Source organism: Pediococcus pentosaceus ATCC 25745 (assembly GCF_000014505.1).
GTDB classification, from domain to species: Bacteria; Bacillota; Bacilli; order Lactobacillales; family Lactobacillaceae; genus Pediococcus; species Pediococcus pentosaceus.
The window spans coordinates 403,699-1,326,444 of the sequence record NC_008525.1; the positions used below are offsets into that span (position 1 = coordinate 403,699).

The window sequence follows — 922,746 nt, forward strand, 5'->3', positions numbered from 1 at the left end:
TTGTTGAGTTAGCTCGGCGGGAGAAGATGCCCACTGGGCTCCTTCTTCAAGTAAAGGGTCTGCTTTAGATTTAGTGCGAGTAAAAACAGCGACATCGTGACCATTTTTTAATAAATTATGGATAATGCCACTTCCCATTACTCCGGTTCCAATAAAGCCAATTTTCATAATTAAAACCTCCGTATCTGAATTTTTACTTAATTATAGTGATATTGGAGTGCGATACGCAATATATCTATGTAAAAAAGGGCTTTTAGATGTTAAACTCATAGTTAGAAAACAAAAAAACGAGGGACAAAATGAAAGTATTAGCAAGTGAAGTTATCCAAACATTGAAAGATGCCAGTTTTAAATCAGAGGAATTTAAAATTGGGAAAACAACTTTAAAAAAAGCCGACGGTACAGGATTTAAACCTGCTTTAGATTTTTTGAAACAGGCCATTCAAGAAAGCCCAATTGCTGAAGCAGTTATTAATGTTAATAAAAGTGTGGTTATTAAAATTCAATCTAATATTATTAATTTACCATTGCTTTATCCTGGTCCTGTGGAAAAACTAACTGAAGCAGAAAAAGAATATGATGTTAATATTTATGCAGTAATTGAAGCAGAAAAAATTAATTCGTCTCATTTACGAATTGACCAAATTGGGACAGCAGAAGATCTAATTAGTGCTAATTCTGATTTACAAGCTAATTTTAAGGATTGGATGGCGGAACAATTTGATCGATTAGATCATCCGGATAAGGATCAAAAAGATAATGAGGAATAAAATAGGAGGTTCCTATGAAGAGATTTGAGCTAATAGTTGGAACAGCAATCGTAATTGCATTCTCTACATTAATCCTCTCCATCTACACTCATCATCAGCAAGTAATTCAGCAAGAAAAAGTGGAGTTACAAAAATCAGCCAAAAAGAAATCGCTGCCTAAGAGCACTTCTAAAGATAGTGGGTTAGCTGGAGATGAAATTCAAGCTGCAACCACAAAATCAAAAAAGGGCGAAATGAACCCAATTAATTGGAAAAAGTCTTCTGAAAACAAAGCTTATCCAGATTTAGATAAGTATCCGAAAGCTTTCTTGAAGGTATCGATTGCTAAACAACGAGTGTATGTGATGAACGGAAAAAAAGTTTTATATACTATGTACGCGTCGACTGGATCGCATGAAAGTCCAACCCCAACGGGGACTTTTAAGATTCAGGCCGAGCGAGGCGACTTCTTCTATAATCCAACTTCAAAGGAAGGCGCTAAGTACTGGGTATCCTTTAAAGATCATGGAATCTATCTATTCCATACTGTTCCAACCGATAAAAACGGAAAATTCCTTGAGGATGAAGCTGAACAGTTAGGGAAAGAAGCTCAATCACATGGTTGTGTGCGTTTGGCGGTTCCAGATGCAAAATGGATTTACGAAAAAGTACCGGAGGGTATGAAAGTTGAAATACATTAGGATTGTTCAAACATGGTTGTTGAAAAAGCGTCATTTTAAAGACGAAATTTTATGGGGAATTGGCATCTTAGTGGGGTTGTTACTAATATTTAAAATTTTGGGAAGATTAATATTAGGAACCACCTTAATTAGTTTTAGTGCACTACTATGGGCGTTACTGCTCTATTTAGTGGTCCTTTTTGTAATCCGGTTTGTTGAAATAAAACTGCGAAGGTAGCTACGATAGTTAAGATTTAATTTTGAGGTCTAATCGAAACTAAATCTTTTTTTATATGATTAAATAAAAACTCTAGCAAAGTTAGATTTTGGTAGCTAACTTTGCTAGAGTTTTTAAGCTTTTTCCTCTGGGCGGTTTTTTAATTTGCGCCAAATAATTTGGAAAATAGCAGGAATAATAATTAATAGTAAGAATATCAAAGTAAAATACTGCTTGATAAAGGGGGTTTGGCCAAAGAAATAACCCGAAAAACAACAAATTCCAACCCATAATAAGACACCGATGAAATTTAATTTATTAAATTGATGCCAATCCATTTGGGTGGTCCCGGCTACAATTGGAATAAAAAGACCGACAAAGGGAATAAAACGAGAAAATATTAGTGATTTTTTAGCGTTTTCATCGAAAACTTCCTGAGTTTGGTTCATTTTTTCGGAATCACTAATGCGTTTAGCAATTTTGTTTTTAGATTTAATATTCACTCCATAACGGTATTTAACGATGGCACCGCTAGTAGCTGCAATGATAAAAGTAATCGTTAGGATAAAAATGTTAAGCCGTGAATTAGCTGCGGAAGCAATAGTTCCAGTTAGGAAAAGTACCGATTGACCTGGTAAAAATGAAAATACGATAAAAGCTGTTTCCAGAAAAATCCAGATAAATAAAATCAGGTAGACCCAGTTATGAAGGTGTTCGGTTAAAGGTGTTATATATGTTAAAGGATGAATCACAAATCCGAGTATGAGATCAAACATTTATCCGCCTCGCTTTCTTTTTTCTTTATTAATGATAAAGGCTTATTTGCTAGATTGCAATTACAGCGCCTAATCGGTGTTGTATGTTAATAGATTTCATGTTACATTAGATACATGCGATGAGTCGAGATAGGTCAGACAATTCTTTGAATTGTTTCGCTGCGGCGACTAGTGACCATTTCGCCGGCACACGTTATCTACCGTATTGTAGAAGTGTGAGTCATAATAGGTGTGTGAGCCACCTAACGACTGCGTTAACTTAGTTAATGACCGGTAAAAGAGGATGGACAATTAATTTTGTCCATCCTCTTTTTTTGTCTATTTAATTAAGTAAAGTTGGTCGTGAATTAAATCAAATGGTTGATAATGTTGGTTAAGTTGCTGGGTATTTTCAGGTTCAATTAATTTAGCGGTTTTCCAAAAATCAGCACTATTGGTGGCGCCATTAGGTTCGCCAATGCAAATTAAGGTAGGCTGCTTAGTTAGCGAGCGTAGCTTTTCGAGAATTTGAACATCGATTGGAACTCCATCTGGAGACCAGGACATGATTACAAAATCAACTTGATTACCATATTTTTCAATTGCTGATATAGCATCCAGTTTTTCAACTTCGGTGACGAGATGTTTACCTGTTTCATTTTCTTGAACCCAGTCTAATGAATCTGTGGCATAAACGTTTTGCTGTTTTAAGCGTAATCCATGACTGATGTAACCATTACCAGCCATAACTTCTAGAGTAGGTCTATCAGCCAAATAATGAGCTAAATCGCTAATGAACGGGGCTGAAATATACGCCCACATACCGTAGGTTTCTTCAAGGTAGTCGCGATAGGAGCGCAAAAGTTTGTCCAATTTAGGGAGCTCAGCTGTCAATTTTTCCCACAATTGGTCACCTCTAGGATCACCTAGGGGATATTGATCCTTAATTTGATTAAAAATTTGATCTTGAATATCTTCGGGTAATTCTAGTACCGGTAATTGCTGAGGTAAGAGCTTTTGTTGAATCAGACGATTACTTTCAAGGATCTGATTAATTAAAAAGGTAATCGTGCTATTTTGTTTAAAAAGCTCACGATAGCGCTCAAGGCGAGTAATATAGTTGTTAGTTGTTGAAACGGGGCGTTCCTTTTTTAATTGACGTTTTAGTTTTTTTAATTTTTTAGGATTCATTAAGATTCGTCCTTTGTTTTATTCCAATTCAAAGCGAGTTCTTCTTGTTCACCGGAAGGGCTTAGCGTACGACGTTTTTTACCATGGAAATAACCATCCATTAATTGGAAAATTTCATAGCGATCGTCGCTACTAAGGACCTTATGATCAAAGCTCAATTGGCGACCTGATAGGAATAATTTACTTAAATCATATTCATTCAAGGCAGCACGACCACAAAGGTAATCCATACTAACATCGAAATATTCTGCAAGTTTTTTTACTTCCAAGTATGAGGGAGTTCGAATACCACGTTCCCAATTTCCAATCTGGCTGGATGTATTGGGAGTTTCATCTGGAAAAAGTTCGTTCAAGCCCTTGGCAAGAACTTCTAAAGTAATGTGTTTTCCGTGCCTTAAAGCACGTAAGCGTTCTGGAAACATGTGCTATCCTCCTGTGACAATCTGTCTATACTCATTTTAATACAGAATGGGGGAATGCGACAAATTAAAGTAAGTGTCACAAACGAGGATTGATTTGGCGCCCGGAAATTATGATGGGTTGATACAACCTTTTTGTAAGAAATAAAACTAATAAAGACGCGTACTAAAAATAAAAATCAAACCTAACGGCTGATAAATTTATTATGAAATTAAACTATTTTTTAAACGTTAAGGAGAATTTGTTATCCACAAATTTGATAAACCGTATATACTAAATAAGTTAGTTCTAGGAGGAAAGTACGATGAAGAAATTATGGAAATGGTTGTTAATAATAATCGGAGTATTATTGGTTATTGATATTGGAGCAGGAATGTATTTCTTCCACGTAGCTGAAGTACGGGGACCCAAAAGTTTTATTTCAAGTGAAAAAACACTTAAGAATGATCCATTAAGAAAACAAAAAGAATGGTATCAAAACGTAAAAAAAGAGCAATGGACAATGACTTCGGCAACCGGAAATTTGAAGTTAAAAGCTTATTATATCCCGGCTGAACATCAGACTAATAAGACGGTAGTAATGGCACATGGATTTTTACAAAGTAAAGAAGCTGAAGGTGCTCCGGCAGCTATGTTTCATGAACTAGGGTACAATGTATTAGCTCCAGATGACCGTGCTCATGGAGAAAGCGAAGGTAAACTAATCGGTTACGGTTGGACCGACCGACGCGATTACATTAAGTGGATGAACAAACTTTTGAAGACCAAGGGTAAAAATCAGCAAATCGTCATGTACGGGGTTAGCATGGGAGGCGCTACGACTATGATGGTTAGTGGAGAAGCTGATGTACCTAAGCAAGTTAAAGCTTACGTCGAAGATTGTGGTTATACTAGCGTTGATGATGAAATTACATATCAAGCTAAATCAATGTATCATTTACCAAAGTATCCGCTAGTTCCAACAGTTAGTTTGATTTCTAAAATTCGTGCAGGTTACGACTATTCTGAAGCCAGCGCCTTAAAGCAATTGGCTAAGAATAAAAAACCAATGTTGTTTATTCATGGTTCTAACGATACCTTCGTTCCTACTTCAATGCTAGAGCCCCTCTACAATGCAACCAAAGGACCAAAGGAAAAGTATGTGGTCAAAGGTGCTAAACATGCTGAAGCAATGAATACTGACTATAAAAAATATAAACAAACAGTTGAAAAATTTTTAGATAAATATATGGATTAAAAAAACTATGGTAGCAGGTTGTCTCTGACACTAAGCAGTGCAAGGTGACTTGTTATCATAGTTTTTTATGCGTAAATACTATCATTTTGCATATAAACCCACTCGTCATTGGAGACCTGTTCATATAGCAAACTGGCCAGTTCACGAGAAATATTTTTCTTTCCTAATTGTTCTTGAATAAAGTTATATTCATTTTGGAAGGCGTTAATAAAAAGTTCTTCCTGAATTTCGTTAGCACGAGTGTTATTTTGAAAACGACGATGGCGTTCACGATAGTACTCTTCAATCCAGTGGATTTCTGCTCGATTGTCTGCGTTTAGATGTTCTTTGAGATAAGCAAAAATCTGAGGCGATATTTCATTTTCTACTTGAGCTAATTCGTCTCGAGCATTATTGAATTTTTTGGTAACCACCAAAGGATCTACCCGTTTAATGCGTCGTTTGAAACGATGGCTTAATTTAATAAAGTAAAAACGTGCTCGATACATGAAGTGCTGGATAAACGATTGATGGAGTTGGAAACTTTGGAACAATGACATTCTTTCGTAAAAAGTTTGTTGTTTAACGCTAATTTCACCATTATCCACCATCTCTTGAAGTAGTTTCTCTTCTAAATTAAAACATTTCTGTAAAATTTTGTAAGTAGCGTTTCGTTTAGGACGTTGTAAGATAGACTGTTGGCTTCTTAAAGTAGCAATCACCGCCTGCGTTTCGACTGGATCTTCATCGGCATCATGGACGCGTTTAATGGCGTATTCAATCATTTTTTGGCGGTAGGTGCTAATATCTTCTAAACTGTAGGAATAAGATTTGGCTGGTAACATCAACGGTAAGATAATACTTGGCACGAGTAAGCTGAGAATGATGACGGTTGCCGCGATGAAAATAATATCATTGCGAAATGGAAAAATCTTACCATGTAATACAATTGGAATAGAAAAGGCCATCGATAGGGTAATAGTCCCATGAATACCATTAATAGCAATTAAAAAATGATTAAGTACTTTATCGGCTGGCCGGATACGGATGTTGGCTAGTTTTAAAGTAACCCATAGGTAGCGAATGATAATCATGACGATGTACAAAATGATACCAACCAAAATGAGATAACCTAGCGAAGAAACCTGGCGGCCTTCATTGGTAATATCGTAGATGACGGTTGGAAATGAAACTCCTAGAAGAATAAAAACGAAACCGTTCATTAAGTTAGTAAAAATTTCGTAGGTGGTTTTAGACACCATTTGAGTTTTGGTTGAAGTAAGACGCAGGGATTGAGCTTGAGTACTTTGAATCAATCCAGCTGCTACCACAGCCAAAATTCCGGAAGTATCAAACATTTCAGCCAGAAGGTAGATAGCAAAAGGCTTAATGAAGTTGATGGGGACAATAATGTTGGGGTTATCAATATCGGTTTCAATTAAGAGTAATTGTAAGCGAACAAAAAGCCAACCGACAATCCAGCCGACAATTAAGCCACCAAAGAAGACATATAGGTAATTAAAAATACTTAGAACCGGAGAAAAATGTCCCGTATGAAAGGCAGTTAAAGCTAAATCAAACATTACGATTCCACTTGCATCGTTAAACAAAGACTCATTTTTGAGACTCAGCATGGCCTCATTAGGAAGATCTAGATTTTCGGTCACGGATGACACTGCAACCGCATCGGTAGGGGTAATAATAGCGGCTAAAGCAAAGGCAAGGGCAATCGGAATATGAGGTAATAAAGCATATCCTAAGTAACCAACTAGAATAATCGTGACAACGGCTAGTCCAATGGCTAGAGAAAAGGTATTACTCAGAGTACGTTTAAGTTTGACAATGTTAGTGTTCATCCCGTCGTAAAACATAAGCGGCGCAATAATTGCTAGCATGAAAACTTCAGGGTTAAGATTGAAATGATTAAAATTGGGGATGAAAGAAAGTGCTAACCCCATCATAATTTGAATAATAGCCCGTGGTAAAAATTTGATTTTAGTATCTAATGCGTTTGAAAAAACGGTGGCGATGATTAAAATCAAAACGAAAAATACAATGGACATGCACAACGACTCCTTTTTTGGTTTCTCTAAACCAAGCGTACCAAAAAGCCACAAAAAAATCGATTTTTGTGGCTTTGGTATAGAGGATATTAATTTTTAGCAAATAATTTAGTGAGATAATCCATAAAGCGCTTGAGATAAAAGTCTGCATCGACATTCAAAGCTACGGAAACGTTGGGATTTTCTTCGTTTAAACGGCCGGGATCACCAATGGTACGACCCCACATTTCGTCAGTTGTATCAACGAACATGTTTAAATCCATAGTTTTGGAAAATGAAGCATCAAGGGCAATTCCTACCGCCAAAGGATCATGCAAGGCGCAACCGCCAAGATGAGGACTGGTAATTTTGTAAACGTCGATATAGTAATCGACGATATCAGCAAATTTACTACCAGCAGTAGTATCTAGGTCGCGCCAAAGTTGTGTTTCTTTTTTTGTTAGTAACGTTCTTAAAGTGACATCTAGACCAACCATGGTTAAGTTAACGTGGCTAGTAAATACGTCATTAGCAGCGTGAGGGTCTTGGTTGATGTTAGCTTCTGCAACTGGACTAACATTTCCAGGGACAGTAAGAGCACCACCCATAATAGTTACGTTGCCAATTAAATCGGCGACTTCTGGATCTTTCTTTAAGGCAAGTGCAAGATTTGTTAGGGGACCGGTTGGCACTAGAATTAAATCGGAGTTGTATTTGTGAGCAGCTTCGATAATAAAATCAACCCCGGGCTGTGTTTCAATTGCCCGAGATGGAGCGGGTAGTTCAACTTCACCAATACCATTTTTTCCATGAATTTGAGCACTAATAGGCATAACTTCAAAGCTTTCGGTAGTTTGTGAGTGTTCCTCACCAAGAAAGACCGGAATATCCGTTCGGCCTAGTAATTCAAGAATTTTCAAGCTATTAGTACCAGCGTCAGGGGTTAACACATTCCCGTATGTCGAAACAATACCAATCAAATCAACGTCAGGTGCTGCCAAAGCATATGCAATGGCCATAGCATCATCAATACCAGTATCTAGATCTAAGATCATTTTTTTAGTTGCCAAAAGAACCCCTCCGAATAAACAATTTATGTATTAAACTTACTTTAATCATACGTAAACAAAGCTTAAAAGACAATCCCAAGCATTCTTTTTTATTGAAGAAGCTGGTAATATATTTGGTGGATTATAAAAATGAAATTGATTTAATAAGGGAGCACAGGCAATGACGGAAATGTATGATATTACGATTATTGGTGGGGGTCCAGCCGGTTTATTTGCTGGATTTTATGCTGGAATGCGCACTGCCAAAACACAAATTATTGAAAGCCTTCCACAAGCTGGTGGACAAGTTGCTGCACTTTATCCAGAAAAAATGATTTACGATGTCGGTGGTTATGCTGGAATAAAAGCAGCTAATTTGGCTAAAGAACTTGAAAAACAAACGCGCTTGGTCGGAACTGAAATTCGTCTTAACGAAACCGTTGTTGATATTCAAGCTCAAGCTGATTTTTACCATGTTAAAACTAATCGGAATGAATACGATACCCGAGCAATTCTTTTAGCAACTGGTAATGGAGCATTTAATCCGCGAAAGTTAGCTGTGGAAGGGTTGGACCATTTAGAAGATAAAAAAATCTACTATCATATGCCCGATGTTGAACATTTTGAAAATCAGGATATTTTAGTGGCAGGTGGCGGTGACTCGGCCATTGATATTGCGCTCATGCTGGAACCAATTGCTAAAAGTATCAGTTTGGTGCATCGTCGGCAGCAATTTAGGGGGATGGAACGGAATGTACAACACCTCCAAGAATCGACGGTTAAAGTGATGACACCGTATTTAATTAATGGTGTTCGCGAGGCTGTCGAAGGAATCGATGTCGATTTGAAAGAAATTGGTACCGAAGCCTTAAAAGCTACCCATTTTGATAAACTAATTGTTAACTACGGATTTACCTCTAGTAATAAAATTATCAAAGGATGGGAAATCGATTTGACCCAAGAACATCGTATGTTTGCCGTCGATAGCCTGATGCATACAAATATGAAAAATATTTATGCGATTGGTGATGGGGTAGAGTATCCTGGAAAGTTAAGACTAATTGCAACCGCCTTTGGTGAAGGCCCGATTGCGGTAAATCAAATTATGAACGACTTATATCCAGGCAAACGTGGACCTGTTCATAGTACATCCATGTTTGAAAAATAATCTGAATATATAAAAATGCAGTGAACTTAAAAACTAAGTTCACTGCATTTTTGTTAACTGCCGTTGGCATCTGGATTTGTAATTTTAATTCGGTTTTCACTAGTTGATTTGTGGTTTGCTTCAGGAGCATTAGTTTTGTACAAATCTTCAAGTGATTTATCTTGATTCTTGGAGAACATAGAAGTCGATTTTAAGCCTAATTTATCTTCTAGCTTGATGGCTTTCGTTAAACCATCCGAATAATTGTAGTTAGCTGAATTAACCTTTTTAAAGTCCGGATTCTTATAGAAACGGAGGAGATTCTTTTCATTTAACGAATCTGACATCGCTAATTGTTCTTTAGCAGCTTTACGATCTTTTTCAACTTTCTTTTTAAAAGTGGTGTTAGGATCGGTAATCTCATTGCCGGAACTGTCATAAAGTTTACCACCGATAGAACTATAGGTTGGTGTTACATAATCGTTATTTCTAAAAGCAACCACTTGGTCATGTTGCTTAGACAACAGGTCAGTACCAAATTGGATATAGTTTTTGGTTGAGATTCCTAATAAATGCAAGATCGTTGGTAGAACATCAATTTCACCACCATATTGGGATTGAATGCCACCATCTTTCATACCTGGAATGTGAATCATTAATGGGACTCGTTGGAGCTGTGAATTATCCCAATTATTCCAATTTTCAGTTGGATTAGAGCCGAATTCTTTAAAATGATCCGGATCTTGTTCAAAAGTTTTAGCTAGTGCTGTATTAGAGGAATTGGAAATTCCATAATGATCACCGTATAAAACAATCATCGAATCATCATACAAACCGGATTTCTTTAAGAAATTAAAGAATTCTTCAACAGATTGATCTAAGTAATTAGCAGTTTTGAAGTAGTTGTCTACAGTTTTATCGCCAGTACTAGGCGTTTTAAAAGTACTATCCTCATCATCTAAAGTGTATGGGATGTGGTTACTTACAGTGATGTATTTAGCATAAAACGGCTGCTGTAAGTGTTGAAGGTACTTAATTGAATCTTTGAAGAGAAGCTTATCTTTTAGACCATAGGTAGTAGATTTATCCCCAGAAACATCAAAATCACTGGCAGAGAAGAAGTTCTCATAACCCATATTTTTATAAGTGCTATTACGATTCCAAAATGAAGCAGTATTACCGTGGAAAACCGCAGAAGTGTAGTTTCCATGTTGTTTTAAAATTGCTGGAGCAGCTTGGAAGGTTTGATCAGATCCTAACTGGGCGAACAGTGAACCTTGAGCTGTCCCAAACGTGCCAGTTTCAAGCATATTTTCAGCATCACTAGTTTTACCTTGACCAACTTGATGGAAAAAGTTACTAAATGAGTAAGTTGATTTACTGTGGTAAATGCTGTTTAGGAATGGTGTTACTGTTTGGCCTTCCACTTTATCATCGATTAAGAATTGTTGAAAACTTTCTAGGTGAATGATAATAACATTTTTTCCCTTAGCCTTGGCAAAAGTAACATTCGACGGTTTGGCATAATGATGCTTAACATATTTTTCAATTGAAGTTAATTCGCTTTTCTTAGCTTCAGAACGCATTTTATGGTTACGTTCAAGTTGGACACCATCATAAGCAGTAAAGGCATCGAGCCCCATGTATTTAACAATATAAGAACGATCAAAAGTTCTGGTAATTAACTGCGGGCGATCCATTTCCGCGAGCATTAGATTAAATGCAAAAAATAAAAAGCCCAGTGAGGTGATTTGAAACCCAAACTTTTTAGGTAAAGGATGGGGGTCCATTTTTATTTTCTTCAGAACGAGTAATAAGAAAATAACGATGATATCTAACCAGTAGAAAATATCATGAACATTAGTTAAGGACATTGAGCTAGCACTTAAGCCTTGATTAACCTTGGAATAGCCCAACATAGTATTAACGGTCATAAAGTCAGAAAATTCTCTAAAGTAGATGACATTGAGATAGAGCATGACGGTATTGGCGACATCCAACAACATCGCTACCCAATAAAAAATTTTTTTCGGTCGAATATATAATGCAAGTCCAAAGATGAGGACGGTTGTAGCAACTGGATTAATTAAAAGAATTATCCATTGAAAGATACTACCTACACCTAGTGAAATATCAGCTAGATATGCAAACAGAGTCTTCGCCCAAAATAAAATAGTAATAAGGATAAAGAATCCGAATCTAGTATCAATTTTTGATTTTAAAGATTTCATTTTTTAAAGACCTTTCAAATAGAACAAGATTAATGCATAAATGCAATTTTACCATATTTTTTTAAATGATTTGGTTAACTATTGGGTAAGGGGGATGAATAAAATAAAATTTTAATAATTCTTCTGAATTAAGCAGCCATTAATAAGTTATCTGGGTTAATATGATAGATATATTATTAAAAGATAGTTTCGGAGGCGAACTAGTATGGAAGCTAAAATGGTTAGAGGTGCTACTGGACCAGTTTATATGGATGCGTTAGAAATTCGTAAAAAAGTGTTTATTGAAGAACAGGGCATTGATCCGGCTCTTGAATTTGACGAAAATGAAGATTTCTTTACTTACTTTGTGGGCTACGACGAAGCTAAACCGATTGTGACGGCGCGAGCACGACGCGTCGATGATGATACTTGGGTTGTACAAAGAGTGGCAACTAAAACTGGATATCGACGTCATGGGTTAGCGCGTGATTTGTTTGAATTTATTGAAGCCCAAGCAGTTAAAATGAACATTAAAAAAATTAAATTACATGCTCAAGAGAGTGCGGAACCATTTTACTTTGCGATGAATTACGAGCGCGTTAGTGGTCCAGAAATGGAAGCGGGCATTGTACATTATTGGATGGAAAAGGCGATTTAATGTATTGGAATAAAAAAGTAATCTTGGTACTAAGTATTGTGCTAATGGGGCTTGCAGCGGTCTTCTTTGTTAAAAATGATGCTTTTTTATATCAAACACCGGTTGGACGTATTGAAAGTGTTAAAAAAATTAGTAAAACTGTCCAAATTGATAATTTTAAAAATCAAGATTACAGTGTCCGACAACAGCTTAAAGTGAAAATTTTAAATGGTAAAGAGCGTAATCGAATTATCACGGTTAATAATGAATATACTAAGTCGCAGGCGACGGATTTAAAATACCGTAAAGGCCAAACGGTCTTATTACATTTAACCCGACACCACCATCAGATTAAGACAGCTACAATTACAGATTTGAAACGCGACGTGCCTTTGACCATCTTAATTGTGATGGTAATCGGCTTATTAATAATGATGAAGTCGACCGGATTAAGGGCGCTCTTAAGCTTGATTTTAAACACCATTTTATTTTTCATTGCAGTGGAAATCGATGTTCAGCAAGAGGGCTCAGGAGTTTTTTGGATTTTTAGCGGAATCGCGGCCGTTTTTTGTGCGGTAACGTTAGTATTAGTTTTAGGTTGGAACAAAAAAATGTGGGTAAGCTTTACAACGACGATGTTAGGAACTTTCATCGCAGTCGCTATTAGTTTATTAGTCTTTAGACTTACCAATAATGGGGGACTTCATTTTGAAACGATGGAGTACGTAACACAAAATCCCGAACCTTTATTTCTAGCTGAAACAGTACTAGGCTCATTGGGAGCGGTAATGGATGAATCAACTGACATTATTGTTAGTCTTGCCAAGTTACGAAAAGAAAATCCGCTAATTTCAATGAAACAGCTCTGGATTTCTGGCCGAAATATCGGGAAAACAATTATGGGTCCTCTCCTTAACGTTTTATTCATGATATTTATGGCAGATACATTTTCAATGATGGCTCTATATCTTAGAAATGGAAACGGTTGGGGCTACTCGTTTGAAATGAACATGCAACTGGGATTTGTACAAAGCTTAATTAGTGGAATTGGGATTGTATTAACCGTTCCTATTGCTAGCTGGCTGGTTGGCATTTTCTTTAAGAAGGGGGCGGTGCAACATGCATAGCGCAACTTTAATATTGATGCTAATTTTAGCCCTGTTAATGATTATTGTGGGCGGTGCAACGGGAGTCCGGGCCTTTTTAAGTATTATCTTCAATTTTGCCATATTATTCCTAAATATTGCATTAATTGCATGGGGATTTCCGGCGCTAGTAATAACAAGTATTAGTGGCTTGATTATCCTTGCAACCACCATTTTTATGGGCAGTGATGATGATCAAATTACCCAAAATGCTTTCTACAGTTCTGTCCTAGTTTTGATGGTCCTAATCGGGTTAATTTTATTGTTGCAACCCCATTTGTTAGTTCATGGATTTGCCAATGAAAATAATGAAGATTTAGAGGGGATGTCACTTTTAATTGGTATTAAATTCAGTGATGTGATGTTAGCGACAATGATGGTTAGCTCGCTTGGAGCGGTAGCTGAGGCGGCAATTGCTGTGTCGGCTGGGTTACAAGAATTAATTGAGACTACTCCAGACCTAGACTACAGTAAATTGTTTGTACATGGATATGAAATTGGTAAAGAAATCATTGGAACAGCTTTAAATACCTTGTTTTTTGGCTTCTTTGGTAGTTTTCTAGGATTATTCATTTGGTATGTTAAGTTAAAATACAGTTTTAGTGAGTTTATTAATAACAAAATTTTTGCTGCGGAACTTTCAATGATTCTAATTGGATTTATTGGAGTAATTAGCACGGTGCCATTGACAGCGTGGGTAATGCAATTGCGGCAACGCAAACAAAAAGAACTGTAACGACGAATCAGGCTGGTGAAAGCCTGAGACAGTAGTTAACAGTTCTTTTTATTAACGTTATTTTTTGAAAAAATTGCTCCAGTTGGCGATGAGATAGACAATCAAAATTAAAGCAAACGAAATTAGAATGGTCAGTGTCCAGCTCCAAGGCGTATTGGCCATTGGTAGGCTAACATTTTGTCCATAAAATCCGAAGACAATGTTGGGGACAGCTAAAATAATAGATAAGATGGTTAGAAATTTCATCGTGTTATTTAAGTTATTATCCAAGATGTCAGAGTAGGATTTGGAGACTTGTTCGATGATATCAGATGAGAGCTGAGCCATTTCTTGACTTTGTTCAGACTCAATCACAATTTCTTCTAGGCGCGTACGTTGTCCCTTAGTTAATTTTAAGTTTGGCATACGAAGCATACTATTTAATAATGAAGTATTTGATTTCAAAGATGTTAATAAATAAATCAAACTAGTCTCCAACTGTAGCATACTTTGAATTCCATTGTGATTTAAACGAGTTTTAAATTTATTTTGAATTTCTTGACGGTCAAAATTAATTCGTGAAACAGCGTCATTAAAGCGAATCGTTAGTTCATAGATCGTATTGAAAACGGCGTTGACCATAAACGAGTTATTAAATTCAAAATTAGGATCACTATTTTTGCGTATTAGTGTTTTAACATTGCGATCTAAAAGTTTATTCACATAGTGAGTTGAATCATGCGTAAAAACCACCAGCGCCTTTGGTAGAAACATGAACGCCGCGGGCTCGGTTTGAACGCCTTCTTTTAAATTAGCACTGAGTGCATGAAAAATGATCAAAAAAATGTTATTGGGTTCATCAATTTCGGCCCGTGCTCGTTCATTTTTATCAATAGCATAGCTCAAAGCTTCCGATGTAGCATGGTAAGTTTTGACTAAAGTTTGAAGTTCAAGCGTGCTAGGATTGGAAACTTGAATCCAAGAAAAGTCGTCAGATTTTTTAGTAACTTTTAGCATAGTAATAATCCTCACTGTATTTAATATTATTAGTTTAACCCCAATGGGATGAAAAAATATACTAAATCGATTAAAATAAAGTGTTTAGAAGAAAAAAGGAGAAAGAATTTATTGAATATATTAACAAACCTATATGGACCCTTTTTCGATATTAATAATTGGGAAAATGTGTTGTCCTCCAGTTCCGACTGGTTAGTAATTTTTTCATTGGTAATGATTGAATGTATCTTGTCGGTCGACAATGCAGTGGTTTTAGCAACTCAAACACAAGTTTTAGAAGATAAAAAAGAACGTGAAAAATCCCTATTTTATGGTTTATGGGGCGCCTATATTTTCAGATTTATCGTTATCGGAATCGGTACCTTTTTAATTGACTTGTGGGAAATAAAGGTAATTGGAGCTTTATATTTAGCCTACTTGGTATTTAGGTTCTTTGACAAGCAAAAAAGAGGACGTAAGACGCGAAAACTAGTTAAAAAAGAAGGGCGACTTTCCGTGTTCTGGCGGGTGGTAATCCAAATTGAATTTATGGATATTGTTTTCTCCGTCGATTCAGTCTTGGCTTCCTTAGCAATTTCATCTAATCCGGTAATTGTTTTAATTGGTGGTCTGATTGGGATTTTAGCCATGCGGGGCATTGCTGAAGTAATCATGAAAATGATGCAAAAAATTCCGGAATTAGAAACGATGGCATACGTATTAATTGGAATCATTGCGTTAAAACTTTTATTGTCCATTCCAATGATTGATATTGAAATTCCATCTATTGTTTTTGCGGGAATTGTGATCTTAGCCTTTTTAATTACAATTGGAATTCACTACGCCAAAAGACCGGCAAAAAAACAATGATATAATTTATGGTAACAAGTTAGTAAAAAGGAGACAGAAATGGCCGTTACAATTAATCAAGATAACTTAACTGACGTGACACAATCTGGACTAACCATTGTGGACTTTTGGGCTCCTTGGTGTGGTCCTTGTAAAATGATGGAACCAGCCTTAGAGAGTTTGGAAAAAACTTATGGAGATCAAATCCAGTTTGCCAAAATGAATGTGGATAACAATCAAGCAGTAGCAGAATCTTTTAAAATTATGAGCATTCCAGCATTGGTTTTGTTTAAAGATGGAAAAGCCATTGAAAAAGTGACGGGGTATTATCCTGAAGCAAAATTAGCCAAATACTTAGAAAAGAAGATATCAGAAAATGAACCAAAGTAAAACAGCGATTGTGATTGATAGTTCAGCCAATATAGCTCCGGAAATCGTGCGTAAGTATCATTTTACGATCGTTAATCAACCGGTTATGTTTGGTAAACATGTTTATCATGAAAATATGGACATTGATTCAGATGAATTTTACCGAATGCTTAAGCTTGAAAAGTATCATCCTACAGCTTCTCAAATTCCAATGAAAGAAATGCAGGAAGTCTTTAGTAACTTAGCTCAAGCAGGTTATGAAGCAGCCTTGTGCATTGGTTTATCGGGAGGCTTGAGTGGTTTTATCAATAGTGTATCAGCATCGGTTCCAGCGATTAAGGATCTCCAGGTTTACCCTTATGATTCGGGTTCTATTTTAGCTGGTGTAGAAAAAGTTGCCATTCTAGCATCTCATCTTCTAGATAATGGAGTAGATATCCACGAAGTTTTACATCAAATGCGTAAATATCGTCGACAGACTCAAGCTTATATTGCAGTAAATAACATTAAAGAACTTCAGAATATGGGAAATATTTCTAACCGAACCTCGTTAGTAGGCTCATTTTTTGGAATGCGCCCCATTCTAACTATTAATCACCAAGGGCGTTTAGAGATGGTTGGTAAAGAGCGGCAAATGAAGAATGCGATGGAAGCAATCGAAGAAATTTTTGACAAACAATTAGTTGACCATACCAATTTAGTAGTAACTGTAATTGATGCCAATGATGTAGATCGTAGTATGCAGTGGCAAAGCACTTTAAAGGCTAAATACCCTGGAATGCAAGTTGAGTCACAACAGATTGGTCCGTATGTAGGTACTTATACTGGTAGTAAAGCGATTGGACTAATTTGGTCGCCAAAATTGTGATAGTATAGACGTTAGTTATTAAGAAACGGGTGGATAGAATGATTACATTAAAGTCAGAACGAGAAATTGAAGGAATGAGAAAGGCCGGTGCAGTACTTGCTGGTATGCATATCGGACTTCGTGACATTATTAAACCAGGTATCTCAAGCTGGGAAATTGAAAAGTTTGCATTAAAATACTTAGACAAAAACGGTGCTGTTCCTGAAGAAAAGGGATTTGAAGGCTACGAATATGCAACCTGTGTAAGTGTTAATAATGAAGTTTGTCATGGCTTTCCACGTAAGGGTTTAATCCTTAAAGAAGGCGACTTAGTTAAGGTTGATACAGTTGTTAGTGTGGATGGCTACATGTCTGACTCATGCTGGGCTTTTGCTGTTGGCGAAGTTAGCGATGAAGTTAAAAAATTAATGGAAGTTACTAAAAAGGCTTTATATCTTGGGATTGACCAAGCTGTAGAAGGCAACCGAATTGGTGATATTGGTCATGCAATTCAATCATATGTTGAAGATGAAATGGGTTATGGCGATGTTCGTGAATTCGTGGGACATGGTATCCAACCTACAATGCATGAAGATCCAATGGTCCCAGGATACGGTGAAGCTGGACATGGTCCTCGCTTGAAGAATGGTATGACGATTACAATTGAACCCATGGTTAATGTTGGGGGATGGCAATGTGATACTTCCGCTCCAGATGGTTGGACTGTTACTACAATGGATGGTAGTCTCTCTTGTCAATACGAACACACACTAGTAATCACACCAGACGGTCCTAAGATTTTAACATCTCAAGATCCTGTTGAAGATGCTAAGTATTTGTAGAAGCAAAAAAGGAAGCCTTGACTTTTTTAGTCGAGACTTCCTTTTGTTTTTGATGCTAAAATGGTTACATCCTAATCATTATTTTAGTAATTAGCGATTTCAATCAGATTACCATCAGGATCTTTAATTAAGAGTGATTGAACATCGCCATGAGTTCCTTGGCGAGTTTTAGGATCGTCGATAATTTCGATGAAATAACTTTTGAGATGGTTAACAATTTCTTCCATTGGATTTTTAGCAACAACGGAAAGGGCAATGCTACCAGTAGTAGCCTGAGCTGGAGCAAATTGGGGTTGTTGGTCTGGAGTAACGAAGTAAATTCGTTGTTTGCCAGCGCGAACCCCCGCGAATGGAGCATCGATTAGAATCGGCATATCGAAAACTTCATGATAAAAGCGTTCGCTACGAGCGATATCAGATACAGTTAGCGTAATATGATCAATTTCACGAATATTCATTGTATGTAAGTCCTCCTAATAACGAGATTAAGTATAGCATAGGCAAATTGGATTGACGATTTGTATAAATTCATGCTACGGTGGTTATTAGTTATTTTAGAAAAGTTAAGGTGAAAAAATGAGTTTATTATCAGTTGAGCATTTGAGCCATGGTTTTGCGGACAAAGAGCTCTACGAAGATGCAAATTTTGAGTTAAATAAAGAAGACCACATGGGAATTGTGGGACAAAATGGTGCTGGTAAAAGTACGTTAATCAAGATTTTAACGGGGGAAACCTTGCCAGACAAAGGTCGTATTATTTGGCAAAATAAAGTGACGTATGGTTACTTAGACCAGTATGCGGACATTCCTAAGGAAGATACGTTGTATGAATTTTTAACGACCGCATATGCAGAGTTATTTCGTCAACGTGATTTGATGGAGAAGTACTATGCAGATTACGCTGAAAATTTAGACGATAAGTTGCTAGAAAAAGCTGGAAGAATTCAGGAAAATTTAGATGCCAATAATTTCTATGATATTGATACGGAAATTAATCGAGTAATGACCGGTTTGGGTCTCGACGATATCGGCAAAGATCATATCGTAAGCGAAATGAGTGGTGGACAACGTTCCAAGATTATTTTGGCTAAGTTACTTCTTCAAAATCCAGACGTTTTGATCTTGGATGAACCGACAAACTATTTAGATACTGCTCATATTAGTTGGTTGGCAGATTACTTGAATGGCTTTGAAGGAGCCTTCATGGTAATTTCCCATGACTACGATTTCTTGCAGAAGGTTACTAACTGTATTTGTGATGTTTCATTTAATAAAATTACTAAGTATCGTGGTGACTTCCAATCAGCAATGCGTCAAAAAGATGCGCGTAAGGAAGCCCAATTAAAAGCGTTTGAAAAACAACAAGTAGTGATTGAAAAAGCTGAAAACTTCATTCGTAAGAATAAAGCCGGTCAACGTTCGACGATGGCTAAATCACGGGAGAAGATGTTAAATCGGATGGAAAAAATCGATCCACCTAGTGAAAACTTAAAGGGTCATTTTGATTTTCCATATCTCGATACTGGATCCCAAAATGCAGTTGCTGTGAATAAATTAGCGGTAGGTTACGGCAAGAAGCAATTGCTTGAACCAGTGACATTTTCAATGTCGGCGGGCGAAAAAGTAGCTTTCTCTGGGTTTAACGGTGCGGGTAAGTCAACCTTGATTAAGAGTATCTTAGGAGTAATTCCAGCTTTAGGTGGAGAAGCCCATTTTTCACCATCTGCCAAAGTTAATTACTTCACCCAAGAATTAATATGGGATAATCCTAAATTGACACCATTAGAAACCATTCAAAACCAATACCCTAAGATGTTGCCTAAAACCATTCGGACTAAATTAGCTAAGTGTGGAATCAATGCTGCTGATACTATGAAGCCGATGAAACAGCTTAGTGGTGGAGAACAAACTAAGGTTAAATTAGCTTTAATGGAGTTGATTGATTCAAATTTCTTAATCATGGATGAACCAACAAACCATTTGGATGATGAAACGAAGCGGGCCTTAAGTGAAGCGTTACAACGCTTTAAAGGCAATTTGATCGTTGTATCCCATGAGGATAGTTTCTATTCCCAATGGATTGATAAAGAAATCAACGTGGAAAAATTACGTCTAGATCGCGAATAACCAAGCAAAAAAGCAACCCCGTGGGGTTGCTTTTTTAATACTCAATAGCTTAAAAGTCTGTGGCATCTGGATCCTGAGCTAGACCAGCTACACCATGGAAACCATCAATTTTCTTGATGTCGTCATCTGAAAGTTCAAAATCAAAGATTTCGGTGTTTTGTTTAATACGGTCAGCGTGAACTGACTTAGGAAGAGGTAAGAAGCCGTGTTGTAGTGACCAACGAAGTACGACTTGAGCGACACTCTTATTGTATTTAGCAGCGATATCTTTAAGTTCTGGAATGGTAAAAATCTTACCAGTTCCTAGTGGACTATATGCTTCCGAAAGAATACCATGTTCTTTATTGTAGGCCACAACTTCATCTTCAGTATCACTAGGATTTAGGAAGATTTGGTTGACTGCTGGAGTTACTTTGGCAGTTTTCAAAAGTTCATCAAGATGATGAGCACGGAAATTAGATACACCAATCGCACGTACTTTACCAGCATCGAGGGCTTCTTCCATCGCACGCCATGAGTCAGCGTTGCGCTGTTGCCATTCATCACGGAATTGGACTGGATTTGGCCAGTGAATTAGGTATAAGTCGAGGTAATCAGTACCTAATTTAGCTAAACTAGTGTCTAACGCTTTTTTAGCTGATTCGTAGCCATGGTCACGATTCCATAGTTTAGACGTGATGAAAAGTTCTTTACGATCAATTCCACTATCTTTAATGGCTTTGCCAACACTTTCTTCGTTTCCATAAGCTGCAGCTGTATCAATATGACGGTAGCCCGCTTCTAAAGCAGCCTTAACTGCATTATAAGCTTCATCACCATCTTTAGATTGCCAAGTTCCAAAACCAACTACGGGGATTTTAACTCCGTTGTTAAGGGTATAAGTATCTGTTAAATTATTCATCAAAAAGCCTCCTTGATTACCAATAAACTATATTAATAATAGCGCTTTTACAGGCGGTAAGCTAGTAAAAAGGACTAACTAAAAATTAGTTAGTCCTTTTTAAATATGACTTATTTAGATTACTTATTGAAAGTTCCAGCTTCAACTTCACGAAGATAATCTGCAAGATGTTTGAAGTAAACTGGTGCATTATCAATCATGTGATGATGGCCACCATTAGGCGTTGTAACTAACTTAGCGTTAGGAATAACTTCAGCCATACGACGTGCTGAATCTAGCGGCATAGTTTCATGTTCACCAAATGTCAATAAGGTTGGAACATTGATATTTTTAATTTGGTCACGAACATCCCATTCGTTAAGTTTTCCAGTAACAACGAATTCGTTATCGCCTTGGAAAGCATTATAAACCGGAGTAGCCATAGTTGGTACTAAATGACGGATTGCAACTGGTTGTTTACGATCAACGTAACCAGCATTCAAAATGTCAACTAATTTTTGGTAACGTTCGTTGTCCCAGTCACCAGATTTTTCGCAGTCACGCATGAATTGAGCATCTTCAGGAGCAAGAGCTTCATCACGGATTGCATCTTGATGTTCCAAATATTCGTCAATGTTATCGACCATGGATGAAATGATAGCACCCTTAAGATGTTGACCATATTTAAGAGCATACATCATTGTTAATGCGCCACCCCATGATTGACCGATAAGGTAGAAATGATCAATTCCAAGTTTTTGACGAACTTCTTCAACTTCGTCTAAGAAGTAATCATATGATAGATATTTTTCGGCGATTTCAGGATCGGAGTAATCTGGTTGATCAGAATACCATGAGCCCAGTTGGTCATAGTAATGTACTTGGACGTTCAAGCCTTGCTTTAAAAGTTCATCGTGGAAGTTTTCCCAATATTCATGGTTTCCACCAGGGCCACCGTGAAGAGCTAATAGATGGATTGAATCGTCGTCACCATCAGTGTGAGACCATAAATGGTATCCATTATCTAGTGTTAAAATTGTTGTTCCTTGTTTCAAAACACTCACCTAGTTTCTTAAATTTAAGCTTATAATATCAGATTTGAAGGAAACTGACCAGAACCCATATTGATTTACCATTGGTTTAATCAATAATAAATTTAAAAATTAAATTAGTGTGCTAACTTTATTTTTAAATGACTTTGGTTTAACTGTAAAGAGTAAAGCAGTTCTTGGTTACCACGAATGGTAGTCTCAAAATCAGTAGCATAGATAACTAGTCCTAATTGATGACCGGCTAATAAGCGGTAGAACGTAGGTTGAAGTTCTAATTTTACATCATAGAATTGATGGGGTTTAACTTCATCAACACAATAATTATTAGTACGATTTTGTAAGTTGATATGGCCTTTGGAAATCATTTTCCAAGGAGTGACCGCATTTTGAAGCGTGAATTCGCGTAGATCATCAGTCCGCCAATCAAAACTACCACTCAAAGAGCGTGGTTGGAGAATGCTAGGTGAAGGATTGAGACGTTTAGCATCTCCAAAATCAACTAATTGGAAACTAAGCATCCCAAATGGTTGGTTAACTGCTACGTTAACGGAAACTTCAGGCGTACCATCGATTAACCAATCTTCTTTAGTTTGTGCTGTTTTAAAAATCAAGCGATTATTACGCATTTGATTTTTACCATTGGTGGCATGTTCTGTGTTTAGCAAATCAGTATGCCAATGCTTTAAATCATTTTTATACATTTCGAAAAATTCTGGATCAAGGGAATCTCGAAATGAAGCTGCCTCGTTTTTAGTTTCAGAAGCACGATCCACCAGCGTTTTAGCTTGTAGTGTAAATTCTCGAATCTCATCGTCCGCTGCTTGCCAATCTTGATAAGTGTTCCAAGTTTCAGGTTCAACATTATCTTGAATGATTACATTAGGAAGGACTTCGTTAGCCCCATTTTGAACGTCAAAAAGTTTGTAACTAAGCCATAGATTCATCATATCGGTGAAATCAATTGAACGAAAAGCATTGATATAAATGTGTTGACCTTGGTGCAGAATAATTTTCTTATTGATCGGTAAGTCCCGAACAGCGTTCCAAAGCTTACCTACATTTCGTGGTTTAACGTTCCAGTCATTGAGGCCATGAACCATTATAATATCAGCTTTAATATTTTTAACGTTATTTAGATAATTCTTACTGTCCCAATATTTAGAATAATTACCTGAGTCACGGTCTTGATCTTTTTCAATACGTTTCAAAATTTGATCAAAGTGGGCTTTGATGCCTAAATAATCCCCAGCATCATGTTTACGACTTAAAACTTCAGCGGCCAGGACATCCATATCTTCGCCTTGGAAAGTATCTGGAGCAGCGACCAAACCACCGTCTCGGTAATAATCGTACCAGCTAGAAATGGCTGCTTCTGAAATGATGGTCTCTAAGCCTTCCACCCCAGTGGTTGCAGCTGCAGTGGCGAGGGTGCCTAGATAAGAGCGGCCCGTCATGGCAATTTTATGATTAGACCAAGAAGCTTTAATCTCAAGATTATCAGTTTTGTTAGTAAAAGCGCGTCGATTGCCGGCTAGCCATTCGATGATTGCTGTAGTTGAAATGGTTTCTTCGACAGAGCCCGTATCACGAAGTCCATCAGAATCTCGAGTACCAATCCCAGCAGCATAAACCACGGCGAAGCCCCGAGATAAGAAGTAATTATTCAAAGTATAGGGCTGTTCGCGAGCAAAAGTTTCACTTGCTTTTGTAGCCATTCCAGCCACTTTACGTTCAGCAGGAAGTGTTTGGCTGAAGGGTTCGGCAGTGACGTCGGATTTAGAAATTTTTTGAACCGCTTTTTCAGTTAAAGGAACATCAACGTTGTGCGTAATTGCTTCTCCATAACTATCATTTGTCCCTTGATTATAAGGACTCGCTGTATATAGGACTGGAGCTTGGTATCCATGAGCAGTTTGAGCGGGTCGTAAAATTTCGGCTTTAAGTAAATCGCGCTGTCCATCATGATCAGTATCGAGAGGGGCTTCCACATAAACTACTTCACGGATCAACTGATGAGGATCGAAGACTGCTTGGGCTTTTCCATTGAAGAAAAGGGGCTTAGTGGTCGTTGGGTAAAAACTAACGAAATAACCTTGTTGAGTTAGGCGGTCTAAATAGACTTCTCCATTTTTGGTGTGGGTAGTTAGTAAGTTATACCAAGCGTGTGCCACATCCGCACTAGTTTCAAAGTTTTTGAGATCGAGTTCTGGAAGTTGAATTTTGCTAATGGCACTAAGTGGATCTTCAATTTGATAATCAGTATCGGCCTCAAATTGAAGTAATTGGAGTTCTAATAAGATAAAAATTTCTAAAGTTAGTGGTTGATCACTTTCGAAAAAAGCCGCCATAGTTTGATCAGGGGTTGCGAGTAGATTGCTTAACTTTTGTTGGAAAGTTGCTTCGCTATTACTTACGAGGCAAGAACGTTTTAGAAAATCTTTTAACTGGGCTTTCGGATCAGCTAATAAATCAGCATCAATAAAATGAATGTTTTTTAATTCTTCAAGTTCAGTAGTGCGATCCAGTCGTATTCGACCGAATTGATTGTTTTTCATAACATGGAACCTCCACAATATTTATGTTTCATATTATACGCCTAAAGCAATAAAACATAATTAGGCCTTGAAATATTTTAAAAATAAGAAAAAGTTCGTTTTAAATTTCATGAAATAAAAAAATAAGCTTTTATGACGTTTATAAGCATCTATAAACGAACATTAGGTGTTGAAAACAACATTAAAGTATGGAATAATATGGAAGTTGATAAAAAAGATTTTGATGGGGGAACGAAATAATGGATCAAAAATTGGATGATAATGCTTCATATGGATTATTAGACCGAACGTTTCATCTTACAGAACAACATACTACGGTTAAAAGAGAAATTTTAGCCGGTTTAACGACTTTTGTTTCAATGGCATACATTTTGTTTGTTAATCCTACAATCCTAGGGCAAGCCGGGATGGATAAAGGAGCGGTTTTCACAGCAACGGCCATTTCAGCAATTATCGGCTGTGCGTTGATGGCTTTTCTTGCAAATTATCCGATTGCGATTGCGCCTGGATTGGGTGACAATGCCTTTTTCACTTTCTCAGTTGTTTTAGGAATGGGAATTCCATGGGAAAAGGCGATGGCCGGAGTATTTATTGCTTCTGTTTTATTCACAATTTTATCCTTCCTCAAAGTACGTGAAATTGTGATTGATTCAATTTCTAAAGATCTCAAATTAGCTATGGCGGCTGGGATTGGGATCTTCATTGCGTTTATCGGGCTGCAAGGCGGTGGATTAGTTACAGCAAGTAAGACCTCATTAGTTGAGATGGGTTCCTTGTCCGTTCCCACAACGTGGTTAACCATTTTTGGAATTTTTGTAATCGCGATTTTAATGGCGAAAAAAGTGCCAGGTTCAATCTTTATCGGTTTAGTTTCCACTGCGATTTTAGGGTTGGTGACAGGTTTGATTAAAATGCCGGAGCATTTGATTTCCCTTGCTCCTAGTATGAAACCAACATTTGGAGTGGGAATTGCTCATTTGCCTTCAATCGCTGACCCTGAGATGTGGGCCGTAGTTTTAATCTTATTGCTAGTTGCGTTTTTTGATACCGCTGGTACTTTAATTGGGTTAGCTCAACAAGCTGGAATTATGAAAAACAATAAAATGCCACGAATTGGACAGGCTCTAATGGCAGATTCAATTTCAATGTTAGCTGGATCAGTAATGGGAACTACACCCACAGCAACTTATGTGGAATCATCTGCCGGTATTGCAGTTGGTGGACGAACAGGACTGACTTCTCTAACCGTTGGAATCTTGTTTGTATTTAGTATGTTTTTCTCACCACTTTTAACAGTCGTTACAACGCAAGTAACTGCACCAGCTCTAATCGTGGTTGGGGTATTGATGGCTTCTGCGCTTCGTGAAATTAATTGGGATAAATTTGAAATTGCTATGCCAGCCTTCCTCACCATTATTGGAATGCCATTGACTTACAATATTTCCTACGGAATGGCATTTGGATTCTTAACTTATCCAATCTTAATGACCGTTGCTGGTCGCCGTAAGGAAGTTAATTACGTTGTTTGGATTTTAATGGTCGCTTTCGCACTAATGCTATATGTGCTTAATAAACTTCCAAATTAGTATGAAATAAATTAAAAGAGTTGTGATTAAAGACATTTGCCTTTATCACAACTCTTTTTTTATTGGGCCAGTTTACTATGATGAATTCCATAACTAAAGTAGATAATTAATCCAATTCCAAACCAGATGGCAGAACCAATCCAGGTTTCCACCGAAAGTGTGGTAATTAAATAGATACAAGCCAAGGCTGAAATGATGGGGATAAATGGATATCCGGGTACTTTAAAGCCCGTATTAGGAATATCTTGGCGATGACGCAGAGGAATAATTCCCAAGGATACCAAAGCGAATGCTAGTAAAGTCCCCATATTGACTAAGTTAGTTAATTGATCTAAAGGAACGAAGCCTCCTAGAAAGGCGATAAAAATGGTAACTACCACCATGGCATTGCGTGGCGAATGATGTTCACCCACTAGGTTTCCTAAGACCTTAGGCAACAAACCATCGCGTCCTGTAGCATATACCAGACGGGAACTTCCATAAATCATAGAAATCATCATGGTAGTCATTCCGGCTAAAGCGCCCAATGAAAGTAATCCGGCTACCCAATTTTGATGGACTAACTGTAAAGCTAGGGCAACGGGATTGGCAACATTGAGCTTAGTGTAAGGAACCATCCCCGTAAGAACCAAAGAAACGGCCACATAGAAGATGGTGGCAATAATTAAAGTTCCGATAATGCCAATGGGCATCGTTTTCGAAGGATTTTTAACTTCTGCTGCTGATGCAGAAACTGTATCAAAACCTAAATAAGCAAAAAAGACCGTTGAGGCACCGGCTAAAGTACCGTGCACGCCAAATGGAAAATAAGGTTTCCAATTAGTAGGTTTAACATAAAAGATTCCGACTAAAATAAAAATTAGAATGATAGCAATTTTAACAAAGACCATAAAGTTATTGATCCGAATGGACGACTGGAAGCCTCGATTAAGTAAAAATCCGATTAGCAAGACGATAATAATTGCGAATAAATTAATGTAAGTTCCATGACTTGGATTAAATGATCCAGAAATGGCAGTAGGGATGTGTATCCCAAAACCACCCAGGAGAGAACCAAAATAAGCGGACCATCCAGTGGAAACGGCCGCTACTGCTAAGACATATTCCAAAATTAAGGCCCAACCTAGCACCCAACCGGGAAGTTCACCGTAAATGATGGTTCCATACGAATAGGCACTCCCAGCAACTGGAATAGAGGCTGCAAATTCGGCATAGCACATGCCGGCTAGCGCGCATACAATTGCAGCAATCACGAAAGAAATTGTAATCGATGGTCCAGCCTTCAGTGCTGCAACGGTACCAGGAAGGATGAAAATTCCAGTTCCAATTACTGCACCAATTCCGAGCGCCAGTAAGTCTTTTGGACCAATGGTTTTTTCGAATTTTGAGTCAGTCTTTAAGTAATTATCTAATGATTCTTTTCTCAAAATTTTATCTATTATTTTCATAACACACTTCCTTTTCTAATATCTTTCTAATAATACTGAATCAGTTTCACTACGTCAATCGGATTTCTTTTATTAAAAATGTAAATTTGATTAAATTAAAAGAACGGGACTGGTATAATTTATATGGAAGATAATGTGGAGGTTTTAAGATGGCGTTAGAACTTGATGGTGGAGCAGTAGTGTATCAGTTACGTAACAATCAGCCGTATTACTTGCTTTTAGAAAGTGCAACGAGTGGTTTTTGGGGTTTCCCCAAGGGTCATGTCGAAGATAAAGAGTCTGTGATTGAAGCAGCTCAACGTGAAATTCGCGAAGAGACAGGTATTATCACGAAAGTTAACGATAATTTTTTCGAGGTATTAAGTTACCAGGTTGGTAAAAACCTAAAAAAGGTTACATTATTTAGTGCTGAAGTTCCTTTAGATACGACATTACGGTTACAAGAAGCGGAAATTAGTTCAGCTGGATGGTTCGATTACATTACGGCGCGTGAAAAATTATCGTATTTAAACTTGAAACAAGCCTTAGATAAGGCTGATCATTTCATTGCGAGCATAAAACCAAGCGTATAGGTAAAATAAAAATTGTAAATAAGTACAGAAAAAGGGCTGCGACACATTTAAGTGTCACAGCCCTCTTATCCTCATTTGATAAAGCTTATTATAGAGTTTAAATTATGCTAGCTTGCTGAATGAATTATCTTCTAGGCTTTGAAGATTGCGAACAGCCTCTTCAATGGTTACGCCAGTTGCATGAAACTCTGGTTGGGCTTTATCATTAGCGATAAATACCTGCTTTTCTGTATCAAGAGCGATACTATACCATGCTGAGCTATATTTTTTGAATTGCATAATGATAAACCTCCTATCCTTAAAGTGTATTTTAGAAAGCTTTGAAAAGCGCTTTCATTTGTTAGGATACTTTAATTTACAATATTTTTGGAAAAAATGCAACTATTTTGAATTGAGGAGTTAAAAATGGATAAAGTTATTGTGATTGCTGGACCAACTGGATCGGGAAAAACGACGATTGCCGATTACCTTTACCAAAAATATGGAGTGATTAAGGTAATTACCCACACTACGAGACCAAAAAGAAAAAATGAGCAATCAGGAATCGATTATTACTTTGAAACAGACGAGACATTTGATGATAACCATTACTTAGAACAGGTGCAGTATTCTTACTATCGATATGGTTCTTCGTATGAGGGCCTTCGACGTGCTTGGTCAAAAAATTCAATTGCTAGTATTGTATTAGACACAGCTGGAGCAATAACTTACCTTAAAGAGTTAGGGGCACAGGTGGAAATCTTATTTTTACGGGTAAACGAAGAAAAAACTTTGAAGGATCGATTGTTAAAACGTGGTGATAGCTTAGAGGCAATCCAAAAAAGAATTGACAGTCCCGAATATCGACGCGACATGCAGTTGCCAGAAGAGCTTCAAGGGCGGGCGACGGTCATTAATAACGATGATTGGGAGCACACCAAACAAAAAATTGATCAATTTTATCAAAGAGTTAAAGAAGCAACCAAAAAGATACCAAATGAAGGTTAATTATGGTAGGGTAAAACGTAATGATTACTATTTAGAGGTGCAGATTTTTGAACAAAACTAGTAAAGAAATTGCGGTAAAAATTTTAAAAGCTAATAACTATAAATTAACTAAACAACGCCAGAGCTTACTCAATATTCTAGCTATCCATGAGGACCGCTACATGGAATTGACGGAGTTAGATCAGTTAATGCGCCAAGAGTATCCTAAAATGAGCTACAATACAATTTATCGAAACATTAAGGAATTTTCTGAAATTGGGATTGTTGAAGAAAATCAAAATGAAAATGATGGTAAAACCGAAGTAAAGTTAGATTGTAATGAACGGCACACTCATCATCACCATTTTATTTGTAATAACTGTGGCAAAGTACGGGAACTCCAAATGTGCCCTCTAAGCTTCTTTAGTGAGCAATTGCCAGGGGCTGAGATTACGGGACATCATTTTGAGTTATATGGGTTATGCGCAGATTGTAAGCAATTAATGGGTGAAAAGTAGATGATTTTTTTAAGTTATTGCAAACTTAATCAATATTTGAAATAAAAGCTAAATATTTTTGATATGCTTTTTTTAAAGACGGAGGGAAAGAGAAATGGCATATAGGACACCACCTTTTTTAACACCAATTGCGATTGTTACCATGGTCATTGCTTTAAGTGCTACAAACGTAATCGTTAATAAGGCGACCAACACTTCTGAAGGAGCGCCCGTGCGTTCTTCAAAAGTAATGAATAATGAAAGTAGTAGTAATTTAGACGATAAAAATTCATCTGATGATAAATCAAGTAAAAGTTCCATGGATGAAGATAGTAGCTCTAAAGATGATGAAACAAGTAGTTCCAAAGAAGATGAGACAATGGATTCAAATAGCACCGAAGACTCACAAAGTGATGCGGAAAGCTCATCAGATGCTACGGCAAGCAGTGGTAAAACTAGCACAAATACAAATGAAAATAATAATGACGATACTACTAATAATGCATCTAGTGATGCTGACACGGATACAAATCAAGCATCTAGTGCAGCACAAAGTTCGGCAGGTACCACAACTCAGAATGCCCAAGCTGCATCAGGTAGCTCGGCGACTAGCACACAATAGGGGGAATTAACGTGATTTCATTTCTTACATTAGCGAGCCATTATATGGGAATGATCAATGTTAAGAGTAAACTAAAGAATCAAGTTTACACGGTCATGGCATTCGTCGGAAATTGGTATTTACTATATATTGGTATTCGTTTCTTACAAAATGGACGCTATCTTAGAGGATTATTGCTATTAGCAATCTTTTTAGTGTTCTTGTATTTTTCAATTATGAATATTTACTACTTCTTCACGACTAAGAAAGCACCTTTTGATATTTCTCCTATCTTGGAGAAATATGTGGGTGGTGCTCCGGAAGAAATTCGAGAAAAAGAAGAATTTAGACGGCGCTTAGCCCAAGTGGAACGCCAAAGTCGTCAAGCTAGCAGTTCACCAGCAGGGATGTTTGACCAACGGATGCTACTACCTGCACAGGTCGAATCCACGGGCGAACAAAAGCGAAATATTGAACAAATTGCGATGTTGATGAAAAATGCTGGAATCCTTTTTGAGGATTACGGTGGACGAAGTGATGAACAGATTAAGGAACAATTACAACCAGGACAAACGGAAGTTTACGCTATTGGGGACGAAGGCATTCAATTCCCATTTGCTGACATAAAAATGATTAATGGGCAGCCTACCATTTATGCTGGATTAAATCAGATGGAAGAGTTACCAGTTGGCGTAATTACCAAAGTTGGGGCAGCTAGTTTCGAAGCTGCTAAACAAGAAAATCACCTTTACTTGGCGGATGTATTATTAAGTGGCGGTGAGAAGAAAATGATAGGACGCTCAGGGATTATCACTGAAAATGAAAATTTTTTTATAAAAGTGAATATTGCCTATAAACGCCGTAATACCTCGCTTCATGAGGTTTAAAGTATAAAATAATTAAGGACTGTTCAAGCGATATGCTTTGACAGTCCTTTTTTTGTCGCTTATATTTTAAATAGGTATAGAAAAAATGGGAGCTTATAGGTTGTATAAGGATTCGTTTAAATAACCGATGGGCGCAGCTGGAGGGATTTATTATGTCAATGATCGAATTTCATAATGTTGAAAAGTACTATGGGAAGTTCCACGCCCTGACAGATATCAACTTAACGATTGAAAAGGGTGAGACAGTAGTTTTGATTGGACCATCTGGTTCTGGTAAAAGTACTTTAATCCGAACTATTAACGGATTGGAAAGTATTAATAGCGGACAACTGGTAGTTAACGGGTTTGATTTGGCTAGCAAGAAGACCAATATGAATAAGATTCGTCGTGAAGTAGGCATGGTTTTCCAACATTTTAATTTATACAACAATAAAAGTGTGCTTGAAAATATCATGTTAGCTCCTCGTGTAGTTCTAGGACGGAAGGATGATGAAAATAAAAAAGTTGCCATGGAATTGTTAGACTTAGTTGGGCTAGCAGATAAGGCAGAAAGTATGCCATCGATGCTTTCTGGTGGTCAAAAGCAACGAATTGCAATAGCTCGGAGTTTGGCTATGCATCCAAAGTGTATTTTATTTGATGAACCAACATCAGCTTTGGATCCAGAAATGATTGACGATGTTTTAAATGTAATGAAAAAGATTGCTAAAGATTCTTCGATGACCATGGTTGTGGTAACCCATGAGATGGGCTTTGCCCGCGAAGTAGGGGACCGCGTTATTTTCATGGACGAAGGACAAATTCTAGAAGACGATCAAGCTAAGGAATTCTTTGATGGACAACCAAGTAATGAACGAGCACGCCAATTCTTAAGTAAAATTATTAAACATTAGGAGGGGAGAATATGCGAAAAATACTGAAAAGTGTCGCCCTCATTTTCACCCTCATGGCAAGTTTAGTGTTGTTAAGTAGTTGTGGTGCGAAGGGTGAAGTAAAAAATATAGATGCTTGGGATCAAGCCCAAAAGACGGATTCCATCACTTGGGGTGTTAAAGCCGATACTAAACTGTTTGGTTTGATGGATGTTAAAGATTCACAAATTAAGGGATTTGATATCGATATTGCCAAAGCGTTAACCAAGCAAATGCTCGGAAAAAAGGCCAAAGCCAACTTTATCCAAGTTACGAGTCAAACTCGGATACCTTTACTGAAAAACGGTAATTTAGATGCAATTATTGCTACGATGACAATCACGAAAGAACGTGAAAAAGTTGTCGATTTTTCAAATTCATACTTTGATGCTGGTCAATCGCTTTTAGTTAAAAAAGGTAGCTCCATTAAGAGCGTTAAAGATTTGAATAAGCCCGGAACTAAAGTAATCGGGGTGGTTGGATCTAATTCCGTCGAGAATATTAAAAAGTTTGCTCCTAAGGCGCAGGTAATTCAGCTTCAAGATTATGCTCAGGCTTTGACCGCTTTAAAATCTGGTCAAGGAGCAGCGTTAACGACTGATAATGGTATTTTATTTGGGATGGCGGTCGACAATCCTAATTATCAAGTTGTTGGAAAAGCCTTTACTAAAGAACCTTATGGGATTGCAATTAATAAAGGACAAGGTCAGTTGAAAAAGCATCTCAACCAAGCCTTGAAAGAATTGGAAGAAAGTGGCGAGTACAACAAACTAGTCGAAAAATGGTTTGGAAATATCGCTGGATTTGACTACAAGGAGGTTGAAAGATGATTAATATAATTGCTAGTCATGGCTCAGAACTTCTAAGTGGACTGGGACAAACCGTCCTTTGTAGTGTGATTGCACTATTCTTTAGTTTGATCATCGGATCAATGTTTGCGATTTTTGAAGTTTTACCAAGTAAAGTATTACACACCATCGGTAGAATCTATGTAGAAGTGGTAAGAAACATTCCGTTACTAGTAGTAACGATGTTTTTCTACATCGTAATTCCTCAATATGTCGCTTCGATTAATGGATTTGTTGCTGGAACGATTGGATTAACCATTTATACATCAGCCTTTATTGCTGAAACCGTCCGAGCGGGAATTCAATCAGTTAGTGGTGGGCAAATGGAAGCAGCTCGCTCAAACGGAATGACTTATTGGCAAGCAATGCGTTACATCGTGTTACCTCAAGCCTTTAAGATTGTGATTCCACCTCTAGGTAACCAATTTATTAATTTGGTTAAGAATTCATCAGTACTTGCTTTCGTAGCCGGCTTTGACTTGATGTATGTAGGAAATGATATTGCTTCTACTTCCTTTGATACGATTAATTCGTATTTAGTAGTGGGAGTTATGTACTTAATTATAACTATGCCACTCAGTTACTATATGCGTTATCTTGAAAAACGGACGAATCGAGGTGCTGCATGATGAAATCATTTATGGATGCTTACTCAGCAGTAAATTTAATGTTTTTATTAAAGGGGCTTTGGATAACCGTTGAAGTTTCGGTTATCTCAATTATCCTAAGTTATATTCTAGGTGGAATATTAGGATTTATTCGGTATATGAGAATAAAGTATTTTTCAGCGATTGTGGGTTTCATCATTGATTTGATCCGTAATTTACCGTTGATTTTAATTTTCTTCTTTGTTTATTTCGGTTTACCTAACTTAGGTTTGAGAATTGAAATTATTCCTTCATCTATCCTAGCTCTAACCGTTTTTGAATCGGCGATGCTAGCTGAAATTATTCGTGGAGGAATCGAGTCAATTTCTAAAGGGCAAATGGAAGGTGCTCGAGCTAACGGGTTAACGTACTGGCAAGCAATGCGTTACATTATTTTGCCGCAAGCTCAAGTACGAATGATTCCGGCATTAGTTAGTCAATTTATTTCTTTGATTAAGGATACTTCATTAGCAACGATTATTATGCTGCCAGAATTGATGTATCATGCGCAAATCATTTATGGACAAAATACTAATTACATCATCCCAATGTTCGTTGCATTGGCTGTAATGTACTTTATTGTTTGTTATGCGTTATCACTATTTTCGCGTTACTTGGAAAAAAGAATTGCATCATAAAATTATACAAATAGGACGAGTAACCTCATCTAAGGTTACTCGTCCTATTTTTTAACATTGTGTTTACTGATCATTTTGACGGAGCCACTCAGTTCGCTTAAGTTTTGTGAAGTGTTCTTTGCGGATGTCGTCTAAGATCGGGTTATACATTTCATCGATGGTTAGTTCAGGTTTGAAACCTAGTTTCATTTGAACTCGCTTAGATTGGTGATTGCCATCATAGTAACCACACCAAATGTTAGATAATCCTAACGTGGTGAAGCCATCCTTGATGACCGCTGCTGCAGCTTCTGGGATTAGCCCTTGACCCCAGAATGGCTCTCCAATCCAATAACTAATTTCGGCATCATTAGCTCCCATGAAAGATTTCCCACCACCTTTATTAACTATTTCTAGCCCGACGCTACCAATTGCCTCGTCGGGATTGTCCCTTAGAGTTACGGCATAAATAGTAGCTTGCATCAAATATTGTTCAATCAGTTGTCGGCTATTAGCGACGCTGGTATGGACGGGCCAGCCAGCAATGGGTCCAATTTTAGGATTTTTAGCATATTGATAGATGCTGGGAGCATCATCTGGTGTAAAAGGACGTAAATAAAGTCTTTTGGTTGAAATCGGCATTGTTTTTCTTTTCCTCCTATAATTTTTATGTCTTTTGGATGAGAAGATGAATTACTAGATTACTATTGGCTGTTAAAAATCCTCGGCGATCTTCTAAAGCAATAATTCTTTTTTGATTTTTTAAGTATGGTGCAACTTGCTGGTCAAATGATTCTGCACTGGAAGCTTTAATGGGAGTTAGTTGATACTCACCAGGTGCTATTTTTTGAGACGTAGGTTTAGTTGATACTATGCAAATATCGTAGTAGTCAGGAGTAATTACGTAATACAATTTGCGCAATATAAAGTCAGGATTCCAATTCCCATCCATAATTTCGGTTATTCCAAAATCATAATCGATGGGTAAGCGTTTGACCGATTGAAGATAAAATGGTGTTGCAACTTTTAGGGTAGGACTCGCTGAATTTTGATGGATATTTAACTGATCATCTAATATTTTCTCTAGCTGCTCCAACCGATGCCGTTCGGTCTGAATGGCTATTTTTTTAGCTAACAGTAAATCCGTTACGGATGGGTTGGTTTGCAAGATTTGCTTTATAGATGCCACTGAAAAATCCAATTGTCTTAAAAAAAGAATAAAGGATAGTTGGTATGCTTGTGACATACCGTATTTTCGATAGCCATTTGGTGCAATTTCAGCGGGCTTAAATAAGCCCTCATCTTCATAATAACGAATAGTATGATTTGTTGTTTTTAACAAACGTGCTAAGGTTGAGATAGTTACTAATTTTTCTGGCATGCCATCACCTCATTCATAGAGTATAAACCTTAGGGTAACCCGAAGGTCAAGAGGAGTAAAAAAACAGACGTCCATAATTGAGCGTCTGTTTTTACTTTAATTATTGGATTACATAACGAGCAAGGCGTTGATAATCTTTTTCTTTTAATTCTGCGGTAATTTCGGTTCCTTCTTCGGTATAATCGGTCTTTTTTACATCAGCGTTGCCGTTAAGAAAATCGACCACCTGTCCCTCGTTAAAAGGAATTAAGAACTTAGCTTCAACATAATTTTTGAAGACTTGTTTTTTAATTAAAGCGGTAACCATTTCTAGTGATTGAAGTTGTTTAGCTGAATAAGTTAATTCATTGCCATCTAGAGTGGGATAACTAACTCCAGCTAAATCGGCTTTATTAAAGGCGTAAATCATAGGAATATCGGTTACACCGATTTCGTTTAAGGTATCTTCTGTAGTTTGCATCATTTCACGATAGTGGGGGTCAGAAATATCAACAATTTGAACTAGTAAATCAGCTTTAGCAGCTTCCGCCAAAGTCGAACGGAAAGCTTTGACTAATTGATGAGGCAAATGGCTAACGAACCCGACGGTATCACTCAAAACTAATTCTTTTTGATCGGGGAACGTTAACTTACGCACGCTCGTATCCAAAGTAGCGAAGAGCATGTCTTTTTCAAAAACTTGTTTGTCTTCATTGCGACCATACATACGAACTAACCCGTTCATGGTAGTTGATTTACCAGTATTGGTGTAACCGACCAATGCAACACTTGGAATGTCTTTCTTATCGCGTTGCTTACGTTGAATGTCAGAAGAGGTTGTCATTTCCTTTAGTTCTTTATTAATATGATTAATTTTATTACGGATTGTCCGTCGGTTTAACTCCAGTTTAGTTTCACCGGAACCACGGTTGGTGAAGCCGCCTCCTGTATTACCAGCAGTTTGCTGATCCAAGCGTTGGGTGGAACTAGTACGTAATCGAGGTAGTTGGTATTGAAGTTTAGCTAATTCAACTTGAAGTTTAGCTTCACGAGAGTGAGCTCGATTAGCAAAGATTTCTAGAATTAATCCTGTACGGTCAATAAAATGTAGATTAGTTTCTTTTTCAAGATTAGTTAACTGGCTGGGAGAAAGTTCATCGTTTAAAACAATGGTATCCACCTCTAAGGCCGTTGCAATTTGAACCAGATCCTCAACTTTACCTTTACCAAAGTAAGTGGCGGCATTAGGACGCTCTAATTTTTGAGTCACTTGATCAACCACGTCCATATTGTTGGCCATGGCTAGCGACCTTAATTCATCCATGGCATAATCCAGGTTCATATTGGGGAGTTCGAGTCCCGCTATTAGTATTTTCTCATTCATAAAATAAATGGCCTCCAAAGTTTGAAAACGTTTAGATAATTATATCATGGAAGCTGATTAGTTACATGTAATTAACGTTTATGAGATAACATGGTGCTTTGGATTAGAGAATAGTTAAAATAATTAGAGTTTAATATTGATTTTAATATAATTTTAATATATACTCATTTTCATAGTAAAAGATAATTGGTTGAAAATATAGGGAGTGTGTGAGATGAAACTAAAAACAGTTGTAAAGCTCGGCTCAGTTGCATTAGCTTCAACGTTTGTTTTGGCAGCATGTGGTTCGAGCAATTCAAATAGTAAAAAAACAGCAAACATTCAAGAGTCTGCTGAATTAGCAACAATGGATCAATCTAAGGTTACAGATGTGGTTGGTTTTACCCAATTAGGTAGTACAGAAGAAGGACTATATCGAATTGGTAAGAACAATAAAGTTGAAAATGCGATTGCTACAAAAACTAAAGTTTCAGATGATCACAAAACTTACACATTTACTCTACGAAAAGGGGTTAAGTGGAGTAATGGCGATGAGGTAACTGCAAAAGACTTCGTATATGGTTGGCAAAGAACGGTAAATCCGAAAACAGCTTCCCAATACGCATATATCTTCTCGGGTGTTAAAAATGCCGATAAAATTGCTAGTGGTAAAGCGAACTATAAATCATTGGGAATTAAGGCTGATGGCAAGTATAAGTTGACGGTGACCCTTGATCGTCCGATTTCTTACTTTAAACTCCTGATGGGAATGCCAACCTTCTTCCCTCAAAATGAGAAGGCCGTTAAAAAGTACGGTGATAAGTATGGTACTTCGGCTAAAACAACAGTTTATAACGGTCCATATCGAATGGAAGGTTGGACAGGTTCTAACTTAAGCTGGAAGCTCGTTAAGAACAAGACTTACTGGGATAAGAAAAATGTCAAGATGGATACTTTGAACTGGAAAGTGGTTAAAGACACTGGAACGGCTCTGAACATGTATAATAGTAATAAGCTTGATCAAATGACCTTATCTAGTGAACAGGTTAAACAATACAAGAATAATAAAGACTACGTTAAGTACTTAAATGCTTCAACTTTCTACATTGAATATAACCAAAAGAAGGACAAGTACTTTAAGAATGCTAAAATCCGTAAGGCTCTTTCGTTAGCTATTAATCGTCAACAATTTGTTGATAAGATTAAAGGTGATGGATCAACGGTTGCAACGGGAGTAACGCCGGCTAAGTTGGCTAAGGATGAAAAGAATGGCAAGGACTTTGCTTCTGAAGTCGATGTTAAATCAGCTTCGGAATACAATTTGAAAGAAGCTAAAAAGTTGATGGCTGAAGGTCTTAAAGAAGAAGGTATGCGTTCATTGAACTTCCAACTTCTTAGTGATGATACTACCGCTGCTAAGCAGTCAACTGAATTCTTACAATCAGCATTTGAAAAGATACCTAATGTGAAAGTTTCGTTAAGTAACGTGCCATTTAAGAACCGTTTAGCAAACTCGGTCGATGGTAAATTCGATGCAGTTATTACAGCATGGAGCGCTGATTTCTCAGATCCAATCTCATTCCTTCAACTATTTACGTCTGATAACTCACAAAATAACGGTAAATGGGCTAATAAGGAATACGATAAGTTGATTGAGGCTGCGAATACTACTGACGCTGGTAATACTGAAAAACGTTGGGATGATATGTTGAAGGCGGAACAAATCCTATTGAAGGATCAAGCAGTTGCTCCACTTTATCAACAAGGACAATCAATGTTGCGTAAAACCAACCTTAAGGGTATTGTGTATAACTCGGCTGGATTGAACTTTGATTACAAGCAGGCATATATCAAATAATTAAAAATGGGAACAAATTACATTGGGTGAGAGTGATACATTGCTCTTACCCTTTGTGCATATTGGACCAGAGATTGTGAGGGAGATTTATGGCAAGATATCTTGCAAGACGTGTTTTTTACTTGCTACTGACCCTGTTCTTGATTGCCAGCATTACGTTCTTTTTAATGAAGTTAATGCCTGGTACACCATTGAATAATCAAGCAAAGTTAACAAAAGCGCAAATTCAGATTATTTATGAACAATATGGGCTTAATAAGCCGGTGTGGCAACAATACTTGAGCTACATGATTAACGCAGTGCATGGAGATTTCGGAACTTCATTCCAGTTTAGTAATCAAGAGGTTTCTTACTTAATTGGTAGTCGAATTGGACCTTCTGCAACCATCGGGATTCAGGGAATGATTCTAGGTGTGGTTTTTGGAACCATTACTGGATCAATTAGTGCCATTCGCAAAAATACTTGGGTTGATGGAACTGCTAATATTATTTCGATTCTAGGACTTTCTGTACCAAGTTTTGTTTTGGCGATTGTGCTCCAATACTACATCGGACTTAAATTACAATGGCTTCCAGTAGCCGGATGGGGTGGGTTTGCCAGTACAGTCCTTCCATCAATTGCTTTGGCAGCTAATCCCTTTGCAACCACTTCTCGTTTTGTGAGAACCGAAATGGTAGATGTCTTAGGAAGTGACTATATTGAACTTGCTAGAGCGAAAGGGATGAGCAAAATGGGAATAGTTTTCCATCATGCTTTGCGTAATAGTTTGATTCCATTAGTTACCGTAGTGGGTCCATTAGCCGTCGCTATTATGACTGGTTCAATGGTTGTGGAAAATATTTTCTCAATTCCAGGAATTGGGGAACAATTCGTTAAGTCAATCTTAACTAACGACTATCCAACTATTATGGGTGTAACCATGTTGTACTCTGGTCTATTATGTTTAGTTCTATTATTAACAGATATCATCTATGGATTGATTGATCCACGAATTAGAATTACTGGAAAGGGGGAGTAATGTAATGGAAGAAAAAGTGAACTTACCTAAAGATGCCTTTCAACCTGTTAGTAAGGGTGAACGTTTAGATGATGAAAAAATTACTGCCCCGTCGAGAACGTTTTTGCAAGACGCTTGGCGGCGTTTAAAGGAAAATAAAGCAGCCTTTATCAGTATGTGGATTTTAATTATCGTTGCGATTTTTGCATTCACATCACCCATCACTGCTCCACATCCCAATAATTCTAATCCCGATTATGCTAACTTACCGGCTAAGGTTCCAGGAGTTAACATTAACGGCTTTAATGGAACAATTGTGCAAGGTGGGGAACGAATTGATGCTTATAAAGCTAATAAAGTTCCTTCAGATAAGTATTTCTACCTTGGAACAGATTATTTAGGACGTAGCTTAGCACAGCGAATCTTACATGGGACGATGATTTCTCTATTGATTGGGGTTTTCGCAACCATCATTGATTTACTAATTGGGGTAGGGTACGGGATCTTCTCGGCCTGGAAAGGTGGAAAAATCGATATTTTCATGCAGCGAATTATCGAAATTATGTCTTCCGTTCCTAATATTGTAATTATGGTTCTGTTACTATTGGTTTTCAAAAATGGTGGGATTTTACCGATTGTATTAGCGATTGCGATTAACGAATGGACTACAATGGCACGACTAACTCGAGCCCAGACTCTAAGTTTGAAAAATCAAGAGTACATTCTAGCTGCCCAGTCGCTAGGTGAATCGCCATGGAAAATCTCGGTTAAGCATTTGTTGCCTAACCTATCCAGTGTCATCATTATTCAAACTATGTTTACCATTCCAACGGCAATTTTCTTCGAAGCCTTCTTGAGTTATATCGGAATTGGTATTCAAGCTCCTACTGCATCACTAGGAACGTTGATTAATGATGGGCAACGTAATTTCCAGTTCTTACCATTCCAAATGTGGTATCCGGCAATTGTTTTGGCCATTATCATGATTGCATTTAATATTTTAGCTGATGGACTCCGTGACGCTTTTGATCCACGGACAGCCCGTAGATAGGAGGAAATTGATTAATGAGTTCAAATAAAAAAGTACTTGAAGTAAAAAATTTAGCGATTGATTTCCATACCTATGCTGGAACGGTTAAAGCAATCCGAGACGTTAGTTTTGATTTACATCAGGGAGAAACCTTGGCCATCGTGGGAGAATCCGGTTCTGGAAAAACGGTAACTACTAAAACGATTATGGGATTGTTAGCTAATAATGCGGAAGTTATTGGGGGAACCGTTGAGCTACACGGCAAAAATATTTTAAAGATGAATGATCGAGAATTGCAAGACGTTCGTGGTAAAAATATTGCTGAAATCTTCCAAGATCCAATGACGTCATTAGATCCAACGATGAAGATTGGACGACAAGTTGCCGAGCCATTAATGATTCACCAGAAGATTAGTAAAGAAAAGGCGCAAAAAAGAGCACTTGAAATGCTCAAGTTAGTGGGCATTAAAGACGCAGAAAAACGAATTAATGATTACCCACATCAATTCTCAGGGGGGATGCGCCAACGAATCGTAATTGCGATTGCATTAATTTGTAATCCAGAAATTTTGATTGCTGACGAACCAACTACGGCTTTGGATGTGACTATTCAAGCTCAGATCTTAGATTTAATGAAAGAATTGCAAGCCAAGATTTCGACTTCAATTATTTTTATTACCCATGATCTAGGCGTCGTAGCCAGCATGGCTGATCGAGTAGCAGTAATGTATGCCGGAAAGATTGTGGAATATGGATCAGTGGATGAAATCTTTTATAACCCACAGCATCCATATACTTGGGGACTCTTGAACTCCATGCCTACTTTGGATACAGCTAAGGGAGAATTAGAACCTATTCCTGGTACTCCGCCAGATTTATTGGATCCACCAGTTGGGGATGCTTTTGCTGCCCGTAATCCTTATGCGATGAAGATTGACGAGGAACTTGAACCACCATTCTTTAAGGTTAGCCCATCGCATTATGCAGCAACTTGGTTATTACATCCAGATGCACCCGCAGTGGAACCACCAGCAGAAATTCAACGGCGTTGGAAGATTTATCAAGATACGTTTCAAATCGATTCAGCCGACCTTCGCGTTGGGGAATAGGAGGAAACCATAGTGGACACAACAAAAAAGATTTTAGAAGTAAAACATTTAAAACAGTATTTTAATGTCGGTAAAAAAGACGAAGTCCATGCCGTTGATGACGTTTCCTTTGATATCTACGAAGGTGAAACTTTTGGGTTAGTGGGCGAGTCTGGTTCAGGAAAAACGACTACCGGACGAGCTATTATTCGACTTCAAGATCCAACTTCTGGTAACGTGAATTTTGAAGGAAGAGATATTGCTTCAATTAAGAAGCGGTCAGACATTATGGAATTTCGACGCGAAATGCAGATGATCTTCCAAGATCCGTACGCTTCTTTGAATCCACGAATGAAGATCAAAGATATTATTGCTGAAGGGATTGATATCCATCATTTGGCTAAAAATAAACAGGATCGTTCTGAACAAGTGGAAGAATTGTTGGAAACGGTGGGGCTAAATAAAGACCATTCCAGCCGTTATCCAAATGAATTTTCTGGTGGGCAACGTCAGCGGATTGGGATTGCCCGTGCGTTAGCGGTGCAACCTAAATTCATCATTGCGGATGAGCCGATTTCTGCTTTGGATGTTTCCATCCAAGCTCAAGTAGTTAATCTAATGAAAAAGTTGCAAGAAGAAAAGGGACTGACTTACCTATTTATTGCCCATGATTTATCCATGGTAAAGTATATCAGTGATCGAATTGGAGTTATGCATTATGGTAAGATGCTAGAAATTGGTCCAGCAGAGGAAGTTTATAATCATCCTTTGCATGCCTACACAGCTAGTTTAGTTTCAGCTGTTCCAGAACCTGATCCAGAGTTTGAACGCAACCGGCGTCAGGTTCCATATGATGCAGCCCGCGAATTTGATGATAAAGAACGACGCATGGTTGAAATTACACCTAATCATTTTGTTAAAGCAGCCGATGATGAGATTGAAGAATATCGCCAACGAGCAGAAGCTTACAAAATAAAGTGAGTATAAAAAGAAGCTTGACGTTTTTACGTCAAGCCTCTTTTTTATATTTTAGTAGTTTTACCAAAGTATTTAATTTGTCCACTATTTTCAGTTAACTGAAGTTCCGTAACACTTCCGTTACGAGGACTGTGAGAAACATCGATTTGATCGTTAAACATGGATGTTAAAATGCGAATCAAGGTTCCATGGGAGACCACCAGCAGATGATCGCCATCTTGAGCTTTTTTAAAGGTATAATCCAATCCTTGCTTTAGCCGAGTGACAATTTCATCATAGCTTTCAGCATCATGAAAAGGGTCAACGTCCTTCCAGATATCAATAGCGACCTTGATACCATGCATAGCCGTCATAGCATTTAAGGTTGGTTCAACCGTGGAGTGTTGTTGATACAATTTAAACTCTGTTTCGACTGAGTTAGCTCCTTCGAAGTAACCAAAAAATTGTTCGCGAAAAGCTGAAATCATCTCAATTTCTTTTTCATTTTTAGGATGTTGGTTTTGGGCATTGATGTAACGAGCAGTCTTAATCGCTCGGGTAGTATCTGAGCAATAGATATTTGCAAAGTTAACATCAGTAAGCAAATCACCAGCATGCTTAGCATCTGCAACGCCTTTTTCAGTTAGTGGTGAGTCTGACCAACCTTGAAGATGACGATAACGATTAAATAAAGTTTGTCCATGGCGGACGAAATAATAATTGACGGTTTTCATGTAACTCCTATGCTTTCTTAAATGCTTTTTTAAAGATATTAAAGAACAGTGCATAAACAGCAATTGTAATAACGTCTACGATTCCCCAAGCAAAGACGCCTGACCAAATTTGGGCATTGTACCCACCTTGAATGGTGAAGTAAGCACCGATGGCAAAGGTGACAATCGCAAATGGGTAAGAAGAACGAGAAACTTTCTTTAATTCATTCCGTTCTACCCAAGCCATAAATGGTAGTAGCGCTGAGAGTACAATAAAAATAATTGGAATAATGATATTAAGTGCAAGTTCTTTATCGTATAAGTTAGTACCAGGAGTTGCGTCAGTAGGACGAATTCCTAAGAACGAGAAGACGATGGTAATAACGAAACACCAAGCTCCAACTAACCAAGCTACAATATCATTTTTGATGAAAACATATTGTGATGGGAAATCCTTACTATTTTGCCGAATTCGCATAAAGGCAAAGAAAACAAAACTAGTAACGAATGGTGAAACAATCCCATTAATATTAAGTAACCAGTTAAACATATCATTGATACTTGGAAGCCAGTTACTAAGGAAAAGCACTAGTGAAACAATTCCAGTAGTTAACCAGTAACCATTAATTGGTAATCCATCACTGTTTAACTTACCTAGTGATTTAGGAAGATACTTCATAGCTACATCTGAAAGGAAGATTCGGGTACTTGCGTCTAAAATTACGGCCAATTGAGCAAACATATAAACTGCTTGACTGACAGCGAAGATGTACATGAATGTATTTCCAATCCCGAATTCATCACCCAATGCTTGGAAAGCATAATAAGAGCCATTCATCTTCAAATCATATGGTAAATGGTGGGCATTAAAGAACACTGCTAATGAGAATGATCCAAAGACGGTTAAGAAAACGGTCATCAAGAGGAGCATCATCATGGCTTTAGGAAAATCGCGTTTTCCATCTTTCATTTCTTTAACGTATGGTGCGGCTAGTTCAGCACCATTGATAGCAAAGATTAACAAACCAAATGTTGATAAGAAATGACCATCAATCTTAGGAATAAATGCTTTTAAATTAAATGGTTGAGTTGCAATATGACGACCGTGCATTAAAGCCACTACGGTCATAATTACAAATAGGATGGTCATCACGAACATCGCACCGCCACCAATGGTACTTAGAATTTCAAGTGAACGGTTTTTGAAGAAGTGTTGGAACCAAATAAATACTAAGAAGACGACGGCAGTAAAAATAGCAAACATGATGGTTGGCATGTATTTTTGTAAATCACCATTGCCTTTGACTAACCAACTAATTGATACAACTACCGAATTAGCAACATCGACTACGTATGGTAAACCAGCAATCCAGTAGAAGAAAGCCACGATGTATCCGGCTAAATCTCCATTGGTAGAACGAATCCAGGATGCTAAACCACCCCCATCTTCGTTGAAAGTTCCACCTAATTGTCCAACCATCATTTCATAGGGCCAAACAAAAAGTAAAATCATTAAAATCCAAGTTGAAACAATTGCTAAACCTTGATTGTGAAAATTATAAATTAAATCGTCGAACCCAATAACCGTTACAAAGTCCATTAAGGCTACTACAGGCCAACTAATATACCTTTTTTTTGAATCTAAAGGTGAATTATCCATTCTTTTATCTCTCCTAAAATTTGTTTACAAAAGCTCTTCGTCTCCATGATTGTTGTATTCATCGAGATGAAGGCCATCATCGTCTAAAGTAAAACGATTAATACTACCGTTTTGAGGACCCCAAGTAATATCTAGTGTTGGATCAGCTTTTCCTGCCATTGAACGAATTGTAGTTCCATGACTGACCACTAAAATGGTGTCTCCATCGTTATGGGTTTCCATCAATTGGGCAAAGCCACGATTGAGACGATCCCAGAATTCTGCATCATTTTCCGCATCATGGAAAGGGTCGGCTGCTTTCATCGCATCTTTTGAAGCAGCAATCGGGTTTTCTTCCAAAAATTCATGGAAAGTTCGTTTGCCTGAAACTGGCATTAAAGCTTCGAACCAAGCTTGGGCAGAATCACTACCTTCGTAATAGCCGTAGAATTCTTCGCGGAATTCTGGCATAGTTTCGATTGGTAATTGTTCATGCGCATTTTCAGCCATAATGGCGTTGGCGGTATTCATTGCGCGGGTAGTATCGGAGGCATAAGCCGCATCAAATGCAATGTTTTTCAAACGAGCTCCGGCCCGATGTGCATCAGCATAGCCCTTTTCGGTTAACGGGGAGTCTGACCAACCTTGCATTCGGTTATATTTGTTGAAAATAGTTTGTCCATGACGAACAAAATATAGTTTTAATTTTTTCATAAAAATCCTTTCCTCACTTATTTTTTGTAAAACCTAAATCATTCTATCATATATCCCGTGTACCAAATTAGCTAAATCTTTGTGAAAACGCATAAAAAGGAGTAAAATTTATGTCTAACAAAACTGAGAGGTGATTCACATTGGCAGAGGGAATTTTTGAATACGAAAATAGACATTTAGATGAAGTTTTAGATAAGGTGGATACTGCAATTGCCAAAGCAGAAAACGACGCCGATAATGCCGAAAAAGATCGTAGTGCGATTGATAAGAATTTTTACAACGATGTTCGAATTAACACTTCCAGTTATTCAGGTATGATGGATACTGCAATTTCAATCCGTCAACAACAGCAATTATTATCTGAACGCGAAAATAGTTGGCAACACGCTAATAAACGTTTAACCACGTTTAAAGAAATGAAAAAGCGGCCCTATTTTGCACGAATTGATTTTCACGAAAAAGGTGAAAAGAAGGATGAAACCATCTATATTGGTTTAGCTTCATTTTCGGACACGGCCGATCATTTTTTGATTTATGATTGGCGGGCTCCCATTTCTAGTGTTTACTATGACGGAAAAATGGGCGATGTGGAATATGCAACGCCAGATGGCACGCAAACGGTAGACTTGAAGTTAAAACGGCAATTTACTATTGAAGATGGTAAATTGATTTCAGTTTACGATACGGACGAAACTATCGGAGATCAAATGCTACTAAACGCGTTGGGTTCTCAATCCGATGTTAAGATGAAAAGTATTGTTTCAACCATCCAAAGAGAACAGAATAAAATTATTCGAAATACCGCAGCCGATTTACTATTCGTTCAAGGTGCAGCTGGATCGGGAAAGACCGCTGCGATTTTACAGCGGGTCGCTTTCTTGCTTTACCGTTACCGCGGAAATTTAAATGCTGGACAAGTCATCATGTTTTCACCTAATCAATTGTTTAATGATTATGTTGATCAAGTTTTACCCGAACTGGGCGAACAAAACATGATTCAGATGACCTATTATCAATTTACTAGACGACGGATTCCAAACATCGACGTTGAAAACTTGCAACAACGTTTTGATAAGAAGCTCACGGATGCGGAACGTAAAATCGAACAATTCAAAGGAAGCTTGCAATTTTTCAAAGCTACTACTAAATATGCGAAATATCTTGGGACGGCAGGTATGCGATTCCGCAATATCATGTTCCAAGGTCAACCGTTTGCTACTAAGGAAAAAATTAAAGACATCTATTATTCATTTAATACTACCTATAATTTGGGTAACCGAATTGAAGGAACTCGGGAAGCCTTGATCCGCCAATTGAACCAAAAAGTAGGTAGTGAATTGAGAACTAAGTGGGTGGAAGAAGCGGTCCAAAACCTTAGCCAAGAAGAATTACACAACCTATTTAAAAACGAGCCCCGTGAATTTAAGGATAATGATGAAGAATTTAAATTCCTTGCTCGTCAAATCGTAATGAAAGAACTTAAACCGGTTCGAAATGCGATTATGCGTAATCGCTTCTTAAGCATTAATGCCCAATATGTCCAAATGCTACGTTCGTTCCCCAAATGGTACGATTTAAAGAAAGTTGGGGTAACAGAAGCAGAATGGGATAACCATGTGGATAAAGTGGTAAATGGACTTAAGGAGCATCAGTTAACCATGGTAGATACAACCGCTTATTTATACTTGTATGATTTAATTACGGGTAAAAAAGGTGATCGTTCCATGCGTTATGCATTTATTGATGAAATCCAAGATTATAATGCTTTCCAACTAGCTTATATTCGGTTCAATTTTCCTCGAGCAAAATTCACACTTTTAGGAGATTTAAATCAATCAATTTACGCCAATGAAACTAGTGATACTTTATTAGCAGAGTTATCAACAATGTTTGATCCAGAAAAGACGGAAGTAGTTCAACTATCTAAGTCTTATCGTTCAACACAACAAATTACAGACTTTACTAAGGAAATCTTGGTCAAAGGTGAAGCAATTGAATCCTTTAATCGCGCGGGTGAATTACCAACGGTTTCAATTAATAGTAGTCATCAAGGAATGGTTGAGGCGGTGATCGAACAGCTTCATCGCGATCGCCAAGATCATGAGACTAGCGCCATTATTGGGCGTAGCTATGCTGAATGTGAACAAATCGCGGATGAATTAAAAGCAGCTGGCGAGCAAGTAACGCTAATCCGAACTGAAAATCAGCGTTTGGTGGAAGGTACCATCGTTGTTCCATCTTTCTTAGCCAAGGGATTGGAATTTGATTCAGTAATCGTGTGGAATACTTCAGCGAAGATTTATCAAACTAATCGGGATGAACAGTTATTATATACAATTTGTTCACGGGCAATGCATCGACTCTTAATCGTTGCTGAGAATGATCTTAGTCCGTTAATTACTAAGATTCCTGAAAATTTATATATTAAAAAAGCTTAATAACTTAAAATACAACACAAAGAGCTTAAAATAAGATACTTTTTTATTAAGCTCTTTTTATTATATTTTGATATAGTTAACTATGTAATCACTTTCAAAAACCAAAGGAGAAAAAATAATGATTCAAAGTAGTTATACCGGGTCAGATTCAATTCTCGATAGTTTAATCAACCATGATGTACCATATATTTTTGGTATTCCTGGAGCCAAAATTGATTTGTTATTTGAACAACTGGAACATTCTAACCGAGCAAAAAAACCTAAATTAATTATTACAAGACATGAACAAAATGCGGCATTTATGGCGGCTGGTGTTGGACGAATTACTGGTAAACCGGGAGTAGTGCTTACTACTTCAGGACCTGGCGTGGGAAACCTTGCCACGGGATTACTAACGGCTACGGCAGAAGGTGATCCAGTATTAGCCATTGGGGGCCAAGTACCACGAAATGACTTATTGCGTTTAACTCATCAAAGTATGCGGAACGCTGCTTTATTTGAACCCATCACTAAGTTTAGTGTGGAAGTTCAAGAACCAGAAAACATTTCCGAAGTTTTAGCAAATGCTTACCGGGCAGCTGAATCATCTAAGCAGGGAGCTAGTTTTGTTAGTTTTCCACAAGATGTGGTTAATGCACCGGTTAGTTCGCGTCCAATCAAACCTTTAAAAAAACCGATTCTCGGACCGGCGAGCCCGATTGAAATTGAAGAGCTAGCTAAAGCCATTCGAAACGCTCAACTTCCCGTATTGCTACTCGGGATGCGGGCCTCGTCTCCCGAGGTGACAAAAGCCGTCCGCGAATTAGTACGGATTGCTAACTTACCTGTTGTGGAAACCTTCCAAGGTGCTGGTATTATTTCTCATGACTTAGAAGATCATTTTTACGGTCGAGTGGGGTTATTCCGCAATCAGCCTGGGGATAAGTTATTGAAGCATAGTGATTTGGTAATCACAGTGGGTTACGATGCCATCGAATATGAACCTCGTAACTGGAACGCAGAAGGGGATGGCAAGATTATCGTCATTGACGATTCGCCGTCTGAAATTGATCATAACTTTGAACCTGAAAAGGAATTAGTTGGGGACATCGCGCAAACGATTGATTTGCTAACTCCGCATCTTAAAGATTACCAAGTTGGTGTTGATGGTGAACAATACTTGGAAACACTCCGTGAGCTGCAAAACAAGCAAGACTTGCCACCAGTGCCGAAGCAAGATTCCAAACGTATTCATCCATTGTCTATTATTTCTGCACTTCAATATCGGGTTGACGATGAAATGACTGTCTCCGTTGATGTGGGAAGTTTCTACATTTGGATGGCTCGTCACTTCAGAAGTTATCAGCCTCGTCATTTGCTATTTAGTAACGGGATGCAAACCTTAGGAGTAGCATTGCCATGGGCCATTTCGGCCGCTTTGTTACGTCCTAATAGTAAGTCAGTTTCAGTTTCAGGAGATGGTGGATTCCTTTTCTCTGCGCAAGAATTAGAAACGGCTGTCCGTGAAAAGTTAGATATTGTTCATATTATTTGGAACGATGGATACTACGATATGGTTAAGTTTCAAGAAGAAATTAAGTATGGACATTCTGCAGGCGTTGACTTTGGCCCCGTAGATTTTGTTAAATTGGCTGAAGGATATGGCGCTAAAGGATTGCGTGTGGAAAAACCAGAGGACTTGGGTAAAATTCTTGACGAAGCATTTCAAACAGAAGGACCAGTAGTGGTGGATATCCCAGTTGATTATTCCGATAACGTTAAGCTAGGGCAATCACTTCTTCCTGACCAATTATAGGAGGGATTTAAATGGCAAAATTATTTCAACATGGGACGCTCGCAATGCTAGTAGATGGACTTTTTGGTGGGACGCTTGCGGTTTCCGATTTACTGAAGCACGGTGACTTTGGAATCGGAACTGCTGAAGGCCTTAATGGCGAATTAATTATTTTAGATGGAGCCCCTTACCAAGCGCTAGCAGACGGTACAATTAGGGTTATTGGTGATGATGAACTATTACCGTTTGCTAACGTTAATTCAGCGGATTTTGAAGGACGAGCAGTGTTATCTGACATTGAGATGAAAGATGTGGATGCGACACTTGCTAAAGAATTGTCATATCAAAATACATTTGTTGCTATTAAAATTAGTGGAACTTTCCGTACAGTTCAAACTCGGGTGGTAAAGCAACAAGAACGTCCTTATCCAACCCTTAGTGAAACAGCATCTAAACAACAAGTTTTTAATGCTGAAGATGTTAGAGGAACAGTAGTTGGCTACTACACCCCAGATCTTTTCCATGGTGCGGGAGTAGCGGGGATGCATCTTCATTTTATTGACGATCAACACGAATTCGGAGGTCATTTACTAGACTTTAAGGCGGATCAAGTTAAACTTTCTTGGCAACTATTAGACGGTTTAGACCTCAATTTACCAATTCAAGACGCAGAATTTATGGCACATGAGGCTAGCGACGCGGAAAAAATTCAACAATCAATTTCTGAGTCTGAATAAACGAATTATCTATGCTAGAATAGACGTAATTTTTTGAAGATGAGGAATTGGAAATGGAAGCACAAGGTTATTTTGAGTTTAAGCGGGAAGATTGGCAAAATTTAGCCAAACGAGCCGAATTACCACTGACGACGCAACAATTAACAGATATCAAAGCTTTAAATGATCAAATTTCACTCGAAGACGTGCAAGATGTTTACGTGCCGTTAGTACGATTGCTCCAAAAAAAGTATGCGGATTTTGAAAAATGGAATCGTGATAAATTAGACTTTTTACAATTGCCAGTTAAAAAAACGCCTTTTATTATCGGTATTTCAGGGAGTGTGGCGGTTGGTAAAAGTACAACAGCACGTTTACTACAAGAACTCTTGAGTAGCTGGTTTACGAGCTTAAAAACCCAGTTAATAACTACCGATGGATTTTTATACCCTACCGCGGAACTTAAGCGACGGAATATTTTAAATCGCAAAGGATTTCCCGAAAGCTATGATATGAAATCCTTAATTAAGTTTTTAAGCGACGTTAAGAGTGGTAAAAAAGAAATTAAAGTACCGAAGTATTCTCATCAAGTTTACGATATTGTGGAAAATGAGTTTGATACGATTGATCAACCAGATATTCTGATTGTTGAGGGGATCAACGTGCTACAGTTACCGGCTAATGAAACCATTTATGTGAGTGATTTTTTTGATTGGTCCATTTATGTGGATGCGGATGCAAATTTAATTGAGCAATGGTTTTTAGAACGCTTCGGGGTATTGCTTGATACAGCGTTCCATGATCCAACTAATTATTATTACAAATACGCTAAATTACCACGTTCGGAAGCTTTCGAAATGGCACATAAAATTTGGCGAGACATTAATTTAAAAAACCTGGAAGAATTTATCTTACCGACACGGTTTAGAGCGGATATTATTCTGCATAAGACTACGGGACATGTAATGGATAACATTTTAGTACGAGTTTAAAAAGATTGCCTAGTGAGGAATAGCTCACTAGGCAATCTTTTTTATTATAGGTTATTTAGTTACTGGTAGCTAAAAGTAAATTATCCACATCATTAAGCTTGATTTGATGGCGTTCTAGTTTAGTAATTAAATGCTGCTCGTGCCATTGCTTGAAGTAACGACTAATGGTTTCAGGTGTAGTGCCAAGGAGGGTCGCTAAGTCTTTGTTTTTAAGGGGTAAACGAACCGGATTTTGATTTAAAGCAGATGCGGTCTCGACTAAGTAGTCGGCCAGACGACTTGCTACGGATTCCGTATTGGATTTAGTCGTTTGACGCTCTAATTCTAAAAGTCGGCTACCTAATGTGTTCATGACGTTCATTCCAATTTGGGGATAGCGCGTAAGTAAATTTTGAAAATCAGCGCGATTAATAGTACAAACCGTTGTGGGAGTGAGCGTAATAGCCGTAGAGTTATGTTCGGTTTGATTAAAGAGCGCGGCTTCACCGTTGATATCACCAGCTTGGAGGAGATATAAGAGTTGTTCTTTACCATTTTCGGCAGTACGAAAGACCTTAATTTGGCCGTTGGCAATGATTGAGAGTGCGTCAATTCGATTTCCTTCTTGATATAAGACCGAATTGGCAGGAAGTTGTTGATGATGCACGATGGATTCCACTACAGCAGTTTGTTCGATATTTAAGTTTTTAAAAATCGGGACTAGTGGAACACAGTGATGCTGATGAAGTTGTTTAGGCAAGATATGACCTCCTGAGTTAGGTTACTTTTATAATAGCTAAAATTAAATTTAAAAAAATTGACCTACGTCAATTTCAACTAGTTTGAAACCTTATATGCTTAATATAACAAATCAAGGAGGTTAGTTGAAATGACAAAAATTATTATGAAATTGGACACGTTAACTTGTCCTAGTTGTATGACCAAAATTGAAGGAGCCTTGAATAAGATGGACGGTGTTAAAGGGGTAAAAGTCCTTTTCAATGCTAGTAAAATCAAGGCCGAAGTTGAACCTGAAATAAAAGGTGAAGCCTTGAAACAAACGGTCGAAAATTTAGGATATACCGTTAAAGACTTAAAAACAAAGGTGAGTGAAGGCTAATGCGTGAAGAAATTGAAGAGCTATATCAAGCTGAACAAAAACAAAATGAAATTGACCATCATCTCCCCACAGCTGGGGCAATGACTAATCACATCTTGGCGAATCTACGAATGATGTCGACCAAATTAAACCAATTAGAATGGTATATAAAAGGAAACAATTATTTTGCGGATCAACAATTTTTAAGCTCGATGCGCCAAACTGTGGATAACTACTTTAACCAATTAGGACATCAGTTAGTAAATGCAGGAGAAAAGCCTTCATCAATTACTGAAGAATTTTCAGAATATAAAATGTTGACGGAAAATGCGCGCAATAAATATTTAACGGATCAAGAAATGTTAGCAATGTTAGTCGATGATATCCAAACTAGCAAGATGTTTATTAGTCGAGCTATTATCTTAGCCCAAAATGAAAGTAAATTTCCATTACAAAACTTTTTGATTGAGTTAGATGGTAGTTTCAATCAATTTTCAGCGGCAATTCAAGCGCGGTTAGGTAAAGAACCCTTGGAAGGCCTGGAAGAAGATGACGACGAAGAGGATGATGATTAATTTTGGCTAAAATACAGCGATGGTTTACACAACATGGCAATCCCATGCTGGTAGTAGCTGGAACGCTAACCGTGATTGGTTGGTTAATGCAACACTTAGCTGACCAGGGGTTGATTGCCAATGGGGCTTACGGAATAGCAACTTTGGTAGCCGGACTACCTATCATATTCAAAGCCATTTCTGCTTTGCGAGCACGAGTGATGAGCATTGAATTATTAGTTAGTATTGCCGTAGTTGGGGCAGTAGCTATCTTAGAATTTGAAGAAGCAGCAATGGTAACATTTTTGTTTGCCTTTGGAAATTTTTTGGAACAGCGAACGCTACAAAAAACACACCAAGCGATTCAAAATTTAACGGAAATGCAGCCAACAACGGCCACCATGGTGGTTGATGGTCAGTATCAAGAAGTTGAAATTGATGAGGTTGATGAAGGGGCAGTTCTAGTTGTGCGAGTTGGCGACCAAGTCCCAGTAGATGGTGAAATTATTAGCGGTAGTGCTGAAGTTGATGAAGCGTTAATCACCGGTGAATCTAAATTAGTGGATAAAACCACTGGAGACCAAGCTTATATGGGTTCGATTGTGGAAAACGGTCAGATTTTAGTGCAAGCTCAAAAAGTTGGCGAAGATACAACTTTCGGAAAAATTATCGAATTAGTGGAAGAAGCCCAGGATAATCAAGCACCGATGAGTAAGTTTATTGATCGTTTTGCCAAGTATTACACACCTTTCGTTTTGGTAGTGGCAATATTAATTTTACTTTTCACTAAAAACTTACGGTTAGCCATCACGATTTTGGTTCTAGCTTGTCCAGGGGCACTAGTAATTGGAGCACCAGTTTCCAATGTAGCTGGAATCGGGCGTGGAGCTAAGGCTGGAATCTTGATTAAGGGTGGAGACGTAATCGATCAACTAGCCCAAGTGGATACGATTTTGTTTGATAAGACGGGTACAGTTACCGAAGGACGGCCCACCGTTAAAAGCATTAAAGAATATCAAGAAGATCACTGGCTAGCATTAGCAGCCGATTTGGAAAAACAAACGAATCATCCCTTAGCTCGTTCGATTGTGGAATACTACGAAAAGCGTGGGCAAAAAACTACGGCCGATCTTAATTTGCCTATAACAACGATTAAAGGGATTGGAATTAAAAGTGAATATCAAGGGCAAACGATTTGGATTGGTAGTCGTCGTGTTTTAACAGAAAATCAGATTGAGCTAACGACTCAACAAGCCCGCGATTTACAGGTCATTGAAAGTGATGGACAATCCGTAGTTTTGATGACTGTTGACCAAAAGCTGGTGTTGATGATGGGATTAGTCGATCAGGTTCGTAAAGGTGTAAAAGAGACGTTTGAAAAATTAAAACAGAGTGGAATCGACAAGCAGTGGATGCTAACGGGTGATAATTCAGTTATTGCGGAAAAGATTGCTAAGACTATTGGGATTAATCAGGTTGAAGCACAAATGCTACCAGAAGAAAAAGCACTGTTTTTGGAACAGTTACAAAATGATGGTAGGCACGTCCTATTTGTCGGAGATGGCATCAATGATAGCCCTTCAATTGCCAAGGCAAATGTCGGGATTGCGATGGGAAATGGAACTGACGTAGCAATTGAAACTTCCGACGTGGTCTTGATTGATTCTGATTTTAGTAATATCCAAAATGCCCGTCGGGTGGCAAAGGCTACTATGCGAAACACGATGCAAAACGTAGGAATTGCCATTGGAACCGTGGCGTTGTTATTAATCGGTGTGGCTTATGGTTGGGTCAATATGGCCAGTGGGATGCTTTTTCACGAAATAAGTATCTTAGTAGTTATTTTTAATGCAATGCAGTTGTTAAGAATGAAATTTTGAAAACGTTAGGTAGTAAGATAATGACGCGATTGATAGCCTTTTCATCGATTGTGAGGCAAGCTTAGGGGCTATGGTTTTTCCCGTTTTTACTGTATGATAGATGAGTAAGAATAAAAGAATGAGGTGAAGGACTTGGCGAACGCAGATTTATCAAATTTTGATAAAATCATTGTTTTGGATTTCGGTAGTCAATACAACCAATTGATTACACGTAGAATCCGTGAATTCGGTATTTACTCTGAGCTTCTTTCTCATAAGATTACTGCTGAAGAAATCAAAAAGATTAATCCTAAAGGAATTATCTTCTCTGGTGGACCTAACAGTGTTTATGATAAAGATGCCTTTCGAATTGACCCAGAAATTTATAAGTTAGGTATTCCAATTTTAGGTATTTGTTACGGAATGCAATTAATGACTTATAACTTAGGCGGACGAGTTGAACCAGCTGATAACCGTGAATACGGTCATGCTGATATTGATGTGACTGATGATCAAGCGGTTATGTTTAAAGAGCTTCCTGCTAAACAAACAGTTTGGATGAGCCATGGTGATTTGGTTCGTGAAGTCCCTGAAGGATTTAAGACCGTTGCAACTAGCGCAAACTGTCCGATTGCCTCAATGGCTGATGATGCTCGTAAGTTCTACGGGGTTCAATTCCATGCTGAAGTACGTAATACTCAATATGGTAACGAAATTCTCCGGCACTTTGCATTTGACGTTTGTGAAGCTAAAGCTAACTGGTCCATGAACGACTTTATCGACATGCAAGTACAACAAATCCGTGAAACTGTGGGAGACCGTAAAGTATTGCTTGGTCTTTCTGGTGGAGTGGATTCTAGCGTGGTTGGGGTATTACTCAATAAAGCAATCGGTGACCAATTAGTATGTATCTTCGTAGATCACGGTTTACTCCGCAAGGGCGAAGCAAAGCAAGTTATGGATAGTCTAGAAGGTAAGTTTGGTTTGAACATTATCAAAGTGGATGCTCAAGATCGCTTCTTGAGTAAGCTTGCTGGTGTTTCAGAACCTGAACAAAAACGTAAGATTATTGGTAACGAGTTTATTCAAGTATTTAATGATGAAGCACAAAAACTTAAAGGAATTGACTTCCTAGCTCAAGGTACGCTTTACACTGATGTAATCGAAAGTGGAACAGATACTGCTCAAACGATTAAGTCACATCATAATGTGGGTGGACTTCCAGAAGACATGCACTTTGAATTGATTGAACCACTTCGTACTTTATTTAAAGACGAAGCTCGTGACCTTGGTGAAAAATTGGGAATGCCAGAAGATCTCGTTTGGCGTCAACCATTCCCAGGTCCTGGTTTGGGAATTCGTGTAATCGGTGAAATCACCGAAGACAAACTTCAAATTGTGCGTGACAGTGACTTGATTCTTCGCGAAGAAATCAAGAAGGCTGGTCTCGACCGTGATATCTGGCAATACTTTACTGTTTTACCTGGTATCCGTAGTGTTGGTGTTATGGGTGACGGCCGCACTTACGATTACACAGTAGGTATCCGGGCTGTTAACTCAATCGACGGTATGACTGCCGACTTTGCTCGTATCCCATGGGATGTCTTGCAAAAGATTTCGGTACGTATCGTAAATGAAGTGGACCATGTTAACCGCATCGTCTATGACATTACTTCTAAGCCACCGGCAACTGTGGAATGGGAATAAAAGTAATATAAAATTTAAAATAAGAATCGCATAACTACGGGCTTTTAAGAGTGTTTAATGGGACGGAAAACAATAAAAATTGATATGGTTCCCTACAATTTTCCTACAATTTTTATTGGTGCCAATACAAAAAGTTTTTACGTAGATTTAATCTCTAAATTGGATTTTTCTAAAATCTAATTTAGGGATTTTTTTGTTATTAGACTAGAATATAAACATTTATAGCTAATGATTCTATAGCAAAATAACTTTTAATTGTTTGCTAAGTATTGATTATTGTTGGAAGAAAGTAGTTTTTAATTATAGTAAGTAATTTTTAAAAATCATGTTAGATTGCTTATATTGCGGTGTTTAACTAGTAGTTATCTTTTTGCTAAGAGTTAAACTGAGTTCCTATAACCCCGGGTTTCAGTTATTATTTTTTTATAAGTTTAGATTATGTTATGGTACAATTCTATTATTTGATAAGTTTGCATCCTGTTTTAAACATTTAGTGTCAGAAACTAAACAAAATAGATTACCAAAATAAAAAACTTCAGAAAGACTAACTTTCTGAAGTTTTTTATAGTTTTAATTAAATTGTAAAGTATTAGTTCTCTGAAACTAGGAAATATTGGAAAATGTTTATATCATCTTCAAATTTTATTTCATAGAAGGTGTGGCCGTCAATTTGACGTTCATCATTCAGATCAATATAAGTGCGATCGGGATCAGCAATGTTACCCGTTTCAACTTTGTGGCCATTGATTGTCCATTTATCATTGGAATAATCATTAATTACTTCATACTTGATACTACCATCCTTTTTAAATTGAATAGTAGCATGGTCTAAGTTATCGACAGCATTAGCATAAGTAGTAGGATATTCTTTGGTAATATAAAATTTTCGTCCAGCTATCTGTCTAGCTGGATTTTGATAAAGCGATTTCCAACAAAATAAAATAGCTATCAATGTCAAAAGACTGATAAGGATATTACTCATTTGAAACCTCCTAAATTAGTACCTACAAATCCGATGTATTCACACCTCTAATGGTAGATTAGTTAGTTACTTTTAGCAATATTTTTTTATAAAATAGGTAAATTTAGCTATGTTGTTTTACCTTCGATTTCGTTAGTTTTAATTTTGGAAGGTGGTTACTGCATGGTAAAAAGATTCCAATTTATTAGAAAAAACAGAAAAAGAAAAAATTTAACAATCGAACAATTAGCAGAAAAGGCGGATGTTTCGATTGATTTAGTTGCCAGATTAGAGCGTGGAGAACGTGAAGACGTATCTATATCAAAACTAGAAAGTATCTTACACGCTCTTGATCTAGAGCTAGGGGATGTTTTTAAGCACAGTAAATTAGATAAGAAAAGTGATGAATTTGTCAGAAAATTTTTAAAGTTAGATGCCGAAACGCGTGAAAAATATACAGATATATTTCTTAGCATTATTGATTTAAAAAATGAATAAATGTAAATTTATCTATTTTTTGTATCGGCTTACATAAAAATGAAGCATTAGTTACTTCGAATAGATATTTTAGATATTTTTCTTTGAATTATCATCAATTTTTATAATGAAATTCTTATTTATAAATTAAATTATAAGTCATTGATTTACGCGTGCTAGTATATTATACCGCAAATGTTGTGTTTGTTAATACGCTTTCTTCAAATTTTGAACGTATATTCACTAACTCTTATTAAAGATGCTTAAATAAGACTTACTTATTTTTATAAATAAGTTATCGCTAATTTATCATTTTTTTTGGAAAAAATTACTTTTTTAATTTCTACAAATAAATCTAGAAATGTGGTTGACACACTAATTTGTGAGTTTGTATACTAATACGTGCATGTTCGGTTGCTTGAGCAAAATATCCTGGGGTTAATGTTTTATGGGATATAATGCTATACAAAGTTAGAGTGCAGGATGAACAGTAAAGAATTGGGAAGCTTTACTGATTTTCATTAGCATTCTAATTAAGAACATGTAGTTGGAATAGCAGGGAAGTGCTTTTTTATTTAACTATTTAAAAAAGCCAAAGAAAAGGAGTAAGAATATAAGGAGTGTTTATCGTGGGAATACGGATAGATATAACGGGTAAGAAATTTGGTAAATTAGTGGCTAAGTATCCATCAGGGAAAGCAAAAAATGGGAATACTAAATGGCACTGTGTTTGTGAATGTGGACAAGAAAAAGATGTTGAATTACAGCATCTTAAATCTGGTGGCACAAAAAGTTGTGGAAATTGTTCCAGAATGAAATATGACTTACAAGGGAAAAGATTTGCTCGACTAACAGTTTTGGGTAGAGCGGATAAAGTCAGTTCTAATGGAAATATTTATTGGTTATGTCGTTGTGTTTGTGGCAAGATGATTGAGGCCGACAGTTACCGTTTACGAACAGGGAACGTAAAAAGCTGTGGGTGCTTACGTAAAGAAAAGGCTGCTCAAACAATTCGAAAGAATGCAGCAACGGCAGAACAAATTGGAAACAGTAACGCTTTCAAGGATCGGAATGGGAATCCGGTTCAAGCAGTCAACATTGGAGCTAGAAATACTAGTGGTGTAATCGGTGTTTCGTTTGATCATCCCTCACAAAAATGGGTTGCACGAATGATGCATAAAGGAGATTTAGTTTTAAATGCTACATTTCTAGATTTCGAAGAAGCTGTGGAAGCACGTCGAAGAGTTGAACACAAATATCTTAAAAATTTAAGTAGAACAAATTAATTTAATGAAAGACGTAACGCTGATAAAACAACGTTACGTCTTTTTTGATGAACCAATTTGACAAATCTTTCAATTATTTCCATTATAGAAGTTATGTACTTTTAAAAAGTAACCTTGAGAGGAAGAGTTTTAATGCAAGAATCATCAACAAAAAAATCCAATCCGATGGTAGTTGTGGCGATTGTGGCACTGATGTCTTTTATGGGAGTTTTAACGGAAACTTCAATGAACGTTACTTTCCCAGCTTTGATGCGAGAATTTAAGGTGTCATTAAGTACAGTGCAGTGGGTAACGGCAGGCTATTTGTTAATGGCTGCGTTAGTCATGTTAACTTCAGCTTACATGAAAAGAAGATTTACCAATCGACAGTTATTTGTGGCAGCAGCCATCTTGTTTGGATTGGGAGATGTTATCTGTGGCGCAGCGCTGAATTTTTGGGTGCTCTTGGTAGGCCGTTTAATTCAAGCCGGATGTGTGGGGTTATGTACTCCTTTAATGGTTAATATAATTTTAGAGGTTGTACCCCAACACAAGCTAGGAACTTATATTGGGTTAGCCAATTTAATTATTTTAATTGCGCCTGCCATGGGTCCGACCTTTGGAGGGGCCGTGGTCGCTTTTGCAAGTTGGCGAATGATTTTCTGGGGAACATTACCGATTGCATTGATTCTAATGGTTTTAGGGTCTAAAAAAATTAAACAATATACCCCAACTCAAAAACAGTATGCTTTTGATTGGACACGTTTTATTCTTTTAGGGTTGGCACTAGTAGCCCTAATCGTTGGACTCAATAATTTGGGGTCAGGCGCTTATATTTCATTTATCGTTTTACTATTATTTAGTATTGGTTTAACAACGCTGTTTGTAAAAAAATCTAAAAATGCTACTAAAGCTTTATTTTCACTAGACGTATTCAAAAATAAGGCCTTTCTATTTAGTTTTCTACCATATATAATGTTGCAATTCGCTAACGTGGGGATTAACTTTTTACTTCCCAACTACGTTCAAGATGTATTCCAAGCGACATCCTTAATTGGTGGTTTGATTTTGCTTCCAGGGAGTCTATTAAATGGATTTGGACAACCAGTTTATGGTTGGATGTTAGATAACTTTGGCGGAAAATTACCATTATATATGGGTGATATTTTATTTACCTTAGCGCTAGCATCCTTAGCCCTTTGGGGACCACATATGGGAGTATTGGGAATTACCATAGCATACTTAATTTTTGCCATTGGCCGTTCTATGGCGTTTGGTAATTCGGTTGCCTATGGTTTAAAACATATCAACCAAGAACTTCAAAATGACGCTAATGCGCTATATAACACCGGTCAACAGGTGGCTGGTGCGATTGGAACGACGGTTTTAGCGTTAATGATGGGTTCAGTTCATCATCCAGGTTATACCAGAGCCCAAAATATCAGTGCGGGCAGTGGATGGGCGTTTATTCTACTTGTTATTTTAGGATTAATTATCTTGGGCTTCTTTCATCGATTGGTAAATTTAGATAAGCAAATTAAACAGACGAATTAATCGTGAAGTTGTATAATTAAAATTGTATTATAAAATAAGGAGAAAACTATGGCTAAAATTACGCGTCTTTATGATTTATTTCAACCCGAACACTACGATATATTTTTAGATATCAGCCGTGAAACTAAGCATTTTCGTGGTAAAACGGTCATTCAGGGGATAGCCCAGCAGACCGAAATTGCACTTCACCAAAAGGATTTAGAAGTTATGGTGGTTTATGTTAATGATGAGAAAACGCCTTTTGAAATTGATTCAGCAAATGAAGTGATTCGTCTGCAACTAAGTCAAGCTGGTAATGTAACTTTGACTGTTGAATACGAAGCTGAACTAACGGACAGCATGATGGGAATTTATCCATCATACTATGAAGTCGATGGAGTTCAAAAACAGTTGGTTGGTACCCAGTTTGAAACAACTTTTGCTCGACAAGCCTTTCCTGGGATTGATGAACCAGAGGCTAAGGCAACTTTTGATTTAGCAATAAAGTATGACGAACATGATGGAGAAACCATTTTAAGTAATATGCCTGAAATTAAGGTAGTCGATGGAATTCATTATTTTGATACGACGGTTAAAATGTCGACATATTTAATCGCTTTTGCTTTTGGAGATCTTCAAAGTAAAATGACAAAGACGACTAGCGGCGTGCAAGTCGGAGTCTTTGCTACTAAAGCTCATCAAGCTCAAGAACTTGATTTTGCACTTGATATTGCCAAACGTTCAATCGAATTTTATGAAGAATTCTACCATACAGCTTATCCGTTGCCCCATTCATGGCAACTAGCTCTACCTGATTTTTCAGCCGGAGCAATGGAAAACTGGGGGCTAGTAACATATCGTGAAGCCTATCTTTTATTAGATCCTAAGAACACGGCTCTAGAAACTAAACAACTAGTGGCAACCGTCATCGCGCACGAGTTAGCTCATCAGTGGTTTGGTGATTTAGTTACCATGCAATGGTGGGATGATTTATGGTTAAATGAAAGTTTCGCCAATATGATGGAATACGTAGCAATTGATGCGATTGAACCTGATTGGCATATTTGGGAAATGTTCCAAACGTCCGATGTTCCTGCAGCCTTACAGCGAGATGCTACTGATGGTGTACAGTCTGTTCATGTGCAGGTCCAAAACCCAGCTGAGATAGACGCGCTATTTGATGGAGCCATCGTGTATGCTAAAGGAGCACGTATGCTAGTAATGGTGCGGGCCTTGATTGGCGATGACGCTTTACGTACCGGATTGAAGCAGTATTTTAATAATCACCAGTATGGAAATGCAAAAGGGGCGGACTTATGGGCTGCTCTAGGAGACGCTGCGGGGATTGACGTCGGAGCAATCATGCACTCATGGTTGGAACAACCGGGTTATCCCGTAGTGAATGTTGAAGTGGTCGATGGCCAATTAACTATTAGTCAACAACAATTTTTCATTGGTGAAGGACAAAATGCAGGACGGCAATGGCAAATCCCATTAAAAGGTAACTATGAAGTCGTTCCTCAAATTTTAGATCAACCTACTTTATCGTTAGGCGATTATCAACAGCTTCGAAATGAAAATGGGCAACCTTTCCGACTCAATGTTGGCAACGAATCTCATTTCATCGTCCATTATGCTAAGGATTTATTAGCGGATATCTTGGGAGCATTGGACCAACTAGGAGCAATTGATCAGCTGCAAATTCTCCAAGACTTAAGATTATTAGCTGAAGGAAATCAAATTTCGTATGCTGAAATTGTACCGCTACTGGAAAAATTTGCTGATAGTTCATCAGCGGTAGTTAACGATGTTTTATATCGCTTGGCTGGTGATTTGAAGAAATTTGTTCAGCCTGATAGTGAAGAAGAGGCGAACCTTCAAAAACTTTTCAATCAACTTAGTGCAAAACAGGTACAACGTTTAGGTTGGAAACCAAGGGCCGCGGAAAGTAATGATGATCAGTTAACTCGACCTTATGTATTGGGAGCCGAATTATACGCGAAGAATCCTGAAGCAATTTTAGCAGCACATGAACTTTTTGAACAAAATCAAAATCAGTTATCCAACTTGTCAGCCGATATTCGTAGTCATGTTTTGAGTAACGAAGTGAAAAACTTTAATAACGAACGACTATTTAACCAGTTAATGGAACAGTACCGTCAATCGACTGATCCAAGTTATAAAGCTGATTTAAGTAGAGCACTCACTGCTACTACGGATGAAAAGCAAATCAAAGCTATTATTGAAAAATTTGAGGATGCTAGCACGATTAAACCCCAAGATTTGCGAGCTTGGTTCCGAGGTCTATTAGCTAATGCTAAAGGGCAACAATTAACTTGGGATTGGATTCGAAATGATTGGAAATGGTTGGAAGATACTGTGGGTGGTGATATGGAATTTAATACCTTCATCACGGTGATTGCTAATATATTTAGAACACCAGCACGGTTGGAGGAATTCAAAGCCTTCTTCGAACCTAAATTGCAAACGCCAGGCTTAACACGTGAAATTACAATGGACATTAAAGTCATTGAAGGTCGAGTGAAGTTAATACAAGCCGAAAAAGCAGCTGTTAATACAGCCATCGAAAAGATAATTGCATAAAATAAAAAATTCAATCAGCGTTTAACGACGTTGGTTGAATTTTTTTGTTTATTTAATATTTTGAATTTCGCTAGCGTGGTCAGATAAATCACCACCGGCATTTTGAACGACTCCATTAGCGTAGACATAATATGAACCATCATGGTCGGAAGTAACGTGGAAATAAATAGGGGAGGATTTACCAACGGAACTATAAGCTACTTTCCAACCCTTATCGCCATATTTGGCTTTAACTAGATTGATGGCCGCCTCAGAAGTTTGGATAGTTTCATCAGCTAACGGTTGATGATTATTTTGTTGTTCAGCGGCAGTTAAATCTGCACGACTTAGGTTGTTAGAACTCGTTTTATTTGAGCTATTATGGTTATTTTCAGACTTACTAGAGGAACTAATAGCACTATTGGAAGCTTTGGAAGTAGAACTACTTGCGCTAGCAACGCTTGATGAAGTTTGATCATCCTTAGTTGAAGATGAACTATTAGAACTTGCTTTTGAAGATGATGAAGCTTCTTTATCTTTCTTAGAACTAGCTTTTGAGCTAGCCTTTTTGCTAACCTTTTCTGTTTTAGAAGTAGCATTTGAAGACTGAGAATCTGGTTTTTGGTTTCCAGATCCGCAGCTAGCAAGCGTCAGTGGAACCAATGCTAAAAGTGCAATTGAAGCAATTTTTTTCATAATAAAACACTCCCCCATAATTATTTGTAAATCACAATAATCCTGCCTTGATTCTAACATATATGGTCATTACCTTAAAGGAGGTTAAACACTATAAAAATGGTGTTGTAAACGTTTAAAAGTATTGGAAGGAGGTGTAAAATTACAAAAATGAAACTAAACACGTTAAATCAAAATCATCAAATATAGACTTATACCCCCGCAACGGCTTAGCCAGCTGTTACAATTTTCCACAACTAGTTCGACAGTCCAAAATAACAAATTAAAAAGAATCATTTTTAGCCACTAATACTTAGTGAAACTAAAATGATTCTTTTTGTTATTTAATTACTAACGGTAAAATAACGACCGAATTCATTAAAATATGAGCAATCATCGAAGTTTGAATACGTCCGGTCTTTTTGTACAACCAACAGAATAGCAAACCAATGGCCGCATATAGAAAGATGTGACTATCGTTGTGCATAAATGCAAATGCTAGACTAGAAATGATGGCCATGACGGTGAATCCCAGCGTGGAATCAGATCCAAACATTGCACTGAGGTTACCAAATAAAACTTTTCTAAAAACCAACTCTTCCATGATTGGAGCTCCCACGGTGATCGCTAAAATGAAAAATGGATTGGTTTTAGCCAAAGTCACTAAAGTTGCGGTGTTTTGAGAAGTAGGATTACTTCCAAAAATGATCGTAATATAGCTAATCACAAATTGCAGCAAAATTACTAAGGCTGTTCCAATGATTCCCCAAGCAATAGCATATAGAAAAGATTTACGATTAGATTCGATATGGTTGATTTCGTTGGTTTTACTACTAATAAAGATTAGTAGCAGTGCGCCAACCAAGTAGTCGACAGTTTCAACCCAGATAAACCCAGCCCCCAGATTAATAAACACGTTTAAAATGCTAGGTAGAAGGAAAATTATTAAATACGTAATTAAAGTTAAAATTGAACTCTTAGAAATTTTCATCTCAACCCTCCTTTATTCCTGCTAGTATAGCATATTTAAAGTATTGCTAAATTTGATTGGTTAATAAAGGTCAAAAATACTTGCAATCTAAAAAAATCATGATATAGTTATCATTGTAGTTAGCACTTAGAGATGACGAGTGCTAAACAAATCTTATCAGTAAATTATATTTGGAGGGATTCACGTGTTAAAACCTTTAGGAGATCGCGTTATTTTAGAAGCTAAAGATGAAGAAGAACAAACTGTCGGAGGCATCGTACTTGCAAGCAATGCTAAAGAAAAGTCCCAAACTGGAAAGATTATCGCTGTCGGTAACGGTACAGTTTTAGACAATGGTCAAACAGTACCAATGAACGTCAAAGTTGGCGATACAGTAGTATATGACAAATATGCTGGTACTGAAGTTTCATACGAAGATAAAAAATACTTAGTTGTCCATGAAAAGGACTTAGTTGCAGTAGTTGAATAATTAATTTTTAATTTAGGAGTGTTGATAATGGCTAAAGAAATTAAATTTTCAGAAGATGCACGTACAAAAATGCTTAAGGGTGTAGATAAGTTAGCTGACACCGTTAAGTCAACAATTGGACCTAAAGGCCGTAATGTGGTCTTGGAACAATCATACGGTTCACCTACAATTACTAATGATGGTGTGACAATTGCTAAGGCAATCGAACTTGAAGATCATTTTGAAAATATGGGTGCTAAGTTAGTTTCAGAAGTTGCTTCAAAGACCAACGACATTGCTGGTGATGGTACAACTACCGCTACGGTTCTTACTCAAGCAATCGTCAATGAAGGAATGAAGAACGTTACTGCTGGTGCTAACCCTGTTGGTATCCGTCGCGGTATTGAAAAAGCAACAAGTAAAGCAGTTGAAGCTCTCCACAAGATGTCACATGAAGTAAAAACTAAAGATGATATTGCTCAAATCGCTTCAATTTCTTCTGCTAACCCAGAAGTTGGCAAGTTGATTGCTAACGCTATGGAAAAAGTTGGTAACGATGGTGTTATCACCATTGAAGAATCTCGTGGAGTTGACACAACATTGGATGTTGTGGAAGGTATGCAATTTGACCGTGGATACATGTCACAATACATGGTAACTGACAACGACAAGATGGAAGCTAACCTTGATAATCCATACATCTTAATCACTGATAAGAAGATCGGTAATATCCAAGATATTCTTCCAGTTCTTCAATCAGTAGTTGAACAAAGCCGTTCATTATTGATTATTGCGGATGACATTACAGGTGAAGCTCTACCAACACTTGTTTTGAATAAGATGCGTGGAACCTTCAACGTAGTTGCAGTTAAGGCTCCTGGCTTTGGTGATCGTCGTAAGGAACAATTGGAAGACATTGCTATCCTAACTGGTGGTACTGTAATTACAGATGACCTTGGTTTGAACTTGAAGGACGTTACTATCGAACAACTTGGTCAATCTAACAAGGTTACAGTTACTAAAGATGATACAACCATCGTTGAAGGTGCTGGAAGCCAAGAACAAATCGCTGAACGTGTTGGAATTATCAAACAACAAATCAGTGAAACAACTTCTGACTTCGACAAGGAAAAACTTCAAGAACGTCTTGCTAAGTTATCTGGTGGTGTTGCAGTAATCCGTGTTGGTGCTGCTACTGAAACAGAACTTAAAGAAAAGAAATACCGTATCGAAGATGCTTTAAACGCTACTAGAGCTGCCGTTGAAGAAGGTTTTGTTCCTGGTGGTGGTACAGCACTTGCTAACGTTATTTCAGACCTTGAAGACGTCGAAGCTGAAGGCGATGAAGCTACAGGTGTTAACATTGTACGTCGTGCGCTTGAAGAACCAGTTCGTCAAATTGCTGAAAATGCCGGCGAAGAAGGTTCAGTAATCGTTACAAAACTTAAGGGCCAAAAGCCAGGTGTTGGATACAACGCCGCTAACGACGAATGGGTCGACATGGTTGAAGCCGGAATCGTTGATCCTACAAAGGTTACACGTTCAGCACTTCAAAATGCTGCTAGTGTATCAGCATTATTGTTAACTACTGAAGCAGTAGTTGCTGACTTACCAGAAGACAACCCAGCTCCTGCAGCACCAGCTCCAGGTATGGGCGGTATGATGTAATTTAATTCTTAGAACTAACGATTTAAATTAGGAAGATGCGAAGGTTTGCCGAAAATTCAGCTCTCCAACGCTAAACTAGACTAATTTAAATTAAAAGAATCCATGATGCGATCAGCATTGTGGATTCTTTTTTATTTCCAACTAGGAGAATATGAATTAGAATAACTTAGAAGTTGAAAAACTTCTTTACTGGACTGAGGAATATTACGTTTAAATTACACCTTATTCAGATGAATTCTGTTATTATCAGTATATGAATTATAATCTTAAAAATTGTGCTAGTCATTTTGCGAGATTTGGAGTAGAATTTCACTTGCATATTTTTGAAAATGGAGAGTAAAAGATGTTTTCGTATTTGAAGCGTATTTTAATTGGTAAACCACTGAAAACGCTCGACGAGAGTGGACAAGCTTTAACGAAGTTCAAAGCCCTCGCCTTGCTATCTTCAGATGCTTTATCATCTATTGCATATGGTACCGAAGAAATTTTGTCGGTTTTGATTGTTTTATCTGCCGCTGCAACTTGGTATTCAATTCCAATTGCTGGGATTGTATTAGTGCTATTATTCGCGATTACCGTGTCATACCGCCAAATTATTAAGGCTTATCCATCTGGTGGTGGGGCGTATGTAGTAGCTAGTAAAAATTGGGGGACGTCGGCCGGTCTGGTGGCCGGTGGCTCACTTTTAGTGGATTACATGCTGACCGTAGCGGTTAGTGTGACCTCTGGTACAGAAGCGATTACGTCGGCGATTCCAGCATTGCAAAAGTACCATATTGCCATTGCGGTTTTGATTGTACTGGGGATTATGGCGCTGAATTTGCGGGGACTACGAGAATCAGCTAGTTTCTTAACGATTCCGGTTTACCTATTTATCGTGGTTATTTCCTTGATGATTGTGGTTGGTTTATACAACATTGCAACTGGTCAAGTGGCTTATCATGCGGCTTCCGCAGTGGGATCGGCAGTGCCCGGGATGACTTTTGTGATTTTCCTTAGAGCACTATCGTCTGGTTCTTCTTCTCTGACTGGGGTTGAAGCGATTAGTAATGCTGTTCCTAACTTTAAGAAACCACGTCGTAAGAATGCTGCAGGAACCTTAGCCATTATGTCATTGATTTTAGCTTCATTCTTTGCTGGAATTACGTTCTTGGCATACTACAGTGGAATTACACCAAGTTCTTCTCAAACCGTTTTATCTCAAATCGGTGTGACAATTTTTGGACATGGTATTTTCTACTACATCCTTCAATTATCAACGGCATTGATTTTGGCCGTGGCTGCTAATACTGGTTTCTCAGCCTTTCCAATGTTGGCATATAACTTAGCTAAAGATAAGTTTATGCCACATGCTTATATGGATCGTGGTGACCGTTTAGGCTATTCCAACGGTATTATTTCCTTGGCTGCCGGAGCAATCGTTTTGATTTTAATCTTTGGTGGACAAACAGGACTATTGATTCCATTGTATGCCATCGGGGTTTTCGTACCTTTCACATTGTCACAATCAGGAATGATTGTTCATTGGAAGCGTGAAGGCGGTAAAAAGTGGATGATAAATGCTTCTGCTAACTTGCTGGGAGCTTTACTATCAGCCGTTTTAGTAATTTGTTTGCTATTCTTACACTTTAGCAATGTTTGGCCATACTTTATTGTTATGCCACTCTTGTTAAGAATGTTCTACAAGATTCGTAAACATTACGATGAAGTTGCTGATCAATTACGAGTAATTGAAAAAGGTAAAGTTAACTTGCATGACTATGATGGTTCAACTGTGATTGTCTTAGTTAGCAACGTTACTCAAGTTACTTCTGGAGCAATTAACTACGCTCGTTCAATCGGGGACTACGTAATTGCAATGCATGTCTCTTTTGATGCTAATCCTGAAAAAGAACATAAGACCGCGATGGAATTTAAAGCTGAATATCCAGATGTACGCTTCATTGATATCCATTCATCTTATCGCTCAATTACGAACCCAACCTTACGTTTCTGTGATGTGATTGCCCGGCGTGCGGCTGAACGAAACTACACAACTACTGTGTTAGTTCCACAGTTTGTTCCAAGAAAACCATGGCAAAATATTTTGCATAACCAAACTGGTTTGCGTTTACGTGCTTCTTTGAACTCGCGTGAGAATATTATTGTCTCAACCTATAATTACCATCTGAAATAAATAAAAAGTAAAACCTAGCTGAGGCTAGGTTTTTTTGTGTCAAAATATGAAAAAATAATTTAAATTCTTTGCATTTTTAGTGAAGAAGATTGTATAAGGCTCATGAGTTTAGGTATAATGTGCTTATTACGAACAAAAAGAGGACAAATTATGCGATTTGAAATAATTGTTAGTTTATTTGCGACAATGATCATTTCGGCGATCTTAACACCATTTGTCCGGAGGATTTCATTCAAAGTTGGTGCCATTGACAAACCGACAGCCAGGCGAGTCAATAAAGTACCAATGCCAACCATGGGGGGATTGGCAATCTTCATTGCCTTCAATTTCTCATTATTTTTCTTATTGAGAAATCAAATACCTAATCCGCAGTTTTACGGAATTTTCTTCGGGGAATGCATTATTTTAGTAACAGGAATTATCGATGATATTTTTGAATTAAGACCTATACAAAAAATGATTGGAATCTTGTTAGCGGCGTTAGCGGTGTATCTATTTGCTAACGTTCGGATGACGACGTTAACTTTCCCATTTATTGGAATTGTTAACTTCGGGTGGTTTTCGTTACCAATTACGTTGCTATGGATAGCAGCTATTACAAATGCGATTAATTTATTAGATGGGTTAGATGGTCTAGCGACTGGGGTAACAATCATTGCGTTGTTTACCACAGGATTTACCGGACTATTCTTTCTACCATCTACTAATATCTACATTGTAATCATGATTTTTACCTTGGTAGCAGCTGAAATTGGTTTTTTACCTTACAATTTCTTTCCAGCACGGATTTATCTCGGTGATACGGGAGCTTTATTTATTGGATTTATGATTTCAATTTTCTCACTATCTGGTTTGAAAAATGCAACCTTTATCACAATTTTAATTCCAGTTATGATTTTGGGTGTGCCACTGACTGATACGGTTTATGCAATTTTGAGAAGATTATTAAATAAGGAATCTATTTCACACGCTGATAAACGCCATCTACATCATCGTTTGATGCAAATGGGCTTAACCCATCGACAAACAGTGTTAGTGATTTATGGAATTTCACTAATCTTTTCCTTTATTGCGCTGCTATATCCCGTTTCTACGTTGTGGGGCTCAGTGTTATTAACCATCGGAATTTTGATTGGAATCGAGATTTTTGTGGAAGCAATTGGATTAGTGGGCGAAAACCGTACGCCAATGCTAAATTGGATTCGAAAGCTCGTACGCTCTAATACTTCTAAAGTAGATAGTAATGAATTTAAAGAAGAGAACACTTTAAAAGATAAGGTTCGCACACGTAGTGAACGCCATAAAAAATGAGGATAATAACGATATTAGTCGTTGTCATCCTCATTTTTTTGATATGGAATTTGAACTCGTTTGGTACCTAAATCCTTAAAGGCCACGTTCCCACTAAAAAGACCGATTAGTTCTTGCTTTAAGGGTTCTAATTGTTCTTTGGAAATTGAAATAGTAGTAGTTACTTGGGTAGTGTATTCCGTTTCTAACTGGTTTAAATGATGTTGTTCAAGATAATAAACTAATTGATCATTGTTTTGATAATCAAGTTTAATCGATAAAAGCTCTTGATCAACAAGTTGAATCAAAGCAGCATTATTAACAGCTAGGGAAGTACTTGATCCATAGGCGCGAATTAAACCGCCTGCTCCTAACTTAATGCCACCGAAGTAACGCGTCACGACGATCAATACATTAGTTAAGTTCTCGCGTTTTAAAACCTCTAGGATAGGAGCGCCGGCTGTTCCGGAAGGTTCACCATCATCAGAGGCCCGTTGGATATCTTGCTGGTCACCCAAAATGTAGGCAAAACAGTTGTGATTAGCTTTAGCTTCGGTTGTGCGGATTTCCGTTAAAAGTTGATTGGCTTCCTCTTCACTTTGAATGGGAATAATCCGACTAATAAATCTTGATTTTTTGATATCTTGTTCAATTTTAAAATTTTCTTTGACGGATAAGATTGGTTTCAAGAAAAAGACTCCTTTTTGGGTATTTAATAAATATGGAAGAAATAGAAAAGCAAAAATACTATGGACGGCTAGTTTTACAGCCAATTAATGCAGTACCAACGGATTCGCTTGATTGTCGACCAGCAATTGTAATGAAAGGAAATCAAATTCACTGCCAACGATGTGGCGCAATTACCTCTAGTAGGGATGGGGCATTACCAGATCATCAATTCTATTGCCGTAAATGTATCAACTTAGGTAGAGTTTCTACCCTGGTTCAGTTAGCGACCATTCCTGAGCCTAATAATTTTGTGGCGAATCAGAGTTATTTAGAATGGCCGGGGAAGTTAACTGCTCCGCAAGCTCGCTGTTCAAAAGCGATTATTAATTCCATTGATCAGCAACAAAATCGTTTACTCTGGGCGGTTACTGGGGCAGGGAAAACTGAAATGCTCTTCCCGGGAATTAATCATGCTTTACAAAAGCAAAAAAGGATATGTGTGGCTTCGCCCCGAATTGACGTAGTCTTAGAGCTGTTTCCTCGATTTCAAGAAGCTTTTCCACAGGCTAAAATTGCCTTGCTTCACGGTCGATCCCCAGCTCCCTATGAATATACGCAGTTTGTGCTCTGTACAACGCATCAATTACTACGATTTTACCACGCCTTTGATGTTTTAATCATTGATGAAGTGGATTCTTTTCCCTATGCGATGAATCCTGAGCTGCATTATGCAACCAAGCAGGCCCGTAAATTACAAGGATCGACCATTTATCTTACAGCTACCCCGGACGGAAAACTTTTACAGCAAAGTCGGCAAGCTAAATTAGCTACCAGTTATCTAACTCGGCGTTTTCATGGACATCCACTACCAGAAATTAAAGTAGTGAGTGGGCAAAATTGGATAAAAAAGTTAAGAAAGGGTCGATTGCCAAGCCCATTAAGCCGATTTATTAAGGAACAAATTCAAGCACAGCGCCAATTTTTAATCTTTGTTCCCAAAATTGAGGTGCTACCGAAAGTATTGGAGGCTTTGCAACAGGTCTTTCCCACGGTCAAAGTTTTAACAGTTCACGCAGCAGATCCAGAGCGGGTGGCTAAAGTGCAAATGATGCGTAAACAGGAAATTGACGCTTTAATTACGACCACTATTCTTGAACGTGGAGTGACTTTTCCAGGTATTGATGTCGCTGTTTTAGGAGCAGATGATGCCGTCTTTTCCATGGCAGCATTGGTTCAAATTGCTGGTCGAGTTGGTCGAAGTCCCCAACGACCCAAGGGGACTGTATTATTTATTTGTCCAATGTTAAATCGAAATATAAAAAGAGCTCAAGCCCAAACCAAATTTATGAATCGAAAGGCGAGTGAATGTTGAAAAGTTGCTTACTTTGTAACCGAGGATTAAATAATAATTTAGATTTATCTTTTATTTTAAGTTTCAGAAAAATTACTCCGAAGTTAGTTTGCGAGGGGTGTATAACGAGTTTTTCCACATTAGTAGATCACAAAACGTGTATTAGATGTGGAAAACTTTCAGCAATTCTCGAGTGTGCGGACTGTCAACAATGGAATGATCAGTTCGTAAATCGAGCCATGTTTCAATATGATGAGGCGATGCGTAATTTTTTTCAGCACTATAAGTTTCAGGGAGATTATTTACTGAGAAAAGTTTTTCAAGATCAATTTGTTAATTTTATTCAAAAGATCCTTAAAGAAAACGAGTTGATTGTTCCGATCCCAGTTGATGAGAGTACAATGACCTCACGTGGATTTAACCAAGTAACTGGATTGATGGAAGGTCTGGATTGGAAAGATGTTTTGATTAATCAGCGCTCAAACGATAGTTTACATCAATTTCAACGTTCAAGAAGAGAGCGACTACAGCAAGATAGTTCTTTTATTTTGAAAAGCGGATGTGATATTAGTGGTGAACATATTTTGTTGGTGGACGATATTTATACGACCGGAGCCACCCTTCGACAAGCTCGGACCACTTTACTAAGAAATGGCGCGACCCAAGTCCGTTCAGTCACGCTTTGTCGGTAGTTATTTGGGTATATTCATTGTTTATTGTAGCGTTTTCATTTATAATGAAGTTGTACAGAAATACATGAAGTAGAATATATATTTCTGTTAGTGGATGCAGTTTATCCACAGTTGAAAGGAGAGAAGTCTTATGCTTGATTTTAATGTACGTGGTGAAAATATTGAGGTAACAGAAGCAATTCGGGATTATGTTGAGAAACGAATTGGTAAGATTGAAAAATACTTTGAACAAGGTGCCAATCCAAAGGCTCACGTTAACTTGAAAGTATACCAAGACAAAACGGCTAAGGTTGAAGTAACGATTCCATTGCCATACTTGGTATTACGAGCAGAAGAAACTTCGCCTGATTTATATGCGAGTGTTGACTTAGTAACTGATAAATTGGAACGTCAACTACGTAAATACAAAACAAAAATTAACCGCAAATCGCGTGAAACAGGATACAAAGGGGTTGAAATCCCTAGTGGTGATATTGTAGAGAACGAAGAGGAAGCCAGTCAATTTGATATCGTTCGTACTAAACAAGTATCCTTGAAACCAATGGGAAGTGAAGAAGCAATCTTGCAAATGGACATGCTAGGACATAACTTCTTTATCTATGAAGATGCAGAAAGTGGATCAGTTGATATTGTTTATCGCCGTCGCGATGGACGCTATGGTTTGATCGAATCTGCTAACGATTAGATCCGCTAAATAAATACAAAACAAAATTGCTTAACAAACTTCCAACGGTTTGTTAAGCTTTTTAAATATATTTAAGATTAGTTTGATTGTAATAATAAAAATGATAAACTTAAACAGGTTATCGTTTTTACGATTAAGTTAGTACGGAAGGAAATAGTACATGGCAAACATTTTAAAAAAATGGGTGGAAAGTGATGCGCGTGAGTTAAAAAGACTCGGTAAAAAAGCAGATAAGATTGAAGCCCTAAAAGAAGAAATGGAACAACTAAATGATGAAAAACTTAAGGCTAAAACTACAGAGTTTAAAGAGCGTCTACAAAATGGCGAAACTTTAGATGATATTTTAGTTGAAGCTTTTGCAGTCGCACGTGAAGCAGCTAAGCGAGTATTAGGCTTATTCCCATTCCGCGTCCAATTAATTGGTGGAATGGTACTTCATGGTGGTAACATTGCTGAAATGAAAACTGGTGAAGGTAAGACTTTAACGGCCACATTACCCGTGTATCTGAATGCCTTAGGTGGTAAAGGGGTTCACGTTGTTACTGTTAATGAATATTTGGCTGAACGTGACTCAAGTGAAATGGGTGAGCTTTATAAATGGCTTGGCCTAACAGTAGGGGTTAATTCTTCAGAAATGACTCCCGACCAAAAACGTGAAGCTTACAATTGTGATATCACTTATTCAACGAACAGTGAAATCGGTTTTGATTACTTAAGAGATAACATGGTTGTGTATAAAGAGGATATGGTACAACGTCCTCTAAACTTCGCCTTGATTGATGAGGTTGATTCAATTTTAATTGATGAAGCCAGGACACCTCTGATTATTTCTGGTCAGACTGAACCAACTGTTACGCTATATGAACGTGCTGACCGTTACGTGAAGACTTTGGCTGATGGTGATTACACGATTGATTGGGAATCAAAATCCATCTCATTAACAGAAAATGGGATTCGTCGTGCGGAAAACTTCTTTAAAACCGACAACCTCTACGATGTTGAAAATAGTGCGTTGAACCATCATATTGATCAAGCTCTTCGAGCAAATTATATTATGACTAAAGACAAGGACTACGTGGTTTCAGATGGTGAAGTCTTAATCGTTGATTCTTTTACAGGTCGTGTAATGGAAGGCCGTCGTTTTTCTGATGGACTGCACCAAGCGATTGAAGCTAAGGAACACGTTGAAATTCAAGATGGGGCTAAAACTATGGCCAACATCACTTATCAAAACTTGTTTAGAATGTATCGTAAACTTTCAGGGATGACCGGTACAGCTCGGACTGAAGCAGAAGAATTCCGTGAAATTTACAATATGGAAGTTACAACCATTCCAACCAACCGTCCGGTGGCTCGTGATGACCGTCCAGATTTACTTTATCCAACTTTGGAAAGTAAATTTAAGGCAGTGGTGAAGGAAATCCGTGATTTGCATATTAAAGGTCAACCAGTTCTAGTTGGTACGGTTGCGGTTGAAACTTCAGAATACCTCTCACGCTTGCTTGATCGAGAAGGTATTCCACATGTTGTTTTGAATGCTAAGAATCATGCCCGTGAAGCTGAAATTGTTACCAACGCCGGTCAAAAGGGTGCGGTAACAATTGCTACTAATATGGCTGGTCGTGGTACTGATATTAAATTAGGACCTGGCGTAGTTGAACTAGGTGGTTTAGCTGTAATTGGTACTGAACGACATGAATCACGACGGATCGATAATCAGCTTCGTGGTCGTTCGGGACGTCAAGGTGATGTCGGAATGTCCCAATTCTATCTTTCACTAGAAGATGACTTGATGATTCGTTTTGGTTCAGAACGAATCAAAGATTTGCTTTCTAGGATGAAAATTGCGGATGAAGATGCAGTTATTCGAAGTGGTTTAATTAGCCGTCAAGTTGAATCTGCTCAAAAACGAGTTGAAGGTAATAACTACGATGCTCGTAAGAACGTTCTTCAATACGATGATGTTATGCGTGCGCAACGTGAAGTGATTTACGCTGAACGTCAACAAGTGATCATGGAAGAAACTAGTCTAAAAGATGTGCTAATGCCGATGGTTGATCGAACGATTGACCGCGTGGTTGATGCCCATACCCAAAAAACTCAAAAGAACTTTGATTTAGAAACCATTGTAGAATTTGCACGGACTGCCTTGGTTTCAGATAAAGACATTCATCAAGCTGATGTGGAAGGGATGTCTGCTAAAGAAATTAAGGACTACTTGAAACAACTAGCTGATCAAATGTACATTGAAAAAGAAAAAGCTTTGTACGACCCAGCTCAAATTCTAGAATTTGAAAAAGTTGTGATTCTCCGAGTGGTTGACCAACACTGGACCGATCATATTGATGCCATGGACCAGTTACGTCAATCGGTTGGACTTCGAGGCTATGGACAGTTAAATCCATTAGTTGAATATCAACAAGAAGGTTACCGAATGTTCAACGAAATGATTACAGATATCGAATATGAAACTACTCGATTATTTATGAAATCTGAAATTCGTCAAAATCTTCAACGGTAGTTGATTTATAATATAAAACTGGGAAGGTAATTTGACCGTTCCCAGTTTTTTAATGTGAAATGAAAAAAGGAGCTAACTTATATGGAGCTAGTTGAAGCAAAACATCAAATTGAAGATATGAAAAAAGAAGTCGCTGACTTCGGGAGGTCTCTTTGACTTAGATGCTTTGAATGAAAGTATCAGTGTCAATGAGGCCAAAATGGCAGAGCCTAACTTTTGGGATAATCAAGAACAGGCTCAAATTGTCATCAATGAAAATAATGAGTTAAAACAAAAATACGATAATTTTAAAAATTTAACCGACCATGTTGAAAACTTAGAGGTAACTGCTGAATTATTGGAAATGGAAGATGATCCTGACGTTCAAAGTGAGTTTGAGAGTGAATTAGCCGCCACGGCTAAATTATTGCAGGATTACCGTTTAGGATTATTGCTTAATGGTAAATATGATGCCAATAACGCAATTATAGAAATTCACCCCGGAGCGGGAGGAACAGAATCTCAAGATTGGGGTTCCATGTTGCTAAGAATGTACACGCGTTGGGCTGAGCAGCATCAGTTTAAGGTTCAAATTGAAGATTACCAAGCAGGTGAAGTGGCAGGAATTAGTAGTGTAACCATGCGAATTGTCGGTCACAACGCATATGGTTATTTACGCTCTGAAAAGGGAGTTCATCGGCTAGTAAGACTATCACCATTTGATTCTGCTGGACGACGGCATACTTCTTTTGCATCAGTCGACGTTATGCCGGAATTGGATGATTCGGTTGAAGTTAACATTAACCAAGATGATTTACGGGTGGATGTATATCGTTCTAGTGGTGCTGGTGGACAGCATATTAACAAGACTTCTTCAGCGGTGCGAATTACGCATTTGCCAACTGGAATTGTAGTTGCGAGTCAAGCAGAACGTTCTCAATTACAAAACCGGGCTACCGCTATGAGTATGTTGAAGGCTAAGCTATTTGAGCTTGAAGAACAAAAGAAAGCAGAAGAAAAGGCTAAAATAGAAGGCATTCAACTTGAAATAGGATGGGGATCGCAGATTCGTTCTTACGTTTTCCATCCCTATTCTATGGTTAAAGATCATCGAAGCAACTTTGAGACGGCTAACGTTCAAGGTGTGATGGACGGGGATTTCGATGATTTTATCAATGCTTATTTGCAATGGAAATTGAAAGAAGATAATCCAAAATAGGGGGATTCGGATGTCAAAGACGATATTAGTTGTAGATGATGAGCCAGCAATTGTGACTTTAATTACTTATAATTTGGAACAAGCTAATTATCAAGTTGTGAGTGTGGATAACGGTTTAGATGCGGTGGAAATCGTCCAAAAGGGCTTAGTTGATTTTGTGATTATGGATTTAATGCTCCCTCAATTGGATGGAATTGAAGCTACCAAACAAATTCGCAAGTTTGATGAACAAATTCCAATTATTATGTTGACGGCTAAGACTAGTCAAGTTGATAAAATATTGGGATTGGAATTAGGGGCAGATGATTATATTACCAAACCATTTAGTCCTCAGGAGCTTCTTTCACGGATTAAAGTAATCTTGCGACGGACTGATCGGGCAATTAATTTGGCTGAAATTGATCCAACTCTACAAGCAGAAAATATCGCCATTGATTTCAAAAGAATGGTGGTTAAGAAGAATAATGAAAAAATTCAATTAACACCCAATGAATTTAAACTATTAAGGTATTTATACAAAAATGCCAACCAAGTTTTATCACGCGATCAAATTTTGGAGAAAGTTTGGGGATATGAATATGGGGGACAGACCCGTATTGTAGATATCCACATCAGTCATTTGAGGGATAAACTGGAAAATGATCCCAAACATCCACAGTTGATCAAAACCATTAGGGGGTTTGGATATGAGTTCGTCTCGAAAAAAGGCGATTAAGCGTACCGTGCAATTTGGTTTTGCTAGTCTAATCGGAAATGCCTTTATGGCTTTTCTGGTGTATAAATTAATTGTAAAAGAAAATCCACGAGTAACTAAGGTAGATATGTCACTGTTAATCGCCGTGATTTTATTAATTACGGTTATTGAAATAATTGTATTTTGGAGTAATCAAAAGAAAATTATTGAGCGTCAAAAGTTATTCAGAAAGAACTTAGAAGAAGTTATTAAAGGTAACCATGTTCCCAAGATTCAATTGGATCCAGAAGATCCATTTTATAAATTATCTAAAGTTGTTAATGAAATTGGTACCCATGAGCGTCATCAAATTCACGTTTTGAGAAATCAACAAAGTGAATTAACCGCCATTATGGATAATTTGCCAGTAGGAGTGCTAGTTATTAATCGGCACCGTGAACTACAAGTGGCTAACACGTACGCTATTAACCACTTAGGGATTACTGGACTCGACGTTCCTCACCCATATACCATGGATATTCGGGATCATGAATTAAGTGAATTGGTGGATAACGTGTTTAGAACACGTCAGAGTACTACCAAAACAATTAAACTAGATGGGGACCAGCCATATATTTATGAAACAACGGTTGTTTACAGTCCCAAAGTGCACCATAAATTTGAAATTATTGTGCTACTTTACGATGCAACGGAAACGGTGCGCTCTAAACAAATTGAACGTGACTTTGTTAACAATGCTTCGCACGAACTTCGTACACCAATTACATCGATTGCGGGCTTCGCAGATACGTTACTAAACGGAGCCAAGGACGATCCAGAAACCTTGGATAATTTCTTACGTATTATTAAGGCTGAAAGTGATAAGTTAGTGCAATTAACGGACGATATTTTAACCATGTCGCGCGTTAAGAGTGGTGAACGAGAACGTAAAGAAATTAATTTACATAAGTATGTGGATCAACAACTTAAGTTAGTAGAAAGTAACATCAGTAGCATGAATCTACATGTGGAAAACAATATTCCAGCAGATGTTAATGAAGAAGTGATTGAAAATGATTTATTCCAAATCGTCAAGAATTTGATTACTAATGCGATTAGTTACAATCGAAAAGGTGGAAAAATCAAGATTGATTACGGATCACATCATGACCGTTGGAAGCTCGTAGTGAGTGATACTGGTATTGGAATTCCTTTAGGTCAGACGGACCGCGTTTTTGAACGTTTTTATCGGGTGAATAACGCTACTAAAGGTGGTACTGGATTAGGTTTAGCCATTGTTAAAGAAGCGGTTGACGATATGAATGGTAGCGTTCGAATCGAATCAGATGAAGATAGCGGAACCACGGTGATCGTAAAATTCAAGCGTGATATTAATTAAATATTGTGGAATAAAGTTGAATTTTAATTCGGCTTTATTTTTTTTACACTTTTTACTATTTTAAAATTCTTTACATAATCTTTACATACCTCATATTTAACCTTTACGTTGCCCTTGTATGCTAATAATCGAAGCTAGAGATTAGGGAAAAGAGGCCAGGACATGAAAAAAGTTAATAAGGGGATTATCTTAGCGTCGATGATGGCAATACTCTTGATTTTGACTGGATGTCAGTCTAAGTCATCTCAAAAAAATTCAGTAACGATTGTGGGATCGACGGCGTTACAACCATTAGTAGAAAAAGCTGCTGCTGATTATCAAGTAAAAAATAGCGGTGTGGATATCACTGTTCAGGGGGGCGGATCTGGGACCGGTCTAAGCCAAGTTCAACAAGGCGCCGTAAGTATCGGAAATTCAGATGTTTTTGCAGAACAACAAGATGGAATTGATGCCAAAAAAGTGGTGGATCATAAGGTAGCGGTGGTTGGAATGGCTCCCGTGGTCAACCAAGATGTTCCAATTAAAAATATTTCTATGGCTAATCTACGTAAAGTATTTACAGGTAAAATTACAAACTGGAAACAACTGGGGGGGCCTGATCAAAAGATTGTGGTCATCAATCGAGCCCAAGGGAGTGGTATCCGGAAATCATTCGAACGAGTGGTATTAAAAGGACAACCAGCTTTGAATGCTCAAGAACAAGATTCAAATGGGACGGTACAAAAAATTGTACAAGCAACTCCAGGATCGATTAGTTATCTTTCATTCTCATATTTTAATAACCAAATTAAACATTTAGCGATTGATGGAGTTCAACCTAACGCTAAAAATGTGGAAAATAATCGTTGGAAAATTTGGTCATATGAGCACATGTATACGAAACCTAATGCCAGTGCAGCAACCAATAACTTTATTAAATACATGAAATCTGAAAAAGTACAAAAGAATTTAGTTTCAGACTTAGGTTATATTTCAATCCATGATATGAAGGTAGAACTAACAAGTGATGACCAAGTAATCCCAATTAAAGGAGCTGAGGAATAATGGATGCAGTAAAAAAAGAATTAACGCGTAAATCAAAGGCTTCCAGGCAGGACCAGCGTGGAAAGTTAATTTCCTTAGCTTGTGTAACTTTGATTATGTTGGTAGTCCTTTCAATTTTATACATGATTACTTCTAAAGGTTTAGCAACTTTCTTCGAAAATAAAATGAGTATTGTTGATTTCTTTACTAAGCAAGTTTGGAATCCGAGTGCTAAACCTCAAGCGTTAGTGGGCGCACTACCGATGATTGTAGGATCATTCAGTGTTACCGTTCTTTCAGCCCTTTTGGCAGCGCCATTTGCGATTGCCACCGCCATCTTCATGGTTGATATTGCAGGAAAACGTGGACGTAAAATTTTACAACCGGTCATCGAATTGTTGGTGGGAATTCCATCAGTAGTTTACGGATTTATCGGGTTGACGGTCGTCGTGCCCTTTACTCGAACAGTATTTGGTGGAACTGGTTTTGGAATTTTGTCGGGAACCTTCGTACTGTTTGTCATGGTCTTACCGACCGTAACTTCCATGTACGTTGATAGTTTAAAAGCTGTTCCACAGTTTTATCGCGAGGCTTCATTGGCTTTGGGAGCCACACGGTGGCAAACAATCTACAAAGTTATCATTCGAGCTTCCATTCCAGGCTTACTAACTGCTATTATTTTTGGAATGGCTAGAGCCTTTGGTGAAGCCTTAGCTGTTCAAATGGTAATTGGTAATGCATCGATTTTACCAAGTGACTTAGTATCACCAGCCTCAACGTTAACTAGTGTGTTAACAACGGGAATTGGAAATACAGTTTTAGGGACCTTACCTAATAATGCCTTATGGTCATTAGCATTGGTGCTCTTACTAATGTCCTTGGTATTTAACCTCCTAACAAGGTTTATTGGAAAGAAGGGAGCATTTTAAATGAACGCTAAGAGAGTTGATAAGATTGCTACAGCCGTTATTTATCTATTAGTTGGAATCGTTATTTTAATTTTAGTGGCTCTACTAGGTTTTATCTTGATTACGGGGTTACCACACGTCACTTGGTCATTTTTAACCTCACCAGCATCGGCATTTAATGCTGGAGGCGGGATTGGTGATCAGCTCTTTAACTCCTTTTATCTACTATTTCTAACCTTGTTGATTTCTTTTCCAATTTCACTTGGAGCTGGAATTTACTTAGCGGAATATGCGAAGAAAAATCGAGTAACTGAAGCTATTCGAATTACCATTGAAGTTTTAAGTTCCTTACCATCAGTAGTAGTGGGGTTATTTGGATTTTTACTCTTCGTAGTGCAATTTAAATTAGGATTCTCCATTATCTCAGGAGCGATTGCTTTAACCTTCTTCAACCTACCGCTGTTAACTCGAAATATTGAAAATTCTTTAAATGGTGTTTCTAATTTACAACGAGAGGCGGGGCTTTCATTAGGACTTTCTCGTTGGAAAACCGTTACTAAAGTGGTCGTGCCTGCTGCTCTACCAGGAATCATAACTGGAATTATTTTAAGTGCTGGACGCGTTTTTGGAGAAGCCGCCGCTTTGATTTTTACCGCTGGACAGAGTGCTCCAGTATTAAACTACGCAAATTGGAATCCTTTTAGTGGCGACAGTCCCTTGAATATTTTCCGTCCTGCCGAAACCTTGGCAGTGCATATTTGGAAGATTAATACCGAAGGAATCATGCCCGATGCCAGTCAAGTTTCCGCCGGGGCTTCTGCAGTTTTAATCATTGCAGTATTAGTCTTTAATCTTGGGGCCCGTTGGGCAGGAAATTATGTTTATCGTAGAATCACTGCCAGCAAATAGAATTTGGAGGAAAGCATATGTTGGAAACGAAACGTAAAGAAAAATCAATTTTGACCTTCCCCGCCGATCGCGAAATTGCTTTAGAAACGAATAACCTTCAGGTCTATTATGGCGATAACCATGCCATGCAGGATGCATCTTTGCAATTCCCTCGTTATTCCATTACGGCTTTGATCGGCGCTTCTGGATCGGGGAAATCCACTTACTTGAGAAGCTTGAATCGGATGAATGACGGCATTGCTCGCGTAGATGGCGAGATTATGTATCGAGGATTGGATGTTAATGCGGATGAAGTCGATATTTATCAAATGCGGCGTCGGATTGGAATGGTATTTCAACGTCCAAATCCCTTTGCCAAATCAATTTACAACAATATCAGTTTTCCATTACGCGAAATGGGTATTAAAGACAAATCAAAAATTGATGGCATTGTAGAATCGAGTTTAAAACAGGCGGCCTTATGGGATGAAGTCAAGGATGATTTGAAACGTAGTGCGTTAGCATTGTCAGGGGGGCAACAACAGCGACTATGTATTGCACGTTCACTGGCAATGAGTCCAGATATTCTATTGATGGATGAGCCTGCTAGTGCCTTAGATCCCATTTCAACCCACAAATTAGAAATGACTTTAAATGACTTAAAAGAACAATACACTATTATTATCGTTACACACAGTATGGAACAAGCTTCTCGACTAAGTGATTACACTGCTTTTATGCACATGGGGAAAATTGTTGAATTTGATACGACAGAAAACATTTTTACTAATCCAGCAGTTAAATTAACTGAGGACTATGTCTCTGGAAACTTTGGGTAGTTAGGAGAAAAATATGGCAAAAGATATTATTACGGCTGAAAATGTTCATTTATATTACGGACAAAAGGAAGCTCTGCATGGAATTAGTCTCGGCTTCCCTGAAAAAGAAATTACCGCTCTGATCGGACCCTCTGGGAGCGGAAAATCGACGTTCATCAGAACTTTAAATCGAATGAGCGATTTAAACCCCGAAGTTACGGTTACCGGAGCCATCCGACTTGATGGCGAAGACATCTATTCGCCTAAAACAGATACGGTAGAACTGCGCAAACGAGTCGGAATGGTATTTCAACAGCCTAATCCTTTTCCTTTTTCGGTTTATGATAACGTAACTTACGGGCTACGACTCAGTGGGATAAAAGATAAGGCACTGTTAGATCAACGTGTGGAAGAAAGTTTAAAGCAGGCGGCCGTTTGGGATGAAACTAAAGATCATTTAAAAGAAAATGCTCTTTCATTTTCTGGAGGACAGCAGCAAAGAATCTGTATTGCAAGGGTTTTGGCAGTTCAACCCGAAATTATTTTACTAGATGAACCAACCAGTGCGTTAGACCCGGTATCTTCAGCAAAGGTAGAAGATAGTTTATTAGCAATTAAGGATCAATTCACCATCGCGGTCGTAACTCACAATATGCAACAAGCATCTCGAATTTCTGATCAAACAGCTTTTTTCTTGGATGGCAACTTGGTGGAATTTAGTAAAACAGTCGATATGTTTACACATCCTGAAAAACAGGAGACGAGCGATTACTTAAACGGTAAATTTGGATAGGAGGAACTAGCATGAGAGGGATTTTTGATAATGAGTTGAGGCGCCTATTAGGCAAGTTTACGGAGATGGGAATTAACGTTAGTGAACAGATTTACCGTGCGACTAAATCATTTATTGACCATGATCGAGAAATGGCGCAGAGCGTGATTGATTATGATAATAACGTCAATGAAGAAGAAATTGCTTTAGAAGATCAAGCTTTAAAATTGATGGCCTTACAACAACCCGTGGCTGCCGATTTTCGGCAGGTGATTGTCGTCTTAAAAGCTAGTTCGGAACTGGAACGGATTGGCGATCATGCAGTCGGAATTGCTAAAGAAACTATTCGAATTAAAGGACATCATCGGGATGCTAAAATCGAAGCCGAAATTGCTGAAATGACGAACGTTGTTCGAACGATGCTAGATGTTACGATGGATGCCTACGTAAAAAGAGATAGTAAATTAGCGGACGAAGTAATTAAAGCCAACGAGCAGATTGATAATAGCTATAAAAAAATTCGTAATGAAGTTTTGAGTAATATGAAAACTAACCCCAAACTAGTCACTGGGGGAGCAGGGTATTTAATGGTGGCTAACTACATTGAACGAATTGGCGATCATGTTACCAACGTTGTAGAGTGGATATTATATAATCAGTCAGGAAAGATTACCGAAATTAATGCAGATGTCGCGGATGTGGGTGGAATTGATTAGACCACGAAACGAGTAGTTATTGCTAAATTAAAAATTTAGTAATAACTACTCGTTTTTTTGTATAAAGTTTGCTAAACGAAAGACAAAAGCTGTAAAATTACTATTAACAATAATGTTTAGAGGTGAAGTATTTGAATATGAATTCCAAAACAAAATTTGCTAAATCAAATGACCGTTTGATAACCGGGGTTAGCGGCGGAATTGCCGAATATTTTGGCTGGAGTAAAGCCCTAACTCGGGTGATTATGTTGATGTTAATGTTAGTATCACATGGACTTTTGTTAATCCCATATATTATTTTAGCTTGGTTAATGCCTAGTAAACCAATTGAATCAAATCAAGGTTTTGCCAGCATGTTCAGTAATTATATGGGTGGTATGAACGGTCAGTCTCAAAATAATAAGAAGAGAAAAGAAATTAAAAACGTTGAAGAACACGACGTCAACGAATAAAGATGGGAGAATTTAAATGCGCTTTTGGCAACGAGTATTAGTTAATTGCATTCTTTTTGTGGCTTTGACTGGATTTTTCCAAAGTAATGGAAATTTCTATGTTTCAAGCATCTGGATTGCTTTGGTGGCTAGTTTGATTTTGGCAATATTGAATGCCAGTATCAGGCCCATCCTACAAATTATTTCATTACCAATTACATTGTTAACTTTAGGCTTGTTTAGTATTGTGATTAACGCTCTCATGTTGGAATTAACTTCCGTATTTGTAGGAGCATCTAATTTTTATTTTTCATCCTTTGGAATGACGATGTTGATTTCGGTAATCTTATCCATTTGTAATACTATTATTTCGAACCACTTTACAAATCGTTAGCGAAGGAGGCCCATTCAATGGCCGATGGTGTTTCAGTATCTGAGTTAGTAGAAAAAATAAGATTAGATGTATTTTATGGCGATGAACTATTAGAACAAAAAAAAGTTACAGTTAGTGATATTTCACGTCCAGGTTTAGAGTTAACCAATTACTTTAAATTTTATCCTCATGAACGAATTCAACTGTTTGGAGAAACAGAAATTTCGTACGCTAAGGATAGTATGACTAAAGATGAACGAACTAAGATTTATGATCGAATGGCGGACGTTGATACCCCAGCATTTGTGGTTTCGCGTGGTTTACCAATTCCTGAAGAATTGATCCAGGCCGCCAAAAATAATCAGGTTCCCATCTTAACGTCAACTTTACCAACCTCACGTCTGCTAAGTAACATGACCAACTTTTTAGAAGATCGGTTGGCAGAACGTGATTCAATTCATGGTGAACTACTGGAAATTTATGGATTAGGGGTTTTAATTACGGGAGACTCTGGGATTGGTAAAAGTGAAACGGCGTTGGACCTAATCAAACGCGGACATCGTCTGATTGCGGATGATCGGGTTGATATTTATCAACAAGATGAACAAACCTTAATCGGGGAAGCTCCCCGCATTCTTCGTCATCTTTTGGAGATTCGAGGTGTTGGAATCATTGATGTAATGAATTTATTTGGGGCGAGCGCGGTTAAAAATCACACGGAAATTAGTGTGATTGTTCATCTACAAAATTGGGATAAAGATGCACATTTCGATCGTTTAGGTAACGGCGAACAAACACGACATTTCTTTGAATTAGATATTCCAAAGATTACCATCCCAGTTCGTGTTGGACGAAACCTCGGTGATATTATCGAAGCCGCTACCATGAACTTTAGAGCTAAAAATATGGGATATGATGCAACCAAAGTTTTTGATCGTAACTTAAATGAGTTGATCAAAGATAATTCCCAGAAATAGGAGTGGATTTTGTGAATTTAACGTTAGGAGCACTAAATCCAATTGCCTTTAATCTTGGTGGAATTCAAGTTCATTGGTATGGAATTATCATTGCGTCAGCAGTGGTGTTAGCGACGATTTTGGCAGTTCAAGAAGCTAAAAGGCGAAGAATCGATCCAGATTCTATCTACGATTTGATTTTATGGGCCTTACCAGTGGCGATTATTACCGCTCGAATGTATTACGTTATTTTTGAGTGGGGATATTACCAAAACCATGTCGATGAAATTGTACGCGTTTGGGACGGTGGTATTGCCATTTATGGGGCCTTGATTGGGGCTGGAATCGTGGTCTACCTCTTCTGTCGTGCAAATTGGATTCCAGTTTGGTTAATGTTGGATATCATCGCTCCAGTATTGATTATGGCCCAAGGTATTGGTCGATGGGGTAATTTTATGAATCAAGAGGCTTTCGGCAGAATTACTAGCTTAACATTTCTCCAAAGTCTTCATTTGCCCCATTTTATTATTCAACAAATGCTGATTGATGGAGCCTACCGTCAACCAACTTTTTTATATGAATCGCTTTGGGACATCTTGGGCTTTATTGTATTGATGAGTTTGAGACATAAAAAACATTTATTCAAACAAGGGGAAGTGTTCTTGTCCTATGTAATTTGGTACGCGTTTGGTCGCTTTTTTGTCGAAGGGATGCGCACTGATAGTTTGATGCTATTAGGCATCCGCGTGTCACAATGGCTTTCGGTAATACTTTTTATCGGAGCAATTGGTATATTGGTGTTCCGCCGTAAATCGATGCGAGAACGCCTACCAGATTATTTGGAAGGTAATCAGCTTTCACCAAAATGAACTTGAGTAAAGTACCTTTGTATACGATAATAGAAAGGTACATAAATTATTTTTAAATTTAAGATTGTAAGGGGATTAACTATGGTAAAAAAAGTTGCAGTGTTAGGAGCCGGATCATGGGGCAGTATTTTAGCTAACATGCTTGTCCAAAATGGCAATGATGTAGTTGCATGGACGAACATGGAGGAACAAGCTAAAGAACTTAACGAGCAGCACTCCAATGAACATTACGTTCCCGGTTTTAAGTATGACGAACGTTTAGTAGCAACAACCGACTTAGAAGTAGCGTTGAAGGATGTTGATGCGGTATTGTTTGTTGTACCAACCAAGGTAATGCGATTAGTTGCCCAACAAATGGTTGAAGTTTTAAAGAAAACTGGTCAAAAGCCAATTATTGTTCATGCAAGTAAAGGTTTGGAACTTGGAACGCATAAGCGTTTGTCAGAAGTATTAGCGGAAGAAATTCCTAGTGAATTACGTCAAGCAATTGTAGTTCTTTCAGGTCCAAGTCATGCTGAAGAAGTTGCTAAGCAAGATTTAACGCTTGTTACAGCAGCTAGCTCAGATTTAGCAAGTGCTGAAGCAGTTCAAAAATTATTTATGAATAATTACTTCCGCGTATATACTAATGACGATATTGTCGGAGTTGAAATGGGTGCCGCACTTAAAAATGTAATTGCAATTGGAGCCGGAGCATTACATGGCTTGGGTTACGGCGATGACGCTAAGGCAGCTTTAATCACACGTGGTTTAGCTGAAATTTCTCGTTTAGGAGTAGCCTTTGGGGCAAACCCACTCACTTTCATCGGTTTATCTGGTGTAGGTGATTTGATTGTTACGGCAACTAGTGTGCATTCACGAAACTGGCGTGCGGGTAACGAACTTGGCCAAGGTATGAAACTAGACGAAGTTATTGATACAATGGGAATGGTGATTGAAGGAGTTCCTTCAACTAAAGCCGCCTATGAATTAGCTCAACAAAAAAATATCGAAATGCCAATTACTGAAGCTATCTATGATGTATTGTATAATGAAAAGGGTGTCAAGGAAGCAATCGACGAATTGATGCATCGTGACGGTAGGTCAGAATTAGAGTAAAAATTTTTGGAGGTTAGGTATTCATGAAAAAAGTACGTAAAGCAATTATTCCTGCAGCAGGATTAGGAACTAGATTTTTACCAGTAACCAAAGCTTCACCTAAGGAAATGTTACCAATTGTTGATAAGCCAACAATTCAATACATTGTGGAAGAAGCTCGCAAGTCTGGAATCGAAGATATCCTAATTATTACAGGTAAAGGTAAACGTGCTATCGAAGATCACTTTGATGCGGTTCCTGAACTAGAAGAAAACTTGAAAGCTAAGGGCAAGAAGGAAATGTTGAAGATGGTGGAAGAAACCACTGGCTTAAATATGTACTTCAAACGTCAAAGTCATCCACGTGGATTAGGGGATGCTGTATTAACTGCTAAATCATTCGTTGGCAACGAACCATTCGTGGTTATGCTTGGTGATGATTTAATGGAAGACAAAGTTCCGTTGACTAAGCAATTGGTAGATTCTTTTGAAGAAACTGGTGCTTCAACTTTAGCTGTTTTGCCAGTTCCTCATGAAGAAGTATCTAAGTATGGGGTTATCGATCCTTCTGAAGAAGTTGAAAAGGATTTATACAACGTTTCTAAATTCGTTGAAAAACCAGCCGTAGATGAAGCACCAAGTAACTTAGCAATTATCGGACGTTATGTACTTACGCCAGAAATTTTCAATATTTTGGAAAAACAAGGCCTTGGTGAAGGTAATGAAGTTCAATTAACCGATGCCATTGATACATTAAATAAAAAACAACGCGTATTTGCCAAAGTATTTAATGGCGACCGTTACGATGTAGGTAATAAGTTTGGCTTCTTGAAGACTAATATTGAATATGGTTTAAAACATCCTGAAACAAAAGATGAATTAAAGACCTACATCAAAGAATTAGCCAAAGAACTTGAAGAAAAATAATTATTGTATTTAAAATCAAGCGATTCTGGGTTGACCGGATCGTTTGATTTTTTATATAAAACAAAATGATAGACAGTTATTAAAAGTAAGTGTATAGTGAATGCATTATTAAAAGTGTGGAGGAAAGAGAATGACAAAACAATATGATGTTGTTATTATTGGGGCCGGCCCAGCCGGAATGACAGCGGCCTTATATGCTTCCCGTGCAAACCTATCGGTAGTGATGCTAGATCGTGGAATCTATGGTGGTCAAATGAATAATACTGCTGATATTGAAAACTTTCCTGGCTTTAAATCTGTTTTAGGACCGGATTTATCAAAAGATATGTACGAAAGTTCAACTCAGTTCGGCGCTGAATATGCTTACGGCAGTGTCGAATCCATTCGAGATGACGGAGCTACTAAACTCGTCAAAACTGATATGGGTGACGAGTTCGAAGCTAAAGTAGTTATTATTGGTACTGGTTCTGAATATAAGAAATTAGGTGTACCAGGCGAAGAAGATTTTAGCGGACGGGGCGTTTCGTACTGTGCGGTCTGTGATGGAGCCTTTTTTAAAGGGACAGATGTTGTAGTGGTCGGTGGCGGAGACTCTGCTATTGAAGAAGGTTTATACCTAACACAATTAGCTTCTAAGGTTACCGTGATTCATCGTCGTGACCAACTACGGGCTCAAAAAATTATCCAAGATCGTGCTTTTGCCAATCCTAAGATGGAATTTGTCTGGAACAGTAATGTTACAGAAGTAGTTGGTGAAGGTAAGGTCACGGGCGTTAAAGTTAATAATAACCAAACTGGCGAAGATTCATTTATTGAAGCAGCCGGAATATTCATTTACGTAGGGGTAAAACCCATGACGGCCGCCTTTGCGGACTTAGGTATTTTGGATGAACAAGGTTGGATTCCAACTGATGACCATATGCATACTAAGGTTCCTGGAATTCTAGCTGTTGGTGATGTACGTAAGAAAGATTTACGTCAAATCACAACGGCCGTAGGTGACGGTGGCGTCGCTGGACAACAAGCGTATGAATATATTCAAGCTTTAAATGATTAAAGTCAAAATAAGCCGCGGTGAAAACCGGGGCTTTTCTTTTTGCCAAAATTCAAAAAGTGATTGGTCTATACCTAAAATTAAAAAAACGCTTTCTGGTATTCCATGGGTATTGTATAATGAAAGTAACTATAAGTTACATCATAGGAGGATTTTTGAATGAGTTGGGAAGATTCTGTCAAAGAATGGCAAGATTATGCAGATTTAGATTTTAATTTAAAAAAAGAATTAGCAACTTTAGCTGAAGATAAAGATGCTTTAAAAGAAGCCTTTTATGCTCCAATGGAATTTGGTACAGCAGGAATGCGTGGCGTAATGGGCCCTGGTATCAACCGGATGAATATCTATACGGTTCGTCAAGCAACAGAAGGTTTAGCTAATTTTATGGATACCTTGGATTTTACTGATAAGAAACGGGGAGTGGCGATCAGTTTTGATTCCCGCTATCACTCACAAGAGTTTGCTTTAGCAGCAGCTGGTGTTTTAGGTAAGCATGGTATTCCAAGTTTTGTTTTTGATAGTATGCGTCCCACTCCAGAATTATCATATACAGTACGTGAGTTAAACACTTATGCTGGAATCATGATTACTGCTAGTCATAATCCTAAACAATATAATGGATATAAGATTTATGGTCCTGATGGCGGACAAATGCCACCAATGGAATCTGATAAGATTACAGAATATATTCGCCAAGTAACTGACATCTTTGGTGTTGAAACTCTTACTCAAAGTGAATTAAGAGCTAAGGGCTTAATGACCATTATTGGTGAAGACATTGACCTCAAGTATCTTGAGGAAGTTAAGACGGTATCAATTAATCATGAACTAATCCAACGCTTTGGTGCAGACATGAAGTTGATCTACTCACCATTACATGGTACTGGAAAAGTAGTTGGTGGACGTGCGTTAGAAAATGCTGGTTTTAAGGATTACACTATGGTCCCTGAACAAGCAATTGCTGACCCAGAATTTATTACAACGCCATTCCCTAACCCAGAATTCCCACAAACTTTTGATTTGGCTATTGAATTAGGTAAAAAGCAAGATGCTGACCTTTTGATTGCCACTGATCCGGATGCCGATCGTTTGGGAGCTGCCGTTCGTTTACCAAATGGTGACTACAAATTATTGACAGGAAATCAAATTGCAGCCCTGATGTTAGAATACATCTTAACTGCGCATGATGCAGCGGGTGACTTGCCAAGTAATGCAGCTGCCGTTAAATCAATTGTTTCTAGTGAACTAGCAACCAGAATTGCCGAAGCCCATCATGTAGAAATGATTAACGTTCTAACTGGGTTTAAGTACATTGCTGACCAAATTAAACATTACGAAGAAAATGGCGACCATACCTTTATGTTTGGTTTCGAAGAAAGTTATGGCTATCTTGTTCGGCCATTTGTTCGCGATAAAGATGCCATCCAAGGAATTGTCCTATTGGCTGAAATTGCTGCTTATTATCGTAGTAAGGGGCAAACCTTATATGACGGTCTTCAAAACTTATTTACTACTTACGGATATCATGAAGAAAAGACCATTTCAAAAGATTTCCCTGGAGTTGACGGTAAAGAAAAAATGGCTGCCATTATGGAAAAGGTTCGTGAAGAACGCCCAAGTCAATTTGATCAGTACAAGGTATTAGAAACTGAAGACTTCTTAGCTCAAACTAAGTATGAAGCAGACGGATCTACCCAAGCTATCAAATTACCAAAAGCGGATGTTTTGAAATTTACATTAGATGATGGTACTTGGATTGCAATTCGCCCTTCTGGAACAGAACCAAAAATTAAATTCTATATTGGTACAGTTGGCGAAGATGAAAAAGATGCTTTGAATAAGATTGATGTTTTTGAAACAGCTATTAATGAACTTATAAAATAATATTTAAAGAACTATGACGGAGCTCAAATTGAATGGTTATGCGCGATTCAGTTGGGCTTTTGGAGCATAGTTCTTTTTTATTCTAATTAAGTGAATCGGAAATGGTTTTGTGATAGTATTAGTAACAATTTAAGTAAGTTTAAGGAGAGATTGCCATGGGAATGCATCAATATTTGAAGAGTTTAAGTAATTTAGAAACAATTTATCGGGCACCAGGATTTTTTAAATATCAAAAACACTCGGTTGCAGAGCATTCGTTTAAAGTTGCTGAAATTGCCCAATTTTTAGGTGATATTGAAGAAAATGCTGGTAATGAAGTTAATTGGCGCTCACTTTATGAAAAATCATTAAATCATGATTATAACGAACGTTTTATTGGAGATATTAAAACCCCCGTTAAGTATGCAACACCGGATTTACGAACGATGTTAGCTAACGTGGAAGATTCCATGAAAGACAATTTCATTAAAAATGAAATACCAGTAGAATTTCAAGGAGCTTACACGCGTCGGCTCTCAGAAGGTAAGGATGACACATTAGAGGGAAAAATACTTTCTGTGGCCGATAAAATTGATTTATTATATGAATCATTTGGTGAAATTCAAAAGGGAAATCCGGAAGATGTTTATACGGAAATTTATAAGGAAAGTTTACGGACGATTGTTGAATTCAAAACGATGGCCAGCGTGGAGTATTTCTTAGATAATGTCTTACCAGACCTTTTGAATGAAGAGTTTACTGATCAACTTAAATTGGAACGCATTAGTCGTGCAATTATCGCGTAGTTAAAAATGGCGAAAGTATGTTCGGTGTGATAAAATAGCTATGGTTAATTTCGAGTAAATATAATTTTAGGAAATGGCTGAGAACTGATCCTGATCGGTTCAATCTCAGTCATTTTGTGTGAACGGAGGAAAACGAATGATTAAACGTGAGAATGATCGTGAATTTGAATTGGTTTCTAAGTACCAACCAACGGGGGATCAGCCAACGGCGATCAACGAATTAGTTGACGGTATTAAAAGTGGCGAGAAAGAACAAATCCTGTTGGGTGCAACGGGTACCGGGAAAACTTTTACGATTTCTAACGTAATTCAAAAAGTGAATAAACCAACTTTAATTTTGTCACACAATAAAACTTTGGCGGGCCAATTATATGGCGAGTTTAAACAGTTTTTCCCGAATAACGCGGTAGAATATTTTGTTAGTTATTATGATTATTATCAGCCTGAAGCATACGTTCCATCTAGTGACACTTATATTGAAAAAGACTCATCAATCAATGATGAAATCGATGAGCTCCGCCATTCCGCTACTAGTTCACTACTTGAACGCAATGATGTGATTGTGGTGGCTTCTGTTTCAAGTATCTTTGGTTTGGGTGATCCTCGAGAATACCAAGATCAAGCCTTAACACTTCGAGTAGGGCAGGAGATTGATCGAAATAAGTTACTACGAGAATTAGTTGATATTCAGTACGACCGTAATGATATTGATTTCCAGCGTGGCCGTTTTCGGGTGCATGGCGATGTAGTTGAAATTTTTCCGGCTGCTAATGATGCGCATTCCATTCGAGTAGAATTCTTTGGGGATGAAATTGATCGAATGCGTGAAATGGATGCCTTAACGGGAGAAATTATTGGTGATCGAGATCATATTACAATTTTCCCAGCAACCCATTTTATGACTAACGAAGATCGAATGGAACATGCGATTAAGAACATTGAAGCGGAATTGAAGGACCGTTTGGAAGAATTAGATGGTGAGGGAAAACTCCTAGAAGCGCAACGTTTACGACAAAGAACGACCTATGATATCGAGATGTTAAAAGAAATGGGATACACCAACGGGATTGAAAATTATTCCAGACATATGGATGGTCGTAAACCAGGTGAAGCACCTTATACTTTACTAGATTTCTTCCCCGATGATTTTCTATTGGTCGTAGATGAATCCCACGTAACTATGCCACAAGTACGCGGTATGTACAATGGGGATCGAGCTCGTAAGCAACAATTAGTAGATTACGGGTTTAGATTGCCAAGTGCGTTGGATAACCGACCCCTTAAATTAGAAGAATTTGAAAAACATATTAACCAAGTGGTTTATATGTCAGCTACCCCAGGTGATTATGAAAATGAACGAACTAATAACGTTGTTCAACAGATTATTCGACCAACTGGGTTATTGGATCCAATCATCGAAGTACGCCCAATCATGGGCCAAATGGATGATTTGCTAGGTGAAATTAATCAACGGATTGAAAAAGACGAGCGTGTATTTGTAACAACTTTGACGAAGAAGATGGCCGAAGATTTAACCGATTATCTGAAAGATATGGGAATTAAGGTTGCTTACTTGCATAGTGATATTAAGACGCTGGAAAGAACCCGTATTATCCGTGATTTACGGGTAGGCAAGTATGATGTTTTAGTAGGAATCAATTTGCTTCGTGAAGGAATTGATGTTCCGGAAGTATCTTTAGTAGCGATTTTAGATGCCGACAAGGAAGGTTTCCTTCGAAATACTCGTTCGATGATTCAGGTGGCTGGGCGTGCGGCACGTAATGAAAATGGACACGTTATTATGTATGCTGATCATATGACTAAGTCCATGCAAGAAACCATTGATGAAACTGCACGACGTCGTACGATTCAAGAAGCATATAACCGTGAACATGGAATTACTCCTCATACAATTAAAAAGGATATTCGTTCGTTGATTTCATCAACCAGTGATACTGAGGATAAAGGTAAAAAAGACGACTTCTTGGACGTTGATTTTGCCGACATGGATAGTAAGGATCAAAAAGAAATGATTGCAAACTTGGAAGATCAAATGCGAGCGGCTGCTAAGAAGCTAGACTTCGAAAAAGCAGCTAACTTGCGAGATACCGTTTTAGAATTAAAAGCACAGATTGGTTAGGAGGCCTCTTTTTTGGCAAATGATAAAATTGTTATCCACGGTGCACGAGCACATAATTTAAAGAATATTGATGTTACCATTCCACGCGATAAACTAGTGGTGGTGACAGGGTTATCTGGATCAGGAAAGAGTTCATTGGCTTTTGATACCCTCTATGCTGAAGGTCAACGACGCTACGTAGAAAGTTTGTCAGCGTATGCTCGTCAATTTTTAGGGCAAATGGATAAGCCAGATGTTGATTCAATTGATGGACTTAGTCCGGCTATTTCGATTGATCAAAAGACAACTTCTAAAAATCCTCGTTCAACAGTCGGGACCGTAACCGAAATTAATGATTATTTAAGACTATTATGGGCGCGAGTTGGTCAACCAATCTGTCCCAATGATGGTACACCGATTACCAGTCAGACGGTCGAACAGATGGTGAATCGAGTTTTGGATTTGCCGGAACGTTCCAAGGTGCAAATCATCTCACCGATCGTCCGTGCTAAAAAAGGCCAACATAAAAAGGTTTTTGAAAAAATCAAACGTGAAGGCTTTGTGCGGGTACGAGTAGATGACGAAACCATGGATGTTGAAGAAGTACCAGAATTGGATAAGAACAAAGTTCACACCATTGATATTGTGGTCGACCGTGTGGTGGTTAAAGACGGAATTCGGTCTCGTTTATTTGATTCATTTGAAGCAGCTTTACGCCTCAGTAAGGGTTATGCTACAGCAGATGTGATTGGTGGCGAACCAATCTTGTTCTCAGAACATTATTCCTGTCCGGTTTGTGGGTTCACAGTGGGAGAACTTGAACCCCGACTATTTTCATTTAATGCCCCTTTTGGAGCATGTCCTGAATGTGATGGATTAGGAATTAAATTGGAAGTGGATGAAGATTTAGTCATTCCGGATCCATCTAAGACGTTACGTGAAGGAGCAATTGCACCTTGGAATCCGATTAGTTCGCAATATTATCCAACCTTACTAGAACAAGCTGCTAAAAGTTTTGGAATTGATATGGATACTCCTTTTGAGGATTTACCTAAAGCAGATCGCCAGCTCGTTTTATATGGTTCTAAAGGTAAGAAATTCCATTTCCACTATGAAAATGATTTTGGTGGAGTTCGGGATGTGGATTCCGTATTTGAAGGTGTAATGGTTAACATTGATCGTCGCTATCATGAAACTAATAGTGATTTCACGCGAGATCAAATGCGGTTATATATGCGCGAATTAACGTGCCAAACTTGTCATGGTTACCGTTTGAATCGAAAAGCTTTATCAGTAAAAATTGATGGAAAGCATATTGCCGAAATTTCAGCTTTACCCATCGATAGTGCCATGGAATTTTTCGGTAATTTAAACTTTTCGGAGCAGGATACAGCTGTTGCCACTCCAATCTTAAAAGAAATCAAGGACCGTTTGAATTTCTTACGTAACGTGGGATTGGAGTATCTAACTTTGAGTCGCTCGGCTCGAACACTTTCAGGTGGGGAAGCCCAACGGATTCGTTTGGCGACTCAAATTGGCTCGAATTTATCTGGTGTACTATATATTTTGGATGAACCTTCAATTGGTTTACATCAAAGGGATAACAATCGATTAATTAGTTCCCTTAAAAAGATGCGGGATTTAGGTAACACGCTAGTAGTTGTTGAACATGATGAAGATACGATGTGGGCTGCTGATTATCTTATTGATATTGGACCAGGAGCTGGTGAAAATGGCGGTGAAGTCATGGCAGCTGGTACTCCTAAGCAAGTGGCTAAAAGTCGTAAATCACTGACGGGTAAGTATCTATCCGGAAAGAAATTTATTCCAGTTCCAGAAACTAGGCGTACGGGTAATGGTCAATCTATTAAATTAAAAGGGGTACAAGAAAATAACCTTAAAAATATTGATGTTGACTTCCCATTAGGTGAATTTGTCGCTGTAACGGGAGTTTCTGGCTCAGGTAAATCTACGTTAGTCAATATGGTTTTAAAACGAGTTTTGGCTCAAAAATTAAACCATAATTCTGAAAAACCAGGTAAATATAAATCGGTTAGTGGTATTAAAAATATTGAAAAAGTTATCAATATTGACCAATCTCCAATTGGCCGGACCCCACGAAGTAATCCGGCAACTTATACGAGCGTTTTCGATGATATAAGAGGCTTATTTGCTCAGACTAATGAAGCTAAACTCCGAGGATATACGAAGGGTCGTTTTAGTTTTAACGTCAAGGGTGGACGCTGTGAAGCATGTAAGGGTGACGGAATTCTAAAAATTGAGATGAATTTCTTGCCAGATGTTTACGTTCCTTGTGAGGTCTGTCATGGAACACGTTATAACTCAGAAACACTTGAAGTTAAGTACAAAGGCAAGACAATTGCTGATATCTTGGATATGACGGTGGAAGAAGCAACAGATTTCTTTGCTCCCATCCCTAAGATTGCTCGTAAACTTCAAACCATTATTGATGTAGGATTGGGCTACGTACATTTAGGACAATCAGCTACTACCCTATCTGGTGGTGAAGCGCAACGTATGAAGTTAGCTTCCGAACTACACAAAAAAGCGAATGGTAAGAACTTCTATATCCTAGATGAACCAACTACTGGTTTGCATACAGACGACATCAAACGTTTGTTAGATGTATTACAACGTTTGGTAGATAATGGTAATACTGTTTTAGTAATCGAACATAATTTAGATGTAATTAAAACTGCCGATCACTTGATTGATCTGGGTCCTGAAGGGGGCGCTGGTGGTGGACAAGTGGTGGCTGTTGGTACACCGGAAGCCATTGCTGCGGTACCTGAAAGCTATACTGGTAAATATTTGAAAGAAGTTCTGGAGCGTGCTCAAGAACTTAGTCAGAAATAATACAAAAGGGGCAATTTGTGCTCCTTTTTATATAACTTAAAAAAGACACGCCCGGATGTGTTATACTGGAGTAGCTACCTTTATAGGAGGAATTAATAATGAATGAACGACTACAATTTGTTGTGGTAACAGGAATGAGCGGGGCTGGTAAAACAGTCGCAATGCAAAGCTTTGAAGATTTAGGATTTTTCTGTGTGGATAATATGCCACCTGCTTTATTACCAAAGTTTTGGGAATTAATTAAAGAAAATGGAAAAATTAGCAAAGTAGCGTTAGTCGTAGATTTAAGATCACGAGGTTTTTATGATCAAATCTTAGGGTTACTTACTGGTGAAGAAGAACAACATAATATTAAAACGGATGTTGTATTCTTAGATGCGACGGATGAAGAATTGGTTGCTCGCTATAAGGAAACTCGTCGCGCTCATCCGTTAGCAATGGATGGACGGGTAGCTGATGGCGTTCGTAAAGAACGCGAACTTTTATCACCGATTAAATCAGAAGCACAAATTGTTATTGATACAACTAATATGACACCTCGTGAGTTACGAAGTGATATTTTTGGACATTTCTCAACGAATAAGACGATTCCTAAGTTCCACATTGAAGTTGTTTCATTTGGCTATAAATATGGTAGTCCAATTGATGCCGATATCATTATGGATGTCCGCTTTTTACCTAATCCATACTATGTTACTGAATTAAAAAATAAAATTGGAACGGATCCAGCAGTTTATGACTATGTCATGAATCAACCGGCTACCGAAGAATTTTATACGGATTACTTAAAATTATTGATGGATATTATGCCAGGGTATCAAAAGGAAGGTAAATCTAACTTAACGATTGCCATCGGCTGTACTGGTGGTCAACATCGTTCAGTTGCTATTGCAGAACGTTTGGCAAAAGATTTATCTAAAAAATATGTTACAAATATATCGCATCGAGATGCGCATAAACGAAAGGAAACGGTAAATCGATCATGACCAGAAAAAAAGGTCCTAAAATTGTCGTAATTGGTGGCGGCACGGGACTACCAGTTATCCTTAAAGAATTACACCAACGCAATGCTGAAATTACTGCGATTGTAACGGTCGCAGATGACGGTGGTTCATCGGGTATCATCCGAGATTATGTTAACGTAGTTCCGCCAGGGGATATTCGAAATGTAATGGTCGCTTTATCTGACATTGCCCCTGAATTTAAAGATATTTTTCAATATCGCTTTAGAAGTCAAGATAAGTTTCTTGCCGGACATGCTATTGGTAATTTGATTATTGCGGCGCTTTCCGAAATGCGTGGTGGGATTGATCCAGCCATTCGAGAATTATCAGAAATGCTTCAAGTTGAAGGCCATGTTTATCCTGCCAGTGCACAACCTTTAGTGTTACATGCTAAATTTACGGATGGCACGCTGTTAGCAGGGGAAGCTGAAATCACAGCGGCTCATAAAGACATTAAAGAAGTGTGGGTGGGTAACAATCCATGGAGCGAAAATAAGAAACCCCATGCTGTACCGGAAGCACTGCAGGCGATTGAAGAAGCCGATGAAATTATTTTAGGGCCCGGTAGTCTATTTACCAGTATCTTGCCCAACTTAATGATTGAAGATATTGGACGTGCTGTACTTAAAGCGAAAGCTGAAATTGTTTATATTTGTAATATTATGACTCAAAAGGGTGAAACTATTAATTTTACAGATGCGGAACATGTACGAACATTGAATCGGCACTTAGGACAAAACTTTGTCGATACCGTACTCGTTAATACCGAAATCGTGCCAGAATCCTACATGGATTTCAATCGCTATGATGAAGTTTCCAAACAAGTAGTTCATGATTTTAAGGGATTACGGGAACAGGGTGCACGAGTAATATCGGACAATTTCTTATTGTTGAGAGATGGTGGAGCGTTCCATGATGGGCAGAAAGTTGTAGACGAATTGATGAATGTTTGTAGCAACCCCATCAAGAAGCGTGATTAGGAGGTTCAGAATTTGTCATACGCAAGTGAAGTAAAAAAAGAACTGACAAGTTTGGAAGTTCACGAAAAAAATGCTAAGGCGGAATTGATGGCGTTAATCCGAATGAACGGTGCAATTGGTATCAATAATCGTCAGCTTACATTAAATACACAAACTGAAAATCCAGCCATTGCTAGAAGAATTTATTCTTTACTTAAAGAATTTTATCATTTGGAAGCAGAACTTAGTGTTCGACGGAAGATGAAATTGAAGAAGAATAACTTGTATATCGTTCGTTTACGAACGGGCGTTAAGGAGTTATTGAATGATTTATCGATTTTAAAAGATGATTTTCAGATTAACGAAAAAGTTCCGGAAGGTTTGTTGACCGAAGAATCAGAATTACGGTCCTATCTACGAGGAGCCTTTCTAGCTAGTGGATCGGTAAATAATCCAGAAACTAGCCGTTATCATTTGGAAATTTATTCCCTTTATGAATCACACAACCAAATGATTGCTGATTGGATTAATAAGTATAATTTGAATGCTAGAACGACTGAGCGGCGTAGTGGTTATATTGTTTATTTGAAGGAAGCAGAACATATTGCTGATTTTCTACAATTAATCGGAGCAACTAATTCGATGCTCAAATTTGAAGATGTTCGAATTATGCGTGATATGCGGAATTCGGTTAACCGTTTGGTCAACTGTGAGACGGCTAATTTAAATAAAGTTGCTAATGCATCGATGAAACAGATTAACAACATCCAATTTATTGATGAAACAGTCGGATTAGGTGAATTACCACCTAAATTGCGTGAAGTTGCTGAGGCTCGTTTGATTCATCGAGAAGTTAGTCTTAAAGAACTGGGTGAATTAGTACCTGGTGGTCCAATATCTAAATCGGGTATTAACCATCGCCTGAGAAAAATTAATCAATACGCTGAGAAGCTAAGAGCTTAATTAAAGCAAGAGGATATCTTCAGAAATACTTGAAGGTGTCCTCTTTTTTACACAGTGTATATTGTAAGGGCTTAATGTAATTGTAATGTAAAAGATTGGAACAAATTATTATGCTAATATTGACTACGATAGATGAATGTCAACTAGGTAAACAAACTAAAGGGGAATACGAGTTTATGAATTCTAAATTACATTACAAAATGTTTAAAGCGGGTAAAAAGTGGGCCTTTGCAAGTATCGCAGCTGCCAGTTTAGGGATCATTGCTTTAGATGCTAATGCAACTAATGTTCGTGCCGATAGCACCGACAATGATGCTACTGATACGGTTGATGATAGTACGACTACTTCACCCGTAAGCGAAGCGAGTGTTACATTAACGAAGACTTCTTTACCAGCTAGTTCAGCAACTAGTGCTAGTGTGACTAGCTCAGCAACTTCAGCAGTTACAAGTACTGCTACTTCCAGCGCTGTAAGTAAATCTGCAACTAATTCGGTGGTGACTTCGAGTTCTGCTAAGAGCGCGATAAGTTCATCTGCTACGTCAACTGCAAGCTCTAGTGCAAAGAAATCAGTTGCTAGTTCAGCGGCTTCATCTGCTAGTGAAAAAACCGTTTCAAGCACTGCTAAGAGCGTTGCTAATAGCTCAAGTGTAGTTAAAAATACAAGTTCTAGTTCTACTAAAAACTCAAGTGCAGCTGTTTCAGTAGTTGCGCATTCAAATTCGAGCGCCGCTTCTTCGACAGCTAGCTCCAAAGCTGCTATTAAAACGAGCTCAGCTACTAGTGTAAGTTCAAGTGCGGTCTCTAAAACAAGTAGTGCTGCTACTACTTCTAAAAATAAAGCGGTAGATAAGAAATCAACTTCAAAGGACTATACGATTGATTATACGCATCAATTAAGTGATGACGAGGGTAGTGATCAGCAAACTAAAAATAACGTAATCATTGCACACGCCACTGGAGTTTATGCACCAGCTGAAAATGTAGCTATTTTTGAAAAACGTGAATGGGACAGTAGCGAAAGCTATGTTCAATATATCGTTGGTGATGGTGGAAAAGTTTATGCAGTTGGACAAGAAGGATACGTCGCTTGGGGCGCAGGCGAATGGGCTAATGAAAATGCTCCTGTTCAAGTTGAGTTAGCACAAACATATTCTGATAGCCAATTTAAAAAAGATTATCAAACTTACGTTAACCTACTAAGGGATTCTGCTAAGAAATGGAATATTCCAACCAGTCTAGATAGTAATGAATATCGTGGTATTAAATCTCATGTATGGATTACTAATCATGTTTGGGGAAACCATGTAGACCCTTATGGATATCTTTCGACCCATGGTATTTCACAAACTCAATTTGCCCATGATCTTCAATATGGATTTGGTAGCAGTAGTGATTCAAGTAATAATACATCTAATGATAGCAACAAAAATAATGCTAACAACAGTAATAAAAATGATTCAAATAGTAATAAAAATAATTCAAGCAAGATAAATGTTGGCGATAAAGTAACCATCAAGACAAGTGCTAAGCATTGGGCAACTGGACAAACAATCTATAGTGCCGTTAAGGGCAAGACTTACAAGGTTATCCAAGTTAACGGTAGTCGCTTACTGCTTGAAAAAGTTTTAAGTTGGATTAATACTTCAGATGTTACTACTGCTAGTTCTTCAAATCATTCAAATTCAAACAAAAATAATGGTAACAAGAATGATAGCAACAAAAATAACAGCGACAAAAATAATAGTACTGCCAACATTAAAGTAGGTTCCAAAGTAACTATCAAGTCGAGTGCTAAACATTGGGCAACTGGGCAAACAATCTACAATGCCGTTAAGGGTAAGACTTATAAAGTTATCCAAGTTAATGGAAACCGTTTATTGTTAGATAAGGTTATCAGTTGGATTAACAAGGGTGACGTTACGGTGCCAGGGTCTTCATCATCAAATCAATCCAGTTCTAACAAAGGTAACAGTAGTAATAGTAATAAAAATAACAGCAGCAATAAGATTGGTGTAGGTTCCAAAGTAACCATCAATAAGAATGCTAAGCATTGGGCAACGGGTCAATCTATTTACAATCCAGTTAAGGGCAAGACTTACAAAGTTATCCAGGTTAACGGTAGTAAATTGCTTTTAGACAAAGTTATTAGTTGGATTAATAAGGCGGATGTAACATTAGCTGGCTCAAAATCCAATTCAGGTTCATCAAACAAGAATAACGCGGCTTCCATGCATAATGTGAATGTTCATTTAACTAACAAACATTGGACAACTGCACAAACTAATTTTGTAAATGGTATTGCAGCAGATATTGTTAACGTATGTAATAGTAATAAGCTCTATGCTTCCGTAGCTATGGCTCAAGCAGTTTTGGAAAGCGGGTATGGAACTTCATCACTTGCTCAAGAAGCGCACAATTTATTTGGGATTAAGGCTGATAGCACTTGGAAAGGTGCTACCTATACTAAGAGTACTAAAGAGGTTATCAATGGTCGCACAGTTACCATCAATGCCTCATTTAGAAAATATGCTTCTATCAAGGATTCGATTGCAGATTACGCTAAGAAACTTGAATCACGTGCACAATACGCTAATGCATTTGCACCAAAATCAGCTAACTATGTGGCTTCTATTAAAGCTATCAAGGCTGGTGGTTACGCAACTTCAACCACTTATGTTGGTAGTATAATTAACTGCATCAATAGTAATGGTTTCTTTAAATTAGACGGATTAAGCAAAGCCCTTCATCTTTAAGATTTAATTAGGTTAAAATAGGAGACTGGAACATACAATCTGTGTTACAGTCTTTTTATTATATGGGGAAAGGATGAATGGAAGATGAAATATTCAGAGTTTCAATTTGTACAACTTTGGGATGGAAGATTGGGGACTATTACTAAAGTTTTGCCAAGTGGTTATCTTATTGAAGATAATTATTGGGATTGGTTAGCAAGTAAAAATGAGGAAGATCCTGAAAAATACATCTATCCGCATGCTGACATTGAAAAGAATTTCTCAGCCCTCGAAGAGGAAATTGAAGGCGAAGCACAAATTGCCGAAGAAATTTTCGAATTTCGTTACAAAATGATGAAAAGTGCACTAGGAAAATAAAAAAAGACATCGGAATTTTTCCGATGTCTTTTTTATGCCACTAATTATTTTAAGTTAGCATTTTTTTCCATGATACCATCAATCAAACCGTATTCAACGGCGTCTTGAGCTGATAGATAGTTATCACGTTCAGTATCAATATTAATCTTTTCAAGAGGTTGTCCAGAATTTTCAGCTAAAATCGTATTCAATTCTTTACGAGTCTTCAAGATTTGTTCTGCAGCAATCTCAATTTCAGTTTGTTGACCTTGAGCTCCACCAGAAGGTTGATGAATCATAACTTCTGAATGAGGTAGAGCAAAACGTTTACCCTTTGTACCAGATGAAGCAAGCACACTGGCCATTGAAGCAGCCATTCCCATTACGATTGTTTGAACATCAGATTTAATGAAGTTCATGGTATCGTAAATAGCTAAACCGGCGGTAACAACTCCACCAGGAGAGTTGATGTATAGGTAAATATCCTTTTCTGAGTCTTGTGCATCAAGGAAGAGTAGTTGAGAGATGATTGAGTTTGCTAAATCATCGTCAATAGGACCTGATAGCATGATGATTCGATCTTTTAATAGTCGTGAGTAAATATCATAAGCACGTTCACCACGTGATGATTGTTCAATAACTGTTGGGACCAAGTTCATAACTTAGTAACCTCCTTTATTATCGTAAAAAATTTCCTGTTAAATAACTAACATGGCTATAGTTTATATCATTGGTCAAAAAAGGTCAAATATTTTTACTCTTTAAAATAAAAAACAACCTAGCCGGAGAAAATTTTCGACCAGATTGCATATAGCGTCTAATGTACCAGGAGACAATGGTTGTAGCTATTGAATAAATAGTAGTATATAATGCAGTTGTAAGCGAATTTATGCATAAATTCGCTAAGTAATGCGCCATGAGGGAGTCGAACCCTCAGCTTGAGAACCGGAATCTCACGTGCTATCCATTACACTAACGGCGCCTAACAATTTGATTTTACAGTAGGACAGAAGAAAAAACAAGATAATTGCGGAGAATTACTATGGCAATAAAACAAGGATTTAGTCAAAATCAAACTCAACAACAAAAGCAAATCCAACGTTTAGCAATGACGCAGACCCTACAACAGTCGATTCAGATGTTGCAATATAACGTTGAAGAGCTTCAAGATTTTCTCAAACAAAAAGAAATGGATAATCCACTTATTACGGTTGAAATGGCTGCTGAAAAGCCAACCAGTAAGATTTCAGGTGATTCCGATCGACACGAGGCATTTATGAACCAAATTGCTAGCGATACGGAACAATCATTGTTCGACTACTTATTAGATCAGGTTCATTTAACCATGCGAGATACGCCATTAAGACGCCTAGTATTGTTGCTTTTAGACTATGTTGACGATAATGGGTATTTAGGAATATCCAATGAAGCAGTGATTGAAAAGACCGGTGCAGATGAAATTGCCGTGATCGATGCGGTAACTTTACTCCAACAGTTGGACCCGCCTGGCGTGGGGGCTCGCTCGCTCCAAGAGTGTCTAATGCTTCAAACTGAAAATGATACATTTTCTCCAGAACAAGCTTATTTGATTTTGGAAGAATCTTTTGAAGATTTAGTCAATCGTCAATGGGATAAAATCGCTAAAAAATATGATATTCAATTGAGTGATGTCCAAGCGGTTTTTGATTATGTCAGAACATTAACCCCTAACCCCGGAGCAGGATTTGGAAAACAAGAGCATAGTTATATTATTCCAGATTTAATCTTTAGCATTGAAAATGGTGAACCTCAATTACTACAGTCTAAGGCTTCACGTCCTAAAGTCAGCTTCTCACAACATTATTTTGAACAACTTCAAAACGTTGATGAAGAGGTCAAAGCTTATGTCACGGAGAAGAAGAAAGAATACGACTGGATTTCGAAGAGTTTAAGTCAACGGGAAGATACCATTCTCAGAGTTGGAAAGATTATCTTTGAAAAGCAAAGTGAATTCTTTATGAATCAAAGTAAAGAGCTAAAACCGTTGCTTCTAAGAGATGTCGCGAATAAATTACATTTACATGAATCAACAATATCTCGTGCTGTTAACGGTAAATATATTGCAACCCCATTTGGTACGTTTGAACTGAAATCGTTCTTTAGTAATGCTGTTAATCGTGAAAGTGATGTTTCAGCAGATGCAGCAAAAGAAAAGATTAAAAAAATTATCGATGAAGAGGATAAAAGAAAACCTATTTCTGATTCGAAAATTGAGAAAAATTTAAAAGAAAGTGGGATTGCGATTTCGCGGAGAACCGTCGCCAAATACCGCGAAGCCATTGGGATTCCATCTTCTTCAAAACGCAAGCGATTTGATTAATTTAAAAAGCCCCAAATAAGTTGAGTTTAAATTTGCAAAAAAGATGGGGGCTTGTTATAATTTAATTCGTAAGTGAGGTATACAACAAAAGTTAATTCTTGAGTTTGTGTGCCATTTATTTTTAATTTGTTGGGTCGTTTTGTGGCACTGCTGGACAAAACAAGTCCCACAACAGGAGATAACATGGATGATAATGAGATGGATTTATTAGAATCTGTTGTTCCAGGTTTGATTGGTGAATTTCTACAGAGATTTGATATCTTAAAATCAATCGATCTGCTTGCTCCGGTTGGGAGAAGAGTTTTATCGGAACATCTACATCTCAGCGAACGCGTGCTAAGATCACAAACTGATGTGTTAAAAACACAAGGATTGTTGACGAGTTCGCAGGCTGGAATGATGCTTTCTGATGAGGGCCGGCGCGTTATGAATGGTCTCGAACCTGTAGCTAACCGATTCTTAGGCTTAACTAGCCAAGAAAAGCTATTGGCGGAACGTTTGGACATCGAAAGATGTTTTATCGTTCGGGGAGATCGTGCTGACGGAGATGCGGTCACAAAACAACTCGGAACAATTTTAAATGATGCACTTGCAAAATTGTTGCCAGAGGGTAATAATACTATAGTGGTAATGGGCGGTTCAACCATGGCATCGGTTGCCATGCAGTTGTCGCCAGAGCTTTCGAACAATCGAAAGCTAACCTTTGTACCGGGTCGTGGTGGAATTGGTGAATCAGTTGATAAACAAGCTAATTCAGTTGCGGCTTTGATGGCTAAGCGTACTAGAGGTGAAGCCAAGTCATTATACATCCCGGAACAATTGAGTGAGAGCACTTACCACCCCCTTTTAAATGAACCGACTGTAAAACCTGTGTTGGATTTAATTAGTCACGCAGGAGTTGCTATCCATGGTATTGGTAAAGCTGGCGATATGGCCAGACGTCGAGGAGTTAACGAAGAAATCCTAAGTTACCTTCGAAAAGCCAAGGCTGTGGGGGAAGCGTTTGGATCTTTCTATAATCGAGAAGGACGCATCCTATATCAAGTTCATCGAATTGGGTTACAGCTGAATGATGTTCAGCATTTCAATCATGTATTCGCCGTGGCTAGTGGTCATGACAAGGCTCAGGCTATTGAGTCGTACATGAAAATCGCACCGCATCAGACAATTTTAATTACTGATGAAGGTGCAGCAAACGCGATTTTAAAAAAGTAAAGCCATTGTGACTTAACTTTTTAAAATAAATTATTTTTTTAGATTCCTAAAGGAGGAAATCTTACTTATGACTGTAAAGATTGGTATTAATGGTTTTGGCCGTATTGGTCGTTTAGCATTCCGTCGTATCCACGAATTGGGTGCAAAATCAAATGACATCGAAGTTGTTGCTATCAACGATTTGACAAGTCCTGCTTTATTAGCACACTTGCTTAAATATGATTCAACACATGGAACTTTTGCTGGTGAAGTTAGTGCAACTGATAACTCAATTATCGTTGACGGCAAAGAATACCGTGTATACGCTGAACCAAAGGCTCAAGATATTCCTTGGGTTAAGGAAGACGGTGTTGACTTCGTACTTGAATGTACAGGTTTCTACACATCAAAAGAAAAATCACAAGCTCATTTAGATGCTGGTGCAAAACGTGTATTGGTTTCAGCACCTGCTGGCTCAGATCTTAAGACTGTTGTTTACAACGTAAACGATGATGTTTTAACTGCTGACGACCGTATCGTTTCAGCTGGTTCATGTACAACTAACTGTCTTGCACCAATGGCTTACTTCTTAAACGAAGAATTCGGCGTACAAATTGGTACAATGACAACAGTTCATGCTTACACAAGTACACAAATGCTTCTTGACGGACCTGTTCGTGGTGGAAACTTCCGTGCTGCACGCGCTGCTGCTGCAAACACAATTCCTCACTCAACTGGTGCTGCTAAGGCTATCGGTCTTGTTATCCCAGAATTGAACGGTAAGTTACAAGGACATGCACAACGTGTTAGCGTTGTTGACGGTTCATTGACAGAACTTGTTTCAATCCTTGACAAGGACGTTACAGTTGAAGAAGTTAATGCTGCTATTAAGAAGCATACAGAAGGTAACGAATCATTCGGTTGGAACGAAGACGAAGTTGTATCAAGTGACATCATTGGCACAACATACGGCTCAATCTTTGACCCAACACAAACAGAAGTTACTAAAGCTGGCGACAAGCAATTAGTTAAGACTGTTGCTTGGTACGACAACGAATACGGCTTCACTTGCCAAATGGTACGTACTTTATTGAAATTTGCTACTCTTTAAGATTAATTCTTAAAAATTGTAGATTTCAAACCGTCTAATCGGTCTAGGGACGGAGGGAGGTCACTTCCTCCGTCCCTTTTTTTAGAAAAAATAATTTATTAATGATTTAGGAGGAAATTCTCTTGGCTAAATTAACTGTTTCAGATTTAGATGTTAAGAACAAGAAAGTTTTGATGCGCGTTGACTTTAACGTGCCAGTTAAAAATGGTGTGATTGGTGATGACAACCGTGTCGTTGCTGCTCTTCCAACAATTAAATACATTATCGAAAACGGTGGAAAGGCAATTCTTTTCTCTCACTTAGGTCGTATCAAGACTGAAGAAGACAAAAAAGAATTGACTCTTCGTCCAGTTGCTCAACGCCTTTCAGATCTTCTTGGCAAACCAGTTACATTTGTTCCTGTAACACGCGGTGCACAACTTGAAGATGCTGTTAATGGCATGAACGACGGCGATGTATTATTGTTCGAAAACACACGTTTTGAAGACTTAGATGGCAAGAAGGAAAGTAAAAACGATCCTGAACTTGGCAAATACTGGGCATCACTTGGCGACATGTTCGTAAACGATGCTTTCGGTACAGCTCACCGTGCCCACGCTTCAAACGTTGGTGTTGCTGAAGCAATGAAGGCTGACGGCAAGCAAGTTGCTGCTGGTTTCCTTATGGAAAAAGAAATCAAGTTCTTGGGTGAAGCTGTTGACGAACCTAAGCATCCATTTGTTGCTATTTTAGGTGGCGCAAAGGTTTCTGACAAGATTGGTGTAATTGATCACTTACTTAATAAAGCTGACAAAGTTATTATTGGTGGTGGTATGACATACACATTCTACGCTGCTAAAGGCATGAGCATTGGTAACTCACTTGTTGAAGCTGACAAGATTGATGTTGCTAAAGAAATCCTTGCTAAGGGTGGCGACAAGATTGTTCTTCCTTCAGACAGTATCGTTGCTGAAAAATTTGATAACGATGTTCCTAACAAAGTTGTCGAAGGCGATATTCCTGATGGTTACATGGCTCTTGATATTGGACCTAAGTCAGTTGCAGAATTTAAGGATGTCCTTAAAGATGCTAAGACTGTTGTATGGAACGGACCAATGGGTGTATTCGAAATGAGCAACTATGCTAACGGTACACTTGAAGTTGGTAAGTTCTTAGGTACATTATCAGACGCTACAACAATTGTTGGTGGTGGTGACTCAACTGCTGCTGTTAAGCAATTAGGCGTTGGCGACCAATTGACACATATCTCAACTGGTGGTGGAGCTTCACTTGAATACCTTGAAGGTAAAGAACTTCCTGGTATCGCTGCTATTTCAAACAAATAATTAAAGTTGTAGAAATCGAAGAATCAGTTGATTCTTCTTTTCTGCTACATAACCTGTAATTCGGAAAGGATGTTTTATTTTGCGTACTCCAATTATTGCTGGAAACTGGAAAATGAACAAAAACCCCCAAGAAACTCAAGAATTCTTGGATGCTATCAAAGGTAAGTTACCTGATGCTTCTGTAGTAGAATCAGTTATTGCTGCTCCTGCTATCGATTTAAGCACTTTAGTAGCTTTCTCAAAAGATGAACAACTAAAGACTGCTGCTGAAAACAGCTACTTCGAAGACGAAGGTGCTTTCACTGGCGAAACAAGTCCTAAGGCTTTAAACGAAATGGGCGTTAACTATGTTGTTATCGGTCATTCAGAACGTCGACAATACTTCGGTGAAACTGACGAAGATATTAACAAGAAGGCTAAGGCAATCTTCAACAACAACATGACACCAATCATTTGCTGTGGAGAAACTCTTGAACAACGTGAAGCTGGCGAAACTAATGAATGGGTTGCTGGTCAAATCACAAACGCTCTTAAAGATTTAACTGCAGAACAAGTTGCTGCATCAGTGATCGCTTACGAACCAATCTGGGCTATCGGTACTGGTAAGACAGCTTCAAGTGATCAAGCTCAAGAAGTTTGTCACGTAATTCGTGAAACAGTTGCTAAGCTTTACGATCAAACTGTTGCTGACAAAGTACGTATTCAATACGGTGGTAGTGTAAAACCTGCTAACATTGCTGAATTAATGGGCAAAGAAGATATTGATGGTGGACTTGTTGGTGGAGCATCACTTGATCCAGAATCATTCCTAGAATTAGTTAACTACAAGGGTTAATATAATTAAGGAAATATAATATAATAATAGTTGAACTGCGTTAAGCAGATTTAAAAATGTGAGGAGATATTTAAAATGTCACTTATTACTGATATTTACGCACGCGAAGTCCTAGACTCACGTGGTAACCCAACTGTTGAAGTTGAGGTTTATACTGAAGATGGTGGTTTCGGTCGCGGAATCGTTCCTTCTGGTGCTTCAACTGGTGAACACGAAGCTGTTGAACTTCGTGATGGCGACAAGAACCGTTTCTCAGGAAAAGGTGTAGAAAAGGCTGTTGCTAACGTTAATGGTCCTATTTCTAAAGAAATCGTTGGTTTTGAAGTTACAGACCAAATCGCTATCGATAAGGCAATGATTAAATTAGACGGTACCCCTAACAAGGGTAAGCTTGGTGCTAACGCTATCTTAGGTGTATCACTTGCTGTTGCTCGTGCAGCTGCAGATGAACTACAAGTTCCTCTATACAACTACATTGGCGGTTCAAACGCTCATGTTCTTCCAACACCAATGATGAATGTTATCAATGGTGGAGCTCACTCAGAAAACAAAGTGGACTTCCAAGAATTCATGATCATGCCTGTTGGTGCTCCTTCTGTTAAAGAAGCTATCCGTATGGGTTCAGAAACTTTCCATGCTTTGAAGAGTCTTTTGTCAGCTGATGGCAAAGCTACTTCAGTTGGTGATGAAGGTGGATTTGCTCCTGACTTTGCTAACAATGAAGAACCTCTTCAATACCTAATCAAGGCTATTGAAAAGGCTGGTTACAAACCAGGTAAGGACGTTGCTATTGCAGTTGACGTTGCTGCTTCAGAACTTTGGAACGACGAAGACAAGAAGTACAAGCTTCGCTGGTCAACTGGTGAAGAATTCACTACTGAAGAATTCGTTAAGTACCTTGAAGGCTTAGTAAACAAATACCCAATCATTTCTATCGAAGATCCTATCGATGAAAACAACTGGGACGACTGGGCAAGCATCACTAAAGAACTTGGCAAGAAAGTTCAACTTGTTGGTGACGACTTCTTCGTTACAAACACAGAATACCTTGCTAAAGGTATCAAGATGGGTGCTGCTAACGCAATCCTTATCAAGGTTAACCAAATCGGTACTCTTACAGAAACAATGGAATCTATCGAAATGGCTAAAGAAGCTGGTTACACAGCTATCGTTTCTCACCGTTCAGGTGAAACAGAAGACACAACAATCGCTGACTTAGTTGTTGCTACAAATGCAGGTCAAATTAAGACTGGTTCAATGAGTCGTACAGACCGTATTGCTAAGTACAACCAATTAATGCGTATTGAAGACCAACTTGAAGGCGTTGCAGAATACAAGGGTATTAACTCATTCTACAACCTAAGTGCTGACGCTCGTGAAGAAATCAGCAACAAGTAATTAAATTAGGTCAATCAAAGAGGCGGACATTTTGTCCGCCTCTTTTTTTGTTATTAAATTGGAATTCAGGCTCAAATATGTTAAATTAGTACTGGAACTTATTAAGAACATGAAGGAGGTCATCTTGTGTATTCACTTCTGATGACAATTCTATTGATTCTGTCAGTGTTTATAATCATTGCGGTTATGATGCAACCGGCTAAGACTGACAGCGCGATGTCTTCATTAACGGGTGGTGCTGGTGACCTATTTGCAAAGCAAAAACCACGTGGATTTGAAGCATTTATGCAAAAAGTAACTGCAGTCTTGCTTTTCTTGTTTTTTGCTGTCACCATTGCAATGGTTTACGTATCTGCATACTAGAGAGATCGTATTGAACAAAAAAATTGCATTTAGCAAATTCTGAAATTTAGATTTCGGAATCATTAGGAACGGCTAAAGACGAAATTAGTTTTGTCTTTAGCTTTTTTATTTAATAAATACAAAAATATGAGGTAAGAAATGGAAATAAACAAATTACAAGCTTTAATTATTAATTATCTGCAACAACGACCAACCCAAAAGTTAACTGCTGAGGAACTTTTTAAGGGTTTAAATTTAGAAGGGGCCAGTGTGTTTAACACCTTAGTTAAGGAATTGGCATTAATGGAACGTTCTAAAAAAGTTGAAATAACGGAAGATGGCAAATTTAAAATTGCTCGTCCTAAAAATCAATTATTAGTTCATGGTGTGTTCCATGCTAATGATCGTGGTTTCGGATTTGTTTCAGTAGAAGAGGATGAAATTCCTGACATTTATATTAGTGAAGATCATACAGCGTATGCTTTAAATATGGATGAAGTTGATGTAAAAATTACTCGTCCATCTAAGAAGGGTGACGATCGCGGACCAGAAGGAATTGTTAAGAAGATTACAAGTCGCCACTTTACCCAAGCGGTGGGGGTTTTTGAATTTGCTCCTGAACCACAGAAGAATGTTTTAGGTCATATCAATTTGAAAGACAAGAAAATGTCTTCATATCAATTCGATGTTCTAGAAGGCGGAATTCAACCAACTGACGGTTCAGTGATCACGGCCCAAGTTACGCAATATCCTAAGCCTAATTCTCCTAAGTTAATTGCCGGGGTTGCTGAAAAGACGGTTGGTCATAAGGATGATCCAGGAGTGGACATCTTAGAAGTGGTTTATCAACATGAGTTACCAACTGAATTTCCAGATGATGTCAAAGCAGAGATTGCTTCGATTCCAGACTATGTAACAGATGCAGAGAAAAAAGGACGCGTTGATTTAACTAATGAAGTAGTGGTCACAATCGATGGGGATGATTCCAAAGATTTTGATGATGCTGTAGGTCTTAAAAAACTAGATAATGGAAATTACCGTTTATTAGTTAACATTGCGGATGTTTCTCACTATGTTAAAGAAGGTTCTCCTTTAGATAAAGAAGCATATCGTCGAAGTACAAGTGTTTACTTGACTGACCGAGTAATTCCAATGTTGCCACGTAAGCTTTCTAACGGAATTTGTTCATTAAACCCTAATGTTGAACGGCTTTCGATGACTTGTGAAATGGAAATTACGCCTGAAGGAGACGTAGTTAACCATAAGATTTACCCAAGTGTAATTGAATCAGATGCTCGAATGACATATAACGATGTTAATAAGATTTTGGAATCTAAAGACGAAAAAACTATGGCACGTTATGAAAAATTAGTGCCTATGTTTGAAATGATGGGCGAACTTCACAAAATCTTGCTTAAGAAGCGTAAGCAACGTGGAGCAATTGAATTTAGCGATAAAGAAGCCCAAATCATCGTTGATGAAACCGGACATCCAATTGACATTAAATTACGGACGCGTGGGACTTCAGAACGTATGATTGAATCATTCATGTTGGCAGCTAATGAAACGGTTGCTGAGCACTACTATAAGGCTCATGTGCCATTCTTATATCGTATTCATGAAACTCCCGATAGCGAAAGAATGTTAACCTTCTTTGAATTCCTATCTGTATTTGGACACGTAGTTAAAGGAAGCACCAAGGATCTGAAGCCTAAGATGCTGCAAAGCGTGCTTAAGAAGATTGCTGGGACTCCAGAAGAAGCAATGATTTCAGTAATGATGCTTCGTAGTATGCGCCAAGCTAAGTATGATGCTCAATCATTAGGTCATTTTGGATTGGCTGCTGAGTATTATACGCATTTCACTTCACCAATTCGCCGTTATCCGGACTTATTTGTGCACCGCTTAATTCGTCATTATGCCGAAAATGGTACTGGTGAAGCAGCACAAGCGAAATATGTTGAAAGCATTCCAGAAATTGCCGATCATACTTCCAAGTTAGAACGTCGAGCAATCGACACAGAACGTGATGTTGATGGAATGAAGAAGGCTGAATTTATGGCTGACCATGTGGGAGAAGAATTCCATGCGGTAGTTAGTTCAGTAATGAAGTTTGGTTTATTCGTTGAATTGGAAAATACGGTTGAAGGACTAATTCATATTAGTACCATGAAGGATGACTACTATGAATATGTTGAAAAACAGATGGCCTTGGTCGGACGGAATACCCACCGTACATTCCAAATTGGTCAAGAAGTTGAGATTAAATTAATGCGAGTGGATAAGGATCAATCTGAAGTTGATTTTGAATTATTGCATCCAGAAAAAACACCTAAGAGTGATATTCAACTTCCACCGCGTCAACAATTTAACCGTGGTCCGCGTCGTAACGGTCAAAAGCCTAGCGGAAAGAACAACAATAAATCAGGAAATCGAAACGGAAAACCATTTTACAAAGATAAAACGGTCAAGAAGTTTTCTAAAAATACTTCTCATAAGAAATAAGAGGAGGTTATGTTATGGCTAAGAAACCAAAGTCCAATGATAAAGCACTTGCCCAAAATAAAAAGGCGCGTCATGATTATTCCATATTAAGTACGATGGAAGCGGGAATGGTTTTAACGGGGACGGAAATTAAATCCATCAGAGATCGGCGAGTAACGTTGAGAGATGGATATGTACAGATCCGGCACGGAGAGGCCATCCTCATGAACGTTCAAATTAATGAATATTTACAAGGAAATCAATTTAACCATGATCCCTTCCGTAACCGAAAACTTTTATTGCATAAAAAAGAAATTTTGAAGTTACAAGAAGAAACCAAAAATAAGGGAATCACCATCGTACCGTTGAAGATGTATCTAAAAAATGGTTTTGCCAAAGTCCTAATCGGAGTTGCCAAAGGTAAACACGAATACGATAAACGTGAATCATTAAAGAAGCGTGATCAACAACGGGAAATCGATCGAGCCTTAAAGAATAGATAAAAAGAGATTATCCAGCGGATAATCTCTTTTTTTGTTAGATTGATTTTTTTAAATGTTGGTAATTATGGTGAGATACAACTTGTTCATGATCATTTTTGAAGCCTAAACGACGATATAAACGTTCAGCGTTAGGATTTAAATCATCAACTAGTAAACCTAATTTTTTAAGACCACGTTTTTGAGCATATTCGGGTAGAGCATTAAGCAGTTGAGTTCCAATTCCCATGTTCTGGAACTTGGGATTGACTACCAATGAATCTAGGTACCATTCGTCAGCATCCGCTTCTGGATCTTCGTAAATTGGTTGAGCTGGTAGCTTTACTTGATCAAAGTGTTTTTGAAACTCCTCATCTAAAATATCTTCATGGGCCCCTGGATAGCCATAAGCCACGCCGGCTACTTCATCATGTTCATTTTTAGCAACAATGATGTCTGCATGTTCTGCATAAGTCGGGCTTTTAAAAGTTTCAACAAAGAGTTTGGTAACCTCGTCTGCATCATTATTTAAGTAAAATGGTAGTTCCATTTCATCTAAGATAATCTTGAGTAATTCAATCACCGCTGGAATGTCGGCAGTGGAAGCTTTGGTTATTTTCATGTAAATTCTCCTTTAAAAAATTGTCATAACTGGTTGCGTCGGAATTGATTTTCCAAGTCCGAACTAATTTAGGTTCGCGTAGCGGAGGACGCTTTTGAATCCAGCGATCTAAAATAGCCGCTAAGCAAATAAAGAGAGGGAGGTGTTCTTGGTCAAAAACATTCAATTCAATATAGGCACTACCATTGATTTGAACCCGGTTAATTTCTAGAATAGTTGAAATTCCGTGGAAAACTTTAAAATGACAGGTTACAGTATCTCCGGCAATCCACCAATGCAAGTTATGGACTAAAAGAAATCCACGGATAAAACCGATGGGAGTGGTAACGGTTCCTACCTTGGTACCTTGCAAAAAGAGTTCAAATTTAGGCAGTTTACCAACCGATACCTGCTTTAGTTCTGAAACCAATTTTCCGTTTAAATCATAAACCGAGAGAGCGTCGTTTTTAATGCCCCATTTACCGACCAAAAGATATTTGGAGTTGTGCTTTTCATCGCTGACAATGGTAGCTCCCTTATTTTCGAGTCCTTGGCTTTTTAGATAAAATCTACGCATAGCATAGCCTCGTTTTACTGATGGTTTTCATCAAGTTGCTCAAGAATGGCTTTAGCAACCCCATTTTCATTATTAGTAACGGTCAGATGATTAGCAAGTTTTTTAATTTCCGGAATCGCATTACCCATGGCGTAACTAACACCAGCGATTTTTAACATAGAAGCATCATTCATATTATCACCGATGGTCATTACTTGTGACATGGGAACGTTCAATTCATCAGCAAAGTGTTGAACCGCAATTCCTTTTTGGGCACGGGGATTATTGATTTCGATGTTATTTTCAAAAGAAGATGAAATGGCAACATCAACTTTAGCATGTAAAGCTTCACGAACGGGTTGCAACCCCTTTTGTCCATTTTCACCAAAAGCCACAAGTTTAAGCACTTGAATCTTCGGATCGTCAATTAAAACTTGGTAATCATCCACGTAGCGAATGTTCATTAGTTCCACCCGTGCTGATGACATAGCGACTGCTAATTTGAAAGGTGTGTCTGGGTTAACCGTTTCAAGCAAATGAGCTACGGTTTGAATTCGACGAGTGCGACTATTAGAAACGACGCCTTGGTTAGTTGTAATTTCATAGTAAAGACCGGCTTTTTCTAGTTGATGCATGATCAAGACGGCTGATGGCTTAGTAATAGGAACCATATCTAAAGCTTTACCATCGACGTCGAAAACAGCGGCTCCGTTTAAAGTAATTAGTGGGACCGATAGTCCGTATGCTTCAAGCAAAGGTTTGGCTTCACGATATTCACGACCAGTGGCCACTGCAAAATGAACCCCAGCAGCTTGGGCCTTTTTAATAGCATCTGCGTTGGCACTTGAAATCTGCATTTCTTCGTTAAGAAGTGTTCCATCCATATCTGAAGCGATAATTGAAATCATTTATAAGCACATCCAATCCATGTATTTATGTTAATTCTAACATGACATAGCTTTTTTTTTACTAAATCAGTTAGAATAGAAGTAATAAAATTGTATTAAGGAGTTACGAAATGAAAAAAATAATCCATAACGATTGGCAAGATGTTTTACAAGGTGAATTTGAACAAGCATATTATGCTAAATTGCATGAGTTTTTGAAACATGAATATGCTACTCAAAATATTCATCCTGACATGTACCATATTTTTCAAGCCTTTGAATGGACTCCTTTTTCAAAAGTAAAGGTGGTAATCTTGGGGCAAGATCCATATCATGGACAAAATCAAGCGCACGGACTAAGTTTTTCAGTGCAACCTGGGGTGCAAGTTCCACCATCGTTACAAAATATCTACAAAGAACTCCAAAGTGATTTGGGAATTGCTCCAGTCCAACACGGTTATCTAAAAAAGTGGGCAGACCAAGGAGTGCTACTTTTGAATTCTGTGTTGACCGTTCGTGACGGACAAGCTTATTCCCATCAAGGGCATGGTTGGGAACGGTTGACTGACACGGCGATTCAGGCCTTATCGGAAAGAGAGCAGCCCGTTGTGTTTATTTTATGGGGAAAAGCGGCCCGCGACAAGATTAAGTTAATTGATCAATCCCGCAATATTATTATTCAATCAGCCCATCCCAGTCCCTTATCGGCATACCGGGGCTTCTTTGGCTCAAAGCCATTTTCAAAAACCAACGAAGCGCTTGAAGCGATGGGAGAGACACCAATTGACTGGCAGTTGCCAACGGAAGTTTTGGAGGAAAAATAATCATGGAAACCTATCAACTAAATGACGAAGCCGAAACGATTAAATTTGGCAAAATTATCGGGGAATTACTGGAAGCTAACGACGTGGTCTTATTAGATGGTGATTTAGGAGCCGGAAAAACGACACTGACAAAAGGCATTGCTCAAGCACTTGGAATTCGGCGCTACGTGAAGAGTCCCACCTATACCATTGTGCATGAGTACCATGATGGTAATATGCCATTATTTCATATCGATGCATATCGTCTTGAAGAAGACGGTGCGGGAGATATTGGAATTGACGAATACTTTGAAAGTGATGGAGTGACCGTGGTGGAATGGTCACAGTATATTAAATCGTATTTGCCAGATCAATTTTTAAGGGTTATTTTAGATCGCAATCATGACAATACCAAACGTTTTCTAACTTTGGAGCCTAACGGTGAACATTATCAAAAAATCGAAGAAGCAATTGAGGAAAATATCAATGGCCGATGAAGTTAGTTTTGTTGAGGGGCAAGCTGAGGATGCACAAGGGATTGTTCAACTAATTCAAAAATTGGAATCTGAAACAACTTCCATTGAATTTGATGATGCAATTTCTAAGTTAAGTCTAGAACAAATTGGTGAAAATCTAAATTTGATCCAGCAAAGCCCATTGAATTTTCTCTTAATTGCTAAGTTGGGGGAGACGCCGATTGGCATTGTGACCTTAATCGAAACTGATGAAGTGAAGCATCGGGCTGAATTAGGCGTTGGTGTCTTAAAAGACTACTGGCATAACGGGATTGGGACAATGTTAGTCGATGAAGCTTTATACTGGGCGAAGCAATTTAGCTGGTTAGAGCAAGTTTGGCTAGCAGTTTTGGATAATAATCAGTATGCTATTCAAATTTACCAAAACCTAGGTTTTCAAACTAAAACGCCCCCAACCATGGATGGTCAGGGGCGTCAAATTATAAAAATGGAATTATCCCTTACTTAATCGGACGAATAAAACTAGCTAAGGCATCGGCTCCAAATTGATGTTCTTGATGTAATAAGATATTCGCACAGGCACGGCTATCATCCAGTGCATTATGATGGTGCTGCAAATCAATTCCAAGATTATCACAAATCGTATTAAGTTTATGATTGGTGTAATCTGGATAGAAGCTTTTGGAAGTTCGTAAAGTATCTAGTGTTTGATATGGTAGTCGATTAATTTGATAACGTTCTAAAGTTTTTTTAAGGACACTATTATCAAAAGTTGCATTGTGGGCCACAACCAGTTTGTCGGGTGTAAAGAACTGTTTAACGACGGGCCAGAGTTCTGGAAATGTGGGTGCATCACTCACATCGGCTTGATGAATGCCATGAACTTGGACATTGCGCCAATTAAATTCAGTTTCAGGGTTAATTAATGAGTAAAGTTCGTCTGTAATGACATCATTTTGAACAACAGTCAGTGCAATTGAACAGGCGCTTGCACGAGTAGGAGCTGCTGTTTCAAAGTCCATTGCGATAAAGTTCAATTGAATCACTTTCCTTTATTGATTTAACCTATAGTTTAACGAATAAAAGTGAGCGAGTAAAGGAGCTAATTAAGATGATTAAAGTTGGAGTGATCGGATTAGGAAATATTGCTCAAAAAGCCTATTTACCGGTGTATAGTGAGTTACAAGATCGTTTTGAATGGCATTTAAGTAGTCGTAATGCGGAGAAATTGGCTCATATTCAAAAACAATTTGGATTTCAATATGGATCAACTAATTCAGACGAATTAATAACAGAGGGAGTAGAAGCAGTCTTTGTGCACACACCAACTGCTACCCACTATGCCATTATTAAGAAATTTTTGGAAAATAAAATCAACGTCTTTGTGGATAAACCAGTATCAGAAGATATAGATGAAGTTCGAGAATTGTATCGTCTCGCTGAAAAACAAGGAGTTTTATTAACCTGTGGATTTAATCGCCGGTTTGTGCCTTTTCATCAACAATTAGCTCAATTACCAGCGAAGCATTTAGTTACGGTAACTAAAACTCGTGAATTAGAGCAGCAAAATCCGTTATTTGCAGTTTATGATTTAATGATTCACGTAATCGATACCACGCAATTCTTAATGGGTTCAGGAACGGTAGAATTTGTCGACGGTCAACTGATCCAACAGGACGGTAATTTGATTTTAGCGCGAATTAATCTTCGCAAGGGAGATATGTTAGGAACAGCAATGATTGATATGCAAACTCAAACTAATAGCGAGATGGCCCAAGTGATTAGTCAAAGAGGGATTTCCACTGTGGATAACTTAAGTTCCTTAACGCTTCAAAAAGAGGGGATTAAACATTATCAACAGGCTCCTGATTGGCAGACTAACTTGAAAACTAGGGGATTTGACCCGTTAGTGCGAAGCTTTTTAACAGCACTTGAAAAGCACGCCGAAAACCCAGTTTCACCAGCATCAGCAATCCTTTCACACGAGTTGTGCGCGCGTTTAATAAGCCAAGGTAAAGTGATAGAATAGACTAAGAGATTTTAAGATGAAAAGAAAAAGTAAGAGGGGAAAGTATGATGGATCAATCAATAGCTGATGCATTTCCAGAGGTTCAAGTGTTAGAGCATGAGCCTTTGTCAAAATACACCAATACCCAAACTGGTGGTCCAGCTGATTTGTTGGTATTTCCAGAGTCAGTAACAGAAACCAAACGACTAGTACTTTGGGCAAAAGAAACGGATACGCCATTGACCATTATTGGTAATGCAAGTAATTTAATTGTGCGAGATGGTGGTATTCGAGGGTTAACGTTAATTTTAACTAAAATGGATGACATCCAGGTCAATGGAAATGAAGTTGTTGCGGAAGCAGGGGCGGCACTGATTCAGACCACGGAAGTAGCCTACCAAGCAGGATTAACGGGCCTTGAATTTGCAGCTGGTATTCCTGGATCAATCGGGGGCGCAGTCTTTATGAATGCGGGTGCCTATGATGGTGAGATTAGTGAAGTAGTTACTAGCGCAGAAATTTTGACGAGAGATGGCGAGATTAAAAATTTAAATAACCATGAACTCGATTTCGGTTACCGCCATAGTAGTGTGCAAGATTATCAAGATGTTGTGCTTTCGGCAACCTTTAAGTTACGTTCAGGGGATGCTAACAAAATTCGAGCTCGGATGGACGAACTGAATCGTTTGCGAGCTTCGAAACAACCTCTTGAATATCCATCATGTGGGAGTGTTTTTAAACGACCAACAGGCTACTTTACTGGAAAATTAATTCATGAGGCAGGTCTTCAAGGCTTTACAGTGGGGGGCGCACAGGTTTCAATGAAACATGCGGGCTTCATCATTAACGTTGGAGGAGCCACCGCAACAGATTACATGGATGTGATTCATCATGTTCAAGCAACCGTCTTGAAACAATTTGGAGTAACGCTAGAAACCGAAGTTCGAATTATCGGTGAAGAGAAATAATTAATTGGTATATATTAGAAGAGTTTAGAAAAATAATTTGATTTTCTAAACTCTTCTTTGTTCGAAAAGACCATAAAGAACGGCAGGTCCATGGTATAATGGGCGTTGAATAAAATTTGGAGGGACGGTTATGGATATAAATTGGTCCCAACTATTAACATGGAGTAACCTCATCAATTTAATCGATATAATTGTGGTTTGGTTTGTAATTTACGAGCTAATTATGTTACTTCGAGGAACCAAGGCGGTACAGCTATTCCGTGGAATAATTGTAATCGTAGTTATTATGGTTGGTAGTTGGTATATTGGATTAAGTACCGTGTATTGGATCATGAACCAAGTCATCAACTGGGGCGTAATTGCCATGGTGATTATCTTCCAGCCGGAGATTCGACGGGGATTAGAACATCTCGGTCGGGGTTCGATTTTTGCTAAGAATCATTCACAAAATGAAGCAGAAGAAAGCTTGATCAAAGCTTTGGATAAAGCGATTCAATACATGGCTAAGCGGCGAATTGGGGCTTTAATATCAATTCAAATGGATACAGGGCTAGATGACTATATTGAAACGGGGATTCCATTAGACGCGGATGTTTCGGGAGAACTACTAATTAATATTTTTATTCCGAATACCCCTTTGCATGATGGGGCAGTTATTATCAAAAATGATAAAATTGCGGTAGCAGCAGCCTACTTACCATTGTCACAAAGTAACTTAATTCCAAAAGAATTAGGAACGCGTCATCGAGCGGCTGTGGGGATGAGTGAAGTTACCGATGCTCTTACCATTGTTGTTTCAGAAGAAACTGGTGAAGTTTCTATTATGAAAGATGGTGAATTAATTCGCGGAATGACACAAGAGTCGTATCTAAAATATTTCCGTACGCAATTAATTACGGCCGATGAAGGACCGACACCATTCTTTGCTTCTGTTACAGAAAATATTTCGTCGTTCTTTAAAGGAAAAAGGGGGCGACACTAAGTGAAAAAACTTTTTACACAAAACTTAGGATATCGCTTAATTGCGCTAGTGTTAGCCGTCCTACTTTTTGCATACGTAAAGACAGATCATTTAACCGCAACCCGCACCTCGGGAGGCGATTCTAATCAAAATAATTCGGCTTTGATGTCGACTAAGACGACTACTATCACCATGCCGGTCGACTTGGATGTTAATACTTCTAAGTACGTAGTGAGCGGTTATCGAGAGAACGTAAAGGTGACTTTGTCTGGAACCAGTGCGCTGGTAACGACCTTAACTAACACGCGTAATTTCAAGGTGTACTTGGACTTGCAAGATTACAAGGCTGGAAAATATACAGTTAAGTATAAAGTTACGGGTCTGGGAAAGGATATTAAATATAAGATTGATCCCGAATTAGCTAAGATTTCGATTGCTAGACGACGAACTAAAAACTTTGAAATTCGATATCGTTACGATACCAATATGATCAAAGAAGGCTACACCATGGGAAATGTTAAATCCTCAACTACGGAGGTTCAGGCCACAGGTTCAGCTACAGATATTGAACGCATTTCTCAAGTAGTCGCAGATGTTAATGTTCCTAGCAACACAACGGAAGATATTTCTGCTCGAGCAGTATTGCAAGCTTTAGACGTAAACGGTAACATTGTAAACGTGGTGTTAACGCCTCAATCAGTAAATGTTACCATTCCAGTTACGAAAGTAGCTTCTAAAGCAAAAAGTTCAGCTTCAACTAGCAGTTCAAGCAGCTCTAAATCAAGCTCAGGAGAATCTAGTTCAGATGCTTCCAGTGCCACGGATGAATCTGCCCAGTCCGATTCAAATGCATCCACTAATTCTTCAGCTCAAACGACCTCAGATAGTGCAACTTCCGACAGTACAAGCACATCTGATGCTAGCGGAAACACAGATACACAGGTGAATTAACAAAGGAGATTATTAACAATGAAATTAAAGTATTTTGGTACTGACGGAGTTCGAGGAATTGCAAATGAAACATTGACTCCAGAATTAGCGTTTCAATTAGGCCGTGCTGGTGGTTATGTTTTAACTAAGCATGCTAAAGATGATGAACAACCACGGGTTTTAGTTTCAAGAGATACCCGAATTTCAGGACAATTGTTAAAACATGCATTGATCTCAGGCTTACTTTCAGTCGGCATTGAAGTTATGGACATGGGAATTGTTACAACTCCTGGTGTGGCTTATCTTGTTCGTAAACAAGAAGCTGACGCTGGTGTAATGATTACTGCTTCACATAATCCGGTTCAAGATAACGGAATCAAGTTCTTTGGTTCAGATGGTTACAAGCTATCAGATGAACTTGAAGCTGAAATCGAAGTACTTTTAGATGCTGATAAAGACAACTTACCTCGTCCTTCATCTACTGGACTAGGTTCAGTGACTGATTATCCAGAAGGTGGATTAAACTATACGGCCTTTCTTGAACAAACTATTCCCGATGACTTGGAAGGTTTGCATATCGCAATTGATGCTGCTAATGGAGCAACCAGTAGCTACGTTTCACAAATATTTGCGGACTTAAATACTGAGTTTGATACGATGGCAACAAATCCAGATGGTTTGAACATCAACGCTGGAGTTGGTTCTACTCATCCTGAAGGATTGGCTAAGTTTGTGGTCGAAAAAGGCGCTGATATGGGAGTTGCTTTTGATGGCGATGGAGACCGTTGTATTGCCGTTGATGAATTAGGTAATATCGTTGACGGTGACAAGATTATGTATATCTGTGGTAAATTCTTGAGCGAACGCGGACGTTTGAAAGACGATACTGTGGTTACAACCGTGATGAGTAATCTAGGACTATATAAGGCTCTAGAAGCTAATGATATGCACTCGGTTAAGACCCAAGTTGGTGACCGCTATGTGGTTGAAGAAATGCTTAAAGACGGATATAACCTTGGTGGTGAACAGTCCGGACACATTGTCTTCTTAGACCACAATACTACTGGAGATGGTATGTTAACCGCCATTCAATTGATGTACGTGGTTAAACAAACTGGTAAAAAGTTGTCTGAGTTAGCTGCTGATGTGACAACTTACCCTCAAAAATTAGTTAACGTTCGAGTACAAGATAAGAAGCTAGCACTTGAAAATCAAGCAATTAAAGATATCATTGAAAAAGTTGAAAATGAAATGAACGGTGAAGGTCGAGTTCTAGTGCGCCCTTCAGGGACTGAAGACCTACTTCGTATTATGGCCGAAGCTCCTACAAAAGAAGCAGTTGGTCAATATGTTGATCGAATTGTTGCTGTAGTTCAAAGTGAAGTTGGCGTGGATTAATTAGTTGAATTCAACTTCTACAACTGAATAAATTTAAAAAACTATGCTATTTTGCAAAAAATGGCATAGTTTTTTTATACGCGAAAAGCATTGCTACTATACCTATTTCGGCATTTGATATATACCGATTTTAAATATTAGCGTTTGACAATTCTATAAAGCCGTTATATATTAATAATCGTTCTATATACCAATTTTAAAAATTTAAATATATTAATTTAGAGGTGCAAGTAGTATGTGTGGAATTGTAGGAGTTACTGGAAGAGCTGATACAACCAATCTATTAGTAAATGGACTTAAAAAACTTGAATATCGTGGATATGATTCTGCGGGAATTTATGTCAGCAATGCTAATGGTGAAGATCATCTGGTTAAAGCTCAAGGTAAGATTAAAAATCTTGAGGAAAAAATTACGGATGATGTCATGGGAACCACAGGAATTGGCCACACACGCTGGGCAACACATGGAGTACCAAGTATTGAAAATGCTCACCCTCATTTTTCAGAAGACCACCGTTTTTACTTAGTTCACAACGGGGTAATTCAAAATTTCAAAGAACTTAAAAAAGACTATTTATCTGAAGTTACTTTCCAAAGCGATACGGATACGGAGGTTGTGGTTCAACTTATCGATCGTTTTGCTAAAGCAGGGATGGATACGGAACAAGCTTTTAAAAAAGCAATTAGTTTATTAAAAGATTCATCATATGCCTTTGTTTTGATGGACCGTCAATTACCAGAAACCTTATTCGTAGCTAAGAACAAGAGTCCTTTGTTAATCGGAGTGGGCGAAGATTTCAATGTAGTTTGCAGTGATGCATTGGCAATGATTAACGTGACTAACCAATTTGTTGAATTACACGACGGGGAGGTAGTTAAGATTACGCCTCAAAGCATTTCAATTAGTAATCTAGCCGGCGAAAGGATCGACCGTGCTCCTTTCACTGTTGATATTGATCAAGCTGACGCGGATAAAGGAACTTACCCATACTACATGCTTAAAGAAGTTGATGAACAACCTGCTGTAATCCGTCGTATCGAAGCTAAATATTTAGATCACGCCGGCAATATTCACTTTGATCAAGCTTTGTTAGATCAAATTAATCAAGCTTCTAAACTTTACATCGTTGGGGCTGGAACCAGTTATCATGCTGGATTAGTGGGTAAGAAGTTATTTGAGAAGTTTACCAAAACTCCTACGGAAGTGGTATTAGCTTCTGAATTTGCTTACGACGATCCTATCATTGAAGATCAAGCCTTCTTTATCTTCTTGAGTCAAAGTGGAGAGACTGCTGATAGTCGTCAAGTTTTAGTTCGAGTAAACGATGAATGGCAAAAACCCAGCCTAACAATTACTAACGTTGCTAACTCAACATTGGCTCGTGAAGCGGACTTCTCAGCTACGCTGGAAGCGGGTCCTGAAATTGCCGTTGCTTCAACTAAAGCATATACAGCGCAAATCGCAGTAGAAGCTTTATTGGCAGTAGCAATGGGACGTGAAAAGACTAATGCTACAGCTGTCAATTTTGATATTACGGGACAATTGAGTAAGGTTGCTAATGCCATTCAAACCGTGGTCGATGAGAAGGGTAAGATTGAAGAGTTAGCTCTAGCAACTTTACGAAAAACGCGCAATGCGTTTTATATTGGACGAGGCTTGGATTATAATGTTGCCTTGGAATCTTCTTTGAAACTAAAAGAAATTTCTTATATCCAAGCTGAAGGTTTTGCTTCTGGTGAATTAAAGCATGGTACGATTGCTTTGATTGAAGATGGAACGCCGGTAATTGGAATTATTACGCAATCTAAGACGGCGGATCATACGCGTAGTAATCTTCAAGAAGTTCTTTCTCGTGGTGCTAACGTCATCACCATGGTTAGTGAAGATTTGGCTAATTCTACAGATGATATCTTACTTCCAGTAGTGGACGAAATGTTGATGCCATTGGTTAGTGTGATAGCTGCTCAATTGTTAGCTTATTATGCTAGTTTGCAGCGTGGATATAACGTAGACCAACCACGTAATTTAGCTAAGAGTGTCACGGTCGAATAAAAGTTAATATCTAAAATAAGCGGTACAGGTGCTAAACTGTATCGCTATTTTTTTGGATAAATTGCTAAACAGTATTGACACTCATAGTTGTAAGCGTTATCATCGTTCGTGTAAGGTAGTGGCGCATCTCCTACCTGTACAATCAATTCTCTTTCTCTCTTATGCTGGATCCGACTATCAAAAGGTCAGGATCCTTTTTTGTTGTCTAAAGTGTCACTAGACACAACCTCCTACGGCAAACTATACTAGTAGAAGTGGAGGCAGAGCAATGAAGAGTAATGAAACATTTACGCTAATCCAAGAGATTACGCGCTTAGACGGAACTAAATATATTGAAATTGGAAATATGATGATGAATGGTCGGGCTGAATTAGCCGCTGAACGTGGTTATATTAAATCTGTCCGAATTTTGCAATTAAATATCTCACATTCCCAACATGTTATTAATTACGAAAAGTATATTGGGGAGCGCTACGAGATGCCGGATGAGTCCATGACGGCTTGGGAAGAATGGCAAAAAGACGATCGGATTATGAAAGAATTTAATGCGATCCTTCATGAAAATCATATTAGTGGCTAAATCATAAAAAGGTCGGTGAGCTAAAACTGCAACTCAGCAGGAGCGCGAAGCCGACCTTTTATTTTAGTAATAGTAAATAAAAATTAACGGTGCAAAATATTCGCATTATGGCGGATAAAGTGCTATTATATTCATGAATTTAAATATAAGAATACTGTACAAGGTTTGAGCACAGGAGGGTACATATTATGGAAAAAGCATATATGATCGGTACTGGAATTGCCAATTTAGCAGCAGGTATTTATTTGATTCGCGATGGTGGGTGGTCTGGTAACCAGATTACGATGTTTGGTTTAGAAAAACATGGTGCCAATGATGGGGCTGCCGTCGCCGACTATGAGCAAGAATATGGAAATCAAAGTCTGTCTAACAACCGAGGCTATTTAGCCAAGGGTGGACGGATGTTAAACGAAGAAACTTACGAAAATCTCTGGGACATTTTGCGGAGTGTCCCATCTTTGGGACAATCCGGGCCAATCGGTTACGGATGATATATTGAATTTCGATCATGCACATCCCACTCATGATGTTGCCAGATTGATGGATAAGAAGAATGGAATTCGTAACAATGGTGGAGCAGACGACTATAATCGGATGCAGTTTAATAATAAAGATCGCTACTTACTATCTAAATTAATGATGATGCCAGAGAGTAAGGAAGATAAATTAAACGATATTAGCATTGCAGAATGGTTCGCTGAAAGTCCTCATATTTTTTCAACTAACTTCTGGTATATGTGGGAAACTACTTTTGCCTTCAAGAAGGAAAGCTCGGCCATGGAGCTTCGGCGCTATATGAATCGGATGATTCTAGAATTCAGTCGAATCAATACTTTGGAAGGGGTAACTCGTACACCATACAATCAGTTTGAAAGTATTATCTTACCTATGAGAAAATACCTTGCGGATCAAGGCGTTGAATTTATTAATAACCGAAAAATTACGGCATTTAACTTCAAAGACACTCCGCTCCGTGATGATATTATCGTTACGGGACTTGAATACGAAGATGTTGAGAGCGGTGAAACTGGAAAAATCGAAGTTGATGAAAATGATTTAGTATTTGATATTAATGGAGCAATTACGGATAGTTCATCAATGGGTGATTTCAACACGCCAATTAAAGAAAATATGGAATACGCTCCAAGTGCAGCCCTTTGGAAACAAGCTACAGAACATTTTTATAACCTTGGAAATCCTGATAAATTCTTTAATGATCGAGCCCAAAGTGAATGGATGAGTTTCACGGTTACTACTAATAACCACTACTTGGTAAATGAAATTAGTCGAATTACCCAACAAGAACCGGGGAATGCGCTAAATACTTGGGTAGATAGTAACAACCTCCTATCCATTGTGGTGCATCACCAACCTCATTTCCATGCCCAAAAGGAAAATGAAACGGTCTTCTGGGGTTACTTCATGTTCCCACGTAAAAATGGGGATTATGTTGATAAACCAGTGATTGAAATGACGGGTAAAGAAATGCTTCAAGAACTTCTAGGACATCTATCAGAAGTTGACCGAGCAGCTGATAACATCATCAATCATGAAGAAGAAATCATGGATAGTATCGTGAATGTTATTCCAGTTTACATGCCATATGCTAGTGCTTTGTTCAACCAACGGGCAGTGGGAGATCGTCCAGACGTTGTACCAAAGAACTCTAAGAACTTGGCTTTTGTTAGTCAATTTGCTGAAATGCCATTTGATATGGTCTTTACGGAACAGTATTCAATCAGAGCCGCTCAAAAGGCGGTTTACCACTTCATGGGTATTCCAGAATCACAAATGACGCCGGTTCATCACTATGAAAAAGATCCAAAAGTCTTGCTAAAAGCAACTAAGACTATGTTTAGATAAAAATAAGTATATAAATAAAAGTACCGCAGAAAAATTTAAATTTTCTACGGTACTTTTTATTTGAGGATTTTAGGCACGATATATTGTTGATAATAGTTTTGGTAAGTTTTAGCGGTAATCTCCGACGCCGTTCCACTAGTACCAAATTCTTTAATTTTCTTAGCACTGAAATTAGCTTTTTTGATGGCGCTGACGGAGAAGATTTGTGCATCATCGCCCACTAAAAACTTAACATTTTTAGCAGAGGTCGGTAACTTGGTATTTTTGATACTTTTTAGAACTGCTAACGTATTGGGGACGTAATTTCTGGTAAAGCTAAAGATATCGATTTTAGGTACTTTAATAATAATGTTATTGTCCGTAAAATTGATCTGAAAAGGAATTCTCGAATTAATATTATTGGCAATTTGATTTTCAATTACCGTTGCACTATCAGACGTATCATCTGTGGTATAATCACTGGAATCTGATTTAGCCATTTGGTTGTTGGTTAAGTTAGGATAAGTCTGAATTCCAAGGGCCGCTAAAATTACAATTACGATGTTTGACTTAGAAAAAATTCTAAGGGGTTTAAATTTTTTAGATTTTGGCATCTTCCTGTTCCGTTTCATTTTCTATATAATAAAGCATTAATAATAGACAATATATTACTTATACAATTATATTAAACAATGTATTAATACACAAACATTTGTTTGCTATTTGGGGCTTAAATCGTATTTTAGAATGGAGTAAATGATGATTAAATATGCAATTTTTGATTTGGACGACACTTTGCTGGATTTTAAGCGGGGAGAACGAGAAGGTTTAACCAAAATAATGACTAAATATGGGGTTTCTGACTTGAAGCAGGGGTTTGATACATACACCAAAATTAACCATCAAGTTTGGGAAGCAATTGAACAAGGTCAGGCTAGAGATGCTCTATTGAATACGCGCTTTTCCAAAGCTTTTAATTTATTAGGAATTAAAGTTGACGGAGCAACGGTGGAGGCAGAATATCGTAGTAGCTTAGACACTAATTTTTACAAACTACAAGGCGTAGATGAGCTTCTAAGCGATTTAAAAGCGGCGGGGGTCCATTTACTAGTAGGAACTAATGGCGTCAAAGAAACGCAGCTTCGTCGCTTAAAAGGTTCAGGACTAGAGCATTATTTTGAAGACTATTTCATCTCAGAAGACATTGGGTTTGCTAAGCCGGATAAACGTTTCTTTGAACCGATGTTTAAAAAATATGGAAATTTAACGACGAACGCCCTGATGGTGGGCGATCGGCTTCAAGCCGACGTTTTGGGTGCCAAACGCGCACAATTAAACAGTATTTGGTACAATCCTCAAGCATTACCGGTAGTTCAAGCCTACCAACCTACTTATGTGGCCAATTCGTTTAAACAAATTAAAAAAATTATCTTAAACGCGTAATTTAAAATGCATGGATAAACTAATTTTTGGTGCATTTTTTAGCGCCGTGAAGGTCAACTAACTAAAATGTTTTTCAAGATTTTTAAATCTTTGAAGAACATTTTTTTAGATTTCATGTCACTCTTTTTTGATTAATTTTAAGAAAAATAGGGTATCCAGCAAAACGCGCAGACAAGGCGTTTTAATGGATGCCCTATACTATATATTGTATTATACATATGGATAAGCACATAGATGTTGTGTTTTCAAGAATTGAATTTAAAAAATTTCGGAGTAATCTTTAGATATGGTTATTTGAATTATCGACAGAAAGAAGGACCGATAATGAATGCGCAGAGTTAGAACATTCGACATCAATCATATCTTAAATCGAGGTTATCAATCAACCTCATATTTCAAAGTGAAACATTTTTTTAATGTTTGGGGTCCCGGCTTAATTGTGATGTTAGCTGATACCGATGCAGGGTGTTTGATCACTGCAGCTCAGTCGGGAGCTCAATGGGGATATACAATGATTCTTCCCCAAATCTTATTGATTCCAGTCTTATATTTTGCGCAAGAGATGACGGTCCGCCTCGGAATTGTGACTAAAAAGGGACATGGTGAGTTAATCCGAGAGTATTTTGGTAAGAAGTGGGCTTGGATTTCGGCTGGAACCCTAGCTATTTCAGCTATTGGCGCATTATTGACGGAATTTGTAGGGATTGCCGGAGTGGGCGAAATGTTTGGTATTTCCAAATGGATTACAATTCCCATTGCGACCGTTTTACTGATTGCCATTGCGTTTAGCGGCAGCTATCGACGGGTTGAAAAAGTAGGTGTCATGATTGGTTTAGCAGAGTTGGCTTTTTTAGTCGTGGTAGTAATGGTTAAACCGCAACTGGGCGATATGGTGCGTGGTATTGGTACCATTCCATGGCATAATTCATCCTATATTTATTTAGTGGCTGCTAATGTTGGAGCAGTAATTATGCCGTGGATGATTTTTTATCAACAAGGAGCCGTAGTCGACAAAAATTTGGGCGTGGAAAGTATTAACAAAGAAAAACATGATACTTTTGTGGGAACCTTGGTAACACAAGGAATTATGTTAACGTTTGTGATTGCTTTTGCGGCGACGATGGGACTTCAGCACCAGCAAGTGGCCTTAGAAACGGTCAGTGACTTAGCCAGTGGTTTAAGTGCATTTATCGGAAGTTATCCGGCTAAATTATTTACGGGAATGAGCTTATTAGGTGGATCATTGGTGGCTGCGTTAGTCGTAGCCCTAGCCGGCACTTGGGGCGTTACTGAGGTTTTAAATTGGAAACATAGTTTAAACGAACCGCTTCAAAAGGGAAGTATAGGGTTTTACATAATTTACTGCTTGGCACATATTATTGGGGCCATTTTGGTATTAGCTAACATCAATTTAGTTAATTTAGCAGTTTCAGTGGAAGTAATGAACGCTTTGCTTTTGCCAATTGTTTTAGGTTTTTTGTTAATTCTGGAAGCGAAAGTTTTACCAGAAAAATATCGCATGCACGGAGTTTATCGTTGGTTAGTGACGGTTTTGTGCATGGTAGTGATGGGGTTCGGTTTATACATGGTTGGACCTATTATGGGGATTTGGTAGAAAGGGGATTGAATTTTAGATGGATAGTATTAAAACAGTACTAAGTGACAAAATTGAAAATTTGAAAAAAATGAAGGTGACAAAAGTTGATGGGGAAGTCGTTAACTTTTACCCTTATAAAATTGCTTTAGTAGTAGAAACATTAACCTCTGATGCGGCGCTCCAGACCAGCTTAAAAGAACAAATTTTTAATCGTATTGTTGATGATTGGGACAATAACATCAGCACAGCCGATATTAGACAAGTTTTTCAAGAAATTTTGCGGTTAAATAAGCAAGCTAAACTATTAGAACGGTACGAAGCTTATCGTGAAAAAGATATTAAAAAATGGAAGACCGCCATTGATCCACAATACAAACTTAATCAGCTTTTTAACGGAAATGACATGGTGGTTCATGAAAACGCCAACAAAGATAGTAATGTTTTTAGTACCAGAAGAGATTTGACTGCCGGAATGGTGGGTAAATCAGTGGGATTAACCATGATGCCTGAAATTGTAGCTAAGGCTCATTTAAGAGGAGATATCCATTTCCATGATTTAGATTATTCTCCACTAACTTCGATGACCAACTGTTGTCTAATTGATTTTAAGGGGATGCTGGAAAAGGGCTTTAAGATTGGAAATGCAGATGTGGAACCTCCTAAGTCAATCCAAACGGCGACTGCTCAAATGTCACAGATTATTGCTAATGTGGCTTCTAGTCAATATGGTGGTTGTTCGGCCGATCGAGCAGATGAATTGCTTGCTCCATACGCTAAATTAAACTATGAAAAACATTTAAAAGAAGCTGAAGAATGGGTTGAAGAAGGTCGCCGGGACGAATTTGCTAAAACAAAAACGGCTAAGGATATTTATGATGCAATGCAAGCTCTAGAATACGAGGTTAATACTTTGTTTTCATCTAATGGGCAAACACCTTTTACTACGGTTGGATTCGGATTGGGAACTTCCTGGTTTGAACGAGAAATCCAAAAAGCAATCCTCAAGGTTCGGATTAAAGGTTTGGGTAAGCAGCATCGTACCGCGATTTTTCCTAAACTGGTCTTTTCAATTAAACGTGGGTTAAATCTCAATGCTGGTGATCCTAACTATGACATTAAGCAACTTGCGGTTGAATGTGCCACTAAGAGAATGTATCCTGATGTCTTGATGTACGACAAGATTGTCGAATTGACGGGGAACTTTAAAGCTCCAATGGGCTGCCGTAGTTTCTTACAAGCATGGAAAGATGCAAACGGAAATGAAGTTAATAATGGTCGGATGAATTTAGGCGTAGTAACCATTAATTTGCCGCGCATTGCGCTAGAAGCTAAAGGCGATCGCCAAGTATTTTGGGAAATCATGGAAGACCGCGTTGAAACCGCTCGACGCGCACTATTATTCCGAATTAAACGTTGTCGTCAGGCACAGCCGCAGAATGCACCCATTCTTTATAAAAATGGTGCATTTGGCAAACGTCTCCAAGACGAAGACGAGGTCGATGAATTATTTAACAAGAATCGAGCAACGATATCGTTGGGCTACATTGGGTTATACGAAGTCGGCACGGCTTTCTTTGGCGCCGATTGGGAACAAAATCCGGAAGCTCATGATTTTACCGTAAAAATTGTTAAGTACTTGCATGATTACTGCCTCCAATGGGAAAACGAATATGGATATCATTTTAGCGTTTATTCCACACCAGCTGAATCACTAACGGATCGTTTTTGTGAAGACGATATTGAAAAGTTTGGTAAGGTAAAAGACATTACTGACAAAGAATATTACACCAACAGTTTCCACTATGATGTGCGTAAAAATCCTACACCATTTGAAAAATTAAGTTTTGAGGAAGCCTATCCTAAGTACGCTTCGGGTGGATTTATTCATTACTGTGAGTATCCCAATTTAAAACAAAATCCGGCTGCGCTAGAAGCGGTCTGGACTTGGGCTTATGACCATGTCGGTTATTTAGGGACTAATGCTTCAATCGATCATTGCTACAAATGTGGTTATGATGGCGATTTTAAACCCACTGCCCGGGGCTTCGAATGTGCACAGTGTGGTAACCGCGATCCTAAGACTTGTGATGTAGTCAAAAGAACCTGTGGATATTTGGGTAATCCAATGATTCGTCCGATGGTCCATGGTCGTCATCAAGAAATTGCATCACGGGTTAAACATATGGGTCAAGGTGAAGCCAATGAATAAATCACGACCAGTACGCTTACCTAAAAATCCGGAACCACAAGCCTGGTTGGCAGCTGATCGTAGTCTCCAATACATTGCCGACTATAAACCTTTTAACATGGTAGATGGTGAAGGGATTCGATGTAGCTTGTATGTTTCCGGATGCCTGTTTAATTGTCCGGGTTGTTATAACAAAGCTGCGCAAAATTTTCATTATGGGACGCCTTATTCAGATGAATTAGAAGATCAAATTATGAAGGACCTCGCTAATAGTTACGTACAAGGTTTAACGTTGCTAGGAGGAGAGCCGTTTTTGAACACGCAAGTTTGTTTGCGGTTGGTGCGACGAATCCGAGCTGAATTTGGTAACGAAAAAGATATTTGGTCATGGACTGGCTATACTTGGGATGAACTGATGCAAGAATCATATGATAAATTACAATTATTAAGTTATTTAGATATTTTGGTGGATGGACGCTTTTTAGAAGCTGAAAAGGATTTGAGCTTACAGTTTCGGGGAAGTGCCAACCAAAGAATCATTGACGTCCCTAAATCGTTAAAAGAAAATCGGGTAATTATTTGGGATAAGCTAATTCGATAAATGGGGATGATATAGGATGAGTACGCTATTAATTAAAGATTTAAAGGTGGTTGCCGGAGAGGAACCTATTCTTAACGGAGTAAATTTAGAAATTAAAGCTGGTGAAGTACATGCGTTGATGGGTCCAAATGGGACAGGAAAATCAACCCTATCAGAAACCATCATGGGTAACCCGCTCTATCAGATTGTGGAAGGACAAATCTTTTTAGATGGTCAAGATATTACAACTATGAGTGTGGATGAACGTGCTCGAGCAGGAATGTTTTTAGCAATGCAATATCCGACGGAAGTTGTCGGAATTTCGAACGCTGATTTTATTCACGCGGCCTTAAATGCGCGGAATGGAAATCAGCCAGTGGCCATTTTACCGTTTTTAAATGAACTAAAACAACAAATGGATTTTTTAGAAATCGATGAAGACTACGCTGATCGGGGCTTAAATGCTGATTTTTCTGGTGGTGAAAAGAAACGCAATGAAATTTTACAAATGATGATGCTGAAACCGAGCTTTGCCATTTTAGATGAAATTGATTCTGGTTTGGATATTGATGCTTTGCAAATTGTGGCTAAGGGAATCAATGCAATGCGAAGTGATGAATTTAGTTGCTTAATGGTGACTCATTATCAGCGTTTATTAAATTATGTGGTTCCTGATGTGGTCCACATTATGATGGGCGGTAAAATTGTGAAAACGGGTGGTCCAGAACTCGCCCAAGAGCTAGAAAAAACGGGTTATGCCGATTTAAGTGGTGCCGTGGAGGGGAGCGATAACGATTGAAACAAAATTAGAATCGCCAACTAAATATCCGAAAATTATGGGGATTAAATATGATCCTCAAAATTTTAGCTATGCATCGATGACAACGACGAAGTGGTCGTGGAAAGCTAATCCATTAGCCTTACAAGAGCTACAGGCCGCAGGTGGTAGGATTCAAGTTTTCGGCTCCACGCAGCAGCTTAGTGTCGCCGGAAAACGATTGTTAGAAAGTGAATTGCAAGCTAATGTGGATAATCAATTTATGTTGGAACATGCCCAGCAATCTTGGCAAGGACTTGAGCTGATTCTACCAGCACGGGTGACCTTAAAAAATAAGTTGCACCTCGAAATTACCTTCGAAGCAGCACAACCTTCCGCTTTTACCATGCTATTGAACGTTGGTGCCGGAAGTCAGATGCAATTAGAACGCGAAATCCATTATCCGCCAGTTAGTACCCGGCTTAACTTATTAACATGTGGAAAAGTGGAAGCCGATAGTCGATTAAATTTAGTTGATCGGTTGCAGGGCGGACAGTCGCCACAGCAAAGTTTATGGATGGCAAACTTGCATTGTCAAAAAGACGCTCAGTTAGATTGGTCATTTTACCCTGAGGTGAAGGGTAAAGTACTTGGAAAATGTATCACGGTGCTTGAAGAACAGGGAAGCTCTGCTGTATTCAAAGTGGGCCAATTTGGTCGTCGGGATGATTGGATTGGAATCCAAGGATTAATCGACCATCGTGCTCCTAAGACATTTAGCCGAATCAAAATGCGGGGAGTTCTTTATGAAAAGGCCCAGGTGTATTTTACTAGTATCGGTAAGATTAATAAGGGAGCCCATGGAGCTAATGCAGCCCAAGAAAGCCGGTTAATGACCATTGAACCGCATGCTAAGGGAAGTGTTAATCCCCTGTTAATTATTGACGAAAATGATGTGCAAGCTGGTCATGCTGCTAGTGTAGGACAGTATGATGAAGAAGCGTTGTACTATCTTTTAAGTCGGGGATTAGTGGAGGCGGATGCTAAACAAATTTTAATCAATAATTTCATGGAACCTGTTTTACCAAAAGAAACTGTGGAAAAGTAATGGTGGTAAACAATGATAGATGATCAAAAAATAGCCTATTTAGATAATGCAGCGACCATGCCGATGCCAGACGAAGTATTGGAAGTAATTGATATGTACTACCATGCCCATAAAGTTAATGTGCATCGGGGAATGTATCGATTAGCTCACCAAGTTACGGAACAATATGAAGCAGTTCGTCAAGCCACGGCTGATTTTATCAATGCTCAGGACTCCTCGGAGATTATTTTTACCAGTGGTACGACCGATGCCCTAAATTTAGTTGCTTTTGGTTATGCGGAAAAACAACTTCAACCAGACGATGAAATTATTATCAGTGTTTTAGAACACCATTCGAACTTCATTCCGTGGCAACGCGTGGCTCATAAAACGGGCGCAAAATTGAAAATTGTCGGTTTAGATGACCAACAGAATTTAGATATGCAGCAATTTTCCGAATTGCTTACGGAGAAAACCAAGCTAGTCGCCATTACGTTAGTTTCTAATGTGCTAGGAAGCATTGTGGATGCCAAGCAAATTATTGAACAAACGCATCATATGGGGGGAGTGGTTGTATTAGATGCTGCTCAAGCAGTTGGTCATCTACCCCTAGATGTTCAAAAATTAGATGCTGATTTCTTAGCCTTTTCTGGACATAAAATGTATGGGCCTACCGGAGTTGGAGTTTTATATGGAAAACGGAACTTGTTAGAACAGGTTGCGCCTTTGCGATTTGGCGGGGAAATGGCTGATGAAGTTGATGCTCAAACGGCGACGTTTCAACCGCTCCCCCTACGGCTAGAAGCCGGTACGCCTAACATTGCCGGAGTTTTAGGGTTGGGGGCTGCTATTCAATATCTACAAAAGATTGGTTTTACAACCATTCATCAACATGAACAGCAATTATTAAATCAGTTATACCAAGGATTACGGCAGATACCAGCAATTAAAGTTTATGGTCCAAGGTCTGCGGCCGAGCGCCAAGGGGTGCTTAGTTTTAACTATGGAACTATTCATGCCCATGATGTAGCGACCATTATTGATACCGAAAATGTAGCGGTTAGAGCCGGACATATGTGTGCGGAACCTTTAATGCAAGCTCTAGGAGTAAGTAGCGTCGTCCGGGCCAGTGTTTCGTATATGAACACGACGAGGGATGTCGAACAGCTTTTAGCAGCAATGAATCAGGTGGGTCAAATTTTATTATGAGTAATATTCAAGAACTTTATCAAAAAATAATTGTAAATCATGCTAAGTATCCGATCGGAGTCGGAGTTTTACCGCAATATAATTACCACGCTAAATTGAAAAATCCTGATTGTGGGGATGATATTGAGGTTTATCTCAAGGTGGTGGATCAGCATTTGGAACAGATTAGTTTTACGGGACAAGGGTGTATCATCAGTCAAGCTTCTGCCAGCATGATGGTGGATGCTTTGTCAGGCAAGCGCATTTTAGAAGCGCAACAATTGATGCAAAATTTTCAGAACTTGATTCTGGGAAAAGATTATGATGAAAGCCAATTAGGTGATTTAATCGCGTTTGCGACCCTCAACCAATTTCCAACGCGTGTTCGTTGTGGAATGCTAGCATGGCATGCAATGGCAGATGGATTGAATCAAGGAGGAATCAGCTTTGGAAAGTGAAAATCCACAGTTTGAAAAAGACCAATTAAGGGATGAACGTGGAGCGATGGATCCAGTCGCCCCCGTTTTTTCAACAGGAGTGGGGATTGATGCTGAAACAATCAAGCAGATTTCTCAGGCTAAAAATGAACCGGCGTGGATGCTTGAAATTAGGTTGGCAGCTTATCAAACCTATTTAGACTTACCGATGCCCAAATTTGGTCCCGATTTGAATGGAATTGATTTGGATCAAATTAAGTATTTCCAACGTGCTACGGATCACATCGCTCGGGACTGGGAAGACGTTCCCAATGATATTAAGGCTACTTTTGAGCGGATTGGTGTGCCGGAAGCTGAGCGTAAATATTTGGCGGGTTCCGCTGCACAATATGAATCAGAAGCCATTTATAGTAATCTCAAAAAAGATTTGGAAAGCCAAGGGATTATTTTTATGGATACCGATTCGGCGCTTCAGAAACATCCAGATTTAGTTCGCCAATATTTTGGAACACTGGTTCCTGCTGATGATAATAAGTTTGCAGCACTTAACACGGCGGTTTGGTCGGGTGGTACCTTTTTGTATGTACCAAAGAATGTCCATGCTGATATTCCAATTCAAAGTTATTTTCGGATTAATGCTGGAAGAACTGGTCAATTTGAACGAACGCTCATCATCGTTGAAAAAGGTGGGAGTGTTAATTATGTTGAAGGTTGCACGGCGCCCAACTATTCCGAAGATAGTTTGCATGCGGCGGTCGTAGAAGTTTTTGTTAAAAAAGATGGTTATTGTCGTTATACAACCATCCAAAACTGGTCGACCAATGTCTATAGCTTAGAAACTAAGCGTGCTCAAGCTGGGACGAACGCTACCATGGAATGGATCGATGGTAACTTGGGTTCTAAAGTGACGATGAAATATCCCAGCATTTACTTAGTTGGCCAAGGAGCTACGGGTTCCATGCTTTCAATTGCGGCTGCCGGAGCCAATATGCATCAAGATACTGGCGCCAAAATGATTCATATGGCCCCGCATACGCACAGTACCATTGTTTCTAAAGCAATTTGCCACAATGGTGGTCGAGCAGATTATCGAGGTTTGATTAAGTACACTAAAGCCGCAACCAAGGCTAAATCGCATGTGGAATGTGACACGATTTTAATGGACCCCGATAGTGCTAGCGACACTTTCCCAGTAAATGATATTGAAACTAGTGATGGAACGATTGAACACGAAGCCCATGTCTCTAAAATCGCAGAAGATCAATTGTATTACATGCAAAGTCGCGGTTTGGATGAAGCAACGGCGTCCCAGTTAATTGTGATGGGCTTTCTGGAGCCCTTTACCAAGCAATTACCGATGGAATATGCGGTGGAATTAGATCGGCTAATTAAGTTTCAAATGGAAGATAGTATTGGATAAATTGAAAAGAGTAATACGTAAAAAGCCCTATAATGGCGGCTTTTAGACGTATTACTCTTTTTTTATAAACAAAATTGTTGACTTTATGTCGTTATCGTCATATAGTTATTTATGTTGATAACAACATAAATGTAAAAACAAAGGGGTAAAAAATCATGGAAAAAACTTTTAAAACTTTAGATGACTTTTTAGGAACACATTTTATTTACACATACGATAATGGTTGGGAATACGAATGGTATGCTAAAAATGATCATACTGTTGATTATCGAATTCATGGTGGAATGGTTGCTGGTCGTTGGGTAAAAGACCAAGAAGCTCATATCGCTATGTTAACGGAAGGTATTTACAAAGTAGCTTGGACTGAACCAACTGGTACTGATGTAGCCTTGGACTTTGTTCCTAATGAAAAGAAATTAAATGGAACAATTTTCTTCCCTAAGTGGGTTGAAGAACATCCAGAAATCACGGTTACTTTCCAAAATGAACACATCGATTTGATGGAAGAATCTCGTGAAAAGTATGAAACTTACCCTAAGCTAGTTGTCCCAGAATTTGCTACAATTACTTATATGGGTGATGCAGGCCAAGACAACGATGAAGTTATTGCCGAAGCTCCATACGAAGGTATGACTGACGACATCCGCGCTGGTAAGTACTTTGATGAAAACTACAAACGCATTAACAAATAAAGTTTAGATTTGGAGAGAAACCAATAATGCCAAGACCAAGAGTTTTACCGTACATTATTTTAGGATTATTAAATAAAAATGGAACGATGTCTGGTAAAGATATGATTAGTGAGTTTAAAACTGATATAAGTGAGTTTTGGACGGTATCACATAGTCAGCTCTATCCCGAATTACAACGGATGGTGGATGAAAAGCAGATTAAGGTGGCTGAAGATGTGGAAGTTAAGGATCGGAAAGTCATCAATTACGTGATTGAAGCTAAAGGGCAAGAGACGCTAAAAAGATGGCTTGCCGAACCGATTACTTTAAAGAATGATGAATTAACATCATTGAAACTTTATTGTATTTCAGATCAACGAGCCCCAATCTTGCAACAAATTTTAAAACAGTGTTTGGCGTTGCATCAACAAAAGGTAGTTCATTTAAAAGCTCGAAAAGAATTATTATTTGGAGACGAATCAGCGATTAAAGGTAATTACGGACACTATTTGATTTTATCCAGAGCCATCGAACGTGAATCGGACTATGTTAATTGGCTCCAATCTAAAATAAACTAATAAAAAGCGTTGAATCTAAGCTGAGTTAGGCTGATAATTCAACGCTTTTTTTGATGGTTTGTTGTTGTGAAATAGCCCAAAGAATTAGTAACAAAATAGTGAGGTAATTGATAGGTCCTAAAAAATATTTACCAATATGATAACCAATTAAATTTCAGATTAAACCTATGCTATTCTTAAAGTGGATAAATGTTTAATTAAATTGAGGAATGAAGGGGTTTTGGAGGATGAAGAAACAAGTATATATTATTATCAGCATTGTGTTAGTTATTTTAATTGCGTTATTGGCATTAGCTAATACGGCAGCGACAGACATCAACTTTTTATTCACGACGATTAAGATGCCACTAATTTTATTGATTTTGATTTGTTTATTAATTGGTGCCTTTTTCATGTTTGTATTGTCGATGAGTTCTGCTATGAAGAAAAATGGCGAAATTAAAAATTTGAAAAATGAAGTTGAACAAACTAAGCGCGAATTAGGACAAAAGACGGAAGAATTAGAACGTCGTAAGAAAAATGCAGATACGCAACTAGGGCGTTAAATATAAATAGGGTTAATCGGTGCCAGTTCGTCAAACGCCTCGATTGTGGGTTATGATACTTTGAAAAATAACCCTAAATCATATATCTTCACCAAGAAATATAATCAGACAATTAATCTTAAGGTTAAACCACACACTAAATATGTAACATTGTATTTCAATCAGGTTGATTACGATGGTAAGCATAAAAAATTAACCTTGTATGCGACAACGTATTTCTTAGCTATGACTGGACAGACTGCTACAATTCAGACGCCAGCTGGGTTTACCTTTAAAGATGGTAGTACAGTTTGAAAGCTGGATATTAAAGAAAATACAGGAGAAGTTCTGTATGAGGTTAAGAAGGCACCGTTTAAACAACAGATGAAAGCCTATTAGGGATATTATTTGTTAGGAATTACGATGATATTGCTGATTGCAGTTGATGTGTTGTTGGCTTGGATTGGTAGGTTGATTGATGGTAGGAAGTCTAAAGAATAAAATACAAAAAACAGCAAGTTGATTTGCTGTTTTAGAGGAGGGCCAACTTTTGAAGTTGGTCTTTTTTATATTAGATGGTTAAGGATACTTTAATAAAAACTATTATATGTCTGCAAATTCGGTTAATAAGTTTTCGGCCATTAATCCGATTGGAGTTGGTTCATCATTTGTATCAAAGCCTTGAGTCATTAATTTATGATCAATGAGGTCGTAAAGTTTTGTGAACTCTTCTTTACTGAGAGTTTTATTAACATCAAAGTCAGGTACCAAGACATGTAAATTCTGGATGGCTTCTTTAGTAAGCATTTTATTAAGATGGATTGGTAGATTTTTAGAATGAAAAAATATAATTTCAGCAATTTCGGTAATCGGAGTGGCCCATGATGTTGAAGAATCTCCAATATCAAAATCAAAGTGCATATCCCAGGAATAGGGATGAGGTGGAGCAAATACGATTGTAGCAAATTTACCATCTTTTAATTTAACTACATCCAGTTCCTCCAGTTGATCGATTTCTTCTAGAGTGGGAGGAACTACGGAGGATAAACGTACATCGACATATTTTTCGGGAATAATATCAAGCATTTGTTGTATTCGAATGCCGATATTATGTGATTGTTTATTAGATATTTGACTATATTTGAGTAACAAACCTTCTAATTTATTTTCTAAATCAAACCACTCACTATCAGTACAAAGGGTCTCCACATTAATATCGGGAAATTCCTCAATTAGAAAATTCACGTCATGTTTGAAAAAAACATCTTTGATTGATAACGATATTTTAGTTGGTGATAAAAATGAATCTAAATGTTGGTAGACGTGTGCAATATCAATTTGTTTAATGGTAATGAGTTCCCAGCTTTCGGAGCCTTTTTCAACTCTCACTTCGTATTCTGTATTAGCATCGTTGATACTAAATACTATCGCAAGGCGACCATCGATGAGTTTGACTAAATCATATTTATGAATTTGAAATCTGGGAGTGGGTTTAGGTTCGGATATTGATTTTAAAAAGTTATCTTTTTTGGATGGAAGAGCTTGTTCAGCTCGAACCATATCAAAAACGTAGTCGAAATCTCTGTAATATTTAGAAATTAGTTTTTCAGCATACTTGGTGTTACCAGTCGTTGAAATGTTGCTAATAACACGTTTTTTAACCCGTTCTCGAGATAAATCTAAATCCAGAATATCTTGCTTTTTTAGTAAGGTTAAATAAATTTTAGTATCGTCTTCATAATATTTTGTTTCGACACGTTCTTTACTAAAAACTGAACCGTGGTCTCCCTTTACATAAAACTTCCAAATGACCGAAAGATTCAACAAAATGAATCCGAATAAGGCACCAAAACTAACCAGATTAGAAACCGTATCTTGTGAAAGCGTTAGTGATAGAATTAGTGAAGCCAAGCCCACTAGAACAATGGCAAAGATTGGTGTTCGATACTTCTTATGCAATTTAGCAAAAGCAGGAGGTAAAATGCCATCTCTGCCCATAGCGTAAAGAATCCGTGAAACTGCGGTTTGACCTTCTTGACCACTGGCGAAGCCGAATGAAAGAATAATTGTAATGTCTGCTAATTTAACTAACCATGTGCCACCAACTCGTTGAAGAATACCGAGAAAGGCAGTATTCTGATTGAGATTTTGATAATCTGGAGCTACAAATCCAGCCAAAACAGTAATAACAACAAACAGAATACCAATTGATAAAATTGAAAGAATAATAGCTCTCCCTACTGAGCGATGTGGATCTTCCGCTTCTTCAGAGAGCGTACTGATGGCATCAAAGCCTAAATAACTAACAATGACAATACCCGTTGCTTGGAGAACACCCTGTATGTTGAAGTGTTGAGGATTATAAAATGAAATCGTTTGTGGTTGAATAGCACCCGAAAGAAGTAGTCGAATGGTGCCAATAATAAAAGCAACTAAAACAATTCCTTGGAGTGCAAACAAAACCCAACTAATTTTAGTAACAACGTTTGCACCTAAAATATTGACGATAGTATTAAATATCACTAAGATAATGATCCATGCCCACCCAGGAACTGTCGGAAATAACGATTCACCGAATGATTTACTGATTAAATAGGTGATGGTGGGAATCAAAAAGTAATCAAGTGTAATCCCCCAACCACCAATAAATCCTAAACCGGCATTAGTTCCTTGTTGAACGTACGTATAAACTGATCCTGAAAATGGGTATCTCCTCGACATCGTAGCATAACTAAATCCTGTAAAGAGCATTGCCACCATTCCTACAAAGTAAGCTAAAGCAACCATACCATTTGCAGGGGTTAGGAATGATCCATAAAATGCGAGTGGTGCAACCGGGATCATGAATGTAATACCATAAACTAATAAATCTTTTGTGGAAAGACTAACTTTGAGTCCTTCATCATAGCTTGTGTTTTCTTCCATATAATATGCTCTCAAATTTTAATAAGTTTTATTTATAAAACAGTATAAAAAATCATTTAACGGGTTCTATTTATTTTTAAAATGATAGTATCTGCTTATAATTTTTTATCTTCCCTGACCAATAATATTTTCGTTGTGAACTCAGAAAATATTAATTGTTAAGAACTAGTCTTTCCAAACACTCTTAGCTGTATCAATCACTAAATTTAATTTATTCCACTGATCATCCTCAGTTAGACGGTTACCTTCCTCTGTTGAGGCAAATCCACATTGCGGTGAAATACAAAGATTTTCCAATGCAATATATTGACTAGCATCCTCAATCCGTCCTCTTAAGAAATCTATGTTTTCTAAATCGGGACGCTTACTGGTAACAATACCAATAACCACACGTTGTTGACGGCCATTTTCAGAAATTAGTTTCAATGGTTCAAACCCTCCAGCACGATTATCATCATATTCCAAAAAGTAACCATCAATATGCAGTTGGGCCAAATATGGGCTAACTGAATCATAAGCACCAACACCGCCAGCATAATGAGAATCATAATTTCCCTTGCAGACATGCATTGTTAGCGTTAAGTCATCTGGCTTGCTGTCAGCAATGCTATTAATTGCCTTCACTGTTGCTTCAGCAAAGGGTCTGAGTTCAGGCGATAAAGTTCCTTTAGAGAAGCTTGCCCACATTCCCCATGACGTGTCATCAAGCTGAAGATAACGACAACCCAAGTCATAAAAATGCTGAACCGTTCTTTTATAAGCTTCGATCGTATCATTTAGAAATTCATTAAAGTCACCATTGTAGTATTCGTCAAAAACTTCAGCTTGTTCAATGGGAAATAGAACTGAGGGACTGGGAATTGTCTGTTTAGCTGTAATTCCATCTGGTACAATGCTATTGAGGTATTTAAAGTCTCTAAAGAATGGATGGTCAGGATTGTAGGTTACCTTGTCAATAATCTTGATGCCACCACTTCTTGTTTCTTCACCCTGAAATTTATAACCTTTTTGGGGGATAAAATATTGTGTTCCATTTAATCCGGCAAGAAAATCAAGATGCCACCAACTGCGGCGAAATTCGCCATCAGTCACCGCTTTCAAGCCAATTTCTACTTGCTTTTCTACGATACGATCAATTTCTTTGTTTTCAACTCTTCGAAGGGCATATTCATCAATTTTATTATTGCGAAAATTATCACGGGCCTGTTTTAATTTTTCTGGACGTAATAAACTACCTACTTCATCATATCTGTAGGGGAAACTTTCTCTAATTGCTATTGTCATCTTAATCACTCCTATTAGTATTTTTAGATAAAAAAAAGCCCTTATACAGAATTGATCTGTATAAGGACGATATTGCCGTGTTACCACCTTAATTTTCACATAACTTGCGCTAAGTGACTTATCAAGTCCAAAAAAACTGACAATCCCATTGTTTTATAAACAATGAGGATTCATTGAACTATTACGCTATAAGGTGCGTTCACCAGGTTATTTTGCTAACGGCTCAATAACCCCCAGCTCAAAGACCATATTCATCAATTCCCGGCAATTCACTCTCATCAAATGTGAACTCTCTCAATACCGTTCTGAGACTACTCATCTTCTCATTGCTTTCATTCTATCAATTTAATTAAGAATTATAGTCAAAAGAATTAAAATGTCAACACAAAATTCACATCTATTTATAATGTACTTCTTTAGATAACCAACCTATCACTATCATTTGGAAAACTAAAATTTTATTTTTAATAAGCTCACAAGCCTTAAATGGCAGTCTGTAGCTAATATTTTTAATAGATTGTTGGTCAAGTAGTTAAAGGGTAGATTGCAAAATTAATCCGAACGTCGTTCAGATTAATTTTACAATCTACATCTACCAATATAATGTTTAAAAGTGTTTAAATAGAGCCAAAAAAGGTCACAACTTAACAGTTGTGGCCTGTTTTTTGATGCTGTATAATTAAAGGGTTAGAACCGTGCCATTACTTAATGACATAAGTTAGGAGATAAAAGAATGAAATATGGCTATGCGCGGGTCAGTACCACTGATCAAAAATTAGCAACTCAAATTGAGCTATTACAAGTAGCCGGTGCCCAAAAAATTTTCCAAGAAAAGTATACCGGCACAACTACTGAACGACCAGAGTTCCAAAAACTATTGCGGGTTCTAAAAATAGGTGATACTTTAATTGTGACTAAGTTAGATCGGTTTGCACGGAACACGCGCGAGGCATTAGCCATTATCCAAGAGTTGTTTAAAGAAAATGTCAAAGTTAATATTTTGAATATGGGGTTAATTGATAATACGCCGACTGGCCAACTCATTTTTACAATATTTAGTGCCTTTGCACAGTTTGAACGCGATATGATTGTCACACGCACACAAGAAGGTAAATTGTATGCCAAGCAACACGATCCGTTGTTTCGGGAAGGGCGACCGAAAACGTATTCTGATGAACAGATCAGATTTGCCTACGAATTACGAAAACAGGGCATGACCTATAAAATGATTGAACGAAAGACGGGGATTAGTAAACGCACGCAGCAGCGACGGTTTAAGTTAATTGAAAAATAGGTATGCTAAGAATTGCAAAAGATTGATCCTAAAATTACTCAAGATGGCTTAAATAGTTTAAAAATGAAGACTCAAATAACCCCTCATATAGAAGAATTATCACTTGGTTTAACTAGTTTTTAAGCAAAATTTATTTTTAAATTGGAGGAACTATCTATATTAGCTGTTTATTAATATGGTAGATTGCAAATTTAATCCGAATTTTTTGACAAATTAGTCAGCATCACTTGGTAAGGTGTTTGCCAGTTAAGTACTTTAAGGGGGCGTTGGTTAATTTCGAGTAACGTCGTTGTTAAATCTTGAGCACTAATGTGCTCAAAACAAGTCCCCTTAGGGTAAAAATAACGTAAGTTCCGATTGAATCGTTCATTACTGCCGCGTTCAGCGGGCGTGTAAGCATGGCAGTAATAGGTCTGAATACCGTATTGTGGTTCAAATGACACTAGATTGCTAAACTCAGTTCCACGATCGACAGTAAAGGTGTGTACCGGTCTCTTAAAAGTTGTTAGAAACATAGTTAGGGCTTCATTAACAGTCGCCGCTGTCCGATCTTTTAATCGGTAAGCCCAAAGAAAACGTGATTTGCGATCAATTAGCGTTAATAAAGCAGCCTTGCTATGTCCACGAGGGCCAACCACTGTATCTATTTCAAAATCACCGATGCGGTTACGTTGGTTAATCACAATTGGTCGTTGTTCAATTGAACGCCCTAATGATTGATTATATTTAGAACGTTGGTCAAGGTTACGCCGTTGGCGTAGCCCATGTTCAGGTAGTTCACTCAAGGAGAATTCAATTTTCCCCTGATATAGCCAATTATAAATAGATTTAGTGGCTAGTTTAAGCTCATGCGCAATCACTTCCGGTGACCAGCTTAGACGTAAATGGTTTAGAATGGTTTGCTTTAATTTGGCATTCAGTTTAGTTTTTCGGCCACAATGCGCCCGTTTATATTCAGCGTTGGCCTGTGCTAATTCAGCTTGATAAGGTTGACAACGAGATAATTCATAAGAAATCGTAGACGGAGATTGTTTTAACCGCTCAGCCATTTGGATATTGGTCAGTCCTAGCTCACAAAAGGTTTCAATTTTAATTCGTTCAGAATAGGTTATACTAGACAAAAGATCAGCTCCTAAAAAATGGGTTTGTGGTAAACACCATTTTAAAGGAAGCTGATCTTTTTTGTCCGAACAGCGTTCGGATTAATTTTACAATCTACCAAATAACGTTAATCTTCCATTATACGAGTCCCGGCTTCAAGGGTATTATCAAGCTTATAAATAGATTGAATATCGATGATTACAATAGCCCCATGATTAAATCTCTCGACAACTTGTTTTGGCAATAATTGTTCTGTAACTTCATCGTTTTCATGAAGATGCGCAACACCTTCGAAGCGAAAGCCCTTTTGTTCTTTTCGATTAGCGACCGCCACAGCTACTCTACCATTAGCAATAACATTATTGTAAGCATGTCGAAATGTATGCTCATAGTATACTAAATGTTGATCATCCAATACATGTAATGATCCTTTAGGTCCCACCTTAGGGTAGCCGTCTTTATCAACTGTAGCTAAAAAAGGAAATTGTTCTCCAATCATAGTTTTCATTTCTTCTGTCAAGCTTTGCATAGTATTTTCCTCCAATATAAAGTGTCTTTCCGACACAATATTCCTTAAACTAATTTAAACCGTTCTTTTACATTATCACTCCCTAAAATTTTTCTCTAATGAAATGTCTGTACCAACCTAGCTTGACTTAATAAGGTTCTGATGCAAAAATTCTCAGACCAAATTGATTTTGCATTTAGCTAACCTAAAAAACGAGGTAGCTACGGTGAAAAATCATTTTAAAGAGAATGGCATTTCTAGAAAAAATTATTTTTGTAGCTGTTGGTTACTATCTTTGATTTTCTTTGAGCTACCTTAATTGTGGTTGATATTTTACGTGACCTCGGAATTATAATTCATCATATAACCGTCATGCGCTGGGGTTACTATTATGCAAGTTATCATGGTGGAAACAGCGATATTAACCTAGTCAAAGCTGACGAGTTTATAAAATCTACATAAAAAGCCAAAGTGAACCGATTCTCTTGGGCTTTTTCAACATCCTAATCATTAACCGAATTATTCGCGAACTAGTACGGTAAATGATTGCTATATTTTTTAAACTACATTTTTATTGTTTTTTGAACCGGATCCCCTTTGAACAATAATCATTGTTCATCAGTTGGCAATAATTTCTTGAGCGTATCTAAAAAAGCCCTGGCAGCTGCGGATAGTGGGTTTGATTTTGACCAAATCAAACTTGCATGTGCTTCAAGAGATGGGGCCAATGGTAAAAATGCTAAATCAGTATTGGCAGTATTGATAATTCCAGACAAACAAATCACAATTCCTAAACCAACTGGATTGTAGTCAATACGTGAGACAGATTTTAAGAGAGATCAAGAACCGCGTTTAGCTTCCACAGCTCAAATAAATCATTAATTTCGATTAATAACTTATTTGAACCATGGAAAGCATTAAAGCATGCGGCCATTTGGTTCGCAATCGTTGTGATTTCAACCTGCAAGGGGAGCTGAGTGCACTATGAATTCTTTTCCTATTATAAAAGGAATGCCAGTCAAAGAGTCCAGAAGGGCCTTGTAGCAAATTTTTAACAATTAGTGCTGGTGGGCGTGTTGTTGACTTGACTGGGGCCGATAAGCGGCAACTAACCCTGTCACAGTGTCCAAAGTCATAATCAGACCCATTAACCACATTGCTGCCATATTGTGCATAGTACCAATTAGAATCAGCAGCACCACATTTAACGCCAGCATGAGCCAGCCCATTGTTTTCGATATTTGTTGCATGAAAATCCTCCTCAAGTGTATTGGATAAGACCTATACCATTTTTCGCTACTACTTTAGATTAATTCTAAATTATGTTTATGGCAACCCTAAAAAATGTTAAAATTCTTGTCAGAGGGGGAAATCACGATGAAAAACTATACGGACTATTTCTTTGATGAGCCAGCGTTTGATCTACACGATGGTGGGTACGTGCCGCTTGAGGTCAGTGATGCGCCTGAGAAGCCCTTAAATGTGCCGCCGTTGTTGAAACCGGATAAAGAGACAGCGACCGACGTTTATTACACGGTGACAACAGAGGCTGGGGAAACACAACTGTTGCCAGGGGCGAAGACCAAGACGTGGGGCTATAATGCCAGTCTGTTAGGTCAGACGATTGTGTATCGCCGTGGTCAACATACGCATGTGACATTGAAAAACACCCTGCCTGAGTTGACCACTTTTCATTGGCATGGGGCTAATGTCAGTGGCCCTTATGTTGATGGCGGATGCCATGCGCCGCTTTATCCGGGTGAAAGTAAGCATATCGACTTCACATTGGACCAACCGGCGACGACTTTGTGGCTGCACGCGCATCCATGCCCATCCACGGCCGAGCAGGTTTGGCATGGTTTGGCTGCCATGGTGATTGTCAAAGACGACCATGAAGCCAGCCTGCCATTGCCAAGGAACTATGGCGTTAACGATATTCCAGTCATTTTGCAAGATCGACGTTTTCACGAAAACAATCAGTGGGACTACCGGGCTGATTATGATCCTGACGGTGTTGCTGGGCCAACCGCAATGATTAACGGTACAATCAATCCCTATTTTGATGTCACCACGCAAAAGGTCCGGTTGCGTTTTCTAGATGGTGCTAATCGCCGTGAATGGCGGTTGCATTTTTCTAATGACTTACCATTTACGCAAATTGGTGGAGATGGCTCATTGTTACCGGATCCGGTCAAATTCACCCATCTAATGCTAACTTGTGCTGAGCGTGCCGAAGTGATTGTTGATTTTGGCCAATACCATGAAGGCGATGTGGTTACCTTATATACGGATGATGTGCCATTGTTAAAGTTCCGCATTCATGCGTTCAAACCGGATCAGACAACTTTGCCTGATAAGTTGTTCGACGTGAAGGCACCAGTGGTTGATCCGGATTTGCCAGTTCGCCATGTTGTGATGCAGGGAATGGACGAAAGTGTCGCGATCGATGGTAAAAAATTTGCTATGCAGCGGATTGATGCCACGCAGGCGATTGGCAAAGCCCAGTACTGGGATGTTACCAATAGCAATGATGCGCCTGGAATGGTTCATCCATTCCATGTGCATGGAACCCAATTCTTAGTCTTGTCGCGGAATGGGCATGCGCCGTATCCAAATGAACATGGTTTCAAAGATACCGTTGGCGTGAATCCTGGGGAAACGGTTCGGCTGCTGGTTCGCTTTGATCTGCCAGGGGTTTATATGTATCACTGTCATATCATTGAGCACGAAGATGGCGGCATGATGGCACAGATTGAAGCATTCGATCCAGCCAAGCCAAAGCAAGAATATAAATTGATGGATATGGATACGTTAATGATGGCCTTGGCTAAAGAACGTGGCGTCAAACCATCTGAGATTTGGATGGGCGGTATGCAGTCTTATGAAAAAATGGGAATGAAAATGTAAACGTCCCACAATACTAATATAGAAAAGATGATTTTAATATGCACTCTCCAACGATCAAACATCGCGGGGCTTTTGTCGCCACGTTACTGACAGGTACCTTTTCGATGTCAATTTCGCAGTCTTCTTTAAGCACCGCTTATCCTGCTTTTATGAAAGCTTTTGGTTTAGGAGCGGATACAGTTGCTTGGCTGACAACCGGCTTTATGTTGGTGATGACCTTGATGATTCCGGTTAGTCCATGGCTATTGCATAATGTTCCTTTCCAACGGCTTTTCCAAGCGATTGAACTCATTTTTGCCATTGGGACAGGCTTATGTATCTGGGCACCGAGTTTTATCGTGCTCATGATTGGCCGGTTGCTTGAAGCGATTGCGGTCGGGATTATTTTCCCGAGTTTCCAGACCGTGTTGCTGACGATTACGCCGCATAGTGAGCGTGGTCGGGTGATGGGCACGGCGGGATTGGTCATGGGCTCAGCCTTGGCAGTCGGTCCGATTATTTCCGGTGTTTTGCTGACATGGTTCCCTTGGCAGGCCTTATTCTTGTTCTTCTTGGTCGTTTCGCTGCTTGTGCTGGCCGTTTCAACGGTGACCATTGCGTCTGTCATGCCATTGCAACCGACGCAACTGGACTGGGTGTCCTTCCTTTTATCCGCAAGTTTTCCAATTCTACTTTACGCCTTGGGTGCTTTGTCGAAAAAAGGTTTAACTGTTGGCGTGGTTGGTTTGTTGATTTTAGGCATTCTGGCAGCTAGTATTTTCGTTGCTCGGCAATTGAACCGCCAACCACCAATGTTGCAAATGCGAGTTTTTGCCACTGGTATGTTTACTAAAGCGGTGTTTATGACTGGAATTTCATACGTCGGTTTGATTGTCACCACCATTCTGATGCCGCTTTACTTTCAAACGCTACTTGGTTTGTCACCGTTGATTTCTGGCTTGTCCTTAGTGCCAGCTGCGGTGTTGCTGAGTATTTTGAATCCAATTAGCGGGCGTCTACTGGATCGCATTGGGCCGCGTGTCGTGGCCATGATTGGCATGTTGTTGATTACTGGCGGCTTTGGTCTGTTAGCAGTCTTTGCCCATCATTTACCACTGATTGGGGCAATTATGTTGGCGATGGCGACTGAAGCCGGCAATGCCTTTGTGATGATGCCTTCAGTGACGGCTGGCGCGAATGCTTTGCCGAATGAGCTTGTGGCAGACGGCACTGCGGTTACAACGACGGCTCGTCAGTTATTCGGTTCTGCCGGTGTCATGTTCGCCACAGTGTTGTTGGATGGCATGCAAACCACGCTGCGAAGTCATGCTGGCGGTTTTGCTGTTACCTTCGCTGTGTTTGCTGGCGTGGGCCTGATTGGCTTGCTGTTGGCGTTGACGTTACCAAAGGAAGTCGCGAAGAAAGCGGTATAGCTGCGAATTCGTGCTTTGCATCTACAAAAATGACCGCCTACCAAAAAGTAGACGGTCATTTTTGTTGCAACTAAGCATGCTTGACTGGGTGCTTAGCCGCAAATGATCAGGAGAGAAGCATCGCGACTAGGAAAGGAGGGCAACAGGATTGCTTTAATCAACAAAGACCAGTTCGATAGTTTCATCTTCCGGTTTGATGTTGACAGATAAATGACGATTAAGGTCGGCCACCAGTTTGCGTGCGAAGGCCATCTTCTCGTCGAATTCGGTCATGTGCAAAGTAAACGGGACGCTTTGGTAATTAAAGTTTTCGCCGATATAGCCCGGATCAGTCACGTAGCGCAAGTTGTTTTCGTCGTGGCGACTGCCCGGTTTCAGGACGGTATCCAAATACTGATAGAGAATCGTTGGATCGTAGTTCAGCGGCTTATCAAGGGTCGTGGAAAGCTTGTAGCCGGTTGCTTGACCAGCAAATTGTTCGTTGATTTAGACTTGGGTAAGGCTTTGATACAATTTCAAAACGATCACTCCTCTTCTTTTCACTTTTAGTATAGCAGTTATGGTAGATTGTAAAATTAATCCGAACGCTGATCTTTTTTGTCCGAACAGCGTTCGGATTAATTTTACAATCTACCTTTTACCAAGCAATTGATGAAATGCTAGCTAACGCTAGTCCTAGTGATAAATTGTCTAAACGCTTGCAAGCAATCTTTGCCCAAGCATCTATTTCTCGGCGTGATATGTTGGGTGCAATGATTGGCGCGGTATGAATATTGCTACAGCAAAAAGTGAATCATTTGCAGTTAATGAACTCAAACAGCAGTATATCGATGGCTATAATAATTCAAGCCCTAATAAACTATCAACAGTTCCAGATAAAGTAGCCAATCAAGCTGAGTATTCTCAACGAATTTGGGTGCATGGCGACGTTATGACGACACGAATGAAAGAAACCCTGAACAAGGGTTTGAGTCGCCGCATGAAAAAATCAGACATCAATAAAGTGACCCGCAGTATTCCTCAAAGCGGTGATCGAATTGATGACAATTTAGCAACGCCTATGAACCAAATGCTATCCAGAATTCATACGTTAACAACTAATGAAGCTATACGCAATAGCAACGGTGGTAAGAATAGAGCGTATGATGAACAGAATGTTCAGTATGTGATGTGGTTAACCGAGGAAGATGATCGTGTTTGTGATATTTGTGAACCACTTGATAGACAAACATTTGCCTATGGACAAGCACCGATTCCAGTCACGGATACTCATCCAAGGTGTCGTTGCCAGCTGGTAGCCTGTGATGAAGATGGGAATCTGCTGTCTGGTGAACTTGATAGGGTATTTAAGGAACAAAAAAAGCCCACTTAGTTTAAAACTAAGTGGGTCAGGAATATTATTAATTGGCTTCGCTCACAACAAAGTCGAGGGGTGCTAACTAAGTTAGCATCTATAATTTAGTATAAGAACCTTAAATGAAGCTTAAAAACTAATTCTTTGATTTACCGACAAAGAAAGAAACTACAGCAACAACAATTACTGCTCCAATAATTGAAGGAATAATTGCCATTCCGGCTAATTGAGGGCCCCAAGATCCGAGTATAGCTTCTCCAATAGAGGAACCAACTAATCCGGCAACAATATTAGCAATCCACCCCATTGATTTTCCTTTGCTAGTAATTGCTCCAGCAATAGCACCAATGATGGCACCAATAATTAAAACCCATAACCAATGCATAAAACATCATCCTCTCTTATTTTTCGAAGGATGTTTTTTAGATTTGTTATAGTTTTGAATTTCTTTAAAAATGGCTAATAAAAGTTGAGATATAGAAATGATAATTGATAATTTTGACCAAAGTCCAAATCTTTTCATATGAAATCCTCCATTATCTAAATTGCATTCTTCTAAATCTAATTATAGGCAATTGAATATTTGCATACAAGTTATTCGATTGTGCCATTCTTTTTAAAATAGGAATTTTTGATTTGCCTTTTTCTCAATTACAGGCGTTAAAGAATAATTGATTTAGTTATTGCACTTACAAACAATTTAGTCTACGGACTTAAAAAGGAGTTTTGATGATGAAAACAAATTTGCAATTTTTTGCTGATCCTAACCCAGAACCTAAGCCAAACGATTCTAACCCAAATCCTGATGTGACCTTTTGGGCGTGGTGTGATAGACTGTTCTTGCATCAAGACGAAAACTTCTTTCATTGTTTGTTGTAGGAATTTCAATGATACCTGAATTTTTCGTCTTGGTGTCTTTTTTTTACCATTTTGGCTGCGTGGCTAACTTAATTATAAAACGCGCGAGAATAAATTTTTGCGAGAAAAAGGAATTAAAAACCATAATAAATTTATTCTATTGAATTTAAATGACTATCGTGTTGCTAAGTTAAGATATCCAGTAACTCAAGCTAGTTTGAATGAAATGTTAATCAAACTTGGTAATGAAGCCGATATTACTGCGCCTAAAGAGATGCAGTGGTCGATGTATTCATTGCGGCATACAGTTGCAACAAGACTTGGGAATACAGCCGGGATGAGTTATCCGTGGGCGGCAGCGCGTATGGGACATACGTTAGAAGAGTTCATGCAGACTTATGTTCATGTTGATCAGAATCGTTCGTTAGAAATGCTTGCTAAGTGGGTATGATTGACTAAATTTCTCAAACACACACACGAAACACACAGAACTCAAAGATAATTAAATAAACGCGATTGCTGCGGGATTTCGAAGCTCAACTTTGTATCTTGCAGACGCATAAACAAAATAATTCTTATTTGCAAAAGCCGACAATAGCGCGTTGATTGTCGGTTTTTGTTTGTTTAAAAAAGGCTGTATCAGTTAATATCAACACACAGCAAAATTGAAAAAAGTCGCGCGTTATTACGGTGGTACCATAATTTTTACAGGTCAACTATTCCTTATGTAATTCGATAGCATTAGCAGAAAGACAAATCACACGGGCAACATAGTGGTCATTATGATTTAGATTCCAATGCTTTTACGATAATAGCTGGGGCTAGCACCACTGTAGCGTTTAAATGCCTTGGAGAAAGTGAAGCTATCCTTGTAGCCTACCATATTGGCAATGCTTTGCACTGAATTATTACTAGTGCTTAGACGCTGTTTAGCATCTTCTAAGCGCAATTTAGTTAGTAATTTTTGTGGCGAGGTATTAGCGTGCGTTTTAAACAAGGTGTAGAGATAGCTTCGTGATAAATTAAGATAATGACAGAGGTCCATAATGGTACAACCAGTACTATAATTTTCTTGCAAGTAAGAAACAGCTAAGTTAAATTGTTCAGTTGACTTTACTTTTATGTTGGTGGCGTCAGCGGGATACCAGCGCAATAAGTCATAGAACATTCGATAGATCAAAGACCCTAATAGAACATCATTTATCAATGAATTAGGGATGTGTAAAACTTTATAAAGTTCAGAGAGATCGGCGTAAAATTGGCCATTTTGTACTTGGCGTAAGTAGCATTTCTGAGCTAATAAAGAACCAGAAAGCATTGCTTCGATACGGATACCGGAAAAACCGATCCAAAAGTATTTCCACGGTTGGTCATTGTCAGCTTGATAGAAACAAGGTGTTCCCTTAGGTAGTATAAAAATATCGCCGGCTTTTAATACGGTTGCTGGATGGTTAGCTGCAGCAAAGGTACCTTTACCCTCCTGGATGTAATGGATAACATAGCTGTCTCTGACATTATTACCTTTGTAAGTGTAATTCGGTAGGCAAGCCTCTTGCCCGAAAAAGAGTACATTACTTTCGAAGCTTTTATTCGCTAAAGTTTTATATTCACCATTCATATGAGTTCTCCATTTACTTAAAATATCTTGCTAAATATGTGAAAATGTTTTTCAACTAATTAATAAATAGCTACACTATACTGCTATTTAGAAAAACATGTCAAATTGTTTACTAATAAAAATAACAAAAAATTGATAAAGATTACTATGGGCAACCCAATAGACAGGAATTATAATGAGCTTTGTTAATGAAAACGGATACAAAAAATGATTTGAAGGGCAGGTAATTCATTTATGCAGGAAGAACATAATTATAAAATGGGGTTAGGAGGTCGCCTAATCTATGGTTTTGGTGCTTTTGGTAATGATGCTTTCTATAGTATCCTCTCCGGATATTTAATTATCTTCATTACTTCACACCTTTTTGATACCGGTAACAAAGCACTAGATAATCGAATGGTCAGTTTGGTGACCTTGATTATTATGGTGTTACGAATCGTTGAGCTATTCATTGATCCCTTTATCGGTAACGCAATTGACCGAACTAAAACACGCTGGGGTCATTTCCGGCCATGGGTTGTAGTCGGTGGGACCGTCTCTTCAATTATTCTCTTGCTATTATTTACTAATTTAGGCGGCCTCTATGCTAAAAACGCAATGATTTATTTGGTCGTTTTTGCAATTTTGTATATTACGATGGATATTTTCTATTCGTTTAAAGACGTTGGTTTTTGGTCAATGTTACCTTCCTTGACCACTGATTCACGAGAACGCGAAAAAACTGCTACTTTTGCCCGCTTAGGGTCAACTATTGGTGGTGGCTTGGTTGGTGTGTTGGTCATGCCGGCAGTTATCTTCTTTTCTGCCAAGGCGACTAGTACTGGCGATAATCGTGGTTGGTTCATTTTTGCCTTGATCATCTGCTTGATAGCTTTAATTTCAGCCTGGGGTGTTGGCTTAGGTACACGTGAAGTTGATAGTGATATTCGTAAAAATAAACAAGATACAGTTGGTGTGATGGAGATTTTTAAGGCACTGGCTAAAAATGATCAGTTGCTATGGGCAGCTTTAGCCTATTTATTCTATGGTGTGGGCATTAATATTTTAGGTTCACTGGAAGTCTATTATTTCACGTATATTATGGGTAAGCCGAAATCATTTTCTATTCTATCGATCATTAATATTTTCTTAGGTTTGATTGCTACATCGCTATTTCCAGTATTATCGAAAAAATTCAGTCGTAAAGGTGTTTTTGCTGGCTGTTTAGTGTTCATGCTAGGTGGTATTGCGATTTTTACCATTGCTGGCAGTAATTTATGGCTGGTTCTATTAGCGGCAACTATGTTTGGGTTCCCGCAACAGATGGTCTTTTTAGTAGTTTTGATGGTAATCACGGATTCTGTTGAATACGGTCAATTGAAGCTGGGGCATCGTGATGAGTCGCTGGCTTTATCAGTGCGGCCGTTGATCGATAAATTTGGTGGCGCTATCTCTAACGGGGTTGTTGGCCAAATTGCCATTATTTCTGGTATGACGACTGGTGCGACTGCTTCTTCTATCACTGCTGCAGGACAATTACATTTTAAATTAACGATGTTTGCCTTTCCCGCGTTAATGCTACTTATCGCTATTGGCATTTTTTCAAAGCAAATATTCTTAACCGAAGAAAAACACGCCGAAATTGTGGCTGAACTTGAAAGAACCTGGAGAACAAAGTTCGATAATACCACTGATCAGGTAGCAGAAAAAGTAGTTACATCACTTGATTTAGCTACACCAATCGCTGGGCAAGTGATTCCACTTGCCCAAGTCAATGATCCAACTTTTGCGGCTGGAACGTTAGGTGACGGATTTGCTATTAAACCTAGTGATGGCCGAATATTAGCTCCATTTGATGCAACGGTACGTCAAGTATTTACCACACGACATGCAGTTGGCTTAGTCGGTGATAATGGGATCGTCTTATTGATCCATATTGGTTTGGGAACTGTTAAACTTAGAGGAACGGGATTTATTTCTTATGTTGAGGAGGGGCAGCATGTACAACAAGGGGATGAATTACTTGAGTTTTGGGATCCAACGATCAAACAAGCTGGTTTAGATGATACGGTTATTATGACAGTGACTAATTCAACCGAATTCACTATGATGGATTGGTTAGTCAAGCCAGGTCAAGCCGTTAAAGCAACTGATAATATTTTACAGTTGCATACTAAAGCATAATGTGCCACTGGTTATCATTTAATTTTAAAATTAGTAATTCCCCGAGGAGGAAATAAAATGTCATTAATTACGGTTGATCAAGCGAATCGCGTTTTTCATTTGCATAATCAAAATCTTTCTTATATCTTTGCAGTTGAGCAGGGCGGTACTTTAAGTCATTTATATTTTGGTGGGCATGTGGACCATTACCACGGTGAATTGCGCTATCCACGAGTCGATCGTGGTTTTTCCGGTAATTTACCGGGATCGACTGATCGCACTTTTTCACGTGATACTTTGCCGAAAGAATACAGTACGGCTGGTGAAATGGATTATCACTTACCAGCAGCAATCGTTCGTCATACTGATGGGGCTAATGCATTATTCTTAGTTTATCAGGGATATCGGATCGAAGCGGGTAAACCAAAGTTAAGCGGGCTACCGGCAGCTTTTGTGGAGGATGAAACAGAGGCAGAAACTTTGACCATCGTATTAGTTGATCAAGTAAGCCAAGTCGAGTTTGATCTACAATATACGATCTACCGTGATCGACCAGTGGTCACGCGCTCGGTGCAAGTCTGTAATCAAGGTGATCATGCAGTTAATTTAGAAAAAGTTGCTTCAATGCAAATCGATTTTACGGATCGTCAGTTCGAAACAATTACATTACCTGGAGCGCATGCCAATGAACGCCATCCAGAGCGGGGTTCGATCAATTATGGAATACAGACTTTTGGTAGTTTGCGGGGTACTTCCAGTCATCAAATGAATCCATTTTTGGCCTTGGTTGATCACACTACGACAGAGTTTAGCGGTGATGCATATGGTTTTAACTTGGTCTATTCTGGCAATCACGCATTTGAACTGGAAAAGGATCAACTTGACCAACTTCATCTAATGGTCGGTATTAATAGTTATAATTTCAATTGGCAACTTAAAGCTGGCGCGACTTTCCAAACACCAGAAGTATTAATGGTCTATACAAATAAAGGTTTGAACGCGATGAGCCAAGCCTACCACCATTTGATCCGTGAACGAGTAGTACGTAGTGAGTTTAAAAATCAAGAGCGTCCGATTGTAGTTAACAACTGGGAAGCAACATTCTTTGATTTTAACGAAGCAAAATTGAAGCCGATCGTGGATGAAGCCAAGCAGTTAGGCATTGAAATGTTTGTTTTAGATGATGGTTGGTTTGGACATCGTGATGATGATAATTCTTCATTAGGTGACTGGCAAGTTGATCATAGAAAATTTCCGCAGGGCTTAAATCATTTTGTGAAATATGTGCATGAACAAGGCCTTAAATTTGGTATTTGGTTAGAACCAGAAATGATTTCATATGATTCAAAGCTATATCAGCAACATCCAGATTATTTAATGCAAGTTCCTGGCCGATCACCAAGTCCATCACGTAATCAGTATATTTTAGATCTTGGTCGGCAAGCCGTACGAAATAATATTTTTGACCAGCTTGATCAACTTCTAAAATCGAAGCAAATTGATTATATTAAATGGGATATGAATCGCCACCTTTCAGATATTTATTCCGTTGCTTTACCACCAGAACGCCAGGGTGAGGTCTATCATCGGTATGTTTTAGGTCTGTATGAATTATTGGAACGGTTGACGACAGCTTATCCGCATATCTTATTTGAAGGTTGCTCAGGTGGTGGCGGTCGATTTGATGCTGGGATGGCTTACTATATGCCACAGATTTGGGCTAGTGATAACACTGATGCAGTTGCGCGATTGACGATTCAATATGGGACTAGTTTAGCCTATCCAATTTCGTTAGCTACCGCCCATGTCTCAGTGAGCCCTAATCAGCAAACAGGTCGTGAAACGTCAATGTCGACTAGAAGTGCAGTAGCGGCAAGCGGTGTCTTAGGTTATGAATTGGATCTAACACAACTCAGTTCAGCGGATAAACAAATAGTCCAAAAGCAAGTTGTACAGTATAAACAGATTAGACCACTGATTCAATTTGGTGAATTTTATCGCTTAAAATCACCAATTACTAGCAATCAAGCAGCATGGATGTTTGTTTCACCTCAACAAGATGAAGCGATTGTCATGGTATTTAATCTGACATCCTATGCCCAACCCAGTTTGACAAAAACCAAATTAGTCGGTTTGAATCCCAAGCTGAATTACCAAAATATTGCTACTAAGGCGATATTTGGTGGTGATGAATTGATGCAACTTGGCTTCTATGATCCAGTAGTCTACCAAGATTACACAACAAAGGTCTATCATTTTAAAGCAGTCACTGAGAACTAACTTTTACGTAAATTGCAATAGTAAGTTAACCAGTGCCGGTAAAGTACACAGACGAAAGGGCTCATGGGAGTTCCAGGTGGATCAGGCGGCGCGGCCTTTACGCGCACGCGCTAATTCCTTTCGAAATACTTCAGCTGGTGTACAGAACCTAAGTAAACGGCGCGGGAGATGGTTGAGCCGAGATTCAGCTTGACGGACCAGACTGGGTGTAGCTAGATCGAGTGATTACCCCTTAGGAAAGTAACGTCTGAGTGATTGTGGACCTCATTAGTGGCGCGTTCGGCCGAGCTATAAGGGTGGGTATAATAAGTCTCGGTAATACCCTCAAGCGCAGCCGTTAGCGTGGTGAACTCTGTTCCGTTATCCGCCGTAACTGTCCGCATAACGTTACCGAATTCAGCCGTAGTATTTTGCATGCATAAGCCACAGATAGCGCGTTTTACGTTCGGTAAACGTTAATAGGACACTCTCGCTACCAGCACGTTTGCCAATGACAGTATCGATCTCAAAATGACCAAACTCGTGACGCATTTCTACTCGCTTTGGCCGTTCTTCAATACTACGACCGAATAGGCGCTGATGTTGGTGCGAGTGGTGCTGGGTCATCCGACGTTTTGTTTTTTCCAGCAGATCAAGGTTACGGATCTCCAACAGTTGCGCATCGATATAGTTGTACAAAGTCTTCGTACAGACCATTTTGGCCGGCTTAAATAACCGGTGCTTACGGGCATAACCAACGGCAGCGTCCGGCGACCAGCCCTCATGGCAGAACTTATCATCAAAGTAGGCTAAGAAGGCCGTCACTTGGCTAAATTTTAATGGGCGTCCGCAGTTTTGCCGCTTTATTTCATAGCGATTCTGAGCGGCTTCAGGACTGTAAATTTCAAAGTAGTGTTTCTGATTATTAACGCGTTTAACTTGCGTGACTCGACCACGCTTGAGCTCATTATTGACGGTCTGGTGGCAGACGCCTAATCGAATCGCTATTTGCCGTACTGAGCATCCTTCAATGTGCCAAGCGGCGATTTAACCGCGTTCGATTTCCGATAAATGGTGACCTTTTAGGCGTGGTGTGATAGACTGTTCTTGCATCAAGACGAAAACTTCTTTCATTGTTTGTTGTAGGAACTTCAATGATACCTGAATTTTTCGTCTTGGTGTCTTTTTTTACCATTTTGGCTGCGTGGCTAACTTAATTATAAAACGCGCGGATAATTTTGATAATTGGTAGATTGCAAATTTAATCCGAATTTTTGGACAAATTTGTCAGCATAACCTGATACGGTGTTTGCTAGTCGAGTATTTTAAGCGGTCGCTGGTTAATTTGGAGTAACGTCGTCGTTAAATCTTGAGTACTAATGTGCTCAAAACGAGTCCCTTTAGGATAAAAACAACGTAAATTCCGATTAAAGCGTTCATTACTACCACGTTCAGCTGGAGTATAAGCATGGCAGTAATAGGTCTTAATACCATATTGTGATTCAAGTGATACTAGACCGCTAAACTCAGTGCCACGGTCCACCGTGAAGCTGTGCACCGGACCATTAAAAGTGGTTAGGAACTTAGTTAGGGCTTCATTAACAGTCGCTGTCGTCCGATCTTTTAACCGGTAGGCCCAAAGGAACCGTGATTTGCGATCGATTAAAGTTAATAAAACTGCCTTACTATGCCCACGAGGACCAACGACTGTATCTAGTTCAAAATCGCCGATGCGATTACGTTGATTAATCATCATGGGACGCTGTTCAATTGATCGCCCCAAAGATTGATTATATTTGGATCGTTGGTCAACGTTACGCCGTTGGCGTACGCCATGTTCAGGTAGATCATTCAAGGAGAAACCAATTCTCCCCTGATTTAGCCAATTATAAATAGATTTAGTAGCTAGTTTAAATTCGTGAGCAATCATTCCTGGTGACCAGCTTAGACGTAAATGGTTGAGAATTTTTTGCTTTAACTCATCGCTCAGCTTAGTTTTCCGACCACATTGTGATCGCTTGTATTCGGCATCTGTTTGTGCTAATTCAGCCTGATAAGGTTGACATCGAGATAATTCATAAGAAATTGTTGACGGTGATCGGTTCAGCCGAACGCCCATTTGGATATTGGACAGCCCTAGTTCACAAAAGGTTTCGATTTTAATTCGTTCGGAATAGGTTATACTAGACAAAAGATCAGCTCCTAAAAGATGGGTTTGTGGTAAACACCATTTTAAAGGAAGCTGATCTTTTTGTCCGAACAGCGTCGGATTAATTTTACAATCTACCATGTACGTGTCGTATATTCCGCAAATCATTTCGAATTTCTCAGGTGACCCAGTATCGCCGCTACAACCACTCGTGGCAATGATTAATGGGATATTATGGACTGGTTACGGCTGGTTCAAGACTTATAAGGATTGGCCCGTTATTATTTCAAATGTTCCCGGGGTGATTTTTGGATTTATCACTGTTTTAACCGTATATATGCATTAAACGAATGACAAATTGACTGTAAACTAAAAGTCCGCTAATACGTTTAAACACGTATCGGCGGACTTTTTTGCAAGGTGTTAAGCGTTCTTTAAAGCAGCCTGAGCTAACAATAGGCCACCGGCAATGCCAGAATTGTTACCCAGTCCAGCGGGAACGATATAGTCATCCAGTGGTGGGACTTCTTCGTAGCCATTTAGATAGGCGGCAAACTTTTCACGAATCATGGGAAAGAGCTGCCGTTGATTTATAACACCACCGTTAAGAATAATTTTATCAGGTGCGAAGGCGACGGTGAGGTTGACACATGCCTGTGCGATGTAGTCAGTGATGATTGGCCAGACCGGATCGTCAACGGGAATATCTTTCCCAGCTTTCCCCGTTCGTTTTCCAACTGCTGGCCCAGCAGCTAAACCTTCTAAACAGATGTCATGGTAAGGACAGTTGGACTTGAAATCGTCCCCAGGTAACCGGTTGAGTCGCATGTGACCAAGCTCAGTATGAGTGCGACCATTAAAAATGTGGTTCTGACTAATGACGCCAGCGCCAACACCGGTACCAATCGTCATGTAGATGCTGTTAGGGACGTCCTTAGCGATTCCAATCATTGATTCGCCATAAGCGGCTTCGTTAACATCAGTGGTCCAGTAGAGTGGGATGTTGAATTGACTTTTAAGATGGCCTAAAAAGTCGAAGTCACCCCAGCCGGGTTTGGGAGTCGTGGTAATGTAACCATATTTCGGATCATCGGGATTAACGCCGATGGGGCCAAATGAACCGATACCAATCGCGTCAACGGGATGAGTCGTAAAATAGTCGTCTACCGCAGTCATGGTTTCAACGGGGGTTGTCGTGGGGATCGAAATTCGGTCGCTAACTTGCCCGTTTTCAGCGCCCGTGGCACAAACAAATTTTGTACCACCAGCTTCAATTGCACCTAAAAGCATAGTGTGCCTCCTGTAGTTAAAAATGTAGTCTTATTTAATAATAATATATTCTTAATTCGAAATTTTGTTAACGATTACATTAATTTTGACATAAATAAATTAGCTGACTAGTGAAATCAGCGTTGGTGGGTTTAAGTGGAATCCCCATCGTGTTTAACTGATGCCCCGTATAGCGATTACCCGATGAATCGCTATACGCTAATTCAGCATCGAGATAGTGTAATGGTAATGGGTGCTGAGTTTTGACAGCAGAATTAAGCCCATTTAAGTAACAGCAAATTGCCTGCTTTTTATCTGCCGTTACTATCAACCACGCAACAACGTGTCTTGTTGTTGGTAGACGATAAAAGTGGGCCTTGATAAAAGTAGATTTCAGTTGCTGATATTTAATTAAGGCTCCTCGAAGAAGTTGCTGTTCACTAGGAGCAAGTTGTTTAGGATTAAGTTCCAATCCTAGTTGCCCGATGCAGGCTAATTGTAATCGAGTTTCAAATGGTGTTATTCGGCCATTTTGCGCATTGGGTGATGCGGTTATATGGTTGCTGAATATCCGTGGTGGAAATAGATAACTAAATCCGTTCTCGATGGTTGCTCGGTCGACTGGATCAGTCAAATCGCTTATCCACGTCTGATTGGTGTATGGTAGCATACCAAAATCAAACCGGCCACCACCAGCTGAACAATTTTCGATAATCAGCTTGGGGCAGGCGCGCTTCAAGCGTGTAAGAATATCATAAAGTCCACAGACATAGCGATAATACAGTTCCCCCTGTTGTGCAGCCGGTAAGTGTGTGCTGCCAACCTGTGTAAGATGGCGATTCATATCCCATTTAAGATAATCGAGTTGGTTATTTTGAACCAAGTTCGTCAGAGTAGTGATTAAGTGGTCACGGACAGCGGCCTGCGAAAGGTCTAAGACTAGCTGGTGGCGAGCTGTGATGGGTGTCCGATCAACATATTGTAATACCCAGTCAGGATGTTGTTGGTAGAGCTGACTGTTAGTGGTGATCATCTCTGGTTCCACCCAGAGACCGAATTTCATTCGATGATGATGGGCTTGTTGGGCAAGGGGGTTCAGACCATTAGGAAACTTAATGGGGTCAACAAACCAGTCACCTAATTGCCCATTTTCGCCGTTACGGTTGACAAACCAGCCGTCGTCTAAGACAAGCATTTGTAAGCCTAACTGGTGGGCGTGTTCGATTAAGTGTTGAACTTTAGACTCCGAAACGGCAAATGTCAGTGTTTCCCAAGTGTTAAGCACACTTGGAATGTTAGTCTGGGAGGGCATCAGCTGATAGCTAAAGTCGTGAAATACTTGCGACATGCCGTTAAAACCAGTATTTGTCCAAGTTAGCACGGCTTCAGGAGTCTGAAAACTGCTATTTGGTTTGAGCTGCCATTCGAATGTGTCGGGCTCAAGACCGATTGTTAGGCGGCTATGTTGATATTGGTCAACTTCGACAGTACTGTCGAAGTTACCACTCCATGCTAGTGCACAACCAATAACAGTCCCAGCTAATTCTGTCGTGTTAGGTTCTGCTAGAGCCATGAACGGTTGGTGTTGTGGTCCACTAGTGCCGCGCAGACTGCGAACCGTTTGTAACCCTGGGTGTAAACGGTTAAACGATGGATTAGCTTCATGTGCATGGGTACCGCTTAATGTCAGCGCAGTATATTGGTCAGTTGGTAGATCTAGTTGAGCGCTGGATAGGGCTGTTACTTGCAAATTAGTAGTACCGTGATGGCGCAGAGTTGTGCTTCGCAAGATAAGCGGCTGATTTTCAAAAATAGTGTAGTTAAGATCCATCTGTAACTTGGTCACTGCATCGGTCAAATGAATGACTAGGGTTGTTACAGGCGTGTGTTTGCTAACGGTGGGTGGCAATTGGCGCGAGTTGATTGGCTGATCATTCACAGAAAAACCAGTATATTCTAAAATTGGCAGTAATTGATTGTTAGCATCCTTAATAACGTAAGCTGGCTGGCGATAGTCACCACTGCCAATAGTGGAATATTCGAGTGGCAGTGAAGTCACGGAATATGGAAAGCGTTCTGTTGGGTCATTAGCAAAAGCATGGCTACCGGATGGCATCGGCTCAAAGTACGGTTGTTTTGAAAAGTAACGTCCAAAATATCGATGCACTGGGTAACGATGAGCTAAAATTTGAATAACATAGCTAATTTGGTCATTATGAAGATTGATTAAGCCGGTTTTGGGGTCATATTCAACAGGCATGACGTCCTCCTAATAAAGTTTAGACAGTTGTAGCAGCAACTGAGCTAGCTGCCGGTGCAGTCAACGCAACGAGCTGTTCACCAGCTTGGACATTCGTGACTTTGAGTCGTTCAACATTAGCGTAATTGGCCGTATTTGTGACGATTAGCATGACGGTTGGATCATAGTTAGCGGCTTTTAAGGCAGCGATGTCAAACGTTCCGAGTAGATCACCTTGATGAACGGTATCGCCCTTCTGAACGTTAGTAGTGAAGTGTTCACCATTTAAATTGACCGTATCTAATCCTAAGTGAATCAGAATTTCGGCACCAGCAGTTGTTTTGATGCCATAAGCATGATGGCTATCATAAGTGACAGTGATGACCCCGTCAGCTGGTGCGACGACCTGATCAGCGCTTGGCACGATTGCGGCGCCTTTCCCCATGATTTCGGCTGAGAAAACTTGGTCGTTAACTTGTTTGAGACTTTTGCTAGCCCCCGTTACCGGTGCACTGATAATCTCATCATTAACATTGATGACGGTACTCGTTGGTGCTGGTGATTTTACTTGATCACGATCGTCACCGAGTGTTCGTTTGGCATAGATAAAAGTTGGAATAAATGCGACGACGAACGAGATGACAGCACTGAGCATGAATGCTGGAATCGACTTTGAAGCAATCGAAATGAATCCGATGACTGATGCGGGACCCATCGCCACGGACAGAACGTGGAATAGTCCTAAGAAAGCTGAAGCAATTCCTGAGGCAATCGCTGCAAAGACAAATGGAAATTTCATCTTGAGGTTGACCCCGAAAATAGCAGGTTCCGTAATTCCGAGTAACGCTGAGACCCCGGCTGAAGAAGTCAGGGCTTTTTGCTTTTGGCTCTTAGTGGCAAAGAAAATAGCTAAAGTGGCGGCACCTTGCCCAATGTTGGCCATCGAGGCGACTGGGAAGATAAAGGAACCACCAGTTTTGGCAACATTGGCCAACAACTGGGTTTCGATTGCTGGGAAAGTTTGATGGAGACCAGTAATAACAATTGCAGAATATAATAAACCAAAGATTCCCATACCAATCCAGCCGGTGCTGTTATATAAGCCTACTAAACCGTTAGTTAATGCATCGCTCACCGTTCGTAAGACGGGACCAACGATTGTAAAAGTTAGGAAACCAGTAATCACAATGGCAAACATCGGGGTAAACGTGAAGTCAAATGCCCCTTTAATGTGTTTATGGAAGAATTTTTCAAGGGTAGCTAGAATGAAGGCGACGCCTAAGACTGGGAGCACTTGGCCTTGATAGCCGGCTTGTGCAACGTGTAACCCAAAGACGTTCCAGTAAACCATCTTGCCGGCTGCCATGGTCGTTGCAACGCTATAGCCGTTAACTAGTGATGGTAAGACCATGATCATGCCCATCGTAGCACCCAGATAGGGGTTGCCACCGAAGCGCTTCGTTGCTGAAAATCCTAAGAGGATTGGCAAGAAAGTAAACGGCGCACTAGCCATCGCGTTAATCATTTCGGCGATACCTTTGAGGCCAGGGTAAACTTCAACAACTGACTTCGCCATAAAAAGATGCTCGGCAGTCAAAACGTTGTTTAGTGCCATTAATAGACCCCCAGCAACTAGTGCAGGGACGATTGGAATAAAAATATCAGATAAGACTTTGAGGAAGTCCATTAATGGATTTTTCTTTTGACCCGCAGCGGCAACTGCCTTGATGTCATCGGGTGTCACTTCTTTAAGACCTGTTTTGGCGATTAAGGCGTCATAGACTTTATCGACATCGCCAGGGCCAATAATGATTTGGTACTGGCCGTTAGTTTCGAAGGTCCCCTTAACGTCCGCGTCGTCATCTAAGGCTTGTTGATCAATCTTGGATTCATCCTTGATGACCAAACGGAGGCGTGTCGCACAGTGGGCGGCGGCTTGAATGTTGTTTTTACCAATTGCATTAAGTACGCGGTCGGCAACTTCTTGATGATTCATAATAATTCACTCCCTGAGTCTAAAATTATTTTTAATTTAATAATGCAAGCGCTTTACAGACCCAATAATAGCAATTTTGGAAAATATGTCAAGCGTTTGATACAAAATTGGATTGCTTGATAATCTTGTTAAAAAGCCGAATTTGAAACGCTGACATGAAAATATAATATAAAAATGTCAAACGATTGACATATCGGTGTAAGCGGTTTTATAATAGTGACAATTAAGTCGAACGTTAAAAAGGAGCTCATCGTCATGATATGGAATCGTAAAACCCGTTATACCCCTTATGAACAGTGGCCAGCAACTAAGCTACCACAGCTCGTTGCCCAGGCACGCCAGTCTAAGTGGCGGATGCAACATCATATTCAGCCTACATCAGGTTTGTTAAATGACCCCAATGGCTTTTCATACTTTGATGGTCAGTGGCACCTGTTCTACCAAGTCTTTCCGTTCGGTCCGGTACACGGACTGAAGTCATGGCAACACGTGACCTCTAAGAACTTGGTGGATTGGCATGATGAGGGCTTAGCGATTCGACCAGATACGCCGTACGACTCACACGGCGCGTACACGGGTACAGCACTACCAATTGATGATCAGTTATTTATTATGTATACGGGTAATGTCCGTACTGCCGACTGGCAACGTGAATCGTATCAATTAGGTGCCTGGATGGACACGGATAATCACATTAAAAAGCTGTCCCGGCCACTAATTGCGCATGCTCCGGCTGGGTACACGAGTTCGTTTCGTGATCCGGACTTGATCCGGAATGACCACGGCTACTACGCGCTGATCGGTGCGCAGACGACTACTGAGATCGGTGCTATCTTGGTTTATTTCTCAAAGGATCTGACCACCTGGACGTGTCAAGGCGAGTTGAACGTTCCCGCAAATGCGCGGGGTTATATGATTGAGTGTCCAAATCTGGTCTGGATCGATCAACAGCCCGTCTTATTGTTCTGTCCCCAAGGGTTATCGCAAGCAACGATCCCGTATCAGAATATTTATCCGAACATGTACTTAGTTGCCGATCAATTGAACCTAGCTCAGGCACAATTCACTGAACCCCACGCCCTGACGCAATTGGATGACGGCTTTGACGTGTATGCCACGCAGGCAATCAATGCGCCGGATGGCCGCGCGTTAGCCGTCAGCTGGATTGGGTTACCTGAAATTTCCTATCCAACTGATCGTGAAAATTGGGCCCATTGTTTGAGCTTAGTTAAGGAACTAACGCTTAAAGATGGGCACCTCTATCAAAATCCAGTGGCAGCGGTGGATGATTTGCGGACGACGGCGCATGACCTAGTCTTTGAGCAACAACGGGCGACGGTGGCCGCTTTGAATGGCAGCTTTGAACTCTTACTGACGGTTCCCGCTGATAAAACGGTCACGGTTAACATTGCTGATCAGCAGGAAAGTGGCCAGCTGCAGGTGACTGTTGATGCCAACCATGGTCAGGTTATGATTGATCGGCGGCATACGGGGAATTCGTTTGCTGAAGATTATGGTCAGACTCGTCAAGTTGAGTTAACGGCCCATAAGACGATAAAAATCCGGCTAATCATAGATGTGTCAGTCTTTGAATGCTATATTGATAACGGCTATTCCGTGATGACCGGCCGTTTCTTCTTAAACGCTACCCCGAGTCGTCTTAACGTTCAAGGTGACACTACGGCAGTTACCGGTAAAGTCTGGGAATGGCGCCAATCAGAGCATACTGGAGTCGATAACAATGAAACCAAAATTAAATGATGTTGCGAAGCTAGCGGGGGTCTCAGCGACAACCGTTTCTCGGGTTATTAATAACCATGGCTACCTGAGTAGTCAGACTAAAGAAAAAGTTTTCGCGGCGATGCGAGAACTGCATTATCAGCCGAATAATATGGCACGCTCACTGCAAGGAAAGAATACGCGCTTAATTGGCGTCATCTTTTCAGATATTAGTAATCCGTTCTTTGGTGAACTGGTGTCCCGGATTGAAAAAATCTTATTTGCTAAAAATTATAAGGTGATTTTATGTAATAGTGCGGATGATCCGCAAAAAGAACGCGACTACTTACAAATGTTGATGGCTAATCAGGTCGACGGGATTATTGCTGGTGCCCACAATTTAGGTATTGAAGAATATCAACAATATGGTCTTCCGATTATTTCATTTGACCGGTACTTATCCGACAATATTCCCATCGTTAGTTCGGATAATTACCAGGGGGGCTGGCTAGCAACCCAGACATTGCATCAGGCGGGGGCGACTAACGTGGCTATTTTTACTGGTAAGTCACACGCTGGTTCGCCAACGAATGGTCGCCGTGAAGGATATGAAGCCTACTTGACTGCCCAACAGCTAACACCCCATGTCCATGAGTTACCGTTTGAATTGACCCCTGCGCTGAAGATGATGGAAATTAAGACGATTATGACACAACATCAGTATGATGGTATTTTTTGTAGTGATGATTTGGCCGCTTTACTAGTGCTCAACGTCGCGCAACAACTGTCATTAACGGTTCCTGAGCAATTACGCGTTGTTGGTTATGATGGCACGGCGCTCATACGTGATTATCATTCTGAATTAACAACAGTAGAACAACCGTTAGCGGATATTAGCACGTTACTGGTTTCTCTACTATTGCAGCGGATTGAGGATGCGAATTGTACACTGGAATCAAAATATACGTTACCAGTTAAGCTCATCAAGGGCCTTACCGCGTAACTAAGGAGTTAATCGTAATTATGGCAGCAACAATCAAGTGGTGGCAACAAGCCGTTGTCTATCAGGTCTATCCACGGAGTTTTCAAGATACCAATCATGATGGTATTGGTGACTTAAAGGGGATCACGGCCCACCTAGACTACTTAAAGCAATTAGGAATCGACGTCATTTGGCTCAATCCCATTTATCGTTCACCCAACGATGATAATGGTTATGATATTAGTGATTATCAACAAATTGCGGCCGACTTTGGCACTATGGCTGATTTTGATGAACTATTGCAAGCCGCCCATGACCGGGGCTTAAAGATCATCATGGACTTGGTTGTTAACCATACCTCTGATGAGCATCCATGGTTCAAACGCAGTCGCCAGGACCGCACCAATCAATATCGTGATTTCTACTTTTGGCGCTCAGGTAACGGCAAAAAGGCGCCCAATAATTGGGATGCGGCTTTTGGTGGTTCAGCATGGCAATATGATGAGCAGACCCAGCAGTATTATTTACACACGTTTTCAACAAAACAACCTGATTTAAACTGGGAGAATCCGACCTTACGAGAGTCAGTTTATACGATGATGACCTGGTGGCTGAACAAGGGTGTTGACGGTTTTCGAATGGACGTCATTAACCAAATCTCTAAGTTACCCGGATTACCAGATGGTCCACTGAAACCGCACAGTCAGTTTGGCGATGCTCGAGTAACGAACGGACCGCGAGTTCATGAATTCTTGCAAGAAATGAACCAAGAAGTATTGTCACAGTTTGATATCATGACGGTTGGTGAGACCCACGGGGTGACACCAGCGGATGCGCTGAAGTATGCGGGCGCTGATCAGCACGAATTAGATATGGTCTTTGAATTTCAACATCTGCGACTTGATAATAGTCAGCATGGTCTTGGTAAGTGGAGTACGCGTAAGACACCGTTAGTGGCGCTAAAGAAAGTCATTAGTGACTGGCAAGTCGGACTTGAAGGGCGGGCTTGGAACAGCCTGTTTTGGAACAATCATGATACGCCACGAGCGGTCTCACGTTTTGGTGATGACCGACCAGCATATCGGGTACGTTCGGCTAAAATGCTCGCAACGTGTTTACACCTCTTACAGGGAACCCCATATATTTATCAAGGTGAGGAACTGGGGATGACTGACGCTCATTTTACTGAACTAGCCAGTTACCGAGATATTGAATCGCTCAGTGCCTATCGTGATTTAGTGACTGAGCGCCAGCTGCTATCACCGGCAGATATGATGGCCCGATTAGCGGCGCGTTCTCGGGACAACTCGCGAACGCCGATGCAATGGGACACGGAGGTTAACGCGGGTTTTAGTGACGCGGCGCCATGGCTCACGGTCAATCCCAACTATCGTCAAATCAATGCTGCCGCAGCTTTGGCTGATCCGGATTCAGTGTGGTACTATTATCAGCACTTGATTCAATTACGACATCAATACCCCTCAGTGACGTTAGGTTCGTTTGAGCTCTTGTGGGCCGATGATCCGCAGGTATTCTTATATGCACGGCAATGGGAAGGGCGGACCTGGCTAGTTTGTTGCAATTTCACAGCCGAGACACTGTCCCGACCACTGGATCAATATCTGACGCCCACGGCCAAATGCTTGATTAGTAATTATGGCGAGCAGCAGCCAAATAAATTACGGCCTTATGAGGCTTGGGTCTACCAACTCGCATAGGTATTCAGGACTTGGCTAATTGAGGCGGTCTTTGAAATATACCCAATCGTTACGATTAGTGTGAATTGGGTTGTTCAAAATTCTGCGATGGTCTTAATAAGCGACCACCTGACTAAAAAAACTGCTTTCAAAAGGATAACTTTTGAAAGCAGTTTTTTTAGCGCGCGGCGACCACTTGGCCCACGTGAGGCTCATCTAGTCGTTGGTGACCTTGAATGAAGCCCGTGAGGTTAAACGGTAGTTGTTCATCGATCGTCGTGACCAATTGACCAGTATCTAGCAACTTGAATAGTAATTGTAAGGCGGCTTGATCAGAAATCACTTCGGTCGGTTGGATTGCTTGGAAACGAATTGATTTACTGTTGGCTGGCAAGTGACGGGCGAATGAAGCGATGGTCGCATCAAATTTGGCCATTGCTAAGTCATCTTTGCTACCAACGCCATCGATAGCGACATTGATTACGACGTCACCGCGGTCTGGGTCTGGATGTAAGCTGATTCCTGAGACAACTTTTAAGAGAGGGTATAATGAATAAATCGTCTCTCAAAAGAAAGGAATTTTTACATGCCAACTCGTTACGACAAAGAATTCAAACAAAACATTATCAACCTATATAAGCAAGGCGAATCAGCTGCCCAACTGGCCAGAGAATATGGTATTGGCTATTCAACAGTTCATAAGTGGATCCAGGGCCAGGCCAAAACTCAATCCGGTAAATCGCCAGACGAAATCAAAGCGATGGAAAAGCGACTGGCTTCGCTGTCTGAGGAGAACGAAATCCTAAAAAAAGCCCTGGGCTTCCTTGCGCAGAAGTAACCAATATCTTTGATTACATTCACCAAGAAAGCCATCACCACCAGGTAACCAAGATGTGCCGAATCCTCGGTGTTTCCAGAGCTCAGTATTATCGTTATCGATCCCCCAAACCTTCAAAACGCCGGGTCGAAGATGCGGACTTGAAACAACGGATTCTGCGGATCTTTGCGGAATTTAAGCAGCGATACGGTGTTATGAAGATCCACCATGAATTGAATCTGGAACTTCAACCACTGCAGCTTCGGTGCAGTCCACGACGGATTTCCCGGCTCATGAAGGAACTGGATATCCACTCCGTTATCGTCAATAAGTGGAAAGCGGCTTCGGCTTCCAAAACCAAGGTTGAACAGCGTCCCAACTTGCTTAAGCAGGATTTCTCGATCACTGGTTTAAATCAAAAATGGACCGCTGATATGACCTATATTCAAACGAAGCGTAATGGCTGGTGTTACTTATCAACCATCATGGACCTGCACTCACGACGGATTATCGGCTATTCGTTCTCAAAACAGATGGATGCTGATTTAGTCTTAAAGACCCTTGAAAGCGCGGTTAAAAATCGAACCATTACTGGGGACCTGATTATCCATACGGATTTAGGATCACAGTATACCAGCGATGATTACAATCAACGTTTAACTGAACTACATATCCGCCACTCATATAGCCGTAAGGGTTGTCCGTATGATAATGCGCCAATGGAATCCTTTCACGCTTCCCTCAAAAAAGAATGTGTTTATCCAGTGCCGGTCTTTGAAGATTATGAAACTGCCGCTGCCGTCCTTTTTGAATATGTGCATGCTTTCTACAATAGGAAGAGAATTCATAGTTCACTGGGCTACCAGACCCCCCTTACAAGTTGAAATTGCAACACTTACGAGCCAAATGGCTGCCTGATTTAATGCTTTCCAGGGTTCAAATAAGTTATTAATCGCGATTAATGATTTATTTGAGCTGTGGAAGGTAAACGCGGTTCTGAATGTCTCTTAAAATCTGTCTCAAATATTGACTTCAATCCAATTCTTGACGCTACCTTAATAATGTAACGGAATATAATTATTTATGGTTCCTTTAAAGGATATAAAAACTTGCCTTAAGTGGAGGTTAATAGTGCTAACGTGTGAACTATTACACTTTAATTTGTTTAATCCGGATTAGAGTTCAAATCAAATTTATAAGCTATATTATAATATTAAACCAACAGTATAGATGTAACAATAGAGTGTGCTTTAGTGAGTCAGATAGAACGTGTTGAAATATACAAAGGGGGGTTAATAATGGATAATATGAGAAAAGTGCAGAGTGTATCAGAAGAGAATATGAATGAAGTTCGAATTTTTGAGATGTGTAGAATCCAAGTAAAAGCAGTTCAATCCGAAAAAATAAAAGTATCTGTTTCAGAAAGCTCTGCTTCTTTTCTTAAGTATCTATTGGCAATTCAACTCAAGAAGTATTGCAAGGTTTATTCATGGACGTTAAGAATGAGGTCGTATATAAACAAGATCTTTTTGTTGGGAGAGTGAGGGGAATTAATGCTTCACCGTATCAAATTGTGCAGTCAGCCATTTTGATGAACGCAACCCATATTATATTGGCACACAACCATCCTAGCCAAGAAGATATAAAATTTTCGGAAAATCTAAAAGAAGTTTTAAGCCATTTTAATATTATCTTGTTAAACCATCTCATAGTATTATCCAGTAGCTATTATTGGACTGAATTTGAAAAATTTTTGGATAGTTTGCCAACGAAGGATGCTGTAAAATTAGTTACCATTATTCGTAAGATTGAAACGTATGGGCTACTCGTAGCGGAGAGGCAAAATTGAACAATAATTTATATGAGATACGTTCTAAACGAGCTTCTAACATCCAAAGAACCATTTACTTTCAATTCGAAGATAATAAATACATCATCACAAATAGATTTACCAAAAAGTCGCAAAAAACACCAGCCAGTGAGAAAAAAATTGCTAGAGATAGAAGGTAAATTTATTTTAATAAGGAGGAATCATAGATGAGCAAAATTGATAAATATATTGAAAAAAGAAGTGTTCAAGACGCTGATTTTGCTAAGCAAGTTGAGCAAGAAGATATCAACTTAGAGGTAGCGATAAAAGTGCGTTCTTTAAGGGAAGATATGGGGTTAACACAACGGGAATTTGCCCAAGTGATTGGTAAACCACAATCTACTGTTGCAAGAATTGAGAATGATAATGTTAATGCTTCAACCAAGATGCTTTCCGACATTGCTAAGGCAACCAATCAAAGACTGACTATTCAGTTTGAACCTGTTCATTAATCGCAGATTTATAATTATTCGAAAAAATGATGGAATATTCAAGTTTCGAGCCTTAGGTTCGAAACTTTTTTATTTCAGATAAATTCTAGTTAAATAAATTCAACATATTCTGATATTCATAGATGGTATGCCTGATCTGTTTTAACTTTTTAATAGTATTTGTAATTAATTGATTTTTTACGATTTAAATTATTATTTAATAACTAATTAATTTTTAATTAGTACCACAACCAAGTTCAATATCTAAAATTTCGCAATCAGTGGAAAATTATGACAGTTATATTAGTATTTTTTTACTGGTAATTAGTTATTAGTAGATTTTAGATATTTGGCATCGAGTTTGTGTTAATCGAAGGATGTTTATTTTATTTAATTCAGCCGAACTTATTATTTTAGGCTTAATATATTCAGCTTGAAAAATTTGCTACAGGTTTAACTTATTTTAAATAAGCAAATTATTTGATATTGTTTAGTCGTAAACCTATACTCTGTTTATCATGGTTTTATAGTGGGGGATAAAATGATTAAAGCTAAGAATGTATATATTGGTTTTGGAAAAGCGGCTAAGACACTTGCTTTTCGTCAAGCACAACGCGGTGAATCAGTCGTAGTAATCGAGGAATCTGATCAGATGTACGGTGGAACATGTATCAATATTGCATGTATTCCATCTAAGCTGTTGTATGAATTATCTGACAAGCCACAGGTTGGTGGTTTAAAAGATAACTACAAAATGGCAATTACTAAAAAAAGAAGTGTCATTGGCAAATTAAGGTATAGTAATTTTCATAAATTAGCTGATCAAAAGACGGTTAAAGTTTTGAATGGATCGGCTTCGTTTATTGACCAACATACGTTAAACGTTAAATATTTGAATGGAGCGACAGAAGAAGTAGTAGGCGAAAGAATTTTTATTAATACCGGTGCTACATCTACAATCCCAGATATCCCGGGATTAAAAGAAAGTTCAAGAACCGTTACTAGCACGGATTTATTAGATCAAGATCACTTTCCCCAATCTTTAGCCATTATTGGTGGTGGGTATATTGGAATGGAATTTGCAACAACGTATAGTCAATTTGGTTCCAAAGTGACGATGATTAATCGCAATGCAGAATTTATGCGTGGAATGGACCAAGATGTTTCCCAAGCGGTAAAACAAAACTTTGATAAAGCCGGAATTGAAGTGCTTCAGTCAGCCGAAGTGATTCGAGTGCAAGATCAAGGTTCACACGCCGTATTGACTGTTGCTTCTGATGGAAGTGAATCACAAATAATGGTTGATATGATTCTCGTTGCCACTGGACGAAAGCCTAATATCCAAGGTTTAAATTTAGAACAAGCAGGAATTCGTTATACCGAAGCCGGAGTTGCAGTCGATGATCATCTTAGAACCAATGTTCAAAACATTTGGGCAATGGGTGACGTTCGAGGCGGAGCACAGTTTACCTTCCTCTCCTTGGATGATTATCGAATTGTTTATAATCAGTTATACGCTAGTGGAACGAAGACAACTGAGGAGCAAGTAATTGTTCCAAAAACAATCTTTTTAATGCCGCCATTATCTCAAATTGGCATGTCTGAAAGGGAAGCACTTGATAAAAAAATAGAATATCGTACGGGAAAGGTTGCCGTTGCTGGAATGCCCAAAGCACATATTTTAGGCCATCCGAACGGATTTTATAAAGTACTTATAGATAAAGAAGATCATATCCTAGGAGCCACGATCTATGCTCCAGAAGCACATGAAATTATCAACATCATCAGTTTGGCGATGCATGCCAATTTGCCTTACCAAATGTTAAGAGATCAGATTTATTCTCACCCCACGATGGCGGAAGGATTAAATGATCTGTTCGAAACGATTGGTATGAACTAAAGGTGATTGGATTTGTCGGAATTATTATTTTTCATGTTTTGAACAAAAGTTATTTAATTGATTGCTAAAACGCAGATGCTACTAGATTCTGTTTTGGCTGTGATTTTAATAATGTGATGGAGTATTTAAGTTTCGAGCCCTGTGTTCGAAACTTTTTTATTTTATCGTACTTACCTTTATACATAGGACGTTTAAAAGGTTCATTAGAATACCTGTAGTTAATAAGGTAACGGGATATAATTATTTATGGTTCGTTTAAAAGATATAAAAACTTGCCTCAAGTAGAGGTTAACAGTGCTAACATGTGAACTATTATACTTTAATTTGTTTAATCCGGATCAAAGTTCAAATCAAATTTATAAGTTATATAATATTGAACCAATAGTATAGATGTAACAATAGAGTGTACCTTATTGCGTTAGTTTTGAATTATTGAAATGACATAAAATTAAGTGTCACATTAGACTTGTAACATTTTAAGTAAGAGTAGATTTTTAAGGGGAGTGGACAAACAAAAAAAGATACCGATATTAATATCGGTATCTTTTTCCAATTCTCCCCTGAAAATTCGTTGCCATATTCGTTGCCATATTCGTTGCCATTTAATGTTATCTAGTAGAACTAGACAAGAAACTCTTTTTTGAAAGTCTTAATATATCAACGTTTTAACAGCTTATAACAAAGGATGAAACTTAAAAAATGGAGTCGGCGGGTTTTGTACCCAACAGCTTACAAACGCTGATATATCAATGTTTTACATAGCTGCTTTAAAAATTGGCTAAGCTTTTGGCTAAGTTTCATAAAAAATAGCTTGCGGGGCTTAGGTTTTCATAAATGCGGAGAGGATATAACAAACATGAAAAATAGAGACGATATTTTATATAAATTGGAAATGCTTAGAAGCTTGAATATTTCTATGGGGGATTATTCGACATGGACGGATGAATATAATTTCAAGAATTATCAAGATAGAATTGATGGCCTATGTTTGGTATCAAACGATATCATTGATGAGATTAGAAAAATGGTCGAATAGAGTTCAACATTGTTTTAGAACACCAAAAAAGACCAGCAAACATTGCCACAATGTTCGCCAGTCCAACAGTTACGTACTAAGGAAATAAGCTAAAAGCGTACAAATATGTACGTTTTTTATTATATCGGCAGATTGCAAGAAATAACTTGAACAAATTTAGTAACGCAGATTACGCAAAAAGATCTCAATTGGTGTTCGCCAATTTAAACATTTGAGTGGTCGGGAATTCAAATACCAGTTAATTTAAATCAATTCATCATCGGTAATCTCATCAATCGGTTGACCTTTGGGAATGAAGCGGCGTAGTACTCGGTTGCAATTTTCATTACTGCCTCGTTCATGTGGCGAATAAGCGTGCGCAAAGTACAGCGGAACACCGGTCTGTTCTTCAATCAAATTGTAGTTGGCGAATTCTTTCCCATGGTCAACAGTAAAGGTCTTGAGATTATCTCCTAACTGGTTAGCCAATTCTAAAATAGCCTTGGTCATTGAAGTACTATCTCGTCCATTAAGCCGTTTAACGATGGTAAGCCGACTCTTACGCTCGACAAACGTAGCTACTGCTTGACCTTTACGTTTTCCAGATAAAACTGTATCAGCTTCGAAGTGACCTGAAGTATTACGATCAGAAATTTCAGCTGGACGATCTTCGATGGAACGTCCATGACTAAAAGTACCACGGGTTTCTTTAGCTCGTTTGCGACGAATACCATGGTCAGGTAAATCAGTCACATTAATATCCAGTAGTTCCTGATTAATCCAGTTATAGATGGTTTTGTAGGCAATTCTAACTACATGATCCACTTGTTCAATTGACCATTTTTGAAGCTTGATTTTTTATTCAATCAATCGCTTTAGGTTAGTCGTTAAGATGGTTTTACGACCACGATGACTAAGTTTAACTTCATGGTCAGTTTGAGCCTTAACTGCGTGATACTCACCAGCTAAGCGATGAACCTCATTAAAGATAGTGGTTTACTAAAGCCTAAATAATCGGCAATATATTGAAGTGAGTGCTTTTCATGATGAAGTGTTTCGATGACAACGCGGTCTTCAAATGATAAAATAGTGGTGCCCATAAAGGTCCTTCTTTCTAATGGAATGTTGTGGTGACACCATTAAAGACCTTTATGGGTTTTTCTGTCCACTAATATGTTCAACTTAAATTTTACAATCTACCTAAATTAAAAGATTTTAAATTAGCTATTTATTTAAAATCTATTTTAGTTTAAATAAATTTTGTATCATTTAACATATTTAGGAAGGTGCTACCCTTAATCCAAATATATTGTGAATACATGCGAATCCCATTGATAGTTAAAGGCTTATGGCATGAGTCAGAACTACTTCCACGTACAAAAACGCTGCCTTCACTTGATTTAGGAAAATTTGGTGCTGATACAATTGTGTTAGTTTTCTTATTTTTTCTTGGATGCCCATTTTTATCGTAGCTAATAACATCAACTAATTTATTATGGATAACTAAGTAGCGGATTTTTTGCCAGGTTTTCTTAACATCTTGGTTGATAAATTCGTCTGGAAAGGATAGACGTTTGAACCCCAGAAATCTATTTTCTAGGAGTTTCGAACTGGTATTGGGTTCTTCAAAAAGAATACATAGAAATTGTTGTTCGTTAAAATAATTATAAATTAGTGACTCTTCGAACAAATCGTTTTCAGGCTTAAATTCCTCAAAATCAATACGGGAAATTTTCACATCTTCAGTTCTAGTACCCTTTGCGGTTTGAGTAATTGTTTTGGCGATTAACCCTAATTTCTTAAAATCTTCGATGCTATTTATTTTTTTTGATTTGGCACCAAACATATGAGTAACGATTTGTTCTGTTACAGATTTAGGTGCATCATCTTGTTTATTAAGCTTAATAGAGATACTTAATTCTTTAATCAATTCTCTAATAGTCATACCATGGTATTGTTTAGTAAATTTATGTAACTCTTGATCTAAAGCATCAAAAGATGAATAACTTTGACTAAGATTTTCTAATTTTTTACCAAAGTACTCTTGGACCATGGTAGTGACAGTTGCTCTTTTTAATCTAAATCGTGGGCGATGCGGCCATTTGGGTGCAGTATCAATCATCATTAATTGGCTTCTTATTTCGGATGAAATTCTGGGATACTGACTAGAGGCTTCTTCACCATAACCATTCTGCAAGTTTTGTATAAATTGTTGGACAATCTTCCAGTCATTTTTTAGTGTTTCTTGATCTTCTTTTGAAAATTCATGAAAGTCATATCCTTTAATTAAAAAATTGGCATATTCTGCTGCTGTTACAGTAACGTCTGAATCATAAAAATAGTAAACTAACAGCATTCGTTCTAATTTATGCCAAAAATTAGAACTTTCAAATTCTTCAGTAGTGATTTTTTCAGGTGAAACTGCTGTGATGGACATTGGCTCTTTGGCTTCAAAAAGGTGGGATTTTGATTTTTTCTTTGCCACCTTTATACCAGTTGTTTTTAATTCGATATCGACACCATCTACACATAAATCAGGCGACTGATAACTATCTGAAGGATAACCTAAAACAGAATTTTCAATTACATCCCCGGCAATTCCGGTTATTTTTTTATTATTTTTAGTTTTATCGAATACATGAGCCGTATCAACTTCACCTAAAGTTTTGTTGACAGCCCTCTCTAATAATCCTATTAATTGGGTTTTTGTATATTCGTGACTTGGCATGATTATCTATTATCTCCAGCTAGTGCTTTTTAATTTATTATATCACTTGATAATGTTGATCAATTGCGTATTTTAATGTATAATAACTAATACGAAAGGATGTTCGCTATATTATGACAAAAGAATTGAAAGTTTTAGAATTGTTCGCAGGAGTTGGAGGATTTCGTGTAGGGTTAGAGCATGCAAATGCTAGCTTATACAAGACGTTATGGTCAAATCAATGGGAACCTGGAAAAAAATCACAGGATGCTTTTGAAGTTTATAATTATCATTTTCCGAATTCGGAAAATATAAACGAAAATATCTCTGAAATATCTAACGAAAAATTTAAAACGATGAATGCAGACTTGATTGTTGGTGGCTTTCCTTGTCAAGATTATTCGGTTGCACGTAGTAAGAAGCATGAAATGGGTATTGAAGGAAAAAAAGGAGTTTTATTCTGGGATATTATTAGAGCGGTAGAGAATATACATCCTAAATACTTAATTTTAGAAAATGTGGACCGCCTTTTAAAGTCACCTTCTACCCAACGTGGTCGTGATTTTGCCATTATGCTGGCTTCGTTTAATAAGTTAGGTTATTCGGTAGAATGGAGAGTTATTAATGCTGCTGAGTATGGATTTGGGCAAAGACGCAGGCGAGTGTATTTTTTTGTTTACCGAAATGATACGCCATTTGCTAAGAAAATGGATGAATTATTTGAAACGGATATAGAAAGTGTATTGGTTGACGAAACTAAATATGATGAATATATCTTCTCGAAAGGTTTATTTGCGCGTCAATTTCCAATAAAACAAGAGGTTTATAAAAAGAGACATGATTATTACGAATTATCAGATGATATTGTAAATATTTCAGATAATTTTAGTGGTAAAGTATGGAATACAGGTATAATGCGTCATGGTCGGTATTTTACAATTGATACGAAACCTTTGGGTAATGAAGAACCAATTCCACTAAAAGATACCTTACAAAGGGATACTGAAATTGATGAGAAATTCTTTATTACTGATAAAAATAAAATAGAGAAATTTGCATATCTCAGAGGTCCTAAAAAAATTCAAAGAGTTAGCGCTAGCGGTCATGAATACACTTACTCTGAAGGTGGAATGTCACCTTATGAGAATATTGATTTACCTAGTCGAACTATGCTAACTTCAGAAGGAACAGTTAATCGATCAACCCACTTCATTAAAACAAAAGACAATCGTTATCGTTTGATAACTCCAATTGAGGCTGAAAGGCTGCAGAATTTTGATGATGATTGGACTAAAATTAAGAAATTAGCAGATGGTTCCACAACACAGGTTTCGGATAGAATGCGAATGTTTTTTATGGGGAATGCATTGGTAACTGGTGTTATTAAAAGAATTGGAATTGAATTAGAAAAAATAATCTAGAGTTTGATAAATTTCTGTATAAAAAAGTAAGAAGTTAATTAAAAAATAACTTTTTACTTTTTTTGCTATTTCTAGTTAAATAGGTATATTAAATGGATAACTTAGTATGAAACCAGTAAAAAATACATGTTATAATTACAAAAATTTGAAAAAGAGATGAAAACATGATTTCATTATTTATTTTAAAAAAATTTGGTTTAACCACTACTATTGCAAAAAAAACATCCGATAAAGGACTGAATATTTTAGATTTTATTATTGATCGATTTGATAAATCTTTTTCAAAAACTACAACTTATTTAAAGGTTAAGAGAGCTGTAGACAGTATGATTGCTGATAATAAATTTCTTTTTTCTCCCTTCGAGTACGTTGAGGTATTAATTCCTTTTGGATTAAAAAGTGTAAATTTTTTAACGAAAAATAATTTATTTAGAATCGAAGAAGCTAAAAATATCATTCTAAATCGTACTAAAAATGATAATGATTTTTTATTTACGAAAAATAATTCAAATAAATTCGTAGAGGCACACAAATATTTTGAAAAATATGCAGCTTCAGATAAGGATAATGAAATAGCTTATATTTCAATATTTTGGAAGTTGGCAAAAAAAGGTAAATTAAATAAAAATGATTTGTTGAATATGGGAATAGATGATTCTTTTATTGAAGAAATGTTAAGTAAAGGTTATCTGTTTGAAATGGGCGATTTTATACTGGTAGCAACAAAAGAAAATAGGGATATTTTTAATGAATTTAAAAAAATTAAAGAACTAGAAAAGCAAAAGAAATTGTTTAAGGATATGAAAAAAAATCCTTCTGAGGCAGTAAAGGAATATCGCAAAACATCAAATCTTTTAGATTTGGAAGAATGTTTATTAAATCTGGATGATAATATAGGGACTTTAAGGAAAAGACTATCAGGCAAAACGTTAGAGGAAATTGCAAAACCATTGAATTTGTCTCGAGAAAGGGTGCGCCAAAAACAAGCTAAATTAATATTACTATTTCCAAAATTGCAAGAAGATGTCATATTTAAAGAATTATTCCAAACCTACGAAATTTCTTTAGAAAGTTTTCTAAATATCTTTAAGGAAAATGAGAAGGTATTCAACTATTTAAAATTAAGATATTCTAAGGGAGACAAGGAGTTATTTGATTGGATAATTTCGTCCGAAATACCTAAAAATCAAAAAGAAGATTTAATTAAAATCGAGAATAAATATTTGTCGTATGATGGAAGTATAAAAGATATTAATCGGGTCAATTTTATAGGTGAAATACTTTTTGAAAATAGAAAAAAAATAAATTACTTTACTCAAGATTTTCTTAAAGAAAAATATAATCAATATGTATTAAATAGAGGATACAAAAAGCTATATGCTGAAAATGCAAGATCCTTATTTCAAAGTGCTGAAAAAAGTGATTTTTCTATTTCAACTCGAAACGGAAAAATTAGATTTCATGATAACTACATATCTAAAGATGTCCAAAAAGAGCTGGTAGATGTTATTGAATCTTATGATGATGGAATCTATAGCATGAGAAAGGTTGTTGAAGAGAACAAAGATTTAATGGAGGAAATTGATATAAGAGATGGTTATGAGTTGCATAACTTATTTAGAAGATTTATATCTTGTGAAGTAATAAAAAAATATGGAAGATCACCAGAATTTCAGATTGGACATAATAGTAAAAAAACTTTTATTCTAAATAAAATAAAAGAGAGCGCAGGAATTTCGTCAGAAACTTTTGCTAATCAGTTACAAAAGGATTATGGTCTGCTAAATACTTCAACCATGGCTTATATATCATCTAATTTTAGGAAATACATCGGTAGAGACAAAATCATTGAATCGTCTGAGATAATTCCAGAGGATAAGTCTTTCTATAAAATTATGAAAAACAAATTAGGCAAAAATGTTTACTTGTATAAAGATATAACAAATTTAATTGCGAAGTTAGGATATGACTATCCGGCGTCACAACTAATACTTAATGAATGCGGTTACAGATTCAGCGGCAAGATGATTTGGAAGAATAATTTTCCCAATATATCAGCGGCATTTACAAATGAAATACTCAGTAATCATTTTTATGAAATCAAGGATGAAGAGATTTATAAAACTATTGATTTTTTTAGTGTAATGAGCCGTCTCGAACGTGAGTTTAAGGTAATACGAATCTCTTCGAATAAGATAGTTAAAACTGAATTTCTCGAACAACAAGGTCTAAATCTCAGTTTGATTCCTGAATTTATTAAAAATGTGAAAAAATACATAAATTATGGAGAATATTTTAGTTTATATTCCTTAATTGAATCGGGATTTAATAACAATTTATTAGATTATGGATTTGAACCCATTGCATATGAAAGAATTTTAATGACTGATAGAGAAATTAGACCTGTGAATAGAACAGGGATGATTGTTTTTCAAAAGACAAGGGATAGACCTACACTAGAAAAATTTTACAGTGATATTCTATCTAGTGTAGGAATAATGGATGAGTTTGATTTTAAGGAGGATATTAATACCAAGTTTGGTACAAATTTCGAGCTGGACGAGATTAGAAACAGACTTACTAGTTACGGTGCATATTATTCCCGACCATTAAACAAGTTTTATTTTGACAAAGAAGATTATTTAAATGAGGTGTATGGAAGATGAATTTAACGGAACAAGCGTTTGAAAAAGTAACAGAAAAAATATTAAGTTTGGCAGGAAAAAGTGAGAATTTCCCCGTTTATCGTATCCCAATAGATTTATTAAAATACAACATAAAAAATGGGCGAATTGCAACATATGTTTCTGAATATCAAGCAGAAGGAAAAAGATTTCCTGATAGTAATGACGAACTTAATTTTGTAATTGAACAGTACATTGAGCAAAGTAACCCTAATGAATTAGCTAAAACCAAAAGGAACATTAAATTACTAGGGCAAATAGAACCTGCTGTAGTTTTATCAAATGGTGTTGTTATAGATGGAAATAGAAGGTTTACCTCACTTCGTCAATTAGTTCGTGAAGGTCAAGGTGCTCGTTTTGAATACTTAAACGCGGTTATACTGAAATCAGGTTCTTACAATGAAAAGGATATAAAGAGGTTAGAGTTGAATCTCCAGCATGGAGTTGCAGCAAAAATTGATTATAATCCTATCGATCGATTAGTAGATATTTATTGGGATTTAATTAGTGAGAAAAGAATTTTTACACCTGAAGAATATGCTAGGGAAACAGATATGAAATTAGCAGAGCTAAAAAAAGAAATTGCAATAGCAAATCTTATGTTAGATTACTTAAAGTTTATTAATCAGGAAAAGAAATTTTACATTGCTCGACAACAAAAAATTGATGGACCGTTGAGAGAAATTTTTAATATTTTAAATAGTCCTAAGCTGGATAAGGATAATGAAGAAGATATAAAAGAAATATTATTTACTAGTATTTTTACGCTAAGCGGTGATATTACTCGTGAAATTCGAGATTTAAAAAAAGTATTGCTAGATAAAGAAGCTTCACAAGAATTAATTGAAAATCTTGATAATTCTGAGATTTTAGATGATATTAATGATGAATTGAATCAGGAGGAAAATATTAAAAAAGTTGAAAAAGAAAAAAGAGTAGAGATGGAGCCAGAGTTAACAACTGTTTTTCGTAAAATGGTAGATGAGTCGGTTGATAATAAGAAAATTTCAATGGCCCAGAATGAGCCAATTGAAATTTTAGCTAAAGCAGTTAATTACTTGAATAAAATTGATGCAGAATCAGTAAATAGGCTTTCAATGGCACAAAAGGCAGAGTTTGGTGACTATTTAACTAAAATTGAGCAAAAGGATAAAATTTTGAGGAGTATAATAAATGCTTAGCGAACTTAATATTTATAGAAATTACTCTAGTGATAAGAATGACATCGGAGCAGAATTTTACACGCCATTGTTGTCAGAAACAACTAGGTTTAATCGAATAAGTGGGTATTTTAGTTCGAGAGCTCTTATATATTATTCAAAAGGAATCGAGCAGTTAATTAAAAATAATGGATATTATAGACTAATTATTTCTTCTGATATTTCAAAAGAGGATTATGACTTAATTAAAGCGGGATATCAGTTAAAAAATAAACTTAGTTCTAAGATTAAATTAAATTATGAAGCACTTTTAACTTCTGAAAAAAAAGATATTTCAAATTTAGCGTATTTAATAGAACAGGGAGTTGTTGATATTAGGATTGGTTTTACACACACGGGAATATTTCATTCTAAGTTTGGCATTTTTTCCGATTCTGCTGATAACCAGGTGTTTTTCTCCGGTTCTTTGAATGAAACAGAGGCAGCTTTTAAATATAATTTTGAGGATATCTTAGTAACTAGAAGCTGGGACGATTTAGAAGATAAAAAAATGATTAGAAAAAAAACGATTGAATTTGATAATTATTGGAATGGAACAAATACTGATGGAATGGTATTTGTAAAGGAAATAAATGAAATTCTGCGTTTGAATTTAATTAAATATAGTAAAGGCAAAATAATTATGGACGATAAATTACTTAACGAAAATGCTTTGATACTGTATTACAAGGATGGTAGTCTTTACGTTCAAAATAATTATGGGCGTTTAAGTTATAATCAAGAAAATAATAGAAGCTTAAAAAAAATAAAAAATAAGTATCTAGTAAATAATACATTGTGGGAATTTAAGAAAAATCTTGATTATAAAGAAATTGAGGATGTAATTGAAAAATTCAAAAAATTTGGAAAACGTACAGAAATTGAAATTTTTATTGCAGATTCTGTAACGGATTCTATAAAAAATTCAAAGTTTGAAATAGAAGAAATATATAAACGAGGAATGTTATTCAAAAATCATGACGCAAGCCTAAGAGACTTATATAAGGATTTTGATTTTATAACATCAAATGAAATATCTAGAAAACTTAGGGATACTCAGTCATGGGTAAGTTTTTATATGGCACAAATGAAACGTGTTGCTAATTTTTCAGTTCCAGGAGCGGGAAAAACAGCCATGGTTTACGGTACATTTGCGTATTTAAGTTCTTCTAAAGTTAATAAAATAGATCAATTGTTAGTAATCGGTCCCAAAAATTCATTTTTATCTTGGAAAGATGAATTTAATGCTGTATTCAGAGATAAAAGAAAAATGAAGGTGTTAGATGTACATTCAGATAATTTTGATGAAGCAGACTTTTATAAATTATCTTTTGCTGCGTATAACTTAATTTTAATAAATTATGAATCATTGAGTAAATATGAAAAGGCCCTAAAAAAAATTATTACTTCTAGAACAATGGTTGTTTTTGATGAAGTTCATAAAGTCAAGGGTATAGATACTATGAGGGCTCCTATAGCTATTGAAATTGCACAAGGTGCAATGTATAGATATGTCCTTACTGGGACACCAATTCCGAATTCTTATAAGGATATTTGGAATTTCTTACATATTCTGTATAAGAGTGAATATAAATCATTCTTTGGTTTCTCAATAAATAATCTATCCAATCCGAATACACATGAAATTAAATTGATTAATAATAAATTAAATCCATTCTTTTGGAGAGTTACCAAATCTGATTTAGATATCCCTAAACCAAACGGAGATAACAATTTAACATATATAGCTAATTCTAAGGAACAAACAGTGATTGATTTATTATGGAGAAAGTATGGAAAGCAACCTTTTAAACTGTATATTCGTTTAATACAAGCTGCTTCAAATCCTGAATTATTAAAGAAAAATATCGATAAATCTTTATTTTATGGAAATGAAGTTCAACAAAGTGAAGATGAAGAATTAGATACTGATTATAATAGTGAAATGGAAGACATACCAACCTTTAATAGGCAAGAACTTGATATTATAGCTTCTCTAAAAGATTCAACAAAGTTTAAGGCATGCATAGAAAAGGCGGATGAATTAATCCAAGATAATAAAACTATTATTATATGGTGTATATTTGTTGCAACTATTGAAAAATTAAAAAGTAGGCTAGAATCTCTCGGCCATAAGGTTGCTGTCATATATGGAGGGACACCAGTTGGTGAGAGAGAGAAGATAATAAAAGATTTCCAATGCGGTTTGTATGATGTGTTAGTAACTAACCCACATACTCTAGCGGAGTCCGTTTCGTTACATATGATAGCTCACGACGCATTATATCTTGAATACTCATTTAATTTAACACACATGCTGCAATCTAGAAATCGAATTCATCGTTTAGGGCTTAAAAAAGGAGATTATACATCTTATTACTATTTTATGCTTGAAGGACAACAGAATAGAAGAAATACGATAGATTGGAAGATATATAATAGACTCAATGAGAAACGCGATATAATGGTTGATACAATTGAGAATCATGAATTACATCCAGAATTTAGTGTAGATGAAAAAGATGAAATTATTGATTTTATGAAAGAAGAAGAGTAATTATTGTATGATGGATGTATATAGGTATATAGGTATATAGGTATATAGGTGTATGGTTGTATATAGGTGTATGTAGGTGCGTCTTGTGTCACGTGCTTGTGGTCTATGTCCCAGTCCTTGAGTGACTCGGCTGGTCCGTCCTATGCTGTCGCTGGTGGCTCTGTCCTTGCTGCTGGTTTGCCTATGTGTCTATGCCTAGTTACTTATGTGCTTGCCTTATGGTATCAGGGTATTATGTTGATGTATGTGCATGGTATGACTATGCTTATGCTAGTGTCTTGCTTGTGGTGGAGGGTTAAGATTTTTGGAATCTCAAAATTAAAATGAAAAATTAAATAAAAAATATATGTGGCTCTAGCTAATCGGCTGGAGCTTTTTTGTTATACATATAATGAATGTTTATACAAAACAATGAATATAATTATAGTGGGATAGGTGCGTAAAGATTGAGGCAAACTAAAACATAAAAATATAATTTTTAAAAAAATAATACCGCTGGAAATGCCTATATTAAGGGGCGGGGGGTGATTTAGAAAAAAGAATAAATATTCTGTTAATGCCACGCAACCTTTTGTATACGTACAAGGTACCACATCAACTTTTTAGGTTGATTTATGTATAATGCATCCCCATTTGTGTGTTAAAAGGGGATGAGTATTTGTTAATTAATTGCTTCAATCTTAGTAATTGCATCCTTAACAGAGTATTTGTTATAACCACGATGATTTTGAAAATCGTTTGGTGACACTTTGCTAAGGGCTTCTTCCTTGAGGGCGTTGAACTCTTCCAGGTTATTGTGAAATAGGTCTGCCACATATTGTTGTACTTTGCCACGGCCTTTTTTATTTTTTCCACCCTTAGAGTTACCCTTATTGAGTTGTTCCTTATTCCAATTGTCGTAGTGTTGTCCATATCCCTGTGGTAGTGTTTTAAAATTTTTACATCTCGGATTAAATTGGTTCATTATATAACGAGGCTTTTCTGGGGTTAGGTCCAATAAGTCATCATACTTACCCTGTACTTTCTCTTTCTCAAACTCCTCCAAAAAGAGGTTATAAATGTCATCAACGGATAGAATGTTACTACTATTTTTAATTTTCGTCATAGTATTTTTTTTAGCGTTTTGATTAACAATATTATTGGCTGTTATATCAATTTCTATGGGCATAGTTTGACGCATTTTTTCAAAAGTTTCTCTTTTTCCTAATAACACAACCTTATTAGGGCTTTTCGCCCGAGAGACGGCCGTATATAACATGTTGTTGTTCAGAAAGTGTGTATTATTGTTTGAGCTAGTAATTTCTCTTTTTCCCAAATAGAAGGTGACTCCATCATTTTCGATTCCTTCAATATAGTGCGCGGTTACGGCACTGGTAGGTGTGTAATTCTCCATTGTATTGTTGGGCATCGCTCCAATACTATAAAATCTATTGAGTAATTGTGCATAATGAGGGTGTTCTGGATTAACATACGTCTTTCCTCCTGGACCTCTGGAGCCAACGCGAACAAATGGTGCTACTTGATTATAGTTATTGCCATAATGTGACTGTAGCAGGTCATCTATGCTGTTAATTAGACTATGAGAGGGCGCAATAATTAATCTGCTTTCTTTAAGACTGTTAACTAATTCCTGTGTATAGTCATCTTTCTCAATGATTGACTTAAAGACATAATCATAGAAATTATCATCATAATGGGTTAATCCACTTTCAAAATTAAGACGGTAGTTTTTTTGTAATATATTAAGGTTGATTGAATATATGTCATCTTTCCACTGTCTAGGAATGTTCAGCTCTATGTTGGTACTATGTTCGTAAAGTGACGAGATGCCTTTCCAAAAGTTATGAGGGTCGATATTAAGAACCCTAGAATTGTAGCGCAATAGATACTCAAGCGTTCCAACGCCTCGTGGTGGTGGTAATTGTCCTATATCACCGAACATAAGCATTTTTTTCGCATGACGTCTCGCCTTGAATAGAATAGAGTACAAATTATCAAGTGATAGCATACTGATTTCATCTAGTAATATATTGGCTTCACCTACATAGTTATTACCCAATACATGGAGGCTGGAAAATAGCTCTTTATAGGTGTTATCGCCAGTTGTTTCAACGGCTTTGTTGATAGCTTTATTCAACTGTGACTTTGATTTGTGGGTGGGACTTAGAATATATAAACTTTCGCCTTTTGCTAATATTTCCATTGCTTCTTCAATCAATTTCGTAGTTTTGCCACTTCCTGGCTCTCCACAATTGATCGATATAGAAATTTTATTATTTTCCATTATTTCAATCCTTAGTTAATTTATTTTTTATATTTTGTTTTAGTCCCTATGCTTATATATTAGGAGGGGGACTATTTTAAAACGGGTTATTTATTATTGATTAATATAGTCACTTTTCATATTTTCGTAGAAAATTGAAAACCTTTTTACTTTTTGAAAAAAAGTGAAAAGACAGCAACTACTAGTACTAACTCATAACAATTAATAATATTGAACCAGTACTAGTTAGGTTATCAACTTGCAAAAACCACAAGTTAATAACTGTTCGAGTTATCGCTACGCGAAACTCGCCCATACGATATCTAATATTAATTAAAATCTAAATGGTAACTTATTTCGCTCCTGTGCCAATTCCTTATCTCGTTTAGCTTTATCTTTTTCAGCAATAAACTTATCAATCATAGTCATAACCTTAGCTTTGGATACTGGTTTGATACGATTATCCAGCTTGGGAAGGAATACCTTAGTAGGATTTTTTAATTCAATCTTGCTAGGCATAGCATTGGAGAAATGTGGTTTATTTGGAATGCGAGCCTCGAACTTAATCCAATCCCATTTTTGCAATAGTCCTAATTTTTCACGTATTTCTTTTGTGTAAGTAATCCATCCAAAATTAAAATTGTGGTTATCGCTTCCAATATTTCTCAGATAGACGATAGGGCGCCTTTCTCCTGTAATTGATTCAAATATGTCAAATCCCACTACTGTAGCGCTAAAGTATTCTCTTGTCCGATTCATCAATAATGTCATCCCTTTTCTGTATTTTTTAAAATATAACCCTTACAAATGTTGATATAACAGCACTTATAGGCTTGTATTTGGAATAAAATATTCATTTTATTAATTAAGTAATTCTGTGTATAAATGAGCCTCGCAAGCGTATTTTTTATTAATTAAATGATTTTATTCTTTAAGTATTCATCGATGGCTAAACGGTCAAAGCGTAGAACACCTCCAATCTGCACGGCGGGCAAACCTTCGGCAATAGCCTTCTGGAAAGTTCTGTAGCATATTCCCATATATTTGCACGCCTCTTTTTTATTCATATAGCGAGGTGCTAGGCTAAACATAAGAGAGAGTTGTTCCATTAATTCCTTATTGTCAGTTATTTGTTTTAATTCCATCTGCAAACCTCCAGTTAATTTTTAAGCCACTATTACGTGACTATGTATGATGCGCTTTATATAGGGTGCGAAAAGAGTTTCAAGTAAAAAATATTAAAAAATACCTTTACACTACTAATATGGATAAAAAAACATCAATTAGATACAATTCCATTTAATTCCGTACACTTATACCATGGGGTAAAAATGTAGTGTTTTACTAAAAAAATCTAATAAAATTTACCTTACATAGATAACATAGTGAAAAAATTTTGTTTCAAGTAAAAAATATCCCCATGTCTATATATGTATAAAAAAACGAGAAAATGCCAAGAAAATACAAAAAATATCAATCAGATACATTTCTATACCTCTACAGATAATATGTATAAATTTAAGAAATCTCACAAACAAATTGTGAAATCTCTTAAATTTATTTTTTGAGTTGCCTAAACAAAGATTTAAATGTAACATGTAGCTGTTGCGGGTCTGACTCTGCAACACGGGAGGTCATCCCAATATTTTCAAAAAATGTGAGCCTCGCAAGCAACACAGGAGCGAAAATAAAAATGGCAAAAATTAAAAAATATACAACAAAAACAGGAAAAATTAGATATGAATTTCAGGTGTACGCGGGAGTTGACTCTCTAACCGGACGCCAAAAGACCACGAGAAGACGTGGCTTTAAGACGAGGAAAGAGGCCTCCATCGTATTGAGTAGATTAGAATTGGAAATCGAAAAAAGAGGACTACAGGAGGATGAGAGACGCTTTTTCAGGGATGTTTGCGCGGAGTGGATGGAACAGTACCGTTTAACAGTGCGAGAGTCTACCTTAGAGAAGACCCAACGGATTATCAATATCCATGTACTACCTGCCTTCGGAGATATGGTAATTAATAATATAACTCCGAACGTCTGCCAAAAAGTTGTTAATAAGTGGTTTTTGGAGGCTAAGTCCTACAAAAAATGGCTGAATTACGCTTCGATGATTTTTGATTATGCTCTCAGAGCCGAGTACGTGGGGCGGAACCCTTGCACGCTGGTAACAATGCCACGAGTACAGGAACAGGCAGGCGAAAAGTTAGAAAACTTCTGGACCAGAGACGAACTGAATACCTTTTTCGATTACGTGACTCCCGAAAGAGACGTAGAACAATTCACGATGTTCAGGGTGTTGGCTTATTCTGGTATCAGAAAAGGGGAATTACTAGCGCTAACGTGGAAGGATATCAACTTTGAGGACAATACGTTGCGGGTCAATAAGACCCTAACGCAGGGATTAGGTGGGAAGCTAATCGTACAACCTCCGAAGAGTAGGGCTGGACGCCGTACAATCGACTTGGATGACAGTACCATGCGATACCTCAGGCAATGGAAGGGTGTTCAACGCGAGACTTTTCTGGGGATGGGCTTCAATACTAACAATGTTGATCAGTTAGTATTTGCTAGCAATAGAAATCATTTTCGCTCCATGAACACCCCCACCAAATGGCTTAATAAAGCTATTAAAGCCACGGGACTCAAACACATCTCAATTCATGGGTTTAGGCACACACACGCCTCACTACTGTATCAGTCTGGAGTAGGTCTTAAGGAGACTCAACAGAGATTGGGACACTCAAGAGCAGACAGTAGCGTTACGCTCGACGTGTACACTCATACGACAGAACAACAGAATGTAGCAGCTTTGCAGAGGTTTGAAAATTACGTTGAGGCCAAATAACTAAAATTGGCTAAGCTTTATAGAATTTTTTGTAAAAAATAAGTGCTTTAAACCTTGCCATAATAGGAATAAGTACCAAAAAAATTGGCTAAGCTTTTGGCTAAGTTTTAGGTCAATTCTGTGCAATTTTAAGCAAAACATGAATATTTAGAAGTACAAAAAAATCCCGTCATATCAACGTTTTAACGCTGTATACAACGGGAAGGAATAGCAAAAATGGAGTCGGCGGGAGTCGAACCCGCGTCCAAGCATGTCGCCACCATGACATCTACATTCATATTCATACTACTTAAATTTCGCGAAATAAGACGCCGTATGTCGGGGCTTCATTAAAACGCTAGTCTGTAAATCCTCTTCTTAAGCACCCAGGCCAGTACTTAAGCGCAAGTCCACTTCATTTAGGACCCGTATCTAGCCCATGGACGAGACTAGGCGGATCTACGTCAAGCTACTATTAGGCAGCTAAAGCGTAAGAATTGTTATTATTTTTTGCAGTTATAATAAACTGAACGTTTTTACGTAGCCGTAACCTACGAAATGCAGTCATGGCTCGACCCATACCTGTCGAATCCATAACGACCCCAAAATAGAACCTATGATTTATTATATCATAGGATGCCAGGTTTTAACGGCGATTTTTATCGTTTTCAATCGGAATTGGTCGATAAGCTAACTGTTGTTGACCTTGGAGATTGTTTAAAAGACGGTCAAGCAATTCTGAATTTTGGAGGTTCTTTAAAAGGTAATCCAGCAAAGCATTTTTAGTTTTTTTCATGAGAAATTCCTCCTTCTATATGCACCCATCATAATACATGATTCAAGAAAGTCAAACAGTTTTGCCTATTGCTTAACTATTCCTTAAATGTCACAATTTAAGTAACTAGGAAAAGAGGAGGAGAGCCATGAGCCAGATTGATGAAATTCATCGAGTCGAGATTGAGATGTTAAAAGTTATTATCGAAATTTGCGATAAACATGATATTAAATACATGCTAATCGGTGGAACATTGCTGGGGGCGATCCGGCACGGCGGATTTATTCCATGGGATGATGATGTCGATCTAGGGATGACGCGTGAAAATTACGACGAGTTCGCTAGGGTCGCGCCAGTTGAGTTCCAAAATACACATTACTTTATGCAAACGGCGGATACGGATCCCAATTTTGCATTTAGTTATATGAAGGTTTTAGATACTAATACTTATATAGAAGAAAAAAATAATGTTAATGATGCCCACAAGGGAATTTTTATTGATATTTTTCCTTTTGATAAGGTTCCTCGTCAACCTGAAATTCGCCAGGCAGTCTACAATCGCTTTAAGATTAATGACGCCGCAATTCTCGTACGGCTAGGGTACAACATTATCAAAACACCATTCCGTAAAGCGCCTAATGAGAAGCCTTTAGAGTTGTTCATGAGTGTAGCCAAGTTAAAAGAGCGACGTGAAAATATCATGCGTCTGTATGATAATGAACCATTTCATCATTATAAAAACTATGCTTCTCAGTACGCCTATGATAAAGAAGTTTTAAGTCAGTCCGAATTAATAGAACTAACCACGCATAAGTTTGAATCCATTGAAGTTTCGATTCCCAAACACTACGACCGTATTTTGAAACGGATGTATGGTGATTACATGCAGCTGCCACCAGAAAAAGAACGCGTTTCTAAGCACATTGATACGGTGATTATTAATGGAAAACGAATCGAATAGAACCGAGGAATTTTAATGGAAAAACTAAAAGAGCGCATGGATGCGTTTAGTGACGCGGTCATTGCGATTATCATTACAATTATGGTATTGGAATTGCCAATCCCCAAGCATGATTTATTTAGCGAATATATGCAATTTGGTAAAGCAGTTGGAATCTTTTTTATTAGTTTTTGTTTTGTAGCAAATATTTGGTACCAACATTCCATGTTATTTAATGATGCAAAAACAATGAATGATCATATTTTTATTCGGGAATTCATTTTTTTAGCTTTCTTAAGTTTGATGCCAATTTTTACAAAAATTATTACTTACGATACCAATCGGACAACGGTTTTAGCCTATGGAATTTTAAATATTATTGTTAATGGATTGTTTGTAAGGCTTAGCTATGCGGTCATCAAACAAAAATATACCGATCAACAAGATATTAAACGTATTTTTCATAAGGTCTACGGTAATCATAATAACTTTTTGGGTTATGCCAGTATTACCATCTTGGTTTTAGCGTACTTTTTCCCTAAAGCGATGGTGGTCGTTTACTTAGCGATGCCCGTTATTTCTTTTGTGACGACACGCCATGATTATACGGACTTACAAGATGTCGCACAGTTACCTAAAAATGAAAAGGAACAGTTCTTAGAGACGTCAGGTAGTAGTCTTCGTGAATTGCGTCTAATGCAACGTGAAATTATGCGTAAATATCGTGGAAAAGGCCGCAATAATCCTGAAATGCAGGCCGAACTAACGGCACTATTCCAGAGTCACCCAGAATTGAAAAATAAAAGAGGCCGTCGCTTTTAATGCGATGACCTCTTTTATTTAACTATCTTGACGAGTGGCTGCGATTGCTAATTCACGGATGTTAACCGCTTGTGGCATATCATAAATGAACTTAACACTTTCAGCAACATGTTTGGGATCCATCGTGATACCACCCATACTCTTTTTCCATTCGCCATAATCGACCAAGGCATTTTGGTCAGTAACGTGGGTGAGGAGTTCAGTTTCAGCAGCGCCTGGGGCAACCATTGAGATTCGGACATTTTTACCAGAAACTTCTTCTCGGATAGTTTCGCTAAGTCTATGAACACCGAATTTAGAAGCAACATAAGCCGCATGGTTAACGAAGGTCTTCTTACCAGCTAGGGATGACATATTAATGATGGTTCCATGTTCGCGCTCTAACATGCTGGGTAAAATAATTTGGGTTCCATTTAAAACGCCCATAACATTAGTATCCAACATGGTTTGCCACTCGGTTGGGCTTTGGGTAGTCACGTTGCCTAATAGCATCACCCCAGCGTTGTTAACGAGTAAGTCAACTGGTCCAAATTTAGCTTCAGCATGTTCAATAGCTGTTTTAAATTGAGCTTGATCTGTTACATCGACGCTTTCAATCATGACGTTTTCAAAGTTAAGCGGTAAAGCTTGAATCTTTTCAACTCGGCGACCTAGTAATAATTCAGGGTAACCTGCCTGATTAAAAATTTTGGCTATTTCTGCTCCAAAACCAGAGCTAGCACCAGTAATAACAATTAATGGTTTATTCATATTATGTACCTACCTTTGTTTTATGATATATTTGATGTTACTACTTGGAGTTAACTCCAAGTCAAGGAGAAATTTTAAAAATGAAAACATATTTAATTGGCGATATTGCTAAAAAAATGAATGTAACAACCGATACTTTACGTTATTACGATAAAGAAGGGCTATTACCTTTTGCTAAAAGAAATGAAGCGGGTAGGCGAATTTTCACGGAAGATGATTTAGGATACGTGGAAGTGATTAACTGCCTGAAAAAATCGGCGGTGCCTGTCAAAGAAATTGGTCAATTTATCGAGTGCTGTATGCAAGGGGATCAAACCTTAGAACAACGCTATGACTTTATGGTTAAACGAGAAGCAGCCTTGGAGCGGCAAATTAAAGAATTAGAAACGCAGCTCGCGTTCTTAAGATGGAAGAAGTGGTATTACGCCCGGGCTAAAGCCGCTAAAACGGAATCAGTTAATTTTAAACCAGGTACTCAGAGATCAGATCCAGCCTTATATGATCATTATCAAAAACTCCATCCTGCTTCAAATAAATTTATCGAGTAAAAGTGCGATTTGAAATTTACAAAACTGAATTTATATGCTAATCTAACGAGAAGTAGATATAATTATCAACCGTAAGAAGAACGAGTATTTAAAGCCCATAACTTAAAGCGAATTGAGGATAGTGCGAGCTCAAAAAGTTATTCTTTTAAGAAAAACATCTTCTTTGTTTCTAAGCTGAAATCACAGTAGGCTTAGACGGGGCCGGCCCGTTACAGCTTGGAAAGCATTTCGATGCTTATTTTAAGATGTTTAATTTAATTAAACGAATTTTGGGTGGTACCGCGAAAGTCCTTCGTCCCTTCTGGGAGGAGGACTTTTTTATTTGTACCGGACTTTTTACGAGGATAAGAATGGAGGATTTATTCATGGAAAACACATTAGTTAAAACACTCTACTCTCAAGCAGAACATGATGCTGACGTAGAAGTGGAAGTAACTGGCTGGTTAAAAACCATCCGTTCTTCAAAGAAAATTAGCTTTTTAGAAATTAACGATGGTTCTTACATCAAGAATGTTCAAGTTATCATGGACAACAATGCCCTTGAAAACTCTGAAGAAATTCGTAAGGCAGCAATCTATTCTACAATCAAAGTTGTAGGTAAAGTGGCTGATACACCTAAGGCTAAGCAACCATTTGAAATTCAAGCTAGTTCAATCACAATTTTAGGTAGCTCAAACAGTGACTACCCATTGCAAAAGAAGGAACATACTCCTGAATTCTTGCGGGAACAAGCTCATTTACGTCCTCGGACAAACACTTTCTATGCTGTTTTCCGGATTCGTTCATTGGTTTCTTTTGCTGTTCATCAATTCTTACAAAGCAACAACTTTGTTTACGTTAACACACCGATCATCACCAGCAGTGATACTGAAGGTGCCGGTGAAATGTTCAAGGTAACAACGCTAGATTTGAACAACTTACCTAAGAACGAAGCTGGGGAAGTAGATTCAAGCAAGGACTTCTTCAAACAACCTACCAACTTAACCGTTAGTGGACAATTGAATGCAGAAGCTTTTGCTTTGGCTTTTAGAAATGTTTATACATTCGGCCCAGCCTTTAGAGCTGAAAACTCACATACTACGCGTCATGCTTCAGAATTCTGGATGATTGAACCAGAAATGGCCTTTGCTAACCTTCAAGATATTATGAATACTTCTGAAGATTTGTTGAAGTACGTGGTTAACTATCTTTTGGAAAATGCTAAAGAAGAATTGGAATTCTTGAACGGTGCCGTTGATCCAGAATTAAAAGCTCGTTTGGAAGCTACTAAGGATGCTGACTTTGCCCGAGTTTCATACACAGAAGCCATCGACATCTTAATGAATGCCGATCAAGAGTTTGAAAACCCAGTCGAATGGGGCATTGATTTACAAACTGAACACGAAAGATACTTAAGTGAAAAGGTATATCAAAAACCTGTCTTCATCACGGATTATCCTAAGGACATCAAGGCCTTCTACATGCGTGAAAATGAAGACCACAAGACTGTAGCTGCAGTTGACCTTTTGGTTCCTGGTATCGGTGAATTAATCGGTGGTAGTCAACGTGAAGAACGTCTCGACAAGATCAACGAAAAGATTGCCGAATTCCATCTCGATCCTAAGGAATACGAATGGTACGCTGAACTAAGAAAATACGGAGAAACTGAACATTCTGGTTTCGGAATTGGATTCGAAAGATTACTTATGTACGTAACCGGAATCGAAAACATCCGCGATGTAATTCCATTCCCTCGTACACCAGGAAATGCTAGTTTCTAATTTAATCGTTAAAATAAAAAGCACCCAATCACAGATTGGATGCTTTTTTATTTAACCATCTTATAATTTAAAAAATAAGTGTTGCGTAGCAGTGCACAATTAGTGTGAATAATATGATAGCCCATTTTCTCGAAAAAAGGGACTGCTGTAATAGAGGCATAAGTAGAATATTCAGAGGATGTAATGGTTTGCTCTAATTTGTTTACTAGGCTAGTAGCGATTCGTTGACGTTGATATTTAGGATGAACAAAAAGATGGTCTAAGTACCCAGATGTACTCATATCTGCAAATCCAATAACGCCAGAAGAATTAATGGCTACTAGAGCGATATTATTTAAAGTAGATTTTTTCCACTTTTGTTTATCAATGTTACTCCATACTTCAATTTGTTTTTGATTATAATCTTTTTGATTAGTTTCACGAATAGACTTAGAAATCATCATTAAAGTTGAATCTTCGTCAGTGATTTGATATTTCCTAATATGCATTTTATTATCCTATCTTTTGGTATGTTAAATAATATGATTTTTTCGATATGTACGTGGTGAGCATCCTAAATGGGTGGTGAAAACCTTACTTAGATAAAATGGGTCTGTAAAACCGGTTTGTTCGGAAATTTCTGCTAACGTTAGATTTGTAGTGATTAGTAGTTTTTGAACTTTTTTCAATTTTATTTTTGTGTAAAAACAGACGGGAGTTTCACCTATTGTTTTTTTGAAAATCCTTGAAAAATAAGCGGTACTTGTATTGGTAAATTGGGCTATTTCACTAATTGAAAGAGAAGAATTGTGTTCCATAAGTTCAATTGCAGAATTAATAATGTTATTTCTAGATAATGCTTGTTTCGGTTCTATAGGTTTAAATTTTTTTATTTTTAAAAGCATGAAGAAATCTTCTACGATATGATTTTGGATATAATGTGAATCTGTGTTTAAACTGAAATTTGTTTTACGTAGAAATTCACAGTTTTCATAAAAGCGATGTGATCCTAAGTGGTGTTTACCTATAAAAGTCGGTGTGACTGGATCGGGGATTACTCTAATGAAATGGAAACACATCGGTTCAAGCATATTACGTTTGAATTTGACATAAGGCGGAATTAATAAAATATCATTGGCAGAAGCGATTCCGGAATATTGAGAAAATTCAAATTCACAGGAACCGCTTTCGATAATATACATCACATAATTGGAGCCGATATCAGATTCTAGTTGAAAACTAGGTTTGTTTTCCCAGTATGTATATCCTTGTGTTAGAGTGGCCAAAAGTATCACCTCTTTTTGGTCAAAATAATACATGTTTTGGGCTTAAAAGTAAATGGAGTGGAGAATTCCTTTGTAGTACTGTTAAGACAAAAGGAGGGATAACAAAATGGTGACAATGTTAAAGAGGAAGGTTAATTCTGATATAACTGTTATTGGGGGAGGACTGGCTGGAATTTGTGGAGCTATTGCAGCAGCTCGTCTTGGACAAAAAGTTAGTTTAGTCCAGAATCGTGGAGTACTGGGAGGTAATTCTAGTAGTGAGGTACGTGTTTGGGTAGCTGGTGCTACTAAACATGGTGTGAATCGTTATGCTCGAGAGACGGGGATAATGGGAGAGTTATTTGTTGAAAACCAGTATCGTAATCCTGAAGGAAATCCTTATTTATGGGATGTACTTTTGATGGAAAAGGTTAAAGCAGAACCAAATATTCAACTATTTTTAAACACTGAAGTGACCTCGATAGTAATGAATCAAGATAAAACAATTAAAAGCGTTACTGGTTTTATGTCAGCATCAGAAACTTTACTAGAATTTGAAAGCGGTTACTTCATTGACTGTACGGGCGATGGTTTAATCGGGTTCTTAGCGGGAGCTGAATTTAATATAGGACGCGAGAGCAGTAATGTTTACAACGAGAGTTTAGCTCCATTCGAGGCAGATGAGGATACGCTTGGGAGTTCCTTATTTTTCTACACGCGCAACGTGGGACACCCAGTGAAATATATCAAGCCCAGTTTTGCTAAAGACATCACAGAAACATCAATTGTAAATAACCGAATTATTCGAAAAGAGGATAACGGATGTGCCTATTGGTGGATTGAATGGGGCGGAGAATTAGATATTGTACATGATAACGAAAAAATACGAGACGAGCTACAATCAGTAGTTTATGGTATTTGGGATTACATTAAAAATTCTGGAAAATATGATGCAGACAATCTAACCCTGGATTGGATTGGTTCAGTTCCTGGTAAACGTGAATATCGTCGTTTTAAGGGCGGATATGTATTAAAGCAACAGGATATTGAAGAACAAACATTATTTGATGATCGAATTGGATTTGGGGGATGGTCAATCGATTTACATCCAGCAAGTGGGATGTACAACGATTCTGTTGGTGCAAAGCATTCTGTTGCAGATGGTGTATATCATATTCCTTATCGTATTTTATATTCGCGGGATATTAATAATTTGTTCTTTGCTGGACGGGATGTTTCAGTATCACACGTGGCTTTTGGAACAGTACGGGTAATGGCTACTTGCGCAGTAATGGGACAAGCTGCGGGTACGGCAGCTGCTTTGGCAAATGAAAAGCAAATTAAGCCAGCCGCAATTTATTCTAATTATTTGCAGGAATATCAGCAAACCTTATTGAGAGAGGATGGTTCTGTTTTAGGAGTTAAAAATGAAGATTTAAATGATTTGGCAAGAAAGGCTGAAGTGACTGCATCTAGCGCGTTAAAAGAAATTAATACATATGCGGTAGATATGGATCCGTATCCACTTGATAAAGCGGTTGCCTTCACATTGCCTGTAGATCCTAATATTAAAGAACTTAAACTCCTTATTTCAACGGCCAAAGCAACAGAATTAAAAGTTACTTGGTATAGCACAGGAAAACCACAGAATTATATCCCAGATTCTAAAATTGATGAACAGACAATTGAAGTTGAAGCAAACTTTATGGGATGGAAAACAGTTAATATTGATTGGCAACCAGAACAACCACAAAATATTTTTGTGATAGTAGAAAAAAATGAAAATTGTTCTGTATATCTAGGGCATCAAGAATTTGCCGGTGTTTTGAGCTATGTAAATGATCCAATTCAAGAATTGAGTCAGCCAGAATTACATGACTATTCACGTAAAAGTCCTTTGTTGTATTGGACTAATCAATCGATTAGTCGTCGGAACTTTGTTTTTAAAGTGGAACAAACAGAAGCATATTCAGCAGAAAAAATTATTAATGGGTATGTGAGACCATATGGTGGTCCTAATATGTGGGTGACTAATTTCAGAAATAAACCAGAAGAAATTCAACTTACTTGGACGAAGCCGCAACATATAAAGCAAATTAATTTAACTTTTAATGATGACGTTAATGAAGACATTATTAACCTCCATCATCACAAAACTTACTTTGAACAGGTTCCTGAGTTAATTAAATCTTATCGAGTGTACTATCAAAGTGAGGATGAGTGGCATTTATTATGGCAAACAGATTCTAATCGAGAAAGACATATTGTCCAAAAATTAGATCAAACGATTGAGACTAAAAAATTAAAATTTGAATTATTACAAACCAATGGTAGTCAACAAATTTCATTAAATGAGATTCGAGTTTATTAAGGAGGTTTACTATGGAAAGTAGTCATAAAAAACTATCTACCAATATGCGCTATGTTATTTTAGCGTTAGTATTCATTAATATCGTAATTAATTACATGGACAGAACCAATGTTTCAATTGCAATGCCGGAACTTTCTAAAGAAATTCATTTATCAACGGTTCAACAGGGGCTAATCTTTTCAGCGTTTGGTTGGATTTATGCTGCAATGTAAATTCCAGGTGGTATTCTATTAGATAAATTTGGTTCTAGAATTATGTATTTCATCAGTCTATTTGGTTGGTCCTTAGTTACTGTTTTTCAAGCCTTTATTGGTGGCTTTGGACAATTAATGGGACTGAGATTAGGAGTAGGCTTCTTTGAAGCTCCTGTTATGCCTGCTAATAATCGAGCAATTTCTTATTGGTTTCCAGAAGATGAACGAGGTTCTGCGATCGGTATTTATTCATCGGCCCAATTCCTAGGACTGGCTTTTTCTACACCAATTTTATATTCAATTCATAATACAATCGGTTGGCGAGGGCTGTTTATTGTCACAGGAATCATTGGAATAATTTGGTCAGTTGTTTGGTATATTTTATATGCTGATCCCAATAAGAGTCGGTTTGTTGGTGATGACGAATTAGCATACATTAAAGCGGGCGGCGCGATTTCCGAAGGTGATGATGCACAGTCAAACTCTAATACAAAGCAAGAAAAAACAAAAATAACATGGGAAAATATTAAGCAATTATTTACACGGCGTTTATTAGGAATTTATATTGGTCAATTTGCCATCTCTGGAACATTCTGGTTTTTCCTAACTTGGTTCCCAACATATTTAACTAAGGCTAAACACGTTAACTTCTTGCAATCAGGTATGTTATCGTCCATTCCTTATTTGGCAGCGTTCTGTGGAGTTATCTTAGCTGGTTTTATGTCTGATAAATTATTGAAGAGTGGTAAGTCAGCAAGTTTCGCACGGAAAGCACCTGTAATTACTGGATTACTATTAACCTTATTAATTTTAGGTGCTAACTATGTAAGTAGTCCCGCACTAATAATTATGTTTATGTCTATAGCATTTTTTGGAAACGGTTTAGCGACGATCACTTGGGTGTTTGTTACAGCATTAGCTCCTAAACATTTAATTGGTTTAGCCGGAGGAATTTTTAACGGTTGTGGAGCATTATCTTCGATAGTGATACCAATTGTGATTGGTTTCCTTGTATCAAAAGGTAATTTCTCATCTGCGTTAATTTTTATTGCTGCTATCGCATTAGTAGGAGCTTTATCATATATTTTAGTAGTAGGAAAAATTGAAATTAATGAAGATTAGGTTAACAGATTATGAATTGAATTTTTAAATAAATTTGCTAGATATTATTATAATCAGCAACTAAAAACACATTCTGCATATTTTCAGAATGTGTTTTTAGTTTATTTAATCCTTCTACCAATGAAACGCCACCTGCACCCCCATAATTAACATCCGCACCCCAATTGTTGCCAGAATCAATCCCATCAACTTCGTAATCACGTTCATAATGTTATTACCCAATTTAGCCATAATTTGTTCCCCGTAGATAAAAATGAAATAAGTTATGACCGATAGAACGACAAAAGCACTAATCACGATGAAGGGATTGGTACTACTCGACAAGTTCATAGTAGTGGCGATGGTTCCAGGACCAGCCAGCACCGGCATAGCCAGTGGAGAAATCGCTACGTCAGTATTATTACTGTTAATGGAATCCTTAACCGATTGCTTGGGATCATGCTGAATAGGGGACACGTTCCCTTGGATCATGTGATAACCAATCAAACCTAGAATGATTCCACCCATAATCCGTAAAGCTGAAAGATTAATACCAAAGATACTAAAAATGTAATTACCTAGTAGTGCAAAAAGTGCCACAATCACGGTCGCAACGATGAAGGCTAAGCGTGCAATGGCATCGACTTCTTTTCTATTATTATCAGCAGTCAAACTCACAAACATGGGTAAGTTAGCAAAAGGGTTCATAATTGCGAAAAAGGCGGTAAATGATAGCAAGAAAGCTTGAACTAAATTCATAGTGCACCTCCGTTAATTAAGTTGAATTAGCTTAACTTAATTATATGGGGGAACGATTTAAAACCCAATTAATATGGCTGGTTAAGAAGGGAAAAGCGGTCTTTAAAGACGAATTTCCAAAAATACTCGATTTTTATAAAAAGAGCTTGTATTTAACTAAACGTGTATAATATAATGCTTGTGAAGATAGATAGCATTAGCCATCACTTATCTATCTTTATGCGTTTTTATACATACTGAATGCTGGGATTCAGTATGTCAATATCCCTAAAGGCGCCCTTAATTACGAATTATAGTATTAATCCAAAATAGAGGAGGCTAAAAAGTTTACATAAAAATAAGACTTTTATATATTATGAAAATATTCACAATATATAAATGAAAATCATTAGTAACATTTGAATTATTGATGATTAGATTAGTTGTAGTATCGGGGAAGCAGATTAAAAAAGGGGTATTAAGATGAAGAAAATTATTTTAAGTGCAATGTTATGTGGTGGTATGTTATTAGGTGTTGCCAATAGTGGTGTAGCTCATGCAGCTGATAAGCTAACCGGGAATACAACCGCAACTGCTACAGTTACTAAAGGTGATGTCACGTTAGACATTGATTCTGCAATCAATTTTGATCCACAACCTTTAAGTGGGGATGTAAACTTTGGTTCTCAAGATGTTAACTATAAAGTTACAGATTATTCTGGAGATACTAAAGGATACCAACTATCTGCTAAATTAGGTGACACAGATGCAACTCGTACGGTAAAAATTGGTGACGCAACACTTTCTGATGCTGCAGCAGTAGTAGCATCTAAAGATTCTAATATCGTCGGGGAAAACGCTGATAAATTATCTGTAAGCCTTGAATATAATGGAATAAAAGAAGTAAAGGATTATAGCACTGCTATTCAATGGAATTTAACTAAGACTCAAACAGAACAAATTACAGAATAGCACCATTATTCCGAGGAGAGACTTAGTTCTCTCTTCTTTTTTTGAAAAGAGATCGATATGAAAAAAATATTCACGTTGGTATTTATATTTGTAATCAGCATTCTAACTGCGACGAATGTACATGCTGATCATAAACTTGCTAGTTATTCAGTGACACCCATTTTTTCGGAACATCAGACGGATGGAGCCGATAGCTATTTTGACATCAAATGGCCACCAGCTAGTAAGGAATCATTTGGTATTAAAATCACAAATAATACTAAAAAGACCAAGCGATTTGAAATTGAAGTGAACAAAGCTCGGACTAATCGTAACGGCATTGTTGACTATTCTGATCGTACTCCGGAAAAAGCTAATACGGTTTACAAATTGACTCAAATGATTAGGTTGCCTAAAGAAGTCGAAGTTACTCCCAACAGTAGCCAAATTATTCACGGCAGCATTAGTTTTCCAGCTAAAGATTTCAATGGAATTTTGATGGCTGGATTACATTTTACGGAGAAAACGACAACAGCAAAGAAAAATACAGTTTCTAACACGGTTGCTTATAACATTCCGTTCGTAATCCGCGGAAATCATGACCAACGTCCCAAACCACGGTTATCCCTAGATCAATTGAAGATGACTAAACCTAACTTGAGTACTTACGAATTAGATGCAAAGCTTACCAACCATCATCAAAATTTACTTAAGAGTGTCAAAACGGTTTCGTCCATCAAAAATATGGATAATAAAACCCTCAAAAAGGAAACTAAGCGGATTGACATTACGCCTGAAACAACTTTTGAGAATCCTATCCAAGTACCTAAAAATATAAAAGCAGGTCAATACAAGCTTGTTTTGACCATGCAACATGGAAAAGATCATTGGAAATTTGAAAAGAACTTCAAGATTAAGCCAGCTGATTTGAAGGTCGCTAAGCGCCATCAGATTCAAAATCATTCGGCCTTATTCATCGGACTGGCGGTAATTGCGCTCATCGTAATTGGCGTTGGCTGGATTATATTCAAGAAGCTAAAACGAAAATAGTTTTTTAACCCAAAAGAAGGCTCGCCGTTAAGCGAACCTTCTTTTTATTTGTCGTCTTTATGCATTTTATCTTTGAGTTCTTCCATGGCGCCTTCAGCTGATTCCTTGACGTCTTTAAGCTTATCTTTGACTTTACCAGTCATATTTTGAGCTTTACCTTTAGTTTCTTCTTTTTTGTCGCCAGTTACTTTGCCGGCACCTTCACGAACTTTACCTGTAACTCTATCTTTAGTATTTTCCAATCTTTCGTTATCAGACATAAAACAATACCTCCTAAAAGTTAAGTTTTTTGGTTCATCTCCATTGTAGCAAGTCCACCATCTAAAGTAGTAATGATATGCTCAACTTGAGTCGATGGACAAAAAGTTGTATCATGAAACCGAATTCAAAATTTAATAAATATCTGCACTAGGGGTGTTCTTAGAAGAACTGAGATACGCTTGTTCAGCGTGATCCCTTTGAACCTGTAAGTTAGTACTTGCGAAGGAAAGTGTTTAATTGTTGAAACCAAAACCATCCTTCTGTCTACAAAAGGGTGGTTTTTTCGACATTAAGGGCAGTGATAGATATTGGTAAGGAGCTTATTATGAACCTTCAAGATATTGCCAAAATCCGGGAAGTTAATCCGGTAGTAGTTAATTATGCTAATTTTGTTACCCCATTTTTGGTGGCGAATGGCTTAAATGCGGTGGGAGCTTCTCCCATCATGAGTGATGAAGTTAGTGAAGCGGAGGAACTCGTCCAACTCGCATCGGCCGTGGTGATTAATGCTGGCGCTTCTCGTAAAGAGAGCTGGCCACTGATGAATAAGCTGTGTGAAGCAGCTAATCAATATCAAAAACCACTCGTCTTAGATCCCGTCGCAGTCGGTGCCACCCAGTACCGCAAAGCCCTCAATTTGATGTTACTAGAAAAATATCATTTCGATGTGATTCGTGGAAATATCGGAGAAATCGCCGTTTTAGCCGGTATCGATTGGCAAACGCGCGGTATCGACGCTGGAAATGGGACCGGCGACATGAGCGCAGTTGTCCAAGCTTGTGCCCAGAAATTTAAGAACGTGGTGATTGCTAGTGGTGAAGTCGATTATATCAGCGACGGTCAACAAGTGATCACGGTGCACAATAACACTAAGTTGTTACCAGCCATCGTGGGCTCCGGCGATTTATTATCCAGTATCGTAGGAGCGTTCAGCGCCGTAGCTGAAAATACTTTAGATGCTGCTGTTACCGCTAGTTTGGTACTCTCGTGTGCGGGAGAACGTGCAGCGGCGCAACTCGATCAACAAAATCGACCAGGCAGTTTTTTGTCCTATCTTTTAGACGAATTAGCTAATATCACCCCTGAACAAGTTCAAGACCTTATGAAAATTGGAGAAGCATAAATCATGAAAAGTAAATTAGTACCTCAAGTTTTAACCATCGCCGGCACCGATAGTGGTGGGGGCGCCGGCATTCAAGCCGATATGAAGACGATGCAGGAGCGTCACGTTTTTTCGACCTGTGTGGTGGTGGCCGTTACCGCTCAAAACACGTTAGGCGTGCTCGATGTAGAAGTTATGCCCAAACGAATGATTGACCAACAATTTAAAGCCTTGGCGGAAGATCTAGATATCAAGGTAGCCAAGACTGGCATGCTCGCTAACACCGCGGTGGTAAACGCCGTGGTGGAAAACTATCGAAAATACGACTTTGGACCACTCGTCGTCGATCCCGTCATGATTGCTAAAGGGGGCGCAAAGCTCCTGAGTGATGATGCGGTTGATGCCGTGCGTACCCAACTCGCACCGCTGGCCTACTTAATCATCCCCAACTTACCGGAAGTAGAAAAATTAGCTGGGATGGAAATCAAAAATAATGCCGATGTGAAAGAGGCCGCTCGTCGCCTGCAACAACTCGGGGTTAAAAACGTCTTAATTAAGGGCGGTCATTTTAGTGATCAACCTGAAAGTCGAGATTACGTCCTATTTGAAAATGGCGAAGAAATGGAATTGACGGGACCCCGTTTTGAAACGAATAACACCCATGGCACAGGCGACACGATTTCTTCCGTGATTGTTGCCGAACTAGCTAAGGGAGCATCTTTGAAAGCAGCCTTGTGCACTGGTAAAGCATTTATCAATGCGGCGATTAGTGATGGGATTCAAGTTGGCCATGGACATGGTCCCTTGAACCATTGGGCTTATGGTGAGGAAGAACAATGAAATTCAATTCAGATATGTTAAAAATTTATTTTGTGGCCGGCACCCAAGATGTTGCTAATAAGGCGGATTTCTTACCTAAAGTGGAAGAAATCTTACAAGCCGGGGCAACGGCCTTTCAACTACGGGAAAAGGGTTATAACAGTATCGATAATCCAGCTGAATTAACCGAACTGGCTGAAAAATGCCATCAGTTAACCCAAAAGTATCACGTACCGTTGTTCATTGATGATGACGTGGACTTAGCTTTAGCCATTCATGCTGAAGGCATTCACGTGGGTCAAAAAGATGAAAAAATTGAGTCAGTTTTAAAACGGGTTCAGGGTTCGATGATTGTCGGGTTATCTTGTAACACCGAAGCGCAAGTCAAACAGGCTAACCAACTCGATGGAATTGATTATCTGGGAACCGGGACGGTCTTTGAAACGACCTCTAAAGCCGACGCGGGAGCCGCACTCGGTGTAGCCAAACTCCAAGAACTCGTCGAACTGAGTCACTATCCAATCGTCGCCATCGGGGGTATCACGCTTGATAATCTCCCCCAGACGATGGCTACGGGAGTCAAAGGCTTTGCGGCCATTAGTATGTTTACGCAGATGACGGCAGTGCCCACTCAAATGCAAAAAATTAAAGCGATCGTTAAGGGATGAGGAGGAAAGCTATGTTTTCAGCACGTTTAAAAGCAATTGCTCAACCCGTCCTCGCCGATATTGAAAATCATCCATTCGTGCGAGGAATTCAAGCGGGCGCCGTTCCGGCAGCGGCCTTAATGGTCTACGTTGAACAGGATACCTGTTTTTTAGATGCCTTCGCCAAAGTCTATGCGGGCGCTCTTTCCAAATGTACTACTAAAGACCAGATGCGCTTTTTTGAGGAACAGATTCGCTACACTTTAAATGACGAAGCTGGTGCACATCAAATCCTATGTGACATCGCTGGTCAAAAGCTCAGCGACCATCAACATGCCAAACAGCGACCAATTACCTACCTATATAATGAGCATCTTTTTAACGCTTTACGAACGGGAGATTTAATCGACTTAATTGCGGCAATGTTACCTTGTCCTTGGACGTATACTGAAATTAGTCAGCAAATTGTGGACGGAGCAGCACCAGATAATCCCTTCTTACCCTGGATTGAATTTTATCAACCTCAACCAGGTCAAATTGATGGCAGCATGGTAAAAACTTTATTTGGTATGGTTGACGAATTAGCAATAGGTCTCAGTGAGGAACGCCAACATGAAATCGAACAACGTTTCTTGCGAAGTTGCGAATTAGAGTATGAATTTTGGGAACAAGCATACTATCAAAAAGATTGGAAATATAAAAATTAGGCCAAGCGTGTTAGTATAAAAGTAAATAGGTGACGAATTTAAGAGGAGGTGACTTAATTGTCAGACTCCTTTTATTATTTACCCGTCATTAACATCCCAAAGAGAAGAAGAGGAATTACATGAATCCACAGGCAGTTTTGAAATCAAATTTTGGATATGATGCGTTTCGACCAGGGCAGGAGCGAGCCATCAACGCAGTTTTGGACCACCAAAACGTTTTGGCCGTCATGCCAACGGGCGGAGGGAAATCACTGTGTTATCAAATTCCAGCCTTGATGCAGGCGGGACTAACCTTAGTTATTTCGCCTTTGATTTCTTTGATGAAAGATCAAGTTGATGCTCTAGCAGCCAACGGAATTGACGCCACCTTCATCAATAGCTCCTTAGATTATGCGGAAATCAACGAGCGGTTTAGCCAAGCGCGCCAGGGTGCGGTGAAGCTGCTTTATATTTCACCAGAACGCCTCGATTCCGAATACTTTGATCGCTTAGCAGAACTACCGATTGATTTGATTGCCATCGATGAAGCCCACTGTATTTCACAGTGGGGGCATGATTTTCGACCGAGCTACCTAAAATTAACGGATATCATCCATCATCTTCCAACTCGACCAACGATTATCGCTCTCACCGCTACGGCGACGCCTCGGGTAGCTGAGGATATTAAGCAACGCTTAGCCATCCAACAGGAAGTTCAAACTGGATTTGCTCGACCTAACCTTTCATTTAAAGTCGTCAAGGATCAAGACAGCGACCGTTTTTTGATCGACTACTTGAAATTGAATCCAGATCAATCGGGCATTATCTACGCCAGTACCGTGAAAGAGGTCGAACGGCTCCATCGCCTTTTAACTAAAAAGCATTTCCAAGTGGCCATGTATCATGGACAACTTTCGAAAGAAGAACGTCGGCAAAATCAAGACGACTTTCTGTATGATCGAGTGCTAGTTATGATTGCAACCAACGCGTTTGGGATGGGGATTGATAAGAGTAACGTGCGCTTTGTCATCCACGACCAGATTCCGGGCAGTATCGAATCCTACTATCAAGAAGCGGGGCGTGCAGGGCGAGACGGTCTACCGAGTGAAGCCATCTTGTTATACAAATTGCGCGACGTTCAGATTCAGCACTACTATATCGAACAATCCGAACGAGACGAAGCCAGCATGACGATGGAATACCAAAAGCTACAGGCGATGAGTCAGTATGGTAATACGCAAAAGTGTTTACAGCGCTACATTCTAAATTACTTCAATGAAGATGCTCCAGACTGTGGGCAATGTAGTAACTGTTTGGATACGCGAGCTCTACAAGACGTGACGATTGAGGCTCAGCAAGTGTTGTCTTGTATCCGGCGGATGGGGGAACGTTTTGGAAAAGAAATGGTCGCCCTCGTACTGACGGGTTCGAAAAATCAGCGGGTAAAACAGTTGCACTATGAAAAATTATCGACATACGGTTTAATGCAGCAGCGGACCAAGAAGAGCGTGACCGAATTAATCGATTTTCTCACAGCGGCTGGATACATCGCCCCAGACGGCGGCCAGTTTCCCGTCTTGAAAATCACCGAGGAGGGCTTACGCGTTCTTTTAGGTCAGCAAAAAGTGGCTCGAAAAGTGGCACTTAAGGCAAATAAGTCTTTACCAGAAAACGACGCGTTGTTTGAAGAATTGCGGGCGCTTCGTCGGGAACTAGCTGAAAAACAAAACGTTCCTCCGTTTGTCATCTTTTCCGATCAAACTTTGCACGATATGTGCACAGTCATGCCAGACACGCTCGATGAAATGTTAGACGTGAAAGGAATCGGGGAAAGCAAACTCCAAAAATATGGTGAACAGTTCTTCCAAATTTTACGAAATTATCAAGAAGCTTAGTATTTGTTAAAGTGCTGAGCTTTTTTTGTTAGAATTTATAAGGATAGGTATAAAATGTTGCTACTGCCAATGAGTGAGGAGAATGCTACTTGCGAATCAGAACACTGCTAACCTGGTTGTTGCTTTTCTTGGGAGCAACGTGGGTCATTAAAAATAACATAGTCCAGATACCAGATAATGTGCAACAGACATTTCGAAACGGAGTTAGTCGGGTAACGACTAACTTAAATTCGATTTTGGATTCAAACTGGAATTTTAATCAAAATAAGACGTCGACCAAAAAGGATGTCAGTGACGACGCAACCCCGGTGGAATCGATTGTTAAAAACAAAAATTTATCGAATAAATACTACTACAGTTATCAAGCGGGAACTCCTGATGCTGTCCAGAATGTTTTTAAGCGCGCCATTGCGACTTACAATGCCACGGGGATTGTTAAAATTGTTCCGGGAGCGGAACAAGGCTGGCTAAATCATTTAGAGCTGGGAACCTATCGTAAAAATGTACCGCTAAATCAATCCCGCACGATTGAGCTAGGGATTGGTGGGCCAAAAATTATGGAACAAACGGGCGTAGTTAGTCGAATCGCCAACCATGCGTCCGCCAAACTCAACATTTACTACAACAAAGCCGTTTCACAAGCCGTCGCCACCCATGAAGTCGGGCATGCCTTGGGCTTAGACCACAGCCAAGCTGAGGATTCGGTCATGTACCCGTTGGATCGCGAGCAAACGGCTTTATCGCCAGCCGACCTTGCAGGGTTAAAATCAATTTATGGAGAAACTAAGTAAGAGCTACTAATGCAAATTAGGAGCTCTTTTATTTTGTTACAAAACATTACGGCAATATTACAATATGGAGTAAATGCCCGATAACAAAGCCCGTTTTCGGGTTAAGACGTTGAAAATTTATAGATTAAATGATAGATTTAATTGTGACTTATTAAAAATGGAGAGATACTGTATGAAAAAAACACTAACGTGGTTAGGAGTGGCGGTTGGTTCGTTAGCCGTTTTTGCTGGTGCAGGGTTCGGTGTAACCTTGGTCAATAAGGACTCACTTGCTACACATATGATTGCAAAGTACACGGGAAAAAGTAATGATTCCTCAAGTAGTTCTAGTACCACATCTTCTTCAGTAGAAGACTCAGCAACTTTAAAAGTTGCTAAGAGTTCCAATTTAGATTCGATTTTAAATAATGGTGAATATAACGGTTCAGCAGCCTTAGCGACGGGTAAGAAGATTCTTACGAGTTCACGGGGCTATGCTAACCATGCTGCTAAAAATGAAATGACGGCGAATAGCCAATTTTTAGTGGGGAAAATCCAAGATACGATTAATGCTGGGATTATCATGCATTTAATCGATACAGGCAAAGTTAAGCTCACTGATAAGCTTTCAAAATATGACAGCGAAGTTGCTGGAGCAGAATCCGTGAAAGTGGCCGATGTGATGAATCAGGCTTCAGGGATTACGGCGGATACCATCGCTAGTAGTGGTAAGACTAAGAGCTTAGTCAAAGAAGTTAATGCAAATGCTATCTATGATTCGACAATGCAAGGAACGTTTGCAGATTCTAGAGCCAATACTATCTTACAAGCGGCGATCATCGAAAAAGCTACTGGCGAATCATATCATTCGGTTGTCAGTGATTTGATTGATCAGTTAGAGCTCTCCAATACCGCTTGGGGAATGAAAAATAAGACTGTCGATTACTATCGGGTGGATGATGTAGGTTCAGCATCGAAGGTAAGCAACTCCACTTTAGATACAGCGGAACTCAACCGCTTGGGTAGCGACCAGTTGGTGAGCTCGCCAGCCGATATTGCTCAGCTGTATAACTACCTATTTAATAGTGATTATGTTTCTAGTTCGACTTTAGATAAAGTCTTCGGTCAGGCTAGTGGTCATGTAGCTGGCTTTGCGGTCAAGGGGGATGCCTTGAGCCTCACTCAAGGCGTGAGTGGCGGAAGAAACCGTATCGAATGGAATCTTAAGAAACAGGCCGGAACATTCCTATTTAGTAACTACATCAATGGGGAAAATAACCTGTCATCAATTTCGAAAAATATGTTTGATTACCTAAAATAAACCTTGGAGGAACTCATGGAATCAGTAGAATCACAACAAATTAGTATCGGTCAGATTTTGTCGATACTACGTAAACACATTGGATTAATTTTTGCTAGTACGTTTATCGTAACTTTGTTAGCCGCTTTTATGACTTTTTTTGTTATGACACCAAAGTACAGTGCTACGACTCAAATTTTGGTTAACCGTAAATTGTCAGATGATATGGCGGGCGCCCAATTACAACAAACTCAAGCCGATGTTCAAATGATTAGTACATATAAAGATATCATTACCAGTCCCACGGTTTTGAAGACAGTTAACACTAAATTACAAGGTCAGCCTGGCTATGAAAAGGGTGATGTTGATAGTTTAAAGGGTTCACTTTCAGTTAATAGTCAACAAAACTCTCAAGTTTTCTCCATCACCGCTAAAAGTACCAATCCTAATACAGCAGCTAAGATGGCGAACGAAACAGCTACAACTTTTAAGAATAAAGTAGTTAAGATTATGAGTATCAATAATGTTTCGATCGTTTCGAAAGCGACTGCGGATGACCAACCAGTTAGTCCAAGGACCAAGTTAAACATTGCGGCTGGTTTGGCAGTTGGTTTACTTTTAGGAATGGGATTAGCATTCTTACGCGAATTTAGTGATCGAACCGTTACCTCTGAAGAATTCCTAACCGATGAATTAGGCCTTAAAGGTTTGGGAATTATTAGTGAAATCAACGAAAGTGATATTCGTCGTAAAATCACACCAAAACTTAGAGCACCAATGAGTGATGATGATGATCAATCTAGAATGCGGAGAAGGGTATAGGTAATCGAAATGTTTAAGAAGAAACAAAAGCTAGATAACGAAAGTCTTAAAAATGGTGTGGGATTAGTTACCTTTACTGATCCGACTTCCACGATTGCAGAACAATTTAGAACGGTGCGGACTAACATTCAATTTTCATCAGTCGATAAGGCATTGAAATCAATTGTCTTTACTTCATCCGCACCATCGGAAGGGAAGTCGACGGTAAGTAACAATGTGGCAGTCACTTGGGCGGATCAAGGCAAGCGCGTTTTGATTGTCGATGCGGATATGCGTCGTCCTACTGTACATCGTACCTTTAGTGTCAGCAATGCGGTCGGATTGAGCAACCTCCTGGCGGAGACTGGTAGCTTGGAAAATGCTATCCATGAAACAATCATTAATAATCTTTCGGTAATGCCAAGTGGACCGATTCCACCTAATCCATCGGAATTATTAGGTTCAGGAAAGATGGCGGCCCTATTAGACCAATTAACCGATCACTATGATCTCGTGATTATTGATGCACCACCGGTCAATACAGTAACCGACGCTCAAGTTTTAGCAGCGCGTGCGGATGGAACGATTTTAGTAGTTCCGCAAGGAATTGCCGATAAAGCGGGTGTCCGTCATGCTAAGCAATTACTTGAAGCAGTCCAAGCTAACATTCTAGGGGCAATCTTAAACCGAGCAACCGCTGAAAAATCAACAGGTTATTACGGTGGTTACTATGGTGGTTATTATGGGACGGATAATAAATAATGATGAATTTAATTGATTTACATTGTCATATACTGCCAGGTGTCGACGACGGTGCCAAAGATTTACCAATGGCACTCGACATGGCTCGTGAAGCAGTTAAACAAAACATTACACATATTTTATTAACTCCGCATCACATGGACGGCATGTATACGAACCATAAAGCAGACGTAATTCGTAAGACAGCGGCTTTCCAACAAGAACTAGATGCTGCTGGAATTCCTTTGACGGTTTTTCCAGGTCAAGAAGTTCATTTGACGGGAGAACTGTTAGATGCAATCGATAATGACGATATCTTGTTTATGGATGAGGGGGGGAAGTATTTGTTATTAGAACTTCCTCACAGTGGAATTCCAGAATATACGGAAACGGTAATTTTCGAATTGCTAGCTCGGGGAATCACTCCGGTAATTGCCCATCCAGAGCGCAATCATGGCTTTCAAAAAAATCCCGATCGGCTATACGACTTTGTGGAGATGGGGTGCTTAACCCAACTTACCAGTAGTAGCTATCTGGGAGTGTTTGGAGAAAAGGTAGAGCAATTAACGCAAAAAATTATTGATGCGCGTTTAGGCTTTGTCTTTTCATCTGATGCACACAATTTTGAAGGACGGCGTTTTTTAATGCAAGACGCTTTTAATAAATTAACTAAAGAAACGACAGATCGGAAGGCCGAACTTTTCAACTACAATGCTAAGTCAATTGTGAATGGGGATTCAATTAAGACGGAAAGCATTCTGCACATGTCTTCTACAAAAAAGAAAAAAAAGAAAAGATTCTGGTTATTTTAATGGAGATTAAGATGGTTGAAAACAAGAAAGTTTTAATAGATGAACAAGCTCAAAATCAGCGATACGTTTATCGCTTTTTCAAGAGGATGCTAGATATCGTAGCTAGTGTAATCGGTTTAATTGTGTTATCCCCAGTCTTTTTAATTGTTAGCTTAGCCATCAAGGCCGAGGATCGGGGACCAATCTTTTATTCACAGGTAAGATTGGGAAAAGGTCAACGGCCTTTTAAAATGTGGAAATTTAGATCCATGATCGTTGATGCTGATAAAAAACTTGAAAAATTACTTGAACAAAATGAAGTTGAAGGTGCAATGTTCAAGATGAAAGAAGATCCACGAATTACCAAAGTAGGACGTTTCACACGTAAACATAGCTTAGATGAATTACCACAGTTGTGGAATGTTTTAAAAGGTGAGATGTCACTAGTTGGTCCACGTCCTCCATTGGAGCGAGAGGTGGCAGATTATTCTGAATATGATAAGCAGCGTTTAATCGTTAAGCCAGGATGCACAGGTTTTTGGCAAGTCACTGCCAGAAATGATGTCGATTTTGAAGGAATGGTAAATCTTGATTTAGAGTACATTGAACGTAGTGGTGTTCTATTCGATATTGGTATTTTGTTTAGAACAGTGGCAATTGTATTCAAACCAAATGGCGCATATTAAATTATTTTTACAATAAAGGTGGATTTCTGTGGATATACAAGTATTAGTTGCTGCACATAAAAAGTTCCCTATGCCAGCAGATAAAGATTTATATCTACCAGTACTGGTAGGAGCGACAAAAAATTATAAGAATGGAATTGAATATCAACGCGATGATCAAGGAGATAATATTTCTTATAAAAATCCTAATTATAACGAATTAACGGCTATTTACTGGGCATGGAAAAATTTAGATGCTGATGTTATTGGTTTGGTACATTATCGACGATTATTTAGTATGAGTAGAAAACGAGAATTAGATAATATTCTTAACAGAAATGATATTAAATCACTGTTGGATAAAGCTCCCATTATTCTTCCCAAAAAAAGAAATTATTATATCGAAACTAACTATTCACATTATGTACATGCTCATCATAAAGAGCCTTTGGATGAAACCAGAAAAGTCATTCAAAAGAACTATCCCAAATATCTAAATACTTTTGATTCGGTAATGAAGCGAAGATCGGCGCACATGTTTAATATGTTTATTATGAAAAATAAAGAATTTAAACAATATGCAAGTTGGTTATTTGATATTTTGTTTGAAGTTGAAAAAAATATAGATATTTCTGACTATTCTGTTCAGGAAGCAAGAGTGTTTGGTTATATCTCTGAACTTTTGTTGGACGTATGGATAGAAACCAATAATAAGAAGTATATCGAAACCAATTGGATTCAAATTGGAGATAGAAAAATTATAGAAAAGGCGGTCAACTTTCTTAGCAGGAAATTTTTGCCTGATACGAATAGAAAGAAGACGCATTTTTAATCATGTAATTAATTTATAAATATAAGGTAAACTATGAGTGAGGATAGTAATGAAAAAAATATTAGTAGTAGGTGACTTCATAAAGGGTAGCGGACTTACTAACTATTTATTGAATATATATAGTTCGCTTCCTAAAGATGAATTTTTAATTAGTTGTGTATCATATTCGGGACAACATAATATTGACACTGTTTTGGAAGAAAAAAAGTGGGAAAAATTCGAAGTGACACCTATTACACAGGATATAATTAAACACTTTAAAGATTGGAACAATTTCTTCAAACTTCATGGGAATGATTTCGATGAAATACATTTCAATTACTCCGCTCCATGGAATTTCATCGCTATACTGTTAGCAAAATTAAAATCTAAAGCAAAAATTATAGTGCAAAGTCATAATAATTATTATAGTAAGCAACCAAAAGGACTACAAAAAAAAGTACTTGCTGTATTAAACGTTACTGGAAGAACTGTAATAGGTAGATGCTCGGACATTAGATTGGCTGTGTCAGAAGATTCAGCACAATGGATGTTTGGAAAAAGGAATGTTCAAATTTTAAAAAATGGGATAAATTTAAAAGACTTTGAATATCAACCAGGACCAAGAGAAGAATTACGCAAAAGTATAGGAATAAATAAGGGAAAAAAAATAATTGGATTTGTAGGAACTTTAGAGAAAAGAAAAAATCCATATTTTGCGATTGAATGTTTAAAGAAACTTAACAAAGAATACATATTGTTAATGTTTGGGCAAGGTGTTCTAAAGAAGGATTTAGAAAAAAAAATTATGGATGAAGGATTAGAACATCGTATAAAATTAATGGGCGTCGTCGATAATTTAAATGAATGGTATTCTGTCTTTGATCTTTTTCTTTTTCCTTCGTTAACGGAAGGATTTGGTTTTGCTTTGTTAGAAGCGCAAGCCAATGGACTAAAATGTTTCTCATCAACATCTATTCCTAAGGAAGCAAAAATTACAAATGATGTTACTAGTTTAAATTTGAGTGAAATAAACAAGTGGATTGATGAAATTGAAAAAACTAGTATAAACGATCGAGAGAGAAGGTCAAAGCAAAACTGTAGAATAATTGAAAAAAAAGGTTTTTCGATAGAGAATACAAGCAAGCAATTTAAAAGAATTTTGTTAGGAGATTTATCTTAAGGATGGATAATAATATAGATTTTATTGTTACTTGGGTAAATGGGGGAGACCCTGACTGGCTAAAAAAGAAAAATAAATACTTGCCAGTAAACGAATCGAATGAAAATATGAATAGCGAAAGTAGATACCGAGATTTTGATATTTTTAAGTTTTGGTTTAGAGCCGTTGAAAAATTTGCACCTTGGGTACATAAAATATATTTAATTACCGATAATCAAGTACCTGATTGGTTAGATACTAGAAATAGTAAACTTACGGTAATTGATCATAGGGATATCATGGATGCGGATTGGTTACCAACGTTCAATTCAAATGCTATTGAATTAAATGCATATAAAATAAAGAACTTAAGTGAAAAATTTGTTCTTTTTAATGATGATACGATACTTAATAGCTATGTAGATAAAGTAGATTTTTTTGATGAAAATTACCCTAAGGATATATATGTAGAAAGTCCCATTATGGCTACAAAGGGGAGTGTGGATCACATTATGGTTAATAATGTGGAAATAATTAATGAATTTTTTGAGAAGAAGAACTTTTATAAGAAAAATTTAACTAAGGTTTTTAATCCTAAAATTGGAATTAAATTATTGAGAACACTAGCATTATTGCCTTCTAGTAAATTTGCTGGTTTTTGGAATAGCCATTTACCTATATCATATAATAAAACAACTTTTGAAACTGTATGGAGTAATTGTGAAGGAAAACTTGTTGCGACTAGTAAAAATAAATTCAGAACAGCATATGATGTTAGTCACTGGTTAATGAGATATTGGCAATTAGCATCCGGAAATTATCATTTACAGAATAATATAGGAAAAGTATACGATTTAAGTAGCCAAAATATTGACGAAGTCGTTACACAATTGCAACGTAGTCATAGCAAAATTATTTGTTTGAATGATAATGATGAACTTGATGATTATGAGGGAGTTAAGGGGAAATTAGTGACAACTTTAAATGAAAAGTTTAGTGAGAAAAGTAAATTTGAATTATAGTAATTATTTATCAAATAGACAAAAGAAAGAGTGTGATTATGGCTAATTACGTGTTAAGAATAACAAATGGACAAAAAAATACGGCTGGTGATAAAGCCAAAAAAGATATTACGAGTATTCTAAATAAACAAGGTTTTAAAAGTGTAGAAATCAGATTGCGAGAGTCTAAATTAATTAAATTGTTTACTACGAATTTTATGATAAATAAGCAATTAAACAATTTTAAAAAGAATGACATTTTTGTGATTCAATATCCGATGTACAGTAGGTTTGCAACAAAAATAATTCTAAATAAATGCGAAAAAAAAGGAATTCGCACAATTTGTGTAATACATGATTTAGAAGCACTTAGATTATATAAAAATGACGAAAATAAAATTGCAGAAGAGAAGGCAATTCTTAGTCGTTTTAACTGTTTGATAGTACACAATGAAAAGATGCGCGAATGGCTAGTTGAGCAGGATGTAAAAGTACCTATGGTATCTTTGCAAATATTTGATTATCTAAATGATAAAGAACTAGTAAAAGTAGAAAACAAACTTAATTTAATTTTTGCAGGAAACTTAGAAAAATCAGCTTTTCTAGAGAAGTGGAATCTAGAAAAGAAAATTACAGTTTTTGGAGTTCATCCGAGCGATTTGTATCCACACAATGTTATTTATAAAGGTGTTAAGACTCCAGATGAATTACCAAAGTATTTATCTGGTAGTTTTGGTTTGATTTGGGATGGCAACTCAATTGAAACGAATACTGGAATTTATGGAGATTATACAAAATATAATAATCCACATAAAGTTTCACTTTACCTCAGTAGTGGGTTGCCAGTAATAGTTTGGAAAAAGGCAGCTATTTCTGAATTTATTGTTAAAAATAAATTGGGAATATCAATTGATTCGCTAGGTGATTTAGAAGATAGTCTATCTAAAATTAATGCGGAAAAATATACTAACATGGTTTCTAATGTTGAAAAGATGGCAAGGAAACTTAGAAAAGGTACTTTTACAACTAAAGCAGTTGAAAAAGCCATTAATTTAATTAAAAGTATTGAAAAATAGTATTCTCAATAGATTGCTTTAAATAAGATTAATAAAACAAAATTAGATATGGAAATGTTTTTTATAAGACGAGAAACCTCCATAATCACAGTGTTTTCGGACAATTTAATGAAAAATAGAATAAGTCTGTAGGTGTCAGTTATGAAAGAAAAAATTAAAGATGTTCCTGAACATGGATCTTATGCTAAAACTTATTTATACACTGTGGGATATTTAGTATGGCTGTTCCCATACCTTATATTACGTCTACAGCAGTATGAAGGAAGTACAAGTCCTCTAATTAAGGTTCTAAAATATATTGGAATAGCAATTGCTTGTTTAATAATATTTACTGATTTCAGAGAGAAATTTCCAATAAAAAGGCTTGTTTTAGGTGTAGCTATATTATTATTTATATTTGTAAATAATGGTTTCCTAGGTGGAGTAGGTATCTGGTGGGAACTCTGTGTTTTTATATTTGCAGCTAAAAAAATTAATTTTAGACATTTTTTAAAATATGTTATTATTTTTCAAACTGTATATTATGGTGGAAGTATAATACTTTCAAAACTAGGTATTATTGCGAATTCTGTTAGTTACAGATACACACATGTTAGAGATGCTTTAGGATTTGGATGGTCTACGTGGCCTGTACATGGCTTTTTATATATAGTTTCTTTTTACACGATATTGAGAAATAAAAAAATTACATTGTTTGAGGTAGTCGGTTTAGAGTTAATAAATATCTTGTTATATTTTTATACTAATACTAGAAGTCCTTTTATATTGATTACTGTATACTTGGTATTTTTGGTACTAATTAAATTAATATCGATTAATATAGTAAAAAATGTATTTTTTAAATTTTTCTATTTATTAAGTGCTCCTATAGTCACTTTTAGTATGTACTGGTTAAGTGCCAATTATCCCAAATATTATAATCTAGATGATTTATTATCGGGAAGAATCTCACTTGGGTACAGCGCTATAAGTCAATTTGGTATACATTTATTTGGTAAGAAAATTCTATTTAATTCTAGTCGTGACGTAATTGGGTTTAATTATTTGTTTGTTGATAGCTCTTTTTTGCAGTATCTACTTAGATTTGGGATGATTTCATTAATCGTGTTCTTAGTTATAACGGTTTTATTTCAAAAAAGATTACTTAAAACAGGAAATACTATCTTAATAATGTCTTTTCTTCTAGTCCTATTGAATGGAGTACTGGACCCAGAATATATTGAGCCATTCTATAATACTTTTCTTATAATGTTCGCAACTCTGTTTAATTCGGATGGATTGAACGGACTGGAAGATATTGAATAATAAAAAAATATAATTATAGCCGATTTGTTGGCCATATTAAAAGAAAGTTGGAAGTATAATGCAAGAATATCTAGTAGTTGGATCAGGACTCTTTGGTTCCGTATTTGCTCACGAAGCAGCAAAACGAGGACACAAGGTTAAAGTGATCGAAAAACGCGACCACGTCGCAGGAAATATTTACACTAAAGAAGTTGAAGGAATTCAAGTACATCAATATGGGGCACACATCTTCCATACCAGCATGAAAAATGTTTGGGATTATGTGAATCAATTTGCTGAATTTAATAACTACATTAATACAGTAGTCGCCAATTATAATGGTGAAATCTACAGTATGCCATTTAACATGTACACATTTAATAAGCTTTGGGGTGTGATTACACCAGATGAAGCTAAGGCTAAAATTGAGGAACAAAAGAAGAGTGTTAAGCTTAATGGCAAACCAGCTAACTTAGAAGAACAAGCAATTTCTTTAGTTGGTCCTGATGTTTATCAAAAATTAGTTAAGGGTTATACAGAAAAGCAATGGGGGCAAGCTGCAACTGATTTACCTTCATTCATTATCCGTCGTTTACCAGTACGTTTTACATACGACAACAACTACTTCAATGATCCATATCAAGGTATTCCAGTAGGTGGATATACTCAAATTATTGAGAAGATGTTAGACCACGAACTAATTGAAGTTGAGACTGGTGTTGATTTCTTTGATCATAAAGAAGAATATATTAATTCTGGAGCAAAGATTATCTTTACAGGTATGATTGATCAATTTTTTGACTATGAATTAGGCGAACTTGAATATCGTAGTCTCCGCTTTGAAACTGAAGTAAAAGATGTAGATGATTATCAAGGCAACGCTGTAATTAACTATACAGACGCTGAAACACCATATACACGTGTTATTGAACATAAACACTTTGAATTTGGTAAAGGTAACAAGAATAAGACCGTAGTTACTCATGAATATCCAAAAACTTGGAAACGTGGCGATGAACCATACTACCCAATTAACAACAAACGTAATAAAGAACTCTATACAAAGTATGTTGAATTAGCTCGAGCTAAAGCACCTAGCGTGCTATTTGGTGGACGTTTAGGTCAATATCGTTACTACAATATGGATCAAACGATTATGGCAGCTTTACAAACTGTTGAACATGAATTTGATAAATAAGCACTTGGAAAAGGAACTGTGAAATACAATGAAAATAGTAAAAAACTTTCTTTTTAATATGACTTATCAAGTGTTTATTCTATTAGTTCCTTTGATAACAACGCCTTATATCTCTAGAGTGTTAGGCAGTGAGGGTGTAGGAATTAATGCTTATACTAATTCAATTATTCAATATTTTATATTATTTGGAAGTATTGGAATTAGTACTTATGGTAATAGGCAAATAGCGTATTGTAGAGATGATGAAAGGGAATTAAGTAAAACTTTTTGGGAGATATCTATTTTAAGGTTTGTTACAATTTTCATTGCATATATGGCGTTTATAATATATTTAAACTTAACAACCCAATACCATTCATATTTCATTGCTCAATCTTATCAAATTATAGCAGCAGCTTTTGATATATCTTGGTTTTTTATGGGTCTTGAAAATTTCAAAATAACTGTTATTAGAAACTTTGTAGTAAAGATAATATCTCTAATCTGCATTTTTACGATGGTTAAAGACACAAATGATATCGGCATCTATATATTAATACTTAGTCTCTCTCTATTATTCGGAAATCTATCTTTATGGGGCTATTTAAAGAAATATATCAAAAAACCTGATTTTAAACAGCTTAAATTACTCAAGCATATTAAACCATCAGTGGCACTTTTTATCCCACAGATAGCGATCCAAATTTATTTGATTTTGAATAAAACTATGCTGGGTAGCATCAGTGGAGTACGAAGCGCAGGTTATTTTGAATATTCAGATCGTATTGTGAAGATTGTCCTTGCTATAGTAACTTCAATCGGTACAGTTATGTTACCAAGGATGGCAAGTATTTTTGCAAATAAAGATTATAAAAAATTACATGAATACATGTATACATCTGGTGATTTTATTAACTTTATTTCAATCCCATTGTCATTTGGATTAGCGGCAGTTGCTCCTAAATTCTCTGTATGGTTTATGGGGAGTGAATTCTCGATAACTGGTAAATTAATGACAGTTGAAGCTATTGTTATTTTTTTGATTGGTTGGGGCGTTATGATTGGAAATCAATACTTAATTCCTACTAATCAAATTAGAAAATATACATATGCTGTAAGTGCGAGTGCAGTAGTTAATTTGGTGTTAAATGTCCCACTCATTTATAGTATGGGTGTTATGGGGGCAACAATTGCTACTGTTGCTTCGGAAATCACTTCTACAAGTTTGCAATTGTATTTTATTAGAAGACAAATAAATATACGCAAATTATTTCAAGGATTTTGGAAATACTTACTGGCAGGTTTAGTTATGTTTTTAGTAGTAAGGTTTTTGAATGATCTATTAAGAATGACATTTTTATTATTGTTAGTAGAAGTTTTAGCCGGAGTAATAGTGTACGCTGGACTATGTTGGATTTTAAAAGTACCCTTTATTAAGGTTATAACTAATTTTATAAGTAAAAATAAACATTAAATTGTTTAAAAAGGGTGGGTTAATGGCTAAAAAAGTTTCTATTGTTATCCCCATCTACAATGTGGATGGTTTTTTAGAAAGATGTCTAACTTCTGTAAAGGAACAGAGCTATACATTTTTTGAAGTCCTATTAATTGATGATGGGTCCACAGATAATTCAAATAAAATTTGCAATGAATTTGTAAAAAATGATGATAGGTTTATATATATATATCAGAAAAATGCAGGAGTCTCTGCCGCCAGAAATAATGGAATTCGAAATGCTTATGGTGATTATATAACATTCGTAGATGGTGATGATTTTCTCGAAGAAAATCACATAGAGAAAATGGTTAATGGTTTTTTTAAAGCAGAATTAGTTATTTCTGGAAGAAAAAATGTTACTGAAAAAGGTGTTCAAGAAATATTTCAATCTAATGAAGAGCTATTTTTTAATAGAGGAAATTTAGTTAAACAAATTCTTAAACTGGGTATTGTGTATAGCTTTCCATGGAATAAAATGTATAAAAAGAAAATTCTAGATGAGAATTCTCTTCACTTTGATGAAAGTTTGGATTATGGAGAAGATTTGGTTTTTAACATTCAGTATGCTTTATTAATACATGAAAGTGTTTTGATTACCAGTAGTACGTATAATTACGTTTATAGAGAAAGTAGTGCAAGTAATCATATGAACGAAGACTCTCTAAGGAAGAGAGTTACAGATCTTTTATCTATTAAGAAAACTATACAAATACTTCCAAGTAATTTTATGAAAGAAAAAACTTTCTTGAATAAAAGGATAGTTGTGGAAGGTGCAAGATATATTAGATTAATGTATGTGTATAACTTTTCAGCTACTGACATTAATTTTTACAAAAAAGTGGTAGAAAACTCATATAAATTGATTAAAAATTCATTGAGCAATAAAGAAAAAATAATATATTATGGTAATTTAAAAATGCCTAAAACAATGAATTTTATATCAAAATTAAAAAACATTAAAAATTAAATCAGTAATCATCTATTTAGTGGGGAATATGGATGTTTGCTCTTTGAGATTAAACTATTAAAATATAGTTTGATTCAAAGATACAGAAACTTTAGGAGAAGTAGGATGTCTAAAAGAATCAAATGGATAGATTTTGGTAAGGGAATTACCATTTTGCTAGTTGTTATTGGGCATGTATCTTTAGGGTTATTTTTATCAAACCGTTTCAATACTAATGCTAGTTTGCTGCTGTTACTAATCGAAATACTGTATGTGTTTCATATGCCAGTATTTTTTGCTTTATCAGGATACTTTTTTAAAACAATAAATTCGGCAAATGAATATATAAATCTTTTGAAAAAAAAGTTTATTTCACTAGGAATTCCATATGTAGCTTTTAGTGTGATAATGACCATTATGAAAAAAATTGGTGGGGGTAGCGTTAGGACTCCAGTAGGTATTACAAAGTTTATTAATATATATAGACTTCCAATTGATCATCTTTGGTTCCTCTATGTATTATTTGGAATTTTTGTGTATTTAGGTTTTTTATCACTTTACATAAAAAACGATAAAATTTTATTTAACATATCTTTAATCGGTTACTTAATTATAACGATTTTTCCAACGGATATTTATCTCATACAAAGAGTGTTAATATGGAGCCCCATGTTTATGCTAGGAAAAATACTGAGAGATGTAAAGCTAAAAAGTTATATAACATATATCACAATTTCAGGATATGTAATATATTTAATCTTGTGGATGGTATTTAATTTTAAAACTCAAATTAGTTACTCGACGCCTGGTATCCAAGGAATCATTTTTCCTATAAGTATCTTTTTTGCATTCTCTGTTTATTCATCAATCAATGAAAATAGTAATTTTTTTGAATACTTTGTAAAATGTGGGAGGATATCCTTACCCATTTACTTAATGCATGCACCAATCGCAAGTATTATTAGGATAATTTTATTAAAAGTAGGTGTAACGCAAGTATTTGTCCAATTATTTATAGGGGTGATTGGAGCTTGGTTTATATCTATACTTATTTTTGAAATTATACATCAGATAAAATTTCTTGATTTTTTCTTATATCCGATGAAATATTTAAAGCAAAAATCTAATTAGCAGGATCATATAATTTTATAGAATTTAAAAAGCGAAATTATTGTGGTATTTTTCATAGTAATTTCGCTTTTTATTTTAGAAAATAATTCAAATTATTCACTCGAATTGGTTTCATCCAAATAGTATAACTTACCACCATTAGGAGCCCCCGATCTCTTTTACTTATTGCTAAATCACTTTTTAGTAAATTGAGGAATATTGTTATTCACTACAATTTCCTGTTTTCCACTATAAGTTAAGTTAGCTAAATTACTTGTATTTGCTGATGTAAGGCGGAAATATGGAGTTGTTTTTTATTATACTTACAAAGCTAGTTAATTTTGTATATTTCCTAAGTTTTTTTGCAAGATTATCAGTAACTGTATAATTTTTGCGATTTAATATGAACAATCAACTTCACCCTACGAGGAAGAAAATTAATTTATTTATATATGTAAGGGCTTTATTCTTAAGATGTAATAAAGAAGAAAAAATAGGGGGAATATATTATGAGTTTAAATGTGCTATTAGTTTGTGGATCCGGTGCTTCATCAGGGTTTATGGCTGCTAATATGCGAAAAGCAGCTAAAAAGGTTGGTTTAGATTACAAAATTCAGGCTAGAAGTGAAGCGGAGCTTAATGATTATGCTAATGATATTGATGTATTAATGGTGGGCCCTCATCTAAAATCAGAATTTAATGCACTAAAGAATGCTGTACCAGAAAATGTTACTCCAATTTTAATGGAACCAGATTACTATGCAATTTTAGATGGGGCAGCTGCTATTAAACATATCCAGTCAGAAGTCCAATAGTTATGGAGGCAAGCTATGAATAAATTTATGGACGCTCTTAATAATGGTTTTGCACCTAAAGCCCAGAAAGTAGCTAATAATGAATGGATTTTAACTATTAAAAATTCAATTTTACAGGTATTACCATTCATCTTTGTTGGTTCTTTAATTACCTTGCTAGGTATTCCCACAAATTTCTGGGATTGGTGGCCAGATTTATCGCCAATTAGTAGCTTTACTTTTGGTTTAACTTCAATTTTTGTGGCATTTCTTTTTCCGTATAATTTAATGGAAAGAAAAAAGTTAAATAAACAAAAAATAATTGCTGGTTTATCTTCGGTAGCATTATTTTTGATGTTGGCAAATCCTACTTGGGATAAAACAAATTCAATTATTTCTTATCAATTTTCCGAATTAGGTGCTGGAGGAATGTTTGTTGCGCTAGTTGTTGGTGCGTTTGTTGCTATAATCATGGGCGCTTTTGGGAAATTTAGTTTTTTCGGAGAAGACACTTCTTTACCAGATTTTGTGATAGCTTGGTTTGATTCGATGCTGCCAATCATGACAGTAATTGGGGTAGGATGGATACTTACGTATTTGATTCATTTTGATATTTATCAACTAGTAGTTTCAGCATTTTCTCCATTGTCTAATTCATTAGATACATGGTGGGGATTTACGTTATTCCTATTTTTTGACTGTTTCATTTATTCTATGGGGATTTCTGGTTGGGTTTTAGCAGCCATTGATCAACCTATAATGTTTGCGGGAATAGCTAACAATGCGCAACAATTTGCTCATGGACAAGCTGTGACGCATGTATTTACTAGTGAAGTAATTTATAGTTTTCCATGGATTGGTGGTGTTGGATGTACAATGCCTTTAATTCTAATGATGTTACTTTGGGGGAAGTCGAAGAGACTTAAAGCGTTAGGAAAGGCATGTATAGTACCTTCAATATTCAATATCAATGAACCACTCGTTTTCGGTACAATTGTTTGGAATCCATATCTTATGCTACCTCTATGGATAAATGGGATTGTGTTACCTTTAATTACTGTAAGTTGGTTCAAGTTAGGATTATCTCCAATACCACACTCATTAATGCAAATGTGGTATATTCCATTCCCATTCGTTACTTGGATTGTTAGTCCAGCATTTAGTGCCATTCTTCTTCTTTTGATTTTATTCGTTGTAGGTGGTTTGATATACTATCCATTTTTCAAGGTTTATGATAAAAATCTTGTAAAAGAAGAAGGCTAAACAACAAAAAAGAAAGGTCGCATTAAAAGTTATGATAGATAAAGAGAGTAGCTCTACAGTAGCCGTAAAAGAAACCATGGAAATTATTATTAATGCAGGTGATGCACGTGATTTTATATTTAAAGCTTTAGATGAAGTTGCAAATAGTAACTATCAAAAAGCAAGAGAATTGATAAAAAAGGCTAATGAAAAGTTGGTAGTAGCACATAGGATCCAAACAAAAAAACTACAAGAAGAGGCTGAGGGAGATGATGTGACGTATTCAGTATTATTTACCCATGCCCAAGACACAGTAATGACGATTATGAGTGAATATAATCTTGCTAAACGATTAATCAATATTTTTGAAAAAAAAGAAGAGAAATTTAGGGGGAGTAAATAATGAAAAATCAATATGCGTATTTTCCAAAGGACTTTTTATGGGGAGGAGCACAAGCTGCGAGCCAAGCGGACGGAGCATATCTAGAAAATGGAAAAGGATTAAACTCTTCAGACGTACAACCTTTTTTGAAAGGGCTATCAAATGAAGAAATTCAAGAAATGGAGTCAGAAGGAATGACTCTAGAAAAAGTTAGGGAGAATATCAATGACAAAAGTCATTATTATCCCAAACGTTATGGTATTGATTTTTATCACACTTATGAATCTGATATTGATTTACTTAGTGAGATGGGATTCAAAACGTTCCGTACCTCATTAGACTGGTCACGTATTTTCCCAAATGGTGATGATGAAGAACCTAATGTAGAGGCTCTTGAACATTATTCAAAGATGATTGACTACATGGTTAAAAAAGGTATTGAGCCAATTATTACTATGAATCATTATGAGACACCTATTAATATTACGCTGAAGTATGGCGGATGGCCCAATAAAAAAGTTATTCCAATGTTTGAAAAATTTGGAAAAATCTTGCTAGACTGGTTCGGTGAAAAGGTGAAGTATTGGATTGTGGTTAACCAAATTAACATGGTTCAGGTTGAACCTTGGCTTTCAGTCGGAGTAGCAATTGACCAATATGAAAACCTTGATGAAGCTTTATATCAATCAACACATAACCAAATGGTAGCGGCAGCCTGGATCAAAAAGTATGCTAAATCTTTGAATATTCCAAATCTCAATATTGGAACCATGGTTGCGGATGGGACAGTATTTCCCGCAACTGGCAAACCCAGTGACGTTGTATTAGCTATGCAACAAAATCGAATGCAGTATATGTTCACAGACGTCCAATTTAGAGGAGCATATCCAAAATTTGCTCGAAATTATTTTGAAGAACATGAAGTTCATCTAGATATCACGCTTCAAGAGATGGAATTAATCAAAAACAATCCAATGGATTTCTTGGGGATTTCATATTACTATTCAAAAATGGTTGATGCAACTAAGAATAGATATGAAGCGAATGATACACTTCCTAATCCCTATTTAAAGACTTCTCCATGGGGCTGGGCTATTGATCCAGAAGGATTTTACAATACTCTTTCACAATATGCGGATCGATATGGTAAACCAATTATTATCGCCGAAAATGGAATTGGAATGTACGATGAACTTACAGAAGATAAAAAGGTACACGATGAGTATCGTACAGAATATTTATCACAACATATTGAACAATTAGGACGAGCTATCCATGATGGAGCGAATGTTATTGCTTATTGTGCTTGGGGTCCTATTGATATCGTGTCTTGTTCCTCACAACAAATGTCTAAACGTTATGGTTTTGTATATGTAGATTTAGATGATGAAGGAAATGGATCCGGAGTAAGATATAAAAAGGACAGTTTTTACTGGTATCAGAAAGTTATTTCTACTAATGGAGATGAAATTTAATAAAATGATAAGTTGTTCTTTAAGAACAGCTTATTTTATAACTTGAGGATATAAAAATGTCTGAAAAAAAAGAGCGAAAGATGCTGAATCTTCTAAAAAGTGATACTGATTGGCATAGCGTCCAAGAGTTATCTATATTTTTAGATGTATCTGATAGAACGGTTAAGAAGTACTACAAAACTTTAGCTGAAAACCAACCAGTTATATCATCTAAATATGGATATAAATATAATGGACCAAGTTATAGAGAAATAATTAATGAATCAAATGATGATGAAAAAATTCCAAATACCAAACAAGAACGAATTTTCTATGTACTTAATAAGTTAATAAGCGTTAATAGTCCGATTAACATCTATGATTTGTCAGCTGAGATTTTTACCAGTGAATCTAATCTAAAGTTAGTTTTCGGAGATGCTGAAAATTATGTAAAAAAATTTGACTTAGAAATAAAAAAACAAGGGGATTATTTTTCGATATTAGGCAGTGAAAGTGATAAAAGACATATGCTTTCCGACATGTTATATAAGGAAAGTGATGGAAACTTTATTAATAAAGTAGCTATTCAAGAAAATTTTCCAGAAGTAAACTTAGATAGTTTATATGCAATCACTCAAAAATTTGCTAAAAAAAATGAAATATATTTGAATACGTTTGATTTGAATAATATTATTCTGCATATAACTATAGCTATTCAACGGATAAGAAATGGTTATCAATTTCAAACTAGGGACAACCGTTTTAACTGGAAGAGTAGTAAATTTGCTCAAGAGCTATTAAATGAAGTTGAAAAAAGTCAGAAGAATTTTAAATTTCCTGATGAGGATTTGGTAAGCTTAGGACTAGTTATTGACGGTTCAGTTTCTAGATGGACAATTGATATGAAAGACAACATATCAAAAGAAACTTTAAATTTAATTAAATCAATATTATCGTATGTGAGAAGTATTTATAGAATAGATTTAACTGGACCAGAATTTCTTAATCAATTTGCGATTCATGTCAGTAGATTAATTCAAAGACTTAAAAGTGGTAAGAGTATTCAAAATCCCATGGCAACTCAAATGAAGGCTCAAAGTCCAACTGTTTATGAATGCGCAGTTTTAATTTCACATAAGATTGCTAGCCAAGTTGGAGTTGAAGTGCCAGATAATGAAATTGCCTATATTGCGATGCATATCGGAAATGCCATTGCTAAACAGATTGAAGATAATGAACGTTTGAAAGTGATAATTGTAGTACCAGATTATCAGGATAAATTTTTATCAATAGTTGACCAAATTGATAAAAATTTTAATAATGAATTATCAATTCTAAAGGTTGTTACAGAAGAAACAGATTTAAGTGAAAAGGTTGATTTTTTAATAACGTTAAAAAATAAGATAAATATTGATTTACCATTTGTTCAAATATCTCCATTTTTAACTCGTACTGACAATGGCAATATTAGAAATAAAATAGAAAAAATTGTTAATACCAAAAAGCAATTAACTTTTGATCATCAAATAGGGTCGTTTTTTGATGAACGTTTCTTTAAAATAAATCGTAACCTAAAAGATAAAGAAAATGTCATAAATTATATTTCAGATGTTTTCTATGAAGAAAACATCACAAAAAAGGACTATAGGGAAGATTTATTTGAAAGGGAAAGAATGTCCTCTACGGCTTTTGGTAAGATTGCTATTCCACATTCTTTGGAAATGAAAGCACTCAATACAAAGGGATTTATATATATAAATCCGCATGGCATTACTTGGGGGGCAAACAAGGTCTATTTAGTTTTTGCCTTGGCGGTAAAAAAACAAGATTCAAAAATGTTTAGAAATATTTTCGATCGTCTTTCTGATGTAATGACAGAGGGGAAGAATATTGCTACCCTCGTACAGAGTACTAGTTACGACGATTTTTTAAATAAATTAAAATCAATGATGTAATAATTTATATAAAAAAATAGCGAAAAGGGATTTTCCTTTTCGCTATTTTTTTAATTTTTATTTTGCATTAACGGTTTAACAAACGCTGAAAAGAGAATGTAACCAGCAATCACTCCGCAAGCATTAGTGATGACATCAGTGATATCAACGGTTCTTTGAATGTTGATCAACACGTCGAGTACTAACTGCATCCCTTCATTGAACAAACCGGTCATTCCAGCCGCTATCACTACAAGGAACCAATTCAGATGTTTATGGAAAAGGATTCCTAGATAAACTCCCGCTGGAATCGTCATCACGATGTTCATGAATGAACCCATCGAACGTAAGGCTGACGGAATATAAATGATTTTGGCATGATGCCAATAGAAGTAACGCACATCATAGTAGTAGGGGTCGATGAAATATTGTCCTGGTGTAAACAATAGCCATGCCACACATACTAGATAAATTGCTAGACTTCCATATACAATCGCTCTTTTAACACTTGGACGTCGCTCAAATGCCACTAAACAACCAATCACGATCAACAGGGAGAGACCGAGAAACGGTAGATATTTAATTACGAACATAAGTAGTCTCCTCCTTAAAGATTTACCATCTATCTTATGATGATTTGCGCTTGGTTACAAGGTAAAGTGGAATTCCTAATAAAGTTATAACTATTCCGGTGGTGGCTAATATTGGTTGGTCGATAATCGTCGTGACTAAGACGAAAATTCCTCCCAGAATGGCAACCACTGGTAAAAATGGATAGAGGGGGACTTTATATGGTCGTACTAAATCTGGTTGCGTGTGACGTAGTTTAATGACTGCATAGAAAATCAAAACGTTAAAGATCCACATGACAAAGATTAACATGTCGGTCAACAGGTCAAAGGAACCAACAATCATCATTAGTCCAGCGATTACTAATTGGACGATTCCAGCCACGTAAGGGACCGCTGTGCGTGATAATTTACTTAGATGATTACTCATTGGCAGAGAATCTTCTTTAGCCATGGCGTAGGGGATGCGCATTCCGGTCATCGTATAACCATTCAAAGCTCCATAAACGGAGATTAAGATTCCAATGGTCACTAGTTTTCCACCGATGTTACCAAAGAGCTGTCCCGCAGCGGTAGAAGCTGCATTTAGATTGCCCGCTAAATCGCTGATTGGGAGGGTCTTCAAAAAGACTAGGTTAATGCCAAGGTAGACGATCATGATTCCAGTTAGTCCCAAACCAATCGCAAGGGGCAAGTCTCGTTTAGGATTCTTCATTTCTCCAGCAATCGCGCCAATTCCTAACCAACCATCATAGGCAAAAAGGGTTGATAATAATCCGCCACTAAAACCAGTCAAAGTTTGAGAAGTCGTAAAATGCTCCGGAATCAAGCTAAGATGGACATTGCTTGGAGCAAAAAGCCCGAAGGCAATAATCACCGCGATCGGGATTAACTTGGCAATCAAGGCCACTGATTGGAGACGTGCACCGTGCTTGGTACCTAGTAAATTAATTCCTGTAATTGAGGCCCCACAGATGACCGCAATTGATAAGATTAGTCCAGCTTTCAAATGAAAGAGGTTGGTAAATTGCGTTCCAAAAATAATGGAAAGAGCAGCGATGTTAGCGGGGAAGTAAATTAAGGTCTGTGCCCAGCCTAATAGAAAACCAGTTAGTTTCCCATAAGTGACTTCGAGATATTTAATGGCGCCACCGGTGACCGGAATCGCCGAAGCTAATTCGGCACTGGTCAGTCCGGCACAAATCGTTAGTAGACCACCAGCTAGCCAAGCTAACAGGCTTAATCCTGCTGATTGCGTACTAGCTGTTACACTAGAAACTTTGAAAAAGACTCCCGCTCCAATTACCGTCCCCATCACGGTCGAAAAGGCTGCAAAGAGCCCGATGTTCTTTTGCAGGTGAGTATGTTCGTTTTTATTCATAAATTCTTTCCTCTGTATGCTTTAAGACTTATTTTACTATTATAAATAATTTTGCTCAGGAGTGGTAATTATCTAACAAATAAATCACCTTTCTAGCTGGAAGGTGAATTTAATATTTAGCTATCATGGCTTGTAGTTGCTTTAAGTAGCTGGTCTTAAGCTGTTCGGGTGCTTCAATCGTCAGGTGTTTACCAAAGGAAACTAGGTAGTGAGTCATATAGGCCAATTCGGCTTGATTGTAGCCACCTACGATGTAAGGCACATCATCAATCATTTCTAAGTGCATGTTGGGGTAACTGTGTTTTAAGAAAAGCTCTTTACCAAAGGGCGTTAACCGGCATTTGAATGGAATGTTATGGTAGGTACTTTCATACTGATCCTGTAAAGCTTTGAGTTCCGCCAACGTTAAGGTAGGAGTCTTAGTCGGATTTATCTTTAAATCATGCATATAATCACATCGGTAAGTGCCCCAGCGCAGGGTGTCCGGATTATAGGCACTCGTAAACCAAATTCCATTACGATAGAAGAGTTCGTAGATTTGGAGCTGAATGTGGACGTCCTCATATTGCGTGTAATGAATTTGGATGACTTGTTCTTCTAAGATGGCATTCAGAATGATTTCAAGATTGGCGACATCACCAACGGGAGCCACGTTATGATAGTGGACGACTGCGAGCAGGTTGGAAATATCCTGCTGATTTTCCGGCGACATTGTCGCAAATAGTTTTTGTTGAATCCGAGCATAAGATTCGTCAAAAGGGGTGACAGAAAGTACTCGCAAAGCCTTCAAGGCAAAGAAGATAGCTTGGACTTCCTTTTTATTAAAATAAATTGGGATGAGGTTGGATTGATTCAATAAGCGGTAACCTCCGTTGCGTCCTGGTTCGGTATAGTAGGCTAGGCCCATCGCTTCTAGTTCCTGAATATCGCGTAAGGCCGTGCGTTTAGATATGTCAAATTCAGTGATGAGATCCTTTAGCTGAAAGGAATACTTGTCTCTGAGAAAGATTAATTCTTGGTTTAAACGTTCTGATTTTTTCAATTGCTAATCTCCTATTTAAAAGGTGCCATGTTTTGGCGCCTTTTTATTATATACTCGGTTTAACGAAGTGAAAAGGGAGATTTTAAAGATGAAAACATTAATTATTAACACCCATCCAGATTTTACTAACGAGGAACATTACTCCATTAAGCTCCAAAAGTTATTTATGGAGAAATTCCAGGAGAGTTTCCCCGCTGACCAACTAACACTTTTAAACCTTTATGATATCGAGGTCCCTCGCATTGAAAAAGGCCAACTCATGGATGTTTGGCAAAAACAAATCGCGGGAGAACCACTATCAGCTACTGAACAAGCAGTTGCCGATCAATCAGCGCACTTACTGGCTCAATTTAAGGAACACCATCGGATTGTGATTGTGGCACCGCTCCATAACTTTAACGTCACGTCCCGTATGAAAGACTATATGGATAATATTATGATTGCTCGGGAAACCTTTAAATACACCGAAGACGGATCCGTGGGATTGATGACCGATGATTATCGGGTGCTCTTACTCCAAGCTAGTGGCTCTATTTATACGAACCACGATCGTTATACACCTTTGGAATTTTCTCATTTCTATCTCCAAAAAATGTTTGAAGAAATCATGGGCTTTGATCAATTTTCAATTGTGCGGGCCCAAGGAACGTCCGTCATTACTCCTCAAGCCGTTTGGGCGAATGTTCCAGCTGATATGCAAAAAGCTTTTGATCAATTCTACGCTGACTAACTAGTAGTAGGCTACCGAGTTAAACCGATTCGAATATTGGATTAGATTAGAGTACAATATTCAAAAAGGAGGTAGCCCATGGAGCGTAAAAGACATGCTAAGTATCGGCCTAAATTTAATATGCGATTTGTTCATCACCGTCGACGAATAATTTTAGGAGCTTTTCTGCTCGTGGTGCTACTAGCCATGGCTGGCGTCTGGGTAGTTAAAAATCAACAACGCGGAGCACGGTTGGCGCTAGCGCCGTATCCCGTTCATGGCTGTGTGATTGACCAGGAAAATGGCATTATCGATTTCAATTCCTTACAAAAGCAGCACATTTCATTTGTGTATCTCAATGCGACGACCGGGGCGACTTACTTTGATGATAGTTTTAATACAAATTATAGTCGAATTCAATCGACTGATCTTAAAGTTGGTATTGTGCATAACTTTAGTTTCCAAAAGCGTCCCAAAGCCCAACTGCGTTTTATTAGTCAAAAGGTCAAGAGTAATACGGGACAGCTGCCCGTGGTGATTCGAGTGAGTTACTATGGGGATTATAATGCTAAGCGGGTTGATTGGAAAAAGGCGGGTCCAAATTTAGCTGACTTGGTTAAATTGCTAGCTAATTACTATGGACAGGCGGTTGTGATTAAGACGACGCCGGCCATCAAACGACAGCTAGATCCTACTTACATTAAACAAAGTAAGTTTTGGCTAGAAGAACCCCAGATTAAAAAACACAATTGGCGGGTTCAATTTGTCGAATACGATGCGGAACAAAAATTTAAAAATGATCATAGTGATTTAGAACTTCCCGTCTCCTATTTTAATGGTTCACAAAAGACTTGGAATGAACAAACCAACTAAAAAGAGTTGTAGGCAACCGAACGGGGTTACTCACAACTCTTTATTTTTTTTAGATTCAATAATGGCATAGGTTTCGTTATTTGCTTCGTCATAAATGCTGATGGGACGATAATCATTCGCTTTAATTATTAAATGATAGCCAAAACGGTCGATAAAGGTAATTCCATAATCATCTAGAGCTTCCACGACGGTCTTGAGCAATTTGCCATCCAAATAGACATCATAGTTAGGACGGATGTCTAATTCATGCTCCCGATTAGTAGTTTGATCGTGATACAACCATGTCCCAGCAAAGAAAAATGGACTCACGCCTTTAGGATCCTTAGCCGGTTTTTTTGAATCAAGTCCAATGAATGAAAATAGTTCACCGAACGCATTTTTTTGCCAGTTCATCGCTTCAACTCCCTCTCTCAATCTTCCGTTTAAATATACCATTAATTAAACCGGGGAAGTAGTGAAAAGACTCTGTTTTTAGGAGTTGTTAATAAAATGAATTAAAGTGAAATAATTCCGTAATACTGTAGTTTTAAGGTAAAATAGAAGTATGAAATTAAAAGGAGGAACTACCATGATTAAATTTGGAATTATTGGTACTAATTGGATTACACAACAATACGTTGACGCTGCTCACGCTACCAACGAATGGAAGCTAGTTGGGGTATATTCACGGACCATTGAAAAAGCAAAATCATTTGGTGAAAAGAATGGTGCTACTAAGTTCTATGATCAGATTGAAGACTTAGCTAACGACCCCGAAATTGATGCCGTTTACATTGCTTCGCCAAACAGTTTGCATTTTCAACAAGCCCAACAAGTCTTGGCAGCGGATAAAGCTGCGGTAGTAGAAAAGCCAATCGTCGCTAATCCGACGGAATGGGAAGAACTCTATCAAACTCTAGAAGCCCATCCAAAAGCTCGTTTATTTGAAGCGGCTCGGCACCTACATGAACCTAATTTCCAAGCCATTCAAAAACAAGTCGGCGAGTTGGAATTAGTCCAAGGGGCTACGTTAACCTATGCTAAATATTCCAGCCGTTATGATAGCTACCTCGCTGGCAACGAACCAAACATTTTCTCATTGAAATTTGCTGGTGGAGCTCTCCAGGACTTAGGTGTTTACCTTGCATACGATGCAGTAGCTTGGTTTGGGATGCCGGAAGAAGTGGCTTACTTCGCCCAAAAGTTGCGGACAGGAGCTGATGGTAAGGGCGTTGCCATCCTACGCTATCCCGAATTTGATGTAACTTTAAATATTGGGAAGAACGTTAATTCAGAACTTGCGTCTGAAATCTATGGCGTTAAGGACAGTATCGTCATGGATAATGCGGCTGAGCTTAATCAAGTTGAATATATTGACGCTCAAGGTCAACGAACGGTGATTAGTGAAACACCAGATGACAATCCAATGATTGCAGAAGCACGTGACTTTGCGCGCGTTATTAATGATCCGGAAAATGAAAAAAACGCCACCGATTATCAAAATTGGCTAGAAATAAGTCGAAATGTAAATAAACTACTATATAATCTCCGTCAAAATGGTAAGATATATTTTACCAATGAAAAAGAAGAGGACTAAACATTAATGAATGATTTATTTAAAAAGCATTTTAACGAAAAGGGTTTTGCAGAACCGACTTTGATTCAACAAAAAGTCGCTGAACCCCTTCGAAATGGGGAATCGGTGCTCGGGCTATCACCCACTGGTTCGGGAAAGACCCTCGCATTTGCCTTGCCGTTGATGGAAAAAATCACGCCTGGCGATGGAACTCAATTATTAGTACTATCTCCATCACAAGAACTTGCCATTCAGACGACGGATGTTTTCCGCGAATGGGCAGCTTTGATTGGACTTCGGGTCACTTCGATTACAGGGGGTGCCAACGTCCAACGTCAAATCGAACGCTTGAAGAAGAAACCGGAAATCGTGGTCGGTACTCCTGGTCGAGTTTTAACGTTAATTAACGAACGTCGCTTAAAAGTGAGTGAAATTCAAAGCTTGGTCATTGATGAAGCCGATGAACTCCTAACTGGTGAAAACCTTGAAGGGACTCGTCAAATTGAAGATCAACTCCTAGCCGATGTGCAATTAAGTTTCTTCTCCGCTACTAACGATTTAGCGCTAGATGATTTGGAAGCTTGGTTTGATGTGCATCCACAAGTGGTGGACGTCCGTGCTGAAGACAACACTCGCGGTCACGTTCAACATGGTTGGATTGAAGTGCCTGAAAAGATGAAAGCACGTATTTTAAAACAACTTAGTCGAGTTAAAAACTTCCAAGGTCTGGTCTTTTTTAACCACGTTTCGACGATGGAAAAGACAGCGGCTTTATTGAAGCATGAAGGCGTAGATGTCGGCAAAATTGCGGGACATCAAGTCCAAATTGATCGTGCAGCAGCCATGCGACGTTTTAAGAAAAAAGAATTGTCTCTATTAATGGTAACTGATGTAGCGGCTCGAGGCTTAGACATCGATCGTTTACCAGCGGTGATTAATTACGATATTCCTCACAATGCCACTATCTATACACATCGTGTCGGACGGACTGGTCGGATGGGCCAAGATGGGTATGTCATCAGTCTGGGAAATGATCATGACATTCGTGACTTACGAAAGATGATAAAGGAATTGGGGATTGAGGCTGAAAAATTAGCCATCCAAAACCGGAAAATCATTTTGGCTAGTGAATACGTTGAAGCACCTAAAGCACCATCGATCAAGGCTACTTTAACCAAAAAATCAGCTCCTGAACAAAAATCACAAGCTGGAGCTAAGGCTCCTAAAAACTCTAAAGCAAAGAGTCAAAAGCAATTTGATAACCCTCCCGCGACCCCCAAGAAGAAGGGTAAAAAGAAACATTCTAAGCGTAAAGGAATGCGACGCGTTAAGAAAGAGTTATAAATTTATTGAATTTTGGTTAATTATATTTTTTATAGTTAAAAAAAGGCCTAAATAGTGTAATATAGTCACTGTTGAAAGGTGGGTATATTTTTATGCGTAGAGAACATACAAAAAAATCGCATACTGTGCGAAACACGATTTTAATCGTTCTGGCAGTTATTTTACTTGGAGGAGGGGTCTACGGTTTTCGGAAGTATCAAAATGTGAAAAATGCCGTGGATAATACCTATAGTAGTGCAGGAATTAAAAAACAACGTAATACAAATAGTTTGTTAAATGGTAAGAAGCCCATTTCGATTTTATTAATGGGAACTGACACGGGGGCTTTAGGTCGTTCATATAAGGGACGGACGGATAGTATGATGGTGGTAACCATTAATCCGAAGACTAAAAAGACCACGATTACTAGTATTCCACGTGATTTAGGTGTTACTATTCCAGGTTATGAATCGAAGTCACCTTCTAAGATCAATGCTGCTTACGCCTTTGGTCAAGCTGGAACGGCGATTAAAACTGTTCAACAAGTGTTCAACGTTCCGATTGATTTCTATGTTTTAGTTAACATGGGCGGTATGGAAAAAGTTGTTGACGAAGCTGGTGGAGTAGATATCACGCCAACTTTGAGCTTTACGTATGATGGATATACCTTTACTAAAGGGGTTAAAACCCATATGAACGGGAAGAAAGCCTTGGCTTATTCAAGAATGCGCTACGATGATCCTCAAAATGACTATGGACGTCAGACTAGACAACGAGCAGTGTTAACTGCTATCATCAGCAAGAGCAGTTCTGTATCAAGCTTATTAAACAAAGATTTTATAGATTCAATTTCTAATGAAACTAAGACCGACTTTACCTTTAACGATCTAGTCGACTTGGCTAAAAACTATCGTTCATCAACCGGTAGCATTGAAGAAACCCATGCTCAAGGGGATGGACAGATGGTTAATGGTCAATCCATGGAAATTGTTTCAAACACTGAATTACAACGGGTAACCAACTTTATTCGCAATGGATTAAGCTTAGAACACGAAAAGACGGGCACCGCAGCCCTGTCTGCAAGCAGTGCTAACACTAGTGATAGTAGTGTGGAAGCAGCTAATATCAATGCAGGAAATTAAGGAAAACTAAGGAGATAGAATCATGGCAGCAGAGTCAGAAGCAGTAAAAGAAGAAAAAAAACCATTTGATGTTGGTGACGAAGTTACCGTAGCAAAGACCGATTTGCTACCAACTGGTTTCGAAGGAACCGTTGGTAAAGTTTATGAAAACTCAATTTTAATTGAAATTGATCCGAACAGCGTTTCTAATCCACGCTCGGAGGAGTTGCATGACCTTCACGGGCGGGTAGTCGTTCGAATGAGTGAAGCTAAGAAAAAATAGGGTTAGGAAAACTCTAAAATTTGGCGTAACTTAACCGCCAATTTTAGAGTTTTTTGTTAAGATGTATTATTTTTGTAAGCAAAAAAGGGTTGTTTATGATAAAATACATGAAGTTAGATTGTGTACAATAAAAATACTACATTAAAGACGTATAAGGAATTATCTGTACATTATTAAGTTTATCTAAACTTAACGATGTATGAGGCTTTTGATAAGTATTTTATAGTTGCTTTTGCTATTATAAATATTGTAAGCATATCCAACGGTATATTGTAATATTATTGATAGAGAAAAGGGGAATGACAATGTCAAAAAAGATTGATCTTAACTCTGATGAACTGATTGGCAGTCGCGAAGCTAGCTTGATGTGGGGCAAGCAAAAGGATTATGTTCGCACAATTTATAACAAATATCCAAAGCGCTTTCCGGAAGGCACCATCCGTAAGTTCGGTAAGCAGTTAGTTGTAACTCGTGATGGTATGGAAAAAGTCACAGGAGTTAAATACGAAGAACTAAAAGAAGAAGACATCAACAAAGCTAAAGAAAACAAATAATTTTTTGACTTAGAGTACAGGTAGCTGGATTAGACTTCTAATTTAGAGGACGACGCCGACTACATCGATAGAAATTAGGAAATTCTTTTTTACAGTCCTAACCGAAAAGCCATTTGATCCAATGTTGTTGGGCTAGATGGCTTTTTGGTTTAATTTGATATAAAAAATCACTCAATCTAATTAAGATTGGGTGATTTTTTGTTTTGGTTCGCATATGATTAACGAATCCCAGTATTATCAACACTTCTGTCTGTATTCAAATGTCCCCGGCGAGAATCGAACTCGCAACCTATCGCTTAGGAGGCGATTGCTCTATCCAGTTGAGCCACGGAGACTTAACTAGTTTATTTTCGCACGATTTTTTAACGATGTAAAGCAGTGGATGAGCCTTTTTATAACGTTTTATGGGTTATCTTTCGTTAAAATTGAATTGATACGGTCTTTTTGGGACTTTGGTTGTGCTGATACAAAGAAGAAAACGAACTTTAAATGCTTGTTTTATATTTAAAGTTAGTGTATATTATTTCGTGGTGACAAAAGTACACCAAATTTATGCACTTCGAGGGGACAAAAATGAAAGTATTTGACTATGAAGACATCCAATTAATTCCAGCAAAATGTATCGTCCGTAGTAGAACCGAATGTGATCCTACAGTGGTCTTGGGAGAACATCGTTTTAAACTACCCGTGGTTCCAGCTAATATGCAAACTATCATCAATGAAGAGATTGCTGAAAAGTTAGCTGAGGATGGATACTTCTACATTATGCATCGTTTTGAACCTGAAAGAAGAATGGACTTTGTTAAAAAGATGAAAGACAAAGGCTTGATCAGTTCAATTAGTGTTGGGGTTAAAGACGATGAATATGCACTAATTGATCAACTTGCTGAAGAAAATCTTACTCCTGATTACATTACCATCGACGTGGCTCATGGCCATGCTCAAAGTGTAATCGACATGATCCACTACATTAAAGAAAAATTACCAGCTGCTTTCGTGATTGCAGGAAACGTTGGAACGCAAGAAGGAGTCCGTGAACTGGAAAATGCTGGTGCCGATGCAACTAAAGTCGGAATCGGACCTGGTAAAGTATGTATTACTAAGATTAAGACCGGCTTTGGAACTGGTGGTTGGCAATTATCAGCTCTCCGTTGGTGTGCTAAAGTGGCTCGTAAGCCATTAATCGCTGATGGAGGAATTCGGACTCATGGTGATATTGCTAAATCAATTCGATTTGGTGCAACTATGGTGATGATTGGTTCATTATTTGCCGGACATATCGAATCACCAGGTGAAACTAAGGTGGAAGATGGCGTGAAGTATAAAGAATACTTCGGTAGTGCTTCGCAATACCAAAAGGGTGAAGCTAAAAACGTTGAAGGTAAGAAGATTTGGATCCATCAACGTGGACATTTACGTGATACACTCCAAGCAATGCGTGAAGATCTCCAATCATCGATTTCCTATGCGGGCGGTAGAGATTTAGAAGCCATCCGTAAGGTCGATTATGTGATTGTGAAGAATTCGATTTTTAATGGTGATGTATTGTAAAAAAGAGTGTGAGCGAAACTTGGCTGGTTTCGCTCATACATCTCCAACACCAAAATCTAAAAAAATAACTCAACTTAAGCGCAAATCTGAACTAAAGGTTTGCGCTTATACTGGGTTAACCAGAAAAAAGGCATCAATCGCAATTTGCGACCGATGCTTTTTTTAATTAATTATTATTATTTAGCCCAGTTACCATTTCGGAAAACCGGAACGATGCTACCGTCGGGTTTAATTCCATCAATGTGCATTTGATCGGAGCCAACCATGAAATCAACGTGGGTCTGACTGATATTCATGCCATGACGTTGTAATTCATCTGGAGTCATCGAACTTCCGTTTTCGATGGTAAATGGATAAGCTTCTCCCAACGCCATGTGGTCAGAAGCATTTTCATCAAAAAGGGTGTTGAAGAAAATTGTATTTGATTGTGAGATTGGTGAATCATCGGGAACCAAAGAGATTTCACCGAGTGATTTCGCACCATCGTCGGTTTGGAGGAGGTGTAAGAGTACTTCTTCACCACGATCAGCGGCAGCTTTAATTACCTTACCCCGTTCAAAAGTGAGGTGAATTCCCTCAATAATCGTGCCTCCATAGCTTAGCGGTTTCGTCGAAGTGACGGTACCGTCGATGTGGAGATTATCTGGGGCAGTGAAAACTTCCTCTGTAGGAATATTAGCGACGAAGGTGTTCCCAGCTGCATCCTTTGCATCAGCGGCGACCCAGATATGACCTTTAGGTAAACCTACAGTAAGATCGGTTCCAGGGGCCTGGTAATGCAAGGCAGCGAAAGCTTGTTGATTAAGCCAGTCCGCATGGTGAGCAAGGTCCGCAATTTTATTTTGCCAAGCTGCAACCGGGTCTGCTTGATCGACCAGCGTGGTTTTGAAGATGGCTTGCCATAAAGCTTGGACGGCCTCATCGCCCTTTAATTCTGGAAAGACCAATTCAGCCCACTTAAGATCAGCGGCGGCCACCACCAGCCAGCTAATATCGTTGTTAGTAGTGACTTGCATGATTGGGCGCTTAGCTAAACCTTGGGCAGCTTGGTAAGCAGCGATGCGTTTGCTAGGAACCTCGGCGAGGGCATTAGGGTCATCACTAATCAAACTGATGCGCGACACGCGTTGGTCGGCTAAGAATTGCCATTTATCTTTTTCGTAATCAAAAACTTGACCAATCCGTGCTTCAGACGCATGCATTAAGAATTGGCGAGTAGTTTCAATATCGCTCCATTCTAAAATTACGTCTGCGGCTCCTAAAGCATAGGCTTCGGCGGTAATCAGGTTGGCTAGATGTTTTTGCGTTACGGAAGCATATAGGATAATCGTTTGTCCTTCTTGAACATTCACACCAACACGGGTAATTAATTGGGCATACTTCTTTAAATTTTTTTCAAGTTCGCTGTCATTCATACTGGGAAAACCTCCTTATTTTTTTACTATCCTAGCATATTTTATGCAGGAATGCTGATATAATATTCTTAGAAGTTGAAGGGTGGCTATAAAATGAAGCAGATTAAAGTAATGAGTATCTTTGGGACACGACCAGAAGCCATTAAGATGGCACCAGTGGTCAAAGCCATGAAAAATGACGACCGGTTTGAACCCATCACGGTGGTGACTGGCCAGCACCGTGAAATGCTCGACCAAGTTTTACAAATTTTCCAGATTAAACCAGATTATGATTTGAACATCATGGAAAAGAGTCAAACTTTGAGTAGCATTACAAGTAAGGTCTTATCCGGCATGGACGAAATTTTAAATCACGATCGCCCGGATTTAATTTTGGTACATGGGGATACAACGACGACTTTCTCGGCGGGCTTGAGTGCTTTTTACCACCAAATCCCTGTTGGACACGTGGAGGCTGGTTTACGGACTTGGAATAAGTATTCCCCATTTCCAGAAGAAATGAATCGCCAAATGACCGATGTGCTAACAGATCTTTATTTTGCTCCAACCACAACCAGTGAAGCAAACTTGCTTCAGGAAAATCATCCACAAAAACAAATTTTTGTGACTGGTAATACGGCGATTGATGCCTTACATGATACGGTCCAAAAAGATTACCAAAATGAGGTTCTTGATGAAATCAAGGCCGAACATCGGATTATCTTAGTTACCATGCATCGCCGTGAAAACCAAGGCGTTCCGATGCAACGAGTGTTTAAAGCCATCCGCCAAGTGGTCGACGAAACTCCTGACGTGGAAGTGATTTTCCCTGTCCATCTCAACCCTAAGGTTCAACAGATGGCAGAAGAGGAATTGGGCAATGACGCTCGAATTAAATTAATTGCTCCTTTAGATGTACTGGACTTCCATAACATTGCTGCTCGGAGTTATTTGATTATGACTGATTCCGGTGGAGTCCAAGAAGAAGCCCCATCCCTCGGCAAACCAGTCCTCGTGCTCCGCGATACGACAGAACGTCCCGAAGGGGTTGCTGCCGGAACTTTGAAGTTAGTCGGTACCGATCCAATAGAGGTTAAAAAACAAATGACCTTGTTGTTGAATGATGCGGAGGCTTACAACCAAATGGCTCAAGCTAAGAATCCGTATGGAGACGGGACAGCGTCGAAACAAATTCTAGACGCCATTGCTAAATGGCAAAATCAGTAATCATTGTATTAGTTTTCGATATAATAAAGGAGCTGTGACTAAGCTACGATAACTTGTCGGTTATCTAGCAGCTGTCACAGCTCCCTTTATATTATTAATAGCTATTGGGCGTTAAATTTATCCACTAGGCTACTTGCAAAATTATCCAAACGGTCTAAATCTTCTTGGGATTCAGGGGCAAGGTTAATTTTAAGATTTTCCGCACCTTGAATGGCGTGGGCTTTAGTCATGGCTTCACTGAACTTATCGACCGCTAAGCAATAATATTCAGCGTAAAAGGTATCTCCAGAACCAGCTACTCCAAAGACTTTATCAGAAAGGTCAAGTTCAGCGAGGTCATCAAAGAAATCCATTCCTTCTTCTGGTAGAGCTCCTTCATCGTAGGTGTAAGGAACAATGACGTTAATGTCATAATCTTTTAGTTCGGCAGCATCCGTTTGTGAAATTTCAGTTTCATCGACTTCAACGCCGAGGTCTTCTAGGGCTTCGGTGATGATGTCGGCGCAATCTTCATTGTTACCAGTGATAGTGGCAAAAACTACTTTAGCAGTGGGCATATTTAAGTAACCTTCTTTCCAATTAATTCTTATCAAAGTATAGCAAAAAAGGAGCTGATTAACATTAATTCAGCAGAAACTAAAAAAATTACCATGATTACCGCCCAGAAAAAGGCTGGTCGCTACAATGTTTTTCTTAATGGTGAATATGCGTTTCCCATTAGTGAAGAAACCTTTATCCATTTTCGTTTAAGTAAAGGGATGGAAATTACGGGCGCGCTCTTAGAAGAGATTGGTGAATATGAGACGAGTGCGGAAGCCTACAATAAGGCTTTAAATTTCTTAACGGGTCAATTGCGGACACAAGATGAGGTGGCTAAGAAACTCTTCAAGCTGGATTTCCCAGAAGAGGTTGTTGGTCCTGTGTTAGCTAAGCTGACTGATTTGAACTTGCTGGATGATGCCGAATATGCCAAGAGTTACGTTCGGACGATGATGAAGACGGGGGACAAGGGACCGCGTTATCTAATCAACCATTTGCGTCAAAAAGGGGTTTACGAGAATGACATCCAAACGGGCCTTGCTCTTTTCACTGCCGAAGACCAAGTGGAGCTGGCGGTCCAAGTCGGCAGCAAAATTCAAAAACGCCAAAGTAATTCCGCCCTTAAACAACAGAAACTCAAAGTTCGACAGACTTTGATGAATAAGGGCTTTAATTCGGCTACGATTGATTTAGCACTCCAGAAAATCGAATTTAAGGTTGACGAGGAGGCCGAATATGTAAAGTTAGTTAAGTTGGGTGAACGTTTAGTTCGAAAACATGCGGGTCTCCCTGCCTATAGTAAAAAAGCCAAAATCAAGCAGGCTTTGTACAACAAAGGCTTTGAAATTGACTTGATTGAACGGTTCATGCGTGAAAACGAGTTATAGAATTCTGTAGGAAAGCTTAAAGCATGGTGCAAATCTAAGGCTGGTTTTGTTATAATTGAAGAGAAATTCAAAGCTTTCAGCTGTAGAAAGTGGGCTTAGGCTATGTCTCAGTACTCAGAAAGACCAAAAGAGGGCGAGTATATTGCGATAAAAAGCTATAAGCATGATGGGAGTTTGCATCGGACTTGGCGTGAGACCATGGTCCTGAAAAACAACGAAGATGAGTTTATTGGATGTAATGACCATACGGTGGTCATTGAAGATGATGGTCGTCGTTGGGTGACCAGGGAGCCTGCGCTAGTGTATTTTAATAAACATACGTGGTTCAATGTGGTGGCGATGATTCGAGACAGTGGGGTTTCGTATTATTGTAATATTGCGTCGCCGTTTGTGTTGGATCGCGAAGCCTTAAAATATGTCGATTATGATTTGGACGTAAAGGTTTTTCCAAATGGCGAACGGCGCCTACTTGATATGGACGAATTTGAACAATTCAGTAAAAAATGGCGCTATCCTCAGGATACAATCAAAATTTTATTGGATAGCGTTCGCGAATTAACGGGTTGGATTGATGAAAAACGTGGGCCATTTTCGGTCGAGTTTATTAATATTTGGTACAAACGTTATCTAAATATAGCGGAGCGAAATACTCGATAAAAAAAGGAGGTGTGCATAACACTTCCTTTTTGTGTAAAAAATACTAAAATTAGAATGACGATATCATGCGAGGAGTACGTTATGTTTGAAAAATTTAGAAAAACGCCATTGATGTATTGGTCTTTGGAGCTACTAATCGTGGCGACTTTAATCTGGGTGTGCACGAAGATTGATTTCCTGTTTACCCCGATTGGGACGTTCATTAGTACTGTATTTATGCCAATCATTTTAGCCACCTTTTTGTATTATATGCTTAATCCCTTGGTAAAGTTGTTAACTAAGGTCCGTTACAAGAAATTTAAGATTCCCCGCACCTTAGCAATCGTGATTGTGTTTGTCCTATTTATCACGTTGATTGTATGGGGAATTAGTTCTTTCTTACCGAACTTAATTGATCAGGTTTCCCAAATGCTGGGGAACTTGCCTTACATTGTCAAAAGGTTGCAAAAGACCGTCCCACAGTTGTTAGAACATTCGTGGTTGAAGAAGATTGACTTTGCGCCCTTTATCAAAAATATCAATAGTGAGATTGGTAAGTATGCGGAAGGCTTTTTAGCAGGGACGGCCCTGCATATCGGTAATCTGATTTCCACCTTAACTAATGCCACAGTGGTGGTGATTACCGTGCCAATCATCTTGTTCTATATGCTAAAAGATGGTTACAAATTGATCCCCACAGTTGCCCAAGTGGTTCCACACCGGAATCGTAAGAATGTGGTGGATTTATTTAATACTATGAGTGATACTTTATCTTCGTACATTTCAGGACAAGTCATTGAATGTTTGTTTGTTGGGACGTTCACGGTTATCGGCTATATGATTATCCAACAACCTTACGGCTTACTCCTCGGAGTGATTGCGGGAATCTGCAATATCATCCCTTATGTGGGTCCATATTTCGGAATTTTCCCATCTTTACTAGTGGCAATTGCTCAATCACCGGGCCAAGTTGTTTCAGTGATTATTGTGGTATTGATTGTTCAACAGGTGGACGGAAACTTTATCTATCCTAATGTGATTGGTAAGTCACTTCAAATTCACCCGTTGACCATTATTATTTTATTGTTGGTGGCTGGAAAGATTTCTGGCATTCTCGGAATGATTTTAGCGGTGCCAGCATATGCGATAGTTAAAGTTTTGATTAACTTCATTCATCACATCTGGAAGTTAGATCAAGAAACCATTGAAGAAAAAATTAAGCCTCAAAAATAATAATAAATTGGTAGATATAATGATAGTATGGTAATATCTACAGAGTTGAATAATATAATTCAAGGAGAATAAATCTTGACAAAAGTAATTACTTACGGAACCTTTGATTTACTACACAAAGGTCATATCCGTCTTCTCAAGCGTGCTAAGGCACTAGGAGATCATTTAACCGTTTGTGTTTCAACTGATGAATTCAACGCCATTAAGGGCAAAAAAGCTTATACGTCTTTCGAAGATCGTAAGTACATTTTGGAAGCGATCAAGTATGTTGATGAAGTTATTCCAGAACGTGATTGGGATCAAAAGATTAGCGATGTTAAGGACCATGACATTGATATCTTTGTGATGGGTGACGACTGGGAAGGTCAATTTGATTTCCTAAAAGATTATTGCAAGGTCGTCTACTTGCCACGTACGGCTGGTATCTCAACTACTAAGATCAAAAAAGATCTTGGACTAGGCGATTACAAAAAAGATTAGGACTACAAACTAAGATTGGAATGTCTAGACGATTCCAATCTTATTTTTTAGAGAGAAAGGAACTACTATGAATCAACAAGATTTAAAAAATGCGGTGGAAAAACGCCGGACGTTTGCCATTATTTCCCATCCGGATGCTGGTAAGACGACGATTACAGAACAACTATTGCTCTTCGGGGGCGTTGTGCGCGAAGCCGGAACGGTTAAAGCCCGTAAATCAGGCAACTATGCTAAGTCGGACTGGATGGAAATTGAAAAGAAACGTGGAATTTCGGTTACTAGTTCGGTTATGCAATTTGATTACGCTGGTAAACGAATTAACATCTTGGATACTCCTGGACATGAGGATTTCTCAGAAGATACTTATCGAACCTTGATGGCCGTGGATTCAGCTGTCATGGTAATTGACTCCGCCAAAGGGATTGAGCCCCAAACTAAAAAGCTTTTCCAAATTTGTAAAATGCGCGGTATTCCAATTTTCACTTTCATGAACAAGTTGGATCGGGATGGACGCGAACCCCTAGACTTGGTTAATGAATTGGAAGAAGTCTTAGGCGTAGAAGCTTATCCGATGAACTGGCCAATTGGAATGGGTAAGGGACTAGCCGGATTGTACGATATTTACAACAACCGCATTGAACTACATACTGATGAACCAGAATTTTTGGAACTTAATGCTGACGGCGAACTCAAAGAAAGCAATCCGATCGAAGAGGAAAGTGTTTTCCAAGACGCCATGATGGAAGTTTCTTTAATGAAAGAAGCTGGCAATCAATTTGATGAAGCCAAGATTGCTACTGGGGAATTGACTCCCGTCTTCTTTGGTTCGGCTTTGACTAACTTTGGGGTTAAGACTTTCTTGGATGCTTACCTCCAATATGCTCCTGCACCAACTTCACATAAAGATGAAGCCGGTGAAGAAATCGAACCAACTGAAGAAGAATTTTCAGGATTTGTTTTCAAGATTCAAGCTAATATGAATCCTAATCACCGTGACCGGATTGCCTTTTTGCGCATTTGCTCTGGAGAATTTGATCGTGGGATGGACGTCACTTTGAACCGGACGGGTAAAACTTTACGCCTTTCTAATTCCACTCAATTCATGGCAGACACACGTGAAAACGTGGAAACAGCGGTTGCGGGAGATATCATCGGACTTTATGATACGGGTAACTTCCAAATTGGGGATACTATTTACGCTGGCAAACATGCCATTCAATTTGAAAAATTACCACAATTTACACCGGAACTATTTATGCAAGTTTCCGCTAAAAACGTGATGAAGCAAAAGTCCTTCCATAAGGGAATCAAGCAATTGGTTCAAGAAGGAGCTGTCCAGCTTTATACTAACTACACTACTGGAGATTATATTCTCGGTGCCGTAGGTCAACTTCAATTTGAAGTTTTCCAATTCCGGATGCAAAATGAATACAATTCCGAAGTAGTTATGCAACCTATGGGTAAAAAGACTGCGCGCTGGATTGACCCAGAACAACTCGATGAAAAAATGTCGTCTTCACGTAACTTATTGGTTAAAGACCGTTATGGACAACCATTGTTCTTATTTGAAAACCAATTTGCAGAACGTTGGTTTGCTGGTAAATACCCAGATGTTAAACTAACGGCCAAACTCTAAAAACTAAATCTTTCTAAATTAACACCTCAAATGGGGTTAATTTTTTAGTTTTTAATATATAATGGTTAAGTTGTATCAAGAAATATCACGTGGAGGAACGATAGCATGAATCGTTTATGGGGTAAATTTCGACAGGGGCTAAATACTAAATTTGGCTTCTTCATGCTAATTACAGGTTTATTTTGGATTAAATCGTACATAGCATATCAAACAAAATTCACGTTGGGTGTTCAGGGTGGCATGCAAGAATTGATTCTCGCCATCAGCCCGCTGGGTTTTGCCATACTTTTGTTCGGGATTGGATTGTATATCCGTGGTAAGTGGGCCTACTGGTACATGATTATTATGGATACCATCTTATCGACTTGGCTATTTGCCAACATCCTTTATTATCGCGAGTTTTCAGATTTCATTACCTTTAATTTAATTAAGGGTTCTGGGTCAGCCTCCGATAATTTAGGAAAGAGTCTGATGGGAATTCTACGAACTACTGATTTCCTAGTTTTTATTGATGTAATTTTCGTTATTGCTATTTTAGCGTTTGGATTCGTTAAGATAGACCAAAGCAAGTTCAAGTTAATGAACTCCTTTGCGGTGACGGTCCTATCGATTGGGGTTTTAGCAGCTAACTTGGCTTTAGCTTATTCCAACCGTTCAGGATTATTGACGCGGACCTTTGATAATAACTACATTGTTAAGTACCTAGGACTACAAAGTTTCACTTTGTATGATGGGGTTAAGTCATTTGAAAACAGCAATAAGAAAAAGGAAGCTAAGGGTTCACAATTAGATCCGATTAAGAAGTTCATCAAAGAAAATAATGTTCCTGCTAATGTTGAATACAAAGGGGTGGCTAAGGGCAAAAATGTCATTATCATCCATTTGGAAAGTCTTCAACAATTTGTAATTAACAAAAAATGGAAAGGCGAAGAAATTACGCCGAACATTAATAAGTTCTACAAGGATAAAAATACTTTAGCCTACGACAACTTCTTCAATCAAGTTGGTCAAGGTAAGACGGCGGATGCCGAAATGATGCTGGAAAATTCCTTATTTGGTTTGGCAGAAGGTTCGGCGATGGTAACTGACGGGACCACCAATACTTTCCAATCGATGCCCGCTTTAATGCAACAAAATGGGTATTCGACGGCCGCTTTCCATGGGGATGTAGCTAGTTTCTGGAACCGAGACAACGCTTATAAGTCATTTGGTTACCAGTACTTCTTCAGTAAGCAATATTACACATTGAAGAAGGGCTACGTTAGTGGATACGGGATGAAGGATAAGCTCTTCTTACAACAATCGGCTAAGTACTTGGAACAATTACCACAACCGTTCTATGCTAAATTGATTACGGTCTCGAACCACTATCCATACGGAATCGAAAAGAAGAACGTTTCTATCGACAAATGGGATACCGGTGATTCAACCGTTGATCCGTATGTGCAAACTGCGCATTACTTAGATCAATCAATTGGGGAATTACTAAATTACTTGAAGAAAACTGGTTTGTACAATAAGAGCACCATCATGATGTATGGTGACCATTATGGGATTTCTAACAACCATAAGCCGGCCATTGCCAAGATCTTAGGTTTGAAGGGTGTAACCAACTATGATCTTGCCATGTTCCAAAAGGTTCCTTTCATGATTCATTCACCTGGTCTAAAGGGTGGTGTTAACCACAACTACAGTGGTGAAATTGATGTGATGCCAACCTTATTGAATTTACTCGGCATCAAGACGCCAGGCGCTTACCAATTTGGACATGATATTAATTCAAAACAATACAACCAGATTGTGGCGTTCCGAAATGGGGACTTTGTTTCGAAGAAGTATACCAAGTACGGGGGCGACCTCTACTTGACGGCCACTGGTGAACAAGTCACAGACGAAACACCTGCTCAAAAACAAGAAGTGAAAAAGATCCAAGATTACGTTAATAAAGAACTCGAATATTCAGATAAGATTATTAATGGTGATCTCTTGCGCTTTGCCAAGTTGGATTGGTTTAAGAAGGTTAATAAGTCAGACTACAGTTACAATATGAAGTCGGCGCTCGAACAACTAAATAAAGCTCAAAGTTCTAAGACGAGTTTGATTGAACAAAACCACGGCAAATCAACGTTGGATGATTATGAAACGGATGCTCCTGAACTAGAAAGCAATGCTGATAAATCATCTAGTTCAAGCAGTAGTTCTTCAGATAGCTCAGCTTCGAAGTCTTCAAGCAGTGATTCAAGTAGTAGCTCTAGTTCATCATCTGAAAGTAGTAAGTAACTTAAAGACTGAGAAGAGACCTTTAGGGGTGCTTCTCAGTTTTTTTATTAAGAGAGGAAGCGATTTTATGGCAAGTCATTTGATAATTCTACTATTAGTGGGACTAATGGCCGGAATTTTTGGAGCCATCCTGGGAATTGGGGGAGGAATGATTATTACTCCAGTTTTAACGGTGGCAATGGGATTAGATATTAAGTATGCGATTGGGGCTAGTATCATCGCGGTGATTGCAACGAGTTCGGGGGCAACCATTGCGTATTTAAAAGATGAGATGCTTAATTTACGAGTAGCGATGTTTTTAGAAATTGCGACGACCGTCGGGGCGATTGTTGGGGCAATTATGACCGGAATATTTAACTCGACCGTCCTTTTTGTGCTTTTTGGTTCATTCTTGGTATTTTCTTCTTGGAATATGTACCGCAAGTTGCGTCGCGGCGGTGGTGAAGAAGGTAGTACTAAAAATGATCGTTTAGCAAATCAACTCAACTTAAATGGTAGCTACTATGATAAAGCTCTTAAGAAAAATGTTGATTACCAAGTAGAAAATGTTCCCGGTGGTTCAGCCGTAATGTTTGGGGCCGGATTAGCCAGTGGATTATTAGGAATTGGTAGTGGAGCTTTCAAAGTTATGGCAATGGATAACATTATGAAGATGCCACTTAAGCCTTCTAGTGCTACCAGTAATTTGATGATGGGAGTCACCGCTGCTGCCAGTGCCATGGTCTATTTCTTTAACGGTTCCATTCATGCTGATATCGCAGGACCATTAGCGATTGGAATTTTATTTGGAGCTCAATTGGGAAGTCGAATTATGCAACATCTACAACCCCGTTGGATTCGAATGATTTTTATTCCCGTTCTTTTATATATGGGATTGCAAATGATTCTTAAAGGATTTGGGGTGAACATCTAATGAATGCTAAAAAACAAGAGATGCAACACGTGGAATTAGTCATTGGGCGTGTCCTTCAAGTGGGAGTATATATTTCAGCGCTAGTGATTCTATTAGGAATTGGTCTATGGTTATTTAAGAATGGTTCTGGATATTCGGGGGCTTTACCGACTCGGATTACGCCTATCTTTCATGGGGTGTTAGCTTTTAAACCTTATGCGGTTTTGATGTTTGGAATTTTCTTATTAATTTTGACACCCGTTCTACGAGTAATTGTTTCAATTTATGCCTTTGCTAAAGAAGGCGACCGTTTGTACGTGGTCATTACTACAATCGTACTAGTAATTCTAATTATTGGTATGGCAATTGGTTATCGCGGATAAAAAAAGAAGAGGTTAGGTAAACCATAATTGGTTTACCTAACCTCTTTTTATTATTTAATCTTTTTTAGGAGCACCAGTAATTTCAATTTGATCATCTTTAATCTTAGCGTTTAGTTGCTTTTCTGCTGGATGGTCAAGATAAAAGTCCGCGATGCGATCTTCAATTTGTTCTTGAATTACCCGACGCAATGGGCGAGCACCCATCTTAGGATTGTAGCCTAAATCAACTAAGCGTTCTTCAACTGGTTTGGTTACATCAACGTGTAGTCCTTGGGTTGCCAACATGCTATTAACGTCTGCAATCATTAAGTCGACAATTTGCATTAAGTTTTCCTTAGTTAAGGCTTGGAACTCAACAATGTCGTCAAAACGGTTCAAGAATTCAGGCTTGAAGTAATTTCCCAGTTTGTCAAGGACGGAGTGGGTCTTACCTTGAGCAGCTGCTCCAAAACCAACATCAGCTTGTACGTCACCAGTTCCGGCATTAGAAGTCATAATAATGATGGTATCTTTGAAGCTTACTGTCCGACCTTGTGAATCAGTTAGACGACCATCATCCAAGATTTGCAAGAACATATGCATGACATCTGGGTGAGCTTTTTCCACTTCATCTAGGAGAACTAAGCTGTATGGATGACGACGAACTTGTTCAGTTAATTGACCCGCTTCTTCGTAACCAACGTACCCTGGAGGCGAACCGATTAATTTTGATATTGAATGAGGCTCCATGTACTCACTCATATCAAAGCGAATCATAGAATCCTTAGAACCAAACAATTGTTGCGCAAGTTGCTTAGCTAACTCAGTCTTACCAACTCCGGTAGGACCGACGAAGAGGAAGGAACCAATCGGACGACCAGTTCCGTTTAAACCAATCCGGTTACGACGAATGGCCCGAGAAATCTTATCGACAGCTTCATTTTGTCCAATGACGTGATCTTTCAAGTTTTCTGAAAGATTTTGAAGTTGTTCTTGTTCCTGCTTTTGCAAGTCACCAACTGGAATGTCAGTCTTAGTTTCGATAATCTTTTCCATATCTTCTTCAGTGACCGTTGGTTGTTCTTCGCTACTTGTTGCACCATCTTTGTTCTTTTCAAGCTTAGAAACTTGATCACGGTAGTAAGCTGCTTTTTCGTAATCTTCTGATTGAAGGGCAGCTTTCTTTTGAGCTTCCGCTTCATCAATCTTCTTTTGAATGGTTTCTGGATCAGCGATGTTAATCGTTAGATTCTTCTTAGAACCAGCTTCATCAAGGAGGTCGATGGCCTTATCAGGAAGGAAGCGATCTTGAATGTAGCGTTTTGATAATTTTACGGCTGCTTCGATTGCATCATCCGTGTAGTGAACATGATGATAATCTTCGTATTTCTTTTGAATTCCTTTTAGAATCTTAATAGCTTCTTCTTCACTAGGTTCATCGACTTGTACTGGTTGTAAACGACGGGCAAGGGCCGCATCCTTTTCAATGTCCCGGAATTCTTTAAGCGTTGTAGCACCGACTAATTGGAAGTCGCCTCGGGCAAGGGCTGGTTTAAGAACGTTACCAGCATCCATGCCGCCTTCAGCATTACCAGCGCCAACAATTTCATGGATTTCATCGATGAAGACGACCATGTCTTTGTTAGCTTGAACTTCTTTCATTAGTTGTTGCATACGTTGTTCGAATTGACCACGAATTCCAGTACCTTGAACTAGAGAAACTACGTCCAAACGCACGATTTGTTTATTAACTAGCTTTTGAGGAACAGAACCTTCCACAATCCGCTGAGCCAATCCTTCTACGACAGCAGTTTTACCAACCCCAGCTTCACCAATTAAAACTGGGTTATTTTTAGTACGACGGTTTAGAATTTCAATGACCCGTTCAATTTCGCTGTCACGACCAATCACGGGATCAATCTTACCTTGTTTAGCTAAATCAGTTAGGTTCAAGCCATACTGACTTAAAAGTGATCCGCCGTTGCCACGGTTGTTAGGATTACCACCTGAACCATTTCCACCACCTGGTTGAGTAGGGGGAACTTGTTGTCCATAGAGGTTTTCGGGTTGTCCCATATTGCCGCCTTGCATCGCACGGAAGATGTCATCTAAGTTTCCAAATCCAAATGGATCTTGTGCCATACGAGCACCTCCGTTTCTATTAATGTTATTATTTCGTTGATTTTTTAAAAGTTGATAGCAATTCTGACACAGATTAACTTCTGTACGTTGACCATTCACGTTCGTATAGAGGTGAATGCTTGCTTCGTTCTTTTGACAGTTTTGACAAAGCATCTGCTGTCTCCCTTCTTTCAAAAATGTGAAACGATAATTAGTCAAATGATGTTTGACCAATATTGACCATACCTAAATTATACACACTCTATTTCAGAGTGCAAGTAGTTTGATTTGAAAAAAAGATGGATAATTAGGTAATATTATTGTTGATAACAAAGTACTTAATGGTATAGAATAAATAGACCGAAGTGAGGTGACAACATGCGAGATTATTTACAGCTTTTGAATGATTTGAAGGATGGTTCAATCAAAGAGCTAAAGATTACTGCAGAGGAGTTCCAAGATTTCCAGCCACGTTTTATGGAATTTCCTGAAAGAAAGCAAGTAATTGGAAAAGCAGACCGTGGCGGGATTGTTGTTTATCACTTTGAACGTATCAAAGATAAATAACGGATTTATTTAAGTTTTATGTAAGGGCTTGCTTTGCAACTAATAAATTGATATTATTCTTATCAAAGGCTTATAAATAATTAGTGTACGTTCACTACTTATTTGGGTCAAAAATATATGTGTAATCAAAAGGAGATATTTTATTATGGAAAAACGCGACTTTCATGTAATTGCAGAAACAGGTATTCATGCACGTCCAGCAACATTGTTGGTACAATCAGCTAGCAAATTCAACTCAGACATTCAATTAACTTACAAAGACAAATCAGTTAACTTGAAGTCAATCATGGGTGTTATGTCACTTGGTGTTGGCCAAGGCGCAGACGTTACTATCTCAGCTGATGGTGATGACGAAGCAGACGCAATCGCAGCACTTGAAGATACAATGAAAAAGGAAGGACTATCTGACTAATGGCTGGCACATTAAAAGGTATTGCGGCCAGTGATGGGATTGCCATTGCTAAAGCATATTTGATGGTGGATCCAGATCTTTCTTTTGAAAAGAAAAACATTACTGACGTTGATGCAGAAATCAAACGCCTTCATGATGCTTTGGAAAAGTCTAAAGAAGAACTTTCACTCATCAAAGCTAAGGCTGCAGAAAACCTTGGTGCTGAAGAGGCAGAAGTTTTTGAAGCTCATTTAACCATTCTTTCTGATCCAGAATTGATTGGTAATATTGAAGACAAAATTAAAAACGACACAATTAATGCAGAAGAAGCTACTAAAGAAGTTACGGATAACTTTATTTCAATGTTTGAAGCAATGACTGATAATGCTTATATGCAAGAACGTGCCGCAGATATTCGTGACGTTACTAAACGTTTGATGAGTCACTTGTTGGGTGTGGAACTTCCTAACCCCGCTTTGATTGATTCAGAAGTCGTTATTGTTGCGCACGACTTGACTCCAAGTGATACAGCTCAATTGGATCGTCGTTACGTTAAAGGCTTTATTACAGATATTGGTGGTCGTACATCACATTCTGCAATCATGTCTCGTACCCTTGAAATTCCAGCAGTTGTTGGTTCTGAAAAGGCTACTACTAGCATAAAACAAGGCGAAATGATGATTGTTGATGGACTTACTGGGGATGCAATTATTGCACCTACTGATGACGAAATCAAAGCTTATCAACAAAAGGGTGAAGAATTTAAGGCTCAAAAAGCTGAATGGGAAAAACTTAAGAATGAAAAGACCGTTTCAAAAGACGGCGTTCATTTTGACTTAGCTGCTAACATCGGTACACCGGATGATTTACAAGGTGTTCTTGACAATGGTGGTGAAGCCGTTGGTTTGTTCCGTTCTGAATTCTTATACATGAATGCTTCCGAATTACCATCAGAAGATGAACAATTCGAAGCTTATAAGAAGGTTGTTGAAGGCATGAACGGCAAGCAAGTTGTTGTTCGTACAATGGATATCGGTGGAGACAAGGAACTTCCTTACTTACCACTTCCAGAAGAAATGAACCCATTCTTGGGTTATCGTGCAATCCGAATTAGTTTGGATCGTACAGATTTATTCCGTACACAACTTCGTGCTTTGCTCCGTGCTTCGGCATTCGGTAAGCTAGCAATTATGTTCCCAATGATTGCTACAGTAGCCGAATTTAAGAAGGCCCGTGCTATCTATGATGACGAACGTCAAAAGATGGTCGATGCTGGACAAGAAGTTGGTGAAATCCAAGTCGGTATGATGATGGAAATCCCAGCTGCTGCTATGATTGCTGATAAGTTGGCTAGGTATGTAGACTTCTTTAGTATTGGAACAAACGATTTGATTCAATACTCATTCGCTGCTGATCGTGGTAACGAAAAGGTTTCATACTTGTATCAACCATATAACCCATCATTGCTTCGCTTAATCAAGCAAACTATTGATGCTTCACATGCTGAAGGCAAGTGGACTGGTATGTGTGGTGAAATGGCCGGCGATCAAATCGCTGTTCCAATTTTAATGGGACTTGGTTTAGACGAATTCTCAATGAGTGCAACTTCAATCTTGAAGACCCGTTCATTGATGAAGAAGTTAACAACTGACGATATGAAGAAGTTAGCTGAAAAGGCTGTTACAGAAGCTGAAACTAACGAAGATGTAATCAAGTTAGTTCAAGAAACTGTTGACAACATTTAATCTAAAGCAAACTATTTTAGAACCGCTGACCTTAGTGTCGCGGTTCTTTTTTATTCTCTAGGAGGAAAATCAATGAAATTAAAATTAAAGTCGGGAGCCCAAATCTTTTTTGAAGATGAAGGACAAGGTACACCTATTCTGTTTTTAACGGGCTTTGGAGGCAATACTGAAATTTGGTCGGGACAAGTGAACTTCTTTTTGCAAAGAGGCTATCGAGTGATTCGATTAGATTATCTAAATCATGGTCAATCTGATCGAGTAGATGGTGAACTTCAAATCGGAGATTTAGCGGATGAAGTTCTACAATTAGTAGATTATTTACAATTAAAAGAACCCATCGGAATTGGTAACTCGATGGGAGCAGCAGTATTGTGGAATATTATTAACCTTCGAGGCTGGGATTTCTTGAGTAAGGCCATCTTTGTGGATCAGTCACCTAAGATGTTAAATGACCAACAGTGGCACCTCGGATTTAAAAATTTAGCGGAGGATAATTTTGATGAAGTAATGAACGAACCGATTGTCCGTCCAGCCTATAAACACATTGATGATTTTGTCTTCAAAAATTCTAAGGCCATTGATTCGGCCTATCCATTTTCTCAACCTCGGAACCGAGCTTTGGTTAAGGGGCATGCGAAAAAGGATTGGCGCTTTGTCTTAGAACAGGCGACGAAACCAGTGTTGTTTATAATGGGGGAAAAAAGCCCCTTCTTTGATAGCACCAAGACCGCTGAACTATCTGCCTTAAATGCTAATATCACGGTTAATGTAATGAAAAATGTGGGGCACATTCCGATGGCAGAGGATCCCACTGAATTCAATCGATTAGTATTACAATTTGTCTAAGGTTGACGGGCGAGGTTTGCATATCACATTTTAAACCAATATAATTAACACCAACACATAGTTATTTAGTATGGAAAGGGAGATTTGCTGTGAATATTGGATTATTTACCGACACCTACTTTCCGCAGGTAAGCGGAGTAGCTACATCGATAAAAACACTACGAGACCAGCTTGAAAAGCAAGGTCATCAAGTGTATATCTTCACTACTACAGATCCTAAGGTCGATACCAATGTATACGAACGGAACATCTTTAGGTTTACGAGTGTTCCGTTCGTATCTTTTACAGATCGGAGGATTGCAGTTAGTGGATTTATTCGGGCTGCTCAGCTGGCCAAAGAGTTAAACTTGGACATTGTTCACACGCAAACTGAGTTTTCACTAGGCTGGATGGGAAAGTTTGTGGCTAAGTCTTTGAAAATACCACTTATTCATACATATCACACCATGTACGAAGACTACTTGCACTACGTTGCTAATGGTAAATTGCTCAAGCCATATCATGTTAAACAGATGACGCGGGCCTTTTGTTATCATATCGACGGAATTGTTGCTCCTAGTGAACGAGTTTTAGATACGATTGAAGGATATGGCATTAACGTTCCGATTCGAGTAATCCCAACGGGGGTCAACCTAGAACAGTATCAAAAACCAAACAAGCGTAAGCAGTGGCGAGAAAAATTGGGTTACGACGAAAGTAGTCCTATTCTTCTTTCACTAAGTCGTTTAGCCTACGAGAAGAATATTCAAGAAGTGATTGATAGTTTTCCAGCCATCTTAAAAGAGGTACCCAATGCACAACTGCTAATTGTAGGGGATGGGCCAGCGCGCACCAGTCTGGAAAACCAAGTGCATGACTTACATTTAGAAGATAGTGTCCAATTTACCGGAGAAATCAACAATGATCACGTCTATGGTTTTTATCAACTAGCTGATTTATTTGTTTCAGCTTCAGATACTGAATCACAAGGTCTTACATATATTGAGGCTTTAGCATCGAACTTAAAGGTGGTTGCTAAGTCAGGTCCTTATACAGATGAACTACTAGATGATATTTCTTTAGGAAAAGTGTTTAATACTGAAGATCAATTAGTAGCTGCAATCAAGGACTACATTGAACATCCAGATGCTTATAATGATCCAGCACCACGTGAAAAGAAACTCTATGAGATTTCAGCGGATTATTTTGGTAAGCAAGTTGTTGATTACTATAGTAGTGCAATTAGTACACATACAGATTTAGAGTTAGACGAAGATTCTGAATAGAATCGGGGTTAAAATCAGAATAATTTTGTTTAATGTTAGGGGTTAAGGTATGCCAATTAAGGTCAACATGTTTTCATCAGCTAGTAAGGTAAAGGGGCAAGGTGTCGGCAGTGCGTATGAAGAACTCATTCGTTTGTTGAAGACCCATTTTCCAAAGCAAATCGATGTTTCAATCAATAAATTTACTAAGGCTGATATTAGTCACTATCACACCATCGACCCTAATTTCTATTTATCAACCTTTTCTAAAAAAAGGGGAATTAAGGTCGGTTATGTGCACTTTTTACCGGAAACGATTGAGGGAAGTTTAAATATTCCACAACCTTTCCGTTCTATTTTTTATAAATACATTATCTCGTTTTATAAGCGAATGGATCATATTGTAGTGGTGAACCCCACATTTATTGATAAATTAGTTGCTTATGGGATTAGTCGGGATATTATTACTTATATTCCCAATTTTGTCCGTAAGAATGAATTTTACCGTTTTACAGAGGCAAATCGGGATGCGGTACGGGAACGTTTGGAGGTTAATAACCGTTTTACCGTGCTAGGCATCGGACAAGTCCAAGAACGTAAAGGGGTTAAAGATTTTATCAAACTTGCGGAGAATAACCCTGATAAGTATTTTATCTGGGCAGGAGGTTTTTCATTTGGTCGATTAACCGATGGATATGCCGATTTGAAGCAGGTGGTTGATAATCCACCTCGTAATTTAAAATTTACGGGGATTGTAGATCGTAATGCGTTGGTAGAATACTATAATGCGGCCGACCTATTTCTATTACCTTCATACAACGAGTTATTTCCAATGTCGGTTTTAGAAGCCTTTAGCTGTGGTGTTCCAGTCATGTTGAGGGACTTAGAGTTGTATCATTCCATTATTAAGGGGTACTATATACCTACTCAAGATTATGAGGATATGAATACTCAACTCAAATTAGTATCAGAAGATAAAGAAAGGCTGAATAAGTTTAAGCAGCTATCAGACGAAGCTTCGGAAGAATACTCTGAAGACCATCTAGCTGATATATGGTTAGACTTTTATTCATCTTTGACCAAATAGGGGGAGTTTATCTATGTCAAGGAGGAATAAAGTAGTCCTTGCGGTGATGATTCTAGCTGGTATTATAATTTTTGGCTTTTCATTACGAAACGTTAATTTGAATCAGATGGCACGGGATGTTGTCCACTTGAATATGTGGTGGCTACTTGTAGCTTTAGGATGCATTGTGTTATACCTCGGGTTAGAAGCAGTAGCTACCAAAATGTTGATTCAAAGTAACGGGGATCGTTTATCATGGAGGGATGCTATCCGAATTCCACTAATTGAACAGCTGTTTAACGGGATCACACCCTTTTCATCAGGGGGACAACCCGCTCAATTGGTGGCTTTAATGCAAAATGGGATTGAAGGAGGTCGAGCGAGCTCGGTACTACTAATGAAGTTTGTGGTATTCCAGTCTATGGTCGTCATCAACTTCATTTTTAGTTTATTGATCGGCTTTCAGTACCTTGAAGAGAAAATCCGTTTCTTATCTTGGTTTGTCTTATTTGGCTTTTTAATCCATTTAGCGGTGATTATTGGCTTGTTGATGATTATGTATTGGCATAACTTCACTAAGCGGCTGATATCGGCTATTTTTATACCAATTAAGCATTTTGTCAGTAAGGAACGTTACACAACTTGGAAGGTTACGTTAAATGAGAAGGTCGACTCCTTTTATCAAGAGAGTGTCAGGATGAAATCACAGTGGAGATTACTAGCTAAAGTAGCCCTGGTGACTTTCTTACAACTGCTTTTCTACTATCTAATCCCGTATTTTATCCTATTAGCTTTAGGAAAAAGCGATGTTAATATCGTAATGGTTACTTGTTTACATGTGCTAATCTTCATGGTTATCTCTTTATTTCCAATTCCAGGGGGAGCGGGGGGAGCCGAATACGGCTTTAGTGTCATCTTCGCTCAGTTTGTTGGTAATAATAGTAAGTTAGTCTTAGCTATGATGATCTGGAGAATCCTAACCTATTACTTCGGAATGTTCGCTGGGATGGTAGCAACTGTAGTTAAACCACATAAAGTAAACCGCGTAAAAGTAGTTAAAAACGAGTGATTTCACTCGTTTTTATTTTTTTTTCAAAAAAGGGTTGACCAATCCCCGTTATCTTGATAATATATTTAAGTGCTCTTCTGAAGGGCACGTACGACTGGTTAAACTTCAAATCTTGATAAAAAAGAAATGAAAAAAGTTCTTGACAAGATATAACGAAGTTTGGTAAACTGGTCAAGCGAGGTTAACGCCTCGGTCGTTGAGAACAAGAAATTGTTTAAAAAAACTTTTAAAAAGTTGTTGACAATAATTGCTCTCGATGATATAGTTAAATAGTTGTCAAAAGCGCTAACAACGTTGATATGACAACGATAGTAGACCTTTGAAAACTGAACAAAATTTTGACAATCAATAGTGTAGGGTCTTACAAATCGCAAGATTATGTAAGAAAACATTATGCGAAGTCAATTCGCAAAACAAACAATTAATGAGCTTGAAAAAGACTCATCATTTAATATGAGAGTTTGATCTTGGCTCAGGATGAACGCTGGCGGCGTGCCTAATACATGCAAGTCGAACGAACTTCCGTTAATTGATTATGACGTACTTGTACTGATTGAGATTTTAACACGAAGTGAGTGGCGAACGGGTGAGTAACACGTGGGTAACCTGCCCAGAAGTAGGGGATAACACCTGGAAACAGATGCTAATACCGTATAACAGAGAAAACCGCATGGTTTTCTTTTAAAAGATGGCTCTGCTATCACTTCTGGATGGACCCGCGGCGTATTAGCTAGTTGGTGAGGTAAAGGCTCACCAAGGCAGTGATACGTAGCCGACCTGAGAGGGTAATCGGCCACATTGGGACTGAGACACGGCCCAGACTCCTACGGGAGGCAGCAGTAGGGAATCTTCCACAATGGACGCAAGTCTGATGGAGCAACGCCGCGTGAGTGAAGAAGGGTTTCGGCTCGTAAAGCTCTGTTGTTAAAGAAGAACGTGGGTAAGAGTAACTGTTTACCCAGTGACGGTATTTAACCAGAAAGCCACGGCTAACTACGTGCCAGCAGCCGCGGTAATACGTAGGTGGCAAGCGTTATCCGGATTTATTGGGCGTAAAGCGAGCGCAGGCGGTCTTTTAAGTCTAATGTGAAAGCCTTCGGCTCAACCGAAGAAGTGCATTGGAAACTGGGAGACTTGAGTGCAGAAGAGGACAGTGGAACTCCATGTGTAGCGGTGAAATGCGTAGATATATGGAAGAACACCAGTGGCGAAGGCGGCTGTCTGGTCTGCAACTGACGCTGAGGCTCGAAAGCATGGGTAGCGAACAGGATTAGATACCCTGGTAGTCCATGCCGTAAACGATGATTACTAAGTGTTGGAGGGTTTCCGCCCTTCAGTGCTGCAGCTAACGCATTAAGTAATCCGCCTGGGGAGTACGACCGCAAGGTTGAAACTCAAAAGAATTGACGGGGGCCCGCACAAGCGGTGGAGCATGTGGTTTAATTCGAAGCTACGCGAAGAACCTTACCAGGTCTTGACATCTTCTGACAGTCTAAGAGATTAGAGGTTCCCTTCGGGGACAGAATGACAGGTGGTGCATGGTTGTCGTCAGCTCGTGTCGTGAGATGTTGGGTTAAGTCCCGCAACGAGCGCAACCCTTATTACTAGTTGCCAGCATTAAGTTGGGCACTCTAGTGAGACTGCCGGTGACAAACCGGAGGAAGGTGGGGACGACGTCAAATCATCATGCCCCTTATGACCTGGGCTACACACGTGCTACAATGGATGGTACAACGAGTCGCGAGACCGCGAGGTTAAGCTAATCTCTTAAAACCATTCTCAGTTCGGACTGTAGGCTGCAACTCGCCTACACGAAGTCGGAATCGCTAGTAATCGCGGATCAGCATGCCGCGGTGAATACGTTCCCGGGCCTTGTACACACCGCCCGTCACACCATGAGAGTTTGTAACACCCAAAGCCGGTGGGGTAACCTTTTAGGAGCTAGCCGTCTAAGGTGGGACAGATGATTAGGGTGAAGTCGTAACAAGGTAGCCGTAGGAGAACCTGCGGCTGGATCACCTCCTTTCTAAGGAATAAACGGAAACCCACACTATGTCAAAGTTTTGTTTAGTTTTGAGAGGTCTACTCTCAGAGCACGCGTATCGGGCCTATAGCTCAGCTGGTTTAGAGCGCACGCCTGATAAGCGTGAGGTCGATGGTTCGAGTCCATTTAGGCCCATACATGGGGAATTAGCTCAGCTGGGAGAGCGCCTGCCTTGCACGCAGGAGGTCAGCGGTTCGATCCCGCTATTCTCCATTAAACAACTAAGGTTGTTTATTCTTTTGTTCTTTGAAAACTGAATAATATCTATAATTTTCTAATTTTAATTGTTAATCATAATTAAACCGAGAGAAAACCGCGTAATTTAAAGAGTTATAAAACAAGATTAGTTCAAAGATTAATCGCTAAACTCAATTAATCACTTTACCGTAGGTAAAGATAGGTTAAGTTAGGAAGGGCGCATGGTGAATGCCTTGGTACTAGGAGCCGATGAAGGACGGGACTAACACCGATATGCCTCGGGGAGCTGTAAGTAAGCTTTGATCCGGGGATTTCCGAATGGGGCAACCCAATAGTTTTAATCGACTATTATCCGCATCTGAATACATAGGATGTGTGAAGGTAAACGTGGGGAACTGAAACATCTCAGTACCCGCAGGAACAGAAAGAAAATTCGATTCCCTGAGTAGCGGCGAGCGAAACGGGAAGAGCCCAAACCAGGAAGCTTGCTTCCTGGGGTTGTAGGACTGAACATTTGAGTTACCAAAGAACTTGATAGCTGAAGAATCTGGGAAGATTCGCCAGAGAGGGTGATAGCCCCGTAAGTTAAATCAAATTCTCTCAGTTCAGGATCCTGAGTACGGCGGAGCACGTGAAATTCCGTCGGAATCCGGGAGGACCATCTCCCAAGGCTAAATACTACCTAGTGACCGATAGTGAACCAGTACCGTGAGGGAAAGGTGAAAAGCACCCCGGAAGGGGAGTGAAATAGTTCCTGAAACCATGTGCCTACAAGAAGTCAGAGCCCGTTAATGGGTGATGGCGTGCCTTTTGTAGAATGAACCGGCGAGTTACGTTCGTATGCCAGGTTAAGTTGAAGAGACGGAGCCGAAGCGAAAGCGAGTCTGAATAGGGCGATATAAGTATGCGGATGTAGACCCGAAACCAAGTGACCTACCCATGTCCAGGTTGAAGGTGCAGTAAAATGCACTGGAGGACCGAACTCGTGTACGTTGAAAAGTGCTGAGATGAGGTGTGGGTAGCGGTGAAATTCCAAACGAACTTGGAGATAGCTGGTTCTCTCCGAAATAGCTTTAGGGCTAGCCTCGGAATTAGGATCGTGGAGGTAGAGCCACTGTTTGGACTAGGGGCCCATCAAGGGTTACCGAATTCAGATAAACTCCGAATGCCATCGATTTATGTCCGGGAGTCAGACGGTGAGTGATAAGATCCATCGTCGAAAGGGGAACAGCCCAGACCACCAGTTAAGGTCCCTAAATATATGTTAAGTGGAAAAGGATGTGGAGTTGCATAGACAACTAGGATGTTGGCTCAGAAGCAGCCACCATTTAAAGAGTGCGTAATAGCTCACTAGTCGAGTGATTCTGCGCCGAAAATGTACCGGGGCTTAAACATATTACCGAGACTGTGGATGCCACCATTAGGTGGCGTGATAGGAGAGCGTTCTAAGGGCAATGAAGGCAGACCGTGAGGACTGTTGGAGCGCTTAGAAGTGAGAATGCCGGTATGAGTAGCGAAAGATAGGTGAGAATCCTATCCACCGTATGACTAAGGTTTCCTGGGGAAGGCTCGTCCTCCCAGGGTTAGTCGGGACCTAAGCCGAGGCCGAGAGGCGTAGGCGATGGATAACAGGTTGATATTCCTGTACTAGTTAAACTTGTTTGAACAATGGAGGGACGCAGTAGGCTAAGGAAAGCACCCAGCTGGAAAAGGGTGTCCAAGCAGTAAGTCTGAAGTAGAGTCAAATGCTTTACTTCTTAAGGACAAGCTGTGATGGGGAGCGAAATTTAAGTAGCGAAGTTCCTGACGTCACACTGCCGAGAAAAGCTTCTAGTTAGAGTTTAGCTACCCGTACCGCAAACCGACACAGGTAGTCGAGGAGAGTATCCTAAGGTGAGCGAGAGAACTCTCGTTAAGGAACTCGGCAAAATGACCCCGTAACTTCGGGAGAAGGGGTGCTGATCGCAAGATCAGCCGCAGTGAAAAGGCCCAGGCGACTGTTTATCAAAAACACAGGTTTCTGCAAAATCGTAAGATGACGTATAGGGGCTGACGCCTGCCCGGTGCTGGAAGGTTAAGGGAATGAGTTAGCGTAAGCGAAGCTCTGAACTGAAGCCCCAGTAAACGGCGGCCGTAACTATAACGGTCCTAAGGTAGCGAAATTCCTTGTCGGGTAAGTTCCGACCCGCACGAAAGGCGTAACGATCTGGGCACTGTCTCAACGAGAGACTCGGTGAAATTATAATACCCGTGAAGATGCGGGTTACCCGCGACAGGACGGAAAGACCCCATGGAGCTTTACTGTAACTTGATATTGAGTGTTTGTACAGCTTGTACAGGATAGGTAGGAGCCGTAGAATCCGGAACGCTAGTTTCGGAGGAGGCAATGGTGGGATACTACCCTCGTTGTATGAACCCTCTAACCCGCGCCACTAATCGTGGCGGGAGACAGTGTCTGGTGGGCAGTTTGACTGGGGCGGTCGCCTCCTAAAGAGTAACGGAGGCGCCCAAAGGTTCCCTCAGAATGGTTGGAAATCATTCGTAGAGTGTAAAGGCAGAAGGGAGCTTGACTGCGAGACAGACAGGTCGAGCAGGGACGAAAGTCGGGCTTAGTGATCCGGTGGTACCGTATGGAAGGGCCATCGCTCAACGGATAAAAGCTACCCTGGGGATAACAGGCTTATCTCCCCCAAGAGTTCACATCGACGGGGAGGTTTGGCACCTCGATGTCGGCTCATCGCATCCTGGGGCTGTAGTCGGTCCCAAGGGTTGGGCTGTTCGCCCATTAAAGCGGTACGCGAGCTGGGTTCAGAACGTCGTGAGACAGTTCGGTCCCTATCCGTCGCGGGCGTAGGAAATTTGAGAGGCGCTGTCCTTAGTACGAGAGGACCGGGATGGACACACCGCTGGTGTACCAGTTGTTCCGCCAGGAGCATCGCTGGGTAGCTATGTGTGGATGAGATAAACGCTGAAAGCATCTAAGTGTGAAACTCACCTCGAGATTAGATTTCCCATTGCCTTCGGGCAAGTAAGACCCCTGAAAGATGATCAGGTAGATAGGCTAGAAGTGGAAGTGTAGTGATACATGGAGCGGACTAGTACTAATCGGTCGAGGACTTAACCAAGTAGAAGTGGTTGAATCTCGAAGGAAAAATATAGATATTGTTCAGTTTTGAGAGAACAAAAGTTTTCTCAAGTGATAACGTAAGTTAGCACAGAGTGTGGTGACGATAGTGAGAAGGATATACCTGTTCCCATGTCGAACACAGAAGTCAAGCTTCTTAACGCCGAGAGTAGTTGGGGGATCGCCCCCTGCGAGGGTAGGACGTTGCCATGCTAAATGGGGGATTAGCTCAGTTGGGAGAGCATCTGCCTTACAAGCAGGAGGTCACAGGTTCGAGCCCTGTATCCCCCATTATATTTTGAGCCGTTAGCTCAGTTGGTAGAGCATCTGACTTTTAATCAGAGGGTCGACAGTTCGAGCCTGTCACGGCTCATAGCACAAATTAGTGCTATGTTTCATAAAAGTAAATATATGGCATTAATAAGTGATAATGCCGACTTAGCTCAGTTGGCAGAGCATCTGTCTTGTAAACAGGGGGTCGGAGGTTCGAATCCTCTAGTCGGCATATCAATTTTGCGGAAGTAGTTCAGTGGTAGAACATCACCTTGCCATGGTGGGGGTCGCGGGTTCGAATCCCGTCTTCCGCTTAGTAGTAATCCCTTACTACTATAGCAAAGATGCCGGGGTGGCGGAATTGGCAGACGCACAGGACTTAAAATCCTGCGGTTAGTGATAACCGTACCGGTTCGATCCCGGTCCTCGGCACTTATTATGCACCCATAGCGCAACTGGATAGAGTGTCTGACTACGAATCAGAAGGTTGTAGGTTCGACTCCTACTGGGTGCATTGTTTTAACGGGAAGTAGCTCAGCTTGGTAGAGCACCTGGTTTGGGACCAGGGGGTCGCAGGTTCGAATCCTGTCTTCCCGATTAAATGTTTAAATACATTTATTGTTTCAATATATAGATCGCGGTGTAGCTCAGCTGGCTAGAGCGTCCGGTTCATACCCGGGAGGTCGGGGGTTCGATCCCCTCCGCCGCGATAGGGTTAATATACGAACTTGGACCTTTAGCTCAGTTGGTTAGAGCAAACGGCTCATAACCGTTCGGTCGTAGGTTCGAGTCCTACAAGGTCCATCTAGCTTTTGTTAGTATAGGGCAGTAAAACGTATATTTTTATTATGGAGGATTACCCAAGTCTGGCTGAAGGGAACGGTCTTGAAAACCGTCAGGTGGGTCAAACCACGCGAGAGTTCGAATCTCTCATCCTCCTTTCAATTATCGCGGGATGGAGCAGTCTGGTAGCTCGTCGGGCTCATAACCCGAAGGTCGTAGGTTCAAATCCTGCTCCCGCAATTATGGTCCTATGGTCTAGCTGGTTAGGACGCCTGCCTGTCACGCAGGAGATCACGAGTTCGAGTCTCGTTAGGACCGTAAATGGCTCGGTAGCTCAGTCGGTAGAGCAATGGATTGAAGCTCCATGTGTCGGCAGTTCGATTCTGTCCCGCGCCATTCACAATTTAATACCTTTATTATGCGGGTGTAGTTTAGTGGTAAAACCACAGCCTTCCAAGCTGTTGTCGCGAGTTCGATTCTCGTCACCCGCTTTTGTTATATTTTTATATGGGCCTATAGCTCAGCTGGTTTAGAGCGCACGCCTGATAAGCGTGAGGTCGATGGTTCGAGTCCATTTAGGCCCATTTGGAGAAGTACTCAAGTGGCTGAAGAGGCGCCCCTGCTAAGGGTGTAGGTCGCGCAAGCGGCGCGAGGGTTCGAATCCCTCCTTCTCCGTAGCTTGTATATTTTATATTTATGACCCGTTGGTCAAGTGGTTAAGACACTGCCCTTTCACGGCAGTAACATGGGTTCGAATCCCGTACGGGTCATCAACATTTGATTATTAATTAACTTTATATTATCGCGGGATGGAGCAGTCTGGTAGCTCGTCGGGCTCATAACCCGAAGGTCGTAGGTTCAAATCCTGCTCCCGCAATTATGGTCCTATGGTCTAGCTGGTTAGGACGCCTGCCTGTCACGCAGGAGATCACGAGTTCGAGTCTCGTTAGGACCGTTCGCACAAGTAGAAAAAAACAATTAAAACATCTTATTTTAGAATAAGGTGTTTTTTTGTATATAAAAATAATTAAGCTCCTAAAGTAAGTTTGAGCTTCACTTAGAGAACTTTTAATTAATTTCAGTTTAATATCCCGATAAATTAAGTAAAGTTAAATAAGTACCATTTATTTAACAAATAATAACGTTTTAGTTTACAAATGTATTGAATAGAACTACAATGAACCTTGTAAAAAACTTACTAAAAAGAAGTGGAATGAGGGGATTATATGACTGAAAAAATTAATGCATCTGATGCAATGATTAAAGTTTTGGAATCATGGGGAGTTCATAACGTTTATGGTCTACCAGGGGGATCTTTTGATTCGACAATGAATGCTTTGTACAATCGGAAAAGCACCATTAATTATGTTCAAGTTCGACATGAAGAAGTTGGGGCTCTGGCAGCGGTCGGAGAAGCTAAGGTAACTGGTAAACTTGGAGTTACATTTGGATCAGCTGGACCTGGTGCAGTTCATTTACTTAATGGTTTATATGATGCTAAGCATGATCATATGCCTGTATTAGCCTTGGTCGGACAAGTTCCTACAACATTAATGAACACGGACTATTTCCAAGAATTAAATGAAAATCCAATTTTCACCGATGTTGCAGTTTATAATCGAACCGTAATGACTGCTGAACAAATGCCACACGTCGTCGACGAAGCTATTCGCCAAGCTTACAAATATAGTGGGGTAGCGGTAGTTACAATTCCTAAGGATTTAGGTTGGCAACCCATTGAAGATAACTATGTCTCATCAGCTAATCTTTATCAAGCACCAATCTTACCTGAACCAGATGTAAAGCAGGTTGACGAAGCGCTTGAAATTTTGAGTAATGCCAAGCATCCAGTGATGTACATCGGGCAAGGTACAAGAGGAGCTGGATCAGATATTATTGCATTGTCTGAAAAACTGCATATTCCGATTGTTACATCAGCCTTGGCTAAGGGAATTGTCCCCGACAGTTATAAGGCTAACATGGGATCGGCTGGTCGAGTAGCAACTAAACCAGGGGTAGAAGTTTTACAAGCGGCAGATGCTGTAATGTTCGTGGGCTCTGATTTTCCATTCCAGCCTTACTTTGTTGCCCCAGATGCTAAATATATCCAAGTAGATATTGATGCAAGTAAATTTGGTAGAAGACATGTTGTAGATTTGGCTATTTTAGCTGACTCCCATAAATTCCTCAAGGTGATGCTAGAAAAAGCTGAAACTACTGCTGAAAGCAAATGGTATAAGGCAGCATTAGAAAACAAAAAGAATTGGGAAGAATGGAAGAATTCGTTTGTGGGCCAGCAAGATACACCTTTAAATGTTGAAAATGTTTTTGCGAAGATTAATGCTTTAGCAACCGATGATGCTATTTTCCAAGTTGATGTTGGTAATGTAACGATCGATGGCATGCGTTTCCTTAAAGCTGATCAAGCTCAACGATTTACGACCTCAGGTTGGTATGCCACAATGGGTTATGCCTTACCAGCAGCCATTGGAGCACAAGCTGAATATCCAGATCGCCAAGTTTGGTCAATTTCAGGCGATGGTGGATATGCCATGGTAATGCAAGATGTCCTAACTCAAGTTAAGTATCATATGCCTATCATCAATGTTATATTAACAAATGAAAGCTTAGGCTTTATCGAAGCTGAACAAGATGATAGCAAGCAACCACATTCTGGTGTAGATTTGATTGATGCAGATTACGGTACTTCAGCCCAAGCACTGGGGGCAGAAGGATTTGAAGTTCGGACCTACGACGAACTGGAACAAGCCTTTGAAAAAGCGAAAGATCGTAAAGGCCCCGTGGTAATTGATATTAAGATTACAAACTTAAGACCACTTCCTGTTGAACAGCTACTTTTGGATAAAGAAACTCAAGATCCTGAAGCAGTCGAACAATTTGTTAAGAAGTATCATGCTGAATCATTGATTCCTTTCAGAAAATTATTAGAAGAAGCATAATTTAAATGCTAAAAAACGGGCGAAAAAGTCAAAGATTGATTTTTCGTCCGTTTTTATTTGTTTAAGAAATTAATTGATGGTTATAAAAAATGAAGCCAAACCAATTAGAGCAATTAGGACTAGCAAAGTGAAGTTCCGAGGTAGGTGTAATTTAGGAACAAACCAACTAAAAACTGCTAAAATGGGATAAATTAAAGCTGTCCAACTCTTTAAAAGAATAAAAGCAAAAATCGTAATGATTAAAGTTAATGCTAAGGCAAATATTGCAAACTTAAAACTAGTTTTAATAAAAATAGCAAAGAGAATTACGATGATCATCAAGGATAACAATAAGCCCATTTTCAAGAGAATCGAAGTTACAAACCCATTTCGAATGTAGAAAAAGGCAAGTGGGGCTAACGTTCCGACACTAAGCGAAAAAGTAAGTAATCCTACACCATTTTTTTGTTCAAATGGTAGGAAAGTAGTCAGAAATGGCACAAAACTAAGTAACCCTAAAAGTGCAACGTAAGTGTTTTCGCTGAACAGTAGAATTATAAAGGTCAAAATTGGAATAATCGCCAAGGGCGCCATTAAACGTAAATTAGTTTTGTTAGTTAGACGATCGATAGTAAGAAAATTTACCATGAAAGTTGCTAGGAAAAATAATATTTGAATAGAAAGATGCTTACTGAAGATTTCTGAGCTAAAATGGCTACTAAGATACCAAGGTACCACCGAGAGTAACAAAGCATTAATGGCGGGAAGATAACTCTTTTTTTCAATAGGATAATTAAATTTTGGTAGATTGATTTTATTCATATAAAACTCCTTATGTTTCCTGACATTAATCGTATACAAAAGCCGCAGGAACGTCAACCTAACTTTAAAAGAAAGAGTGGGTGTGATAGACTTAGTAAGTTACTAGTGTTCCCGATAGGATTAGTTATCCAAAAGATCCTTGTAACCGAAATTAAATTTAGGGGGAATTTACATGTCAGAAAGACATTTATTTACTTCAGAATCAGTATCTGAAGGACATCCAGACAAGATAGCCGATCAAATCAGTGACTCTATCTTAGATGAACTATTAAAGAACGATCCAGATGCACGAGTTGCTTGTGAAACAACCGTTACGACTGGATTAGTAGTCGTTGTGGGAGAAATCTCAACAACAGCTTACATCGATATCCAAAAGGTGGTTAGAAAGACCATTAAGGATATTGGCTATGTAGGTGGAGAATATGGATTTGATGGCGAAAATTGTGCTGTAATTGTTGCTATTGATGAACAATCTCCAGATATTGCCCAAGGAGTTGATGATTCCTTGGAAACGCGTGAAGGCCATGAAGATCGACTAAACCAAATCGGTGCCGGAGATCAAGGTTTAATGTTCGGATACGCAACTAATGAAACAGAAGAATTAATGCCATTACCAATTATGTTAAGTCATCATTTGATGCAAAGAATTGCTAAACTACGTAAGGAACAAGTTATCAGCTATCTTCGTCCAGATGCTAAGGCTGAAGTGACGGTTGAATATGATGATAATGATCATCCAGTTCGCGTAGATACGGTTGTTTTAAGTACTCAACATGATCCTGACGTAACTTTAGAACAAATTCGCCAAGATGTTATTGAACAAGTTATCAAAGCTGTAATCCCAGCTACTCTTTTAGATGAAAACACTAATTTCTACATCAACCCTACAGGTCGCTTTGTTATTGGTGGACCACAAGGGGATGCCGGTTTGACAGGGCGTAAGATCATCGTAGATACCTACGGTGGGGCCGCTCGTCATGGTGGTGGAGCTTTCTCTGGAAAAGATGCGACTAAGGTGGACCGTTCAGCAAGTTATGCCGCTCGTTACATTGCCAAAAACATTGTAGCAGCTAAGTTAGCTGAAAGGGTTGAAGTTCAGATTGCTTATGCAATTGGGGTCGCAGAACCTGTTTCGGTCATGGTGGATACTTTTGGTACCGGTACGGTTTCGGAAGAAAAATTAACACAAGCCGTTCGTAAGATTTTTGATTTACGACCTGCTGGAATTATTGAAATGTTAGATTTGAAACGTCCAATTTACAAGCAGACGGCTGCTTATGGTCATTTCGGACGGACTGACGTTGAACTACCATGGGAAAAGACGGATAAGGTTGAAGCTTTAAACGACTTTTTTAAAAACTAAAAAATTTGATTAATGGCTGTGTTGATGTCTAAACGGATATTAACACGGCTATTATATTGGTTGAGAGGTAATAAATGGAGAAAAAACAAACAAATGTGGTCGTTGTAACAGTCGCTATTTTTGTTGCAACTTTTATGTCGGCGATTGAAGGAACAATTGTTTCAACAGCGATGCCGACCATTGTAGGAGATTTACATGGCGTTAGTTTGATGAATTGGGTTATTTCAATTTTCCTACTAACTAATGCAATATTTACCCCAATTTACGGGAAGTTGTCTGATATTTTCGGTCGTAAACGAGTGTTTATTTTTGGAATTATTATATTTTTGATTGGCTCGATGTTAAGTGGGATGGCCCACTCAATGGGTTTCTTGATTTTATGGCGCGCATTGCAAGGAATCGGGGCTGGATCGATTATGCCGGTTTCTAATACCATTATTGCTGATATTTATCCGATTGAAAAACGGGCCAAGGTAATGGGACTAAATGGTTCAGCATGGGGAATTGCTTCTATTATTGCTCCGCTATTAGGAGGCTTTATTGTTGATAATCTAAGTTGGCATTGGATTTTCTTTATCAATTTACCGATTGGAATTATCACCATCTTTTTAATTCAGTTCTTCCTTAAAGAAGAGGTTAGTGTCCATAGCAAGAAAATTGACTACCTAGGTAGTTTTTGGTTAATGGTAGCTTTACTGGGACTAATGTACGGTTTCCAATTGATGGGTGAAAGTTCATTCTCATGGATTACATTGGTGATTTCGTTTGTGATTTTCATCGTGGGAGCTGGCTTATTTATTCGTCAAGAAAAACGGGCGGAAGATCCCATTATTTTCCTAGATTTGTTTAACAACCGCACATTTGTAATTCAAAATGTGGCGACGATGTTGGTCTCTGGTTTGTTGATTGGTTTCGAAGTTTACTTACCAAGCTGGACACAAGGAATTTTAGGAGTGCCAGCTTCATTAGCTGGATTTGCAGTAACTCCAAGTTCAATTTTATGGATTTTCGGTTCATTCTTAGCAGGACGGATGATTGTTAAATTAAAGGCCAATCAGATCTTGACCATTAGTTTATCAATCCTAGCTGTTGGTAGCTTATTATTAGCTTTAGTACCGGCTTCAACACCGTTCTTGGCTTTCTTCTTTATTGCAGCTATTTTAGGAGTTGGTTTTGGAATTACAATTACTTCCACATTAGTAATTTCACAGCAATTAGTAACTAAAGATCGGATTGGGGTAGCAACTTCCTTTAATACTTTGGCTAAGACACTGGGCCAAACCATTATGATGTCCGTTTTCGGAATCATTATGAATGGGACGATGAATGCCGGAGTTAAGGCGAACCCTAAAATTAATATGGATATGATGAACAAAGTTATCAATCCTCAAACGGCTAAAACTTTACCAGAAACTTTATTGCCAACGTTGAGAAATGTTTTATATCAAGCTTTGCATAATATCTACATTGGTTGCTTTATTTTGATTGTGGTTGCTTTAATCATTAATGCGTTTGACCGTCGCTCAAAAGATAATATTTAAAAAAATGGATTTAGAACCTAGCTGAGAGGCTAGCCTTCTAAATCCATTATTTTTTACGCTCAATACACAATAAAATGGGCGGATTATTAATCTGGTTGATGAATTCATAGCGTAAACACGAATAGTGATGTTGGTCGAGTTCAGCTACAAATGAAAGTAATTGTTGTAATTCTTCTTGACCTCCAGGATGACCGTAGTAACAAACTAGGATAATACGACCACCAATTTTTAACTGATTTAAACTTTGTTGGACTGCCGAGATAGTGGAAGTGGGATGAGTAATAATTGATTTATCTCCGCCCGGTAAATATCCTAGATTAAAGATGGCCCCAGTAATGGGTTCGGTGACATAATGGTCAATTTGATCATGACTAGCATGGATTAGTTCAACATTAATTAAGGTTTGATGCTGGTGCTCAAACAGAGCTCGAGTTTGCTCTAAAGCTGCTTTTTGAACATCAAAACTAAAAACTCGGCCAGTGCTTTGAACCAATTCACTTAAAAATAAAGTGTCATGACCATTTCCCATAGTGGCATCGATTACCACATCGCCGGGTTGAACAATTTCAGTTAGTAATTGATGACTGTATTGCATGGCATTATCAAGCATTTTTAATTTTCCTTCCATAAAAGAGATAGGTTGTAAATTGAAGAACGATTAAACCAAGTAAGAATCCCGCCGTAACATCCGTTGGAAAATGAACGTTTAAATAAATTCGGGATAGGCCAATGCCTAGCATTAGAATTAAGTAGATTAATGCTAGTAAGTTTCGTTTTAATTGATGATGGACAACTTGGAAAGTGATAAAAATTAGGCTTCCAAATAAAACCATAGCCGCCACTGAATGACCACTAGGAAAACTATAACCACCAATACTGATTAAACGGAATTCGGGGCGTTGGCGTTGAATGATTTGTTTAATTAAATGATTAAGTCCATTTCCGAGGACAATATTACAAGCCAAGAATAAAGCGGCTTTCTTTAGGTGCTTTAGAATTAAAATTAAGCAGACTATCAAGCTGATAATTATGTAAGGAATAGAATTACCTAGCTGGGTATAGATGCTGACCACTTGATTGAATCCAGGCGTTCGGACAGATTGCACCAGACTACTGATGCTGTTGTCATAGGCGTGTACCCAGCTGGGCTTAAAAATAACTAAACTTACGATTAAGATAAATAAAAGCGTAGGTAGAATATTGATTAATAAATGAGTATATTTTCTGCTGTGCATACGTTTCTCCTTTAACTTCATAATTAATTTTAGCATATTGAGTTGTAATGAAGCGTGGAGATTGGTATGATAAACCTAACTAAATATTGTCGATAAAAGAAGTAGTAGTTGGGATGGATATTTTAAGAGACCGAATGGCTAGTGGAAATTCGGAATGACTTTCAACGAACTCGTCTTTAAAATTAACAATCTTGAACCTAAGTAGAGATTGTCGTTTTCCGCGTTAAGGTATTCAAGTGTGCATTTTGCAAAACATAGGTGGTACCGCGGAACTTTTCGTCCTAAGGATTCTTTTTTAGAATCCTTAGGTTTTTTTTTATCGACAAATATAATAATGGAGGAAACTATGGCTTATAATCATAAAGATATCGAACAGAAGTGGCAGCAATTCTGGAGCGACAATGAGACTTTTAAGACGGTCGAAGATGCAGACAAACCCAAATATTATGCATTAGACATGTTCCCTTATCCATCAGGTCAAGGACTCCATGTGGGCCATCCTGAAGGATATACAGCAACAGATATTATGTCACGAATGAAACGTATGCAAGGTTACAAAGTACTTCATCCAATGGGATGGGATGCTTTTGGTCTTCCAGCAGAACAATATGCGATGAAGACGGGTAACAATCCGCGTGATTTTACAGCTAAGAATATTCAAAACTTTAAGCGTCAAATCCAATCACTTGGTTTTTCTTATGACTGGTCGCGAGAAGTTAATACAACTGATCCAGCTTACTACAAGTGGACTCAATGGATTTTTGAGCAACTCTACAAGAAGGGCTTAGCTTATGAAAAAGAAACGCTGGTAAACTGGGCTCCTGATTTAATGGGTGGAACGGTAGTTGCTAACGAAGAAGTTGTGGATGGTAAGACAGAACGTGGTGGGTTCCCCGTTTATCGTAAACCAATGAAACAATGGATTCTTAAAATTACAGCTTACGCCGACCGTTTGATTGACGATTTGGACCTGGTAGATTGGCCCGATAGTATTAAAGAAATGCAAAAAAACTGGATTGGTCGTTCAGTGGGGGCTAGCGTCTTCTTTAATGTTGAAGATAGCGAAAAACAAATTGAAGTATTTACAACGCGTCCAGATACATTATTTGGCGCAACATACTTGGTAATTTCACCAGAACATGACCTCGTTGACCAAATTACAACTCCAGAAAGTAAAGCTGCCGTTGAAGAATACAAGAAAGCTGTTGCAACTAAATCAGATCTTGAACGGACGGATTTGAATAAAGACAAGACGGGAGTCTTCACGGGAGCATACGCGGTTAACCCTGTTAATGGTAAGAAAATTCCAGTTTGGATTAGTGATTACGTATTGGCTTCATACGGAACTGGAGCAGTGATGGCTGTTCCTGCTCATGATGGCCGTGACTACGAATTTGCTAAGAAATTCAAGATAGATATGGTGCCAGTTTATGAAGGTGGCAATCTTGAAGATGGAGTATTGGACAGCGAAGGCGGGCTAATTAACTCTGGATTCCTAGATGGGATGGATAAGCAGACGGCTATTGATACCATGATTAGCTGGTTGGAAGAACATGGAGTTGGTCATAAGAAGGTTAACTATCGTCTTCGTGACTGGGTCTTCTCTCGCCAACGCTACTGGGGTGAACCAATCCCTGTAATTCATTGGGAAGATGGAGAAACAACTTTGATTCCTGAAGATGAATTGCCATTGAGACTCCCAGCTGCAACTGACATTCGTCCTTCCGGTACCGGAGAAAGCCCATTAGCTAATTTAGATGATTGGGTAAACGTAGTTGATGAAAATGGACGTAAGGGTCGCCGGGAAACTAATACAATGCCACAATGGGCGGGTAGTTCATGGTACTTCCTCCGTTACGTTGATCCTAAGAATGATCAAAAGATTGCTGACGAAGATTTACTTAAAGAATGGTTACCAGTCGACTTATATGTTGGTGGAGCTGAACATGCGGTACTTCATTTACTTTATGCACGTTTCTGGCACAAAGTTTTATATGATCTAGGAGTTGTACCAACTAAGGAACCATTCCAAAAATTGGTTAACCAAGGGATGATTCTCGGTAGCAATCATGAGAAGATGTCTAAGTCAAAAGGGAACGTGGTTAATCCAGATGATATTGTTGAGCGCTTTGGAGCGGATACTTTACGATTATACGAAATGTTCATGGGACCTCTGACAGAATCAGTCGCCTGGAGTGAAGATGGGCTTAACGGAAGTCGTAAGTGGATTGACCGCGTCTGGCGCTTGATGATTGACGACGAAAACCAATTGCGTGATCATATTGTTACTGAAAATGATGGCAGTTTGGATATGATTTATAACCAAACTGTTAAGAAGGTAACTGATGATTATGAAAACATGCGCTTTAACACGGCTATTTCACAAATGATGGTCTTTGTTAATGAAGCATACAAGGCTGATAAACTTCCAGCAGTATATATGGAAGGATTAGTTAAGATGTTAGCTCCAATTATTCCGCACGTTGCTGAAGAACTTTGGAGTTTGCTAGGTCACGAAGGTGGTATTTCATACGCTGAATGGCCAACATATGATGAAAGTAAGTTAGTAGAAGCTACAGTTCAAGTCATTCTACAAGTTAATGGTAAAGTTCGGAGTAAGATTACCGTTGACAAGGATATCGCCAAAGAAGAACTTGAAAAATTAGCGTTAGCTGATGCTAAGATTCAACAATGGACGGCAGATAAGACTGTTCGTAAGGTAATTGTTATTCCTAACAAGATTGTTAATATCGTAGTAGGCTAACTAAATCAAAAGTAGGGTCCAGATGTTTTAACAGCATCGTGGACCCTTTTTTTGTAGAAAAATAGTTTGGAAAATGAACTAATTTTGGGAGTTTGGTGGATTTTTTAAGTGTTAGCTGAGCTATCAGCGTAAATTTAATTGTATCGGAGGTATGAATTGTATTAAAATAGTGTAGATTGACTAGAGAAAGTAGGTTTTTATAAATGGATAAGCAATCTGAAATGGATAATTCAGAGTCTCTCTATATGGGTTCACAACCCTTAAGAGATAATTCAGGAAAATCTTCATCCAAAGCAAAGATGCTCGAAGGTTCGGCGTGGATGACCGCCGGAAGTATCTTTTCTAGAATATTAGGCGCCATTTATATTATCCCATGGGTAATTTGGTTTGGTGTTTATAGTGACCAAGCGAACGCTCTTTTTACTAAAGGATATAATATTTATAGTTTCTTTCTAATTGCTGCGATTGCAGGAATTCCATCTGCGATTTCCAAGCAGGTATCCCATTACAACGCAATTAATGAGTTTGCGTTGGGGCAACGTTTGTATAAGCGGGGACTTTTGTTATCCGTCGGAACGGGAATTATCTGTGCCGCAATTCTGTATTTTGGCGCTCCATTTTTAAAAGATGGTGACCCGAACGTAATTACGGTTCTCCATGCGTTGGCTTGGGCAGTGTTAGTAATTCCTACGATGAGTTTGACTCGGGGCTTTTTCCAAGGTTACCAAGAAATGGGACCATCAGCCGTTTCTCAATTTATTGAGCAATTAGCCCGAGTGATTTATATGCTAACAACCGCCTACTTTATTATGGGAAAAAGCGGTCAAGGCGATTGGGTTTATGGCGTTTCACAATCAACCTTTGCGGCTTTTATTGGTGCATTAGGTGGATTATTAGTGCTTGGGATTTATTTCATTAAATACCGTAAGCGACTTTCCTATTTGTCACAGCATAGTGCCAATGAACTGGTAGTTTCAACGTCAACGCTATATAAAGAAATTATTGCTCAAGCTGTACCTTTTATTATTATTGGATCAGCTATTACAATTTTCCAATTAATCGACCAATACACCTTTTTCCGGATTATGAATGCGGTGAGTGACTATTCGACTGCCGTCTTAAATAATATGTACGCAATCTTTGCTTTTAATGCTAACAAACTGGTAATGATTGTTATTTCATTAGCGTCAGCGATGGCCGTCACTTCCGTACCGATTTTATCGGAAGCCAAAACTAGGGGCGATCGAGCAGAAATTAGTCGACAAGTAACGGATTCAATTTTGCTCTTTGCATTTTTGATGATTCCAGCTGCTTTAGGGATGGCTGCGGTAGCTCAACCAGCATACACGCTGTTCTATCATCTAAGTGATGTAGGAACTGCCATTTTACAATTTAATTCTTATGTAGCAATTGTTTTAGGATTATTTACAGTGATTTCGGCTATTATGCAAGGAATTGGTGAAAATGTCTTAGCCGTGAAGTATTTCTGTGTCGGAATGATTGTTAAATTTATTTTCCAATTTCCCATGGTGGCATTATTTTCAGCAGTGGGTTCATTAATTTCAACGGCTATTGGATTTATGGTAGTGAATTGGATGATTTTACGGCATATCAACTTGGAATATGGCTTAGATTATCGTCGAATTAATACATTTATTGGAAAAATCATCACTTATGCTTTTGGAACATTCTTGATTGCAATGGTCGTAACTAATGGATTATACATAGTGATGGATCCAGCCAGTAAAGTACAATCGTTACTAGTTATAGCTGCGGCCGTAGTTTTAGGTGGAGCATTTTATCTCTACTTTGTATTAAAGAGCCGCCTAGCGGATGAAATTGTGGGGGCACGGGCAGCTGGCTTACGTCGAATGCTAAAGATTAGTTAGGAGTAGACATGCGAGTAGATAAATTTTTACATGACATGAATATGGGAACGCGAACCCAAATTCGAAAAATGATTAAAGACAAGCTAATCTTTGTTAACGATACGGTCGTTAAAACTGGGCGAGTTAAAGTGGATCCAGTGGTTGATGAGGTTAGATTAAAAGACCAAGTGATTGAGTATCAACAATATTTCTATTTCATGATGAACAAACCATTGGGAGTCTTAACTGCTACGGAAGATCGTAAACAAAAAACCGTTATGGATTTATTCAACAAGGTCGATCTCCGAAATGATTTATTTCCAGTCGGAAGATTGGATAAAGATACCCAAGGCTTACTGCTAATCACTAATAACGGGCAGTTAGCGCATGATTTATTAGCACCAGAGCGGCACGTTGATAAAACTTACGAGGCGGTGGTGACTGGAAAAATCACCGATCAAGCTGTCGAAGAATTTCAAAAAGGAATCACCTTAAGGGATGGTACTACGTTAAAACCAGCGCAACTGATCATTGAACACTATTCAGAATTAGATGATCAAACAGTGGTTAAGGTAGTCCTAAAAGAAGGAAAGTATCATCAGGTTCGCCGAATGTTTGGTAGCCTAGGTGAGAAAGTGGTCACTCTTCGAAGGACTTCCTTTGGTCCTTTAGAATTAGATGTGGGATTACTTCCCGGAACTTATCGAGAATTAACGGATGATGAAATTAATCGGTTAGTTGAAGGTTAAAAATAAGCTACTATGACAAAAATCATAGTAGCTTATTTTTTTGAAGTTGTTTTAGTGTGAAGGGGAGACGACGAATTAAGCGATGGGGCAAAACAACCGCTTCTTTTTGATAAATTTGATCGGCGGTATAACTGTGTAAGAAGGTTCCTAAGGTAACACCTAAGGCCAAAGAGTCGACTTGGTTTACTAACGCAATAATTACTCCAGTTAAGGCGTCTCCTGAACCACCTGTTGCCATCCCAGGGTTACCAGCCATAATTTGGCGAAAGTCGGTGTGAGGAGCGTAAATTTCAGTTTCATAATGCTTTAGAACTACCATTGCTTTTAAACGGTCAACTGCACGTTGATTTAGCGAGGGGTTTTGATCTACTATCTTTATTCCGGAAAGTCGTTGCCATTCCATTTGGTGAGGAGTAAAAATAGTTTGGGGATGATCTACCTGAATTTGATGGGTAGCAATCAAATCAATCGCTGAACCATCAATAACTAAAGGTGTTTGGGGTTGAACGTGGTCTAAGACAAATTTTAAAATTTTTAAGCTAGTAGCATTAGTTCCCAATCCCGGACCGATTACCACTCCCGTTGATTTTTTTAGGGCTGCTTTTAAAGCATCAAAATCTAAGAAATCGAGCAACATAACTTCGGCTAGAGTGGAGCGGACAGCCGTAAAGTTAGTTTTATCCGTTGCTAAGGTTACTAATCCACCTCCAGCATAAACTGCCGCTGAACTTGATAAAATTCCAGCGCCTCCGTATTGATCATTACCAGCTACGATTAAAATCCGACCATAACTTCCTTTGTGACTATCATTGGAACGGACGGGCCATAAGTTGTTCAATCCGTCCTGATTAATCTTTAACATTGTAATCACCTCGTAAAGGTAGTATATCGCAAACCAGCATAAAACATGCAAAATAAAAATCGAAGAAAATGCATAAAACTCTATTATGTAAGCGCTAAATTGTTATAATAGAAGATGAAAGGTTGGTGTGTAATATGGATTATAAAAAAATTTTATTTGGCTATGATGGTTCACCAGAATCAATGGCAGCTTTTGATCGAGTAATTGAGGTTGCAAAGAGGAACGATGCAAAACTTATTATTGCTCATGTAGTAAAAAGGCAACACGCTAACACTGAGAGTGTTTCCCTTGGCTTTGGTGTTGTTTCAACAGATGATGACATTGAGGACATTCTTCGTTCTAGGGAAGAAAAACTTGAAGTTTTGAAACAAAAAGCTAACGAAAAAGGCGTTGAAGATGTGGAAATTGCCCTTAAAATTGGTAGTCCTAAATCAATGTTAAGCCGTGAATTGCCTAAAGAATACGATATCGATCTAATCGTTTTAGGTGCGACTGGATTAGGCAAGGTCGCTCAAGTATTTATCGGTTCAACGGCTAGTTATGTAGTCGAAAATTCACCTACAGACGTTATGATTGTTAAAAATTAAATGATAAACAAAATGACCTCAATTGTCGGCACTTTAGTTTTAAACTAGAGTGGAACGACAATTGAGGTCATTTTAAATTAGATTGCTTTATGCATAGGTTCTTCAACCCGAACTTCTTTAAGTTTAGCATTGATTTGTTTAAGGATGATTTTAACGTTTTCTTCGTTACTTAAATCGTACTTTTGTAAATCAATTTTCATTTTAGGACCAACATCATATTCTTCGTACCATGTCTTGTAAGCTGACCACATCTTATAGTAGTAAGATTCCAATTCAGGATTGTTATCGAATTGTTCATAGTCACGCCCACGTTTACGAATACGATAGAGGATGGTATCAAAATCTGTTTCAGCATAGACCATCAAATCTGGTGCTTTCTTAGGTAGATTTTGAAGCTCACTCATCATGTTATCAAGAAGGTTCATGTAAACTTCAAATTCAGTATCCGTAATGTTACCTTCTTTGTTGTTTTCACGTGTGAATAGAGCATCTTCGTAGATTGAACGGTCTAATACATTATTATCATCAGTCAAAGCCTTTTTGATCATTTGGAATCGTTTATTCAAAAAATAAATTTGAAGTAAGAATCCATAACTTTTTTGGTCAGAATAATAGAGTGGTAAAACGGGATTGTCTCCAACTGGTTCGTAGAACGCCTTTGTTCCATAGTAGTCAGCAATTTTCCCTGTTAATGTAGTTTTACCGACGCCGATCATTCCTGCTGTAATTATCACCATAAAATGCTCCCTTTTCCATTTTTTTTTGCCGAAATCTAGTATTAATAAATCCTAAATCTTTAAACAGCCACAACATATTGTATAAAGAATTGGAGCGCAAAACAAGCTTGAATTTTATTTAAAAAACTGCTTAGTATTTGAATACCCAAAAATGAAATGGTTTACTTAAAAAGTTAATTATTATTTGAAAAGCGCTACCAAATTCGATAGGCTAGAGATATGTTAGATTGTGAGGAAGAATTTTATGATAAAACTAATCGTTAGTGATTTAGATGAAACTTTAGTAGGACCAGATGGAAATGTTTCGGAAGAAAACATTGAAGCTATTAAAAAAGCAACTCAAAAAGGAGTTAAGTTTGTCCCTAATACCGGACGTGGATTTGAATCGGTACAACCTTTATTAGAAACTTTGGGGTTGAAAGGGAAAGCAAATGAATTTGTGATTTCATATAATGGTGGAGTAATCGTCGAAAATCAAAATTTTGATGTAATCCAAGCTAATGCATTTTCATTTGAGCAAGCCACTCAGATTTTTGATATAACCAAGCAGCATTTGGAGAATTCGACGCATATTTATACGTTAAATGATGTTTATGTATTTAATGAAGTTGAAGAAGATAATGAATATATTCGTAGTCGTGGGGTCCGTACCATTAGATTTGAGCATGATAATCTGGATACATTAAAAGATGAACCAATTTTTAAAATAATTACGATGAATCCTGATTTTAATAAGAGAAAACAGATTAAAGCAGAAGTACTAGATAAAGTTAATTTCGATGTGAATGCTACTTTTTCTTCAGACCGATATACTGAATTTAATTTAAAAGGTGTCGATAAGGGTCAAGCTAGTCTAGAACTTGGACGGCATTTAGGTATAAAAGCGGATGAAATAATGGCATTGGGCGATAATAACAATGATGTAGCAATGCTCAAGAGTGTGGGACTTCCTGTGGTAGTTTCCAATGCTAGTGCATCTGCTAAAGCAAATGCTAAATATATTGCTAAAGGAAATTATGAAACGGGTGTGGCTGAGGCAATTAATAAATTTGTATTAGGGGAATAGTAGCATGCAAAAAAAGACTTATTACCGAAGTTCGCTAATTTTACTGATCCTATCAACGATTATTATGATAATGACTTGGGTGTCATCGTTGAGTAAAACGAATAAATTTATTATTATAATAATTGTTGGGATAATTCTGACTTGGTATATTCAATATTTCTCAACTCGACTGACAGATGTTAAGAAAAATGGGAGAAAGCAATGAAGACATTGAAAATTGGGATTCCCTTGATTGTGGCGGTAATTTTGGTACTCGTGACGGAATTTACGCACATGAGCGGGGCACCATTGGTAATTATGTGGGTCATTGGATTTTTATTTTCAATGATTGTAACTGCGGTGATTGAAATTCGAACACGAATGCAAGAATTTGCTAAGCAACAAAAAGAGGAAGAAAAGCAGCAGGGGGAAAAATAAATGTTTATCACAACCGAAGGTATCAATGCCGGTTATACAATTAAGGACGTGGTTGAAGCAACCAGTAGCTTGATGTTAGCTTCCGAAGACATCGATAAGTACAATATGTTTGATCAACTATTTGATGAAGCAAAACAAAAGTTGAAAAAGAAAGCTGATTTGCTTGAAGGCGACGGAATTATCGGCTTAAAGTACAATACAGAAGTAGTAGAAGTCAATGGAGCACCCAAGTTTTTGGTAGTCCATGGTTATGGTACAGTAATCTTAATTGATAAATAGAAACGACTAAGAAACAGGATTGTAAATCCTGTTTCTTTTTTCGATACTTAATTGATTTTTCTGTAACATATTAAAGGACTTATTAGCCACAATAATCGCTTATTGGGTATGGCGTTTAACTTCGAGGGGAACGATATCACAAATTTTAACCCGCACGGTATAATTAACTTTATAAGCGGCATAACGGTCGCTAGGATCATAGTCTAGAATGTCTACAATTGCATCATTATCAATCACATCGCTAATTTTTCCAACGAAAGGTTTCGAGAGGTCGTTGGATTTATAACATTTAACGATCCGATTAGCTTGGAATGTGTTTACCACGTCATCTCAACTCCTTGTGTCTATTATATCTTATTTATTGATATTATATCTTATTTGTGGTCATTTCCAGTGCTAATAATACTGATAAAGAGTAAAAATATGCTCATTTTGCGACAAAGAAAAAATATTTGTTCACTTTTAATAAGGGGAGGTGTAAAATGTGTTTGTTAAGCCACAGTGGCGGAATTGGCAGACGCGCAGCGTTCAGGTCGCTGTATAGGCAACTATGTGCAAGTTCGAATCTTGTCTGTGGCATATAATTTTAACGTATATAAATTAAAGGAAACTAGAAATTAATTGAGAAATTTAACTTCTAGTTTTTTTGTGTTGGTGAAATGATTCACATCGTTGAAGATTTACCCTGAGCAAAAAACTGGCGTAAAATTAGATAAAAAGTATACTGATGCTGTAATTGATTTTTTTGAAAGGAATAGATGATGCGAAAACTAAAGTATACTCAACAAGATCAGTGGGAATCAGAGGCTCGAGAAACCCAATCACCAATTCTAATTGAAACGGCAAAGTTAAAAGCTAAGAAAAATCAGATTGTGGATGGGTTGAAAAATTATACTGCAACAGAATTACATAAAAATTATAATAGTTTATCGTTAACTGCTAATGGGAAAATGGAAGCAGATCAACGAAGCTTCCAGCTGGAGGAGGTTCATTTCCATCATCCAGCAGAACATTGCTTTAAGGGTGAGGCTACACCGCGAGTACTAGAGGCCCACTTCGTCCATTATGGTTGCCTCAGACAGCCTTTAGTGGTCAGTGTGACCTTTAAGTTGGGGGCTAAAAATGCTACTTTTGAAAAAATATTAACGGCTATGGATGATAATAAAGTGGAACAATTCATACTTTTAGATGATTTGATTCCAAAAAGGGGTTATTTTTATCGCTACATAGGTTCATTGACTACTCCTCCATTAACGGAGGGCGTAGAGTGGGTGGTATTTGAGCAAGCCCAAATGATTGATATTGATCAACTTAATCTCTATATGGCGACATTTAAGGAACAAAATAATCGAGAACTGCAAAAATTAAACCACCGAAAAATTGAAAAATATGAAATTTAAGCTAAAAAGCTGGTGTCAACGAAAGTAACAGAGACAATGACTAAACAATCATTGAGAATACTTTCGATGACACCAGCTTTTATATTGCATGGATAATTAAAGAAATTCCAAAAATCAAAAATAATAGAGCAATCATCATAGAAATGGAGATTGCAGTAATAAGGGGTGAGAATAGTAAAACAATTCCTAGGATAATACCTAAGATTGAGATAAATACATCTAAAACAAAATATTTGTGGCTAAAATTTCTAATATAATTAGCCAGCCAAAGGGTGGTGAAGGAATCACCTAAAAACATTAAAGCAATCAAGACTGAAACATAGACCATACCAAACGAATCATTGAATAACATTAGAAATCCGACGATGATGTCAAGTACGGCATTTAGGGTCAACCAAGTAGTTTTACCAAGAAAAGGTCGGATCCAAAATAATTTATAAAATCCCGTAGATAAGGACGCAATGGCGGCGATGATAATCACCATCCTAAAAGTTGATAAAGGGTTTTTGATTGAAAAAATAGCAATCACAATAAACAAAACACCTAAAATTAGAGCAAACGGATCAAACTTATTAATACGATTTTCCATCTAAATCACTACTTTCTTGAAGTTTTTATTCAGCCAAAAAAGGTTGGAAAGAGCTAAATTGTACATCGAATTTTAAAAGTAGTATCTTAAAGGCTAAAGTACTACTATCCGACACTAATCTAGTTAGCTTCATTTTAGAGAGATTGGTTGAATTGTTCAAACAATAAGAATTCGAAATCACGATTAATTGTTGATGCAACGTTTTATTTTCCAGTTAACATATTTAAGAATAATTAACGGTAGTAGTATTGGTTTCTAATTTTTGCTAAAATGTTATCTGTTACTGGAATTATAGAACGATATGTATATATTTGAAAAATAAAAGGGGATTACAAAATGTGCGGATTTGCTGGTTACATTAATCAAGCTAATGTAAATAAAGACACAATCAAGTCAATGGCCGATCGAATTAAACACCGAGGACCAGACGATGAAGCATTTTTCCAAGATGAAAATGCGTCAATGGGATTCCGTCGCCTATCAATTATTGATTTGGCACACGGACGTCAACCCATGATGAATAGTGCTGAAACTAAAGTATTAACTTTCAATGGTGAAATTTATAACTACAAACAAGTTCGTGAAGAACTAAAAGAATTAGGATATGAATTTAGAACGGATGTTGATTCAGAAGTCCTAATCCATGGTTATGACGCATGGGGACCAGAATTACTTAAAAAACTTCGTGGGATGTTTGCCTTTGTAATTTATGATAAAGAAAAACAAGAAGTATTTGGTGCTCGTGATCATTTTGGAATCAAGCCTCTTTACTACTACGATGATGATAAAACGTTCCTTTGGGGTTCAGAAATCAAATCATTCCTAGAACATCCAAACTTTGTGAAGGAATTCAATGAAGAACTATTACCAATCCACTTAAGTTTTGAATTTATTCCTTCTAAAGAAACGATGTTTAAGAATGTTTACAAGCTTCTTCCAGGAACTTACTTCATTCATAAAAATGGTAAAACAGAAACCCATACTTACTTTAAATTTAACTACGACCATATCGACGAATCACAAACTATCGAAGAAGATTCAAAGAAAATTCGAAAGATTGTTAGTGACTCTGTAGATGCACATATGATTGCAGACGTTGAAGTTGGTAGTTTCTTATCTAGTGGAATTGATTCAAGTTATGTTTTAGCAGAAGCTGCTAAACTTAAACCTATCCAATCTTTCTCACTTGGATTTAGAAATTCTAAGTATAGTGAATTAAGTTACTCAACTGAATTTGCTAAGGAAATCAATCAAAAGAATACACCACTCTACATGGATGGTGATGATTACTTTGATATTTTGCCAACCATCATGTACTACATGGATGAACCACTATCAAATCCATCAGCAATGCAATTATTCTATCTTTCCAAAGGTACTCGTAAGAATGTCAAAGTGGCTCTTTCAGGAGAAGGTGCCGATGAATTCTTTGGTGGATACAATACTTATCTAGAAGCTTTCACATTTGAACGTTACCAAAAGATGGTTCCTAGCTTTATTCGAAAAGGGTTGGCTAAGGCAGTTTCAGGTCTTCCTCGTTTCCATGGACGTCGTTTCTTGATGCGTGGGGCTCAGCCACTTAGTGAACGCTATTACCGCGTAAATTACGTATTTAATCAACAAGAACGTGATCAAATTTTACGTAATCCAGCTTTGAATGTTGATTCAGGAGCTTATACACAACATATCTTTGACGAAGTGAAGGGCAAAGATGAGATGACTCAAATGCAATACTTTGACATCAATACTTGGCTTCCATTTGATATCTTGCACAAAGCTGATCGAATGAGTATGGCTAACTCACTAGAAGTTCGGACACCGTTGGTTGACCGGGAAGTAGCCAAATTTGCTGCAACCATGCCAATTAAGACTCGAATTCATAAAGAAGAAACTAAGGTATCTCTTCGTCGTGCTGCAGAAGCTGAATTACCAGAACGAGTAGCTAAGAAGGAAAAACTTGGTTTCCCATCTCCAATCGCCAACTGGATTAAAGAAGATAAGTATCGTAAACGAATTGAAGCAGCTTTCAATTCAGACATTGCTAAGAAATTCTTTAAGCCAGAAGCTTTAATGCATATTCTTGATGAACATGTTAACGGAAAATCAAGTATGCAAAAGATTTTCACAATTTACACATTTATTTTATGGTATGGAGTTTTCTTCCCAGAAGATACCAATACTAATACAATAGATTTAGTTAAGAGAACTCAAGTATAGGTGGAGATGAAATAGATGGACCTTGAAATTGCCACTGTTAAGGCAATCCTTACAGAACATGATTTATTAAAAGAAATCAAATCAACTAAAACAGTTGCAAATACTGGAATATCTTATGATTCTAGAACCGTAAAGCCAGGTTATATGTTCTTTTGCAAAGGAAATTTCAAACCAGAGTATTTATCAGTAGCCCGCCAAAATGGTGCTACCACTTATGTGTCTGAGAATGAATATCCAGAAGGAACCGGCATGACTGCGATTATTGTAACGAATGTTACAAGAGCCATGGCGGTTCTTTCGGCTACTTATTACAATTTTCCGCAAAATGACTTGTTTATTATCGGGATTACGGGAACGAAGGGTAAGACCAGTTCAGCTTACTTTGCACACTCAATTTTGAATCAAAAGTATCCAAACCAAGTGGCTCTATTTTCAACAATTGATCGAATTGTGGGACCCAAGCCTGAGGACCAATTTAAATCAGATTTAACCACACCAGAATCAATGAATTTATTCCATGATATGCGAGTCGCTGTGGATAATGGGATGAAATATCTGGTAATGGAAGTGTCTTCGCAAGCTTATTTAAGAGACCGGGTTTATGGATTAAAATTTGATTGTGGAATCTTTTTAAACATTACGCCGGATCACATTGGGCGCAATGAGCACAAAGATTTTGAAGATTACTTGCATTGCAAATTACAATTAATGGTTAACTCTAAACGTTGTATTATTGATGCAGATACAGATCGTTTTGATGATGTTTTTGGCGCTGCAAAAGCAACAACTGATCCGGAACAAATTTATTTGTTTAGTGCAGATGTTGAAAATGGTGGAGTAGATTTCTTAATTCAAGATGAAGAAGATGATCTTACTTCCAATCGATTCACTTTGGTTGAAAGCAGTTCAAAAGCAGAAGCATTCCACGTGGCAGGTGATTACGATTTAAATGTGGCGGGCGATTACAATCAAAGTAATGCAACGGCTGCCATTATTGCTGCTGCCCTTGCAGACGTTACTTATCAGGATGCAGTGTTACCACTAAAATCAATCGTGATTCCAGGTCGTATGGAACATCTAAATGTTCCAGGACATGGAGTGGTTTTTGTAGATTATGCACACAATTATGCTAGTTTGCACGCACTATTAAAATTCTTAAAGCATCAATATCACGATGGTAAGGTTATCGTGGTGGTTGGAAGTCCTGGTGATAAAGGGATTTCGAGAAGAGCTGGGTTCGGTCAAGCGTTGAGTGAACAAGCAGATATTGCTTATTTGACAACGGATGATCCAGCTTTTGAAGATCCAGAACAAATTATCCAGCAAATTATGGATAATATTAAACCTGGTACAGTTGAAGTTCGTCAGGTACTTGACCGACACGATGCAATCGAGCAAGCGATTATGAATAGTAGTGAGAAAGATGTGGTCGTGCTTGCCGGAAAAGGTGAAGATCCATACCAAAAAGTTGGAGGGGTAGATACTCCTTGGCCAACTGATATGGGAGTAGCAGAAGAAGTGAAGAGGGGATTAAGTTAATGGAAAGACCAACTAACAATTTTACGCCAATTCTATTAGGTAGTGATTTTAATGCTTATGGGATGGCTCGTTCATTTTACGAAATTACAGGAAGACGTGTTCAAGCGTATGCCGGGACCGTGCTAGCACCCACACGTTTTACTAAAATCGTGAATGTTGATATTATTCCTGGTTTTTCAGAAGACCCTGTTTTTATTGAATCAATGCGTAAAATTGCTAAAAAATACGAAAATTCTGACGAGAAGGTTGTTTTACTAGGGATGGGCGATGGCTATGCTGAATTGATTTCAAAGCATAAAGAAGAGTTGTCAAAAACTTTCATCTGTCCCTACATCGATTATGATTTATTGAAACAATTGAATAATAAAGAACGTTTTTATTCAATTTGTGATGAATATAATTTACCATATCCAGCAACCCATTTTATTACGAAGGCACAATATGAAAGTGGTGAGAAATTCATCTCACCTTTTGAATTTCCAGTTGCTTTGAAGCCAGCTGACAGTGTAGAATGGCTCGATATTCATTTTGAAGGTCGTAAAAAAGCTTTCAGAATTAAAACTCAAGCAGAACTTGATGAAGTCATTGGTAAAATCTATGACAATGGCTATACTTCTGATTTGATTTTACAAGATTTTATTCCAGGTGATGATAGCAACATGCGAGTTTTGAATGCTTATGTTGATCAAAATCATCAAGTAAAAATGATGTGTTTAGGTCATCCATTATTGGAGGATCCAGCTCCATCAGCAATTGGAAACTACGTAGCAATTATTCCTGAATTTAACCAAGAAATTTATGACACGGTTAAAAACTTTCTTGAAAGTATCAATTACGTTGGATATGCCAACTTTGATATGAAATATGACAGTCGGGATGGTAAGTTTAAATTATTTGAAATCAATATTCGTCAAGGCCGTAGTAGCTTCTTTGTTACATTAAATGGATACAACCTAGCTCGTTGGGTGGTTGAAGACCGAGTTAACAATGCGTTGGCTGATCGTGAAACTGTATACGCTAATGATGTTCCAGGCAACTGGAAGTTATGGTTGGGCGTTCCAGTTAAGGTCTTCAAAAAGTATGCTAAAAATAATGATGATAAGCAAAAGGCGCTTGAACTAATTAACAATGATCAATATGGATTTACCGCTATCTACGATGAGGATATGAACTTTAAGCGTAGCTTATTAATGTGGTGGATGAACCATAATTATGTTAAGAACTTTAGGAAGTATTTTAAGGAAAATAAGGGGTAAGACCTGTGAAAAAATTCTTTACGATTATTGGTGGAATGGGGACTCCAGCAACTGAAAGTTACATTAGGTTATTAAATGCTAGAACTCCTACCCATCGCGATCAAGATTATTTAAATTACATTTTAGTAAACCATGCTACAGTTCCGGATCGTTCAACCTATTTAATGGACCATTCGCAACCAAACCCTTACCCAGATTTATTAGAGGACATTCAAGAACAAAGCAAGCTGAATCCAGCCTTTTTTGTAATTGCCTGTAATACTGCACACTTTTTCTATGATGATTTGCAAAAAGCAACGGATGTGCCCATTGTGCATATGCCCCGCGAAACTGTAAAACATATCAAAGAGCAGTATCCAAATGCTAAAAAAATCGGGATTATTGGGACACCTGGAACGACTAGTGATGGAATTTATGACCGTGAATTGTTAGCTGAAGGTTTTGAAGTTGTTAAACCAACTAAAGCAATTCAGGATTTAACTAGCAAGTTAATTTTTGATGATATCAAAGAACAAAATCTAGTCGATGCTGAGCTTTTCTATCATATTCTAAAAATGATGGTAGAAGAACAAGGAGCCGATGTGGTAATTTTAGGTTGTACTGAATTATCGTATGCTCAGGAAATGGCTCATGATCACAGTTTTCCGGTTGCAGATTCACAATCGGTATTAGTAGATAAATCGATCGAAATGGCTTTGAAACTAAGAAAGTAAAAATAAAAGTTGGGATTAAACTAAACCAGTTTGTCCCAACTTTTTACTATGATTAACTTGGAGGAAGAGATGAGTAAACGAAGAAGAAAAAATAAGCAGTCTACTAGTATTTGGCTTGTTTTAGTAATTGCCATTTTAGGAACTTTTTTCAAAGGAAATGATATTCATCAGTTTGTTTCTAATCTGACTAGTCAGGGGATCCCACAAACGACTAAATCGGTTAAAAGTGTCGAGGATACTCAATTATCTCAACAAACTTTTAAATCCGGTGGAACAGCTTATATTTACGTTAACAATAATAAAAGTACCCTTAATCCCGCAGATTGGAAGAAAAACCAAATTATTTACGGTAATTTAGATCGTTTGAATCGGACGACACAAGCAACGGGATATCTAAGTCGTGTAAACTTAGTTAAGTCGAATACCAGAACCAGTCAGACTTGGAATCCAACTGGTTGGCATCAAAAACGTTTAACCATTAACGGTAAAACAACTGAAATTCAGAACCGAGGCCATTTACTAGCATATTCAATTACTGGTAAATTTGATCAAAATGGGAATTTCAATGCTCATGAATTAGGATCATTAGATAATCCCAAAAATCTAGCTACTCAAACAGCATACAGTAATCAGCAGACTATGCAAATTTTTGAGGAACGGGTACGGGATGCATTAGCTAAGAATAAAAAGGTTATTTACCGCGTTTCGACTGTTTTTAAAGGAAATGGATTAATGCCAACTGGCTACCATGCGGAAGCTATTGCAACAGATGGATCGTTAAATTTTAACGTTTTTGTTTGGAATGTACAACCAGGGGTTCAATTTGATTATGCAACCGGACGATCACGAGTGGATCGTAGTATGACAGTAAGAGCAAATTAAAGATTAAACGATTAATCGATATGATTAATCGTTTTTTTATTACGTTAAACTTTTTAAATTGGAGTGGAAGATATATACTAAAAACATAAATCTATATGATATCGCTTACTTTACGTTAGGGGGAGACGTTAATGGAAAATTCGAAAGATAATCGAAGCTTTAGATGGTTTAATATCGCACTGATTTCATTTACAGCAGTTTGGGGTCTTAACAACGTTGTAAATAATTTTGCTAATCAAGGTTTAGTTGTTATTGTTTCATGGATATTAATAATGCTATTATATTTTATTCCGTATACCTTGATGGTAGGTCAACTAGGTTCTACCTTTAGAGAAGCTGAGGGTGGTGTATCGTCATGGATGAAGGAACTTTCCAATAGCCGTCTGGCTTATTTTGCGGCTTGGACATACTGGGTGGTCCATGTACCATACTTAGCCCAAAAGCCACAAACTATTTTGATTGGTTTTAGCTGGATGTTCAAAAACAACGGTAGTTTCGTTAATCAAACTCCATCTTATGTTGTTCAAGGATTAAGTTTGATAATCTTTTTAGCATTTGTTTGGATGGCTTCCAAAGGAGTGACAACTCTGAACCGAATTGGGAGTATTGCTGGAATTGCGATGTTTATCATGTCAATTTTATTCATTATTTTAGGAATTTCAGCGCCATTTATCACGCATTCAGCTATTGCCACAGCTCACATGGATCAATTTAGTACATATATGCCAAAATTTAATTTTAATTACTTTACAACGATTTCAATGCTAGTTTTTGCGGTTGGTGGTGCAGAAAAAATTTCACCATACGTTAACAAAACCAGAAATCCAGCTAAAGAATTTCCGTTGGGAATGATTTTGTTGGCAATCATGGTGGCTATATCAGCAATTTTAGGTTCTTTTGCGATGGGAATGATTTTTGATGCACAACATATTCCTAATGACTTGATGGCCAATGGTTCTTATACGGCTTTCCAAATTTTGGGTAATCAATTCCACGTTGGTAATACATTAACTTGGATTTACGCCTTTGCTAATATCTTGGCTAATTCGGCAGCTTTAGCGATTTCGATCGATGCACCACTACGAATTTTGTTAAATGATGCGGATAGTAATTATGTGCCAGCATTTCTTACTAGAAAAAATGCTAAAGGAATTGCTTATAATGGTTACAAATTAACTGCAATTTTAGTTTCAATTATTATTATTGTGCCAGCCTTAGGAATTGGCGGAATGAATGATTTGTATAATTGGTTAATGAATTTAAACTCAATTGTTATGCCAATGCGGTACCTTTGGGTATTTGTGGCCTACATGTTATTGATGAAACAAATTAATAATTATAAATCTGATTACGTATTTGTTAAAAATACTAAGATTGGTTTTGGCTTTGGACTATGGTGCTTTATTTTCACAGCTTTTGCATGTATTTTAGGAGTTATTCCAAAGGCTGATTTTGCAGCTAATCCAACTAGCTGGTGGTTCCAATTAGCGCTTAATATTATCACACCATTTGCATTAATTATTTTAGGATTGATTTTACCGGTTATTGCACGGCGAAATCAGAATAAGTTAGATTAGGACTGAAATTTTTAATTTTATATTAGAGAATGAGAAAGGGAAATCCAACTCGTGGCGGAGTTGGGTTTCTCTTTTTTTATGATTCAACTTTACAATTCAATTTTTTTGAACTAAAATTAACTCATATGCGAATGTAGTTTAGTGGTAAAATTCAAGCTTCCCAAGCTTGTGTCGCGGGTTCGATTCCCGTCATTCGCTTCACTGAAAAACAAAATAGATTTATTTAAACAAGAAACCCTACTATCAACTAAAGATAGCAGGGTTTTTATTATAAGTTATTTTTTAAGGTTGAAAGTAACTGTATCCTCATCTTCTAAAATAGCAGAATATCGGTAATACAGTTTCTTTTGAACGTAAGCTGCTTTCCATTTTTGAGATAGAAAGGACATCAAGAAAAGGGATGCAGTACTGATGATGCCCGCTAATCCAGCAAACCCAACGTCAACCCAAGGCGCATTCGCGTCGTTAGATTTATTTTTGGAGAGTAGGGCTTTTGAGACAATAATTTTAGGAGTCTTTGCGTTAATCCTTTTTTTTAAATCACCAGTACTTGTAATCATAGCGATCAATCCTTTCTAGTTAAATATAATTGCTCGCCTGCATTATAACACTATCGAAAAAATAAACCGTGTTAATTTTATTTAAAAATTAATTTTTCGAGGGCGTTTTTAATGCCATCAGCGTCATTAGAACTGGTAATCATATCAGCATGAGATTTGGCTAAATCGGAACCATTCTCCATGGCAACGGCCGTACCAACAAAATCAAACATCGGGATATCGTTTTGCTCATCACCAAATGCAATGATTTCTTCAGGGTGAATACCTAATTTTTCGGAGAGAGTTTTGAGAGCCGCCCCTTTATTTACATTTTTATGCATAACTTCAAGAAAATTATCGGCTGCTCGAACCACATAACATTGATCATCAAAGGCAGCATGAACAGCTTCTTCTACTTGATTTAACTCTGCTGTTTCACCAACAAAAATGCCCTTAGTAATGGTAAAATCAGCAGGAAGTTGATCAGGAGTTTTAATTAATAAGCCAGCTTTATTTTCCCAAGCCTGGACAACCGTAAAACGATTGACTTCAAGGTTACTGGTGTAGATATTGCTGTCACGATCCAGTACGTTATAAGCAACGTGATATTTTCGAGAAAATTCATCCATTGCTCGATAAACTGAGTTGGAAAGTTCATGACTTGCAATTACTTCACCAGTCACAGATTCGATTACAGAACCGTTATAAGTGATGACGTATTGGTCGTCTGCGGTAATACCCAATTCATTTAAGAAAGGCTTTACACCAGCGAGGGGACGCCCTGAACAGAGCACGACTTTAAGGTGGTTTTGAAGACACTTAGCAATGATATCTTTGGTGGATGGTAATAGTACGATATTTGAATTTAACAGGGTATCATCTACATCAATAGCAATTAATTTGGGAGTCATAAGTAGTCCTACTTTCTAAGTTTTATCTATGTATAAGTATAGAGATATAAAGTTGATAGTGGCGTTTTTTATGTTAGGAACATTTTCCAAAAATAAGATTCGGATTTGACGAAAAGAAAATAAATTTTTTATATACAAATGAAATTTTCAAAATTTTTTTCAAAAAACCAGTTATAATAGAGGATAGTAAACATTTCGGAGGGCTAAAATGACTAAGCAAACATTTGAATTTGATAGCGAACTAGAAGTAAATCGTTTAGGTTTTGGAGCGATGCAATTACCTGGTACAGGAGTTTGGGGACCAAGTACGGATGAAGAAAATGCAGTCGCGGTGGCAAAAGCAGTTTTAAATAGCGATGTCAATTTTATTGATACAGCAGACTCATACGGGCCTTTTTACGCTAATTTATATATAAAAGCGGCTCTAAAGGATTATCAAGGACCGCATAAGCTAATTGCTAGTAAAGTTGGTTTCACGCGTCCAGGCCCTAATCAATGGTCTGTAGTGGGTGATCCAGATTATTTAAGACAACAAGTAGAGTTAAATTTACGTACACTTGGGCTTGATAGTATCGACTTAATGCAGTTGCATCGAGTTGATCCTCGTTTTCCAATTGAAGAACAAGTTGGTGTTTTAGCAGATATGCAAAAAGAAGGTAAAATTCGTCATATCGGCTTAAGTCAAGTAACCGTAGAACAAATCAAACGGGCTCAAGCTGTTGCTAAAATTGCATCCGTCCAAAATCGCTACAATTTAATTGAGCGTGATAATGAAGATGTTCTTCAATATGCAGAAGAAAACCACATGGCATTTATTCCTTGGTTCCCACTGGCGACTGGTAGATTAGCTCAAGAAGAACATGGGATTTTATCTCAAATTGCCAATAATCATCTTGCTACGCCAAGCCAAATTGCATTAGCGTGGCTGTTGCAAAAATCAGATGTGATTTTGCCAATTCCAGGAACATCTAACATTCAACATTTTGAAAGTAATATCCAAGCAGCTTACATTACACTTTCAGATGCTGAATTTAATGCACTAGAACAATTATAATTAAGTAGTGGAACTTCATAGAAGAGTCTGATATAATGAATCGGTAATTAGTAGGGTAGTAGTAGGCTTTAATCTTATCTAAGCGAGTCTGAGTTGGTGTGAGTCAGATATAAGGTAAAGTTGAAGGCGTGACCTTATGGATGCTAATTTAATAAATAAGTGGATTATTTAATCAATTAGAGTGGTACCGCGGGAAATCTCGTCTCTTACATTTTTACAAATGTAAGGGGCGTTTTTTATTTCGCAGAATGGAGGAAAAAATGGATTATAAGAAGAAAGTTGCTGCTGCTTTAGCACCTGCACTAAACGAGTATCTTACTGATACAGAAATTTACGAAAAAATTGAAATTCCTAAGGAAAGTAAGATGGGTGATTACGCCTTTCCAACCTTTACCTTAGCTAAGGTATTGCGCAAAGCACCACAAATGATTGCGAGTGAATTGGTTGAAAAGATTGACCAAGATCAATTTGAAAAGGTTGAAGTTGCTGGACCATATATTAATTTCTTCCTTGACAAGACTGCTTTTGGAGCAGAAGTTTTAGGTACAGTTTTAAGTCAAAAAGCTGAATATGGTCAAAATGACGATGGTAATCAAGGAAATGTTCCAATTGATATGTCATCTCCTAACATTGCTAAACCAATCTCAATGGGACATTTACGGTCAACAGTAATTGGTAACTCATTGTCATTAATTATGAGTAAAAATGGGTACAATCCAATTAAGATTAACCATCTTGGAGACTGGGGAACTCAATTTGGTAAGTTGATCACAGCTTACAAGCTTTGGGGTAGCGAAGAGGAAGTTAAAGCAGATCCAATTAACAAGTTACTTGAATACTATGTTCGTTTCCATAAAGAAGACCAAGAAAAACCAGAACTAGACGACATTGCTCGAGACTGGTTTAAGAAGCTTGAAGATGGTGATGAAGAAGCCATGAACCTTTGGCAATGGTTCCGTGAAGAATCGCTAAAATCGTTTAAGCAAATTTATGACAAACTAGGAATTACATTTGATTCATATAAGGGTGAAGCTTTCTACAACGATAAGATGGATGAAATTGTCCAAATTCTTGAAGACAAGGGTCTGCTTAAAGAAAGCCAAGGAGCTCAAGTAGTTGACTTAGAGAAGTACAATTTAAATCCAGCATTAATTAAGAAGACGGATGGAGCAACCCTTTACATTACTCGTGATTTAGCTGCTGCTTTGTATCGTTACCGGACTTATGATTTTAACCAATCATTGTATGTTGTTGGTGCTGAACAAACTAACCATTTCAAGCAACTAAAGGCTGTTTTAAAGGAAATGGGCTTCGATTGGTCGGATGATGTACATCATATTCCATTTGGTTTAATTACCTTGAATGGTAAAAAACTTTCAACTCGTTCAGGTCGAGTTGTATTGCTGGATGAAGTTTTAAATGATGCGGTTAGTTTGGCTAAAAAACAAATTAACGATAAGAACCCGGATTTAGCCAATGCAGATACTGTAGCTAAAGAAGTCGGGGTCGGTGCGGTAATCTTCCATGATCTTAAGAATGAAAGAACTAATTCATTTGATTTCAATCTAGAAGATGTTGTTCGTTTTGAAGGGGAAACAGGACCTTACGTTCAATATAGTCGAGCTCGTGCTGAAAGTATTTTGAGAAAAGCTGGCGATGTCGAAGAATTCGCTCAATTAAATATTACGGATCCTAAAGCTTGGGATACTTTGAAAGCTCTTCAAGATTTCCCTAATATTGTGAAGCGAGCAGCTGCTCAATATGAACCTTCGGTAATCGCTAAGTATGCCCTAGGTTTAGCAAAGGCCTTCAACAAATATTATGCTAACTCTAAAATTTTGGCTGACGATGAAGAAAAAACAGCTCGTTTAGCATTGGTTAAGAGTGTAAGTATTGTACTAGAAGAATCCTTACGCCTATTAGGAGTAAAAGCTCCTGACGAAATGTAATAACTGAACTAATTTTAAAATAAAAAAGTGAATATTTCGTAATTTATAAATGAGGACCGCGTTCAAAATGATGTTTTTTGGACCGGTTTTTTATTTTCTCATAAAATACTCATAATTTTAATCAAGATAGCGCTTTACAAATGAACTACACCTTTTTGGACCTAAACTACACGATTTGGACTAAAAATTACATATTAAATTCTGTTTTTGATTCCGTTAGACTGTTTACATCATCAAAATCAAACTTATTTGGAGGAATTTAAACATGGTAAATAATCAGTTGGAGTTAGAGGTTAAGAGTTTCTTAGAAGGACAATCAGATTTTGCTAACTTACCTAGTTCGGAAATTACACGATTGAGTCAGGTGATCAGAAAGAAAAAAATTCGCCAAGGACAGTGGATTTTTGATCAGGAGGATGAATTTGAATATGTATTTTTGATGAAGGAGGGACACGTTAAATTGTTTTCGATGAATCTAGAAGGGGACATGACTTCTGTCTCATATATCGTTCCGCAGATGGTTTTTCCACTGCGAGGGATCTTGCAAGGCCGAAAATATTGCTATAATGCAGTTGCAATGTGTACCTCAGAAGTTTACATTTTACCCATCAAAGAGATGCGTAAAATTATTGTTCATCATTACGCTTTTACGATGGCATTTATGAGACGGATGGAGCACCGCCTTCACCGTTCAGAAAAACTATTAGAAAAAACAACGTGTTCTAGCGCAGCTCAACGGGTGCGTCAGGTATTAGATTATTTAAATGAAGACTATGCGCAGACGCATGGTACTGTTAAGAAGGTACCTTTTAAAATATTTTTGAAAGATTTGGCGGTTTTGAGTGCCACTACGAGTGAAACTGCCGGATCGGTAATTAAAGCAATGAAAGAAGAAAAGAAAGTGCTGTATAATAATAAAATAATTTCGTTTATATAAATATTGAGCGGAGCGTGAAGATATGAAAAAAGAATTACGTCAGAAAAAAATATTAAATTTAATTTCTAAAAAAAATATTGCAACTCAACTAGAATTAATTGATGCACTAGCAGAAATTGGTATTAAAACCACGCAAGCAACGTTATCTAGAGATATTAAAGAGTTACATCTAGTTAAAAAAACAGATATTACAGGTGAGGTCGCTTATCGAGTTTTAAATGCAGAAGAACAAGTTGAATATAATAGTGGACCCGTTCGCGATATTTTTAAGGAAAGTGTAAATGGTATTACACAAGTACAATTTATTAATATTATCCAAACTGATCCAAATGACGGTAGTCGGGTAGCAGCGGTAATCGATGACGCAGAAATTGATGGAGTTAAGGGAACATTAGCCGGGTATGATACACTGGTGGTATTTAGCGCAGATGCTGAAGCGGCCGAAGCTTTGCATCAGAAGTTAAAATCATTTTTAGAATAAAATAGGTTATTAAGACGAAGTTAAAAAGGGCAATCAACCTCGGTAGAATAACATTGATATGATAAACTATTAAAGTATCGTAATCAGCAACGAGGTAAATGTATGAATATGAAAAAAATAGGGAGTGCGATTAAAGCATTCTTACAAAAGATTGGTGCATTTTTAAAACCCGTGTGGGATAAAATTCACCCGTTCATCCATAAGTACTGGCACAGATATCAGCTTACGCGATGGATTATTGTAGTAGTTTTAGCAGTTGTATTTTTCTCAAGTGCGATTTTAACTTATCAAGCGAAGACTGCTAATGTAAAAAATTTAAAAGCAGCTTTATCCCAGCCTACTTTAGTTTATGATAAAAATAATGCTAAAGCTGGAAGTTTATATTCTCAAAAAGGAACCTGGACAAATCTAGATAATATCTCACCTAACGTTCAAAATGCCGTAATTGCGACGGAAGACCGAAACTTTTATAAGGAATATGGTTTTTCAATTAAGGGAATCGGTAGAGCGTTTGTGATGTACGGGGTCAATAAATTACTTGGTCGAGATTATATATCTGGTGGGGGAAGTACTTTAACCCAACAATTAGTAAAAAATGCCTTTCTATCACAGCAACAGACCTTTACTAGAAAGGCTAAAGAGTTATTTTTATCAATTGAAGTTGAAAATGTTTATTCAAAAAAAGATATCTTAGCAATGTACTTGAATAACGCCTATTTTGGAAATGGGGTTTGGGGAGTACAGGATGCTGCTGAGAGGTATTTCGGGGTCAGTGCTTCGGAACTATCGGTTCCCCAAGCGGCAACCTTGGCAGGGATGCTGACTAATCCGAGTGGCTATAATCCGATCGATCATCCAAAAAATGCCTTTTCACGCCGTAATGTAGTTTTAAGTTTGATGGCGGAAACCGGTAAGATATCCAAGGCCGACGCCAAATCCTATGCTCAAACAGCTATCTCAACCAGTGATAATTACAATAGTGAGGACGGTTATAAGTATCCATACTACTTTGATGCAGTAATCGATGAAGCCATTAGCGAGTATGGATTGACGGAGTCGGATATTATGAATCGCGGGTATAAAATTTATACGTATCTGGATCAGGATAGTCAGCAAGGTATGCAAGATACTTTTGACAACTCCGCTAATTTTCCGGTTGATGCTACAGATGGTACTAAAGTACAGGCTGCATCTGTTGCAGTAAATGCCAAAAATGGTGGTGTAGAAGCGGTAGTTGGTGGTCGTGGTAATCATGTCTTTAGAGGCTATAACCGAGCTACCCAGATTAAACGCCAACCTGGCTCAACCTTAAAACCTATTGCAGTTTACGCCCCAGCTTTAGCGAGTGGATATAGTTATAGTTCTATGTTAGAAGATAAACTTCAAACATATGGAACTAATAAATATAAACCTGAAAATTACAATAACGAATATGCAGGAAAGATTGCGATGTACCAAGCACTTGAACAAAGTAAAAATGCGCCTGCGGTATGGTTATTAAATAAAATTGGTGTAGATAAGGGTTACGATTACACCAAGAAATTCGGCTTAAACCCAAGCAAAGATGATAAGAACCTAGCGATGGCTCTTGGTGGATTGACGAATGGTGTATCGCCAATTCAACTAGCTTCTGCTTATACTGCATTTGCTAATAATGGAACGTTGTCGAAGACTGGATTTATTCGCAAAATTGTAGATGCTTCTGGAAATACGATCGTAAATAACACCACGGAATCCAAACGAGTTATTTCAAAAAAGGTCGCTAAAGAAATGACCAGTATGATGTTAGGTGTTTATGGTGACAGTTCTGGCACAGGTTATGGGGCAGAACCTTTTGGTTATACAATTGCTGGTAAAACAGGTAGTACTGAAGCAGATACAGGAACTAGTCCATCAGATGCAACCCGTGACAAATGGATGGTAGGATATACAAAGGATGTTGTAGTTGCTACTTGGGAAGGGTTTGATGACACAAACAAGACCCATCATCTGGAAAATATTACGGGAGTCGGCATGAATAGTATGTTCAAGAGTGAAATGAGTGCCATTTTACCAAATACGAAAGGTACTTCATTTGACGTTAAATCAGCTTCTACTCTAGCTAATAGTGGAAACAATGTTACATCAAACGTTTGGGACAATATTGAAGACGGAACTTCTTCCATCACAGATAGTATTTCTCGAGGAGCTAGTGGGGTCAAAGAGAAAGCGGGAGAATTCTTCAACGAAGCTAAAAAGTTCATTACCGGGAATTGATTTTTATATTAAAAACAAGGCCTAAATGATATAATTAAGATGTTAATTTCAGAGGAGGCGTACTATGGCTGTAAACATTTATGATACTGCAAACCAAATGGAACAAGAAATTCGCCAAACAAGTGAGTATAAGAGCTTGCAAGAAGCTTTTGCTGAAGTACGAAAAGATGAACATGCTAGTGCGTTGTATAGCAAATTTCAGGATGTTCAGAGTAATCTTCAACAAAAACAAATGAACGGTGAAGAACTAACCGAAGAAGAAATCAAAAATGTTCATGAAATTGCAGATCAAATTGAAAAAGTAGATTTGATTAAGGATTTAATGGATAAAGAACGTAATATGAACCAATTATTTAGCGATGTTAGTCAAATCATCGTTAAACCAATCCAAGAATTATACAAAAACTAATTAATTGCACGTGACAATCTTTTTGTTATGACGCTGTGCTATAAAAAATTGGGACTGTAAGACAAAAAATGTCGCAGTCCCATTTTTTAGTTTCTGGGAAAGTAGAGGAAAAATATGAAATTTATTCATGCGGCTGATATCCATTTAGGGAGTCCGTTTCAAGGATTAAAAAATATTCCGGCTAACATCCGTAAACGCGTGGTTAGTTCGACCGGAGTGGCCATGAAAAACTTGGTTCAGGCAGCCATTGAAAATACAGTGGACTTTGTCTGCATTGCGGGGGATTTATTTGATAATCCGGAACCGGATTTGGAAACTTTAAACCTTGCCATCGATCAACTAGAAATTTTAAATGCTGCAAATATCCCAGTATTTCTAAGTTATGGAAATCATGATTATCTTAATGCTAAAATACCTGGAGTAATTTTTCCGGATAACGTAAGTATTTTTGGAGAAAAAGTTGAAACCAAACAAATAACGTTGGTAGATGGATCAACGGTGGATATAACAGGCTTTAGTTATAATAAACGCGCAGAAATTAATGCTCGGATTGAGGAATATCCTAGTAAAAGTAATCAAGCTGATTTCCAAATTGGAATGTTGCATGGAAGTATGGACGGTCTAAAATCGAGCGAAGCCCACTACGCACCTTTTACAATTTCACAATTGTTAGCTAAAAACTATGACTATTGGGCATTAGGGCATATTCATAAGCGACAAACTTTAAATGATATGCCGGTCATTGCCTATGCGGGAAATACTCAGGGACGTCATATTAATGAACCTGGACCCCGTGGGATAAGTCTAGTTACCATTAACCAACAAAAGCAAACTGACGTCCAATTCTTAAGAACCGATGTTGTAGAATGGACTAATGTAGCAGTTCAAGCGCAAAAAGGGATGGATTTACAACAAATTATTTCAGCGATCATTCAAGCGGTCGAACCTTTAGCAGCGCAACAACTTAAATTAGTTAATATTAACCTACAGAATAGTAATGTTTTAACACCAGAAATTTTAGATGAACTTACCAGCGGAATTGTTTTAACTCAAATTCAAAAACAGTTAGACCAAGAGGTATTTTGGGTTTATCGAATTTCTTTGAAGGTTAATAATAATATTCGGATTTTTTCAGAATTAGACCAAGCATACTGGGAAAAAGCGACCGCCAATGTTTTTAACGAAAAAAAAGTTCAAGAAAAGCTCGGCAGGTTAATGGAACTTGATTTTATAGCAGAAACCTATGGAAATGATTTAGAACTTAACCCGTTGAAAGACCAAGTTGAACTAATGTTGAAACAACGGAATGCTCTTGGAGACGAACGCGATGAAAATTAATAAGATTGAGATTTATGGATTTGGAAAATGGAATAACGTTATTTTCGATTTGAAACAAGATTTGCAAGTTTTTTATGGTTTGAATGAAGCTGGTAAATCAACGCTAAGACAATTTATTTATAGTATTCTATTTGGTTTTGCTGGTGGACGTGGTAATCATAAGTATTTACAATATGTACCTAAAAAAGCACAAGGTGCAGCAGGGTACGGTGGCAATTTGGTAGTAGAATATCAAGGAAAAACTTACCAAATCGAGCGAATTAAAGGTAAAAATGGTGGGAAAGTAAATGTTAAAAATATGGATGATGGACTCGAAATGAATCCAGAATTTTTAACAGAGATGCTTGGCCCCATTGACCAAAATGCTTACGAACGGTTGCTGGGATTTAACCAGAGTGATTTGGACGACTTCAATGATTTAGGCAACCGGGATGATTTACGAAGACATATTCTGCGAATGGGCGCAGTCGGAAGTGATGAGTGGATTAAGCTCGAAAACGACTTAAAAAAGGAAGCGGATAAGCTTCATACTGCCAGTTCTCGAAAACGAGACCTAGATCTTAAAATCAAGCAATATAAAGAAGCTGTTGATCAGCTTCAAGCTGATAAGGCCAAACTACCAGATTATCAGGTAACGAAAGACTTAGAAGAAGCCAGTCAACAAAAGTTGCAGCAAGTTCGATCGGAGATTGCAAAATTAAATACTAAAATTACTGAAACCAATAATCTGATTAATACGTGGCCTACATATTCAGAAACATTAGATTTAAAGCAAAAGCTGCAAGATATCCCCGAAGCATACTTGAATTTAGATTTGAATCAGTTGGAAGTTTTAGCCAACCAGATACGTGAAAATCAGAATGAACTTCGTAATTTACAAAGTCAGCTAGAGGATTTACCAAATGAGAAAAACAATGTAATTGATATAACTAAATTAGACGAACTACAAAGTAAGCTACCAGAAGTAAAATTGAATTATGGTCAGTTAGAGGACTTGAAACATAGATTCAATCGATTGAACCAACAACTTGAAGAAATTCAAGCGCAGTATCAAGTTGACCTTGGTAATCTTAAACCCATGCCAGAAGGTCAATTTGTTGAATTAAAGGACTTATTGTTAAAGCAGAAACGTAAGAATGCGGATATTAATCAACTTAAAACACAAATGTTAGAAACTACGGGAAGTCGTTCAACACATACGAATTCTAATTCCAATGTAGTAATTGGCGCAGCCGCGGTACTGGTCGTAATTGATTTTTTAATCCCATTAAACTGGTTATTTAAGTTGATCTTGCTAGCAATAATTATTGGTGGTGGATATGGTTTAACCCATGCTAAATCAGCAGACAACGTTACACCTAATGAAGAGAATTTAGAAGATGTTTTGAAGCGGGATGAAACCGAAGCTGAGCAAATTAAAACTGCAATCAAGCAAATTGGTGATAAAACAAGCTTTAACGCATTTCCAGTGGAAGATTGGGTAGCATTACAATCTAACTTGTTGAACTACCAGCATTTGGTTAATGAAATGAGCGAATTAAAGGGACACTTAACCCAAATCGAAGAACAGCTTGGCACTTTTTGGGAATTCAGCGATGGAATTCTCCCAGTGGATGAACATCGAAAAGAAGCTCTACAAACTTTGATCGATCAGGTAAATGGAATGGTTGAGCAAGATCGAAAGCAACAAAGTATCAGCCAACAGCGTCAATTACTTAATAAAAATGTGGCGGAACGGCGTACCGAGTTAGATAAATTGCGAATTCAATTTAAACAGCTTAATGGACCTGAAATTAATGCTGATTTTGATGATTGGCTTAAGCAAGTTAGAACAGCCCAACATTTAAACTTAAGATTAAATACTTTATTGGAATCTAACCAAGTTAAGTTTTTTGACCAACTACAACAATATGCAGATTTAACAAAATTGCAGCAACTTCAAAACGAACAGGAACAAAAGCTGGCCGAGTTTAAACAAGCTGAGCAAGATATTTTAGACCAACGTGCTAATCAACTAGGTGAACTTACGGGTCTTAAGAGTAGTGTAGACATCCTAGCTGAACAACAGTTACTATCAGAACAAGAAACCGAAATTAAAGATCTGGTTTCAGAATGGTTAACTTTGCAGCTAGGTGCTGAATGGGTCGATCAAACACTAGGGGTGGCAACTAAGGGACGTTTACCGGTAATCCTTGATAAGGCAAATGAGTACTTTAGACAGATAACTAATCAGCGTTACCAAAAAATTGAATTTGATAAAGATGATATGATTAATGTAACGGATGAAACTGGAAATGTATTTGAAATTGGTGAGCTGTCAAAAGGTACGATGGAACAGCTTTATATTTCAATTCGATTTGCCTTTATGCAAGCTTTTGCGGATACGGTAAGATTACCAATTATCATTGACGATGCTTTTGTAGCGTTCGATGATGTTCGTTTACGACAAGCCTTTAGTTTATTAAACAAAATTGCAGAACAAACTCAAGTTATTTATTTTTCTGCCAAGAAAGAAGTTTACGACTTAATTGATGACCAAAAAATTATTAATTTAAATGAAAAATAAAAGGGGGAGATATTTTGACGAAAAAAATAACCGAATTTCAAAATGATGAAGAAATGGAATTATTTGTCTTAATCAAATCTGCGGAAAAGCGGGTGACCAAAGCTGGAAAAGATTTTATTTCGATGAAGTTTCAAGATCGATCTGGAGACATTCACGGAAACTGCTGGGATGCTAAGGAAGAAGATTTTAAAAATTTCCAACCTGGGCGAGTAGTTCTTCTAAGAGGAAAAAGAGAAACTTATAAGAATGCTCCACAAGTAAAGATTATGGCGATGCGTTTAGCTACCGATGAGGAACCAAATGATCCTACTGCTTATACTGAAAAAGGACCGGTTTCAGCTGAAAAATTGCGAGAAGAATTTACGCAATTGATGTTTGAAATCAACAATCCAGATTGGAATCGAGTGGTTAGATATTTATTGAAGAAGTATGACCGCGAATTTTTCAGTTTTCCAGCAGCTAAAACTAACCATCATGCTTTTGAGGGTGGTTTGGCTTTCCACACGCTTTCAATTGTTAATTTAGCTAAGTCGGTTGCTGCTCAATATGAACAAGTAGATCAATCTTTATTAATTGCGGGAGCCATCCTACATGATCTAGGTAAAACGATTGAATTATCAGGGCCCATTGCAACTCAGTATACGGTTGAAGGCAATTTGTTGGGGCACATTGTCATTGTCGACGAGGAGATTGTGGAAGCAGCTAAGGATTTAAAAATTGATCCGAGCTCTGAATCAATGGTGGTATTAAGACATATGATTGTTGCTCATCATGGTTTGAAAGAATATGGTTCACCAGTTGAACCGCACATGCTGGAAGCAGTTATTTTACACGCATTGGACGAACTTGATGCTGAAATTCAAATGGTATCTGGAGCTTTGAAAAATACACAACCTGGAGCTTTCAGTGAACGAATTTTTGGTATGGATGGACGTAATTTTTATAAACCAGAAAGCAAATAAAAAAGATGAACGAGAAATCGTTCATCTTTTTTATTTAGCATTATTTAGTACTTGAGCTAGCAGAGCTACCAAGGTAATCGTCAAGAACGTTCTTAAGGTCTTTGTCCTTAATAGTTACGTTACCCTTCTTAAGAACTTTAGTGATTACACTACGTAAGGTTGTGCTATCGCTCATATCTGCATTCCAGATACGTTCTTTAAGTTCTTTAGTATGGTCAGACATCTTACCCTTAGATGGTTTGTTAATCATCTTAATCACTTGGTAACCATATTCAGTTTTAACTGGTGTAGTTGTATATTTACCTTCATCAAGCTTGAATGCAGCTTTCTTGAAAGAAGAGTCCAGTGTTGAGTTTGTGTCATCAAAGGCAGCAATTTTACCACCCTTATTCTTAGTTGAAGAATCAGTTGAATATTGCTTAGCAAGTTTAGTGAAATCTCCACCATCGTTAAGCTTCTTGATAATATCTTCAGCAGTTGATTTCTTAGAAACTAAAATCTGAGCCACTGTAACCTTTGGTTCATAAGATTTCCATTCTTTCTTAAGGTCTGCATTTGAAATCTTATCGTTAGCTTTAACGGCTTCTTTCAATAGCAGATTAGAACGAATCTGAGTCTTCAAAGAAGAAGTTGTCATACCATTAGATGAAAGGATGCTCTTAAATGATGATCCATATTGATCCTTGTATGAGTTGTATTGCTTAGTAACCGTCTTTTTAGAAACTTTATCACCATATTGTTTTTCTAAAACTTTGTTGACGATCATTTCTTGAAGAACTTGCTTACCACTAGTGGTGTTCTTCAAGCTGCTGTAGTATTCGTCTTGAGTGATTTTACCACCCGATGTTGTAGCAACCGTCTTATTTCCACATGCTGCTAAGGTAAATGCCATTGCAATACTGGCAAAACCAATTAAAACTTTTTTCATTACAATCTACACATCCTAACAATTTAATTTGTTAAATACAAAACCTATCATACCATACCTAAATGGATGATAATAAAACAACTTTAATCTTTAGAAAAAGTTTTAATCATTTTCTTTTTTTATCCAAGATTTGGTCTTGTAAATGATCAATTTCGCTATTTATGTGTTTTTTTAGTTCATTAATTTTTTCAATGCGAGGGTCGAGTTTATATTCAAAGCGATCCACCGATTTAGTAATTTGGTTGACCGTTCGCTCAGCTTTTTTTAATTCAACTTGGAGTTGAGCCGAGTTAGCCTTTAAACTTTGAAGTGAGTCAACAAATTCACTTAAATTGGTAAAGTATTCCTTCATCGATATTTTAAAATCACGGATGAAATGGGGATGGTTAAGAAGATATTCGACACCTTTAAAACCAGCCCAAGTTCCGATGGACCACTTTAACCATGAATGCTTCTTAGTTTTTTTTGCCATAATTAATCACCTAAACGATCAGTAATCTTTTTTTGGATTTTTTGAAGTTCCTCAGAACTGTATTTATCGGTGTTATCAGTAAAGGTCATGCTGAAACCATCATCCTTGGTATAACGTGGAATCAAATGGAAGTGAGAGTGGAAGACACTCTGATAGGCTAATTCGCCGTTATTATTAATCACATTCATGGCTTTAATGTCAGGATTGCTAGCCTTGATGGCCGTCGCAATCTTAGGAATTCTGGAGAAGACGTCTGCTGCCAGCTGGGAATCATAGGCAAAAAGATCGGGAACATGTTTTTTAGGTACCACCAAAGTATGTCCAGGTGTTACTTGAGAAATATCAAGAAATGCTTTAACCACGTCATCTTCATATACAGTATAACTAGGAATATCGCCAGTAATTATTTTACAAAATACACAATTTTCATCCATTATTTCTACCTCCAATTTATAATTAATTATACATGAAAAAGGAGGGAATGTATCATCATAGCAATATGGTTAAAGACCGATATGTTATAATTTATGGAGATTTTCAAAATCTTTTTTAGACGATTGGGGATTTAAATTTGACACTATCAATTGAGCACTTAACGGGCGGTTACACACAAACGCCAGTCATAAAAGATATTAATTTTGAAGTTAAAAATGGTGAATTACTAGGATTGATTGGTCTAAATGGAGCAGGAAAATCAACTACAATCAATCATGTCATTGGATTAATGCGTCCTATGAAGGGTAAAATTATTTTAGATGAAATTGATTTGGAACAGAATCCTACTCAATATAAAACCAAGCTTGCGTATATTCCGGAATTACCTATTTTATATGATGAATTGACGTTGAAGGAACATATTGAACTAACGATTAAGGCTTACGAAATGAATTCAGAAAAGGCATGGCAGCAAGCTCATAAACTTTTAAAAACCTTTCGATTAGAGAATAAGCTAGACTGGTTCCCAGCTAATTTTTCAAAGGGGATGCGTCAAAAGGTGATGATTGTTTGTGCCTTTATTACTGACGCAGAATTATTTGTAGTCGATGAACCTTTTCTAGGATTGGATCCGCTAGCAATTGATGACCTTTTAAAGGTGATTAATGAAAAAAAGCAACAAGGAGCTTCCATTCTAATGTCTACGCATGTCTTAGACACCGCTGAAAAGTATTGTGATCGCTTTGCTCTCTTAAATGAAGGTGAATTAAAAGCGGTTGGAACGTTAGCTGACTTTCAGAAACAATTTAATTTACCGAACTCTAGTTTAAATGATATTTATTTAACAATTGCTAAGGGTGAGCGCGATGAATGAGTTATGGAACAGTCGAACTAAGCAATATCAAAAAATGGTCATGCGATATTTAAAATATGTATTGAATGATCATCTGATTTTAGCGTTGCTATTTTTCGGTGGTGGAATTGGTTTAGCATATTCGAATTGGTTAAAAGAAATCCATCCAGGAACCTGGTATATCAAACCTTTAGTTTTAATTGGAGGCGTTTTGCTAACTTTACTAGGTAACCCTGTCCTCCTACTAAAGCTGCCGGATAAAGTTTTCTTGGTTCCTAAAGAAAAAGATATTCATCAATATTTAGGGAAATCGGTCAAAAGATCATTAATCTCAGTGGTATTGCCAACTTTGATTGGTAATATTATTTTATTTCCATTGTTAGCATTGGAATATCACCATGTTGAAGCGGCGGTAGCCATTACGGTTACTATTTTCTTGGGAAGTATGGCAAATGTCTTGAGAAAATATCAAACTCTATACTTTGATACCAGCCTTTCACAAATGTGGTTTCATTTGGTAGTGATGTTGATTGCTGTAGGACTAGGTGTTTGGTTTAGTCCGATGGGTGGATTAATATTAATGGCGATTAATTTGATTTTTAGAGTTGTACTTTTGAATCAGGTTTTCAAAACTAAGCGGTTTAACTGGAATTATGCAATTGACTTAGAGAATAGTCGAATGCAGCGCTTGTATCATTTCTTCAGCTTGTTTACCAACGTCAAGCAGGTTGGTGCAGAAGTTAAACGTCGAAAATATGCGGATGGCTTGGTTCATATTTTATCTGGGAAACCAACCTTGTTTACTTATTTATATCCTAGAATAATGATTCGGAGCGGTAATCAAGGGAGTTTGATGTTACGTCTATTACTATTAGGGATGGTTATTGAAGGTTATAGTCAGCAGATTCCGTTAAAGGTAATTGTTGGTGGACTAACAATCTATTTAATGGTTATCCAAATGGTAGACATTTATCGTCCCGTTCACGAAAATGTATTTATTAAGATCTATCCTGTTAGCCCAGATGCAGCAGAAAAAGACTTGTTATCTGTTATGAAAAGAATCATACTTATAAGCGCGATATTTTTAACATTAATTGGACTGATAAGTAACTTATCATGGAACTTTTTAGTTGCATCGGTGGTAACACAGGGGATTGTTGCAGTGATTTTACTCAAGTGGTTCATACCACGTTATATAAAAAAATTAAATTAAATTTAAGAGGTAATTATGCGAGTTAGAAATAAACCATGGGCACCGGAGTTAATCGAGGCTCATCCAGAAAAGATTGTTGAAAAGGGCCAAGCGTTCAAGGGTCAATGGAACCAGCGGTTTGAAAAAGAACAACCAATTTTTATTGAAGTAGGAACGGGTAAGGGTCAATTCATTATTAATATGGCCAAAAAATATCCTCAATACAATTTTATTGGAATTGAAATTCAAAAGACTGTAATTGCCATTGCTTTAAAAAATGCTTTGGAGGAAGAAATTCCCAATTTGCAATTCTTATATGCTGATGGCGCTGAACTTACGGATTATTTTGAAGATGGTGAGGTTTCCAAAGTTTTCCTTAACTTTTCAGACCCATGGCCTAAAACACGTCATGAAAAACGCCGGTTAACCTTTAAGACTTTCTTGAAAGTTTATGAACAAATTTTAGTTAAAAATGGGGAAGTTGAATTTAAAACGGATAATCAAGGATTATTCGAATATTCACTTTACAGCCTTAATAACTATGGAATGACTTTTGAAGGCGTTTGGTTAGACTTACACAATAGTGAAGAAAATGAAGATAACGTTGAAACTGAATATGAACATAAATTCAGTGCTAAAGGCCAGCCAATTTACAAATTAAAAGCACATTTCTAAAGTGAAAAATAAAAAGAGTCTGAGGATTTTTCCTCAGACTCTCTATTAGTTTGCTATTATCGACGATAAATATCGATAATGGTACCAGTATAGGCATCTGCGATAAATTCGTACTGAATAAGTTCATTGTTTTCGTACTTGGTGATTCCACCATAATAAACTGAAGCTTTAAGGCCATAGCGATTAAGAGGAGACGGCTTTGATTCAATCCAAGCGCCCTCAATGGGGCCATCGTCTTCAAAAGAACGTCGTACCCGAGCTAAGGCAGATTGTGGTCTTACTTTGCGGTGTTCCTTGATTTGATATGTAACTAATGAACCCAGCGCAAAAGTTCCGATTGCGGTAAGCGTTAAACCGAGTAATGCAGATGATTTAGATGACATGAAACCACTTCCTTTTCTACTAATTCTAACATTAGTAAGAAGGTTTTGAGAATTAAAAAGTATATATTTTAAGGAGAAAATAATGTTAATTGCTAGTTATAATAAAGAAACCATGGGAGATATCCTAATTACGATGATTCGTCCAGATGCTGAGGAAGCAAAAATTGAACAAAAAGGCTCCGTAGTTCGAATTGCCGATGCTAAAACAAATGAAACCACCGGTTTTAATTTCTTAAATGTTAGCGAAATTTTTGAAATCAATGGTAAGGGTCCCATTACTTTGACTCAAGAACAAGTAAAGCAACTTAATGCCACATTATCTGCTAATGGTTTTGAAGCTGAATTAGTAGCAGATGAACGTCCAAAATTTGTCGTGGGTTACGTGAAATCAACTAAACCACATCCAGATTCAGATCATTTGTTAATTACTGAAACTGAGGTGGATAATGGTGAAACTTTGCAAATTGTTAGTGGTTCACCTAATATGACCGACAATATCAAGGTAGTAGTAGCTAAGGTGGGAGCAATCATGCCAGATGGAATGATTATTTGGCCAGGCGAACTTCGTGGCGTTGAAAGTAATGGAATGATTTCCTCTGGAAGAGAATTGCATTTAAATAATGCACCTCAGAAGAAGGGAGCATTAATTTTACCTGATGATTTCGTTGTAGGTGAAGCATTTGATTTTGAAAAAGGTAATCATATCTTTGATTAAAGAAGGGATTTAGATGGTTAAATATGATGGGCCTGCTTTTTTTCGAAAAAAAGGCGTAGATTTTAATAATCCAAGTTTAAATATTCAAGAAGACCAAACTTCGAAGTTAAAAAATGAGGATTTTACCCCTGCTATTAAACGGCGTAAACAGGTTCCAGAGACCATTTCCCAAGCAAAATTATCGCAGGCGGTAGATCCCATCCAACCAACGTTGGCTAAAGATACACCTGAACCAACTAAACAAGTGGTAGAGAAAACTGAGCATCGACAGCCTCGTTTTAGAATGCCCCGTACAAAATATGAGGCACCGAAACGTCCAGCAAAGGTTATGCATGAAATTAAGCATCGACACCAGCTTGAGAAAAGTCATCATGAACTTGATGAAAATATTACACCGGTGATAGAAAAAAACGTACCGAAAACGATGGTTGAAAAAGCTGTCCCAATTGAAAATAATAATCACTTTGAAGAGCAACCGCTGGAAGAAAATCCAAGGCAGTCATTTGAACGAAGTGAAACTAATGAATTCGGGTATCAATTTCCAAGTTTGAATTTATTACCTAATCCAGTAATTGACACTGATAATACGGACGAGTGGGTTAATGATCAAATTCAAAGATTGAATGATGCCTTATTAGCGTTTGATGTTGATGCTGAGGTTGTAAATTGGACTGTGGGTCCAACGGTAACTCAATTTGAAATTGAACTCGGTCGAGGAGTTAAAGTCAATAAAATCACGAATTTAACGGATGATTTAAAGCTGCAGTTAGCAGCTAAGGATATTCGAATTGAGGCTCCAATTCCTGGTAAAAATACCGTGGGGATTGAAGTACCTAACTTGCATCCTCGACCAGTGCCTTTAAGTGAAATTATTAGTTCAGATAAGTTTAAAGCAAGTGAGTCACCATTAACCGTGGCTTTGGGAGTTGATTTGTTTGGTCAACCTCAAACTTATGATCTTCGCAAGATGCCGCATGGTCTGATTGCTGGTGCCACTGGTTCTGGTAAAAGTGTTTTTATTAACAGTGTTTTGGTGTCGTTGTTATACAAAGCGACTCCTCAAGAGTTGAAACTACTATTAATTGATCCCAAGACGGTTGAGTTAGCGCCATACAATGGACTGCCACATTTGCTTGCTCCAGTTATTTCAGATCCTAAGGCCGCATCGGCTTCTTTAAAATGGGTTACCAAAGAGATGGATGAGCGTTATGAAAGACTGGCGGCTGCAGGTGCTCGCAACATTGAGCAATATAATAAAAAGGCCGAAAAAGCCCAAGATTACGCCAATAAAATGCCGTACATTGTAGTTATTATCGATGAATTAGCTGATTTAATGATGGTTTCTTCTTCAGAAGTACAGGATTACATTGTACGAATTACGCAAAAAGCACGGGCAGCTGGGATTCATCTATTGATTGCAACCCAGCGACCTAGCGTGGACGTAGTAACCGGATTGATTAAAAATAATATTCCAACAAGGGTAGCGTTTATGGTATCCAGTCAAGTCGATTCAAGAACAATCTTGGATCATTCAGGGGCAGAGCGACTCTTAGGAAGAGGAGATATGCTGTTCCTTGGAAATGGAAAGAGTAATCCGGTTCGTCTACAAGGGGCCTTTATTGATGAAGAAATCGATGACATTACTGATTTTGTCCGAGCACAGGCTGCGCCACAATATACTTTCAATCCTAATGAGTTGAAAGTCCAAAGTGAAGAGTTGGATAGCGAAGACGAATTAATGGATAATGTACTTGAATTCTTAGCGGATGAGGAAACTATCTCAACATCTAAATTACAGAGAATGTTTTCAATTGGATACAACCGAGCAGCAACCATTATGGATCAACTTGAGGCTTCAGGATATATTTCGGAAGCTCGTGGTTCAAAACCACGGGAAGTTTTTTATGATGGAAACAATAACGAAGTGTAGTGTGGTAAACTAAAAACAATTTAATTATAGGAGTGGTAAAGGTGGATAAAGATTCAACTTATTATTTTATCGGTATTAAGGGGTCAGGGATGAGTTCCCTAGCACTTATTTTGCATGACGAGGGATACAAAGTAGAAGGATCAGATATTGAGCAATATACCTTTACACAAAAGGGCTTAGAAGCTGCTGGGATTAAGATATTACCTTTTGATCCAGCCAACCTACGTGAAGGCTTGACGGTGATTGCTGGAAATGCATTTACTGATGAACATCCTGAAATTAAAAAAGCTAGAGCAATGGGTCTAAAAGTAATTCGTTACCATGAACTTCTGGGACAAATGCTAGACAAATATACTAGTATTGGTGTTGCAGGAACGCATGGTAAGACTAGTACAACAGGATTGCTTGCTCACGTTTTAAGTGGTTTAGACAAGACTAGTTATTTAATTGGTGATGGAACCGGTAAGGGTATTCCAGATGCACGATTCTTTGTTTTTGAAGCTGACGAATATCGTCGTCATTTTATTGCATACCATCCAGACTATATGATTATGACTAACGTCGATTTTGATCATCCAGATTATTATAAGGATCTCGCCGATGTTGAAAGTGCCTTCCAGCAGGTTGCCGATCAAGTTCATAAGGGAATCTTTGCTTGGGGTGAAGATGAAAGCCTTCGTAAAATCAATACATCTGTTCCAGTTTACTATTATGGAACTAAGGAAAATGATGACTTCCAAGCTACCAATATTAGTCGAACAACCACGGGTTCTGAATTTGATGTAATCCATAAGGGTGAAAAGTTAGGTCGATTTACAATTAACCTTTTTGGTGAACACAATGTGCTAAATTCCTTGGCTGTAATCGCAGTAGCATACTTTGAAAAAGTTGATTTGGACCTAGTTCAAAAAGAACTTTTAACTTATCAAGGTGTTAAACGTCGTTTCTCTAAGGAAGCAGTTGCTGATAATATTTTAATTGATGATTATGCACATCATCCATCTGAAATTAAGGCGACATTAGATGCAGCTCGCCAAGAATTTCCTGATAAAAAAATTGTTGCTGTTTTCCAACCACATACTTACTCAAGAACTGCCGCTTTGATGGATGGCTTTGCCAAGAGTTTAAGTTTAGCTGATCAAGTTGTTTTAACTGAAATTTTTGGTTCTGCACGTGAAGATGCCGGGGCTGTTTCATCACAAGACTTAGCAGATAAGATTGGTAATAATACCAAATTGATTCATCAAGATGATTTATCGGCTATTAGTGATTTACACGATGCGGTATTGGTCTTTATGGGGGCCGGAGATATTACTAAGTACGAAAATGCTTATAAGGCATTATTTAAATAATTATTAAGTTTTGATTTGTTTGACTAATTTTGACCTATAACATTAGCCATTTGGGTAGCTTCTTGTTACAATGTGGTAAATAATCGAATGGGGGAATTAGATTGGATCAAAGACCAAATGTTATTAATACAGAAATAGGATTAAATCGATTTCTAACAAAGATGTACGGATGGATGGCAGCTGCTGTAGCCTTCTCTGGAGTGATTGCTTACCTAGGAACCACAATCTGGCGACCAGCCGTAATGACTTTCCTTTCTCAAGGAAGAATGAGTATCTGGGTAATTTTTGTTGCTTTGTTCTTGTTTATGATTTTTGGACAAAAGGCGGCCTTGCAGAATCCAACGGTTAGTTTCTTAATGCTATTTGCCTTTTCGGCATTCTTTGGAATTACGTTGTCGAGTGTCTTTATGCTTTATAGTACCGCTACTATTGCGGGGGCATTTTTCTCAGCAGCATCGGTTTTCATTGTAATGAGTGTGATGGGAGTAACCACAAAGCGTGATCTATCAAGGATGGGTAACCATTTAATTGCGGCATTGATTGCGATGGTGGTAGTTTCAGTGATTAATTTATTCTTCCTTCACAGTTCAGCCGTAACTTTCTTCTTCTCAATTATTGGAATTGTGATTTTTGCGGGTTTGTCAATGTATGATACTGCAACTATGAAACGTCTTTACCTGAACTATGGTGACCAAGTTTCTGAGACTGGACTTGCAATCCAAGGGGCATTTAGCCTATATCTAGACTTTATTAACCTCTTCCAATACTTCTTAACTATTTTTGGATGGAATCGAGACTAAATAAAAATTTTATAAATACAAATAAACCGAAGGTCAATCTTTTTCACGTTGACCTTCGGTTTTTGGTATCATTAAAGAGGATAGAAAACGGAGGAAATTATGGCAAAAGATAAACTTTTATTGATTGATGGAAATAGTATTGCTTTTCGGTCTTTTTTTGCGTTACATAATTCTTTAAGTAAATTTGTAAATAAAAATGGATTACATACTAATGCAATCTTTGGTTTCAACAAAATGTTAGATAGTATTTTAGAACAATACCAGCCGACAGCGGCCTTGGTGGCCTTCGATGCTGGTAAAACCACTTTTAGAAATGGAAAATTTGATAATTATAAAGGTGGTCGGTCTAAAACACCACCTGAACTATCAGAGCAAATGCCTTATTTACGTGAATTACTTACAGGATATGGAATAAAATCTTACGAGCTTCCTAATTATGAAGCTGATGACATTATTGGAACACTTGCTAAAGAAGCTGAAGCCCAAGATTATGCGGTAGTTGTGGTTACGGGAGATCGTGACTTAACCCAATTGAGTAGCGAAAAAACAATCGTCGCCGTTACGAAAAAAGGGGTAAGCGAAGTAGAAGAGTACACACCAGCGTATGTCGAAGAAAAATTAGGCGTAACACCTAAACAAATTATTGACATTAAAGGCTTAGCTGGAGACACATCGGATAATTATCCTGGAGTAACTAAAGTTGGTGAAAAGACGGCCATTAAGTTGTTAAAACAATTTGATTCATTGGAGAATTTGTATGAGCATCTTGATGAATTAAAACCTAGCAAGATGAAGGAGCATTTGATTGAAGATCGAGACAATGCTTTCATATCAAAAGATCTAGCAACTATTAGACGGGATGCACCGATAGAAATTAGTCTCGATGATGTGCAGTATGCCGGTATTAACGAAGAATATTTGAGAGAATTTTACCACCAAATGAACTTTAAGTCCTTTTTAAGTAAATTAGATCAAACGGCAACTCAAGATGGAGTTGAGGCCGTGAAAAAAGAGGTTGTTTTTAACGTTTTAAATAAGGACAACGTGGAACAACTCCAATCATTAAAAGGTGAAATTGATTTTTATTTGGAAATGTTGGACAAAAACTATCATTTGTCTGATTTTACGGGATTTGTGATCGGAAATGCCGATAACATTTGGGTTAGTGATGATGTAGAACTGTTGAACAATTCAAAAATCAAAGCTATTTTGGAAGATCCCAAAATTAAGATAAATGTATTTGATAGTAAGCGGACGTATGTTGGCTTACATCGACTAGGGATTAAGCTAACGGCGGTTAACTTTGATATATTGCTTCAATCGTATTTGTTAGATACTAATGATAATTCTAATGACCTAGGTCAACTTGCTCATGAGCATGATTACGATGCGATTGATACAGACGATGATGTTTATGGCAAAGGCGCTAAGCGTGCGGTTCCAGAGCAAACAGAATTGTTTAACCACCTTGCACGTAAATTAGCAGCTATTAACTTTTTAGGTAAACAATTGGACCAAGAATTAGTAAAAAATGAACAAAATAATTTATATTGGGATATTGAATTACCACTCGCAATTGTATTAGCCAAGATGGAAATTAGCGGTATTAAAGTTGACCGCAACCGCTTAAATCAAATGCAAAGCGAGTTTACTGAACGCTTAAGTGAAATTGAAACCAATATCTACAACGAAGCGGGAGAGGAATTTAATCTTAATTCGCCCAAGCAACTCGGAGTAGTGCTGTTTGAAAAGTTAAAATTACCAATCATTAAGAAAACTAAAACAGGGTATTCAACTGCGGTAGACGTCTTAGAGAAATTACAAGGCGAGTCACCAATTATTGATAATATTTTGAACTACCGTACGCTTTCAAAAATTAAATCAACTTATGTTGATGGGCTTTTAAAAGTAATTCATACGACTGATGAAAAAGTGCATACAACCTATGTACAAACTTTGACCCAAACGGGCCGACTATCTTCCATTGACCCTAATTTACAAAATATTCCGGTGCGCATTGAAGAGGGTAGGAAGATTCGCCAAGCCTTTGTTCCAGCTCGTGAAGGGTGGCATATTTTATCATCGGATTACTCACAAATTGAATTACGCGTATTAGCACATATTACAGGTGATCAGAATTTACAGGAAGCATTTAAAAATGGCGAAGATATTCATGCTACAACTGCAGTTAAAATATTTGGATTAAAGGATGCTAGCGAGGTAACTCCTAATATCCGACGTCAAGCTAAAGCAGTTAATTTTGGAATTGTGTATGGTATCAGTGACTATGGTTTGTCCCAAAACATTGGAATTTCTAGGAAAGATGCCAAGAAATTTATCGAAACATACTTTAAGGAATTTCCTGGTGTAAAAAAATATATTGATGAATCAGTTCAGTTAGCTAAAGAACAAGGCTACGTAGAAACAATTGCGCACCGTCGACGTTACTTACCAGACATTAATTCGTCTAGCTTTAATTTACGTTCATTTGCGGAAAGAACCGCTATGAATACGCCTATTCAAGGTAGTGCTGCTGATATTATTAAGATTGCGATGATCGATATGGAAAATGAATTAGAAAAGCGTAACTTGAAGAGTAGAATGTTACTCCAAGTGCACGATGAATTGATTTTTGAAGTTCCGGATGAAGAAATGACGTTAATGAAAGAATTAGTACCGAAGGTTATGGACTCAGCAGTTAAATTGGATGTTCCACTTAAAGTTGGAGCAGCTTGGGGAAATACGTGGTACGACGCTAAATAACGGGGGAGAAGTATGCCTGAATTACCAGAAGTTGAAACAGTTCGTAGAGGCCTAGCAGCCTTAGTTGAAGGAAAAATAGTTACTAATGTTGTAGTACGTTATTCAAAAATGGTCTCACCAAAAGCGGAAATTTTTGCAGAAGAACTAGAGGGTAAAAAAATTCTTAATGTTCGACGACGCGGTAAATATCTATTAATTGATTTTAGTGGAGATTACACGATGGTTTCTCATCTTCGCATGGAGGGTAAATACTCTGTAGTTGATCGTCGTGAAGAGTATGGCAAGCATGATCACGTTATTTTCGAGCTTGATGATGGAAAAGATCTTCGGTACAACGACACTAGAAAATTCGGTAGGATGAATTTGGTACCCACGGGTGAGGAATTACAAGTGGGCGGTTTAAAAACGATTGGACCAGAACCAACGCCTGAGACCCTTACCTTAGAATATTTAACCCATCAGCTACGGAATCGAAAACGTGGAATGAAAAGTTTTCTATTGGATCAGTCCATGATTGCTGGTTTAGGCAATATCTACGCTGATGAAGTATTGTGGCTAAGCAAAATTCATCCTCAGCAGATTTCTAATACTTTAACTGATGAAGAAATTGCAATTTTGCGTGAATCAATTTTTGAAGAGTTGCAATTGGCGATTGAAGCTAAAGGAACGACGGTTTTTTCTTATTTGAATGCGGATGGTCATGCGGGAAGTTTTCAAAACCAGTTGCATGTATACCATCGCCAAGGTTTGCCGTGTCAGCGATGCGGGACACCCATTGAACGGATTAAAGTGGCACAACGTGGGACCCATTTTTGCCCCCATTGCCAAGTTTTGAGGTAGTGATATGACAGTGATAGTTGGTCTAACTGGCGGGATTGCAATGGGTAAAACGACGATTAGCCAATTTTTGAAATCTAAAGCAATTCCGGTAGTTGATGCTGATCAAATTGCACACGAAATCTTAACAGTTGATGAAGTTAAAGTGAAATTGATGGATACTTTTGGTGAAAGTATTCTAGATAAAAATCAAAATATTGATCGTCGAAAACTAGGACCAATTGTATTCAATGATCAAAGACAATTGGAAAAGCTAAATATAATTGTGCAACCTTATATTCGAACCGAAATAGTAAGACAATTGGACACTTTTAGCGCAAGTAAGGTAGTAGTTTTAGATGCTCCGGTGCTCTTTGAGCAAGGATATGAAAAAATGGTTGATTATTTAATGGTCATTAAAACTAGTGCTCAAATTCAAGTAGAACGTTTAATGCAACGTGATAGTTTAAATGAAATTGACGCTCAAAAAAGAATTCAAGCTCAGATGCCTATCGAAGAAAAGGTAAAAAAAGCTGATATTGTGATTGATACCAGTGGAACAATTGAAGAGACACGAAGTCAAGTGGTAAAATGGCTTGTTGACAAGAATTTATTCTAAGCTTCCGAAGCATTCGGCGAGGTGAAACGAAATGAAATGTCCACACTGTGGAAATAATGGATCAAGAGTTGTTGATAGTCGACCAACCGATGAAGGTCGGGTTATTCGACGAAGAAGAGAATGTGAAAAATGTGGCTTTAGATTTACCACGTTTGAACGTGTTGAAGCAACACCATTACTAGTTATTAAGAAAAATGGATCAAGAGAAGAGTTTGATCGAGATAAAATTTTAAAAGGGATTGTACGAGCAGCTGAAAAACGGCCCTTAAACATGGAACAGATGACGGATATGGTCGATAAGGTTGAAAATAAGGTTCGTTCTTTAGGTGAGAGCGAAATTTCAAGTCAAATTATTGGCGAATATGTGATGAATATTTTAGTAGATTTAGATGAGATTGCTTATATTCGTTTTGCTAGTGTTTACCGTCAATTTAAAGATATGCATGTCTTTTTAGATGAGCTGCAAGATATGATGAAAAAAGACGAAGAAAAGGAAAAAGAGTAGATGGCAACTGAGATGAGTGAATTAGCACCCCATGATTCATTTATAATTGATAGCCAACGTCAAATTACTGATTTTGAGCAACGTTCATTGACGACACTATATCGTCCATTGTTGACCTCAGATGCATATAGTTTGATGATGGTTTTGTGGGAAATGAGTCAGGAAACCAAATCGATCTCAGAACAGTACACACATACAATCCTTTTAAACTGGCTTGGAATCGATCTACCAGCGATAGTTGAGGCACGAGGACGTTTAGAAGCACTAGGTCTACTAAAAACGTATCAGAGAAAAATTGATCGTCGAAGTTTATTTTTGTATGCACTCCAAGCTCCAGCCGATCCCGTTAAATTCTTTAAAGATGACACTTTGAGTGCTTTATTGCTGGGCGTGATTGGCGAAAGTGAATTCGATCGGCTGAGTCATCGACTGATTAAGCAGCACGTGCGTCAGGACGAATTTTATGATGTTTCCAAAAAGCTGGGCGACTATTTTCAATTGGGAAGTAGCGTAATAAATAAACCAGATGCAATTAATCAGGTTCAGAAAAGTTTATCGGAAACCGAGCATGAAGTTGATACAGAAGTTATTAACCAAGATTTTGATTTTAAATTACTTGCGCAAATGCTAAGTTCTAGTTTTGTAGATCATCAGAGCTTGCTAGAAAATGAACATTTAATTATGGTTGAACAGACTATTTATGGGATTAATGAAAGCGAAATGGCTCAGTTAATCAAAGCCTCTACGAGTTATGAAGATAACAAAATTGATCCTAAAGAATTAAAGTCACGAGTTTTGAACGCTTATAATGGGCAGACGCCGGTTAAAGATGATGGGAATTCTCAGCCTAAAAACGAGTCAATTCCGAATAATGCGCTAGCTAAACTTACTACAGAAGAACGCGCCATTATTAGTGCAACCTATGCTATGTCACCCAACGCATTTATTGAAAGTTTGAAAGCACAAGCAGGGGGCTTTACAACTGCTGCAGAAAAAAGAATTATCACAGATTTAGTTGGTAAAGGGTTAATGCCAATTAGTGTGATAAACTTTTTAGTTTACTATTTTATTGTTGATCAGGGTCGACCTACGTTAAATAAAAATTTAGTGGAAGCAATTGCCAATGACTGGATTAAAAATAAAATTAAAACTCCAGTGGAAGCTTTAGAATTTATTCGTAAACGCCAAGAACAAAAGAAAAATACGAACAATAATTATTCGAAAAATCGGCGTACGATTCAAAGAGAAACCTTACCTGAATGGGCTACGGAGACCGCTAAGACTAAAGAACCCAAGCAAGTTAATCCAGAAACAACTAAAAAAATTAATGAACAACTTAAAAAACTTCGTTCTAGAGGCAAGGAGGGATAGTCATGGAAAATGTCCGAGAAATTTTGCAAGAATTAATGAGCAAAAGAAAGCTCGACCAGCGTTTTAATAACGTGATGAAATCAGTGTATTCTGATCCAGAAGTGATTAGTTTTTGCGAGGAGCATCAAGACGAACTATCCAAGGAAGCTATCGAACGTGGAGCGGCTAAGCTGTATGAATTTGTTTCAGAACGAAATAAGATTAAAAATAACCAAGCAACCTTTTTACCGGGATATCAGCCAGAATTAGTCTTAAGCAATCATTTGATTGATATTGAGTATGTGCCCACGAAACAGACTCATTTATTAGAACAAGAACGTCATCGAAAAGCGTTAGTTAAATCGATTAGTATGCCTAAATTAATCCGTCATGCTTCATTGGAGGGATACTATCAGGAACCAGAACGAACAGACGCTTTGGCTAAAACTTTAGCGTTTGTAAACGAATATTTAGAACGCCCTCAAGATTGGCATAAGGGTTTGTATTTGACGGGAAGTTTTGGTGTGGGAAAAACGTATCTAATGGGCGCAATGGGGAACGCTTTGGCTGATGAAGGATATTCGACAACTATTGTTCATTTTCCTAGTTTAGCTGTTGAATTAAAAAATGCGATTGGAAGTTCTAATACGATTCAAACTAAAATCGATGCGATTAAAAAAGCTCCGATTTTGGTAATTGACGATATTGGAGCGGATAGTATTTCTTCTTGGATTAGGGATGACGTATTGGGAGTAATTCTTGAATACCGAATGCAAGAAGAATTACCAACATTTTTTACATCTAATTTTTCAATGGACCAATTAGAGCGAGAACATCTAACAGTCAATCAGAGAGGCGAAGCAGAACCTTTAAAAGCGAAAAGATTGATGGAACGAATTAAATTTTTGAGTGAGGAAGTCTCGATGACGGGAAAAAATCATCGACAGGATTGACAAACAATCAAAAATAGGTAGAATAAATGTATAAATCACAGTCAAACATGTAGTTTTTAATTCAGGGAGCGGAGCCGCGACTGCAAGCGATGCACTTAAAACTTCCCACTTGACTAGAGGCTGGGCGCAATCCCAGTTCGGTTGCCACCGTTATGGCTTTTAATCGAGTGGTAGATAGTTTTTTAACTGTCTACAATTAGGGTGGAACCGCGTGAATAATAAATGACAATCACGTCCCTGGTATTTTTATACCAGGGACTTTTTTTGTACATAAATTTAAGGAGAGAGTGTTATGACAGAAATTAATATTGAATTTCCAGATGGCAGTGTAAAACCTTTTGAACAAGGCGTTTCAATTTTAGATATTGCTAAGTCAATCAGTACTAGCCTTGCTAAAAAAGCTGTTGCTGGGAAAATTAACGGTGCCTTGGTTCGTTTGGACCAAGCTATTAACGAAAACGTAAAAATCGAAATTGTCACAAAAGATTCAGAAGATGGTAACATCGTTAACTGGAATTCGGCAGCCTTAGTTTTGACTAGTGCTATCGAAAGCATCTATCCTGGAGTTCATTTTGGTGAGATTGGCAACGGAGAACATGGTTTTTACGTTGATACAGATAAGGTTGATCAACAAATTTCAGTTGACCAATTACCAGCAATCGAAGATAAGATGAAGGACATTATTAAATCTAAGATTAGCTTAAAGCATAGTGAAATTAGTGTAGAAGAAGCCCTAGCAAGCGTTGATGGTGACCCATACCAAGCTAAAATCGTTAAGCGTAACGAAAAAAATGGCAAAGTTAGTGTTTATGACGTTGATGGAAAAATAATTGTTAGTGATAACGTTGCTTTACTTAGCACTTCAGATATGAAAGCCGTTAAGTTGTTGTCAGTTGCAGGTGCTTATTGGGAAGGTAAGTCAAGTAATCCGATGCTCCAACGGATTTACGGAACATCTTTCTACAAACAAAAAGATCTTGAAGCAGAACTTGAACGCCAAAAGGAAGCTCACGAACGTGACCACCGTGTCATTGGAAACAATTTAGACTTGTTCTTCGTTGACCCTAAGGTTGGTGCAGGACTTCCTTACTGGATGCCAAATGGTGCTACAATTCGTCGTTCCATTGAACGTTACATTATTGATAAGGAAGTTAAGCATGGTTACCAACATGTTTACACTCCAGTATTGATGAACCTTGATGCATATAAGACTTCTGGTCACTGGCAACACTATCGTGAAGACATGTTCCCACCAATGGACATGGGTGATGGCGAAATGCTTGAACTCCGTCCAATGAACTGTCCTTCACATATCCAAGTTTATAAGCACCATATTCGTTCATATCGTGAATTACCAATCCGGATTGCTGAATTAGGGATGATGCATCGTTACGAAAAATCCGGTGCTCTTTCTGGATTACAGCGAGTTCGTGAAATGACGTTGAATGATGGTCATACATTTGTGGCTCCAGACCAAATTCAAGCTGAATTTAAAAAAGTTCTTCAATTAATGGTTGAAGTTTATCGTGATTTCAATATCACTGACTACACATTCCGCCTAAGTTATCGTGATCCTGCTAATACTGAAAAGTATTTTGACGATGATGAAATGTGGAACAAGTCACAATCTATGTTGAAAGCTGCTATGGATGATCTTGGCTTAGATTATGTTGAAGCTGAAGGCGAAGCCGCATTCTACGGTCCAAAGCTTGACGTTCAAACTAAGACAGCCCTTGGAAATGAAGAAACACTTTCAACAATTCAATTAGACTTTATGCTTCCAAAGCAATTTGACCTACATTATGTTGGGGCTGACGGGGAAGAACATCGTCCAGTAATGATTCACCGTGGATTAGTTTCAACTATGGAACGTTTCACGGCTTACTTGATTGAAATGTATAAGGGTGCTTTCCCAACTTGGTTAGCTCCTAAGCAAGTTACAATCATTCCTGTTAAAGATGATTTACATGGTGCTTATGCCGATAAACTTCGTGAAGAAATGGTCGATAAAGACATTCGAGTTGAAGTTGACCACCGTAATGAAAAGATGGGTTATAAGATTCGTGAAGCTCAAACTCAAAAGATTCCATATATCTTAGTTGTTGGTGATAATGAATTAGAAAATAACTCCGTTAGTGTACGTCACTACGGTGAAGATGATTCTAAGAATGAAGCTAGTGCTGACTTTATCAACAATATCGTTCGTGAAATTGAAAGTTACAGTCGCGAAAATGACTAAAATAGTTTAATTAAAATAGGATTTTTAATGGTGTGAATATCATTAAAATCCTATTTTTTTGTAGGCTTTAATAAGGGATGACCGTTGAAAGGCTTATAATTATATTGTGATTAAGAATGGTAGTTTTAGAATGATTAATGTAAGGAGTAGGCATGTTAAATTTAACCGTACTTTTGTTTGAAAGAGCTGGATTAATTATTATTTTGGCTTTTTTTCTAGTAAATATTCCTCAATTTAGGAAATTACTTTTTCGAAAAGATTGGTCAACAACTTTCCAATTATTTGCGATTTTTTCTATTTTTACGATTGTAGCAAATTTAATTGGTGTTGAACTTCGACCTGATAATAGCATTCAATTCAAATCCCTTCTGCAGAATGTTACCCCTGGAGATTCTGTAGCTAATATTCGAATTTTAACGGTTACAGTTTCAGGAATTATTGGCGGGCCGCTGGTTGGGGGTGGAGTAGGCTTAGTCGCTGGACTTCACCGAATGTTGCAAGAGTCGCTAACAACCGACGCCCTTTTTTATATTCCCAGTTCGATGATAATTGGAATTTTAGCCGGTTTTTTTGCTAAGAAAAAACAACATCGCTTTGCAACAATGAAAGTGTTTGATGGTTTTTTAGTAGGACTTTTAATGGAAGCAATCCAAATGCTGTTTATTTTACTATTTAGTCCGACAGGTTGGACTTTGGTAAAATATATTGCAATACCAATGATGCTAGTAGGTGCTTTAGGGACTTCGGTTTTCTTATCAATTATCACGCTTTACTTTCGGCAGGAAGTTGATACTCAAGCTACCCAAACTAAATCAATTTTTCAGTTAGCTTTAAAAACTTTGCCAGTTTTTCGTCAAGGGTTAAATCAAGAAGCCGCTAAAAAGGCTGCTAGTTTAATATTGGAATATACAAATTTTGATGCGGTTGGTATTACAGATGAATCTAAGATTCTGGCTTTTGCGGGGATGGGAAGTGATCACCATATCACAGGTGCTTCTATCTTGACGGAATTATCTGAAGAGGCGGTTAAATTGGGTGAAGTTCAAATTGGAAATAATGCTCATGAGATTAATTGCCCTGTAAAAAGTTGTCCATTACACTCGGCCGTCGTAGTACCTTTAATCATTAAAGGTAAAGCAGTAGGTAGTTTGAAACTCTACTATGTAGAAGAATGGCGATTAAGTCCAGTGGAAATTCAATTAGGAACAGGGCTGGGAGAAATATTAGCAATGCAGATAATGTTAGGAGAAATCGAGCATCAATCAGAATTAGTGCGGGATGCCGAAATAAAATCTCTCCAATCGCAAGTCAATCCGCACTTTTTCTTTAATGCGATAAATACAATTGTGGCAGTTATGCGGTACGACAGTGACCAAGCACGTGAATTACTGATCCAACTCAGTACTTATTTTAGGGCAAATTTAACGGGGATTAGAGAAACAACCATTCCGTTGTATCAAGAATTCAAACATGTTAAAGCCTATTTAATGCTTGAACAAACACGTTTTCCAAATCGATTTGAAATTTTGTTTCACCAGAAGGTTTCGGAAAATGTAATGATACCTCCATTTAGCATCCAAATTATTGTTGAAAATGCCCTTAAGCATGCCTTTAATAGTCGAAAAAAGGGCAATATAGTTTCAATTAATGTTGAACAGATTAAACAAAGACTTAAAATTGAAATTACTGACAATGGGCAAGGGATTGATAAAAGTATTATTGATAAATTAGGAAAACAGACGGTAAGTTCTGTAAGTGGGAGTGGAACGGCATTACAAAATCTTAATGTGCGCTTGATGGGTCTTTATGGTAAAGATGCCGAACTAAAAATAAGCAGTGATCAAAATGGAACCCAGGTGGTAATCCAAATTCCATATAAGGAACAGGTGTAAAGATAGTGAAGATATTAATTGTTGATGATGAGCCCCTAGCTCGAAGTGAACTTGATTTTTTATTGAGGAATAATCCGTTAGTAGATAGCGTTAGTGAAGCAGAAGGAGTCACTGAAGCTAAACAAAAATTAATGACGGATCAACCGGATCTAATGTTTTTAGATATTAGACTTGATGATGGAAATGGGATGTCATTTGCAAAATTCTTGAAAAAGGAAGAAAAACTACGTCCATATATTGTTTTTGCCACGGCTTACGATCAATATGCTTTAGATGCATTTGACGTTAATGCTACAGATTACATATTAAAACCCTTTGAAAAAGATCGTATTGATGAAACGCTTAAACGAGTTGATAGAATTTTAAAAAAGCCAGAGGCATTAGTTAATAGTGACATGTGTAAAAATCCGCGACTTTCAGTTACAGTTGATGAAAGAACGATAATTATTAAAAAGAGCGATATTCTTTATTTAGAAGCCCAAAATGGGAATGTATTAATTTATACTAAAAATTTACCATTAATCTCAAGCAAACAAACGTTGATTAACCTTGAAAAGCAGTTAGATCCAGAACAATTTCTACGAGTACATAGAAGTTTTCTAGTAAATTTAGATATGATTTTGGAGTTTCAACCCAGCTTTAATCATACTTATGAATTAACATTAATAAATGGAACCAAGATTACGGTTAGTAGATCATATGTTGCTAAAACTAAAAAAGTGTTAGGAATTGGATGATCTAATATTTATAAATTGTAGAATAAGTTCATACCTATTCTTAGAAATTCTCAACTCAATCGTTGAGGATTTTTTAATTAAAAACCAAGGTAACTAACACGAACTGTATGGCATTTTGAAGCAAAAAATGGTCACTTTATGTGAAAGCGCTAACATAAATGAGCTAATAGCTTAAAATAAGGTTGTGATAAACAGTATTAGATCCATAAAGGTAGGGAGGAAGCTAAAATGAAAAAAGATGGGAAGAAAGAAACACCAATCCTTATTCAAATGGGAATATTTATGGCAATTTTATTTGTAGCACAATTACTATCGCAGTTATTTCCGCCTAGTTTTGCAGTTCCGACACCCTTAATTGGAATGATTATTTTATATATACTATTAGCGACGCACATTATTAAGCTTGAACAGGTAGAAAAACTGGGGGATTCATTGATTGGTTTGATTGCTTTTTTGTTCGTACCATCTGGAATTCAGTTAGCAGGAAGCTTAGATTTAATTAAGCGTGAAGGCTTACAGGATGTCATTGTGACAATCATTTCAACCATTATTTTATTAGTTGTAATCACGTATGTAGGATCGTTTTTCATAAAATTACATCAAAAAATAAATAATAGAAAAGGGGATGATTAATATGACAGCAGCCTTGGCAACACCTTTTACAGGTATCTTCATATCGCTTTTGGTATATTTACTGGGGATGTGGCTTTTTAAGATTAGTAAAGGCTTTTTCCTATTTACACCGTTACTGGTGGGAGTTGTTTTAGGAATCTTTATTTTGGCATTATGGGCGAAAGGGATTGGCTCTACAACTGTGGAAGTCTATAAAAAATTCTTTTTACCGGGTGGTAATATAGTATTTTGGTTTTTAAATCCAGCGACCATTGCTTTTGCTATTCCACTTTATCGTCGAAATGATATATTTAAAAAATATTGGATAGATGTAGTATTAACTTTATTTGTGGGTGGATTTATTTCACTTTTCGGTATTCATATGGTTTCAAAACTATTTGGACTATCAAAAGTCTCCATTGCAGCAATGTTACCTCAAGCCGCTACAACGGCGGTGGCAATGCCAATAGCTAAGAGCATTGGAGGTGACCCTGCCGTAACAGCCATGGTTTGTATCATAAATGCTGTGATTATTTACGCTCTTGCAGAATTTCTTATTAAATTTTTCAAGCTTAAAGAAATTTCAAAAGTGGGGTTAGGTTTAGGTTTAGGTACATCTGGGCATACAGTTGGTTCTGCTAAGGCAGTGCAGTTGGGTTCAATTCAAGGAGCCATGGCATCTGTTTCAGTAGTAATCGTTGCATTAGCGATGGATATTTTAGTACCGATTTACGCTCGTTTATTCCTTTGAAATAAAAGATAAAACAAATAGTTTCTTTAGTTGACATGAGACATAGAATTTGGTATTCTAATAAACGTTGAGAAAAAGCAGAAGCCACCGCTTCTCGCCTTGTAACTTAAGTTGCTGGGCTAAAGAACGTTGAATGGATACTAATTAATTATCCAAACAAAGCGGGTGGCGTATGCCATCCGCTTTTCTGCATTCTCGCTAATTTTCCTGGAGGTGAAGAACCATAGCAAACGATATAATGGTAAATGAAACCATTCGGGCTAGAGAAGTCCGCTTAATTGGTGTCAACGGTGATCAATTGGGAGTTAAAACTAAGGCTGAAGCAATTAGTATGGCTGAGGAAGCTAACTTAGACGTCGTAGTCGTATCCCCAAAGGCTAAGCCACCCGTTGCCAAGATTATGGATTATGGAAAATATCGATTCGAGCAACAAAAGAAACAACGTGAAGCTCGTAAAAAGCAAAAGACTGTCAGCATTAAAGAAATTCGTTTGAGTCCTACAATTGATACAAATGATTTTAATACTAAGCTTAAAAACGCTACTAAGTTCTTGAGTAAAGGTGATAAAGTTCGTGTTTCAATTCGTTTTAAGGGACGTGCCATCACTCATAAAGAGATTGGTCGTAAGGTACTTGAACGAATGGCTAAAGAAACTTCAGATGTCGCACGTGTTGAGGTTCATCCAAAGATGGACGGCAGAAGTATGTTTCTTGTGCTATCACCAATTGCTGATAAATAATTTAAAATTCTGGAGGAACAGATTATGCCTAAAATGAAGACAAACCGCGCTGCTGCTAAGCGTTTTAAGAAAACTGCTAATGGCGGTCTTAAGAGTGCAAATGCTTATACAAGTCACCGTTTCCATGGAAAGACTAAGAAGCAACGTCGTCAATTACGTGGTACAGACATGATGGACAGTACTAACGTAAAGCGTTACAAGAAGTTACTTTCAAACATCTAGTTAAGAATTTAAATTTAGAACAAATGACCTTCGGGTGATTTAAGGAGGAATTTATTATGCCACGAGTAAAAGGTGGAACAGTTACACGTCGCCGTCGTAAACGCGTTTTAAAACTTGCTAAGGGTTATCGCGGTGCAAAACATATTCAATTTAAGGTTGCTAAAGACCAAGTTATGAAGTCTGGTCTATATGCATTCCGTGACCGTCGTAATCGTAAGGGCGAATTCCGTCGTCTTTGGATTGCACGTATCAATGCTGCTGCTAGAATGAATGGTTTAAGCTACAGCAAATTAATGCATGGTCTAAAAGAAGCTGGAATCGATATGAACCGTAAGATGCTTGCTGATCTTGCAGTTAACGATGCTGATGCATTCAAGGCTTTAGCCGAAGAAGCAAAGAAAGCTCTTTAATCTATTAGATTAAATGAATTAATAAATAAAAAGGATTGGAACAAAACAATGAGTTTTGGAACCAATCCTTTTTATTTATTTTCTGAACGTTAATTAAACTTCAACGATATATTTCCCTCTCGGATGATGCGTTTGAAGAGCATGAAAAGCTTTTTGAATTTCAGCTACATCAAAATTTAAGATTTCGGCAATCGGGACGGTTATTTCTTGACTTACAACTTTTTTAACAAGATATTCTAAAGCGGCTTGGTTCATTTTGTAATCTGTGTTGTAAAAATCAACTAATCTTGATGGGTCAGTTTTGAAGGTGTCAATCCCAGTTGTAGAAATCAATAAACCAGATGGAGCAAGGTGGGCTAAGTAAAGGTCGGCCAGCTCATTTTGTGGCGCAACGTTAATAATTACGTCATAAAGACCTAGTTGCTCAATTGTTTTTGGAGCATCGTAAAAAACAACTTGATTAAAATCTGCAGTATCAAATTGTTCAGTATACTTGGAGTTAATTACAACGGAAACTTGCTTATTTAAACTATTTAAAATTTGATACAAGTTAGTTCCTACCGCTCCAGAGGCACCAATAATGAGCACTTTTGAAAACGAAACGTCTTTTAATGCTCCAAAAACGATATCATACGCAGTGATACCTGCGTTGGGAAGACCTGCAGCCGTCCGATAACTGATTTCGGCAGGAAGTTTAGTTGCTCGACGATAAGGAACTGAAACATATTCGCTATAACCTTTGAGGTTAGCCAATCCCACAATTGAATCACAAAGGTTGAATTCGGTAATGGAGGGGTCTTTGTCCACGATGATACCTGCAACATCACTACCTGGAATGGCTGGCAGTGAAATTGGGCGAAACTTGGCTTGAGTACCATCAATAATTCCTAAATCATATGGGTTTAGTGCAAAAGCTTTGGTTTGAACAATAAGGCGTCCACTGGAAGGCTCTGGCTTTGGAACGTCTAGTTCAATTAAATCTGAAATATTACCAAATTGATTAACACCGATTGCTTTCATAATATAATCACCTCTTGTACTAAACATAATATAAAGTTAAGTGAAATAAAAGATTTAAGCTTGCAAGTATAGGTTGCTCTCTTTCCAAAAGAGTCTACTATCGTTTATAATTAGACAGATAGCATTTATGGGAGAAGATTAATGAATATTTTTAAACCAACGTGGATGATTGAAAAAATATATAATTTATCTGCAAAAGATTTAAACCAAAAAGGAATTACGACTGTCTTAACCGATTTAGATAATACGTTAATTGCCTGGAATAATCCGGATGGAACTCCCGAATTAAGACAATGGATCGAAGATCTAAAACAAGAAAATATTAGAGTAATCGTAGTTTCTAACAATAACCATGCTCGCGTTAAGAAAGCAGTTGAAGGCTTTGGACTTGAATTTGATTCAAGAGCTTTAAAACCATTGACTGTTGGTATTAATCGAGTGGTACGCAAAAATAAATTGGATAAGAACTCCACCATTATGGTTGGAGACCAATTAATTACGGATATGGCCGCTGCAAATTTAGCTGGAGTGCGGGGAGTTTTAGTGAAACCGTTAATTGAAACGGACGCTTGGAATACTAAATTCAACCGTTTTTTGGAATTCTTTGTAAAGCGTTCTTTAAAAAAGAAGTATCCGGAATTAGTTTGGCATAAGGAGTTACAATAAATGGACGAACAAAATGAATTACGTTGTATTGGTTGTGGAGCAATTCTACAAGTGACTGATAAAAAAGCGCCTGGATATACACCAGAATCAGCCTTAAAAAAGGGATTAGAATCTGGCCAATTATATTGTCAAAGATGTTTTAGATTACGTCACTACAATGAAATTGCTCCAGTAGACATTAGTGATGATGACTTCCGAAAGTTATTAAGTCAGATTAGTGATTCCAACTCACTAGTTGTGTATGTAGTTGACATGTTTGATTTTAATGGAAGTTTGATTCCAGGACTTCACCGATTTATTGGAGACAATCCAGTATTGTTGGTAGGAAATAAAGAAGATGTCTTTCCAAAATCAATCAAACGTCATCGTATGAAAGAATGGCTTAGACAACAAGCAAAGGCAAATGGTATTTTGCCTGAAGATGTGGTTATTACCAGTGCTAAAAATGCTAGTTCAGTGGAAGCCTTATTTAATGCGGTAGAAAAATTACGTAAAGGTCGGGACGTTTATGTAGTCGGAGTTACAAATGTTGGGAAGTCAACTTTAATTAATAGTTTGATTGCTATTCGCAATGGAATTAAAGATGTAATTACTACTTCCCGTTTTCCGGGTACTACTTTAGATCGCATTGAAATTCCGTTCGATGATCATAGTAATTTGATTGATACACCCGGAATTATTCATGCCGATCAAATGGCACATGTATTGGCTGCGGAAGATTTGAAATATGTCTCGCCACAAAAGACGATTAAACCTCGTGTATTCCAACTAAACAGTCAACAAACTCTTTTTGTGGGAGCTTTAGCTCGATTTGATTACGAACACTCTGAGGGCTCTGTAACAGCTTATTTTGATAATAATCTTATGGTTCATCGGACTAAGTTGGAAAACGCAGATAATTTTTACGAAAAACATGCAGGTGAATTATTGACACCTCCAACTGCAGATAATTTGGCTAAAATGCCTAAATTAGTTGCACATCAGTTTAGTGCAGATCAAGATAGTGATATTGTTTTTGAAGGATTAGGTTGGATATCCGTTCCTGAAGGAAGCACGATTACTGCATGGGCACCAGAGGGTATTTCAGTAGTAATAAGACGATCATTAATTTAAGTTGCAAATAAAAGGAGAAACAATGGAATTAAGAGGAAAACAAAAAAGATATCTTAGAGCTCGAGCACATTCATACCGCCCAGTTTTTTCCGTGGGTAAAAATGGTCTAACTGAAGCATGGCTCAATCAATTGGCAGGAGCTTTAGACAACCATGAATTATTAAAAATTAATATCCAACAAAATTCAGATGCAACAACGGCTGAAGCTAAAGAATTTATTGAATCTAATACAGATATTCAAGTAGTTCAAACCATTGGACGGGTACTAGTGTTGTTTAAAGTTTCTTCGGAAGCGGATAAACGTGAAATTTCAGATACAGTTAAGAAGATATAGATAAAGGTGATTAATCTTGATAGCAACAAAATCTAAAACAGTTTCTGGAGTACAAGTAGAAGTGGTTGAAGAGCCATTAATACAAAAGAAAGGCAAGAAAATTGGCATTCTGGGAGGGACGTTTAATCCGCCTCACATTGCTCATTTATTAATTGCTGAACAAGTAGGAAGCCAGTTGGGACTGGATAAGGTGCTATTTATTCCAGATTTTATTCCACCACATGTTGATGAGAAAAAAACCATTCCTGCTGAGCACCGAGTTGAAATGGTCTGCTTAGCTATTCAGGATAACCCACTGTTTGATTTAGATTTAATCGAAATTAATCGTGGTGGCTCAAGTTATTCGTACGATACGGTTAAAGAATTAAAACAACTACATCCGGAAAATGACTATTATTTTATTATTGGTGGTGACATGGCGGACTATTTACCGACTTGGCATCGAATTGACGAATTAGTTAAAATGGTTCAATTTGTGGGTGTTGATCGGCCGAAATATCAACGCCAAGAACAATATCCGATTATTTGGGTAGATGTTCCTAAGATGGACATTAGTTCCACCAAAATTAGAAAAAACGTTAAGAATGGGTGTTCAATTAGGTATCAAGTGCCCGAAAGTGTCGAAAAGTATATAAAGGAGCACCGTTTATATGAGCAATAATGAAGAATTAATTTATCAAAAAAACTACGTGCCTTTTACGCGAGCAGAATTAATCGACGCTGTTTCTAAAAGTATTACCGGAAGTCGATTCGAACATGTTCTACGAGTTGAAAAGAAGGCGATTGAATTAGCACAAAAATATGATGCTGACGTGGAGAAAGCCAGTATTACCGGTTTACTACACGATTATGCCAAGCAACGTAGTGATAGTGAATTTATTAAATATATTAATGAACTAGAGCTTGATCCCCAATTATTAGATTATGGTAATGCTATTTGGCATGGTGTTGTTGGCGCAGAAATCGTTAAAAATGAATTGAAGATTTATGATGAAGAAATTTTAAATGCAATTCGACGTCATACCGTCGGGGCACCATACATGACATTGATTGATCAAATAGTGTTCATGGCCGATTATATTGAAGATGGTCGTGATTTTGAAGGCGTAGAACAAGCCCGTTTAATTACAGAACAAAGTTTACAAAAGGGCGTTACTTTCCAAATGAAGAGTACCCTTGCATACTTAATCGCTGGAAATAAGCCAGTTTTTCCAGCTACGATTGAAAGTTATAACGCATGGATCTCAAAATTTAATTAAAACTAGGAGAAATAGATTGAACAATTTAGAAGAATTAGAATTACTAGTAAAAGCAGCAGATAGCAAACGAGCTGAAAATACAATCGTTTTAAATGTACGTGAGGTTAGCACCTTAGCAGACTACTTTATGATTACAAGTGCTGATTCTAACCGCCAAGTAGCTGCCATTGCAGATGCTATTATTGAAAAGGCTAAGGAAAACCAGATCGAAATCCGTCGTATTGAAGGAAATCGTGCTGCAGAATGGATTTTGATTGACTTAGGAAATATTGTTATTAATGTTTTCCAAACGGATCAAAGAAAGTACTATAATCTGGAAAAGCTTTGGTCCCAAGCTGAAGCAGTTGAAACAACTGATTGGATTGCAGAATAATGATATATCAAAGCTTTGCGGAGTTATATGACCAACTTTTTGATGAAGATGAATACCAAAATTGGTTTGAATATACGCAAAAAGAAGTTGATTTAAGTCATAAAAATAATTGGCTTGAATTAGCTTGTGGTGCGGGAAGATTGGTTGTTCAACTCGCACAGCATGGACAAATCGTCACAGGATTTGATTTGTCAGAAGAAATGTTAGCTCTAGCAGAACAGCACACTAGAGATGCTGAGGTGGCAGCAGAACTGATTCAAGGAAATATGTTGGATTTAAGTGAATTAGAGCAGTTTGATGTTGTATCATGCTACGCTGATTCTTTTTGCTACCTTCCGGATGAAGAACAAGTGTTACAGTCGTTTAGCGAAGTGTATGAGCACTTAAAATCTGGCGGCCAGTTTATCTTTGACGTGATCACTCCATATCAAACAGGGGTGGTTTACCCAGGTTATATGTTTAACTATCAAGATGACCGCCAAGCATTCATTTGGTCAAGCTTCGAAGGCGAAGATAAATATCATGTCGAACATGACTTAACTTTTTTTACCAAAGCAAATGATGATGAGCTATTTAGACGGACCGAAGAAACTCATTTTGAACGAACGTATGAACTGGAAACGTACGTTAAACTTTTAGAAAAAGCTGGTTTTTCTAAAATCAAATACTATGCTGATTATGGAAAAGCTGAAGTAGATGAAAAAACAACTCGGTGGTTCTTTAGTTGTAGGAGGTAGCTGTATTGCAAGCATGCGCAGTGATTGCAGAGTTTAATCCATTTCATAATGGACATCAATATTTGTTAGAGCAGGCACGCAAGGTTACTAAGGCGGACTTAGTGATCGTAATTATGAGTGGCAATTTTGTACAGCGGGGGGAACCCGCCTTGATTAATAAATGGGAGAGAGCACGGGTTGCCATTAATTGTGGTGCTGATTTAGTTGTAGAAATACCTACTGAATATGCCATTGATTCTGCTAAAGAATTTGCCCATGCGGGAGTAGAGATTGCTCAAAAATTAGGAGCTAGCTTTTTAGCTTTTGGGAGTGAAAATCCAGATTTGGATTTTGAAAATGAGAGTAAGATTCTGGACCGACAATTTGACCAGAGAGCCAAAAAATATAATCAAAATTTTGCAGCTCAATTATTTGATGATACAGCCATTATGAACTCGAACGATATTCTAGGAATCAATTATGCGTACTGGAATTCTAAATCAAAAAGAGGCTTGCAGTTAATACCATTGCAAAGGGAACAAGCAGATCACCGAGATACGGAGATAAAGGGCTCGATTGCTAGTGCATCGGCAATTCGGAGGGCAGCTTTAGAACAATCAGAGTACTTTAACGCGGTACCTAAGGCGTCTTTAAAGGCTATTAGAAATGCTAAATTAACAAGCTGGGAAGATTTCTGGATAATGTTAAATTATCGGTTATTAACTTCAACGCCCCAAGAATTACGTCATATAAAGGGTGTTACAGAGGGTTTCGAAAATCGTATTTTAAATTTGGTTGATAAAAGTAACTCGTTTACAGAGTTGATGCAGAAGTTGAAGACTAAAAGATACACTTATACTAGAATTCAACGAAGTTTAACGAATATTTTACTTAATATCCAAGCTACTCCGTTTAATCTAACTAAGACGAGATTATTGGCGACAAATCAGCTCGGCCGGATTTTTATCCGAGAAGCAGCCCTTGGATCAGTAGTAATGACCAAAGTCACCAAAGAAGATTTTGAAAATAATTATGCAATTACAAAACGAGCAGACGATTTATACCAATTAGTTTCTCCATATCAATGGGGAAAGGGCCCTATTATAAAAAAGAATGTCAAGGAATAAACGTTGACAATGTGGTTCCACATGGTATAATTGTTTCTGTTGCATTGGAGGTTCATTATGGAATGGTATTTTACAGAACTGCGTAAGCACAAAGAGCCGTTTCAGTTCGATGAAACGATGGATTTGGAACAATCTTTAGTCGAACGCTTTCCAGATGTAGTTATTAAATGCTCACCAATTAATTTTAAAGGAACGGTGACAATCGAACGTGATTCAGTTATCATTGATGCTGAGATCAGTTGTGATTTGACAGTTCCTTCATCACGATCATTGAAGCCTGTCCACATGAATTTAGACTTTTTCATAAGTGAAATTTATGTAGATAATCCTAGTATTATTGATTCTTTTGCGAAAGAAGAAGTGGTAATGCTAGTTGAAGATGATGTGATTAGTGTTGATAAACTAATTGAAGATAATATCGTCCTTCAAGTTCCAATGCAGGTTTTAACGCCTGAAGAGGAAAAAGAGGGAGTCATGCCTTCTGGTGCAGAATGGCAAGTGATTTCTGAGATGGACGTGGAATCGGAGCATGAAAAACAAGTTGATCCACGCCTTGCTAAGTTAAAGGGTTTATTGAAAGATAATCCTGAATCGTAAGGCTTTAAAAAAGCGGGAAACCGAATTCTCTTAAAGGAGGTGCTCATAGATGGCTGTTCCAGCAAGAAGAACATCAAAGACACGTAAGCGTAATCGTCGTGGACACATTAAGTTAACTACTCCAGGTTTGGCACCATGTCCAAACTGTGGTGAATTACGAGTTTCACATCGTGTTTGCCCAAGTTGTGGTTACTATAACGGAAAACAAGTTATTGACGTGAAAGCTAACTAATTTGTTAAAAGAAGTAAAAGGAGCCTAGGTCCTTTTACTTCTTTTTTTGTGTTTAAAACGATTGAATATAAATTGCTTAGTGTTATATATTAATTAAATCTCCTTAGAGGTTCTCAGCTTTTTATACATTTTTTTTACTTATCTGTTAAAATATAATATATTGCTACACAAAGTTTCGAGTATTTTAAAATCAATGTCTTGGAACAATTGTTAGATATAGAGGAGGAATCACGATGGATCAACCACAAATTGGTGTAGTGGGAATGGCCGTAATGGGTAAAAATCTCGCTTTAAACATCGAAAGCAGGGGATATACAGTTGCGATCTACAACCGTACTGCCTCAAAAACTGAAAAAGTAATGCAAGATCATTCTGAAAAGAAATTAGTTCCTGCATATTCTATTGAAGAATTCGTAAATTCACTAGAAAAGCCTCGTCGAATTATGATGATGGTTAAGGCTGGTAAACCAACTGATGCTGTTATTGCTGAATTACTTCCTTTACTTGACAAAGGAGATGTCTTAATCGACGGTGGTAACACTAACTTTGAAGACACTATGCGTCGTAATAAAGAATTGGATGAATCTGGAATTAACTTCATTGGTACAGGTGTTTCAGGTGGTGAATTAGGTGCGTTACAAGGTCCTTCAATGATGCCAGGTGGACAAAAAGAAGCTTATGACTTAGTTGCACCAATCTTCGAACAAATCTCTGCTAAGGCTAAAGACGGCGATCCATGTGTGACCTATATTGGACCTAACGGAGCTGGTCATTACGTTAAAATGGTTCATAACGGAATTGAATATGGTGATGAACAATTAATCGATGAAAGTTACGACCTAATGCGTAAGTTATTGGGTCTCCCAGTTAAAGAAATTGCTGATATTTTTGCTGACTGGAATCAAGGTGAACTTGACAGTTATCTAATCGATATTACTGCTGATATTCTAACAAGAACGGACGATCTTGGTTCAGATAAACCAATCGTTGATCTTATTATGGATAAAGGTGGCAATAAAGGAACAGGTAAGTGGAGTTCACAAAATGCACTTGAATTAGGGGTTCCACAATCGCTCATCACTGAATCTGTATATGCTCGTTATATTTCCGTGCTTAAGGACGAACGTGTCGCAGCAAGTAAAGTGCTTGCAGGTCCAGAAAAGAAAATTGACGTTGACAAGGATGAAGTCATCGAAAAAATTCGTCGCGCACTATACTTCAGTAAGATTATGAGTTACGCTCAAGGATTTGAACAAATGCGTGTAGCTTCTGAAAATTATGACTGGAACTTGAATTTTGGTGAAATTGCCAAGATCTGGCGTGCTGGATGTATCATCCGTGCTCAATTCCTTCAAAATATTACAGATGCTTTCGATAAGAATCCTGAACTAAATAACCTTTTGATGGATTCATACTTCCAAGAAATTGCTGCTAAGTATCAAGAAGCCGTTCGTGACGTAGTTGCACTTGCTGTTAAAGCTGGAATTCCAGTTCCCGCACTATCAGCAGCGGTAGCATACTATGATTCATATCGTTCAGCTGTTTTACCAGCAAATCTTCTTCAAGCACAACGTGATTACTTTGGTGCTCACACCTACGAACGTGTTGATCGCGAAGGTATTTACCATTTTCCATGGTATGAAGAACAATAAAAATTAGTTTAAATAGAAAAGCGATAACCGTTACGGCTACCGCTTTTTTTATATGGATTATTAAGGATATCACTTTGAGACTAGGTCAAATTAAGTGAGCCACTTAAGTAGAGGCTAGGCTTTTCACCAATATAGTGCAACCCAAAACGCAAGCACTAGATGGAAAAATAGTTGCTTAGAATCGAAAAACTTTTAAAATAACAAAATTGATGTGAAATAAGTTAAGATACTATAATTAAATTATTACGTTTCAAAGTCAAATCAAATAATCTAACAATCTTATTTATATTGGATTAGAAAGGAATGGAAGCCTAGGGAAGCTATTTGACTCCCTTTTGTTTGCAACATAATATTGGAAGCGCTAGGCAAAGCAACCGGATAATGTTAGAATTTACTACAGTAGGGTTAAAATAATTTAATTTTGGGGTAAAAAAATGAGTCGTATTTTGATAATCGAAGATGAAAAAAGTCTTGCACGTTTTGTTCAACTTGAATTACAGCATGAAGGATATGAAGTTGAAGTTCAATCTAACGGACGCACAGGTTTAGAAGCAGCATTATCAGAAGATTTTGATGCTATCTTACTTGATTTAATGTTGCCAGAAATTAATGGAATTGAAGTATGTCGGCGTATTAGAAGAGAAAAAATAACTCCTATTATTATGATGACAGCTCGCGATTCAATCATTGATCGTGTTTCAGGTCTTGATCACGGAGCAGATGATTATATTGTAAAACCTTTTGCTATTGAGGAGTTACTTGCTCGTTTACGCGCAGTTCTTCGCCGAGTGGATTTAGAAACACAAGATTCCACTTTCCACCAAACAACGGTTGAATTTCAAGATATTGTTATTGAAAAGGAAAATCGAGTTGTACGTCGTAATAACGAAGTAATCAATTTAACTAAACGTGAATATGAGTTGCTATTGTTATTAATGGAAAATATTAACGTGGTTCAGTCTCGAGAAACTTTATTGAATAAGGTATGGGGTGTAGACGATGGTGTAGAAACTAACGTTGTCGATGTGTACATTAGATACCTCCGAAATAAAATTGATGTTAAGGGACGTCCTAGCTACATTCAAACCGTACGTGGTACTGGATATGTAATGAGGACCTAGTATGGAAAATAAAGTAATTAAAAAAAAAAGAATGTCGCTAAAATGGAAATGGGCTATCGGTACTGGTGTTGGAGTCCTATTAATTTTTGCACTTTTCTCTTTTTTTGTTTTTAAAATTGTAACAGATTCATTATATGCTGAAGAACATCGAGATGTGGAATCAACAGTAACCCAAGTAAGAAGTCGTCTTCAAAATGCGAATGAGATTAATTATAAAACTACGGATATATTCAGACCTGATTTAAACCAAAAATCGGCGGTTAATAATAACCAAGGTGGTTTTAATGATTCATTGTTAGCGAGTTTAACCAGGCGAGATTTAGTAGTTTCAGTTTATAACTTAGAAAAAGAATCAGTTTTTTCGAATCAAAGAATTAGTATGAAGACTACTCTCTCCGAGCGAAAGTCAATTAAACGGAGTAAATTTCATCATAAAGATATTATTGTGGGACAAGCACCGATTATTAATAAAGATAATCAAGTAATCGGGTATGTACGAGTTGTTGATTTACTGGTGAAATATAATAACAGATATCAGCGCTTGATCTGGCTATTTACCTTAACGTCGCTTTTAATTTTTATGGTAATCTCCATTTTCGGTTATGGATTAACGGCATACTTATTAAAACCAATGAATTTAATTAATCAGTCGATGCGTAATTTAGAGGAAGATCCTCAAACCGATTTAAGAGTTCCTGAAATTGATACAAATGACGAGTTATCGGACTTGGCTCATGAATTTAATGATATGATTGATCGAATGCAACGCTATATTGATCAACAGAGACAGTTCGTTGAAGATGTATCACATGAATTGCGAACGCCAGTGGCAGTTGTGGAAGGTCACCTAAAGATGCTTGACCGTTGGGGAAAGGATGATCCACAAGTTTTGGATGAATCAATTAAAGCGTCCTTAGAAGAAACGCAACGAATGAAAAGTTTAGTTAGTGAAATGCTAGATCTAACACGAGCTGATCAAATTGAGATTAATTATGCCGATGAAAAAACGAACGTCGTTCAATTAGTAAATCAAGTATTCAATGATTTTAAGATGATTCATCCAGAATTTAATTTCGTAATGGATGACGATATTACTGGTGAACCCATTGTTCCTATATATCGGAATCATTTAGAACAAATTCTCGTAATCCTGCTTGATAATGCCATCAAGTACTCAAAAGATCGCAAAGAAATTCATATTTCAACTGCTAATACCAAAAAGACCGTTGAAATTGCTGTACAAGATTTTGGTGAGGGGATTGCTGAAGAAAATCTGAAACAGGTATTTAATCGTTTCTATCGAATCGACAAAGCTCGCAGTCGAGATCAAGGTGGGAACGGTTTAGGTTTATCCATTGCTAAGAAATTAACTGAAGAATATCATGGAAATATTTCGCTAGAAAGTTCAGTTGGTTCAGGTTCAATATTTAGAATTAAATTACCGATTATTGAAGATCAACAGATAGAAATTAGTGAAAAATAAAAAATCCTTGGAAAATGAGTTTTACTCAAAATTTTCCAAGGATTTTTTTGGTATTTAATTTTAGTCACGATGATGATTTTGTTTACCTGCATTACGACGAGGTTTGTTATTTTGTGGTTTAGAAACTGGTTTAGTTTCAGGTTCACTAGTAAATTCTGTAGCTGCTTCTGTAACATTTTTAAGATCTACTGGACCAGTTGGTTCAACAATCTTAGGAGGATTCTTTTTCATTTCCTCTTGGATCCGTGCTTTAATTTTTGGACGATAGAGATTAATTGCGAGTGTTTGGATACATGCAAAAACTCCACCAACAGCAAAGTAAAGTCCTAATCCACCAGGGGAAGAAAAAGTGAAAAATAGAATCATCAAAGGACTGACAATCATCATGGAACGCATCATTTTTCTTTGTTCTGGTGCAACGCCTAAAGTACCTAACCAACCTTGTAATAAGTAAACAAGGAAGGAAATTGCTGCCAATAAGATACTTGGCTTAGCCAAATTAATACCTAGGAATAATCCTTGATGTAATTCAGGTGAATACTGAATAGCTGCGTATAACGCGGCAAAAACAGGGAATTGGATGATAATTGGAAGGCAACCAATTCCACCAGTCATACTAACGTTGTTATCCTTATACAAGGCCATCATTTCCTGACTAATAGCGGCACGTTCTTCGGGCGTTTTGGCTGCTTGATTACGTGCTTGAAGTACCTTAAGCTGGGGCTGAATAAATGCCATTTTTTCTTGTTGAATTGTGGCTTTGCGAGATTGATTTAACATCAATGGAAGCAAAATTAAACGAACAACAAAAGTAACAAGAATAATCGCTAGCCCATAACTTCCACAAAGTAAGTGTGAAAGGTAATTCATAAAGTGCTGAGTGGGGATGGCTAGATAATCATAGATCGGTCCATACGGATTACCGTGTTTATCACGTTGGACACATCCACTAAGAACTAATGCGAGTCCCGAGATTAAAGTAATCGTCGAGATACTTTTAAGCTTTTTCATAATATACGTACAATTCCCTTCTGAATGCTAGAAATACAAGGGTAACTATACTTGATTTTCCGTCTTTTTTCAATGAAATTTAGTATTTAACAATAAAGTCTTGCCCTTCAAATAAGGGAATTGATTTAACAGTTAATTTATTGACTCGTCCAGATGGCGAAGGTGAGGCTTTTACTCCATCAATAAACTGGTCTAAAACAGCGTCTGGAGCCTGCGCCTCAATTTCTACGGTACCATCGGGGTTGTTTTTGACCCATCCAGTTACTTTAAGTCGATCAGCTAGTAATTTGGTTGTATAACGGAATCCCACGGCTTGTACCTGTCCAGAAGCGTTCATGTGAACAGCTTTCATTATAATCATTCCTTTCAAAAAGATTTATATTAATAATTTTAACATCGTTACCTTAATTTGTTAGTATGAAAGGTGTTAAGATTAAAAGTTCGGCAAGTCTGTATATCATTTAGATTGTGATAATGATACGATTAAATAGGATAGAAACAGAATACTTACAAATGGTAAGGAGATAAGGTATAATTATGGAAAAGATTTCTTCAACAAAGAATTCAAAAGTGAAAGAATGGGTGAAACTAAAAACCAATAATGGTAGAAAAAAATTTAAGAAATTTCTTTTAGAAGGACGTCATCCAGTGGAGACGGCTTTGGAACAGGCAACTGAATATGAGTTTTTAATTGTCCAAGAAGACTTTGATTTAGGTGAGCTTGCTGAACAAGTCGATAATGACAAATTAATTTTAGTGACCAAAGAAGTTGCTAATCATATTTCAGATACTGTTCACGATCAAGGCATCTTTTTAATTGGTTACATTAACGAGGAAGATTGGCAATTTCCAGATGATTTGTCTGGAAAATGGTTAGTTTTGGATAATGTACAAGATCCTGGAAATATTGGTACAATGGTAAGAACGGCTGATGCGGCTGGGTTTACAGGAGTTGTATTTGGCGATGGGACAGCTGATTTCTATAACCCTAAGATTCTAAGGGCTATGCAGGGTAGTCAGTATCACTTGCAGTTGAAACGATTGAATCTTGAGAAATGGATTCGTAATTGTAAGGATCAAGGTAGTGTAATTTTTGGCTCAATTTTAGATGAAAATGCCCGTGACTATCGTAAAATTGATGTTCCAGACCAGTTCTCTTTGATTATGGGGAATGAAGGCAACGGCATGAGTGAAAGACTTATTGAAATGACGGATATGAATTTATATATTCCAATCAAGGGTTCCGCAGAATCTTTGAATGTGGCGGTTGCTGCTGGAGTATTAATGTTTGGTTTAGCCGGTTAAGGTTTTGTTACGTTTTAAATTTGGCAGTTAGATTTACTTGATTTAAAAAAGTATGACGCTAAGATGGTAGTAACTTAAGCTAAAAAGGAGCTTTTTAATGAAGTCACTAGATTGGAAAAATGATTCTGAATATATGGCAATTGTTGGAGATTTATTAGAGAAAAAAGAGGTTCAAAAGTTAGATAACTACACTCAACATCACAATGGAACTCGTTTGGATCACTGTATTAGCGTTTCCTATGAAAGCTATTTGTTAGCCAAAAAACACAATCTAGATGCTGTTTCGACAGCACGAGCTGGGTTACTCCATGATTTATTCTATTACGATTGGAGAACAACTAAGTTTACTTTGGGTTCTCACGCCTTTATCCATCCTCGGGTTGCTTTACGTAATGCGGAAAAGCTCACGGTCTTGAATGATAAAGAAAAAGATATTATATTAAAACATATGTGGGGAGCCACTATCGCGCGACCTAAATATTTTGAAAGCAGTATTGTGTCATTTGTAGATGACGAACAAGCTATTACTGAATATTTTGATCATGTTCGCAAGGAATTTAAGATGAAACTCATGAAATATAAAGAGAAGGTTATTAAGTTTATCTAGTAAAAGAGGTTTTTATAATGCAGAGTACACAACTAAAAGAACAAACTGATTTTGAACTTTGTCCAAAGTTTGAAAAGATGTTTGATATACTAGGAAAAAAATGGAATGGACTTATTTTAGAAGTGCTTATGAATGCTGGTCCACAGCGTTTTAAAGACATTGCGCATAGTGTCACGAAATGTAGTGACCGTGTACTTGTAGAGCGTTTGAAAAGCTTAGAGGAAGCTGGGCTAGTGGAACGATGTACTTATGAGGATTCTTCCTTAATTGAGTATCGATTAACAGAACAAGGTGAAAATCTACGTCCGGTGCTTGACGCCGCTCATAAATTTGCTGATTGCTGGTTTTAATTAGGTATTGACCTAATGCGTTTTTTTGGTTAAAGTAGCTAAGAGAATAAAAGCTCGAAGAGTAGTAGCTGATTTAAATTATCAGACAGAGAAGGAATCGTTAGGTTGAGAGATTCCGATGATGGTTTCAGTGAATTCGCTTCGATTTAAAAATGGGCAGGCCACCCGTATCTGGCTGACCAAGTGTGCATTGAGTTGCAAACAAGGGTGGTACCGCGTTAAAAAACGTCCCTTTCTAGGAGGGGCGTTTTTTTATTTGGAGAAAGGTGGAAAGATCATGAGTTTACAAGAGAAGTTAAAAGAACTTGAAGAAAAAGGTCTTCAAGAAATTAGCGTTGCTAATGAATTATCAAAATTAAATGAAGTACGGGTCAATTTTTTAGGTAAAAAAGGTCCGATTACTGAGGTCCTCCGAGGGATGCGTGATTTAAGTAAAGAGGAACGTCCTAAGGTCGGTGAATTTGCTAATAAAGTACGTGATAACCTAACATCTAAATTGGAAGAACGTAAAGAAGAATTAGCACAGGCAGCCTTGAATAAAAAATTAGCTGAAGAGGCTGTAGATGTTACTTTGCCAGGGACACCGATGAAGCAAGGCCAACCGCATGTTATTCAGCAAATTATTGATAACTTGGAAGATTTATTCCTTGGGATGGGTTACCAAGTTGTTGAAGGACCAGAAGTTGAACTCGACCGCTATAACTTTGAGATGCTAAATCTGCCTAAAGATCATCCGGCTCGCGATATGCAAGATACATTTTACATCACGGACGAAGTTTTGATGCGCTCTCAAACTTCTCCAGTTCAAGCTCGAACAATGGAAAAACATGACTTTTCAAAGGGACCATTAAAAATGATCTCACCAGGGGTAGTTTACCGTCGCGATACTGATGATGCTACTCATTCACACCAATTCCATCAAATTGAAGGATTAGTGATTGATAAGAACATTACGATGGGTGATTTGAAAGGTACTTTAGTAACTTTGGCTAAGGAACTTTTTGGTGATCGTTTCGAAGTACGCTTGCGTCCAAGTTATTTTCCATTTACAGAACCTTCTGTTGAAGCAGACGTTACTTGCTTTAATTGTATGGGAAAAGGCTGTTCAGTATGTAAGTCAACCGGTTGGATAGAAGTATTAGGGGCTGGAATGGTTCATCCTAATGTTTTGAAAATGGCTGGTGTGGACACGGACGTTTACGGTGGTTTTGCCTTTGGATTAGGACCTGATCGTTTTGCAATGTTACGTTATGGTGTTGATGATATTCGTAATTTCTACCTAAATGATGTTAGATTCCTATCCCAATTCAATAAGCGAGGTTAATAAAAAATGAAACTTTCATACAAGTGGTTATCTAAATATTTAGAACTAGACTTAGAACCTAAAGACTTGGCTGAAAAGATTGAACGTACAGCTGTTGAAGTTGATTCAGTTACAAGATTAGATTATAAATTAAAGAAAATTGTTGTGGGTCATACCCTAGAAGTGACTGAACATCCTGATTCAGATCATTTGCACATTTGCCAAGTCGATGTTGGTGAAGAAGAACCAATTCAAATTGTTTGTGGTGCACCTAATATTGCTGCAGACCAAGATGTTATTGTTGCTCTCCACGGTTCAAGAATCAAAGACAACGTCAAAATTAAGCGTAGCAAAATGCGTGGAGTTCCATCTAATGGGATGATTTGTGCTCTGCAAGAAATTGGTTACCCAGACAATGTGGTACCTAAAGACTATGCAGATGGAATTTACGTATTCCCAGCTGACAGCCATGTTAAACCAGGTGATTCTGTAATGGAAGCTTTAGGAATGGATGACGATGTGATTGATACATCCGTAACACCTAATCGTGGTGATATGTTCAGTATGAACGGTAATGCACACGAAATTGCCGCTATTCTAGATCAAAAGGCTAATTTTGAAGTTTTGAAGGTCCAAGACGAACAAAAATCAGCTGATACTTTAGCCGATCAAATAAAAGTTGAAATCGATGAGCAAGATGTTGCCCCAGTTTACAAGTTGATGGCCATTGAAAACGTGAAAATTGCGCCTAGTCCATTCTGGCTACAAACGACATTGATGAAGGCGGGAATTCGTCCTATTAATAATGTAGTGGATGTTACTAATTACATTATGTTGAAATATGGACAACCTCTTCATGCCTATGATTTGGACCAACTTAAAGGTCAAACAATTTCAGTTGCTCCAGCGGGTGAAAATGTTAAATTTACTACTCTAGATGATGAAAAACGTGATTTGCGTCCAGAAGACCTTGTAATCACAGCTGATGGGACCCCGATTGCAATGGCTGGTGTAATGGGTGGAATGGCTACAGAAGTTAGTGATCAAACTCAAAATATTGTTATTGAAGCAGCAATTTTTGACCCAATTAAAATCCGTAAAACTGCTCGTTACCATAATCTACATAGCGAAGCTGCAATGCGTTTTGAACGTGGTATTGACTATAGTTCACTTGATGATGCATTAAACGAAGCAGCCAGCTTAGTAGCTGATTTTAGTCAAGGGAAAGTGATGAGCGGGGTAGTTGTTGGCAATGATACTAAACTTAATCCTGAATCAATTACAATCGCTTTAGCTCGTATTAACAAAATTTTAGGTACGTCACTTACTAGTGAAGAAGTCGTAGCTATTTTTGATCGACTTGGATTTAGTACAGAATTAGATGCTACAAAGCAGACCTTCAAGGTAACTGTTCCCGTTCGTCGTTGGGACATTCATATTGAAGCTGACTTGCTAGAGGAAGTTGCTCGAATCTTTGGTTACGACAACTTACCAGTGACATTACCAACTGGTGATCCAACTATTGGACAACTTACTACTGAACAGAAATTGATGCGGGCCTCAAGAACAGTTATGGAAGGCTTAGGGCTTACTCAAGCCATGAGTTATGGACTTACAACCATTGCCAAGAGTCAACAATTTGTGAAGGGTGATCACGAACTAGTGAAGGTCGATTGGCCAATGACAAAGGACCGAGAAGCCTTAAGAATGAATCTAATTAGTGGATTACTTGATGATATTGCTTACAATAAGGCACGTTCAGTGGAAAATGTTGCTCTTTATGAACAAGGGCGAGTTTTCTATGGAAATGGACAAGCACAACCAGAAGAAATTGAACATATTGCAGGAGCAATTACAGGTTCAATGCAGGCTAAGTCTTGGAATGAAAAAGAAAAGCCAGTAACTTTCTTTGATGTTAAGGGAATTGTAGAACAATACCTTAAGAATGTTGCCGTTGCTGGAGAAGTAAGTTATGTTGCAGACCATGATCGTCAGGGGATGCATCCGGGACGCACTGCTGATGTTTTGCTTGATGGAGATGTAATTGGTTTTATTGGTCAAATTCATCCAACCACTGCAGAAGAGTTTAAGATTAAGGAAACTTATGTTTTTGAATTGAATTTAACAAAAATTATTCATGCCGAAAAGAAGTTACAACATTATGACGTAATTTCTAAATATCCTGCAATTACACGAGACATTGCTATTTTAGTTAATAAGGAAGTTTCTAATACAGAAGTTCTAAACGTTATTAATGAAACTAAGCAAAAGAACTTGATAAAAGTTGAATTGTTTGATGTTTATGAAGGTAAGAACCTTGAAAAAGGGATGAAGTCCTTGGCATATCAATTTACTTATCAAGATACAAATGATACTTTGCAAGAAGATGCTATCAATGATGAATTTTCTAAGGTAATTAAAAACCTGGAAGAGAAATTAAATGTAACCGTTAGATAACCGTATTAAATCTATGTTACTTTAATGCGAAGTTAAAGATAGTTATTGTATAATTACCATTATTGTAAATGATAGGAGAAATGATCTTGGATAATAACAATGATTCGAATCAAAGACATAGTCGTGTACAGAGTAACTATAAACGACAAAAAAACGGTCACAACATTATTAAATGGGTGATTGGTATCTTAGTTGCTGTTGTTTTAATCACTACGTTTATGGGATACCGCTATTACAGCACTTCCCTACAACCTTTAGACGCGAAGAGCAATAAACAAATTGAAATTAATATTCCGGTTGGAACAACTTCACGAGGAGTGGGCTCGATCCTAGAGGATAAACATGTCGTTAAGAGTGGTGCAGTATTCAATTACTACACTAAGTCTAAGAAAATCAATAACTTCCAAGCAGGTTATTATGTTTTAAAACCATCGATGACTTTAAAACAAATCGCTAAAAAACTTGAAAAGGGTGGAGCAGCAGAGCCAATTGCCTTGAACGGTCCACGCGTATTAATCAAGGAAGGCGAAAATATTGATCAGATTGCTAATTCGATGAAATCTTCGAAGTACTTTAAGAAGTCCGATTTCTTGAAATTAATGAAAGATGAGGACTTTATAAAGAGTCTAGCTAAGCAATATCCTAAATTACTGGGATCGGCGATGAAGGCTCAAAACGTGCGCTATCGATTAGAAGGGTACTTATTCCCAGCTAGTTATGCAATTGATAAAAATACCAAACTAAAAGATGTCATTACGCAAATGGTTGCTAAAGAGGATGCTGTTTTACAACCTTATTATTCTAAGATTAAATCAGATGGTTTAACCGTTCAGGAAACTTTGAGTGTAGCGTCACTAGTTGAAATGGAAGGTAGTAAATCTAGCGATCGCTCTAAGATTGCAGGGGTCTTCTTAAATCGTATCAAGCAAGGTGAAACATTAGGATCTGATGTTTCAACACGTTATGCAGTTAAAAAATCCGCAACAGAAGACTTAACTCAATCCGATTTAGCAAGTACTAACCCATATAACACTCGGGTGAATACTGGATTTATGCCAGGACCAGTTGATAATCCTGGTGAAGATTCTATTCTATCCGTGGTTAATGCTGATACTAAAGACGGATATCTATTCTTCTTTGCAGTTACAAAAAATGTATCTGGTTCAAAACATAAAGTTGGAGACGTCTTGTTCTACAAAGACATTACTTCATTTAACGAAGCAGTTGCGAAGTACAATCCAGAAGGTAAATAGTGAGGAATTAAGCTTATGAGTACAAAGAACAGCCCAATAATTATTGGGGTAACCGGGGGATCCGGTAGTGGAAAAACAACTGTTAGTCAAAAAATTCTTGAAGAATTACATGGTCATTCGATTTCTATCATTCAACAAGATTCGTATTACAAAGATCAAGCTGAAAAAACGATGGAAGAACGCCGGGCGGTTAATTACGACCATCCACTGGCCTTTGATGCCGACCTTTTATATGAACATTTAAAAATGTTGAAAAACAACCAAAAAATCGAAGTTCCTATTTATGATTATAAAATTTCGACGCGAAGTTCAGAAGTTATTGAACAAGACCCAACCGACGTGATTATCCTTGAGGGGATTTTAATCCTAGCAGATGAGCGAATTCGTGATATGTTAGACATTAAGGTTTACGTTGATACTGATGATGATATTAGAATTATTCGTCGTATTCGTCGCGATATGGAACAACGTGCACGAACATTAGATTCAATCATTAATCAATATTTAACGGGTGTTAAACCCATGTACCACCAATTTATTGAGCCAACCAAGCGCTATGCTGATGTGATTGTTCCTGAAGGTGGAAAAAACAGTGTGGCGATTGATTTATTGGTTACAAAAGTTCGCGATATTCTATCAGAAGATGGGCGCGATGAGAGTTTTAATAAATAATTTTGAGGTGTAAAAATGGCAGATGAAAAAACTTATCCAATGACTTTGGATGGAAAAGCTAAGTTAGAAGAAGAACTAGAAACTTTAAAAACAAAGACTCGTCCACAAGTTATCGAACGTATTAAAATCGCTAGAAGCTTTGGCGATCTATCTGAAAATTCAGAATATGAATCAGCTAAAGATGAGCAAAGCATGGTAGAAAGCCGAATCAATACGGTTGAACATATGCTCCACTACGCACAAATCATTGATAATGATGATATTGCTGGTGATGAAGTTTCTTTAGGCCGAGTGGTTGAATTTAAAGAGCTTCCTGATGAAGAACCAGAAGAATATACGATCGTTGGGGCTGCAGAAGCCGACCCTATGACTGGTAAAATTTCAAACGATTCACCAATTGCTAAAGCTCTTTTAGGTAAAAAAGTTGGCGATGAAGTTTCAATCGCTACTCCCGGTGGAGATATGAAAGTTAAAATCCTAACCGTTAAAAATGCTTAAAAACTAATCATATTAAAAAAAGCTTTTCACTTCTTATGAGTGAAAAGCTTTTTTTGTTGGAGCAAGACGAGCATTAGAAAACCAATTATGGTAATAGACATACCTAGCATAAAGAATGGTGGTATATAAGTAAACTTGATTTGATGTTTGCCAGAAGTTAATTTTACGTTGCTTCCTAAGAAGTAATTACCGACTTTAGAAGTAGGAATCGTTTTACCATCAATTTTAATGTGCCATCCCGAACTGTAAGGGATGGAAGTGAATAAGTAGGGTTTATCAGAATTAACGTTTAAATTGCCTGTGACTACGTTCCCAGCGTTTTTCACCTGCGTTAGACTATTTGTCTTAGCAGCTTGGTAATCTTGCTTAAATGTGCCGTAATGAAGCTCAGCGACACTAAAATCAGATAAAAGTAAACTTTGCTTCTTTAAAACAATTTGAATACGAACTTTTTTGCCTTTCATCTGATCTGCAATCGATAAAACAATTGGTTGGTCATAATCAAGGTCTTCAGTAATTCGTTGGTTGTTAACGAAGATATCCGCATTATCATGTGAAAGTTGTGATCCGGCGGTAATATAAATTGGATTATTATTTTTTGGCTCATATTCAAAAGTTACCGTGGCAGCCTTATTAAGTTTCTGTTTAGTTAACAGACCATTTTTAATATTAGGCGTGGAAGTAACATTTGAAAAGTAAATTTGGGCCTGGTTAGTAATGTCTGTAAATAAATTTTGAGAATGATTACTGATTTTTTTGAGTAAATTAGATTGATATTGCAAAGGATTTCCAATTTTTTTGGTATTACTTACCGGATGAGTAGTAGTAAGACCTAATGGAAGGGCATATTGATTTAAGTAGTTATCAGCATATTTAGTGTTACCAATCTGATGATACCTTTTTAAAACATCGTGCCGAACACTTTTAGTTGAAAAAGGATTATGGTCAGTTTCGTTATTTACAAATGACCAATACTTGAAGTTCAGAAGGGCATCAGAGATCAAGGTTCCGTTCATATAGGTCACATTTCCGGAAGTTGTAGGTTGGCCCAGAGCACTCATCATATCAAGCATATTAGTTTCTAGGTTAGAGTTAAAACTTGATCCACTATTGAAACCTAATTGAATTGGATCATTTTTAGTCCTAGAGTAATTTGTACCAATCCTCGAAAAATGATGACCTTGGTCTTTAATCTGGTCGATTGCATTGCGAGCTGCTGAGCTATATTGAGCAAATTCGGTTTGGCTAACATAACTTATACGATTCAACGACCAGATAGCATTGACAGATAAATCTAGGGCCATAAAACAAACTAAAATTGGCGTGAGCCCCGGATTAAAGTCTTTAGCTTGGAAGCCAACCCAAAAGACAAGCGCTGCAATAAAGATAATAACTCCAAATTGAATTTGATTCTCGGTCATAAAGTCGCTAATTTTTGGTAAATTTTTAGTTGATATATAAGCAACAAGACTAATGAGTGCTAAACCAGCGATGATGGGTTTTAAAAGTGCTTCTTGGATGGGATGTAATAGTCCTTCAAAAGCTAAAATAAGAACCCAGAAACTAAAAATGAAACTAAAACGATATGCATACCACCATGGAAATTGCATGGCATGCCAGAATAAGTTTAATGGGGTGAAACAGAAAGAAAGTAAGAAAAAAGCAGTTATTAATAGAGCTCCAAGTCGTCTTTTTAAACCAATATTTTTATTGAAAAAGTAGGCGACAAAAGCCATTAACACAAACATTCCCACGTAAATATTTGGTAGACCATCAGACATTTGCTTAAAGCTGAATGTCCCTGGCATTAATTTAGTTAACATTTTAAGTGGTGTGTAAGCAAAAGACCATTTAATTGAGTTTTCTGTATACTGTGCTTTACCATGGAGGAGAGCCCATAATGTCGGCATCCAAGCAATGGCGGAAAAAACTAGAACGTAAATCCAAGATTGAACATAGTGAAAAATCTTTTTCCATGATAACGGCGAAGCTCGCCATAAAAAGTAAATTAAGGTGAAAATACCAATCATATAAGCAAAGTAATAATTTATAATGACCATTAAGCTCATCGTCGTTACAAAAATTTTAATTTGATTTTGATCAATTAGAGCATCCAAACCAAGAATAATTAAGGGTAATAAGATGGGAGCATCTAGCCAAAAAAGGTTAAGTTGATTGGCGATGGAAAAAGCCATCAAACTATAGGCAGTAGCAAAACCAACAACACTAGCTCGCGGAGTGGTGATTTTATTTTTTTGAGCAAGATGCTGCAAGTAAATAGCAGATGTTAGTCCAGCTAAAGCGTATTTTAGTACAGTTATTACTAGGATTCCGGAAGTGATACTCTCTTTTTTAAAAAACAAAAGCAGCAAATTGGTTGGACTGAAAAGATAATAAGCCCAAGTACCAAACATATCTCCACCTAAACCATTGGAAAAAGAATAGAAAAACTGACCAGGATGACTGATAAGTGTACTGCGGAAATATTCATAGAACGCGACATATTGCTGTCCCATATCGACAGTTAATAGACTAGATGTTCCAAATGGAGCAAATCCGCGATAAACGAAGTATGCTAGCATAATGCAAGCAGGGATACATCCACTTAAAATTAAATTCTGATGTTTCTTAATAAAATCCATTAAAATCCCAACCTTTAAATTGATAATAATAGGATAGCACAAAACATGCTTAAGACTTTGTTAATACTATTAGTACACCGATATATTTTCTGGTAGAATGAACGAAGTGATCTAAAAGGAGCAACATAAATAATGAAAAATCCTAAAAAAATTAGGCGACCAAAAAGTGAATTACCATTTCGATTGAATTTGATCTTTTTTGTTGTCTTTGCGTTATTACTACTGTTAGTTGGACAATTAGGGTATTTACAAATTTTGTATGGCTCGAAGTTGCAAGCAGTCGTAAATCGAACTGATAACACCGTTGAAACCAATAATGTTCAGCGGGGGGTGATTTACGATTCTACTGGAAAGGTTTTAGTAGGAAATACTGCGCATCAGGCTATTTCGTATACCAAGGGTGCCAACGTAATGGCTCAAGACATGTTCAATATTGCTAATACACTTGGAAAATATCTTGAAGCCAATGATACAGAGTTGAGTCGAACAGATATTGCGAATTACTTGCTGGCAGATTCTAAAAATAGTAAATACTACGAAAAGAAAATTACTAATCGTGAAAATTTGAGTAGTAAGGCAGTTCAGGAAAAAGAAATTGACTATATCAAAAATTCGGATATTAAGTTAAGTTCAAAGGAAGAAAATGCTGCTCGAATTTTTAAAATTATGAATGGAGCTTACCAACTTTCTACGGTTTATATTAAGGAAACGGATGTTTCTAGTAAGGAGCTATCTGAGATTGGTGAGCACCTTTCTGAGATGCCTGGGGTCAAAATTTCAACAAGTTGGACTCGTAGCTATCCAGAGGGGAATGACATTAAGTCCCTAGCAGGAACGGTAAGTAGTTCCAAAACTGGTCTACCTAGTGATGAAGTTAACACTTTATTAGCTGAAGGTTATGCTCGTAATGATAGCGTGGGACAAAGTTATCTCGAAAAACAGTATGAATCAGTTTTAAAGGGAACCAAATCGCAGACTGCCATTCAAGTTAGTTCGGGAGGACAGATTGTTAAGAAAGTTCAACAATATGCTGGTAAAAAAGGTGATAATCTTGTTTTAACGATTAACTCCAAGTTCCAAGAAGAAGTCCAAAAAATTATGAAAGAGGCCTCAAAAAACGCTGGTGGACAATCAACTGGTGGCTATGCAGTGGTAATGAATCCTAAAACAGGAGCAGTGATTGCGCTTGCTGGTGCTGACCGAAATCCTTCAACAGGTAAGATGACAGATAATGTCTTAGGAACAATTAATGAACCAATTGTAATGGGTTCCGTGGTTAAGGGGGCAACAATTTCTGGAGCTTTGATGGACGGGGTTATTACTCCTAGCAATAATACCTTGATTGATGAACCAATTAAGGTGGCTGGAACAGGATCAAAGAGTTCTTGGTTTAATAGTACTGGTAGTGCAAATATGTCAGTTGACGCTTCGAGAGCGTTAGAAGTTTCTTCTAACTCATATATGATGCAATTAGCCATGAAAGAAGGAGGGTTTAAGTACTCCTCAGGGGCATCCTTGTCAGGGATGAATCCTAATGTCTTTAACAAATTGCGTGGATATTTTGAGCAATTCGGTCTAGGTACTAAAACAGGCATTGACCTTCCTGGTGAATCTTCCGGGTTTAAAGGACCTACTGGCTCTGCTAATATTGGTAAAGCGCTCGATTTATCTTTTGGTAATTATGATGCTTATACAACCATTCAAGTTGCGCAATACATGTCGACCATTGCAAATGGTGGTTATCGTGTTGCTCCACATGTGGTTGAACAAATTAGAAGTAGTAAACAAAATGGAAAAATGGGAGCAGTCCAAAAGACCGTTTCACCAACTGTTTTAAATCAAGTTGATATGACTTCTGCACAGAGAAAATTAGTTACAGATGGGTTATATGACGTGGTTCATGGAAGTAATAAATATAAGACCGGTGGGCCACTAGCTGGTATTTCTCCCGGAATTTCTGCTAAAACTGGTACAGCTCAGACGACAACCAATGGGAAAACAACCGTAACGTTGTCATTAGCTTCTTATGCTCCATCTAATGATCCTCAAGTAGTTGTAGCACTAGCTCTGCCAGGATTAAGTACAAATGCTGAATCGGATAATATGACGGCTGCTAAGAAGATCTATGCGGCATACTGGAAATATGTCCAATCCAAATCAACCCTTACTAATCCAACTAAAGCGACCTCTGAAACCGCTGCTCAGAACTTGAATTCCAATTAATCGCAATTGGTTCTGGAAAAATTTTCAGAATAGTGGTAACATGTACAATGCTAGTGGATTTTCGAATTCAAATATATATATTAATGGAGGTCATTCCAATGCGTGTACACATTACTTTAGAATGTACTGAATGCCATAACCGTCAATACTTATCAAACAAGAACAAACGTAACAATCCGGATCGTTTGGAACTAAACAAGTATTGCCCTCGTGAACGCAAAGTTACATTACACAAGGAAACAAAATAATCGTAATTAAGGCTGGAAGACTGCAATTTGCTGTCGCTTCTAGCTTTTTTTATATATTTAAATGTAACTATGGGGGATAAAATGAATAAAAATATCTTTAGGCAAACTCAAATTAAACGCTTAAATCAAATTGATATAACGTCTAAAAGAGCTAAAGAGGCGTTAATTTTAGAAAGTTTTTTCGATCAACATGAAGTAAAAAATGCTCGAAAATTAGCGATAACCATGAGTCACGGCTTTGAGCTAGACACAGCACCCATCATTCAACGGCTAATTGAAAATGGTAAATGTGTCTATGTCCCACGGACCTTGCCAGAACGACAGATGGAGTTCGTCGAATATAATTTAAATACACCCATGCAACCAAAGTTCCAAGGAATTTTAGAACCAGTAGGGGGGAATGTGGTTCGTCCCGAAGCATTGGATCTAATAATTGTCCCTGGTCTAGCTTATGAAGTTTCGAATGGTTATCGGTTGGGATTTGGGGGAGGATATTACGATCGTTACTTGAAAAAAACGCCAGCCTCGAAAATAGTTTTAGCTTTTTCAGAACAAATTTATTCAGATCCTCAGTGGGATGTAGAACCTTTTGATGTACCATTAGAAAAAATTATTACAGAAGAAGGGGTTCAATTTGAACGTTAGATGATTCGGTTTGAAAAGGAAGGTTCTTAATGAGTGATCAAAAACAACTTTTAAAGCGTCTATACGAAGGCCCATTCGTTACACAAACAATCGTGGGAATTAATATTTTAGTTTTTCTTTGGTTGACGCTAATCGGCGGAAGCACGAATATTTCAGTCCTAGTTACCCACGGTGCTTTGGTACCGGTGCTGGTACAAAACGGTCAGGGACTGTGGACAATATTTACATCGATGTTTATTCATATTGGATTTGAACATATCTTGTTTAATATGATTGCGTTATACTTTATTGGTAGGCTTTTGGAACGAATGATTGGTCATTGGAAATTTGTATTAATATATATTTTTTCAGGTCTTTTTGCTAATTTAGCAAGTTTGGCTCTCTCAAACCCTAATAGTATTTCTGCCGGTGCAAGTGGGGCTATTTTTGGGATTATCGGTGTATGGCTGATGATGGCAGAACAGTATCGAGAGTACCCCGCATTAATCGATATGGGTAAACAAATGCTATTATTTAGCGTTTTGGGCTTGATAAGTGGACTGTTGGGTACTAACATGAATATTATTGCGCATTTAGGTGGTTTAGTTTCTGGATTTTTAATAGCGTATGTAATCGGATTCCCTAAATTTGGTAAGGTTCCAACTTGGAAACGTATTGGTAGTGCAATTTTAATCGTTCTTATGATGATAGCGTTTTGTAAATTAGCGTTTACATCATAACAATAATCTGGTAAATTAGTTGAGATGGTATTATGAAAACACTTTATGATGTGCAACAACTTTTAAAGCAATTCGGAATATTTGTTTACGTTGGAAAACGTAAATGGGATATTGAATTGATGAGTATTGAATTGAAAAATTTGTACAAAGCAGGAGTCGTCGATAAACCGACCTATGTTAAAGCTCAGTTGGTTTTACGACATGAGCATCATATTGAAGAGGTTAGAGATAACCAACAAAAATAATGGAGGGTTTCGAAGTAATGGAACGTAAATTAATCGGTGTCGATCTTGGTGGAACAACAATTAAGTTTGCTATTTTAACTGAAAATGGCGATGTTCAACAAAAATGGAGTGTGGAAACAAATGTTTTAGATGAAGGTTCACACATTGTTCCAGACATTATTGACTCAATCAATCATCATCTTGATTTATATAAGATGACTAAGGATCAATTTATTGGAATCGGGATGGGAACACCGGGAACTGTAAACCGCGAAAATGGTACAGTAATTGGTGCTTTCAACCTGAACTGGAAAGAAACTCAATACGTTAAGGATGCAATTGAAGATGGTACAGGAATCAAGTTTGCCATTGATAACGATGCTAATGTTGCTGGTCTAGGTGAACGTTGGAAGGGTGCTGGAGAAAACGGCGAAGATGTTTCTTTCGTTACTCTTGGTACCGGTATCGGTGGCGGTTTGATTGCTGGTGGACAATTGCTTCATGGTTTAGCTGGAGCTGCTGGTGAAATCGGACATGTTACGGTTGATCCTGAAGGTTACCTATGTACATGTGGTAAGCGTGGATGTCTTGAACAATATGCCAGTGCTACAGGTGTTGTTCATGTAGCCCGCGACATGGCAGAAGAATTTTCTGGCGATTCAGAACTTAAACGTGAAACTGATGACGGACAAGATATTACTTCTAAATTAGTTTTCGACCTTGCAAAGAAGGGTGACGTTTTAGCTCTTCGTGTTGTTGATCGGGTCTGCAGTCTCTTAGGACTTGCTTTAGGTAACTTGGCTAATACTTTAAACCCTGAAAGCATTGTTATCGGTGGCGGAGTTTCAGCAGCTGGTGATTTCTTATTAGAACGTGTCCGTAATTATTACGAACAATATGCATTCTCAACTGTTCGTTCTTCAACCCAATTAAAATTAGCTCGCTTAGGAAATGACGCTGGTGTAATCGGTGCCGCTTCATTAGCTCGTGTATTTGCATAAATAAAACAAAAATTTTGGAGATGAGAGAAACATGGCTGTTGCTGCTGCAAAATATACAACCGGATTTTGGATAAATACAATCGTGATCATCCTTATCATTGCATATCTAGTTTATCAACTTTACTTATACTGGAAACGTGGTAAGATTTCGACTCAATTAGATGATGATGAATTTCGAGCTGGAATGCGTAAAGCACAAGTGATTGATGTTAGAGAAAAGAAGGAATTTGATGCAGGTCATATTCTTGGTGCTAGAAATATTCCGTATTCGCAAATGAAAAACAGAACCCAAGAATTGCGTTCTGATTTACCGGTTTATTTATACGATCAAGGACGTACTTTTAGTGGACGTGCAGCAATGCTTCTATCCAAAAAAGGTTTCACCCAACTCTACATTTTAAAAAATGGATATCAACGTTGGACTGGAAAAACTAAAAAGACTAAATATTAAAAAGAGATTGGGTTAAAATAGAATTAACCCAACCTCTTTTTTATTTGTGTAGATTAGCCATTATGTGCAGAGTGCTGTTTACGGTGCGCACGACGACGATTTTCTTCGGTACGTTCGACTTGTTCTTCAACAGGTTCAACTACGACTTTATGAAAAGCGAAGAGTGCCCCAGCAATTGCACCAAGTGTTGAGATTGTTCCAAATAGAAAACCTTTTACAAATTTACCCATCTTATTCAGCTCCTTACTTATGATTACCTTAATTATGCGCTGAATTGATTTAAAATGCCAGAAATAGATATAGGAGAACGATATGATTACTCAAATTATTGCCCACCGTGGAAGTAAAGGCGTGCGACCAGAAAACACAATAGTGGCTTTTAATAAAGCTATTGACGAAGGCGCTGATGGAATTGAGACTGATGTTCACTTGTCTAAAGATGGGAAGTTAGTCATTATTCATGATGAGACTGTTAATCGGACCACAGATGGAGAAGGCCGCATTTTTGATAAAACCTTAGCTGAAATTAAGAAATTAGATGCGGGAGCATATTTCAGTGAAAAGTATGTTAATGAACGCATTCCAACGCTCCAGGAAGTAGTTGATTTATTAATTCAAAGAAAATATCATGGTATTTTTAACCTAGAATTGAAAACAGATAAAATTAAATATCCAGGAATTGAACAAAAGGTTTATGAAGTTCTTAAGGGTGAAGATTTCCCATTCCATTTGGTATATTCCAGTTTTAATCCGAAATCGATTAGCGTGTTACATCAATTACAACCAGAAGTTGAAGCTGCTAGCTTATTTAAAATTAATACGAAAGCAGCTCGCCGATTCAGTAGAAGAAGAATTATTCAAGAGTGGCACCCAAGTATCGCATGGGTGCGTAGTCATCGATTTTTCTTACCTCACGTCCAATTACGGCCATGGACAGTCAATTCTGAAGATGATATCAAGTACTGCTTTAAAAAGAATTTTAAGGGGATTATCACGGACTATCCAACAAGAGCTTTAAAAATTAGAAAAAAGATGCAGGGAGAATAATATGGAAAAAGTTTTAGCGATTGTTGGTCCAACTGCAGTCGGAAAAACCAACCTGTCGATTGATATTGCAAAAAAATTTAACGGAGAGATCATTTCTGGGGATTCGATGCAAGTCTATCAAAAATTAGATATTGGCACGGCAAAAGTTACCATAGAGGAAATGCAAGGAATCCCACACCATTTGATTGATACCAAGACTATCCATGATCGCTTTTCAGCTGCTGATTTTAAAGAAACGGCTCAAAAATTGATTAGTGAAATTAGTCAGCGAGGTAAGCTACCAATTGTGGTTGGTGGAACCGGTTTTTACCTACAGGCTCTATTAAGAGATTTGGAGTTAGGAGGTAGCAATGAAGATCGAAATCAAATTGAAGCGATCCGTACAGAGTTAAATCAAAAAGAAAATGATGAACTATTATCGATACTAAAAACAATCGATTTAGCAACTTACGAAAATATTGATCGAAAGAACCGGCGACGAATTATTCGAGCAATTGAAGTTTTTAAAGTGTCAGGCCAAAAGATGTCAGAACAGCAAATGCAACCGACGGCGGTTTATGATGACCTACTAATTGGCTTAAATACGGAACGCTCTATCTTATACCAACGTATCAACCATCGGGTAAACATGATGTTAGACGCTGGACTTGAAAATGAAGCACGCTGGTTGTTTGACGAAACTAAGGTACCACAAGCCAACAAGGGGATTGGATATCGAGAGTGGCAGGATTACTTTAAAAATGAGAAAACTTTATCAGAAACCATTGAGCTAATACAAAAGGATTCTAGACACTATGCTAAACGTCAACTTACATGGTTTAGAAATAAGATGGATGTAAATTGGTATGACATTATCCAAAATCCACAAGAGCAAGCAAAGATATATCAAAAAATTGAAAACTGGTTAGGTGTTAAAAATGAATTGGAAAGATGATTTTAAACCGGAAGTAAAAAGAATCATTGAAGAGGTTGAAAAACAAATTCAACCACGACTAAGTGAGATTGATGATCAAGTAACTTTTAATCAACGGAAAGTATTAGAAGCCTTTCAAAAGGAAAGAATTTCCGAAGAAAATTTAAATGGAGCGACTGGATACGGTTATAACGATATGGGAAGAGACGCTCTAGACCGGGTTTATGCTGATGTTTTTAAGACAGAAGATGCGTTGGTCCGGCCACAATTTGTTTCTGGGACTCACACAATTAGTTCGGCCTATTTTGGAATGTTGCGTCCTGGAGATAAGTTATTATACTTAACGGGGATGCCTTATGATACGATTCAAGAAGTGATTGGCGTCACTGGTAAAGCAGGAATGGGTTCATTGAAAGACTTTAAAATTGATTTCGATTACGTTCCTTTGTTAGAAAATGGAAAAGTTGATTTTAAAGCTGCCAAGACTAAGTTGACGGATCAAGTTAAAGTAGTAGCAATTCAACGTTCAAGAGGTTACTCTAGTCGTTCTAGTTTTACTGTTGATGAAATTAAAGTGATGGTAGATCATGTTCGGGAGATTTTACCCAATGCTATTATTTTTGTTGATAATTGCTATGGTGAATTTTCAGAAATAGTGGAACCAACTGAAGTAGGCGTTGATGTCATGGTAGGTTCATTAATTAAAAATGCTGGGGGTGGAATCGCCCATACTGGTGGATACGTTGTTGGAAAGCAAAAATTAATCGAGATGATTGCTAATCGTTTAACTAATGTTGGTGCAGGTAAGGAAGAGGGAGCTACCCTAGAAAATCTTCGCAGAATGTATCAGGGATTTTTTATGGCCCCTGAGGTTACGGGAGCAGCAATTAAAGGCGCTATTTTTGAGAGCGCAATTTTAGAAAAGTGTAATTTACAAGTTGATCCTAAATGGAATGATCCACGGACGGATTTGATTCAAACAATTAACTTTGGTGAACCAGATTCAATGATTCGCTTTGCTAAGCAAGTACAAAAAAATTCACCAATTGATTCATATGTTGATCCAGAGCCATCTCAAATGGCTGGATATGAAGATAAAGTTATTATGGCAGCGGGTACCTTTGTTCAAGGAGCCAGCGTTGAATTTTCTGCTGACGGACCAATTCGCCCACCATATACACTGTATTTACAAGGTGGTCTAACTTATTCACACGTAAAAATTGCAATCACTAAAGCCGTTGAAGAAACGTTCTTTAACTGATGTTAGAAAATGTAACATCAGCTATTGACGTAGCTATCATTGACTGTTAAACTTAGTTCAATATTAAAGGAGTTATTGGTATGAGTGAAAAAGAGCTTCGTCGCTCGATGGCTGTTTTACCGATTGGTACAGTTATGAAGTTAACATCTCTTACTGCTCGACAGATTCGATACTATGAAGAAAACGAGTTAGTTTTTCCAGATCGAAGTGAAGGAAATCGACGTTTGTTTTCGTTGAACGATATTGATCGATTGCTTGAGATTAAAGATTTTATTGCAGAAGGTTTGAATATTGCTGATATCAAGCAACGCTTTGAGCAACGAAAAGAAGAACTGAAACGCTCCATTTCGGATACTCAAATGCGGAAAATCTTAAGAGAAGAATTACTTCAAACTGGAAGGCTATCGGATGATTCTGGCCCAGCCTTTCCAATTAAACGAGTTTAGTATAAAAAAATAAAGTGGGGCGTTACATACAGTTATGGCAAAGAAAAATTATTCGCAAGCAGATATTCGTCAGATGGCAAAGGATGAAAATGTACGTTTTCTCCGATTAATGTTTACAGATCTTTTTGGAATAATTAAGAACGTTGAAGTACCAATTAGTCAATTGGACAAACTATTAGATAATAAATTGATGTTTGATGGTTCCTCAATTGACGGGTTTGTTCGGATTGAAGAAAGTGACATGTATTTATACCCAGATCTTTCTACTTGGATGGTTTTCCCATGGGGAAGCGAACATGGCAAGGTGGCTCGCATTATTTGTGAAGTATACTCAAATGATCGTAAACCATTCGTGGGTGATCCACGTAACAATTTAATTCGAGTACTCCAAGAGATGAAGGATGCAGGATTTACTGATTTTAATATCGGACCTGAACCTGAGTTTTTCTTGTTGAAATTAGATGAAAATGGTAAACCAACCACTAATTTAAATGATAAAGGTAGTTACTTTGATTTAGCTCCTGTTGATTTAGGTGAAAACTGCCGTCGTGATATTGTTTTGGAACTTGAAAATATGGGCTTTGATGTTGAAGCTTCTCATCATGAAGTTGCTCCAGGACAACACGAAATTGACTTTAAATACGCCGATGCTTTGACCGCTGCCGATAACATTCAAACCTTTAAGTTGGTTGTTAAGACAGTTGCCCGTAAATATAACCTGCATGCTACATTTATGCCTAAACCTATGGATGGAATCAATGGTTCAGGGATGCATTTAAACATGTCACTTTTCAATAAGGAAGGCAATGCTTTCTATGACGAAAAGGGTGACTTACAACTTTCTCAAAATGCTTACTGGTTCCTTGGTGGACTATTGAAGCATGCTCGTAGTTATACGGCCGTATGTAACCCAATTGTTAACTCGTACAAACGTTTAGTTCCTGGATATGAAGCTCCAGTATACGTTGCTTGGTCAGGTTCAAACCGTTCACCACTTATTCGCGTTCCTTCAAGTAAGGGACTCTCAACTCGTTTTGAAGTTCGAAGCGTCGATCCAGCTGCTAACCCATACTTAGCAATTGCATCAGTATTGGAAGCAGGCTTAGATGGCATTAGAAACAAGATTGAACCAGAAGATTCCGTTGATCGTAATATCTATCGAATGAACATTCAAGAACGTAATGAAGAGCATATTACAGATCTACCTTCAACATTACACAATGCTTTGAAGGAATTCCAAAATGATGATGTAATGCGTAAGGCATTAGGGGATCACATTTTCCAAAGCTTCCTCGAAGCTAAGAAGTTAGAATGGGCTTCTTACCGTCAAGAAGTGACACAATGGGAACGTGATCAATATCTCGAAATGTTCTAGACAAATATCTATAATAAGAGTTATAACACGGTTAATCGTGTTGTAACTCTTTTTTTGTGAAGAATGTTTAAATTTATTGTCGAATTCCTTTATTTATTTGAAATTTTTTTGTAACATTAGAGACAGAACGATAGAATGGAGCGATATCATGGCAGATGAACGTATGAATCACGAAGAATCCAGTCGGGATATTTTAATCTCGCAACTGAAAAACAAGGATCAATACATAAACGAATTGGCGGAAGCAATTGATCAGCACAACGATTTGCGCATTTATCAATTGCTAGGACCTTTGCGCTATCGGGATGAAATTAACGATGCTTTCGACTTGGAATTTGGAGAATATCCATTTGAGTTGGTAAAGGATCAAAGACAAGAATTAGCACATTTCTTGAGTGATAATTTGATTGATTATTTAATCGAAAAATTTCCATTTTTCTATTACCGCGAAGTTGAAAAGGGACAATTTAAAGTCTTCTTTGGTAATTGGTGGGATCGCCGTGAAATCGGGACACTTGATGCATTGAATGTTGAATATACACTAGACGAAGAAAAACTTGAAAAGCTTGAAAAAGCATTGAATATTGATGAAGCGGGTAAAACTTTAAACTCAGACCAAATCAACCAATTATCAGCTAAAAATGTTGAGTTACAAAAAGTGGTTACCGCTCAAACTGAACTTGAAGATAAGCAAAAAGAATTGATGGAACGTCAAAACAACTTGTCAGATAAGGGCGGTTTATTTGAATCAAATAAGATTAAAGAAGAACGCCAACAAATTAAGGAAGAACTTGCTAAGATCGCTGAAGAAGAAGAACAAGCGGCTAAGGCTCCTGAACAAATTCGTAATAATCAAAAGCAAATTTTAGTTCTTTCCAAGGAAGATACCACGCTCAGTTTTGAAATTGAGGCTTTAAAGAAGAGTTTCACGAGTTATAGTGAGTTCCGTGAAACTGCCGACCAACTGTATAAAAATTATCTCAGTAGCCTATTAGACGAAGGGCAGGTAAAGTCTAATGGATAACACAATCAATGAAGATAAAAAAAGAGCAACATTATCCGACAAGTTGCTGAAAGTACAATCTGATTTGGATGCTGGATTAAGCAAAGGTCGTAGTTTCGCAGAATTATTTCGTACTTTAACAACTACAGATGATAATGTCGAGTTATTGGATGCTGCAAAAAAACTTTATGCGTTCGTAGTTGATAGCGATGCAGTTATTTTTCCTCAGAAATTTGAAGCTAGTGACTATTATTTAATTTTTATGACTCGCTTAATTGAATTAAGCGGTTTAAAAACTAAACTGGGTCTGGAAGTTGAACAAGAAAATAATTACCAAAAACTTTTCCATACTTGGACGGGGACTAGCCAAAAGTTCCGTTTTAAAATGGCAAATAATCAGGCTGAATATGTTGATCAGGCAACGCAACAAACTATTTTTCATTTGAGTTTAGATGAACGGAAAATGAGCTTTAATACTGATACAATTAATAATTTTTATTTTCTAAATCAGCAAGATGACGAAGATAGCTTGGTTGACGAGATTAAGTTATTTACTAAATTTGGCCAAATTTTAGAAGAAGTATACAATTTTGAAGTTGACTTTAATATGTTTGATGCTCGTAATAATAAAGTTTATGAGTTTGATCAAACTAGCTTAAATACAGATATTATTGATGAACTTTTTGTGGATGCTGCTAAAAATGGTTTTACTTTGCTAAATGCTGAGAAACTATTGGGAGCATACCTAAAATTAGATAATCATGTAGTTTTCTCGATTTTTCAAGAGATACCAGCAACCGACCAATGGGCTATTCAAGTTAATGATAAAAGTGAAGAAAAATCATTGTTTGATATCTTGAAGCAGTACGATTTCTTGAACGATTGGTATGTTAGAAATATTGCAGATTTAAAATTAAAAATGTTATTTTAGGTGATTAAGATGGATTGGGCAAAAATGTTGCAAACATCGGTTGCGTTAGACCGTGATATTAGATTTAAACATAACTTGGCCAATAGTATGCAAGACCGGATTCAAGAAGCTTATATATCTTTGGATGTTGAACTTGCAGAAATAGCTAATGCTGCAGAATGGTTCAAGGTATGGAAAACTCATCGTGGCAAACGCGACGGAGAGTTATCGGTCCATCAGACGGTTTTGAATGAGTTTGTGGATGCTACTGATTTTTTTCTATTGATGGCTAATTTAAACCAATGGAATCATTTGATAGTAATTGAAGATGAAGAAATTGATAAGTATAAGGCGGATTCTCGTACGCCCGACTTATCTCTAATGTATTTAAATATTAAGAAAATGTTGTTTTCGGCGTATGCGTATAATCGAAGCACAGATTATGTACATGCTTGGCATCTGTTTATGAAGTTTGGTATTAAAGGCTTAGGATTTACTCCTGAAGAAATTGAGGAAAGCTTTTTTGCTAAAAATAAGGTTAATTACGAGCGTCAAGAAAATAATTACTAATAGGAAATAACAGAAAACCCAAAACCTGCTCTGGTTTTGGGTTTTCTATTAATTAATAAAACCGTAAAATACGGTCAATAATTGAAGATTTGTAGTTAATGCCTCTATTTCTAAAATGGGATTCTTTCAATGAATGAAAAAGGTATAGACAATTAAAGAAAATGGTCTTATGGGCTAGTAAATTGCAAAGCAAAGTTTAAGTTAAGATCATAATGTTTTACTATGGCTGCGAGGTGTGAAATAATTGATACAGAAGCTTACTGTTCACTTCTAAAATTTAAGTTAGCTAAGGAAGTGATAATGAATGACGTATACCGATATTTATGGATTTAAACACGAAAATGCAACAGTTATTAGTAAACAAGACGAATTTCATCGCGTTTTTATTATCGAAGATGAAAAACATCGCCGTTTTGAATGCTTAAAAGAGCATCCTGAGGCTACCCATAAAGGGCCGTCGCATTGGAAACTAGCCAAGCAAGATACACCGCCAGATAATTACTGGGATGTGTTCGACTCGGATGGAAAATAATTAATATAGATAAAAGAAGCTAAATCGTTAAAAATCGGTTTAGCTTCTTTTAGTTTAATGGAGAAATTCTAGCGCTCTAAAGATAATCCCATAAGATGATTTTTTGTTTGAACGTATATACATATTTTATATTTCGAAACTAATTAAATTGGCCATTAAGATAAGCTTTGATGGTTATGATGATAAGGCCTAATATAATTAAAATAACACTTAACCAATGCATTGAACGGTTACGATATTCATAGTGAGTAAAGATGAACCCATATCGAATTTTGGTGTTAAATACAGTAATCAAGAATCCTAGCATGAAAATAAAAACACCAATTAAAATAATGATATCCATTTCTAGCAATGCTCCTAAACTTTTGACTTAATCTAGTAATTATATGTTAGATTTTATTCGATTTTTTAGTCGAAGTCACATTAATTGCTTAGTATAAAGATTTAAAAATAAAAATCACCCAATCTAATTAAAGATTGAGTGATTTTTATGTTGCTTAGTGAGCGTTTGGTGAGCGCTCTTGTTTTAAAAGCCTATACCATAGGGCTTCTAAGCTATATTAATATGATTCGGGAGAGAGAAATAGAGTTCGATACGGTTAATCTAAATATTGTAAGAATGCTGTTATATCAACACTTATGGATATTTTCATTAATCTACAATTGTTTATAGTTAGTTGCTATATGTCGGACTTGGCAGGCACTTTGGTAGGCGCTTTTTCAGCTGAAAGCTTATCTAACCCAGCAATGATGATTGCATCATTTTTATCTTTATATTCTTCAATTAAATAAGCGTATGTTCTGGTTGTGGTAGTAATATCTGAATGTCCTAATCTTTGAGCAATAGGATAAATATCTATTCCTTGTGATAGTAAAAAGGCTACGTGAGAGTGCCTTAGAGAATGGAAATGAAAGTTACGTCTATTTATGTTCAATTCTTCTAATCGAGCTCTTAGAGCCTTATTTACAGCGTTAGAGGTGGGGATAAGTCCACGCTTGTTTTTAAAAACTAAGTCAGTATTGTTGGTTCTCAATTCTTTTAAAACATCGCATAAAGTATTATTGATTTTAATTATTCGGTTAGAACTTTTATTTTTAGTAGGCTTGAATGATTTTGCGAAATAATCATAGGATTTGTTGATATTAATAGTATTGAAATTAAAATTAATATCATTCCACGTTAATCCAGCAATTTCAGATAAACGAGCACCAGTTAAAATAGCCGTAACAATCATATAGTTAGAAGTATATCTAGGGTTGAGCTTAGATATAGTACTATTCAATAGCGCTTTAATTTCAGCAACATTCAAATATTCAACCTGTACTACATTATCTCTATTTGAAATCAATTCAATATTATAAGTAAAATCTTTCTTGATTTCTTCATCATAAACAGCATTTTTAACACACGCCTTAATACAATTATTAATCATTTTCATGGTGTTAGGAGAGTGGTTTTGACCATATTTAACGATGAATTTTTGATAATTAGCTCTAGTGATATCCTTTAGTAATTTATTACCAAAGTATTCGTTAATCACATTATAAGTATATTGGTAACGATTGAGGGTTACTTTGCTAACCTTTGGCTTTTTGTAGAAAATGTACCAGTTTTTAAAATATTCAGCGAAGGTATCTTGCTGATCAACTTTTTCACGAACACTAACTTCTTCATATTCAAGCCTTAATTTAGCTTCACCTAATACGGCTTCTGGTTTAGTTTTAAACCCTCGTTTTGATTTAGTACGGCGTTTACCAAGTGAATCGTACCAGCTAATAGATACTTCATATGTTCCATTTTTTCGTTGAGTTATTGACATTATCGAACCTCCGTTCTCTTGATACGCAGTCTTTTAATGGTAAAATTGGGTATATTAAAAGAGCTACTCAAGAGTAGTTTTGTTTTGTTAAGTCACATCTTTCTTCTTGGCGGGAGTAGGGATGTGGCTTTTTTGTTTATGCTTTTTTAGTGATTAAAAAATATTGCAGCGTGCGTAATTTTCCCATCTGAATCAGTGCTTTCACTTATACGGTAATACTTATCTTTTGATTTAGAATGGTAAAGATCATCTTTTACCCACTTTAAGTCATCGGCAGTTTTTCCCTTATAATCAGCGAACGCAGCTTTATTTGATACAGGCTTGTAGCTTTGTTTATAGTTAAATTCAATTGCTACAATTTTCCCCTTGTTATTTGCAGAATATTGTACAGCGGAGTTGTCTTTATCTTCCCATACTCCATAGCTATTTTTTTCAACGTATTTCTTTTCAAGCTTTGTTCCCATCTTATTAGCATCCATAGAATCGTCATGACAGGCTGATAAAGTAAACAGTGCAAGCAGTGTTGCAAAAATTACTAAAGTTCTTTTCATACATTTCTCCTCCAAAATATGTACAGCTTTTAACGACTTCGGGTGTGGTCGAAGAAATTACATTTCACAGTATGATTCACTATATTGAACTCCAAATCGTTCCTTAAACACTTCATCAACCACATATCCAACCTTCAATGGAATTCCAAAAGCCAGCATAAAGTCAACAGAATCAGAGTAGGCTAGATTATTTAGTTCGCAATATTCTAATAGGATTCCAACGGCACGTTTATTAGCTGCGCATTCTTCTCTAATGTAAAAAACATTTGAACAAAAACTGTTAGACCCCTTATCTCCATTTAAAGCATGACTTATTTCATGTGCGAATTGAAAGGGAACTTCTTCTTCATTTATGTAATTTGTGTTGATGTACACAGTATTATTTAACTCCATGTAAAAAGATACTTCATCTGGCTTGTATGAAGTTCTGTCTAATTGATAACCAATGCCATGGTCATAAGCATAATTGCAAAGATAAGTCATCAAGTTATTCATACGCTATTCATTTTTATCTTGAGCATCTAGATAAGCTCTGATAATTCCTTTCATTGTTTCTCTTTGTGCATCACTAATTGGTTTCCCTTGATACATACGTACTGAATTAAGTGCTTCTTCAACTTCCATGTCACGAGTATCACTCACAGGTTCTTCTTTTTCAGTTTCACCTAATAAATAATCTACAGATACACCAAGGACTTTGGCTACAGAAGCTAATTTATCAGTCTGAGGCGTTTGAGTTCTCCAGCGATAAATGCTATTAATACCAAGTCCTGCCTTTTCAGCGGTTGTTTTTAAATTCCAGCCCTTTTTATTTTTTGCAACTTCTTTTATTCGCTCTACTAGCGTCATATCAACACTCCTAAAAGATAAATAAATAAAAAGTACTGCTTTCGGTAATTTTTACTTTACAAAAGTACCTAGTTCAGTTATTATTAATTCATCAAGTAATTAAGCAATAAAAAACAGACCTATCTAAACAATAACTTTGGCGAGAGATTGTGGTGGCTGTAGGTTTTATATTGCTTTTATTTATGAACTAAGTGTACTGAACTCAGTACTATTTGTCAATAACTTGATGAATAAAAAACAAAAAGGAGGGTAAAAATTGACAGAAGAAATGGCTTTAGAAAATCAAGCTTTAGAGCTCCAACTAAAAATCGAAATTGCTCGTAAGCGCAAAGGAATGACACAAGAACAATTGACTGCCGCTATTGGCGAGAAGTGGCCTTCAGTGGTAAGTAGAGCAATACGAGGTGATCAATCACCAAAATCTAAACGTGTACGAGAAAAAATTTATAAAGTGCTAGGGATTTAAGGAGGAATCAGAAATGGAAGAAAAAAATAAAAATTTAGAATCTTTAAATGAAAAAACTCTTCAACACCAGCTGCAACTGATATCGAAGAGTTCTGAAAAAGCCAATCCGTTAGAATTATTAGTTTTGACGGATGCCATGATACGCGTTCTCGATGCGTTAAATATAAGTGAACAACGAAAATCTATTCTTTAGAAGCTTTGATTACGGTGTCTAAAAAACCGACATATACATTTTGGACAGAACTTGCAGGCACAGTATCTAATTTAGAATTTGATTCCAGCCAAGCCTTAGTTAATTCAAGAGCAATTTCTTTGTCTGACATTATCATATCACCACCTTTAATTGAACTAATTAAATTATACACACGAAAGAAGGAAAACAAATGAACGAATTAGTAATCATGAAAGACCAACAAGCAGTAACGACTAGCTTACAAGTAGCAGAAGTATTTGGAAAAGAACATAAAAATGTGCTGAGAGATATCAGCAACTTAAATTCAGATCGGCTCAATTTTGAGCAGATATTTATGGAAAGCACAGAACCAGATTTATACGGACGTGACCGTCGAATTTATTATATGAACCGAGACGGCTTTACTTTACTAGCAATGGGATTTACAGGAAAGAAAGCATTGGACTTCAAACTGAAATACATCGAAGCCTTTAACAATATGGAAGAAGTAATTAAGGAAGAACGCATCCAATTACCTAGTGATCCAATGAAAGTACTGGAATTAATATTTGAAGCCAACAAAAACACGGATAAGAAAGTAGAACGGATTGATAAAGACGTTGATTACCTAAAAAACAACCAACGCTTAGACCAAACAGAATACAGCTACATTTCACGAAAAGTATCAAATAAGGTTAATGAATACTCTCAAGTCCACGGGTCAACATTAACAGCTCCTCAACGAAGTAAATTATTCAAAGATATCAACCGAGGAATCAACGAAGTAACAGGTGTTAAGACGCGTTCACAACTACGTCAGAAAGATTTTGATATAGCAGATGAATTTATTGACAACTGGCAACCATCAACGGCTACCGTTCAAATTATTAAACAAATGAGTAATGTAGCAGACGGACAAACAACGTTAGGAGCATAAAAATGGCATTAGACACAATGTTTGAAGCCATGTCTAAAGAATTGGTTAATGAAGTTTTAGACAGGCTTAGAGATGAAGCAATTATTAAGTTGGACCAAGATGTTTTATCACCAGTTATCAGTAAGCATCAGTTGGCTAAGGAGCTTTGCAAAAGCGATAAATGGGTAAAAGATAATATTTTTGAGAACCCAAGATATTCTACTGACATCCAGTCAATGCGTGATAAAGGCTTAATTCAAATGACAGCTTATGGTGAAAAAACTAGGGTGATTGTTAATCGAAAGGCTATTAAGAAGTTTTTGGATGAACACTCAGCAGAATTACCGTGGTTGGAAGGAGTTAAGTAATGGTTGTATCAGTAAGTTTAGGGCAATTAGCGTTTTATCTAATTTCAGTAGTAGTGGCTGGTATTTATGGCTATTCAATTAAGGGAGGCGAGAAGTAGTTGAACTACTTGAAACAAAATAAAAAGCCCGCTACGGCAATAGTGGACTCAAATAAATATTCAACAAAGGAAGTATAACACAAATGAATCAACAACAGTTTGAACAATATGAACGTGAATACGAACAAGAACGAGAGCGTAAGGAAGTTGAAGCCTTATTCGGAAAGGAGAACGCAAGTGAAGAATATTGATGAACTTGAAGCAGAACGCACTAAGCTAGATCGGAAGTTACGTGGACTAAAAAACAAGAAAGCAGAAATTGTTCTATCTATCGAAGAAGTTCAAGACGAGATTAATAAAATCAGTCAGAAAGAGCTTCAAATGTTCGATGGGAGAGAGTTCCAAACAGAATCATTCAAGTATGTACGAACGGCTAGTAATCCTAGCAAGCCTAGTTGGTGGCAAGTAGTTAAGACTGACAATGCCAAGCCAAAAGAAGTGGTTAAAGTATTAGCTGATATCGATGTGAACTTGATTAAGCGTGAACCAGATGTTTCGGCGATTAAGCGTTACGTTGCAGAAGGTCGTTTCATTGTTCGTGAAGGTGGTCAGTTAATCGACACTGAAACAGGAATGGTACTACCTTACAGAGCTAAACGTAAGGCAGACAAGTTAACAGTTAAGGCGGTGGAAGCATGAGTGAAAAAACGTTATATCAAAAGCTTCAAAACATCCACAAAAAAGTACCATACATTCAAAAATCCCAACAAGCTTCAAAGTATTCGTACGCTGGGTCTTCAGATGTCTTAGGTACAATTCATGGTTTGATGGATGAAGAAAAATTAATTTTAATACCGCAAATTACTAATAAAAACACTGAAACAAGCCAAAATCGAAAAGGATCTACCGTAATATTTACTGAATTAATGATGACTATGACGTGGGTTAATTCAGATAATCCAGATGAAAAATTAGAGTGTCAGTGGTACGCACAAGGAATTGACACAGCTGGAGAAAAAGGTGTTGGGAAAGCACTCACTTATGGCGAGAAATATTTTTTATTAAAATTCTTCAATGTAGCCACAGACGATTTAGATCCAGACGCATTTCAAGAAAATGTTAAAGCTCAAAAAGCACCCGAATTGATAAACGATGAACAAAAGAAGACTTTAAAAGAATTATTTAACAGTATGGCAAGTGTTACCAAAACACCGATTGAAAAAGTTTCTAAAGCTTATCTTAAAAAAGTTAAGTCAGATTCCATTGAAAAATTGCAGGAAGATACTGCAATCGGATTAATTGAATTGGTAACTAACCAACTTAATAAACAGACAGAGAAAGCGGGTAAGTAATTATGCGACAAATAACTATATCTGGAAATATTGGCAATGATGTACAAGTTAACTCAACTCAAAGTGGAAACAAAGTGGCTAACTTTAATGTGGCAGTACGACAGAATCGACCTGATAATAACGGGGAATACGGTACTGACTGGTTTAGATGCTCAGTATGGGGAACGAGAGCTAGTACGGTAGAAAAATTCTACAAAAAGGGTAGCCATGTAGTAGTAACTGGGAGTTTATCAATTAATGAATATAACGGTAAAACACAGCTTCAAATTGACGTTTCAGACTTCGACTTACCAGATAACCGCAATGCAAACAATACTAATTCAACAAAGAGGAATGTCAATAATTCATTTAACAATGGTGGACAATCAATCGATATTTCAGATGATGATTTACCATTCTAAATTTAAAGGGATATCTATAGAAAAAGGGTGATTGTTAGTGAAAGGAGCATTTCAAACAAGTAGAGAAATATTTGAGAATCCAATTTGGACCGATGTTATCAAATTCAGAATATTCTTTTACATTTATGGCAATGCTGTTTTTGCTAAAGAAGGCACGCGAGTTGGAGATATCCATTTGAAGCGAGGGCAGTATTTAAGGTCATACAGAAATCTACAAAATGATCTGGCTTACATTGAAAAAAGACATCAAAAAGTTTATTCATTGCACACTATAAAAAGCAAAATTGAAAATTTGGTGAAAGAAAAACGAATAGAAATTGAGAATACCGATTACGGAACACTGTTTACAGTGCTGAATTATGAGGAATACCAAGGGTTTGAACGTTATACAAATCAGTCGACTGCAACAGATACTGCAACAGATACTGCAACAGCAAGTGAACAGCAACGGAACAATAATAAGAATGTTAATAAAGATAAGAATAAAGATTCTTTGTCGCCCAAGAACGACCAGAAAGAAAAAGTTGATTATGGGAAGTTTATTGAATGGTTCAATCAGAAGTCTGGTAAGAGATTTAAAAACGTTGAATCCAATCGAAAAATCATAAGAGCAAGAATCAATGAAGGATATTCCAAATCTGAATTGGCTAAAGTTGTTGAGTTCAAAAGCAAACAATGGAAAGACGATCCAAAGATGAATCCATACCTAAGAATTACAACGATATTTGCACCAAGTCATTTTGGTAATTATCTTAACGAAGCGAATGAATATTCGAAGAGTAGCAACATTCCAACTACAACTACTAGCGATGGTCAACGTCAAGGTAAGACAACAGAAGAAATTGAAGCGGAACGTAAAAGGCATGAAGAGGAAGTAACAAGAAGAGCAGAGGAGAGACTGAATAATGAACACAGAGATTGAAAAAGAAGTGATCGGGATTTTGCTGAACCACCCAGAGAAACTATCTGGAATCCAGCTGGAATCAGATTGGTTCGGCTATCCCGAATATCAAACCCTATTCGAAGCCATGCACCAATCCGTCAGCCACGATCTGTTCGATGTGTACGGAAAATATAATCAACTATCTAAGCAGCCCATGGCTTTCAACATTGTCAAAGACATCAGAAATGAATCGCCGATGGTTAGTTTACTCAATAACGATATCCAATTAATCCGTAAAGCAGCGTACACACGTCAATTGAATATTGCGATTGACAAATATCAGACGAATCCATTTAGCGAAAATGAGCAGGCTTTGCGGGAAGTACTAGCCAAAAATGCATCGGTTGAAACGATTGATGATGGGTTACTGGATGAAGCAGTGGAAGAGTTGAAAGATTCGTTGACACATGCTCGACCACGAGGCGTGAAGACGTTTAACAAATTAGATACGGCGCTCGGTGGTGGAATGTACGGATCCATGTTGTTCACGATTGGAGCACGTCCATCAACTGGTAAGACGGCATTCTCGGTAAATCTGGCGTACGAAGCATTAATGAATGACAAAGAAGTTGAAATAGATTTCTTTACGCTCGAAATGAACAAGCAAGAAATGCTCAATCGTTTTATCTCCAGAATGACTGGTGTTTCAAGCAGTACTCTACGTTCAAAAGCTAACGAACTGAACGATATTCTGAAAACTCTAATCGATCAAGCTACAAGCCAGTTATTGGCGTCTAAATTGCGTGTGTACGACGGTTTAGAGACTCTCGGTGAAATTGTCCAGACGATACGCAAAAACGCTGCTAAGGCGAAGCAGGGTAAGTATATTGCGATCATTGATTACATTGGACTGGTTAAGGTACCAAACGTGAAAGATCGGTATATCGAAGTCGGAGAAGTCACTAGAGAGCTTAAACGACTAACGAACGAGTTTAATATCCCAATAGTGGCGTTGTCTCAATTGTCACGAGGTATTGAAAATCGGCAAGATAAGACACCGTTACTATCTGATCTAAGAGAATCAGGAAGCATTGAACAAGATTCAAACGTAGTGGCATTTCTACACCGTCCACAAGGGATAAAAAGTGAACGGGTAGTACAACTATCGATTCGAAAGAATCGTGAAGGTGAGTTGGCGGATATTGACTTTACATTTATCGGTGAAGAAATGTTGTTTCTGGAATATGAGCCCAAAGAGGTGAAAAACTAACTATGGCATACATGGATTACTACGAGTATCAAGCCATTATGAAAGAAAACGGATATGTTGAATCAGAAGCTGTGAAGATATTTTTAAAACGAGCAGCAGCGTTTAATAATCGTAAAAAAATATTTATGAAACAAGAATTATCTGACCGCAATAATGGCGTGCTACTGGAGTATATCCATAAAACTGAACTGCAGAGACAGAAAGCAGTCTGGGACGCCATAGATTGTGCAGAAATTGAAAAACGCCAAGGATTTTATTTCATTGAACGAAGCGGCGGAGACAAATTTATGGCTGTCATGATAACTCAATATGAGGGCGATTTAAGCCGCATGACGGCAATTGAAAAAGCTACGTATAAATACTTTGAATTGATTGATGAAATGCGAAAACGAGCAGAGAAAGGACAATTAGCGAATTGATAAGAATAGAAGTGGCAGGCGAGCCAGTTCCACAAGGTAGACCACGATTTAGTGGTCGTGGTGGATTTGTTAGAAGTTATGACCCACCAAAATCAAAAGAATATAAAAAGCACGTAAAAGAAGAAGTTCAGCAACAGTATCATGGCAAGCCTTTAGAGGGTCAGTTGTTAGTTGAATTAAGTGTGTATCGACCGATTCAAAAGAGTATCTCAAAAAAAGAACGTGATATGCGCCTCTTAGGGTTCCATAGACCGATTGTAAAAGGCGATATAGATAATTACTTTAAAGCAGTGACGGACGCTTGTACGGGGCTGTTATGGGTTGATGATGCACAGATAGTAAGCACGAAAACGAATAAATATTATTCAGAAAATCCACACGTAGAAATGTTGGTGATTCCGTATGAATTTGAATAGTCATGATGAAAGAGTTCTGGCTAATTACTTACTGGAAAAGCTTGACGAAAATAACGATATTTTTTCAGTGATTTCAGTAATGAGTAGAAAGATGTACGAATTAAGACGAGATAGATTAGACGTCTATAACGCTTATCGGAAATTAAGTAGGGAAGAACACAATCACGTGGTAGCAGAAATATTATTACCATTTTAGGAGGAATTAAGAATGAAAAATAACAGTTTTGTATTTAACGCAAACATGAAAAAGGTAACTTTGGATAAGAATGGAGCGCAAGTTTTATTGACTGTAGAAGATACAGATTTCCTTGAGGTGGCTACTCAATTATCTAATACAGCTGGATATGATGTGATTGTCAAAGTTACACCAGCTCAGACTGAACTAGATACAGAACCACAAGAAGCCGAAGGACAAACGGAGATGTTTAAGCAAGAGTGAGGTTAATAATCCTATGAAAAAACGTACAGAAATGACAGCAGAGGATATCATCCGTGAATTGTATGGCAATGATTACACTTTGCAAGAATTAGATCGGATTAAAGAAGCACTTGAAGAACAGTATCAAGAATGGCGTAAACGTAATTTTAACTAGGAGGAACGAAAAGAATGTACGTAATCGAGAACACAGCCAACGGAAGATATTACCGAAAGCTAGGAGTGGAAGCACATCAGTACACCGATATTAGATACGCTACTCCTTTTAGTAAGTGGAAAAAGGCAAAACAAAAAGCAGATATTTTACACGCTGCGATTAGTCCAATTGGCGAACAAATTAATTTTGAGGTCAAGCAGCACAAGTTTTACGTATTAAAGAATCAAAATGATAAAGGCTACATGAATCAAGTTTCGTGGACTGCACCGAAAGAGGAAGCTAAACTGTTTGCTACTGAAGAAGACGCTAAGCGGGAAGCAAAAGATTTAGCTACCGCTATGGCAAGAGTTGGTGTTGAACTTAGTTTTAAAGTAGAGGAAATCTAAAACAACAGTTGAATAAAATATTAAGAGCGGAGAAAAACAAACGATGTTTAGATTAATTGGAAATGTATCAAAGAAAGTATATTACGAATCAGAAAATGATTCCGATTTGAATAAGTGGCGATTAGATAACTTTCTCAATGATTCTCAAGCAGATGGACATCTAGTCAGCCAATATGACGCACCTGAAGCCATGGTTATTGTAAAAGTTAAGGCTAACAAATCACGTAGGGAATACCTAAATGATTTACTGGATCAAGGCAAGTTTGAAGAATACCGAAGAATAACTATGGAAAATTATAGCCGTGATATTGAAGTTTATGGTCGTGGTAAAGATAAACCAAAACTTATTAAGCGCCGTAAAATGGTTGAAAAGCTGTTCAGACAAGGAATTACCAATACCGCTGAAATTGCAAGCAGAGTACATATTGCCAGAAGTACGGTGAATTTTGACCTTAGGGCATTGCGCAAAACTTATCCCGAACTAAAACAAAAAAGAGCTAGATCATAGGAGGAAGACAAATGATTGTAATTATCAACGAGGATTATCAAGTAAAGGTAGATAACTATGCTAACTACACCTTGCTCAAGGCTGTAAGAGACGAATCTGGAGCGATTAAGATTGGCAAGGATAAATTAATAGAGCAAAAGACAATCGGCTACTATTCCAACATGAGGCAAGCTCTGACGGCTTGTATTCATCTAATGTTGGAAGATAAGTACGATGTGATGGAATTGACACAGTATCTTGATGAGTTGGAACGACTAGAAGCTAAGTTTCGTCCAGTATTAAAACGGTTCAGAGAGGAAGATTAATATGTTCTATTTATGGTATTTTTCGATTGTAGTATGGATGATTCCATCGCTATTAATCGGTTATGGAACACACAGCTTTATGATCGGAATGTGTTTTTTTATGACAGTAGCCATTTGGCAAACGTGGATGAGTGTAATTGTTTATTTAATTAAGGAGGGCGACTAGATGACTAAAGATGAATATGTAAAAAAACTAAAAAAATATTACGACGACAATAAATTAAAACAAACTGATAGTTATGGGAAAGGTTATACCTATGGCCTTGCTGAAGCACTTGTTTATGCAATTGGTTTAGCAGGAAAGTTAGATGAATCACAGAAAGCAGTTATTCCACAGTTTGTGGCTGATTGGATTGAAGAAGCGAAAGAATATTATGAAGATGAAGTAGACCCATTGAGAATTATTTTTTGGATAGGCGACTATATTAGTAGTGCAGAACCCCATTATGAATGGCTGAAAAATATAGACAATCAAAAACTATTATTCAATGCAATCGCTAATGGATATGAGGTTGAGAAAGAGCCTGAACTCCACGTTAAGTTAAAAGGACTTATTATTGGCTCGGCCTATTTAAATTATAATATTCCGTTTAAAACATTTTCTACAAATAGCTTATCCTCACCAAAACATATGAACACCGAATTTACCAAGTCATGGTTAGCTAAAAATTGGCCCGAATACGAAGCGTACAACAATGCTGGACTACTTGAGTTTGAGGAGGTAGAAAACTGATGAACAAAAATAAATGTAAACATTGTTATGAACCTTTTAATGATATTACGAAAAATATATACGGCGGATATGGAGACAAATGCAAAGTGGTAGCTAAAGGAGTTATTGTTTCGGGCTACGATATCGAACACAGAAATATTAATTATTGTCCGGCATGTGGACGTAAATTGGAAGTAGAAGATGAGTAAACCTCAACTGAAAAAGGAACAACAAGATAATAACGAATTTATTTTTAAACATAAAGGCAGAGTTGTTCCGCCACCAAATACAAAAATAGAAGATGTTGGTGAAGTGATTTTTTGCCGTGATATTATGACAGCGTTTGTGATTATTCATAAACATAAATAAAGTAGCAGAGAATCAGCAGAAAAATGTGATGAAGGATTTAAGTTAGAAAAAAGAATATCGTTGATATAGAGGCTTTTATAGCAGGTATGGTATTTGCTTGGAAAATAAAATCGGCAGAAAATCTGCAGAAAGCCAGCAGAAAAAATGGAGGACGAACAATGTTAAAAGAATATCGTAAAACAGCAACAATTAAGGCTGAACAATTTAATCCAGATGAGTATGTTCCAGAATATGTATTCAATAATCTTGAAAGAGTTCCGTGGACAACATCTGAAAAACTTGAAAATATGCTGAGTATATTAAAAACTGGTGAACCTAAACCAGATTGGAGAATTAAAACAATCGAAGGTGATATGAAGATTAATCCGGGTGATTGGATTGCTACAGGTGTCAATGGTGAACATTGGGCCATTGCTGATGAAATCTTCAAGAAGACTTATGAAGAGGTGGAATAATGAAAAAAATTAAATTTATTAATTTAGAAACAAAAGAAGAGGAAACAGAATTTGGAACGTGCGAACTATGTTTTAGTACAGGAACAGTTGATAACCCCGTTCTAACCTTCAAGGTTGTTAAAGAAGATGGATCAGAAGAGAATCTTTCAATCAATGGCTATGAGTGGGATTGGGGTGATTACAATGAAATTGACATTACAAACCTCGTTGACTTCGCAGCTTTCTTAGCTCCGTTAGAATTTGATGATTCAGTTGAATTTAATAAAGACTGGTTGTGGAATATCTCTAGATGCTACAACACTTTGTATGATATCCAACACCCTTATGCGGAGGAGGACTAAACATGAAAGATAAAGCAATTGAAGCATTAATCAATACTCTAAATGACGGAGCTAAGAACATTCCAAAAATTACGGAAACGATGATTCGCCAATACCAACAAGCACAATTGTTTTATGGAATTGCTAGTTTTGCCATAGCTATCTTCTTAGTTATTTTAATTAGATGGGTGTGGATGAAAGTGTTTGAAAAGTATAAGCAATATAAACAGGTTAAAGAAAAAAAGCCGAATCCGTTTTCAACAAGAACAAATTTTTCAAGTTTTGTCCATGCTAATGATTTAGAAATTCAAATTTTAATCCTAAGTATAGGTACATTGATAGTAGGTGTAATAGCAATATCATTATTAGTCGGTGGATGTGATAACATCGGGAACTATATTAGTCCAATTAACGGATTGATTAACGATCTAACTAATAAATAAGAAGGTATCGATAGAATGACAGTATATGTACTTTGGTGGCAAAAATACGATGTTAGTTAAGGGGTGGAAGCATGATATTTCAAATAATAGTGGTAATTTTATTAGCACTTATTTTGATTAGTATTAGGAATGCTGTTCGAAGCATCAACATGGTAGTTGAACATTTACGAATTCACGATGTAATAACCCTAGATGAAAATGAACAAAAGCGAATGGGTAATTTGTATAAGGATTTGTACAAATAAAAAAGCCACAGCCTCCGCTATGACAGTATTATATACAAATATTATTATACTACGGGAGCTGAGGGCGTGTCATTATTACCAGAATTAGATGAAGTTAAGACCATAGAAAAAGTTAAATGTTTTTTTGAAAAAGAATTCCCAACATTGCAGAACATGGCACATACTGCATTTGTCGATATTAAATCGCCAGTAATTAGTGGCATGCCAGTATCCCATAGTGCTGATAATGGGGCGGAAACTAAAGTCACTTTACATGCTTATGCCAAAGATATTTTAGGTAAAGTGATTAAGGCATGTGGTGGTTTAGATAGCAAACATCGACAAATACTAGAAATGAAATACTTTAAAAAATTAACCTGGTATGAAATTGGAGAATTAACTGGCTATGGACGTAGTCGAGGCAGTGAGATACTTAATGAAGCTTTTCTACAATTTGCATGGGCATTTGCTGATATAGATGACTTTAGAGTCTTTAAATTCGGACAAAGAGACGACACACGTCGGACACAAGTAAGGTTATATTAGTATTATCGAAAGATTAGTAAATAGTTGCCGGCCAAGCTAAGCGGTTTTTTAATCTTTCAAGTAAGGCAAATGGTTAACAAGCACGATTCTTTTCGACAAATAAATTATTAGGAGACGTGTAGCTTGTTGCAAGGTTCGATTCCTTGCTGTCTTATTTACCTAAAAATAAGGGGTGTTAATATGAATTTTGGAAAAGCTATCGAAAAGTTAAAGCAAGGATATAAAGTTAAACGTGCAGGTTGGAATGGTAAAGGCATTTTTATTGCTTTGAAGAAAGCCAGTAAAGATGAAGCGATGACTCACGATTACATTTACATCGATACTACAGGGCTACAAACAACAAATTCAGATGCACCTTTGGATCGCGTTCCTTGGCTTGCTAGTCAAACAGACATGCTATCCGAAGATTGGGAACTCGTTTAATAATAAATAAATGCAAAAGAGATGTGGCGGAATAAGGTAGACGCTATGGTTGATAAGACAAAAGGTTTGGTAGAAGATTGCGGGAATGGCGGAACGGAAACAACTGAGAAGCAATCAGCCTACAAAAACAGTGATGAAGATTCAGCTAAGAGGTTACTCATTTTGATTGGGCATACTCGTTCCTAAATCACTGACAACAAGTCATGTAAGGTGCAAATCCTTACCATCTTATTTTTTAAATTAAATTTCAAAATGTTTTGTTTTTTACGGATTTTTAAAAAATAACCTTTATAATTAAATTATAAAATATAGGAGGTAGATAAAATGAGTGAAGTTAAACTTACAAGATTTGAAAGAACATCATTAATTAATCAATTTAGAATTATGAAAGCATTGAATATTAGTGACGATTATGGTGATAAAGAAATTTTCGATAAGAATATAAAGATTTTACATAACGGATTCGAATACTACTATGATGAGGTTATTTTAGATGCTGGTGGTAGTGTAAGTGTAGAGGTTACGAAAGAAGTCATTGACATTCTAGATGCTTATGATTTTTGTGCAGCTGTTTACACAGAAGGTTCTATTAAGTTAGACCAGGACCTAGTAAATGAGTTAACAGAGTTTGGATTTGATTTAAATGATAGCGATCACATTAGCTACTACAGTATTGCCAACTGGTTACTTAATGATAATAGGTTTACTAATCTTGGTGAATTAATGCGTAAGGATATGAACGGAATTGATATTAACGACCATGGGTTTAGTAGAAATATTAATGAAAAACTGAATGTTGCAAATCGTTATAAAGATTTTATTCGTGGATCAGATTCTAGTTTTAAAGACGCTACTGTGGATGATATCAGATACATTCTAACTGGAGTTAACAAGATAACTGAATAATTAATTTAACTATTTAAGCCACTCAATTAATACGTTGTGTGGCTTTTTATTGTCCATTAAAGGAGGTGTGGTGATATGCAATGGTAGACAAAACTAGACAAAGCAAAGTGTTTGAATCATTAGACGAAAGGCATAGAAAAGCCGTTATATTGCTATTTGAAGATGAACTAACTGACGAACAAATCGCAAATTCTGTCAACCGATCCAGAGCAACACTAAGTAAGTGGAAGAAAGATCCGCTATTCCAGCAAGCACAACAAGAATATCGCAGAATTGCGCTTGATTCTTATGTGCCGGATGCAATCAAACATCTCAATGAATTAGCGTTGAATTCTAAATCGGATATGGTCCAGTTACAAGCCACACAGACAATCCTTAATATGGCAGGGTATGGGACTGCTAATAGCAATGTTGAATTGGATAAAGCTAAAGTTCGCAAAGCTAATGCAGAAGCTGATATAGCAGAAGCACGAGCTAAGGAATTTGAACCAGAATCTAGTGTAGATGATAACGATGGATTTATTAGCGCTTTGAAGAACAGTGCTAAAAATGTATGGAGTGATGATAATGAAGCTTAAGACCAACGTGTTCCATTTCACGCCCTTCTCCAAAAAACAATTGCAAGTGTTGACCTGGTGGGTTAATCCAAGCACCAAGGATAGCGAAGCCATAATTTGTGATGGTTCGGTTCGTGCGGGCAAAACGGTTATTATGTCATTGTCGTACGTCATGTGGGCAATGCACACGTTTAACGGGCAACAGTTAGGCATGGCGGGTAAAACCATCGGATCGTTTAGACGTAACGTATTACGTCCGTTGAAACAGATGTTAGCAGGTAGAGGGTATAAAGTAATCGACCACCGTACTGATAACATGTTTGAGGTTGTAAAGAACGGCAAAGCCAACTATTTCTTTATTTTTGGTGGTAAAGATGAAGCTAGTCAAGATTTAGTTCAAGGGTTAACTGCAGCAGGATTCTTTTTTGATGAAGTTGCATTAATGCCACAATCATTCGTTAATCAAGCGACGGCTCGTGTGTCTGTTTCTGGTGGTAAGTATTGGTTCAATATGAACCCCGAGGGACCGTATCATTGGTTTAAATTGAATTGGATTGATGACCTTAAGGGCAAACGGGCGTTACGTATTCATTTTCGGATGGAAGACAACCCCTCACTTAGCGAAGATGTTATCGGCCGTTACAAGCGTAACTATTCAGGTGTGTTCTATCAGCGCTATATTTTGGGCTTGTGGGTCATGTCAGAAGGAGTTATATACGATAACTTCAATAGAGAAACAATGGTCGTTAGCGAGCCACCAGGGCGCTGTACGAAGTATTACGTGTCAGTCGATTATGGAACTCAAAACCCTACAGTATTTCTATTGTGGGGTTTTTATAATGGCGTATGGTATTGCTTAAAAGAGTATTACTATGATGGACGACACAGCGCACGTCAGAAAACAGATGATCAGTATGCGAATGATTTAGATGAGTTTGTTGGCAATATTAACGCCAGAATAATTATCGATCCGTCCGCTGCTTCTTTTATTGCAGTGTTGCGTAACAGGCACTACCGCATTATCAGAGCTGACAACGACGTGCTTAATGGGATTCGTGAGACACAATCAGCAATGAACAACGGATTAATTAAGTTCACTGATAACCTACCTAATTTATTTAAAGAGTTAGCGTCGTACATTTGGGACGATAAAGCATCTAGCAACGGTGAGGACAAGGTTATTAAGGAACATGACCATGCTATGGATTCAATGCGTTACTTTGTCTACATGGTACTAAGACACAATAACAAAGCTAAAGTTATCAAAAATAAATACTTTTAAAGGGGTGATGATAATCGATATTACAGTTATGGGAAAAGGCTCAATTATTAATGGAACAACGTTTGTATTCCCAAAGGATGCAGATTTAACAGCTGATGAGATTAGGAGCTTTATTTCTGCAAACGATGAATTTGCCAAGGAATACGATAAAAAGTGGCAAATGTATATTGGAAACCATGCGATCCTCCATAAGAATGCAAAGGACCACGGGCCAGATAATAAATTAGTTAACAATTTGGCGCATTACATTGTGGAGACGTTTAACGGTTACTTCATGGGTATTCCACCTAAAATCACGTTAGATGATGACACCGACAATGAGAAGCTTCAACAATGGAATGATACTAATTCATTCCAAGATAAATTGAATGAGATTAGCAAGCAAGCGGATGTCTACGGACGTTCGATTGCTTTTTTATTTCAAAATGAAAATAGTGAGACAGGCGTAGCTTATAGTTCACCGATGAATTCATTCATTATTTATGATGATAGTGTCCTTCATGAACCGTTAGCATTTGTTAGATATACACGAGACAAGAACAACATTTTATCTGGTCAGGTATATACAGATAACGAGTGGTATTCATTTGATGATAGTGCTAATAGAGCTGGCGAAGTTAATGCTAATCAATTCGGACAAGTACCAGCAGTAGAGTTCTTTGATAATGAAGAGCGACAAGGTGTGTTTGAGAATGCTATGACCTTGATTGATGCGCTTAACAACGTAGTAAGTCAAAAAGCTAATCAAGTCGAGTATTTCGATAATGGATATCTATCCATGCTAGGGCTTAATTTAGATGAAGATAACGATGGCAAGCCTGAATTGAATCTTGATGGAAACCAGATCATCTATTCACCCGATGCAGATGCCACTAATGCAAAGGTAGAATTTTTAGCTAAGCCAGATGGCGATAACATGCAAGAACATTTGACTGACCGATTGATCAATACAATCTATCAAGTTTGTATGGTTGCTAATCTAAATGATGAATCATTCAGTGGAAACAGTTCTGGCGTGGCTCTTCAATACAAGTTATTGCCTATGAAGAACATGGCAGCTAACAAGGAACGCAAGTTTACTCAAGCGTTGCGAAAGCTTTACAAGATTGCTTTTGGTGTTGAGACTATTCTGGACACGACTAAAACGGAAGCATGGCAAGACTTGAAGTTTCAGTTCACTCGCAACCTCCCAGTTAACTTAGCAGACGAAGCCTCAACAGCTAAGGATCTTGTTGGTTTAGTTAGCCAAGAAACACTGTTGTCTACATTGTCATTTGTGGACGATGCTAAGAACGAGATTAAACGCATGAAAGAGGAGCAAAAGGAACAAATTAAAAGTTCACTTGAAGCCACTGACAACCTAACTGACCAACAGAAAGCTGGTGTAGGCAATGGTAAAGCGGAAGAATAGTGATGATTATTGGAAACAACGTGAAGCCGATGAACGGAAGTGGATTGAATCTAATATCAAGAGCGGCAAAGACTTTGATAGATTAATTCAAGAGCATTATGACACTTTGCTACAGAGTATTAATAAAGATATTAGTGATCAATACACTCACTATGCTAAACGTGAAGGTTACACTCTTGCAGAAGCTCGCAAGAAAGTATCGGAAGAAGATGTTAAGGCATTCTCAAATGAAGCTAAGAGGCTTGTAGCTAAAGCTAGGACGATTTACAAAAAGAAAGGCAAAGTAGAGTATGCAGACTTTTCAGACGAAGTTAACACCCGATTAAGACTGTATAACGCTACTATGCGTATCAATCGTCTTGAGATGTTAAAGGCTCAAATCGGACTAGAAATGATAGATAACAATATGGATATCTATAGCGCTGTAGCCGATCATTTAAACGATAAATACATTAACGAGTTGGAACGGCAAGCTGGTATATTAGCAGATTCAGCAAGCAACGTTAAAGCAGCAGTTACCGCTAGTATCGTTATGGCAACAACTGGTAATGCTAATTTTAGTGAAAGATTGTGGGCTAATAGCGATGTGTTCAAAGCGAGACTTGACCAATTACTAACTAAACAAATGGTACAAGGCTTGAATCCGACAGTAATTGCACGTGATTTAAAGCCTTATCTCAAAGACGAGGTAAAGAATGCTAGGTATGTTACTGAACGATTAGCACGAACAGAAACGTCAAGAGTGCAAGCACAAGCACAACTGAACAGCTTTAGAAAGTATGGATATAAATATGCTAAATGGATTGCTGAACCATCAGCTTGTAAGGTGTGTGCTTCTATAGCAACAACAAACGATGGAATTTATACAGTAAATGATGTTCCAACGCAACCGGTACATCCAAACTGTATGTGTAGTATTTCAGCATGGTATGACGAGGAGGAATAAGTATGGAGCTACCCATTGATAACGAAACATTAATTGGTGCCTTAGAAGAAATTGTAAATAATTTAAAGAAACGCAATAAAGATGTTGAACATATTAAGATTGCTAGTGAACGTGGTGACGGAAAGACACATGTATTAATCGACTTAACGTTTCAAGCCAAAAATGATTTTAAAAATTTCACTCTTGAAACAGGTCAAACAATAGAAATTGAAATCTAGTATGCAGTAATGCATGCTATTTTTTATGCTCTTTTTCCTGATTGCAGAGCTAAAAGAACAACTGAGCAGCCTCCCAAGGCTTTAAATGCGAGCAAAGGAGTATTTAATTATGGAACTAAAAAATGTTTTACCAATGAATCTACAGTTTTTCGCAGAAGAACCAGCCAATCCAGATACAGAACCAACTGATCCAATTGACACTCCAGCCGGCGGAGATGGAGAAGAAGGCAAGGACGGCGCTGGTAAAGAAAGCAAAGTTGATGAAACTGTTGAAAAATTGCAGAAACGTTTGCATTCAGAAACGGCTAACAAACACTCGTTAGAAGAACAGGTTGCTGATTTGCAGAAACAACTTGATGAACAAAAGAAAAAGCCTGACAAGTCCGTTAAGTCGTTATCTGATGATGAAAAGAAACAGAAAGAATTTGAAGCACTCAACAAGAAGAACGAAGAACTTGAAGCCAAATTAAAACGTAATGAGGTTCTTTCTCAAACTCGTTCAGTTCTCCAAGAAGATAACATCAACGTTGATGACAGTATTCTTAATTTAATCGTTACAGATGATGATGATAAAACTTACGAGAATATCGTAGCTATCAAATCATTGATTGCTAAAACGACTAAATCAGCACGCAAGGGGTACTTAAAAGGCTCAACACCTAAAGATACAGGTACACAAGTTGCGGATGCTTTTACAGCTAAATTAAATAAATATAAATAAAGGAGGGCATATCTATGCCAGCAACAAATAACAACCAAGCAGTACGCACATTCCAACCTCAATTTAAGGAATTACTACAAGCCGTATATCAAAAACAAGCTTACTTCCGTGATTTCTTCGGTGGTTCAATTCAAGCAGAAGATGGCGTTTCTAATAACGCCAAAGCGTTCTCACTTAAAACTAGTGACATTCCAATGGTTATCACTAAAGGAACGGTAGATAGTGATGAAAACCGTGCATATAAAACAGATGCAAATACAGCATTTGGGACTGGTACAGGAAATTCAACACGTTTTGGACCTCGTAAGGAAATTATTTACACAGATACAGATGTTAATTATTCGTGGGATTGGGTATTTCACGAAGGTATCGACCGCGCAACTGTTAATAATGGTTTTGAGGATGCAGCAGCTGATCGTTTAGAATTACAAGCGCAAGCTAAGACCCAAATGTTCGATGACCAAGGCGGTACTTTTATTAGTAAAATCGCTGGTAAAACTGAAAACATTACTGAAATTACTAACGATAGTGTATTGGCTTTGTTCAATAAACTTTCATCAATTTACGTCAACCTTCAAACTATCGGAGAAAAGAAAGCGTGGGTTAATGCAGAACTCTACAACGCAATCATTGACCATCCTTTGACTACATCATCAAAGAGTTCATCAGCTAATATTGATGAAAACAACATTCTTCATTTCAAAGGATTTGAAATTCAAGAAACGCCGGATGCCAAGTTCCAAGAAGGCGAAATTGCCTACACATCAATCAAGAACATTGCTCGTCAATTTACTGGTATCAACACAGCTCGTACGATTGAATCAGAAGATTTTGATGGTGTAGCACTTCAAGGAGCTGGTAAAGCTGGTGAATTCATTCTTGAAGACAACAAAGCAGCAGTTGTTAAGGTGACATTAAAAAAAGCGTAAACCCACCAGCTAGCGGGATAACTGCTAGTCAAAAAACGTTGTCCGAGAAGGTGGGGGACGCTAAGGATATCACTATTGCAGCTGATCCAGTTGATGCAAGTGATGCTACAGATGTTGTTAAGGCGACGACTGCTACATCAAGCGATGAAACGGTAGCAACGGTTACTAAGAAGAGTGATGGAACGTTCACAGTTACTGGCGTTAAAGCTGGTACAGCAACTATTACATTCACAAGCGGAGACTTAGCAGTAACTTTAGCAGTAACGATTACAGAAACCTCTTAGGAGGTGACTAGATGGCTGAAACAGAAGATTTGAAGAACCTTAAAGTGTTGTTGGCAATGGAAGATGATAACAGTAGGGACACTCTACTGAATTTAATCATCAAAAACACCGAAGCATCACTTAAGATTAAACTTCATCGAAAAGCTAAGGACGATGTGCCAGCAGAGCTTAATTACATTTTGCTAGAAGTGGCTGTACGACGTTTCAATCGATTTAAGAATGAAGGTATGACCAATTATTCGCAAGAAGGCGAAACATTCACTTTCAAAGATAGTGATTTCGATGACTTTCTGGATGATATTGCCGATTGGCTAGCTGATGAAGAGGATAAGCCTACATCACTGGGCAAAGTTAGCTTCATTTCTGGATATTCTGGGAGGTAATCTTATGAGATTTACAGACAAAGTTCAGTTCTACGAATCAAACGACCACTACGACTCAGATAATCCAGATGGCGATCCAACTCCAGTAGGTGAACCGGTAATTGCGAATGTAACTCACTTAGGTGTTAATCGTTCAATGCAGTTGTTCGGTAATCTGAACACGGATAGGCTCGTTGTGCGTCTGATACAGCCGTTTGATGAGGATTGGGGAATGCTTAGGGTAAACAATAATGAAACTTATTATTCGCTCGAAACTGGAGTATATCCGCTTAAAATTGATGGTTATATTGTGGGGGAAACACAAAATGAGTAATTATAATTTTTCGATTAAAGGACAAGATGTTCTGCTTAGAAAGCTTAAACGGAATATGCAAAAAGAAGCAGTCAAGAAAATCGTTAAAGAACATACGGCTAATATGCAAATTGAAGCTCAAAAACTAGCACCGGTTGATACAGGAAACCTTAAGCGTTCTATCCGTTTAGAATTGCTAAAAGGTGGAATGGCCGGAGCAGTTATTTCGCCAGCTGATTATTCTGGATATCAGGAATTTGGCACTCGTTTTATGGCAGCACAGCCATATATGGGCCCGGCATGGAGAAAGGAACGTCCAATTTTCATCAGTGAACTTTGGGCGTTAGTAAAGTAGGTGGTACTAATCAGAAAATCACCGATGCAGGATGTGTATGATTACTATTTTCGATTGTCAAAAAAATCAGGATATAACACATACGATTATTTACCACCGCAAAGCGAGAAGGTTAAATATCCTTTTGTTTATATTGGAAATTTGGAAGAAATTCCCAGCCAAACCAAAACAAATTTAACTGGCTCAGTTGTTTTAAATATTGATTGTTGGGGTACGCCTAAACAGCGTTTAATCATTTCAGAAATGGTTGAGCGTTTTTTTTATGCCTCAATCGGACGAGTAAACACTGAAAACTATCATTTTTACGGCAATGCACAACAGCAGTCAAAGCGAATGCAACTAGATACTAGCGTACCTAACTCAACACTAATGCGAGGAATGGTAACAATCGAATTACAAATATTATAAGGAGTGAAAATATGGCAACAGAAGTTATCCAAGGTAACAACTTAAAAGTATTTTATAGATTAAAGAAGTGGGCCAAAGAACGTCCAGCAGAATTGGTGCCTTATCAAACTTCGGCAAAATTAACGTTTAAGCGGGATTCGGATTCCACGAAAACTAAGGATGGTAATGTAGCGACTAGTGCCAGTCTTGAACCTGAATTAGAAGTAGAATTTATCAATAATAGTTCGATAGCAGCCGATGAATTCTACCAGAGTGTACTGAACAATGAGGAGGGGGAAGCATGGTTAGTTGATATTGATCGTCTCAATAAAGCTGGTAAAAATTTTGCTTGGTACATGCAAGTTACCGTTTCTGAAGATGAAACCGAAGCTAAAACTGGTGATGCCTCTGAACGCTCTATTACATTTGCTGTCAGTGGACAACCCAAACGGGGCTGGTTAGCTCTTACTCAAGATCAGCAAGACCAGGTAGATTATATTTTCCGTGGTACAGATAAAGTTGTCATGGCTGATGATGGCACCGAAGAAAACGGTGGAACTGCTTGGGAAGATGGAGATGAGGGTACATATGTACCTAAAGACGACTCGTCAAAATAGACAGCCCCGTAGGTATCAATGTAAAACCTACGAATAATGGGGCACTTATAAATTCTAATTAAAAGGAGAATGCATTATGGCAGATCGTACGAAACAACATTTAGTAATTTACAAAGGTGCAACCAAAGCCTTTGAAGGCGAAGTTGGTGAAAAAACAGTAGCTATTACAGGACTTGATGCCGGAACGATTGTTGCAGAAGGTGATTATCAAATTGCTTGGAGTGACGGTACTAACGAATCGGAGAAAGTAGATGTTCCAGCATTCACAGTTAATGCTTCTGCAGTTGATCCAGAAGTTGCAACCAATGTTACAACTACACCGACAGCTGATGGGGCAAACGTTACAGCTGAATAAACAAATTTAGTCGCCTTTGAAATGCACAATACCATAAGGGGCGGCATTTGTAGGAGCGTTAATAATGTTTTTTCAAATTAGTATATCAATATTATTAATTAATGCTTTTTTTAAACAAAAATTAAGGAGTAAACATAATATGAAAATTACAATTGCCGGAAAAGAACAAGAATTGAATTTTGGAGTTAGATTTGTACGAGAATTAGATAAGGTAGCTGGTATGGAAGCTGGCGGTATGTCATTAGGTATGGGACTAACAAAGTCTTTACCAGCCCTAAATGCGTATGATCCTGCAGTTCTTTCAGATGTAATCTATAGTGCAACCTTTAGAAACTCACCACGAGTTGGTCGTAATGATGTTGATGATTATTTAGATGGTCTAACCAGCGTTAAGGAATTTGAAAAACTATTCGATGATGTTTCCAAAGAAGTGAAGAAAGCAAATGTTCTTAAAGTGGCATTAAAAAACATGCAAGCCTAGATGATGAAAAAGAAATTAAGCAGACAAGTGAACAAGCTTATCAGGAAATATTGCTTAATTGTCTAGCATATCTAGGCTTTCATTCAATCGAAGAAATCGAAACAATGCCGTTCTCAGAATATTATTTACGGCTAGAAGCTTATTACATGCAAAAGTCTGAACAACGCCAAAATTTAGCTCTTCAAGCCTTTTTTAATCAGATGGTACAAGCAACTACGGGTAGCGATAAGAACCCCAAACCTAAGTACAAAAATCTTGATGATATGTATAATCTCGATGATGAAAAAGCTAATATCAGACATGTTTTCGAAGGATTACCAGTTAAGGAAAAGAAAGCAGATATTAACGAATTAACAGCTAGTCGTTGGGATGAATGGAAAAAAATACAAAAGGGAAGGAGGAAGAGAAATGGGCGAAACGTATAGTGTTACAGCAATGTTAAGCGCAGTTGATAAAAATTTTAGTTCGGTTATGCAAAAAGCAGCAAGCCAGACTGCTTCGTTTTCCGAAAAAGTCAAAGCAACAACTAGCGGTGTGGGTAAAAGCATGCTAGCTATAGGTGGTGCTACCACAGCTCTAGGAGTTAAATCTATTAAATCTTTTGGTAATTTCCAAGCTTCACTAAACAAAGCAGCAGTTACCGCTGGTGGAACTTCTAAGGATATTTCTGGATTGGCAGATGTTGCTAACAAAATGGGTGCCGATTTGCCTTTGAGCGCTCAAGATTCAGCTGATGCCATGATTGAAATGGCGCAAGCTGGTGCAGACGTAGGCCAAATCAAACAACAATTTCCAGCTATTGCACAAGCTTCAACAGCAGCAGGATCCGATTTAATCCAAACTGCCGGTGTTGTTCAAAACGCTATGAACATTTGGGGTGATAGTCTTAAGTCTCCTAATCAAGCTGCAGCAGCATTAGTTACTACGGCAAATGCAAGTAATGCTTCAGTGGAAGATATGCAACAAGCTTTAGCAACTATTGGTGGTACTGCGAAGGCGTCGGGAATGTCACTACAAGAAACTTCGACAGCAATAGGGTTACTAACCAACCGTGGGTTTAGTGCTGCGCAATCTTCGCAGGATTTAAATCACGCTATTTTACAAATGCAAGCCCCTAGCAAAGTAGCACAAAAGGCAATGCATAGTTTGGGTATTAGTTATACAGATGCTCAAGGTAATATGAAATCATTCCCATCAATACTTCAAGAAATTAGTCAATCAATGGATGGTATGACTTCAGCTGAAAAGCAAAAGAATTTGAAAGCTTTATTTGGTACTGCTGGTATGCAAGCGATAGGTCCATTGCTTGATTCTATTAACGATAAATCTGGAAGTACTCAAAAATCGTGGGATGGAATGTTTAATTCTATTCAAAAGAGTTCCTCAATTTCATCAGCTGCTGCTAAAACTTTAAGTACTCAAGCTTCAGAAATGCAAAAAAATGTTGGATCGAAAGTGGAACAAGTTGGTGGTAATTGGGAAGCTCTTCGCAACAAAGCAATGGATAGTAAAAATTCTATTACTGGTGGAATGCTAGATATGATTAATAAGACTATAACTTGGGCTGAAAATTCCAATAATGGGATAGCAAAGGTTATACGTGGTTTTATTGGATTATCTCCAGTTTTAGGACCAGCCATTGCAATTTTTGGTGGATTATTAATTGTTACAGCTAAAGTAGGTTCAGCAGTTGGCACCCTTGCCAAAGGATTCTTAGCGGTTGGTAAAGGTGTTGTGGGATTAGTTAGCAAACTAATTGGTGTTGCTACTGGTAATACTGCCGTAGGAGCAACCTCAGCTGGAGCAGCGACTGGTGAGAAAGCTGTTGGTAAAAGTGCCGAAAAAAGTGCCGGACAATTAATTGCCATGGGATTAGCCGTACTTGAAATAGGAGCTGGAATTGCCTTGGTACTTGGTGGCTTAGCATTATTAGTATTAAGTATCACCCAACTTGCTAAACAGGGGATGAACGGTGTAATTGCTATGGCGACATTTGGAGCTACAGTTGCTATATTAGCCGGTGTATTTGCATTGTTAGGGCCAGTTTTAACAGCTAGTGCAGTCGGGATGCTTGCTTTTGGTGTCGCTATTATTGCCGCCGGGGCAGGGGTTGCTTTATTTGGTACCGGTGTCCTAGCTATGGGAGCCGGATTAGCCTTAGCTGGTCAAGGAGTAACGGTTTTAGTTAACGCTTTTATTTTGCTAGGCAATAACATCGGGTTAATTATCCCGATTATGTCTTCAATTGGAGCTGGATTCAGCGCTCTTTTATCAGGAATATTGAATGCAGTGATTACAAATATACCTATAATTGGACAAATGTTTATTGCATTAGGTCAAACAATTTTAAATGTGATTAATACGTTATCACCTCAGATTATTCAAACAGTGATGAATTTATTACTGTTATTAGTAAATACGATTGTGACGTATACACCAATTTTTACCGCTAAAATAGCGCAATTAATCATTTCAATTTTAAATACTATTACTACTTATTTACCACAGATAATTTTAGCCGGAACTAACTTAATAGTGGCTCTGCTGAATGGAATTGCTCAAGCAATGCCAAGAATTATTACAGCTGCAGTAAATGTGATTGTTGCGTTTATTAATGGTATTGCTAATAATCTTGGAAGAATTATAAATGCCGGCATTAACTTACTCGCTAAATTCATCATGGGAATTGTTAATGCAATTCCTCGCCTTGCTAGCATTGCTGTACAAGCAGTGATGAAATTTGTATATGGTGTTGGTAATGCATTAGGCCAAGTGTTAGGGTCTGGGCAAAAACTCATCAATATGTTTGTCAAAGGTATTATGGATGGATTTGGTAAATCACAAAGTTCAGGTAAAGAAAATGCTAACAAGGTTGATAGCGGGATCAGAAGTGTGTCGTTATTAGATGTTGGTAAATTTTTAATTCAAGGATTTATCAATGGAATGGGCTCTATGGGTGGCGCTCTATGGGATGCAGCAGTTGGAATTGCTAATAAAGCAAAAAATGCTATTAAAAATGCATTAGGTATACACTCCCCATCAAGAGTTATGAAAAATGAAGTTGGTAAATGGATTCCAGCAGGTATTGCTGTTGGTATGAATAAAAATATCAGTTGGATTACATCAGCTGCTAAGAACATGGTTAGTGCTGCAACTATTTCAATTCCTTCTCCAGAATTTGAAGATTTTAGGAAAGGATTCAATCGTATTCAATCACTTTCGTCATCCGCTTTTAGTGGAAGTGTAAATGGATCAATGACATTGAACGCTTCAACCATGGATCAGCAAAATAACGCCTTACTACGCCGTATTGCTGATAAAAATACTAATCTTTACATGGATAGCGATACATTGGTTGGCACTACATCTGATAAATTCAACGGACAATTAGGAGCAACTTCCAATAACAACGAAAGGTGGAGCTGGTAATGCAGTACGGTTTTAGGGATTTACAGCCAACTAATAAAATTGAATATGAAGATATTCCCACCGAGGGCTTTGTTTTTGGGGGATTTGACAGTCGTAAAGTTGGGTGGTGGGTAACTTCAAGAGAAGCACCTACACCAGCTGAAAATGAAATAGTAGAATCGGTTGCTTACGCGCAAGGCGTCTATGATTTCTCAATGCTGAACGGTGAGCGTTTCTTTGGCAATCGAGAGATTACCTACAAAATCGTTATGCCATTAAGCGTCTATCATGAACGAAAAATATTTGAAGAAGAAATTAAGCGACAACTAATGCCGGTTGGTATTAGTAATCTAGTTGATACGCATGAAGATGGTTACTACTGGAGTGGCAAGTGTAAAAGTGTAGAAGTAGATGACGATGAAGAAAAAGGAATGTTGACGGCTACGGTGGTATTTGATTGTTACCCATTCGCTTTTACTAATAACTTAGAAGGCGCTGATGTTTGGGACGATGTGATATTCGATCATTGGATTTGGCAACCGGTTAAATTTAATATAACGGAATCAATGAATGTAACGCTTGAAAACATCGGTTCACGACCGGTTATTTGCCATTTTGCAGTAACTGGAAAAGTAACTGTGAAAGGCCCCGGCTTTAATGGTTATGAATTGACCAAAGATAATGCCGATAAAGCAACGATTACTATGCCGTTAGGTAAAAATAAATTTACGTTAAGTGGTTCTGGAACGATTGAGTTTAAGTTTAGACGTGAGGAGATGATCTAATGTATCGAGTGATTGCTTATGACGAACCAACCGACAAAGCTGGTTACGTTATCCATGACCCTGTTGTTGGTTTGGCAGCGTCAGAAGGTAAATTAACCATATCATCAAGTCAAACTAATACTTTGTCATTGACCTTAAATCAAGCTAACAAGTTATTCGGAAAAGTTAGACCAATGCACACGCACGTCGAGGTTTATGATTCTGATAACAGTGAATTGTTATTCAGAGGTAGAGCTTTGAAACCAGAACGTGAGATGAAGAACAACGGTCAATTCATTCAAACCTACGATTTTGAGAATATCGACAGTTATTTAATTGATAGCGTTCAACGCTACATTGAAATTGCTAACGCTACACCAGAGGAATTCTTAAAAAAGCTGATTGAGGAACATAATTCTCAAGTTCCAGAATACAAGCAGTTTACAGTTAGAAATGTTACAGTCACCAACAAAAAAGATAACACTTTACGCAAAGTGGATTACCAGACCACTAAGGATGCCATTAAAAAGCTACTGACTGATTCGATTGGTGGCAGTATCATTGTGGAATATAAAGACGGTAAGAATTACATCGACTACCTTAAAAGTCCGGGGCAAGACCACTCAATGGAAGCTCCGTTGAAGATTGCTGAAAACATGCAATCAGCTAAGGTTGCAATTGATCCATCTAAAGTAATCACTCGGTTAATTCCGTTAGGCGCTCAAATTGAAACACAAAAGCCCGATGAAAAACATGATGATAGTTCAGACGATGGCACGAAGTTGAGTGGGACGATGACAGCCGTCAATGGAGATTGGGGCCCAGCAATTAAGTTCGCAGCTAAATGTATGAAAACATCTGTTAGTGATGCCGAAGTAAGTACAATTAAAGACGTGATTAAACACGAATCAAACGGTAGTGAAACGATTGTAAATAATTGGGATAGTAACGCACAAGCGGGAACTCCTAGTAAAGGGTTACTACAATTTATCGAACCTACTTTTAAGGCGTACGCTGTCGAAGGCTATACCAACATTCTCAAGGGATTCCATCAGTTGTTAGCGATGTTCAATGATTCTAATTGGAAGAGTGACGTTCATACTGGCGGTTGGGGTCCAACAGGATCTAAGCGTTATGATAAATTAACAGTTGACATTACTCAGTCTGGAACTAGCGGGGGATGGGGTTCTCCATTTCCATCAGTTGGTCATGTAGCATTTGACGGCGGTCAATTGTTTGGTGTTCATGCTGGCGGTGAATTTCGTCAAAATGGATTCCATGATGGATTAGACTTTGGAACTGTTAAGTATCCGGGTAGTGATGTACATGCAATTCATGGTATGAAGATTACCCGAATTGGAAACATGGCTGGATTAGGATATTTTGTGCTCGGGCATTCTGACGACGGCTACAACATTGACTTTCAAGAAGCGTTCGCCAGTCGTAGCGACATTCATGTAAAGGTTGGTCAGTACGTTAAAACTGGTCAAGTAGTCGGCATAAGAACTACCGACCACTTGCACATCGGTATCACCAAAAAAGATTTCGATTACGCCTTAAGATATGCTTTTACTAACAACGGAACATGGATTGACCCAGAGCCGTTGATTTTTGGTAAAAGTAAACAGACACGTTCACTTAACGAAACAAAATTTCTTTCAACTAAAACAGATGATTCTAACTCTCCATTGGCAAAACAAGAATTAGATATTCAAGCTGGAATTGATATGTTCAATAAGGCTAAAGCTGCACATCTTGAATATGCTATGGACTATAGAAGAGCTGACATTTTGACAAATCAGAAACACGCTGATTGTTCGTCATTTGTCAGCTATTTTATTGAGTTGGCAATTCACGAGACAGATCGCACGCTCTACAATACTGAAACACTACATGGATTTCTTAAAAATCACGGCTATTTATTGCATTACGAAGGTACTAATAATACGTTACCAGCAATGCAAACTGGTGATGTAATCATTATGGGTAAAAAAGGACAATCGGCAGGTGCAGCAGGACATACCGCTGTCATGAAAGATGCTGATACCGTGCTGGAATGTTCCAGTGGTTGGCCTGGCGGTTATCCGGACGGTGCAGATGTTTTCGAACATGGTAAGGGTTCCAATCCAACACTTGCTAACTGGTTTAGCTATGACGCTAATAACTGGTCTGGTGAGTGGTACTGGTATCTTTATCGTTTTAGTGGAAACATTCCAGAACAAGATTCTGGTGACCAAAAAGGTGGAACGATTAAGTCTGGCGTTAGATATACGATTGCACCAGTTAATGATGGTAAAGACTACCTAGATATTCCGGAGTTTCAGAAGGAGTTTGGGATTATCAATGGAGTGGTTACGTGGGACAACATCAAAGACCCAGCCCAATTACTAACTAAGGGTAAAGCATGGATTAAAGCACAGAAAGCTTCAACTAACACCTTTACCGTCAGTGCTATTGAGTTGAATGAATACGAACGATTTAAAGTTTATGATCGTTACTTATTCATTAATCCATATGTAGCTGAACAACAACTACTAACAATTATTGAAAAAGAAATCGATTTGAACAAGCCACATAAATCAACGATGACCTTTGGTGACAAAACTACAAAGTTAACTGATTACCAGAATGATTTCAAAAAAGTTAGCAAAGATGTGGAATCTTTAAAAAGTACGATGTCAACTGTATCTGGCGATGTTTCAAGCATGCGCACAGGAACGTCAGATGCAACGCTCGCTTCGATTAATGAACAGTTAGGTACTGTTGATGTACCACAACTTAAAAAGGACTACGAAGGTACTCAGAAAGATATTGAGGATAGTAAAACAAGGCTTGAAACAGCTGAAACAGATTTAAAAGTAGTCAAAGAAGATGACGAAGCTACCAAGCAAACTTTGGAAGAACAAAAGAAGACAATTGCTGACTTAGATGAACGATTGAAGAAATTAGAAGGGGGTAATGCTAATGGTACAGGTGTATAAGGATATTACCAAAGTACAAAAAGATGCAAAAAAAGTTGCAGAAATTGCTGATATAATCCGGCACGCTACGGTAGGTTCAGATGTAAGAGAAGCAATGGCACAGGGATTTGAAACCATTGATGATTCAGAGGTGATTAATCACCTTATTGATGATGTGAATAATTTAACGAATGAGATTATAGGTTATCGTACTGATGTTAAGGAACTGACCAAGAAGGTTCAGAAATCCATTGATGATAACCATACTGATATTGAAAATATTGGCAAAAAAAATCAAGAAACACTTGATAAATTTGATAGTGATTGGCAAGAAAAAATTAATCGTATTATTTTGGGGACGGATTTACCAACGCTCGAGCGAATTATCGACGAAAAACTAAATGAGAGAGGGGTGTAGTCAATGAGTATGTATCTTAAGTTTCGCATAGGTAAAGATAAGCGAAAACTAGTTCCGATTAATGGCTTTGAATTGAAAGATGCTGATTCTAACAATCCACAATGGCTACAAGGTCGGCAAAACGAAGACGGTGGACGACAAGTATTTGTCGATTTAGAAGATGAGAATGGCTCTCCGGTTAATTTAACGGGAGCAAGTGCCGTGTTTAAAGGTGTGCTACCAGGTGGACAGTACAAAATCTGGGATCATAAAAGTAGCACAATCATTGATGCACAAGCCGGACGATTCCGTTATACATTTCCAAAACGGGCAATGGCGATTGCTGGTTCGTATAAACAAGCGTTCTTTGAAATCTTTCGTGAAGGTACCAGGTTAGCAACACTCGAATTCAATTTTGAAGTGTTAGCGGACCTTGTAGAAGAGAACATCATTCCGAGTGACTATATCACTCCATTTGAAGACTTGTACGGCAAGCTTAAAGAATATCTTGTTAAATTCAACGGTGACTTTGATGCTGCAATGGCTCAATGGAAGAAAGATGTTGCTGAATTAATTACTGAACTTAATGCTGATATTAGCGGTATCAACTTGACCATTACCGAAATTAAGGCACAACTTTCAGCACTAGAAGACAAGATTAAAGCTGATGGATTGCTTACGCAGGCTGATTTTGATGTGCAAATGAAAACGTTGATGGACACCATTGAAAGTGAATTGGCTATTTTAAAACAGCCAATCTACGTGGAACAAACTATCTATGGTGATCCAGTCGAAGAACAAGCACCAGAAATTAAGCAGAAGTTAGACAGCTTAACCGTTGGAATTAATCCAGATAAGTTTAATTTTGTGTTCATCACTGATCCACATTATGCATCCTCGGAAGAGACTGCTAATCTATCAGTTAGCTACGGAGTTAATCACGTTAACAGAGCGCTCTACTTAGACCAATACGTAGATATGATGATTCTTGGTGGAGATAATATTGATGGAAACCAAGCCAGCATTGAAGGTATTCTAACCGACCAAGCTCAGATTGCTACTGAATTTTTGTTTGGAAGTGATAATAATTCGGATAAGTTCCCATTAAAAGGTAATCATGATGATGGTACGCAACGACAGGCTTACTTTGAGGCGGGAAGACGCCCTGACCGTATTCCTAGTTTGCCGGCTGTCATTACGGACGCTCAATTTAAAAGAGATTATCATACCGGCGATTTGTTATTTGGCGAAACACGAAAAGGGAATAGCAACTATTTCTACAAAGATTATCCGGATAAAAAAATTCGTATAATTGGATTAGATTCGAATGATCGCCCAGAAATAAAAAATGACGACGGAACCGAAAAATATTTAGGAATTTGGCATCTAGGCTATCGACAAGAACAAATTAATTGGTTAGCTAATGTGGCTTTAAAAAACGTTCCGGAAGACTATACCACTCTAATTGTGGCTCACATGCAATCATACGTTAAAAATGGAACCAACATTCACAATGCCGATTTAGTAAACAAGGTTATTGGAGACTTTATTACTGGCGGTTCTACTACATTGACTAGTGATGATGAAGATTGGGAAGTTAATGTTAAGACAGATTTCACACAACAAGGAGCACGAGTTCTAGCTGGATGGATTCATGGACACGAGCATTCAGAAAACATTCGGACGGACGGTGGATACAATAATATTGGCATCTTAGCTTCTATCGGACTTGGAGAAGCTCAGAATTGGCTCGGTGACACTGATGGTTGGAACTTAATTGAATTGGACACTGAGAAACGAACGCTAACTTTAAAAGGTTTTGGGATTGCGACCGATCGCAAATTTGATTATTAGGAGGGATTAGATTGGTAAAAAAAGTAGATCCAATTCAAGCAGTTAACAAACTAAAACATAAAATCGATTTGAATGAAAAAAGAGCAGTCGTTCCCGTCGATAAAGAACATGCTGGGCGAGTTACGCCAGCGCAATATAATAAGTTTAGAGGTGCTGCTGGTTACCGCGAATATATTGAACACGTCGACATCGAAAAAATTGACCCCGGACGCTATACTGGAATTTATTTGGGAAACACAATCTTAGGTGCAAATGATAGCGGTGTTTCACTGGTAGATAAAACTCAAGGAGATGCGAAGCATGTCCAGTACCTAGTAACGACTTCAAATAATGGACGAATCTATTATAAAAACACGCATATTAATGGCAGTAATCCTAGTACTTCACCTAGCGGATGGGGTGAAATCCTCAAGCATTATGTGCTTTGGGAAGGCAACGCTGATGCCGTAGGAACTACTCTAACGCTTAGTGATAATCTGGATAAATACCGCTATATTGAAATCACATATCAGTTTGGTGATCATATCGAAGTCGCTACAGTATTAGCGAGTGCCAATAACTATGCGGTTGCTAGAAATAATCCGCATAATGATGAACTATTCAACGAAATATTTGAAACAACTTTACTTAAAGATACAAAAGATCATACAAAACTGACTATTAGTAGTAACTTTGCTTACCTCGACACCGGCGGAGCGATTAATAAAATTGATGATAAGGCGCAAATTTGGAAAATTAGGGGGCTGGTATAATGAAGCTCGTAATCAATGATAAGAGTGAGATTTTGGCGTTCACCGTTTTTGGCGATGTTGATAACTCGGTAGAATACGAAGGAGAAGTTCCAGAAGATTTCAGAGATAAATTCAAGCCTAAGTTTTACATGCTAGTAGATGGAGTAATAGTTGAGAATCCGAATTATGTGGAACCTGAACCACCGGAAATTGGGCCGTCAGCAATCGAACAACAAGTAGCAGCTCTTGGATATCAACAAATGCAAGATAGCCAAGATAAACAAAAATTAGTTAAACAGAATGCTCAAATAGCATATCAAGTTATGCAAATTCAACAACAATTAGGAGGACAAAACGCATGATGAATTTCCCAGATTTTAACTCAATTAAAAGTTGGTACGATGCACAATTATGGACAAAAGATATGGTTAGTGACGGTGTTGTATGTAACAAGATTACAGCGGAACAATATAAAGAAATCGTTGGAGAAGATTACGTAGCGCCTGAAACATAGGCGTTTTTTATTTCTCTTAGTAGTAAAATAATTATTAAATAAATTACTAGGAGAATATTGAAATGGATGCAACAACTTTAGACGTAATTATTACAGGCGGAATATCAGTGTTTGGTGCAGGTTTATCATTTTTAGGAGCTCGAAAGGGTGCTAAGACACAAATGGAAACAACTGAAAAATCCGTCGAGAATAATATGGAGATTGCTAGGATGAACATTGAAGAAAAATTAATTGCTGAGAATAAGATTAACTGGAATAACAGGACACGCGAATTAATTTCTAAATTTATACGCCAATGTTTTGATATTAATCATGGCATTGATCAGGTTCAAATTATTAATAAAAAGCGAGAATTGTCTGTCGATCCTTCGCTACCAAGTAAAGAACGAAATAAATATTCTAAGCTTTCTAAAGAAGATTTAGAAATGGCGAAAGAAACAATGGTAACAATTTCCAACGCTGTAGAAACCGTCACGGAAATCAGATTACACATTTTTGATAGATCAGATTCGTTGGGAAATGAATTACTAGAAAGAATAATAGATGTCGAAAAGTACTTTCAAAGGATGGAGAAAATTCCTTCTACGGAGCTGTCTCAATTAACAGAATTAGCAAGAAACTACTTTGAAATTCAATGGAAAGAATTGACTAAAGATATCAAATAGGTATCTTTTTTTATTTTGGGTAAGAAAGGAGGATGTAATACAGTGCCATTTCATGTAAGTTTATTGCAATCTTATATGGCAATCGTTGATGATAAATTGATGATTGCTTTTTTGTTTGCAGTAATTTTAGATATTGGGACTGGAATGGCTAAAGGGATTATTAATCAAAGAACGAGTAAATTGAATAGTACTAAGGGATTATTTGGGTTAATTAAACATTCTACGGTAATATTTTTAGTTTTATTGGTTTATCCGTTCATGAATGCAATCGGGTTTGAACCAACAGCTAATGCGTTATTAATTTTTTATATCGTAACATATGCAATATCTGTTGTTGAAAATTTGGGTCAAATGGGAGTGCCATTTCCAGACTTTATCAAAAAATATTTTGTGAAGCTTCAAGATGATTATAGTAAAGGGGGACATAATGACAAAATTAAATAAGCTAAAATGGGTTGTTGCGATTGCAATGGCTTTTTTTATTGGAGTAAATACCGCTCCGCTGGTTAGTGCCAATGCTGGTAGTTCTACCAATAATCAATATACTAATACACAACATGAAGCAACTCAGAAACATTCAACTACTGACAAAGCTAAAACGGGTAATAAAGACGCTAGAAAATCGGTTACTTCAGTGCGTAGCCAAGGCGTCGATTGGGCTAAGTATCAAGGTTATAACGGTGTTAAAGGCTATAAGAACGACCAATTTGCCATTGCTCAAATTGGTGGATCTTATGGTGGAACTTTCATTAATCAAGCAACTTATAATAGTCAAGTTGCTAGTGCGCTTAATCAAGGTATGCGAGCTCATACTTACATTTGGTATGGTGTTGGTGGTAGTACACAACTGGGCAAGCAATGCTTAGACTACTACTTGCCACGAGTTAAGACACCTAAAGGTTCGATCGTAGCATTGGACTATGAAGATGGTGCAAGTGGAAGTGTTAAAGAAAACACAGACGCTATCATTGCTGGTATGCAACAAATTAAGAATGCTGGATATACTCCAATGTACTACAGTTATAAACCATATACTCTAGCACATGTTGATTATCAACGAATTGTAAAACGCTTTGGGACTAGTTTGTGGATTGCAGCTTATCCAGATTATAATGTGCGGAGCACACCATATTGGGGAACTTTCCCAACAATGGATGGAGTGGCTATCTGGCAGTTCACTTCCACTTATATTAATGGCGGACTAGATGGCAACGTTGATTTAACCGGAATTACAAAGAACGGTTATGATGGTAATACACCAACTCCAAGTAAACCAACTAACAAGAAGGCTGTTCACGTAACCTATGCCTTACATCAAAAAGGCAAACAATGGTTAAGCCCAGTCAAAGATTTTGGCTCTGGATCAAATGGTTTTGCTGGAGTTCCTAATAGCGTGCATGACATGCTTTATATCAAAGTTAACCATGGAACTATTAAGTATCGTGTCCACACCAAAGAAGACGGCTGGTTACCATGGGTACACAAAGCTAATAAGAATGATACGGTTAACGGAGTTGCCGGAATTAAAGGTCACACGATCGACGGAGTTCAGATGTACTACACAACTCCATCTGGTGAAACTTACCAACAAGCGTACTATCGTTCACAAACAACTCAACGAGCTAACTACTTAGGAACGTGTGCCGACAATGGTTCAGTTGCTGGTTATGATAGCTGGGCTGGAATGCTAGGCGAACCTTTGGATAGATTACAGATTCATATTAACGACAATAGTAAGTATTAATATAGAGTGTGTTTTATTTGAATATTTAAATTTAAAATGTTAGAGTTACTTTATCCCCAGGATTTTGAACGTTATATCGAAACCCTTTTAAAAAGCCTATTCAGTTTAATTACTGGATAGGCTTTTTTATTTTACATAAAAATAAAAAACACTCAACCTAATTAAAGATTGGATGTTTTTTATGGTTTGGCAGGCGTTTGGCAGGCACTATATAACCAAAACCTACTGTTATCAGCATTTCGGACTATATTAATATGATTCGGGAGAGATTCGAACTCTCGACCGTCCGCTTAGAAGGCGGATGCTCTATCCAGCTGAGCTACCGAACCGTACTTAAACAGTATATTTAAAAACGATCGTTCTGTCAATGGAATTATTACAAATAGAGGGATGAAAAAAGTGGATATAAATCGCAATTAACAAAGCAATTTCAACATTATAAATTAAAGAAATTAAACGGGGTTAAACGCTTTAATTAATTTGAATTATTAGGTATTATTAAATTAGAAGTTAACGAATAGAGGGTGGCTTAAATGAAAAAAATTATCTCGGTTTTACTTTCGCTGATGGTAGTAACATTATTTATGAGTGCATGCACCCATAATAAAGTTTATGGCACGGTAGTGGTGTCTCCTGAAAAATACAAGCAAATTTCAGCAGATAAGAAGTTGATTGAGAAGACTATCAGTGGTCTAGAAAAGTTTAATTCTGAAAACCCAGAAACAGAAAAATCAGTGATGAGATCTCTAGATGCTTTGATTAAAAAGGGCCAAAGGAAAATGAACGATAGTGATCGAGTAAAATTTGAGGCACTTTTAGGCGATCATAAAAATGGAGTTAAAGGGATCGTTAAGAAAGCTTACACTCATCAACGGGGTTTTGATGATGACTTGAGTGGTAGGATTAGATCAAATATGTTGAAATCAATTAAATTAATGACGCATGGAATTACTAAAAACGAAAATGATCGAAAAAAAATATATAAACAAGTTTTAGAAGATACTAAAGCAGATAAAAACCTATATAAAATTGGCGGAAATGAATAAAAAATGGGGACAACGAAGTAACATTATTTATATGATGCTTCGTTGTTTTTTGTTGCTTATATTTATGTTAATATACAGTTCTTAATTATTAGAATATTACTAAATGCGGATACATGGGTATTTTTGCACATATTTCAATAAAAGCATAAATTTTAATATATTTTAAGAAATAAAATGCGCGAAAATCGTTCATTTGTAGAGGTTTATACGGTATCATGGACATTAAGGGTATAATCCGCATGTTATTTAAAAAGTTAGTTTATTGTAAAAAAGTTTCCATTGGATTAAACTCTAAAACGTGAATCAAGCGTTTATAAATGTGAGGTGCTGAATATGAAGGAAGATCCTAGAATTATTAAGACATTAAGTAAATTGCAAAAGGCTTTTGTGATGTTATTGAAGACATATGACGCTGGAGATATTAATGTTAGGCAAATTAGTGATGAAGCTGGGGTAACCCGTGGAGCTTTTTATTCACATTTTTCTGACAAAAAAGAATTTGTTAATTTTACGATTAACGAACTAGTGGGCTCTTTATTTAATTCATCATTAAAGGATTCAGTTGGATTTGTCGATGAGGTTAATCACAAAAATGCTCATGGAACTAATGTACTATCAGTCTCCAACTTTTTTGATAAAGTTGCAGCAGATTATCAAACGTATACGATTGTATTAGATACGGAAAAATTGCCTCAGTTTACCGAGGTGCTTAAAGAACGTTTGAATTCAGAAATTAAAACTTTTGCTGAATATTACGGCAAAAAGGTAAAGCATGATGGTTTTCCCATTGAAGTTTTAAGCTCATACTATGTAAATGGTCTAATTGGAATGATTAGAATGTGGCTTGATGAAGGAATGGTATACACTTCACATTATATGGCAAATGCGGCCAAGAAAATTTTAGGAACAAAAATTCAAATTGATAGTCAAAATATTGACCTTTCCGATTTTTTCGTAGATTAACATTGACTATTATTTAAATCTACAGTATAGTATTAACGTTGGTGTGGTCTCCACGCTACAACCGCACAAAGTGAGTTTTAAAGCATAGCACTTACTTTGGCGAGTCTTAGAATTAAGGAGGTGCACGTTGTGTACGCAATTATTAAAACTGGTGGTAAACAACTTAAAGTTGAAGAAGGTCAATCAGTATTCGTTGAAAAGTTAAACGTCGCTGAAGGCGAAAAAGTTACTTTTGATCAAGTTCTTTTTGTAGGTGGCGAATCTACAAAGGTTGGTTCTCCTGTTGTTGAAGGTGCTTCAGTTGCTGGAACTGTTGAAAAACAAGGTAAGCAAAAGAAGATTACTACTTTCAAGTACAAGGCTAAGAAGAACCAACATACAAAGACTGGTCATCGTCAACCATATACAAAAGTTATGATTGATTCAATCAACGCTTAATTTGATTGAAGGTGATGTGGCATGATACAGACTTGTTTTTATAGAGATAAAGATCGAATCAGTGGTTTTAAGATAACTGGTCATGCTGACTCTGGTGAGTATGGACGTGATATCGTATGTGCGGCTGTGTCAGTCTTATCGATAAATACAGTTAACAGTATCGAGCAAATCACTAAGATAATGCCACTAGTTGATTCAGACGATGAAAATGGTGGATTTTTATCTGTTAATGTTCCTGAAAGCAGTGATGTTGATTCGAATCGAATGGCTCAAGTTTTACTTGAGGCACTTGAGATTGGATTAAGGGATATTAGTAAGTCATACAAAGAATATCTAGTAATGAATTAATTTATTCGGAGGTGTAATTAACCATGGAAATGAATCTACAATTCTTCTCTCATCATAAGGGGGGCGGTTCCACTTCTAACGGCCGTGACTCAGCTGGTCGTCGTCTTGGAACAAAGCGTGCTGACGGACAAGCTGCTAAGGCAGGTATGATTATCTACCGTCAACGTGGAACACATATTTACCCTGGTGTAAATGTTGGTCGTGGAAACGATGATACTTTGTTTGCACTTGCAGATGGTGTCGTTCGTTTTGAACGTAAAGGTCGCGACAAGCGTCAAGTTTCTGTATATCCAGTAGCAGATGCTGAATAAGCTTTAAAAAAGCAAATTTCAGGTCGGGACAATAACTTTGTTCCGGCCTTTTTTAATGATTTTCTTGTTAAAAAGAGAATCGATTGATATCATTAGTTCTAGAATTAATTGGAGGAATCTTTTTATGAGTACAATTTCAACATCTGATTTTAAAAATGGTTTGACCATTGAATTTGATGATAATATTTGGCGCATTGTTGAATTTCAACATGTTAAGCCGGGTAAAGGTAGTGCCTTTGTGCGTACTAAGTTGAAGAACTTAAGAAATGGCGCTGTTCAAGAAAAAACTTTCCGTGCCGGCGAAAAAATGGAACAAGCTAATATTGAGACAAAACGTATGCAATATCTATATAATGATGGTGCTAACTACGTTTTCATGGATAACAATACGTATGAACAAGTTGAAATTCCTAATGAACGTCTTGAAGAAGAGAAAAATTATTTAGTTGAGAACATGGAAGTAAGTATCGCATTCTTTGGTACTGAAACACTTGGTGTTGAAGTGCCTAAGAATATTACTTTAAAAGTTACTGCTACAGAACCTGGTATTAAAGGTAATACTGCTAGTGGTGGCTCAAAACCAGCTACAATGGAAACTGGTCTGGTGGTTCAAGTTCCTTTCTTCGTTAATGAGGGAGATGCTCTTAACATCAATACTCAAGATGGTACTTATATTTCACGCGCTTAATTTTTGGAGGCAATATAATGGCAGATACGAAATACTTGGAGTTAAGTAATTCTAGTTCAAAGAGTGGCGGGATTGCGATAGCACCTGATGTTATTGAATCAATTGCAGGAATTACGGTTGATCAAATCGATGGTGTTCACTTAATTGGTAATAATATTTCGAAGGGCTTCAATACAATTTTAGGACGTGATTCCTTGGGATTAGGTACAAAATTAATTGAAGATGATCGTGGCTTAGTCATTAATGTTAGTGTAATGCTTGATTTTGGAGTATCTGTTCCACAAGTTGCTACTAAGATTCAAGATCGAGTTAAGCAACAGATGTTGTTTATGACCGAAATTGTGATTAATGAAGTTAACGTGCAAGTCAACGGAATGATGCCAGATACGACGACATCTGATATTGATCCCGATGATATTTTTTCAGAAAATAATGGTGATAAATAGTGAGTTTAAATCGACATCAAATTCGAGAGAGCGCCTTTAAGATTATCTTTGCTAAAAGTGCTAATCCAGACGCTGATCTAAGCGAATTGCAAGATCAAGTTTTAGAAGAATTTCATGAGACAGAAGCTCCCGATCAATTCTTAAAAGATTTGGTTATGGGAGTTAGCTTAAATCTTGAAGCTATTAATGAAACGATTAGTGGAGAGTTGAAAAAGGGATGGACAGTAAAACGTTTAGAAAGTCCTGACCGCGTTATATTACAGATGGGTACTTATGAAATTAAGTACACTGAAACACCAGATAAAGTTGCGATTAATGAAGCTTTGGAGTTAGCTAAGAAGTATACTGATGAAGATGCTCGTAAATTTATCAATGGAGTTTTATCTAATATCGCAAAATAATTAAAAAATGGTTGTGAATATCACTTGATATTTACAACCATTTTTAATTTGTTTAAGATTTAAAAAGAAAATGCATCTTATGATATGATTTAAGATGGATAAATATTTGAAACGGAGGAGTAATAATGGGCCAAATTATTGATGGAAAAACTTTAGCTGCTGAGATTGATAAACAAACAATGACTGAAGTACAAAAATTGAAAAATCAAGGTGTCGAACCACATCTTGTTGTGGTTCTAGTTGGTGAAAATCCAGCAAGTCAAATTTACGTAAGAAATAAAGAAAAGCGCGCTAATAAGTTAGGCATTAAATCAACGCTAGTTACGATGAATGCCGATATTAGCGAAAATGAATTGCTCCTAAAAATCCAAGAATTAAATCAAACCGAAGATGTGAATGCCATTCTGGTCCAAATGCCACTCCCTAAGCATATCGATGCTTTTAAAGTAACGATGGCCATTGATCCGCGTAAGGATGTTGATGGCTTTCATCCAGTTAACGTGGGGAAACTTTTCGAAGGAAAGACGCAACACACGCCCATTGCATGTACACCGCAAGGAATTATGGAGATGTTCCAAAAATATCATATAGATATTCAAGGTAAGCGTGCAGTAGTGGTGGGACGTAGTTCGATTGTTGGAAAACCAATGGCAGCATTACTATTGAATGCCAACGCAACAGTTACATTGGCTCATAGTTATACTAAAAATTTAGCCGCTCTGACTAAAGAAGCAGATATCTTGGTGGTCGCAACAGGTATTGCCCATTTTATTAAAGAAGATCAGGTTAAAGAAGGTGCAGTTGTTATCGACGTTGGTATGGACCGCGATGAAAATGGTAAACTAACGGGAGACGTTGATTTCGAGAATGTCGAAAAACATGTTTCATACATCACCCCCGTTCCTAAGGGCGTTGGTCCGATGACAATATCAATGTTAATGAAACAAACGGTGAATTTAACTAAATGGAGTATTTAAATGCAAGAAGATAAGTATTTAACGGTCAGTGCACTAACCAATTATATTAAACGAAAATTTGATGCTGATCCGTATTTACATCGCGTTTATTTAGTGGGGGAAATTTCAAACTTTCGCTTAAGAACTAACAGTCACCAATATTTTAGTTTGAAGGACGAAAACGCGAAGATTAGTGCGATCATGTTTAAATCTGCATTTGCGAAGGTTAAGTTTCAACCTGAAGAAGGCATGCGAGTGATTGTGAGTGGGCGAATTAGTTTATACCCAGGAAATGGTAGTTACCAAATTTATGTCGATAGTATGCAACCGGATGGTGTAGGAGCTTTATATCAAGCATATGAACAGTTAAAGATAAAATTATCCCAAGAAGGTTTATTTGAAGCCCCTAAGCTACCAATTCCTAAGTATCCCCGTAAGATTGCGATTGTGACTAGCCCTTCTGGGGCCGTGATTAGAGATATTATCACGACGGTGAGCCGTCGTTATCCGATTGTTCAACTGGTTTTATTTCCAGCTTTAGTTCAAGGTAATGAGGCAGCCAATAGTATAGCTGCACAAATAAAGATGATTAATACGTTGGATGATTTTGATACCATCATTATTGGCCGAGGTGGGGGCTCAATTGAAGATTTATGGCCATTCAATGAAGAAGTAGTTGCTCGAGCAATCTTTGCAAGTAAGTTACCGGTTATTTCCTCTGTCGGACATGAAACAGATACGACAATCGCCGATTTAGTTGCAGATATGCGGGCAGCAACTCCAACGGCCGCCGCTGAACTAGCTACGCCTGTACTGACCGATATCTTAGAAGAGCTTCAAAAACTCCAGCTACAAACTATTGTGGCGTTTAGAAATATTTTAAAAATGCGTAGCCAGCAGGTTCAACATTTACAACAATCGTATATTTTTCAAGAACCTCAACGTTTATATGAAGGTTATGTGCAAAATGTTGATATTTTAACGGAAAAGTTGATTTCGTTGGAGAAACAACAAATTACTACAGCTGAGGGATCATTTAAAACTCTAAATTCAAGATTGTTAGCCAATACTCCAGCTAGTAGAATTAAAATGGCAAAACAAAATGTTGAGCATCTACGACAGATGACCAATAATAATATAACTAATCGTTTTTCAAAGTATGCGAATGATTTGAATTCGCTGATTGGATCTTTAGATACTCTGAGCCCCCTCAAGATAATGAGTAGAGGTTATACTTATGTAACTAGAGATACGAAGGTCGTTAAATCGATTGAGGATTTATCAATTGACGATAAAATTCAACTGAATTTTAGTGATGGTAGTGCAAATGCAGTAATTAAAACAATTAACAGCGAGGATAAATAATGGCTGAAGAAAAAACATTTGAAGAAAATTTACAAGAATTACAACAAGTTGTTTCCAATTTAGAACAAGGTGATATTCCATTGGAAAAAGCTTTGACAGAATTTCAAAAAGGAATTCAGTTAAGTTCGGAATTACAAGAAACCCTAAAAAATGCTGAAAAAACTCTTACAAAAGTTATGCAAGACAATGGTGAAGAGACTAACTTAGATTTGGGGACAGACGGAGAAAATGAATAGTAATTTTGATGACTTTGTCAAACAAAACGTAGAATTACTTGATCAGCACATCGATGAATTGTTTGATAGTGATTCAACATTGAATACCGATTTAAAAATGATGATGAAGTATTCAATTGACGCTGGTGGCAAGCGAGTTCGTCCGTTAGTTTTATTGGCAATTTTGAAAGCATTCGGAAAGACCCCTAATTACGATATCCTAACAGTCGCAGCAGCTCTCGAAGCTGTACATACATACTCGTTGATTCATGATGATTTACCCGCAATGGATAACGATGATTTACGGCGTGGACGACCAACCAGCCATAAGAAGTTTGGTGAGGCAGAGGCTATCTTGGCTGGTGATGCACTTTTAACGGTGGCCTTTCAATGGATTAGCTCAACCAATTTAAAGGATCGGATTAAAAGTGAATTGGTGTTATCCTTGGCAAGTGATGCTGGGGCTTCAGGGATGATTGCTGGCCAATTATTGGATATTCAAGGAAATCAGCGACATTATTCCTTAGCTGAACTCAAACATTTACATCATCTTAAAACCGGCAAAATGCTATTATTCCCAGCGGAAGCGGCGTTGATAATGAAGCCAAGCAAACTTCAAGTTGCCGAATTGGTTAAAGATTTTATGGCAAACTTTGGTTTAGCCTTTCAAATCCATGACGATATAATTGATGTAACAGAAAGTACAGCGATCCTTGGTAAAACGGCTGGAAAAGATGTAGATTTAAATAAAAATACGTACGTTAACTTACTCGGGTTAAGTGGAGCAAAAGAAGAATTAAATCAGGTTCTTCAAAAATGTGAACAAGACTTAACCTCCTTAGGTGAATTACAGCCAGAAATGGATTTGATGATTTTAGAAGGTTTTTTAACGTATTTAAAATAATGGAGAATTAACGATGGCAAAAGAACGCGTAGATGTATTGCTGGTAGAACAGGGACTTTTTGATACCCGTGAAAAAGCAAAAAGAGCCGTAATGGCCGGAGAAATTTTAGGAGACAACGAGGAGCGTTTGGATAAACCTGGTGTCAAGATTGACCCTTCAGTTAAGTTACATTTAAAGGGTAAACCAATGCCCTATGTTAGCCGTGGAGGCTTAAAATTAGAAAAAGCATTGAAAGTCTTTGGCCTTGATGTTAAGGGGCTTACAGTATTAGATATAGGTTCTTCGACAGGTGGATTTACTGACGTTATGCTCCAAAATGGTGCGAAGCTTAGTTATGCTTTAGATGTAGGAACTAATCAATTAGTATGGAAATTACGTGAGGACCCACGAGTGGTGGTAATGGAAAATACTAATTTTAGATACAGTAAATTAGAAGACTTTACTGAGGGACAACCAGAGTTTGCATCAATTGATGTTTCATTTATCTCATTAAAACTAATTTTACCAGCGCTTAAAAATATTATTAAAACGCATGGATCAGTTGTCAGCTTGATTAAACCCCAGTTTGAAGCCGGTAGAGAAAATGTTGGAAAGCATGGCATCGTTCGTGACCGTAAAGTTCATGAAGAGGTCCTTAAAAATGTACTAGCAATGGCCAATGCGGAAGGTTTCAACGTAAAGGGACTTGATTTTTCACCAATTAAGGGTGGAGAAGGCAATATCGAATTTTTAGCCTGGCTTGAACGATCCGATACGGATCAAGGAGTGATTGAAGAGAATGTTGATACCCAAAAAGTGATTGATAGTGCATATTCCAACTTAAATTCATAGGTGAAACAATGCGAAAAAACGACCGACATGAACTAATTAAACAAATTATCAACGAAAATGAAATTGATCGTCAAGAAGATATCGTACTTCACTTGCAGGAGCAGGGCGTTGAAGTGACGCAGGCGACCGTTTCAAGGGATATTCGTGAATTAAAATTAATTAAATCACCCACTAAAAAAGGTGGAGTACGATATTCTCTCCCTAAAGGGGATACTTCCCAAATTGAACAACGACTTTTTACGTTATTAAGTTCGGCTTTGATTTCAATTAAAGTTCAGGAAAAGTTTGTGTTTATTGATTTAAAGCCAGGAAACGGAGCTAGTATTTCAGCAACGCTAAAACAGGTCCACTATGGGTTTGTTTTTGCAGCAGTTAGTGATGACAATGGAGTGCTAGTTATTTGTACTGATGATGAACATGCAGTCCGATTAAAGGATCGGATTACACAATCAATTGCTTACATCTAGGAGAATTAGATATGTTATTGGAATTATCTATAAAGGATTTCGCAATTATCGAGAAGCTTGATGTTAGTTTCAACCAAGGAATGACTGTTCTGACGGGAGAAACTGGTGCAGGTAAGTCAATTATTATTGATGCCGTAGGACTTTTAGCTGGTGGAAGAGGCTCAGCAGATTTTGTAAGAACCGGCGCAGACAAGGCGGTTCTACAAGGTGTTTTTGATATCGCTGAGATTGATAATACTAAAAATGCGTTAATTAAGTTAGGAATCGACGCAACCAATGATTTAGTGATTACTCGGGAACTCCATAAGGGTGGTCGAAGTGTTTGTCGAATCAATGGCACGATCGTTAATCTAAATAGTCTAAAATCAGTCGGAGAAACTTTAATTGATATTCACGGACAAAATGAACATCAAGAACTAATGAATAGTGAAAAACATCTAGCATTGTTAGATCATTTTGACGAAAAAATGGTTGGTAAAGTCCGTGCTAAATATGAAGAAGCTTACGCTGATTATTCTAAATTAAACCAACAATTAAATAAAAGTCGTAAGAACGAACATGAATGGAATCAACGCGTTGACATGTTGCAATTTCAAGTGGAAGAAATTAAGTCTGCCAATTTAATGGCTGGTGAAGATGAGGAACTTGAAAAAAGACGGGATCAATTAAACAACTTTCAAAGTATTTCCGACGCTCTTTCAACAAGTTTTCAACTTTTGGAAGGTGAAGATGGGGCCTCTGCGATTGATCAAATTGGTAGCGTAATGCAAGAATTACAAAGTATTTCTGATTATGATGATGAGTACCAACAAGTTTCTGATGAGGTACAAAGTGCCTATTATGCTTTAGAAGATGTAACTAATCGAGTCCGTTCTGCGCTTGATGCGATGGAATGGAATTCAAATGAATTAGACGAAGTTGAACAAAGGTTAGAAGTAGTTCGTCAGCTAAAGAAAAAATATGGTAATTCAATTGAAGAAATTCTTAACTATTTGAATAAAATTGAGAATGAACTCAATGAAATGACTGGTTCAGGAAACAATTTGGATGATCTTGCACAGGAAGTTGAAGCGAGGTATCAAAGAGTTAAAAAATTAGGAACTCAACTCACGGAAATGCGTCAAAGAATGGCCTTAGCATTAGAAGCAGCTATACGTGAACAATTGTCAGGTCTTTACATGGAAAAAACACAATTTAAAGTGCAATTTACTCCTAAAGCTGAACCAGATCGAACCGGATTTGATGGGGTAGAATTTTTGATTCAACCTAATCCTGGTGAAGATTTGAAACCTTTAGCAAAAATAGCGTCTGGCGGAGAGCTCTCACGAATAATGTTAGCGTTGAAAACTATTTTTGCGCGTAACGAAGGGGTTACTAGTATTATTTTTGATGAAGTTGATACCGGAGTAAGCGGCCGTGTAGCACAAGCAATTGCAGATAAGATTCATGAAATTTCGGCCCATTCACAAGTATTGTGTATTTCCCACTTACCACAAGTTGCAGCTAGAGCAGATCATCAGTTGCATGTGGCCAAGAAAGTGGTCGATGGACGTACAATGACGAATTTAACAGTGCTGAATGACGAAGGACGGGTTAATGAAATCGCCAAAATGTTAGCCGGGGTTAATATCACGGAATTAAGCTTAGAACATGCTCGTGAATTATTAAAAACGGAACAAGCCCACTAAAAAACTCTCACTAGCAAATTGAAAGATAACCTTGATTCTTAGGGATATTTTCGGTTTAATAGTGAGAGTTTTTAAATTAAGGCGATGCTTCGAATTTGTTGATCTTCTAAGAGTTGTGTTAGCCCAGTTTTAGGATCAGTCAGGCATAGTCGTCCAGATCTGGTAATCTGGATATAGCCATCGATTTCAACGATTGATTTTTTTAAATCCAGTTGCATGCGGACTACTAGGTGGTTTTGAATTGAATATGCCAGGGTATCATTAATTTGATCAATGGGCATTGTACGATCCATAATTGGTAAACCTTGGTCTTCAGGGACCAGGAATAAGTTATTATACATTTTACGGATGTTATTGAGTGAGTGATTAATTCGATTGAAAGAGTTATTAAATTTTTTGTTTTCCATGTTAGCCTCCAACGAACATTTGTTTGTATTTACATTATACGAACATGCGTTCTTAAAAGCAACTGTTTTTATGAATTGGGTATAAATGTTGGTGTAGCGCTAACGATTCTGTAGTGGGGAAATTCAAGAAAAATAAAACTCGAAAATTTAGCGCTGATGTGATAAAAAAGCGAACAATTTAAAAAAGTTAAAAGTTTATTAACATGGTACTTTAATTTTCAAGTCAATTGTGGTTGAAAAATATAATAAAAAAGTGCAAAATAGAAGTTACATATATATTTTGAGGAGTTTGTTCATGGCTAGAAGAGGAATGTTGATTGTTCTATCTGGCCCTTCCGGTGTTGGTAAGGGAACGGTTAGAAAGGCAATCTTTGATCAAGGCGGTAATGATTTTCAGTATTCAATTTCAATGACAACTAGAAAGCCTAGAAAAGGTGAAGTTGATGGTGAAGATTACTACTTTGTCTCTAAAGAAGAATTTGAGAAAAATATCAAAGAAGGCCAAATGCTGGAGTATGCCCAGTATGTAGATAATTACTATGGCACACCATTAAAGTATGTTAATCAAACTCTAGATTCAGGACGAGATGTTTTCCTAGAAATCGAAGTGAACGGTGCTCGTCAAGTTCGTGAAAAAATGCCAGACGGGGTATTTTTATTCTTGACTCCACCAGATTTGATGGAATTAAAACAACGTATTATCAATCGCGGGACTGAAGACATGGATACGATTAATAAACGAATGGAAAAAGCAGTTGACGAAATCAAGACGATGCGTGATTATGATTATGCAGTCGTTAACGATAAGATTGAAAATGCGGTTGAAGAAATTAAAAATATTATCAAGGGTGAACATCTTCGAGTAACCAGAGTTTATCCTGAATATCAAGAAATGTTAGGAGAATTATAAGATGATTTTATATCCTTCAGTAGATGATTTACTAGAACGTGTTGATTCCAGATATTCATTGATTATGCTTGCTAGCAAGCGTGCACACCAATTGGATGAGGGTCAACCAGAATTACTAGATAAATACACTTCACAAAAAAATGTTGGCAAAGCTTTGGAAGAAGTTGTTGCTGGCGATGTTATCATTGATCCAAACGAAAAAGATTTATAGAAATTATGAAAGATGGTGGAGGTTGTCCTCTAGCATCTTTTTTGTTGGATTAATCAATTAGTGGGATTGGTATTCAAGGACTGGTAAAATAGCAGAAGGAGGTTGTTCGATATGAAAATTTTATTTGTTATTACTGGCGGAATTGCCGAATATAAAGTGGTTGAAGCGGTACGGTTTCAAATCAAAAGTGGTAATCAAGTCAAGGTAGTGATGACGCAAATGGCCAAAAAATTCGTCACACCATTAACGTTTGCAACACTTACCAATGACCTTGTCTATGATGATTTTGAAATTAATACGGAAAACCCAGTTGCTCATGTAGCTCTGGCAGACTGGGCAGATAAAATTGTAATCGCCCCAGCCACGGCTAATTTTATTGGAAAAATGGCGAATGGAATTGCGGATGATTTTGCTTCAACTGTAGTGATTGCTTCAACAGCAACTAAGCTGTTGCTACCAGCAATGAATGTTAATATGTGGAATAATCCAGCGGTTCAACGGAATATCGAACAATTAAAAGTAGATGGAGTAGTCGTTTTAGAACCAGCTGTTGGAGAGCTGGCTGAAGGTTATTCTGGAAAAGGACGTTTTCCGGATGCTGAAATCGTAAATGCCTTTATCAGCACGCCCCTTGAAAAGCGGGAAAATCTCTTTAAAGGAACACACATTGTGGTTACTGCTGGGGGGACGCGTGAAGCGATTGATCCCGTACGTTATATTGGTAATGAATCATCTGGTAAGATGGGGTTTGCGCTTGCTCAAGTAGCAGAACGGTTAGGAGCGCAGGTTACTTTAATTTCTGGACCTACAAACTTAGTTTTACCAGCGAAATCAAGTATTCAACGGATAAATATTAAGAGTGTAGCAGACTTACAGGCCGCTCTTGATACAGCAGTACAAGATGCAGATATATTGATAATGGCCGCAGCAGTTTCAGATTACCGCGTGGCGAAAATAGCAGATCATAAAATGAAAAAAGATGATTTTAATGGTGAACTGGAAATTAAATTGATTGAAAATCCTGATATTTTAGCGACACTAAAACGTCCAGACTCACTTCGATACGTTGTGGGGTTTGCTGCGGAGACGAATGATTTAATTGAAAATGCTCAACGTAAAATTCTTAAGAAAAACCTAAATATGATTGTGGCTAATGATGTAGGTAATCCCCAAATCGGTTTTGAATCTAATCAGAATGCTGTCACCATTCTACGTCCGCACCAAGCTAATATAGAATTGAAAAAGAATGATAAATCGATAATTGCTGAACAGATTTTAAAGCTAATCGACCAAGAAATTAATTGAAAGGAACGTAACTCATGGCAAAAAAATTTAATGTCATCGTAAATGTCCCAGCTTTACAAACTAATACACCATTTACATATATCGCAAATGATGCCATTAAAAATGACATTAAAATTGGTTCCAGAGTAATTGTTCCTTTTGGTAAGTCTGAGCGACCTATCCAAGGTTTTGTGGTCGGAGAAGAAACCACTAATGAATTTGAAGGATTGAAGGACATCATTTCAGTTTTAGAACCGGAACCATTGCTAAATAAAGAATTGATTGAGCTTTCAGAGTGGTTAGCCGACCAAACGTATGCTTTTCGAGTAAGTTGTTTAAATGCAATGCTTCCAAGTTTGGTGAAAGTTAATACCAAGCGTTTTATTAAAATCAATGAAACAAAAATTACAATGGAAACCGTGCTTGCCTTATTAGGGGAAGAACAGGTTACAGATCTTAAAGTAAATGAACTCAGTTTTAGCCAACAAAAACAACTTAATCAGTGGATTAAAGATGAATTCGTTACATTAAAATATGTCACGGAAGATTCTGCTAAAAAGAAAATGATTAATTGGCTTTGGCCTACGATGGATTTAAGTGAGTATGAACAAGAACAAAAAAAGTTAAGAAAAAATGCTACGAAACAAGTTGAGTTACTAAATATAATTAAAACGTTAGATGTAAAAAAGGGAATTTCGCAAGCTTCAATTTTAAATGATTATGGTGTAGGACGCTCAACATTAAATACAGCGGTTAAAAATGGATGGCTAGTTCGTAAGGCGGTTGAGCAATATCGCGATCCTTTTGAAGGACGTCAGATGCAGCTTGATCAAAATTTGGCTTTAAATGAAGAACAGCAATCCGCTTACAACTTAATTACACAAGCAATTGAAGACAAAAATGCTAAACCAATTTTAGTTGAAGGCGTTACTGGATCGGGAAAAACAGAAGTTTATTTGCAGAGTATCCAACAGGTAATAAAAAAAGGGAAAACTGCTCTTTTACTGGTTCCAGAAATTTCCTTAACACCTTTAATGGTGAAAAGGGTTCGGGCGCGTTTTGGTACACAAGTGGCTGTTCTCCATAGTGGGCTTTCTGACGGTGAAAAGTTTGATGAATGGCGAAGAATTGTACGAAATGAAGTTAAAGTAGTAGTTGGAGCACGGTCGGCGGTCTTTGCACCACTACGTAATATTGGTATTATAATTATTGATGAGGAACATTCAGAAACGTATAAGCAATCTGATGCACCGCGTTATCATGCTCGGGATGTAGCGATTCATCGTGCAAAGAAATTTGAATGTCCCGTAGTCTTAGGAAGCGCTACTCCTTCTCTTGAGAGTCGTTCTCGCGTGGAACGTGGGCGATACGATTTTGTAAAAATTCAAAAACGAGCCAATCAAAAGGCTTTACCGAATATTCAAGTGATCGATATGCGTCAGCATTTAGGTGATGGATATAATGAAAACTTTTCGGCACCCATGGTTGAAGAAATTCGACATCGGATTTTAAGGAAAGAACAAGTAGTTTTAATGTTGAATCGGCGAGGTTTTTCATCCTTCGTGATGTGTCGAACGTGTGGTTTTGTCCTAACTTGTCCTAACTGTGATGTATCTTTAACGATGCATATGGATTCTCGAACCATGCGGTGTCATTATTGTGGTCATGAAGAAGCAATCCCACGTTTATGTAAAAATTGTGGTAGTGATAAAATTCGGTTTTTCGGTACTGGAACTGAAAAAGTTCAACAGCAATTGGCAGAGATCATTCCTGAAGCTCGCGTACTTCGGATGGATGTTGATACCACCCGTCGCAAGGGAGCCCATGAGCGTCTATTAGAACGTTTTGGCAACCACGAGGCAGATATTCTTTTGGGTACGCAAATGATTGCTAAGGGGTTGGATTTTCCTGATGTAACCTTGGTAGGAGTTTTAAATGCGGATACAGCACTAGAATTACCGGATTTACGGGCAAGTGAGCGAACTTTCCAGCTTTTAACTCAGGTTGCTGGACGTGCTGGACGTGCTGATAAGACCGGTGAAGTACTAATTCAAACCTTTAACCCCGATCACTATGCAATTCGTTTAGCTCAAAAACAAGATTATGAAGACTTTTTCTATAAAGAAATGTATTTGAGGCATTTAGGCAAATATCCGCCTTATTACTACACGGTATTAGTTAGTGTTTCAGATCGGGATGAAAGACAAGCGTTAAAAAATGCTTACGAAATGTTGAATATTATTCAACCGCAGTTATCAGCTAATGCAATTGTGTTAGGGCCGACGGCTAAATCTATCTCAAAAATTAAACAAAAATATTACTACCAAATTTTAATTAAATATCAAAGAGAGCCTAAATTACATCGTGCGCTGTTAGAAGTATTGAACAAATCGCAGGAGAAATTTAGACAGGGGACACGGATTAGTATTGATTCCGAACCACAAAACTTTTTGTAATATTTAGGAAGTAGGTCTAATTATGAAATCAATTATTTTTATGGGAACACCAGAATTTTCGGCGCCAATTTTGCAAAGCCTAATTGACGAGCCAAACTATGATGTGATTGGGGTAGTTACCCAACCGGATCGCAAAGTCGGGCGAAAACATGTTTTAACACCCAGTCCAGTAAAAAAAGTTGCTGTTAAAAACGATATTAAGGTTTATCAACCAGAGAAGTTAAGTGGAAGTGCTGAATTGACAGAACTAATCGCGTTAAATGCGGATTTAATTGTCACGGCCGCTTTTGGTCAATTTCTTCCAATGAGTTTGATTAACTCCGTTAAGATTGGGGCAGTCAATGTGCATGCTTCATTATTACCAAAATATCGTGGAGGAGCACCCGTGCACTATGCCATAATGAATGGCGACAAAGAAACTGGTGTTACTATTATCTATATGGTTAAAAAAATGGATGCCGGTGAAATGCTTGCTACTGCAAAAATTCCTATTACCGACCAAGATGATGTGGGAACCATGTTTGAAAAGTTAAGTCTTTTAGGGCGTGATTTATTGTTAGACACGCTACCTCAATTAATTGAAGGAAATGTTCAACCAGTTAAACAAGATGAAGAACAAGTTAGCTTTTCGCCTAATATTAGCCCCGAAGAAGAAGAAATTGATATTAATTTACCGGCCCGTCTAGTAGATGCAAAGGTCCGCGGATTACGACCTTTCCCAGTAGCCTACTTTATGATGGAAGGCAAACGAACTAAGATATGGAAAACAAAAGTAATAGATCAAACTACAGATTTAAAACCGGGTCAAGTTGTTTCAAAAACGAAGCATGAGCTCTTGGTAGCAACTGGAGAACACGGCGTAATTAGTATTGAAGAATTACAGCCAGCTGGCAAACAAAAGATGACAATTACAGACTATCTCAATGGAGTAGGTGAAAACTTACACCCAGGAAAGCAAATAATAGATAATGACAAATCAAAATAATAGTGCACGAAATTTAGCAGTTGATATTTTAGAAAAGATTGATGAAGGTTCTTTTTCCAATATTCAACTTAATCAAGATATAAAAAGTTCATCATTGATTGATATTGATAAAAATTTGTTAACAGAAATTGTATACGGAGTTTTGCAACATCGACTCACTCTTGATTTTTATTTAGCTGATTATATTAGGAAACCAGAGATGACTCCGCGCTGGGTCATTAATCTACTAAGAACAGCTGTTTTCCAAATGGAGTTTCTAGATCGCGTACCGGACTTTGCTATTTTTAATGAATCAATTGAAATTGCTAAGCTTCGGGGCAATGACGGTATCAGAAAAATGGTGACGGGTGTGCTACGCTCGTATCAGAGAAATGGTAAACCAAGTTTTGATTCGATCAAAAATCCAGTGGAAAAATTATCGACTCAATATAGCGTTGCTCCTTGGATTGTTGATCAAATGTTATACGAATTGGGTGAGGAAAAATGCATTTCAATTTTGAAGAGTATTAACCAACCGTCCCATCTTGCGGTTCGTATTAATCGTTGGAATAAAACACATGCGGATATTATTAAAGATTTAGAATATGAGTATACGGTAACGACAAGTGCAATTGCTAAAGATGGATTACGTCTTAGCAAAGGGGCTAGTATTTCTGATACAAGAAGTTATATTGATGGTGATTTGACCGTTCAAGATGAATCAGCGATGTTAGTTGCAGAAACGATGCACTTAGAGAAGGGGCAAAAAGTGCTAGATGCTTGTGCCGCTCCCGGGGGGAAGACGACCCAAATAGCCGCGATGATTGGCGAAACAGGAGAAGTAACTGGATGGGATATCTATCAAAAACGAGTGCAATTAATTCAAGATAATGCGCAAAGAATGCATCTGGAGAACGTTAAGACTGAGGTTCAGGATGCCATTGCTCCTCGTGAAGATTTAGATGAAAGTTTTGATCGAATTTTAGTAGATGCACCATGTTCGGGAATTGGTTTGATGAGAAGAAAACCAGAAATCCGTTATCTTAAGAGTAAGAAGGATAGTAGCGACCTTCATCAACTCCAATTAAAAATCTTGGATAATATTGCTAAAATGCTCAAAGTAGGTGGCGTACTAACTTATAGTACATGTACAATTTTGCGTAAAGAAAATCAAGAAACCATAGAAAAATTCCTAGCTATCCATCCTGAATTTGAACAACTCAAAGTTGAAACAGCTAAAAAAATCAAGCAAAATCGAGATGAATTGAGCCTTAATATTTATCCTGATGATTTTGAATCAGACGGCTTTTTCATCGCTAATTTAAAAAAGGTGAAGTGATTGGTGTTATGAAATATGCGTACCTATCTGATAAAGGACAAGTTCGAGAGACTAACCAAGACTATGTAGGAATTTTCAAAAATGATTCTGAAGCTATTTTAACCATTGTAGCTGACGGTGTGGGTGGCAATCGGGGCGGCGATGTAGCTTCCGAGATGGCCGTTTCACACATTGGGTATCTATTTGAAACTTCTGACGTTAATAATGTTACTGATGCTAAAAATTGGTTAATACGCCAACTTGCTCTTGAAAATCGTAAAATTTTGCAAGCATCTAAGCACTATAAAAAATTAAATGGCATGGGAACAACCATCGTTTTGGCACTCTTTTTAGGTAAGCAAGTGATTGTAGCTAATCTTGGCGACAGTCGTTGCTATTTATATAGTTCGAAAAATGGTTTGAAACAACTATCGACCGATCACTCCTTAGTGAATGAACTACTTCGTTTAGGAAAAATTACTCCTGAAGAAGCTCGTAACCATCCAGAAAAAAATGTAATTACTAAAACTTTAGGAATTTCAGAACAAGCCGAAGCTGAGATTAAAGTATTTGATATTACCAAAGAAGATGAATTGCTACTTTGCACGGACGGATTAACTAAATTTGTTTCTGATGATATGATCAAAAATGTGTTGATGAGTACGCTTAGCCTTGAAAAAAAAGCTAATCAGTTAGTAGATATGGCTAACACTGCAGGTGGAACAGATAATATTACAACTTTAATTGTTCAAGTAGAAGAGGGGGATATATTATGACCCCTAACCAAACTTTGAATGGTCGATATAAAATTATTCGACCACTTGGAGAAGGCGGAATGGCTAATGTTTATCTGGCACATGATTTAATTTTAGATCGAGATGTTGCGGTAAAACTGGTCCGTTTTGACATGCAAGATGATGTTTCAGCAATCAAACGATTCCAACGCGAAGCTTTATCGACTACAGAACTGGTTCATCCTAATATTGTCGGTGTTTATGATATTGGCGAAGAACATGGAATGAACTATTTGATTATGGAATATGTTGAAGGGCAAAATCTTAAGCAATATATCAGAGATCAGTTTCCTATACCACTTGGTCAAGTAGTTAGCCTAATGAGTCAAATTTTAAATGGTGTTCAGACGGCGCACTATCATGGGATTATTCATCGCGATTTAAAACCCCAAAATATCTTAATTGATAAACATGGAAAAGCTAAAATTACTGATTTTGGAATTGCGATTGCTAATCAACAAAGTAGTTTTACGCGAACTAATACGGTGATTGGGTCGGTACAATACCTATCGCCAGAGCAAGTACGAGGACACATTGCTACGCAACAATCGGATATTTATTCATTAGGAATTATTTTATTTGAAATGTTGACTGGAAAAGTTCCTTTTGAAGGTGAAAGTGCCGTATCAATTGCGGTAAAACATTATCAAGACCAGTTACCTTTGGTGAAGGATTTTAATACAAAAATTCCCCAGTCATTAGAAAATGTGGTTTTGAAAGCAACAGCAAAAAATCCAATTGATCGATATAAAAATGTTGCCGAGATGGCTGCTGATTTGAAGACGGTTTTACAGCCTGAACGGGCTAATGAAAGCAAATTTGTGGAAGATTCTTTGGTAGAACATACGATTGTTTTAAATCAAGATGAATTAAAGCAGGGATTAGCAAAAGATGAGGTTGAAAAAACTCGACCAATTAAGTTAAAAATGAACAATAAAATCAATTTTGCTAAGAAAGAAAAAGCACCAGATGCTGAAGAAAGTCATATGCATCGCTTTAAACGTCGTCATCCATTACGGAGAAGAGCTTTATTTATGGCAATGGCCGCGGTAGCTTTTATTTTAGGAATTTTGATTGCTTTCAAGTTGAGTAGTCCGCAAATGGTACAGGTTCCCAATTTAGAAGATTTAACTCAAAAACAAGCTATGACTAAACTATCAAAAGTGAATTTAGGAGTCGGAAAAATAACTAAAGAAGCTGATGATAAAACGAGTTATAATAAAGTGGTTGAAACGCTTCCACAAAGTGGAAAATATGTTCAAGAAGGAATCAAAGTTAACATTGTTATCAGTAAGGGACCGAACAGTTTTGATGTCGATAATTATGTTGGAAGTGATTATAGTAGCACCAAAAAGCAATTGGAAGCTAAAGGATTTACCATTAAAAAAAGAAAAATAGTTACCAATCGTTTCGATAATAATCGCATCATCTCCCAAGATGTTGTATCTGGTCAAGTGGTTGTGCCACGAGTGACAACAATTACGTTTACGGTTGCTAATTAACGGAGGACGCATGCATACTGGACAAATTATACAATTATTAGCAGGATTTTATGATGTGTTAACAGAAGACCATAAAATCGTTAGGACTCGGGCACGAGGTAATTTTCGCAATCAAAAAACTAGCCCGTTAGTGGGTGATATGGTCGATTTTAAGGAAAGTGAAAATGATACTGGATACATTACCAAAATTCATACGCGTGAAAATGAGTTGGTGCGTCCGCCATTAGCTAATATCGATCAAGCTGTAATTGTCACTGCAGCAACTGAGCCCAGCTTTTCGGCAAATTTGCTTGATCGTCAATTAGTGGCATTGGCTGAAAAACATATTGAGGCTATTTTGTATTTTTCAAAAACGGATCTTTTAAGCCCAACGGAGTTTCAAGATTTACAAAAAATTGCCGGCTACTACCAAAAAATTGGCTATCAAGTGATTTTTCCAATTAGTAGTCAACCTGATGCTGATTTAATCGAATTGAAAGAGTCATTTAAAAATCAACTAACTATTTTTATGGGACAGACTGGTGCGGGAAAATCAACGCTCTTAAATCGAATTGATTCAAAGTTGAATATTGCCACTGGAGAAGTTTCACAGGCATTAAATCGTGGTAAACACACGACGCGTAAGGTTTCTTTGATTCCCATTGAAGATGGTTTAGTGGCTGATACACCAGGTTTTTCAACTTATGCAGTTTTTGAAATGGCTGATACACAATTAAAAGAATATTTTATTGATTTTAAGAAGCTCAGCCAAAATTGTCGTTTTCGAGAATGCTTACATCTAAACGAACCGGGATGTGCAGTCAAAGCGGCAGTTGAAGACGGTAGTGTGCTAAGCAGCCGTTATGCTAATTATGAACAGTTTATCGAACTGATTCGGAATCAAAAACCTGAATATAAGCGTAAAGGTTATCAAAAAAAGGACCGGAGGAAGAAGAAATGATTAAAGTAGCCCCATCAATTTTAAGTGCAGACCCAGCTAACTTAATGGGTGATATTAATAAAGTAGAAGGAGCGGACTATCTTCACGTTGATGTGATGGATGGTAGCTTCGTACCTAACTTAAGTTTTGGACTAAATACAGTTCAAGGATTGTCAAAAGATACAGATATCAAATTAGACGTACATTTGATGATTCAAAATCCAGAAAACTATGTTGAACAATTTGTTAAAGCCGGTGCAAGTATTGTTGGTGTTCATGTTGAAAGTACTCAGCATATTGCACGAGCAATCCAAATTATCAAAAATGCTGGAGCTCGCGCTGAAGTAGTAGTTAACCCTGGAACTCCATTAACAGAATTAGAAGAACTATTACCCGAAATTGACCAAGTTTTGATTATGTCGGTTAACCCAGGTTTTGGTGGACAAAAGTTTCTTGAAAGCTCAATCAGCAAGGTTAAGCGACTATCTGCATTACGCCAAGCACGTGGATTAGAATTTGATATTGAAATTGATGGTGGGATTTCAGACAAAAATATCAAAGCGGTCTATGATGCTGGCGTAGATGTAGCCGTTGCTGGTTCATACGTTTTCGGCGCTGAAGATTACACCAAACAAGTGCAACTATTAAAGGAACTTACAAAATAATGAAAATTTTTAACTTATTAGTTGGTGGAGCTCCAGAAAATTTACCTGATAATTTAAATGATTTTGAAGGAGATTGGATTGGAGTAGATCGTGGAGCTTTAAAACTGATTGAAATGGGTTTAATACCAGAAGTAGCAGTAGGAGATTTTGATTCGGTTAACGACCAAGAGTTTAAAGAAATTGAAGCTAATGCAAAGCAAGTAATTAAACTAGATCCAGTTAAAGATGATACAGATACTGAATCAGGATTAAAATATGCTTTAGATCATGATCCTCGCGCTCATATTCGCGTTTTAGGGATTAGTGGAGGAAGATTAGACCATTTACTTGCCAATGTATTAATGGTCCTCCAAGACCGTTTTAGAATGTTTGCAGAGCAAATTGAATTAATTGATCGACAAAATAATATTAGATTTTTTAATTCTGGCAAACATACGGTCGACAAGTTGGAAGGTTTTAAATACTTATCTTTTATCCCATTAACGCAAATCGATGTTTTAACGTTAGATGATGAAAAATATGAATTACATAATGCAATGGTTTCAAATGCTCGTGCTTATGTTAGCAATGAATTTATCGATTCTAAGGCGACTGTTTACTTGAGTAACGGATTGGTAGCAGTAATTCAAAGTAAAGATTAAGACAAAATAAAAAAGATTGGTTATCAACTAACCAATCTTTTTTTTATACGCGTGTAACTTTACCTGATTTTAAAGCTCGAGCAGATACCCAAACACGTTTGGGCTTGCCGTCAACTAAGATACGAACTTTTTGTAAATTTGGCTTCCAGCTTCGGCGACTGTGGTTCAAAGCGTGTGAACGAGTATTTCCGAAGCGAGTGTGCTTACCTGTGACAAAATCTTTTGCCATGTCGAAACCCTCCTTTGTCACTTCTATATTTTTATAGAAATCTTTTTCAATCACCATAACAATTTATCATATTGCCCGCTATATTGCAATAGGAAACTTTCAAGTAATTATCCTTGACACTCAAATAATCCGTTACGTTTTTAAAAAGGTTGTCACTTAAAAAAATTTATTAGAATAAATGAGTATCCTCGGTATAATAATAATCAGTATCCAATTCAGATGTTTGCTCTTGTATTTAATGCATGTATGGGATATGGTAAAATATCGTTGGTATATATGAATACTAAGGAGGCAGGGGTATGGCTGTCAAGATAAAAACAAAAAATGGAACAATTGACGTTTCAAACGATGTAATTGCTACTGTTGTTGGCGGAGCCGCAACTGATAATTATGGGGTTGTCGGAATGGCTAGTAAAAACCAGATTCGTGACAACATAAATGAAATTCTAAAAAGAGAAAATTACGCTCGTGGAGTAGTAATTAAACAAGAAGCAAATGGGATCGCCATCGATGTTTACATTATCGTTGGATATGGTACTAAAATTTCTGAAATATCAAAAAATGTACAATCAAAAGTTAAGTACAGCCTAGAATCAATGCTTGGCATTTCTGCTAATTCGGTCAATGTTTTTGTTCAAGGTGTGAAGTTGCTCAACGATTAGGTTCGTTGAACTAGGAGGATAATGAATTTGGAAGCAATAGGAACATTGATTACTAATGAAGTTTTTGATCAGATGGTGCAAGCCAGTTCTGATCGTTTAAAAATGAATGCGGATTTTATTAATTCTTTGAACGTTTTTCCGGTACCAGATGGAGATACTGGAACAAATATGAGCCTTTCACTTGAAAGTGGTGCAAAGTATGAAAATGACGATGCTAGTTTGGAAGTAGGGCATTTAGCGGCTTCTTTAGCTAAAGGGCTCTTAATGGGAGCACGTGGTAACTCTGGGGTAATTTTATCTCAAATTTTCCGCGGATTTGCTAAGAGCGTTGAAGGTAAAGCAACGCTTAATGCTGAAGATTTAGCCGAAGCTGTCGCAGAAGGCGCAAAAACGGCTTATAAGGCGGTAATGAAGCCTACAGAAGGAACTATTCTAACAGTGGTTCGTGAAGCTGCTAAGGCAGGTAATGAGGCAATTAAAACGACTGATAGTTTAGCCGAAGTTATGGAAGCTATTGATAGTGCTGCACAAACAGCCCTTAAAAAGACGACTGATCTTCTTCCAGTTTTAAAAGAAGTAGGCGTAGTAGATTCCGGTGGTCAAGGTTTAGTATTTGTTTTTGATGCGTTTAATGACGTTTTGAATGGTAATGATATTACTGAATACAAGCATGAACCGGATGCTACTGAAGTAAATGAAATGGTAGATGCTAAACACCATCAAAGTGTACAGGGGAAAATTAATCCAGAAGATATTGAATTTGGATATTGTACTCAAATGATGGTACGAATCGGAAAAGGACTGCAAGTTACTAAGGAGTTCGATTACGATACTTTCTACAATTATCTAGCCAAGATGGGTGATTCATTACTAGTTATCAATGATGATGAAGTGGTTAAGGTACATGTTCATACCGAACATCCCGGCGAAGTTTTAGCTTGGGGCCAACAATTTGGTGATATTACCAAAATTAAAGTTGATAATATGCGTTGGCAACAAGAAGAAATCATGGAACAAGATGAAACACCAACAGCATCATCAGCCTCAAAAGAAGCGGCTCCTGAAACAGCTGTAATTGCAATTTCATCAGGTGCAGGTATCTCTAAATTATTTACTAGTTTAGGGGTAACGCATATCATTAGTGGCGGACAAACGATGAATCCAAGTACCGCTGATATCGTAGCCATGATTAATGATTCAGGCGCTAAAAAAGCGATTGTGTTGCCTAATAATAAAAATATTTTTCTAGCTGCTGAGCAGGCCGTTGAGGTAGCTGATATTCCAACTAAGATTATCCATAGCCGGACAATTTCTCAAGGAATGGCAGCAATGCTTGAGTTTAATCCAGACGTTGATTTGGAAGAAAATGCAGAAGCAATGGAATCTAACTTGAACACTGTCAAAAGTGGACAAGTAACAATTGCAGTTCGTGATACTAAGTTGGACGGACGCGAAATTCATCAAGATGATTATATGGGATTGATTGATGGTAAAATCGTTAATACCAATCCTAAATTGATGGATGCAACGGTCGAAATGGTTAAATTAATGTTAGAAGAAGATAGCGAAATCGTCACGATTATTTATGGCCAAGATGCTACTTCAGAGATGGCAGAACAATTGCAAAACGCAATTTTAGATATTGATGATGACCTTGAAGTTGAAATTCATGAAGGTGACCAGCCAGTTTACCCATTTTTAGTTTCAGTTGAATAATACTTATAGGTCGGTTATTAGCCGACCTATTTTTGATTTACGGAGGGAAAATGAAAAGCTTAACAGACTCAGTTCAAGTGCTTCCTGGAGTGGGACCTAAAAGAGTACAAGCGTTAGCCGAACTTGGTATTTCGACCATAGAAGACTTGATTACTTATTATCCATTTCGATATGAAGATTTAGCCGCTAAGGAACCTCAAAATGTCGTTGATCAACAAAAAGTGACATTTCAGGGAGTGGTTGCAACCCAGCCTACAGTAGCTCGTTTTGGGCGTCAAAAAGTCCGAGTTAACTTTCGTCTTCTAATCGGTAATGAGTCCGTTATGGTAACTTTTTTTAACCAGCCGTGGATTAAAAATCAAATTAATGCTGATGAAGAAATTGCGGTATATGGGAAATGGGATGCTAACCGACGGAGTTTAACAGGAATTAAAATTATTGATGAAGAAGCAAATCTTCAACCCGTTTATCCTGCTAACAAGCATATTCGACAAGCCACTATCCAACAATTAGCTACAGATGCAATTAACCAATATCAGGAACAAATTCAGGATGTTATTCCAGAAGAACTGATTACTAAATATCGCTTACTACATCGATTGGCAATGGTCCAAGCGCTTCATTTCCCAGCAGATGATCAAAAAACACGGGACGCCCGTCGAACTGCGATGTTTGAAGAGTTTTTAACGTTTCAAATGGGATTACAGTTGGTTAAATCACGTGAACGAATTGAAAATGGAACGGCGATTAAATATCAAATTCAATTAGTGCGCGAATTTATTCAACAGTTACCTTTCGAATTAACCGATGCACAAAAAAGAGTAACAAATGAAATTTTGGCTAATCTTAAGTCGCCCACCCATATGAACCGCCTTTTACAAGGTGATGTGGGTAGTGGTAAAACCGTAGTGGCTGCCATTGCAATGTATGCAACCTTGACGGCTGGGATGCAAGCCACATTGATGGCTCCCACTGAAATTTTAGCTGAACAGCATGCTAATAATTTAAGTCGATTCTTTGAGAAATTAGATGTTAAGATTGCATTATTAGTCGGTGGTATTCGTAAAAAAATCAGAGATGAAATGCTAGCAGAAATCAAAAATGGTGAAATTGATATTGTAGTTGGTACCCATGCCATCATCCAAGAAGATGTCCAATTTAAAAATTTAGGGCTTGGTATTATAGATGAGCAACATCGTTTTGGGGTACACCAGAGACAGCTACTACGTGAGAAGGGGGCAGCTCCTGATATATTAGCCATGACAGCTACTCCAATCCCACGAACTTTAGCTATTACTACGTATGGAGATATGGACGTGTCAATTATTGACCAAGCTCCCGCGGGTAGGAAGCCCATTATTACTAAATGGGTTAAGCGAGGGGAATGGGAAAAAGTTTTAGCCTTTATGACTAAGGAATTTGCTAATGGTCGCCAAGCCTTTATTGTGACCCCACTAATTGAAGAATCTGAAGCCATGGATTTACAAAATGCGATGGAACTTTATCAAGAATTATGTGAATTTTTTGGAGAAAAATATCCGATTGCAATTTTGCATGGTAAAATGGATGGTGCCCAAAAAGATCAGATTATGGCAGATTTCAAAGAAGGCAAATATATGGGATTAGTTTCTACCACCGTGATTGAAGTTGGGGTAGATGTTCCTAATGCTACTTTGATGGTAATTCAAGATGCAGATCGATTTGGATTAGCTCAATTACATCAGCTACGAGGGCGCGTTGGTCGTGGTCAATATCAGGCTTATTGTATTTTAGTTGCGGATCCCAAAAATGAAGTTGGAAAGCAACGTATGCAAATTATGGTAGACACCAATGATGGTTTTGAAATTTCAGAAGCGGATTTGAAAATGCGTGGTCAAGGTGATTTGTTTGGAAAACAGCAATCGGGGGTCCCTGAATTTAAAGTGGGTGATCCGGTTGTTGATTTAGGCGCTTTGCAAACTGCCCAAATTGATGCGGCTAAAATTGTAAGCCAGCCAGCGTGGGACCAAGATCCCCGTTACCAAAATTTACGACTTTACTTAGAAAATAAAATACAAATAAATAAAAGTTTAGATTAATTAAAGGAGAAGAGTTATGAAGATTGCAGTGGATGCGATGGGTGGAGATAATGCTCCAGAGGAAATTGTTAAAGGGGTAAGCGAAGCCAGAAAAGCTCTACCAGACGTTGAGTTTATCTTATATGGAAAAAAGGATGAAATTGCTAAATACATGGACGACTTTAGAAATGTTAAAGTGGTCCATACAGATGAAGTAATTACAATGGAAGATGAACCCGTTAAAGCTGTGCGTCGTAAGAAAAATTCATCAATGATTTTAGCTGCCCAAGCTGTAAAAAATGGCGATGCAGATGCAATTTTTTCGGCTGGTAACACAGGCGCCCTTTTAGCCGCTGGTTTGTTTATTATCGGACGTATTAAAGGTCTTGATCGCCCAGGAATGACAACTACTTTGCCAAGTCTTAAAGGTGAAAATGATAATTTCACTATGCTAGATGTTGGAGCTAACGCTGAAAGTAAAGCTAAAAACTTGCATGATTTTGCCATTTTAGGTAACTTTTATGGTACTAACGTCATGCATGTTACTAATCCACGAATTGCACTTTTAAATAATGGAACTGAGTACGATAAGGGAGATAAGATTCATAAAGAGGCCTACCAACTACTTAAGAATGATAGTTCACTCAATTTTGTTGGTAATATTGAATCTCGCGAATTATTAAATGGAACTGCAGATGTAGTTGTTACTGATGGTTTTACGGGAAATGCTGTTTTGAAAAACATTGAAGGGACAGCCTTATCGATGTTGAAACTAGTCAAAGAAACAATTATGAACAACGGTGTTAAAGGTAAGATGGGTGGTCTACTCCTTAAATCTGCTTTTAGCCAAATTAAAGACCAGATGGATTATTCTAAACAAGGTGGAGCCGTATTATTAGGTGTCAAAGCTCCCGTAGTTAAGGCTCACGGTTCAAGTAATGCTAACCAAGTTAAAAATGCTTTGGTACAAGTACATGAAATTGTAGATTCAAAGCTCGTTAAGAATTTAGCGGATTATTTTGAGATGCATCTTGAAAGCATCAAACAAGATGATGTAGACAAAGAAAACGAAAACAATTAAAATACTAAAGAGATTCAATAAGTAGAGGAGTCTGAAAATTGTCAAAAGAAGAAATTTTTAATAAAATTGCTGAAATTTTAGCAGATCGGTTTGAATTAAAAACCGAACAAATTACCAATACACTAAACTTTAAAGAAGATTTAAATGCTGACTCAATTGATATTGTTGAGTTCGTGTTAGAGTTAGAAGATACTTTTGGAGCTGAAATTACTGATGAAGCTGCTGAGAACCTAGTTACTGTTGGGGATGCAGTTGATTATATTAGTGAACATCAGGCTTAATTTCATATACTAAGAGAACTCGGTGATTAATCTAATTGGTCACCGAGTTATTCTTATGTGCTAAATAAATTAATAGATTTGGAAAGGAAGATATTCATGATAAAAGCCTTAGAAGATGACTTAAGTCAGACGTTTGATATTCATTTTAATAACCATGCGTTGTTAGATGAAGCTTTTACGCAAGCTTCTTATGTTAATGAACATCCACATCAAGAATTAAAATTTTACGAAAGAATCGAATTTTTAGGAGACGCTGTTTTACAACTAATTGTCTCTGAATATTTGTTTAAGCGTTATCCTGAAATGCCACAAGGAAAACTAACCCGTTTACGAGCTGCAATGGTTTGTGAAGCTAGTTTTAGTGATTTTGCCAAAGAATGTCATTTTGACCAATATATTCGTTTAGGTAAAGGAGAAGAAAAATCCGGCGCTCGCCAGCGCTCATCACTTCTTTGTGATATTTTTGAATCGTTTATTGGTGCTCTTTACCTCGATCAAGGTCGGGCAGCTGTCGAGCGTTTTGTACGAATCGTCATTTTCCCTAAATTAGACGAAGGCAAATTTGATCACATTATCGACCATAAATCAGAACTTCAAGAATTACTTCAAAAAAATGGAGACGTTGAAATTGATTATGAATTAGTTTCTGAAGAAGGACCTGAAAATGATTTAATCTTTACGGTTAGTGTTACGGCTGATCATAAAAAACTAGCAACTGGAACCGGACATTCCAAAAAGGTTGCTGAACAAAATGCGGCTAATCAGGCGCTACAACTTTTACGTAGGCCTAAATAGGTATTTTAAATGAAACTACGCACGATTGAAATCAGTGGGTTTAAATCATTTGCTGATAATACCAAGATTGAATTTAAAGATGGTATTACTGGAATTGTTGGTCCAAACGGTTCGGGGAAAAGTAATATTATCGAAGCTATTCGATGGGTGATGGGGGAAACCTCTGCTAAAAGTTTACGTGGTGGCAAGATGCCTGACGTCATTTTTTCAGGTACCGAAAAACGCAAACCCCTTTCAAGAGCATCCGTAACAATTATATTTGACAATTCGGATCACTTTCTAGATTCTAAATTTGATGAAGTAATGATTAGCCGTCGACTTTTTCGAAATGGAGAAAGTCAATATGAATTGAATCGCCAAGAATGCCGGTTAAAAGATATTTTGAATTTATTTATTGATACAGGGTTAGGTCGTGAATCTTTCTCCGTTATTTCTCAAGGGCGTGTTGAATCAATCTTCAATAGTAAGCCCGAAGATCGTCGAGCAATTATTGAAGAGGCGGCGGGAGTTTTAGAGTATAAACAGGATAAAAAACGTGCTGAAAATGAACTAGAAAAAACTAGTGGTTATCTAGAACGGGTTAATGATTTAATTATCGAGCTGGAAAAACAAGTTCAACCTTTAGAGGAACAGGCAACCGTCGCTAAAGATTATGTACAACAAAAGCGTCGCTTTGACATTTTAGATCAGACGAAATTGGTTCGAACCATTAACAGTAATTCTGAAGCTCAAAAGCAATTAGCTGTCCAGCGTCAAGAACAAAAAGAACAGCTCGCCCAATTACGGATAAAATCGGAAGCTTTAGCTGACCAACGAGAAAAAATTAAAAAAGTAATAAGTGAACAAAATCATCAAAAAGATCAGTTGCAAATTAAATTGGTCAAATTAAATCGACTAGAGCAACAATTAGAAGGCGAACATGATTTACGGGTGGAACGGCAAAAATATGTAGATCAAGAAAAAGAACGTTTAGTAAGCGAGCAACAAGTATTAAAAAAACAACTTGTCGAAAAAAAAGCGTCTTTAGAAGCTGCCCAAGGCCAACTAGCAGCTGTGCAACAGAAGTTAACTAACACTAAGCAATCTTTGAAAGTGTTAGAAAGTGACCACCTTGAACAACAAAAAGAAGCTTTAAAGCGTGAAATTGAAGATTTGCGGGCAGAATATGTTGATCAATTACAGGCATTGACTTCATTAAAAAACCAATATAATTTTAATCAACAAGATCGTGAACGCGATCAACAACAAAGACAAAAAATCCAACTTACGATGGATACGTTGAATGAACAAATTAAGCAACGAAAAACCGAATGTGAAAATTTGGAGCATCAACTACTTACTTTAAAAGATGCAAATAATGTTCAACAAGAGCGAATTACTAAACTGACTAAGCAACGGGATCGACTTCAAGCCCAATATGAAAAGGAACGGCAGCAGTGGTTAGATGGTTCCAACGTTGCTCATCGGGCGGAAAGCAAATTAGAAGCTCTTTTAAATTTGAAAAACGAATATACTGGGTTTTATCAAGGTGTTCGAGCAGTTCTTCAGCAAAAAGCACAATTTAGAGGAATCGTAGGCCCTGTTTCAGAAGTAATGAACGTTCCAGCTGAATATACGGTAGCTATCGAAACGGCGCTTGGTAACCAAGTTCAAAATGTGGTAGTAGACACGGATCAAACAGCTAAGTCGATTATTGAATATTTGAAAAAAAATCGTTTAGGCCGAGTAACCTTCTTACCTAAGAATGCTCTTAGTCAGCGTTCCATTAGAGAAGACACTTTACAAAAGGTAAAAAAAATGCCAGGTTTTGTTGGTGTTGCAGCTGATTTAGTCAAAGTAAAAGATGATAATCAAGTTATTAGCCAATATTTATTAGGAACAACTCTAATTGTGGATACGTTGCAAAACGCTTTAATAATTTCTAAGCAGATTAGCCGCCATAATCGAATTATTACGCTGGCTGGTGATGTAATTGGAATTGGAGGAACGATGACTGGTGGAGCTACTAAAGGCAACCGAACGGGGGTGCTCCAGCAAGACCAAGAACTTAAAAAGTTACAAGTACAAGTAACTGCGATGAAAACCAAGCTAGCTTCTAAAGAAACAGAAGTTCAAAAAATTCTAGAACAAGGACAAGCAATTCAATCTGAGTTAAAGCAAGCACTTGAAGAACAACATCAAGCTGAACAAAAGAGCTCAGAATTAAGTAATCAAGTTAGCTTAGAAAATGATCGACTAACGGAATTACAACGGCGACTTAAGGCAACACGTTTTGAGCTATCACAGATTGACGATAATGAAAATCAACAAAATGATTTGCCTGCTCAAATTGCGAACTTACAACAAGAAGTACAACAAATTAAAGAAAATACAACGGCTAAACAAGATGAACTTGCCCTTTTAGATGACGATGTTGATGAACGTCAAAATCGGATTTCAGAACTTCGAATTGAATTGGCTAGACTTAAGGAACAAACTTCACAACATCAACACGAAGTGAATACATTACAGACTACAATTAACGATGTGTTAGAACGAAATGATGAAATTAAAATTAAAATTCAGCAATTGGATGAGGAACTAATTCCAGAAAATGATCTAAAACACTTAGATATTGATGATATTAGGAATCAATTAGCTGAACAGAACCAATTATCAGCGCAACTGCAAAATAATTTTGAACAAAATCAAGTTCAGCAAGATCGCATTATTGCCGATTATGAGATTACTCAGCGACAATTACATCAAGCTGAATCGCAATTAAAGGAAATCGAAGGTTCACTCACATTAGTTCAAAGTAGAATTGAAATGGCCATTGATAAGTTAACTCAAGAATATGAACAGACTTTTGAAAGTGTGCAAAATGTGATTATTCAAAATATTGAGGATGAATCTTTAGAACGAGAGTTGAAGCTGCTTCGTAGAGGTTTAAACGAATTGGGTACGGTCAATCTCGGAGCAATTGAGGAATATGATCGGGTTTCAACCCGTTATAATTTCTTAAGAGATCAAAAGAATGATCTGGCAGATTCTAAAGCTCAACTTGAACAGTCTATTGCTGAAATTGATCAAGAGGCTGGACAAAGATTTAAACAAACTTTTGATCAAGTTGCAGAAGAATTTAGCTCAGTTTTTGTTAAAATGTTTGGAGGAGGTAAAGCCGAATTAGAGTTAACCGATCCGGATAACCTCTTGACAACTGGTATTGAAATTAAGGCTCAGCCACCGGGGAAGAAATTACAACGACTTAGTTTACTTTCAGGTGGGGAGAAATCGTTGACAGCAATTACGTTGTTGTTTGCAATTTTACAAGTTAAACCTGTTCCGTTTTGTATTTTAGATGAAGTTGAAGCAGCGTTTGATGATGCGAATGTAGAACGTTTTGCTAAGTATCTTAAGAATTTTCAAGGTACAACCCAATTTATTGTAATTACACATCGTAAAGGTACGATGATGGAAGCCGACGTTTTGTATGGTGTTACAATGCAGGAATCAGGAGTTTCAAAAATGGTATCTGTTTCAATGGATGAGGCGGAATAAAGAAAGCAGGTGTAATAATGGCATGGTTTTTTGGTAGAAAAAAGAAAAAAGAACAAAAGGTTGAACAAGAACCAGCTTCACAGGTTCAATCTGAATCGATTAGTACAACAGTGAATAAGGATTCTTCAAGTGAGACTCATTCAGAGAGTCAAAGTACAATTGCGTCACAGGCTGCTGTTGAAAAGCCAGTCCAAGCAGTAGAAACAAATCAAATTGAGGAGCCCACTTCTTCAACAGAAGGAGCTTCGACGTCTGAAGTTAAAACTGAAACACAGACTAGTTCAGCTCCAGATAATGGGTTGGATGAAGCAGAACGCTATGACCGCGGTTTGGAACGTTCAAGGAAATCATTTGGACAAAAATTATCAGCCTTATTTACGAATTTTTCTGGAGTAGATGAAGATTTTTATGATGATTTGGAAGAAACATTAATCGAAGCTGATGTCGGATTTGATACAGCACTTGAAATCAGTGAGGAAGTTCGGGATGAAATCGAATTTGAACATGTTTCAGATCCTGACCAAATTTCTCAATTAATAGTTCGTCGCTTAGTGGCTCTGTATACTAGAAATGGTAGTGCAGAAGATAATCATTTGGTCTTTAGTAAGGAGGGTCCAACCGTATTCCTCTTTGTAGGTGTCAATGGCGTTGGGAAGACAACTAGTATTGGAAAAATGGCCGCCCGCTTTAAAGGACGTGGACGTAAAGTCTTGCTTGCAGCCTGTGATACATTCCGGGCAGGAGCAATCCAACAGTTGCAAGAATGGGGCAAACGCGATGGAGTCGATGTGGTGGCTGGTAAAGAGCAATCAGATCCTGCTTCAGTAGCTTTCGAAGCTGTTAAAAAAGCTAAAGAAGAAAATTACGATTTATTACTAGTTGATACAGCTGGTCGTCTTCAAAACAAGGTTAATTTGATGAATGAGTTGGATAAAATCAAGCGCGTAATTAGTCGTGAAATTCCAGACGCTCCGCAAGAAACGTTGTTAGTTTTGGATTCAACTACGGGACAAAATGCCTTAACACAGGCTAAGGCATTTTTAGAAACTACGAATGTTACAGGGATTATTTTAACTAAGTTAGATGGAACGGCTAAAGGTGGAATTGTGTTAGCAATTAGAAATCAATTACATTTAGCAGTTAAATACGTTGGTTTAGGAGAGACGGTGGACGATCTTAGTCCATTTAATCCAGAACAATACGTAAGTGGACTCTTTAAGGGTCTAATGGAAGATTAACGCCAATGGAAATCGAAAAAAATAATCGCATTAATAGCTTGTTGGAATTTTATGAACAGTTATTGACTCCAAAACAAAAGGAGTATATAACACTGTATTATGCGGACGATTATTCATTAGGGGAAATCTCCGAAGAATTTCAGGTCAGTCGGCAAGCCGTGTATGATAATATTAAAAGGACGGTAAATATTTTAGAAAAGTACGAACAGCAACTTCATTTGTTAAGTAATTTTGAAGTGCGCAATGCAAAATTTGATCAAATTCGTGCTTATATTAATCAAAAATATCCGGAAGATACTGAATTAAAACACTTTTTAGATGATCTCGAAAAAAGTGAAGAAGAATAAAGACGGAGGGGCTTTAAATGGCTTTTGAGGGTCTAACTGAACGATTACAAAAAACTTTCACTAATTTAAGAAAAAAGGGTAAAGTTACTGAGGCTGATTTACGCGATACAATGCGTGAAATTCGCTTAGCGTTGCTAGAAGCCGATGTTAACTTTAAAGTAGTTAAACAATTTGTTAAAACCGTCCGAGACCAAGCAATTGGCTCAGATATTTTAGATGGATTAAATCCTGCTCAGCAAATTGTGAAGTTGGTTAATGATGAATTAATCAAGATGATGGGGACAGAAGATGCACCATTAAATAAATCTCCCAAAATTCCAACAATTATTATGATGTCTGGTTTACAAGGGGCTGGTAAAACAACTACCACTGGTAAATTAGCATTAAAACTTAAAAATGAACAAAAAGCTCGTCCACTTTTGATTGCGGCCGATGTTTATCGTCCAGCGGCAATTGATCAGTTGGTTCAAGTCGGGCAACAAATAGACGTTCCGGTTTACCAAGAAGGCACAGATGTTAACCCCGTTGATATTGTGCGTCATGGTTTGGAACAAGCTGCTGAAAATAAAAACGATTATGTCTTTATTGATACAGCTGGTCGTCTACAAATTGACGAAAAATTAATGCAGGAATTGGCTGATATTAAAGCGTTAGCTCATCCGGATGAAATTCTCCTGGTTGTTGATGCAATGACTGGTCAAAACGCCGTTAATACTGCGGAAGGATTTAATGAAAAATTAGATATTACTGGGGTAATTCTAACTAAGTTAGATGGCGATACCCGTGGTGGTGCTGCGTTGTCAATTCGCTCAGTCACTGGTAAACCAATTAAATTTGTTGGTCAAGGCGAAAAGATGGAAGATTTGGATGTTTTCCATCCTGATCGAATGGCTTCCCGTATTTTAGGTATGGGTGACATGTTAACTTTGATCGAAAAAACTCAAAAAGATTTCGACCAAAAGCAAGCAGCTGAAATGACTCAAAAGATTCGCGAAAACACATTCGACTTTAACGATTTCGTGGATCAATTGAATCAAGTTCAAAATATGGGACCAATTGAGGATATCATGAAAATGATTCCAGGTATGGCTAATAACCCAGCTATGCAAAATGTGAATGTGGACCCTAAGGATCTTGAGCACACCAAGGCGATTGTATATTCCATGACCAAAGCTGAGCGTGAAAATCCAGATCTTCTAAATCCTAGTCGCCGTCGTCGGATTGCGGCTGGATCCGGGCGTCCTGTGGTTGAAGTCAATCGGATGATTAAACAATTTAATCAAATGAAGAAAATGATGAACCAAATGTCAAAAGGAAACTTTAACGGCATGGAAGGTATGTTAGGAAATGGAATTAAGGGTAAGTTGTCGAAGATGGCAATGAATTCCATGATTAAGAAAAATAAGAAAAACAAAAAGAAGCGGATGAAGAAAAATAAACGACGCTAAAAATTAAGAGGTTTGGTTATACAACTAAACCTCTTTTTGTTTTCTAATAAAAGGTACTAGGATTTCTACTAAAAATATGGAAATAGTACCCCAGAAAAATTAATGCCCAAAATAAATGAATCAAAAACAGAAATGATTGGTATAGGACATTATTTACGTGAGTATCCAGAACGGTCTTTATGTGCCGGCGAGGATGCTTTAGCGATACAAGAAGATAACGAGCGGTCATTTAAGTCTAATAAAAAACGTTAAATTTAATTAAATGGGAGTTTTTTCGATCTGTTAAGGAAAAACACTTTACATCTATTCGATTTACTGGTATATTATTACTCGTGATTAAATAGTTGGAGGTGTCATTATGTCTGTAAAGATCCGTTTGAAACGTATGGGTTCAAAGAAGCGTCCTTTCTACCGTGTCGTAGTCGCTGACTCACGTTCACCACGTGATGGTCGTTTTATTGCCCAAGTAGGAACATACAATCCATTAACAGAACCAGCTTCAGTTAAACTTGAAGAAGAAGAAATCTTAAACTGGTTAAACAATGGTGCACAACCTTCTGATACAGTTAAAAATATTTTCTCTAAAGCAGGAATTATGAAGAAGTATCACGAAGCTAAGTATACAAAATAGGTCATACCTGAACGAAGGGCGTCGATAAAACATTAGTTTTATTACGGCCTTCTTTTTGTATCGGAGGATAAAAGATGAATTACTTTAATGTAGCAAAAATTGTCAATACCCGCGGTTTACGCGGTGAACTAAAAGTTATCTCATATACCGATTTCCCAGAAGAGCGCTTTAAATCTGGTGCTGAACTACAAATTTTTAAGACTGAAAAAGACGAAGTTCCTGTTCAAACTGTAACGGTTAAAAACGCTAAAGAATATAAGGGCTCATTTATCGTTACTCTTGAAGGAATGAATTCCATTAACGATGTTGAAAAGTTTAAAGGGATGATTTTGAAAGTTGAAGAAGATCAACTCCAAGATCTTGAAGAAGGAGAATTTTATCTTCATCAAATTATCGGATTAGATGTTATTGAGAATGACCAAAAAATTGGAACCATCAAAGAAGTTCTATCGTATGGTCCTAATGATGTTTGGGTAGTTAAACGGCCCAATCAAAACGATTTGTTGCTTCCATATTTAAAAGATGTGATTTTAAATGTTGATTTGGAGCAAGGAGCAGTTCAAGTTAGTGTTCCAGAGGGGTTAGATTAATGAAAATTGATGTTTTAACCTTATTTCCTAAAATGGTAGAAGTTCCATTGCATGAATCCATTGTTGGTAAAGCGATTGAAGCCGGTAAGTTAAATGTTGACGTCACTGATTTTCGACAATATTCCACTAATAAACATGGAAATGTCGATGATTATCCATATGGAGGCGGAGCAGGGATGCTGCTAACACCTCAACCTATTTTTGATGCAATGGAGCATGTTAAGAGCCAAAATAACCAATCCACCGGGCGGGTTATTTTAGTTGATCCTGGCGGCAAGCAATTTAACCAAACGATGGCTGAAGATTTTGCTAAAGAAGAACATCTAACATTTATTTGTGGACATTACGAAGGCTATGATGAGCGGATTAAAACACTTGTCGATGATGAAGTATCCTTGGGAGACTTTGTAATTACTGGTGGTGAGTTAGCTGCGTTAACCATGATTGATGCTACAGTACGTTTATTACCTGACATATTGGGAAATAAAGACTCTGCAGTCGATGATTCATTTTCAACGGGTCTACTTGAATTTCCACAATATACGCGACCTGAAGATTTTCGAGGGCTGAAGGTTCCATCAATTTTGTTGAGCGGAAATCATGGAAAAATCGATGAATGGCGACGGACAGAGTCTTTAAAAAAGACACTTGCAAGGCGCCCCGATCTGTTAGAAACAGCTCAGTTAACACCGGAAGATAAACAAATCTTACGAGAACTTCAAACGCCCGATTTATAAAATCGTTATAGGCTAAGTCCAAAATAATTTTGCACTTAATAATAGAATATGTTAGGATATTAATTGGTTTGAAAACCAACAATAACAATGTTCCGCTGGCTCCGGGTGAGTTAATGAAGATTGGCGAAGGGAAGATTTTTAAATGAATCTATTAATTGATAAGATTACAAAGGACCAACTACGTAGTGATATCCCTGAATTCCGTGCAGGAGATACTGTTAGAGTACATGCTAAGGTTGTTGAAGGTGACCACGAACGTATCCAATTGTTCGAAGGTGTAGTTATCAAACGCCATGGTAGCGGTATTAGTGCTACATACACTGTTCGTAAGATCAGTAACGGTGTTGGTGTGGAACGTACATTCCCACTACATTCACCACGTGTTGCTAAAATCGAAGTTATCCGTCATGGTCGTGTACGTCGTGCTAAACTTTACTACCTACGTGCATTACATGGTAAGGCAGCTCGTATTAAGGAAGATCGTCGTAAGGCTTTCAAATAAAGAGCAAATAATTAAAGAAGATGAGTTGAAATCCAAGAGGGTTTTGATTCATCTTTTTTTGTTTGCCACACTAAGAAAAATTAATATAACTATTTTTAATAACTCGTAAAAAGAGTAATGATTATTTTGTTTTTCGCAGAAGAGTACGTTATGAAAAATGTTCTTCTGGTGGTGGCATTCTTAGTGTTATCTTTGAGTTGAGTATTGGTAAACAAAATGAGTCGAAAAATATGGTAAGTGAAATTTTAGAGGTAGAATTAACTTCTAAAGACATTCGCGGGCAAGTTCAATTAGATATTTAGGTATAGATTATCCTGATAAACTAACGGATCATGATAGCTTGTTTGAAAATCAAAAAGTATCACTGGAATAAAAAAGGAAGTTTCTGCGTAATTTACGGAGAAACTTCCTTTTTTTAATTTATTTAAACTTAACTGCCGTACCATAGGCAGCCACTGACTGCATATCTGTGCCAATTGATCCAGAATCAAAGCGCATCATCACGACTGCATCTGCGCCCATTTTCATCGCATTTTCTCGAAGGCGATCGACTGCAATATTGCGGGATTCATCCAACATTTTAGTGTAGTCTTTAATCTCGCCACCAATAATATTTTTTAAACCAGCGCCAATATTACGGAAAATGTCTTTAGATTGGGGTAGTTAACCCAAAGACTTCTCCTAAAACAATATATTCCTGTCCAGGAATTTTTTCTGTAGTTGTAACTAAAATTTCGTTTTTCATTATGATTTCTCCTTAGGATAAAAATTCATTTAGGTAATTACTAGGGCCTCAGGTAATGATATCCCAAGGCTTGCTTCTCAACTAATTCTACGACCCCAGAAGCCACAATGGTGGAATTGTTAAGCAAATCCTCCGTGGTAATTTTCCGCTGGGTTAACGAATTTTGACAAACTGCAATCACTATCTGAGACGTAAGAGCGTGACGGATCTTTTCTGCTTCTTTGCTATTGGCTTTAACGCCCATCACAGCATCACCATTGACTAAGAGCTCAATCTGATTATTGGGAGCAGGATAAGCTTGTGCTAGATGGTTTAGATTATTTAAAACCATTGGCCACTTTGCCATTTCATCAATATGGACGATGATTTTCATAAAATTATTCTCCTTAGTAGATTAAGATTAAAAATTAGAATAATGGATAATCATAGTATACCGCTAATAATCCTGGTTAAGCTACTGATAACGCGCGTTACACAAACGTTGTTTTTGTATTCAATTGCTTTAGTAGAGGGGGAAAATGATTAATAGGCTGCACAAACCGCATGAGATAGGGATTTCTAGTACACGGGGTTAACTAATGTGGTTATGATTCGTGAAAACGTTTTCGATATTGTAAAAAAGCTGTAAAGTGTTGATATGTAGGTCTTTTTAGGCTTAGTGATAAAAATAAATTTTTTACTATTATTATTTTTTTTGATTGCGAAAAGACTAAATACCGATTATTCTTTTTATTATTCCAATAACGTTGGAGTACAGATCATTAATTACTAGGAGGAAATAATAATTTGAGTATTTTAAATACAACAGAGATTATGGAACTAATTCCTAATCGTTACCCCATTCTATTCATGGACTATGTTGATGAATTAGAACCTGGAAAATCAATCGTGGCGACTAAAAACGTCACAATCAACGAAGAATTTTTCCAAGGACATTTTCCTGGTAACCCGGTTATGCCTGGAGTTTTAATCATTGAATCTCTAGCACAAGCTGCATCAATTCTAATTCTAAAATCAGAAGAATTTGCAGGTAAGACAGCATATCTAGGTGCCATTAATGGTGCTAAATTTAGACAGATCGTCCGTCCTGGTGATGTTTTAAAACTTCATGTTGAAATGATCAAGAAAAAGAGAAACATGGGTGTTGTTGAAACATTTGCAATGGTCGGTGATAAAAAAGTTTGCCAAGCAGAACTAACATTCATTGTTGGAGCAACTGATAAGAAAGATAAATAGTCGGTGAATTGCAATGGGATTGAGAATAATTGATTCAGCACTATCTACTCCTAAAAAAGTCGTTACTAACGATGATTTAACTAAAATACTGGATACGTCAGATGAATGGATTTCAAAAAGAACGGGAATCAAGCAACGCTATCAAGCCGTTGAAGAAACTACTTCTTCAATGGCGATAGAAGTCGCTAAACAGCTCTTAGAGAAATCTAAAACGGATCCAAGTGGAATTGATTTAATTGTCGTGGCAACGATGTCACCGGACTATATGTCGCCATCTGTTGCAGCTATAGTACAAGGAAGCATTGGTGCAACCAATGCAATGGCTTTTGACATTAGTGCCGCATGTAGCGGTTTTGTGTACGGCATGAGCATTGTTAATAACATGCTTCATGGAGGGAAGTTTAAGAAAGCGATCTTAATTGGTGCGGAAAAACTAACCCGGTTGCTAGATTGGACGGACCGTAGTACAGCCGTTTTGTTCGGTGACGCAGCAGCTGGTATTTTGGCTGAAAATGATTCTTCGAACTCTTCATATTTAATCAACGAAAAATTGAATACATATGGGAATATGGGCCAATATTTAACCGCTGGAAACGTAGCAGCCTTAGATGACCCAGCACAATCGTATTTCTTCCAAATGAACGGACGTAAAGTTTATGAATTTGCCACTAAACGAGTTCCGGAATCAATTTTGACGGTTCTTCGTGAAGCGAACATTGATCCTAGTGAGGTAAAGTATTTCTTACTTCATCAAGCAAATGAACGTATTATTAAAAGCGTTGCGAAAAAACTAGATTTATCAATGGATAAATTTCCAGTCAACATTGATCGCTTTGGTAATACTGCAGCAGCCAGTGAACCCGTCTTGTTAGCAGAAATGTTAGCAGATGGAAAAATTAATCGCGGTGACATTATCGTCTTTAGCGGCTTTGGCGGGGGCTTAACCGTCGGAACAAATGTTATCAAATATTAAAAAAATAAATTAAATTATATTCTCGGAGGAATAATATTATGACTAAAGAAGAAGTATTCACAAAGGTACAAGCAGTAATCGCAGAACAATTGGAAAAAGACGCAGACAAGATCACTATGGAAACAAGTTTTTCAGAAGACTTGGACGCTGATAGCTTAGACATTTTTGAAGTTGTTGACAAGTTAGAAGATGAATTTGATATCGATATTGATACAGACGAAAATATGGATACTGTTGGCAAGTTAGTTGATTACGTTAGCGAAAACATCGATAAGTAATTAAAAAGGGGTAAATGATGGTTAAAGCGGCTTATTTATTTAGCGGACAAGGACAACAATTTGAAGGGATGGGAATGGATCTGTATCAAACAGAACCGGCCTACCGAGCATTAGTTGATGAAGCTAGTCAAATTTTAGGTCAAAATTTTGCTAAACAAGATGTTATTGATAATGAAGAAAATTTACAATTATCAATTGTTATTTTGAGTTTAGGAATTGCACGAATTCTTAGCAGTGAAAAGATTGCACCGCAGAAGTTCTTGGGGCTTAGCTTAGGTGAATATTCCGCTTTGATTGCCGCAAATGGTTTTTCAATTGATGAAGGTTTAAAAGTTCTTGAAGATCGTTCAAAATACATGGCTGAAGCAGGGAAACTAAATCCAGGCCAAATGGTAGCAGTTTTAAATGCCAGTGATGATGTGATGAACGAGGCAATGCATGCTGCCCGAGAGTTTGGTAAGGTTTATCCAGCAAATTACAACACACCTAAGCAAACGGTTTTCGGTGGCGATGCCGCTGGAATCAACAAGTTTAGTGCACTATTAAAAGCTGCTGGAGTTAAGCGGGTTGTTCCAATTAAGATGAGTGTGGCATCACACACACCATTTATGCAAATGGCTAGTGATAACTTGAAGACCCGTTTGGAAAATGTCACAGTAGCTCAACCGAATGTGCCAGTAATTAGCAATACGATCAAGACTGAATTTACTAAAGCTAATATTAAACAAACCCTTGCAGACCAGTTGGTAAACCCAACTTATTTCACGGATTGTTTAGCTGTAATTGAGGCAGATCCAATCGATTGTTTGGTAGAAATTGGTCCTGGCAAAGCGCTCAGTGGATTTGCTAAAAAAACTCTCAAGAACAAAGACTTACCAATTTTCAATGTTTATGATGTTGAAACACTACAAAAATTACGGAACTATCTTTCAAAGCAGGAGGCTAATTAAGTGATTATTAAAGATACAGTGGCAGTTGTTACTGGTGGAACTCAAGGAATCGGATTAGCAATCGCAATGGATTTAGCTAAGAAAGGTTCAAAGGTTTTTATCACTGCTCGCCATGATATTTCGGATGATGCAGTAAAAGAACAAATTCAAGGACTTGATATCAACTTTAAAGAACTTGACATTCGTGATGATGCAAAGATTGGCGAATTGTTAAACGACATTAAAGAAGAATTTGGTCACTTAGATATTATTGTAAATAATGCTGGAATTACAAAAGATAAGTTACTAAGTCGAATGTCAGTTGAAGATTTTAATGACGTAATTGCAACTAACTTAGTTGGTACATTTTCAATGACAAAATATGCCATGAAAATTATGCAAAAACAACGTTCAGGTAACATTGTCAATATTTCAAGTATTTCGGGAACTCATGGAAATGTTGGACAAGCTAACTATTCAGCAAGTAAAGCTGGGATTGTTGGTTTAACAAAAACTACAGCTCGTGAAGGTCTTTTGAGAAATATTAGATGTAATGCTGTGGCTCCAGGGATGATTGAAACAGCCATGACTGGAAAATTAAGTGAAAAGGTTCGTGAAAAAACAGAAGAAATGATTCCAATGCACCGTTTCGGTCAACCAGAAGAAATTTCTTCAACAGTAGCCTTTTTACTTGAAAATGATTATATAACTGGTCAAGTACTTACCGTTGACGGTGGAATGACCCTTTAGGTTTTTGAGGAGGAAAAAATGGGTAGACGAGTAGTAGTAACAGGCATGGGAGCTTTGACTCCTCTTGGAAATGATCGAGAATCCTTCATTCAAGGACTAAATAGTTCAAAAGTTGGAATCGATAAAATTACACATTTTGATGCCGAACTAACAGGTATCACGGTTGCCGGTGAGGTTAAGGACTTTGATCCAACTGTTAGAATTGAAAGAAAAATTGCGAAACGGATGGATGCATTTTCTCAATATGCTCTGTATTCTGCCGTTGAAGCAATGGAACAAGCTGATTTTAAAGAAGGCGAGTTAGATCCTTACCAAGTCGGTGTAATTTATGGTTCAGGAATTGGTGGATTAACTACCATCCAAGAACAAGTCATTAAAATGGATCATAAAGGGCCAAGACGGGTTTCACCATTATTTGTAACTAACTCAATTACTAACATGGCAGCTGGGAACATTTCAATGTATTTCAATGCAAAAAATACCAGTCAAGCAATCGTTACTGCTTGTGCTAGCGCAAATAATGCAATTGGAAATGCATTCCACCATATCAAAAATGGTTACGCAGATGTTATGATTACAGGTGGTTCAGAATCATCAATTAATGAAATTGGAATCGCTGGTTTCGCTTCATTAACTGCATTAACTGCATCAGAAGATCGTTTACGTGCCTCAATTCCATTTGATAAGGATCGCAATGGTTTTGTAATGGGTGAAGGAGCAGCTACTTTAATCCTTGAAGACTACGACCATGCTAAAGCACGTGGTGCTAATATTTTAGCTGAAATCGTTGGTTACGGTATGACAAGTGATGCTTTCCATATGACCCAACCAGATCCTGAAGGTCGCGGTGCCATTCGTGCAATGCAAATGGCAATGGACGAAGGTGGCATTAAAGCCAATGATATTGATTATATCAATGCTCATGGTACCAGTACGCATGCTAACGATAGTGCAGAATCAAAAGCTATCGAAAGCATCTTTACTGAAAACGACCATTATAAGGTAAGTAGTACTAAGTCAATGACTGGTCATTTGCTTGGTGCGGCTGGAGCAATTGAAGCTGTTGCAACTATTGCAGCACTTCAAAATGGTATTATGCCGGTTAACGTAGGTTTAGAAACTAAAGACCCTGAAGTTAACATTCCATTAGTTACAGAAGATAACCGTAAGGCTTCTGTTAACTATGCCTTGAGTAATTCATTTGGTTTTGGTGGACATAACGCTGTATTAGCATTCAAGAGGTGAAAATGTTGACTGAAATAGATTTAGAAAAGTTATTAACCAAATTAGATAAATCATCATTCACGTCATTCGAAATGACGGAAGGTGATTTTAGCATTAAAGTAAAAAAAGAAACTACTCAAATAGTTCAACCAGTAGCAACGGTTAATGCCGTTGCTACTGACGTTGAAGCAACTTCTGAAATAGCGGATGCTAACCTAGAAGAGATTAAGGCTCCGTTCGTGGGGGTGGTCTATTTTGCACCTTCAGAAGGAGAAGATCCTTATATTAAGGTTGGCAGTCACATTTCAAAAGGCGATACTGTGGGCTTAATCGAAGCCATGAAGATGTTTAACGAAGTTCATTCACCAGTTGATGGTGAAGTCGTAGAACTCTTAGTTGAAAATGGATCGATGGTTGAATACGATCAACCAATTGCTCGTGTTCGTAAAGTTGGAGATAATTAATGGAAATTAATGTTCAAGATATTATTCCTCAACGTCCTCCTTTTCAAATGATTGATCAATTAGTTGATCTTGAAGCAGGAAAAAAGGCGGTCGCTGAAAAGAAAGTTACCATCAATGAATGGTTTTTTAATAATGGCAACGAGCTCTGCATGCCTGAGCCACTCTTAGTCGAGGCTTTAGCACAAACGGGAGCTTGTGCACTTTTATCAAACGAAGCATTTGTGGGAAAAAATGCTTTCTTTGGCGGAATTAAACAAGCTGAATTTTCAAATAGAGTTGTTCCTGGCAATCGACTTACTTTAACGGTTGAATTAACCAAAATGAAAAGACAAATCGGTACTGGTCATGGGGTTATTGTTAATGAAAATAACGAACTGATCTGTGAAGCTGATTTAACTTTCATTGTGGGCTAGGAACAGGGAGGCTATCTATGTTTCAAAAGGTTTTAGTTGCTAATCGTGGTGAAATCGCGGTCCAAATTATCCGCGCCTTACACGAAATGGATATCGCTGCAGTTAGTGTCTATTCTACAGCTGATGAGAATAGTTTATTCGTTAAATTAGCGGATGAAGCCGTCTGCATTGGAGGGCCTCAACCTGCTGATTCATATTTAAACATGTTTAATATTATCAGTGCTGCCGTCTTAACTGGCTGTGATGCGATCCATCCAGGTTACGGATTTTTATCCGAAAATGCGGAATTCGCTCGATTATGTAAAGAAAGTAATCTGGTATTTATTGGACCGCACTATAAAACCATTGACTTGATGGGAAATAAGTCTCGGGCGCGTGAAACGATGATTAGTGCGAATGTTCCGGTTATTCCGGGAAGCAACGGCATGGTTCGCGATTTAGAGAATGCCATGGTGGTGGCTAAGCAAATTGGTTATCCAATTATGCTTAAAGCTGCTGATGGTGGTGGCGGAAAAGGGATTCGTCGAATTAATTCACCAGAAGACCTTAAAAAGGCTTATCAAGAAGCGAAGCGGGAAGCTGAAACTTCTTTTGGTAATTCTGATTTATACATTGAAAAAATCATTGAAAATGCTAAACATATTGAAATGCAAGTTATTGCAGATCAGTTTGGTCATTATGTATTTTTACCTGAACGTGATTGTTCGCTGCAACGAAATAACCAGAAAGTAATTGAAGAAACACCATGCGCCACTATTTCACATTCTGAACGCGAAAGTTTAGGTGATATTGTAGTTCGGGCTGCAAAGGCCATCAATTATTATAATACTGGTACAATTGAGTTTTTGATGGATGAAAATCATAATTTTTATTTCATGGAAATGAATACTCGACTTCAAGTTGAGCATACAGTTACTGAAGAGGTAACGGGAATTGAATTAATCAAAGAACAAATTAAGATTGCTGAAGGATTGAAACTTGATTTCAGCCAAGCAGACGTTGAAATTTTAGGCCATGCAATTGAATGTCGAATTAATGCCGAAGACCCAAGCAATGGTTTTATGCCATCGGCGGGGACCATTAAGCATCTATTTTTCCCAGATGGAACAATGGGTGTACGCATTGATTCGGGAATTACATATGGTAGCATGATCCCACCATTTTACGATTCAATGATTTCAAAAATAATTGTTAAAATGCCAAATCGGGTTCAAGCGACTAGAAAAATGCGTCGTGTTTTAGATGAATTTGAAATCGAAGGTGTAACTTCAAATAAGGCATTCTTAGAGGCTTTACTAGTTGATAAGGGATTTGAACAAGGATTGTTTACGACTAAATATATTGAAAATGTCTTTTTGAAAGAGTGGTTAAGTAATGCAAAATAAATTCTCACTTCCTACTCAAGATGAAATTGTTAAGCGATTGAAGAAAATTCCAGAAGGTTTGTGGCGCGAATGTTCTAATTGTCACGAAAAGTTTTATTACCGTCGCGCAGGGGTTTATGAAGTGTGTCCTAATTGTGGGTATGGTGCACGGCTAGGTTCTCGTAAACGAATCAAATTACTTTGTGATGAGTTTGAAGAATGGGACAAAGCAATGGCTACTGATCCTACTAATATAGACGATGAAAAGTACAAAAAGAAACTGGCTACAGGGATTAAAACGACTCACGTTAATGAAAGTGTCCTCACAGGAAAAGCTAAAATTGGTAACAATGAATTTGCTATTGGAGTGATGGATTCACGCTTTATCATGGGTAGTTTAGGTCAAGTGACGGGGAGTAAAATTGCACGAATGTTCCAGGAAGCGACTCGGCAACATCTACCAGTTATTATGTTTACTGCTTCAGGTGGTGCGCGAATGCAAGATGGAATTCATTCATTAATGCAAATGGCCAGAGTTTCTGATGAAGTTGCTCGTCATAGTGCGGAAGGCTTATTATACATTGCAGTTATAACCGATCCTACTACAGGTGGAGTTACAGCTAGTTATGCCATGCAAGCTGATATTATTATTTCAGAACCAAAAACATTAATTGGTTTTGCCGGTCGCCGAGTGATTGAACAAACGATTAATCAGAAGCCACCTAAGGATTTTCAACAAGCCGAAACGTTACTTAAAAATGGATTCTTAGATGATATTGTTGAACGACCAAATTTAAAAGAATATTTGAATAATCTTTTAAATTTACATTCAGATAAGTAAGTAGGGATAAAAATGGCAAAAACAGCATATGAAACAGTGACTGCTGCTCGCAGTAAGGATAAAGTTGCAACTGCTGATTTGATAAATAATATTTTCTCGAATTTTACGGAATTCCATGGAGACCGTCAATTAAGTGACGATCCTGCTGTGATTGGTGGAATCGCTCTATTGAACGGTACACCAGTAACCGTAATTGGTACCCAAAAAGGTAAAAATACCGCTGAAAATATTGAACGTCATTTTGGAACTGTTGAACCTGAAGGGTATCGAAAAGCAGTACGTCTGATGCAACAAGCTGAAAAATTTAAACGACCAGTAATTACATTTGTTAACACACCAGGGGCTTATCCAGGAATGGATGCTGAGTATCATGGTCAAGGTTCAGCAATTGCTAACAGTTTAATAGTGGGGATGGAACTTCGTGTCCCTTATATCAGTATTATTGTTGGTGAAGGTGGTAGCGGAGGTGCATTGGCTCTGGCTACCGGTGATACAGTTTGGATGATGGAAAATAGTATCTATTCAGTTTTATCACCTGAAGGTTATGCTTCAATCGTTTGGAAGGATTCTAAACGTGTTATTGAAGCTTCTGAGGCTTTAAAATTAACTCCAGAACATTTACTTGAAGATGGAATTATCGATAAAATTGTTCCAGAAGTTGTTGATCAAACTAGTACACAAAATTTAAAACAAATGTTAGTTACAGAAGTAAATCGTTTAAGTCAATTTTCAGCTGATGAACTCGTGCAGCGACGACATGAACGATTTAGTAAATTCTAGAAGAGGGGTTATGCAGTTGGAAGGAATTCTTAGTGGAAAAACCATTGTCATTATGGGTGTAGCGAATAAGAACAGTATTGCTTGGGGTTGTACAAAAGCAATCATGGATCAAGGCGCAAAAGTTGTATTAACTTACCAAAATGACCGGATTAAAAAAAGTTTAAATAAAATTGTGGACGATTCAATCGCATTGGTTGAATGTGATGTTTCAGAAGATGCCAATATTGAAAAGGCCTTTAAACAAATTGAAGATAAATTTGGTAAGGTTGATGGTATTATTCATGCGATTGCCTTTGCTGACAAGGAAACTCTTGAAGGTGGAGTTTTAAATACCAAAAAAGAAGGTTACAATCTAGCTCAAGATGTTAGTGCTTACTCATTGATTGCTGTTTCACGCTATGGTGCGGAAATCATGAACGAAAAGGGTAGTATTGTGACGCTTACATACTTCGGCTCAACTCGTGCAATTCCTAACTACAACATGATGGGAATTGCTAAAGCTTCACTTGAATCCAGCGTACGCTACTTGGCAAGTGATTTAGGTGACCGTCATATTCGAGTTAATGCTATTTCAGCTGGTGCAATTAAGACACTTGCTGTTACAGGTATCAAGCATCATCGTGACTTGCTTAAAGAATCTCAAAGCCGTACAGTCGATGGTGAAAATGTAAGTACTAGTGAAGTTGGAAATGTCGCTGCATTCCTTGTTAGTGATATGGCAACTGGTGTAACCGGTGATGTTATTTACGTTGATAAAGGCGTACATTTAATTTAAGCTAAATAAAAAGATTAAGGTGGTTACCTTAATCTTTTTTTGTATCCTCAAATTGTCAGATATAGATAGATTTTTTGAGAAATTGACTAGATGTAATTGCGTTTATTAAAATTAAATGATATTATTCTAATAATAAGTGAAAGGGAGGTTGTTATATGAATCATCAAGTTAAATATTTTGCTAATGTTAATGTAACAACCACTACCTCAACCACCATCCTGTCTGGTTGAGTGTTTTGAGGTGCTTTCCAATTAAAATTTGGTTAACAAACAAAACCACCCAATCAGAATTCAGTGCCTACTAGCATTGATACTGATTCGGTGGTTTTTTATATTTTGAGGAGGAAGAACAATGAAGGAAGATTTACCGCAGTTAAAACGATCACTTACATCAAACCAAATGCAAATGATTGCATTAGGAGGAACCATTGGTGTGGGATTGTTCATGGGATCCTCATCGACAATTAAGTGGACGGGACCATCAGTGTTGCTAGCATATGGCTTTGCGGGGTTAATATTGTACCTAGTTATGCGTGCTTTAGGGGAGATTTTATATGTAAACCCAAGCACCGGTTCCTTTGCTGATTATGCAACCAACTATATTCACCCCTTAGCAGGATATTTAACCATGTGGAGCAATATCTTCCAATTTATTGTAGTTGGGATTAGCGAAGTGGTTGCAGTTAGTCAATATTTGAATTACTGGTGGCCAAATTTACCAGGGTGGGTTTCTAGTGTGGTGGTAATTGCTACTTTAACGCTTGCTAACTTGGTTTCTACTAAAGCATACGGAGCGATTGAATTCTATTTTGCTTTAATTAAAGTGCTAACGATTATTTTAATGATTATTATTGGTGTTTTAGTGATTTTCATGGGCTTAGGTAATCATTGGCGCCCTGTAGGATTGAGCAATCTTTGGGCTCACGGGGGCTTTTTTACAGGTGGAGTTAAAGGATTCTTGTTTGCATTATCAATCGTTGTAGGCTCTTACCAAGGAATTGAGTTACTTGGTATCACTGCTGGTGAAGCAGCTAATCCTAAAAAGGCCATTGTGGCTTCGGTAAAATCAATTGTTTGGCGAATTTTAATTTTTTATTTAGGAGCAATCTTTGTTATCGTAGCTATTTTTCCTTGGAATCAATTGGCTACGGTAGGTTCTCCGTTTGTGGAAACTTTTTCAAAAGTAGGAATTACCGGAGCGGCTGGAATTATCAATTTTGTTGTTTTAACTGCGGCAATGTCAGGAACCAATTCTGGAATTTATAGTGCTAGTCGAATGTTGTATAAACTATCTCAAGAAGGAAAGGTACCTAAGATTTTTGGTAAATTATCCAGTCATCGAGTTCCATCTGTAGCAATCTTGACCATATCTTTTGGAATTTTGTTAGGGATTATCTTAAATATCTTCTTATCTTCATTTAAAGGAGGAGCTGTTAACCTATTTGTGCTGATATATAGTTCGAGTGTGTTGCCGGGGATGGTTCCATGGTTTGTTATCCTACTTTCTGAATTACGCTTTCGCCGTGCTAACCCAGAAATAATTCAAAATCATCCTTTTGTAATGCCGCTTTATCCCATGAGTAATTACTTAGCGATTATCTCGTTACTTTTGATTGTAGTTTTTATGTTCATCAATCCAGACACGAGGGCATCAGTTACAGTAGGATTTGTTTTTCTAATGGTTTTAACGATTAATTTTATAATTAAATTCCGCCGTAAACGGGGTTAGAAAAAATTCAGAAAGCTAAAGTTCTGAAGCTTTTAATATTTTAAAGGAAAAGATATTGCTAAGGTTTACCTAAGAAATAAGCTGAACTTTGATAAACAGATAGGGGTCTGCTAAAATTTAATAGATAAAAAATTTAGGATTAAGCTTTGGAGGATTGGTTTTGAAAATTGGAATTGATAAGATGAGCTTTTTTACGAGTGATTTATATTTACCGATGGAGGATCTTGCAAAGGCTCGTAACGAAGATCCGAATAAATACTTGATTGGTATTGGACAATCAAAACAAGCTGTAATCCGAAATTCACAAGATTCAGTAACACTAGCAGCTAATGCAGCATTAAAAATAGTAGATGATAACGAAAAAGAAAAAATTGATTTGATTTTGTTCGGTACTGAATCTGGTGTAGATAATTCTAAATCAGGAGCAATCTACTTACAGTCATTATTAGGAATTAACTCATCAGCGAGTGGTGTTGAGCTAAAGCAAGCTTGTTTTGGTTTAACTGCCGGAATTCAAATGGCAATGGGACATATTGCTTTACACCCGGAAAGTCGAGTTTTACTAGTAGGATCGGATATTGCTCGCTATGGAATTGGTACATTAGGAGAAAAAACTCAAGGTGGAGGAGCAGTCGCGATAATTATGAGCGCTAATCCTCATCTCCTTGAAATTGGAACGCAAAGTGCCCATTTAACTAAGGATATTATGGATTTTTGGCGTCCATTAAATCGTAGTGAAGCGTTAGTTGATGGTAAGTATTCATCAGCCGAATTTATTAATTTCTTCAAAGAAACTTTCGAAAATTACCTCGAAAAAACGGGCGAAGAGATTGATAAATTTACCGCTCTTATTTTTCATTTACCTTACACTAAGATGGGGCTTAAAGCTTTAAGAAGCGTAATTGAAGACCTAGATAATGATGATTTAAAAGAAAGTTTATTAGAACATTTTGAGGAGAGTCGTTATTTGAATCGTGAGGTAGGAAATTTATATACAGGTTCATTGTATCTGAGTCTGTTGTCATTATTACATGCCCGCAATTTAAAAGCAGGCGACCAAATTGGCTTGTTTAGTTATGGTTCTGGTGCAGAAGGTGAGTTTTATTCTGCTAAAGTCGTTGAAGGATATGAAAAGTATGTTACAGATGAAGAAATTGCATTTTTGGATCAAAGAACTTCGGTCTCAGTGGCTGAATATGAACAAATCTATCGTAGTTTTATGAGACCTCAAACAGCGGACTACAGAACTGAATTTGAAAACGATCCTGCACCATTTGTTTTGAAGGGACAACAACAACAACAACGGATTTATGAAAAAGTAAATTAAAAAAATGGCAACTTGGGTTTAAACCTAAGTTGCCATTTTTTATGAGAAGATGCTGTAAACAATTTTACCGTCTTTCGCGATAATCATCGCTTTATTTTTGTCAGGTTGATTTAATTGAACGGCATATCCCTTACCAAGTTCTTTTTTGAGGGATTTTGAAACCTCAACAAATTTATCTTGGATATCTTTAAAATTACTATTACTCATTTGGTCAGGATTTTCGATCAACTGATTGAAAACTTTTTTAGTGTCTTTATCGGTTGCTGAAACACTAAATGTTTTGGCAGATGGATCATATGTAACAGTACCAAACGATTTAAAAGATTTAGTAAGACTAGCCTGGACTTGTTGCACCTGTTGGGCCTTAGATGAAGAGGCAACACTTTCGCTTTTAATCATTTCCAACTTATCGTCCTTCAAGCTCGATTTTTTACTAGCAATTAAAGTTGAGTTGGTCTTAGAGCCAGAACTTTTATGTGAAGTTTCCATCACATTTCTTGCTGAGAAAATAACAACAGCAAGGGGGATAATCACTAAAAGTGAGCTTAAAAAAATGGAGCCTCGGTTCCTAATTGATGAATAAAATTGAAAAAATCCAAGTAATAATGTAATTGATGCTAAAACTAAAACGTAAAGCATAGTAACCCTCCAAAATGATTTATCGCATTAACAATAGTATGCTTTGAAAAACATAATAAATCAATAGGAAAGTCACATCTAGTAGATGTTATCTCTAAATAAACCAACAACTTTACCGAGGATAGTCACGTTGTCCAAAATAATTGGGGCCATCGTATCATTTTCTGGTTGAAGTCGAATGTGATCGGATTCTCGATAGAATCGTTTGCAAGTTGCTTCATTTTCATCAGTCATAGCAATTACAATGGTGCCATTGTCGGCTGTAGATTGTTTTCTAACAATAACTTGATCACCAGATAAAATACCGGCATTAATCATACTTTCTCCTCGGATGGTAAGCATGAACAAATTACTACTATCATTTTCGTACTCTGGAGGAACAGGGAAGAAATCTGTAGCTTCTTCAACAGCCAAAATTGGTTCACCGGCAGTAACTACTCCCAGTAAGGGAATAGTAGGATTTTTATCTTGTACTCCTAAAGCGTCTAAACCTAATTTTGTTACCTCTAAAGCTCGGGGCTTAGTAGGATCCTTTTCTAAAAAGCCGTTTTTTTGTAAACGATCAATGTGTCCATGAACAGTGGAAGTAGATGATAGTCCAATGGCACTACCAATTTCACGCACTGTAGGTGGATATCCTTGAGCGTTAACTGTTTTATAAATATATTCCAGAACGCTGAGTTGCTTAGTGCTGATATTTTTTGCCATTTTTTCACCTCATAAATATTTGTTGTTATTTTATCATAAAAAATCCTAATACTCAAACAAATGTTCGCCTTAAAAATTGAAATTAAAAGCTTTCCATAGTATGATTAAGCTACTAATAACGGAGGGATTTATTATGGCCGATCAAGAAATGCAAAAATTAATTAAGAGAATCAATGAACTTGCTAAAAAAGCAAAAGAAGAAGGACTTAGTGACTTAGAGATTATCGAGCGAAAAGATCTGCGTCAAAAATATTTGAAGAAGTTCCGAGAGAGTTTCAGAAGTCAAGTTGAAATGATGCAAATTTTTGATAAAGAAGGCAAAGAAGTCACACCTGAAAAGGTAAAAGAAGTTCAACGAAAAAAGGGCTTACGTGACGATTAGAACGGGGCTTTTGTTTTTAGCCGTTTTTGTGTAAAATGAATAGGTAAGTCGTTGGTAAGGAGGATTGTAAATGTCAACTGGAATTTGGATTATGATTGTAATCATCGCATTGCTTGTTGGTGCAGTTGGTGGTTTCTTCTTTGCTCGTCGTTACATGGAGAATTATTTGAAGAATAACCCCCCAATTAACGAGGATATGCTTAGAACAATGATGCTTCAGATGGGTCAAAAGCCATCACAAAAGAAGCTCCATCAAATGATGACTGCGATGCAAAATCAATCTAAGAAATAAAAAAACGTCCATTATTTGGACGCTTTTTTTGTTTCTTTATTCGAAATGTCAATGTATTTAAACGTAGGATCAACTTCATTATCAAGTTTAACAAAAGCATTGTTTAATTCTTCTTCTAGCATTGCTAAGTTTTCGTCATTCATTTTCGTTTTACGATCAATAGTAATCGGTTCACCAAAGTTGATATGAATCTTTTGACGAGTAAATAGTCCTTTAAAGGTTAATGGTCCTTGATAAATAGCTGGTACAATGGGGACGTTAGCTAATTTGGCAATTACGAAAGCACCATTTTTAAGCTCTTGGGAATGTCGAGTTCCTGAAGGAAAAATAATGGTTGATAATTCTCCCTTTTTTAAAATCTTAACCGGGGTTTTAATGGCTGAAGGACCCGGATTTTGACGATCAACAGGAAAAGCATTTAATTTAGTAATTAACCAGCTTAAAAACCGATTTTGAAAGAGTTCCTTTTTAGCCATAAAAGAAAATCTTTGCGGATAAGCAGCTAGGGCATATAGCACTGGGTCAAACCACGTGCGGTGGGGAGCTACTAACACATAACTACCTTCTGGTAAACGTTCTGAGTTGTGTACATCAGGTTTCCCATTAATAAGAAATATCAATGAAGAAACAAAGTGTTTAATAAATGAATAAAACATAAGATAACCTGTACTTTCATATATTTATTAATTTGATTATATTATGAAGTATTGGTAAAGAAAAGGAGTTTTAAATGCAAGTTGAGTTAAAAAGTGACGAGCGAATTGATCAATTATATCGCGATGATATTCAGATTATTCAAAGTCCATCAGTATTTTCATTCTCACTTGATGCGGTATTATTAGCCAATTTTGCTGAGGTTAAAAAGGCTAGTAAGACTAAAATTGTCGATCTTTGCTCTGGAAATGGAGCAGTGGGTTTATTTCTTTCAAAAAAGACTGCCGGCCATGTGACAATGGTTGAGATTCAGTCACGATTAGCAGAGATGGCAATGCGGAGTATTCAGTTGAACGATTTAACTGACCGTTATGATGTTTACAACATGCCGTTGAAAGATGCGTTAACGAAAATTAATGCTGATTCCATAGATAACATTGTTTGTAATCCACCCTACTTTGAAGATTTACCTAGTAGCAAGAAAAATCCCAATGAACATTTGGCACTTGCTCGGCATGAATTAACGACTTCATTAGAGGAAGTTCTTCAGGTGAGTCAAAAGATGTTAAAAATGAACGGAAAATTATTTTTGGTACATAGACCGGATCGACTACCTGAAATTTTAACCAAATTAGTTAAAAATCGATTGGCACCTAAACGAATTCAATTTGCACATTCTCACGCAGGAGACGAAGCTAATATGGTTTTAATCGAAGCGATTAAAGACGGTAAGCCTAATGGAACTAGAATCTTACCACCAATAGTTATTTATGAGGGGTTGGAATACTCTAAAGCAATTAAGGAGTTATTATATGGAAATTCCACTGATTAACGGATTTTATTTTTATGTTTTACGCTGTGCGGATAACACTTTATATGGTGGCTATACCATAAATCTTATTAACCGCGTTGAACGCCATAATAAGGGACAAGGTGCCAAATATACTAAGGCTCGAAGACCAGTTCAATTAATTTATTTTGAATCGTTTGATAATCAGCATGACGCAATGTCTGCAGAATATCAGTTCAAGCAACGAACGCGAAGTAGTAAAATTAAATTTCTTAAAAAGAACGGTATTTCATTAACAAATTTAAAATAATAGTGGTACAGTTAAGGCGATTAACGACTAATTTAATAGTTTGAATACTGTAATATTTTTTGAATCATGATACAGTATGTAAAACAAATTATTTAGCCAAGTCTGAGAGGAGAATTTTTGATGAAAATTATTGCTTATGGCATTCGAGATGACGAAAAACCTTACCTAGAAGAATGGGTTAAAGATAATAAAATTGAAGTAAAGGCTGTTAGCGAATTGTTGGACTCCAACACGATTGAACAAGCTAAGGGTTATGACGGAGTTGTTGCATATCAACAGAAACCTTATACAGATGATTTGTTCGATAAAATGAATGAATTCGGGATTCATGCCTTTTCGCTTCGTAACGTTGGTGTTGATAATGTTCCAGTTGAGGCTTTAAAGCGAAATAATATTAAGATTACCAATGTTCCAGCGTACTCTCCAATGGCGATTGCAGAACTTTCAGTAACCCAACTCCTAGCTTTAATTCGTCGAATTCCAGAATTTGATGCTAAGATGGCTCGTGGTGATTTCAGATGGGAACCAGATATTGCTCTAGAACTTAACCAAATGACAGTAGGAGTTATTGGTACCGGAAGAATTGGGCGTGCGGCCATTAATATCTTTAAAGGCTTTGGAGCTAAAGTGATTGCTTATGATGTTTTCCGAAATTCAGAACTTGAAAAAGAAGGAATCTATGTTGACTCGCTTGAAGAACTTTATCGTCAAGTAGATGTTATTACCTTACATGTTCCCGCTTTAAAAGATAACTACCATATGTTAAATGATGAAGCGTTCGCACAGATGCATGATGGGGTATTTGTTCTAAATTTTGCTCGCGGTAGCTTGATTGACACGAAGGCATTACTTAAGGCTTTAGATAGTGGTAAGGTGGCTGGTGCGGCACTAGATACCTATGAAGACGAAGTAGGTATTTTTGATGTGGATCACCAAAATGACCCAATCAATGATCCCGTATTTAATGATTTATACAGTAGACGTAATGTAAAAATCACACCACATGCGGCTTTTTATACTAAGCCAGCAGTTAAAAATATGGTACAAATTGCTCTTGAAAATAATAAAGCACTAATTGAAAAAGGTGCTGCAAGAAATGAAGTTAAGTTTGACTAATATTTAGCTTGAAATGCGACTTTAGTTAGGTTAAAATTATATTCGGCCTGTAGGTCAAAAACACACTTGATTGGAAGTTGACGGAGTGCTCAACTAGTTTGAGTCCCGAAACCGTAGATAATCAAGGAGGAAAAACTAGGAGGAAAATAACATGTCTGTTATTTCTATGAAACAATTGCTTGAAGCTGGTGTACATTTCGGACACCAAACACGTCGCTGGAACCCTAAGATGAAGCCATTTATCTTTACTGAACGTAATGGTATTTACATCATTGATTTACAAAAAACTGTTAAATTAATTGACAATGCATATAACTTCGTTAAAGATGTTGCTGCAAATGATGGTGTAGTTCTTTTTGTTGGTACAAAGAAGCAAGCACAAACTGCTATCGAAGAAGAAGCAAAACGTGCTGGTCAATACTTTGTTAACCATCGTTGGTTAGGTGGAACTCTTACAAACTGGAACACAATCCAAAAACGTATCAAGCGTTTGAAAGATTTGAAAGCAATGGAAGAAGACGGTACATTTGATCGTCTACCTAAGAAAGAAGTTGCTCTTTTGAACAAGCAAAAAGACAAGCTTGAAAAATTCTTGGGTGGTATCGAAGATATGCCTCATACTCCAGACGTATTGTTTGTTGTTGATCCTCGTAAGGAACAAATTGCTATCAAGGAAGCTCAAAAATTGAATATTCCTGTTGTAGCTATGGTCGACACAAACTCTGATCCAGATCAAGTTGATGTTATTATCCCATCAAATGATGATGCTATTCGTGCCGTTCGTTTAATCACTGCTAAGATGGCTGACGCTGTTATCGAAGGTCGCCAAGGTGAAGACGAAGAAGAAGCTTCACAAGAAGTCGCTGAAGGCGTAAGCAAGGACTCTCTTGAAGACTTGAAGAAGTCTGTTGAAGAAGGAAGCAACGAAGAATAATTATCACTTAGGCTGTCGTGATTTGAGACCTTTTAGGCCTGAGATTACGCGCGGCCTTTTTTTACGGAATCACAAATTGGTATTAGTAATATAAAAAGCTAAGGGGGCCATAAAAATGGCAAGTATTTCAGCTAAATTAGTAAAAGAATTACGCGATAAAATCGGTGTTGGTATGATGGACGCTAAAAAAGCACTTGTTGCTACAGAAGGTGACATGGACAAAGCAGTTGATTTTCTCCGTGAAAAAGGTATTGCAAAGGCTGCTAAGAAGAGTGACCGTGTTGCTGCTGAAGGTCTTGCAGATGTTGAAATGCATGACAACACAGCTGCAATTGTAGAAGTTAATTCAGAAACTGACTTTGTTGCATCAAACGATCGTTTCATCGACTTAGTTAAGGAAATTGCTTCACAAGTTGCACTTGAAAAACCTGCAGATGTTGATGCTGCTCTTAAATTGAAGTCACCAAAGGGTACTTTGAATGATGATATCATCGAAGCAACTCAAGTAATTGGTGAAAAGATTTCTCTTCGTCGCTTTGCTACTTTAGAAAAGGGTGAAAACGAACATTTCGGTTCATATCTTCACATGGGTGGTAAAATTGCAGCGCTTGTATTGCTTGAAGGTGCTGATGAAGAAACTGCTAAAGACGTTGCTATGCACGTTGCAGCTATCAACCCTAAGTATGTTAACCGTGACCAAGTACCTGCTGAGGTATTGGACCACGAACGTGAAGTACTTAGCAAAGAAGCTGAAGGTGAAGGCAAACCAGCTAACATCATCGAAAAGATGGTTACTGGTCGTTTGAACAAGTTCTTGGCTGAAATTAGTTTAGATGATCAAGAATATGTTAAAGATCCTGACCAAACAGTTGCTAAATATGTTGCTTCAAAGGGTGGTAAAGTTAAGTCATTTATCCGCTTTGAAGTTGGTGAAGGTATCGAAAAACAAACTGTTGACTTTGCTGAAGAAGTTCGTAAGGAAATGGGCCAATAAAACCCAGAGTTTTTGGATATTTAAAAAGCGAATTAATATGAGTTTAGCTCAATTAATTCGCTTTTTTGTAGGATTTTACACGTAATAACAGTGTGGTTTGCCGCATTTTTATGATAGAATTAATGAAGGAAATTAAACATAGGAGGCCGTAATATGTCGGAAGTTAAATACAAGCGAGTAATAATGAAGCTGAGTGGTGAAGCACTTGCTGGAGATAAAGGAACAGGTATTAATCCACCAGTAATTCAAAAGGTTGCTGAAGAACTTCGTGACGTGCATGACCTAGGAGTACAAATTGCCATCGTTGTTGGTGGTGGGAACATGTGGCGTGGAGAAACTGGTGAACAGCTTGGAATGGAACGTGTTCAAGCTGACTATATTGGTATGCTAGGTACGGTTATGAATGCTTTAGCACTTCAAGATAGCCTAGAATCACTAGGAGTTCCAACTCGCGTTCAAACTTCCATTGAAATGCGTCAAATCGCTGAACCTTACATTCGTCGTAAGGCCGTTCGTCATCTTGAAAAGAATCGCATAGTAATCTTTGCTGCTGGTACAGGTAGCCCATACTTCTCAACTGATACAACTTCAGCTTTAAGAGCGGCTGAAATTGGGGCGGAAGCAATTTTAATGGCTAAAAACGGCGTAGATGGTATTTATTCTGCCGATCCAAACGTAGACCCTGATGCAGTTAAATTTGACGAATTAACACATATGGATATTATTGATAAAGGACTTAATGTTATGGACACTACTGCAAGTTCACTTTCGATGGAGAATAATATTCCATTAGTTGTTTTCAACTTAAACCAAGCAGGTAACATTAAAAAGGTTGTTGCAGGTGAAAATATTGGAACAACGGTTAGAGGAGAAGAATAATGGCAAAAAATGAGATAATCCAAAAAGCTGAAGAAAAAATGCAAAAGGCACAGAATGTTTTAGAACGTGATCTAGGTTCAATCCGTGCTGGCCGTGCTAATGCTTCATTACTTGATAAAGTCTCAGTGGATTATTATGGAGCTCCAACTCCACTTAATCAAATGGCTTCAATTACCATTCCGGAACCACGAGTATTGTTAGTTACTCCTTATGATAAGAGCGTATTGAACGACATTGAACAAGCTATTTTAATGTCAGATCTAGGGATTAATCCTGCTAATGATGGCTCAGCAATTCGTTTAGTAGTTCCTCAATTAACTGAAGAAACCCGTAAAGATTTAGCCAAGAATGTTAAAGCAGAAGGCGAAAAAGCTAAAGTAGCAGTTCGTAATATTCGTCGTGATGCAATGGACACTTTGAAAAAGGCTAATAAAAATGGCGACTACAATGATGATGAATTCCATGATTTAGAAAAACAAACTCAAGATAGTACGGATAAAGCAATTAAAGTTGTAGACGAAATCGTAGCTAATAAGGAAAAAGAAGTCCTTGAAGGCTAGTATTAACTTTTGATAAAGCACCCCAAGAATTGTAGTGAAAACTCAACTTTTGGGGTGCTTTACTGGTTATTGAAAAATTCCAACTTCAACCAAAAAGTATCAAAATTTGGTATGGTACAATAAAAATCATGTGTTTTTAGGTAGTTTTGAAGATGTTTGACGTATCTTTAATAGTCGTTGTCCGTTTATTTGTACAGAACAATGATTTTGTAGCTTTTTTTTGGTAAAATAATAACCATTAGCTTGGAGGTTTTTTGATGAAAATGAATCAAAAACTTGAAACAGAATTAAATGAAAATATTCCAAAGCATGTTGCCATTATTATGGATGGTAACGGACGCTGGGCTCAGAAACGATTTATGCCACGTGTTGCTGGTCATAAGCGAGGAATGGAAGTCGTTAAGACTATTACTAAAAGTGCTAGTAAGTTGGGCGTAAAGGTGTTAACCTTATACGCTTTTTCGACGGAAAACTGGAAACGTCCCCAAGATGAAGTTTCATTCTTAATGAAATTACCGATTACTTTTTTCAATAAATTTGTTCCAGAATTGATTGAAGAGGGGGTCCAGGTTCGAGTAACTGGAGATATCGACGGCCTTCCCCAAGCGACTCAAGATGCTGTACGAAAAGCGATCGAGGACACCGCACAAGGTACAAAGATGATTTTAAATTTTGCTCTTAACTATGGAAGTCGGGACGAAATTACCAAGATGGTCCAGTCAATTGCTCAAGCTGTTAATACCAAACAATTGGACGTGGATAAAATTGATGAGCAGGTTATTGAAAACCATCTACAAACTAATTTTTTAGGCGAACTTTCTAATCCAGATGTATTGATTAGGACCAGTGGAGAAGAGCGAATTTCGAACTTCTTACTTTGGCAAATTGCATATAGTGAGTTAGTCTTTACTGACACACTTTGGCCAGATTTCGACGAAAAAATCTTTATTGAAATGATAAAAGAGTATCAAAAACGTGATCGACGTTTTGGTGCAATTAAAAAGTGAGGAATTAATTTTGAAGCAAAGAGTAATTACTGCCGTAGTAGCGTTAATAATTTTTATTCCAATTGTCTTTCTTGGAGGAACATTAATCGAGATTGCAGCCTTGGCCCTAGCCGTGGTGGCAATGAGTGAAGTTTTAATTATGAAACGAATTTTGTTGGTAACTCCTGAAGCAATTATTAGTATCTTAGGAACGTTATTCTTGGTTGCCCCTAAGTCATGGATGCACGACTTACCAAGCCAAATTAATACACCATTTGTTTCTTTGATTTTTGCCATTGCGTTGATGGTGAGAGTTGTTTTCAGTAAAAATCGTTTCAATTTCGATGATGCTGGTGTATTAACATTGACAATGCTATACATTGGATTCGGATTTAACATGTTTGTTCAAGCTCGAACGGTGGGCTTAGGAATGTTAATGTATCTGCTACTAACCGTCTGGAGTACAGACAGTGGAGCCTACTTAGTCGGAAGAAAGATTGGTAAGACTAAACTTGCTCCTCAAATTAGCCCCAATAAGACTTGGGAAGGTTCCATTGGCGGAACCATAGTTGCAGTTATTGTTGGAATTATTTTCTCAGTAACGGGACTAATCCATTATGGAATTCTAGCTACAATTTTAATGACGCTATTCCTTTCAATTGCAGGTCAGTTAGGAGACTTAGTAGAATCTTCTCTTAAACGTTATTACGGTGTTAAAGATTCTGGTCGCATCTTACCAGGTCATGGAGGAATCCTTGACCGTTTTGATAGTCTATTGCTAGTATTGCCAATGGCATATTTATTAGGTTTACTATAAAATCTGCCAGTTAGGAGTTATTTATGATAACTACGATTATTACCTTTATTGTTGTATTTTTAATTTTAGTTGTTGTCCATGAGTATGGGCATTTTGTTGCTGCTAAAAAGTCCGGTATTTTAGTTCGTGAATTTTCAATTGGGATGGGTCCTAAAATTGTTGATTTGAAGCGTAATGGAACTACGTATACTTTACGGATTCTTCCCATTGGTGGTTATGTTCGAATGGCGGGACTCGATGAACAAGAAGATGAATTGAAAGCGGGACAACATGTTACATTAACCACGGATAATACTGGACAAGTGACGATTATTAATACTTCTAGTAAAGTTCAAAATTTGATGGGCATTCCAGTTGATGTAACCAGTTTTGACTTACAAGATAAATTATTCATTGAAGGTTATGAAAATGGTAACGAAGACGAAGTTAAACATTTTGAAATTGATCATGATGCATCGATAGTCGAATCCGACGGGACAGAAGTTCGAATTGCACCGCGTGATGTTCAATTTCAATCTGCTAAGATTTGGCAGCGACTAATTACTAATTTTGCTGGACCATTTAATAATTTTGTTTTGGCCATCGTTGTTTTTGCGATAATGGGAGTTATGCAGGGAGCAGTTCCGGCTAATACTAACCAAGTACAAGTCGTTGAAAATGGTGTTGCTCAAAAAGCAGGAATTAAAAATAATGATCGTATTGTTAGAGTTGAAGGACAAAAAACAGATAATTGGAGTCAATTATCTAAGGCAGTTTCAGCTCGTCCAAATCAAAAAACGACTTTAGAAGTATTACGTCAAAAGCAAATAAAGAAAATCACATTAACACCTAAGTTAGCAAGTAATGGTAGTAAAAAAGTGGGTATGATTGGTGTTCAATCATCCATGACAACTAATTTAGGTAAGCGAGTTTTATATGGTTTCACTGGAACTTGGCAAATGGCTAAGAGTTTGTTTACCGCTTTAGGACAGATGCTACATGGCTTTAGTTTGAATGATTTAGGCGGTCCTGTTGCAATTTATGCCACGACCTCTCAAGCTACCCATCAAGGCTTCATGTCAGTGCTGTATGTGCTAGGTTTTCTATCCCTAAACTTGGGGATTGTTAACTTATTACCAATTCCAGCTTTGGATGGAGGAAAAATTCTCCTAAATTTCGTTGAAATGATTCGAAGAAAACCTTTAAAAGTTGAAACCGAAAATGTGATTACGCTAATTGGCTTTGGATTTTTAATGATATTAATGCTGTTAGTTACTTGGAATGATATTCAAAGATACTTTTTTTAAATTAACTTAAGGAGTTCAAATTCAATTATGAAACAATCAAAAATTCTTATTTCTACTGTAAAGGAAGTCCCAAATGATGCCGAAGTTTTAAGTCATAAAATGATGCTTCGGGCAGGATACATCCGTCAAATTTCGGCCGGAATGTATGCATACTTACCATTAGCTTATAAAGTGATTAGTAAGATTGAAAAAATCGTGCGTGAAGAAATGGAAGCAATCGACGCCGTTGAAATGTTAACTCCAGCGGTTTTACCAGCTGAATTATGGAAGCAATCAGGCCGTTATGAAACATATGGTCAAGAACTCTATAAATTTAAGAATCGTCATGATCGTGATTTTATTCTTGGACCAACACACGAAGAAACCATGACTACATTGATTCGAGACGAAGTTAAATCATACAAGAAACTTCCACTTTCTTTATACCAAATCCAAATGAAATATCGCGATGAAGATCGTCCTCGTTATGGATTACTACGCGGCCGTGAATTTTTAATGAAAGATGCTTATTCTTTCCACGCTGATGAAGAAACGTTAGACCAAAGTTTCCGTGATTTCGAAAAAGCTTACCAAAACATTTTTAGACGTTGTGGTCTTAATTTCCGTGAAATCGTGGGTGACGCCGGAGCAATGGGTGGTCGAGATTCCAAAGAATTTTCAGCTATTGCTTCTATTGGTGAAGATACAATCGCTTACTCAGAAGAAAGCGATTATGCTGCTAACTTAGAAATGGCAAGTAGTGTCTACACAGATCTTCAAATGCATGAAAATCAAGAAGAACTTACTAAAGTGGCTACTGATGATGCGCATTCAATTGATGAAGTTGCTGCTAAGCTAGATGTGGATAGCAACCGTTTAATTAAAACTATGGTTTTAATTGTCGATGAAGCACCTGTTTTGGCTTTACTACGTGGTAATGATCAACTAAATGAAGTTAAGCTTACAAATCTTTTGCACGCTGATGAGGTTCGAGAAGCAACGGAGGAAGAAGCCTTTGAACTTCTAGGTGCGCACGTGGGTTCGCTTGGTCCAGTACTTGAAAACAAACCAGAAAATTTAAAGATTGTAGCAGATAAATATATTGAACAAATGGTTAACAGCGTTGTTGGTGCTAATGAAGATGGTTTCCATTTGAAAAATGTTAATGTTGAACGCGATTTTACCGTTGATGAATATGCTGATATTCGTACTGTCCGTGAAGGCGAACTTGCTCCGGATGGTAAGGGTGCTTTGAAATTCACTAAGGGAATCGAAATTGGTCATATCTTCAAGATTGGAACAAAGTACTCTGAAGCTTTGGATGCTAAGGTACTAGATGAAAACGGACGAGCAATCCCAGTAATTATGGGTTGTTATGGAATTGGGGTGAGTCGTTTACTATCAGCTGTTTCTGAACAACAATCGGATGAAAATGGGCTTGTATGGCCTAAGAATATTGCTCCTTATGATGTCCATGTAATTCCAGTTAATGCCAAGAATGCGGAACAAATGGAAATTGCTGACCAAATTAACGGAGAACTAACTAAAGCAGGTTACGATGTATTAGTAGATGATCGTAAGGAACGTGCCGGAGTTAAGTTTGCGGATTCAGACTTAATTGGAATCCCACTTCGTGTTACCATTGGTAAGAAAGCTTCTGAAGGCATTGTTGAAGTCAAGTTACGTAAGACAGGGGAAGCAGTCGAAGTTAAGGTTGCGGAACTAAATAACACGGTAGAAATTTTATTAAACCAAGCTCAATAAAAGTAAATAAACCAATTAAAGCTGGGGAATCCCAGCTTTAATTATTTGTAGCAAATATTTTTAATGGATTAGTAACATCAGGGGGACCAAAGAGTGAGTTTGTCAGAAAATGAACAATTCAGAGTTTTATTAGAGCAAATTGATTTATTGGATAATGCTGAATTAAAAGATGGTTCAATCAAAGATTTAACTGTGCACTCCAATTCCAAGCGTTGGACGTTTAGTTTTGAGTTTAATGATATTTTACCTTTACAAATCTTTGTTGAATTTCATCATCAATTGGTTAATACGTTTGGGTCAATAGCTCAAATTGATTTTTCAATTGATACTATAAATAAAAATAATGTTGCAACCCATGCAACCGATTATTGGGATTGGATTATCAAGAATAGTGGTATTCAATCATCACTTCTACAAGTGTTATGTGATAAGTCGATTCCAGAGTTTAAAGATGGACAATTAGTTGTCAAAGTAGATAATCAAATTACTAAGAACTTTCTCAATGACGATGTTTTGCAGACTCTTAGTAACACGTATCAAAAAGTTGGTTTTGGTCCGATTAAAATTAAACCTACAATCGATGACAATACTGCTCAAGAACGTTTGCAAGCTTATCATGAAGAAAAAATTAAACGTGATCAAGCCATTGTTCAAAAAGCGACTGAAGCAATTAAAAAAGCTGAAAGTAAAAAGAAAGCTTCTGATAAAGCGATGCCTGAATTTAATGGTAAAGTGCAAATGGGTAAACCAATTAATGGTAAGGACAATATTGTTCAGTTGAGAGATATTACCCAAGAAGAACGTTCGGTGTCCATTGAAGGGTATATTTTTGACGCAGAAGTTAAGACCCTTCGTTCGGAGCGTCAACTTTTAATCTTTAAGGTGACGGACTATACATCGTCTATTACCATCAAGAAGTTTTCTCGTAATGAGGCCGATGAACAATTATTCTCGGCCATTAAAAAAGGTTTGTGGGTTAGAGTTCGCGGAAGTATTCAAGAAGATAGTTTTATGAAAGATCTAACGATGAATGCTTACGATATCATGGAAGTCGACCACGCTGATCGACAAGATACAGCAACTGATAAAAGAGTTGAATTACACTTACACACTAATATGAGTACGATGGATGCTACTAACGGAATTAGCGATTTGGTAGGACAAGCTGCTAAGTGGGGGCATCCGGCGGTTGCAGTCACAGATCACGCTGGATTACAAGCTTTCCCTGAAGCCCATGCAGCTGGTAAAAAAAGTGGTATTAAAACACTTTTCGGTGTTGAAGCTAATCTAGTTGATGATGGAGTTCCAATTGGCTATAACAGTGAACATTGCCCATTGAAGGGCGGCAAATATGTAATCTTTGATGTGGAAACTACGGGTTTGTCTGCAATTTATGACAAGGTGATTGAACTATCGGCGGTCAAAATGGAAAATGGAAATGTAATTGATCAGTTCGAAGAATTTATTGATCCGGGTTTTCCTCTTTCGGAAACTACAATTAATCTGACTAGTATCACGGACGAAATGGTACGTGGTTCAATGTCTGAAAAAGAAGTTTTCACCAAATTTAGAGAATTTTATGAAGATGCTATTATTGTGGGACATAATGTAACTTTTGATATTGGTTTTATGAATACAGGTTACCTCCGACATGGGATGGAAGAAATAAAAAATCCCATAATTGATACTTTAACGTTAGCGCGGTTCTTGTATCCTACTCTGAAAGGTTATCGTTTAAACACTTTGGCCAAAAAATTTGGGGTAGCACTCGAACATCATCATCGGGCTATTTATGATTCAGAAACTACAGGACATTTGTGTTATCTCTTCTTAAAAGATGCCGAAGAACGTTATGGGATTGAATATCATGATCAACTAAATGATCACATGACTGAAAATGAAGCATATAAACATGCACGGCCAAGTCATGCCATTTTAATTGCTAAGACCCAAGCAGGTTTAAAAAATCTTTTTAAATTAGTATCAATGTCAAATGTTAAATATTACTATCGTGTACCTCGAATTCCTCGCTCTGAGTTAGAAAAATTACGCGAGGGGATTATTGTCGGTTCTGCTTGTTCTAGCGGGGATGTTTTTACGGCGATGATGCAAAAAGGATATGCTGATGCACGGCGAAAGGCTAAATTCTATGATTACTTGGAAGTAATGCCTAAACCGGTTTATCAACCATTAATCGAACAAGAATTAGTTAGTGATAATAAGAAGTTAGAGGAAATCATTGCCAATATTGTTAAATTAGGTGAGGATCTAGATATTCCAGTGGTCGCAACGGGAGATGTTCATTATCTCAATCCGCAAGATTATATCTACCGTAAGATTTTAATTAATTCGCAAGGTGGGGCTAATCCTTTAAATCGTTCAGAATTACCTGATGTTCATTTTAGAACTACCGATGAAATGCTGGAAGACTTTTCTTTCTTGGGTCCAGAAGTAGCACACAAGATTGTTGTCGAAAATTCGAATAAAATCGCTGATAGTGTAGATGACGGAATTAGCCCAGTTAAAGATAAATTGTATACACCTAAAATGCCAGGTGCTGAAGACCGAATCAAACAGCTTTCGATGGATCGGGCACATGCTTTGTACGGTGAAGTATTACCGGAAATTGTTCAAGAACGATTAGATAAAGAATTGACTAGTATCATTGGAAATGGTTTCTCCGTAATTTATCTAATTGCTCAGCGCCTAGTGCATAAGAGTAATAAAGATGGTTATTTAGTTGGGTCGCGTGGATCAGTTGGTTCTAGTTTTGTTGCTACAATGTCTGGAATTACAGAAGTTAATCCATTACCGCCTCATTATCGATGCCCTAAGTGTCAATATTCATTCTTCTATACCAAGGGTGAATATGGTTCTGGATATGACCTTCCAGATAAAGAATGTCCGGAATGTGGAACTTGGATGATTGGTGATGGACAAGATATTCCGTTTGAAACTTTCCTAGGTTTCAAAGGAGATAAGGTCCCCGATATTGATTTAAATTTCTCGGGAGATTATCAACCTATTGCGCATAATTATATGCAAGTTTTATTTGGTAAAGATAATGTGTTTAGAGCTGGTACAATTGGTACGGTTGCTGATAAAACAGCATTTGGATATGTTAAAGCGTACGAAAGAGATACTAATCAGCATTTGCGCGGAGCCGAAATTGAACGTTTGGCTAAGGGCGCAACTGGTGTTAAACGAACGACTGGACAACATCCGGCTGGAATTTTGATTGTTCCTGATTATATGGATGTATATGATTTTAGTCCTATTCAATATCCCGCTGATGATCAGACGGCTGCTTGGGAAACGACTCATTTTGATTTTCATTCTATCCATGATAATATTCTGAAAATGGATATTCTGGGACATGATGATCCAACAATGATTCGTAAGCTACAAGATTTATCAGGAATTGATCCAGAGACCATTCCAACTGATGACCCCGGGGTGATGAAAATTTTCTCTGGCCCAGAAGTTTTAGGCGTTGATGAAAATCAAATTCAATCTAAAACAGGAACTTTAGGAATCCCTGAGTTTGGTACGCGATTTGTGCGAGGAATGTTGGAAGAAACCCATCCAACTAGTTATTCAGAGCTTCTCCAAATTTCTGGATTATCACATGGTACTGATGTTTGGTTAGGGAATGCCGAAGAATTGATCAAGGCGGGTACCGTAACTTTGAAAGAAGTTATTGGTTGTCGTGATAATATTATGATGGATTTAATTCATTATGGTTTAGATTCACAGTCCTCCTTCCAAATTATGGAGAGTGTGCGTAAGGGAAAGGGAATTCCAGAAGGCTATGAAGATAAGATGCGTGCGGCTAATGTTCCCGATTGGTACATTGAATCTTGTGGAAAGATTAAATATATGTTCCCACGGGCGCATGCTTCAGCCTATGTTTTAATGGCCTTACGAATTGCCTACTTTAAGGTTTATTATCCATTGGTTTATTACGCAGCATATTTCACGGTACGAGCAGATGACTTTGACATTGTTTCGATGGCACGCGGGAAAGAATCCCTCAAAAATCGCATGCAAGAAATTAATGATAAAGGTAACGATGCGTCGACAAAGGAAAAAAATCTCCTAACCGTGTTAGAATTAGCTAACGAAATGTTAGAACGTGGTTTTGAATTCAAAATGATTGATATTGAAAAATCAGATGCTGAAGAATGGTTAATTGAAGGTAAGTCCTTAATTGCACCATTTAATGCTTTACCAGGTTTAGGATTGAACGTTGCTAAACAAATCGTGGCTGCGCGAGCAGACAAGCCATTCCTTTCCAAAGAAGACTTGTCAAAGCGGGGACATGTTTCGCAAACTTTAATTGATTTCATGACTGAGAACAACGTTTTATCGGAGTTGCCGGATGAAAATCAGCTTAGTTTATTCTGATGATTTGCAAAAATGCCCATATAATGGTATATTCAGAGTAGTAATTTGATACTCGTTAATTGAGTGAGCAGCGATGCTCGCTCTTTTTATTGGCAAAATATAATTCTGGAGGTTCAAGTTTGAGTAACAATGTTATTGAAAAGGTGACAGAATTAGTCCAACCAATTACTGATCGCCATAATTTTGAACTTGTTGAAGTTGAATTTGTAAAAGAAGGTCAAGGTTGGTTCCTAAGAGTCTATATTGACAAAGTTGGTGGCATTAACATCGAAGAATGTGCCATGGTCAGTGATGAGCTAAGTGAAATTTTGGACGCACAAGATCCAGATCCAATTCCACAAGCTTATTTCTTAGAAGTGTCTTCTCCAGGGGCTGAACGACCTTTAAAAACGAAGGAAGATCTTACGAGATCAATTGGTGAATATATCCATATCTCACTATATGCATCGATTAATAAGCAAAAAGTTTTCGAAGGTTACCTTAAAAGCTTTGAAAATGATGAAATTGTTTTGGACTATTTAGATAAGACTAGACATAAAGAACTTAAAGTAACGTATGATCAGGTTGCATTTGCTAGATTAGCAATCAAGATTTAGAGGAGAGTTTAAAATGAGTAAAGAAATGATTACCGCTCTTGATATCTTAGAAAAAGAAAAGGGAATCAAAAAAGAAGTTATCGTTGAAGCACTTGAAGCTGCATTAGTTTCGGCATTCAAGCGTAATTACGGACAGGCTCAAAACGTTGAAGTAGAATTTAATGATCGTAAAGGTGATATTCATGTTTACGCCGTTAAAAAAGTTGTTGAAGAAGTTGAAGATGATCAATTGGAAGTTAGTTTAGCTGACGCCTTGATGATCAATCGAGCATACGAATTGGATGATGAAATCAGATTTGAAGTTACTCCTAAAAACTTTGGCCGAATTGCAGCTCAAACTGCTAAACAAGTTATTATGCAACGGGTTCGCGAAGCTGAACGTGGTGTAATTTACGAAAAGTATGGTCAATACGAAGATGAAATTGTTACAGGCGAAGTATCACACCGTGACAATCGTTACGTATATGTTGACTTGGGTGGGGTCGAAGCTGTGATGGCTAAGTCAGACCAAATCCCAGGTGAACAATATGAACCTCATGATCATATTAAAGTTTATATTACGAAGGTGGAAAATAACGGTAAGGGACCTCAAATTTTTGCTTCAAGAACGGATTCGGGACTTTTGAAACGGCTCTTTGAACAAGAAGTTCCTGAAGTTTATGATGGAACGGTCGAGATTATGTCGATTGCTCGTGAAGCTGGTGATCGTGCTAAAATTGCGGTACGTTCTAATGATCCTGATATTGATGCAGTTGGGACATGTGTGGGTGCTAAGGGCCAACGTGTTCAAACGATTGTCAATGAACTTCATGGTGAAAACATGGATATTATTGAATGGAAAGAGGACCCAGCAGAATATATAGCTAATGCTTTGAAACCTTCTGAAGTTATTGACGTATTATTTAATGAAGAAGATGAAAATTACTGCATGGTAATCGTTCCAGATTACCAGCTTTCATTAGCAATTGGTCGTCGTGGACAAAATGCGCGTTTAGCTGCTAAACTTGTTAACTTCAAGATTGACATCAAATCGGAAACAGATGCATCAGAATATGCTGAAGAAGAAGATTCTGAAGAAAGTACAGAAGAAACCGCTGAATAAACCATTGGAGGTGTGTTCTTGATGAAAACCAGAAAAATACCAATGCGTAAAGACATTGTGACAAATCAAATGTTTCCTAAAAAGGAACTCGTGCGAGTTGTTAAAAATAAGGAAAACGAAGTAGCTATTGATCCGACGGGTAAAGCTGCAGGACGAGGCGCTTATATTGGATTAGATGTCGAAATTGCTAAAAAGGCAAAAAAGAAGCGAACTTTTGATCAAGCGTTTAAAATTAAAGTTGACGACCAGTTCTACGATGACTTAATTGCTTATGTTGATCATCAGCAAGCACGAAAAGAGTTATTTGGTAAGTAAATGATTAAAGAAAATATTAGTAAATATCTCGGATTGATGCGCCGTTCAGGTAACTTGGTTACTGGTCAAGAACTAGTACTCAGTTCAATTCGTAGTCAGAAAGCCAAATTCGTTCTGGTAACAGAAGATATTGGCGAGTCCTCAAAGAAAAAAATTATTGATAAGTGTCATTTTTACGAAGTTCCATTCACTATTTTGGGAACTAAAGAAGATCTTTCCAAAGCAATTGGGCAGGAAAGATCGGTAGTGGCAACTGAAAATAATGGTTTTGCAAAGGGGTTACTAAAGAAAATAAATGAATAGGAGCGTGAAACGATGGGCAAAAAAAGAATTTATGAATTAGCCAAAGAAATCAACGTTTCGAGTAAAGATATTATTGAAAAGGCGCAGGCCGATGGTCTTGATGTAAAAAACCATATGTCGACGCTAGACGATGCTTCTGAAAAGCATTTACGCAATGCTTTCAAAAAAAATACTACTACAACCAAACCGGAAGAAAAACGGACACCTAAATTCCGTTCAAGCAAAACTGGTAAAACTGTGGTTAAGAAAAGCGACCATCCAGCAGCTGATGGAACGAAGGGTATTCAAAGATTGAAATCATCAAATAATGAAAGTACTACAAGAAACAATAACAATAACAAAAATGGCAACCAAAACCGTAATAATACAAATGGTCGTCCAAACAATAACCAAAATCGTCCAAACAACAATCGTAATCAAAATAACAACCGTAATGGTAATCGTCCTAACCAACCTAAGCGCGATGAAAAACAAGATCGAATTCGTGCTTCAGTAGCAGAGGCTGCCCGTATGGCTGCTCAAGCTAACCGCGAAATTGCTAACGAGAAGCCCCAAGCTAATCGTCAACGCACGAATAGCGCTAAGCCAGGTGAACAACGTCGGGAAGGTCGTAATAACCAAAATCGTCCAAACAACAATAATCGTAACGGTAACAATGTAAATCGTACGAATAATAATAATCGCCCTAACAATAACAATCGTAACAATGAAAATCGTCCAAGTCGTCCAAATAATACTAATCAGACGACTAATAATCGCCCAGCTAACAATACAACTAGACCAGCTGCTCCAGCAGCTACGACAGCTAATAATAGTGGCGAAAAGAAGCAAGATCGTTTTAGTGGACGTAACAACAATTCTAGGGGTGGGAACCGTTTTGGAAACAACCAAAATCGTCCCTTTAATAAAGAAAACCGTAAGAACAAAAAGAGAAATAGAAAAGCTAAACGCGATGGGCGGATGAAGGAAACAACTAACAAAGTTGTTACTGTTCGTAAGGAACGTCCATTGCCAGATGTATTAGAATACAGCGAAGGCATCAATGTAGCAGAGATTGCTAAGAAGATTCATCGTGAACCAGCAGAAATCATCAAGAAATTGTTCATGATGGGTGTAATGGTTAACCAAAATCAATCACTTGATAATGATACAGTGGAACTTCTAGCAGCCGATTATGGAATCGAAGCTCAACAAAAAGTTGAAGTTGATATTTCAGATATTGATAAGATTTTTGAAGACGAAGAAAAGAATACAACTAACCTTGTATCACGCCCTCCAGTTGTTACTATCATGGGACACGTTGACCATGGTAAGACAACCTTACTTGATAAACTTCGTCATAGTCATATCACTGAAGGAGAAGCTGGTGGTATTACTCAAGGAATCGGTGCTTACCAACTTAAGCATGATGATAAGTTGATTACTTTCCTTGATACTCCTGGTCATGCGGCCTTTACTGAAATGCGTGCTCGTGGTGCTGATGTTACGGATATTACAATCTTAGTTGTCGCTGCTGATGACGGTGTAATGCCACAAACTATTGAAGCTATCAACCATGCTAAGGCTGCTAATGTTCCAATTATCGTCGCCGTTAACAAGATTGATAAGCAAGGAGCAAATCCTAACCATGTTATGGAACAATTGACTGAATATGGTCTTATTCCTGAATCATGGGGTGGAGACACGATTTTCGTTGAAATTTCAGCTAAATTAGGTCAAAATATCGATGAATTACTTGATATGATTTTACTTCAAGCAGAAGTTCTAGAACTTAAAGCTAACCCAGATCAAAATGCTGCTGGATCAGTAATTGAAGCTCAATTGGATCCTGGTAAAGGTTCTATTGCAACAATCTTAGTTCAACAAGGTACAATGCACGTTGGTGATCCAATTGTTATTGGTAACACCTTTGGACGGATTCGAACAATGGTTAACGAACATGGCCGTCGAGTGAAAGAAGCTACTCCATCAACCCCAGTAGAAATTACTGGCTTGAACGGTGTTCCAGAAGCCGGTGATCGTTTCGTAGTCTTTGATGACGAAAAATCAGCTCGTGCAGCTGGTGAAGAACGTGCTAAACGTGCTCAAATGGAAGAACGTAAACGTAGCAACCATGTTACTTTGGATAATCTCTTTGATTCCCTTAAAGAAGGCGAAATGAAGAAGGTTGACATCATTATCAAGGCTGATGTTCAAGGCTCTGTAGAAGCTTTAGCTGATAGTTTACAAAAGATTGAAGTTGAAGGTGTTCGAGTTAATATCATTCATAAGGCCGTTGGAGCTATTAACGAAAGTGACGTTACCCTTGCAGCTGCAAGTAATGCGATTATCATTGGTTTCAATGTTCGCCCAACAGCTCAAGCTAAACAAATGGCTGACTCTGAAGATGTTGATATTCGTCTCCATCGTGTTATCTATAACGCAATCGATGAAGTTGAATCAGCAATGAAGGGAATGCTTGAACCAGTTTACGAAGAAGAAATTATTGGTCAAGTTGACATTCGCGAAACTTACAAGGTTTCTCGTGTGGGTACAATTGCTGGTGGTTTTGTAACTGAAGGATTTATTACACGTGATTCCGGAGTTCGTTTGATTCGTGATGGTGTAGTTATCTATGAAGGTAAACTAGGTAGTCTTAAACGTTTCAAGGATGATGTTAAAGAAGTTAAACGAGGATTTGAACTTGGTTTAACGGTTGAAAATTACAATGATATCAAAATTGGTGATGTTATCGAAGCATACCGCATGAAAGAAGTACCAGTTGAGTAGATAGGAGGAATCTATTATGGCTCGACAATACCGTTCGGATCGCTTGTCTCAAGAAATTGAAAAAGAAGTGAGTGATATCCTTCGTCGTCGTGTGCGTGATCCTCGCGTTGAGGGAGTTACAATCACTGGCGTTGATGTGACAGGTGATTTACAACAAGCAAAAATTTATTACAGTATTTTATCTGATAAAGCATCAGATGATCAAAAAACCAAGGCGGGTCTTGAAAAGGCATCTGGTTTAATTCGTAAAGAGTTAGGTAGCCGCCTATCAATTTACAAGACACCGGAACTTAGTTTCATCAGAGATGAATCTGTTCAATATGGTGATAAAATTGATCAATTACTCAATAAATTAAATCGTGATTAATCCAAAAGAGTATGCTTAATGGCATGCTCTTTTTTGTTTGGACCTAAATAAATAGGACGAAATCTTTTTAATACGATATAAGTAATGTAAAATGGCTATGAAGAGTGCATTTTAAGTACAGAATGAGAGGTTACCAAAATGGATGGAATAATTCCAATTAATAAAGAACGAGGAATGACAAGTCACGATGTTGTTGCCAAGGTTCGTGGTATTTTAAGAACTAAAAAAGTTGGTCATAGTGGAACCCTTGATCCTAGTGTTGACGGGGTTTTACCAATTTGTGTTGGCAGAGCTACGAAAGTTGTGGACTATTTAATGGGATTTGGAAAAGTTTATCAAGGTTCAATTACGTTAGGTTTCTCGACTACTACGGAAGATCTAGATGGTGAAGTAGTTGAAACTAAAAAACTTGATGAACCATTAACGGACGAACAAATTAATCAAACTTTGACTGCAATGACAGGAACTTTAATTCAAATTCCACCCATGTATTCCGCAGTAAAGGTTAAGGGCCGCAAGTTATATGAATACGCCCGCGCTGGTGAGACGGTAGAACGTCCTCAGCGTCAAATTAAGGTTTATGATTTTGTTCAAACTCGCCCATCAATTTTTGATGCAGAAAAGGGACAACAAACTATTTATTTCAAGGTTAGTTGTGGCAAGGGGACGTATGTGAGAACTTTAGCAGTTGATTTTGGTCGTCATTTTGGATTACCAGCGGTGATGTCTGATTTAAGTCGCTTGGCTAGTGGGGGATTCAAAATTGAGGAATGCCTGACGTTATCCGACTTAGAACAAGCACGAGATGAAGATCGTTTATCGACGGTTATTCAACCTTTAGATCGGGCCTTGGATAACTTTAATACAATTACAATTTCAGATGTTGAATGGGAAATTGTTAAAAATGGAGGATTTTTGAATCGTCCGCAAACTGATGAAATCATAGCTTTAAAATATAATGGGAATATTCAGGCGTTATATCAGTATGATACAAATCGTCAAAACTATATTCCTAAAAAAATGTTGTTGGTGAGATAGAAAATGCAAATAGTAAGAATACATCATCCATATTCAAAAAAAATAATTCCAGCAGAACCTGTAGCACTAGCTTTAGGTTTCTTTGACGGTGTTCATCGTGGACACCAAGCAGTTATTAAGCAAGCTTGCCAAAAGGCCCGAGAACAGCATTTAAAGGTGGCAGCAATGACGTTTAACCATCATGCGTCGGTAGTATTTGAACAGGATCGTAACTTTAGCCCGTTAAGCTACCTAACTTCAGTAGAACGAAAAGCAGAGTTAATGCGCGAATTAGGCGTTGATATACTTTACGTTGTTGATTTCACTTCTGCATTTGGTAGTTTAAGTCCCGAAGATTTTGTTCAACAATATATGGTGGACTTAAATGCCAAAGTGGTAGTTGCAGGTTTTGATTATACATTTGGACCTGCTGAACTAGCGAACATGGATACTTTACCAGCACTAGCTCAGGGACGATTTGAGGTCATTAAAGTGTCTAAAATCATTTTAAAGAATGATAAGATCGGATCTGATAAGATTCGTGAGATGGTATCGTTAGGAAATATTGATGATGCTAATGCCTATCTAGGTTACGCTTTTCAAACGAGTGGCGTGGTGGTTCATGGAGAAGCACGTGGAAGAGAACTCGGTTTTCCAACTGCTAATATAGTTTCTAATGAAAATCAAATTACACCTGGGATCGGAATCTATGTTGTTGAAATCAAAGTAGGCGGCCAATGGTATAAGGGAATGGCATCCGTTGGCAAAAATGTAGTCTTCGGGGAAGGTCGTCCGGTTACTACTGAAATTAATATTTTAGATTTTAAAGAAGCTATCTACGGAGAGACTGTTAAAGTTAAATGGTACCATCGCTTACGAGGTGAAATTAAATTTGATTCGGTTGATGCTTTAATCGAACAACTGCATCAAGATGAAGCTGATACAAGGGAATTTTTTAACAAGTTATAAAGATGTCTGACCAAATTTGACTATAGTTGACATTTCTACAAACCTCTGGTATCTTATTAAGTGTTCTTAGCACTCCAACTTTCTAAGTGCTAAAAGAGGTGATTTTCATGTTAACAGATCGTGAGTTGTTAATTTTAGAGGAGATTGTCCGAGAGTATACTGAGAATGGTCAGCCAATCGGATCAAAAACGTTGATGAATAATCTTCCAGTAAAAGTGAGTTCGGCAACGATTAGAAATGATATGGCTAAGCTAGAAGAGATGGGTCTGATTGAAAAGATGCATTCATCTTCTGGAAGAATTCCATCTTTGATGGGATATCGGTATTACGTAGATCATTTGTTAAGCCCCAAGAAGTTAAATCAAAGTGAGGCTCAACAGATTCAAAAGGGTCTGGGGATGCATTTTAGAGAAGTAGATGACATTGTTCGAACTTCGGCTGAAATGTTATCAAATTTAACGCATTATACAGCGTTAACGTTAAAACCTGACCAAAAAGATGCGACTTTAGATGGTTTTCGAATGGTTCCACTTGGTGGGAATCAAGTGATGTTGATTTTGGTTTCTAGTAATGGCGACGTTACTAGTCAGCAATTTTCGATCCCCCGCGGAATGAATAGTGAGACTGTCGAACGCGTCTTGAGAATTATGAATGATCGCTTGATTGGCGAAACGCTTGATCAAGTTTATTATCACCTGAAAACAGATATTCCTAAAATTGTTGAGCATTATCTGCATAGTAACGACGGAATTATTGATATTTTCGAAAATGTAGTTGCGCAGTCTTCACAGGACCGTTACTTCATTGGAGGGAAGTTGAATATCCTTAATTTCTCCAAGAATGTAGATGTTAGTTCAATTAGAGGGCTTTTGACTCTATTTAATGAGAATGATCAACTTGATGGATTACTTGGAAATAATCAGAGTGACTTAGATGTAAAGATTGGCGATGAATTAAGCAATGCTTTACTAAAGGATTTTAGCTTAATCACTGCTACTTATGATGTTGGTAGTCGAGGCAAGGGATTAATTGCCATTCTCGGTCCAACTAGTATGCAGTATTCGAAAACATTAGGCTTACTTGATACATTTAGAGATCAGTTGTCTAATCGAATGCTCGAATATTATAAGCACCTTGATGATAGTTAGGAGGATTGAATTGGCAAAAGAGAAAAAAGAAGAAGTCAAAGAAGAAGAAGTTTCTGAAGCTACTTCAACAGAAGGGTCAACAGATGTTGAATCAACTAATAATGATGATTTAACTACAGAAACTCAAGCAACAACGGCTTTAGATGACATTAAAAAGGTGGAAGCTGAACGCGATGAACTTTCAGACAAGTATATTCGTGCTCAAGCTGAAATTGTTAATATGCGTCGCCGAAACGAAAAAGAACAGGCATCATTAATCAAGTATGATGGTCAAAAACTTGCAAAAGCAATTTTGCCAGCACTTGATAATCTTGAACGCGCTCTAGCAGTTGAGTCTGCTTCGGAACAACTCTTAAAAGGGGTCAAGATGGTTCAAACCGATTTGTTAAAAGCTTTGAAGGAAAATCACGTTGCTGAAATTGAAGCTGAAGGACAAGCTTTTGATCCTAATATGCATCAAGCCGTTCAGACGGTGCCAGCTGATGATGACCATCCAGCCGATACAGTTGTTCAAGTATTACAAAAAGGATATATTTTAAAAGATCGAGTGTTACGACCAGCAATGGTAATCGTAGCTCAATAAAAAAGAGGAAGAGGGATTTTAAACAATGGCAAGTAATAAAATTATTGGTATTGATTTAGGTACTACAAACTCTGCAGTTGCTGTCATGGACGGTGACAAACCAAAAATTATCACAAACCCTGAAGGAGCACGTACAACTCCATCAGTTGTTGCTTTTAAGAATGGTGAAACTCAAGTTGGGGAAGTTGCTAAGCGTCAAGCAATCACTAACCCTGATACAATTGCTTCAATCAAACGTCACATCGGTGAAGCTGGCTATAAAGTAACCGTTGATGGCAAGTCTTATACACCACAAGAAGTTTCAGCAATGATTTTAAGTTATATCAAGAAATTTGCTGAAGATTACCTTGGTGAAGAAGTAGATAAAGCTGTTATCACAGTACCTGCTTACTTTGATGATTCACAACGTCAAGCTACAAAGGACGCTGGTAAGATTGCTGGCTTGGATGTTAAACGTATTATCAACGAACCTACAGCATCTTCATTAGCTTACGGACTAGATCAAAACGGTAAGGATGAAAAGATTCTCGTTTATGATTTAGGTGGTGGTACTTTTGATGTTTCCGTTCTTGAATTAGGGGATGGCGTATTCCAAGTTCTTTCAACAAACGGTGATACACACCTTGGTGGTGACGACTTTGATCAAAAGATCATCGACTGGTTAGTTGATGAATTCAAGAAAGACAATGGCGTAGACTTATCACAAGATAAGATGGCTCTTCAACGTTTGAAGGACGCCGCTGAAAAAGCTAAGAAGGACCTTTCAGGTGTTAGCGAAGCTCAAATCAGTCTACCATTTATTTCAGCTGGCGAAGCCGGACCATTACATCTTGAAAAGACTTTGACACGTGCGCAATTTGATCAATTAACTGCTGACCTAGTGGAACGTACTAAGGCTCCAGTTGAAAATGCGCTTAAAGATGCTGGACTTTCAGCTTCTGAAATTGACGAAGTCATCTTAAATGGTGGTTCAACACGTATTCCTGCCGTTCAAGAAGCCGTTAAGAACTGGACAGGTAAGGAACCTAACCACTCAATCAACCCTGATGAAGCCGTAGCTTTAGGTGCTGCTGTTCAAGGTGGTGTGCTTACTGGTGATGTTAAGGACGTTGTTTTACTTGACGTTACTCCACTCTCACTTGGTATTGAAACAATGGGTGGTGTATTCACTAAGTTAATCGATCGTAATACAACAATTCCAACAAGTAAGTCACAAGTATTCTCAACAGCTGCTGACAACCAACCAGCTGTAGATATCCATGTACTTCAAGGTGAACGTCCAATGGCTGCTGATAACAAGACACTTGGTCGTTTCCAACTTACTGATATTCCAGCTGCTCCTCGTGGAATTCCACAAATCGAAGTTAAGTTTGATATTGATAAGAATGGTATCGTAAACGTTTCTGCAACTGATAAGGGTACTGGTAAGGAACAAAAGATTACAATCAAGAGTTCATCGGGTCTAAGTGATGAAGAAATTGATCGCATGATGAAGGAAGCTAAAGAAAACGAAGAAGCCGACAAGAAACGTAAAGAAGAAGTTGACCTTCGTAACGAAGTTGATCAATTAATCTTTACAACGGATAAGACTTTGAAAGACCTTGAAGGTAAAGTTTCTGAAGATGAAATCAAGAAGGCTAAAGATGCTAAAGAAGCTCTTGAAAAGGCTCAAAAAGATAACAATCTTGACGAAATGAAAGCTAAGAAAGATGACTTGAGCAAGATTGTTCAAGATCTATCTGTAAAGCTTTACCAACAAGCTCAAGAAGCCCAAGGGCAAGCTGCTGATGGAGCTCAAGCCAACGCTGGTGACGCTAAGACTGATGATGACAATACAGTCAATGGTGATTTTGAAGAAGTTGATCCGGACAAGGATAACAAATAAATAACCAGTAATCGTAAAAAGGTCAAAGTCAGTGACTTTGACCTTTTTGCATGATTATCTGTTAAGATAAGCTAATAGAAATCATGGAGGATGAATATGGCTGCAAATAAAGATTATTATGACATTCTAGGCGTTAGTAAGGATGCGTCTGATGATGAAATTAAGAAGGCCTATCGTAAGCTTTCTAAAAAGTATCATCCAGATATCAATAAAGCACCTGATGCCGAACAGAAGTTTAAAGACGTCAATGAGGCGTATGAAGTCTTAGGTGACTCTCAAAAACGTGCTCAATATGATCAATTTGGTTCAGCTGATCCGAATGCTGGCTTTGGTGGCGGTGGATTTGGCGGCCAAGGTGGTTTTAGTGACTTTGGTGGTGGATTCGAAGATATCTTTGGTTCATTCTTTGGTGGTGGACAACGCCAATCACCAAATCAACCACGCCAGGGAGAAGATTTGCAATACCAAATGAGCCTTAAATTTGAGGAAGCTATCTTTGGTAAGAAGACGACCATCAAGTACTCTCGTGAAGCCCTATGTAAAACTTGTGGTGGATCTGGTGCTAAAGAAGGTACTTCTCCCGTAACTTGTCATAAGTGTAATGGTACGGGTACGATTCAAGTAACCCAAAATACGCCACTTGGTAGAATGGTTCGCCAACAAACTTGTGATGTATGTAATGGTACGGGTAAGGAAATTAAAGAAAAATGTCCTACTTGTGGTGGTACAGGTCATACTTCTCAACAACACGAAGTTAAGGTATCGGTTCCTGCTGGGGTTGAAGATGGTCAACAAATGCGTCTTCAAGGCCAAGGAGAAGCTGGATTTAATGGAGGTCCTTATGGGGACTTATACATTATTTTCCAAGTTCAACCAAGCGATATGTATGAACGAGATGGTTCAGAAATTTATTACAACCAAACGATTTCATTTGTTCAGGCAGCTTTGGGTGACGAAATTGAAGTACCAACCGTACATGGTAAGGTTAAATTAAAGGTTCCAGCTGGTACCCAAACGGGAACTAACTTCCGTTTGAAAGGTAAGGGAGCACCACGTTTACGTGGTAATGGAACTGGTGACCAGCATGTTAAAGTTAAGGTCACTGTACCTAAGAAGCTTAACAGCGGACAAAAGGAAGCTTTGAAACAATTTGCTAAAGCTAGTGGTGAAGAACCTTCTGGTCATGGTAAGAGTGGTTTCTTTGATAAGTTTATGAATTAGAAAAAGTGCGTGCAAGAATAAAATCTTGCACGCACTTTTCGAGTCTAAAAAAACGCTATATAAGGGTGAGTATGTAGATTACTCATCCATCTATAGCGTTTTTTTTTAATAGTTATTATCATTCTTCTTTTCTGGTTGAGCACTAATTAAACCAAAAAATTTAAGACAGTAGATGGCACTAATACCAACTAAAACATATACAATCCTAGAAATGATTGCTGCTTGGCCTCCAAAAAGTGTAGCTACTAAATCAAATTGGAAAATACCAACTAATAACCAGTTTAAGCCACCGACAATCAATAGAACAAGTGCTATAACATCTAGTGTTTTCATGGTTGAATCCTCCTTTAGTCTCTTATTTTTGGAACAACTTAATTCTAGCAAAGTTAATTGAATATACCTAAAAATACGCTTACAAGTAAATTGATAATTTTACTACCAAATGATTCAATGACAGAAAGTTAGTTAAGAATGGCTGTTCCTAAGGTTAGGTAAGTAGCAAATAAAATCCAAAGGAAATACGGAATCATTAAGTAGGCTGCCAATTTGCTACTCTTATAAAATTCCTTGATACAAAAGAATACTAGTACGTCTAATACAAGAATGATTAATAGTCCGGTCCAACGACTACTTGCGTTGAAAAATACAATACTCCAAATAAAATTCAAGAAAAGTTGGGCAATAAATAATGTTAGGTTTGTTTTGCGGTAGTTACTCCTAACTGTGAAAATTAGGTAGCCAACGATACCAATCATTAAGTATAAAATTGGCCACACGATACCAAATAAACGATCTGGTGGTGAGAATGGTGGCAAAGTAAAGCTATTATAGATGGCTTTGATGTCGCCAGCTAATAATCCAGATAATGAGCCGATTAGTTCTACTCCAACTACCGCAATAATTAATTGAATCCATTTACTTTTGGTTTGCATAAAAATCCCTCCCTTATATTTTGTGAAACCTATCTCATTAAGGTTAGCTTACCAAAAGTAGAGGAGAGAATATAATATTTTGCTTAGGGTAGTGAAATCAAAAATAAAACTAAAGATGACATTTGCTCAACTAAAAGCTAATATTAAAGGTGTTGGTATTAAATTTTATCTGATACTAACACACACGGTGGTTCGAAATATCCTCCCGCCTCAAACTAAAACTAGGAGAGTTACATATGCACAAGATTAATCGAAATATTTCCGCTACGGCTATCATAGCGGCTCTTTACGTGGCCATTACCCTTGCACTAGCACCTATCAGTTTTGGCGTAGTCCAACTACGACTTTCAGAAATGTTCAACCATTTGGCGGCGTTTAACAAACGCTATATTTTTGCAGTTACGTTAGGGGTCTTGATTGTGAATGTATTTAGTCCATTAGGGCCCATTGATATGCTTTTTGGTACGGCTGGAACCCTAATTGGAACAACGCTAACGTACTTTTGCACACGCAAAGTTACGTCATTGATTGGTAAATTTACCATTGCGACAATTTGCCAGTTACCGGGGATGTTACTGGTAGACTTAGAAATGCACTTATACAGCAATCTTCCCATGTTTCCGACTTATTGGATATTGGCTGCGGGTGAAATTGCCTCAATGGTAATAGGCGCGTTTTTTATCTACTTAATTTCTACTAAAGTTGACTTATATAAATAAAAAAGAGGTTGAATAAATGACTTTTGAAAAAATACTACCTATTTTAAAAAATAATGGTAAAGCAATTCGTGAACAGTGGGATAGCGATGAAGAATTTATCTTAGTAGTCAAAGATCAAAAATTTAATGGTGTTCCCGTAACTCCCTATATGTTAATTAAAACGACTAGCGAAGGCTATTCTAGCTTTGCACCTACCGTTTGTGACGTGTTGGCAGACGATTGGAAGGTCGTGGATTAATTGGTTAATTATCCTGAGTTAAAGAATAAGTATGTTTTACTTACAGGAGCTAATTCTGGCATTGGGCTTGCTCAAGCTCGCGAATTTTTGGGTCAAGGTGCAAAAGTAATCGGACTCGATTGCAATGTAGATCAAATGCAACAACTAAAAGCAATATATACGACCAATTTTGGTTATTACCAAGTGGATTTGACTGATGAAAAACAGTTAGATACGGTAATTGGTAAGATAAGTAAAGTAGACATTTTATTAAATACGGCTGGGGTACTTGACGATTATCAGCCAATTGAAACTACTTCGATCAATTTATGGCAGAAAATTCTGGCTACAAATGTTACAACAATGTTTAATGTAACTAAAAAGATTTTACCGCTGTTAGCTGAAGGTAGCGTTATTGTTAATATGGCTTCAATTGCTGGAATGGTTGCTGGCGGTGGTGGTATAGCTTACACAACGTCAAAACATGCCGTTATTGGATTTACTAAACAATTAGCACTAGATTTGGCTGAGCGAGGAATTCGAGTGAATGGCATTGCTCCAGGATGTATTGATACACCGATGAATGCAAAAGATTTTGCAAATGGTGGGGAGATGGCTAAGTCTGTCGCTAAAGAAGTGCCTATAAAACGCTGGGCTGGAGCTGAAGAAGTTGCCAGAGTTGCTACATTTTTAGCTAGTAATGGGGCAAGTTACTTACAGGGAACAATTATTCCTGTTGATGGTGGCTGGATCACAAAATAATTTAAAGCTTTTCAACTTTAGTTGGAAAGTTTTTTTGTTAAAAAGTATATTTTTAGTTTACATTTTAGCTTTTAAAACGTTACTAACTATGAGTACATCTTTTTAATCATAGGAGGTGCCTTAATGGCCAGACCAACAAAAGCGGGCTTAGATTATTTTCCATTTGACGTTGATTTTAATGTAAATGAAAAAACGGAAGCTATTATGGGAGAATTTGGAGCTAAAGGAGTTTTAACCACGATTTTTATCTTTTCAGCGATTTATAAAAGGGGATATTTTTTGGAGTGGACACCACTTGTTAAAAATAGCCTTGCAAATCGAATTGATGGAGTTAATAGTAAATTGGTAGAGCAGGTAGTTAACCGCTTGGTTGCTTACGGGACCTTTGATGAGGAACTGTTCAACTCGGCTAAGGTTTTGACAAGCTCACGTATTCAGACCACGTATTTAGAGGCGACTAAAAGAAGAAAAGCGCCAAGACCCACTCTATATTGGTTAGTCGATGAAATTGAGACCGAGATTAATGTTGTCATTAATCCACAAAGTAAAGGAAACAAAAATAAATTAAATCAAAGTAATAAAGACCTTAATTTAATTAAAGGCGGCTGTGTAAATGATCCAATTCCAATGGTAAAACTTACTTAAATTACTAATATGAGATAGAAAAATATTGAACAGCTTTAACACCGTTAGTAACAAAAAGAAACTTAAATGACAAACATCCAGCTTTTATTGTTATAAAATGAAAATTATAAGGCATAAGGCCTTTTACTTGTTTATATTATTTAGCTTTGATAACATTAATTTTACTTAGTTAGGGAAGGAGGCGTGAACAGATGGGACTTATTTGGACATTGATTGTAGGTGCTATTATTGGTGTTATTGCCGGGGCTCTTACAAGTAAAGACATGCCTGCTGGTTGGATTGGCAATATTGTTGCTGGTTTGGTTGGTTCTTGGCTAGGACAAAGCTTATTGGGTACTTGGGGACCTTCATTAGCTGGTATGGCTTTAATACCATCAATTATTGGCGCTGTTATTCTAGTAGCTATAGTTTCTTGGATTCTAAAAGCTACACATAAGTAATTAGCTATTTTATATAATATTTTGAGGATGATTCTAAATAGAATCGTCCTTTTTATTTGGATAAAAATTATGAATGATTAATTGTTAGAGCAAATTAAAAAGTACCTTAAAATTTATATTTCCTCCTGGACATAAATTTTAAGGTACTAGCTTATTAAAATTTTAATTATTTACCCTTGATCATTGTGTAATTTGGGGTCAGCAGGTTTAATATGTGGGATGCTACTCATAGCTTCAGGATTTTCTTGATATGTGAATTTTTCTCCATCTCTTGCGATTTGTCCCTCAAAAGCTTTTGAACCATCACCATCTGAAAAATTCATCAGAACATGACTAAATTCACTATGTTCAATGTCTTTCATATCACCAGGCACGATGACTCCATACTTCTCTTCAAGTTCTTCTTGTGCCTTCATAAATTGAAGTTGGTGTTGAGTTTCGCGGGCTAACAGGAACTTCAACATATCACGAATACCTTCATCTTCAGTCATAGAATAGAGTCGGCTGACTTGTAACCTAGCCTCTGATTCTCTGACGACATTAAATCGCATATCAGCAACTAAATTACCACTTGATGTTACATAGTCTGCATTCCATGCTGAGCCATTGGGATTATTTAGGCTAGCATTTAAACCATGAACTAGAGCGTGTTCTGGGTCCATACCTGCCATAGTTACTGCTAATGATGGATCTCTTTTTAAATCTTCAGCACTAAATGGTGCTTCTTCAAGTAAATATCCAATCATTGTTGAAATCATTTCAACATGAGCTATCTCTTCTGTACCAGTATCTAATAATAAATCTTTATATTTTTCATCACCAGTTGATGCCCAACCTTGCGAAAGATATGACATCATCCCTGTAGTTTCCCCCCATTGTCCACCAAGCGCCTCCTGTAAGCGTCTGGCCATGATTGGGTCTGGATGATTTGGTTTGGCATTGTATTGCAGTTTTCTTGTATGTTTAAACATAAAGACACCTCTTTCTTAAGTGAAAAACGAAGTTACATTATATAAAACAACATAGTACAGGAAGAAATATATCATGATTGTTTATTTAAACATAATAATATGTTTTGAAACATATATTCATAATGTTAGCGGGATTAAACGATTATTATTGAGGGACAGTATTAAGCTAAGATTTAAAATGTTTAGAAAATACGGTGAAGGATTTAATTAGAAATACTATTTTGGGGTATAAGTAAGACTTTATAAATTTTACAATATATTCAGATATCGGTTTTTTTAAATTAGATTTTTATAGAGATAAATTTTTAATTCCACTAACGGAATCGAACCGTTGCAAATCGCCAGAGTGGAAAAGTATTACTTTATATTGGACTACTCGTAACAGTTATTAGCATTCACTTCAACTATTTTTACTACTCATATTTAAAGGATTTAGTTGATTTAGTCAGAGATTAAAAAACAACGTATCAATTACGTTGTTTTAAATGATTATTATTGTCTTAGATTACACGAGGACATTCGTAAAAATCGAAGTTTGGTGAATCAAAGTCAGGACTATATGTACCATCGGATTCTTTTAAAAGTTTATAGTTTGATGATACTTTTAAATTACCGGGCGTTATTTCTGAAACTAATATTAATCCGTTTGAATATTCATGCCTAGCGTATAAACGATTTTTAGATCTATCGATAATATCTACTCGAGGCAACTCGTTCGGAGTATTTATATTCATTTTTGATGCACCTTCTCAAATAGATATTATACAAGAAAAGATAAAAATGTTTAGTAAAAAAGGTTATTACCAAGAAATTTATTTAATTGGAACTAAAGTAGTAATAAAAATACCGACTAATTTTTTATTTCTGTAACATAGCTCAATATATCCAAGTTTTTCAAGCGAAACTAAAGCTTCAACAAATGTTTGATTATCTAAATTAGAGCGTTGGCGAATTTTAGAAGGATCTACAATAGTAGGTCGTCTCGTATTAGAATTCTCGATTATAGTATGCAGTAAAACATTATAGTAATTGATTGTGAACACCTTCTTTAACTAGAGTATACATGAAATAAGTAAAAATGTAATAGATGACGTATTGTACTTAGGTCAACAATGAAGAGGCTTACAAAAATGAAGAGGAATGTAAAGGGAATACGCAACGAGAGAACAATCCTGATTGGTTATTTAACAAAAAACAAACTAAGATACACAAATACTTACGTAATGATTGTTTTAGGAGAAACTAATGATAATTAAACATTAATAAATATTACGAAGATAGTAAATTATATGTCGAGTCTTGGTTACAAATAGATTCTTTTAGAAGAACATATTGTTTTTCTAGAAGAAAAATAAAAATATCCTCGAATTAACTTCGAGAGTACCGCGTAATTTAAAGTTGTCACTTCGATCATTTATTTTCAGGTTTCGGAGTGGGTGGCAATCGATCGCAGTTTCGAATATATACGAACTCTGGAAACAAAACCTCCACGAGGCCCAACTTCGTGGAAAGTTCTAGCAGGCTTATTATCAGTTCTTGGTTTGATATTTTCTGACATTAGCTTCTCTTCAATACATTAGTTTTCTATAGTAGTTGTTCCTACAAAAAACTATCATGAAGAACGGTAGGAACAACTACTAAATATAATGCATACTCGGTCTCCTCTGAAATACATAATACTAGCGATACAATATAGAAAAATAATAAGTTATCTACGAACAGGATAGTCAATTTAAAATTGTGAAAATGTATAATGAAGGCAACAGATAGTAGAGTAAGTTTATAAAAGTTTTAAAACGAAAAAATAATTTAAAACCGTCCTGAACACGACGTTAGACCGCTCTTTTTTATGCTCAAAACATGTCAATGGCTTAAAACTTTACAAGGCAACCCAAACAAGACTAAAAAAGAATGGTCTATCATGACAGAAAATGCACGAAAAGGATAACAGAGTAGTGAGAAGAACAAGACACAAGTGAGGAATGATTTAACCGCTGAAACCAAGAAGCAATTGCAAGCAGAAAAACAAAACTTTGGGGGAATTAATAAGACTTAAGCGTGTGAACTATGAGCGTGATCAAAACATCAAGTAAAAGAACAACCTTAGAATGTAAACGAAAGCAGTATAAAAATAAGGTATGTTTCTATTAAAGGTATAGTAGCTGATTCAAAAGCACTTAAACTACAGGTGTAGGAAAAATAATCGATTACAAAATAAAAGCCTATCTAGTCAAATTAATGATTAGATAGGCTTTTTTGTTTTATATTTATTTTCTGCGAAAACATCTAAAAAATGAGTTATGCAGGAAATTCGCAGGAAAATTAACATTTATGGCATTTTTTCAAACTCAATAATCCTTATTTACCGCCTTTTCCCTCAGTATCAGTCTTCAAAACGGTCATGAAGGCTTCTTGAGGAACTTCAACTTTACCAACGGATTTCATTCGTTTCTTACCACGCTTTTGTTTATCCAGCAATTTAGCACGACGGTCAGGATCACCGGTGTGAATCTTGGAAGTAACATCTTTACGATAAGCTCGAATGTTGGTACGAGCAATGATTTTATTTCCAATTGCAGCTTGGACTGGAATTTCAAAGTTTCGACGAGGGATGATTTCTTTCAGACTAGCGGTAATTTCGTTACCCCGTTGTTGCGCGAAGTCACGATGAGAGATGAAACTCAAAGCATCCACTCGTTCGCCATTCAATAAGATATCAATCTTAACCAGGTCGCTAACTTTATATTCACCGAGTTCATAATCGAGCGAAGCATAACCACGAGTGCTAGACTTCAACTTATCAAAGAAATCAAAGATAATTTCTGAAAGGGGAAGGGCATACTTAACGTTCACTCGGTTTTCATCGATGTAATCCATTGTATCGAAAATTCCCCGACGGAATTGCGATAATTCCATTACAGCACCGACATATTCATTAGGGACCATAATACTAGCATTTACGTAAGGCTCTTTAATATTTTTAATGCTAGAAGCATCAGGCATTTCAGAAGGATTTTCAACAATCTTTTCAGACCCATCCGTCATTTCGACGCGGTAGGTAACTGATGGTGCCGTCGTGATTAAGTCGAGGTTGAATTCTCGTTCTAATCGTTCTTGAACCACGTCCATGTGAAGTAGACCTAAGAATCCGCAACGGAAACCAAAACCTAAGGCTTGCGAAGATTCAGGTTCAAATTCCAAGGCGGCATCATTTAGTTGTAGTTTTTCAAGTGCTTCACGTAAGTCATTATATTTAGCATTATCGGTAGGATATAGACCAGAATAAACCATTGGACTCATTTCACGATAACCTTCTAAAGGCTGCGCCGCAGGATTCTTGACCAATGTAACTGTATCACCAACACGAGTATCTTTGATGTCCTTAATGCTGGCCGTTAAGTAACCGACATCCCCAGCCATTAAAAAGTCACGCTTCAAAGGATCAGGAGAGTTAACACCCACTTCGTTAACCTCGTAAACTGAACCGCTATTCATCAACTTAATCTTATCGCCAGGTTTAACCATCCCTTCAAATAAACGAACACTCAAAACAACTCCACGATAATCATCGTATTTCGAGTCGAAAATTAATGCCTGTAAGGGAGCATCTAGGTCACCATCTGGAGCCGGGATTTTTTCAACGATTTGTTCTAGTAATTCGGGAATTCCGATGCCTTGTTTGGCACTAGCCATCACGGCGTCGCTGGCGTCTAAGCCAACTACATTTTCGATTTCATTTTTAACCCGTTCAGGATCTGCAGCAGGTAAGTCAATTTTATTAATAACTGGTACAATTTCCAAATCATCATCGATAGCAAGATAAACGTTAGCCAAAGTTTGTGCTTCCACTCCTTGAGCTGCATCGACCACTAAGACGGCGCCTTCACAGGCGGCCAAGCTACGAGATACTTCATAGGAGAAGTCTACGTGTCCTGGGGTATCGATTAAATGGAAAATATATTTTTCACCATCATTTGCTGTATAGTGTAATTCAACAGCATTTAATTTGATAGTAATTCCACGTTCACGTTCAAGATCCATGGTATCCAGTAATTGATTTTGCATATCGCGCTTAGCAACCGTTTCTGTTAGTTCAAGAATTCGGTCGGCTAACGTGGATTTTCCATGATCTATATGGGCCACAATTGAGAAGTTTCGAATGTGGGCTTGACGATCTTGTAAATCTTTATATTCGTTCATAATAATTTCCTTTTCATAAGTAGTCACTGTATTAAATTATATCAGACCAAACCTTAAAGGTTAAACTAAGCTAAAAAATATTGTAAAAATATATCAATTCATTTTTTTGTTAACCGAACTATAAAATATAGTACCGGTTGAGGTTTCTCGGATTATAAATATGCTAAAATAGTAATATGAATTTTTCAGAAATTTAATTTTTAAGTTACAGCGGGGGAGTAAGGTCATGCCTGAAAAAAATCAGCCGGCAGTTGATACGCAGTCAAGTTCTGCACCAGTAACTAGTAGTTCTAAACCAGTAACTAATAATTCTTCAACATCAACTAAACCGAATAATAGTGGAGCCACCAATTCTAATACAAGCACCTCGGCGAGTCACCAAGCTAGTTCATCAGTGTCAACTAATAGCAACCATGATAAAGCGAGTTCGCAAACTAATAGCGAGTCTAGTGCCAAATCTGATAGTACATCTAAGGCTAGTTCACGAGTAAGTAGTAAGCAAAGTACTTATTATTACTACGTTAAACCTAATAGAGCAACTAATTCTTATGATAATTATAATAGCGATGATAGTGATGACACGGACGAAGAAGATTCTTCATCGAGCAGCAGTAAGAGCAGTTCGGAAGAAAAAGTTCATAAAGCTAAAAAAAGTCGGATTATTACTACAATTAAATCTGATTCAAATAGTGGTTCAGATATTGAATATCGAAATAGCCATGGTGGAATGATGACTTTCTTAGTAGTTTTGATTCTACTAGTTGGCGGCTATTTTATTTGGAAAAAACGACGTCAAAAACGTCCAACTAGCATTGGTAGACATCAAAAAAAGTAAAATAAAACCTCAAAATTTATAAATTTTGAGGTTTTTTATTTATCCAAAAAAGACAATTAATACCCGACCGACTAGGCCTAAAAGTACCAAACCGACCAAATTTAAAATTGAAAAACGTAACATGAAAGGCTCTGAGTGACGAATACGGAATTGTTTGTAGGCTAACAAATTAGCTAGTGAAGCCACTAGAGTTCCTAATCCACCAATATTAACGCCCAAAAAGAGAGGATAAACGTCATTAGTGAACTTGGAAAGGAGAATGGTGGCAGGTACGTTACTAATAATTTGACTACTAAAAATTGAACTAAGATAGATTGAAGTACTGGATTGTAGTAATTGATGCAGGGTCTGTGTAAGAATCGGATAGCGGCTTAGATTACCCGCTGCCATAAAAAAGAACAGGAAGGTGATTAATAAGCCATAATCTACTTTATCGAACACGTTATGATTAATTAACAGTCCTAAACCAATTGCACTAATGAGCATAACCTCAAGAGGCAAGATGGAGAAGACTCCTAACAAGACGATCACGGTAACCAACCCAGCAATGATGGTTTGTTTAAGATTAATTGCAGGAACGTTAATAGTCACACCATGAAGTGGGGTTTTAGGGACTAAAAGCAAGCAACTAGCTAAAAATAAAAGACTGGTTAAACTGATTGCTAGAGCCATTGTCAACATCTGGATAATGCTCAAATGATAGTAGTTTAGAATAAAGAGATTTTGCGGATTACCCATAGGAGTCAACATACTTCCTAAATTAGCTGCCATGGTAATTAAAATAGTAGGGATAACCAATTTTAGGTGTGCTTTTTCGCTGATAATAAATAAAAGTGGTAGTAAGGTAATAATCGCGACATCGTTGGTTAACAACATGGCACTGAAAAAAGATAGTAAAACCAACATCCCTACAATTTGGCGAGTGTTGGTGGCTTTTTGAATTAATACACTAGCGGCAAAACTTAATAAATGGAGTTCTTCATAGCATTTAACCACCACCATTAAAGCAAATAGAGCAAAAATGGTTTTCCAATTAATGTCACCTAACTGTAAAGGGCTTAGCAGACAACTAACTAAAAATACGCCCAAGGCAATCCACATGATTTTGTCATGCACAAGTTTATTTATAATAATGTCCAACTCCAGTTCATCGAGGTAATGTAATTTTAATCAGATTTAATTTAAAAACATAAAAAGCGCCTCAGAAGAGACGCTCCTAAACGATTGATTAAAGTTCTTCATTGTGTTGGTAATATAATGGTGATAAGTCGGTTGACTTAGTAATTAAGTTGGCACTTAAGGCTTGAAAAGCCTGAATTGCTGTAGCGCTAATTTCGTTTCCAGCTTGATTTAATAATTCTTCTAGGGCGGTTGTATCGGATAATTCTAAAGCTCGTTGTTCAAAATCATGCAGTTGATTCCGCATTTGAATGTTAACTTTTGAACGAGTTGTATTTAACTCTTTTACGAACTCCTTATAATGCGCATCGGTTAAGACACCAGCCAGTTTGAAAACCCAATAGGCAGAGTCGGCAGTGTAAACTTTAGCTCCATGATGATACATTTCAGGCGTTTCCGACATCCCTGCAAAAAACGGCACATATACACTTTGAGCCGCAACCCCCATGGCTAACCAATGGATTCCACCAACTTCAATAGGTTGATTAGGCTTAATTTGTAAGATGTGAGACTCTTGAGTAGCTGGAAGACTAATAGGACGGAAACGATGTTTTTCAGCTTCTGAGCCTGTTCCAACTGGGTTATATGGCGTTCCTTCATAATGAGAACTTAAAATTTGTTGGACATCTTCAATTTGAATTAATCGGCTGGCCTTACGAATAAATGGTAAGTCATGGCTAACTGGACTTTGGATAATTTCTGGATTAAGAATCCGCTGTCCTTCCCAAACACGAGGAGTGTTGTAATATTCATCAGAAAGATCATTTAAACCAAAAATGTTTCTGAAATTAAAACTGGTTGGGTTGGGATTTAAATGATGCATTGCAACAAATTGTTTAAGATCAGCCTTAAACATAAAGTTTTCTGGATCTTCAAAATCAACTTCTTGGATAGAAAGTTGGTTAGAAACTACCGCATAACTATCATCTGGAATCCGTTGTGCAACCCACTGGTGTCCACCTGCAGTCTCCATATACCAAACTTCATTAGCGTCGGAGAAAAGAATTCCATTAGTCTCGTTGGTACCATATTTTTCAATAATAGCGCCGAGGTATTTCACACCTTCCCGAGCAGATTTGATATAGGGCAAAGTAACTGTAACCATTGCCTCTTCACCAATTCCATTTTCAACTAAGGGATCATAACCGAGGACTCGATTATTAGTGTAGGCACTCTCGGTGGCACTCATTGCTACCCCATATTCATTGATACCATCTTCTTCAAATAAGCCGAATTCAGTGGTCCATTCCGGAGTGGCGGTATATTTTCCTCGCACTGGGGGAAGGGGCATCGTAAATTGGTTATCACTAGATTTAAATTCAGTATTAGCTGCTTCATCATGAGGATGAACGGTAAAATGCTTGGGCCAAGCTGATTTAGCATCTTCATTTCTCGCAATGATGGTTGATCCATCAGCCGTAGCTGCTTTACCAGCTAAAAAACTTGTACATGCAGAATATTTATTGTCGATAATAAGGACCTTCTTCCGTAAATTACTTAATCATAGTTTATCACACAGAAAAGTACTTTGAATTATTTCTGTTTCATGAGAATATATATATGGGTTTAAATGGATAATTTAAGGAGGAAATAAAGATGCCATTAATTCATATTGATTTAATCGAAGGTCGGAATGAAGACCAACTTCGTGGACTAGTTAAAGACGTTACCGCAGCCGTCGTTAAAAACACGGGGGCTCCAGCAGAACACGTGCATGTTGTGCTAAATGAAATGTCAAAAAATCATTATTCGGTTGCCGGAACTTTAAAGAGCGACGAAAAATAATAAAAAAACTTCAAAATCAACTGAAAGATCAGTGATTTTGAAGTTTTTTACTCGGCTAAACCGAGATATTCATTGAGATACTTTGCAACACCATCTTCGGTATTATCAAATTCAGTAATATCATTAGCAATTCCTTTAATTTGGTCCGTAGCATTTTTCATTGCCACTCCACGGCCAACATAATCTAGCATTTCAGCATCGTTATGTTCATCTCCAAAGGCAATTGTATCCCGTCGATCAATATGATAGTAATCTGCTAAGTAGGCCACCGCCTTGGCTTTCTGAATACCTTTAGAAACGATTTCCAGAACACTTTGGGGTCCGCCCCAAACGCCGACAGTAATATATTCCCCATAATAGTGTAGTAATTGATTTTTAACTTTTTGAGCACTATTAGGTTCCACTAAAATCGTAATTGAAGTTGGATTAGTTCTTAACGTTTTTTCGGTTAAAATTTGGTCATTGGAAATTTCATGAGGAAAAAATTCAAATGAAGCGGGAGCCGCATGATCCGCAAAAAATGAATCTTTACTTTCAACCGCAAGTAATTGAATACCGTAGTCATCTTTATGCTTCATCAGATCGTAGACGACCGCTTTGTTGATGGTTCTGGAATATTCACCATCCCATTTTTGGTGAGGAATATGTGTTAAAGCCCCATTAAAATTCGCCATCGGCGTTTTAAGGCTAAGTTCATCGTAAATATCGCGAGCCATGCGATAAGGTCGTCCCGTAACAATGGAAACGATGTGTCCAGCTGCCGTGGCATTTTTGATAGTTTTAATGGTTTGAGGTGAGAGTTGACTACTTGAATTTAAGGTGGTGCCATCTAAATCAAGAGTGATTAATTTTTGATGCATTTGATCGCTCCTTTTACTATTTTCTGTATTACTTATAAGTTAACATGGTTAAATTTAAAAAACTAGAGTACTTTAGGAAGTTAAATGAATTGTTAAGGTGGCTCAACCCGTTTTTTTTCTGTATAATTAAGTCCAGTTTTATGGCGAATGAATAAAGAATAGAAGGAATATTTAAAAATGCAACTACCAGTTGATTTTAAGGAAAAATATGAAAAATTACTTGGGGATCAAGCCGAAGCTTTTTTAGCGAGCTTCGATAATCCTGTTCAAAAGGGATTTCGGATTAATCCGCTTAAATATCACGGACATCTTCATGAACATGCAATGCAACAATCTGTGGGTTATTCAGCTTGGGGCTATTTTGGTAAAGTACGTGGGAAAACCATCGATCATCAAAGTGGACTGGTTTACAGCCAGGAACCAAGTGCCATGCTGGTCGGTGAATTTGCCCATCCTAAACCAGGTCAAAAAGTGTTAGATTTGTGCGCCGCACCAGGTGGAAAGACTACTTATTTAGCTAGTTTCATGGATCAACAAGGGTTATTAGTTTCTAATGAAATCAATCGAGGCCGAGCTAAAATCTTGGCTGAGAACGTTGAACGCTTTGGTATTCAGAATGCGGTGATTTTAAATGAGTCACCTGATCGAATGGAAGATCGTTTTGCCAATTATTTCGATGTGATTGTGGTGGATGCGCCTTGTTCTGGGGAAGGAATGTTTAGAAAAGATCCTGCAGCCATGGAATATTGGAATAAAGATTACCCATCTGAGTGCGCTAATCGCCAAAGAGAAATTTTAAAGAGCGCGATGAAGATGTTGGCCCCTAAGGGAACTTTAGTTTATTCGACGTGTACCTTTGCTCCTGAAGAAGATGAACAAATTATCGCTTGGTTATTAGATAACTACGAAAATCTAGCATTGGTGGATGTCCCTAAACAAGATGACATGGATGCAGGGCGTCCGGAGTGGGCCGACGGCAATCCAGAACTAACCAAGGCGGTACGTTTATTCCCTCATCATTTTCAGGGTGAAGGACATTTTATGGCAAAACTGGTCAATCACGGGATGGAGACGCCCACTGAAAAGCCCCGAGCTAAGAAGAAAAAGAAACAATCAAGTAATTCAAAGTCCCTAAACAAGACCCAGGTGAAATTGTGGGAGACTTTTGCTAAAGCGTTTTTGAAAGATTCAAATTATTTCGATTTAGCTCATTTAATGGTTCAAAAAGATCGCTTATATTATCAAAGTGAGCGTTTAGATTTAGAAGGATTAAGGTATATCAAGCCTGGATTAGAGCTGGGAGAATTTAAGAAAAATCGTTTTGAACCCAGCCAGAGCCTTTTAATGGCCCTCCCCGTTGATGAATTCCAACAAGTTGTTAAAATTACAGCTGAGGAGTGGCGTCAATATGTACATGGCGACGTTCTGTCGACAACTACTGCTGGTAAAGGTTGGGTAGCCGTAGCTGTAGATGACACAGTGGTTGGACCTGGTAAGTTAGTACAAGGTACGGTTAAAAACTTCTATCCCAAAGGGTTACGGATGAACTTTTGATTTACTAAAGTGAATAAAAATTAATTTAAAAAATGATCTCTAGAATTAGGACTGGTTAAGCTAATTTTAGGGCTCTTTTTTATTTTTAGCTTTTTAAGATAATACTTTGAAAAACAAATCTCACAATAAAAACGGGGATGAATCGTAATTTAATGCTAGGATGGTTAAGTAAACGGTATAGTTAGGTGCTGAATGAGTAGTTGATTATTTTTTTTATTAAAAAGGGGATATATTACAAAAATGTTTAATTGGTTCAAACTAAATGGTTACAGCATTAGTGTTGCTCTTTTAGTTAGTTTTATTTTAATAATAAAAGTTTATTTAGACTGGGGAATCTTAATTATTACTGGATCAATTTTCATTATCGTAGGTCTTCAAAGGTTTAGATAAGTGCTAAAAAATTATTTACACTAATCGGGTATATAGTTATAATGTACTGATGTTATATCCGATAAAGTGAGAAGAGTAAATTTAAAGTAGCGAGGCTATACGATACCTATGGTTGAGGAATTGAAAAAGCTATTTAATAATCGAGGGTTGGTTCTATTTTTATTAGAAGCACTCTTGGTACTGATTGTGATAGTATCGATAATACTAGAAGCAGTAAAAATCAATGACATTCATACTGTTAATGCAATGCGCAGTGACTTTATCGCAAAGCAAAAAAAGGAAGAACGTGCATTTAGTCGTGCCGAAAGAAATCTTATTAAAAAAACTAAAGAAACTACGCCTAAGGTCAATGATGAGAAAGTTTTAAACGGACGGTTAAGTCCTTATCTTGAAAATACTGATGCAGAAGTATCCGTCGCGGTCTATTCAAAAAAGAATAACCGTATTTATCAAACAACTAATAGTAAAAGAACCACTTATCCTTCTGCTAGTATTATTAAAGCCGATTTTTTAGTAGAACTTTTGCATCAGAAACATAAAGCTGGTCAGAGTCTAGATGTTAACGAACAAGCTGTGATCCAAAAGATGATGGAGTATAGTGACAACGATGCGGCTACTAATGTTTATAATCAAATTGGTGGGTATAGTGGCTTAGCTAGGTACTTTAGTAATGTTGGAATGGATGGATCGGTAGCTTTGACCACTGGATGGGCGTTGACGGCTACGACACCGCTTGATCAAATTAAAACACTTAATATAATTTTTTATCAAAGCAATTATATTAGTGATACTTCAAGAAGTTATATTGAATATTTGATGGGTCATGTAGCTGAAGACCAAAACTGGGGGATATCAGTCGGTTCTAAGCATTTTTGTTTGAAAAATGGTTGGAAGCAAATGCCAAATGGTAAATGGATTATTAATAGTATGGGACAGATTGGAACTGGTCAGAATAGCTGTACGATTGCGATAATGTCTACTGGAAATAAAACCGAACAAAGTGGAGAAAAATTAGTGGAAGATCTCACTAAGGCGGTTAGTAGCGAACTAAAAATTAAATAAAAAATAAAAGAAGGACGTCCTTTAGGGATGTCCTTCTTTTATTTTTTATATGTTTAATTGGAGATAGATTCCAAACGGATTAACCTTGTCCATAGATAATTACTGGTTCATCTACGGTTGTTTTTTGATATAGTTTCACCATATCCTTAGGTGGAACGTTGATACAACCGTTAGAGCCATGATTGTAACGCTGACTAGGATTACCAAATACAGAGGCTTGTACCCATGGAGCGGAATGAATAAATATCCCGTCATCGGTTAAATTGTCTGCTTGTGGCACGTAAGATTTATAAGGTTCTCCATTTTTTTCATAACCTCGCATAGTTATAGGCGCAATTTTGAATTTAATGAAATAAGCGCCTGTTGGGGTAGCAATATTAATTTTGGGAGATCCAGTGTTAATCCGAATTTTTTGCGCCACTGTTTGATTTTGTACTAAATATAGTCGTTCATGCGTTAAATCTATTTCGATATGATCGGAATTAGCTATTTTTTTATGCCAATTTTTTTGATTTAGCGTTTGATTAGCCTGATTGAAGTTTTTAGCTGAAACATTATTTTTTCCTGCCAGTAAACTTTGGATAAGATGTTGTGCTTCACTATCCGTATTTAAACTCCAACCTAGAGTGCCCTCAGCGTTACTAAAAGATACCTGTTTGCCTTGGACTGTTGTAAAGGTTAAATTTTGTGCTCCAGAAAGCGTGTATTTATGGTTAAAACGCTTAATGAATTTATAGGCGGGCTTTAAGTCGATTGATGGACCATCTTTACTAATCGTTCCATTTTCTATTAAATCACTTACTTGACCAGTAATTTGGTGTCCTTTAGCTCGAAACGTAAACTGCTTTTTTAATAGTAATCTGATTTTTTTAGCCGTGGTTTTTCCACTCCATGTTTCAGAAAGTAATGGGGCAGTGATTTCAACGTGTTTATTAGGTGTATTTAAAAGTTTATCACTAACTTTTTCCACGGTCTGATTTACCGATATCTGATTACCAGAGTGAGCGGACAATAAAGAAACTTTTCCATCTTGGATCATTACTTTTCCATTTTGTGGCATGGTCCGTGAAGCATTAATTGCTTCTAAATGTTTTTGTAAAGACGGTTGATCTGTTTTTATAGCAGAAAGCAGGGCGCTTTTTTTATATAAAGTTAAAGCTTTAAATTCTTTGGTACTATGGTTAATCGACCACCATAGTCGATTCCTTTGTTCAGTTAGTCGATACTTCAATTGCGTTTCATAATCGGTAACTGGAATGTTATTAAACTTTTTACTAGCTAACACCTTCTTGTTTTGGGGATCGTTAATAGTATAACTTGGCGTCACCCGTTGGTTCTCAATTTTTTTAACTGCCTCTTGATAATTGAGGTGGCTAATATTGATATTATCAATCGTGGTATTTGTCCAAAAATGTGTCGATTGATAATAGAGTTGTTGAATTATTAGAATACCTAATATTAAGCAAGCTATTCCTAGTCTCCATGCTAGTTTACGTTTCTTATTAATTTGCATTTTATTGGCTTCTTTCTATTTCACTTTTATTTCATAAATATTACATCAATGTTACATTTTTGTGAAGCAGTTATTACGAAATCCTTGATAAATTTTTAAAATTAATTAATACGTAAATGCTTTAGAAGGACATAAAACTATTATTTAAATGCAAAAATTAAAATAACGTTTATTAAATATTTACAAGTACTATGGCAATATGACTTAAGTTTATCAGCATTAAATGTTGCTTTTTTGCGACAAATGTATTAATCTAACTTTATTAACTTACAAAAAGTAAGTAAATGGAGGGATTAATCATGGTAAACGTAGATAAATTAGAATTTGGAATTGAAACTTTTGGTGATATTGTTGCCAATGAAGATGGTAGTTTAAAATCAGCCGCTGAATCGATTCGACAAATTGTTCACGAAGGCGAAATTGCTGATAAGTATGGAATCGATGTGATTGGAGTCGGTGAACATCATCGCCCTGATTACAGTGTGTCTAGTCCTGAAACTGTCTTGGCTGCAATCGCATCCGTAACTCAAAAGATCAAACTAGCTACAGCCGTAACAGTCTTAAGTTCGGATGATCCTGTTCGAGTTTATGAACGTTTTGCCACACTGGATGGCTTATCTAATGGACGAGCACAAGTGATGCTTGGTCGGGGTTCCTTTACCGAATCATTTCCTTTATTTGGATATGATTTAACTGATTATGATGATTTGTTCAATGAAAAACTAGAACTATTTGATAAATTACGTACAGAAAAAGCCGTAACATGGTCGGGAAAATTCCGAGCAGCTTTAAAGGAGCAGGAAGTTTATCCTAAGACAGAGAGGGGTAAGCTGGAAACTTATATTGGAATTGGTGGCTCTCCTGAATCGATTATTCGTGCCGCTCGGTTTGGTTATAAAGTTATAATTGCCATTATCGGCGGCCAAGCTGATCGATTCAAACCGTATATTGATTTGTATCACAAAGCTAACCAAAAATTTGGGACTCCAGATCTACCAATTGCGGTTCACTCTCATGGATTTGTTGCAGATGACAATCATGAAGCCGTTGAAGTAGCTTTTAAAAATATTAAAGCGAATTTTGATCGAATCGGACTTACCCGTGGTTGGGCTCCTATGAGTCGTGAACAATTTGATAGTGAAACTAAAGTTGGTTCATTTTATGTGGGTGATCCTGAAACGGTTGCGCAACGAATTGCTCGGACCATAGATTTACTTAATTTAGGTCGCTTTGACTTAGTGTATGGTGCTGGTAATCAGACCGCTGCACAACGTGAGCGTATGATTGAACTATATGCCACAAAAGTCATCCCTAGAGTTAAAGAGATTTTAAAAAGCAAAGGGGGCGCAGAATAATGACCATTAAACGAGTCGGAATTTTAGGTGCCGGTAAAGTGGGGATTGTTTTAGCTGGGTTAGCCTTAAAGGCCGGCTATGAAGTACGAATTTCAGGGTCAGGTTCAGTTGATAAAATTGATTTAACAATTAGTACTCTGGTTCCAGGCGCCATTGCTTCTGAAAATGCCGAAGTGGTCGCTAATAGTGACATTATCATTTTAGCAATTCCACTAAGCCGTTATAAAAATATCGATCCTACGTTACTTAAAGGTAAATTAGTGATTGATGCGATGAACTACTGGTGGGAAACGGATGGCATTCGCGAGGAGGTCCTAGATCCAACCTTAACTTCTAGTGAGCAAGTTCAAAACTACTTTAAGGACAGTACTATTGTCAAAACGTTTAATCATATGGGATACCACAATCTTCAAGAAGAGGCTTTACCAAAAGGTGACCCTAAACGCAAGGCTTTGTTCGTTACGGGTGATAATCATGCAGCTGTTGATGAAGTAACAAAATTTGTTGATTCAATGGGATTTGACCAAGTGGTTCATTATAAGCTCACTGATGGAATTATGACTGAACCTGGTAGTCCACTGTTTGGGGCTAGTCTAAAATATCAAGAATTAAAACAAATTATTGATAATTTTGACCATACTGACTTTGGACGTAAAATTAGTAGTACTTTGAATTGAAAAAACTACCTTGAATAAATTTCAAGGTAGTTTTTTATATATCTTCCTGATAAGTCTGTTAAAGTAATAATTATTTTTAATCGAGAGCTAGATATATTGATTGAGGAAATTTAAAACAGTAGGATATACGATTTCTAGATATCCTTTTGCATGCTGAGTACCAGGTAACATCCATTCCACGTAGGGAACGTTTTTACTAGTTAAAATTTTTGCCATTTCTAAAACACCACTTGTTGGCACAAATTCATTTAATGAGTTTGCTAAAAACATCGGTCCGGGTTGACTGTTGACATGTTTGTAGGGGGTTGCTAGTGAATATTGATCTGAGTTTCCGTTAAAATAATTAGTAACAAACCATTTATAAAAAGCGTCGTTTTGACCAGTCTGGTTTATTTCAGAACTTTTGGAATTTGTAAAATCTTGTTTATGATCAGGTTGAGCAATTACGGCAGTATGCTCATTTAACCAATCATCAATATCAAGAATCCCAGACAAAGAAACAATCGGGAGTCCATATTTAATTCCCATTTCGACAGCCATGTTTCCACCAGCAGATGAACCAACTACGGCAATTCGATCACTATCAAACAATTTTGAAGAAGTTTTAATCCAGTGATATAAAGTATCCATATCGTCTAAAGGTGCTGGATAATAAGCGTCTGGAGTTAATCGATAGTTAGGAACAATAACGGAAAATCCGTCCTTTACCAAAGCTTCCGCTAAATCTTGATCTTTAGCTTTGTCACCTCTAAACCAGCCTCCGCCATGGATATCAATAATCAAGCCCTTAGAAGCATTATCAGGTTGGTATAAGTCAGCTTTTAAAGCGTGAATTTCATCGTAAATTAAATCATTCTTAATTTTCATTACGTTCCTTCTCTCTAGTTATTTGAAAGATTTGGTTATCACTCTAAAACTAGTCTAATTTAGTTGTCAAAACGGGTGTTAGTTTAATAATCAATTCATCTCGACGTCAGTTTATTACAACTAATGAGCTTTTTCAAAGATTAATACTTGCATTTAATTAACGATTAACTTACAATAAGTAAGTGAAATAGCAAGTAGAAATCTGTTACTATTCTGTTCTTTGCTATCAGTAAATTTTAGAATAGTTAATCTTAAAATTAGTAGTGATTTGGATGGGGGCATATATTATGACAATGATTAATGGTTATGAACAAAGTGATCGTGAAGAAAAAATTGACATTTTAAATTTGGAGTCTTTGGAAGAAAGAGCCGAAAAGATTATTCCAACTGGTGGGTTTGGATATATCTCTGGTGGTTCTGAAGATGAATGGACTCTCCGACAAAATCGAACTGCATTCCAGCATCGACAAATCGCGCCCAAAGCTTTGAGTGGAATTGAAAAACCAGAACTAAATACAGAAATCTTTGGAATTCCATTGAATACTCCAGTGATGATGGCGCCAGCTGCAGCTCAAGGCTTAGCACATTCACAAGGTGAAAAAGATACAGCTAGAGGTCTTGCCGCAGTAGGAGGCTTAATGGCACAAAGCACATATTCATCAGTTTCTATTGCTGATACGGCAGCTGCTGGTGAAGGTGCTCCTCAATTTTTCCAGCTTTACATGAGTAAGGACTGGAATTTTAATGAGAGCTTGCTAGATGAGGCTAAAAAAGCTCATGTTAAAGCAATTATTTTGACCGTAGATGCCACTGTTGATGGTTATCGAGAAGCTGATATTAAAAATAAGTTTGCATTTCCACTTCCAATGGCTAACTTAACTAAGTTTTCCGAGGGTGATGGTCAAGGAAAAGGAATTGAAGAAATCTACGCTTCTGCAGCTCAAAATATAAGACCGGAAGATGTTAGAAGAATTGCTGATTACACACAATTACCCGTAATTGTTAAAGGAATTCAAACTCCTGAGGATGCTATTCGAGCAATTGATGCTGGGGCAGCCGGCATTTATGTATCAAACCATGGAGGTCGTCAGCTAAACGGGGGACCTGGATCTTTTGATGTTTTGGAAGATATCGCTACCTCCGTTAATAAGCAGGTGCCAATTATCTTTGATAGTGGTGTACGTCGTGGTTCAGATGTATTTAAAGCTTTGGCTAGTGGCGCAGACATCGTGGCTTTGGGTCGTCCAGTAATTTATGGATTAGCTTTAGGTGGTGCCAAAGGGGTTCAATCTGTATTTGAACATATAGACCATGAACTTGAAATTGTGATGCAACTAGCAGGTACTAAAACCATTGATGATATTAAAAATAACCCACTACTAAACATCAAATATTAATTGATAAAATCCTCCAATTCTGGGGGATTTTTTAGATATCGAGGAACTTTTTTGATATGTCGGCTACTAGATACTGATGGGTATTTATTGACTTAATAGACAAATGTTATAATTGTGGTATAAAAAATTGATTAAAAAGGATGCAATTTATTATGAATAAAGAACGCTTTGAGGCTTTTACGGACGCCGTAATTGCCATTATAATGACTATTTTAGTATTAGATATACATCTACCTACAGATGATCATTCGATGCGAGCGATTATTGCCATTGCTCCTTCATTTCTTGCATATATCGTTAGTTTTACAATACTAGCAGTCATGTGGGTTAACCATCATAATTTATTTCTTCATGTGAAAACGGTAAATCATAAAATTCTATATACCAATATATTTCTATTGTTTTGGGCAACTTTATTACCAGCTACCACAGCTTGGTTCGGTTCAGACATCTACTCATCAACGGCAGCTTGGCTGTACGCTGTCAACGTCATTGTTTACAACATTTCTTTCTCAATGGTGAGAAATGAAGTTTTAAAAATCAATGATAGGTTGAAGCATTTATACATTACAGAGATAGCATCGCTGATTTTAAATATTATTGCATTGTTTATTGTATTCTTCTGGCCTCCCTTTATTATGATAAGTTTGTTAATGGACATTCTACTGTGGTCGATTCAACCGGTGGTTCGTCATAAAGGATAAGGTGAGCTATTGATTAATGCTTAAATTAGTTGTGTTCTAATAAAATTGTTAAGATAAAAAAACTCCGCGCTGTTATTAGTGAGAATAATAACAGTACGGAGTTTTTTGTAATTAAATCATATTTGATGCTCATAAAAATATGCCCCGACAAAATCGAAAACATATTTAACGACACTTTTAAAATAAATTTTTCTCAGAAAGTTCGTTGATAGATTTAACGCCCAACAGTACCAAGAGGCTCTTTAGTTGGTACTTCATCTGCTCAATCATTTCAACCATAAATGCATCGTCATGGTGGAGTAGCTGATGGAGGAAGTAGCCCGCAATTCCCACGTTATCAGCCCCTAAAGCCAGACTTTTAATAATATCACTTGAATTACGAATACCGCCAGTAGCGGTAATTGACAAGCCATCAACCGTAATTGATTTAAGTGACTCTACCGTTGTTAAACCAAACGATGTCATAAAATCAAAATCTTTAGTGTGACGACGAGCATTTTCGATTTGAATAAAGTTAGTACCGCCTCGACCACCAACATCAATAAACTTTACGCCAACTTTTTTTAGGGCGAGGGCATCTTGATGAGTCATTCCCGCACCGACCGCTTTAACAATCACGGGTACTTTCAGGTTAGAAACGATTTCAGCAATATGATCTAGGTAATCAAAGGTACGGTCACCCTCAGGCATAACTAGCTCCTGAGCAACATTGATATGTAACTGTAGGGCGTTCGCTTGAAGCATGTCTACAGCTGCCTGCGCTTTAGCAACACTAGCATCCGCCCCAACATTCGCCATAATCAATCCTTGGGGATTAGTTTCTCGCACAATTTTAAATGTGTCTGCTAGTTCAGGATATTTTAAAGCGACTGATTGAGAGCCAACGGCCATCGCTAAATCAGTTTCTTGCGCAATTTTAGCAAGCCGTGCATTTAATTTGGCGGTGTAGGCACTTCCACCCGTCATAGCCTGAATGAAGAAGGGGAGGGGCATTTTTAGCCCTGCCAGGGTAGTTTCTAAACTAACCTCTGAAATTCCTGTTTCAGGTAATGCATTTGGTAATAAGCGAATTGTATCAAACCCAGCACTGGCAGTCGGGCTGTAAAATTTTTCAGCCAATGAAATGTGTTCATCTTTACGATGAGAATGAATATTTTTCATGACAACTCCTAATTAATTTCTGTGACATGGTGAACATCTAAATCAAGGGGTTTGATATCATGTTTCTCCCATTCAGCAAACATTTTTGCTGTCTTCGTGGAATTGGGCATAATGACAATGCCACAATCACCACCACCGGCACCAGAAGACTTAGCAGCTCCATCAAATTTTTCAGCAATATCGCAAAAGTTGGTAAGCGTCGTGGTCTCAATCGAAACGCCACTAAATAAGCTTAACTCTTGTAATAGGTGCCGATTGTTAGTGATCTCACGTTGAATAACTGTAATATCAGCATCACGAAAACCATCAATCATCTTATTGATACAAGATGCGTTTTTGGTCAAAAACTCATGATAGCTATCCGTTTCTTGATAACTGGTTGTAGCAACTTGATCAACTAAATCAGAAGTGGAGGCTGGGGAGCCTGTCCAGCCAATGTAAAGGCGTAAATCTGATGGAGGAGTGAGTAATTCAATTTTTAATTGAGGCCAAGGCGTTCTTAAAATTGTTTCTAAATCTTTAGTACGACGCATACTGTTTAACCAGTCTCGATTGAAAGATTGGTAAGCAATCCAACCGCCATAAACGCTAGCTGCAATATCTCCCAAAGAACCGTTTCCTTGCACATCTAAATGTGCAATTGATGCAAGTTTGAAGAGTAGTTCTTTAGTTAACGGAATATTATAAAATTTGGCCACAACTTTAATGGTGGCGACGGTTACGGCCGCAGAACTTCCTAGACCATATTTTTTACCATCACTGCTATCTAAATCACTATTGATGTATAAATTATAAGTTTTTAATTTACGATTAAGCAAAACAGCTAGTTCTTCAATAATCGAAATAGCTGAAAGGATATAGTGATAAGGGTTGTCCCGGTTATCAACCACTAATTCACTACCACGACGTCGCCAGGAAAGAACATTATTTTGATATTGTTTAGAAATAATATTTCCGACGGTTAATTTACTAGGTTCAAGGCTGGCAGTGACGAATTGATTAATTGCCACTAGCACGGCATTATTGCCAGGTTCGACAATGGCATATTCACCAGCAATATATAATTTTCCGGGAGCTTTTTCTGTTATCAATTTAAAATTCCTCTTAGTTTTTAGTAAATTTAATTCCACTACCAGGCTTAGCCACGACTAATTGATCTTGATCAAAGTAGCTGGCAAAGAACCGCTTAACCCGCGTAATGTTTTTAGATTGGCACAGAACTTTAACGTTGGGTCCGGCATCAATGGTGTAGTAACACTCAATTCCACTTTCACGCAGTTGTTCAACCAACTTAATCGCTTGAATGGTTTCAGGTGCAAAATAGGTAAAAGCAGGCTTAGAAGATAAAGTCGTTGCATGCATCATGGCTGCACTGTGTTCTGCCAATTCACCAATTTTAGTAAAATCATTGTTTTGTACAGCACTAATCATTTCTGGAATTGCTTGGTTAGTAGCTTCCACCCACGCAGGATAGAAAGGCGAAGTACTAGCGGTATGTTGCATTCCTAGCGTACTTTTAACTTTCTTTTGGCGTCGATCAATGACGATAGTAACCATATTTAAATCAATTTGGTCTTCAGATACAATTTGTTCGGCAAAGGAACTTTGATGATCATATCCGCGATGCCAATGCACAATCCCGCCGAAAACTGAGCGCGAAGCTGAACCGGAGCCTAAACGTGCTAGTCGTGAGAGATTAGTTAAATCAGTATGTGAACCTAAAGCACTCACTGCGGCCCCGGCTAGAGCAGCCATGCCTGAAGCTGAGGAGGCTAAGCCAGCGGCAGTAGGAACGTGATTTTCAGATTCAATTTTAGCAAAACCTTGATAACCAAATTCACTTTTAACCGCTTCTAGGACGCGATTAATACGTTGCATCTTTTTAACATCGATTAATTGATGATTTAGATAAAAAAGATTACTAGTGTATTCATCCGAAAAGGTTACCTCAGTATCGGTATAAAATTTGTCGAGGGTCAAAGAAATGCTGTCATTAGCGGGTAGAATTAAATCCGAGTTAATTTTACCCCAATATTTAAGTAATGCAATGTTAGTATGGGCTCTTGCAAAACCATGTTTTTCATTCATACGTATCGAAACCTACTTTTAAAGTTTTTCAATCCAAGTGGCCGTGGCTCCGCCAGCAGTAAGTTGCTGACTAATTTTTTCAGCAGCTGGAAGGTTAGGAGCAAGTGAAATCACACATCCTCCTAAACCACCGCCAGTTAATTTACTGCCAAGCGCACCTGAATCATTAGCAATTTTAATTAATTTTTCAACAGCAGGGTGACTGACTCCCAATTGACGTAAGTTAGTATGTGCTTCAGTTAAAATTTTCCCTAACGTACTTACATCATTTTGACGGAGGACAGTCGCAGTCTGACTAGTCAATTCTCCCAATTTTTCGATTAAAAGTCTACTGTCAGAGTCAAATCGAAGCTTATTTTTAACGATTTCGACTGCTTCACTCGTTTTACCCTTAATTCCCGAATCACTAATTATGAGGTAAGCGTCGACGTTGATTGGTAATGGCTTAATGGTACCATCTTTTTTAAACCAGATTGGATTATTAGCACTTGCAGTAGCAGAATCTAGCCCGCTAGGCTTTCCGTGAATAATCTTTTCTGAAATATCGACAGTTTTTAGAAGGGTCGTTCGCGTTAAGGGATGTTCAAAATACGCGTATAGGGCCCGTACTAGAGCAACTGCTGTCGATGCTGAAGAGCCCATTCCGCGTTCGGCTGGAACATCACTATCAATGGTAATTAATAAATTAGTATTGGGGCGATTAAGCTCGTTTAAAGTTTGTTTAATTAGATTTTTAATACCAAGTAGATTACTATGGATATCCTTTAGAGACCCATTAAAATAGCGACTTTTGATTTGAATGTCGCCATTAGTTGGTTGGATTTTAACCGTAGTTTTAACATTACGGATTGGTAATGCAATTGCAGGCTGTCCATAGACGACGCTATGTTCGCCAATTAAAATTATTTTTGAATTACTACTCTTTATAATTTCTTCCACGACGATACTCCTTTTTGGTCCAAATTAAATGATACCTTAAATAAAACAATTGTTCTATGTAGAGAAGGTAAACATTTGGTAAAATTAATAGGTAGATAACAAAGTGGAGATGTGAAATGAATAAAACAAAGTATGCCGTCGTTGATTTAGAAATGACAGGTAGTGATTTCGATGGTGACAATCGAATCATCCAAATCGGATGCGCTTTTGTTGAAAATGGAAAAATTGTGGATACCTTTCAAAGTAAGGTTAATCCGCAAAGACCGATTCCAGCGGGAATTACTAAACTGACAGGAATCACCGATGAGCAGGTGCAAAATGCCCCTAAATTTAATGATATTGTAGATGAAGTATATCGAAAATTAGTCGATACTGTTTTTGTAGCTCATAATGTAGAATTCGATTTTCCCTTCTTGAATCAAGAATTGGTTCGTAGTGGATATCCGGAACTTAACATTCCAGCTGTCGATACGGTTTCCCTCAGTCAAATTGTCTTTTCATTTACCAAGGGTTACCGATTACGTGATTTAACTAGCTATTTAAAAATTGAACATGATGATCCACATTCTGCTGATAGTGACGCCATTGCTACAGCTAATTTGTTAATTGCGATCAAAAAAAATCTCCAACAACTTCCCATTGTAACGTTAGAACGTTTAGTGGAGTTAGGAAAAGACTTACCACGCCAAACGCTATCGATTTTAAAGGACGCTCTACATGAGAACAAACAAAATCCGCAAAAAATTGATGTTGATTTAATGGTGGTCGATGGCGTTGCTTTAAAAAAGCCGATTGCTTTACAAACTGAACACCAAGCAGACGAGAAATTGGTTTATCCTCGGGGAAAACGAGAAAAGGAACAGTTATACAATGGAACCTTAAGCTGGCGTAAATTACAGGGTTCAATTATGAATTTCACCCATCAACAGTTTTCAGTTACGGAAGGCTTCAAAAAGCATGTGGTTATTGAAGCTCCTACCGGATCTGGGAAAACCTTGGGTTATTTATTCCCATTGAGTTATATTGCACGTGAACAACAGCGTAAAGTAGTTGTTAGTGTACCTACAACCATTTTACAAAACCAAGTTCTAGCAGTAGGACGTCAGCAGTTGAATGCTATTTTAGAAACGCCGATGCAGTTTGCAATTCTGAAAGGGAGTAGTAATTATCTTAATTTAGAAGCCTTCATGAAAAGTATTACCCATCAAACGTTAAGCAAAGATTCTCGCTTGGTGGCCATGAAGATTCTGGTATGGCTTACTAAGACGGATACTGGTGATTTTGATGAAATTAACCACCATATTAACTTTTCTAACTTCGTCGATGGCATAAGACATCATGGAAAAACCGTGCTTAACCCGAAATCTAAGTTCTTTGAGTATGACTTTTACCGTAGAGCGATGAAGAAGTTGAAGTATGCAGACTTTATTATTACCAATCATCGTTATTTAGCATTACACGCCGATGAAATTGGAGAATCTGATCAACAACCATTACTAGTGATTGACGAAGCCCAGCATTTTCCAACGATTGTTTCCAATATGAATCAAAAATTTCTAGACTTAAACGAGTTGATGATGGAAACCCATCGGTTAGTTAGTCGTTTAGTAATGAACCATAAGCGCAATTTAATTCAAGCGACTAAACATCAACCCTTAGCTGGATTTCATATTCGGCGCTTTGTTAACAGTCTCGAGCATATTAATACTCAAATTACGGAGATTCAACAAAAGCTATTTGATAAATTTGTGGCTCCTCGTAAGAAAAATTTATATGAAAATCAACCAGCCGAGATTGTCATTAAAAATAATGTTATTAACCAAATGGCTAAGCACGAATTTCATCAAGTGGTTCAGGAATTGGCCAATACATTTATTGAGTTTGATGCGTTAGATCGCTTTTTTAAAGACCAAGAACTTACTCCGGAAATTAGGGATGATTGGGCTCAAATCAAAGCTTTTCAAAGTAATTTAACGAAATTCTACGATGCTATTCGAGAAATTACCGATCATCTCAATCAAAATATTTACTGGATCACGCTAGGTCCAAATCATGATCCGGGAAGTATTCGGATTGGTAAAGAAATTTTAGATACGGGAGAATTCTACCGGCAAAAAATCGAACCATTTTATCATAAGGTTCTTTTAATTGGTGGAACGCTATTCTTTGAACATAAGCGTAGTTACTTCTTAGACCAATTTGGCTTGCATAAACCCGAGACATCGATACGGACTTTCAGACGCGGCGTGGACTTCGAAAACCAGTTAGATTTTGAAGTACTACAAAGCGACTTTACGATTGATTATGAAAGCAACCAGGATCAATATGCTGACTTTTTGGCAGAGGCAATTGAAGCGTTGACGAGGGATGTTAATCGTCAAACGCTAGTTCTCTTTAATTCTTTAGAAACCTTGCGAAATGTTTATAATAGGCTACATGATTCTGATTTAAACGAAAGTCGCAGGATTATCGCGCAAGGTATCCATGGTTCTAAAGCAAAAATCATTCGAGAGTTTAACGATGAAGAAAATGCTATTTTGTTTGGAGCAGCCTCTTTTTGGGAGGGAGTCGATTTTCCAGGAGATCGTTTGGAATATTTAATTGTGACTCGCTTGCCATTCCGTTCACCGGAAGACCGGATGGTTCAATTTGCACGTAAGAATAAGCGCTCCTCCTTTATGAGTTTTGTCTTACCAGATGCCTTGTTAACTTTCAAACAAGGGATCGGGAGGTTGATTCGTAATAGTGATGATACAGGGGTAGCAGTAATGTTAGATAACCGTATTATTAATAAAGATTATGGTAAATTGTTTATTAAACAGCTGCCAAGTGGCGTAAATGCCAATTTAGGTAATATTAATGAAGTCAAAGAAAGAGTGAATAATTTCTTTAATAATCAAGAATAGCTTTCTTTGAAGCTGACTTTTGATATATAATCATTTTGTTAGTGTTAGACGAGGGGTATTATGGCAGAAAAAAATAATAAGCATCCATTTTGGTTAATCGCCTTTATTGTCATTGCAACGGTTGTGGGCTCAATATTTATTATCGTGCAAGAAATTAATCGACCAGAGCGCTATGACAGTAAGGTAGCAACCGAAATTGCAAAGAAAAATACCGATTTAAAGAAAGTCGATCGAGTAACTCGATTTGTATATAATCAGGTTGAATATACGGTCTCTGGAACCAAGGCTAATGGAAATAGTATTTTCGTTGTGCTTACGGATAACGGCAAAAAGGCTACAGTATATGACCAAACGGCAGGTGTAAGTGAACAAAAAGCCATCGCTAGTGTTCAAAGTAATCCTAATCTGAAGAAAATTACTTCTAGTCGATTTGGAATTATTAAAAACAAACCAGTCTGGATGGTTTCTTATATCAACCAAAAAGATAGATTAGTTACTAAAACGATTAACTTTAAAACGGGTGAAGAACTCAAAACCATTACAACATACTAATAGGAGGAACAAATGCAAGATTTACTTCTTAGTTTTTTAGAGGACGGGAGTATCAGCATTGCTAACTTTTTATTAGATAACTATGCAAAACTCGGCATGACAAATGACGAGTTTTTGCTTTATCTACAGATTAAAAAGGAGCAATCACGGGGAAATTCGTTTCCTCAGATGGATAAACTTGCTGATAGCCTCGGAATGACTAGTCAAAACCTCTTTTCGACCATCCAAGCATTACAAGACAAAAAGATTCTAGAAATTAAACAGCGAAAAGACGACCAAGGGCGGTTAACCGATTTTTATGATTTTAGCCTGCTTTATCAAAAAATGATTGCGTTATTTGATAATAAAGTAGAAGAAACTGAAAAGGTGGCAACCGCTAAGCAGGAAAATAATATCTATGATCAAATTCAGATTGAGTTTGGTCGACCTTTATCGCCAATTGAAATTGAAACCATTTCGCAATGGATTGATACCGACCATTTTTCTTATGATTTAATACGTTTAGCTCTTAAGGAAGCTGTATTAAATCAAGCATATAATTTAAAATATATGGATCGAATTTTGTTAAATTGGCAACAACGTCACTTAACCACTCCAGCTCAGGTTGAAAATAGTTTGAACTCTCGAACTACTAGTCAGGATACGAGTTCATCGAATAAAGATAATCAAAAGAAGCATATCCAAATTCCACTGGTTAAATTAACTAAAGACAACTAAAAAAGATCATCTCATTGATTGAGATGATCTTTTTTAGTTATTCAGAATCACTAGCAGAGCTAGTAGAAGTTGTTGAAGCAGAAGTGGTAGTAGAAGTGCTATCACTTGTCGTATCATTACTGCTTACGTCAGAGCTATAGGATGGTGTGCTGGAGCTATCTTCAGAAGAAGTATCGTTGCTGCTACTATCATCGTCGTCAGCATCAGAACTACTATAACGACTACTATAAGAAGAGTTTGAATGCTTGCTAGAATAACTTGACCAGCTACTGCTACTGTTGTTCTTAGAGTATTCATCACTCTTGCCAGTCTCATCATAATCTTCACCAATTTGATAATACTGGTTAGTACCTTTTTTACCAACTGTTGAAGGCATGGTCCAGTCTTCGTTGGAAGAGTATTGAGATAGGTAATAAATCATATACTTCCAATAATACTGAGCTAACTCAGTTTGTGATTGAGTTAGGTAACCAGTCGAAGTATTTGGATGATCATAACCAGTCCAAACAGCTAACGAATAATCCTTGGTATAACCAGCCATCCAAGAATCACTAGATGCTGAACTTGGAATGTCATTTGCTTCGGTAGCTTTCTTCGAATAGGCTACGGTACCAGTTTTAGAAGCCATATTCATGCCAGTAATATTAGCTGCAGTACCAGAACCTTGCGAGTCAGTTGTGACTCCTTTTAGAATCGATGTCATCAAGAAAGCTGTAGCCTTACTCATTGCACGAACACCTTTAGACTTGTAGGTATAGGTTTTACCGCTATTAGTATCAATTTTATTAATATAAGTTGGCTTGTGATAGATACCATCATTAGCAAAGGCAGCATAGGCAGCGGCTGTTTGAAGTGTAGAAATGTACAACCCAATTCCATTATTAAGGTTATAGGGTTCCTTACTTGTAATTCCTAAACCTTCAAGGAAAGTTGTTGCCTTGGAAATGCCGACATCTTGTAAGGTTCGAATCGCAGGAACGTTTCGAGATTGAATTAACGCATCTCGTACTGTCATTGTTCCCTTAAACTTATGATCAAAGTCATAAAGTTTTGTGTCTGTTCCAGGATAAGTAAATGGAGTATCTTTAACTTTTCGATACGTCGACCACTTCAGATATTCAAATGCGGGACCGTAATCCATTAGTGGTTTAGCGGTTGAACCAGAGCTACGGTCAGTTTGAACAGCTCGGTTTAAACCATAAGTAACATCACCAGTTTTACGTCCACCAATCATCGCGGCGATTTTTCCATTTTTACTATTGACTAACGTGGCACCAATTTGAAGCTCATCATCGTTAAATTGTACCGTTTGGTCATTATTTGCTAAATCGTAAAGTTTCTTTTGAGCCGCATAGTCCATGTTAGTATAAACTTTCAAACCACCCTTAGCAGTATCAAATCCTTTATCAGAAAGGTCTTGTAACACTTGTTTGATATAAGGATCAATAATCTTGTTTTTCTTAGCTGAGTTAGTTGAAGTTTCATGGGTCTCTGAAAGTCCATCAGAGATACTTTCTTTTTGCGCTTCTGTTGCTTGAGCTTGAGTAACTACTTTATTAGAAGCCATGGCTTGAAGAACCGTGTCTCGACGGGACTTAGCATACTTAGGGTTACTAATTGGATCGTAATTAGTAGGGGATTGTGGCATACCGGCTAATAAAGCCAATTGAGCTAAATCTAATTTTTCAAGCGACTTACCAAAGTAATACTTAGCCGCTGTTTGCATACCGTAAATACCATTACCCATGTAAACCTTATTAATATAGAATTCAAGAATCTGATCTTTACTATATTTCTTATCAACCTTCAAAGCTAACCAAGCTTCTTGAGCCTTAACTCTTAAAGTTCGATCTGATGCGTCCGTAGAGAATACAGATAATTTAACCAATTGCTGAGTTAAGGTACTAGCGCCTTGTAGACCTAAAGAAGATCCTGTAAGGTTAGCAACTGTTGCTCCTACAATACGAATGGGATCCACACCGTTATTCTTGTAGAAGCGACGATCTTCAATCGAAACAATCGCGTTCTTTAAAGTCTTTGGAATCTTGTCTTTTTTAACATATTCACGATTTTGTGATCCCAGACGAGTTAATACTTTACCGTCTTTATCGTAAATTACAGTGGCGTTATCACTCGATAATTTAGCTTCCGTGATTTTAGGAGCGCTTTGAGCATAGTACATAAAGAGCCCACCACCGAAAATAATCATCGCTACAAAAACTGCTACTGCTGCCAACAATAACTTCTTAATTAAGGAAGAATGTCGGTTGGGTTTAGGGTGTTTACCCATTTTCGAATGTTGCGTTCGTCGCATGGGTCGATTTTGGTACTGATTTCCGTTGTTCATAGATAATCTCCTTGCTGTTAGAAAATCGATTTTTTATAAATTCTCTATAATTTTATCAACCGCTTTTAGGTATGGAATTAAAGGATTCATTTGGTATTCCAATTGATATCCTTGTTCTTCAAATACCGAAAGGGGAATCGATTTCCGACCACCATTTTCTTTACTATCCCAAAACTGAAAAAGATCTTTCGTCTTCAGTAGAAATATCTTGTTCAATTTTACAAACTTTATAATTGTAAAGCAAATTCCACCAACTTTCTCGCAATCCTTCATATGATTAATTTGATGCTCATGGAAATTACTTAAAGGAAAGGAAGTAGAATTGGTTGTTTCCTTTGCGTCAAAATCGATATACTTACCTCGATATACTCCATTATAGTCAGTAGTGGAAGCCTTACTAAAGTAAGCCTCTTTAATCTGTGCCGCGCTGCGTTTAGGATAATCAACCTTCACAATTTGAATTGGTGTTGGTTTTTTATGAATAACAGCAACCCCGTGGCTTAGATAATAAGCGTTACTTTCATTAAGTTCTTCTTCTAAGGACATACCTCTTTTACCGTAAATAGGAGGCATGCTAACCTTGGCTTGGCTCATTTTAGGAGTGGTTGCTTTTGACCCAGTTGGATAATTAAATTTCAAAGATACGTCCTCCTGTTCATCTATTATACTATGGTATTTAGTTTGATAGATTACAAATAGTTTAAAAAGCGTATATCATATAGAAAATAAAACAAAATTTAATATTATGCTAAATTTAGGATTGAGGTGAGCGTTAATGAGTAGATTATGGGTGACAGGGTATCGTAGTTATGAATTATCAATTTTTTCAGACCAGGATCCCAAATTAAAAGTAATTCAAAATGCACTGAAACGAAAGTTAATTGAGAAAGTTGAATCTGGCACCACGTGGATAATTGCTGGACCGCAATTAGGAACTGAACAGTGGTCGCTTGAATTAGCAAACGAACTCAAAATGGATTATCCAGAATTACAGACAGCCTTAATGTTTCCATTTAGTGATTTTGGTAAACAATGGAAAGAAGAAAAAGTCGAGAAACTAGCTTTAATCAAAGCGAAGGTAGATTTTTTTGCTAATGTTAGCGAAAATCCTTATCAAAACCCTCAACAATTAAGAAATTACCAAAACTTCATGTTAAACCATACCGATGAGGCCCTTTTGTTGTATGATGATGAACATGAAGGAAAAACTAAATTTGATTTAAATGCCATTCGAAGCTTTCAAGAACATAATTCATATAATGTAGAAACGATTGATTTTTACGATTTAGAAGAAGAATCCATGTTATATGAAGAAAAGGACGAATAATTCTTTGAATTTTTTAAAATCTTTGATACAATGATACATGGTAATTTGAACAAAAGTAATCGACGAGGTGCAACGATGGACAACATTAATTTTACTCCAAAAGATATTTTGCAAAAGGAATTCAAACCAAAGATGCGTGGATATGATCCTGCTGACGTGGATACATTCCTAGATTCAGTGATTAAAGATTACGAAAATTTCGGTAAAGAAATTGAACGTATGAAGAATGAAAATGATCGTTTAACTGACAAAGTTGACGAACTTAATAAGCAAGTTTCTGCTGGTGGAACTGTTGAAGAATCAGCACCAGTTAGTGGAGCTACAAACGTAGATGTTTTGAAACGTTTGTCAAACCTTGAACGTCGCGTGTTTGGTGCTCAACTTGAAGATACTGATAATAGTTCACATCGTATCTAATTCAATTTAATAACACTTTGTAAATCTCGGGTAATTGCGGTTAGCATCTGCTAACTGAGGAAAGTCCATGCTCGCACAAGCTGCGATGCTTGTAGTGTTCGTGCCTGGTGAAAAAATAAGCTGGGGCATTTGCTTTGCAAATGACGGCAAGTGAACAAGCTAAAGCCTTCGGTCATGCTTAAGTAGCTTTGAAAAGTGCCACAGAGACGATCTTATTAAGAAATTAATAAGTTGGAACGCGGTAAACCCCTCGAGCGGGCAACCCAAACTATGGTAGGGGAGCTTCACATCTGGAATTGAACTAAATGTGGGGGCAGACATTGTCTGGAGATAGATGATTACCCAAATTTAAATTTTCCTGAGAATTTATTTTGGACAAAACATGGCTTATAGAGATTTACAAATCAGGAAAGCTAGGGTAAAAGTTATCTTTTATCCTGGCTTTTTATTTTAACTAAAATTTATAAATAGGGAAGTAAATATGAAGAAATTCAATTTAATTGCCACAATGGCAAGTGGTTTAGAAAGTTTAACAAAAAATGAATTAAAAGATTTGGGTTATGAAGTTCAAACTGAAAATGGTCGGGTTCGTTTTGAAGGGACCTTTGAAGATATTATTAAAACTAATTTATGGTTAAGAACCGCTGACCGAATTAAAATAGTTGTTGGTGAGTTTGAAGCTAAAACGTTCGATGATTTATTCGAATCTGTAAAGGCATTGCCTTGGGACGAATTGATCCCTGTGGATGGAGCCTTTCCAGTTAGTGGCAAATCTAAAAAATCAACTCTTTTTAGTGTTCCGGATGTTCAAGCTATTACTAAAAAAGCGGTTGTTGAAAAATTACGTGAGGTTTTCCATTGGCGTAATCAATTTCCAGAAACAGGGGCTAAATATGGTCTTGAAGTAGCCATTGATAAAGACCATGTCATGATTACCCTTGATACAACGGGTGATAGCTTATTCAAGCGTGGCTACCGTTTACATAAAGGTACTGCTCCACTAAAAGAAACTATGGCAGCCGCATTGGTTTTGCTAACTAACTGGTATCCAGACAAACCACTTGTGGATCCATTTTGTGGTTCTGGTACAGTTTTAATTGAAGCAGCCATGATTGGCCAAAATATTGCGCCGGGTTTTAACCGTGATTTTGCCTGTGAAGACTGGCCCATTGTCGATCAAGAAATGGTAGAACGGGTTCGTGCTGCTGCAGATGAAAAGGCCAATTACGATGTTGAATTAGACATCACTGGTTACGATATTGATCAAAATATGATTGATATTGCAACTGAAAATGCGGAAGAAGCTGGATTATCTGGAATTATTTCCTTTAAGCAACAAGCAGTTAAGGACTTTAAAACTGATAAGAAGAATGGTGTTATGATTGGTAACCCTCCTTATGGGGAACGAATGGGGGACCAAGAGTTAGTTCGAAAGATTTATCGTCAATTAGGGACTGCAACGGGATCGCTAACTACCTGGAGTCGTTATTTTATCACGAGTGATTTAGATTTTGAAAATTACTATGGTCAAAAAGCCACTAAAAAACGTAAATTATATAATGGTGCTTTGAGAACCGATTATTTCCAATTCTGGGGTAAACGTGAAAGGTAGGTCTTGATAGTGAAAATTGCGGTTATTGGAAATGGGATTGTTGGCGCAACTTTTGTTAATGAAATTTTAGAGCGATTTCCTGCATACCAAATTGTCCAATTTGACGGTATTAAAGGGACTGCAACGACAGCTTCTGCCGGAATTATTGCTCCTTGGTTATCTAAACGTCGAAATAAAAAATGGTACAATTTGGCTCGTCAAGGGGCGGAATATATGTACCAAATAGCAGAAAAATACCGAATGCCTCCAGCAGTCTATTTTAAAAGTGGCGTAATTTATACACGAGATAATAATGAAAAGATTAGTGCACTACTCACCTTAGCTAAGGACCGAATTAAAGACGCTCCTCAAATGGAGGGATTTCGGCGGATTGATAATGCCGAAATCAAACAACTTTTTAATTTTATCCAAACTGAAAATAATGGAGTTTTAGTTGAGGGTGGCGCACGAATCGATGGACAAAAATTTGTTGAATTTTTGAATCAGCGCAATCAAACAAAGTTCGAATTACGTAATGAACGAGCTGTTTTATCGAAAAATGGAACAGATACCCTGGTTAATGGCGAAAAATTTGATTTAATCGTCTTAGCTGTAGGTGCTTGGCTAAAAGATACTTTAAGCGATATTGGCATCGAAGCCTTAACTCGTCCTCAAAAGGGGCAGTTAATTGAAGTAGAGCTTCCTGGGCAAGCCCAAGTTAATGCAAGTGCTCCCGTTTTAATGCCTGAAGGTGAACGAGATTTCATTCCTACTAACCAAGGAACTTTACTCATTGGAGCTACTCATGAAAATGATCAAGGATTTGATTTAACAGTGAGTGATCAAATTATTGATGATTTATTAGCCAGTGGACAACGAGTGATTCCTAATTTAGATAAATCGATGGTTAAGAATACGCGCGTAGGAACACGGGCGTATACTGAGGACTTTGCACCATTCTTTGGCTATTTGCCAAATCATCCACAAATTATGGTAGCGTCTGGATTAGGTTCATCTGGGTTAACTACAGGTCCAATTATTGGAAAACTATTAGCTGATTTAGTAGAAAATCCCGAGTTGGATATGACTGATTTGACTAAACCACTGACAACATACATTAAGTAGAGAGGTACATGGTATGAAGAAAGTAGAAAGTTTTTATTATCAGCCAGATTTTTTAAATAACATGATCAGCTGGTCATGGACTCTAATGATTCTGATTGTAGGTATTATTTTCTGGTTAGAAGTAACAACATTTAATTGGATTACGGCGACTTTTTTTGCATTGTTTATTGTAGTAATCAGTGTACAAACTGTCAGTCGAACCGTTGAAATAATTGGTTCTGAGCTGATTATTAATCGGGTAATCAAAAGTAATTTCACAATTTTAAGCATTAGTAAAATTAAAAATGTAACGCAAAGCAAAATGTCACTAAGTTTTGACTATGGCAATAAAAGATATAAACTATTAATGAGTCGTAAGTCATCAGATAAATTATTTAAAGCTTTGACAAAAAAGGGGTAGAAGATTAATGAATGATATTGAAATTTCCCAGAATGCTGAAATGTTACCAATTCAAACAATTGCTAAACAAGCCGGATTTGATGAAAAGGTAGTCGAACCTTATGGTCATTACAAGGCCAAAATTGATATTTTTTCCGAGAAACCAAATACGCAACTTGGAAAATTGGTTCTGGTCACCTCGATTAATCCAACGCCCGCTGGAGAAGGTAAATCGACCGTAACCGTTGGATTAGGTGATGCTTTAAATGACTTGACGGGGTCAGCAATGATTGCCTTACGTGAACCCTCCCAAGGTCCCGTTATGGGTATGAAAGGTGGTGCCACCGGCGGAGGTTACTCCCAAGTAATTCCGATGGACGACATCAATTTGCATTTTACTGGTGATATGCATGCTTTGACTGCAGCTAATAATACTTTAGCAGCTTTGATTGACAATCATCTTCAGCAAGGAAATGAACTCAATATCGATCCTCGAACCATCGTTTGGCGTCGCTGTTTAGACATTAATGACCGCGCACTACGTAATATAGTTATTGGATTGGGAGGGCGCTTTAGTGGTGTGCCTCGAGAAGATAAATTTGACATTACCGTAGCCAGCGAACTAATGGCTATCTTGTGCCTAGCCCAAGATTTAAAGGATTTAAAGGAACGGATTAACCGTATTTTGATTGCTAATAACTATGATGGTCAACCCATCTTTGTTAAAGACCTACACGTTGGTGGCGCCATTGCTACGTTGCTAAAAGATGCGATTAAGCCTAATTTAGTGCAAACCCTTGGTCATACTCCCGCCATAATTCATGGTGGACCTTTTGCTAATATTGCTCATGGGTGCAACAGTGTTTTAGCCACGAAAACTGCTTTACGACATGCAAAATATACTGTAACTGAAGCTGGTTTTGGAGCTGATTTGGGAGCTGAAAAATTCCTCGATATCAAAACCCCTGTCCTGGGAAAGCAACCTGATGCAATTGTAATTGTGGCAACGGTACGAGCCTTAAAATACAATGGCGGAGCTAAACTAGCTGATTTAAAAATTGAAGATGTGGAAGCTCTCCAAAAAGGTTACATTAATTTACAACGTCATATCAAAAATATGCAACGTTATAACATCCCTGTAACTGTTTCAATTAATCATTTTATTAGTGATACAGACCAAGAGGTTAACACGCTAGTTAAGTTGATTGAAGCGGAAGGTATATCTGCAATTGTTACCGATGCGTGGGCCAAGGGTGGTGCAGGTTCTAAAGATTTAGCCAATGAAGTGATTGCCTTGGCTGATACTAATCAGGGACCAATGACTAAGTTATACGATAACAATGGCCGAATCGAAGACAAAATTAAAACAATTGTTCAAAAAATATATGGTGGTAGTGATGTAGAATATTCACCACAAGCACTTAAGAAAATTAAAGAATGTGTAGCAAATGGTTGGGATCATCTCCCAATTTGTATGGCAAAATCCCAGTATTCATTTTCAGATGATCCTAAACAGTTAGGAGCACCAAGTGACTTTGTTATGCATGTTAACGATATTAACATTCGACTAGGAGCAGGATTCTTAGTCGTTCAAACTGGTAAGGTGCTTACTATGCCAGGACTTCCCAAGCATCCTGCCGCATTAGATATCGACATCGATAGTAAAGGAGAAATTACCGGATTATTCTAGTAATTAAAGTTTTATGAAATGGTTTAGTTATATAGTTGGTTTATTACTTTTAGTAATTGATCAGCTGGTAAAAAGCGCTGTTAGTAATCAGATTGCTTTAGGAACTGTTAAAAGTTTTATTCCAGGAGTATTGTCCTTAACCAATTTACGTAATGATGGTGCCGCTTGGAGTATTTTATCAGGAAATCAGATATTTTTTTATCTAATCACCGTAGTAGCTTTAGTCGTATTAATCTATTTACTAGTTACACAGCGCCAGCACTTATTATATCAATGGGGATTAACCCTCATGATTACAGGAACCTTGGGTAATTTTATTGACCGCATTCGTTTAAAATACGTTGTTGATATGTTTCAAATTGACTTTTTCAATTTTCCAATTTTTAACATTGCTGATATGTGCTTAACTTTTGGTGTCATCATATTATTCATTGCCATTATTCGCGACGAAAGAATTGAGGGGTAGTTAGAGTTTATGGAACAATTTTCATTTGTGGTTTCAGATCAAGAAAGTGGGCGTTTGGATAAAGTAGTTACCAATCATTATCCAGATTTAACACGGTCAAAAATCCAAAATTTAATTAAACAAGAGCAAATTTTAGTAAATCAAGCACCAACCACCAATCGGTATAAAGTTTCAGAAAATGATGTAATTGACGTTACTTTACCTGATCCAGTCGAAGTTAGTGTAAAACCCGAAAAAATGAATTTAGATATTGTGTTTGAAGATGATGACGTAATTGTCGTTAATAAGCCGCAAGGTATGGTAGTACATCCTGCTCCGGGACATGAAAATGGCACATTAGTAAATGGTTTATTAGACCATGCACCATTAGCAACGGTTAACGGAGAGCTACGCCCAGGAATTGTTCATCGTATCGATAAAGACACTTCGGGCCTATTGATGGTTGCTAAAAATGATCAAGCAATGCTGAGCTTAAGTGCGCAGTTGAAAGCTAAAACGAACCAACGAAAGTATTTAGCAATCGTACATGGCAATTTCAAGGAAGAAGCTGGCACAATCAATGCTCCAATCGGTAGGTCTAAAAAAGATCGCAAAAAAATGGCTATTGTTGAAGATGGTCGTCCAGCCGTAACTCATTTTAAGGTTTTAGAACGTTTTACGGACTATACTTTAATTGAATGTGAGTTGGAAACCGGGCGCACTCATCAAATTAGAGTTCATCTTAAATATATTGGTCATCCGGTAGCGGGGGACCCACTTTATGGCCCTCGAAATACCTTAAAAGGTAATGGTCAATTCTTACATGCCAAGTTATTAGGATTTAAACATCCTCGTACAGGTGAAGAACTAGTATTTGAAGTTGATCCACCACAAATTTTTCAAGATACACTTAGTAAGCTTAGAGGAATTTAAAAAAGAGTTATAACAAAGATTGATATTTACCAATGTGTCTTTTGTTATAACTCTTTTTTCTATATACTTATAAAATAATGTTAGATTAAGGTTAGGAGTTCCAATTACTGATATAATTGAATTAGTGAGTTTTTGAAAGAAGAAGGAGGACTTGGCGAGTATGGAAAAAGAAATTATGGATGCCATGGCAATGAAAAGGGCTTTAACAAGAATTACTTATGAAATTATCGAACGTAATAAAGGGGTCGAAGACATCGTATTGATTGGTATAAAAACGCGTGGTGTTTTTATTGCTAAGCGAATTGCTGAACGTCTGAAACAACTTGAAAATTTTGACATTCCAGTTGGTGAATTGGATATAGCTGAATACCGTGATGATCAACGTAATTCAGCTGAACCACGTTCAACTAAAGCTAATTCTAGTCTTGCTAAACTTGATTTAAAGGATCGAAAAGTGATTTTGATTGATGATGTTCTCTATACTGGACGAACAATCCGCGCTGCTATGGACGCAATTATGGATATTAACCGTCCAGCTCAAATTAGTTTAGCGGTTCTTGTCGATCGTGGACATCGGGAATTACCAATTCGTGCTGATTTTGTGGGTAAGAATATTCCAACAGCACAAAACGAGAAAATTAACGTTTTTGTCCGCGAAATTGATGATGAAGACGTTGTTCTCTTAGAAAATTAACATGATTTAACTGTGGAGGTGGCTATTATGGCAGACCGATATTTAATATTAGAAGACGGTTCCGTTTTTAAGGGTAAAGCATTCGGATCGCGAGCAACCACCTTTGGCGAAGTTGTTTTTACTACCGTAATGACTGGATATCAACAAGTCATTACCAATCAAATTTATCATAATCAGATTATTGTTTTCTCTGAACCCACAATTGGTGCTGTAGGAATTGATCGGGCGAGCTATGAATCGGTTGATCCCACTTGTAAAGGCGTCATTGTTAGAGATGTAGCTGCGGTTTCCATTAATCGACGTCGCCGCTTATCTTTAGATGAATACTTAAAACGGCAAAACATTCCAGGAATTTCTGGAATTGACACCCGTGCTCTGATTAAAAAATTACGTTCAACCGGAACCATTAAAGGCAGTATTATAGATCCTGTTAAGGATTTGGAACATGCTTTCGATCAGCTAAGAGCTATTGTTTTAACTAATCAACAGGTTAATCAAGTATCTACTCCCAAAGCCTTTCCAAATCCAGGAAATGGCAAAAATGTGGTAGTCGTTGATTTAGGGCTTAAATACGGAATTCTTCGGCAACTCAGCCAGCGGGATTGTAATGTAACAGTTCTGGGGTATTCAGCTACTGCAGATAGTATTTTTAGTTTAGATCCTGATGGTGTTATTATTTCGACCGGTCCGGGGAATCCGCGCGATTTGCCCCCAGAAGTGATTGAGATGATTCAGATTGTTGAGCGTAATATCCCGTTATTTGCGATTGGATTGGGACATGAAGCTTTTGCAATTGCGAATGGCTGTGAAATTATGGAATTATCATCTGAACACCATGGTTCTAATCATCCAATTCTATCTGTTATCACAGATGAAATTATGTACGCCTCACATGGACAAGGATTTACGGTAGACCCTAATTCTGTAGATCGTAATGATTTAATCGTAACGCATTACGATTTAATTGATCACTCCGTGCAAGGACTACGTCACCGAGATTTTCCAGCTTTCAGTGTTCAATTCTTTCCAGATAGTTCTCCTGGTCCAACGGAAGCTACCGAATTGTTTGATGAATTTATGGAAATGATGACAAGAGGGGGTCGTTGATTTGGCAAGATCGCGTGCTAAAAATATTTTGATTATTGGAGCAGGGCCAACACAAATCGGACGTGATACCGAAAGTGAAGCGGCCGCCGTTCAAATAATCAAAAATTTTGCTGAAACTGATCGTAATTTATTTTATGTCACTAGTGATGCAAATTCAGTGATTCCTCGTTTAGATGTTGATGTTAAATTTATTGAAGCCGAATTAACGGTTAACAGCCTGATCCAAATTTTACGAGAAAATGAAATAGATGTTATTTTGCCAGTGGCTGGAAATACAGTTGCTTTGCAGCTTTCTGAACAACTAAATGAATCAGGTATTTTAAAAGAACTCAACGTCCGTACCATGGGGGTAACAACCACTACTATTCATAATATTAACAACCCTGAGTTGATGAACCGCGTTCTTAAACATATTAAAGAACCAACTATTCCTACTACGGTTGTTGAAAATGTGACAGATGCGTTAAGATTTGCGAAAAGGGTTGGATTCCCGGTTTTGATTAAGCCCATTGCATCTTTAACTAAAACTAACCGGATTAAGTGTGATAATGAACATCAACTAATGGAGATGCTTGAATCGGCATTCAAGGTTTCTATTACTAATCAAGTTGCTGTTGAAAAAAGTGTAGTTGGCTATAAAGAAATTGAAATGATTGTCATTCGTGACGCTGAAGGATCAAAGCTTTTAATTAACGGGGGCGAAAACTTTAATCCAATTGGCGTTCACTCTGGAGATTCCATTATTTTTAGTCCCACCCAAACACTAACTGACGTCGAATTTCAATCGCTGCGGACGGCTGCTCTAAAGATAGCTGAAATCTTGAAAATAAAGGGAGTTTGCCACGTTCAATTTGCCTTGGATCCAACGGATGGCAAGCATTTTATCACCCGGATCAATCCCTTTTTCGATCGATCATCGGCATTTGCTGCTAGGGCAACTGGTTATCCCATTGCCAATGTAGTTGCCAAGATCTTAATGGGACAAAACTTACGTGAAATTAAACTTTCGGGAGTTCAACGCCATGATTCATTAGCATTGATTGAACCCGTGATGGATCACATTGCAGTCCGCTTTCCAACTTGGTCTTTTGCCAGCTTTAAAAATGCTAACCAACAACTTAATACCCGAATGAAATCGACGGGTTCGGTAATGGCCTTTGGGCGTAGTGCAGAAGAAGCTTTACAAAAGGCGATTCGTTCAGTTGATTCAACTACGGCAGCCGAACAAGCAGCCTTAGATGAATCCCAGCTAAGTGAAGCGCAATTAATTAACGTTTTGATACATCCTCGTGCTGGAGAAGTTTATTACTTGTTAGAAGCAATCCGTCGGGGATACACCGTTGATGAGCTGGCTAAGATGACGCATATTGACGCTTTCTATTTCTATAAGTTACGTCATTTAGTTAAACTAGAGCGACGACTTAGAGATAATCGTTTTGACATGGCAGCCTTACAAGAAGCCAAGTATTTCGGCTTTGGTGATACGCAAATTGCCCATCTTTGGCAGGTGAGATCTGATGAAGTCCGCGATTTTCGTATTAAAAAAGCTCATGTATTTGCGACCTATAAGGGTGTGGAACCAACTGCTGGAGAATTTCCTTACCTAACTAATACTTACTATTCTACTTTTGAGGATGAGGATGAAGCTGTTCGAACAACTGGTAAAAAGATTCTTGTTCTCGGAACAGCTAACAGCCAAGTTGGTACTAATAGTGCAGCTGAATATACAACTTTTCAGACAATTCAACGTTGTCAGAAATTAGGGTACAAGGTTATTTTGATTAACAATAATCCGAATGCGTTAACTTTAATTCCTGATTTAGCGGATAAAATCTATTTAGAACCACTAACCGTTGAGAATTGCCTGAATATTATTCATCAAGAAAAACCTGATAAAATCATCGCCCAAGGAAAATGGGAAATTGTTACCCAATTAGTCTTGCGGAATGTTCAGGTGGAACAGCTTCCTGTTAGTCGAACTACTCGATCAGAAAATATCGAGGCCGATTACATGGGTGTTATCAGTTCCATCAATGGTTCTATCAACTTATTTGGCGTTGTTGGTATTGATGAAGATAATATGTTTATTCCAATTGAAGTTTCGGAAGCATTAAAAGTTAAAGTAGATCCGTTAATTAAAAATGCAAACCAGCATATTACTAATAATGGTATTTATTCAGTTATTATTAAGGAAAATATGCATCAGCTTCAAATTGTAAGTGTTGTGCCTTTAGCGGTGCAAGATTTACCATTCTTATCATTTGCTTTTGATCAAGATTTTGCTGGTATAATCACGGAGATTACCTTGAATGGATCAAGTAAAATCGAAAATCATCCGATAATCCAAGGTGATTATCGCTATTCACATGTTTATCCTTACACTCAATTTGGTCTTAAGAAACCGCAAAATCCACCATTCTCCTTAGCAATTGGTGCTGAATTTCAGTCTATAAAATAAAAAAACCACTTTATGAAAATTTTATTTCATAAAGTGGTTTTCGCGTTTTAAAAGTACCTAAATCATAAATGGACGAATCGCCTCTAAACTAGGTGTAACTTTGATAGTTTTTTGTCCTTCGTAAATTACAAAACCAGGTTTAGAACCATTAGGTTTACGAATATTACGGACTTGAACGTAGTCAACAGCTACATTAGCAGAATTACGAGCCTTAGAATAGTAGGCGGCGATTGTGGCAGCTTCCTCGATGGTTTTTTCTGAAGGTTGATTACTTTCAATGATTACGTGAGAACCTGGAATATCTTTTGCATGTAACCAGTAGAAATCTTTTTTAGCCGTCTTCATGGTTAACCGATCATTTTGAGTATCATTTTTACCGACTAGAATGGTTGTATGGTCACTAGCTTCAAATCGTTCCGGCTTACTCTTAGTTGGTTTAATCCGTTTTTTAGGGTTAACTTGCTTTTTAAGGTAACCTTCATTTTCCAATTCTAATTTAATATCATCTAAGTCTTCCGGCTTGGCTAAGTCAATTTGAGTTTCAATGTTATCTAAGAAATTAATTTCACTTTCAGTTTTAGCAATTTGCTCAGAAACGTACTTCACTGCATTCTTCTCTTTTTGATACTTCGTAAAGTATTTTTGAGCGTTTTTGGAAGGGGACAATTGATTTGATAAACTGATTTTAATTAACTTATTTTCATCATAGAAGTTAGGTAACTCAATCTCAGTCATACCTCGTTCAATCTGGTGTAAATAGGTTGTTAGAATTTCACCTTTAACACGATAAGTATCTGCAAGCTTGGTTTGATTCATAGTTTGTTGTAATTTTTTTAGCTTTTTTCGATTCTTTTTCAGCTCATTACGAACTACTCGAATTAAAACGTGCCCCCGTTGTTGAACACGATCGCGTTGAACCTTTTCATAATAATATTGATCTAATGTTTCTGAAAGACTAGCATATTGGTGAACGTCATTTTCGTTAACATCTAATTGAGGTTTAACGGCTGCAAAAGTAAGCTTTCCGGCTTTGTTATCATAAATAAAACCAGTAGGTTGATCAAACTTGGCTAAGTAATCCTGAATGGTTTTTAAGGAATCTTTAGCGTTAACCATCTCATAGGCGAGTTCTAAGGCTGTTTCCTTACCAAAGCCCTGGAAGGTTGTTCGAATAGCTTGTGCAAGTACCTCATAATTAGGGTATTTATTTTGTAATTCCATCATCTTTTCAGCGTCAGCTACAAAAGGGTTGAGTAAATCTTGGGCTGGTGGAGTCAGATATTGGGCTCCTGGTACCAACATTCGATAACGATTTTGATCAGAAGAAATATGTTTAATCGTGTCAATAATCTTGCCAGTTGTTGACGAGTGGAGAACAATATTGCTTCGTCGTCCCATAATTTCAACGGATAAAATCAAATCTTCTTCATCACCAATATCGTTACGGTGAGCAAAATGAAGATTAATGATTCGATCATTTTCAACTTGTGTGATGTCCTTTAGAATAGCGCCATCAAGATGTTTTCTAAGACTCATAACAAAGTTACTAGGCGTAGAAGGGTTGGTTAAGGTTTGTTCCGTAATTTGCGCTCTGGCGTAATTAGGGTGAGAAGATAATAATAATGCTTTGTTCTTACGATTTACTCGAATCGTAAGAACAAGTTCGCCTTGATAAGGTTGGTAGATTTTAGCTACCCGACCAGTTTTTAGTGTGTTCACTAATTCTTTTACCATGGCATGGGTAAATAATCCGTCAAAAGCCATATTTTATCAGTCCATTCTATATTAAAGTGAGATACCTAAGTATAACGTTAAAAAATAATTGTTGCAAAAATACTTATATTTGTACCATACAAGTATTTTTGTTGTATAATACAAATATAGGTTTGATTAAAGGAGTGTTATTAAAATGATTGGTAATTTAGAAGCTTTGGAGGTCATCAATCGACAAAGATATAACTTTTTGAAGAGCACTTGTATGGAAAATGGTGGGACGATTGCAGACTGGAAAATTACTAATTTTTTAAAAGATGATCTATTATCGGTTCAAGATTTTGTTGATAAAAGTGGTTTAGATATCTCAACACTCAGTCGCCAAGTAAAGCGTGCCGTAGAGAAAAAATTAATATCTCGAAATAAAATTGAAGCGGATCATCGTCGAACGCTGTTTAAAATTACCGAAAAAGGTCGTCTTTTAAAAGATGAGGTTAATCGCCAATTAGATATTTATGATCAAAAACTATTTGAAAATTGGTCAAAAGAAGAGTTGTCGATGTTCAATATTTTGATTAATCGAGTTTTGAAAAATGCCTTAAAATAGTAGTAATTAGTCCGTTATAGACGAGAAATTGAGACTGATTTATGTTATAGTATTTGTTATTGATTTAAAATGAAGTGGGTGTACTAATGAAAACAGCTATTGTTACTGATAGTACTTGTTATTTAACTGATCAAGAAATTGCAGACAACAATATAACCGTTGTACCAATACCAGTAATTATCGACGGCAAAATCTATAAAGAAGGCGTTGATATTACTACAGAGGAGTTTTATGAACGTTTACGGACTTCTCAATCCTTTCCAAGTACTTCTCAACCACCATTGGGTGAAATGATTGAATTATATGAAAATTTAGCTAAGGCTGGATACGATACGATTATCAGTATTCATCTGTCCAGCACGATTTCAGGCTTCGTTTCAAGTCTAAAGAGTCTTGAGGGTACCATCGAAGGCGTTAATCTGGTTGTTTATGATTCACAAATCACTATTCGCTTAATGGGAATTCTAGCCTTAGAGGCTGCTAGATTAGCTCGTGAAGGAAAAGATGTTGATACCATTTTAGAACGTTTGGACTATGTCCGTTCGACCTTCGGAGAATATTTTGTTGTTGATGATTTACAAAATCTCGTTCGTGGTGGTCGACTTTCTAATGCTTCTGCTTTTGTTGGAAGTTTATTGAAAATCAAACCAATTCTAACTTTTAATGATGCGCATGAAATTGTGGCCTTTGAAAAAGTACGTTCTCGTAAAAAAGCGATCGCCCGCGTTGAAAAACTTTTTGATGAAGCTTACCGCTCGGCTGAGTATCCTCTACGGGCATTTGTTATTCATGGTAATGATGAAAAATCAGCCTTGAAATGGAAGGCTAGCTTAGAGGAAAAATATCCTCAATTGCCAATTGATATTTCTTATTTTGGTCCTGTGATTGGAACCCATTTGGGTGAAAAAGCGATCGCTCTAATTTGGGTAATTGATTATACAAAGGCATAAATCTGCATTCCTAGATAAACAAGTATGATTCCAAATCCTAAACTTGCACAACTGTAAAGTAGTGCAAGTTTTTTTGTTGTCTTATCTTGTCCTAGAGTGACTATTTCGTTAGCAAAGGTAGAGAACGTCGAAAGCCCTCCGAGAAAACCACTTATTAATAACAATTTAAGCTTAGAATCGTGAATAGTAACGGTTAAGAAGCCAATCAAAAAACAAGCAATCATATTTACAATAAAAGTTGACCAAGGAAAGGCGTGTTTTTTAAATGTTTGGTTTAAGTGCGTAGTTATAAAAAGACGAGCAACAGCACCAAGGGCCGTACCCATACCAACATAAACTAGAATCATGAAATATCACCAATCCTTTCGATAATGTTTGAGTAGTTTACCACCCAGAAATTGTCCGAAATTGGCTAAAATTAAGGATAGAATAACGGATGTAAGCAAAAAAATAATCATCGTCCTAAAATGTGCTACAGTAAGTTGATTTAATAGTGCTAATTCAAAAGTGGAGAAGGTCGTGAAGCCACCCATCAATCCCGTAGTTAATCCTACGTTAATAGTATCTGAGGTATCTAACAAGGTTAATAGCCCGCCTGTTAGTATTCCTAGGAGCAAGGCTCCAAGAACATTAATAAGAATTAGTGATAATGGAAAAGAGGGGAATCGAGCATCAAAATATAACTGGAGTAGATACCGTAAGATTCCTCCAATCGCGCCAAAAATTGCAACGCTTAATGATCTATTTAACAATGGTTATCAGCCTTTCTAATTTAATTTTTGATTTTCCATCTAAATTTAATAAGTTATCCATAATTATCTTGTTTAAGATTTCAGTATTATTACATTTAGGAAGTGACGTTAATATAGTGTTTGCAGTTATGCTAAACTGTTTTTAGCAGTTTAAATTAAAAGGAGCTACTTTAATGTCAACATTAATGTTTGTACATGTTATATTATGGATTTTAATTGGATTAATTTGTACATATGGAATTACAATTGATCAATTTCACCAAACACTGATTGCACAGTATTGTGCAAGAATATTGGATATCGCACTTATTATAACGGGATTAGTGAATGTTGTTCATACAGTTGCAATGTCACCATTGCTAGTCTGGATTCAATTTATTCTAGAAATTATCACAATCGGACTACTTGATTTTACACTTATTAGCAAAAGAAATAAAAAGAATGTTAAACCTAAGTCTATAATGCTATTTGTTTTAGTTTTTGCTGTTACTACTATTTTAGGTACTGTAATTCAATATTTGTTTGGTTAATCTAAAATAAAAGCCTTCTTAAACCAGTTTTAAATCTGGTTTAAGAAGGCTTTTTTGATAAATAAGATATAAAACTACCTAAGAAATATGTTGGTGATTAATTAACAAATGAGAGGAGGAGAGATATAAAAATGGTTACTTTGTATTTTTCTTATTCTAGTTTACATAATATATATTATACAAAGTAGTTAGATTTATTAATCATAGCTGTACAGCTTCAGTTTGGGATCAAGCTTATCCAACAATCATGTGTCTATCATTAATATCTTAACTTTTAACAAAGTTTGCTCAAATAAAATTAAAAAAGCTTTTAGTTTTTTTTCACTAAAAGCTTTTTTAAAGTATCAATTAATGTGAAACGCCAAATAAATTAACTAAAATAACACCCAGAGTTATAAATAATATTCCAAGTACTGTTGGTACATTAATGGGATTATGAAATACAAAAACAGATATAACTGTCATTAATATAATTCCCACTCCGCTCCAAATTGCATAAGCTATGTTTATTGGTATATTTTTAACGACCAAAGATAAAAAATAAAATGCAAAACCATACGATAGCAAAGAAATCAGTGTTGGCAATAGTTTAGTAAAACCGTTGGTAAGTTTCAAAAAATTAGTACCTAATAATTCAGCGACAATCGCTACTAACAAATAAACATATCCATTCATAATAAAAACTCCTTTTCAAATAGGTTGCTAGTAACATTCAAACTAACAACTTATCATTACCAAAGAGTCTCCCAGGCTGCTATAAAAAAAGAAGTCGTATCCATATATACAAAGTCCTCTTAAAAAGATTATTAAATCTAACTAATTTCTAACTAATTATAGTAACAAACAAAAATTTTTTCAAATGATGAAACAACGACTAAAAATTCCATTGAGGCTACTAATTAAAATATTCATTTTCTAGTATTTATTCATTGTTTAATGAATAAATACATTTTAGAGTTCGATTAAAGGATTACTTAACATCGTTTCTAAAAATTTGCCTATGTAAATTGTCAATTAAAACCTAGTCTTTAGCATATCTAAGTCCTTATTTCAGTACAAAACACCCTATATAATTAAATTATGATTTAAGTACAATTAGATTTTAATGATACATAAATGATTCACCTATACTTCTGCTATAATATTATTCATATGTAATTTGTTTTTATTCATAAATATAGTTAGGGGTAGATTCACTATGGGTGAACAAAAGAAAAAACTATCGCTTGGCGCTTTAGTTTTGATGATTTTTACAACCATTTTTGGTTTTGGTAATACTCCAACAGCCTTCCAACAAATGGGTTACGGAGCTATCTTTTGGTACATTGTCGGTGCTATTTTATTCTTTATTCCAGCAGGTTTGATGTTTGCTGAATATGGTTCCACTTTCAAGGAAGCAAAAGGTGGGATTTATTCTTGGTTAGAAGGTTCAATTGGTGAAAAATGGGCCTTTATCGCAACCTTCATGTGGTTAGCTTCATGGCTAATCTGGATGGTTATGATTGCTCAAAAGATTTGGATTACACTAGCCACAATCATTTCTGGTCATGACACAACTGGTAGTTGGTCATTTCTTGGACTTAACTCAACTTTAACAGTTGGACTGCTTGCCATTCTATGGATGGTGTTTGTTACTTGGGCAACAACTCGTGGAATCAATACTTTGGCTAAAGTGTCTTCCCTTGGTGGTATTGCTGTAATGGTTATGAATGTTATCTTGCTTCTCGCAAGTGCCTTCATTTTAATCGCTAACCATGGTCACCTTGCCCAACCTATTCACCATTTGAGTGATTTTGCTACTTCGCCTAGCGCACAGTTCCAATCACCAATCGCTTTAATTTCATTTGTTATCTATGCAATCTTTGCTTATGGTGGTTTGGAATCCATTGGTGGTGTTACTGATAGTTTGGATAAGCCAGAAAAAACTTTCCCTAAAGGAATTATGATCGGTGGTGTGGTTATCGCCGTGGGTTATTCTTTAGCAATCTTCCTTTGGGGCGTTTCTGCTAACTGGAACACAGTTATTCTTGCTCAAAAAGCTAACCTGGGTAACATTACTTATGTGATGATGCAAAACCTTGGTTTGGAATTAGGTAAAGCCATGGGTATGAGCCCAGCTGCTGCTGCAATCATGGGAACTACCTTCTCAAGATTTGCGGGTGTTGGGATGTTATTTGCTTATGTTGGTTCATTCTTCGTTCTTAGTTACTCACCATTGAAGTCCTTTATCATGGGTTCTCCTAAAGAACTATGGCCAAAGAAGATGACTGAGTTAAACAAGAATGGTATGCCTGCCAATTCAATGTGGCTACAAGCTATCGTTGTTATTGTATTTATCGCAGGTATTTCAATTTTAGCTTCAATTACTCACAAAGAAGCTACTTTCTTCTACAACGTACTTACTTCAATGAGTAACGTATCTACAACTTTACCTTACTTATTCTTAGTTGGTGCCTTTCCATTCTTCAAGGCTAGAGAAGGACTTGATCGACCTTTCGAAGTTTATCGTAGTCGTCCTTGGATGTTAACGATTGTTACAGTTGTACTTCTAACTGTCGGAATTGGTGTGGTATTTACTGCTATCTCACCATTCATTTCTGGTGATTTGTTCACAGGTTTCTGGACAGTTGCTGGTCCTGTATTCTTTGCTATTATTGCTTGGATCTTCTTGGTTAGAAGAGAAAAAAATAAAAATATTTAATTAAAAACTAAAAGATGAGAGTTCATTTAAAATGAACCCTCATCTTTTTTATTTCCAATATTTTTTCTGAAATTCTGATCGTCCACCCGCTTCTTGAATTTGGTAACGAAGGGGATTTTTCTTATAAAATTCTTGGTGTTCTTCTTCAGCTGGATAAAATGGTTGAGCATCTTCAATTTTAGTAACAATAGGGTCATCAAACATTTCAGATTTGGCTAATTGTTCCCTAGATTTTTCAGCAATTTCACGCTGTTCAGCACTATTCACAAAAATTACTGGTCGGTAATTATCGCCACGGTCCTGGAACTGCCCCATTGCATCAGTTGGATCAGTTTGTTGCCAGTAGATTTGGACTAATTGGCGATACGAAATAATTTCCGGATCATACGTGATTTTAACGGCTTCTGTATGTCCTGTAGTATGACTAGTAACTTGTTCATAGGTCGGGTTGGCGACATGCCCTCCTGTATAACCTGAAACAACGTTGATAATACCAGGTTGAGTTTCAAAAGGTTCTACCATGCACCAAAAACACCCACCGGCAAAAATAGCAGTTTCTTCCATAAGTAAATCACGCTCCTAATTAAATAGTTTCTTTAAATAACCTAGATTATGCGCTTCTAAATCGTCATATGCAATGAATTTCAGGGCAGCCGAATTGATACAATAACGATTTCCACCTTGATCGAGAGGCCCATCATCAAATACGTGTCCTAAGTGAGAGTTAGCATCCTTGCTGCGGACTTCCACTCGTTCCATGCCATAAGAAGAATCTCGATGATTAACCACTAATTTAGGGTCAATAGGTTTGGTAAAAGAAGGCCAACCACAGTGAGCGTCATATTTATCGGTGGAACTAAAAAGTGGCTCACCACTGACGACATCAACGTAAATCCCCTTTTGGTAAAAATTATCGTATTTACCGGTGAAAGGATGTTCAGTAGCAGCATTTTGTGTAACCTCATATTCTTCAGGAGACAGTTTCTTTTTTAGCTCTGCTTTGGACCAGTTATTTGAATTCATTTAAATTCCCCCTTACCTATAACATCGATTATAAAACATTCATGTCTTTTAGGGGATTAAGATGCTTACAAAATAAAAGCTCAAGTTAAAACTTATTAATTAATCGGGCAATATTCTCAGCAACTTGGGCAATATCATGCGGAGCATCGATCAATGCTTGCTCTAAAGTTTTAACACCTGACACACTTGAAAACACCGCATCGATTGCTTTATCTGAATACAATTCATCGATACCTTCACCAATATTACCAGTGATTACAATTACTGGAGCGCTTGCAGCAACAGATTTAGTTGCCAATGCCACTCCATAAGGCGTTTTACCAAACTTCGTTTGATAATCAACACCACCTTCACCGGTAAAAACAAAATCAGCTCCTTGAGCTTGTTCCTTAAGTCCGCTATATTCTGTAACAATATCAATTCCCTTTTTGATAGATGCGTTGGTAAAAGCTAGTAAGCCCGTACCTAGCCCCCCAGCTGCACCTGCTCCAGGATAATTAGCTAAGTCTTGATTTAAATCGCGTTTAATAATTTCAGCATAATGCGTGAGACTTTCATCTAAAATTCGGATCATTGCCGGCGTCGCGCCTTTTTGGGGTCCAAAAACTACGGATGCTCCCTTTGGGCCAACTAAAGGATTCGTCACGTCTGAAGCGATTAAAAGTTGGACTTTAGCTAAACGCGGATCAATGTCAGTCATGTCAATTTGAGCTAAATGCTTTAGTGCTTCACCTCCACGACCAATTTCATGATGCTTATTATCCAATAAATGGACCCCGATGGCTTGAGCCATTCCAGCCCCTCCATCATTAGTGGCACTTCCTCCGATTCCAATAATCAGCTTTGAAATATGATAATCTAAAGCCTTTAAAATTAATTCTCCGGTTCCATAGGTTGTAGTTATTAAAGGATTTTGTGTATTTTGATTAATAAATTGAATACCACTTGCTTGGGACATCTCAATTACCGCGGTTTTATGATCACCTAAGATACCAAATGTAGCTTCTACTGGATCTCCTAATGGACCAGTCACTTTTTCGGTAATTAATTTTCCATTAGTAGCATCAACCAGTGCTTGCACGGTTCCTTCTCCCCCATCTGCCATAGGGACTAACGTGTAATCAGCCTTCGGATAAACCCGAGCAATACCATTTTGGATTGCGATGGCTGCTTGTTTGGCAGTTAATCCACCCTTAAATGAATCTGGTGCAATAACAAATTTCATATTATATATTTACTCCTAGGTTATGAATTTTAGTATATCTAATCCTATTTCAGTGGAAATAAAAAACAGATGACCTTAAGCCATCTGTTTTAGTATTCGTCTTATGCAAATGCATCCATTAAAGGAGGTACAACTTGTTTTTTACGTGATACAACGCCAGGAAGGTCTGCTGTGTTGTGATCTGATAATTCAGTGTTAAATGCTTTTTCAACGATATCCTTTGGTTCACCAACTACTAGTAAGCGTGAATCACTTGAAAGAATGTTAGTTGCAAGTAATAAGAACATGTCGTAGCCGTTCTTTTGGTTTTCTTCTTCCATTGTCTTAACTAGTGCAGCTTCACGGCTAAATACGTCATCAAGGTCAACTGTATTCACTTGACCAATACGGATTGTCTTTCCACCCATATCAAAGCTCTTAGCGTCACCGTCAACCAATTCTAATTCAGACTTGCTAGAAAGGTCCGTTCCGGCCTTAAGCATTTCTAAACCGTAAGTTTCTACGTCGATATTAGCAATTTTAGCTAGTTCTTCAAGGGCTTTACGGTCATCATCAGTTGTAGTTGGTGACTTAAGGAGTAGCGTATCAGAAACAATGGCTGAAAGCATCAATCCAGCTAATTTAGCAGGAATTTCAACATTATTTTCATGGAATAATTTAGTTAAAATTGTACTTGTACAACCTACTGGTTCAGCACGGTAGAACAAAGGTTGTGAAGTTTCAAAGTTAGCAATCCGATGATGATCAACGACTGCAGTAACTGTTACTTGATCAAGATCGGAAACACTTTGTTGGCTTTCATTATGGTCAACAAGCATAACTGAATCTACTTCGTTGGCAGCTGTTTCGATTACTCGTGGAGTTGCTTCATCAAAGTGTGCTAAAACAAAAGCTGTTTCAGGGTTAGGATTGCCTAAAGCAACGGCTTCTGCATCTGCTACTCCCAATTGATTTTGTAAATATGCAAAGGCCTTCGCAGCAACGATTGCGTCTGTATCTGGATTAGAATGTCCGAAAACAAGTTGTTTATTCATTATAAAAAGTCTCCTTTAATCATCTTTTTTTGTAGTTAGGTTACGTACCTTATCAATATACTTCTCGCCGTCCATATATTCAAAGAAGGCACTCAAAAAGGCGTTCATCCGTGGAATTTTGTCTTTGTCTTTTCTGTAAACAAACCCAATTTCATAGCTAATCTTAGGGTCAAACTTAGTTATATAAGCATCAGTTGCTTCGTCTTGATGGGCTACCACAAAAGATTCCGGTAATGCCGTAGCGATCCCCGTGCTATTCGAAAAACTCAAAATTTGAGCGGGGGTTGTAAAGTAAGCAACACTCTTAGGTTTAGTTACCATCGCATCCTTAAATACTTCTGTAATAAGGTCATCCAAATAATAACCTTCTGGATAAGATACCCAATCAAAAGCTGCTGCACGTTTTAAACTTACGCCCCGTGCTTTTGATAAACGTTCATCATGATGAACAAAAACTAAACGTTCTGTTCCAATCTTACGTGCTCGGTAAGGCTTCCAACTACGGATATTAGCATCCGGAAGATATGTAATTGCAAAGTCTAATCGGTTACTTTCTAAACCTTCCCAAATTTCAAAACGCGTGAGCATATGAACAGTTACATTAATTTCAGGAACATTATTGTAATAGTTAGCGATAAAATCTTCAAAAATACGAGTTTCAAGCGAAGCTAAAATCCCAACCGAAATATCACCACGTCCGCTACTTGTTGCTTGTTGAATCTCATCAGTCGCATGGTTCAAAATACGATTGATTTCATGAGTAGCATTCAACATTGTGTATCCAGCGTCAGTTAAACGAAGTTTTTTGCCGAGGGTGTAGAATAATGGCGCACCTACGGCATGTTCAAGTTTTTTAATCTGCTGTGTTAAGGCGGGCTGTGTAATTCCTAAAAGTTGGGCGCTTTGTGTGTAGCTCATCGTATCCGTGAGTCTTAAAAAATATGACAAAGTTTTAGATGAAAAAATCTTTTCTGTTTTTGTCTGCATACTAGAGCACTCCTTTCAGTTAGCCTAAACGAACTAACAATCTCCAATAATAAGTCTAATATTAGTATTCATAAAGGGCAAGTAATAATCTGCTTAATTTATTTATTATTTAAAATTTCAGAATCTAATTCCTTTAAATTCATCGATACTGGTACACCTTCTGAATCTACATCGACCAAAAAGCTTCCATTGGAGTAACGTTCATTTAGTGGATGCTCTAGTGGAATAATATCATGAATTAATCCTCGTGAAGTTCGGACTTCAAAAGCTTCACCTGGTTCGACCACTTCAATATCTGCAACTCGATGTGGTTCTTTTTTAAGTTCTCTTAGAATTTGAACACCGCGGCGAGCACGGCTAGTCACACTAATTTCACTAACCTTCATCTTCTTAAACGAACCTCGATTAGTAATTAAACCAATCTGATCATGATCGTTTACCAGTACAAAATTAGCGATTTCATCTTCACGAAGATCCATTGATTTAACACCGGCTGCGCGAGGACCAACTTCTGGAACTTCAATTAAATCATACCGTAATCCATAACCATTACGAGTGGCCAAAAGAATGGTTTCTTTAGTCGATTGACTAGTTAGCTTAGCCACATTGACCACTTTAGCATCAGCTGCTTTTAATTTAATATAAACGGCGGCTTTTTTACGATACGTGCGTCCTGGTTTGAAATCTTTGAGACTCGTACGCTTAATGTAACCATCACTTGTGGCGATCAAGAATGACACTGGTTCATCAAAGTTCTTAACGTCAAAGGCCTTTAGAATGATTTCATCGTCTGCTAAACCGATTGCTTGAGAAATATGCTCCCCAGTATCCTTCCAGCGAGTTTCCATGATTTCATGTACCGGACGATAAATCAGATTTCCTTTATTAGTTAACATGATTAGATGATCCAAAGTATTTAGTTCCTTTTTGAAGACAGTAAAATCGCCCTCCTTGAGACCATCCTCTTCTGCGGAAGCCTTGTAGGAACGTAAACTACTACGTTTCAAATAACCCGATTGACTAACTAAAACCATAACTTGTTCTTCTGGTACTGTAATGGTTCGGTCAACCACTAACTCTTCAATATGTTCCTGAATTTCAGACAAACGTGGTGTGGCATATCGTTTTTTAACTTGACGTAATTCCGCCGACAAGACTTTTGATAATTCATTAGGATTATTAAGAATGTTATTGAACTCATCGATTGAATCATTAAGTGCCTTAGCTTCGCTTTTAAGCTCCGTTACATCGGTATTGGTTAAGCGGTAAAGTTGTAAGGACACGATGGCTTCTGCTTGTCGTTCAGAAAAGTCAAAACTAGTAATCAAGTTTTGCTTAGCATCCTTCTTGTCTTTACTACCTCGAATGGTTTTAATAACTTGATCCAAAATCGAAAGAGCTTTGATTAAACCAGCAACAATGTGTAAACGGTCTTCAGCCTTCTTCAAGTTGAATTTTGTTCGTTTGGTAATGACTTCTTTTTGGAAATCAACATATGCTTGAATAATTTCTTTAAGACCCATGCGTTCAGGTCTTAGTTTATTAATCGCTACCATGTTGAAGTTATAAGAAACCTGTAAATCAGTGTTCTTAAACAAGTAATTTAGAATTCCACGAGCGTCGACATCTTTCTTTAATTCAATGGCAATTGAGAGTCCATCACGGTCAGATTCATCGCGAATTTCAGCAATTCCATCGACTTTTTTCATAACGCGGATTTCATCGATTTTTTTAACTAACAAAGCTTTATTAACTTCGTAGGGAATTTCAGAAACAATGATTTGTTTTTTATTACCACGAATTTCTTCAACGGAAGTCTTAGACCGCACTACTACTCGTCCTTTTCCGGTACGGTAAGCTTGCTTCAATCCATTAATTCCTTGGATAATCCCTCCAGTTGGAAAATCAGGACCCTTCACAAATTCCATTAATTTTTCTAAAGAAGGATTAGGGTGTTTGATTGTATAAAGGACTGCGTCAATAACTTCACCCAGATTATGTGGTGGAATTTCAGTAGCGTAACCTGCTGAAATTCCGGTTGCTCCGTTAACTAGGAGGTTAGGAAAACGTGCTGGTAAAACGGTTGGTTCATACTCTGTATCATCGAAATTTAAAACCATATCAACAGTCTCTTTATCAATGTCATTTAGCATCTCTTCAGCAGCTTCACTTAAACGCGCTTCCGTATAACGCATTGCAGCAGGAGGATCATTATCAATTGATCCATTATTCCCATGCATTTCAATTAATGGAACTCGTAGTTTCCAGTCCTGACTCATCCGAACTAAAGCTTCGTAAATTGAACTATCACCGTGGGGGTGAAAATTACCCATTACATTACCGACTGATTTTGCCGATTTTCTAAAAGCTTTATCATGCGTGTTACCGTCTTTATTCATTGCAAAGAGGATTCGACGCTGAACGGGTTTTAACCCATCTCGGACGTCAGGCAGAGCCCGTTCTTGAATGATATATTTTGAATATCGTCCAAAACGATCGCCCATAATATCTTCAAGAGCCAGTTCTTGAATTTTAGATTGATTATCAGCCATTCATATTCCCCTTCTAATTGTTTTCTATATCAAGTTTAATTTCTTCAAAAGTTTCATTTGAAGTATTGGTTGGATCTCCAGCTTCATGCTCATGTTTCACAGCTTCGTTGTCTAGGATACTACCATCTTCTTCAAGCGTGAAAGCCACGTTGCTTTCAATCCATTTCCGGCGAGGTTCAACTTTATCGCCCATCAGGGTGGTTACTCGACGTTCAGCTAAAGTGTCATCATCAATACGAACTCGAACTAAGGTTCTAGTTTCAGGATTCATCGTAGTTTCCCAAAGTTGGTCTGCATTCATTTCACCAAGTCCCTTAAAACGTTGGAGGGAGAATCCTCGACCCATCTGTTTGCTGACACTTTCGAGTTCTTCATCTGTCCAAGCATATGCAATTTTAACCTTCTTATTGAGTCCTTTTTGTAACTTATAAAGCGGTGGCAAAGCGATGTAAATTTTTCCGGCATCAATCATTGGCCGCATATATTTATAGAAGAAAGTTAAAAGCAACGTTTGAATATGAGCTCCATCAGTATCGGCATCGGTCATAATGATTACTTTATCGTAATTGCTGTCTTGAACATTGAATTCCGTTCCAACTCCAGCTCCAATAGTATAAATAATGGTATTAATTTCTTCATTTTTAACGATATCTTGTAGTTTAGCCTTTTCCGTATTCAAAACCTTTCCCCGTAATGGCAAGATGGCTTGAAATTTACGGTTTCGTCCCTGTTTAGCACTACCACCAGCAGAATCCCCTTCGACTAAGAATAATTCATTTTTCTTAGAGTTTTTAGATTGTGCTGGAGTTAATTTACCAGATAAAATACGTTCTTGTTTCTTTTTCCGTTTTCCGGTCCGCGACTCATCGCGAGCTTTTCGCGCCGCTACTCGAGCTTCACGGGCATTGATCGCTTTACGAACTAACTGTTGGGCAAATTCACCATTTTCCATCAAGAAAAAGCCAAGTTGCTCACTAACAATGGCATCCACAATCGGACGAGCTTCAGGAGTACCTAATTTTTCTTTGGTTTGGCCTTCGAATTCCAATAATTCTTCTGGGATGCGAACTGAAATAACTGCAGACAAACCTTCTCGCACATCCGAGCCTTCTAAATTTTTATCTTTTTCTTTTAACAGTCCCATTTTACGGGCAAATTCATTGAAGGCTTTGGTCCAACCGGAACGCATCCCGACCTCATGGGTCCCTCCATCACGAGTACGTACATTATTCACAAAGGAGAGGATCGTTTCAGAATAGCCATCATTGTACTGACCAGCTACTTCTACTTCGATTCCCTTTTTTGTACCATCGAAATACATGATATTACCAAGGGTATCTTTATCTTCATTAAGATAGTCAACGAATTGCTTAATTCCCTCATCGTAAAGGTATTCTTCGTGTTGTTCGTGTCCTTCACGCCGATCCGTTAAAGTAATTTTAACCCCACGGAGTAAGAACGCCGATTCGCGTAATCGTACTGCTAACGTATTGAAGTTAAACACAGTTGTTGTGAAGATTTCTTTGTCAGGTTTGAATGTGACAGTTGTACCGTTTTTGTTAGTTGTTTTACCAACTTTTTTTAGGGTTCCAACTGGGTGCCCCCCGTTAACGAAAGTTTCTTCATATTTAACTTTGTCTCGCACAATCTCAACGGTTAATTTTTCAGATAGAGCATTAACAACACTAGCACCCACACCATGAAGTCCGCCGGATGTCTTATAACCACCCTGTCCAAATTTTCCACCTGCATGTAAAACGGTAAAAATAACTTCAGGTGTAGGTTTGCCAGATTTATGCATCCCTACCGGCATTCCGCGCCCGTGATCGACCACAGTAATGCTGTTATCTGCTTGGATTGTTACGTTAATTTCTTTTCCATATCCACCGAGAGCTTCATCTACGGCGTTATCGACGATTTCGTAAACTAAATGATGTAGTCCACGGCCATCGGTCGAACCAATATACATACCAGGACGCTTCCGAACTGCTTCAAGTCCTTCTAAGACCTGGATGGATGAATCATCATACGATGTTTTACTTGTTTTTGCCATTCATGTTACTCCTTTAAGGTCAGTACTATTATCATAACTTATTTTTAAACTGATGAAAACATTTCGATAAATGTTATAATACTGCATTGTTACTGTAATTTATTACAATTAAGTCAAATGTATAAAATATGCAGGATTTTTTATAGAAAAGAGGAAAGAACATGATAGAAATTATTATCATGCTACTTGTAGCTTATCTCCTAGGCTCCATCCCTTCTGGAGTACTGGTTGCCAAACATTTTAATAAAGATTTACACCAAGAAGGAAGTGGTAACACTGGGACCACTAATACCTTCCGCGTTCTAGGCGTAAAGGCTGGCGTTTTGGTGTTGTGCATGGATCTTTTAAAAGGAACGCTCGCCACTCTGCAACCGATTGTCTTCCACGTACAGGGAATTAATCCTTTAATTATTGGTTTAGGAGCTATCTTAGGTCATACTTTTTCCGTTTTCGATCATTTTCGTGGCGGAAAAGCGGTAGCTACAAGTGCTGGAATGTTGCTAGCCTATAATCCTAGTTATTTTTTAATTGCCTGCTGTCTTTTTATTTTCTTCATTTACGTATCCAGCATGGTTAGTTTTTCGAGCATCGTGTCCTCTCCACTACTGGTTATTATCTCTCTTTTTTACCACGATTGGATTTTAACCATCGTAGCGGTAGCATTGACGACCTTTATCATATATCGTCATCGCACAAATATCCAACGTATTCTGGCTGGAAATGAAAATTTAGTTCCATTTGGACTCTATTATCGAAAGAAAAATAAGTAGCTGCGGTTTGAATTACATACAAAACCCCTAAAAGATTAGGTTTCGCCTTACTAACTCGCGAACCTGACCCTTTAGGGGTTTTCTTTTTAGAAGAATGACATTGAAAATTCTTGATTAAATGTTTCTTGTGCAGCTAAACGATTTACACCAAGCTTATCTTTTAATTCACCATTGAAATTGACAGTATCAGCAATTCCCCACCACGGTTCTAAACAAACAAAATTAGCAGTGGCTGGATATGGTGACCAAATACCAAGGTATGGAGCGTTAGCAACCGTAAACGCAATACCGTGATTATTCACTTCATTTTCGGTCATTAAGGTGATTTGTTCTCCCTTAAGGTCCAAGATGATGGCGTCATCTTTAAAGAGCGCATGCGTTAAATCAAGCGGAGTTGTAGCATCAAACTTGATAGGGTTTTTAGGATCCGTGTAAGGTGCCTTAAGTGGAATTTGATTATACACTTGTTTAGGCGCGATTCGAATATGAGTATCTTCCATCTGAATTTGGTTATCTCCAAGATTTAGATTAAATCCAGGGTGCCCGCCAATCGAAAATAATAAATCTTTTTTAGAATCAGGATTAACTACTTCGTAATGCTCGATCAATTCATGATCCTTTAATGTGAAGTGCAAACGTAGTTTAAACTCAAATGGAAATTTTTGAAGAGTTTCTGTATCGCTATTTAATTCCATAATTACGTGTTGATCATCTTGTTCAACTGCTTCAAAATCCATATCCCGCGCAAATCCATGTTGACCCATAGGATAAGTTTGATCCTCCACTTGGAATTGGTCATCCTTTAGACGTCCAACAAAGGGAAATAACACTGGGGCATGTCGGCCCCATACTGCAGGGTCGGCTTGCCAAATGTATTCAATCCCATCATTAGCCTTAACACTGGATAACTCGGCCCCTTTTTCGTTAATTTGGACTGTTAAATAGTCATTTTTTAAAGTAACCGTCATCGGTCAAAATCCTCCTACTATAAGATAAACTCGCTCAGATCTTTATTTTGTGCAATGCTACCGATTTTGTCATCAACATATTTTTCAGTAATCGTTACTTCGCCCATTTCCATTGAAGGACCTTCAAAAAGGATGTCTTCTAGAAGATGTTCCAAAATGGTATGCAAACGACGAGCACCAATATTTTCGGTTTCATGGTTTACTTGTTCAGCGATAGCTGCAATGCGTTCAATGGCTTCGATCGTGAACGTAATCTTCACATTATCAGTTCCAATCAATGCAATATACTGTTTAACTAGCGCATTCTTAGGTTCAGTAAGAATCTTAACAAAGTCTTCTTTAGTTAAGTCGTTTAGTTCAACGCGGATCGGAAAACGTCCTTGTAGTTCTGCGATTAAATCACTAGGTTTACTTTCATGGAAAGCACCTGAACCAATGAATAGAATATGACTGGTGTCTACTAAACCATACTTCGTACTTACTTGGGAGCCTTCAACGATTGGTAGAATATCTCGTTGAACTCCTTGACGAGAAACATCACTAGATGAATTTTGACCAGAACCGGTAATTTTATCAATTTCATCGATAAAGATAATTCCAGTATTTTCGGCTCGTTGAATAGCAGCGTGATACAAGTCTCCATGATTAACCAACTTGTCAGATTCTTCGCGGATTAAAATTTCACGAGCTTCTCGAACAGCTACCGTTCTTGTAATCTTTTTCTTAGGCATTAAGCCATTCAAAGATTCACCTAAGTCGATCCCCATTTGGTTCATCATATTGCCACTGTTATTTTGCTTAGGATCGTCCATTTCAATGGTAACCATATCATTCTCTAGGAGACCCTTAGCTAACTTACTAGCAACATTCATCCGTTTTTCTTTGATATCATCCGGCACTTTTTGAGAACTTTGGTTTAAGTTATCCGGTGTACGTCCTTGCTGTAATTGATTAAGCATGTTCATCATGTTTTGAATATCAGCAGCATTGTTTTTATTTTGAGTATCCGTTGAAACAGGAACGAGGAGTTCTACAATGCGACGGTCCGCATTCTTAGAAGCTTCTGCTCGTACATCTTTAAAAGAGTTTTCTTCTTCGATGTGCACCGCATTTTCGACTAGATCACGTACCATTGATTCAACATCTCGGCCCACGTAACCTACTTCAGTAAACTTAGTGGCTTCTACTTTTACAAAAGGAGCATTAACGATTTTAGCTAAACGCCGTGCAATTTCAGTTTTTCCGACCCCGGTAGGTCCAATCATTAATAAATTTTTAGGTGTAATATCTTCTTGCATATCACCAGAAAGTTGTAAGCGACGGTAACGATTCCGTAATGCCACTGCTACTGCGCGCTTAGCACTTTTTTGACCAATTACAAATTGATCTAATTCTTGAACGATTTCTTGTGGTGTTAAATTATATTGCATGATTTAGTCTTCCTCCTTGAAATCCAATGCAATAACGTTGTGGTTCGTAAAGATATCAATATCACCCGCAACGTTAATCGCAGTTTTAGCCATTTCTTTCGCACTAACTTGCGTAGCATGCTTCTTGAGGGCTTTAGCTGCGGCCAGCGCAAAGTTACCGCCTGAACCAATCGCTAAGATTCCGTCATCAGGAGCGATAACTTCTCCACTTCCAGAAACAAGATACATCTCTTTTTCGTCCATAACAATTAACATAGCTTCTAATTTTTGAAGTTGTTGATCACCACGCCAAATTTTGGCTAGTTCAACAGAAGCTCTTTGTAAATTCCCACTATATTCAGAAAGCTTCTTTTCAAATTTTTCTTCAAGGTTAAAAGCGTCAGCAACACTTCCGGCAAAACCAACAATGACCTTTCCATCATAAATTCGACGAACCTTGCGGGCAGTCCCTTTCATAATAAATTTTTCACCCATTGTTACTTGGCCATCTCCGGCCATGGCATTTTCACCATTATGACTAATCGCAATAATGGTTGTCGCATCAAATTTTACTGGCATTTGTATTCTCCTTTTTAATTAAGCATCAGTCGAGCGTGGAAAATATTTTCGGTAGCTCTCTTGTAGTTTTTCTTTAGTAACATGCGTGTAGATTTGAGTAGTCGATAAACTGGAATGACCCAGAAGTTCTTGAACAGTCCGCAAATCTGCACCGTTGTTTAATAACGCCGTTGCAAAGCTGTGGCGTAGCATATGGGGATGAATTTTCCCATTTAAGCTGCTGGCGGTAATGACTTGGTTCAAAATGTATTCAATCCCGGTTGTGGTAATTGGCTTAGCATAATGGTTAATAAAAACAAAATTATGGGTTTGTTTATATTTACTCAAAAAAGGCTCCCATTCATTTTTTCGGTAATTTTGGAGCGCTTCTTTGGCATACCGCCCGAAGGGAACATAACGTTCTTTATTTCCCTTTCCTAGAACTAGGATAGTTTGCATTGAAAAGTCAATATCTGACCATTGTAACGCTGCACATTCACTTACTCGCATCCCCGTACCATAAAGCACTTCTAAAATCGCAATATTGCGTAGCTTTTGCGCACCTTCCGCTTGGTAAACCGCTTCAAAGAGCATGTTCATTTCCTTTTCATAAAAGAAATGTGGCAGCTTGTCAGATTGTTTCTTCAGTTGGACTAATTCAAACGGATTCTTATCCACTAAATCATTCTTAACTAAAAAACGATAAAAAGAGCGCAAAGCAGATACTTTTCGCGAAATCGAAGTTCGAGCTAAATGTCGATCGAATAAATAACTCATATAAACATTCACATCGAAACGATCCACTAAAAGTAGGTCCGTTTTATCACCCGTATCAGTTAAAAATTTTTGGAATGCGTCAATATCTTCTAAGTACGCAGTAACCGTTTTCTCTGAATATTGACGTTCAACCGTAAGATACTGTTTGAACAGTGAAATTAATTCCATAAAAAACCTCCAACACTTGTCACTGTAGCAAATGTTAGAGGTAAACGTCAATTAATATTTTGTTTTTTAAACTATTTTTGAGGTGTTTCTTCGTAGTCACCATTTGGACAAACAATTTGTTTGCCGCCTTTAATTTTCTTTTCAATCAAGTAGCTATGACAAACAGGACATTCACGAGCAATTGGTTTATCCCATGACACAAAGTCACAGTCCGGATACCTAGAGCAACCATAGAACAATCGACCGCGTTTAGATTTACGTTCAATAATTTGTCCCTGATGACACTTAGGACAGGTTACGCCAATTTCTTTAACAATTGCTTGGGTATTACGACAGTCTGGGAAACGGCTGCAAGCGAAGAACTTACCGTAACGTCCCATTTTGACTACCATGGGTGAACCGCAGATTTCACAATTAAAACCAGCTAGTTCGTCTTTAATCTGAACTTTTTCGATTTGTTCCTGTGCTTTGGCTAGTTCCTTAGCAAAAGGTTTGTAATAACGGTCAACGACTTTCACCCAGTCTTCCTTGTCTTCTTCAATCGAATCCAAGTCTTTTTCCAAGCCAGCCGTAAAATCGATATTAACGATATCTGGGAAGAAGTCATAAATAATTTCATTGACGATTTCACCCAGTTCAGTAGGTTCAAAATGTTTAGACTCTAACTTAACATAGTAACGCCTTTGAATCGTGTCTAAGGTTGGAGCGTACGTAGAAGGACGACCTACCCCATTTTCTTCCAAAGCTTTAATTAAAGTAGCTTCACTATAGCGAGCTGGTGGCTGAGTGAAATGTTGGTTCGGGTTGTTGGTAACCAGTTGGACTTGGTCGCCCTCTTCTAGATTTGGAAGAACGTTATCTTTGTCCTTATTGGTCTTGTAAACTTTTGTGAAACCTTCAAATTTGGTCTTTGATCCGTTAGCTCGGAATTGAACTCCATTTTGTTCAATCTTAACCGTCATGGTATCCGAAACTTCTGGTGTCATTTGACTAGCAACAAAACGGGACCAAATTAAATTATAAAGTCTAAATTGATCTTTATTAAGGTATTCTTTAATACTTTCAGGAGTCCGCAATACGGACGAAGGGCGGATTGCTTCATGGGCATCCTGAGCACCCTCGGGCATTTTACCCTTCCGAGGCTTAGTAGCAGCATATTCTGCGCCAAACTCATCATGAATAAATAATGAAGTTTCGTGCTTAGCAACCTCAGAAATACGAGTCGAGTCGGTTCGCATATAGGTAATCAAACCGACAGTGCCTTCTTTACCAATGTTAATTCCTTCATAAAGTTGTTGGGCAGCCATCATCGTTTTACGAGTTCTGAAATTCAACGTCTTGTTGGCTTCTTGTTGCATAGAACTAGTTGTAAAAGCTGGAGCTGGATAACGTTTGCGTTCTCGGCGTTTAACTTCCGTAATATCAAAATCAGCCTTAGGGTCGATTTTCTTTAATACTTCCTGAACCTTATCATTATTAGGCAGCTTCATCTTTTTATTATTCACGCCATAAAAGGCAGCCTTAAATTTAGAGCGTCCTTTTTTAAATTCAGAATCAATTGACCAATATTCTTCAGGTTCAAACGCCTTGATTTCTTGTTCACGTTTAATAATTAAACTTAAGGCAATTGATTGAACTCGACCAGCACTAAGGCCTTTTTTAACTTTTTGCCATAGTAATGGAGAAATCGAATACCCGACTAAACGATCCAAAATCCGACGAGCTTGTTGAGCATCAACGAGCGTCATATCAATGCTACGCGGAGTTTTGAACGCATTTTTAACGGCATCTTTAGTAATTTCATTAAAAACCACTCGATTTTGATCTTTGGGATCCAACCCTAATAGATATGAAAGGTGCCACGCAATGGCTTCTCCTTCCCGATCGGGATCAGATGCCAGATAAACTTTTTTAGCTTTTTTAGCTTCTTTACGTAAATTTTTAATGGTATCGCCCTTACCACGAATAGAGATGTAATGGGGTTCGTAATCATTTTCCAGATCCACGCCCATCTTACTCTTTGGTAGATCACGAATATGTCCAAGACTCGCAACTACTTTATAGGTACGGCCTAAATATTTTTCAATGGTTTTAGCCTTGGATGGTGATTCCACAATCACAAGGTTTTTTTTCGCTGCTGGCATTTGTTGCTCCTTTGCCTTGTTATATTTAAAATTTTATAGACACCATGTTATTGCATAATATTCGATATTGTCAAATAACTATCATTAATCCAGTTATAATTTCAATCGAATTTATCCCTAAATGATGGTAATAATGATACTAAATCCGCTTAATTATTAATAAAATTTCTAATAACCGTCAGAATCCAGCTAATTATACCCCAATTTAAAAAGATGGACTACCCGTTTTGTAGCTTCTACAGGGCTTCACTCAAAATAAGAGATGACATTTTAGTTAACCTAAAAAATGCCATCTCTTATTCTAAACCATTAGTCTAATTGTGCTCGAATGCCAGCTAAGCTAACTTCATTTGTAGTATCAAACTGGATCTGAGCTTCGGGTAAATCACCAATTCCAATTGAAAGTTCACCAGCAGCATTAATTGATTGAATGCCCGCCGCTGAATCTTCAATCCCCGCTACATGATTGGTAGGTAAATGTAATGCTTGAGCAGCCTTTTCAAAAATTTCGGGATCAGGTTTTCCCGCTTTCAACAAGCCAGGGTCTACGATTGCTGCAAAATACTCTGTAACTTTTAGATTTTCAAGAATTCCAGGAGCATTTTTAGAAGCTGATGCTAGTACCAAACGATAATCATGCTGTCTTAATTCGTCTAAAAAAGCTTGGATTCCAGGTAAAATATCGTTAGGTGTTAGTTTAGCTATTAAAAGTTGATACTCATTATTTTTTTGTTCAGCTAGGGCTTGTTTTTCAGCTAAGCTAAAGTCGGCTTGACGGTTGACAGACTCGAGGATTAATTCCAATGAATCCATGCGGCTAACTCCTTTAAGACTCGCTGCTAACGTTGGTGTCCAGGTCACTTTAATTTGATCTGCAATATTATGCCAAGCCTGACTGTGAAACTTCGCAGTATCTGCAATAACCCCATCAAGGTCAAAAGCGAATCCCTTTATATCTGAAAATTTCATTCCTAATTCCTCCACTCAGCTTAATTCAACTTTCTTACCATTTAAATCAACGCTTAGTGGGCTACCACTAATCAATTTAAGATTTGTTGCACTTTTATCGACACTAACTTCAATTACTCTTCCGCGGAATTGTTGTCTAAATCGGTAAGATGTCCAATTTTTCGGTAAGAATGGGGCATAATGCAGCTGATCATTACGGACCCGCATTCCTGCAAAACCTTGAACAATCGCTAACCATCCACCCGTCATGGACGTAATATGCAGACCATCCGCAGTATCATTATTATAATTATCTAAATCTAGGCGGGCGGTACGTTCATACATCTCAACGGCTTGAGCCTCTTTGTGTAAGTCAGCCGCAAGAACCGAGTGAATAGCAGCCGATAAACTAGATTCATGCACAGTTAGTGGTTCATAAAAATCAAAATTCCGCTGTTTTTCTTCCATTGAAAAATCGTCAATGAAATCCCAAATTCCTTGAAGAACATCCCCTTGTTTAATATATGGTGAACGTAAAATTTTATCCCAAGACCAATTTTGGTTTAGCGGTAATTGTTCCTTTGGCAATGAACTAACTGGCTTCAAATCCTTATTTAAGAAACCATCATTTTCGACAAAGATTCCGCGCTTAGAATCTTCTGGTAAATACATATTATCGATAATTTCTTGCCAGTGTTGACGTTCTGCTGACGATACATTAACTTTTTTGGCAACATCCTCTTCGATTTGATCCAAAATTTCCAAGGTATAACGGAGTGTCCACCGCGCCAATAAATTGGTATACCAATTGTTATCAACGTTATTTTGATATTCGTCAGGACCAGTTACTCCAGCAATCATATATTGTCCATTTTCTGCTGAAAAATGGACGCGATCAGCCCAAAAACGAGCAATTTCGGTTAAAACTTCGGCCCCTTCGTTAAGGACGTAGGATTGATCACCTGTATAACGGGTGTAATTGTAGATAGCAAACGCAATATCACCATTACGATGAATTTCTTCGAAAGTGATTTCCCATTCGTTATGGCATTCTATCCCGTTAAAAGTCACCATGGGATATAAAGCTCCTTTAAGCCCCTGTTCCCTAGCATTTACAAAGGCGCCATCCAGCTGATTGTAACGGTACTTTAACAAGTTACGAACGACCTTAGACTCCGATACACCTAGGTATACCGGTACGGCAAATGCTTCAGTATCCCAGTAGGTTGCACCACCGTATTTTTCACCAGTAAAACCTTTAGGACCAATATTTAAGCGCGCATCGTTACCATAATAGGTAGAAAAGAGCTGGAATAAATTAAACCGAATTCCTTGTTGGGCTTCTGCATCACCATTGATTTCAATGTCTGATTTTTGCCATCTTTGTTCCCATTCTTGAACATGCTGTTCTAACAGTTGCTCGAAACTTTGCGTCTTAATCGTATGCGTTAATTCCTGCATCCGTTCGTTTATTTCATCGACTGTACCAAAATCTCTAGATGAGACAAAAATGGTTCTTTTCTCCATTATGCTAGTTGTAGCAGGTTGTAAAGCTATGTGATACTTTTGACCGATCGATTGATCGTTTTCTACATCACCGACATAGTCCATATCCGTCTTGATGGTCGTATCAAAACCTACCGTAAAACGTTCAGTGCCAAAATCATTTTCCTTGGTTTTGGCAAGCATTTTCACTTCGTTTTGCTGATTACTTTTAGCAAGTACGTCCCAAAATTGTTCACCGTAATTTGAATCTTCGTTGTAAACATCAGCATCAATAGCACTAATAACTTCAATATCAGCTTTGCTATCAGATAAATTTTTAATCGTCAGACGTTGTCCAACTAATTCTTTAAGTGCGGCACTCACGAAACGTTCAAAAATAAATTTCAGTTTTACGCCACCAATTTCAACCTTAAAACTCCGAGTTAAAATAGCTTTTTGCATATCTAAGTCTAGGCTAAAGTCTTGCGGTACTTGATGGTTCAAATCTAATTGTTCACCGTTTACCGTGATTAAAAGTTTCATAAAATTGACCGAGTTGATTACCTTACCAAAATACTTCGGATAACCATTTTTCCACCAACCAACACGAGTTTTATCTGGATACCAAACTCCTCCGAGATAAATTCCTTCTAAAGTGTCTCCGGAGTAACCCTCTTCATAAAATCCTCGCATACCCAGATTTTCATTGCCTAGGCTGGTGATTGATTCTTGAATTCTTTTATTTTCGGGATCCCATTGATTAGTTTCAATGTGCCAAGGTGCTATATTAAATGTTCGAATCATGATTGTTCTCCTTGTCTATATTTAATTATTCAGCAAAAGTTTCTTTGATTGTTCCTACGGCGAAGGCTCCTAAAAGCATTACTGCACCAGCAAGTAGGAACATATTAGCTTGTGAGCTACCGAGAAGTGGGAATAAGCCAAAGCTAAGTAGGGATGCCACAATCTGTGGTAAACAAATTGAACCGTTGAATAATCCTAAGTAAGTTCCCATATGATTTCCAGATAAAGCATTTGTCACGATGGTTAATGGGTAAGTATTCATTCCAGCCCAAGCAATTCCAACTAGGATATAAGAAACAATTAAAATGTATTGATTATGAACAAAGAAAACGGATACAAAACCGAGTGCACCAAGAATTAAACTAACTGCATAACCTGATTTATGGAATCGATTGGGTAATTTAGCCAAAACGTATGAACATGCTACCGCTGCAATAGATTGAACCGCTGCTAAAACGCCGTACCAGTTCCCCGCTGCTTGATATGCGGCCGAAGATGCATTAGCAGTGTGCCAAACGTTTTGAGCAATTGCACCTGCTGAATATGTCCAGAGGTATTGGAAAGCGAACCAACAGAAGAATTGTACTAACGTGACGGTCCAAAATGCTTTAGGTGCATTCTTTAAAAGCGTAATCCAATTGCCACCTTCACTATTCTCTTTTTCACTAATTCCGTGATACATCGCATAGGTCGCTGGGTCATATTCTTTTACTCTAAATACTGTAAATAAACTAGTTATAATTAATAAAATTGCACCTGCATAGAATGAAATAACAACTGATTGAGGAACGACGCCCTTATTCGCAGTGTTAGCAATTCCCAACCAAGTTAAAAGGAAAGGAAAAATAGCTGCTAAAACTGCACCAGTATTAGATAAAAAACTTTGAATCCCGTAAGCATAACTTTTTTGTTTATCGTTTACCATGTCGCCAATCATCATCTTAAATGGTTGCATAGCAACGTTGGAAGATAGGTCTAGAAAAGCCACCGTAATCGCCCCAAACCAAAGTGCCATTAATGAACCATAACCAAATCCAAAACTACCTGAATTCGGTAGCAGTAGCATCACAATAACAGCAATTAAGGTTCCTAGAATTAGATAAGGTAACCTTCTACCACCTAAACGTGGTTTCCAAGTTCGATCGGAGTAGTAACCTACAATAGGCTGTACAATCAAACCTGCCAAAGGTGGAAGAATGAAAAACCACCCTAAGTTATTTGGATCCGCTCCAATCGTTTGAAAAATACGCGACATTTGAGAACTCTGTAATGTAAATGCAGTTTGAACACCAAGAAAACCAAAATTAATCATCCAAATCAAATTTTTGGAAAGCGTCGGAAGACCCTTCCCACTTGTCTTATCTGCCAATGATAACAACCCCTTTTAATTTTTATGAAGCGCTTTCATGTTATTAATTTAACATAGAGATTTAAATTGTGCAAGCGTTTGCACTTATTTTGTGCAAACGCTTGCTTTTTTTAACCAAATAAAAAAGAGGAATCCCTCTTTTCTTAAATAATATCAAACCCGACTGTCGCTTTTCTTAATTCGGAATCGAATAGTAGTTCAACCGCTTTTTTACCTAGTTCCCGTGGTCTTAAATCAACTTTATTAACGGTGGGGCCGGCTAGACTAATCAACCTACTATTATTAAAACAAATCGCGGGGATGTTTTTAATATGCTGGTTATCTTTTAATAGATGATAAAAGCTTAGTAATTCAATATCATCCGCTCCAATAATGGCATCAATCTCAAAATGGTGTTTCATATATTTATCGATAGCTACTTTATTATCGTTTTTTTCAAGCTTATATATTAAGGGGCTTGAACCGCTTTTAGTGCTCATCACTTGCTGATATCCTAACTCACGCTTTTTTTCATATTCCCAATTATAAGTAGATCTGAGAAAAAGTGGATGTTTAGCATTATACTGGTTAAACATAAATTCAGTAACTTCACGTCCCGCTAAAATATTGTCATTATCAATAAAACGGTCATTTTCATTCGTTGGTTCACCGATAATAACAAAGTTTAACTCTTGCTTCCTAAGATAATTGGTTACTACATCGTCTGCTTTAGAATACAGTAACAAGAAATCGTGAATTTGGCTTTGTTCCACCATTCTTTTCACATTGTTTAATAACGCTTCTTCAGTTTGACAAATTGCGACAGATAAAACAAAGTTTTTGAGTTGTAACGCTGTGTTAATTCCTCGCATTAAGTCAATATGAAACGGATTAGCAGGATCTTCGTCAGCGGTTACTGGGTAAATCACTCCAATTTCATTAGCTTTGCCTAAGGACAAAGTTTTGGCGCTGGCATTGGGCTTATAGTCTAATTCTTTAGCAATTTTCTTAACTTTTTCAATGGTTGTTGCACTAATTCTAGGATTATTATTTAGTGCTCGAGAAGCTGTCGAAACTGATACTCCAGCCTCTTTAGCTACATCTTTGATTGTAATCATGCATATACCTCAAAATTTAATATTTACATATACAAGTATAACTTCCTAGACGATGAAATTCTACATAGCGCCCTCTGCGCCCTAAAAATACAATTTTCCTTACAAAACTTCTTCTAGAACGTCATCCAATTCGATTAATGGCCGAGCACCAGATGCAATTAACTGGTTGGTTCCTTGGCTATTACCACTGAAAATACTCCCCGGAATTGCTAAAACATTTCGATTTTCCGTGAGTGCCAGACTAGCCGTGATTAAGCTCCCAGAATTCTTTCTTGCTTCCACTACGCATGTTGCGGTGGTCAATCCGGCAATAATTCGGTTACGTTCTACAAAATGATGTCTTAATGGTCGAGCACCTTGGGGATATTCACTCAGAATTAAACCTTCTTTTTGAATTTGATTTTGAAGCTGAGCATTTTGCTTAGGATAGGTAATATCGAGCCCATTTCCAATTACGGCAATGGTAGACCCTGCATTTGCTAAAGTTGCTTCGTGAACCAACGCATCAACTCCTTTAGCTAAACCACTAACGGTGGTTAATTGATTAGCCACTACGCCCGGAATTAAACATTTAATGGCTTGTTCACCATAACTCGTCATCATCCTGGCGCCTACAATTGCAATAGTACGTTGATGGCTTAGTAGCGATAGATTTCCATTGTAAAACAAAACTGTAGGTGGGCAATATATCTCCCGCAATAGCTTAGGGTACATTTCATCTAGAATGGTTAGAATTCCCCCACTTTGTTCATTAATTTGAATTTCGTGGGTTAGTTGTTCACTTTGTAATGTGGCAGTTAATTCATCTTTTTGACTTTCCTTAATTAGTTTCGTTGTTCCAATCCACTCTGCAATGGATAATTCGGGGCTTTTACGAATTTCTTGGTAAATTTGATACTGCTTTTTAATGCCTAAATTCGTCCCCACTTTTACTCTAATCAAAAAATCACGTATTTCCATTTGATCACCTCAAATGTACTTTACGTGTTTTTAGGTTAATTTATTTTATTAAAAATTCAGGTACCGGTTCAAAAGTCTGACGATGGATGGGGGTTACTCCATAAGTTTTTAACCCCTCAATATGTTGCTTAGTACCATAACCCACGTTTTTATCAAATCCGTAGCCTGGATAGAGTGCAGCATAAGAACGCATTAAATGGTCACGATATACCTTAGCAACAATTGAAGCGGCTGCAATACTGATACTTTTAGAATCACCCTTAAACATCACAGTTTTTGGGATTTCTATCGGCGCATTGACTGCATCAATCAACAAATGTTGTGGAGTAACATTTAAGTTACCCACTGCTTCTCGCATCGCAAGTTTTGTAGCATTTAAAATATTAACTTCATCAATTTTTTGGTTAGAACAGACGCCAATACCGACGCTCACAGCCTCTGTAAGGATTTTGGCATATAATTCCTCTCGCAATTCACTACTGAGCTGCTTAGAGTCATTAACGTCGATTAAATCGAAAGTTTCATCCAAGACTACACTGGCAGTGACGACCGGACCCGCTAAACATCCCCGACCCACTTCATCAATCCCGGCTACTAAGTCAATTCCATTTGACCATAATTCTCGTTCTAACGTAAATCGTGCCTGAAATGCTTCTTCTTTTAATCTTAATTGGTTAATTTCCTTTTGTTTATGTTTAATTAAGCGTTGAACACCAGTTCGTGGATCTTCTGAAAGTTCAACTAATAACGGGTCATCTAGTGTATAAACACTTAAAAGCTGCGTCTTAATTTCCTTAATCGTCGCCAAGGTCTTCAAACTCCTCTACAAAGTCTAAAGTGAAACGACCCAGTTTTCCTTTACGTGCGTCTAACAAGATTCGCTGACTAGCACGATCGTAGTCGTCACGCATCCCTAATTTTTGAGTAATTAGTAGTAACAATTCAGGTAATTCCATTTCTAAATCGTCTTCTGTTAAATGATAACGCCCCATCAATCCTTCACGATAATGGTTGATGAATATATTTAGACCATAGATTACAACATCGTCGTTAGCGAATAAATTATCTTTAATCGCTCCAGTAAAGGCCAATTTATTTCCTACATTTTGGTCTTCAAATTTAGGCCATAAAATTCCGGGAGTATCTAAAAGATATAGTCCGCGACGTGAACGCAACCATTGTTGTTTTTTCGTTACCCCGGGGCGGTCACCTGTAATCGCCACCTTCTTATTAACTAAGTGGTTAAGCAACGTAGATTTACCAACGTTGGGGATTCCAATACACATGGACCGAATTTCAGCATTTTTAATTCCACGATCAGCCTTGTTAGCTAGCTTGTCGGCTAAAATTTCTTGCGTTTTCTTCAAAATGATATTTTCAGTTGAGGGCTCTTTAGAATTCAATGCGATGGCGTATTCGTTCCGTGATTTATAATAATCTAGCCATTTTTTAGTTTCTTTAGGATCTGCTAAATCAGCCTTCGTTAAGATTAAAAGATGAGGTTTGCTTTTGATAACGTCTTCAATCATTGGATTTCGTGACGACACTGGGATCCGTGCGTCTACTAGTTCAAATACGATATCAACTAGTTTTAATTTTTCTTCGACCTGACGAATTGCCTTCGCCATATGGCCAGGGTACCATTGGATAATTGCCATGTTTGTTTAACTCCTATTTCGTTGGGCTTTTTATGCCATTTTTTTGATTGATTAGACTAGTTTAATATTAACTAGTAATCTCTATTTTAGCATTATTTACAGTAATTTGGTTTCCGATAAATAATCCGTTAAAAATAATCGTAATAAAAAGCCTTTATCGTCCGTAAAAATTGAAGACGGATTATAGAGGCTCCTTTAGTTTGATAAGTTTTAAGATGATTATAGTTTTTGATTAATTACTGTTAAACAGAAAGTTTCCAACTAAGAAATAAATACCCTATCATGATAAGTAGCGATCCAAATGAAACAATCATCACAACCAAAATTGTTAAATCTGCACCTCTAGAGGCATAGTCCTCGACAATACTGAGAGGAATAACAAATACACAGGTGTTTAATATAATACATTGAAAAGCACTAACAAATTTTAGTAAAACTCATCTTTCTACTTACTCTACGAAATAAAAATGCGTATATGTAATGAAATAAAGCAATTAGTATTAATGATGTAACTATTATTACTAAGTTCATAAAATTTGCTCCCTTGTTGTGAGTTACAAAATAACTACGCATATTATACATCTGTTATGTACCTAGATATAATCTAGTTTAAATTAGTGTGTGTAGAAAAATTGTAAACTAACTATAAAACTCAAAAAATTTTAGATTTAAAGTAAAAAAGAAAAACAATTCGTAAATGAATTGTTTTTCTTCAATTGTCTTCATCAATATTTATTGACTTAGCTGTCATATTAACCGTTAACATTCAAAAAATTATTCGTAGTCTTTTCTAATTTAGTACATACTATCATTTAAATTAAAATACGTATTATTATTCCTAACCTTATTAAGAACAATTTCTTTATATTTTATATAATTAACGTGGTGAAGATCAAATTCAGGTATTATTTCATACAAATCATTATTTTCTATTAATTCTTTTTCTAATAAACATTCAATATTTTCTCTACATCTATCGACAATTTCAGAATCATTAGACTCTATCAATATTACAGAAATATTGAAAATATTATACGCATTTTTACTATTCAATTCTAAATTAAAAAAACTCGATTTCAAAGCACTACCTAGCTTGTCTATCTTTATCTTTTTGGGATTTTGAAGATATCTTATGTAAACACTTTCCCAAGTTATTACATGTTTTTTCTCATTCAGTATGTCCATATCATCAATGGATATTATCTCATATTTACTAGGTTTTTTTATAAATTCACAAATATTTTTAACAGATGGTCGTAGATATTTTATCGCAAATTCATTATATTCATTATCCCAAATATTAATTCCAAAAAAATTTCCGATTAATTTTTTTGTTAAGCAACGTAATATATCTACATCTATAAAACTTTCTGAAATATTAAAAAAAGGAGCTAAAGGCCAGTTGACTACAGGTTGAAATACAACTCTATCATGTGCTATAGCATTTCTACATTTTATTGCTACTCCAACAAAGTCAAATTCCTCTTCCGAGGTTATTCCTTCTTTTGAAAGTAGATATTTAATTTTAGTACTAAAATTTGGGCTATTCGCACCTAAACTCTGGACAATAATCTTCGTATTATCGTCAACATATATATCACTAAGCAAATCTAAAATATGAAATATTCCAAGTAATTCTTCATCACGATAAAGTTTTTCAAACATATCCTCCTTTCTAAAATCGAGAACTTTTCGCCATCTATCAAGGACTGAAACCGCTAAATTTTTATTTTTAGGATCTTCTATTCTTTCTAAAACTAACTCCAGCTCATTCGAATAATCCTTTTTCTCAATTTTAAAAGTAGATTTTTTGAATTTATTTTCAACAAAATTTTCAATATCAGTAAAGGATTGAATTTGACTTGTAATGTCATAAACAGTAATAGGAAAATCAATGAAAAGTGAAATTACTCCCTGTATTATTAATAATTCGGGCCTAATTAATCTTCTTAAATCTAAATTTGAATATATAGGATTAAAATCTAAAATTCCTCTAATCTCAATTTCTTTTGTTCCATGTTTCTCATTATATTTTGACTCTACGACTATATCTCCAAGACTAAAATATATGTCGATTTCCCCTATATCTATTTTCGTAATATCATGTACCGTTTTAAAATAAGCCTTCATGATAAGTGAACTCTCCTTAAATCAAACTCGTAATCCACATTGTTGTTTTATCAATCTAAAAAACAAACTAATTACTATATTAATTAGATGCTTTGATAGCACAATAATAACTGTTATTTAACCAGCTTGAAGATTATTAAAATTTTATCCACTTTTTGTAATTCAAAACAAGAAACCCTATATTTTTGATAGTAAACAGTCTTATTTATCCTTGTTATCATAATGTTTATTAAGTATCAATTCTTCATTAATTTTAATGACATAGATAGTCAATATAATTAACGCATATAACAAATCTTCAACATTATCTTCAAAGACTGAACCATGTAAATATTTATTTCTTATACCTAATGCGTTATCAAATTCTGAATCATTCAGTAAATAATTTAAATAGTCAGATTCTGGTTTTGAAAATAAAGTATCTTTATAGATCAAGAGTCCTTCTTCCAAGATTTCATCTATTTCATTTTGTTGTTGTTTTAAATCGACTTTTCTAGATATTTTTGTTAATCCGTTATAGTAATTGATAACCCCATAATTGAAGATCATTGAAAAAATTCTTATTCTTCTCATTTGTTTTTTATTTACATAAATAACGTCATCTTTTCTTTTGGTAATGATATTATTTTCAATTAAATAATTTATATCTTGTCGCTGATAGTTCTCAAAAAAAGAATAATTAATATTATGCTTTTCCAAAAGCTGTATGAAGCTATTTTCATGTAAATATCCATCAGTAACTTTTACCGTATTTAAATGGGACTGATCAGAAAACAGAAGTTCTAAAACTTTTTTTATGTCTTTATTTTCTTCATTTAAATAAATATATTTCTTATGCAAGAAACTGCCCAAATCATATATCCTAGGTGTAGATTCAAGTGCAAATAAATCCTTATCTATTTCTCCTTCATCAATTAATAGGTTCCACTGTTTTCTTATTTGTTCCTCAATGGTAAATAAGTTCTTTGTTTGAATATTTATCTTTTCCTTTTCGCCAGCAAATCTAATTGGTAACCATTCTATCTCAAAGTTATTTTCGCAGTACTTTTCAAAAAAATAATTAATTAAATCTTCAATCCTTAACCCTAGATTTTCGTCTAAAATATGTTGAAAGCCCTTAAATGCTTGCTTTACCAATAAATCTTTATTGTGAAAATAAAAACTTGTTTCGTAATTTTTCCTCGTCTTTGGTCCGTAAAAGAGCCTTGTTAAAGTTGAACTCTCAAAATTTGGAAAACTACCCAAATTTAGAATCCAATTCTCATTAAAAAAATAATCCATATACATTAAATAATTAAGCAACGATTCAAAAGAAGAGTGTGTTTTTATATCATCGACATCAATTAAAATTTTTAATTCACTTTTTTCAGAAGTTAGATATTTTTTTCGATCTGTATAGATAGCTACACTCTGTAAAAAACCATTACTATTTTTCTTGCTCTGACTATTTAAAAATACTTTTTCTAATTGTTCAATTTTCCTCTGTGCTTTTAATTTTAATTTAGCATCAATGACTAGCCTTTGAATATCTTTAATTCCTTGGTTAATTAGTCTAAGGTAATTTAAATTTGAAGATTCATCTATATACCATTCACAAAGATTGTATAGTTCAGCTGTACTAATATTATCAGGAATAACATAATTATCATTATTCACAATATAATTACTTAGAAACAGCTCAAAATTTTCAGTATTCGATAAAAAAAACGTCTTTATCAACTTAGGATATCTAATTGAAAAATAATCCGATTTTAAAAAGTACCAAATTGGTATTGAAAATCTATTAATAATATTTTTTAAATCAGATTCGGTAATTTTTTTATCTAATTGAAATTTTTCAAAGCACTCTAAAAAATCAGCTCTAAAAAATGTGCTATTACTATCTATATCAGTATTTTTAGCATCTTTCGGATTATGATAATTTTCTATACTTGTATTTGAAGTTACTGAAAATAAACATTCTAAGTAATAGATAATATTTTCTTTAGTTAAAGATGAAAAAAATATATTTATTTTTTTATTAAAAGAACCTCTTATTTTCTTGATTTGCTCTTTTGAAAATTCACTTAAGTATATATCGTTTTTTAGAATTTTATTTATATTGTAAAATTCTAATACATCTAAAAAAATAGGATGGTCGTTTGATTCAACATTTTTCATTACTTTTTTTATTCTACCCCAGTAAAAATCTATAGATGCATCATTGATACTGTAAAACTTAAATCGTTCCATCGACTTACCTCGCATACAATTATTCCAACCAATATTAAAAATAATATTTCAAATAATAATTTTTAACCATCTAACCCTAGTCATTGATTAATATATGTTAATTGAACGAATATAATTATATCGATTACCAATTTACTTTATTAAATTTAATCTTTTATTTAAACTAGGTTGATACCTAAAATAGTCATATTTCATCAAATTAGTTTCTCATTTTGCCGTACTCTGTCCTTCATTACCGGAATGACCATTAACATTTATTTCCACGCTTTTCTAGTAATACAATATCGATAAATCTCCGTTTTACGTTGAAAGTAGCTCTATGTGCTAAAATAAACAAAGACAAAGCGGCTACATTCATGTGGTTGTATAGTATAAGCCATCTCTATTACTTTGACGAGTGAAGTATATAACTTTTTGTCTATTGTTTTTTAATTTTTCCGTTATTTTCTAGCTTTCCTTGGTAAGCAATATAGTATATTACAGTGTCATCATTATTTGATTTTAACTGTACAGAATGTTTATATTTACCGAGCTTATCATCAACATAATCTGACGATTGTTTCATCTTATTCAATAGTTTATCTAAATCAGGTGTATTTCCATTAGAATCGTTAATCTTTTTATCTAAGTCGTTTAATATTCTTTTATCATAGACTCTAATTTCAAAAGACTTAGTATATTTATTATATGTAACATCTACGCTTTTTTTATAATCATCGTGATAACTATTTTTTAAATCTACCAAAACAGTGCCTTCTTTTGAAAGATGGAAAGTCGCAGTTTTTTAGAATCGTTACTAGACGGTGTTATTGAAACACCAACCACAAAAAATACTATTCCTACTCCAACCAATACTAACGGTTTTCGTGTTTTTTTATACCAACTATTATAAATTCTGTGGATACGGCTCCATAACTATGGCCTAAAACCAAAATAAAAAGCGAGGATGACAGAAATTAATCTGTCATCCTCGCTTTTCGTAAATAAAGTCCAAAGTAAACTACCTGCTAAGTTAGGCTTGCTCAATCACGATTTGATCATCCTTCAAGTCAGCTTTTAAATGCTTAATATCCAAATGATCTAAATAGAAATCTGTTACCTTATCACGAATTTGTTGTTCAATCACCCTTCTTAATGGACGAGCTCCCATTGCTTCGTCATATCCTTGTTCCATCAACCAATCCTTAGCTGCATCGGTTACTTTCAAAGTCAAATCTTTTTTCGCTAGTGTTTTTTGAACATCAGAAATCATTAAATCAACAATCTGACTTAAATCTTTCTTAGTTAGATGTGAGAATTCAACGATTCCATTGAACCGGTTTAGGAATTCTGGACGGAAGAATGGAGCCAACTTATCCATTAAAGTTTGATCTTTGTCTGCATCGCCAGTTAACTTTTCATTACCAAATCCAGCATTGGATGTAGCAATAATAATGGTATTCTTGAAGTTAATTACATTACCTTGACCATCCGTCAAACGACCGTCATCCATTACCTGAAGCAAAAGCGTCAATACTTGCGGATCGGCTTTTTCAATTTCATCTAGTAATACGATTGAATAAGGATTTCGACGTACTCGTTCCGTTAAGGTATTAGAGTTATCATCATAGCCTACATAACCAGCTGATGTACCAATTAATTTTGAAACAGCGGTCCGATCTGAATACTCACTCATATCCAATCGAATGATTGCATCCTTATCACCAAACATGTCTAATGCTAATTGTTTAGCTAGTTCAGTTTTACCAACCCCGGTTGGACCAACAAATAGGAAACTACCGATAGGCTGTTCACCTTCTGAGAAGCCAGCTCGATTCCGACGAATAGCTCTAGCAACCATTGCTACCGCTTCATCTTGACCGATAACTTTACTCTTTAAGCGACTATCCAAATCTTTTAACCGTTCAATATCATTAGCACCCATATCTGAGACTGGAATTCCCGTTAATCGTTCTACTGATTGAGCAACATCATCGACGGTAGCCACTACTTCTTCCTTCTTACCTACATTATCAATTTGCTTATTAGTAGCCTCGATTTGTTGCTTCAAATCCGCAGCCCGCTTAAAGTCTTCTTTTTCCACCGCTTGATCTTTTTCTTTTTGCAATTGATTGAGCTTTTCCTTTAAAGCTGTTTCATCATTTTCAGGCTGATGTGCTGCCAAATGAGCCGCTGTCATATCAATCAAATCAATTGCTTTATCTGGTAGCGTTCTTTGTGGAATATATTGGATGGAGTAATCTACCGTTGCCTTCAAAACATCATCTGGCAATTTTACATGGTGATGTTCCTCATACAAGTTTTTGATACCCTTTAGAATTTCAAGCGTGTCTTCAGCATTAGGTTCATTGACTACAACATCATTGAATCGACGAGCCAAAGCTGCGTTTTTCAAAATTGTATTTCGATATTCATCTTGGGTAGTGGCGCCAATAACGGTTAGTTCACCACGAGACAATGCTGGCTTGATAATATCAGCTAAGCCTTTACCACCGTCTTCACCACCTGTTGAACCAGTACCAATTATCTGGTGAATTTCATCAAAGAATAGAATAATATTGCCAGCAGCCTTAACTTCCTTGACTAAGTCTTTGATATTCTCTTCAAAAGAACCGCGATATTGAGTTCCAGCTTCTAAGGAGGACAAGTCAATAGAGTAAATTTCTTTGTCCCGAATTGCTTCTGGAACTTTACCATTTACAATTGCTTGTGCCAATCCTTCAACGATGGCTGTTTTACCAACACCTGCATCCCCAACTAAAATTGGATTATTTTTGGTTCGACGGCTTAAAATTTCCGCTGTTTCTTGAATTTCATTTTCACGTCCAATAACTGAATCTAGTAATCCATCGCGTGCTTGTTCTGTTAAGTTGGTGCCTAGTTTTTCTAAAATACCACCCTTTTTAAGAGCTTGTTGTCCATCTTTAGATACTTCAATTGTTTTTGCTTGTTCTGGTAATTTACCAGTTGCTCGATATTGAGCAAACTCGTCTGGAGTTAACGATTGACCATTAACCAAGTAGCGAGCAGAATCTGAGTTAGGATTCCCCATACGTTTAAATACTTGATTAAAAATATCATCCATATCATTGTTGAAAAAAGGATCATTTCCGTAAAAATTGGCCATATAACAACACCTCCGTTAATTAAATAAAGTAAAATTGTGTCTTAAAACTAAGTAAAAACACTCTTTTTTACTTACAACTGTATTATAACTCCTTTTTAGCACTCTGTTAAGTAAAGTGCTAATCGAATCACAACGTTAACTATTTTCAGACGATTATAACTGAAATTTATGTTTACCATTGCAATATAATCTCTGGGAACTAAAAAACTAGCTAACCAAAACTAAAGGATTGGTTAACTAGTCTCATGAAGTTTCTGATTCAGCTTGCTTGAAAAAATATCAATCAGTTGGGGGCATCTTCCAATGTCCATCTTAATTCACCATGGTAACTACCAATTTGATCCGTAGGTTCTAGCACCAGTTGGAGATACTGGCTTAAATCTAAATTTAAGTTCCCAGTATCTTGCCCAATCGTCTGATTTTCTCCGTTGATTACGTTACCCTTAAAATAAAGCCTTGATATAAGCTTCTGGTCGTTTTGGTTAGTTAGTGGATGTTCTTCTCGAACCTTTAAAATCCACGGGTAGTGGTCAAGCTCACTACGATCTTTAACATGTACCCACTCTGCTCTAGTTAGTGAACAGACCGTAATTTCCAGCGGAATTTCGTGCGAACCAAAGTCGATTTTACTAGGTAATGACAGCTCCGGTCCGCGTTCTTGTTTAATTATCCGAGTTTCTTTATTCGACATTTGATGTTGGTCATCTTCGAGGTAAAAATCTACCTTCTTATTAATCCATGACTTTGGAAATTGGCATATAATTTCATCATCAACCTGATGAGCAGCGTTGGAATACTCTTTTAGTATTCGCTTTTCTCCCGCGCAGTTTCCTACCAATCTAACTTTTGCTCCATCTTCGTGCGTAAAGGAAACTGTAAGTTTGCTTTGATTAGAAAATCGTGAACTATAGAGTGTATCTCCTAGATTTTTTAGTTTAAAACTAAGTTTTTCGCCTTTACGGTACCGGTGAATGATTGTTTTATTTCCTGGTAAGAATGTACCAGTATCTTGAACTGCATCATTCTTGATGGGAATGTAACCTGCAATTTCAGGATATATATCAGTCACGTCAAATTTCGTGGTTAAAATGCCACTTTTAACTTCTCGAGCGCGAAGTACCTCGAAACCATTGTCCGCTAAAAAAACAACATTCACCCTACCAACATAGTCTACAGTCGAAACTGCGCTACTTTTACCTACAGCTTGCCCATTGATGTTCGTTGATACGTCAAACGGTAAATCTAATTTTCCGTTAACAACCCGAGTTGGATCTACAGTTTTTTTAGCTTCAAGCCACTTTAAATATACTTTATAATGCAACGTAGTATCGGTTATTGCTCTAGTAGCAGCTGGCCTAGTCTTGATGTAGACTTTCTGATTCTCAATTCGCCAATCAAAGTATTGCGTTACATCTTTCCCATCAAAATTAGTAACTTTAATCCGTTCTGGAATATATTGTTCACTATTATAAACATGTTCCAAATTAAAACTAACCTCAGATGTGAAACTATTAGTACTAGGTACCGTCTGTTGAGCTGCCAAATAGACGCCATTATTAGCTTGGTTAAAATCGCTACTTTCCGCATAAGCTGGCGCAGACTCAGGCCTTGCTAAAAATTCAGTTAAATAAACTAACGATGAAGGTGTACTGTCATTATTGTGTACCACAAAAGTAACTTGGAAAATGGGTTTAGTAACTACTTCAAAACTTTGGCGCGGATCTCGCCACGGAAGCCCAACTGTAGTATTTTTTAAATACATCCATTGATCTTCTGATTCATACCTAATATTAGTCGGGTTATTAGCGTAAACTGCACTAATCACAGAATTGCAATCTTGGTATCCAATGTACTTGTTAGAATTAAGGCCGAAGTAATTAAATGCTGTTTTAATCGTCAGAGGATTTTGATTGGCGTCAACAAATTGATAAGTAACCATTACCTCACCAGCAATATCAATTCCAAAAAAATAATCCTTAGCAAAGCTTAGTGATCCACCCTTTAAATTACTTTTATTTCGTTTCAACGTTACCAGCAAATTTACAGATTTACCTTGATAAAACCCAACATTTTCTACGAGGGCCTGACTCACATTTATTTTCTGATCAACTGATAGCCGATTCGTGGTAGCATCGCCCTTTAAAGGAGTCACCTTCGTTCGAGCACCACTATGCATTATAAAGGTATTTTCAGCTGGCGTAACTGCTTGATTGGCCCACTGAAAATTTTCAAGATTAGATAATGGCTTCAAGCTAGCCTTTACGTCAGTGGCTATCCAGCAGAAACTTACGAGAAAAGCCACTAATAACAAATCTTTAACTTTTTTCATTAGTCGTCCTCTTACCTACAAGAATTTTTTTAATTCCATTTTTGATCAGTGTATAGCAAATCAAACCTAACCCAATCCAAACCATCCCCATCGCAATATCTTCACTAGTTTGTGGTAAATATTGTGGTCTGGTACTTGGAGTAGCGGTTTGTTTTGGACTTTTCTTAGTGGGTTGAGCGACTTTTTGCATTGGTACGACTTGGCTAGCAGCGTCATTTTGATAAAAAGTAATCCCGATTTTACTATTAGTAGGTTCGTTAGCTAACGCAATTCCATTAATGTTAAGTATTAATGTAAATAATATTATTCCTCCCCTAAATTTCATCTTACTTCTCCGTTTTATTATTTTTCTGTTTCACGTAATAAATATAACCGCTCAAAATTACAATTATTCCAATCAAAAGTCCTATTATTAAATAAAACAATTTATTATCTGTTTTTTTAAGTTCAACGGCCTTTTGATTTAATTTGGCATCGTCTCCTGTAATTTTAAATTCCCGACTAAGTTGCCATTTCTTACCCGTAGAACTACTTAAAGCGATGGTTAACACATATCTTCCATTTTTTAAGGGTTCATCATTCCAACTAATGGGCAGTCGAAAACGTGTTCGAGGTGCAATCGAGATTTTCTTATGTGTTCTTTTTAAAATTTCATGGTGATTTTTCTGGGTTACGGTGGCCCGCATGTCTAATTTACTCAACAATACAGGAGCTGCATTTTGTAAAGTAGCAAAAATTGATAAATAGCCGTTATCTAATCCTGGTGTAGCCTTTATCAAACTTAACTTAGGTTGTATTTTGGAGCTTGTACACTCTAACTTTGCGCCAATGGTATAAGCAAAATTATTGGTCAAACTTAAACCTGATGTACTAGTGGCAGCCTTAACTGGTTTTGTGTAACAATAAAATCCTCCTAAAACCGTTCCTTTAAAACCTTTTGGTGGAATCTTCAACTGAAAGCTAACTCTTCGAACTTCCTTAGGCTTAAGTAAGACCGTTTGTGGTCCTGAAATAAGCTGTTTAAAAGTGGGACCGCCTAGTAATGGGGCGTTTGATTTAGAATAATCAATAGCTCCATTCTGATTAGTTATCGCATTATTAGTTTTAACCATAATGGTTTGCTTTGCATTGGTTAAGTTACGAAGTCGAATAAATAACTTTTGCGTAGCTCCTGGACGTACCCGTAAGTCGTAGTAACTAACTTCGGAATGCTGATTTTTCGGTAAAATTGCTTCAGCATTAAACGTTACTTGATTATTTACTTTTCCACTCGCATTAATTGAATTTGGAAAAATAAGTATTAGCAACAACGTCATTATATAAATTAGAATAATACTAAGTAATCTACTTTTAATGTACTGATTATTTATACTAAGATGGCGCATCGGTCAATACCCATGTTAACTCGGCTGAATAACTTTGCGCTTCAACTCCTGCACGTGGTACATGGAGTTTAACATTTTCGTTATTACCATTTTTACCTTCAAAAACAGCTGCAAAAGCCCCCGCTCCTTCGCCTTCCTTAGCAGTCATTACCACTTGATATGCTCGATTTAATTTAAAGCTATCTTGAGTGATTTTTGGCATGGCCGATTTATTATTCTTAGTTACCACCTTCCCATTAGATAAGGACATCTGAGCGCCTACGAGTTCTTTTCCATTAGCACCTACAAAAGGTGTAATTGCAACCCCTAAAGACCAACCTTTTGCACCACCACGAGTGTCATTAACTTGAACATGTGGTTTTTGGTTTAAGGCGTAGTAATTCGCGTCTGCTTGCTTAATTTCATGTTCTCCGAATGTAATGTTTGAAGCATACGGGATTGTTAGTGACCCCATGTCTCCTGTTCCCGAGTCATCGTCATGGGTATCATCGGGCACAACAGGATAAACATCCTTTCCAGAACCAGCTGTTAAAGTTACATCCGTGTGATTCGTTACTTCTGATATTTGTGAAGCCATTGCTGTATTGGTGTTTATCGCAAACACACCAATTGCAATTGTCGTTAGCATCATTTTATTCATTGCATACTTCCCCCTTAAATCTAATTAATCATTTGATTTAAAATTATTCTCGCATGTCATCTGAGGGACTTACTAGTCTAATTTTTTTCTTAATTCTGAAAAAAATTAAAGTATTTTGGGCAATAAAAAAGATGCAATTAACCTAATTACATCTTTTATTTGGTTAAGTGGTAAAGCATTGCGCCTAACTGCCGCCAATTACGTTCTGTAGGTAAGTTTTTCATTAAAATAAGTGGACAATCTTTAGTATCAATATAGTAATTAGAAATTACCAAATCTACTTTTGAAACTGGTGTTTTATAGTCGTAAAATTCAAAAGCAAAAGAATGACCAAAGTAAGCACGAATTTTGTTCATCAACCATAGTCGATGCGTATGATGTAAGTCGTCTTGTACTAGAATTTTAACTGGTGTAACTTTTTTTGCGAACAGATCATAGTAATCTAAGATGAAGTAATAATTCAAAAATAATTGTTCCCAATTAGCTAATAAGTTAGTAACTGATTGGTTAGAATGTTTAACTAACTGTTCCTTTAATTTTTGCATAATTTGATATTTCCTAGGATGCTCTTCTCTCAACTCCGTTATGTAGGAACGGTTGAAAAACACGTCAGAATTTCCATAAAAAAAAGTACTACGTTCATGAAATGCTATAAAATTAAACATTAGTTCTAAATCCGTGGTTGCTAACTGGAAGTTAAATGTTTTTTTAATGACCAATGCCAAATTCATTACAGCCTGATAGGCATGCGTTTGATTTTTCTGGTGTGCTAATCCATATCTATTCTCATAATTTGGATTACCATCGATAATTCCAAATACATATATAACTTGATACAAAAAATATAGCTCATCTTGATTTAAGGTGAGTTCTCCTTTTTTGTTCCATTGCCACATTAAATCAAAATTAGGATCGTTATCAATGATTTGCTTCTTGGCGATCTTCATATTTAGTGGTGCAATCTGGCTTCGTTCTAAGGTAATTGCTAGCCAATAAGCAAATTTTTTACGCTGAAGAGGATCTAAACTAATGCCGTATATCTCTTCAAAATTAGCAATATACTCATCGAGTTTTGCTAATTCAGTATTAAAGATTCGAATATTTTTAATAGACGATAAACACTATTGTATAGCCGTTTCTTATTTTTAAGAGACTGTGTAAACCTATACAAAAATGGGGGTATGTCCCCAAAATGTCCCCAAAAAATTAAAGTGGCTCATGCTAATAATAGACAATAAAAAAACTACTCATCCCAGTTAAGGATTGAATAGTTTTTTGTTTTCTAGACAAATAAAAAACCGTTTAGCTTGGCCGGCTACGGTTTTAAACTAGTTACAATGTAGTTTTTAATCGGTGCTATCAGGTTGCTTCTACACTGCCTTTAAAAAAAGATCAGCAGAAGTCACCCAATTGTTTTTATTGGTAATGCTTTTGATTTTGTTCTATAATAATTTCCGTATCTTTATTTATATTTTGAAAAACTTCCGTTTCAATCATAAAAACGTGTGTTTTCAAGCGTCAAAATAAAGTTACAAACAAAAAATCACGCAACCTATTTATTGGCTGGTGATTCTCTGGTAAGCTTAATATTCTTTGGAGGAACTTAGCTTACAACCTTATTATAGTCCTTTGACTACATTAAAGAAAGCCCCCTAGCGTTCACTAGGAGGCTTTCGCTGTATTCAGCTACAGTATTCAAATCGAGGAATGTATTCAATTTAACATAATTAACTAAATTCGTCTATTTTTATTGTACACACGTTACATAAAATACTGATAGCGTAAATATAAATTACTTACAGTACATTTTATAATCTTATTCGCCATAGCAAAAAAAGCCTGCTCAGCATTTAAACTGAACAGGCTTTTTAACAGGGTTTCGATATAACGTTCAAAATCCTGGGGGTAAAGTAACTCTAACATTTTAAATTTAAATATTCAAATAAAACACACTCTATATCAATACTTGCTTGAATCGTTAATGTGAATCTGCAATCTATCGAGTGGTTCACCTAGCATTCCAGCCCATGAATCGTAACCAGCAACTGTGCCATTATCGGCACATGTTCCTAAGCAACCAGTACGTTGCGTAGTTTGCGACCCGGTTCTGTTCCTATCAATAAACCCCCCGAATGTAACTTTGACGAGTTACGGGACGACATTTAATTAACGCTGTTTAAAATAGCAGGCTAATAACCCACATGGCTAACCATGCAATCAAACTAACTGCACCAACAAAGCCCCAATTAAAAACTATGCTGAACACAAATAACCAGAATGCCAACTTGCGTAATCCTTTGAGATCATCATACGAAAAGGCTGATTGGCCACTAGCTTTACGGGCGTTTGATTTATCCGCATGTTGCTCATGGTGATACCAACGACTTAAACCTAGTAACTTTAATAAATTTCCAAACATTTAACATTATCTCTTTTCTTTATCAGACTCGTTACCATAATGTAATGTTATATATGACACCTGTCAATAGTTAAATACAAAAAATCCCCCACGCCGAAGCGCAGGGGATTGATTATACTATTTTTTGCTTGTTTGTGAATCGGATTCTGACGTTGTTTCAGTTTCAGAAGCTGCAGAACTATTCACTGTAGCAGCTACGGATGTTGGTGTTTGCATTTCGTCAGCAACCTTATTAGCAGTCGCTTCAACTTGGCTTTCCTCGTCACTGTTAATCATTGGTGCTGTTACTGTTTGAACGTCAGTAACAACTCCCAGCATACCAAGGATGGTTAATACGGTGTTAATAACGCCAACAATGGCTGACCAGTCACCAGTAAACTTAATACCAAATATAACTAACACTTGCTGAACTAGCACAATCAATAATGAAATAATTCCAGCAATCAATTTACCATTCAAGCTTCCATCAGCATTCTTAAAACTAATTTTTTTCATAATATCCTCCTATAAAAATTTCTCTGCGATATAAATAACTAACGTGACGAGCACGCCACTAATCAAGACACCGATAACCCAATTCTGAATCTGAGTAATCCGTCCTATCTCATGTTCGACCTCAATTGATTTGGCTAGTGCCTTTTCTGCTTTTTTGCCAATATCATCAACTTGATTCAATTTTTCTTCGATGTTCTCAACTTTAGTTTTGGTGGTAGTCACATCCTTTTGAATATCCATTAATAACTTGGTTGTATCATCATATTGCGACATTATCTCACCACCAATCGCTGTCCAGGATAGATAGTGGTATGAATCGTCTTTCCATTCTGACTAGCTAATGCATTCATGCTTAGTCCGTTTCGTTGTGCGATTGACCACCAGCTGTCACCATACTTAACTGTGTAATACGTGTGAGCTGCACCACTCTTTACATATTTCAGCGTATTGCTTGTCGGCCCGGTTACTAGATAGCCATAGCCATTTAATCTAGGCTGACGTACCCAGCGATACCCGCCCTTAATAATGGCTTGATCAGTCTTTACCGTGGTTCCAGCTGGCAAAATAGCGATTGTGTTTGATGACGTTGACGTGCTTGTGTGCAGCTTAACCGCCGTCTTGAGTGTGTAAGTTTTAGCTTCCTTAATCCACTTAGATGACGCAGATTGCTTGTAAGTGTGTTTGTTGGCTTTTTTGTTGTTGGCCTTAACCGCACCTTTATTAGTCGGCTTGACTGTTGATTTTTGACCAGCAGTGTAGTAGTTGCTATTTAATTGGCTAACATCGAAGCCACCATAGCTGATGCGGAATCTAGCCGTTGATGACCACTGCCATGCGTGGTTATTTGAATACCAGTTCTTACCGCTAACCACATACGGATAAGCAGCAATCCAGCCAGTTTTGCCCTTGATGGTCATTTTGTTGTTAGCCCATGATCCTGACGTATAAATATCGGCCCGATAACCAAATTTCTGAATCTCTTGCATGAACGCTTTGTTATTAACGTCGTTAGTTGCTCTGGATTGGTAATTTTGTTCCTCGGCTTCGACATCGGTCGCTAGTACCGCTCCAACTGGCAACCCTGCCAGTTTAGCTGTTCTCCCAGCAAAATCAGCTTCGGCGATTGCTTGTGCCTTAGTAGCGTAGTGTGCAAAATGGTAACCATTAATATACATTCCCGCTGCTTGGACATTTGCAATGTTGCTGGCAGCATACGGATCCTTGTATGTACCGCCTTCACTTATCTTGACTGTAACAGCCTTAACACCGAACTCATTACGCATGGAAACATACTCTGCCGTTGACATGTATCCGTTGTTATTCGATACGTCGACCATATCCATGCGAGCAGCATGACTGGTAGTATTGCCCATTAAAAAGGCCATAAAAATAGCACCCACCATTAAGATGAGTGCCTTTAATTTGTGTTCAATCAATTGTCTACCTCCTATTCAAGACTATTATTAATTTGGAACTGTAACGTTGACTCACTAGGGTAAATTGACGTCCCAGTACTATCAACCACCCAGACTTCTAATTGATAATCTCCTGCTGTTAAGCCGGTCATTAAATCCGCTGTTAAAGCTAGTACAATCTGACCAGTTGTTGGATCTGTTAAACTAGCTGGGTCAACGATGGCTGATTTAAGATAGCCACTAGCATTGCCCAATTTAGCGGTAATTGAAGTAACATTAGTTAAGTCCGTTGCCACATTATCATTACCACAAATTAACGTAAAGCTAGTGGTAGTATCACCAATTTTAACCATTTGTGGTGAAGTATCGGTAAAACTAAGCGTTTTCGCCATCTTTAGGTGCCTCCTTTTAAATTGTTAGATTATTTATTCAGTGCTTGTAACAGAACCCGATTCTAGGCTATCAGATAAGTTATCGGCTACCGTTTGAAAATCGTTCCGATCTTTGCGCACCTCAGCCTTATTCTTTTCATATAAATCTTGGTCGGCAATTTGTGTTGATACCGATGTGTATGATAGTCCTTTGGATACTACAGTTGAGAATGTTGCCACCTGTAGACCATCAATCGTTGATACACCATTTAATGAGATACTTTGTGTTGTTGATAATGCCATCGTTAATTCCTCCTAATTTTTGTTGATAGTTTTATAAGTTGCTACTTCAATTTCTAATTGACTGATTCTCTCATTTCGATCATTACTTAATTGAGATAAAACTTGGTTAGTTCTTTCCAGTTGCGCAATCTTATTATTTAACTCGGAAATCTTTTCTTCACTAGAATTGTTAGCTGGTTTCGTTTCTTCAATTACTTCCTTAACTTTCTTACTCATTTTTGTTTCCTCCTAAATTTTTAATAATTTGAGTTGCTACAATGTTTTTTAAATCTACATAATTGGTTGTCATAAATTTGTCTTCACTCATCATGACAAATCCTTCTACGTGTGAGCTATCCGAAAATGTTCCAGAATAGCCTATCTTACGCATATTCGTTCCTTTTCCTAAATCATCACTATTGGCAATTGTAATGTTTGTTATTTGAAAATCATTCATTAATCTTTCCCTCCAATTTGCTTAATCTCAATTCGTATTCATTTACTTTGTCGTTTAGTCTTCTAATGACAGATAAAAGTGGAACCCACGCTCGATCATATTGAATACCCTCTATTTCATGGCTTTTACCATAATTGATAAACATATCCAAACCAGCGTCTCTTAATTGTTCAGCAATGAGACCATAATATTTATCAATTGAAGATTTTTCTCTTTCTTCTCCTGTGCTTAGTTGCTCTGCGTACATATCTACAGCACGCTTATCATTCCATGTTGCCAAGTGTACATTTAGCAATCTGTCACCCAGAGTTGTTTCAATATCTGGATTTTTAATGTTGTACTTATACTTTGAAGCGGAAGTTGATCGAACTAGATGACCATTTGCAGTGATGTTGACATTTGGTGCGCCACTCGTTGTAGAATCGTATATGAAGTCACTTAAGACGGCTTCATTTCCAGCATAAGGCCCAACTTGTAAACCGTAGTGGTCACCGTTACTACCAATCTGTAGAAGCGAGTTTCCATCGCTTGTACCAATATATTTAGCAAGCACACTAGAAGTTTGAACTTGAGGAACTTGAAGAACATTACCTAAATAACTAGCAATACCATTTCTTGATGTGTAGTAATAACCCGTTGGATCTATATAGGTACGCTGTCCAACGTCAGTGTCATTTTGTTTAAATAAATCTAGTTTGATATACCCAGGGGCAACTTCTGTCCATTGTGAATTATCAAGTCCAGTTTTGAAGGTGTAATCATCATTCATACCGCCCCAACTACCGTTAACATAAGTTTGCATATCCCCTTTAGATTGCAAAACACCATGATTAAAGGTTAGCGTCCCTTTATTCTTCTTTGGTAAGAACATAGAAGTTGGTTGCGTGTAATCAAAATCTTCGGTAAACGTTCCATTCATACCTAAATTAAGTTGAGGAGTTGTCAACGTACTAGTGTTCAAGTTAACCGACGTTAACGTTTTGGTATTAATACCGTTAGCAATTAAGTCGTCAACATTAATCTTGTTAGAGGTAATACTACCGGCAATAATCTTATTACCATTGAGATTCGATATCTTGGCATCATCAATAGCTGCGTTGGCAATCTTAGCATTATTAATCGCAGCATCGGCAATTTGTGCCGTATTGATAGCTGCGTTAGCAATCTTAGCTGTACCAATTGTTCCATTCTGAATGCTTGTGTTACCATTAAAGATAATTTTGTTAGCATCTAATAAAATCGTATTGCTGTTCATATTTACTTGTGATGAAGAACCATCTGAGTTTGAAACCTTTAAATTAATATCGTTAATTGACGCTGTAATATCTGTTGCTGTTGCAAACCCGTCAATAAACTGAGGTAAGGTTGGTGTCATATTGGCCTGAACACAAGTGAAACTAGCCCCACCATTACGTTGGATATATAATTTTACAACTGCTGAATTAACACCATCTGGCACTGTTATATTCTCAACCTTGAGTTGTTGTCTACCAGTTGTATATACCCATTGCGCTGGATGATAATTATTTCTTGTGCCTGTTCCGTCTTTAGAAGCAAAAAAATCAAGTTCCAATCCAAATCCTTTTTTAGGGTCTGAATCTAAGACCCACGGTGTTACAATTGCACCTATCGACATTTTTTGCCCTGGATGTACTAGAAAAGGCCTTGACCCTGCATCATTCCATGTGTCAGTAGTTAAACCTGTAAATCTTGCTTGGATTGCGTTATTTCCTTGTACTTGGTCTTGTGCTTGGTTAGACCATATCCATTTATCATTGCTGGTATCCCATCCATCTATACCATGTGCAAATCCACCGTTATAAACCATGTTAGTAGTTCCAAGAGTACTTACACTCGCTCTCCAAGCTGAATCAGTTTGAGAAACTTTTGTAGTTAAATCAGTAACTTTATTTGTTACGTCAGTCTGCACACCTTTAACGGCTACATTAATCTGTGAGGTAACATCACTAGAGTCTGCTTTTAATCTAATTGCGTTATTAATCTGATCGATTTCGGTACTAGTTGCGAAATCCTCTGGAGCTGGCGACCAATCGGTTGCTTTATTACCTATTTCTACCTTCACATTTTTAATTGTCAAATATTGTTCTGCCGTACCTGCTGCATAAACAACAAGCTCTACTTTATCCAAATTTTCGGGGTTCCATTCAAATGTTGTGAAATATCTTTTGTACTCTGTCGTAACAGCAATACTAGTACCAGATCCAACAAAACTATTTCCATCATTATAGTTAAATTGAAGATGTGAATTACCTTTAACATCAGCTGAAATTACAATGGTATCTCCATTATTAGGAAGATATTCCGATAGATTTTTATTTTCAATATTGATTCCACCGTGTGAAGTGGTTACAGTTATCTCTTTTTTATCGTCTGAAAGTTTAGAATTACCATCTGCTTGCCAGATTCTAAAACTCTCCATGTTACTACTATCAAGAACAATATTTCGACCACCAATATCCATATTGTTGACTGTGCTAATCACTTCTTGGTAACCATTATTCAAAGTATTGAATTGAGCTGTAGTTGAAGTTGATAATTTAGTAACCTTAGAATCAACTACCGTGATCTCACCATCAAGTTTTGAGGTGGCTTCATTTAATTGGTCAATACTAGACTGAGCCTTTTGTTGAGCAGTAGCTGCGTCTGCTTTTGCTTGAGTGGCATCTGTTTGGGCTTGGTTAGCTGCTGTTTTAGCATTTTCTCCAGCTTCTTGTGCTTTCTCACCGGCTTCCTTTGCGTCATCTCCAGCTTTTTTAGCATCATCTGCTACTTGTTGAACCATATTAACAAAGGTTTGAGAGGCATTCTTATCTGCCGTAGCAAAAGCTGTAAATACACTATTCAAAGTGTCTCTGTTTATAGTTGAAGTTATATTCATTTCTTTGAACAATGGAGTTACAAAATTCGTCAAATTACTCATAGCGGTTTCTAATTCTGCTGTAGGTAGATCAACGGATTTTAGTTGTTCAATATCAATGTTATATAGCTCAACATTTTTATCATATTCTTGTTTTAATTTTAATTTTTCGCTAGGGGTAAGCTTGTTATCACTGTTAATATCGTTAATATTACCAGCCACTTCATCAGCCGTGTTTTGAGCCTTAATAATTTTGAGGCCATCATCTGTTAGAATAACCTGTGTTGCGTTAGATTCTGCCATTTAATTCGCCTTCTTTCTAATCGGCCGTATTATCATCAGTTGTACTTGTATTTAGGGTGTTAGCAGCTGGCCTAGTTTTTATTGGTATCGAATAGACTCGTTCGATTGGATTATCATTAACCCAACAGTTGAACGTTAACAGCAAAGCTGAGTTGCCTGTTGAATCATAGATTGCCTTGACCGTTTCAGGTTCCATCACGTCATCTGCAGTTTTAAAGTCCATATCAAGCATTAAGTTTAGTGCAAACTCTTGACCTCCATGCACAACGTTAACGCCATACAACATGCGATTATCATGTAAGTCAACGTTGCCGGAATCCCAGTAAACATATGGAAAATCAAGCGTTTGTGATTGGTACGTTTGATTAGTCTCATAACCATAATTGAAGATGTTAAAGGCGTATTTAATGTTATAATTGCCATTCTTTAAATCATCTAGCGTCATGATATACATAGCACCGCTATTGTTACCAACCAGCACATAACCATGTTTAAAATCCATGCTTAAACGCATATATCTGTTCATGGAATAATATCGTTCAATTCGACTATCATTAGCTTGCATAGTTATTCCAGCGACATAGGGAAAACGTGAGACGGCCGATACACTGTGTGTATTGTCAGTGTAAGTTGCTGCCCAAATATAAGGCGTTCCATCAACTTCCTCAACATCAAAGCTAGCTCCGTGCCCACCATATTGCATAATCATCTTACTAATTGGCTTAAAGTTGCTGTCATGTAAAACATACATCGTGTCCTTGGTTGAATCAGAATTAATCGAACGACTAGTTAAATATTGACCGTTACTTAGTGGACACATATACTGAACGGCGCTGTATGACCCTACTACATCATCTGATCGTTGAAAGTCGCCCCAATGTTTAATACTAGTGGTATCTAGTGTCACCTCAGGGTCTGATTGAATATAGCCTGTTTCAATCGTGCCATGCAAAGTACCAATGGCACTATAGGGTGCCTGTACTAAATACCCCGTATTTTCATAGCTGGTATCAACAGTACCATTTTGGTTATATCGGCGCCAGATAAATCCCTTGCTATCAATATAGGCTGATATATTAGTGCTGCCTTCCCAAGCCTGTAAGATTAAGCGCTTAGTTTGACTGGAATCCGTGAAATTATCACCATCAGGGGTTAATGCGACTGGCTTAACAGAACTGGCATCAGCTCTAGCCTTCTCAATGGCACTACTAATGGCGCTCTGATAACCCGCTAGCCACGCTGGAGTGGCAACTGGTACCGTGACATATTCACCAAAGCCAACGGTATTACCATATGGATTGGCAAAAGATATCGTTCTTTGAATTACCCGACCACTGGCATCTAGGGCTGGTGTGATTTGGTCGTCCTTAAAGCGAATGGTGGCACCTAATGGTGGGTTAAAAGTTGGCGCTACATTAACCTCATAATATGTCCTAGGATGATTGAATAGTTGTAACATTTGTTCAGCCCACGCCTTTAAACCGGCCGCATGTTCAATTAGATTAGCAGTGATAACACCCTCGTAATACAATCCACTTTGCCAATCAGGGTTATATTTCTGATTAGCTTCATCATCAACGATATAAGCTTTTCCATCATTGGCAGCAGCTATGGTATTACCGTTAGCCCCATAAGCAATCAGCTTGGTAATTGGTGTTGAGACGGTTGTGCGTTTAATACTAGTAATATTTTTACCGAAGATTGCTTCGTTATAAACCTTATCGGCATTCAGCTGATCGACAATTTCACAAGTCTTCGATTGAACATTACCTTGTGAGTCAATTTCAACGTAGCAATCAATTTCTACGTTATAGGCTTGCAATAACGATTGTAATAGCGTTGATGCTTTAGTTTTGCCATCAACTGAGATATACGGAACCATTGCATTGGTTGTGTTAAATTTGAGCGTCCAGCCAGTATCACTAAACACGCTTGTAAAAGCAGGCTTGATAGCTGTATCTGAATCGGCCTTCGCAACTGGATAATGATGAGCCAACGTGAATAGACACAAATTAGTAAAGTTAGCGGTTGTGACATGCTTAGTGGCGGATGTATTATTCTCCTCAACACTATAAATGTGCATCACATACCAGTGACCCGACAAGGAATCATAATAAGCAAGATTATTGCCAGCAACTACTTTGTCCGAATCAGGCTGACCTTGAAGCACGTCTAATGATCCTTGGTGGTCGAACTTTTTAGACTGAGCATTTAAATTAATCGTGCCGTTATAGTTATCCTTAGTTCCTACACTGACGTCATCATCGTAGGATGTACTAGTTGTATCTGAATCGGCAAGTTGAACTTTGATACTGTCGTTTGAAAATTTAGTGGCACCATCAATAGTAAGGGTGCCAATCCGTTTCAAACTTGGATTTAGAATTAAATATTGATTGGCTAAAGCCATCGGTTAACCTCCTTATGTTGCTATAATAGTTTTGGCAGGTATTTAAGCGTCATTTGAGCGTCATCTAAGTCGCCAACCATAGTTAGCCCATTAACACCCGGCTTTAATTGCGGATAATCGGTTGACCATACTGGCGATACCAATCGTCCATTGACGGTTACGGTATCAGCCTCACAATCCATGACAATTTCTTCCCCTGCATTAGCAATATAAGTAGGTTCATTCGGTTGTGGCTGGTTGTGTTGCCAGACTTGTATATCGGTGAGAGCCATATAAGGAACTACGTATGGTACTTTTTCCTTGTCTTCCGTGATTGGGTGTTTGAGGAATGTTTGACCAAATCCACCTAAGGCTGAATCGAATTCATGGTTAGTATCTACCCAGCGACCGCTCACAATTAAACGCTGGTTTCTATCATGATAAGGCTGGCCAGTATAGGGACTGTATTGATGTAATTCCCACGTATAAACATTGCCGGCTTTCGTCATGTCCATAAATACCCAAGCATTGGTTAAGGCGTTGCCTTCATGTTTGTTAACGACTGTAGCATACTTATTTACGGTTTCTTTGATTGTTTTCTTCGTCACCTTGCCACGCTTAGACCTGCTGGTTTTAGTCACTGTTTTAGTGGTTGTTCCAGTTTTAATATTAACTTTTTGGTCTCTTTTATTGTAAAATGCACCGCTAGGGCCATATCCCCAGTAAAGTGTTTTGTAGTTGCCATCTTTAAAATTACTTCCCGGCTTGCATAGCTGCAGTGTCGCATAGGTCTTACCACCTTCCATGTGGTCACCAATGACAAACCGGCCAATTGTATTACCACTGGCATCGAGTAATGAAAATTGTACTTTTCCCATTGCCCGACCATTATGAGTACCTTGGTGTCGTATGTGATGCAATCCAGTACGAACACGATAGTTGGTTAAAGACTGAGTCATCCCAGTATACCGATAAGTTGGGCCTAGCCAAGCATCAGGTGGATTATCTGATATCGGCCCAAAGTCTTTTGAACCATTCGCAAAGGCCAATCGCATGGATGTGCTATTTTCATCAATCTGAGCGCTACCTTGATATTTATAATTACCATCGGTTCTAATGCCACTAATGGCATTGGCATCATTAGTCCACATCGCCATACTAGCAATGGGATCATTGAGCACATCAGTATCGGGTTGAATAGCATTAGCTTGGTCGTCAGGGGTTTCCGGCCCTAAGCCAAACTGACCGCCATTAAGATTAAAACCAATGTATTTTAATGGTCGTTTAGGCACAACTTGGACAACTGGAGCTGTTCGTGCAGTACCGTCAACAGTAATCGTGTTTAAGCCATTGTTTAAAGGCTTCTCAACTTGTGGCAGGGTTGCTCGGGGATCAGACTGCACAAAGGTAATCGTAAGCGTCATGTCATACATACCCGGATTAATTGGGGCTGGATCACTAATTGCGGTAATATGTCCCCAATACGTCACCTTAGGTTCAAAGCCAAATACTAGTGGATATTCTTTACCATTATCACTAGGGTCATCACTTAGTAATAAACCGCTTAAATTGTGCATCACCTGATTAAACCTGTCTTGATTATCAGCACAGTAGATTGATACCGGAATATTAATCGTCCGACTAGTAAAGTCCGTGCCATTAAACTGGTTACCATACATGGCCGGTATGTCAGTCACCTGTTCAGCCATGGCAGGTGCACTAGGCAATACCACGTTACCCATCTCAACCTGTAAATCGTCCCGGCTATTTAATCCAGCATATTCAAAATCATCTCGTTGTAAGGTCACGATTTAACCTCCTTTTTAAATTTAACTATGTAAAAAAGGGCGTCCAATTAAGGACGACCCTTTGGTTGATTATGATATTAGTACCCCATCATTTGTGAGTATTGTGAAGCTGTCTTATTGTCAGATTTGACGGCATTAACCACGTCAGATTTAGCAATGACTGCTTGTACATTACCTTGGCCTGATACTAAAGCCGCTAATAATGCAATGACTTTATCAAGCTTCTTATTACTTTCACTATTAGTAGATACAACTTGGCTATCATTGTTGCCATTTACAACCTGACTAGCCTGTGCAATTAACTGGTTAGCCCGACTCTTATTGGTCAATGGCAGCACCATTTCAGGCTTGTTATGCTCTGCAATTTCGTATAATCCGTGGCGACCGATAATGCCACCATTTTCGTAGCCATGTCCGTTACCAAGAAAACTCAATCCGCTGCCATAACGATGTTTTGCGTAGTTTAAACCAGCTAACATGTTGTCATATCCATTCCAGATATTGTTATGACCGCTTAAATGATAAGCACTAAATGTCCCCGGTTTAACTTGCATCAATCCTTCTGCATGTCCGTCAGCTAGACCGTCAGTACCACCCATAGCTTTAGGGTTACCACCAGATTCAGTATTAATCTGCCGTAGCACTCGGTTAACCATACTTTCACTAGTTGAAAGTCCAAGTTTACTCAAGGCACTTTTAACGTCAGATTTCCAACGCTGTACACCTGAACCACCCGGATCACCACTTCCACCATCATCACCAAACAAGCTGGCAAGCTTACTAATGGTCTTCCAGAATCCACCACCAACTTGCTTTTTAATCATCTTTTGGAGTGAACTATCACCACTTGAACTGGAATCACTGTCAGCATCAGATCCTTTATCTTTACCATGCTGTTTAGTGATATCTAACCAGCCGGAAGTACTCATACCATTTCTACTCCAAACTGAACCACCGTTTGTTAAACCAACGTGCAAATGAGGTCCAGTTCCTAATCCTGAACGACCTAGAACACCAAGTGTATCGCCAGTCTTAACATGCTCTCCTTGGTGAACTCTAACGTCTTTGGCATTTCCGAACTCTTGGTAAATGATTTCCTTACCAGTTGAGTCACGAGTAACGATGTTATATCCAACAGGGCCCCAGCCGGAAGGCGCGCCACCAACACGGATAACTGTACCACCGTGCATAGCATGGAATGCAGTTCCTACACTTGCAGAGAAGTCGTTACCATCATGAACACCACCACCACGTGGTGAACCAAATCCATCGGTGTGTGTCCAGCCACTACCGGGTGATTGCCAGCCACCACCGTATGAACCACTACCATCTCCACTTAAGCTAACCATGCTCCATAATGCAGACCACCATTTTCCAGCTTGCTTCTTAACAAAATCGAAGCCGCCTTTAACCATGGTTGGGAAGAATCCTTTAGCACCACCGTTAGAAAACGGCATTAAACTTTCCAATGCTTTAGCTGGATCAGATAGAATCTTAGTTCCTATATCAAATAGTCCTTTTAAGCCACTGGCAACCTTACCAAAGATGCTCTTAGCTCCGTTAATAATTCCTCCAAAGAAATTTCCAATTCCACCACCAGCAAAGTGTGTAATTCCTAACATCGGAGCTAGTCTAGCTGAATCTGTGGCATTAGCTACTTCATCGCCTGGGAACAGCATAGTTTCAGCGTTCTTTTGCTTAGAATACTCAACAGTTCCCGTTGCTTTTCTAAAGATAAGCTCTGGATTACTTGCCCCAGCTTCATCATTTACGATTGCGGGTGTAATTGAATTAATTGCGCGCCTAAAGTTAGAACTCCCAAGAGAACCAGTACCAGTTGCAAAATGAACGTGGCTTAAATCATCAATAGTCTTTTTCTTACCACCAAACTTATTGATTACCCAGTCAACGCCATCAATTCCTTTATTGATAATATCAATGACATCGTTCATACCATCTCTAGCAAAGCCTTTAAGGTCTTTCCACAGGCCACCAAAAATGTCCTTAACGCCTTTAACAAGTCCATTCCAACCAGATTTGAACTTATTGCCAAAACTTCCTAGAGTGTTCATAGCTCCAGAAGTCCAGTCACTGAAAGTCTTGCTTAATTTTTTAGTTATTCCGTAGAAAAAGTTATGAACACCATTCCACATGCTGTTCCACTTTTTACCGAACCAGTTTTTGAAACCATTCCATGTTTTCGATATCGCACTAGTCCAAGACTTGAAAACTTTAGCAATCTTTTTGAAAATACCAGCATAAAAATCATGAACAAATTTCCAGTATGAATTCCAAGCTTTTTTAAAAGCCTTACTAAATGAATTCCAATATTTTGAGATTGTTTTACCCCAAGATGTGAACAATTTATGAATGCCATTAAAAATATTGGAAAAGAATTTCTTAACCGAGTTCCACGTTTTATTCCAAGACTTTTTGAAAGACTTTCCAAATGATGAAAAACTTTTTCCTATATTGCTAAAGAACTTCTTAATTCCCTTAAGAGCGTTTTTAGTGAAGTTGGATACGGCTTTTGCAATACCATTAACAAACTTCCTAAACTTCTTGTTATGCTTGTATAATTCATACAAGGCAGCACTTATGGCAATTACAGCGGTGGCAATTGCTACAAATGGATTAGCCAGCATAAACTTGCCCATTGATACGAACGCTTTACCAGTCAAACTTGCCGCTTTTCTCAATCCATTCAAAGCAGTCGTTGCAACTTTAGAACTAACCTTAGCTGTAAACTTGAGTGCCTTTACAATGCCTTTTCCTGTTGCTTTAGCAGTCTTTGAAAGTACCGAAATAGTTTTAGTTGCAGCTTTTTTACTAACCCTAGCCGTCCATTTTAGGCCTTTGCCAATTCCTTTAGCAGTGCCTTTAACGGCTTTACTGAATAGGGTTAGTTCACGTTTACCAGTTTCACCTTCAACCTTAGGTTTAAATACAATTCGGCTTAAAGCACCACCAACTTTACTAGCTGCTCCAGCAACACCATAAAGAGTGCTACCAATAGTCTTTAGTTTAGATACCGCTAAATAAACCATGATAGCTTTTCCAACATTTTCAATGGCAGTTTTGTGTTTAGCTATGGCAGCAGTAGCGTCAGCCACTCCACTCATACCTTTAGAAGCGTCCTTAGAATGCCCTCCAATCAGCTTTAAAGAACCGGCTACCGCTGACCATGCACCCTTAGCTAAACTACCAACAATACTAGCGAATGCACCACCCATTTTCTCGATTGGTTTTTCATTTTTTGCTAAGAATTTGATAACATCACCGACATACTGTCCTGTTTTCTTACCAAGCGTTCCAACTAGACCGGTTAAAGACTTCTTAACATTATCTAAAGCACCTTTTTTCTCAGAAATTCCATCAATAGCCTTTTCAACGCCGGCAACTAAGGGTTTGGCAAACGCTACTTTCAAGTTGGTGTAAGTACCTTGAATAGCGGCCATCTTACCCTTAGTTGTATCACCAAACTCTGACCATGCTTTACCACTTGTTTTAGCAGCCTTGACCATATAGCCTTGCAATTGTGAACCGGTAATCTTTCCAGCTGCCAGTTGCTTGTTAAAGGCATCGGTCGACATGCCACTGGCTTTAACAATAGCTTTTTGAAGCTCGGGTACTTGACCAAAGGTGCGCTTAAATAGGCTGGCGGTTACTTTAGAACTTCCACTTAACTTGGCTACCCCTTGACTCAACTGGGCTATCTGGTCGCCTGATTTACCAGCTGCTGATCCATAGCTAGCCAATACTTCAGTCATGGCACGAGCTTTAGTGGCACTGTTGGTCATAGCATAGAATTTCTTCTGCATCTGATCAATAGCTCCACCGGACATATTAGCCTTAGAACGAATATCGCCAATTTGAGCCGTCATTTTAGTTGCAGCAGCATCGGATAAACCTAAGTTTGTCCATTGCTTCTTAATCGTACCCCCAGCTTCAGCTAGTTTATAACCTTCTTGGGTAACTCCTTTCATGTAACCAATTGCACTAGATGCAGCGTTACTAATTGTGTTACCAATCGCAGCCCCAATAGCAAAGTGTTTGGTTTCGTCCTTAGTTTTCTTTTCTTCATCTCGAACTAATCCTAGCTTAGACTTAGCGGAATCTAACATTCTAGTGAAAACACTAGCATTAGACTTCTTCATGGCGGAATCTAACTCATTAGTCTCACTTTTGAGCTTAGCCATACTTGTGGCAGTTTCATTAACTCGTACTTGCTGACGTTTATAAGCGTCACTAGTAGCGCCACTAGCATTCTTTATCCGTTCCAGTTCACTAGTTTGTGCCTTGTACTGGGCTTCCATGTTAGAATAGGCCTGTTTTAAACCACCTAAACGAGCTTTGTTAGCTTCAGCTGACTTACCCTCGGCTTCTAGGCGCTTCACATATGATTCACTTAAAGCCGTTGTTTGTTTATATCCCTTTTGTAGGTCGGCTAAACCTGAATTGTAATACTGCAATTTAGACTTAGCCCGATCTAATTGACCACCCATACTGTCATATGAACGACTAGCCTTGTTAATCTGGTCAGCTAGCTTTAAATATTGTTCTTCACCGTTTTTAGTATCTCTGTTAAGGCCTGCTTGACGGGACTTTAACTCATCAATTTTAGCCTTTTGAGCTTCCATTGACTTAGCTAAGCCATCTACCCTAGCTGCTGCGGCCTTTTGATACTCACCCGCTGACTTTAATGCCGTCTCTTGGGCTTTCCATCCACTAGTGTTAGCTCTAACCTCAGCGGTTAACTGCTTGAGTGATTTAACAGCTTCTGCTGAATCTAGGCCAACCCTACTGGTCATCTCACGGCCAACTACTTTTTTTGCCATTATGTTTTAACCTCCTTTTTGGCACAAGCGTTTATAAGCCATATGTTTGATTAATGGCCTCCAGTGGGTCAACTAGTTCAGCACGATCTTCTTTTTTACGAGCGTTCAAAGTTGCCATCGTATTAAAAAATGAACTATCATCAAAGTCTTTCGGTGATAGTCCCTCAGATAATAACTGTTGAGCTAGTAGGTTGAAATCTTCCTGTTGATTTTTCAACTTAAGGATTTCCTTTTTAAGCTCACCATTACGCTTGTGCCGGCTTATTTTGACGACTTAGCGTCTTCAATGGCTTTGCGTTGTTTCTGTTCAGACAACTTAATATCAGCGTCTGAAATACCATTTAAGCGCATAATTAGGTAGCCAACACCTTCACCAAAACGTTCAACTGAGATCGTGTTGTTAATCGTTTCCATTTGTTGATCAGTGTAGCCCATTACACGTTGCACAAAATCGGCCATATCATCCTGCAATTCTAAGCCATTTTTCATGGCATCTAGTTCAGTGATTTCTTTTTCAGTATCTTGTGATTCCAACATACCAATTTGAACCTTAGTAGCTAATCGAATGATATTATTAGTTGGTGTTACATTGGCCGTCTTGTTGATTTTGAAATAGTTTTTAGCATTAATTTTCATAGTAATTTGTACCCCTTTGTTTTAATTTGTATGTATTAAAAAGGCCACCCATTTGAGGGAAGCCTTTAGATAATTATTTACCAGGTGTTACAACGGTTGTTGCACTTGTTGATTTAGTATAGCCACCAAATGTTTCAGCCATAAGTTTATCTAGGCTGAAGTTAGCGTCATTTGACTTGGCAATCATATAAGGTTGCTGTACGCCATTAGCAGCTAAGAAAATGTTAGGTTTCAATGGTGTTAATACAGTACCGTTCAAAGTTGTTGAGTAAGCTGCTTCACTGTTAGTATCAGTTGAGTTATTAGATGCTTCTTCAACGAATTCAATGTTATTGAAGCATTCATAAATTGAAATGTCACCATCTAGTGATTGTGATTCAGCAATCATCGCAACGTGTGGCTTAGGCAGTTGACGTACCCATGCACCTGTAGTAGCACTTTGCGTAAACCCTTTAAGCATTTGATTAATCTTGAATTCTAAATCTAAAGCAGTTAAAGCTAGTGTAGGCATAGATTTACCATAGGCTGTACGCTTGATTTGTCCATTTCCCCATCCAGGAGTTCCAGGTGCTTCAATGGCGGATACGTTAATTTGACTGAAACCTTCGCCATTATGATCGGCAACATAGATTCCGTCAGTAGATAGGCCTTTGGTAGCGTCTTTGATTAAGTCTCCGTTATCGTCTAGTAAAGCAAAAGTTGCTTTTACAATATTATGTTTTGACATTTATAAATCTCTCCTTTATATCATTTCATTTTTAGTTAAGTAAATTGTTTTGGTCAATTGGTTGGTATCTGGATCAGTTGTGTGGTGCTGACTAGCTACAATCAACCAGCCTGCGTCTTTAAGAGCTTTTAGCAAAGCTATTTCAGCTTCAATCGGATTAAAGTCGTCTTCTAGGTCAACCTTATAAAAGATTTGAACCTCAACCCCCATTGCTAAGCCTTTAAACGTGCTATTGGCATGATAGGCTGGACTTGAATCAGTTTCTTGTAATAGCATGACTGTAGTATCAGTGTTGTCTAAATCTTCGTTAGGTATTTCGTTCAGGTAGACTTTATCAAGCCACGTTAAATTGAGGGCATTAACTATACTGGATACCTGTGATACTGGTAATAGCATTAGTCATCGCCACCCTTCTTATACTCATCTAGCATGGCGTTAAAGACATCATCTTGTGAGTCAGTTAAATTATCATCAACAAAATGGTCAGCTCTAATATGTTTAGTACCATCATTTAAACGTCTGGCATTCATATCATGATATTTATTAGTCCACCCGACAATTGATCTACCATTATGTTCACCGTCTATGTCAGTGCTGTTGTAACTTATATTATCAGCCATATGTCCGTACTTCTCGTCTTTATGTGAGCTGTAATGCTTCTTTCGCGTAACTTCCGTCAAGTTATCAGCTAGCTTTTTAGCGCCTGCTTGGGTTATTTTCTCTTGTTCAGCTTCGTCAGGGACTAGCTTGTGGACGTCTTTAAGCCAGTTTTCTAATTGGTCGACTATGTTATCTTTTGCCATAGCTAAGCCCCCTTAGTAACCTGTTTTAGCGTTAAATAATCGCAAGATAGATAATTACTAGAATCATCAATGCTGTCATTAATGACATCGTAAAGTTTGCCTTTATACTGACATTTAATGCCTTCACAAACTTTAGGATTATGCCTAATAATGACCACTACTTGCTCCAATTGTTCGGCTGTAAGTTGATACGAAGATGCAATTGATCGTGTATAGGGTGCACAATATAAACTAAACTGACTAACAAATGTCTGTTTACTAGTTCCATTAATAGGATTTTGAACAGTTTTAACAGTGCCAATCTGTATACGTTGGTTAAAGTCAACCGGAGTTAACTTATTAATTGCCATTGTCGTTCACCTCATCCTGCTTTTGGTTATACAGGCCTCGCAATTGGCCAATGATTGAATCAACAACTAAGTCAACTGGATTAACAGTGTTTGAAGTGATTGATGTCCGGTAGTACCAGTATGAACCAGCTAAGGCGTAAACAGCAGTTTCAAACAAATTGCTCACGCCTTCCGTTTCATAGAAACCCGGAACACTATTTTCGTCCCCTATGGCCTGTTTAATGTAGCTAGTGGCTGCTGACAAATAGCCTTTTAACAGCTCGTCGTCATCATCCCCATCAATTCGCAAAGATGATTTCAATGTTTCTAAATTGGCTGCCACTTAAATCACATCCTTACTTAGCCGCCCAGCTTATCACTGTACTGTGTGTTTTATTGGCGACATAATTGACTAATTACTTACTGGCTGTTGCTGGAGCAGCACTTGCTGCAAAGTTTGCTGGTTGGTCAGCAATTTGGCTGAATGAACCCGCAACAAAGGCTTCTTTATCAGTTGGTTCAACGTCAAAACGATCAATTACACGAATCTTGGTTTGGTCTTTTTCAAAAGCACCACCGCCGATATTAGTCGTTAACAATGACGCATTTTCTCGGTCAAATAAAGTAACCGCTTGTGATAAGTCACCATAATACAATGGATAAACTGGGGCTGCTGCAGTTCCAGCAGTAGGCAACCACTTGTCAGCTACTTCTACAATTCGCTTGCCATGGATTAAATATTGGTCTGGTTGTGTTGGGTCTGGTTGCAATAGGTAACGTCCCATAGCATCCTTAACTTCGGAAAGCACATTTAAGCCTGAAGTATTTGTCATTAAGAATGATGTTGCCTTAATTGCTGGGTCAACAGCTGTATTAATCATGGTAATAATGTCATCGAACTTAGCTAAGGTTGGTTTCTTAGGTGCTTCGTTCATCGCCCCAATGATTTTAGTATTGCGAGTAACAACAACTTTCTTAGCAATCCATTGCGACAACCAAGTCATGATGTTGTCAACTGTATCTTTGAGTAACGAATTAGTGGCAGTAGTAATACCAGCATAACGATGAATCGTATATTTGATGATGGATAGCTTAGGATCATCATTGTCACCAATAGTAGCTGTTTCGTCATCTAAGTCAGCTAGTGGAGTAACGTCAGTCCACTTTTCGTAAACTCGTGAACCTGTTTGTGTTGTAACAGCTTCTCGATTGACATATTGTTGTAATGAATCATATTGACGAACAAGCGTATTAATGGCTGTTTGAATATCTTGAGGGATAGTCAAACCAATTGCGTTGCCACCTTCGTCAGTAGATGAAGTTACCAAGTTCATAACTTTAGGGTCACCTTTAATCATGCCTTGGAAGTTCTTAATGAACTCAGCTTTGATGTCTTTTTCTTTATCATCAAGTGGGGTTTTGTCCTTATCCTCCATATTGGCAATTTCTTGAGCCTTACGTTCTTCTTCTAATTGTTCATGTAAAGCGTCACGACGAGCAACCGCATTGTCACGGTCTTGTTTCATTGCTTTAAATTGGTCTTGATCAAAGCTATCGTCAAGAACAGCTGCGTTTAATTTGTCGTTTAAGTCTGATACCTTTTGACCTTGGGCAATCCAAGCGTCATTGATTGTATTAATATTAGCCATTAGTTGGCCTCCTTTTGATTTTTTTCAAATAAAATAGCCAATTTGCTGTTTCGTAATTCAGCAGATTGACCATTAGTAGTATTTTCTTTTTTAGACGGCTTAGCTTTATCCTTGTCCGCCTTGTAAATTAAATTCATCAGCTTATTAACTGCAGATTTAGGTGGAATGTGTGAAATGGCATTCACCGGTTGCAATTGTTGGTCATTAGCAAACATAATTTCGTCAGCGAAGCCTTTATCGACGGCATCACTAGCGGTTAACCATGTTTCATTTGCCATTAATTGTAGTAAGTCGGCTTGATCCATGCCAGTTTTGGCTTCATAAGCGCTGGCAATTGATTGATCAATGCCATTTAAAACACTGGCTTCATGTTCCAAATCGTCAGCATTACCAGCTGGTTGTGACCAAGCCTTGTGGATCATAATTTGAGCAGTTGGTGAAATGTTGATATGATCACCAGCCATAGCAATCACACTTGCCGCACTAGCTGCTAAGCCTTGAATGTTAACTGTTACATTGCCAGCATAATTCTTTAGCATAGTGTAGATTTCACTAGCTGCGAAAACGTCGCCACCATTGGAAGCAATATCAACTTCAAGTGCTTCGTCATCACCATCGTCATCATCATCACCACTGTCATCATTTAAAATGTCAGCAACACCCGAAGGCGATACTGCTGGCATTCCAAAAAATTGATAGAAACCGGCTGTTTGATCATCAACAATATCACCTTTAATCATCACTTTCTTTGTCATCATTATCACCTCCTTTTTCTGATTTAGCAGCAGGCATTTCATCTGGGAAATAACCAGTCTGCTGTAGTAGCCAAGTTGCTTGATTAGTAGCAATCGTGCCATTTTTAGCTAGCCCTGATAGGGTAGCTGCAAACGAGTCTCCCAATGGGTCGACAGCGGTTCGTATGTTGGCCGTTATCTTAGCATTAAGTTTGTTATCCAACTCAGCTAAAATCGCCTGTAAATAGCGATTAAGGGCGTTGGTGTACATACCTTTAATTTGATCGATATTACTTTGCTGGTCACCTTGACCGTTTAAATAGCTATCAGGAATTCCAAAGACTTTAGCAATTTGTTTACTCGTCCAATCTGTTTGACTTAACAGTTTAGTAACATCGGCTTTCATTTCTAGTGGCTTGTAATCTTCAAGTTGATCAATAACTACTGGACCACCGTTTGAATTGTTCACCTGTTTCATGAAGTTGCGTGAACGGCTAGCCTTCATTTTCTCGCTTAGCAGTCCACCATGTTGAATAGATAGCACACCAGGAGCACTAATTGAACGTGCTAATGCAGCTAACGTTAAACTATTAGATGAACTCTTGACTTGTAACTCATTCGATAATGCTTTTAATGGACTGTTACCTGTCATACCGCCATCGGTACTAGCCCAGCGAATATGAATCATGTCAGACTGCGGTACATATTGAAGAACACCCAAATCAGGCTCATCAAAGGTAATCGTATAGGTTAAACCACTGCCATCATCTAATAAGTAGGTTTGCACTTGGCTAGGTCGCAAATATTCCCAGCGTAAATCTAAACCGTTAGGATTGCGCCAGCGATATGCAAAACATTCACCACCCAATAACAATTGGGAATACATAGACTGCCAAAACGTATGTCCGTTAGCTGTCGTGCTGGGATTGTTTAGAATCCCTTGTGCTCGTGGCATATTGGCCGTTAACTGTATCGTAGCTAAGTCCCCAGATATTTGATTAACCGCTGAATAGATATCCGAATTTTCCAAAGCATCCTTGGCACTAACATATTCATTACTACCAGTTGGCGACAAAAAGTTAACAACGTTATCATCTTCAACCGGTACACTTTGAATATTAGTTGAATTATTGATTGCTGTTGGTGGTTCAAAAAAAGGCATTATTAATCACCTCCTTTTTGGCCAGCGGTTACGACTTCTGAAAGCCAACCAACTAAAAACAAAGCTACAGCAATTGCTAGAACACCTTGTGCTTGACCAAATAAAAAGGCTGCATATACTCCAGCAATCATACCTAGAATAAAGCACAACACATCAAAGTAACGCCAGATAGTTGCAAAAAATTGTTTAAAAATCATTCATATCATCTCCTAGCAATCCCGATTCCGGGTTATTAAACCATTCAAGAACTTGTTTTTCGTTCATACGTTCGACCTGTTTATCAGGATTGTTCACATCTGCAAAGTCTTCAAAGTGATACATGGCTTGGAATAAGGCGTCAATTAACGCATCAACTACATCAATCTTCAATGTGGCCTTAGCTTTATCGACTTGAATACCAATTTTATCTTCATAAATTTCAGCATTTAGTAACGCCTTTTCCATAATTCGATCATCCAAGCGGTCGACTGAGCCTTCAACAAACATTGTCTGCAAAAACTTAGTTGGATCTTTCAATTCACTAGTTCGCTGCCGAATGGCTTGCAACGGCCATCCTGAATTTAAATCTAATTGTTTAATTGTAGGCGTTAGTCCCCAAGCGTCATAACCAAAGAAAACAACTTCCAGTCGATGTTGCTCAACAAATTTAAGCAACCACTGATAAACCTGCTCATCATTGATTAGTCCTTGTGGGTGGCTACTAATTGTGCAAAATCCTTTTTTAGCTAAGTCCCGATAATTAATACCGTCTTGCTTTTCTTTAGCTTCAATCGAACCGGCTTTCTGCCATGGGATAAAACTATGCTGATAAATAAACCATCGTGGTTTACCATTATTATCACGATAAGGGAATACAAACGCTAACGCCGTGTTATCACTAAACATCGAGTAGTCAAAGCCAATATAGACTTGCCGATCATCAAAACTAAACGATTGCACAATGGCTTTTTCAACGTCAGGCAGTTTCAAGAAGCTGTCAGTTGATTGTTCTAGCCACAAGTTAAGGTTTTTGTTTTGAAAGTCGTTGAGTGTGCCAGACAAAGCGTCAGAATCACGCTTATCCGTCAAGCCGTTTAGCAAAACTTCTCGTTGACTTGGTAAATCTAGTAAGGGATTACTTTTAACCCACGTATCGGGCTTGTAAGTTTCATTCAAATCATCCTGCGACCAAATAAGTCCCAAATATGTATCAGCATCACGCAAATAATCCTGTTCCATGGCTTGCTGAATCATACGCTCATCATCATGGAATGGTACGGTTGGATCGGGATAAGCCGTTGAAATTTGAATAAATTGCTTATTGCGCACCTTAACTTGGCCTGACACAATTTTAGAAATCTTCTGCCGTGTCTTAATTTCACCAATTTCATCAAAAATAGCCGTTGTAAAATGAAACGAGTCGTACTGACCGGCTTCATGACTGATTGCTCGCAGCTTGTTGTTGTTACTGCTCATCACAACTTGGTCAGATTGAGATGACAATGTCCGTGTATCTAATCCACTATCTTGCATTAGTGTTTTAAATGGTTCAATTGTTGCAATCTTGGCTAACATTGATTTAATGTAGCCCAGAATCTTGCTAGTTTGTTTGTAATTAATGGATGAAACTAAATAGTCTTGGTTAGATAGTCCTAGTGATTCAATTAGGAAACTATATGCAGTGATAATCGCCATAAGGTAAGTTTTACCTTGGCCACGTGAAACGGAAACAATAGCCCGTGAGAAACGCTTACCACCGTCATCATTACGCCAGCCAATTAACATCGCCATAATGAACTTTTGCCACGGCATTAGTTTAGTTGGTTCGCCTGTATCAACGTTCGGACAAATGGAAGCAAATTTAAGCACTTGATCCACTCGCTTTACCGAATAAGCAAATGGGAATTCAACGCTACCTTGTCGTTGCAAGTCTCTAATATGGCGGAAAGCCGCTAACTTGATCAAATAACCAGTAGTTATCTTCTGATCTAAAACATCTAAAGCGTACTGAGTTCCTGCGTCTGTATATTGTTGGCGAATCGCTGAGCAGTCCAATGCTTGATAAGCTCCAATAACATCATGTGTTTGTGTTAAATCAACCTTCATTATTATCCTCCTAAAAATTCTTTCATACGATCAGCGACGCTTCGCTCGTCTTTGTGGTCATCTAAGTTTAACTTGATTAAATCACTACGAGATTTTGGCGACAATCCCAGTTCAGCGCCTAGTTTAGTCAGATTTTTAACCGCTGAGTCGTAAATTTGAGTCATAGGATTACGTTTGTAGCCCACGAAGTCTCGACCAATTATTTTGCCGGTCTGATCTTGTAACGTTTTATAGATTTCTTGGACTTCACCGTTTTCCTGAATATGTTTATACGCATTGCGATAAATCTCGTATTGGGAAGCATATTGCTCTACAAGCCCGCTATCAATGCGCTTAACCGGGGTATTGTCTTCTAAAAAGGGAACTAATCGACGCCAAACGACCTTAGCCTGCCGGCCTAAGTAAGCCGGTGGTGTACGTGATAATTGCCCGCCGTTAACGTCTTTATCCACTTTTTTCATTTTATATGCCTCCTTTCATTATTTGGTGACCCCCCCTACCTAAAAATTTTCAAAAATTGTTTCTATCACAAGAAAACTGCTATGTGTGTGCTCTTCCTTGGTCGTATAAGGGGGCGGGGTTTGTTTTAATTATCGTTGTGACCAATTATACTTAAAAATTTAAAGTCGCTTAAATCGAACGACAGGCGTCTTTAAATCAATTGTTCATTAGCACAACGATTGACGATACATCATTGATTGGTGTTACGCTTTGCAGCTCATTGCCTTGGCCTGTGCCATAGTATGATTGTTCCCAGTCCGTCTTAGCACGATGGCAACTCCCACAGATTACAGCTAAGTTATCAACGCTAGCTTTCAATGTTTCATCAAACTCAATTGGCACAATATGATCCACTGTCTTAGCAGGCATGATAGTGCCTTGCACTTTACAGTAAGCACATAAGTAATGGTCACGCTCCAAGACTCGTTGCCTTAGATGTGACCATTGCCTTGTCCGATAGAAGTTGTATTGCTGACGCTTGTCCTCATTACGATAACGTATAACAGTGTTGTACTTGTGTGTGTATTGTTTGTCATTGCTGCGTGCCCAACGTTGCCGACTGGCCAAATACTCAGCTTCATGCTCATAGTGCTGCTGACAATAGTGGTCAGGGAAAGTGACCATCGCATGGCATCCTAGTTGTCTACATCTTCTAACTCTCGGCATTGTCTACACCTCCAAAATAAAAAGCCACACAACAATTAAGTTATGTGACTTTAATGTTATAACTACGAGATGGTAAGGATTTGCACCCTACAACTAGCCACTGGGTATTTTTGCTAACTCAGTGAGGTTGGTCCCCGCAGAGATTATCAATCTCACTGTGGCTTTACCTATTCCGCCACATCTCACCTGGTAGTTGTCCCCGATGGTTTCCGAGTAGGACTTATGCTGGCCTTTCATGTATCTCCACCAGACTTCTTTTGTGTTTGCCTTTCCGCAGCTACCAACTACGTCAAACACACCAGTTATAAGACTGTAAGGAGTCGAACCTTACTAAGCACAAAGATTTCCTATTATTTTTTATCGAAAAGAATCGTTAGCTTAAAACCGTTAGTCTCTTTTGAAACTACCCAAATTTCACCCAACCGAAAGAAATGACTGATATTAGTTTCGTTTATTAGTTTTATATGTTGTGGCTATTTATCAATTCTTTCGATAATACTAATATAAAGCGAACCTTATTAGCATTTCATTCCGATTTTATTCGTTTTTTTGGCTATCTTTGAATACTCTTAAATCTTCAACGTCCGCAAATGCCCACGAAAATTGTAATAAAGCTTCATTGCATCGTTCCCAATTATGCGTGTTATTGTAACCAGTTAAATCTTCAATCGCTGTCCAGCTTAGCTTTTTGAAGTAGCGTAGTTCCAACACGTGTCGATGTTCTCTATCTAGTCCTGAGCATGACTGTAATACCTTAGCTAGTAAGTCCTTAGCTTGAGCATGTGCTGTGAGCTTCTCTTCATTGCTATTGTCTACTCCATGTACTGAAGGCATACCACTAATTACTGGCGATTTTATATCAACATAAGCTACATGTGCCATATTCTGGATTGCTGGGAACTCTACTTCAAAAAAGTATTTAACATTCTTGATAGTCTTTTTCTCGTCCAGTTCTGGTATTAATGGCACGATTTTCTACCTCTCTTTTTTGCATGTGTTTTAATATTAAACTCTTTAGCCAGCTTAGTAATATAAGCTTTGCAATGATTCATTTTCTTACATATCTCAGCAGTTGTTAACCCTCGGCCTGCTAGGCTAGCCACCTTGATTGCATCAATTTGATGCCGTCTCTCATACTCTCGCCTGCGTTTATCCCACACCGCATCAGGCTGCTTGATAGTTGAGTTCGTCCTATATCCCATCAACTCCGCTTGTTCTGCTAATGCTTGGCAAACTTCACAATCACAGTACAAGTTGCTAATATGTCCTGCCTTCACAACGGCATCTAGCCGACGATTAAGTTCTTGGGCTTGTTCTTTTGTTGGTCTAATTCTCTTCTTAACTTTTGACATAGCGTTTATTCCACCTCACTAGATTAATTTTATAAGCTTCACTACCTAATCATTAATTTTTCCTTGATTACACGTAATCTTACGATCTAGCTCTTTTTTGTCTTAGTTCGGGATAAGTTTTACGTAATTCCCTAAGGTCATGGGTCACCGTACTTCTTGCAACTCGCACTTCACCTGCAATCTCAGCGGTATTTGTGACTCCCTGCCTGAATAGCTTCTCAATCTTTTTGCGACGATTAATAATTTCTGGTATATCTTTACCACTTCCATACACTTCAATATCACAGCTAGAATTTTCCATAGTTATTCTTCTATATTCTTCATAATTTCCTTCATCCAATAAATCATTCAAGTATTCTTTTTTGGACTTGATAGTCTTCACTTTCACAATTACCATGGCTTCTGGAGCATCATATTGGCTTACCATATGTCCATCTGCTTGAGAACCTCTGGTAAAGTTATCTAATCGCCACTTATTCAAATCAGAAGCATTTTTCGCTTCGTAATATACTTTCTTAGATACATTGCCAATTAATCTAAACATCGTTTATACCTGCTTTCTGTATTATATATTGACGCTGCATTAGAGTTCCTCCTACAGTGAAACATTCACCTTTACCGAAACATTACTAAGTTTTTTCTGGAGCTTACGGTTAATCTGTTCGACCAGTTCGTCTTGATCAATCACAATTGCACTTGTTGCCTTTTCAATTTCTGCGGTAATAATTTTTTTAATCGATTCCTCTGCTATACCATTTTGACGACCGTATCTGTCTGTAGTTTGGAATGCATCCTTGATAGCTCGGTTGATGGATGCTTTGATTTTTTTATCAATCATCACATTGATTTCACCAGCATTCTCTTTCATGTACTTTTCAATTTTCAATGACATTTGTTCTGGTGATAGAATGGTTACTTGATTATTCATTTAGAGTTCCTCCACTTTAAAACTAAGTTCAACACCAACTCTTACCATAACGGTAGCTAGATCAATTGCTTCACGCTTAGCGTCTTCTTCAGTAGCAAATATTTTGGCTTCCTTTTTCGGTGCATCCCATGACACTTGATTCATGTAGCCTTTATCATGTTTGTTTTTCAGTACGTAGAACTTGTGTTGTTTGACCTCAAAATTAATTTGTTCACCAATTGGACTAATCGCAGCGTGTAAAATATCTGCTTTTTGTTTTGCCTTTTTCCACTTGCTAAAAGGAGTAGCGTTTTCGATACCCACATATTGGTGTGTTTCTACTCCTAACTTTCGGTAATATCTTCCATTAGCTGTGTTTTTGATTACGTACATTGTTTTCGTTCCCCCTAGTTAAAATTGCGTTTACGCCATTCTTGATACTGTTCTTCAAGTGCTTCTTTAATCCGATCTAATTCTTGCAAAGTATAATCATTGCCGTACAATTCACGGATAATATCCTCTGTTGTCATTTCTGTAAGTCTTTTCATAAATTCCTCCTAAAATGGTAATAGTATTTCTGCAATCACACGGTTAAACTGCTTGTTTGTTAAATTGTTCATCGCTCTGTGTACGTCTGGACGCTGGTTGACTAAGTAGTTAGTGTGGTTATTGATCCAAACAATAGTACTTATCATGTTTTGATTGTGCTCTTCAAAAGTTTCGTTAATAAAATTAGCTACAATAAGTTCTTCACTAGTTAAATTTTTAAAATTCATAGCTCCTCCACATAAATTTCTACTCGTGGTTCTTCTGAATAGAATTTTCCCATCTTAACGTCTGTTATTAAGGCGTCATCTCTCCATATAATCCCCGTGCAAGCATCTGTCACTGCTTTAAAGTAATTATCTATATCTGGTTTTACAGTCGGTCTATGAACTCCTGATAGCCTCCTAGCACGTTCTGCTTTTGATATACTCTTTTGCACTGATCTAAATACATTTAACACAACATACAACTGACCCTCTAAAAGCTTACCGTGGTACTGTTCTCTAGCGTATTGCGCTACTAGTTCCTTGTACGCTTTTGATTTAGGTGGATCATACGTGCTTACAAACTTACCTCGACTAACAAACCTTGGACGCCCTTGCGCTATTGGTTCGCTTGGAATTGTTAATTTAATCAATTACTCGTATCCTTTTCTCTTGCGGTAAGCCTTATTACATTTAGGGCACGGATTAACTTGCACTCCAATTGGGCTTTCAACATAAACCCTTCCAGTTCCTTCACATATTTCACACATTAAAATATCGCCATCCTTTTATCTTGAGTTTCTTTAAATTTAATAATTCCATCGTTTTTCATAACGCCCTTATACATTCTGCTTAACAATTTTGGATTATATATCTTAGATAATTCGTCACTATTGAGATTAGTAGTAATAATCGTCCGATTGCGTTTGTTTAAGACGCCAAACAATACTTGCTGTACATATTCACTTGCTTCTCTGTTATCACGCTTAAACGAGGCCTCACTGCCCAAATCGTCCAACACAAGCAAGCTAACCTTACCTAATAAGTCCACCATCCGGGATTCAGTGTAATAGCTATCAGGATGATTAAATGAATCTTTAATCAATCGCAACAGTTCATTGACTGAAATAAACAAGCATGAAGCGTTAGGTTTAATATTTTCATTAACGCCTTTTAACATCGAAATTGCTAAGTGCGACTTACCAACTCCAGGGTTACCAGTAATAATGGTATTAGCTTGATAATCACGGTTAAGGTATTTGCCTGCAATCTGTCGTGCTTTTTTTAGATTAGTTTCTGCTTCTGTACCGCTATTGACCTCGTAGTTACCAAAACTTGCTTCCCATAGGTCTTCATCGTCTATGATTGAATCTTTTCTCAAAACGTCCCTAAATCCCCGATGGTAGTTGCTAAGTACCCCCTTGAGTACTAAGTCGTTTAAATGCTTTTCCCGTTGTTCTTTAACACATAATGTACAAAAGGAATTGTGTTCATTACCTACTCTTACTAGTTTCTGATCAGGGTGGATTTTACAATATTCATCAGTTAAATTAGCTTGATTTAAAAGATTAAAACTCAAGTCCTCCATATGAATCACCGCCTTTATTTGTTTTGCTTTTCTTAACTTCTTGGTTTAAGTAGCTTTCAAATTTAGTACCAAACAGAGTTTCTGGTCTCAAATATTTAGCCATATCTGTACCACTCCATTCAGCTACTTTAATATTGATTACTTTCTTGAAATCTTCATCATTAAAGCCATCATTAAATCTTGCTTTAATTAATCGTTGTGTTTTAGATCCACTAGCTCGGTACTTAGTTCCTGCTTTTTCGTTCAGGTAGCTAATAATCTCTTTAAATGTTTTCAAGTCGATATGCGGTTCATCGTTAGATGAACTATATATATTATTATCCTTACCTAACCTAACCTTACCTAACCTAACCTGTGGTGACGGTTCGTCGACGGCACGTGGACTTAGCGTATACGAACCATTTTCATCTTGAGATAATTGCTCTTTTTCATCGCCGTAAATTGTTGTATTGTAGGTATCTTTGCGGATATAATTGTGAATTTTCCAATCCTTAATTACCACCACACCAGATTCAAAGGCAAATATAAAATTCTTAGTTAAAAGTAGTTTTAAATCGTCATCACTAGACCCAATCATTCTCTTAACTGTTTTGGCATTCGATACAAAGCCATCGTCATCAGCGTGCATATTTAAATGGAAGTACAGCGCTTGCGATGATAGTGGCATATCCAAAAATATATCCGTATCTGTTATTTTCTTACTGAACATTCTTCTTTGTGCCAATTAATCACCTCCATAGTTCCCTCTTATTCCTAACTTTTGTAAATCTTCAATTTTTAACTTAATACCAGTAACTGGTACGTGATACTTAGCGGCAAACTTAGCTGATCCAATGCTCTCAATCTCACTGTGATGTGCTCTACACAGTGCCATTACATGCCGTTGTGAGTGGTCAATCTTGTTCCGATTTGTCCGTCCAACCACGTCGACGTGATGAATGTCAGCGTGTTCCCCACAAACGATACAGACACGATGTCTACAACATTGGTAGATAAAGTACTGCTCTTCTTTCGGTAACAACTCATAGCCTTTTTTAAACGGCACACGCCATTCGAACATAAAATCGATAACTAGGTCTAGTAACGTGTTAGCATCGCTAACAGACGATTCTGTGGCGTCTGATAAGCTGATAGACTTACCTGCGGTATAAAACTCGTACTGGGTATAGAACATTGATTTTAAAAATTCACTCGGCACTACGAAGTAAGTTTCAATGTCATGGAGCAATGCAAAGAATAATCTTCGTTGCTGTACACTTGCTTTTCTTGGATCTGCCACTTCAAAATCAACGTAGAACTCGCCTTGCCCACCGCTAACAGTTTCCAAGTGATCTTGATTCAGTGGTCTATCGAGATGAATCACCAAATCTCTGCCTCGTTGTTCCGCTCTTGCTCTCTGCATTTACATCACCTTAGAAGGGGAGCTGATCATCTGAAATATCGATTGATTGTCCACCATTGTTAAATGAATTATTGCTATTCCTCTTTGTTGAATTAGCATTATTTGTATTGCGGTTATCTGGTAAGTCGAAGTCTGATACGTCAATTTGAAGCTGTGTTTTACCGTTATATTCATTAATTGACAAACTTCCAGTTACTACTACATGGCTACCCTTTTTGTAGAATTTTTCTACTGTAATAGCTCTCGTTCCCCATACTGAGCATCTAAACCAGTCAGTACCATATTCTCCGTTATTATCAGGTCGATTCTGTCGTACAGCCACATTAAAGTTAGCCACTTTGTTTCCACTTTGAGTTGAGTTAACTTGTACATCATTGCCAATATTTCCAGATATAGTTATCTGTCGCATAATTACTTACCCGCTTTCTCTGTCTGTTTATTAAGTTGGTTAGTTACCAATTCGATTAATCCGATTGCAGTATCTTCCTGTAATTTTTCAATGGAATCTGAATTAACTTTTTTAAGATAAGCCTTAGAAACTTTTTCAATCGGTGTTTTGGTAACACTTGCCATACTGTTAAATAATTCTTTTAAAGTCTTTTTTTGTTCATCATTTATCAATTCGGGTGCCTTTTGAGCTTTAACATTTTCTTGAAATGCGTCTGGATCTAAATCGTCTGTGGCTACATTGAAGAATTTTAATAAAAAATATTTCTCACCATAAGTGAGTGCTTTCCCAACACCTTTTTCTCCAGCTGTATCAATTCCTTGTGCGTACCACTGACACTCTAATTTTTCATCTGGATTATCTGAATTAACCCACGTCATAGTCATCATTAATTCGGTAAATATTACGGTAGATCCTTTTCGATTCTGGCTTGTTTCGGTGTTTTTATTAGTAATTTGCGGTATTAAAATTAACTTTTCTTCATCCATCAAACCATGAATTGTACCTAAGACATCTGACGACCCAGCGTACGAATACTGTGAAGCTTGTTGGGATTTTTGAATGTATGGTACTTTTTTGTGGATATTTTGAAGCTTTTGATACAACGTTTTTTCACTCATGCTTCCACCGCCTTAACTGTTAACTTGTCTGCCTTACGTTTAGCTCTATAAGGTAGTACCATTCCTGTTTCAGTGTCGATTAACTGACCACCTTCACGAACAATGAAACGACCTTCTGCAACGTAACGCTTAATCGCCGAAACATCTGGTTCACGCTTAATCAAGTTCACATCGATATCAGCTAATACTTGAACTACTTCTTTTGGCTTAGCATTGTCAGTCTTAACTACTTGCCACCAACTAGGCTTGCTAGGATTACTAGCTGTTCGTACATACTTGAATGATTCTGTTTGGAACTCTCTCCCATCGAACATTTGAAGTTCTTTCTGACTAATTTTATTAATCTCGTCTTGAACTTCTTCAATGGATAAAATGATTTCTGCTTTCTTATTCTTAAGTCCACGTAACTTCCGATCTAACTTAGTGCGTTCCACTTCAAATTCATCAATATTATTCACTTGCGTTCTCCTTTCCAAATAAGGCTTCAATTTCCTTGCGTTCTCGTTCTTGTTCGTATTCACGTTCATATTGTTCGAACTGTTGTTGATTCATTTGTGTTATACTTCCTTTGATGTTATTTGTTTTCGAAGTCCGCTATTGCCGTAGCGGGCTTTTTATTTTAAATTCTTAATTCTGAACACCTTCTTTCTTGTATAATCGATATGAAAGGAGGTGAAATTATTATGCAACTTTCCAATGAACAGATAATGAAACTAATTGATAAACATATGGATGCTGTTTGGACTGAAGAATCTATTAAAGCAGAAATGAAATATGTTGCTTCCAATATCCAAAATTCATCTGATACCCAATTGAACCAAGAACAGATCAATGCCCTTGCTAATTCTCTTCAATACATTAACAAGATCACTACGAAGCAAACATTAATCACCCTTTTTAATGTATTTACCGAGATGGGTATTTTTGTTGATTCAAATGACCAGAATTAATACTCTCTGCTTTAAGAATATTCATACTAGCATCATTTACTAAGTGCTCCTCGCTACCACAAATAGCGTCGAGTACTTTTTTAATAGGAATGTTTGGACTAAATACTTCTCCACTTACCATTGTTATGAGTGTTGATTCTTCACCATCAGCTTCAACGGATTCAATAAAATATGATTTCAAATACAAATCTTCTGTAATCTTTACCAGCTTCATTACTTCTCACCTCTTTTAATTGAGTGACCAATTAATCCAGCCACTACTACTGAGATTAGATAAAACGCTAATTGCCCTAAACTTACTGATACAACCATTACAATTCCTCCAGCCATTTATTAACTTTCGTTTTGATAAAAAAGTTTCGCTTAAGCTTGCTAGGTTCAAAAGCTGCTGCACTCAAGTTGTCGTTTAAAAGAAAAACATCAACTGAACTTTTAGAAACTCCTAAATATTCTGCTACTGTTTTTTTGTCCATTAGCATTGGATACTTGTCATCAGATAATCTGTTTTCGTTTACTGCCATATCTACGCTCCTAACGTTGTTTGTCCGTCTGCTACTTGTAAGCTAGTCGTTACTGCTTGTTGGTCTTTCATAATTACTAATTTGTTCATATTATTTTCCCTATTTCTTGTGTATAATTTAGTTAGCTCAATAAAAGGTGGTTAATTAATGATTTACTAATTAAGTAACCAGATAACGAGAATTGCTCCACATATTCCACCTAGTGCACCTAATAAAAATCCACTAAGTGCTATTAATCCACGTTCATGGTCTTCTAACCAACTTTGTATTTTCACTTTTGTTCTCTTCTTTCATGCATATAATTTAGTTAAAGGGTGGTGATACAAGTGAATTCAAATGAAAAATTGTTAAATACGATAATTGAACTTGCTGACGATAGTCGTCCGACCAATATAGACCCTTCAAAAGTTCGCAAAGCTTCTACTCTAAGCGATATGGATTTTGCACAATCTCTACTTTCGCTTGAAGGTTCAGGATTTATCGAACTACAATTTGGTAGTGATTTGTTGACTGATATTTTAATCTCAACAAAAGTTCCTACTAAGTAATATCAAGGGCGGTTCCATTAGGAACTACTCTTTTATTTTCCAATCATTTGCCATCAAATCGTTATCTCTTGGATTCCACCAACTATAAATTTTTTCTCCATTTCTATATATATCTATGCATCGATTTGATTTAGAAACTTCAAATGTTAGTTGATCCCCTTCACTCTTACGGTAAAACTGCTTGCCCGTTTTAAGCGATTGCTTTACTGCTTCTTGAATATTCATTTAGTTCTCCTTTTCTGTTATTTATTCATCAAATTATCGACTTAACTACACCGCTGACTCATCTTTCATTTCAATCATTGGTAGTATTCCATGTTCCTTTAATAGTTGATAAATAAATATGTGGCCCTTTTGTGTCCATTTAGTTTGAGGTTTAATATCTGGTCTTCCGTCTCTGTGTGAATAAGGAACTGGGATAGTATGCGTATAACCGTTTTTTTGATATTTCTTATACAGGTACCAGCTTCCAGACTGGCTGTACTGAACACCTAACCGATTCAATAACTTATTTAATTCTGGAGCTGTCATACCATAATTTTTAGCAATCGAGGTTACCGTTACCACTCCCTTATTCGATAATATTTGATCGTAGTAATCTGCTTTAGGCTGAAGCTCTTCAACTCGTTGTTCAGCAATTAATCTACCGTTACGTTCAACTTCTACTTTTTCACGTTCGTTCTTTAGTTGAGTTGCCAGACTAATAATCGTGTCAGGATTCAGCAAAGCCTCTTCAATCTTTTCATCTGTCATATAAGCACCATGCTTTCGGATTGATGGCAGAACTTCTTCATAAATCCAATCTTGAAATGGCTCTGCTGTGGGAAGTTTACTTTGACCCGCCAATTGATAAATTCCTGGTTCACTAATCACTGTCATAGTTTGAGTCCCAGAGGGGGTAACGATTCGTTCCTCCCTCATATACTTCGTCTTAACATGATCTTTAATTGCTTTTCTCGTATTTTGATAACCAATAGCAGTCGCTACATCTTTGCCAACAAAATATGGTTCGTCATTAATTAGTACAGTTCGTACTTCGTTTCCTTCAAAGTTGAAGTTTTGTAATTCATTCATATATGTTCACTCCTTTTAAATTCCAAATTCATTAATCATGCTAATAATTAATTTTGTTGCTTCTGGTCCTTTAGCTTTGCCACTAAGTACTTGTTGAATCCACGATGCGGTCGAACCGAATAGTACTCCCGCCATGCGATAAGTAATGTGGTTTTCTTTCATATATTTTTTGACAGCTTCACGACCTGGCTCTGTTCCTATCAATAAAAACGCCCCCCTTATTTTTTCAAGTGATTTATCAAGTAGTTATTGACAATTCAATCATTCGTGATAAAATTAATCCATATTAAATAAGCAATCAAAAACCTACTACTACTACAATTCCTCGCCAAAGTTATTGTTTTGATAGGTCTGTTTTTTGTTGCTTAATTACTTGATGAATTTATTATCAACCATAAGTGATAAAAAGTCAACACATTTTCTATCATTTGTGATAATAAATTCGTCATATTAGGGAGCGATTACCGATATGACAACGATAGAACGCATTAAAAAAATTTCAAAAGAGCGTGGATGGTCACTTCAAAAAGTGGCTGAAAAGGCTGGAATTGGAATTAATAGTATTTATAGGTGGAATACAAAAACACCTAGTACAGCCTCTTTACAGGCTGTCGCTGATGTCTTAGATGTTTCTGTAGACTATTTATTAGGTAAAACTGAAAAAGAAGAACCTGTGAATGATACTCGTGACATGGAAGTTGAAGAAGCACTTAATTCAGTACGTATGTATCAAGGGAAACCAATTAGTGATGCACAAAGAGAAACAATGAAAGGAATTATCAGAGCTTATCTAGATGCTCAAGATAAAAATGAATAGCGTATGAATAACTTGATGACTTATCTTTGCAATTATGCTTATGACCATGGCATTGGTTATCAATTAGACAGAACTTCATACAAACCAGATGAAGTATCTTTTTACATGGAGTTAAATAATACTGTATACATCAACACAAATTACATAAATGAAGAAGAAGTTCCCTTTCAGTTTGCACATGAAATAAGCCATGCCTTGAATGGAGATAAAGGCTCTAACAATTTTTCTGCCAATTCTGTATATAGCAAAGAGGAATATAAAGCTAACAAACGTGCAACAAAAATACTTTTAGAATATTGTGATTTAAATGGTCTAACTTTTTATAATTCAACTGAATTTATGGACGCTTTTGGAATTCCATCCAAAGCAGGATATGTGATAGATAATGTATTTGAGGAAAAAATAGGTATTTAATTAGTCTTACGTCCAAATACTGATTGACGTTAAAAGCTGTACATATTTTTGGAGGTAATCAGAATGAAAAAAGTGTTAACACTTGGTGTTATCGCCATTTCTTCATTAGCGCTTGTGGCTTGTGGAAATAATAACAAAGCAGATAAAGACTCTTCATCAGTTGAAAGCATATCAAAAAAGATTGATTCTGGTGACGATAATACAAGTAATGACGATCAGCAAGTTTATGCTAAAAAAAATAAGATTGTCAATCCTGATAAAGGAACTATGGAAATTTTAGGATTTAAACAACTTTCTTATAAAGGTAAACCGGCATTTGCCGTAGAATGGAAATTCACTAATACCTCTAAAAAACAACTGACTGCAGATGCTATTGATGAAGCTACTCATACATACTTCCAAAAGAACGGAAACAGTGAGCAGTCTATATCAAGTGAAGACGTTTATATTCTAAGTGCAGACCAAGCCAATTACAATTCAGTTGATGATGACGACGATGATGCTTATAACCAAGCGATAGCTAATTACAATGCTTGGGGCACTGAATCTGATAGATCCAGCGAAGACAAGATAGAACCTGGAAAATCTATTAATTTACTGGGTGGAGAATTAATAGTCCCTGTATCAAAAGAAGATGTTAAAGTTCAAATTGGTAATCATGATGAAGCTGATACCGATGTAGATATGAGTAAAGACAACTTCATTATCAAGTACAATGAACTTAGTTCAAAACATTTTACTAATGATTTAGTTGAAGAATTAAAAAAGGCTTATGCAAATGAAACTAGTGATCAGTTGTCTCAAAAAGATGAAAATTCAAGTGATTCTAATTCACAGTCTCAGGGTAGCACTAATGAAAAAGTTAGTAATAAAAATAAAAATATGGGTGCAACACAACAAAAAACTCAAGGAGAAAAAAACAGAGAACAGGGTTACGACCCTAAGGGTAATAAAGTAATGCCTGGTCAAGACCATGCACCAGGCAGTAATGTATATGGAAATGAAGACGACTGGGTAAAAGGACAAGATCAAGATAACGGAACAGACAGCCCTACTCAATCGGCAATGGACGATCCAAATAGTGATGAGAATAAGGCAGCTCATGCTAAAGGTGGCATGATGTACGGTGCTCCAGACAACGTTACCGAAGGAGACTGGCAACGTTCCGAAGATGCTGCTAACACCAAATAAAAAAGCCACATCCCCTAACCGCCAAGTAAGATGTTAGAACGTGATTGGCCGATCATTGCAGCTAACATCCCTGGTATTTTCTTAGGATTTTTTACATTCTATACCGCGTTACATTAATACTTTATTTACAAAGGAGCGAATAGTTTATGGAAACGAGTATTATGACTATCATTGGAATAATTATATTTTTTATTGGAGCATTAATAATACCTCTTGGTCGAACTTTAAATGTCTTACGTTTCTTTTTTGGTGATCGTAGTATGTTTACACAGATGTTTTGGGGGATTATCTTTATCTGCATTGGCTTATTTTTAATCATACTTGATAGCCCTCAGCTTAGATGATATCTCCTTTCCACTCCGGTGACTAGATACAGTCCGACTCTGTATGTGGGAATAGTGGTTACTACAATATATGTAATAACCACAAAATAAAAAAGCCACATCCCCCACCGACCAAAGTTTGGGATGTGACCTAACCCTAAAAAACTACATTAAGTAGTCCTCTTTTATATTGTCTATTTTAGCATTGAGGGCTACTTCCGAAAAGAGAACGGAGGTTCGCCATTATGGCATCATTTGAAAAAAGAGGTAAAAGAACTAGAGTTGTCGTATCCGTCATGCAGAGTGGCGTACGACGTAAGGTATCTAAAACATTTGATACAAAGAAAAAAGCTAAGGATTGGGCAATTATGATGGAAGCTGATAAGCTTCAAAACAGAAGCATAATAGCTTCTAGTATGACATTTGCCGATTACTTCAAAATGTGGATGGAGACTTACAAGAAAAACGATATAAGACCGTCAACTTATAATACTTATATTTCAACATTAAGACACATAAAAGAATCGTTTGATGGGATTACCCTTGAAAACTTAACGTATTCCCTTCTACAATCTAGACTTGATACCATCGGTAAAACACTTTCTAAAGGCACTATGACTTTGATTGTGTCTAGAATTAAAGCTTGCCTAAAAGATGCTCTTTACGACAAATATATTTTAGATGATATCTTCACACGGCTTAAACCACATGGTATAGAACGTAGCAAAAAAACTAACGCTTTATCAGTTACAGAATTTGAAAAATTACAGGATTATTTATATCACTCTAAATTAGATAAAGCTAGCCTTGCGATCCTTGTAGCATTAGAAACAGGAATGCGAATTGGAGAAGTGCTAGCCTTGCAGTACAAGGACGTCTCTATTCCCTTTAACAACATTCATGTTAATAAATCACGTTCTGGGAATATCGTTGGCAAGCCTAAAAATAAAAATTCTGTGCGTGATATAAAAATAACTAATGAGCTAGCTAATATAATCAGCAATGAAAAAAACAATAGTACAGAATTTATTTTTAATTGCAGACGCCAAACAGTAAGAAATCGCCTCGATTCACTAATAAGCAAGTTAGATTTACAACCAATAACTATTCATGGGCTTAGACACTCACACGCCTCTTATTTGCTTTATAAAGGTGTTTCAATTAACTACGTTTCGGCTAGACTTGGTCATGCAAATACAAGCATTACTCAAAAAGTTTACGCTCATATGCTCAAGGAAGAGAAGACCCGTGAACAAGATAAAACGATAGAAATATTGTCAGTGTCCCCAAATGTCCCCAAAGCGATAAACAAATATTGATATAACGGCGTTCATAGTGGCTAGAATGTTTCAGTATTAAATGGCCAATTATTCCGCATTTCCCGTGTGGAGTTCCAATAAAAGTAATAATAAAAACTACGAATATTGATTTCATCTCCTTTTAATTCCAACTTATACGGTAAAAATTGAATTTTATAACGTTTAAAATACGATTTTAGTAATTTAGCGTATCTAAAAACTGTTGATATACTCGTAAACTGACTATCTGCATAGTCAGCCAATCGTTGGTGAGGGTTATGGTACATAAAATCAATTAATTTGTAATTGTAAGAGGCTTGATAGAATTTCAAATAAATTGTATAGATAGGAAAATCTTCTTCTTTTATAATTCGAAAATTTTTATTATGGTCGTTGAATAATCTGATTTTCTGATCGGTCGACTTGAATAACTGCTTAAATTCTTCCAAATAATTTAAAATTGATTTACCCGTTACACCGATTACTTTTGCTAATTCTTTAGTAGAACACCATGCCCCGCTTTCTAGTAGATAATCTAATAAAACCACTTTTTTTAAAGATGTGGCTGTTAAAAACGTTTTCATTTTATACCTCACATAAGATTTAAATTTACTACAAATAAGCTAAACTTTGTCAGCTAAAAAGTTTTTAAGTAGATTTCTTTAAATATTTCCAAAAAAAACTATTTTGTAGCTATTTATATCATATCCGTTCTAAAAAATACATATTTAACTCAGAGGTATGTTAGTGAGAATTCATCAGTCAAGTTAGTGTTAATTATCTTTAAATTACGCTATGCTTAAATTAAAAAACGGGGGGTCGTCTGTATGCGATTATGGCATGAAAAGTTAATTTCTAAACTACCACGTGCCCAGCTTTTAGGACAGCATCGAGAAATTGCAGCCTTACGAGGTAACGGTTGGGGTAAAAAACATGCAACCGTTGATTATGTTTTTACTCATTCTCCTTACAAACTTTATCAATTTCATCGATTAGTATTAGCTGAGATGCAGTCACGAGGTTATCATCCTAACCCTAAATGGTTTGAACCAACTTTCCGTGGTTTCCATTGTCCGCCTTATTTAGAATTATGTGCTTGCCCACTAACTTCCCCAATCTATCCAGAACATGATCAACAGTATTTAATTGAATGTCTGGAAAATTTAGAGTCTAAAGGAGTTCGATTATAAGCCAAACACCCGACGGGTTCTAATAATATATTTATAATAAAAGGCCAATTCTTACGAATTGGTCTTTTTAAGAATTATCTTTTAATTACATATTCGTTCTCTAATCCCTTACTTACCAAAATTTTCAGCAATAATCGTCTTGGACTTAACTAAACGGGCCTTATTATTACTAAAATCTTGGGTTAAATATGCATAATAGAGTAAATCAACCACGTACAATTGAGCTAACAATGACGTGGTTGCAGCAGTCCGTAACACTCCACTTTCACCACCGTCATCGTGCGTTAACGTAACAGTACTATTTTTTGCGATAGTACTGTTACGTTCATGCGTAATAGCGATTATTGGTATGTTTAGCGAACTAGCTACTCTGGTTATGTGGCAACTTTCCTTAGTCTCACCTGAATCTGAAACAACAATTAATACTGAATTAGGTTTGGCTAATCCGACCGCCATTAGATGTGTATCTAACGTTTGGATGACAGACTTTCCAATTCGAATAAATTTTTGTTGAAAATCCTCTGCCACTAAATTAGATGCGCCCATCCCAAATACGTAGATATCATCTGCTTGCTCAACAATATCGGTTGCTTTTTTTACATCATTTTTAAGTAATATTTGGTTGGTTTGTCCGATTGCATGACTTATTCGAAACTCCAGCTTATGTTTCATAACATCCAAGTCATCCGATGGATTAACTTCGGTATACAAGGAATCATCTACCTTTATTTCTGACGCAACTTGAATCTTTAAACCTGGCAAACCACTCTTACAAATTTTTTTTGCTAACCTAACTACAGTCGCCGGACTTACTTGAGTTCGATCAGAAATTTCTTCGGCGTTCATCTGAATCACCTCTCGCGGATAATCGATCATAAATCGGGCTACTTTCTGCTCAGATCTTGAAAATTTTTCAAAATCGTTACTCAATGTAAATAAAATATTTTTCATAAAACTTTGAACTCCCACATATTTGTCAGATTTAACATTAGCTCCTAATTATAAATTATAGTAATATATCCAAAAAGACCGGAAAATATCCGATCTTCTAAATTTGAATACTTAGTTAATATAGTTATTTTATCCTACTATCCATTAATACGGTATTATCTTTAGTCTGTATATTTGATTCAATTTCGTCAATCTTAAAATCGGATGTGTTAGTAACAATCGTCATTGTAACTGGATCAAAATCAGCGTCAATAATTTTTTGCCAATCAACTGTACCCAATACATCTCCATGTTTAACAGTATCGCCCACTTGAATATTTAAATTAAAATACTTGCCATTTAACTTAACAGTATCGACCCCCATATGAACTAGGACTTCTTCACCAATTTTATCCATAAAACCGATTGCATGTTTTGTGTCTGCTATCATAGTAACTTTCCCATCTACCGGGGCATAGATTTTAGAATTAATATCAGGTATTATAGCTACTGTTTTTCCCATTACTTCCTGGGCCATCATTGGATCACTTACTGTATCGATTGCAACTTTCTTACCAATAACAGGAGCCGTTATCGTAGTCATTGCAACATTTGGATCAATTACCTTCTTATTTCCATTTTGGGATAAAGCATCTGTCTCAACAGTTGTTGCTTCTCCAAGAATTGCATCCTTTGGAATTCCAAAGAAATATGTTGCTACAAATCCACCAACGTATCCTGCTAATAACCCCAGCACATAAGACATCATATGTCCATTCGTAATCAAAGGAACTAACGCTAATCCTGATGGGCCTATGGCAATGGCACCAACATGGCCTAATCCACCAACGACAGCTCCCCCAATTCCGCCACCAATACAAGCTGTGATAAACGGACGACCTAATGGTAAAGTAACACCATATATTAATGGTTCTCCGATACCTAAAATACCAACTGGAAGAGCACCTTTAATCATATTTGTAAGCTGTTTATTTTTACGACATCTGAGCCAAAGTGCAATCGCAGCTCCAACTTGTCCAGCACCTGCCATAGCTAAAATTGGTAATAATGGGGTCGAACCAGTTTTATTAATCATTTCAATATGAATCGGCGTTAAGATTTGATGAAGCCCAAACATAACCATCGGCAAGAATAGTGCTCCTAAAACGAATCCAGAAAATGCTCCGCCGACATTTAGAATCCAATTAATAGCTCCAACTAACGAACTTGAAATAACACCAGCTATAGGCATAATAATAAAAATTGTAAATACTCCAATTATAAGTAAAGAGAGTGCTGGAGTTACTATAATGTCAATTGCATCCGGAACCCATTTATGTAACTTTTTTTCAATTAAAGAAAGTAACCAAACGGCAAATATTACACCGATAATTCCTCCTTGACCAGCGCTCATTGGTTGACCATTAAAAATATTATGCAAAGGTGCATTAATATCCATTCCAGGTAATAACGTTACCGCACCTATGACACCGCCTAATCCAGCTGTTGCACCAAATTCAGTTGCCGCGTTAATTCCGACATAAATTGCTAAATATGAAAATACACCATTTTGAATGAATTTCAAAATTGCGACAAAATCAGTATAGCTTTTACTTATATCTCCAGCAACAATTAAATTAGACATTACCGCAGCTACGCCACCAATTAATCCAGCTCCGACAAACGCTGGAATTAACGGTATAAAAATATTCGAAATGGATTTTAAAATTTGCTTAATTGGAGTTTGTTTTTGCTTAGCTTTTTGTGCAGCTTTTACTTTAGCAGCCTTAGCCTCAACGATTTCTTTATCAGTCATACCGGTTGTATCTATTTCTATATTAGGAAATGGTTCACCCAATTTAACGCCAGCTTCTTTCACCATTTCATCAGCTACTTTATTTACAGTTCCTGGTCCGACAATTACTTGGAGGGTGTCTTCTTCAACGACTCCTAATACCCCATTAATATTTTTCAGTTTTTCGATATCTACTTTGTCATCATTTCTAATGGTCATTCGGACACGAGTCATACAATGAATTAATTTTTCAACATTTTCGATACCACCAACTGCGCCGTAAATTTCACGTGCAATTCTTTTAATTTTTTCTTCAGATGTTTCTGACATAAGTTCTCATCCCCACTTTATATTGTCTTTCTAACAAAACCTTTTGCTACCTGCAGCCTCTTTTTTGCTTCATTCAAATCGACATCAGTTAAGATCATAACAATGGCCAACTTCACATCTTTACCTGCCTTTTCAAACATATCATTCGCTACTGTATAACTTACATCCGTTGCTTCCATAATAATACGTTTTGAACGTTCCACTAATTTGGCATTGGTGGGTTTCACATCTACCATTAAGTTCTTATAAACCTTTCCAATCCCGATCATTGAGGCTGTAGATAGCATGTTTAACACAAGTTTTTGGGCTGTCCCCGATTTTAAACGCGTTGAACCAGTTAAAACCTCAGGGCCCACTGATATTTCAATGTTAATATCAGCATGTTTACTAATTTTAGCGTGATCATTACAAGCAAGACTAATTGTTGCTGCACCAACTTTTTTGGCATAGTCTAATCCACCAATGACATATGGTGTTCGTCCACTTGCAGCAATTCCAACGACAATATCTTTATTAGTTAAGTTTTGAGATTGCAAATCCTTAGCACCTAGCTCTGGCGAATCTTCAGCTCCTTCTACAGCAATTGTCATAGCTTTCATTCCACCTGCAATCAAGCCTTGAACCATCTTAGGGTCTGTTCCAAAAGTTGGTACACACTCTGCAGCATCTAGAACACCTAGTCGACCACTTGTCCCAGCACCAATGTAGAATAAACGCCCTTTTTTGTTAAAACTAAGGATAATCTGTTTGACAGCTTGTGTAATATCAGGTAGCACCTTACCAACTCTTTGAGCTACCTTTTGATCTTCAGAATTCATTATTTTTAATATTTCTGCTGTAGATAGCTCGTCTAAATTCATAGTTTCCTCATTACGAGTTTCCGTTGTTAAATCACTTAAATCAATCATGCTGCTCCTCCTTGTATGCGCTTTCATTTACAGTTACATTTTATAATAAAAGAAATAACATTTCAAATAAATATTTTATTATTCTATTTTTAAGAAATTTAATTTCTTAAAACTGTTAAAAGTACTAACATATTAATTAATCTTGATATTCATTTTTTAAATATCACAACCTACCCCCTTCTAAACTTGCAAATATGATAGTGTACAGAAGTTCTCCCCCCTCATATACTTTAGTTTGTTAAATCAAACTTACTAAAAATATTTGGAGGTAAAGTTATGACTGTTGATGTTACGAAAGAAATGCAATTTAGTGATGCTTTTGCATATATTGATGATGGTGTAGAACATGGTGTCCTTAGCCCATTTGAAACCAAAGAATTAATCCTAAAGAAAGGCGAAAAAATCGCCGATGGATTTAAACCACTTGATACTGATATTAAAATGTTAAAAGATATCCCTGTTAAATTACGAGATGGAGTAACCATTTATACCGATATTTATTTACCAATTACAAATGACAAAGTTCCTACCTTAATTGCTTGGAGCCCTTATGGTAAAAGCGCTGGAACTGCACCAAGATATAAAAATCTTTTTAACATGCTTGGAATGGGTAATCAATGGAATTCTGGATTGACTAAATTTGAGGCACCTGATCCAGCCTACTGGACTCGTCATGGATATGCAGTGGCTAACCCCGATATGCGTGGAATCGCTCATAGCGAAGGAAATACAACGATGCTTGGTTCACAAGAAGCTCAGGATGGTTATGATTTAATTGAATGGATTGCCCAACAAGATTGGTCCAACGGTAAGACGGCCCTAACTGGTACTTCCTATTTAGCTTGGTCACAATGGTTTATTGCTGCTGAAAGACCACCACATTTAACTGCAATTAATCCTACCGAAGGTTTATCAGATGCATATCGTGACTTGGCCTTTATCGGAGGAATTCCTGACAAAAACTTTATTGAACGCTTAGCCGTAAATCATGTCAGTGCAAATGATGCCAAACGTGAGGATTTAGCTAAAGAAATGGATGCTGATCCGTTAGTTACGGCTCCCGTTTGGCAAGACAAAATTGCAGATACCAGCAAAATTGAAGTTCCCGCTTTTGTGATTGGCAGTTATTCCAACACATTGCATACCATGGGAACATTCCGAGCTTGGCGCACCTTAGGATCTAAAGATAAATGGCTCAGAATTCATGATCGTCAAGAATGGCCTTATTACTACGATAAAAATAATACGGAAGAACTTCGTCGTTTCTTTGACCACTATTTACTTGGCAAAGAAAATGGATGGGAAAATACAGCTCCTGTTCGCTACACTACCATTGGTTTTCAAGGCAAAAATGAGACAGATATTCCAGCAACTAGCTTTCCACCAGCTGGTGTGAATAACCAACCATTTTATCTCAACCCCTTAACTCGGACTTTGCAAGAAAAGCCTTTGTCACAGGCTGCCACAGTGCAGTATGTAGCTAACGACAATCCTGGACGTGTCTCATTTTTAACTACTTTCGATGCGCCGGTCACGATGGTCGGTTATCCTAAGGCAAAGCTATTCATGGAAGTCGACGGTTACGATGATATGGATATCTTTATCATGGTACAAAAATTAGACAAATACAGTAATGTGTTAAGTGAGTTCGTTGTACCTAATCACGGTGCAGCCCTCCAAGACTTTACTCAAGAAAGTGCCTCGGCCCTACGTTATAAAGGAGTCTGGGGCCGTCTACGAGCTTCAATGCGTCATTTAGATGATAAGATGAGCACGGATGAGATTCCTGCATATTCATTTGATCGCGTTGAAAAGTTGGCACCAAAAGAAATTGTCCAATTAGATGTTGTTTTAAGCCCAATGGGGATGACTTTTGCTCCTGGCGAATCGTTACGTTTTGTAATCAGTTCCAAGAATGAATTAGGTTCTGTTATGCCAGGGACTCCTGGTGCTACCCCTGACAATCAAGGTATCCATATCCTTCATACCGGTGGCAAATATGATTCCTATTTACAATTACCTATCTTAAAAAAATAGAAAAGAATTTAGTTGCTTAACTAAAGGATTTGTAGTATTAATGACTATAAATCCTTTTTTTGATTGGAGTCACAATGAATTTAACAACATTAGAATACTTCGTTCAAGTAGCAACAGAAGGAAGCCTAACTAAGGCTGCTGATAAACTTTTTATTTCTCAACCTACTTTAAGCCGTCACATGAAAAATTTGGAAGCTGAATTAAATACTCAACTATTTGTTCGTCAAAGTCATTCTCTAAAACTCACCGAAAATGGGATTACTTTTTTAAAAGCTACGACAAAAGTAATCCAAGACGTAGATGCATTAAAACATTTCTTTGATCAACACCAAACAGCTAGCAATCCAACTCACTACCTTAATGTGGGCTATTTAGAAAATTTTCGTTTAGAAAAAATGTATGCAGTCCTGGACCAAATTAGTCATGAGAATAATATTCAGTTCTCGCTCTTTCCAGACACCCCAACTAATTTATCCAAAGGTTTATCTTCTGGTAAATATGACTTGATTTACTCTTTAAGACCCTATACCACTGACAATGTATTGTTTAAAAGCACGGATTTTTTAGAAAATCATCTTCAGATTGCATTACCAATTAATCATCCTTTAGCCATGAAACCACAACTTTCGTTTTCCGATTTAAAAAATGAAACTTTTATTTTATTAGATCGAGATAAATCACCAATTATTGTCGACAATGTGTTAAGTCAAGGAATCAAAAATGGCTACAATTTAAAAGCAAATTATTATGTTAAAAATTTAAGTCAGGGACTTTCAATGACAGCATTGGGAAATGGATTAGCCTTCCTATATTCTGCAATGAATGACGGCCAATTGGAAAAACAATACCGTATAAAAATTAAAGATTTAACCGATAATTTTGGTAATCAAAATATTGTGATCGCAATGAAACGTTCCGTAGATAATGCATTGATTGGATCTATTTTCGAAAAAATAATCGATACTAAAAAAAATAGATAAGCTAGTTAACTAGCTTATCTATTTTTGTATTTTCACAATAAAAAGTCATGCTCTAGCTCTAAAAGGTTTAGTTATTTATGAAAACTCTTACTTCCTAAACCATTCGTTTCTGACTGGCAAAAACTTTAACATCTGAATTTTCTCGTTCCCATAACGTACTTTTATTTTTAAAATATGATCCATCCTTCGATTGGAAACCTCTAAGTATTCATTTTTTCCTAAAATATTATTTTCTTCTTTTTTAATACCAGATTAAATGTTAACTTTCCGTGATACTAATTTTGCTGATCTAGCTGTTTTAGTTTCTCTCAGGCATAATAGTATTTTGATCAGCAATCTTTCTAAAGATTAAGAATTTCGCTACTTACAAAAAAGCTTATTACGTTTGTTAATTATCTCTAAAAAAACTGAGACTAAACAACATAATAAGCTTTTTTAATCCAATTGGTTTCGGGCTGCGTTGATTTTTTTCAATACACTAACGGTGATTCTAATATCTTGTTCAGTGAATTGATCTAGTGCTTGTTCTAAGCGTCGTTCTAGTTCTTGATGAAATTGGTGATGAACAGCCTCTACTTCCCGACCTAGATTGGTAAGCCGCAAATACGTATCCTTTTGATTTCCTTTCATATGATATTTTTCAACAAATCCATATTCAACAAGTCGATTGACCAGTTTAGATATGGCCCCTTGAGTCATATTTATATACCGCAATAAATCATTAATTTTTAAATTATAATCGGCAATCCATGCAATCACATCTAATTCTATAATGGAAAGTTTATTCAGGTTCTTTATATCATTGTGGCTGCCAATTAATTCTTTAATGGCCCTTTCATTAGAATGTTCGCGGTAATTTTTTAGTTCCTTAGCTAGTTCTTCATTCATTTATATTCCTCGACATATATATTGACTTTATAAATTTTGGTGCTATATTAAATATATTCCAAAGAATATAAAAGTACAAGAAAAGAGCATATTATGAAAAAAATAACAATTGTTTTTGATCACCCATATGGAAAAGAAGCTGGTTACAATGAACCACATAACCGTTCTTTTACTTCTGCTCTACTAGTTGCTGTGATACAGGCGTTAGAAAAACAAAGCGCTCAAATAGATTTAATTGACCTACACCAAGATCAATTTAATCCTGTAATGACTAAAACTGATTTACTTAATTGGCGAACTCACCCTTTCGTTGACACTCAAAGTCAAAACTACTTCGAAAGGCTCCAAAATTCAGATGAAATCATTATGTTATTTCCAATTTGGTGGGAAATGATGCCTGCAATGACCAAGGGTTTTATTGATAAGGTATTTGCCAAAGGACAAATCCAAGAACATCGTGGTATTACGCGACGACTATTTTCATCGAACACCAAAGTTAGAGTTCTTACGGTATCTGGTGCTCCAACCTGGATATACAAAGTTCTCTATGGGAATCCTGTTGGTCGCATGTTAAAACGTGGCGTTTTTAGAAAGTCTGGTGTTAAAAATTTTAAATGGCATAATTTTAATGCCGAAGACGTTTCTCCTAAGGCTCGTGCTAAAATGCTTAATTCAGTAGCTAAATATATTTAAATTACCTTTTCCCAATTAAAGGCTAAATTATTTTTGATCAATATTAAGTTTTGATATTGGAAAACAAAACTCCTATTTATTAATAAATAGGAGTTTTTATGTGTCACTAAAAATTTCTATATTTAATGTTCAATAGTCACTACACCATAAGTTTCTATTTCTTAGGTTTACTTCCTTTTTAAAATTGTGATTATCGTAGATAGAATTAATAGCGGTACTAGTAAAAAATACACAAATTTGTTTGATTTCTTCTCTCCAGTTTGAGGAAGTTTTTGATATTTTTTAATTGCACGCTTTTGATGGACTGAGTTTTGCTTTTTTATTTTATCACCTGATTTTATCAGCGTATTTAGTTTAAACTTAGTTTTATGTGTTGACTCAACTTTCTGCCTGTCATGATGAGGTTTAAGGCTTATTTTTTTGTGTGACTCTTTTCAGTGTTAATCCTTACCTCTCGATTTGGGTGAATCACCCTTACTAGAATTATTTTAATTTGTTTAAACTTCTTTGGAGAATTGCCACCAACCACCTCATTTTGTTTGTTGGCTTGATATACCACCGTTTTTTCAACGTCTTGATGGTAACTATTAATATTATTAATCGCCCTAACAATCTCAGGGATTGGTGTATATCCCTCTATGATTGGTGAAACTACACTCCTAAAATTAGTACCGTCAACCGCTTGCCATACTCCATAATATTTTTGACCCGTGACCTGATCAATTTTTACAATTCGTCTAAAACTAAGTTTATTTTTATATGTTGGCTCAGCTAATTGGCCGTCATCATATTGATAATAAATTACTTCTTTTACCGCACGTTGTTCAAAATCCATTTTTTCTCCATGTTTTAGATGTACTTCATACATTTTTATTAGCTTATCTTGGTCGTAAAACACCCCATTTTGGGGATAATCATCACTAACCAACTCGTAGCCTGCCCACTTATATTGATTAATCGCATCGACTGTTCGATAACTATCTCGAGTGCGATAAGCTCCATTTAGTCCTTTTTCGCTTAATTTTTTTCGAGTTGTATCATCATAGTATGTTACTTGAGCTTTTTCGTCGTTAATTTTGTATACTACCGTTTCTTCTATATCTTTATGGCTGCCATCAATGTTATTGATCGTTTCAATTGCCTCAAGAGTTGGCGTATAACCAATAATTTTCGGAGAATCTACTTTTTTAAAGTACGTTCCATCAATTGCTTGCCAATTTCCATAGCGTTTCTGCTTTGTTACTTGATCAAACTCGATAATTCGTTTGAAATCAAGTTCGTTTTCATATATTGGTCCAGCAGGTTGACCGTTATCATATAGATAATGAATCACTTCCTTTACAGTACTTTTTTCTGGTTGCTTAACGATTTTATGTTTTAAATGAATTTCATACACTCGAACTAATTTATCTTGACTATAGTTTGCTCCATTCTTAGGGTAGTTATCACTCACCAACTCATAACCCATTTGTTTATAACGCTGAATTGTATTAGCCGTTCGATAAACATCTCGACTACCATAAACACCATGTAGGAGTTGCTCACTTAGTTTTCGCCCTATCGTATCATCGAAATATTTCACTCGAGCTTTTTCGTCGTTAGCTTTGTAAACTACTATTTTTTCGATATTTGCGTGATTAACATTGATATTATTGATGGCCACAACTACTTTAGGCAGCGCCGTATAACCTTCTATCTTAGGAGAAACAACCTTCTTAAAACTTGTACCTTCAGTTGCTTGCCAAATTCCATAGTATTTTTTTCCTGTAACCTGATCAATTCCAACCATCCGACTAAAATTAAGCACACTTTCATATACTGGTTTGGCTAAATGACCATTGTCATATAGATAATGAATCACTTCCTTTACAGTACTTTTTTCTGATTGCTCAATGATTTTATGTTTTAAATGAATTTCATACACTCGAACCAATTTATCTTGACTATATTTTGCTCCGTTTTTAGGGTAGTCATCACTCACCAACTCATAACCCATTTGTTTATAATGCTGAATTGTATTAGCCGTTCGATAAACATCTCGACTACCATAAGCACCATGTAGAAATTGCTCACTTAACTTTCTCCCTGTCGTATCATCGAAATATTTCACTTGAGCTTTTTCATCGTTAGCTTTGTAAACTACTATTTTTTCGATATTTTTATGATTTTCGTTAATATTAGTAATTTCATCGATCAATTTTGGTACAGCGGTATAGCCTTTTATATACGGAGAAACTACTCTTTTAAAACTAGTTCCATCAACCGCCTGCCAATTCTTATAATTTCTTTGTTTTGTAACTTGATCAGTTTCTACCTTCCGTTCAAAATTAAGTACATTTTGGTATATCGGTCTGGCTAATTGACCATTATCATAGCGATAATGAACGGTCTCTTTCACATTCCGTTTTTCAAAATCAGACTCTATTCCATGCTTAAAATGAACTTCGTATATTTGATCGGTTCTATCGTCAGTATCAAAAGTAGTTCCCGTTACAAAATTATCACTAACTAATTGATAACCTTGTTTTAAATAATCTTGGATGTCTGCTCTTGTAGAGTACTTCATCGTTTTACCACCCTGGCCAGTTAGTACACGGACTCTCATGTTAGTTCCAGTATTATCGTCAATATACTTAATAAATGCTTTTTGAATTGACGTATATTTCATGGAGTCAATTTTAAAAAATTGTTTAGTAGGTAATACGCCTGTGGATGAAGCGATAGTAAAGTAATAGACGGGATCTTTAGCATCATAATCAAATTTTTTCTTAAAATAACATCCCCCGTTGGGGTCGAAAGGATCACCTTAAATTCTTTCGTACGAGCTGTATATATCATTTTTATAGCGTGGTATTTATTATCTTCGATAATTTTTGGTAAAGGCCGTACACTGTCTTTATCAATGGTCCCTTGACCATTTTTATTAGTAGTTACCATCGCACCATATGGATCGGGAAAAGCATCATCAGCTTCACCCTGTAAGCGCCTGGTAGTGTTACCAAACTTAAACGATCTACCCACGTTATGCCATGTGTCAGCTTTCCATCCAAAAGCATTAGTCACTCCATAGATACCCAAATTCCCACCGCTTCCACCAATTTGGTTACGGGTTCCTTTGTAAAAAACGATCCCAATTCCGTCTGCGATTCCCTTTAAAACTCTAAAAACATTCCTTACTTTCGTTTCTTTTCCTAAATTAATTGCACCATCAATTCTAAAATTGTGCCTAAGGTCTATTCCTCCTTTAAAAGTGATATTGCCACTTTGCCATGAACCTGTAGTAAGCTTTTGCTCACCGGTTATTGGATTGTAGTTACCTTTGGCACTCCCGTTCTGATTAAAGTAATCTTTAAAATTATCTTTGTTTACATACACATTATCCTGTAAATCTGTTTTATCATTTGGTTTCACTTTAATTTCACTGTTTATAAAATTTATATTTTTAATAGTACCTTGATTTTCATGGATTTTCTTAGGGGTTATTAGAGCTCTGTTCTTCACTTTTGTATTTTTTAGTGACCAATCGTCCTTAATAGTTTTTGGATCGACAATCCGATTTTGATTTTTTTTAAGTAGCCTTGAAGCTTGGTTACTATCTGCTCTTTTATTAGTATCATTGGATTTTGATGGTTGACTATGAGTCTCTGTTTTTACATCAACACCCACTTCCTTAGTGGTTTTACCATTCTTAGTTAGCTCTAATAACTGATTTGTTTTTAAAGAATTAGCATCTTTATAAGTATTCACTTTTCCAATCTCGGAAGCCTGAGCTACATCTGCATGCTGTAGATAACTAATACCAAGTCCTAACATAGCTAAATTGATCAATGTTAAGATCCTCTTAGGTTCGAGACGTGGACAATATTTCTTTTTATTGAACGATTTACCAAACTTTGCAGTCAATCTAAGTCACTCCAATTTAATTTTAAATTTAAAAACATTATTCATTACTAATCGCATTATTCTAAACAAATGCATCTATGGCTATCCTCCCCTCATTAAAGGTTTAAAATTTCATAATGTGCTTCTAATTTTAATTTAGGGTATTAACTGATTGTAACTATATTTCTTTTTAGGATATTATGGCCCTTAAACGGGACATATTTTTTATATCTAAAGATTATCTGCATAATTTAACTGGGGGGATTAGTATGGAATATGTTCTTTTCTTTTTATTTTTCTAAAAAACGACCGTGCAGGCATTAAAAATTAGTCTACACGGTCGTTTTAAATGATTATTTTTGCTTTTTAACATTATAATTTTGCAATGGCATTTTTAAAAATCCTTTTTTGCTCCTCCATTTGTAGTACATCTAAAATAAAATATAATTTGTTAAATTCTTTGTTGTACTCTATTTCAGAATAGCCTTCTAATTTTTTTCTGATACCCTTAAAAAAAAGTAACAAAATCCTTTCATACACGTGCTCTTCTTTCACTTGAAACTCTTCTAGTTTTGAAATATAGTATAGCGCCAAAGTTGGTTCTTGCTGGTATAAAAGAGAGATAATGGCGTTACTTAAAAGTCTAAACCCTTCAACTACTTGTGGGTTAAGATCATCCAATTCATGGACATGCTTTAATGCATTACTCAATAGGATGCTCAAAGTTTCTGGTTCAATATAAAATAGAGAATTATTAAACAAAATGATTTCATATCTAGTCCAAGAAGACGTGTTAATCAAGTATCGATATAAAATATTCTGGTTCATATCCAGTTTATAGTGATTTAAACGAGCAATCAAAATCTCACAAAGTCCGATTAAATGCTGATATTCAGTGTTATGAATTTTTGAATATTCACTTTCCAAAATTTTAATAATTCCTTTTAAAGCATTAGCATCACGCTTGTTAAAAAATTTTTTAATTCTGGATAGATAAATATTTATATCTTTAGGTACGTATCCCCTATCAATATATTCAAGCTCAGTTAAAGTTACGTGTAAACGTTTCAGTAGCTCGATGAAGTAATGGCTGTGAATGTCGGCTTTTCCAGCAGCAAAACGATTATAGCTGGATTTAGACATATTATCCCGGATGAGATCATTGACTGTTAAATTTTTTTCTTTTCTAATTTTTGCAATTGTCTTACTCAAAACCATGTTCAATTAGCCCCCCTTTTCTAATGACTAATAAATATAAACTGATGAACAGACTTAGTAAAGGAAGTTTAATTATCTAATTTTATTTATTACTCTCGCTACTGAAAAATAATGAGCTCTTATATAAAAAAACTAGCCAATCAGTCATCGATTAACTAGTTTCTGTAATTTACTTTTTTATAAACACATCTTAGTTTAATTCTGGAAACCAAATTTTGATTTCTTTTTCAGCATTTTCAATGCTATCAGAACTGTGCACCACATTACGTAGTAAACCGTCTGGCCACTCCCGTCCCAGGTCTCCACGAATGGTTCCGAAAGCAGCTTCCGACGGATCTGTAGCACCTGCCATCCGATGAAAAACATCAATAACATGAGTTCCACTGGCAATCATCGCCACGATTTTGCCTTCTAACATATATGTTTCGATTTCCTTAAAGAATGGTTTATTAACTAATTTTTCATAATGTTGCTGCAACTGTGCTTCCGTCGCTTGGGTAACTTTAAGCGCATCAATTGAATATCCTTTCAGTTCTAAACGTGTAATTACTTCCCCAATATGCCCTAAACTAACACCATCTGGTTTAATTAAAATTAAAATTCGTTCTTGTTCCATCAAAAACTCCTCCATTTCATGTATAGGCTTAGTGTTATTGTACTAAATATATATACGATAAACACTGTAATATGATCCAAAATCATTTTTACTTAGATTTAATTTAAATGAATCCGTATGATACCATTTAAACATACTAGAAATGGAGCTCTAACAATAAAAGGAGATGTTATTATTTTAAACGCAAATACTGCTACTAAATCCGATTACCCTTTAATTCTCAAAATTTGGGAAGCATCCGTTAGAAAAACTCACCACTTTTTGAAAGAATCAGATTTACTTTTTTACAAGGAAATCATTCCACAGGCTTTGGATTCAGTAAATTTAATCGTCTGGAAAAATCAAAATCATAAAGTGGTTGGTTTTAGTGGTATCGATAAAGACGAGCTTGTCATGTTATTTTTAGACCCCCAATTTATTGGCCAAGGTTACGGTAGAGAAATATTGTCTACTTTAGTACGCAAATATGATATTAAAAGAATCGATGTAAACTCGCAAAATGTGCAAGCAAAACGTTTCTATCTAAAAAGTAACTTTAAAATTGATTCAGAGGATCCAGTCGATGGTTTTGGTAAACCTTACCCTATCACCCATTTAATTAGATCCATATAAGCGATTAAATTTTAAATAAAAATATGGAACGTCCTATACCAATTTGATTTATTTACACAAATACGTTAATATTTACCATTATTAATCAAAAATTAAGGAGGATATTTTTTATTAAAAAACTAAATCTTTTTCAACTGGTAATGCTTGGGCTCGGTTCTCTAATTGGTTCGGGGTGGCTTTTTGGATCAATGGAGGCCGCTTCGGTAGCTGGTCCAGCGGCAATTTTTTCTTGGATAATTGGATTTGTTGTGATTGGTGTAATTGCCTATAACTATATTGAGTTAGGGACAATGTTTCCAGAATCTGGCGGAATGAGTAAATTTGCTCAATACAGTCACGGATCATTGGTTGGCTTTATTGCCTCTTGGGCAAATTGGATTTCTCTAATCACTCTCATCCCCATCGAAGCTGTAGCCGCGGTCCAATACATGAGTTCTTGGCCATGGGCATGGGCGAATTGGACCCATAGTTTTTTCAAAAATGGGAACATCACTACTAGTGGTCTATTAGTAGTTTTTTGTTTCATTTTAATCTTCACCTTATTAAATTATTGGTCAGTAACTCTATTAACAAGATTTACGAGTTTAATCTCCATTTTCAAAATTGCTGTACCTTTAATTACTATTATATTTTTAACTTTAAGTGGCTTTCATCCTGAAAATTACGGAAAATCACTATCGGAATTTATGCCTTACGGATCAGCTTCGATTTTCGCTGCTACTTCTGCTTCTGGGATTATTTTTTCCTTTAACGCCTTTCAAACCGTAATTAATATGGGAAATGAAGTCGAAAACCCTAAGAAAAACATTGGGCTAGGTGTAGGGCTTTCACTCTCAATCAGTGCTGTACTCTACCTAGTTCTACAAAGTACTTTCATCACTTCCGTACCAACTGCACTAATTACTCAATCTGGTTGGCATGGAATTAACTTTGAATCACCCTTTGCGGATTTAGCTATCTTACTTGGGATTCATTGGTTATCAGTTTTACTTTATTTAGATGCTTTCATTTCACCCTTTGGAACTGGTGTTTCATTTGCTGCTTCAACTGGACGGGCCTTGGCCGCTATGTCAAGTAATAATCATTTTCCTAAAATTTTAGGAAGAATTAATGCTAAATATGGGATTCCTCGAGTAGCTATGGCTTTCAACGCTGTTCTAAGTATGGTAATGGTTTCGATTTTTAGATCATGGGGAACTTTAGCCAGTGTTATTTCGACTTCGACGTTAATTGCTTACCTGACTGGGCCAATCACGGTCGTATCATTAAGAAAAATGGCTTCCCGTTTCAATCGACCTGTTCGTTTAAAAGCAATTAAATTTATGGCACCTTTAGCTTTCATTTTAGCTTCTTTAGCTATTTATTGGGCCATGTGGCCAACAACAGTTGAAGTTATCTTAGTCATTTTACTAGGTTTACCAATTTTTATTTATTACGAATGGCGATTACATTGGAAAGAAACTATGAAACAACTACGTAGTAGCCTTTGGCTGATTGTATACTTAATTTTCCTTTCAGTTATGTCGTATATTGGTAGTGATAATTTTAATGGTAGAAATTTAATCCATTATCCTCTTGACTTTATAGTTATCATCATTGTGGCATTTATTTTCTACATTTGGGGAATGCGCAGTCGCATCATAACTGTTTCATTTGGCAACGCCCAAGAGGTTAATAAGCATGTTAAAAAATAATTTTCCAAATAAAAAAGGAAACCAATTCACTTACGAATTTGGTCTCCTTTTTTATTGTACTTAGGATAATCATTTATTTAGCATCTGCATGACTTATCATATAATCTAACAACTTAAACGTTACTTTTTGATTTTACTTTGAAATGGGAAAAGCCAGTATATCGTCAGGGACTTGATGCAAATCATTATGAGTTGATTGTATTCTTTACCGTTTGCACTAATTTCACGAACGTCATCTGTCATTGATTTAAAATGAAATTGTAACCCAATATGACGTTCAATTTCTGAGGTAGTCCAGGTACTATATCCGTTTGACAATAGACCGACGCCCATCCCATTTCTTTATGTGAGACCTTATTGCCTATCAAATGAGAGTTTAAGAAATTATCATTTAAACCTAAAATTATTTAACATGGGTTTTACTTTTAGCATGCCAATATACTTCGATTTCCTCTAAAGACTTACCTCTTGTTTCTGGAACTAATTTCCATACAAATATAGCCGACAATGCAGTAACTACTACATAAAGCATAAAAGTCCATCCTTCTCCTATATTCTGAGTCAGAATTGGGAAGGTATAACTTAAGGTAAAATCACTTAGCCATAAAACTGCCGTACAAATTGACATTGCTCTACCTCTGATTTTTAATGGAAAAATTTCTGAAATTAGTATCCACGTTACAGGAGCTAAAGAAACTGCGTATGCGGCAATTGCTAATAAAACAAAAGTCAATGTTATGCTAGTAGCAGCATGTACAAAGAAACAAATTGAAACAACAAGTAAACAACATGACATCGCAAAAGATCCCCATCCTAATAACTTTTTACGGCCTATCTTGTCTACTAAACCTAATGCGACAATGGTGATTACCATATTAATTACTCCGATTGATACAGTAGCCATGAATGCACCACTTTGTCCAAATCCTGCACCCTTAAATATTTCAGGAGCATAATACATTATTGCATTACTTCCAGAAAATTGCTGGAACAAGGCTAACAATACTCCAATAATAAGTACTGGTAACCAAGTCTTATTAAATAAATCTCTAAATTTTGTATCATCAACAACTTCCTCAGACATCTGAATTTCTTCTAAGCTCTTTTCTGCAGCCTCATCACTTATTTCAACTTTTTGTAATACTTTATAAGCAGCCTCAGATTTTCCGTGTTGTGATAACCAACGTGGACTTTCACCAGCCGGGATCAATGCAATTAAAAATAATAACGATGGTATTACTCCAACCCCCATCATCCATCTCCATCCTGTTGAAACATTCCATAATTGCGTTGCATTTGACGCAATTGCTGCATTAACAAAATAGACAATAAAAATTCCAATCGTGATAGCTAATTGATTAACGGATACCAATTTTCCACGCACATTTGACGGTGCCATTTCTGCAATATATAAAGGTGTTATTAAGGAAGTCAATCCTATACCAATACCTGCAAGCATTCTCCAAATCACTAAAATCATATAACTTCCTGCGAAAGCAGCACCTAAAGAAGAAAGTGCAAAAATAACTGCAGAAAGCGCCAATATTTTCTTGCGTCCAAATAAATCACTTAAAATACCTGCAATCGAAACACCTAGTGCGCATCCAATTAAGATACAAGACGTAACCCATCCAACTTGCGCGCTACTCAAAGTAAACTTTATCTGTAAGAACCCAACAGCTCCTGAAATAACTGCTGTATCATATCCAAACAGAAGTCCTCCCAAAGCGGCTGCACAGGAAATCAATATTACATATGGACTAATTCTTTTTTTATTAGCGTTCATTTAACTCACTCCGTTTCTTGTAAAAACGTCTAAAGCTTATAGATATTGCTTTATAATTCAAAATTTGTGGAATATCAGTTTATTCTCTCATTCGTTGTATTTTTTTAAACATTTCGGCATGTTGTTCGTTAAAAAATTGAGGGGGTTGATCTAATTTAAAATATTTTAGTCTGGTTGTTTCACCTGTTTTTACACTCAATAATGTTCCTTCAAGGTATCTAACTAAAAAAAACTGGTTAATAGATTGTATCTGATCACCATTCGGATATTTATAAAAAGTATCATCTGTGTTTTGAATTAATTTCTCAGGTATTACCGATAGACCTGTATCTTCTTGAAACTCTCTCATTATTGCTTTTTTATATGTTTCACCATATTCAAGGTAACCTCCTGGAAATCCCCAATCTTTCGTATCTACCCTTTCCTGCAATAAAACTTCACCCGCATTATTAAAAAGTGCTCCTGTAGCAGTATTCAATATTAACGGTGCGTTCCCAACTTTTTGTCGTAAATCGTTTATATAATTACTCAAAACATTTCCACCTCGTCCAGATTATAAGTATTCCAATTATAATTAACTTTAAACAAATTATTACTTAACTACGTTTTTCGTAATCATATTTTTAATTAAGAAGTACTTATCGAATCAGTGAAACTAAAATGTATCTCTTTTGATAGAACCAATATTTCTTGTTCTATACATAAACATTTTATATATTTACTACATTTACTCTTCCTTCTCTCAACAAAAAATACTCAATGATACAGTGAAATTTTTCCATATATTAAATCTTCATCGCAGGATTTTTATACATCATTGCTATATCACTTAAAATTAGACGTAAATATAATACATTTAATACAAAATTATCACTTCCATTCTAAAAAAACGCCCTCAATACATTCATATTATGTATTGAAAGCGGTATCAAAAACATGGAATATAAACTCATAAACATGGATAATTGGCTACAACCTATTTTTTTCTTGCTTCCTAAAAACCCGTGGAGAACTACCTACCACCTTTTTAAAAATTCTTGAAAAATAGTATGGATCATCGTAGCCCAATCGAGAGGCAATTTGATGAACTGCCAAATTAGTATCTTTTAAGTAATAACATGCTTGCTTCATTTTGATATCCAGAATAAACTGGTTTACACTAGTACCAACCGTTTGTCTAAAAATTCGGCTAAGATAACTTTTCGACACGTCCAATACCTCGGTTAACGTAGACAAACTAACCTTTTCTTCGAAATGGTCATATATATATTTAACTGCTTTGGTTATATATTCGTTACCCATTGTATAAGAATCATGCGGCAAAACTGACTGCAACGATACATACGCTAAAGTTGCACCTAATACCTGTGATGAGTAAAAAACTGATTGATATGAAAATCCTGCTGATAACGCTTGAATCATTTGCCAAAATTGTGACATAAGCATTTGCATATCTTCAGTACTTGTTTTATTAATCACTAAGAAACCGTTTCCTTGCAAAGCTTCTTGTGGAATATATTCATTTACAGAATCTCCGTTAAAATGCGCCCAAAATATGTCCCAAGGATCATCATCAAAAGCGTAGTATGTATGTTCCTTACCAGGAGGTAACAAAACAATTGATCCACTTTCGATTAGCCATTCCTCAGTCGCAGATTTTACAACTCCTTTGCCATGTGTACAAAAAATCAATATCCATTCTTCAGTACCACGATCACGGTGAACAAAATGATATCTTGCTTTAGGATAAAAACCGAGATCGGTTATATATAACAGCTTTATGACTTTTGAAAAATTAAAATTATTCAAAATCACTGGCGGTAATACAAATAAATATTCATTCTCAAACCCGTGTAATTTTTTCATAAGCTCCTCCTTTATAAAATCTCTTCATTAATTGGTCTCGATATTATCATATGATAAAAATTTAAACAAATAACAGTTGCCTAAAATCCATCATTTAGCACATTTTGTACATTTGAAGAAAGCGTTTTCTATTATACCCTTAAAACGTAAATTTGAAAGGAGCTGTTTTATATGACTACTGATATTACGTTAAATGAACCAGTTATTCTAAAAGAAACAGACTTAACGATTCCAACCTATGGAATCGCTAAGCCAGAAAAAAATCCGATGTTTTTAGAAGATCGAGTATATCAAGGAAGTAGTGGTAAGACTTATCCATTTCCGGTAACCGAACGTGTCTTTGATGAAAAACATGACAAGATATATAAAGCCGTTATCTTAGAAAATAAGTATATCCAGGTTACTTTCCTACCCGAATTAGGTGGACGAATTTATCGAATGTTAGATAAAACTAATAATTACGACTTTGTCTATTATAATCACGTTATTAAGCCAGCACTTGTTGGTCTGGCTGGGCCATGGATTTCTGGAGGAATCGAATTCAATTGGCCACAACATCACCGGCCAGATACTTTTTCTCCAGTGAATTATTACACTAAGATTAATTCAGACGGTTCTAAAACAATCTGGATGAGTGATATAGATCAAATGAATGGCACAAAAATTTTAGTTGGTTTCACTATGTATCCTGATAAAGCATATTTGAAAGTTGATGAAACTTTTTCAAATCCAACTGATTTACCACAGACTTTCTTGTGGTGGGCTAATCCGGCAGTACCTGTAAACGAAAACACTCAATCAATCTTTCCGCCAGATGTTAATGCTGTTTTTGATCACGGAAAACGTGCAGTTTCTGATTTTCCAATTGCAACTGGTGAATATTATAAAGTTGATTACTCAGAAGGCGTTGATATTTCTCGTTACAAAAATGTACCTGTACCTACTTCTTACATGGCAGCCAAATCAAAATACGACTTTTTAGGTAATTATGACCACCAGAAAAAAGCTGGACTTCTTCACGTAGCTGACCACCATACTTCACCTGGCAAAAAGCAATGGACTTGGGGACATGGTGATTTTGGACAATCTTGGGATCATCAATTAACCGATAGCGATGGACCATACATCGAATTGATGGTTGGTACTTTCACCGATAATCAACCCGACTTCTCTTGGCTTAATCCTCATGAAGAAAAGCATAGTACTGAATACTTTATGCCTTATAAAGCTGTAGGAGCAGTTAAAAATGCTACGATTGATGCCGCAGTTAACTTAGAAAAAGACGGAGATACAATCTCAATTGCAGCATATGCAACATCAGAATTTTCAAATGTACAAATCATTTTAGAAAAAGAAAACGAAGTTCTACTTGACGAAAAAACTACATTAAGTCCCATAGAAACTTTTGTAACAACCATTCAAAATGATCAGTTTAAATTGCATGAATTAACATTAAAAGTACTTGATCCAGATGGAAATATTTTGGTGCAATACAAACCCGAACCTGAAAAAATCGAAGCGATTCCAGATGCTGCTAAAGCAATTCCTAATCCTAAAGATATTAAAACTAACGACGAACTATTCAATGCAGGACAACATCTTGACCAATATCGTCACGCTAGTTTCAGACCTGAAGACTACTATCTGGAAGGACTTAAACGGGATAAATTCGATAAACGAATCAATGATGCGTACGGTCTCCTACTCTACCGTCAAGGATTGTTTGTAGAAAGTGAAAAATACTTTAGACGTGCTTTAGAACGTCAAAACAATCATAATACTAACCCAGTATCTGGTTTCCCAAGTTATCATCTTGGACTAAGCCTTGAAAAGCAAGGGAAATATGCTGAAGCATACGATGCTTTTTACAAAGCAACTTGGTCTGCAGATACAAAATCAGTTAGTTTTGTGGCAATGGCTAAAATAAAGATTCGCGAAAATGATTTAGACAATGCTCTTAAATTTATTAATCAAGCACTATTATTTAACTATAATGATTTAACAGCTCGAGCAATCAAGGCTCATATTTTAATTTTGATGAAATCCGATCAAGCTGAAAAACTTTTAAAAGATAGTTTGGAAATCGATAACAGTGCTTCAGCGGTATTATTCGAATATTCAAAAATTAATCCAGATTACTTAGATACGTTAAAACATTTCATTGATACTCGCTTAAATGATGTTTTAGATTTAGTTCAACTTTATCTTGAAACTGGACAATATGCTGATGCATTATCGGCCTTGAACATTTACAAAGATGATAATCCATTAAAATCTTATTATGAATCTTATATATACTCTAAATTGGATTCGCAAGAACAAGCTCTTGCTTCAGCAAAACTTGGAGCTAGTCTATCTCCTGACTATATCTTCCCAAATCGTCTGTTCGACGTTATCATTTTGGAATATATTCAAAATATCAATCCAAAAGATGGCTTAGCACCCTACTATCTTGGTAATTTATACTATGATCGTCGTATATATCAAAAAGCTCAGGCTTTATGGGAAAAATCAGTCAAACTTGATCCTGATTACGCAATGTCTTACCGAAATCTTTCAATCGTCTACTACAACAAGACTAACCAACCTAAGAAAGCCTTAGAATATTTAGAAAAAGCATTTAAATTAGATCCTAAAAATGCACGGCTTGTTTTTGAACTGGATTCTTTGTATCAAAAAATGAACCATTCTTTAACGGATCGCCTAGCCTTTCTTGAAAAATATTTGGATCTGGTCGAGCAACGCGACGATAGCTACATTCAACTAGTTACTTTATTGAACGAAACTGGTAGATACAAAGAAGCTTATCAAAAGTTAATGGATCGCATCTTCCACCCTTGGGAAGGTGGCGAAGGTAAAGTCAGCTCACAATACGAATATGCATTAGTTGAACTTGCAAAACAAGATATTGCTAACGAAAATTATACGACTGCAATTGAAAAACTTAATCGTGCTTTAGTTTATCCACGCTCACTGGGTGAAGGAAAACTTCCTACGGCAAACAATAATGTTATCGATTTCTACCTAGGTTATGCTTACAAACAAATTAACGATACTCAACAAGCTAATGAGCATCTTAGATTAGCTACTCAAGGATTGGAAAAACCATCTAGTGCTATGTATTACAACGATCAACCATCAGATACGATTTTTTATCAAGGATTAGCCTTTGAACAATTAGGTCAGACAAAAGAAGCAAATGGTAAATTTCACGCATTAATTAGTTATGGTGAAAAACATATTTTCGACAATATCGAAATGGATTACTTCGCTGTATCATTACCTGATGCCCTGCTATTCAAAGATGATCATAAGTCACTTAATGTCATCGACTGTTATTACCTAATCGCATTAGGATACCTCGGATTAAATCAAGTGGATAAAGCTCATACAATGATGGATAAAATAACTGAATTGACTAATAATCATCAAGGGATGCTCAGACACTGTTCGTTCAAAAAATTTAGTTTATAATATAAAAGCACTCATGTGAGTGCTTTTATTAATTGGAGGAATTTCGAAATGAAACATACTTTAGTTAATAAATACCAAACACTAGATGATAAAAATTACTATCGTATTTCTATGTTTAATAAAAATGGTGTTCAAGTTGATATTTTAAATTATGGTGCAACTCTTGAACATTTTTTTGTACCTGGTCGAACATCTGAAAAGGACAACATTATTTTAAGTTTAGAACGCCCAGAATATTATGATAAAGAACGGAATTATCTCGGTGGTACTGTTGGTAGAGTTATTGGTAGAATTGCACATGGTCACTGGCAAGATGAAGATAACACAATACAATTTGAATTAAATGATGACCCTAATCATGCACATGGGGGATCAAAAGGATTCGATACGCAAGTATTCGGCTTTACTATTAAAGAAAATGAAAACTGTAGTATCCTTAAATTACATCTATTAGATCCGGATAATTATAATAACTATCCTGGGAATTTAAGCATTTATGTAACTTACACGTTAACAAACGAAAATACATTAATTTATGAAATAGAAGCTATTTCAGATAAAAAAACTTTATGTAATCCAGCAAATCATAGCTATTTTAATCTAAATAGCGGTAAAGATATACTAGACCAATATCTAACTTTAGATGCTGACTATTATTTACCACTGGACAAAAATAGTATTCCAACCGGCGAACAAAAATCAGTCACTAATACTCCATTTGATTTTCGAAAACCCAAATTACTTGGTAAAGCAATTACTTCTTTAGATTCACAAATAAGAGAACAATTAGGACTTAATCATCCTTTCTTGCTCAACCGAAATAATAATATTGCAGCAGTATTAGAAAGCTTAGATCATCAGCGTAGATTGAGTGTGGAAACAACTGCCCCATCAATTGTTGTTTATACTGGTAACCATTTTAATAATAGTGGATTTGCACAGAATATTGGCCAATATGGTGGAGTTGCTTTAGAGACCCAATTTCCACCAAGTAATGATGAATCTTTGTCTTCAATTGTGTTGCTACCATATCAAAAATTTTATAGTCGAACTAGTTGGTGTATAGAATTTTGATGTCTTAATTAATCGTATTCCATATAAAATAAGAGTTGAATTTCTGAATAAACTACAGAAATCCAACTCTTATTTTTAGTACAACCGTGTGTCTTTCATTATATTAAATCCAATTCTCTTCATACACTCCTACATTAAATCCACAAGTGACTTTAGTATCGTCGACCATTAACGGACGTTTAATTAACTTACCATTCTTGGACATTAATGTTGCAGCCTGTTCTTTCGTCATCATTTCTACTTTATCTTTAAGTCCCATTTTGCGATAATCGATTCCACTAGTATTAAAAAAGTAGCGTAATTTCTGATTACTCTTGGAAAAAATATTTAGCATTTGTTCTTTAGTCGGTGGTTGTTCAACTAGATCGATTTTTCCATAGGATACGTCATGTTCTTGTAACCATTTTTCGGCTTTCTTGCATGTACTACACTTAGAATAACAATAAAAAGTTGTCATGTGTCCTCCTAAAATAAAATTTGAGAAACTTCAATTTGCATTCATAATACTATAATTTTTATAGTATTAGTAATAGTAAGAGAAATAAAACTCTTTCTGGATTTATTTTATTTAAAAATAAAAAGACGATCCTAATCGTCTTTTTAACTATTCAGCTTTACTTAAAGTGCTCTTTTTGGCTGAAAAATAATTAATCCCAAATGTTAGTGCCATCAAGATTACCGGGTAGAACATATAACGAATCAAATCCAGATAATTAGTACTCTTACCGGCTAATTGAAGAGTCATCATCATTGCAGAGTCTTGTGGAATTACCATTGAGGCAGTTACCGCGAAGATGGAAATAATTCCTGCTAACACTTTACGATCAACTTTATATTCATCACCGAGTTCTCTAGCAATGGGTGAAGTAATTAGAACTGAAATGTTATTATTTACAATTGCTCCGGTTACACAGAAACTCAAGATTCCAATTAAAGCTTCACAACTAGCTTTACTATGAATACGTTTAGTAAAGACATGCACCAACCAGTCAATTCCACCATAATAACGCATTAACGCAACCATCCCATTGACCATCATTGCAAAAATAGCTAACCAGAACATGCTTTCCATTCCGTTTCCAATTGCCTTCGCACAATCAAAAATATTCGCTTTTCCAAGAAAAATTCCAATTGCGCTTGCCATAACCGTTCCTAACGCTAGTACAATGACCACATCCATCCCAACGGCAGCTAACACTAAAACAGCTAGGTAAGGCAAAATTGTAATAATATTATAGCTTCCGGCGGCAATATGATGGGCACCACCATTATTTAAACTCATCAAAGTATAGGCGATAATAGTTAAAATTGCAGCTGGTGTCGCAATTTTAATTTGCCACAAGAATTTATCCTTCATAGGTGAACCAACTCCAGCAGCTGCCGAGATAGTAGTTCCACCAATCATAGATAACCCATCACCAAAATATGATCCGGTAATTACAGCCGCTCCTGCCATCCCTGCATTCAAATGGGCAGCGGCTACCAGAGAAAATGTAACGGGTGCCATCGTAACGATGGTTCCCGTTGAGGTACCAATACAAAGCGAAATAATTGCTGAAATTAAAAAGATACCTGGAACTAAGAATTGACTAGGAATCAAGGAAACACCTAAATTAACAATTGAGGATTGTCCCCCTGAAAGGGTTACGGCGGATGAGAAACCACCGGCCATCATAACGATTAAAGCTAAATTCATCACCCCTGCATTTCCAGCATTATTTAGGTATAAGTCCATTTTTTTACTGAATTTACTGCGAGGTTCAAAAAATATTAGTGCAAATACTAATGCAATTAAAATGGCCACTTGGCGTGGCATGTATGAAGAAGGATCTTTAGCGCCTTTAATTGTAAAAACGGCTAAACATCCAACATATAGTAGCAAAAAAATTAGTAGCGGAAGCAACCCTGCTGCCCCGTAATTTTTCCGCGTTTCTTTTTCCATTACTCAAAACTCCTATCATACTATGATTAAAACAGATATATTTAACTTACTACTATCTTCCGTAAATTAAAACCAAAAACTGTTAAAAATGCTGACTTTTTGTTAGAAAGTTTGAATAAAACGTTACCATATTTAAATTAGTTCAAAAATTCCAATCAAAAAGGCCCTACAACTGTAGGGCCTTAAATCAATTTATTTTTCGTCATTCATAACTTTTTGCGCTTTTTCTAGAGCAGGATCATTTTTAGCTAAAGTTTTAATGACATTCTGTTCGATTGAACGCATTGTCTTCGCATCAACTTTTCCAGTAACAGCTAGCTGATTCTTTTCTTGATAAGCTTCCACTGCCTGCTTGACTTTCTCAGTATACTCTTTAGAAATTTTATCATCATAGTAACCTAATCCCTTTAAGGCAATTTGAATATTTTTAATATCTGAATTGCTCTCTCCCACGGAGTACGTTTTTTTCTGATCAAATTCTGTAATGTATGCCATGGCAGGATAATCAGCCTGATAGTCTGGTTTTAACCCTTTTCCATGAATCCAAGTACCGTTTGGCGTTAACCATTTTGCAATCGTTAGCTTTAATTCATCACTATCTGTATATTGGGTAATATTTTGAACGGTGCCTTTTCCATAACTTTTGGAACCTACAAGTGGAACATTAGCCGATTGGTGTAAAGCTGCAGCAAAAATTTCAGCTGCACTAGCGCTTTCGCCATTAATAACAACTGTAGTAGGTTTAGTAACTTTATAGCCACCATCATACTTTTTAGACGCCTTGTATACTTCTGCTTTACCAGTCCGAGCTTTAACTTGCATAATAGTTTTGCCATTCTTTAAAAACATCGAAGACATCTTTAAAGCTTCCTGCATCAGACCACCCGGATTATTTCGGACATCAATAATATAAGATTTAGCTCCCTGTTTATCTAAACGTTTAAGCGCCCGTTTAAGTTCACTAGAAGTTTTTTCAGCCACTGTTGAGATAGTTATATAACCTACTTTATTCTTCAACATCTTAGCCGTGACGGTCTCAACTGGAATTTTAGAACGAGTTAGCACCTTATCAAAGGTATCATTTCCTCGCTGCAATTTAACCTTTACTTTAGTCCCAACTTTTCCTCGCATTAAGGTGGTGGCTTTAGAAAGGGATTGATTAGTTAATTTCTTACCATCTACTTCTAAAATCACATCTCCGGCTTTCAGACCCGCTTTTTTGGCCGGTGTACCATCAATGGTAGTCATAACTTCAATTTGGTGATTCTTCTTTACAACTTGAATACCAACACCACCGAAGGCTCCTGAAACACTATCATTCAAACTAGTAGCATCACTATCAGTTAAATAGTCCGAAAATGGGTCATTTAAAGTGCTCAACATTCCATCAATTGCTCCTGTAGCTAATTTAGAAGTGTCGACTTTTTTATAATAATCACTATTAATTTGATTATAAACACTCGCTACACGATTAAAATCATTTTTCTCACCATCGGTATGACCTAAAATCCCTACAAAAAATACTAAACCACTGACAATAGTAATTAAAACTCCTAAAATCATGGAAAATACGATAGTTAAATACGGATGTTTTTCTATTATTTTTTTCATTAAAACTGTTCACTTTCTAAATATCTTTGCCACGCTGAATCAAAAATTGACATACTTTGTAGATAGCCCGCATTGAGCTCTAAATATTTACTGATCTCATCAAAATCGCGTGATTGTTTAGGAAAAACTTGATCAAAAAAAGCTTGGTTAGCAAATTCTTCAACTTCATTATTAGGTTGCGGATTGCGTTGTGTCATTAAATATTCAAAAAATGATTTTTTCATTAGCATTCTCCTTAATTATTGGCTTTAGGAACGTTAATTATGAATTGAAAATCGTTTTTATCAATATCGATTGTTTTAGCTTGGAAGCTGACTTTATTAGTTGTTTTGATCTGATTCAAACGTAAAAGTGCTTCATCGCCATCAATACTTACCCATTTAGGAAGTTGATAATTACGTGAAATATATTTCAAAACAATTTTAGCTGACAAATTTAGCGTTCCCACCGTTAGCCCATGCGCTTTAAGTTTGATATTACCACTTTTGGTAACCTTTGGAATCATCGTTAACGCAATTTGAATCTTTTTACCTAAAATTTCAGTTTCTCCGCTTAAAATAGCGTAGCGTTGACCAATTTTAAACTCATAATTAAAGTCTTCATCTTTTTGAAATTGAGAAAGATAAGCTGCACTTAGATCATTAATTTGATTTTTCTTTAATTTAATTGGAATTCGATCATAGTGGTTACTACTTCGAACTACTTGGTCATCAACTTGCTGAATTGGACGAGAAGCTTTAAAAGTTACATAAATACCGCCCGCTAAAAAAATGGAGAGCAGGACTAAAAATCCCCATTTCCAAAAATGATACATATATTTATTCATTTCTTCACCTACTTGAAAATTCTTGCCCGATCCATGGCCTTAAAGATCTTATCTGCCATCATATCATATCCCTTGTCGTTGGGATGAAAATGATCTGCATCCGATAAATAATTATTTTTTTCTTTAGTATCAAATTTACTTTTCTCAAGTTGACTCTTTTCAACAACCGCAATATCATCCTCGGTACTTTGTTTCTTTAAACGCTGCTGCTGACTAAGCGTCTTATATTGACCCACTGATAATGCATTGATATCAACAAAAGTAGCATGCTTAAAATAATCACCAGTGGCTTTTGCTGTGGTATTAAATGTATTTATCGCATCTGTGATAGCCACTACATTTGGGAAATATACGTAAAATGGGTTATAAATTCCTACCATAACAATTTTAATTTTGGGATTCAGCTTTCTTGCATATTTAAAAATATTTTCTAAGTTGTCTTGATAAGTAAGACTAATACGATTAACATTTACGGCAACTTGACTAGGTGATTCAGTAACATCTTTCTGGAGATTCTGGAAAAGATCATTTCCCCCGGCCGTAACAATAAGTACATCACTTTTAGCAGCCTCTTTTTGAATTTTAGTAGTAGTTTTGAAGCGTTTAAGGATTTGATCACTACGTTCACCACTAACTCCCTCATCGTAAATCGTTTCCTTTTTTATCTGTTTGGTTTTAGTAATTTTCTTAGCTAAACGTTGCTGATATCCACTTTGATTCTTTGTATCGCCAACTCCTTGAGTGAGAGAGTCACCTAATGCTAAAATCTTAAGATTTTTAACTTTTTTCTGGGTTGTCGGTACGACTTTGTTAGCAACTTGAGACGGTGTCTTAGCTCCTTTAAAAAAGCCCAACCCCCATAAAATTAAAAGCGTGATAACCGAAATACCAATGATACTAAATAAAATTTCTCTGACTACTTTCATAATGCCTCTCTCTGTAAAATAAATTAGGGCCAAAATCGGTTAGTCCCGATCTAAGCCCTACTTTTTAATCTTCACTGTAATATAAGATACAAAACGCACCCATACCTGTATGAGTTGCAATAATTGGAACAGTCTCTCGTACAACAATATCATTAACTGGGAAAAATTCACCAACATGTTTCTTCATATCTTCTACCATATCAAAGGCTTCTACATGTGAAATTCCTACCCCTTTGATTTTGCCACTACCTTGCATTTCAGTATAAATATCTGACCAAAGTTTCTTCATGGCTTTCATCCCGCGAACCTTGCCGGCTACATCAAGTTTACCATTTTTTACCTCAAGTAATAACTTAATATTTAGTAAACCTCCCAGCATTCCGCCAATCTTACTTAGACGACCGCCTTTAACTAAATTTTCCAAGTTAACAACGCTTAAGTAAAGTTTGGTATGATCTCGGATATATTCTGCTCGCTGGATAATTTCGTCTTTGCTGGCACCTTCTTTAGCCATCTTAGCTGCTTCTAAAACTTGAAAAGCTAAGGCGCGATCCGTGAATTGGCTATCAATCACAGTCACATCTGCTTTACTAAGTTGAGCAGCTTGTTCGGCAGTATGTACCGTACCACTGATTGCCTCTAACATATTAAAGCTGATGATTTGGCTACCATCTTCACCTAATTTATCAAACATTTCAACAAATTTACCTAATGGTGGTTGGCTAGTCTTTGGTAGTGACTTAGATGATGCCATTTTATGAATAAATTCTTCATTAGTAATGGTTTCACCTTCGACATAAACTGTATCATCAATCATTACACTTAATGGGACAATTGAAATATCATATTTTTTAATTTCTTCATCAGTAACGCCACATGATGAATCTGTGACAATTTTAATTTGACTCATATTTTCACTCTTTCCTTGTTACATAGTTATTCCGAGTTCTATTCACATGAAGCGTGTTTCATATACATTTATAGAATCCCCGTACATATTTACAATTTTAATTATAACAATCTATTCTAAATTTTTGTTCTATAAACAAACTTTTCCGCAAAAAATTTTTGTATTTAAAAAGAGCCTTGATAAAAATAATATTTAACCTCATTAAATATTATTTTTACTTCAAGCCCTTTTATTGATTAAACGTTTAAAATTTTGTTTAAAAATTCTTGTGTCCGTTCGTTTTGAGGGTTACCAAAAATTTCTTCCGGCTTTCCTTCTTCCATGATATGACCATCCGCCATAAAAATCACACGATCAGCAACTTCTTTAGCAAAGCCCATTTCATGCGTTACAACAATCATGGTCATCCCTGCCTTAGCTAGTTTTTTCATTACTGCTAACACATCTCCAACCATTTCAGGATCTAGGGCCGAAGTCGGTTCATCAAATAAAATCATATCTGGTTTCATCGCTAGAGTTCTTGCAATGGCCACTCGCTGTTTTTGACCCCCCGAAAGAGATTGGGGTTTAGCATTAAATTTATCTTCTAAACCCACTTCTTTTAGCAATTCACGTGCCTCAAGCTCGGCATCCGCTTTACTCATCTTCCCTAATTCAACCGGCGACAACATCACATTTTCGCCTACGGTCAAATTATTAAATAGATTAAAGTGTTGAAATACCATTCCAATTTTTTCACGAACCTGATTCATATTAACCCGTGGATCCTTCAAATCATGCCCATCGATAATGATTTTTCCAGCGGTCGGTTCTTCTAACTTATTTAGCGTACGTAGAAAAGTACTTTTACCCGAGCCCGACGGACCAATCATAACAACCACTTCATTATCTTTGACGATCAAATCTAATCCTTTCAGAACCTCGTTACTGCCGTAAGATTTTTTTAAGTTCTGTACTTCTATTTTTGTACTCATCCCTTCATCCTCCGTTCAACCCATTTTGAAAGCCACGTTAGTAATGTGATGATGACCAAGTAAATTAGTGCTACCATGGTCCAAATTTTAAATCCTTCTAGATTACGTGCAATAATTATCTTACCTGTCTGTGTTAATTCAAGTATTCCAATAATTGAAAGAATCGAAGTATCTTTCAGAGTAATAATAAATTGATTAATAAAAGATGGAACCATAATTTTCAATCCTTGCGGTAAAATAACTCTTCGCATCGCCTTTCCATATGGTAATCCCAGTGAACGTGCTGCTTCCATTTGTCCACCATCTACTGCTTCAATACCACCTTTTACAAAAGCGGCAGTATAAGCTCCTTCATTTAAGGTTAAGGTAATAATTCCGGCAACAAATGCTGGAATTTTTTCACCTACCAAATTAGGCACCCCCGTATAGATAAATAAGGCTAAAACTAACAAAGGAAGTCCACGGAAAATATAAATTACAGTAGTCGAAACTCCATTAGCAAATTTATTTGGGACAACCCCTAACATTCCGAAGAATATCCCAAAAATGGTAGCAAAGAAAATTGATAATACTGTTAAAATAACCGTTTGTTCTAATCCACCAAGTAATGCGCCTTGATTTTGTTTCCATAAACTAATAAATGTATTTTGTGTTTTATGAGCTTTTTGTGAAGCAACAGCAGAAGCTCCTAAATATTTAGCTACAATCTTTTTATACTGTCCATTGCTTTTAATTTTCTTTAAACCCGCATCAAATTTCTTTAATAGTTCTTGGTTATGTCCTTTTTTAACAGAAAATCCATAAGCACCGCCATTGGCTGGTTTAGTAACGATCTTAAGTTTTGCCCCAGTTTTAATAGCGTATTGCATAACCGGCTGATCTTCAAAACATGCCACTGAATTTCCAGTCGTCACGTCGTTATAGACGTTATTAGAATCATCAAAAGTAACCGTTTTGAATCCATACTTTTTCTGAATACTTTTAGCATAGTCTCCAGCAGCTGTACCAGTTTTGATAGCAACTCGCTTGCCCTTTAAATCTTGGAAATTTTTGATGGATGAGTTTTGTCCTACAGCCATCACCACCCCAGTTTTAAAGTATGGGGCCGAAAAATCCATCTTCTGTTTACGTTCATCAGTAATCGTTGTTCCAGCAATAACTCCATCCAATTGCCCGGCATCAAGCGCTTGAACCGCTGCATTGAAACCAACTGGCTTAATCTTTACTTTAAAACCTTCGTTTTTAGCAATCGTCCTAATGATATCCATATCAATCCCTACGTACTGATTTTGATCATTAGCAAATTCAAACGGTGGAAATGTAACATCAGTTCCAATCTCGTACACTTTCTCATCCGCATTGACGTTATTCGAATTAAAAACTGACCACCCAAATAAAATTACAATGCTAAAAACTATGCTCAATAAAGTTTTTTTAATCTTTGCCATGATGCCCTCCTACTTATGTTAGATAACCTAACATTAAAAATTAGATTAAATATATCATATAATTTTAATTTTGAAAAGGAGGATAAATAAAAAACCTCAATAAATGAGGTTTTAACGTTTATTAAATTCTAATCCATGTTTCAAAAGTATATGCAGGATTTCTTTCGGTTGATTCATGTTCAACTGAGCTAGCCAATTTAAATTCATTTTGGGTGATATCAGGTGCTAAAACCTCACATTGATAATCTTTTTGGATTCTAGTTATCAGAAGTTCATCAGCTTGTGATAACAAGGCATTGTATAAATGACTTCCTCCAATAATATAAAATTTTTCATTAGGATGGGTTTCAAAAATCGCCTGAAGCTCACTTAATGAACCCACGCCAACTACAGAATCTGGCAATGAGGTTGGATGATGACTTAAAACAATATTTTTTCGGTTAGGCAACGCTTTTCCAATTGAATCAAAAGTTTTACGACCCATAACTACGGTGTTCCCACTAGTGGTTTTCTTAAAAAAAGCCATATCACCTGGAATATGCCACGGAATAGATTGCTGCTTGCCAATTCCATGACGCAAATCTTCGGCCCAAATCATTGAAATCAAATTTAATTCCTCCTAAATTGACTTAAAATTAAACTGCTACCGGTGCTTTAATGGTTGGATGAGGATCATATCCTTCAACCACAATATCTCCTGGTTCATAGTCAAAGATACTGTCATGCACTTGTTTAAATTTCAATTTAGGAGCCGGACGTGGAGTACGTTCTAATTGTTCTTTAACCTGATCCAGATGATTAGAATAAATGTGAGCATCACCGATGGTATGGATAAATTCTCCCACTTCTAAACCAGTCGCTTTCGCAATTAATTCTGTAAGCAAGGCATAGCTAGCAATATTGAAAGGAATTCCTAAGAAAATATCGCCACTGCGTTGATACAGTTGACAGCTAAGTTTCCCATCAGCCACATAAAATTGAAATAGTGAATGACACGGAGGTAATGCTGAGGTTGGCACATCTTCAGGATTCCAAGCCGAAACGATCATTCTTCTTGAGTTAGGATTATTCTTAATCATATCAATAACATTTGAAATTTGATCGATAGTCTCACCAGTACTAGTCTTCCATGCTCGCCATTGGCTACCGTAAACATTTCCAAGATCACCATATTTAGCAGAAAATGTATCATCTTCCAAAATTTGTTCTGTAAAACGTTGTTTTTCAATTTTATAGAGTTCATTGAATTCAGGATCAGTCAGTGAGCGGTGACCAAAATCGGTCATGTCTGGTCCCTGATATTCATCACTTTCAACCCACTTTTTAAAAGCCCATTCATCCCAAATATGATTATTATGTTGAAGTAAATATCTAATATTGGTATCGCCTTTTAAAAACCAGAGTAACTCACTCTTAATCAAACCAAAAGGGACTCTCTTGGTCGTTAGTAATGGAAAACCTTCACTTAAATCAAAACGCATTTGATATCCAAAAGTACTTAGGGTACCAGTTTGGGTACGGTCTCCTTTGAGATGCCCATTTTCCAAAACATATCTTTCCAAATTAAGGTATTGTTCTTCAAGCATATTAAATTTCCCCTATTCTTCGAAACTTTCTAAGTATTCCCATCTTGCCATTTTTTCTTCTAATTGGTCCGAAATTTCATTTAATTCTTTTTGCAATTCTGCTAATTTTCCGTAATCAGCAGCACATTCGCTCATTTGTTCCTCCACAGATGTGGACTTTTGTTCTAACTTTTCGATTTCAGTTTCAATTGTCTGCCATTCTTTTTCTTCTGAATACGTCCTTTTTTTCTTTTTAGGAGCTTCAACTTGTTCAACTGACTTAGGAGTACTTTTAATTTTACTTGATTGTACTACGTTTTGTTTTAAATAGTCACTGATCGAGCCCGTATATTTTTCAACTTTAGCATTTCCATCAAATATTAGTAATTGGTCACTAACTTTATCTAAGAAATACCGATCATGGGACACGGTAAGGACTGTACCTTTGAAGGTTTTTAAATAACTCTCTAAAACAGTTAAAGTAGCAATATCCAAGTCATTAGTGGGTTCATCTAACAATAGTACATTAGGTTGTTCCATTAAAATCTTAATTAAAAATAGACGCCGTTTTTCACCACCAGATAGCTTTTTAATTAAACTACCATGTAAAAAACTTGGAAATAAGAATTGTTCTAAAAGACTAGTGACACTAATTTTTTCACCATCTTTATTGATTACTTCTTGTCCAACTTCTTTTAGGTAATTAATTACCCGTTTATCTTCTGGTATGGGTTCAATTTTTTGAGTATAATACCCAATTTTAACAGTTTCGCCAATTTCAATTTTCCCACCCTGAATAGGCAATACTCCCGCAATCGCATTCAAAAATGAAGATTTACCTGCGCCGTTGGCTCCTGTTATTCCGATTCGGTCACCCGCCTGAATTAACTTAGAAAAATCCTTCATAATTTGATGGTCGCCAACTTCTAAATCTAAGTCATTGATTTCAATTACTTTTTTGCCCAATCTTTGTTGTGTTAGACCAATCTCAAGGTCTTGATCAACCTCTTTAGGCGCATGTACAGCTTGGTCTAACTTTTCAAAATGGTTAATTCGCGCTTGTTGTTTAGTTCCACGTGCTTTGGGTCCACGTTTCATCCATTCAAGTTCTTGCTTATATAGTTTGTACTCTTTTTGTTTACTAGCTTCGTTTTGCTCATCACGAACCGCTTTTTGTTCAACATATTTTTCATAGTTACCGACGTACTCAAAAAGGTCTCCGTAACTTAATTCCCAAATTCGATTGGTAACTCGATCTAAGAAATATCGATCATGGGTAACCAATAGTAATGCGCCTTTATAATCAGCAAGGTATTTTTCCAGCCACTCAATTGAATCAAAATCTAAATGGTTAGTAGGTTCATCTAAAATCAATAAATCTGCTGGTTCTAACAATGCCTGTGCTAAAGCGATTCGCTTAACTTGTCCACCCGAAAGATGATGGATAGATTCATCTAGCATATCAACATGTAATTGCGTCAAAATGGTTTTAATATTGCTTTCCGTATTCCAAGCATCCAGTTGATTCATTTCATTTTCAAGTTTAGTAAATTTTTCAAATAGCGTTGATGAAGTTGGATTATTAGTATATTGTTCTAAGATTTCTTCGTAGTGTTTAATTACTTGAAATACATGTTGATCCCCGCTGTAAATAAATTCACGTACCGTTTCAAACTGACTAATTTCTTCACTTTGTTTAAGATATGCAATACGGTAATCGTTTGGTGTTTCAATTGTTCCTGAATCAGCGGGATCAAGATTCGAAACGGCATTAAGTAAATTCGTTTTTCCTGATCCATTAGTTCCAATTAGTCCAACTCGATCGTGTTCATTGATTACAAAATTAATCGAGTTAAACAGCTTCTTTTCACCGTAAGTTTTGGTTAGATTCTTACCTTTTAGTATTTTCATATTTAATCATCTTTCTGTAACTTATTTACTGCATTCAAAAGCGCTAAGGACTCGTTTTTCAGTTCATCATTAATAACCATTAATTTTAACCGGTTTAAAACTTGTCCCATCTGAGGTCCAGGCTTAATTATTCCCTTTTGAATTAGCTCTTTACCAGTAATTGCCATTTCATGTGTATCTTTAATTTGAAGGTTTTGGTAAGTATCTAGCCAAGCCTCACGATTCATCCCCAGAATTTGGGCCACCCGAATGGCGTTAACTACATTAGCTTCCCCTGCGTTGAACAGCGCTAAACGTTCGTTTTGATCATTTTTATCCATGCTTAATACTTGTAAAGTCGCACTGACATTTTTGATCAAATCGTTAGATGTCTTCCATTGTTTCAAGAAAGGCATTACTTCTTGAGGAGTTAATTTTAAACTCCAAGCAATCATAGTCCAAACTTGTTCAGGATTTTCTAGAAGTTTCAAGGGATATTTTGTAAGCTGGTCTAGTTCTTTAGAACGGTCCTTAAATCCCGGGCAATATTCATTCAATTTAGTTGTCAGCATGTCTTCTAGTCCACGATTAGGTTTGCTACCCAACATCATTTTTTCAAATTCAACTAAGATTCTTTCGACTGAGATTTTACCTAAAAGCATATTATTTTCTTCGATTGCCTTCAGCGTCTTTGCTTCAATTTTGAAATCTAGTTGGCTTGCAAACCGTACTGCTCGCATCATTCTTAAGGCATCTTCATGAAAACGTTCGTGTGGATCTCCTACCGCACGAATAATTTTATGTTCTAGATCACTTAAACCATCAAAAATGTCAATTACCGTTCGATCTTCTTTTAAAGCAAATGCGTTAATTGTAAAATCACGGCGCATTAAATCTTCTTTTAAAGAGCGTACAAAAGTAACCTGATCTGGACGGCGAAAATCCTGGTAGCCACTTTCGGTTCTAAAAGTCGTGACCTCGTAACCTTCGCCATCATGAATCACCATTACCGTACCATGTTCGATTCCTGTATCAACAGTTTTCTTAAAAATATGTTTAATTTCGGCGGGGTATGCGCTTGATGCAATATCAACATCATGAATTGGCTTATTTAATAATGTATCACGAACACTTCCCCCAACAAAAAAAGCATCAAAACCTGCATCTTCGATTTTTTGTAGGACTGCACGGGCGTCCTCAAATTCTTGGGGCATTTTTTCTATCTGCACCATTTCCACATCCGTTTCAAAGGAATTACTTTCTCGTAACACCTTAAATAATAAATTCTTTAACTTAGTATGCGCATCAATCCGATTTAAGTAAAGGTACTATCTTTTAACTAATTACCGAATTAAGTATAAAAATTTTGCACATACTCTAACATCGTCTTAATAATTCTACCAGCGTATGATTTTTTTGAAAAGCCTGCTCCGCTCTATGGTATGATATTTGCAAGTACTTCAGTTTCTACGTAGGAGGTCTATTATGCAAAAAGATGAATCAATCCGATTTTTAGATTTTGTGATGATTGCCTTAGGTTGTTGTCTGTATGGTTTAGGGTTGGCTGTAGTCAATATCCCTAATAATCTAGCTGAAGGTGGAATTACAGGGGTCACCTTAATTTTACGAGCTTTATTAGGAATTGATCCTGCACTCTCAACAATTTTAATTAATATCCCATTAATTTTCATAGGTTACCGTTTTCTGGGAAAAAGATCTTTAATCTACACAATTTTTGGGACGTTTGCGCTCTCGTTTTGGTTATACGTTTGGCAACGAGTACCCATCAGTCTCGATATTCATCATGATATGTTTATCGCCGGAATCCTGGCCGGAATCGCTGGTGGTTTTGGTAGCGGGATCGTTTACCGTTTCGGTGGTACAACCGGTGGAACCGACGTTGTAGCTCGCATTCTCGAGAAACGGCGTGGAATTGCCATGGGTCATACTCTTTTCGCTTTAGATGCCGTCGTATTAACCATTTCTCTTTGCTACATCGATGTCCTTCATATGATGTATACTCTACTAGCAGCTTATGTATTTTCTCGTCTAGTTTCTCTTACACAGGTGGGAGCCTATGCTGCTCATGGTTTACTAATTGTCAGTAGCAAAAACCAAGAGATTGCTGATGCCTTAATGGACGAGTTAGAGCGCGGGGCAAGCTATATTCATATGTCTGGTGCCTATTCTAAAACAGAGCGTGAAATGGTTTATTGCGTAATTGGACCTAACGAATTAAACGTTGCTAAACGTATCATTGGACGAATTGATCCTCAGGCGTTTACTTCTATTATTGATGTCCATGAAGCCATTGGTGAAGGTTTTACCTACGATTCGCCCAGTGCTAAAAATCGAAATATCCCTAATTAAAAAACATCAGTTATGTATAAACTTAAATACATGACTGATGTTTTTTAATTAGCTTTAGAATACTGTTAAATCAGAATATACCGGCTTTAACAAATTAAAATCATAAGTTGCCAAGTCCTTAATACTTTCACCATTAAAGAAAGCAGTGTGACTTCTAGCAAGCATCAAATTAATTTTGTCAGAATCATCAAATTGAACAAGTGCTACGGGATTACCATGTTCAAAGGCAGTACCGATCTCAAATACTGTTCCAGGATCTGAAATGATTTCTTCACCGTTTTTAGTATAATCTAAGATTGCTACAACAATATCGGCTTTGCGAAGTTGACGCACATCGGTTTCAAAGACTCCCACTTGCCATTCAAATGAACCAAATTCCTTAGTATCATATTGATTATCCATTGGTACAAAAATTCTTTTTGAATCAATTGTAGAATTTTTCTTTAAAAGTTCTTCAACCTTACGTACTCTTTCAATTTGTAAATCACTAAAGAAAGGCCCTGCTAAATATACTGAGTTTCCCATGCTTTTTACTCACTCCTTCAATTATGTGTATATAACTATACCATATTTTTTCACTTTTTAGTTAAAAACTGGTTAATTAGCAACTGAATTTATTATTAATGTTCGTTTATTAAGATAATCAAGAACTAATTGAACAAAAATCTATATTAAAAAACAGATTCCGCGCTTGACGGAATCTGTTTTTATTATTTATCGAATAAAACTCTTAGCTTTTCAACGGAAACTTCATTTTGAACATTTTTATCAATTGCATAAAAAAATTCATTATGTTCGTTACGTCCAATTACGCTAAAAATTGTACGCTCATTAAAACTAGTAACCACTTTAATTTCATATTTTTTAGAGATTTCATTCTTCATTAAGTCTTGTTGTTGGTTAAAATCAATTTGTTTGAAGCCATTAAAATCCTCTGAATTATCAGATTTAAATTGATTTTTACGCATCACTTCAACCATTTTTTTATTGAACTTAGGCGCCCAACTTTTCACTTTGAATTTATCATTTAAATTATTAATAACCTTGTTCCTCCAGCTGTTCTAATTCATCCTGCATATCGACATCGGTTGGTGCTAATTTTACGTATTTACGTGCGATATCGACAGCGTGTTCCAACTGTCCACTCTCCCTAAGAAAATGGTAAAGATCCAATAAAAAGGCAGTTGTATCTTTTAAATCACTCAATGCTGCATCAAAGTGACTAGCAGCCTTTTTAAAATCATCTGTCTTCCAATATGCTAAAGCTAAATTCCAATTTAATTGAGCATCAGTTATATCGTCACTAGCGAAACGTAAAGTTTCATCATATTTTCCAATTCGATTATAAAAATCGGTAATGCGAATCATACCTTCTGTATTTTCAGGTGCTAATTCAATTGCCTTACGCAGGTATTTTTCCACCAATTCATTATCTAAAGCATGCTCAGCCATTTCTGCTGCTTGAAGGTACAACTCAGGATTGTATTGATCGACCGCCAAGCCCTCTTGGGCAGCAATCAATCCTTTATCCCATTGCTCATCTTTTTGATAAGAATTAATTAAATATGGGTAAGCACTGCTATAAGAAGGATCCAATTCAATTACTTTTTCAAGAGTTGCTTGTGCTCTCTCATTTTCATCTAACTGAAGATAAGTAATTCCTTCTTGCATCAAAATATCTGGTGTCAAATCTTCTTCATGAATTTGTTCAAAGTAGGCAATCGCTTTTTCAAACTTTCCATAAGCGGCATAAGAGACCGCTAACCGTTCAACAATATTAATTTGGGACATTTCACTGATCCCACTTTTAATTAACCCCAGATAGTAGTTTACAGCCTTTGAGTAGTCTTGCGTTGTATAATACAGCTCACCTAAGGCTAATTGGATAGCGGGCTCCTCTGGGGCTAGTTTAATTGCTTCAACTAACTTTCTCTCGGAAACCTCATACAACTCTTCGGTTTGATATAAATCAGCTTGAACCATTAATGATGATACATAAAACTCAGAGTCAGGCGAAATTTGATCTAAATTTTCTAAAGCTGCATCATTTTTACCTTGATCAATTAAAATTTCAGCCGCCAAGACTAACAGTTCATCATCATTAGGATATTCTTCGATCAATTTTTCGTATATACGAAGTGCTTTTCCATCAAATCCTAATGCAAATAATTCTCCAGCTAAATTATATAGCGTTTCATTGTCATCTTTTCGAAGAGCCCAGCTGTATAGACGGTTCGATTCTTCAATCTGCCCCGATTCAAGTGCTGCTAATGTTTTTTGTGAATATGACTCATTATTATCCATAAATTTTTACAGGCAAACAAAAAGCCAGCATAACAGAGCTATGCTGACTAAAGTTCAGAAAACCGCTTATTTAACAGCGTCCTTCAAAGCCTTACCAGGCTTGAATGCAGGAACTTTACTTGCTGCGATTTCGATTTCTTTACCAGTTTGTGGGTTACGGCCCTTACGAGCTGCACGATTACGTACTTCGAAAGTACCAAAACCGATTAATTGAACTTTTTCACCCTTCTTCAAGTCATCTTGAATTGAGCTAAATACAGCGTCTACTGCTGCGGTTGCATCCTTTTTAGTTAAACCTGTTACTTTAGCAACGTTATCAACTAATTCTGCTTTGTTTGCCATGTATTTCACCTCCTGAAAATTATTTATCAAAACGAAATGTTTTGTCATTTCTGAAAGGATCAAAAATGTTGAAACAATACTCTGATATTATTTCAACTTGAAATATATCATACAAACACCGACGTGACAAGCTTTTTCATATTTTAGAGAGTTCTTATAATACAATCTTAGCTATTTACGTCTACGTTCTATCAAATGAACGGGTGTTCCCTCAAAGTCAAACGCTTCACGGATTTTATTCTCTAAGAAGCGTTCGTATGAGAAATGCATCAAATCAGGATCATTTACAAAAACAACAAAGGTAGGTGGTTCAGTGCTGACCTGCGTGCCGTAATAAACCCTCAAACGTTTTCCATTATCACTTGGAGTTGGATTAACGGCAATCGCATCCATTAACACGTCATTCAAGGAAGAAGACTGGATACGACGACGATGGTTGGTATCTACTCGCTTAATTAATTCTGGAAGCTGTGAGAGCCGTTGTTTAGTAACTGCTGATACAAAAATGATTGGAGCGTAACTTAAGTAAGCAAATTCTGAACGGATAGCCTGTTCAAAGTTAGATAAGCTATGGTTATCTTTCTTAAGGGGTATCCCATTTATTAACCACGATTATGATACCACGGCCAGCTTCATGCGCATATCCAGCAATACGCTTATCTTGCTCTCTGATGCCTTCTTCGGCGTTCAGCACGACTAAAACAACATTACTATTGTCAATGGCTTTCATAGCACGCATTACACTGTAGCGTTCGGTATTTCATATACCTTACCTTTTTTACGCATCCCAGCGGTATCTACCATCACATATTCATCTTCATTATTAGTGAAACGCGTATCAATTGCATCACGTGTTGTCCCAGCAATATCCGAGACAATCACCCGTTGTTCACCTAAAATGGCGTTAACTAATGATGATTTACCAACATTAGGGCGACCAATCAAACTAAAGCGAATGGCGTCGTCCTCTTCTTCATTTTTATCTTCTGGGAATTTAGAAATTACTTCATCAAGTAAATCTCCAAGCCCTAATCCGTGACTTCCTGAAAGTGGAAACGGTTCTCCGAAACCTAAGCTGTAAAAGTCATAAATATCTTGTCTTAATTCGGGATTATCTACTTTATTGACGGCTAAAATGACGGGTTTATCAGCTTTATAGAGAATTTTAGCAACAGCTTCATCAGCATCACTAACTCCCTCACGTACACTCACAAGAAATACAATAACATCTGCTTCATCAATAGCTAATTCAGCTTGATCCTTAATTTCTTCTAGGAATGGTTCATCACCAATCTGGATACCACCAGTATCGATCAAATTAAATTTATGTCCTAACCATTCACTATGAGTATAAATACGATCTCGTGTTACACCTGGAGTATCTTCAACAATTGAAATACGTTCTCCAGCAATTCTATTAAAAATAGTTGATTTACCGACATTTGGCCGGCCAACTATTGCTACGGTTGGGTTACTCATATTGAATTAGCCCCCTTTCCTTACAAATTAAAAAGGTCTTGGACAGACTATCATTCTCCGCCAAGGCCTCTCTAACTGAGTCGATAGGTATAATCTAGCATGGGAAAAATGTTAAATTATTAATCCTAACACTTATAATTTATTTTTCTGAATCGTCTAAGCTCTTACCAATAATGTCTCCAAGAGTGAATCCAGTTGCTTCTTCAGGCATATCTTTACTAAAGTCTGCTGCAGGAGCTTCCGTTTTCTTTTCGTTCTTTGGAGCTTCTTCTAAAGCTTTAATTGACAAAGCAAGACGGTGTTCTGCTGGATGTACTTCAAGAACTTTAACCTTAATGTCTTGTCCTTCTTTAAGAACGTCAGCAGGAGTTGCAATGTGCTTGTGAGAGATTTGTGAAATATGAACTAAACCTTCTACGCCAGGGAATACTTCAACGAATGCCCCGAAATCTGTTAGACGTTTTACTTTACCGTCTAATACAGCACCTTCTGGAGCATTTTCTTCGATATTGTCCCAAGGTCCTGGTTGTGTTTGTTTGATTGAAAGTGAAACACGTTCTTTTTCTGCATCAACAGAAAGAACTTTAACTTGCACTTCTTCACCGGCTTTAAGCACGTCAGAAGGTTTGTCAACACGTTGGTATGAAATTTCAGAAATATGAACAAGTCCATCAATTCCACCAAGGTCAACAAATGCACCAAAGTTTGTTAAACGAGCTACTTTACCAGTTACAACATCGCCTTCTTTAATTGAGGCAAGTACTTCACCGCGTTTAGCTTCACGTTCAGCGTTTAATACAGCTTTGTGTGAAAGGATTAAACGGTTGTCTTCTGGCTTAACTTCAATAATCTTAACTTTAAGAGTTTGACCCTTGTAAGCATTCAAATCATCAACAAAACGATTTTCGATCATTGAAGCTGGAATAAATCCACGTACACCAGCATCTACAACCAAACCACCTTTAACAACTTGTGTTACAGGGACATCAAGTTCTTCATTATTAGCAGCTTTTTCTTCAATTTCTTTCCATACTTTACGAGCTAACAAACGTTTACGTGAAAGAAGGTAACTTCCACCTTCCTTGTCATCACCGATTCTTGAGATAACAACAAGTTCTAGTTCATCACCAATTTTTACTTCATCACTAATATTATCGATATGTTGAGTTGATAGCTCACGTAAAGGAACAACACCCTCCACACCAGCACCTTGAATACCTACGATCACTTGACGATCGTCATCAATATCCAATACTTCACCGGTAACTACATCACCAACTTTTACTTCTTCAACGCTATTAATTGCGTTGAGTAAATCACTGTTTTGATTAACATCATTTTCGGCCATCCGAATAAATCCCCCTTTTACAGCACTTATACATATATAATATCGAAAAACTGCTCCAATTGCTAGTAATTGTTGCTACTTTCTCTTGGATGCATTTTCTACAATACGTAATATTTCATTTACAACGTCTTGAATTGACATTGAAGTTGTATCAACCTCGATTGCATCACTGGCTTTTGTCAATGGTGAAATCTTTCTAGTTGAGTCTTTATGGTCTCTAATTTCAATTTCTTTTTTAAGTTGCTCTAAATCAGTTTCCATACCCTTAGCTATGTTTTCTTTATAACGACGTTCGGCACGTTCTTGGACACTGGCAATTAAGAAGATTTTAACTTCTGCATTTGGTAAAACAGCTGAACCAATATCGCGCCCATCCATTACAATGCCACCATTCTTAGCAAGATCACGCTGCCAGTTAGTTAAAACTTCTCGAACTGCTTTTTGAGCAGCAATGGTTGACACAGAGTTCGTAACGTTGGCTTGGCGAATATCTTCCGTAACTTCATTCCCATCCAGAAAGACCTTTTGAACTGGCTCACCTGGTTCGAAGCGAATATCCGTATCATTAAGCATTTCACTAATTTTTGTTTCATCGTTAAGGTCAATACCATTTTGAATGGCCTTAAGGGTTACCACTCGATACATTGCTCCCGTATCACAATAAACATATTGCAAATCCTTTGCAACAATTTTTGCAACTGTACTTTTTCCAGCTGATGCCGGACCATCAATTGCAATTTGATATTTATTATTCATGAATACACTAATAACCTACCTTACTCTAAGTTGTTGTCCTGGTTCAATATCTGAACTACTTGTTAAACCATTTAATTCCATTAATTTTTGAACCGAGATACCATTGTTAACAGCAACCCGATACATACCTTGCCCAGATTGAACAGTTGCATAAGATGCGTTGCCATCGGTACTAGAGCTACTTGTGGCGTCACTTTGTTCTACGCTTGAACTCTCACTGGTTACCTCAGAAGAGGCTTCACTAGCCGAATTTGCATCTTCACTAGCTGCTACAGCTTTAGATTCTGATTCAGACTTAACTTTAGCCTTGGACTCTGATTCAGGTTTAGCGAGAGACGAAGATTTGTCATCCTCTTCTTTAGAAGCCTTTGATTTACTTGATTTCTTTTTATCACTACTAGATTTAGCTACCTGTGTAGTTGTTGTATTCGCCGTCTTCTGTTGAAAATCTTGTTTTTGTGTCATGTAATAAGCTAGCGACGCGATAGCTAAAATAACAATCACCCAAATTAATGATCCAGCAAAATTCTTAGATTTCTTTTTATTTTTATGGAATTCTCCCCGTCCTCCAGTAGTGGCAGACTCCTCGGCGCCTGCCTGTTGATCAGCGCTTGATTCTTCACTACTTGGTTTTTGATCTGAATTCTCCGGTGTTTGCTCATCCTTTAAGTTCTCATCATTTTTCTCGTTCATGTTTATCCTCCTACTACATACCAATAAATTGTATTTTACAATAATTCAATTTGAATGACCACGAAAATTACGCTATATTCCTGCAAAAATTTTATTTAATCTTGATTTCCAAGGTTCAATTTGCATTTTTTTAGTTGTTAAATTAGCTTCTAACTTTAATTCTTCGAAAGTATTGATTGAACCACAACATAAATCATGGTGTTTTTTGAAGCCCTCATCAAAATATTGTAGCAAATATTGACGATGACAATTCTCCGTTCGAATGAGTTTTAACATTCTTAAGATTTGCTGTTCATTTTGTAATTGTTGTCTTTTAAATAACTCTGTTAATTCGTGAGGGGTTAGCCCATTTTCTTGATAATATTTAATTAATTCTTGCTGCTCTTCATCTATACCACTGCGTTCAAGATTTTCAGTAAGGATTGCTTCAGAAGGAATTTCAATATCATTTAAAATTGAAGGAATTACCTCGTCGCCAGCCGCATACAACATAATAGCAATACTCTGTTGACCATCGCGACCAGCACGACCGATCTCTTGGACATAACTTTCAATGTCTCCGGGCAAATGATAGTGAATTACATATCTGATATTAGCTTTATCAATACCCATTCCAAACGCACTGGTAGCACAAATCACATTGACTTGATCTTGTTGAAACTGTTTTTGAACTTGAAAACGGTCATAGTCTGTCATCCCTGCATGATATGGAGCCGAAGTAAGAGTAAGATTATTATTAATCATTTCGCTAACTTGGCTAGCAACTTTGCGACTTGAAAAGTAGATTATTCCTGCCCCTGGTAACTCATCAAGTAAATCTAAAAGTTTTTCATCTTTGTCACTTCTACTTTCGACTTCTAAAAAATCAAGATAGATATTGGAGCGATCGACAGAACTAATATATTCTTCAACCTCACCTTTTTTCAAATTAAGGTACCTAACGATTTCTTCACGGGTTGTTTTTCCAGCTGTGGCCGTTAACATCAATGTTAGGGGGTTGTTTAATTGCGTTCGTATCCGACCAATTTTTAAGTAGTCTGGACGAAACGACTTCCCCCATTGAACGATACAATGAGCTTCATCAACTACAAATAAGTCGATCTCTATTCGTTGCATCGCTGCTTGAACATCAGGTCGCTGCAATCCCTCAGGTGATATAAAAATAAATTTATATCTTTCTAAATTGTTAAGGATTTGCTTTTGCTCCATAAAATCTATTTGAGAAGTTATCTCTGCTATACGACGTTCCCCACTTAATCTTAACCGGTTGATTTGGTCTTTAATCAAGGATAATAAAGGCGAAACCACAATAACGGAGCCCTCATTTAAAAAACCATACATTTGATAAATTAAGGTTTTTCCAGCTCCTGTTGGTAAAATCGCCAATGTATGGTGATGGTCAAAAAGTTTATGTAAAATTTCTAACTGACCCGTTTTAAACTCAGTAAAATTAAATTTCTCATGTAAGACTTGATAAATTTTTTTATCTGTTACCATTATTATTCTGTTGTTCCTTAATTTTTCTGATTTGGATTAGCCTAAAATCAAAAAATGTAATATCTGCAATTTGGCTTTGGATACTTCTAAAGTCAACTTCTGTAGGATGCTTCCCAATCTCAAAATTAAATCTAACAAACTTATCAAATGGAAAATTAGAATCCAAAATTGCTGCCATCAAGATGTGTTCCTTCACGGTATTAGTTTTAACATGTTTCAAACGTGCAACTTCGTCCACCGTTTTACCTTGTCGAATTAATTGCCACGTTTGATAAGTGCTATCTGGCATAACATTTTCTTTAATGGTTGAATTTAATAAATCAACAAACGGTGCTATTTTTGTTAAAACAGCATCACTAATAATCTTGCTAAAAATCAACCTAATTTTAAGTTCCATTTGAAATTTGCTGATTCCAAATGCCTGAGCTAGTTGATCAATAGTCCACCCCGGATCAACATGATTGGGGAGATAACTAAGCAAGATGTCTGCATCGTGCTGTTGTAATTGACTTAAAAGTTCATCTAAACCCTGCGTATATTTTTGAACAATGTCTGTCGTATGATGGTTTCTTGACTTAAGTTGCTTAAACCAATTCTTTAAGATCACATTAATTCGAAGATTATCACTGACTGGGATATAACGGTTGTTTTTAAAACTAAATTCGGAAATTACCTGGTTAGCTAATAGCAACAAATCAATTGCCTCATCGAGCCGAACTTTTTTAATAAAAGGCGTAGGAGTCGTACAACTGAATTGCTTTTGTTGTCCTGCCTCCGTCAAATAAATCAACTCATCCTTTTTGGCTAAAAAACCACCTTCAACAGCTCGGTCAACATTTTCTAGAAAAGAGGTTGTATCAATTGTTTTCCAGAAATTTAGGTACTCCAAAATATCGTATTCTAAGCCCCAAAATAAGGCCGAAACCGTCATTTTACCAACCAATACATTCAAAATTGCCTTCGGACGGCGCCCCTGCTTAAGATCAAAAAAAGCTAAAACATCTTCTGGAATCATTTTTCAATTTGACGTTTTAGACGACTAATTTCATTAACCTTCAAAGCACGCCATTTTCCAGATTGCACTCCATCAATATTTAAAAATGAGTAACTATCACGGCGTAATTTTTGGACTGGGTGACCAACTGCCATAAACATATTTTTAACTTGATGATTACGCCCTTCGTGGATAGTGAGGCTCACAATCGAAGTTTTCTTTTCATCATCCGTGCTAATTAAGTGTGCTTTAGCTTTAGCTGTTTTTTTATGATCAATTACCAATCCATTTTCTAGCTTCTTTAAATCTAAACTATTAACAATTCCTTTAACTTTTGCGGTATATGTTTTTTCAAACTTAAATTTGGGGTGAGTTAAACCATTTGCTAAAGTTCCATCATTGGTCATTAAAACGGCACCTGAAGTATCATAGTCTAGACGCCCCACTGGATAAATACGTTCAACTACGTCAGGGAAAAAGTCCATGACCGTTTTACGCTTTTTATCATCACTAACGGATGTAATAACCCCTCGAGGTTTATTTAATAGGAAATAAACCATCTTTTCTCGTTGAAGAGGAACACCATCAACTTCAATCTTATCGTGGGCAGTTACTTTTGTACCTAGCTGTTTAATCACCTTACCATTAACACGTACATGGCCTTCAGTAATTAATTTTTCTGACTTTCGTCTTGAAGCAACTCCTGCTTCAGCCATTACTTTTTGTAATCTTTCTTCTTCCATTTATTTCTCCTTATTATTTAAATTCATTTTTGATTCAAACTCTTGTAAAAATAAATCGCTATCGTCTAATTCTGAATCTTCTCCAACTTTTTCAAGTTTAGGTAAATCTTTAATATCCTCTAAACCAAAATAATCTAAAAACTCATCTGTTGTACCATACGTTTTGGGTCTTCCAGGCTCTTCAAGTCTACCAACTACTTTCACTAGATTTCTAAGTACTAAGTTCTGTAAAGTCGTGCCACTTTGAACACCGCGAATTTGGTCAATTTCAATCCGTGTTATGGGTTGACGATAAGCCACAATTGACAATATTTCTAATGCTGCAGGCGATAGTCCTGAGCGACTATTTCGATCAAAATACTTTTCTAAAATCGATGCTAACTCAGGTTTAGTAACTAGTTTGTAAGTACCACCAGTTTGGATTAGCTTCAAAGCAGTTTTAGAATTAACTTCGTAATTTTTTTCAAGATTATCTAGCATCGTTAGTATAGCAGGCTTAGCATAACCCGTGAAATTAGATAGTTCTTCAACTGAAATTCCTTCAGCCCCTGCTACAAAAAGTAGGGCTTCTACTTTCTGCTCATTATTCATTAAACTTCACCTAACTTAATTAAAATTGATTGTTTTCTTGCTGGCTGTTCAAGTAAGATTTGATGATTTTTAGCTAGTTCTAAAATTGCCATAAAGGTTGTTACTAATGTTTCTCGGCTAAAATGTCCAATAAATAAATCTTCAAAACAGCATTGCTTTAAATCAAAAATACGTTTTTTGATTTCTGACATTCGTTCTTCAAGAGTGACTTCTTCTGCTTTAACGGTTCTATAAGTGGGTTCTAGGAGCGCTTGGCGCGCTAAAACCTTCTGAAGTGCGAATTGTAAGTCACTTATTTTAACGCCCGGAGCTAAGCGATTAGCTTCATTAGGAGGAATTTCCATTTCTGGGCGTGTAAACGAGGTCTGTCGTTCTTTTTCAAGTGATTTTAGGCCTTCCGAAGCTTCCTTAAACATTTGATAAACTAAAAGTTGATCAACTAAGTCATTACGTGGATCTTCTTCCTCAATCACTTCTTCATCATGTGGTAGTAGTAATTTTCCTTTGATTTCAGTTAATTTTGCAGCCATCACTAGATACTCTCCAGCAATATTTAACACTAGCGATTCTTGTGAATGTAAGTATTGTAAATATTGGGCAGTAATTTCTGATATTTTTATATCATAAATACTCATCTGTGATTTTCGTATCAAATGTAATAATAAATCTAGCGGTCCCTCAAATTCAGCTAGCTTAACGTTTGGTAGGGTATAATTTTCAGCTTTCATTTACCTGCCCCATTTCGAATCTTTCAATCATTGCGCTAGTTTTTAACGACCCCATTAAACGCCGGTCTGGATAGATAGAAGTTAATGATCTTAAAATTTCATTTTCGTTGAATACTGTTTCCTCGTTTGCAATAAAAGCCATGCGATCAACTACAAGACACTCTTCTTCTAAGATAATCATTACGATTCCAATATAAGTTCCATCTTTTCGCTCTAAATAAATCTGTCGATTTCCTTTAGTAAACCGCTCTAAGACCAACTGTACTACATCAATTGAATTAAATGCTTGAACAGTCGACAATAATCCCATCGCAATTTGTCTTTTTGAATCCGAATATTTTACTAACATGTTGCTCCTTTATCTTTAGGCTCGTGGATGATATTTGTCATATACATCAACCAACCTTTGCTGCGTAATATGCGTGTAAATTTGAGTCGTTGAAATATCAGCATGACCTAATAACTCCTGGACAATCCTGAGATCTGCTCCATTCTCTAACAAATGGGTCGCAAAAGAATGCCGAAGGGTATGGGGAGTAATATTTTTTTCAATTCCAGCTTTTTTAACCTGAGCTTTAAGATTCTTCCAAATCCCTTGTCTTGTTAATGGATGTCCATGTTGGTTTAAGAAGATTTCATTGTACTTTTTATCACCCAATAAAATTCTACGCGGTCCATTAATATATCGATTAAGCCATTTAATCGCCACGTCACCGATTGGAATGATTCGTTTTTTATTCCCTTTCCCAATCGTTTCAATTAGTCCCATCTCCAGATGGAGTTCGTTTAAATTCAATGTAATTAACTCACTAACTCGTAATCCTGTTGCATACATAACTTCTAGAATAGTTCGATCCCGCATTCCAAGTGGTTCATTTGTATTTGGAACCTGCAACAGCTTTTCTACTTCCGCTGTCGTTAGTACTGAAGGCAAATGGTGAGCTCTTTTAGGTGGATCAATATTAACCATGGGATCAACATCAATCTTATCCACAATCAATAAGTACTTAAAAAACTTTCTTAAACTTGAAATGGTATGAATTGAAGAACTTCTTGCCCTACCAGTTTTCTTGAGCTCATCTAAATAATCTAAGATTGCATACCGATCAATTTTTTTTATATCTGTAATTTTTTCTTTAGTCAAATAGTCATTCAAGTGACGTAATTCTTGGCGGTAACTAATAATTGTATTATCAGATAAGCCTCGCTCTACTTTAAGAGAATGTAAATAGTCATTGATTAAATCATTCATGACTATTTCTCCTTTAAAACAATCCCATCTTCAGTTTGTTGGATTACACCAGCCTTAAGCAAATGTCCCAATGCCATTTTGAAACGTCCTTTACTAATACCAAAACGTTCTTTAATCGCATCTGGTTTGCTATGATCATTAAATGGTAGCGTTTGGTCTCGGGTATGTTGTAGCATGGCTAAAACCATTGCTGCATCATCACCTAGAGCCTCATAATTCCTAGGTTTTAATGATAAATTTAACGTTCCATCTGGATGAACCCCGATTACCCGTGCATTTAATTGTTCGCCCAATCGTGGTTCTCGATCTCGTTCGGAAGCATGGATAAATCCTAACAAAAAGTTATCAGTCAATACCAAAGAACCAGCCATCTTTAACCGGAAAGCCGTTGCATTAACATTTTTATTAATCATTGTTTTATCTGCTCGAGCAGAAATTGCCTTAAAAACATCATAGTCAGCTGGATGTGCCCACATTCTTTCCTTTTTGTCTACAGACAGACAAACTAAAATACGATCATTAGTATGCGGCCAGATACTTGTTTCTGTTGGTAATTCATCTAACGAAATAACAATATCTTTATTAGGTAAACCAATGTCAACGAAGACTCCTAAATCTTTACGCGTTTTAACAACCGTTCCCCAACCATATTTACCAGCAGTTGCTCGTGGCGTCTCACGTGTTATTTGGCGGTCATGATCTGCATTTTCATAAGTAAATCCAGTAAAGAAACTACCCTTCTTCAGTGGTTTTTTAATTTCTTTTTTATCAAGTCGATAGGCATTTCCATCTGACAATTGAACAAAATAATAATCATCATTTTCATCAATAACTTTACCTTTTTCGACTTTTCCTAATAGTGTATCCATATTTATTTCACCCATTTTTATTTAATTTGAATTTGTAAAAGTTGAATAATCAAATACGCAATTCCTGACGCAATGATTGGTCCAGCTGCAATGCCATTCATAAACACTACCCCAATGATAGTTCCCATTACTAAAGCAACTGTCACTTCTGGACTAGCTGATAAGAAGCCTACTCCTTGGTACGACAATAGTGAGACCAAGATGCCACAAGCTACTGCTATCCAGCCCACCGGTGATTTAAATGAATTAACTAAATCCATAAAACCAATCTTCCCAGTTGCTATTGGAACTAAAATGGTAATTGAAATAATCGTAACCCCCCAGTTTATTCCTTGTTTATTTAATAAAGGAAAAATTTTATCTGAGTACGGTATTAATTTTAAAAATAGTACTACAATACTAGCGATAATTAATGATTGATTTTTGCCTAATAACGCCACAATAAAGATTCCAATCAAAAATAGCCAACTCTCCATTAAATTCCACTCCAATTTCTAGTTTACATAATATATGTACATTAGTCCATAGAACCGACATCAATATATCAGGGTTCCTTAAGGACCAACACTACAATTAATTATCTTCCAATTAGTAATTAAAAAACTGACCGTCAAAAACGACGGACAGCCCTTCGCAGAAGCACAATGCTTCTCAATTTTTATTCATTCTACATTTTAACATATTTCTAGAGGTTTCCTCGCTTCTAATTTCTTATTCCCATAGCATTAACCTAATATACCCTTCTTAATCAAACAATAAATCCCAAGTAGGATTATTTCTAAATTCAGCATTATCTTTGCCAATTATATTATTAAACATTCACTTTATTAGACATTTTGACTACCTTTGCTATACTAAAATGTAATAAAAACTACATTATGACTAAATACTGAAGTCTTTAAAAGCTGTTTATTGCATTGGAGGTGACATATTGATGGTTGAATCATATAAAAAATTCTGGCATAATATCACCAATTTTTCAGGTACTGCCAATCGTCCCGACTACTGGTGGCCAGTTATTATCAATTATATTTTAGGTGTAATCATCATCGCAATTATCCAATCTATTACTGGTCATCCTATTGAAGACATCTACAATCTAAGTGATTTGAATATTAATCTAGTTTCTAAAATCATTGCATTCATCGTTTGGCTGGGTATGTGGACACTTAAAGTAAGACGTTTACATGACACCGATCGAAGTGGCTGGTGGATTTTAATTGAAATCATCCCACTAATCGGTACAATCTGGTTCTTTATTTTAATGATCTTGCCTTCTAAGGAAAATCGTTGGAGTTAAGATCCATAATTGAATTTATAATTTGTTTTAACTAAAAAGGGATACTACTAATTTCATTACTTTAGTAGTATCCCTTTTTAGTTAAATCTAGAACCCTAACAGTCTAAATTCAACTTTCATTCTGCCAAACAAAAAAACCTAGAACATATAATGTTCCAGGTTTTAAAAATTTAAATTAAATTTTTATAGTGAGTTTGATGCACCATGGTAGATAATACCACGACGTGAGTCAACTGTAATCAATTCATCATCTGAAAGGATTGAAGTTGCGTTTTGTACACCAACAATAACAGGAATTCCCATTGAAATACCAACTACTGCAGCGTGTGATGTCAAACCACCATTTTCAACTACTAAAGCACTTGATTTTTCAATTGCTGGTAGATAGTCTTTGTCAGTTGTCTTTGTAACAAGTACTCCGCCTTCAACAGCTTTTTTGTTAGCTTCATCAGCTGATGTAGCAACAACTGCTTTACCAATAACTGTTTCATCACCAACACCTTGACCAGAAGCAAGCTTTGAACCAATTAGTTGTAACTTCATGATGTTTGTTGTTCCACTTTCGCCAACTGGAACACCAGCAACAACAAGAATCAAGTCTCCTTCTTTAGCAAGACCAAGATCTACAGCTTTGTTAGCAGCTAGTTCAAACATTTCATCAGTTGTTGATGGACGGTCAGCGATGATTGGGTGTACACCCCAGTTAACCATCAAACCGCGACGAACACGTTCGTCAAATGTGATTGCAAGAATGTCAGCATCTGGACGATACTTAGAAATCATACGAGCTGTGTAACCTGATTGTGTTGCAGCAACGATAGTCTTAACACCAAGGTTCTTAGCAGCACGAGCAACAGCAGCACTAATTGTTTCTGTAACATCACTTTGATCAAATGTGTTGATTTGAAGATTTCCGTCTTCAGCCATAGCATTTTCAGCTTTTTCGTCAATCTTAGCCATTGTAGCAACAGCTTCAACAGGGTAGTCACCATTAGCACTTTCACCAGAAAGCATAGTAGCATCTGTACCATCCCAAACAGCATTAGCAACGTCAGAAGCTTCAGCACGTGTTGGACGTGGGTTTTCGATCATTGAGTCAAGCATTTGAGTTGCTGTGATAACAGGCAAACCAACTGCATTACACTTCTTGATCAATGTCTTTTGTACCAAAGGAACATTTTCAGCTGGAATTTCAACACCCATGTCACCACGAGCAATCATAATACCATCTGAAACTTTCAAGATTTCGTCTGTGTTGTCAATACCTTCTTGTGATTCGATCTTAGGGAAAATTTGAACATCTTCCATGTTCTTTTCTTCCAACAATTCACGAATTTCAAGAACGTCTTGTGGCTTACGTACGAAACTTGCAGCGATGAAGTTGATGTTCATTGATTCAAGACCAAAACGAATATCATCAGCATCTTTTTCAGTAATACCAGGTAAGTTAATTGAAACACCAGGAGCATTTGTACCCTTACGTGATCCAAGAACACCATTGTTAGTTGCATGAGCAACTAATTCGCGGTTTTCTTCATCTTTTTCGTCAATCTTAAAATCAAGAAGTCCATCATCAAAAAGAACGTGTCCACCAACATGAACGTCATCAAAAAGTCCATCATATGTAACAGCAATCTTTTCTTTTGTTGTTTCCAAAGTGTCATCCATTGAGATGCGAACCTTATCATTTGTGTGATATTCTTGGTTACCATCTTTTTGTGGAGTTGTACGGATTTCAGCACCCTTTGTATCAAGCAAAATACCTACTGACTTGCCAGTAATCTTTTCTGCTTCTTTAACCATGTTATAACGACCTAGATGTTCTTCATGGTCACCATGTGAAAAGTTAAAGCGGAATACATTAGCACCGGCTTCAATTAATTTAACAATTGTGTCAACAGAAGTACTTGCAGGACCAAGTGTTGAAACGATTTTGGTTTTCTTCATTACAGAATCTCTCCCTTGATTTTAAATTATAAAAGACTTCTTAAGTCATTTTATCCAAATATTAATAGAACTCTAGAATGATAAATCTTCACTTAATTGGTAAAGTGAATCATCTGCTTGATGTTTTGCATCAAACAAGTCAAGCATGTTATGAGCTTGAACCTTATTTTCTAAGATTCCAACTGCTAAACCACCCTTACCTTCAAGGAGTAGCTCAACAGCGTAAGCACCCATCTTACTTGCTAAAACGCGATCTTTAGCACTTGGAACACCACCACGTTGGACATGTCCAATTACAGTAGCACGTGCATCAAAATCGCCGTATTGCTTAAGCTGGTCAATGAATTCAGGAGCTGCATCTGAATTAGCATCACCTTCAGCGATGACAATAATGCCGTAGTCCTTACCGTTTGCACGGTTCTTTTTCAACTTGTTGGCAATTGCTTCAACGTCATAATCAAAACCAGGTGCGATAACCGCATCTGCTCCTGAAGCAACACCAGCCCAAAGAGCAATATCAGCAGCATTGCGGCCCATAACTTGGACAGCAAAGACCCGTTGATGACTCTTAGCAGTATCGCGAATTTTATCAATCGCGTCAACTGCAGTGTTTAACGCTGTATCAAAACCAATAGTGAAGTCAGTGAAAGGAATATCATTATCGATTGTTCCTGGAAGACCAATGGTGTTGTATCCATGTTCTGTCAAACGAAGAGCACCATGATATGAACCGTCTCCTCCGATAACAACCAATGCATCGATACCGAACTTCTTAAGTTGTTCAATACCTTTCAATTGGCTTTCTTCTTGTGCAAATTCAGGATAACGAGCTGAATAAAGCATCGTTCCACCTTGTGAAACCATATCGTCTAAATCTGCTGCCTTGAATTCGTGGATATCACCAGCAACTAGACCGGCAAACCCGTAGTTAATTCCGTAAGCTTCAAGACCAGAGCTTAGGGCCTTTCTTGCAACGGCGCGGATAGCCAAGTTCATCCCTGGAGCATCCCCACCACTTGTCATGATACCAATACGTTTCATCTTTTCACCTCAAACAGAAATATTGAGTTTTTTCAAAACTTCATTGTTGATTTTATCACTTTTGAAAACAGTTGTCTGTACCATTTTCTTAATTAATCGAATGTAAGTGCTTTATTCAAAATTTATTTTTTAATTAACGAAATATGTTGACTTCCTAGCAATTCTGCTAATTGCTCTTTTACTTCAGAACTGTCATTTAAATAAAATTTTTCAGACAACTCATTATGTTCATTAGTATCCTCATAAACTAAAATAACTGGAACTTTTCCATGATATTTTCTGAAAATATCAAATAGTTTGGTTTGGAATTCTGATGAATTATTTCGGCTAGGCACTTCTAATTTCCAAATTGCTGCTTGGACCTGTTTGGTTTGAGGGGCGGTAATTTCATTAACAATTAATTGTAAACCGTCGTTTCTTTTCTCAACCTTGCCTCGTAATTGTAGGACTCGTTTGTTTCTCAAAATTTTAGCATGCTGGTATATCCTTGGAAAGATAACTGCTTCGCTTTCTCCAGTAGGGTCCGTGATATTCGCAAAGGCCATTGACTCTCCTTTTTTAGTTCTGATGGTCCGAATACTTCTTATATATACAATCGTAGTCACTTGAGCTTCATCACTAAATTCATCGATTTTTTTAAACCCATTTTGTTCAATCAAGTTTGCATAGCGTTCAACTGGATGCGCGGAAATGTAAGTTCCTAATAATTCTTCTTCCCAATCCAGCTTTTCATCCAAATCCATATCCGGTCGATGTTTAATCGTAGGCATTAACTTTTCAAAAAGATCCACATTTTGCCCGCTAAAAGCAATACCTTTCAACAATTCAGGTAAAAAGTCACCTAATTCCGCTCGGTTATATCCAAAGGAATCTAGAGTTCCCGAAAAGATTAGTTTTTCAATAATTTCTTCTGTAATACCCTTATCCCGCATTCGACGTAAAAGACTGTCAACTGATTTAAATTCTCCATTACTTTGACGTTCTTCAATCAAATTACGGATGAAATCTCGCCTTAATCCTTTAATGGATAGAAAACCCATGATAATTTGTTGTTGATAAAATGCATATTGTAGTTGGCTCAAATTAATATCCGGTGCTTTAACTTTAATCCCTAAACGATTCAATTCTTGAATGTATTCTTTAGTTTTAGCCTCACCACCAATAACTGAATTAAGTAAGGCTGTATAAAAAGGTCCTGGAAAGTACGTTTTTAAATAAGCCAGCTGAAAAGCTAGCTTGCTATAAGCTACGGCATGTGACTTATTAAAACCATAATTAGCAAAATTTTCGATATAACTATAAACTTGTTGGGTTAACTTGGCGTTATATCCCTTTTGCAATGCTCCATCAATAAAATTCGTCCGCATTTGTTCAATTACATCATGTTTTTTCTTACTCATCGCTCTCCGCAACAAATCGGCCTGTCCCAAACTCAGGCCCCCCATTGCTGAAGCAACTTCCATAACCTGTTCTTGGTACACTAAGATACCGAAAGTTTCACCTAAGATTTCCGATAAAACGTCATTAGGAAAAGAATAGTGTTCGCGATGTTCTTTTCGTTTTACAAATCGATCAATATTTTCCATTGGTCCTGGACGATAAAGCGCATTTACCGCAACTACTAAACCAAATCGATCAGGTTTCACTTTTCTCAATACATTCCGAATACCAGCCGATTCAAATTGAAAAATGCCACTGGTATCGCCTCGTTGGAAAAGTTCTAAAGTCTTTGTATCATTTAAATTAATGTTCTCGATGTCAAAATCGGGTTTAAGTTGATGGACTTGATCTAAAATATTAGCCATTAATGACAAATTTCTTAAACCTAAAAAGTCCATTTTTAACAACCCTACCCGCTCAACATAATTCTTGGAATACTGACTCATCAGCATTCCTTCATTTCCATCCTGAACAGGAGTGGTTTCAGTTAAATTATTTTCACTTAAAACAATTCCCGCTGCATGCGTAGAGTAATGACGTGGCAATCCTTCTAAGCGCCGCGCCGTTTCAAACATAAATCGATTTTTTTCGGAAGTTCTTATAAACTCTTGTAACTTACTTGAATTTTCTAAAGCACGCTCCAATGTGATATTTAGTTCACTAGGAATTAATGCGCTTATTTGATTAATTTTATTCGGCATTTCCCCAAAAACACGGGCAACATCGCGAATGGCTTGCTTAGCTGCTAAAGTACCAAATGTGATAATTTGTCCCACATGTTGATGTCCATATTTATCATGGACATATTTGAGCATCAATTCTCTTTTATCATCTGGAATATCTAAATCGATATCTGGCATTTGGGCACGTTCTGGATTTAAGAAACGTTCAAATAGCAGTCCATATTCAATTGGATCCACACTAGTAATCCTGAGTAAATAAGCTACTAACGAGCCTGCAGCTGAACCACGTCCCGGTCCAGTCAAGATGTGATTTTGATGAGCAAATTGGACCACATCGTGAACAATTAAGAAGTAGTCCGCAAAACCCATGGATTCAATGACATTAAGCTCTCGATCCAATCTTTGCTGATATTGCAAATTTTGAGCATTTTTACTTTTTTCTAACTGTTGAAAGCATAATTCCTTTAAATATTGAATAGCCGATTGATTAGCTGGCGTGGGAAATTTTGGTAATTTGGGCTGGACAAACGGAATTTTTAGCTCGATTTGGCTAGTTAGCGCATCTAGCTGGTCTAATAATTCACTCAATCCAGCATCCCGATACTCTTTTTCAAATACATCTCGCGGTTTTAACCAATTATTACCTTGGTCCTTTGCTAGGATTTCAGGATGCTTAATAACTTCCCCCGAGGCAATATCCTTCAAAACTTGAGTTGCAAAATGGTCTTCACTATTTAAATACTCCACGCTCGGTAAGGGCAAACAACCAAGACTGTGTTTTTCGGCAATTTGCATCAAGGTTTGACGCATAATATTAGTTTGCTTTAAATTAATTCCTAGATAAAGATCTTCATCACCAACAACTTGACGATAATTTTCTAAAAGCTCGGTTGCATCACCGGATAGCCCTCGCTCCAACAATTCAATCATTTCTGATCTTTGTGCTGGAACAATCATGATTAAATCATCTAGCAAATCTTTAATATCATCAAAAACAAATTTTGGTGTACTACTCGTCATCTTGGCCGAACTAATCTGCATTAAATTACGGTAACCTTTAACACTCTTAGCTATTAAAACTAGCGCAAATTGATTGTCAATTCCTGTCGTGCTATCTAACCAAAGCGTTAAACCCACGATGGGCTTTAAATTGTTTTTAATACAAGCTTGATAAAATTCAACTGTTCCATACATTGTATTATGATCGGTGAGGGTCATCGCTTGATATCCACGATTTTTCGCCGTAGCAATTAAGTCGTCAATTTTAATCGGGCTAGATAACAAACTGTAAGAACTTAATACTTGCAGTGGCACGAAAGCCATTCTTATCCCCTCCTGTTTTTTATAATTATACTAAATAAATTCCCCTTCTCCAAAAATATAGAGTTTAATTTATTTCCCCACGTAATTGTGCTAAAATTACTGTTGTTCAGAAAGGGGCCAAACGAAATGAAACAAATCGTAGTTATTTTTTGGGCATTTATCTTTGGTGAAGTTATTGGCTATATCGGAGGACAACTTGATGCCCTTCCATATACACCATTAGAAATTGGTATCGTGGCAGCTGTAGTAGCTCTTATCACTTCTAACATGATCCCACTAATTTCAAAACCTAAAAAATAAGGATGCAAATCTTTGGTATTTTTACCAAAGAGAGCATCCTTTTTTTATTTATTCTGGAAAACCAATTGATCATTCAAAACATCGATATTGACTGTTGAATTAGGACGGACACGCCCACTAATAATTTCTTTTGCCAAAGGAGTTTCAACATTTTTAGTAATGTAGCGGCGCAATGGTCGAGCACCAAACGCTGGATCATATGCCTGTTCAACAATATAATCTTGTGCATCATCCGAAATACTTAAACTTATTTCTTGGTCGCTCAAACGCATAGATAAATTATGAATTAATTTAATCACAATTTGGCGTACATCTTGTTTACTTAATGGAGTAAACATAATGATATCATCAATCCGATTTAAAAATTCTGGTCTAAAGTATCCATGCAAAACATCTTGAACTTGGTTACGGATATTATCATCAATCTTGTTTTCTGATTGATTCTTCAATAATAAATCTGAACCTAAGTTAGAAGTCATAATTAAAATTGTATTTCTAAAGTTAACCGTACGTCCTTGTCCATCTGTTAAACGACCATCATCTAGAACTTGTAAAAGAATATTGAACACTTCTGGATGTGCTTTTTCAATTTCATCAAATAGAACAATGGAATATGGGTTTCGCCGGACCGCTTCGGTTAATTGGCCTCCCTCTTCGTAACCAATATATCCTGGAGCAGCTCCAACCAAACGGGAAACCGATTCTTTTTCCATGTATTCAGACATATCGATTCGGACCATATTATCTTCCGAATCAAATAACGCTTCTGCTAAAGCTTTAGACAATTCTGTCTTACCAACCCCTGTCGGACCAAGGAAGAGAAATGAACCAATCGGACGATTAGGATCCTGGAGTCCCGCACGGGAACGTAAAACCGCATCTGAAACGGATTGAACGGCTTCATCTTGACCAATTACTCGATTGTGTAATTTATCAGCTAAATGTAGCAGTTTTTCTCGTTCACCTTCCACCAACCGTGCAACTGGAATGCCTGTCATTTGACTAATAGTTTGGGCAATTTCTTTATCTGTAACGGATTCTTCTACCAACCAATCCCCATGATCACTTTCGGATTGATTTTCTAATTGTTCCAATTCTTTTTCCAAAGCTGGAATGGTCCCATGTTGTAAAATAGCCGCTTGATCGAGATCATAAGAACTTTCAGCTTCTTGTAAGTCATGCTTGGCCTTATCTAATTCATTCTTCTTATCACTGATCTTTTTAATTTCTTCTTTTTGGGCTGACCAACGTGATTCCAGCTTAACTTTTTCTTCTTTGGTTTCAGATAATTCTTTCTGTAAGTCCTTTAAACGTTTAACTGACTCTGCATCACTTTCATTTTTAAGTGCTCGTTCTTCAACCTGCAAACGCATCAACTGTCGTTTGACCTGATCGAGTTCAGTAGGATTGGAATTCATTTCCACTTTAATTTTTGCAGATGCTTCATCGATTAAATCAATCGCCTTATCTGGTAAATAACGATCCGTAATATAACGACTAGAAAGTTTAGCGGCTGCCACAAGAGCATTATCATGGATACGAACGCCATGATGAATTTCAAAGCGTTCCTTTAAACCTCTTAAAATACTGATAGTATCCTCAATGCTAGGCTCCTTAACCAGCACCCGTTGGAAACGGCGCTCAAGTGCCTTGTCTTTTTCAATGTTTTCGCGGTATTCATCTAATGTTGTTGCACCAATCAAATGGAGTTCACCACGAGCTAGCATAGGTTTCAAAAGATTTCCAGCATCCATACTACCTTCAGTCTTACCCGCTCCTACAATCGTGTGAATTTCATCAATGAATAAGATAATTTGACCATCTGACTTTGATACTTCCTTCAAAACTGCTTTAAGTCGTTCTTCAAAATCGCCTCGATATTTAGCCCCGGCAATTAATGAGCCCATATCTAGAGAAACAATGGTTTTATCAACTAAATTGCTAGGAACATCACCTTTAGCAATTCTTTGCGCTAGACCTTCTACAATGGCTGTTTTTCCTACACCAGGTTCACCAATTAGTACTGGATTATTTTTTGTTTTTCGCGATAAAATTCGAATAACTTCTAAAATTTCTTCATCACGTCCAATAACTGGATCTGGGTTTTCACTGTGGGCCCTTTTAACTAAATCTGTCCCATATTTTTCTAGCGCTTTATATCCACTTTCTTGTTCCTTTGATGTCACTCTTTCACCCCCACGAAATTCATCTACTTTGGCTAAAACCTGTTTTTGAGTTAGACCTTGTTGATTCAGGAATTTTTTAAACTGATTCTGATCTAAATTAAATAAAGCAATTAAAATAGTATCAATTGCAACATACTCATCCTGTAATTTTTTACGCTGTTGTTCTGCTTGAACTAATAATTGATTTAGTTCTGCTGAAATCGATTGACCGTAACTAACCTGGCTACCACTAACCACGCTAATTTGTTCAAGTTCTTGGTCTAACTCGGTTTGGACAAGGTTGTTATCAATCTTTAAGTCTGTTAATAGTGTCCCGACCAGTTGGTCTGGTTGTGTTAAAAATTTAAATAATTCTGGCACACCAATTTCTTGATGTTGACGATTTACAGCAATCTGCTGTGCTTCGCTAATTGCTTCTTGAAGTGCCGTAGTCATTTTCTCTGGATTCATTTAAATCGCCTCCCAATTTTTAGATAAATTGATAAGGATTGGTATTAACCGTCGATTCTATAATTTCAACTTCCCAATCATTATTAGCCTTCCATTCGTTGAATAAAGAAGCTAACTTAGGAATACATATTTTTTCGACGTTATGACCTACATCGACTACATTAATGCCATCCGCTAACATATCATGTCCTGTATGATAATAAACATCACCGGTTACAAACACGTCTGCTCCCGCTTTGAGCATTTCAGGATAAAATTTACCACCATCACCACCTACAACTGCAACGTTTTTTACCATAGCTTCATTGTCACTTGTTACTAAGCGCAACCCATCTAAGTTAAAAGTTTTTTTCAAGGTTTTAGCAAATTTTTCAACAGTTACAGGAGTTGGTAAGACTCCGATGCGACCAATATTGGTATCGTAATGGTTAGAATACACCGTTTGGACATGATTTAACCCCATTGCTTCCGTCAACCAATCATTCATGCCACCTTTAGCAACGTCCAAATTTGTATGAGCTGAATAAACCAAAATCGAATTTTGGATTAATTTAGCGTACATTTGATTTTGCGGGTTGCTTAAATCTAAATTTTTAATAGGTCGAAAAATCAAGGGGTGGTGCGAAAAAATCATATCACAATTTTGTTTAATTGCTTCGTCAACCACTTCAGGTCGAACATCTAAAGTCACCATTACTCGTTTAATATCGTTATTAACATTTCCGATTTGTAAACCCACAGGATCATTAGTAAAAGCAATGGTTTTAGGCGCGAAGCTTTCAAAACGGTCAATTAATTTTTTAGCTAACATGTGAAAACATCTCCTCAATATCGCTAATTTGCTTAGTAACTTGGTCTAGTTTAGCTTGTCCATGGCTAGGATGAGCATTTAGATTTACTTCAATTTTTCTCAACCGGTTTAATTCGCGCTGCCACTTACGTGTATACACCTCATTATGACTTTTCATTAAAATTGGTCCAAACATTTGCTCTTTCTCGGATAAAGTCATCTGTCCAGGTTCCGCCATGATAATTTCGTACAAGTGATGGTCCTCCGCCACGATATCTTCATGGGTAATTTTGAAATTATTACTAATTAACCATTCTCTTAATTCCAACTCTCCGACATTGGGTTGAAGAATTAATTTCTTAACCCCATTTAATTTTGTTTTTCCGTCATTTAAAATTTTTCGAATTAATTGGCCACCCATTCCAGCAATACAAATCACATCGACGGTGTCGGTATCTTGAATAACAGCTAATCCATCACCTAAACGTGCTTCAATTTGATCAACTACTCCATTCTTTTCGATTTCTTCTTTCGAATTAGAGAGCGGTCCAGGAGCGACTTCTCCGGCTATTGCATGGTTAGCAATCTTATTTTTAATTAAATTAATCGCTAGATACGCATGATCCGATCCAATATCCGCAATTCTTGAACCTTGTGGTACTAAACTAGCAACTATTTTTAGTCTTGGTGACAAATTATTCGAATTCATAAAATAAACCCCTACTATCTTTCGTAATTATAGTTATATCTTTCAAAAAAAGGTCCTGCACAAATCTACGACCTGCACGGAACCTCTTGGGTTAACTAATCTAGAAAATCTTTTAGTTGTTTTGATCTTGATGGATGGCGGAGTTTACGTAAAGCTTTCGCTTCAATTTGACGAATACGTTCTCTTGTAACTCCAAATACTTTACCAACTTCTTCAAGAGTTCTAGTACGTCCATCATCTAATCCAAAGCGCAAACGTAGCACGTTTTCTTCACGATCAGTTAGCGTATCGAGAACACCTTCAAGTTGTTCCTTTAGCAATTCGTATGCAGCATGGTCAGCAGGACTAGTTGCTTCTTGATCTTCAATGAAATCACCAAGATGTGAGTCATCTTCTTCACCAATTGGTGTTTCTAATGAAACTGGTTCTTGAGCAATTTTTAGAATTTCACGAACTTTATCAGATGGCATATCCATTTCAGCACCAATTTCTTCAGGCATTGGTTCACGACCTAAATCTTGGAGCAATTGACGTTGAATTCGAATCAATTTATTGATGGTTTCCACCATGTGAACAGGAATTCGAATTGTACGCGCTTGATCGGCAATCGCACGTGTAATGGCTTGTCGAATCCACCATGTAGCATACGTAGAAAATTTAAATCCTTTTTGGTAGTCAAATTTTTCAACAGCTTTCATCAAGCCCATGTTACCTTCTTGAATTAAATCAAGGAATTGCATTCCACGACCCACATAACGTTTAGCAATTGATACTACCAAACGAAGGTTAGCTTCTGCTAATTCTTGACGGGCACGGGGATCACCCTTTTCAATTCTTAAAGCTAATTCGACTTCTTGATCAGCAGTAAGAAGTGATACACGACCAATTTCCTTAAGGTACATACGAACTGGGTCATTAATTTTTACTCCAGCAGGAGCCTTTGTATCATCTAATTCTTCCTTAGAAATTTCTTGAGCTTTCAAAGCTTTTTCACTTGGATCACCATTTTCATCGACAACACTAATTCCAGCATCTTCAATGCGTTGAATAAGATCATCAACATCTTCGTCAGTTAATTTAAACTTAGTAATCAAATCTTTAGTTAATTGTGTATATTTAACTTTCTTTTCACTCTTACGAGCTTTAATGATTTGATTGACAGCTTTTTTAAACTCAGGTGAAGAAATGATACTTTCACTCTTTTTCTTTTTTGTTTCAGTTTTTTTGTTTGCCATTTATGCTGATCCCCCTATTATTTTTGAAGCTGTTGTTGTTTTTGATATAGCGCGATAAGTTTTAAAGTTAGTTGTTGTTGTAATTCTTTGTTACCTAATCTAGTAGCTTCATCTAAATCCAATTTAACATTTGAAATTTGTTCACTTAAAGGAGCAAAATTTTCAATCACGCTAAGATAATCTTGAATTTCTTCTTCAGTAAATTCAGGGCTTAGGTTAATTGATTCAATATCAGCAACGACTGCTTGTAGCTCATCTTCTTTAAGATAATCCATAAAATCTGCAACATTATATTCATGATTTTTTTCTAAATATCCACTAGCCAAGACATAAATTGTTTCAAGCTTTTCATTTGGAAAATAAAAATTGGGTAGGCTCTGTAATTTTAGCCAAACATCATGATTATTTAATGCACGAGCTAGCAAACGATATTCCGAAATATCTATCTTAGATAACTTTTTTTGAATATTTTGATTGAATACGGGTTGATCTCCCATTGCCTCCGGTGGAGGTGGAGGCATCGACGCTTCCAATTCAAACTGTTTGGGTGCATGCGCGATTCGATCTGCTACACTTTCTCTTAACTGGTCTTTTAAATCACGCTTATCAATCTTAAATTCATCTGATAATTGATTTAAATACAAATCTTGTTCTAGGGCATCTTTCAGACTACTAATTCGTTTTAAAGCTCGTTTTAAGTATTCTAATTGATCATTTTCATTAGCTAGATTTAGACCGGTTCGATCATATTTCAAAAGAAATGAAGTACTTGATTCTCCAGTCTGCTGCATCAAATTTTGAAATGCAGCTGTCCCTCTTTGATTCACATACTCATCCGGATCTAAATTATCAGGAATAAAAACCACACTAATTTGTAAATCACTAGATTGCCTCAATAACTCAATTGCTCTAGCAATTGCCTTTTGTCCAGGCGCATCCCCATCAAAACAGATTATTACGCGATCAGCCACCCGCTTGATAGCATTAATATGATCCTCAGTCAAACTGGTTCCCATCGTCGCAATTCCATTCTTTACAGCCGCTCGATGAGCAGCAATGACATCCATAAAACCTTCATATAATATGACTGTTTTCTGTTGGATAATTTCTGAACGAGCTTGAGAAAAATTGTAAAGCACCTTTCCTTTATTAAAAATGCTTGTTTCAGGGCTATTTAAATATTTAGGATGGTTCTTATCCTTAACCAAACTACGGCCCGAAAATGCAACGATTTTTCCATTTGTATCTTTAATCGGAAAAATAATACGGTTAAAAAATCGATCTCTTAATGTTTGATTTTCGGATTCAATAAACAATCCTGATTCAGCCATTAAATGTTGGTCAATCTTATGTTCTTTAAAAAAACTTAGCAGGAGATTGTCTTCCGGGGCGGCAAATCCAATATCAAAATTCTTGATATCATCCTCGGTCATTCCTCGTTTTTTCAAATACTGTAATGCATCTTCACCTAATTTGGTGTTCAATAGAATATGACTAAATAGCTCAGAAGCTTTCTCATATAAATCAATCAATGCACTTTGTTCAGACGTATACGACGACTTTTTAGTTGACTTGAAATAACTCTGATCTAACGGAATATTGCCAAATTCCGCTACTCTACGAACTGACTCAGGGAAACTAAGATTCTCTAAATCCATCAAAAATTTAAAAACATTTCCACCGCGTCCGCAACTAAAACAATGAAAAATTTGTTTACTCTCCGAAACCGAAAAAGACGGTGTCTTCTCATCATGAAATGGACAAACACCAAATAGGTTTTTACCCGCCTTTCTTAACTGGACATATCTACCAACAACATCAGCGATGTCAACAGATGTTCTAACATCATCAATTACATCTTCTGGAATCATTCCAGCCATACTCTCACCAGCTTTCGCAAGATAAACTCATACGTTAGTATGATACAGCAGTCGAGCAATAGAATCAATTAAAACGCCCTTGTTTTTAACACTTTTGTCAAGTCTGTACATTTTAATTTGCTGCTGTATCATTTTTATTACTTAATTTAGATATAGGAAGAAACAAGCCATTTAATCTCGTTAGACTAAATGGCTTGTTTTATTTATTTATTAACTTTAAGCAGATCCAAATCATCCTTATAAAAACATTTTTATTTTACAAGTACGTTAGTTAGGTCCCCAATTTTTAGAATTAAATTAGCTAACCGACTCATCATATTCAAACGATTACGCTTAATATTTTCGTCTTTGTCCATGACCATCGTTGCGTCAAAGTACTTGCTAATCGCAGGAGTTAACTCGCATAATTTAGCAAATAGTTGGCTCATTGTCAAATTATTTGCAGCTTCAATTTTAATAATTTGATCAAAAAGTTCGCCTTCAGAAGCATTATTAAATAATTGTGGATCTACATTAAGTTCTCCACTTTCTTCATTCTTTGTAGCAATTCTTTGAACTCGTGTTAAAGCTTCAATATCATCTTTAAATGTAGAGCTCGCTTTAGCATCTGCTAGTACTTGGGCAGCTTCGATAATTTCCGTAACATCATGATTATTACCTGTAAGCACCGTTTCAACGATATCATGACTAATCTTTTGATGATCAAGCAATTGTTTAATACGGTCATTAAAGAAGTTAAGTACTTGGTCAAAGTTTTGATCGACATCCACACCAAACGCTGTGCCATTCTCCGCTAATTCAGTCTTAACTTGTGATTTGAATTGATTTAAATCTAATTGCCAATCACGGCTATTTAAGATTCTAACAATTCCATATGCATGTCGGCGTAATGCATATGGATCGTTTGAACCACTTGGAATCATACCAGCTGAGAAAAAACTAAAGATGTTATCAAACTTATCAGCTAATGCGACTACCGCGCCCGTTACACTTTCAGGCAAATCACCTTCTGCGCTATTTGGCATGTAATGTTCGCGAATGGCTTGGGCTACTGCTTGGTTTTCACCATTAAGTTGAGCATATTTTTCACCCATTACTCCTTGTAATTCTGAGAACTCACCAACCATACCAGTTACCAAATCAAATTTATAAATCATTGTAGCGCGATCGATATCATCAAGTTCCGTTTGATTAAGATTTAAGGTGTTTCCAATAACTTTAGCAATAGAATTAACTCGTTGCAGTTTTTCGTACATTGAACCAATCTTATCATGGAAACTAACCTTTTTAAGTCGGTCAACATAATAATTAATATCATGTTTTTGATCTTCTTCGTAGAAGAAAGCAGCGTCTTCTAAACGTGCAGTTAAAACTTTTTCATTTCCACGAACAACATTTTCAATAAATTCTTCATTCCCATTTCGTACGGAGATGAAGTTTGGCAATAGCTTTCCAGCTTGGTCGCGGACAAAGAAGAAGCGTTGGTGGTCACGCATTGATGTTATCAATACCTCTTCTGGAATAGCTAAATACTTTTCATCAAATCCCCCATTAAAAGCGGTTGGCCACTCAACCAAATTGTTAACCTCTTCTAAAAGACCTGGGTTAGGGGTAACGTTCCAACGATTGCTTTCAGCAATTGCTTTAATTTGGTTTGAAATTAATTGTTTACGCTCGTCGGCATCAACAATCACAAATTGATCGTGTAATTTTGCTTCATATTCTTCAGCATTAGCCAGTTCGACAGCTTCACCTAAGAAACGATGTCCTTCTGTTCGGCGTCCCGCAGTTACGTCTAAGATACTAAAAGGAAGGACTTCTTCATCTAGAATAGAAACCAGCCAACGAATTGGGCGTACATATTTAAAATCAAAGTTAGCCCACTTCATCATTGTTGGGAAATTAATTGATTCAACAACTTCTTTTAATCCCGTAAGGATTTCCTTAGTCATCTTTCCTTTGATTAACTTATGGACGTACACATAGTCCGTACCTTTGATTGTTTTAAAAGTAATATCGTCAACCGTAAGACCTTGTCCACGTGTAAAGCCAATTGCAGCCTTAGTCCAATTTCCATCAGCATCTTGAGCAATTTTACGAGCAGGGCCTTTAGCATCTTCTTCAATATCAGGTTGTTGGTCGCCTAACCCATTGATTCGAATTGCCAAACGACGAGGAGTTGAAAAATGATCAATTGAGTCGTATGTTAAGCGATTTTCTTTTAAGAAGGCTGTTACTTTTTGTACTAACTGTTTGATACTTGGAGTTACAACATGGGCCGGAATTTCTTCCAATCCAATTTCTAGTAAATAATTATGTGCCATTATTTTGCCTCCTCTTCGTTATTTTTTAATAATGGGAATCCTAATTTTTCACGTTCTTCCACAAATGCCCGTGCTACCTTACGAGCCATATTACGAATACGGGATAAGAAACCAGCACGTTCTGTAACTGAAACTGTTCCTCGAGCATCTAATAAATTGAAGGTATGGCTACATTTTAGAATGTAATCATAGGCTGGATGTACTAGACCTTCTTCAATTAAACGATTAGCTTCAGCTTCAAAATCGTTAAACATTTTTTCCAGCATTGCTTGGTTAGATTCTTCAAATGAATATTTTGAATGTTCAAATTCAGGTTCTCTGAAAATATCACCATATGAAACTCCGTTACCCCATTCTAGATCGAAAACCGATTCCACGTCTTGAATGTATGATGACAAACGTTCCAATCCATAGGTAACTTCACTAGTTACAGGATTTACTTCTAAACCACCAACTTGTTGGAAATATGTAAATTGAGTAACTTCCATTCCGTCAAGCCAAACTTCCCAACCAACACCGGCACAACCCATTGAGGGATTTTCCCAGTTATCTTCAACGAAGCGGATATCATGTTCCAATGGATCAATTCCAAGGGCTTTTAAGCTACCTAAATAAAGCTCTTGGATGTTTTCAGGAGAAGGTTTCATTACTACTTGGAATTGGTGATGTTGGTATAAACGGTTAGGGTTTTCTCCATAACGTCCGTCCGCTGGACGACGTGATGGTTCAACATAAGCAGCATTCCAAGGTTCTGGACCAATTGCTCGTAAAAATGTGTATGGGCTCATTGTCCCGGCACCCTTTTCTGTATCATATGCTTCCATGAGCATACATCCTTGTTCTGCCCAATATTTTTGTAATGTTAAAATAATTTCTTGGACTGAAAGTTTCTTATTCATAAGTTCCTCCTTTTAATTTAGCGGACAAAAAAATCCCTACGCAGTGTACTAAAAATACACTACGTAGGGACGACAAGAGTCGCGGTTCCACCCTACTTCCAGCAATCGCTGGCAACTTAGTTTTACACGGACTCCAAATGCCCTGTAGACTTGTTTTAATCAGCTCCCACCATTCTGATCTCGCTTTGAAAACTTATAAGGCCTACTTCGTTCTTCACTGTCCTCTATTAACTACAATGATGATAGAAGAAATTTAGTTAATTGTCAAATCACTTAAATTTCCCATTTTTTCATTTGATCAATAAAGCTTCGACTTTTCAAATTAATTCCAACTTGATTTTTATAAATATCAGCTGTTAAATTCCAAATTTCTTGTTTGGTCTCTTTTGAAATGGAGATTTGTCCTAACTTAAAAATACTAACCGCACTTAAAATTCCGATTATTCGCGCACTCTTAGGTTTTAAATGCCAACGATGCTCATCTCGTTCCCAATGACTTTGACATAGCATTCCACCGAACGCTTCTGAATAGTCTAGAGGCAAATCGGTTCGCCCACAAATCACACAGTGATCCCAAGTGATTGATATCCCAAACGAATTTAATAATTGAATTTGGATTAAATCAGTTATAATTTCAGCATCATTTCCAGCATCAATTAAAATTAATGCGCGATTAATCCGCTCAAACCATGATGTGATTTTGACATTATCATCAAAAGCCGCATCAACTAAATTAAGAACAAAGGTTGCGTAAGCATTTAACGTGATATCTTGAAAAATATTTTCAAATTGCTGAACATCTAGTGCAGCATTAATATACGACAAACCGTTACTACGAATTAGCCCCGTATACTGACCATGACTAAATGGTAAAATCGCTGATCTTAACTTAAAATCTACTTTTTTGGCATTTCTAATGAAAAACATTCGCTTACCATGCTCTTTAGTTAGAAACTTAACTAACAAATCATTTTCGCGATGGCTTCGTTCAAACATTACAATGCCATTAAAATCAGCATTGGCGACTGTGTTCACTTTTAATACTCATCCTTTTTGTAACCAAATGATTGCAAAATTCCTTGTTTATCACGCCAACCTTCAGAAACTTTAACCCATAGTTCAAGATAAACACGGCTACCTAGTAAGTGTTCAATATCTACACGGGCACGGCTACCAATTTCTTTAAGCATTTTTCCGCCTTTACCAATTACAATTCCCTTTTGTGAAGAACGGTCAACAATAATCGTTGCTTGAATGTTAACCAATCCCTCATCATTAGATTTCATCGTTTCAATTACCACCGCAACTGAATGTGGAACTTCCTGACGAGTCAATTGGAGTACTTTTTCACGAATTAACTCTGAAACAACAAAGCGTTCTGGATGATCAGTAACCTGATCATCAGGATAATACTTAGGTCCTTCAGGCATGTGCTGACTTAAAGTTGTCACCAATTCGTTAATATTATTACCTTGAAGCGCCGAAATCGGGAAAACTTCTGTCCAATCCATAGCATCTTTATATGAATCAACAATCGGTAATAATTCGTCCGGGTGCACTAAATCGATTTTATTGATCACAAGATAGACTGGTCGATCGGTAATTTTCTTTAGCCGTTCGATAATGTAATTATCACCAGCTCCTCGAGGTTCGTCAGCGTTAACCATAAACATAATTGCATCTACTTCATTTAATGAAGACATCGCTGATTGCACCATAAAGTCTCCCAATTTATTGTGAGATTTATGGATACCCGGCGTATCAATAAAAACAATTTGTTCTCGATCAGTCGTATAGATTCCTTGGATTTTATTCCGAGTTGTTTGAGGAACGTTACTCATAATAGCAACTTTCTGACCAATCACGTAGTTTAAAAATGTTGATTTTCCTACATTAGGACGCCCTACAATAGCAACAAATCCTGAGTGAAATGCTTGATTGTTTTCTTCCATATTTTATATCCGTTTCTTTAATTTAGAATAACTTATTACCAAAAATTAATAACCCAATTATGGCCGCAAATAGCGCTGTGACAAGCACACCACTAGCTGCAATATCTTTTGCTTGCTTAATTAACGGGTGGAATTTACCGTCAGCAGCTAAATCTGCTAATCGTTCAATGGCCGAATTTAAAATCTCAGCAACCAAAACTGCTGCAATGCATCCTAAAACCATAATCCATTCCAACAAATTTAATGCAAAAATAAATCCCGCAATAATAATGACAACCATAATCATCAAGTGATAACGGAAATTACGTTCAGTATTAAACACTTCCCACAATCCATGGCCCGCGTGGCCTACAGATTGGAAGATTGAACGATTTTTTTTCGTTTGATGCTTATCGCTTGAGGCCATAGGCATTCATAATTTCTTTTTGAAGGGGGAACATCTTTTCTTGGTCTTCTTTTTCCATATGGTCATATCCATTTAAATGAAGGAAACCATGAACACATAAAAAGCCTAATTCACGCTCATAAGAATGACCCAAAAATTCAGCTTGTTCAGCAACTTTATCAACTGAAATCATCAAATCTCCGATATTTGCCGGAATTTCCTCCGCCATTTCAGGATCCATAATAATATCCTCATCTGCATCGTTGATTGCAAAGCTAATTACATCAGTTGGACGATCAACGTTTCGATACTCTTTATTAATTTGATGTATTTCATCATTATGCATTAATGTTACTGAAATTTCCGTTTCTTCATCTAAATGCAAATAATTTCCAGCAAATTCAAGAATATCGGTAATTAATTCGAGATTTTTAGGATTTTCTTCCTTAGTATGATCAAATGTTTGAATATCCATCAGATTTATCCTTTCGCTTCTTTGTCATCGTAGGCTTGTACAATCTTAGCCACTACCGGATGACGAATAACGTCGTTAGCTGTAAAGTTAACGAATTCAATTTTATTGATTCCTTGTAAAACCAATTGTGCTTCTTTTAATCCACTTCGCGTACCACGTGGTAAATCAATTTGAGTAACATCCCCATTAACAATCATTTTAGAACCAAATCCTAAACGGGTCAGGAACATTTTCATTTGTTGATTAGTGGTATTTTGAGCTTCATCCAAAATTACAAAGGCATTATCTAACGTCCGACCACGCATATAAGCCAATGGAGCAATCTCAATGACTCCTCGATCTAACAAGCGTGTGGTATGCTCTGCACCAATAATTTGATACAAGGCATCATATACTGGCCGTAAGTAAGGATCCACCTTCTCTTTTAAATCCCCAGGTAAAAATCCCAGACTTTCACCCGCTTCAACCGCAGGACGTGTTAAGATAATCCGTTCCACTTCACCTTTCTTCAAGGCTGCAATGGCCATAACCACCGCTAAGTATGTTTTACCAGTACCCGCAGGGCCAATACCAAAGGTCACATCATTATCGTTAACGGATTGAACGTACTGCCTTTGACCAAAGTTTTTGATTCGAACTGGTTTTCCTTTAGCATCTTTAATCAAAATTGTAGAATACAAATCTGGAAGATAATCCAAAGTTCCCTTTTCAACCATTTTCATTGCACTTACAAAATCAGCGCTGTTTAATTGGACACCCGACCTTAAAATTTTTAATAAAGTCTTCAGTACTTCGTAAGTTTGTTCGACTGCATTTTTGGAACCTTTAATTGTGATTCGTTCACCAAATGGTAATACTTTTACATTCATCCCTTCTTCAAGCACCGGGATGAAACGTTCCTGATTTCCCAATAGTGAAACTTCTAAATTTGGATCAGATAATATTAGATTTTTTTCAAATACTTCTTCGGTCACGTAAACGTCCCCTAACTTAAGGTATTTTTTACGATTTCATTGACTTTAGAACCGTCTGCTTTTCCCTTAACTTTTGGCATTAATTTAGACATTACTTTACCAAAATCAGCTTTAGAAGTAGCACCCGTTTCAGCAATCACATCACTGATAATCGTTTGGAGTTCTTCGTCAGATAATTGTTCTGGCATATACTTTTCAACAACTTTTAATTCTGCTTCAGTTTCTTGAACAAGGTCATCACGTCCACCCTTTTGAAACTCATTGATAGACTCTTTGCGCTGCTTGTAAGCACGATTGATAACCGCAGCAAAGTCTTCATCATTCAATTCGTGGCCAACTCGTCCTTGTTCATTTAAAATTTCAGATTTAATCATTCTAATCACGCTTAAACTAAGTTTATCATGCGCTTTCATAGCTGTTTTCAAATCATTATTAAGTTGTTCAGTAAAATTCATGTTTAAATCTCCCTTTTAAGTATACAAAAAAAGCTCCTGAAATTCAGGAGCAATGATCGGATTAGAAACGCTTCTTGTTCTTACGTTTTCTAGCAGCTTCCGATTTCAACTTGCGTTTTACGCTAGGTTTTTCGTAAAATTCACGTTTACGATATTCTTGTAGAGTACCGGACTTTGACACCGTACGTTTAAAGCGACGAAGAGCGTCATCAAGTGACTCGTTTTTGCGAACAACTGTTTTTGACAATGTGATTCCCTCCCTCCGAGCTTCGAAATAACAATTCGTACTAAGTACTCATGTTTCTTAAATATTATAACTGAATAAGTTATGACCGTCAACATAAAATAAATAACTGTGGCGATAATTATTTATTTATCAGAAAACGTTTTCTAACTTAAAGCAACTATGTTAATATCATACCAAAAGACTGAGGAGTTAAACAATATGGAAAAACAAAAAAAATCAATTAATATTTACATTCTTTCAGATTCTGTCGGTGATACGGGTGATCAAGTCGCTCATGCAGCAGCCGCTCAATTTCTAGATGTGGAATTTAATTTTGCTCGTCATCCGTTTATTCATACAATCTCTTTACTAGATAGTATTTTGAATAAAGCCGTCCGTGAAGATGCAATGGTTTTTTCCACCTTTGTAAATCCGGAATTGAATCAATATGCTGCCGATTTTTGTAACCAAAACACTTTAAAATATTTGGACGTATTGACTCCGGCAGTGAATTTATTTGCTGAAAAAACTAATCTCGCCCCTGAAAATAAACCTGGACGCACCCACTCACTAAATGCAAAATACTTCGATAAGATTTCGGCAATGGAGTTTGCGGTTACCTATGATGATGGAAAAGACCCTGCTGGCTTCTTAAAAGCTGATATTGTCCTCTTAGGGGTGTCTCGAACCTCTAAGACACCTCTTTCACTCTACCTTGCTAACAAGGGCTACAAGGTCGCTAATTTGCCTCTGGTACCTCAAACTCAAATTCCAGATGAAATTTGGCAGGTAGACTCTAATAAGATTTTTGGACTAACTACCACTAAAGAAGTTTTAAATAATATTCGTCGGCAGCGCATGATTGCTTACGGTTTAAATCCAGAATCGTCCTATTCTAATATGGATAGTATCAATAAGGAACTTCAATCTGCAGACGAACTCTTTAAAAAAATTGGTTGTTTAGTAATTAATACTGCTAATAAATCCATCGAGGAGACCGCCACAATTATTATGGAAAGTCTCGTATAAAACCAAAAAATGTCATAAGGCACCGAGATAAATATCTCGTTATCACATTGCCCTATGACATTTTTTAATTATTGATGATTTTTTCAATCAATGTATCATCAAATCTACCACTCTTAAGCATTGCAAGCTCTAGTTGATATGGAGAATGCTTTTTAGCATCTGGATCTTTTACCCATGGTGTCTCTAAAATTTTAGGAACGTTTTGAAATTTATCAAAATTAGCAATATAATGTAGCGCCTTAAATCCAATGGTTCCAAACCCAAGATTTTCATGGCGGTCTTTGTGACTGCCCATTTCATTTTTAGAATCATTTAAATGAATTACGCCGATTTTCTGCAAACCAATAATTTGGTCAAATTCATCCATTACATCATCGAAATGGTTTTTAACATCATATCCCGCATCATTCGTATGACATGTATCAAAACATACGGATAATTTTTCGTTGTGCTCTACTCCAGTAATAATTTGCTGAATTTGTTCAAAGTTAGTTGCAACTTCAGTTCCTTTTCCCGCCATGGTTTCTAACGCAATCTTCACATTTTGCTCTGGTGTAATAATTTGATTTAATCCCTCAGTAATTGACGCAATCGCAGCGTCGGGACCTGCTCCTACATGCGATCCTGGATGTAAGACTAACTGGCTAGCCCCTAAAGCATCAGCCCGTTTAACCTCTTCTTTTAAGAATTCCACGGCGAATTTGAAACTTTCGGGTTTAAAAGTATTTCCTAAATTAACAATGTATGGGGCATGAACCACGACGTCTTTAAAATCATGTTCTGTAAGTAAGGCGCGTCCTTCAGGAATACGTAAATCTTCAATTGCTTTGCGGCGTGTATTTTGGGGAGCTCCTGTATAAATCATCAAAGCATTTGCCCCATTTTCAATACTCGTTTCAACGGAGCCTAAAAACATTTTCCTTCCACTCATACTGACGTGTGAACCAATAATCATTTTTCATCCCTCCGATAGTTAATTTTTTCTATGACTTGTTGAGCAGCTGTCCCTCTTTCCCAACTTACAAAACGCTTGGCAAATTTGTTAAAGCGCTCTGGATCAAGCTCCGCAAAATTATTTTGAAGAAGTTGATCAATTTCAGCTAATAAATGTGTTTCATCGGTAACAATGGAACCTGGTAGCTCAGTATAATAATCAAAATAAAACCCTCTCAAATCATCTCGGTAATATTCCAAGTCATACGCAAAAAATAACATTGGTCGTTTTAAAATAGCAAAATCAAACATTACAGATGAATAATCCGTCACCATTAAATCTGTAATCAGATAAATTTCATTCATATCAGTTGTTGAATCAATAACTACGCGATCTTCAAATCCCTTAATATCAATTCGATCTGTTACAAGGTAATGTGGTCGAATTAATAACATCACATCTTCAGGAAGTAATCCCATCATTTTTTTTAGACTAAAATGCCATCTAAAATGATAATGTCCAACACTGATAAAATCATCTTCTCGCCATGTTGGCGCATATGTCACGACTCTTTTTTCTCCATTGCCAATGATTTTTTGCTTTAGTGCCTTAATCTCAGTTGGTTGATTTTTTTGAACTAATATATCATTACGCGGATAACCCGTTTCTAGAAATTGGTTTTTGAATCGAAAAGCTCGTTTGAAAATATCCTCTGAATATTGGTTTGCAGCTACTAGGTAGTCCCATCGTTTAGCTTCACTAACAAATTCTTTTAAGTACTTTTCTCGCGTGCTTCCGGGTAATTTCACCTGATCCATGTCTGTCGCTAAATGTTTTAAAGGTGTACCATGCCATGTTTGAACGTATTTAGTATTTCGATTTTTCTTCCACCAAGTGGGCATTCTTGAATTAAAAATCCAATAATTTGCTCTTGCTGAAATCCAAATCCATTTTAATGACCATCTTTTTAAGATTTGAGCATTCGGATATTGTTGTACAATTTCATCATAAAATTGACCTTTAATTCCCCAATAAAGTAGTTTAGCAGTTTGATTATCCATCTCCAAAAGCTGATCGTAAATTGCCTTAGGGTTATCGGTTAATCCCTTACCATTAAAACTTTCAAATAAAACTACTCCTTTTTTAATGGGTAATAAAGTTAAAATATCGTTGATAACAATCAATACGTAGCGAATGATAATTTTTAGTTGTTTTTTTAAATTACTCATCTGTACATCTCTCTTTAACTTGCTTAATTAATCGGGCACTAGAATGACCATCATTCAATGTATTCCATTGTTGATTTAATTTATGAATCACATTCTTATCTGAATTGCCAAACAAAATTGCGTCATTAAGTTGTTCCACAGTATTTACCATTTGGTTTAGAAAGGCTGCCTTAAAGCTAGCCTGAATTCCTACCGTTCGTTCAAACTCTTCTAAGTCATAAGTGAAGAAAATTACAGAACGCGCATTATCTAATAGGCTAAAATCAAAAGCTATAGACGAATAATCAGTAATCAGAGTATCAGCAACACAGAGTAACTCCTGAGTTGAAATAAAATGGTCCACCATTATCACTCGATCAGGAGATGCATCAACAATTTGACGTTCCACATTAGCTAGGTGGGGATGTAAACGTACTATCAATACTGCATCCTGAGGTACCTTAATTTTGCGCCAGTCGTCTGGAAGGCTAAATGAAACATCTTTGCGATAAGTTGGTGCGTACAAAATCACTCTTTTTTGGGTTAATTCTGGAAGTTTTGTTTGAATTTTTTTTCGTGCTTTTTCTATCCAACTTTCTTCAAAATATTTATCGGTTCGTGGATATCCAATTCGATCAATTTTGTCGGAAGCTACATGCCAACTTCGCTGAAAAACATCAGCCATTTTTTCAGAACCAACTACAATTTGGTCAAAACTATCATAAACTCGCTGAAAACGTTGTTGATCTTCCACCGAACGATGATATGTACTTGGATCTTCCCAACCAAAAGCTTTAATAGCTCCGTTAGCATGCCACATTTGAATGAAATAATCTTTTTTGGTTTTATTGATAGCACTTAATTCTGGATAATAATTGTCAAAAAGTGTCACTCGGGCCAACTTGATGCCTTTAACAAAGCTCGTAACTTGAAACTTTTTAAACTCGATGGCATGTTTTATGATGTGCCCCTGTTGCAACTGTAAAACATTTTCTTTGACGTTTGTTTTATAGACGATTAAAACTTCGTCTGAACCAAACTGTTTTACTAACTCTCTAATAAAAGTTTCGTTACCAGCAAAGCTCATAAAATAGGCTACTTGGTACTGTGCCTTCTTGGCGCCAAACGCCAAACGAGCTAATCTAACTAGTAATAAATATATTTTTTTCAAAATAAACTCCTTACAAAGTAGGCTCGTAAAAATGTCCTAATATTTTAATCGTATCGGTGATACTTACAAAGGCATGGGGATCAGAGACCTCCATCGCCGCTTCCAATTCCGGCATTTCATAACGCGATACAATGGTGAAAAGGACGGTTTTATCCTTATGATTATAAGCTCCTTCCGCCCCGTGGACGATTGTAATACCGCGCCGCATATTATTTTGGATACTATCGATCACACTCTTAGGACGGTCCGTAATAATCATCACTTGCATCCGTTGCTGTCGTGTATATGTCATATCCATTACTTTAGCGTTAACAATTAATCCAATTGTTGAATAAAAAGCGTATGGCCAGCCATATAGAAAGCCAGCAGCTACAACGATCAAAATGTTAAAGGCAATGTTGATACTTCCAATACTATGCCCTGTTTTACGCAAAATTGTAATTCCTAAAATGTCCAAACCACCGGTCGATATACCACTTTTGAGTGCTAAACCTGTCCCATAACCATTGACTGCACCACCAAAAATTGCACAAATTATAGGGTCTGTTGTCAAAGTCATTGGATGTAAAAACTTAATCATCACACTGGCTAAACCAACGGAAATAACCGTAAAAACGGTAAAACGTGGACTAATCGCAATCCAAGCTAAGATGAACAACGGTACATTTAGAGCGAAAAGTAAAATGGCGACTGAAACGTCCATTGACAAAAATCTTTTTAAAACCGTTGATACTACCTGAGCTGCACCGGTAATACCTGAAGCATAAATATGGCCCGGCGTCCAAAAAAAGTTCATCGCGATCGAAACCAAGATCGCATAGATAAACGATGTTGAAATTCTAGCCACGTATTGGTGACGTTTTGCAATTTTTTTGATTTGATGATCCATTATATATATCAATCACTTTCTTAGTTTATTTAACTCTAGTTTAATATAACATTTTCAGTCACTTGAAATGAAGACTGATACTCATTTAATAATTTTTTATATATAATCCAATAAAAAAAGAGGATTTAACCATCCTCTTTTTTCTAGTTTCTTATTAGTCTTCTGGTTTACGAACATCAATATCTAATGATAATTCAGCTAATTGTTCTTCTGAAACCATTGTTGGAGCTTCTGTCATTGGTTCTGATGCCTTAGAATTCTTAGGGAATGCAATAACATCACGAATATTATCACGTTTAACTAATAATCTAGCAAAACGATCTAAACCAATTGCTAAACCGCCATGTGGTGGGAAACCATAATCGAGCGCTGTTAGTAAGTAACCGAATTGGTCATTGGCACTCTCTAGACTGAAGCCAAGTGCTTTCAGCATCTTTTCTTGAAGTTCACGTGTGTTAATACGAATTGAACCACCGCCTAGTTCAAGTCCATTTAAAATGATGTCATAACTTTGGGCATGGGCTTGATGAGGGTCTTCGCCTTCATCTAGATAATGAACATCCTCTTCATTTGGCATTGTAAATGGATGATGAGCAGCAACCCAGCGTTGGTCACCTTCATCATAGTCAAATAACGGCCAATCTACTACCCAAAGGAAAGCAAACTGATCCTCATCGATCATATCAAAACGTTTAGCAAGTTCAACACGGAGATAACCCAATGTATCACCAACAACCTTGGCACGATCTGCAGCAAACAGTAGTAAGTCTCCTACTTGAGCCCCTGTTTGTTCCATAATTTGTTTTTCAGTTTCTGCATTAAAGAACTTAGCAACTGGACCACTGAAACCATCATCTGTAATCTTCAACCAAGCTAATCCCTTAGCACCAAAGCGCTCTACGTATTTGCCTAGTTTATCAATGTCTTTTCTAGATAAGTTGTTAGCTCCATCAGGAACAGCAATCGCCTTAACTACTCCGCCGTTAGCAACTGCCCCACTGAAAACTTTAAATTCTGAGTCAGCCACAATTGAACTAATATCTTTTAATTCCATCCCAAAACGAACATCGGGTTGATCTGTACCGAAGCGGTCCATCGATTCTTTCCAAGAAATTCGATCAAATGGTAATTTAACATCAATATCCAAAGTATCCTTCATTACGCGAGCAATTAAGCCTTCCGTAATATCTTGAATTTCTTCAGCAGTTAAAAAACTAGTTTCTAAATCGATTTGCGTAAATTCAGGTTGACGATCCCCACGTAAATCTTCATCTCGGAAACAACGTGCTAATTGGTAGTAGCGATCAATTCCAGCTCCCATTAAAAGTTGTTTAAACAACTGTGGTGATTGAGGTAAGGCATAGAAATGTCCTGGGTAAACCCGAGAAGGTACTAAATAATCACGAGCTCCTTCGGGTGTCGACTTTGTTAAGTCAGGTGTTTCAATATCTAAGAAACCTTGTTCATCAAGATAACTATGAACAGCTTGCGTAATTCGATTACGGATTTTAAGACCTTTAAGCATTTCTGGACGACGAAGATCCAAATAACGATATTTCATCTTCAATTCATCAGATGCACTTACTCCATCCTCAATATCAAATGGAGGTGTCTTAGCTGAGTTCAAAATCTTAGCTTGTTGAACTTCCACTTCAATTTGTCCCGTTTTCATTTTAGGATTAACGTCTTTTTCCTTACGTTGTTTGACAATCCCAGTTATTTCAAGGACATATTCATTTCTTAATTGATCAGCAATTTTCAATGCATCAGCCGAAAATTCTGAACTAAATACTAATTGAACGATCCCTTCACGATCGCGAAGGTCAATAAAAATTAGTTGTCCCAAATCACGACGTTTTTGAACCCATCCTTTTAAAGTTACTGTTTGGCCAGTATACTGTTCATTTACTAAACCAGCGTATGTTGTTCTTTTCATTAGTCTTCCTCGCTTATTTTAAAAGATCTTTTAATGTATTAATTTCGCTTAATGCTACGGTACGTTCTTCTCCAGAATGCATGTCCTTTAATTTAAAGATTCGATCATTCATTTCAGATTCGCCAATGGTAACCACATACTTAGCGTTCAGCTTATCCGCTGATTTAAATTGAGCTTTTGGTTTACGATCAAGGTAATCTTGTTCAGTTACAAAATTCATTTGACGAAGTTCATGGACAACCTTAAGAACATCATTTTGAACAAGATCGCCAATTCCAACAACGTAAAAATCAAGTTGTTTACTTTGAAGAGTGGTTTGTGTTTCAGCATTTAATAATAAGAGCAGACGTTCAACTCCTAGTCCAAAACCAACTCCAGAAACTTCAGGTCCTCCTAATTCTTCAACCAAACCATTATAACGACCTCCAGCACAGATAGTAACATCTCCCTTTCCTAAAGGAGAATCTGCAATCATAATTTCAAAAATAGTATGGTTATAATAGTCCAACCCACGAACCATGGATGAATCCACAACGTAGTCTACTCCTAATGTATCAAGTTCTTCTTTAACACTTGTAAAGTGCTTTTGAGCATCTTCAGTTAAGAAGTCTAAAATCTCCGGAGCATTTTCAACAATCTTTTGATCGTTTTTATCTTTGCTATCTAGAACACGTAAAGGATTTTTATGGAGACGAGCTTTAGAATCATCACTCAATTCTTCAAAATGGGGTTCCAAATAATCAATCAATGCTTGGCGGTAACGATCACGACTCTCTTTATCACCTAGCGTATTGATAACTAATTTTAGTCCCGAAACCTTCAACTTTTTAAGAAAATCCATCCCCATCATGATTGTTTCAACGTCAATTTTAGGGCTATCACTACCGAATGCTTCTACCCCGATTTGGTGAAATTCACGTAGTCGGCCAGATTGTGGACGTTCATAACGGAACATTGGTCCCATGTAGTAAACTTTTACCGGTTTCTGGTGTTCTGGTCCATATAACTTATTTTCAACAAATGCCCGAACCACTCCGGCTGTTCCTTCTGGACGTAACGCAATGTGGCGTCCACCTTTATCATCAAAATCATACATTTCTTTGGTAACAATATCAGATGTATCCCCAGCACTTCTTGAAAAGACTTCAAATTTTTCAAAAATTGGTGTACGGATTTCTTCGTAGTTATAAAGTGCAAATGTTTCGCGAGCATTCTGTTCAACAAATTGCCATTCTTTTGAAAATGGCGGTAATATGTCTGCTGTTCCCTTTGGTTTTTGATACTTCATTTATATTCACCTCAAATATTTTTCAAAGAAAATAAAAGACGCCCTTGATTTAACAAGGGCGTCTTGACGCGGTACCACCTTAGATTTGTACTCTACGGCATATATAATGGGTGCCGACCAAATCTCCAAGGTGTCTTCAATATGACGCATGCACTCTTTTCCAGCAACCGAGCTCTCTTAGCCATGTCGTCAATATTTAATAGTCCTTTTCATCGATTTATATTAACTTTAGTTATAAAAGTACTAGAAAAAACCATATTAGTCAAGGCGAATTCGTCAAGTAAGTACCCTTAAAAATTTGCTATAATGGATACTAATAATAATAAATTAAGTGAGATTAGCATGAATAAAGAAATTATTTTTAACTTTATTAAAAGAAACCTTGTTCAAATTGGTCTATCAATTGCGTTTGGGGCTGTAGCAATTTTTTTGATTCTACCACTTTTTAATTCTAAAACCGTATACGTAGGTTTGGATCAAGTTGCAATCCGAAGTTCTAATAGCCGAACGTCAAAAAAAATTGGAACCCTCAATCAATATCAAACGGTAAGCGTACTTTCCAAATCTAACCACTGGTATCATATTCGTTATGATGACACTAAAATGGGCTGGATTCCCGATTGGATTACCAACCGTTCTTTTCCTAAAGGTCAAAAAGAAACTCCTTTAGCAGAATCAATTATTGTCATTGATGCCGGACATGGTGGGGTTGATTCAGGTGCTTTAGGAATCGATCAATCCCATGAAGAAAAGAAATATACCCTACGTGTATCTAAGGCCATTCAAAGTAAATTAGATCACAGTGGAGCTAAAGTAATTATGACCCGTGATAATGATAGTTTTATCGAATTAGCTGAACGTCCCCAAATTGCTAACCGAAATCATGCGGATGCCTTTATCAGTATCCATTTTGATTCTTCTGGTGAAAATAATGCCGGAACTGGAGACACTACCTACTATTACCACGATAACGGTTCGATTGAGTTAGGTAAAGCCATTAATAAACAATTGATTAATGATGTTCCTCTTTACAACCGAGGCGTCAAATTCGCTAATTATCAGGTCTTACGTGATAACAAGCGTCCGGCAATTTTAATTGAGGGTGGATACATCAACACCAACTCTGATTTCAAAAAATTGTCTAGTGCTTCTTATCCAAAAAAGGTCGCCAAAGCTGTTCATCAAGGATTAATCAATTTTTTATCTAGATAAGTCTGAATATCTTTAAAATTATTGGTTATTAATTCTGGATGGCTAGTTACATTAATAATTTGGTCAGGATCAAATAAAATTCCCTTTATATCAGCATTATGTGCAGCGTCGATATCTAAGTTTCGATCGCCAATCATATATGCTGTTTTTTTGTTTGCTTGATTTCGCTCAATTAAATAATTTAATGAAGCTGGATTGGGTTTTCTTGGGAAAGTCATGTTTCCAGTAACAAAGTCTTCAAACCAAGTTTTCATTTCAAATTTTTCTAGTAAAGTAATTGCCGCCTGATTTCGATGAGTTAGCAAATAATTTTTACCACCATGGTTTACTACCGACTCTAGCGTTGCCTTTACGCCTTCAAATGGTCGACTATTTTTTAATTCCTCGTTTTCAATTGCTCGAAAATGACATTCAATCGTAGTACTTTCAATCTTAGCTATACGAGCTAAAACTTTAATCGCATCCCCCAAGGATCCTTGACGCATTTGCTGATAGGCTTGATTTCGGTCAATCTTAATCTGGTAATCAACGGCTGTTTGTACCAAAGCAGCTACCATCGCTGGGTATGTGTCAAATAACGTTCCGTCAAAATCATAAAAAATATCCATAATTTTCTCCTTAAAAAAGAGCTTATCTTAGGAGCTAAACTATGTTTGCTCTACGCCAACAATAGTCTAAGACTTCTAATTTAAGCTCTTTCAATCATTCTTTATTTTGTGTATCTAAAACAATCGTAACCGGTCCATCGTTAACCAATTCCACCTGCATATCCGCCCCAAATTGACCAGTTTGTACTTCAATTCCTGTAGCACGTAACTTAGCATTGAACTGATCATACAGTTTACTAGCCAACTCTGGGTTACCCGATTTAGTAAAGCTCGGCCGATTTCCTTTTTTAGTGGAAGCAAATAAGGTAAATTGAGAAACAGAAAGAATCGCTCCTTTTACATCGTTAATAGACAGATTCATCTTAGCTTGCTCGTCTTCAAAAATACGCATATTAACAATTTTGCGTACTGCAAAGTCGAGATCAGCGTCCGTATCTTCATCGTTGAAAGCCACTAATAGCATGAATCCCGGCCCGACCTTTCCAACTACATTCTCTTCAATTGTAACGCTTGCTTTTGATACTCTCTGAATTACAACTCTCATACATTACTCCTAATGGGTTGGACGTTTAACCACATAAACGTCCTTAACATTTTTTAAGCTTTCCATAACTCGTTGTAAATGTAATAAATTTCGCACTCCGATAGTCATACTGATTACTACCATCCGATTATGATCTAATTTTCCATTCACTGATGAAAGATTTCTAGTAGAGTTATTAACTGATTTCAAAACATCATTTAACATGCCATTACGGTTGTAGCCTTCTACTTCCAAGTCAGCAGAGTAATTTCCTGATTCATCATTAGGATTTTCCCAACTAACTTCAATAATGCGTTCACCATTTTCTTCAGCTTGACGGACGTTGGGACATTCGACCCGATGAACGGAAACTCCTCGTCCCTTAGTAATATATCCCACGATTTCATCCCCAGGAACTGGACTACAACAGTGGCTTAAGCGAACTAATAAATTATCCGCACCCTCAATTACAATGCCTTCAGAAGAAGATTTCTTTTTCTTACGATCGTCATTACTTTCATTAGAGATTGTTTGATGACTTTCTAACAATTGTTTTTGTTCTTCTCGTTGGCGATCTTCTTCTGCTTGCTTACGTAAATCCTTGGTTAACCGATTAGCAATTCCCGCCGGAGCTAAATCACCAAATCCAACTGCAGCAAACAAATCATTAATTTGGGAGAAGTTCATTTGGTTAGCAACATCTTTTAAATGTTCATCGTCCATCAAATCAGAAACATCGTACCCTGTTTGTTCCAATTGCTTAGCAAGGATGTCCCGTCCTTTTTCAACATTTTCTTCGTGATCAACTTGGCGGAAAAATTGTTTAATCTTATTCCGTCCACGTCGAGTAGAAACTAGATTAATCCAGTCACGACTCGGCCCAGCAGAATTTTTGGAAGTTAAAATTTCAACAATATCACCATTTTTAATGGTGTAATCTAAAGGAACGATTTTGCCATTAACTTTAGCTCCGGTAGCATGATTACCAACTTCAGTATGGATGATATAAGCCAGGTCTAGTGGACCAGCTCCCTTTGGTAACTCATACACATCCCCCTTAGGCGTAAATGCATAAACGCGATCACCAAACAGATCCCCTTTAACACCTTCCATAAAATCGGCTGCATCATTACTTTCATCTTGAAGTTCGACAATTTCTTTAAACCAGTTTAACTTCGCATCTGTTGTATTTTGAGCCAACTCATCTTTAATGCCTTCTTTATAAGCCCAATGAGCAGCAACCCCATACTCGGCAACACGATGCATCGCTTGAGTACGAATTTGGATCTCCAATGGTCGCCCTTCTGGCCCTACCACCGTCGTATGCAAAGATTGGTACATATTAGCCTTAGGCATTGCAATATAGTCTTTAAAACGACCTGGGATTGGTTTCCATTTAGCATGGATAGCACCCAACACAGCGTAACAATCACGAACTGACACCGTAATTACTCGAATTGCTAGTAAGTCATAAATTTGACTAAATTGCTTGTGCTGATCGACCATCTTACGGTAGATAGAATAGATGTGTTTTGGTCTTCCATAAATTTCAGTATGCTTTAATTGTAAATCTTCGACCGCTGATTTTAGTTCTGAAATCGCGGAATCAATGTATTCTTCACGTTGATTTCGCCTTGAATTCATTAAATGAACAATTCGATAATATTGTTGAGGATTTAGATACCGCAGTGAAATATCTTCAAGTTCCCATTTAATTGTGCTAATCCCTAAGCGTTCGGCTAGTGGTGCGTAAATTTCCAACGTTTCATTTGATATTCGTCGTTGTTTATCAGGGCGCAAGTGTTGTAGAGTTCGCATGTTATGCAAGCGATCTGCAAGCTTAACAATAATAACTCGGATATCTTGTGACATAGCTAAAAGCAACTTCCGATGATTTTCAGCTAACTGTTCTTGATTTGATTTATATTTGATTTTACTGATTTTAGAAACACCATCGACAATTACTGCCACATCTTTACCAAAAAGTTCTTCGATATCACCTAAGGTAATCAGTGTATCTTCGACTGTGTCATGTAAAAATCCAGCTGCAACCGTTTCAGGATCCATTTTTAGATTGGCTAAAATCCCTGCAACTTGAATCGGATGCATAATATATGGTTCGCCCGATTGACGATATTGTTCCTTATGGACATATGACGCAAAATCACAGGCTTTTTGAACAAATGCCGCATGTTCTTCGTTCATGTACTCCTGGCACATTTTAATTACTTCATTTGCCGTTAACACTGGTTCTTTAGACATTAATATCACCACCAACCTCAAAATACAATAAAAGCACGGAATCAAATGACTACGTGCTTCGCTTTTATTGAATTAAGTATACGTTTATTGATAATAAATTGCAATATTCAGCCGTTAGAAAGGTTATACGACAGTAATTCTACACATAAATATACGATGGTAAAATAATATGAATAATGAGGCAAAATAATAAAGGCCCCTATTAAATATAAAATAGGAAAAACAAATAGAAAAATGAAATGTAATCCATTTGATTTTATTAGATTTCCAAACGTGTAACTTGCCAAAACATTAAATACAATTAATAGCCATAAAACAATCATTACCGATGGCGTATGGCAAAGTTTTAAAATTATTGGAAGGACAATTCCAATTAAGAAAGCGAAAAGTATGTATCGCCAATGAATAGAAAGTCCCCATTTATTAATTTTTTTCATTGTCTTTCTCCTTATTACTTAAGCTCGAATTGATAAGATACAGCTGATAATAAATACATCGGAGCTGTTTCCGCTCTTAAAATTCTTGGCCCTAAACCTGCTAAAACAAATTGATGCTCAGTAAATTCTTGAATTTCCTCTTCTGCAAATCCACCTTCAGGACCGAAGACGGCTAGAAGCTGGTCTCCAGCCTTTAGTTGCAATAGAAGCGATTTAAAATTAGCATGTTCATCTTGTTTAGCCGATTCTTCATAAGCTACCATTCGATGCTCAATGGTTGTTTCAAATAGTGCAGGCGCTTTAATAAATACCACCGTAGGAATAAGCTGGCGATGTGATTGCTCAGCCGCACCTTTGGCAATTTCACGCAGTCTTTTTAATTTCTTCTCCACTTTAGGTTCTGACCAACGAGCTACCGAGTAACGCGACTCAAAAAATATAAAGTGCTTAGCTCCCATTTCAGTTCCGCGTTTAATAATTTGTTCGTTTTTGTCACCCTTAGAAATTCCACACGCAATCGTAATATCAACTGGTAGTTCAACTGACTTAGTAATATCTTCTTTAGTTCTTAAAGTTGCAATTGATCCACTCTTCAAAACTTCCGCAATGAAAACTTTACCATCTAGATCTACAACTTCCACATCTTGACCAATATCAGTACGCATTACTCGAATCAGATGATGAGAATCTTCTTTCGAAAGTTGAAGTTCAGCTTGGATCTTAAGGGGCTGTTTTACAAAATACCTTTGCATAGTTTCTCCTTAATCATCTTTCCGATTAGTAGCAATCACGCCACGCCACTCACCGTAATGTAGAACTTCTTCAATTTTAAAATCATTGGCTATCAATGTATCTATCACTAACTCTAGTTTATCATCAATAATCCCTGATAATATGAAATATCCATTGGAATTAAGCAATTGCTTAGCTTGCGGAATCAATGGTACTAAAATATCGGATAAAATATTAGCAACAATTGTATCTACAGGGCGATTAATCCCTTTCAATAAATCATTAGCACTAACTTTAATATCCTTAGCAATTGGATTTAAATCGAAGTTTTCTTGAGCGGCTGCGACTGCAATATCATCGACATCAAAAGCTTCTACATCACTTGCTCCTAAGTGTTTAGCAGCAATACTTAAAACTCCTGAACCAGTTCCGACATCATAAAGTGTCTCGCCGCCACGCATCGTCATTTCTAAAGCTTGGAGACAAAGACGAGTTGTGGGATGAGTTCCCGTGCCAAAAGCCATTCCTGGATCTAAGCTAATTACCTTTTCATCGCTGAAACTTGCTTGGTAATCACTCCAACTTGGTTTTACCGTTAAATAACGGGTAATGCGGACTGGATGATAATACTTCTTCCATGCTGTAGCCCAGTTGTCATCCTGCACTTCAACCGTCGTAATGCTGGCTTCTCCAATATCAAGTCCAAAGTCAACTAATGCATTCACCTTAGTACGTAATTGACTTAAAATTACGTCAATATTTGTTGTATCGTCTGGATAGTATGCTGATACGATTGCACCTTCAGTAATATGTGGAATATCTTTTAATTCCATTAATTCTGCAGGATTACTAGCTCGATAATTCTCAAAATCTAGTGCATTTTCAATTTTCACTCCAACAGCATCGAGGCCATCGAAAATGCTGCTAACAGCTTCGACGGCCTCGTTTGTTGTTTTGACGTTTACTTCAGTCCATTTCAAACAAAATCAGCTCCTATAATATCTCGTGTTTAGATACTATGATACCATTTTGCTTAAATATACGAAAAGTAAATTATTTTTCACTTAAAGCTTGTTTAGGAAGGACTAGGTTAAGAATGACTCCTAAAACGGTTGCCACTGCTAATCCTGAGAAACTTAGATTACCAATATTAAAACTAGCATTACCAATACCGATTACTAAAATTGATGCAGCAATCATTAGATTACGTTTCTGATTAAAGTCGATTTTATTATCAATTAAAATCCGTAGACCATTAGCAGCAATCGTTCCAAATAGTAGAAAACTAATTCCACCAATTACTGGATTAGGAATACTTTGAATCAATGCGCTTAATTTTCCAACGAAACTAAAGATAATTGCACTCACCGCTGCACCCATCAAAACATAGACACTGTGAACTTTTGTAACTGCAAGTACTCCAATATTCTCACCATAACTAGTTACGGGAGGTCCCCCAATAAAACCAGCTACAATCGATGCCACACCATCACCTGAAAGTGTGTAGTGTAGTCCTGGATCCTTAAAGAAATTACGATGGGTTAAAGTATTCAAAACCATGATGTGGCCAGTATGCTCTGTCATCGTTACGAATGCCAGTGGCATCATACTTAATACGGCCCCGATGTTGAAGTGCATCTGATAATTTACAAATGGAATTTCAAAATTTGGAGCAACTAACCATTTAGCTTGTTGAACAGTAGATAAATCGACCACTCCCATGACAAGCGCGATAAGGTAACCAGCAATTAAACCTAACAAAATAGGAATTAAACTAATAAAGCCTTTGAGATACATATTAAATACAATGGTGATTAACAGTGTTGCCAGTGCGATAATGAAGTATTTGATATCATACACGCTTTGACTGCCAACGGATCGCATAGTTGCATCTGTAGCAGCGGTTCCTGCTAATGATAAACCAATCACCATAATAATTGGACCAACGACAATCGGTGGTAATATCTTATCCAACCAATCCGAACCCATCCAACTAATCAACAAAGCCACAATCAGATACACTACCCCAACTGAGATAGTTCCTTGTGCAATACCTTGATAGCCCGTTGTTTTCATTAACGCCAGCATTGGAACAATAAATGTAAAACTAGAACCCATATAAGCTGGTATTTTAGCTCTGGTTATCAAGATATATAACAGCGTTCCCACACCTGAACTAAAAAGAGCGATTCCTGGGTTTAAACCCACTAAGATTGGAACTAAAACGGTCGAACCAAACATTGCAAACATATGTTGAATAGATAGGCCTACCAACTGAGGAAACTTTACTTTATCATGGATATCTAAAATTGCCTCAGGATTGTGATATTCTTCTTTCTTTGCCATAACCACGTACTTCCTTTCATAGAAAAAGCCTCTTAGATCGATGTGATCCAAGAGGCTTCAGTAAATTCTATGATTCCCCGTTAAGTGCGAGGTTCTACCGAACAAATTGAGCCTTTTGGCCTCACAGGACCAAATTAAGGTTTCTTTTCTTTAATTGACTATACTACGCATAAAACTTAATGGCGTCAATAGTCAATTTACTTTTTTATTTTTTTGGAATGATGTTTTTTACGGCGTGTTATGTTAGTAACTCCATCAGTTTCCGTTAGATGTTTCTTTAAATAAGCTAATAAATCACTTTCTCGACGAAAGATACGAGGATGCTTTTGTTCATGCAGACGTAAATCAATCTCAGTAATTTTAATTCGACCCGTCCATGTATGGGTGTAATTAATAATTGCTCGATTATTAAGTTCATCTTTGCCAAATTTAAAAACATAAACACTTCCTGGCGTCATCATCGGCCGGATATATTTCTTACTATATTGTAGATTATTGCTTCTCAAAAATTGTTTTGTTTTCTTTAGAATTGTTGATCACCTCGACTAATTTTTCTTTTAACTTCCGTATGTATGATTATTCATTCTATCCCATTCCTAGGCAAAAGTAAAATAATTAGGTTGCTTTCGAATGTCTATTATCGGCGTTTTAATAACTTTTAAAGCGTTTCAAGAATTGTTTTTCATTCTATTGTTATTTTTACAGATTAACACCATTCTAAATTCATCCATCCTTCTCTTATTAGTTTAAAAGTAAATATCTTAAACATTTTATAGAAATACTTTCTAATTGGAGTTGATTCTTTTATAAAAAGGCTTTGTTTTAATGGAAAATCCACGTATGATAGATATTATTGAATTTGAGTATACGGATAGGTGTTCTTATGAATCAAAATAAAACAAAAGGTTTGTTATTTGCAATCTTAGGTAGCGTGCTCTGGGGTGGCTCCGGAACAGCCGCTCAATTTGTTTTTCATCATCAGTCAATTGACCCCATTTGGTTGGTCGGAGTTCGACTACTTACGGCTGGTAGTCTGTTAATCGTTTATAGTTTTTTAAAAAATGGTAGGAAGATTTTTACCATTTTTTATACTAAAAGTAATATTTTATGGTTGATACTCTTTGCCCTACTTGGTATGGTTCCATCTCAATTAACTTATTTTCTAGCTATCAAATTTGGAAATGCAGCTACTGCGACAATCCTTCAATTTATGGGTCCTTTATTCATCATTCTTGCTTTGGCAGTTGGAAGTCGAACTTTGCCACGACGAATTGATGTTATTTCCATTCTTGTGGCCCTAATAGGAACTTTACTACTAGTTACTAAAGGTAACCTTGGTAGTCTTGCTTTAGCACCTTTAGCAGTATTCTGGGGACTAATGGCGGGTGTTGGACAAGCTAACTATACTTTGATTCCTCGTCGCTTACTTAAGAATTTTGATGCAGCTTTAGTTACTGGTTGGGCCATGCTGATTGGAAGCATTCCATTTGCTAAGATAATCATAACTAATCGCCCTGCCTCCATTGATCCTGCTTCTATCTTATTGATTGTATACATTATTGTTGGTGGAACTATGTTATCTTACCTATTCTATTTAAGCAGTTTAAATTATTTGAAGCCCGATACGACTGGGATGCTTAGCTCTTTTGAGCCTTTAACTGCCACATTACTTTCAATCCTTTTATTGGGAGTTCATTTTGGGTTAGCTGAAACAATCGGCGGGTTATTAATTTTAACTACGGCATTTCTACAAGCCTTACCTACTAGAAAAAAGATTGTTTAATAAAAATGCACTACTAGTTTTAAAACTAGTAATGCATTTTTTATTCCAGTGAAAATCCTTGTTTTTTAAGAAATTCAGCAACTGCTGGTCTTTTGGGTTCGGCAAAAAAATGAAGCATTTTATGAGACCAATCCGTATTTTGGGGAGCAGTTGAACGATTAGCATAATACACACGAGTTTGTTGATTATAACTATCCAGATTTACTGCAACCGATGGTTCATATCGGTTTTTAAAAGAAATATTCTTTTTAGGTAGACGTGGCTTAATTTCATTTTTTTGAACTGGAATACCCACAGTCATTCCAAAAAGTGACACTGTATATTTAGGTAAACCAAGTAGTTCCTTAATGCTATCCATTTCATTTCGGATTCCACCAATAAAACAGATTCCTAAGTCTAGGGACTCAGCAGCAATCGCCATGTTCTCACCTGCAATGGCCGTATCAACAACTCCTACTAGAAGAGATTCCATATTTTGAATCCCGTCTAATGGTAATTGGGCTTGCTTTAGGATATTAGCTTGTCGATATAAATCTGCTATAAAAACAAAAAAGGCCCCACTTTGTTTTACGTATGCATCACTATTGGAAATTTTGGCGATTTTTTCACGAGTTTTAAGATCAGTCACTTCAATAATAGAAGTTGCTTGAATAAAGTTCGAAGATGAACCACTTTGAGCGGCCGAAACTAATTGATTTTTTACACTTTCAGGAAGTGGTTCCGGCATAAAGTTACGCACGGATGTATGATGTTGCATTAAAATAATTGTATCTCGCATTATTAAATCCTTCTTTTTAAACTTAAATAATCTTTTTAGGCAATTCAAAAATAATATTTAATTCTAGCACACTTTTAAAAAGTTAGTTTAAGCTCATTTGAATTAACTTTTAGAATATTACCCCACAAGCGTTTGAACCATTACGTCTAAACTCTATTGCACTACCTTTTTATTTTTGATAGAATTATAGTGTTATGGAGAGTTGGCAGAGTGGTAATGCATCGGACTCGAAATCCGACGACCCGGCTAATACCGGCGCGCAGGTTCAAATCCTGTACTCTCCTTATTAGTATCTATTAGACCCTAACGAGAATTACCGCTTGTTAGAAATAAAATAGCTTAAAGCCTTTCATATCAAGGCATTAAGCTATTTTTTTGTTTTTGTAGTTCCGATTAGAAAACCACTAGAAATTAAGAAGTTGGTTCCCATTTTAAGAGCATTTTTCGAAAAATTTCATTTTATCTAATTCACCAAAAAACATTCCAATCATAAAGAATTAGTAGATTAATAAATTTAATGAGTATAGAATTTTTATATCCTGATCTAACTGTTATCAAGACCCAGAGTTGTTTATTCTAAATTTACATTAGTCGATTTTGTCACTTTATAATGTCTAACTACAATAAGCACATTGATGAATAAACGCTTAAATTATCAAGAAAAAGACTTGTACGACTTTGTACCATTTTAAATAAAAAAGCTCCCTAGTCATTGGACTAGCAAGCTAAAATAAGTAGATATTTGAGAATATAATTAATATTCCATCAAACTTAATGTATCATAGTCTTTAATTTTTTCACGGCCATTGAGGTCTTTTAATTCGATAAAGAAGGCAGTTCCCACAACTATACCACCTAATTTTTCAACTAATTCAATCGTAGCAGCGATTGTTCCACCCGTTGCTAGTAAATCATCAGTAATTAAAACCTTTTGTCCGGGTTTGATCGCATCCTTTTGAAGATACAATTCTGATTTTCCATATTCTAGACCGTAAGTAGCTTTAACGGTTTCTCGGGGAAGTTTTCCTTTTTTACGTGCTGGTGCAAAACCAATTCCCATTTCATAGGCAACCGGGCATCCCACGATAAATCCTCGTGCTTCAGGTCCCACAATCATTTCAACGCCTTTATCTCTAGCAAATTTAATGATTGCATTTGTTGCTTGACGATACGCCTCACCATTTTCCATTAAAGGAGAAATATCACGGAATGTTACACCTTTTTCTGGGAAATCTTGAATACTTGCAACGTAGTCATGTAAGTCTAATGTCATTTTACGACACTCCTTTGTTATCAACATTCATCAGTCTTTCAACTATAGCTGATAGTTCATCACCACTACTATAGAGTAATTTTTCCTGAGTTTGAATTAATTCTTCACGCTTCTTATACGCCGGTGCCTCAGTAAGTTGGTGCTGTTCTGCTTCAGCATTGATGAAAAGAAGTCCGTTTTCTATTTTAACAAAATTCAACTCAAAAAACACTTTTATCATGAAGTTGATCTTCTCTTGATCTATTTTTAATTTTGGTCCAAGTTGCATGATATCTGTTTTAGTTAATTTTTGAGTTTTAACAATACCAAACATCTGCTTAAATTCAATCCGACTGGGCATGCCACTAGCGTAGAAATCGACGTTATGAAAGAAATAAGTAATGATTCTTTGCGGCTGCGTAGCCTTGATAAGTTCGGCCATTTTGGCTAGATTATCAGGACAATCTACTAATACAATCGTGTCATTTTTCTCAATTGCTGACGAACTGTAATAATAGAATTTACGATTAAGATTTTGACTTTGAATCAAATCCATTAACTTTTGGTTAAAAAAGACATATTGCATGTCACTCTTAAATAAGTTTTTATTCAAATTTGAGGTTCGTTGATCAATAACTTGCAAACCATCGATCTTGATATCATCCGTCATAAATTGAACCGAAACATTACCACGCCACTCGTTAGTATTGATGGTTCCCACCAAACTAATGGGATTTGCAACATTATTTAAGACATCAGCTAACTCACCCCGTTTAAACGCAATAGCATTGATATTTTGATTACCATCATCAAGCGTGAACTTTAAATGTGCCCCATCTTTACCAATTGCCTTTGCTTCTTTAACACGAACGTCTTCAAGTTCAAACTTAGGTACTGGGTTATTCATCCCAAACGGCCCTAAAATTTTCATTTCTGAAACTAACTTTTCAGTTAATTCTTCAATGTTTACTTTTAAATCAATTTGTAATTGCGGCTGTTGCTTAAAATCTAAATTAACTAATTGAGCCGCCTTTTCTAATTGATCAGTTAGAGTTGCAAGCTGGTCAGCCTCTACGGTAACTCCAATAGCCATATGATGTCCACCAAACCCAACACACTTTTCTCGGATAGGATTAATAGCTTCAAATAAATTTAGAGCTGCAACACTACGTCCAGACCCCTTATAAATTCCATTACCACCTTGATCACTAAGAACAATCGTCGGTTTATTAGTTCGTTCGACAATTCGACTAGCAACAATCCCCAAGACTCCTTGATGCCAGTCGTGTCCAGCAATAACTAGCGTTTGGCGGCTAGCATGCTCATCATCAAGGGCAATTTCTTCAGCTTCAGTGTAAATATCACTAACTAATCCCTGACGCTTCGAATTAATCTTATTAATCTCTTGTGCAATTGTTGTGGCTTCTTCTTCATCAAAAGTTGTTAATAGTTCTACTGCTCGGCTGGCATTTTCTAATCTACCAACAGCATTAATTCTCGGAGCCACAGTAAAACCAATGTCTTGCTCGTCGAAATGACTTACATCAACACCTGATATTTCGATTAACTTCTGTAAGCCAATTCTCTGGGTGTTGGGTATCATTTCTAATCCCATCTTTACCAAAAAACGATTTTCATCGGTCATTGAAACCAAATCAGCGGTCGTTCCAATTGCATACAAGTCAAGGAATTCTTCGGGAATTTCTTCAAGTAAAGCTGTTGCCACCTTAAAAGCTACCCCGACTCCAGACAAATCACCAAATGGATAGGCTCCCTCTGGGTGACGTGGATGGATAATTGCATATGCCTCCGGTAATACTTCTGGTATTTCATGATGATCCGTGACAATAACATTCGTACCCTGATCTTCAGCAAATTTGATTGCTTCATTTCCGGCAACTCCATTATCCACGGTAATGATTAACTGAACCCCTTCATCATTAATGAAGTGTTGGTACTTCTTCAAATTAGGACCATAACCATCCTTAAAACGGTCTGGAACAAAGTATTGCACGTTAGCCCCTAACTGATCTAACGTTTCATACATAATGGTCGTACTTGTAACCCCATCTGCATCATAATCACCGTATACAAGAATTTTTTCGTTGCTTTCAATCGCCACAAAAATTCGGTCAAGGGCTTTTTGCATATCGTGCAGTAGCATCGGATCATGTACAATCGACATATCCTCATCAATAAAACTGAGAATATCCTCGCCTGTTTTAAAACCTCTAGCGACCATGATTTTAACCATCGTCTGGCTAAGTTTGGTTTCCGATGCCAGTTGATCGATATCAACATCATCTAACTTGCTAACTTGCCAATTAAATCTGTTATCTTTCATTAATTAACTCCAACTACTTTCGATTAATCAAGGGACTATTAACGATTAAATCACCCATTTTAGGAAATAAGGTGTACATAATCGCTCCCACTCCCATTATTTTAGGTACATTAACTTCCCTAAGATTTTCAATAATGGCCTTATTCACCAATTCAGCCACTTGATTCGCGTTAATCACGAATTGTTGAACACCTTTTAAATATTTACCACTAGGATCAGCAATACTAAAGAAATTAGTATCCATTGGTCCTGGGTTAATTGTGTGGACACGGATGTTGCGGTCATACATTTCTAGACGAAGTGCGTTAGAAAAGCCGATCACGCCGAATTTAGCACTAGCGTACGTAGTTGTTTTAGCCGTCGCAATTTTACCAGCAATAGAAGCAATATTAACAATATCTGCAGCTTCTCCAACGTGATCCACCATTAATGGCAACATTAGGCGTGTAAACTTAATCATCCCCGTCAGGTCTGTCGCAAATGTTCGTTCAATTTGTTCAAAGCTTTGACTTAACAAGTTTTCAAAATATCCCAGCCCAGCGTTATTAACTAATAAATCGACTGTTCCAAGGTGTGAATCAATCCATGCTCCCGTTTGACGGATTTGTTCCTCATTCGTTAAATCACATGCCAAACAGAATACTCTATTTTCACCCTTAACAATACATTTTTCAGCCGTTGCATTTAATTTTTTTGAGTTTCTTCCAATTAAAACTAAATTATCATAGCGAGTGCTATTCAAAATTGCAATCTTTTGCCCTAAACCGCTGCCTGCTCCAGTAATTACTGCCGTTGTCATTAAAATCACTCCTACTTTTAAGGTAATGGAATATCAATTATGTCAAAATCACGAACAACTTTACTATTACTAAAAATTTCCTTTGCATCACTTTCAAGTTGCTTACTGAGCTTTCCCGTATAACGAGCTGAAATATGGGTTAGCAATAATTGCCGAGCATTAGCTTGCTTAGCAATTTTCGCAGCTTGAATATTAGTTGAATGATAATAATTACGTGCCAAGCTTCCCTCTTGTTTTCCAAAAGTACTTTCGTGGACCAAGGCATCCGCATCTTTAGCTAAAAGTTCGATATTAGGCGTTTGTCGTGTGTCGCCCAAAACTGTGACTACTCGACCTGGTTGAGGTTTTCCAATGAAATCTTGCCCGTTAATAACTCTACCGTCATCTAAAGTAACTTCTTTACCTTGCTTAATCTGACCATAAATAGGTCCTGAAGGTATCGCTAATTCTTTTAGCTTATCGACTAAAAGTTCACCTGGATGGTCTTTTTCCTTTACCCGAAAACCGTAACTTTTAATTCGATGATCTAACTCAGCAACGTTAACAATATAATTTTGATCTTCAAATAAAACGCCCTCTTGAGCTATTTCAACAAATTTTATTCGATATGAAAGTTTTGACTCTGAAATGCGCAATGAGGTCATCACAAAGTCTTTAATGCCAGTTGGCCCGAAGATAGTAAGTTCTTCGCTACCCCCCTGATTAGAACGACTACTTAAGAAACCTGGCAAACCAAAAATATGATCACCATGAAGATGGGTAATAAATATTTTATCAATTTTACGGGGTTTTATATTAGTTTTTAAGATTTGATGCTGGGTTGCTTCACCACAGTCAAAAAGCCAAACTTCATTACTTTCATCTAATAATTTTAATGCTACACTAGTAACATTACGGAATTTACCGGGACTTCCGGCTCCAGTTCCTAAAAATTCAAGTTGCATATTTTCACCTATATCTATTGACTTAACAATCCATTTTACAATACTTTTAATTGTATCACTAGCATCGACTATAATTCTAAGATATCCTTGCTATATAAGTATTATTAAATAAGGAGGTTTCTTTTTGAATTTAAATAATTTCATAAAATCAACGGCCGAATTACGTTCCCACTTAATTCTTAAGGGGGATCAAGAACAATTATTTTTTGTTTCAGGAATCATCGTTAATACCCTTCAAAAAGAAATATTGCTTACATTAACTTTAAATCCTCATCGGTTTCCCCTTAGTCAATTTCGAACCAAAACTATTGAAGCACCAAGAGAAGCTAAAATATTATTGTTCAACCCCGAAACCAAACTAAAAACTCATACATTTGGATATTATCTACGTGATCAATATCTAGTAATCAAGTAAAAAGTCAGTGATGAGAACAGAATTGTTTAAGATTAAACATTCCTTTCTGTACTTACCACTGACTTTAATAATTTTTATTCTACAAATTCAAATACAAAGTCCAAAATTTGAACACTATCTCCATTACGTGCACCTAAGCGACGTAATTCATCATCAATTCCCATGCCACGCATTTGACGAGCAAAGCGTAAAAGACTTTCATCATGCGTTGTATCAGTCATCTTAAAGAGTTTTTCAATCTTTTCACCCTCAATAACCCAAACGTCATCAATATTTTCAATGGTAAAGTCTTTTTCTGAACTAAATTCATATGTCTTTTCAGTTTCTTCGTCAGAAGTAGCAATTAATGAATGCTGTGGAATTTCTTCCAATACATCTGCAGTTCGAGCAACTAGTTTTTCAAGTCCATTATGGGTGATAGAAGAAATTGGAAAAATTTCAAAATCAGCATAACGTTCATCAGCTCGAACTTGTTTTTCAAATTTCTTAAGCTCTTCATCGGATCCAGGTAAATCCATTTTAGTCGGAACAATAATTTGCCGACGTTCCAACAATTCAGGATTATATTTTTTTAGCTCTTCATTGATTTGACGGAAATTAGTGAATGGATCTTCTTCCGTCATCCCACTCATATCTACTAAATGAAGTAAGACCCGTGTTCGTTCAACGTGACGTAGGAATTCAAAACCTAATCCCACACCTTGAGAAGCTCCTTCAATCAAACCAGGAATGTCAGCAATAACAAAATCACGACCATCATCCAATTGAACCATCCCTAAGTTAGGTACTAAGGTCGTAAAATGATATTCCGCAATTTTAGGCTTCGCACTCGTTACTACTGAAAGTAGTGTTGATTTACCGACAGATGGAAATCCTAATAATCCAACATCCGCTAAAACCTTAAGTTCTAATTGTAATTCAATTTCTTCTCCAGGTTCCCCATTTTCAGAAATTTCGGGAGCAGGATTTCGAGGGCTAGCAAAACGCATATTTCCACGGCCTCCACGACCACCTTTAGCCACCACTAATTCTTGTCCGTTATCGGTTAAATCACCAATTACACGTCCTGTGGTTAAATCGCGGACAATTGTTCCACCTGGTACGGAAATTACGAGATCTTGAGAACTACGTCCCGTCATTTGTTTATTCATCCCATTTTTCCCAGAATCCGCCTTGAACTTATGACGATACCTGAAATCCATCAAAGTTCTAAGACCTGGGTCAACTTTTAAGACGACGTTACCACCACGGCCTCCATCGCCACCAGCTGGTCCACCGTTGGGAACATATTTTTCACGACGGAAAGCTACAATCCCATTCCCACCGTTACCAGCTTTAACATTAATTTTAACTTGATCTACAAACATTATTTTCTCCTAAATATTTTATTTCACCGAGAAATTCCTATCCATTTGTTAGTGTACCCTATTTTCCGTGCACTGATAAGGACACTTTGATAGTTTTAGCTACTTTTTCTGGAATTCCGAGTTCTTCAATTTCTTTCAAATTAGCATCCCTAATTTTATTCAATGAACCAAACGACTTCAACAGCTTGTTCCGCGTTTTAGGTCCAACACCTTGAATTAAATCTAATTGGGAAGCCAACGAATTTTTGGCGTGCAACTGACGATGGAAAGTAATCGCAAAACGATGCACTTCATCTTGGATTCTTTGAACTAAATAAAAGCCCTGACTTTTAGGATCCAACTGTACTCGTTGGTCTTGGCTACCAAAAATCAAATCCGAAGTTTTATGTTTATCATTTTTAACCATCCCAGCAACTGGAATATGCAAACTTAATTCATTTACCAAAACATCCTTTGCTGCATTAAGCTGAATATCGCCACCGTCCATTAAAATCAAATCAGGCAAAGATTGTTTCTCTTTTAATAGTCTAACATATCGGCGACGAATTACCTCTCTCGTACTGGCAGCTTCATCAGCATGATCGACTGTATTTAGCTTAAATTTGCGATACATCTTTTTATCTGGTTTTCCATCCGTAAAAACAACCATTGCTGAAACTAATTCAGAGCCTTGAATATGAGAATGGTCAAAGGCTTCAATTCGATGACCTTCAGGGATTCCAAGCGCATCAGTAATTTCCTTCATTGCGCCTGTTGTTTTACTTTCATCTAACTCCATTAATCGGAACTTTTCCTCAAGGGTAATTTGTGCATTTTCTTTAGCTAACTCTAACAAGTTTTTCTTTTCCCCACGCTGTGGAGTGCGAACCGGGACACCTAAAATTTCGGCCATAATCTTATTATCTAAGCCACTTGGTACTAAAATTTCATTTGGTAAAACCTTATTTTTATTATTATAAAATTGAAGAATAAAAGACGAAAGCTCATCATTTACATCTGTTGCGATTGGAAATAGCCTCTTCTCTCGTTTAATCAAGCGTGATTGCCGGATAAAGAAGATTTGAATAGAAAGCCACCCCTTATCAAGGTAGAAATTAAACAAATCACGTGGCGTGCTATCATTTGAAATAATCTTCTGCTTCTCAACCGTTACTTCAATATAATGAATTTGATCTCGTATGTCGGCTGCCCGTTCAAATTCCATTGCTTCAGAAGCTTTTTGCATTTTTGTTTGAAGGGACTGCTTAATCTTTGCGACATTTCCTCGTAAAAATGATTTAATTTTAGCGATTTGTTGGTCGTATTCTTCTTTGGGTACCTCTTGGAAACAGGCTCCCAAGCATTGCCCCATATGATAGTACAAGCAGGGGCGACCCTGAAATCCATTGCATCGGCGTAGTGGATAAACCTTTTCCAAAAAATGGAGTGTTTCTTCAGCAGCATACACGTTTGGATAAGGTCCAAAGTAAAAGCCCCCATCTCGACGAACACTTGAAACAATTTCCATTCGTGGATCTTTTTCATTCGTAATTTTAATATAAGGATAGCCAGTCCCTTTTTTCAATTTTATATTGTAATAAGGTTGGAACTTTTGAATTAAAGTAATTTCTAGTAAAAAAGCTTCTTTATCGCTAGAGGTAACAATATAGTCAAAATCGGCTATTTCACTCACTAGTTTCGCCGTTTTTCCCTCATGGCTACTTTTAAAGTAAGAGCGAACACGGTTTTTCAAGTTTTTGGCTTTTCCAACGTAAATGATTTGGCTATTAAGATTTTTCATCTGGTAACAGCCTGGTTTATCTGGTAACAATGCCAACTTATGTTCAATGTGTTCTGATGCCAATTTGACCCCTCCTAGTTTACATAATAACTCATAACATTATACTCTGTTTTTACCATATTCAGCAACTAAAACGAAAAAACAGGTAGTAGTATTACACTCTACCTGCTTTTCCTATTTGACTAAAATTTTAGATAAGAATTCCTTGGCCCGATCCGTCTTAGGATTGCTAAAAAATTCTTCTGGAGTTGATTTTTCTTGAATACCTGCATTTTCCATAAACCAAATTTGATTGGAAACTGACTGGGCAAATCCCATTTCATGAGTTACCACAACCATTGTCATCCCTGATTTAGCTAATTGACGCATAACATCTAGTACCTCTCCAACCATTTCAGGATCTAACGCAGAAGTCGGTTCATCAAAAAGCATAACATCTGGTTTCATTGCTAATGCCCTAGCAATCGCCACCCGCTGTCTTTGTCCCCCGGATAGATTGTCTGGATAGGCCTCCGCCTTATCTGATAATCCGACTTGATCTAACAGACTAAGGGCTTGTTGATTGGCTTTTGCTTCACTTAATCCCTTAACTCGGATGGGAGCTAAGGTAATATTTTTAAGAACGGTCATATTCGGAAATAAATTAAAATTCTGAAAGACCATGCCGACTTTTTCACGAACATGTTCAATTTCCTTTTGAGTTTTTTTAGTTAAATCTTCACCTTCTAACGAAACCACCCCTGCCGTAGGTTTTTCTAGAAGTGTTAAGCATCGAAGAAATGTACTTTTACCAGCTCCTGAAGGACCAATGACACTAATGATGTCTCCATCCTTCACTTCTGCTGAAATATCCTTTAATATTGTATTTTTTCCATATTTTTTGGTCAAATTTTCAATTTTGATGATTTCTTTAGCCATTATTAAACTTCCTTTCATAGAACTTAAGTAAACGTGATAGTGAGAAGGTCATTACAAAGTATAAAATCATCGCAACAACGATTGGAGCTACCCCTCGATAAGTATCTGATTGAACAATCTTTAATTGGTAAATTAAGTCGGTTACACCAATAATTGAAACGATTGAACTTTCCTTAATTAGAGAAATAAATTCATTCCCCAAAGCTGGCCAAATATTCTTTAAAGCTTGAGGCATAATTACAAAACGCATCCGATCTCGCTTATTCAAACCTAGACTTTCAGCTGCTTCACGTTGTCCATCATCAACGGAATTAATGCCCCCACGGATTACTTCGGCAACATAAGCTCCACTATTTAAAGATACAGCGATAATTCCTGCGGTAAGGGCTGGTAAATTAACAAATAATCCAAGTCCAAAGTAAACGAACATCAATTGAACCATCAACGGCGTTCCACGTACAAATTCAACATACGCTGCTGATAAACCACGTAAAACTTTATTGTCACTCAAGCGTAGTAATGCTAGTAATGTACCGGTGATAAAACCAAAAATAACCCCCAAAATTGAAATAAGGATTGTATAACCCACTCCCATGGCAAAGTACTTCCAATAATGAATCATAGAGGTATTAACGGTGTTTCCTTTTAAATACGTCCCTGCTTCTTTAAGATATTGTGGTAATAAATTTTTAGCTTTTATCTTACTAATTGTAGTATTTATTTTCTTTCTCAGGACTGGCGAATTTTTAGGCATTGCAACCGCTGTGCTAGTTTCATCATTATTTAACGTGAATCCGCCTTGGATAACTTTAATACCACTATTATTAGCAGCATATGCTTCAGCAGTAGGTTTTTCCATGACAACCCCTTCAACTTTATTAGTTTGAAGAGCTAGAATTAAATCTGCCCCTTTTTGAATACCACTCACTTTGGCTCCATCAATTTGTTTTTTGGCTAAATTGTACTGAATTGAGCCAGTTTGAGCTGCAATCTTTTTATGTTTAAAAGAATCTTTATTTTTATAAATACCTGCATCCTTTTTATTAATTAGAATGCTTTGTCCACCTTTATAGTAAACATCTGAAAAATCAACTGATTTACGCCGAGCAGCACTAGGATTCATCCCGGAAAGAACCATGTCAACCTTACCGGTTTGTAGTGCAACTAATAAAGAATCAAAATCCATATTTTTGATCTTCAATTTTACACCCAAATCATCAGCAATGTCCTTAGCCACACTAATATCCATTCCCACATCTTTACTCTTATTATTAGATGTTGTTTGAAATTCGTACGGGGCATAATCTGGACTGGTACCAAGTACAATATAACCGCGCTTCATAATCCGATCATAAGTAACATCCTTTTGATCTGCCTTAATACTAGTTGTAAAACCCGAAGTTGCAAAAACTGTTATAGCTAATAACGCTAACATGATAAATTTATATATTTTTTTCATCGCCATCATCCTTTATTCAATATAATGTTACTAATATACATCTACACCCTTTGATATAAAAGAATTTTATTTAATATATGAATTTTTATACATTAAAATATATAATATTCACTATAAATATGAATAATTTTTATTTTCTGACAAATGAAATTTTTTTTGGTATTATGGTCGGAAAGAGGTGATTAGAAATGGGACTCACTGTTAAAAGAAATGATAATCTCGAAAAAATGTTCGATCAATTAACAACTCAAACTAAAACTTCCGTAGAGGAAAAAGAAAAGAAAAATAAATTTCTTGCTAAAGGTACTAATAAAAAAGATTCAAAAAAATAAACCACAATCATCAGCATTAATGCTGTTAATTGTGGTTTTTTATTTACTTAAAGTTGCCGGGATAACGCTTTTCAAGTGTGGCAATATTTTGTTTGGCCACCTCATCGAAAGGAATATCAGCCCATTCAGCAACTTGAGAAAGATACCATAGAACATCGCCCATTTCTTTGGTAAGTTGTTCTTTATCAAGATCAGCTCCACGGAACGTATAGTTTTTAACTAAATTCACAACCTGTCCGCTTTCTCCGGCTAGTCCTAAAGCACAATTCGTTAAAACTTGTTCATTGCCAAATAGGGTTTTATTTGCAGTACGTTGGTATTCATTAAATTCCATGCTATTCTCCCATCCTATCTTCAATCCATTTCCAAACTTCTTCTTTTCCCATTTTAGTTTGAGCAGAGAACATTTGGAAAGCACTACTTCCATCAAAATCTAGTGCCTTTTTAATTTTACTTTCGTGTTGATTCCATTTTCCTCGAGCAATCTTATCACTCTTAGTAGCAACGACTAGAACGGGAATATCATAATAACGTAGATATTGATACATGGTGATATCATCGTCAGTTGGTTCATGGCGTGCATCAACCAGTGAAATTACGCCTTTAAGCTCTTTACGGGAGGTGATATACTTTTCAATCATCTTCCCCCATTTTTCACGTTCTTTCTGAGAAACTTTTGCATAACCATAGCCTGGGACATCAACAAAGAATAATTGATCTTCAACCCGGTAAAAATTTAAAGTTTGTGTTTTACCTGGTTGAGATGATGTTCTTGCATATGATTTACGGTTAATTAACGTATTAGTTAGAGACGATTTCCCGACGTTAGAGCGTCCTACCAAAGCAATCTCAGGATAACCTTGTTCTGGATATTGATCGGGTCTCACTGCACTAATCTGTAATTCTACATTATGGACTTCCATTACTTCTCCACCTTCCAATTTCTGCTTTTAATGATAACATGGATCAACAAAAAAAGAACCAGACTAAAGGAACTTATAGCCTGATTCTTAAAACTTAGACTACGATGCTTGTTCGTCGATTAACTCAACTTCAGGTTCCGCACCTTCAATAACAGTCTTTTTATTTACCGTAACTTTTGCAACATCATTGCGAGAAGGAATTTCAAACATGATATCTCGCATGACATTTTCAATAATTGATCTTAATCCACGAGCACCAGTATTACGACTAATAGCTTGGTTAGCAATCGCATGCAAGGCCTGTGGTGTAAATTTAAGTTCTACGCCATCTAGACCTAATAACGTCTTATATTGCTTAACTAACGCATTCTTAGGCTCTGTTAAGATATGAACAAGATCTTCCTCAGTTAGTTTTTCCAATGCTGAAAGAATTGGTAAACGTCCAATAAATTCTGGGATTAAACCAAAGTTAAGCAAATCTTCTGGAATAACTTGTTGCATTAAACTCTTATCTTCTTCAACAGTGGTACTTGCATTTGTACCAAAACCAATGGTCTTATCACCTAAACGATTTTTAACAATTGTCTCGATGCCATCGAAAGCACCACCAACAATGAATAAGATGTTCGTCGTATTAATTTGGATAAACTCTTGTTGTGGATGTTTTCTTCCTCCTTGAGGTGGAACATTAGCAATTGTTCCTTCTAGGATTTTTAAAAGGGCTTGTTGCACACCTTCACCGGAAACATCACGAGTAATTGACACATTTTCGCTTTTCTTAGCGATTTTATCAATTTCATCAATATAAATTATTCCACGTTCTGCAGCTTCAACATTGTAGTCCGCATTTTGCAATAACTTAAGTAGAATATTTTCGACATCTTCACCAACATACCCTGCTTCCGTCAATGTGGTTGCATCGGCAATCGCAAAAGGTACATTTAAAATTTTAGCCAAACTTTGAGCCAAGAAAGTTTTTCCTGAACCAGTAGGTCCAATTAAACTAATATTACTTTTCTGGAGTTCTGGTTCATCTTCGTCAGCTTTAGTTTCAGCCATTTTATTGATTCGTTTGTAATGATTATATACAGCAACCGATAATGTCTTTTTAGCTTCTTCTTGTCCAATAACATATTGGTTAAGATAATCTACAATCTCTGCAGGAGTTGGAACATCCGTGATTTCAGTTGGTGCGTTTTCTGAAGCCAACTCTTCATCAATGATTTCCTTGCAAAGATCAACACATTCGTTACAAATATAAACATCTGGGCCAGCAATAATTTTCTTTACTTGATCTTGGGTCTTACCACAAAAAGAACAAGTAACTGGTTCATTCGTTTGTTGATCATCAAACAATTCTGTCACCTCTCAAATGATTTTTACCACTATCATCATAGCAAAATAAACGACTATAAGCCAATTTCTATAACTTTAGTGGTTAATAAACAAAAACGATTTTGAGATAAAACCTCAAAATCGTTAAAAATAGTTTTAATTATTTTTTAGCAGCCTTTGATTTTGGTTCTTCAATTGCTGAGTCTTTGATAAGTTCAACAGCTGATTTAATAGCAACATCATGCTTGATCATATCTTCTGAAAGAGCTGAGCGAACAGCTTTTTCTTCCATGCCGTATTGTTCTGCTAAATCTTTGATTTCAGCAGCAACTTCGTCATCTGAAGGATCAATCTTTTCAGCTTCAACGATTGCTTCTAAAACAAGAGTTGTCTTAACACGGTTTTCAGCACCTTCACGTAATTGGTCACGTAATTGGTCTTCTGATGAACCAGTTAATTGGAAGTACATTTCAGGGCTAATTCCTTGTTGTTGCATGTTTGCAAGATATTGGTTAACTTGACGATCAACATCTTCATTTAACATTGCTTCTGGAATTTCTGCAATTTCAGCATTGTCAACAGCAGCTTGAACAGCTTCTGTCTCTTTAGCATCACTAGCAGCTTGGATCTTACGTGATTTGATTTCTTCTTTTGTCTTAACTTTTAAATCTTCAAGAGAATCAACATCTTCGTCAACATCCTTAGCGAATTCATCATCAAGTTCAGGTAATTCCTTAGTCTTGATTTCATGAATCTTAACCTTAAACAAGGCATCCTTACCTTGTAAGTCTTCAGCTTGGTAGTCGTCAGGGAATGTAACGTTAACATCTACATCTTCATCAGTATTATGACCAATCAATTGATCTTCAAATCCTGGAATGAATGAGTTTGAACCTAATACAAGGTCGTAATTGTCAGCTTTACCGCCATCAAAAGCAACGCCATCAACAGAACCATCAAAATCGATTGTTACTGTATCGCCGTTTTCTGCTGGTTTGCCTTCCTTAAGAACTAATTCAGCTTGTTGTTCACGTTTCTTTTCAATTTCTTCGTCAACTTCTTTTGAAGTTACACGTGTGCTTTGCTTGATAACTTTAACACCTTTGTATTCGCCAAGCTTAACTTCTGGCTTAACTGTAACAATTGCACTTAGGACCCAAGCTTCGCCTTTTTCCATGCTTTCAACATCAACTTGTGGTTGATCAACTGGTTCGATACCAGCTTCTTTGATAGCAGCTTCATAAGCCTCTGGTAACACGATGTTCAAAGCATCTTGGTACAATGCTTCTTCACCATACATCTTATTGAAGATTTGGCGTGGAACGTGTCCCTTACGGAATCCAGGTACGTTCAATTGTTTTTTAGTACGATCGAACGCCTTATCAACGCCTTCTTTAATTTTGTCAGTACCTACTTCGAAAGTTAATTTACCTTCGTTAGTACCTGTTTTTTCCCATTTTGCAGTCATTGTGTTCCCTCCGACAGATGATTTATTTCATTACAATTCTGGATTGCATACGCTTATAATCTTAACGTATATGGTTTGAAAAGTAAATAAAAATACAACAAAAAAACCCGCAAAAGCGGGTTTTTATTAAGCAATTAAGCTTAGTCGTCAATTTCTGATACAACACCAGCACCAACAGTGTGTCCACCTTCACGAACAGTGAACTTAGTACCTTTTTCAATAGCAACTGGTTCGATAAGTTCTACAGTAAATGTAACGTTATCACCAGGCATAACCATTTCAACGTTGTCAGGTAATTCAATAACACCTGTTACATCAGTTGTATGGAAGTAGAATTGAGGACGGTAGTTTGAGAAGAATGGAGTATGACGTCCACCTTCATCCTTAGAAAGGATATAAACTTCACCCTTGAACTTCTTGTGTGTTTGGATTGAGCCAGGAGCAGCCAAAACTTGTCCACGGACAACATCTTCACGGTTAACACCACGTAGAAGTGCACCAATGTTATCACCAGCTTCACCAACATCAAGAGTCTTACGGAACATTTCAATTCCTGTAACAGTTGTCTTTGTTACGTCTTCTTTAAGACCAACGATTTCAACTTCGTCACCGACTTTGATTTCACCACGATCGATACGACCAGAAGCAACAGTACCACGACCAGTAATTGTAAATACGTCTTCAACAGGCATCAAGAATGGCTTGTCTGTAGAACGTTCTGGTGTTGGAATGTATTCGTCGATTGTATCCATAAGATCCATGATAACTTTTTCTTGTTCTGCATCGCCTTCAAGAGCTTTCAAAGCTGAACCGCGAAGTACAGGAACATCGTCACCAGGGAAATCATATTCAGATAGAAGTTCACGAACTTCCATCTCAACAAGGTCAACTAATTCATCATCATCAACAAGATCAGTCTTGTTTAAGAAGACAACGATGTAGTCAACACCAACTTGGTGAGCAAGAAGGATATGTTCACGTGTTTGTGGCATAGGACCATCAGTTGCAGCAACAACTAAGATAGCACCATCCATTTGTGCAGCACCAGTGATCATGTTCTTAACGTAATCAGCATGTCCTGGAGCATCGATATGAGCGTAATGACGCTTTTCTGTTTCATATTCAACGTGGGCTGTGTTGATTGTGATACCACGTTCCTTTTCTTCTGGAGCAGCATCAATATCAGCGTAATCTGAAGCTTTAGCTAGTCCTTTTTCTGACAACACTTTTGTAATAGCAGCTGTCAAAGTAGTTTTCCCATGGTCAACGTGGCCAATTGTACCAATATTTACATGGGGTTTTGTTCTTTCGTAATGTTCTTTTGCCATTAATACGAACCTCCTGTATGTCGTAAGAATCACTCAGCATTCAAAATGAATAACTAGATCCTTTAAAAAATATTATACTACATCCTCCACGAAAGGCAAAGCACCGTCAGAGAATCCTCTAGTATTGTATAATAATCGAGTTTATTTTGTAAACTAAAATATTTTATTAATTCGATTTTTTTCTTACTCTTCAAATAAGTTAATCATGATTTGATTCAATTCTTTGAACGCTTTTATATCTTTCCCCTCAAAAAACTGTTTCTTTAGTGCTGTAAGCCATTCTTCTGAGGTAGGTAGGACACGCTTCGAAAAAGGATAGGAAAGCTCATATAGCAATTCAGCTTGCTGCTGTAGCATTTCTGATTGAACTGGATCATTATAGTTTTCAATAGCTTTTTTTATTTTTTTCCACATCTCATCAGTTCCTAATAAGTCCTTTGGAAACACTTCATATTCTTTTTCATCAATCCAAATAAAGCGCACTGGTTCCTCTAATCTCATCAAAACCAAGTCTTTTAAAATTGAAACACGCGTTATTTGGTTTAAAAACGGATCAACTAAATTAAACTTTGCCGCCCGTTTAAAGTTACTCCATGGTAAATAGTAAGCTTTTTCAATTACAGCAGCTTGCTGAATAACCCTCTTATCACCTAGATGGTAAAAATCTCGTTCGTTTTCTTTCACAGTTTTAGGAAAAGCAATCGCATATTCATTTTCTTGATTCTCGAGAAAATTTAAATATTTCTTTAAATCTGGCGTAGTCTCTTCATAATAGTTAAAAAGTTCTTTTCGAGCTAAACTAAAAATTTTTGTTTGAACCAGCGCCTCAAAATAATCTCTAAAAGTATTTTTCTGCTCAATGAACTTAGCTGGTTGATCACGAATCAACTCAATCGCTGCCTTAAATTGTTTATTTTCAACGTAAAAATGAATTAAAACACGGATTAATTCATCATCTTGTTTTAATTCATTCTCAGTTTCAAGAATATGAATAGCTTCTGCACGTTGACCTGTTTTCCAAGCTTCATTTGCTTTGCTAATTACATTCATATTATTCATCGTCTTTAGATTTATTCGATTTTTTGCTCTTCTTATGATGTTGGTTTACTTCCATAATTACTGGTAAAATTACTGGACGTCGTTTCGTTTTATCGTATAAGAATTTGCCCAATTGGTCACGTACATCTTGCTTCAAATGTCCCCAATCGAATTCTTTATTATCTAGATTAGCTTGCACTGCTCGTTCAACCAAGTCCGAACTTTCTTGAATTAAATCTACACTTGTTTTAGCGTAAACAAACCCTCTAGACGTAATTTTAGGTTCCTTAATAATGATTTTCTTCTTACGGTCAATTGTCACTACCGCAATGAAAACCCCATCTTCAGATAAAATTTTACGATCTCGAAGAACAATGTTACCAATGTCCCCTACACCAATTCCATCAATCATTGTATTTCCGACCGTAATTCCTTTACCTAGGAACATTTCACCATCTTTATATTCTAAAACATCACCCTTTGAAGCAATGAAAATTTGATTTTCATTGAGACCAACTTGTTCTGCAAGTTCTTTATGAGCTACTAAAAGACGGTATTCGCCTTGAATCGGAATTAGAAATTCTGGCTTAATTAAATTAAGCATTAACTGTAAATCATCTTTGCTAGCATGACCTGTAGCATTAGCTCGGTCTGAAATCGACTTAACTTCGGCTCCAGCACGATACAACATATCTTTAGTCTTAGCAAACGTTGTTTCCATCGCATGGGAAGGATTAGTAGCTATTACTACCAAATCACCTGGTTGAATCTTAAGGTTTCCCTTTTTCCTAGCGGCCATTTTTTGTAAGGCTTTGATGGGTTCACCCAATTTACCAGTTTCCAAAATAATCGTTTCTTCTGGTTTCAACTTATCTAGTTGGTTTAAAGGAACAATTAATTCGTCGTCTGGAATGTTTAATTTATTTAACTCGATAGCTGTGTTAACAATCTTCTCTAAATCATGTCCCGTTAAAACGACTTTTTTATCTGATTTAGCTGCAGCGTCAATCACCTGTTGAATCCGTAAAATATTCGAAGCCACTGAAGCTACAATTACCCGACCTTCATGGTATTTAATTGTCTCAGCCATTACATCAGCAATATCAGTTTCATTAGATGAACGTTCTGGATTTTCGGCGTTAGCAGAATCACTTAAAAGCGCGATAACTTTTTTACTTCCAATTTGTGCTAGCCGTCCGAAATCTGTCTGATATCCATCAGTAGCCGTTTGATCAAATTTAAAATCACCAGTATATACAATTTGTCCTTCCGTACAACTCAACACAATTCCAAGTGATTCAGGAATTGTATGCGTAGTCTTAAAAAACGAAACAGTAACGTCGCCAAAATCAATTTCTTTCTTGTCATCTACCACATGGAAATTATCGAATGCTTTAAGTTCAGGGTCATCATTAACCGTAATTTTAGCCAAGGCAATGGTCATTTCTGAACCAAAAACCGGTACATTAATTTCTTTTAAGAAATATGGCAAAGCACCAATCGCATCAGCATGCCCGTGAGTTAGGAATACACCCACAATTTTTTCTTTATTTTCAACCAAATATGAAATATCTGGGATTACAATATCAATACCCAGCAATTCATTTTCCGGGTATTTTAGTCCACAATCCAAGATATAAATATCATCATGAATTTGAACAGCATACATATTCTTTCCATTTTCGCGAACACCGCCAAATGGAATTATTTTTATTGTGTCACTCATTTTTTCACCTACATAAATTAATTTTTTATTTTCCGCACAATACATACTCCCCTAATTCTAGCATAGATTAAACGCCAAAAACAAAAAAGCCTCCTGAATTAACAGGAGGCAAAAAAATATAATATTAACGACGAAGACCAAGACTCTTGATTAAATCACGGTAACGTTGTACATCTGTCTTACGTAAGTAAGCAAGAAGGTTACGACGATGACCAATTTTCTTCATCAATCCACGTTGTGAATGGAAATCTTTACGATGAACACGTAAATGTTCGTTGATTTCGTTAATATCAGCTGTCAAAACTGCGATTTGGACTTCAGCAGAACCAGTATCGCCTTCGTGACGAGCATACTTTGCAATAATTTCGTTTTTCTTTTCTTGTGAAATTGCCATGTTAAAACACCTCATTCTTTAAATTCCCCAAGACTGAGTAAATCGTCGGCAGATCGATGGACTAAGTAATGGGTTTGCTTTTATCAAGCAGTATCTAGTTTAACTAATATAATGAAAATTTTCAAGTGCATTCAAGCATTGCAATAATTACGGGTCATCTGTATAATAATATTGTTGTACTAACCATATTCTGGAGGTGAATAAAATGCCAGTTATCAAATCTGCAATGAAACGCGTTCGCACAAGTGAAAAAGCTGCTGCTCGCAACCGCTCACAAATGAGTGCAATGCGTACAAGCATCAAAGCATTCGAAATTGCTGCTACAAACAACGCTGAAAACGCTAATGAACTTTTACAAACAGCTTACAGTCGTATCGACCGAGCTAAGTCAAAAGGTTTAATTAAAGCTAATAACGCCGGCCGTAAGAAGTCACGTTTAGCTAAAATGCTTAGCAAATAAAAAAACACCGGATTTCCGGTGTTTTTTATTTCCATCCATTTTTAAATTTAACTAAGAACAACTCAAAGAGTTCCTTCGGATCTCGTTGGGTTGTTTTTAATTGTTCTTCTAAATCAACCAACCCGATATAAGCATTTTCGAGACTTTGAATATTAAACTGACGCACAGATTGCATTGCTAACTTAATTCGGTAAGGATGGGCCTTTAACTCTTGTGCTAGTTTTCCTTGTGAGAAACCTCTCTCCATCAATATTTTAACTTGCAGCAACAATCGAAATTGGCTAACCAAAGCCGCATTTATTCTTAGTGGCTGTTCTTGATTTAGGAGTAATACAGAATAATCATCGATTGATTTACGTAAATTTCCTTGCATTAATACATTGATTAGATCAAAAACATTTTGATTTAAGCCCTTAGGAACTAATTTTTGAACGGCATTCAAATCAATTTTCTCTGTTCCCGATGCATATACAGTTAATTTCTGTAATTCATTAATAATTTGTGCTAAATCATTATCCGTCCTTAAAATTAATTCATCTAACGCATCACTGTCAATTTCTGTTCGTTTCTCATCAACGTATTGCTGGATAATCTTCCGAGTATCGCTTTCTTTCGGTGAATTAGCATCGATAACTTCTACAATCTTTTTTAAGTCTTTGACAATTTTCTTCCGACCATCGAGTTTTTCATATTTTGCAGCGATTAACATAATTGTAGTAGGTTCCGGATTTTTAATATAGCTAAGCAACCCGTCCAAGTTAAACTTTAATTTAGTTTTTTCACCAGTCAAGAATACAGGGTTATTTAAAATGACCAAACGATAATCGCCAAAAAAAGGGGCAGACTGTGCATCATCTAAGACCATCCCTAAGTCCACATTTTCAAGGTCATACGTTCCTACGTTCATTACCCTTTGATCTTCAGGAATGAAATCAATTAATTCTTTTTTGACCGCTTTCTGGATATAGTTATCAGGACCTTCAACCAAATAGATTGACTTCAATTGCCCTTGTTTAAGTTTTTTTCTTAAATCAGTTAATTTCATTGAATAATACTTTCCTTTTCATCTATTCCTGTCTTCCATCTTCCCATACCATTCAAAAAATATCTATAAGAAATCATTCCTTCATCCTGTGTCGAAGCGTAAGGAATCCCCATTGAATTCAAGCGATTTATAACTTCTAGATTTGGATGTCCATACCGATTATGACGCCCAGCTGAAACAATAGCTAATTTAGGCATAATTGCTTTTAGAATTTCTTCAGAATTAGCCGTCTTACTCCCATGGTGCCCTAATTTAAAAATATCCACCCGTTGATTTAATACACCACTTTCTAACAATTTACGTTCACCAGCTAGGTCTAGATCACCTGTTAGTAGTAAATTTTTACCACCCACATTACCAGCTAAAACTAAAGAATCACCATTTTCACCCTTTCCAGCTTGAAACGGATACTTAATTTCCATTGGTAAGTGATCAATTTTCGTCCCCGCTAAGCACGCAATCACCTTTGTATTGCGTCGGATAAATGGCAATATTTTTCGTTGATAATTTTGAGTTGTATCAACCCCCACCGGAAAAACCAAATTTTTCACTTTAAAATTGTTTAAAATTTCACTGGCTTCTCCAATATGATCAATATCTTGATGCGTCAAACATAAATTATTTAACTTAGATACTCCTATACTTTGTAAATAATTAATTGAACTATTCTTAGCGATGGTATGCTTCATTGCAACCGGCTTTTTGCCAAATTGCATTTTACCGCCGGTATCAATTAACGTTACTGTTCGATTAAACGGTTCACGAATTAAAATGCTATCGCCTTGACCTACATCAAAAAAGGTAATTTCACCATACGGATTCAATTTAAACCAGCTCCACAACCCCAGCCAAATCAGACTATAGAACGTTAGCGCTCTTTTCTTAAATTTACTTTGCTTTGTTGAAATAATTTTTAGCGCTAATATCACCATGAATAAAGTGATCAGTCGCGAAGGTTTACCAACTTGAATTAACCCCGGTAATTTATCCAAATATTTCAAAGTCACTTCAAACATCATAATAATCGGATTTAATAATGCCATTAATTGAGGAAGTGCAAAAGCTACAATTACGATTGGAACGATTACACTCGAAAAAATCGGAACAATAATTAAATTAAAAACCATCGTTAGTAAGTGGATTTTGTATGTTGAAAATAAAATAATTGGTAATTCTACCAAAAATAATTTTATTCCTGTTGTCCAGCCATTTTCCATTTGTTGCATAATTAAGACAAAAGATAATAAATAACTAAGTTGCCCACCCATCTGAAGTAAGACAAACGGATTAAGCCATAAATTGACTAATAAAACTAAGCACCAGCTATCAAGTGTGCTAATTTTTATAGCTATTTTTTTAGTTATCAACTGAACTAAAACTAATACCACCGCGCGAAATAGACTAGTACTTCCCCCACCCAAAATAAAATAGAGGGGTAAAACTCCTATTTGGGTTATCTCCATCGTTTCCCTTTTAATTTTAAATCTAGTAAAAACAATTTCAATTAACTTGATGAAATAAAACACATGTAATCCTGAAATACAAAACAAATGAATAATACCCATATTACGTAACTTAGTGCTATTTTCTTTTAGATAATCCGTCTGTTCCCCAAGGATAATCCCCATACAATAACTCTGTAGTGGTTCCTCTAACTTTATACATCTTTCTAATAACTTTTTACGCCAGCTATGTATCTTAGCAATCAAACTATTTTTAGTTAAAATATTATATTCTATTAGACTAGCTTTACTTACTTTAAAATAAACTGCCTTACCGTACATAATCCGTCGAAAATCAAATTGATTTATATTCGTTGGTCGTTCAAGCGGTTCAATATTCCCCTTAATTTTAAATTCAACTACTTTTTGAGTTTTACTAATTTTTTTTAAATCGTCCACCGTTTTAACTGGAATAAAAACTTGCAAGCCTTTACGGTTAACATTGTTAGTATATGCTCGAATTGAAACGCCGTCTTCCATTGGCTTAATTTCATCGGGATAAACTCTCAAATCAATTTCAATATCACTTCTACTTTGGTTATAAGTATTAATTGAATTTGCTTTATGACTAAAGTGAATAAAAAAACAGACACTAATCAATAATGCCTGCATTACCACTGTAAGTTTTTTTAAACATATAGTTCTAATTAACCAAATTATTAATAATAATAAAAATATTTTAGCTCTGGTAAAGATTAATCCAGACAGTAAAAAAACAGCTACTGTTGCCCATATAAAAGAAACCTCATTCACCTTCTCTTAAAATATGATTAATATTAATTTTATCTAAATCATCCTCTGAGAATTTAATCTGCTTAATTTCGACATTCTTTCTTTTTAAAAGCTCTACGGCATATTGGTCATTATGGTAATTTCTAAGATAATTAATTTTAATAATTCCGGACTGTAACAACATTTTTGTACACTGTAAACAGGGAAAATCCGTTACATAAACTTCTGCGCCATCCGTTGCAACACCAAACTTAGCACATTGCAGAACCGCATTCATTTCCGCGTGTATCGTACGAACGCAGTGTCCCTCTACTAAATAGCATCCCTCGTCAATACAATGTACGTCTCCAGAAACTGAACCATTATAGCCCCCAGCTATTACTCGCCGGTCTCTAACAATAACTGCCCCCACTGAAAGCCGCGTGCACGTACTTCTGAGTGATAACAGGGTTGCCTGTGTCATAAAATATTGATCCCAATCAATTCTATTGTCCATATCATTTCCATCCTTAATTTATACAGTAATTGCATCTTGTAGTCCTTCAAAAATTTTATCACCAATCCCCTGTACTTGCTTTAAATCTTCAATGGATTTAAATTCGCCCTGTTGTTCACGATAATTAATAATTTGTTCAGCTTTTTTATCTCCTACACCATTCAATGTCAACAATTCTGCTTTAGAGGCAGTATTTATGTTAACTATTTTTTCAGTTGAACTATCGGTTGTGGAAGGGCTGCTACTTGAAATACTCGATGAACCAACTGCACTTAATTGTGACGGATCAGAATTTTTTATCTCACCCTTAATCGGTACATAAACTACTTGTTGATCAGACAATTGAGTCGCAAGGTTAATATTTCTTTGATCAGCTGATTTAGTCATTCCACCAGCAATTTCAATCGCATCCATTATTCGCATTCCTGACTTCACTTCATAAACTCCAGGGCTTTTCACAGCTCCTTTAACATCCACCATTATTTTAGAACTAGCAAGTCTCTGGGCGTGAGTCTCCTTATCTTGTCCACTCGCCATTGGCGTTGCAGAGTTTGAGCTGCTTTGTATAGAACTGGACGAACTAGTCAGATTGTTTCCAATCATCTTATCAGTACTATCATTACGCCCCGCTCCTACCAAAATACAAAAAAACATGACCACTATTGTGACTGTTATACCTGTTATTATAATTTGTTTTTGATATTTTTCCCAAATTTCTTCCAACATTTTTGCACCTCCTTAGCTAACAGAAGATACAAAAAAAGATTGGAATTTATTTTCCAATCCTTTAAATAGTCATTTTAGTCTTGATTTTAATAATACTTCTACAGTTTCAGGGACTAGGCCTTTAATGCTTCCGCCCATTTTTACAACTTCTTTAATTAAACTAGACGAGGTAAATTCCCACTTAGAATTAGCTGGTATAAATACCGTCTCAACTTCTTGATTTAAATATTGATTCATTCCAGCCACCTGAATTTCAAAGTTTAAATCTTCCCCATTGCGAACGCCTCGAACCAAAACATCTGCTTTTTCCTGTGTAAAAGTTTCAGCCGTTAATCCTGTTACCGATTTACAAGCAACATTTTCAAGGTCTCTAGTCACTTGCGTAATTAAGTTCACGCGTTCCTGTGGTGTAAATAAAGCCGATTTGTTGGTGTTAATCGCCACTACCACCGTTAATTCATCAAAAATTTTAGCAGCACGTTTAATAATATCTAGATGGCCATTAGTAATTGGGTCAAAACTTCCAACATAAAGAGCCTTTGTCATCGTATTATTCTCCCTTATAAATTACAATTTTGGTAATTCCATAATGTTGTTCACGTACACGATTTAAATATCCAATTTTCTCTGGCAATTCAACTTCATCACTGACTTCACAAATGATAATTGCGTCTGAAGTTAATAAATTTAAACCAATTAATTCTTGAAGGTCTTTCTCAATTGTTTGGAGTGCATAAGGTGGATCAAAGAAGGCCATCGAATATTTATTTCCTTTTGTAGCTAACATTTGAATAATTTTCTTGGAATCGCCCTTAATGACTTCAAAACGATCCTTTGCCTTAGTCACTTCAACATTTTCTTTAATTGTTTTAATAGCAGCAAATTGTTTATCAATCAACGTAGCGCTATCCATCCCTCTCGAAACAGCTTCAATTGATAATCCACCACTTCCAGCGTACATATCTAGCACTAAGCCTCCATCGAAATATGGCCCAATAATATTAAATATATTTTCTTTAATTTTATCTGTTGTCGGACGGGTTTTCATTCCCGGTACGGGTTTCAAACGACGTCCACCAAAATCACCTGAAATAACTCTCACTGTTCATCTTCCTCTGCTGAATAATCTTGACTATAGTCAACCCTTAAATCTGATCGTGGAGAGATATACGCAGATCTCACCATCTCAAATCCTCGAATTTTTTTTAAAGATTCCTCAACATTACTTTTATTAACGTAAAGGATTAAATAATGCATATCTTTTGAAACATAATCAACATCGCCAATTTTTTTGATGGGTCCGATTTTTTTGATGTTATTAAAAAATACAATAATACTTTGACGTTGTACTATATTCATTCTAATCTTCCTCTATGATTTGTTTCTGTTCATTAAGTGCTTGTCTTTGCGAAGCACTTATATTTAGTAGTACCCCCATGGTAGCCGATAAAACCATCATACTTGAACCACCATAACTAATGAAAGGGAACGTAACCCCTGTAATTGGTATCAAACCAGTTATTCCACCAACATTGAAGAAAGTTTGAACAACTAGATAAGTTGCAATACCATAACAAACAAGAGCATCATACATTTTACTGGACCTAGTACCAAGAATAATTGCTCTGAAAATAATGACAAATAGGATCGAAATGATAATTACAACCATAATCAAACCCAATTCCTCAGCAATTACCGACATAATAAAATCAGTATTAGCTTCGGGTAAATATCCCTTCTTTTGAATACTATTTCCTAAACCAACACCAAAAATCCCACCATTACCGAGTGCGTAATATGAATTAACCAACTGATTACCGGCACCTTTAGAAAGTTCAAAAGGATGCGCAAATCCTACCAAACGTTGAAGCATATAATTTGAGGTATGCACATCAATTTTCGAAGCAACTGTAGTTAATAGTATAAAAAATGCTGCTAATCCAGCAAATATTCCCGCAACACTTTTACGATAATTTTTACCACCTGCAAACAAAATTACAATTGCAATTGCCGCATTAATCGTTGAACCTCCTAAATCATGTTGTAAAAAGTTCAATAAAATTAGCGAACCAATCATAACCATTGGACTCCACGTTACCTTAGGAGAAATTTCTTCTCCTAATTCAATCCGATGTTGATGTAGTGACAAAATATTTGATAAATACAAAATAATAAATAACTTCAAATATTCAGCCGGTTGGATCCCAAAAGATCCAATATAGATCCATCCAGTAGCTCCATTTGTATTCGAACCAAAAAATATAAGAAAAAAAGACGCTGCGTACATAACTAATGCACCAATTTTTAATATACCTTTATTCCTAAAACCTTTTTTGTTAATCAAAAAAAAGAACATCATGATTACAATTCCAACCATTACCCAAACTGCTTGTTTTAACAGATAACTTTTAGCGCTAATTCCATTCTGGATATAAAAATCAGCACTGGCTGAGTAGACCATTACAATTCCAAAAATACTAAGTATAAGATATGGGATTATTACCCATAAATCTAGATACGGCAATCGCTCTTTAAATCGCCTTGGAAACCAATATAAAAATTTTTGCATTAATATTTCACCCTTATCCTGCATAATACCTAATCTATTATATCGTACTACGCTCCTTAAAAATAAAAAAAGACGAAAATTAAATTTTCGTCTTTTCTTAATTATTTTTTAGCAGCCATTTTACGTTTCTTAGCAGCTTTTTCACGTTCATTTGTATTCAAGATTTGCTTACGCAAACGAATGTGATCAGGTGTAATTTCACAGTATTCATCTTCATTCAAAAATTCAAGTGATTCTTCGAGTGACATATGAACTGGTGTTTTAACCTTAGCGATATCTTCAGAACCAGCAGCACGCACGTTAGTTTGGTTACGTCCACGAGTAATGTTAACTGAAATATCATTTTCACGACTGTTTTGACCAACAATCATACCTTCATATACTTCAGTACCAGCATCTGTAAAGATAACTCCACGATCTTGAACAGCCATGATAGCGTAAGTGGTAACTTTACCAGAATTAATTGATACTAAAGTACCATTACGACGACCTGGATTCCAGTTCTTAATTTGTGGTAAGTATTCTTGGAAAGTATGGTTCATAATACCATATCCACGAGTCATTGATAGGAATTCTGTAGAGTAACCAATCAATCCACGTGAAGGAGCCAAGAAAGTCAAACGAGTTTGACCATTATCAGTAGTTTCCATATTCTTCATTTCACCCTTACGTTGTGAAAGTGAATCAATTACAGAACCAGTATATTCATCAGGTGTATCAATTTGAACCATTTCATAAGGTTCACATAGCTTGCCATCGATTTCCTTGATGATAACTTCTGGACGTGATGCTTGAAGTTCGTAACCTTCGCGACGAAGTGTTTCAATTAAAATTGAAAGATGAAGTTCACCACGACCTGAAACAATCCATGCACCAGGATCATCAGTATCATCAACTCGAAGTGAAACATCAGTATGAAGTTCAGTCTTCAAACGTTGTTCCAACTGACGTGATGTAACGAACTTACCTTCGCGACCAGCAAATGGTGAATCATTTGTTCTAAATGTCATTTGTAGTGTAGGTTCGTCAATTCGTAACACTGGTAATGCTTCTGGATGTTCTGCATCGGCAACTGTTTCACCAACGAAAATGTCTTCCATACCTGAGATAGCAATCAAGTCCCCTGCTTTGGCTTCGTTGATTTCCAAACGTTTCAAACCAAAGTAACCAAACAACTTAGTAACTCGGAAGTTTTTCTTTGAACCATCAAGTTTAAGCACGGAAACGTTGTCTCCAACCTTGATCCGACCGCGGAATACACGTCCAATACCAATCCGTCCAACGAAGTCGTTGTAATCAAGTAAAGCAACTTGGAATTGAAGTGGTTCAGCTGAAGAATCTTCAGGAGCTGGAATTGTATCTACAATTGTATCAAAAATTGGTTTCATTGTGTGTTCTTGGTCAGCTGGGTCTGAAGAAAAACTAGAAGTTCCATTGATAGCTGAAGCATATACAACTGGGAACTCAAGTTGGTCTTCATCAGCACCAAGTTCAATGAATAGATCAAGAACTTCGTCAACAACTTCTTCTGGACGTGCGCCTGGGCGGTCAATCTTGTTAACAACCACGATTGGTGTTAAATGTTGTTCCAAAGCTTTTTTCAAAACAAAGCGTGTTTGGGGCATTGTTCCTTCAAAAGCATCAACAACAAGCAAAACACCATCAACCATGCGCATGATACGTTCAACTTCACCACCGAAGTCAGCATGTCCTGGAGTATCTAAAATGTTAATTTGTTTATCTGCATAACGTACAGCAGTGTTTTTTGAAAGAATTGTGATTCCACGTTCACGTTCAATCGCATTTGAGTCCAAAGCACGGTCTTCAATTTGAACGTGTTCGTCTAATGTATCTGATTGTTTCAATAATTCATTAACCAAGGTAGTCTTTCCGTGGTCAACGTGGGCAATGATTGCAATATTTCTAATATCGTCTCTTAAATTCAATATGTTTCTCCCTTTCGTTTTTCAATGGCTTAACATAAAAAAACCTGTGACGTCTAATTCGTCACAGCATAATGCTATTTCACTATACTCATTATAGCAGAATATGCTTTTTTCGTAGCAACTAGTACAACGCCCGATTTTAGCACATTAATAGCCTCTCCGTCAACATACCCTACTTTTAACCCAAAGACCGCCGCTAAAGCGTTTCCAGCAGCAAAATCCCATGGTTTTAAGCTAGAAACATATCCAATTTGTTTACCCAAAAGTACTCGAATAAATTCGATTCCTGCACTGCCAATAACTCTAGCTCCTAGCGTTCTTTTTTCAACGTCTTGGAAGTGATATGCATTATTAACTAGCATTGGGCCACTTAACCCGATTAAACTTTCTTCTAGAGCTAGATTGGCTGGAGGATTGATTACATCTTGATTTTTATATACCACTCCAATTCCCGGTCCGCCATGTAATAAAACATCGCGCATGACATCGTAAATATATCCCAACAAAGGTTTTCCATCTTCATATAGAGCGATCATTACAGCAAAATCTTCACGTTGCTTAACAAAATTCATGGTCCCATCAATTGGATCAATGACCCACATCAACCCCTTGGCATCAGTTAAATCATTTTCAGATTCCTCAGCTAAAATTTTAGCATCAGGGAGTAATTGACTTAACGCTTCAATAATGTGAGCTTGATTACCACGATCCACTTCAGTTACCAAATCTCGGCGGTTTTGTTTTTCATCAACTTCCAAATGCTTTCCCATCTTTTCAAAAATAAATTGACGATCTTTGACTAGAAATTCCACTATTTTGGCGTCTAATTGAAGTAAGAAATCTTTATCTATATTTTTCATTTTCAATCACCTTAATTTTTTTAATATTTAAATCTTTTAATTGTTTAACCGCTAAAAATGGTTCCATACCAGAATTACTTAAAAATTCCCTAAAAAGTCTTTTTTCTTCACTCTTATTGGGCACTACTACCTGAAATTTGCGATAACTTTCAACAAATTTTTCGCGTTTAACCCCTTCTTGATAAGTTTTTTCAACTATAGCGAAGAAATTAATTACATCAGTTAATTCGGCTGTATTCCAGCGTTCATCGATTGGGTAAGAAAAAGTTTCTTTTATACTCATTTTAATATTCCTTTTAAGATTTATTTTGTGTTAATACTATATTATATATTATACTTGTTGTTAGACGAATTGGAGGTTTTTATCTTGATTAAAATGAACGATATCACTCGTGACGGAAATCCCGTTTTACGAAAACGTGCTGAAAAGCTTACTTTTCCGCTCGATCCTAAATATCTCAAAGTTGCCGATGAAATGATGGAATATTTAAAAAATAGCCAAGATCCAGCCATTGCTGAAAAATACCACTTAAGAGCCGGCGTTGGTTTGGCCGCTCCACAGATTGGTTTATCAATCCAAATGGCTTCAGTCCTTGTTCCTGGGCCAGATAATACCATCGATTTAGAAGAAACATTAGTTAATCCTGTAATCGTTAGTCAATCGGTTCAAATTGCTGCTTTGGAGGAAGGCGAAGGCTGTCTTTCGGTCGATAAAGACGTTCCTGGATATGTTCCTCGTCACGACCGCATCACTGTGCGTTACCAAACCTTGGATGGCGAAGAAAAAACTATTAAACTCCGCGATTATCCTGCAATTGTTTGTCAACATGAAATTGATCATCTAAAAGGCACTTTATTCTATGATCATATCAATAAAGAAAATCCTTTAGATATTGAAGATAATGCTATTTTAATCGGCTAATTATAAAAAAGAAGCTATGCCTGCATGGTGAATCTCAAAAGTTAAGTTATCTACTTAATTTCTGACTATTCATTCCTTTGTGGCATAGCTTCTTTTTTATAGCTTACTGAGATCATTTAAGTAATCTTTAGTCTGACGATTAATTAAATATACAACGTCTAACTCTAAATGGTTTTGATTAAGCCAAATATCTGAAACCTTTAATTGAGGTCCATCTTCGTCTTCTAATTGATGCTTTCGGCAATATTCCGCTAGAATTTTGTTGATTTTAGATTCAATTAATTTAATATCCATACTATGTTTGAGGTTGGCGTGATAATTAAACCCAACAACGGATTGACCCCAAACGTCTGCGACCGATTTTCCCTTTGCTCCATCAAATTCCATACCATCCATTTTAAGCTGCTTAGCTACTTGGATCATGGCATTATTTACGATTGTTTCACTTGCATTTCTAACTATTGTAGCTGCTTTGGTAATTCTTTTCCTTTTTATATATGTAAGAATTAATAGCACTGCAACTAAAATAATTAAGAAAATTATAATTAATGACTTAATTAGCATTTTTGATACCAGTCCCTCCGCCTTTCAAGGCTATGTTTCTATACTTATATCAGCCTCTATGATAAAATGTTTAAAGATGCGTTGTAGTAATACAACTTATTGAACGGGCAAAACTTTTATTTTTATTTGAACACATTTTTACGAAAGAAGGAAGAAAAAAACATGATTTTTAAAGTTTATTATCAAGAATCTAAAAAAGAAACACCACGTCGTGAGAATACACACTCACTATTTATTGAAGCTGAAACGAAGCCAGATGCAATTAAACGCGTCGAAACTAACAATCCAGACTTCAACGTTGAACAAGTCGAATTGCTCGAAGGTAAGGCACTCGAATATGAACAACAAGGTGTAAATTACAAGCTAGTGGAGTACTAAGCTTATGGGTAAAATTAACATTAAAAATAACGAGACTGCCGTTTATGCAATCGGTGGCCTTAATGAAATTGGTAAAAATACTTATGGTATTCAATTTCAAGACGAAATTATTGTCGTCGATGCTGGAATCAAATTCCCTGAAGATGAACTATTGGGAATTGACTACGTTATCCCTGACTACCAATTTCTAGTTGCTAACCAACAAAAAATAAAAGCCTTAGTTATCACACATGGTCATGAAGACCACATTGGTGGTATTCCGTTTTTACTACAACAAATTAACGTTCCAATTTATGCTAGTCCACTTGCTGCCGCTTTAATTAAAGGAAAACTTGAAGAACATGGTCTATTAAAAACCACCGAAATTCATATCATTGATGAGGATACGGTAATCAAATTTCCTAAGACTAGCGTTAGCTTCTTTAGAACCACCCACTCGATTCCAGATACTTTAGGGGTTGCCGTCCACACTCCTTCTGGGGTGATTGTCGAAACTGGTGATTTTAAGTTTGACCTAACACCAACTACACATCAGCCACCTAACCTTCAAAAAATGGCTAAACTTGGTGATGAAGGCGTATTGTTGTTAATGTCTGATAGTACTAATGCTGAACGTGATGAATTTACTAAATCTGAACGTTGGGTTGGTAAGTCCATTCGTAAAATTTTCGAAGAAGTCGAGGGACGAATTATTTTTGCTACTTTCGCTTCTAACATTTCTCGAATCCAGATGGCAACAGAAGCTGCACTAAAACATGGTCGTAAAATTGCGGTTTTTGGTCGCTCAATGGAAGCAGCTTTAGTTAACGGCCGTGAACTAGGATACCTTGATATTCCCGATGACGCATTAATCAATGCCGAACAACTTAACCATTTACCAGCTAATAAAGTATTGATCATGTGTACTGGTTCTCAAGGTGAACCGATGGCAGCGCTTAGTCGAATTGCCAACGGCACTCATCGTCAAATTTCAATACAACCTGATGACACTGTCGTATTTTCAAGTAACCCAATTCCTGGTAATACTATCAGCGTCAATAAAGTTATTAACGAATTAGAAGAAGCTGGTGCTCGTGTAATTCACGGAAAAGTGAATAACATCCATACTTCTGGTCATGGTGGCCAAGATGAACAACGTCTAATGTTACGTTTGATGCAACCTAAATATTTTATGCCTATTCATGGCGAATATAGAATGTTGCAATTGCATACTGAACTTGCTCATGACTGTGACGTACCATTCGAAAATAGCTTTATTATGTCCAATGGTGATGTTTTAGCCCTTACAAAGGACTCCGCTCGTCGTTCTGGTCATTTTAGTGCCGGTGATGTATATGTAGATGGAAATGGTATTGGAGATATCGGAAATGTTGTTTTACGTGATCGTCAATTACTTTCTGAAGAAGGACTTGTGGTTGTCGTTGCAACAATTAACCTAAAAACTAAGATGATTGAATCCGGTCCAGATCTTTTATCACGAGGATTTGTTTACATGCGAGAATCCGGTGAATTAATTAATGAAGGTCGGCGTCGAATGTTTGCGAGAATTCGTCACGCAATGCGAAATCCGCACGCTAATGAAGCCTCTATTAATCGGGCAATTATTGATGATCTACAGAAATTCTTATATGAACAAACTGAACGTCATCCTGTAATTATTCCAATGTTAATTATGGATTAATAAAAAACGCAATCTTATCAAACTCTGAGATAAATCTCTAATGATTGAAAAGATTGCGTTTTTATTTAGCTATAATTTTGCTAAACATGAAAAGTTCCCTTTCCCAAATTTTAAAAGGTAAAATAAAAAACGTCTCAACTAACCTAGGTTAATTGAAACGTTTTTTTCTTAGTTAATTTTAACGTACGCTACCAGCAAAACTTGGGTAGAAGTATGATGAAATTGTTGAAACCTTAGCATTTTGACCAAATGTTGGAGCATTTGCATATTGGTTGTTACCAAGATAAATAGCGACGTGATATGTTGAACCAGCGCTACCCCAGAATAATAAATCACCTGGTTGAGCAGCTGAAACAGATTTCTTTGTTACATATGATTCCATAGCTACAGTATAGCTTGGAAGACTAATACCAGCTGAATGTTGGTATACATATGAAACAAATCCAGAACAATCAAAACCTGAAGTTGTTTTACCGCCCCATACGTATGGGATTGTGTTATTAGCTAAAGATCTAGCTAAACCAGTAACAGAACCAGTATTTTGAGTAGTTGTTGTTGTAGCACTTGATGATGCAGCTGAACTAGCAACATTGGTTGTGTTAGTAGTTGTTGCAGCTGAACTAGTATGTGTAGCATATGAAGGAGTTGTAGCAGCGCTTGATGGTGCTACACTAGTTACAGCTTGTGATGTTACCGCACTACTTGATGGTGCAACTGAGCTTGCAGCTGATGATACAGCTGAACTTGGTGCTACGCTAGTTGCAGCTTGTGATGTCACTGCGCTACTTGATGGTGCAACTGAGCTTGCAGCTGATGATACAGCTGAACTTGATGCTACGCTAGTTGCAGCTTGTGATGTTACTGCACTACTTGATGGTGCAACTGAGCTTGCAGCTGATGATACAGCTGAACTTGGTGCTACGCTAGTTGCAGCTTGTGATGTCACTGCGCTACTTGATGGTGCAACTGAGCTTGCAGCTGATGATACAGCTGAACTTGGTGCTACGCTAGTTGCAGCTTGTGATGTTACTGCACTACTTGATGGTGCAACTGAGCTTGCAGCTGATGATACAGCTGAACTTGGTGCTACGCTAGTTACAGCTTGTGATGTTACTGCACTGCTTGCAGGTGCTACATATGTTGTAGCAGCACTACTTGGTGCTGGTGTTACTACAGTTTGAGCAGCTGCACTACTTGCTTGAACTGTAACTTGTTGAGTAGCTTGAGGTACATATGTACTTGAAGCTTGACTTGCTGAACCATTGGCAGCAGGAATTGTTAAACTTTGTCCAACAATAATTAATGAACTGCTAAGATTGTTTGCTTTCATGATGGCATTAACAGATACACCATATTTTTCAGCAAGAACTGATAAACTATCACCGCTCTTTACGGTAATTTTAGTAACTTTTGAGTCTGTTTTGCCTGGAATATTGATATCTTGTCCAACAAAAATCAAGTGACTATTTTGATTAATGTTATTTAGTGATTCAATGCTTTTAACGGAAACTCCGTATTTTTGTGAAAGTGCCCAAACTGTATCACTCTTTTGTACCTTTACAGAATCAGCATGAGCAATCACTTGTGTTCCGCCTGCAACAAGAAGACCTGCTCCGGCCGCACCAGCTAATAATAATTTGGATGCATTTGATTTAGAATTGGTAACCATATAAGTTCGTCCACTCCTTAAATTTTCGTATAATTTTTATGATTTCTATCGTTAATATTCAAAATAAATTAGAATTGGTTTTTTGCACATGTTTAATACTATCATTTTTAAGATATTTTGAAAACACTTTTTATACATTAACTATTCATCATAAATTAAAAAAATCTTATAAATCCCGCCACTACAATGTTTAACAAAACTTAAAAAAAACAAATAACTTTTGACACTTTTTTTCTTAAAATCCTTTATTTCATGCATGTTTATCTAATGTTACACCAATATTACAAAAAAAGAGTATTGTTACAAAGAATGTAACAATACTCCCAAGTTAAACCATATTTTTTATACATAAAAATGAATTTTTATGCATTTTTTGAATTCTTTACTGGTTTCCATAATCCCATAATTACACCGGCTATTACCGCACCAATTACTACAGATAGAACGTAGAATAATTTATGATCAGCTAACGCAATTACCCATATACCACCATGAGGAGCCGGAACACTAACCTTCCAAAGTTGACTTAGTCCACCACCGATTGCTGAACCAATAATACTTGATCCAATTACACGAAGAGGATCAGCAGTTGCGAATGGAATGGCACCTTCAGTAATAAATGATAGTCCCAGAACCCAGTTTGAAATTCCAGCTTCACGTTCTTGTGCCGTAAATTTCTTAGGCCAAAATGTTGTGGCAATTGCTGTAGCTAAAGGTGGAATCATCCCACCCACCATTACAGCAGCCATCAAATCACCATTTTTAGTTGAAGTAAACGCTGCAATCGCAAACGCATAAGCAGCCTTATTAAATGGACCACCCATATCAATTGACATCATCGCTGCCAGTACAGCACCTAAGAGAACCGCGTTTCCGGTTCCCATGCCTTCTAGCACACCAGTTACCCATGCATTAACGGCCGCAAACACGGGGTTAACTGCAAAGAACATTAATGCGCCAACCAAAAGTAAACTCAAGATTGGATAAATCAACATTGGTTTTAAACCTTCAAGTGTCTTAGGAACAAATTTGAATAACTTTTTCAAACCGTTGACAATCAAACCAGCTGCAAAACCAGCAATTAATCCACCAATAAATCCTGAAACACTTGTTGTATGCATTACGCTCGCAGCTGACTGGGTTGCCATATAACCACCCACAACCCCAGGCATTAACGCTGGTAAATCACCAATTGATTGAGCAATAAAACCGGCAAGAATTGGGATCAAGAATGAAAAGGCATAATTACCAATTCCATTAGGGAAAGTAAACCACAAACTAGTTGCTGACGTATATCGCTCAATAAAGAACGAAAGAGCCATGATAATCCCACCACCAACTACAAATGGTAGCATATGAGAAATACCGTTCATTAAATCTTTATAAATTTCATTCCAAAAACCACCGTTTGATGATTCAGATTCTGACGCTTCATTTCCAGTAGAATGGAATGTAGTAGCCTGATTAGCTTCAACCAAGTCAATTAATTCATCAGCTTTATTAATCCCATCAATGACTGGTCGATTTAAAAGTGGTTTACCATCGAAACGCGCCATTTCAACTTTTTTATCTGCTGTAATGATAACTCCATCAGCTCGTTCAATATCTTCATTAGTTAAACGATGCTTTACACCTTCGGAACCATTTGTTTCAACTTTGATCTCGATTCCTTTTTCCTTAGCCGCCTTTTTCAAAGCAGCCTCAGCCATATAAGTATGAGCAATCCCATTAGGACAAGCTGAAACCGCAACAATAAAGGACTTTTTATCTGAATCGACTGGTTCAGTTGTTTCAGCATCATGTGAATCTTCTACATCTTTTGCTGCTTCTGCAGCTTCAAATAATGCTAAGACATCCGCTGGAGTTTCAGCGTTCTTCAATTTTCCTACCAACTCTGGGTCAATCAGCAAACTAGATAGTTTAGCTAAGGCCTGTAGATGCGCGTTATTCGCCCCCTCTGGAGCAGCAATCATGAAGAATAATTTTACAGGTTTTCCATCCAAGGCATCAAAATCCACCCCATTACTACTTTTAGCAAATAACACCGCTGCCTCATTAACAGCATTAGTCTTAGCATGAGGCATCGCAATCTCATCACCAATACCAGTTGTTGATTCAGCTTCACGATCTAGAATACCTTTAAGATAGGTCGCACGATCGGCAACAATTCCTTCACTAACGTATTTATCAATCATTTCGTTAATTGCATCCGATTTTGAATCTGCTTTTAGATCCATAATCATTAAGTTTTTCTTGAGTAAATCTTTAATCTCCATAATTTTACCCCTTACTTTTCAAAGACATCAATTTCGTTAAAAATCTCGTCAATTTTTTTATTAGTTGCAATATCCAGTGAAAATGCTGTGGCACTTCCACACGCTAAACCTTTTTTAAAGGCTTTTTCTAAATCATGTGACTGATTGAATTCTCCAACAAATCCAGCCAACATTGAGTCCCCAGCTCCTACAGAATTTAAGACTTTGCCTTTTGGAGCAAAACTTCTAAGCACACGATCCTTGGAAACTAGCATCCCACCTTCACCAGCCATTGAAATCATGACATTTTGAGCGCCCATTTCAATTAACTTTTTAGCATACTTCTCAATATCTGCATCGGTGGTTACTTCCGTATGAAATAATTCTCCAAGTTCATGGTTATTTGGCTTGATAACGATTGGATTATTTTCTAAGGTATCTAATAGACCCTGTCCCGTAGTATCAACTGCAAGTTGCGCCCCATTTGCCTTAATTTTTTTAATTATTTGATCATAAAGGTTCTGAGGTAAATTGGCTGGGATACTTCCTGAAAATACAACAACATCTCCATTGCCAATTTGATTAAATTTGTCGATAAAACTTGCTAATTCTGCATCATCAATATTAGGCCCGAGAGCATTTAATTCTGTTTCTTGTTGAGCATGAATTTTTACATTAATCCTAGTATCTTCTTTAATCTCAACAAAATCGGTTTGCACATTCAATCTTGTTAATGCATCATTCACAAATTTCCCAGTAAATCCTCCTAGAAAACCTAACGCTGTGTTAGACACATTTAATTCATTTAAAATTCTTGAAACATTAATCCCTTTTCCACCCGGAAATTTACTTGATGTCTTCAAGCGATTGACCAAGCCAACTTTCATTTCATCCAGACTGATTACATAATCAATCGATGGGTTAAGTGTAACTGTGTAAATCATTTTTGAACCTCCATATAATATATATTTTCCTCTGCTTTGAGCCATTCTGGACAATGGTCGGCAATAATTGTTGCATCTTGCAATTCTGCAAAACGTACAAATGAAGTCTTATTAAACTTAGAGCTATCTGCTAAAACATAAGCATTTCGACTTCTTTTAATCACTTCTGACTTAATCTGGGCTTCTTGAATATCTGGAGTGGTAAATCCTAATTCTTGGGATACCCCATTGGTTCCCATGAAACATCGATCAAATTGAAATGTTCGAATCCGATCCGTTACCTCTGATCCAATCAAAGCCCGGGTTTTATTTTTTAATTGGCCACCAACTAGATACGCATTGATATCAAAATCTGACAGTAATCCAGCAATCGTCAATCCATTGGTTACAACTAACAGTCCCTCGCTTTCTGCCAAGTATGGAATGATCGTTGCAGTGGAAGTTCCGGCATCCAGAAAAATAATCTCTCCACTTTGAACCAGTTCTGCAGCTTGTCGCCCAATTTCATTTTTTTCTAATAGATTCATTTTCGATTTAACTTGAAAATCCGTTTCGGTTTGAAGCCCATTTTCAAGTTGAGCTCCACCATGAACACGGACTAGCTTTCCTTCTGCTTCAAGTTTTTTTAAATCTCGACGAACCGTAGAAATTGATGATTGATTTGCATGCATAATTTCATCAACTTTGATAACTTGTTTCTCTCTTAATAAACGTAAAATATTTCGTTCTCGAAGTTCTGTAAGCACTTTCATCAACCTCCATAGAAGAATATACCATCATTTTAGTTCAAAATCAATCAAATTAATTCAAAAAAATTCAATTTCGTTCATTTTACATCAAAAAAAGACGCCTATCACTTGATAGACGACTTCTAAATTATTCAATTTCACTTTCAATAACTTCTTTAGGGTTTCTAGGATGATGCTGCTTTAATTGAATTCCTAATAAATCAATGAAGAAAGCGACGGTAGGAATACCAACAATCAACCCCCAAGTTCCCAACATTTTTGCTCCAATAATTAAAGTAATGAAGGTTACAAAGACCGGCAAATCAGTGGCACCCGCCATCAATCTTGGGTGTAGAAAGTATGATTCAAAAAAGTGTATCAATATTACTAAACAAAGCACTTCTGCAATTGAGATAATACCATTGGCCGAAAAAGCAACAATTGACAAGGGGATTAATGAAATTAAAACTCCAGCAACGGGGACTAAACCTAGAACAAAGACAATAATAGCCATTAATAGTAGTTTAGGCACCCCAATTATCCATAAACCAATCACCATCAAACCGGTATTGATAATACAAATTACTAATTGGGTTTCAATTACCGTACCTAGTATCACTACGTACTTACGAAGTAAGTAGTATACATTTCCGAACATGATATCATACTTACTCTTTAAAATAGCATGCCCAAATTCACGTAAATGGTTGTAAGTTAAATTAAATACCATACTTAGAAATAACGCAATTATAACGTGTTCCGCAGCAATCCCGATCCTGCCAAGCTGATTTAACCCAGACATTGCGATGTATTGACTTCCTTTCACCGCTTGTGAGTTTCTATTTATCTCAGTAAGGATTGTTTGAACATAGTGGTTACTAAACGTATCACTGTCAATAGCATGTTTAATTAAAGAAGGAATTCCTTTTAATTGATCATAAATCATCGAGGCCGTAAAAGAAAAAACAAAGCCCGCAAAGGCCAGTAAAACAATATAAAAAATTATTGTACCAATTGGCTGACTAACCTTGGTGTATTTTCTAATCTTTTGAATTCCCACGTGTGACACAAAGGAAAAAATTACTACCAATAAAATTTGCGACATAAAATCTCTTAATAAAAATATTATCAATATTAGCGCTACTAGCGTTGCCCAAAGTTGAACAGATTTTTTATGCCATTGTTGAACTAATATATCCATTGAATTCCTCCAAATAAAAAGACCTGCACAAATTATAATCTGCAACAGATCTTAATCGAAAATTTAAAAAGTTATTTAACACTTATTTAATTATTTTTGGCTTTTAAATAATGGAGCAAGTGGTTCATTATCATAAATCATCTTAATTGCATTTCCTAAAAGTGGTCCTACAGATAATTCAACTAACTTATCAAATTTCTTATCAGCATCAATTCTAATTGAATCAGTAACAATGATTTTAGACAATTTGGATTCTTGTAAAATTTTAGGTGCATTATTAGAAAAGATTGCATGAGTTGCAGCACCATATACCTCAGTTGCTCCTGCGTTATGGAGGGCTTCCGCTGAAATCGTCAAGCGTGTTCCTGTGTCAATCATATCATCGACAACCAAAGCAATTTTATTTTTAACATTTCCAATGATTTCAGTCGGAATTTCATTAATACTTTCCACAGATTCTTCATTACGATTATCAATAATTGCAATGGGTGTGCCTAATAATTCAGCCATGGTTCTAGCTCTAGAAACACTAGCGTGATCAGGTGAAACTACAACCATATTTTCGACATCAAAACTCCCATCACTAAAATAACTTGCTAACAATGGAGCAGCGGCAAGATGGTCAACTGGAACATCGAAAAATCCTTGAATTTGTGGAGCATGTAAATCAAGCGTCAGAACACGAGTAATTGCATCATCTTCCAAAAGATTAGCAATTAATTTAGCTGTAATTGGTTCCCGTGAACGAGCTTTGCGATCCTGTCTAGAGTATCCATAATATGGAATAACAACATTAATTTGGCTAGCACTAGCACGACGCAAAGCATCAACCATAATTAATAATTCCATCAATGAATCATTAATAGGGTCTGAAATGGATTGAATTACATAAACTTCATCCCCGCGAATACTTTCTTCAATATTTACTTGGATTTCGCCATCACTAAATTGCTTAATAGCAGCTTTTCCTAAAGGCATTCCCACCTCTGCAGCAATTTTTTCAGATAAAGCATGATTTGAATTCAAGGAGAATATTTTCATTCTTCTTTTTGTTTTACTTTCTTCCACAGCTGAACCTCCAATTATTATCTACCTATCATTATAGACAACTTAGGCTACACACTTCAAGATATTAACTAAATAAAATCATACGGTGTGACCCCTTCCATTCCAATCATTGGGTCTACCTGTTCTTTTTGAACCATCGACGTAGTTAAATACTTTGGTTGCTCTACTTCCACTGGCTCTGACGTTGATTGCTCTTGATCAACTGGTTCTGATACTTGTATTTGGTTTACTTTTTCAGCTAAAACTTCTACTTGCGGATTAATTCGACGTTCTAAACTGGTATTTCGATTAGATGATTCATTGCTTACCGCTCTTTGGTAAGCATCAGGTTCACCCAACAAAATAATCGAATTGGACGCACGAGTTAGCCCTGTATATAAGAGGTTGCGTTGTAACATTCGATAGTATTGATGCACCATAGGCATAATCACCACCGGAAATTCACTACCTTGTGATTTATGAATCGAAATACAATATGCCAAGGTCAATTGTCCAAGGTCAGTTTTAGCATACGTAACCTCATTTCCATCATAGTCAACGACTAGATGAGCTCTGCCTTTGCCTTGCTTTTCCATAACGATTCCGGTAATTTCGCCAATATCACCATTAAAGATATTATTTTCAGGTGAATTAACCAATTGCAAAACTTTATCACCAATTCTAAAAGTTTGATTGCCAGATTCGATTTTCTTCGGTTTATCCGTTTGAGGTGGATTTAAAACTTTTTGTAGATGTCGGTTAATTTCATCTACTCCTGCACTACCTCGATACATCGGTGCTAAAACTTGAATATCATTCTTAGAAATCCCTTTATCTACAGCTTTTTGCGCGATTTGATCTATTGCGTCAACAATTTGATTAGCGTTGGCTAGAAAGAAGGATTTATCTTTTTTATTTTTGGTAAAATCTTCAGGTAATACCCCTTTTTGGATATCGTGGGCTAACTGAATAATCGATGAATCTTGTTCTTGACGATAAATTTTTGTTAACGAAATGGTTGGAATTTTACCACTTTTAATTAAATCATTAAATATTTGTCCTGGTCCAACTGATGGTAATTGGTCTTTATCTCCTACCAATACCACTTGCATATCTGGATTAATGGCATTAACCAACGTACTAAATAATCCAGTATCAACCATAGACATCTCGTCGATAACTAACAAATCGCCTTCAAGCTGCTTTATTTCATCATTCTGGAGATCGTCATTACCATTTAACCCTAGCAAACGATGAATAGTTTTAGCTGGTACATTCGTAACTTGGCTTAATCTTTTAGCTGCTCGACCAGTTGGGGCTGCTAACTGAATGGGGAATTTACTTTCCGTATATTCGTTAATATCCAACGAAATATCATTTAATTCTGCAAAGCTATTAATTAACCCCTTAACAATTGTAGTCTTCCCTGTCCCTGGGCCACCAGTAATAATTGTCAGAGGATGTGAAAGTGCAAGTTCAATCGCTGCATTCTGCGTATCATCATACTTTAAATTTAGATTCTTTTCAGCGGCTTTGATTGCCCGCTTAATACCTTTAACGTTCGAATTCGATTCACCGACCATGCGTTTAACGTTATAACTAATAGCGACCTCAGCATTATATAACCATTTCAGATAAATTTGGCCGTCCTCACCTACGACTTTTCCATCTTTACCTAGCTGTAAAACTTGATCTGCAATAGCTTCAGCATTTACAGCCGTACCTAAAAGCTTTCGGGCTTCTTGGAGTAGCATATCTGCCAAAATATAAGTATCACCTGTGGCATTACACCAAGTTTTAATTGCTTCTAAAATTCCTGCTTGAATTCGTTTTTCAAAATCCGGTTTAATATTTAAGCTAGCAGCGATAGCATCAGCTCGTTTAAAACCAATATTTTCGATATCCTCGACCAATCGGTAGGGATTCTCTTCAATGATGTTAATTGCATCCTCATGGTATTTATTTACGATACTACTAGCAATTTTTCCTGTAATCCCCATATCACTGAGCTTTATAAGGATATCCTCTAATCCATTGGACTGGTCCAAAACCGATACAATCATATCAATTTGCTTTTCTTTAAGGTTTAGACCGTTTAAAACTCCAGGGTCTTTCTTAATTTCATTAAGTGCATCCGATCCCAAAGCTTCAACAATTTTTTCAGCGGTTTTCGTTCCAATTCCTTTGAATTGTGATCCCGACAAATATGTAACAACACCATCTTCTGTATTTGGCATAAACGCTCGATATTGATTAGCTTGAATTTGCATACCATACTTAGGATGTGCAATTAGTTTTCCATTAAATTGATACTTCTGTCCTTCTTGTACGTCACCAATATTTCCAGTAACGACAATCTGCTCTTCGGACCAGTCAAAATCATCTTCTTCTACAGTAACCAGGAGCACTTTAAATAAACTATCTGGGCTCTCAAAAAAGACCGCACTAATTTCACCAATCAGTTCGACCATCTTATTTTGAGACTGCTTTTTTGGGTCAGCATCGCCAAATAAATTCATTTTCTCAAATGCCATTAAACATCTTCCTTAGATTCACTTAGTAATTTATCGATATCAATTAATCGTTGTTTGCTACTTTCAAAATACGTTTTATCAATTTTTTTTGCTTGTTCAAAATAAATGTTTGTTTTCTTTTTAGTTAACGTCATTTCAACTACGCCACGGTTAAATAGTAACTTAGCTGTATTTTTATTTTCTAACGCCGCATCATAATACTTTTGGGCCCTTGGAGCATCCCCTAGGGCTAAATTAACATCACCCATTAATTCATTTGTATCAGCATCGTGGGGATTCTGTTCTAACGCAGTTAGTCCAAAAGCAAAAGCTAATTTGTACTGACTTTGAGCATAGTAACCCTGAGCAATCATTAAATTAGCATCTTTTTTTAGATGTGCATCTTTAATAGTTTGAAATTCTACATTAGCCTTCTCATAGAGTCCAGATTCATAATAAACATTTCCCAAACCGTATGTTAATAAATCGACGCTATGCGAATCTTTAAATAAACCTCGAGCTTTTACTAAAAGTTCTTCAGCTTGGTCAAAACTTTGTTGCTTAACCAAAACCGTAGCTAACGCATAATAATTTTCAGCTTCTTGCGGATTTTGATCGATTTTATCAATCAAATCTTTAACTATATCTTGTTTTTTCTTATCTTCAGTCATTTTTTCACCTACATTAAATTACATCTGTTGGGTCAATGCGCTTCTTTAAGTAACTAGTATTATTCCAATCAACTAATTCAAAAGACTTTCCTAAGTCATTACTTGCTAGGACAGTCGTACTCGTATTGGCTAAACCGCCACGTTTCCTTAAATCAGCTAACGGAACCTCTAATAGTGAATTAATTAGAGCATTTAAAGCCGCTCCGTGGCTTACTATAATTACATTATCATTTTTAGCAGGATACTTTTCACAAATACGCAAAATAGTAGGTTTCATACGTTTTACTAAATGTTGAAAAGTTTCTCCCTTAATTTTGGTAGGATCATAACGATCTGGGTGGTTTCTGAATGCATCCACTTCATCTGTATATTCCCGCTCAACATCGACGAATTTCATTCCTTCCATAATACCTAGATTGAACTCTTTTAACCTACTAGAAATAGTAATTGGCGTTGGATAACCTTGTAATTCATCCAACTCATGTTGTAATGTCGTAGCTGTTACTCTAGCACGTCGTAAAGGACTGGCATAAATATGTTGAAATTTATTAGGTGCAAGAAAACTAGCTAATTGTGAAATTTCCGTGTAGCTTTCTTTCAATAGTGGAGAATCACCATTGGCACCTTGATAGCGTCCCTCTAAATTCCATTCTGTTTTACCGTGTCTAATAAAATATAATTTCGTCAAAATTCTTGTCCTTCTTTTACATAGTTACTAATAATTTTAACATTAAATGAATCCTAGGTTACCAAAAAACAAAAAAAGAACCAGACTAAGTCTGATTCTTTTTAAATTAGATGTATTGTAACATCTTCTTTTCACTATTGTATGCAGCATCAATGATTCCGCCACCAATACATTCCTCACCATCGTAAAGCACAAGTGCTTGTCCAGGAGTAATTGCACGAGCTGGATCATCAAAATCTACTGTAACTTTTGAAAAGTCTTCACTAAAATGAACTGTTACAGGTACATCTTGCGCACGATAACGGAACTTAGCTGTACAGCGGAAATCACGGCCTCGTTCTTCACCTAATTTATTCACAAAATGCATGTCAGATGCATCCAAACTAGCAGCATAAAGATGACTGTTTTCAAAACCTTGTCCAACGTACAAGATATTCTTAGAAAGATCCTTACCAACTACAAACCAAGGCTCGTTATTCTTAGATCCACCACCGATACCAAGTCCACGACGTTGTCCAATAGTATAGTACATTAAGCCAGCATGCTCACCCTTCACTTCACCATCGAGTGTCATCATCTTACCAGCCTTAGCTGGAAGATAATTTCCTAAGAATTCGCGGAAATTTTTCTCACCGATAAAGCAAATACCGACAGAATCCTTCTTATCATAAACTGATAGTCCAGCTTCTTCAGCAACCTTACGAACCTCAGGCTTAATCATTCCACCAAGTGGGAACATTACTCGATCTAACTGTTCAGCACTTAATTGACTTAAGAAGTATGTTTGATCCTTATTGCTATCTGTAGCTCGAAGGAGATGTTGGTGACCATTCTCATCACGCTCAACTTGGGCATAATGTCCAGTAGCTACGTAATCCGCACCTAAACTAATCGCATAGTCAAGGAAAGCTTTAAACTTAATTTCATTATTACAAATAACATCAGGATTTGGTGTACGTCCTTTTTTGTATTCATCTAAGAAATAAGTAAACACTCGGTCCCAATATTCCTTCTCAAAGTTAACAGAATAATAAGGAATACCAATCTTAGCTGCAACTTTTGCAACATCTTTATAATCTTCGGTAGCTGTACAATACCCATTTTCATCAGTATCATCCCAGTTTTTCATGAAAACACCTACTACATCGTATCCCTGCTGCTTTAGCAAGTATGCAACTACAGATGAATCCACACCACCACTCATACCAACAACGACACGTGTCTTACTGTTGTCAGTCATATTTATCACCATCATTTCTATCAGATTCTGGAGAATCTACGATTGAAGGTCGCATAAATCCAGTAAAATCCATTTTATACCAAACACTTATTAAATTCCACCATTAACAAAAAGTTAGTAACTATTTTTTAGCCAATACTTCTCTTTCAAGTAATTCTTGAATCAAAAAATGGTACTGTTCAACTAATGGTGCATCCTGTTCCCGACTAAAAATGTTAACACTTTGCATTCCATTAGCTGTGGTTGTACTCATTTTAAATCCAGAGAAATCTGGTTTAATCATTATCTTTAATTTAATCCCTTGGTTAAAGGGTGAAGTTGAATCTAACGAACGTTCTAAAACGAATGTCCCATTATTCTTAGTTGTGAATCCTAAGTCTAATAAAGTATATTTTTTTATATTAGCATTTAACGTGTAAATGACATTATCGCCCTTAACATTCACTTCTTTAGTAAAAGCCATCTGAACCCCTCGCTTCTATTTATTGCTTATTTGTTTTAATCGTTGTTCAATTGCTACAATCTGATCACACAGATACTCAATATCTTCTTCCGTAGTCTTTTTACCGAAGCTAATTCGAATCGATTCACTAATGCGAGGTGAATCCTCACCATACATCGCCGTCAATACATGTGATGGTTCTAAGCTTCCAGCGGTACAAGCTGATCCACCTGATATAGCGATTCCGGCAAGATCAAGGTTAGTTTGCATTACGTAAGTTGAAACTCCCTTCAACCAAATGTTAAAAACATGTTGGAGGTTGTTTTCATCTAACGAACCATTGATTTCAAATTCAATTTCATTTTCTTTTAAAGTTTGAATGATTTTTTGCTTAAAACCGGCATAACGAGCCTGCAATTGATTCTTTTGGTCTGCATCAAGCAAACTAACAGCCTTAGCAAATCCAGCAATATTGGCAACATTTTCTGTACCTGCACGCCGCTTGTCTTCTTGTTCGCCGCCTAATATAAAGCTATCGAAATTAACTTCGTTGTTTTTATACAAGAAGCCCATCATTTTTGGACCGTTCAACTTGTGGGCTGAAGTTGATAATAAATCAATGTGGTCACGCTTAACATCAATATCTACTAACCCGTAGGCTTGTACTGCATCGGTATGCAATACTGCTTGATGATTTTTCAATATTTCACCAATTTCATGAATTGGCATATGGCTACCAACTTCATTGTTACCAGTCATAATACTTACTAAGATTGTTTGGTCATCTAGCGCATTTTTAAATTCATCCAAACTAATCAATCCATTTTGATCGACCCCTAAATAAGTAACTTCAAATCCCATACTTTCTAAACGACGCATGGGGTTCAAAACTGATGGATGTTCAATTGCAGTAGTAATAATTTTTTTACCTTTATCTTGATTACGTAAAGCGACTTGTGTAATGGCAGTGTTATTACTCTCCGTGCCACCGCTAGTAAAGATAATTTCATCATCATTCGCATGAATACTTTGTGCGATTATATGCCTAGCTTCGTCAAGTGTAGCTCGAGCTCGACGACCGAAGCCATGTAAACTAGATGCATTACCCCAGTTATTTAATAATTCATTAGATATTACTTCAACTACCGCGGCATCCGTTGGCGTTGTAGCTGCATTATCTAAATATACTTGTTGCATTATTTATTCCCTTCCATCTTAAATAAATCAATCAGCATTGATGCGGAGCGCTTTCCAGCGTCAATAATAAATTCGTCAAAAGAAACATCCGCATCATCACTACCGGTATCAGACATAGCACGTACCACAATAAATGGTTTGTCAAATTGATGAGCCACCTGTCCGACTGCCGCACCTTCCATTTCACAACATAAAGCATCTGGAAAGTTTTTTAGAATAGTTTTAACTTTATCAGCACTAGCAATAAATTGATCACCAGTAACAATTAGACCTTTTTTTGTATTTAAATTACGATTCTGAGCTGCTAATTCAAATTGATGAATCAATGACGCATCAGCCTTAAATCTAGCACTGTCTTGTTGTGGGAGTTGACCATATTCATAGCCAAATGCTGTTGCATCTACGTCGTGGTACGCCACTTCAGTTGATAGCACCACGTCTCCAACTTCTAGTCCTTCCCCAATTCCGCCTGCAGAACCTGAATGAATTAAGGCATCTGCGTTAAAATTGGTAACTAAAATTGCTGCTGTAATTCCAGCCTCAACTTTACCGATTCCCGAACGCACCAGAACTACATCTACATTACTAATTTTTCCTTCATAAAAAATGATTCCATTGATATTGGTTTCTTTTTCAAGTTCTAGCGTGTCAAGAAGCGTCTTAATTTCTTCTTCCATGGCACAAATTACACCATATTTCATACTTTACTCACCTATCCTACAAAAAATAAAATTAAGAAAACTAATATGATTCCAATTCCTAATCCTGCTATTGCGATGTTTAACTTCTTAGCCAATGCCCGGCTTTTTGCTTCCGACTGTTCGTCTGGATTGAAGCGCTGATCTTTAGTCTCACGCTGTTTTCTTTGGCTACGTGATAATTCTTCATCTACAGTTTGCTCTGCATCTATTTGTTCTGTTTCTTTTTGCAAACTCCTTTGATATTCAGCACGAGTTTGTTTTTTCTTATCCAAAGCCTCACCTACTTAATGTTAGCCTTCCAATAATAAATGGCTAAAATTGTTTTTGCATCTTCAATTTTACCTTCAGCGACAGCTTTTAATGCCTCATCCAATGAAAGTTCAAAAATATTTAAGTTTTCACCTTGATCACGAGGAAGTTCCTTAGTGACTTTCTTTAAATTGGTTGCTTTATACAAAGTCATATATTCATTTGAAAAGCCTGGAGCAGAATAAAAACCGTTAATTTTTTCAATCTTCCCAGCTTCATAGCGGGTTTCTTCGTTCAACTCTCGTTTGGCTGTCTCAAGTAAATCTTCACCCGGTTCAACTTTACCAGCTGGGATTTCAATTGTTAACTTGCCAATTGGTGTACGCCATTGTTCTTCAAAGATTGCCTTACCGTCATTGGTTAAGGCTAAAACTCCCACAGCTCCTTGGTGCTTAACAACATCTCGATTAGCCAATTCGCCGTCTGGTAATTTCACCGTTTGTTGATAAACATCAATAACTTCGCCTTTATATCTTGAAATAGACTCTACTACTTTTTCTTCAAAACTCATTATTATTCAACCTCCTCACGAAAAACTTTAACCGCGATTAACCCTTTAGGTCCATCTGCAAGCATTAATTTAACCTTTTCACCGACTTCTAAAGTTTTATAATCTTCAGATTGAATGACCGTGTAATGCGCGAATACTTTATCTCCACTAGCTGTTTCAATAAATCCATACCCTTTTTCTTTATCAAAGCTTTCTACTGTTCCAGTTTCCAAAATTTAAGCTCCTTTTTTATGTTTGTCATACTACCATCATAATGGTGGAAAACACTTCTGTAAATTAAAAATGATTAGGTTACTCGCCTAATCATTCTTAATTAACTATTTTTCTTCAAATCCTTCAGTAATTGCTTCAGGGTAATTTTCAGTAACGATTTGGGCACAACTAGCACATAGCGTAGCAAAGTGTTCGTCTGAACCAACATCAGTTTTTGTCATTCGGCAACGTTCGCAAACTTCCCCTTGAGCAGGTGTAATTTCGACTGCTAATTGATCATCAAAAATTGCTGCATCTTTTGGAGCTTCTGATAATGCCTTTACTTCTAATTGTGAAACAATCAAAATCAAACGTAAATCAACCCCTAATGTATCTACTAATTGCTTAGTGGATTCGTCTAGGTATAAGGTAGCCTTAGCTTCCATTGATTTACCAATCATTTTACTATCGCGAGCTTCTTCAAGCGCCTTTAATACATGTGAGCGCAGTTCCTTAATACTTTGCCATTTACTTAGTAAATCTGCACCATCCGTATAGTTAGCAACTTCCGGCATTTCAGCTAATTGAACAAATTCTTCTGGTTCACGAAGGTATTCCCAAATTTCTTCTGCTGTATGTGGCAAAATTGGTGTAATTAGTTTTGTTAACCCAACCAGAATTTTGTAGAAAACAGTTTGCATAGAACGACGTTTCAAACTATTTTCAGGTTCAATATAAACGACATCTTTAGCGAAGTCTAAATAGAATGCAGATAGATCCGTAATAATATAATTCAACAATGTTTTGTAGATGTCGATAAAGTCATAGTTATCATATGAAGTACGAATCTTACTAATTAATTCATTGAACTGAACTAGCATATAACGGTCTTCTGGACGCAATTCATTATAATCTACGCCATTTTCCTTTGGATCAAAATCAGATGTATTTGCAAGTAAGTAGCGAACGGTATTGCGAATCTTCTTATATGATTCAGAGGCCTTTACAAAGTTTTCTTGAGAAACTCGGACGTCTGATGAAGAATCAATTGAAGAAACCCAGAGACGAATGATTTCAGCACCCATCTTCTTATTAATTTCATCAGGAACAATGGTATTACCAAGTGATTTACTCATCTTATGGCCCTTACCATCTAAAGTAAATCCTTGTGAAATAACTTTTTTATAAGGAGCCTTGCCTGACACAGCCACGCTTGTAATCAAACTAGAATTGAACCAACCACGGTACTGATCAGAACCTTCCAATACCAAGTCAGCTGGGTATTCAAGATAATCGCGTTGTGCCAAAACTCCTTGATGAGATGACCCTGAATCAAACCAAACATCCATAATATCATTTTCTTTAGTAAACTCGCCATTTGGTGAATGCTCGTTGGAGTAGCCTTCTGGAAGAAGATCCTTTGCTTCCCATTGGAACCAAATATCCGAACCATTCTTCTCGAATAAATCTGCAACGTGATTAATCGTTTCTTTTTCAAGAATTGGTGTACCATCTTCAGCATAGAAAATTGGCAAAGGAACTCCCCAAACACGTTGACGAGAGATAACCCAATCACCACGATCCCGAATCATATTGTGAAGCCGCTTTTGACCCCAGTCAGGAAGAAATTCAACATCTTCAATAGCTTCCAAAATCTGATCACGAATCTTATCTACAGATGCAAACCATTGAGGCGTTGCGCGGAAAATGATTGGTTTCTTAGTCCGCCAATCAAATGGATAACTATGCACATAGTCCATTTGTTTTAATAAAGCATTAGAAGCTTTTAATTTGTCCAATGCAATTGCATTAGCATCTTCATAAAAGACACCTTCAAAATCTGGTCCAGCTTCAGCTGTCATGTAGCCACGATCATCTACTGGTACAAAAATATCTAATCCATATTCCTTACCTACACGGAAGTCATCTTCACCAAAACCTGGTGCAGTATGAACTAACCCAGTTCCAGAATCCAAAGTAACAAAATCACCTAACATAACAACTAGTTCGCGATCGTTATCAAATGGATGGATAGCCTTGATACGGTCTAATTCACGGCCACGGATAACTTGAAGGGTTTGAACATCTTCCCAACCAAATTGTTCCGCAGCATAATTTAAACGATCTGTAGCAATCACAAATTTACGATCTTCACCGGCTGGTTGAACAACTGAATAATCAAAACCAGCATCAATCGTAATTCCTTCTGAAGCTGGGATTGTCCAAGGTGTCGTTGTCCAAACTACAAAATAAGTGTTTTCATCAAGAACGCCTTTTCCGTCATTAACTTTTTCTGCGTAAAATGCAGATGGTGAAGTAACATCATGATATTCTACTTCTGCTTCGGCCATCGCTGATTCAGATGACCATGACCAGAATACCGGCTTCTTACCACGATAAATTAATCCGAGCTCGGCCATTCGACCAAATGTTCTAATTTCTTGTGCTTCAAATTCCGGATTAAGTGTCAAATATGGATGATCCCATTCAGCCGAAATACCTAAACGTTTAAAATCAGTACGTTGTTTATCAACCTGTTTTAACGCATATTCATGACATAGCTTTCTAAAATCAGCTGTAGACATTTTTTTTCTGTCATAGCCTTCCTTAGTAAGCTGTTGTTCAATTGGAAGTCCATGGGTATCCCAGCCGGGAACGAACGGGCTTCTAAAACCACTCATTGACTTGTAACGAACAATAATATCTTTTGAAATCTTATTCATGGCATGTCCCATATGAATATTTCCATTTGCATATGGAGGCCCATCATGTAAAACGAAGGATGGTTTGCCTTCATTTAATTTTTGACGTTGTTCATAAATTTTATTTTCAGCCCAGATATCTTCACGTTTTTGCTCATTAACTGGAAGATTTCCACGCATTTTAAATTTTGTTTTTCCAAGGTTTAATGTATCTTTAACTCGCACTAAAACCACTCGCCTTTCCAAGTAAAATAAAAAGACTCCATCCCTTAACAGGGACGAAGTCTTCGCGGTACCACCCAAATTTAAAGACCATTAAATGGTCTTCCTCTTTGTAGCACTTAACGGTTGCCAACCGACTAGATTTACTGAATTTCAATCTAGCACTCAAAAGTGATCAACCTTCAAATTACATACTGACCTCCCACCGTCGTCAGCTCGCTAAGATGCTACATTTTGAAGATTCTTCTTTTTTAACGTTTTATTCTTTTGGTTTAACATGGAATCCTTCACTAGTTGGATTACCATTCTCATTATTGTAGTCTTCTGGGAAAACTACAACGGTTTGTTGATCATCTTGTACTTCAGGTTCAACTGCTGGAGTATCTGGAGTAACTTCGACAACTTCTTCTGAGTGTACACTCTCATCTTGGAAGTTGTCAAGCGTACCACTATTACGCATGGCTTCTTTAATTTCACCAATGGTGAGTAGTTCATCTGAACTAAGCAGATTATCCCAGTCGCGTCCCTTAATCATTTGAAGTTGTGACTCTAGTAAAACTTCAAATTTTTGACGGAAACTACGAGCTTGCTTCTTCAAATCATCAGTAGCAATTACAACCTTTTGAGCTTTACCAGCCGCTTCACCGATGTAACTATCAGCTTTCTTATGAGCCGCATCAATTACTGACTTAGCCTCTTTCTGGGCTTCTTTAGAAGTAAATTCGGCTTCGCGTTTTGAACTGATTTTGACTTTATCAGCTGCATCTTGTGCCACCATAATTGACTTATTGAGGGATTCTTTCATCTCATCAAAATAATCAATTCGACTTTTAGCCTCGTTAAGTTGTGAACGAAGTGTATCGATTTCATCATGAAGACGACGCTGTTCAAACGCAACTTCGTCTAAAAATTCATCAACTTCGACTGGATTGTATCCTCGCATTTTATTTGAAAATTGTTTTTGTTGTATATCTTGTGGTTCAATTGACATTTTAATAAAACCCCCATAACTCACTATCTAGTTTTGATTATATCCAGCTGGATCTTAAGTTTATCTTTTTTTGTTTTTCCAAGAATATCAACAAGTTTTATCCTACCATATTTTCGAACTGAAATAACATCATTTAACGCAATTAAAGTATCAGCTTTCTCATCAATCATCCAATTTAATTGAACTAAACGTTTTTCAATCAGTTCTTTCACTCGATGACGAGAGATCGAAAATCCTGTTGAAATAATTGAATCCATTCTTAAAGATGCTACAGTCTGGTTAACAGGCTCCCAATCATCTTGAACTTTTAAAATATCATTTGTTGAAGTAGGAATCAATTTAACTTTTATTTTACCAATTCGATCAATTTCATTTAAAAAGAAATTTTCTAATTCTCCATTGACAGCAAATTGCCAGCGTTCTGCTTGATGAACTATATCACCAAAAGTACTTCGTTTAATACCAGCATTAACCAATGTTCCTAAAATCTGACGATGTTCTAAATCTGTAAAATTAATTGGATAATTAATTTCAAAGATTCTAACAGAAAAATCATCTTCCGCAGGAACAAAATAATCTGGTGTAATCAATGCTCGCTTATTTTCTGCCTCGCTAAACCCTCCATTAAAATAAACCTTTAGTTCAGGAAATCGATTAACTAGGGTTTGGAGAATATGTTGTTCTCGGGGATTTAAAAAATTAGTTAAAATTGGACGATTTTGATCTAAAGCCTCTTGGAGTGAAGATGAAAAGCTCTCAATTAATTCCTGCTCTTCTTTTCTAAAATGCTGTGTAATTTGATTATCCATAGTTAAATTACACCAAGCATTAAGGTTTCAAGAAAAACTAATCCATTTGCACACAGTTCAAGAACTAACAAAGCTAATATCGGCGAAAAATCTATTCCAAAGATAGGTGGAATAAATCTAAACCAACTCATATAAGGCTGACAAATTTTAGTAAGCAACTTTCCCAAGCCGGATTGATAAGCTCCTGGAAGCCAAGACATCAAAACCCACACAAAGATTGCTAACATATACAATTGAATGGCCCAATGTAACAATTGGAAGATTACTGTAATCATTATTTTCTATCACTCATTTCAATATTTTGTCCTAATTGCAATAAACGGGCTTGAGCTTAGCCCAAACCCTTTTATTATATTTTATTTGCCACGACGTTTGAAAAATGGAGGTGTATCCAATGAATCATCGTCAGAGCTAATATTGTTATTATCGTTAAAAGCGTTGAATTCTTTCTTTTCAACATTTCTAAAACTATCGTTATCGCGTGAAGTAGGACGAACCCCATTTGAAGCATTTGATTGACGTAATTGCCAGTCACCAAATGGATCATTAGCAGCTTGAGTAGGTTGTTCACTATTAGATGACGTGTTTAAACTTTCTGTAGAACCAGCACCGCGAATTTCAGTATTATTTGAAACATTTGTTGTAGTAGTATTTACGCTACTGCTTGGTGTTTCAAAAGAGGTGCGTGCTGGTTGACGGTGTAAAGACGCTCTACCAGCTTTTTTATCAATACCTGTAGCAATTACAGTTACTCGTACCCCATCTTGTAAATCATTATCAATAGAAGTACCGAAGATGATATTTACATCATCATTAGCTGCTTCCGTAACAATTTGTGAAGCTGCTTGTGCTTCAAATAATGAAAGGTCTGGACCACCAGTAATATTAAGAAGAACTTGTTCAGCACCATCAATTGATGTTTCGAGCAGTGGCGATGAAATAGCCTTCTTTGTAGCCTCTTCTGTTCTGTTTTCGCCGCTAGCTGAGCCAATTCCCATAAGAGCTGATCCTTGATTTTGCATAACTGTCTTAACATCAGCGAAGTCCAAGTTAACGTAGCCAGGTGATGTAATCAAATCAGAGATACCTTGAACACCTTGACGTAATACATTATCAGCTTCGTTAAATGCTTCCATCATTGGAGTTTTCTTATCAACTAAATCTAGTAAGCGGTTATTAGCAATGATAATAAGCGTATCAACATGTTCTTTAAGATTTGCAACACCTTCTGCTGCAAATCGAGCACGTTTAGGTCCTTCAAATGTAAATGGACGTGTTACCACACCCACCGTTAAAGCACCTTGCTCTTTGGCAATTTGAGCTACCATAGGTGCAGCACCTGTACCGGTACCACCACCCATTCCTGCTGTAACAAAAATCATATCTGCTCCTTCAAGAGCAGAGGAAATGGTTTGTTGACTTTCTTCAGCGGCCTTAGCACCAACATCAGGTGTTGAACCGGCTCCTAGACCTTTAGTTAACTTAGGTCCTAATTGAATCTTAACGTCTGCGTTTGAAGCTTGTAAAGCTTGAACGTCAGTGTTAGCAACGATAAATTCTACTCCCTTTACGCCTTCAGCGATCATGCGGTTAACGGCATTCCCACCACCGCCACCAACACCAATTACCTTGATGTTTGCGCCTGTACTTTTACTTTCGTCCATTGAAAATTCCATGTTAATTCCTCCATCGATTAGTTAGTCAAAGAAATCACTAAACCATTTTTTGATACCATCGAAGCGATTTGAGTTTGCTGTGCTTGATGATGAATTATTAGTTGTTGGCTTAGGCCGTTCTTGTTGTGATTCGGGACGTCTCTCTGATGATTTTGTGCGTTGTTTAAATTTAGGCTTTTCATCAACAACATCATCTTGCAGTGTTTCTGATACGGTTCTTTCGCTTGAAACCATTGCTGTTTTAGCTAAAATCTCAACATCGCTCATGCGACCTTCATAATTCAAAATAGCAAGAGCTTGCGCAAAAGCAGGATGTCTTAGACCCATTTGATCTGGAACATATAGTTTAGCATTTGTTTCAAAAATTCTTTCAACTAACGTTTCGATTCCAGGAAGGGCAGCTCCCCCGCCGGTAATGACGACACCACCCGGCATATCCAGAGCCCCTACTTTTTCTAATTGTTTTTTTATGTTAGTTAATATTTGTTCCATTCGAGCTTCAATAATTTCACTTAAATATTTCTCAGTAACTGCAACCGGTTCATTTTGACCAACAACATTTACTGGAAATGCATCACTACTTGCTTGATCAGCAACAGCATAACCATACTGTTGTTTAATTTGTTCTGCATTATCTAACGAAGTATTTAATACTACCGAGATATCTTTAGTTACAAATTGTCCGCCTTCTTGTTCAACGAACGTGTACTTAAGATGATGATCATGGATCACAGCGGCAGTTGATTGTCCTGCACCCAAATCAAGAGTAATCGTACCAAAATCTTGTTCACCATCATTTAAAATTGTTCTGCCAAGAGCCAGTGGACTAACGACTACATCTACTAATCCTAAACCAGCTTGACGGATTGCGCTCTTTAAATTATGAATAATGGTCTTAGGACCAGTAATCAATCCCCCATTCATCTCAAGTCGAACACCGACCATTCCACGAGGGTCTTTAATGCCATCAAAACCATCAACGATAAATTCGTCAGGTAAAACATCAACCACTTCCTGTTCGGGAGGAAGATTATGTACTGAAGCTGCATTTGAAACTTCAACTACATCTTGATTTCCAATCTCCCTTGAGCTATCTGAGATAGCTATCATACCTCTGACAGGTTCTATTCTTAATAAATTAGCTGGAATACCAGCTACTACGTCGTGGATTTGAATATTTGCCTTGCGTTCTGCAGACTCAACGGCCCTTTTAATTGCAATTGAGGCTTTGTCGATATCAACAATAACACCACGATTTACACCATCTGAGGGCTCTCTTCCCACACCAATAACGTTCATTTGTCCTTTGACATATTCAGCAACAATAACTTTTATTGAGGTGGTTCCAATATCCAGTCCAACGTAAATTCCTGAATTATCCATAATAAAGGAACCTCCTAGTCGTTTAACCGTTTCTTATATATATATTCATCACATATATTAAACAGTTTACCATATTAATATCAATTCTTGTATAAAAATAGGAAATACTTATTCATAAACAATTATTTTTTTAATCAGCTCCAAAACTGATAGTTTTTCAATTAAAAAACTTATTTTAACGCAACCAATAGCACTTAAAAATCGTTTGACCCTTTAGTGGATTAAACGATTTTTATCTAAGAGCATCTTATCCATCTTAAGTTTCAATTTGATGTTAAGAATAAATTAACAGATTTATTAATCTATATCTTGTTGAGTATTTACTGTACTTTCAGCATTTGAGCTTTCTAAGTCTTCTTTACTTTGTGAGCTTGCTGAATTAATTGTTTCGGTTGAATCTGCTGAAGCACTGGTAGAATCGGCACTTTCACTATTTTGTGTCGTTTTTTCCTGCTTTTTAGCTTTGCTACTAGATTCGGCACTTTTAGACGATTCACTGGCTGCTTTAGCCTCATCTGTCCAACCGCTAGGTCTAGAAAAAGCTCCTACTTGTAAATCAACCATTCCCCGTTCTTTCATACTTGCTGAAATTTCGGGGTAATACTTCATTTTTTTAGCAAACGTACTCATAATAGCGTACACTTGATTTCCATCATTCATGAAAAAATGTAGACGATCCTTAACATTTTTAGTCGGTGAAAAATCGACTTCTGCTACATCATTTTGAACACTATTTGGCATCTGGGCATATTCCTTCAAAAACTTTTTAAGTGTACTATTTTCTTGGAAATTTCTGAAGATTGGGTAATCCGAACTTGGTTGACTAACACTCTTCCTAACAACCGAACCATCTTGTTTTACGGTGTAATAAGTCTTGTTTCTTATTACATATCCCATGACCGCGTTTTCTTTAACTTTAATTTTAACTTTGCCACTCCATGAAATGGATACGGTAGCATCTTTGATGTCTGTATTTTTCTTTAAAAGATTATTTTCAAATTTTCCTTCCTTAAATATGGAAGTTAAAATTACATCATTTTTTTTGATAGACACATTTTTTAAAATTTTAGCAGTGGAAACACGCTTATTACCGCTTACACTAAATTTTTGAACTCGACTAATTGAAGAATAAAAATAACCAAAAAATAAGGCGATCACTATCAACGTACTTCCAATTAATATTCCCAGTTTTTGTCTGGAAAGCCGTTGTTCTTTTACTATTCTTTTGGTGCCTTTTTTATTTGATTTTTTAACCTTGTTTCGATTATTTCTTCTAAAAGAAGCTTGAGGTTCGCGTGGATTTTTCGAAGTGGCTTTGCGTTTCCGCTTAAATCTGCTTCTACTATTTGCATTATGTTCTTTTTGATATTTGGCCCACGGAGTTAATTCTTCATCCTTCTTCTTTTTCATCTTACTACCTATATCTACTTACTAACCGATTTCAAAACATCATAAAGATTTTCAGCAGCACGTGGTTGACCCATTTTCTTAGCGTTTTCTGCCATTACGTTTCGAAATTTCTGATCTAGCATCAATGTATCAAGCGTATTAATCAATGCTTCGGAAGTAAGATCACTTTCTTTGATAATCTCTGCTGCATCATTATTAACCAGACTCATTGCATTTTTTGTTTGATGATCATTGGTTACATATGGGCTAGGAATTAAAATTGACGGTATTCCTAAAGAAGTAATTTCTGCTAAACTAGTTGCTCCAGCTCGCCCCACAATTACTTCCATATTGGAAAGAATTTCTGGCATATTTGCAATGTAAGGTAAAATAGCTATTTTGCCTTGATATTTAGCCAAATCAATATCTTTGGTTAAACGTTCGAAATGAACTCTTCCTGTTACAAATATTGTTTGATATGGACGTTCCATTAATTCTTCCAAGGTGTCGATAGTGACCTGATTAATCTTCTCAGCTCCACGGCTTCCACCAAAAATCAATACGGTAGGCACCTTATCGTCTAGACCAAATTGACTTAGTCCACTTGGTTTAATCTGTGCTACTTCAGTAGCGCGAGGATTACCAGTTAACACAACTTTCTTGGTAGGAAATTGACTTGCAGCCGCCTCAAACGAAATAGCAATTTTTTTAACGAACTTACTCAAAAACTTATTGGTAACGCCAACCACACTATTTTGTTCGTGAATCACAGTAGGTACACCCATCATACTAGCTGCAAATACAACCGCACCACTAACGTAGCCCCCCGTTCCCAAGACTACATCTGGTTTAAATTCCTTAACCATCTTACGCGCTTTAACCACGCTACTTAAGAAAAGTCCGATTGTCTTAAAATTTTCAAGTGAAAGTGAACGTTTGAATCCTTGGATATTTATGGTTTTAAAATCAATTCCACTATCTGGGACAATTTTACTTTCTAATCCCTTACTTGTACCAACGTACAAAATCTGTGAATCAGGTTCACTTTGTTTAACTTGTTTAATCAGTGCTAGGGCTGGATAAATATGTCCACCAGTTCCACCACCAGAAACCATCAGTCTCATTTAATTATTCCCCTTTATGTAAATTTTGAACTGCTGCAATAAATTCGTCACCACGTTCTTCAAATGTTTTGTATTGATCCCAACTAGCCGCTGCCGGTGAAAGTAAGATAATATCCCCTTCTTTACTATCTTGATACGCTATTTCAACCGATTCACTTACTCTAGAACTATCTTTAATTACTGAAATACCGGCTTTTTGAGCTATTTTTTTGAATTTCTCAGCAGTTTCGCCATTAACAATAACTTCTTTTACATTTGGCTCTAAGTCTGGAATTAAACGATCTAAATCGTCATGTCGGTCTAATCCACCTGCAATTAATATCACTGGTTTTTTAAAAGAACGTAAGGCTACTTGGGTAGCTTCGATATCAGTCGCTTTAGAATCATTATAGAATTGACGCCCATTGAGGTTTTCAACATATTGAATTCGATGTTTTACTCCACCAAAAGTTGTCAAAACTTGTTTAATATGAGCTGTGCTGACTTTTTCGATTTTAGCTACTGCGATAGCGGCTAGTGCATTTTCGACATTTTGTTCACCAGGAATTCCAATTTCATCGGCTTCCATAATTAATTCATCTTTAAAATAAAGTTTGCCTTCAATTTCGTACGCACCGCTCTTAGTCAGTCCTTGACGTGAAAACGGAACTACTTTCGCCTGAGTTCTTTTAGCTAGTTCTTGCCATTCAGTATTATCCCAATTGATTACCAAGAAATCGTCCTTGGTCTGATTCTTAGTAATATTCATCTTGTCATTAACGTAGTTTTCACGTGTTTTATGCCAGTCTAAGTGACTAGCAAAAATGTTATTCAAAACTGCAATATGTGGATGAAGTCGATCAATACCAGCTAACATAAAGCTAGATAATTCCATCACTATTTTATCTTCTGCAGTGGCCTTTTGAGCAACTGTTGTAGCAGGAACTCCAATATTTCCGGCAACATAAGCATGTTTTTTATTATCGTCAAGCATCAATTGAATTAGCGTTGTTACGGTTGTTTTCCCGTTACTTCCTGTAACCCCGATCAACTCACTATCCATTACCCAGTATGCTAATTCAGGTTCAGAAACAATTTTTATACCTCTGGCTTGTGCGTCGACTAGAACGGGATTTGTATAAGGAATGCCCGGATTTTTAACAATCAACTCAATTTTATTTTGACTTAAAATATTGGTTGGATGTTCCCCTAGTACCATCCGGATACCTTTGTTCTCAAGCTTTTCAATTAATTCTTGTGGCTGATTAGCGTTAGCATCATTAACTAAAACATTTGCTCTTAATCTATGTAATAAAAGAGCGGCGCTTATTCCGCTCTTGGCCATTCCTAAAACTAGAACATTTTTATCTTCCAAATCTTCTACTGACTTCATCATTAAAGACTCCCTATAAAATACTAATTAACGTAATTATGGATCCGATTAAACCAACTATCCAAAATACAATATCTACTTTCCATTCGCTCCAACCTAACATTTCAAAATGATGATGAATCGGACTCATTTTAAAAATACGATGTCCAGTTAATTTAAAAGAAAGTACTTGGAGAATAACACTTAAAGTTTCTAGTACAAAAACAATCCCGATTAAAATCAATGATAATTCCTGATTTAAAAGAATTGAGACAGCTGCCAAAGCTCCCCCTAAGGCAAGAGATCCCATATCACCCATAAAAATTTTAGCTGGTTTATGGTTAAAAACTAAGAATCCTAGCATTGAGCCCACTACTGCCATACAGAAAATCATTACTGGAATATTTTGTTGGTGAGCTGCAATAATTGCATACGTTCCAAAAGCAATCGTCGATAATCCTGCTACTAATCCATCTAATCCATCTGAAAGATTTACGGCATTGGAAAATCCAGTTAACCAGAAAATAACAAACAATGCATACCAGCCGCCTAGGTGCCAAATACCTAAGCCAGGGATATTTAATTGTAATGCCACTCCAGTCTCCTTAATCACTAGAAAGAAAATTAGTCCTCCAATAATTTGTCCTAAAAGCTTTTGCCAAGCTTTAAAACCTTCATTTTGGCGCTTTAACAACTTAATACTATCATCCCAGCAACCAATCAATCCAAATTCAACTAAAACAAAAAGTAACATTAAAAGGCTCACTTTTGCCCCGTGGAAAATCACACCAGTTACTAAACTAGCAATAATGATAGCAATGATAAACACCATTCCACCCATGGTTGGTGTTCCAGATTTTTTTTGATGCCATTTAGGTCCCTCTTCACGAATCATCTGTCCTTCATTCCGGACTCTAAAGTAATTGATAAATTGGGGCATCCCCACTAATGTTACTAGCGCACCTAGTATTAAAGCTGTTCCATTAATCATTTTTCTCTCCTAATCTCTACTTCTTAAGACTTACAGTCATGGTCATGCCAGATTTTATTGGCCCACCCTTGGCCACCGATTGCCCAGAAACAAAACCATTCCCGCTATATTTCACATCAATATCAAACATGTTAGCTAATTTTATAACATCATTTTTTGACCACCCTGTAAGATCAGGCATAGTTATGGTTCCACCAGTGTCTAAGATAATTCGTTGCCCCACTAGAATACTACTTCCTGCACTCTCGGATTGTTCTTTAACAGTTTGCCCATTTCCTAATGTAACAACTGCCACATTCTTCTTACCCAATTCTTTTTTGGCTTCAGAAGCATCCTTGCCAACTAAATTAGGTACTTCAATTGAGCTGTCGAGCTTTGACTTATCAGTTTCCTTATCCTGTTCAAGGGCTTGTTTCATCACTGGACCAAATATTTCATCAAGTAATTGTGTGGCAGTTTTATCTTTGAGCACTGGCTTTTTCATCGTAATGTACATTATGTACTTAGGATTTTTGGCCGGGGCCATCCCAGCGACTGAATACAGATAACTGTCATCGCCCATTGAATATCCTCCACTTGCATTCGCAACTTGGGCAGTACCTGTTTTAGCTGCAATTTTATAACCTTTAATTTTGAAGTTTGAGCCGATACCATATGGTTTGTATACTACATCCTCCATTAGTTTTCGAACCTTTTTAGCAGTACTAGCCTTAATTGGCCGTCCTACATCTTTTGTCTTCATTTTATAAGTTGTTTTACCAGTATTCGGATCAACTACCTTTTTGATAAATTGAGGCTTAACCATTTTTCCATTATTAGCAACTGCTGTAAAACCTTGTAACATCTGGATTGCGGTCACATTGATTGCTTGACCGAAAGCTGTATTAGCTTGTTCAATCGGATAGTCGAATTGAATACTACCTTTAGATTCGCTTTCCAAACCAGAATTAGTGGATTGCAACAGTTTAAAACGATTAATGTATTTCTTCCATGTCTTAGCTCCCATATTTTGTTCTAAGTGAGCCATAGCGACGTTACTTGATAAGGCAAATCCTTTTGCGTAACTAATTACGCCCCACCCTTCTGTCTTCCAATCTGGAACAACTTTACCATCGATGGTATAGGTTCCAGAACGATAAGTGGCATCCGAGTCAAAATTACCACTATCAATGGCCGCAGAAGTAGTAAAGATTTTCATGGTTGAACCTGGTTCAAAAGTATCCTGAACTAGCGCATTATTCCATGCTTTAGAAAGTCCTTTTTTAGTTGAAGCATTAAAGGTTGGTCGTTGTGTTGTGGCTAAAATTGCTCCCGTTTTGGCATTCATAATTGTTGCGCTAATTGCCTGTGATTCCGATTCTGATTGAACCTTACTTACCACATTTTCCATGATGTTTTGTAAACGCTGGTCAATAGTAGTATAGATTGTGCTTCCGTCGCGTGCTGGACGCTCAGTCTGGGATCCTGGGAGCTGGTAGCCAAACTTATCTTTTTGCAACGATTGTTCACCATCAGTCCCCGTTAAAGTTTTGTTACTCATTTTTTCAATTCCCATAACGCCAGAAAGTTGAGTCGCATCATTTTCCTTTTGTTGAGATTGTTGAGCAAATCCAATCAAATTTGAAGCAAAAGTTCCATTGGGATATAACCGAGCTTCAGATGAAACAAAGTTAATTCCGTTTAATTTTTCTTTTTCTATTTTTTCTTTAGTCGCCACAGAAATATTGCTTCCCGCATTTCCAAATTCAACTTGGAACGTTTTACTATTGCTGGGACTAAGAGTTTTTAAAGCCTTGTGATAGCTAATTGGTAGATATTTGCTAAGTACTTTAGCCGTCTTTTTCTTATTGGTGACATAAAGCGGCTTGTTATTTGCTCCTACCTGCTTCTTACTTACAACTGCGTAAACTGAATATGTACTTGTGTCTTCGGCAATCGGATTGCCATTCGTATCTAAAATAGATCCTCTTTTGGCTTTAATTGTTTTATTATCGGTATACAAACGCTTTGCTTGACTACTTAAGTTAACACTTTCGACAGTGCCACTTACGGCAATATAAGAAAAGCGCCCAACAATAACTATAAATACTCCAATCACAATCAATAATAGCCATTTACCAAACATTTTCCGATTGTGTTGAGTTTCCGTAGTACCAGTTGTTCGCTTTTTTCGGTTCATCATTTATTTACATTCCTTATATTCTCAGAGTTGAGAGAAAGGCCTGCCTTTTTAGCAATTTTGTTCAACCGACTTTGGTCAGACAATTGATTAATTTCCTGTTCCATAATCGTATTTTTACTTGATAAGGCCGTCGCTTTCTCTTGAGTTGTTTCAAGATTATGTTGTGCAGTAGATAATCCTATTTTACCAGAAACAACTGTTAGCATTAACCCCACTAGAATAAAACCACAAATTGTTATCAAAATCTTTTCAAATTTTGAAAGTGGTAATTGCCTAGCAGTTACAACCTCACGTGCTCTTTTTAATTCTTTTTCACTAATGCCCGTAATTACTGTGTCGTTAATTAATTTTGTTCTACGTCCAGCATAATTATTTTGAGCCATTGGCGTCTATCCCTTCTATAACTTTTCGATAATTCTTAGTTTTGCGCTATGTGATCTTCTGTTTTCTTCAAGTTCATCTTCAGAAGGAATAATCGGCTTCCTATTGATCAACTTGTATTTTGGTTTCATATCATCTGGGATAATTGGCAGTCCAGCCGGTAAATCACCAATCTCAGTTTGTTCTTTAAACATTCTCTTTACTAACCGATCTTCTAATGATTGGAAAGTAATAACCGAAATACGTCCTGCTGGATTCAAAATTTGTAGGGCTTGTTCCAATGATTCTTCTAAAGCACCCAATTCATCATTAACCGCAATTCGAATGGCCTGGAAAATCTTTTTAGCAGGATGTCCACCCGTTCGCCTTGCTGCCGCCGGGATTGCGCTTTTAATTAAATCGGCTAGTTCACCAGTAGTTTCAATGGGCTTTTCTTCGCGAGTACTTTCAATTTTTCGAGCAACTTGCTTAGAATATTTTTCTTCTCCATATCTAAAGAAAATTCGTACTAAATCGTTATAGCTCCATTCATTAACAACTTCTCTAGCATTCAATTTTTGAGTTTGATCCATACGCATGTCTAAAGGAGCATCAAATCGATAACTAAATCCTCGTCCTGCGTCGTCAAATTGGGGTGATGAAACGCCTAAATCGTATAAAACGCCATCAACTCCATCAATCCCCAAGTGGTTTAATTCATTCTTTAAATTACGAAAATTTGATTTTACAAAAGTAACTTGTCCCTTAGCAACATATTCTGCTAAATTTTTTTGATTGTAATCAATTGCCGTTTGATCTTGGTCAAATGAATAGAGGTGACCATTTTCTCCCAACTTAGACAAAATTAGTCTACTATGTCCACCGCCACCTAGGGTGCAGTCTACATAAATACCATCTTCTTTTACATCTAAGCCGTTAACGGTCTCTTCTAAGAGAACCGTTGTATGTTTAAATTCCGTCATATTTATCACAATCCAAAGTCAATTAAATTTTCGGCGATATCGTCGAAGTTTTCTTCAGTTTCTTCAATAGTTTCTTCCCAGCGGGCTTTATTCCATATCTCAACTCGATTAGAAACCCCCACCAGGACACATTCTTTTTGTAATTCCGCATGTAATCTCAGTTTTTTAGGAATAATAATTCTTCCTTGCTTATCAAAATCACATTGGACAGCATCTGCAAACATAAAACGTACAAATGCACGATTATTCTTCTTATTAGAAGGTAGTTGACTGAGCTTCTCCTCAACTAGACGCCATTCAGACAAAGGATAGACAAATAAGCATCCATCCAGCCCTCTCGTAACAACAAAGTTGCTATCCAGTTGATCTCGAAATTTAGATGGAATGATTAGACGTCCTTTTGAATCAAGTGAATGCTCAAATTCACCCATGAACATGAAACCGCCTCCGTCAACTAAATCTATAACAATATTACCACTTCCCCCCACTTTCCACCACTTAAAACCCGAATGTTTTTCTTTTATTTGAAAAAAATTAACATACTTAGAAAAAGTATGAATTTATCAATAGTTCTTAGCCATAAAAGTAATCATTTCGAGGTGGGGATTTTTTCTAATTTGCCTTAAAAATACACTTATTGTAAAATTATCCTAAGTCAATCAAGAAAGTAGTGTTTTAAATGTATAATAAAAAGAAAAAGAAAAGCGGTTTACAAAAAACCATCATGATTTTTGTTTGGATTATGATTATCTTGACCTTGGGAAGTGTGCTTTACGCTCCTCTGGCTCAATTGTTTGGTGCAAATTAATCAGAATATAAAAAAAAAGATTTAAGACAGATTGTCTTAAATCTTTTTTATTCTTTTTCACGATATACTTTACGAGGTTTACTACCTTCTTGAGGACCGATGATACCATTATCTTCAAGTTGATCCATAATACGGGCAGCGCGATTATATCCCACTCGGAACTTCCTTTGAAGCATTGAAGTACTTGCCCTTTGCATATCTGTTACTAATTGAACAGCTTCCGCATAATACTCATCTAATTCCCCACTATCATTTTCTTCAATTTCTTGGTCACTAATATCTAAAGTTTCATCATAGTCAGCAGATTGTTGTTTCTTAACAAAATCAATAATCTCCTTAACATCATGATCCGAAATAAATGCCCCTTGTACACGTTCAGGCTTGTTCTGACCCATCGGAAAGAACAACATATCTCCTCTTCCTAATAACTTCTCTGCTCCATTAGCATCAATGATTGTTCTCGAATCGATTCCCGATGCTACCGCAAAGGCAATTCTGGATGGCACATTAGCTTTAATCAAACCGGTAACCACGTTAACGGACGGACGTTGTGTCGCAATAATCATATGTATTCCTGCAGCACGTGCAAGCTGTGCCAGCCTAATAATTGCATCTTCAACTTCATTGGAAGCTACCATCATTAAATCAGAAAGTTCATCAACCACAACCACAATATATGGCATTTTTGGGCGATTCATCCCGTCTGCTGCATTCTGTTCTTCGATGAAATCATTGTAGCTTTTAATATTTCGTTGATTTAGTTCAGCAAACAAATCATATCGATGTTGCATCTCTGCGACCACCTTATGCAGCGCTTTAGCAGCTTTTCTAGCATCGGTCACCACTGGGGTTAGTAGATGCGGAATGTCATTATAGATTCCAAGTTCTACCTTCTTAGGATCAATTAGAATTAATTTAACCTCATCTGGACGAGCATTCATTAAGATTCCGGTAATAATGACATTAATCATCACTGATTTTCCAGAACCTGTAGCTCCCGCAATTAGTAAATGCTGCATTTTAACTAAGTTAGCTTCTACCAGATTACCCGAAACATCCCGACCAACAGGAACTTTAAGTGGGTCTTCTGGATGGGCCGGTTGAGATTCAATAATGTCTCTAAATGAAACTGTCGAAATTGTTCGATTGGGAACCTCAATTCCAATTAATGACTTTCCCGGAATTGGAGCTTCAATACGAATATCTTTTGCGGCTAGAGCTAACGCTAAGTCATCGGCCAAGCCAACAATTTTACTAACTTTAACACCAATCGCTGGATGAATTTCGTATTCCGTCACAGAAGGCCCCATCTTCACGCTTTCAACGGAAGCATCAACTCCAAAACTATTTAAAGTATCTTGTAAAATTTTAGTATTCTTTTTAATTGAAGAATATTCGGAACTCTGGTCTGTTTGTGGAATTTCAGTTAATAGTTCCGATGATGGTAAGCGATAATTAGGATTAGTCTTAGACTCACTATCAAATCCACTATTAATTTCTAAATCATCATTGTTAACCTGATTCTTAGGTTTACGTTGAATTTTATTAGTAGTCGCAATTTCAATTTTTGGTTCAATTGGATGTTCGGTTCCTCTAGTTCCATCAACGATAGGTTCTTCCAAAACTTTTTCATCCGTTTTGGTAACTTCAACTGCTGGTTTAGATGCCCTGTGCATTGATCGAGTAACATCCGTTTTACTTGATTCATTTCTGGTTTTTGATTGTTCTTTTTCTGAAAAATCTAAATTGCTGAACCAGTCGTATACATTGTTTGCAGCAGATTTAAAACTAGCGATCGCATGTCGTATGGTCCAAGCAAATCCAATTCCAATTTTTTCCAAAACTTGATCAAATGGGATACCAAACAGAACTACCAGCCCCATCCCCATTAGAATAACTGAAAAGAGCATGCTCCCTACGCTGCTAAGCAAAAAATGAGTTGCGGTATATAAAGTTGCTCCACCAATTCCTCCTCCAACATCATTTGTAGAGGTTTGTTCTAGAAAGGATCGTTCAATGCCATCAATGGCCCGACTGATAAACCCATTTTCTAATCTTAAGCTACTGGCAAATTGATACTCTACCCACAATAAATATCCTAACAAAGTCAAGCTAAGTCCAATTACTCGATCTGTTATTCCATTAAAAGACAATTCTTTTCCCATGAATAAAAGATACAATCCATAGATGAATAGAATAATGAATAAAATTGGGCTAAGACTACCAACAAAGATTCTAAACATGTTAGCGACTAAAATTCCTAGAAATCCTCGACCAAAATACCCTAATATTGCAACTAAAACGTAAGTTAAACCTAAAAGATTTTTTGTTGGTACTTGGGTCTTTTGCTTAGTTTTACGTCTTGTCTTTGTTTTTCGTTTTTTTCTTGTTTTTGCCATATCAAATCCTATTTTAATTTATCATTTTCATACAAATGGCTCATCTCTAAATTAGGGAATCCTTGTTGACGTAACACTTCATAAATTACAATCGCCGCTGAATTCGACAAATTTAGTGCCCGAATGTTTTCATCATTTTGTGGAATCCGTATTGCACATTCTTCATATTGCCGCATAAATGCTTCGGGTAGCCCTGTAGTTTCTTTTCCAAATAATAAATAATTATCTTCATCATTATTTTCGCTGGTATAATCTGCCTGTGAGTATGCACGTTTAGCAAATTTTGAAACAACAAATAATCTTTTTTTATCAGGAACCGTTGCTAAAAATTCGGGTAAATTTTCATGATATACAATTTCAACTTTGTCCCAATAATCCAGTCCTGCACGCTTTACCGTCTTATCATTGATGGTAAATCCCAAAGGTTTAATTAAGTGCAAAACTGTATTTGTACCCGCACAAGTACGAGCAATATTACCAGTATTAGCCGGCATTAGTGGTTCAAATAATACAATGTGATTTGTCATAATTTTTCTCCAAATATTTTTTAGAATTAAAAACGCAGATACTCGGTATTACGCGGCGAGTATCTACGTTCGTGAAGTCAATCTGCCCGTTTCAAACGAACATAGTCGATATTGCGATCAAACGATTTCAACTGCATATTAACATTACTTTTTGGTTTCCGCAAACTCCGCTTTAATTCAGTCATATCCACCGATATTTTTCTTAAATGCTCTAAATCCATGAATGAATAGAACTTTTAGAACCGCGTAAGCTGGAATCCCAAATATCACGCCAACCAAACCAAAAATCTGTCCAGAGGCTAGCAATACAACCAAAATAGTAACCGGATGAATATCCAAATTACTACCTAAAACAAGCGGTGAAACAAAACGGCCTTCAATTGTTTGTTCAATTACGAAGACTATCAAAACCTTGACCAGCATGATGGGAGAAACAAAAGCCCCAATTACAATTGAGGGTACCATCGCTAAGAATGATCCTAAATATGGAATTAAATTGAGAAAACCTGCAGCTACTCCTAAGGTTAGGGCAAATTTAAGACCAATAATTGAATACCCAATAAAGAAAATTACTGCCACAAAAAATGCCACAATCAATTGTCCTCGGATGTACTGACTTAACTGTGTATTGATTTCTGTTAAAATTTGAATGAATCCATCCCGGCGTTTAACAGGAAAAACTTGTGCGATAAAATGAGGTAACCGATGTCCATCCTTTAATAAATAGAAAAGAATAAACGGCATTGTAATAATGCCAATAACTATTTTGGTAATCAAACCAATCACACTACCTAACGATGTGACCGTGTTATCCACAAATTCGGTTGCCTTCTTACTCCATGATTGAACAGTATTACTACCAATACCATCAATTTGTTTTTTTAAATCTCCTAGGCGCGGATCTTTTAAGAATCCTTCGACCTTCTCAACTCCTGAATTCCAGTAGTCCGGCCAATTTTTAATCAATGCCGCGGATTGCTCCCGAATAACCGGAATGACAGACACAATTCCTGCAATAATTAAAATCGTGATTAAGACAAAGATGATCGTAATTGATAAAACTCGTTTCAATTTGAATCGCTGTTCTAATTTATCAACTAGTGGATTAATCAGATAATATAAGACCCCCGCTAAAATAATAGGAAAACCCACAATTCCGAAAAATTCCTTTAGTGGACTAAAAATCCATGTGACTTTTGAAATCATGTATAAAATCATCAAAAATAATAAAATGATGATTAAACTTACCACTGGCCTATTATCTAATACAAGCTTATTAAACCAGCTTCTCCAATACTTATTTCTTGGTTTATTGTCCACTGTTGTTCACCGCCTACATATACATAATCTCTTCTCCAACTTTAAATTCTGGAAATTGGTTAGGTGTTAAATAGATTGCACTTTCCAACGGTTTTTCAGGTACCGGTTTAAATTCCAGCGTTGTATGCCCAATCATTTGTAAGTTATTATTCACTAAACTACCAACAAAATTAATTTGATATTCAGTTTTACCTATCTTAATTTTGCCACCTTTTTTCAAAGCAAATTTTTGATGCTTTTGATCATCAATCGCTTGAATAATCGCAATGTTTTTTAAATCCGGTGTTGCAGTTTCGTCGAATAAAATGGCTAAAGCATCTTTTTTTGAAATCGCATCCGGTCCGACACTCATAATTTTTGCTGAAATCATCAAGACAAACACCCTTTCTATATTCTTATTTCATTGTATCATATCGCATAGTATTATCCCTTTAGTAAGCGCATTCAATACTAACTAAATGTGGTATACTTGTTGTTAATGTTTAAAAGAGCAAGGAGGACTATTTTATGATTGAATCCATTTTATTAGGAACGTATACAAAACAAACTAGTAAGGGTATTTATCAAATTGATTTAGATACTGATTCAAAACAGTTAACTAATTTACAGTTAGTTACCGAAGTTGAAAACCCCACTTATTTAGCACTTAGCAAGAAAAATATTTTATATGCTGTTGACCGTTTTGATAACCAAGGTGGCTTATCTGTTACAGATTTATATTCACCCCAAAACGTTCTTCAACATATCGTAACTCCTGGTACTCCTCCGGCTTATGTCACAGTTGATGAAAAACATCAATTCGTCTTTGATGCAAACTATCACGAAGGTACTCTTCATGCCTATAGTATTAATAATGATCACACACTAACCCTAGGTAGTACTTTTACTAATACGGGTAAAGGCCCTCTAAAAGAGCAAGACGGTTCACATTTGCATTACGTTGACCGCACTCCTGACGGTAAATTGATTGCTTGTGATTTAGGGACTGACCAAGTTTTCGTTTTAGATTATGATTCAACTGGTTTTAAAATTATTAGCACTTTCGAAACCACTCCTGGATTTGGCCCACGCCATATAGTTTTCAATAATACTGGTGATACAGCCTACCTAGTTGGTGAATTATCCAGCTCGGTAGCAGTACTTAATTATAAGGATTGCCAGCTAACCCATCTCCAAACTATTAAGACCATTCCGGATGATTGGAACCAACATAATGGTTGTGCGGCAATTCGCATTACTGATGATAGTCGCTTCTTATACGTTTCAAATCGCGGTTATGATTCCATTGCCGTTTTTGAAATCCAAGCTGATGGTCAATTGAAACTCATCCAAAATATCAGTGTTGAAGGAAGTTTTCCTCGTGACTTTGCTTTAAGTCATGAACAAAACTTTTTAGTAGTCGGAAACCAAACTACTAATAATTTATCTTTATTTGAAAGAAATTCTAATGATGGTAAACTGGAATTGATTCAAAAAGACGTTGCAGCTCCTGAAGTTGTATGTGTTCACTTTAAATAAAAAGAACGGAGAGAATTATGTTTAAAGAAATTCCAGTAGAAAATTTTACTGATATTCCAGCTTTAATTGCTAAAGGTGCCAATCGAATTGAACTTTGCGATAATCTCGCCGTTGGTGGTACCACCGTTAGTAAAGGTGTAATGGCCGAAACACAAAAGTATGCTAGTGAGCATGGGATACCTGTCATGGCAATGATTCGCCCGCGTGGTGGTAATTTCGTGTACAACGACATCGAACTTAAGATTATGGAAGCAGATCTTTTTCAAGCCCAAGAGTTAGGGGTTGACGGCGTTGTCTTCGGTGCTCTTACGTCTGATGGAAGCTTAGATGAAGAAGCAATGGAACAATTGATCGGTGCTGCAAGTGGAATGCAAATCACTTTCCATATGGCTTTCGATGCAATTCCTACCGCAAAACAGACTGAGAGTATTGATTGGCTAGTGGAACATGGAGTGGATCGCATTCTTACGCATGGCGGTTCTTTAGATCAACCTATTGAAAAAGGTTTAGAACAAATTAAATCTAATCTTAAGTATGCTGCTAATCGCATTATTATAATGCCCGGTGGTGGCATAACCTCACAGAATGCTGAAAGTATTCAAAATGAGTTAGGGGTTCATGAACTCCATGGTTCAAAATTAATCTAAAACAAAAAGACATGCAATCACTGTTACGTGATCCATGTCTTTTTGTTTTAGTAAAAGTTTGCTAAACATATTGTAGCAATATTAAAGTAAATCAAAATTGAAGTTATATCACTTAAAGTTGAGATGAACGGACCACTGGCTACAACCGGATCCATTCCTAACTTTTCCATAATAATCGGTATTAAAGTTCCGACAAGGTTAGCAACAAAGATTGCCCCACTCATCGCCGCCCCAACGATAATTCCTAAAACCATGTTTTTTTGCCAGAATAAAATCACCGCAAAAATAGCAATTCCTGTTAATAGACCAATTAAAATACCGGTAATAACTTCATTCAAAATTAGTTTAAAAACACTATCGCCTTCTTCATCATTAGCTAGTCGGCGGATTGCTACAGCTAAACTTTGTGTACCGGCGTTCCCTGCAGTACCTGTAATTAAAGTGATAAATACTGCCAACACGCCAAATTTATCGAGTACATTTTGAAATTGGCTAATAACCATTGCACTAATTAATCCTAAAAACAGCATAGTTACTAACCAAGGAATTCGGCTTCTGACAGCTTTCCAAGGATTTTCTGACATATCTTCAGAATTAACCCCAGCTAAACGTGAATAATCCTGTGCCGACTCTTCGTCAATAACATCGATAATATCATCAACCGTGATAATTCCTAACATTTTATTACGTTCATCAACAACTGGAATTGCAATAAAGTTATAATCACGAATTTGGGCAGCAATTTCAGTTTGATCCTCATCATCTCTTACAGATACCACGTTCGTATTCATAATTCGTTTGATAAATACATCATCCGGATTAACAATTAAATCCTTAACTGAAATCACTCCAATTAATTGATTAGATTCGTTAACCACATAAATGTATGAAATAGTTTCCGCATATTGAGCTTCCTGTTTAACTTGATTCATAGCCGAGCCCACCGTTGTATCTACGGCAACTGAAATGAATTCAGTTGTCATCAACGCACCAGCAGTTTTTTCTTCATACTTAAGTAATTGGCGAACTCGGGCAGCATCTACGGGTTGCATATATGATAGAAGTTTATGTAACTTGTCATTTCGAACAGCTCCTAAAATATCCGCTTCGTTATCATCATACATCCCGTTCAACAACGCTGCAGCATAACTAGGTGCCATTTCGTCCAGATATTCTGCAATTAAATCTGGTTCATCATCAAGTTCATCAAACGTATCCGCCAGCTCATCCGGGTCTAGATACTTGTACACGAGAAGACGTTCTTCACGCGTTAATTCACCAAAAAAACGACCTTGATCATAATTATGTAAATCAAGGAAATCTTCTTTAAATTTTTTGGAATGATGTTTTAATAATTCTATTTTTAATTTTTCAAAAATAGCTTGAGTATTATCCATGCTCTTCGTCCTTCTCTTTATTCCAATATTCAAGCATATCATCTGGAATAGACGTTTTGATATCGATCATTTTTTCCGTAAAAACATTTTTAAAAGTTAGAGAGAAACAATGTAAGGCTTGTCGTTGTAAGATATCGTTAGCCATCCCACCGTATAATTCATCTCCGACTAATGGATGTCCAATTGAACTAAAATGAACTCGAATTTGGTGAGTACGACCAGAATGTAGTTTTACTTTCAGCAAAGTAAAATTTTTGAAGGTATCCTCCACCCAATATTCGGTCAAAGACGGCTTCCCTTCGCCCATTGGAGCTACCATCCTTTTAATAAATGAATCTGGGTCACGTTGAATCGGTGTTTCAATGATGCCATGTTGGTTAGTAAATGTTCCCTCTACAATCGTCAAATACATCTTGTTAATTTTACGTTGACGTAAATCTTGATCCATCACTGTATGAGCAAATCGATGCTTAGCGAAAATTACTAATCCTGATGTATCCTGATCTAACCGAGTTACCACATGGACAACTCGGCTCTCATAATTATTTTTAACATAATAGTTTTTAACCCGGTTAACTAATGTATCCTTTTGATTAGCTGCAGATTGTACGGTTGGTAAGAAGGGTGGCTTATTTACAATCAAATAATCTGCATCTTCATATCGAACATCAATTGGTACATCAGATAGCCCTACATGTGGATTACTAGGTTCAGGTGGCAAAGTCACTTCAACTAAATCGCCTTTTTCAACCATTGCATTTGTTCTCGTAGGTAATCCATTCACAAAAATCTTACCGCCATTAAACTTAATACTTTTTAATAATGACCTTGAAATTCTTTTCCTACCCAAGAAAGTCCGTAGGTGCTGCCGACTCTCAAAGTTAACTATCCATCTAAACTTCATCGATACTACCAATGAAGGAATTTCGAACTCGATTCCAAAATCCAGTATGACGATACTTTAAGAATTTCACTTTTTGTTCATCAATGCTATAGTGAACCTCTTTGACATGTTTATCCAGTAAATCGATACGATCTGCTGTAAAATTGTAGGTTCGATGGAAACTAGGTACTGGCCTAATTGTAATAGTTTCGTTGGGCGCCATAATTAAAGAAGCTCCCACCGTTCGAAAAACGCGATTATTAATTGACGCAATTTCAGCCATTTGTAATACTTCTAATCTAGGATGTACAATCGCTCCACCTACCGAACGATTGTATGCCGTTGATCCTGTTGGTGTAGAAATACACAGACCGTCCCCACGAAAACGTTCAAATAGATTATCACCAATCAATACATCCGCTACCATTGTCCCAGACAATTTACGTAATGTGGACTCGTTAACTGCCTTATAACTAATGTGTGAACCATCTGTATGAGTCACATCAATATTTAATAATGGATACGAAACTTCAGCTCCTCCATCACTCTTCAAAGCCTTAACTAAGGTTTCCAATTCATATTCGCGCCAGTCTGTGTAAAAACCTAGATGTCCCGTATGTACGCCTACAAATCGGACCTCTTCAAGAAGATTAAGATATTTTTGAACGGCAGATAGTAACGTCCCATCCCCCCCAATGGTAATCACCACCGTAGGTTTTTCGTTATCAATTACAATCTCATTTTGAGATAAAATCTTTGCTAAATCTTTACCAACTTGAATGGAATGCTCATCACTTGAATGATAAATAGCTACTCTCATATTTAGACATCCTTTTGTTCTTTTTGTGCTAATAAAATTTGTTTTCTGATTTCAGACATTTCTTTGTCTAATTCATATGATTTAACCGAGGCCTTCTGCAACCGTGTTCTTAGTTCTTTTGGAAATTCTCCGTCAAATTTATAATTTAAAGAGTGCTCGATTGTAGCCCAAAAATTCATTTCAAGTGTACGTACTTGAATTTCTGCTAAAATTTTCTTTTGACCATTCATCATTTGAACCGGATATTCCACCACAATATGATAAGAACGGTAACCACTAGGTTTTTCATTTTCGACATAGTCTCGCTCTTCAATTACCGTCATATCAGTACGCTTCCGAATTAAATCGACAACTTCATAGATATCTTCTACGAATTGACACATAACACGGACGCCAGCTATATCCTGCATGTCTTGTTCTATGCGTTCTTCTAGGACTTGGCGACGAACCATCTTTTCTTTTATACTTTCAACTGGTTTTACTCGTCCAGTCACAAACTCAATTGGACTTTCTTCTCCATTTTTTAGAAACTGAGTTCTCATACCCCTAAGCTTAACCTTTAATTCAGAAACAGCCTGGGAATATGGTAATAAAAAGGTATCCCAATCTTTAATCATGCGTATCCCTCCGAACCAAATTAACAACCTCTTCTATTCTATCATAGAAACTAAAACTTCTTTTTAAACATTGTTTTCAGATTTTTTAAAACAAAATAATTGATTTTATATTTAAATTTGGTAAAGTAAAGACAGTTTGACTTATGTAATTCTTTGGAGGAATTAAAATGCTTGAAACTTATCTTTTCATCACTCCCTGGGGTGATGAGTGCTTTAACTGCGAAAAAGAAACTATTCGATATTTTAAATATGCTGAGGAGAAAGTTGATTTTAAAATTATTACAGTTTTAAATATGAACGTTGTCCTTAAATTCATTAAACGCAATCAACTTAAAGATGCTAATTATAACGAACTTTTTAACCGAATGTATCTAACTAGCCTTGATTATAAAGCCGCTAGTTATCAAGGAAAAGCCAAGGGACGTGCTTTCTTAATGGCAATGCAAAATGCAATCATTGACAACAATGTCCCATATTCATTTGAATTAGGTAGCACTATTGCTAGACAAGCTGGTTTAGATACAGCTATGTTTGAAGAAGATCGCCAATCAAAAATGACGCAAGAAGACTTTAAACGGGATCAAAAACTTGCTCATGAAATGGGCGCCGAAGACATCCCAGCAGCGGTTATCTTTAATCTTAAAGATGAAGAATGTGGAGTCTTAATGGATCACTATGACTACCAAACTCTTGCATCGGTGTGTCAATTAAAAATGATTCAAAAGACTCAGCCCAAGAAGTTGTTTACCCCTAAAACCCTATAGTCTCCTAAAATCAAAGCTTACTTATCTACTTTGATTTTTTTTTGCCAATTTTTCTGATAATGAATTATACCATTGCACTTTTTGAGAAATAAAATACCATTCGCCATCATTACTGATAACGATGTTTTTCTCTAAAAGCATTTGCCAAAATTCAATATCAATTTGAGTAATATCAGTGATAGATACTTTAACTTTTTGTTCCGCTAAAACCAAAAAGCGCACTCGATTTAATAGTGGAATCCCACGATTCCTAAAATCAGTGCACAGTCGTGGAAAATGAACCGTCCAAGGACATCCCATTAAATTTTTACCATTTGTATAGCACAATTGTTGTATTTCTACATATCGTTGGTCAATTTGATTTCCTAGTAAGGAATGTTCAATCTTGTAAGCCTCATATTCAACGGTAGGTAATTTGGGTCTTATAAATTCATTTTGATGACCTTTGCAATTAAAAATTCTTTCTTGATAAAGAACTTTGCCTAAAACTGCTCGTTGCATATTAAAAAATACATGGGGAGCTTCTTGTTTAAGAGCGTCCCAAGCTAAGATCCACCATCCTTCTTTTTTAGAAAAACGGCCAAATTTCTGTACGGTTTGAAAAAGACTTCCTTTTCCAAGATGTTTAGGGCCCGCAATCCAATAAGAGATTAACCCTAATTTCAAATACGCTTTAGTCCTTTTTTGAATTTCCTTTAACTTAATTGGACTACATTGATATTCAACTAAGTATATGTGGTCATCGATTTCAACTCTCAAATCCGCTCTTTGCTTAATTTCTGGTAGATAAAATTCCGTCTGTACAGAAATTTGACGTTGATTGAAGAAATCGACGACCTTTTTTTTACCCATTAAATGACGTTTAGTTTCACCTTTTGGCTGATAGCCTTGTTTCTTAGTAAAGGATTGATGGGCAAAATAGTTCTTTTTGTATTGCCCGCTACATAGTTTTAACGCTTGTTGGCAACTTGGACAAAAGTACTTTTCATTCCGATCAGCCTTTCTTGCTTCCACTAAAGTTCCGTTTTTAGTTATTCCAATTTTCATTAGGTTCACCCCAATATAGAAATACGGCTTTTGGGATCTTTCCCACGAAAAAAACACAACAAATTAATGTTGTGTTTTGGTAAAATCTATTTTTGATTATTTAAAATAACGCTTAGCCAGCTCTAAAGCTGCTCCATCCATAACTACTTCACCATGTTCTCTAAGAACCTCGCTTGAAACAATAGTCGAATTTCCATATTCATACGCGATTGCTAAGTCATTCTTAATAGTTTCAGGAGAATTTTCACTGGTAAAGAAAGTTAATTCTAAATAATATATGTCATGATAACGGTACAGAACTGACTCAATTCCACTATTGGTTTTTATCAATTCTGCAATACTTGGTAAGCTTTCAAAATCCTCCAACTCTATCACTGATTTTTGCGTACTTCCAACTCCATTAGCATAGCCATTTAGGTCAGCTGGATTTCCGTCACTCATATAGCTTGAATCATCGTTATTTTTATCATTTGAATCTGTTTCGGCCAATTTTCTCTTTAAAAAGTCCGACACTTCATCCATCTCCCCATTACTAGGAGCATTGTCTTTTGATACTGATTTTATAGCTTCTTCCATGCCATCAGTTGGGTTCTTACTAATGTATAGTTCTAACCCATTACGGTTAGGTAGCACTTGGAAAGTAACAGCATCATTACTAGCAAACTGATGATCTGTATCTACCTCTTCTAATACCGAATAAAAGAAGCTCTCGATTTCTTTATGATTATCAAGTAAATCTAGGAACGTCACACCTCGCTCATTTAAATCATCCGAACTAATTGTTACTCGGATTGTATCATCATTAATTCGTTCCATTTCCATTAATCAGCACCTCCAGTTCTATCGAAACTGAATGGAAATAACAGTATATTTGTTTCCTATAATTATCCCACAAAATATAAGACAATACCACCTGTCCGTTTCAGGTCACCCAAAATAAAAAGAATCATTTCGAGTTACTGTGGAGCCTTGTAAACCCAAAGTGATTCTTTTTCTATTTTAAAGGTTTGCGATACTTTGTGCTTTTGCCAATTCCAGTTGACGTACTTTTCGTGGTAAGAAACGACGAATTTCATCTTCGTTATAACCAACTTGAAGTCGTTTGTCATCCATGATAATTGGACGTCGAAGCAATCCAGGATTTTCTTCAATTAAATTAATAAGTTGTTGGAGTGGTAAATCGTCCAAATCAACATTTAACTCTTGGAAAACTTTAGAGCGGCGAGAAATAATTTCTTCCGTACCATTCTCAGTCATCCGAAGAACTCTTTTAATTTCTTCGGCACTTAAGGGTTCAGAAAAGATATTTCTTTCTGTAAAATCAATTCTGTGTTCTTTCAACCACGCTTTTGCTTTTCGACACGAAGTACAACTTGGTGATGTGTATAAAATAACCATATTAAATTCCCCCTTTGGTGACCTGTAACATTACTTAACCTGTAATTAAAATTGTACAATGTTATTTAGCTTTTGTCCACCCCTCCGTTAACCTTTTTTCTTACAAAAAATAAATATAACAAAGGCATGGTTTTTAGAATAAGACCGTTTATTTCGCACTAAATTTACACATTAAATAATTATGTTAAATAATTTTAAAAAGAGAATTTAATAAAAACTTATGGAATACAAAAATCATAAGTTATGAAACTGTTTTCTAAATTTCGATGGTAAGCCCAACTTTAGGCGCAAAAATGTTGTTTTTATTTTTTGAAAATTGTTTTGTTTCTTTTAACATTTCGTCAATATCAATCTGTGGAGATAAGTGGCTGATCATTAATTGCTTTGCATTAGACTTATTAAATAACTCTGCCGTCTCTTTTGTACTTAGATGCCATTTTATTCCAGTATGATTACTCAAAAAATTGGTATCTGTTACTAATAAATCACTATTAGTTGCAAATTTAACTAATTCGTCAAAATATCTTGTATCAGACGTAAATGTGAAAATTTTTCCAGTTTCTCGTTCTACAATTCGCGTTGCAAACGCTGGAACTGGGTGAATCGTCTTTTTGAAACTAACTGTAAAAGGACCTAAATCAATTTCTTCATTCTCATTATAACCTACGCCTTGAGAAGCGTTTGGCCAAGTTAAAGCTCCAAAATTTAGTGGGTCTTCTGTATGCCCATATATTGGCAAAATTTCAACTTTATTCTTGGAATTTAGTTGCCATTGATACTGTAATACCCCTAAGTCAGCGGTATGATCATGATGATAATGTGTTAAAAGTACTGCATCTAAATCAAGTGGATTCAAATGCCTTTGTAATTCCAATAAAGTTCCTGAACCGGCATCTAACAATAAATTATAATTACCACTTTGCACTAAGTACCCTGTCGTTCCCACATTTTCGCTAGGATATCCACCATAATATCCTAAAACTGTTATTTTCATATTTAATTCCTCCCAATTACTTTATATATCTATTTTAACGCAAAGTTATAATGGTTTTCGATTCGTTTTAAAACAACTATAATAGAATATGGATGGAGGTGCTTATGTAATGAAAAATTTAAATGTATCTTTCGGTAGTGAACCCGTTTTAAGAGAAATCAAAGAAAAATATGCTTCTCGTAAGATGACTTTATTATCAAACTCTGCTAAAGAAACTAGCTTTCAATTAGTTGATTTTTCCGACCAGAAAAATGTTTTTTACTCACCTAATCGTTATAGAGTTCTTTTTGAAAGTCCATTCTTAAATATGGGTGATATTTTTATTTATGATTTTTTTGATTTAGCAGGTGATTCTCTCTCAGCTTTTGATGAAAAGGTGCGTCATTGGAGTGGCATTAATGCTGACTCTAGTTTTTTGCAAAGTGTACTTTTACTATCTCCTCTAGATGGAAAACCACATAATCGTGCTGTTCTAACCATCTGGAGTACGAATAAGTCCGATCAAGTCACTTTAGATACACACGATCTGAAAAAAACTTTGGAGCCTTACGTGAACCATAACTATTTTAGAACTACTTATAAAGTACTGTCGTAATACTATGAAATTATAGTTATTATACTGTATACTGTTATAACGTATATAGAAAGGAATGGTTCAAATTTTCTTAAAGAAGAACAATAAGGCTTTAATTTCAAATATTATTTTTGACTTTATTGTTGGGATTTTCTTTGTTTATTATCTAAAGGTCTCAGCTGACGTTTCTACATTCTTACGTACTATTTTAATTGTCTTTGCTGCTTATGACTTTACAGACATGTTTTTTAGTATCAAATTATTAATAGAACAAAAAAGAAATTCTAAAAAATAAACTTTCATAAGTAAAAAAGCACCTATTAATGCAACAGTGCTTCCCAATTAGTCAGATATTTGATCTAACTTTTAGGGAGTACTGAACGTTAATAGGTGCTTTTCTTTCAAGAAAGACTCTACTGCATTTCTAACACAGTTAAATTAAAGTACAAAAAAAGAGTTAGTTAAAACTAACCCATTATTATTAAAGGCGGTAACCGGATTTGAACCGGTGATGAAGGTTTTGCAGACCTCTGCCTTACCACTTGGCTATACCGCCATTATAATAAAAAAGTGTAATTACTCGCATAAAAATTACACGAAAATTACACGAAATAGCTCGATAACAATCTTACTAAATTTATGCCGCCGGTGGGGGTCGAACCCACACTCCCGTGAAGGAACTGGATTTTGAGTCCAGCGCGTCTGCCAATTCCGCCACAGCGGCATCTAGCGTTGCTATATTATAAAGTAGGTCTTTAAATCAACCTAAAGGGCGGTATGTGGGAATCGAACCCACGCGTGCCGGAGCCACAATCCGGTGCGTTAACCACTTCGCCAATACCGCCATCATGGCAGGGATAGTAGGAGTTGAACCCACACTGACGGTTTTGGAGACCGTAGTTCTACCATTAAACTATATCCCTATCATTGGTAAAAACAAAACTAAATGTGAACTAAACGTTCACTATGGCGCGGGACAGAATCGAACTGCCGACACATGGAGCTTCAATCCATTGCTCTACCGACTGAGCTACCGAGCCAAAAAATATATAAATGTAACAACGGTCCTAACGAGACTCGAACTCGTGATCTCCTGCGTGACAGGCAGGCGTCCTAACCAGCTAGACCATAGGACCAAAGAAAAATTTTTGGAATGGAGGATACAGGGCTCGAACCTGTGACCTCCTGCTTGTAAGGCAGATGCTCTCCCAACTGAGCTAATCCTCCAAAATAATGACCCGTACGGGATTCGAACCCATGTTACTGCCGTGAAAGGGCAGTGTCTTAACCACTTGACCAACGGGTCATACTTTTATCATATATACGGAGAGTAAGGGATTCGAACCCTTGAAACAGGCTTTAACCCGTTTACATCATTTCCAATGATGCTCCTTCGGCCATCTCGGACAACTCTCCAAATAAATGAAACTCCGGCAGGCGGACTCGAACCGTCGACACCCTGATTAACAGTCAGATGCTCTACCAACTGAGCTATGCCGGAATAAACGCATGGCAACGTCCTACCCTCGCAGGGGGCGATCCCCCAACTACTCTCGGCGTTAAGAAGCTTGACTTCTGTGTTCGACATGGGAACAGGTATATCCTTCTCACTATCGTCACCACACTCTGTGCTAACTTACGTTATCACTTGAGAAAACTTTTGTTCTCTCAAAACTGAACAATATCTATTTTTTCCTTCGAGATTCAACCACTTCTACTTGGTTAAGTCCTCGACCGATTAGTACTAGTCCGCTCCATGTATCACTACACTTCCACTTCTAGCCTATCTACCTGATCATCTTTCAGGGGTCTTACTTGCCCGAAGGCAATGGGAAATCTAATCTCGAGGTGAGTTTCACACTTAGATGCTTTCAGCGTTTATCTCATCCACACATAGCTACCCAGCGATGCTCCTGGCGGAACAACTGGTACACCAGCGGTGTGTCCATCCCGGTCCTCTCGTACTAAGGACAGCGCCTCTCAAATTTCCTACGCCCGCGACGGATAGGGACCGAACTGTCTCACGACGTTCTGAACCCAGCTCGCGTACCGCTTTAATGGGCGAACAGCCCAACCCTTGGGACCGACTACAGCCCCAGGATGCGATGAGCCGACATCGAGGTGCCAAACCTCCCCGTCGATGTGAACTCTTGGGGGAGATAAGCCTGTTATCCCCAGGGTAGCTTTTATCCGTTGAGCGATGGCCCTTCCATACGGTACCACCGGATCACTAAGCCCGACTTTCGTCCCTGCTCGACCTGTCTGTCTCGCAGTCAAGCTCCCTTCTGCCTTTACACTCTACGAATGATTTCCAACCATTCTGAGGGAACCTTTGGGCGCCTCCGTTACTCTTTAGGAGGCGACCGCCCCAGTCAAACTGCCCACCAGACACTGTCTCCCGCCACGATTAGTGGCGCGGGTTAGAGGGTTCATACAACGAGGGTAGTATCCCACCATTGCCTCCTCCGAAACTAGCGTTCCGGATTCTACGGCTCCTACCTATCCTGTACAAGCTGTACAAACACTCAATATCAAGTTACAGTAAAGCTCCATGGGGTCTTTCCGTCCTGTCGCGGGTAACCCGCATCTTCACGGGTATTATAATTTCACCGAGTCTCTCGTTGAGACAGTGCCCAGATCGTTACGCCTTTCGTGCGGGTCGGAACTTACCCGACAAGGAATTTCGCTACCTTAGGACCGTTATAGTTACGGCCGCCGTTTACTGGGGCTTCAGTTCAGAGCTTCGCTTACGCTAACTCATTCCCTTAACCTTCCAGCACCGGGCAGGCGTCAGCCCCTATACGTCATCTTACGATTTTGCAGAAACCTGTGTTTTTGATAAACAGTCGCCTGGGCCTTTTCACTGCGGCTGATCTTGCGATCAGCACCCCTTCTCCCGAAGTTACGGGGTCATTTTGCCGAGTTCCTTAACGAGAGTTCTCTCGCTCACCTTAGGATACTCTCCTCGACTACCTGTGTCGGTTTGCGGTACGGGTAGCTAAACTCTAACTAGAAGCTTTTCTCGGCAGTGTGACGTCAGGAACTTCGCTACTTAAATTTCGCTCCCCATCACAGCTTGTCCTTAAGAAGTAAAGCATTTGACTCTACTTCAGACTTACTGCTTGGACACCCTTTTCCAGCTGGGTGCTTTCCTTAGCCTACTGCGTCCCTCCATTGTTCAAACAAGTTTAACTAGTACAGGAATATCAACCTGTTATCCATCGCCTACGCCTCTCGGCCTCGGCTTAGGTCCCGACTAACCCTGGGAGGACGAGCCTTCCCCAGGAAACCTTAGTCATACGGTGGATAGGATTCTCACCTATCTTTCGCTACTCATACCGGCATTCTCACTTCTAAGCGCTCCAACAGTCCTCACGGTCTGCCTTCATTGCCCTTAGAACGCTCTCCTATCACGCCACCTAATGGTGGCATCCACAGTCTCGGTAATATGTTTAAGCCCCGGTACATTTTCGGCGCAGAATCACTCGACTAGTGAGCTATTACGCACTCTTTAAATGGTGGCTGCTTCTGAGCCAACATCCTAGTTGTCTATGCAACTCCACATCCTTTTCCACTTAACATATATTTAGGGACCTTAACTGGTGGTCTGGGCTGTTCCCCTTTCGACGATGGATCTTATCACTCACCGTCTGACTCCCGGACATAAATCGATGGCATTCGGAGTTTATCTGAATTCGGTAACCCTTGATGGGCCCCTAGTCCAAACAGTGGCTCTACCTCCACGATCCTAATTCCGAGGCTAGCCCTAAAGCTATTTCGGAGAGAACCAGCTATCTCCAAGTTCGTTTGGAATTTCACCGCTACCCACACCTCATCTCAGCACTTTTCAACGTACACGAGTTCGGTCCTCCAGTGCATTTTACTGCACCTTCAACCTGGACATGGGTAGGTCACTTGGTTTCGGGTCTACATCCGCATACTTATATCGCCCTATTCAGACTCGCTTTCGCTTCGGCTCCGTCTCTTCAACTTAACCTGGCATACGAACGTAACTCGCCGGTTCATTCTACAAAAGGCACGCCATTACCCATTAACGGGCTCTGACTTCTTGTAGGCACATGGTTTCAGGAACTATTTCACTCCCCTTCCGGGGTGCTTTTCACCTTTCCCTCACGGTACTGGTTCACTATCGGTCACTAGGTAGTATTTAGCCTTGGGAGATGGTCCTCCCGGATTCCGACGGAATTTCACGTGCTCCGCCGTACTCAGGATCCTGAACTGAGAGAACTTGATTTAACTTACGGGGCTATCACCCTCTCTGGCGAATCTTCCCAGATTCTTCAGCTATCAAGTTCTTTGGTAACTCAAATGTTCAGTCCTACAACCCCAGGAAGCAAGCTTCCTGGTTTGGGCTCTTCCCGTTTCGCTCGCCGCTACTCAGGGAATCGAATTTTCTTTCTGTTCCTGCGGGTACTGAGATGTTTCAGTTCCCCACGTTTACCTTCACACATCCTATGTATTCAGATGCGGATAATAGTCGATTAAAACTATTGGGTTGCCCCATTCGGAAATCCCCGGATCAAAGCTTACTTACAGCTCCCCGAGGCATATCGGTGTTAGTCCCGTCCTTCATCGGCTCCTAGTACCAAGGCATTCACCATGCGCCCTTCCTAACTTAACCTATCTTTACCTACGGTAAAGTGATTAATTGAGTTTAGCGATTAATCTTTGAACTAATCTTGTTTTATAACTCTTTAAATTACGCGGTTTTCTCTCGGTTTAATTATGATTAACAATTAAAATTAGAAAATTATAGATATTATTCAGTTTTCAAAGAACAAAATTGAGAGTAAACCTCTCAAAACTAAACAAAACTTTGACATAGTGTGGGTTTCCGTTTATTCCTTAGAAAGGAGGTGATCCAGCCGCAGGTTCTCCTACGGCTACCTTGTTACGACTTCACCCTAATCATCTGTCCCACCTTAGACGGCTAGCTCCTAAAAGGTTACCCCACCGGCTTTGGGTGTTACAAACTCTCATGGTGTGACGGGCGGTGTGTACAAGGCCCGGGAACGTATTCACCGCGGCATGCTGATCCGCGATTACTAGCGATTCCGACTTCGTGTAGGCGAGTTGCAGCCTACAGTCCGAACTGAGAATGGTTTTAAGAGATTAGCTTAACCTCGCGGTCTCGCGACTCGTTGTACCATCCATTGTAGCACGTGTGTAGCCCAGGTCATAAGGGGCATGATGATTTGACGTCGTCCCCACCTTCCTCCGGTTTGTCACCGGCAGTCTCACTAGAGTGCCCAACTTAATGCTGGCAACTAGTAATAAGGGTTGCGCTCGTTGCGGGACTTAACCCAACATCTCACGACACGAGCTGACGACAACCATGCACCACCTGTCATTCTGTCCCCGAAGGGAACCTCTAATCTCTTAGACTGTCAGAAGATGTCAAGACCTGGTAAGGTTCTTCGCGTAGCTTCGAATTAAACCACATGCTCCACCGCTTGTGCGGGCCCCCGTCAATTCTTTTGAGTTTCAACCTTGCGGTCGTACTCCCCAGGCGGATTACTTAATGCGTTAGCTGCAGCACTGAAGGGCGGAAACCCTCCAACACTTAGTAATCATCGTTTACGGCATGGACTACCAGGGTATCTAATCCTGTTCGCTACCCATGCTTTCGAGCCTCAGCGTCAGTTGCAGACCAGACAGCCGCCTTCGCCACTGGTGTTCTTCCATATATCTACGCATTTCACCGCTACACATGGAGTTCCACTGTCCTCTTCTGCACTCAAGTCTCCCAGTTTCCAATGCACTTCTTCGGTTGAGCCGAAGGCTTTCACATTAGACTTAAAAGACCGCCTGCGCTCGCTTTACGCCCAATAAATCCGGATAACGCTTGCCACCTACGTATTACCGCGGCTGCTGGCACGTAGTTAGCCGTGGCTTTCTGGTTAAATACCGTCACTGGGTAAACAGTTACTCTTACCCACGTTCTTCTTTAACAACAGAGCTTTACGAGCCGAAACCCTTCTTCACTCACGCGGCGTTGCTCCATCAGACTTGCGTCCATTGTGGAAGATTCCCTACTGCTGCCTCCCGTAGGAGTCTGGGCCGTGTCTCAGTCCCAATGTGGCCGATTACCCTCTCAGGTCGGCTACGTATCACTGCCTTGGTGAGCCTTTACCTCACCAACTAGCTAATACGCCGCGGGTCCATCCAGAAGTGATAGCAGAGCCATCTTTTAAAAGAAAACCATGCGGTTTTCTTTGTTATACGGTATTAGCATCTGTTTCCAGGTGTTATCCCCTACTTCTGGGCAGGTTACCCACGTGTTACTCACCCGTTCGCCACTCACTTCGTGTTAAAATCTCAATCAGTACAAGTACGTCATAATCAATTAACGGAAGTTCGTTCGACTTGCATGTATTAGGCACGCCGCCAGCGTTCATCCTGAGCCAAGATCAAACTCTCATATTAAATGATGAGTCTTTTTCAAGCTCATTAATTGTTTGTTTTGCGAATTGACTTCGCATAATGTTTTCTTACATAATCTTGCGATTTGTAAGACCCTACACTATTGATTGTCAAAATTTTGTTCAGTTTTCAAAGGTCTACTATCGTTGTCATATCAACGTTGTTAGCGCTTTTGACAACTATTTAACTATACCATCGAGAACAATCACTGTCAACAACTTTTTTTAAAATCATTTAACAAGTTTTTTAATTATCGATGTGCGCCTTATCAATGCCGCTCAAATATAATACCAAGTTTTCACACCTAACGTCAAGTAATTTTATGAAATTAATTTAATTTCTCTTTTTTCCATTGTTCCATGGCGATTTCTAAGGGTTTAAAACCACTAATATAATGGGCTTTGGTCCAATATTTCTTATGTCCAACATATAAGTTGCTTGGCTTAGGATATTGGTGTAAATCTCCTTTAGTTTCCTTTAAAGAACGAATTGATAACGAAAACTTTTTATCACCATCATCCTCCATTACGATTGCTTTTATTTTTTCACCAATTGAAAAAGTGTTTCTCAGATTCTTTATATATCCGTCATCGCATTCTGAAACATGAATTAAGCCTTTTCGTCCATTACGATCCAACACGAACACGCCATACGGCTTAATTCCAACTATCGTAGTTGAAACAATTTCTCCTAATCTATACATAATTAAAACCTCCAATACTTAATTTTACGGTAATATTCTTTTAAATACAAAATACTCTTTAGAATATGTAATAATATATAAGATACGTTCATAATTTGAAAGGAATGATATTTTGCAAGTTCTCATTGATTTTGTTTTACACATTGATTCTCACTTAGTAACCATTGTAAATAGTTTCGGAGATTTAACCTATTTACTCCTTTTTGCAATTATTTTTATTGAAACTGGGGCTGTAATTCTCCCCTTCCTGCCTGGCGACTCACTTTTATTCGCAGCTACCGCCCTTTCCGCAAAACCTGAATACGGACTACACGTTTGGATTTTTGTCGGGCTTTTCTGCCTAGCCGCTTTATTAGGAGATTCCTTAAACTTTTATCTAGGTAGACACGTTGGTATGGCATTAAGAAAACACCGTTTCTTTGGTAAATTCATTAGTGATGAAAAAATGGCTGAGGCTGAGCACTTTTTCGAAAAACACGGTAACATCTCAATTACTTTAGCACGTTTCATGCCAATCATTCGAACTTTCGCTCCATTTGTTGCTGCTGGTTCTAATATGCCTTATAAAGATTTCATCCGTTACAATATTATTGGAAATGTAGCTTGGGTTGCAATTTGCTGTAGTGCTGGATATTTCTTTGGTAACATCGCATTTGTAAAAGAGCATTTCTCACTCGTAGTAATCGGAATCATTGTGGTTTCCCTAATTCCAGCTATTGTTTCCTTTGCCAAATCAAAAATAAAAAAGCAGGTCTAGTTGACCTGCTTTTTTACTACCCAAAATGAAATGGCTAAATATAACTCCAATAAACCGAACAAGAAAACAAAACAAATTGTAAAAAAGTTATCTGTTAAAACATTAATAATTGGGTCTGTAACGGGATTAAAAATCCAATAATTGTTATTAAAAAATGCCTGATGAAAGAGAACAAACCAATGGTCAAAATCTAAGCTTATAAAAATGACTACTAAAGGGACCAATATCATCGAGTTTTGTAATCCGCCAATTAATTCCCACCACTTCTTATTTTTAGCAATATAACGATATAGAATTATTACCATACAAATAGAAAATACCATTACAATCGTATTTAGCATAAATAAATTTTTCACTTCCGCCATATGAACTAAACCATGTTCAGAAAAGGGAAAATCATCGAGTTTTAATCTATGGACCCATGGAAGCTCTAGATATGCAATCAATTGGTAATAATTAACCATAATTTTATTTGTAGACATCCCTACCAGTTTAGTTAGATGCGCATTGATAGTGAACCTAAACAAAAAAATAGAATTAATTGTCAGAAAAATAGCACTACTTAATCCTGCTATATCCAATAGCAAGCTATATAATAATCTTTTCCAAAATCCTATTGCCATTCATCAAAACTATCAACTTCATGAGTAGGTTTAATGTCTTGTTTTGCAACGAGCTCTTTAGTTGAAACTCCCGTATAGACAAGCAAAGTATCAATCCCAAAATTAATACCAGCGGAAATGTCGGTCATGTAATTATCTCCTACCATAACTACTTGATCCTTAGATAATCCAGTCACTGCTAAAGCTTTTTCCATAATAATGGTTTCAGGTTTACCTATATATAGGGCTTGTTGTTGCGTAGAACGTTCCAATAAAGCAATCACAGAACCCGCACCAGGTACTAATCCTCGTTCATTTGGTAAATTGGTATCAGCATTCGTACCAATAAACTTAGCGCCCTTTTTAATCGCTAACGTGGCAATTTCAAACTTGTGATATGTAACGTCATAGTCTAACCCAGCAACAACATAATCGGGATTATCTTCGTCCATCTCAAAACCTTTTGATAAAATAGCTCGCTTAAGTCCTAATTCACCAATAATATAAACTTTTCGATGTTTTTGATCAGCGATACCATCCAAATAGTCTGCCGTAGCCAAAGCGGCCGTGTATACATTGGATGCTTCTGCTTTGATATCATGATTGTCCCTTAAGTTCTTAGCCACATCTTCTGGTGTTTTGGTTGTATTGTTAGTTAAAAAAAGGAATGGAATATTATGTTCTTGCAATCGTTCAATAAAGCGTTTAGCTGCAGGAATTTTTTCTTTTCCCCGATAAATGGTTCCATCTAAATCAATTAAATATCCGCCGTAACTATTAATCTTCATCTATTTCTTCTCCCTGATTGTAAATGTTTTTTGTCGTTTCTTCTTACCGGTCCCCACAACCTCGTTATTTCTCTTTGATACTGGTTTACGACTCTTTTTAGTCTTTTTAGGTTGACGCCCCTTACTGTTTTTCTTTCTAGGGGTAAGTTTCTTTTGCTCTCTCAACCACTTATTTTTAGCTCGTTCATTAATTTGCATGTTCCGTAAGATAAAATATGGGCAACCAAAGCCACAATACTCATTTAGGTAATCTTGAACTCTGCTAATCTTCATTTCACTAGGTGCTAACATATCATCAGCATAAAACCCCTTCAATCTTAGCTGTCCTGAACCTATATCTCCTACCAAAAAATCATACCTACTAAATAATCCTACAAACCGTTCTGCAAGTAACTCTTCATCAAAAGCTTCTCGATAGTTCACTTCTAGCCGATATTCATGGTCATTGATTAGAATTTCATCATCACTAACACGGTTAACCTTATTAATGACCGGTCTTCTCATTTCAGATAATTCTTCATTTGTTTTCTTACTCATCTAAATTCTCCACTCATCAATATAAAACTTATCCTAAATAAAAAAAGAAGAAAGGTCAACGCCTACTTCCTTTTTTGAAAATCAATTTTCTTACCATTGATGATTTGTTCTATGTCAGATTCTGAAAATGGCGCTCCAAATGGAATCGCATAATCTAAATAATCTTTTTCAGGAGTATCCACACCCACATTAATATTTTCCTTAATATTTACGCTGTAATGGTGGATATGACCATGTAAATTAATTACCTGTTTTACAATTCCTAACATTATCGGATAATGACTCATTATTAATTGGCGATGATTCATCTTAATGATAGTACCCACATCATGAAATTGAAATTTAGATTGTCCATTTAACAAATAATTATTAGCTTGAAGATATTTGAATAAACTTCGTGCGTCATGGTTCCCTTTAATTAAAACAATGTGACCATTTAAAGAATTCAATAATCTGAATATTTGTTCGTTAGCCCTTTTTTCAGGTCTCACAAAATTCAAAGCCACATCCCCTAAGTGATACACCGTATCCCGATCGGTCACTCGATCATTCCAATTTTTAATGATTGCTGCATGCATATCTTCGATATTGTCAAAATCGCGTGGAGCAAAGTCTTTATCTTTTAACAATTCTTTATGAAAAAAGTGTGTATCCGAGGTGAAAAATTTCAATCCATTAGCTCCCCTTTTCCCTTAATTTTCGCTACCGTAAACATTACACCGAACCAAATTAATGATCCAATTAAAGCAATCGCTGTTTCCTTTTGCAATAATAATACAACGCCCACGAAACTTAGGAAAGTTAATACAATATAATTACTAATTGGGAAAAATGGCATACTGAATTCTTTTTTAGCCTGCTTTTGACCTTTTTTATATTTCAAATGAGCTAAGACAATCGTTCCCCAGATAAACAAGAAACAGGTTGTCGCAATACTAGAAATTAGTGTAAATACTCCTTCTGGCATCAAGATATTTAAAATGACTGCTACTGCAATCACTAGCGATGATAACAAAATCGCATTTTTGGGCACTTGACTTTTAGACAAGGTACCTAGTCGTTTACCTAGTTTGTTTGAACTTCCATAGGTTAATGAGAATAGCATTCGTCCAGTTGTGAACAGTGAACTATTACATGCTGAAGCCGCTGCCGTTAGGACCACAAAGTTAATGATTCCACCTGCTCCTGGGATACCGATATTCTTAAAGACTTGTACAAAAGGGCTTCCATTGGGATTAATTTCATTCCAAGGATAGATTGCCATTAAGAAAAATAGCGCGCCAACATAAAAGATACCAATTCGCACTGGTATTTCATTAATAGCCTTAGGGATTACACTTTTAGGATCTCTAGTCTCAGCGGCTGTCATCCCTACCATCTCAATACCAACAAATGCGAATAAAACCATTTGAAAAGAAAGGATAAAGCCTTTCAATCCTTGCGGAAAAATACCGCCAAAATGTATTAAATTAGTAAGGTCGGCATGTCCTACGTTTGTTTTAGAGTGTAAAAGTACCATAATAAAACCAATGGCAATCAAAGCCACTATTGCAATAATTTTAATAATTGAAAACCAAAATTCAGTCTCTCCAAAAGCCTCAACCGTGATCAAGTTTAGCCCGATTAATAAAATAAGGATAATAAATCCTGGAATCCATTGTGGCACACTTGGAAACCAATACCTAACGTACATTCCGGTTGCCGTAATCTCAGCCATTGCAATCGTTATCCAGCAAACCCAATACGTCCATCCCGTGACAAATCCTACTTTTTTTCCTAAATATTTAGTTACAAAAGTTACAAATGAAGTTGATTCTAAATCTGATAACAGTAGTTCACCTAACGCTCGCATGAGCCAAAAACAAACCAATCCAGTTACAATATATGCTAATAGAATTGACGGTCCTGCTAAATGAATAGAACTTCCTGCCCCAAGGAAAAGCCCCGTTCCAATCGTTCCTCCAATCGCAATTAACTGAACGTGCCTGCTCTTTAAATTCCGAGCCAGCTCATTATTACCATTTTCTTCCATAATCAATTCCCCCCAGAAATGTTTCAAAAATTAAAAAATCATTAGACTTTTAATAGTCTAATGATACATAAAACTTTTTAATTAGTAAAACCTAAAATAAGTTCTTTTGAGCCCATTTCTTAAAATCTTGTAAGAAATCAAGCATTTTTTCTTGATTATTGAATTCTGGGAATTCTCCTAATAAAACTTGTTCTGCCTGTTTAGCACTAGCTCCAACCTTTTGCAAAATGAGAATTGACTTCTGCGCCTGTTCATCTTTAAACATTTTGGTAGGCAGATTCAAAATTGCTTGCAAATAAACTTTTTCGTGGAAAAATGATAATAATTTTTTAGCCTCTTGAGTTTGAAATAAATTACTTGGAACTAGGAAAACCCCATACCCTCCCGGTCGGATAGTCTTCATTGATTGCTCAATTAATAAATGGTGTACAAAAGAATGTCCCTCCTTGCTTCTCGTTTCAAAGCCCTTAGTCCGTTCGTCAATAGGATAATAGCCAACCGGCAAATCAGATACCGCAATATCAACATTCTTTACAAATAAATCATCAATACTGTCTTGATGGAAGAGCTCCACCTCTAGTCTTTCAAAAGTAAATGACATGCTAGCAATCGAAAGCATCGTATCATCATTATCTACACCAATTCCTTTAAAATTAATTCGTTTAGTTTGAAAATAATTTAAAATTGTTGATAGTAGATTACCTGTACCTACAGCGGGATCAAAAATTGTTAATTGATTTGAATCAACTTTTAAATTTTCAATAATGTAGTTAAAAAGCATTCCAACTGCTTCCGGTGTAAATTGATGATTTGCTTGAATTCGTTCTTCTTTGTTAGCACGAATCATAACCAATTGGATAGCTTTTCGTAATTCTTCCGGGCTATAATCATTGTACTTAAAACCTTCATATATTTTTTTTAATTCGCCAATAATTGCTTCGCTAGGCTTCCCGTCTTCAACATGAATTTGACCAGAAATTAGATTGTCACCTGTTTCAATAAATGCATCTAGAAAATCAACGTCCAATTCCTCTTTTAAAATTTCAATTGATTTCTCGAATGTTTTATAAATCTTTTTAATAGTTTCTGTATTCATTTATAAACTCCTCTTCACTAATAGCCACTTTCATTAAATTCAACCTTTACAGTATTACCTTTTAGGACTTTTATAGTCAAGTTATTATCATCATTTATTTTAACAGTTCCATATTTCGGATCATCTAAAAACCTTATTTTTTGTTTTCTATTCTCTAACACAAACTTATTTGCTAGAATCTTAGTCTTGGTTATTTGTTGTTCATCTTTTAACCTCAGTATTACTTGCCGCGCTTGCTCACCAATCAAGAGACTAATTCCAGATAAAAAAGATAAAACAAATAACGCCGTAATCATTGCACTACCGCTTTTTTTGAGGCGGGATATATACATATGAGATACTCTTCTTTCCATTTGAAACTAATTTAATTTGGATTAAATTTCTTTCTTTTTTAAAAAATACGTGTTGCACACCCAAAACTAGTGGCATATGTCCAGGTGTATATCTCAACATATCATGATTGACATAACTTCCTAGATAATAACGTTTCTCTTCAGTTTTGGAATATAGAGTTAATTGGTCACTTCTAACTTCAACCAATTCAAAAGCATGCTTTGGTGACTCCAAGTCTTGGACCACCTCTGTAATCTTCATATTAAAATTTTGTTGAGCCTTATTTTGAGCACTTTTAATTAAAAGTACTGCTAAATTAACAATTAAAAACATTATCATCATTGCTAATACAGCTTCCATTAATGTAAAACCACTCTTTTTATAACTTTTGTCTAATTTCATTTAATATTGTCCGCTCATAACTTAGTTCAATCTGTTCTCTATTTATTTTATCGTTCCACATATGCCATGAATTCAATATAACTGTGCCAAAGCCTCCTAATAAAAATAAACTAACGATTCCTTCGTATAACAGTGTTCCTTGTTTATTTTTCGGTAATTTCATAAACTCCCCAACCCATTTGTGCTGATAACTTATATTTAATTTTTCCATTGGATTCTAGCATCACATTGATTGGTGTGACCGTTCCATTTTTGCCAATATTAATGGTTCGATCATAAACCGGCTCCAATCCTTCAGGTAACTCCAGATGTTTTGAAATTTTATGACCATTCCGATAACACAAAAAAATTACCTCATGCAAATTCTTCTGAAAAGTTACCGTAGCTTTGTATCCATCATAAGCTGTTAGACGTTGTGTATCCTTCCAACTCATTTCAAATCTTCTAAAAAATATTTTTTCATTATTGGCGCTCTGAGCTCCTTTAAAACCACCATAACCCATTAAGATCGTTCCACTTGTTATTAAGAGAACGATCATCGTCTCTAATAGTGAAAATGCTTTTTTCAAATAACAGCTAACTTTAGCTTCCGACTGCATGTCCATCATTAATCTTAATGCCATTTCGATTAGCCTGTTGAACTTGTTTATCAGATAAGTAACCTTTGTCCTGTAATTCATCTAAGGACTTAGGCAACTCGTTGTATTCATTTTCGTACAAATCTACTTGAGTTTGAACCACTTGCGTCATCGCATCCCCTTGGATATGTCTAGCATTTTTCTTTTGACTAGTGACATTGGGTAGAATAATTAAAATTAATAATGAAATAATAAATAAGACGATGGTCATTTCAATCAAAGTAAAACCTTTTTTTATTTTCGCTTTCATTTTGACACTTCCTTCATTGAGTTATACATTGGCATTAAAAGATTCATGTACATCAAAACAATGACAATTCCGATTATGCCAAACAAGATTGGCTGGACAATTAAAATCATTCGTTCAATTTTTTGAATCAAAGTTTTGTATTTAATCATTGATAATGCATGCACTTCTTTTGATAATGTTTCTTTTTTACTCCCTTTACGCAGCAATAAGTCTAGCTCAATTGGTAAATAAACCGATTTCTTTATTACCGAACTAATATCTTGACCACTAGCCATGCTTTTTTCGACCCGTCGGCCAATTTGATGAAGTAAAGACTGGGAATCTAAAAGGGTTAAATACTTACAAACACTTCCCATTGACATACCGCTACTAATAAAAAATGATAAATTTGCTGTTAAGTAGTAATGACAATATGTTTGATACAACTGGCCAAAGATTGGTATTCTACATAGTAAAGCGACTTGATTAGCCATACTTTTCTTTTTAAATTTTAACCATAAATATAATATTCCTACTATAATTCCAAATAACATACCAATTATTACCAATTTAATCACTTGACTTTGAACACTTGCTGTCCCCGTATTCCAATTAGCCAGTTCAGGCATAATATAAATTCGCATCCCTAGCATCATTATTCCCAAGAATGCCATTAAAAAAACGGGATATTGAATTAACGACTTTAACTTCTTACGTTGCTGACTTTGACTAGTAAAAATTTTAGCGATGGTTTCCAAGGTTTGCTCTAATCCGCCGTGTTGATCGGCAATTTCTAATTGATAATAGATATTAGTACTTACATACGGACCAAAAGCTGTTGAAAATGATTTACCACGCTGCAACTGATTAATCACCTTTTCCATGGGTTTAGCAATCGCTGGACGCATAATTCGAACAAGTTCCACACTCTTGCGAATCGAAACGCCCATTTTCATTAAATCAACCATAGTTGAAAAAATAAACGCTTGATCATTTAATTGGATTCTATCCGTATTGGAAATCTTCAAATACTTCTTTAGTAATTTGGCCACTTTCCTTCCACTCCTCTAGTCGTTCTCTCCACTTCTTCTTTGTTCCTTTCAGGGCCGGATGGAATGATTTAATTTCTGCCATAATTTTTAAATCACCAACCTTAGCAGGAATCATTCTTTGATAGATAACTGCCGTTAAGGCTTCTTTTAAGTGCTCTTCTCGTACACCTAATTCAACAATTCGATTCCATACCCCTTGGGTACTTTTAGAGTGAACGGTGGTTAAAACTAAATGACCACTTAACGCAGCTTGAATCGCAATTTCTGCAGTTTTACCATCTCGGATTTCGCCAATAATAAAAACATCTGGTCGATTCCTTAAACCATTTTTCAGTAATTCTTGATACGACATCCCCGATTTTTCATTAACTTGCAGTTGCAAAAAATTATGTTCGCGAATTTCTACCGGATCTTCAATTGACATTACCATCTTGGTTTCACTTAATTTACGAGCTACTTCGTAAATCAACGTTGTTTTTCCGGAGCCCATTGGACCTGAAAAAACCATTAATCCCCGAAGCTTAGTTGCTAGTTGGATTTTTTCCATACTTTCGCTATCCAAAATATGTTCATCTTGCTTTAGTACATATATAAAACGAATTACCATCGAAGGTCGATCCAAAAAATCGCCCACCGTAGATATTCGTAAATTAACTAATTCTCCCTGGCGGTTTAACCAAGTCATCGCCCCACTTTGTGGCCTTCGTCGCTCACTGATCCCCATATCAGCCCGATATTTGATATACATCATAATTTGTTCTGCTTCATCTCTATCAATCAGGGCAGACTTTCGGTACCCTCCCGCATCTCGATATAATAATTGATATTTATCAAATCGCGGCATAATGAATAAATCACTATCCCGATTGACAAGACACTCTTGGATGATTTGATTTAGCTTACTGGTTATATTCATCTCACGTCCTCCTCACCGTATATATACTCAAAAACAGAACATTTATTTTTTAATTAGCTAAATTTAGACAACAAAAAAACATGAACCATTCAGGTTCATGTTTTTTTGTTATGACTATTTATTTTAGAACTTCTTTGCGTGTTGGAATTGATGGTTGGGCACCCATCTTTTGAACAGCCAGCGAGGAAGCTTTATTGCCATACATAATGGCTTCTTTTAAGTTACTTAAATCTGGCTTCAATTCCGAACTAAAAGATCCTAGGAACGTATCTCCAGCTGCTGTTGTATCAATCGCATGCACTTTAAACGCCGGAACAATGCCGCTCACGTCGCCATCATCATAATAAACCCCTTTACTACCTAGGGTAATAATGACCGTCTGGACTCCCATTTTATGTAATCTTTGAGCTGCTTCTTTCATTGAAGCATCGTCCACAACCGTAACGCCTGTTAAAATTTCAGCTTCAGTTTCATTGGGCGTGATAACATCCGTCAATTGAATTAATTCCTTAGGTAAATTTTTAACTGCAGGAGCAGGATTTAAAATTGTTTTGATTCCAGCTTGTTTAGCAATTTCGAAGGCATATTTAGTTGTTTCAAGTGGAGTTTCCAATTGAGCAACGATAAAATCAGCTTGTTGAATTTTTTCAGCTGCCTTATTGACATCATCCTCATTTAACTCAGCATTAGAGCCTCCATAAATTAAAATTCGATTTTCACCGGTATTTTCGAGCATTACAAAAGCTTGACCTGTATCCGCTACTTTGGAGGTTGCCACATATTCCGTTGAAACCCCGCTATCAAGTAATTGTTTAAGCATAAATTGCCCATTCGCATCGGTTCCGACTTTACCAATAAAACTAGTTTCTGCACCTGAACGAGCCGCTGCAATTGCTTGATTGGCTCCTTTTCCACCACCGGCCATTTGCTTATCTTTTAAAGCCAATGTTTCCCCTGGTTCTGGAAACCGTCCAACTTGTAAAATTGTATCCACATTTAGACTGCCAAGAACGACCACTTTATTACTCATTACGCCACCTCAGTTATATGTTATATAAGTAAATTTTATCATACTAAATTTTCAAATTCTTGATTAAATAAAAAAAGCAAGAACTTAATTGTCCTTGCCTTTAATAATTATTATTCAGCGTCTTCAGGTAATGTAGCTGCTTCATAAACTTCTGAAACATCATCATTATCTTCAAGTTCATCAATTAAACCTGTATATTGTTTAACTTTATCTTCTGGAACCATTGTTTCGTTTTCAGGAATCATGGTTAATTCAGCATTAGCCAATGTGTATCCCTTTGCTTCAAGAGCATCACGAACAGCAGCAAATTCCTTAGGATCAGTATAGATTTCAAATACCTCTTCTGATGTTTGTACATCGTCTGCACCTGCATCAATTGCATCTTCCATCATATCATCTTCATTTTTATCAAGGTCTTCACGACTAATAACAATGTAACCCTTACGATCAAACATGTAAGAAACTGAACCTGAAGCCCCTAGTGAACCACCATGGTGAGTGAATGCTGAACGAACAGCAGCTGCAGTACGATTCTTGTTATCTGTAAGAGCTGACACGATAATAGCTGTACCAGCTGGTCCATATCCTTCATAAGTAATTTCTTCGTAGTTAGCACCACCTGCGCCACTACCCTTATCAACGGCACGTTTGATGTTGTCTTTTGGCATGTTGGCTGCGCGTGCCTTATCCATCATTAAACGTAATTGAGGGTTAGAAGAAGGGTCCGGACCCCCAGCTTTAACTGCAACATAAATCTCACGAGAGATTCGTTGGAAAATTTTACCACGCTTTGCATCTTGGGCGTTTTTACGACCTTGAATATTATGCCACTTTGAATGTCCTGACATACCCGAACTCCTTCTTTCATTTCAATTTTTTATCTGTTCATAGACGTTTAATATATTACGTATTATAGTGGGGTTTGTCAATGCTTACATTCAATCCTCACCTTACCCTTTTCCATTGTTCGCTAACCTAATCGAACGCATCATCGAAATGCTAACAAACTTTCCATCACCTAAATATACAGAATCTTCATTAAATCCTTTAATACGCGATTTTATTGCATTTTCAAAGAGTAAATCACGGTTACATTCATTTAATTGAATTTCAACTAATAGTTGCTCTTCATATGCCCGAGCAACTTTTAATCTGATTTCACCTTGTTTCATTCTTGGTGGAATTTTTTGCTCATAAAATATTTTGTTATCATTTCTCTTACGTTTAATTGCTACAGTATGATCTGAAAGAAAAAAGCCTTGCCACTTTATCATTCCTCGATCAATATACACATTATCAAAAAAGTTTTGAACTACTTGAGGATCATATTGATTATTTTTATTATTCATCTCTACGCCTCTTTTTTTGAATAACTTTTTGACTAGTAGGCCAAAGTTGATTTTCAAATTGAATAAATTTTATAGTAAACTTCCAGCGTTGCTGAAGCCCGCGTACAATCTCTTCTAGATCTATCAATGTATATTTTTCAAGCGTATGAATTGGAATAGAACGTTCCCTTTGCCCTCGTCGTTGTTCACTAAAAAAAATATTATAAGAATGATCATAGATATCATTAACAATTACAATCCAAAATTGAGTGTTAAATTTTGAAACATTAAACAGTGTTTCAATTCGCTGGTTAATTAAAGTTAATTCTTGTTGCTTATTCATAAGCATTCCCCCCATTATGTCCACCTACTAGGCTGGCCCGCTGGATTGCAGTACCACCTTTAGTTAAGCTACGTGCGTAAACTAAAGCGGTAAAGCCATATTCAGCTCTAATCTGGTCAACCAGTTGATCAGTTTGATGTTTGGAAATCCTCGGAAACGGTTCGAATAGATTCAATTGTTCACCAATCTGATAGCTCAATTTAGCAGTAAAGATAGCTATATTACGAACAGGTTGCCCTTTCCAGTACTTTTGGAAAATTTCCTTAGCATATTTAAAAATTTCTACATTACTATTAGTCGGAATAACCTTCAATGACTGGCTAAACCCACTATTTATCGTAGACTGGTAACTAAATCCAATACTTAACGTTAGCTCACCACATTGTTGACACCGATGTCGTAACCGTGCAGCTACCTGCTCACTAATCTCTTTAATTACAGTTTCAATTTCACATTGCTGCTGATAATTTCTAGGTAACACTTGGGAATTACCCACACTATTTTCTTTAGGTTTTACCCTTTCACTTAGAATCGTTCGATCAATGCCCCACGCTGTTGCAAACAATTGAGTTCCAATTATTCCAAACTCTTGTTTTAAAAAATATGGATTACTATGTGCTAACTCATTCATATTGTTAATACCCAGTTTTTGCAAACGCTCGGTCGTCCGTCTTCCAATTCCCCACACATCTGTCAACTTAGGAATCATCCATACTTTTTGGGCTACTGTATTGTATGTAATTGTGCCAATCAAATCATTGGATTTTTTAGCGAAATTATCCAATGCTAGTTTAGCTTGCAATGGATTTTCACCGACACCGATTGTTGTGTATAAGCCTAACTGCCTACGTACTTTATGTTGAATTTTTTTAGCAACTTCTTCAGGAGTTTCTCCAAAAAGTTTCCAGGTTTTAGTAATATCTAAAATTGATTCATCAATGGAATATGGATATAAATCTTCTTCTGCCACATACTGTTTAAATATTTCGTTAATTTGAAGATTACGCTTAATATATAGATTCATTCGTGGTGGGACCATTATAATTCTTGGATCACACGGTAAATCCCTTTGTCGCGAGACGTTAGCTTTCAATCCAAAAAGTTTTTTGGCCATCGGTGATGTGGCTAAAATTAGTCCACCATTGGTATTTTCCTGCTCAGAAATTACTACCATAACAACTTTTAATGGATTTAGCCCGCGCATAACTGCTTCAACGCTGGCATAAAAAGATTTATTATCAATCATTAAAAAAACACCCTTGGGTTCTTTATCATAATTCATTAAATCTGCCTCCGCTCTCAATTATACGAACATATGTTCTTTTTGACAAGAAAAAAATAAAAAACGCTTCTTAAAAATAGAAACGTTTCTTATTAACGAGGGGGCGACTATCCCGATTAAAAGATAGTAGAATATATTAAGTTTTGGGACAATGTAATATTATTGAGCTATTGCTAGCTTTTGAGTTAGACTCATTGATTTTGGGGGTCAATAAGTATTTTATATTCTAGCTTCGCCACTTAGTGCTCGTTTTCTTGATTGTAAAATCATTTTATAACTGCCCTTAAACGTAGTTTTTGCTAACTACAAATTTATCCTAACATACCCGCTGATGATATGCGATGCTTATTTCTAAATCGGGTAAAATATCTATTATTCCTTTTTACAGTTAGGCTCCAAGAGAATCATTCATCTATCAAAAAAGCCGATAAAAAAAGGATTAATAGTATTCCTACTATCAATCCTTTTAGACAATTACGCGCGTTTTGTGTAAGTTCCTTTTTCAGTATTAATTACTAGAACTTCGCCTTCTTGGATAAAGTCTGGAACATTAACTACTAATCCAGTTTCCATTGTAGCTGGTTTACCTGAACCAGTAACTGTAGCTCCTTTAATTGATGGTGCGGTTTCAACAACTTTTAATTCAACCGTTGTTGGTAAATCAACCCCAATTACTTCATTACCATAAAAACTAATTTTAACCATTGTATTTTCCAAAAGATATTTTAATTCACTTTCAATACTTGATACTGGTAATTCATATTGTTCGTATGTTTCAGTATCCATGAAAACAGCCATATCATCTTGACGATAAAGATATTGAGCTTCTTTAGTATCAAGAATAGCTTGTTCAACTTTCTCAGTTGGACGCATAGTTGTTTGAACAGTTGAACCTGCTCGTACATCATATAACTTCATTTGCATTACTGTGTTACCTTTACCAGGTTTATGATGGTTAGTTTCTACAACCTTAATCAATTTACCATCCTTAATGAACGTCATGCCTGCTTTTAAATTAATTGCTTCTACCATATTTAAAATCCCCTTTTATTTAATAATTTCTATAATTTTTGATTTTTCAATTCCCAGACTAGTTAGGTGGGATTGAAAAAATACTACTAATTATTTTTAACGTAAAGTTCATTATTAACTCCGCTTTAATTCGACTTAATACTTCATTCTATCATAAATTAGGCTGATTTTTGACTACCACATAAAAAGGAACCCCTGAAAAAATAATTTTCTCAGCGGTTCCCATTTATATTAATCCTATTCAACCTGAGCACCTAGTGCATTCTTAAAATGTTCTAGTGCCCATTCTTGACCATGTTCTGTAAAGGTTGCCACACCTTTTTCATTAATAATAATTCGATAGCCTAAATTATATGCATCAACGGCAGTATGAAGGATACAAATATCCGTACATACCCCCACTAGCCGTACTGTATCAATTTTACGAGCTCTTAGTTGCATATCTAGGTCCGTTCCAGTAAAAGCACTATAACGAGTTTTATCAAGGATTTTAACTCGTTGATTAGCTTTATTTAAATCGTACCAATCCTGCAACTGCCCGTAAAAATCACGTCCCCATGTTCCTTTGAGATTGTGTGCAGGAAATAACTTAGTTTCTGGATGATATGGATCGCCTTCTACATGTACATCAGTTGGCAAAAACACCCAACCGTCTTCACGTAGCTCTTGGTTCGCCAACTTGATAATCTCTGATTCAATCTTTTGTCCAACTACTCCTGTAGTTAACGCACCATTCGATGCCACAAAATCATTCGTATAATCAATTACAAGTAACGCTTCATTTGATTTTTTCATCAAAATTCCTCATCCCTTTTAATCTAAATTATGCTTCGATACCACACCGTTGGTAGATTGCATCAACGTTTTTAAGATGGTATTGATAGTTAAAAATAGCTCGAATTTCTTCATCATCAAGAATTGACTTAATTTTATCATTTTCAAGTAGTAAATCCATAAAATGTTGCCCAGTATTCCATACCATCATAGCGATTGGCTGAACTGTATCGTAGGCTTCCTCGCGGGTCCAACCTTTATCAATCAATTTCAACATAACTTGTTGAGAAAAAATCAATCCATGAGTCATTTCAAGGTCTTTTTGAACTTCATCTTCATTAACTACCAAGTTATTTAAAATCCGATTCATTCGTGTAAGAATGTAGTCAACTAAAGCTGTTGAATCTGGTAAAATTACACGTTCAGCAGACGAATGAGAAATGTCTCGTTCATGCCATAAATTCATATTTTCAAACGCTGTTATCATTTCTCCACGAACAACTCGACTTAGTCCTGAAACATTTTCAGAACCAATAGGATTACGTTTATGAGGCATCGCTGATGAACCTTTTTGTCCTTTAGCAAATCCTTCTCGCATTTCATTGACTTCTGTACGCTGTAAATGTCTAATTTCAGTTGCAATTTCTTCAATTTGGGAGGCGATTAAGGCCAAAACACTCAAATATTCTGTGTGTAAATCACGTGGGAGGATTTGAGTCGAAATTTCTTGATGCCCAATTCCAAGCATTTGGCAAACCCATTCTTCAATTTGAGGAGTAATGTTAGCAAAAGTCCCCACTGCCCCACTAATCTTGCCAACTTCGATGTTTTTACGGGCATGATTAAAACGTTCAATATTACGATTAATTTCTGAATACCAGCGTAAAAATTTTAATCCAATTGTAGTTGGTTCGGCATGAATTCCATGAGTCCGTCCAACGGCAATTAAATCTTTATATTTGATTGATAGTTCTTTCAAGGTTGTTTTTAGTGTTTCTAAATCTGCCGAAATAATTTCATTAGCAGCTTTGAGTCGAAGCGACTGCGCTGTATCGACAACGTCTGTACTGGTTAATCCGTAATGAATCCATTTTCGCTCTTCGCCTAAAGATTCGGAAACGGACCTAGTAAAGGCAATTACATCGTGATGCGTTTGACTTTCAAGCTCATCAATTCGATCTAAATCAAACTTAGCTTTCTTTTCGATTAGTTCGAGATCTTGATCAGGAACCTTTCCATCCTTATTCCAAGCTTTAACAACGGCTATTTCAACGTCAAGCCAACTTTGAAATTGGGACTGGCGGTTCCAAATTTTTTGCATTTCGGGTCTTGCATAACGATCAATCATTTGATTACTCCTTTGAATTAAAAATATTTACCTCTCCATTTTACCAAAATCTTCAGTATTAATAAACACGAACCATTAAAAGAATTACCTTTTGTATAATTCGGTTTATCCCTTTTATTTTTTTGGTAAACTGTGTTATCATCTTTAGAGTTGTGTATTGATAAAAATGGAGGAATAAATATGACAGCTACAGTAGTAATAGGAAGCCAATGGGGCGATGAAGGAAAAGGAAAGATTATTGATTTTCTTGGACAAAGTGCTGATGTTACAGTGCGTTATTCAGGTGGAGATAATGCTGGTCACTCACTTGTGGTTAACGACCAAAAATTAGCTCTTCGTTTAATCCCTTCCGGAATTCTTGCTCCTAATTCAATTTGTATCATTGGTAATGGAACAGTGATTAATCCTGCTACCCTACTTGATGAAATTAAAGAATTAAATGGAGTAGGTGTTAACACTGATCATTTAAAAATTTCTGATCGTGCTCATATTGTTTTCCCATATCACATCTTACAAGATCAACAACAAGAACGTGATCGTTCTAAAAATGGCGAAAAAATTGGAACAACTAATAAAGGTATCGGCCCAGCATACATGGACAAGATGCAACGTATTGGTATCCGAGCTATTGATCTATTAGACAACGAAACTCTTGAAGAAAAAATTGCTTTTAACCTTGAACAAAAGAAACGCATTCTGGACGAAGATCTTTGGAATCAACTTCCAAGCTTAAAGGAATTGACCGCTCAGTACATTGAATATGGAGAAATTCTTAAGGACTATATTACTGATACAAGCTACCTAATTCACACTAACTTAAATGATAATAAACGCGTCTTATTTGAAGGAGCTCAAGGTACTATGCTTGATATTGACCATGGTACTTATCCTTTTGTTACTTCCTCTAATCCAACTGCCGGTGGAGCTGCTACGGGTGCAGGAATTGGTGTAACTAAGATTAAACACGTCATTGGTGTATGTAAATCTTACGTTTCTCGCGTTGGTGAAGGCCCATTCCCAACTGAACAAATCAACGAAGTCGGTGATCGAATCCGTGAAATTGCTCATGAATATGGTACCGTTACTAAACGACCTCGTCGAATTGGATGGTTTGATGGCGTATTAATGAAATACGTTTCAGAAGTTAATGGGCTAACTGATTTAGTTGTTAACTGTTTGGATGTCCTTTCAGGATTTAAAGAACTTAAAATCTGTACTGGTTATCAAACTGATCACGGCGTAATTAAGTATTATCCTGCTTCAGAAAAAGAACTTAAAAATTCAACTCCAATTTATGAAACTCTTCCAGGTTGGGATGAAGATCTTACTCAAATGACTACTTACGAAGAATTACCAGCTAATGCTAAAAATTATCTTAAAAAGATTGAAGAAATTACTGGAGTTCCAGTTAGCGCCTTTTCAATCGGCCCTGATCGTGAACAAACCATCGTCTTAAATGATATGTGGTCAGACTAAAATAAAAAAAGAAGTAAAAATCATTAACGATTTTTACTTCTTTTTTTATTGACCTGATTAGCCCCAAAAGACAACACCAATAAAATGATTCCTAATATTAAAATACCAAGTGCCATAGTTAACTCACGTAATAAAATATCTTGTCCTGCTTGCTCAACAATCCCTTTAATTACAGCATATTGGATTGGCAAATCATTAAGAACATTTGATACATAGGCGATGGCACTAATCACAGTAGCAAATGCCCCAACCGTCACCATCATGGAACCTAATAAATTGAGACCGCGTCGTTTAATGAAAGCAAAGAATGTTAGTATCAGCAGTCCTACTGCACTAATCGCCATCATGATTTGATTCAACTTTTGTAATTTAGCTACCTGTCCCGCATAATGCGTTAGTTTTTGCGTATCCAACTGGCTATTAAAAATATTAGCAACTTGATTAACAATAATCGAAACTATCCCTTGTTGTATCATTCCGGACGTGCCAATATTTGCATTAACTTCTTCCGTAATGATTGATTGATCTAACTTGACTTCCTCACCAGCATAAAATTCACCAATCATTGACTTCAATTCATCATTAATTACATTATCAGGGATCAAATTAGTCTGTTGAATCCCTGCTTGTTGCAATTGTGTATTAACTTGCTGATTAATTGTACTAGCCGCATTCGATTTAACCACCTGACTTTGAACATAGTTTACATTAAAGACGGTTTGTTTAGCTGAGAAAGTTAAAAATAGTAATAACCCACAAATAATCATCAAGACTCTTATCCAAAACAGCCTTGGTTTTCTGTCAATTGTCGGATTTTTTTCCTGAAGCGTTTCTCTTGTCATCCTTGTTTCTTCGATTGGGACCACTCCTCCATTAAGCTCATAATATATCTTCATTTTACCACTATTCCGTAATCTCTCATTACTCTTCAAGATATCTTAAGACTTGCTATACTTGTTTTCATCCAATTTTCTTATTTTTTGAGAAATGTTAAGAAAGCTTTACATATCGCCCTTGCATATTGCCTTTCAAATAAGATATACTCATAAACAGTGTGTTTTACGTAAATTTTATTTTTAAGGAGTTTTACATAATATGGAATATAGTTTTTTTGCCAAGTTAGCAGCTGAATTTCTTGGTACAGCAATTTTAGTTCTTTTAGGTAATGGTTCGGTTGCTAACGTTGAGCTTAAAGGTACAAAAGGTAACGGTAGTGATTGGTTAGTCATCGCAGTTGGGTACGGATGTGGTGTAATGGTCCCTGCATTAATGTTTGGAACTATTTCTGGAGCTCAAATTAATCCTGCTTTCACCATTGGTTTAGCAGTTTCAGGAATGTTCTCATGGTCTCAGGTCCTTCCTTTCATTATTGCCCAAATGTTAGGTGCTATTTTCGGACAATTAGTAGTTTATTTTGCTTACAAGCCTCATTATGATTTAACTACTAATACTGAATCAATTTTAGGTACGTTTAGTACAATTGATGCTAGTCATAGCTCTTGGAATGGTTTTGCTAACGAATTTATTGGTTCATTCGTCCTCTTCTTTGGGGCTACAGCCTTTACTCATGCTCCTTATTTCGAGGCTAATAAAGGATCAGTATTTATTGCACTTGGTTTTCTAGTTGGTACTTTGGTTGCTTCACTTGGTGGTGCTACTGGTCCAGCTTTGAATCCTGCTCGTGACTTAGGTCCCCGTTTAGTTCACGCAATGCTCCCAATCAAACATAAAGGATCATCTCAATGGGGTTACGCATCAGTTCCCGTTGTTGCCCCAATCTTAGCTGGTATTTGTGCCGTTGCTTTGTATAAAGGACTTTTCCTATAACATATAATTAAACAAAAAATCCGCTTCTACCTAATGTAGAAGTGGATTTTTTCTTTTATTTAGTAGATTGTCTGAAGACCATATCAAATGGAAGAGTAATATTACGTTCTTCGACTTCTTCTTTATTCATTAATTTAGTTAAAAGACGCATTGCAACCGCCCCAGTATCGTACATTGGGTGACCAATTGAACTAATTTGTGGACGAACCATCTTAGTCAAGCTAGTATTATTACTTGAAATAATTTCGAAATCTTCCGGAACTTTAACGCCGAGATCTTGAAGGCCGTTAAGTAAGCCCACCGCTAAACTATCATTAGCAACAAAAGCGGCCGTAACGCCCGTTGTAGAAGCAATTTCGGATGCTAACTTAACTCCATCTTCGTAAGTATTACTTGTTTCAAAAACTAGATTTTCGTCATAATCAACTTTAGCTTCACTTAAAGCAAGACGATAACCTTCTAATCTAAATTTACCATTAACGGGTTCAGAAAGCGGACCTGAGATAAAAGCAATCTTCTTATTTTTATTATCAATTAGTTTATTGACTGCTTCGTATACTGCAGCCTTATTATCGATACTTACAGAAGGCAAAGTGTTCTTATCATCTACGGAACCAGCAAAAACGACTGGTGTACGAGCTGCTTTAAACGCTTCTCGTAAACGATCGTCAACGGCATTCCCCATATAAATGATACCGTCTACTTGCTTAGCTTGTAAGTTTTCAAGCACTTCAACCTTTTTATCAACATCTTCGTCAGAATTTTCTAAAATGATATTGTATTTGTACATTGAAGCAATATCATCAATTCCTCGTGCTAACGATGCAAAAAACATTTGAGTAATATCTGGTAGAATTACTCCAATAGTAGTTGATCTCTTGCTAGCAAGACCACGAGCTACTGCATTGGGATGGTAATCCAAACGTTCGATTACTTCGTTAACCTTTTTTCTTGTAACAGGTTTAACATTAGGATTTCCATTAACAACGCGTGATACTGTGGCCATTGAAACGCCCGCTTCTCGAGCAACATCGTAAATTGTGATGGTTTGTTTTGCCATATTATATTACCTCTTCCATTGATATTATTTGTTTTCATTCTGTTTTCATTGCCATGAATACGTTATCAAATTTTCAGCATACTTGCAACCTTTTTTTATTTTATTACCTATTTCCCTATGTGCTATAATCTAACTATCCGAATATAAGAAAGAAGAGATTAAATGTCACAATTAGATAAAGTCCAAGCATGGGTTTCAGATCATAAGTTAGACGTTGCATATATTAGTAATTTTGAAAGTATTAAATACTTAACTGGTTTTGGTAGCGACCCTATCGAACGCGTTTTAGCTTTATTTGTTTTTCCTGATCATGAACCATTCTTATTTGCTCCTGCACTAGAAATTGAAGCAATTAAAGATACTGGATGGAATCACCCCGTTTATGGTTATTTAGATCACGAGAAGCCCTTTCAATTAATTGCTAAATATATTCGTGAACGCAATGCTAACCCTATTCACTGGGGAATTGAAAATAATAATCTTACATTTGATCGTTATGAAGTACTTCGTTCTGAATTTCCAAATGCTAAATTTGAACAAAACTTAACTCCAGTTTTTGAAAAACTTCGTATGATTAAAACTGCCGACGAAATCGAAAAATTAAATGCTGCTGGTGCAGAGGCTGATTACGCCTTTGAAGTTGGTTTCAATGCAGTTGCCGCTGGTAAAACTGAAGCTGATGTTGCTGCTGAACTTGAATATGCTTTAAAAAAGCGTGGTGTAATGGAAATGAGTTTTGATACTCTCATTCAAGCGGGCGCTCATGCTGCTGAACCCCATGGTGCAACTGGCATGAACCAAATTCAAAATAATGAATTAGTACTTTTCGACTTAGGTACCATCCATGATGGTTATATTAGTGATGCTTCTAGAACGGTCGCTTTAGGAACTTTAAATGACAAACAAAAAGATATTTACAAAGTTTGTCTAGAAGCTCAATTAACTGCCCAAGCTTACGCCAAACCTGGAATTACTGCTGCTAGTTTAGATAAAGTCGCACGTGACATCATCGATAAGGCCGGTTACGGTGAATACTTCATTCATCGCCTAGGACATGGAATGGGTATGGGAGAACACGAATTCCCATCCATCATGGAAGGAAACGATTTAATCCTCCAAGAAGGTATGTGTTTCTCAATCGAACCTGGTATCTATATCCCTGGCGTTGCTGGTGTTCGCATTGAAGACTGTGTTCACATCACTAAGGATGGTTGCCTACCATTTACCCATACTTCAAAAGAACTTAGATATCTATAATATTTCTACCAAAAAGCACTTCGGTTCTAAGCCGAAGCGCTTTTTATATAGCCTAATTATTCGGCAGAATATTGAGCTAAATATTCATCAAATGGCTTCAATTCTTCTGCATCCCATTCTTTAAGAAATTCAGGTGTATACAATGTATCATCCTGTTCCAAATCAAGTTCAACTGGAATCCCTCGTTTATCCGTGATATTGGCATCAATTAACACCGGACGACCAGCTTTTACTTCTGCAACAGCATCATCAAAGGCCTTTTCAAGCTGACTAATTTCATCGACTCGAATTCCTTTAACACCCATTCCTTCGGCAATTTTAGCGTAGTCAGCATCAGTTAAATCTACCCCGAATTCATCTTGAGGAACGTCATCTTGTTCAGACTTAATAAAACTTAGATGGCGGTTAGATGTAACGATGTTAATGATTGGTAAGTTATAACGTTTTTCGGTAATCATATCCTGCATTACCATTGAGAACGCTCCATCTCCAGCAATATTGAATACTTGACGATCTGGATAGCTTAACTTGCTAGCCATTGCTCCAGGAATTCCACAACCCATAGTTGCAAACAAAGCTGAAGTTAAGATTTTTTGTTTAGGATTCATATCAAGGAAACGGAAACTATTAATAATATTATCCCCAACATCCATTGAAAATACGGCGTCGTCATCTGCAATTCGGTTAATTTGTTGATAAACTTGTTCGTATTCTAGAGGTCCATCTGCCCGATTCATCAAGCCCTTTAGGTATTTACGCCAGTCTTTTTGGGCAGCCACAGCCGCTTTGTAGAATGGACGCGGTTGAACGGCTTCGCTAATTTCATCCAATTTTTCAACGAATAATTTAGCATCTGCCCAAATTCCTAAATCAAGTGAATGATGGCGCCCAAAAATAGCTTGATCATTATCAACTTGAATATACTTAAATGGTCGATCTCCATATACAATTGCTGCAAATGGGAAGTTAGCACCAATTGAAATTAAAAGGTCCGTTTTCTTAATTAATTCATTAGAAACCTTAGAAGCCGCTCGGTTAAATGGCCCCATATTCCCCTCATATTCATCAGGGATTACGCCCTTAGCTAACCCAGTAATTACGATTGGAATTTGAAGTTTTTCAGATAATGCCTCAACTTCTTTGGTGGCTCCGCGAGCACCTTGTCCTAAATGAATAACTGGATATTTAGCATTTTTAATCATATCCCAAGCATCTTGCACTAATTCAGAATCAGGTTGAGGTTTAATCTCAGGTTGATTACGTGTTTTTTCAGTAGAATAATTGCCAGTTGGGATTTCTACGTAGCCAAAGTCATTCGGAATAATAACTACCGCTACTCCCTTTTCTTTATATGCCATACGAATCGCTTTATCAATTACATATGGCAAACTTTCTGGGGTCATCACAATTCGATTGTAAACCGCAACGTCATCGAACATAGGAGATTCATTGAATTCTTGGAAGTAATCATAATTCATTCGGGTATGTGGGACTTGTCCTACAATTGCCAAAACAGGAACATGGTCTTCCTTTGCATCATACAATCCATTAAGTAGGTTGACTGCGCCGGGTCCTGCTGACCCAAAAGCTACCCCAATTTTACCAGTCAATTTGGCGTCAGCTGCTGCTGCAAGTGCCCCGACTTGTTCATGTCGAACTTGGATGTATTTAATATTGTCTTGTTCTTTTTGCAAAGAATCCATAGTTGAATTAATTGATCCCCCAGGGTAACCGTAAATATGGTCTACACCCCATGATTCAATTACTTTTAACATTGCTATTCCTGCTTGAATTTTTTCTGCCATGAATAATTTCCTCCTCAGCTTTTTGAAAACGTTTTCGTTTTTCATATCTGATTATTTATCTTTTATAAGTAAAAATCAATAAATATGCTTACCGAGTAAAATCATCACCATTTCAAAATAAAAAAGATGAAAACTAGCAATAGCTACTAGTTTCCATCTTTTTTTATTTATTCTTGGATTTTGTGAGGCATAAATACCTCAGTGGGTTTTTCATATGGAGTCGCTTCTGCCATGTTATCAATAACTAAATCTTCATCCATCTCTTCTAAATCAGGATTAAATTTATTGTTAGCACGATTAGCTAATTCCATTCCTCGTTGTTTTAAATCATCTACAGATGAAACTGCTCGATCTTTAAGCGTAGCTGTATCAAAATCATTGGATTCCATGAAATCATCAAATTTCTCAATAGCAGCTTCCTTAAGTTGTTGAGGTGTTGTATCTGTTAACTTAATTGCTGCTGCAGTAGCAGCTGCTCCACCCAAGATTACACCTAGTAAAAAACTACTCTTTGACATACTGATAGCCCCCTATTTATTCTTAACTTTATGGTTCTTATACATATTCATAGCACCTTTACCAACATTCATGGCTGTGGCTACTTTACCGGTATTCTTGCTTTTTCCAGTATGGTTTACCCGACCAGCTAAACGACGAGTTGCTTGGTTTAAATCCGATGTACTTTCACTCAAGTCAGCAACTGCTTGGAACAATGGATCGATGGTAGCGACTTTTCCGTTAACATCTTCTAAAAGTTCGTTCGCATTTGCCATAATACCTTCAGCTTCATGTGATATAAGATCAACATCCCGTGTGATCACTGCCATACTACGATTAATCTCTGATAATGTTTTAGAAGCATTCACTAATACTAATCCAATGAATAGAACTAAAATAAGCAATGCTACTGCAGCAATAATTGCAGCAATTCCGCCTCCTGTCAAATGATCCCCTCCTGTTCGTTTATGACTACAGAATAGCATTACAAATAATTAAGTGCAATTAAAACCCCTACTTATTCGCTACAAAATTCTGTTAGAATAGTATTATTACTGAAAGGACGATTTTTATTTATGAAAAACATGCTTACTATTGCAGCAGGCTTCCCATCATTAAAATCCAGCTTTACTCATATTGATTGGGAAAAAATTGGTGTAGCTTTTATGGAACATTTTTTCCAACTCGTTCTAATCACCATTATTTTCTGGATTATTAATCGGATTGGTAAACATATCATCCGTAATAGTTTTCAACATCACGATCCAATTGAAAAACAATCCGCTCGTTCACAAACCGTTTACGCAGTGGTTAAAAATATTTTCAAGTATTCCGTCCTATTCTTTTACGTCTATACTATTTTATCAAATTTAGGAGTACCAGTGGGCACTTTATTGGCCGGTGCTGGAATCTTAAGTGTTGCGATTGGTCTCGGGACTCAAGGGATTGTGTCCGATGTTATTAACGGCCTAACTATTTTAATTGAAGGCCAACTACGTGTTGGTGATAGTGTTACGATTCAATCCATCGATGGAACCGTCGTTTCAATCGGTTTACGAACCATTGAACTTCAAGCACTCGATGGTACTTTACATTACCTACCGAATCGCTCCATTTCAACAATTTCAAATCATTCTCGCGGAAGTCAAACTATTTCCATCTTTCTACGAATCAGTGATCCGTTTGAAATTGACCGTGCTAAAGACTTGTTGCGTGACCAACTAGCTTCGATTAAACAAGACACCGATAAAATTAAAGCTACTCCCATTGTTCTCGCTCCTGTAGTCGAAAAGACTTACGGATATCTGGGAGTTCAAATCTCTGCCAAGGTTAAGGCCGGCTATCAAACTCCGATGAAAACTATGATTTTGGATCGTTGTCTACGAACTTTAGCCCAAGAACAAATTAAAATTCAAAATTAGTAAAAAAGTATGCCATCTTATAATCACCCAAAGTTAGATCCAATTCACTCTACTACGGGTTCAATGTTGATGGCATACTTTTTTATTTATTCCCAGAATTTATCAAAGTTTACTAATAAATCTTCAATTGCTAATGCACGATGGCTAATTTTATTTTTCTCTTCACGCGTCATTTCAGCTAAAGTTTTATTCTTTGCTTCCACAAAAAATAAAGGATCATAACCAAAGCCGTTGTCACCGCGCGGAACAGCAAGAATTCGTCCTCGTAGATTTCCATTTGCCACTAACTCACTTCCATCTGGTTTGCGCACAACTACGGTTGAATGAAACGTTGCTGTACGTTTTTCATCTGGAATGCCACCCAATTCGCTAAGAACTTTGGCATTGTTAGCTGCATCATTGTGATCACCGGCGTAACGCGCCGAAAAAATTCCTGGGCGTCCATTCAAAGCATCGATTTCCAAACCTGAATCATCGGCAAGGACTGGAATACCAATTGATTTAGCGTATCCGTCTGCTTTTAAACGGGCATTTTCTTCAAACGACAAGCCATTTTCAACTATTTCAACGTCATCATTAATATCTTTCAGCGATTTTACAACAATGCCCTTTTGTTCAAAAATTTGTTTAAATTCTTTTAATTTTCCATCATTTTTCGTGGCAATCAAAATTTCATTATTCATTCTAATTTCTCCTAGTCAATTTTAACTTCTTCAACTCTTAGATCTTGATTTAAGAATGTCCGCGCTATTTCTTCAAAATTCTTAATATTACCCGTTGAATAATATTGATCCTGCGCTTTAGGACCTTCTGCATGTTGAAGCGCTTGTTTTGTTAAAATTTCAATTAATTGGTGAACGGTCTCCACTCCTGGATCTACTAAAGTAACATCAGGCCCAACGGCTGCTTGGATACCTTCTTCTAAAAGCGGAAAATGAGTGCAGCCTAAAATCAAAGTATCAATTTGATCTTGCCTAAACTCAGCTAGTTTTTCATTCATAACTTTTTGAGCTGCCGTTGTATGAAGTTCATTTTTTTCAGCAATTTCTACAAATTCTTGGCATGCTACCGGATAAGCGCGTAATTTGGTATTAATTTCAGCTAAAGCCTTTGGGTAAGCCTCAGATTTAATTGTGCCTAGTGTAGCAATAACTCCAATTTTTTGATTTTTAGTTTGCCTATTAGCTGCAATTGCGCCAGGTAAAATCACCCCAATTACTGGGATGGGTAATTCAGCTTGTAAAACCGCTAACGCCGCGTTGGTCGCAGTATTACATGCAATCACTAGCGCCTTAATATTTTTAGTCATTAAAAATGACGCCATCTGTCGTGAAAATTCAACGACTTCTGCTGTGGGACGAGGACCATACGGCATTCTTGCTTCATCTCCAATAAAGATAATTTCTTCATTAGGTAACAGTTTTTGAGCTGTTTTGACAACTGTCAGACCACCGACGCCTGAATCCATAAAACCAATTGGACGATTATCCATTTTAATTCCCCCACTAAATAAAATTATACATACATCCATAATACTAAATTTCAGTACAAAAAGGGAGCATGTTACCCACCTAACTCTATAAAAAAAGAAACCAATTATTGATAAATTGGTTTCTACTTAACCTCAATTTAATTAAATGTATTGGTCTAAAATCTTAGCTAATTGTTCTTTAGAATGGTATCCCACGATTGAATCAACGACTGCTCCGTCTTTTTTTACCAAGAGTGTTGGGATACTCATAATTCCAAAGTTTCTTGCTGTTTCAGGGTTTTGATCAACATCCATCTTAGAAAATGAAACTTTATCGCCCATTTCATCAGCAAGTTGTTCAACTACAGGTGATTGCATCCGACAAGGTCCACACCATGTAGCCCAAAAATCAGTTAGTGTTACGCCAGTATTTGTTTTTTCTTCAAAATTTGCATCTGTAATAGCTTCAACCATTCTAATTACCCTCTTTCACAATTTGTTACGTTAACTATACCAGTCTTTGCGTAGCAAATGAAATAATTAGCTTACATTTTATAAGGATTATTTAAAATGAACAATCGTGGCACCATTTCCACCAGCATTCGCAGGTGCGTATTCAAAAGCTTTAATTCGACGATTATTCTTAAGATACTTGGTAATCCCACTTCTAAGTGCCCCAGTTCCTTTTCCATGAACAATCGTTACCTCGTCATAACCTGCTAACAAAGCAGCATCAATGTAGCGATCGGTTTCAGTCAGTGCTTCTTCATAACGTTTTCCACGTAAATCTAAGGTTGTTTTAACTCCCGCAGAAGCCGTTCTTTGAACTGAGTTATGAACTCGTCGCTTGACCGTCTTATCCGGTTTAACTTTTTCCAGTTCATCAACGGCAACCTTCATTTTCATAATTCCCATTTGGACTTCCCAATGTTTTTTATCAACTTGCCGAAGAAGTTCCCCACGTTGTCCATAAGTTAAGACCACTACTTCATCATTTTCATGGAATTTTTGAGCTTCTTTAGCACGTCGTAAAACTTTATTACGTTTAAGGTTAGTATCCTGATGAAGGGCGTTAATTTTACTTTTAGCGTCGATTAAATCATTTTCCTTAAAACTTCCTGTGGAATGTTCTAACTTACGTAGACGTTTAATAATGCGGTCTGCTTCGGCCTGACTATCATTCACAATTCGGTTTGCATCTTCTTTAGCACTCTCAATTAAATTGCTCCGTTGCGAATTTAGGCTATCGACTCCCTTGACCAAGGTTTGGTGGTACTCCTCGGCTTGTTTAAGTAATTCCACAGCTTGTTGATTAATTTTTTGAGCTCGTTTTTGACGAGTCGTTAAATCTTTAATCATATTGTTCAAATCTTGGCTATCTTGGTCAACTAGCCCCCGAGCTTGACTGATGATATCACTATCTAAACCTAAACGTTTTGAAATTTCAAAAGCGTTACTCTGACCAGGAATTCCTAATAATAACTTATAGGTAGGCTGCAAGGTATCAACATCGAATTCCATACTAGCATTAATGGTACCCATTCTTTCATATCCATAAGTCTTTAATTCTGGATAATGGGTGGTAGTCATTGAAACAGCCCCCGTACTGCGAACTTTATCTAAAATAGCAATCGCAAGTGCAGCCCCTTCTTTAGGATCTGTTCCGGCACCCAATTCATCAAATAATGCCAAGGAACGTTCATTTAAATTGCCTAAAATTCGAATTGTATTATCCATATGGGAAGAGAACGTACTCAAATTTTGTTCGATGGATTGCTCATCCCCAATATCAGCAAATATTTCCTCAAAAATCCGAACCGTACTATTCTCATTAGCTGGAATAAACATTCCCGACTGTGCCATTAATTGAAGGAGTCCCACCGTTTTTAAGGTGATGGTCTTACCACCGGTATTAGGTCCAGTAATCACGAGTGTCTCATACTCTCCACCTAGTCTAATATCGTTGGAAACTACCTTTTTTTGGTCAATCAAAGGATGCCTTGCTTCTCGTAGGTTAATTTCATTGGACGCTGAAATTTGCGGTTCAGTTGCTTTTAGTTGATGAGCATACTGGGCCTTAGCATTTAGTAAATCTAAATGGCCCAAAATGCGACTATTATCTTTTAATGTATCTGTGTAAGGAGCTACTAATGCACTAAGTTCTTGTAAGATGCGTTGCTCTTCATGGACTTCTGCTACTTGGTTTTGTCGTAATTCATTATTCAAATCCACTACTGATTCAGGTTCAACGTATAATGTTTGTCCTGATGAACTTTGATCATGGACTACTCCACCAAATTTAGAACGATATTCAACACGAGCTGGAATAACATAGCGTTCGTTTCGGATAGTCACGATTGGTTCACTTAAATACTTAACATTATTTCCACGTGTGAATTTTTCCATTCGTGAACGCACATCACTCTCGATACGGGTAATGGAAGCACGAATCCGTCTTAGTTCGCTTGAAGCGGAATTCAACAAATGACCGTTTCCTTCAATTGAATTACTTAAACGTTCTTCAACTTCAGGAATAGTTACTAGTTGCTCAATCACTTGATCTAGTGCAATGATTTCAATTTCTTCATTTTCTAAATCATCGAAAAAGTTAATTACCGTTCGTGTAGCTCTTAGAATTCTACCAATTTGAGCCAATTCTTGACCGTTTAAAGCAGCATCAATCTTCAAACGTTGAAGTGCCTCTGTCACATCTTCAAGCCGCGGAACTGGAATACCATTCTTTAAACGATAAATATTAACTGCATCTAGTGTTTGTTTTAAGGCGTTTCGTACTTCAGTTTCATCGCTACTTGGTACTAGCTCACGTAACTCTTTTGTTCCATTTTCAGTAGCTATAAACTGCCGAATAGATTGTTTAATCTTGTCATACTCTAAAACATCTAAAATTTTCTTATTCATATCAATCTCATTTCATTTCAAATCAAAAACGGCCCGCTCGCCGATAGATAATATCTCATCGTCAAACAAGGACCGTTTCTAGGAAATTAATCTTGGTCTTGATCACCAAGGAATGTATTCAAGACTTCTTCGACCATATCCCATTCTTCATCAGATTCAATTGGAATCAATTCCCCTTCACCTAAGTCGTGATTTTCATCAGGCATAAAGGCATAAGCTTGAATATCAACCTCTTCATCTGCTTCTGCTTCTGATGGGTAAAGTAAGACGTATGAACGACCATAGTCCTCTGAATCAAACGTAAATAGTACGTTATACAATTCTTCATTTCCGTGTTCGTCAACAAGTGTAATTTTTTGTTCTTCGTTATCCATATGCTTGTCCTCACTTTAATCTATCGATTAATTTTCCATGTCCGTTTAAGTAGTTTTCTAAAATCAGGCTAGCTGCTAATTTATCAATCACTTTTTTTCGCTTTGAACGAGAAGTATCTGCTTGCTCAATCAACATGCGCTCAGCTTCCACAGTCGTTAGCCGTTCATCTTGAAAATCGATGGGTAATCCAAAAGTTTCTTCCAATAACTTACCATAGTTACGTGCTGCTTCAACTCTTGGTCCCTCAGTGTTATTCATATTTTTAGGCAAGCCTAATACGAAACCTACAACATCATATTCTTTTACTAATTCTTTAACGCGTTCAATCCCGAAGATTTCTTCATCTTCATTGATTGGAACAATCTCGACACCTTGAGCAGTCCATCCTAACTGATCACTAACTGAAATTCCGACTGTTCTTGAACCGACATCCATTCCCATTAATCTCATTAATTTTCTTCCTTTTTGCTATCAGCGATTTGTTCAGATAGATAGTATCGAACGAGTTCTTCGATAATCTCATCGCGCTGATGTTTCCGAATCAAATTACGAGCATCATTCAACCGTGGAATGTATGCCGGATCACCTGAAATTAAATAACCAACGATCTGATCAATAGGGTTATATCCCTTCTCTTCAAGAGCATCGTAGACTGTTTTTAAAGTTTCTCTGACATCGTTTTGCTTATTATCGCCAAAGTCAAAGAACATTGTTTCATCAAGTTTTCCCACTGTTAGCACCCCTCTTCACATACTAGTCCTAATTTTACTTTATTAGCACCTAAATCACAATGAATGGAGCTTCTCGTAACTAACTCGTAATATTATCCATTTTGACTTTCTAGCCATTCTCGAGCGGCTTGCAAAGCAGCCTTGATATTATCCGGATTAGAACCACCGGCTTGAGCCATGTTCGGACGTCCACCACCGCCACCGTTTACTTTAGGTGCGATTGCTTTGATTAAATCTCCTGCTTTAAGACCTTTTTTAACAAAATCATCTTTGACAGCAGCAATTAAATTAGCCTTTTCACCAATCTTAGCAGCTAAGACTAGGACATCGGATTGATCTTTATTTTTCCAATCATCAGCCATTTGACGTAATTGATCCATTCCTGAAACTTGAACATCAGCAGCAATTAAACGCACTCCGTTAATTTCCACCATTTCATCGCCGATATTAGCAGCTTGGGATTTAGCAATCTTAGCTTCTAATTGGCTAATTTTTTGTGTCAATGCTTTAACATTTGATTGAAGTTGTTCAGTCTTAGTAGGAACATCTTTTAATTGAGCACTCTTCAAAAGACCAGCTGTTTGCTTCAAAAGGTTTTCTTCAGTATTTAAGAATTCAAGTGCGGCCTGTGAAGTTACAGCTTCAATTCGGCGAACGCCAGCTCCCACACCGGATTCTGAAACGATCTTAAAGAGTCCAATTTCATTAGTATTCTTGACATGGGTCCCCCCACAAAATTCTTTTGAATAATCGCCAATACCAACAACGCGTACCTTTTTACCATATTTATCATTAAACAAGGCAATGGCGCCCATCTTCTTACCAGTTTCAAGGTCCGTTTCAACCGTTGTTACTGGAATTTCATCATAAATTTTTTCGTTAATAATTTTTTCGACCCGATCCAAGTCTTCGTTAGTTACTTGTCCAAAATGCGTAAAATCAAAACGTAAATAACCTGGTTCAACTAACGAACCTGCTTGTTGTGTATGATCGCCCAAAATATCACGTAGCGCTTGGTCTAATAAATGAGTAGCTGTATGGTTCTTTTCAACTTTCAAATGGAAAGCTCGGTTAACTTCTAATGTATAAGCTGCTCCGCTGTGCATCTTCTTTAAAGCTTTAATAGTATGCAAGTTTTGACCATTAGGTGCATGTTGAACATCAATCACTTCCGCCACAATTTCGCCATTGGCATCCCTAATTTCACCTTGATCCGCAACTTGTCCACCCATTTCAGCATAGAAAGGTGTGATATTAAATAAGACGCGGGCTTCACCCGGTTCTACAATATCTGTTAATTTCCCATCCTGAATTACATTTTCAAGGATTGCATTATCAACTCGAAGAGTATCATAACCAACATATTTACTTTCAGTCTTTAAATCCGTTAATAAATCAGATTGAACTCCCATTGATTTTTCTGTTGATCGAGCCGAACGGGCACGTTCTTTTTGCTTCTGCATTTCATCTTCAAAGCCTGCTTCGTCAACTTTGAGCCCCTTATCACTAGCATATTCTTTAGCTAGTTCTAGTGGGAAACCATAAGTATCGAACAAACGAAAGGCATCAAATCCAGAAATTGTGTCGGAGCCCTTAGTCTTAGTTTCATCAATAATTGTATTTAAAAGTTCTAGTCCGTCTGTAAGTGTTTCGCTAAAACGATCTTCTTCAGATTTAATAACTTTGGCAATATAATCCTGATCAGCCAACACTTCTGGATAGTAATCCTTCATAATTTCGCCTACAACTGGAACCATCTTGTAAAGGAAGGTTTCATTTACCCCCAGTTGTTTACCATGCATAACCGCACGACGTAATAAGCGACGAATAACGTATCCACGTCCCTCATTAGAAGGAATAGCTCCATCACCAATAGCAAACGTAATAGCCCGTGCATGGTCAGCAATTACCTTAAATGAGATATCACTTTCTTTATTTTCTCCATACTTTTTACCACTAAGTTTTTCAACTTCATGGATAATTGGTAAGAATAAATCTGTTTCAAAGTTAGTGGGGGCATCTTGGAAAACAGAAACAACTCGTTCTAATCCCATCCCCGTATCAATATTTTTATGTGGAAGTGGTTCATAAGTTCCATCTGGCTTATGGTTAAATTGTGAAAATACAATATTCCAAATTTCAAGCCAGCGTTCATTTTCTCCACCAGGATAATTCTCTGGATCGTCATCTTCAAGATTATTAAACGCTTCACCGCGATCATAGAAAATTTCTGAATCAGGACCACTAGGACCCTCACCGATATCCCAGAAATTGTCTTCCACTTTCACAATATGGCTAGGATCAATTGGTGTTTCTAACCATATTTTTTTAGCTTCTTCATCCTTAGGATAGACGGTAACATACAATTTTTCTGGGTCCATGCCATACCATTCTTTGGATGTTAGCAATTCCCAAGCCCAATGAATAGCTTCTTCTTTAAAATAATCTCCTACTGAAAAGTTACCCAACATTTCAAACAAAGTATGGTGACGAGCCGTATGACCCACATTTTCAATATCATTTGTTCGAATACTTTTTTGTGAACTTGTTAGACGAGGTACTTCAGGAACCACACTTCCATCAAAGTACTTTTTCATGGTAGCAACCCCAGAATTAATCCATAACAAAGTTGGATCATCTTGCGGTACTAATGAGGCACTGGGTTCAATGATGTGACCTTTACTCTTGAAAAAATCTAAATACATTCGACGAATTTCACTACTTGACTTTCTTTCCATTATTTCCTCCTAAAATAAAAAACACCATTGCGTGTAAAATAATAAAGACGCGACTGCGCGGTACCACTTTACTTGCAACGATGTTTAATCGTATACCTCTTAAGTCTCATTAACGCTGAGAAAACGATTCATTAACTTGAGTAGCATAGAAACTTCCCTTCACCCTTCACACCAGCCAGAATGTCTCTTGCACTAAGGGGTTAGCTCCTACATATCTCAAATGATTTTAAAAATATTACAGCTAATTATAGAAAATCAACTTTAAAATGTCAATTTATCTTCGCTTATTTCGTGATTGTTTTATCTTAGCCTTTTTGGCTTCACGAACTGCTTGATGTTGTTCCATACGACGATCACGAATTTCTTTTTCTGAAATTGCTTTGCGAATTCGACGCTTGTAACCTGGTTTAACCTTTTTCTTCTTTTTCTTAACCATCCCAATCATGGTTGGGTCAAGTTTCTTTTGACTCAGACGACGCGTCTGACGACGATCACGATCGTACGTATCAACTAATTCGTTGTTTCGAATCTGTTGAGGTAAGAATGTAATTCCCATCTTTTCGACATCAGCTACTTTGTCTTCTTCATTAGGCATATATAAGGTAATTGCGGTTCCTGACATACCATTTCGACCAGTACGACCCACTCGATGGATAAAGAATTCAAGGTCTGTCGGAATATCATCATTAATTACTAGTGAAACTCCATCAATATCGATTCCACGAGCAGCCAAATCAGTTGCTACAACGTATTGATAACGAAGACGATGAATATCCTTCATAATTCGTTTACGTTCACGTGGTTGGATACCACCATGAATTTTAGCAACATCGAGTCCCTGAGCTTTAAGATAATCGGTCAACTCATCAGCACGTTCCTTAGTGTTGGTGAAAACTAAAGCTAGATAGGGCTCTCCCATAGTCAATAATTTATAAATTAAATTATTTTTGCCAGAACTCTTAGTTGAAATCAAGATATTCTTGATGGTAGGGCTAATAGTTGTTTCGGTAGGAATCTCTTCAATTACCGGATGATCCATATACTTCTTCAAAAATACATTTAGCCGTTGTGGAATGGTAGCTGAGAAAACCAAAATTTGCAGCTTAGATGGCATTGCAGCAGCAATTTGATCTACCGCGTTTAAAAATCCCATATCTAAGGTCATATCAGCTTCGTCAATAACCATATACTTCACTTGACGGAAGTTCAAGGCCCGTTCCTTTAACAAGTCCAAAACTCGTCCTGGTGTACCAATGATGATAGCTGGTTGATGATGTCCTAATTTTTCAACTTGACGTTTCTTATCAGTTCCACCAACGTAATTGCCAATTTCAATCTTAACTTCTGAAGCTGAGGCTAATTGCTTAGCATCTTCATAAATTTGATAAGCCAATTCACGACTAGGTGTCGTAATTACTGCTTGAATTGCATTTAATTCCGGATCGATATTGTTAAAAATTGGTAAAAGAAAAGCATGGGTTTTACCACTCCCCGTTTGAGATTGTCCGACAACACTCTTTCCATCAGCAATAAGTGGAATCACTTTATCCTGTACAGGGGTAGGTGTCTTAAAATTAATCTCATCTAAAGCCGTCATTAAAAATGGTTTTAGATTAAACTTCTGAAATTCGTTCATTAAATACTCCTTGTCTAAACCAATTGATCTAATTCACTTACAATTTGGTTAACTTCTTCAATGTTAGCTGCCTTCGCACCACTAGCTAATGGATGACCACCGCCGTCGTGTTTCTTTGCAAGTTCGTTGATCACTGGACCCTTTGAACGAAGTCGAACACGGTAAGAGTGATCATCTTGTTCAACAAAAATTGCCCAGCATTTAACCGTTGTAATATGACCTGGTAGTGAAACAATTCCAGCTGTTCCAGCGTCCTTCAAATCAAACTTATCCAAAGCTTCTTTACTTAAAACAATATGGGCAGCCCCATTAGCCTTAATTTGAAGGTTGTCATATACGTATGATGATAAATGAGCTACTGATTCTGGTATTTCGTCTAACGTCTGATTAACAGCTACCATGTCAAAGCCAGTTTCCATTAAACCAGCTACTACACTATGCGTATGTGCACTAGTAGCTGCATACATAAAGCGTCCAGTATCTCCCACGATTCCCGCATAGAGATCTCTAGCCGCGTCTGCTGTCAGCGTTAATTGGTCCTTGAAGCGATTATAGAAATCAAAAACTAATTCTGAACTACTTGATGCTTCTTCTTTTACCCACATCAAATCGCCAAATGGGTCATCATTCGGATGATGATCAATTTTAATTAGGAACGCCCCGTTCTCAAAGCGACGATCGTCAATTCTTGGTGAATTGGCCGTATCAATCACTATTACCAATGCATCATCGAAGAAATCACCTTCAATTTCATCCATGTTACCCAACCAACTCAAACCATCGATTTGTTTTCCAACCACTTTGATTTGTTTATGGGGAAAAGATGCTTGTAAAATTTTGGCGAGTCCAACTTGTGATCCAATGGCATCGGGATCGGGACGTTGATGACGATGAATAATAATTCGGTTATATTTTTTGATTTGTTCTAAAATTTTTTCAAGTGTGTCCATTACAGCCTCATTTATCCTACTCATTAAATTTTTATCAATATAAGTTTAATACTTTATTATTAGCGCTCTTAAGCATATCACAAAATCACTCTGAGTGCTTAAACAGTGGTAAAGAAACTTCTTGAAAATTTTGATCCGTTAAGTTGGTTAGTGTAATCCCTAATAAGCGAATCCCCCGCGAAATATCAGCAATTTCATCCAAAATCTGTTTAGCATAAAAATAATAGGTTTCAACATCATTTTGGAAAAATTCGTCCAATGTGATTCGTTTAGTTAACGTTTCAAAATCACCATATCTTAGTTTCAATACAATGGTTTTGCCGTGTTTCTGTCTTTTCAAAACTGCGCGAAATAGATTCTTAGCAATTACCCGAAGTCGCTCTTCAACCTCCATCTCAGTGGTGAGCAACTTTCCATACGTTTCTTCTTTGCCAATTGATTTTCTTTCACGCAAGTATTCGACTGGGCGATCATCTTGTCCGCGAACCCAACGAAACAAGGTGTACCCAAATTTTCCAAAGTAATGAATTAAATCATTTTCAGACATCTTGATTAAATCCGCACCTTGAAAAACACCTAGCTCGTGCATTTTAGGCACTGTTTTTTTGCCAACCCCTCTAAACCGTTCGATTGGAATATTCTTTAGAAACTCAGCAACGTCATCTTTTTCGATGATTGCCACACCTACCGGCTTGGAATATTCGGAAGCCATTTTAGCCAGAAATTTATTGTATGAAATTCCCGTAGAGCAGGTTAATTGGGTTTCATTAAAGATAACTTTCTGAATTTCATGAGCAATCAACACAGCGTCACCAAGCCCCTTTTTATCTTCTGAAACATCTAAATAGGCCTCATCAAAGGCAACGGGTTCAATCTTATCGGTATACTCGTGAAAAATTTGATGAATTTGTTCCGAAACTGCACGATATTTAGTGAAGTCCGGATCTTTAAAAATCGCCTCTGGACAAAGTTCTAAAGCTTTCATAGCCGGCATCGCAGAATGGACACCAAATTGCCGTGCAATATAGTTTGCCGTTGTGACAACCCCATGTCCTCCAGTAAGGCGCGGATCATGAGCTACCACCAAAGGCTGGGTTTTGAACTTGGGGTTATCTCGCATCTCAATTGAAGCATAAAAGGCGTCCATATCAACATGAATTATCTTACGAGAATCATCAATGTTGATCGGAGTTAAAACTTCTGTTTCCATTATTAGCTGCGTGGATTAAAAACCCATTTACGTCCATCATCAGCTAGAAGTTGCATAGCTGCTTCAGGTCCCATACTACCACTTGCATAGTTTGGAAATGCGGGTTCTTCTTCATCCCAAGCCTCGCGGACTACATCCATAATCTTCCATGCTTGGCTAACTTCATGCCAATGTGCAAAATTAGTCTTATTTCCCATTAAAGCATCGCGAATCAAACCTTCGTAAGCATCTGGAATTTGAGCCTTTTCAGTGGCTGTCTTACGATAACGTAAATGAACTGGGGAAAGGTTGTAACCTTGGTTTCCAGTCTTTGTATTAAATTCTAGTGTAAACCCTTGATCAGGTTCAATATGCATAGTCAAAACATTGGTCTTTAATTTTTCTGACGCGTCTTTAGCAAAAATGTTTTGATCATCATTTTTAAATACAATGTTAATCTGAGTTGATTTTTTAGTTAATCGTTTCCCAGTACGAATATAAACTGGTACACCATCTAATGACGGATTATGTGTAATTAATTTACCGGCAACGAAAGTTTCAACAGTTGATTGATTATCCGTACCTTCTTCATCTCGGTATCCAAGTTGTGTATTAGCCTCATCTGCACCGTATTGGCCACGAATGAAATATTTTTTAGCTTCTTCTTTGGTATACATTTGGATATTTTCCAAAGCTTCAATTTTCTTGTCACGTAAATGTTCTGAATCAAAAACATCTGGCCGTTCCATTGTAAGTAACGAAACAATTTGCATAATATGATTTTGGACCATATCCCGCATTGCCCCAGCTGTTTCATAGTATCCAGCCCGTTCTTCGACACCAAGTGATTCAGATAGGGTAATCTGAATGTTATCAATATGTTCTTTATTCCAAAGCGAGTTGAACAATGCGTTCCCAAACCGTAATCCAGCAATTGACTGGATCGGTTCCTTACCTAAATAATGATCAATTCTAAAAATCTGTTCTTCTTTAAAGGAACCCGAAATTGAATCGTTCAATTCTTTAGCACTGGGATAGTCACGTCCGAAGGGTTTTTCGATAATTAATCGGTTAAAACCATTTCCCTTTGTAAGTAAAGCTTGATCTTTCAGATGGCCGGCAATTGTTCCAAAGAATCTTGGTGCCATTGCTAAATAAAAAATACGATTTCCTTGAAGATCATACTTTTCATCCAATTCATCTGCTAATTTACGTAAAGCTACATAATGATCGACATCATCAACATTATGTGATTGATAGTAGAAATGGCTTGCAAATTTGCGAGGTAGGTCATCGTTAGTCCGACCAGAATCACGGCCTGCGTCTTCAATTGCACTCATAACTACTTCATGGTAGTGATCGTTAGACCACGGACGGCGTGCTGTACCAATTACAGCAAAATCCTCTTTTAAATATCCTTTTTCGTATAAATTAAATAACGCCGGATATAATTTTCGATAAGCTAAGTCGCCTGTTCCGCCAAAAATAATAAATAAAGCCTTTTGATTCATTTTTATAACCCCGCTTTCGCTTTTCATATAGATTAATTATCTACCATTTTAAAACTTCAAACAAGAAAAAAAAGACCCACGAATTAAAATTCGCGGTCTAAGTTTGAAAAATTATTCTTCTTTTTCAGTTGTTTCTTCAGGTTCGGCTTCCTTTACGGGAGCTTCTTCTTTAGTTTCAGTTGTTTCAGTTGTCGTAAGAGCCTTCTTTTCGACCCGCATGATTGCCATACGATCAAAAACTAGGTAAATACCATCACAATCTAAAGTAACAGTTTTTTCCTCTTCATTAATTGAATCAACCACCCCATGAAGACGACCAATTGTTACAACATTGTCTCCAACGTTCAATTGATTCATCATTTCTTGGCGCTTTTGTTGTTGTTTACGTTGTGGTCTGATCATCATGAAGTACATCAATCCAATGATTAAAACAAAGAAAATGATTGAACTCATTCCGAAACCACCATTTGCAGCTGCTAATAACATTTTTTCACCTCACTAAAGTCGTCTAAGTATACTGTACCAAAAATACGTTTTCTAAACCAGTACTCTTAGAAATTCTTACTATTTTCCTTATTATATCCGTATTCTTCAAAGAAGTTTTGTCTAAACTCAAGTAAATTATCATCCATAATAGCTTGACGCACATCTTTCATCAAATGAACTAAGAAATAGACATTATGAATACTGGTTAGTCGAAGACCAAAAGTTTCGTCGGTCTTAATTAGATGGCGAATATAGGCCCGAGTGTAGTTGCGACAAGTATAGCATTGACAATTATCATCAATTGGTGTGAAATCACGCGCGTATTTAGCATTTTTAACTACTAAACGACCATGACTCGTCATACAGGTACCATTTCGGGCAATGCGGGTTGGTAATACACAATCAAACATATCTACCCCACGAAGAACACCATCAATCAAAGCATCTGGCGAACCTACTCCCATTAAATAACGGGGCTTATTTTCGGGAATCAATTGCGTTGTGAAATCCAACACCCGATTCATTTCTTCTTTAGACTCTCCTACTGAAAGTCCTCCGATTGAATATCCAGGGAAATCCATACTAACTAAATCTTTAGCACTTTGTCTTCTTAAATCTTCGAAACCGGCACCTTGAATAATCCCAAAAAGGCCTTGGGTTTCTGGGTTACGATGAGCTTTCAAACCACGTTCGGCCCAACGGCTAGTTCTTTCGACCGAATGTTTAACATAGTCATAACTCTCAAAATAAGGCGGGCATTCATCGAAACTCATCATGATATCTGGACCCAGATCATTTTCAATTTGAATAGCCTTTTCCGGTGAAAGGAACATGTTTGCTCCGTTAAGCTCGTTTTTAAAGTGCACCCCTTCTTCAGTGATATCCCGTAATTTCGCTAAAGAAAATACCTGAAATCCACCTGAATCAGTTAAGATTCCCTTTTTCCAGTTCATAAATTGGTGAAGACCACCACCTTCTTTAACAATATCTTCACCTGGTCGCACCCATAAATGATAGGTATTCGACAAAATAATGTCTGCTCCTAAGTCTTCTAGTTCTTCAGGTGACATGGCTTTGACGGTTGCTTGAGTTCCAACGGGCATAAAAATCGGTGTTGGAAAAGTACCATGCGGGGTGATTATTTCACCTAGACGTGCTCCTGTATGCTTATCGGTTTTAATTAATCGGTATTTAATTGCAGGTTCCAATGTATTTCTCCATTCATAGTTCTTTATTTAATAAACATTGCGTCACCAAAGCTAAAGAAACGATATTTTTCTTCAATCGCATGTTGGTAAGCATTTAAAATATTTTCTCTTCCCGTAAAGGCCGCTACTAGCATTACCAAAGTTGATTTTGGTAAATGGAAATTAGTTATAAAAGCGTCAACCACTTTCCATTCATAACCTGGTTTAATAAAAATATCTGTCCAACCACTATCAGCTTTAATTTCTCCATTAAACTTAGAGCCAATTGTTTCAAGCGTCCGAATTGAAGTTGTTCCCGTAGCCACAATTCTTCCACCCTGCTTCTTCACTTCATTCAAGGCTGCCGCTGATTCTTCAGAAAGTTGATAAAACTCACTGTGCATCTTGTGATCTTCAATATTATCTTCATCCACAGGTCGGAAAGTTCCTAGTCCAACATGCAATGTCAAATAAACTAATTTGATGCCCTTTTGTTCAACCTTTTCTAGTAGTTCTTTAGTCCAGTGTAATCCAGCCGTTGGAGCTGCTGCTGAACCTGGTTCTTTAGAATAAACGGTCTGATAACGTTCTGGATCATCTAATTTTTCTTTGATGTATGGAGGTAACGGCATTTCTCCTAGCTTTTCCAAAACTTCCATGAAAATTCCATCATAATCAAAGACAATCTCACGTCCACCATGTTCTAATTCTTTGGTAACTGTCGCTGTCAAGGCACCATCACCAAATATAATTTTGGTTCCAGTTTTTGCTCGTTTAGCAGGTTTAACGAGCGTTTCCCAGCGGTCGCCTTCAATATTGTGTAATAGTAGAACTTCAAAGTGACCACCCGTTTTGTCCTTAATTCCGTAAATACGAGCCGGCATTACTCGTGAATTATTCATAACGACTGCATCACCAGGATTTAATTGGTCGATAATATCGTAAAAATGTTTATCTTCCATTGCTCCTGTTTCGTGGTCTAACACAAGTAAACGAGATTCATCGCGTTCTTTAATTGGAGTTTGGGCAATTAATTCATGTGGTAAGTCATAATTAAAATCTTCAGTAGTTAGTGTCATTTTCAATTCCTCATTTATTCATATATTGATCAATTAAGCCTAGATGTTCGTAGGCACGTTCTGTAACCATCCGGCCTCGAGGCGTCCTTTTCAGGAATCCAATTTGAAGCAAGTATGGTTCATACATTTCTGAAATAGTATCTGGTTCTTCACCGATATTAGCTGCAATGGTGGAAATTCCTACCGGACCGCCTCCATAGAGCTCGATCATAGTAGTTAGAACTTTTTTATCAGTCCGATCTAGTCCACGATTATCTACTTGAAGTAATTTCAAGGACTGACTAACCAATTGGCGATCAATTTGTCCATCATTTTCTACTTCAGCAAAATCTCGGATTCGTTTTAACAGACGATTCGAAATTCGCGGTGTTCCTCGTGAGCGACTAGCAATTTCGTACGCCCCTTGATCGTCAATATGCGAGTTAAAAATACCCGCAGAGCGTCGAACAATGTTAGCTAAATCCGCTTCATTATAGTAATTCATATGTTCAACAATTCCAAAGCGATCTCGTAATGGAGCTGAGAGTAAGCCCGCTCTAGTAGTCGCTCCAATCAAAGTGAAAGGTGGTAAAGGAAAATGAATTGGATGTGCAGTTGGTCCTTGTCCGACAACAATATCAACAAAGAAATCTTCCATGGCTGAATAGAGCATTTCCTCCACCACTTTAGGTAATCGATGAATTTCATCAATAAATAAAACGTCACCAGGTTGTAGCTCATTCAAAAGAGCTACTAAATCACCCGGTTTTTCAATGGCTGGTCCACTAGTCGTTCGAATCTGAACGTTCATTTCATTAGCAATAACCATCGCTAAAGTCGTTTTCCCTAGTCCAGGGGGGCCATATAAAAGAACATGATCTAGTGCTTCTTCGCGATTTTTGGCTGCGGCAATATATACTTCAAGCTCATGTTTAATCTGATCCTGACCAATATATTGATGCAATGTTTGAGGCCTTAACGACAACTCTTCATTTTCTTCGTCTGGACTTTGAACTTCCGCAGAAGTAATCCGTTCATCTTCCATCAACTTGTCTTATCCTTTCATCAATAATTTTAATCCCGAACTAATATACTGATCAGTTGTCCGATCAGTTTGTTCACTCAATTTCTTAGTTAATTTCTTAACCTCTTTTTCAGAATAACCTAATGCAATCAAAGCTTCTAGAGCTTCATCTAGAGCTTGGTTTGAAGTAGTTGATAAATCAAAAAGGGTTCCTACTTCATTTTCAACCGCCACTTTGCCCTTCAAATCTAGAATGATTTGTTGAGCAGCCTTAGGACCAATCTTAGGGAACTTTTTGAGATAACTTACATCATCATTATTAATCGCATTAATCAACCCTGTATGATCATCGTTCGCTAAAATAGCCAACGCACTTTTCGGACCAATCCCCTTAACTTTTAATAAATTAAGAAAAAGTTCTTTATCTTCAGCTTTTTTAAATCCATATAAAGTTTGATCATTTTCTGAAACAGCTTGATGAACAAAAACTTTCTGTTTAGCATCTAGTTCAAAACTATATGGATTAGCCACGTTAACTAAAAATCCAACTCCATTGACATCAACAACAATATAAGCTGGATTAACGTTAACGACGACTCCATCTAAATATTCATACATTTATAAATCCTCATTTCAAAACGTTTGTTCGCATTCAGTTAATTGTATCACATCTCATCTTCCATCAAGTCAGAATGGTGTGGATCTTGAATTCTTTTAAACATTTTCTCCATGTCTGTCGTTGAAAAATGTACTAGTACTGGACGACCATGAGGACAATTAAATGGATTTTCAGCCTTAGCGATGTCTTTTAATAATTGTTTAGCTTGTGGTTCATCTAAATGATGATTGGCTTTAATAGCTCGTTTACAACTCATCATGATGGCGGTTGCTTCCCTAAATTTAGCTACCGTCATTGAGCTATCATTTAAAACATAATCAACCATTTCTTTAACGGTGTCTTCCTCTTGCCCTTTTTTGAACCACGTTGGATGATGTCTAACGATAAACGTATTTTTCCCGAATTCTTCTAAAAACAATCCACACGACTCTAAGACTGTTTGCTTTTCTTTAATTCGGATAGCATCCGTAGTTGAATAATCTAAGTAAATTGGCACTAGTAAGTCCTGTTGATCATCACTGACCTCTCCAATTTGAACTCGATAATATTCATAATTAATACGTTCCTGCGCTGCATGTTGATCAATAATGTAGAGACCATCCTCAGCTTCGGCAAACAAATATGTTCCGTGCATTTGTCCAATGTAAGTCAAAGTTGGAAAACGTTGTACGGCATCTTTCTCTTTTAATTCAGGCTGATCCCCGTCTTCAACCGTATTGTTAACTACTGCATCGTTAGCGTATTTGGTTTTAAATTCGGCAATGGTATCAGATTTTAAATCTTGGCGACTATTAATAACAATTGGTTCAGGTTCCACATATCGATCCGAGATATTTACTTCTTTTTCAACTTCGTCGTTATCTGTATCTGGAATCGTTACATGATCCTGTTCCATCTCAAAAGAACCCGATATGGCCATCCGAGCTAAGTCAAGTTGTTCACTTGAACTTACTTTTACACGTGACTTTTTTAAATTGTCTACTGCATCCGGAATCAAATTTTTATCTGCAAGTTCATTAAAAACGGCTTTGGAAATTAAATCTAACAGTGTCTGTTCTTCACTGATGCGCACCTCTTGTTTAGTTGGATGCACATTTACATCTACTAAAATTGGATCAGTTTTAATATTCAAAACTGCTACTGGATAACGACCAACCATTAATTTTGAACCATAACCATCAATAATAGCCTTACTGATTTGGAAATTTTTGATATACCGTCCATTAACTAGAACCGTGATATAGCTGCGATTTGCCCTAGTGAATTCTGGTAAACTAATATAACCATCAATCGTAAAGTCAATATTTTGTTCTTTAACATGTACCATTTTTTGAGCATTTTTGGCACCATAAATGTTAGCTAAAACTTGTTGAATATTTCCGTTTCCTGAGGTTCGCATTAGCTCACGCTCATTATTTTGTAGTGAGATAGCTACTTCTGGGTAACTTAGTGCAATTCGATTGACAATATCCGTAATTTTAGATAATTCTGTTTGGAGCGATTTTAAGTACTTTAACCGTGCTGGAGTATTGAAAAATAGATCCTGTACAGTAATATCCGTACCTTGGCGACTTTGAGCATCACCGCTATCTTCTAATTTGCCACCCCGGTAATGAATCTTTTTACCCGGTCCATCAGTTGTAGCTGTCAACATTTCAACATCTGCAATTGAAGCAATACTAGGTAGGGCTTCCCCTCGAAAACCCAAAGTCCCCACCTTAAATAAGTCTGAACGCGACGAAATCTTACTCGTAGCATGTCGTTTAAAAGCAATCTCAACTTGATTTGCATCAATTCCACTACCATTGTCAATAATTCGAATCATCTTTAACCCAGACTCTTCAAGCAAAATATCAATTCGAGAACTACCAGCATCGATAGCATTTTCAACTAATTCTTTAACCACTGAAGCTGGACGTTCAACAACTTCACCCGCTGCAATCTGATCCGCTAAAATTTCACTTAACTCATGTATTTCTGCCAAAAATAATCGCCTCACTTACGAAGTTTCTTTTGCCATTTATATAACTGATTCATAACTTCCATGGGAGTCATATCCATTAAATTTAACTGTTCCAGTTGGTTAGCAACTTCTTCTTTAGGACTTGATTTAACCGGCTTAGTAGGTGTTTCAAACAAAGCCATTTGTTCTTCAATCATGGTTGGCGTTTGCTCTGATTCAACCGGAGTTGCTTTGGAGACTGGTGTCTCAACCCCATCAGAATGAGCTTGATCTTTAGCCTCAAGTTTTTCTAAAATGACGGATGCACGTTTTAAAAGTTTATCAGGCATCCCTGCTAGCTTAGCAACATGGATTCCGTATGATTTATCAGCAGGGCCGTCTTCCATTTTATGAAGAAAGACAAGATTACCATTTTGTTCCACTGCTCCAACATGGACATTTTTGAGATGTTCTAGTGATTGATCGAGCTCAGTTAACTCGTGATAGTGAGTCGAAAAAAGCGTTTTAGCATGGACATTTTGATGAATAAATTCAATGATAGATTGAGCTAAAGCCATTCCATCATAAGTGGCTGTACCACGACCAATTTCATCAAAAAGAACTAAACTATTACTGGTTCCATCCTTCAAAGCTCGGTTTGCTTCTTGCATTTCAACCATAAAAGTACTCTGTCCGGAAATTAGGTCATCTGCAGCACCAATTCGAGTAAATATTTGATCAAAAATTGGCAAAGTTGCCTCACTAGCGGCTACAAAACATCCCATCTGAGCCATGATTACGGTCAAAGCAAGTTGCCGCATATAGGTACTTTTACCCGACATATTAGGTCCCGTAATTAAGAGAATGTCTGTATTATCATCCATATCAATATTATTTGGAACATAACTCTGATGTCCCATCACCTTTTCGACAACGGGATGCCGGCCATCTTTAATTTCGATTGCATGATTTTTGGTCATGGTTGGTTTAACAAACTGATATTTTTCACTAACCACCGCAAAGCTCTGTAGGACATCTAATTCGGCCACTTGTTTAGCTAAATCTTGCAGTCTTTCAATTTGTTTTTTGATCAATTCTCGAATTTCTTTAAATAATTGGTATTCCAAATCCGTAGATTTTTGTTCAGCTTCCAGAATAATCCGTTCTTTTTCCTTTAATTCTGGCGTAATGAATCGCTCTGCATTTGTTAAAGTCTGTTTTCTTTCATAACGTCCTTCAGGAATATTAGCTAAATTGGCTCTGGTTACCTCGATATAGTAACCAAAAACTTTGTTATAACCAATCTTCAATGTCTTAATTCCCGTTGTCGCTCTTTCTTGTGCCTGTAAATCCGCAATCCATTTTTTACCATTACGCATTGCATCTCGGTACTCATCTAACTTAGCATGGTAACCATCTTTAATAATATCTCCATCCGTAACAGAAATTGGTGCATCTTCATCAATAGCATTTTGGATTAGCTCAGCAATATCACTAACCGGATCCAAATGTTCTAAAGCATCATCAAAGACCGGCTCACTAAGTTCCTCTAAAATATGACGTACCTTAGGAATTTGAAGTAATGATGTTTTGAGTTGGATTAAATCTCGTCCATTCACGCTACCGAATGCAACGCGACCAGCTAGCCGTTCCAAATCATAAACTTTTGTTAACTCTTCTTGTAAATTACTACGCTCAAAAAAATGATCTACTAAAACCTGAACTCGATCTTGGCGACTAATAATTTCTTTTTTGCGGATTAAGGGACGATCTAACCATTGTTTCAGTAAACGTCCCCCCATCGCCGTTTTAGTCTCGTCCAACAGCCACAGTAATGTTCCTTGTTTTTTTCCTGTACGAATTAAACGAGTTAGTTCCAAATTATACTTGGAAGCATGGTCCATTCTCAAAAAGAAAGATGGTTCATATGCCACTGCTTTTTGAATATGAGCTAAATTACGTTTCTGCGTAGTTTGCACATACGTAAGTAGTTGCTTAACAACTTCTATTTCCGTTGAACTTGTTAAATCTTGAATTAAATAGCTTAATTCAGCGGATATTTCCACTTCACTCTGCTTAGACACTAAAATATTTAACTCTTTAAAACGTTCTTCAAAACTTTCTGCAAGGCTTTCGTCAGTTACTATTTCTTTGGTCTGTAATCCTACTGCTTCATTAATCACGCTATCAAAATCATCTAAAATCGCAACTTTTAATTCACCAGTTGAAAGATCTGTATACGCAAAGCCATATTTTTTAGTTTTAGAATCAAAATTAACAGCGGTCAAATAGTTATTTTCTTTGGCATCCTCAGCACTCTTATCAGTTGTTGTACCTGGAGTAACCAATTGGATAACTTCACGTTTAACCATTCCTTTAGCAGTCCGTGGATCTTCCATCTGTTCACAAATTGCCACTTTGTATCCTTGGTCGACAAGGATATCAATATAATTTTGTGCTGCATGATGAGGAACTCCACACATTGGAATCGGATCATCTGCGTTTTTAGAACGCGCTGTTAGCGTTAATTCCAATAGCTGGGAGCCTTTGACCGCATCATCATAAAATAATTCATAAAAATCACCAATTCGATAGAATAGGAAAGCATCGGGGTATTGATTTTTAATTTCCATATACTGACGCATCATTGGCGTATCACTTGTTTTTTGTGGCATTCTTTTTTCCTTCCAGCTTTTTCTCTCATATTTTTAAATACGTAAAAAATACATTAACAATGGATATTCTAACATATAACAAAAAAAGAGCGGACCGCTAGTCCAACTCTCCTTTACTTAGCATAATCAACTGCTCGAACTTCACGTACAACCGTTACTTTAACTTTTCCAGCATATTCGAGCTCTTTTTCAATCGCCTTACGAATATTGTGGGTCAACATAACCGCCTTCAAATCGTTAATCTTATTAGGTTTAACGATAACGCGAACTTCACGTCCAGCTTGAATTGCGTAACTTTTCTTTACTCCATCAAAATTATTAGAAATCTGTTCTAGTTTTTCTAAACGATGAATATAACTTTGTAGTGTATCACTCCGTGCCCCTGGTCGCGCTGCTGAAATCGAGTTAGCTGCAGCAACCAATACGGAGATAACATGCTGTGCTTCAACACCATCGTGATGAGCGGCAATTGCATTAATTACCGTTGCACTTTCTTTATACTTCTTAGCCAACTCAACTCCAAGTTGAGCGTGCGAAGTATCAGTTTCATGTTGTACTGCTTTACCAATATCGTGTAATAATCCTGCGCGTTTTGCTACAGTAACATCTTCACCTAATTCAGCAGCTAAAACACCTGCTAAATTAGCAACTTCAATTGAATGGTTTAAAACATTTTGACCATAACTCGTCCGATATTTTAATTGTCCAATTAACTTAATTAGTTCCGGGTTCATAGAATGAATTCCCAAATCAAAGACCGCTTGTTCACCAGTCTTACGAATATTGTCATCCATTTCTTTTTTAGCTTTTTCAACCATTTCCTCAATTCGAGCAGGATGAATCCGACCATCTTGAATCAGTTTGTCTAAGGCAATTCGAGCAATTTCGCGACGAATTGGGTCAAAGCTACTCAATACCACGGCTTCAGGAGTGTCATCAATGATCAAGTCTACTCCCGTGACATTTTGGAAGTTTCGAATATTACGGCCTTCACGTCCGATAATTCTACCCTTCATATCATCATTGGGCAACGAAACCACCGTAATTGTGGTTTCAGATGCCATATCAGCCGCACTGCGTTGAATAGCTTCAGCGATAAGTTTCCTGGCAGTCTGATCTGCTTCTGCTTCAGCATCTTCAAGACCTTCCTTGATTATTAACGCTCTTTCCTTTTCCAACTTAGCTTCTGTTTCGGAAATAATTAAGTTCTTTGCATCTTCTTGAGTTAGATTGGAAACTCGCTCAAGTTCTTGTTGTCGTTCTTCAACGAGTGATGATGCTTTTTGTTGTTGCTCATCGATATGCTTTTGGTCTAGAGCAAGTTTCTGTTCTTTTCGTTCTAGGCTATTCTCTCTCTTTTCGAAGGAATTATCCTTACGATCAAGAGAATCTTCTCTCTGAAGTAAACGATCTTCTTGCTTTTGAAGCTCAGCCCGTCGCTCTTTTAATTCTTTTTCCACCTTCGCCCGATAGCGATGACTCTCGTCCTTGGCTTCTAGAAGCTTTTCACGACGTTCCGTTTCTGCTTGCTTTCTTGCATTTTCAACAATTACATCTGCCGAATTACTGGCATTTGCAGTTTGCTTTTCAATGAGCCGTTTGTGCATAAAGAATCCTGCACAATAGCCAACAACTATAGCGATGATTGCGAGGATAATATATAAAATTATCATCTTTGCCTCCAAATCATCAAGACCATAGTTATATCTCTTGAATGATGTTATTTGATTTTCACACTTATTATCATTTTAATATTTAGGTATAAGAGTGTCAATGAATCATTTAGTTTGAAACCTATCAAAAAAGATTCAAGAAAAGTTTCTTGAATCTTTTAGTAGTATTTAAGCTAAATCTGAATCATCAGTTGAAGATTTTTTGGAACTTTCTTTTTTAACTTCACTCGTAGGATCAGCTACCATACCATACGCTTCACGAACTTTACCAAGAATTTCTGCACGAACGTCTGGATGTTCATCAATGTACTTCTTAGCATTCTCACGACCCTGTCCAATGCGTTCGTCTCCGTATGAATACCATGAACCACTCTTACCAACCAAATCTTTTTCAACAGCCATATCAATCATCTCACCAGTTTGCGAAATTCCATGACCATACATAATATCGACTTCAGCCTTTTTGAATGGAGGAGCAACCTTATTTTTTACCACTTTAATACGAACACGGTTACCAATAACGTCGGCACCATCTTTAATTTGTTCTGCACGGCGTACTTCTAAACGGATTGTTGCATAGAATTTTAAAGCCCGTCCACCAGGAGTTGTTTCTGGATTACCAAACATAATTCCGACTTTTTCACGTATTTGGTTAATGAATAACGCAATCGTCTTAGTTTTGTTAATCGAACCAGATAATTTACGAAGTGCTTGTGACATCATCCGAGCTTGGAGGCCAACATGAGCATCCCCCATCTCTCCATCAATTTCAGCACGTGGAACTAAGGCTGCAACGGAATCAATAACGACCAAGTCAATAGCACCACTTGATACCAAAGCATCGGCAATAGCTAATCCTTCTTCACCAGTGTCTGGTTGTGAAAGTAAGAGTGAATCGATATCAACGCCCAAATTAGTTGCATATGCAGGATCCATCGCGTTTTCAGCATCAATATATGCAGCAGTTCCCCCACGTTTTTGCACTTCAGCAACTGCATGTAAAGCTACAGTTGTCTTACCAGAACTTTCAGGCCCATAAATTTCGACGATTCTTCCCTTAGGAAAACCGCCAACTCCTAGTGCATCGTCTAATGCTAAAGAACCACTGGGAATCGTTGAAATTTGCGTATCAACCGCATCCCCCATTCGCATAATAGATCCTTTACCAAAGTTTTTTTCAATTTTTTTAAGTGCTTTATTTAAAGCTTCTTGTCTTTCGTCTGCCAATTAATAACCTCCTAGGGTTTCTCTATACTAGTATGATACATAGTTATTTTATAAAAATCAACAAAAAAGCGAACAAAAGTTCGAATGTTTTATTTAATAACATTTTCCCATATCATTCTAAATCCGTTCATCACGGCTAGGTGCCGAATCTTTTCACGGTTACCAACAAAATTAAATTCTTTAGTGACTATTGACCCATCACGTTTAGCTAAACCAATCCATACGTTTCCGGGTTGGTGATGTTCTAAGGCCCCTGGTCCAGCTACTCCAGTAAAACTAACCGCTATATCCGTATCTAACGTCTTTTGAGCCCCTCTAGCCATCTCTTCCGCTACTTGCCGACTTACAACCGTGTTTTCTTCAATCGTTGCTGGTTGAACCCCTATCAACTTACTTTTGACCTCATCAGCATATGTTACAAATCCTCCCGGAAAAATGGTTGCTGCTCCAGAAGTTTCTACAACCGTACTTTCAAAAGCTCCCCCCGTCAAACTTTCTGCCGCTGTTAATGAAATATTGCGTTTAATCAATTGATTAACGACAAAATCGGTGAAAGAAACTCTGTCACCTTCTGCATAAAAGAATTCTCCAACTCGATCTAGTAGTTGCTTTTTAGTATGATTTAAAATTTCCTCAGCAGCTAGCTTAGAATTAGCTTTGGCAGTCAATCGAATTGTCACATCGGTTGGTTTAAAGTAAAGGGCGATAGTAGGATTGCTTTGATTACGAACAATCTCATCTACTCGAGCAGCTAAATCTGCCTCACCGATTCCAACAAAATGCAGAGTTTTAGATTGAATTGTTTTCTCCAAACCATATTGCTGGCTTAGTAGCGGAAGTACCTTTTCATCCACCATAGGTTCGAATTCCGAAGGCGGTCCAGGCAAAACAATATAATCGGTTTGCTCTGTGTGATAAAAAATACCCAGGGCTAATCCATTAGGATTATGAATTGGTTTAGCCCCATCCAGTAATAAAGCCTGACGTTCATTATTTTTAGTCAATGGCCGATTTTGTTTTTTAAAATAGTCTGTAATTTGTTGTAGCGCCTCGGGATGGTGTTTTAAGTTTTTTCCGACAAATTTAGCCAAGGATTGCTTAGTGATATCGTCCTCTGTTGGACCTAATCCGCCGATCGTAACCACTAAATCACTTCTCTTCGAAGCGACTTCTAAGGCATCCATGATGTTTTTTTCGTTATCTCCAACAGTTATTTTGTTGAAAACATCAATCCCTAATTTAGCAAAAAGCTGGCTCAGATAAACGGCGTTAGTATCGACGATTTCTCCTAACAAAATTTCTGTACCAACTGAAATAATTTCAGCGTTCATTTTTTTTCCTCCTCAATGCTTATATATGTAATTTTACTCGTTTTTATTTTTTTGTATTAAAAAAAGGTCCATAACAAAATCATAAATTTCGCTATAGTCCTTTATATTACTAGAATGAATCAGAAAAAATGGCCCGATTCTTATAAAAATAATCGATTCCTGAATAAACAGTAAAGAATAAGCAGACATATAATAATACTGTACCTAGACCGAAATGTAAGAAACTTGAGAAAATGTTATTCAAAAGCAAGAAAATAATCGCGAACATTTGCGAGAATGTTTTGATTTTTCCAGGCATTTCAGCTGCTAGTACCTCACCATCATTTTCCACAATGATTAAGCGCAATCCACTAATAGCTAACTCACGACAAACGATGATAGCAGCAATCCAAGCTGGAACCATCTTCATTTCTACTAAGACAATAAAAGCAGTCATTACTAACATTTTATCTGCAATTGGATCAGCAAATTTACCAAAATTGGTAACCAAATGTTGACGTCTAGCAATCTGTCCATCTAAAAAATCGGTAATAGATGCAATTGCAAAAACAAGTGCCCCCCAAATCTTGGTAACTGCAATACTTGTCCCCAACCAAACTACACTTCCACCAACTTCTGGCATGACTGTGAGTATGATAAAAATTGGAATTAAAATTATTCTAAAAATGGTTAATTTATTAGGTAAATTCATTGATACTCCCTCTTATTTTACTTCAATTGTTATATTTCGAACCACCGAATTGGTAGTTGATTTAGGTATTTCTTTTCCGGCAATCGTTCCCGTAAACCCAGTTGAGGCGCCAATTTTAAGCGCATAAGTGTAACCTTTTTTCAATTCAATTGTTTTGCTAGCATTCGCTTCTAGCAGTCCTTGCCAAGTAGTTTCTGCTTTAGGCTGAGTTACCGTCAATGCATTCCAAGATCTTTGGCCCATCTGCATCTTTAAGTTAGCATGCTGGCTTCCTGCAGCCAACGTTACCTCTAAATTATCGGAGCTATTGTTAATTTTTTTAAGTGTAGCCTTCGAGTTCTTTGAACTAGCACTTTCCTTCTTGGAAGAGCTTGCCTTCGACTGATCATGTTTCTTGGTAGATGTCCCTTTAGTTGTATCAACCACCTTGACCTGATTTGGTACCTTGAACGTAGATTTAGTATGTCCAGCCATGTCATTGAAAGCTCCCCAAACTAAAAGCCAAATAACAACCACCAATACAATTCCCATCAACCATGGATGTTGTCGGATTAATCCTTGCAAAACTGATTTTCGTTGTTGTGCTTCTTTTTGACTACGACTTGATATCTCAGCATGCGTACGACGCCATTCTTTGATACTATTCGGTTCACTTTTTAGGTTGCGACTGCCAAGGTCAATTTCAAGTAGATTGGCGTATTGCTTAATCAGTGATTGTGTATAATAATCACCTGGTAAATCATCATTTTCACCAGCTTCTAACGCCATTAAATATCGTTTTGAAATTTGCAGTTTAAATTGAACTTCTTCAATCGTCCACCCTTTTTTTATACGAGCATCTTGCAGACGCTCACCAATTTCCTTGTATTTTCTAGTGCTCATAAGTATACCGCCCAACTTATTTCTAAATCAAAGATAAGTATATCATTATTTTTTCCATCCACCATCAACATAAATCGTTTGACCAGTTAGGTAAGAGGCCCGTTCATCCATAATTGATTGAACTATATGACTGATCTCTGTTGGATCACCGAAACGTCCCACCGGTATTTCTTCATTAACTGCTTCAATTTCTGTTTGATTAAATTCATCGTTCATCTTAGTGGCAACTGCCCCTGGTGCAACAGCATTAACAGTAACTCCTAGTGAAGCAACTTCTTTAGAGTAGGCATTTACAAAACTACTAATCCCCCCCTTAATAGCACTATAAGGTACCTCCATTGAACTGCCTACTGCTCCATAGATTGAACCAATAAAAACAATTCTTCCATTTTCAGCGTTGCTTATTTTTTTAATTACCTTTTGAATAACTAACATGGGTGTTTTTAACTGTTCTTGCCACAAATTTTCCAACTGTTGGGCACTAAAACAATCAAACAATTGATAGATTGTCGTTCCTTGAGCAAAAACCACGGCATTCAACCCAAAAATATTTTGGCTAATTTTTTGAGCAGCGTCTTCGCTTCTGAAATTCGCTTGAATGGTTAAAAAATCTTGCTGAGGATATTCTGCCCGTAACTCATTGGCTAATTGATTAGTTGTTGCCTCATTTTGATAATAATGTAAGTAAAGTGACCATCCCTTTTGAGCCAAATCTTTGCTAATCGCTGTTCCGATATTGCCGCTTGCTCCACAAATTAATGCAAATTTCATTTCTTCGCCTGCTCACTATCCATTTTAAACGTACTGATAACAACATTTTTCATAAAGGTATCGAAAGTATTAATTACTTCGTCTAAAGAGATATCTTGATAAAGCATTGCTTCATCAAAAATTGTCGTATTTCCATAGTTTTCACCTTCAAATGAATTAGCAATAGCTTCCAAAGAATTCATCCTAGTAATACTTCTTCCATACATTTCTTTTTTAGCTAGCTCGAAATCTTTGAGGAGCGCATCCGACTTCATTAAAACAGTTGTCAAAATATCTTTTAAGGCTTGTATCAATTCAGTAGGATGGTTGGTGTCACCGCCCAAAGTTAGGAACAAGGCTTCTCTTTCACTATTTAAATCGTATCCAAAAGTGTCGTCCAAAAGCCCTTCATCATACAATTCTAAATATAATCTAGAAGATGAACTTAAGATTAAATATAACGCCAAATCAAGCGTAATAATGAATCTTAGACGTTCAATACCAGGTTGAGGCAATGCTTTAGCATTTTTAACTCCTAACATAACTTTAGGACGTTCAACCTTAGTCAATAATGCACGATTTTCGATAATCTCATCATCATCGGATTCTGGAGTAGGAATTTCAAAGTTAACTTTTGCAAACTCTTTTCGTTGCTGATTATCCTTAATCCATTGAAGGATCTGATCCGGATCTAGGTTCCCAGTAACAAATAAATTCATATTTTCGGGACGGTAAAACACTTTATGTACTTTGTACAACAACTCCGGAGTAATTTTAGCAATTGATTCCACGGTTCCGGCAATGTCGTCACTAATGGATTGATTGGGGAAGAGATTCTTTAAAATTCCCATGTATAATTGCCAATCAAAATCGTCATTATACATCTGAATTTCTTGTCCAATAATTCCTTGTTCTTTAGCAACTGACTTCTCCGAAAAATATGGCTGTTGAACAAAATCTAACAAAATATCTAAATTCTCTTGTAATCCAGTCGTTGAAGAAAATAGATAACTAGTCTTGGTATAGCTTGTAAATGCATTGGAATCTGCTCCGTTATTAGTGAACAATTCAAATGCATCGTATTCCGCCTTTTCAAAAAGTTTATGTTCTAAAAAGTGTGCCGTGCCGGCGGGAATCTGAATTTTTTCACCATCTAAAGTGAATGCTCGATCCATTGATCCAAAATCAGTAGTTAAAACGGCGTATGTTTTTTTAAATCCAGTTTTGGGTAAAATATTAACTTTTAAACCGTTGGAAAGAACGGTTGAAAATAAGCATTCATTGAACGCTTGATATACTTTTTTATTCATTCAAATTATTCTCCACTCAAGAAATATTCAGCTCGAATTTTAATTTGCTGAGCTAATTGTTCAATATCCTTTTTAGACACTGCATTAATCTGGGTTAGCCACTCTTCCGTCGACCAATGTCGATTTAACAGATAATCATTTAATCCACGCCGATGTGCGGTTCTTTGCAAGTCCATCCCCGAAAGATAATCTGATTGTAGTCCTTTTTTAATGTTAGCAAGTTCGCTTTCAGTAAAGAGCCCATTTTGCATGTCTTGGAGTTGTTGTTGAATAATTTGCATTGCAGCATCATGGTTCCCGCCATTAATACCTGTCTGGATATTTAAGATTCCGTCATATAAATCTAAACTCGAACTAGCATAGTAGGCCAAGCTGGCTTTTTCGCGCACGTTAACAAACAACTTAGATTGTGGTGATCCGCCGAATAAAGCATTAAATACGACTGCCGTAAAAAAGTTCTCTCCAGTCATATCAGCCGGAATATTGAAAGATAAGTTTAAGCGTGCTTGGCGTACATCTTGATGTTCAGCCTTAACGATAGCTTTCTCCCGTGCATCGAAATGTGTAATTAAAGGTTTTAAATCAAATTGGCGTTCATCTAATTCAAAAATCTTTAAATCTTCCTCAATCTCTTCTTGATTGACGTCCCCTGAAACACTAATATGCACTAAATCATTTTTAAGCATATCCAAATAAGCTCGGTAGGTTTCTGCATTTTTTAGGTTCTCTAAATCTTCTACTAATCCATAGCTTGGAATACCTTGTACCACGGTCTGACCGAAAGTTAGTTTACGTAATTGTTGCGCGGACCAATACTGCTTATCTTCTGTTGCCGATTTAACATAATTTAACATATTTTGCTTTTGACGTTGGAATGTTTCTTCATCAAATTGCTTACCATCTGCTAGTGGATGAACAATCACTTCATTCAAAAAGCGAATCGCATCTTGAATTAAGTTTTGGTGCTTAATATATTTATCATTAGCAACTACCATTGAGAAAGCTACATCATGCATATTACCTTTTTTAGCAGCACCTCCACCAAAGCTAGCGCCGAACATTTCCGATAGAGCATGCGTAAACCGAACTTGATCTGGATACTTTTTAGTACTTGTATCTAAAATATTAGCAATTAAAGAGCGTTGGGCTAAATCTTTAATCGTTGCGTATTTCAAAAAATGTACGTCAATGCGCACAGTTTTAAATTTTTTACTTGGTAAAACTAAAGTCTGAATCCCAGACTGATTTTGAACATCCAATATGATGCCTCCTACTTTTTCACATGCGATTAATGTTAGCGAAATTTCGCACACTTTTCAATGTTAATTAAAGAATTGGTGAAATCAAACGACTAGCCAATTGACGGAATTTTTTCCACGAAGATTGTTGCTTGAAATATTCTTCATCCAATTCACGCGCATCCTTTAAATCATTTTTAATTGTAGCGATTATTTGTTCAGCCACTTTAGGATCATACATAAATGCATTTGCTTCAAAATTTAATTTAAAAGAACGAATATCCCAATTTGCTGAACCTACACTTGTAATCATATTATCGACCACAATCGTCTTAGCATGCATGAACCCATTTTGATATGAATAGATACGCGCGCCAGCTTTTAACAATTGTTGTACATAATACTCTGTAGCCCGGTAGACGAAGGGATGATCAGGCATTTGTGGAATTACAATCCGCACTTCGATGCCTGAACGAATAGCGATTAACAAAGCTTCCATTAAGGCATCATCAGGGATAAAGTATGGCGTTTCAATCCAAATGGAATGTTTAGCCCCCATAATCATTTTAATATAACCCTGTTTGATTTTTTGAACATCATTCTCAGGTCCACTACTAACAATCTGCATTGGAATATTATTTTGAACGTTACTTTGTGGAAAATAATCTAAGCTAAATTGAACTTTTTGACGCTTAGCAGATGCATTCCAATCCATGAAAAAACGACTTTGCAATTGCAATACCACGGAACCCTCTAACCTTAAGTGCGTATCACGCCAGTTTCCAAAGCGCTTATTACGTCCTAAATATTGGTCACCAATGTTAAAACCACCAATGTATCCAACCGATCCATCAATCACCACAATTTTTCGATGATTTCGAAAATTAATTCTAAAACTATAATAGCCTAGTTTAGATTTCATAAATGGCGTGACTTCGCCACCAGCCTGAATTAATTCTTTAAAAAATTTTTGCTTGGATCCTTTTGATCCAAATAAATCGTACAACACCCTTACTTGGACACCTTCACGCGCTTTTTGAACCAAAATTTTACGTAATTTTTTGCCTAACTGATCATCATAGATTGTAAAATATTCGATATTGATATGATGTTTAGCCTTTTTTAAATCTTCAAACAAGCTGTTAAATTTTTCATGACCATCTGTAAAAATCTTTAAATCATTTTTAGTCGTTAAAATTGCATTATCCGTGTTTAAAAACATCTGAACCAAGTCATTTTCAAGATTGGTATCCAGGGTCGGTTTGTTTTTAGGATTACGCTTTTGATATTCAGCCATATCGCTAATTCCGAGTCTTTTTTGAGCTTTCAAATCAAATATTTGCCTTTGATTTAACTTCCAGCCAAAAAATAGATAAATTATAAACCCAATTCCAGGAAGCAATAGCATTACAAATAACCAAGCCCATGCTGCAGAAATATCTCGCTTTTCCATTAATGCGATCGTTAACGCGATGATAATATTGATTAGATAAAAAACAATCTCAATAAGAACCAAAATGATCTTCCTCCGCCATTCTTTTCTCCAGTGTATCAAAAAGACCGAAAATAACTAAATTTTCGGTCTTAAGGTTCAGATTATTTTCCAAACCACTTTTGATTGATACGTTTTAATTCTCCATCGGCCCTTAATTGATTAATTCCCTGATCAATTTTTTGTTTAACTTCAGTGTTGCCTTTTTTAATTCCAACTGCAAATTGTTCACTGGGCATATTACTCTTTATAATCCGATAATCACTTGAATTCGACATATGCTTAATATAGTAATTAGCATACACACTATCAATTAGTAACCCTTGGATACGGTTAGCATTCAAATCAATAAACGCGTTATTGAAACTATCATACAAAATAGGGTCGTGGTTTTTAATCCGATTCTTTAAAATTTGGGGATGGTCATCAATATCTTGTGCCCCCGATGACCCACTTTGTGCACCAACACTTTTATTTTTCAGATCTGCTAACTTGGTAATCCCGCTACTTTTCTTTACTACTATAATTTGTTGATTAGTTAGATAAGGCTCACTTAGCGTCAACGCTTTTTGACGTTCATCAGTGATTGTTAATCCATTCCAAATCAAATCAATCGTTTGATTGCGCAATTCAGTTACGTTCATTGACCAATCAATTGTTTGAAAATCAACTTTAATTCCATATTGTCTAAAAACTGCTCTAGCTAAATCAATATCGTATCCAGCAAGCTGCCCATTTTTTTCTCGAAATCCCATTGGTACAAAACTATCATCTAAGCCAATTACGACTTTTTTATTTTTTTGAATAGTTTCCCAACTACTAGGTTCGGCCCTCGTGGTTTTCTTTGAATTGCCACAACCTCCTAGAACTGGAATAATTAATAGTCCCAAAGCCATCACAAGAAATAATTTCAATTCTTTTTTCATTTAATCCACCGGCTTCACTGTTAAAGTATCATCAGCAACTTTATCTGCAAATTCAATATCATGCGTAATAATTACTTGTGTAATACCATTTTCCTTCAAGTCTAAGATTAATTTACTAACTTCATTTCGAAGTTCAGGATCTAACGCTGAAGTTGGTTCATCGTAGCAAAGAATACTAGGGTTCATCGCTAACGCTCTTGCAATCGCTACTCGCTGTTTTTGCCCACCGGATAGTTGATATGGATATTGTTCTACAAATTTAGTTAAATCAAGGCGTTCAATAATGTTTTGCACGCGTTCTTTAGCTTCCGTTTCTTTTTGATGTAAAACATTGATTGGAGCCAGCGTGATGTTATCGATTACTGATAAGTTAGGAAATAATTGAAAATCTTGAAAAACAACTCCGATTACACTTTCATTGTCTCGACTTTCATATGGATCAAACGGTTGCCCATCTAAAAGAAATTCACCTGAATCAATTTTTTCTAACCCGCTAATACAACGTAAAAGGGTTGTTTTACCCGCTCCTGAAGGACCAACAATAGTTAATATTTTCCCATCTTGAATTTTTAAGTTCAAATTATTGATAATAGTTTTACCGTTGAAACTTTTAACAACATTTTTAAGCTCTAACATAACCTAATCCCTCCCTATTTAAAGTATGAATAGTGTTTTTCGACTTTACGTAACAGGAATGTACATATCCCTGTCAATATTAGGTACATAATACCGACTAAGATAAATGGAACCAAAGTCACATCACGAGCCGCTGCTACATTTCCTGCACGTAGTAAGTCACCAATTCCAATCACATAAACTAATGACGAATCTTTAACAAGGTTGATAACTTCATTTCCGATTGATGGGAGAACAATTTTAGCGACCTGAGGCAAAATTACTTTCTTAGTTGTTTGCCAATAGGTCATCTGAAGTACCCGTCCCGCCTCATATTGACCTTTATCAACGGATTGTAATCCTCCCCGAAAAATTTCTGCAAAATAGGCTGCATAGTTTAGGATAAAAGCTAGTAAAGCAGCTTCGTAGCGTGGAAATACAATTCCCACAGTTGGTAATCCGTAAAAAATAAAAATTAATTGCAAAAGTAATGGAGTACCACGCATTAACCACACATACGCACTTATAATTGCTTGGAATGGTTTAAATTTTGATACTAACCCCAACGCTAGAAAAACACCTAGAATTAATGACCCCACAATTGTCCAACAGAAAACCTGTAATGTCATTGATGCCCCACTTAACAAAGATGGTATGATTTCTGAAATATAATTAATGTTAAACATCGCTATTCCCCTTTTCAATAAATAAAAAATCCTCTTAGGCGTTAAAAAGCCTAAGAGGACGAGTTAATCGTGGTTCCACCCCTGATTCGTTATTTACTCACATAAATAACCTCAGAAAGTTAGTTAACCTTCTTTAGTAGCACACCACCCAGTCCATAAAAAAATCCTCTTAGGCCAAAAGCCTAAGAGGACGAGTTCAATCGCGGTTCCACCTCAAGTTTGTTAATTGCTCACGCAACCAACCTCAGAAAGTTAATTAACTTAAATGATAACGGAATTACCGGATAACTCTAATTAATTGTTCAAGTTATCAACTTACAGATGTGTTTCATTTATGGTCTTGACCATGCTTCCACTGTCCACGGCTCGCTTAACGAAGATTACATAAACTACTTTTCTGATCATTGCTAAAGTATACAAATAATATCAATTATATTTAAAACTTTCAAGTCCTTATTACATAAAACTTCTTGAATTGGTTCCCCGTGTTCTTCTAAATACGGTTTTAATTGGGTAATATAGAATTACAAAAATTGATAAATTGAGAATAATGGTTGGTAAAAACGAATATCCGATGAAAAATGTGGTAGTCACATTCGCCATCTTAATCATTTGAAAAACGATGAAAAATAAGATGTTATACATCGCCATCGCAAACATATCCATCCCCAACACTATCAAGAATGTTGTTTTAACAAAAGGTCGAATTCCACGAATAAACATCACTACGATTGGAATAATAAAAGTATCCACGCCAAAAACTCCAGTATAATACCAATCAAATATAATCCCAATAACAAATGACCACAATGTGAAATTAATTTGAGATTCTCCTTCAAAAAAGATCGCCATTACAAACCACATCAACGTTAGATTACAAATCATCGAATATGGATATTGAAATAAAGTTGACGAAAAAATTTGATTTAATGAACCATCTAGAAAAAAAGCAATCAATAAAACGATAGGAAAAATATATTTTAATTTTGCAGATTGTAACATGCTTTCACCCTAATCTAACTTAGCAATATAAACGTTGTTAACATTGCTTAATTTAGCTGCTGGTTCGATTCGAATTTCGCTAGCTAACCCATAATCATCTTTTGAAATTTTAGCAACTTTTCCGACATACAGTCCTTTTGGAGTAACTCCTCCAAGACCTGATGTTGTTACCGGAGTTCCAACTTTAACCGTCTTTTTATCCGTAATTTGTCCCATAATAATCTGGTTAGTCTTTTTATCGTAGCCAGTAATAATACCGTTAATATATTCTCCATCAGTTGCTTGAACCTGAATAGCAAAGCGATTAGCGGATTCATTATTATCACTAATCAATTCAACTTTACTTACCGTATAATCAGCTTCTACTACCCGACCAACTAATCCGTTACCGGCTAAGACGGGTTGATTTTTCTTTATCCCATTAGCCGTTCCTTTGTTTACCGTAATTAAATCTTGCCATGAACTTGGTGAACGGGTTAAAACGGTTGCTGCTGTTAGTGAATAGTCCGACATGGTTTCTTTTAGGCCAACTAATTTCTTTAATTCTTTGTTCTCAGCCTTTAAGCTTTTATTTTCGGCGTTGATTGAATCATTTTTTTCAATCCCTTTTCTCAAACGTGCGTTTTCTTCGTAGGTCGAAACAAAGTTGTTAATATCAGTGGTCATTGTTTGTACACCATGAATCGGCAATGCAATCACACGACTAACTGTACCAAAAACGTCGTTACCGACTTTTTGAATAACAGGCGTCTTATCTTTCTTTTTCAATGTAAGTGAACCTGCAATTAAACCTACCGCGATAATTGCACAAATCACTGTTATAACTAATTTTCGATTAGAAAAAAACTTATGCATGAGCCCTGAACCCCTTAACTTATCTCATTAAAATGACTTCATAAATTATAACATATAAAGATTATAAACTAGGCAATAACCTAAATGTTTATCAATCATTAAATAAATCTTTTTTCTGCTGCACTCCAGTAACTTTGATCTCCTACAATTAAGTGATCAATTAGGCGAATACCCATTAAATCGCCGACTTTTTTCATTTTCTTGGTGAAGGCTAAATCATTGGTTGAAGGCTCTATATTACCGCTTGGATGATTGTGGATTAAAACAAAACTATTTGCACTAACCCGCAATACTTCCACCATAATTTCTCGAGGATGAACTTCTGCCGAGTTAAGGCCACCCTTAAAAACAACAATTTCGCGTTTAATTTGATTTTTAGTATCCAAACATAATACCAACAGGTGTTCTTGCGGTTCCTTTTGAAATCTTGAAACCATCATTTGTCCCAACTGAGCGCTTCCTAGTACCTTTCCCAGTAAATGGATTGGTTGTTTTTGAATTCGACGTCCCAATTCAATACCCGCCTCCAAAGCTACAGTAGCATCTGGAATATTTTTAAAAATTTTTCTTTTTTCATTTTGACTTAGTAAGCCGTAACCAGCTATGTCTCCAATTGTATCCCAAAAATGATTAGTTAGCTGGTTAATTTTTTGACTTTGTCCAAAACTATCCAAAAAAGCTCGAACAAGTTCTTCGTTACTTAAATTTTCAGCACCGACTTTTTTTAATTTTGCTTTCGCTTCATCTTGAATTTCCATATACATCACCTCTAATAAATACATACGGAAATTCAGCCGGCTTTATTTAATTAGCTGCGGGCGTACCTCAGAAATAAAATACAAGGATCCGGTAATAATAATTACGTCGCTAGGTTTAGCCTGACGCAGAATTTCTTTTAAAGCCAACTGCCAATTCGCTTGATAATTAATATCTTTTCGAATCGGATCGTGCAGTTCTGACCAGTCTACAGCAGCACGCTTGATTGGCCCATTAAATCTAGTTAACGTTAACTCTACTTGTTTTAAATCAACTAACTCGGTCAACATTGCCTCAAATCTTTTGTCATCTAAAATAGCTGCTAAAATAAAAACTTTTTGTTCTGGCCAATACGCTTGAATCGATTTTTTTAATGCTTGGATTCCTGGTAAATTATGGGCCCCATCTAAAATAATTTTAGGCCGTTTTTGAATAATTTCCATTCGGCCAGCCCATTGAGTATGTTGGACTGCTTGTCGTAATTGATCATAGTTAATCTTCCAATTTAATTGACGACTAACTACTAACATAGTTTCTAGAGCAACTGCTAAATTATTTACTTGATATAAACCCAGTAAGCCACTGTGGATATGTTCGATTTGAGCGAACGTATTGCTGAAAAAATTTTCCTTGGAATCAATTTTAAAATCACGTTTCAAAATTTTTAGCGGTGCATGTAACTTTTTAGCTTCCTCTTCAATCACTCGTAGCGCAGCCTGATCTTCAGTTCCAGTGATTACTGGAACATTAGTTTTAATAATGCCTGCTTTTTGAAAAGCAATTTTAGGTAATGTATCACCCAGAATTTGCATATGATCCCAACCAATATTCGTTATTACACTAGCAATCGGGGTGAAGACATTTGTAGAATCATACCTTCCTCCAATACCTACTTCAATCAAAACTATATCCACGGGGTGTTTTTTAAAATACAAAAACATCATGGCTGTGACAATTTCGAATTCTAATGGTCCACCTAAGGGAGTTTGATCTAACTCGTCTACGATTGGTTTGATTTCTTCCACTAACGTTAGAATCTCATCGTCACGGATAGGGATTCCATTTACTGCAATCCGCTCATTGAAGCGTTCTAAATAAGGCGAAGTAAATGTCCCTACTCGTTGTCCAGTAGTCTCCATCATTTTGGCCAAAAAAGCAATGGTCGAACCTTTACCATTGGTCCCTGCAACATGAATTCCTTGAATTGCATCTTGTGGATTCCCTAACTGATCTAGAAAGGCAGTCATTCTTTTTACGGTCGGCTCTTTTCGTAACCGCGGCCGCCCGTGTATAAATTTCAAAGCCGTTTTATAATCCATCACTGAGCCCCCTTCTAGCAAAAAAGAACCGCATCAAAAATCACTTTTTGTTTGCAGTTCTTTAATGTTAATTTAAACGTTAGCTACTTGCTTTCAGATTTAATATCTGCAAGACGACGTTTAGTTGCTTCTAATTTACCTTCGTAATCCGTTTGTTTTGCACGTTCAGCTGCAACAACTTCTTCAGGAGCATTGCTTACAAAACGTTCATTTTGTAATTTTTTAACCACACGGTTTACTTCTTGCTCGTACTTAGCTTCTTCTTTTTCCAGACGCGCAATTTCATCTTCCAAGTTTACTAATTCAGCTAGTGGAATGTAAATTTCTCCGTCCGTAATTACCGCTGACATTGAAAGTTTTGGTGCCTCTACATCTGCCCCTAATTCAAAATTAGCTGGATGACAGAAACGATCAATATAATCGCGATTTTCATTAAAGAGTTGCATTAGTTTTGTACTATCAGTCTTAATCAAAAGATCAACCGGACTAGACATTGGGGCCCCAGCTTCTGAACGAATGTTACGAACCGCCTTAATCAATCCAATTAAGTGATCCATTCCCGCTTCAGCATCTTGATTTTCTAGTTCAGCATGTACAACCGGATATTCTGCATTCACTAATGATTGACCATCATGTGGCATGGAGAGCCAAATTTTTTCAGTAACAAATGGCATCACTGGGTGCAACAAACGAAGTGTTTGATCAAGAACGTATGCCAATACATTTTGAGTATTAACCTTAGCTTGTTCATCTTCACCGTTCAAAATTTCTTTACTCATTTCGATATACCAGTCACAGAAATCATCCCAAATAAAGGTGTACATTGCCCGACCAGCTTCACCAAAATCATAAACGTCAAAGAAGTGCGTAACTTGTTCAACCGTTTTATTCAAACGACTCAAAATCCATTTATCAGCTAATGTTAATTGGCTTAATTCTGGAAGTTTTGGCTGTTCAACTTGATCCAAATTCATAATTACATAACGGCTAGCATTCCAAATCTTATTGATAAAGTTCCATGCCGAATCCATCTTATCGTAACTAAAGCGTAAATCTTGTCCAGCAGTTGAACCATTGGATAAGAACCAACGAAGCGCATCGGCACCATACTTATCAATTACGTCCATTGGATCAATCCCATTACCCAAGGATTTACTCATCTTGCGTCCTTGCTCGTCACGAATTAAACCGTGAAGTAACACATCTTTAAACGGACGTTTGCCAGTGAATTCTAGACTTTGGAAAATCATTCTAGCAACCCAGAAGAAGATAATGTCATATCCAGTAACTAATGTACTAGTTGGGAAATAACGTTTAAAATCTGCTGAATTCTCATCAGGCCAACCCATTGTTGTAAATGGCCATAAAGCACTTGAGAACCAAGTATCCAAAACATCGGGGTCTTGTTCCCAATTTTCAACATCTTGAGGTGCTTCTTCGCCCACGTAAACTTCTCCAGTTTGCTTGTTATACCAAGCAGGGATTTGATGTCCCCACCACAATTGACGTGAAATAACCCAATCATGAGCATTCTCCATCCATTGGTTAAAGGTATGTTCAAAACGTTCAGGAATAAAGTTAACCTTATCGTCTGTTTTTTGGTTATCCAGCGCCATTTGGGCTAACTTATCCATCTTAACAAACCACTGGGTAGATAATCGAGATTCGACTTGCACACCCGTCCGTTCAGAATGGCCCACACTATGAACAATTGGATCAATCTTAATCATGTAATCTTGTTCTTCAAGATCTTTAACCATGGCTTTCCGAGCTTCAAAGCGATCCATACCTTCGTACTTACCAGCATTTTCATTCATTGAAGCATCTTCATTCATCGTATTGATGCGCTTCAAATCATGACGATTACCGACTTGGAAATCATTAGGGTCATGAGCTGGTGTAATTTTTACCATCCCTGTCCCAAATTCTGGGTCAACATATTGGTCAGCAATGATTGGCAAATGACGTCCTTGGAGCGGAAGAATGACTTCCTTACCAACGATATCTTTATAACGTTCATCACTAGGGTGTACAGCAATAGCAACATCCCCAAACATAGTTTCCGGACGAGTAGTTGCAATTTCGATATAGTTTTTACCGTTAAATTCAAACCCTTCATCTGCAAAGAAGTACTTAACATGATAAAAAGCACCTTGGTCATCTTGATGTTCCACTTCAATATCGGATAAGGCAGTACGAGCTTGTGGATCCCAGTTGATAATGTATTCACCACGATAAATTAAGCCTTTTTCATAAAGGGTCACAAAGACTTTCTTGACAGCTTTAGAAAGACCTTCATCTAAAGTAAAACGTTCACGGTCATAATCAAGAGAAAGACCCATCTTAGCCCACTGTTGATGAATTGTATCAGCATATTCATCTTTCCATTCCCAAACTTGGTCAACGAACTTTTCACGGCCTAAGTCATAACGGGAAACACCTTGCTCTCGTAGCTTGGCTTCTACTTTAGCTTGAGTAGCAATTCCAGCATGATCCATTCCAGGAATCCAAACAGTATCATATCCTAGCATTCGTTTTTGGCGGATCAACATATCTTGTAGTGTCGTATCCCAGGCATGTCCCAAATGTAATTTTCCAGTTACATTGGGAGGCGGAATAACGATTGAATAAGGCTTAGCCTTTTGATCTCCATTAGGTTTAAATTGTCCTTGTTCGACCCATTTTTGGTAGCGTCCATGTTCAACGCTTTGGGGGTCGTACTTTGTCGACATATCTACGTCTTTAGTCATTAAAATCCCACTTTCCTTTCCAAATAAAAAGCACCCCGTCCTAACTCATAGGACGAAGATGCTTCGCGGTACCACCTAAATTGGGCGTATTATGCCCCTCTTTAACATTGATAACGAACAATTTGTTCGATTTTCTAGAATTAAATCTAGAAAATTGGCTCATAAGCAACCCGAACTCCAACTTTTTAAGACTCTCAGCAAAAATGTCTATTCTCTGAAAAAAGTTTTGCAGCTCTCCTCTTAGTCATAACCTTCAGAATAAATAATAAAGAATAATTGTCCGTTCGTCAATTATGTTTTTACATTTTATTGATAAAATCAAGTGCAGCTTGATAGTCAGGTTCGTCATGAATTTCTGGTACAATTTCACGATAAATAATTTTGCCATCAGCATCAACAATGAAGATACTACGAGCTAGATAACCAGCATTCGGAATATATAGATTCATCTCATAACCAAATGATAGCTCATGATCTGACAATACTTCCATGTTCTTAACGCCTTCATTTGCGCACCAAGCTACTTGGTCTTTAGGCATATTGTTAGAAATGGTTACAAATCGAATATCTGAGTATTGGTCAGTTTCTTGGTTAAATTTTTTAGTTTGCATGCTGCAAACCGGCGTATTTAAATCTGGAACAACACTAATTAAAAGTGGTTTACCCAGTAAATCGCGTGTCTTAACTTTTTCACCGTCGCCAGTAAAAACTTTAAATTTGGGTAATTGTTCTCCAATCATTGGAGGATTTCCAACGAGTTCAACTTTTTCTCCACCGCGTAATACTTCCATAATTGTACGCTCCTTTATTTAAATTACGTTAACCTTATCTCAAACACTCACTGATTTCAATCAATATACAAATCCTTTACAATAATTCAGCAAAAACTTCTTCATTTTGATTCATAAAGTTTTCTTCAGCACGAATGTTAGTAATTTTTACGCCTGCTAAAGAACGTTCCAATAATCCTTCAACGTCAATTCTCTTCTCAAAGTAACGCGTCTTTTCGAGATCTGGATGTGTTTTAGGTGATGGTGGAGCAAAAATCGTACAACAATCTTCGAATGGCATAATTGATAAGTCATAAGTGTCGATATCCTTAGCTATGTCAATAATTTCATTTTTATCCATTGAAACTACCGGACGAATAATCGGCATAGTAGTTACGTCATTAATAGCTAACATGCTTTCCATTGTTTGCGAAGCTACTTGTCCTAGAGATTCTCCATTAAAGATTGCTAGTCCACCACGTTGTTTAGCTAGGGCAACTACTAGGCGCAACATCATTCGACGTTGAATCGTCATCAAATACCCCTCTGGACATTTTTCTTTAATAGTTTCTTGAATTTCTGTAAATGGAACTTGGATAAATTGAACACTTCCAGAATATGCAGCTAATTTTCCACTTAATTCCTTAGCCTTAGCTAGAGCTTGTTCGCTAGTATATGGCGGACTGAAAAAATGCACCATTTCCATCTCTACGCCACGTTTCATCCCCAAATAACCTGCCACAGGAGAATCAATTCCACCAGAAAGCATCATCATTCCCTTACCAGCAGTTCCAACCGGTAAGCCACCTGCCCCATTAATTACTTCACTAGTTAAGAAAATTCCATTAGATCGAATTTCAACACGTAAGGTAATGTCTGGATTTTTCATTTTTACATCATTATCTGGGAAGTTATCTAGTATAAATCCACCAAGTTCCCGATTCATGGTATCTGTATTAATAGCAAATTCTTTATCAGAACGACGTGTATTAATTTTAAAGGTCATTCCCGGCTTTAATTGCTCCTTCATCATTTCTAGAGCACCAGCTTGGACAGCTTCCATTGTTTTCTCAACTTTTAACATTGGCGAAAAATTTTGAATCCCAAAAACTTTTTTAAGTCTGTTAATGACTGCATCACTGTCTGTACCATTTAAGGTTACATGTGTACGATCACGATTAGGATGAATTTCAACGTCTTCAAAGTCCTTAAGACTTTTACGTATATTTCCTCCCAAACGAGCAATAAAATCTTTGCGGTTTTTACCTTTAGTTGATAGTTCACCGTAGCGAACCATTATTTCCGTATATTTCATATAAACTCCTAGCTATTTTTATTTATTTTTGAAAAGTCTTGATATAATTGGTCAAAAATTCGATTAAATTCATCAGCTTCTTCCAAAGAATTAGCACTATCTAAGCTAACTCGGACGGCACTCGTTGAAATGGTTGAGTCAATCTTCATTGCCGTTAAAGTACTTGAAGCTTGCTGTTTTTTAGAAGAACAAGCACTAGTGGTCGAAATGTAAATTCCATGTGATTCAAACGCATGAACAATCGTTTCTCCACGCACCCCTTTAATTGCAAAACACAAAATATGCGGAGCAAAGTTAGCTTGAATTTTAGAAAAAGCAACCACTTTTTCAAACTTAGTTACGTGATTATAAATTTTCTCTTTAATTGATTCTTGTAAAGCTACCTTTTGATCTTCGCCATCAAGTAGTAAACGCAGTGCCTTAGCCATCCCAGCAATCGCAGGTAAGTTCTCCGTTCCACTCCGTAAATTCTTTTCCTGTCCACCACCAGTTAACAATGGTGCAATTCGCCTACCTTCGCGCGCATAAATAAAACCCACCCCTCGAGGAGCATGAAATTTATGGCCAGAGAAGGTTACAAAATCAACACGATCATTCATGATTGCAGCTTGAATCCCTTTACCAATTCCTTGAACAGCATCGATATGAAAATGTACTTTTGGATAGTCCTTTAAAACTTCTGCTGCTTTTAAAAGTGGTTGAATTGTTCCAATTTCATTATTAATTGCCATAATCGAAACCAGAATCGTATCCGGGCGAATGGCATCTTTTAAATCTTGAATGTTAATTCGACCCTCATCATCAACGGGAAGATAGGTAATATCAAATCCTAATTGTGCTAACTGTTCCATAGAATTTTTTACGGCAGGATGTTCGACAGCCGTCGTAATTAGATGCTTTCCATACATCCGTTTTTCCATCGCTGTCCCTTTAATTACCCAGTTGTCGCCTTCCGTTCCACCACTTGTAAAAAATATTTCGTGAGGTTTAACATTTAACAAACTAGCAATTTGTTTTCTAGACTGCTCCAATAAATTGAACGACATTTCGCCCATATCATGCAAACTAGAAGGGTTACCCCAAATCTTATTACTGACCTTTTGGTAGGTCTCTAAAACGTTCTTATCAACTTTAGTTGTTGCACTATTATCAAAATAAATCATTTACTCATTTCTCCATTATATATTTCCGTAAACCCTAATAATTATAACAGAAAAATATACTTACAAAATTAAAGTAATCTAAATATTTAGATCTTCAAAGTAAAATGCCATCGCACTAAGTACGATAGCATTTTATTTTCTAATATTCAGTTCGTTTTTGTTGGTAGTAATTGTCTGTGATATTATCCACTGCACCTGGTTCAACTTCTTCTAGTGCTTTTGTAATTACAGTTAAACTTTCATTGTAACGATGGTCCGTATCAAAAAGCTTTTGAGCTCGTAAAATAGCATCTTCGATATCTTGATCGGTATGACGATAACGATTAGCGTATTGAATTGCTAACTCACTGATAGCGGCATCGTCTGTCAGATCAGTGGTCTTCTTAGTAAGAGTTTGAATATCCGTACTTACCATATCAAGTTCTCGGTTAATTTTGTCTATATTAACTCGAACTTGATTCATATCGCTCCCAACTTTTTCAATCTCATCACTAACCACAAAGAAGTAATCCATGTATCCTTCTGGAATACCTGGAAGGTTAAGACTTTCAACGTGACGTTTGATGTTATGGAGTTCACCGTCATATTGTTGCATTCTTGCACGGGCATCTTTTTCACTATCTACAAGGCTTTGAAGTTCATCATTTAATTTAGCTTGTTGATCTTCAATCTCAGAAAGTTGGTCATTTTCAGCTTTTAAACGTTCCACAATTTCTGAGTAAACAACCGGTTGGTTAGTAATTTGTTCTGTATCACGATCATGTTCATTACGAATTTCATTTAATTCAGCATCTAAGTTTTGACCTAATACCAACTGATCATCACTCAAAACATAACTTTGATCCATGCGTTCCACTTCTGCTAACAAAACTTTATTCTGTTTTTCAGCGTGATCTAAGAAGCGAGTAATTACATCAAAATTATGCTCAACTGACTTACGTGCATCAATCTCAGTTTGTAAGATACTGTATAAATCGTCAATTCTAATTTCAATTGACTTATTGTTATCACGTACAGCATCTAAACGTAAGTTACCAAGGGTTTCAAGATTATCTGAAATCTTAGCTTTAATAGCACCCAGCTCGTCATCAACGATATCATCTTCAAAGGCATAGTTATGATTAATCAATTGATCGTAGCCATCTTTGATTTCAGCAATTTGCTCTGGAAATACATTAGTTAGTTCTTCATATAAAGGTGGAACGTTTTGAATTTGTGCTTCTAATTGTTCTGTACTTGTTCGAAGTTTTTGGAGTTGGCCTTCAGCCTTTTCATGATCTCCAGCTTCTACGGTTCCACTGAACATTTCAAATTCATCATCTAAACGAGCTAATTTTTCTTCTAATAAATCAATGCTTGGACCAAGCGTTAGGTTCTTAGCTAGAAGTGTTTTTCTAATTTCTTCATACTTCATGCGTAAGACCTTAACCGCATCTCGTTGTTCTTGATCCGTACGTTTAATATTATCCAACTGATCGTTAAGACGTCGCGTTTCTTCGTCAATTGCATCTAAAGATTCACTAACCGTCGTAACATCCTTACGCGCTTCGAAAATCTTCATATCATTGACATCTTGTTTCGAATGGTTAGCAATGTCTTCAATTTCTGGTAATCGATGATCAATAATTTCCTGGTAGTCATTTCGAATGTTATCTAACCCAATAGCCGATGATCCAGTTAGATTCATGGAGGAAACTTCCATTAGTTTTTGACGCACCGGTGATTCACTGATGTCTGCTTTTCGATCTAATAATTCATCGATTTGTTTAAGTAAATAACGTTGATATGAAACAATTCCTAAATAAACTAGAATTGCTACCACTATGATTGCAATCAATACCATGATCATAACTAAAATCCCATCCTTCTTAACTTCACTCAATTCAATTGATAAAAAACTTGCCTTTTAACTTTCTTCAATTTAGAATTTACCTAATTAATTATATCATACCCATTAGTTTGTTAAACTAGGGATTTTTTATTAATTAAACATTATATAGGAAGTGACTACAATGTCAGAACCGATTAACTCAATTATTGTCGAACAGATTGATGCACTTTTGTTTAATGAAACCAACTTAATTGCCAATCTTTCAAATGCTTCAGCTTTGTTGTATAGCGAAACCAAAGATGTAAACTGGTGTGGTTTTTATCTTTTTGATTCAAAAAAAGATGAATTGGTCCTGGGACCCTTCCAAGGAAATGTGGCTTGTATGCACATCAAAAACGGTTCGGGAGTTTGTGGAACTGCCTTTAAAGAAAATAAAGTCCTCCGTGTGGAAAATGTGCATGAATTTCCTGGACACATTGCTTGTGATAGTGCATCAAACTCAGAAATTGTCTTACCTTTAATGGTGGGTAACCAATTATTAGGTGTTTTAGACATTGACTCACCGATTCTCAATCGTTTTAGTGAAGATGATGAAGCCACTCTGATTAAATTCAGAGACGCATTAGTTAAACACATTGACAGTTCTGTTTTGAGTGCGTTAAACTAGTAGGAGTGTAAAATAATGCAGCGGTGGGCGGTAAGCTCGTCAACAGATTGTTGCCTGTTTTTCAGGTCAACTAGTAACCTCAGCGGCTGCAAAGGTGAACCTTGCAAAGCAATCTGCACGAATACTAAACCCACATTTGTTTATTTTACTCCAACAAAAACAATTTATTGGAGGATATTTTTATGTCTAGATATACAGGCCCAAGCTGGAAAGTTTCACGTCGTCTTGGTATTTCATTAACAGGTACAGGTAAGGAATTGGCTCGCCGTCCTTACGCTCCTGGTGATCATGGTCAAAATAACCGTCGTAAGATTTCTGAATACGGTATGCAACTTCGCGAAAAGCAAAAGTTACGTATGATGTACGGTTTAACAGAACGTCAATTCTCAAACCTATTTGTTCGCGCTGGTAAGATCCGCGAAGGTCTTCCTGGTACAAACTTTATGGTTTTACTTGAACGTCGTTTGGACAACATGGTTTACCGTTTAGGTTTGGCAACTACTCGTCGTCAAGCTCGTCAATTGGTAAATCATGGTCACATCACTGTTGATGGCAAGCGTGTTGATATTCCTTCATACGAAGTAGAAATCGGCCAAGTTATTGGCGTTCGTGAAAAATCAAAAGATCTTAAGATTATCAGCGAAGCTGTTGAAGCTGTTGTTGGTCGTCCACAATTTGTTCAGTTTGATGCTGACAAGTTGGAAGGTTCTCTTGTTCGTCTTCCACAACGTGATGAACTTGAAGCAGATATTGACGATTCACTTATCGTTGAATACTACAACAAGCTATAATCATATTAAAAACGGCCTTGGCCGTTTTTTTATTTACTTTAAATTTTTATTTTAGGAGAAAAAATGCAACCATTAGCGTTTCGTATGCGCCCACGAACTATCGAAGAAATTGTTGGTCAACAGCATTTGGTCGGTCCTGGAAAAATTATCGACCGCATGGTTAAAGCCAAACTTTTATCATCCATGATTTTATACGGCCCTCCTGGAACTGGTAAAACTAGTATTGCCAGTGCTATTTCAGGCTCAACTAAATATGCTTTTCGAATTTTGAACGCTGCCACCGATTCTAAAAAAGATCTTCAAATTGTGGCTGAAGAAGCCAAAATGAGTGGAACTGTAATTCTGCTACTAGATGAAATCCATCGTTTAGATAAAACTAAGCAGGATTTCCTCCTCCCCCATTTAGAAAATGGCAATATCATTTTAATCGGTGCAACAACTGAAAATCCTTATATCAATATCAATCCGGCAATCCGTAGTAGAACTCAAATTTTTGAAGTTAAACCACTTCAACCGGATGAAATTAAAAAAGCCGTCCTTGCTGCGATTAAGGATTCCTCCCGTGGCTTAGGTGAATTACCCATCGTAATTGATGAAGATGCTTTAAAATTTGTATCTGAGTCCACTAATGGTGATTTGCGTAGCGCCTTAAATGCAGTTGAACTGGCTGCGCGTTCAACTGGTCCTGACGAAAATCAAAAAATTCACTTAACACTAGCTATTCTAGAAGAATGTCTGCAAAAAAGAGCTCTCACCCAAGATAAGGATGGGGATGCTCATTACGATGTAATTTCTGCCTTTCAAAAATCGATTCGCGGTAGTGATACAGATGCGGCTCTCCATTATATGGCACGACTTTTGGAAAGTGGCGACTTGCAAAGTGTTATCCGTCGACTGTTAATCATTGCTTATGAAGATATCGGTTTGGCTAACCCCCCAGCTTGTCAACGGACAGTTTCTGCCGTCACGGCCGCTGAACACGTCGGACTGCCTGAAGCTCGAATTCCTTTGGCTGACGCCGTGATTGAACTTTGTGTCTCTCCTAAATCCAATTCAGGCATTAGCGCAATCGATAATGCCTTAACCGATGTACGTACTGGAAAGATTGGTGAAGTCCCAGACCATCTACGCGATTCTCATTACAAAGGTGCAGCTGCTTTAGGTCGTGGGGTAGATTACAAATACCCTCACAATTATCCTAATGACTGGATAGCTCAGCAATATCTACCAGACAAATTGGTTGATGCTGCCTATTTTGATGCCAAAGGTAATAGTACCTATGAAGAGAAAATTAAAAATCGGTACGAAAGTCTAAAGAAATCACAACGTTCTAATCATTAACATTGTATTTTCTACAAAAAGTATAGTAAGATAATTATGAAGTTCTTAGGTATTCGGAATTATCGGTTTCATATTCTTCCAACAAACATCTAATCGGGAGCACGGATCTCAAGTGAATTGTATGCCTTGTATAAGGAAACATGCTGTTTGGGTATGTGCACCCACCTAGTTACTAGGGTTAGATACTGGCCGATATGAACGCTACTAAAAGTTCTTTGCCCCACTCCGGTGGGGTTTTTTTATATATTAAGAAAGTAGGATTTATTTATGCTAATTCAGCTCTTTATGTTCATTTTTGCAATTATTATCTTTTATATCGGTTATTACCTCTATACCCACCGTTCCACGGATTTTATGCTATTTAAACCTTCTACTAATAAATTACTCAGCCAAAGTTTAAATGTAGTTGGAAAAATATTAATAGGCATTAGTATTATTACTCTACTGTTAGGAATAACTGGAAATACTGTTCTAATTTTAATTGCTTTAGTTTTAGGAATTTTTTCTACCACTGGAACTTTGCTATTTTTATTAAAATTTTTATAGTAAATTCCTTTTTATTTTCTCATTTTTAACGTACAATGAGGGTAAATAGATAGGAGTGGTTATGTTATGACACAACAGTATAAACATATTCTTGTTCCAGTTGATGGTTCCAAAGAAGCAGAGCTAGCCTTTAGAAAAGCAGTTGCCGTCGCTAAGCGTAACGATGGTGCAGAATTGCATTTACTCCACGTTATAGATACTCGTGCTTTCCAAAATATTTCGAGTTTCGATACCGCCATGGTCGACCAAGTCACAGATACAGCTAAAAAATCTTTAGACCGCTATATCCAAGAGGCACACAATGATGGATTAGAAAATGTTGCTTATTCCATTGAGTACGGTTCACCAAAGGTAGTAATCTCTCAAGATGTCCCTAAAGAACTTCATACAGATTTAATCATGATTGGTGCTACTGGATTAAACGCTGTTGAACGTTTATTAATCGGTTCCGTTACCGAATACGTAACCCGTACCGCCATTTGTGATGTTTTGGTTGTTCGCACAGACTTAGAAAATAAATAATAAAAATAAAGTACAGTAATTTAGTTTAAAAAAATTAAATCGCCGTACTTTTTATTTACGCCATTTTAACGATAACTACAATTTACCCAGTGTGTATTAATTATTCCACTTGCTTGTAAAAAGAAGCTAATGTTAGTAGGCCCCACAAACTGAAATCCCAGCTCTTGCATGTCCTTACACACCCTTCTAGCAATTGGTAAATCAAACATCATCTTAGCATTATTTTTGGGTTCTAAATCCATAGGAACAAAATCTACTTTTGACCAGATAAAATCATTAAAAGACATCCCCGTTTGAGACATTTTTAAGATCACATCTGCGTTATGGATAACTGCTTTAATTTTTCGTCGGTTTCTAATGATTAATGGACATGCCATCAACGCTTCTAATTTAGACTGATCATAGCCAGCAACAGTTTGAACTTTAAACTCGTCAAACATTTCATTTAATGCTTCCAATTTCGTCAAAACCGTTCGTAAATCTAACCCCGATTGGAAAATTTGAATTGCCAGACATTTAAAGAGTTCTTGGTCACTAAAACATGGCTTTCCCCATATCTTATCATGATAGTTTTCTAAAATTGCATTCTTAGTTGACCACGTACATTTTAATTTCATAAAAAATCCCTCCTTAGGGTTTAATTACTCTAAAGAGGGATTTTAAATTTATTTTTTTAATTCATCGTAAAGCTTTTGCTTGCCTAATACGATACTTTCACAAAGGTCCTCATAACTAATACCAGCTGCTTCTGCTTCTTGTGGTAATAACGATAGAGGTGTCATTCCTGGAAGGTTATTGGCTTCGATTACATATACGCCTGTGTCGTTAGTTAGAAAATCAACGCGTCCATAGTTAGTCATGCCCAAGGCATCCATTGTTTGAACAGCTACCCTTTTCATTTCATCATGAACATCATCTTCGATTTCTGGAGGAGTAACGAATTTAGTCGTTGAACCCGTTTGAAATTTATGTTCATAATCGTACCAACCATCATTTACCACAATTTCAATTGCTGGCATTGCTTGACCATTTACCACCCCTAGTGAAAATTCACGTCCAGTGATAAATTCTTCGACAATAATTTCATCATCAAAACGATAGGCATCCTTTAATGATTCAGCTAGTTCGGCTTCATCATGTACAATTCTAGTACCAATACTTGAACCACCACTATTAGGCTTAACAACCATTGGATAGTCAAAGGCTAATTGAGGATGAATACCATCTTTTGCATGCAATACAGCAAATTGGGCTGTTTTAATGTTGTTATACAACATTATCTCTTTTGAAATTGCTTTATCCATGGCAATTCCTGAAGCTAGTGAACCACTACCTGTATATTTAATATGATTAAGATCCAAAACAGCTTGAACTTTACCGTTCTCACCATCACCACCATGTAACGCTAGAAAAACAAAGTCAGCAGCTTGGAGGATTGGTAAAACATTTTTCCCAAACAATCCAACCGTACCGTCTGTACGAAGTTCTTCAATATCTTCTTCTGTTAAAACTGCGTCACTGATTTCATAATCAGTACTGGTATTACTAGACTTAAATACGTCTTCATAACTTTGACCATCCTCAAGTTCATATCCCAAGAATAAATCAATCATCGTTGCATCGTAACCTTTTGATCGCAAAGCATTGGTGATCTTTGAACCAGATGAAAGCGACACGTTTCTTTCCGTGCTTTTCCCACCGGCAAGTACAGCAATTTTCATTTTTTCCACCTCGTATGTAAGATAATTACAAACCTTGAGTTTGCTCCGCCAATTATCAAACGTTTATTGAACCTTCAGTATATCATAAAATCAGTTCAATGATGAAATAGAAGTTAAAAATTATACTGTAAAATCATTGGAATCTTCCAAATATTCCACAATTGAATTGGCCATATCCGGATTTAAAACGAGAGCTTGCAAAAAACGCTGACGATTAAATAAAGCATTCCACATAGCACTGGACTCTCTCATTTGAATTGTTTCCAAAGAGCGACGCCATTCGCGAAGTTCAATCAATAAAAATTGCTGATATACGTCGTCTTCATATAGCTGGTCGGCAATGTATACCGCTAAACGAATAGATTCTCCATAAATTAACGGTGTTTTTAATCTTTTTATCTTTTCAATCACTGTACACATTAATAAAATTTTATCCGCTCGGACTAACTTTTCATCACTTGCTAGCTCATCTAAAACGTTACCCAAATGTGTATAGGCATGAATCCATCCTCGCCCGTCTTCATATCCACGTGTATCGTTTTCTAGCATAGTATAGAGTACAATTTGGTTTACCAATCTTGATCGACGTTTAGGATCAATAAAAGTGGTCCCAGCTCGATCAATGTAGATAAGAGTTGCTAACAAAATTAGTGTGTATGCTCTTAAATATGCCGCATCATTCTGTGTTTCATTAATATGCGACAAGAGCATCTGGTCACTAATCAAACGATCAAATATCATTATTTTTTGATTTTTAGTTAAAATATCATATTGGAGTAAATCACCAAAAAGAGTGAAAACTCCACCATCACGGATTTGAGCTTTAAAAGAGCCTAGGTGATCCATTAGTAGATTAATGTTATCATCACTAATTTCGTCCATGTCTCCCTTCCCCAACTGTTCATTAATAATTTTAAGTAATTCAACTACATCATCTTCATCTTGGGGGACTTTTACCTCAGTAACTGGTAAATCTTGTGAAGCCGAATCAATAATTAGTCCAACTGATTTTCCTAAAGAAGAAAATATTTTTCCAACTCGGAGATCCATCCTTAGAGCTGCTATTTTTGTTTGTGTTTCATTAATTGAATCCAAAGGCATGTCCTCCTAATAATATATTGATTCTAACACGTTCATCAACTTAGCAAAAATATTTCCCATTCTTCACTTAAAAATACAATTAAATTTGATTAGCTAAACATTAAAAATAAATGATAGAATATGATATGATAGTCTATACTACTATTTAAGGAGGTTAAATTATTGCATAATTTCATCAAAAATTTTATTAAAAAAGAAAATCCTGCTATTTATGAAGATAAAGATTCTCATTTGACTCGTACCCTAGTAGTCAAAGACTTTTTAGCTCTTGGGGTTGGGACGATCGTTTCCACCTCCATCTTCACACTTCCTGGTGTGGTTGCAGCTCAACATGCTGGTCCAGCCGTCGTACTTTCATTCTTAGCAGCAGCTGTAGTTGCCGGCCTAGTAGCCTTTGCTTATGCCGAAATGGCTTCCGCTATGCCATTTGCTGGATCTGCATACTCTTGGATTAACGTAATCTTAGGTAAAGGGTTTGGTTGGGTAGCCGGCTGGGCTTTGTTAGCGGAATATTTCATCGCCGTAGCCTTCGTGGCCTCCGGACTTTCAGCTAACTTTAGGGGACTGCTTTCCTCAATTGGAATCCAAATTCCCAAACAGCTTGCAAATCCTCTAGGTACTAATGGTGGAATCATTGATATTACTGCGTTGATCGTCGTTATTGCGGTAGCGTTACTTTTAGCTCATGGAACTACAGGAGCCGCTCGCATCGAAAATGCACTCGTTGTTTTAAAGGTTGTTGCTATTTTAGTATTTATTATTGTGGGACTTTCAGCTATCCATATTCAAAACTACCTACCATTTATCCCTAAATATCATACCAACCCAGACGGAACTTCCTTTGGTGGATGGAAAGGTATCTATTCGGGAATTTCAATGATTTTTCTTTCCTATATTGGTTTTGATTCAATTGCTGCTAATGCCGGAGAAGCTAAAAACCCTGAAAAAACTATGCCTCGCGGTATTTTAGGATCGTTAATAATTGCTGTTATCCTTTTTATTGCAGTTTCGCTAGTGCTAGTTGGAATGTTTCATTACACGAATTACGCTAATAATGCTGAACCTGTCGGTTGGGCCTTACGACACGCTGGTCACGGAGTAATTGCTGGTGTGATTCAAGCAATTGCCGTAATTGGGATGTTTACAGCATTAATTGGCATGATGATGGCTGGTTCTCGTCTGCTATACTCATTTGGACGTGATGGTATGCTACCTAAATGGTTAGGTCAAGTAAATCCAAAAGGTCTTCCTAACCATGCATTAAGCCTTTTAACAATTATCGGCATTATTATTGGTTCCATGTTTCCTTTTGCTTTCTTAGCGCAATTAATCTCAGCTGGGACCTTAATCGCCTTTATGTTTGTATCGTTAGGGATCTATGTCCTGCGACCTCGTGAAGGTAAAGATATTGCTATTCCAAGCTTCAAAATGCCGCTCTACCCTGTTCTTCCTGCCTTGGCTTTCTTAGGCTCTCTGGCAGTTTTCTGGGGACTAGACGCCCAAGCTAAATTATACTCACTAGTTTGGTTTATCATTGGAATTATTGTTTACACTTTCTACGGAGCAAGACATACTACAGATTAAAAAACGCATCTAAACTTAGCTTTTAACTAAGTTTAGATGCGTTTTTGTCATCCAAATATTTCTGGAAGAATTTGTTGACCACGCTGTTCAACTAAATTTTTATAAAATACGGCATAAAGCCCGTTGCGATAGGGAACGTACCAAATAAATCCTATTCCAAACGTAATGATGCTTAAAATGTACCATCCAATTAATGAAATTTGTAATCCCAGTAATCTTGCCTTATTGCCATCCATGAGTCGTCGACTAAAAGTAATGAAATTAACAAATTCAAAACGATCACTTATCTTCCGATCAGTGGCTTCTTTATAAAGAAAATAGGCTTGTGAATACGAATAATATTTGATCCAACCCGGAATAATGAGCAAGAAGGACCATAAGAAGCGGAAAATAAATTGAAAAATAAAAATAGCTAGAGTTGATGTAAAATACTTTCTGCTAAAGGTTTGGAAGGCTGTCCCCCATGAAAGACGCTGATTTCGGTGTCGTAACCAATCTAAAATTCCGTATTGAATTCCCACTGTAAAAAATACTACGATTGCTTGAAAGAAAAATTGTTGAGCAGTCGTCCTGCCTGAATAAGGGGTCCCTGAATTTTGACTGTAATTTCCCATTGTACCTAGTGCGCTGCTATCAATCTGACTAAAAAAATATAAAATTATTCCAATCAAACTAGCAATTATAAATCCACTAAAAATGGAGCAAACAATTGGTATAATGTTAATTTTAATTGCTGTTATCCAGTTTCCCCGATAGAGTTCTAGGACTTCTTTCTTTAATGTTCTATTGCTTGTCTGATCCATATAAAAGTCATTCTCCTCGTTTAGTACGTAATAATGTATTTAACCATCTTGAGATTATCAAAGATAATACAATCAATATTACCATACCTGTCGCTGGAATGATTGGGTTAAAGTAACCTAAAGTTTTAGAATAACCCATAGCAAATTTTAAGAATGCTACTAACGGGTCTAATATATGCGATTGTCGTATAACTATTCTTTCCAATATCGCCAATAACAGGATTCCTAAAATAGGGATTGATATTGCCACAATTTTTTGATTTTTCCGTGTTAATAGCGCAAAGACGGCTCCCGCAATGATACCAAAGACGGCTAGCATAACCAACATAATATAGTTAACAATAAACATTGAAACTAAATCTAATGGCAATGATTTAAAGAAATGACCATATAATTCTAAATAAGGTACTGACTTATACCCACTTCCCCCGTTTAATGCAAACAATCCGGTAATAAAACTATAAATATTACCGATTAACGCTACAATTAATATCGATATAACCTTTGCATACCAACCCGTTCTTCGCGAAATTCCATTTTGAATTAAGAAAGAAAAACGCTCGTACGTTAAAAAGCCAAAATAAAATAGTAAGGCTACGTTAACAAACAAGGCTGCCGTTGTTAGTAGAGATAAATCATTTAAGATGGCAATGACCATCCCTTCGGTACCACTAGCTACTAAATGTAATAGCACTGGAATTCCTACCAGCAAACCAATTAGCCACAGGTAAACAATTAAAATCAAGCGGACAAAATAACTTAAATCGTACTTGATTACGCTAGCTACTTTATTCATTCTCATTACCTCCATTTGTTAAATTGACAAATAAGGTTTGTAAATCCATTTGATCAATGTTAATTAAGTCCGAAATTGGTTTATTATCTAATGAACCAAAAACATAACTAGCTTTGATTCGAGCCAATTTATCGCTCCCAATAACGTTCAATCCTTGGGTATATTCATCCACCTTGTCCTCAGGTCCGCTAACTACGTAAGCTTCACCTAGCACTTTTTCGGTTTCATCATCCACAATTAAACGACCATGATCGATTACTAAGACATGCTCAATTAAATTAGCAATCTCTTCAATTAGATGGGTTGAAATAACAAAAGTACGAGGATTTTCCGCATATGTCTCAACTAAGGCATTATAGAAAATTTCTCGATGACCGGCATCTAAACCTAGAATAGGTTCATCTAAGAAAACATATTCCACCGGAACCGCCAATGCAACGATTAACTTCATAATAGTACGGTAACCGGTTGATAACTTATTAAAAATAATATTAGTTTGTAATCCAAACTTCTCACATAAATCTTGTGCGAGTTCTTCATCAAAGCCCCCGTAAAAGCTCTTGGTCCACTTGAAAACATCCTTAACTTTAAGGTTTTTAGGATAAAGATCCACTTCACTCATCAAAAACATCTTAGAGAGTTGTTCATCATTATCACGAATAACTTTATTATCTAACCGAATTTCTCCCGTATCCGGAGCAATTCGGTTTACTAATAAGCTTAGTAAAGTACTTTTTCCAGCCCCATTTCGACCTAACAAACCATAAATTTTATTAGGCTCAATTGTCATCCCAATTCCATTTAAAATCATTTTTTTATCGAATGACTTGGTTACCTGCTTTACTTCGATCCCCTTCATATAGATTTATACCCCTGTTCAATTAATTTTTTTAAATCTTCCTCATTAATATTAAGGCGAACTGCTTCCTTAACTACCCCTATTACATACTTATTATAGAAATTTTGCTGGCGATTCAAAGTAATTTGATTACTTGCCCCCTCAGCCACGAACATCCCTACTCCACGATGTTTTTCTAAAAGCTTTCGTGAAACCAGTTGATTCATTCCTTTTAAAACTGTTGCAGGATTTATGTGAAATTCTTTTGATATTTCAGTAGTGGAAGGGATCTGTTCTCCCTCTTTAAAACCGCCGGTAAAGATTGCATCTTCAATCTGTTGGGCGACTTGGAGATAGATTGGTTCGCTGCTATTAAAATTAAATTGCATAACATCCACCTTCAAATTTTATTAATTCCTTCATTATAAACTTAATTAGTCATGTAACTAACTATATGGGTTATCGTGCAAAAAGTCAATTAAATTGACATGTTTAACCCCGTCAGACCAACAAAAAATCTGTAATAACATTCAGTGTTATTACAGATTTTAGAAGTTATTCAACCGGCTCTACAGAACCTTTAAAGTGTTTTTTAATCCAACTTTGAGTTGATTTTGACTTAAGTGCCTTAATCACTTTCTTAAGGGCTTTATTGTTCTTTTCATCTGGTCTAATTGCTACAATGTTGCTATATGGAGACGATGATTTTTCAACTGCAATCGCATCTTTGGCGGGACTTAATTTAGCCTGAACTGCATAATTAGAATTAATTACTTCCGCGTCACCTTGTTTATTATTGTAGAGTTGAGGCATCAATTTAGGTTCGTACCCCGTCTTAAATTTAATATTCTTCTTATTAGTGGCAATATCCTTAAAGTTAGCATTCGTGGTATCCGTACCCTTCTTGAGAGTAATTAACCCAGCATCTTTAAAGATTTCAAGCACCCGTCCATAATCTGCTACATTATTGCTTACTAGTACCGTCGCATTTTTAGGTAGATCTTTTAGTGATTTATACTTCTTTGAATAAACTGCAATCGGTTCCAGGTGAATTGAACCTGCGCTAATCAAATTTCCTTTGTTCTTGGCGTTCCATTCCTTTAAGAAAGGAGTGTGTTGGAAGTAGTTAGCATCGATATCTTTAGAAGCTAATGCCTTGTTAGGTAAAACATAATCTTGGAATTGTTTAATTTTAAGATTTACCCCTTCCTTTTTTAGTTCAGGTTGAATATGCTTTAAGATTTCTGCATGAGGGGTAGGTGAAGCCCCAATGGTAACCGTCGTTGTTTTTTTAGCGGTACTTCCACAAGCTGCCAAAACTACTGCAGTTGCTGCAATTGTTAATGCGGTTAAAACTCTACTCTTTTTCATAAAAATTTCCTCCTTGATTAAACAACCCTTTTATCAATAATTTTAACTAATAAATCACCAATCCATTGAAGAACAAAAACAAATAATACAATTAGAATCGTTGCCACCAGAATGATTGTTCCATTATATTGCAAGAAACCATTGTTATACGCTAAGGCGCCTAAGCCTCCCGCACCGATGGCTCCAGCCATTGCTGTATATCCTACTAACGAAATTGCTGTAACAGTCAAGCCTGATACCAGCGCGGGTAAACTTTCAGGTAACAAAACTTTAAAGATAATTGTCCAATGGCTTGCGCCCATCGCTTCTGCTGCTTCTAGAACGCCTTGATCAATTTCTCTAAACGACATTTCTACAATTCGTCCAAAAAAAGGAGCCGCAGAAAGAATTAGAGAAGGTAAAGCTGCTACTGGACCTACAATGGTGTGGACTAACGTATTAGTAAAAGGAATCAAAACAACGATTAAAATAATATAAGGAATTGATCGGAATACATTAACAAATAACGAAACTAACCAATTAACTACCTGAATTCCTTTACTCTTGCTATCTTTGGTTTCAAAGAGTAAGAGACCTATCAAGCAGCCAATAATTGCTGTAAATAAAACAGACACAAGCGTTACCCAAATCGTCTCCCAAGTTGCACTCCCCATTTCAGTCCAATCAACTGAACTAAAATCAAAATAAGAACTACTTCCCATCTGCGATAACCTCCGTTTCTACCCGTAATTTCTTTAAGAAATTAACCGACCCAGCTACTTGTGGTTCAGGTCCTGTTAATTGTAAATATAATGTCCCAATAGAACCCTCTTGAGTTTGCTTAATATTACCTGCAACGATATTTAAATCAACTTTGGGAAATTCATGTACCATTTCCGAAACGATCGGTAATTTAGCCTGATCCCCATGGAAAGTTAGCCGAACGATTCTACTATTGGGATATTTATTTAATAACTCATCTAAAACAATTTCTGTTTCTTGATGACTTGGATCAGATTCTGCGGAAACAAAACGTTGTGTTAACGGTTGTTGAGGATTTTTGAAGACATTCAGTACTTCTCCCTCTTCAATAATCTTACCGCCGTCTAAAACGGCTACATTATCACAAATTTTACGAATGACATGCATTTCGTGGGTAATCAATACAATGGTGATATTCAGACGTTTCTTAATATCAAGTAATAAATCTAGTACCTCATCGGTTGTTTCTGGATCTAAAGCACTAGTGGCTTCATCAGAGAGAAGAATTTCTGGATCATTTGCCAATGCTCGAGCAACACCCACTCGTTGCTTTTGCCCTCCGGATAGGGAAGCTGGATACATATCTTCCTTTCCTTCTAAACCAACCAAATCGATTAACTCTAAAGCCTTCTTTTCACGTTCAACTTTAGCAACTCCAGCAATTTCTAATGGAAACATAACATTTTCTTTTACGGTTCTTGACCATAATAAATTAAAATGTTGGAATATCATTCCAATTTTATGGCGTTGGACGCGTAAATCTTTAGCTGACAATTGATTGATTGCTACTCCATTGATATTAACACTCCCAGTTGTCGGCTTCTCAAGACCATTTAACATTCGAATTAAAGTCGTTTTACCAGCACCAGAATATCCGATAATGCCGTATATTTTTCCACTATCAATTTTTAAATTAACATCCTTAATTGCGTGGACTGTTCCTTCTTTGGTTTCAAAAGTTTTTGAAACGTCCTTAAATTCAATCAATTCTAATCCCCCTTTTAAACAAAAAAACTTTCGCCCGAATATAGCTAAAGCTATATTCAAGGACGAAAGTCTGTCGTGTTACCACCTTGTTTTTTCGTTGCCTTACGGTCAACGAACTCTGCGGGTCAATCAACCCGTGCGCTGTAATGGGCGCTCCCATGATTTGCTAACTAAATGCTCACAAATCCGCTGAATAAATTGAAAGACCATCTTCAACGATTACCTCGATTTCCTTCCACCAACCGGAAACTCTCTAAGCGTAGATAAATCTGTTTACTCATCTTTCTCTAATACTTTGTTAATAGGCTAAAGTATACATGCCATCAGTTTAGCTGTCAACACTAAAATAAAAAAACTAGGATACCTAATTTGTATCACTAGTTTTTTAGAAATCAGCTTTTTGTTCTAATCCTGTTTTACTATAAGAATAATAATGGTACCTCATCGACATGATTAACCCCACGCCAATCATATTTCCGATCAATGCCGAACCTCCTGCACTAACAAACGGTAGCGGAATTCCAGTTAGTGGTAAAAGCCCGATGTTCATTCCAATATTTTCAAATACATGGAATAGAATCATCATGATAACTCCCACTGCTATATACGCATAAAATTCATTTTTAGTATCAAAAATGACTTGGATAATTTTATAAATTAATAAAAAGTATAGTCCAATTAATACTACACTACCGACAAATCCAAAATTTTCTCCAATAACCGAAAAAATCATATCAGATTCTCGAACCGGAACGTTAACGTTCGAAACGTTGAAACCTTTTCCAAATAATTGCCCAGAACCGATAGCTTTCATACTTTGCCATAATTGATAACCTGAATTAGTAGTATCCGAAGCAGGATGCAACCAATTATCGATTCGAGCAAATTGATAAGATTCAAAACCTAACTTACTCAAAAACGATTGTCCCCAACTTGTAGCGACCAGCATCAAGGTTGAACTTCCTAATACCACCATTCCAACAAAAGACGGTACCAAAATTCGCCAAGTAACTCCCGAAACCACGACTAATCCAGCAAAAATAGCAATAAACACTAACATCGTGCCAAAGTCATGTTGCAACAATAACAAGATAGGCACTGGTAAAGTCCATAAAATCATTGTTCCGATAAGCTTCCAATCACTGCGGACTGTGCGCTCTTTTACTTTTGAGTTGTAAACCGTAATAACTTTTGCCATCATCAAAATATAAGCTGGTTTCATTACTTCAGAGGGCTGGAAGGTAAAGGGTCCTAGAGCAAACCAGCTCTTTGCTCCCGTATTAGCCGCGTAGGCTCGACTGTATAGAAATAAGACTAGAACTAACAAAAGTAGTCCAATTCCATACACAATTGGTGCTAGTTTCCACAATTGTTTCGAATCAAATTGCATTATGACAGTGACAATTACGATACCCAATACGTACCAAACTAACTGAGAAACAACCTGTCGTAAGATGCTTGTAGCACTAGTATCATGTGTCGCAGCTACGTAGATGGACGCCAGCCCGATAATTGCTAGCATTAGCACTGGAAAAATAATTCCATAGTCAATCCGGGAACTATCATCCTTTCGAGCAACCCTAGAATTCATTCTTTCCATCGAGGTAGCTCCTTTCTATAGAGAATGTAGGTTAAATTCAGCTACAATCCATTGAATTCCTTCATCCATAGATTTTACACGCATTTCTCCACTTTGGTTAGAAGCTGTAAAATTCTTATCATTTACTTGAGAAATTTGACCAACTAACTGTCTGTTGATATAAACCTCATTGATAACTGAATCATTTTCTTTAACTTCTTTAATTTCGATTTCGAACTTTTTCTCTCTTCTAGACATTTTAACTCCTAATTTCTTGGTTTACTATTTTTTTGATTGCGTTTTAAAGAAAAATTATCTGGCACTGGATCGTATCCGCCTCGCACAAATGGATGACACCTTAAAATTCTTGCAACCCCCATCAAGCCGCCTTTTATGGCACCAAATCGTTTGATGGCTTGGAGGCTATAATTAGAACAAGTTGGATAATATCGACAAGATGGCGGAAACATTGGCGAGATAAATTTTTGATACCCACGAATAATCAGTAACAAAATTTGCTTCATTTAGGTTTAATCCCCTATTTGACTAAAAATGTTAAATTTTCAATCGTTGTAATTAAATTTAAGAAAAAACTACTTACCGTATATCCAATAACCACAGACAGCAATACGATTAAAACCCGTGCTTGATTCTCATATCTTCCCATAAATTTATGAAATGGAATAGCCTGAATACTCCAAAAGGAAATCAGGATGAAAAATAGATAACAAATTAAAGTTATTACAGATTGAATTCCTAACATAATTTTCCTCCAAAATTTCATACATGTATTATTGTACCAGAAACTAAGCTAAATTTATCATTTTTAAACACAAAAAAAACGCTCAAAATTGAGCGTTTTTTATGACCAATAACTAAATTAATGTTTTGATACATTAATTCGGTTAATAGCCCGACGAAGTGAAATTTGAGCGCGCCGTAATTCACTATTGTCGTGTGCTTGTTGCGCTTTACGAATCGTTGCTTCAGCACGTTTCTTAGCACTTTCAGCACGAGCTACGTCGATATCAGATTGATTTTCAGCGGTATCCGCAACAATAGTTGCAGTATTCTCAGAAAATTCAACAAATCCACCATTTACTGCAATAACGTCTTCCTCTTGACTGTGTTTTACCCGCACTTCATCAATCGCAAGAGCAGCAATTACAGGAACGTGATTAGGCAAGATACCTAATTCACCTTCTTTGGTATTAACTACCAACATGGTAACTTGGTCATCATCATAGACTTGACCATCAGGAGTAACAATACTAACTGTTAATACTGAATTTTCAGCCAATTAGATCCCTCCTAATCTTCTGTAGCACTTATTTTTTTAGCCTTTTCAACTACATCATCAATTGATCCAACCAAACGGAATGCTTCTTCAGGAAGATCATCATACTTACCATCAAGGATACCCTTGAATCCAGAAATTGTGTCTTCAATCTTTACATAGTGACCTGGAAGGCCAGTAAATTGAGCAGCAACACTGAAGTCTTGAGATAAGAAGAGTTGGATACGACGTGCACGAGCAACGACGGTCTTTTCTTCATCAGATAATTCATCCATACCAAGGATAGAGATGATATCTTGCAATTCCTTATAACGTTGGAGAACATGTTGTACCTCTGTAGCTACTTCATAATGTTCTTCACCAACAATTTGTGGGTCAAGCGCAGTTGAAGTAGATGCAAGAGGATCCACAGCAGGGTAAATACCTTGTTGAGTCAATGCACGTTCCAAGTTAGTAGTTGCATCCAAATGAGCAAATGTTGTAGCAGGAGCAGGATCAGTATAATCATCAGCAGGAACATAAACTGCTTGGATTGATGTTACTGAACCCTTCTTTGTTGATGTAATACGTTCTTGAAGTTGTCCCATTTCTGTAGCAAGTGTTGGTTGGTAACCAACGGCTGAAGGAATACGACCAAGTAAGGCCGAAACTTCTGAACCAGCTTGCGTGAAACGGAAAATGTTATCAATAAATAACAACACATCTTGCCCTTCAACATCACGGAAATGTTCCGCAATCGTCAAACCAGTAAGAGCAACTCGCATACGAGCCCCAGGCGGCTCGTTCATTTGACCATATACCATGGCCGTACGTTCAAGAACTCCGGATCCCTTCATTTCGAAGTATAAGTCATTACCTTCACGTGTTCTTTCACCAACACCAGTAAAAACTGAGATACCATTATGTTCTTGTGCAATATTATGAATTAATTCTTGAATCAAAACGGTTTTACCAACCCCGGCACCTCCGAAAAGACCAATCTTACCACCACGAATATATGGGGCAAGTAAGTCAATAACCTTGATACCTGTTTCAAGAACTTCTGTACTTGGATTCAATTCATCATAATCTGGTGGATCACGATGGATTGGATCGCGTTTTATATCGGGGCCAAGTTCTTTGCCGCCATCGATAGTGTCACCCAAGACGTTGAAAACACGACCAAGTGTTTCTTTACCAACGGGTACTTTAATAGAATCTCCAGTATCTTCAACATCAAGACCACGTTGTAGTCCATCTGTTCCATCCATAGCGATGGTTCTTACAACACCATCACCTAATTCAAGCGTTACTTCAGAAACTAGGACAGTACCATCCGCCTTTTTAATCTTCAAAGCGTTATTGATAGTTGGTAATTCTTCGTCAAGGGGAAATTCAACGTCGATAACTGGTCCGATAACTTGAACAACTTTACCAGTACTCATATCGTTTAATTCCTCTCGTTAATATTATTCAAGTGCAGCTTGACCACCAGTAATTTCGGTGATTTCAGTCGTAATAGCACTTTGTCTAGCACGATTATACTGTAGCTCTAAATCTGCAATCAAATCACTAGCATTATCAGATGCTGAGCGCATCGCTGATGAACTAGCAGCATGTTCTGCAGTCTTTGCATCTAAGATAGCACCATAAACCAAACTTTCAGCATATTGAGGAAGAATTTCCTGCAATAATGCTTCTGGTGATGGTTCAGTGTCATACTCAGCAGTAACTTGTTCATGAGCTTCGTTATTAGCCAAATCATCTCCACCAATTGGAAGTAATTTAGTTACTCGGAAACTATTTGAAAGTCTATTTACAAAGTGGTTGTAGCATACGTATAATTCATCAAATTTTTCTTCTGTGTACATTTTAGTAACAGTTTTAACAATTTCACGAATTTCATTGAAAGTTGGAACGTCGCTAACACCGCGGTATTCGTAAGCAACTTCATGATTACGATTTCGATAGAAATCAGAACCAGTGCCACCTACCGCGAGAATAACGGCATCGCCTTCAGTATGCCCATGCTTTTGCATAAAATCGTTTGTTTGCTTAATCACACTGCTGTTGTATGAACCAACTAAGCCACGATCAGAAGTGATAATTAAATATCCAGTCTTCTTGACAGGACGTTGTGCTAGTAAATCAGCAGCCGAGATAGCTTGGTCAGACTTAGCCTTACCAGCTACACTGGCGCTCATTAAATGTGATTTAGCAAGGTGAGCAACAATACTCTCAACTTTTTGTGCATACACTTGATATCCAACTGTATGTCTCTGAATTTGGCTTAACTTAGCAGTTGAAACCATTTGCATAGCAGTCGTAATTTGACTAGTTTTCTTAGTCGAATCAATTCGACGCTTTACATCTTGTTCAGATATTGCCATTAATTCTCACCACTTTTCCTCTCGTTAGCTGATATCCTTATTTAGCTTCCTTTGTAGGTTGAAAATGTTCAGCAAATGATTTAATTGCTGCATCCATCTTGTCCGTATCAGGAAGTTGCTTAGTTTCACGGATTTCGTCTGTGAGCTCCTTATTGTTACTTGCAATATAGTCAAAGAGTTCATCTTGGAAACGTTGAATATCATCGACAGGAACATTGTCCAAGAAACCATGAGTTAATGCATAAAGAATCATAACTTGGTTTTCAACGGAAAGTGGTTGATGAAGTGGTTGTTTTAGAACTTCAACAGTCCGACGACCACGAGCCAACTTAGCTTGAGTAGCTTTATCCAAATCTGAACCAAATTGAGCAAATGATTCCAATTCACGATATGAAGCTAAATCCAAACGAAGAGTTCCGGCAACCTTCTTCATCGCCTTAATCTGGGCATCCCCACCAACACGAGAAACAGAAGTACCAGCATCAATAGCTGGACGAGTTCCTGAGTTAAAGTAATCACCATCAAGGAACACTTGTCCATCAGTGATTGAAATAACGTTAGTTGGGATATAAGCTGAAACATCCCCAGCTTTAGTTTCAACGAAAGGCAAAGCAGTCATTGAACCTCCACCCAAATCATCACTCAACTTAGCTGCACGTTCAAGCAAACGTGAGTGAGTATAGAAGATATCACCAGGGTAAGCTTCACGCCCAGGCGGACGGCGAAGAATTAATGAGAGTTCACGGTAAGCATCAGCTTGTTTTGATAGATCATCGTATACGATCAAAACATGTTTGCCGTTGTACATGAATTCTTCACCCATTGCTGCTCCGGCATAAGGAGCAAGATATAACATTGGAGCTGGTTCAGAAGGACCAGCACTAACAACGATTGTATAGTCCATCGCACCGTAACGTCTCAATGTTTCTACTTGTGTACGAACAGTTGATTCCTTTTGTCCGATTGCAACATAGATACAAATCATATCTTGATCTTTTTGATTCAAGATTGTATCGATAGCGATTGTAGTCTTACCTGTCTTACGGTCACCGATAATCAATTCACGTTGTCCACGACCAATTGGAACTAAAGCATCGATAGCTTTAATACCTGTTTGAAGTGGTTGTTCAACTGATTTACGTTGCATAACACCAGGTGCCTTATTTTCTACCGGACGGGTTTTGGTGGTTTGGATTGCTCCCTTGCCATCAAGTGGTTCACCCAATGGGTTAACAACTCGACCAATTAAGGCATCTCCAACTGGAACTTCCATGATACGACCAGTTCTCTTAACTACGTCTCCTTCGTGGATACCATCATAGTTACCCATGATAACAATACCAACATCGTTTGATTCAAGGTTTTGAACCATACCGAAAACACCGTTAGAGAATTCTAGAAGTTCACCAGAAAGAGCATTATTTAAGCCATGAGCACGAGCAATACCATCACCAACATATGTAACGGTACCAGTTTCTTCGACATTAAGCTCAGCTTGGTAGTTTTCTAATTGCTGTTTGATTAGAGCACTGATTTCCTCAGCCTTAATGCTCATAAAAGTTTCACCTCTTTACAAATATCGAGCTAACCTATTAGGCGCTGTCTAATTTGATTAATTTGAGTCTGAATACTACCATCGTAGATCAAACTATCTGTTTTGATGATAGCTCCACCGATGATTGAATCATCAACTTCACTATCTAAGACAACTTCACTAACTTTTAAACGTTTAGCGAATTGTTCTGCCATTTTATCAAGTTGTTGATCACTTAATGGGATAGCAGAAACAACTTTTGCTCGAACGATTTTTTCATCAGCGTCACACAAGTTGTTAAACTCATCAATAATCGCTGTCAAATAGTCCATACGACCATAATCAAAAGTCATTTTGATGAGATTTCCAACGTAATTTGAAGCATCTTTAGTCAGAATATTGAGAATTTCAAGCTTTTGATTTTGCTCCAAACCTTTGTCAGTTAAAATTTTGCCTAATCCTTCATTATCATTAAAAACTTGTTGAATCTGATTTAGTTCAGCACGTGTTTCATCGCGTTGTCCTTTTTCAGAAACAATTTCAAAGAGGGCTTTTGAATAACGCTTAGCAATTGTTGTTTTATCTAAACTCATTTGCTATCACCCAAACCTTCGATGTATGAATCAATCAAATCCTTTTGACTGTTTTCATCAAGTTCTTTTTTGATAACTTTGGAAGCAATCTCAATAGATAATGACGCAATATCGTCTTGTGCACTTTTAAGTGCGTCAGCACGTTCTTGTTCAATATCTTGTTTAGCCTTGTCCTTTAGAGACTTAGCTTCATTTTGAGCATTTCCAATAATCAATTCTCGTTCTTTTGCACCACTATCTTTAGCATTGTTAATGATAGAAGTAGCTTCAGCATGAGAATTATCTAATGCTTCTTTACGTTGTTTAGCAAGCTTTTCAGCCTCGATTCGAGACTGTTCAGCTGAGTCAATGTCGTTAGAGATACGATCAGCACGTTCCTTCAACATTGCATTAACTGGACCCCACGCAAATTTTGCAATTAAAGCCATTAATACAATAAACAAGATGGCATAAAACAACATATCACCAACGTACAAAGTACTTCCATGTGCCGCCCCTACTATAATGTGCGAAAACATCTATTGACACCTCCTTCTCCGATAAATTGTTTAATTTATCATGCCTACTTATTCATTACAAGAAGTGAAATAACGAAGGCAAGGATAGGCATAGCTTCAACCAAACCAACACCGATAAACATTGTTGTTCTTAATTGTCCTGATAATTCAGGTTGACGAGCCATTCCTTCAAGCATTTTTGCGACAACGATACCGTCACCGATACCACCACCAATAGCGGCTCCAAACATAGCAATTCCAGCTGCAATAGCACCCATAATAGTTGTTCCTCCTACCTAAAAATATATTATTATTCGTCTTCGACCTTATGAGAAATGTAAACGGATGTTAGTGTTACAAACACGAACGCCTGAATACTTCCCAAAAATACGGAAAATCCTTGCCAAATCAAGGCAAGTGGGATGGCGACAATCATATTGACGATGCCACCCGAGAATGCAATTCCTCCGATCATCTTAAGAAGCATTTCGCCGGCAAAAATAACACCGTAGATACGTAGCCCAAGGGTCAAGAAATCAATGAATTCTGTAAAAACACCAATCGGTAACCAAACTTTAAATGGCGATAAATATGTTTTTTCAAAATATTTTTTAAAGCCAAATTTTGCAACACCTGAATAGTGCGCTAACATCATTGTGATCAACGACAATGTTAAAGTGACAATCGGATCAGCTGTTGGGCTTCTTAGATACGAAACATCATTCCATGCGATTTGCAGGAATAGACCGATTTGGTTAGAAACAAAAATAAATAGGAATAATGTGAAAGCATATAGACCAAAATTCTTTTCTTCCTCTTCATCCACTGAATCGCGGAGGATACCATTGGTAAAATCAACGATCCACTCCAAAATATTTTGCTTACCAGTCGGCTTTAACTTCAAATTACGAGATAAAGCAAACACTACACAAAAAACAATTAGTGCACTTACTAAACCTGAAATTAAGTTAGTCGTATTAAATGTCAAACCAAGAAACTGAAAAGTTGAAATTGATTCACCACTCACAGAATATCACCTCTTTTCTACCTAAGTGTACCTAAACCAAAGCCAAAAATTGACAATAATCTAAGTCATAAACTTGAACAAAAGACAGTATTTTCCGTCTGAAAATACATTTGAAATGATACCACCATTTTGGACAAAAGACAAAAGAATAATCGCTTTATTTCTATGATATTCTTCCTGTTCGTTCTTCAAAAATTGAAATTTGTTCAATTTATCTACTTAAAATCAAAAAGAATTTCAGAAATAAAATTTATTTATCTCTGAAATTCTTAACTATTCATTTGATTTCAATGCTTCAACCATATCAACTTGCCTTAGTCGACGATGCGTAATATAAACAACTATTAAATTAAAAATGACCATTAATACAGTTGCTACCACGTATCCCATTGGTTTAATTGTTAGTGGAAAGACGACGATGCTAGTCTCAGCTTGTTTGATAACATAACTTGTCAAAATATTTCCTAATCCAAAACCAGCTAGTATTCCAATCAAAGCTAAAATAATACTTTCCCTAGCAATATACATTGTAACTTCTGAATCAAAGAACCCGAGTACTTTAATTGTTGACAATTCTCGCAAACGTTCTGAAATATTAATATTGTTCAAGTTATATAAAACAATGAAAGATAACACTCCAGATAGGAGAATAAAAATCAAAACAACCGGTCCTAATTGCTTAGACATGCTTGTAACTGCTGCAGCTTGATCCCTCACAAAACTCACACCTAAAATATCAGCATTAGCTTCAATCCATTGCTTGCTTAATTTTTGTTGATTCTTTTTAGAAGTTTGATGTAATTGAACCATTAAAGTTTGCATCGTAGGTTCTTTTTTCATAGTTTTCCTATAAAAAGAAGTAGATCCATACATAAAGTTTCCAACATAATTCTGGGTTACACCAATCACCTTAACTTCTTTTTTAGTTTGCTTTTCATTTTCTATAGAAATTGTACTTCCTTTTCTAACTTTTAAGGCAGTGGCAAGTTTTTCTGAAATAATTACCCCCTGCTTTTGCAAATGCAACGGATATTGGTTTTGATAGTCCCTTAAAGTTACAAATTTTTCAAATTGGTGCTTATTTTGAGGAATGTCCATATTGATATCATCCACGGTTTTACCGTGCTTAGTTGCTTTAAAAGTTTCCGTATGGGTCGCAAGACTTTGCTGATAATTCTTTCCCCTAGCAATTGTCTGCCGAACCGATTCTAATTGGTTGGCTTTTTTAGCTTGAACTACAGCATCATATTTAATAATTTGATTAAATTGAAGATCTCCAGTTGCTGAAATGGAGTTGGCAATGCCGAACCCTGTCAAAATAAGAGCTGTTCCACCCGCGATCCCCAAAATCGTCATTAAGCCTCTCAGCTTAAATCTAAATAGGTTACGATAACTAATTTTCTGATTAAAATTTAGCCGTTTCCAAATAAAACTAATATTTTCTAGCAAAATTTTCTTAGCTTTCTTTGGAGATTTAGGCCGTAGTAACTCGGCTGGAACTGCTTTTGTTTCCTTGATTACTACCAATAAGGCCGCTCCAACTGTGGCAATCATTGCCAAAACCACAGCAATTGCAATTGAAGCCCAATCATATTCAATGACCGGTTGACCAATTACATACTTTGTATACATTGATACGACAAAACGTGGCAATAATTGGTTACCTAAAAATGAACCCACGATTACTCCTAAAATTCCAGCCAAAAAAGCATACATGGTATATTCGTAGGCAATCGCACTCCTAGAAAATCCTAAAGCTTTCAATGTTCCAATTTGTCCACGGGCCTCTTCTACCATCCGAGTAATAGTAGTGAAGGTAATTAACGCAGCTAACAGAAAAAAGAACACTGGAAAGACATTCGCAATTGCGGCGATCCGGTCAGAACTATCTCCATAGCCAGTGAATCCAGGTAAATCTTCACGAGTTTGCCATGTGTAACTTGGAACTTTTATCTTTTCAACCTTTTTTCGCTGCCGTTTCAAATTAACTTGCGTTTCCGCTAATTGTTGCTCTTGTTTATCAAGCTCTGAAGTAGTGGTTACCTTTCCTCCAGATTGCTTTTTCAATTGTGCTTTAGCTTGAACTATTTTTTGCTTAGCTTGATTTAATTTCTCCTGAGCTCTATTAAGCTGATTTAAAGGTTTTGCAACAATTTCATTCCTTCGCTCGTTTTTTCGTTTATCCAATTGTTTCTGCAAAAGTTTTACTTTAGCTTTGATAGTTCCTTGATACTTTCCTGAAAAAACATCTTGATGTTGAAGCTTAGCAAAACTAATATTTATCGCTGTTGCGACAGGCAAATTGATTGCTTGGTCTTTAATATAAGCGAAATACTGAACTTGACCACTACCAACATTGGCTGATCCTCTAGTAGAATCGTCGATGTACAGGGGTGAATCAGCAAAACCCACAATTTTATATCTATTGACTTTAAGATTAGCTGATTTTGCAAAAGTAAACTGGTCACCAATTCGATACCCATCCTTAATTTGCGCTTGTTTATCTAATAAAATTTCATTATTTTTTTGGGGCAGACGTCCACTTTTTAAAATAACTTGATTTTGTCTAGCTGGATCTTTCAAACCGTATAGTGCAATCGCATCACGTGTTTTTCCACCAATCACATATTTAAATTTAATACTCTCCGCTTTAGCTCCTTGAACGCGCTCTACAGCTTTGATATCCTTTCGGGTAAATCCCTTATCCGAAAATACCTGCACATCGCTCAAATGATGTTTAACGACCTCTGATTGCATGGAATGGTTCAAAGCAGGCCCAGTTGCTTTCACTCCAACAAATAATAGTACACCTAACATAATAATTAGGACGATTGCGGTAAATCGTCCTAACGATCCCCTAATATCTCGCATTAATAGTTTATTCATTAGCTCACCCTACCAAACAATGTCTTTAACTGGAACTGGATTAGCATTATCTTTTACCGCTCGCACTCGGGCGTCGTTAATCTGAATTACCCGATCAGCCATTTGAGCAATTTCAGAGTTGTGAGTAATAATGATTACCGTTTTATGAAATTTACGACTAGCATCACTTAATAATTGCAAAACTTGTTTTCCTGTTTGATAATCCAAAGCTCCCGTCGGTTCATCACATAAAAGTAACTTAGGATTCTTAGCCAACGCACGAGCAATAGCTAGACGCTGCTGTTCACCACCAGAAAGCTGGGAAGGAAAATTATCCATTCTTTCTTGTAATCCAACTGCTTTTAAAACTTCCTCGGGCGCTTGTCCATCCTTAACTAAGGAAGTAGCTAATTCAACATTTTCCAATGTGGATAGATTTGGAATTAAATTATAAAACTGAAATACGAATCCTACATCATGGCGTCGATAATTAGTTAATTGGCGATCGTTAAATGTCGCAATATCCATATTATCAATCATAATTTGACCACTAGTAGGGCTATCCATACCACCTAACATATTTAATACGGTTGATTTTCCTGCGCCACTAGGCCCTAAAATCACCGTTACTTTACCTTCTTCAACTTCAAAATTAACATCTCGATTAGCAAAAATTTTTGTTTCACCCATTTGGTACACTTTTGACTCGTTTTTTACTTCGATATAAGCCATGCTGATTCCCCCGAATTTTTACTATATTACTAATAATAAAGCTTAGTTCGTTTTAATACTAATAACATACAAAAAAAGAAGGCCAATGGCCTTCTTTTTAAAGATTTATTTTGTACCGAATAAGCGATCACCAGCATCCCCTAATCCTGGGACGATGTAACCATCTTCATTAAGCTTTTCATCTAGAGCAGCTGTGTAAATATCGATGTCTGGATGAGCTTCTTGTAATGCTTTAACCCCTTCAGGAGCAGCTACTAAGCTACAGAAACGGATGTCTTTAGCACCACGTTTTTTCAATGCATCCACAGCCATAATGGCTGATCCACCAGTAGCAAGCATTGGATCAACAACGAATACTTGACGTTCACTGATATCACTTGGTAATTTTACAAAGTATTCAGTTGGCTTTAATGTTTCTTCGTCACGATACATTCCGATGTGACCAATACGAGCAACTGGTAATAACTCGGCCATTCCATCAACCATACCTAAACCAGCACGTAGAATTGGAACAATCGCCACTTTTTTACCTGAAATCTGTTTTTGAATTGATTTACCAATTGGTGTTTCAATTTCAACATCCATCAGTGGCATATCTCGTGATACTTCATATGCCATTAATGTTGAGATTTCATTGACGATTTCTCTAAATTCTTTTGTACTACAGTGTTTATCTCTAATCAAAGTTAACTTATGTTGAATTAACGGATGATCGAGAACCTCAAACTTACCCATGACTAAACTCGCTCCTTTCAAATTCCTTATCAATTGTAGCTAAAAAAACATAAAAAAACTAGGACTAATTTAATCAATAGGGTACTTTTCAGTTAGTTTGAACACATCTCGCTTAATTTCTTCTAGAACTGTTTCATTATCCGCATTTTTGATTGCTCGAATTATCAAATTAGCAACTTCACGACAGTCGTCTTCTTTAAATCCTCGTGTCGTAATAGCTGGCGTTCCAATTCGAATTCCTGAGGTTTTAAATGGGCTTAATTTTTCTTCTGGAATAGCTTCTTTATTAGTAGTAATGAAGACGCCATCTAACAGATTCTGTACTTCCTTACCATTTAATTGGGTCCCAGTTAAATCTACTGTCATCAGATGATTATCGGTCCCCCCTGTTACTACGTGCAAAATCGTATCATTTTCAAAGACTTCAGCCATTGCTTTCGCATTTTTTAAAACTTGTTTTTGATAAGTCTTAAATTCTGGTTGCAATGCTTCACCAAAGGCAACGGCCTTCGCAGCAATAACATGTTCTAATGGACCACCTTGATTTTGAGGAAATACCGCAAAATTAAGTTGCTTGGCATATTTTTCCTGCGAAAGAATCATGCCACCACGGGGACCTCGGAGGGTCTTATGTGTCGTAGTTGTAACCACATCAGCAATGCCAACTGGTGAAGGATGCAGACCAGCTGCTACCAGACCAGCAATATGGGCCATATCTACCATCAGATAAGCCCCGACTTCATCAGCAATTTCGCGGAATTTATTCCAATCAATAAATCGACTATAGGCCGAAGCTCCCGCAACAATAATTTGTGGCTGTTCTTTTAAAGCAATACGACGAATTTCATCGTAATCTAATTTTTCAGTTTGAGGATCAACCCCATAACTCACTGATTGATAAAAAGTTCCACTAAAGCTTACTTTAGCACCGTGTGTTAAATGTCCACCAGCATTAAGGTCCATCCCTAAAATTTTATCCCCAGGTTTAATAAACGCGGCATAAGCCGCAGCATTCGCTTGGGAACCAGAATGGGGTTGAACATTTACATATTCCGCATTAAAGATGGCTTTTGCCCGATCAATTGCTAATTGTTCAACTTGGTCAATAAATTCACACCCACCATAGTAACGTTTGCCAGGATAACCTTCGGCATACTTATTAGTAAGTACACTACCTTGGGCCTTGCGTACGCTATCAGATACAATATTTTCCGAAGCAATTAATTCAATATTATGTTGCTGACGCTTTTCTTCACGTTCAATTGCTGACCATAATTCTGGATCTTGTTTTGTATAATTCATTGACCAATTCCCCCTAATCGATGTCACTAAAGTATGTGTTACCTGCAGATTTTTGGAGACGATTCATGTATGCCTCGCCAATCCCTATTCTATCAAATCCTTGAGCAAAAATGGTTTTTATTGCTGAATCAGCATCAAAGGTTCGTAATCCATCGAATAGTTCTCGACTAGCCGTCTTAGAATCTACCCCTAAGGAAATGTATCGAACTTGGTCGAATTCTCCTAATTTTTTGGTCTCGAAAATTTCATTTGTGGCCATAATTCCAATAGTTTGATCAGTATGCTTTTGGAGCCAAGCTACGACACCGTCCCAATCCTGATCAGACACTATGTATACTTGGGCATTCGGAGCATAGTGTTTGTATTTCATTCCAGGCGCCTTAGGAACTTCATCTTTTCCGACTTTATGATGGTCGGTCTGGACCTCACCTATTAAGGGTGCCAATGCTTGTTCTGTAATGGCCCCTGGCCGCAAGATACTTGGCGTTGTACTTGACATATCTAAAACCGTTGATTCAACACCGATGGTAGTTTCCCCATCATCTAGAACTCCAGCAATTTTTCCGTCCAAATCATGCAACACATGCTCCGGTTTAGTGGGGCTAGGTTTTCCTGATGTATTAGCGGATGGGCCCACCAATGGAACTCCAGCTGCACGAATTAAATCAATTGTTACTTGAGTAGCCGGATTACGAAAAGCAGCTGTATCTAATCCACCTGTAACAATCGAATTTAAAGCTCCCTTTTTAATTGGTAAGATAATGGTTAGTGGTCCTGGCCAAAATTGATCCATTAATTTTTTGCTTTTGTCGTCAATATTAGCAAACTTTGCAACTTCTGTTTGGTCCGCAACATGGACAATTAGCGGATTATCCGAAGGACGGCCTTTAGCAGCATAAACTTTTTTTACTGCCTCTGGATTAGTTGCATCCGCACCCAGTCCATAAACGGTTTCGGTTGGGAAAGATACTAATTCACCAGCTTTGATGGCTTGAGCCGCTACTTGTATTTCATCAGAACTAAATAATTTACTCATTTTTATCACCTATTTCTTTTTAACCCAAAGAATTCGATCGTGTTGACTAAGATCTTTTATAACTTCCGCTTGGTCAATATACTTCTTTTCTAAGAAATACTTTTTTAGGTCCGTACCTTGACGATAACCAATTTCGCAACCCAATTCTCCGTGTTCGACTAAATATTGATCCAATTGATCTGCAATTCTTTTATACCAAAATAATCCGTGGTCGTCAGCAAATAAGGCTTGATGAGGCTCAAAGTCAATCACTGATTGATCCATTTCATGCTTTTCATTATCCGCAATATAGGGCGGATTGCTGATAATTAAATCAAAACGTTCCCCTTGGACAGGTTCAAACAATGACCCTAGCCTAAAATCAACGATAGCTTCATGACTTTCAGCATTCCGTTGAGCCACTGTTAAAGCATCTTTAGAGATATCGACCGCCGTGACTAACCATTCTGGACGCTCCAATTTAAGCGTAATCGCTATATCACCACTCCCCGTCCCAATATCTAAAACTCGAAGTCTCTGTCGACTGCGCTTAGTTTTACTTAGAATCGTTTCGACTAACTCTTCCGTTTCAACCCGTGGAATTAACACCCGTTTGTCAACGTAAAATTCACGTCCAAAAAAAGTAGCCTTATTCGTTACGTATTGCACAGGCTCTCCCTTGGCAACTCTTTTCACAGCGGTTTGAAACTTCTCCCACTGTTCGGGAAAAAGTTTTTCACGGTAATGCATGATTAATTCGGTTCTTGACCACTCCATTGTATCCATCAAGATCAATTCTGGAGCATTCTCGTCTCCTTGGTTTTTTCGGATAAACAAAGAAGCCCATCTCAGGGCTTCAAAATAAGTTGGAATATTATTCATTACGAAGTTGTTCCACTTTCTTGGCTTGATCATCGAGAATAAGAGCATCGATGATATCATCTAATTCACCATTCATAACTCGATCTAACTTGTTCAAAGTAAGACCAATCCGATGATCGGTAACCCGATTTTGAGGGAAGTTGTAAGTTCTTATACGTTCGGAACGATCTCCGGTACCAACAGCGCTTTTACGTTCTGCATTATATGCATCTTCTTCTTGCGTTTGGTAATAGTCATAGACCCGAGCCTTTAAAATGCGCATTGCCTTTTCACGATTTTGTTGTTGCGAACGTTCATCTTGCATCGCAACTACGATACCAGTTGGTAAGTGGGTCATTCGAACCGCTGAAGAAGTCTTATTAATATGCTGTCCACCAGCACCAGATGAGCGATAAACATCCGTACGAATATCTTTTTGATCGATTTCAATATCAACATCTTCCGCTTCAGGCATTACTCCTACGGTTGATGTAGATGTATGTACTCGTCCTGCCGATTCAGTAACTGGAACCCGTTGAACTCGATGTGCACCATTTTCATACTTCAATTTAGAATAAACTTTGTTACCAGAAATCATTAATACGATTTCCTTGAAACCACCAACGTCAGTAGCATTTTCATCCACAACTTCTACTTTCCATCCTTGGGTTTCAGCATAACGCGTATACATGTTGTATAGGTCAGCAGCAAATAAACTAGCTTCATCCCCACCAGCTGCTCCATGAATTTCCATGATGATATTTTTATCATCATTGGGGTCAGTTGGTAACATTAAAATTTTAATTTCTTCTTCTAAAGTAGCTTTAGTTTCACGGAGTTCAGCTAATTCAGCTTTAACTAAACTATCCATTTCTGGATCTAATTTTTCACGTTGTAATTCTTCGTTTTCAGCAATAGCATCAACTGTTTTTCGGTATTCACGATACTTTTCCACAGTTTCACGGATTTCGCCTTCTTCTTTAGAAAGCTCTTGATAACGTTGTGAATCTCCTAGAACTTCAGGATCAGCTAATAGTTCGCTTAATTCTTCATAGCGGTCGGCAACAGCCTGAACTTTTTCAATAATATCCATTTAATTAATTCCTCATTTCTTCTTCAGTCAGTGGGTGAAAATAATGGCGACGACAAACCGGGTAATAAGACTCATTACCACCAATTTGAACTTGCTCACCATCATAGACCGGTTTACCATCATGAACGCGTAAATTCATTAGCGCTTTGTGCTTACAGAACCAACAAATTGTCTTCATTTCCACAATTTTATCGGCATATAAAAGTAAGTATTTAGTTCCTTCAAACAATTCATTTCTGAAATCATTTTTTAAACCAAACGTCATGACTGGAATTCCTAAGTCATCGACTACTTTAGCTAGTTCTATAATGTGATGTTTTTTCAAAAATTGAGCTTCATCAATCAAGATACAAGCAGTATCTTCTTGGGCACTAGCTTGCGTAATCAATTCCAAAATATTCGTATCATCAAAAATTGGAAGAGCATCTCGGCGCAACCCAATCCGGCTGGAAATTTCACCAACAGCCGTTCTAGTATCAATACCACTCGTCATTAAAATAACTTTTTTATCTTGTTCTTCATAGTTATGAGCCACTTTTAAAATTTCAATTGACTTACCACTATTCATTGCTCCGTAATGAAAAAATAACTGTGCCATTCTAGCCCCACTCCTAATTTTATTCTCCGAAATTTAAGTATAGCTGATATAAAATAAAAATTCATCTCTTATTAATATAAGAAACTTTCTTTTTTATCAATTTCAGCTTAAAATACTATTTTAGATGTTTTAAAGATATTCGGAGGGCTTAACATGTCATTTAAAAGTTCAATTGCCAAAATGGCCGGTAAATCGTCATATTGGTTTTTACACACATTTCGTTCTGGAGGAAGTTCACTACCAGGCAAAATAACTACTAAGATTGATCCAACCATTCTAAAAGATCTTGGTAAGGACTACGATGTGATCGTAATCACTGGTACCAATGGTAAGACCCTTACCACTGCTTTAACCGTTAAAGTTCTTCGTCAAAAGTTTGATCATGTTCTTACTAATCCAACTGGTTCGAACATGGAACAAGGGATTGTCACCACTTTCTTAACTGACCATAAATCTAAAAATGGCAAAAATATTGCTATTTTAGAAGTAGACGAAGCTAACGTCATTAAGGTAACACAATATATCAAACCCTTAGCCTTCGTTTTTACTAATATATTTAGAGATCAAATGGATCGCTATGGCGAAATTTACACAACCTATCGAAAAATATTAGATGGGGTTAAATTAGCTCCAGAAGCTACCATTATCGCTAATGGCGACATGCCAATTTTCAATTCGGTTGACCTTCCTAATCCTGTTGTCTACTATGGTTTTAACAATCAACCCGACGGTGAAATGAAGGCAGATCCGAATACTGATGGCGTGGTTTGTCCTCGCTGCGAACATATTATTCACTATAAATTTATTAGTTATAGCAATCAAGGTAAGTACTATTGCCCTAATTGCGGCTGGGAACGTCCCGAATTGACTTATCAACTTACCCAGATTACCAAGCTTACTCCCAATTTATCTAAATTTTTCATTGATGCTTCCAACTTTACCCTTCACATCGGGGGACTTTACAATGTCTATAATGCACTGGCCGCCTATTCGGTCGGTAAATTTATGGGAGTACCTACTTCTAGCATTCAAAAGGCTTTAAATGACCCCGATGAGCGGGTTTTTGGACGACAAGAACAAATCAATGTAGATGGTAAAGAAATTACCATCGTGCTAGTTAAAAATCCTGTTGGTTTAAACCAAGTAATTGATATGGTTGGAACTGAAAGCGAACCTTTTTCTTTTGTTGGTTTACTAAATGCTAACTATGCTGATGGGATTGATACAAGTTGGATTTGGGATGGAAATTTTGAAAAATTAACGCAAATGCCAATTCAACAATACATGACGGGTGGCGAACGTTACAAAGACATCACTTTCCGTCTTAAGGTAGCTGGAATTGAGGATAATCAACTTTGGACCTATGATAATTTAAAAGATGCTGTTTCAAATATTAAAAATTTACCTACCAAGCGTGTTTACGTATTTGCAACTTACACTGCCATGCTTCAATTACGTAAACAATTAGCTACAGAAGGTTACATCAAAGAGGGGATTTAATATGAAATACAATCTAAACGTGGCTCATCTTTATGGTGACCTATTGAATACCTATGGTGACAACGGTAATTTACTAGCTTTAAAATATTATGCTAAAAAAATGGATACAGATTTAGATATTGACATTGTTAGTCTCGATGATCAATTTAATCCTAAAGACTGGGATATCGTCTTTTTCGGCGGTGGTCAAGACTATGAACAAACCATCGTTTCCAAGGATATTCAACACAAAAAAGAAGGTCTAACTGATTATATTGAAGATGGCGGTCCACTACTTGCCATCTGCGGTGGTTATCAACTTCTAGGTCATTACTACGTTGGTGCGAATGGTGAGAAAATTAAAGGGATTGATGCTTTAGATCACTACACCTTAAGTCAAGACGATAATCGCTTCATTGGCGATATTGTTATCAAAAATGCTGAAACTGGAGAAATTTACCATGGTTTTGAAAATCACAACGGGAAAACTTTCCTTGGTAAGGGAGAACGTCCTTTAGGAGAAGTTCAGTCTGGCCATGGTAACAACGGTGAAGATCAATCAGAAGGAGTCATTTATAAAAACGTTTATGGCTCTTATTTCCATGGTCCAATCCTAACTCGTAATGGTGAATTAGCTAAGCGTATAATTTTAACTGCTCTTAGTCGTAAATATCCTGATGCTGATTTAACTCCTCAAAAAGAACTTACTATTGAACCAACTTTCTAAGACTAAAAAGAGTATCTAAGAAAGAATTTTTTCTTAGATACTCTTTTTTATGCTTCACCAGGTTCACTAACAATTAATTCAAGTTTTCCACTATAGCTCCATTCTTTGACTGGGTTAGGAAGAACAAAGTGTTGACCTTTAACAAGAGTATATGTTTTTCCATCAACAGTAATGTTCCCTTCTCCATCTAATACTGAAACTAAGGTGTACAAACCTTCACGCTTAAAGCTAACTTCGCCATCTTTCAAAGAAACTTTTCTCACTGAGAAATACTTTGAAATTGGAGCTTTAACAAATGTAGTTACCTCAGCGTCGCCTACTTTGTCAGTAGTAATGTTAAGTTTAGGATCTTCATGAGGTACGTTAGTTACATCAATTGATTGTTGAAGATGAAGTTCACGTTTTTCACCAGTGGTTTTATCTACCCGATCAAAATCATACAAGCGGTATGTTGTATCACTGCTTTGTTGAGTTTCAAGAACCATAATTCCCTTACCTAAAGCATGAATTGTACCACTGGGCACATAATAAAATTCACCGGCTTTAACTGGCACTTTGCGGAATAATTTGTCCCATTGACCATTATTAATCCAATCTGCCAATTCTTCATGTGTTTTAGCGTTATGACCGTAGTATAATTCAGCTCCTGGTTCGGCCGAGATGATATACCAACATTCAGTTTTACCCAATTCATGTTCATGCTCAGCTGCATAGGCATCATCTGGATGAACTTGAACAGATAAATCGTCATTCGCATCTAAGATCTTAGTTAAGAGTGGAAAGACTTCCCCCTTGGCATTTCCAAATTGTTCTCGGTGACTTTCCCATAGTTTGTCTAACGTAATACCTTTAAATTTTCCGTTAGCAATGGTGGCTGGGCCATGTGGATGAGCTGAAATTGCCCAACATTCTCCCGTGTGGTCACTTGGAATATCATAACCAAATTCAGTTCTTAAATGGTCCCCTCCCCAAATTTTTTCATGGAATACTGGATTTAAAAATAATGGTTCACTCATGCTCTATAAAACCCCTTTCATCTACTCATTACCTAAGAATACCACATCATCAATTGTTCTTTAAGTTACATTTTTAAAAATCTTCTTTGGCAAAAGTTTGATAAATTTTTTGTCGATATTCTAAAAATTCCAAATTAGGTTGCGGGTGAACCCGATTAGATAAGAATACCAACCCATTTTGTGTTAAACGATCCAATAAAATAAATGTTCCAGTGAAACCGCTATGTCTGAGTAGAACTTGATGTGGTTTTCTAGTAACAAACGCCCAGCCCCATGAACGGAGTAATTTAGAATTAGTCGTTTGATTACCTTCGAATTGACGCATGGTTGTTTCATCCAAAAGTTCATTTTCATTTGCTAACATTTTCAGGGTAAATTTAACCACATCATGTTTGGTAGAAAATAGTCCTGCTGAACCAGCATGCAAGCCTAACGAAGCGGCCTTAGGATCATGTACCTGTCCCTTAGTTAAGATGCCATTGCGGACTTGCGTTGGAATAGCTTGATGAGGATCAGGGGTGAAGCTACTGGCTTCTAATCCCCAAGGCTGCAACACATATTTCTGAATTGCTACTTGAACCGGCATATGTAATACCCGTTCAATTATAAAGCCCAGCAATAGGAAATTATAATCGTTATAAACAACTTTTTGATTAAAATCAGCTCCAAAAGTTAAATTATTGTAGATAGCTTCCCGTAATTCACTCGCATTTAATTCATCCCGCTGATCAATCCAAGCCTTAGCCCCCGAAGTATGCGTCAACAAATGACGTAACGTAACTCTTGCATCTTTAATTTGGGGAAGGTATTGGCTCACTGGGGCTTCTAAATTAATCCTTCCCTGTTGTTCTAACCAGAGCGTCAAAGGAACCGTCCCCATAACTTTGGTTAAAGAAGCTACATCAAAATACTCACCTTGCGCTAAGCGCCGTTTAATCGGTACTACGCTGCTATAGCCTGTGGTTACCTCATGAACTAACCTTCCATGATGAATAAAAGTATAGTCTGCTCCAGGAATTATCTGTTGCTCCAACATCGCTTGAATTAAATTTTCTGTATCAGTAAATACCATTTTTATTCCTACCGTCCGTTTCCTAAATTCCAATAGCATTATATAACAAAAAATGGGTTATTCTCCGTTTTGTTTCAAACGAAGAATAACCCATTAAAAATTAAATTACTTCACCACTTGCAAATTGTGAATTATACAAGTCGGCGTAGAAACCATTTTGGCTCATTAAATTATCGTGATTTCCAGTTTCAACGATTTGACCGTTATTAACTACCACAATATTTTGAGCATTGCGAATAGTAGAAAGTCGATGTGCAACCACGAAACTTGTACGGTTGCTCAATAAATTATTCATAGCTTTTTGAATCAACACTTCTGTACGCGTATCAACCGAACTCGTAGCTTCATCTAAAATTAAAATTTCAGGATCAGCTAAGAAAGCTCGTGCAATTGTTAGCAATTGACGTTGACCTTGTGAAATATTAGAAGCTGCTTCGTTTAAAATGGTGTCATACCCATCTGGTAACTGCCGAATAAATGAATCAGCATGGGCTGCCTTAGCCGCGTTATATAATTCTTCATCCGTTGCCCCTTCACGACCATACTTGATGTTTTCTCGAATGGTTCCGGTAAAAAGCCAAGTATCCTGAAGAACCATCGCAATTTTAGAACGTAATTCCGTCCGTTCCATATTACGAGTATCCTTCCCGTCAAGGTAAACCGTCCCTGAATTAACATCGTAGAAACGTTCAATTAAATTAATAATCGTCGTTTTACCAGCTCCAGTTGGACCAACGATCGCAACCATTTCTCCGGGCTCAACCCGCAAATTAAAGTTTCGAATCAATGGTTTATCAGGAACATAACGGAAGTCCACATCGTCAAAAATCATCTTAGCATCTGTCTTAACATCCGCTACATCTGTGTGAAGATCTTCCATCTCTGGTTCATCTAGCACTTCAAAAACTCGTTCTGCGGAAGCCATGGTCATTTGAAGTGTATTAGCAATATTTGCAATTTGAGTAATCGGTTGTGAGAACTGTTGGGTGTATTGGAGGAACGCTTGGACGTTACCTAAGGAAAGATTTCCGTGGGCAACTTGTACACCACCAATTACAGCAACCATTAAGTAACCAATATTTTTGA

900 protein-coding genes, 37 tRNA genes, 6 rRNA genes, 2 other RNA genes, 10 pseudogenes, 2 riboswitches and 9 other annotated features (2 of these 966 cut by a window edge) are annotated in these 922,746 nt (G+C 37.1%); of the genes and pseudogenes, 508 read left to right on the top strand and 447 right to left on the bottom strand.

Annotated features, from left to right (window positions below; translation table 11 throughout):
* On the bottom strand, nt 1-168 hold the 5' portion of the coding sequence (locus PEPE_RS01760) for an NAD(P)-dependent oxidoreductase (protein ID WP_011673028.1). The gene continues 696 nt to the left of window position 1, outside the view; the window shows 168 of its 864 coding nt (coding positions 1-168); the start codon lies at nt 166-168; its stop codon lies beyond the left edge, outside the window.
* A gap of 131 nt (nt 169-299) precedes the next feature.
* Between PEPE_RS01760 and PEPE_RS01765 the strand changes: the two genes are divergently transcribed.
* On the top strand, nt 300-770 hold the full coding sequence (locus PEPE_RS01765; RefSeq protein ID WP_011673029.1) for a hypothetical protein: 471 nt from the start codon (nt 300-302) through the stop codon (nt 768-770).
* Between the two features lie 14 nt (nt 771-784).
* A complete protein-coding gene (locus tag PEPE_RS01770) occupies nt 785-1,450 on the top strand; it encodes a L,D-transpeptidase (RefSeq protein ID WP_011673030.1) in 666 nt (221 codons plus the stop codon).
* Nucleotides 1,451-1,780: 330 nt separating this feature from the next.
* Here PEPE_RS01770 and PEPE_RS01780 read toward each other — a convergent pair whose 3' ends face one another.
* From PEPE_RS01780 to PEPE_RS01790, 3 genes are all read right to left on the bottom strand, one after another.
* On the bottom strand, nt 1,781-2,422 hold the full coding sequence (locus PEPE_RS01780) for a DedA family protein (RefSeq protein ID WP_011673032.1): 642 nt from the start codon (nt 2,420-2,422) through the stop codon (nt 1,781-1,783).
* 318 nt (nt 2,423-2,740) lie between these two features.
* Nucleotides 2,741-3,592: a hypothetical protein gene (locus PEPE_RS01785; RefSeq protein WP_011673033.1), complete on the bottom strand. Its 852-nt coding sequence runs from the start codon at nt 3,590-3,592 to the stop codon at nt 2,741-2,743.
* A complete protein-coding gene (locus PEPE_RS01790) occupies nt 3,592-4,014 on the bottom strand; it encodes a helix-turn-helix domain-containing protein (protein ID WP_002832799.1) in 423 nt (140 codons plus the stop codon). Before PEPE_RS01790 ends, PEPE_RS01785 begins: the two co-directional genes overlap by 1 nt.
* Before the next feature lie 302 nt (nt 4,015-4,316).
* Here PEPE_RS01790 and PEPE_RS01795 point away from each other — a divergent pair, with 302 nt between their 5' ends.
* Nucleotides 4,317-5,249 carry an alpha/beta hydrolase gene (locus PEPE_RS01795; RefSeq protein WP_011673034.1) on the top strand — a complete coding sequence of 311 codons (933 nt, stop codon included), beginning with the start codon at nt 4,317-4,319 and terminating at the stop codon, nt 5,247-5,249.
* A 65-nt stretch (nt 5,250-5,314) separates the two neighbouring features.
* Here the strand turns inward: PEPE_RS01795 and PEPE_RS01800 are convergent, their stop codons facing one another.
* Together PEPE_RS01800 and PEPE_RS01805 are read right to left on the bottom strand one after the other, a co-directional pair.
* Nucleotides 5,315-7,291, bottom strand: a complete 1,977-nt coding sequence (locus PEPE_RS01800; RefSeq protein ID WP_011673035.1) for a cation:proton antiporter — start codon at nt 7,289-7,291, stop codon at nt 5,315-5,317.
* A gap of 89 nt (nt 7,292-7,380) precedes the next feature.
* A complete protein-coding gene (locus PEPE_RS01805) occupies nt 7,381-8,340 on the bottom strand; it encodes a nucleoside hydrolase (protein ID WP_011673036.1) in 960 nt (319 codons plus the stop codon).
* A gap of 160 nt (nt 8,341-8,500) precedes the next feature.
* On the opposite strand from PEPE_RS01805, the gene PEPE_RS01810 reads away from it, so the two are divergent.
* Complete coding sequence (locus PEPE_RS01810) at nt 8,501-9,487, top strand: NAD(P)/FAD-dependent oxidoreductase (RefSeq protein WP_011673037.1); 987 nt, start codon at nt 8,501-8,503, stop codon at nt 9,485-9,487.
* A 53-nt stretch (nt 9,488-9,540) separates the two neighbouring features.
* Here PEPE_RS01810 and PEPE_RS01815 read toward each other — a convergent pair whose 3' ends face one another.
* A complete protein-coding gene (locus PEPE_RS01815) occupies nt 9,541-11,697 on the bottom strand; it encodes an LTA synthase family protein (RefSeq protein ID WP_002832804.1) in 2,157 nt (718 codons plus the stop codon).
* 205 nt (nt 11,698-11,902) lie between these two features.
* Between PEPE_RS01815 and PEPE_RS01820 the strand changes: the two genes are divergently transcribed.
* From PEPE_RS01820 to PEPE_RS01830, 3 genes are read left to right on the top strand one after another with little or no spacing between them, the layout of a single operon-like run.
* Complete coding sequence (locus PEPE_RS01820) at nt 11,903-12,334, top strand: GNAT family N-acetyltransferase (protein WP_002832805.1); 432 nt, start codon at nt 11,903-11,905, stop codon at nt 12,332-12,334.
* Complete coding sequence (locus PEPE_RS01825) at nt 12,334-13,440, top strand: YibE/F family protein (RefSeq protein WP_011673038.1); 1,107 nt, start codon at nt 12,334-12,336, stop codon at nt 13,438-13,440. The genes PEPE_RS01820 and PEPE_RS01825 overlap by 1 nt, the downstream gene beginning before the upstream one ends.
* A complete protein-coding gene (locus PEPE_RS01830; protein ID WP_011673039.1) occupies nt 13,433-14,194 on the top strand; it encodes a YibE/F family protein in 762 nt (253 codons plus the stop codon). The genes PEPE_RS01825 and PEPE_RS01830 overlap by 8 nt, the downstream gene beginning before the upstream one ends.
* A 57-nt stretch (nt 14,195-14,251) precedes the next feature.
* Here PEPE_RS01830 and PEPE_RS01835 read toward each other — a convergent pair whose 3' ends face one another.
* Entirely contained in the window at nt 14,252-15,190 is a 939-nt protein-coding gene (locus tag PEPE_RS01835) for a magnesium transporter CorA family protein (RefSeq protein ID WP_002832808.1), read from the bottom strand.
* Nucleotides 15,191-15,301: 111 nt separating this feature from the next.
* Between PEPE_RS01835 and PEPE_RS01840 the strand changes: the two genes are divergently transcribed.
* From PEPE_RS01840 to map, 4 genes are read left to right on the top strand one after another with little or no spacing between them, the layout of a single operon-like run.
* Nucleotides 15,302-16,039 (top strand): TerC family protein, encoded by a 738-nt coding sequence (locus PEPE_RS01840; protein WP_011673040.1) that lies wholly within the window; start codon nt 15,302-15,304, stop codon nt 16,037-16,039.
* Between the two features lie 39 nt (nt 16,040-16,078).
* Nucleotides 16,079-16,408 carry a thioredoxin gene (gene trxA, locus PEPE_RS01845; protein WP_002832811.1) on the top strand — a complete coding sequence of 110 codons (330 nt, stop codon included), beginning with the start codon at nt 16,079-16,081 and terminating at the stop codon, nt 16,406-16,408.
* On the top strand, nt 16,395-17,255 hold the full coding sequence (locus PEPE_RS01850; protein WP_011673041.1) for a DegV family protein: 861 nt from the start codon (nt 16,395-16,397) through the stop codon (nt 17,253-17,255). Before trxA (PEPE_RS01845) ends, PEPE_RS01850 begins: the two co-directional genes overlap by 14 nt.
* A 38-nt stretch (nt 17,256-17,293) precedes the next feature.
* The gene (map, locus tag PEPE_RS01855) at nt 17,294-18,076 is read left to right on the top strand and encodes a type I methionyl aminopeptidase (protein ID WP_002832814.1); all 783 of its coding nucleotides are present in this window, start codon (nt 17,294-17,296) and stop codon (nt 18,074-18,076) included.
* Nucleotides 18,077-18,159: 83 nt separating this feature from the next.
* On the opposite strand, the gene PEPE_RS01860 is transcribed toward map, so the two are convergent.
* Entirely contained in the window at nt 18,160-18,534 is a 375-nt protein-coding gene (locus tag PEPE_RS01860) for a VOC family protein (protein ID WP_011673042.1), read from the bottom strand.
* A 118-nt stretch (nt 18,535-18,652) separates the two neighbouring features.
* Between PEPE_RS01860 and PEPE_RS01865 the strand changes: the two genes are divergently transcribed.
* Nucleotides 18,653-20,203 carry an ABC-F family ATP-binding cassette domain-containing protein gene (locus PEPE_RS01865; RefSeq protein WP_002832817.1) on the top strand — a complete coding sequence of 517 codons (1,551 nt, stop codon included), beginning with the start codon at nt 18,653-18,655 and terminating at the stop codon, nt 20,201-20,203.
* Nucleotides 20,204-20,252: 49 nt separating this feature from the next.
* On the opposite strand, the gene PEPE_RS01870 is transcribed toward PEPE_RS01865, so the two are convergent.
* The 3 genes from PEPE_RS01870 to PEPE_RS01880 all read right to left on the bottom strand — a co-directional run bounded on the left by PEPE_RS01870 (nt 20,253) and on the right by PEPE_RS01880 (nt 24,690).
* Entirely contained in the window at nt 20,253-21,104 is an 852-nt protein-coding gene (locus tag PEPE_RS01870) for an aldo/keto reductase (RefSeq protein WP_011673043.1), read from the bottom strand.
* A 119-nt stretch (nt 21,105-21,223) separates the two neighbouring features.
* Entirely contained in the window at nt 21,224-22,138 is a 915-nt protein-coding gene (locus tag PEPE_RS01875) for a proline-specific peptidase family protein (protein WP_011673044.1), read from the bottom strand.
* Nucleotides 22,139-22,251: 113 nt separating this feature from the next.
* Nucleotides 22,252-24,690, bottom strand: coding sequence for a Xaa-Pro dipeptidyl-peptidase (locus PEPE_RS01880; RefSeq protein WP_002832821.1), 2,439 nt, complete (start codon nt 24,688-24,690; stop codon nt 22,252-22,254).
* 239 nt (nt 24,691-24,929) lie between these two features.
* Here PEPE_RS01880 and PEPE_RS01885 point away from each other — a divergent pair, with 239 nt between their 5' ends.
* On the top strand, nt 24,930-26,276 hold the full coding sequence (locus PEPE_RS01885; protein WP_011673045.1) for an NCS2 family permease: 1,347 nt from the start codon (nt 24,930-24,932) through the stop codon (nt 26,274-26,276).
* Between the two features lie 59 nt (nt 26,277-26,335).
* Here the strand turns inward: PEPE_RS01885 and PEPE_RS01890 are convergent, their stop codons facing one another.
* The gene (locus tag PEPE_RS01890) at nt 26,336-27,724 is read right to left on the bottom strand and encodes an amino acid permease (protein WP_002832823.1); all 1,389 of its coding nucleotides are present in this window, start codon (nt 27,722-27,724) and stop codon (nt 26,336-26,338) included.
* Between the two features lie 149 nt (nt 27,725-27,873).
* On the opposite strand from PEPE_RS01890, the gene PEPE_RS01895 reads away from it, so the two are divergent.
* On the top strand, nt 27,874-28,296 hold the full coding sequence (locus tag PEPE_RS01895) for a bis(5'-nucleosyl)-tetraphosphatase (RefSeq protein ID WP_002832824.1): 423 nt from the start codon (nt 27,874-27,876) through the stop codon (nt 28,294-28,296).
* Between the two features lie 102 nt (nt 28,297-28,398).
* On the opposite strand, the gene PEPE_RS09155 is transcribed toward PEPE_RS01895, so the two are convergent.
* The gene (locus tag PEPE_RS09155; RefSeq protein WP_002832825.1) at nt 28,399-28,575 is read right to left on the bottom strand and encodes a hypothetical protein; all 177 of its coding nucleotides are present in this window, start codon (nt 28,573-28,575) and stop codon (nt 28,399-28,401) included.
* Nucleotides 28,576-28,701: 126 nt separating this feature from the next.
* Between PEPE_RS09155 and PEPE_RS01900 the strand changes: the two genes are divergently transcribed.
* From PEPE_RS01900 to PEPE_RS01935, 8 genes are all read left to right on the top strand, one after another.
* A complete protein-coding gene (locus tag PEPE_RS01900; RefSeq protein ID WP_011673046.1) occupies nt 28,702-29,283 on the top strand; it encodes an AAA family ATPase in 582 nt (193 codons plus the stop codon).
* 47 nt (nt 29,284-29,330) lie between these two features.
* A complete protein-coding gene (locus PEPE_RS01905; RefSeq protein ID WP_002832827.1) occupies nt 29,331-29,780 on the top strand; it encodes a Fur family transcriptional regulator in 450 nt (149 codons plus the stop codon).
* 94 nt (nt 29,781-29,874) lie between these two features.
* Nucleotides 29,875-30,381 (top strand): hypothetical protein, encoded by a 507-nt coding sequence (locus PEPE_RS01910; protein WP_011673047.1) that lies wholly within the window; start codon nt 29,875-29,877, stop codon nt 30,379-30,381.
* Between the two features lie 11 nt (nt 30,382-30,392).
* Nucleotides 30,393-31,247, top strand: a complete 855-nt coding sequence (locus PEPE_RS01915) for a DUF6681 family protein (RefSeq protein ID WP_011673048.1) — start codon at nt 30,393-30,395, stop codon at nt 31,245-31,247.
* Between the two features lie 152 nt (nt 31,248-31,399).
* Nucleotides 31,400-32,140, top strand: a complete 741-nt coding sequence (locus tag PEPE_RS01920) for an amino acid ABC transporter ATP-binding protein (protein ID WP_011673049.1) — start codon at nt 31,400-31,402, stop codon at nt 32,138-32,140.
* Nucleotides 32,141-32,151: 11 nt separating this feature from the next.
* Nucleotides 32,152-32,988, top strand: a complete 837-nt coding sequence (locus tag PEPE_RS01925) for a transporter substrate-binding domain-containing protein (protein WP_011673050.1) — start codon at nt 32,152-32,154, stop codon at nt 32,986-32,988.
* The gene (locus tag PEPE_RS01930; protein WP_002832833.1) at nt 32,985-33,635 is read left to right on the top strand and encodes an amino acid ABC transporter permease; all 651 of its coding nucleotides are present in this window, start codon (nt 32,985-32,987) and stop codon (nt 33,633-33,635) included. Before PEPE_RS01925 ends, PEPE_RS01930 begins: the two co-directional genes overlap by 4 nt.
* Complete coding sequence (locus tag PEPE_RS01935; RefSeq protein ID WP_002832834.1) at nt 33,635-34,291, top strand: amino acid ABC transporter permease; 657 nt, start codon at nt 33,635-33,637, stop codon at nt 34,289-34,291. The genes PEPE_RS01930 and PEPE_RS01935 overlap by 1 nt, the downstream gene beginning before the upstream one ends.
* Nucleotides 34,292-34,354: 63 nt before the next feature.
* Here the strand turns inward: PEPE_RS01935 and PEPE_RS01940 are convergent, their stop codons facing one another.
* From PEPE_RS01940 to hflX, 3 genes are all read right to left on the bottom strand, one after another.
* Nucleotides 34,355-34,912, bottom strand: a complete 558-nt coding sequence (locus tag PEPE_RS01940) for a GNAT family N-acetyltransferase (protein WP_011673051.1) — start codon at nt 34,910-34,912, stop codon at nt 34,355-34,357.
* Nucleotides 34,913-34,937: 25 nt separating this feature from the next.
* On the bottom strand, nt 34,938-35,651 hold the full coding sequence (locus tag PEPE_RS01945) for a MerR family transcriptional regulator (RefSeq protein ID WP_011673052.1): 714 nt from the start codon (nt 35,649-35,651) through the stop codon (nt 34,938-34,940).
* 100 nt (nt 35,652-35,751) lie between these two features.
* The gene (gene hflX / locus PEPE_RS01950) at nt 35,752-37,014 is read right to left on the bottom strand and encodes a GTPase HflX (RefSeq protein WP_011673053.1); all 1,263 of its coding nucleotides are present in this window, start codon (nt 37,012-37,014) and stop codon (nt 35,752-35,754) included.
* A 214-nt stretch (nt 37,015-37,228) separates the two neighbouring features.
* Here hflX and PEPE_RS01955 point away from each other — a divergent pair, with 214 nt between their 5' ends.
* The 5 genes from PEPE_RS01955 (at nt 37,229) to PEPE_RS01975 (ending at nt 42,948) form a co-directional block, all read left to right on the top strand.
* On the top strand, nt 37,229-38,851 hold the full coding sequence (locus tag PEPE_RS01955; RefSeq protein WP_002832838.1) for a peptide ABC transporter substrate-binding protein: 1,623 nt from the start codon (nt 37,229-37,231) through the stop codon (nt 38,849-38,851).
* An 89-nt stretch (nt 38,852-38,940) separates the two neighbouring features.
* Entirely contained in the window at nt 38,941-39,870 is a 930-nt protein-coding gene (opp3b, locus tag PEPE_RS01960) for an oligopeptide ABC transporter permease (protein ID WP_011673054.1), read from the top strand.
* Nucleotides 39,871-39,874: 4 nt separating this feature from the next.
* Nucleotides 39,875-40,900, top strand: coding sequence for an ABC transporter permease (locus PEPE_RS01965; protein WP_002832840.1), 1,026 nt, complete (start codon nt 39,875-39,877; stop codon nt 40,898-40,900).
* A gap of 14 nt (nt 40,901-40,914) precedes the next feature.
* A complete protein-coding gene (locus PEPE_RS01970; protein ID WP_002832841.1) occupies nt 40,915-41,988 on the top strand; it encodes an ABC transporter ATP-binding protein in 1,074 nt (357 codons plus the stop codon).
* 9 nt (nt 41,989-41,997) lie between these two features.
* Nucleotides 41,998-42,948, top strand: a complete 951-nt coding sequence (locus tag PEPE_RS01975) for an ABC transporter ATP-binding protein (protein WP_029257747.1) — start codon at nt 41,998-42,000, stop codon at nt 42,946-42,948.
* 41 nt (nt 42,949-42,989) lie between these two features.
* Here the strand turns inward: PEPE_RS01975 and PEPE_RS01980 are convergent, their stop codons facing one another.
* The 3 genes from PEPE_RS01980 to PEPE_RS01990 are packed head-to-tail and all read right to left on the bottom strand — an operon-like array spanning nt 42,990 to nt 45,990.
* Complete coding sequence (locus PEPE_RS01980) at nt 42,990-43,658, bottom strand: histidine phosphatase family protein (RefSeq protein WP_002832843.1); 669 nt, start codon at nt 43,656-43,658, stop codon at nt 42,990-42,992.
* 7 nt (nt 43,659-43,665) lie between these two features.
* Nucleotides 43,666-45,297 carry an APC family permease gene (locus PEPE_RS01985; protein ID WP_011673055.1) on the bottom strand — a complete coding sequence of 544 codons (1,632 nt, stop codon included), beginning with the start codon at nt 45,295-45,297 and terminating at the stop codon, nt 43,666-43,668.
* Between the two features lie 24 nt (nt 45,298-45,321).
* Nucleotides 45,322-45,990, bottom strand: a complete 669-nt coding sequence (locus PEPE_RS01990) for a histidine phosphatase family protein (RefSeq protein ID WP_011673056.1) — start codon at nt 45,988-45,990, stop codon at nt 45,322-45,324.
* 140 nt (nt 45,991-46,130) lie between these two features.
* Here PEPE_RS01990 and helD point away from each other — a divergent pair, with 140 nt between their 5' ends.
* The 4 genes from helD to coaA all read left to right on the top strand — a co-directional run bounded on the left by helD (nt 46,131) and on the right by coaA (nt 51,910).
* Nucleotides 46,131-48,428: an RNA polymerase recycling motor HelD gene (gene helD / locus PEPE_RS01995; protein WP_011673057.1), complete on the top strand. Its 2,298-nt coding sequence runs from the start codon at nt 46,131-46,133 to the stop codon at nt 48,426-48,428.
* Between the two features lie 118 nt (nt 48,429-48,546).
* Nucleotides 48,547-50,223: an acetolactate synthase AlsS gene (gene alsS / locus PEPE_RS02000; RefSeq protein ID WP_011673058.1), complete on the top strand. Its 1,677-nt coding sequence runs from the start codon at nt 48,547-48,549 to the stop codon at nt 50,221-50,223.
* Between the two features lie 11 nt (nt 50,224-50,234).
* Nucleotides 50,235-50,939: an acetolactate decarboxylase gene (gene budA / locus PEPE_RS02005; protein ID WP_011673059.1), complete on the top strand. Its 705-nt coding sequence runs from the start codon at nt 50,235-50,237 to the stop codon at nt 50,937-50,939.
* 53 nt (nt 50,940-50,992) lie between these two features.
* The gene (gene coaA / locus PEPE_RS02010) at nt 50,993-51,910 is read left to right on the top strand and encodes a type I pantothenate kinase (RefSeq protein ID WP_002832851.1); all 918 of its coding nucleotides are present in this window, start codon (nt 50,993-50,995) and stop codon (nt 51,908-51,910) included.
* Nucleotides 51,911-51,965: 55 nt separating this feature from the next.
* On the opposite strand, the gene PEPE_RS02015 is transcribed toward coaA, so the two are convergent.
* The gene (locus PEPE_RS02015) at nt 51,966-52,649 is read right to left on the bottom strand and encodes a Crp/Fnr family transcriptional regulator (RefSeq protein ID WP_011673060.1); all 684 of its coding nucleotides are present in this window, start codon (nt 52,647-52,649) and stop codon (nt 51,966-51,968) included.
* A 129-nt stretch (nt 52,650-52,778) separates the two neighbouring features.
* On the opposite strand from PEPE_RS02015, the gene PEPE_RS02020 reads away from it, so the two are divergent.
* From PEPE_RS02020 to guaA, 4 genes are all read left to right on the top strand, one after another.
* Entirely contained in the window at nt 52,779-53,009 is a 231-nt protein-coding gene (locus PEPE_RS02020) for a heavy-metal-associated domain-containing protein (RefSeq protein ID WP_011673061.1), read from the top strand.
* Entirely contained in the window at nt 53,009-53,563 is a 555-nt protein-coding gene (locus PEPE_RS02025) for a Dps family protein (RefSeq protein WP_011673062.1), read from the top strand. The genes PEPE_RS02020 and PEPE_RS02025 overlap by 1 nt, the downstream gene beginning before the upstream one ends.
* A 44-nt stretch (nt 53,564-53,607) precedes the next feature.
* Complete coding sequence (locus PEPE_RS02030) at nt 53,608-55,422, top strand: heavy metal translocating P-type ATPase (protein WP_049752777.1); 1,815 nt, start codon at nt 53,608-53,610, stop codon at nt 55,420-55,422.
* Between the two features lie 132 nt (nt 55,423-55,554).
* A complete protein-coding gene (gene guaA / locus PEPE_RS02035) occupies nt 55,555-57,108 on the top strand; it encodes a glutamine-hydrolyzing GMP synthase (protein ID WP_002832859.1) in 1,554 nt (517 codons plus the stop codon).
* Between the two features lie 589 nt (nt 57,109-57,697).
* Here guaA and PEPE_RS02040 read toward each other — a convergent pair.
* Complete coding sequence (locus PEPE_RS02040) at nt 57,698-58,090, bottom strand: hypothetical protein (protein WP_011673064.1); 393 nt, start codon at nt 58,088-58,090, stop codon at nt 57,698-57,700.
* A gap of 162 nt (nt 58,091-58,252) precedes the next feature.
* On the opposite strand from PEPE_RS02040, the gene PEPE_RS02045 reads away from it, so the two are divergent.
* The 4 genes from PEPE_RS02045 to PEPE_RS02060 all read left to right on the top strand — a co-directional run bounded on the left by PEPE_RS02045 (nt 58,253) and on the right by PEPE_RS02060 (nt 63,948).
* Nucleotides 58,253-58,567: a helix-turn-helix domain-containing protein gene (locus tag PEPE_RS02045; RefSeq protein ID WP_002834477.1), complete on the top strand. Its 315-nt coding sequence runs from the start codon at nt 58,253-58,255 to the stop codon at nt 58,565-58,567.
* 608 nt (nt 58,568-59,175) lie between these two features.
* Nucleotides 59,176-59,832, top strand: coding sequence for a hypothetical protein (locus PEPE_RS02050; RefSeq protein WP_011673065.1), 657 nt, complete (start codon nt 59,176-59,178; stop codon nt 59,830-59,832).
* 132 nt (nt 59,833-59,964) lie between these two features.
* A complete protein-coding gene (locus tag PEPE_RS02055; protein ID WP_002834475.1) occupies nt 59,965-61,365 on the top strand; it encodes an MFS transporter in 1,401 nt (466 codons plus the stop codon).
* A gap of 48 nt (nt 61,366-61,413) precedes the next feature.
* Nucleotides 61,414-63,948: a M1 family metallopeptidase gene (locus PEPE_RS02060; protein ID WP_011673066.1), complete on the top strand. Its 2,535-nt coding sequence runs from the start codon at nt 61,414-61,416 to the stop codon at nt 63,946-63,948.
* A 48-nt stretch (nt 63,949-63,996) separates the two neighbouring features.
* Here PEPE_RS02060 and PEPE_RS02065 read toward each other — a convergent pair whose 3' ends face one another.
* Together PEPE_RS02065 and PEPE_RS02070 are read right to left on the bottom strand one after the other, a co-directional pair.
* A complete protein-coding gene (locus PEPE_RS02065; RefSeq protein WP_011673067.1) occupies nt 63,997-64,623 on the bottom strand; it encodes a hypothetical protein in 627 nt (208 codons plus the stop codon).
* A 319-nt stretch (nt 64,624-64,942) separates the two neighbouring features.
* Complete coding sequence (locus tag PEPE_RS02070; protein ID WP_002834472.1) at nt 64,943-65,593, bottom strand: CPBP family intramembrane glutamic endopeptidase; 651 nt, start codon at nt 65,591-65,593, stop codon at nt 64,943-64,945.
* 184 nt (nt 65,594-65,777) lie between these two features.
* On the opposite strand from PEPE_RS02070, the gene groES reads away from it, so the two are divergent.
* The 4 genes from groES (at nt 65,778) to PEPE_RS02090 (ending at nt 71,196) form a co-directional block, all read left to right on the top strand.
* Nucleotides 65,778-66,062: a co-chaperone GroES gene (groES, locus tag PEPE_RS02075; RefSeq protein WP_002834471.1), complete on the top strand. Its 285-nt coding sequence runs from the start codon at nt 65,778-65,780 to the stop codon at nt 66,060-66,062.
* Between the two features lie 27 nt (nt 66,063-66,089).
* Nucleotides 66,090-67,709: a chaperonin GroEL gene (gene groL, locus PEPE_RS02080; protein ID WP_002834470.1), complete on the top strand. Its 1,620-nt coding sequence runs from the start codon at nt 66,090-66,092 to the stop codon at nt 67,707-67,709.
* 343 nt (nt 67,710-68,052) lie between these two features.
* Entirely contained in the window at nt 68,053-69,885 is a 1,833-nt protein-coding gene (locus PEPE_RS02085) for an APC family permease (protein WP_002834469.1), read from the top strand.
* 150 nt (nt 69,886-70,035) lie between these two features.
* Nucleotides 70,036-71,196 (top strand): glycosyltransferase family 4 protein, encoded by a 1,161-nt coding sequence (locus tag PEPE_RS02090; RefSeq protein ID WP_011673068.1) that lies wholly within the window; start codon nt 70,036-70,038, stop codon nt 71,194-71,196.
* Nucleotides 71,197-71,210: 14 nt separating this feature from the next.
* Here the strand turns inward: PEPE_RS02090 and PEPE_RS02095 are convergent, their stop codons facing one another.
* Nucleotides 71,211-71,864: a YigZ family protein gene (locus PEPE_RS02095; RefSeq protein WP_002834467.1), complete on the bottom strand. Its 654-nt coding sequence runs from the start codon at nt 71,862-71,864 to the stop codon at nt 71,211-71,213.
* 32 nt (nt 71,865-71,896) lie between these two features.
* Between PEPE_RS02095 and PEPE_RS02100 the strand changes: the two genes are divergently transcribed.
* The 29 genes from PEPE_RS02100 (at nt 71,897) to PEPE_RS02240 (ending at nt 104,878) form a co-directional block, all read left to right on the top strand.
* The gene (locus tag PEPE_RS02100; protein WP_011673069.1) at nt 71,897-73,216 is read left to right on the top strand and encodes a DEAD/DEAH box helicase; all 1,320 of its coding nucleotides are present in this window, start codon (nt 71,897-71,899) and stop codon (nt 73,214-73,216) included.
* A 239-nt stretch (nt 73,217-73,455) separates the two neighbouring features.
* Nucleotides 73,456-73,887 carry a ComF family protein gene (locus tag PEPE_RS09310; RefSeq protein ID WP_011673070.1) on the top strand — a complete coding sequence of 144 codons (432 nt, stop codon included), beginning with the start codon at nt 73,456-73,458 and terminating at the stop codon, nt 73,885-73,887.
* A gap of 130 nt (nt 73,888-74,017) precedes the next feature.
* Nucleotides 74,018-74,572: a ribosome hibernation-promoting factor, HPF/YfiA family gene (gene hpf, locus PEPE_RS02110; RefSeq protein ID WP_002834463.1), complete on the top strand. Its 555-nt coding sequence runs from the start codon at nt 74,018-74,020 to the stop codon at nt 74,570-74,572.
* Nucleotides 74,573-74,732: 160 nt separating this feature from the next.
* Complete coding sequence (gene secA / locus PEPE_RS02115; protein ID WP_002834462.1) at nt 74,733-77,093, top strand: preprotein translocase subunit SecA; 2,361 nt, start codon at nt 74,733-74,735, stop codon at nt 77,091-77,093.
* A gap of 81 nt (nt 77,094-77,174) precedes the next feature.
* A protein-coding gene (prfB, locus tag PEPE_RS02120) for a peptide chain release factor 2 (protein WP_099046112.1) occupies nt 77,175-78,291 on the top strand; the annotation gives its coding sequence in 2 pieces (ribosomal slippage) (nt 77,175-77,246 and nt 77,248-78,291; 1,116 coding nt in all).
* Nucleotides 78,292-78,301: 10 nt separating this feature from the next.
* Nucleotides 78,302-79,006 (top strand): response regulator transcription factor, encoded by a 705-nt coding sequence (locus PEPE_RS02125; protein ID WP_002834460.1) that lies wholly within the window; start codon nt 78,302-78,304, stop codon nt 79,004-79,006.
* A complete protein-coding gene (locus tag PEPE_RS02130; RefSeq protein WP_002834459.1) occupies nt 78,978-80,363 on the top strand; it encodes a sensor histidine kinase in 1,386 nt (461 codons plus the stop codon). The genes PEPE_RS02125 and PEPE_RS02130 overlap by 29 nt, the downstream gene beginning before the upstream one ends.
* Before the next feature lie 162 nt (nt 80,364-80,525).
* Entirely contained in the window at nt 80,526-81,407 is an 882-nt protein-coding gene (locus PEPE_RS02135; RefSeq protein ID WP_002834458.1) for a phosphate ABC transporter substrate-binding protein PstS family protein, read from the top strand.
* Nucleotides 81,407-82,315, top strand: coding sequence for a phosphate ABC transporter permease subunit PstC (gene pstC, locus PEPE_RS02140; RefSeq protein WP_011673073.1), 909 nt, complete (start codon nt 81,407-81,409; stop codon nt 82,313-82,315). Before PEPE_RS02135 ends, pstC begins: the two co-directional genes overlap by 1 nt.
* Nucleotides 82,316-83,203, top strand: a complete 888-nt coding sequence (pstA, locus tag PEPE_RS02145; protein ID WP_002834456.1) for a phosphate ABC transporter permease PstA — start codon at nt 82,316-82,318, stop codon at nt 83,201-83,203.
* 20 nt (nt 83,204-83,223) lie between these two features.
* The gene (gene pstB / locus PEPE_RS02150; RefSeq protein ID WP_171030525.1) at nt 83,224-84,021 is read left to right on the top strand and encodes a phosphate ABC transporter ATP-binding protein PstB; all 798 of its coding nucleotides are present in this window, start codon (nt 83,224-83,226) and stop codon (nt 84,019-84,021) included.
* A gap of 13 nt (nt 84,022-84,034) precedes the next feature.
* On the top strand, nt 84,035-84,793 hold the full coding sequence (pstB, locus tag PEPE_RS02155) for a phosphate ABC transporter ATP-binding protein PstB (protein ID WP_002834094.1): 759 nt from the start codon (nt 84,035-84,037) through the stop codon (nt 84,791-84,793).
* Between the two features lie 11 nt (nt 84,794-84,804).
* Nucleotides 84,805-85,488: a phosphate signaling complex protein PhoU gene (gene phoU / locus PEPE_RS02160; protein ID WP_002834093.1), complete on the top strand. Its 684-nt coding sequence runs from the start codon at nt 84,805-84,807 to the stop codon at nt 85,486-85,488.
* A gap of 137 nt (nt 85,489-85,625) precedes the next feature.
* Nucleotides 85,626-85,940 (top strand): PspC domain-containing protein, encoded by a 315-nt coding sequence (locus PEPE_RS02165; protein WP_002834092.1) that lies wholly within the window; start codon nt 85,626-85,628, stop codon nt 85,938-85,940.
* A gap of 16 nt (nt 85,941-85,956) precedes the next feature.
* Nucleotides 85,957-86,313, top strand: coding sequence for a phage holin family protein (locus PEPE_RS02170; protein WP_002834091.1), 357 nt, complete (start codon nt 85,957-85,959; stop codon nt 86,311-86,313).
* Between the two features lie 17 nt (nt 86,314-86,330).
* Entirely contained in the window at nt 86,331-87,269 is a 939-nt protein-coding gene (gene hprK, locus PEPE_RS02175; protein ID WP_002834090.1) for an HPr(Ser) kinase/phosphatase, read from the top strand.
* Between the two features lie 11 nt (nt 87,270-87,280).
* Nucleotides 87,281-88,117, top strand: coding sequence for a prolipoprotein diacylglyceryl transferase (gene lgt / locus PEPE_RS02180; RefSeq protein ID WP_002834089.1), 837 nt, complete (start codon nt 87,281-87,283; stop codon nt 88,115-88,117).
* A gap of 81 nt (nt 88,118-88,198) precedes the next feature.
* Nucleotides 88,199-89,215, top strand: coding sequence for an NAD(P)H-dependent glycerol-3-phosphate dehydrogenase (locus tag PEPE_RS02185; protein WP_002834087.1), 1,017 nt, complete (start codon nt 88,199-88,201; stop codon nt 89,213-89,215).
* A gap of 23 nt (nt 89,216-89,238) precedes the next feature.
* Nucleotides 89,239-90,120 carry a UTP--glucose-1-phosphate uridylyltransferase GalU gene (galU, locus tag PEPE_RS02190; protein WP_002834086.1) on the top strand — a complete coding sequence of 294 codons (882 nt, stop codon included), beginning with the start codon at nt 89,239-89,241 and terminating at the stop codon, nt 90,118-90,120.
* 130 nt (nt 90,121-90,250) lie between these two features.
* Nucleotides 90,251-91,177 (top strand): thioredoxin-disulfide reductase, encoded by a 927-nt coding sequence (gene trxB, locus PEPE_RS02195; protein ID WP_002834085.1) that lies wholly within the window; start codon nt 90,251-90,253, stop codon nt 91,175-91,177.
* 156 nt (nt 91,178-91,333) lie between these two features.
* Nucleotides 91,334-93,058, top strand: coding sequence for a phospho-sugar mutase (locus tag PEPE_RS02200; RefSeq protein WP_002834084.1), 1,725 nt, complete (start codon nt 91,334-91,336; stop codon nt 93,056-93,058).
* A gap of 155 nt (nt 93,059-93,213) precedes the next feature.
* A complete protein-coding gene (locus PEPE_RS02205; RefSeq protein ID WP_002834083.1) occupies nt 93,214-93,843 on the top strand; it encodes a YfbR-like 5'-deoxynucleotidase in 630 nt (209 codons plus the stop codon).
* A gap of 136 nt (nt 93,844-93,979) precedes the next feature.
* Nucleotides 93,980-95,983 (top strand): excinuclease ABC subunit UvrB, encoded by a 2,004-nt coding sequence (uvrB, locus tag PEPE_RS02210; RefSeq protein WP_011673075.1) that lies wholly within the window; start codon nt 93,980-93,982, stop codon nt 95,981-95,983.
* A 12-nt stretch (nt 95,984-95,995) separates the two neighbouring features.
* Nucleotides 95,996-98,839, top strand: coding sequence for an excinuclease ABC subunit UvrA (uvrA, locus tag PEPE_RS02215; RefSeq protein WP_002834081.1), 2,844 nt, complete (start codon nt 95,996-95,998; stop codon nt 98,837-98,839).
* Between the two features lie 98 nt (nt 98,840-98,937).
* Entirely contained in the window at nt 98,938-99,825 is an 888-nt protein-coding gene (gene rapZ / locus PEPE_RS02220; protein ID WP_002834080.1) for an RNase adapter RapZ, read from the top strand.
* Nucleotides 99,822-100,823 carry a gluconeogenesis factor YvcK family protein gene (locus PEPE_RS02225; RefSeq protein WP_002834079.1) on the top strand — a complete coding sequence of 334 codons (1,002 nt, stop codon included), beginning with the start codon at nt 99,822-99,824 and terminating at the stop codon, nt 100,821-100,823. The genes rapZ and PEPE_RS02225 overlap by 4 nt, the downstream gene beginning before the upstream one ends.
* Before the next feature lie 12 nt (nt 100,824-100,835).
* A complete protein-coding gene (gene whiA, locus PEPE_RS02230; protein WP_002834077.1) occupies nt 100,836-101,765 on the top strand; it encodes a DNA-binding protein WhiA in 930 nt (309 codons plus the stop codon).
* A gap of 176 nt (nt 101,766-101,941) precedes the next feature.
* On the top strand, nt 101,942-104,521 hold the full coding sequence (locus tag PEPE_RS02235) for a glucosaminidase domain-containing protein (RefSeq protein WP_011673076.1): 2,580 nt from the start codon (nt 101,942-101,944) through the stop codon (nt 104,519-104,521).
* An 84-nt stretch (nt 104,522-104,605) separates the two neighbouring features.
* A complete protein-coding gene (locus tag PEPE_RS02240) occupies nt 104,606-104,878 on the top strand; it encodes a hypothetical protein (protein ID WP_002834074.1) in 273 nt (90 codons plus the stop codon).
* Between the two features lie 44 nt (nt 104,879-104,922).
* On the opposite strand, the gene clpP is transcribed toward PEPE_RS02240, so the two are convergent.
* Together clpP and PEPE_RS02250 are read right to left on the bottom strand one after the other, a co-directional pair.
* Entirely contained in the window at nt 104,923-105,516 is a 594-nt protein-coding gene (gene clpP / locus PEPE_RS02245; RefSeq protein ID WP_002834073.1) for an ATP-dependent Clp endopeptidase proteolytic subunit ClpP, read from the bottom strand.
* 251 nt (nt 105,517-105,767) lie between these two features.
* Nucleotides 105,768-105,839 (bottom strand) — tRNA-Arg (locus tag PEPE_RS02250).
* Between the two features lie 60 nt (nt 105,840-105,899).
* Between PEPE_RS02250 and rpoN the strand changes: the two genes are divergently transcribed.
* The 9 genes from rpoN (at nt 105,900) to smpB (ending at nt 116,408) form a co-directional block, all read left to right on the top strand.
* Entirely contained in the window at nt 105,900-107,216 is a 1,317-nt protein-coding gene (rpoN, locus tag PEPE_RS02255) for an RNA polymerase factor sigma-54 (protein ID WP_011673077.1), read from the top strand.
* Between the two features lie 183 nt (nt 107,217-107,399).
* Nucleotides 107,400-108,431: a sugar-binding transcriptional regulator gene (locus PEPE_RS02260; protein ID WP_002834070.1), complete on the top strand. Its 1,032-nt coding sequence runs from the start codon at nt 107,400-107,402 to the stop codon at nt 108,429-108,431.
* Between the two features lie 67 nt (nt 108,432-108,498).
* On the top strand, nt 108,499-109,521 hold the full coding sequence (gene gap, locus PEPE_RS02265; RefSeq protein WP_002834069.1) for a type I glyceraldehyde-3-phosphate dehydrogenase: 1,023 nt from the start codon (nt 108,499-108,501) through the stop codon (nt 109,519-109,521).
* Between the two features lie 122 nt (nt 109,522-109,643).
* Nucleotides 109,644-110,846 (top strand): phosphoglycerate kinase, encoded by a 1,203-nt coding sequence (locus PEPE_RS02270; protein ID WP_002834068.1) that lies wholly within the window; start codon nt 109,644-109,646, stop codon nt 110,844-110,846.
* A 79-nt stretch (nt 110,847-110,925) separates the two neighbouring features.
* Nucleotides 110,926-111,681, top strand: a complete 756-nt coding sequence (tpiA, locus tag PEPE_RS02275; RefSeq protein WP_002834066.1) for a triose-phosphate isomerase — start codon at nt 110,926-110,928, stop codon at nt 111,679-111,681.
* A gap of 75 nt (nt 111,682-111,756) precedes the next feature.
* A complete protein-coding gene (gene eno / locus PEPE_RS02280) occupies nt 111,757-113,079 on the top strand; it encodes a phosphopyruvate hydratase (protein WP_002834064.1) in 1,323 nt (440 codons plus the stop codon).
* A 126-nt stretch (nt 113,080-113,205) separates the two neighbouring features.
* Nucleotides 113,206-113,442, top strand: a complete 237-nt coding sequence (gene secG, locus PEPE_RS02285) for a preprotein translocase subunit SecG (RefSeq protein WP_011673078.1) — start codon at nt 113,206-113,208, stop codon at nt 113,440-113,442.
* Between the two features lie 138 nt (nt 113,443-113,580).
* Nucleotides 113,581-115,926, top strand: coding sequence for a ribonuclease R (gene rnr / locus PEPE_RS02290; protein WP_011673079.1), 2,346 nt, complete (start codon nt 113,581-113,583; stop codon nt 115,924-115,926).
* Nucleotides 115,927-115,940: 14 nt separating this feature from the next.
* Entirely contained in the window at nt 115,941-116,408 is a 468-nt protein-coding gene (gene smpB, locus PEPE_RS02295; RefSeq protein WP_002834060.1) for an SsrA-binding protein SmpB, read from the top strand.
* Between the two features lie 34 nt (nt 116,409-116,442).
* On the opposite strand, the gene PEPE_RS02300 is transcribed toward smpB, so the two are convergent.
* The 3 genes from PEPE_RS02300 to PEPE_RS02310 are packed head-to-tail and all read right to left on the bottom strand — an operon-like array spanning nt 116,443 to nt 118,449.
* Nucleotides 116,443-117,006, bottom strand: a complete 564-nt coding sequence (locus PEPE_RS02300; protein ID WP_011673080.1) for a GNAT family N-acetyltransferase — start codon at nt 117,004-117,006, stop codon at nt 116,443-116,445.
* Entirely contained in the window at nt 116,960-117,562 is a 603-nt protein-coding gene (locus tag PEPE_RS02305) for an LURP-one-related/scramblase family protein (RefSeq protein WP_011673081.1), read from the bottom strand. Before PEPE_RS02305 ends, PEPE_RS02300 begins: the two co-directional genes overlap by 47 nt.
* A 14-nt stretch (nt 117,563-117,576) precedes the next feature.
* Nucleotides 117,577-118,449, bottom strand: a complete 873-nt coding sequence (locus PEPE_RS02310) for a Cof-type HAD-IIB family hydrolase (protein WP_002834057.1) — start codon at nt 118,447-118,449, stop codon at nt 117,577-117,579.
* A gap of 110 nt (nt 118,450-118,559) precedes the next feature.
* Here PEPE_RS02310 and PEPE_RS02315 point away from each other — a divergent pair, with 110 nt between their 5' ends.
* From PEPE_RS02315 to PEPE_RS02325, 3 genes are read left to right on the top strand one after another with little or no spacing between them, the layout of a single operon-like run.
* Nucleotides 118,560-119,252: a uracil-DNA glycosylase gene (locus PEPE_RS02315; RefSeq protein ID WP_002834055.1), complete on the top strand. Its 693-nt coding sequence runs from the start codon at nt 118,560-118,562 to the stop codon at nt 119,250-119,252.
* 2 nt (nt 119,253-119,254) lie between these two features.
* Complete coding sequence (gene tsaE, locus PEPE_RS02320; RefSeq protein ID WP_002834053.1) at nt 119,255-119,728, top strand: tRNA (adenosine(37)-N6)-threonylcarbamoyltransferase complex ATPase subunit type 1 TsaE; 474 nt, start codon at nt 119,255-119,257, stop codon at nt 119,726-119,728.
* Nucleotides 119,673-120,215 (top strand): GNAT family N-acetyltransferase, encoded by a 543-nt coding sequence (locus tag PEPE_RS02325; protein WP_233418265.1) that lies wholly within the window; start codon nt 119,673-119,675, stop codon nt 120,213-120,215. Before tsaE ends, PEPE_RS02325 begins: the two co-directional genes overlap by 56 nt.
* On the opposite strand, the gene PEPE_RS02330 is transcribed toward PEPE_RS02325, so the two are convergent.
* Complete coding sequence (locus tag PEPE_RS02330; RefSeq protein ID WP_011673082.1) at nt 120,208-120,744, bottom strand: 3'-5' exonuclease; 537 nt, start codon at nt 120,742-120,744, stop codon at nt 120,208-120,210. The two genes, PEPE_RS02325 and PEPE_RS02330, sit on opposite strands and share 8 nt — an antisense overlap.
* A 74-nt stretch (nt 120,745-120,818) precedes the next feature.
* Here PEPE_RS02330 and PEPE_RS02335 point away from each other — a divergent pair, with 74 nt between their 5' ends.
* The 8 genes and pseudogenes from PEPE_RS02335 to PEPE_RS02370 all read left to right on the top strand — a co-directional run bounded on the left by PEPE_RS02335 (nt 120,819) and on the right by PEPE_RS02370 (nt 130,468).
* On the top strand, nt 120,819-121,736 hold the full coding sequence (locus PEPE_RS02335; protein ID WP_011673083.1) for a Gfo/Idh/MocA family protein: 918 nt from the start codon (nt 120,819-120,821) through the stop codon (nt 121,734-121,736).
* Between the two features lie 44 nt (nt 121,737-121,780).
* Nucleotides 121,781-122,683: a UDP-N-acetylmuramate dehydrogenase gene (gene murB / locus PEPE_RS02340; RefSeq protein WP_002834046.1), complete on the top strand. Its 903-nt coding sequence runs from the start codon at nt 121,781-121,783 to the stop codon at nt 122,681-122,683.
* Between the two features lie 130 nt (nt 122,684-122,813).
* Complete coding sequence (gene cdaA, locus PEPE_RS02345) at nt 122,814-123,665, top strand: diadenylate cyclase CdaA (RefSeq protein WP_002834044.1); 852 nt, start codon at nt 122,814-122,816, stop codon at nt 123,663-123,665.
* Entirely contained in the window at nt 123,666-124,595 is a 930-nt protein-coding gene (locus PEPE_RS02350) for a CdaR family protein (RefSeq protein WP_002834043.1), read from the top strand.
* A gap of 18 nt (nt 124,596-124,613) precedes the next feature.
* On the top strand, nt 124,614-125,972 hold the full coding sequence (glmM, locus tag PEPE_RS02355) for a phosphoglucosamine mutase (RefSeq protein ID WP_002834042.1): 1,359 nt from the start codon (nt 124,614-124,616) through the stop codon (nt 125,970-125,972).
* Nucleotides 125,973-126,207: 235 nt separating this feature from the next.
* A complete protein-coding gene (gene glmS / locus PEPE_RS02360) occupies nt 126,208-128,025 on the top strand; it encodes a glutamine--fructose-6-phosphate transaminase (isomerizing) (protein WP_011673084.1) in 1,818 nt (605 codons plus the stop codon).
* Between the two features lie 268 nt (nt 128,026-128,293).
* Nucleotides 128,294-128,605 carry a hypothetical protein gene (locus PEPE_RS02365; protein ID WP_002834040.1) on the top strand — a complete coding sequence of 104 codons (312 nt, stop codon included), beginning with the start codon at nt 128,294-128,296 and terminating at the stop codon, nt 128,603-128,605.
* 188 nt (nt 128,606-128,793) lie between these two features.
* Nucleotides 128,794-130,468, top strand: a pseudogene (locus tag PEPE_RS02370) (oleate hydratase).
* Between the two features lie 56 nt (nt 130,469-130,524).
* Here the strand turns inward: PEPE_RS02370 and PEPE_RS02375 are convergent.
* Nucleotides 130,525-131,061: a hypothetical protein gene (locus PEPE_RS02375; RefSeq protein WP_002834038.1), complete on the bottom strand. Its 537-nt coding sequence runs from the start codon at nt 131,059-131,061 to the stop codon at nt 130,525-130,527.
* Between the two features lie 145 nt (nt 131,062-131,206).
* On the opposite strand from PEPE_RS02375, the gene PEPE_RS02380 reads away from it, so the two are divergent.
* From PEPE_RS02380 to PEPE_RS02440, 13 genes are all read left to right on the top strand, one after another.
* Nucleotides 131,207-131,890, top strand: coding sequence for a YjjG family noncanonical pyrimidine nucleotidase (locus PEPE_RS02380; RefSeq protein WP_011673085.1), 684 nt, complete (start codon nt 131,207-131,209; stop codon nt 131,888-131,890).
* Nucleotides 131,891-132,218: 328 nt separating this feature from the next.
* Nucleotides 132,219-133,505: an NRAMP family divalent metal transporter gene (locus PEPE_RS02385; protein WP_011673086.1), complete on the top strand. Its 1,287-nt coding sequence runs from the start codon at nt 132,219-132,221 to the stop codon at nt 133,503-133,505.
* A gap of 19 nt (nt 133,506-133,524) precedes the next feature.
* The gene (gene nrdD, locus PEPE_RS02390; protein WP_011673087.1) at nt 133,525-135,696 is read left to right on the top strand and encodes an anaerobic ribonucleoside-triphosphate reductase; all 2,172 of its coding nucleotides are present in this window, start codon (nt 133,525-133,527) and stop codon (nt 135,694-135,696) included.
* Nucleotides 135,689-136,276: an anaerobic ribonucleoside-triphosphate reductase activating protein gene (gene nrdG, locus PEPE_RS02395; RefSeq protein WP_002834033.1), complete on the top strand. Its 588-nt coding sequence runs from the start codon at nt 135,689-135,691 to the stop codon at nt 136,274-136,276. Before nrdD ends, nrdG begins: the two co-directional genes overlap by 8 nt.
* Nucleotides 136,277-136,292: 16 nt before the next feature.
* A complete protein-coding gene (gene sufC, locus PEPE_RS02400) occupies nt 136,293-137,054 on the top strand; it encodes a Fe-S cluster assembly ATPase SufC (protein ID WP_002834032.1) in 762 nt (253 codons plus the stop codon).
* A 37-nt stretch (nt 137,055-137,091) separates the two neighbouring features.
* Complete coding sequence (locus PEPE_RS02405; protein WP_002834031.1) at nt 137,092-138,120, top strand: SufD family Fe-S cluster assembly protein; 1,029 nt, start codon at nt 137,092-137,094, stop codon at nt 138,118-138,120.
* Between the two features lie 12 nt (nt 138,121-138,132).
* Nucleotides 138,133-139,308, top strand: a complete 1,176-nt coding sequence (locus PEPE_RS02410) for a cysteine desulfurase (RefSeq protein WP_011673088.1) — start codon at nt 138,133-138,135, stop codon at nt 139,306-139,308.
* Nucleotides 139,305-139,745, top strand: a complete 441-nt coding sequence (gene sufU, locus PEPE_RS02415; protein WP_011673089.1) for a Fe-S cluster assembly sulfur transfer protein SufU — start codon at nt 139,305-139,307, stop codon at nt 139,743-139,745. The genes PEPE_RS02410 and sufU overlap by 4 nt, the downstream gene beginning before the upstream one ends.
* Before the next feature lie 46 nt (nt 139,746-139,791).
* Nucleotides 139,792-141,144, top strand: coding sequence for a Fe-S cluster assembly protein SufB (gene sufB, locus PEPE_RS02420; RefSeq protein ID WP_049752779.1), 1,353 nt, complete (start codon nt 139,792-139,794; stop codon nt 141,142-141,144).
* A gap of 155 nt (nt 141,145-141,299) precedes the next feature.
* Nucleotides 141,300-141,836 (top strand): phenolic acid decarboxylase, encoded by a 537-nt coding sequence (locus PEPE_RS02425; RefSeq protein ID WP_002834025.1) that lies wholly within the window; start codon nt 141,300-141,302, stop codon nt 141,834-141,836.
* 26 nt (nt 141,837-141,862) lie between these two features.
* Nucleotides 141,863-142,393, top strand: coding sequence for a PadR family transcriptional regulator (locus PEPE_RS02430; RefSeq protein ID WP_011673090.1), 531 nt, complete (start codon nt 141,863-141,865; stop codon nt 142,391-142,393).
* Nucleotides 142,394-142,620: 227 nt separating this feature from the next.
* Entirely contained in the window at nt 142,621-142,938 is a 318-nt protein-coding gene (locus PEPE_RS02435) for a LapA family protein (RefSeq protein WP_011673091.1), read from the top strand.
* A gap of 60 nt (nt 142,939-142,998) precedes the next feature.
* Entirely contained in the window at nt 142,999-143,232 is a 234-nt protein-coding gene (locus tag PEPE_RS02440) for a hypothetical protein (RefSeq protein WP_029257763.1), read from the top strand.
* 1,455 nt (nt 143,233-144,687) lie between these two features.
* On the opposite strand, the pseudogene PEPE_RS02445 reads toward PEPE_RS02440, so the two are convergent.
* Both PEPE_RS02445 and PEPE_RS02450 read right to left on the bottom strand, forming a co-directional pair.
* Nucleotides 144,688-145,842, bottom strand: a pseudogene (locus PEPE_RS02445) (APC family permease); the annotation flags it as partial.
* 165 nt (nt 145,843-146,007) lie between these two features.
* Nucleotides 146,008-147,126 carry a 5-methyltetrahydropteroyltriglutamate--homocysteine S-methyltransferase gene (locus PEPE_RS02450; RefSeq protein ID WP_011673093.1) on the bottom strand — a complete coding sequence of 373 codons (1,119 nt, stop codon included), beginning with the start codon at nt 147,124-147,126 and terminating at the stop codon, nt 146,008-146,010.
* 59 nt (nt 147,127-147,185) lie between these two features.
* Nucleotides 147,186-147,462 (bottom strand) — a binding site (T-box leader).
* Nucleotides 147,463-147,859: 397 nt separating this feature from the next.
* Between PEPE_RS02450 and PEPE_RS02455 the strand changes: the two genes are divergently transcribed.
* Nucleotides 147,860-148,420, top strand: coding sequence for a recombinase family protein (locus PEPE_RS02455; RefSeq protein WP_011673094.1), 561 nt, complete (start codon nt 147,860-147,862; stop codon nt 148,418-148,420).
* A gap of 191 nt (nt 148,421-148,611) precedes the next feature.
* On the opposite strand, the gene PEPE_RS02460 is transcribed toward PEPE_RS02455, so the two are convergent.
* Both PEPE_RS02460 and PEPE_RS02465 read right to left on the bottom strand, forming a co-directional pair.
* Nucleotides 148,612-149,541 (bottom strand): IS30 family transposase, encoded by a 930-nt coding sequence (locus tag PEPE_RS02460; protein WP_011673095.1) that lies wholly within the window; start codon nt 149,539-149,541, stop codon nt 148,612-148,614.
* Nucleotides 149,542-149,648: 107 nt separating this feature from the next.
* Nucleotides 149,649-150,050, bottom strand: coding sequence for a pyridoxamine 5'-phosphate oxidase family protein (locus PEPE_RS02465; RefSeq protein ID WP_011673096.1), 402 nt, complete (start codon nt 150,048-150,050; stop codon nt 149,649-149,651).
* Nucleotides 150,051-150,665: 615 nt separating this feature from the next.
* Between PEPE_RS02465 and PEPE_RS09240 the strand changes: the two genes are divergently transcribed.
* The gene (locus tag PEPE_RS09240; RefSeq protein WP_011673097.1) at nt 150,666-150,839 is read left to right on the top strand and encodes a hypothetical protein; all 174 of its coding nucleotides are present in this window, start codon (nt 150,666-150,668) and stop codon (nt 150,837-150,839) included.
* Between the two features lie 248 nt (nt 150,840-151,087).
* Here the strand turns inward: PEPE_RS09240 and PEPE_RS02470 are convergent, their stop codons facing one another.
* The gene (locus tag PEPE_RS02470; RefSeq protein WP_011673098.1) at nt 151,088-151,279 is read right to left on the bottom strand and encodes a hypothetical protein; all 192 of its coding nucleotides are present in this window, start codon (nt 151,277-151,279) and stop codon (nt 151,088-151,090) included.
* A gap of 127 nt (nt 151,280-151,406) precedes the next feature.
* Here PEPE_RS02470 and PEPE_RS02475 point away from each other — a divergent pair, with 127 nt between their 5' ends.
* On the top strand, nt 151,407-152,936 hold the full coding sequence (locus PEPE_RS02475) for a multicopper oxidase family protein (RefSeq protein WP_011673099.1): 1,530 nt from the start codon (nt 151,407-151,409) through the stop codon (nt 152,934-152,936).
* 38 nt (nt 152,937-152,974) lie between these two features.
* Nucleotides 152,975-154,348: an MFS transporter gene (locus PEPE_RS02480; RefSeq protein WP_011673100.1), complete on the top strand. Its 1,374-nt coding sequence runs from the start codon at nt 152,975-152,977 to the stop codon at nt 154,346-154,348.
* A gap of 153 nt (nt 154,349-154,501) precedes the next feature.
* Here PEPE_RS02480 and PEPE_RS09160 read toward each other — a convergent pair whose 3' ends face one another.
* Nucleotides 154,502-154,834 carry a hypothetical protein gene (locus PEPE_RS09160; RefSeq protein WP_233418268.1) on the bottom strand — a complete coding sequence of 111 codons (333 nt, stop codon included), beginning with the start codon at nt 154,832-154,834 and terminating at the stop codon, nt 154,502-154,504.
* A gap of 280 nt (nt 154,835-155,114) precedes the next feature.
* On the opposite strand from PEPE_RS09160, the gene PEPE_RS02490 reads away from it, so the two are divergent.
* Nucleotides 155,115-155,720, top strand: a complete 606-nt coding sequence (locus tag PEPE_RS02490; RefSeq protein WP_011673103.1) for a minor capsid protein — start codon at nt 155,115-155,117, stop codon at nt 155,718-155,720.
* A 118-nt stretch (nt 155,721-155,838) separates the two neighbouring features.
* On the opposite strand, the gene PEPE_RS02495 is transcribed toward PEPE_RS02490, so the two are convergent.
* Nucleotides 155,839-156,087 (bottom strand): GlsB/YeaQ/YmgE family stress response membrane protein, encoded by a 249-nt coding sequence (locus tag PEPE_RS02495; RefSeq protein ID WP_003606447.1) that lies wholly within the window; start codon nt 156,085-156,087, stop codon nt 155,839-155,841.
* A gap of 6 nt (nt 156,088-156,093) precedes the next feature.
* On the bottom strand, nt 156,094-156,225 hold the full coding sequence (locus tag PEPE_RS09345) for a hypothetical protein (RefSeq protein WP_011673104.1): 132 nt from the start codon (nt 156,223-156,225) through the stop codon (nt 156,094-156,096).
* Nucleotides 156,226-156,678: 453 nt separating this feature from the next.
* Between PEPE_RS09345 and PEPE_RS02500 the strand changes: the two genes are divergently transcribed.
* The gene (locus PEPE_RS02500; RefSeq protein ID WP_041526953.1) at nt 156,679-157,011 is read left to right on the top strand and encodes a tyrosine-type recombinase/integrase; all 333 of its coding nucleotides are present in this window, start codon (nt 156,679-156,681) and stop codon (nt 157,009-157,011) included.
* A gap of 336 nt (nt 157,012-157,347) precedes the next feature.
* Here the strand turns inward: PEPE_RS02500 and PEPE_RS02505 are convergent, their stop codons facing one another.
* Nucleotides 157,348-158,178, bottom strand: coding sequence for an AraC family transcriptional regulator (locus PEPE_RS02505; RefSeq protein WP_011673106.1), 831 nt, complete (start codon nt 158,176-158,178; stop codon nt 157,348-157,350).
* A 234-nt stretch (nt 158,179-158,412) separates the two neighbouring features.
* On the opposite strand from PEPE_RS02505, the gene PEPE_RS02510 reads away from it, so the two are divergent.
* Together PEPE_RS02510 and PEPE_RS02515 are read left to right on the top strand one after the other, a co-directional pair.
* On the top strand, nt 158,413-160,341 hold the full coding sequence (locus PEPE_RS02510) for a PTS sugar transporter subunit IIA (RefSeq protein ID WP_011673107.1): 1,929 nt from the start codon (nt 158,413-158,415) through the stop codon (nt 160,339-160,341).
* A 57-nt stretch (nt 160,342-160,398) separates the two neighbouring features.
* Nucleotides 160,399-162,600 (top strand): alpha-galactosidase, encoded by a 2,202-nt coding sequence (locus PEPE_RS02515; RefSeq protein WP_011673108.1) that lies wholly within the window; start codon nt 160,399-160,401, stop codon nt 162,598-162,600.
* Between the two features lie 81 nt (nt 162,601-162,681).
* Here the strand turns inward: PEPE_RS02515 and PEPE_RS02520 are convergent.
* Together PEPE_RS02520 and PEPE_RS02525 are read right to left on the bottom strand one after the other, a co-directional pair.
* Nucleotides 162,682-163,713 (bottom strand): annotated as a pseudogene (locus PEPE_RS02520) (IS30 family transposase).
* Between the two features lie 178 nt (nt 163,714-163,891).
* Entirely contained in the window at nt 163,892-164,770 is an 879-nt protein-coding gene (locus tag PEPE_RS02525; RefSeq protein ID WP_049752771.1) for an IS30-like element ISPp1 family transposase, read from the bottom strand.
* 97 nt (nt 164,771-164,867) lie between these two features.
* On the opposite strand from PEPE_RS02525, the gene PEPE_RS09090 reads away from it, so the two are divergent.
* Nucleotides 164,868-165,074, top strand: coding sequence for a SemiSWEET family transporter (locus tag PEPE_RS09090; protein WP_011673109.1), 207 nt, complete (start codon nt 164,868-164,870; stop codon nt 165,072-165,074).
* Nucleotides 165,075-165,151: 77 nt separating this feature from the next.
* On the opposite strand, the gene PEPE_RS02530 is transcribed toward PEPE_RS09090, so the two are convergent.
* The 3 genes from PEPE_RS02530 to PEPE_RS02540 all read right to left on the bottom strand — a co-directional run bounded on the left by PEPE_RS02530 (nt 165,152) and on the right by PEPE_RS02540 (nt 170,232).
* Entirely contained in the window at nt 165,152-166,018 is an 867-nt protein-coding gene (locus PEPE_RS02530) for a fructokinase (RefSeq protein WP_011673110.1), read from the bottom strand.
* Nucleotides 166,019-166,097: 79 nt separating this feature from the next.
* Nucleotides 166,098-168,257, bottom strand: a complete 2,160-nt coding sequence (locus PEPE_RS02535; RefSeq protein ID WP_011673111.1) for an alpha-galactosidase — start codon at nt 168,255-168,257, stop codon at nt 166,098-166,100.
* A gap of 19 nt (nt 168,258-168,276) precedes the next feature.
* Nucleotides 168,277-170,232 (bottom strand): sucrose-specific PTS transporter subunit IIBC, encoded by a 1,956-nt coding sequence (locus PEPE_RS02540; protein ID WP_011673112.1) that lies wholly within the window; start codon nt 170,230-170,232, stop codon nt 168,277-168,279.
* Between the two features lie 255 nt (nt 170,233-170,487).
* On the opposite strand from PEPE_RS02540, the gene PEPE_RS02545 reads away from it, so the two are divergent.
* Genes PEPE_RS02545 through PEPE_RS02555 form a run of 3 tightly spaced genes read left to right on the top strand, consistent with a single transcriptional unit; the run spans nt 170,488 to nt 174,651 of the window.
* Nucleotides 170,488-171,993 (top strand): sucrose-6-phosphate hydrolase, encoded by a 1,506-nt coding sequence (locus PEPE_RS02545; protein ID WP_011673113.1) that lies wholly within the window; start codon nt 170,488-170,490, stop codon nt 171,991-171,993.
* Nucleotides 171,974-172,954, top strand: coding sequence for a LacI family DNA-binding transcriptional regulator (locus tag PEPE_RS02550; protein WP_011673114.1), 981 nt, complete (start codon nt 171,974-171,976; stop codon nt 172,952-172,954). The genes PEPE_RS02545 and PEPE_RS02550 overlap by 20 nt, the downstream gene beginning before the upstream one ends.
* A 20-nt stretch (nt 172,955-172,974) precedes the next feature.
* Nucleotides 172,975-174,651: a glycoside hydrolase family 13 protein gene (locus PEPE_RS02555; RefSeq protein WP_011673115.1), complete on the top strand. Its 1,677-nt coding sequence runs from the start codon at nt 172,975-172,977 to the stop codon at nt 174,649-174,651.
* Between the two features lie 157 nt (nt 174,652-174,808).
* Here PEPE_RS02555 and PEPE_RS02560 read toward each other — a convergent pair whose 3' ends face one another.
* Nucleotides 174,809-175,024 (bottom strand): hypothetical protein, encoded by a 216-nt coding sequence (locus PEPE_RS02560; protein ID WP_232459060.1) that lies wholly within the window; start codon nt 175,022-175,024, stop codon nt 174,809-174,811.
* 192 nt (nt 175,025-175,216) lie between these two features.
* Here PEPE_RS02560 and PEPE_RS02565 point away from each other — a divergent pair, with 192 nt between their 5' ends.
* The 7 genes and pseudogenes from PEPE_RS02565 (at nt 175,217) to PEPE_RS09245 (ending at nt 180,684) form a co-directional block, all read left to right on the top strand.
* Nucleotides 175,217-175,468 (top strand): IS3 family transposase, encoded by a 252-nt coding sequence (locus PEPE_RS02565; RefSeq protein WP_002816285.1) that lies wholly within the window; start codon nt 175,217-175,219, stop codon nt 175,466-175,468.
* A 17-nt stretch (nt 175,469-175,485) separates the two neighbouring features.
* Nucleotides 175,486-176,331 (top strand): IS3 family transposase, encoded by an 846-nt coding sequence (locus PEPE_RS02570; protein ID WP_261785714.1) that lies wholly within the window; start codon nt 175,486-175,488, stop codon nt 176,329-176,331.
* A 605-nt stretch (nt 176,332-176,936) separates the two neighbouring features.
* Nucleotides 176,937-177,119 (top strand): annotated as a pseudogene (locus PEPE_RS09295) (JAB domain-containing protein); the annotation flags it as partial.
* A 36-nt stretch (nt 177,120-177,155) separates the two neighbouring features.
* Nucleotides 177,156-177,457: pseudogene (locus PEPE_RS02585) on the top strand (type II toxin-antitoxin system RelE/ParE family toxin).
* Nucleotides 177,458-177,484: 27 nt separating this feature from the next.
* Nucleotides 177,485-177,769 (top strand): helix-turn-helix domain-containing protein, encoded by a 285-nt coding sequence (locus tag PEPE_RS02590; RefSeq protein WP_011673118.1) that lies wholly within the window; start codon nt 177,485-177,487, stop codon nt 177,767-177,769.
* A 520-nt stretch (nt 177,770-178,289) separates the two neighbouring features.
* Nucleotides 178,290-179,648 carry an FAD-dependent oxidoreductase gene (locus PEPE_RS02595; protein WP_011673119.1) on the top strand — a complete coding sequence of 453 codons (1,359 nt, stop codon included), beginning with the start codon at nt 178,290-178,292 and terminating at the stop codon, nt 179,646-179,648.
* Nucleotides 179,649-180,504: 856 nt separating this feature from the next.
* The gene (locus PEPE_RS09245; RefSeq protein WP_011673120.1) at nt 180,505-180,684 is read left to right on the top strand and encodes a hypothetical protein; all 180 of its coding nucleotides are present in this window, start codon (nt 180,505-180,507) and stop codon (nt 180,682-180,684) included.
* Nucleotides 180,685-180,840: 156 nt separating this feature from the next.
* Here the strand turns inward: PEPE_RS09245 and PEPE_RS02605 are convergent.
* Together PEPE_RS02605 and PEPE_RS02610 are read right to left on the bottom strand one after the other, a co-directional pair.
* Nucleotides 180,841-181,763 (bottom strand): annotated as a pseudogene (locus tag PEPE_RS02605) (IS30 family transposase).
* Nucleotides 181,764-181,912: 149 nt separating this feature from the next.
* Nucleotides 181,913-183,391, bottom strand: a complete 1,479-nt coding sequence (locus PEPE_RS02610; protein WP_011673121.1) for a MutH/Sau3AI family endonuclease — start codon at nt 183,389-183,391, stop codon at nt 181,913-181,915.
* Nucleotides 183,392-183,504: 113 nt separating this feature from the next.
* Here PEPE_RS02610 and dcm point away from each other — a divergent pair, with 113 nt between their 5' ends.
* The 4 genes from dcm (at nt 183,505) to PEPE_RS02630 (ending at nt 191,231) form a co-directional block, all read left to right on the top strand.
* Complete coding sequence (gene dcm, locus PEPE_RS02615; protein ID WP_011673122.1) at nt 183,505-184,791, top strand: DNA (cytosine-5-)-methyltransferase; 1,287 nt, start codon at nt 183,505-183,507, stop codon at nt 184,789-184,791.
* Between the two features lie 164 nt (nt 184,792-184,955).
* A complete protein-coding gene (locus PEPE_RS02620; RefSeq protein ID WP_011673123.1) occupies nt 184,956-187,457 on the top strand; it encodes a hypothetical protein in 2,502 nt (833 codons plus the stop codon).
* Nucleotides 187,454-188,656 carry a ParB N-terminal domain-containing protein gene (locus PEPE_RS02625; protein WP_011673124.1) on the top strand — a complete coding sequence of 401 codons (1,203 nt, stop codon included), beginning with the start codon at nt 187,454-187,456 and terminating at the stop codon, nt 188,654-188,656. Before PEPE_RS02620 ends, PEPE_RS02625 begins: the two co-directional genes overlap by 4 nt.
* Entirely contained in the window at nt 188,649-191,231 is a 2,583-nt protein-coding gene (locus PEPE_RS02630; protein ID WP_011673125.1) for an SNF2-related protein, read from the top strand. The genes PEPE_RS02625 and PEPE_RS02630 overlap by 8 nt, the downstream gene beginning before the upstream one ends.
* 661 nt (nt 191,232-191,892) lie before the next feature.
* Here PEPE_RS02630 and PEPE_RS02635 read toward each other — a convergent pair.
* The 3 genes from PEPE_RS02635 to PEPE_RS02645 all read right to left on the bottom strand — a co-directional run bounded on the left by PEPE_RS02635 (nt 191,893) and on the right by PEPE_RS02645 (nt 194,639).
* On the bottom strand, nt 191,893-193,515 hold the full coding sequence (locus PEPE_RS02635; protein WP_011673127.1) for an AAA family ATPase: 1,623 nt from the start codon (nt 193,513-193,515) through the stop codon (nt 191,893-191,895).
* A gap of 312 nt (nt 193,516-193,827) precedes the next feature.
* Nucleotides 193,828-194,253: a hypothetical protein gene (locus PEPE_RS02640; protein WP_011673128.1), complete on the bottom strand. Its 426-nt coding sequence runs from the start codon at nt 194,251-194,253 to the stop codon at nt 193,828-193,830.
* Nucleotides 194,254-194,408: 155 nt separating this feature from the next.
* Nucleotides 194,409-194,639, bottom strand: a complete 231-nt coding sequence (locus PEPE_RS02645; protein WP_011673129.1) for an excisionase family DNA-binding protein — start codon at nt 194,637-194,639, stop codon at nt 194,409-194,411.
* A gap of 548 nt (nt 194,640-195,187) precedes the next feature.
* Between PEPE_RS02645 and PEPE_RS02650 the strand changes: the two genes are divergently transcribed.
* On the top strand, nt 195,188-196,342 hold the full coding sequence (locus PEPE_RS02650; RefSeq protein WP_011673130.1) for a site-specific integrase: 1,155 nt from the start codon (nt 195,188-195,190) through the stop codon (nt 196,340-196,342).
* Nucleotides 196,343-196,556: 214 nt separating this feature from the next.
* On the opposite strand, the gene ssrA is transcribed toward PEPE_RS02650, so the two are convergent.
* Together ssrA and PEPE_RS09250 are read right to left on the bottom strand one after the other, a co-directional pair.
* Nucleotides 196,557-196,925, bottom strand: a transfer-messenger RNA (tmRNA) gene (ssrA, locus tag PEPE_RS09100).
* A 42-nt stretch (nt 196,926-196,967) separates the two neighbouring features.
* Complete coding sequence (locus PEPE_RS09250; RefSeq protein WP_011673131.1) at nt 196,968-197,117, bottom strand: hypothetical protein; 150 nt, start codon at nt 197,115-197,117, stop codon at nt 196,968-196,970.
* Nucleotides 197,118-197,244: 127 nt separating this feature from the next.
* Here PEPE_RS09250 and PEPE_RS02655 point away from each other — a divergent pair, with 127 nt between their 5' ends.
* Together PEPE_RS02655 and PEPE_RS02660 are read left to right on the top strand one after the other, a co-directional pair.
* Nucleotides 197,245-198,057 carry a LicD family protein gene (locus PEPE_RS02655; RefSeq protein ID WP_002833974.1) on the top strand — a complete coding sequence of 271 codons (813 nt, stop codon included), beginning with the start codon at nt 197,245-197,247 and terminating at the stop codon, nt 198,055-198,057.
* A gap of 15 nt (nt 198,058-198,072) precedes the next feature.
* Entirely contained in the window at nt 198,073-198,858 is a 786-nt protein-coding gene (locus PEPE_RS02660) for a TMEM175 family protein (protein WP_011673132.1), read from the top strand.
* Between the two features lie 18 nt (nt 198,859-198,876).
* On the opposite strand, the gene PEPE_RS02665 is transcribed toward PEPE_RS02660, so the two are convergent.
* Nucleotides 198,877-199,608: an SDR family oxidoreductase gene (locus PEPE_RS02665; protein ID WP_011673133.1), complete on the bottom strand. Its 732-nt coding sequence runs from the start codon at nt 199,606-199,608 to the stop codon at nt 198,877-198,879.
* Between the two features lie 80 nt (nt 199,609-199,688).
* Here PEPE_RS02665 and PEPE_RS02670 point away from each other — a divergent pair, with 80 nt between their 5' ends.
* On the top strand, nt 199,689-200,156 hold the full coding sequence (locus PEPE_RS02670; RefSeq protein WP_002833971.1) for a MerR family transcriptional regulator: 468 nt from the start codon (nt 199,689-199,691) through the stop codon (nt 200,154-200,156).
* 62 nt (nt 200,157-200,218) lie between these two features.
* Nucleotides 200,219-200,459 (top strand) — a binding site (T-box leader).
* Nucleotides 200,460-200,521: 62 nt separating this feature from the next.
* A complete protein-coding gene (gene asnS, locus PEPE_RS02675; RefSeq protein ID WP_011673134.1) occupies nt 200,522-201,916 on the top strand; it encodes an asparagine--tRNA ligase in 1,395 nt (464 codons plus the stop codon).
* Nucleotides 201,917-201,963: 47 nt separating this feature from the next.
* Here asnS and PEPE_RS02680 read toward each other — a convergent pair whose 3' ends face one another.
* A complete protein-coding gene (locus tag PEPE_RS02680) occupies nt 201,964-202,404 on the bottom strand; it encodes a GNAT family N-acetyltransferase (RefSeq protein ID WP_011673135.1) in 441 nt (146 codons plus the stop codon).
* A gap of 24 nt (nt 202,405-202,428) precedes the next feature.
* On the bottom strand, nt 202,429-203,190 hold the full coding sequence (locus PEPE_RS02685) for a helix-turn-helix domain-containing protein (protein WP_233418269.1): 762 nt from the start codon (nt 203,188-203,190) through the stop codon (nt 202,429-202,431).
* 97 nt (nt 203,191-203,287) lie between these two features.
* Here PEPE_RS02685 and PEPE_RS02690 point away from each other — a divergent pair, with 97 nt between their 5' ends.
* The 3 genes from PEPE_RS02690 to PEPE_RS02695 are packed head-to-tail and all read left to right on the top strand — an operon-like array spanning nt 203,288 to nt 206,847.
* Nucleotides 203,288-205,531 carry an FAD-dependent oxidoreductase gene (locus tag PEPE_RS02690; RefSeq protein ID WP_011673137.1) on the top strand — a complete coding sequence of 748 codons (2,244 nt, stop codon included), beginning with the start codon at nt 203,288-203,290 and terminating at the stop codon, nt 205,529-205,531.
* A gap of 11 nt (nt 205,532-205,542) precedes the next feature.
* On the top strand, nt 205,543-205,743 hold the full coding sequence (locus PEPE_RS09320) for a sugar phosphate permease (protein WP_011673138.1): 201 nt from the start codon (nt 205,543-205,545) through the stop codon (nt 205,741-205,743).
* Between the two features lie 12 nt (nt 205,744-205,755).
* Nucleotides 205,756-206,847, top strand: a complete 1,092-nt coding sequence (locus tag PEPE_RS02695) for an MFS transporter (RefSeq protein ID WP_261785715.1) — start codon at nt 205,756-205,758, stop codon at nt 206,845-206,847.
* A gap of 114 nt (nt 206,848-206,961) precedes the next feature.
* Here the strand turns inward: PEPE_RS02695 and PEPE_RS02700 are convergent, their stop codons facing one another.
* Nucleotides 206,962-207,585 carry a MarC family protein gene (locus PEPE_RS02700; protein WP_011673141.1) on the bottom strand — a complete coding sequence of 208 codons (624 nt, stop codon included), beginning with the start codon at nt 207,583-207,585 and terminating at the stop codon, nt 206,962-206,964.
* Nucleotides 207,586-208,047: 462 nt separating this feature from the next.
* On the opposite strand from PEPE_RS02700, the gene PEPE_RS02705 reads away from it, so the two are divergent.
* Nucleotides 208,048-208,536 carry a hypothetical protein gene (locus PEPE_RS02705; RefSeq protein WP_011673142.1) on the top strand — a complete coding sequence of 163 codons (489 nt, stop codon included), beginning with the start codon at nt 208,048-208,050 and terminating at the stop codon, nt 208,534-208,536.
* 57 nt (nt 208,537-208,593) lie between these two features.
* Nucleotides 208,594-209,565, top strand: coding sequence for a DUF916 and DUF3324 domain-containing protein (locus tag PEPE_RS02710; protein ID WP_011673143.1), 972 nt, complete (start codon nt 208,594-208,596; stop codon nt 209,563-209,565).
* Between the two features lie 44 nt (nt 209,566-209,609).
* On the opposite strand, the gene PEPE_RS02715 is transcribed toward PEPE_RS02710, so the two are convergent.
* Nucleotides 209,610-209,825, bottom strand: coding sequence for a CsbD family protein (locus tag PEPE_RS02715; protein WP_002833966.1), 216 nt, complete (start codon nt 209,823-209,825; stop codon nt 209,610-209,612).
* 140 nt (nt 209,826-209,965) lie between these two features.
* Nucleotides 209,966-210,071, top strand: a riboswitch (TPP riboswitch).
* An 80-nt stretch (nt 210,072-210,151) separates the two neighbouring features.
* Between PEPE_RS02715 and thiM the strand changes: the two genes are divergently transcribed.
* The 25 genes from thiM to PEPE_RS02840 all read left to right on the top strand — a co-directional run bounded on the left by thiM (nt 210,152) and on the right by PEPE_RS02840 (nt 235,935).
* On the top strand, nt 210,152-210,949 hold the full coding sequence (gene thiM / locus PEPE_RS02720; protein WP_011673144.1) for a hydroxyethylthiazole kinase: 798 nt from the start codon (nt 210,152-210,154) through the stop codon (nt 210,947-210,949).
* A 3-nt stretch (nt 210,950-210,952) separates the two neighbouring features.
* The gene (gene thiD, locus PEPE_RS02725) at nt 210,953-211,768 is read left to right on the top strand and encodes a bifunctional hydroxymethylpyrimidine kinase/phosphomethylpyrimidine kinase (protein WP_011673145.1); all 816 of its coding nucleotides are present in this window, start codon (nt 210,953-210,955) and stop codon (nt 211,766-211,768) included.
* Entirely contained in the window at nt 211,765-212,415 is a 651-nt protein-coding gene (gene thiE / locus PEPE_RS02730; protein ID WP_011673146.1) for a thiamine phosphate synthase, read from the top strand. Before thiD ends, thiE begins: the two co-directional genes overlap by 4 nt.
* Nucleotides 212,416-212,426: 11 nt before the next feature.
* A complete protein-coding gene (gene tenA / locus PEPE_RS02735) occupies nt 212,427-213,101 on the top strand; it encodes a thiaminase II (protein ID WP_011673147.1) in 675 nt (224 codons plus the stop codon).
* A 119-nt stretch (nt 213,102-213,220) separates the two neighbouring features.
* Nucleotides 213,221-214,975: a DNA helicase RecQ gene (gene recQ / locus PEPE_RS02740; RefSeq protein ID WP_011673148.1), complete on the top strand. Its 1,755-nt coding sequence runs from the start codon at nt 213,221-213,223 to the stop codon at nt 214,973-214,975.
* 89 nt (nt 214,976-215,064) lie between these two features.
* Nucleotides 215,065-215,766, top strand: a complete 702-nt coding sequence (locus tag PEPE_RS02745; RefSeq protein WP_011673149.1) for a matrixin family metalloprotease — start codon at nt 215,065-215,067, stop codon at nt 215,764-215,766.
* Between the two features lie 172 nt (nt 215,767-215,938).
* Entirely contained in the window at nt 215,939-217,066 is a 1,128-nt protein-coding gene (locus PEPE_RS02750) for a serine hydrolase domain-containing protein (protein ID WP_011673150.1), read from the top strand.
* A gap of 15 nt (nt 217,067-217,081) precedes the next feature.
* Nucleotides 217,082-217,867 carry a YveK family protein gene (locus tag PEPE_RS02755; RefSeq protein ID WP_011673151.1) on the top strand — a complete coding sequence of 262 codons (786 nt, stop codon included), beginning with the start codon at nt 217,082-217,084 and terminating at the stop codon, nt 217,865-217,867.
* A gap of 9 nt (nt 217,868-217,876) precedes the next feature.
* Nucleotides 217,877-218,608, top strand: coding sequence for a CpsD/CapB family tyrosine-protein kinase (locus PEPE_RS02760; RefSeq protein WP_011673152.1), 732 nt, complete (start codon nt 217,877-217,879; stop codon nt 218,606-218,608).
* A gap of 2 nt (nt 218,609-218,610) precedes the next feature.
* The gene (locus tag PEPE_RS02765) at nt 218,611-219,399 is read left to right on the top strand and encodes a tyrosine-protein phosphatase (protein WP_041526989.1); all 789 of its coding nucleotides are present in this window, start codon (nt 218,611-218,613) and stop codon (nt 219,397-219,399) included.
* Nucleotides 219,399-220,064, top strand: a complete 666-nt coding sequence (locus PEPE_RS02770) for a sugar transferase (RefSeq protein WP_041526956.1) — start codon at nt 219,399-219,401, stop codon at nt 220,062-220,064. The genes PEPE_RS02765 and PEPE_RS02770 overlap by 1 nt, the downstream gene beginning before the upstream one ends.
* Before the next feature lie 28 nt (nt 220,065-220,092).
* Nucleotides 220,093-220,875 carry a DUF4422 domain-containing protein gene (locus PEPE_RS02775; protein ID WP_011673155.1) on the top strand — a complete coding sequence of 261 codons (783 nt, stop codon included), beginning with the start codon at nt 220,093-220,095 and terminating at the stop codon, nt 220,873-220,875.
* A 49-nt stretch (nt 220,876-220,924) separates the two neighbouring features.
* Nucleotides 220,925-222,037: a glycosyltransferase gene (locus PEPE_RS02780; RefSeq protein WP_011673156.1), complete on the top strand. Its 1,113-nt coding sequence runs from the start codon at nt 220,925-220,927 to the stop codon at nt 222,035-222,037.
* Between the two features lie 2 nt (nt 222,038-222,039).
* A complete protein-coding gene (locus PEPE_RS02785) occupies nt 222,040-223,038 on the top strand; it encodes a stealth family protein (RefSeq protein ID WP_011673157.1) in 999 nt (332 codons plus the stop codon).
* Between the two features lie 38 nt (nt 223,039-223,076).
* Nucleotides 223,077-224,093 (top strand): sugar transferase, encoded by a 1,017-nt coding sequence (locus tag PEPE_RS02790; protein ID WP_011673158.1) that lies wholly within the window; start codon nt 223,077-223,079, stop codon nt 224,091-224,093.
* A gap of 141 nt (nt 224,094-224,234) precedes the next feature.
* Nucleotides 224,235-225,398, top strand: a complete 1,164-nt coding sequence (locus PEPE_RS02795; RefSeq protein WP_011673159.1) for a hypothetical protein — start codon at nt 224,235-224,237, stop codon at nt 225,396-225,398.
* A 58-nt stretch (nt 225,399-225,456) separates the two neighbouring features.
* Complete coding sequence (glf, locus tag PEPE_RS02800; protein ID WP_011673160.1) at nt 225,457-226,575, top strand: UDP-galactopyranose mutase; 1,119 nt, start codon at nt 225,457-225,459, stop codon at nt 226,573-226,575.
* 28 nt (nt 226,576-226,603) lie between these two features.
* Nucleotides 226,604-228,028: an oligosaccharide flippase family protein gene (locus tag PEPE_RS02805; RefSeq protein ID WP_011673161.1), complete on the top strand. Its 1,425-nt coding sequence runs from the start codon at nt 226,604-226,606 to the stop codon at nt 228,026-228,028.
* Nucleotides 228,029-228,050: 22 nt separating this feature from the next.
* Nucleotides 228,051-229,019: a glycosyltransferase family 2 protein gene (locus PEPE_RS02810; protein WP_011673162.1), complete on the top strand. Its 969-nt coding sequence runs from the start codon at nt 228,051-228,053 to the stop codon at nt 229,017-229,019.
* 105 nt (nt 229,020-229,124) lie between these two features.
* Nucleotides 229,125-230,129, top strand: a complete 1,005-nt coding sequence (locus PEPE_RS02815) for an acyltransferase family protein (protein ID WP_011673163.1) — start codon at nt 229,125-229,127, stop codon at nt 230,127-230,129.
* A gap of 488 nt (nt 230,130-230,617) precedes the next feature.
* Nucleotides 230,618-230,923: a PTS sugar transporter subunit IIB gene (locus PEPE_RS02820; protein WP_011673164.1), complete on the top strand. Its 306-nt coding sequence runs from the start codon at nt 230,618-230,620 to the stop codon at nt 230,921-230,923.
* 15 nt (nt 230,924-230,938) lie between these two features.
* On the top strand, nt 230,939-232,165 hold the full coding sequence (locus tag PEPE_RS02825; RefSeq protein ID WP_011673165.1) for a PTS sugar transporter subunit IIC: 1,227 nt from the start codon (nt 230,939-230,941) through the stop codon (nt 232,163-232,165).
* 31 nt (nt 232,166-232,196) lie between these two features.
* Nucleotides 232,197-232,547, top strand: a complete 351-nt coding sequence (locus PEPE_RS02830; protein ID WP_011673166.1) for a PTS lactose/cellobiose transporter subunit IIA — start codon at nt 232,197-232,199, stop codon at nt 232,545-232,547.
* A complete protein-coding gene (locus PEPE_RS02835) occupies nt 232,547-234,001 on the top strand; it encodes a glycoside hydrolase family 1 protein (protein ID WP_011673167.1) in 1,455 nt (484 codons plus the stop codon). The genes PEPE_RS02830 and PEPE_RS02835 overlap by 1 nt, the downstream gene beginning before the upstream one ends.
* A gap of 56 nt (nt 234,002-234,057) precedes the next feature.
* On the top strand, nt 234,058-235,935 hold the full coding sequence (locus PEPE_RS02840) for a BglG family transcription antiterminator (RefSeq protein WP_011673168.1): 1,878 nt from the start codon (nt 234,058-234,060) through the stop codon (nt 235,933-235,935).
* Nucleotides 235,936-235,985: 50 nt separating this feature from the next.
* On the opposite strand, the gene PEPE_RS02845 is transcribed toward PEPE_RS02840, so the two are convergent.
* The 3 genes from PEPE_RS02845 to PEPE_RS02855 all read right to left on the bottom strand — a co-directional run bounded on the left by PEPE_RS02845 (nt 235,986) and on the right by PEPE_RS02855 (nt 238,906).
* Nucleotides 235,986-236,507, bottom strand: a complete 522-nt coding sequence (locus PEPE_RS02845; RefSeq protein ID WP_011673169.1) for a VanZ family protein — start codon at nt 236,505-236,507, stop codon at nt 235,986-235,988.
* Nucleotides 236,508-236,541: 34 nt separating this feature from the next.
* Nucleotides 236,542-237,864, bottom strand: a complete 1,323-nt coding sequence (locus PEPE_RS02850) for an APC family permease (protein ID WP_011673170.1) — start codon at nt 237,862-237,864, stop codon at nt 236,542-236,544.
* Between the two features lie 109 nt (nt 237,865-237,973).
* Complete coding sequence (locus PEPE_RS02855; protein WP_011673171.1) at nt 237,974-238,906, bottom strand: helix-turn-helix transcriptional regulator; 933 nt, start codon at nt 238,904-238,906, stop codon at nt 237,974-237,976.
* Between the two features lie 88 nt (nt 238,907-238,994).
* Between PEPE_RS02855 and PEPE_RS02860 the strand changes: the two genes are divergently transcribed.
* A complete protein-coding gene (locus PEPE_RS02860) occupies nt 238,995-239,636 on the top strand; it encodes an FMN-dependent NADH-azoreductase (protein ID WP_011673172.1) in 642 nt (213 codons plus the stop codon).
* Between the two features lie 78 nt (nt 239,637-239,714).
* Nucleotides 239,715-240,488: a GH25 family lysozyme gene (locus tag PEPE_RS02865; RefSeq protein ID WP_011673173.1), complete on the top strand. Its 774-nt coding sequence runs from the start codon at nt 239,715-239,717 to the stop codon at nt 240,486-240,488.
* Between the two features lie 30 nt (nt 240,489-240,518).
* Here PEPE_RS02865 and PEPE_RS02870 read toward each other — a convergent pair whose 3' ends face one another.
* Nucleotides 240,519-240,881 (bottom strand): DUF4828 domain-containing protein, encoded by a 363-nt coding sequence (locus tag PEPE_RS02870; RefSeq protein ID WP_002833925.1) that lies wholly within the window; start codon nt 240,879-240,881, stop codon nt 240,519-240,521.
* 175 nt (nt 240,882-241,056) lie between these two features.
* On the opposite strand from PEPE_RS02870, the gene PEPE_RS02875 reads away from it, so the two are divergent.
* The 5 genes from PEPE_RS02875 (at nt 241,057) to PEPE_RS02895 (ending at nt 245,324) form a co-directional block, all read left to right on the top strand.
* On the top strand, nt 241,057-242,064 hold the full coding sequence (locus PEPE_RS02875) for a Gfo/Idh/MocA family protein (RefSeq protein WP_011673174.1): 1,008 nt from the start codon (nt 241,057-241,059) through the stop codon (nt 242,062-242,064).
* Nucleotides 242,065-242,070: 6 nt separating this feature from the next.
* Nucleotides 242,071-243,387, top strand: coding sequence for a DEAD/DEAH box helicase (locus PEPE_RS02880; RefSeq protein WP_011673175.1), 1,317 nt, complete (start codon nt 242,071-242,073; stop codon nt 243,385-243,387).
* 92 nt (nt 243,388-243,479) lie between these two features.
* Nucleotides 243,480-244,508 carry an LCP family glycopolymer transferase gene (locus PEPE_RS02885; RefSeq protein WP_011673176.1) on the top strand — a complete coding sequence of 343 codons (1,029 nt, stop codon included), beginning with the start codon at nt 243,480-243,482 and terminating at the stop codon, nt 244,506-244,508.
* Nucleotides 244,509-244,530: 22 nt separating this feature from the next.
* Nucleotides 244,531-244,770, top strand: coding sequence for a hypothetical protein (locus PEPE_RS02890; protein ID WP_002833920.1), 240 nt, complete (start codon nt 244,531-244,533; stop codon nt 244,768-244,770).
* Between the two features lie 299 nt (nt 244,771-245,069).
* Nucleotides 245,070-245,324, top strand: a complete 255-nt coding sequence (locus PEPE_RS02895; protein ID WP_029257834.1) for a helix-turn-helix domain-containing protein — start codon at nt 245,070-245,072, stop codon at nt 245,322-245,324.
* A 261-nt stretch (nt 245,325-245,585) separates the two neighbouring features.
* Here PEPE_RS02895 and PEPE_RS02900 read toward each other — a convergent pair.
* A tRNA-Arg gene (locus tag PEPE_RS02900) sits at nt 245,586-245,659 on the bottom strand.
* 238 nt (nt 245,660-245,897) lie between these two features.
* On the opposite strand from PEPE_RS02900, the gene PEPE_RS02905 reads away from it, so the two are divergent.
* The gene (locus tag PEPE_RS02905) at nt 245,898-246,875 is read left to right on the top strand and encodes a GMP reductase (RefSeq protein ID WP_011673177.1); all 978 of its coding nucleotides are present in this window, start codon (nt 245,898-245,900) and stop codon (nt 246,873-246,875) included.
* 176 nt (nt 246,876-247,051) lie between these two features.
* Here the strand turns inward: PEPE_RS02905 and PEPE_RS02910 are convergent, their stop codons facing one another.
* On the bottom strand, nt 247,052-248,290 hold the full coding sequence (locus tag PEPE_RS02910) for an aminopeptidase (RefSeq protein WP_011673178.1): 1,239 nt from the start codon (nt 248,288-248,290) through the stop codon (nt 247,052-247,054).
* A 93-nt stretch (nt 248,291-248,383) separates the two neighbouring features.
* Here PEPE_RS02910 and wecB point away from each other — a divergent pair, with 93 nt between their 5' ends.
* A complete protein-coding gene (gene wecB, locus PEPE_RS02915) occupies nt 248,384-249,496 on the top strand; it encodes a non-hydrolyzing UDP-N-acetylglucosamine 2-epimerase (RefSeq protein ID WP_011673179.1) in 1,113 nt (370 codons plus the stop codon).
* 101 nt (nt 249,497-249,597) lie between these two features.
* Here the strand turns inward: wecB and PEPE_RS02920 are convergent, their stop codons facing one another.
* Nucleotides 249,598-250,053 carry a flavodoxin gene (locus PEPE_RS02920; protein WP_002833914.1) on the bottom strand — a complete coding sequence of 152 codons (456 nt, stop codon included), beginning with the start codon at nt 250,051-250,053 and terminating at the stop codon, nt 249,598-249,600.
* A 93-nt stretch (nt 250,054-250,146) separates the two neighbouring features.
* Here PEPE_RS02920 and recX point away from each other — a divergent pair, with 93 nt between their 5' ends.
* The 8 genes from recX to PEPE_RS02960 all read left to right on the top strand — a co-directional run bounded on the left by recX (nt 250,147) and on the right by PEPE_RS02960 (nt 258,463).
* Nucleotides 250,147-250,923 (top strand): recombination regulator RecX, encoded by a 777-nt coding sequence (recX, locus tag PEPE_RS02925; RefSeq protein WP_011673180.1) that lies wholly within the window; start codon nt 250,147-250,149, stop codon nt 250,921-250,923.
* A 102-nt stretch (nt 250,924-251,025) separates the two neighbouring features.
* Nucleotides 251,026-251,580, top strand: coding sequence for a DUF402 domain-containing protein (locus PEPE_RS02930; RefSeq protein WP_002833912.1), 555 nt, complete (start codon nt 251,026-251,028; stop codon nt 251,578-251,580).
* Nucleotides 251,581-251,661: 81 nt separating this feature from the next.
* On the top strand, nt 251,662-252,792 hold the full coding sequence (locus tag PEPE_RS02935; protein ID WP_002833911.1) for an AI-2E family transporter: 1,131 nt from the start codon (nt 251,662-251,664) through the stop codon (nt 252,790-252,792).
* A gap of 75 nt (nt 252,793-252,867) precedes the next feature.
* Complete coding sequence (tagD, locus tag PEPE_RS02940; protein ID WP_002833910.1) at nt 252,868-253,272, top strand: glycerol-3-phosphate cytidylyltransferase; 405 nt, start codon at nt 252,868-252,870, stop codon at nt 253,270-253,272.
* Between the two features lie 67 nt (nt 253,273-253,339).
* On the top strand, nt 253,340-254,908 hold the full coding sequence (locus PEPE_RS02945) for a peptide chain release factor 3 (protein ID WP_002833908.1): 1,569 nt from the start codon (nt 253,340-253,342) through the stop codon (nt 254,906-254,908).
* Nucleotides 254,909-255,013: 105 nt separating this feature from the next.
* Nucleotides 255,014-257,188, top strand: a complete 2,175-nt coding sequence (locus PEPE_RS02950) for an LTA synthase family protein (protein WP_002833907.1) — start codon at nt 255,014-255,016, stop codon at nt 257,186-257,188.
* Between the two features lie 67 nt (nt 257,189-257,255).
* Nucleotides 257,256-258,101 carry a sulfite exporter TauE/SafE family protein gene (locus PEPE_RS02955; RefSeq protein ID WP_002833906.1) on the top strand — a complete coding sequence of 282 codons (846 nt, stop codon included), beginning with the start codon at nt 257,256-257,258 and terminating at the stop codon, nt 258,099-258,101.
* Nucleotides 258,101-258,463 carry a DUF1634 domain-containing protein gene (locus PEPE_RS02960; RefSeq protein ID WP_002833905.1) on the top strand — a complete coding sequence of 121 codons (363 nt, stop codon included), beginning with the start codon at nt 258,101-258,103 and terminating at the stop codon, nt 258,461-258,463. The genes PEPE_RS02955 and PEPE_RS02960 overlap by 1 nt, the downstream gene beginning before the upstream one ends.
* A gap of 54 nt (nt 258,464-258,517) precedes the next feature.
* Here PEPE_RS02960 and PEPE_RS02965 read toward each other — a convergent pair whose 3' ends face one another.
* Nucleotides 258,518-260,737, bottom strand: coding sequence for an ATP-dependent Clp protease ATP-binding subunit (locus PEPE_RS02965; protein ID WP_041526957.1), 2,220 nt, complete (start codon nt 260,735-260,737; stop codon nt 258,518-258,520).
* A gap of 204 nt (nt 260,738-260,941) precedes the next feature.
* Between PEPE_RS02965 and PEPE_RS02970 the strand changes: the two genes are divergently transcribed.
* The 32 genes from PEPE_RS02970 to spxB (PEPE_RS03125) all read left to right on the top strand — a co-directional run bounded on the left by PEPE_RS02970 (nt 260,942) and on the right by spxB (PEPE_RS03125) (nt 276,873).
* Nucleotides 260,942-261,130 carry a hypothetical protein gene (locus PEPE_RS02970; RefSeq protein ID WP_002833903.1) on the top strand — a complete coding sequence of 63 codons (189 nt, stop codon included), beginning with the start codon at nt 260,942-260,944 and terminating at the stop codon, nt 261,128-261,130.
* A gap of 145 nt (nt 261,131-261,275) precedes the next feature.
* The gene (locus PEPE_RS02975; RefSeq protein ID WP_002833902.1) at nt 261,276-261,542 is read left to right on the top strand and encodes a phosphocarrier protein HPr; all 267 of its coding nucleotides are present in this window, start codon (nt 261,276-261,278) and stop codon (nt 261,540-261,542) included.
* Complete coding sequence (ptsP, locus tag PEPE_RS02980; protein ID WP_011673182.1) at nt 261,542-263,266, top strand: phosphoenolpyruvate--protein phosphotransferase; 1,725 nt, start codon at nt 261,542-261,544, stop codon at nt 263,264-263,266. Before PEPE_RS02975 ends, ptsP begins: the two co-directional genes overlap by 1 nt.
* Nucleotides 263,267-263,338: 72 nt before the next feature.
* Nucleotides 263,339-264,112 carry an alpha/beta fold hydrolase gene (locus PEPE_RS02985; protein WP_002833900.1) on the top strand — a complete coding sequence of 258 codons (774 nt, stop codon included), beginning with the start codon at nt 263,339-263,341 and terminating at the stop codon, nt 264,110-264,112.
* An 89-nt stretch (nt 264,113-264,201) separates the two neighbouring features.
* Complete coding sequence (locus PEPE_RS02990; RefSeq protein ID WP_002833899.1) at nt 264,202-265,377, top strand: glycosyltransferase family 4 protein; 1,176 nt, start codon at nt 264,202-264,204, stop codon at nt 265,375-265,377.
* A 49-nt stretch (nt 265,378-265,426) separates the two neighbouring features.
* Nucleotides 265,427-266,443, top strand: coding sequence for a glycosyltransferase family 4 protein (locus tag PEPE_RS02995; protein WP_002833898.1), 1,017 nt, complete (start codon nt 265,427-265,429; stop codon nt 266,441-266,443).
* 13 nt (nt 266,444-266,456) lie between these two features.
* Nucleotides 266,457-267,491, top strand: a complete 1,035-nt coding sequence (locus tag PEPE_RS03000; protein WP_002833897.1) for a lysylphosphatidylglycerol synthase transmembrane domain-containing protein — start codon at nt 266,457-266,459, stop codon at nt 267,489-267,491.
* A gap of 449 nt (nt 267,492-267,940) precedes the next feature.
* Nucleotides 267,941-269,517 (top strand): 16S ribosomal RNA (locus tag PEPE_RS03005).
* Between the two features lie 78 nt (nt 269,518-269,595).
* A tRNA-Ile gene (locus PEPE_RS03010) sits at nt 269,596-269,670 on the top strand.
* Between the two features lie 5 nt (nt 269,671-269,675).
* A tRNA-Ala gene (locus tag PEPE_RS03015) sits at nt 269,676-269,748 on the top strand.
* Nucleotides 269,749-269,934: 186 nt separating this feature from the next.
* Nucleotides 269,935-272,858, top strand: a 23S ribosomal RNA gene (locus PEPE_RS03020).
* Between the two features lie 95 nt (nt 272,859-272,953).
* Nucleotides 272,954-273,070, top strand: a 5S ribosomal RNA gene (gene rrf, locus PEPE_RS03025).
* A gap of 5 nt (nt 273,071-273,075) precedes the next feature.
* A tRNA-Val gene (locus PEPE_RS03030) sits at nt 273,076-273,148 on the top strand.
* Between the two features lie 9 nt (nt 273,149-273,157).
* A tRNA-Lys gene (locus PEPE_RS03035) sits at nt 273,158-273,230 on the top strand.
* A 59-nt stretch (nt 273,231-273,289) separates the two neighbouring features.
* Nucleotides 273,290-273,362 (top strand) — tRNA-Thr (locus tag PEPE_RS03040).
* Nucleotides 273,363-273,372: 10 nt separating this feature from the next.
* Nucleotides 273,373-273,444, top strand: a tRNA-Gly gene (locus PEPE_RS03045).
* 32 nt (nt 273,445-273,476) lie between these two features.
* Nucleotides 273,477-273,562, top strand: a tRNA-Leu gene (locus tag PEPE_RS03050).
* Between the two features lie 8 nt (nt 273,563-273,570).
* Nucleotides 273,571-273,644: transfer RNA gene (locus PEPE_RS03055), tRNA-Arg, on the top strand.
* A 9-nt stretch (nt 273,645-273,653) separates the two neighbouring features.
* A tRNA-Pro gene (locus PEPE_RS03060) sits at nt 273,654-273,727 on the top strand.
* A gap of 39 nt (nt 273,728-273,766) precedes the next feature.
* Nucleotides 273,767-273,840 (top strand) — tRNA-Met (locus PEPE_RS03065).
* A 20-nt stretch (nt 273,841-273,860) separates the two neighbouring features.
* Nucleotides 273,861-273,934: transfer RNA gene (locus PEPE_RS03070), tRNA-Ile, on the top strand.
* 46 nt (nt 273,935-273,980) lie between these two features.
* Nucleotides 273,981-274,070, top strand: a tRNA-Ser gene (locus tag PEPE_RS03075).
* A gap of 9 nt (nt 274,071-274,079) precedes the next feature.
* Nucleotides 274,080-274,153: transfer RNA gene (locus tag PEPE_RS03080), tRNA-Met, on the top strand.
* Between the two features lie 4 nt (nt 274,154-274,157).
* Nucleotides 274,158-274,231: transfer RNA gene (locus PEPE_RS03085), tRNA-Asp, on the top strand.
* A gap of 5 nt (nt 274,232-274,236) precedes the next feature.
* Nucleotides 274,237-274,309: transfer RNA gene (locus tag PEPE_RS03090), tRNA-Phe, on the top strand.
* A gap of 24 nt (nt 274,310-274,333) precedes the next feature.
* Nucleotides 274,334-274,404 (top strand) — tRNA-Gly (locus PEPE_RS03095).
* Between the two features lie 18 nt (nt 274,405-274,422).
* A tRNA-Ile gene (locus tag PEPE_RS03100) sits at nt 274,423-274,497 on the top strand.
* A gap of 3 nt (nt 274,498-274,500) precedes the next feature.
* Nucleotides 274,501-274,588, top strand: a tRNA-Ser gene (locus PEPE_RS03105).
* Nucleotides 274,589-274,611: 23 nt separating this feature from the next.
* Nucleotides 274,612-274,683 (top strand) — tRNA-Glu (locus PEPE_RS03110).
* Between the two features lie 33 nt (nt 274,684-274,716).
* Nucleotides 274,717-274,790: transfer RNA gene (locus tag PEPE_RS03115), tRNA-Met, on the top strand.
* Nucleotides 274,791-274,794: 4 nt separating this feature from the next.
* A tRNA-Asp gene (locus PEPE_RS03120) sits at nt 274,795-274,868 on the top strand.
* 271 nt (nt 274,869-275,139) lie between these two features.
* Nucleotides 275,140-276,873, top strand: a complete 1,734-nt coding sequence (gene spxB, locus PEPE_RS03125; RefSeq protein WP_011673183.1) for a pyruvate oxidase — start codon at nt 275,140-275,142, stop codon at nt 276,871-276,873.
* A 69-nt stretch (nt 276,874-276,942) separates the two neighbouring features.
* Here the strand turns inward: spxB (PEPE_RS03125) and PEPE_RS03130 are convergent, their stop codons facing one another.
* Nucleotides 276,943-277,674, bottom strand: coding sequence for a hypothetical protein (locus PEPE_RS03130; protein WP_011673184.1), 732 nt, complete (start codon nt 277,672-277,674; stop codon nt 276,943-276,945).
* Between the two features lie 94 nt (nt 277,675-277,768).
* Nucleotides 277,769-277,849, top strand: a riboswitch (SMK box riboswitch).
* Between PEPE_RS03130 and metK the strand changes: the two genes are divergently transcribed.
* Both metK and PEPE_RS03140 read left to right on the top strand, forming a co-directional pair.
* Nucleotides 277,847-279,037: a methionine adenosyltransferase gene (gene metK, locus PEPE_RS03135; protein ID WP_002833742.1), complete on the top strand. Its 1,191-nt coding sequence runs from the start codon at nt 277,847-277,849 to the stop codon at nt 279,035-279,037. (Overlaps the previous riboswitch by 3 nt.)
* A gap of 74 nt (nt 279,038-279,111) precedes the next feature.
* Nucleotides 279,112-280,578 (top strand): MDR family MFS transporter, encoded by a 1,467-nt coding sequence (locus PEPE_RS03140; RefSeq protein WP_011673185.1) that lies wholly within the window; start codon nt 279,112-279,114, stop codon nt 280,576-280,578.
* Nucleotides 280,579-280,624: 46 nt separating this feature from the next.
* On the opposite strand, the gene PEPE_RS03145 is transcribed toward PEPE_RS03140, so the two are convergent.
* Complete coding sequence (locus PEPE_RS03145) at nt 280,625-281,188, bottom strand: class I SAM-dependent methyltransferase (protein WP_002833744.1); 564 nt, start codon at nt 281,186-281,188, stop codon at nt 280,625-280,627.
* Entirely contained in the window at nt 281,181-281,813 is a 633-nt protein-coding gene (locus tag PEPE_RS03150; protein ID WP_011673186.1) for a phosphatase PAP2 family protein, read from the bottom strand. The genes PEPE_RS03145 and PEPE_RS03150 overlap by 8 nt, the downstream gene beginning before the upstream one ends.
* A gap of 80 nt (nt 281,814-281,893) precedes the next feature.
* Nucleotides 281,894-282,100: a binding site (T-box leader), on the top strand.
* Nucleotides 282,101-282,159: 59 nt separating this feature from the next.
* Between PEPE_RS03150 and leuS the strand changes: the two genes are divergently transcribed.
* The 3 genes from leuS to PEPE_RS03165 all read left to right on the top strand — a co-directional run bounded on the left by leuS (nt 282,160) and on the right by PEPE_RS03165 (nt 287,194).
* Nucleotides 282,160-284,577, top strand: coding sequence for a leucine--tRNA ligase (gene leuS / locus PEPE_RS03155; RefSeq protein WP_002833746.1), 2,418 nt, complete (start codon nt 282,160-282,162; stop codon nt 284,575-284,577).
* Nucleotides 284,578-284,780: 203 nt separating this feature from the next.
* Nucleotides 284,781-286,466 carry a putative polysaccharide biosynthesis protein gene (locus tag PEPE_RS03160; RefSeq protein WP_011673187.1) on the top strand — a complete coding sequence of 562 codons (1,686 nt, stop codon included), beginning with the start codon at nt 284,781-284,783 and terminating at the stop codon, nt 286,464-286,466.
* Nucleotides 286,467-286,474: 8 nt separating this feature from the next.
* On the top strand, nt 286,475-287,194 hold the full coding sequence (locus tag PEPE_RS03165) for a 16S rRNA pseudouridine(516) synthase (protein WP_002833748.1): 720 nt from the start codon (nt 286,475-286,477) through the stop codon (nt 287,192-287,194).
* Between the two features lie 22 nt (nt 287,195-287,216).
* Here the strand turns inward: PEPE_RS03165 and PEPE_RS03170 are convergent, their stop codons facing one another.
* Nucleotides 287,217-288,056 (bottom strand): NAD(P)H-hydrate dehydratase, encoded by an 840-nt coding sequence (locus tag PEPE_RS03170; protein WP_002833749.1) that lies wholly within the window; start codon nt 288,054-288,056, stop codon nt 287,217-287,219.
* A gap of 134 nt (nt 288,057-288,190) precedes the next feature.
* On the opposite strand from PEPE_RS03170, the gene PEPE_RS03175 reads away from it, so the two are divergent.
* On the top strand, nt 288,191-288,643 hold the full coding sequence (locus PEPE_RS03175; RefSeq protein ID WP_002833750.1) for a universal stress protein: 453 nt from the start codon (nt 288,191-288,193) through the stop codon (nt 288,641-288,643).
* A gap of 77 nt (nt 288,644-288,720) precedes the next feature.
* Here the strand turns inward: PEPE_RS03175 and PEPE_RS03180 are convergent, their stop codons facing one another.
* The gene (locus tag PEPE_RS03180; RefSeq protein ID WP_002833751.1) at nt 288,721-289,380 is read right to left on the bottom strand and encodes a deoxynucleoside kinase; all 660 of its coding nucleotides are present in this window, start codon (nt 289,378-289,380) and stop codon (nt 288,721-288,723) included.
* Nucleotides 289,381-289,624: 244 nt separating this feature from the next.
* Between PEPE_RS03180 and PEPE_RS03185 the strand changes: the two genes are divergently transcribed.
* From PEPE_RS03185 to PEPE_RS03200, 3 genes are all read left to right on the top strand, one after another.
* Nucleotides 289,625-290,446 (top strand): Cof-type HAD-IIB family hydrolase, encoded by an 822-nt coding sequence (locus PEPE_RS03185; protein WP_002833752.1) that lies wholly within the window; start codon nt 289,625-289,627, stop codon nt 290,444-290,446.
* A 201-nt stretch (nt 290,447-290,647) separates the two neighbouring features.
* Complete coding sequence (locus PEPE_RS03195; RefSeq protein WP_002833753.1) at nt 290,648-290,863, top strand: hypothetical protein; 216 nt, start codon at nt 290,648-290,650, stop codon at nt 290,861-290,863.
* On the top strand, nt 290,864-291,142 hold the full coding sequence (locus PEPE_RS03200; RefSeq protein ID WP_011673189.1) for a hypothetical protein: 279 nt from the start codon (nt 290,864-290,866) through the stop codon (nt 291,140-291,142). It abuts the gene before it with no gap.
* A 99-nt stretch (nt 291,143-291,241) separates the two neighbouring features.
* On the opposite strand, the gene PEPE_RS03205 is transcribed toward PEPE_RS03200, so the two are convergent.
* Nucleotides 291,242-291,466 (bottom strand): hypothetical protein, encoded by a 225-nt coding sequence (locus tag PEPE_RS03205; RefSeq protein ID WP_002833755.1) that lies wholly within the window; start codon nt 291,464-291,466, stop codon nt 291,242-291,244.
* Nucleotides 291,467-291,637: 171 nt separating this feature from the next.
* Between PEPE_RS03205 and PEPE_RS03210 the strand changes: the two genes are divergently transcribed.
* Nucleotides 291,638-291,721: transfer RNA gene (locus PEPE_RS03210), tRNA-Leu, on the top strand.
* 179 nt (nt 291,722-291,900) lie between these two features.
* Nucleotides 291,901-292,542 carry a carbonic anhydrase family protein gene (locus PEPE_RS03215; protein WP_232625436.1) on the top strand — a complete coding sequence of 214 codons (642 nt, stop codon included), beginning with the start codon at nt 291,901-291,903 and terminating at the stop codon, nt 292,540-292,542.
* 79 nt (nt 292,543-292,621) lie between these two features.
* Here PEPE_RS03215 and PEPE_RS03220 read toward each other — a convergent pair whose 3' ends face one another.
* Nucleotides 292,622-293,131, bottom strand: a complete 510-nt coding sequence (locus tag PEPE_RS03220) for a DUF308 domain-containing protein (RefSeq protein WP_011673190.1) — start codon at nt 293,129-293,131, stop codon at nt 292,622-292,624.
* 336 nt (nt 293,132-293,467) lie between these two features.
* On the opposite strand from PEPE_RS03220, the gene asnB reads away from it, so the two are divergent.
* The 7 genes from asnB (at nt 293,468) to PEPE_RS03255 (ending at nt 301,513) form a co-directional block, all read left to right on the top strand.
* Nucleotides 293,468-295,348: an asparagine synthase (glutamine-hydrolyzing) gene (gene asnB, locus PEPE_RS03225; protein ID WP_002833758.1), complete on the top strand. Its 1,881-nt coding sequence runs from the start codon at nt 293,468-293,470 to the stop codon at nt 295,346-295,348.
* A gap of 15 nt (nt 295,349-295,363) precedes the next feature.
* Nucleotides 295,364-296,887, top strand: a complete 1,524-nt coding sequence (locus PEPE_RS03230; RefSeq protein ID WP_002833760.1) for a UDP-N-acetylmuramoyl-L-alanyl-D-glutamate--2,6-diaminopimelate ligase — start codon at nt 295,364-295,366, stop codon at nt 296,885-296,887.
* Nucleotides 296,887-298,143 (top strand): carboxylate--amine ligase, encoded by a 1,257-nt coding sequence (locus PEPE_RS03235; protein WP_011673191.1) that lies wholly within the window; start codon nt 296,887-296,889, stop codon nt 298,141-298,143. Before PEPE_RS03230 ends, PEPE_RS03235 begins: the two co-directional genes overlap by 1 nt.
* A gap of 5 nt (nt 298,144-298,148) precedes the next feature.
* Nucleotides 298,149-298,856 carry an aspartate/glutamate racemase family protein gene (locus tag PEPE_RS03240; RefSeq protein WP_002833762.1) on the top strand — a complete coding sequence of 236 codons (708 nt, stop codon included), beginning with the start codon at nt 298,149-298,151 and terminating at the stop codon, nt 298,854-298,856.
* Nucleotides 298,857-298,925: 69 nt separating this feature from the next.
* Nucleotides 298,926-299,738 (top strand): DNA/RNA non-specific endonuclease, encoded by an 813-nt coding sequence (locus PEPE_RS03245; protein WP_011673192.1) that lies wholly within the window; start codon nt 298,926-298,928, stop codon nt 299,736-299,738.
* 131 nt (nt 299,739-299,869) lie between these two features.
* Nucleotides 299,870-301,315 carry an amino acid permease gene (locus tag PEPE_RS03250; RefSeq protein ID WP_002833764.1) on the top strand — a complete coding sequence of 482 codons (1,446 nt, stop codon included), beginning with the start codon at nt 299,870-299,872 and terminating at the stop codon, nt 301,313-301,315.
* Nucleotides 301,316-301,442: 127 nt separating this feature from the next.
* A tRNA-Gly gene (locus PEPE_RS03255) sits at nt 301,443-301,513 on the top strand.
* Between the two features lie 77 nt (nt 301,514-301,590).
* Here PEPE_RS03255 and PEPE_RS03260 read toward each other — a convergent pair.
* Nucleotides 301,591-301,875 (bottom strand): hypothetical protein, encoded by a 285-nt coding sequence (locus PEPE_RS03260; protein ID WP_002833765.1) that lies wholly within the window; start codon nt 301,873-301,875, stop codon nt 301,591-301,593.
* Between the two features lie 77 nt (nt 301,876-301,952).
* Nucleotides 301,953-302,765: a Cof-type HAD-IIB family hydrolase gene (locus PEPE_RS03265; protein ID WP_002833766.1), complete on the bottom strand. Its 813-nt coding sequence runs from the start codon at nt 302,763-302,765 to the stop codon at nt 301,953-301,955.
* Nucleotides 302,766-302,973: 208 nt separating this feature from the next.
* Between PEPE_RS03265 and PEPE_RS03270 the strand changes: the two genes are divergently transcribed.
* From PEPE_RS03270 to PEPE_RS03310, 9 genes are all read left to right on the top strand, one after another.
* Nucleotides 302,974-303,819 carry an aldo/keto reductase gene (locus PEPE_RS03270; protein WP_011673193.1) on the top strand — a complete coding sequence of 282 codons (846 nt, stop codon included), beginning with the start codon at nt 302,974-302,976 and terminating at the stop codon, nt 303,817-303,819.
* 260 nt (nt 303,820-304,079) lie between these two features.
* On the top strand, nt 304,080-305,768 hold the full coding sequence (argS, locus tag PEPE_RS03275; protein WP_011673194.1) for an arginine--tRNA ligase: 1,689 nt from the start codon (nt 304,080-304,082) through the stop codon (nt 305,766-305,768).
* A gap of 265 nt (nt 305,769-306,033) precedes the next feature.
* The gene (locus PEPE_RS03280; RefSeq protein WP_011673195.1) at nt 306,034-306,705 is read left to right on the top strand and encodes a Crp/Fnr family transcriptional regulator; all 672 of its coding nucleotides are present in this window, start codon (nt 306,034-306,036) and stop codon (nt 306,703-306,705) included.
* A 22-nt stretch (nt 306,706-306,727) separates the two neighbouring features.
* Nucleotides 306,728-307,186 carry an arginine repressor gene (locus PEPE_RS03285; RefSeq protein WP_011673196.1) on the top strand — a complete coding sequence of 153 codons (459 nt, stop codon included), beginning with the start codon at nt 306,728-306,730 and terminating at the stop codon, nt 307,184-307,186.
* Between the two features lie 108 nt (nt 307,187-307,294).
* A complete protein-coding gene (locus PEPE_RS03290; RefSeq protein WP_041526990.1) occupies nt 307,295-309,442 on the top strand; it encodes a PBP1A family penicillin-binding protein in 2,148 nt (715 codons plus the stop codon).
* A 64-nt stretch (nt 309,443-309,506) separates the two neighbouring features.
* Nucleotides 309,507-309,851 (top strand): YlbF family regulator, encoded by a 345-nt coding sequence (locus PEPE_RS03295; RefSeq protein ID WP_002833772.1) that lies wholly within the window; start codon nt 309,507-309,509, stop codon nt 309,849-309,851.
* A gap of 114 nt (nt 309,852-309,965) precedes the next feature.
* Nucleotides 309,966-311,189 (top strand): metallophosphoesterase family protein, encoded by a 1,224-nt coding sequence (locus PEPE_RS03300; RefSeq protein WP_011673198.1) that lies wholly within the window; start codon nt 309,966-309,968, stop codon nt 311,187-311,189.
* The gene (locus PEPE_RS03305) at nt 311,179-313,755 is read left to right on the top strand and encodes an ATP-binding protein (RefSeq protein ID WP_011673199.1); all 2,577 of its coding nucleotides are present in this window, start codon (nt 311,179-311,181) and stop codon (nt 313,753-313,755) included. Before PEPE_RS03300 ends, PEPE_RS03305 begins: the two co-directional genes overlap by 11 nt.
* A 14-nt stretch (nt 313,756-313,769) precedes the next feature.
* On the top strand, nt 313,770-314,717 hold the full coding sequence (locus PEPE_RS03310) for a 3'-5' exoribonuclease YhaM family protein (protein WP_011673200.1): 948 nt from the start codon (nt 313,770-313,772) through the stop codon (nt 314,715-314,717).
* A 40-nt stretch (nt 314,718-314,757) separates the two neighbouring features.
* On the opposite strand, the gene PEPE_RS03315 is transcribed toward PEPE_RS03310, so the two are convergent.
* From PEPE_RS03315 to PEPE_RS03325, 3 genes are all read right to left on the bottom strand, one after another.
* Complete coding sequence (locus PEPE_RS03315) at nt 314,758-315,645, bottom strand: peptidylprolyl isomerase PrsA (protein ID WP_011673201.1); 888 nt, start codon at nt 315,643-315,645, stop codon at nt 314,758-314,760.
* Between the two features lie 106 nt (nt 315,646-315,751).
* Nucleotides 315,752-316,117: a hypothetical protein gene (locus tag PEPE_RS03320; protein WP_002833777.1), complete on the bottom strand. Its 366-nt coding sequence runs from the start codon at nt 316,115-316,117 to the stop codon at nt 315,752-315,754.
* A gap of 2 nt (nt 316,118-316,119) precedes the next feature.
* The gene (locus PEPE_RS03325; RefSeq protein ID WP_002833778.1) at nt 316,120-316,551 is read right to left on the bottom strand and encodes an HIT family protein; all 432 of its coding nucleotides are present in this window, start codon (nt 316,549-316,551) and stop codon (nt 316,120-316,122) included.
* 137 nt (nt 316,552-316,688) lie between these two features.
* Here PEPE_RS03325 and PEPE_RS03330 point away from each other — a divergent pair, with 137 nt between their 5' ends.
* Genes PEPE_RS03330 through trmB form a run of 3 tightly spaced genes read left to right on the top strand, consistent with a single transcriptional unit; the run spans nt 316,689 to nt 319,272 of the window.
* The gene (locus tag PEPE_RS03330) at nt 316,689-317,426 is read left to right on the top strand and encodes an ABC transporter ATP-binding protein (RefSeq protein ID WP_002833779.1); all 738 of its coding nucleotides are present in this window, start codon (nt 316,689-316,691) and stop codon (nt 317,424-317,426) included.
* The gene (locus PEPE_RS03335) at nt 317,419-318,618 is read left to right on the top strand and encodes an ABC transporter permease (RefSeq protein WP_002833780.1); all 1,200 of its coding nucleotides are present in this window, start codon (nt 317,419-317,421) and stop codon (nt 318,616-318,618) included. Before PEPE_RS03330 ends, PEPE_RS03335 begins: the two co-directional genes overlap by 8 nt.
* Nucleotides 318,619-318,633: 15 nt before the next feature.
* Nucleotides 318,634-319,272, top strand: coding sequence for a tRNA (guanosine(46)-N7)-methyltransferase TrmB (trmB, locus tag PEPE_RS03340; RefSeq protein ID WP_011673202.1), 639 nt, complete (start codon nt 318,634-318,636; stop codon nt 319,270-319,272).
* A 56-nt stretch (nt 319,273-319,328) separates the two neighbouring features.
* Here trmB and PEPE_RS03345 read toward each other — a convergent pair whose 3' ends face one another.
* Nucleotides 319,329-319,655: a PepSY domain-containing protein gene (locus PEPE_RS03345; RefSeq protein ID WP_011673203.1), complete on the bottom strand. Its 327-nt coding sequence runs from the start codon at nt 319,653-319,655 to the stop codon at nt 319,329-319,331.
* Between the two features lie 82 nt (nt 319,656-319,737).
* On the opposite strand from PEPE_RS03345, the gene ytpR reads away from it, so the two are divergent.
* The 18 genes from ytpR to rplT all read left to right on the top strand — a co-directional run bounded on the left by ytpR (nt 319,738) and on the right by rplT (nt 339,060).
* On the top strand, nt 319,738-320,370 hold the full coding sequence (gene ytpR / locus PEPE_RS03350; protein ID WP_002833784.1) for a YtpR family tRNA-binding protein: 633 nt from the start codon (nt 319,738-319,740) through the stop codon (nt 320,368-320,370).
* 13 nt (nt 320,371-320,383) lie between these two features.
* A complete protein-coding gene (locus tag PEPE_RS03355; protein WP_002833785.1) occupies nt 320,384-322,300 on the top strand; it encodes a DNA translocase FtsK in 1,917 nt (638 codons plus the stop codon).
* Nucleotides 322,301-322,341: 41 nt separating this feature from the next.
* Nucleotides 322,342-323,652: a UDP-N-acetylmuramate--L-alanine ligase gene (gene murC, locus PEPE_RS03360; protein ID WP_002833786.1), complete on the top strand. Its 1,311-nt coding sequence runs from the start codon at nt 322,342-322,344 to the stop codon at nt 323,650-323,652.
* A 101-nt stretch (nt 323,653-323,753) separates the two neighbouring features.
* Entirely contained in the window at nt 323,754-324,452 is a 699-nt protein-coding gene (locus PEPE_RS03365) for a Bax inhibitor-1/YccA family protein (protein WP_011673204.1), read from the top strand.
* A gap of 99 nt (nt 324,453-324,551) precedes the next feature.
* Nucleotides 324,552-327,215 (top strand): DNA polymerase I, encoded by a 2,664-nt coding sequence (polA, locus tag PEPE_RS03370; RefSeq protein WP_011673205.1) that lies wholly within the window; start codon nt 324,552-324,554, stop codon nt 327,213-327,215.
* Nucleotides 327,216-327,227: 12 nt separating this feature from the next.
* The gene (mutM, locus tag PEPE_RS03375; protein ID WP_002833789.1) at nt 327,228-328,055 is read left to right on the top strand and encodes a bifunctional DNA-formamidopyrimidine glycosylase/DNA-(apurinic or apyrimidinic site) lyase; all 828 of its coding nucleotides are present in this window, start codon (nt 327,228-327,230) and stop codon (nt 328,053-328,055) included.
* Between the two features lie 4 nt (nt 328,056-328,059).
* Nucleotides 328,060-328,650 (top strand): dephospho-CoA kinase, encoded by a 591-nt coding sequence (coaE, locus tag PEPE_RS03380; protein WP_002833790.1) that lies wholly within the window; start codon nt 328,060-328,062, stop codon nt 328,648-328,650.
* 31 nt (nt 328,651-328,681) lie between these two features.
* Entirely contained in the window at nt 328,682-329,155 is a 474-nt protein-coding gene (gene nrdR, locus PEPE_RS03385; RefSeq protein WP_002833791.1) for a transcriptional regulator NrdR, read from the top strand.
* On the top strand, nt 329,156-330,526 hold the full coding sequence (locus PEPE_RS03390; RefSeq protein ID WP_002833792.1) for a replication initiation and membrane attachment family protein: 1,371 nt from the start codon (nt 329,156-329,158) through the stop codon (nt 330,524-330,526).
* 2 nt (nt 330,527-330,528) lie between these two features.
* On the top strand, nt 330,529-331,458 hold the full coding sequence (gene dnaI, locus PEPE_RS03395) for a primosomal protein DnaI (RefSeq protein ID WP_002833793.1): 930 nt from the start codon (nt 330,529-330,531) through the stop codon (nt 331,456-331,458).
* Nucleotides 331,459-331,750: 292 nt separating this feature from the next.
* Complete coding sequence (gene thrS, locus PEPE_RS03400; RefSeq protein WP_002833794.1) at nt 331,751-333,697, top strand: threonine--tRNA ligase; 1,947 nt, start codon at nt 331,751-331,753, stop codon at nt 333,695-333,697.
* A 152-nt stretch (nt 333,698-333,849) separates the two neighbouring features.
* The gene (locus PEPE_RS03405) at nt 333,850-335,589 is read left to right on the top strand and encodes a LytS/YhcK type 5TM receptor domain-containing protein (protein ID WP_011673206.1); all 1,740 of its coding nucleotides are present in this window, start codon (nt 333,850-333,852) and stop codon (nt 335,587-335,589) included.
* 5 nt (nt 335,590-335,594) lie between these two features.
* Nucleotides 335,595-336,326 carry a LytR/AlgR family response regulator transcription factor gene (locus PEPE_RS03410; protein ID WP_011673207.1) on the top strand — a complete coding sequence of 244 codons (732 nt, stop codon included), beginning with the start codon at nt 335,595-335,597 and terminating at the stop codon, nt 336,324-336,326.
* A 228-nt stretch (nt 336,327-336,554) separates the two neighbouring features.
* On the top strand, nt 336,555-336,959 hold the full coding sequence (locus PEPE_RS03415) for a CidA/LrgA family protein (protein WP_002833797.1): 405 nt from the start codon (nt 336,555-336,557) through the stop codon (nt 336,957-336,959).
* A gap of 1 nt (nt 336,960) precedes the next feature.
* Nucleotides 336,961-337,689 (top strand): LrgB family protein, encoded by a 729-nt coding sequence (locus tag PEPE_RS03420; protein ID WP_002833798.1) that lies wholly within the window; start codon nt 336,961-336,963, stop codon nt 337,687-337,689.
* 69 nt (nt 337,690-337,758) lie between these two features.
* Nucleotides 337,759-337,886: a sequence feature (ribosomal protein L20 leader region), on the top strand.
* A 41-nt stretch (nt 337,887-337,927) separates the two neighbouring features.
* Nucleotides 337,928-338,428 carry a translation initiation factor IF-3 gene (infC, locus tag PEPE_RS03425; protein ID WP_002833799.1) on the top strand — a complete coding sequence of 167 codons (501 nt, stop codon included), beginning with the start codon at nt 337,928-337,930 and terminating at the stop codon, nt 338,426-338,428.
* Nucleotides 338,429-338,452: 24 nt separating this feature from the next.
* Nucleotides 338,453-338,650 (top strand): 50S ribosomal protein L35, encoded by a 198-nt coding sequence (gene rpmI / locus PEPE_RS03430; protein ID WP_002833800.1) that lies wholly within the window; start codon nt 338,453-338,455, stop codon nt 338,648-338,650.
* Between the two features lie 56 nt (nt 338,651-338,706).
* Entirely contained in the window at nt 338,707-339,060 is a 354-nt protein-coding gene (gene rplT / locus PEPE_RS03435; RefSeq protein WP_002831385.1) for a 50S ribosomal protein L20, read from the top strand.
* 93 nt (nt 339,061-339,153) lie between these two features.
* Here rplT and PEPE_RS03440 read toward each other — a convergent pair whose 3' ends face one another.
* The gene (locus PEPE_RS03440; RefSeq protein ID WP_011673208.1) at nt 339,154-340,080 is read right to left on the bottom strand and encodes an NADP-dependent oxidoreductase; all 927 of its coding nucleotides are present in this window, start codon (nt 340,078-340,080) and stop codon (nt 339,154-339,156) included.
* Between the two features lie 141 nt (nt 340,081-340,221).
* On the opposite strand from PEPE_RS03440, the gene PEPE_RS03445 reads away from it, so the two are divergent.
* From PEPE_RS03445 to PEPE_RS03505, 13 genes are all read left to right on the top strand, one after another.
* Nucleotides 340,222-340,746, top strand: coding sequence for a YqeG family HAD IIIA-type phosphatase (locus PEPE_RS03445; protein ID WP_002833802.1), 525 nt, complete (start codon nt 340,222-340,224; stop codon nt 340,744-340,746).
* Nucleotides 340,747-341,859: a ribosome biogenesis GTPase YqeH gene (gene yqeH, locus PEPE_RS03450; RefSeq protein ID WP_011673209.1), complete on the top strand. Its 1,113-nt coding sequence runs from the start codon at nt 340,747-340,749 to the stop codon at nt 341,857-341,859.
* A gap of 22 nt (nt 341,860-341,881) precedes the next feature.
* Nucleotides 341,882-342,193 (top strand): ribosome assembly RNA-binding protein YhbY, encoded by a 312-nt coding sequence (gene yhbY / locus PEPE_RS03455; protein ID WP_002833804.1) that lies wholly within the window; start codon nt 341,882-341,884, stop codon nt 342,191-342,193.
* A gap of 16 nt (nt 342,194-342,209) precedes the next feature.
* Nucleotides 342,210-342,854 (top strand): nicotinate-nucleotide adenylyltransferase, encoded by a 645-nt coding sequence (locus tag PEPE_RS03460; RefSeq protein ID WP_011673210.1) that lies wholly within the window; start codon nt 342,210-342,212, stop codon nt 342,852-342,854.
* Nucleotides 342,844-343,452: a bis(5'-nucleosyl)-tetraphosphatase (symmetrical) YqeK gene (gene yqeK / locus PEPE_RS03465; protein WP_002833806.1), complete on the top strand. Its 609-nt coding sequence runs from the start codon at nt 342,844-342,846 to the stop codon at nt 343,450-343,452. The genes PEPE_RS03460 and yqeK overlap by 11 nt, the downstream gene beginning before the upstream one ends.
* A 16-nt stretch (nt 343,453-343,468) precedes the next feature.
* Nucleotides 343,469-343,825: a ribosome silencing factor gene (gene rsfS / locus PEPE_RS03470; protein WP_002833808.1), complete on the top strand. Its 357-nt coding sequence runs from the start codon at nt 343,469-343,471 to the stop codon at nt 343,823-343,825.
* A complete protein-coding gene (locus PEPE_RS03475) occupies nt 343,825-344,562 on the top strand; it encodes a class I SAM-dependent DNA methyltransferase (RefSeq protein WP_002833809.1) in 738 nt (245 codons plus the stop codon). Before rsfS ends, PEPE_RS03475 begins: the two co-directional genes overlap by 1 nt.
* A 5-nt stretch (nt 344,563-344,567) precedes the next feature.
* Nucleotides 344,568-345,668, top strand: coding sequence for a tRNA(Met) cytidine acetate ligase (locus PEPE_RS03480; RefSeq protein WP_002833810.1), 1,101 nt, complete (start codon nt 344,568-344,570; stop codon nt 345,666-345,668).
* Nucleotides 345,669-345,725: 57 nt separating this feature from the next.
* Nucleotides 345,726-346,265, top strand: a complete 540-nt coding sequence (locus PEPE_RS03485) for a YceD family protein (protein ID WP_002833811.1) — start codon at nt 345,726-345,728, stop codon at nt 346,263-346,265.
* A 49-nt stretch (nt 346,266-346,314) separates the two neighbouring features.
* Nucleotides 346,315-346,497 (top strand): 50S ribosomal protein L32, encoded by a 183-nt coding sequence (gene rpmF, locus PEPE_RS03490; protein WP_002831400.1) that lies wholly within the window; start codon nt 346,315-346,317, stop codon nt 346,495-346,497.
* 233 nt (nt 346,498-346,730) lie between these two features.
* Nucleotides 346,731-348,149, top strand: coding sequence for an NADP-dependent phosphogluconate dehydrogenase (gene gndA, locus PEPE_RS03495; protein WP_002833812.1), 1,419 nt, complete (start codon nt 346,731-346,733; stop codon nt 348,147-348,149).
* 434 nt (nt 348,150-348,583) lie between these two features.
* Nucleotides 348,584-349,270, top strand: coding sequence for a response regulator transcription factor (locus PEPE_RS03500; RefSeq protein ID WP_002833813.1), 687 nt, complete (start codon nt 348,584-348,586; stop codon nt 349,268-349,270).
* A gap of 1 nt (nt 349,271) precedes the next feature.
* Nucleotides 349,272-350,753: a sensor histidine kinase gene (locus PEPE_RS03505; RefSeq protein WP_002833814.1), complete on the top strand. Its 1,482-nt coding sequence runs from the start codon at nt 349,272-349,274 to the stop codon at nt 350,751-350,753.
* A gap of 60 nt (nt 350,754-350,813) precedes the next feature.
* Here the strand turns inward: PEPE_RS03505 and yidC are convergent, their stop codons facing one another.
* Entirely contained in the window at nt 350,814-351,764 is a 951-nt protein-coding gene (gene yidC / locus PEPE_RS03510) for a membrane protein insertase YidC (RefSeq protein ID WP_002833815.1), read from the bottom strand.
* A gap of 79 nt (nt 351,765-351,843) precedes the next feature.
* Complete coding sequence (locus tag PEPE_RS03515; RefSeq protein WP_002833816.1) at nt 351,844-352,116, bottom strand: acylphosphatase; 273 nt, start codon at nt 352,114-352,116, stop codon at nt 351,844-351,846.
* A 185-nt stretch (nt 352,117-352,301) separates the two neighbouring features.
* Between PEPE_RS03515 and PEPE_RS03520 the strand changes: the two genes are divergently transcribed.
* From PEPE_RS03520 to greA, 8 genes are all read left to right on the top strand, one after another.
* A complete protein-coding gene (locus PEPE_RS03520; protein WP_002833817.1) occupies nt 352,302-353,069 on the top strand; it encodes a TrmH family RNA methyltransferase in 768 nt (255 codons plus the stop codon).
* Nucleotides 353,070-353,166: 97 nt separating this feature from the next.
* On the top strand, nt 353,167-353,676 hold the full coding sequence (locus PEPE_RS03525) for an HD domain-containing protein (protein ID WP_002833818.1): 510 nt from the start codon (nt 353,167-353,169) through the stop codon (nt 353,674-353,676).
* A 17-nt stretch (nt 353,677-353,693) separates the two neighbouring features.
* On the top strand, nt 353,694-354,026 hold the full coding sequence (locus tag PEPE_RS03530) for a winged helix-turn-helix transcriptional regulator (RefSeq protein ID WP_002833819.1): 333 nt from the start codon (nt 353,694-353,696) through the stop codon (nt 354,024-354,026).
* A gap of 277 nt (nt 354,027-354,303) precedes the next feature.
* A complete protein-coding gene (gene pheS / locus PEPE_RS03535) occupies nt 354,304-355,350 on the top strand; it encodes a phenylalanine--tRNA ligase subunit alpha (protein WP_002833820.1) in 1,047 nt (348 codons plus the stop codon).
* A 6-nt stretch (nt 355,351-355,356) separates the two neighbouring features.
* Entirely contained in the window at nt 355,357-357,786 is a 2,430-nt protein-coding gene (gene pheT, locus PEPE_RS03540) for a phenylalanine--tRNA ligase subunit beta (RefSeq protein ID WP_002833822.1), read from the top strand.
* Nucleotides 357,787-357,869: 83 nt separating this feature from the next.
* Complete coding sequence (gene mltG / locus PEPE_RS03545; protein WP_029257866.1) at nt 357,870-359,039, top strand: endolytic transglycosylase MltG; 1,170 nt, start codon at nt 357,870-357,872, stop codon at nt 359,037-359,039.
* A gap of 15 nt (nt 359,040-359,054) precedes the next feature.
* Nucleotides 359,055-359,711 (top strand): uridine kinase, encoded by a 657-nt coding sequence (gene udk, locus PEPE_RS03550; RefSeq protein ID WP_002833824.1) that lies wholly within the window; start codon nt 359,055-359,057, stop codon nt 359,709-359,711.
* 15 nt (nt 359,712-359,726) lie between these two features.
* Nucleotides 359,727-360,209: a transcription elongation factor GreA gene (greA, locus tag PEPE_RS03555; protein WP_011673213.1), complete on the top strand. Its 483-nt coding sequence runs from the start codon at nt 359,727-359,729 to the stop codon at nt 360,207-360,209.
* Between the two features lie 26 nt (nt 360,210-360,235).
* On the opposite strand, the gene PEPE_RS03560 is transcribed toward greA, so the two are convergent.
* On the bottom strand, nt 360,236-362,851 hold the full coding sequence (locus tag PEPE_RS03560; RefSeq protein WP_011673214.1) for a YfhO family protein: 2,616 nt from the start codon (nt 362,849-362,851) through the stop codon (nt 360,236-360,238).
* A 132-nt stretch (nt 362,852-362,983) separates the two neighbouring features.
* On the opposite strand from PEPE_RS03560, the gene PEPE_RS03565 reads away from it, so the two are divergent.
* The 7 genes from PEPE_RS03565 to PEPE_RS03590 all read left to right on the top strand — a co-directional run bounded on the left by PEPE_RS03565 (nt 362,984) and on the right by PEPE_RS03590 (nt 368,362).
* Nucleotides 362,984-365,074, top strand: a complete 2,091-nt coding sequence (locus PEPE_RS03565) for a peptidoglycan D,D-transpeptidase FtsI family protein (RefSeq protein WP_002833519.1) — start codon at nt 362,984-362,986, stop codon at nt 365,072-365,074.
* 98 nt (nt 365,075-365,172) lie between these two features.
* A complete protein-coding gene (gene rpmG, locus PEPE_RS09105) occupies nt 365,173-365,322 on the top strand; it encodes a 50S ribosomal protein L33 (protein WP_011673215.1) in 150 nt (49 codons plus the stop codon).
* A gap of 81 nt (nt 365,323-365,403) precedes the next feature.
* Nucleotides 365,404-365,967 carry a 5-formyltetrahydrofolate cyclo-ligase gene (locus PEPE_RS03570; protein ID WP_011673216.1) on the top strand — a complete coding sequence of 188 codons (564 nt, stop codon included), beginning with the start codon at nt 365,404-365,406 and terminating at the stop codon, nt 365,965-365,967.
* A 29-nt stretch (nt 365,968-365,996) separates the two neighbouring features.
* Entirely contained in the window at nt 365,997-366,686 is a 690-nt protein-coding gene (locus tag PEPE_RS03575; RefSeq protein ID WP_002833521.1) for a rhomboid family intramembrane serine protease, read from the top strand.
* Nucleotides 366,687-366,718: 32 nt separating this feature from the next.
* On the top strand, nt 366,719-366,931 hold the full coding sequence (locus PEPE_RS03580; protein WP_002833522.1) for a YqgQ family protein: 213 nt from the start codon (nt 366,719-366,721) through the stop codon (nt 366,929-366,931).
* 17 nt (nt 366,932-366,948) lie between these two features.
* Entirely contained in the window at nt 366,949-367,911 is a 963-nt protein-coding gene (locus PEPE_RS03585; RefSeq protein ID WP_002833523.1) for an ROK family glucokinase, read from the top strand.
* A gap of 31 nt (nt 367,912-367,942) precedes the next feature.
* On the top strand, nt 367,943-368,362 hold the full coding sequence (locus tag PEPE_RS03590; protein WP_002833524.1) for a rhodanese-like domain-containing protein: 420 nt from the start codon (nt 367,943-367,945) through the stop codon (nt 368,360-368,362).
* Between the two features lie 53 nt (nt 368,363-368,415).
* On the opposite strand, the gene PEPE_RS09110 is transcribed toward PEPE_RS03590, so the two are convergent.
* A complete protein-coding gene (locus PEPE_RS09110) occupies nt 368,416-368,592 on the bottom strand; it encodes a DUF3042 family protein (RefSeq protein ID WP_002833525.1) in 177 nt (58 codons plus the stop codon).
* Between the two features lie 82 nt (nt 368,593-368,674).
* On the opposite strand from PEPE_RS09110, the gene PEPE_RS03595 reads away from it, so the two are divergent.
* The 9 genes from PEPE_RS03595 (at nt 368,675) to PEPE_RS03635 (ending at nt 376,419) form a co-directional block, all read left to right on the top strand.
* Nucleotides 368,675-369,409: a glycerophosphodiester phosphodiesterase gene (locus PEPE_RS03595; protein WP_002833526.1), complete on the top strand. Its 735-nt coding sequence runs from the start codon at nt 368,675-368,677 to the stop codon at nt 369,407-369,409.
* Nucleotide 369,410: 1 nt separating this feature from the next.
* Nucleotides 369,411-370,343, top strand: a complete 933-nt coding sequence (gene miaA, locus PEPE_RS03600) for a tRNA (adenosine(37)-N6)-dimethylallyltransferase MiaA (protein WP_002833528.1) — start codon at nt 369,411-369,413, stop codon at nt 370,341-370,343.
* Entirely contained in the window at nt 370,327-371,583 is a 1,257-nt protein-coding gene (locus PEPE_RS03605) for a methionine gamma-lyase family protein (protein WP_011673217.1), read from the top strand. Before miaA ends, PEPE_RS03605 begins: the two co-directional genes overlap by 17 nt.
* Before the next feature lie 80 nt (nt 371,584-371,663).
* Nucleotides 371,664-372,029 carry a MerR family transcriptional regulator gene (locus PEPE_RS03610; RefSeq protein ID WP_002833530.1) on the top strand — a complete coding sequence of 122 codons (366 nt, stop codon included), beginning with the start codon at nt 371,664-371,666 and terminating at the stop codon, nt 372,027-372,029.
* Between the two features lie 34 nt (nt 372,030-372,063).
* Nucleotides 372,064-373,404, top strand: a complete 1,341-nt coding sequence (gene glnA / locus PEPE_RS03615) for a type I glutamate--ammonia ligase (RefSeq protein ID WP_002833531.1) — start codon at nt 372,064-372,066, stop codon at nt 373,402-373,404.
* 148 nt (nt 373,405-373,552) lie between these two features.
* A complete protein-coding gene (locus tag PEPE_RS03620; RefSeq protein ID WP_002833532.1) occupies nt 373,553-374,428 on the top strand; it encodes a hypothetical protein in 876 nt (291 codons plus the stop codon).
* Complete coding sequence (locus PEPE_RS03625) at nt 374,421-375,338, top strand: hypothetical protein (protein WP_002833533.1); 918 nt, start codon at nt 374,421-374,423, stop codon at nt 375,336-375,338. The genes PEPE_RS03620 and PEPE_RS03625 overlap by 8 nt, the downstream gene beginning before the upstream one ends.
* Before the next feature lie 9 nt (nt 375,339-375,347).
* A complete protein-coding gene (locus tag PEPE_RS03630) occupies nt 375,348-375,887 on the top strand; it encodes a dUTP diphosphatase (protein ID WP_002833534.1) in 540 nt (179 codons plus the stop codon).
* 304 nt (nt 375,888-376,191) lie between these two features.
* Complete coding sequence (locus PEPE_RS03635; protein WP_002833535.1) at nt 376,192-376,419, top strand: hypothetical protein; 228 nt, start codon at nt 376,192-376,194, stop codon at nt 376,417-376,419.
* Nucleotides 376,420-376,558: 139 nt separating this feature from the next.
* On the opposite strand, the gene PEPE_RS03640 is transcribed toward PEPE_RS03635, so the two are convergent.
* From PEPE_RS03640 to PEPE_RS03660, 5 genes are all read right to left on the bottom strand, one after another.
* Nucleotides 376,559-376,762: a hypothetical protein gene (locus tag PEPE_RS03640; protein WP_002833536.1), complete on the bottom strand. Its 204-nt coding sequence runs from the start codon at nt 376,760-376,762 to the stop codon at nt 376,559-376,561.
* A 337-nt stretch (nt 376,763-377,099) separates the two neighbouring features.
* Complete coding sequence (locus tag PEPE_RS03645) at nt 377,100-378,239, bottom strand: site-specific integrase (protein WP_011673218.1); 1,140 nt, start codon at nt 378,237-378,239, stop codon at nt 377,100-377,102.
* Between the two features lie 146 nt (nt 378,240-378,385).
* Nucleotides 378,386-378,790: a hypothetical protein gene (locus tag PEPE_RS03650; protein ID WP_011673219.1), complete on the bottom strand. Its 405-nt coding sequence runs from the start codon at nt 378,788-378,790 to the stop codon at nt 378,386-378,388.
* Nucleotides 378,791-378,847: 57 nt separating this feature from the next.
* On the bottom strand, nt 378,848-379,183 hold the full coding sequence (locus tag PEPE_RS03655; RefSeq protein ID WP_261785716.1) for an ImmA/IrrE family metallo-endopeptidase: 336 nt from the start codon (nt 379,181-379,183) through the stop codon (nt 378,848-378,850).
* Between the two features lie 105 nt (nt 379,184-379,288).
* Nucleotides 379,289-379,639, bottom strand: a complete 351-nt coding sequence (locus tag PEPE_RS03660; protein WP_011673221.1) for a helix-turn-helix domain-containing protein — start codon at nt 379,637-379,639, stop codon at nt 379,289-379,291.
* A 256-nt stretch (nt 379,640-379,895) separates the two neighbouring features.
* Here PEPE_RS03660 and PEPE_RS03665 point away from each other — a divergent pair, with 256 nt between their 5' ends.
* A complete protein-coding gene (locus tag PEPE_RS03665; protein ID WP_011673222.1) occupies nt 379,896-380,105 on the top strand; it encodes a helix-turn-helix domain-containing protein in 210 nt (69 codons plus the stop codon).
* 13 nt (nt 380,106-380,118) lie between these two features.
* Nucleotides 380,119-380,298, top strand: a complete 180-nt coding sequence (locus tag PEPE_RS03670) for a hypothetical protein (protein WP_011673223.1) — start codon at nt 380,119-380,121, stop codon at nt 380,296-380,298.
* On the opposite strand, the gene PEPE_RS09255 is transcribed toward PEPE_RS03670, so the two are convergent.
* The gene (locus PEPE_RS09255) at nt 380,288-380,428 is read right to left on the bottom strand and encodes a hypothetical protein (RefSeq protein WP_011673224.1); all 141 of its coding nucleotides are present in this window, start codon (nt 380,426-380,428) and stop codon (nt 380,288-380,290) included. The genes PEPE_RS03670 and PEPE_RS09255 overlap by 11 nt on opposite strands.
* Nucleotides 380,429-380,488: 60 nt before the next feature.
* Between PEPE_RS09255 and PEPE_RS03675 the strand changes: the two genes are divergently transcribed.
* From PEPE_RS03675 to PEPE_RS03915, 52 genes are all read left to right on the top strand, one after another.
* On the top strand, nt 380,489-381,214 hold the full coding sequence (locus tag PEPE_RS03675; protein ID WP_011673225.1) for a Rha family transcriptional regulator: 726 nt from the start codon (nt 380,489-380,491) through the stop codon (nt 381,212-381,214).
* 2 nt (nt 381,215-381,216) lie between these two features.
* Nucleotides 381,217-381,561, top strand: a complete 345-nt coding sequence (locus tag PEPE_RS08995) for a DUF771 domain-containing protein (protein WP_011673226.1) — start codon at nt 381,217-381,219, stop codon at nt 381,559-381,561.
* Between the two features lie 275 nt (nt 381,562-381,836).
* Complete coding sequence (locus PEPE_RS03685) at nt 381,837-382,298, top strand: hypothetical protein (RefSeq protein WP_011673229.1); 462 nt, start codon at nt 381,837-381,839, stop codon at nt 382,296-382,298.
* Nucleotides 382,295-382,951: an ERF family protein gene (locus PEPE_RS03690; RefSeq protein WP_011673230.1), complete on the top strand. Its 657-nt coding sequence runs from the start codon at nt 382,295-382,297 to the stop codon at nt 382,949-382,951. The genes PEPE_RS03685 and PEPE_RS03690 overlap by 4 nt, the downstream gene beginning before the upstream one ends.
* 2 nt (nt 382,952-382,953) lie before the next feature.
* On the top strand, nt 382,954-383,352 hold the full coding sequence (locus PEPE_RS03695) for a single-stranded DNA-binding protein (protein ID WP_011673231.1): 399 nt from the start codon (nt 382,954-382,956) through the stop codon (nt 383,350-383,352).
* A gap of 37 nt (nt 383,353-383,389) precedes the next feature.
* Nucleotides 383,390-384,274, top strand: a complete 885-nt coding sequence (locus tag PEPE_RS09325) for a conserved phage C-terminal domain-containing protein (protein ID WP_011673232.1) — start codon at nt 383,390-383,392, stop codon at nt 384,272-384,274.
* Between the two features lie 19 nt (nt 384,275-384,293).
* Complete coding sequence (locus PEPE_RS03710) at nt 384,294-385,505, top strand: replicative DNA helicase (RefSeq protein ID WP_233418267.1); 1,212 nt, start codon at nt 384,294-384,296, stop codon at nt 385,503-385,505.
* Nucleotides 385,506-385,507: 2 nt separating this feature from the next.
* Entirely contained in the window at nt 385,508-385,924 is a 417-nt protein-coding gene (locus PEPE_RS03715) for a hypothetical protein (RefSeq protein ID WP_011673234.1), read from the top strand.
* Entirely contained in the window at nt 385,921-386,340 is a 420-nt protein-coding gene (locus PEPE_RS03720) for a RusA family crossover junction endodeoxyribonuclease (RefSeq protein ID WP_011673235.1), read from the top strand. The genes PEPE_RS03715 and PEPE_RS03720 overlap by 4 nt, the downstream gene beginning before the upstream one ends.
* 208 nt (nt 386,341-386,548) lie before the next feature.
* Entirely contained in the window at nt 386,549-386,779 is a 231-nt protein-coding gene (locus PEPE_RS03730) for a hypothetical protein (RefSeq protein WP_011673237.1), read from the top strand.
* A 13-nt stretch (nt 386,780-386,792) separates the two neighbouring features.
* Nucleotides 386,793-386,933, top strand: coding sequence for a hypothetical protein (locus PEPE_RS09260; protein WP_011673238.1), 141 nt, complete (start codon nt 386,793-386,795; stop codon nt 386,931-386,933).
* A gap of 14 nt (nt 386,934-386,947) precedes the next feature.
* The gene (locus tag PEPE_RS03735; protein ID WP_011673239.1) at nt 386,948-387,319 is read left to right on the top strand and encodes a hypothetical protein; all 372 of its coding nucleotides are present in this window, start codon (nt 386,948-386,950) and stop codon (nt 387,317-387,319) included.
* Nucleotides 387,320-387,362: 43 nt separating this feature from the next.
* Nucleotides 387,363-387,827 (top strand): hypothetical protein, encoded by a 465-nt coding sequence (locus PEPE_RS03740; protein WP_011673240.1) that lies wholly within the window; start codon nt 387,363-387,365, stop codon nt 387,825-387,827.
* Between the two features lie 11 nt (nt 387,828-387,838).
* The gene (locus tag PEPE_RS03745) at nt 387,839-388,132 is read left to right on the top strand and encodes a hypothetical protein (RefSeq protein WP_011673241.1); all 294 of its coding nucleotides are present in this window, start codon (nt 387,839-387,841) and stop codon (nt 388,130-388,132) included.
* A 166-nt stretch (nt 388,133-388,298) separates the two neighbouring features.
* Nucleotides 388,299-388,865 (top strand): DUF1642 domain-containing protein, encoded by a 567-nt coding sequence (locus tag PEPE_RS09000; RefSeq protein WP_011673243.1) that lies wholly within the window; start codon nt 388,299-388,301, stop codon nt 388,863-388,865.
* Nucleotides 388,865-389,053 carry a hypothetical protein gene (locus PEPE_RS03755; protein WP_011673244.1) on the top strand — a complete coding sequence of 63 codons (189 nt, stop codon included), beginning with the start codon at nt 388,865-388,867 and terminating at the stop codon, nt 389,051-389,053. Before PEPE_RS09000 ends, PEPE_RS03755 begins: the two co-directional genes overlap by 1 nt.
* Nucleotides 389,046-389,213 carry a hypothetical protein gene (locus PEPE_RS09265; protein WP_011673245.1) on the top strand — a complete coding sequence of 56 codons (168 nt, stop codon included), beginning with the start codon at nt 389,046-389,048 and terminating at the stop codon, nt 389,211-389,213. The genes PEPE_RS03755 and PEPE_RS09265 overlap by 8 nt, the downstream gene beginning before the upstream one ends.
* Nucleotides 389,214-389,371: 158 nt before the next feature.
* The gene (locus tag PEPE_RS03760; RefSeq protein ID WP_011673246.1) at nt 389,372-389,668 is read left to right on the top strand and encodes a hypothetical protein; all 297 of its coding nucleotides are present in this window, start codon (nt 389,372-389,374) and stop codon (nt 389,666-389,668) included.
* Nucleotides 389,668-390,009, top strand: coding sequence for a hypothetical protein (locus tag PEPE_RS03765; protein ID WP_011673247.1), 342 nt, complete (start codon nt 389,668-389,670; stop codon nt 390,007-390,009). Before PEPE_RS03760 ends, PEPE_RS03765 begins: the two co-directional genes overlap by 1 nt.
* A 2-nt stretch (nt 390,010-390,011) precedes the next feature.
* A complete protein-coding gene (locus PEPE_RS03770; RefSeq protein ID WP_011673248.1) occupies nt 390,012-390,431 on the top strand; it encodes a hypothetical protein in 420 nt (139 codons plus the stop codon).
* A gap of 71 nt (nt 390,432-390,502) precedes the next feature.
* Entirely contained in the window at nt 390,503-390,676 is a 174-nt protein-coding gene (locus PEPE_RS09270; protein ID WP_011673249.1) for a hypothetical protein, read from the top strand.
* Between the two features lie 66 nt (nt 390,677-390,742).
* Nucleotides 390,743-391,201, top strand: coding sequence for an ArpU family phage packaging/lysis transcriptional regulator (locus tag PEPE_RS03775; protein ID WP_011673250.1), 459 nt, complete (start codon nt 390,743-390,745; stop codon nt 391,199-391,201).
* A 180-nt stretch (nt 391,202-391,381) separates the two neighbouring features.
* The gene (locus tag PEPE_RS03780; protein ID WP_011673251.1) at nt 391,382-391,624 is read left to right on the top strand and encodes a DUF2829 domain-containing protein; all 243 of its coding nucleotides are present in this window, start codon (nt 391,382-391,384) and stop codon (nt 391,622-391,624) included.
* A gap of 45 nt (nt 391,625-391,669) precedes the next feature.
* Complete coding sequence (locus tag PEPE_RS09275; protein WP_011673252.1) at nt 391,670-391,810, top strand: hypothetical protein; 141 nt, start codon at nt 391,670-391,672, stop codon at nt 391,808-391,810.
* A 138-nt stretch (nt 391,811-391,948) separates the two neighbouring features.
* Complete coding sequence (locus PEPE_RS03785) at nt 391,949-392,530, top strand: YfbU family protein (RefSeq protein WP_011673253.1); 582 nt, start codon at nt 391,949-391,951, stop codon at nt 392,528-392,530.
* A gap of 80 nt (nt 392,531-392,610) precedes the next feature.
* Entirely contained in the window at nt 392,611-393,108 is a 498-nt protein-coding gene (locus tag PEPE_RS03790) for a helix-turn-helix domain-containing protein (RefSeq protein WP_011673254.1), read from the top strand.
* On the top strand, nt 393,098-394,369 hold the full coding sequence (locus tag PEPE_RS03795) for a PBSX family phage terminase large subunit (RefSeq protein WP_011673255.1): 1,272 nt from the start codon (nt 393,098-393,100) through the stop codon (nt 394,367-394,369). Before PEPE_RS03790 ends, PEPE_RS03795 begins: the two co-directional genes overlap by 11 nt.
* A 7-nt stretch (nt 394,370-394,376) precedes the next feature.
* On the top strand, nt 394,377-395,780 hold the full coding sequence (locus tag PEPE_RS03800) for a phage portal protein (RefSeq protein ID WP_011673256.1): 1,404 nt from the start codon (nt 394,377-394,379) through the stop codon (nt 395,778-395,780).
* On the top strand, nt 395,761-396,726 hold the full coding sequence (locus PEPE_RS03805) for a minor capsid protein (RefSeq protein WP_011673257.1): 966 nt from the start codon (nt 395,761-395,763) through the stop codon (nt 396,724-396,726). The genes PEPE_RS03800 and PEPE_RS03805 overlap by 20 nt, the downstream gene beginning before the upstream one ends.
* Before the next feature lie 2 nt (nt 396,727-396,728).
* A complete protein-coding gene (locus tag PEPE_RS03810) occupies nt 396,729-396,944 on the top strand; it encodes a hypothetical protein (protein WP_011673258.1) in 216 nt (71 codons plus the stop codon).
* 109 nt (nt 396,945-397,053) lie between these two features.
* Nucleotides 397,054-397,665 carry a DUF4355 domain-containing protein gene (locus tag PEPE_RS03815; protein WP_011673259.1) on the top strand — a complete coding sequence of 204 codons (612 nt, stop codon included), beginning with the start codon at nt 397,054-397,056 and terminating at the stop codon, nt 397,663-397,665.
* Between the two features lie 14 nt (nt 397,666-397,679).
* Entirely contained in the window at nt 397,680-398,594 is a 915-nt protein-coding gene (locus PEPE_RS03820) for a hypothetical protein (RefSeq protein WP_011673260.1), read from the top strand.
* A gap of 50 nt (nt 398,595-398,644) precedes the next feature.
* The gene (locus tag PEPE_RS03825) at nt 398,645-398,878 is read left to right on the top strand and encodes an Ig-like domain-containing protein (RefSeq protein WP_011673261.1); all 234 of its coding nucleotides are present in this window, start codon (nt 398,645-398,647) and stop codon (nt 398,876-398,878) included.
* Between the two features lie 11 nt (nt 398,879-398,889).
* Complete coding sequence (locus PEPE_RS03830) at nt 398,890-399,261, top strand: phage head-tail connector protein (RefSeq protein WP_011673262.1); 372 nt, start codon at nt 398,890-398,892, stop codon at nt 399,259-399,261.
* A gap of 4 nt (nt 399,262-399,265) precedes the next feature.
* Nucleotides 399,266-399,574 (top strand): hypothetical protein, encoded by a 309-nt coding sequence (locus PEPE_RS03835; RefSeq protein WP_011673263.1) that lies wholly within the window; start codon nt 399,266-399,268, stop codon nt 399,572-399,574.
* Nucleotides 399,567-399,908 (top strand): HK97-gp10 family putative phage morphogenesis protein, encoded by a 342-nt coding sequence (locus PEPE_RS03840; protein WP_011673264.1) that lies wholly within the window; start codon nt 399,567-399,569, stop codon nt 399,906-399,908. Before PEPE_RS03835 ends, PEPE_RS03840 begins: the two co-directional genes overlap by 8 nt.
* A complete protein-coding gene (locus tag PEPE_RS03845; protein WP_148194164.1) occupies nt 399,909-400,316 on the top strand; it encodes a hypothetical protein in 408 nt (135 codons plus the stop codon).
* Nucleotides 400,317-400,327: 11 nt separating this feature from the next.
* Nucleotides 400,328-400,912: a phage major tail protein, TP901-1 family gene (locus PEPE_RS03850; RefSeq protein WP_011673266.1), complete on the top strand. Its 585-nt coding sequence runs from the start codon at nt 400,328-400,330 to the stop codon at nt 400,910-400,912.
* Nucleotides 400,913-400,988: 76 nt separating this feature from the next.
* Entirely contained in the window at nt 400,989-401,267 is a 279-nt protein-coding gene (locus tag PEPE_RS03855; protein ID WP_011673267.1) for a hypothetical protein, read from the top strand.
* A 139-nt stretch (nt 401,268-401,406) separates the two neighbouring features.
* Nucleotides 401,407-401,748, top strand: a complete 342-nt coding sequence (locus PEPE_RS03860) for a tail assembly chaperone (RefSeq protein WP_011673268.1) — start codon at nt 401,407-401,409, stop codon at nt 401,746-401,748.
* Nucleotides 401,749-401,798: 50 nt separating this feature from the next.
* Nucleotides 401,799-402,173, top strand: a complete 375-nt coding sequence (locus tag PEPE_RS03865; protein ID WP_041526960.1) for a hypothetical protein — start codon at nt 401,799-401,801, stop codon at nt 402,171-402,173.
* Nucleotides 402,157-405,177, top strand: a complete 3,021-nt coding sequence (locus PEPE_RS03870) for a phage tail tape measure protein (RefSeq protein WP_011673270.1) — start codon at nt 402,157-402,159, stop codon at nt 405,175-405,177. The genes PEPE_RS03865 and PEPE_RS03870 overlap by 17 nt, the downstream gene beginning before the upstream one ends.
* Nucleotides 405,177-405,941: a hypothetical protein gene (locus PEPE_RS03875; protein WP_011673271.1), complete on the top strand. Its 765-nt coding sequence runs from the start codon at nt 405,177-405,179 to the stop codon at nt 405,939-405,941. Before PEPE_RS03870 ends, PEPE_RS03875 begins: the two co-directional genes overlap by 1 nt.
* Nucleotides 405,941-408,901, top strand: coding sequence for a peptidoglycan amidohydrolase family protein (locus PEPE_RS03880; RefSeq protein WP_011673272.1), 2,961 nt, complete (start codon nt 405,941-405,943; stop codon nt 408,899-408,901). The genes PEPE_RS03875 and PEPE_RS03880 overlap by 1 nt, the downstream gene beginning before the upstream one ends.
* Entirely contained in the window at nt 408,885-409,298 is a 414-nt protein-coding gene (locus PEPE_RS03885) for a hypothetical protein (RefSeq protein WP_011673273.1), read from the top strand. Before PEPE_RS03880 ends, PEPE_RS03885 begins: the two co-directional genes overlap by 17 nt.
* 3 nt (nt 409,299-409,301) lie before the next feature.
* Nucleotides 409,302-411,131, top strand: a complete 1,830-nt coding sequence (locus tag PEPE_RS03890) for a phage baseplate upper protein (protein ID WP_011673274.1) — start codon at nt 409,302-409,304, stop codon at nt 411,129-411,131.
* Nucleotides 411,132-411,142: 11 nt separating this feature from the next.
* Nucleotides 411,143-411,883, top strand: coding sequence for a hypothetical protein (locus tag PEPE_RS03895; RefSeq protein ID WP_011673275.1), 741 nt, complete (start codon nt 411,143-411,145; stop codon nt 411,881-411,883).
* The gene (locus PEPE_RS03900) at nt 411,883-412,224 is read left to right on the top strand and encodes a DUF2977 domain-containing protein (protein WP_011673276.1); all 342 of its coding nucleotides are present in this window, start codon (nt 411,883-411,885) and stop codon (nt 412,222-412,224) included. The genes PEPE_RS03895 and PEPE_RS03900 overlap by 1 nt, the downstream gene beginning before the upstream one ends.
* Complete coding sequence (locus PEPE_RS09115; protein ID WP_011673277.1) at nt 412,221-412,376, top strand: XkdX family protein; 156 nt, start codon at nt 412,221-412,223, stop codon at nt 412,374-412,376. The genes PEPE_RS03900 and PEPE_RS09115 overlap by 4 nt, the downstream gene beginning before the upstream one ends.
* Nucleotides 412,377-412,438: 62 nt before the next feature.
* Nucleotides 412,439-413,041, top strand: a complete 603-nt coding sequence (locus tag PEPE_RS03905) for a hypothetical protein (protein ID WP_011673278.1) — start codon at nt 412,439-412,441, stop codon at nt 413,039-413,041.
* A 42-nt stretch (nt 413,042-413,083) separates the two neighbouring features.
* Nucleotides 413,084-413,485 carry a phage holin family protein gene (locus tag PEPE_RS03910; RefSeq protein ID WP_011673279.1) on the top strand — a complete coding sequence of 134 codons (402 nt, stop codon included), beginning with the start codon at nt 413,084-413,086 and terminating at the stop codon, nt 413,483-413,485.
* Nucleotides 413,469-414,785: a GH25 family lysozyme gene (locus PEPE_RS03915; RefSeq protein WP_011673280.1), complete on the top strand. Its 1,317-nt coding sequence runs from the start codon at nt 413,469-413,471 to the stop codon at nt 414,783-414,785. The genes PEPE_RS03910 and PEPE_RS03915 overlap by 17 nt, the downstream gene beginning before the upstream one ends.
* A 255-nt stretch (nt 414,786-415,040) precedes the next feature.
* Here the strand turns inward: PEPE_RS03915 and PEPE_RS03920 are convergent.
* A tRNA-Arg gene (locus PEPE_RS03920) sits at nt 415,041-415,114 on the bottom strand.
* A 204-nt stretch (nt 415,115-415,318) separates the two neighbouring features.
* On the opposite strand from PEPE_RS03920, the gene PEPE_RS03925 reads away from it, so the two are divergent.
* The 15 genes from PEPE_RS03925 (at nt 415,319) to recN (ending at nt 425,853) form a co-directional block, all read left to right on the top strand.
* The gene (locus PEPE_RS03925; protein WP_002833537.1) at nt 415,319-415,831 is read left to right on the top strand and encodes a hypothetical protein; all 513 of its coding nucleotides are present in this window, start codon (nt 415,319-415,321) and stop codon (nt 415,829-415,831) included.
* 333 nt (nt 415,832-416,164) lie between these two features.
* On the top strand, nt 416,165-416,794 hold the full coding sequence (locus PEPE_RS03930) for a TetR/AcrR family transcriptional regulator (protein ID WP_011673281.1): 630 nt from the start codon (nt 416,165-416,167) through the stop codon (nt 416,792-416,794).
* A 49-nt stretch (nt 416,795-416,843) separates the two neighbouring features.
* Nucleotides 416,844-416,911: a sequence feature (ribosomal protein L21 leader region), on the top strand.
* A gap of 12 nt (nt 416,912-416,923) precedes the next feature.
* Complete coding sequence (gene rplU / locus PEPE_RS03935) at nt 416,924-417,232, top strand: 50S ribosomal protein L21 (RefSeq protein ID WP_002833539.1); 309 nt, start codon at nt 416,924-416,926, stop codon at nt 417,230-417,232.
* Nucleotides 417,233-417,253: 21 nt separating this feature from the next.
* Nucleotides 417,254-417,580 (top strand): ribosomal-processing cysteine protease Prp, encoded by a 327-nt coding sequence (locus tag PEPE_RS03940; protein ID WP_011673282.1) that lies wholly within the window; start codon nt 417,254-417,256, stop codon nt 417,578-417,580.
* Between the two features lie 23 nt (nt 417,581-417,603).
* Nucleotides 417,604-417,891 carry a 50S ribosomal protein L27 gene (rpmA, locus tag PEPE_RS03945; protein ID WP_002833541.1) on the top strand — a complete coding sequence of 96 codons (288 nt, stop codon included), beginning with the start codon at nt 417,604-417,606 and terminating at the stop codon, nt 417,889-417,891.
* Between the two features lie 124 nt (nt 417,892-418,015).
* Nucleotides 418,016-418,579: an elongation factor P gene (gene efp, locus PEPE_RS03950; RefSeq protein ID WP_002833542.1), complete on the top strand. Its 564-nt coding sequence runs from the start codon at nt 418,016-418,018 to the stop codon at nt 418,577-418,579.
* 17 nt (nt 418,580-418,596) lie between these two features.
* Nucleotides 418,597-419,025 carry an Asp23/Gls24 family envelope stress response protein gene (locus PEPE_RS03955; RefSeq protein ID WP_002833543.1) on the top strand — a complete coding sequence of 143 codons (429 nt, stop codon included), beginning with the start codon at nt 418,597-418,599 and terminating at the stop codon, nt 419,023-419,025.
* Complete coding sequence (gene nusB, locus PEPE_RS03960; protein WP_002833544.1) at nt 419,025-419,426, top strand: transcription antitermination factor NusB; 402 nt, start codon at nt 419,025-419,027, stop codon at nt 419,424-419,426. Before PEPE_RS03955 ends, nusB begins: the two co-directional genes overlap by 1 nt.
* Before the next feature lie 125 nt (nt 419,427-419,551).
* Nucleotides 419,552-420,403: a bifunctional methylenetetrahydrofolate dehydrogenase/methenyltetrahydrofolate cyclohydrolase FolD gene (folD, locus tag PEPE_RS03965; protein WP_002833545.1), complete on the top strand. Its 852-nt coding sequence runs from the start codon at nt 419,552-419,554 to the stop codon at nt 420,401-420,403.
* On the top strand, nt 420,404-421,747 hold the full coding sequence (gene xseA / locus PEPE_RS03970; protein WP_002833546.1) for an exodeoxyribonuclease VII large subunit: 1,344 nt from the start codon (nt 420,404-420,406) through the stop codon (nt 421,745-421,747).
* Nucleotides 421,747-421,983: an exodeoxyribonuclease VII small subunit gene (locus tag PEPE_RS03975; RefSeq protein WP_002833547.1), complete on the top strand. Its 237-nt coding sequence runs from the start codon at nt 421,747-421,749 to the stop codon at nt 421,981-421,983. The genes xseA and PEPE_RS03975 overlap by 1 nt, the downstream gene beginning before the upstream one ends.
* Complete coding sequence (locus PEPE_RS03980; protein WP_002833548.1) at nt 421,976-422,866, top strand: polyprenyl synthetase family protein; 891 nt, start codon at nt 421,976-421,978, stop codon at nt 422,864-422,866. The genes PEPE_RS03975 and PEPE_RS03980 overlap by 8 nt, the downstream gene beginning before the upstream one ends.
* Nucleotides 422,867-422,879: 13 nt before the next feature.
* A complete protein-coding gene (locus PEPE_RS03985; protein WP_002833549.1) occupies nt 422,880-423,698 on the top strand; it encodes a TlyA family RNA methyltransferase in 819 nt (272 codons plus the stop codon).
* 8 nt (nt 423,699-423,706) lie between these two features.
* Nucleotides 423,707-424,165, top strand: a complete 459-nt coding sequence (locus PEPE_RS03990; protein ID WP_002833550.1) for an arginine repressor — start codon at nt 423,707-423,709, stop codon at nt 424,163-424,165.
* 11 nt (nt 424,166-424,176) lie between these two features.
* Nucleotides 424,177-425,853, top strand: a complete 1,677-nt coding sequence (recN, locus tag PEPE_RS03995; protein ID WP_011673283.1) for a DNA repair protein RecN — start codon at nt 424,177-424,179, stop codon at nt 425,851-425,853.
* 71 nt (nt 425,854-425,924) lie between these two features.
* Here recN and PEPE_RS04000 read toward each other — a convergent pair whose 3' ends face one another.
* On the bottom strand, nt 425,925-426,260 hold the full coding sequence (locus PEPE_RS04000; protein ID WP_011673284.1) for a hypothetical protein: 336 nt from the start codon (nt 426,258-426,260) through the stop codon (nt 425,925-425,927).
* A gap of 295 nt (nt 426,261-426,555) precedes the next feature.
* Here PEPE_RS04000 and gmk point away from each other — a divergent pair, with 295 nt between their 5' ends.
* The 11 genes from gmk to PEPE_RS04055 all read left to right on the top strand — a co-directional run bounded on the left by gmk (nt 426,556) and on the right by PEPE_RS04055 (nt 437,924).
* A complete protein-coding gene (gene gmk, locus PEPE_RS04005; protein WP_002833553.1) occupies nt 426,556-427,170 on the top strand; it encodes a guanylate kinase in 615 nt (204 codons plus the stop codon).
* A gap of 1 nt (nt 427,171) precedes the next feature.
* A complete protein-coding gene (gene rpoZ / locus PEPE_RS04010) occupies nt 427,172-427,381 on the top strand; it encodes a DNA-directed RNA polymerase subunit omega (protein WP_002833554.1) in 210 nt (69 codons plus the stop codon).
* 111 nt (nt 427,382-427,492) lie between these two features.
* On the top strand, nt 427,493-428,686 hold the full coding sequence (gene coaBC / locus PEPE_RS04015; protein WP_011673285.1) for a bifunctional phosphopantothenoylcysteine decarboxylase/phosphopantothenate--cysteine ligase CoaBC: 1,194 nt from the start codon (nt 427,493-427,495) through the stop codon (nt 428,684-428,686).
* Nucleotides 428,687-428,700: 14 nt separating this feature from the next.
* Nucleotides 428,701-431,121, top strand: coding sequence for a primosomal protein N' (gene priA, locus PEPE_RS04020; RefSeq protein WP_011673286.1), 2,421 nt, complete (start codon nt 428,701-428,703; stop codon nt 431,119-431,121).
* Nucleotides 431,122-431,143: 22 nt separating this feature from the next.
* A complete protein-coding gene (gene fmt / locus PEPE_RS04025) occupies nt 431,144-432,106 on the top strand; it encodes a methionyl-tRNA formyltransferase (protein WP_011673287.1) in 963 nt (320 codons plus the stop codon).
* Entirely contained in the window at nt 432,090-433,424 is a 1,335-nt protein-coding gene (gene rsmB, locus PEPE_RS04030; protein ID WP_011673288.1) for a 16S rRNA (cytosine(967)-C(5))-methyltransferase RsmB, read from the top strand. Before fmt ends, rsmB begins: the two co-directional genes overlap by 17 nt.
* Before the next feature lie 8 nt (nt 433,425-433,432).
* Nucleotides 433,433-434,179 carry a Stp1/IreP family PP2C-type Ser/Thr phosphatase gene (locus PEPE_RS04035; RefSeq protein ID WP_002833560.1) on the top strand — a complete coding sequence of 249 codons (747 nt, stop codon included), beginning with the start codon at nt 433,433-433,435 and terminating at the stop codon, nt 434,177-434,179.
* A complete protein-coding gene (pknB, locus tag PEPE_RS04040) occupies nt 434,176-435,699 on the top strand; it encodes a Stk1 family PASTA domain-containing Ser/Thr kinase (protein WP_002833561.1) in 1,524 nt (507 codons plus the stop codon). The genes PEPE_RS04035 and pknB overlap by 4 nt, the downstream gene beginning before the upstream one ends.
* 10 nt (nt 435,700-435,709) lie before the next feature.
* Nucleotides 435,710-436,639, top strand: coding sequence for a ribosome small subunit-dependent GTPase A (rsgA, locus tag PEPE_RS04045; protein WP_011673289.1), 930 nt, complete (start codon nt 435,710-435,712; stop codon nt 436,637-436,639).
* Entirely contained in the window at nt 436,636-437,283 is a 648-nt protein-coding gene (gene rpe, locus PEPE_RS04050; RefSeq protein ID WP_002833563.1) for a ribulose-phosphate 3-epimerase, read from the top strand. Before rsgA ends, rpe begins: the two co-directional genes overlap by 4 nt.
* Nucleotides 437,283-437,924, top strand: coding sequence for a thiamine diphosphokinase (locus tag PEPE_RS04055; RefSeq protein ID WP_011673290.1), 642 nt, complete (start codon nt 437,283-437,285; stop codon nt 437,922-437,924). Before rpe ends, PEPE_RS04055 begins: the two co-directional genes overlap by 1 nt.
* Before the next feature lie 43 nt (nt 437,925-437,967).
* On the opposite strand, the gene rpmB is transcribed toward PEPE_RS04055, so the two are convergent.
* Entirely contained in the window at nt 437,968-438,153 is a 186-nt protein-coding gene (rpmB, locus tag PEPE_RS04060; RefSeq protein ID WP_011673291.1) for a 50S ribosomal protein L28, read from the bottom strand.
* Between the two features lie 299 nt (nt 438,154-438,452).
* Here rpmB and PEPE_RS04065 point away from each other — a divergent pair, with 299 nt between their 5' ends.
* The 14 genes from PEPE_RS04065 to rplS all read left to right on the top strand — a co-directional run bounded on the left by PEPE_RS04065 (nt 438,453) and on the right by rplS (nt 453,778).
* On the top strand, nt 438,453-438,815 hold the full coding sequence (locus PEPE_RS04065; protein ID WP_002833566.1) for an Asp23/Gls24 family envelope stress response protein: 363 nt from the start codon (nt 438,453-438,455) through the stop codon (nt 438,813-438,815).
* A 21-nt stretch (nt 438,816-438,836) separates the two neighbouring features.
* The gene (locus tag PEPE_RS04070) at nt 438,837-440,531 is read left to right on the top strand and encodes a DAK2 domain-containing protein (protein WP_041526961.1); all 1,695 of its coding nucleotides are present in this window, start codon (nt 438,837-438,839) and stop codon (nt 440,529-440,531) included.
* Nucleotides 440,532-440,581: 50 nt separating this feature from the next.
* Nucleotides 440,582-442,609 carry an ATP-dependent DNA helicase RecG gene (gene recG / locus PEPE_RS04075; protein WP_011673293.1) on the top strand — a complete coding sequence of 676 codons (2,028 nt, stop codon included), beginning with the start codon at nt 440,582-440,584 and terminating at the stop codon, nt 442,607-442,609.
* A gap of 16 nt (nt 442,610-442,625) precedes the next feature.
* On the top strand, nt 442,626-443,669 hold the full coding sequence (gene plsX / locus PEPE_RS04080; protein WP_011673294.1) for a phosphate acyltransferase PlsX: 1,044 nt from the start codon (nt 442,626-442,628) through the stop codon (nt 443,667-443,669).
* Nucleotides 443,670-443,707: 38 nt separating this feature from the next.
* On the top strand, nt 443,708-443,950 hold the full coding sequence (acpP, locus tag PEPE_RS04085) for an acyl carrier protein (protein ID WP_002833570.1): 243 nt from the start codon (nt 443,708-443,710) through the stop codon (nt 443,948-443,950).
* Nucleotides 443,951-444,046: 96 nt separating this feature from the next.
* Nucleotides 444,047-444,745 carry a ribonuclease III gene (gene rnc, locus PEPE_RS04090; protein ID WP_002833571.1) on the top strand — a complete coding sequence of 233 codons (699 nt, stop codon included), beginning with the start codon at nt 444,047-444,049 and terminating at the stop codon, nt 444,743-444,745.
* A gap of 9 nt (nt 444,746-444,754) precedes the next feature.
* Entirely contained in the window at nt 444,755-448,285 is a 3,531-nt protein-coding gene (smc, locus tag PEPE_RS04095; RefSeq protein WP_011673295.1) for a chromosome segregation protein SMC, read from the top strand.
* A gap of 17 nt (nt 448,286-448,302) precedes the next feature.
* A complete protein-coding gene (ftsY, locus tag PEPE_RS04100; protein WP_011673296.1) occupies nt 448,303-449,523 on the top strand; it encodes a signal recognition particle-docking protein FtsY in 1,221 nt (406 codons plus the stop codon).
* 5 nt (nt 449,524-449,528) lie between these two features.
* Nucleotides 449,529-449,870 (top strand): putative DNA-binding protein, encoded by a 342-nt coding sequence (locus PEPE_RS04105; protein WP_002833574.1) that lies wholly within the window; start codon nt 449,529-449,531, stop codon nt 449,868-449,870.
* 17 nt (nt 449,871-449,887) lie between these two features.
* The gene (gene ffh / locus PEPE_RS04110) at nt 449,888-451,318 is read left to right on the top strand and encodes a signal recognition particle protein (protein WP_002833575.1); all 1,431 of its coding nucleotides are present in this window, start codon (nt 449,888-449,890) and stop codon (nt 451,316-451,318) included.
* Between the two features lie 358 nt (nt 451,319-451,676).
* Entirely contained in the window at nt 451,677-451,949 is a 273-nt protein-coding gene (gene rpsP, locus PEPE_RS04115) for a 30S ribosomal protein S16 (RefSeq protein WP_011673297.1), read from the top strand.
* Between the two features lie 74 nt (nt 451,950-452,023).
* Nucleotides 452,024-452,539, top strand: a complete 516-nt coding sequence (rimM, locus tag PEPE_RS04120) for a ribosome maturation factor RimM (protein ID WP_011673298.1) — start codon at nt 452,024-452,026, stop codon at nt 452,537-452,539.
* The gene (gene trmD, locus PEPE_RS04125; protein WP_011673299.1) at nt 452,539-453,276 is read left to right on the top strand and encodes a tRNA (guanosine(37)-N1)-methyltransferase TrmD; all 738 of its coding nucleotides are present in this window, start codon (nt 452,539-452,541) and stop codon (nt 453,274-453,276) included. Before rimM ends, trmD begins: the two co-directional genes overlap by 1 nt.
* 142 nt (nt 453,277-453,418) lie before the next feature.
* Complete coding sequence (rplS, locus tag PEPE_RS04130; RefSeq protein ID WP_002833579.1) at nt 453,419-453,778, top strand: 50S ribosomal protein L19; 360 nt, start codon at nt 453,419-453,421, stop codon at nt 453,776-453,778.
* Nucleotides 453,779-454,198: 420 nt separating this feature from the next.
* Here rplS and PEPE_RS04135 read toward each other — a convergent pair.
* A pseudogene (locus tag PEPE_RS04135) lies at nt 454,199-454,523 on the bottom strand (heavy metal-binding domain-containing protein).
* 40 nt (nt 454,524-454,563) lie between these two features.
* A complete protein-coding gene (locus tag PEPE_RS04140) occupies nt 454,564-454,896 on the bottom strand; it encodes a DsrE family protein (RefSeq protein ID WP_011673301.1) in 333 nt (110 codons plus the stop codon).
* A 440-nt stretch (nt 454,897-455,336) separates the two neighbouring features.
* Here PEPE_RS04140 and fabZ point away from each other — a divergent pair, with 440 nt between their 5' ends.
* The 14 genes from fabZ to PEPE_RS04210 all read left to right on the top strand — a co-directional run bounded on the left by fabZ (nt 455,337) and on the right by PEPE_RS04210 (nt 467,605).
* A complete protein-coding gene (gene fabZ, locus PEPE_RS04145; RefSeq protein ID WP_002833582.1) occupies nt 455,337-455,759 on the top strand; it encodes a 3-hydroxyacyl-ACP dehydratase FabZ in 423 nt (140 codons plus the stop codon).
* Nucleotides 455,760-455,772: 13 nt separating this feature from the next.
* Nucleotides 455,773-456,732 (top strand): beta-ketoacyl-ACP synthase III, encoded by a 960-nt coding sequence (locus tag PEPE_RS04150; RefSeq protein WP_011673303.1) that lies wholly within the window; start codon nt 455,773-455,775, stop codon nt 456,730-456,732.
* A 38-nt stretch (nt 456,733-456,770) separates the two neighbouring features.
* The gene (gene acpP, locus PEPE_RS04155) at nt 456,771-457,010 is read left to right on the top strand and encodes an acyl carrier protein (RefSeq protein WP_002833584.1); all 240 of its coding nucleotides are present in this window, start codon (nt 456,771-456,773) and stop codon (nt 457,008-457,010) included.
* A gap of 17 nt (nt 457,011-457,027) precedes the next feature.
* On the top strand, nt 457,028-457,960 hold the full coding sequence (locus PEPE_RS04160; protein WP_011673304.1) for an ACP S-malonyltransferase: 933 nt from the start codon (nt 457,028-457,030) through the stop codon (nt 457,958-457,960).
* Nucleotides 457,961-458,689: a 3-oxoacyl-ACP reductase FabG gene (gene fabG, locus PEPE_RS04165; protein ID WP_011673305.1), complete on the top strand. Its 729-nt coding sequence runs from the start codon at nt 457,961-457,963 to the stop codon at nt 458,687-458,689.
* A gap of 18 nt (nt 458,690-458,707) precedes the next feature.
* Nucleotides 458,708-459,934, top strand: a complete 1,227-nt coding sequence (fabF, locus tag PEPE_RS04170) for a beta-ketoacyl-ACP synthase II (RefSeq protein ID WP_011673306.1) — start codon at nt 458,708-458,710, stop codon at nt 459,932-459,934.
* A gap of 5 nt (nt 459,935-459,939) precedes the next feature.
* Nucleotides 459,940-460,377, top strand: a complete 438-nt coding sequence (locus PEPE_RS04175) for an acetyl-CoA carboxylase biotin carboxyl carrier protein (RefSeq protein WP_041527000.1) — start codon at nt 459,940-459,942, stop codon at nt 460,375-460,377.
* Nucleotides 460,377-460,790: a 3-hydroxyacyl-ACP dehydratase FabZ family protein gene (locus PEPE_RS04180; protein WP_011673308.1), complete on the top strand. Its 414-nt coding sequence runs from the start codon at nt 460,377-460,379 to the stop codon at nt 460,788-460,790. Before PEPE_RS04175 ends, PEPE_RS04180 begins: the two co-directional genes overlap by 1 nt.
* 17 nt (nt 460,791-460,807) lie before the next feature.
* Nucleotides 460,808-462,175: an acetyl-CoA carboxylase biotin carboxylase subunit gene (locus PEPE_RS04185; RefSeq protein ID WP_011673309.1), complete on the top strand. Its 1,368-nt coding sequence runs from the start codon at nt 460,808-460,810 to the stop codon at nt 462,173-462,175.
* Entirely contained in the window at nt 462,165-462,995 is an 831-nt protein-coding gene (locus PEPE_RS04190) for an acetyl-CoA carboxylase carboxyltransferase subunit beta (RefSeq protein WP_002833591.1), read from the top strand. Before PEPE_RS04185 ends, PEPE_RS04190 begins: the two co-directional genes overlap by 11 nt.
* Nucleotides 462,996-463,007: 12 nt before the next feature.
* A complete protein-coding gene (accA, locus tag PEPE_RS04195; RefSeq protein WP_002833592.1) occupies nt 463,008-463,775 on the top strand; it encodes a carboxyltransferase subunit alpha in 768 nt (255 codons plus the stop codon).
* Nucleotides 463,776-463,791: 16 nt separating this feature from the next.
* A complete protein-coding gene (gene fabI, locus PEPE_RS04200) occupies nt 463,792-464,550 on the top strand; it encodes an enoyl-ACP reductase FabI (protein ID WP_002833593.1) in 759 nt (252 codons plus the stop codon).
* A 351-nt stretch (nt 464,551-464,901) separates the two neighbouring features.
* Complete coding sequence (locus PEPE_RS04205; RefSeq protein WP_002833594.1) at nt 464,902-466,278, top strand: amino acid permease; 1,377 nt, start codon at nt 464,902-464,904, stop codon at nt 466,276-466,278.
* Nucleotides 466,279-466,438: 160 nt separating this feature from the next.
* Entirely contained in the window at nt 466,439-467,605 is a 1,167-nt protein-coding gene (locus tag PEPE_RS04210; RefSeq protein ID WP_011673311.1) for a hydroxymethylglutaryl-CoA synthase, read from the top strand.
* 39 nt (nt 467,606-467,644) lie between these two features.
* On the opposite strand, the gene PEPE_RS04215 is transcribed toward PEPE_RS04210, so the two are convergent.
* Entirely contained in the window at nt 467,645-468,244 is a 600-nt protein-coding gene (locus PEPE_RS04215) for a hypothetical protein (protein ID WP_011673312.1), read from the bottom strand.
* A gap of 78 nt (nt 468,245-468,322) precedes the next feature.
* Entirely contained in the window at nt 468,323-468,952 is a 630-nt protein-coding gene (gene lexA, locus PEPE_RS04220) for a transcriptional repressor LexA (protein WP_002833597.1), read from the bottom strand.
* 133 nt (nt 468,953-469,085) lie between these two features.
* On the opposite strand from lexA, the gene PEPE_RS04225 reads away from it, so the two are divergent.
* Together PEPE_RS04225 and PEPE_RS04230 are read left to right on the top strand one after the other, a co-directional pair.
* A complete protein-coding gene (locus tag PEPE_RS04225; RefSeq protein ID WP_002833598.1) occupies nt 469,086-469,334 on the top strand; it encodes a DUF896 domain-containing protein in 249 nt (82 codons plus the stop codon).
* Nucleotides 469,335-469,404: 70 nt separating this feature from the next.
* A complete protein-coding gene (locus tag PEPE_RS04230) occupies nt 469,405-469,626 on the top strand; it encodes a YneF family protein (protein WP_002833599.1) in 222 nt (73 codons plus the stop codon).
* 11 nt (nt 469,627-469,637) lie between these two features.
* Here PEPE_RS04230 and PEPE_RS04235 read toward each other — a convergent pair whose 3' ends face one another.
* Nucleotides 469,638-470,282 (bottom strand): lysophospholipid acyltransferase family protein, encoded by a 645-nt coding sequence (locus PEPE_RS04235; protein ID WP_029257926.1) that lies wholly within the window; start codon nt 470,280-470,282, stop codon nt 469,638-469,640.
* A gap of 74 nt (nt 470,283-470,356) precedes the next feature.
* Here PEPE_RS04235 and PEPE_RS04240 point away from each other — a divergent pair, with 74 nt between their 5' ends.
* The 24 genes from PEPE_RS04240 to dnaJ all read left to right on the top strand — a co-directional run bounded on the left by PEPE_RS04240 (nt 470,357) and on the right by dnaJ (nt 497,377).
* Complete coding sequence (locus tag PEPE_RS04240; RefSeq protein WP_002833602.1) at nt 470,357-471,112, top strand: tRNA1(Val) (adenine(37)-N6)-methyltransferase; 756 nt, start codon at nt 470,357-470,359, stop codon at nt 471,110-471,112.
* Nucleotides 471,093-471,380, top strand: a complete 288-nt coding sequence (locus PEPE_RS04245; protein ID WP_011673314.1) for a GIY-YIG nuclease family protein — start codon at nt 471,093-471,095, stop codon at nt 471,378-471,380. The genes PEPE_RS04240 and PEPE_RS04245 overlap by 20 nt, the downstream gene beginning before the upstream one ends.
* Nucleotides 471,381-471,500: 120 nt before the next feature.
* On the top strand, nt 471,501-472,496 hold the full coding sequence (locus PEPE_RS04250; protein WP_011673315.1) for a D-2-hydroxyacid dehydrogenase: 996 nt from the start codon (nt 471,501-471,503) through the stop codon (nt 472,494-472,496).
* Nucleotides 472,497-472,647: 151 nt separating this feature from the next.
* Nucleotides 472,648-473,430: a 30S ribosomal protein S2 gene (rpsB, locus tag PEPE_RS04255; protein WP_002833605.1), complete on the top strand. Its 783-nt coding sequence runs from the start codon at nt 472,648-472,650 to the stop codon at nt 473,428-473,430.
* Between the two features lie 115 nt (nt 473,431-473,545).
* The gene (gene tsf, locus PEPE_RS04260) at nt 473,546-474,424 is read left to right on the top strand and encodes a translation elongation factor Ts (RefSeq protein WP_002833606.1); all 879 of its coding nucleotides are present in this window, start codon (nt 473,546-473,548) and stop codon (nt 474,422-474,424) included.
* Nucleotides 474,425-474,577: 153 nt separating this feature from the next.
* Nucleotides 474,578-475,303 (top strand): UMP kinase, encoded by a 726-nt coding sequence (pyrH, locus tag PEPE_RS04265; protein ID WP_002833607.1) that lies wholly within the window; start codon nt 474,578-474,580, stop codon nt 475,301-475,303.
* A complete protein-coding gene (gene frr / locus PEPE_RS04270; RefSeq protein WP_002833608.1) occupies nt 475,303-475,863 on the top strand; it encodes a ribosome recycling factor in 561 nt (186 codons plus the stop codon). Before pyrH ends, frr begins: the two co-directional genes overlap by 1 nt.
* A 257-nt stretch (nt 475,864-476,120) precedes the next feature.
* Nucleotides 476,121-476,870, top strand: a complete 750-nt coding sequence (locus PEPE_RS04275; protein WP_011673316.1) for an isoprenyl transferase — start codon at nt 476,121-476,123, stop codon at nt 476,868-476,870.
* Between the two features lie 10 nt (nt 476,871-476,880).
* Nucleotides 476,881-477,666 (top strand): phosphatidate cytidylyltransferase, encoded by a 786-nt coding sequence (locus tag PEPE_RS04280; protein ID WP_041527001.1) that lies wholly within the window; start codon nt 476,881-476,883, stop codon nt 477,664-477,666.
* Nucleotides 477,667-477,689: 23 nt separating this feature from the next.
* On the top strand, nt 477,690-478,952 hold the full coding sequence (gene rseP / locus PEPE_RS04285) for an RIP metalloprotease RseP (protein ID WP_011673318.1): 1,263 nt from the start codon (nt 477,690-477,692) through the stop codon (nt 478,950-478,952).
* Nucleotides 478,953-478,979: 27 nt separating this feature from the next.
* Nucleotides 478,980-480,695 (top strand): proline--tRNA ligase, encoded by a 1,716-nt coding sequence (locus PEPE_RS04290; RefSeq protein WP_011673319.1) that lies wholly within the window; start codon nt 478,980-478,982, stop codon nt 480,693-480,695.
* Nucleotides 480,696-480,788: 93 nt separating this feature from the next.
* Complete coding sequence (locus PEPE_RS04295) at nt 480,789-485,102, top strand: PolC-type DNA polymerase III (protein WP_011673320.1); 4,314 nt, start codon at nt 480,789-480,791, stop codon at nt 485,100-485,102.
* Nucleotides 485,103-485,221: 119 nt separating this feature from the next.
* Nucleotides 485,222-485,698, top strand: a complete 477-nt coding sequence (rimP, locus tag PEPE_RS04300; RefSeq protein ID WP_002833614.1) for a ribosome maturation factor RimP — start codon at nt 485,222-485,224, stop codon at nt 485,696-485,698.
* A 13-nt stretch (nt 485,699-485,711) separates the two neighbouring features.
* Nucleotides 485,712-486,800 (top strand): transcription termination factor NusA, encoded by a 1,089-nt coding sequence (gene nusA, locus PEPE_RS04305; RefSeq protein WP_002833615.1) that lies wholly within the window; start codon nt 485,712-485,714, stop codon nt 486,798-486,800.
* Nucleotides 486,801-486,821: 21 nt separating this feature from the next.
* On the top strand, nt 486,822-487,115 hold the full coding sequence (gene rnpM, locus PEPE_RS04310; RefSeq protein ID WP_011673321.1) for an RNase P modulator RnpM: 294 nt from the start codon (nt 486,822-486,824) through the stop codon (nt 487,113-487,115).
* Nucleotides 487,116-487,418 (top strand): L7Ae/L30e/S12e/Gadd45 family ribosomal protein, encoded by a 303-nt coding sequence (locus tag PEPE_RS04315; protein WP_002833617.1) that lies wholly within the window; start codon nt 487,116-487,118, stop codon nt 487,416-487,418.
* A gap of 12 nt (nt 487,419-487,430) precedes the next feature.
* Complete coding sequence (gene infB / locus PEPE_RS04320; protein WP_011673322.1) at nt 487,431-490,187, top strand: translation initiation factor IF-2; 2,757 nt, start codon at nt 487,431-487,433, stop codon at nt 490,185-490,187.
* 16 nt (nt 490,188-490,203) lie between these two features.
* On the top strand, nt 490,204-490,554 hold the full coding sequence (gene rbfA, locus PEPE_RS04325) for a 30S ribosome-binding factor RbfA (protein ID WP_002833619.1): 351 nt from the start codon (nt 490,204-490,206) through the stop codon (nt 490,552-490,554).
* Nucleotides 490,555-490,692: 138 nt separating this feature from the next.
* Nucleotides 490,693-491,592, top strand: coding sequence for a tRNA pseudouridine(55) synthase TruB (gene truB / locus PEPE_RS04330; protein ID WP_011673323.1), 900 nt, complete (start codon nt 490,693-490,695; stop codon nt 491,590-491,592).
* Between the two features lie 3 nt (nt 491,593-491,595).
* Nucleotides 491,596-492,540, top strand: coding sequence for a riboflavin biosynthesis protein RibF (ribF, locus tag PEPE_RS04335; protein WP_011673324.1), 945 nt, complete (start codon nt 491,596-491,598; stop codon nt 492,538-492,540).
* A gap of 107 nt (nt 492,541-492,647) precedes the next feature.
* Nucleotides 492,648-493,688 carry a heat-inducible transcriptional repressor HrcA gene (gene hrcA, locus PEPE_RS04340; protein WP_002833622.1) on the top strand — a complete coding sequence of 347 codons (1,041 nt, stop codon included), beginning with the start codon at nt 492,648-492,650 and terminating at the stop codon, nt 493,686-493,688.
* Nucleotides 493,689-493,698: 10 nt separating this feature from the next.
* A complete protein-coding gene (grpE, locus tag PEPE_RS04345; RefSeq protein ID WP_011673325.1) occupies nt 493,699-494,271 on the top strand; it encodes a nucleotide exchange factor GrpE in 573 nt (190 codons plus the stop codon).
* Between the two features lie 25 nt (nt 494,272-494,296).
* Complete coding sequence (gene dnaK, locus PEPE_RS04350) at nt 494,297-496,156, top strand: molecular chaperone DnaK (RefSeq protein WP_011673326.1); 1,860 nt, start codon at nt 494,297-494,299, stop codon at nt 496,154-496,156.
* A gap of 96 nt (nt 496,157-496,252) precedes the next feature.
* Nucleotides 496,253-497,377 (top strand): molecular chaperone DnaJ, encoded by a 1,125-nt coding sequence (gene dnaJ / locus PEPE_RS04355; protein ID WP_002833625.1) that lies wholly within the window; start codon nt 496,253-496,255, stop codon nt 497,375-497,377.
* A 105-nt stretch (nt 497,378-497,482) separates the two neighbouring features.
* Here dnaJ and PEPE_RS04360 read toward each other — a convergent pair whose 3' ends face one another.
* Together PEPE_RS04360 and PEPE_RS04365 are read right to left on the bottom strand one after the other, a co-directional pair.
* On the bottom strand, nt 497,483-497,710 hold the full coding sequence (locus tag PEPE_RS04360) for a DUF378 domain-containing protein (protein WP_002833626.1): 228 nt from the start codon (nt 497,708-497,710) through the stop codon (nt 497,483-497,485).
* Between the two features lie 128 nt (nt 497,711-497,838).
* Nucleotides 497,839-498,309: a TspO/MBR family protein gene (locus tag PEPE_RS04365; protein ID WP_011673327.1), complete on the bottom strand. Its 471-nt coding sequence runs from the start codon at nt 498,307-498,309 to the stop codon at nt 497,839-497,841.
* A gap of 236 nt (nt 498,310-498,545) precedes the next feature.
* Between PEPE_RS04365 and PEPE_RS04370 the strand changes: the two genes are divergently transcribed.
* The 5 genes from PEPE_RS04370 to PEPE_RS04390 all read left to right on the top strand — a co-directional run bounded on the left by PEPE_RS04370 (nt 498,546) and on the right by PEPE_RS04390 (nt 501,092).
* Nucleotides 498,546-499,028 carry a QueT transporter family protein gene (locus PEPE_RS04370; RefSeq protein WP_011673329.1) on the top strand — a complete coding sequence of 161 codons (483 nt, stop codon included), beginning with the start codon at nt 498,546-498,548 and terminating at the stop codon, nt 499,026-499,028.
* A gap of 16 nt (nt 499,029-499,044) precedes the next feature.
* Complete coding sequence (locus tag PEPE_RS04375) at nt 499,045-499,266, top strand: DUF2829 domain-containing protein (protein WP_011673330.1); 222 nt, start codon at nt 499,045-499,047, stop codon at nt 499,264-499,266.
* Nucleotides 499,267-500,007 carry a 3-oxoacyl-ACP reductase gene (locus tag PEPE_RS04380; RefSeq protein ID WP_011673331.1) on the top strand — a complete coding sequence of 247 codons (741 nt, stop codon included), beginning with the start codon at nt 499,267-499,269 and terminating at the stop codon, nt 500,005-500,007.
* Between the two features lie 123 nt (nt 500,008-500,130).
* Nucleotides 500,131-500,652 (top strand): DUF4373 domain-containing protein, encoded by a 522-nt coding sequence (locus tag PEPE_RS04385; protein ID WP_002833631.1) that lies wholly within the window; start codon nt 500,131-500,133, stop codon nt 500,650-500,652.
* A gap of 191 nt (nt 500,653-500,843) precedes the next feature.
* On the top strand, nt 500,844-501,092 hold the full coding sequence (locus PEPE_RS04390) for a GlsB/YeaQ/YmgE family stress response membrane protein (RefSeq protein ID WP_002833632.1): 249 nt from the start codon (nt 500,844-500,846) through the stop codon (nt 501,090-501,092).
* Between the two features lie 170 nt (nt 501,093-501,262).
* Here PEPE_RS04390 and PEPE_RS04395 read toward each other — a convergent pair whose 3' ends face one another.
* Nucleotides 501,263-502,063 (bottom strand): manganese catalase family protein, encoded by an 801-nt coding sequence (locus tag PEPE_RS04395; RefSeq protein WP_002833633.1) that lies wholly within the window; start codon nt 502,061-502,063, stop codon nt 501,263-501,265.
* A 2,358-nt stretch (nt 502,064-504,421) separates the two neighbouring features.
* Entirely contained in the window at nt 504,422-506,263 is a 1,842-nt protein-coding gene (gene lepA / locus PEPE_RS04400; protein ID WP_002833634.1) for a translation elongation factor 4, read from the bottom strand.
* 226 nt (nt 506,264-506,489) lie between these two features.
* On the opposite strand from lepA, the gene PEPE_RS04405 reads away from it, so the two are divergent.
* Entirely contained in the window at nt 506,490-507,098 is a 609-nt protein-coding gene (locus PEPE_RS04405) for a hypothetical protein (protein WP_011673335.1), read from the top strand.
* Between the two features lie 39 nt (nt 507,099-507,137).
* Here PEPE_RS04405 and PEPE_RS04410 read toward each other — a convergent pair whose 3' ends face one another.
* Nucleotides 507,138-508,238: an SLC13 family permease gene (locus tag PEPE_RS04410; protein WP_041526963.1), complete on the bottom strand. Its 1,101-nt coding sequence runs from the start codon at nt 508,236-508,238 to the stop codon at nt 507,138-507,140.
* A gap of 88 nt (nt 508,239-508,326) precedes the next feature.
* The gene (locus PEPE_RS04415) at nt 508,327-509,748 is read right to left on the bottom strand and encodes a C69 family dipeptidase (protein ID WP_145992624.1); all 1,422 of its coding nucleotides are present in this window, start codon (nt 509,746-509,748) and stop codon (nt 508,327-508,329) included.
* A 125-nt stretch (nt 509,749-509,873) separates the two neighbouring features.
* Between PEPE_RS04415 and PEPE_RS04420 the strand changes: the two genes are divergently transcribed.
* Nucleotides 509,874-510,062 carry a 2-hydroxymuconate tautomerase gene (locus PEPE_RS04420; RefSeq protein WP_002833641.1) on the top strand — a complete coding sequence of 63 codons (189 nt, stop codon included), beginning with the start codon at nt 509,874-509,876 and terminating at the stop codon, nt 510,060-510,062.
* Between the two features lie 47 nt (nt 510,063-510,109).
* On the opposite strand, the gene PEPE_RS04425 is transcribed toward PEPE_RS04420, so the two are convergent.
* Nucleotides 510,110-510,922, bottom strand: coding sequence for a Cof-type HAD-IIB family hydrolase (locus tag PEPE_RS04425; RefSeq protein WP_011673338.1), 813 nt, complete (start codon nt 510,920-510,922; stop codon nt 510,110-510,112).
* Nucleotides 510,923-511,099: 177 nt separating this feature from the next.
* Between PEPE_RS04425 and PEPE_RS04430 the strand changes: the two genes are divergently transcribed.
* Together PEPE_RS04430 and PEPE_RS04435 are read left to right on the top strand one after the other, a co-directional pair.
* On the top strand, nt 511,100-512,476 hold the full coding sequence (locus PEPE_RS04430; protein WP_011673339.1) for an RsmB/NOP family class I SAM-dependent RNA methyltransferase: 1,377 nt from the start codon (nt 511,100-511,102) through the stop codon (nt 512,474-512,476).
* Nucleotides 512,477-512,974: 498 nt separating this feature from the next.
* Nucleotides 512,975-513,928: a serine hydrolase gene (locus PEPE_RS04435; RefSeq protein ID WP_011673340.1), complete on the top strand. Its 954-nt coding sequence runs from the start codon at nt 512,975-512,977 to the stop codon at nt 513,926-513,928.
* A 79-nt stretch (nt 513,929-514,007) separates the two neighbouring features.
* Here the strand turns inward: PEPE_RS04435 and PEPE_RS04440 are convergent, their stop codons facing one another.
* Entirely contained in the window at nt 514,008-515,441 is a 1,434-nt protein-coding gene (locus PEPE_RS04440; protein WP_011673341.1) for a L,D-transpeptidase family protein, read from the bottom strand.
* A gap of 299 nt (nt 515,442-515,740) precedes the next feature.
* On the opposite strand from PEPE_RS04440, the gene PEPE_RS04445 reads away from it, so the two are divergent.
* Together PEPE_RS04445 and PEPE_RS04450 are read left to right on the top strand one after the other, a co-directional pair.
* A complete protein-coding gene (locus PEPE_RS04445; protein WP_011673342.1) occupies nt 515,741-516,796 on the top strand; it encodes an LLM class flavin-dependent oxidoreductase in 1,056 nt (351 codons plus the stop codon).
* Nucleotides 516,793-517,473 carry an NADPH-dependent F420 reductase gene (locus tag PEPE_RS04450; RefSeq protein WP_029257941.1) on the top strand — a complete coding sequence of 227 codons (681 nt, stop codon included), beginning with the start codon at nt 516,793-516,795 and terminating at the stop codon, nt 517,471-517,473. The genes PEPE_RS04445 and PEPE_RS04450 overlap by 4 nt, the downstream gene beginning before the upstream one ends.
* 87 nt (nt 517,474-517,560) lie before the next feature.
* Here PEPE_RS04450 and PEPE_RS04455 read toward each other — a convergent pair whose 3' ends face one another.
* A complete protein-coding gene (locus PEPE_RS04455; protein ID WP_011673343.1) occupies nt 517,561-518,340 on the bottom strand; it encodes an alpha/beta hydrolase family protein in 780 nt (259 codons plus the stop codon).
* A 287-nt stretch (nt 518,341-518,627) separates the two neighbouring features.
* Here PEPE_RS04455 and PEPE_RS04460 point away from each other — a divergent pair, with 287 nt between their 5' ends.
* Nucleotides 518,628-519,737, top strand: a complete 1,110-nt coding sequence (locus PEPE_RS04460; protein WP_011673344.1) for a lactate oxidase — start codon at nt 518,628-518,630, stop codon at nt 519,735-519,737.
* Nucleotides 519,738-519,889: 152 nt separating this feature from the next.
* A complete protein-coding gene (locus PEPE_RS04465; RefSeq protein ID WP_011673345.1) occupies nt 519,890-520,441 on the top strand; it encodes a TMEM175 family protein in 552 nt (183 codons plus the stop codon).
* Between the two features lie 177 nt (nt 520,442-520,618).
* Here PEPE_RS04465 and fni read toward each other — a convergent pair whose 3' ends face one another.
* Genes fni through mvk form a run of 4 tightly spaced genes read right to left on the bottom strand, consistent with a single transcriptional unit; the run spans nt 520,619 to nt 524,629 of the window.
* Nucleotides 520,619-521,602, bottom strand: a complete 984-nt coding sequence (fni, locus tag PEPE_RS04470) for a type 2 isopentenyl-diphosphate Delta-isomerase (RefSeq protein WP_011673346.1) — start codon at nt 521,600-521,602, stop codon at nt 520,619-520,621.
* Between the two features lie 8 nt (nt 521,603-521,610).
* The gene (locus PEPE_RS04475; protein ID WP_011673347.1) at nt 521,611-522,693 is read right to left on the bottom strand and encodes a phosphomevalonate kinase; all 1,083 of its coding nucleotides are present in this window, start codon (nt 522,691-522,693) and stop codon (nt 521,611-521,613) included.
* 13 nt (nt 522,694-522,706) lie between these two features.
* Nucleotides 522,707-523,690 (bottom strand): diphosphomevalonate decarboxylase, encoded by a 984-nt coding sequence (mvaD, locus tag PEPE_RS04480; RefSeq protein ID WP_011673348.1) that lies wholly within the window; start codon nt 523,688-523,690, stop codon nt 522,707-522,709.
* 18 nt (nt 523,691-523,708) lie between these two features.
* Nucleotides 523,709-524,629 (bottom strand): mevalonate kinase, encoded by a 921-nt coding sequence (mvk, locus tag PEPE_RS04485; RefSeq protein WP_011673349.1) that lies wholly within the window; start codon nt 524,627-524,629, stop codon nt 523,709-523,711.
* A 116-nt stretch (nt 524,630-524,745) separates the two neighbouring features.
* Here mvk and PEPE_RS04490 point away from each other — a divergent pair, with 116 nt between their 5' ends.
* The 3 genes from PEPE_RS04490 to PEPE_RS04500 are packed head-to-tail and all read left to right on the top strand — an operon-like array spanning nt 524,746 to nt 528,804.
* Nucleotides 524,746-527,535 (top strand): helicase C-terminal domain-containing protein, encoded by a 2,790-nt coding sequence (locus PEPE_RS04490; RefSeq protein ID WP_011673350.1) that lies wholly within the window; start codon nt 524,746-524,748, stop codon nt 527,533-527,535.
* Nucleotides 527,536-527,595: 60 nt separating this feature from the next.
* Nucleotides 527,596-528,087 (top strand): cell wall elongation regulator TseB-like domain-containing protein, encoded by a 492-nt coding sequence (locus tag PEPE_RS04495; protein ID WP_011673351.1) that lies wholly within the window; start codon nt 527,596-527,598, stop codon nt 528,085-528,087.
* Between the two features lie 12 nt (nt 528,088-528,099).
* The gene (locus PEPE_RS04500; RefSeq protein ID WP_011673352.1) at nt 528,100-528,804 is read left to right on the top strand and encodes a DnaD domain-containing protein; all 705 of its coding nucleotides are present in this window, start codon (nt 528,100-528,102) and stop codon (nt 528,802-528,804) included.
* A 37-nt stretch (nt 528,805-528,841) separates the two neighbouring features.
* On the opposite strand, the gene PEPE_RS04505 is transcribed toward PEPE_RS04500, so the two are convergent.
* Entirely contained in the window at nt 528,842-531,151 is a 2,310-nt protein-coding gene (locus PEPE_RS04505) for a PBP1A family penicillin-binding protein (RefSeq protein WP_011673353.1), read from the bottom strand.
* Nucleotides 531,152-531,184: 33 nt separating this feature from the next.
* The gene (gene recU, locus PEPE_RS04510) at nt 531,185-531,790 is read right to left on the bottom strand and encodes a Holliday junction resolvase RecU (protein ID WP_002833049.1); all 606 of its coding nucleotides are present in this window, start codon (nt 531,788-531,790) and stop codon (nt 531,185-531,187) included.
* A gap of 136 nt (nt 531,791-531,926) precedes the next feature.
* Here recU and PEPE_RS04515 point away from each other — a divergent pair, with 136 nt between their 5' ends.
* The 12 genes from PEPE_RS04515 to PEPE_RS04565 all read left to right on the top strand — a co-directional run bounded on the left by PEPE_RS04515 (nt 531,927) and on the right by PEPE_RS04565 (nt 543,317).
* The gene (locus tag PEPE_RS04515; RefSeq protein ID WP_002833050.1) at nt 531,927-532,478 is read left to right on the top strand and encodes a DUF1273 domain-containing protein; all 552 of its coding nucleotides are present in this window, start codon (nt 531,927-531,929) and stop codon (nt 532,476-532,478) included.
* Nucleotides 532,479-532,553: 75 nt separating this feature from the next.
* Nucleotides 532,554-532,895, top strand: coding sequence for a cell division regulator GpsB (gene gpsB, locus PEPE_RS04520; protein ID WP_002833051.1), 342 nt, complete (start codon nt 532,554-532,556; stop codon nt 532,893-532,895).
* Nucleotides 532,896-532,917: 22 nt separating this feature from the next.
* An RNA gene (gene rnpB, locus PEPE_RS09120) (RNase P RNA component class B) lies at nt 532,918-533,290 on the top strand.
* Between the two features lie 86 nt (nt 533,291-533,376).
* On the top strand, nt 533,377-534,507 hold the full coding sequence (locus PEPE_RS04525; protein WP_011673354.1) for a THUMP domain-containing class I SAM-dependent RNA methyltransferase: 1,131 nt from the start codon (nt 533,377-533,379) through the stop codon (nt 534,505-534,507).
* Between the two features lie 9 nt (nt 534,508-534,516).
* Nucleotides 534,517-535,611 carry an NAD(P)/FAD-dependent oxidoreductase gene (locus PEPE_RS04530; RefSeq protein WP_011673355.1) on the top strand — a complete coding sequence of 365 codons (1,095 nt, stop codon included), beginning with the start codon at nt 534,517-534,519 and terminating at the stop codon, nt 535,609-535,611.
* A gap of 13 nt (nt 535,612-535,624) precedes the next feature.
* Entirely contained in the window at nt 535,625-536,011 is a 387-nt protein-coding gene (locus PEPE_RS04535; protein WP_011673356.1) for an EbsA family protein, read from the top strand.
* Between the two features lie 7 nt (nt 536,012-536,018).
* A complete protein-coding gene (locus tag PEPE_RS04540; RefSeq protein ID WP_011673357.1) occupies nt 536,019-537,680 on the top strand; it encodes a formate--tetrahydrofolate ligase in 1,662 nt (553 codons plus the stop codon).
* 13 nt (nt 537,681-537,693) lie between these two features.
* On the top strand, nt 537,694-538,146 hold the full coding sequence (gene lspA, locus PEPE_RS04545; protein ID WP_011673358.1) for a signal peptidase II: 453 nt from the start codon (nt 537,694-537,696) through the stop codon (nt 538,144-538,146).
* Nucleotides 538,147-538,155: 9 nt separating this feature from the next.
* Nucleotides 538,156-539,058 carry an RluA family pseudouridine synthase gene (locus PEPE_RS04550; RefSeq protein ID WP_011673359.1) on the top strand — a complete coding sequence of 301 codons (903 nt, stop codon included), beginning with the start codon at nt 538,156-538,158 and terminating at the stop codon, nt 539,056-539,058.
* A gap of 160 nt (nt 539,059-539,218) precedes the next feature.
* On the top strand, nt 539,219-539,752 hold the full coding sequence (pyrR, locus tag PEPE_RS04555; RefSeq protein WP_002833058.1) for a bifunctional pyr operon transcriptional regulator/uracil phosphoribosyltransferase PyrR: 534 nt from the start codon (nt 539,219-539,221) through the stop codon (nt 539,750-539,752).
* Nucleotides 539,753-539,779: 27 nt separating this feature from the next.
* Nucleotides 539,780-540,859 (top strand): carbamoyl phosphate synthase small subunit, encoded by a 1,080-nt coding sequence (locus tag PEPE_RS04560; RefSeq protein WP_002833059.1) that lies wholly within the window; start codon nt 539,780-539,782, stop codon nt 540,857-540,859.
* A 1-nt stretch (nt 540,860) separates the two neighbouring features.
* Nucleotides 540,861-543,317 carry an ATP-binding protein gene (locus tag PEPE_RS04565; protein ID WP_011673360.1) on the top strand — a complete coding sequence of 819 codons (2,457 nt, stop codon included), beginning with the start codon at nt 540,861-540,863 and terminating at the stop codon, nt 543,315-543,317.
* A 57-nt stretch (nt 543,318-543,374) separates the two neighbouring features.
* Here PEPE_RS04565 and PEPE_RS04570 read toward each other — a convergent pair whose 3' ends face one another.
* Nucleotides 543,375-545,081, bottom strand: a complete 1,707-nt coding sequence (locus PEPE_RS04570) for an NFACT RNA binding domain-containing protein (protein WP_011673361.1) — start codon at nt 545,079-545,081, stop codon at nt 543,375-543,377.
* A gap of 145 nt (nt 545,082-545,226) precedes the next feature.
* On the opposite strand from PEPE_RS04570, the gene PEPE_RS04575 reads away from it, so the two are divergent.
* Complete coding sequence (locus PEPE_RS04575; protein WP_011673362.1) at nt 545,227-545,637, top strand: MarR family winged helix-turn-helix transcriptional regulator; 411 nt, start codon at nt 545,227-545,229, stop codon at nt 545,635-545,637.
* Nucleotides 545,638-545,723: 86 nt separating this feature from the next.
* Nucleotides 545,724-546,587: a DegV family protein gene (locus tag PEPE_RS04580; protein WP_011673363.1), complete on the top strand. Its 864-nt coding sequence runs from the start codon at nt 545,724-545,726 to the stop codon at nt 546,585-546,587.
* Here the strand turns inward: PEPE_RS04580 and PEPE_RS04585 are convergent.
* Together PEPE_RS04585 and PEPE_RS04590 are read right to left on the bottom strand one after the other, a co-directional pair.
* Nucleotides 546,572-546,934, bottom strand: coding sequence for a fluoride efflux transporter FluC (locus PEPE_RS04585; RefSeq protein WP_002833064.1), 363 nt, complete (start codon nt 546,932-546,934; stop codon nt 546,572-546,574). The genes PEPE_RS04580 and PEPE_RS04585 overlap by 16 nt on opposite strands.
* Before the next feature lie 6 nt (nt 546,935-546,940).
* Nucleotides 546,941-547,339, bottom strand: coding sequence for a fluoride efflux transporter FluC (locus tag PEPE_RS04590; protein ID WP_023440359.1), 399 nt, complete (start codon nt 547,337-547,339; stop codon nt 546,941-546,943).
* A 173-nt stretch (nt 547,340-547,512) separates the two neighbouring features.
* Here PEPE_RS04590 and PEPE_RS04595 point away from each other — a divergent pair, with 173 nt between their 5' ends.
* Nucleotides 547,513-547,869, top strand: coding sequence for a DUF1516 family protein (locus PEPE_RS04595; RefSeq protein WP_011673364.1), 357 nt, complete (start codon nt 547,513-547,515; stop codon nt 547,867-547,869).
* A 348-nt stretch (nt 547,870-548,217) separates the two neighbouring features.
* Here the strand turns inward: PEPE_RS04595 and PEPE_RS04600 are convergent, their stop codons facing one another.
* Nucleotides 548,218-548,544: a DMT family transporter gene (locus PEPE_RS04600; protein WP_011673365.1), complete on the bottom strand. Its 327-nt coding sequence runs from the start codon at nt 548,542-548,544 to the stop codon at nt 548,218-548,220.
* 523 nt (nt 548,545-549,067) lie between these two features.
* Between PEPE_RS04600 and yjeM the strand changes: the two genes are divergently transcribed.
* Nucleotides 549,068-550,570 carry a glutamate/gamma-aminobutyrate family transporter YjeM gene (gene yjeM, locus PEPE_RS04605; RefSeq protein ID WP_011673366.1) on the top strand — a complete coding sequence of 501 codons (1,503 nt, stop codon included), beginning with the start codon at nt 549,068-549,070 and terminating at the stop codon, nt 550,568-550,570.
* A 48-nt stretch (nt 550,571-550,618) separates the two neighbouring features.
* Here the strand turns inward: yjeM and msrA are convergent, their stop codons facing one another.
* The 7 genes from msrA to parE all read right to left on the bottom strand — a co-directional run bounded on the left by msrA (nt 550,619) and on the right by parE (nt 559,444).
* On the bottom strand, nt 550,619-551,134 hold the full coding sequence (gene msrA, locus PEPE_RS04610) for a peptide-methionine (S)-S-oxide reductase MsrA (protein ID WP_002833074.1): 516 nt from the start codon (nt 551,132-551,134) through the stop codon (nt 550,619-550,621).
* Between the two features lie 15 nt (nt 551,135-551,149).
* Nucleotides 551,150-551,593: a peptide-methionine (R)-S-oxide reductase MsrB gene (msrB, locus tag PEPE_RS04615; protein WP_011673367.1), complete on the bottom strand. Its 444-nt coding sequence runs from the start codon at nt 551,591-551,593 to the stop codon at nt 551,150-551,152.
* An 85-nt stretch (nt 551,594-551,678) separates the two neighbouring features.
* Nucleotides 551,679-552,818: a glycerate kinase family protein gene (locus PEPE_RS04620; RefSeq protein WP_011673368.1), complete on the bottom strand. Its 1,140-nt coding sequence runs from the start codon at nt 552,816-552,818 to the stop codon at nt 551,679-551,681.
* A 101-nt stretch (nt 552,819-552,919) separates the two neighbouring features.
* The gene (locus tag PEPE_RS04625) at nt 552,920-553,852 is read right to left on the bottom strand and encodes a manganese-dependent inorganic pyrophosphatase (RefSeq protein ID WP_011673369.1); all 933 of its coding nucleotides are present in this window, start codon (nt 553,850-553,852) and stop codon (nt 552,920-552,922) included.
* A 15-nt stretch (nt 553,853-553,867) separates the two neighbouring features.
* Nucleotides 553,868-554,839, bottom strand: coding sequence for a LysR family transcriptional regulator (locus tag PEPE_RS04630; protein WP_011673370.1), 972 nt, complete (start codon nt 554,837-554,839; stop codon nt 553,868-553,870).
* Between the two features lie 98 nt (nt 554,840-554,937).
* On the bottom strand, nt 554,938-557,391 hold the full coding sequence (parC, locus tag PEPE_RS04635) for a DNA topoisomerase IV subunit A (protein ID WP_011673371.1): 2,454 nt from the start codon (nt 557,389-557,391) through the stop codon (nt 554,938-554,940).
* A gap of 13 nt (nt 557,392-557,404) precedes the next feature.
* A complete protein-coding gene (gene parE / locus PEPE_RS04640) occupies nt 557,405-559,444 on the bottom strand; it encodes a DNA topoisomerase IV subunit B (RefSeq protein ID WP_002833083.1) in 2,040 nt (679 codons plus the stop codon).
* 161 nt (nt 559,445-559,605) lie between these two features.
* Between parE and plsY the strand changes: the two genes are divergently transcribed.
* Nucleotides 559,606-560,214, top strand: coding sequence for a glycerol-3-phosphate 1-O-acyltransferase PlsY (gene plsY, locus PEPE_RS04645; RefSeq protein ID WP_011673372.1), 609 nt, complete (start codon nt 559,606-559,608; stop codon nt 560,212-560,214).
* 86 nt (nt 560,215-560,300) lie between these two features.
* On the opposite strand, the gene PEPE_RS04650 is transcribed toward plsY, so the two are convergent.
* From PEPE_RS04650 to PEPE_RS04945, 61 genes and pseudogenes are all read right to left on the bottom strand, one after another.
* The gene (locus PEPE_RS04650) at nt 560,301-561,182 is read right to left on the bottom strand and encodes an aldose 1-epimerase family protein (protein ID WP_011673373.1); all 882 of its coding nucleotides are present in this window, start codon (nt 561,180-561,182) and stop codon (nt 560,301-560,303) included.
* A 17-nt stretch (nt 561,183-561,199) separates the two neighbouring features.
* The gene (gene hslU, locus PEPE_RS04655) at nt 561,200-562,612 is read right to left on the bottom strand and encodes an ATP-dependent protease ATPase subunit HslU (RefSeq protein ID WP_011673374.1); all 1,413 of its coding nucleotides are present in this window, start codon (nt 562,610-562,612) and stop codon (nt 561,200-561,202) included.
* 3 nt (nt 562,613-562,615) lie between these two features.
* Nucleotides 562,616-563,170: an ATP-dependent protease subunit HslV gene (gene hslV / locus PEPE_RS04660; protein ID WP_002833088.1), complete on the bottom strand. Its 555-nt coding sequence runs from the start codon at nt 563,168-563,170 to the stop codon at nt 562,616-562,618.
* A gap of 18 nt (nt 563,171-563,188) precedes the next feature.
* Nucleotides 563,189-564,094 carry a tyrosine recombinase XerC gene (xerC, locus tag PEPE_RS04665; RefSeq protein ID WP_002833090.1) on the bottom strand — a complete coding sequence of 302 codons (906 nt, stop codon included), beginning with the start codon at nt 564,092-564,094 and terminating at the stop codon, nt 563,189-563,191.
* A gap of 71 nt (nt 564,095-564,165) precedes the next feature.
* Nucleotides 564,166-566,238 (bottom strand): type I DNA topoisomerase, encoded by a 2,073-nt coding sequence (topA, locus tag PEPE_RS04670; RefSeq protein WP_002833092.1) that lies wholly within the window; start codon nt 566,236-566,238, stop codon nt 564,166-564,168.
* 309 nt (nt 566,239-566,547) lie between these two features.
* Nucleotides 566,548-567,207: a beta-phosphoglucomutase gene (gene pgmB / locus PEPE_RS04675; RefSeq protein ID WP_011673375.1), complete on the bottom strand. Its 660-nt coding sequence runs from the start codon at nt 567,205-567,207 to the stop codon at nt 566,548-566,550.
* A 15-nt stretch (nt 567,208-567,222) separates the two neighbouring features.
* Complete coding sequence (locus PEPE_RS04680) at nt 567,223-569,475, bottom strand: glycoside hydrolase family 65 protein (protein WP_011673376.1); 2,253 nt, start codon at nt 569,473-569,475, stop codon at nt 567,223-567,225.
* A 25-nt stretch (nt 569,476-569,500) separates the two neighbouring features.
* A complete protein-coding gene (locus tag PEPE_RS04685) occupies nt 569,501-570,787 on the bottom strand; it encodes an SLC45 family MFS transporter (protein WP_195747522.1) in 1,287 nt (428 codons plus the stop codon).
* Between the two features lie 200 nt (nt 570,788-570,987).
* Entirely contained in the window at nt 570,988-571,941 is a 954-nt protein-coding gene (locus tag PEPE_RS04690) for a LacI family DNA-binding transcriptional regulator (protein WP_011673378.1), read from the bottom strand.
* A gap of 99 nt (nt 571,942-572,040) precedes the next feature.
* The gene (gene dprA, locus PEPE_RS04695; RefSeq protein ID WP_011673379.1) at nt 572,041-572,901 is read right to left on the bottom strand and encodes a DNA-processing protein DprA; all 861 of its coding nucleotides are present in this window, start codon (nt 572,899-572,901) and stop codon (nt 572,041-572,043) included.
* Between the two features lie 40 nt (nt 572,902-572,941).
* Nucleotides 572,942-573,709, bottom strand: coding sequence for a ribonuclease HII (locus PEPE_RS04700; RefSeq protein WP_011673380.1), 768 nt, complete (start codon nt 573,707-573,709; stop codon nt 572,942-572,944).
* On the bottom strand, nt 573,696-574,559 hold the full coding sequence (ylqF, locus tag PEPE_RS04705; RefSeq protein ID WP_011673381.1) for a ribosome biogenesis GTPase YlqF: 864 nt from the start codon (nt 574,557-574,559) through the stop codon (nt 573,696-573,698). Before ylqF ends, PEPE_RS04700 begins: the two co-directional genes overlap by 14 nt.
* 795 nt (nt 574,560-575,354) lie before the next feature.
* Nucleotides 575,355-576,689 carry a hypothetical protein gene (locus tag PEPE_RS04710; protein WP_011673382.1) on the bottom strand — a complete coding sequence of 445 codons (1,335 nt, stop codon included), beginning with the start codon at nt 576,687-576,689 and terminating at the stop codon, nt 575,355-575,357.
* A gap of 201 nt (nt 576,690-576,890) precedes the next feature.
* Nucleotides 576,891-578,921: a hypothetical protein gene (locus tag PEPE_RS04715; RefSeq protein WP_011673383.1), complete on the bottom strand. Its 2,031-nt coding sequence runs from the start codon at nt 578,919-578,921 to the stop codon at nt 576,891-576,893.
* Between the two features lie 418 nt (nt 578,922-579,339).
* Nucleotides 579,340-579,666: a hypothetical protein gene (locus PEPE_RS04720; RefSeq protein ID WP_011673384.1), complete on the bottom strand. Its 327-nt coding sequence runs from the start codon at nt 579,664-579,666 to the stop codon at nt 579,340-579,342.
* A 267-nt stretch (nt 579,667-579,933) separates the two neighbouring features.
* A complete protein-coding gene (locus tag PEPE_RS04725) occupies nt 579,934-582,048 on the bottom strand; it encodes an ATP-dependent Clp protease ATP-binding subunit (RefSeq protein WP_002833100.1) in 2,115 nt (704 codons plus the stop codon).
* A gap of 283 nt (nt 582,049-582,331) precedes the next feature.
* Nucleotides 582,332-584,377: a hypothetical protein gene (locus tag PEPE_RS04730; protein WP_011673385.1), complete on the bottom strand. Its 2,046-nt coding sequence runs from the start codon at nt 584,375-584,377 to the stop codon at nt 582,332-582,334.
* Entirely contained in the window at nt 584,364-584,702 is a 339-nt protein-coding gene (locus PEPE_RS04735; protein ID WP_011673386.1) for a hypothetical protein, read from the bottom strand. Before PEPE_RS04735 ends, PEPE_RS04730 begins: the two co-directional genes overlap by 14 nt.
* Before the next feature lies 1 nt (nt 584,703).
* Nucleotides 584,704-585,762 carry a DUF916 and DUF3324 domain-containing protein gene (locus tag PEPE_RS04740; RefSeq protein WP_011673387.1) on the bottom strand — a complete coding sequence of 353 codons (1,059 nt, stop codon included), beginning with the start codon at nt 585,760-585,762 and terminating at the stop codon, nt 584,704-584,706.
* The gene (locus PEPE_RS04745) at nt 585,749-586,402 is read right to left on the bottom strand and encodes a WxL domain-containing protein (RefSeq protein WP_011673388.1); all 654 of its coding nucleotides are present in this window, start codon (nt 586,400-586,402) and stop codon (nt 585,749-585,751) included. The genes PEPE_RS04740 and PEPE_RS04745 overlap by 14 nt, the downstream gene beginning before the upstream one ends.
* A gap of 155 nt (nt 586,403-586,557) precedes the next feature.
* The gene (locus PEPE_RS04750; RefSeq protein WP_011673389.1) at nt 586,558-587,349 is read right to left on the bottom strand and encodes a PTS sugar transporter subunit IIB; all 792 of its coding nucleotides are present in this window, start codon (nt 587,347-587,349) and stop codon (nt 586,558-586,560) included.
* A 1,229-nt stretch (nt 587,350-588,578) separates the two neighbouring features.
* Nucleotides 588,579-588,821, bottom strand: coding sequence for a hypothetical protein (locus tag PEPE_RS04755; RefSeq protein ID WP_011673390.1), 243 nt, complete (start codon nt 588,819-588,821; stop codon nt 588,579-588,581).
* 117 nt (nt 588,822-588,938) lie between these two features.
* Nucleotides 588,939-589,316, bottom strand: a complete 378-nt coding sequence (locus PEPE_RS04760; RefSeq protein WP_011673391.1) for a phage holin — start codon at nt 589,314-589,316, stop codon at nt 588,939-588,941.
* A gap of 9 nt (nt 589,317-589,325) precedes the next feature.
* A complete protein-coding gene (locus PEPE_RS04765; RefSeq protein WP_011673392.1) occupies nt 589,326-589,589 on the bottom strand; it encodes a hemolysin XhlA family protein in 264 nt (87 codons plus the stop codon).
* Entirely contained in the window at nt 589,589-590,752 is a 1,164-nt protein-coding gene (locus tag PEPE_RS04770; protein ID WP_011673393.1) for a LysM peptidoglycan-binding domain-containing protein, read from the bottom strand. The genes PEPE_RS04765 and PEPE_RS04770 overlap by 1 nt, the downstream gene beginning before the upstream one ends.
* Nucleotides 590,753-590,766: 14 nt before the next feature.
* Nucleotides 590,767-591,123: pseudogene (locus PEPE_RS04775) on the bottom strand (hypothetical protein); the annotation flags it as partial.
* 33 nt (nt 591,124-591,156) lie between these two features.
* A complete protein-coding gene (locus PEPE_RS04780; protein ID WP_011673395.1) occupies nt 591,157-591,405 on the bottom strand; it encodes a hypothetical protein in 249 nt (82 codons plus the stop codon).
* Nucleotides 591,406-591,417: 12 nt separating this feature from the next.
* Nucleotides 591,418-591,621: a hypothetical protein gene (locus PEPE_RS04785; RefSeq protein ID WP_011673396.1), complete on the bottom strand. Its 204-nt coding sequence runs from the start codon at nt 591,619-591,621 to the stop codon at nt 591,418-591,420.
* Nucleotides 591,614-591,841 carry a hypothetical protein gene (locus PEPE_RS04790; RefSeq protein WP_011673397.1) on the bottom strand — a complete coding sequence of 76 codons (228 nt, stop codon included), beginning with the start codon at nt 591,839-591,841 and terminating at the stop codon, nt 591,614-591,616. The genes PEPE_RS04785 and PEPE_RS04790 overlap by 8 nt, the downstream gene beginning before the upstream one ends.
* Entirely contained in the window at nt 591,834-595,022 is a 3,189-nt protein-coding gene (locus PEPE_RS04795; RefSeq protein ID WP_011673398.1) for a hypothetical protein, read from the bottom strand. The genes PEPE_RS04790 and PEPE_RS04795 overlap by 8 nt, the downstream gene beginning before the upstream one ends.
* A 16-nt stretch (nt 595,023-595,038) precedes the next feature.
* The gene (locus tag PEPE_RS04800) at nt 595,039-597,429 is read right to left on the bottom strand and encodes a phage tail spike protein (RefSeq protein ID WP_011673399.1); all 2,391 of its coding nucleotides are present in this window, start codon (nt 597,427-597,429) and stop codon (nt 595,039-595,041) included.
* Nucleotides 597,430-597,449: 20 nt separating this feature from the next.
* Nucleotides 597,450-599,216: a phage distal tail protein gene (locus PEPE_RS04805; protein ID WP_011673400.1), complete on the bottom strand. Its 1,767-nt coding sequence runs from the start codon at nt 599,214-599,216 to the stop codon at nt 597,450-597,452.
* A gap of 77 nt (nt 599,217-599,293) precedes the next feature.
* Nucleotides 599,294-604,054, bottom strand: a complete 4,761-nt coding sequence (locus PEPE_RS04810) for a tape measure protein (protein WP_011673401.1) — start codon at nt 604,052-604,054, stop codon at nt 599,294-599,296.
* 31 nt (nt 604,055-604,085) lie between these two features.
* The gene (locus tag PEPE_RS04815) at nt 604,086-604,271 is read right to left on the bottom strand and encodes a hypothetical protein (protein WP_011673402.1); all 186 of its coding nucleotides are present in this window, start codon (nt 604,269-604,271) and stop codon (nt 604,086-604,088) included.
* A gap of 44 nt (nt 604,272-604,315) precedes the next feature.
* Nucleotides 604,316-604,690 (bottom strand): phage tail assembly chaperone, encoded by a 375-nt coding sequence (locus tag PEPE_RS04820; protein WP_011673403.1) that lies wholly within the window; start codon nt 604,688-604,690, stop codon nt 604,316-604,318.
* A gap of 73 nt (nt 604,691-604,763) precedes the next feature.
* Nucleotides 604,764-605,417, bottom strand: coding sequence for a phage tail protein (locus PEPE_RS04825; RefSeq protein ID WP_011673404.1), 654 nt, complete (start codon nt 605,415-605,417; stop codon nt 604,764-604,766).
* A gap of 15 nt (nt 605,418-605,432) precedes the next feature.
* A complete protein-coding gene (locus PEPE_RS04830) occupies nt 605,433-605,813 on the bottom strand; it encodes a DUF806 family protein (RefSeq protein ID WP_011673405.1) in 381 nt (126 codons plus the stop codon).
* Nucleotides 605,813-606,220, bottom strand: coding sequence for an HK97-gp10 family putative phage morphogenesis protein (locus tag PEPE_RS04835; RefSeq protein ID WP_011673406.1), 408 nt, complete (start codon nt 606,218-606,220; stop codon nt 605,813-605,815). Before PEPE_RS04835 ends, PEPE_RS04830 begins: the two co-directional genes overlap by 1 nt.
* A gap of 2 nt (nt 606,221-606,222) precedes the next feature.
* Nucleotides 606,223-606,570, bottom strand: coding sequence for a phage head closure protein (locus PEPE_RS04840; RefSeq protein ID WP_011673407.1), 348 nt, complete (start codon nt 606,568-606,570; stop codon nt 606,223-606,225).
* Nucleotides 606,560-606,892, bottom strand: coding sequence for a head-tail connector protein (locus PEPE_RS04845; protein ID WP_011673408.1), 333 nt, complete (start codon nt 606,890-606,892; stop codon nt 606,560-606,562). The genes PEPE_RS04840 and PEPE_RS04845 overlap by 11 nt, the downstream gene beginning before the upstream one ends.
* Nucleotides 606,893-606,965: 73 nt before the next feature.
* Nucleotides 606,966-608,198 carry a phage major capsid protein gene (locus PEPE_RS04850; protein WP_011673409.1) on the bottom strand — a complete coding sequence of 411 codons (1,233 nt, stop codon included), beginning with the start codon at nt 608,196-608,198 and terminating at the stop codon, nt 606,966-606,968.
* Nucleotides 608,198-608,953 carry a head maturation protease, ClpP-related gene (locus PEPE_RS04855; RefSeq protein ID WP_011673410.1) on the bottom strand — a complete coding sequence of 252 codons (756 nt, stop codon included), beginning with the start codon at nt 608,951-608,953 and terminating at the stop codon, nt 608,198-608,200. Before PEPE_RS04855 ends, PEPE_RS04850 begins: the two co-directional genes overlap by 1 nt.
* Entirely contained in the window at nt 608,931-610,094 is a 1,164-nt protein-coding gene (locus tag PEPE_RS04860; protein ID WP_011673411.1) for a phage portal protein, read from the bottom strand. The genes PEPE_RS04855 and PEPE_RS04860 overlap by 23 nt, the downstream gene beginning before the upstream one ends.
* Nucleotides 610,095-610,096: 2 nt before the next feature.
* Nucleotides 610,097-610,291 (bottom strand): DUF1056 family protein, encoded by a 195-nt coding sequence (locus tag PEPE_RS04865; protein ID WP_011673412.1) that lies wholly within the window; start codon nt 610,289-610,291, stop codon nt 610,097-610,099.
* On the bottom strand, nt 610,281-612,179 hold the full coding sequence (locus PEPE_RS04870) for a terminase large subunit (protein ID WP_011673413.1): 1,899 nt from the start codon (nt 612,177-612,179) through the stop codon (nt 610,281-610,283). Before PEPE_RS04870 ends, PEPE_RS04865 begins: the two co-directional genes overlap by 11 nt.
* A 2-nt stretch (nt 612,180-612,181) precedes the next feature.
* Complete coding sequence (locus PEPE_RS04875) at nt 612,182-612,640, bottom strand: phage terminase small subunit P27 family (RefSeq protein ID WP_011673414.1); 459 nt, start codon at nt 612,638-612,640, stop codon at nt 612,182-612,184.
* 196 nt (nt 612,641-612,836) lie between these two features.
* Nucleotides 612,837-613,304 (bottom strand): HNH endonuclease, encoded by a 468-nt coding sequence (locus PEPE_RS04880; RefSeq protein ID WP_080504382.1) that lies wholly within the window; start codon nt 613,302-613,304, stop codon nt 612,837-612,839.
* Between the two features lie 579 nt (nt 613,305-613,883).
* On the bottom strand, nt 613,884-614,315 hold the full coding sequence (locus PEPE_RS04885; RefSeq protein ID WP_011673416.1) for an ArpU family phage packaging/lysis transcriptional regulator: 432 nt from the start codon (nt 614,313-614,315) through the stop codon (nt 613,884-613,886).
* Nucleotides 614,306-614,698, bottom strand: coding sequence for a hypothetical protein (locus PEPE_RS04890; RefSeq protein WP_011673417.1), 393 nt, complete (start codon nt 614,696-614,698; stop codon nt 614,306-614,308). The genes PEPE_RS04885 and PEPE_RS04890 overlap by 10 nt, the downstream gene beginning before the upstream one ends.
* A gap of 79 nt (nt 614,699-614,777) precedes the next feature.
* Nucleotides 614,778-615,242 (bottom strand): helix-turn-helix domain-containing protein, encoded by a 465-nt coding sequence (locus PEPE_RS04895; RefSeq protein WP_011673418.1) that lies wholly within the window; start codon nt 615,240-615,242, stop codon nt 614,778-614,780.
* Nucleotides 615,243-615,293: 51 nt separating this feature from the next.
* The gene (locus PEPE_RS04900) at nt 615,294-615,626 is read right to left on the bottom strand and encodes a hypothetical protein (protein WP_011673420.1); all 333 of its coding nucleotides are present in this window, start codon (nt 615,624-615,626) and stop codon (nt 615,294-615,296) included.
* On the bottom strand, nt 615,627-615,998 hold the full coding sequence (locus PEPE_RS04905) for a hypothetical protein (RefSeq protein ID WP_011673421.1): 372 nt from the start codon (nt 615,996-615,998) through the stop codon (nt 615,627-615,629).
* A gap of 14 nt (nt 615,999-616,012) precedes the next feature.
* Nucleotides 616,013-616,153: a hypothetical protein gene (locus tag PEPE_RS09280; RefSeq protein ID WP_011673422.1), complete on the bottom strand. Its 141-nt coding sequence runs from the start codon at nt 616,151-616,153 to the stop codon at nt 616,013-616,015.
* Between the two features lie 9 nt (nt 616,154-616,162).
* A complete protein-coding gene (locus tag PEPE_RS04910; protein WP_011673423.1) occupies nt 616,163-616,381 on the bottom strand; it encodes a hypothetical protein in 219 nt (72 codons plus the stop codon).
* The gene (locus tag PEPE_RS04915; protein ID WP_011673424.1) at nt 616,378-616,788 is read right to left on the bottom strand and encodes a RusA family crossover junction endodeoxyribonuclease; all 411 of its coding nucleotides are present in this window, start codon (nt 616,786-616,788) and stop codon (nt 616,378-616,380) included. The genes PEPE_RS04910 and PEPE_RS04915 overlap by 4 nt, the downstream gene beginning before the upstream one ends.
* Nucleotides 616,789-616,904: 116 nt before the next feature.
* A complete protein-coding gene (locus tag PEPE_RS04920) occupies nt 616,905-617,723 on the bottom strand; it encodes an ATP-binding protein (RefSeq protein WP_011673426.1) in 819 nt (272 codons plus the stop codon).
* A complete protein-coding gene (locus PEPE_RS04925; RefSeq protein WP_011673427.1) occupies nt 617,704-618,447 on the bottom strand; it encodes a conserved phage C-terminal domain-containing protein in 744 nt (247 codons plus the stop codon). Before PEPE_RS04925 ends, PEPE_RS04920 begins: the two co-directional genes overlap by 20 nt.
* Nucleotides 618,448-619,125 (bottom strand): putative HNHc nuclease, encoded by a 678-nt coding sequence (locus PEPE_RS04930; protein WP_011673428.1) that lies wholly within the window; start codon nt 619,123-619,125, stop codon nt 618,448-618,450. It abuts the gene before it with no gap.
* A gap of 10 nt (nt 619,126-619,135) precedes the next feature.
* A complete protein-coding gene (locus PEPE_RS04935; RefSeq protein ID WP_011673429.1) occupies nt 619,136-619,534 on the bottom strand; it encodes a single-stranded DNA-binding protein in 399 nt (132 codons plus the stop codon).
* A gap of 2 nt (nt 619,535-619,536) precedes the next feature.
* Nucleotides 619,537-620,193, bottom strand: coding sequence for an ERF family protein (locus PEPE_RS04940; protein WP_011673430.1), 657 nt, complete (start codon nt 620,191-620,193; stop codon nt 619,537-619,539).
* Nucleotides 620,190-620,651: a hypothetical protein gene (locus PEPE_RS04945; protein WP_011673431.1), complete on the bottom strand. Its 462-nt coding sequence runs from the start codon at nt 620,649-620,651 to the stop codon at nt 620,190-620,192. The genes PEPE_RS04940 and PEPE_RS04945 overlap by 4 nt, the downstream gene beginning before the upstream one ends.
* Before the next feature lie 225 nt (nt 620,652-620,876).
* Here PEPE_RS04945 and PEPE_RS04950 point away from each other — a divergent pair, with 225 nt between their 5' ends.
* Complete coding sequence (locus PEPE_RS04950) at nt 620,877-621,143, top strand: hypothetical protein (protein WP_011673433.1); 267 nt, start codon at nt 620,877-620,879, stop codon at nt 621,141-621,143.
* Here PEPE_RS04950 and PEPE_RS04955 read toward each other — a convergent pair.
* Together PEPE_RS04955 and PEPE_RS04960 are read right to left on the bottom strand one after the other, a co-directional pair.
* Nucleotides 621,100-621,357, bottom strand: coding sequence for a hypothetical protein (locus PEPE_RS04955; protein WP_011673434.1), 258 nt, complete (start codon nt 621,355-621,357; stop codon nt 621,100-621,102). The genes PEPE_RS04950 and PEPE_RS04955 overlap by 44 nt on opposite strands.
* A 97-nt stretch (nt 621,358-621,454) precedes the next feature.
* A complete protein-coding gene (locus PEPE_RS04960) occupies nt 621,455-621,664 on the bottom strand; it encodes a hypothetical protein (RefSeq protein WP_011673436.1) in 210 nt (69 codons plus the stop codon).
* A 326-nt stretch (nt 621,665-621,990) separates the two neighbouring features.
* On the opposite strand from PEPE_RS04960, the gene PEPE_RS04965 reads away from it, so the two are divergent.
* Entirely contained in the window at nt 621,991-622,212 is a 222-nt protein-coding gene (locus tag PEPE_RS04965; RefSeq protein ID WP_029258001.1) for a hypothetical protein, read from the top strand.
* Between the two features lie 24 nt (nt 622,213-622,236).
* Here the strand turns inward: PEPE_RS04965 and PEPE_RS04970 are convergent, their stop codons facing one another.
* Genes PEPE_RS04970 through PEPE_RS04980 form a run of 3 tightly spaced genes read right to left on the bottom strand, consistent with a single transcriptional unit; the run spans nt 622,237 to nt 623,490 of the window.
* A complete protein-coding gene (locus PEPE_RS04970) occupies nt 622,237-622,437 on the bottom strand; it encodes a Thoeris anti-defense Tad2 family protein (RefSeq protein WP_011673439.1) in 201 nt (66 codons plus the stop codon).
* Between the two features lie 45 nt (nt 622,438-622,482).
* Nucleotides 622,483-623,286 (bottom strand): phage antirepressor, encoded by an 804-nt coding sequence (locus tag PEPE_RS04975; RefSeq protein ID WP_011673440.1) that lies wholly within the window; start codon nt 623,284-623,286, stop codon nt 622,483-622,485.
* A gap of 15 nt (nt 623,287-623,301) precedes the next feature.
* Complete coding sequence (locus PEPE_RS04980; RefSeq protein WP_011673441.1) at nt 623,302-623,490, bottom strand: hypothetical protein; 189 nt, start codon at nt 623,488-623,490, stop codon at nt 623,302-623,304.
* Nucleotides 623,491-623,755: 265 nt separating this feature from the next.
* On the opposite strand from PEPE_RS04980, the gene PEPE_RS04985 reads away from it, so the two are divergent.
* From PEPE_RS04985 to PEPE_RS05005, 4 genes are all read left to right on the top strand, one after another.
* Nucleotides 623,756-624,103: a helix-turn-helix domain-containing protein gene (locus PEPE_RS04985; RefSeq protein ID WP_011673442.1), complete on the top strand. Its 348-nt coding sequence runs from the start codon at nt 623,756-623,758 to the stop codon at nt 624,101-624,103.
* A 3-nt stretch (nt 624,104-624,106) separates the two neighbouring features.
* A complete protein-coding gene (locus PEPE_RS04990) occupies nt 624,107-624,517 on the top strand; it encodes an ImmA/IrrE family metallo-endopeptidase (RefSeq protein ID WP_041526966.1) in 411 nt (136 codons plus the stop codon).
* A gap of 63 nt (nt 624,518-624,580) precedes the next feature.
* Entirely contained in the window at nt 624,581-625,708 is a 1,128-nt protein-coding gene (locus PEPE_RS04995) for a hypothetical protein (RefSeq protein WP_011673444.1), read from the top strand.
* 568 nt (nt 625,709-626,276) lie between these two features.
* A complete protein-coding gene (locus tag PEPE_RS05005) occupies nt 626,277-627,350 on the top strand; it encodes a tyrosine-type recombinase/integrase (protein ID WP_011673446.1) in 1,074 nt (357 codons plus the stop codon).
* A gap of 29 nt (nt 627,351-627,379) precedes the next feature.
* Here PEPE_RS05005 and PEPE_RS05010 read toward each other — a convergent pair.
* Nucleotides 627,380-627,913, bottom strand: a pseudogene (locus PEPE_RS05010) (helix-turn-helix domain-containing protein); the annotation flags it as partial.
* Between the two features lie 243 nt (nt 627,914-628,156).
* Between PEPE_RS05010 and PEPE_RS05015 the strand changes: the two are divergent.
* Nucleotides 628,157-628,519 (top strand): TIGR02328 family protein, encoded by a 363-nt coding sequence (locus PEPE_RS05015; RefSeq protein ID WP_011673448.1) that lies wholly within the window; start codon nt 628,157-628,159, stop codon nt 628,517-628,519.
* 108 nt (nt 628,520-628,627) lie between these two features.
* Here PEPE_RS05015 and PEPE_RS05020 read toward each other — a convergent pair whose 3' ends face one another.
* From PEPE_RS05020 to murQ, 3 genes are all read right to left on the bottom strand, one after another.
* Nucleotides 628,628-629,470 carry a MurR/RpiR family transcriptional regulator gene (locus tag PEPE_RS05020; RefSeq protein ID WP_011673449.1) on the bottom strand — a complete coding sequence of 281 codons (843 nt, stop codon included), beginning with the start codon at nt 629,468-629,470 and terminating at the stop codon, nt 628,628-628,630.
* A gap of 124 nt (nt 629,471-629,594) precedes the next feature.
* Entirely contained in the window at nt 629,595-631,574 is a 1,980-nt protein-coding gene (locus PEPE_RS05025; protein WP_011673450.1) for a glucose PTS transporter subunit IIA, read from the bottom strand.
* Between the two features lie 17 nt (nt 631,575-631,591).
* Nucleotides 631,592-632,482 (bottom strand): N-acetylmuramic acid 6-phosphate etherase, encoded by an 891-nt coding sequence (gene murQ / locus PEPE_RS05030; protein WP_011673451.1) that lies wholly within the window; start codon nt 632,480-632,482, stop codon nt 631,592-631,594.
* A 276-nt stretch (nt 632,483-632,758) separates the two neighbouring features.
* Here murQ and PEPE_RS05035 point away from each other — a divergent pair, with 276 nt between their 5' ends.
* On the top strand, nt 632,759-634,519 hold the full coding sequence (locus tag PEPE_RS05035) for a CocE/NonD family hydrolase (RefSeq protein ID WP_011673452.1): 1,761 nt from the start codon (nt 632,759-632,761) through the stop codon (nt 634,517-634,519).
* 74 nt (nt 634,520-634,593) lie between these two features.
* Nucleotides 634,594-635,499 carry a LysR family transcriptional regulator gene (locus tag PEPE_RS05040; RefSeq protein WP_011673453.1) on the top strand — a complete coding sequence of 302 codons (906 nt, stop codon included), beginning with the start codon at nt 634,594-634,596 and terminating at the stop codon, nt 635,497-635,499.
* Between the two features lie 435 nt (nt 635,500-635,934).
* On the opposite strand, the gene PEPE_RS05045 is transcribed toward PEPE_RS05040, so the two are convergent.
* Complete coding sequence (locus PEPE_RS05045; RefSeq protein ID WP_011673454.1) at nt 635,935-636,387, bottom strand: MarR family winged helix-turn-helix transcriptional regulator; 453 nt, start codon at nt 636,385-636,387, stop codon at nt 635,935-635,937.
* Nucleotides 636,388-636,480: 93 nt separating this feature from the next.
* On the opposite strand from PEPE_RS05045, the gene PEPE_RS05050 reads away from it, so the two are divergent.
* Nucleotides 636,481-637,080 carry an NAD(P)H-dependent oxidoreductase gene (locus tag PEPE_RS05050; protein WP_011673455.1) on the top strand — a complete coding sequence of 200 codons (600 nt, stop codon included), beginning with the start codon at nt 636,481-636,483 and terminating at the stop codon, nt 637,078-637,080.
* A gap of 167 nt (nt 637,081-637,247) precedes the next feature.
* Here PEPE_RS05050 and PEPE_RS09385 read toward each other — a convergent pair whose 3' ends face one another.
* The 5 genes from PEPE_RS09385 to PEPE_RS05070 all read right to left on the bottom strand — a co-directional run bounded on the left by PEPE_RS09385 (nt 637,248) and on the right by PEPE_RS05070 (nt 642,796).
* Nucleotides 637,248-637,496, bottom strand: a complete 249-nt coding sequence (locus tag PEPE_RS09385; RefSeq protein ID WP_080504383.1) for an LPXTG cell wall anchor domain-containing protein — start codon at nt 637,494-637,496, stop codon at nt 637,248-637,250.
* A complete protein-coding gene (locus PEPE_RS05055; protein ID WP_041526967.1) occupies nt 637,493-639,748 on the bottom strand; it encodes a mucin-binding protein in 2,256 nt (751 codons plus the stop codon). The genes PEPE_RS09385 and PEPE_RS05055 overlap by 4 nt, the downstream gene beginning before the upstream one ends.
* On the bottom strand, nt 639,745-640,983 hold the full coding sequence (locus PEPE_RS05060; protein WP_011673457.1) for a lectin-like domain-containing protein: 1,239 nt from the start codon (nt 640,981-640,983) through the stop codon (nt 639,745-639,747). Before PEPE_RS05060 ends, PEPE_RS05055 begins: the two co-directional genes overlap by 4 nt.
* 351 nt (nt 640,984-641,334) lie before the next feature.
* Complete coding sequence (locus PEPE_RS05065; protein WP_002833176.1) at nt 641,335-642,180, bottom strand: Rgg/GadR/MutR family transcriptional regulator; 846 nt, start codon at nt 642,178-642,180, stop codon at nt 641,335-641,337.
* 190 nt (nt 642,181-642,370) lie between these two features.
* A complete protein-coding gene (locus tag PEPE_RS05070; RefSeq protein ID WP_002833178.1) occupies nt 642,371-642,796 on the bottom strand; it encodes a nucleoside-diphosphate kinase in 426 nt (141 codons plus the stop codon).
* A 117-nt stretch (nt 642,797-642,913) separates the two neighbouring features.
* On the opposite strand from PEPE_RS05070, the gene PEPE_RS05075 reads away from it, so the two are divergent.
* Nucleotides 642,914-643,408 (top strand): GNAT family N-acetyltransferase, encoded by a 495-nt coding sequence (locus tag PEPE_RS05075; RefSeq protein WP_011673458.1) that lies wholly within the window; start codon nt 642,914-642,916, stop codon nt 643,406-643,408.
* Nucleotides 643,409-643,548: 140 nt separating this feature from the next.
* Nucleotides 643,549-645,102, top strand: coding sequence for an APC family permease (locus tag PEPE_RS05080; protein ID WP_049752773.1), 1,554 nt, complete (start codon nt 643,549-643,551; stop codon nt 645,100-645,102).
* 403 nt (nt 645,103-645,505) lie between these two features.
* Here the strand turns inward: PEPE_RS05080 and PEPE_RS05085 are convergent, their stop codons facing one another.
* From PEPE_RS05085 to PEPE_RS05095, 3 genes are all read right to left on the bottom strand, one after another.
* Complete coding sequence (locus tag PEPE_RS05085) at nt 645,506-646,888, bottom strand: sugar porter family MFS transporter (protein WP_011673461.1); 1,383 nt, start codon at nt 646,886-646,888, stop codon at nt 645,506-645,508.
* A 79-nt stretch (nt 646,889-646,967) separates the two neighbouring features.
* On the bottom strand, nt 646,968-647,420 hold the full coding sequence (locus PEPE_RS05090; protein WP_011673462.1) for an NUDIX hydrolase: 453 nt from the start codon (nt 647,418-647,420) through the stop codon (nt 646,968-646,970).
* Nucleotides 647,421-647,857: 437 nt separating this feature from the next.
* The gene (locus PEPE_RS05095; protein ID WP_011673463.1) at nt 647,858-648,754 is read right to left on the bottom strand and encodes a helix-turn-helix domain-containing protein; all 897 of its coding nucleotides are present in this window, start codon (nt 648,752-648,754) and stop codon (nt 647,858-647,860) included.
* 171 nt (nt 648,755-648,925) lie between these two features.
* Here PEPE_RS05095 and PEPE_RS05100 point away from each other — a divergent pair, with 171 nt between their 5' ends.
* Nucleotides 648,926-652,228 carry a tetratricopeptide repeat protein gene (locus PEPE_RS05100; RefSeq protein WP_011673464.1) on the top strand — a complete coding sequence of 1,101 codons (3,303 nt, stop codon included), beginning with the start codon at nt 648,926-648,928 and terminating at the stop codon, nt 652,226-652,228.
* 48 nt (nt 652,229-652,276) lie between these two features.
* On the top strand, nt 652,277-653,302 hold the full coding sequence (locus PEPE_RS05105; RefSeq protein ID WP_011673465.1) for an aldose epimerase family protein: 1,026 nt from the start codon (nt 652,277-652,279) through the stop codon (nt 653,300-653,302).
* A gap of 103 nt (nt 653,303-653,405) precedes the next feature.
* Here PEPE_RS05105 and PEPE_RS05110 read toward each other — a convergent pair whose 3' ends face one another.
* The 13 genes from PEPE_RS05110 to PEPE_RS05170 all read right to left on the bottom strand — a co-directional run bounded on the left by PEPE_RS05110 (nt 653,406) and on the right by PEPE_RS05170 (nt 666,626).
* Entirely contained in the window at nt 653,406-653,759 is a 354-nt protein-coding gene (locus PEPE_RS05110) for an arsenate reductase family protein (protein WP_002833185.1), read from the bottom strand.
* A 147-nt stretch (nt 653,760-653,906) separates the two neighbouring features.
* Entirely contained in the window at nt 653,907-655,244 is a 1,338-nt protein-coding gene (locus PEPE_RS05115) for a Na+/H+ antiporter NhaC family protein (RefSeq protein ID WP_011673466.1), read from the bottom strand.
* A 192-nt stretch (nt 655,245-655,436) separates the two neighbouring features.
* A complete protein-coding gene (locus PEPE_RS05120; RefSeq protein ID WP_011673467.1) occupies nt 655,437-656,855 on the bottom strand; it encodes a S41 family peptidase in 1,419 nt (472 codons plus the stop codon).
* Nucleotides 656,855-657,079 carry a YozE family protein gene (locus PEPE_RS05125; RefSeq protein WP_002833189.1) on the bottom strand — a complete coding sequence of 75 codons (225 nt, stop codon included), beginning with the start codon at nt 657,077-657,079 and terminating at the stop codon, nt 656,855-656,857. Before PEPE_RS05125 ends, PEPE_RS05120 begins: the two co-directional genes overlap by 1 nt.
* Before the next feature lie 11 nt (nt 657,080-657,090).
* Entirely contained in the window at nt 657,091-657,681 is a 591-nt protein-coding gene (locus PEPE_RS05130; RefSeq protein WP_011673468.1) for a YpmS family protein, read from the bottom strand.
* 8 nt (nt 657,682-657,689) lie between these two features.
* Nucleotides 657,690-658,607, bottom strand: a complete 918-nt coding sequence (locus PEPE_RS05135) for an SGNH/GDSL hydrolase family protein (RefSeq protein ID WP_011673469.1) — start codon at nt 658,605-658,607, stop codon at nt 657,690-657,692.
* A gap of 64 nt (nt 658,608-658,671) precedes the next feature.
* A complete protein-coding gene (locus PEPE_RS05140; RefSeq protein WP_011673470.1) occupies nt 658,672-659,517 on the bottom strand; it encodes a DegV family protein in 846 nt (281 codons plus the stop codon).
* 236 nt (nt 659,518-659,753) lie between these two features.
* Complete coding sequence (locus PEPE_RS05145; RefSeq protein ID WP_011673471.1) at nt 659,754-660,491, bottom strand: amino acid ABC transporter ATP-binding protein; 738 nt, start codon at nt 660,489-660,491, stop codon at nt 659,754-659,756.
* Entirely contained in the window at nt 660,488-661,939 is a 1,452-nt protein-coding gene (locus PEPE_RS05150; protein ID WP_011673472.1) for an amino acid ABC transporter substrate-binding protein/permease, read from the bottom strand. The genes PEPE_RS05145 and PEPE_RS05150 overlap by 4 nt, the downstream gene beginning before the upstream one ends.
* A gap of 121 nt (nt 661,940-662,060) precedes the next feature.
* A complete protein-coding gene (locus tag PEPE_RS05155) occupies nt 662,061-662,537 on the bottom strand; it encodes a dihydrofolate reductase (RefSeq protein ID WP_099046115.1) in 477 nt (158 codons plus the stop codon).
* 37 nt (nt 662,538-662,574) lie between these two features.
* Entirely contained in the window at nt 662,575-663,525 is a 951-nt protein-coding gene (locus PEPE_RS05160) for a thymidylate synthase (protein WP_011673474.1), read from the bottom strand.
* 12 nt (nt 663,526-663,537) lie between these two features.
* Complete coding sequence (gene abc-f / locus PEPE_RS05165; RefSeq protein ID WP_011673475.1) at nt 663,538-665,415, bottom strand: ribosomal protection-like ABC-F family protein; 1,878 nt, start codon at nt 665,413-665,415, stop codon at nt 663,538-663,540.
* Nucleotides 665,416-665,417: 2 nt separating this feature from the next.
* Nucleotides 665,418-666,626, bottom strand: a complete 1,209-nt coding sequence (locus PEPE_RS05170) for a CCA tRNA nucleotidyltransferase (protein ID WP_041526969.1) — start codon at nt 666,624-666,626, stop codon at nt 665,418-665,420.
* 253 nt (nt 666,627-666,879) lie between these two features.
* Between PEPE_RS05170 and PEPE_RS05175 the strand changes: the two genes are divergently transcribed.
* Complete coding sequence (locus PEPE_RS05175) at nt 666,880-667,764, top strand: YitT family protein (protein WP_002833200.1); 885 nt, start codon at nt 666,880-666,882, stop codon at nt 667,762-667,764.
* 54 nt (nt 667,765-667,818) lie between these two features.
* Here PEPE_RS05175 and PEPE_RS05180 read toward each other — a convergent pair whose 3' ends face one another.
* From PEPE_RS05180 to PEPE_RS05260, 17 genes and pseudogenes are all read right to left on the bottom strand, one after another.
* Nucleotides 667,819-668,289 (bottom strand): nucleoside 2-deoxyribosyltransferase, encoded by a 471-nt coding sequence (locus PEPE_RS05180; RefSeq protein ID WP_002833201.1) that lies wholly within the window; start codon nt 668,287-668,289, stop codon nt 667,819-667,821.
* 185 nt (nt 668,290-668,474) lie between these two features.
* Nucleotides 668,475-668,777 (bottom strand): hypothetical protein, encoded by a 303-nt coding sequence (locus PEPE_RS05185; protein ID WP_011673477.1) that lies wholly within the window; start codon nt 668,775-668,777, stop codon nt 668,475-668,477.
* 22 nt (nt 668,778-668,799) lie between these two features.
* Nucleotides 668,800-670,068, bottom strand: a complete 1,269-nt coding sequence (locus PEPE_RS05190) for a tetratricopeptide repeat protein (RefSeq protein WP_002833203.1) — start codon at nt 670,066-670,068, stop codon at nt 668,800-668,802.
* A 66-nt stretch (nt 670,069-670,134) separates the two neighbouring features.
* Nucleotides 670,135-670,410 (bottom strand): HU family DNA-binding protein, encoded by a 276-nt coding sequence (locus PEPE_RS05195; protein ID WP_002833204.1) that lies wholly within the window; start codon nt 670,408-670,410, stop codon nt 670,135-670,137.
* A gap of 171 nt (nt 670,411-670,581) precedes the next feature.
* Nucleotides 670,582-671,889 (bottom strand): annotated as a pseudogene (gene der, locus PEPE_RS05200) (ribosome biogenesis GTPase Der).
* A 139-nt stretch (nt 671,890-672,028) separates the two neighbouring features.
* Nucleotides 672,029-673,237, bottom strand: a complete 1,209-nt coding sequence (rpsA, locus tag PEPE_RS05205; protein WP_002833206.1) for a 30S ribosomal protein S1 — start codon at nt 673,235-673,237, stop codon at nt 672,029-672,031.
* A 75-nt stretch (nt 673,238-673,312) separates the two neighbouring features.
* Entirely contained in the window at nt 673,313-673,993 is a 681-nt protein-coding gene (gene cmk / locus PEPE_RS05210) for a (d)CMP kinase (RefSeq protein WP_002833207.1), read from the bottom strand.
* A gap of 15 nt (nt 673,994-674,008) precedes the next feature.
* A complete protein-coding gene (locus tag PEPE_RS05215) occupies nt 674,009-674,686 on the bottom strand; it encodes a LysM peptidoglycan-binding domain-containing protein (protein WP_011673478.1) in 678 nt (225 codons plus the stop codon).
* Nucleotides 674,687-674,758: 72 nt separating this feature from the next.
* The gene (locus PEPE_RS05220; protein ID WP_011673479.1) at nt 674,759-676,183 is read right to left on the bottom strand and encodes a RecQ family ATP-dependent DNA helicase; all 1,425 of its coding nucleotides are present in this window, start codon (nt 676,181-676,183) and stop codon (nt 674,759-674,761) included.
* The gene (locus tag PEPE_RS05225; protein ID WP_011673480.1) at nt 676,170-677,198 is read right to left on the bottom strand and encodes a helix-turn-helix domain-containing protein; all 1,029 of its coding nucleotides are present in this window, start codon (nt 677,196-677,198) and stop codon (nt 676,170-676,172) included. Before PEPE_RS05225 ends, PEPE_RS05220 begins: the two co-directional genes overlap by 14 nt.
* Nucleotides 677,195-677,920 carry a pseudouridine synthase gene (locus tag PEPE_RS05230; RefSeq protein WP_002833211.1) on the bottom strand — a complete coding sequence of 242 codons (726 nt, stop codon included), beginning with the start codon at nt 677,918-677,920 and terminating at the stop codon, nt 677,195-677,197. Before PEPE_RS05230 ends, PEPE_RS05225 begins: the two co-directional genes overlap by 4 nt.
* On the bottom strand, nt 677,921-678,511 hold the full coding sequence (gene scpB / locus PEPE_RS05235; protein ID WP_011673481.1) for an SMC-Scp complex subunit ScpB: 591 nt from the start codon (nt 678,509-678,511) through the stop codon (nt 677,921-677,923).
* A complete protein-coding gene (locus PEPE_RS05240; RefSeq protein ID WP_002833213.1) occupies nt 678,511-679,239 on the bottom strand; it encodes a segregation and condensation protein A in 729 nt (242 codons plus the stop codon). The genes scpB and PEPE_RS05240 overlap by 1 nt, the downstream gene beginning before the upstream one ends.
* Nucleotides 679,229-679,588 (bottom strand): hypothetical protein, encoded by a 360-nt coding sequence (locus tag PEPE_RS05245; RefSeq protein ID WP_002833214.1) that lies wholly within the window; start codon nt 679,586-679,588, stop codon nt 679,229-679,231. Before PEPE_RS05245 ends, PEPE_RS05240 begins: the two co-directional genes overlap by 11 nt.
* A gap of 15 nt (nt 679,589-679,603) precedes the next feature.
* Nucleotides 679,604-680,491, bottom strand: coding sequence for a site-specific tyrosine recombinase XerD (gene xerD / locus PEPE_RS05250; RefSeq protein ID WP_011673482.1), 888 nt, complete (start codon nt 680,489-680,491; stop codon nt 679,604-679,606).
* 2 nt (nt 680,492-680,493) lie between these two features.
* Nucleotides 680,494-681,360: a CvfB family protein gene (locus tag PEPE_RS05255; protein ID WP_011673483.1), complete on the bottom strand. Its 867-nt coding sequence runs from the start codon at nt 681,358-681,360 to the stop codon at nt 680,494-680,496.
* A 17-nt stretch (nt 681,361-681,377) separates the two neighbouring features.
* A complete protein-coding gene (locus tag PEPE_RS05260; protein WP_011673484.1) occupies nt 681,378-681,836 on the bottom strand; it encodes a DUF441 domain-containing protein in 459 nt (152 codons plus the stop codon).
* A 458-nt stretch (nt 681,837-682,294) separates the two neighbouring features.
* Here PEPE_RS05260 and PEPE_RS05265 point away from each other — a divergent pair, with 458 nt between their 5' ends.
* Nucleotides 682,295-682,660, top strand: coding sequence for a DUF805 domain-containing protein (locus tag PEPE_RS05265; RefSeq protein WP_011673485.1), 366 nt, complete (start codon nt 682,295-682,297; stop codon nt 682,658-682,660).
* Nucleotides 682,661-682,843: 183 nt separating this feature from the next.
* Here PEPE_RS05265 and pyk read toward each other — a convergent pair whose 3' ends face one another.
* From pyk to dnaE, 3 genes are all read right to left on the bottom strand, one after another.
* On the bottom strand, nt 682,844-684,607 hold the full coding sequence (pyk, locus tag PEPE_RS05270) for a pyruvate kinase (protein WP_002833398.1): 1,764 nt from the start codon (nt 684,605-684,607) through the stop codon (nt 682,844-682,846).
* A 72-nt stretch (nt 684,608-684,679) separates the two neighbouring features.
* Nucleotides 684,680-685,648 carry a 6-phosphofructokinase gene (gene pfkA, locus PEPE_RS05275; RefSeq protein WP_002833399.1) on the bottom strand — a complete coding sequence of 323 codons (969 nt, stop codon included), beginning with the start codon at nt 685,646-685,648 and terminating at the stop codon, nt 684,680-684,682.
* 122 nt (nt 685,649-685,770) lie between these two features.
* Entirely contained in the window at nt 685,771-689,094 is a 3,324-nt protein-coding gene (gene dnaE, locus PEPE_RS05280; protein WP_011673486.1) for a DNA polymerase III subunit alpha, read from the bottom strand.
* Nucleotides 689,095-689,220: 126 nt separating this feature from the next.
* On the opposite strand from dnaE, the gene PEPE_RS09130 reads away from it, so the two are divergent.
* On the top strand, nt 689,221-689,394 hold the full coding sequence (locus tag PEPE_RS09130) for a YjzD family protein (protein ID WP_002833401.1): 174 nt from the start codon (nt 689,221-689,223) through the stop codon (nt 689,392-689,394).
* A 44-nt stretch (nt 689,395-689,438) separates the two neighbouring features.
* On the opposite strand, the gene clpB is transcribed toward PEPE_RS09130, so the two are convergent.
* From clpB to rpsU, 14 genes are all read right to left on the bottom strand, one after another.
* Nucleotides 689,439-692,030: an ATP-dependent chaperone ClpB gene (clpB, locus tag PEPE_RS05290; RefSeq protein WP_011673487.1), complete on the bottom strand. Its 2,592-nt coding sequence runs from the start codon at nt 692,028-692,030 to the stop codon at nt 689,439-689,441.
* A 19-nt stretch (nt 692,031-692,049) separates the two neighbouring features.
* The gene (locus PEPE_RS05295) at nt 692,050-692,841 is read right to left on the bottom strand and encodes a Nif3-like dinuclear metal center hexameric protein (RefSeq protein ID WP_011673488.1); all 792 of its coding nucleotides are present in this window, start codon (nt 692,839-692,841) and stop codon (nt 692,050-692,052) included.
* Nucleotides 692,831-693,529 carry a tRNA (adenine(22)-N(1))-methyltransferase gene (locus tag PEPE_RS05300; RefSeq protein WP_011673489.1) on the bottom strand — a complete coding sequence of 233 codons (699 nt, stop codon included), beginning with the start codon at nt 693,527-693,529 and terminating at the stop codon, nt 692,831-692,833. Before PEPE_RS05300 ends, PEPE_RS05295 begins: the two co-directional genes overlap by 11 nt.
* Before the next feature lie 95 nt (nt 693,530-693,624).
* Entirely contained in the window at nt 693,625-694,764 is a 1,140-nt protein-coding gene (gene rpoD / locus PEPE_RS05305; RefSeq protein ID WP_002833405.1) for an RNA polymerase sigma factor RpoD, read from the bottom strand.
* 17 nt (nt 694,765-694,781) lie between these two features.
* Nucleotides 694,782-696,644, bottom strand: coding sequence for a DNA primase (dnaG, locus tag PEPE_RS05310; protein ID WP_011673490.1), 1,863 nt, complete (start codon nt 696,642-696,644; stop codon nt 694,782-694,784).
* Between the two features lie 251 nt (nt 696,645-696,895).
* On the bottom strand, nt 696,896-698,968 hold the full coding sequence (gene glyS, locus PEPE_RS05315) for a glycine--tRNA ligase subunit beta (protein ID WP_011673491.1): 2,073 nt from the start codon (nt 698,966-698,968) through the stop codon (nt 696,896-696,898).
* Nucleotides 698,968-699,867 carry a glycine--tRNA ligase subunit alpha gene (glyQ, locus tag PEPE_RS05320; RefSeq protein WP_011673492.1) on the bottom strand — a complete coding sequence of 300 codons (900 nt, stop codon included), beginning with the start codon at nt 699,865-699,867 and terminating at the stop codon, nt 698,968-698,970. Before glyQ ends, glyS begins: the two co-directional genes overlap by 1 nt.
* Nucleotides 699,868-700,140: 273 nt before the next feature.
* Nucleotides 700,141-700,902 carry a DNA repair protein RecO gene (gene recO / locus PEPE_RS05325; protein WP_002833409.1) on the bottom strand — a complete coding sequence of 254 codons (762 nt, stop codon included), beginning with the start codon at nt 700,900-700,902 and terminating at the stop codon, nt 700,141-700,143.
* Between the two features lie 2 nt (nt 700,903-700,904).
* Entirely contained in the window at nt 700,905-701,819 is a 915-nt protein-coding gene (gene era / locus PEPE_RS05330; protein WP_011673493.1) for a GTPase Era, read from the bottom strand.
* Between the two features lie 22 nt (nt 701,820-701,841).
* Entirely contained in the window at nt 701,842-702,231 is a 390-nt protein-coding gene (locus PEPE_RS05335; protein ID WP_011673494.1) for a diacylglycerol kinase family protein, read from the bottom strand.
* Complete coding sequence (gene ybeY, locus PEPE_RS05340) at nt 702,209-702,679, bottom strand: rRNA maturation RNase YbeY (RefSeq protein WP_002833412.1); 471 nt, start codon at nt 702,677-702,679, stop codon at nt 702,209-702,211. The genes PEPE_RS05335 and ybeY overlap by 23 nt, the downstream gene beginning before the upstream one ends.
* Nucleotides 702,680-702,684: 5 nt before the next feature.
* Nucleotides 702,685-703,653, bottom strand: coding sequence for a PhoH family protein (locus tag PEPE_RS05345; RefSeq protein ID WP_011673495.1), 969 nt, complete (start codon nt 703,651-703,653; stop codon nt 702,685-702,687).
* 11 nt (nt 703,654-703,664) lie between these two features.
* A complete protein-coding gene (locus PEPE_RS05350; RefSeq protein WP_002833414.1) occupies nt 703,665-704,108 on the bottom strand; it encodes a GatB/YqeY domain-containing protein in 444 nt (147 codons plus the stop codon).
* Nucleotides 704,109-704,169: 61 nt separating this feature from the next.
* The gene (gene rpsU, locus PEPE_RS05355) at nt 704,170-704,355 is read right to left on the bottom strand and encodes a 30S ribosomal protein S21 (protein ID WP_002830340.1); all 186 of its coding nucleotides are present in this window, start codon (nt 704,353-704,355) and stop codon (nt 704,170-704,172) included.
* Nucleotides 704,356-704,553: 198 nt separating this feature from the next.
* Here rpsU and PEPE_RS05360 point away from each other — a divergent pair, with 198 nt between their 5' ends.
* The gene (locus PEPE_RS05360) at nt 704,554-705,363 is read left to right on the top strand and encodes a pyruvate, water dikinase regulatory protein (protein WP_002833415.1); all 810 of its coding nucleotides are present in this window, start codon (nt 704,554-704,556) and stop codon (nt 705,361-705,363) included.
* Between the two features lie 64 nt (nt 705,364-705,427).
* Here PEPE_RS05360 and PEPE_RS05365 read toward each other — a convergent pair whose 3' ends face one another.
* The 6 genes from PEPE_RS05365 to hisS all read right to left on the bottom strand — a co-directional run bounded on the left by PEPE_RS05365 (nt 705,428) and on the right by hisS (nt 712,789).
* Entirely contained in the window at nt 705,428-706,318 is an 891-nt protein-coding gene (locus PEPE_RS05365) for a deoxyribonuclease IV (RefSeq protein WP_011673496.1), read from the bottom strand.
* Nucleotides 706,315-707,526 (bottom strand): CDP-glycerol glycerophosphotransferase family protein, encoded by a 1,212-nt coding sequence (locus tag PEPE_RS05370; protein ID WP_011673497.1) that lies wholly within the window; start codon nt 707,524-707,526, stop codon nt 706,315-706,317. Before PEPE_RS05370 ends, PEPE_RS05365 begins: the two co-directional genes overlap by 4 nt.
* The gene (locus PEPE_RS05375; protein ID WP_011673498.1) at nt 707,519-708,676 is read right to left on the bottom strand and encodes a CDP-glycerol glycerophosphotransferase family protein; all 1,158 of its coding nucleotides are present in this window, start codon (nt 708,674-708,676) and stop codon (nt 707,519-707,521) included. The genes PEPE_RS05370 and PEPE_RS05375 overlap by 8 nt, the downstream gene beginning before the upstream one ends.
* A 10-nt stretch (nt 708,677-708,686) precedes the next feature.
* Nucleotides 708,687-709,565: a YitT family protein gene (locus PEPE_RS05380; protein WP_002833420.1), complete on the bottom strand. Its 879-nt coding sequence runs from the start codon at nt 709,563-709,565 to the stop codon at nt 708,687-708,689.
* A 154-nt stretch (nt 709,566-709,719) separates the two neighbouring features.
* Entirely contained in the window at nt 709,720-711,501 is a 1,782-nt protein-coding gene (gene aspS / locus PEPE_RS05385) for an aspartate--tRNA ligase (protein ID WP_011673499.1), read from the bottom strand.
* Between the two features lie 13 nt (nt 711,502-711,514).
* Nucleotides 711,515-712,789, bottom strand: a complete 1,275-nt coding sequence (gene hisS / locus PEPE_RS05390; protein WP_011673500.1) for a histidine--tRNA ligase — start codon at nt 712,787-712,789, stop codon at nt 711,515-711,517.
* Between the two features lie 342 nt (nt 712,790-713,131).
* Between hisS and PEPE_RS05395 the strand changes: the two genes are divergently transcribed.
* Nucleotides 713,132-714,001, top strand: coding sequence for an N-acetylmuramoyl-L-alanine amidase (locus tag PEPE_RS05395; RefSeq protein WP_011673501.1), 870 nt, complete (start codon nt 713,132-713,134; stop codon nt 713,999-714,001).
* Here the strand turns inward: PEPE_RS05395 and PEPE_RS05400 are convergent.
* From PEPE_RS05400 to PEPE_RS05435, 7 genes are all read right to left on the bottom strand, one after another.
* Nucleotides 713,971-714,609 carry an HAD-IA family hydrolase gene (locus tag PEPE_RS05400; RefSeq protein WP_011673502.1) on the bottom strand — a complete coding sequence of 213 codons (639 nt, stop codon included), beginning with the start codon at nt 714,607-714,609 and terminating at the stop codon, nt 713,971-713,973. The two genes, PEPE_RS05395 and PEPE_RS05400, sit on opposite strands and share 31 nt — an antisense overlap.
* A gap of 94 nt (nt 714,610-714,703) precedes the next feature.
* Entirely contained in the window at nt 714,704-715,153 is a 450-nt protein-coding gene (gene dtd, locus PEPE_RS05405) for a D-aminoacyl-tRNA deacylase (RefSeq protein ID WP_011673503.1), read from the bottom strand.
* Nucleotides 715,154-715,162: 9 nt separating this feature from the next.
* Nucleotides 715,163-717,394, bottom strand: a complete 2,232-nt coding sequence (locus PEPE_RS05410; protein WP_002833426.1) for a RelA/SpoT family protein — start codon at nt 717,392-717,394, stop codon at nt 715,163-715,165.
* Nucleotides 717,395-717,845: 451 nt separating this feature from the next.
* Nucleotides 717,846-718,583: a 16S rRNA (uracil(1498)-N(3))-methyltransferase gene (locus tag PEPE_RS05420; protein WP_011673505.1), complete on the bottom strand. Its 738-nt coding sequence runs from the start codon at nt 718,581-718,583 to the stop codon at nt 717,846-717,848.
* A 9-nt stretch (nt 718,584-718,592) separates the two neighbouring features.
* Nucleotides 718,593-719,543 (bottom strand): 50S ribosomal protein L11 methyltransferase, encoded by a 951-nt coding sequence (gene prmA / locus PEPE_RS05425; protein ID WP_011673506.1) that lies wholly within the window; start codon nt 719,541-719,543, stop codon nt 718,593-718,595.
* 73 nt (nt 719,544-719,616) lie between these two features.
* Nucleotides 719,617-720,909, bottom strand: a complete 1,293-nt coding sequence (locus PEPE_RS05430) for a uracil-xanthine permease family protein (protein WP_011673507.1) — start codon at nt 720,907-720,909, stop codon at nt 719,617-719,619.
* 197 nt (nt 720,910-721,106) lie between these two features.
* Nucleotides 721,107-721,439, bottom strand: coding sequence for a hypothetical protein (locus PEPE_RS05435; RefSeq protein ID WP_171030544.1), 333 nt, complete (start codon nt 721,437-721,439; stop codon nt 721,107-721,109).
* Nucleotides 721,440-721,792: 353 nt separating this feature from the next.
* Here PEPE_RS05435 and PEPE_RS05440 point away from each other — a divergent pair, with 353 nt between their 5' ends.
* Entirely contained in the window at nt 721,793-722,692 is a 900-nt protein-coding gene (locus PEPE_RS05440) for a DMT family transporter (RefSeq protein WP_011673508.1), read from the top strand.
* 40 nt (nt 722,693-722,732) lie between these two features.
* On the opposite strand, the gene nfsA is transcribed toward PEPE_RS05440, so the two are convergent.
* Nucleotides 722,733-723,470 (bottom strand): oxygen-insensitive NADPH nitroreductase, encoded by a 738-nt coding sequence (nfsA, locus tag PEPE_RS05445; protein ID WP_011673509.1) that lies wholly within the window; start codon nt 723,468-723,470, stop codon nt 722,733-722,735.
* Nucleotides 723,471-723,666: 196 nt separating this feature from the next.
* On the opposite strand from nfsA, the gene PEPE_RS05450 reads away from it, so the two are divergent.
* Nucleotides 723,667-723,754 (top strand) — tRNA-Ser (locus PEPE_RS05450).
* A gap of 470 nt (nt 723,755-724,224) precedes the next feature.
* Here the strand turns inward: PEPE_RS05450 and PEPE_RS05455 are convergent.
* The 4 genes from PEPE_RS05455 to rnz are packed head-to-tail and all read right to left on the bottom strand — an operon-like array spanning nt 724,225 to nt 728,809.
* Complete coding sequence (locus PEPE_RS05455; RefSeq protein ID WP_002833433.1) at nt 724,225-724,743, bottom strand: adenine phosphoribosyltransferase; 519 nt, start codon at nt 724,741-724,743, stop codon at nt 724,225-724,227.
* A 1-nt stretch (nt 724,744) separates the two neighbouring features.
* A complete protein-coding gene (recJ, locus tag PEPE_RS05460; protein WP_011673510.1) occupies nt 724,745-727,066 on the bottom strand; it encodes a single-stranded-DNA-specific exonuclease RecJ in 2,322 nt (773 codons plus the stop codon).
* Nucleotides 727,067-727,079: 13 nt separating this feature from the next.
* On the bottom strand, nt 727,080-727,865 hold the full coding sequence (locus tag PEPE_RS05465) for an SDR family NAD(P)-dependent oxidoreductase (RefSeq protein WP_011673511.1): 786 nt from the start codon (nt 727,863-727,865) through the stop codon (nt 727,080-727,082).
* Nucleotides 727,866-727,882: 17 nt separating this feature from the next.
* Nucleotides 727,883-728,809, bottom strand: coding sequence for a ribonuclease Z (rnz, locus tag PEPE_RS05470; protein WP_011673512.1), 927 nt, complete (start codon nt 728,807-728,809; stop codon nt 727,883-727,885).
* Between the two features lie 124 nt (nt 728,810-728,933).
* Between rnz and PEPE_RS05475 the strand changes: the two genes are divergently transcribed.
* On the top strand, nt 728,934-729,224 hold the full coding sequence (locus PEPE_RS05475) for a hypothetical protein (RefSeq protein ID WP_011673513.1): 291 nt from the start codon (nt 728,934-728,936) through the stop codon (nt 729,222-729,224).
* Between the two features lie 74 nt (nt 729,225-729,298).
* On the opposite strand, the gene obgE is transcribed toward PEPE_RS05475, so the two are convergent.
* The 4 genes from obgE to PEPE_RS05495 form a co-directional block, all read right to left on the bottom strand.
* Nucleotides 729,299-730,591, bottom strand: coding sequence for a GTPase ObgE (gene obgE / locus PEPE_RS05480; RefSeq protein ID WP_002833437.1), 1,293 nt, complete (start codon nt 730,589-730,591; stop codon nt 729,299-729,301).
* Between the two features lie 58 nt (nt 730,592-730,649).
* Nucleotides 730,650-732,434 (bottom strand): excinuclease ABC subunit UvrC, encoded by a 1,785-nt coding sequence (gene uvrC / locus PEPE_RS05485; RefSeq protein ID WP_011673514.1) that lies wholly within the window; start codon nt 732,432-732,434, stop codon nt 730,650-730,652.
* A gap of 111 nt (nt 732,435-732,545) precedes the next feature.
* Nucleotides 732,546-733,289, bottom strand: a complete 744-nt coding sequence (locus PEPE_RS05490; RefSeq protein WP_002833439.1) for an amino acid ABC transporter ATP-binding protein — start codon at nt 733,287-733,289, stop codon at nt 732,546-732,548.
* Nucleotides 733,282-734,748 (bottom strand): ABC transporter substrate-binding protein/permease, encoded by a 1,467-nt coding sequence (locus PEPE_RS05495; RefSeq protein WP_011673515.1) that lies wholly within the window; start codon nt 734,746-734,748, stop codon nt 733,282-733,284. The genes PEPE_RS05490 and PEPE_RS05495 overlap by 8 nt, the downstream gene beginning before the upstream one ends.
* A gap of 188 nt (nt 734,749-734,936) precedes the next feature.
* On the opposite strand from PEPE_RS05495, the gene PEPE_RS09285 reads away from it, so the two are divergent.
* Complete coding sequence (locus tag PEPE_RS09285) at nt 734,937-735,080, top strand: SPJ_0845 family protein (protein ID WP_011673516.1); 144 nt, start codon at nt 734,937-734,939, stop codon at nt 735,078-735,080.
* A 43-nt stretch (nt 735,081-735,123) separates the two neighbouring features.
* On the opposite strand, the gene PEPE_RS05500 is transcribed toward PEPE_RS09285, so the two are convergent.
* The 8 genes from PEPE_RS05500 to rpsO all read right to left on the bottom strand — a co-directional run bounded on the left by PEPE_RS05500 (nt 735,124) and on the right by rpsO (nt 743,292).
* The gene (locus tag PEPE_RS05500) at nt 735,124-735,414 is read right to left on the bottom strand and encodes a nucleoside triphosphate pyrophosphohydrolase family protein (protein ID WP_002833441.1); all 291 of its coding nucleotides are present in this window, start codon (nt 735,412-735,414) and stop codon (nt 735,124-735,126) included.
* Between the two features lies 1 nt (nt 735,415).
* Nucleotides 735,416-736,003, bottom strand: a complete 588-nt coding sequence (yihA, locus tag PEPE_RS05505) for a ribosome biogenesis GTP-binding protein YihA/YsxC (protein WP_011673517.1) — start codon at nt 736,001-736,003, stop codon at nt 735,416-735,418.
* Nucleotides 736,004-736,102: 99 nt separating this feature from the next.
* Nucleotides 736,103-737,359: an ATP-dependent Clp protease ATP-binding subunit ClpX gene (clpX, locus tag PEPE_RS05510; protein ID WP_011673518.1), complete on the bottom strand. Its 1,257-nt coding sequence runs from the start codon at nt 737,357-737,359 to the stop codon at nt 736,103-736,105.
* A gap of 139 nt (nt 737,360-737,498) precedes the next feature.
* Nucleotides 737,499-738,806: a trigger factor gene (tig, locus tag PEPE_RS05515; protein WP_011673519.1), complete on the bottom strand. Its 1,308-nt coding sequence runs from the start codon at nt 738,804-738,806 to the stop codon at nt 737,499-737,501.
* A 140-nt stretch (nt 738,807-738,946) separates the two neighbouring features.
* On the bottom strand, nt 738,947-740,134 hold the full coding sequence (gene tuf / locus PEPE_RS05520; protein WP_002833446.1) for an elongation factor Tu: 1,188 nt from the start codon (nt 740,132-740,134) through the stop codon (nt 738,947-738,949).
* 183 nt (nt 740,135-740,317) lie between these two features.
* Nucleotides 740,318-741,193, bottom strand: coding sequence for a hypothetical protein (locus PEPE_RS05525; protein ID WP_023440512.1), 876 nt, complete (start codon nt 741,191-741,193; stop codon nt 740,318-740,320).
* Nucleotides 741,186-742,898, bottom strand: coding sequence for a ribonuclease J (locus PEPE_RS05530; RefSeq protein ID WP_002833448.1), 1,713 nt, complete (start codon nt 742,896-742,898; stop codon nt 741,186-741,188). The genes PEPE_RS05525 and PEPE_RS05530 overlap by 8 nt, the downstream gene beginning before the upstream one ends.
* A gap of 124 nt (nt 742,899-743,022) precedes the next feature.
* Nucleotides 743,023-743,292, bottom strand: a complete 270-nt coding sequence (rpsO, locus tag PEPE_RS05535) for a 30S ribosomal protein S15 (RefSeq protein WP_002833449.1) — start codon at nt 743,290-743,292, stop codon at nt 743,023-743,025.
* Between the two features lie 205 nt (nt 743,293-743,497).
* On the opposite strand from rpsO, the gene rpsT reads away from it, so the two are divergent.
* Nucleotides 743,498-743,752, top strand: a complete 255-nt coding sequence (rpsT, locus tag PEPE_RS05540; protein WP_002833450.1) for a 30S ribosomal protein S20 — start codon at nt 743,498-743,500, stop codon at nt 743,750-743,752.
* Between the two features lie 25 nt (nt 743,753-743,777).
* On the opposite strand, the gene holA is transcribed toward rpsT, so the two are convergent.
* The 11 genes from holA to PEPE_RS05595 all read right to left on the bottom strand — a co-directional run bounded on the left by holA (nt 743,778) and on the right by PEPE_RS05595 (nt 753,911).
* Entirely contained in the window at nt 743,778-744,797 is a 1,020-nt protein-coding gene (gene holA / locus PEPE_RS05545) for a DNA polymerase III subunit delta (RefSeq protein ID WP_011673521.1), read from the bottom strand.
* Nucleotides 744,794-746,911, bottom strand: a complete 2,118-nt coding sequence (locus PEPE_RS05550) for a DNA internalization-related competence protein ComEC/Rec2 (RefSeq protein WP_080504380.1) — start codon at nt 746,909-746,911, stop codon at nt 744,794-744,796. The genes holA and PEPE_RS05550 overlap by 4 nt, the downstream gene beginning before the upstream one ends.
* A gap of 133 nt (nt 746,912-747,044) precedes the next feature.
* Nucleotides 747,045-747,527: a ComE operon protein 2 gene (locus PEPE_RS05555; RefSeq protein WP_011673523.1), complete on the bottom strand. Its 483-nt coding sequence runs from the start codon at nt 747,525-747,527 to the stop codon at nt 747,045-747,047.
* A gap of 18 nt (nt 747,528-747,545) precedes the next feature.
* A complete protein-coding gene (locus tag PEPE_RS05560; protein ID WP_011673524.1) occupies nt 747,546-748,253 on the bottom strand; it encodes a helix-hairpin-helix domain-containing protein in 708 nt (235 codons plus the stop codon).
* A gap of 69 nt (nt 748,254-748,322) precedes the next feature.
* On the bottom strand, nt 748,323-748,799 hold the full coding sequence (gene coaD, locus PEPE_RS05565) for a pantetheine-phosphate adenylyltransferase (RefSeq protein ID WP_002833455.1): 477 nt from the start codon (nt 748,797-748,799) through the stop codon (nt 748,323-748,325).
* Between the two features lie 4 nt (nt 748,800-748,803).
* Entirely contained in the window at nt 748,804-749,355 is a 552-nt protein-coding gene (gene rsmD / locus PEPE_RS05570; protein ID WP_002833456.1) for a 16S rRNA (guanine(966)-N(2))-methyltransferase RsmD, read from the bottom strand.
* Nucleotides 749,352-749,612 (bottom strand): DUF2129 domain-containing protein, encoded by a 261-nt coding sequence (locus PEPE_RS05575; protein ID WP_002833457.1) that lies wholly within the window; start codon nt 749,610-749,612, stop codon nt 749,352-749,354. Before PEPE_RS05575 ends, rsmD begins: the two co-directional genes overlap by 4 nt.
* A gap of 1 nt (nt 749,613) precedes the next feature.
* Nucleotides 749,614-750,822, bottom strand: a complete 1,209-nt coding sequence (locus tag PEPE_RS05580) for an FtsW/RodA/SpoVE family cell cycle protein (protein WP_011673525.1) — start codon at nt 750,820-750,822, stop codon at nt 749,614-749,616.
* A gap of 101 nt (nt 750,823-750,923) precedes the next feature.
* Nucleotides 750,924-752,768: a translational GTPase TypA gene (typA, locus tag PEPE_RS05585; RefSeq protein ID WP_002833459.1), complete on the bottom strand. Its 1,845-nt coding sequence runs from the start codon at nt 752,766-752,768 to the stop codon at nt 750,924-750,926.
* 74 nt (nt 752,769-752,842) lie between these two features.
* Nucleotides 752,843-753,628, bottom strand: coding sequence for an inositol monophosphatase family protein (locus PEPE_RS05590; protein ID WP_002833460.1), 786 nt, complete (start codon nt 753,626-753,628; stop codon nt 752,843-752,845).
* Complete coding sequence (locus PEPE_RS05595) at nt 753,612-753,911, bottom strand: UPF0223 family protein (protein WP_011673526.1); 300 nt, start codon at nt 753,909-753,911, stop codon at nt 753,612-753,614. Before PEPE_RS05595 ends, PEPE_RS05590 begins: the two co-directional genes overlap by 17 nt.
* Nucleotides 753,912-753,995: 84 nt before the next feature.
* Here PEPE_RS05595 and def point away from each other — a divergent pair, with 84 nt between their 5' ends.
* Nucleotides 753,996-754,550, top strand: coding sequence for a peptide deformylase (gene def, locus PEPE_RS05600; RefSeq protein WP_011673527.1), 555 nt, complete (start codon nt 753,996-753,998; stop codon nt 754,548-754,550).
* A gap of 96 nt (nt 754,551-754,646) precedes the next feature.
* On the opposite strand, the gene PEPE_RS05605 is transcribed toward def, so the two are convergent.
* Nucleotides 754,647-755,114 carry a hypothetical protein gene (locus tag PEPE_RS05605; protein WP_011673528.1) on the bottom strand — a complete coding sequence of 156 codons (468 nt, stop codon included), beginning with the start codon at nt 755,112-755,114 and terminating at the stop codon, nt 754,647-754,649.
* Between the two features lie 162 nt (nt 755,115-755,276).
* On the opposite strand from PEPE_RS05605, the gene PEPE_RS05610 reads away from it, so the two are divergent.
* Nucleotides 755,277-755,492, top strand: a complete 216-nt coding sequence (locus tag PEPE_RS05610) for a DNA-directed RNA polymerase subunit epsilon (RefSeq protein WP_002833465.1) — start codon at nt 755,277-755,279, stop codon at nt 755,490-755,492.
* A gap of 4 nt (nt 755,493-755,496) precedes the next feature.
* On the top strand, nt 755,497-757,173 hold the full coding sequence (rnjA, locus tag PEPE_RS05615) for a ribonuclease J1 (RefSeq protein WP_002833466.1): 1,677 nt from the start codon (nt 755,497-755,499) through the stop codon (nt 757,171-757,173).
* Nucleotides 757,174-757,351: 178 nt separating this feature from the next.
* Here the strand turns inward: rnjA and PEPE_RS05620 are convergent, their stop codons facing one another.
* From PEPE_RS05620 to mraZ, 30 genes are all read right to left on the bottom strand, one after another.
* On the bottom strand, nt 757,352-758,842 hold the full coding sequence (locus tag PEPE_RS05620) for a LysM peptidoglycan-binding domain-containing C40 family peptidase (RefSeq protein WP_011673529.1): 1,491 nt from the start codon (nt 758,840-758,842) through the stop codon (nt 757,352-757,354).
* Nucleotides 758,843-759,204: 362 nt separating this feature from the next.
* Nucleotides 759,205-761,118, bottom strand: coding sequence for a PTS fructose transporter subunit IIABC (locus PEPE_RS05625; RefSeq protein WP_011673530.1), 1,914 nt, complete (start codon nt 761,116-761,118; stop codon nt 759,205-759,207).
* Between the two features lie 11 nt (nt 761,119-761,129).
* Nucleotides 761,130-762,041: a 1-phosphofructokinase gene (gene pfkB / locus PEPE_RS05630; protein ID WP_011673531.1), complete on the bottom strand. Its 912-nt coding sequence runs from the start codon at nt 762,039-762,041 to the stop codon at nt 761,130-761,132.
* The gene (locus tag PEPE_RS05635; RefSeq protein ID WP_178084808.1) at nt 762,038-762,793 is read right to left on the bottom strand and encodes a DeoR/GlpR family DNA-binding transcription regulator; all 756 of its coding nucleotides are present in this window, start codon (nt 762,791-762,793) and stop codon (nt 762,038-762,040) included. Before PEPE_RS05635 ends, pfkB begins: the two co-directional genes overlap by 4 nt.
* 124 nt (nt 762,794-762,917) lie before the next feature.
* Nucleotides 762,918-763,970: an AI-2E family transporter gene (locus tag PEPE_RS05640; RefSeq protein ID WP_002833471.1), complete on the bottom strand. Its 1,053-nt coding sequence runs from the start codon at nt 763,968-763,970 to the stop codon at nt 762,918-762,920.
* A gap of 90 nt (nt 763,971-764,060) precedes the next feature.
* Entirely contained in the window at nt 764,061-765,038 is a 978-nt protein-coding gene (locus PEPE_RS05645; protein ID WP_002833472.1) for a ribose-phosphate diphosphokinase, read from the bottom strand.
* 68 nt (nt 765,039-765,106) lie between these two features.
* On the bottom strand, nt 765,107-767,551 hold the full coding sequence (gene recD2, locus PEPE_RS05650; protein WP_011673533.1) for an SF1B family DNA helicase RecD2: 2,445 nt from the start codon (nt 767,549-767,551) through the stop codon (nt 765,107-765,109).
* The gene (locus tag PEPE_RS05655; RefSeq protein WP_011673534.1) at nt 767,551-768,201 is read right to left on the bottom strand and encodes a tetratricopeptide repeat protein; all 651 of its coding nucleotides are present in this window, start codon (nt 768,199-768,201) and stop codon (nt 767,551-767,553) included. Before PEPE_RS05655 ends, recD2 begins: the two co-directional genes overlap by 1 nt.
* Before the next feature lie 13 nt (nt 768,202-768,214).
* The gene (locus tag PEPE_RS05660; protein WP_011673535.1) at nt 768,215-768,889 is read right to left on the bottom strand and encodes a histidine phosphatase family protein; all 675 of its coding nucleotides are present in this window, start codon (nt 768,887-768,889) and stop codon (nt 768,215-768,217) included.
* Nucleotides 768,890-768,995: 106 nt separating this feature from the next.
* Complete coding sequence (gene mnmA / locus PEPE_RS05665; protein ID WP_301233043.1) at nt 768,996-770,141, bottom strand: tRNA 2-thiouridine(34) synthase MnmA; 1,146 nt, start codon at nt 770,139-770,141, stop codon at nt 768,996-768,998.
* A gap of 109 nt (nt 770,142-770,250) precedes the next feature.
* A complete protein-coding gene (locus PEPE_RS05670; protein ID WP_002833479.1) occupies nt 770,251-770,592 on the bottom strand; it encodes a DUF1831 domain-containing protein in 342 nt (113 codons plus the stop codon).
* 15 nt (nt 770,593-770,607) lie between these two features.
* The gene (locus PEPE_RS05675; protein WP_002833480.1) at nt 770,608-771,768 is read right to left on the bottom strand and encodes a cysteine desulfurase family protein; all 1,161 of its coding nucleotides are present in this window, start codon (nt 771,766-771,768) and stop codon (nt 770,608-770,610) included.
* Entirely contained in the window at nt 771,768-772,469 is a 702-nt protein-coding gene (locus PEPE_RS05680; protein ID WP_002833481.1) for a 5'-methylthioadenosine/adenosylhomocysteine nucleosidase, read from the bottom strand. Before PEPE_RS05680 ends, PEPE_RS05675 begins: the two co-directional genes overlap by 1 nt.
* Nucleotides 772,470-772,480: 11 nt before the next feature.
* Complete coding sequence (locus PEPE_RS05685) at nt 772,481-772,741, bottom strand: hypothetical protein (RefSeq protein ID WP_002833482.1); 261 nt, start codon at nt 772,739-772,741, stop codon at nt 772,481-772,483.
* An 8-nt stretch (nt 772,742-772,749) separates the two neighbouring features.
* Nucleotides 772,750-773,289: an NUDIX hydrolase gene (locus tag PEPE_RS05690; RefSeq protein WP_002833483.1), complete on the bottom strand. Its 540-nt coding sequence runs from the start codon at nt 773,287-773,289 to the stop codon at nt 772,750-772,752.
* A 2-nt stretch (nt 773,290-773,291) separates the two neighbouring features.
* Nucleotides 773,292-773,501 (bottom strand): cold-shock protein, encoded by a 210-nt coding sequence (locus PEPE_RS05695; protein ID WP_011673536.1) that lies wholly within the window; start codon nt 773,499-773,501, stop codon nt 773,292-773,294.
* Nucleotides 773,502-773,606: 105 nt separating this feature from the next.
* Complete coding sequence (gene ileS, locus PEPE_RS05700) at nt 773,607-776,408, bottom strand: isoleucine--tRNA ligase (RefSeq protein ID WP_011673537.1); 2,802 nt, start codon at nt 776,406-776,408, stop codon at nt 773,607-773,609.
* Between the two features lie 46 nt (nt 776,409-776,454).
* Nucleotides 776,455-776,669 (bottom strand) — a binding site (T-box leader).
* On the bottom strand, nt 776,665-777,396 hold the full coding sequence (locus tag PEPE_RS05705; protein WP_002833486.1) for a DivIVA domain-containing protein: 732 nt from the start codon (nt 777,394-777,396) through the stop codon (nt 776,665-776,667). (Overlaps the previous feature by 5 nt.)
* A gap of 23 nt (nt 777,397-777,419) precedes the next feature.
* A complete protein-coding gene (locus PEPE_RS05710; RefSeq protein WP_011673538.1) occupies nt 777,420-778,205 on the bottom strand; it encodes a YlmH family RNA-binding protein in 786 nt (261 codons plus the stop codon).
* 2 nt (nt 778,206-778,207) lie between these two features.
* Nucleotides 778,208-778,480: a YggT family protein gene (locus PEPE_RS05715; RefSeq protein ID WP_011673539.1), complete on the bottom strand. Its 273-nt coding sequence runs from the start codon at nt 778,478-778,480 to the stop codon at nt 778,208-778,210.
* An 81-nt stretch (nt 778,481-778,561) separates the two neighbouring features.
* A complete protein-coding gene (ftsZ, locus tag PEPE_RS05720) occupies nt 778,562-779,881 on the bottom strand; it encodes a cell division protein FtsZ (RefSeq protein ID WP_002833489.1) in 1,320 nt (439 codons plus the stop codon).
* Nucleotides 779,882-779,902: 21 nt separating this feature from the next.
* Nucleotides 779,903-781,264, bottom strand: coding sequence for a cell division protein FtsA (gene ftsA / locus PEPE_RS05725; RefSeq protein ID WP_011673540.1), 1,362 nt, complete (start codon nt 781,262-781,264; stop codon nt 779,903-779,905).
* A gap of 297 nt (nt 781,265-781,561) precedes the next feature.
* Complete coding sequence (locus PEPE_RS05730) at nt 781,562-782,674, bottom strand: cell division protein FtsQ/DivIB (RefSeq protein WP_011673541.1); 1,113 nt, start codon at nt 782,672-782,674, stop codon at nt 781,562-781,564.
* Nucleotides 782,675-782,688: 14 nt separating this feature from the next.
* Nucleotides 782,689-783,777: an undecaprenyldiphospho-muramoylpentapeptide beta-N-acetylglucosaminyltransferase gene (gene murG, locus PEPE_RS05735; protein WP_011673542.1), complete on the bottom strand. Its 1,089-nt coding sequence runs from the start codon at nt 783,775-783,777 to the stop codon at nt 782,689-782,691.
* Between the two features lie 4 nt (nt 783,778-783,781).
* Complete coding sequence (gene murD / locus PEPE_RS05740; protein WP_011673543.1) at nt 783,782-785,149, bottom strand: UDP-N-acetylmuramoyl-L-alanine--D-glutamate ligase; 1,368 nt, start codon at nt 785,147-785,149, stop codon at nt 783,782-783,784.
* Nucleotides 785,150-785,162: 13 nt separating this feature from the next.
* Nucleotides 785,163-786,119 carry a phospho-N-acetylmuramoyl-pentapeptide-transferase gene (gene mraY / locus PEPE_RS05745; protein WP_002833494.1) on the bottom strand — a complete coding sequence of 319 codons (957 nt, stop codon included), beginning with the start codon at nt 786,117-786,119 and terminating at the stop codon, nt 785,163-785,165.
* A 16-nt stretch (nt 786,120-786,135) separates the two neighbouring features.
* Complete coding sequence (locus tag PEPE_RS05750; RefSeq protein ID WP_002833495.1) at nt 786,136-788,301, bottom strand: penicillin-binding transpeptidase domain-containing protein; 2,166 nt, start codon at nt 788,299-788,301, stop codon at nt 786,136-786,138.
* The gene (gene ftsL / locus PEPE_RS05755; protein WP_002833496.1) at nt 788,298-788,684 is read right to left on the bottom strand and encodes a cell division protein FtsL; all 387 of its coding nucleotides are present in this window, start codon (nt 788,682-788,684) and stop codon (nt 788,298-788,300) included. Before ftsL ends, PEPE_RS05750 begins: the two co-directional genes overlap by 4 nt.
* A gap of 15 nt (nt 788,685-788,699) precedes the next feature.
* Complete coding sequence (gene rsmH, locus PEPE_RS05760) at nt 788,700-789,644, bottom strand: 16S rRNA (cytosine(1402)-N(4))-methyltransferase RsmH (RefSeq protein ID WP_011673544.1); 945 nt, start codon at nt 789,642-789,644, stop codon at nt 788,700-788,702.
* 5 nt (nt 789,645-789,649) lie between these two features.
* A complete protein-coding gene (mraZ, locus tag PEPE_RS05765) occupies nt 789,650-790,081 on the bottom strand; it encodes a division/cell wall cluster transcriptional repressor MraZ (RefSeq protein WP_002833498.1) in 432 nt (143 codons plus the stop codon).
* 242 nt (nt 790,082-790,323) lie between these two features.
* On the opposite strand from mraZ, the gene PEPE_RS09135 reads away from it, so the two are divergent.
* Nucleotides 790,324-790,452: a DUF4044 domain-containing protein gene (locus PEPE_RS09135; protein WP_011673545.1), complete on the top strand. Its 129-nt coding sequence runs from the start codon at nt 790,324-790,326 to the stop codon at nt 790,450-790,452.
* Between the two features lie 47 nt (nt 790,453-790,499).
* Here the strand turns inward: PEPE_RS09135 and PEPE_RS05770 are convergent, their stop codons facing one another.
* The 4 genes from PEPE_RS05770 to PEPE_RS05785 form a co-directional block, all read right to left on the bottom strand.
* A complete protein-coding gene (locus PEPE_RS05770) occupies nt 790,500-792,851 on the bottom strand; it encodes an FtsK/SpoIIIE family DNA translocase (RefSeq protein WP_011673546.1) in 2,352 nt (783 codons plus the stop codon).
* An 8-nt stretch (nt 792,852-792,859) separates the two neighbouring features.
* Entirely contained in the window at nt 792,860-793,378 is a 519-nt protein-coding gene (locus PEPE_RS05775) for a tRNA (cytidine(34)-2'-O)-methyltransferase (protein WP_002833501.1), read from the bottom strand.
* Between the two features lie 177 nt (nt 793,379-793,555).
* On the bottom strand, nt 793,556-794,698 hold the full coding sequence (locus tag PEPE_RS05780) for an AI-2E family transporter (RefSeq protein ID WP_011673547.1): 1,143 nt from the start codon (nt 794,696-794,698) through the stop codon (nt 793,556-793,558).
* Between the two features lie 13 nt (nt 794,699-794,711).
* Nucleotides 794,712-795,068, bottom strand: coding sequence for a PTS glucitol/sorbitol transporter subunit IIA (locus PEPE_RS05785; RefSeq protein WP_011673548.1), 357 nt, complete (start codon nt 795,066-795,068; stop codon nt 794,712-794,714).
* 137 nt (nt 795,069-795,205) lie between these two features.
* Here PEPE_RS05785 and PEPE_RS05790 point away from each other — a divergent pair, with 137 nt between their 5' ends.
* Both PEPE_RS05790 and PEPE_RS05795 read left to right on the top strand, forming a co-directional pair.
* Entirely contained in the window at nt 795,206-796,216 is a 1,011-nt protein-coding gene (locus PEPE_RS05790; protein ID WP_011673549.1) for a lactonase family protein, read from the top strand.
* A 17-nt stretch (nt 796,217-796,233) separates the two neighbouring features.
* Complete coding sequence (locus tag PEPE_RS05795) at nt 796,234-796,863, top strand: copper homeostasis protein CutC (RefSeq protein ID WP_011673550.1); 630 nt, start codon at nt 796,234-796,236, stop codon at nt 796,861-796,863.
* Between the two features lie 47 nt (nt 796,864-796,910).
* Here PEPE_RS05795 and mgtE read toward each other — a convergent pair whose 3' ends face one another.
* The 4 genes from mgtE to PEPE_RS05815 are packed head-to-tail and all read right to left on the bottom strand — an operon-like array spanning nt 796,911 to nt 800,580.
* Nucleotides 796,911-798,260, bottom strand: coding sequence for a magnesium transporter (gene mgtE, locus PEPE_RS05800; RefSeq protein WP_011673551.1), 1,350 nt, complete (start codon nt 798,258-798,260; stop codon nt 796,911-796,913).
* Nucleotides 798,253-799,164: an RluA family pseudouridine synthase gene (locus tag PEPE_RS05805; RefSeq protein WP_029258058.1), complete on the bottom strand. Its 912-nt coding sequence runs from the start codon at nt 799,162-799,164 to the stop codon at nt 798,253-798,255. The genes mgtE and PEPE_RS05805 overlap by 8 nt, the downstream gene beginning before the upstream one ends.
* Complete coding sequence (locus PEPE_RS05810; protein WP_011673552.1) at nt 799,154-799,963, bottom strand: NAD kinase; 810 nt, start codon at nt 799,961-799,963, stop codon at nt 799,154-799,156. The genes PEPE_RS05805 and PEPE_RS05810 overlap by 11 nt, the downstream gene beginning before the upstream one ends.
* Before the next feature lie 2 nt (nt 799,964-799,965).
* Entirely contained in the window at nt 799,966-800,580 is a 615-nt protein-coding gene (locus PEPE_RS05815) for a GTP pyrophosphokinase (protein ID WP_002833509.1), read from the bottom strand.
* Nucleotides 800,581-800,747: 167 nt separating this feature from the next.
* On the opposite strand from PEPE_RS05815, the gene PEPE_RS05820 reads away from it, so the two are divergent.
* Entirely contained in the window at nt 800,748-801,344 is a 597-nt protein-coding gene (locus PEPE_RS05820) for a ClpXP adapter SpxH family protein (RefSeq protein WP_002833510.1), read from the top strand.
* A 21-nt stretch (nt 801,345-801,365) separates the two neighbouring features.
* Here the strand turns inward: PEPE_RS05820 and PEPE_RS05825 are convergent, their stop codons facing one another.
* From PEPE_RS05825 to PEPE_RS05840, 4 genes are all read right to left on the bottom strand, one after another.
* On the bottom strand, nt 801,366-802,391 hold the full coding sequence (locus PEPE_RS05825; RefSeq protein WP_011673553.1) for a competence protein CoiA: 1,026 nt from the start codon (nt 802,389-802,391) through the stop codon (nt 801,366-801,368).
* Between the two features lie 96 nt (nt 802,392-802,487).
* Nucleotides 802,488-803,213: an adaptor protein MecA gene (locus PEPE_RS05830; protein ID WP_011673554.1), complete on the bottom strand. Its 726-nt coding sequence runs from the start codon at nt 803,211-803,213 to the stop codon at nt 802,488-802,490.
* 177 nt (nt 803,214-803,390) lie between these two features.
* Nucleotides 803,391-803,789, bottom strand: coding sequence for a transcriptional regulator SpxA (gene spxA / locus PEPE_RS05835; RefSeq protein WP_011673555.1), 399 nt, complete (start codon nt 803,787-803,789; stop codon nt 803,391-803,393).
* Between the two features lie 256 nt (nt 803,790-804,045).
* Nucleotides 804,046-804,783, bottom strand: a complete 738-nt coding sequence (locus PEPE_RS05840; RefSeq protein WP_011673556.1) for an MBL fold metallo-hydrolase — start codon at nt 804,781-804,783, stop codon at nt 804,046-804,048.
* 109 nt (nt 804,784-804,892) lie between these two features.
* On the opposite strand from PEPE_RS05840, the gene PEPE_RS05845 reads away from it, so the two are divergent.
* Nucleotides 804,893-805,378 carry a hypothetical protein gene (locus PEPE_RS05845; protein ID WP_011673557.1) on the top strand — a complete coding sequence of 162 codons (486 nt, stop codon included), beginning with the start codon at nt 804,893-804,895 and terminating at the stop codon, nt 805,376-805,378.
* Nucleotides 805,379-805,842: 464 nt separating this feature from the next.
* On the opposite strand, the gene PEPE_RS05855 is transcribed toward PEPE_RS05845, so the two are convergent.
* From PEPE_RS05855 to PEPE_RS05920, 14 genes are all read right to left on the bottom strand, one after another.
* A tRNA-Cys gene (locus PEPE_RS05855) sits at nt 805,843-805,913 on the bottom strand.
* Nucleotides 805,914-805,997: 84 nt separating this feature from the next.
* A tRNA-Leu gene (locus PEPE_RS05860) sits at nt 805,998-806,081 on the bottom strand.
* A 47-nt stretch (nt 806,082-806,128) separates the two neighbouring features.
* Nucleotides 806,129-806,201 (bottom strand) — tRNA-His (locus PEPE_RS05865).
* 5 nt (nt 806,202-806,206) lie between these two features.
* Nucleotides 806,207-806,280: transfer RNA gene (locus PEPE_RS05870), tRNA-Trp, on the bottom strand.
* Between the two features lie 44 nt (nt 806,281-806,324).
* A tRNA-Phe gene (locus tag PEPE_RS05875) sits at nt 806,325-806,397 on the bottom strand.
* A 22-nt stretch (nt 806,398-806,419) separates the two neighbouring features.
* Nucleotides 806,420-806,493 (bottom strand) — tRNA-Asp (locus PEPE_RS05880).
* A gap of 18 nt (nt 806,494-806,511) precedes the next feature.
* Nucleotides 806,512-806,584, bottom strand: a tRNA-Val gene (locus tag PEPE_RS05885).
* 7 nt (nt 806,585-806,591) lie between these two features.
* A tRNA-Glu gene (locus tag PEPE_RS05890) sits at nt 806,592-806,663 on the bottom strand.
* 18 nt (nt 806,664-806,681) lie between these two features.
* A tRNA-Ser gene (locus tag PEPE_RS05895) sits at nt 806,682-806,773 on the bottom strand.
* A 12-nt stretch (nt 806,774-806,785) separates the two neighbouring features.
* Nucleotides 806,786-806,858: transfer RNA gene (locus tag PEPE_RS05900), tRNA-Asn, on the bottom strand.
* A 6-nt stretch (nt 806,859-806,864) separates the two neighbouring features.
* Nucleotides 806,865-806,981 (bottom strand): 5S ribosomal RNA (gene rrf / locus PEPE_RS05905).
* 94 nt (nt 806,982-807,075) lie between these two features.
* A 23S ribosomal RNA gene (locus PEPE_RS05910) occupies nt 807,076-809,999 on the bottom strand.
* 228 nt (nt 810,000-810,227) lie between these two features.
* Nucleotides 810,228-811,804: ribosomal RNA gene (locus tag PEPE_RS05915) — 16S ribosomal RNA — on the bottom strand.
* A 325-nt stretch (nt 811,805-812,129) separates the two neighbouring features.
* Nucleotides 812,130-812,504, bottom strand: a complete 375-nt coding sequence (locus PEPE_RS05920; protein ID WP_002834538.1) for a S1 RNA-binding domain-containing protein — start codon at nt 812,502-812,504, stop codon at nt 812,130-812,132.
* Between the two features lie 112 nt (nt 812,505-812,616).
* Here PEPE_RS05920 and PEPE_RS05925 point away from each other — a divergent pair, with 112 nt between their 5' ends.
* Entirely contained in the window at nt 812,617-813,261 is a 645-nt protein-coding gene (locus PEPE_RS05925; RefSeq protein WP_002834539.1) for a VTT domain-containing protein, read from the top strand.
* On the opposite strand, the gene PEPE_RS05930 is transcribed toward PEPE_RS05925, so the two are convergent.
* From PEPE_RS05930 to purB, 20 genes are all read right to left on the bottom strand, one after another.
* Nucleotides 813,258-813,884 carry a TIGR01906 family membrane protein gene (locus PEPE_RS05930; RefSeq protein ID WP_011673558.1) on the bottom strand — a complete coding sequence of 209 codons (627 nt, stop codon included), beginning with the start codon at nt 813,882-813,884 and terminating at the stop codon, nt 813,258-813,260. The two genes, PEPE_RS05925 and PEPE_RS05930, sit on opposite strands and share 4 nt — an antisense overlap.
* Entirely contained in the window at nt 813,875-814,651 is a 777-nt protein-coding gene (locus PEPE_RS05935; protein WP_002834541.1) for a TIGR01457 family HAD-type hydrolase, read from the bottom strand. The genes PEPE_RS05930 and PEPE_RS05935 overlap by 10 nt, the downstream gene beginning before the upstream one ends.
* On the bottom strand, nt 814,652-815,188 hold the full coding sequence (locus PEPE_RS05940; RefSeq protein WP_011673559.1) for a YutD family protein: 537 nt from the start codon (nt 815,186-815,188) through the stop codon (nt 814,652-814,654).
* A gap of 62 nt (nt 815,189-815,250) precedes the next feature.
* A complete protein-coding gene (locus PEPE_RS05945; protein WP_011673560.1) occupies nt 815,251-815,859 on the bottom strand; it encodes a metallophosphoesterase in 609 nt (202 codons plus the stop codon).
* Entirely contained in the window at nt 815,856-817,220 is a 1,365-nt protein-coding gene (locus tag PEPE_RS05950; RefSeq protein WP_011673561.1) for an amino acid permease, read from the bottom strand. The genes PEPE_RS05945 and PEPE_RS05950 overlap by 4 nt, the downstream gene beginning before the upstream one ends.
* A gap of 91 nt (nt 817,221-817,311) precedes the next feature.
* Nucleotides 817,312-818,316 carry a class I SAM-dependent methyltransferase gene (locus PEPE_RS05955; RefSeq protein ID WP_011673562.1) on the bottom strand — a complete coding sequence of 335 codons (1,005 nt, stop codon included), beginning with the start codon at nt 818,314-818,316 and terminating at the stop codon, nt 817,312-817,314.
* A 17-nt stretch (nt 818,317-818,333) separates the two neighbouring features.
* The gene (locus tag PEPE_RS05960) at nt 818,334-818,612 is read right to left on the bottom strand and encodes a hypothetical protein (protein ID WP_036673347.1); all 279 of its coding nucleotides are present in this window, start codon (nt 818,610-818,612) and stop codon (nt 818,334-818,336) included.
* A 4-nt stretch (nt 818,613-818,616) separates the two neighbouring features.
* Nucleotides 818,617-819,051, bottom strand: a complete 435-nt coding sequence (locus PEPE_RS05965) for a competence type IV pilus minor pilin ComGF (RefSeq protein ID WP_011673564.1) — start codon at nt 819,049-819,051, stop codon at nt 818,617-818,619.
* Between the two features lie 143 nt (nt 819,052-819,194).
* Nucleotides 819,195-819,674 carry a type II secretion system protein gene (locus tag PEPE_RS05975; RefSeq protein WP_229564061.1) on the bottom strand — a complete coding sequence of 160 codons (480 nt, stop codon included), beginning with the start codon at nt 819,672-819,674 and terminating at the stop codon, nt 819,195-819,197.
* Nucleotides 819,634-819,939 (bottom strand): competence type IV pilus major pilin ComGC, encoded by a 306-nt coding sequence (gene comGC, locus PEPE_RS05980; RefSeq protein ID WP_002834551.1) that lies wholly within the window; start codon nt 819,937-819,939, stop codon nt 819,634-819,636. Before comGC ends, PEPE_RS05975 begins: the two co-directional genes overlap by 41 nt.
* Entirely contained in the window at nt 819,936-820,970 is a 1,035-nt protein-coding gene (gene comGB / locus PEPE_RS05985; protein WP_233418263.1) for a competence type IV pilus assembly protein ComGB, read from the bottom strand. The genes comGC and comGB overlap by 4 nt, the downstream gene beginning before the upstream one ends.
* Nucleotides 820,924-821,886, bottom strand: coding sequence for a competence type IV pilus ATPase ComGA (comGA, locus tag PEPE_RS05990; protein WP_011673568.1), 963 nt, complete (start codon nt 821,884-821,886; stop codon nt 820,924-820,926). The genes comGB and comGA overlap by 47 nt, the downstream gene beginning before the upstream one ends.
* Nucleotides 821,887-822,004: 118 nt before the next feature.
* Entirely contained in the window at nt 822,005-822,916 is a 912-nt protein-coding gene (gene rbsK / locus PEPE_RS05995) for a ribokinase (protein ID WP_002834357.1), read from the bottom strand.
* Between the two features lie 110 nt (nt 822,917-823,026).
* Nucleotides 823,027-823,764, bottom strand: a complete 738-nt coding sequence (locus tag PEPE_RS06000; protein ID WP_002834358.1) for a YebC/PmpR family DNA-binding transcriptional regulator — start codon at nt 823,762-823,764, stop codon at nt 823,027-823,029.
* Nucleotides 823,765-823,866: 102 nt separating this feature from the next.
* Nucleotides 823,867-824,265, bottom strand: coding sequence for a hypothetical protein (locus tag PEPE_RS06005; protein ID WP_002834359.1), 399 nt, complete (start codon nt 824,263-824,265; stop codon nt 823,867-823,869).
* A complete protein-coding gene (locus PEPE_RS06010; protein WP_002834360.1) occupies nt 824,258-824,587 on the bottom strand; it encodes a hypothetical protein in 330 nt (109 codons plus the stop codon). Before PEPE_RS06010 ends, PEPE_RS06005 begins: the two co-directional genes overlap by 8 nt.
* Complete coding sequence (locus PEPE_RS06015; RefSeq protein WP_002834361.1) at nt 824,580-825,869, bottom strand: Y-family DNA polymerase; 1,290 nt, start codon at nt 825,867-825,869, stop codon at nt 824,580-824,582. Before PEPE_RS06015 ends, PEPE_RS06010 begins: the two co-directional genes overlap by 8 nt.
* Before the next feature lie 474 nt (nt 825,870-826,343).
* Nucleotides 826,344-826,901, bottom strand: coding sequence for an elongation factor P (gene efp, locus PEPE_RS06020; protein ID WP_002834362.1), 558 nt, complete (start codon nt 826,899-826,901; stop codon nt 826,344-826,346).
* Nucleotides 826,902-827,138: 237 nt separating this feature from the next.
* On the bottom strand, nt 827,139-827,696 hold the full coding sequence (locus PEPE_RS06025; protein WP_011673569.1) for a cysteine hydrolase family protein: 558 nt from the start codon (nt 827,694-827,696) through the stop codon (nt 827,139-827,141).
* A 28-nt stretch (nt 827,697-827,724) separates the two neighbouring features.
* The gene (gene purB, locus PEPE_RS06030) at nt 827,725-829,023 is read right to left on the bottom strand and encodes an adenylosuccinate lyase (protein ID WP_011673570.1); all 1,299 of its coding nucleotides are present in this window, start codon (nt 829,021-829,023) and stop codon (nt 827,725-827,727) included.
* Nucleotides 829,024-829,203: 180 nt separating this feature from the next.
* Here purB and PEPE_RS06035 point away from each other — a divergent pair, with 180 nt between their 5' ends.
* A complete protein-coding gene (locus tag PEPE_RS06035; RefSeq protein ID WP_002834365.1) occupies nt 829,204-830,499 on the top strand; it encodes an adenylosuccinate synthase in 1,296 nt (431 codons plus the stop codon).
* Nucleotides 830,500-830,522: 23 nt separating this feature from the next.
* Here PEPE_RS06035 and PEPE_RS06040 read toward each other — a convergent pair whose 3' ends face one another.
* Nucleotides 830,523-831,395, bottom strand: a complete 873-nt coding sequence (locus PEPE_RS06040; RefSeq protein WP_205598753.1) for a hypothetical protein — start codon at nt 831,393-831,395, stop codon at nt 830,523-830,525.
* Nucleotides 831,396-831,594: 199 nt separating this feature from the next.
* Between PEPE_RS06040 and PEPE_RS06045 the strand changes: the two genes are divergently transcribed.
* Nucleotides 831,595-832,326, top strand: coding sequence for an MIP/aquaporin family protein (locus tag PEPE_RS06045; protein ID WP_002834367.1), 732 nt, complete (start codon nt 831,595-831,597; stop codon nt 832,324-832,326).
* A 55-nt stretch (nt 832,327-832,381) separates the two neighbouring features.
* Here the strand turns inward: PEPE_RS06045 and ccpA are convergent, their stop codons facing one another.
* Entirely contained in the window at nt 832,382-833,386 is a 1,005-nt protein-coding gene (ccpA, locus tag PEPE_RS06050) for a catabolite control protein A (protein WP_002834368.1), read from the bottom strand.
* A 162-nt stretch (nt 833,387-833,548) separates the two neighbouring features.
* Between ccpA and PEPE_RS06055 the strand changes: the two genes are divergently transcribed.
* The gene (locus PEPE_RS06055; protein ID WP_011673572.1) at nt 833,549-834,643 is read left to right on the top strand and encodes a M24 family metallopeptidase; all 1,095 of its coding nucleotides are present in this window, start codon (nt 833,549-833,551) and stop codon (nt 834,641-834,643) included.
* A 56-nt stretch (nt 834,644-834,699) separates the two neighbouring features.
* Here PEPE_RS06055 and spxB (PEPE_RS06060) read toward each other — a convergent pair whose 3' ends face one another.
* The 3 genes from spxB (PEPE_RS06060) to PEPE_RS06070 form a co-directional block, all read right to left on the bottom strand.
* Nucleotides 834,700-836,448: a pyruvate oxidase gene (gene spxB, locus PEPE_RS06060; RefSeq protein WP_011673573.1), complete on the bottom strand. Its 1,749-nt coding sequence runs from the start codon at nt 836,446-836,448 to the stop codon at nt 834,700-834,702.
* 167 nt (nt 836,449-836,615) lie between these two features.
* Nucleotides 836,616-836,966 carry a hypothetical protein gene (locus tag PEPE_RS06065; protein WP_002834372.1) on the bottom strand — a complete coding sequence of 117 codons (351 nt, stop codon included), beginning with the start codon at nt 836,964-836,966 and terminating at the stop codon, nt 836,616-836,618.
* A gap of 12 nt (nt 836,967-836,978) precedes the next feature.
* Nucleotides 836,979-837,392: a DUF948 domain-containing protein gene (locus PEPE_RS06070; protein WP_011673574.1), complete on the bottom strand. Its 414-nt coding sequence runs from the start codon at nt 837,390-837,392 to the stop codon at nt 836,979-836,981.
* Nucleotides 837,393-837,521: 129 nt separating this feature from the next.
* Between PEPE_RS06070 and PEPE_RS06075 the strand changes: the two genes are divergently transcribed.
* A complete protein-coding gene (locus PEPE_RS06075; RefSeq protein ID WP_002834374.1) occupies nt 837,522-838,367 on the top strand; it encodes a mechanosensitive ion channel family protein in 846 nt (281 codons plus the stop codon).
* Between the two features lie 86 nt (nt 838,368-838,453).
* Here the strand turns inward: PEPE_RS06075 and PEPE_RS06080 are convergent, their stop codons facing one another.
* The 40 genes from PEPE_RS06080 to ezrA form a co-directional block, all read right to left on the bottom strand.
* Nucleotides 838,454-839,050, bottom strand: a complete 597-nt coding sequence (locus PEPE_RS06080) for an XTP/dITP diphosphatase (protein ID WP_002834375.1) — start codon at nt 839,048-839,050, stop codon at nt 838,454-838,456.
* Nucleotides 839,051-839,061: 11 nt separating this feature from the next.
* On the bottom strand, nt 839,062-839,859 hold the full coding sequence (gene murI, locus PEPE_RS06085; RefSeq protein WP_011673575.1) for a glutamate racemase: 798 nt from the start codon (nt 839,857-839,859) through the stop codon (nt 839,062-839,064).
* Between the two features lie 141 nt (nt 839,860-840,000).
* Entirely contained in the window at nt 840,001-840,312 is a 312-nt protein-coding gene (gene trxA / locus PEPE_RS06090; protein ID WP_002834378.1) for a thioredoxin, read from the bottom strand.
* 87 nt (nt 840,313-840,399) lie between these two features.
* Nucleotides 840,400-842,757, bottom strand: a complete 2,358-nt coding sequence (locus PEPE_RS06095; RefSeq protein WP_011673576.1) for an endonuclease MutS2 — start codon at nt 842,755-842,757, stop codon at nt 840,400-840,402.
* An 86-nt stretch (nt 842,758-842,843) separates the two neighbouring features.
* Complete coding sequence (locus PEPE_RS06100; protein WP_002834381.1) at nt 842,844-843,131, bottom strand: DUF1292 domain-containing protein; 288 nt, start codon at nt 843,129-843,131, stop codon at nt 842,844-842,846.
* Between the two features lie 10 nt (nt 843,132-843,141).
* On the bottom strand, nt 843,142-843,582 hold the full coding sequence (gene ruvX, locus PEPE_RS06105) for a Holliday junction resolvase RuvX (RefSeq protein WP_002834382.1): 441 nt from the start codon (nt 843,580-843,582) through the stop codon (nt 843,142-843,144).
* Entirely contained in the window at nt 843,582-843,863 is a 282-nt protein-coding gene (locus tag PEPE_RS06110; RefSeq protein WP_002834384.1) for an IreB family regulatory phosphoprotein, read from the bottom strand. Before PEPE_RS06110 ends, ruvX begins: the two co-directional genes overlap by 1 nt.
* A gap of 92 nt (nt 843,864-843,955) precedes the next feature.
* The gene (gene alaS / locus PEPE_RS06115; protein ID WP_011673577.1) at nt 843,956-846,601 is read right to left on the bottom strand and encodes an alanine--tRNA ligase; all 2,646 of its coding nucleotides are present in this window, start codon (nt 846,599-846,601) and stop codon (nt 843,956-843,958) included.
* 274 nt (nt 846,602-846,875) lie between these two features.
* Nucleotides 846,876-848,237: a DEAD/DEAH box helicase gene (locus PEPE_RS06120; RefSeq protein WP_002834388.1), complete on the bottom strand. Its 1,362-nt coding sequence runs from the start codon at nt 848,235-848,237 to the stop codon at nt 846,876-846,878.
* 14 nt (nt 848,238-848,251) lie between these two features.
* Entirely contained in the window at nt 848,252-849,187 is a 936-nt protein-coding gene (locus tag PEPE_RS06125) for a DHH family phosphoesterase (protein WP_011673578.1), read from the bottom strand.
* Nucleotides 849,188-849,272: 85 nt separating this feature from the next.
* A complete protein-coding gene (gene dinB, locus PEPE_RS06130; protein WP_011673579.1) occupies nt 849,273-850,397 on the bottom strand; it encodes a DNA polymerase IV in 1,125 nt (374 codons plus the stop codon).
* 2 nt (nt 850,398-850,399) lie between these two features.
* The gene (gene zwf, locus PEPE_RS06135; RefSeq protein WP_011673580.1) at nt 850,400-851,887 is read right to left on the bottom strand and encodes a glucose-6-phosphate dehydrogenase; all 1,488 of its coding nucleotides are present in this window, start codon (nt 851,885-851,887) and stop codon (nt 850,400-850,402) included.
* Nucleotides 851,888-851,998: 111 nt separating this feature from the next.
* Complete coding sequence (gene yajC / locus PEPE_RS06140) at nt 851,999-852,373, bottom strand: preprotein translocase subunit YajC (protein WP_002833736.1); 375 nt, start codon at nt 852,371-852,373, stop codon at nt 851,999-852,001.
* 65 nt (nt 852,374-852,438) lie between these two features.
* Nucleotides 852,439-853,581: a tRNA guanosine(34) transglycosylase Tgt gene (gene tgt, locus PEPE_RS06145; protein ID WP_011673581.1), complete on the bottom strand. Its 1,143-nt coding sequence runs from the start codon at nt 853,579-853,581 to the stop codon at nt 852,439-852,441.
* A 23-nt stretch (nt 853,582-853,604) separates the two neighbouring features.
* Nucleotides 853,605-854,639, bottom strand: coding sequence for a tRNA preQ1(34) S-adenosylmethionine ribosyltransferase-isomerase QueA (queA, locus tag PEPE_RS06150; protein WP_002833734.1), 1,035 nt, complete (start codon nt 854,637-854,639; stop codon nt 853,605-853,607).
* A gap of 10 nt (nt 854,640-854,649) precedes the next feature.
* Nucleotides 854,650-855,663, bottom strand: a complete 1,014-nt coding sequence (gene ruvB, locus PEPE_RS06155; RefSeq protein ID WP_011673582.1) for a Holliday junction branch migration DNA helicase RuvB — start codon at nt 855,661-855,663, stop codon at nt 854,650-854,652.
* A 9-nt stretch (nt 855,664-855,672) separates the two neighbouring features.
* Complete coding sequence (gene ruvA / locus PEPE_RS06160) at nt 855,673-856,260, bottom strand: Holliday junction branch migration protein RuvA (protein ID WP_002833732.1); 588 nt, start codon at nt 856,258-856,260, stop codon at nt 855,673-855,675.
* Between the two features lie 47 nt (nt 856,261-856,307).
* Complete coding sequence (gene mutL, locus PEPE_RS06165) at nt 856,308-858,245, bottom strand: DNA mismatch repair endonuclease MutL (protein ID WP_011673583.1); 1,938 nt, start codon at nt 858,243-858,245, stop codon at nt 856,308-856,310.
* Nucleotides 858,246-858,256: 11 nt separating this feature from the next.
* Complete coding sequence (mutS, locus tag PEPE_RS06170; RefSeq protein WP_011673584.1) at nt 858,257-860,878, bottom strand: DNA mismatch repair protein MutS; 2,622 nt, start codon at nt 860,876-860,878, stop codon at nt 858,257-858,259.
* A 113-nt stretch (nt 860,879-860,991) separates the two neighbouring features.
* On the bottom strand, nt 860,992-862,551 hold the full coding sequence (gene rny, locus PEPE_RS06175) for a ribonuclease Y (protein WP_011673585.1): 1,560 nt from the start codon (nt 862,549-862,551) through the stop codon (nt 860,992-860,994).
* Between the two features lie 168 nt (nt 862,552-862,719).
* Nucleotides 862,720-863,778, bottom strand: coding sequence for a recombinase RecA (gene recA, locus PEPE_RS06180; protein ID WP_002833728.1), 1,059 nt, complete (start codon nt 863,776-863,778; stop codon nt 862,720-862,722).
* An 89-nt stretch (nt 863,779-863,867) separates the two neighbouring features.
* Entirely contained in the window at nt 863,868-865,109 is a 1,242-nt protein-coding gene (locus tag PEPE_RS06185) for a competence/damage-inducible protein A (protein WP_011673586.1), read from the bottom strand.
* 109 nt (nt 865,110-865,218) lie between these two features.
* Nucleotides 865,219-865,800 (bottom strand): CDP-diacylglycerol--glycerol-3-phosphate 3-phosphatidyltransferase, encoded by a 582-nt coding sequence (gene pgsA / locus PEPE_RS06190; protein ID WP_002833726.1) that lies wholly within the window; start codon nt 865,798-865,800, stop codon nt 865,219-865,221.
* 12 nt (nt 865,801-865,812) lie between these two features.
* Nucleotides 865,813-866,682 carry a helix-turn-helix domain-containing protein gene (locus tag PEPE_RS06195; protein ID WP_011673587.1) on the bottom strand — a complete coding sequence of 290 codons (870 nt, stop codon included), beginning with the start codon at nt 866,680-866,682 and terminating at the stop codon, nt 865,813-865,815.
* A gap of 45 nt (nt 866,683-866,727) precedes the next feature.
* Nucleotides 866,728-867,453: an elongation factor P 5-aminopentanone reductase gene (gene ymfI, locus PEPE_RS06200; protein WP_011673588.1), complete on the bottom strand. Its 726-nt coding sequence runs from the start codon at nt 867,451-867,453 to the stop codon at nt 866,728-866,730.
* Entirely contained in the window at nt 867,450-868,742 is a 1,293-nt protein-coding gene (gene yfmH, locus PEPE_RS06205; protein WP_011673589.1) for an EF-P 5-aminopentanol modification-associated protein YfmH, read from the bottom strand. The genes ymfI and yfmH overlap by 4 nt, the downstream gene beginning before the upstream one ends.
* 5 nt (nt 868,743-868,747) lie before the next feature.
* Nucleotides 868,748-870,001, bottom strand: coding sequence for an EF-P 5-aminopentanol modification-associated protein YfmF (yfmF, locus tag PEPE_RS06210; protein WP_011673590.1), 1,254 nt, complete (start codon nt 869,999-870,001; stop codon nt 868,748-868,750).
* A 67-nt stretch (nt 870,002-870,068) separates the two neighbouring features.
* Nucleotides 870,069-871,496 carry a cardiolipin synthase gene (gene cls, locus PEPE_RS06215; protein ID WP_011673591.1) on the bottom strand — a complete coding sequence of 476 codons (1,428 nt, stop codon included), beginning with the start codon at nt 871,494-871,496 and terminating at the stop codon, nt 870,069-870,071.
* A gap of 80 nt (nt 871,497-871,576) precedes the next feature.
* Nucleotides 871,577-872,398: an amino acid ABC transporter substrate-binding protein gene (locus tag PEPE_RS06220; protein WP_011673592.1), complete on the bottom strand. Its 822-nt coding sequence runs from the start codon at nt 872,396-872,398 to the stop codon at nt 871,577-871,579.
* Complete coding sequence (locus tag PEPE_RS06225; RefSeq protein ID WP_002833718.1) at nt 872,399-873,034, bottom strand: amino acid ABC transporter ATP-binding protein; 636 nt, start codon at nt 873,032-873,034, stop codon at nt 872,399-872,401.
* A gap of 14 nt (nt 873,035-873,048) precedes the next feature.
* Entirely contained in the window at nt 873,049-873,699 is a 651-nt protein-coding gene (locus PEPE_RS06230) for an amino acid ABC transporter permease (RefSeq protein WP_002833717.1), read from the bottom strand.
* Between the two features lie 183 nt (nt 873,700-873,882).
* Nucleotides 873,883-874,113 (bottom strand) — a binding site (T-box leader).
* A gap of 42 nt (nt 874,114-874,155) precedes the next feature.
* Nucleotides 874,156-874,701, bottom strand: a complete 546-nt coding sequence (gene mreD / locus PEPE_RS06235) for a rod shape-determining protein MreD (RefSeq protein WP_002833716.1) — start codon at nt 874,699-874,701, stop codon at nt 874,156-874,158.
* Nucleotides 874,702-874,710: 9 nt separating this feature from the next.
* A complete protein-coding gene (mreC, locus tag PEPE_RS06240; RefSeq protein ID WP_002833715.1) occupies nt 874,711-875,556 on the bottom strand; it encodes a rod shape-determining protein MreC in 846 nt (281 codons plus the stop codon).
* A 98-nt stretch (nt 875,557-875,654) separates the two neighbouring features.
* A complete protein-coding gene (locus PEPE_RS06245; protein WP_011673593.1) occupies nt 875,655-876,314 on the bottom strand; it encodes a JAB domain-containing protein in 660 nt (219 codons plus the stop codon).
* Between the two features lie 42 nt (nt 876,315-876,356).
* A complete protein-coding gene (locus PEPE_RS06250) occupies nt 876,357-877,631 on the bottom strand; it encodes a bifunctional folylpolyglutamate synthase/dihydrofolate synthase (protein ID WP_011673594.1) in 1,275 nt (424 codons plus the stop codon).
* Between the two features lie 83 nt (nt 877,632-877,714).
* Nucleotides 877,715-880,381: a valine--tRNA ligase gene (locus PEPE_RS06255; protein WP_011673595.1), complete on the bottom strand. Its 2,667-nt coding sequence runs from the start codon at nt 880,379-880,381 to the stop codon at nt 877,715-877,717.
* A 45-nt stretch (nt 880,382-880,426) separates the two neighbouring features.
* Nucleotides 880,427-880,638: a binding site (T-box leader), on the bottom strand.
* Nucleotides 880,639-880,680: 42 nt separating this feature from the next.
* Complete coding sequence (gene tpx, locus PEPE_RS06260) at nt 880,681-881,172, bottom strand: thiol peroxidase (protein ID WP_002833710.1); 492 nt, start codon at nt 881,170-881,172, stop codon at nt 880,681-880,683.
* A 76-nt stretch (nt 881,173-881,248) separates the two neighbouring features.
* Complete coding sequence (gene thiI, locus PEPE_RS06265; protein ID WP_011673596.1) at nt 881,249-882,466, bottom strand: tRNA uracil 4-sulfurtransferase ThiI; 1,218 nt, start codon at nt 882,464-882,466, stop codon at nt 881,249-881,251.
* An 8-nt stretch (nt 882,467-882,474) separates the two neighbouring features.
* Entirely contained in the window at nt 882,475-883,629 is a 1,155-nt protein-coding gene (locus PEPE_RS06270) for a cysteine desulfurase family protein (RefSeq protein WP_002833708.1), read from the bottom strand.
* 139 nt (nt 883,630-883,768) lie between these two features.
* Nucleotides 883,769-885,478 carry a septation ring formation regulator EzrA gene (gene ezrA / locus PEPE_RS06275; RefSeq protein WP_002833707.1) on the bottom strand — a complete coding sequence of 570 codons (1,710 nt, stop codon included), beginning with the start codon at nt 885,476-885,478 and terminating at the stop codon, nt 883,769-883,771.
* Nucleotides 885,479-885,641: 163 nt separating this feature from the next.
* On the opposite strand from ezrA, the gene PEPE_RS06280 reads away from it, so the two are divergent.
* The 4 genes from PEPE_RS06280 (at nt 885,642) to PEPE_RS06300 (ending at nt 889,327) form a co-directional block, all read left to right on the top strand.
* Nucleotides 885,642-886,127 carry a GAF domain-containing protein gene (locus PEPE_RS06280; RefSeq protein WP_002833706.1) on the top strand — a complete coding sequence of 162 codons (486 nt, stop codon included), beginning with the start codon at nt 885,642-885,644 and terminating at the stop codon, nt 886,125-886,127.
* Between the two features lie 182 nt (nt 886,128-886,309).
* The gene (gene rpsD, locus PEPE_RS06285; RefSeq protein WP_011673597.1) at nt 886,310-886,918 is read left to right on the top strand and encodes a 30S ribosomal protein S4; all 609 of its coding nucleotides are present in this window, start codon (nt 886,310-886,312) and stop codon (nt 886,916-886,918) included.
* Between the two features lie 63 nt (nt 886,919-886,981).
* Nucleotides 886,982-888,259, top strand: a complete 1,278-nt coding sequence (locus PEPE_RS06290) for a replication-associated recombination protein A (RefSeq protein ID WP_011673598.1) — start codon at nt 886,982-886,984, stop codon at nt 888,257-888,259.
* 612 nt (nt 888,260-888,871) lie between these two features.
* Nucleotides 888,872-889,327, top strand: coding sequence for a universal stress protein (locus PEPE_RS06300; protein ID WP_002833702.1), 456 nt, complete (start codon nt 888,872-888,874; stop codon nt 889,325-889,327).
* A gap of 65 nt (nt 889,328-889,392) precedes the next feature.
* Here the strand turns inward: PEPE_RS06300 and PEPE_RS06305 are convergent, their stop codons facing one another.
* From PEPE_RS06305 to PEPE_RS06315, 3 genes are all read right to left on the bottom strand, one after another.
* Entirely contained in the window at nt 889,393-889,944 is a 552-nt protein-coding gene (locus PEPE_RS06305; protein WP_011673600.1) for a DNA-3-methyladenine glycosylase I, read from the bottom strand.
* A 48-nt stretch (nt 889,945-889,992) separates the two neighbouring features.
* Complete coding sequence (locus tag PEPE_RS06310) at nt 889,993-891,048, bottom strand: D-alanine--D-alanine ligase family protein (protein WP_002833700.1); 1,056 nt, start codon at nt 891,046-891,048, stop codon at nt 889,993-889,995.
* Between the two features lie 120 nt (nt 891,049-891,168).
* Nucleotides 891,169-892,143, bottom strand: coding sequence for a DUF2785 domain-containing protein (locus tag PEPE_RS06315; RefSeq protein ID WP_002833699.1), 975 nt, complete (start codon nt 892,141-892,143; stop codon nt 891,169-891,171).
* A gap of 168 nt (nt 892,144-892,311) precedes the next feature.
* Here PEPE_RS06315 and PEPE_RS06320 point away from each other — a divergent pair, with 168 nt between their 5' ends.
* On the top strand, nt 892,312-893,733 hold the full coding sequence (locus tag PEPE_RS06320) for an APC family permease (protein WP_002833698.1): 1,422 nt from the start codon (nt 892,312-892,314) through the stop codon (nt 893,731-893,733).
* A 47-nt stretch (nt 893,734-893,780) separates the two neighbouring features.
* Here the strand turns inward: PEPE_RS06320 and PEPE_RS06325 are convergent, their stop codons facing one another.
* From PEPE_RS06325 to PEPE_RS06455, 27 genes are all read right to left on the bottom strand, one after another.
* Nucleotides 893,781-894,536, bottom strand: coding sequence for a DUF975 family protein (locus PEPE_RS06325; RefSeq protein WP_011673601.1), 756 nt, complete (start codon nt 894,534-894,536; stop codon nt 893,781-893,783).
* Nucleotides 894,537-894,543: 7 nt separating this feature from the next.
* Entirely contained in the window at nt 894,544-895,332 is a 789-nt protein-coding gene (locus PEPE_RS06330) for a hypothetical protein (RefSeq protein WP_011673602.1), read from the bottom strand.
* Entirely contained in the window at nt 895,325-896,191 is an 867-nt protein-coding gene (locus tag PEPE_RS06335; protein ID WP_002833695.1) for an ATP-binding cassette domain-containing protein, read from the bottom strand. The genes PEPE_RS06330 and PEPE_RS06335 overlap by 8 nt, the downstream gene beginning before the upstream one ends.
* The gene (locus tag PEPE_RS06340; protein ID WP_002833694.1) at nt 896,188-896,559 is read right to left on the bottom strand and encodes a GntR family transcriptional regulator; all 372 of its coding nucleotides are present in this window, start codon (nt 896,557-896,559) and stop codon (nt 896,188-896,190) included. The genes PEPE_RS06335 and PEPE_RS06340 overlap by 4 nt, the downstream gene beginning before the upstream one ends.
* 166 nt (nt 896,560-896,725) lie before the next feature.
* A complete protein-coding gene (locus tag PEPE_RS06345; protein WP_011673603.1) occupies nt 896,726-897,541 on the bottom strand; it encodes a MetQ/NlpA family ABC transporter substrate-binding protein in 816 nt (271 codons plus the stop codon).
* Nucleotides 897,542-897,558: 17 nt separating this feature from the next.
* Complete coding sequence (locus tag PEPE_RS06350) at nt 897,559-898,242, bottom strand: methionine ABC transporter permease (RefSeq protein WP_011673604.1); 684 nt, start codon at nt 898,240-898,242, stop codon at nt 897,559-897,561.
* Nucleotides 898,232-899,269, bottom strand: a complete 1,038-nt coding sequence (locus PEPE_RS06355) for a methionine ABC transporter ATP-binding protein (protein WP_011673605.1) — start codon at nt 899,267-899,269, stop codon at nt 898,232-898,234. The genes PEPE_RS06350 and PEPE_RS06355 overlap by 11 nt, the downstream gene beginning before the upstream one ends.
* 55 nt (nt 899,270-899,324) lie before the next feature.
* Nucleotides 899,325-899,568: a binding site (T-box leader), on the bottom strand.
* Nucleotides 899,569-899,654: 86 nt separating this feature from the next.
* Nucleotides 899,655-900,869, bottom strand: a complete 1,215-nt coding sequence (locus PEPE_RS06360; RefSeq protein ID WP_011673606.1) for an FtsW/RodA/SpoVE family cell cycle protein — start codon at nt 900,867-900,869, stop codon at nt 899,655-899,657.
* Between the two features lie 15 nt (nt 900,870-900,884).
* Entirely contained in the window at nt 900,885-901,106 is a 222-nt protein-coding gene (locus tag PEPE_RS06365) for a DUF2969 domain-containing protein (RefSeq protein ID WP_002833689.1), read from the bottom strand.
* Between the two features lie 8 nt (nt 901,107-901,114).
* A complete protein-coding gene (gene yidD / locus PEPE_RS06370; RefSeq protein WP_011673607.1) occupies nt 901,115-901,372 on the bottom strand; it encodes a membrane protein insertion efficiency factor YidD in 258 nt (85 codons plus the stop codon).
* Between the two features lie 14 nt (nt 901,373-901,386).
* A complete protein-coding gene (locus PEPE_RS06375; RefSeq protein WP_011673608.1) occupies nt 901,387-901,611 on the bottom strand; it encodes a DUF1146 family protein in 225 nt (74 codons plus the stop codon).
* A 117-nt stretch (nt 901,612-901,728) separates the two neighbouring features.
* Nucleotides 901,729-902,148, bottom strand: a complete 420-nt coding sequence (locus PEPE_RS06380; RefSeq protein ID WP_011673609.1) for a F0F1 ATP synthase subunit epsilon — start codon at nt 902,146-902,148, stop codon at nt 901,729-901,731.
* A gap of 11 nt (nt 902,149-902,159) precedes the next feature.
* Nucleotides 902,160-903,569: a F0F1 ATP synthase subunit beta gene (gene atpD / locus PEPE_RS06385; protein ID WP_002833687.1), complete on the bottom strand. Its 1,410-nt coding sequence runs from the start codon at nt 903,567-903,569 to the stop codon at nt 902,160-902,162.
* A 24-nt stretch (nt 903,570-903,593) separates the two neighbouring features.
* A complete protein-coding gene (locus PEPE_RS06390) occupies nt 903,594-904,514 on the bottom strand; it encodes a F0F1 ATP synthase subunit gamma (protein ID WP_011673610.1) in 921 nt (306 codons plus the stop codon).
* A gap of 37 nt (nt 904,515-904,551) precedes the next feature.
* Nucleotides 904,552-906,069 (bottom strand): F0F1 ATP synthase subunit alpha, encoded by a 1,518-nt coding sequence (gene atpA, locus PEPE_RS06395; protein WP_002833685.1) that lies wholly within the window; start codon nt 906,067-906,069, stop codon nt 904,552-904,554.
* A gap of 29 nt (nt 906,070-906,098) precedes the next feature.
* Nucleotides 906,099-906,641: an ATP synthase F1 subunit delta gene (atpH, locus tag PEPE_RS06400; protein ID WP_011673611.1), complete on the bottom strand. Its 543-nt coding sequence runs from the start codon at nt 906,639-906,641 to the stop codon at nt 906,099-906,101.
* Complete coding sequence (gene atpF, locus PEPE_RS06405; RefSeq protein WP_002833683.1) at nt 906,638-907,159, bottom strand: F0F1 ATP synthase subunit B; 522 nt, start codon at nt 907,157-907,159, stop codon at nt 906,638-906,640. The genes atpH and atpF overlap by 4 nt, the downstream gene beginning before the upstream one ends.
* Before the next feature lie 44 nt (nt 907,160-907,203).
* Nucleotides 907,204-907,416: a F0F1 ATP synthase subunit C gene (gene atpE / locus PEPE_RS06410; RefSeq protein WP_002833682.1), complete on the bottom strand. Its 213-nt coding sequence runs from the start codon at nt 907,414-907,416 to the stop codon at nt 907,204-907,206.
* A 32-nt stretch (nt 907,417-907,448) separates the two neighbouring features.
* Nucleotides 907,449-908,165 (bottom strand): F0F1 ATP synthase subunit A, encoded by a 717-nt coding sequence (atpB, locus tag PEPE_RS06415; RefSeq protein WP_002833681.1) that lies wholly within the window; start codon nt 908,163-908,165, stop codon nt 907,449-907,451.
* 273 nt (nt 908,166-908,438) lie between these two features.
* A complete protein-coding gene (locus PEPE_RS06420; protein ID WP_011673612.1) occupies nt 908,439-911,051 on the bottom strand; it encodes an ABC transporter permease in 2,613 nt (870 codons plus the stop codon).
* 9 nt (nt 911,052-911,060) lie between these two features.
* Nucleotides 911,061-911,762: an ABC transporter ATP-binding protein gene (locus PEPE_RS06425; protein ID WP_002833679.1), complete on the bottom strand. Its 702-nt coding sequence runs from the start codon at nt 911,760-911,762 to the stop codon at nt 911,061-911,063.
* 105 nt (nt 911,763-911,867) lie between these two features.
* Nucleotides 911,868-912,497: a uracil phosphoribosyltransferase gene (gene upp, locus PEPE_RS06430; protein WP_002833678.1), complete on the bottom strand. Its 630-nt coding sequence runs from the start codon at nt 912,495-912,497 to the stop codon at nt 911,868-911,870.
* 69 nt (nt 912,498-912,566) lie between these two features.
* Nucleotides 912,567-913,799 carry a serine hydroxymethyltransferase gene (glyA, locus tag PEPE_RS06435; protein WP_011673613.1) on the bottom strand — a complete coding sequence of 411 codons (1,233 nt, stop codon included), beginning with the start codon at nt 913,797-913,799 and terminating at the stop codon, nt 912,567-912,569.
* A 13-nt stretch (nt 913,800-913,812) separates the two neighbouring features.
* Nucleotides 913,813-914,835, bottom strand: a complete 1,023-nt coding sequence (locus PEPE_RS06440; RefSeq protein ID WP_002833676.1) for an L-threonylcarbamoyladenylate synthase — start codon at nt 914,833-914,835, stop codon at nt 913,813-913,815.
* Nucleotides 914,836-914,844: 9 nt separating this feature from the next.
* Nucleotides 914,845-915,696: a peptide chain release factor N(5)-glutamine methyltransferase gene (prmC, locus tag PEPE_RS06445; protein WP_011673614.1), complete on the bottom strand. Its 852-nt coding sequence runs from the start codon at nt 915,694-915,696 to the stop codon at nt 914,845-914,847.
* The gene (gene prfA / locus PEPE_RS06450; RefSeq protein WP_002833674.1) at nt 915,689-916,768 is read right to left on the bottom strand and encodes a peptide chain release factor 1; all 1,080 of its coding nucleotides are present in this window, start codon (nt 916,766-916,768) and stop codon (nt 915,689-915,691) included. The genes prmC and prfA overlap by 8 nt, the downstream gene beginning before the upstream one ends.
* A gap of 4 nt (nt 916,769-916,772) precedes the next feature.
* Nucleotides 916,773-917,366: a thymidine kinase gene (locus tag PEPE_RS06455; RefSeq protein ID WP_002833673.1), complete on the bottom strand. Its 594-nt coding sequence runs from the start codon at nt 917,364-917,366 to the stop codon at nt 916,773-916,775.
* Between the two features lie 153 nt (nt 917,367-917,519).
* Between PEPE_RS06455 and PEPE_RS06460 the strand changes: the two genes are divergently transcribed.
* Nucleotides 917,520-918,866 carry a Mur ligase family protein gene (locus PEPE_RS06460; RefSeq protein ID WP_011673615.1) on the top strand — a complete coding sequence of 449 codons (1,347 nt, stop codon included), beginning with the start codon at nt 917,520-917,522 and terminating at the stop codon, nt 918,864-918,866.
* 1 nt (nt 918,867) lies between these two features.
* On the top strand, nt 918,868-919,572 hold the full coding sequence (locus tag PEPE_RS06465) for a type 1 glutamine amidotransferase (protein ID WP_011673616.1): 705 nt from the start codon (nt 918,868-918,870) through the stop codon (nt 919,570-919,572).
* Nucleotides 919,573-919,619: 47 nt separating this feature from the next.
* Here the strand turns inward: PEPE_RS06465 and manA are convergent, their stop codons facing one another.
* From manA to PEPE_RS06480, 3 genes are all read right to left on the bottom strand, one after another.
* Entirely contained in the window at nt 919,620-920,588 is a 969-nt protein-coding gene (gene manA, locus PEPE_RS06470) for a mannose-6-phosphate isomerase, class I (protein WP_011673617.1), read from the bottom strand.
* 73 nt (nt 920,589-920,661) lie between these two features.
* Nucleotides 920,662-921,660, bottom strand: coding sequence for a serine hydrolase domain-containing protein (locus PEPE_RS06475; RefSeq protein ID WP_011673618.1), 999 nt, complete (start codon nt 921,658-921,660; stop codon nt 920,662-920,664).
* 100 nt (nt 921,661-921,760) lie between these two features.
* Nucleotides 921,761-922,746, bottom strand: the 3' portion of a protein-coding gene (locus PEPE_RS06480; protein WP_002833668.1) for an ABC transporter ATP-binding protein. It continues 895 nt past the right edge of the window; 986 of the gene's 1,881 nt are visible here — the last part of the coding sequence; its start codon lies beyond the right edge, outside the window; the stop codon is at nt 921,761-921,763.

Excerpts from the sequence above, each read along its gene's own strand:
- recG (WP_011673293.1), top strand. The coding sequence starts at position 440,582 with ATGAAAAGCTTAACAGACTCAGTTCAAGTGCTTCCTGGAGTGGGACCT.
- PEPE_RS02660 (WP_011673132.1), top strand. The coding sequence starts at position 198,073 with ATGGAAAAACTAAAAGAGCGCATGGATGCGTTTAGTGACGCGGTCATT.
- PEPE_RS05430 (WP_011673507.1), bottom strand. The coding sequence starts at position 720,909 with ATGGCAAAGAAAGAAGAATATCACAATCCTGAGGCAATTTTAGATATC.
- PEPE_RS09250 (WP_011673131.1), bottom strand. The coding sequence starts at position 197,117 with ATGAAAAAAACTAAAAATGCTTTGCTGGATTACCTTTTAAAGAACCTC.
- PEPE_RS05950 (WP_011673561.1), bottom strand. The coding sequence starts at position 817,220 with ATGGAAGAAAATGGTAATAATGAGCTGGCTCGGAATTTAAAGAGCAGG.
- thiE (WP_011673146.1), top strand. The coding sequence starts at position 211,765 with ATGAAATTCAATTCAGATATGTTAAAAATTTATTTTGTGGCCGGCACC.
- pgmB (WP_011673375.1), bottom strand. The coding sequence starts at position 567,207 with ATGAAATTTTCAGATATAAAGGGATTCGCTTTTGACCTTGATGGGGTT.
- PEPE_RS06325 (WP_011673601.1), bottom strand. The coding sequence starts at position 894,536 with ATGGATCAGACAAGCAATAGAACATTAAAGAAAGAAGTCCTAGAACTC.
- PEPE_RS04525 (WP_011673354.1), top strand. The coding sequence starts at position 533,377 with ATGAAGAAATTCAATTTAATTGCCACAATGGCAAGTGGTTTAGAAAGT.
- PEPE_RS06475 (WP_011673618.1), bottom strand. The coding sequence starts at position 921,660 with ATGGTATTTACTGATACAGAAAATTTAATTCAAGCGATGTTGGAGCAA.
- fni (WP_011673346.1), bottom strand. The coding sequence starts at position 521,602 with ATGAAAAATATTCATTCTCATCGTAAAGATGAACACATTTCATTGGCT.
- ftsA (WP_011673540.1), bottom strand. The coding sequence starts at position 781,264 with ATGGATAATTCAGGAATTTACGTTGGACTGGATATTGGAACCACCTCA.
- PEPE_RS04405 (WP_011673335.1), top strand. The coding sequence starts at position 506,490 with ATGCCTGAAAAAAATCAGCCGGCAGTTGATACGCAGTCAAGTTCTGCA.
- PEPE_RS02645 (WP_011673129.1), bottom strand. The coding sequence starts at position 194,639 with ATGGAATTAAAACAAATAACTGACAATAAGGAATTAATGGAACAACTC.
- PEPE_RS05940 (WP_011673559.1), bottom strand. The coding sequence starts at position 815,188 with ATGAGTAAGAAAACAAATGAAGAATTATCTGAAATGAGAAGACCGGTC.
- PEPE_RS03265 (WP_002833766.1), bottom strand. The coding sequence starts at position 302,765 with ATGACTCCCAAATTAATTGCTATTGATGTAGATGATACCCTGTTAAAT.
- PEPE_RS02785 (WP_011673157.1), top strand. The coding sequence starts at position 222,040 with ATGGATAATAATATAGATTTTATTGTTACTTGGGTAAATGGGGGAGAC.
- PEPE_RS01925 (WP_011673050.1), top strand. The coding sequence starts at position 32,152 with ATGCGAAAAATACTGAAAAGTGTCGCCCTCATTTTCACCCTCATGGCA.
- purB (WP_011673570.1), bottom strand. The coding sequence starts at position 829,023 with ATGATTGATCGTTATGCAAGACCCGAAATGCAAAAAATTTGGAACCGC.
- PEPE_RS02805 (WP_011673161.1), top strand. The coding sequence starts at position 226,604 with ATGAAAATAGTAAAAAACTTTCTTTTTAATATGACTTATCAAGTGTTT.
- PEPE_RS05575 (WP_002833457.1), bottom strand. The coding sequence starts at position 749,612 with ATGAATATAGTACAACGTCAAAGTATTATTGTATTTTTTAATAACATC.
- xerD (WP_011673482.1), bottom strand. The coding sequence starts at position 680,491 with ATGAATGATTTAATCAATGACTATTTACATTCTCTTAAAGTAGAGCGA.
- PEPE_RS01790 (WP_002832799.1), bottom strand. The coding sequence starts at position 4,014 with ATGTTTCCAGAACGCTTACGTGCTTTAAGGCACGGAAAACACATTACT.
- PEPE_RS05015 (WP_011673448.1), top strand. The coding sequence starts at position 628,157 with ATGCGATTATGGCATGAAAAGTTAATTTCTAAACTACCACGTGCCCAG.
- PEPE_RS01940 (WP_011673051.1), bottom strand. The coding sequence starts at position 34,912 with ATGCCGATTTCAACCAAAAGACTTTATTTACGTCCTTTTACACCAGAT.
- PEPE_RS05420 (WP_011673505.1), bottom strand. The coding sequence starts at position 718,583 with ATGCAAAGGTATTTTGTAAAACAGCCCCTTAAGATCCAAGCTGAACTT.
- PEPE_RS09130 (WP_002833401.1), top strand. The coding sequence starts at position 689,221 with ATGAAACAAATCGTAGTTATTTTTTGGGCATTTATCTTTGGTGAAGTT.
- PEPE_RS05770 (WP_011673546.1), bottom strand. The coding sequence starts at position 792,851 with ATGGCAAAAACAAGAAAAAAACGAAAAACAAAGACAAGACGTAAAACT.
- PEPE_RS09280 (WP_011673422.1), bottom strand. The coding sequence starts at position 616,153 with ATGAAAAGACTTACAGAAATGACAACAGAGGATATTATCCGTGAATTG.
- PEPE_RS01985 (WP_011673055.1), bottom strand. The coding sequence starts at position 45,297 with ATGGATAATTCACCTTTAGATTCAAAAAAAAGGTATATTAGTTGGCCT.
- PEPE_RS04065 (WP_002833566.1), top strand. The coding sequence starts at position 438,453 with ATGGCTGTCAAGATAAAAACAAAAAATGGAACAATTGACGTTTCAAAC.
- PEPE_RS03915 (WP_011673280.1), top strand. The coding sequence starts at position 413,469 with ATGACAAAATTAAATAAGCTAAAATGGGTTGTTGCGATTGCAATGGCT.
- PEPE_RS04250 (WP_011673315.1), top strand. The coding sequence starts at position 471,501 with ATGAAAATTATTGCTTATGGCATTCGAGATGACGAAAAACCTTACCTA.
- PEPE_RS04275 (WP_011673316.1), top strand. The coding sequence starts at position 476,121 with ATGAAAATGAATCAAAAACTTGAAACAGAATTAAATGAAAATATTCCA.
- PEPE_RS03715 (WP_011673234.1), top strand. The coding sequence starts at position 385,508 with ATGGCATACATGGATTACTACGAGTATCAAGCCATTATGAAAGAAAAC.
- PEPE_RS05815 (WP_002833509.1), bottom strand. The coding sequence starts at position 800,580 with ATGATTAAAGATTGGGATACCTTTTTATTACCATATTCCCAGGCTGTT.
- PEPE_RS02435 (WP_011673091.1), top strand. The coding sequence starts at position 142,621 with ATGAAGAAACAAGTATATATTATTATCAGCATTGTGTTAGTTATTTTA.
- PEPE_RS04000 (WP_011673284.1), bottom strand. The coding sequence starts at position 426,260 with ATGGAAAACAAAAAATTTAATAACTCTTTCAATCGAATTAATCACTCA.
- PEPE_RS05095 (WP_011673463.1), bottom strand. The coding sequence starts at position 648,754 with ATGAAAAAATTACACGGGTTTGAGAATGAATATTTATTTGTATTACCG.
- PEPE_RS03990 (WP_002833550.1), top strand. The coding sequence starts at position 423,707 with ATGCGAAAAAACGACCGACATGAACTAATTAAACAAATTATCAACGAA.
- PEPE_RS02610 (WP_011673121.1), bottom strand. The coding sequence starts at position 183,391 with ATGCCAAGTCACGAATATACAAAAACCCAATTAATAGGATTATTAGAG.
- PEPE_RS03815 (WP_011673259.1), top strand. The coding sequence starts at position 397,054 with ATGGAACTAAAAAATGTTTTACCAATGAATCTACAGTTTTTCGCAGAA.
- manA (WP_011673617.1), bottom strand. The coding sequence starts at position 920,588 with ATGAGTGAACCATTATTTTTAAATCCAGTATTCCATGAAAAAATTTGG.
- PEPE_RS02165 (WP_002834092.1), top strand. The coding sequence starts at position 85,626 with ATGAATTCCAAAACAAAATTTGCTAAATCAAATGACCGTTTGATAACC.
- PEPE_RS06270 (WP_002833708.1), bottom strand. The coding sequence starts at position 883,629 with ATGATTTATTTTGATAATAGTGCAACAACTAAAGTTGATAAGAACGTT.
- PEPE_RS05810 (WP_011673552.1), bottom strand. The coding sequence starts at position 799,963 with ATGAGAGTAGCTATTTATCATTCAAGTGATGAGCATTCCATTCAAGTT.
- thiI (WP_011673596.1), bottom strand. The coding sequence starts at position 882,466 with ATGAAATATACGGAAATAATGGTTCGCTACGGTGAACTATCAACTAAA.
- PEPE_RS06245 (WP_011673593.1), bottom strand. The coding sequence starts at position 876,314 with ATGGAAATTCAAGATGAAGCGAAAGCAAAATTAAAAAAAGTCGGTGCT.
- PEPE_RS05490 (WP_002833439.1), bottom strand. The coding sequence starts at position 733,289 with ATGGCTAAAGAAATCATCAAAATTGAAAATTTGACCAAAAAATATGGA.
- sufB (WP_049752779.1), top strand. The coding sequence starts at position 139,792 with ATGGATCCAGTCGCCCCCGTTTTTTCAACAGGAGTGGGGATTGATGCT.
- PEPE_RS04055 (WP_011673290.1), top strand. The coding sequence starts at position 437,283 with ATGAAAATTTTTAACTTATTAGTTGGTGGAGCTCCAGAAAATTTACCT.
- PEPE_RS03220 (WP_011673190.1), bottom strand. The coding sequence starts at position 293,131 with ATGGAAAATCGTATTAATAAGTTTGATCCGTTTGCTCTAATTTTAGGT.
- PEPE_RS02710 (WP_011673143.1), top strand. The coding sequence starts at position 208,594 with ATGAAAAAAATATTCACGTTGGTATTTATATTTGTAATCAGCATTCTA.
- greA (WP_011673213.1), top strand. The coding sequence starts at position 359,727 with ATGGCAGATGAAAAAACTTATCCAATGACTTTGGATGGAAAAGCTAAG.
- PEPE_RS04920 (WP_011673426.1), bottom strand. The coding sequence starts at position 617,723 with ATGGAGGACTTGAGTTTTAATCTTTTAAATCAAGCTAATTTAACTGAT.
- glmS (WP_011673084.1), top strand. The coding sequence starts at position 126,208 with ATGTGTGGAATTGTAGGAGTTACTGGAAGAGCTGATACAACCAATCTA.
- nfsA (WP_011673509.1), bottom strand. The coding sequence starts at position 723,470 with ATGCGAGATACAATTATTTTAATGCAACATCATACATCCGTGCGTAAC.
- yhbY (WP_002833804.1), top strand. The coding sequence starts at position 341,882 with ATGGAATTAAGAGGAAAACAAAAAAGATATCTTAGAGCTCGAGCACAT.
- PEPE_RS05395 (WP_011673501.1), top strand. The coding sequence starts at position 713,132 with ATGAATAAAGAAATTATTTTTAACTTTATTAAAAGAAACCTTGTTCAA.
- PEPE_RS02365 (WP_002834040.1), top strand. The coding sequence starts at position 128,294 with ATGAAGAGTAATGAAACATTTACGCTAATCCAAGAGATTACGCGCTTA.
- PEPE_RS02975 (WP_002833902.1), top strand. The coding sequence starts at position 261,276 with ATGGAAAAACGCGACTTTCATGTAATTGCAGAAACAGGTATTCATGCA.
- PEPE_RS06080 (WP_002834375.1), bottom strand. The coding sequence starts at position 839,050 with ATGAATAATGAAATTTTGATTGCCACGAAAAATGATGGAAAATTAAAA.
- PEPE_RS02935 (WP_002833911.1), top strand. The coding sequence starts at position 251,662 with ATGTTTGAAAAATTTAGAAAAACGCCATTGATGTATTGGTCTTTGGAG.
- PEPE_RS06425 (WP_002833679.1), bottom strand. The coding sequence starts at position 911,762 with ATGGCTTATATCGAAGTAAAAAACGAGTCAAAAGTGTACCAAATGGGT.
- PEPE_RS03570 (WP_011673216.1), top strand. The coding sequence starts at position 365,404 with ATGAATAAAAATATCTTTAGGCAAACTCAAATTAAACGCTTAAATCAA.
- PEPE_RS03755 (WP_011673244.1), top strand. The coding sequence starts at position 388,865 with ATGAACAAAAATAAATGTAAACATTGTTATGAACCTTTTAATGATATT.
- PEPE_RS05140 (WP_011673470.1), bottom strand. The coding sequence starts at position 659,517 with ATGAGTCAAATTAAAATTGTCACAGATTCATCATGTGGCGTTACTGAT.
- PEPE_RS04455 (WP_011673343.1), bottom strand. The coding sequence starts at position 518,340 with ATGAAAATTAAGAATGATTTAATTTACGATGAAATTCACGCTTTAAAA.
- PEPE_RS02185 (WP_002834087.1), top strand. The coding sequence starts at position 88,199 with ATGGTAAAAAAAGTTGCAGTGTTAGGAGCCGGATCATGGGGCAGTATT.
- PEPE_RS05115 (WP_011673466.1), bottom strand. The coding sequence starts at position 655,244 with ATGGAAAAAGAAACGCGGAAAAATTACGGGGCAGCAGGGTTGCTTCCG.
- PEPE_RS03925 (WP_002833537.1), top strand. The coding sequence starts at position 415,319 with ATGAAAAAAATTATCTCGGTTTTACTTTCGCTGATGGTAGTAACATTA.
- PEPE_RS02595 (WP_011673119.1), top strand. The coding sequence starts at position 178,290 with ATGATTAAAGCTAAGAATGTATATATTGGTTTTGGAAAAGCGGCTAAG.
- accA (WP_002833592.1), top strand. The coding sequence starts at position 463,008 with ATGGCAAAAACAGCATATGAAACAGTGACTGCTGCTCGCAGTAAGGAT.
- hprK (WP_002834090.1), top strand. The coding sequence starts at position 86,331 with ATGGCCGATGGTGTTTCAGTATCTGAGTTAGTAGAAAAAATAAGATTA.
- PEPE_RS02070 (WP_002834472.1), bottom strand. The coding sequence starts at position 65,593 with ATGAAAATTTCTAAGAGTTCAATTTTAACTTTAATTACGTATTTAATA.
- PEPE_RS04725 (WP_002833100.1), bottom strand. The coding sequence starts at position 582,048 with ATGGCCAATTTTTACGGAAATGATCCTTTTTTCAACAATGATATGGAT.
- PEPE_RS02945 (WP_002833908.1), top strand. The coding sequence starts at position 253,340 with ATGAATCAACAAGATTTAAAAAATGCGGTGGAAAAACGCCGGACGTTT.
- infC (WP_002833799.1), top strand. The coding sequence starts at position 337,928 with ATGGTAAATGAAACCATTCGGGCTAGAGAAGTCCGCTTAATTGGTGTC.
- PEPE_RS03335 (WP_002833780.1), top strand. The coding sequence starts at position 317,419 with ATGAATGAGTTATGGAACAGTCGAACTAAGCAATATCAAAAAATGGTC.
- PEPE_RS03295 (WP_002833772.1), top strand. The coding sequence starts at position 309,507 with ATGGCTGTAAACATTTATGATACTGCAAACCAAATGGAACAAGAAATT.
- eno (WP_002834064.1), top strand. The coding sequence starts at position 111,757 with ATGTCACTTATTACTGATATTTACGCACGCGAAGTCCTAGACTCACGT.
- PEPE_RS04730 (WP_011673385.1), bottom strand. The coding sequence starts at position 584,377 with ATGAAAAAAGTTAAAGATTTGTTATTAGTGGCTTTTCTCGTAAGTTTC.
- PEPE_RS05715 (WP_011673539.1), bottom strand. The coding sequence starts at position 778,480 with ATGATTACAGTAATCTTCCAATTGTTACATTGGGCCATTCAATTGTAT.
- PEPE_RS04150 (WP_011673303.1), top strand. The coding sequence starts at position 455,773 with ATGGGATTGAGAATAATTGATTCAGCACTATCTACTCCTAAAAAAGTC.
- coaBC (WP_011673285.1), top strand. The coding sequence starts at position 427,493 with ATGAAAATTTTATTTGTTATTACTGGCGGAATTGCCGAATATAAAGTG.
- acpP (WP_002833584.1), top strand. The coding sequence starts at position 456,771 with ATGACTAAAGAAGAAGTATTCACAAAGGTACAAGCAGTAATCGCAGAA.
- PEPE_RS05655 (WP_011673534.1), bottom strand. The coding sequence starts at position 768,201 with ATGACTGAAGATAAGAAAAAACAAGATATAGTTAAAGATTTGATTGAT.
- trxA (WP_002834378.1), bottom strand. The coding sequence starts at position 840,312 with ATGGTTGAAGCTATTACAGATGCAAATTTTGAAGAAAAAACAAATACT.
- PEPE_RS02920 (WP_002833914.1), bottom strand. The coding sequence starts at position 250,053 with ATGCCCACTGCTAAAGTAGTTTTTGCCACTATCACTGGTAACAATGAA.
- PEPE_RS03840 (WP_011673264.1), top strand. The coding sequence starts at position 399,567 with ATGAGTAATTATAATTTTTCGATTAAAGGACAAGATGTTCTGCTTAGA.
- rpsA (WP_002833206.1), bottom strand. The coding sequence starts at position 673,237 with ATGGCCGAAAATGATGTTAATCAAAACAGTGATTTACTCAACGCAATT.
- PEPE_RS02950 (WP_002833907.1), top strand. The coding sequence starts at position 255,014 with ATGAATCGTTTATGGGGTAAATTTCGACAGGGGCTAAATACTAAATTT.
- PEPE_RS06230 (WP_002833717.1), bottom strand. The coding sequence starts at position 873,699 with ATGTTTAACATTAATTATATTTCAGAAATCATACCATCTTTGTTAAGT.
- hrcA (WP_002833622.1), top strand. The coding sequence starts at position 492,648 with ATGTTAACAGATCGTGAGTTGTTAATTTTAGAGGAGATTGTCCGAGAG.
- PEPE_RS05050 (WP_011673455.1), top strand. The coding sequence starts at position 636,481 with ATGAAAAAAATAACAATTGTTTTTGATCACCCATATGGAAAAGAAGCT.
- PEPE_RS05790 (WP_011673549.1), top strand. The coding sequence starts at position 795,206 with ATGATTGAATCCATTTTATTAGGAACGTATACAAAACAAACTAGTAAG.
- PEPE_RS06465 (WP_011673616.1), top strand. The coding sequence starts at position 918,868 with ATGAAATACAATCTAAACGTGGCTCATCTTTATGGTGACCTATTGAAT.
- PEPE_RS02200 (WP_002834084.1), top strand. The coding sequence starts at position 91,334 with ATGAGTTGGGAAGATTCTGTCAAAGAATGGCAAGATTATGCAGATTTA.
- PEPE_RS02985 (WP_002833900.1), top strand. The coding sequence starts at position 263,339 with ATGAAATTAAAATTAAAGTCGGGAGCCCAAATCTTTTTTGAAGATGAA.
- PEPE_RS05070 (WP_002833178.1), bottom strand. The coding sequence starts at position 642,796 with ATGGAACAAGAACGAATTTTAATTTTAATTAAACCAGATGGTGTTAGT.
- yidC (WP_002833815.1), bottom strand. The coding sequence starts at position 351,764 with ATGAAAAAGCTTAAAAGTATCTCGACGATTACTTTAATCTCGGGACTC.
- PEPE_RS04715 (WP_011673383.1), bottom strand. The coding sequence starts at position 578,921 with ATGGAACGATTTAAGTTTTACAGTATCAATGATGCATCTATAGATTTT.
- PEPE_RS01810 (WP_011673037.1), top strand. The coding sequence starts at position 8,501 with ATGACGGAAATGTATGATATTACGATTATTGGTGGGGGTCCAGCCGGT.
- frr (WP_002833608.1), top strand. The coding sequence starts at position 475,303 with ATGGCAAAAAATGAGATAATCCAAAAAGCTGAAGAAAAAATGCAAAAG.
- smpB (WP_002834060.1), top strand. The coding sequence starts at position 115,941 with ATGGCTAAGAAACCAAAGTCCAATGATAAAGCACTTGCCCAAAATAAA.
- queA (WP_002833734.1), bottom strand. The coding sequence starts at position 854,639 with ATGACACTAACTACTGAAGATTTTAATTATGACTTACCACATGAATTA.
- PEPE_RS04570 (WP_011673361.1), bottom strand. The coding sequence starts at position 545,081 with ATGGCTTTTGACGGATTATTTACCCATGCCATGGTAAAAGAATTAGTG.
- PEPE_RS04105 (WP_002833574.1), top strand. The coding sequence starts at position 449,529 with ATGGAAATCGAAAAAAATAATCGCATTAATAGCTTGTTGGAATTTTAT.
- upp (WP_002833678.1), bottom strand. The coding sequence starts at position 912,497 with ATGGGTAAGTTTGAGGTTCTCGATCATCCGTTAATTCAACATAAGTTA.
- PEPE_RS03730 (WP_011673237.1), top strand. The coding sequence starts at position 386,549 with ATGAAAAATAACAGTTTTGTATTTAACGCAAACATGAAAAAGGTAACT.
- wecB (WP_011673179.1), top strand. The coding sequence starts at position 248,384 with ATGAAGCAGATTAAAGTAATGAGTATCTTTGGGACACGACCAGAAGCC.
- PEPE_RS06300 (WP_002833702.1), top strand. The coding sequence starts at position 888,872 with ATGACACAACAGTATAAACATATTCTTGTTCCAGTTGATGGTTCCAAA.
- PEPE_RS05120 (WP_011673467.1), bottom strand. The coding sequence starts at position 656,855 with ATGAAAAAAATAATAGAAAAACATCCGTATTTAACTATCGTATTTTCC.
- PEPE_RS02470 (WP_011673098.1), bottom strand. The coding sequence starts at position 151,279 with ATGCAACAAATATCGAAAACAATGGGCTGGCTCATGCTGGCGTTAAAT.
- PEPE_RS02535 (WP_011673111.1), bottom strand. The coding sequence starts at position 168,257 with ATGCCTGTTGAATATGACCCCAAAACCGGCTTAATCAATCTTCATAAT.
- PEPE_RS01930 (WP_002832833.1), top strand. The coding sequence starts at position 32,985 with ATGATTAATATAATTGCTAGTCATGGCTCAGAACTTCTAAGTGGACTG.
- PEPE_RS03655 (WP_261785716.1), bottom strand. The coding sequence starts at position 379,183 with ATGGAGTTAAATAATACTGTGTACATCAACACAAATTACATAAATGAA.
- PEPE_RS04375 (WP_011673330.1), top strand. The coding sequence starts at position 499,045 with ATGACTTTTGAAAAAATACTACCTATTTTAAAAAATAATGGTAAAGCA.
- PEPE_RS04390 (WP_002833632.1), top strand. The coding sequence starts at position 500,844 with ATGGGACTTATTTGGACATTGATTGTAGGTGCTATTATTGGTGTTATT.
- PEPE_RS04735 (WP_011673386.1), bottom strand. The coding sequence starts at position 584,702 with ATGAAATTTAGGGGAGGAATAATATTATTTACATTAATACTTAACATT.
- PEPE_RS06025 (WP_011673569.1), bottom strand. The coding sequence starts at position 827,696 with ATGAAAAAATCAAATGAAGCGTTACTTGTAATTGATTATACGAATGAT.
- PEPE_RS02170 (WP_002834091.1), top strand. The coding sequence starts at position 85,957 with ATGCGCTTTTGGCAACGAGTATTAGTTAATTGCATTCTTTTTGTGGCT.
- PEPE_RS02490 (WP_011673103.1), top strand. The coding sequence starts at position 155,115 with ATGAATATTGCTACAGCAAAAAGTGAATCATTTGCAGTTAATGAACTC.
- PEPE_RS03850 (WP_011673266.1), top strand. The coding sequence starts at position 400,328 with ATGGCAACAGAAGTTATCCAAGGTAACAACTTAAAAGTATTTTATAGA.
- PEPE_RS02550 (WP_011673114.1), top strand. The coding sequence starts at position 171,974 with ATGAAACCAAAATTAAATGATGTTGCGAAGCTAGCGGGGGTCTCAGCG.
- gndA (WP_002833812.1), top strand. The coding sequence starts at position 346,731 with ATGGATCAACCACAAATTGGTGTAGTGGGAATGGCCGTAATGGGTAAA.
- murG (WP_011673542.1), bottom strand. The coding sequence starts at position 783,777 with ATGAGACTGATGGTTTCTGGTGGTGGAACTGGTGGACATATTTATCCA.
- PEPE_RS04910 (WP_011673423.1), bottom strand. The coding sequence starts at position 616,381 with ATGAATTTTAAAAATTTAACTAGTGAAGAACTTATTGTAGCTAATTTT.
- recN (WP_011673283.1), top strand. The coding sequence starts at position 424,177 with ATGTTATTGGAATTATCTATAAAGGATTTCGCAATTATCGAGAAGCTT.
- alaS (WP_011673577.1), bottom strand. The coding sequence starts at position 846,601 with ATGGAAAGAAAGTCAAGTAGTGAAATTCGTCGAATGTATTTAGATTTT.
- PEPE_RS08995 (WP_011673226.1), top strand. The coding sequence starts at position 381,217 with ATGGCATTAGACACAATGTTTGAAGCCATGTCTAAAGAATTGGTTAAT.
- ruvA (WP_002833732.1), bottom strand. The coding sequence starts at position 856,260 with ATGTATGAATATTTAGATGGAGTCGTCGTTAACGTTAATCCAGCTTAT.
- lexA (WP_002833597.1), bottom strand. The coding sequence starts at position 468,952 with ATGGCAAAAAATATCAGCACTAAGCAACTCAGCGTTCTGGAATATATT.
- rbfA (WP_002833619.1), top strand. The coding sequence starts at position 490,204 with ATGGCTCGACAATACCGTTCGGATCGCTTGTCTCAAGAAATTGAAAAA.
- PEPE_RS02310 (WP_002834057.1), bottom strand. The coding sequence starts at position 118,449 with ATGATTTCAATTATCGCTTCAGATATGGATGGAACACTTCTTAACGAA.
- mnmA (WP_301233043.1), bottom strand. The coding sequence starts at position 770,141 with ATGGTGATAAATATGACTGACAACAGTAAGACACGTGTCGTTGTTGGT.
- PEPE_RS03610 (WP_002833530.1), top strand. The coding sequence starts at position 371,664 with ATGAGTGAAAAAGAGCTTCGTCGCTCGATGGCTGTTTTACCGATTGGT.
- PEPE_RS01815 (WP_002832804.1), bottom strand. The coding sequence starts at position 11,697 with ATGAAATCTTTAAAATCAAAAATTGATACTAGATTCGGATTCTTTATC.
- PEPE_RS02235 (WP_011673076.1), top strand. The coding sequence starts at position 101,942 with ATGAATTCTAAATTACATTACAAAATGTTTAAAGCGGGTAAAAAGTGG.
- PEPE_RS03170 (WP_002833749.1), bottom strand. The coding sequence starts at position 288,056 with ATGTTAAAGATTAATCAGGACGGATTGAACAACTTATGGCCCGTCCGT.
- tsf (WP_002833606.1), top strand. The coding sequence starts at position 473,546 with ATGGCAAGTATTTCAGCTAAATTAGTAAAAGAATTACGCGATAAAATC.
- recX (WP_011673180.1), top strand. The coding sequence starts at position 250,147 with ATGATTACCGCCCAGAAAAAGGCTGGTCGCTACAATGTTTTTCTTAAT.
- PEPE_RS04960 (WP_011673436.1), bottom strand. The coding sequence starts at position 621,664 with ATGGCAGTAAACGAAAACAGATTATCTGATGACAAGTATCCAATGCTA.
- xseA (WP_002833546.1), top strand. The coding sequence starts at position 420,404 with ATGCAAGAAGATAAGTATTTAACGGTCAGTGCACTAACCAATTATATT.
- PEPE_RS04950 (WP_011673433.1), top strand. The coding sequence starts at position 620,877 with ATGCAACTTTCCAATGAACAGATAATGAAACTAATTGATAAACATATG.
- rpsD (WP_011673597.1), top strand. The coding sequence starts at position 886,310 with ATGTCTAGATATACAGGCCCAAGCTGGAAAGTTTCACGTCGTCTTGGT.
- PEPE_RS01895 (WP_002832824.1), top strand. The coding sequence starts at position 27,874 with ATGGCGTTAGAACTTGATGGTGGAGCAGTAGTGTATCAGTTACGTAAC.
- PEPE_RS04740 (WP_011673387.1), bottom strand. The coding sequence starts at position 585,762 with ATGCGCCATCTTAGTATAAATAATCAGTACATTAAAAGTAGATTACTT.
- PEPE_RS03180 (WP_002833751.1), bottom strand. The coding sequence starts at position 289,380 with ATGGTGATAATTACAGCAGGAATGATCGGCGTCGGTAAAACTACATTA.
- PEPE_RS02025 (WP_011673062.1), top strand. The coding sequence starts at position 53,009 with ATGCGTGAAGAAATTGAAGAGCTATATCAAGCTGAACAAAAACAAAAT.
- hpf (WP_002834463.1), top strand. The coding sequence starts at position 74,018 with ATGCTTGATTTTAATGTACGTGGTGAAAATATTGAGGTAACAGAAGCA.
- PEPE_RS05085 (WP_011673461.1), bottom strand. The coding sequence starts at position 646,888 with ATGAACGCTAATAAAAAAAGAATTAGTCCATATGTAATATTGATTTCC.
- murQ (WP_011673451.1), bottom strand. The coding sequence starts at position 632,482 with ATGATTGATTTAAGTGATTTAACAACGGAAACTCGTAATGAGGAAACT.
- tig (WP_011673519.1), bottom strand. The coding sequence starts at position 738,806 with ATGACTGCAAAATGGGAAAAAACAGGTACTAACGAAGGTAAATTAACT.
- PEPE_RS01795 (WP_011673034.1), top strand. The coding sequence starts at position 4,317 with ATGAAGAAATTATGGAAATGGTTGTTAATAATAATCGGAGTATTATTG.
- PEPE_RS05825 (WP_011673553.1), bottom strand. The coding sequence starts at position 802,391 with ATGAAAATTGGAATAACTAAAAACGGAACTTTAGTGGAAGCAAGAAAG.
- PEPE_RS02845 (WP_011673169.1), bottom strand. The coding sequence starts at position 236,507 with ATGTTCGTAATTAAATATCTACCGTTTCTCGGTCTCTCCCTGTTGATC.
- PEPE_RS05370 (WP_011673497.1), bottom strand. The coding sequence starts at position 707,526 with ATGAGTAATTTAAAAAAACAACTAAAAATTATCATTCGCTACGTATTG.
- rbsK (WP_002834357.1), bottom strand. The coding sequence starts at position 822,916 with ATGAGTAATAAAGTGGTCGTTCTTGGCAGTCTAAATGTGGATACAATT.
- ezrA (WP_002833707.1), bottom strand. The coding sequence starts at position 885,478 with ATGATCATGGTATTGATTGCAATCATAGTGGTAGCAATTCTAGTTTAT.
- PEPE_RS05175 (WP_002833200.1), top strand. The coding sequence starts at position 666,880 with ATGCAAAAAGATGAATCAATCCGATTTTTAGATTTTGTGATGATTGCC.
- clpB (WP_011673487.1), bottom strand. The coding sequence starts at position 692,030 with ATGAATCCAGAGAAAATGACTACGGCACTTCAAGAAGCAATTAGCGAA.
- PEPE_RS03270 (WP_011673193.1), top strand. The coding sequence starts at position 302,974 with ATGACTAAGCAAACATTTGAATTTGATAGCGAACTAGAAGTAAATCGT.
- PEPE_RS04440 (WP_011673341.1), bottom strand. The coding sequence starts at position 515,441 with ATGCAAATTAATAAGAAACGTAAACTAGCATGGAGACTAGGAATAGCT.
- PEPE_RS06440 (WP_002833676.1), bottom strand. The coding sequence starts at position 914,835 with ATGAGTAAATTATTTAGTTCTGATGAAATACAAGTAGCGGCTCAAGCC.
- map (WP_002832814.1), top strand. The coding sequence starts at position 17,294 with ATGATTACATTAAAGTCAGAACGAGAAATTGAAGGAATGAGAAAGGCC.
- PEPE_RS03485 (WP_002833811.1), top strand. The coding sequence starts at position 345,726 with ATGGAATGGTATTTTACAGAACTGCGTAAGCACAAAGAGCCGTTTCAG.
- leuS (WP_002833746.1), top strand. The coding sequence starts at position 282,160 with ATGGCTTATAATCATAAAGATATCGAACAGAAGTGGCAGCAATTCTGG.
- PEPE_RS06000 (WP_002834358.1), bottom strand. The coding sequence starts at position 823,764 with ATGTCAGGACATTCAAAGTGGCATAATATTCAAGGTCGTAAAAACGCC.
- PEPE_RS03185 (WP_002833752.1), top strand. The coding sequence starts at position 289,625 with ATGATAAAACTAATCGTTAGTGATTTAGATGAAACTTTAGTAGGACCA.
- PEPE_RS02300 (WP_011673080.1), bottom strand. The coding sequence starts at position 117,006 with ATGAAAATAACCAAAGCTTCCACTGCCGACATTCCAGCGGTGATTGAA.
- PEPE_RS04140 (WP_011673301.1), bottom strand. The coding sequence starts at position 454,896 with ATGAAAATCATCGTCCATATTGATGAAATGGCAAAGTGGCCAATGGTT.
- ytpR (WP_002833784.1), top strand. The coding sequence starts at position 319,738 with ATGTTAATTGCTAGTTATAATAAAGAAACCATGGGAGATATCCTAATT.
- PEPE_RS05610 (WP_002833465.1), top strand. The coding sequence starts at position 755,277 with ATGATTTTTAAAGTTTATTATCAAGAATCTAAAAAAGAAACACCACGT.
- PEPE_RS05170 (WP_041526969.1), bottom strand. The coding sequence starts at position 666,626 with ATGGTGCAGATAGAAAAAATGCCCCAAGAATTTGAGGACGCCCGTGCA.
- xerC (WP_002833090.1), bottom strand. The coding sequence starts at position 564,094 with ATGGAATTAATTTCACTGTTCAAACAGTATCTTACGGTTGAACGTCAA.
- rpsP (WP_011673297.1), top strand. The coding sequence starts at position 451,677 with ATGTCTGTAAAGATCCGTTTGAAACGTATGGGTTCAAAGAAGCGTCCT.
- PEPE_RS04360 (WP_002833626.1), bottom strand. The coding sequence starts at position 497,710 with ATGAAAACACTAGATGTTATAGCACTTGTTCTATTGATTGTCGGTGGC.
- rnz (WP_011673512.1), bottom strand. The coding sequence starts at position 728,809 with ATGCAACTTGAATTTTTAGGAACTGGAGCCGGAAGTCCCGGTAAATTC.
- lspA (WP_011673358.1), top strand. The coding sequence starts at position 537,694 with ATGAAATGGTTTAGTTATATAGTTGGTTTATTACTTTTAGTAATTGAT.
- clpP (WP_002834073.1), bottom strand. The coding sequence starts at position 105,516 with ATGAACTTGGTCCCAACAGTTATTGAACAATCATCACGTGGTGAACGT.
- PEPE_RS03760 (WP_011673246.1), top strand. The coding sequence starts at position 389,372 with ATGTTAAAAGAATATCGTAAAACAGCAACAATTAAGGCTGAACAATTT.
- murI (WP_011673575.1), bottom strand. The coding sequence starts at position 839,859 with ATGGATAATCGTCCAATTGGTTTTATGGATTCAGGCGTCGGTGGTCTG.
- metK (WP_002833742.1), top strand. The coding sequence starts at position 277,847 with ATGTCAGAAAGACATTTATTTACTTCAGAATCAGTATCTGAAGGACAT.
- PEPE_RS05555 (WP_011673523.1), bottom strand. The coding sequence starts at position 747,527 with ATGGACAATAGAATTGATTGGGATCAATATTTTATGACACAGGCAACC.
- PEPE_RS06350 (WP_011673604.1), bottom strand. The coding sequence starts at position 898,242 with ATGGGAAGTAGTTCTTATTTTGATTTTAGTTCAGTTGATTGGACTGAA.
- PEPE_RS03260 (WP_002833765.1), bottom strand. The coding sequence starts at position 301,875 with ATGATTACAAGTACTGGTGATTTAAAAAAAAGGATTAACGCAAAGACT.
- PEPE_RS03175 (WP_002833750.1), top strand. The coding sequence starts at position 288,191 with ATGGATTATAAAAAAATTTTATTTGGCTATGATGGTTCACCAGAATCA.
- PEPE_RS02225 (WP_002834079.1), top strand. The coding sequence starts at position 99,822 with ATGACCAGAAAAAAAGGTCCTAAAATTGTCGTAATTGGTGGCGGCACG.
- atpD (WP_002833687.1), bottom strand. The coding sequence starts at position 903,569 with ATGAGTACTGGTAAAGTTGTTCAAGTTATCGGACCAGTTATCGACGTT.
- PEPE_RS03305 (WP_011673199.1), top strand. The coding sequence starts at position 311,179 with ATGAAAATTAATAAGATTGAGATTTATGGATTTGGAAAATGGAATAAC.
- trmB (WP_011673202.1), top strand. The coding sequence starts at position 318,634 with ATGCGAGTTAGAAATAAACCATGGGCACCGGAGTTAATCGAGGCTCAT.
- recD2 (WP_011673533.1), bottom strand. The coding sequence starts at position 767,551 with ATGGCATTTGAGAAAATGAATTTATTTGGCGATGCTGACCCAAAAAAG.
- PEPE_RS06185 (WP_011673586.1), bottom strand. The coding sequence starts at position 865,109 with ATGAACGCTGAAATTATTTCAGTTGGTACAGAAATTTTGTTAGGAGAA.
- PEPE_RS04430 (WP_011673339.1), top strand. The coding sequence starts at position 511,100 with ATGCAACTACCAGTTGATTTTAAGGAAAAATATGAAAAATTACTTGGG.
- PEPE_RS02755 (WP_011673151.1), top strand. The coding sequence starts at position 217,082 with ATGGAATCAGTAGAATCACAACAAATTAGTATCGGTCAGATTTTGTCG.
- PEPE_RS05795 (WP_011673550.1), top strand. The coding sequence starts at position 796,234 with ATGTTTAAAGAAATTCCAGTAGAAAATTTTACTGATATTCCAGCTTTA.
- PEPE_RS03650 (WP_011673219.1), bottom strand. The coding sequence starts at position 378,790 with ATGAAAAGAACTTTAGTAATTTTTGCAACACTGCTTGCACTGTTTACT.
- PEPE_RS05380 (WP_002833420.1), bottom strand. The coding sequence starts at position 709,565 with ATGGATCATCAAATCAAAAAAATTGCAAAACGTCACCAATACGTGGCT.
- PEPE_RS02555 (WP_011673115.1), top strand. The coding sequence starts at position 172,975 with ATGGCAGCAACAATCAAGTGGTGGCAACAAGCCGTTGTCTATCAGGTC.
- PEPE_RS02530 (WP_011673110.1), bottom strand. The coding sequence starts at position 166,018 with ATGCTTTTAGGTGCAATTGAAGCTGGTGGTACAAAATTTGTTTGTGCC.
- PEPE_RS04820 (WP_011673403.1), bottom strand. The coding sequence starts at position 604,690 with ATGAAAATTAATGCTAAAAACTATTTCAAAATCAACAAGACGGCCAAT.
- PEPE_RS05350 (WP_002833414.1), bottom strand. The coding sequence starts at position 704,108 with ATGAATTTTACTGAACAACTTAATAATGATTTGAAAACAGCTATGAAA.
- rpmF (WP_002831400.1), top strand. The coding sequence starts at position 346,315 with ATGGCTGTTCCAGCAAGAAGAACATCAAAGACACGTAAGCGTAATCGT.
- rny (WP_011673585.1), bottom strand. The coding sequence starts at position 862,551 with ATGATAATTTTATATATTATCCTCGCAATCATCGCTATAGTTGTTGGC.
- PEPE_RS04975 (WP_011673440.1), bottom strand. The coding sequence starts at position 623,286 with ATGAATGAATTACAAAACTTCAACTTTGAAGGAAACGAAGTACGAACT.
- PEPE_RS03230 (WP_002833760.1), top strand. The coding sequence starts at position 295,364 with ATGGACCTTGAAATTGCCACTGTTAAGGCAATCCTTACAGAACATGAT.
- PEPE_RS04795 (WP_011673398.1), bottom strand. The coding sequence starts at position 595,022 with ATGGCAGAATCTAACGCAACACAGGTTATTCTAACAGATGATGGCCTC.
- PEPE_RS03940 (WP_011673282.1), top strand. The coding sequence starts at position 417,254 with ATGATACAGACTTGTTTTTATAGAGATAAAGATCGAATCAGTGGTTTT.
- argS (WP_011673194.1), top strand. The coding sequence starts at position 304,080 with ATGGATTATAAGAAGAAAGTTGCTGCTGCTTTAGCACCTGCACTAAAC.
- PEPE_RS03980 (WP_002833548.1), top strand. The coding sequence starts at position 421,976 with ATGAATAGTAATTTTGATGACTTTGTCAAACAAAACGTAGAATTACTT.
- PEPE_RS03585 (WP_002833523.1), top strand. The coding sequence starts at position 366,949 with ATGGAACGTAAATTAATCGGTGTCGATCTTGGTGGAACAACAATTAAG.
- PEPE_RS03530 (WP_002833819.1), top strand. The coding sequence starts at position 353,694 with ATGCAGAGTACACAACTAAAAGAACAAACTGATTTTGAACTTTGTCCA.
- asnS (WP_011673134.1), top strand. The coding sequence starts at position 200,522 with ATGGAAAACACATTAGTTAAAACACTCTACTCTCAAGCAGAACATGAT.
- msrA (WP_002833074.1), bottom strand. The coding sequence starts at position 551,134 with ATGGAAGAAACTGCTATTTTTGCCGGTGGGTGTTTTTGGTGCATGGTA.
- PEPE_RS04875 (WP_011673414.1), bottom strand. The coding sequence starts at position 612,640 with ATGAAAAAAGTGGATAAAGACGTTAACGGCGGGCAATTATCACGTACA.
- PEPE_RS06345 (WP_011673603.1), bottom strand. The coding sequence starts at position 897,541 with ATGAAAAAGAGTAGAGTTTTAACCGCATTAACAATTGCAGCAACTGCA.
- recJ (WP_011673510.1), bottom strand. The coding sequence starts at position 727,066 with ATGAAAGATAACAGATTTAATTGGCAAGTTAGCAAGTTAGATGATGTT.
- PEPE_RS04755 (WP_011673390.1), bottom strand. The coding sequence starts at position 588,821 with ATGTTTGGAAATTTATTAAAGTTACTAGGTTTAAGTCGTTGGTATCAC.
- glnA (WP_002833531.1), top strand. The coding sequence starts at position 372,064 with ATGGCAAAGAAAAATTATTCGCAAGCAGATATTCGTCAGATGGCAAAG.
- PEPE_RS02135 (WP_002834458.1), top strand. The coding sequence starts at position 80,526 with ATGAAAAAAGTTAATAAGGGGATTATCTTAGCGTCGATGATGGCAATA.
- pyk (WP_002833398.1), bottom strand. The coding sequence starts at position 684,607 with ATGAAGAAAACCAAAATCGTTTCAACACTTGGTCCTGCAAGTACTTCT.
- PEPE_RS05260 (WP_011673484.1), bottom strand. The coding sequence starts at position 681,836 with ATGGAGAGTTGGCTATTTTTGATTGGAATCTTTATTGTGGCGTTATTA.
- PEPE_RS05920 (WP_002834538.1), bottom strand. The coding sequence starts at position 812,504 with ATGTATAGATTAGGAGAAATTGTTTCAACTACGATAGTTGGAATTAAG.
- PEPE_RS06335 (WP_002833695.1), bottom strand. The coding sequence starts at position 896,191 with ATGAAGGGGATCGAAGTAAAGCAGGTAACCAAGTCATTCGATAAAAAA.
- PEPE_RS03415 (WP_002833797.1), top strand. The coding sequence starts at position 336,555 with ATGAAAAAAGATGGGAAGAAAGAAACACCAATCCTTATTCAAATGGGA.
- lepA (WP_002833634.1), bottom strand. The coding sequence starts at position 506,263 with ATGAACGAATATAAAGATTTACAAGATCGTCAAGCCCACATTCGAAAC.
- PEPE_RS04750 (WP_011673389.1), bottom strand. The coding sequence starts at position 587,349 with ATGAAGATCGCCAAGAAGCAAATCATTGATAACGATCCTAATTTTGAT.
- PEPE_RS02410 (WP_011673088.1), top strand. The coding sequence starts at position 138,133 with ATGATAGATGATCAAAAAATAGCCTATTTAGATAATGCAGCGACCATG.
- PEPE_RS04425 (WP_011673338.1), bottom strand. The coding sequence starts at position 510,922 with ATGCATCAAAAATTAATCACTCTTGATTTAGATGGCACCACCTTAAAT.
- ribF (WP_011673324.1), top strand. The coding sequence starts at position 491,596 with ATGCAAATAGTAAGAATACATCATCCATATTCAAAAAAAATAATTCCA.
- PEPE_RS05065 (WP_002833176.1), bottom strand. The coding sequence starts at position 642,180 with ATGGTTTTGAGTAAGACAATTGCAAAAATTAGAAAAGAAAAAAATTTA.
- PEPE_RS02810 (WP_011673162.1), top strand. The coding sequence starts at position 228,051 with ATGGCTAAAAAAGTTTCTATTGTTATCCCCATCTACAATGTGGATGGT.
- PEPE_RS03445 (WP_002833802.1), top strand. The coding sequence starts at position 340,222 with ATGAATATTTTTAAACCAACGTGGATGATTGAAAAAATATATAATTTA.
- yjeM (WP_011673366.1), top strand. The coding sequence starts at position 549,068 with ATGGGTGAACAAAAGAAAAAACTATCGCTTGGCGCTTTAGTTTTGATG.
- fmt (WP_011673287.1), top strand. The coding sequence starts at position 431,144 with ATGAAATCAATTATTTTTATGGGAACACCAGAATTTTCGGCGCCAATT.
- PEPE_RS02455 (WP_011673094.1), top strand. The coding sequence starts at position 147,860 with ATGAAATATGGCTATGCGCGGGTCAGTACCACTGATCAAAAATTAGCA.
- PEPE_RS05125 (WP_002833189.1), bottom strand. The coding sequence starts at position 657,079 with ATGAAAAAATCATTTTTTGAATATTTAATGACACAACGCAATCCGCAA.
- PEPE_RS05150 (WP_011673472.1), bottom strand. The coding sequence starts at position 661,939 with ATGGCAAAGATTAAAAAAACTTTATTGAGCATAGTTTTTAGCATTGTA.
- PEPE_RS02380 (WP_011673085.1), top strand. The coding sequence starts at position 131,207 with ATGATTAAATATGCAATTTTTGATTTGGACGACACTTTGCTGGATTTT.
- PEPE_RS04970 (WP_011673439.1), bottom strand. The coding sequence starts at position 622,437 with ATGAATATTCAAGAAGCAGTAAAGCAATCGCTTAAAACGGGCAAGCAG.
- rpoZ (WP_002833554.1), top strand. The coding sequence starts at position 427,172 with ATGATTTTATATCCTTCAGTAGATGATTTACTAGAACGTGTTGATTCC.
- PEPE_RS03565 (WP_002833519.1), top strand. The coding sequence starts at position 362,984 with ATGAAAAATCCTAAAAAAATTAGGCGACCAAAAAGTGAATTACCATTT.
- hisS (WP_011673500.1), bottom strand. The coding sequence starts at position 712,789 with ATGAAGTATCAAAAACCAAAGGGAACAGCAGACATATTACCGCCATTT.
- PEPE_RS03635 (WP_002833535.1), top strand. The coding sequence starts at position 376,192 with ATGACGTATACCGATATTTATGGATTTAAACACGAAAATGCAACAGTT.
- PEPE_RS05335 (WP_011673494.1), bottom strand. The coding sequence starts at position 702,231 with ATGCCTATGGCCTCAAGCGATAAGCATCAAACGAAAAAAAATCGTTCA.
- PEPE_RS02760 (WP_011673152.1), top strand. The coding sequence starts at position 217,877 with ATGTTTAAGAAGAAACAAAAGCTAGATAACGAAAGTCTTAAAAATGGT.
- PEPE_RS05590 (WP_002833460.1), bottom strand. The coding sequence starts at position 753,628 with ATGAAAAATATAGATAAAGATTTCTTACTTCAATTAGACGCCAAAATA.
- PEPE_RS04685 (WP_195747522.1), bottom strand. The coding sequence starts at position 570,787 with ATGATTAATTTTGGTTTTCTTGGTGTTCAAACTGCATTTACATTACAG.
- rnpM (WP_011673321.1), top strand. The coding sequence starts at position 486,822 with ATGAAAACCAGAAAAATACCAATGCGTAAAGACATTGTGACAAATCAA.
- PEPE_RS04985 (WP_011673442.1), top strand. The coding sequence starts at position 623,756 with ATGACAACGATAGAACGCATTAAAAAAATTTCAAAAGAGCGTGGATGG.
- PEPE_RS09320 (WP_011673138.1), top strand. The coding sequence starts at position 205,543 with ATGGAAAGTAGTCATAAAAAACTATCTACCAATATGCGCTATGTTATT.
- PEPE_RS03500 (WP_002833813.1), top strand. The coding sequence starts at position 348,584 with ATGAGTCGTATTTTGATAATCGAAGATGAAAAAAGTCTTGCACGTTTT.
- PEPE_RS05400 (WP_011673502.1), bottom strand. The coding sequence starts at position 714,609 with ATGGATATTTTTTATGATTTTGACGGAACGTTATTTGACACATACCCA.
- thrS (WP_002833794.1), top strand. The coding sequence starts at position 331,751 with ATGACAGAAATTAATATTGAATTTCCAGATGGCAGTGTAAAACCTTTT.
- PEPE_RS03660 (WP_011673221.1), bottom strand. The coding sequence starts at position 379,639 with ATGACGCTAGTAGAGCGAATAAAAGAAGTTGCAAAAAATAAAAAGGGC.
- PEPE_RS05580 (WP_011673525.1), bottom strand. The coding sequence starts at position 750,822 with ATGCAAAAATTTTTATATTGGTTTCCAAGGCGATTTAAAGAGCGATTG.
- PEPE_RS06075 (WP_002834374.1), top strand. The coding sequence starts at position 837,522 with ATGAAAAACATGCTTACTATTGCAGCAGGCTTCCCATCATTAAAATCC.
- PEPE_RS02620 (WP_011673123.1), top strand. The coding sequence starts at position 184,956 with ATGATTTCATTATTTATTTTAAAAAAATTTGGTTTAACCACTACTATT.
- PEPE_RS02090 (WP_011673068.1), top strand. The coding sequence starts at position 70,036 with ATGCGATTTGAAATAATTGTTAGTTTATTTGCGACAATGATCATTTCG.
- PEPE_RS04850 (WP_011673409.1), bottom strand. The coding sequence starts at position 608,198 with ATGGCTAATATTAATACAATCAATGACGCTTGGATTGCCCAAGGTCAA.
- PEPE_RS01800 (WP_011673035.1), bottom strand. The coding sequence starts at position 7,291 with ATGTCCATTGTATTTTTCGTTTTGATTTTAATCATCGCCACCGTTTTT.
- PEPE_RS01990 (WP_011673056.1), bottom strand. The coding sequence starts at position 45,990 with ATGAAAAAATTAAAACTATATTTTGTTCGTCATGGACAAACTATTTTC.
- PEPE_RS05705 (WP_002833486.1), bottom strand. The coding sequence starts at position 777,396 with ATGTCAATTGAACCACAAGATATACAACAAAAACAATTTTCAAATAAA.
- PEPE_RS05410 (WP_002833426.1), bottom strand. The coding sequence starts at position 717,394 with ATGTCTAAAGAACCAGTGTTAACGGCAAATGAAGTAATTAAAATGTGC.
- glf (WP_011673160.1), top strand. The coding sequence starts at position 225,457 with ATGCAAGAATATCTAGTAGTTGGATCAGGACTCTTTGGTTCCGTATTT.
- PEPE_RS05365 (WP_011673496.1), bottom strand. The coding sequence starts at position 706,318 with ATGATTATTGGTTCACACGTCAGTATGAGTGGAAGGAAAATGTTTTTA.
- PEPE_RS02815 (WP_011673163.1), top strand. The coding sequence starts at position 229,125 with ATGTCTAAAAGAATCAAATGGATAGATTTTGGTAAGGGAATTACCATT.
- PEPE_RS05440 (WP_011673508.1), top strand. The coding sequence starts at position 721,793 with ATGAATCAAAATAAAACAAAAGGTTTGTTATTTGCAATCTTAGGTAGC.
- prmC (WP_011673614.1), bottom strand. The coding sequence starts at position 915,696 with ATGAATAATATTCCAACTTATTTTGAAGCCCTGAGATGGGCTTCTTTG.
- PEPE_RS02930 (WP_002833912.1), top strand. The coding sequence starts at position 251,026 with ATGTCTCAGTACTCAGAAAGACCAAAAGAGGGCGAGTATATTGCGATA.
- PEPE_RS03515 (WP_002833816.1), bottom strand. The coding sequence starts at position 352,116 with ATGAAAGCTGTTCACATGAACGCTTCTGGACAGGTACAAGCCGTGGGA.
- PEPE_RS04585 (WP_002833064.1), bottom strand. The coding sequence starts at position 546,934 with ATGATTCTAGTTTATGTTGGTATGGGTACGGCCCTTGGTGCTGTTGCT.
- PEPE_RS02700 (WP_011673141.1), bottom strand. The coding sequence starts at position 207,585 with ATGAATTTAGTTCAAGCTTTCTTGCTATCATTTACCGCCTTTTTCGCA.
- PEPE_RS02375 (WP_002834038.1), bottom strand. The coding sequence starts at position 131,061 with ATGCCAAAATCTAAAAAATTTAAACCCCTTAGAATTTTTTCTAAGTCA.
- ybeY (WP_002833412.1), bottom strand. The coding sequence starts at position 702,679 with ATGGATATTCAAACATTTGATCATACTAAGGAAGAAAATCCTAAAAAT.
- PEPE_RS02885 (WP_011673176.1), top strand. The coding sequence starts at position 243,480 with ATGCGTAGAGAACATACAAAAAAATCGCATACTGTGCGAAACACGATT.
- PEPE_RS05255 (WP_011673483.1), bottom strand. The coding sequence starts at position 681,360 with ATGGATACACTATTAGGAAAAGTCGAAAAAGGTAAAGTTATTGATGAA.
- PEPE_RS02240 (WP_002834074.1), top strand. The coding sequence starts at position 104,606 with ATGAAATATTCAGAGTTTCAATTTGTACAACTTTGGGATGGAAGATTG.
- PEPE_RS04940 (WP_011673430.1), bottom strand. The coding sequence starts at position 620,193 with ATGAGTGAAAAAACGTTGTATCAAAAGCTTCAAAATATCCACAAAAAA.
- PEPE_RS04595 (WP_011673364.1), top strand. The coding sequence starts at position 547,513 with ATGTCAACATTAATGTTTGTACATGTTATATTATGGATTTTAATTGGA.
- PEPE_RS02840 (WP_011673168.1), top strand. The coding sequence starts at position 234,058 with ATGTCTGAAAAAAAAGAGCGAAAGATGCTGAATCTTCTAAAAAGTGAT.
- PEPE_RS06195 (WP_011673587.1), bottom strand. The coding sequence starts at position 866,682 with ATGAGCACTAGAAAATACAAGGAAATTGGTGAGCGTCTGCAAGATGCT.
- rpe (WP_002833563.1), top strand. The coding sequence starts at position 436,636 with ATGATTAAAGTAGCCCCATCAATTTTAAGTGCAGACCCAGCTAACTTA.
- PEPE_RS03345 (WP_011673203.1), bottom strand. The coding sequence starts at position 319,655 with ATGTCATCTAAATCATCTGCATTACTCGGTTTAACGCTTACCGCAATC.
- PEPE_RS05005 (WP_011673446.1), top strand. The coding sequence starts at position 626,277 with ATGGCATCATTTGAAAAAAGAGGTAAAAGAACTAGAGTTGTCGTATCC.
- PEPE_RS06220 (WP_011673592.1), bottom strand. The coding sequence starts at position 872,398 with ATGAAAAAAGAATTGAAATTATTTCTTGTGATGGCTTTGGGACTATTA.
- PEPE_RS02715 (WP_002833966.1), bottom strand. The coding sequence starts at position 209,825 with ATGTCTGATAACGAAAGATTGGAAAATACTAAAGATAGAGTTACAGGT.
- PEPE_RS04990 (WP_041526966.1), top strand. The coding sequence starts at position 624,107 with ATGAATAACTTGATGACTTATCTTTGCAATTATGCTTATGACCATGGC.
- PEPE_RS03900 (WP_011673276.1), top strand. The coding sequence starts at position 411,883 with ATGAAGCTCGTAATCAATGATAAGAGTGAGATTTTGGCGTTCACCGTT.
- PEPE_RS02545 (WP_011673113.1), top strand. The coding sequence starts at position 170,488 with ATGATATGGAATCGTAAAACCCGTTATACCCCTTATGAACAGTGGCCA.
- PEPE_RS02635 (WP_011673127.1), bottom strand. The coding sequence starts at position 193,515 with ATGGAAAATAATAAAATTTCTATATCGATCAATTGTGGAGAGCCAGGA.
- atpA (WP_002833685.1), bottom strand. The coding sequence starts at position 906,069 with ATGAGCATTAAGGCTGAGGAAATCAGTGCTCTAATCAAACAGCAATTA.
- PEPE_RS02870 (WP_002833925.1), bottom strand. The coding sequence starts at position 240,881 with ATGAACTGGCAAAAAAATGCGTTCGGTGAACTATTTTCATTCATTGGA.
- PEPE_RS06250 (WP_011673594.1), bottom strand. The coding sequence starts at position 877,631 with ATGGATTATAAAACGGCTTTGAAATTTATACACGGGCGGCCGCGGTTA.
- PEPE_RS05730 (WP_011673541.1), bottom strand. The coding sequence starts at position 782,674 with ATGAAAAAGAAGAAGGATGAAGAATTAACTCCGTGGGCCAAATATCAA.
- PEPE_RS04810 (WP_011673401.1), bottom strand. The coding sequence starts at position 604,054 with ATGGCAAAAAAAGTAGTTGGCCGTGAGATGACCAGTAGGGTTGGCCTA.
- PEPE_RS04790 (WP_011673397.1), bottom strand. The coding sequence starts at position 591,841 with ATGAATGATTTTCAAATAACAAACATTACAATTGCCAATAGTGATGAT.
- dcm (WP_011673122.1), top strand. The coding sequence starts at position 183,505 with ATGACAAAAGAATTGAAAGTTTTAGAATTGTTCGCAGGAGTTGGAGGA.
- PEPE_RS03165 (WP_002833748.1), top strand. The coding sequence starts at position 286,475 with ATGCGAGTAGATAAATTTTTACATGACATGAATATGGGAACGCGAACC.
- glyS (WP_011673491.1), bottom strand. The coding sequence starts at position 698,968 with ATGGCACATAATTATTTACTAGAAATTGGATTGGAAGAAATTCCGGCC.
- PEPE_RS02505 (WP_011673106.1), bottom strand. The coding sequence starts at position 158,178 with ATGAATGGTGAATATAAAACTTTAGCGAATAAAAGCTTCGAAAGTAAT.
- PEPE_RS06040 (WP_205598753.1), bottom strand. The coding sequence starts at position 831,395 with ATGAAGATATATTATGAGCTTAATGGAGGAGTGGTCCCAATCGAAGAA.
- PEPE_RS05525 (WP_023440512.1), bottom strand. The coding sequence starts at position 741,193 with ATGAATAATATGAATGTAATTAGCAAAGCAAATGAAGCTTGGAAAACA.
- PEPE_RS04800 (WP_011673399.1), bottom strand. The coding sequence starts at position 597,429 with ATGGCTTTAGCCAATCAATATTTAATTCTAAATCCAAGTTTGAAACGG.
- gmk (WP_002833553.1), top strand. The coding sequence starts at position 426,556 with ATGGCTAGAAGAGGAATGTTGATTGTTCTATCTGGCCCTTCCGGTGTT.
- atpF (WP_002833683.1), bottom strand. The coding sequence starts at position 907,159 with ATGTTTTCGCACATTATAGTAGGGGCGGCACATGGAAGTACTTTGTAC.
- PEPE_RS02970 (WP_002833903.1), top strand. The coding sequence starts at position 260,942 with ATGCGAGATTATTTACAGCTTTTGAATGATTTGAAGGATGGTTCAATC.
- holA (WP_011673521.1), bottom strand. The coding sequence starts at position 744,797 with ATGAAATTAACTGATTTAAGAAAAAAACTTAAACAAGGGCAATTGAAG.
- PEPE_RS02780 (WP_011673156.1), top strand. The coding sequence starts at position 220,925 with ATGAAAAAAATATTAGTAGTAGGTGACTTCATAAAGGGTAGCGGACTT.
- pyrH (WP_002833607.1), top strand. The coding sequence starts at position 474,578 with ATGTCGGAAGTTAAATACAAGCGAGTAATAATGAAGCTGAGTGGTGAA.
- PEPE_RS05110 (WP_002833185.1), bottom strand. The coding sequence starts at position 653,759 with ATGACAACTTTTTATTGTTATTCTAAGTGTAGTACATGCAAGAAAGCC.
- topA (WP_002833092.1), bottom strand. The coding sequence starts at position 566,238 with ATGCCAGCAGCGAAAAAAAACCTTGTGATTGTGGAATCACCATCCAAG.
- PEPE_RS04385 (WP_002833631.1), top strand. The coding sequence starts at position 500,131 with ATGGCCAGACCAACAAAAGCGGGCTTAGATTATTTTCCATTTGACGTT.
- PEPE_RS04365 (WP_011673327.1), bottom strand. The coding sequence starts at position 498,309 with ATGCAAACCAAAAGTAAATGGATTCAATTAATTATTGCGGTAGTTGGA.
- PEPE_RS04070 (WP_041526961.1), top strand. The coding sequence starts at position 438,837 with ATGAATTTGGAAGCAATAGGAACATTGATTACTAATGAAGTTTTTGAT.
- PEPE_RS02835 (WP_011673167.1), top strand. The coding sequence starts at position 232,547 with ATGAAAAATCAATATGCGTATTTTCCAAAGGACTTTTTATGGGGAGGA.
- PEPE_RS05130 (WP_011673468.1), bottom strand. The coding sequence starts at position 657,681 with ATGAATAAATATATGTATCATTTTTGGAAATGGGGATTTTTAGTCCTG.
- dprA (WP_011673379.1), bottom strand. The coding sequence starts at position 572,901 with ATGGAAATACGTGATTTTTTGATTAGAGTAAAAGTGGGGACGAATTTA.
- polA (WP_011673205.1), top strand. The coding sequence starts at position 324,552 with ATGGCAAAAGATAAACTTTTATTGATTGATGGAAATAGTATTGCTTTT.
- PEPE_RS01860 (WP_011673042.1), bottom strand. The coding sequence starts at position 18,534 with ATGAATATTCGTGAAATTGATCATATTACGCTAACTGTATCTGATATC.
- PEPE_RS09135 (WP_011673545.1), top strand. The coding sequence starts at position 790,324 with ATGTATAATAAAAAGAAAAAGAAAAGCGGTTTACAAAAAACCATCATG.
- PEPE_RS09270 (WP_011673249.1), top strand. The coding sequence starts at position 390,503 with ATGATATTTCAAATAATAGTGGTAATTTTATTAGCACTTATTTTGATT.
- PEPE_RS03835 (WP_011673263.1), top strand. The coding sequence starts at position 399,266 with ATGAGATTTACAGACAAAGTTCAGTTCTACGAATCAAACGACCACTAC.
- PEPE_RS01825 (WP_011673038.1), top strand. The coding sequence starts at position 12,334 with ATGTATTGGAATAAAAAAGTAATCTTGGTACTAAGTATTGTGCTAATG.
- PEPE_RS06390 (WP_011673610.1), bottom strand. The coding sequence starts at position 904,514 with ATGGCAATATCTGAACAAGATGTAAAGCGTCGAATTGATTCGACTAAG.
- abc-f (WP_011673475.1), bottom strand. The coding sequence starts at position 665,415 with ATGAAAATACTAAAAGGTAAGAATCTAACCAAAACTTACGGTGAAAAG.
- PEPE_RS05690 (WP_002833483.1), bottom strand. The coding sequence starts at position 773,289 with ATGAGTTTTGAAGAAAAAGTAGTAGAGTCTATTTCAAGATATAAAGGC.
- PEPE_RS04180 (WP_011673308.1), top strand. The coding sequence starts at position 460,377 with ATGGAAATTAATGTTCAAGATATTATTCCTCAACGTCCTCCTTTTCAA.
- PEPE_RS09345 (WP_011673104.1), bottom strand. The coding sequence starts at position 156,225 with ATGAAAAGATTTGGACTTTGGTCAAAATTATCAATTATCATTTCTATA.
- PEPE_RS05620 (WP_011673529.1), bottom strand. The coding sequence starts at position 758,842 with ATGGTTACCAATTCTAAATCAAATGCATCCAAATTATTATTAGCTGGT.
- rplS (WP_002833579.1), top strand. The coding sequence starts at position 453,419 with ATGAATCTATTAATTGATAAGATTACAAAGGACCAACTACGTAGTGAT.
- PEPE_RS02630 (WP_011673125.1), top strand. The coding sequence starts at position 188,649 with ATGCTTAGCGAACTTAATATTTATAGAAATTACTCTAGTGATAAGAAT.
- PEPE_RS02020 (WP_011673061.1), top strand. The coding sequence starts at position 52,779 with ATGACAAAAATTATTATGAAATTGGACACGTTAACTTGTCCTAGTTGT.
- PEPE_RS06100 (WP_002834381.1), bottom strand. The coding sequence starts at position 843,131 with ATGGATAACGAAGAACAAAAAATTACACTTGTTGACGAACACGGAAAT.
- PEPE_RS06225 (WP_002833718.1), bottom strand. The coding sequence starts at position 873,034 with ATGTTAGAGCTTAAAAATGTTGTTAAAAGTTTCAACGGTAAAACTATT.
- PEPE_RS09260 (WP_011673238.1), top strand. The coding sequence starts at position 386,793 with ATGAAAAAACGTACAGAAATGACAGCAGAGGATATCATCCGTGAATTG.
- PEPE_RS03235 (WP_011673191.1), top strand. The coding sequence starts at position 296,887 with ATGGAAAGACCAACTAACAATTTTACGCCAATTCTATTAGGTAGTGAT.
- nrdR (WP_002833791.1), top strand. The coding sequence starts at position 328,682 with ATGAAATGTCCACACTGTGGAAATAATGGATCAAGAGTTGTTGATAGT.
- PEPE_RS06340 (WP_002833694.1), bottom strand. The coding sequence starts at position 896,559 with ATGCAATTTAATTTTAATAGCAGCGAACCAATCTATCTCCAAGTCGCC.
- PEPE_RS03625 (WP_002833533.1), top strand. The coding sequence starts at position 374,421 with ATGGATAACACAATCAATGAAGATAAAAAAAGAGCAACATTATCCGAC.
- ftsZ (WP_002833489.1), bottom strand. The coding sequence starts at position 779,881 with ATGGAATTTTCAATGGACGAAAGTAAAAGTACAGGCGCAAACATCAAG.
- PEPE_RS03300 (WP_011673198.1), top strand. The coding sequence starts at position 309,966 with ATGAAATTTATTCATGCGGCTGATATCCATTTAGGGAGTCCGTTTCAA.
- PEPE_RS05500 (WP_002833441.1), bottom strand. The coding sequence starts at position 735,414 with ATGGAATTTAATGAATACCAACGTACTGCAAATAAAACCCTATTTGGC.
- PEPE_RS04620 (WP_011673368.1), bottom strand. The coding sequence starts at position 552,818 with ATGAAATTTGTTATTGCACCAGATTCATTTAAGGGTGGATTAACTGCC.
- PEPE_RS02825 (WP_011673165.1), top strand. The coding sequence starts at position 230,939 with ATGAATAAATTTATGGACGCTCTTAATAATGGTTTTGCACCTAAAGCC.
- PEPE_RS05180 (WP_002833201.1), bottom strand. The coding sequence starts at position 668,289 with ATGGGAAACTCAGTATATTTAGCAGGGCCTTTCTTTAGTGATTTACAA.
- PEPE_RS04465 (WP_011673345.1), top strand. The coding sequence starts at position 519,890 with ATGAATAAAGAACGCTTTGAGGCTTTTACGGACGCCGTAATTGCCATT.
- PEPE_RS05785 (WP_011673548.1), bottom strand. The coding sequence starts at position 795,068 with ATGATTTCAGCAAAAATTATGAGTGTCGGACCGGATGCGATTTCAAAA.
- PEPE_RS01780 (WP_011673032.1), bottom strand. The coding sequence starts at position 2,422 with ATGTTTGATCTCATACTCGGATTTGTGATTCATCCTTTAACATATATA.
- fabZ (WP_002833582.1), top strand. The coding sequence starts at position 455,337 with ATGGAACTAATTCCTAATCGTTACCCCATTCTATTCATGGACTATGTT.
- PEPE_RS03645 (WP_011673218.1), bottom strand. The coding sequence starts at position 378,239 with ATGTCAATAACTCAACGAAAAAATGGAACATATGAAGTATCTATTAGC.
- PEPE_RS02770 (WP_041526956.1), top strand. The coding sequence starts at position 219,399 with ATGGAGATTAAGATGGTTGAAAACAAGAAAGTTTTAATAGATGAACAA.
- coaA (WP_002832851.1), top strand. The coding sequence starts at position 50,993 with ATGGAAGCACAAGGTTATTTTGAGTTTAAGCGGGAAGATTGGCAAAAT.
- rplT (WP_002831385.1), top strand. The coding sequence starts at position 338,707 with ATGCCACGAGTAAAAGGTGGAACAGTTACACGTCGCCGTCGTAAACGC.
- PEPE_RS04460 (WP_011673344.1), top strand. The coding sequence starts at position 518,628 with ATGACAATGATTAATGGTTATGAACAAAGTGATCGTGAAGAAAAAATT.
- PEPE_RS09090 (WP_011673109.1), top strand. The coding sequence starts at position 164,868 with ATGTACGTGTCGTATATTCCGCAAATCATTTCGAATTTCTCAGGTGAC.
- PEPE_RS02955 (WP_002833906.1), top strand. The coding sequence starts at position 257,256 with ATGGCAAGTCATTTGATAATTCTACTATTAGTGGGACTAATGGCCGGA.
- spxA (WP_011673555.1), bottom strand. The coding sequence starts at position 803,789 with ATGGTTATTTTATACACATCACCAAGTTGTACTTCGTGTCGAAAAGCA.
- PEPE_RS03630 (WP_002833534.1), top strand. The coding sequence starts at position 375,348 with ATGGATTGGGCAAAAATGTTGCAAACATCGGTTGCGTTAGACCGTGAT.
- PEPE_RS02515 (WP_011673108.1), top strand. The coding sequence starts at position 160,399 with ATGTCATTAATTACGGTTGATCAAGCGAATCGCGTTTTTCATTTGCAT.
- sufU (WP_011673089.1), top strand. The coding sequence starts at position 139,305 with ATGAGTAATATTCAAGAACTTTATCAAAAAATAATTGTAAATCATGCT.
- PEPE_RS05670 (WP_002833479.1), bottom strand. The coding sequence starts at position 770,592 with ATGGCTTTTACTAAAGAAGTGAATGTTAAGGGCGATAATGTCATTTAC.
- PEPE_RS06055 (WP_011673572.1), top strand. The coding sequence starts at position 833,549 with ATGTCACAATTAGATAAAGTCCAAGCATGGGTTTCAGATCATAAGTTA.
- PEPE_RS05360 (WP_002833415.1), top strand. The coding sequence starts at position 704,554 with ATGGAAAAACAAAAAAAATCAATTAATATTTACATTCTTTCAGATTCT.
- PEPE_RS02565 (WP_002816285.1), top strand. The coding sequence starts at position 175,217 with ATGCCAACTCGTTACGACAAAGAATTCAAACAAAACATTATCAACCTA.
- hslU (WP_011673374.1), bottom strand. The coding sequence starts at position 562,612 with ATGCAATATAATTTAACACCACAAGAAATCGTTCAAGAATTAGATCAA.
- pstA (WP_002834456.1), top strand. The coding sequence starts at position 82,316 with ATGAACGCTAAGAGAGTTGATAAGATTGCTACAGCCGTTATTTATCTA.
- coaD (WP_002833455.1), bottom strand. The coding sequence starts at position 748,799 with ATGACAAAGGCTCTTTATGTTGGAAGTTTTGACCCAATTACTAATGGC.
- PEPE_RS06125 (WP_011673578.1), bottom strand. The coding sequence starts at position 849,187 with ATGGACACACTTGAAAAAATTTTAGAACAAATCAAAAAATATAACCGA.
- dnaG (WP_011673490.1), bottom strand. The coding sequence starts at position 696,644 with ATGGCTGGAATGATTCCAGAAGATGTAATTGATGATGTTAGAACATCT.
- PEPE_RS03905 (WP_011673278.1), top strand. The coding sequence starts at position 412,439 with ATGGATGCAACAACTTTAGACGTAATTATTACAGGCGGAATATCAGTG.
- PEPE_RS03620 (WP_002833532.1), top strand. The coding sequence starts at position 373,553 with ATGGCAGATGAACGTATGAATCACGAAGAATCCAGTCGGGATATTTTA.
- alsS (WP_011673058.1), top strand. The coding sequence starts at position 48,547 with ATGATTCAAAGTAGTTATACCGGGTCAGATTCAATTCTCGATAGTTTA.
- uvrB (WP_011673075.1), top strand. The coding sequence starts at position 93,980 with ATGATTAAACGTGAGAATGATCGTGAATTTGAATTGGTTTCTAAGTAC.
- aspS (WP_011673499.1), bottom strand. The coding sequence starts at position 711,501 with ATGAAAAGAACAACATACGCTGGTTTAGTAAATGAACAGTATACTGGC.
- PEPE_RS06460 (WP_011673615.1), top strand. The coding sequence starts at position 917,520 with ATGTCATTTAAAAGTTCAATTGCCAAAATGGCCGGTAAATCGTCATAT.
- PEPE_RS02045 (WP_002834477.1), top strand. The coding sequence starts at position 58,253 with ATGGTAAAAAGATTCCAATTTATTAGAAAAAACAGAAAAAGAAAAAAT.
- PEPE_RS04420 (WP_002833641.1), top strand. The coding sequence starts at position 509,874 with ATGCCATTAATTCATATTGATTTAATCGAAGGTCGGAATGAAGACCAA.
- PEPE_RS04650 (WP_011673373.1), bottom strand. The coding sequence starts at position 561,182 with ATGACGGTTACTTTAAAAAATGACTATTTAACAGTCCAAATTAACGAA.
- PEPE_RS05455 (WP_002833433.1), bottom strand. The coding sequence starts at position 724,743 with ATGACATTAGACTTACATGACTACGTTGCAAGTATTCAAGATTTCCCA.
- PEPE_RS03130 (WP_011673184.1), bottom strand. The coding sequence starts at position 277,674 with ATGAATAAAATCAATCTACCAAAATTTAATTATCCTATTGAAAAAAAG.
- PEPE_RS03200 (WP_011673189.1), top strand. The coding sequence starts at position 290,864 with ATGTTTATCACAACCGAAGGTATCAATGCCGGTTATACAATTAAGGAC.
- yfmH (WP_011673589.1), bottom strand. The coding sequence starts at position 868,742 with ATGAATAAAAAAGTATATCAAGCGTTCAATGAATGCTTATTTTCAACC.
- miaA (WP_002833528.1), top strand. The coding sequence starts at position 369,411 with ATGGAAAAAGTTTTAGCGATTGTTGGTCCAACTGCAGTCGGAAAAACC.
- comGA (WP_011673568.1), bottom strand. The coding sequence starts at position 821,886 with ATGAATATAACCAGTAAGCTAAATCAAATCATCCAAGAGTGTCTTGTC.
- atpH (WP_011673611.1), bottom strand. The coding sequence starts at position 906,641 with ATGAGTTTAGATAAAACAACAATTGCTAAGCGTTATTCAAAAGCCCTC.
- rsmB (WP_011673288.1), top strand. The coding sequence starts at position 432,090 with ATGACAAATCAAAATAATAGTGCACGAAATTTAGCAGTTGATATTTTA.
- phoU (WP_002834093.1), top strand. The coding sequence starts at position 84,805 with ATGAGAGGGATTTTTGATAATGAGTTGAGGCGCCTATTAGGCAAGTTT.
- zwf (WP_011673580.1), bottom strand. The coding sequence starts at position 851,887 with ATGAATCAAAAGGCTTTATTTATTATTTTTGGCGGAACAGGCGACTTA.
- trmD (WP_011673299.1), top strand. The coding sequence starts at position 452,539 with ATGAAAATTGATGTTTTAACCTTATTTCCTAAAATGGTAGAAGTTCCA.
- PEPE_RS04035 (WP_002833560.1), top strand. The coding sequence starts at position 433,433 with ATGAAATATGCGTACCTATCTGATAAAGGACAAGTTCGAGAGACTAAC.
- PEPE_RS02830 (WP_011673166.1), top strand. The coding sequence starts at position 232,197 with ATGATAGATAAAGAGAGTAGCTCTACAGTAGCCGTAAAAGAAACCATG.
- mreD (WP_002833716.1), bottom strand. The coding sequence starts at position 874,701 with ATGTTACAATCTGCAAAATTAAAATATATTTTTCCTATCGTTTTATTG.
- mgtE (WP_011673551.1), bottom strand. The coding sequence starts at position 798,260 with ATGGATAATACTCAAGCTATTTTTGAAAAATTAAAAATAGAATTATTA.
- rpmI (WP_002833800.1), top strand. The coding sequence starts at position 338,453 with ATGCCTAAAATGAAGACAAACCGCGCTGCTGCTAAGCGTTTTAAGAAA.
- efp (WP_002833542.1), top strand. The coding sequence starts at position 418,016 with ATGAGTACAATTTCAACATCTGATTTTAAAAATGGTTTGACCATTGAA.
- PEPE_RS04505 (WP_011673353.1), bottom strand. The coding sequence starts at position 531,151 with ATGAACAACGGAAATCAGTACCAAAATCGACCCATGCGACGAACGCAA.
- PEPE_RS04225 (WP_002833598.1), top strand. The coding sequence starts at position 469,086 with ATGGCCGATCAAGAAATGCAAAAATTAATTAAGAGAATCAATGAACTT.
- PEPE_RS01785 (WP_011673033.1), bottom strand. The coding sequence starts at position 3,592 with ATGAATCCTAAAAAATTAAAAAAACTAAAACGTCAATTAAAAAAGGAA.
- PEPE_RS02795 (WP_011673159.1), top strand. The coding sequence starts at position 224,235 with ATGAAAGAAAAAATTAAAGATGTTCCTGAACATGGATCTTATGCTAAA.
- groL (WP_002834470.1), top strand. The coding sequence starts at position 66,090 with ATGGCTAAAGAAATTAAATTTTCAGAAGATGCACGTACAAAAATGCTT.
- PEPE_RS05040 (WP_011673453.1), top strand. The coding sequence starts at position 634,594 with ATGAATTTAACAACATTAGAATACTTCGTTCAAGTAGCAACAGAAGGA.
- gpsB (WP_002833051.1), top strand. The coding sequence starts at position 532,554 with ATGGACAACATTAATTTTACTCCAAAAGATATTTTGCAAAAGGAATTC.
- PEPE_RS05045 (WP_011673454.1), bottom strand. The coding sequence starts at position 636,387 with ATGAATGAAGAACTAGCTAAGGAACTAAAAAATTACCGCGAACATTCT.
- rpmG (WP_011673215.1), top strand. The coding sequence starts at position 365,173 with ATGCGTGTACACATTACTTTAGAATGTACTGAATGCCATAACCGTCAA.
- PEPE_RS03215 (WP_232625436.1), top strand. The coding sequence starts at position 291,901 with ATGATGCGAAAACTAAAGTATACTCAACAAGATCAGTGGGAATCAGAG.
- rpmB (WP_011673291.1), bottom strand. The coding sequence starts at position 438,153 with ATGGCAAAAGATTTTGTCACAGGTAAGCACACTCGCTTCGGAAATACT.
- PEPE_RS05300 (WP_011673489.1), bottom strand. The coding sequence starts at position 693,529 with ATGAATTCGAATAATTTGTCACCAAGACTAAAAATAGTTGCTAGTTTA.
- infB (WP_011673322.1), top strand. The coding sequence starts at position 487,431 with ATGGGCAAAAAAAGAATTTATGAATTAGCCAAAGAAATCAACGTTTCG.
- PEPE_RS02625 (WP_011673124.1), top strand. The coding sequence starts at position 187,454 with ATGAATTTAACGGAACAAGCGTTTGAAAAAGTAACAGAAAAAATATTA.
- PEPE_RS05215 (WP_011673478.1), bottom strand. The coding sequence starts at position 674,686 with ATGAACGAGAAAAATGATGAGAACTTAAAGGATGAGCAAACACCGGAG.
- PEPE_RS02910 (WP_011673178.1), bottom strand. The coding sequence starts at position 248,290 with ATGAATGACAGCGAACTTGAAAAAAATTTAAAGAAGTATGCCCAATTA.
- PEPE_RS05080 (WP_049752773.1), top strand. The coding sequence starts at position 643,549 with ATGCTTGGGCTCGGTTCTCTAATTGGTTCGGGGTGGCTTTTTGGATCA.
- PEPE_RS03420 (WP_002833798.1), top strand. The coding sequence starts at position 336,961 with ATGACAGCAGCCTTGGCAACACCTTTTACAGGTATCTTCATATCGCTT.
- PEPE_RS01910 (WP_011673047.1), top strand. The coding sequence starts at position 29,875 with ATGGCATATAGGACACCACCTTTTTTAACACCAATTGCGATTGTTACC.
- PEPE_RS05680 (WP_002833481.1), bottom strand. The coding sequence starts at position 772,469 with ATGAAATATGGTGTAATTTGTGCCATGGAAGAAGAAATTAAGACGCTT.
- mraY (WP_002833494.1), bottom strand. The coding sequence starts at position 786,119 with ATGATTAATGGAACAGCTTTAATACTAGGTGCGCTAGTAACATTAGTG.
- PEPE_RS04580 (WP_011673363.1), top strand. The coding sequence starts at position 545,724 with ATGAAAACAGCTATTGTTACTGATAGTACTTGTTATTTAACTGATCAA.
- PEPE_RS05160 (WP_011673474.1), bottom strand. The coding sequence starts at position 663,525 with ATGCTTGAAGAACAATACCTTAATTTGGAAAGATATGTTTTGGAAAAT.
- PEPE_RS05035 (WP_011673452.1), top strand. The coding sequence starts at position 632,759 with ATGACTGTTGATGTTACGAAAGAAATGCAATTTAGTGATGCTTTTGCA.
- comGC (WP_002834551.1), bottom strand. The coding sequence starts at position 819,939 with ATGAAAGCGAAAATAAAAAAAGGTTTTACTTTGATTGAAATGACCATC.
- rnr (WP_011673079.1), top strand. The coding sequence starts at position 113,581 with ATGGAAATAAACAAATTACAAGCTTTAATTATTAATTATCTGCAACAA.
- murD (WP_011673543.1), bottom strand. The coding sequence starts at position 785,149 with ATGAAGTCAGTAGAAGATTTGGAAGATAAAAATGTTCTAGTTTTAGGA.
- PEPE_RS04830 (WP_011673405.1), bottom strand. The coding sequence starts at position 605,813 with ATGCTATTACCAGTATCACAGGTATCCAGTATAGTTAATGCCCTCAAT.
- PEPE_RS04370 (WP_011673329.1), top strand. The coding sequence starts at position 498,546 with ATGCACAAGATTAATCGAAATATTTCCGCTACGGCTATCATAGCGGCT.
- ymfI (WP_011673588.1), bottom strand. The coding sequence starts at position 867,453 with ATGAAATTTGCATTAATTTGTGGAGCAAGCGGCAATATCGGAACAGCG.
- PEPE_RS02450 (WP_011673093.1), bottom strand. The coding sequence starts at position 147,126 with ATGACAATAGCAATTAGAGAAAGTTTCCCCTACAGATATGATGAAGTA.
- PEPE_RS03870 (WP_011673270.1), top strand. The coding sequence starts at position 402,157 with ATGGGCGAAACGTATAGTGTTACAGCAATGTTAAGCGCAGTTGATAAA.
- PEPE_RS04825 (WP_011673404.1), bottom strand. The coding sequence starts at position 605,417 with ATGTCAAAACATAATATTGTAAAAGCAACTTTTGCTTTACTAGACGAT.
- PEPE_RS04190 (WP_002833591.1), top strand. The coding sequence starts at position 462,165 with ATGCAAAATAAATTCTCACTTCCTACTCAAGATGAAATTGTTAAGCGA.
- PEPE_RS02100 (WP_011673069.1), top strand. The coding sequence starts at position 71,897 with ATGGAAGAAATAGAAAAGCAAAAATACTATGGACGGCTAGTTTTACAG.
- smc (WP_011673295.1), top strand. The coding sequence starts at position 444,755 with ATGAAACTACGCACGATTGAAATCAGTGGGTTTAAATCATTTGCTGAT.
- PEPE_RS02880 (WP_011673175.1), top strand. The coding sequence starts at position 242,071 with ATGAATGATTTATTTAAAAAGCATTTTAACGAAAAGGGTTTTGCAGAA.
- PEPE_RS05975 (WP_229564061.1), bottom strand. The coding sequence starts at position 819,674 with ATGGCATTAAGATTAATGATGGACATGCAGTCGGAAGCTAAAGTTAGC.
- PEPE_RS03595 (WP_002833526.1), top strand. The coding sequence starts at position 368,675 with ATGATTACTCAAATTATTGCCCACCGTGGAAGTAAAGGCGTGCGACCA.
- PEPE_RS05145 (WP_011673471.1), bottom strand. The coding sequence starts at position 660,491 with ATGAGTACAAAAATAGAAGTACAGAACTTAAAAAAATCTTACGGCAGT.
- PEPE_RS03875 (WP_011673271.1), top strand. The coding sequence starts at position 405,177 with ATGCAGTACGGTTTTAGGGATTTACAGCCAACTAATAAAATTGAATAT.
- rpsT (WP_002833450.1), top strand. The coding sequence starts at position 743,498 with ATGCCAGTTATCAAATCTGCAATGAAACGCGTTCGCACAAGTGAAAAA.
- ftsY (WP_011673296.1), top strand. The coding sequence starts at position 448,303 with ATGGCATGGTTTTTTGGTAGAAAAAAGAAAAAAGAACAAAAGGTTGAA.
- budA (WP_011673059.1), top strand. The coding sequence starts at position 50,235 with ATGGCAAAATTATTTCAACATGGGACGCTCGCAATGCTAGTAGATGGA.
- udk (WP_002833824.1), top strand. The coding sequence starts at position 359,055 with ATGAGTACAAAGAACAGCCCAATAATTATTGGGGTAACCGGGGGATCC.
- rpsB (WP_002833605.1), top strand. The coding sequence starts at position 472,648 with ATGTCTGTTATTTCTATGAAACAATTGCTTGAAGCTGGTGTACATTTC.
- PEPE_RS05840 (WP_011673556.1), bottom strand. The coding sequence starts at position 804,783 with ATGAAAATAACAGTTTTAGGATATTATGGTGGATATCCTAGCGAAAAT.
- PEPE_RS02690 (WP_011673137.1), top strand. The coding sequence starts at position 203,288 with ATGGTGACAATGTTAAAGAGGAAGGTTAATTCTGATATAACTGTTATT.
- PEPE_RS03640 (WP_002833536.1), bottom strand. The coding sequence starts at position 376,762 with ATGGATATCATTATTTTAATTGGTGTTTTTATTTTCATGCTAGGATTC.
- PEPE_RS05190 (WP_002833203.1), bottom strand. The coding sequence starts at position 670,068 with ATGGATAATAATGAGTCATATTCACAAAAAACATTAGCAGCACTTGAA.
- sufC (WP_002834032.1), top strand. The coding sequence starts at position 136,293 with ATGAGTACGCTATTAATTAAAGATTTAAAGGTGGTTGCCGGAGAGGAA.
- parE (WP_002833083.1), bottom strand. The coding sequence starts at position 559,444 with ATGGCAAAAACAAGTAAAACATCGTATGATGATTCATCCATCCAGGTC.
- PEPE_RS01965 (WP_002832840.1), top strand. The coding sequence starts at position 39,875 with ATGGAAGAAAAAGTGAACTTACCTAAAGATGCCTTTCAACCTGTTAGT.
- PEPE_RS06255 (WP_011673595.1), bottom strand. The coding sequence starts at position 880,381 with ATGACTAAAGACGTAGATATGTCGACAAAGTACGACCCCCAAAGCGTT.
- scpB (WP_011673481.1), bottom strand. The coding sequence starts at position 678,511 with ATGAATAATGAGCAGAAAGTAGAAGCCCTACTTTTTGTAGCAGGGGCT.
- yajC (WP_002833736.1), bottom strand. The coding sequence starts at position 852,373 with ATGTTATTAGCAGCTGCAAATGGTGGTTTCGGAATGAGTTCAATCATT.
- PEPE_RS06375 (WP_011673608.1), bottom strand. The coding sequence starts at position 901,611 with ATGTTAGGAATTCAATCTGTAATAACTTTAATTTGTTATCTATTTTTC.
- PEPE_RS05595 (WP_011673526.1), bottom strand. The coding sequence starts at position 753,911 with ATGAGTATAAAAGAAACTTTTTCTTACCCAATCGATGAACGCTGGAAT.
- PEPE_RS02065 (WP_011673067.1), bottom strand. The coding sequence starts at position 64,623 with ATGAAAAAAATTGCTTCAATTGCACTTTTAGCATTGGTTCCACTGACG.
- PEPE_RS05105 (WP_011673465.1), top strand. The coding sequence starts at position 652,277 with ATGAAACATACTTTAGTTAATAAATACCAAACACTAGATGATAAAAAT.
- PEPE_RS05820 (WP_002833510.1), top strand. The coding sequence starts at position 800,748 with ATGCTTGAAACTTATCTTTTCATCACTCCCTGGGGTGATGAGTGCTTT.
- PEPE_RS03740 (WP_011673240.1), top strand. The coding sequence starts at position 387,363 with ATGTTTAGATTAATTGGAAATGTATCAAAGAAAGTATATTACGAATCA.
- PEPE_RS04160 (WP_011673304.1), top strand. The coding sequence starts at position 457,028 with ATGGTTAAAGCGGCTTATTTATTTAGCGGACAAGGACAACAATTTGAA.
- ylqF (WP_011673381.1), bottom strand. The coding sequence starts at position 574,559 with ATGGCAATTATCCAATGGTACCCTGGCCATATGGCGAAGGCAATTCGT.
- PEPE_RS03830 (WP_011673262.1), top strand. The coding sequence starts at position 398,890 with ATGGCTGAAACAGAAGATTTGAAGAACCTTAAAGTGTTGTTGGCAATG.
- PEPE_RS09000 (WP_011673243.1), top strand. The coding sequence starts at position 388,299 with ATGACTAAAGATGAATATGTAAAAAAACTAAAAAAATATTACGACGAC.
- PEPE_RS03160 (WP_011673187.1), top strand. The coding sequence starts at position 284,781 with ATGGATAAGCAATCTGAAATGGATAATTCAGAGTCTCTCTATATGGGT.
- nusA (WP_002833615.1), top strand. The coding sequence starts at position 485,712 with ATGAGTAAAGAAATGATTACCGCTCTTGATATCTTAGAAAAAGAAAAG.
- rpsO (WP_002833449.1), bottom strand. The coding sequence starts at position 743,292 with ATGGCAATTTCACAAGAAAAGAAAAACGAAATTATTGCAAAGTATGCT.
- ruvX (WP_002834382.1), bottom strand. The coding sequence starts at position 843,582 with ATGAGATTAATGGGAATGGATGTCGGTTCAAGAACAGTCGGAATTTCA.
- PEPE_RS02790 (WP_011673158.1), top strand. The coding sequence starts at position 223,077 with ATGGCTAATTACGTGTTAAGAATAACAAATGGACAAAAAAATACGGCT.
- PEPE_RS04955 (WP_011673434.1), bottom strand. The coding sequence starts at position 621,357 with ATGAAGCTGGTAAAGATTACAGAAGATTTGTATTTGAAATCATATTTT.
- PEPE_RS03790 (WP_011673254.1), top strand. The coding sequence starts at position 392,611 with ATGGTAGACAAAACTAGACAAAGCAAAGTGTTTGAATCATTAGACGAA.
- PEPE_RS04895 (WP_011673418.1), bottom strand. The coding sequence starts at position 615,242 with ATGTTTAGATTAATTGGCAATGTATCTAAGAAAGTATATTACGAAGCG.
- mutS (WP_011673584.1), bottom strand. The coding sequence starts at position 860,878 with ATGCCACAAAAAACAAGTGATACGCCAATGATGCGTCAGTATATGGAA.
- PEPE_RS04765 (WP_011673392.1), bottom strand. The coding sequence starts at position 589,589 with ATGTCGCAATATGATGATACAACCAAGTTATTAATGGATATTCAAAAG.
- PEPE_RS05220 (WP_011673479.1), bottom strand. The coding sequence starts at position 676,183 with ATGGTAACAGATAAAAAAATTTATCAAGTCTTACATGAGAAATTTAAT.
- PEPE_RS06015 (WP_002834361.1), bottom strand. The coding sequence starts at position 825,869 with ATGAATTATGATAAAGAACCCAAGGGTGTTTTTTTAATGATTGATAAT.
- PEPE_RS01945 (WP_011673052.1), bottom strand. The coding sequence starts at position 35,651 with ATGCCAGAAAAATTAGTAACTATCTCAACCTTAGCACGTTTGTTAAAA.
- PEPE_RS05930 (WP_011673558.1), bottom strand. The coding sequence starts at position 813,884 with ATGGCAATAGGATTTTGGAAAAGATTATTATATAGCTTGCTATTGGAT.
- PEPE_RS05195 (WP_002833204.1), bottom strand. The coding sequence starts at position 670,410 with ATGGCAAACAAAGCAGAATTAGTTGATAACGTTGCTAAAGTAACAGGT.
- PEPE_RS01765 (WP_011673029.1), top strand. The coding sequence starts at position 300 with ATGAAAGTATTAGCAAGTGAAGTTATCCAAACATTGAAAGATGCCAGT.
- PEPE_RS05965 (WP_011673564.1), bottom strand. The coding sequence starts at position 819,051 with ATGAAATTAGACAAAAGTTATAAAAAGAGTGGTTTTACATTAATGGAA.
- PEPE_RS02055 (WP_002834475.1), top strand. The coding sequence starts at position 59,965 with ATGCAAGAATCATCAACAAAAAAATCCAATCCGATGGTAGTTGTGGCG.
- pyrR (WP_002833058.1), top strand. The coding sequence starts at position 539,219 with ATGGAAAAAGAAATTATGGATGCCATGGCAATGAAAAGGGCTTTAACA.
- PEPE_RS03890 (WP_011673274.1), top strand. The coding sequence starts at position 409,302 with ATGAGTATGTATCTTAAGTTTCGCATAGGTAAAGATAAGCGAAAACTA.
- secA (WP_002834462.1), top strand. The coding sequence starts at position 74,733 with ATGGCAAACATTTTAAAAAAATGGGTGGAAAGTGATGCGCGTGAGTTA.
- pheT (WP_002833822.1), top strand. The coding sequence starts at position 355,357 with ATGAAACTTTCATACAAGTGGTTATCTAAATATTTAGAACTAGACTTA.
- PEPE_RS02860 (WP_011673172.1), top strand. The coding sequence starts at position 238,995 with ATGAAAACATTAATTATTAACACCCATCCAGATTTTACTAACGAGGAA.
- PEPE_RS02465 (WP_011673096.1), bottom strand. The coding sequence starts at position 150,050 with ATGCAAAGCTTGACAGAAGAAATGAAAACTATGATTGGAGAACAATTT.
- PEPE_RS01770 (WP_011673030.1), top strand. The coding sequence starts at position 785 with ATGAAGAGATTTGAGCTAATAGTTGGAACAGCAATCGTAATTGCATTC.
- PEPE_RS06120 (WP_002834388.1), bottom strand. The coding sequence starts at position 848,237 with ATGAACGAATTTCAGAAGTTTAATCTAAAACCATTTTTAATGACGGCT.
- PEPE_RS05265 (WP_011673485.1), top strand. The coding sequence starts at position 682,295 with ATGGTTGAATCATATAAAAAATTCTGGCATAATATCACCAATTTTTCA.
- PEPE_RS03315 (WP_011673201.1), bottom strand. The coding sequence starts at position 315,645 with ATGAAAAAAGTTTTAATTGGTTTTGCCAGTATTGCAATGGCATTTACC.
- PEPE_RS04860 (WP_011673411.1), bottom strand. The coding sequence starts at position 610,094 with ATGCCTTTTTTTGAACCACCAACAGCAATCAATAATTCAACTAATATT.
- PEPE_RS05230 (WP_002833211.1), bottom strand. The coding sequence starts at position 677,920 with ATGGAAGAAGAAAGATTACAAAAAGTAATGGCTGAAGCAGGAGTTGCT.
- PEPE_RS02405 (WP_002834031.1), top strand. The coding sequence starts at position 137,092 with ATGGGGATTAAATATGATCCTCAAAATTTTAGCTATGCATCGATGACA.
- yqeH (WP_011673209.1), top strand. The coding sequence starts at position 340,747 with ATGGACGAACAAAATGAATTACGTTGTATTGGTTGTGGAGCAATTCTA.
- PEPE_RS04500 (WP_011673352.1), top strand. The coding sequence starts at position 528,100 with ATGCAAGATTTACTTCTTAGTTTTTTAGAGGACGGGAGTATCAGCATT.
- PEPE_RS06330 (WP_011673602.1), bottom strand. The coding sequence starts at position 895,332 with ATGAATAAAGTAGCTAGCGTAATCAAGTACGATTTAAGTTATTTTGTC.
- PEPE_RS02480 (WP_011673100.1), top strand. The coding sequence starts at position 152,975 with ATGCACTCTCCAACGATCAAACATCGCGGGGCTTTTGTCGCCACGTTA.
- PEPE_RS05805 (WP_029258058.1), bottom strand. The coding sequence starts at position 799,164 with ATGAAGTTTAGATGGATAGTTAACTTTGAGAGTCGGCAGCACCTACGG.
- rsmH (WP_011673544.1), bottom strand. The coding sequence starts at position 789,644 with ATGACGGAATTTAAACATACAACGGTTCTCTTAGAAGAGACCGTTAAC.
- PEPE_RS04495 (WP_011673351.1), top strand. The coding sequence starts at position 527,596 with ATGGCAGAAAAAAATAATAAGCATCCATTTTGGTTAATCGCCTTTATT.
- dnaI (WP_002833793.1), top strand. The coding sequence starts at position 330,529 with ATGGAAAATGTCCGAGAAATTTTGCAAGAATTAATGAGCAAAAGAAAG.
- PEPE_RS03735 (WP_011673239.1), top strand. The coding sequence starts at position 386,948 with ATGTACGTAATCGAGAACACAGCCAACGGAAGATATTACCGAAAGCTA.
- PEPE_RS01955 (WP_002832838.1), top strand. The coding sequence starts at position 37,229 with ATGAAACTAAAAACAGTTGTAAAGCTCGGCTCAGTTGCATTAGCTTCA.
- rapZ (WP_002834080.1), top strand. The coding sequence starts at position 98,938 with ATGAATGAACGACTACAATTTGTTGTGGTAACAGGAATGAGCGGGGCT.
- PEPE_RS04760 (WP_011673391.1), bottom strand. The coding sequence starts at position 589,316 with ATGAAAAAAATTAGTTTTAAGAATGCTGATGGAAGCTTGAATGGTAAA.
- PEPE_RS03440 (WP_011673208.1), bottom strand. The coding sequence starts at position 340,080 with ATGAAAGCAATCGGTGTTAATCAATTTGGTAATATTTCAGATTTAATT.
- ftsL (WP_002833496.1), bottom strand. The coding sequence starts at position 788,684 with ATGGCTCAAAATAATTATGCTGGACGTAGAACAAAATTAATTAACGAC.
- gap (WP_002834069.1), top strand. The coding sequence starts at position 108,499 with ATGACTGTAAAGATTGGTATTAATGGTTTTGGCCGTATTGGTCGTTTA.
- PEPE_RS02680 (WP_011673135.1), bottom strand. The coding sequence starts at position 202,404 with ATGCATATTAGGAAATATCAAATCACTGACGAAGATTCAACTTTAATG.
- PEPE_RS01900 (WP_011673046.1), top strand. The coding sequence starts at position 28,702 with ATGGATAAAGTTATTGTGATTGCTGGACCAACTGGATCGGGAAAAACG.
- PEPE_RS02665 (WP_011673133.1), bottom strand. The coding sequence starts at position 199,608 with ATGAATAAACCATTAATTGTTATTACTGGTGCTAGCTCTGGTTTTGGA.
- PEPE_RS06360 (WP_011673606.1), bottom strand. The coding sequence starts at position 900,869 with ATGGAAAGAATGAATTCTAGGGTTGCTCGAAAGGATGATAGTTCCCGG.
- PEPE_RS04490 (WP_011673350.1), top strand. The coding sequence starts at position 524,746 with ATGAATAAAACAAAGTATGCCGTCGTTGATTTAGAAATGACAGGTAGT.
- plsX (WP_011673294.1), top strand. The coding sequence starts at position 442,626 with ATGAAGATTGCAGTGGATGCGATGGGTGGAGATAATGCTCCAGAGGAA.
- PEPE_RS01935 (WP_002832834.1), top strand. The coding sequence starts at position 33,635 with ATGAAATCATTTATGGATGCTTACTCAGCAGTAAATTTAATGTTTTTA.
- PEPE_RS03390 (WP_002833792.1), top strand. The coding sequence starts at position 329,156 with ATGGCAACTGAGATGAGTGAATTAGCACCCCATGATTCATTTATAATT.
- dnaE (WP_011673486.1), bottom strand. The coding sequence starts at position 689,094 with ATGGCTTTCGTGCCACTGCAAGTATTAAGTTCTTACAGTTTGTTATCT.
- PEPE_RS02425 (WP_002834025.1), top strand. The coding sequence starts at position 141,300 with ATGGAAAAAACTTTTAAAACTTTAGATGACTTTTTAGGAACACATTTT.
- PEPE_RS05295 (WP_011673488.1), bottom strand. The coding sequence starts at position 692,841 with ATGTTAGCTAAAAAATTAATTGACCGTTTTGAAAGCTTCGCGCCTAAA.
- PEPE_RS09110 (WP_002833525.1), bottom strand. The coding sequence starts at position 368,592 with ATGGGTAAATTTGTAAAAGGTTTTCTATTTGGAACAATCTCAACACTT.
- PEPE_RS04930 (WP_011673428.1), bottom strand. The coding sequence starts at position 619,125 with ATGCAGAGAGCAAGAGCGGAACAACGAGGCAGAGATTTGGTGATTCAT.
- PEPE_RS05055 (WP_041526967.1), bottom strand. The coding sequence starts at position 639,748 with ATGAAATATACGTCAATTCAAAAAGCATTTATTAAGTATATTGACGAT.
- PEPE_RS03280 (WP_011673195.1), top strand. The coding sequence starts at position 306,034 with ATGGTAAATAATCAGTTGGAGTTAGAGGTTAAGAGTTTCTTAGAAGGA.
- PEPE_RS06010 (WP_002834360.1), bottom strand. The coding sequence starts at position 824,587 with ATGAATAAGCAACAAGAATTAACTTTAATTAACCAGCGAATTGAAACA.
- PEPE_RS02655 (WP_002833974.1), top strand. The coding sequence starts at position 197,245 with ATGAGCCAGATTGATGAAATTCATCGAGTCGAGATTGAGATGTTAAAA.
- PEPE_RS02670 (WP_002833971.1), top strand. The coding sequence starts at position 199,689 with ATGAAAACATATTTAATTGGCGATATTGCTAAAAAAATGAATGTAACA.
- PEPE_RS04710 (WP_011673382.1), bottom strand. The coding sequence starts at position 576,689 with ATGAAGGCTTATTTTAAAACGGTACATGATATTACGAAAATAGATATA.
- PEPE_RS05960 (WP_036673347.1), bottom strand. The coding sequence starts at position 818,612 with ATGATTACGGCGTTATTTGTTTTATCTTTTTTATCTGGAATTAGTCTC.
- priA (WP_011673286.1), top strand. The coding sequence starts at position 428,701 with ATGGCAAAAAAATTTAATGTCATCGTAAATGTCCCAGCTTTACAAACT.
- spxB (WP_011673183.1), top strand. The coding sequence starts at position 275,140 with ATGACTGAAAAAATTAATGCATCTGATGCAATGATTAAAGTTTTGGAA.
- PEPE_RS05530 (WP_002833448.1), bottom strand. The coding sequence starts at position 742,898 with ATGAGTGACACAATAAAAATAATTCCATTTGGCGGTGTTCGCGAAAAT.
- PEPE_RS01850 (WP_011673041.1), top strand. The coding sequence starts at position 16,395 with ATGAACCAAAGTAAAACAGCGATTGTGATTGATAGTTCAGCCAATATA.
- PEPE_RS03810 (WP_011673258.1), top strand. The coding sequence starts at position 396,729 with ATGGAGCTACCCATTGATAACGAAACATTAATTGGTGCCTTAGAAGAA.
- nrdD (WP_011673087.1), top strand. The coding sequence starts at position 133,525 with ATGGATAGTATTAAAACAGTACTAAGTGACAAAATTGAAAATTTGAAA.
- pknB (WP_002833561.1), top strand. The coding sequence starts at position 434,176 with ATGACCCCTAACCAAACTTTGAATGGTCGATATAAAATTATTCGACCA.
- PEPE_RS05955 (WP_011673562.1), bottom strand. The coding sequence starts at position 818,316 with ATGAATACAGAAACTATTAAAAAGATTTATAAAACATTCGAGAAATCA.
- rsgA (WP_011673289.1), top strand. The coding sequence starts at position 435,710 with ATGCATACTGGACAAATTATACAATTATTAGCAGGATTTTATGATGTG.
- dtd (WP_011673503.1), bottom strand. The coding sequence starts at position 715,153 with ATGAGAGTTGTAATTCAGAGAGTATCAAAAGCAAGCGTTACAATTGAA.
- PEPE_RS03590 (WP_002833524.1), top strand. The coding sequence starts at position 367,943 with ATGGCTGTTGCTGCTGCAAAATATACAACCGGATTTTGGATAAATACA.
- yqeK (WP_002833806.1), top strand. The coding sequence starts at position 342,844 with ATGAGCAATAATGAAGAATTAATTTATCAAAAAAACTACGTGCCTTTT.
- PEPE_RS03285 (WP_011673196.1), top strand. The coding sequence starts at position 306,728 with ATGAAAAAAGAATTACGTCAGAAAAAAATATTAAATTTAATTTCTAAA.
- rseP (WP_011673318.1), top strand. The coding sequence starts at position 477,690 with ATGATAACTACGATTATTACCTTTATTGTTGTATTTTTAATTTTAGTT.
- PEPE_RS03000 (WP_002833897.1), top strand. The coding sequence starts at position 266,457 with ATGTCAAGGAGGAATAAAGTAGTCCTTGCGGTGATGATTCTAGCTGGT.
- PEPE_RS02965 (WP_041526957.1), bottom strand. The coding sequence starts at position 260,737 with ATGCTTTGTCAAAACTGTCAAAAGAACGAAGCAAGCATTCACCTCTAT.
- PEPE_RS02995 (WP_002833898.1), top strand. The coding sequence starts at position 265,427 with ATGCCAATTAAGGTCAACATGTTTTCATCAGCTAGTAAGGTAAAGGGG.
- PEPE_RS04680 (WP_011673376.1), bottom strand. The coding sequence starts at position 569,475 with ATGATTCGAACATTTAATATAGCACCTTGGCACATTGAAACTAATCAA.
- folD (WP_002833545.1), top strand. The coding sequence starts at position 419,552 with ATGGGCCAAATTATTGATGGAAAAACTTTAGCTGCTGAGATTGATAAA.
- PEPE_RS05675 (WP_002833480.1), bottom strand. The coding sequence starts at position 771,768 with ATGCAACAAGTATATTTAGATAATGCAGCTACAACGCCAACGGATGCC.
- PEPE_RS04230 (WP_002833599.1), top strand. The coding sequence starts at position 469,405 with ATGTCAACTGGAATTTGGATTATGATTGTAATCATCGCATTGCTTGTT.
- mvaD (WP_011673348.1), bottom strand. The coding sequence starts at position 523,690 with ATGAATGAAAAACATGGTTTTGCAAGAGCCCATACTAACATTGCATTA.
- PEPE_RS05635 (WP_178084808.1), bottom strand. The coding sequence starts at position 762,793 with ATGAAAGTGCTTACAGAACTTCGAGAACGAAATATTTTACGTTTATTA.
- trxB (WP_002834085.1), top strand. The coding sequence starts at position 90,251 with ATGACAAAACAATATGATGTTGTTATTATTGGGGCCGGCCCAGCCGGA.
- PEPE_RS01835 (WP_002832808.1), bottom strand. The coding sequence starts at position 15,190 with ATGCTAAAAGTTACTAAAAAATCTGACGACTTTTCTTGGATTCAAGTT.
- PEPE_RS01880 (WP_002832821.1), bottom strand. The coding sequence starts at position 24,690 with ATGAAAAACAATCAATTCGGTCGAATACGACTGGATCGCACTACTGAA.
- coaE (WP_002833790.1), top strand. The coding sequence starts at position 328,060 with ATGACAGTGATAGTTGGTCTAACTGGCGGGATTGCAATGGGTAAAACG.
- PEPE_RS02750 (WP_011673150.1), top strand. The coding sequence starts at position 215,939 with ATGAAAAAAACACTAACGTGGTTAGGAGTGGCGGTTGGTTCGTTAGCC.
- PEPE_RS03325 (WP_002833778.1), bottom strand. The coding sequence starts at position 316,551 with ATGGATGAAAATTGTGTATTTTGTAAAATAATTACTGGCGATATTCCT.
- PEPE_RS05465 (WP_011673511.1), bottom strand. The coding sequence starts at position 727,865 with ATGACAACGGCAGTAATTACTGGAGCAGGCAGCGGTTTAGGGCAAAAG.
- mutM (WP_002833789.1), top strand. The coding sequence starts at position 327,228 with ATGCCTGAATTACCAGAAGTTGAAACAGTTCGTAGAGGCCTAGCAGCC.
- rimM (WP_011673298.1), top strand. The coding sequence starts at position 452,024 with ATGAATTACTTTAATGTAGCAAAAATTGTCAATACCCGCGGTTTACGC.
- cdaA (WP_002834044.1), top strand. The coding sequence starts at position 122,814 with ATGGATATAAATTGGTCCCAACTATTAACATGGAGTAACCTCATCAAT.
- PEPE_RS09245 (WP_011673120.1), top strand. The coding sequence starts at position 180,505 with ATGAAAAATAGAGACGATATTTTATATAAATTGGAAATGCTTAGAAGC.
- glmM (WP_002834042.1), top strand. The coding sequence starts at position 124,614 with ATGAAATTAAAGTATTTTGGTACTGACGGAGTTCGAGGAATTGCAAAT.
- PEPE_RS01890 (WP_002832823.1), bottom strand. The coding sequence starts at position 27,724 with ATGAAAATAATAGATAAAATTTTGAGAAAAGAATCATTAGATAATTAC.
- PEPE_RS09155 (WP_002832825.1), bottom strand. The coding sequence starts at position 28,575 with ATGCAATTCAAAAAATATAGCTCAGCATGGTATAGTATCGCTCTTGAT.
- PEPE_RS04905 (WP_011673421.1), bottom strand. The coding sequence starts at position 615,998 with ATGTACGTAATCAAAAACACAGCTAATGGAAGATATTACCGAAAGTTA.
- mreC (WP_002833715.1), bottom strand. The coding sequence starts at position 875,556 with ATGCATAAGTTTTTTTCTAATCGAAAATTAGTTATAACAGTGATTTGT.
- PEPE_RS03475 (WP_002833809.1), top strand. The coding sequence starts at position 343,825 with ATGATATATCAAAGCTTTGCGGAGTTATATGACCAACTTTTTGATGAA.
- PEPE_RS05155 (WP_099046115.1), bottom strand. The coding sequence starts at position 662,537 with ATGATTTGGGCCGAAGATTTGCGTCATGGAATTGGCAAGCAGCAATCT.
- PEPE_RS01865 (WP_002832817.1), top strand. The coding sequence starts at position 18,653 with ATGAGTTTATTATCAGTTGAGCATTTGAGCCATGGTTTTGCGGACAAA.
- PEPE_RS04780 (WP_011673395.1), bottom strand. The coding sequence starts at position 591,405 with ATGGCATTATCAACAACACAAAGTATCTCATTAAATGGTGTATCAACG.
- PEPE_RS02260 (WP_002834070.1), top strand. The coding sequence starts at position 107,400 with ATGGATGATAATGAGATGGATTTATTAGAATCTGTTGTTCCAGGTTTG.
- PEPE_RS06365 (WP_002833689.1), bottom strand. The coding sequence starts at position 901,106 with ATGTCTAGAAGAGAGAAAAAGTTCGAAATCGAAATTAAAGAAGTTAAA.
- PEPE_RS04245 (WP_011673314.1), top strand. The coding sequence starts at position 471,093 with ATGGAAATTCCACTGATTAACGGATTTTATTTTTATGTTTTACGCTGT.
- opp3b (WP_011673054.1), top strand. The coding sequence starts at position 38,941 with ATGGCAAGATATCTTGCAAGACGTGTTTTTTACTTGCTACTGACCCTG.
- hslV (WP_002833088.1), bottom strand. The coding sequence starts at position 563,170 with ATGCCAGTAAAATTTGATGCGACAACCATTATTGCGATTAGTCATAAT.
- PEPE_RS02705 (WP_011673142.1), top strand. The coding sequence starts at position 208,048 with ATGAAGAAAATTATTTTAAGTGCAATGTTATGTGGTGGTATGTTATTA.
- PEPE_RS05020 (WP_011673449.1), bottom strand. The coding sequence starts at position 629,470 with ATGAAAAATATTTTATTTACATTGAGTAACGATTTTGAAAAATTTTCA.
- PEPE_RS05075 (WP_011673458.1), top strand. The coding sequence starts at position 642,914 with ATGATACCATTTAAACATACTAGAAATGGAGCTCTAACAATAAAAGGA.
- PEPE_RS01920 (WP_011673049.1), top strand. The coding sequence starts at position 31,400 with ATGTCAATGATCGAATTTCATAATGTTGAAAAGTACTATGGGAAGTTC.
- PEPE_RS09265 (WP_011673245.1), top strand. The coding sequence starts at position 389,046 with ATGAGTAAACCTCAACTGAAAAAGGAACAACAAGATAATAACGAATTT.
- PEPE_RS03860 (WP_011673268.1), top strand. The coding sequence starts at position 401,407 with ATGAAAATTACAATTGCCGGAAAAGAACAAGAATTGAATTTTGGAGTT.
- mraZ (WP_002833498.1), bottom strand. The coding sequence starts at position 790,081 with ATGTTCATGGGTGAATTTGAGCATTCACTTGATTCAAAAGGACGTCTA.
- PEPE_RS04625 (WP_011673369.1), bottom strand. The coding sequence starts at position 553,852 with ATGAATAAACAACTTGTTTTCGGACATTCTAATCCAGATACAGACGCA.
- PEPE_RS02315 (WP_002834055.1), top strand. The coding sequence starts at position 118,560 with ATGAAAAAAATAATCCATAACGATTGGCAAGATGTTTTACAAGGTGAA.
- PEPE_RS02895 (WP_029257834.1), top strand. The coding sequence starts at position 245,070 with ATGACAATGTCAAAAAAGATTGATCTTAACTCTGATGAACTGATTGGC.
- PEPE_RS04865 (WP_011673412.1), bottom strand. The coding sequence starts at position 610,291 with ATGATTTTTAAACAATTTTTTGCAACTATCTGGCGTTACTTTGATGTG.
- PEPE_RS05845 (WP_011673557.1), top strand. The coding sequence starts at position 804,893 with ATGAAAAATTTAAATGTATCTTTCGGTAGTGAACCCGTTTTAAGAGAA.
- PEPE_RS01830 (WP_011673039.1), top strand. The coding sequence starts at position 13,433 with ATGCATAGCGCAACTTTAATATTGATGCTAATTTTAGCCCTGTTAATG.
- PEPE_RS06035 (WP_002834365.1), top strand. The coding sequence starts at position 829,204 with ATGACAGCTACAGTAGTAATAGGAAGCCAATGGGGCGATGAAGGAAAA.
- PEPE_RS04835 (WP_011673406.1), bottom strand. The coding sequence starts at position 606,220 with ATGGCAAAAGATAACATAGTCGACCAATTAGAAAACTGGCTTAAAGAC.
- PEPE_RS06280 (WP_002833706.1), top strand. The coding sequence starts at position 885,642 with ATGTCAGAACCGATTAACTCAATTATTGTCGAACAGATTGATGCACTT.
- PEPE_RS02305 (WP_011673081.1), bottom strand. The coding sequence starts at position 117,562 with ATGCGTAGATTTTATCTAAAAAGCCAAGGACTCGAAAATAAGGGAGCT.
- PEPE_RS03820 (WP_011673260.1), top strand. The coding sequence starts at position 397,680 with ATGCCAGCAACAAATAACAACCAAGCAGTACGCACATTCCAACCTCAA.
- PEPE_RS05710 (WP_011673538.1), bottom strand. The coding sequence starts at position 778,205 with ATGGATAATCAAATTACACAGCATTTTAGAAAAGAAGAGCAGGAATTA.
- murB (WP_002834046.1), top strand. The coding sequence starts at position 121,781 with ATGATGGATCAATCAATAGCTGATGCATTTCCAGAGGTTCAAGTGTTA.
- pgsA (WP_002833726.1), bottom strand. The coding sequence starts at position 865,800 with ATGAATTTACCTAATAAATTAACCATTTTTAGAATAATTTTAATTCCA.
- PEPE_RS05495 (WP_011673515.1), bottom strand. The coding sequence starts at position 734,748 with ATGAAAAAAATATATAAATTTATCATGTTAGCGTTATTAGCTATAACA.
- PEPE_RS02960 (WP_002833905.1), top strand. The coding sequence starts at position 258,101 with ATGAATGCTAAAAAACAAGAGATGCAACACGTGGAATTAGTCATTGGG.
- fabF (WP_011673306.1), top strand. The coding sequence starts at position 458,708 with ATGGGTAGACGAGTAGTAGTAACAGGCATGGGAGCTTTGACTCCTCTT.
- PEPE_RS04540 (WP_011673357.1), top strand. The coding sequence starts at position 536,019 with ATGAATGATATTGAAATTTCCCAGAATGCTGAAATGTTACCAATTCAA.
- PEPE_RS03505 (WP_002833814.1), top strand. The coding sequence starts at position 349,272 with ATGGAAAATAAAGTAATTAAAAAAAAAAGAATGTCGCTAAAATGGAAA.
- PEPE_RS04785 (WP_011673396.1), bottom strand. The coding sequence starts at position 591,621 with ATGAGTAAGAAAGTTAAGGAAGTAATTGAAGAAACGAAACCAGCTAAC.
- PEPE_RS04240 (WP_002833602.1), top strand. The coding sequence starts at position 470,357 with ATGCAAGTTGAGTTAAAAAGTGACGAGCGAATTGATCAATTATATCGC.
- rnjA (WP_002833466.1), top strand. The coding sequence starts at position 755,497 with ATGGGTAAAATTAACATTAAAAATAACGAGACTGCCGTTTATGCAATC.
- PEPE_RS04745 (WP_011673388.1), bottom strand. The coding sequence starts at position 586,402 with ATGAATAAAATGATGCTAACGACAATTGCAATTGGTGTGTTTGCGATA.
- PEPE_RS02905 (WP_011673177.1), top strand. The coding sequence starts at position 245,898 with ATGAAAGTATTTGACTATGAAGACATCCAATTAATTCCAGCAAAATGT.
- PEPE_RS02650 (WP_011673130.1), top strand. The coding sequence starts at position 195,188 with ATGGCAAAAATTAAAAAATATACAACAAAAACAGGAAAAATTAGATAT.
- PEPE_RS04560 (WP_002833059.1), top strand. The coding sequence starts at position 539,780 with ATGGCAGACCGATATTTAATATTAGAAGACGGTTCCGTTTTTAAGGGT.
- PEPE_RS03795 (WP_011673255.1), top strand. The coding sequence starts at position 393,098 with ATGAAGCTTAAGACCAACGTGTTCCATTTCACGCCCTTCTCCAAAAAA.
- tpx (WP_002833710.1), bottom strand. The coding sequence starts at position 881,172 with ATGGAAGTATTACGCGGTGGAGAAAAAGTTGAACTCGTTGGAAATCCT.
- PEPE_RS03975 (WP_002833547.1), top strand. The coding sequence starts at position 421,747 with ATGGCTGAAGAAAAAACATTTGAAGAAAATTTACAAGAATTACAACAA.
- era (WP_011673493.1), bottom strand. The coding sequence starts at position 701,819 with ATGGAAGAAAACAATCAAGCATTTCACTCAGGATTTGTTGCTATTGTA.
- PEPE_RS04515 (WP_002833050.1), top strand. The coding sequence starts at position 531,927 with ATGAGTAGATTATGGGTGACAGGGTATCGTAGTTATGAATTATCAATT.
- PEPE_RS06290 (WP_011673598.1), top strand. The coding sequence starts at position 886,982 with ATGCAACCATTAGCGTTTCGTATGCGCCCACGAACTATCGAAGAAATT.
- PEPE_RS05935 (WP_002834541.1), bottom strand. The coding sequence starts at position 814,651 with ATGAAGATTAATAGTTACGGCGGATATTTAATTGATTTAGATGGAACC.
- hflX (WP_011673053.1), bottom strand. The coding sequence starts at position 37,014 with ATGAATGAGAAAATACTAATAGCGGGACTCGAACTCCCCAATATGAAC.
- PEPE_RS02385 (WP_011673086.1), top strand. The coding sequence starts at position 132,219 with ATGCGCAGAGTTAGAACATTCGACATCAATCATATCTTAAATCGAGGT.
- PEPE_RS05640 (WP_002833471.1), bottom strand. The coding sequence starts at position 763,970 with ATGGATATATTAGTTCAACAATGGCATAAAAAATCTGTTCAACTTTGG.
- PEPE_RS02875 (WP_011673174.1), top strand. The coding sequence starts at position 241,057 with ATGATTAAATTTGGAATTATTGGTACTAATTGGATTACACAACAATAC.
- PEPE_RS02205 (WP_002834083.1), top strand. The coding sequence starts at position 93,214 with ATGGGAATGCATCAATATTTGAAGAGTTTAAGTAATTTAGAAACAATT.
- PEPE_RS06310 (WP_002833700.1), bottom strand. The coding sequence starts at position 891,048 with ATGAAAATTGCTGTACTTGCCGGTGGGAAAAGCACGGAAAGAAACGTG.
- PEPE_RS04855 (WP_011673410.1), bottom strand. The coding sequence starts at position 608,953 with ATGACAAAGAAAGTGATGATTAAAGGTGATATTGTTGATGATCAAACA.
- dnaJ (WP_002833625.1), top strand. The coding sequence starts at position 496,253 with ATGGCTGCAAATAAAGATTATTATGACATTCTAGGCGTTAGTAAGGAT.
- PEPE_RS03885 (WP_011673273.1), top strand. The coding sequence starts at position 408,885 with ATGGTACAGGTGTATAAGGATATTACCAAAGTACAAAAAGATGCAAAA.
- galU (WP_002834086.1), top strand. The coding sequence starts at position 89,239 with ATGAAAAAAGTACGTAAAGCAATTATTCCTGCAGCAGGATTAGGAACT.
- PEPE_RS05025 (WP_011673450.1), bottom strand. The coding sequence starts at position 631,574 with ATGTCAGAAACATCTGAAGAAAAAATTAAAAGAATTGCACGTGAAATT.
- PEPE_RS06455 (WP_002833673.1), bottom strand. The coding sequence starts at position 917,366 with ATGGCACAGTTATTTTTTCATTACGGAGCAATGAATAGTGGTAAGTCA.
- glyA (WP_011673613.1), bottom strand. The coding sequence starts at position 913,799 with ATGAATTATACAAAACAAGATCCAGAATTATGGTCAGCAATTGAACGT.
- PEPE_RS04575 (WP_011673362.1), top strand. The coding sequence starts at position 545,227 with ATGATTGGTAATTTAGAAGCTTTGGAGGTCATCAATCGACAAAGATAT.
- PEPE_RS05135 (WP_011673469.1), bottom strand. The coding sequence starts at position 658,607 with ATGAAAGTAGTCAGAGAAATTTTATTTAGTATCATTGGTATTTCGGTT.
- PEPE_RS02820 (WP_011673164.1), top strand. The coding sequence starts at position 230,618 with ATGAGTTTAAATGTGCTATTAGTTTGTGGATCCGGTGCTTCATCAGGG.
- plsY (WP_011673372.1), top strand. The coding sequence starts at position 559,606 with ATGATAGAAATTATTATCATGCTACTTGTAGCTTATCTCCTAGGCTCC.
- PEPE_RS02125 (WP_002834460.1), top strand. The coding sequence starts at position 78,302 with ATGTCAAAGACGATATTAGTTGTAGATGATGAGCCAGCAATTGTGACT.
- ruvB (WP_011673582.1), bottom strand. The coding sequence starts at position 855,663 with ATGGAAGATGAACGGATTACTTCTGCGGAAGTTCAAAGTCCAGACGAA.
- PEPE_RS03880 (WP_011673272.1), top strand. The coding sequence starts at position 405,941 with ATGTATCGAGTGATTGCTTATGACGAACCAACCGACAAAGCTGGTTAC.
- PEPE_RS03785 (WP_011673253.1), top strand. The coding sequence starts at position 391,949 with ATGAGTGAAGTTAAACTTACAAGATTTGAAAGAACATCATTAATTAAT.
- ffh (WP_002833575.1), top strand. The coding sequence starts at position 449,888 with ATGGCTTTTGAGGGTCTAACTGAACGATTACAAAAAACTTTCACTAAT.
- PEPE_RS05830 (WP_011673554.1), bottom strand. The coding sequence starts at position 803,213 with ATGGAAATGGAACGAATTAATGATGATACAATCCGAGTAACAATTAGT.
- msrB (WP_011673367.1), bottom strand. The coding sequence starts at position 551,593 with ATGAATTCAAATAACTGGTCCAAAGCAGAGCTAAAAAAGAAACTGTCT.
- PEPE_RS03670 (WP_011673223.1), top strand. The coding sequence starts at position 380,119 with ATGGAAGAAAAAAATAAAAATTTAGAATCTTTAAATGAAAAAACTCTT.
- rpoN (WP_011673077.1), top strand. The coding sequence starts at position 105,900 with ATGGCAATAAAACAAGGATTTAGTCAAAATCAAACTCAACAACAAAAG.
- PEPE_RS01885 (WP_011673045.1), top strand. The coding sequence starts at position 24,930 with ATGGATCAAAAATTGGATGATAATGCTTCATATGGATTATTAGACCGA.
- PEPE_RS06045 (WP_002834367.1), top strand. The coding sequence starts at position 831,595 with ATGGAATATAGTTTTTTTGCCAAGTTAGCAGCTGAATTTCTTGGTACA.
- PEPE_RS04880 (WP_080504382.1), bottom strand. The coding sequence starts at position 613,304 with ATGGTCACTTTCCCTGACCACTATTGTCAGCAGCACTATGAGCATGAA.
- pfkA (WP_002833399.1), bottom strand. The coding sequence starts at position 685,648 with ATGAAACGTATTGGTATCATGACAAGTGGTGGGGATGCTCCAGGGATG.
- PEPE_RS03745 (WP_011673241.1), top strand. The coding sequence starts at position 387,839 with ATGATTGTAATTATCAACGAGGATTATCAAGTAAAGGTAGATAACTAT.
- PEPE_RS05550 (WP_080504380.1), bottom strand. The coding sequence starts at position 746,911 with ATGCAGGCATTATTGATTAGTGTCTGTTTTTTTATTCACTTTAGTCAT.
- ccpA (WP_002834368.1), bottom strand. The coding sequence starts at position 833,386 with ATGGCAAAACAAACCATCACAATTTACGATGTTGCTCGAGAAGCGGGC.
- rpoD (WP_002833405.1), bottom strand. The coding sequence starts at position 694,764 with ATGGCAAACAAAAAAACTGAAACAAAAAAGAAAAAGAGTGAAAGTATC.
- PEPE_RS05240 (WP_002833213.1), bottom strand. The coding sequence starts at position 679,239 with ATGAAAGCTGAAAATTATACCCTACCAAACGTTAAGCTAGCTGAATTT.
- PEPE_RS06065 (WP_002834372.1), bottom strand. The coding sequence starts at position 836,966 with ATGTCAAAGAGTAGTTTTTTACTAGGTGTAATCTTGGGTGGAGCAGCT.
- PEPE_RS01870 (WP_011673043.1), bottom strand. The coding sequence starts at position 21,104 with ATGAATAATTTAACAGATACTTATACCCTTAACAACGGAGTTAAAATC.
- PEPE_RS01970 (WP_002832841.1), top strand. The coding sequence starts at position 40,915 with ATGAGTTCAAATAAAAAAGTACTTGAAGTAAAAAATTTAGCGATTGAT.
- PEPE_RS03140 (WP_011673185.1), top strand. The coding sequence starts at position 279,112 with ATGGAGAAAAAACAAACAAATGTGGTCGTTGTAACAGTCGCTATTTTT.
- PEPE_RS03355 (WP_002833785.1), top strand. The coding sequence starts at position 320,384 with ATGGTTAAATATGATGGGCCTGCTTTTTTTCGAAAAAAAGGCGTAGAT.
- PEPE_RS03800 (WP_011673256.1), top strand. The coding sequence starts at position 394,377 with ATGATAATCGATATTACAGTTATGGGAAAAGGCTCAATTATTAATGGA.
- PEPE_RS03695 (WP_011673231.1), top strand. The coding sequence starts at position 382,954 with ATGCGACAAATAACTATATCTGGAAATATTGGCAATGATGTACAAGTT.
- PEPE_RS06305 (WP_011673600.1), bottom strand. The coding sequence starts at position 889,944 with ATGAAATTAAAATGTACGTGGTCAACTAAGAATGCAATTTTAGAAAAC.
- PEPE_RS05100 (WP_011673464.1), top strand. The coding sequence starts at position 648,926 with ATGACTACTGATATTACGTTAAATGAACCAGTTATTCTAAAAGAAACA.
- PEPE_RS03770 (WP_011673248.1), top strand. The coding sequence starts at position 390,012 with ATGAAAGATAAAGCAATTGAAGCATTAATCAATACTCTAAATGACGGA.
- PEPE_RS02890 (WP_002833920.1), top strand. The coding sequence starts at position 244,531 with ATGGCAGCAGAGTCAGAAGCAGTAAAAGAAGAAAAAAAACCATTTGAT.
- PEPE_RS03560 (WP_011673214.1), bottom strand. The coding sequence starts at position 362,851 with ATGGATTTTATTAAGAAACATCAGAATTTAATTTTAAGTGGATGTATC.
- yidD (WP_011673607.1), bottom strand. The coding sequence starts at position 901,372 with ATGAAGCAAATTTTGTTACTGATTATTCGTGGGTATCAAAAATTTATC.
- pstC (WP_011673073.1), top strand. The coding sequence starts at position 81,407 with ATGGATGCAGTAAAAAAAGAATTAACGCGTAAATCAAAGGCTTCCAGG.
- dnaK (WP_011673326.1), top strand. The coding sequence starts at position 494,297 with ATGGCAAGTAATAAAATTATTGGTATTGATTTAGGTACTACAAACTCT.
- tuf (WP_002833446.1), bottom strand. The coding sequence starts at position 740,134 with ATGGCAAAAGAACATTACGAAAGAACAAAACCCCATGTAAATATTGGT.
- thiD (WP_011673145.1), top strand. The coding sequence starts at position 210,953 with ATGAAAAGTAAATTAGTACCTCAAGTTTTAACCATCGCCGGCACCGAT.
- cmk (WP_002833207.1), bottom strand. The coding sequence starts at position 673,993 with ATGAATAATAAATATCAAATTGCAATTGATGGTCCGGCATCAGCTGGA.
- asnB (WP_002833758.1), top strand. The coding sequence starts at position 293,468 with ATGTGCGGATTTGCTGGTTACATTAATCAAGCTAATGTAAATAAAGAC.
- tsaE (WP_002834053.1), top strand. The coding sequence starts at position 119,255 with ATGGAAACCTATCAACTAAATGACGAAGCCGAAACGATTAAATTTGGC.
- pheS (WP_002833820.1), top strand. The coding sequence starts at position 354,304 with ATGAGTTTACAAGAGAAGTTAAAAGAACTTGAAGAAAAAGGTCTTCAA.
- PEPE_RS03320 (WP_002833777.1), bottom strand. The coding sequence starts at position 316,117 with ATGGCAAAAAAAACTAAGAAGCATTCATGGTTAAAGTGGTCCATCGGA.
- PEPE_RS06005 (WP_002834359.1), bottom strand. The coding sequence starts at position 824,265 with ATGAATAATAAAAATAATCAATATGATCCTCAAGTAGTTCAAAACTTT.
- PEPE_RS04315 (WP_002833617.1), top strand. The coding sequence starts at position 487,116 with ATGATTAAAGAAAATATTAGTAAATATCTCGGATTGATGCGCCGTTCA.
- PEPE_RS03605 (WP_011673217.1), top strand. The coding sequence starts at position 370,327 with ATGAATTGGAAAGATGATTTTAAACCGGAAGTAAAAAGAATCATTGAA.
- PEPE_RS03675 (WP_011673225.1), top strand. The coding sequence starts at position 380,489 with ATGAACGAATTAGTAATCATGAAAGACCAACAAGCAGTAACGACTAGC.
- PEPE_RS02475 (WP_011673099.1), top strand. The coding sequence starts at position 151,407 with ATGAAAAACTATACGGACTATTTCTTTGATGAGCCAGCGTTTGATCTA.
- PEPE_RS09285 (WP_011673516.1), top strand. The coding sequence starts at position 734,937 with ATGGGACTCACTGTTAAAAGAAATGATAATCTCGAAAAAATGTTCGAT.
- PEPE_RS03765 (WP_011673247.1), top strand. The coding sequence starts at position 389,668 with ATGAAAAAAATTAAATTTATTAATTTAGAAACAAAAGAAGAGGAAACA.
- nrdG (WP_002834033.1), top strand. The coding sequence starts at position 135,689 with ATGAATAAATCACGACCAGTACGCTTACCTAAAAATCCGGAACCACAA.
- yihA (WP_011673517.1), bottom strand. The coding sequence starts at position 736,003 with ATGGAAGTCCATAATGTAGAATTACAGATTAGTGCAGTGAGACCCGAT.
- PEPE_RS04535 (WP_011673356.1), top strand. The coding sequence starts at position 535,625 with ATGAAGAAAGTAGAAAGTTTTTATTATCAGCCAGATTTTTTAAATAAC.
- PEPE_RS04235 (WP_029257926.1), bottom strand. The coding sequence starts at position 470,282 with ATGTTTTATTCATTTATTAAACACTTTGTTTCTTCATTGATATTTCTT.
- spxB (WP_011673573.1), bottom strand. The coding sequence starts at position 836,448 with ATGGCAGAAAAAATTCAAGCAGGAATAGCAATGTTAAAAGTAATTGAA.
- PEPE_RS03150 (WP_011673186.1), bottom strand. The coding sequence starts at position 281,813 with ATGCACAGCAGAAAATATACTCATTTATTAATCAATATTCTACCTACG.
- PEPE_RS03780 (WP_011673251.1), top strand. The coding sequence starts at position 391,382 with ATGAATTTTGGAAAAGCTATCGAAAAGTTAAAGCAAGGATATAAAGTT.
- PEPE_RS03405 (WP_011673206.1), top strand. The coding sequence starts at position 333,850 with ATGTTAAATTTAACCGTACTTTTGTTTGAAAGAGCTGGATTAATTATT.
- PEPE_RS03955 (WP_002833543.1), top strand. The coding sequence starts at position 418,597 with ATGGCAGATACGAAATACTTGGAGTTAAGTAATTCTAGTTCAAAGAGT.
- PEPE_RS03805 (WP_011673257.1), top strand. The coding sequence starts at position 395,761 with ATGGTAAAGCGGAAGAATAGTGATGATTATTGGAAACAACGTGAAGCC.
- PEPE_RS03580 (WP_002833522.1), top strand. The coding sequence starts at position 366,719 with ATGAAAACACTTTATGATGTGCAACAACTTTTAAAGCAATTCGGAATA.
- PEPE_RS04630 (WP_011673370.1), bottom strand. The coding sequence starts at position 554,839 with ATGCAGACAAAAACAGAAAAGATTTTTTCATCTAAAACTTTGTCATAT.
- ptsP (WP_011673182.1), top strand. The coding sequence starts at position 261,542 with ATGGCTGGCACATTAAAAGGTATTGCGGCCAGTGATGGGATTGCCATT.
- glyQ (WP_011673492.1), bottom strand. The coding sequence starts at position 699,867 with ATGAATAAGAAACTTTCAGTCCAAGAAATTATTTTAACATTACAAAAA.
- PEPE_RS04890 (WP_011673417.1), bottom strand. The coding sequence starts at position 614,698 with ATGTCAAAAGTTAAGAAGAGAATTAGACCAACAAAAGAACAAGCCCAA.
- PEPE_RS04205 (WP_002833594.1), top strand. The coding sequence starts at position 464,902 with ATGAAGGAAGATTTACCGCAGTTAAAACGATCACTTACATCAAACCAA.
- parC (WP_011673371.1), bottom strand. The coding sequence starts at position 557,391 with ATGGCTGATAATCAATCTAAAATTCAAGAACTGGCTCTTGAAGATATT.
- PEPE_RS02495 (WP_003606447.1), bottom strand. The coding sequence starts at position 156,087 with ATGCATTGGTTATGGGTTTTAATTATTGGTGCCATCATTGGTGCTATT.
- PEPE_RS04290 (WP_011673319.1), top strand. The coding sequence starts at position 478,980 with ATGAAACAATCAAAAATTCTTATTTCTACTGTAAAGGAAGTCCCAAAT.
- PEPE_RS04995 (WP_011673444.1), top strand. The coding sequence starts at position 624,581 with ATGAAAAAAGTGTTAACACTTGGTGTTATCGCCATTTCTTCATTAGCG.
- thiM (WP_011673144.1), top strand. The coding sequence starts at position 210,152 with ATGAACCTTCAAGATATTGCCAAAATCCGGGAAGTTAATCCGGTAGTA.
- truB (WP_011673323.1), top strand. The coding sequence starts at position 490,693 with ATGGATGGAATAATTCCAATTAATAAAGAACGAGGAATGACAAGTCAC.
- PEPE_RS05605 (WP_011673528.1), bottom strand. The coding sequence starts at position 755,114 with ATGCTAATTAAGTCATTAATTATAATTTTCTTAATTATTTTAGTTGCA.
- PEPE_RS02865 (WP_011673173.1), top strand. The coding sequence starts at position 239,715 with ATGGAGCGTAAAAGACATGCTAAGTATCGGCCTAAATTTAATATGCGA.
- PEPE_RS03525 (WP_002833818.1), top strand. The coding sequence starts at position 353,167 with ATGAAGTCACTAGATTGGAAAAATGATTCTGAATATATGGCAATTGTT.
- PEPE_RS03245 (WP_011673192.1), top strand. The coding sequence starts at position 298,926 with ATGAGTAAACGAAGAAGAAAAAATAAGCAGTCTACTAGTATTTGGCTT.
- PEPE_RS03575 (WP_002833521.1), top strand. The coding sequence starts at position 365,997 with ATGAGTGATCAAAAACAACTTTTAAAGCGTCTATACGAAGGCCCATTC.
- PEPE_RS01820 (WP_002832805.1), top strand. The coding sequence starts at position 11,903 with ATGGAAGCTAAAATGGTTAGAGGTGCTACTGGACCAGTTTATATGGAT.
- PEPE_RS04935 (WP_011673429.1), bottom strand. The coding sequence starts at position 619,534 with ATGCGACAGATAACTATATCTGGAAATATTGGCAATGATGTACAAGTT.
- PEPE_RS02130 (WP_002834459.1), top strand. The coding sequence starts at position 78,978 with ATGAGTTCGTCTCGAAAAAAGGCGATTAAGCGTACCGTGCAATTTGGT.
- PEPE_RS05750 (WP_002833495.1), bottom strand. The coding sequence starts at position 788,301 with ATGATGAACCGAAAAAAGCGAACAACTGGTACTACGGAAACTCAACAC.
- PEPE_RS03855 (WP_011673267.1), top strand. The coding sequence starts at position 400,989 with ATGGCAGATCGTACGAAACAACATTTAGTAATTTACAAAGGTGCAACC.
- PEPE_RS04395 (WP_002833633.1), bottom strand. The coding sequence starts at position 502,063 with ATGTTTAAACATACAAGAAAACTGCAATACAATGCCAAACCAAATCAT.
- PEPE_RS09255 (WP_011673224.1), bottom strand. The coding sequence starts at position 380,428 with ATGTCAGACAAAGAAATTGCTCTTGAATTAACTAAGGCTTGGCTGGAA.
- PEPE_RS03520 (WP_002833817.1), top strand. The coding sequence starts at position 352,302 with ATGGAAAAGATTTCTTCAACAAAGAATTCAAAAGTGAAAGAATGGGTG.
- PEPE_RS06095 (WP_011673576.1), bottom strand. The coding sequence starts at position 842,757 with ATGAATAAGAAAATTTTAGATGTTTTAGAGTATGACAAGATTAAACAA.
- PEPE_RS09310 (WP_011673070.1), top strand. The coding sequence starts at position 73,456 with ATGCGTAATTTTTTTCAGCACTATAAGTTTCAGGGAGATTATTTACTG.
- pstB (WP_002834094.1), top strand. The coding sequence starts at position 84,035 with ATGGCAAAAGATATTATTACGGCTGAAAATGTTCATTTATATTACGGA.
- PEPE_RS03250 (WP_002833764.1), top strand. The coding sequence starts at position 299,870 with ATGGAAAATTCGAAAGATAATCGAAGCTTTAGATGGTTTAATATCGCA.
- PEPE_RS04840 (WP_011673407.1), bottom strand. The coding sequence starts at position 606,570 with ATGGCAATTAATAAGTTAACTCCGGTTGACTTTAACCAACGTATACAG.
- PEPE_RS02040 (WP_011673064.1), bottom strand. The coding sequence starts at position 58,090 with ATGAGTAATATCCTTATCAGTCTTTTGACATTGATAGCTATTTTATTT.
- PEPE_RS04185 (WP_011673309.1), top strand. The coding sequence starts at position 460,808 with ATGTTTCAAAAGGTTTTAGTTGCTAATCGTGGTGAAATCGCGGTCCAA.
- recQ (WP_011673148.1), top strand. The coding sequence starts at position 213,221 with ATGAATCCACAGGCAGTTTTGAAATCAAATTTTGGATATGATGCGTTT.
- PEPE_RS05625 (WP_011673530.1), bottom strand. The coding sequence starts at position 761,118 with ATGGAGATTAAAGATTTACTCAAGAAAAACTTAATGATTATGGATCTA.
- rpmA (WP_002833541.1), top strand. The coding sequence starts at position 417,604 with ATGGAAATGAATCTACAATTCTTCTCTCATCATAAGGGGGGCGGTTCC.
- PEPE_RS03690 (WP_011673230.1), top strand. The coding sequence starts at position 382,295 with ATGAGTGAAAAAACGTTATATCAAAAGCTTCAAAACATCCACAAAAAA.
- PEPE_RS04215 (WP_011673312.1), bottom strand. The coding sequence starts at position 468,244 with ATGCTTTACGTTTTAGTTTTAGCATCAATTACATTATTACTTGGATTT.
- atpE (WP_002833682.1), bottom strand. The coding sequence starts at position 907,416 with ATGGGTGCTATTGCAGCTGGAATTGCTATGTTTGGAGCCGCTATTGGT.
- PEPE_RS02335 (WP_011673083.1), top strand. The coding sequence starts at position 120,819 with ATGATTAAAGTTGGAGTGATCGGATTAGGAAATATTGCTCAAAAAGCC.
- PEPE_RS02430 (WP_011673090.1), top strand. The coding sequence starts at position 141,863 with ATGCCAAGACCAAGAGTTTTACCGTACATTATTTTAGGATTATTAAAT.
- PEPE_RS06420 (WP_011673612.1), bottom strand. The coding sequence starts at position 911,051 with ATGAATAAACTATTAATGCGAGATATTAGGGGATCGTTAGGACGATTT.
- PEPE_RS04435 (WP_011673340.1), top strand. The coding sequence starts at position 512,975 with ATGGTTGAGGAATTGAAAAAGCTATTTAATAATCGAGGGTTGGTTCTA.
- PEPE_RS04445 (WP_011673342.1), top strand. The coding sequence starts at position 515,741 with ATGGTAAACGTAGATAAATTAGAATTTGGAATTGAAACTTTTGGTGAT.
- PEPE_RS03985 (WP_002833549.1), top strand. The coding sequence starts at position 422,880 with ATGGCAAAAGAACGCGTAGATGTATTGCTGGTAGAACAGGGACTTTTT.
- PEPE_RS09115 (WP_011673277.1), top strand. The coding sequence starts at position 412,221 with ATGATGAATTTCCCAGATTTTAACTCAATTAAAAGTTGGTACGATGCA.
- PEPE_RS02030 (WP_049752777.1), top strand. The coding sequence starts at position 53,608 with ATGCTGGTAGTAGCTGGAACGCTAACCGTGATTGGTTGGTTAATGCAA.
- obgE (WP_002833437.1), bottom strand. The coding sequence starts at position 730,591 with ATGTTTGTAGATCAAGTTAAAATTAATGTTAAAGCTGGTAACGGTGGG.
- PEPE_RS09275 (WP_011673252.1), top strand. The coding sequence starts at position 391,670 with ATGGTTGATAAGACAAAAGGTTTGGTAGAAGATTGCGGGAATGGCGGA.
- rnc (WP_002833571.1), top strand. The coding sequence starts at position 444,047 with ATGATAAAAGCCTTAGAAGATGACTTAAGTCAGACGTTTGATATTCAT.
- trxA (WP_002832811.1), top strand. The coding sequence starts at position 16,079 with ATGGCCGTTACAATTAATCAAGATAACTTAACTGACGTGACACAATCT.
- efp (WP_002834362.1), bottom strand. The coding sequence starts at position 826,901 with ATGGTAGAAGCAATTAATTTAAAAGCAGGCATGACGTTCATTAAGGAT.
- PEPE_RS05775 (WP_002833501.1), bottom strand. The coding sequence starts at position 793,378 with ATGACAAATCACATTGTATTATTTGAACCACTAATGCCGGCTAATACT.
- PEPE_RS02765 (WP_041526989.1), top strand. The coding sequence starts at position 218,611 with ATGAATTTAATTGATTTACATTGTCATATACTGCCAGGTGTCGACGAC.
- PEPE_RS02850 (WP_011673170.1), bottom strand. The coding sequence starts at position 237,864 with ATGAATAAAAACGAACATACTCACCTGCAAAAGAACATCGGGCTCTTT.
- PEPE_RS03290 (WP_041526990.1), top strand. The coding sequence starts at position 307,295 with ATGAAAAAAATAGGGAGTGCGATTAAAGCATTCTTACAAAAGATTGGT.
- PEPE_RS04600 (WP_011673365.1), bottom strand. The coding sequence starts at position 548,544 with ATGAATGGATATGTTTATTTGTTAGTAGCGATTGTCGCTGAATTATTA.
- PEPE_RS03145 (WP_002833744.1), bottom strand. The coding sequence starts at position 281,188 with ATGCTTGATAATGCCATGCAATACAGTCATCAATTACTAACTGAAATT.
- PEPE_RS02640 (WP_011673128.1), bottom strand. The coding sequence starts at position 194,253 with ATGAATCGGACAAGAGAATACTTTAGCGCTACAGTAGTGGGATTTGAC.
- prfA (WP_002833674.1), bottom strand. The coding sequence starts at position 916,768 with ATGGATATTATTGAAAAAGTTCAGGCTGTTGCCGACCGCTATGAAGAA.
- PEPE_RS04870 (WP_011673413.1), bottom strand. The coding sequence starts at position 612,179 with ATGAAGGTTGATTTAACACAAACACATGATGTTATTGGAGCTTATCAA.
- PEPE_RS02060 (WP_011673066.1), top strand. The coding sequence starts at position 61,414 with ATGGCTAAAATTACGCGTCTTTATGATTTATTTCAACCCGAACACTAC.
- PEPE_RS04690 (WP_011673378.1), bottom strand. The coding sequence starts at position 571,941 with ATGATTACAATCAAAGATGTAGCTAAAGAGGCTGGAGTATCAGTTTCG.
- PEPE_RS03930 (WP_011673281.1), top strand. The coding sequence starts at position 416,165 with ATGAAGGAAGATCCTAGAATTATTAAGACATTAAGTAAATTGCAAAAG.
- PEPE_RS02085 (WP_002834469.1), top strand. The coding sequence starts at position 68,053 with ATGTTTTCGTATTTGAAGCGTATTTTAATTGGTAAACCACTGAAAACG.
- PEPE_RS04900 (WP_011673420.1), bottom strand. The coding sequence starts at position 615,626 with ATGAATAATCAAGTAACCATTCTATCACCAGAACAAATGTCATTGAAA.
- dinB (WP_011673579.1), bottom strand. The coding sequence starts at position 850,397 with ATGGAAACAGAAGTTTTAACTCCGATCAACATTGATGATTCTCGTAAG.
- pfkB (WP_011673531.1), bottom strand. The coding sequence starts at position 762,041 with ATGATTTACACAGTTACACTTAACCCATCGATTGATTATGTAATCAGT.
- PEPE_RS05225 (WP_011673480.1), bottom strand. The coding sequence starts at position 677,198 with ATGATTCCAGAAGATGTTTTAGCTTTTTTTGATCTTAAGCAGGGGCGC.
- PEPE_RS02540 (WP_011673112.1), bottom strand. The coding sequence starts at position 170,232 with ATGAATCATCAAGAAGTTGCCGACCGCGTACTTAATGCAATTGGTAAA.
- PEPE_RS02510 (WP_011673107.1), top strand. The coding sequence starts at position 158,413 with ATGCAGGAAGAACATAATTATAAAATGGGGTTAGGAGGTCGCCTAATC.
- tenA (WP_011673147.1), top strand. The coding sequence starts at position 212,427 with ATGTTTTCAGCACGTTTAAAAGCAATTGCTCAACCCGTCCTCGCCGAT.
- PEPE_RS05560 (WP_011673524.1), bottom strand. The coding sequence starts at position 748,253 with ATGTTGGAAGAAATTTGGGAAAAATATCAAAAACAAATTATAATAACA.
- PEPE_RS03195 (WP_002833753.1), top strand. The coding sequence starts at position 290,648 with ATGAAGACATTGAAAATTGGGATTCCCTTGATTGTGGCGGTAATTTTG.
- PEPE_RS05245 (WP_002833214.1), bottom strand. The coding sequence starts at position 679,588 with ATGTTAGTAAAATATTCGGATTCAAAAAGACAAATTGCGATGGGATTA.
- PEPE_RS01980 (WP_002832843.1), bottom strand. The coding sequence starts at position 43,658 with ATGAAAACCGTCAATTATTATTTCGTCCGCCATGGACAAACTTTATTT.
- PEPE_RS02590 (WP_011673118.1), top strand. The coding sequence starts at position 177,485 with ATGAGCAAAATTGATAAATATATTGAAAAAAGAAGTGTTCAAGACGCT.
- PEPE_RS04550 (WP_011673359.1), top strand. The coding sequence starts at position 538,156 with ATGGAACAATTTTCATTTGTGGTTTCAGATCAAGAAAGTGGGCGTTTG.